General features: G+C 35.5%; 957 protein-coding genes, 1 other RNA gene, 42 pseudogenes, 7 riboswitches and 3 other annotated features (2 of these 1010 only partly in view). Of the genes and pseudogenes, 493 read left to right on the top strand and 507 right to left on the bottom strand.

Annotated features, from left to right (window positions below; translation table 11 throughout):
- On the top strand, positions 1 to 1,019 hold the 3' portion of the coding sequence (locus ACSVDH_RS16690; protein WP_439251394.1) for a phosphotransferase. 16 nt of this gene lie to the left of the window's left edge; the window shows 1,019 of its 1,035 coding nt (coding positions 17–1,035); its start codon lies beyond the left edge, outside the window; it ends in the stop codon at positions 1,017 to 1,019.
- A 52-nt stretch (positions 1,020 to 1,071) separates the two neighbouring features.
- Here ACSVDH_RS16690 and ACSVDH_RS16685 read toward each other — a convergent pair whose 3' ends face one another.
- Both ACSVDH_RS16685 and ACSVDH_RS16680 read right to left on the bottom strand, forming a co-directional pair.
- Positions 1,072 to 1,290 (bottom strand): hypothetical protein, encoded by a 219-nt coding sequence (locus tag ACSVDH_RS16685; protein ID WP_439251393.1) that lies wholly within the window; start codon positions 1,288 to 1,290, stop codon positions 1,072 to 1,074.
- A gap of 95 nt (positions 1,291 to 1,385) precedes the next feature.
- On the bottom strand, positions 1,386 to 1,571 hold the full coding sequence (locus ACSVDH_RS16680; protein ID WP_299089931.1) for a hypothetical protein: 186 nt from the start codon (positions 1,569 to 1,571) through the stop codon (positions 1,386 to 1,388).
- 453 nt (positions 1,572 to 2,024) lie between these two features.
- On the opposite strand from ACSVDH_RS16680, the gene ACSVDH_RS16675 reads away from it, so the two are divergent.
- The 4 genes from ACSVDH_RS16675 to ACSVDH_RS16660 all read left to right on the top strand — a co-directional run bounded on the left by ACSVDH_RS16675 (position 2,025) and on the right by ACSVDH_RS16660 (position 5,206).
- A complete protein-coding gene (locus ACSVDH_RS16675) occupies positions 2,025 to 3,239 on the top strand; it encodes an MFS transporter (protein WP_439251392.1) in 1,215 nt (404 codons plus the stop codon).
- A gap of 316 nt (positions 3,240 to 3,555) precedes the next feature.
- Positions 3,556 to 3,969 (top strand): VOC family protein, encoded by a 414-nt coding sequence (locus tag ACSVDH_RS16670; protein WP_439251391.1) that lies wholly within the window; start codon positions 3,556 to 3,558, stop codon positions 3,967 to 3,969.
- Positions 3,970 to 4,006: 37 nt separating this feature from the next.
- On the top strand, positions 4,007 to 4,552 hold the full coding sequence (locus tag ACSVDH_RS16665; protein WP_439251390.1) for a histidine phosphatase family protein: 546 nt from the start codon (positions 4,007 to 4,009) through the stop codon (positions 4,550 to 4,552).
- A gap of 198 nt (positions 4,553 to 4,750) precedes the next feature.
- On the top strand, positions 4,751 to 5,206 hold the full coding sequence (locus ACSVDH_RS16660) for a hypothetical protein (RefSeq protein ID WP_439251389.1): 456 nt from the start codon (positions 4,751 to 4,753) through the stop codon (positions 5,204 to 5,206).
- Positions 5,207 to 5,313: 107 nt separating this feature from the next.
- Here the strand turns inward: ACSVDH_RS16660 and ACSVDH_RS16655 are convergent, their stop codons facing one another.
- Positions 5,314 to 5,823 (bottom strand): CBO0543 family protein, encoded by a 510-nt coding sequence (locus ACSVDH_RS16655; RefSeq protein ID WP_439251388.1) that lies wholly within the window; start codon positions 5,821 to 5,823, stop codon positions 5,314 to 5,316.
- A gap of 549 nt (positions 5,824 to 6,372) precedes the next feature.
- Positions 6,373 to 6,543: a hypothetical protein gene (locus tag ACSVDH_RS16650; RefSeq protein ID WP_439251387.1), complete on the bottom strand. Its 171-nt coding sequence runs from the start codon at positions 6,541 to 6,543 to the stop codon at positions 6,373 to 6,375.
- Positions 6,544 to 6,959: 416 nt separating this feature from the next.
- Between ACSVDH_RS16650 and ACSVDH_RS16645 the strand changes: the two genes are divergently transcribed.
- From ACSVDH_RS16645 to ACSVDH_RS16625, 5 genes are all read left to right on the top strand, one after another.
- A complete protein-coding gene (locus ACSVDH_RS16645) occupies positions 6,960 to 7,277 on the top strand; it encodes a hypothetical protein (protein WP_439251386.1) in 318 nt (105 codons plus the stop codon).
- 137 nt (positions 7,278 to 7,414) lie between these two features.
- Entirely contained in the window at positions 7,415 to 7,612 is a 198-nt protein-coding gene (locus ACSVDH_RS16640; RefSeq protein ID WP_299089915.1) for a hypothetical protein, read from the top strand.
- A gap of 368 nt (positions 7,613 to 7,980) precedes the next feature.
- Positions 7,981 to 8,433, top strand: coding sequence for a GNAT family N-acetyltransferase (locus ACSVDH_RS16635; RefSeq protein WP_439251385.1), 453 nt, complete (start codon positions 7,981 to 7,983; stop codon positions 8,431 to 8,433).
- Between the two features lie 77 nt (positions 8,434 to 8,510).
- On the top strand, positions 8,511 to 9,152 hold the full coding sequence (locus tag ACSVDH_RS16630; RefSeq protein ID WP_439251384.1) for a DUF421 domain-containing protein: 642 nt from the start codon (positions 8,511 to 8,513) through the stop codon (positions 9,150 to 9,152).
- A 249-nt stretch (positions 9,153 to 9,401) separates the two neighbouring features.
- Positions 9,402 to 10,511: a DUF3626 domain-containing protein gene (locus ACSVDH_RS16625; RefSeq protein WP_439251554.1), complete on the top strand. Its 1,110-nt coding sequence runs from the start codon at positions 9,402 to 9,404 to the stop codon at positions 10,509 to 10,511.
- Between the two features lie 139 nt (positions 10,512 to 10,650).
- On the opposite strand, the gene ACSVDH_RS16620 is transcribed toward ACSVDH_RS16625, so the two are convergent.
- Positions 10,651 to 11,550, bottom strand: coding sequence for an iron-hydroxamate ABC transporter substrate-binding protein (locus tag ACSVDH_RS16620; RefSeq protein ID WP_439251383.1), 900 nt, complete (start codon positions 11,548 to 11,550; stop codon positions 10,651 to 10,653).
- Here ACSVDH_RS16620 and ACSVDH_RS16615 point away from each other — a divergent pair.
- From ACSVDH_RS16615 to ACSVDH_RS16600, 4 genes are all read left to right on the top strand, one after another.
- Complete coding sequence (locus tag ACSVDH_RS16615; RefSeq protein WP_439251553.1) at positions 11,522 to 11,602, top strand: hypothetical protein; 81 nt, start codon at positions 11,522 to 11,524, stop codon at positions 11,600 to 11,602. The two genes, ACSVDH_RS16620 and ACSVDH_RS16615, sit on opposite strands and share 29 nt — an antisense overlap.
- Positions 11,603 to 11,979: 377 nt before the next feature.
- Positions 11,980 to 12,513: a DUF4309 domain-containing protein gene (locus ACSVDH_RS16610; RefSeq protein WP_439251382.1), complete on the top strand. Its 534-nt coding sequence runs from the start codon at positions 11,980 to 11,982 to the stop codon at positions 12,511 to 12,513.
- A gap of 154 nt (positions 12,514 to 12,667) precedes the next feature.
- On the top strand, positions 12,668 to 13,348 hold the full coding sequence (locus ACSVDH_RS16605) for an HAD family hydrolase (RefSeq protein WP_439251381.1): 681 nt from the start codon (positions 12,668 to 12,670) through the stop codon (positions 13,346 to 13,348).
- 174 nt (positions 13,349 to 13,522) lie between these two features.
- Positions 13,523 to 15,052, top strand: a complete 1,530-nt coding sequence (locus ACSVDH_RS16600) for an alpha/beta hydrolase (RefSeq protein WP_439251552.1) — start codon at positions 13,523 to 13,525, stop codon at positions 15,050 to 15,052.
- An 80-nt stretch (positions 15,053 to 15,132) separates the two neighbouring features.
- On the opposite strand, the gene ant(6) is transcribed toward ACSVDH_RS16600, so the two are convergent.
- Positions 15,133 to 15,993: an aminoglycoside 6-adenylyltransferase gene (gene ant(6), locus ACSVDH_RS16595; RefSeq protein WP_439251380.1), complete on the bottom strand. Its 861-nt coding sequence runs from the start codon at positions 15,991 to 15,993 to the stop codon at positions 15,133 to 15,135.
- A gap of 359 nt (positions 15,994 to 16,352) precedes the next feature.
- Between ant(6) and ACSVDH_RS16590 the strand changes: the two genes are divergently transcribed.
- Complete coding sequence (locus ACSVDH_RS16590) at positions 16,353 to 17,102, top strand: MeeY/MeeF family manganese export membrane protein (RefSeq protein ID WP_439251379.1); 750 nt, start codon at positions 16,353 to 16,355, stop codon at positions 17,100 to 17,102.
- Between the two features lie 52 nt (positions 17,103 to 17,154).
- Here ACSVDH_RS16590 and ACSVDH_RS16585 read toward each other — a convergent pair whose 3' ends face one another.
- Complete coding sequence (locus ACSVDH_RS16585) at positions 17,155 to 17,583, bottom strand: DUF2383 domain-containing protein (RefSeq protein ID WP_439251378.1); 429 nt, start codon at positions 17,581 to 17,583, stop codon at positions 17,155 to 17,157.
- A 331-nt stretch (positions 17,584 to 17,914) separates the two neighbouring features.
- Here ACSVDH_RS16585 and ACSVDH_RS16580 point away from each other — a divergent pair, with 331 nt between their 5' ends.
- From ACSVDH_RS16580 to ACSVDH_RS16560, 5 genes are all read left to right on the top strand, one after another.
- A complete protein-coding gene (locus ACSVDH_RS16580; RefSeq protein WP_439251377.1) occupies positions 17,915 to 18,616 on the top strand; it encodes an SAM-dependent methyltransferase in 702 nt (233 codons plus the stop codon).
- 64 nt (positions 18,617 to 18,680) lie between these two features.
- On the top strand, positions 18,681 to 19,205 hold the full coding sequence (locus ACSVDH_RS16575) for a DinB family protein (RefSeq protein WP_439251376.1): 525 nt from the start codon (positions 18,681 to 18,683) through the stop codon (positions 19,203 to 19,205).
- 123 nt (positions 19,206 to 19,328) lie between these two features.
- Positions 19,329 to 20,057: a GDSL-type esterase/lipase family protein gene (locus ACSVDH_RS16570; protein ID WP_439251375.1), complete on the top strand. Its 729-nt coding sequence runs from the start codon at positions 19,329 to 19,331 to the stop codon at positions 20,055 to 20,057.
- Positions 20,058 to 20,347: 290 nt separating this feature from the next.
- Entirely contained in the window at positions 20,348 to 21,187 is an 840-nt protein-coding gene (gene pdxK, locus ACSVDH_RS16565; protein ID WP_439251374.1) for a pyridoxine/pyridoxal/pyridoxamine kinase, read from the top strand.
- Positions 21,188 to 21,405: 218 nt separating this feature from the next.
- Complete coding sequence (locus ACSVDH_RS16560) at positions 21,406 to 22,041, top strand: cell wall hydrolase (RefSeq protein ID WP_439251373.1); 636 nt, start codon at positions 21,406 to 21,408, stop codon at positions 22,039 to 22,041.
- A 278-nt stretch (positions 22,042 to 22,319) separates the two neighbouring features.
- Here ACSVDH_RS16560 and rnpB read toward each other — a convergent pair.
- Positions 22,320 to 22,713, bottom strand: an RNA gene (rnpB, locus tag ACSVDH_RS16555) — RNase P RNA component class B.
- Between the two features lie 180 nt (positions 22,714 to 22,893).
- Between rnpB and ACSVDH_RS16550 the strand changes: the two genes are divergently transcribed.
- The 6 genes from ACSVDH_RS16550 (at position 22,894) to ACSVDH_RS16525 (ending at position 28,772) form a co-directional block, all read left to right on the top strand.
- Positions 22,894 to 23,238: a DUF3870 domain-containing protein gene (locus tag ACSVDH_RS16550; RefSeq protein WP_439251372.1), complete on the top strand. Its 345-nt coding sequence runs from the start codon at positions 22,894 to 22,896 to the stop codon at positions 23,236 to 23,238.
- Between the two features lie 276 nt (positions 23,239 to 23,514).
- Positions 23,515 to 24,198 carry a CoA transferase subunit A gene (locus ACSVDH_RS16545; protein WP_439251371.1) on the top strand — a complete coding sequence of 228 codons (684 nt, stop codon included), beginning with the start codon at positions 23,515 to 23,517 and terminating at the stop codon, positions 24,196 to 24,198.
- Positions 24,195 to 24,845 (top strand): 3-oxoacid CoA-transferase subunit B, encoded by a 651-nt coding sequence (locus tag ACSVDH_RS16540; protein ID WP_439251370.1) that lies wholly within the window; start codon positions 24,195 to 24,197, stop codon positions 24,843 to 24,845. The genes ACSVDH_RS16545 and ACSVDH_RS16540 overlap by 4 nt, the downstream gene beginning before the upstream one ends.
- A 3-nt stretch (positions 24,846 to 24,848) precedes the next feature.
- Positions 24,849 to 26,045, top strand: coding sequence for a thiolase family protein (locus ACSVDH_RS16535; protein ID WP_439251369.1), 1,197 nt, complete (start codon positions 24,849 to 24,851; stop codon positions 26,043 to 26,045).
- A 51-nt stretch (positions 26,046 to 26,096) separates the two neighbouring features.
- The gene (locus tag ACSVDH_RS16530; RefSeq protein ID WP_439251368.1) at positions 26,097 to 27,389 is read left to right on the top strand and encodes an Nramp family divalent metal transporter; all 1,293 of its coding nucleotides are present in this window, start codon (positions 26,097 to 26,099) and stop codon (positions 27,387 to 27,389) included.
- A 141-nt stretch (positions 27,390 to 27,530) separates the two neighbouring features.
- Positions 27,531 to 28,772 carry a nucleoside permease gene (locus ACSVDH_RS16525; RefSeq protein ID WP_439251367.1) on the top strand — a complete coding sequence of 414 codons (1,242 nt, stop codon included), beginning with the start codon at positions 27,531 to 27,533 and terminating at the stop codon, positions 28,770 to 28,772.
- Positions 28,773 to 28,894: 122 nt separating this feature from the next.
- On the opposite strand, the gene ACSVDH_RS16520 is transcribed toward ACSVDH_RS16525, so the two are convergent.
- Both ACSVDH_RS16520 and ACSVDH_RS16515 read right to left on the bottom strand, forming a co-directional pair.
- Entirely contained in the window at positions 28,895 to 29,521 is a 627-nt protein-coding gene (locus ACSVDH_RS16520; protein WP_518616677.1) for a LysE family transporter, read from the bottom strand.
- Between the two features lie 554 nt (positions 29,522 to 30,075).
- Complete coding sequence (locus tag ACSVDH_RS16515) at positions 30,076 to 30,531, bottom strand: VOC family protein (protein ID WP_439251366.1); 456 nt, start codon at positions 30,529 to 30,531, stop codon at positions 30,076 to 30,078.
- Between the two features lie 204 nt (positions 30,532 to 30,735).
- On the opposite strand from ACSVDH_RS16515, the gene ACSVDH_RS16510 reads away from it, so the two are divergent.
- The 5 genes from ACSVDH_RS16510 to ACSVDH_RS16490 all read left to right on the top strand — a co-directional run bounded on the left by ACSVDH_RS16510 (position 30,736) and on the right by ACSVDH_RS16490 (position 35,740).
- Positions 30,736 to 31,062, top strand: coding sequence for a VOC family protein (locus ACSVDH_RS16510; protein ID WP_439251365.1), 327 nt, complete (start codon positions 30,736 to 30,738; stop codon positions 31,060 to 31,062).
- 382 nt (positions 31,063 to 31,444) lie between these two features.
- Positions 31,445 to 31,678, top strand: coding sequence for a Spo0E family sporulation regulatory protein-aspartic acid phosphatase (locus ACSVDH_RS16505; protein ID WP_439251364.1), 234 nt, complete (start codon positions 31,445 to 31,447; stop codon positions 31,676 to 31,678).
- Positions 31,679 to 31,784: 106 nt separating this feature from the next.
- Positions 31,785 to 31,863, top strand: a riboswitch (ZMP/ZTP riboswitch).
- 142 nt (positions 31,864 to 32,005) lie between these two features.
- A complete protein-coding gene (locus ACSVDH_RS16500) occupies positions 32,006 to 33,205 on the top strand; it encodes a phosphoglycerate dehydrogenase (protein ID WP_439251363.1) in 1,200 nt (399 codons plus the stop codon).
- A 199-nt stretch (positions 33,206 to 33,404) separates the two neighbouring features.
- On the top strand, positions 33,405 to 34,598 hold the full coding sequence (locus ACSVDH_RS16495; protein WP_439251362.1) for an alpha/beta hydrolase: 1,194 nt from the start codon (positions 33,405 to 33,407) through the stop codon (positions 34,596 to 34,598).
- Between the two features lie 140 nt (positions 34,599 to 34,738).
- The gene (locus ACSVDH_RS16490) at positions 34,739 to 35,740 is read left to right on the top strand and encodes an LLM class flavin-dependent oxidoreductase (RefSeq protein ID WP_439251361.1); all 1,002 of its coding nucleotides are present in this window, start codon (positions 34,739 to 34,741) and stop codon (positions 35,738 to 35,740) included.
- A gap of 192 nt (positions 35,741 to 35,932) precedes the next feature.
- Here the strand turns inward: ACSVDH_RS16490 and ACSVDH_RS16485 are convergent, their stop codons facing one another.
- Positions 35,933 to 36,418 (bottom strand): hypothetical protein, encoded by a 486-nt coding sequence (locus ACSVDH_RS16485; RefSeq protein WP_439251360.1) that lies wholly within the window; start codon positions 36,416 to 36,418, stop codon positions 35,933 to 35,935.
- Between the two features lie 289 nt (positions 36,419 to 36,707).
- Between ACSVDH_RS16485 and ACSVDH_RS16480 the strand changes: the two genes are divergently transcribed.
- The 3 genes from ACSVDH_RS16480 (at position 36,708) to ACSVDH_RS16470 (ending at position 39,436) form a co-directional block, all read left to right on the top strand.
- The gene (locus tag ACSVDH_RS16480) at positions 36,708 to 37,988 is read left to right on the top strand and encodes an MFS transporter (RefSeq protein WP_439251359.1); all 1,281 of its coding nucleotides are present in this window, start codon (positions 36,708 to 36,710) and stop codon (positions 37,986 to 37,988) included.
- Positions 37,989 to 38,280: 292 nt separating this feature from the next.
- Complete coding sequence (locus ACSVDH_RS16475; RefSeq protein WP_439251358.1) at positions 38,281 to 39,150, top strand: HAD family hydrolase; 870 nt, start codon at positions 38,281 to 38,283, stop codon at positions 39,148 to 39,150.
- 94 nt (positions 39,151 to 39,244) lie between these two features.
- Complete coding sequence (locus ACSVDH_RS16470) at positions 39,245 to 39,436, top strand: cysteine-rich CWC family protein (protein WP_439251550.1); 192 nt, start codon at positions 39,245 to 39,247, stop codon at positions 39,434 to 39,436.
- A gap of 86 nt (positions 39,437 to 39,522) precedes the next feature.
- Here the strand turns inward: ACSVDH_RS16470 and ACSVDH_RS16465 are convergent, their stop codons facing one another.
- Positions 39,523 to 39,705 carry a small acid-soluble spore protein H gene (locus ACSVDH_RS16465; protein WP_299089866.1) on the bottom strand — a complete coding sequence of 61 codons (183 nt, stop codon included), beginning with the start codon at positions 39,703 to 39,705 and terminating at the stop codon, positions 39,523 to 39,525.
- A gap of 110 nt (positions 39,706 to 39,815) precedes the next feature.
- A complete protein-coding gene (locus ACSVDH_RS16460; RefSeq protein ID WP_439251357.1) occupies positions 39,816 to 40,715 on the bottom strand; it encodes a TetR/AcrR family transcriptional regulator in 900 nt (299 codons plus the stop codon).
- A 211-nt stretch (positions 40,716 to 40,926) separates the two neighbouring features.
- Here ACSVDH_RS16460 and ACSVDH_RS16455 point away from each other — a divergent pair, with 211 nt between their 5' ends.
- Positions 40,927 to 42,456 carry a DHA2 family efflux MFS transporter permease subunit gene (locus ACSVDH_RS16455; protein ID WP_439251356.1) on the top strand — a complete coding sequence of 510 codons (1,530 nt, stop codon included), beginning with the start codon at positions 40,927 to 40,929 and terminating at the stop codon, positions 42,454 to 42,456.
- A gap of 370 nt (positions 42,457 to 42,826) precedes the next feature.
- Here the strand turns inward: ACSVDH_RS16455 and ACSVDH_RS16450 are convergent, their stop codons facing one another.
- Entirely contained in the window at positions 42,827 to 43,810 is a 984-nt protein-coding gene (locus ACSVDH_RS16450; RefSeq protein WP_439251355.1) for a glycoside hydrolase family 43 protein, read from the bottom strand.
- 158 nt (positions 43,811 to 43,968) lie between these two features.
- Here ACSVDH_RS16450 and ACSVDH_RS16445 point away from each other — a divergent pair, with 158 nt between their 5' ends.
- Positions 43,969 to 44,616 (top strand): ThuA domain-containing protein, encoded by a 648-nt coding sequence (locus ACSVDH_RS16445; RefSeq protein WP_439251354.1) that lies wholly within the window; start codon positions 43,969 to 43,971, stop codon positions 44,614 to 44,616.
- A gap of 113 nt (positions 44,617 to 44,729) precedes the next feature.
- Here ACSVDH_RS16445 and ACSVDH_RS16440 read toward each other — a convergent pair whose 3' ends face one another.
- The gene (locus tag ACSVDH_RS16440) at positions 44,730 to 45,635 is read right to left on the bottom strand and encodes a TIGR01777 family oxidoreductase (protein WP_439251353.1); all 906 of its coding nucleotides are present in this window, start codon (positions 45,633 to 45,635) and stop codon (positions 44,730 to 44,732) included.
- Positions 45,636 to 45,833: 198 nt separating this feature from the next.
- Between ACSVDH_RS16440 and ACSVDH_RS16435 the strand changes: the two genes are divergently transcribed.
- Positions 45,834 to 46,706, top strand: coding sequence for a sulfurtransferase (locus ACSVDH_RS16435; RefSeq protein WP_439251352.1), 873 nt, complete (start codon positions 45,834 to 45,836; stop codon positions 46,704 to 46,706).
- 62 nt (positions 46,707 to 46,768) lie between these two features.
- On the opposite strand, the gene ACSVDH_RS16430 is transcribed toward ACSVDH_RS16435, so the two are convergent.
- Entirely contained in the window at positions 46,769 to 46,936 is a 168-nt protein-coding gene (locus tag ACSVDH_RS16430) for a hypothetical protein (RefSeq protein WP_439251350.1), read from the bottom strand.
- 119 nt (positions 46,937 to 47,055) lie between these two features.
- Here ACSVDH_RS16430 and ACSVDH_RS16425 point away from each other — a divergent pair, with 119 nt between their 5' ends.
- From ACSVDH_RS16425 to ACSVDH_RS16410, 4 genes and pseudogenes are all read left to right on the top strand, one after another.
- Positions 47,056 to 47,730 carry a response regulator transcription factor gene (locus tag ACSVDH_RS16425; RefSeq protein WP_439251349.1) on the top strand — a complete coding sequence of 225 codons (675 nt, stop codon included), beginning with the start codon at positions 47,056 to 47,058 and terminating at the stop codon, positions 47,728 to 47,730.
- A 134-nt stretch (positions 47,731 to 47,864) separates the two neighbouring features.
- Entirely contained in the window at positions 47,865 to 49,061 is a 1,197-nt protein-coding gene (locus tag ACSVDH_RS16420) for a histidine kinase dimerization/phospho-acceptor domain-containing protein (protein WP_518616667.1), read from the top strand.
- An 87-nt stretch (positions 49,062 to 49,148) separates the two neighbouring features.
- Positions 49,149 to 50,201 (top strand): hypothetical protein, encoded by a 1,053-nt coding sequence (locus ACSVDH_RS16415; protein ID WP_439251345.1) that lies wholly within the window; start codon positions 49,149 to 49,151, stop codon positions 50,199 to 50,201.
- A 245-nt stretch (positions 50,202 to 50,446) separates the two neighbouring features.
- Positions 50,447 to 51,293, top strand: a pseudogene (locus ACSVDH_RS16410) (aldo/keto reductase).
- Between the two features lie 123 nt (positions 51,294 to 51,416).
- On the opposite strand, the gene ACSVDH_RS16405 reads toward ACSVDH_RS16410, so the two are convergent.
- The gene (locus tag ACSVDH_RS16405; protein ID WP_439251344.1) at positions 51,417 to 52,334 is read right to left on the bottom strand and encodes an AraC family transcriptional regulator; all 918 of its coding nucleotides are present in this window, start codon (positions 52,332 to 52,334) and stop codon (positions 51,417 to 51,419) included.
- Between the two features lie 201 nt (positions 52,335 to 52,535).
- Between ACSVDH_RS16405 and ACSVDH_RS16400 the strand changes: the two are divergent.
- Both ACSVDH_RS16400 and fbp read left to right on the top strand, forming a co-directional pair.
- Positions 52,536 to 53,515 (top strand): annotated as a pseudogene (locus ACSVDH_RS16400) (aldo/keto reductase).
- Between the two features lie 704 nt (positions 53,516 to 54,219).
- Entirely contained in the window at positions 54,220 to 56,154 is a 1,935-nt protein-coding gene (fbp, locus tag ACSVDH_RS16395; protein WP_439251343.1) for a fructose-1,6-bisphosphatase, read from the top strand.
- 127 nt (positions 56,155 to 56,281) lie between these two features.
- On the opposite strand, the gene ACSVDH_RS16390 is transcribed toward fbp, so the two are convergent.
- Entirely contained in the window at positions 56,282 to 56,428 is a 147-nt protein-coding gene (locus ACSVDH_RS16390) for a BH0509 family protein (RefSeq protein WP_299094281.1), read from the bottom strand.
- Positions 56,429 to 56,792: 364 nt separating this feature from the next.
- Between ACSVDH_RS16390 and ACSVDH_RS16385 the strand changes: the two genes are divergently transcribed.
- From ACSVDH_RS16385 to ACSVDH_RS16305, 17 genes are all read left to right on the top strand, one after another.
- Complete coding sequence (locus tag ACSVDH_RS16385; protein WP_439251342.1) at positions 56,793 to 57,083, top strand: phospholipase; 291 nt, start codon at positions 56,793 to 56,795, stop codon at positions 57,081 to 57,083.
- Positions 57,084 to 57,294: 211 nt separating this feature from the next.
- Positions 57,295 to 58,218 carry a cation diffusion facilitator family transporter gene (locus ACSVDH_RS16380; protein WP_439251341.1) on the top strand — a complete coding sequence of 308 codons (924 nt, stop codon included), beginning with the start codon at positions 57,295 to 57,297 and terminating at the stop codon, positions 58,216 to 58,218.
- A 279-nt stretch (positions 58,219 to 58,497) separates the two neighbouring features.
- Complete coding sequence (locus ACSVDH_RS16375; protein ID WP_439251339.1) at positions 58,498 to 58,929, top strand: hypothetical protein; 432 nt, start codon at positions 58,498 to 58,500, stop codon at positions 58,927 to 58,929.
- 721 nt (positions 58,930 to 59,650) lie between these two features.
- Entirely contained in the window at positions 59,651 to 60,544 is an 894-nt protein-coding gene (locus ACSVDH_RS16370; RefSeq protein WP_439251338.1) for a TauD/TfdA dioxygenase family protein, read from the top strand.
- A gap of 118 nt (positions 60,545 to 60,662) precedes the next feature.
- Positions 60,663 to 62,030: an LLM class flavin-dependent oxidoreductase gene (locus tag ACSVDH_RS16365; RefSeq protein ID WP_439251336.1), complete on the top strand. Its 1,368-nt coding sequence runs from the start codon at positions 60,663 to 60,665 to the stop codon at positions 62,028 to 62,030.
- Positions 62,031 to 62,108: 78 nt separating this feature from the next.
- The gene (locus ACSVDH_RS16360; protein WP_439251549.1) at positions 62,109 to 63,140 is read left to right on the top strand and encodes an ABC transporter substrate-binding protein; all 1,032 of its coding nucleotides are present in this window, start codon (positions 62,109 to 62,111) and stop codon (positions 63,138 to 63,140) included.
- A gap of 44 nt (positions 63,141 to 63,184) precedes the next feature.
- Entirely contained in the window at positions 63,185 to 64,000 is an 816-nt protein-coding gene (locus ACSVDH_RS16355; RefSeq protein WP_439251334.1) for an ABC transporter ATP-binding protein, read from the top strand.
- A gap of 20 nt (positions 64,001 to 64,020) precedes the next feature.
- Positions 64,021 to 64,851, top strand: coding sequence for an ABC transporter permease (locus ACSVDH_RS16350; RefSeq protein WP_439251333.1), 831 nt, complete (start codon positions 64,021 to 64,023; stop codon positions 64,849 to 64,851).
- A 288-nt stretch (positions 64,852 to 65,139) separates the two neighbouring features.
- A complete protein-coding gene (locus ACSVDH_RS16345) occupies positions 65,140 to 65,421 on the top strand; it encodes a UxaA family hydrolase (protein ID WP_439251331.1) in 282 nt (93 codons plus the stop codon).
- Between the two features lie 2 nt (positions 65,422 to 65,423).
- Positions 65,424 to 66,578 carry a UxaA family hydrolase gene (locus ACSVDH_RS16340; RefSeq protein WP_439251330.1) on the top strand — a complete coding sequence of 385 codons (1,155 nt, stop codon included), beginning with the start codon at positions 65,424 to 65,426 and terminating at the stop codon, positions 66,576 to 66,578.
- Positions 66,579 to 66,593: 15 nt separating this feature from the next.
- Positions 66,594 to 67,544: a hydroxyacid dehydrogenase gene (locus ACSVDH_RS16335; protein WP_439251329.1), complete on the top strand. Its 951-nt coding sequence runs from the start codon at positions 66,594 to 66,596 to the stop codon at positions 67,542 to 67,544.
- Between the two features lie 23 nt (positions 67,545 to 67,567).
- The gene (locus tag ACSVDH_RS16330) at positions 67,568 to 68,632 is read left to right on the top strand and encodes an Ldh family oxidoreductase (RefSeq protein ID WP_439251328.1); all 1,065 of its coding nucleotides are present in this window, start codon (positions 67,568 to 67,570) and stop codon (positions 68,630 to 68,632) included.
- Entirely contained in the window at positions 68,625 to 69,341 is a 717-nt protein-coding gene (locus ACSVDH_RS16325) for a FadR/GntR family transcriptional regulator (RefSeq protein ID WP_439251327.1), read from the top strand. Before ACSVDH_RS16330 ends, ACSVDH_RS16325 begins: the two co-directional genes overlap by 8 nt.
- Positions 69,338 to 69,799 (top strand): tripartite tricarboxylate transporter TctB family protein, encoded by a 462-nt coding sequence (locus tag ACSVDH_RS16320; protein ID WP_439251325.1) that lies wholly within the window; start codon positions 69,338 to 69,340, stop codon positions 69,797 to 69,799. The genes ACSVDH_RS16325 and ACSVDH_RS16320 overlap by 4 nt, the downstream gene beginning before the upstream one ends.
- 12 nt (positions 69,800 to 69,811) lie before the next feature.
- Positions 69,812 to 71,329 (top strand): tripartite tricarboxylate transporter permease, encoded by a 1,518-nt coding sequence (locus ACSVDH_RS16315; protein WP_439251324.1) that lies wholly within the window; start codon positions 69,812 to 69,814, stop codon positions 71,327 to 71,329.
- Positions 71,330 to 71,361: 32 nt separating this feature from the next.
- A complete protein-coding gene (locus ACSVDH_RS16310; RefSeq protein WP_439251323.1) occupies positions 71,362 to 72,375 on the top strand; it encodes a tripartite tricarboxylate transporter substrate binding protein in 1,014 nt (337 codons plus the stop codon).
- Positions 72,376 to 72,581: 206 nt separating this feature from the next.
- Positions 72,582 to 73,841, top strand: a complete 1,260-nt coding sequence (locus ACSVDH_RS16305; RefSeq protein WP_439251321.1) for a DUF445 domain-containing protein — start codon at positions 72,582 to 72,584, stop codon at positions 73,839 to 73,841.
- A gap of 173 nt (positions 73,842 to 74,014) precedes the next feature.
- Here the strand turns inward: ACSVDH_RS16305 and ACSVDH_RS16300 are convergent, their stop codons facing one another.
- Positions 74,015 to 74,350, bottom strand: coding sequence for a hypothetical protein (locus ACSVDH_RS16300; RefSeq protein ID WP_439251319.1), 336 nt, complete (start codon positions 74,348 to 74,350; stop codon positions 74,015 to 74,017).
- A gap of 12 nt (positions 74,351 to 74,362) precedes the next feature.
- A riboswitch (SAM riboswitch) is annotated at positions 74,363 to 74,454 on the bottom strand.
- Between the two features lie 348 nt (positions 74,455 to 74,802).
- Between ACSVDH_RS16300 and ACSVDH_RS16295 the strand changes: the two genes are divergently transcribed.
- The gene (locus ACSVDH_RS16295; protein WP_439251317.1) at positions 74,803 to 75,252 is read left to right on the top strand and encodes an RrF2 family transcriptional regulator; all 450 of its coding nucleotides are present in this window, start codon (positions 74,803 to 74,805) and stop codon (positions 75,250 to 75,252) included.
- Positions 75,236 to 75,424 carry a YezD family protein gene (locus tag ACSVDH_RS16290; RefSeq protein WP_439251316.1) on the top strand — a complete coding sequence of 63 codons (189 nt, stop codon included), beginning with the start codon at positions 75,236 to 75,238 and terminating at the stop codon, positions 75,422 to 75,424. Before ACSVDH_RS16295 ends, ACSVDH_RS16290 begins: the two co-directional genes overlap by 17 nt.
- Positions 75,425 to 75,535: 111 nt before the next feature.
- On the opposite strand, the gene ACSVDH_RS16285 is transcribed toward ACSVDH_RS16290, so the two are convergent.
- Positions 75,536 to 75,934, bottom strand: coding sequence for a nuclear transport factor 2 family protein (locus ACSVDH_RS16285; protein WP_439251314.1), 399 nt, complete (start codon positions 75,932 to 75,934; stop codon positions 75,536 to 75,538).
- 155 nt (positions 75,935 to 76,089) lie between these two features.
- Here ACSVDH_RS16285 and ACSVDH_RS16280 point away from each other — a divergent pair, with 155 nt between their 5' ends.
- Positions 76,090 to 76,542: an SRPBCC family protein gene (locus ACSVDH_RS16280; RefSeq protein WP_439251313.1), complete on the top strand. Its 453-nt coding sequence runs from the start codon at positions 76,090 to 76,092 to the stop codon at positions 76,540 to 76,542.
- 144 nt (positions 76,543 to 76,686) lie between these two features.
- Positions 76,687 to 77,082 (top strand): VOC family protein, encoded by a 396-nt coding sequence (locus ACSVDH_RS16275; protein ID WP_439251312.1) that lies wholly within the window; start codon positions 76,687 to 76,689, stop codon positions 77,080 to 77,082.
- 160 nt (positions 77,083 to 77,242) lie between these two features.
- Here the strand turns inward: ACSVDH_RS16275 and hxlR are convergent, their stop codons facing one another.
- Positions 77,243 to 77,605, bottom strand: coding sequence for a transcriptional activator HxlR (hxlR, locus tag ACSVDH_RS16270; protein WP_439251311.1), 363 nt, complete (start codon positions 77,603 to 77,605; stop codon positions 77,243 to 77,245).
- Positions 77,606 to 77,776: 171 nt separating this feature from the next.
- Here hxlR and ACSVDH_RS16265 point away from each other — a divergent pair, with 171 nt between their 5' ends.
- The 4 genes from ACSVDH_RS16265 to ACSVDH_RS16250 all read left to right on the top strand — a co-directional run bounded on the left by ACSVDH_RS16265 (position 77,777) and on the right by ACSVDH_RS16250 (position 80,484).
- Entirely contained in the window at positions 77,777 to 78,040 is a 264-nt protein-coding gene (locus ACSVDH_RS16265) for a hypothetical protein (RefSeq protein WP_439251310.1), read from the top strand.
- 194 nt (positions 78,041 to 78,234) lie between these two features.
- Entirely contained in the window at positions 78,235 to 79,116 is an 882-nt protein-coding gene (locus ACSVDH_RS16260) for a carbon-nitrogen hydrolase family protein (protein ID WP_439251309.1), read from the top strand.
- A gap of 10 nt (positions 79,117 to 79,126) precedes the next feature.
- On the top strand, positions 79,127 to 79,810 hold the full coding sequence (locus tag ACSVDH_RS16255) for a GNAT family N-acetyltransferase (protein WP_439251308.1): 684 nt from the start codon (positions 79,127 to 79,129) through the stop codon (positions 79,808 to 79,810).
- A gap of 2 nt (positions 79,811 to 79,812) precedes the next feature.
- On the top strand, positions 79,813 to 80,484 hold the full coding sequence (locus ACSVDH_RS16250; protein ID WP_439251307.1) for a GNAT family N-acetyltransferase: 672 nt from the start codon (positions 79,813 to 79,815) through the stop codon (positions 80,482 to 80,484).
- Positions 80,485 to 80,639: 155 nt separating this feature from the next.
- Here the strand turns inward: ACSVDH_RS16250 and ACSVDH_RS16245 are convergent, their stop codons facing one another.
- Positions 80,640 to 80,762, bottom strand: a complete 123-nt coding sequence (locus tag ACSVDH_RS16245; RefSeq protein ID WP_439251306.1) for a zinc-binding dehydrogenase — start codon at positions 80,760 to 80,762, stop codon at positions 80,640 to 80,642.
- Between the two features lie 74 nt (positions 80,763 to 80,836).
- On the opposite strand from ACSVDH_RS16245, the pseudogene ACSVDH_RS16240 reads away from it, so the two are divergent.
- Positions 80,837 to 80,923: pseudogene (locus tag ACSVDH_RS16240) on the top strand (aldo/keto reductase); the annotation flags it as partial.
- A 42-nt stretch (positions 80,924 to 80,965) separates the two neighbouring features.
- On the opposite strand, the gene ACSVDH_RS16235 reads toward ACSVDH_RS16240, so the two are convergent.
- Positions 80,966 to 82,186, bottom strand: coding sequence for a sugar efflux transporter (locus tag ACSVDH_RS16235; protein ID WP_439251305.1), 1,221 nt, complete (start codon positions 82,184 to 82,186; stop codon positions 80,966 to 80,968).
- A gap of 808 nt (positions 82,187 to 82,994) precedes the next feature.
- Here ACSVDH_RS16235 and ACSVDH_RS16230 point away from each other — a divergent pair.
- Positions 82,995 to 83,389 (top strand): annotated as a pseudogene (locus ACSVDH_RS16230) (cupin domain-containing protein).
- Between the two features lie 282 nt (positions 83,390 to 83,671).
- Here the strand turns inward: ACSVDH_RS16230 and ACSVDH_RS16225 are convergent.
- Positions 83,672 to 84,145, bottom strand: coding sequence for a hypothetical protein (locus ACSVDH_RS16225; protein ID WP_439251304.1), 474 nt, complete (start codon positions 84,143 to 84,145; stop codon positions 83,672 to 83,674).
- 118 nt (positions 84,146 to 84,263) lie between these two features.
- Between ACSVDH_RS16225 and ACSVDH_RS16220 the strand changes: the two genes are divergently transcribed.
- From ACSVDH_RS16220 to ACSVDH_RS16190, 7 genes are all read left to right on the top strand, one after another.
- Complete coding sequence (locus tag ACSVDH_RS16220; RefSeq protein ID WP_439251302.1) at positions 84,264 to 84,875, top strand: CGNR zinc finger domain-containing protein; 612 nt, start codon at positions 84,264 to 84,266, stop codon at positions 84,873 to 84,875.
- Positions 84,876 to 85,390: 515 nt separating this feature from the next.
- Positions 85,391 to 85,528: a hypothetical protein gene (locus ACSVDH_RS16215; protein ID WP_439251301.1), complete on the top strand. Its 138-nt coding sequence runs from the start codon at positions 85,391 to 85,393 to the stop codon at positions 85,526 to 85,528.
- 387 nt (positions 85,529 to 85,915) lie between these two features.
- Positions 85,916 to 86,311 (top strand): transcriptional regulator SpxA, encoded by a 396-nt coding sequence (spxA, locus tag ACSVDH_RS16210; protein ID WP_299095269.1) that lies wholly within the window; start codon positions 85,916 to 85,918, stop codon positions 86,309 to 86,311.
- Between the two features lie 59 nt (positions 86,312 to 86,370).
- Complete coding sequence (locus ACSVDH_RS16205; RefSeq protein ID WP_299095267.1) at positions 86,371 to 86,505, top strand: BA3454 family stress response protein; 135 nt, start codon at positions 86,371 to 86,373, stop codon at positions 86,503 to 86,505.
- Positions 86,506 to 86,715: 210 nt separating this feature from the next.
- A complete protein-coding gene (locus ACSVDH_RS16200; protein ID WP_299095265.1) occupies positions 86,716 to 87,126 on the top strand; it encodes an RrF2 family transcriptional regulator in 411 nt (136 codons plus the stop codon).
- Positions 87,127 to 87,291: 165 nt separating this feature from the next.
- Positions 87,292 to 87,630 (top strand): IDEAL domain-containing protein, encoded by a 339-nt coding sequence (locus ACSVDH_RS16195; protein WP_518616645.1) that lies wholly within the window; start codon positions 87,292 to 87,294, stop codon positions 87,628 to 87,630.
- A gap of 465 nt (positions 87,631 to 88,095) precedes the next feature.
- Entirely contained in the window at positions 88,096 to 88,803 is a 708-nt protein-coding gene (locus tag ACSVDH_RS16190; protein ID WP_439251299.1) for a DNA alkylation repair protein, read from the top strand.
- A gap of 384 nt (positions 88,804 to 89,187) precedes the next feature.
- Here ACSVDH_RS16190 and ppsA read toward each other — a convergent pair whose 3' ends face one another.
- The 4 genes from ppsA to ACSVDH_RS16170 all read right to left on the bottom strand — a co-directional run bounded on the left by ppsA (position 89,188) and on the right by ACSVDH_RS16170 (position 95,420).
- Positions 89,188 to 91,788 (bottom strand): phosphoenolpyruvate synthase, encoded by a 2,601-nt coding sequence (ppsA, locus tag ACSVDH_RS16185; protein WP_439251298.1) that lies wholly within the window; start codon positions 91,786 to 91,788, stop codon positions 89,188 to 89,190.
- Between the two features lie 1,326 nt (positions 91,789 to 93,114).
- On the bottom strand, positions 93,115 to 94,626 hold the full coding sequence (locus ACSVDH_RS16180; RefSeq protein WP_439251297.1) for a DHA2 family efflux MFS transporter permease subunit: 1,512 nt from the start codon (positions 94,624 to 94,626) through the stop codon (positions 93,115 to 93,117).
- A gap of 30 nt (positions 94,627 to 94,656) precedes the next feature.
- A complete protein-coding gene (locus tag ACSVDH_RS16175) occupies positions 94,657 to 94,800 on the bottom strand; it encodes a hypothetical protein (RefSeq protein ID WP_439251296.1) in 144 nt (47 codons plus the stop codon).
- Positions 94,800 to 95,420 carry a TetR/AcrR family transcriptional regulator gene (locus ACSVDH_RS16170; protein ID WP_439251295.1) on the bottom strand — a complete coding sequence of 207 codons (621 nt, stop codon included), beginning with the start codon at positions 95,418 to 95,420 and terminating at the stop codon, positions 94,800 to 94,802. Before ACSVDH_RS16170 ends, ACSVDH_RS16175 begins: the two co-directional genes overlap by 1 nt.
- A gap of 245 nt (positions 95,421 to 95,665) precedes the next feature.
- Here ACSVDH_RS16170 and ACSVDH_RS16165 point away from each other — a divergent pair, with 245 nt between their 5' ends.
- Positions 95,666 to 96,226, top strand: a complete 561-nt coding sequence (locus ACSVDH_RS16165) for an HD domain-containing protein (protein ID WP_439251293.1) — start codon at positions 95,666 to 95,668, stop codon at positions 96,224 to 96,226.
- 319 nt (positions 96,227 to 96,545) lie between these two features.
- A complete protein-coding gene (solA, locus tag ACSVDH_RS16160; RefSeq protein WP_439251292.1) occupies positions 96,546 to 97,679 on the top strand; it encodes an N-methyl-L-tryptophan oxidase in 1,134 nt (377 codons plus the stop codon).
- A 553-nt stretch (positions 97,680 to 98,232) separates the two neighbouring features.
- On the opposite strand, the gene ACSVDH_RS16155 is transcribed toward solA, so the two are convergent.
- Positions 98,233 to 99,255: a DUF3231 family protein gene (locus tag ACSVDH_RS16155; RefSeq protein ID WP_439251291.1), complete on the bottom strand. Its 1,023-nt coding sequence runs from the start codon at positions 99,253 to 99,255 to the stop codon at positions 98,233 to 98,235.
- A 259-nt stretch (positions 99,256 to 99,514) separates the two neighbouring features.
- On the opposite strand from ACSVDH_RS16155, the gene ACSVDH_RS16150 reads away from it, so the two are divergent.
- Together ACSVDH_RS16150 and ACSVDH_RS16145 are read left to right on the top strand one after the other, a co-directional pair.
- Positions 99,515 to 99,955 carry a cell wall hydrolase gene (locus tag ACSVDH_RS16150; protein ID WP_299094570.1) on the top strand — a complete coding sequence of 147 codons (441 nt, stop codon included), beginning with the start codon at positions 99,515 to 99,517 and terminating at the stop codon, positions 99,953 to 99,955.
- 301 nt (positions 99,956 to 100,256) lie between these two features.
- Positions 100,257 to 101,363 (top strand): GerAB/ArcD/ProY family transporter, encoded by a 1,107-nt coding sequence (locus tag ACSVDH_RS16145; RefSeq protein WP_439251290.1) that lies wholly within the window; start codon positions 100,257 to 100,259, stop codon positions 101,361 to 101,363.
- Between the two features lie 467 nt (positions 101,364 to 101,830).
- Here ACSVDH_RS16145 and ACSVDH_RS16140 read toward each other — a convergent pair whose 3' ends face one another.
- Positions 101,831 to 102,685 carry a sugar phosphate isomerase/epimerase family protein gene (locus tag ACSVDH_RS16140; protein WP_439251288.1) on the bottom strand — a complete coding sequence of 285 codons (855 nt, stop codon included), beginning with the start codon at positions 102,683 to 102,685 and terminating at the stop codon, positions 101,831 to 101,833.
- A gap of 154 nt (positions 102,686 to 102,839) precedes the next feature.
- Between ACSVDH_RS16140 and ACSVDH_RS16135 the strand changes: the two genes are divergently transcribed.
- The 7 genes from ACSVDH_RS16135 (at position 102,840) to ACSVDH_RS16105 (ending at position 112,704) form a co-directional block, all read left to right on the top strand.
- Positions 102,840 to 104,384 carry a response regulator transcription factor gene (locus ACSVDH_RS16135; RefSeq protein ID WP_439251287.1) on the top strand — a complete coding sequence of 515 codons (1,545 nt, stop codon included), beginning with the start codon at positions 102,840 to 102,842 and terminating at the stop codon, positions 104,382 to 104,384.
- Positions 104,384 to 106,180, top strand: coding sequence for a cache domain-containing sensor histidine kinase (locus ACSVDH_RS16130; RefSeq protein ID WP_439251286.1), 1,797 nt, complete (start codon positions 104,384 to 104,386; stop codon positions 106,178 to 106,180). Before ACSVDH_RS16135 ends, ACSVDH_RS16130 begins: the two co-directional genes overlap by 1 nt.
- A 310-nt stretch (positions 106,181 to 106,490) precedes the next feature.
- Positions 106,491 to 107,351 carry an ABC transporter permease gene (locus ACSVDH_RS16125; RefSeq protein ID WP_439251548.1) on the top strand — a complete coding sequence of 287 codons (861 nt, stop codon included), beginning with the start codon at positions 106,491 to 106,493 and terminating at the stop codon, positions 107,349 to 107,351.
- Positions 107,345 to 108,205, top strand: coding sequence for a carbohydrate ABC transporter permease (locus ACSVDH_RS16120; protein WP_439251285.1), 861 nt, complete (start codon positions 107,345 to 107,347; stop codon positions 108,203 to 108,205). The genes ACSVDH_RS16125 and ACSVDH_RS16120 overlap by 7 nt, the downstream gene beginning before the upstream one ends.
- A gap of 35 nt (positions 108,206 to 108,240) precedes the next feature.
- Positions 108,241 to 109,734 carry an extracellular solute-binding protein gene (locus ACSVDH_RS16115; protein WP_439251283.1) on the top strand — a complete coding sequence of 498 codons (1,494 nt, stop codon included), beginning with the start codon at positions 108,241 to 108,243 and terminating at the stop codon, positions 109,732 to 109,734.
- Between the two features lie 81 nt (positions 109,735 to 109,815).
- Entirely contained in the window at positions 109,816 to 111,390 is a 1,575-nt protein-coding gene (locus ACSVDH_RS16110; RefSeq protein WP_439251282.1) for an FAD-dependent oxidoreductase, read from the top strand.
- A 33-nt stretch (positions 111,391 to 111,423) separates the two neighbouring features.
- On the top strand, positions 111,424 to 112,704 hold the full coding sequence (locus ACSVDH_RS16105) for an FAD-dependent oxidoreductase (protein WP_439251281.1): 1,281 nt from the start codon (positions 111,424 to 111,426) through the stop codon (positions 112,702 to 112,704).
- A 353-nt stretch (positions 112,705 to 113,057) separates the two neighbouring features.
- On the opposite strand, the gene ACSVDH_RS16100 is transcribed toward ACSVDH_RS16105, so the two are convergent.
- Positions 113,058 to 113,411: a glyoxalase superfamily protein gene (locus ACSVDH_RS16100; RefSeq protein ID WP_439251280.1), complete on the bottom strand. Its 354-nt coding sequence runs from the start codon at positions 113,409 to 113,411 to the stop codon at positions 113,058 to 113,060.
- 500 nt (positions 113,412 to 113,911) lie between these two features.
- Between ACSVDH_RS16100 and ACSVDH_RS16095 the strand changes: the two genes are divergently transcribed.
- The 3 genes from ACSVDH_RS16095 (at position 113,912) to ACSVDH_RS16085 (ending at position 118,743) form a co-directional block, all read left to right on the top strand.
- A complete protein-coding gene (locus tag ACSVDH_RS16095; RefSeq protein WP_439251279.1) occupies positions 113,912 to 115,162 on the top strand; it encodes an MFS transporter in 1,251 nt (416 codons plus the stop codon).
- A gap of 522 nt (positions 115,163 to 115,684) precedes the next feature.
- Entirely contained in the window at positions 115,685 to 116,647 is a 963-nt protein-coding gene (locus ACSVDH_RS16090) for a proline dehydrogenase family protein (RefSeq protein WP_439251277.1), read from the top strand.
- Positions 116,648 to 117,645: 998 nt separating this feature from the next.
- Positions 117,646 to 118,743: a GerAB/ArcD/ProY family transporter gene (locus ACSVDH_RS16085; protein ID WP_439251276.1), complete on the top strand. Its 1,098-nt coding sequence runs from the start codon at positions 117,646 to 117,648 to the stop codon at positions 118,741 to 118,743.
- A 109-nt stretch (positions 118,744 to 118,852) separates the two neighbouring features.
- Here the strand turns inward: ACSVDH_RS16085 and ACSVDH_RS16080 are convergent, their stop codons facing one another.
- From ACSVDH_RS16080 to ACSVDH_RS16065, 4 genes are all read right to left on the bottom strand, one after another.
- Entirely contained in the window at positions 118,853 to 119,035 is a 183-nt protein-coding gene (locus ACSVDH_RS16080; protein ID WP_439251275.1) for a hypothetical protein, read from the bottom strand.
- 148 nt (positions 119,036 to 119,183) lie between these two features.
- The gene (locus tag ACSVDH_RS16075) at positions 119,184 to 119,429 is read right to left on the bottom strand and encodes a recombinase family protein (protein WP_439251274.1); all 246 of its coding nucleotides are present in this window, start codon (positions 119,427 to 119,429) and stop codon (positions 119,184 to 119,186) included.
- A gap of 771 nt (positions 119,430 to 120,200) precedes the next feature.
- Complete coding sequence (locus tag ACSVDH_RS16070; protein ID WP_439251273.1) at positions 120,201 to 120,437, bottom strand: WGxxGxxG family protein; 237 nt, start codon at positions 120,435 to 120,437, stop codon at positions 120,201 to 120,203.
- 790 nt (positions 120,438 to 121,227) lie between these two features.
- Positions 121,228 to 121,668: a YndM family protein gene (locus tag ACSVDH_RS16065; RefSeq protein ID WP_439251272.1), complete on the bottom strand. Its 441-nt coding sequence runs from the start codon at positions 121,666 to 121,668 to the stop codon at positions 121,228 to 121,230.
- 90 nt (positions 121,669 to 121,758) lie between these two features.
- Here ACSVDH_RS16065 and ACSVDH_RS16060 point away from each other — a divergent pair.
- The 4 genes and pseudogenes from ACSVDH_RS16060 to ACSVDH_RS16045 form a co-directional block, all read left to right on the top strand.
- Positions 121,759 to 121,890, top strand: a pseudogene (locus ACSVDH_RS16060) (GNAT family N-acetyltransferase); the annotation flags it as partial.
- A gap of 298 nt (positions 121,891 to 122,188) precedes the next feature.
- On the top strand, positions 122,189 to 123,592 hold the full coding sequence (locus tag ACSVDH_RS16055) for a M48 family metallopeptidase (RefSeq protein ID WP_439251271.1): 1,404 nt from the start codon (positions 122,189 to 122,191) through the stop codon (positions 123,590 to 123,592).
- Positions 123,593 to 124,125: 533 nt separating this feature from the next.
- Positions 124,126 to 124,347 (top strand): hypothetical protein, encoded by a 222-nt coding sequence (locus tag ACSVDH_RS16050; RefSeq protein WP_439251270.1) that lies wholly within the window; start codon positions 124,126 to 124,128, stop codon positions 124,345 to 124,347.
- A 92-nt stretch (positions 124,348 to 124,439) separates the two neighbouring features.
- Positions 124,440 to 124,895 (top strand): DNA methyltransferase, encoded by a 456-nt coding sequence (locus ACSVDH_RS16045; protein ID WP_439251269.1) that lies wholly within the window; start codon positions 124,440 to 124,442, stop codon positions 124,893 to 124,895.
- A gap of 121 nt (positions 124,896 to 125,016) precedes the next feature.
- Here ACSVDH_RS16045 and ACSVDH_RS16040 read toward each other — a convergent pair whose 3' ends face one another.
- A complete protein-coding gene (locus ACSVDH_RS16040; RefSeq protein ID WP_439251268.1) occupies positions 125,017 to 125,418 on the bottom strand; it encodes a YkvA family protein in 402 nt (133 codons plus the stop codon).
- Between the two features lie 66 nt (positions 125,419 to 125,484).
- On the opposite strand from ACSVDH_RS16040, the gene ACSVDH_RS16035 reads away from it, so the two are divergent.
- Complete coding sequence (locus ACSVDH_RS16035; RefSeq protein ID WP_439251267.1) at positions 125,485 to 125,652, top strand: hypothetical protein; 168 nt, start codon at positions 125,485 to 125,487, stop codon at positions 125,650 to 125,652.
- A 145-nt stretch (positions 125,653 to 125,797) separates the two neighbouring features.
- Here the strand turns inward: ACSVDH_RS16035 and ACSVDH_RS16030 are convergent, their stop codons facing one another.
- The 3 genes from ACSVDH_RS16030 to ACSVDH_RS16020 all read right to left on the bottom strand — a co-directional run bounded on the left by ACSVDH_RS16030 (position 125,798) and on the right by ACSVDH_RS16020 (position 126,856).
- Positions 125,798 to 126,085, bottom strand: coding sequence for a DUF2238 domain-containing protein (locus ACSVDH_RS16030; RefSeq protein ID WP_439251266.1), 288 nt, complete (start codon positions 126,083 to 126,085; stop codon positions 125,798 to 125,800).
- A 31-nt stretch (positions 126,086 to 126,116) separates the two neighbouring features.
- Entirely contained in the window at positions 126,117 to 126,386 is a 270-nt protein-coding gene (locus ACSVDH_RS16025; RefSeq protein WP_439251265.1) for a hypothetical protein, read from the bottom strand.
- Between the two features lie 197 nt (positions 126,387 to 126,583).
- A complete protein-coding gene (locus ACSVDH_RS16020; RefSeq protein WP_439251264.1) occupies positions 126,584 to 126,856 on the bottom strand; it encodes a hypothetical protein in 273 nt (90 codons plus the stop codon).
- A 401-nt stretch (positions 126,857 to 127,257) separates the two neighbouring features.
- Between ACSVDH_RS16020 and ACSVDH_RS16015 the strand changes: the two are divergent.
- From ACSVDH_RS16015 to ACSVDH_RS15995, 5 genes and pseudogenes are all read left to right on the top strand, one after another.
- Positions 127,258 to 127,423 (top strand): annotated as a pseudogene (locus ACSVDH_RS16015) (XtrA/YqaO family protein).
- A complete protein-coding gene (locus tag ACSVDH_RS16010; RefSeq protein ID WP_439251262.1) occupies positions 127,420 to 127,878 on the top strand; it encodes a hypothetical protein in 459 nt (152 codons plus the stop codon). Before ACSVDH_RS16015 ends, ACSVDH_RS16010 begins: the two are co-directional and overlap by 4 nt.
- A gap of 166 nt (positions 127,879 to 128,044) precedes the next feature.
- Positions 128,045 to 128,299 (top strand): hypothetical protein, encoded by a 255-nt coding sequence (locus ACSVDH_RS16005; protein WP_439251261.1) that lies wholly within the window; start codon positions 128,045 to 128,047, stop codon positions 128,297 to 128,299.
- 356 nt (positions 128,300 to 128,655) lie between these two features.
- On the top strand, positions 128,656 to 129,027 hold the full coding sequence (locus ACSVDH_RS16000) for a spore coat protein (RefSeq protein WP_439251260.1): 372 nt from the start codon (positions 128,656 to 128,658) through the stop codon (positions 129,025 to 129,027).
- Between the two features lie 97 nt (positions 129,028 to 129,124).
- Positions 129,125 to 129,220, top strand: a pseudogene (locus ACSVDH_RS15995) (phage terminase small subunit); the annotation flags it as partial.
- A 328-nt stretch (positions 129,221 to 129,548) separates the two neighbouring features.
- Here ACSVDH_RS15995 and ACSVDH_RS15990 read toward each other — a convergent pair.
- The 5 genes from ACSVDH_RS15990 to ACSVDH_RS15970 form a co-directional block, all read right to left on the bottom strand.
- Complete coding sequence (locus ACSVDH_RS15990) at positions 129,549 to 129,893, bottom strand: cupin domain-containing protein (protein WP_439251258.1); 345 nt, start codon at positions 129,891 to 129,893, stop codon at positions 129,549 to 129,551.
- 151 nt (positions 129,894 to 130,044) lie between these two features.
- Complete coding sequence (locus tag ACSVDH_RS15985; RefSeq protein WP_439251257.1) at positions 130,045 to 130,599, bottom strand: cysteine hydrolase family protein; 555 nt, start codon at positions 130,597 to 130,599, stop codon at positions 130,045 to 130,047.
- Between the two features lie 186 nt (positions 130,600 to 130,785).
- Positions 130,786 to 130,935, bottom strand: a complete 150-nt coding sequence (locus ACSVDH_RS15980) for a hypothetical protein (protein ID WP_439251256.1) — start codon at positions 130,933 to 130,935, stop codon at positions 130,786 to 130,788.
- A 364-nt stretch (positions 130,936 to 131,299) separates the two neighbouring features.
- Positions 131,300 to 131,401, bottom strand: a complete 102-nt coding sequence (locus ACSVDH_RS15975) for a helix-turn-helix domain-containing protein (RefSeq protein WP_439251254.1) — start codon at positions 131,399 to 131,401, stop codon at positions 131,300 to 131,302.
- 412 nt (positions 131,402 to 131,813) lie between these two features.
- Positions 131,814 to 132,653 carry an STAS domain-containing protein gene (locus ACSVDH_RS15970; RefSeq protein ID WP_439251252.1) on the bottom strand — a complete coding sequence of 280 codons (840 nt, stop codon included), beginning with the start codon at positions 132,651 to 132,653 and terminating at the stop codon, positions 131,814 to 131,816.
- Between the two features lie 1,195 nt (positions 132,654 to 133,848).
- Between ACSVDH_RS15970 and ACSVDH_RS15965 the strand changes: the two genes are divergently transcribed.
- Entirely contained in the window at positions 133,849 to 134,961 is a 1,113-nt protein-coding gene (locus ACSVDH_RS15965; RefSeq protein ID WP_439251251.1) for a GerAB/ArcD/ProY family transporter, read from the top strand.
- A gap of 223 nt (positions 134,962 to 135,184) precedes the next feature.
- Here the strand turns inward: ACSVDH_RS15965 and ACSVDH_RS15960 are convergent, their stop codons facing one another.
- From ACSVDH_RS15960 to ACSVDH_RS15950, 3 genes are all read right to left on the bottom strand, one after another.
- Positions 135,185 to 135,994 carry a methyltransferase domain-containing protein gene (locus tag ACSVDH_RS15960; protein ID WP_439251249.1) on the bottom strand — a complete coding sequence of 270 codons (810 nt, stop codon included), beginning with the start codon at positions 135,992 to 135,994 and terminating at the stop codon, positions 135,185 to 135,187.
- 230 nt (positions 135,995 to 136,224) lie between these two features.
- Positions 136,225 to 137,496 carry a recombinase family protein gene (locus ACSVDH_RS15955; protein WP_518616625.1) on the bottom strand — a complete coding sequence of 424 codons (1,272 nt, stop codon included), beginning with the start codon at positions 137,494 to 137,496 and terminating at the stop codon, positions 136,225 to 136,227.
- On the bottom strand, positions 137,480 to 137,680 hold the full coding sequence (locus tag ACSVDH_RS15950; RefSeq protein ID WP_439251246.1) for a recombinase family protein: 201 nt from the start codon (positions 137,678 to 137,680) through the stop codon (positions 137,480 to 137,482). The genes ACSVDH_RS15955 and ACSVDH_RS15950 overlap by 17 nt, the downstream gene beginning before the upstream one ends.
- A 263-nt stretch (positions 137,681 to 137,943) precedes the next feature.
- Between ACSVDH_RS15950 and ACSVDH_RS15945 the strand changes: the two are divergent.
- A pseudogene (locus ACSVDH_RS15945) lies at positions 137,944 to 138,105 on the top strand (GNAT family N-acetyltransferase); the annotation flags it as partial.
- Positions 138,106 to 138,222: 117 nt separating this feature from the next.
- Here ACSVDH_RS15945 and ACSVDH_RS15940 read toward each other — a convergent pair.
- From ACSVDH_RS15940 to ACSVDH_RS15930, 3 genes are all read right to left on the bottom strand, one after another.
- Complete coding sequence (locus tag ACSVDH_RS15940; protein ID WP_439251245.1) at positions 138,223 to 138,771, bottom strand: recombinase family protein; 549 nt, start codon at positions 138,769 to 138,771, stop codon at positions 138,223 to 138,225.
- Positions 138,772 to 139,145: 374 nt separating this feature from the next.
- On the bottom strand, positions 139,146 to 139,973 hold the full coding sequence (locus ACSVDH_RS15935) for a carbonic anhydrase (protein WP_439251244.1): 828 nt from the start codon (positions 139,971 to 139,973) through the stop codon (positions 139,146 to 139,148).
- Between the two features lie 38 nt (positions 139,974 to 140,011).
- Entirely contained in the window at positions 140,012 to 140,317 is a 306-nt protein-coding gene (locus ACSVDH_RS15930) for a hypothetical protein (RefSeq protein ID WP_439251243.1), read from the bottom strand.
- A gap of 435 nt (positions 140,318 to 140,752) precedes the next feature.
- On the opposite strand from ACSVDH_RS15930, the pseudogene ACSVDH_RS15925 reads away from it, so the two are divergent.
- The 9 genes and pseudogenes from ACSVDH_RS15925 to ACSVDH_RS15885 all read left to right on the top strand — a co-directional run.
- A pseudogene (locus ACSVDH_RS15925) lies at positions 140,753 to 141,091 on the top strand (GNAT family N-acetyltransferase); the annotation flags it as partial.
- A gap of 97 nt (positions 141,092 to 141,188) precedes the next feature.
- Positions 141,189 to 141,641: a hypothetical protein gene (locus ACSVDH_RS15920; RefSeq protein ID WP_439251547.1), complete on the top strand. Its 453-nt coding sequence runs from the start codon at positions 141,189 to 141,191 to the stop codon at positions 141,639 to 141,641.
- A gap of 28 nt (positions 141,642 to 141,669) precedes the next feature.
- Complete coding sequence (locus ACSVDH_RS15915) at positions 141,670 to 142,359, top strand: hypothetical protein (protein ID WP_439251242.1); 690 nt, start codon at positions 141,670 to 141,672, stop codon at positions 142,357 to 142,359.
- Between the two features lie 480 nt (positions 142,360 to 142,839).
- Complete coding sequence (locus ACSVDH_RS15910; RefSeq protein ID WP_439251241.1) at positions 142,840 to 143,283, top strand: DUF5063 domain-containing protein; 444 nt, start codon at positions 142,840 to 142,842, stop codon at positions 143,281 to 143,283.
- Positions 143,284 to 143,439: 156 nt separating this feature from the next.
- On the top strand, positions 143,440 to 143,952 hold the full coding sequence (locus ACSVDH_RS15905; RefSeq protein ID WP_439251239.1) for an AAA family ATPase: 513 nt from the start codon (positions 143,440 to 143,442) through the stop codon (positions 143,950 to 143,952).
- 216 nt (positions 143,953 to 144,168) lie between these two features.
- The gene (locus ACSVDH_RS15900) at positions 144,169 to 144,657 is read left to right on the top strand and encodes a DUF6584 family protein (protein ID WP_439251238.1); all 489 of its coding nucleotides are present in this window, start codon (positions 144,169 to 144,171) and stop codon (positions 144,655 to 144,657) included.
- Between the two features lie 165 nt (positions 144,658 to 144,822).
- Entirely contained in the window at positions 144,823 to 145,176 is a 354-nt protein-coding gene (locus tag ACSVDH_RS15895; RefSeq protein WP_439251237.1) for a DUF4181 domain-containing protein, read from the top strand.
- A gap of 210 nt (positions 145,177 to 145,386) precedes the next feature.
- Positions 145,387 to 145,833, top strand: coding sequence for a GNAT family N-acetyltransferase (locus tag ACSVDH_RS15890; RefSeq protein WP_046517094.1), 447 nt, complete (start codon positions 145,387 to 145,389; stop codon positions 145,831 to 145,833).
- A 185-nt stretch (positions 145,834 to 146,018) separates the two neighbouring features.
- A pseudogene (locus tag ACSVDH_RS15885) lies at positions 146,019 to 146,549 on the top strand (N-acetylmuramoyl-L-alanine amidase); the annotation flags it as partial.
- 28 nt (positions 146,550 to 146,577) lie between these two features.
- Here the strand turns inward: ACSVDH_RS15885 and ACSVDH_RS15880 are convergent.
- Positions 146,578 to 146,727 (bottom strand): hypothetical protein, encoded by a 150-nt coding sequence (locus ACSVDH_RS15880; protein WP_439251236.1) that lies wholly within the window; start codon positions 146,725 to 146,727, stop codon positions 146,578 to 146,580.
- 526 nt (positions 146,728 to 147,253) lie between these two features.
- Between ACSVDH_RS15880 and ACSVDH_RS15875 the strand changes: the two genes are divergently transcribed.
- Positions 147,254 to 149,014 carry a patatin-like phospholipase family protein gene (locus ACSVDH_RS15875; RefSeq protein WP_439251234.1) on the top strand — a complete coding sequence of 587 codons (1,761 nt, stop codon included), beginning with the start codon at positions 147,254 to 147,256 and terminating at the stop codon, positions 149,012 to 149,014.
- Between the two features lie 305 nt (positions 149,015 to 149,319).
- Here ACSVDH_RS15875 and ACSVDH_RS15870 read toward each other — a convergent pair whose 3' ends face one another.
- The 4 genes from ACSVDH_RS15870 to ACSVDH_RS15855 form a co-directional block, all read right to left on the bottom strand.
- Entirely contained in the window at positions 149,320 to 149,829 is a 510-nt protein-coding gene (locus ACSVDH_RS15870) for a peptidoglycan recognition protein family protein (RefSeq protein ID WP_439251233.1), read from the bottom strand.
- A 584-nt stretch (positions 149,830 to 150,413) separates the two neighbouring features.
- A complete protein-coding gene (locus tag ACSVDH_RS15865) occupies positions 150,414 to 150,845 on the bottom strand; it encodes a hypothetical protein (RefSeq protein WP_439251232.1) in 432 nt (143 codons plus the stop codon).
- 81 nt (positions 150,846 to 150,926) lie between these two features.
- Positions 150,927 to 151,283, bottom strand: a complete 357-nt coding sequence (locus ACSVDH_RS15860) for a hypothetical protein (RefSeq protein WP_439251231.1) — start codon at positions 151,281 to 151,283, stop codon at positions 150,927 to 150,929.
- Between the two features lie 145 nt (positions 151,284 to 151,428).
- The gene (locus tag ACSVDH_RS15855; RefSeq protein WP_439251229.1) at positions 151,429 to 151,833 is read right to left on the bottom strand and encodes a cell wall hydrolase; all 405 of its coding nucleotides are present in this window, start codon (positions 151,831 to 151,833) and stop codon (positions 151,429 to 151,431) included.
- A 1,497-nt stretch (positions 151,834 to 153,330) separates the two neighbouring features.
- On the opposite strand from ACSVDH_RS15855, the gene ACSVDH_RS15850 reads away from it, so the two are divergent.
- Entirely contained in the window at positions 153,331 to 154,845 is a 1,515-nt protein-coding gene (locus ACSVDH_RS15850; RefSeq protein ID WP_439251228.1) for a peptidase G2 autoproteolytic cleavage domain-containing protein, read from the top strand.
- 377 nt (positions 154,846 to 155,222) lie between these two features.
- On the opposite strand, the gene ACSVDH_RS15845 is transcribed toward ACSVDH_RS15850, so the two are convergent.
- From ACSVDH_RS15845 to ACSVDH_RS15835, 3 genes are all read right to left on the bottom strand, one after another.
- Positions 155,223 to 155,597: a hypothetical protein gene (locus ACSVDH_RS15845; protein WP_439251227.1), complete on the bottom strand. Its 375-nt coding sequence runs from the start codon at positions 155,595 to 155,597 to the stop codon at positions 155,223 to 155,225.
- Positions 155,598 to 155,852: 255 nt separating this feature from the next.
- Entirely contained in the window at positions 155,853 to 156,227 is a 375-nt protein-coding gene (locus ACSVDH_RS15840) for a recombinase family protein (protein WP_439251226.1), read from the bottom strand.
- 144 nt (positions 156,228 to 156,371) lie between these two features.
- Positions 156,372 to 156,518: a recombinase family protein gene (locus ACSVDH_RS15835; protein ID WP_518618315.1), complete on the bottom strand. Its 147-nt coding sequence runs from the start codon at positions 156,516 to 156,518 to the stop codon at positions 156,372 to 156,374.
- A gap of 423 nt (positions 156,519 to 156,941) precedes the next feature.
- On the opposite strand from ACSVDH_RS15835, the gene ACSVDH_RS15830 reads away from it, so the two are divergent.
- Positions 156,942 to 157,394 carry a VOC family protein gene (locus tag ACSVDH_RS15830; RefSeq protein WP_439251225.1) on the top strand — a complete coding sequence of 151 codons (453 nt, stop codon included), beginning with the start codon at positions 156,942 to 156,944 and terminating at the stop codon, positions 157,392 to 157,394.
- 286 nt (positions 157,395 to 157,680) lie between these two features.
- The gene (locus ACSVDH_RS15825) at positions 157,681 to 157,896 is read left to right on the top strand and encodes a hypothetical protein (protein WP_439251224.1); all 216 of its coding nucleotides are present in this window, start codon (positions 157,681 to 157,683) and stop codon (positions 157,894 to 157,896) included.
- A gap of 193 nt (positions 157,897 to 158,089) precedes the next feature.
- On the opposite strand, the pseudogene ACSVDH_RS15820 reads toward ACSVDH_RS15825, so the two are convergent.
- The 4 genes and pseudogenes from ACSVDH_RS15820 to ACSVDH_RS15805 form a co-directional block, all read right to left on the bottom strand.
- Positions 158,090 to 159,273: pseudogene (locus ACSVDH_RS15820) on the bottom strand (IS110 family RNA-guided transposase).
- Positions 159,274 to 159,391: 118 nt separating this feature from the next.
- Complete coding sequence (locus ACSVDH_RS15815; RefSeq protein WP_439251546.1) at positions 159,392 to 159,712, bottom strand: cupin domain-containing protein; 321 nt, start codon at positions 159,710 to 159,712, stop codon at positions 159,392 to 159,394.
- 580 nt (positions 159,713 to 160,292) lie between these two features.
- The gene (locus ACSVDH_RS15810; protein ID WP_439251223.1) at positions 160,293 to 160,472 is read right to left on the bottom strand and encodes a hypothetical protein; all 180 of its coding nucleotides are present in this window, start codon (positions 160,470 to 160,472) and stop codon (positions 160,293 to 160,295) included.
- 608 nt (positions 160,473 to 161,080) lie between these two features.
- Positions 161,081 to 161,170: a YjcZ family sporulation protein gene (locus tag ACSVDH_RS15805; RefSeq protein ID WP_439251545.1), complete on the bottom strand. Its 90-nt coding sequence runs from the start codon at positions 161,168 to 161,170 to the stop codon at positions 161,081 to 161,083.
- A gap of 541 nt (positions 161,171 to 161,711) precedes the next feature.
- Here ACSVDH_RS15805 and ACSVDH_RS15800 point away from each other — a divergent pair.
- Positions 161,712 to 162,497 (top strand): annotated as a pseudogene (locus ACSVDH_RS15800) (DNA-methyltransferase).
- A gap of 329 nt (positions 162,498 to 162,826) precedes the next feature.
- Here ACSVDH_RS15800 and ACSVDH_RS15795 read toward each other — a convergent pair.
- The 3 genes from ACSVDH_RS15795 to ACSVDH_RS15785 all read right to left on the bottom strand — a co-directional run bounded on the left by ACSVDH_RS15795 (position 162,827) and on the right by ACSVDH_RS15785 (position 164,283).
- Entirely contained in the window at positions 162,827 to 163,138 is a 312-nt protein-coding gene (locus ACSVDH_RS15795) for a hypothetical protein (protein WP_439251222.1), read from the bottom strand.
- A gap of 186 nt (positions 163,139 to 163,324) precedes the next feature.
- The gene (sinI, locus tag ACSVDH_RS15790) at positions 163,325 to 163,456 is read right to left on the bottom strand and encodes a DNA-binding anti-repressor SinI (protein WP_439251221.1); all 132 of its coding nucleotides are present in this window, start codon (positions 163,454 to 163,456) and stop codon (positions 163,325 to 163,327) included.
- Between the two features lie 28 nt (positions 163,457 to 163,484).
- A riboswitch (cyclic di-GMP riboswitch) is annotated at positions 163,485 to 163,568 on the bottom strand.
- Between the two features lie 163 nt (positions 163,569 to 163,731).
- On the bottom strand, positions 163,732 to 164,283 hold the full coding sequence (locus ACSVDH_RS15785) for an ATP-dependent DNA ligase (protein ID WP_439251220.1): 552 nt from the start codon (positions 164,281 to 164,283) through the stop codon (positions 163,732 to 163,734).
- A gap of 261 nt (positions 164,284 to 164,544) precedes the next feature.
- On the opposite strand from ACSVDH_RS15785, the gene ACSVDH_RS15780 reads away from it, so the two are divergent.
- From ACSVDH_RS15780 to ACSVDH_RS15730, 11 genes and pseudogenes are all read left to right on the top strand, one after another.
- Positions 164,545 to 165,060 (top strand): hypothetical protein, encoded by a 516-nt coding sequence (locus ACSVDH_RS15780; protein ID WP_439251219.1) that lies wholly within the window; start codon positions 164,545 to 164,547, stop codon positions 165,058 to 165,060.
- A gap of 235 nt (positions 165,061 to 165,295) precedes the next feature.
- The gene (locus tag ACSVDH_RS15775) at positions 165,296 to 165,511 is read left to right on the top strand and encodes a hypothetical protein (protein WP_439251218.1); all 216 of its coding nucleotides are present in this window, start codon (positions 165,296 to 165,298) and stop codon (positions 165,509 to 165,511) included.
- 96 nt (positions 165,512 to 165,607) lie between these two features.
- Positions 165,608 to 166,327: pseudogene (terS, locus tag ACSVDH_RS15770) on the top strand (phage terminase small subunit); the annotation flags it as partial.
- A gap of 3 nt (positions 166,328 to 166,330) precedes the next feature.
- Positions 166,331 to 167,592: pseudogene (locus ACSVDH_RS15765) on the top strand (PBSX family phage terminase large subunit).
- A gap of 8 nt (positions 167,593 to 167,600) precedes the next feature.
- A pseudogene (locus ACSVDH_RS15760) lies at positions 167,601 to 168,509 on the top strand (phage portal protein).
- 20 nt (positions 168,510 to 168,529) lie between these two features.
- Positions 168,530 to 168,646: a phage portal protein gene (locus ACSVDH_RS15755; protein WP_439251217.1), complete on the top strand. Its 117-nt coding sequence runs from the start codon at positions 168,530 to 168,532 to the stop codon at positions 168,644 to 168,646.
- A gap of 136 nt (positions 168,647 to 168,782) precedes the next feature.
- Positions 168,783 to 169,112 (top strand): hypothetical protein, encoded by a 330-nt coding sequence (locus tag ACSVDH_RS15750; protein ID WP_439251216.1) that lies wholly within the window; start codon positions 168,783 to 168,785, stop codon positions 169,110 to 169,112.
- Between the two features lie 232 nt (positions 169,113 to 169,344).
- A complete protein-coding gene (locus ACSVDH_RS15745) occupies positions 169,345 to 170,454 on the top strand; it encodes a GerAB/ArcD/ProY family transporter (RefSeq protein ID WP_439251215.1) in 1,110 nt (369 codons plus the stop codon).
- Positions 170,455 to 170,551: 97 nt separating this feature from the next.
- On the top strand, positions 170,552 to 170,836 hold the full coding sequence (locus ACSVDH_RS15740) for a hypothetical protein (RefSeq protein ID WP_439251213.1): 285 nt from the start codon (positions 170,552 to 170,554) through the stop codon (positions 170,834 to 170,836).
- Positions 170,837 to 170,870: 34 nt separating this feature from the next.
- Positions 170,871 to 171,108, top strand: a pseudogene (locus ACSVDH_RS15735) (phage holin).
- A 108-nt stretch (positions 171,109 to 171,216) separates the two neighbouring features.
- On the top strand, positions 171,217 to 171,915 hold the full coding sequence (locus tag ACSVDH_RS15730; protein WP_439251212.1) for an N-acetylmuramoyl-L-alanine amidase: 699 nt from the start codon (positions 171,217 to 171,219) through the stop codon (positions 171,913 to 171,915).
- A gap of 202 nt (positions 171,916 to 172,117) precedes the next feature.
- On the opposite strand, the gene ACSVDH_RS15725 is transcribed toward ACSVDH_RS15730, so the two are convergent.
- From ACSVDH_RS15725 to ACSVDH_RS15695, 7 genes and pseudogenes are all read right to left on the bottom strand, one after another.
- A complete protein-coding gene (locus ACSVDH_RS15725) occupies positions 172,118 to 172,756 on the bottom strand; it encodes a hypothetical protein (RefSeq protein ID WP_439251211.1) in 639 nt (212 codons plus the stop codon).
- Between the two features lie 706 nt (positions 172,757 to 173,462).
- Positions 173,463 to 173,609, bottom strand: coding sequence for a hypothetical protein (locus ACSVDH_RS15720; RefSeq protein WP_439251210.1), 147 nt, complete (start codon positions 173,607 to 173,609; stop codon positions 173,463 to 173,465).
- Positions 173,610 to 173,756: 147 nt separating this feature from the next.
- A complete protein-coding gene (locus ACSVDH_RS15715) occupies positions 173,757 to 174,083 on the bottom strand; it encodes a helix-turn-helix domain-containing protein (protein WP_439251209.1) in 327 nt (108 codons plus the stop codon).
- A gap of 89 nt (positions 174,084 to 174,172) precedes the next feature.
- The gene (locus ACSVDH_RS15710) at positions 174,173 to 174,382 is read right to left on the bottom strand and encodes a hypothetical protein (RefSeq protein ID WP_439251208.1); all 210 of its coding nucleotides are present in this window, start codon (positions 174,380 to 174,382) and stop codon (positions 174,173 to 174,175) included.
- Positions 174,383 to 174,941: 559 nt separating this feature from the next.
- Positions 174,942 to 175,142 (bottom strand): cold-shock protein, encoded by a 201-nt coding sequence (locus tag ACSVDH_RS15705; protein ID WP_439251207.1) that lies wholly within the window; start codon positions 175,140 to 175,142, stop codon positions 174,942 to 174,944.
- A gap of 324 nt (positions 175,143 to 175,466) precedes the next feature.
- The gene (locus ACSVDH_RS15700; RefSeq protein WP_439251206.1) at positions 175,467 to 175,640 is read right to left on the bottom strand and encodes a hypothetical protein; all 174 of its coding nucleotides are present in this window, start codon (positions 175,638 to 175,640) and stop codon (positions 175,467 to 175,469) included.
- A 1,032-nt stretch (positions 175,641 to 176,672) separates the two neighbouring features.
- Positions 176,673 to 177,946: pseudogene (locus ACSVDH_RS15695) on the bottom strand (IS110 family RNA-guided transposase).
- Between the two features lie 153 nt (positions 177,947 to 178,099).
- On the opposite strand from ACSVDH_RS15695, the gene ACSVDH_RS15690 reads away from it, so the two are divergent.
- From ACSVDH_RS15690 to ACSVDH_RS15675, 4 genes are all read left to right on the top strand, one after another.
- Positions 178,100 to 178,522, top strand: a complete 423-nt coding sequence (locus tag ACSVDH_RS15690; RefSeq protein ID WP_439251205.1) for a hypothetical protein — start codon at positions 178,100 to 178,102, stop codon at positions 178,520 to 178,522.
- Between the two features lie 720 nt (positions 178,523 to 179,242).
- Entirely contained in the window at positions 179,243 to 179,533 is a 291-nt protein-coding gene (locus ACSVDH_RS15685; protein WP_439251204.1) for a GNAT family N-acetyltransferase, read from the top strand.
- Positions 179,534 to 180,104: 571 nt separating this feature from the next.
- The gene (locus tag ACSVDH_RS15680) at positions 180,105 to 180,464 is read left to right on the top strand and encodes a hypothetical protein (RefSeq protein WP_439251203.1); all 360 of its coding nucleotides are present in this window, start codon (positions 180,105 to 180,107) and stop codon (positions 180,462 to 180,464) included.
- 63 nt (positions 180,465 to 180,527) lie between these two features.
- Positions 180,528 to 180,896 (top strand): YhcN/YlaJ family sporulation lipoprotein, encoded by a 369-nt coding sequence (locus tag ACSVDH_RS15675; protein WP_439251201.1) that lies wholly within the window; start codon positions 180,528 to 180,530, stop codon positions 180,894 to 180,896.
- 207 nt (positions 180,897 to 181,103) lie between these two features.
- Here the strand turns inward: ACSVDH_RS15675 and ACSVDH_RS15670 are convergent, their stop codons facing one another.
- Positions 181,104 to 181,343 (bottom strand): hypothetical protein, encoded by a 240-nt coding sequence (locus ACSVDH_RS15670; RefSeq protein WP_439251200.1) that lies wholly within the window; start codon positions 181,341 to 181,343, stop codon positions 181,104 to 181,106.
- A gap of 564 nt (positions 181,344 to 181,907) precedes the next feature.
- On the opposite strand from ACSVDH_RS15670, the gene ACSVDH_RS15665 reads away from it, so the two are divergent.
- Positions 181,908 to 182,087 (top strand): hypothetical protein, encoded by a 180-nt coding sequence (locus tag ACSVDH_RS15665; protein WP_439251199.1) that lies wholly within the window; start codon positions 181,908 to 181,910, stop codon positions 182,085 to 182,087.
- A gap of 610 nt (positions 182,088 to 182,697) precedes the next feature.
- On the opposite strand, the pseudogene ACSVDH_RS15660 reads toward ACSVDH_RS15665, so the two are convergent.
- Positions 182,698 to 182,834: pseudogene (locus ACSVDH_RS15660) on the bottom strand (helix-turn-helix domain-containing protein); the annotation flags it as partial.
- Between the two features lie 577 nt (positions 182,835 to 183,411).
- On the opposite strand from ACSVDH_RS15660, the gene ACSVDH_RS15655 reads away from it, so the two are divergent.
- A complete protein-coding gene (locus tag ACSVDH_RS15655) occupies positions 183,412 to 183,582 on the top strand; it encodes a hypothetical protein (RefSeq protein WP_439251198.1) in 171 nt (56 codons plus the stop codon).
- 120 nt (positions 183,583 to 183,702) lie between these two features.
- On the opposite strand, the gene ACSVDH_RS15650 is transcribed toward ACSVDH_RS15655, so the two are convergent.
- Both ACSVDH_RS15650 and ACSVDH_RS15645 read right to left on the bottom strand, forming a co-directional pair.
- Positions 183,703 to 183,996, bottom strand: coding sequence for a hypothetical protein (locus tag ACSVDH_RS15650; RefSeq protein ID WP_439251197.1), 294 nt, complete (start codon positions 183,994 to 183,996; stop codon positions 183,703 to 183,705).
- 223 nt (positions 183,997 to 184,219) lie between these two features.
- Positions 184,220 to 184,363 carry a DegQ family regulator gene (locus ACSVDH_RS15645; RefSeq protein WP_439251195.1) on the bottom strand — a complete coding sequence of 48 codons (144 nt, stop codon included), beginning with the start codon at positions 184,361 to 184,363 and terminating at the stop codon, positions 184,220 to 184,222.
- A gap of 374 nt (positions 184,364 to 184,737) precedes the next feature.
- Between ACSVDH_RS15645 and ACSVDH_RS15640 the strand changes: the two genes are divergently transcribed.
- Positions 184,738 to 185,751 carry a DUF3231 family protein gene (locus tag ACSVDH_RS15640; protein ID WP_439251194.1) on the top strand — a complete coding sequence of 338 codons (1,014 nt, stop codon included), beginning with the start codon at positions 184,738 to 184,740 and terminating at the stop codon, positions 185,749 to 185,751.
- Positions 185,752 to 186,065: 314 nt separating this feature from the next.
- Here ACSVDH_RS15640 and ACSVDH_RS15635 read toward each other — a convergent pair whose 3' ends face one another.
- Positions 186,066 to 186,659 carry a TetR/AcrR family transcriptional regulator gene (locus ACSVDH_RS15635; protein WP_439251193.1) on the bottom strand — a complete coding sequence of 198 codons (594 nt, stop codon included), beginning with the start codon at positions 186,657 to 186,659 and terminating at the stop codon, positions 186,066 to 186,068.
- Positions 186,660 to 186,870: 211 nt separating this feature from the next.
- Here ACSVDH_RS15635 and ACSVDH_RS15630 point away from each other — a divergent pair, with 211 nt between their 5' ends.
- Positions 186,871 to 187,281: a hypothetical protein gene (locus ACSVDH_RS15630; RefSeq protein WP_439251192.1), complete on the top strand. Its 411-nt coding sequence runs from the start codon at positions 186,871 to 186,873 to the stop codon at positions 187,279 to 187,281.
- 315 nt (positions 187,282 to 187,596) lie between these two features.
- Here ACSVDH_RS15630 and ACSVDH_RS15625 read toward each other — a convergent pair whose 3' ends face one another.
- Positions 187,597 to 188,712 (bottom strand): glycoside hydrolase family 88/105 protein, encoded by a 1,116-nt coding sequence (locus ACSVDH_RS15625; RefSeq protein ID WP_439251191.1) that lies wholly within the window; start codon positions 188,710 to 188,712, stop codon positions 187,597 to 187,599.
- Between the two features lie 151 nt (positions 188,713 to 188,863).
- On the opposite strand from ACSVDH_RS15625, the gene ACSVDH_RS15620 reads away from it, so the two are divergent.
- Positions 188,864 to 189,718: a helix-turn-helix domain-containing protein gene (locus ACSVDH_RS15620; protein WP_439251544.1), complete on the top strand. Its 855-nt coding sequence runs from the start codon at positions 188,864 to 188,866 to the stop codon at positions 189,716 to 189,718.
- Between the two features lie 148 nt (positions 189,719 to 189,866).
- Here the strand turns inward: ACSVDH_RS15620 and ACSVDH_RS15615 are convergent, their stop codons facing one another.
- The gene (locus ACSVDH_RS15615) at positions 189,867 to 190,292 is read right to left on the bottom strand and encodes a hypothetical protein (RefSeq protein WP_439251189.1); all 426 of its coding nucleotides are present in this window, start codon (positions 190,290 to 190,292) and stop codon (positions 189,867 to 189,869) included.
- Positions 190,293 to 190,471: 179 nt separating this feature from the next.
- Between ACSVDH_RS15615 and ACSVDH_RS15610 the strand changes: the two genes are divergently transcribed.
- From ACSVDH_RS15610 to ACSVDH_RS15590, 5 genes and pseudogenes are all read left to right on the top strand, one after another.
- The gene (locus tag ACSVDH_RS15610; protein WP_439251187.1) at positions 190,472 to 191,092 is read left to right on the top strand and encodes a PdaC/RsiV family protein; all 621 of its coding nucleotides are present in this window, start codon (positions 190,472 to 190,474) and stop codon (positions 191,090 to 191,092) included.
- A gap of 292 nt (positions 191,093 to 191,384) precedes the next feature.
- A pseudogene (gene fdhF / locus ACSVDH_RS15605) lies at positions 191,385 to 194,481 on the top strand (formate dehydrogenase subunit alpha).
- Positions 194,466 to 194,966 (top strand): helical membrane plugin domain-containing protein, encoded by a 501-nt coding sequence (locus ACSVDH_RS15600; protein ID WP_439251185.1) that lies wholly within the window; start codon positions 194,466 to 194,468, stop codon positions 194,964 to 194,966. Before fdhF ends, ACSVDH_RS15600 begins: the two are co-directional and overlap by 16 nt.
- A 35-nt stretch (positions 194,967 to 195,001) precedes the next feature.
- On the top strand, positions 195,002 to 195,607 hold the full coding sequence (locus tag ACSVDH_RS15595) for a trimeric intracellular cation channel family protein (protein ID WP_439251183.1): 606 nt from the start codon (positions 195,002 to 195,004) through the stop codon (positions 195,605 to 195,607).
- Positions 195,608 to 195,689: 82 nt separating this feature from the next.
- Complete coding sequence (locus ACSVDH_RS15590) at positions 195,690 to 196,061, top strand: Na-translocating system protein MpsC family protein (protein ID WP_439251181.1); 372 nt, start codon at positions 195,690 to 195,692, stop codon at positions 196,059 to 196,061.
- A 446-nt stretch (positions 196,062 to 196,507) separates the two neighbouring features.
- Here the strand turns inward: ACSVDH_RS15590 and ACSVDH_RS15585 are convergent, their stop codons facing one another.
- The 4 genes from ACSVDH_RS15585 to ACSVDH_RS15570 form a co-directional block, all read right to left on the bottom strand.
- Positions 196,508 to 197,191, bottom strand: a complete 684-nt coding sequence (locus ACSVDH_RS15585) for a DUF421 domain-containing protein (protein WP_097159208.1) — start codon at positions 197,189 to 197,191, stop codon at positions 196,508 to 196,510.
- Positions 197,192 to 197,214: 23 nt separating this feature from the next.
- Positions 197,215 to 197,793, bottom strand: a complete 579-nt coding sequence (locus ACSVDH_RS15580) for a CBO0543 family protein (RefSeq protein ID WP_009336498.1) — start codon at positions 197,791 to 197,793, stop codon at positions 197,215 to 197,217.
- 239 nt (positions 197,794 to 198,032) lie between these two features.
- On the bottom strand, positions 198,033 to 199,550 hold the full coding sequence (locus ACSVDH_RS15575) for a phospholipase D-like domain-containing protein (protein WP_439251178.1): 1,518 nt from the start codon (positions 199,548 to 199,550) through the stop codon (positions 198,033 to 198,035).
- Positions 199,551 to 199,761: 211 nt separating this feature from the next.
- Positions 199,762 to 200,226 carry a hypothetical protein gene (locus ACSVDH_RS15570; RefSeq protein ID WP_439251176.1) on the bottom strand — a complete coding sequence of 155 codons (465 nt, stop codon included), beginning with the start codon at positions 200,224 to 200,226 and terminating at the stop codon, positions 199,762 to 199,764.
- A 341-nt stretch (positions 200,227 to 200,567) separates the two neighbouring features.
- On the opposite strand from ACSVDH_RS15570, the gene ACSVDH_RS15565 reads away from it, so the two are divergent.
- The 3 genes and pseudogenes from ACSVDH_RS15565 to ACSVDH_RS15555 all read left to right on the top strand — a co-directional run bounded on the left by ACSVDH_RS15565 (position 200,568) and on the right by ACSVDH_RS15555 (position 202,953).
- Positions 200,568 to 201,134, top strand: a complete 567-nt coding sequence (locus tag ACSVDH_RS15565) for a CBO0543 family protein (protein WP_439251175.1) — start codon at positions 200,568 to 200,570, stop codon at positions 201,132 to 201,134.
- A 408-nt stretch (positions 201,135 to 201,542) separates the two neighbouring features.
- Positions 201,543 to 202,109, top strand: a pseudogene (locus ACSVDH_RS15560) (recombinase family protein).
- Between the two features lie 328 nt (positions 202,110 to 202,437).
- Positions 202,438 to 202,953: a hypothetical protein gene (locus ACSVDH_RS15555; protein ID WP_439251173.1), complete on the top strand. Its 516-nt coding sequence runs from the start codon at positions 202,438 to 202,440 to the stop codon at positions 202,951 to 202,953.
- On the opposite strand, the pseudogene ACSVDH_RS15550 reads toward ACSVDH_RS15555, so the two are convergent.
- Positions 202,912 to 203,766, bottom strand: a pseudogene (locus tag ACSVDH_RS15550) (DUF2935 domain-containing protein). The gene ACSVDH_RS15555 and the pseudogene ACSVDH_RS15550 overlap by 42 nt on opposite strands.
- A gap of 420 nt (positions 203,767 to 204,186) precedes the next feature.
- Between ACSVDH_RS15550 and ACSVDH_RS15545 the strand changes: the two are divergent.
- The 9 genes from ACSVDH_RS15545 (at position 204,187) to ACSVDH_RS15505 (ending at position 208,959) form a co-directional block, all read left to right on the top strand.
- Positions 204,187 to 204,390 (top strand): DUF1657 domain-containing protein, encoded by a 204-nt coding sequence (locus ACSVDH_RS15545; protein WP_026562851.1) that lies wholly within the window; start codon positions 204,187 to 204,189, stop codon positions 204,388 to 204,390.
- A gap of 75 nt (positions 204,391 to 204,465) precedes the next feature.
- Entirely contained in the window at positions 204,466 to 204,939 is a 474-nt protein-coding gene (locus ACSVDH_RS15540; protein WP_439251171.1) for a YhcN/YlaJ family sporulation lipoprotein, read from the top strand.
- A gap of 16 nt (positions 204,940 to 204,955) precedes the next feature.
- Positions 204,956 to 205,435: a stage V sporulation protein AC gene (spoVAC, locus tag ACSVDH_RS15535; RefSeq protein WP_439251169.1), complete on the top strand. Its 480-nt coding sequence runs from the start codon at positions 204,956 to 204,958 to the stop codon at positions 205,433 to 205,435.
- Entirely contained in the window at positions 205,436 to 206,455 is a 1,020-nt protein-coding gene (spoVAD, locus tag ACSVDH_RS15530; protein ID WP_145584931.1) for a stage V sporulation protein AD, read from the top strand. It abuts the gene before it with no gap.
- The gene (gene spoVAE / locus ACSVDH_RS15525; protein WP_145584932.1) at positions 206,452 to 206,802 is read left to right on the top strand and encodes a stage V sporulation protein AE; all 351 of its coding nucleotides are present in this window, start codon (positions 206,452 to 206,454) and stop codon (positions 206,800 to 206,802) included. Before spoVAD ends, spoVAE begins: the two co-directional genes overlap by 4 nt.
- An 11-nt stretch (positions 206,803 to 206,813) precedes the next feature.
- On the top strand, positions 206,814 to 207,020 hold the full coding sequence (locus ACSVDH_RS15520) for a DUF1657 domain-containing protein (RefSeq protein ID WP_368659664.1): 207 nt from the start codon (positions 206,814 to 206,816) through the stop codon (positions 207,018 to 207,020).
- Positions 207,021 to 207,052: 32 nt separating this feature from the next.
- Positions 207,053 to 207,913, top strand: coding sequence for a DUF421 domain-containing protein (locus ACSVDH_RS15515; RefSeq protein WP_439251165.1), 861 nt, complete (start codon positions 207,053 to 207,055; stop codon positions 207,911 to 207,913).
- Between the two features lie 393 nt (positions 207,914 to 208,306).
- Complete coding sequence (locus ACSVDH_RS15510; RefSeq protein ID WP_026562901.1) at positions 208,307 to 208,516, top strand: hypothetical protein; 210 nt, start codon at positions 208,307 to 208,309, stop codon at positions 208,514 to 208,516.
- A gap of 263 nt (positions 208,517 to 208,779) precedes the next feature.
- Positions 208,780 to 208,959, top strand: a complete 180-nt coding sequence (locus tag ACSVDH_RS15505; protein ID WP_034333610.1) for a hypothetical protein — start codon at positions 208,780 to 208,782, stop codon at positions 208,957 to 208,959.
- A gap of 441 nt (positions 208,960 to 209,400) precedes the next feature.
- Here ACSVDH_RS15505 and ACSVDH_RS15500 read toward each other — a convergent pair whose 3' ends face one another.
- The 3 genes from ACSVDH_RS15500 to ACSVDH_RS15490 all read right to left on the bottom strand — a co-directional run bounded on the left by ACSVDH_RS15500 (position 209,401) and on the right by ACSVDH_RS15490 (position 211,877).
- Positions 209,401 to 209,871, bottom strand: a complete 471-nt coding sequence (locus ACSVDH_RS15500) for a hypothetical protein (RefSeq protein ID WP_439251162.1) — start codon at positions 209,869 to 209,871, stop codon at positions 209,401 to 209,403.
- 190 nt (positions 209,872 to 210,061) lie between these two features.
- Entirely contained in the window at positions 210,062 to 211,072 is a 1,011-nt protein-coding gene (locus ACSVDH_RS15495; RefSeq protein ID WP_439251160.1) for a DUF3231 family protein, read from the bottom strand.
- A 229-nt stretch (positions 211,073 to 211,301) separates the two neighbouring features.
- Positions 211,302 to 211,877, bottom strand: coding sequence for a recombinase family protein (locus tag ACSVDH_RS15490; RefSeq protein WP_439251158.1), 576 nt, complete (start codon positions 211,875 to 211,877; stop codon positions 211,302 to 211,304).
- A gap of 147 nt (positions 211,878 to 212,024) precedes the next feature.
- Here ACSVDH_RS15490 and ACSVDH_RS15485 point away from each other — a divergent pair, with 147 nt between their 5' ends.
- The 5 genes and pseudogenes from ACSVDH_RS15485 to ACSVDH_RS15465 form a co-directional block, all read left to right on the top strand.
- The gene (locus ACSVDH_RS15485; protein WP_439251156.1) at positions 212,025 to 214,991 is read left to right on the top strand and encodes a Tn3 family transposase; all 2,967 of its coding nucleotides are present in this window, start codon (positions 212,025 to 212,027) and stop codon (positions 214,989 to 214,991) included.
- A gap of 147 nt (positions 214,992 to 215,138) precedes the next feature.
- Positions 215,139 to 215,222, top strand: a pseudogene (locus ACSVDH_RS15480) (DUF1048 domain-containing protein); the annotation flags it as partial.
- Between the two features lie 631 nt (positions 215,223 to 215,853).
- Positions 215,854 to 216,660, top strand: coding sequence for a CdaR family protein (locus ACSVDH_RS15475; RefSeq protein ID WP_439251154.1), 807 nt, complete (start codon positions 215,854 to 215,856; stop codon positions 216,658 to 216,660).
- Positions 216,594 to 216,956 (top strand): helix-turn-helix transcriptional regulator, encoded by a 363-nt coding sequence (locus ACSVDH_RS15470; protein WP_439251152.1) that lies wholly within the window; start codon positions 216,594 to 216,596, stop codon positions 216,954 to 216,956. Before ACSVDH_RS15475 ends, ACSVDH_RS15470 begins: the two co-directional genes overlap by 67 nt.
- A pseudogene (locus ACSVDH_RS15465) lies at positions 216,957 to 217,037 on the top strand (AraC family transcriptional regulator); the annotation flags it as partial.
- Positions 217,038 to 217,160: 123 nt separating this feature from the next.
- Here the strand turns inward: ACSVDH_RS15465 and ACSVDH_RS15460 are convergent.
- Positions 217,161 to 218,081 (bottom strand): RraA family protein, encoded by a 921-nt coding sequence (locus tag ACSVDH_RS15460; protein ID WP_439251150.1) that lies wholly within the window; start codon positions 218,079 to 218,081, stop codon positions 217,161 to 217,163.
- A 576-nt stretch (positions 218,082 to 218,657) separates the two neighbouring features.
- Between ACSVDH_RS15460 and ACSVDH_RS15455 the strand changes: the two genes are divergently transcribed.
- The 4 genes and pseudogenes from ACSVDH_RS15455 to ACSVDH_RS15440 form a co-directional block, all read left to right on the top strand.
- Entirely contained in the window at positions 218,658 to 219,305 is a 648-nt protein-coding gene (locus ACSVDH_RS15455; RefSeq protein WP_439251148.1) for a GntR family transcriptional regulator, read from the top strand.
- 621 nt (positions 219,306 to 219,926) lie between these two features.
- On the top strand, positions 219,927 to 220,910 hold the full coding sequence (locus ACSVDH_RS15450) for a carbohydrate ABC transporter permease (RefSeq protein ID WP_439251543.1): 984 nt from the start codon (positions 219,927 to 219,929) through the stop codon (positions 220,908 to 220,910).
- Positions 220,906 to 221,514 (top strand): annotated as a pseudogene (locus tag ACSVDH_RS15445) (IS256 family transposase); the annotation flags it as partial. The gene ACSVDH_RS15450 and the pseudogene ACSVDH_RS15445, both read left to right, overlap by 5 nt.
- 23 nt (positions 221,515 to 221,537) lie before the next feature.
- Positions 221,538 to 221,717: pseudogene (locus tag ACSVDH_RS15440) on the top strand (conjugal transfer protein); the annotation flags it as partial.
- A 76-nt stretch (positions 221,718 to 221,793) separates the two neighbouring features.
- Here ACSVDH_RS15440 and ACSVDH_RS15435 read toward each other — a convergent pair.
- The 3 genes from ACSVDH_RS15435 to ACSVDH_RS15425 are packed head-to-tail and all read right to left on the bottom strand — an operon-like array spanning position 221,794 to position 225,515.
- Positions 221,794 to 222,930 carry a Ger(x)C family spore germination protein gene (locus ACSVDH_RS15435; protein WP_439251146.1) on the bottom strand — a complete coding sequence of 379 codons (1,137 nt, stop codon included), beginning with the start codon at positions 222,928 to 222,930 and terminating at the stop codon, positions 221,794 to 221,796.
- A 15-nt stretch (positions 222,931 to 222,945) separates the two neighbouring features.
- Positions 222,946 to 224,019: a GerAB/ArcD/ProY family transporter gene (locus ACSVDH_RS15430; RefSeq protein ID WP_439251144.1), complete on the bottom strand. Its 1,074-nt coding sequence runs from the start codon at positions 224,017 to 224,019 to the stop codon at positions 222,946 to 222,948.
- Positions 224,020 to 224,030: 11 nt separating this feature from the next.
- Positions 224,031 to 225,515 carry a spore germination protein gene (locus ACSVDH_RS15425; protein WP_439251143.1) on the bottom strand — a complete coding sequence of 495 codons (1,485 nt, stop codon included), beginning with the start codon at positions 225,513 to 225,515 and terminating at the stop codon, positions 224,031 to 224,033.
- A 648-nt stretch (positions 225,516 to 226,163) separates the two neighbouring features.
- On the opposite strand from ACSVDH_RS15425, the gene ACSVDH_RS15420 reads away from it, so the two are divergent.
- The 6 genes from ACSVDH_RS15420 to ACSVDH_RS15395 all read left to right on the top strand — a co-directional run bounded on the left by ACSVDH_RS15420 (position 226,164) and on the right by ACSVDH_RS15395 (position 230,731).
- Positions 226,164 to 227,651, top strand: coding sequence for a phospholipase D-like domain-containing protein (locus tag ACSVDH_RS15420; protein ID WP_439251142.1), 1,488 nt, complete (start codon positions 226,164 to 226,166; stop codon positions 227,649 to 227,651).
- A 338-nt stretch (positions 227,652 to 227,989) separates the two neighbouring features.
- Entirely contained in the window at positions 227,990 to 228,166 is a 177-nt protein-coding gene (locus ACSVDH_RS15415; RefSeq protein ID WP_439251542.1) for a CBO0543 family protein, read from the top strand.
- A 236-nt stretch (positions 228,167 to 228,402) separates the two neighbouring features.
- Positions 228,403 to 229,086: a DUF421 domain-containing protein gene (locus ACSVDH_RS15410; protein ID WP_439251141.1), complete on the top strand. Its 684-nt coding sequence runs from the start codon at positions 228,403 to 228,405 to the stop codon at positions 229,084 to 229,086.
- 195 nt (positions 229,087 to 229,281) lie between these two features.
- Positions 229,282 to 230,040 carry a formate dehydrogenase accessory sulfurtransferase FdhD gene (fdhD, locus tag ACSVDH_RS15405; protein WP_439251541.1) on the top strand — a complete coding sequence of 253 codons (759 nt, stop codon included), beginning with the start codon at positions 229,282 to 229,284 and terminating at the stop codon, positions 230,038 to 230,040.
- Positions 230,041 to 230,269: 229 nt separating this feature from the next.
- Positions 230,270 to 230,494: a hypothetical protein gene (locus ACSVDH_RS15400; protein ID WP_439251140.1), complete on the top strand. Its 225-nt coding sequence runs from the start codon at positions 230,270 to 230,272 to the stop codon at positions 230,492 to 230,494.
- 120 nt (positions 230,495 to 230,614) lie between these two features.
- A complete protein-coding gene (locus ACSVDH_RS15395) occupies positions 230,615 to 230,731 on the top strand; it encodes a Na-translocating system protein MpsC family protein (RefSeq protein ID WP_439251540.1) in 117 nt (38 codons plus the stop codon).
- 158 nt (positions 230,732 to 230,889) lie between these two features.
- Here ACSVDH_RS15395 and ACSVDH_RS15390 read toward each other — a convergent pair whose 3' ends face one another.
- Positions 230,890 to 231,303 (bottom strand): SRPBCC family protein, encoded by a 414-nt coding sequence (locus ACSVDH_RS15390; protein ID WP_439251139.1) that lies wholly within the window; start codon positions 231,301 to 231,303, stop codon positions 230,890 to 230,892.
- A 243-nt stretch (positions 231,304 to 231,546) separates the two neighbouring features.
- A complete protein-coding gene (locus ACSVDH_RS15385; RefSeq protein WP_299095206.1) occupies positions 231,547 to 231,693 on the bottom strand; it encodes a BH0509 family protein in 147 nt (48 codons plus the stop codon).
- 416 nt (positions 231,694 to 232,109) lie between these two features.
- On the opposite strand from ACSVDH_RS15385, the gene ACSVDH_RS15380 reads away from it, so the two are divergent.
- The gene (locus tag ACSVDH_RS15380) at positions 232,110 to 234,392 is read left to right on the top strand and encodes an ATP-dependent DNA helicase (protein WP_439251138.1); all 2,283 of its coding nucleotides are present in this window, start codon (positions 232,110 to 232,112) and stop codon (positions 234,390 to 234,392) included.
- A gap of 212 nt (positions 234,393 to 234,604) precedes the next feature.
- On the opposite strand, the pseudogene ACSVDH_RS15375 reads toward ACSVDH_RS15380, so the two are convergent.
- A pseudogene (locus tag ACSVDH_RS15375) lies at positions 234,605 to 235,909 on the bottom strand (IS3 family transposase).
- A 1,250-nt stretch (positions 235,910 to 237,159) separates the two neighbouring features.
- On the opposite strand from ACSVDH_RS15375, the gene ACSVDH_RS15370 reads away from it, so the two are divergent.
- On the top strand, positions 237,160 to 237,351 hold the full coding sequence (locus tag ACSVDH_RS15370) for a hypothetical protein (RefSeq protein WP_439253651.1): 192 nt from the start codon (positions 237,160 to 237,162) through the stop codon (positions 237,349 to 237,351).
- A gap of 430 nt (positions 237,352 to 237,781) precedes the next feature.
- On the opposite strand, the gene ACSVDH_RS15365 is transcribed toward ACSVDH_RS15370, so the two are convergent.
- On the bottom strand, positions 237,782 to 239,347 hold the full coding sequence (locus ACSVDH_RS15365; protein ID WP_439253652.1) for an MIR domain-containing protein: 1,566 nt from the start codon (positions 239,345 to 239,347) through the stop codon (positions 237,782 to 237,784).
- A 649-nt stretch (positions 239,348 to 239,996) separates the two neighbouring features.
- On the opposite strand from ACSVDH_RS15365, the gene ACSVDH_RS15360 reads away from it, so the two are divergent.
- From ACSVDH_RS15360 to ACSVDH_RS15330, 7 genes are all read left to right on the top strand, one after another.
- Positions 239,997 to 240,476 carry a type II toxin-antitoxin system SpoIISA family toxin gene (locus ACSVDH_RS15360; protein WP_439253685.1) on the top strand — a complete coding sequence of 160 codons (480 nt, stop codon included), beginning with the start codon at positions 239,997 to 239,999 and terminating at the stop codon, positions 240,474 to 240,476.
- A gap of 156 nt (positions 240,477 to 240,632) precedes the next feature.
- Positions 240,633 to 241,217 carry a nucleotidyltransferase family protein gene (locus ACSVDH_RS15355; RefSeq protein WP_439253653.1) on the top strand — a complete coding sequence of 195 codons (585 nt, stop codon included), beginning with the start codon at positions 240,633 to 240,635 and terminating at the stop codon, positions 241,215 to 241,217.
- A gap of 330 nt (positions 241,218 to 241,547) precedes the next feature.
- Entirely contained in the window at positions 241,548 to 243,713 is a 2,166-nt protein-coding gene (locus ACSVDH_RS15350; protein WP_439253654.1) for a xanthine dehydrogenase family protein molybdopterin-binding subunit, read from the top strand.
- A complete protein-coding gene (locus ACSVDH_RS15345; RefSeq protein ID WP_439253655.1) occupies positions 243,706 to 244,182 on the top strand; it encodes a (2Fe-2S)-binding protein in 477 nt (158 codons plus the stop codon). Before ACSVDH_RS15350 ends, ACSVDH_RS15345 begins: the two co-directional genes overlap by 8 nt.
- Positions 244,167 to 245,045, top strand: coding sequence for an FAD binding domain-containing protein (locus tag ACSVDH_RS15340; protein ID WP_439253657.1), 879 nt, complete (start codon positions 244,167 to 244,169; stop codon positions 245,043 to 245,045). Before ACSVDH_RS15345 ends, ACSVDH_RS15340 begins: the two co-directional genes overlap by 16 nt.
- Before the next feature lie 18 nt (positions 245,046 to 245,063).
- Complete coding sequence (locus ACSVDH_RS15335) at positions 245,064 to 245,855, top strand: XdhC family protein (RefSeq protein WP_299094096.1); 792 nt, start codon at positions 245,064 to 245,066, stop codon at positions 245,853 to 245,855.
- A 301-nt stretch (positions 245,856 to 246,156) separates the two neighbouring features.
- Positions 246,157 to 247,464, top strand: coding sequence for a cell wall-binding repeat-containing protein (locus tag ACSVDH_RS15330; RefSeq protein ID WP_439253658.1), 1,308 nt, complete (start codon positions 246,157 to 246,159; stop codon positions 247,462 to 247,464).
- A 408-nt stretch (positions 247,465 to 247,872) separates the two neighbouring features.
- Here the strand turns inward: ACSVDH_RS15330 and ACSVDH_RS15325 are convergent, their stop codons facing one another.
- Entirely contained in the window at positions 247,873 to 248,019 is a 147-nt protein-coding gene (locus ACSVDH_RS15325) for a BH0509 family protein (RefSeq protein ID WP_299094098.1), read from the bottom strand.
- 910 nt (positions 248,020 to 248,929) lie between these two features.
- On the opposite strand from ACSVDH_RS15325, the gene ACSVDH_RS15320 reads away from it, so the two are divergent.
- Both ACSVDH_RS15320 and ACSVDH_RS15315 read left to right on the top strand, forming a co-directional pair.
- Positions 248,930 to 249,121: a hypothetical protein gene (locus ACSVDH_RS15320; RefSeq protein WP_299094100.1), complete on the top strand. Its 192-nt coding sequence runs from the start codon at positions 248,930 to 248,932 to the stop codon at positions 249,119 to 249,121.
- A 307-nt stretch (positions 249,122 to 249,428) separates the two neighbouring features.
- The gene (locus tag ACSVDH_RS15315) at positions 249,429 to 249,578 is read left to right on the top strand and encodes a hypothetical protein (RefSeq protein ID WP_439253659.1); all 150 of its coding nucleotides are present in this window, start codon (positions 249,429 to 249,431) and stop codon (positions 249,576 to 249,578) included.
- A 513-nt stretch (positions 249,579 to 250,091) separates the two neighbouring features.
- On the opposite strand, the gene ACSVDH_RS15310 is transcribed toward ACSVDH_RS15315, so the two are convergent.
- Entirely contained in the window at positions 250,092 to 251,714 is a 1,623-nt protein-coding gene (locus tag ACSVDH_RS15310) for a PucR family transcriptional regulator (RefSeq protein WP_439253660.1), read from the bottom strand.
- 214 nt (positions 251,715 to 251,928) lie between these two features.
- On the opposite strand from ACSVDH_RS15310, the gene allC reads away from it, so the two are divergent.
- The 6 genes from allC to ACSVDH_RS15280 all read left to right on the top strand — a co-directional run bounded on the left by allC (position 251,929) and on the right by ACSVDH_RS15280 (position 259,707).
- Complete coding sequence (allC, locus tag ACSVDH_RS15305) at positions 251,929 to 253,176, top strand: allantoate deiminase (RefSeq protein WP_439253661.1); 1,248 nt, start codon at positions 251,929 to 251,931, stop codon at positions 253,174 to 253,176.
- A 31-nt stretch (positions 253,177 to 253,207) separates the two neighbouring features.
- Positions 253,208 to 254,431, top strand: coding sequence for a (S)-ureidoglycine--glyoxylate transaminase (gene pucG, locus ACSVDH_RS15300; RefSeq protein WP_439253686.1), 1,224 nt, complete (start codon positions 253,208 to 253,210; stop codon positions 254,429 to 254,431).
- Between the two features lie 137 nt (positions 254,432 to 254,568).
- Positions 254,569 to 255,921 carry a uracil/xanthine transporter gene (locus tag ACSVDH_RS15295; RefSeq protein WP_439253662.1) on the top strand — a complete coding sequence of 451 codons (1,353 nt, stop codon included), beginning with the start codon at positions 254,569 to 254,571 and terminating at the stop codon, positions 255,919 to 255,921.
- Positions 255,922 to 255,977: 56 nt separating this feature from the next.
- Positions 255,978 to 257,153 carry an amidase gene (locus tag ACSVDH_RS15290; protein ID WP_439253663.1) on the top strand — a complete coding sequence of 392 codons (1,176 nt, stop codon included), beginning with the start codon at positions 255,978 to 255,980 and terminating at the stop codon, positions 257,151 to 257,153.
- A gap of 24 nt (positions 257,154 to 257,177) precedes the next feature.
- Positions 257,178 to 258,047: a fumarylacetoacetate hydrolase family protein gene (locus ACSVDH_RS15285; RefSeq protein ID WP_439253664.1), complete on the top strand. Its 870-nt coding sequence runs from the start codon at positions 257,178 to 257,180 to the stop codon at positions 258,045 to 258,047.
- A gap of 283 nt (positions 258,048 to 258,330) precedes the next feature.
- On the top strand, positions 258,331 to 259,707 hold the full coding sequence (locus ACSVDH_RS15280) for an allantoinase (protein WP_439253665.1): 1,377 nt from the start codon (positions 258,331 to 258,333) through the stop codon (positions 259,705 to 259,707).
- 141 nt (positions 259,708 to 259,848) lie between these two features.
- On the opposite strand, the gene uraH is transcribed toward ACSVDH_RS15280, so the two are convergent.
- The 4 genes from uraH to ACSVDH_RS15260 form a co-directional block, all read right to left on the bottom strand.
- On the bottom strand, positions 259,849 to 260,202 hold the full coding sequence (uraH, locus tag ACSVDH_RS15275; protein ID WP_439253666.1) for a hydroxyisourate hydrolase: 354 nt from the start codon (positions 260,200 to 260,202) through the stop codon (positions 259,849 to 259,851).
- Between the two features lie 61 nt (positions 260,203 to 260,263).
- Entirely contained in the window at positions 260,264 to 261,691 is a 1,428-nt protein-coding gene (locus ACSVDH_RS15270; RefSeq protein WP_439253667.1) for an NAD(P)-binding domain-containing protein, read from the bottom strand.
- A gap of 51 nt (positions 261,692 to 261,742) precedes the next feature.
- Positions 261,743 to 262,240, bottom strand: coding sequence for a 2-oxo-4-hydroxy-4-carboxy-5-ureidoimidazoline decarboxylase (gene uraD / locus ACSVDH_RS15265; protein ID WP_439253668.1), 498 nt, complete (start codon positions 262,238 to 262,240; stop codon positions 261,743 to 261,745).
- Between the two features lie 19 nt (positions 262,241 to 262,259).
- A complete protein-coding gene (locus ACSVDH_RS15260) occupies positions 262,260 to 263,585 on the bottom strand; it encodes a nucleobase:cation symporter-2 family protein (protein ID WP_439253670.1) in 1,326 nt (441 codons plus the stop codon).
- A 424-nt stretch (positions 263,586 to 264,009) separates the two neighbouring features.
- Here ACSVDH_RS15260 and ACSVDH_RS15255 point away from each other — a divergent pair, with 424 nt between their 5' ends.
- The 3 genes from ACSVDH_RS15255 (at position 264,010) to ACSVDH_RS15245 (ending at position 267,130) form a co-directional block, all read left to right on the top strand.
- Positions 264,010 to 265,443 carry an NCS1 family transporter gene (locus tag ACSVDH_RS15255; RefSeq protein WP_439253671.1) on the top strand — a complete coding sequence of 478 codons (1,434 nt, stop codon included), beginning with the start codon at positions 264,010 to 264,012 and terminating at the stop codon, positions 265,441 to 265,443.
- Positions 265,444 to 265,833: 390 nt separating this feature from the next.
- Positions 265,834 to 266,337, top strand: a complete 504-nt coding sequence (locus ACSVDH_RS15250) for a DUF2243 domain-containing protein (protein WP_439253673.1) — start codon at positions 265,834 to 265,836, stop codon at positions 266,335 to 266,337.
- Positions 266,327 to 267,130: a cytochrome c oxidase assembly protein gene (locus ACSVDH_RS15245; protein ID WP_439253674.1), complete on the top strand. Its 804-nt coding sequence runs from the start codon at positions 266,327 to 266,329 to the stop codon at positions 267,128 to 267,130. Before ACSVDH_RS15250 ends, ACSVDH_RS15245 begins: the two co-directional genes overlap by 11 nt.
- Before the next feature lie 562 nt (positions 267,131 to 267,692).
- Here ACSVDH_RS15245 and ACSVDH_RS15240 read toward each other — a convergent pair.
- Both ACSVDH_RS15240 and ACSVDH_RS15235 read right to left on the bottom strand, forming a co-directional pair.
- Positions 267,693 to 268,145 carry a VOC family protein gene (locus ACSVDH_RS15240; protein ID WP_439253676.1) on the bottom strand — a complete coding sequence of 151 codons (453 nt, stop codon included), beginning with the start codon at positions 268,143 to 268,145 and terminating at the stop codon, positions 267,693 to 267,695.
- 393 nt (positions 268,146 to 268,538) lie between these two features.
- Positions 268,539 to 268,796, bottom strand: a pseudogene (locus tag ACSVDH_RS15235) (helix-turn-helix domain-containing protein); the annotation flags it as partial.
- Here ACSVDH_RS15235 and ACSVDH_RS15230 point away from each other — a divergent pair.
- Positions 268,792 to 269,205: pseudogene (locus ACSVDH_RS15230) on the top strand (recombinase family protein); the annotation flags it as partial. The pseudogenes ACSVDH_RS15235 and ACSVDH_RS15230 overlap by 5 nt on opposite strands.
- A 159-nt stretch (positions 269,206 to 269,364) precedes the next feature.
- Here ACSVDH_RS15230 and ACSVDH_RS15225 read toward each other — a convergent pair.
- Positions 269,365 to 269,511, bottom strand: coding sequence for a BH0509 family protein (locus tag ACSVDH_RS15225; RefSeq protein WP_439253677.1), 147 nt, complete (start codon positions 269,509 to 269,511; stop codon positions 269,365 to 269,367).
- 850 nt (positions 269,512 to 270,361) lie between these two features.
- On the opposite strand from ACSVDH_RS15225, the gene ACSVDH_RS15220 reads away from it, so the two are divergent.
- The 15 genes and pseudogenes from ACSVDH_RS15220 to ACSVDH_RS15150 all read left to right on the top strand — a co-directional run bounded on the left by ACSVDH_RS15220 (position 270,362) and on the right by ACSVDH_RS15150 (position 284,827).
- Positions 270,362 to 271,138, top strand: coding sequence for an SDR family oxidoreductase (locus ACSVDH_RS15220; RefSeq protein ID WP_439253679.1), 777 nt, complete (start codon positions 270,362 to 270,364; stop codon positions 271,136 to 271,138).
- A gap of 273 nt (positions 271,139 to 271,411) precedes the next feature.
- Positions 271,412 to 272,203, top strand: coding sequence for a phosphotransferase (locus ACSVDH_RS15215; RefSeq protein ID WP_439253680.1), 792 nt, complete (start codon positions 271,412 to 271,414; stop codon positions 272,201 to 272,203).
- Positions 272,204 to 272,532: 329 nt separating this feature from the next.
- Positions 272,533 to 272,889, top strand: a complete 357-nt coding sequence (locus ACSVDH_RS15210) for a hypothetical protein (RefSeq protein WP_439253681.1) — start codon at positions 272,533 to 272,535, stop codon at positions 272,887 to 272,889.
- Between the two features lie 208 nt (positions 272,890 to 273,097).
- A complete protein-coding gene (locus ACSVDH_RS15205) occupies positions 273,098 to 273,736 on the top strand; it encodes a hypothetical protein (RefSeq protein ID WP_439253682.1) in 639 nt (212 codons plus the stop codon).
- Between the two features lie 305 nt (positions 273,737 to 274,041).
- A complete protein-coding gene (locus ACSVDH_RS15200; protein WP_439253683.1) occupies positions 274,042 to 274,659 on the top strand; it encodes an NUDIX hydrolase in 618 nt (205 codons plus the stop codon).
- A 201-nt stretch (positions 274,660 to 274,860) separates the two neighbouring features.
- A complete protein-coding gene (locus tag ACSVDH_RS15195; RefSeq protein WP_439253684.1) occupies positions 274,861 to 275,280 on the top strand; it encodes a hypothetical protein in 420 nt (139 codons plus the stop codon).
- A 301-nt stretch (positions 275,281 to 275,581) separates the two neighbouring features.
- Positions 275,582 to 276,777, top strand: a pseudogene (locus tag ACSVDH_RS15190) (IS110 family RNA-guided transposase).
- Between the two features lie 602 nt (positions 276,778 to 277,379).
- Positions 277,380 to 278,087, top strand: coding sequence for a M48 family metallopeptidase (locus tag ACSVDH_RS15185; RefSeq protein WP_439251884.1), 708 nt, complete (start codon positions 277,380 to 277,382; stop codon positions 278,085 to 278,087).
- A gap of 468 nt (positions 278,088 to 278,555) precedes the next feature.
- Positions 278,556 to 279,533, top strand: coding sequence for an NAD(P)H-dependent flavin oxidoreductase (locus tag ACSVDH_RS15180; RefSeq protein ID WP_439251885.1), 978 nt, complete (start codon positions 278,556 to 278,558; stop codon positions 279,531 to 279,533).
- A 434-nt stretch (positions 279,534 to 279,967) separates the two neighbouring features.
- A complete protein-coding gene (locus tag ACSVDH_RS15175) occupies positions 279,968 to 280,444 on the top strand; it encodes a cell wall hydrolase (protein WP_439251886.1) in 477 nt (158 codons plus the stop codon).
- A gap of 23 nt (positions 280,445 to 280,467) precedes the next feature.
- Complete coding sequence (gene gerQ, locus ACSVDH_RS15170) at positions 280,468 to 280,938, top strand: spore coat protein GerQ (RefSeq protein WP_439251887.1); 471 nt, start codon at positions 280,468 to 280,470, stop codon at positions 280,936 to 280,938.
- 452 nt (positions 280,939 to 281,390) lie between these two features.
- A complete protein-coding gene (locus ACSVDH_RS15165; RefSeq protein ID WP_439251888.1) occupies positions 281,391 to 283,391 on the top strand; it encodes a ribonuclease YeeF family protein in 2,001 nt (666 codons plus the stop codon).
- Positions 283,392 to 283,403: 12 nt separating this feature from the next.
- On the top strand, positions 283,404 to 283,919 hold the full coding sequence (locus ACSVDH_RS15160) for an Imm6 family immunity protein (RefSeq protein ID WP_439251889.1): 516 nt from the start codon (positions 283,404 to 283,406) through the stop codon (positions 283,917 to 283,919).
- A gap of 374 nt (positions 283,920 to 284,293) precedes the next feature.
- Complete coding sequence (locus tag ACSVDH_RS15155) at positions 284,294 to 284,464, top strand: hypothetical protein (protein WP_439251890.1); 171 nt, start codon at positions 284,294 to 284,296, stop codon at positions 284,462 to 284,464.
- Positions 284,465 to 284,629: 165 nt separating this feature from the next.
- The gene (locus ACSVDH_RS15150) at positions 284,630 to 284,827 is read left to right on the top strand and encodes a SecY-interacting protein Syd (RefSeq protein WP_518616549.1); all 198 of its coding nucleotides are present in this window, start codon (positions 284,630 to 284,632) and stop codon (positions 284,825 to 284,827) included.
- Between the two features lie 378 nt (positions 284,828 to 285,205).
- Here ACSVDH_RS15150 and ACSVDH_RS15145 read toward each other — a convergent pair whose 3' ends face one another.
- Positions 285,206 to 286,765, bottom strand: a complete 1,560-nt coding sequence (locus tag ACSVDH_RS15145) for a DUF4158 domain-containing protein (RefSeq protein WP_439251891.1) — start codon at positions 286,763 to 286,765, stop codon at positions 285,206 to 285,208.
- Between the two features lie 266 nt (positions 286,766 to 287,031).
- On the opposite strand from ACSVDH_RS15145, the gene ACSVDH_RS15140 reads away from it, so the two are divergent.
- The 5 genes from ACSVDH_RS15140 to ACSVDH_RS15120 all read left to right on the top strand — a co-directional run bounded on the left by ACSVDH_RS15140 (position 287,032) and on the right by ACSVDH_RS15120 (position 291,499).
- Positions 287,032 to 287,889 carry an aldo/keto reductase gene (locus ACSVDH_RS15140; RefSeq protein WP_439251892.1) on the top strand — a complete coding sequence of 286 codons (858 nt, stop codon included), beginning with the start codon at positions 287,032 to 287,034 and terminating at the stop codon, positions 287,887 to 287,889.
- 194 nt (positions 287,890 to 288,083) lie between these two features.
- Positions 288,084 to 288,362 (top strand): dihydrofolate reductase family protein, encoded by a 279-nt coding sequence (locus ACSVDH_RS15135; RefSeq protein WP_439251893.1) that lies wholly within the window; start codon positions 288,084 to 288,086, stop codon positions 288,360 to 288,362.
- A gap of 60 nt (positions 288,363 to 288,422) precedes the next feature.
- The gene (locus tag ACSVDH_RS15130) at positions 288,423 to 288,809 is read left to right on the top strand and encodes a DUF2255 family protein (RefSeq protein WP_439251894.1); all 387 of its coding nucleotides are present in this window, start codon (positions 288,423 to 288,425) and stop codon (positions 288,807 to 288,809) included.
- Positions 288,810 to 289,057: 248 nt separating this feature from the next.
- Positions 289,058 to 290,110 carry a zinc-dependent alcohol dehydrogenase gene (locus ACSVDH_RS15125; RefSeq protein ID WP_439251895.1) on the top strand — a complete coding sequence of 351 codons (1,053 nt, stop codon included), beginning with the start codon at positions 289,058 to 289,060 and terminating at the stop codon, positions 290,108 to 290,110.
- A gap of 318 nt (positions 290,111 to 290,428) precedes the next feature.
- Complete coding sequence (locus ACSVDH_RS15120) at positions 290,429 to 291,499, top strand: PQQ-dependent sugar dehydrogenase (protein ID WP_439251896.1); 1,071 nt, start codon at positions 290,429 to 290,431, stop codon at positions 291,497 to 291,499.
- 483 nt (positions 291,500 to 291,982) lie between these two features.
- On the opposite strand, the pseudogene ACSVDH_RS15115 reads toward ACSVDH_RS15120, so the two are convergent.
- A pseudogene (locus ACSVDH_RS15115) lies at positions 291,983 to 292,536 on the bottom strand (TetR/AcrR family transcriptional regulator).
- Between the two features lie 200 nt (positions 292,537 to 292,736).
- Here ACSVDH_RS15115 and ACSVDH_RS15110 point away from each other — a divergent pair.
- Positions 292,737 to 292,949, top strand: coding sequence for a hypothetical protein (locus tag ACSVDH_RS15110; protein WP_439251897.1), 213 nt, complete (start codon positions 292,737 to 292,739; stop codon positions 292,947 to 292,949).
- A gap of 257 nt (positions 292,950 to 293,206) precedes the next feature.
- Positions 293,207 to 294,112 (top strand): alpha/beta hydrolase, encoded by a 906-nt coding sequence (locus tag ACSVDH_RS15105; RefSeq protein WP_439251898.1) that lies wholly within the window; start codon positions 293,207 to 293,209, stop codon positions 294,110 to 294,112.
- 323 nt (positions 294,113 to 294,435) lie between these two features.
- On the opposite strand, the gene ACSVDH_RS15100 is transcribed toward ACSVDH_RS15105, so the two are convergent.
- Positions 294,436 to 294,987 (bottom strand): TetR/AcrR family transcriptional regulator, encoded by a 552-nt coding sequence (locus ACSVDH_RS15100; protein ID WP_439251899.1) that lies wholly within the window; start codon positions 294,985 to 294,987, stop codon positions 294,436 to 294,438.
- Positions 294,988 to 295,174: 187 nt separating this feature from the next.
- On the opposite strand from ACSVDH_RS15100, the gene ACSVDH_RS15095 reads away from it, so the two are divergent.
- Together ACSVDH_RS15095 and ACSVDH_RS15090 are read left to right on the top strand one after the other, a co-directional pair.
- Entirely contained in the window at positions 295,175 to 296,314 is a 1,140-nt protein-coding gene (locus ACSVDH_RS15095; protein ID WP_439251900.1) for an MFS transporter, read from the top strand.
- Between the two features lie 11 nt (positions 296,315 to 296,325).
- Positions 296,326 to 296,439, top strand: a complete 114-nt coding sequence (locus tag ACSVDH_RS15090; protein WP_439251901.1) for a carboxymuconolactone decarboxylase family protein — start codon at positions 296,326 to 296,328, stop codon at positions 296,437 to 296,439.
- 328 nt (positions 296,440 to 296,767) lie between these two features.
- Here ACSVDH_RS15090 and ACSVDH_RS15085 read toward each other — a convergent pair whose 3' ends face one another.
- Positions 296,768 to 297,616, bottom strand: a complete 849-nt coding sequence (locus tag ACSVDH_RS15085; RefSeq protein WP_439251902.1) for a helix-turn-helix domain-containing protein — start codon at positions 297,614 to 297,616, stop codon at positions 296,768 to 296,770.
- Between the two features lie 216 nt (positions 297,617 to 297,832).
- On the opposite strand from ACSVDH_RS15085, the gene ACSVDH_RS15080 reads away from it, so the two are divergent.
- The 4 genes from ACSVDH_RS15080 (at position 297,833) to ACSVDH_RS15065 (ending at position 301,551) form a co-directional block, all read left to right on the top strand.
- Positions 297,833 to 298,195: an HIT family protein gene (locus ACSVDH_RS15080; RefSeq protein WP_439251903.1), complete on the top strand. Its 363-nt coding sequence runs from the start codon at positions 297,833 to 297,835 to the stop codon at positions 298,193 to 298,195.
- Between the two features lie 13 nt (positions 298,196 to 298,208).
- Entirely contained in the window at positions 298,209 to 298,535 is a 327-nt protein-coding gene (locus ACSVDH_RS15075) for a nucleoside triphosphate pyrophosphohydrolase (RefSeq protein ID WP_439251904.1), read from the top strand.
- A gap of 44 nt (positions 298,536 to 298,579) precedes the next feature.
- Positions 298,580 to 299,578 (top strand): HNH endonuclease, encoded by a 999-nt coding sequence (locus ACSVDH_RS15070; RefSeq protein ID WP_439251905.1) that lies wholly within the window; start codon positions 298,580 to 298,582, stop codon positions 299,576 to 299,578.
- A 485-nt stretch (positions 299,579 to 300,063) separates the two neighbouring features.
- Positions 300,064 to 301,551, top strand: a complete 1,488-nt coding sequence (locus ACSVDH_RS15065) for a DHA2 family efflux MFS transporter permease subunit (RefSeq protein WP_439251906.1) — start codon at positions 300,064 to 300,066, stop codon at positions 301,549 to 301,551.
- Positions 301,552 to 302,039: 488 nt separating this feature from the next.
- Here the strand turns inward: ACSVDH_RS15065 and ACSVDH_RS15060 are convergent, their stop codons facing one another.
- On the bottom strand, positions 302,040 to 303,233 hold the full coding sequence (locus ACSVDH_RS15060; RefSeq protein WP_439251907.1) for an IS110 family RNA-guided transposase: 1,194 nt from the start codon (positions 303,231 to 303,233) through the stop codon (positions 302,040 to 302,042).
- Positions 303,234 to 304,095: 862 nt separating this feature from the next.
- On the opposite strand from ACSVDH_RS15060, the gene ACSVDH_RS15055 reads away from it, so the two are divergent.
- From ACSVDH_RS15055 to ACSVDH_RS15020, 8 genes are all read left to right on the top strand, one after another.
- Positions 304,096 to 305,430 (top strand): sensor histidine kinase, encoded by a 1,335-nt coding sequence (locus ACSVDH_RS15055; RefSeq protein WP_439251908.1) that lies wholly within the window; start codon positions 304,096 to 304,098, stop codon positions 305,428 to 305,430.
- Positions 305,411 to 306,019: a response regulator gene (locus tag ACSVDH_RS15050; RefSeq protein WP_439251909.1), complete on the top strand. Its 609-nt coding sequence runs from the start codon at positions 305,411 to 305,413 to the stop codon at positions 306,017 to 306,019. The genes ACSVDH_RS15055 and ACSVDH_RS15050 overlap by 20 nt, the downstream gene beginning before the upstream one ends.
- Positions 306,020 to 306,551: 532 nt before the next feature.
- Positions 306,552 to 307,820, top strand: a complete 1,269-nt coding sequence (locus tag ACSVDH_RS15045; protein ID WP_439251910.1) for a cation:dicarboxylate symporter family transporter — start codon at positions 306,552 to 306,554, stop codon at positions 307,818 to 307,820.
- A gap of 193 nt (positions 307,821 to 308,013) precedes the next feature.
- On the top strand, positions 308,014 to 310,095 hold the full coding sequence (gene ggt, locus ACSVDH_RS15040; RefSeq protein ID WP_439251911.1) for a gamma-glutamyltransferase: 2,082 nt from the start codon (positions 308,014 to 308,016) through the stop codon (positions 310,093 to 310,095).
- 43 nt (positions 310,096 to 310,138) lie between these two features.
- On the top strand, positions 310,139 to 311,437 hold the full coding sequence (locus ACSVDH_RS15035) for a Glu/Leu/Phe/Val family dehydrogenase (RefSeq protein WP_439251912.1): 1,299 nt from the start codon (positions 310,139 to 310,141) through the stop codon (positions 311,435 to 311,437).
- 773 nt (positions 311,438 to 312,210) lie between these two features.
- Entirely contained in the window at positions 312,211 to 313,938 is a 1,728-nt protein-coding gene (locus ACSVDH_RS15030) for an ABC transporter ATP-binding protein (protein WP_439251913.1), read from the top strand.
- Between the two features lies 1 nt (position 313,939).
- Positions 313,940 to 315,802 (top strand): ABC transporter ATP-binding protein, encoded by a 1,863-nt coding sequence (locus ACSVDH_RS15025; RefSeq protein ID WP_439251914.1) that lies wholly within the window; start codon positions 313,940 to 313,942, stop codon positions 315,800 to 315,802.
- A gap of 276 nt (positions 315,803 to 316,078) precedes the next feature.
- Positions 316,079 to 316,468 (top strand): cupredoxin domain-containing protein, encoded by a 390-nt coding sequence (locus ACSVDH_RS15020; protein WP_439252151.1) that lies wholly within the window; start codon positions 316,079 to 316,081, stop codon positions 316,466 to 316,468.
- 306 nt (positions 316,469 to 316,774) lie between these two features.
- Here ACSVDH_RS15020 and ACSVDH_RS15015 read toward each other — a convergent pair whose 3' ends face one another.
- Positions 316,775 to 316,933 (bottom strand): hypothetical protein, encoded by a 159-nt coding sequence (locus ACSVDH_RS15015; RefSeq protein WP_439251915.1) that lies wholly within the window; start codon positions 316,931 to 316,933, stop codon positions 316,775 to 316,777.
- Between the two features lie 270 nt (positions 316,934 to 317,203).
- A complete protein-coding gene (locus tag ACSVDH_RS15010) occupies positions 317,204 to 317,827 on the bottom strand; it encodes a LysE family translocator (protein WP_299091501.1) in 624 nt (207 codons plus the stop codon).
- 248 nt (positions 317,828 to 318,075) lie between these two features.
- On the opposite strand from ACSVDH_RS15010, the gene ACSVDH_RS15005 reads away from it, so the two are divergent.
- The 5 genes from ACSVDH_RS15005 to ACSVDH_RS14985 all read left to right on the top strand — a co-directional run bounded on the left by ACSVDH_RS15005 (position 318,076) and on the right by ACSVDH_RS14985 (position 323,093).
- The gene (locus ACSVDH_RS15005; protein WP_439251916.1) at positions 318,076 to 318,765 is read left to right on the top strand and encodes a response regulator transcription factor; all 690 of its coding nucleotides are present in this window, start codon (positions 318,076 to 318,078) and stop codon (positions 318,763 to 318,765) included.
- Positions 318,766 to 318,779: 14 nt separating this feature from the next.
- Entirely contained in the window at positions 318,780 to 319,781 is a 1,002-nt protein-coding gene (locus tag ACSVDH_RS15000; protein ID WP_439251917.1) for a sensor histidine kinase, read from the top strand.
- An 86-nt stretch (positions 319,782 to 319,867) separates the two neighbouring features.
- A complete protein-coding gene (locus tag ACSVDH_RS14995; protein ID WP_439251918.1) occupies positions 319,868 to 320,632 on the top strand; it encodes an ABC transporter ATP-binding protein in 765 nt (254 codons plus the stop codon).
- Positions 320,607 to 322,469 carry an ABC transporter permease gene (locus ACSVDH_RS14990; protein ID WP_299091523.1) on the top strand — a complete coding sequence of 621 codons (1,863 nt, stop codon included), beginning with the start codon at positions 320,607 to 320,609 and terminating at the stop codon, positions 322,467 to 322,469. Before ACSVDH_RS14995 ends, ACSVDH_RS14990 begins: the two co-directional genes overlap by 26 nt.
- A 405-nt stretch (positions 322,470 to 322,874) precedes the next feature.
- Positions 322,875 to 323,093 (top strand): YjcZ family sporulation protein, encoded by a 219-nt coding sequence (locus tag ACSVDH_RS14985; protein WP_439251919.1) that lies wholly within the window; start codon positions 322,875 to 322,877, stop codon positions 323,091 to 323,093.
- A gap of 207 nt (positions 323,094 to 323,300) precedes the next feature.
- Here ACSVDH_RS14985 and ACSVDH_RS14980 read toward each other — a convergent pair whose 3' ends face one another.
- Positions 323,301 to 323,918, bottom strand: a complete 618-nt coding sequence (locus ACSVDH_RS14980) for a cell wall hydrolase (RefSeq protein ID WP_299091524.1) — start codon at positions 323,916 to 323,918, stop codon at positions 323,301 to 323,303.
- A gap of 280 nt (positions 323,919 to 324,198) precedes the next feature.
- Here ACSVDH_RS14980 and ACSVDH_RS14975 point away from each other — a divergent pair, with 280 nt between their 5' ends.
- The 3 genes from ACSVDH_RS14975 (at position 324,199) to argH (ending at position 326,795) form a co-directional block, all read left to right on the top strand.
- A complete protein-coding gene (locus ACSVDH_RS14975) occupies positions 324,199 to 324,339 on the top strand; it encodes a hypothetical protein (protein WP_439251920.1) in 141 nt (46 codons plus the stop codon).
- Positions 324,340 to 324,507: 168 nt separating this feature from the next.
- Positions 324,508 to 325,011: a DinB family protein gene (locus ACSVDH_RS14970; protein ID WP_439251921.1), complete on the top strand. Its 504-nt coding sequence runs from the start codon at positions 324,508 to 324,510 to the stop codon at positions 325,009 to 325,011.
- A 323-nt stretch (positions 325,012 to 325,334) separates the two neighbouring features.
- Positions 325,335 to 326,795 (top strand): argininosuccinate lyase, encoded by a 1,461-nt coding sequence (gene argH, locus ACSVDH_RS14965; protein ID WP_439251922.1) that lies wholly within the window; start codon positions 325,335 to 325,337, stop codon positions 326,793 to 326,795.
- Between the two features lie 95 nt (positions 326,796 to 326,890).
- Here argH and ACSVDH_RS14960 read toward each other — a convergent pair whose 3' ends face one another.
- Entirely contained in the window at positions 326,891 to 327,394 is a 504-nt protein-coding gene (locus tag ACSVDH_RS14960) for a DinB family protein (protein ID WP_299091528.1), read from the bottom strand.
- 223 nt (positions 327,395 to 327,617) lie between these two features.
- Between ACSVDH_RS14960 and ACSVDH_RS14955 the strand changes: the two genes are divergently transcribed.
- From ACSVDH_RS14955 to ACSVDH_RS14900, 12 genes are all read left to right on the top strand, one after another.
- A complete protein-coding gene (locus ACSVDH_RS14955; RefSeq protein WP_518616520.1) occupies positions 327,618 to 328,163 on the top strand; it encodes a GNAT family N-acetyltransferase in 546 nt (181 codons plus the stop codon).
- A gap of 24 nt (positions 328,164 to 328,187) precedes the next feature.
- Complete coding sequence (locus tag ACSVDH_RS14950) at positions 328,188 to 328,652, top strand: DinB family protein (RefSeq protein ID WP_439251924.1); 465 nt, start codon at positions 328,188 to 328,190, stop codon at positions 328,650 to 328,652.
- Positions 328,653 to 329,196: 544 nt separating this feature from the next.
- Positions 329,197 to 329,949: an AAA family ATPase gene (locus ACSVDH_RS14945; protein WP_439252152.1), complete on the top strand. Its 753-nt coding sequence runs from the start codon at positions 329,197 to 329,199 to the stop codon at positions 329,947 to 329,949.
- 169 nt (positions 329,950 to 330,118) lie between these two features.
- On the top strand, positions 330,119 to 330,397 hold the full coding sequence (locus ACSVDH_RS14940) for an ArsR/SmtB family transcription factor (protein WP_299091649.1): 279 nt from the start codon (positions 330,119 to 330,121) through the stop codon (positions 330,395 to 330,397).
- A 98-nt stretch (positions 330,398 to 330,495) separates the two neighbouring features.
- Positions 330,496 to 330,879 carry a methylglyoxalase gene (gene glxB / locus ACSVDH_RS14935; protein ID WP_299091533.1) on the top strand — a complete coding sequence of 128 codons (384 nt, stop codon included), beginning with the start codon at positions 330,496 to 330,498 and terminating at the stop codon, positions 330,877 to 330,879.
- 342 nt (positions 330,880 to 331,221) lie between these two features.
- Positions 331,222 to 331,596: a fluoride efflux transporter CrcB gene (gene crcB / locus ACSVDH_RS14930; protein WP_439251925.1), complete on the top strand. Its 375-nt coding sequence runs from the start codon at positions 331,222 to 331,224 to the stop codon at positions 331,594 to 331,596.
- Positions 331,596 to 331,961: a fluoride efflux transporter CrcB gene (gene crcB, locus ACSVDH_RS14925; protein ID WP_439252153.1), complete on the top strand. Its 366-nt coding sequence runs from the start codon at positions 331,596 to 331,598 to the stop codon at positions 331,959 to 331,961. Before crcB (ACSVDH_RS14930) ends, crcB (ACSVDH_RS14925) begins: the two co-directional genes overlap by 1 nt.
- Before the next feature lie 101 nt (positions 331,962 to 332,062).
- A complete protein-coding gene (locus ACSVDH_RS14920; RefSeq protein WP_439251926.1) occupies positions 332,063 to 332,341 on the top strand; it encodes a hypothetical protein in 279 nt (92 codons plus the stop codon).
- Positions 332,331 to 332,831: a phosphotransferase gene (locus ACSVDH_RS14915; protein WP_439251927.1), complete on the top strand. Its 501-nt coding sequence runs from the start codon at positions 332,331 to 332,333 to the stop codon at positions 332,829 to 332,831. Before ACSVDH_RS14920 ends, ACSVDH_RS14915 begins: the two co-directional genes overlap by 11 nt.
- A 502-nt stretch (positions 332,832 to 333,333) precedes the next feature.
- The gene (locus tag ACSVDH_RS14910) at positions 333,334 to 333,468 is read left to right on the top strand and encodes a hypothetical protein (RefSeq protein WP_439251928.1); all 135 of its coding nucleotides are present in this window, start codon (positions 333,334 to 333,336) and stop codon (positions 333,466 to 333,468) included.
- The gene (locus tag ACSVDH_RS14905; protein WP_439251929.1) at positions 333,447 to 333,788 is read left to right on the top strand and encodes an NUDIX domain-containing protein; all 342 of its coding nucleotides are present in this window, start codon (positions 333,447 to 333,449) and stop codon (positions 333,786 to 333,788) included. The genes ACSVDH_RS14910 and ACSVDH_RS14905 overlap by 22 nt, the downstream gene beginning before the upstream one ends.
- 604 nt (positions 333,789 to 334,392) lie before the next feature.
- Positions 334,393 to 334,584 carry a hypothetical protein gene (locus ACSVDH_RS14900; RefSeq protein WP_299091538.1) on the top strand — a complete coding sequence of 64 codons (192 nt, stop codon included), beginning with the start codon at positions 334,393 to 334,395 and terminating at the stop codon, positions 334,582 to 334,584.
- Between the two features lie 456 nt (positions 334,585 to 335,040).
- On the opposite strand, the gene ACSVDH_RS14895 is transcribed toward ACSVDH_RS14900, so the two are convergent.
- On the bottom strand, positions 335,041 to 335,844 hold the full coding sequence (locus tag ACSVDH_RS14895) for a putative protein N(5)-glutamine methyltransferase (protein WP_439252154.1): 804 nt from the start codon (positions 335,842 to 335,844) through the stop codon (positions 335,041 to 335,043).
- A gap of 352 nt (positions 335,845 to 336,196) precedes the next feature.
- Positions 336,197 to 337,072, bottom strand: a complete 876-nt coding sequence (locus tag ACSVDH_RS14890; protein WP_439251930.1) for a DMT family transporter — start codon at positions 337,070 to 337,072, stop codon at positions 336,197 to 336,199.
- Positions 337,073 to 337,592: 520 nt separating this feature from the next.
- Between ACSVDH_RS14890 and ACSVDH_RS14885 the strand changes: the two genes are divergently transcribed.
- From ACSVDH_RS14885 to ACSVDH_RS14870, 4 genes are all read left to right on the top strand, one after another.
- Positions 337,593 to 338,069, top strand: a complete 477-nt coding sequence (locus ACSVDH_RS14885) for a MarR family winged helix-turn-helix transcriptional regulator (RefSeq protein ID WP_299091544.1) — start codon at positions 337,593 to 337,595, stop codon at positions 338,067 to 338,069.
- A gap of 91 nt (positions 338,070 to 338,160) precedes the next feature.
- Positions 338,161 to 339,363: an ArsA family ATPase gene (locus ACSVDH_RS14880; protein WP_439251931.1), complete on the top strand. Its 1,203-nt coding sequence runs from the start codon at positions 338,161 to 338,163 to the stop codon at positions 339,361 to 339,363.
- Positions 339,360 to 339,593, top strand: a complete 234-nt coding sequence (locus ACSVDH_RS14875; RefSeq protein ID WP_439251932.1) for a hypothetical protein — start codon at positions 339,360 to 339,362, stop codon at positions 339,591 to 339,593. Before ACSVDH_RS14880 ends, ACSVDH_RS14875 begins: the two co-directional genes overlap by 4 nt.
- 94 nt (positions 339,594 to 339,687) lie before the next feature.
- Positions 339,688 to 340,167: a pyridoxamine 5'-phosphate oxidase family protein gene (locus ACSVDH_RS14870; protein WP_439251933.1), complete on the top strand. Its 480-nt coding sequence runs from the start codon at positions 339,688 to 339,690 to the stop codon at positions 340,165 to 340,167.
- Between the two features lie 278 nt (positions 340,168 to 340,445).
- On the opposite strand, the gene ACSVDH_RS14865 is transcribed toward ACSVDH_RS14870, so the two are convergent.
- Entirely contained in the window at positions 340,446 to 340,931 is a 486-nt protein-coding gene (locus tag ACSVDH_RS14865; protein WP_439251934.1) for a hypothetical protein, read from the bottom strand.
- Positions 340,932 to 341,526: 595 nt separating this feature from the next.
- Between ACSVDH_RS14865 and ACSVDH_RS14860 the strand changes: the two genes are divergently transcribed.
- The 3 genes from ACSVDH_RS14860 to ACSVDH_RS14850 all read left to right on the top strand — a co-directional run bounded on the left by ACSVDH_RS14860 (position 341,527) and on the right by ACSVDH_RS14850 (position 344,049).
- Complete coding sequence (locus ACSVDH_RS14860) at positions 341,527 to 342,549, top strand: DUF3231 family protein (protein ID WP_439251935.1); 1,023 nt, start codon at positions 341,527 to 341,529, stop codon at positions 342,547 to 342,549.
- 163 nt (positions 342,550 to 342,712) lie between these two features.
- Positions 342,713 to 343,321, top strand: a complete 609-nt coding sequence (locus ACSVDH_RS14855; protein ID WP_439251936.1) for a transglutaminase-like domain-containing protein — start codon at positions 342,713 to 342,715, stop codon at positions 343,319 to 343,321.
- A 197-nt stretch (positions 343,322 to 343,518) separates the two neighbouring features.
- Positions 343,519 to 344,049 (top strand): DinB family protein, encoded by a 531-nt coding sequence (locus tag ACSVDH_RS14850; RefSeq protein WP_439251937.1) that lies wholly within the window; start codon positions 343,519 to 343,521, stop codon positions 344,047 to 344,049.
- 149 nt (positions 344,050 to 344,198) lie between these two features.
- Here ACSVDH_RS14850 and ACSVDH_RS14845 read toward each other — a convergent pair whose 3' ends face one another.
- Both ACSVDH_RS14845 and ACSVDH_RS14840 read right to left on the bottom strand, forming a co-directional pair.
- Positions 344,199 to 344,843 (bottom strand): YczE/YyaS/YitT family protein, encoded by a 645-nt coding sequence (locus tag ACSVDH_RS14845; RefSeq protein ID WP_439251938.1) that lies wholly within the window; start codon positions 344,841 to 344,843, stop codon positions 344,199 to 344,201.
- A 20-nt stretch (positions 344,844 to 344,863) separates the two neighbouring features.
- On the bottom strand, positions 344,864 to 345,304 hold the full coding sequence (locus ACSVDH_RS14840; protein ID WP_439251939.1) for a GNAT family N-acetyltransferase: 441 nt from the start codon (positions 345,302 to 345,304) through the stop codon (positions 344,864 to 344,866).
- A 125-nt stretch (positions 345,305 to 345,429) separates the two neighbouring features.
- On the opposite strand from ACSVDH_RS14840, the gene ACSVDH_RS14835 reads away from it, so the two are divergent.
- The 8 genes and pseudogenes from ACSVDH_RS14835 to ACSVDH_RS14800 all read left to right on the top strand — a co-directional run bounded on the left by ACSVDH_RS14835 (position 345,430) and on the right by ACSVDH_RS14800 (position 350,262).
- A complete protein-coding gene (locus ACSVDH_RS14835) occupies positions 345,430 to 345,882 on the top strand; it encodes a MarR family winged helix-turn-helix transcriptional regulator (protein ID WP_439251940.1) in 453 nt (150 codons plus the stop codon).
- Positions 345,883 to 345,901: 19 nt separating this feature from the next.
- Entirely contained in the window at positions 345,902 to 346,420 is a 519-nt protein-coding gene (paiA, locus tag ACSVDH_RS14830) for a spermidine/spermine N(1)-acetyltransferase (RefSeq protein WP_439251941.1), read from the top strand.
- Between the two features lie 139 nt (positions 346,421 to 346,559).
- A complete protein-coding gene (locus ACSVDH_RS14825) occupies positions 346,560 to 347,111 on the top strand; it encodes a GNAT family N-acetyltransferase (RefSeq protein ID WP_439251942.1) in 552 nt (183 codons plus the stop codon).
- Between the two features lie 257 nt (positions 347,112 to 347,368).
- Positions 347,369 to 348,180 (top strand): annotated as a pseudogene (locus ACSVDH_RS14820) (RCC1 domain-containing protein).
- Positions 348,181 to 348,696: 516 nt separating this feature from the next.
- Positions 348,697 to 348,972: a hypothetical protein gene (locus tag ACSVDH_RS14815; RefSeq protein WP_439251943.1), complete on the top strand. Its 276-nt coding sequence runs from the start codon at positions 348,697 to 348,699 to the stop codon at positions 348,970 to 348,972.
- A gap of 10 nt (positions 348,973 to 348,982) precedes the next feature.
- A complete protein-coding gene (locus tag ACSVDH_RS14810; RefSeq protein WP_439252155.1) occupies positions 348,983 to 349,195 on the top strand; it encodes a GNAT family N-acetyltransferase in 213 nt (70 codons plus the stop codon).
- A gap of 47 nt (positions 349,196 to 349,242) precedes the next feature.
- Positions 349,243 to 349,752, top strand: a complete 510-nt coding sequence (locus ACSVDH_RS14805) for a tetratricopeptide repeat protein (protein ID WP_439251944.1) — start codon at positions 349,243 to 349,245, stop codon at positions 349,750 to 349,752.
- Between the two features lie 237 nt (positions 349,753 to 349,989).
- Positions 349,990 to 350,262, top strand: coding sequence for a hypothetical protein (locus ACSVDH_RS14800; protein ID WP_439251945.1), 273 nt, complete (start codon positions 349,990 to 349,992; stop codon positions 350,260 to 350,262).
- A 343-nt stretch (positions 350,263 to 350,605) separates the two neighbouring features.
- Here the strand turns inward: ACSVDH_RS14800 and ACSVDH_RS14795 are convergent, their stop codons facing one another.
- Entirely contained in the window at positions 350,606 to 351,040 is a 435-nt protein-coding gene (locus ACSVDH_RS14795; protein ID WP_439251946.1) for a MarR family winged helix-turn-helix transcriptional regulator, read from the bottom strand.
- Between the two features lie 373 nt (positions 351,041 to 351,413).
- On the opposite strand from ACSVDH_RS14795, the gene ACSVDH_RS14790 reads away from it, so the two are divergent.
- From ACSVDH_RS14790 to ACSVDH_RS14670, 25 genes are all read left to right on the top strand, one after another.
- A complete protein-coding gene (locus ACSVDH_RS14790) occupies positions 351,414 to 352,658 on the top strand; it encodes an MFS transporter (RefSeq protein WP_439251947.1) in 1,245 nt (414 codons plus the stop codon).
- Positions 352,659 to 353,013: 355 nt separating this feature from the next.
- Positions 353,014 to 353,451 (top strand): MarR family winged helix-turn-helix transcriptional regulator, encoded by a 438-nt coding sequence (locus ACSVDH_RS14785; protein WP_299091573.1) that lies wholly within the window; start codon positions 353,014 to 353,016, stop codon positions 353,449 to 353,451.
- Between the two features lie 189 nt (positions 353,452 to 353,640).
- A complete protein-coding gene (locus ACSVDH_RS14780) occupies positions 353,641 to 354,672 on the top strand; it encodes an NADH:flavin oxidoreductase/NADH oxidase (protein ID WP_439251948.1) in 1,032 nt (343 codons plus the stop codon).
- Positions 354,673 to 354,842: 170 nt separating this feature from the next.
- Positions 354,843 to 356,054 (top strand): multidrug effflux MFS transporter, encoded by a 1,212-nt coding sequence (locus tag ACSVDH_RS14775; protein ID WP_439251949.1) that lies wholly within the window; start codon positions 354,843 to 354,845, stop codon positions 356,052 to 356,054.
- 120 nt (positions 356,055 to 356,174) lie between these two features.
- Entirely contained in the window at positions 356,175 to 356,999 is an 825-nt protein-coding gene (locus ACSVDH_RS14770; protein WP_439251950.1) for an aldo/keto reductase, read from the top strand.
- A 281-nt stretch (positions 357,000 to 357,280) separates the two neighbouring features.
- Positions 357,281 to 358,315, top strand: a complete 1,035-nt coding sequence (locus ACSVDH_RS14765; RefSeq protein ID WP_439251951.1) for an ROK family transcriptional regulator — start codon at positions 357,281 to 357,283, stop codon at positions 358,313 to 358,315.
- A gap of 181 nt (positions 358,316 to 358,496) precedes the next feature.
- Entirely contained in the window at positions 358,497 to 359,720 is a 1,224-nt protein-coding gene (locus ACSVDH_RS14760) for an MFS transporter (RefSeq protein WP_439251952.1), read from the top strand.
- A gap of 209 nt (positions 359,721 to 359,929) precedes the next feature.
- Positions 359,930 to 360,125: riboswitch (cobalamin riboswitch) on the top strand.
- Between the two features lie 165 nt (positions 360,126 to 360,290).
- Positions 360,291 to 360,479: riboswitch (cobalamin riboswitch) on the top strand.
- A gap of 271 nt (positions 360,480 to 360,750) precedes the next feature.
- Entirely contained in the window at positions 360,751 to 361,134 is a 384-nt protein-coding gene (locus tag ACSVDH_RS14755) for a (2Fe-2S) ferredoxin domain-containing protein (protein ID WP_439251953.1), read from the top strand.
- 12 nt (positions 361,135 to 361,146) lie between these two features.
- Positions 361,147 to 362,793, top strand: a complete 1,647-nt coding sequence (gene cobJ, locus ACSVDH_RS14750; protein ID WP_439251954.1) for a precorrin-3B C(17)-methyltransferase — start codon at positions 361,147 to 361,149, stop codon at positions 362,791 to 362,793.
- 19 nt (positions 362,794 to 362,812) lie between these two features.
- The gene (locus tag ACSVDH_RS14745) at positions 362,813 to 363,709 is read left to right on the top strand and encodes a sirohydrochlorin chelatase (protein ID WP_439251955.1); all 897 of its coding nucleotides are present in this window, start codon (positions 362,813 to 362,815) and stop codon (positions 363,707 to 363,709) included.
- A complete protein-coding gene (gene cobK / locus ACSVDH_RS14740; RefSeq protein ID WP_299091597.1) occupies positions 363,706 to 364,488 on the top strand; it encodes a precorrin-6A reductase in 783 nt (260 codons plus the stop codon). The genes ACSVDH_RS14745 and cobK overlap by 4 nt, the downstream gene beginning before the upstream one ends.
- Before the next feature lie 183 nt (positions 364,489 to 364,671).
- Complete coding sequence (locus ACSVDH_RS14735) at positions 364,672 to 365,319, top strand: precorrin-8X methylmutase (protein WP_439251956.1); 648 nt, start codon at positions 364,672 to 364,674, stop codon at positions 365,317 to 365,319.
- A gap of 3 nt (positions 365,320 to 365,322) precedes the next feature.
- Entirely contained in the window at positions 365,323 to 366,441 is a 1,119-nt protein-coding gene (locus ACSVDH_RS14730; protein WP_439251957.1) for a cobalt-precorrin-5B (C(1))-methyltransferase, read from the top strand.
- Entirely contained in the window at positions 366,425 to 367,636 is a 1,212-nt protein-coding gene (gene cbiE / locus ACSVDH_RS14725; RefSeq protein ID WP_439251958.1) for a precorrin-6y C5,15-methyltransferase (decarboxylating) subunit CbiE, read from the top strand. Before ACSVDH_RS14730 ends, cbiE begins: the two co-directional genes overlap by 17 nt.
- A gap of 4 nt (positions 367,637 to 367,640) precedes the next feature.
- Positions 367,641 to 368,342, top strand: coding sequence for a precorrin-2 C(20)-methyltransferase (gene cobI / locus ACSVDH_RS14720; protein WP_439251959.1), 702 nt, complete (start codon positions 367,641 to 367,643; stop codon positions 368,340 to 368,342).
- The gene (gene cobM / locus ACSVDH_RS14715; protein WP_439251960.1) at positions 368,342 to 369,115 is read left to right on the top strand and encodes a precorrin-4 C(11)-methyltransferase; all 774 of its coding nucleotides are present in this window, start codon (positions 368,342 to 368,344) and stop codon (positions 369,113 to 369,115) included. The genes cobI and cobM overlap by 1 nt, the downstream gene beginning before the upstream one ends.
- Positions 369,112 to 370,236, top strand: coding sequence for a cobalt-precorrin 5A hydrolase (locus tag ACSVDH_RS14710; protein ID WP_439251961.1), 1,125 nt, complete (start codon positions 369,112 to 369,114; stop codon positions 370,234 to 370,236). The genes cobM and ACSVDH_RS14710 overlap by 4 nt, the downstream gene beginning before the upstream one ends.
- Positions 370,237 to 370,251: 15 nt before the next feature.
- Positions 370,252 to 371,625, top strand: coding sequence for a cobyrinic acid a,c-diamide synthase CobB (locus ACSVDH_RS14705; RefSeq protein ID WP_439251962.1), 1,374 nt, complete (start codon positions 370,252 to 370,254; stop codon positions 371,623 to 371,625).
- Positions 371,626 to 371,697: 72 nt separating this feature from the next.
- Positions 371,698 to 372,492: a uroporphyrinogen-III C-methyltransferase gene (cobA, locus tag ACSVDH_RS14700; RefSeq protein ID WP_439251963.1), complete on the top strand. Its 795-nt coding sequence runs from the start codon at positions 371,698 to 371,700 to the stop codon at positions 372,490 to 372,492.
- On the top strand, positions 372,476 to 373,045 hold the full coding sequence (locus tag ACSVDH_RS14695) for a nitroreductase family protein (protein WP_439251964.1): 570 nt from the start codon (positions 372,476 to 372,478) through the stop codon (positions 373,043 to 373,045). Before cobA ends, ACSVDH_RS14695 begins: the two co-directional genes overlap by 17 nt.
- Before the next feature lie 262 nt (positions 373,046 to 373,307).
- A complete protein-coding gene (gene bluB, locus ACSVDH_RS14690) occupies positions 373,308 to 373,952 on the top strand; it encodes a 5,6-dimethylbenzimidazole synthase (RefSeq protein WP_299091625.1) in 645 nt (214 codons plus the stop codon).
- A 151-nt stretch (positions 373,953 to 374,103) separates the two neighbouring features.
- Complete coding sequence (locus ACSVDH_RS14685; protein WP_439251965.1) at positions 374,104 to 374,862, top strand: energy-coupling factor ABC transporter permease; 759 nt, start codon at positions 374,104 to 374,106, stop codon at positions 374,860 to 374,862.
- A gap of 2 nt (positions 374,863 to 374,864) precedes the next feature.
- A complete protein-coding gene (locus tag ACSVDH_RS14680) occupies positions 374,865 to 375,143 on the top strand; it encodes an energy-coupling factor ABC transporter substrate-binding protein (RefSeq protein ID WP_299091627.1) in 279 nt (92 codons plus the stop codon).
- Positions 375,144 to 375,152: 9 nt separating this feature from the next.
- Positions 375,153 to 375,929: a cobalt ECF transporter T component CbiQ gene (cbiQ, locus tag ACSVDH_RS14675; RefSeq protein WP_439251966.1), complete on the top strand. Its 777-nt coding sequence runs from the start codon at positions 375,153 to 375,155 to the stop codon at positions 375,927 to 375,929.
- 26 nt (positions 375,930 to 375,955) lie between these two features.
- Positions 375,956 to 376,801, top strand: coding sequence for an energy-coupling factor ABC transporter ATP-binding protein (locus tag ACSVDH_RS14670; RefSeq protein WP_439251967.1), 846 nt, complete (start codon positions 375,956 to 375,958; stop codon positions 376,799 to 376,801).
- A 65-nt stretch (positions 376,802 to 376,866) separates the two neighbouring features.
- Here ACSVDH_RS14670 and ACSVDH_RS14665 read toward each other — a convergent pair whose 3' ends face one another.
- Positions 376,867 to 377,490 carry a LysE family translocator gene (locus ACSVDH_RS14665; protein ID WP_439251968.1) on the bottom strand — a complete coding sequence of 208 codons (624 nt, stop codon included), beginning with the start codon at positions 377,488 to 377,490 and terminating at the stop codon, positions 376,867 to 376,869.
- Between the two features lie 152 nt (positions 377,491 to 377,642).
- On the opposite strand from ACSVDH_RS14665, the gene ACSVDH_RS14660 reads away from it, so the two are divergent.
- On the top strand, positions 377,643 to 378,188 hold the full coding sequence (locus ACSVDH_RS14660) for a helix-turn-helix domain-containing protein (protein WP_439251969.1): 546 nt from the start codon (positions 377,643 to 377,645) through the stop codon (positions 378,186 to 378,188).
- 232 nt (positions 378,189 to 378,420) lie between these two features.
- Positions 378,421 to 379,389, top strand: a complete 969-nt coding sequence (locus ACSVDH_RS14655; RefSeq protein WP_439251970.1) for a P1 family peptidase — start codon at positions 378,421 to 378,423, stop codon at positions 379,387 to 379,389.
- A gap of 147 nt (positions 379,390 to 379,536) precedes the next feature.
- Here the strand turns inward: ACSVDH_RS14655 and ACSVDH_RS14650 are convergent, their stop codons facing one another.
- Positions 379,537 to 380,223 (bottom strand): MerR family DNA-binding transcriptional regulator, encoded by a 687-nt coding sequence (locus tag ACSVDH_RS14650; protein ID WP_439251971.1) that lies wholly within the window; start codon positions 380,221 to 380,223, stop codon positions 379,537 to 379,539.
- A gap of 150 nt (positions 380,224 to 380,373) precedes the next feature.
- On the opposite strand from ACSVDH_RS14650, the gene ACSVDH_RS14645 reads away from it, so the two are divergent.
- The gene (locus ACSVDH_RS14645) at positions 380,374 to 380,871 is read left to right on the top strand and encodes a DUF6022 family protein (RefSeq protein WP_439251972.1); all 498 of its coding nucleotides are present in this window, start codon (positions 380,374 to 380,376) and stop codon (positions 380,869 to 380,871) included.
- A 211-nt stretch (positions 380,872 to 381,082) separates the two neighbouring features.
- On the top strand, positions 381,083 to 381,523 hold the full coding sequence (locus tag ACSVDH_RS14640; RefSeq protein WP_439251973.1) for a DoxX family protein: 441 nt from the start codon (positions 381,083 to 381,085) through the stop codon (positions 381,521 to 381,523).
- A 220-nt stretch (positions 381,524 to 381,743) separates the two neighbouring features.
- Here ACSVDH_RS14640 and ACSVDH_RS14635 read toward each other — a convergent pair whose 3' ends face one another.
- Entirely contained in the window at positions 381,744 to 382,598 is an 855-nt protein-coding gene (locus ACSVDH_RS14635; protein ID WP_439251974.1) for a helix-turn-helix domain-containing protein, read from the bottom strand.
- Between the two features lie 799 nt (positions 382,599 to 383,397).
- Between ACSVDH_RS14635 and ACSVDH_RS14630 the strand changes: the two genes are divergently transcribed.
- The 7 genes from ACSVDH_RS14630 (at position 383,398) to ACSVDH_RS14600 (ending at position 388,151) form a co-directional block, all read left to right on the top strand.
- Positions 383,398 to 383,892, top strand: coding sequence for a CBO0543 family protein (locus ACSVDH_RS14630; protein WP_439251975.1), 495 nt, complete (start codon positions 383,398 to 383,400; stop codon positions 383,890 to 383,892).
- 219 nt (positions 383,893 to 384,111) lie between these two features.
- Positions 384,112 to 385,032, top strand: a complete 921-nt coding sequence (locus ACSVDH_RS14625; protein ID WP_439251976.1) for a prenyltransferase/squalene oxidase repeat-containing protein — start codon at positions 384,112 to 384,114, stop codon at positions 385,030 to 385,032.
- Positions 385,033 to 385,396: 364 nt separating this feature from the next.
- On the top strand, positions 385,397 to 385,717 hold the full coding sequence (locus ACSVDH_RS14620) for a PadR family transcriptional regulator (protein WP_299095519.1): 321 nt from the start codon (positions 385,397 to 385,399) through the stop codon (positions 385,715 to 385,717).
- Between the two features lie 71 nt (positions 385,718 to 385,788).
- Entirely contained in the window at positions 385,789 to 386,130 is a 342-nt protein-coding gene (locus ACSVDH_RS14615; RefSeq protein ID WP_439251977.1) for a DUF1048 domain-containing protein, read from the top strand.
- A gap of 271 nt (positions 386,131 to 386,401) precedes the next feature.
- A complete protein-coding gene (locus ACSVDH_RS14610; protein WP_439251978.1) occupies positions 386,402 to 387,163 on the top strand; it encodes an ABC transporter ATP-binding protein in 762 nt (253 codons plus the stop codon).
- Entirely contained in the window at positions 387,164 to 387,913 is a 750-nt protein-coding gene (locus ACSVDH_RS14605) for an ABC transporter permease (RefSeq protein WP_439251979.1), read from the top strand.
- A gap of 106 nt (positions 387,914 to 388,019) precedes the next feature.
- On the top strand, positions 388,020 to 388,151 hold the full coding sequence (locus ACSVDH_RS14600) for a hypothetical protein (protein ID WP_439251980.1): 132 nt from the start codon (positions 388,020 to 388,022) through the stop codon (positions 388,149 to 388,151).
- Between the two features lie 829 nt (positions 388,152 to 388,980).
- Here ACSVDH_RS14600 and ACSVDH_RS14595 read toward each other — a convergent pair.
- On the bottom strand, positions 388,981 to 390,354 hold the full coding sequence (locus ACSVDH_RS14595; protein ID WP_439251981.1) for an aminotransferase-like domain-containing protein: 1,374 nt from the start codon (positions 390,352 to 390,354) through the stop codon (positions 388,981 to 388,983).
- Between the two features lie 160 nt (positions 390,355 to 390,514).
- Here ACSVDH_RS14595 and ACSVDH_RS14590 point away from each other — a divergent pair, with 160 nt between their 5' ends.
- The 6 genes from ACSVDH_RS14590 to ACSVDH_RS14565 all read left to right on the top strand — a co-directional run bounded on the left by ACSVDH_RS14590 (position 390,515) and on the right by ACSVDH_RS14565 (position 396,225).
- Positions 390,515 to 391,417 (top strand): DMT family transporter, encoded by a 903-nt coding sequence (locus tag ACSVDH_RS14590; RefSeq protein ID WP_439251982.1) that lies wholly within the window; start codon positions 390,515 to 390,517, stop codon positions 391,415 to 391,417.
- Between the two features lie 124 nt (positions 391,418 to 391,541).
- Positions 391,542 to 392,159, top strand: coding sequence for an FMN-binding negative transcriptional regulator (locus ACSVDH_RS14585; RefSeq protein WP_439251983.1), 618 nt, complete (start codon positions 391,542 to 391,544; stop codon positions 392,157 to 392,159).
- Between the two features lie 236 nt (positions 392,160 to 392,395).
- Positions 392,396 to 393,847 (top strand): processed acidic surface protein, encoded by a 1,452-nt coding sequence (locus ACSVDH_RS14580; protein WP_439251984.1) that lies wholly within the window; start codon positions 392,396 to 392,398, stop codon positions 393,845 to 393,847.
- 1 nt (position 393,848) lies between these two features.
- Positions 393,849 to 394,481: a class D sortase, LPxTATN-specific gene (srtD, locus tag ACSVDH_RS14575; protein ID WP_439251985.1), complete on the top strand. Its 633-nt coding sequence runs from the start codon at positions 393,849 to 393,851 to the stop codon at positions 394,479 to 394,481.
- Between the two features lie 365 nt (positions 394,482 to 394,846).
- Complete coding sequence (locus tag ACSVDH_RS14570) at positions 394,847 to 395,416, top strand: DUF4256 domain-containing protein (RefSeq protein ID WP_439251986.1); 570 nt, start codon at positions 394,847 to 394,849, stop codon at positions 395,414 to 395,416.
- A 338-nt stretch (positions 395,417 to 395,754) separates the two neighbouring features.
- Positions 395,755 to 396,225, top strand: coding sequence for a hypothetical protein (locus ACSVDH_RS14565; RefSeq protein ID WP_439251987.1), 471 nt, complete (start codon positions 395,755 to 395,757; stop codon positions 396,223 to 396,225).
- A gap of 27 nt (positions 396,226 to 396,252) precedes the next feature.
- Here ACSVDH_RS14565 and ACSVDH_RS14560 read toward each other — a convergent pair whose 3' ends face one another.
- Positions 396,253 to 397,005 carry a YqcI/YcgG family protein gene (locus ACSVDH_RS14560; RefSeq protein WP_439251988.1) on the bottom strand — a complete coding sequence of 251 codons (753 nt, stop codon included), beginning with the start codon at positions 397,003 to 397,005 and terminating at the stop codon, positions 396,253 to 396,255.
- Positions 397,006 to 397,375: 370 nt separating this feature from the next.
- Positions 397,376 to 397,621, top strand: a binding site (T-box leader).
- Positions 397,622 to 397,673: 52 nt separating this feature from the next.
- Between ACSVDH_RS14560 and ACSVDH_RS14555 the strand changes: the two genes are divergently transcribed.
- The 6 genes from ACSVDH_RS14555 to ACSVDH_RS14530 all read left to right on the top strand — a co-directional run bounded on the left by ACSVDH_RS14555 (position 397,674) and on the right by ACSVDH_RS14530 (position 405,056).
- Complete coding sequence (locus ACSVDH_RS14555) at positions 397,674 to 399,032, top strand: amino acid permease (RefSeq protein WP_439251989.1); 1,359 nt, start codon at positions 397,674 to 397,676, stop codon at positions 399,030 to 399,032.
- Positions 399,033 to 399,322: 290 nt separating this feature from the next.
- The gene (locus ACSVDH_RS14550; RefSeq protein ID WP_439251990.1) at positions 399,323 to 399,613 is read left to right on the top strand and encodes an RNA polymerase alpha subunit C-terminal domain-containing protein; all 291 of its coding nucleotides are present in this window, start codon (positions 399,323 to 399,325) and stop codon (positions 399,611 to 399,613) included.
- A 201-nt stretch (positions 399,614 to 399,814) separates the two neighbouring features.
- Positions 399,815 to 400,165: a VOC family protein gene (locus ACSVDH_RS14545; RefSeq protein ID WP_439251991.1), complete on the top strand. Its 351-nt coding sequence runs from the start codon at positions 399,815 to 399,817 to the stop codon at positions 400,163 to 400,165.
- Positions 400,166 to 400,325: 160 nt separating this feature from the next.
- Positions 400,326 to 400,549, top strand: a binding site (T-box leader).
- A 41-nt stretch (positions 400,550 to 400,590) separates the two neighbouring features.
- Positions 400,591 to 400,815, top strand: a binding site (T-box leader).
- Positions 400,816 to 400,867: 52 nt separating this feature from the next.
- Positions 400,868 to 402,784: a threonine--tRNA ligase gene (gene thrS / locus ACSVDH_RS14540; RefSeq protein ID WP_439251992.1), complete on the top strand. Its 1,917-nt coding sequence runs from the start codon at positions 400,868 to 400,870 to the stop codon at positions 402,782 to 402,784.
- Between the two features lie 321 nt (positions 402,785 to 403,105).
- Complete coding sequence (locus tag ACSVDH_RS14535; protein ID WP_439251993.1) at positions 403,106 to 403,870, top strand: carbon-nitrogen hydrolase family protein; 765 nt, start codon at positions 403,106 to 403,108, stop codon at positions 403,868 to 403,870.
- Between the two features lie 205 nt (positions 403,871 to 404,075).
- Positions 404,076 to 405,056, top strand: coding sequence for a UCP032817 domain-containing protein (locus ACSVDH_RS14530; RefSeq protein ID WP_439251994.1), 981 nt, complete (start codon positions 404,076 to 404,078; stop codon positions 405,054 to 405,056).
- Positions 405,057 to 405,145: 89 nt separating this feature from the next.
- Here the strand turns inward: ACSVDH_RS14530 and ACSVDH_RS14525 are convergent, their stop codons facing one another.
- The 3 genes from ACSVDH_RS14525 to ACSVDH_RS14515 are packed head-to-tail and all read right to left on the bottom strand — an operon-like array spanning position 405,146 to position 407,599.
- Complete coding sequence (locus tag ACSVDH_RS14525; protein WP_518618258.1) at positions 405,146 to 405,616, bottom strand: FixH family protein; 471 nt, start codon at positions 405,614 to 405,616, stop codon at positions 405,146 to 405,148.
- A 13-nt stretch (positions 405,617 to 405,629) separates the two neighbouring features.
- Positions 405,630 to 407,009: a PepSY-associated TM helix domain-containing protein gene (locus ACSVDH_RS14520; protein ID WP_439251995.1), complete on the bottom strand. Its 1,380-nt coding sequence runs from the start codon at positions 407,007 to 407,009 to the stop codon at positions 405,630 to 405,632.
- A 23-nt stretch (positions 407,010 to 407,032) separates the two neighbouring features.
- Positions 407,033 to 407,599 carry a DeoR family transcriptional regulator gene (locus tag ACSVDH_RS14515; protein WP_439251996.1) on the bottom strand — a complete coding sequence of 189 codons (567 nt, stop codon included), beginning with the start codon at positions 407,597 to 407,599 and terminating at the stop codon, positions 407,033 to 407,035.
- Positions 407,600 to 407,929: 330 nt separating this feature from the next.
- On the opposite strand from ACSVDH_RS14515, the gene ACSVDH_RS14510 reads away from it, so the two are divergent.
- From ACSVDH_RS14510 to ACSVDH_RS14495, 4 genes are all read left to right on the top strand, one after another.
- Positions 407,930 to 408,268 (top strand): NIPSNAP family protein, encoded by a 339-nt coding sequence (locus tag ACSVDH_RS14510; RefSeq protein WP_439251997.1) that lies wholly within the window; start codon positions 407,930 to 407,932, stop codon positions 408,266 to 408,268.
- Between the two features lie 229 nt (positions 408,269 to 408,497).
- On the top strand, positions 408,498 to 409,460 hold the full coding sequence (locus ACSVDH_RS14505) for an aldolase catalytic domain-containing protein (protein ID WP_299088801.1): 963 nt from the start codon (positions 408,498 to 408,500) through the stop codon (positions 409,458 to 409,460).
- A gap of 318 nt (positions 409,461 to 409,778) precedes the next feature.
- The gene (locus tag ACSVDH_RS14500) at positions 409,779 to 411,170 is read left to right on the top strand and encodes an MHYT domain-containing protein (protein ID WP_439251998.1); all 1,392 of its coding nucleotides are present in this window, start codon (positions 409,779 to 409,781) and stop codon (positions 411,168 to 411,170) included.
- Between the two features lie 204 nt (positions 411,171 to 411,374).
- Positions 411,375 to 411,767: a hypothetical protein gene (locus ACSVDH_RS14495; RefSeq protein WP_439251999.1), complete on the top strand. Its 393-nt coding sequence runs from the start codon at positions 411,375 to 411,377 to the stop codon at positions 411,765 to 411,767.
- Positions 411,768 to 411,780: 13 nt separating this feature from the next.
- Here ACSVDH_RS14495 and ACSVDH_RS14490 read toward each other — a convergent pair whose 3' ends face one another.
- Positions 411,781 to 412,314: an undecaprenyl-diphosphatase gene (locus ACSVDH_RS14490; protein WP_439252000.1), complete on the bottom strand. Its 534-nt coding sequence runs from the start codon at positions 412,312 to 412,314 to the stop codon at positions 411,781 to 411,783.
- A 237-nt stretch (positions 412,315 to 412,551) separates the two neighbouring features.
- Entirely contained in the window at positions 412,552 to 413,100 is a 549-nt protein-coding gene (locus ACSVDH_RS14485) for a DUF3231 family protein (protein WP_439252001.1), read from the bottom strand.
- 342 nt (positions 413,101 to 413,442) lie between these two features.
- Here ACSVDH_RS14485 and ACSVDH_RS14480 point away from each other — a divergent pair, with 342 nt between their 5' ends.
- From ACSVDH_RS14480 to ACSVDH_RS14465, 4 genes are all read left to right on the top strand, one after another.
- Positions 413,443 to 414,090: a 2OG-Fe(II) oxygenase gene (locus ACSVDH_RS14480; protein WP_439252157.1), complete on the top strand. Its 648-nt coding sequence runs from the start codon at positions 413,443 to 413,445 to the stop codon at positions 414,088 to 414,090.
- 529 nt (positions 414,091 to 414,619) lie between these two features.
- Positions 414,620 to 416,350, top strand: a complete 1,731-nt coding sequence (abc-f, locus tag ACSVDH_RS14475; protein ID WP_439252002.1) for a ribosomal protection-like ABC-F family protein — start codon at positions 414,620 to 414,622, stop codon at positions 416,348 to 416,350.
- 128 nt (positions 416,351 to 416,478) lie between these two features.
- Positions 416,479 to 416,610 carry a hypothetical protein gene (locus ACSVDH_RS14470; protein ID WP_439252003.1) on the top strand — a complete coding sequence of 44 codons (132 nt, stop codon included), beginning with the start codon at positions 416,479 to 416,481 and terminating at the stop codon, positions 416,608 to 416,610.
- Between the two features lie 280 nt (positions 416,611 to 416,890).
- Positions 416,891 to 418,660, top strand: a complete 1,770-nt coding sequence (locus tag ACSVDH_RS14465) for a bifunctional metallophosphatase/5'-nucleotidase (protein WP_439252004.1) — start codon at positions 416,891 to 416,893, stop codon at positions 418,658 to 418,660.
- A 30-nt stretch (positions 418,661 to 418,690) separates the two neighbouring features.
- Here ACSVDH_RS14465 and dapA (ACSVDH_RS14460) read toward each other — a convergent pair whose 3' ends face one another.
- The gene (dapA, locus tag ACSVDH_RS14460) at positions 418,691 to 419,581 is read right to left on the bottom strand and encodes a 4-hydroxy-tetrahydrodipicolinate synthase (RefSeq protein WP_439252005.1); all 891 of its coding nucleotides are present in this window, start codon (positions 419,579 to 419,581) and stop codon (positions 418,691 to 418,693) included.
- Positions 419,582 to 419,710: 129 nt separating this feature from the next.
- A riboswitch (Lysine riboswitch) is annotated at positions 419,711 to 419,889 on the bottom strand.
- Positions 419,890 to 420,175: 286 nt separating this feature from the next.
- Between dapA (ACSVDH_RS14460) and ACSVDH_RS14455 the strand changes: the two are divergent.
- Positions 420,176 to 420,829, top strand: a pseudogene (locus tag ACSVDH_RS14455) (LLM class flavin-dependent oxidoreductase); the annotation flags it as partial.
- Between the two features lie 92 nt (positions 420,830 to 420,921).
- Entirely contained in the window at positions 420,922 to 421,356 is a 435-nt protein-coding gene (locus tag ACSVDH_RS14450; RefSeq protein ID WP_439252006.1) for an SRPBCC family protein, read from the top strand.
- 41 nt (positions 421,357 to 421,397) lie between these two features.
- Here the strand turns inward: ACSVDH_RS14450 and ACSVDH_RS14445 are convergent, their stop codons facing one another.
- A complete protein-coding gene (locus ACSVDH_RS14445) occupies positions 421,398 to 421,517 on the bottom strand; it encodes an anti-repressor SinI family protein (protein WP_439252007.1) in 120 nt (39 codons plus the stop codon).
- A gap of 640 nt (positions 421,518 to 422,157) precedes the next feature.
- On the opposite strand from ACSVDH_RS14445, the gene ACSVDH_RS14440 reads away from it, so the two are divergent.
- The 16 genes from ACSVDH_RS14440 to ACSVDH_RS14365 all read left to right on the top strand — a co-directional run bounded on the left by ACSVDH_RS14440 (position 422,158) and on the right by ACSVDH_RS14365 (position 446,337).
- Positions 422,158 to 424,464: a chitobiase/beta-hexosaminidase C-terminal domain-containing protein gene (locus ACSVDH_RS14440; protein WP_439252008.1), complete on the top strand. Its 2,307-nt coding sequence runs from the start codon at positions 422,158 to 422,160 to the stop codon at positions 424,462 to 424,464.
- A gap of 293 nt (positions 424,465 to 424,757) precedes the next feature.
- Positions 424,758 to 425,630 (top strand): AraC family transcriptional regulator, encoded by an 873-nt coding sequence (locus ACSVDH_RS14435; protein WP_439252009.1) that lies wholly within the window; start codon positions 424,758 to 424,760, stop codon positions 425,628 to 425,630.
- 281 nt (positions 425,631 to 425,911) lie between these two features.
- On the top strand, positions 425,912 to 427,024 hold the full coding sequence (locus ACSVDH_RS14430; RefSeq protein WP_439252010.1) for a GntR family transcriptional regulator: 1,113 nt from the start codon (positions 425,912 to 425,914) through the stop codon (positions 427,022 to 427,024).
- A 130-nt stretch (positions 427,025 to 427,154) separates the two neighbouring features.
- Complete coding sequence (locus ACSVDH_RS14425; RefSeq protein ID WP_439252011.1) at positions 427,155 to 428,456, top strand: glycoside hydrolase family 125 protein; 1,302 nt, start codon at positions 427,155 to 427,157, stop codon at positions 428,454 to 428,456.
- 286 nt (positions 428,457 to 428,742) lie between these two features.
- Positions 428,743 to 429,795, top strand: coding sequence for a glycoside hydrolase family 76 protein (locus ACSVDH_RS14420; RefSeq protein WP_439252012.1), 1,053 nt, complete (start codon positions 428,743 to 428,745; stop codon positions 429,793 to 429,795).
- Between the two features lie 396 nt (positions 429,796 to 430,191).
- On the top strand, positions 430,192 to 431,181 hold the full coding sequence (locus tag ACSVDH_RS14415; protein WP_439252013.1) for an ABC transporter permease: 990 nt from the start codon (positions 430,192 to 430,194) through the stop codon (positions 431,179 to 431,181).
- Between the two features lie 18 nt (positions 431,182 to 431,199).
- A complete protein-coding gene (locus tag ACSVDH_RS14410) occupies positions 431,200 to 432,108 on the top strand; it encodes a carbohydrate ABC transporter permease (protein ID WP_439252014.1) in 909 nt (302 codons plus the stop codon).
- Between the two features lie 128 nt (positions 432,109 to 432,236).
- Positions 432,237 to 433,838 carry an extracellular solute-binding protein gene (locus tag ACSVDH_RS14405; protein ID WP_439252015.1) on the top strand — a complete coding sequence of 534 codons (1,602 nt, stop codon included), beginning with the start codon at positions 432,237 to 432,239 and terminating at the stop codon, positions 433,836 to 433,838.
- A 39-nt stretch (positions 433,839 to 433,877) separates the two neighbouring features.
- Complete coding sequence (locus ACSVDH_RS14400) at positions 433,878 to 434,867, top strand: Gfo/Idh/MocA family protein (RefSeq protein WP_439252016.1); 990 nt, start codon at positions 433,878 to 433,880, stop codon at positions 434,865 to 434,867.
- A gap of 16 nt (positions 434,868 to 434,883) precedes the next feature.
- Positions 434,884 to 435,753 (top strand): sugar phosphate isomerase/epimerase family protein, encoded by an 870-nt coding sequence (locus ACSVDH_RS14395; protein WP_439252017.1) that lies wholly within the window; start codon positions 434,884 to 434,886, stop codon positions 435,751 to 435,753.
- Positions 435,754 to 435,856: 103 nt separating this feature from the next.
- Entirely contained in the window at positions 435,857 to 436,906 is a 1,050-nt protein-coding gene (locus tag ACSVDH_RS14390; RefSeq protein WP_439252018.1) for an oxidoreductase, read from the top strand.
- Positions 436,907 to 436,950: 44 nt separating this feature from the next.
- Complete coding sequence (locus ACSVDH_RS14385) at positions 436,951 to 437,781, top strand: sugar phosphate isomerase/epimerase family protein (RefSeq protein WP_439252019.1); 831 nt, start codon at positions 436,951 to 436,953, stop codon at positions 437,779 to 437,781.
- 25 nt (positions 437,782 to 437,806) lie between these two features.
- Complete coding sequence (locus ACSVDH_RS14380; RefSeq protein ID WP_439252020.1) at positions 437,807 to 439,675, top strand: beta-L-arabinofuranosidase domain-containing protein; 1,869 nt, start codon at positions 437,807 to 437,809, stop codon at positions 439,673 to 439,675.
- 565 nt (positions 439,676 to 440,240) lie between these two features.
- Positions 440,241 to 442,736, top strand: coding sequence for a DEAD/DEAH box helicase (locus ACSVDH_RS14375; protein ID WP_439252021.1), 2,496 nt, complete (start codon positions 440,241 to 440,243; stop codon positions 442,734 to 442,736).
- A gap of 178 nt (positions 442,737 to 442,914) precedes the next feature.
- Positions 442,915 to 444,531 (top strand): FMN-binding glutamate synthase family protein, encoded by a 1,617-nt coding sequence (locus tag ACSVDH_RS14370; RefSeq protein ID WP_439252022.1) that lies wholly within the window; start codon positions 442,915 to 442,917, stop codon positions 444,529 to 444,531.
- Positions 444,532 to 444,645: 114 nt separating this feature from the next.
- Positions 444,646 to 446,337 (top strand): methyl-accepting chemotaxis protein, encoded by a 1,692-nt coding sequence (locus ACSVDH_RS14365; RefSeq protein ID WP_439252023.1) that lies wholly within the window; start codon positions 444,646 to 444,648, stop codon positions 446,335 to 446,337.
- Between the two features lie 71 nt (positions 446,338 to 446,408).
- Here ACSVDH_RS14365 and ACSVDH_RS14360 read toward each other — a convergent pair whose 3' ends face one another.
- A complete protein-coding gene (locus tag ACSVDH_RS14360) occupies positions 446,409 to 446,531 on the bottom strand; it encodes a biofilm-forming protein (RefSeq protein WP_299088764.1) in 123 nt (40 codons plus the stop codon).
- Between the two features lie 170 nt (positions 446,532 to 446,701).
- Here ACSVDH_RS14360 and ACSVDH_RS14355 point away from each other — a divergent pair, with 170 nt between their 5' ends.
- The 4 genes from ACSVDH_RS14355 (at position 446,702) to ACSVDH_RS14340 (ending at position 448,727) form a co-directional block, all read left to right on the top strand.
- Positions 446,702 to 446,905: a hypothetical protein gene (locus tag ACSVDH_RS14355; RefSeq protein ID WP_299088763.1), complete on the top strand. Its 204-nt coding sequence runs from the start codon at positions 446,702 to 446,704 to the stop codon at positions 446,903 to 446,905.
- Positions 446,906 to 446,917: 12 nt separating this feature from the next.
- Positions 446,918 to 447,211, top strand: a complete 294-nt coding sequence (locus ACSVDH_RS14350) for a spore coat protein (protein ID WP_299088761.1) — start codon at positions 446,918 to 446,920, stop codon at positions 447,209 to 447,211.
- Between the two features lie 162 nt (positions 447,212 to 447,373).
- Positions 447,374 to 448,075 (top strand): 2-phosphosulfolactate phosphatase, encoded by a 702-nt coding sequence (locus ACSVDH_RS14345; RefSeq protein ID WP_439252024.1) that lies wholly within the window; start codon positions 447,374 to 447,376, stop codon positions 448,073 to 448,075.
- Positions 448,076 to 448,589: 514 nt separating this feature from the next.
- Positions 448,590 to 448,727, top strand: a complete 138-nt coding sequence (locus tag ACSVDH_RS14340) for a hypothetical protein (RefSeq protein ID WP_299088758.1) — start codon at positions 448,590 to 448,592, stop codon at positions 448,725 to 448,727.
- 360 nt (positions 448,728 to 449,087) lie between these two features.
- Here the strand turns inward: ACSVDH_RS14340 and ACSVDH_RS14335 are convergent, their stop codons facing one another.
- Positions 449,088 to 449,180: a putative holin-like toxin gene (locus ACSVDH_RS14335; protein WP_439252025.1), complete on the bottom strand. Its 93-nt coding sequence runs from the start codon at positions 449,178 to 449,180 to the stop codon at positions 449,088 to 449,090.
- Between the two features lie 351 nt (positions 449,181 to 449,531).
- Here ACSVDH_RS14335 and ACSVDH_RS14330 point away from each other — a divergent pair, with 351 nt between their 5' ends.
- The 16 genes from ACSVDH_RS14330 (at position 449,532) to ACSVDH_RS14255 (ending at position 469,481) form a co-directional block, all read left to right on the top strand.
- A complete protein-coding gene (locus ACSVDH_RS14330) occupies positions 449,532 to 450,521 on the top strand; it encodes a LacI family DNA-binding transcriptional regulator (protein ID WP_439252026.1) in 990 nt (329 codons plus the stop codon).
- 22 nt (positions 450,522 to 450,543) lie between these two features.
- The gene (locus tag ACSVDH_RS14325) at positions 450,544 to 452,676 is read left to right on the top strand and encodes a Sip1-related alpha-galactosidase (protein ID WP_439252027.1); all 2,133 of its coding nucleotides are present in this window, start codon (positions 450,544 to 450,546) and stop codon (positions 452,674 to 452,676) included.
- A gap of 401 nt (positions 452,677 to 453,077) precedes the next feature.
- Positions 453,078 to 454,418 carry an ABC transporter substrate-binding protein gene (locus ACSVDH_RS14320; protein ID WP_439252028.1) on the top strand — a complete coding sequence of 447 codons (1,341 nt, stop codon included), beginning with the start codon at positions 453,078 to 453,080 and terminating at the stop codon, positions 454,416 to 454,418.
- Between the two features lie 68 nt (positions 454,419 to 454,486).
- Positions 454,487 to 455,440: a carbohydrate ABC transporter permease gene (locus tag ACSVDH_RS14315; RefSeq protein WP_439252029.1), complete on the top strand. Its 954-nt coding sequence runs from the start codon at positions 454,487 to 454,489 to the stop codon at positions 455,438 to 455,440.
- A complete protein-coding gene (locus ACSVDH_RS14310) occupies positions 455,437 to 456,309 on the top strand; it encodes a carbohydrate ABC transporter permease (protein ID WP_439252030.1) in 873 nt (290 codons plus the stop codon). Before ACSVDH_RS14315 ends, ACSVDH_RS14310 begins: the two co-directional genes overlap by 4 nt.
- A gap of 41 nt (positions 456,310 to 456,350) precedes the next feature.
- Positions 456,351 to 457,016, top strand: a complete 666-nt coding sequence (locus tag ACSVDH_RS14305; RefSeq protein WP_439252031.1) for an aspartate/glutamate racemase family protein — start codon at positions 456,351 to 456,353, stop codon at positions 457,014 to 457,016.
- The gene (locus ACSVDH_RS14300) at positions 456,973 to 458,529 is read left to right on the top strand and encodes an FGGY-family carbohydrate kinase (protein ID WP_439252032.1); all 1,557 of its coding nucleotides are present in this window, start codon (positions 456,973 to 456,975) and stop codon (positions 458,527 to 458,529) included. Before ACSVDH_RS14305 ends, ACSVDH_RS14300 begins: the two co-directional genes overlap by 44 nt.
- 22 nt (positions 458,530 to 458,551) lie before the next feature.
- Positions 458,552 to 459,475, top strand: coding sequence for a class II fructose-bisphosphate aldolase (locus ACSVDH_RS14295; RefSeq protein WP_439252033.1), 924 nt, complete (start codon positions 458,552 to 458,554; stop codon positions 459,473 to 459,475).
- 41 nt (positions 459,476 to 459,516) lie between these two features.
- Positions 459,517 to 461,382 carry an MBL fold metallo-hydrolase gene (locus ACSVDH_RS14290; protein ID WP_439252034.1) on the top strand — a complete coding sequence of 622 codons (1,866 nt, stop codon included), beginning with the start codon at positions 459,517 to 459,519 and terminating at the stop codon, positions 461,380 to 461,382.
- Entirely contained in the window at positions 461,375 to 463,843 is a 2,469-nt protein-coding gene (locus ACSVDH_RS14285; protein WP_439252035.1) for an alpha-mannosidase, read from the top strand. Before ACSVDH_RS14290 ends, ACSVDH_RS14285 begins: the two co-directional genes overlap by 8 nt.
- A 117-nt stretch (positions 463,844 to 463,960) precedes the next feature.
- Positions 463,961 to 464,614, top strand: a complete 654-nt coding sequence (locus tag ACSVDH_RS14280; protein ID WP_439252036.1) for a class II aldolase/adducin family protein — start codon at positions 463,961 to 463,963, stop codon at positions 464,612 to 464,614.
- Positions 464,611 to 465,918 (top strand): four-carbon acid sugar kinase family protein, encoded by a 1,308-nt coding sequence (locus ACSVDH_RS14275; RefSeq protein ID WP_439252038.1) that lies wholly within the window; start codon positions 464,611 to 464,613, stop codon positions 465,916 to 465,918. Before ACSVDH_RS14280 ends, ACSVDH_RS14275 begins: the two co-directional genes overlap by 4 nt.
- A complete protein-coding gene (locus ACSVDH_RS14270) occupies positions 465,915 to 466,694 on the top strand; it encodes a DeoR/GlpR family DNA-binding transcription regulator (protein ID WP_439252039.1) in 780 nt (259 codons plus the stop codon). Before ACSVDH_RS14275 ends, ACSVDH_RS14270 begins: the two co-directional genes overlap by 4 nt.
- Positions 466,695 to 466,705: 11 nt before the next feature.
- The gene (locus tag ACSVDH_RS14265; protein ID WP_439252040.1) at positions 466,706 to 467,365 is read left to right on the top strand and encodes a D-sedoheptulose-7-phosphate isomerase; all 660 of its coding nucleotides are present in this window, start codon (positions 466,706 to 466,708) and stop codon (positions 467,363 to 467,365) included.
- Entirely contained in the window at positions 467,337 to 468,311 is a 975-nt protein-coding gene (locus tag ACSVDH_RS14260) for an ROK family protein (RefSeq protein ID WP_439252158.1), read from the top strand. Before ACSVDH_RS14265 ends, ACSVDH_RS14260 begins: the two co-directional genes overlap by 29 nt.
- 150 nt (positions 468,312 to 468,461) lie before the next feature.
- The gene (locus tag ACSVDH_RS14255; protein ID WP_439252042.1) at positions 468,462 to 469,481 is read left to right on the top strand and encodes a Gfo/Idh/MocA family protein; all 1,020 of its coding nucleotides are present in this window, start codon (positions 468,462 to 468,464) and stop codon (positions 469,479 to 469,481) included.
- A 278-nt stretch (positions 469,482 to 469,759) separates the two neighbouring features.
- On the opposite strand, the gene purF is transcribed toward ACSVDH_RS14255, so the two are convergent.
- Positions 469,760 to 471,139, bottom strand: a complete 1,380-nt coding sequence (gene purF, locus ACSVDH_RS14250; RefSeq protein ID WP_439252043.1) for an amidophosphoribosyltransferase — start codon at positions 471,137 to 471,139, stop codon at positions 469,760 to 469,762.
- A 166-nt stretch (positions 471,140 to 471,305) separates the two neighbouring features.
- On the opposite strand from purF, the gene ACSVDH_RS14245 reads away from it, so the two are divergent.
- The 15 genes from ACSVDH_RS14245 (at position 471,306) to ACSVDH_RS14175 (ending at position 486,985) form a co-directional block, all read left to right on the top strand.
- The gene (locus ACSVDH_RS14245) at positions 471,306 to 472,307 is read left to right on the top strand and encodes a DUF3231 family protein (protein WP_439252045.1); all 1,002 of its coding nucleotides are present in this window, start codon (positions 471,306 to 471,308) and stop codon (positions 472,305 to 472,307) included.
- Positions 472,308 to 472,478: 171 nt separating this feature from the next.
- Positions 472,479 to 472,991, top strand: a complete 513-nt coding sequence (locus ACSVDH_RS14240) for a DinB family protein (RefSeq protein WP_439252046.1) — start codon at positions 472,479 to 472,481, stop codon at positions 472,989 to 472,991.
- Between the two features lie 164 nt (positions 472,992 to 473,155).
- Positions 473,156 to 474,265: a GerAB/ArcD/ProY family transporter gene (locus ACSVDH_RS14235; RefSeq protein WP_439252048.1), complete on the top strand. Its 1,110-nt coding sequence runs from the start codon at positions 473,156 to 473,158 to the stop codon at positions 474,263 to 474,265.
- A gap of 214 nt (positions 474,266 to 474,479) precedes the next feature.
- Positions 474,480 to 476,219 carry an ABC transporter ATP-binding protein gene (locus ACSVDH_RS14230; protein ID WP_439252049.1) on the top strand — a complete coding sequence of 580 codons (1,740 nt, stop codon included), beginning with the start codon at positions 474,480 to 474,482 and terminating at the stop codon, positions 476,217 to 476,219.
- Between the two features lie 154 nt (positions 476,220 to 476,373).
- A complete protein-coding gene (locus ACSVDH_RS14225) occupies positions 476,374 to 476,871 on the top strand; it encodes an ATP-binding protein (protein ID WP_439252050.1) in 498 nt (165 codons plus the stop codon).
- Between the two features lie 78 nt (positions 476,872 to 476,949).
- On the top strand, positions 476,950 to 477,345 hold the full coding sequence (locus ACSVDH_RS14220) for a GNAT family N-acetyltransferase (RefSeq protein ID WP_439252051.1): 396 nt from the start codon (positions 476,950 to 476,952) through the stop codon (positions 477,343 to 477,345).
- A gap of 157 nt (positions 477,346 to 477,502) precedes the next feature.
- Positions 477,503 to 478,096 (top strand): TetR/AcrR family transcriptional regulator, encoded by a 594-nt coding sequence (locus ACSVDH_RS14215; protein WP_439252052.1) that lies wholly within the window; start codon positions 477,503 to 477,505, stop codon positions 478,094 to 478,096.
- 59 nt (positions 478,097 to 478,155) lie between these two features.
- Entirely contained in the window at positions 478,156 to 479,544 is a 1,389-nt protein-coding gene (locus ACSVDH_RS14210; protein ID WP_439252053.1) for an MFS transporter, read from the top strand.
- A gap of 120 nt (positions 479,545 to 479,664) precedes the next feature.
- Positions 479,665 to 480,213 carry an NADPH-dependent FMN reductase gene (locus ACSVDH_RS14205; protein ID WP_439252054.1) on the top strand — a complete coding sequence of 183 codons (549 nt, stop codon included), beginning with the start codon at positions 479,665 to 479,667 and terminating at the stop codon, positions 480,211 to 480,213.
- Between the two features lie 397 nt (positions 480,214 to 480,610).
- Entirely contained in the window at positions 480,611 to 481,372 is a 762-nt protein-coding gene (locus ACSVDH_RS14200; RefSeq protein WP_439252055.1) for a sugar phosphate isomerase/epimerase family protein, read from the top strand.
- Between the two features lie 85 nt (positions 481,373 to 481,457).
- Positions 481,458 to 482,357, top strand: coding sequence for an AraC family transcriptional regulator (locus ACSVDH_RS14195; protein ID WP_439252056.1), 900 nt, complete (start codon positions 481,458 to 481,460; stop codon positions 482,355 to 482,357).
- A 151-nt stretch (positions 482,358 to 482,508) separates the two neighbouring features.
- On the top strand, positions 482,509 to 483,429 hold the full coding sequence (locus ACSVDH_RS14190) for a carbohydrate ABC transporter permease (RefSeq protein WP_439252057.1): 921 nt from the start codon (positions 482,509 to 482,511) through the stop codon (positions 483,427 to 483,429).
- 22 nt (positions 483,430 to 483,451) lie between these two features.
- Positions 483,452 to 484,306, top strand: a complete 855-nt coding sequence (locus tag ACSVDH_RS14185; RefSeq protein WP_439252058.1) for a carbohydrate ABC transporter permease — start codon at positions 483,452 to 483,454, stop codon at positions 484,304 to 484,306.
- 50 nt (positions 484,307 to 484,356) lie between these two features.
- Entirely contained in the window at positions 484,357 to 485,724 is a 1,368-nt protein-coding gene (locus tag ACSVDH_RS14180; protein WP_439252059.1) for an ABC transporter substrate-binding protein, read from the top strand.
- Between the two features lie 109 nt (positions 485,725 to 485,833).
- Complete coding sequence (locus tag ACSVDH_RS14175; protein WP_439252060.1) at positions 485,834 to 486,985, top strand: DUF2264 domain-containing protein; 1,152 nt, start codon at positions 485,834 to 485,836, stop codon at positions 486,983 to 486,985.
- A 181-nt stretch (positions 486,986 to 487,166) separates the two neighbouring features.
- On the opposite strand, the gene ACSVDH_RS14170 is transcribed toward ACSVDH_RS14175, so the two are convergent.
- Entirely contained in the window at positions 487,167 to 488,036 is an 870-nt protein-coding gene (locus tag ACSVDH_RS14170; RefSeq protein WP_439252061.1) for a helix-turn-helix domain-containing protein, read from the bottom strand.
- A 263-nt stretch (positions 488,037 to 488,299) separates the two neighbouring features.
- Here ACSVDH_RS14170 and ACSVDH_RS14165 point away from each other — a divergent pair, with 263 nt between their 5' ends.
- Entirely contained in the window at positions 488,300 to 489,379 is a 1,080-nt protein-coding gene (locus ACSVDH_RS14165; protein WP_439252062.1) for a glycoside hydrolase family 172 protein, read from the top strand.
- 99 nt (positions 489,380 to 489,478) lie between these two features.
- On the opposite strand, the gene ACSVDH_RS14160 is transcribed toward ACSVDH_RS14165, so the two are convergent.
- Entirely contained in the window at positions 489,479 to 489,622 is a 144-nt protein-coding gene (locus tag ACSVDH_RS14160) for a hypothetical protein (protein ID WP_299088706.1), read from the bottom strand.
- Between the two features lie 182 nt (positions 489,623 to 489,804).
- Here ACSVDH_RS14160 and ACSVDH_RS14155 point away from each other — a divergent pair, with 182 nt between their 5' ends.
- The 12 genes from ACSVDH_RS14155 (at position 489,805) to cntE (ending at position 502,957) form a co-directional block, all read left to right on the top strand.
- The gene (locus ACSVDH_RS14155; RefSeq protein WP_439252063.1) at positions 489,805 to 490,779 is read left to right on the top strand and encodes an AAA family ATPase; all 975 of its coding nucleotides are present in this window, start codon (positions 489,805 to 489,807) and stop codon (positions 490,777 to 490,779) included.
- Positions 490,776 to 491,924, top strand: a complete 1,149-nt coding sequence (locus tag ACSVDH_RS14150) for a DUF58 domain-containing protein (protein ID WP_439252064.1) — start codon at positions 490,776 to 490,778, stop codon at positions 491,922 to 491,924. The genes ACSVDH_RS14155 and ACSVDH_RS14150 overlap by 4 nt, the downstream gene beginning before the upstream one ends.
- Complete coding sequence (locus ACSVDH_RS14145; RefSeq protein ID WP_439252065.1) at positions 491,908 to 493,215, top strand: DUF4129 domain-containing protein; 1,308 nt, start codon at positions 491,908 to 491,910, stop codon at positions 493,213 to 493,215. Before ACSVDH_RS14150 ends, ACSVDH_RS14145 begins: the two co-directional genes overlap by 17 nt.
- 278 nt (positions 493,216 to 493,493) lie before the next feature.
- Positions 493,494 to 494,348, top strand: coding sequence for a histidine racemase CntK family protein (locus tag ACSVDH_RS14140; protein WP_439252066.1), 855 nt, complete (start codon positions 493,494 to 493,496; stop codon positions 494,346 to 494,348).
- A 5-nt stretch (positions 494,349 to 494,353) separates the two neighbouring features.
- A complete protein-coding gene (locus tag ACSVDH_RS14135) occupies positions 494,354 to 495,163 on the top strand; it encodes a class I SAM-dependent methyltransferase (RefSeq protein WP_439252067.1) in 810 nt (269 codons plus the stop codon).
- A gap of 19 nt (positions 495,164 to 495,182) precedes the next feature.
- Complete coding sequence (locus ACSVDH_RS14130; protein WP_439252068.1) at positions 495,183 to 496,499, top strand: opine metallophore biosynthesis dehydrogenase; 1,317 nt, start codon at positions 495,183 to 495,185, stop codon at positions 496,497 to 496,499.
- Positions 496,500 to 496,653: 154 nt separating this feature from the next.
- Positions 496,654 to 498,255, top strand: a complete 1,602-nt coding sequence (gene cntA, locus ACSVDH_RS14125) for a staphylopine-dependent metal ABC transporter substrate-binding lipoprotein (protein ID WP_439252069.1) — start codon at positions 496,654 to 496,656, stop codon at positions 498,253 to 498,255.
- A 76-nt stretch (positions 498,256 to 498,331) separates the two neighbouring features.
- Positions 498,332 to 499,264: a nickel/cobalt ABC transporter permease gene (gene opp1B / locus ACSVDH_RS14120; protein WP_439252070.1), complete on the top strand. Its 933-nt coding sequence runs from the start codon at positions 498,332 to 498,334 to the stop codon at positions 499,262 to 499,264.
- Positions 499,265 to 500,164: a staphylopine uptake ABC transporter permease subunit CntC gene (gene cntC / locus ACSVDH_RS14115; protein ID WP_439252071.1), complete on the top strand. Its 900-nt coding sequence runs from the start codon at positions 499,265 to 499,267 to the stop codon at positions 500,162 to 500,164. It begins immediately after the preceding gene.
- Positions 500,161 to 500,979, top strand: coding sequence for a staphylopine uptake ABC transporter ATP-binding protein CntD (cntD, locus tag ACSVDH_RS14110; RefSeq protein ID WP_439252072.1), 819 nt, complete (start codon positions 500,161 to 500,163; stop codon positions 500,977 to 500,979). The genes cntC and cntD overlap by 4 nt, the downstream gene beginning before the upstream one ends.
- Positions 500,973 to 501,719 (top strand): ABC transporter ATP-binding protein, encoded by a 747-nt coding sequence (locus ACSVDH_RS14105; protein WP_439252073.1) that lies wholly within the window; start codon positions 500,973 to 500,975, stop codon positions 501,717 to 501,719. Before cntD ends, ACSVDH_RS14105 begins: the two co-directional genes overlap by 7 nt.
- Before the next feature lie 50 nt (positions 501,720 to 501,769).
- Positions 501,770 to 502,957: a staphylopine family metallophore export MFS transporter CntE gene (gene cntE, locus ACSVDH_RS14100; protein ID WP_439252074.1), complete on the top strand. Its 1,188-nt coding sequence runs from the start codon at positions 501,770 to 501,772 to the stop codon at positions 502,955 to 502,957.
- Positions 502,958 to 503,086: 129 nt separating this feature from the next.
- On the opposite strand, the gene ACSVDH_RS14095 is transcribed toward cntE, so the two are convergent.
- A complete protein-coding gene (locus ACSVDH_RS14095; RefSeq protein ID WP_439252075.1) occupies positions 503,087 to 503,632 on the bottom strand; it encodes a DUF420 domain-containing protein in 546 nt (181 codons plus the stop codon).
- Positions 503,633 to 503,946: 314 nt separating this feature from the next.
- On the opposite strand from ACSVDH_RS14095, the gene ACSVDH_RS14090 reads away from it, so the two are divergent.
- From ACSVDH_RS14090 to ACSVDH_RS14075, 4 genes are all read left to right on the top strand, one after another.
- Positions 503,947 to 504,438, top strand: coding sequence for a hypothetical protein (locus ACSVDH_RS14090; RefSeq protein ID WP_439252076.1), 492 nt, complete (start codon positions 503,947 to 503,949; stop codon positions 504,436 to 504,438).
- 300 nt (positions 504,439 to 504,738) lie between these two features.
- Complete coding sequence (locus ACSVDH_RS14085; RefSeq protein ID WP_439252077.1) at positions 504,739 to 505,467, top strand: 5-formyltetrahydrofolate cyclo-ligase; 729 nt, start codon at positions 504,739 to 504,741, stop codon at positions 505,465 to 505,467.
- A 557-nt stretch (positions 505,468 to 506,024) separates the two neighbouring features.
- Positions 506,025 to 507,104 carry a tyrosine recombinase XerS gene (gene xerS / locus ACSVDH_RS14080; RefSeq protein ID WP_439252159.1) on the top strand — a complete coding sequence of 360 codons (1,080 nt, stop codon included), beginning with the start codon at positions 506,025 to 506,027 and terminating at the stop codon, positions 507,102 to 507,104.
- 112 nt (positions 507,105 to 507,216) lie between these two features.
- Positions 507,217 to 508,323 (top strand): LAGLIDADG family homing endonuclease, encoded by a 1,107-nt coding sequence (locus ACSVDH_RS14075; RefSeq protein ID WP_439252078.1) that lies wholly within the window; start codon positions 507,217 to 507,219, stop codon positions 508,321 to 508,323.
- Between the two features lie 384 nt (positions 508,324 to 508,707).
- Here ACSVDH_RS14075 and ACSVDH_RS14070 read toward each other — a convergent pair whose 3' ends face one another.
- Positions 508,708 to 509,616 (bottom strand): helix-turn-helix domain-containing protein, encoded by a 909-nt coding sequence (locus ACSVDH_RS14070; protein WP_439252079.1) that lies wholly within the window; start codon positions 509,614 to 509,616, stop codon positions 508,708 to 508,710.
- A 120-nt stretch (positions 509,617 to 509,736) separates the two neighbouring features.
- Here ACSVDH_RS14070 and ACSVDH_RS14065 point away from each other — a divergent pair, with 120 nt between their 5' ends.
- The gene (locus ACSVDH_RS14065; RefSeq protein ID WP_439252080.1) at positions 509,737 to 510,513 is read left to right on the top strand and encodes a phytanoyl-CoA dioxygenase family protein; all 777 of its coding nucleotides are present in this window, start codon (positions 509,737 to 509,739) and stop codon (positions 510,511 to 510,513) included.
- Positions 510,514 to 510,672: 159 nt separating this feature from the next.
- Here the strand turns inward: ACSVDH_RS14065 and ACSVDH_RS14060 are convergent, their stop codons facing one another.
- The 10 genes from ACSVDH_RS14060 to ACSVDH_RS14015 form a co-directional block, all read right to left on the bottom strand.
- The gene (locus tag ACSVDH_RS14060; protein WP_439252081.1) at positions 510,673 to 512,214 is read right to left on the bottom strand and encodes a solute symporter family protein; all 1,542 of its coding nucleotides are present in this window, start codon (positions 512,212 to 512,214) and stop codon (positions 510,673 to 510,675) included.
- 79 nt (positions 512,215 to 512,293) lie between these two features.
- Entirely contained in the window at positions 512,294 to 512,635 is a 342-nt protein-coding gene (locus ACSVDH_RS14055) for a DUF485 domain-containing protein (protein ID WP_299088682.1), read from the bottom strand.
- A 196-nt stretch (positions 512,636 to 512,831) separates the two neighbouring features.
- Positions 512,832 to 513,560, bottom strand: coding sequence for a LytR/AlgR family response regulator transcription factor (locus tag ACSVDH_RS14050; RefSeq protein ID WP_299088680.1), 729 nt, complete (start codon positions 513,558 to 513,560; stop codon positions 512,832 to 512,834).
- Positions 513,557 to 515,314, bottom strand: coding sequence for a LytS/YhcK type 5TM receptor domain-containing protein (locus ACSVDH_RS14045; protein WP_439252082.1), 1,758 nt, complete (start codon positions 515,312 to 515,314; stop codon positions 513,557 to 513,559). The genes ACSVDH_RS14050 and ACSVDH_RS14045 overlap by 4 nt, the downstream gene beginning before the upstream one ends.
- Before the next feature lie 38 nt (positions 515,315 to 515,352).
- Entirely contained in the window at positions 515,353 to 516,864 is a 1,512-nt protein-coding gene (locus ACSVDH_RS14040; protein ID WP_439252083.1) for a solute symporter family protein, read from the bottom strand.
- 108 nt (positions 516,865 to 516,972) lie between these two features.
- Complete coding sequence (locus ACSVDH_RS14035) at positions 516,973 to 517,755, bottom strand: ABC transporter permease (protein WP_439252084.1); 783 nt, start codon at positions 517,753 to 517,755, stop codon at positions 516,973 to 516,975.
- The gene (locus ACSVDH_RS14030; protein ID WP_439252085.1) at positions 517,748 to 518,380 is read right to left on the bottom strand and encodes an ABC transporter ATP-binding protein; all 633 of its coding nucleotides are present in this window, start codon (positions 518,378 to 518,380) and stop codon (positions 517,748 to 517,750) included. The genes ACSVDH_RS14035 and ACSVDH_RS14030 overlap by 8 nt, the downstream gene beginning before the upstream one ends.
- Positions 518,381 to 518,507: 127 nt before the next feature.
- Entirely contained in the window at positions 518,508 to 519,401 is an 894-nt protein-coding gene (locus tag ACSVDH_RS14025) for a glycine betaine ABC transporter substrate-binding protein (protein WP_439252086.1), read from the bottom strand.
- Positions 519,401 to 520,249, bottom strand: coding sequence for an ABC transporter permease (locus tag ACSVDH_RS14020; RefSeq protein ID WP_299088669.1), 849 nt, complete (start codon positions 520,247 to 520,249; stop codon positions 519,401 to 519,403). Before ACSVDH_RS14020 ends, ACSVDH_RS14025 begins: the two co-directional genes overlap by 1 nt.
- 1 nt (position 520,250) lies before the next feature.
- The gene (locus ACSVDH_RS14015) at positions 520,251 to 521,504 is read right to left on the bottom strand and encodes a quaternary amine ABC transporter ATP-binding protein (protein ID WP_439252087.1); all 1,254 of its coding nucleotides are present in this window, start codon (positions 521,502 to 521,504) and stop codon (positions 520,251 to 520,253) included.
- Positions 521,505 to 521,803: 299 nt separating this feature from the next.
- Between ACSVDH_RS14015 and ACSVDH_RS14010 the strand changes: the two genes are divergently transcribed.
- Positions 521,804 to 522,352, top strand: a complete 549-nt coding sequence (locus tag ACSVDH_RS14010) for a GbsR/MarR family transcriptional regulator (protein ID WP_439252088.1) — start codon at positions 521,804 to 521,806, stop codon at positions 522,350 to 522,352.
- A gap of 214 nt (positions 522,353 to 522,566) precedes the next feature.
- Here the strand turns inward: ACSVDH_RS14010 and ACSVDH_RS14005 are convergent, their stop codons facing one another.
- Together ACSVDH_RS14005 and pdxR are read right to left on the bottom strand one after the other, a co-directional pair.
- Positions 522,567 to 523,085 (bottom strand): hypothetical protein, encoded by a 519-nt coding sequence (locus ACSVDH_RS14005; RefSeq protein ID WP_439252089.1) that lies wholly within the window; start codon positions 523,083 to 523,085, stop codon positions 522,567 to 522,569.
- Between the two features lie 427 nt (positions 523,086 to 523,512).
- Positions 523,513 to 524,907: a MocR-like pyridoxine biosynthesis transcription factor PdxR gene (pdxR, locus tag ACSVDH_RS14000; protein ID WP_439252090.1), complete on the bottom strand. Its 1,395-nt coding sequence runs from the start codon at positions 524,905 to 524,907 to the stop codon at positions 523,513 to 523,515.
- A gap of 109 nt (positions 524,908 to 525,016) precedes the next feature.
- Between pdxR and ACSVDH_RS13995 the strand changes: the two genes are divergently transcribed.
- Both ACSVDH_RS13995 and ACSVDH_RS13990 read left to right on the top strand, forming a co-directional pair.
- Entirely contained in the window at positions 525,017 to 525,562 is a 546-nt protein-coding gene (locus tag ACSVDH_RS13995; protein WP_439252091.1) for a pyridoxamine 5'-phosphate oxidase family protein, read from the top strand.
- Between the two features lie 226 nt (positions 525,563 to 525,788).
- Positions 525,789 to 526,439 carry a GNAT family N-acetyltransferase gene (locus ACSVDH_RS13990; RefSeq protein ID WP_439252092.1) on the top strand — a complete coding sequence of 217 codons (651 nt, stop codon included), beginning with the start codon at positions 525,789 to 525,791 and terminating at the stop codon, positions 526,437 to 526,439.
- A 325-nt stretch (positions 526,440 to 526,764) separates the two neighbouring features.
- On the opposite strand, the gene ACSVDH_RS13985 is transcribed toward ACSVDH_RS13990, so the two are convergent.
- The 5 genes from ACSVDH_RS13985 to ACSVDH_RS13965 all read right to left on the bottom strand — a co-directional run bounded on the left by ACSVDH_RS13985 (position 526,765) and on the right by ACSVDH_RS13965 (position 531,302).
- Positions 526,765 to 527,934, bottom strand: coding sequence for an MFS transporter (locus ACSVDH_RS13985; protein ID WP_439252093.1), 1,170 nt, complete (start codon positions 527,932 to 527,934; stop codon positions 526,765 to 526,767).
- A 347-nt stretch (positions 527,935 to 528,281) separates the two neighbouring features.
- A complete protein-coding gene (locus ACSVDH_RS13980) occupies positions 528,282 to 529,367 on the bottom strand; it encodes a PQQ-dependent sugar dehydrogenase (protein WP_439252094.1) in 1,086 nt (361 codons plus the stop codon).
- Positions 529,368 to 529,985: 618 nt separating this feature from the next.
- Positions 529,986 to 530,582: a M15 family metallopeptidase gene (locus ACSVDH_RS13975; RefSeq protein WP_439252095.1), complete on the bottom strand. Its 597-nt coding sequence runs from the start codon at positions 530,580 to 530,582 to the stop codon at positions 529,986 to 529,988.
- A 277-nt stretch (positions 530,583 to 530,859) separates the two neighbouring features.
- Entirely contained in the window at positions 530,860 to 531,042 is a 183-nt protein-coding gene (locus ACSVDH_RS13970) for an aspartyl-phosphate phosphatase Spo0E family protein (protein ID WP_439252096.1), read from the bottom strand.
- A gap of 62 nt (positions 531,043 to 531,104) precedes the next feature.
- Entirely contained in the window at positions 531,105 to 531,302 is a 198-nt protein-coding gene (locus ACSVDH_RS13965) for a DUF2187 family protein (RefSeq protein WP_439252097.1), read from the bottom strand.
- 727 nt (positions 531,303 to 532,029) lie between these two features.
- On the opposite strand from ACSVDH_RS13965, the pseudogene ACSVDH_RS13960 reads away from it, so the two are divergent.
- The 3 genes and pseudogenes from ACSVDH_RS13960 to ACSVDH_RS13950 all read left to right on the top strand — a co-directional run bounded on the left by ACSVDH_RS13960 (position 532,030) and on the right by ACSVDH_RS13950 (position 534,740).
- A pseudogene (locus tag ACSVDH_RS13960) lies at positions 532,030 to 532,779 on the top strand (SDR family oxidoreductase).
- Positions 532,780 to 532,915: 136 nt separating this feature from the next.
- Positions 532,916 to 533,485 carry a cyclophilin-like fold protein gene (locus tag ACSVDH_RS13955; RefSeq protein WP_439252098.1) on the top strand — a complete coding sequence of 190 codons (570 nt, stop codon included), beginning with the start codon at positions 532,916 to 532,918 and terminating at the stop codon, positions 533,483 to 533,485.
- Between the two features lie 85 nt (positions 533,486 to 533,570).
- Positions 533,571 to 534,740 carry an MFS transporter gene (locus ACSVDH_RS13950; RefSeq protein ID WP_439252099.1) on the top strand — a complete coding sequence of 390 codons (1,170 nt, stop codon included), beginning with the start codon at positions 533,571 to 533,573 and terminating at the stop codon, positions 534,738 to 534,740.
- Between the two features lie 213 nt (positions 534,741 to 534,953).
- On the opposite strand, the gene ACSVDH_RS13945 is transcribed toward ACSVDH_RS13950, so the two are convergent.
- From ACSVDH_RS13945 to ACSVDH_RS13900, 10 genes are all read right to left on the bottom strand, one after another.
- A complete protein-coding gene (locus tag ACSVDH_RS13945; protein WP_439252100.1) occupies positions 534,954 to 535,640 on the bottom strand; it encodes a DUF4405 domain-containing protein in 687 nt (228 codons plus the stop codon).
- A 53-nt stretch (positions 535,641 to 535,693) separates the two neighbouring features.
- On the bottom strand, positions 535,694 to 536,419 hold the full coding sequence (locus ACSVDH_RS13940) for a cytochrome P460 family protein (protein WP_439252101.1): 726 nt from the start codon (positions 536,417 to 536,419) through the stop codon (positions 535,694 to 535,696).
- Between the two features lie 417 nt (positions 536,420 to 536,836).
- Positions 536,837 to 537,970 carry a CAP domain-containing protein gene (locus ACSVDH_RS13935; protein WP_439252102.1) on the bottom strand — a complete coding sequence of 378 codons (1,134 nt, stop codon included), beginning with the start codon at positions 537,968 to 537,970 and terminating at the stop codon, positions 536,837 to 536,839.
- Between the two features lie 541 nt (positions 537,971 to 538,511).
- Positions 538,512 to 538,940, bottom strand: a complete 429-nt coding sequence (locus ACSVDH_RS13930) for a PepSY domain-containing protein (protein ID WP_439252103.1) — start codon at positions 538,938 to 538,940, stop codon at positions 538,512 to 538,514.
- 85 nt (positions 538,941 to 539,025) lie between these two features.
- Positions 539,026 to 540,369, bottom strand: coding sequence for a HAMP domain-containing sensor histidine kinase (locus ACSVDH_RS13925; RefSeq protein ID WP_439252104.1), 1,344 nt, complete (start codon positions 540,367 to 540,369; stop codon positions 539,026 to 539,028).
- 6 nt (positions 540,370 to 540,375) lie between these two features.
- The gene (locus ACSVDH_RS13920) at positions 540,376 to 541,119 is read right to left on the bottom strand and encodes a response regulator transcription factor (protein ID WP_439252105.1); all 744 of its coding nucleotides are present in this window, start codon (positions 541,117 to 541,119) and stop codon (positions 540,376 to 540,378) included.
- A gap of 1,276 nt (positions 541,120 to 542,395) precedes the next feature.
- Positions 542,396 to 543,244 carry an aldo/keto reductase gene (locus ACSVDH_RS13915; protein ID WP_439252106.1) on the bottom strand — a complete coding sequence of 283 codons (849 nt, stop codon included), beginning with the start codon at positions 543,242 to 543,244 and terminating at the stop codon, positions 542,396 to 542,398.
- Positions 543,245 to 543,376: 132 nt separating this feature from the next.
- A complete protein-coding gene (locus ACSVDH_RS13910) occupies positions 543,377 to 543,523 on the bottom strand; it encodes an aldo/keto reductase (protein WP_439252107.1) in 147 nt (48 codons plus the stop codon).
- 472 nt (positions 543,524 to 543,995) lie between these two features.
- Positions 543,996 to 545,195: an MFS transporter gene (locus tag ACSVDH_RS13905; RefSeq protein WP_439252108.1), complete on the bottom strand. Its 1,200-nt coding sequence runs from the start codon at positions 545,193 to 545,195 to the stop codon at positions 543,996 to 543,998.
- 590 nt (positions 545,196 to 545,785) lie between these two features.
- Positions 545,786 to 546,319 (bottom strand): dihydrofolate reductase family protein, encoded by a 534-nt coding sequence (locus ACSVDH_RS13900; RefSeq protein ID WP_439252109.1) that lies wholly within the window; start codon positions 546,317 to 546,319, stop codon positions 545,786 to 545,788.
- Between the two features lie 82 nt (positions 546,320 to 546,401).
- On the opposite strand from ACSVDH_RS13900, the gene ACSVDH_RS13895 reads away from it, so the two are divergent.
- Complete coding sequence (locus ACSVDH_RS13895) at positions 546,402 to 547,310, top strand: LysR family transcriptional regulator (protein WP_439252110.1); 909 nt, start codon at positions 546,402 to 546,404, stop codon at positions 547,308 to 547,310.
- Positions 547,311 to 547,739: 429 nt separating this feature from the next.
- Here the strand turns inward: ACSVDH_RS13895 and ACSVDH_RS13890 are convergent, their stop codons facing one another.
- From ACSVDH_RS13890 to ACSVDH_RS13870, 5 genes and pseudogenes are all read right to left on the bottom strand, one after another.
- On the bottom strand, positions 547,740 to 548,447 hold the full coding sequence (locus tag ACSVDH_RS13890) for an SDR family oxidoreductase (protein ID WP_439252111.1): 708 nt from the start codon (positions 548,445 to 548,447) through the stop codon (positions 547,740 to 547,742).
- Positions 548,448 to 548,511: 64 nt separating this feature from the next.
- A pseudogene (locus tag ACSVDH_RS13885) lies at positions 548,512 to 548,649 on the bottom strand (MFS transporter); the annotation flags it as partial.
- A gap of 151 nt (positions 548,650 to 548,800) precedes the next feature.
- Positions 548,801 to 549,646, bottom strand: coding sequence for an SDR family NAD(P)-dependent oxidoreductase (locus ACSVDH_RS13880; protein WP_439252112.1), 846 nt, complete (start codon positions 549,644 to 549,646; stop codon positions 548,801 to 548,803).
- Between the two features lie 548 nt (positions 549,647 to 550,194).
- Complete coding sequence (locus ACSVDH_RS13875; protein WP_439252113.1) at positions 550,195 to 551,295, bottom strand: alpha/beta hydrolase; 1,101 nt, start codon at positions 551,293 to 551,295, stop codon at positions 550,195 to 550,197.
- 302 nt (positions 551,296 to 551,597) lie between these two features.
- A pseudogene (locus ACSVDH_RS13870) lies at positions 551,598 to 552,129 on the bottom strand (TetR/AcrR family transcriptional regulator).
- A gap of 507 nt (positions 552,130 to 552,636) precedes the next feature.
- On the opposite strand from ACSVDH_RS13870, the gene ACSVDH_RS13865 reads away from it, so the two are divergent.
- Positions 552,637 to 552,981, top strand: a complete 345-nt coding sequence (locus ACSVDH_RS13865; protein ID WP_439252114.1) for a hypothetical protein — start codon at positions 552,637 to 552,639, stop codon at positions 552,979 to 552,981.
- 184 nt (positions 552,982 to 553,165) lie between these two features.
- On the opposite strand, the gene parC is transcribed toward ACSVDH_RS13865, so the two are convergent.
- From parC to ACSVDH_RS13850, 3 genes are all read right to left on the bottom strand, one after another.
- The gene (parC, locus tag ACSVDH_RS13860; protein WP_439252115.1) at positions 553,166 to 555,619 is read right to left on the bottom strand and encodes a DNA topoisomerase IV subunit A; all 2,454 of its coding nucleotides are present in this window, start codon (positions 555,617 to 555,619) and stop codon (positions 553,166 to 553,168) included.
- 3 nt (positions 555,620 to 555,622) lie between these two features.
- Positions 555,623 to 557,590: a DNA topoisomerase IV subunit B gene (gene parE / locus ACSVDH_RS13855; protein ID WP_439252116.1), complete on the bottom strand. Its 1,968-nt coding sequence runs from the start codon at positions 557,588 to 557,590 to the stop codon at positions 555,623 to 555,625.
- 279 nt (positions 557,591 to 557,869) lie between these two features.
- On the bottom strand, positions 557,870 to 558,283 hold the full coding sequence (locus ACSVDH_RS13850) for a CoA-binding protein (protein ID WP_299090700.1): 414 nt from the start codon (positions 558,281 to 558,283) through the stop codon (positions 557,870 to 557,872).
- Between the two features lie 236 nt (positions 558,284 to 558,519).
- Here ACSVDH_RS13850 and plsY point away from each other — a divergent pair, with 236 nt between their 5' ends.
- Positions 558,520 to 559,101, top strand: a complete 582-nt coding sequence (gene plsY, locus ACSVDH_RS13845; RefSeq protein ID WP_299090703.1) for a glycerol-3-phosphate 1-O-acyltransferase PlsY — start codon at positions 558,520 to 558,522, stop codon at positions 559,099 to 559,101.
- 205 nt (positions 559,102 to 559,306) lie between these two features.
- Positions 559,307 to 559,600 (top strand): HesB/YadR/YfhF family protein, encoded by a 294-nt coding sequence (locus tag ACSVDH_RS13840; RefSeq protein WP_439252117.1) that lies wholly within the window; start codon positions 559,307 to 559,309, stop codon positions 559,598 to 559,600.
- Between the two features lie 58 nt (positions 559,601 to 559,658).
- Here the strand turns inward: ACSVDH_RS13840 and ACSVDH_RS13835 are convergent, their stop codons facing one another.
- The 8 genes from ACSVDH_RS13835 to acnA form a co-directional block, all read right to left on the bottom strand.
- A complete protein-coding gene (locus tag ACSVDH_RS13835; RefSeq protein ID WP_299090708.1) occupies positions 559,659 to 559,970 on the bottom strand; it encodes a hypothetical protein in 312 nt (103 codons plus the stop codon).
- Positions 559,970 to 560,386, bottom strand: a complete 417-nt coding sequence (locus ACSVDH_RS13830; protein WP_299090711.1) for an acyl-CoA thioesterase — start codon at positions 560,384 to 560,386, stop codon at positions 559,970 to 559,972. Before ACSVDH_RS13830 ends, ACSVDH_RS13835 begins: the two co-directional genes overlap by 1 nt.
- Before the next feature lie 174 nt (positions 560,387 to 560,560).
- Positions 560,561 to 560,809 (bottom strand): small acid-soluble spore protein Tlp, encoded by a 249-nt coding sequence (tlp, locus tag ACSVDH_RS13825; protein ID WP_299090712.1) that lies wholly within the window; start codon positions 560,807 to 560,809, stop codon positions 560,561 to 560,563.
- 96 nt (positions 560,810 to 560,905) lie between these two features.
- Entirely contained in the window at positions 560,906 to 561,049 is a 144-nt protein-coding gene (locus tag ACSVDH_RS13820) for an acid-soluble spore protein N (RefSeq protein WP_299090714.1), read from the bottom strand.
- Positions 561,050 to 561,113: 64 nt separating this feature from the next.
- Positions 561,114 to 561,245: an FbpB family small basic protein gene (locus ACSVDH_RS13815; protein ID WP_439252118.1), complete on the bottom strand. Its 132-nt coding sequence runs from the start codon at positions 561,243 to 561,245 to the stop codon at positions 561,114 to 561,116.
- Positions 561,246 to 561,350: 105 nt separating this feature from the next.
- Positions 561,351 to 561,860, bottom strand: a complete 510-nt coding sequence (locus tag ACSVDH_RS13810) for a TlpA family protein disulfide reductase (protein ID WP_439252119.1) — start codon at positions 561,858 to 561,860, stop codon at positions 561,351 to 561,353.
- Positions 561,861 to 561,877: 17 nt separating this feature from the next.
- A complete protein-coding gene (locus ACSVDH_RS13805) occupies positions 561,878 to 562,288 on the bottom strand; it encodes a hypothetical protein (RefSeq protein ID WP_439252120.1) in 411 nt (136 codons plus the stop codon).
- Positions 562,289 to 562,432: 144 nt separating this feature from the next.
- On the bottom strand, positions 562,433 to 565,159 hold the full coding sequence (acnA, locus tag ACSVDH_RS13800) for an aconitate hydratase AcnA (RefSeq protein WP_439252121.1): 2,727 nt from the start codon (positions 565,157 to 565,159) through the stop codon (positions 562,433 to 562,435).
- 316 nt (positions 565,160 to 565,475) lie between these two features.
- Between acnA and sspO the strand changes: the two genes are divergently transcribed.
- Positions 565,476 to 565,625, top strand: a complete 150-nt coding sequence (gene sspO, locus ACSVDH_RS13795; RefSeq protein ID WP_299090722.1) for a small acid-soluble spore protein SspO — start codon at positions 565,476 to 565,478, stop codon at positions 565,623 to 565,625.
- 55 nt (positions 565,626 to 565,680) lie between these two features.
- Here sspO and ACSVDH_RS13790 read toward each other — a convergent pair whose 3' ends face one another.
- The 3 genes from ACSVDH_RS13790 to ACSVDH_RS13780 form a co-directional block, all read right to left on the bottom strand.
- Positions 565,681 to 565,944 (bottom strand): hypothetical protein, encoded by a 264-nt coding sequence (locus tag ACSVDH_RS13790; RefSeq protein WP_299090724.1) that lies wholly within the window; start codon positions 565,942 to 565,944, stop codon positions 565,681 to 565,683.
- A gap of 389 nt (positions 565,945 to 566,333) precedes the next feature.
- Positions 566,334 to 567,215, bottom strand: a complete 882-nt coding sequence (locus ACSVDH_RS13785) for a Vgb family protein (protein WP_439252122.1) — start codon at positions 567,213 to 567,215, stop codon at positions 566,334 to 566,336.
- Positions 567,216 to 567,568: 353 nt separating this feature from the next.
- Positions 567,569 to 568,213 (bottom strand): MBL fold metallo-hydrolase, encoded by a 645-nt coding sequence (locus ACSVDH_RS13780; protein WP_439252123.1) that lies wholly within the window; start codon positions 568,211 to 568,213, stop codon positions 567,569 to 567,571.
- Between the two features lie 414 nt (positions 568,214 to 568,627).
- Between ACSVDH_RS13780 and ACSVDH_RS13775 the strand changes: the two genes are divergently transcribed.
- Both ACSVDH_RS13775 and ACSVDH_RS13770 read left to right on the top strand, forming a co-directional pair.
- Complete coding sequence (locus ACSVDH_RS13775; protein ID WP_299090730.1) at positions 568,628 to 568,774, top strand: small acid-soluble spore protein P; 147 nt, start codon at positions 568,628 to 568,630, stop codon at positions 568,772 to 568,774.
- A 150-nt stretch (positions 568,775 to 568,924) separates the two neighbouring features.
- Complete coding sequence (locus ACSVDH_RS13770; protein WP_439252124.1) at positions 568,925 to 569,332, top strand: Hsp20/alpha crystallin family protein; 408 nt, start codon at positions 568,925 to 568,927, stop codon at positions 569,330 to 569,332.
- Positions 569,333 to 569,611: 279 nt separating this feature from the next.
- Here ACSVDH_RS13770 and ACSVDH_RS13765 read toward each other — a convergent pair whose 3' ends face one another.
- The 5 genes from ACSVDH_RS13765 to ACSVDH_RS13745 all read right to left on the bottom strand — a co-directional run bounded on the left by ACSVDH_RS13765 (position 569,612) and on the right by ACSVDH_RS13745 (position 573,703).
- The gene (locus tag ACSVDH_RS13765; protein WP_299090734.1) at positions 569,612 to 569,827 is read right to left on the bottom strand and encodes a hypothetical protein; all 216 of its coding nucleotides are present in this window, start codon (positions 569,825 to 569,827) and stop codon (positions 569,612 to 569,614) included.
- A 281-nt stretch (positions 569,828 to 570,108) separates the two neighbouring features.
- Positions 570,109 to 570,786: a GntR family transcriptional regulator gene (locus ACSVDH_RS13760; RefSeq protein WP_439252125.1), complete on the bottom strand. Its 678-nt coding sequence runs from the start codon at positions 570,784 to 570,786 to the stop codon at positions 570,109 to 570,111.
- Positions 570,787 to 571,139: 353 nt separating this feature from the next.
- The gene (gene xylA / locus ACSVDH_RS13755) at positions 571,140 to 572,471 is read right to left on the bottom strand and encodes a xylose isomerase (protein WP_439252126.1); all 1,332 of its coding nucleotides are present in this window, start codon (positions 572,469 to 572,471) and stop codon (positions 571,140 to 571,142) included.
- Positions 572,472 to 572,661: 190 nt separating this feature from the next.
- Positions 572,662 to 573,240, bottom strand: coding sequence for a DedA family protein (locus tag ACSVDH_RS13750; protein WP_439252127.1), 579 nt, complete (start codon positions 573,238 to 573,240; stop codon positions 572,662 to 572,664).
- Positions 573,241 to 573,430: 190 nt separating this feature from the next.
- The gene (locus ACSVDH_RS13745) at positions 573,431 to 573,703 is read right to left on the bottom strand and encodes a spore morphogenesis/germination protein YwcE (RefSeq protein WP_439252128.1); all 273 of its coding nucleotides are present in this window, start codon (positions 573,701 to 573,703) and stop codon (positions 573,431 to 573,433) included.
- A 172-nt stretch (positions 573,704 to 573,875) separates the two neighbouring features.
- Between ACSVDH_RS13745 and ACSVDH_RS13740 the strand changes: the two genes are divergently transcribed.
- Positions 573,876 to 574,745 carry a formate/nitrite transporter family protein gene (locus tag ACSVDH_RS13740; protein WP_439252129.1) on the top strand — a complete coding sequence of 290 codons (870 nt, stop codon included), beginning with the start codon at positions 573,876 to 573,878 and terminating at the stop codon, positions 574,743 to 574,745.
- Between the two features lie 116 nt (positions 574,746 to 574,861).
- Here the strand turns inward: ACSVDH_RS13740 and ACSVDH_RS13735 are convergent, their stop codons facing one another.
- On the bottom strand, positions 574,862 to 575,704 hold the full coding sequence (locus tag ACSVDH_RS13735) for a tyrosine-type recombinase/integrase (RefSeq protein ID WP_439252130.1): 843 nt from the start codon (positions 575,702 to 575,704) through the stop codon (positions 574,862 to 574,864).
- 175 nt (positions 575,705 to 575,879) lie between these two features.
- Between ACSVDH_RS13735 and ACSVDH_RS13730 the strand changes: the two genes are divergently transcribed.
- On the top strand, positions 575,880 to 577,553 hold the full coding sequence (locus ACSVDH_RS13730; protein WP_439252131.1) for a ribonuclease J: 1,674 nt from the start codon (positions 575,880 to 575,882) through the stop codon (positions 577,551 to 577,553).
- A 117-nt stretch (positions 577,554 to 577,670) separates the two neighbouring features.
- On the opposite strand, the gene glnA (ACSVDH_RS13725) is transcribed toward ACSVDH_RS13730, so the two are convergent.
- Entirely contained in the window at positions 577,671 to 579,035 is a 1,365-nt protein-coding gene (gene glnA, locus ACSVDH_RS13725) for a type I glutamate--ammonia ligase (RefSeq protein ID WP_439252132.1), read from the bottom strand.
- Between the two features lie 422 nt (positions 579,036 to 579,457).
- Between glnA (ACSVDH_RS13725) and ACSVDH_RS13720 the strand changes: the two genes are divergently transcribed.
- The 7 genes from ACSVDH_RS13720 to ACSVDH_RS13690 all read left to right on the top strand — a co-directional run bounded on the left by ACSVDH_RS13720 (position 579,458) and on the right by ACSVDH_RS13690 (position 586,323).
- Positions 579,458 to 580,306, top strand: coding sequence for a VOC family protein (locus ACSVDH_RS13720; RefSeq protein WP_439252133.1), 849 nt, complete (start codon positions 579,458 to 579,460; stop codon positions 580,304 to 580,306).
- A 262-nt stretch (positions 580,307 to 580,568) separates the two neighbouring features.
- Positions 580,569 to 581,348 carry an NUDIX hydrolase gene (locus ACSVDH_RS13715; RefSeq protein WP_439252134.1) on the top strand — a complete coding sequence of 260 codons (780 nt, stop codon included), beginning with the start codon at positions 580,569 to 580,571 and terminating at the stop codon, positions 581,346 to 581,348.
- A 32-nt stretch (positions 581,349 to 581,380) separates the two neighbouring features.
- Positions 581,381 to 581,929 carry a cysteine hydrolase family protein gene (locus ACSVDH_RS13710; protein ID WP_439252135.1) on the top strand — a complete coding sequence of 183 codons (549 nt, stop codon included), beginning with the start codon at positions 581,381 to 581,383 and terminating at the stop codon, positions 581,927 to 581,929.
- A gap of 53 nt (positions 581,930 to 581,982) precedes the next feature.
- Positions 581,983 to 583,461 (top strand): nicotinate phosphoribosyltransferase, encoded by a 1,479-nt coding sequence (locus tag ACSVDH_RS13705; RefSeq protein ID WP_299090756.1) that lies wholly within the window; start codon positions 581,983 to 581,985, stop codon positions 583,459 to 583,461.
- A gap of 49 nt (positions 583,462 to 583,510) precedes the next feature.
- Positions 583,511 to 584,125 (top strand): nicotinate (nicotinamide) nucleotide adenylyltransferase, encoded by a 615-nt coding sequence (gene nadD / locus ACSVDH_RS13700; protein ID WP_439252136.1) that lies wholly within the window; start codon positions 583,511 to 583,513, stop codon positions 584,123 to 584,125.
- Positions 584,126 to 584,136: 11 nt separating this feature from the next.
- Positions 584,137 to 584,955, top strand: coding sequence for an NAD(+) synthase (gene nadE / locus ACSVDH_RS13695; RefSeq protein ID WP_439252137.1), 819 nt, complete (start codon positions 584,137 to 584,139; stop codon positions 584,953 to 584,955).
- Between the two features lie 573 nt (positions 584,956 to 585,528).
- Positions 585,529 to 586,323, top strand: a complete 795-nt coding sequence (locus ACSVDH_RS13690; protein ID WP_439252138.1) for a phosphotransferase — start codon at positions 585,529 to 585,531, stop codon at positions 586,321 to 586,323.
- A gap of 212 nt (positions 586,324 to 586,535) precedes the next feature.
- Here ACSVDH_RS13690 and ACSVDH_RS13685 read toward each other — a convergent pair whose 3' ends face one another.
- From ACSVDH_RS13685 to uxaC, 4 genes are all read right to left on the bottom strand, one after another.
- Positions 586,536 to 588,026 carry a UxaA family hydrolase gene (locus ACSVDH_RS13685; RefSeq protein ID WP_439252139.1) on the bottom strand — a complete coding sequence of 497 codons (1,491 nt, stop codon included), beginning with the start codon at positions 588,024 to 588,026 and terminating at the stop codon, positions 586,536 to 586,538.
- Positions 588,010 to 589,494 (bottom strand): tagaturonate reductase, encoded by a 1,485-nt coding sequence (locus tag ACSVDH_RS13680; protein ID WP_439252140.1) that lies wholly within the window; start codon positions 589,492 to 589,494, stop codon positions 588,010 to 588,012. The genes ACSVDH_RS13685 and ACSVDH_RS13680 overlap by 17 nt, the downstream gene beginning before the upstream one ends.
- Positions 589,495 to 589,645: 151 nt before the next feature.
- Positions 589,646 to 590,647 (bottom strand): LacI family DNA-binding transcriptional regulator, encoded by a 1,002-nt coding sequence (locus tag ACSVDH_RS13675; RefSeq protein WP_439252141.1) that lies wholly within the window; start codon positions 590,645 to 590,647, stop codon positions 589,646 to 589,648.
- 38 nt (positions 590,648 to 590,685) lie between these two features.
- Complete coding sequence (uxaC, locus tag ACSVDH_RS13670) at positions 590,686 to 592,116, bottom strand: glucuronate isomerase (RefSeq protein ID WP_439252142.1); 1,431 nt, start codon at positions 592,114 to 592,116, stop codon at positions 590,686 to 590,688.
- A 303-nt stretch (positions 592,117 to 592,419) separates the two neighbouring features.
- Between uxaC and ACSVDH_RS13665 the strand changes: the two genes are divergently transcribed.
- Positions 592,420 to 593,304, top strand: a complete 885-nt coding sequence (locus ACSVDH_RS13665) for a hypothetical protein (RefSeq protein WP_299090773.1) — start codon at positions 592,420 to 592,422, stop codon at positions 593,302 to 593,304.
- Between the two features lie 129 nt (positions 593,305 to 593,433).
- Here ACSVDH_RS13665 and yesZ read toward each other — a convergent pair whose 3' ends face one another.
- From yesZ to ACSVDH_RS13610, 11 genes are all read right to left on the bottom strand, one after another.
- Positions 593,434 to 595,416, bottom strand: coding sequence for a beta-galactosidase YesZ (gene yesZ / locus ACSVDH_RS13660; RefSeq protein WP_439252143.1), 1,983 nt, complete (start codon positions 595,414 to 595,416; stop codon positions 593,434 to 593,436).
- A gap of 64 nt (positions 595,417 to 595,480) precedes the next feature.
- Positions 595,481 to 596,158: a rhamnogalacturonan acetylesterase gene (locus ACSVDH_RS13655; protein WP_439252144.1), complete on the bottom strand. Its 678-nt coding sequence runs from the start codon at positions 596,156 to 596,158 to the stop codon at positions 595,481 to 595,483.
- Between the two features lie 44 nt (positions 596,159 to 596,202).
- The gene (locus tag ACSVDH_RS13650) at positions 596,203 to 597,237 is read right to left on the bottom strand and encodes a glycoside hydrolase family 88/105 protein (protein WP_439252145.1); all 1,035 of its coding nucleotides are present in this window, start codon (positions 597,235 to 597,237) and stop codon (positions 596,203 to 596,205) included.
- Positions 597,238 to 597,251: 14 nt separating this feature from the next.
- Positions 597,252 to 598,544, bottom strand: coding sequence for an ABC transporter substrate-binding protein (locus tag ACSVDH_RS13645; protein WP_439252146.1), 1,293 nt, complete (start codon positions 598,542 to 598,544; stop codon positions 597,252 to 597,254).
- A 352-nt stretch (positions 598,545 to 598,896) separates the two neighbouring features.
- A complete protein-coding gene (locus tag ACSVDH_RS13640; protein ID WP_439252147.1) occupies positions 598,897 to 599,535 on the bottom strand; it encodes a YesL family protein in 639 nt (212 codons plus the stop codon).
- Between the two features lie 104 nt (positions 599,536 to 599,639).
- Positions 599,640 to 600,533, bottom strand: coding sequence for a carbohydrate ABC transporter permease (locus ACSVDH_RS13635; RefSeq protein WP_439252148.1), 894 nt, complete (start codon positions 600,531 to 600,533; stop codon positions 599,640 to 599,642).
- Positions 600,534 to 600,536: 3 nt separating this feature from the next.
- Positions 600,537 to 601,436 carry a carbohydrate ABC transporter permease gene (locus tag ACSVDH_RS13630; protein ID WP_299090788.1) on the bottom strand — a complete coding sequence of 300 codons (900 nt, stop codon included), beginning with the start codon at positions 601,434 to 601,436 and terminating at the stop codon, positions 600,537 to 600,539.
- Between the two features lie 86 nt (positions 601,437 to 601,522).
- Positions 601,523 to 602,824, bottom strand: coding sequence for an ABC transporter substrate-binding protein (locus ACSVDH_RS13625; protein WP_439253201.1), 1,302 nt, complete (start codon positions 602,822 to 602,824; stop codon positions 601,523 to 601,525).
- 305 nt (positions 602,825 to 603,129) lie between these two features.
- Positions 603,130 to 604,668 carry a response regulator transcription factor gene (locus tag ACSVDH_RS13620; RefSeq protein WP_439253202.1) on the bottom strand — a complete coding sequence of 513 codons (1,539 nt, stop codon included), beginning with the start codon at positions 604,666 to 604,668 and terminating at the stop codon, positions 603,130 to 603,132.
- Positions 604,661 to 606,427 carry a cache domain-containing sensor histidine kinase gene (locus tag ACSVDH_RS13615; protein WP_439253203.1) on the bottom strand — a complete coding sequence of 589 codons (1,767 nt, stop codon included), beginning with the start codon at positions 606,425 to 606,427 and terminating at the stop codon, positions 604,661 to 604,663. Before ACSVDH_RS13615 ends, ACSVDH_RS13620 begins: the two co-directional genes overlap by 8 nt.
- Positions 606,428 to 606,610: 183 nt before the next feature.
- Positions 606,611 to 606,982 (bottom strand): sensory rhodopsin transducer, encoded by a 372-nt coding sequence (locus ACSVDH_RS13610; RefSeq protein WP_299090799.1) that lies wholly within the window; start codon positions 606,980 to 606,982, stop codon positions 606,611 to 606,613.
- A 361-nt stretch (positions 606,983 to 607,343) separates the two neighbouring features.
- Between ACSVDH_RS13610 and ACSVDH_RS13605 the strand changes: the two genes are divergently transcribed.
- Positions 607,344 to 607,850 carry an acyl-CoA thioesterase gene (locus ACSVDH_RS13605; RefSeq protein WP_299090800.1) on the top strand — a complete coding sequence of 169 codons (507 nt, stop codon included), beginning with the start codon at positions 607,344 to 607,346 and terminating at the stop codon, positions 607,848 to 607,850.
- 127 nt (positions 607,851 to 607,977) lie between these two features.
- Here ACSVDH_RS13605 and katA read toward each other — a convergent pair whose 3' ends face one another.
- The 3 genes from katA to metE form a co-directional block, all read right to left on the bottom strand.
- Positions 607,978 to 609,432, bottom strand: coding sequence for a catalase KatA (katA, locus tag ACSVDH_RS13600; protein WP_439253205.1), 1,455 nt, complete (start codon positions 609,430 to 609,432; stop codon positions 607,978 to 607,980).
- Between the two features lie 263 nt (positions 609,433 to 609,695).
- Positions 609,696 to 611,114, bottom strand: coding sequence for an NAD-dependent succinate-semialdehyde dehydrogenase (locus tag ACSVDH_RS13595; protein ID WP_439253206.1), 1,419 nt, complete (start codon positions 611,112 to 611,114; stop codon positions 609,696 to 609,698).
- 199 nt (positions 611,115 to 611,313) lie between these two features.
- A complete protein-coding gene (gene metE / locus ACSVDH_RS13590) occupies positions 611,314 to 613,602 on the bottom strand; it encodes a 5-methyltetrahydropteroyltriglutamate--homocysteine S-methyltransferase (protein ID WP_439253207.1) in 2,289 nt (762 codons plus the stop codon).
- 158 nt (positions 613,603 to 613,760) lie between these two features.
- Positions 613,761 to 613,948, bottom strand: a riboswitch (cobalamin riboswitch).
- A 297-nt stretch (positions 613,949 to 614,245) separates the two neighbouring features.
- Here metE and ACSVDH_RS13585 point away from each other — a divergent pair.
- Positions 614,246 to 614,632 carry a hypothetical protein gene (locus tag ACSVDH_RS13585; protein WP_439253208.1) on the top strand — a complete coding sequence of 129 codons (387 nt, stop codon included), beginning with the start codon at positions 614,246 to 614,248 and terminating at the stop codon, positions 614,630 to 614,632.
- Between the two features lie 176 nt (positions 614,633 to 614,808).
- Entirely contained in the window at positions 614,809 to 614,934 is a 126-nt protein-coding gene (locus ACSVDH_RS13580) for a hypothetical protein (protein WP_439253210.1), read from the top strand.
- Positions 614,935 to 614,973: 39 nt separating this feature from the next.
- Here the strand turns inward: ACSVDH_RS13580 and ACSVDH_RS13575 are convergent, their stop codons facing one another.
- From ACSVDH_RS13575 to ACSVDH_RS13545, 7 genes are all read right to left on the bottom strand, one after another.
- Positions 614,974 to 616,272: a DEAD/DEAH box helicase gene (locus tag ACSVDH_RS13575; RefSeq protein ID WP_439253279.1), complete on the bottom strand. Its 1,299-nt coding sequence runs from the start codon at positions 616,270 to 616,272 to the stop codon at positions 614,974 to 614,976.
- 362 nt (positions 616,273 to 616,634) lie between these two features.
- Positions 616,635 to 617,417 carry an ABC transporter permease gene (locus ACSVDH_RS13570; RefSeq protein ID WP_439253211.1) on the bottom strand — a complete coding sequence of 261 codons (783 nt, stop codon included), beginning with the start codon at positions 617,415 to 617,417 and terminating at the stop codon, positions 616,635 to 616,637.
- Positions 617,418 to 617,423: 6 nt separating this feature from the next.
- Positions 617,424 to 618,227 carry an ABC transporter permease gene (locus ACSVDH_RS13565; protein ID WP_439253212.1) on the bottom strand — a complete coding sequence of 268 codons (804 nt, stop codon included), beginning with the start codon at positions 618,225 to 618,227 and terminating at the stop codon, positions 617,424 to 617,426.
- A complete protein-coding gene (locus ACSVDH_RS13560) occupies positions 618,224 to 619,201 on the bottom strand; it encodes an ABC transporter ATP-binding protein (RefSeq protein ID WP_439253213.1) in 978 nt (325 codons plus the stop codon). Before ACSVDH_RS13560 ends, ACSVDH_RS13565 begins: the two co-directional genes overlap by 4 nt.
- A 305-nt stretch (positions 619,202 to 619,506) precedes the next feature.
- Positions 619,507 to 619,938: a VOC family protein gene (locus ACSVDH_RS13555; protein WP_299090823.1), complete on the bottom strand. Its 432-nt coding sequence runs from the start codon at positions 619,936 to 619,938 to the stop codon at positions 619,507 to 619,509.
- 256 nt (positions 619,939 to 620,194) lie between these two features.
- Positions 620,195 to 620,881, bottom strand: coding sequence for a hypothetical protein (locus ACSVDH_RS13550; RefSeq protein WP_439253214.1), 687 nt, complete (start codon positions 620,879 to 620,881; stop codon positions 620,195 to 620,197).
- A 445-nt stretch (positions 620,882 to 621,326) separates the two neighbouring features.
- Positions 621,327 to 622,856 (bottom strand): alpha/beta hydrolase, encoded by a 1,530-nt coding sequence (locus ACSVDH_RS13545; RefSeq protein ID WP_439253280.1) that lies wholly within the window; start codon positions 622,854 to 622,856, stop codon positions 621,327 to 621,329.
- 519 nt (positions 622,857 to 623,375) lie between these two features.
- Between ACSVDH_RS13545 and ACSVDH_RS13540 the strand changes: the two genes are divergently transcribed.
- Positions 623,376 to 623,855 (top strand): DUF3920 family protein, encoded by a 480-nt coding sequence (locus ACSVDH_RS13540; protein ID WP_299090827.1) that lies wholly within the window; start codon positions 623,376 to 623,378, stop codon positions 623,853 to 623,855.
- Between the two features lie 902 nt (positions 623,856 to 624,757).
- On the opposite strand, the gene mmgA is transcribed toward ACSVDH_RS13540, so the two are convergent.
- From mmgA to phaR, 6 genes are all read right to left on the bottom strand, one after another.
- On the bottom strand, positions 624,758 to 625,945 hold the full coding sequence (gene mmgA, locus ACSVDH_RS13535; RefSeq protein WP_439253215.1) for an acetyl-CoA C-acetyltransferase: 1,188 nt from the start codon (positions 625,943 to 625,945) through the stop codon (positions 624,758 to 624,760).
- Between the two features lie 47 nt (positions 625,946 to 625,992).
- Positions 625,993 to 626,277 carry a hypothetical protein gene (locus ACSVDH_RS13530; protein WP_439253216.1) on the bottom strand — a complete coding sequence of 95 codons (285 nt, stop codon included), beginning with the start codon at positions 626,275 to 626,277 and terminating at the stop codon, positions 625,993 to 625,995.
- A 311-nt stretch (positions 626,278 to 626,588) separates the two neighbouring features.
- Positions 626,589 to 626,843, bottom strand: a complete 255-nt coding sequence (locus ACSVDH_RS13525; RefSeq protein ID WP_439253217.1) for a biotin/lipoyl attachment domain-containing protein — start codon at positions 626,841 to 626,843, stop codon at positions 626,589 to 626,591.
- 57 nt (positions 626,844 to 626,900) lie between these two features.
- On the bottom strand, positions 626,901 to 627,953 hold the full coding sequence (gene phaC / locus ACSVDH_RS13520) for a class III poly(R)-hydroxyalkanoic acid synthase subunit PhaC (protein WP_518618309.1): 1,053 nt from the start codon (positions 627,951 to 627,953) through the stop codon (positions 626,901 to 626,903).
- 76 nt (positions 627,954 to 628,029) lie between these two features.
- Complete coding sequence (gene phbB / locus ACSVDH_RS13515) at positions 628,030 to 628,773, bottom strand: acetoacetyl-CoA reductase (protein WP_439253219.1); 744 nt, start codon at positions 628,771 to 628,773, stop codon at positions 628,030 to 628,032.
- Positions 628,774 to 628,842: 69 nt separating this feature from the next.
- Positions 628,843 to 629,328 (bottom strand): polyhydroxyalkanoic acid synthase subunit PhaR, encoded by a 486-nt coding sequence (phaR, locus tag ACSVDH_RS13510; RefSeq protein WP_439253220.1) that lies wholly within the window; start codon positions 629,326 to 629,328, stop codon positions 628,843 to 628,845.
- 333 nt (positions 629,329 to 629,661) lie between these two features.
- Here phaR and phaQ point away from each other — a divergent pair, with 333 nt between their 5' ends.
- From phaQ to fabG, 3 genes are all read left to right on the top strand, one after another.
- The gene (gene phaQ, locus ACSVDH_RS13505; RefSeq protein ID WP_439253221.1) at positions 629,662 to 630,087 is read left to right on the top strand and encodes a poly-beta-hydroxybutyrate-responsive repressor; all 426 of its coding nucleotides are present in this window, start codon (positions 629,662 to 629,664) and stop codon (positions 630,085 to 630,087) included.
- A gap of 65 nt (positions 630,088 to 630,152) precedes the next feature.
- A complete protein-coding gene (gene phaP, locus ACSVDH_RS13500) occupies positions 630,153 to 630,704 on the top strand; it encodes a polyhydroxyalkanoic acid inclusion protein PhaP (RefSeq protein WP_439253222.1) in 552 nt (183 codons plus the stop codon).
- A 151-nt stretch (positions 630,705 to 630,855) separates the two neighbouring features.
- Complete coding sequence (gene fabG / locus ACSVDH_RS13495) at positions 630,856 to 631,593, top strand: 3-oxoacyl-[acyl-carrier-protein] reductase (RefSeq protein ID WP_439253223.1); 738 nt, start codon at positions 630,856 to 630,858, stop codon at positions 631,591 to 631,593.
- Positions 631,594 to 631,739: 146 nt separating this feature from the next.
- On the opposite strand, the gene ACSVDH_RS13490 is transcribed toward fabG, so the two are convergent.
- Both ACSVDH_RS13490 and ACSVDH_RS13485 read right to left on the bottom strand, forming a co-directional pair.
- Positions 631,740 to 632,690 (bottom strand): extracellular catalytic domain type 1 short-chain-length polyhydroxyalkanoate depolymerase, encoded by a 951-nt coding sequence (locus ACSVDH_RS13490; protein WP_439253224.1) that lies wholly within the window; start codon positions 632,688 to 632,690, stop codon positions 631,740 to 631,742.
- Positions 632,691 to 632,805: 115 nt separating this feature from the next.
- Positions 632,806 to 633,531, bottom strand: a complete 726-nt coding sequence (locus ACSVDH_RS13485) for a YwaF family protein (RefSeq protein ID WP_439253225.1) — start codon at positions 633,529 to 633,531, stop codon at positions 632,806 to 632,808.
- A gap of 437 nt (positions 633,532 to 633,968) precedes the next feature.
- Here ACSVDH_RS13485 and ACSVDH_RS13480 point away from each other — a divergent pair, with 437 nt between their 5' ends.
- Positions 633,969 to 634,547 carry a DUF502 domain-containing protein gene (locus tag ACSVDH_RS13480; protein WP_439253226.1) on the top strand — a complete coding sequence of 193 codons (579 nt, stop codon included), beginning with the start codon at positions 633,969 to 633,971 and terminating at the stop codon, positions 634,545 to 634,547.
- Between the two features lie 150 nt (positions 634,548 to 634,697).
- On the opposite strand, the pseudogene ACSVDH_RS13475 reads toward ACSVDH_RS13480, so the two are convergent.
- A pseudogene (locus ACSVDH_RS13475) lies at positions 634,698 to 635,442 on the bottom strand (SDR family NAD(P)-dependent oxidoreductase).
- Positions 635,443 to 635,752: 310 nt separating this feature from the next.
- On the opposite strand from ACSVDH_RS13475, the gene ACSVDH_RS13470 reads away from it, so the two are divergent.
- Positions 635,753 to 636,679, top strand: a complete 927-nt coding sequence (locus ACSVDH_RS13470; RefSeq protein ID WP_439253227.1) for an aldo/keto reductase — start codon at positions 635,753 to 635,755, stop codon at positions 636,677 to 636,679.
- A 336-nt stretch (positions 636,680 to 637,015) separates the two neighbouring features.
- On the opposite strand, the pseudogene ACSVDH_RS13465 reads toward ACSVDH_RS13470, so the two are convergent.
- The 4 genes and pseudogenes from ACSVDH_RS13465 to ACSVDH_RS13450 all read right to left on the bottom strand — a co-directional run.
- A pseudogene (locus ACSVDH_RS13465) lies at positions 637,016 to 637,378 on the bottom strand (GerAB/ArcD/ProY family transporter); the annotation flags it as partial.
- A 49-nt stretch (positions 637,379 to 637,427) separates the two neighbouring features.
- Positions 637,428 to 637,889, bottom strand: coding sequence for a GerAB/ArcD/ProY family transporter (locus ACSVDH_RS13460; RefSeq protein WP_439253229.1), 462 nt, complete (start codon positions 637,887 to 637,889; stop codon positions 637,428 to 637,430).
- Positions 637,890 to 638,167: 278 nt separating this feature from the next.
- On the bottom strand, positions 638,168 to 638,698 hold the full coding sequence (locus ACSVDH_RS13455; protein ID WP_439253230.1) for a nitroreductase family protein: 531 nt from the start codon (positions 638,696 to 638,698) through the stop codon (positions 638,168 to 638,170).
- Positions 638,699 to 638,780: 82 nt separating this feature from the next.
- Positions 638,781 to 638,915, bottom strand: coding sequence for a hypothetical protein (locus ACSVDH_RS13450; protein WP_299095803.1), 135 nt, complete (start codon positions 638,913 to 638,915; stop codon positions 638,781 to 638,783).
- Between the two features lie 271 nt (positions 638,916 to 639,186).
- On the opposite strand from ACSVDH_RS13450, the gene ACSVDH_RS13445 reads away from it, so the two are divergent.
- Positions 639,187 to 639,594: a (deoxy)nucleoside triphosphate pyrophosphohydrolase gene (locus ACSVDH_RS13445; protein WP_439253232.1), complete on the top strand. Its 408-nt coding sequence runs from the start codon at positions 639,187 to 639,189 to the stop codon at positions 639,592 to 639,594.
- Positions 639,595 to 639,647: 53 nt separating this feature from the next.
- Here ACSVDH_RS13445 and ACSVDH_RS13440 read toward each other — a convergent pair whose 3' ends face one another.
- Positions 639,648 to 639,818 carry a hypothetical protein gene (locus ACSVDH_RS13440; RefSeq protein ID WP_299093115.1) on the bottom strand — a complete coding sequence of 57 codons (171 nt, stop codon included), beginning with the start codon at positions 639,816 to 639,818 and terminating at the stop codon, positions 639,648 to 639,650.
- A 242-nt stretch (positions 639,819 to 640,060) separates the two neighbouring features.
- Between ACSVDH_RS13440 and ilvD the strand changes: the two genes are divergently transcribed.
- Positions 640,061 to 641,740, top strand: a complete 1,680-nt coding sequence (ilvD, locus tag ACSVDH_RS13435; RefSeq protein WP_299093114.1) for a dihydroxy-acid dehydratase — start codon at positions 640,061 to 640,063, stop codon at positions 641,738 to 641,740.
- 134 nt (positions 641,741 to 641,874) lie between these two features.
- Here ilvD and ACSVDH_RS13430 read toward each other — a convergent pair whose 3' ends face one another.
- Positions 641,875 to 644,163, bottom strand: coding sequence for a beta-L-arabinofuranosidase domain-containing protein (locus ACSVDH_RS13430; protein ID WP_439253233.1), 2,289 nt, complete (start codon positions 644,161 to 644,163; stop codon positions 641,875 to 641,877).
- 156 nt (positions 644,164 to 644,319) lie between these two features.
- Here ACSVDH_RS13430 and ACSVDH_RS13425 point away from each other — a divergent pair, with 156 nt between their 5' ends.
- Positions 644,320 to 645,192 carry an AraC family transcriptional regulator gene (locus tag ACSVDH_RS13425; RefSeq protein ID WP_439253235.1) on the top strand — a complete coding sequence of 291 codons (873 nt, stop codon included), beginning with the start codon at positions 644,320 to 644,322 and terminating at the stop codon, positions 645,190 to 645,192.
- A 17-nt stretch (positions 645,193 to 645,209) separates the two neighbouring features.
- Here ACSVDH_RS13425 and ACSVDH_RS13420 read toward each other — a convergent pair whose 3' ends face one another.
- Positions 645,210 to 645,581 (bottom strand): DUF454 family protein, encoded by a 372-nt coding sequence (locus ACSVDH_RS13420; protein WP_439253236.1) that lies wholly within the window; start codon positions 645,579 to 645,581, stop codon positions 645,210 to 645,212.
- Positions 645,582 to 645,747: 166 nt separating this feature from the next.
- Between ACSVDH_RS13420 and ACSVDH_RS13415 the strand changes: the two genes are divergently transcribed.
- Both ACSVDH_RS13415 and ACSVDH_RS13410 read left to right on the top strand, forming a co-directional pair.
- On the top strand, positions 645,748 to 646,098 hold the full coding sequence (locus tag ACSVDH_RS13415; RefSeq protein ID WP_299093109.1) for an ASCH domain-containing protein: 351 nt from the start codon (positions 645,748 to 645,750) through the stop codon (positions 646,096 to 646,098).
- A gap of 12 nt (positions 646,099 to 646,110) precedes the next feature.
- Positions 646,111 to 646,554 carry a hypothetical protein gene (locus tag ACSVDH_RS13410; protein WP_439253237.1) on the top strand — a complete coding sequence of 148 codons (444 nt, stop codon included), beginning with the start codon at positions 646,111 to 646,113 and terminating at the stop codon, positions 646,552 to 646,554.
- A 234-nt stretch (positions 646,555 to 646,788) separates the two neighbouring features.
- Here ACSVDH_RS13410 and ACSVDH_RS13405 read toward each other — a convergent pair whose 3' ends face one another.
- The 10 genes from ACSVDH_RS13405 to ACSVDH_RS13360 all read right to left on the bottom strand — a co-directional run bounded on the left by ACSVDH_RS13405 (position 646,789) and on the right by ACSVDH_RS13360 (position 659,535).
- The gene (locus ACSVDH_RS13405; protein ID WP_439253238.1) at positions 646,789 to 647,586 is read right to left on the bottom strand and encodes an endonuclease/exonuclease/phosphatase family protein; all 798 of its coding nucleotides are present in this window, start codon (positions 647,584 to 647,586) and stop codon (positions 646,789 to 646,791) included.
- A 3-nt stretch (positions 647,587 to 647,589) separates the two neighbouring features.
- Complete coding sequence (locus ACSVDH_RS13400; protein WP_439253239.1) at positions 647,590 to 649,242, bottom strand: PTS transporter subunit IIBC; 1,653 nt, start codon at positions 649,240 to 649,242, stop codon at positions 647,590 to 647,592.
- Between the two features lie 185 nt (positions 649,243 to 649,427).
- A complete protein-coding gene (locus ACSVDH_RS13395; protein WP_299093103.1) occupies positions 649,428 to 649,574 on the bottom strand; it encodes a hypothetical protein in 147 nt (48 codons plus the stop codon).
- A gap of 215 nt (positions 649,575 to 649,789) precedes the next feature.
- Positions 649,790 to 650,893, bottom strand: coding sequence for a beta-galactosidase BglB (gene bglB, locus ACSVDH_RS13390; protein ID WP_439253240.1), 1,104 nt, complete (start codon positions 650,891 to 650,893; stop codon positions 649,790 to 649,792).
- Between the two features lie 289 nt (positions 650,894 to 651,182).
- On the bottom strand, positions 651,183 to 653,075 hold the full coding sequence (locus tag ACSVDH_RS13385) for a sigma-54-dependent Fis family transcriptional regulator (protein ID WP_439253241.1): 1,893 nt from the start codon (positions 653,073 to 653,075) through the stop codon (positions 651,183 to 651,185).
- 315 nt (positions 653,076 to 653,390) lie between these two features.
- A complete protein-coding gene (locus tag ACSVDH_RS13380) occupies positions 653,391 to 654,440 on the bottom strand; it encodes a 2,3-butanediol dehydrogenase (RefSeq protein ID WP_439253242.1) in 1,050 nt (349 codons plus the stop codon).
- A 196-nt stretch (positions 654,441 to 654,636) separates the two neighbouring features.
- On the bottom strand, positions 654,637 to 656,016 hold the full coding sequence (gene lpdA, locus ACSVDH_RS13375) for a dihydrolipoyl dehydrogenase (protein WP_439253243.1): 1,380 nt from the start codon (positions 656,014 to 656,016) through the stop codon (positions 654,637 to 654,639).
- A gap of 212 nt (positions 656,017 to 656,228) precedes the next feature.
- Complete coding sequence (locus ACSVDH_RS13370) at positions 656,229 to 657,449, bottom strand: dihydrolipoamide acetyltransferase family protein (protein ID WP_439253244.1); 1,221 nt, start codon at positions 657,447 to 657,449, stop codon at positions 656,229 to 656,231.
- 21 nt (positions 657,450 to 657,470) lie between these two features.
- Positions 657,471 to 658,505 (bottom strand): alpha-ketoacid dehydrogenase subunit beta, encoded by a 1,035-nt coding sequence (locus ACSVDH_RS13365; protein WP_439253245.1) that lies wholly within the window; start codon positions 658,503 to 658,505, stop codon positions 657,471 to 657,473.
- Positions 658,506 to 658,539: 34 nt separating this feature from the next.
- Entirely contained in the window at positions 658,540 to 659,535 is a 996-nt protein-coding gene (locus tag ACSVDH_RS13360) for a thiamine pyrophosphate-dependent dehydrogenase E1 component subunit alpha (protein ID WP_439253246.1), read from the bottom strand.
- 341 nt (positions 659,536 to 659,876) lie between these two features.
- Between ACSVDH_RS13360 and ACSVDH_RS13355 the strand changes: the two genes are divergently transcribed.
- Positions 659,877 to 660,038 carry a Spo0E family sporulation regulatory protein-aspartic acid phosphatase gene (locus ACSVDH_RS13355; RefSeq protein WP_439253247.1) on the top strand — a complete coding sequence of 54 codons (162 nt, stop codon included), beginning with the start codon at positions 659,877 to 659,879 and terminating at the stop codon, positions 660,036 to 660,038.
- Between the two features lie 71 nt (positions 660,039 to 660,109).
- On the opposite strand, the gene ACSVDH_RS13350 is transcribed toward ACSVDH_RS13355, so the two are convergent.
- Positions 660,110 to 660,982, bottom strand: a complete 873-nt coding sequence (locus ACSVDH_RS13350) for a LysR family transcriptional regulator (RefSeq protein ID WP_439253248.1) — start codon at positions 660,980 to 660,982, stop codon at positions 660,110 to 660,112.
- Positions 660,983 to 661,124: 142 nt separating this feature from the next.
- Between ACSVDH_RS13350 and ACSVDH_RS13345 the strand changes: the two genes are divergently transcribed.
- A complete protein-coding gene (locus ACSVDH_RS13345; RefSeq protein ID WP_439253250.1) occupies positions 661,125 to 661,901 on the top strand; it encodes a class I SAM-dependent methyltransferase in 777 nt (258 codons plus the stop codon).
- Positions 661,902 to 661,980: 79 nt separating this feature from the next.
- On the opposite strand, the gene ACSVDH_RS13340 is transcribed toward ACSVDH_RS13345, so the two are convergent.
- From ACSVDH_RS13340 to ACSVDH_RS13330, 3 genes are all read right to left on the bottom strand, one after another.
- Positions 661,981 to 663,153 carry a serine hydrolase domain-containing protein gene (locus ACSVDH_RS13340; RefSeq protein ID WP_439253251.1) on the bottom strand — a complete coding sequence of 391 codons (1,173 nt, stop codon included), beginning with the start codon at positions 663,151 to 663,153 and terminating at the stop codon, positions 661,981 to 661,983.
- 145 nt (positions 663,154 to 663,298) lie between these two features.
- Positions 663,299 to 664,576 (bottom strand): glycoside hydrolase family 27 protein, encoded by a 1,278-nt coding sequence (locus ACSVDH_RS13335; protein ID WP_439253253.1) that lies wholly within the window; start codon positions 664,574 to 664,576, stop codon positions 663,299 to 663,301.
- 146 nt (positions 664,577 to 664,722) lie between these two features.
- Entirely contained in the window at positions 664,723 to 665,601 is an 879-nt protein-coding gene (locus ACSVDH_RS13330) for an AraC family transcriptional regulator (RefSeq protein ID WP_439253255.1), read from the bottom strand.
- A gap of 142 nt (positions 665,602 to 665,743) precedes the next feature.
- Between ACSVDH_RS13330 and ACSVDH_RS13325 the strand changes: the two genes are divergently transcribed.
- Complete coding sequence (locus tag ACSVDH_RS13325) at positions 665,744 to 665,917, top strand: hypothetical protein (protein ID WP_299093088.1); 174 nt, start codon at positions 665,744 to 665,746, stop codon at positions 665,915 to 665,917.
- Positions 665,918 to 666,096: 179 nt separating this feature from the next.
- The gene (locus tag ACSVDH_RS13320) at positions 666,097 to 666,225 is read left to right on the top strand and encodes a hypothetical protein (protein ID WP_299093087.1); all 129 of its coding nucleotides are present in this window, start codon (positions 666,097 to 666,099) and stop codon (positions 666,223 to 666,225) included.
- Positions 666,226 to 666,258: 33 nt separating this feature from the next.
- Here ACSVDH_RS13320 and ACSVDH_RS13315 read toward each other — a convergent pair whose 3' ends face one another.
- From ACSVDH_RS13315 to ACSVDH_RS13305, 3 genes are all read right to left on the bottom strand, one after another.
- Positions 666,259 to 666,819, bottom strand: a complete 561-nt coding sequence (locus ACSVDH_RS13315) for a phosphotransferase (protein WP_518618308.1) — start codon at positions 666,817 to 666,819, stop codon at positions 666,259 to 666,261.
- Between the two features lie 134 nt (positions 666,820 to 666,953).
- On the bottom strand, positions 666,954 to 667,301 hold the full coding sequence (locus ACSVDH_RS13310; protein ID WP_439253258.1) for a phosphotransferase: 348 nt from the start codon (positions 667,299 to 667,301) through the stop codon (positions 666,954 to 666,956).
- 129 nt (positions 667,302 to 667,430) lie between these two features.
- Entirely contained in the window at positions 667,431 to 668,579 is a 1,149-nt protein-coding gene (locus ACSVDH_RS13305; protein WP_439253260.1) for a glycoside hydrolase family 18 protein, read from the bottom strand.
- Positions 668,580 to 668,771: 192 nt separating this feature from the next.
- On the opposite strand from ACSVDH_RS13305, the gene ACSVDH_RS13300 reads away from it, so the two are divergent.
- Complete coding sequence (locus tag ACSVDH_RS13300; protein ID WP_439253262.1) at positions 668,772 to 668,912, top strand: hypothetical protein; 141 nt, start codon at positions 668,772 to 668,774, stop codon at positions 668,910 to 668,912.
- A gap of 288 nt (positions 668,913 to 669,200) precedes the next feature.
- Here the strand turns inward: ACSVDH_RS13300 and gutB are convergent, their stop codons facing one another.
- Positions 669,201 to 670,298 (bottom strand): sorbitol/xylitol/iditol dehydrogenase GutB, encoded by a 1,098-nt coding sequence (gene gutB, locus ACSVDH_RS13295; protein ID WP_518618186.1) that lies wholly within the window; start codon positions 670,296 to 670,298, stop codon positions 669,201 to 669,203.
- A gap of 300 nt (positions 670,299 to 670,598) precedes the next feature.
- Between gutB and ACSVDH_RS13290 the strand changes: the two genes are divergently transcribed.
- Complete coding sequence (locus ACSVDH_RS13290) at positions 670,599 to 671,213, top strand: PdaC/RsiV family protein (RefSeq protein ID WP_439253263.1); 615 nt, start codon at positions 670,599 to 670,601, stop codon at positions 671,211 to 671,213.
- A 63-nt stretch (positions 671,214 to 671,276) separates the two neighbouring features.
- Here the strand turns inward: ACSVDH_RS13290 and ACSVDH_RS13285 are convergent, their stop codons facing one another.
- Entirely contained in the window at positions 671,277 to 672,107 is an 831-nt protein-coding gene (locus tag ACSVDH_RS13285) for a sugar phosphate isomerase/epimerase family protein (RefSeq protein ID WP_439253264.1), read from the bottom strand.
- A 195-nt stretch (positions 672,108 to 672,302) separates the two neighbouring features.
- Positions 672,303 to 673,373: a Gfo/Idh/MocA family protein gene (locus ACSVDH_RS13280; RefSeq protein ID WP_439253265.1), complete on the bottom strand. Its 1,071-nt coding sequence runs from the start codon at positions 673,371 to 673,373 to the stop codon at positions 672,303 to 672,305.
- Between the two features lie 168 nt (positions 673,374 to 673,541).
- On the opposite strand from ACSVDH_RS13280, the gene ACSVDH_RS13275 reads away from it, so the two are divergent.
- Entirely contained in the window at positions 673,542 to 674,411 is an 870-nt protein-coding gene (locus ACSVDH_RS13275; protein ID WP_439253266.1) for an AraC family transcriptional regulator, read from the top strand.
- Positions 674,412 to 674,470: 59 nt separating this feature from the next.
- On the opposite strand, the gene ACSVDH_RS13270 is transcribed toward ACSVDH_RS13275, so the two are convergent.
- Complete coding sequence (locus ACSVDH_RS13270; RefSeq protein ID WP_439253267.1) at positions 674,471 to 675,223, bottom strand: sugar phosphate isomerase/epimerase family protein; 753 nt, start codon at positions 675,221 to 675,223, stop codon at positions 674,471 to 674,473.
- 100 nt (positions 675,224 to 675,323) lie between these two features.
- Entirely contained in the window at positions 675,324 to 676,091 is a 768-nt protein-coding gene (locus ACSVDH_RS13265) for a DUF3891 family protein (protein WP_439253269.1), read from the bottom strand.
- 193 nt (positions 676,092 to 676,284) lie between these two features.
- On the opposite strand from ACSVDH_RS13265, the gene ACSVDH_RS13260 reads away from it, so the two are divergent.
- The 4 genes from ACSVDH_RS13260 to ACSVDH_RS13245 all read left to right on the top strand — a co-directional run bounded on the left by ACSVDH_RS13260 (position 676,285) and on the right by ACSVDH_RS13245 (position 680,398).
- Positions 676,285 to 678,138 carry an electron transport protein gene (locus ACSVDH_RS13260; RefSeq protein WP_439253271.1) on the top strand — a complete coding sequence of 618 codons (1,854 nt, stop codon included), beginning with the start codon at positions 676,285 to 676,287 and terminating at the stop codon, positions 678,136 to 678,138.
- 20 nt (positions 678,139 to 678,158) lie between these two features.
- Entirely contained in the window at positions 678,159 to 679,295 is a 1,137-nt protein-coding gene (locus tag ACSVDH_RS13255) for an alcohol dehydrogenase catalytic domain-containing protein (RefSeq protein WP_439253272.1), read from the top strand.
- Between the two features lie 319 nt (positions 679,296 to 679,614).
- Positions 679,615 to 679,821 (top strand): hypothetical protein, encoded by a 207-nt coding sequence (locus tag ACSVDH_RS13250; protein ID WP_439253274.1) that lies wholly within the window; start codon positions 679,615 to 679,617, stop codon positions 679,819 to 679,821.
- Positions 679,822 to 679,972: 151 nt separating this feature from the next.
- Positions 679,973 to 680,398 carry a DUF2621 domain-containing protein gene (locus ACSVDH_RS13245; protein ID WP_299093069.1) on the top strand — a complete coding sequence of 142 codons (426 nt, stop codon included), beginning with the start codon at positions 679,973 to 679,975 and terminating at the stop codon, positions 680,396 to 680,398.
- A gap of 170 nt (positions 680,399 to 680,568) precedes the next feature.
- Here ACSVDH_RS13245 and ACSVDH_RS13240 read toward each other — a convergent pair whose 3' ends face one another.
- From ACSVDH_RS13240 to ACSVDH_RS13230, 3 genes are all read right to left on the bottom strand, one after another.
- On the bottom strand, positions 680,569 to 681,054 hold the full coding sequence (locus tag ACSVDH_RS13240) for a CcdC family protein (RefSeq protein ID WP_439253275.1): 486 nt from the start codon (positions 681,052 to 681,054) through the stop codon (positions 680,569 to 680,571).
- A gap of 219 nt (positions 681,055 to 681,273) precedes the next feature.
- Positions 681,274 to 681,633, bottom strand: a complete 360-nt coding sequence (locus ACSVDH_RS13235) for a response regulator (protein ID WP_299093067.1) — start codon at positions 681,631 to 681,633, stop codon at positions 681,274 to 681,276.
- Between the two features lie 206 nt (positions 681,634 to 681,839).
- Positions 681,840 to 682,547, bottom strand: a complete 708-nt coding sequence (locus ACSVDH_RS13230) for a cytochrome c biogenesis CcdA family protein (RefSeq protein ID WP_439253277.1) — start codon at positions 682,545 to 682,547, stop codon at positions 681,840 to 681,842.
- Positions 682,548 to 682,799: 252 nt separating this feature from the next.
- Between ACSVDH_RS13230 and ACSVDH_RS13225 the strand changes: the two genes are divergently transcribed.
- Positions 682,800 to 682,964: an aspartyl-phosphate phosphatase Spo0E family protein gene (locus tag ACSVDH_RS13225; RefSeq protein WP_439253284.1), complete on the top strand. Its 165-nt coding sequence runs from the start codon at positions 682,800 to 682,802 to the stop codon at positions 682,962 to 682,964.
- Positions 682,965 to 683,384: 420 nt separating this feature from the next.
- On the opposite strand, the gene ACSVDH_RS13220 is transcribed toward ACSVDH_RS13225, so the two are convergent.
- The 5 genes from ACSVDH_RS13220 to yneA all read right to left on the bottom strand — a co-directional run bounded on the left by ACSVDH_RS13220 (position 683,385) and on the right by yneA (position 685,838).
- Entirely contained in the window at positions 683,385 to 683,603 is a 219-nt protein-coding gene (locus ACSVDH_RS13220) for a YneF family protein (protein ID WP_046516671.1), read from the bottom strand.
- Between the two features lie 85 nt (positions 683,604 to 683,688).
- On the bottom strand, positions 683,689 to 684,135 hold the full coding sequence (sirA, locus tag ACSVDH_RS13215; protein WP_299092229.1) for a sporulation inhibitor of replication protein SirA: 447 nt from the start codon (positions 684,133 to 684,135) through the stop codon (positions 683,689 to 683,691).
- Between the two features lie 243 nt (positions 684,136 to 684,378).
- Complete coding sequence (locus tag ACSVDH_RS13210; RefSeq protein WP_439253278.1) at positions 684,379 to 684,612, bottom strand: DUF896 domain-containing protein; 234 nt, start codon at positions 684,610 to 684,612, stop codon at positions 684,379 to 684,381.
- Positions 684,613 to 684,811: 199 nt separating this feature from the next.
- Positions 684,812 to 685,468: a YneB family resolvase-like protein gene (locus ACSVDH_RS13205; RefSeq protein WP_299092226.1), complete on the bottom strand. Its 657-nt coding sequence runs from the start codon at positions 685,466 to 685,468 to the stop codon at positions 684,812 to 684,814.
- Between the two features lie 58 nt (positions 685,469 to 685,526).
- Complete coding sequence (gene yneA / locus ACSVDH_RS13200) at positions 685,527 to 685,838, bottom strand: cell division suppressor protein YneA (RefSeq protein WP_299092225.1); 312 nt, start codon at positions 685,836 to 685,838, stop codon at positions 685,527 to 685,529.
- 157 nt (positions 685,839 to 685,995) lie between these two features.
- Between yneA and lexA the strand changes: the two genes are divergently transcribed.
- Together lexA and ACSVDH_RS13190 are read left to right on the top strand one after the other, a co-directional pair.
- Positions 685,996 to 686,619 carry a transcriptional repressor LexA gene (gene lexA, locus ACSVDH_RS13195; RefSeq protein WP_299092224.1) on the top strand — a complete coding sequence of 208 codons (624 nt, stop codon included), beginning with the start codon at positions 685,996 to 685,998 and terminating at the stop codon, positions 686,617 to 686,619.
- Between the two features lie 477 nt (positions 686,620 to 687,096).
- Positions 687,097 to 688,451 (top strand): IS3 family transposase gene (locus tag ACSVDH_RS13190; RefSeq protein ID WP_518618176.1). Its coding sequence is split into 2 segments (ribosomal slippage): positions 687,097 to 687,550 and positions 687,550 to 688,451, totalling 1,356 coding nucleotides; the frame shifts between segments, so codons are not numbered across the junction.
- Positions 688,452 to 688,510: 59 nt separating this feature from the next.
- Here ACSVDH_RS13190 and glnA (ACSVDH_RS13185) read toward each other — a convergent pair.
- The 4 genes from glnA (ACSVDH_RS13185) to hflX form a co-directional block, all read right to left on the bottom strand.
- Complete coding sequence (glnA, locus tag ACSVDH_RS13185) at positions 688,511 to 689,845, bottom strand: type I glutamate--ammonia ligase (protein ID WP_299092223.1); 1,335 nt, start codon at positions 689,843 to 689,845, stop codon at positions 688,511 to 688,513.
- Between the two features lie 54 nt (positions 689,846 to 689,899).
- On the bottom strand, positions 689,900 to 690,304 hold the full coding sequence (locus ACSVDH_RS13180) for a MerR family transcriptional regulator (RefSeq protein ID WP_299092222.1): 405 nt from the start codon (positions 690,302 to 690,304) through the stop codon (positions 689,900 to 689,902).
- Between the two features lie 102 nt (positions 690,305 to 690,406).
- Positions 690,407 to 691,681 (bottom strand): methionine gamma-lyase family protein, encoded by a 1,275-nt coding sequence (locus tag ACSVDH_RS13175; RefSeq protein WP_439249778.1) that lies wholly within the window; start codon positions 691,679 to 691,681, stop codon positions 690,407 to 690,409.
- Positions 691,674 to 692,894 carry a GTPase HflX gene (hflX, locus tag ACSVDH_RS13170; RefSeq protein ID WP_439249802.1) on the bottom strand — a complete coding sequence of 407 codons (1,221 nt, stop codon included), beginning with the start codon at positions 692,892 to 692,894 and terminating at the stop codon, positions 691,674 to 691,676. Before hflX ends, ACSVDH_RS13175 begins: the two co-directional genes overlap by 8 nt.
- Positions 692,895 to 693,169: 275 nt before the next feature.
- On the opposite strand from hflX, the gene ACSVDH_RS13165 reads away from it, so the two are divergent.
- On the top strand, positions 693,170 to 693,799 hold the full coding sequence (locus tag ACSVDH_RS13165; protein ID WP_439249777.1) for a trimeric intracellular cation channel family protein: 630 nt from the start codon (positions 693,170 to 693,172) through the stop codon (positions 693,797 to 693,799).
- 42 nt (positions 693,800 to 693,841) lie between these two features.
- Here the strand turns inward: ACSVDH_RS13165 and ACSVDH_RS13160 are convergent, their stop codons facing one another.
- Complete coding sequence (locus tag ACSVDH_RS13160; protein ID WP_439249776.1) at positions 693,842 to 694,180, bottom strand: hypothetical protein; 339 nt, start codon at positions 694,178 to 694,180, stop codon at positions 693,842 to 693,844.
- Positions 694,181 to 694,541: 361 nt separating this feature from the next.
- Here ACSVDH_RS13160 and ACSVDH_RS13155 point away from each other — a divergent pair, with 361 nt between their 5' ends.
- Positions 694,542 to 694,880 (top strand): hypothetical protein, encoded by a 339-nt coding sequence (locus tag ACSVDH_RS13155; protein WP_439249775.1) that lies wholly within the window; start codon positions 694,542 to 694,544, stop codon positions 694,878 to 694,880.
- 111 nt (positions 694,881 to 694,991) lie between these two features.
- Here the strand turns inward: ACSVDH_RS13155 and ACSVDH_RS13150 are convergent.
- The 137 genes and pseudogenes from ACSVDH_RS13150 to ACSVDH_RS12470 form a co-directional block, all read right to left on the bottom strand.
- Positions 694,992 to 695,423, bottom strand: a pseudogene (locus ACSVDH_RS13150) (stage V sporulation protein K); the annotation flags it as partial.
- On the bottom strand, positions 695,392 to 697,038 hold the full coding sequence (locus ACSVDH_RS13145) for a recombinase family protein (RefSeq protein WP_439249774.1): 1,647 nt from the start codon (positions 697,036 to 697,038) through the stop codon (positions 695,392 to 695,394). The pseudogene ACSVDH_RS13150 and the gene ACSVDH_RS13145, both read right to left, overlap by 32 nt.
- A 347-nt stretch (positions 697,039 to 697,385) precedes the next feature.
- Positions 697,386 to 698,024, bottom strand: coding sequence for a hypothetical protein (locus ACSVDH_RS13140; protein WP_439249773.1), 639 nt, complete (start codon positions 698,022 to 698,024; stop codon positions 697,386 to 697,388).
- Complete coding sequence (locus ACSVDH_RS13135; RefSeq protein ID WP_439249772.1) at positions 698,017 to 698,571, bottom strand: Holliday junction resolvase RecU; 555 nt, start codon at positions 698,569 to 698,571, stop codon at positions 698,017 to 698,019. The genes ACSVDH_RS13140 and ACSVDH_RS13135 overlap by 8 nt, the downstream gene beginning before the upstream one ends.
- A gap of 117 nt (positions 698,572 to 698,688) precedes the next feature.
- Positions 698,689 to 699,087 (bottom strand): lytic transglycosylase domain-containing protein, encoded by a 399-nt coding sequence (locus ACSVDH_RS13130; protein ID WP_439249801.1) that lies wholly within the window; start codon positions 699,085 to 699,087, stop codon positions 698,689 to 698,691.
- A 26-nt stretch (positions 699,088 to 699,113) separates the two neighbouring features.
- Positions 699,114 to 699,563, bottom strand: coding sequence for a helix-turn-helix domain-containing protein (locus tag ACSVDH_RS13125; protein WP_439249771.1), 450 nt, complete (start codon positions 699,561 to 699,563; stop codon positions 699,114 to 699,116).
- 156 nt (positions 699,564 to 699,719) lie between these two features.
- Positions 699,720 to 701,270 (bottom strand): zinc-ribbon domain-containing protein, encoded by a 1,551-nt coding sequence (locus tag ACSVDH_RS13120; RefSeq protein WP_439249770.1) that lies wholly within the window; start codon positions 701,268 to 701,270, stop codon positions 699,720 to 699,722.
- A 77-nt stretch (positions 701,271 to 701,347) separates the two neighbouring features.
- Positions 701,348 to 701,785, bottom strand: coding sequence for a hypothetical protein (locus ACSVDH_RS13115; protein WP_439249769.1), 438 nt, complete (start codon positions 701,783 to 701,785; stop codon positions 701,348 to 701,350).
- 69 nt (positions 701,786 to 701,854) lie between these two features.
- On the bottom strand, positions 701,855 to 702,751 hold the full coding sequence (locus ACSVDH_RS13110) for a phage lytic cycle repressor MrpR family protein (protein WP_439249768.1): 897 nt from the start codon (positions 702,749 to 702,751) through the stop codon (positions 701,855 to 701,857).
- A gap of 94 nt (positions 702,752 to 702,845) precedes the next feature.
- Complete coding sequence (locus tag ACSVDH_RS13105; protein WP_439249767.1) at positions 702,846 to 703,016, bottom strand: hypothetical protein; 171 nt, start codon at positions 703,014 to 703,016, stop codon at positions 702,846 to 702,848.
- A 289-nt stretch (positions 703,017 to 703,305) separates the two neighbouring features.
- Entirely contained in the window at positions 703,306 to 703,719 is a 414-nt protein-coding gene (locus ACSVDH_RS13100) for a hypothetical protein (RefSeq protein ID WP_439249766.1), read from the bottom strand.
- Positions 703,720 to 703,725: 6 nt separating this feature from the next.
- Positions 703,726 to 703,905, bottom strand: coding sequence for a hypothetical protein (locus ACSVDH_RS13095; protein ID WP_439249765.1), 180 nt, complete (start codon positions 703,903 to 703,905; stop codon positions 703,726 to 703,728).
- A 34-nt stretch (positions 703,906 to 703,939) separates the two neighbouring features.
- Complete coding sequence (locus tag ACSVDH_RS13090; RefSeq protein WP_439249764.1) at positions 703,940 to 704,608, bottom strand: hypothetical protein; 669 nt, start codon at positions 704,606 to 704,608, stop codon at positions 703,940 to 703,942.
- Positions 704,609 to 704,722: 114 nt separating this feature from the next.
- Positions 704,723 to 705,235 (bottom strand): dihydrofolate reductase, encoded by a 513-nt coding sequence (locus tag ACSVDH_RS13085; protein ID WP_439249763.1) that lies wholly within the window; start codon positions 705,233 to 705,235, stop codon positions 704,723 to 704,725.
- A 2-nt stretch (positions 705,236 to 705,237) separates the two neighbouring features.
- Complete coding sequence (locus ACSVDH_RS13080; protein ID WP_439249762.1) at positions 705,238 to 706,089, bottom strand: thymidylate synthase; 852 nt, start codon at positions 706,087 to 706,089, stop codon at positions 705,238 to 705,240.
- Positions 706,090 to 706,155: 66 nt separating this feature from the next.
- Positions 706,156 to 706,455 (bottom strand): hypothetical protein, encoded by a 300-nt coding sequence (locus tag ACSVDH_RS13075; protein ID WP_439249761.1) that lies wholly within the window; start codon positions 706,453 to 706,455, stop codon positions 706,156 to 706,158.
- A 1-nt stretch (position 706,456) separates the two neighbouring features.
- The gene (locus ACSVDH_RS13070) at positions 706,457 to 707,143 is read right to left on the bottom strand and encodes a hypothetical protein (RefSeq protein ID WP_439249760.1); all 687 of its coding nucleotides are present in this window, start codon (positions 707,141 to 707,143) and stop codon (positions 706,457 to 706,459) included.
- Positions 707,144 to 707,193: 50 nt separating this feature from the next.
- Positions 707,194 to 707,370: a hypothetical protein gene (locus ACSVDH_RS13065; protein ID WP_439249759.1), complete on the bottom strand. Its 177-nt coding sequence runs from the start codon at positions 707,368 to 707,370 to the stop codon at positions 707,194 to 707,196.
- A 99-nt stretch (positions 707,371 to 707,469) separates the two neighbouring features.
- A complete protein-coding gene (locus tag ACSVDH_RS13060) occupies positions 707,470 to 708,312 on the bottom strand; it encodes a prohibitin family protein (protein ID WP_439249758.1) in 843 nt (280 codons plus the stop codon).
- Entirely contained in the window at positions 708,312 to 708,464 is a 153-nt protein-coding gene (locus ACSVDH_RS13055; protein ID WP_439249757.1) for a DUF8570 family protein, read from the bottom strand. Before ACSVDH_RS13055 ends, ACSVDH_RS13060 begins: the two co-directional genes overlap by 1 nt.
- Complete coding sequence (locus ACSVDH_RS13050) at positions 708,465 to 709,001, bottom strand: pyrophosphohydrolase domain-containing protein (protein WP_439249756.1); 537 nt, start codon at positions 708,999 to 709,001, stop codon at positions 708,465 to 708,467.
- Between the two features lie 59 nt (positions 709,002 to 709,060).
- The gene (locus tag ACSVDH_RS13045; RefSeq protein WP_439249755.1) at positions 709,061 to 709,819 is read right to left on the bottom strand and encodes a GIY-YIG nuclease family protein; all 759 of its coding nucleotides are present in this window, start codon (positions 709,817 to 709,819) and stop codon (positions 709,061 to 709,063) included.
- 15 nt (positions 709,820 to 709,834) lie between these two features.
- Entirely contained in the window at positions 709,835 to 710,080 is a 246-nt protein-coding gene (locus ACSVDH_RS13040; RefSeq protein ID WP_439249754.1) for a thioredoxin family protein, read from the bottom strand.
- Complete coding sequence (locus ACSVDH_RS13035; protein WP_439249753.1) at positions 710,073 to 710,507, bottom strand: flavodoxin family protein; 435 nt, start codon at positions 710,505 to 710,507, stop codon at positions 710,073 to 710,075. The genes ACSVDH_RS13040 and ACSVDH_RS13035 overlap by 8 nt, the downstream gene beginning before the upstream one ends.
- Entirely contained in the window at positions 710,488 to 711,600 is a 1,113-nt protein-coding gene (locus ACSVDH_RS13030) for a ribonucleotide-diphosphate reductase subunit beta (protein ID WP_439249752.1), read from the bottom strand. Before ACSVDH_RS13030 ends, ACSVDH_RS13035 begins: the two co-directional genes overlap by 20 nt.
- 14 nt (positions 711,601 to 711,614) lie before the next feature.
- Positions 711,615 to 713,933 (bottom strand): ribonucleoside-diphosphate reductase subunit alpha, encoded by a 2,319-nt coding sequence (locus ACSVDH_RS13025; protein ID WP_439249751.1) that lies wholly within the window; start codon positions 713,931 to 713,933, stop codon positions 711,615 to 711,617.
- Positions 713,934 to 713,988: 55 nt separating this feature from the next.
- Complete coding sequence (locus tag ACSVDH_RS13020; protein ID WP_439249750.1) at positions 713,989 to 714,291, bottom strand: hypothetical protein; 303 nt, start codon at positions 714,289 to 714,291, stop codon at positions 713,989 to 713,991.
- 136 nt (positions 714,292 to 714,427) lie between these two features.
- Positions 714,428 to 714,694, bottom strand: a complete 267-nt coding sequence (locus ACSVDH_RS13015; protein ID WP_439249749.1) for a hypothetical protein — start codon at positions 714,692 to 714,694, stop codon at positions 714,428 to 714,430.
- A gap of 31 nt (positions 714,695 to 714,725) precedes the next feature.
- Positions 714,726 to 714,932 (bottom strand): hypothetical protein, encoded by a 207-nt coding sequence (locus tag ACSVDH_RS13010; protein WP_439249748.1) that lies wholly within the window; start codon positions 714,930 to 714,932, stop codon positions 714,726 to 714,728.
- Positions 714,925 to 715,128 (bottom strand): hypothetical protein, encoded by a 204-nt coding sequence (locus tag ACSVDH_RS13005; protein ID WP_439249747.1) that lies wholly within the window; start codon positions 715,126 to 715,128, stop codon positions 714,925 to 714,927. The genes ACSVDH_RS13010 and ACSVDH_RS13005 overlap by 8 nt, the downstream gene beginning before the upstream one ends.
- A gap of 24 nt (positions 715,129 to 715,152) precedes the next feature.
- Positions 715,153 to 715,398, bottom strand: a complete 246-nt coding sequence (locus ACSVDH_RS13000; protein ID WP_518618160.1) for a hypothetical protein — start codon at positions 715,396 to 715,398, stop codon at positions 715,153 to 715,155.
- Positions 715,361 to 715,507 carry a hypothetical protein gene (locus ACSVDH_RS12995; RefSeq protein ID WP_439249745.1) on the bottom strand — a complete coding sequence of 49 codons (147 nt, stop codon included), beginning with the start codon at positions 715,505 to 715,507 and terminating at the stop codon, positions 715,361 to 715,363. The genes ACSVDH_RS13000 and ACSVDH_RS12995 overlap by 38 nt, the downstream gene beginning before the upstream one ends.
- A 49-nt stretch (positions 715,508 to 715,556) precedes the next feature.
- Positions 715,557 to 715,700 carry a hypothetical protein gene (locus ACSVDH_RS12990; RefSeq protein ID WP_439249744.1) on the bottom strand — a complete coding sequence of 48 codons (144 nt, stop codon included), beginning with the start codon at positions 715,698 to 715,700 and terminating at the stop codon, positions 715,557 to 715,559.
- A gap of 30 nt (positions 715,701 to 715,730) precedes the next feature.
- Positions 715,731 to 715,970: a FliH/SctL family protein gene (locus tag ACSVDH_RS12985; RefSeq protein WP_439249743.1), complete on the bottom strand. Its 240-nt coding sequence runs from the start codon at positions 715,968 to 715,970 to the stop codon at positions 715,731 to 715,733.
- Complete coding sequence (locus ACSVDH_RS12980) at positions 715,967 to 716,275, bottom strand: hypothetical protein (protein WP_439249742.1); 309 nt, start codon at positions 716,273 to 716,275, stop codon at positions 715,967 to 715,969. Before ACSVDH_RS12980 ends, ACSVDH_RS12985 begins: the two co-directional genes overlap by 4 nt.
- 191 nt (positions 716,276 to 716,466) lie before the next feature.
- Complete coding sequence (locus ACSVDH_RS12975; RefSeq protein WP_439249741.1) at positions 716,467 to 716,649, bottom strand: hypothetical protein; 183 nt, start codon at positions 716,647 to 716,649, stop codon at positions 716,467 to 716,469.
- Between the two features lie 9 nt (positions 716,650 to 716,658).
- Complete coding sequence (locus ACSVDH_RS12970; RefSeq protein WP_439249740.1) at positions 716,659 to 717,018, bottom strand: YhjD family protein; 360 nt, start codon at positions 717,016 to 717,018, stop codon at positions 716,659 to 716,661.
- Positions 717,019 to 717,044: 26 nt separating this feature from the next.
- Positions 717,045 to 717,209, bottom strand: coding sequence for a hypothetical protein (locus tag ACSVDH_RS12965; protein WP_439249739.1), 165 nt, complete (start codon positions 717,207 to 717,209; stop codon positions 717,045 to 717,047).
- Positions 717,196 to 717,342 (bottom strand): hypothetical protein, encoded by a 147-nt coding sequence (locus ACSVDH_RS12960; RefSeq protein ID WP_439249738.1) that lies wholly within the window; start codon positions 717,340 to 717,342, stop codon positions 717,196 to 717,198. The genes ACSVDH_RS12965 and ACSVDH_RS12960 overlap by 14 nt, the downstream gene beginning before the upstream one ends.
- A 143-nt stretch (positions 717,343 to 717,485) precedes the next feature.
- Entirely contained in the window at positions 717,486 to 717,686 is a 201-nt protein-coding gene (locus tag ACSVDH_RS12955; RefSeq protein ID WP_439249737.1) for a hypothetical protein, read from the bottom strand.
- 266 nt (positions 717,687 to 717,952) lie between these two features.
- A complete protein-coding gene (locus tag ACSVDH_RS12950) occupies positions 717,953 to 718,180 on the bottom strand; it encodes a hypothetical protein (RefSeq protein ID WP_439249736.1) in 228 nt (75 codons plus the stop codon).
- Positions 718,167 to 718,481, bottom strand: a complete 315-nt coding sequence (locus ACSVDH_RS12945) for a hypothetical protein (protein WP_439249735.1) — start codon at positions 718,479 to 718,481, stop codon at positions 718,167 to 718,169. The genes ACSVDH_RS12950 and ACSVDH_RS12945 overlap by 14 nt, the downstream gene beginning before the upstream one ends.
- A 298-nt stretch (positions 718,482 to 718,779) precedes the next feature.
- Positions 718,780 to 719,631 carry a Dam family site-specific DNA-(adenine-N6)-methyltransferase gene (locus ACSVDH_RS12940; RefSeq protein WP_439249734.1) on the bottom strand — a complete coding sequence of 284 codons (852 nt, stop codon included), beginning with the start codon at positions 719,629 to 719,631 and terminating at the stop codon, positions 718,780 to 718,782.
- A gap of 98 nt (positions 719,632 to 719,729) precedes the next feature.
- Positions 719,730 to 720,413 carry a DNA-methyltransferase gene (locus tag ACSVDH_RS12935; RefSeq protein WP_439249733.1) on the bottom strand — a complete coding sequence of 228 codons (684 nt, stop codon included), beginning with the start codon at positions 720,411 to 720,413 and terminating at the stop codon, positions 719,730 to 719,732.
- A gap of 265 nt (positions 720,414 to 720,678) precedes the next feature.
- Positions 720,679 to 720,837: a hypothetical protein gene (locus tag ACSVDH_RS12930; protein ID WP_439249732.1), complete on the bottom strand. Its 159-nt coding sequence runs from the start codon at positions 720,835 to 720,837 to the stop codon at positions 720,679 to 720,681.
- Positions 720,838 to 720,888: 51 nt separating this feature from the next.
- Positions 720,889 to 721,299 carry a hypothetical protein gene (locus tag ACSVDH_RS12925; protein WP_299831715.1) on the bottom strand — a complete coding sequence of 137 codons (411 nt, stop codon included), beginning with the start codon at positions 721,297 to 721,299 and terminating at the stop codon, positions 720,889 to 720,891.
- 48 nt (positions 721,300 to 721,347) lie between these two features.
- The gene (locus ACSVDH_RS12920) at positions 721,348 to 721,554 is read right to left on the bottom strand and encodes a hypothetical protein (protein ID WP_439249731.1); all 207 of its coding nucleotides are present in this window, start codon (positions 721,552 to 721,554) and stop codon (positions 721,348 to 721,350) included.
- 5 nt (positions 721,555 to 721,559) lie between these two features.
- Positions 721,560 to 721,778, bottom strand: coding sequence for a hypothetical protein (locus ACSVDH_RS12915; RefSeq protein WP_439249730.1), 219 nt, complete (start codon positions 721,776 to 721,778; stop codon positions 721,560 to 721,562).
- A 37-nt stretch (positions 721,779 to 721,815) separates the two neighbouring features.
- Positions 721,816 to 722,031, bottom strand: coding sequence for a hypothetical protein (locus tag ACSVDH_RS12910; protein WP_439249729.1), 216 nt, complete (start codon positions 722,029 to 722,031; stop codon positions 721,816 to 721,818).
- Positions 722,028 to 722,597 (bottom strand): guanylate kinase, encoded by a 570-nt coding sequence (locus ACSVDH_RS12905; RefSeq protein ID WP_439249728.1) that lies wholly within the window; start codon positions 722,595 to 722,597, stop codon positions 722,028 to 722,030. The genes ACSVDH_RS12910 and ACSVDH_RS12905 overlap by 4 nt, the downstream gene beginning before the upstream one ends.
- Positions 722,585 to 722,749 carry a hypothetical protein gene (locus tag ACSVDH_RS12900; RefSeq protein ID WP_439249726.1) on the bottom strand — a complete coding sequence of 55 codons (165 nt, stop codon included), beginning with the start codon at positions 722,747 to 722,749 and terminating at the stop codon, positions 722,585 to 722,587. Before ACSVDH_RS12900 ends, ACSVDH_RS12905 begins: the two co-directional genes overlap by 13 nt.
- Positions 722,750 to 722,773: 24 nt before the next feature.
- The gene (locus tag ACSVDH_RS12895) at positions 722,774 to 722,974 is read right to left on the bottom strand and encodes a YorP family protein (protein ID WP_439249725.1); all 201 of its coding nucleotides are present in this window, start codon (positions 722,972 to 722,974) and stop codon (positions 722,774 to 722,776) included.
- Between the two features lies 1 nt (position 722,975).
- Positions 722,976 to 723,284: a 3D domain-containing protein gene (locus ACSVDH_RS12890; protein ID WP_439249724.1), complete on the bottom strand. Its 309-nt coding sequence runs from the start codon at positions 723,282 to 723,284 to the stop codon at positions 722,976 to 722,978.
- Between the two features lie 31 nt (positions 723,285 to 723,315).
- The gene (locus ACSVDH_RS12885) at positions 723,316 to 723,651 is read right to left on the bottom strand and encodes a hypothetical protein (protein WP_439249723.1); all 336 of its coding nucleotides are present in this window, start codon (positions 723,649 to 723,651) and stop codon (positions 723,316 to 723,318) included.
- A 332-nt stretch (positions 723,652 to 723,983) separates the two neighbouring features.
- A complete protein-coding gene (locus ACSVDH_RS12880; protein ID WP_439249722.1) occupies positions 723,984 to 727,922 on the bottom strand; it encodes a PHP domain-containing protein in 3,939 nt (1,312 codons plus the stop codon).
- 67 nt (positions 727,923 to 727,989) lie between these two features.
- Positions 727,990 to 729,693 (bottom strand): DHH family phosphoesterase, encoded by a 1,704-nt coding sequence (locus ACSVDH_RS12875; RefSeq protein WP_439249721.1) that lies wholly within the window; start codon positions 729,691 to 729,693, stop codon positions 727,990 to 727,992.
- Positions 729,690 to 730,799: a hypothetical protein gene (locus ACSVDH_RS12870; protein WP_439249720.1), complete on the bottom strand. Its 1,110-nt coding sequence runs from the start codon at positions 730,797 to 730,799 to the stop codon at positions 729,690 to 729,692. The genes ACSVDH_RS12875 and ACSVDH_RS12870 overlap by 4 nt, the downstream gene beginning before the upstream one ends.
- 13 nt (positions 730,800 to 730,812) lie before the next feature.
- The gene (locus ACSVDH_RS12865) at positions 730,813 to 732,354 is read right to left on the bottom strand and encodes a DnaB-like helicase C-terminal domain-containing protein (RefSeq protein ID WP_439249719.1); all 1,542 of its coding nucleotides are present in this window, start codon (positions 732,352 to 732,354) and stop codon (positions 730,813 to 730,815) included.
- A 17-nt stretch (positions 732,355 to 732,371) separates the two neighbouring features.
- On the bottom strand, positions 732,372 to 732,845 hold the full coding sequence (locus tag ACSVDH_RS12860; RefSeq protein ID WP_299831632.1) for a YorH family phage-derived protein: 474 nt from the start codon (positions 732,843 to 732,845) through the stop codon (positions 732,372 to 732,374).
- 53 nt (positions 732,846 to 732,898) lie between these two features.
- Entirely contained in the window at positions 732,899 to 733,882 is a 984-nt protein-coding gene (locus ACSVDH_RS12855) for an ATP-binding protein (RefSeq protein WP_439249718.1), read from the bottom strand.
- Positions 733,883 to 733,971: 89 nt separating this feature from the next.
- Entirely contained in the window at positions 733,972 to 734,907 is a 936-nt protein-coding gene (locus ACSVDH_RS12850; protein ID WP_439249716.1) for a YorF family protein, read from the bottom strand.
- A 125-nt stretch (positions 734,908 to 735,032) separates the two neighbouring features.
- The gene (locus ACSVDH_RS12845; RefSeq protein ID WP_299831625.1) at positions 735,033 to 735,410 is read right to left on the bottom strand and encodes a YorE family phage-derived protein; all 378 of its coding nucleotides are present in this window, start codon (positions 735,408 to 735,410) and stop codon (positions 735,033 to 735,035) included.
- A gap of 108 nt (positions 735,411 to 735,518) precedes the next feature.
- Positions 735,519 to 735,908, bottom strand: coding sequence for a hypothetical protein (locus tag ACSVDH_RS12840; protein ID WP_439249715.1), 390 nt, complete (start codon positions 735,906 to 735,908; stop codon positions 735,519 to 735,521).
- Between the two features lie 29 nt (positions 735,909 to 735,937).
- Entirely contained in the window at positions 735,938 to 736,678 is a 741-nt protein-coding gene (locus tag ACSVDH_RS12835) for an MBL fold metallo-hydrolase (RefSeq protein ID WP_439249714.1), read from the bottom strand.
- 36 nt (positions 736,679 to 736,714) lie between these two features.
- Complete coding sequence (locus ACSVDH_RS12830) at positions 736,715 to 736,906, bottom strand: hypothetical protein (RefSeq protein WP_439249713.1); 192 nt, start codon at positions 736,904 to 736,906, stop codon at positions 736,715 to 736,717.
- A gap of 12 nt (positions 736,907 to 736,918) precedes the next feature.
- Positions 736,919 to 737,695, bottom strand: a complete 777-nt coding sequence (locus ACSVDH_RS12825) for a hypothetical protein (protein ID WP_439249712.1) — start codon at positions 737,693 to 737,695, stop codon at positions 736,919 to 736,921.
- Positions 737,696 to 737,714: 19 nt separating this feature from the next.
- A complete protein-coding gene (locus tag ACSVDH_RS12820; RefSeq protein WP_439249711.1) occupies positions 737,715 to 738,344 on the bottom strand; it encodes a DUF4230 domain-containing protein in 630 nt (209 codons plus the stop codon).
- Between the two features lie 20 nt (positions 738,345 to 738,364).
- Positions 738,365 to 738,559 carry a hypothetical protein gene (locus ACSVDH_RS12815; protein ID WP_439249710.1) on the bottom strand — a complete coding sequence of 65 codons (195 nt, stop codon included), beginning with the start codon at positions 738,557 to 738,559 and terminating at the stop codon, positions 738,365 to 738,367.
- Positions 738,560 to 738,606: 47 nt separating this feature from the next.
- A complete protein-coding gene (locus tag ACSVDH_RS12810; RefSeq protein WP_439249709.1) occupies positions 738,607 to 738,903 on the bottom strand; it encodes a hypothetical protein in 297 nt (98 codons plus the stop codon).
- Positions 738,900 to 739,052, bottom strand: coding sequence for a hypothetical protein (locus tag ACSVDH_RS12805; protein WP_439249708.1), 153 nt, complete (start codon positions 739,050 to 739,052; stop codon positions 738,900 to 738,902). The genes ACSVDH_RS12810 and ACSVDH_RS12805 overlap by 4 nt, the downstream gene beginning before the upstream one ends.
- A 36-nt stretch (positions 739,053 to 739,088) precedes the next feature.
- Positions 739,089 to 739,346, bottom strand: coding sequence for a hypothetical protein (locus ACSVDH_RS12800; RefSeq protein ID WP_439249707.1), 258 nt, complete (start codon positions 739,344 to 739,346; stop codon positions 739,089 to 739,091).
- 28 nt (positions 739,347 to 739,374) lie between these two features.
- The gene (locus ACSVDH_RS12795; protein ID WP_439249706.1) at positions 739,375 to 739,701 is read right to left on the bottom strand and encodes a spore protein H; all 327 of its coding nucleotides are present in this window, start codon (positions 739,699 to 739,701) and stop codon (positions 739,375 to 739,377) included.
- A 52-nt stretch (positions 739,702 to 739,753) separates the two neighbouring features.
- Positions 739,754 to 740,500, bottom strand: a complete 747-nt coding sequence (locus ACSVDH_RS12790) for a DNA-methyltransferase (protein WP_439249705.1) — start codon at positions 740,498 to 740,500, stop codon at positions 739,754 to 739,756.
- Between the two features lie 78 nt (positions 740,501 to 740,578).
- A complete protein-coding gene (locus tag ACSVDH_RS12785) occupies positions 740,579 to 740,794 on the bottom strand; it encodes a hypothetical protein (RefSeq protein WP_439249704.1) in 216 nt (71 codons plus the stop codon).
- Between the two features lie 33 nt (positions 740,795 to 740,827).
- Complete coding sequence (locus tag ACSVDH_RS12780; protein WP_439249703.1) at positions 740,828 to 741,049, bottom strand: hypothetical protein; 222 nt, start codon at positions 741,047 to 741,049, stop codon at positions 740,828 to 740,830.
- A 39-nt stretch (positions 741,050 to 741,088) separates the two neighbouring features.
- Positions 741,089 to 741,325: a hypothetical protein gene (locus ACSVDH_RS12775; RefSeq protein ID WP_439249702.1), complete on the bottom strand. Its 237-nt coding sequence runs from the start codon at positions 741,323 to 741,325 to the stop codon at positions 741,089 to 741,091.
- Positions 741,326 to 741,359: 34 nt separating this feature from the next.
- Positions 741,360 to 741,692, bottom strand: coding sequence for a hypothetical protein (locus ACSVDH_RS12770; protein WP_439249701.1), 333 nt, complete (start codon positions 741,690 to 741,692; stop codon positions 741,360 to 741,362).
- A 40-nt stretch (positions 741,693 to 741,732) separates the two neighbouring features.
- Complete coding sequence (locus tag ACSVDH_RS12765; protein WP_439249700.1) at positions 741,733 to 742,548, bottom strand: hypothetical protein; 816 nt, start codon at positions 742,546 to 742,548, stop codon at positions 741,733 to 741,735.
- Between the two features lie 27 nt (positions 742,549 to 742,575).
- Entirely contained in the window at positions 742,576 to 742,818 is a 243-nt protein-coding gene (locus ACSVDH_RS12760) for a helix-turn-helix domain-containing protein (protein ID WP_439249699.1), read from the bottom strand.
- A 356-nt stretch (positions 742,819 to 743,174) separates the two neighbouring features.
- A complete protein-coding gene (locus tag ACSVDH_RS12755) occupies positions 743,175 to 743,645 on the bottom strand; it encodes a hypothetical protein (protein WP_439249698.1) in 471 nt (156 codons plus the stop codon).
- A 104-nt stretch (positions 743,646 to 743,749) separates the two neighbouring features.
- Positions 743,750 to 744,826: a hypothetical protein gene (locus ACSVDH_RS12750; protein ID WP_439249697.1), complete on the bottom strand. Its 1,077-nt coding sequence runs from the start codon at positions 744,824 to 744,826 to the stop codon at positions 743,750 to 743,752.
- 54 nt (positions 744,827 to 744,880) lie between these two features.
- Positions 744,881 to 745,687 (bottom strand): hypothetical protein, encoded by an 807-nt coding sequence (locus ACSVDH_RS12745; protein WP_439249696.1) that lies wholly within the window; start codon positions 745,685 to 745,687, stop codon positions 744,881 to 744,883.
- Between the two features lie 230 nt (positions 745,688 to 745,917).
- Positions 745,918 to 746,136, bottom strand: a complete 219-nt coding sequence (locus tag ACSVDH_RS12740; RefSeq protein ID WP_439249695.1) for a hypothetical protein — start codon at positions 746,134 to 746,136, stop codon at positions 745,918 to 745,920.
- Positions 746,137 to 746,164: 28 nt separating this feature from the next.
- The gene (locus tag ACSVDH_RS12735) at positions 746,165 to 746,377 is read right to left on the bottom strand and encodes a hypothetical protein (protein ID WP_299831580.1); all 213 of its coding nucleotides are present in this window, start codon (positions 746,375 to 746,377) and stop codon (positions 746,165 to 746,167) included.
- A complete protein-coding gene (locus ACSVDH_RS12730; protein WP_439249694.1) occupies positions 746,378 to 746,527 on the bottom strand; it encodes a hypothetical protein in 150 nt (49 codons plus the stop codon).
- Between the two features lie 25 nt (positions 746,528 to 746,552).
- Positions 746,553 to 747,125 (bottom strand): metallophosphoesterase, encoded by a 573-nt coding sequence (locus tag ACSVDH_RS12725; protein ID WP_439249693.1) that lies wholly within the window; start codon positions 747,123 to 747,125, stop codon positions 746,553 to 746,555.
- Positions 747,126 to 747,147: 22 nt separating this feature from the next.
- On the bottom strand, positions 747,148 to 747,462 hold the full coding sequence (locus ACSVDH_RS12720; protein WP_439249692.1) for a hypothetical protein: 315 nt from the start codon (positions 747,460 to 747,462) through the stop codon (positions 747,148 to 747,150).
- Positions 747,463 to 747,485: 23 nt separating this feature from the next.
- Positions 747,486 to 747,884 carry a beta-sandwich lipoprotein gene (locus ACSVDH_RS12715; protein ID WP_439249691.1) on the bottom strand — a complete coding sequence of 133 codons (399 nt, stop codon included), beginning with the start codon at positions 747,882 to 747,884 and terminating at the stop codon, positions 747,486 to 747,488.
- A 410-nt stretch (positions 747,885 to 748,294) separates the two neighbouring features.
- Positions 748,295 to 748,666 carry a hypothetical protein gene (locus ACSVDH_RS12710; RefSeq protein ID WP_439249690.1) on the bottom strand — a complete coding sequence of 124 codons (372 nt, stop codon included), beginning with the start codon at positions 748,664 to 748,666 and terminating at the stop codon, positions 748,295 to 748,297.
- A gap of 95 nt (positions 748,667 to 748,761) precedes the next feature.
- Entirely contained in the window at positions 748,762 to 749,052 is a 291-nt protein-coding gene (locus tag ACSVDH_RS12705) for a hypothetical protein (RefSeq protein WP_439249689.1), read from the bottom strand.
- Positions 749,053 to 749,094: 42 nt separating this feature from the next.
- A complete protein-coding gene (locus tag ACSVDH_RS12700) occupies positions 749,095 to 749,259 on the bottom strand; it encodes a hypothetical protein (RefSeq protein ID WP_299831559.1) in 165 nt (54 codons plus the stop codon).
- 64 nt (positions 749,260 to 749,323) lie between these two features.
- Positions 749,324 to 749,503, bottom strand: coding sequence for a hypothetical protein (locus ACSVDH_RS12695; RefSeq protein WP_439249688.1), 180 nt, complete (start codon positions 749,501 to 749,503; stop codon positions 749,324 to 749,326).
- A gap of 1 nt (position 749,504) precedes the next feature.
- Positions 749,505 to 749,675 (bottom strand): hypothetical protein, encoded by a 171-nt coding sequence (locus tag ACSVDH_RS12690; protein WP_299831553.1) that lies wholly within the window; start codon positions 749,673 to 749,675, stop codon positions 749,505 to 749,507.
- A gap of 61 nt (positions 749,676 to 749,736) precedes the next feature.
- Positions 749,737 to 750,822, bottom strand: a complete 1,086-nt coding sequence (locus ACSVDH_RS12685; protein WP_299831550.1) for a glycoside hydrolase family 15 protein — start codon at positions 750,820 to 750,822, stop codon at positions 749,737 to 749,739.
- Between the two features lie 62 nt (positions 750,823 to 750,884).
- Entirely contained in the window at positions 750,885 to 751,214 is a 330-nt protein-coding gene (locus tag ACSVDH_RS12680; RefSeq protein WP_439249687.1) for a YolD-like family protein, read from the bottom strand.
- An 80-nt stretch (positions 751,215 to 751,294) separates the two neighbouring features.
- Positions 751,295 to 751,864 (bottom strand): spore protease YyaC, encoded by a 570-nt coding sequence (yyaC, locus tag ACSVDH_RS12675; RefSeq protein ID WP_299831544.1) that lies wholly within the window; start codon positions 751,862 to 751,864, stop codon positions 751,295 to 751,297.
- 52 nt (positions 751,865 to 751,916) lie between these two features.
- Positions 751,917 to 752,099, bottom strand: coding sequence for a hypothetical protein (locus tag ACSVDH_RS12670; RefSeq protein WP_439249686.1), 183 nt, complete (start codon positions 752,097 to 752,099; stop codon positions 751,917 to 751,919).
- Positions 752,100 to 752,122: 23 nt separating this feature from the next.
- Positions 752,123 to 752,368, bottom strand: coding sequence for a hypothetical protein (locus ACSVDH_RS12665; RefSeq protein ID WP_439249685.1), 246 nt, complete (start codon positions 752,366 to 752,368; stop codon positions 752,123 to 752,125).
- Between the two features lie 55 nt (positions 752,369 to 752,423).
- A complete protein-coding gene (locus ACSVDH_RS12660; RefSeq protein WP_439249684.1) occupies positions 752,424 to 752,684 on the bottom strand; it encodes a hypothetical protein in 261 nt (86 codons plus the stop codon).
- A 131-nt stretch (positions 752,685 to 752,815) separates the two neighbouring features.
- Positions 752,816 to 755,098, bottom strand: a complete 2,283-nt coding sequence (locus ACSVDH_RS12655) for a sensor histidine kinase (RefSeq protein WP_439249683.1) — start codon at positions 755,096 to 755,098, stop codon at positions 752,816 to 752,818.
- A 7-nt stretch (positions 755,099 to 755,105) separates the two neighbouring features.
- Complete coding sequence (locus ACSVDH_RS12650; protein WP_439249682.1) at positions 755,106 to 755,270, bottom strand: hypothetical protein; 165 nt, start codon at positions 755,268 to 755,270, stop codon at positions 755,106 to 755,108.
- Positions 755,254 to 755,436, bottom strand: a complete 183-nt coding sequence (locus ACSVDH_RS12645; RefSeq protein WP_439249681.1) for a hypothetical protein — start codon at positions 755,434 to 755,436, stop codon at positions 755,254 to 755,256. The genes ACSVDH_RS12650 and ACSVDH_RS12645 overlap by 17 nt, the downstream gene beginning before the upstream one ends.
- A 259-nt stretch (positions 755,437 to 755,695) precedes the next feature.
- A complete protein-coding gene (locus tag ACSVDH_RS12640) occupies positions 755,696 to 755,980 on the bottom strand; it encodes a hypothetical protein (protein WP_439249680.1) in 285 nt (94 codons plus the stop codon).
- Positions 755,981 to 756,476: 496 nt separating this feature from the next.
- A complete protein-coding gene (locus ACSVDH_RS12635; protein WP_439249679.1) occupies positions 756,477 to 756,866 on the bottom strand; it encodes a helix-turn-helix domain-containing protein in 390 nt (129 codons plus the stop codon).
- Between the two features lie 364 nt (positions 756,867 to 757,230).
- Positions 757,231 to 758,202 carry a phage lytic cycle repressor MrpR family protein gene (locus ACSVDH_RS12630; RefSeq protein WP_439249678.1) on the bottom strand — a complete coding sequence of 324 codons (972 nt, stop codon included), beginning with the start codon at positions 758,200 to 758,202 and terminating at the stop codon, positions 757,231 to 757,233.
- 11 nt (positions 758,203 to 758,213) lie between these two features.
- Entirely contained in the window at positions 758,214 to 759,563 is a 1,350-nt protein-coding gene (locus ACSVDH_RS12625; protein WP_439249677.1) for a DNA sulfur modification protein DndB, read from the bottom strand.
- A 106-nt stretch (positions 759,564 to 759,669) separates the two neighbouring features.
- Positions 759,670 to 760,731, bottom strand: coding sequence for a tyrosine-type recombinase/integrase (locus ACSVDH_RS12620; RefSeq protein ID WP_439249676.1), 1,062 nt, complete (start codon positions 760,729 to 760,731; stop codon positions 759,670 to 759,672).
- A gap of 57 nt (positions 760,732 to 760,788) precedes the next feature.
- Positions 760,789 to 760,932 (bottom strand): hypothetical protein, encoded by a 144-nt coding sequence (locus ACSVDH_RS12615; protein WP_439249675.1) that lies wholly within the window; start codon positions 760,930 to 760,932, stop codon positions 760,789 to 760,791.
- Positions 760,933 to 761,178: 246 nt separating this feature from the next.
- Complete coding sequence (locus ACSVDH_RS12610) at positions 761,179 to 761,478, bottom strand: hypothetical protein (RefSeq protein ID WP_439249673.1); 300 nt, start codon at positions 761,476 to 761,478, stop codon at positions 761,179 to 761,181.
- Positions 761,479 to 761,522: 44 nt separating this feature from the next.
- Positions 761,523 to 761,723 carry a hypothetical protein gene (locus tag ACSVDH_RS12605; RefSeq protein ID WP_439249672.1) on the bottom strand — a complete coding sequence of 67 codons (201 nt, stop codon included), beginning with the start codon at positions 761,721 to 761,723 and terminating at the stop codon, positions 761,523 to 761,525.
- 30 nt (positions 761,724 to 761,753) lie between these two features.
- Positions 761,754 to 761,927, bottom strand: a complete 174-nt coding sequence (locus ACSVDH_RS12600) for a hypothetical protein (RefSeq protein WP_439249671.1) — start codon at positions 761,925 to 761,927, stop codon at positions 761,754 to 761,756.
- A gap of 17 nt (positions 761,928 to 761,944) precedes the next feature.
- Positions 761,945 to 762,166, bottom strand: coding sequence for a hypothetical protein (locus ACSVDH_RS12595; protein WP_439249670.1), 222 nt, complete (start codon positions 762,164 to 762,166; stop codon positions 761,945 to 761,947).
- Between the two features lie 240 nt (positions 762,167 to 762,406).
- Positions 762,407 to 762,598, bottom strand: coding sequence for an SGNH/GDSL hydrolase family protein (locus ACSVDH_RS12590; RefSeq protein ID WP_439249669.1), 192 nt, complete (start codon positions 762,596 to 762,598; stop codon positions 762,407 to 762,409).
- Between the two features lie 28 nt (positions 762,599 to 762,626).
- Positions 762,627 to 762,779 (bottom strand): hypothetical protein, encoded by a 153-nt coding sequence (locus ACSVDH_RS12585; RefSeq protein ID WP_439249668.1) that lies wholly within the window; start codon positions 762,777 to 762,779, stop codon positions 762,627 to 762,629.
- The gene (locus ACSVDH_RS12580; RefSeq protein ID WP_439249667.1) at positions 762,779 to 762,979 is read right to left on the bottom strand and encodes a hypothetical protein; all 201 of its coding nucleotides are present in this window, start codon (positions 762,977 to 762,979) and stop codon (positions 762,779 to 762,781) included. Before ACSVDH_RS12580 ends, ACSVDH_RS12585 begins: the two co-directional genes overlap by 1 nt.
- 11 nt (positions 762,980 to 762,990) lie before the next feature.
- A complete protein-coding gene (locus ACSVDH_RS12575; protein ID WP_439249666.1) occupies positions 762,991 to 763,491 on the bottom strand; it encodes an SLOG family protein in 501 nt (166 codons plus the stop codon).
- Positions 763,492 to 763,801: 310 nt separating this feature from the next.
- A complete protein-coding gene (locus ACSVDH_RS12570; RefSeq protein ID WP_299831491.1) occupies positions 763,802 to 763,945 on the bottom strand; it encodes a hypothetical protein in 144 nt (47 codons plus the stop codon).
- Positions 763,942 to 764,340 carry a hypothetical protein gene (locus tag ACSVDH_RS12565; protein WP_299831488.1) on the bottom strand — a complete coding sequence of 133 codons (399 nt, stop codon included), beginning with the start codon at positions 764,338 to 764,340 and terminating at the stop codon, positions 763,942 to 763,944. Before ACSVDH_RS12565 ends, ACSVDH_RS12570 begins: the two co-directional genes overlap by 4 nt.
- A 45-nt stretch (positions 764,341 to 764,385) precedes the next feature.
- The gene (locus tag ACSVDH_RS12560) at positions 764,386 to 764,598 is read right to left on the bottom strand and encodes a hypothetical protein (RefSeq protein WP_299831485.1); all 213 of its coding nucleotides are present in this window, start codon (positions 764,596 to 764,598) and stop codon (positions 764,386 to 764,388) included.
- Between the two features lie 140 nt (positions 764,599 to 764,738).
- Positions 764,739 to 764,918 (bottom strand): hypothetical protein, encoded by a 180-nt coding sequence (locus ACSVDH_RS12555; RefSeq protein WP_299831482.1) that lies wholly within the window; start codon positions 764,916 to 764,918, stop codon positions 764,739 to 764,741.
- A gap of 45 nt (positions 764,919 to 764,963) precedes the next feature.
- Positions 764,964 to 765,122, bottom strand: coding sequence for a hypothetical protein (locus ACSVDH_RS12550; RefSeq protein ID WP_299831479.1), 159 nt, complete (start codon positions 765,120 to 765,122; stop codon positions 764,964 to 764,966).
- Positions 765,123 to 765,140: 18 nt separating this feature from the next.
- Positions 765,141 to 765,536: a hypothetical protein gene (locus ACSVDH_RS12545; RefSeq protein ID WP_299848053.1), complete on the bottom strand. Its 396-nt coding sequence runs from the start codon at positions 765,534 to 765,536 to the stop codon at positions 765,141 to 765,143.
- A 26-nt stretch (positions 765,537 to 765,562) separates the two neighbouring features.
- A complete protein-coding gene (locus ACSVDH_RS12540) occupies positions 765,563 to 766,027 on the bottom strand; it encodes a hypothetical protein (RefSeq protein WP_439249665.1) in 465 nt (154 codons plus the stop codon).
- Positions 766,028 to 766,065: 38 nt separating this feature from the next.
- Complete coding sequence (locus ACSVDH_RS12535; protein ID WP_439249664.1) at positions 766,066 to 766,248, bottom strand: hypothetical protein; 183 nt, start codon at positions 766,246 to 766,248, stop codon at positions 766,066 to 766,068.
- Complete coding sequence (locus tag ACSVDH_RS12530; protein ID WP_439249663.1) at positions 766,249 to 766,569, bottom strand: hypothetical protein; 321 nt, start codon at positions 766,567 to 766,569, stop codon at positions 766,249 to 766,251. It lies immediately after the preceding gene.
- A gap of 34 nt (positions 766,570 to 766,603) precedes the next feature.
- Complete coding sequence (locus ACSVDH_RS12525; protein WP_439249662.1) at positions 766,604 to 766,783, bottom strand: hypothetical protein; 180 nt, start codon at positions 766,781 to 766,783, stop codon at positions 766,604 to 766,606.
- A 148-nt stretch (positions 766,784 to 766,931) separates the two neighbouring features.
- Entirely contained in the window at positions 766,932 to 767,135 is a 204-nt protein-coding gene (locus ACSVDH_RS12520; protein ID WP_439249661.1) for a hypothetical protein, read from the bottom strand.
- A 147-nt stretch (positions 767,136 to 767,282) separates the two neighbouring features.
- Complete coding sequence (locus ACSVDH_RS12515) at positions 767,283 to 767,417, bottom strand: hypothetical protein (protein WP_439249660.1); 135 nt, start codon at positions 767,415 to 767,417, stop codon at positions 767,283 to 767,285.
- 34 nt (positions 767,418 to 767,451) lie between these two features.
- A complete protein-coding gene (locus tag ACSVDH_RS12510) occupies positions 767,452 to 768,621 on the bottom strand; it encodes an AimR family lysis-lysogeny pheromone receptor (RefSeq protein WP_439249659.1) in 1,170 nt (389 codons plus the stop codon).
- Positions 768,622 to 768,725: 104 nt separating this feature from the next.
- A complete protein-coding gene (locus ACSVDH_RS12505) occupies positions 768,726 to 768,902 on the bottom strand; it encodes a hypothetical protein (RefSeq protein ID WP_439249658.1) in 177 nt (58 codons plus the stop codon).
- A gap of 294 nt (positions 768,903 to 769,196) precedes the next feature.
- Positions 769,197 to 769,472, bottom strand: a complete 276-nt coding sequence (locus tag ACSVDH_RS12500) for a hypothetical protein (protein ID WP_439249657.1) — start codon at positions 769,470 to 769,472, stop codon at positions 769,197 to 769,199.
- Positions 769,473 to 769,509: 37 nt separating this feature from the next.
- Positions 769,510 to 769,749 (bottom strand): hypothetical protein, encoded by a 240-nt coding sequence (locus ACSVDH_RS12495; protein ID WP_439249656.1) that lies wholly within the window; start codon positions 769,747 to 769,749, stop codon positions 769,510 to 769,512.
- A gap of 33 nt (positions 769,750 to 769,782) precedes the next feature.
- A complete protein-coding gene (locus ACSVDH_RS12490) occupies positions 769,783 to 769,986 on the bottom strand; it encodes a hypothetical protein (protein WP_439249655.1) in 204 nt (67 codons plus the stop codon).
- 29 nt (positions 769,987 to 770,015) lie between these two features.
- Positions 770,016 to 770,522 (bottom strand): helix-turn-helix domain-containing protein, encoded by a 507-nt coding sequence (locus tag ACSVDH_RS12485; RefSeq protein ID WP_439249654.1) that lies wholly within the window; start codon positions 770,520 to 770,522, stop codon positions 770,016 to 770,018.
- A 24-nt stretch (positions 770,523 to 770,546) separates the two neighbouring features.
- On the bottom strand, positions 770,547 to 770,888 hold the full coding sequence (locus tag ACSVDH_RS12480; protein ID WP_439249653.1) for a helix-turn-helix domain-containing protein: 342 nt from the start codon (positions 770,886 to 770,888) through the stop codon (positions 770,547 to 770,549).
- 34 nt (positions 770,889 to 770,922) lie between these two features.
- Positions 770,923 to 771,198 carry a hypothetical protein gene (locus tag ACSVDH_RS12475; protein WP_439249652.1) on the bottom strand — a complete coding sequence of 92 codons (276 nt, stop codon included), beginning with the start codon at positions 771,196 to 771,198 and terminating at the stop codon, positions 770,923 to 770,925.
- Positions 771,199 to 771,227: 29 nt separating this feature from the next.
- A complete protein-coding gene (locus tag ACSVDH_RS12470; protein WP_439249651.1) occupies positions 771,228 to 771,920 on the bottom strand; it encodes a helix-turn-helix domain-containing protein in 693 nt (230 codons plus the stop codon).
- A gap of 152 nt (positions 771,921 to 772,072) precedes the next feature.
- Here ACSVDH_RS12470 and ACSVDH_RS12465 point away from each other — a divergent pair, with 152 nt between their 5' ends.
- Positions 772,073 to 772,285, top strand: coding sequence for a hypothetical protein (locus tag ACSVDH_RS12465; protein WP_439249650.1), 213 nt, complete (start codon positions 772,073 to 772,075; stop codon positions 772,283 to 772,285).
- A 63-nt stretch (positions 772,286 to 772,348) separates the two neighbouring features.
- Here the strand turns inward: ACSVDH_RS12465 and ACSVDH_RS12460 are convergent, their stop codons facing one another.
- The 20 genes from ACSVDH_RS12460 to ACSVDH_RS12365 form a co-directional block, all read right to left on the bottom strand.
- Positions 772,349 to 772,690 (bottom strand): DUF4064 domain-containing protein, encoded by a 342-nt coding sequence (locus ACSVDH_RS12460; RefSeq protein WP_439249649.1) that lies wholly within the window; start codon positions 772,688 to 772,690, stop codon positions 772,349 to 772,351.
- A 56-nt stretch (positions 772,691 to 772,746) separates the two neighbouring features.
- Positions 772,747 to 773,994, bottom strand: coding sequence for a zinc-ribbon domain-containing protein (locus ACSVDH_RS12455; protein ID WP_439249648.1), 1,248 nt, complete (start codon positions 773,992 to 773,994; stop codon positions 772,747 to 772,749).
- Between the two features lie 70 nt (positions 773,995 to 774,064).
- Positions 774,065 to 774,601, bottom strand: a complete 537-nt coding sequence (locus ACSVDH_RS12450; protein ID WP_439249647.1) for a hypothetical protein — start codon at positions 774,599 to 774,601, stop codon at positions 774,065 to 774,067.
- Between the two features lie 233 nt (positions 774,602 to 774,834).
- Complete coding sequence (locus tag ACSVDH_RS12445; RefSeq protein ID WP_299831427.1) at positions 774,835 to 775,014, bottom strand: hypothetical protein; 180 nt, start codon at positions 775,012 to 775,014, stop codon at positions 774,835 to 774,837.
- Between the two features lie 109 nt (positions 775,015 to 775,123).
- A complete protein-coding gene (locus tag ACSVDH_RS12440; RefSeq protein WP_299831425.1) occupies positions 775,124 to 775,327 on the bottom strand; it encodes a hypothetical protein in 204 nt (67 codons plus the stop codon).
- Positions 775,328 to 775,555: 228 nt separating this feature from the next.
- Entirely contained in the window at positions 775,556 to 775,771 is a 216-nt protein-coding gene (locus ACSVDH_RS12435; RefSeq protein WP_439249646.1) for a hypothetical protein, read from the bottom strand.
- A gap of 38 nt (positions 775,772 to 775,809) precedes the next feature.
- Positions 775,810 to 776,169 (bottom strand): hypothetical protein, encoded by a 360-nt coding sequence (locus ACSVDH_RS12430; protein ID WP_439249645.1) that lies wholly within the window; start codon positions 776,167 to 776,169, stop codon positions 775,810 to 775,812.
- A 35-nt stretch (positions 776,170 to 776,204) separates the two neighbouring features.
- Positions 776,205 to 776,555, bottom strand: coding sequence for a hypothetical protein (locus ACSVDH_RS12425; RefSeq protein WP_439249644.1), 351 nt, complete (start codon positions 776,553 to 776,555; stop codon positions 776,205 to 776,207).
- Positions 776,556 to 776,590: 35 nt separating this feature from the next.
- Positions 776,591 to 776,725: a hypothetical protein gene (locus ACSVDH_RS12420; protein ID WP_439249643.1), complete on the bottom strand. Its 135-nt coding sequence runs from the start codon at positions 776,723 to 776,725 to the stop codon at positions 776,591 to 776,593.
- 95 nt (positions 776,726 to 776,820) lie between these two features.
- Complete coding sequence (locus ACSVDH_RS12415; protein WP_439249642.1) at positions 776,821 to 776,958, bottom strand: hypothetical protein; 138 nt, start codon at positions 776,956 to 776,958, stop codon at positions 776,821 to 776,823.
- A 65-nt stretch (positions 776,959 to 777,023) separates the two neighbouring features.
- Complete coding sequence (locus tag ACSVDH_RS12410) at positions 777,024 to 777,716, bottom strand: hypothetical protein (RefSeq protein WP_439249641.1); 693 nt, start codon at positions 777,714 to 777,716, stop codon at positions 777,024 to 777,026.
- Positions 777,717 to 777,838: 122 nt separating this feature from the next.
- A complete protein-coding gene (locus tag ACSVDH_RS12405; RefSeq protein WP_439249640.1) occupies positions 777,839 to 779,092 on the bottom strand; it encodes a glycosyltransferase family 2 protein in 1,254 nt (417 codons plus the stop codon).
- 277 nt (positions 779,093 to 779,369) lie between these two features.
- A complete protein-coding gene (locus tag ACSVDH_RS12400) occupies positions 779,370 to 779,558 on the bottom strand; it encodes a hypothetical protein (protein WP_439249639.1) in 189 nt (62 codons plus the stop codon).
- 46 nt (positions 779,559 to 779,604) lie between these two features.
- A complete protein-coding gene (locus ACSVDH_RS12395) occupies positions 779,605 to 779,736 on the bottom strand; it encodes a hypothetical protein (RefSeq protein WP_439249638.1) in 132 nt (43 codons plus the stop codon).
- A 16-nt stretch (positions 779,737 to 779,752) separates the two neighbouring features.
- On the bottom strand, positions 779,753 to 779,926 hold the full coding sequence (locus ACSVDH_RS12390) for a hypothetical protein (RefSeq protein ID WP_439249637.1): 174 nt from the start codon (positions 779,924 to 779,926) through the stop codon (positions 779,753 to 779,755).
- Positions 779,927 to 779,947: 21 nt separating this feature from the next.
- Entirely contained in the window at positions 779,948 to 780,592 is a 645-nt protein-coding gene (locus tag ACSVDH_RS12385; RefSeq protein WP_439249635.1) for an HNH endonuclease, read from the bottom strand.
- Positions 780,593 to 780,624: 32 nt separating this feature from the next.
- Positions 780,625 to 780,783, bottom strand: coding sequence for a hypothetical protein (locus tag ACSVDH_RS12380; protein WP_439249634.1), 159 nt, complete (start codon positions 780,781 to 780,783; stop codon positions 780,625 to 780,627).
- A gap of 1 nt (position 780,784) precedes the next feature.
- The gene (locus ACSVDH_RS12375; protein ID WP_439249633.1) at positions 780,785 to 781,018 is read right to left on the bottom strand and encodes a hypothetical protein; all 234 of its coding nucleotides are present in this window, start codon (positions 781,016 to 781,018) and stop codon (positions 780,785 to 780,787) included.
- A 44-nt stretch (positions 781,019 to 781,062) separates the two neighbouring features.
- Positions 781,063 to 781,440: a hypothetical protein gene (locus ACSVDH_RS12370; RefSeq protein WP_439249632.1), complete on the bottom strand. Its 378-nt coding sequence runs from the start codon at positions 781,438 to 781,440 to the stop codon at positions 781,063 to 781,065.
- Positions 781,441 to 781,954: 514 nt separating this feature from the next.
- Positions 781,955 to 782,143: a hypothetical protein gene (locus ACSVDH_RS12365; protein ID WP_439249631.1), complete on the bottom strand. Its 189-nt coding sequence runs from the start codon at positions 782,141 to 782,143 to the stop codon at positions 781,955 to 781,957.
- Between the two features lie 196 nt (positions 782,144 to 782,339).
- Between ACSVDH_RS12365 and ACSVDH_RS12360 the strand changes: the two genes are divergently transcribed.
- On the top strand, positions 782,340 to 782,582 hold the full coding sequence (locus ACSVDH_RS12360) for an alpha/beta-type small acid-soluble spore protein (RefSeq protein ID WP_439249630.1): 243 nt from the start codon (positions 782,340 to 782,342) through the stop codon (positions 782,580 to 782,582).
- Between the two features lie 410 nt (positions 782,583 to 782,992).
- On the opposite strand, the gene ACSVDH_RS12355 is transcribed toward ACSVDH_RS12360, so the two are convergent.
- From ACSVDH_RS12355 to ACSVDH_RS12185, 35 genes are all read right to left on the bottom strand, one after another.
- Positions 782,993 to 783,229 carry a hypothetical protein gene (locus ACSVDH_RS12355; protein ID WP_439249629.1) on the bottom strand — a complete coding sequence of 79 codons (237 nt, stop codon included), beginning with the start codon at positions 783,227 to 783,229 and terminating at the stop codon, positions 782,993 to 782,995.
- Between the two features lie 60 nt (positions 783,230 to 783,289).
- Complete coding sequence (locus ACSVDH_RS12350; RefSeq protein ID WP_439249628.1) at positions 783,290 to 783,661, bottom strand: hypothetical protein; 372 nt, start codon at positions 783,659 to 783,661, stop codon at positions 783,290 to 783,292.
- The gene (locus ACSVDH_RS12345; protein ID WP_439249627.1) at positions 783,662 to 783,814 is read right to left on the bottom strand and encodes a hypothetical protein; all 153 of its coding nucleotides are present in this window, start codon (positions 783,812 to 783,814) and stop codon (positions 783,662 to 783,664) included.
- Positions 783,815 to 784,014: 200 nt separating this feature from the next.
- A complete protein-coding gene (locus tag ACSVDH_RS12340; RefSeq protein WP_439249626.1) occupies positions 784,015 to 784,152 on the bottom strand; it encodes a hypothetical protein in 138 nt (45 codons plus the stop codon).
- A 173-nt stretch (positions 784,153 to 784,325) separates the two neighbouring features.
- On the bottom strand, positions 784,326 to 784,652 hold the full coding sequence (locus tag ACSVDH_RS12335; protein WP_439249625.1) for a BC1872 family protein: 327 nt from the start codon (positions 784,650 to 784,652) through the stop codon (positions 784,326 to 784,328).
- Positions 784,642 to 784,974, bottom strand: a complete 333-nt coding sequence (locus ACSVDH_RS12330; protein ID WP_439249624.1) for a hypothetical protein — start codon at positions 784,972 to 784,974, stop codon at positions 784,642 to 784,644. The genes ACSVDH_RS12335 and ACSVDH_RS12330 overlap by 11 nt, the downstream gene beginning before the upstream one ends.
- A 28-nt stretch (positions 784,975 to 785,002) precedes the next feature.
- Positions 785,003 to 785,146, bottom strand: coding sequence for a hypothetical protein (locus tag ACSVDH_RS12325; RefSeq protein ID WP_439249623.1), 144 nt, complete (start codon positions 785,144 to 785,146; stop codon positions 785,003 to 785,005).
- Complete coding sequence (locus ACSVDH_RS12320) at positions 785,143 to 786,072, bottom strand: HNH endonuclease (RefSeq protein ID WP_439249622.1); 930 nt, start codon at positions 786,070 to 786,072, stop codon at positions 785,143 to 785,145. The genes ACSVDH_RS12325 and ACSVDH_RS12320 overlap by 4 nt, the downstream gene beginning before the upstream one ends.
- Positions 786,073 to 786,286: 214 nt before the next feature.
- On the bottom strand, positions 786,287 to 786,436 hold the full coding sequence (locus ACSVDH_RS12315) for a hypothetical protein (RefSeq protein WP_439249621.1): 150 nt from the start codon (positions 786,434 to 786,436) through the stop codon (positions 786,287 to 786,289).
- 155 nt (positions 786,437 to 786,591) lie between these two features.
- Entirely contained in the window at positions 786,592 to 789,159 is a 2,568-nt protein-coding gene (locus ACSVDH_RS12310) for a hypothetical protein (protein ID WP_439249620.1), read from the bottom strand.
- Positions 789,160 to 789,392: 233 nt separating this feature from the next.
- Positions 789,393 to 789,611, bottom strand: coding sequence for a hypothetical protein (locus ACSVDH_RS12305; RefSeq protein WP_439249619.1), 219 nt, complete (start codon positions 789,609 to 789,611; stop codon positions 789,393 to 789,395).
- 171 nt (positions 789,612 to 789,782) lie between these two features.
- A complete protein-coding gene (locus ACSVDH_RS12300; RefSeq protein WP_439249618.1) occupies positions 789,783 to 790,151 on the bottom strand; it encodes a hypothetical protein in 369 nt (122 codons plus the stop codon).
- A 169-nt stretch (positions 790,152 to 790,320) separates the two neighbouring features.
- Complete coding sequence (locus ACSVDH_RS12295) at positions 790,321 to 790,494, bottom strand: hypothetical protein (protein ID WP_439249617.1); 174 nt, start codon at positions 790,492 to 790,494, stop codon at positions 790,321 to 790,323.
- A gap of 277 nt (positions 790,495 to 790,771) precedes the next feature.
- Complete coding sequence (locus tag ACSVDH_RS12290; RefSeq protein WP_439249616.1) at positions 790,772 to 790,963, bottom strand: hypothetical protein; 192 nt, start codon at positions 790,961 to 790,963, stop codon at positions 790,772 to 790,774.
- A gap of 176 nt (positions 790,964 to 791,139) precedes the next feature.
- Complete coding sequence (locus ACSVDH_RS12285) at positions 791,140 to 791,355, bottom strand: helix-turn-helix domain-containing protein (protein WP_439249615.1); 216 nt, start codon at positions 791,353 to 791,355, stop codon at positions 791,140 to 791,142.
- Between the two features lie 6 nt (positions 791,356 to 791,361).
- A complete protein-coding gene (locus ACSVDH_RS12280) occupies positions 791,362 to 791,850 on the bottom strand; it encodes a hypothetical protein (RefSeq protein ID WP_439249614.1) in 489 nt (162 codons plus the stop codon).
- A gap of 343 nt (positions 791,851 to 792,193) precedes the next feature.
- Positions 792,194 to 792,562, bottom strand: coding sequence for a hypothetical protein (locus ACSVDH_RS12275; RefSeq protein ID WP_439249613.1), 369 nt, complete (start codon positions 792,560 to 792,562; stop codon positions 792,194 to 792,196).
- Between the two features lie 14 nt (positions 792,563 to 792,576).
- Positions 792,577 to 792,795: a hypothetical protein gene (locus ACSVDH_RS12270; RefSeq protein WP_439249612.1), complete on the bottom strand. Its 219-nt coding sequence runs from the start codon at positions 792,793 to 792,795 to the stop codon at positions 792,577 to 792,579.
- Between the two features lie 136 nt (positions 792,796 to 792,931).
- The gene (locus tag ACSVDH_RS12265; protein ID WP_439249611.1) at positions 792,932 to 793,090 is read right to left on the bottom strand and encodes a hypothetical protein; all 159 of its coding nucleotides are present in this window, start codon (positions 793,088 to 793,090) and stop codon (positions 792,932 to 792,934) included.
- Positions 793,091 to 793,375: 285 nt separating this feature from the next.
- Positions 793,376 to 795,259, bottom strand: coding sequence for a hypothetical protein (locus tag ACSVDH_RS12260; protein ID WP_439249610.1), 1,884 nt, complete (start codon positions 795,257 to 795,259; stop codon positions 793,376 to 793,378).
- 1,033 nt (positions 795,260 to 796,292) lie between these two features.
- Complete coding sequence (locus ACSVDH_RS12255) at positions 796,293 to 797,987, bottom strand: hypothetical protein (RefSeq protein ID WP_439249609.1); 1,695 nt, start codon at positions 797,985 to 797,987, stop codon at positions 796,293 to 796,295.
- 360 nt (positions 797,988 to 798,347) lie between these two features.
- Positions 798,348 to 800,123 carry an ATP-dependent helicase gene (locus ACSVDH_RS12250; protein WP_439249608.1) on the bottom strand — a complete coding sequence of 592 codons (1,776 nt, stop codon included), beginning with the start codon at positions 800,121 to 800,123 and terminating at the stop codon, positions 798,348 to 798,350.
- Between the two features lie 252 nt (positions 800,124 to 800,375).
- Complete coding sequence (locus tag ACSVDH_RS12245) at positions 800,376 to 801,014, bottom strand: hypothetical protein (protein ID WP_439249607.1); 639 nt, start codon at positions 801,012 to 801,014, stop codon at positions 800,376 to 800,378.
- Positions 801,015 to 801,018: 4 nt separating this feature from the next.
- Positions 801,019 to 803,220 (bottom strand): AAA family ATPase, encoded by a 2,202-nt coding sequence (locus ACSVDH_RS12240; RefSeq protein WP_439249606.1) that lies wholly within the window; start codon positions 803,218 to 803,220, stop codon positions 801,019 to 801,021.
- A gap of 26 nt (positions 803,221 to 803,246) precedes the next feature.
- Positions 803,247 to 803,417 (bottom strand): helix-turn-helix domain-containing protein, encoded by a 171-nt coding sequence (locus ACSVDH_RS12235; RefSeq protein WP_439249605.1) that lies wholly within the window; start codon positions 803,415 to 803,417, stop codon positions 803,247 to 803,249.
- Positions 803,418 to 803,651: 234 nt separating this feature from the next.
- On the bottom strand, positions 803,652 to 805,919 hold the full coding sequence (locus tag ACSVDH_RS12230) for an FtsK/SpoIIIE domain-containing protein (RefSeq protein ID WP_439249604.1): 2,268 nt from the start codon (positions 805,917 to 805,919) through the stop codon (positions 803,652 to 803,654).
- A 116-nt stretch (positions 805,920 to 806,035) separates the two neighbouring features.
- Positions 806,036 to 806,221 carry a hypothetical protein gene (locus tag ACSVDH_RS12225; protein WP_299831313.1) on the bottom strand — a complete coding sequence of 62 codons (186 nt, stop codon included), beginning with the start codon at positions 806,219 to 806,221 and terminating at the stop codon, positions 806,036 to 806,038.
- Positions 806,222 to 807,346 carry a hypothetical protein gene (locus ACSVDH_RS12220; RefSeq protein WP_439249603.1) on the bottom strand — a complete coding sequence of 375 codons (1,125 nt, stop codon included), beginning with the start codon at positions 807,344 to 807,346 and terminating at the stop codon, positions 806,222 to 806,224. It abuts the gene before it with no gap.
- Positions 807,325 to 807,852 (bottom strand): hypothetical protein, encoded by a 528-nt coding sequence (locus tag ACSVDH_RS12215; protein WP_439249602.1) that lies wholly within the window; start codon positions 807,850 to 807,852, stop codon positions 807,325 to 807,327. The genes ACSVDH_RS12220 and ACSVDH_RS12215 overlap by 22 nt, the downstream gene beginning before the upstream one ends.
- Positions 807,800 to 807,991 (bottom strand): hypothetical protein, encoded by a 192-nt coding sequence (locus ACSVDH_RS12210; protein ID WP_439249601.1) that lies wholly within the window; start codon positions 807,989 to 807,991, stop codon positions 807,800 to 807,802. Before ACSVDH_RS12210 ends, ACSVDH_RS12215 begins: the two co-directional genes overlap by 53 nt.
- Before the next feature lies 1 nt (position 807,992).
- Entirely contained in the window at positions 807,993 to 808,136 is a 144-nt protein-coding gene (locus ACSVDH_RS12205) for a hypothetical protein (protein ID WP_439249600.1), read from the bottom strand.
- Between the two features lie 132 nt (positions 808,137 to 808,268).
- Complete coding sequence (locus ACSVDH_RS12200) at positions 808,269 to 808,697, bottom strand: helix-turn-helix transcriptional regulator (protein ID WP_439249599.1); 429 nt, start codon at positions 808,695 to 808,697, stop codon at positions 808,269 to 808,271.
- 267 nt (positions 808,698 to 808,964) lie between these two features.
- The gene (locus ACSVDH_RS12195; protein ID WP_439249598.1) at positions 808,965 to 809,549 is read right to left on the bottom strand and encodes a M23 family metallopeptidase; all 585 of its coding nucleotides are present in this window, start codon (positions 809,547 to 809,549) and stop codon (positions 808,965 to 808,967) included.
- Between the two features lie 207 nt (positions 809,550 to 809,756).
- Positions 809,757 to 809,993 (bottom strand): hypothetical protein, encoded by a 237-nt coding sequence (locus ACSVDH_RS12190; protein ID WP_439249596.1) that lies wholly within the window; start codon positions 809,991 to 809,993, stop codon positions 809,757 to 809,759.
- Complete coding sequence (locus tag ACSVDH_RS12185) at positions 809,986 to 810,816, bottom strand: ParM/StbA family protein (RefSeq protein WP_439249595.1); 831 nt, start codon at positions 810,814 to 810,816, stop codon at positions 809,986 to 809,988. The genes ACSVDH_RS12190 and ACSVDH_RS12185 overlap by 8 nt, the downstream gene beginning before the upstream one ends.
- Before the next feature lie 360 nt (positions 810,817 to 811,176).
- On the opposite strand from ACSVDH_RS12185, the gene ACSVDH_RS12180 reads away from it, so the two are divergent.
- The 48 genes from ACSVDH_RS12180 to ACSVDH_RS11945 all read left to right on the top strand — a co-directional run bounded on the left by ACSVDH_RS12180 (position 811,177) and on the right by ACSVDH_RS11945 (position 866,665).
- Complete coding sequence (locus ACSVDH_RS12180) at positions 811,177 to 811,362, top strand: hypothetical protein (RefSeq protein WP_439249594.1); 186 nt, start codon at positions 811,177 to 811,179, stop codon at positions 811,360 to 811,362.
- 34 nt (positions 811,363 to 811,396) lie between these two features.
- Positions 811,397 to 812,293 carry a GIY-YIG nuclease family protein gene (locus tag ACSVDH_RS12175; protein ID WP_439249593.1) on the top strand — a complete coding sequence of 299 codons (897 nt, stop codon included), beginning with the start codon at positions 811,397 to 811,399 and terminating at the stop codon, positions 812,291 to 812,293.
- Positions 812,294 to 812,320: 27 nt separating this feature from the next.
- Positions 812,321 to 814,840 carry an RNA dependent RNA polymerase gene (locus tag ACSVDH_RS12170; protein ID WP_439249592.1) on the top strand — a complete coding sequence of 840 codons (2,520 nt, stop codon included), beginning with the start codon at positions 812,321 to 812,323 and terminating at the stop codon, positions 814,838 to 814,840.
- 204 nt (positions 814,841 to 815,044) lie between these two features.
- Positions 815,045 to 815,317, top strand: coding sequence for an HU family DNA-binding protein (locus tag ACSVDH_RS12165; protein WP_439249590.1), 273 nt, complete (start codon positions 815,045 to 815,047; stop codon positions 815,315 to 815,317).
- A 148-nt stretch (positions 815,318 to 815,465) separates the two neighbouring features.
- Positions 815,466 to 816,704, top strand: a complete 1,239-nt coding sequence (locus ACSVDH_RS12160; protein ID WP_439249587.1) for a PhoH family protein — start codon at positions 815,466 to 815,468, stop codon at positions 816,702 to 816,704.
- Between the two features lie 155 nt (positions 816,705 to 816,859).
- Positions 816,860 to 817,045, top strand: a complete 186-nt coding sequence (locus ACSVDH_RS12155; protein WP_439249586.1) for a YonK family protein — start codon at positions 816,860 to 816,862, stop codon at positions 817,043 to 817,045.
- Between the two features lie 8 nt (positions 817,046 to 817,053).
- Complete coding sequence (locus tag ACSVDH_RS12150; RefSeq protein ID WP_439249585.1) at positions 817,054 to 818,235, top strand: hypothetical protein; 1,182 nt, start codon at positions 817,054 to 817,056, stop codon at positions 818,233 to 818,235.
- 69 nt (positions 818,236 to 818,304) lie between these two features.
- The gene (locus ACSVDH_RS12145; protein WP_439249584.1) at positions 818,305 to 818,889 is read left to right on the top strand and encodes an ATP-dependent Clp protease proteolytic subunit; all 585 of its coding nucleotides are present in this window, start codon (positions 818,305 to 818,307) and stop codon (positions 818,887 to 818,889) included.
- A gap of 12 nt (positions 818,890 to 818,901) precedes the next feature.
- Entirely contained in the window at positions 818,902 to 819,234 is a 333-nt protein-coding gene (locus ACSVDH_RS12140; RefSeq protein ID WP_439249583.1) for a hypothetical protein, read from the top strand.
- A gap of 171 nt (positions 819,235 to 819,405) precedes the next feature.
- Positions 819,406 to 820,293, top strand: a complete 888-nt coding sequence (locus ACSVDH_RS12135) for a YonG family phage-derived protein (RefSeq protein ID WP_439249582.1) — start codon at positions 819,406 to 819,408, stop codon at positions 820,291 to 820,293.
- The gene (locus tag ACSVDH_RS12130; RefSeq protein ID WP_439249581.1) at positions 820,280 to 822,064 is read left to right on the top strand and encodes a terminase large subunit domain-containing protein; all 1,785 of its coding nucleotides are present in this window, start codon (positions 820,280 to 820,282) and stop codon (positions 822,062 to 822,064) included. The genes ACSVDH_RS12135 and ACSVDH_RS12130 overlap by 14 nt, the downstream gene beginning before the upstream one ends.
- A 48-nt stretch (positions 822,065 to 822,112) precedes the next feature.
- Positions 822,113 to 823,642 (top strand): hypothetical protein, encoded by a 1,530-nt coding sequence (locus ACSVDH_RS12125; protein ID WP_439249580.1) that lies wholly within the window; start codon positions 822,113 to 822,115, stop codon positions 823,640 to 823,642.
- Between the two features lie 195 nt (positions 823,643 to 823,837).
- The gene (locus ACSVDH_RS12120; protein ID WP_439249579.1) at positions 823,838 to 825,292 is read left to right on the top strand and encodes a DUF8531 domain-containing protein; all 1,455 of its coding nucleotides are present in this window, start codon (positions 823,838 to 823,840) and stop codon (positions 825,290 to 825,292) included.
- A gap of 50 nt (positions 825,293 to 825,342) precedes the next feature.
- Positions 825,343 to 825,813 carry a hypothetical protein gene (locus ACSVDH_RS12115; RefSeq protein ID WP_439249578.1) on the top strand — a complete coding sequence of 157 codons (471 nt, stop codon included), beginning with the start codon at positions 825,343 to 825,345 and terminating at the stop codon, positions 825,811 to 825,813.
- 38 nt (positions 825,814 to 825,851) lie between these two features.
- Positions 825,852 to 826,817, top strand: coding sequence for a YonB family capsid-like protein (locus tag ACSVDH_RS12110; protein ID WP_439249577.1), 966 nt, complete (start codon positions 825,852 to 825,854; stop codon positions 826,815 to 826,817).
- Positions 826,818 to 826,889: 72 nt separating this feature from the next.
- On the top strand, positions 826,890 to 827,333 hold the full coding sequence (locus ACSVDH_RS12105; protein WP_439249576.1) for a hypothetical protein: 444 nt from the start codon (positions 826,890 to 826,892) through the stop codon (positions 827,331 to 827,333).
- 13 nt (positions 827,334 to 827,346) lie between these two features.
- Complete coding sequence (locus ACSVDH_RS12100; protein WP_439249575.1) at positions 827,347 to 827,766, top strand: hypothetical protein; 420 nt, start codon at positions 827,347 to 827,349, stop codon at positions 827,764 to 827,766.
- Between the two features lie 2 nt (positions 827,767 to 827,768).
- Entirely contained in the window at positions 827,769 to 828,065 is a 297-nt protein-coding gene (locus tag ACSVDH_RS12095) for a hypothetical protein (RefSeq protein ID WP_439249574.1), read from the top strand.
- A gap of 1 nt (position 828,066) precedes the next feature.
- Positions 828,067 to 828,708: a hypothetical protein gene (locus ACSVDH_RS12090; protein WP_439249573.1), complete on the top strand. Its 642-nt coding sequence runs from the start codon at positions 828,067 to 828,069 to the stop codon at positions 828,706 to 828,708.
- 3 nt (positions 828,709 to 828,711) lie between these two features.
- Positions 828,712 to 829,188, top strand: a complete 477-nt coding sequence (locus tag ACSVDH_RS12085) for a YomW family phage-derived protein (RefSeq protein ID WP_439249572.1) — start codon at positions 828,712 to 828,714, stop codon at positions 829,186 to 829,188.
- Positions 829,188 to 829,913 (top strand): YomV family phage-derived protein, encoded by a 726-nt coding sequence (locus ACSVDH_RS12080; protein ID WP_439249571.1) that lies wholly within the window; start codon positions 829,188 to 829,190, stop codon positions 829,911 to 829,913. Before ACSVDH_RS12085 ends, ACSVDH_RS12080 begins: the two co-directional genes overlap by 1 nt.
- Positions 829,914 to 829,957: 44 nt before the next feature.
- Positions 829,958 to 830,689, top strand: a complete 732-nt coding sequence (locus tag ACSVDH_RS12075; protein WP_439249570.1) for a YomU family phage tail tube protein — start codon at positions 829,958 to 829,960, stop codon at positions 830,687 to 830,689.
- A 170-nt stretch (positions 830,690 to 830,859) separates the two neighbouring features.
- The gene (locus ACSVDH_RS12070) at positions 830,860 to 831,969 is read left to right on the top strand and encodes a DUF7487 domain-containing protein (protein ID WP_439249569.1); all 1,110 of its coding nucleotides are present in this window, start codon (positions 830,860 to 830,862) and stop codon (positions 831,967 to 831,969) included.
- Between the two features lie 187 nt (positions 831,970 to 832,156).
- Positions 832,157 to 832,672 carry a YomO family phage-derived protein gene (locus ACSVDH_RS12065; RefSeq protein ID WP_439249568.1) on the top strand — a complete coding sequence of 172 codons (516 nt, stop codon included), beginning with the start codon at positions 832,157 to 832,159 and terminating at the stop codon, positions 832,670 to 832,672.
- Between the two features lie 16 nt (positions 832,673 to 832,688).
- Positions 832,689 to 833,108: a YomN family phage-derived protein gene (locus ACSVDH_RS12060; protein WP_439249567.1), complete on the top strand. Its 420-nt coding sequence runs from the start codon at positions 832,689 to 832,691 to the stop codon at positions 833,106 to 833,108.
- Between the two features lie 33 nt (positions 833,109 to 833,141).
- Positions 833,142 to 834,173 (top strand): tyrosine-type recombinase/integrase, encoded by a 1,032-nt coding sequence (locus tag ACSVDH_RS12055; RefSeq protein ID WP_439249566.1) that lies wholly within the window; start codon positions 833,142 to 833,144, stop codon positions 834,171 to 834,173.
- Between the two features lie 238 nt (positions 834,174 to 834,411).
- Positions 834,412 to 835,107, top strand: coding sequence for a hypothetical protein (locus ACSVDH_RS12050; protein ID WP_439249565.1), 696 nt, complete (start codon positions 834,412 to 834,414; stop codon positions 835,105 to 835,107).
- Between the two features lie 24 nt (positions 835,108 to 835,131).
- Positions 835,132 to 841,965, top strand: a complete 6,834-nt coding sequence (locus tag ACSVDH_RS12045) for a phage tail tape measure protein (protein WP_439249564.1) — start codon at positions 835,132 to 835,134, stop codon at positions 841,963 to 841,965.
- Entirely contained in the window at positions 841,962 to 842,726 is a 765-nt protein-coding gene (locus ACSVDH_RS12040) for a distal tail protein Dit (RefSeq protein WP_439249563.1), read from the top strand. The genes ACSVDH_RS12045 and ACSVDH_RS12040 overlap by 4 nt, the downstream gene beginning before the upstream one ends.
- 17 nt (positions 842,727 to 842,743) lie before the next feature.
- Entirely contained in the window at positions 842,744 to 843,595 is an 852-nt protein-coding gene (locus ACSVDH_RS12035; RefSeq protein WP_439249562.1) for a phage tail spike protein, read from the top strand.
- A gap of 2 nt (positions 843,596 to 843,597) precedes the next feature.
- Positions 843,598 to 845,085, top strand: a complete 1,488-nt coding sequence (locus ACSVDH_RS12030; RefSeq protein WP_439249561.1) for a right-handed parallel beta-helix repeat-containing protein — start codon at positions 843,598 to 843,600, stop codon at positions 845,083 to 845,085.
- A gap of 36 nt (positions 845,086 to 845,121) precedes the next feature.
- Positions 845,122 to 846,924: a phage tail family protein gene (locus ACSVDH_RS12025; RefSeq protein ID WP_439249560.1), complete on the top strand. Its 1,803-nt coding sequence runs from the start codon at positions 845,122 to 845,124 to the stop codon at positions 846,922 to 846,924.
- Between the two features lie 2 nt (positions 846,925 to 846,926).
- A complete protein-coding gene (locus ACSVDH_RS12020) occupies positions 846,927 to 847,166 on the top strand; it encodes a hypothetical protein (RefSeq protein ID WP_439249559.1) in 240 nt (79 codons plus the stop codon).
- Between the two features lie 110 nt (positions 847,167 to 847,276).
- Positions 847,277 to 850,237 (top strand): hypothetical protein, encoded by a 2,961-nt coding sequence (locus ACSVDH_RS12015; protein ID WP_439249558.1) that lies wholly within the window; start codon positions 847,277 to 847,279, stop codon positions 850,235 to 850,237.
- Between the two features lie 141 nt (positions 850,238 to 850,378).
- Positions 850,379 to 852,283, top strand: coding sequence for a hypothetical protein (locus ACSVDH_RS12010; protein ID WP_439249557.1), 1,905 nt, complete (start codon positions 850,379 to 850,381; stop codon positions 852,281 to 852,283).
- 191 nt (positions 852,284 to 852,474) lie between these two features.
- A complete protein-coding gene (locus tag ACSVDH_RS12005) occupies positions 852,475 to 853,485 on the top strand; it encodes a peptidoglycan recognition protein family protein (RefSeq protein ID WP_439249556.1) in 1,011 nt (336 codons plus the stop codon).
- Positions 853,486 to 853,577: 92 nt separating this feature from the next.
- Positions 853,578 to 853,973, top strand: coding sequence for a hypothetical protein (locus ACSVDH_RS12000; RefSeq protein WP_439249555.1), 396 nt, complete (start codon positions 853,578 to 853,580; stop codon positions 853,971 to 853,973).
- Between the two features lie 33 nt (positions 853,974 to 854,006).
- On the top strand, positions 854,007 to 855,221 hold the full coding sequence (locus tag ACSVDH_RS11995; RefSeq protein WP_439249554.1) for a hypothetical protein: 1,215 nt from the start codon (positions 854,007 to 854,009) through the stop codon (positions 855,219 to 855,221).
- 11 nt (positions 855,222 to 855,232) lie between these two features.
- Positions 855,233 to 855,532, top strand: a complete 300-nt coding sequence (locus ACSVDH_RS11990; protein ID WP_439249553.1) for a hypothetical protein — start codon at positions 855,233 to 855,235, stop codon at positions 855,530 to 855,532.
- A gap of 107 nt (positions 855,533 to 855,639) precedes the next feature.
- Positions 855,640 to 858,399 (top strand): right-handed parallel beta-helix repeat-containing protein, encoded by a 2,760-nt coding sequence (locus ACSVDH_RS11985; protein ID WP_439249552.1) that lies wholly within the window; start codon positions 855,640 to 855,642, stop codon positions 858,397 to 858,399.
- Positions 858,400 to 858,520: 121 nt separating this feature from the next.
- Entirely contained in the window at positions 858,521 to 859,594 is a 1,074-nt protein-coding gene (locus ACSVDH_RS11980) for an acyltransferase family protein (RefSeq protein ID WP_439249551.1), read from the top strand.
- Positions 859,595 to 859,751: 157 nt separating this feature from the next.
- Positions 859,752 to 860,168, top strand: coding sequence for a hypothetical protein (locus ACSVDH_RS11975; protein ID WP_439249550.1), 417 nt, complete (start codon positions 859,752 to 859,754; stop codon positions 860,166 to 860,168).
- Positions 860,169 to 860,193: 25 nt separating this feature from the next.
- The gene (locus tag ACSVDH_RS11970; protein WP_439249549.1) at positions 860,194 to 860,520 is read left to right on the top strand and encodes a phage holin, LLH family; all 327 of its coding nucleotides are present in this window, start codon (positions 860,194 to 860,196) and stop codon (positions 860,518 to 860,520) included.
- A 295-nt stretch (positions 860,521 to 860,815) separates the two neighbouring features.
- A complete protein-coding gene (locus ACSVDH_RS11965) occupies positions 860,816 to 861,829 on the top strand; it encodes a glycoside hydrolase family 113 protein (RefSeq protein WP_439249548.1) in 1,014 nt (337 codons plus the stop codon).
- 236 nt (positions 861,830 to 862,065) lie between these two features.
- Positions 862,066 to 863,913, top strand: coding sequence for a heparin lyase I family protein (locus ACSVDH_RS11960; RefSeq protein WP_439249547.1), 1,848 nt, complete (start codon positions 862,066 to 862,068; stop codon positions 863,911 to 863,913).
- A gap of 211 nt (positions 863,914 to 864,124) precedes the next feature.
- The gene (locus ACSVDH_RS11955; protein WP_439249546.1) at positions 864,125 to 864,307 is read left to right on the top strand and encodes a hypothetical protein; all 183 of its coding nucleotides are present in this window, start codon (positions 864,125 to 864,127) and stop codon (positions 864,305 to 864,307) included.
- A 114-nt stretch (positions 864,308 to 864,421) separates the two neighbouring features.
- Positions 864,422 to 865,432 carry a DUF5659 domain-containing protein gene (locus tag ACSVDH_RS11950; protein WP_439249545.1) on the top strand — a complete coding sequence of 337 codons (1,011 nt, stop codon included), beginning with the start codon at positions 864,422 to 864,424 and terminating at the stop codon, positions 865,430 to 865,432.
- Positions 865,433 to 865,528: 96 nt separating this feature from the next.
- Positions 865,529 to 866,665 (top strand): hypothetical protein, encoded by a 1,137-nt coding sequence (locus ACSVDH_RS11945; protein WP_439249544.1) that lies wholly within the window; start codon positions 865,529 to 865,531, stop codon positions 866,663 to 866,665.
- Between the two features lie 311 nt (positions 866,666 to 866,976).
- Here the strand turns inward: ACSVDH_RS11945 and ACSVDH_RS11940 are convergent, their stop codons facing one another.
- The 11 genes and pseudogenes from ACSVDH_RS11940 to ACSVDH_RS11890 form a co-directional block, all read right to left on the bottom strand.
- Positions 866,977 to 867,330, bottom strand: coding sequence for an AraC family transcriptional regulator (locus tag ACSVDH_RS11940; protein ID WP_439249543.1), 354 nt, complete (start codon positions 867,328 to 867,330; stop codon positions 866,977 to 866,979).
- A gap of 56 nt (positions 867,331 to 867,386) precedes the next feature.
- Positions 867,387 to 867,947 (bottom strand): annotated as a pseudogene (locus ACSVDH_RS11935) (AAA family ATPase); the annotation flags it as partial.
- Positions 867,948 to 868,160: 213 nt separating this feature from the next.
- Positions 868,161 to 868,385: an RNA chaperone Hfq gene (gene hfq, locus ACSVDH_RS11930; protein WP_299092216.1), complete on the bottom strand. Its 225-nt coding sequence runs from the start codon at positions 868,383 to 868,385 to the stop codon at positions 868,161 to 868,163.
- 40 nt (positions 868,386 to 868,425) lie between these two features.
- A complete protein-coding gene (gene miaA / locus ACSVDH_RS11925; protein ID WP_439249542.1) occupies positions 868,426 to 869,364 on the bottom strand; it encodes a tRNA (adenosine(37)-N6)-dimethylallyltransferase MiaA in 939 nt (312 codons plus the stop codon).
- Between the two features lie 561 nt (positions 869,365 to 869,925).
- Entirely contained in the window at positions 869,926 to 871,827 is a 1,902-nt protein-coding gene (mutL, locus tag ACSVDH_RS11920; RefSeq protein WP_439249541.1) for a DNA mismatch repair endonuclease MutL, read from the bottom strand.
- Positions 871,828 to 871,882: 55 nt separating this feature from the next.
- Positions 871,883 to 874,465, bottom strand: a complete 2,583-nt coding sequence (gene mutS / locus ACSVDH_RS11915; protein ID WP_439249540.1) for a DNA mismatch repair protein MutS — start codon at positions 874,463 to 874,465, stop codon at positions 871,883 to 871,885.
- 151 nt (positions 874,466 to 874,616) lie between these two features.
- Entirely contained in the window at positions 874,617 to 875,159 is a 543-nt protein-coding gene (gene cotE, locus ACSVDH_RS11910; protein WP_299092212.1) for an outer spore coat protein CotE, read from the bottom strand.
- 253 nt (positions 875,160 to 875,412) lie between these two features.
- A complete protein-coding gene (gene ricA / locus ACSVDH_RS11905; RefSeq protein ID WP_299092211.1) occupies positions 875,413 to 875,844 on the bottom strand; it encodes a regulatory iron-sulfur-containing complex subunit RicA in 432 nt (143 codons plus the stop codon).
- 1 nt (position 875,845) lies between these two features.
- Positions 875,846 to 877,372, bottom strand: a complete 1,527-nt coding sequence (gene miaB / locus ACSVDH_RS11900; RefSeq protein ID WP_299092210.1) for a tRNA (N6-isopentenyl adenosine(37)-C2)-methylthiotransferase MiaB — start codon at positions 877,370 to 877,372, stop codon at positions 875,846 to 875,848.
- Between the two features lie 357 nt (positions 877,373 to 877,729).
- Positions 877,730 to 879,076: a YheC/YheD family endospore coat-associated protein gene (locus ACSVDH_RS11895; RefSeq protein ID WP_439249539.1), complete on the bottom strand. Its 1,347-nt coding sequence runs from the start codon at positions 879,074 to 879,076 to the stop codon at positions 877,730 to 877,732.
- A 226-nt stretch (positions 879,077 to 879,302) separates the two neighbouring features.
- The gene (locus tag ACSVDH_RS11890) at positions 879,303 to 881,447 is read right to left on the bottom strand and encodes a DNA topoisomerase III (RefSeq protein WP_439249538.1); all 2,145 of its coding nucleotides are present in this window, start codon (positions 881,445 to 881,447) and stop codon (positions 879,303 to 879,305) included.
- Positions 881,448 to 881,691: 244 nt separating this feature from the next.
- Between ACSVDH_RS11890 and ACSVDH_RS11885 the strand changes: the two genes are divergently transcribed.
- Entirely contained in the window at positions 881,692 to 882,162 is a 471-nt protein-coding gene (locus ACSVDH_RS11885) for a DUF441 domain-containing protein (RefSeq protein WP_439249537.1), read from the top strand.
- Between the two features lie 2 nt (positions 882,163 to 882,164).
- Here ACSVDH_RS11885 and ACSVDH_RS11880 read toward each other — a convergent pair whose 3' ends face one another.
- The 4 genes and pseudogenes from ACSVDH_RS11880 to ACSVDH_RS11865 all read right to left on the bottom strand — a co-directional run.
- Entirely contained in the window at positions 882,165 to 883,427 is a 1,263-nt protein-coding gene (locus ACSVDH_RS11880) for an MFS transporter (protein ID WP_439249535.1), read from the bottom strand.
- Positions 883,428 to 883,640: 213 nt separating this feature from the next.
- Positions 883,641 to 884,465 carry a phosphosulfolactate synthase gene (gene comA, locus ACSVDH_RS11875; protein WP_439249534.1) on the bottom strand — a complete coding sequence of 275 codons (825 nt, stop codon included), beginning with the start codon at positions 884,463 to 884,465 and terminating at the stop codon, positions 883,641 to 883,643.
- Positions 884,466 to 884,543: 78 nt separating this feature from the next.
- Complete coding sequence (locus ACSVDH_RS11870) at positions 884,544 to 884,843, bottom strand: hypothetical protein (RefSeq protein ID WP_439249533.1); 300 nt, start codon at positions 884,841 to 884,843, stop codon at positions 884,544 to 884,546.
- Between the two features lie 264 nt (positions 884,844 to 885,107).
- Positions 885,108 to 885,218 (bottom strand): annotated as a pseudogene (locus tag ACSVDH_RS11865) (cell wall hydrolase); the annotation flags it as partial.
- Here ACSVDH_RS11865 and ACSVDH_RS11860 point away from each other — a divergent pair.
- Positions 885,219 to 885,413: pseudogene (locus tag ACSVDH_RS11860) on the top strand (cell wall hydrolase); the annotation flags it as partial.
- On the opposite strand, the pseudogene ACSVDH_RS11855 reads toward ACSVDH_RS11860, so the two are convergent.
- The 33 genes and pseudogenes from ACSVDH_RS11855 to dpaA all read right to left on the bottom strand — a co-directional run.
- Positions 885,414 to 885,539: pseudogene (locus ACSVDH_RS11855) on the bottom strand (cell wall hydrolase); the annotation flags it as partial.
- Between the two features lie 93 nt (positions 885,540 to 885,632).
- Positions 885,633 to 886,808 carry a glycine C-acetyltransferase gene (locus ACSVDH_RS11850; protein ID WP_439249532.1) on the bottom strand — a complete coding sequence of 392 codons (1,176 nt, stop codon included), beginning with the start codon at positions 886,806 to 886,808 and terminating at the stop codon, positions 885,633 to 885,635.
- Between the two features lie 46 nt (positions 886,809 to 886,854).
- Positions 886,855 to 887,895 (bottom strand): L-threonine 3-dehydrogenase, encoded by a 1,041-nt coding sequence (gene tdh / locus ACSVDH_RS11845; RefSeq protein WP_439249531.1) that lies wholly within the window; start codon positions 887,893 to 887,895, stop codon positions 886,855 to 886,857.
- Positions 887,896 to 888,121: 226 nt separating this feature from the next.
- Positions 888,122 to 888,991: a 2-oxoacid:ferredoxin oxidoreductase subunit beta gene (locus ACSVDH_RS11840; RefSeq protein WP_299092193.1), complete on the bottom strand. Its 870-nt coding sequence runs from the start codon at positions 888,989 to 888,991 to the stop codon at positions 888,122 to 888,124.
- A 1-nt stretch (position 888,992) separates the two neighbouring features.
- The gene (locus ACSVDH_RS11835) at positions 888,993 to 890,729 is read right to left on the bottom strand and encodes a 2-oxoacid:acceptor oxidoreductase subunit alpha (protein WP_439249530.1); all 1,737 of its coding nucleotides are present in this window, start codon (positions 890,727 to 890,729) and stop codon (positions 888,993 to 888,995) included.
- A gap of 332 nt (positions 890,730 to 891,061) precedes the next feature.
- The gene (locus ACSVDH_RS11830; protein WP_299092191.1) at positions 891,062 to 891,985 is read right to left on the bottom strand and encodes a dipeptidase; all 924 of its coding nucleotides are present in this window, start codon (positions 891,983 to 891,985) and stop codon (positions 891,062 to 891,064) included.
- A gap of 108 nt (positions 891,986 to 892,093) precedes the next feature.
- Positions 892,094 to 892,354 (bottom strand): stage V sporulation protein SpoVS, encoded by a 261-nt coding sequence (gene spoVS, locus ACSVDH_RS11825; RefSeq protein WP_003181955.1) that lies wholly within the window; start codon positions 892,352 to 892,354, stop codon positions 892,094 to 892,096.
- A 213-nt stretch (positions 892,355 to 892,567) separates the two neighbouring features.
- Positions 892,568 to 893,362: a 2',3'-cyclic-nucleotide 2'-phosphodiesterase gene (ymdB, locus tag ACSVDH_RS11820; protein ID WP_439249529.1), complete on the bottom strand. Its 795-nt coding sequence runs from the start codon at positions 893,360 to 893,362 to the stop codon at positions 892,568 to 892,570.
- A 118-nt stretch (positions 893,363 to 893,480) separates the two neighbouring features.
- Entirely contained in the window at positions 893,481 to 895,043 is a 1,563-nt protein-coding gene (gene rny / locus ACSVDH_RS11815; RefSeq protein ID WP_439249528.1) for a ribonuclease Y, read from the bottom strand.
- Between the two features lie 532 nt (positions 895,044 to 895,575).
- Complete coding sequence (gene recA, locus ACSVDH_RS11810; protein ID WP_439249527.1) at positions 895,576 to 896,616, bottom strand: recombinase RecA; 1,041 nt, start codon at positions 896,614 to 896,616, stop codon at positions 895,576 to 895,578.
- 235 nt (positions 896,617 to 896,851) lie between these two features.
- Complete coding sequence (locus ACSVDH_RS11805) at positions 896,852 to 898,102, bottom strand: competence/damage-inducible protein A (RefSeq protein ID WP_439249526.1); 1,251 nt, start codon at positions 898,100 to 898,102, stop codon at positions 896,852 to 896,854.
- Positions 898,103 to 898,126: 24 nt separating this feature from the next.
- Positions 898,127 to 898,708 carry a CDP-diacylglycerol--glycerol-3-phosphate 3-phosphatidyltransferase gene (pgsA, locus tag ACSVDH_RS11800; protein WP_299090211.1) on the bottom strand — a complete coding sequence of 194 codons (582 nt, stop codon included), beginning with the start codon at positions 898,706 to 898,708 and terminating at the stop codon, positions 898,127 to 898,129.
- Between the two features lie 181 nt (positions 898,709 to 898,889).
- Positions 898,890 to 899,768, bottom strand: a complete 879-nt coding sequence (locus ACSVDH_RS11795; RefSeq protein WP_439249525.1) for a helix-turn-helix domain-containing protein — start codon at positions 899,766 to 899,768, stop codon at positions 898,890 to 898,892.
- A 16-nt stretch (positions 899,769 to 899,784) separates the two neighbouring features.
- Positions 899,785 to 900,579: a DUF3388 domain-containing protein gene (locus ACSVDH_RS11790; protein ID WP_299090216.1), complete on the bottom strand. Its 795-nt coding sequence runs from the start codon at positions 900,577 to 900,579 to the stop codon at positions 899,785 to 899,787.
- Positions 900,580 to 900,738: 159 nt separating this feature from the next.
- Positions 900,739 to 900,996, bottom strand: a complete 258-nt coding sequence (locus tag ACSVDH_RS11785; protein WP_299090210.1) for a DUF3243 domain-containing protein — start codon at positions 900,994 to 900,996, stop codon at positions 900,739 to 900,741.
- A 96-nt stretch (positions 900,997 to 901,092) separates the two neighbouring features.
- On the bottom strand, positions 901,093 to 901,809 hold the full coding sequence (ymfI, locus tag ACSVDH_RS11780; RefSeq protein ID WP_439249524.1) for an elongation factor P 5-aminopentanone reductase: 717 nt from the start codon (positions 901,807 to 901,809) through the stop codon (positions 901,093 to 901,095).
- 152 nt (positions 901,810 to 901,961) lie between these two features.
- Positions 901,962 to 903,248, bottom strand: a complete 1,287-nt coding sequence (gene yfmH / locus ACSVDH_RS11775; RefSeq protein ID WP_439249523.1) for an EF-P 5-aminopentanol modification-associated protein YfmH — start codon at positions 903,246 to 903,248, stop codon at positions 901,962 to 901,964.
- On the bottom strand, positions 903,245 to 904,522 hold the full coding sequence (yfmF, locus tag ACSVDH_RS11770) for an EF-P 5-aminopentanol modification-associated protein YfmF (protein ID WP_439249522.1): 1,278 nt from the start codon (positions 904,520 to 904,522) through the stop codon (positions 903,245 to 903,247). Before yfmF ends, yfmH begins: the two co-directional genes overlap by 4 nt.
- A 179-nt stretch (positions 904,523 to 904,701) precedes the next feature.
- On the bottom strand, positions 904,702 to 905,940 hold the full coding sequence (bcbE, locus tag ACSVDH_RS11765; protein WP_439249521.1) for a bacillibactin exporter BcbE: 1,239 nt from the start codon (positions 905,938 to 905,940) through the stop codon (positions 904,702 to 904,704).
- 180 nt (positions 905,941 to 906,120) lie between these two features.
- Positions 906,121 to 907,074: an ABC transporter permease gene (locus tag ACSVDH_RS11760; RefSeq protein ID WP_439249799.1), complete on the bottom strand. Its 954-nt coding sequence runs from the start codon at positions 907,072 to 907,074 to the stop codon at positions 906,121 to 906,123.
- A 6-nt stretch (positions 907,075 to 907,080) separates the two neighbouring features.
- Entirely contained in the window at positions 907,081 to 908,127 is a 1,047-nt protein-coding gene (locus ACSVDH_RS11755) for an ABC transporter permease (protein WP_439249520.1), read from the bottom strand.
- Complete coding sequence (nupO, locus tag ACSVDH_RS11750; RefSeq protein ID WP_439249519.1) at positions 908,124 to 909,653, bottom strand: guanosine ABC transporter ATP-binding protein NupO; 1,530 nt, start codon at positions 909,651 to 909,653, stop codon at positions 908,124 to 908,126. Before nupO ends, ACSVDH_RS11755 begins: the two co-directional genes overlap by 4 nt.
- 254 nt (positions 909,654 to 909,907) lie before the next feature.
- On the bottom strand, positions 909,908 to 910,981 hold the full coding sequence (locus ACSVDH_RS11745; RefSeq protein WP_439249518.1) for a BMP family lipoprotein: 1,074 nt from the start codon (positions 910,979 to 910,981) through the stop codon (positions 909,908 to 909,910).
- Positions 910,982 to 911,185: 204 nt separating this feature from the next.
- A complete protein-coding gene (locus ACSVDH_RS11740; RefSeq protein ID WP_439249517.1) occupies positions 911,186 to 911,911 on the bottom strand; it encodes a GntR family transcriptional regulator in 726 nt (241 codons plus the stop codon).
- A 419-nt stretch (positions 911,912 to 912,330) separates the two neighbouring features.
- Positions 912,331 to 914,700, bottom strand: coding sequence for a DNA translocase SpoIIIE (gene spoIIIE / locus ACSVDH_RS11735; protein ID WP_439249516.1), 2,370 nt, complete (start codon positions 914,698 to 914,700; stop codon positions 912,331 to 912,333).
- A 65-nt stretch (positions 914,701 to 914,765) separates the two neighbouring features.
- Positions 914,766 to 915,023, bottom strand: a complete 258-nt coding sequence (locus tag ACSVDH_RS11730; protein WP_439249515.1) for a YlzJ-like family protein — start codon at positions 915,021 to 915,023, stop codon at positions 914,766 to 914,768.
- Positions 915,020 to 915,766: a ClpP family protease gene (locus tag ACSVDH_RS11725; RefSeq protein ID WP_299090187.1), complete on the bottom strand. Its 747-nt coding sequence runs from the start codon at positions 915,764 to 915,766 to the stop codon at positions 915,020 to 915,022. The genes ACSVDH_RS11730 and ACSVDH_RS11725 overlap by 4 nt, the downstream gene beginning before the upstream one ends.
- A gap of 317 nt (positions 915,767 to 916,083) precedes the next feature.
- The gene (locus tag ACSVDH_RS11720) at positions 916,084 to 917,745 is read right to left on the bottom strand and encodes a ribonuclease J (protein WP_439249514.1); all 1,662 of its coding nucleotides are present in this window, start codon (positions 917,743 to 917,745) and stop codon (positions 916,084 to 916,086) included.
- Between the two features lie 192 nt (positions 917,746 to 917,937).
- Positions 917,938 to 918,816 carry a 4-hydroxy-tetrahydrodipicolinate synthase gene (dapA, locus tag ACSVDH_RS11715; RefSeq protein WP_299090181.1) on the bottom strand — a complete coding sequence of 293 codons (879 nt, stop codon included), beginning with the start codon at positions 918,814 to 918,816 and terminating at the stop codon, positions 917,938 to 917,940.
- Positions 918,817 to 918,847: 31 nt separating this feature from the next.
- Positions 918,848 to 920,065 (bottom strand): aspartate kinase, encoded by a 1,218-nt coding sequence (dapG, locus tag ACSVDH_RS11710; protein WP_299090178.1) that lies wholly within the window; start codon positions 920,063 to 920,065, stop codon positions 918,848 to 918,850.
- 66 nt (positions 920,066 to 920,131) lie between these two features.
- Positions 920,132 to 921,175 (bottom strand): aspartate-semialdehyde dehydrogenase, encoded by a 1,044-nt coding sequence (asd, locus tag ACSVDH_RS11705; RefSeq protein ID WP_439249513.1) that lies wholly within the window; start codon positions 921,173 to 921,175, stop codon positions 920,132 to 920,134.
- 130 nt (positions 921,176 to 921,305) lie between these two features.
- Positions 921,306 to 921,908: a dipicolinate synthase subunit B gene (locus ACSVDH_RS11700; RefSeq protein ID WP_299090171.1), complete on the bottom strand. Its 603-nt coding sequence runs from the start codon at positions 921,906 to 921,908 to the stop codon at positions 921,306 to 921,308.
- Positions 921,908 to 922,746 carry the 3' portion of a dipicolinic acid synthetase subunit A gene (dpaA, locus tag ACSVDH_RS11695; RefSeq protein WP_439249512.1) on the bottom strand. The gene runs 58 nt beyond the window's last position, so 839 of the gene's 897 nt are visible here — the last part of the coding sequence; the start codon falls outside the window, past its right edge; its stop codon occupies positions 921,908 to 921,910. Before dpaA ends, ACSVDH_RS11700 begins: the two co-directional genes overlap by 1 nt.

Here is a 922,746-nt window from a genome sequence, read left to right as displayed (position 1 = left end):
CCGGGATTAATACTGAAACCCTTATACAAATAATAGAAGAAGCTTACCCAATTGGGAAAATAAATGGGTTTCATTTCATTCCAAAAGGAGAGGGAGGGTATGGTTACCATATTAAAGCTAAGAGCGGGAAAAGCTTTTTTGCAAAAGTTGAAAAAATGGATGATAGTAATTATCTTTCATTTGCATTATCAGTTGTTTCTACTCTTTGCCATCAATATGGTAAGAAGTATGTAGTAGCGCCAATCCGCACATGCAGCGGGAAAGAGTTGTTAAAAATAAACGATAATGCCATTTCGCTCTTCCCATACATTAACGGTAGCTCCATTTATGATCAAAAAAATTTTAACTTTTATTTAGAACCGATTTCTAGGCTGATGGCAGATTTACATTCAATAAACTGTAGAGTATTTGAACAACTCCCAATAGAACAATTTGAAAATCCTTTTGAGGGAACAATTCGCAAGCTTTTACAAATATCAGCACATCATGATCTTAGGAAAAATGATTATAAGGAAAAAACAGCTTTATTATTTATGAACGAAAGAGATGATTTACTAAAAGTCCTACAGAAAATGAAAACAATGCAAATGAAATTTTCTGCATTACCAGGAGAGCTTGTGATGACGCATGGTGATGCTAATTTTGCAAATATATTACGTGATTACGATGAGAAATTATTTATCATTGATTGGGGAGAAATCAAAATAGCGCCTGTAGAACGAGACCTTATGAACTTTATTGAAGTTGATGGGGAACCAGTTGATTTTAAACGCTTTTTAACAAGTTATCTTATGCAACGTCCTCATACAATCATAGATGAGGGAATATTCGAATTTTATTTTTATCGCTGGTGTCTGCAGGAGATTGCAGATTATGGAAGTCGTATATTGCTTTTGAACAATTCAGAGGAAGATATGAAGGAGAGTTGGAAAGAGCTCCAACCATATTTGCCAATTTCACATCAATTGATTCAGAGTCGGGTGGCAGAAATAAAAAGAATCATTAGGATGTATTTTTAATTATTTAAATAGAAAAACGCACATAGAAAGCTCATGTGCGTTTTTCAATGCATTATCGTTTTTTCTTTTTTACCTGTTCTAAACTAAGTTTATTTTTATTTACAATTTCTAATTGAAGCTGTACAAAAAATTTGTTTTCATCTACCTGTGTAACATTTACAACTTTACCTTTTCGGCCTTTAATTTTTAATTCCTCACCATCAGTTGGAACACGTCTAAGAAGCTGACTTAATAAAAGATTTTTGTTCTCAAAAAAATAAACAGCAAACATGTTTTCCTCACCTATTTCTTTTGATATATGATTAATTAAAACTTATGTTTTTAAAAAAGAAGAGCACCCATATAGAGTGCCTTCCTAATACGTATTTACTTACTAAATAAACCTTTTACGCCATGATAAAGTAAGACGAGTGAGAAGACTAAAACAGTTAATATGCCGAGAATATTAGTAAATGGTGAAACGCTTTCGAGAAATGAGCCAGCTAAAGGAACTTTAATAAGTGCAAAACCTGATAAAATCGTAGCAAGGAATAAGAAAATCCGATTATCCATTGGTTTCTCCTCCTTCCTATGAGATTGATACATTATATGTCACGAGTATGACAAATATGTCGTTAAAGTAAATATAGGAAAAATATTAAATTGAAGGATAGTCCAGAAAATACCATCTTTAAAAATCACAATTTTCTTCAAAGACGTGGGAAGATCATTTTTTTATTGAATCAGCTTGTTAAACCTGTTAGTATAATATCAAAATAATATTTTTACCTTTAATACGGTCCAGAGAGGCCGAAAAGGGTGGCAAATGAAAACTAATTTATGGATTCATGTATGTCTTATTATGCCCTTTTGTCCTCTGTGACCAAAGGGATTTTTAAGTTTATTAATAAGTACCTCTTTTAATCAGAGTCCCGTGAGGCTTGAAAAGAGAATGGATGAATTCAAACTCCATTCCTTCAAAGTAAAAAGAGATATGACAAGATTACAACGGAGGGTGGAACTACAATGAATTATCGTAAAAAAACAGTCGTTGCATCTGTAGCAGGTTTAACATTGGAAGGCATGGACATCATGTTTATCTCATTTGCGATGTCAATGATTATATCCGAATTTAACATTGATTTAGCTACTGGCGGTTTTATTTCTTCCATTACGAATATTGGAATGCTAATTGGTGGTGTATTATTCGGAATTTTAGCTGATAAATTTGGGAGAGTACGAATTTTCACCTATACTATTATTTTGTTTGCAATTGGAACAGCCTTAACTGGATTAGCTACAAATATTGAACAGGTTTACTTATATCGATTCATTGCCGGCTTAGGTGCTGGTGGAGAATATGGCATCGGGATGGCGCTTGTTGCAGAGGCGTGGCCAAAGAATAAACAAGGAAGAGTTTCTTCATATGTAAGTGTCGGTGCACAATATGGCGTTATTCTTGCAGCCTTGCTTAGTGCGATGATCCTTCCTTTATTCGGTTGGCGAGCATTATTCTTTGTTGGTGTCCTACCCGTCATTTTTGCTTATCTTGTACGCAAAAACTTAGATGAATCACCGGAATGGGTAGCTGCTCAAAAAGAAAAGAAAGTTGAAAGCAAAAAAGAGAAAGGTAAACTGCTGCAGTTATTTGAAACACCAAGAATTGCTTTTACAACATTATCTTTAGCGATTATGGCAACTGTGCAGATCGCAGGTTACAATGGATTGATGATCTGGCTGCCATCCATGCTGCAACAATCACAAGGATTGTCGGTTTCCGGTTCAGCGCTTTGGACAATCAGTACAGCTGTTGGAATGATTATCGGAATGCTGACCTTTGGACAATTTATGGATCGATTTGGTGCAAAACGGTCATACGGAATATTTCTTCTTGCTTCAGCATCAGCAGTATTTTTATATTCGTTTGCTGAAGGAAGTGCAGGTGTCTTAATCGGCGGTGCGATCGTTGGCTTCTTCTCTAACGGAATGTTTGCTGGATATGGTGCATTAATCAGCAGTTTTTATCCTGTTAAAATTCGCAGCACCGCAACGAATACAATTTTTAATTTTGGTAGAGCCGTTGGCGGCCTTTCGCCAATTCTTGTCGGATATATTCTGCAAAGCTATGATATGACAATCGCCATGACTTATTTAGCAGCATTATACTGCGTATCCTTTATTGCAATGCTAAGTCTTAAAGAAAAGAACAAGCATGCTTCTTTAGAAAAACGTTCAGCTTAATATATTTAGTAAAAAGTGTTACCGTAAAAATGGTAACACTTTTTTTCTGACGAACAAAGAATAGCTGTAGAATGTACTAATTAGCTATGTTTCTAGTAAATAAGTTAGAGAATTTTGACCCAACAATTGTTCATATGGTAATATATAGAAAAATAGTAAAGGATTTATATGGGGACCATTGTTTCTATCATTACATACCTCAATGGTTGAGACAAAGAATCGAATTTTGCTTAAATGATGATTTACAGCCATAATTTAAGAAATTCAACTGAATCAGTAAAAAATATAAATACATAGCTTTTATATGGAGGTAAAAATGGAACCGAGAATTACAGTGATTACGTTAGGTGTAGATGATTTGAAAAGGTCTTTAACATTTTATCGTGACGGACTAGGTTTGCCGACAAAAGGAATCGAAGGCGAAGAATTTGAGCACGGTGCTGTTGCCTTTTTCGATCTGCAGTCGGGTTTAAAGCTTGCAATATGGAATCGAAAGGATATTTCTCATGAAGCAAAAATACCTTTGACAGCTCCAAGCGCGACCGAATTTACAATTGGTCACAATGTAGACAGTAAAGAAGAAGTCGATTTGGTCATGGAGAAAGCTAAACAAGCTGGTGCTGTCATCACAGATCCTGCACATGAAACCTTTTGGGGAGGCTATTCCGGACATTTTCAAGATCCTGATGGTCATTTATGGGAAGTAGTTTGGAACCCGCATTGGACATAAAGGTTCGTGTTTACGATTTAATAATGGAGTGGTTTAGGTGAAAATCATTTATCTTGTAAGACATTGTGAAGCTAATGGACAGGAAGCCGATGCAGACCTTACAGTCCGCGGTTTTAATCAAGCAATTGAACTATCTAACTTTTTCTCTGATTTCACGGTTGAGCGGATTATATCGAGTCCATATAAGCGTGCGATGAAAACTGTTCAGCCGCTTGCTGAGCGATTAAAGATAGAAATTGAGAGTAATAGTAATTTGTCAGAACGTATTTTAAGCACGAGTAATCTTCCAGATTGGTATGATAAACTGAGAATAACTTTTGAAGATCTCGAGGTGAAGTATGATGGCGGTGAGTCAAGTCAAGAAGCTATGCAGCGAATCTTAGAGGTCATCGAAGAAGTTTTTCAAAGTGATTTTGAACATACAGTGATAGTGACTCATGGCAATCTTTTATCATTGCTGTTACATCATTATAATAAAGAGTTCGGATTTGACGGATGGAAAAATCTTAGTAATCCTGATGTCTTTCTGTTAAAAAAAGAGAATAACCAGGTAATATACGACCGAATATGGAATCAAAAGTGAAAAAGAAAGACCATGAAAAACAATAAATCAATGAGTAAAGGAAGGCAAAAAGCCTTCCTTTTACATTTTTTGGTACTTGTTGTTTGAAGATAATTTCTTTTCTTTTTGGGAAAGTTAACCTCAGATGGTTTTTAACTAGGACTAGGAGGATCGTTGGATGGAGATAAATAATGAAACTTGGCAAAGGACTAATGGAAAGTGGCGAACCCATTAGAAGCGTTATTATGGAGCATTGCATTTCCTGGATTTGGTCAATTTCTCAACGGAAAAATGATAAAGGGAATTATTTTATTGATCCTGGAATTATTTATTAATGCCCAGGCGAATTTTAACAGTGTTATTATTTACAGTTTTCAAGGGGAAATTGAGGAATCAATTCTACAAGCTGATTATCAATGGTTAATGTTTTATCCTTGTTTATATTTCTATTCGCTGTGGGATGCATGGAAGGATGCAGGCGGAGGAAAACAAGCGTATTCTTTTTTACCTTTTGTATTTGCAGCTTACTTTGTAACCGTTGGATGTATTTATTCATCGAAGCTGCACTTTTTCGGAATCCTGTTTGGCCCAGTCTGGCTTCCGATGTTGAGTTTGATACCAGGCTTAGTGATCGGATTTATTTTAATGAAATATTTAGTGAAAAAGAAAACTTAATTGAATTTTAAACATTTGTCTGTCACACCCTGATCACTTTAAGGATTAGAAGATTGGCAGTTTGTTTTATAAACACACAAAAAGGTGGGAATGTTGTTTCTCACCTATTATTTTTGATCTTTTAGTTCAGCAAATCTGTTTCTTGTACCAAGGTAATGAGCAATAAGATACATGATATATTGAATAATAAATGAATAAAAGTAGTTCCATTTTACAGGGTCATATATTCCAATTCCCTTTACAATTGGTAAAGCAATCAAAGAAAATACAGCAAAAGCAAAGGCCTTAAGGAATGGATTAATCTTTGGCTTAATTTGCAAAATAAACATCACCGTGATAGGCAAAATAGCAAAACTAAAGGGGGTGTAGGTTGGCACAATCGGAATAACTTCATAATCATACTTCCATAATCCAAAAAACGTCCCTACATAGTCCAAAGTTGAAGAGGCTAATGCAACAAAGAGTCCAGCATAATGAAGTCTATCAGCACTTTTTCGTTTTCTAAATTTAAACCAAAGGATATAAGGCACAATGATCAGTATAACACCTAACCACCAATGGTAGGTAAATAATGTTTTATCAACCCAAGCCTGGATGGTTTCTTCATTTAAATTCATATTTTTTTATAAAACTCAGAAAATGTATCAAATATCATATGAGTACCTCGTACCTGTTTTACCATTAAAATGAACTTTAAATAGCAATAATATTCATTTATTGAAAAAAAAAGGTTTAATTAAAAGAAAAAAGTTATTATACAGATCTTTAAGAAAACGAATGATGATACTGTTTTAAACAAAAATGATAAAACAAGTTTTTTTAAAGGGGGACGCATAGATTTTTTCCAGAATAATACAAGGTATACCCTACATAAAGTTTGATAAAGGCAAAACATATGGGTAAGGTGAATGATATTAAATAAGATCTAAAAACTAGCTTCCAAAAAGGGGCTGATAGTTTGTATAGAAATAAACATAAACACGTAATCATGTTATTGAGTTTTTTGTTACTTATCATTTTTATCGTTAATATAGTTCTTTACGTTAAAATTCACATCGTATATACATCAGGAATCGGACCATTTTTTCTAATTGGATTTATCATTTTGGCTATTGTGATTCTATATTTAAAAGGGTAGATCGCTTCAAAAAATGAAAACTACGGTGTCATCTAAAATAATAAACATGGTGTATCCCATGTTGACCAGGTACTGTAAAAGATGGCTGCCACCAAATATATGGAACAAGATGAGGATGATAACTAGAAGGGTAAAGATAATGGGCCATCTCATATCCAGGAAGACTCGGGATTTGTCCTGTAATGATTGTGTAACGCAAGTGTAACAGCTCCTTTTGTTAATGTTCTAGTTGATTTATAATGTATGTTATTTAGAGTTCTGACGATACTATGTATTTTTATACATTAATTGTTCCACCATCTGATGTCAGAATTTGAGTGGGTGAAAACAGGTTTGGCCAGTTTTAATTGGGATTAGTGATGAATGACGAGCCTGTTTCAAATTAATTATGAACTACATTTCCTTTTATATTTGTTGAAATTTTGGGAAGGATATGCTTAAAGAGCACAATGGAGGAAATTTCATGAAAATAAAAGTTATCTTATATGGTGTACTTTTCATATCTTGGGCTTCGCTACTTAAATTAGATAAATTTTCACTCAAACGATACTTGCCTGTCGGAACCTTAACGGCATTCATGTATACGATCTTGAGTGCAGTTAACGAGAAAGCAAAATGGTGGGTAGAAAAAACAGTATCTTACCTAAATTGCCTTCAAATTTTCCTTTTGCATTTGGACCATTTATTTTTTTACCCATTTGGCTTTTTAAATTTACATTAGGACGCTTTTGGCTCTATTTAGCCGCTAACATTGGTTTAGGTATCATATTTGCATATCCGCTTACAACTTTATTTGAAAAGCTAAATATTTATAAAATGAAAAATATGACTAGGATACAACTCTTTCTATTAAGTGTTTCATCATCAGTTATTCTTTATTTATACCAGCTATTCTTAGAAGATGCCCTGAAACCAGTAACAAATAAACAATAAAATGGAAAAATGACAACTAACTAAAAAAAACGTTCGACAACGACACCAATTTACAAATTTTTCACCTTTTTCACGGTATAGTAAATCTTGTCATAATTATGTTTGTTTTCTAGTATGGTAGGGGGAAAGAAATTGAAATGACTAGATTGTTAATGGAAAAAGAGATTGATGAAACAGTGGCTTATGTTGTAGATCGATTTTTAACAGCAGGAATAAAAGAGGATCAATTACTAGCAATAACACGTACAATGACATCTGATTTTGGCGTGAATTCCGAAGAAAAAGCTGAAAAATTAGTTAAGAATTACCTAACATCACTGGGATTGAATGAATAGTAGTATGAATTTCATCTTTTTATTTGGACAGGTCAGCTTGCCTGTTCTTTTTTATAGAAGAATTTATATATTTTCTTAACATAGCTTGCGTTTCTGAATCTAGCTCCAGGCGCCATCGGCGAAGCACAGGACTTGCAAGTGCAGTTAAGAGATAAGGCCGCCCTAGTTTTTAACCGCCTCTAGGGGCTAGTCAAACAGGAATTGAAGGTAAAGAACACCTTCTATTCTTGTTCGCCTTATGCTTGTCGCCGAATGCTTAGCGCCTTGCGCTTTTTTTTATATCTAAGCTTTGTTAGGGAGTACAAGAGTAAAAGATTCATGAAAAAGGTAAATCAATTGAAAGTAAAACTTCGATAGAGGAGATCCATATGAAAATCAGAAAACTAAATAGAGATGATAAAGCACCAATGAATTTGCTTTTAATGGCTGACCCTTCTCAAAACTTTGTTAACGAGTATGTGAATAGAGGAGAATGCTATATATCTGAAAAGGAAAATCATTTGATTGGGGTTTATGTGCTTCTTCCGACAAGACCAGAAACCGTCGAATTGGTAAACATCGCGGTTTTAGAAGAAGAGCAGGGAAAAGGGATTGGGAAACGATTAGTACTCCATGCAATACAAACATCCAAACAGAAAGGGTTCAAAACAATTGAAGTTGGTACTGGAAATTCAAGCATTGATCAACTGGCTCTTTATCAAAAGTGTGGGTTTAGAATAATTGGTATTGATAGAGATTTTTTCGTTAGACATTATCAAGAAGAAATATTCGAGAACGGTATCCAATGCAGGGATATGATCAGGCTTTCTCAAGATTTATGAACCAATCAAATGGATAAAAAAGGATAAGTTAGGAAAGATATCACCAAACTTCTTAAATGAAATGGTGGTATAAATTTATGGTATGGGATCTTATTTGGAAACCGATATTAATTGTTTTTGCAGGAACAGTCCTTTTAAGAATTGCAGGCAGGAAAACCATTTCACAAATGACATTGGCTGAAACTGTCATCATGATTGCGATTGGAACTTTACTTATTCAACCAGTAGCGGGGAAAAATATTTGGACAACTTTTTTAATTGGTGCTGTTCTTGTCGTTACATTATTAATTATGGAGTTTATTCAAATAAAATCTGACAAGTTCGAAAAAATGATTACAGGTAAAGCAAAGGTCGTCATTGAAAACGGAAATTTTGATGAAAAAAATTTGAGAAAACTTAGATTATCCGTTGACCAGCTTGAAATGAAGCTAAGACAAAATAGTGTTTCTAAAATAAGTGACGTAAAATGGGCAACACTAGAACCAAATGGTCAATTGGGTTTCGAATTAAAAGATGAAGCTAAGCCTGTAACAAAAAAAGACTTTGAAGATTTTAAACAAACAATCGTTAACTTGATACCCAGTAATGCACAACTTACACATATAAATGAAATTTTAAACCTGTTAAATAAACAGCATAAGCAAGAAAGTGAAGAGGATATTTTTGCAGAAGTTCAGTATAATGCACATAAAAAAGCTCCACCTAAGCATTTACAATAACTCAGCATATTTTAAACTGGATGGTGTCAAACCCGAATATCATATCTTTTTTAGACAACCTCCTTTTTTTGACTAACCAATACATAGAAAAAGGAGGTTGAGATTAGAAATATATATTTTTTATTATTGTAATTAGCGGCATGATAGTGAGATAGAAACAGTGAGGATTAAATATACTTATCTAGAATTCTCGTTTGATAAAACAGTATCTATTAAAAAATGCGTCATTCGATTTAAATTATAATGAAAATGAAAGGAGAGACTTTTCTGTTCAAGGAATTATCAAAGTCCCAACTTTTAGCAATCGAGCATATTACAAACTATGCAAGAAATAATAAGCAAGAAGCAAAATCAACCATTAACCACATACTTAAAATGTCTAATATCCCGCGAGAATTATTTGAAAATGCGGTGGTCAAATTAAAAAAACACGCAAGGATTGCTTTGCACTTTCATCCAGATCGACCTGATTCGACTATGAAAAGTGTTGCTGAGGCTCTACTCGAACAGGGAATATATAAGAGTCAATTTGAAACACTGTTATCAAATGGCAGTGTATCCGCTTACCCTGGAGGTGAACGAGACATTTGGGAGGAGGAAATTTTTGGCGGAGCCTATCAATTAGCGGGAACAACCAATAATCAAAGACCAAAATATGGAGCATTAAATGTCATGTTACATCCGGACGGACCTGCTCCTCGTTTTGGATCCTGCTATTTTCTCCTATCTCCTGAAACGTCATATCGTTCTACATTTACTTATTTGGATTCACACCAAAATCCAAAAGAAAAGGGAACTTTTGAAGAGTTTGACATCATTTTGGCTGCCTTATTTGAAGAGACGTTTTTAAGAGATTTTGCAATCGGTGAAATCAATTTAACACCAACTAGACTTATCAATCATATGCTTGTAAATCTTGAAAAACCATTTCCAGACCCAGCGAACAGAGATCCTAGCAGAAATCTTAATCATTACATCGAAGCCCAGGTTCATGGCGATATCTCCTTAAAAGAAGATGTGGAAATCTTAGTTGCAGATCCTTCATTCAAGGAAAATCAAATAGGGAAAATTTTAGAACAGTTATGCTTAAAGTATTCCATTGATCTTTATTGGCATAAGGGATTTGTTCTTAGCGTTGATGAGGTGCCGCTAGATTTTAGAGGTCCATCCATGCCATCTTTAGCAAGAAGAATTACAAGTAATAATTTTATCGATGCCAGCAAAATTGGAGCTGCAGTAATTGATTTAGCACGCAATCCAAAAAAATGGCGCGATCGTGGATCATATAAGGTAGTCATTCAGGAATTAAAGCTTTTGTGGCATGTGTTAGTGAAATATGGAAAACCGCTGCTTCCTTGAATGGGTAAAATCAGCTTTTGCAAAAACTATTTATAAAAGCAGAAATAAACAAATGAAAATAATTTGCTCCTCTTGAAATATAGGTACAGCACAAAATTTAAAGAAGGAATTCATATTCTACGAATTCCTTCTTTGGTGACTAATTGTCAAGTAATGATTTTTCAAAGATTTTCAAAAGGTACTCAAGAGTGATTGGATCACTGTAGGTCGATGCTTTAGTATTGATTTCAATTACACGACCGTTCTTTACTGCAGGTATGTTTTTCCATGTAGCGGTCTCCAAAAATGAATTATCACCATCTGGGTTTTTACTAAAGATGATATAATCTCCGGCAAACTCAGGAAGAACTTCTGAAGAGAATGTATAGACACCTGATTCAAGTGCAAGTTCTTTTACTTTTTCAGGCATTTTCAGTTTCATTGCTTGATACAATATTTCTGTTCCGCGTGCATAGTTATTTCCAAATACATAAAACTCCTTATCACCACTTTCAATCACAGAAACAGTTGCATCATTACCAATTTTTGCGCGAATCGCTTCTCCTGCGGTTTCTGCACGCGCTTTAAAATCAGTAACCCATTCTATTGCTTTCTTTTCTTTGTTTAAGAGTTTTCCGATTTCTATTTGCTGTGTTAAATAATCTAATTTTCCCCAAGTGTATACAACAGTAGGTGCGATTTCATTTAGTTTATCTAAGTTTTTCATGTGGGATCCTGCTATGATTAGGTCTGGTTCCAGTTCAATGATTTTTTCCAAGTCTTCCTCTGATACGACTTCGTCTCCCTTAAGTTTTTCTTGAAAAAGAGGATTCATATTAGTCCATTGATCAATGCCGACGATATTACCGCCTAAAGCTAATACATTAGGTCCATTGGTGAGCGCAACTATTCTTTGAGGGGCTGCAGGAACCTCAATAGGTCCGGTTTCAGATTGATATGTAACTGTTTCTGCTTCGCTCTTTGATGTATTATTTGCGTTCGTTGTCTCTTTGTTCCCGCAAGCACTTACAATAAGTACAACCAAAAGTAGAAAGGGCATGAATATTTTTTTCATTTTAATCTTCTCCTTTAATAATAGTGTTGTAGGTTAGAAAATAAAACAAGAATGATAACGCATATAACCAGTAATGATAATCATTTTCAATTATCCACATAAAACATATTAATAGTAATGATTATCATTGTCAATACGCATGTTTTAGCTTGTAAAAGCATGATTCTCCTTTTTAAATATCAGGAAAATCAATATTGGACATTTCCCATAAATAGGACATTTGGTTTTTTATTTAGTAAAAGAGACCTAACTTTTATTTTTTTTGCGACTTTTTCCGAAAAGAGATCGTTTTATATATGATTTGAAACAAACGAAAGGAGTGGTGATTCAAGTTTAAGTGATTTTGTTATCATCAGAGATAACTGTCTTCTAGGGAATTACATGAATAATTAATTGTAGAAAGGATGGATAATCTTGAAAAAAAGTAATCTTTTAATTCGAGGCTTTTCAATTTTAACATTGGTTTTCCTTTTATTTAGTGGGGCTGCTTTTGCTTCTGCTGCTTCAGAACCCTCTGAGACTTCCCCAGATCTGTTGATTCGGAAAATCATGGGGTTAGCCTATGAATCCCAGCAAACGATCAGCAGCGGCTCATTTTCTGTTGGGGATTCATTGAAAAAGGTTGAAAAAGAATGGGGTCCAGCAGAGGATTTAAGTACTGTTGCAGCCAATTATTGGAGCAAGAATATTCGGTTCCTTTATGACGGTTCAACAGGCAGAAAAACAATTACAGCCATCGATGATTTCGATCCACAGCTGACAACCATTCATTTAGCTGATGTTAAGGAATTGCTTGGGGAGCCTGTCAGCGAAAAAGAGCAAGAAGGAATGTATTATGTCACATACAGTGATAACGAAAATTATAAATTGACCTTTGTATTTGAAAGTGCTTGGGTTAACCCTAATCCAAACCTTTCATTATATACGCTCGAATCTGTAGAGAAATAATAATATCCAATGAGGAATCGTCTTAATCTTTGCTTGGGTTATGGCGGTTCTTTATTTTAATAAAAGCTAATTTAAGCTTTTATGATTCAGCGTGAAAAAAAGGATTTTGCTTAATAATCAAGAAAGAATCTTTAAAAAGGAGAGTGATTTTTAGATGATCAAAGCAGCACTATTTGATTTAGACGGAACGTTATTAAATAGAGATGAATCGGTAAATCTATTCATTAATCGGCAATATGAAAGATTACATAAACAGGTTGGCCACATACCTAAAGAGAAGTATGTTTCACGATTTATCGAAATCGAGGAACGCGGTTATGTCTGGAAGGATGAGGTATATAAACAATTAGTAAATGAATTTAAGATTGAAAAAATCACTTGGAAAGAATTACTTCAAGATTACATAGTTGAATTCAAGAATAACTGTGTACCCTTCCCGCATCTGAATGACATGCTGGAAAACTTGAAAAATAGTAATCTGCAATTAGGAATGATTACAAATGGCTTTGGACAATTTCAAATGGATAATATCTTGGCATTAGGTATTGAAAAATATTTTGATGTTATGTTAATTTCCGAGTGGGAGGGAAGGAAAAAGCCAGATCCACTTCTATTTAAAAAGGCATTAAATCAACTTTCTGTTCCACCACACGAAGCCATTTTTGTTGGTGATCATCCTGAAAACGATGTAAGGGGTGCTCAAAATGTTGGAATCAAAGGAATTTGGAAAAAAGATGTGCAATGGAATCATGTCGATACAGATTTAATTGTAGATGATTTAAATGAATTGCCAGCAATTATTAAACAGTTAAATTTCTCTCCTACTAAAATCTAACAAGATCTCAAAGGACTTTTATGCCACTTTTTGTTACTTTGTCTCCATTTTGTAACAAGATCATCATGTTTCTTTTTACCTATTTTTTGAAAAAAAGGGAAATTATGAAACCTCCTCCTATCAGAAACGTAATAAAAAGAGTGATAGAAAAGAAGCAAAGATTTTAGGGGAGGTATTCTTTTGAAAAAATCATTTCGAAAAAAATGTCTGATCCTGGGGCTGACGATTTCTTTAAGCATCCCCACTATGGCAATGGGAAAGGAATCAGTTTCTGGATTGAGCTCAACCAACCAATCAATGGATTTGATTGAACAAACAGAAGCTTTTGCGGTATCGAAATCTATTAATCTACTAGACATACCAAGGTTTGTTACTAAAGAGCAAAGTAAGGCCGTTAATAAAGGGCTTAATATTGCCAAAGATAAACAAAACGATCGTTTTGTACATAATGCCGTTCAATTTGTGACGGCTATGGAAGCAGGTAAGTATGGACAAGCCTTAAAATTCTCTTCACATGCCTTAAAGAAATCAATTTCTGAACAATGGTTGGAGATCTACTGGAACACAGTTTTACAACAGCTGCACCCGCAATTAGGAGCATTCACTGGTATCAGTGGAGCTGAGGTGATAGAGTCAAATAAAGTCCACACAAATGTAGAGGTTGTGCTTCAATTTGAAAGAGGGGCGTATCCGTTTACAATTAGAGTGGACAAAACCGGAAAGATCAATGATTTCTTATTAAACAGTTTTTTCGGACCGTCAGCAGCAGAGCCTGCTTACAGCAATCCCGATTTGTTTACTGAAAAGGAGGTTGTGATCGGAAAAGGGGAATTTGCACTGCCTGGCATACTGTCCATCCCTAAAGGAAAGGGAACATTTCCAGTAGTCGTTCTTGTTCAAGGATCTGGGGCAAGTGACAAGGATGAAACAGCCTATGCCTTAAAACCATTCCGTGATTTGGCTCATGGGCTAGCTTCAAACGGTATTGCGGTTTTGCGTTATAATAAACGAACATTCGAGCATTCAGTAAAAACAACGGCGGATCAATATCACACGGTTGATAAAGAGACTACAAATGATGCTCTTCTAGCAACACGTTTGCTTGAAAAAGAGAAGAAGATCGATGATGATCAAATCTATATTCTTGGTCATAGTCAAGGCGGTATGATGGTGCCGCAAATGATCAACCAAGACAAAAGGGATAATATTGCTGGTGCAATCGTCATGGGCGGACCAGCAAGAACCATTCAGGATGTCATCCTTGATCAATTTGATTATCTTCTTTCAATTGGCCAATTGACACCACAGGATTCTGCGTTTTTTAAGGAACAATTTGCGATGCTAAATGATCCAAACTTTTCAGGCGAAAATCCGCCAGCGGAATTCCATCTTGGACAGTCAGTGTTTTGGGATTCGATTAATGATATTAAAGCTGCAGAGATGGCAAAACGGCAAAATAATCCATTGTTAATTATTCAAGGTGAGCGCGATTACCAGGTTGTTTCAGATGTTGAAATACCAATTTGGAAAAAAGAACTTTCAGATCGAACCAATGTTGAATACAGGTTATATCCAAAGCTTAATCACTTCTTTACAGAAGGAGAAGGGGAAATGAGCACACCGATGGAATACTTTACACCAGCTAACATACCAGAATATGTTGTAAATGACATTGCAGCCTGGGTAAAGTCTAAACCTGATTAAAGAAACGTTAATGGGACAAATCCTCCAAATAACACAAAGATATGGAGCTTACTATTGTGTTTGGGGGACTGTCCCTTTAATTATTCTTGTATGGATTTCTGACGAATCCCTTCTATATAAGCGCTTACTTTTTCATCGAAGTCCGGATAGCGGAACCCAAGAGTTTGGGCGACAAAGTGAGAAGTTTCTCTAAATAGATTAAAACTCGTATAAAGGGCATGCCACATTTTTTGATATGAACCCATTTCATATGTCGCTATTAAAGTATTCCATATGTCTTCAGAGACGTATTTATGTAAGAACTTATCTGATTTGCCAATACTAAGTGAAAATTTAGTTTCAATTCCAATCTTCCATCGTAACATCGTGAGTAAATTCGGGCGAAATGGCCCGTTCATCATATCGGCAGCAAAGAGGAATTCTTTTCTGGCAAGACCCTTTGCAATATAGGTAGAAGTCATCCAAAATTCATTACAGCAGTCAATGAACGATTGTTCGCTGGGCTTTTGAATATGATACATTCTGTCCGTTGGAATTACGGTTTCTTTTATTAACCTATCTTTGTCTAAAAGCACTTCAACAAGTCCATCACTGTTTTTAAAATAATCTTTATACTCGTTTAGTGGAATAAGCGTGAGATCGATTTTTGTGCCATCTTTAAAAATCATGATATACGAGAACCAATTTCCTAATTCAGGCGGGAATAATTCCATTGCTTCTGGTTTTTGCATCAAAATCCTTTCACCAAAATAGTTTAACCAATCATCATTTTTTTTAAAAAAGTTTATATCTGTAACAAAATAACTAAAATCATAATCCTGAAATTCGTCGCTCGGAATATTTGCATTTGTTCGTGATCCTTCTAGAGTAAAGATTCTAATTTTTTCACATTGAAGGGCAAAATTCATTCCCAGGTTCATCATTTCTTCCTTACTTCTCATATGTTTCACCTCACAAGCTTATTAGAACCATTATAAAAGATTGTTAGTTCGAATTGGTCTTATTTTAGCATGAGAAAATTAACAAAACTCATGAAAAAAATCGTTTAATCTAAAAAAATATGAAACTATTTAACTTGTCATGCGTATGAAGTAGATGAAATGAAGCTAAAGATTGATTAGGATGAAAAATGGGTAATAAAGATCATAGAATACTTCACGTATTTACCTGTCAGATCTTTGCATAAGCAATGAAAGAAATCGGGACAATATTGTAAAAAGAAAAGACAACTGTTTTCACTAAAAAATCGTTTGTTTTTATCTTTAACATAAAAGTAATTACTATTTTTTAGGAGGATAAGATGGAACTCACTTTATTATTGGAGTATGGCTGGGTTTTACTGATTTTGATTCTTTTAGAAGGCTTATTATCTGCTGATAATGCATTGGTTTTAGCTGTTATGGCAAAGCATTTACCTGCAGAACAGCAAAAAAGAGCGATTAATATTGGGTTGTTATTAGCCTTCATTTTTAGAATTGGTGCCATTTTTATTATTTCGTTTCTTTACAATGTTTGGCAAGTTCAAGCAATCGGTGCAGCTTATTTAATATTCATTGCGCTAAAGCATTTATTAAAAAAGCATGATGACGGAAAAGAGAAAAAAGTGAGAAGCTATCGTATGACTGTTGCACAAATTGCTTTAGCTGATATCGCATTTGCCGTAGATTCAATTTTAGCTGCAGTTGCTCTTGTTATTGCCTTGCCAGATACAGCAATGGGGAATATCGGCGGTATGGATGCTGCTAAATTTATTGTTATATTATTAGGTGCTATAGCAGGTCTGATTGTCATCCGATTTGCAGCAGGATTTTTCGTTAAGCTACTAACAAAACGACCTAGCCTTGAAACAGCTGCTATGCTTTTGGTTGGATGGGTTGGGGTTAAGCTGTTAATGCATACATTAGCTCATCCAGCTCTTCATATTATTTCACATGATTTTGTTGAAGGACCAATATGGAATACCATCTTCTGGGCTGTGATGCTTCTGATCGCATTAGGCGGTTGGTTTTTATCTAAAGAAAAAACAGAAGTACAGAGTAAGGAACATTAATTTCATTCATTTTAAAAAGAAGACCAAAATGGAATGGTCTTCTTTTTCAATATTAATGTAATAATTGTTTCAATTGCTGTACATGTCTCCGACTCGTATCAATCACTTCTTCAGCAATTTGCCGACTTTGTGGATCTAAATCACCTTTTACAAGTTCTTCAGAATAATGAACACCATAGTTATCCATTCCCTTTAAAGAATCCTCAATGATCCCTTCTGTATCATCAGGCAGCATGACTTTATGCATAAAGCTATGCATCGAGCCGGATACACCCTCATCGTCAGCAGGAACACCGCCAAGGTTCTGGATCCGTTCAGCTAACTTCTGGGCATTTTGCTTCACTTCCTGTTGCATCGACTGAAAGCTTCTCTTTAAATCATTGTCATTTAGCTTTTGGATATAATGTTCAAGTGAGCGAATCCCCATAAAAGTCCCTCTTAATAATGTATTTAATTCTTCAATAACTGTTTCATTTGTCATAAAATCACACTCCTTTGACCTATTATGATGCTGGTCGATGGAATTATTCCTTGACAGTTTCATAAATAACAAATGATAACTTGAACAAAAGGATTATCCGCTAAGGCATAGGGTAAAAAAAGAGATTAAAATAAAAGAGTGTATGGCAATTTTTATTTTAATTGGAAGTATAATTAGCTGTATGACTTTTGATTATCGGCTAATGATTTGGGATAACAAGCTATATATGGAATTTTTCCAAAAAAGAAAGCCACTATAAGAATGTATAGGTTAACATTTCCAATTAGCTGTGATAATATGTAGTTAATTCTTTATGAAGAGGTGAGATGAGTTGAGCAGAGTTGAGCAGAGTGAAAAATTAGCTTTAGAACGAATTATTTTTATCGGAAGAACCTTTGAAGAATACATGAGGATGTTCTCGCTTTCAAAGGAAGAGCTAAAAGGAAAGAAAATACTTGATTGTCCGGCAGGGGCTTGTTCGTTTACGGCTGTCGGTAATCATTTAGGCTTTAATGTTACAGCCTGTGACATTGCCTATTATCATTCAAGAGAGGATCTGAAAAAGAAAGGTCTTCAAGATATCGAACACGCGATGGAGCACATGGAACAAGTAAAAAGCCATTATGTTTGGGATTGCTTTCAAAATATTGATACCCTTAGAAAACACCGTTTACGAGCCTTAAACGAATGTACCGATGATATGAAAGAGGCAAATGAAAGATATGTTCCTGTGACATTGCCCTTTTTGCCATTTAAAGATGCGGAATTTGATATTCTACTGTCTGCCCATTTTTTGTTTACCTATGCAGACAGATTAAATTTCGATTTTCATAAAAATACGGTTACTGAATTATTAAGGGTGACAAAAGAGGAAGTTCGTATTTTCCCATTGGTTGATTTAGAAGGGAATCGATATGAACATCTTGATAAATTAATAACCGATCTTACTCAAATGGGATTTGTTGTGGAAGAACGAAAAGTTCCTTATGAGTTTCAGGTAAATGCGAACTCGATGTTAATGATTAAAAAATAGTTACAAGGGGCAACGATTTTGCGTTGTCCTTTTCTTTGATGCGCTGTTAGAAGGGAGCCATGATATGAATTTTACAATGGAAGAAGCGATTGAGTTACTTGAGCGGACACCGAAAACATTGGAGTCTTTTTTAGTAGGTTTATCTGATAACTGGTTGCAATGTAATGAAGGGGAAGGTTCCTGGAATGTCTTCGAAGTAATTGATCATCTGATTGAAGGCGAAAAACATAACTGGATACCAAGATTAGCAATGATTCTTCAGGAAGGAGAAAGCAAACCATTTCCTGTTTTTGATCGTTTTTCTCACTTGAATCAATATTCTGAAAGTTCGATCGAAGAAAAGTTGCATGAATTTAAAACACGAAGAACGCAAAACATATCAAAACTAAAGAAGCTTATCGCTTCTGATACCCAACTTGAAATAACGGGATTTCACCCGTCATTTGGTGTAGTGAAGATAAGAGAATTGCTTTCAACCTGGGTTGTTCATGATTTAACACATATTGCTCAAATTGTCCGGGTAATGGCTAAAAGATACAAGGAAGATGTTGGTCCTTGGACTGAATATTTAGGAATATTAAAAAATTAATTCAATTAAATATGGAAAAAGTGATTAAAATTTGAAAAGCATTACATATTACATAAAAAACAGAAGGAATTATGTTTTTAATTTGAAATCTTCTGCAAAGATCATATTGTAAGGGTGAATAGGATGAACGGAAGAAAAAAGATTATAAGCTTCTTAATTATGGGAGCAATTTTTGCGGCATTACCAGTTAGTTCATTCGCGAAGGAACTAAATAAAGAACAAGTGGATTATGTTTCATTAGGTGATTCTCTTGCAGCAGGACAAACACCATATAGACAGCTTGGTGATGGATATGCTGATTATTTAGTGGATCGTTTTGAACAATCCAATTATCATGTTGATTTAACAAAATTTGGGGTATCTGGATTTAAAACAGCTAATGTCATAAATCAATTAATGACAAATGAAAATGGAATTCAAGAAGCTATCAAACAAGCAGAGGTTGTTACACTTGATATTGGTGCTAATGATTTACTCACTTCATTAACTCAGATCCAACAGGACCCAGCTCAGGCAAAAGTTACGTTAGAAAGCATAAAAAAGAATCTATATGTTATTTTAGATAAAATCGGTAAACTAAATCCAAATGCAAACGTGTATGTCATGGGCTACTATCATCCATTCCCACACTTGCCTGAAGACCAGCAAGAAGCGTTATCGCCATTATTGGATGCATTAAATCAAACTATCCAAGCTGTCTCACAAGCGTCCAATGCTACCTTCGTACCGACAGAAAAAGTGATCGAAAAACAAGAAAAAGACTATATTCCCAATCCACATGATATCCATTTAAGCTCAGATGGGTATCAAGCTGTAGCAAAAGAATTTTGGAAAGCAATAATGAACTATTAATTATTAGTAGAATAATCCTTCCACTATTGGAGGGATATTTTCATTCAATTTGTTGTAAAAACAAAGGAAATAGCCCATTCCAATCATTTGCAAGGGAATTTCTCTGTGACGCAAAAATTTTTTTGAACTTTATTATAAAAAATGGAAAATTCAAAGGGATTTCAAACGAAGCTATCGGTATGCTAATTGATGCGTGACTTTTTGGAATGCCAGGAGTATCATATTAAAATAATCAGTATGATCACAATCATAACTAATAAATCGATTTAATCAACTTGGAGGTACATAAAATGACAATGAAAAAAGTATTAACAATCGCTGGATCTGATACAAGCGGTGGTGCAGGAATACAAGCAGATTTAAAAACGTTCCAAGAGCTAGGCGTATATGGAATGACATCCTTAACCGTTATCGCAACAATGGACCCAAATAATCACTGGCATCATCGTGTTTTTCCGATTTCAAATGATGCCTTGGAAGCGCAGCTGGATACAGCTTTGTCTGTCGGAATTGATGCTGTAAAAACAGGGATGCTAGGTACAGTTGAAACGATAGAAACAGCTGCAAGTAGAATAAAAGAGGCTGGATTGGAAAAGGTTGTCATCGATCCTGTCATGGTATGTAAAGGAGAGGATGAGGTTCTTAACCCTGAAACAGCTGATGCATTGCGAGAGGTGATCGTACCGATTGCAACAGTTGTGACTCCTAACCTATTTGAAGCAAGTCAATTAGCGCAAATTGGACCAATCAAAACCATTGATGAAATGAAAGCAGCGGCAGTAAAAATTAATCAGCTTGGTGCCAAATATGTTGTGATCAAAGGCGGCAGCAAATTACAACATGACAAAGCTGTTGATTTATTATTTGATGGCAATGAATTCAAGCTTTATGAAAATGAAAAAATCGATACGACCTATATTCATGGTGCAGGCTGTACATTTTCTGCTGCGATTACAGCGGAACTGGCAAAAGGGAAATCAGTTTTAGAAGCGATTGACGTTGCAAAAGCTTTTATTACAGAAGCGATCCGCCATGGCTGGAAGCTAAATGAATATGTTGGACCGACCATGCATGGTGCATACCGTTTGTACGGTGCCGGACGCTTGGAAACAGAACAGTTAAATAAATAATGTAGCACAAAGATAAGGGCAACTCGAATCAAATAGAGCTACCCTTTTTTATTTTTATATAAAAGAAACGAGACAGTGAATCGAAATCTTTTTTCATCTCCATTAAACAACATTGGTAAAAATGCCAATCATTCACTAATGTTTTGTACTTGTAAACCTGTTAGCCTTGTACTTGGGCCTGTTTCAATTTTAAAAAAGAAAAACAGGAGGTTTACAATATGAAAAAATCATTTATTTTAACTTTTTCCGTTGCATTTGTACTTTCATATACCGTTATTCCAACAAATTCATCACATGCTAAAGAAGTAGATGTGATTGAGACTGGTGACACGCTGCAATTAATTTTGGAAAAACATGATATTGAAATGAAGGATCCAGAAGTGATAGAAGATATTGCAATGAAGGAATCAGAAGTGATTGACGTACGTTTTTTAGAAAATGAACAATCAGATATAGAACCAATGGCGCTTGTTGAAAAGAAAGAGGAAACTCTAACACTTACGAAAAAAGAAGAAAATTTGCTTGCACGACTTGTTCATGCAGAAGCAAAGGGTGAACCATTTGCTGGAAAGGTTGCCGTTGCAACTGTTGTATTGAATCGCGTTGAAGACGAACAATTCCCGGATACAGTGAAAGACGTTATTTATGAAGAAAATGCATTTGAGCCTGTTCAAAACGGCTCCATTAATGAACCTGCTAATAAAGAAGCGCACAAAGCTGTACAAGAAGCGTTGAAGAATGAAGATAAAAATGATGAGTTGTTATATTTTTATAACCCGGAAACAGCAACGAGCGATTGGATTTTAACTCGAGAAGTAGTGGAAACGATTGGAAATCATGCATTTGCTATTTAATAGGTGCGTACAGCATAATTGCTGACGCGCTTTTTTATTGTTTACCAGGAAATTATAAAATGCTTGAACTGTGGATAAGCGCTTTGACATCCAGCTCCAGCGCCTAGCCCCTCGAGGTCATAAGCCAAATTGGAATTGAAGGCAAAAAACGCCTTCTATTCCAATTCGTCTTATGCTTGTTGGGGCTGAGCAAGGCGCTTGCGCTTTTGTTCGTATTTTAAGCAAAAAAAATAACCTTCCAATGAAGGTTTTGCGTGTACGTTCCTGTTCGATTAATGTTCGATAAGCCATGTTTTGTTCCTTTGTACTGAAGCGGTTTTACCCTCGTACTCAGGTGGTAATCATCTATCTACAGAGCACAGACTCTGTCCTTCCATCCGTTTGGATTCCTTCAGGAAGGTTCCCCTACCAAAATTTGGGTTTCTCGCTCGTGGGGTTTACCGCGTTCCATCTTATTGGTTTCCCAATAAGCTTCGTCACTGTGGCACTTTCAGGGATACTCGGCCATATCTTAGAAGACTTAGGCGTTTTTCCCGCCGTCAATTCAGCTATAAAGCCAAATTGCCCTAACTTATTAATTCGTTAGGCACGATCACTACAGGCATCTCAGCACTGTGCGAGCATGGACTTTCCTCTGCAGCAATCTCAATACTGCAGCGATTACCTGAACATTAAATCAGTTATCGTACAACTATTAGTATAGTAAGAAATGTAGTGTTTATCAAACGTAATTATTGGAAAAGAGTTATCATTATATTTTAGATAATATTATGATTAATAAATATCAATTCCTCTGCTTTTCCTTTAAAATAAAACAGAAGAATGTTAAAGATAAAGGGGATGCTAACGATCATGACTAAACAATTTAAAATGAAAACAGTATTAGTAACTGGATATGCAAAAGCCCCGCAAGGCAGTGCAATGTTTGAAATTTATAAAACGTCTGGAATTGTGTTGGAAATTGATTTTGGAACGAATGTCATTGTAAATGCAGAGTTTACCTTTATAACAGATTTAGCACGTGATTTTTTGAACAGATTAATTGTTGGGTATGATTTGTCAAACGGATTAGATTCACTCATCCAAAGAATAGAAGCTCATTACTATACACAATCAACAAATTCAGTGATTGTCGCATTAAAAGCTGCATATAAACGGTATATGGAAAAAAAGAAAAAAATTGAAGAGATGTCTTGAACCTGCTCGATTCATTTGTTACTATAATATTAGACGTAACTGAAAACGTTAACAAACTTACGGACGGATAGTGTCTTCTTAATGATGAAATATACCCATTTCATACGATTTAAGAAAGCCCAGCTTATCCATTGGAAGTAAGGAAATGTTTTGTATTTCCTTTTTCTTATGGCCAAGACTGGGCTTTTTGTATTCTCCGAAAAGTCCAGCGCTAAGTAAAATGAGCTGTTGAAAAAGGAATCACAGTCATTTACAAAATATAAAGGAGGAAAAAGAGTGGGAAAAAAGAGAGCGATTGAAGACGCGATCCGCCCAATTACAACAGGATCAACAATTATGGTAGGCGGATTTGGGCTTGTTGGAGCACCTCTAACCTTAATTGATGCACTTACAAAGCATGACGCCAATGAGCTAACCATTATTAGTAATAATTTAGGGGAGGCAGGTAAGGGACTTGGGGAGCTGCTGAGACAAGGAAAGGTCAAAAAAGCAATCGGCTCCTATTTCACAAGTAATCGGGAGGTGGCTGAAATGTATCATGCTGGTAAGATCGATGTTCAGCTTTTGCCTCAAGGAACGTTTTCCGAGTCAATAAGAGCAGGAGGTGCTGGCATAGGTGGATATTATACACCAACCTCTGTCTCAACCGAGCTTGCCAAGGGCAAAGAGATAAGAGACATTGATGGCCGATTATACTGTTTTGAGCCTGCTCTTAAAGCTGATATTGCTCTCATCAGAGCACATAAAGCAGATGAATTAGGAAACCTGACCTACTATAAAACAGCAAGAAATTTCAACCCGATAATGGCAACAGCTGCCGATTATGTGATTGTTGAAGTAGATGAAATTGTTAAGACAGGAATGCTGAATCCCGAGGAAATTGTGACACCTCATCTCTATGTTGATGCGCTAATCTATAGTGAAAAAATCTTAACGAAAGAAGGGGTGATCATAAGATGAACACGCTTTTAAAACCGAAAGAAAGCATTGCCATGCGAGCAGCTAAAGAATTACAGGATGGACATATCGTGAACCTTGGGATTGGGATTCCGACACTTGTCAGCAAGTATATTGATTCACCTTCGATTTTTTTACACACAGAAAACGGTTTATTAGGGGTTGATGACCTAAAGCAAGAGATTGATCCATTGCTGGTTAATGCCGGCAAGCTGCCAGTAGGTGAAGCGAACGGAGCCGCTTATTTTGACAGTGCGGATTCATTTGCGATGATCCGCGGCGGACATATTGATGTTGCCATTTTAGGTGCGCTTCAGGTAGATGAATCGGGATTGATTGCCAATTGGGCAATACCTGGTGAAACGATAATGGGTGTTGGTGGGGCAATGGATTTAATGAGCGGAGCGAAAAGAATTATTGTGACAACCAACCATACAAATAAAAAGGGGGAGCCTAAGCTCGTTAAAACATGCACATACCCAATCACCTCCAATCGGAAGGTGGATATGATCATCACGGAATTAGCTGTATTTGAAAGGCAAGATAACATACTGACACTTATTGAATTGATGCCAGGGGCAACTCTTGATGAAGTAAAAAGAAAAACAGAAAGTGATTTTGCTATCGCTGATGCAATTAAGGAGGGATGAAACATGGAAAATGAGGTTTATATAGTAAGTGCCCAAAGAACCCCGATTGGGAAACTAGGAGGAGCTTTGGTTAATATTCAGCCAGATGAGCTATTGCTACCATTGTATGAAGATCTTCGCTCAAAACAGCTGATTCCAATAGAGTCAATCAATGAGGTGATTATCGGTCAGGCAAAGCAGACACAAGACCAATCAAATATTGCACGTTATTCTCTCCTTTCAGCAAGGTTTCCCGAATCAATACCTGGATATACTGTCAATCGCCAATGCGGCTCAGGAATGCAAGCGATCCAAAATGCATACATGAGCATAAAAGCAGGAATGGCTGATGCGGTGATAGCCGGCGGGGTTGAAAGTATGAGTACCGCCCCTTATTATTTGAGAAATGCACGCTTTGGATATCGCTCAGGGAATGCTGAATTGTTAGATCCTAACAAAGAAAGTCAGCCGGGTTCACAGCCGCAAGACATATACGGTAGACTGACAATGGGACTAACTGCTGAGAATCTTGCCCAGGATTATGACATAAGTCGGAAGGAACAGGATGAATTCGCATTGAATAGTCAACAAAAGGCAGCAATTGCTATTCAGAACGGTCTTTTTAAAGATGAAATTATCCCTGTCTATGTGCCACAAAGAAAAGAAGCAGCAAAGCCATTTACACAGGATGAACATCCAAGAGAAACAAATCTTGACATGCTTTCTGCACTTAAACCTGTCTTTTTGAAAGGAGGAACCGTAACGGCAGGTAATTCATCGGGTTTAAATGATGGCGCTTCCATGCTTTTGCTTGTGTCAAAGCGGGTACTCAATCAATACAATTTATCACCGCTAGCCAAAATCATCGGTATGGGAGTAAGCGGAGTAGCGCCTGATCGAATGGGCATCGGTCCAGTTCATGCCTCTAAACAAGCGTTGAAATCTGCTTCGTTATCGTTAGACGATATCGATCTGATCGAATTAAATGAAGCATTTGCTGCACAGTCACTTGCCGTCATAAAAGAACTTCAATGTCCTTTAGAAAAGGTGAATGTCAACGGTGGTGCCATCGCCTTAGGTCACCCGATCGGAAACAGCGGCTCGAGAATCAGTGTCACATTGATTCATGCACTGCGTAAACGAAAGAAAAAATATGGATTAGCAACACTTTGCACTGCTGGAGGACAGGGAATTGCCACTGTTTTTGAAAATTGTATTTAGGGGGAAAGAAGAGGGAATGGCAGACAACTTTTAACCTTAGGGGGTAAAACGATGAAAAACGAAATAGAGGTAAAAAATGGGGGACAACCAGGTCAGACATTTAAAGCGCCAAGCACGATAAAGGAGAAATTGTCCAATGTTGGCCCAGGACTTGCTGTCGCTGCTACTGGTGTGGGAACTGCCGATATGATTACCGCTATTGTCTTAGGGACATCCTTTGGAATGACCTTTGTATGGGCAATTATCGTTGGTTCTGTTCTAAAATACTTTTTAAATGAAGGGGTTGGCCGCTGGTATTTGGCAACTGGAAAAACGATTTTAGAAGGGTGGCGCTCCCTTGGGCGCTGGGCGACTGGATATTTTAGCACGTATTCGATCATATGGGGTTTTGTCTATGGAGCTGCTGCTGCCTCAACTTGCGGGATGGCGATGGAAGCCATGTTTCCGATTATGCCAATTTGGGGCTGGGCGATTGTCCATTCAGTTATAGGCTTCCTCCTCGTCTTTACTGGAAGATATCTTCTCTTCGAAAGGATAATGACAGCATTAATTGCGATTATGTTTATTACTATTATTGGTACGGCTCTTTTATTTTTACCTAGTCTTGGTGAATTTGCCGGGGGATTTGTTCCAAAGGTTCCAGAAGGTTCATTTATGATGGCGCTTGGATTAATTGGCGGTGTTGGCGGGACGATTACAATGGCTTCTTATGGATATTGGCTAAAAGAAAAGAATTGGCAAGGCAGCAGCTGGATTTCAACCATGAGAACGGACTCAAAAGTTGCATATACTGTGACAGCCATTTTTACAATGGCTTCCTTAATAATCGGTGCAAAGTTTTTATTTGGAACTGGGGTTACAATCAGCGGCGATCAAGGCTTAGTGACACTTGCTCAAATGCTTGGAGATGAATTCGGAGCACCGCTGCGCTGGCTATTTTTAATTGCATTTTGGTCTGCAGCATTTAGTTCGTTATTAGGTGTTTGGAATGGTGTTCCATATCTTTTTGCGGATTTTATAAGAATTTTAAAGGCTCGTAAAAATAAAGCTTATGAAGCAAAAGCTGTTGAGGAAACAGATCCAGCCTATCGCTTTTACTTAGCATGGCTTAGCTTTCCGCCATTACTGCTATTATTCTTTGGAAAGCCGGTACAGTTAATTATTATTTATGGGGCATTAGGTGCTTTATTCATGCCTTTTCTAGCCATTTCATTAGTTGTTTTACTTAATTCAAAAAAAGTAGCAGCCGAATACCGAAATAAATGGGTGGCAAACAGTGTGCTAATTGGCTGTGTCATTATGTTTGTTTTTCTAGCCATTACCCAGCTTATGGAGACATTTTAATCGGTGTGAAGAAAAGTCGCAGTGAATTGGCTGCGGCTTTTTGGCACTATTAAAAAAGGAAAAGAAATTTCAAAAATTGGTTTAATTTGGAGAGTTGTACATATCTTTTTTATAAGACAATTTTAAAGGAGTGGATGACAGATGAAAAGAAATGCTCTTATTGTCCCACGACTATCAGCTATGATGTTTTTGGAGTTTTTTGTTTGGAGTGCCTGGTATGCTACGGCAGGATTGGTACTCAGTAATTACGGATTGTCTTCGATTATCGGCATTTCCTATTCAGTAGCTGCAATTGCCTCAATCGTGGCACCTTTCTTTCTTGGAATGGTGGTTGACCGATTTTTTCCATCAGAAAAAGTTCTCGCAATTCTGCATCTGATTGGAGCCGTGCTCTTATGGATGTTACCTGGATTGATCGAATCAGGAAATGCAACCGCTTTATTATGGATTCTTTTTATTTATAATGTTTGTTATATGCCGACAATTGCTCTAACAAATAATGTTGCGTTTCAAAATCTAGAGTCAGGTTCTAAAAATTTCCCTTATATAAGGGTGTTTGGAACAATCGGATGGATTGTTGCCGGGATCATAATCGGTCAATTAGGTTATTCAGATAACATCATTATTTTCCAAATCGCTGCTGCTGTTTCATTGCTGCTCGGAGTGTACAGTTTTACATTACCGCACACACCTGCGCCGGCAAAGGGCAAACCGTTATCTGTTCGCGATTTGCTTTTCCTTGATGCATTAGCGATGTTAAAGGATAAAAATTATTTGATCTTTATTGTTTGCTCCATGTTAATATGCATACCGCTAGCTGTCTATTATTCATTCGCATCACCATTCCTTGGTACTGTTGGATTTGATAATGTTGGAAGTGTGATGACGATTGGGCAAATGTCCGAGACCTTATTTATGCTGTTAATTCCATTCTTCTTTAAACGGTTTGGTGTCAAATATATGCTACTCGTCGGAATGATTGCTTGGACATTGCGTTATGTCTTCTTCGGTTTTGGTGCACCAGAAGAAGCAGCCCTATTTATGTACATTGGTATTGCATTACATGGAATTTGCTATGACTTCTTTTTCGTAACGGGCTTTATGTACGCCGAAGAAAAGGCAGATGAAAAAGTTAAGGCACAAGCACAAAGCTTGATCGTATTAGTTACTTATGGGATCGGTATGTTCTTCGGTTCACTTATTGCTGGTGAACTTTTCAATTCGACGGTAACTGCCCAAGGAAGTGAAGCACTATTACAATGGAAAAACTTCTGGTTATACCCGGCAGGTTTTGCAGCGATCGTCGCCATTTTCTTCTTTATTTTATTTAAAGAAAAGTCTGAAAGCGATGACGCAATTGTAAGAGAAAAGAAGGAAGTTTAATTGTTCTTAGGAAAACGTTTAATTAGGAACAGCTTTATTGAAGTTATATAGTAAGGAAGGTAACAAATTGTTAATAAAAAAGCCTATATCTTAGGTTACCAAGTAATCATGATACAGGCTTTTTATTCTTGTGTTTGTAGAGCCAATTTTAAACCTAAACCTATATATACAATCCCTACTACTTTTCCAATCCAGTGAGAACATCGATTCGTTTTAGAAAAGAACCTATTACCTACAGTACTCGTTAGAAAAACTAAAAGTGTCGTATAAGATATACTCATAAACACAAAGGTTAATCCAAGGACTAATAGTTGTATGGTAACGGGAATTCCGTTTGTCTGCACAAATTGTGGCAAGAAGGCTAAGAAAAATAATGACGTCTTTGGGTTAAGTAATTCAATGAACAAAGCCTGTCGAAAGGACGCAGTCGTTTTACCTTCTTTTATAACAGGTTTCTTTGTTGTTTTCGATTTTTCAATCAAAGCACATATCCCTAAATAAACCAAGTATGCCGCACCTAAATATTTTATGATTTCAAAAGCAAGGGCAGAAGTCATTAAAATAGCGGATAGTCCAAGTACGGCTGCAAAAGTATGCCCTAAGTCACCTAGAGCAATTCCTAACCCTGTAACAATTCCATTTTTCGTTCCACCTTTAATTGTTTGAGATATGGTTAGAAAAACCGCAGGGCCAGGGATTAGGAATAACATGAGAACCACTAGAATAAACGTTAACATTTTTAGACTCATTCCTTTCTCTATATTACCTTTCTTTATATGGGTGCAAAAGATACTAATTTTAACTTAGCATAATATTACCCTAAATAAGAATAATTTTTTATGTGAGCTATTATTTAATCGAACAATTAAAGGAACTAATGGAGACTGGCGCAACGATTCAGGGTAATGATCATTTCAACAAGGATATTGGTGAATTGAAACCCACGAATACTATCCTTTATTGCTGGAAAAAGTCAATTATTGCGCTTGCCCAGGAAATTCTATAAAGTGTAGCAACCAATTGCAGAGTTAGAAAGATGTTTCTTTTGCAATGGAGGATGATTGAATTATGTTGTTTTGGCAATAAAATTTCAATTTCTGCTCAAAATAATCGCTAGATGAACAGTGTTTTAAACAAACGTTTAATTAAATTAACATTATGATAAAATAAATAGGTAAATATCCACCTGTAAAGCTTTCCCGAAATCAATGGGTAAGACCCTTTTGAGAAAGCTCAACAATTTTAAATAGTTAGAAGCTTTTCTATACAAGGTATAATCAGTATTGAGCAAATCCCTATTGTATCACTGAATCTCACGCATAGAACCCAATACAATGTTATACCCATCCGGGTCTTTTATATAAGAATTTTTAAACTCCCATTTGCCGTGTACATCAGTAAACGGCTCAACAGCTATATGACCTCCATTTCCACGGACTTCTTCAACTAAATCGTCCAATTCGTCCCAACTTGTATGAATAAATGTATCCCATCCGTATTCAGGTCCTTCCCATTCAGTTGGATAATCTGTCCGCTTTTTTGACAAGGCATTTGGTCTTACATCATCAGAGGAGTTCGCCTGCTGCAGCAAAACGATCATGCCATTCCGTTCTGCGTGACCCCAATCATCTACTTTACAACCGAGCACATCACGGTAGTATTCCTGTGATTTTTTTAAGTCAGATACTAAACGCACTTGAATAGCTTTTCCAAATTTCCCTTTATTTTTTGTGTTGATTTTCGCCTTGAATTCGCTCATTTTCTTATCTCCTTTTGATTTTATGCGATTCGAAAAATAAATTCTGCAACTTACTAACTTATTCCTACTATTGTCGAACGATTTTCCTACTCAACAAAGAGGGATTTGTAGAGATTATCAGAAATATGTATTTTATTTAAATTGATTTAAAAGAAATATTGGAGGTATTGAAATGACTGTAAACGATCTAGGAGCAGTGTAAGAGTGAGAGATTTAGAAACATCCATGTTATTTTATTCAGATGGTTTAGGGCTTGAACTGCGAGATGTAGAACAATGGGATAATGGCAGAGGGGTGAATTATATCATATGTGAAAATTCACCTTTACTTACTTTAATTGAAGCTGATGAGCATCTGCAGATTCTAGAATATCCGGCCTTTAATTTGAATTGTCAAAACATAGTAGAACTGTATGAGCAACTGAAGAATAAAGGGTTTAAAGTCGGTGAACTAAATAATTGGTCATCCAGCATGAATGTACATGTTGATTTTGATCTATATGATCCAGATGGGAATGTGCCATTAATTTAATAGAATGGCGTAAAGTATAAATGTGACATGATCACTTTTCCGTTCGGAATTTGCTAACTCCTTTGTATCACTGGATTCTGAAAATTTTTATTTTTTATGTTGATACTATTGGAATAAAATAATCCTTTCTTGCTATTTCTTATTTAAAACCGTTATCTATCAACATTTGATCTCTTGTATTAGCATATTAAGTAAAATTAAAGCTATATCACTACTTCGATAGATTTTTCTAAATTTTTTTACTTTACTTATACATATTTTCAGTAAAAAACGACTATGGTACGATCGTATAGGTTTTGGAATTTCTGATTCGTACAACTCTGTCGGGTTTAGTCATCACCTTCCAAAATCATAAAAAATTAATTAGTCTCTGAGGTGTATGATGAAAGGAAGTAAGCAAGTCAAAAGAGAAAATATGAATCTTTTATTGGAAATATATAATCTAAAAAACCACTTAAACGATTTATATACAAAAAAGGGTCCGGCAAATGGTGAATATATATCATTTTCAATAAAATTAGATTTACTCTTGAAGCAGTATATTGAAGAGAAAATGACAATTCTTGGCGATGAATTGAAAGAAATGACAAAAAATGATGGCTATTCGGCAACATAATTCTTTTAAGGACGACGATCTAAGCGCTTACTAGTTCAATCAGCATTTAAAATGTGCAAAATGTACTTGAAGTTAGAAAGAAATATGTTAAAATAAAAGAAATGAAAAGGCTATGTGTAACTGGCGAAACACGGATAACCGTGAGGGAGCACATAGTGTCGAAGCCGTTCGCCTGGGCAGAGGTAAGGGAATACTTCCCTTACCTCTTTCTGTTTATTAGGAAATGATATTTAAGGTTGAAACTCGCCTGAATTTGCATTATTCTAATAAAATATAAATATTCATAAAATTTAAAATCTAATATAAAGGAAAAGAGGAGAAATCAAAATGAGCACATCAACGTTAGAAAAAGTAAAAACAATTAAAACCCTAAACAATATTGCACAAGTCGGGCTTAATGTATTCAATCAAGGCAACTTTAAGATTGACAATGATAGTGAAAATCCTGATGCCATTGTTTTACGTAGCTTTAACTTGCATTCAATGGAGTTTGCCAGCAATTTAAAAGCCATTGCACGTGCAGGAGCTGGTGTTAATAATATTCCTGTCGACAAATGCACAGAACAAGGGATTGTTGTTTTTAATACACCTGGTGCGAATGCTAACGCTGTAAAAGAAATGGTCCTTACAACATTAATGGCTTCTTCTCGTAACCTTTTTGCAGGTGTGGCTTGGACTAAGACGTTAGAAGGGGAAGGCGATCAAATTCCAAAGCTTGTAGAAGCTGGGAAAAAACAATTCGTTGGGAAAGAAATTAAAGGAAAAACTTTAGGAGTAATCGGCTTAGGTGCAATCGGTGCGCTTGTTGCAAATGATGCTCTGGATTTAGATATGGATGTCATTGGATTTGATCCGTTTATCTCTGTAGATACAGCATGGAACTTATCAAGAAAAGTACAGCGCGCAATGACACTTGAGCAGCTTTTTGCGAACTCTGATTATATTACGGTTCACGTACCATTAACAAATGACACAAAAGGAATGTTCAACAAAGAAACATTCGGCATCATGAAAGATGACGTTCATATTTTGAACTTCTCACGCGGTGAACTTGTGAATGAAGCAGATATGAAAGAAGCGCTTGAAAATGGAAAAGTTGGTAAATATGTGACAGATTTCCCAAATGAAAATGTTCTTAAAATGAAAAATGTTGTGCCAATCCCGCATCTTGGTGCTTCTACTCAAGAATCTGAGGAAAATTGTGCGATTATGGCCGCTCGCCAAGTGAAGGACTTCTTAGAAACAGGAAATATCAAAAACTCAGTGAATTTCCCGAACGCTTCACTTCCTTATACAGGGAAGCGTCGTGTAGCCGCATTCCACAAAAACGTACCGAACATGGTTGGACAGATTACACAAGCGTTATCAAACTATAACTTAAACATTGCAGATATGGTAAACAGAAGCCGTGGTGAGTATGCATACACATTAATTGATATTGATAATAAAGTAAACGGGGAGATCATTCCTCAATTAGAAGAAAAAATTAAGCTTATTCAAGGCATTGTAACAACACGTATTATCTAATCATCCTTTAATAGTTTAGCCGATAAAAGGTTGCCGGTTTTCCGGCAGCCTTTTGCTGTCTTTTAAAGAGGTGTTCTTCCTGAAATTGCTTGATTTCTTCTATGATTCTATCATTTATACTTTAATAGACAATATTAAATCGATCAATTAGACTTCAGCAAATTTTAACAGGGAGGCAGAGCTAAACAGCTAATGATATATGTCAAAACGAATGAAACGCTTCTTCCTCTTGTTGGTTAGCATTCTATTATTTTTTAGTCTAGTTATTATTGCTTTTGTTGAGCAATGGAGGGAGACAGAAGCTGGCATAGTACCAGTAAAGACCACGGTATTATTACATGCCGTTAATCAAAACCTAGTTACAACAGATACGAAAGCCCCCAAGCTTTTTACAAGCTCAGGCACTCCGCCGTATAAACGAGAAACATTAAACATCCCGATGTCTGACGGAGAAGAAATACCAATCAGAATCTATGAACCAAAGGCAGAAGGACCACATCCCATCATTATGTATTATCACGGTGGTGCATTTATGGAGGGATATGGAAGTATTGATACCCATGATAATATAGTACGAGCTCTCGCATCAAGAACAGGCAGTGTCGTCATCTCTGTCGGCTATCGTGTGGCACCTGATTCTATTTTTCCAACCGCTGTTGAAGATAGTTTTGAGGCATTATGTTGGGCTGTCCAGAATGCCACTGCATTTCATGGTGATCCAACTAAGCTGGCAGTTGTTGGAGACAGTTCAGGCGGTAATATCGCAACTGCTGTTTCGATGATGGCTCGTGACAAAAACGGTCCTAAGATTACAGCTCAAGCCCTTTTTTATCCGTTAACTACCTTTAAGGATATCGCGTTTTCTTCGAGGGAAACATATGACAGCGGCTATTATCTTCTGTCACGAAATGTGATGGAAATGGCAAGGAAGTATTATACCCCGGATGAGGAAATGTGGAATCATCCTTTTGCATCTCCACTACATGCTGATTCTCTTGAAAATCTCCCGCCTGCACTCATTATTACAGCAGAGTTCGACCCATTACGTGATGAAGGTGAAGCATACGGTAAACGGCTGTCCGAGAGCGGCGTAGCTGTTAAAGCCATTCGTTACAATGGTGTTATGCATGGATTCGTTTCCTTCTATGAAGTGATGGATAGAGGCAATCATGCGTTAAACGAAGCTGTTACGTATTTGAACCAAGCTTTTTATGGTGAAACAGTATATCGTCCATATGACTTAACTATTTATGAAAATTCTCCAACTATAGAAGCACTTAAAGAACGTGGGGAAGCATATGCAATAGGAGGTTATTTATTAGGAAAGCAGGTCGTTTCAACGTTTTCCTCATGGTATAAACAAGGGATATTTACTACAGGAGTGAATGATTAATTAAGACCCTGCCTTTGTTGAAGGTAGGGTTATATTGTTATAAAAAGTATGTTCAATTGAGTCACGAGCATTTAAGTTTGTTTCCGTCCTTCTACCTGTTACTATAGTAATGTAACTTTATTACGAAAGGAATCATTTACATGTCAAATATAAAAATTCCCGTTTCCGTCTTAAATCTTGCTCCTATTCGTGAAGGACAGGGGACGAAGGATGCCATTGATGCAATGGTTGATTTGGCTCAAGCGACTGAGAAAATGGGTTATTCGAGATATTGGATTGCTGAGCATCACAACACACCTACACTTGTAAGTTCAGCTACTTCTATTTTGATTAAACATACATTGGAGCATACAGACCATATCCGAGTAGGATCTGGTGGTATTATGCTGCCAAATCACTCTCCGTTAGTCGTCGCTGAACAATTTGGAACACTGGCCGCACTTTACCCAAATCGTATAGACTTAGGTCTCGGCCGGGCACCTGGTACTGATATGATGACAGCAAGTGCATTAAGACGATCACAAAATGATTCTGTTTATACATTTCCTAATGATATCAATGATTTGCTTACCTATTTTGGTCCGGAAGAGGGTCAAGGTTATGTCAAAGCATATCCAGGTGTGGGGGCCAATATTCCGATTTATATTCTTGGTTCTTCCACAGATTCTGCTTATTTAGCGGCAAAATTGGGCTTGCCATATGTGTTTGCTTCCCATTTTGCGCCACGATATATGGAAGAAGCTATTTCGATTTACCGCCAGCGCTTCCAGCCATCCGAATACCTTGACAGCCCATATATGATGGTATGTCTGAATGTGATTGCTGCGGAAAGCGATGAAGAGGCTGAATTTGAATCCACAACGATGCATCAATTTTTCTTGAATGTTGTCAGAGGTTCTAGAATGCCAATGCGTCCTCCAGTTGAAAATATGGATCATATTTGGAGTCAGCCAGAAAAAGAGATGGTGACTTCCATGTCCAGTGTGACGCTTTTAGGGGGGAAAGATTCTATTCGAGAGCAATTGACAAGCTTTCAGGAAAAATATGCAGTAGATGAAATCATGGCTGTTTCCTATATTTTTGATCCAAGCAAGCAAAAACGTTCATATGAGATTTTAAAAGAAGTGGTGGATGGCAAATAAAGAATTTGTGTAAAAAGCAAGGATCCCTTTATTTAAATAAGGGAATCCTTGCTTTTTGAGTTGTTCCCAGGATAGGTATCAGCAAAGTTTAGTTTTCAAGAATATAATTATGTAAACAAGAGAAAAAATCTCCCTCATTCGTGAAATAAATATGTAAAAGCAAGAGGACTATGCCTAAATTGTCCCATCCTCTTACTCATCATTCTTATTTAAACTTTTGTTATTCATAAGCTTTTTTGCTTGAAAGAGATTTTTAGAGATAGAATTCAGTTTATTTAAAAACCGGTTAAATCCGAAACCTACTAGAAAGGAAAGGCTGATTTGTCCGTAAGGGGTGTCTTCAAAATCAGTGAATTCAATTAAGAAAATCCCGCTTTGTATTAAAGTGACTGCAACAACTGCCGTTCCTGTTGCAAAGATAGGGTAAAAAATATACATAACCCACACTCTATAGTCGTTTAGTTCACCTTTCATGTAATGAGAACAAAACATATAAAGATGTCGAAGTGATCCACCAATTGCACCGGCGAAGAAATAATACAAGAAAAATTCAATTTTGGAAAGGAAAGGCAGTGATTTCTCAAATGTTCCAAGCCATAGCCCGCATATCACCAAAAAACTGCCAAAAAACAAAATTGAGAGATAGATCAAAATGACAGCCTTCAACCATCTCGTCATCAAATCACCCCCAATTCATTCTATGAGAAATTTAGCGATGTTGTGACGCTCACCTTAATCGGGCAATGTAAAAATGCCGAAAAAAGGTAAAATCTTTTGCAGAAAATAGTCAGTTTATGCGCTTACCCAGGAAATTAAACCGTAACAACAACTAAAGGAGTTGTACAGAAATTTCCTTTATTTTTATAAAAAAGATCAAGAAAAGATGAAGTTTTAGTAAATTTAAACAAACGTTTAGTTAAATGGAGTATAATAGAAAAGGAATCTATGAAACGGGAGTTAAGGACAAATGAACAAACAAAATAGCAAATACAGATGGATCGTTTTTGCCAGCGTATTGTTTACTTACTTTATTATTGTGAGTCAAAGAACAGCACCTGGACTCATAACCGATCAATTAATGCATGATTTTAATGTGACAGCAGCCACCATCGGATTGCTTACAAGTATACAATTTTTTGCCTATGCTGGTTTGCAGGTTCCCATTGGAATTTTGTCCGATCGTTATGGGCCAAATTTCTTTCTTATCGTGGGAACACTGCTAACAGGTTTAGGAACGGTTATTTATAGTCTTGCCCCAAATGAAACAGTGCTGCTTCTTGCTAGATTAATAGTAGGAACAGGTGATGCAACAATTTGGGTGAATGTAGTGTTAATTTTAAGCCAATGGTTTAAAGGAAATGAATTTGTCAAATTGCTCGGTATGGCAGGAATGACAGGAAGTCTGGGCTTTTTGATGGCCACAGTGCCCTTTTCTGTCTTCATTGCCTTAACAGGGTGGAGAACTTCTTTCTTAACAATGGGTGTCCTATTATGCCTTTGTGGAATCCTTCTCTATATTGTGCTCATTAAACAGCCAAACCGTATGCACAAGAGCCATCCTGTAAGCACACCATTATCTGTTAAGACTGAGCAAAAACGTGAGAAAACGCTCGTCATTCTGAATCGGATTTTTTCCAATCGTCAAGCATGGGCAGCATTTTTCTGTCACTTTGGCGCTGTCGGGACCTATGTAGGTTTCATTGGTTCATGGGCTGTACCATATGGCATGCATATTTTTGATATGTCCCGATCTGGTGCGAGTCAATTTATTATGATTGGTCTGATTGGAGCACTTATAGGCGCTCCGTTAACAAGCTGGATATCAAGTCGTTATCATTCAATAAAAAAACCTTATATCCTTGTCCATCTTTTGATTCTTTTGAGCTGGTCCGCGTTTCTCTTATTTAGCGGAAAGCCTCCAATCATGATGCTTATGTTTCTTTTTTTACTGATCGGCTATGGAAATGGAGCTAGTGCCTTAACATTTGCCGTTGTACGTCAATCGTTTGATGTGAAAGAGGTAGGGGTTGCCTCTGGATTTGCAAATATGGGCGGCTTTTTAAGTGCCGTCCTGCTGCCGAGCCTTTTTGGAAAGGTACTTGACCATTTTCATGCTGCAGAAAGCAGTGTCGGATATTTTTACGGCTTCATGATTCCAGTTATCTTTTCATTGATTGGTTTAATTGGAGGATTTCTCATCAAGGAGCAGCCTCAGGAAGTCACGCAAACAAAGGAATTGACCGTATAGTCTTTTCTTGGTCTGATTAAGTAAGGGTCTGACTCCTCCAGTATATTGTGTTGGAGGGATCTGATCCTCTGTTTTTAAAAATAAAAAAGAAATTCTATCATAGTTTTTATGCCTGGCGCCTGCGCTTAGCACCTCTAGAGTTTTGTCACTTATGAGTGGAGGGTACAGTATACCTTCTATGTATGATCGCTTTATTAACTCTAGGCCGAGCAAGGCGCCCGCGCTTTTCATATGTTAAACGTACAAAAAGGTGTATAATTTCCTAATTAACTTTTTTGCAGGAGGAATGATCGTGGTGTTTACGCCTAAGGCTATCTTTTTAGACATGGATGGAACAATATTAAATCATTATAATCAGGTAAGCATACATACAAAAGAGATCATTGATACATTGCGAAACAAAGGAATCTATGTATTTATCGCAACTGGGAGATCATTTGATGAAATAGAAGGCGTAGTGCCAGAAGGCTTTCAAGTTGATGGGCTTGTTACCTCGAATGGTATGGCTGGATACGTCGGAAAGGATGTCGTTTATGAGCATTCTCTTTCTTTAGAGCTAGTTGAAATGGTTATCGACAAGGCAAGGAAAAACAAAGTATATTATGAGCTTTTCCCATACGGAAAAGCCCGAATTACCTTAAAGCAGGATCAACCGTATGTTGAACACGAAATTAGAGAGCCGAAGCCTGACAGCGTAGGTATTAATGAATGGCTTTCCCGGAAACAAGCGATTAAAGAAGAAATTAACTGGACAGAAAAAATAGAGGGAAATCGCTTTTCGAAGTTTTATTTCTTTTCTAGAACAAAAGAACATATCAATCAATGGAAAAATGAGCTTGATCTATTAAAAAACGAAATTAACTTTACTACTTCTGTATCTTCAGAACATAATGTTGAATTAATGGTTGCAAATGTGAATAAAGCAACAGGCATTCAACAAATGTTAAAGCGATTTGATTTGTCAGAACATGAAATCATGGCAATCGGTGATAGTGATAACGATATTCCTATGTTACGATTTGCGGGATATGCAGTAGCCATGAAAAATGCACCAGATAAAATAAAAGAAATAGCAGATGATGTAACAAATTTTACTTGTGACGAAGATGGCGTTTATCATTATTTAAAATCAAAATTTGGGGACATTGACGAACAGCACTAATGATTGCAACTTACCAATAAGATGTTAAAACGGCTAAAATCCTAATCGAAGCAGGAGCACAGTAATTTTTTAAAGGGGAAAGCGGGTGCTGCACATGTTTGAGGGAACCATCAAACCAATGGAATGTCCAATTTGCGGAAAATACAATAACTGTGGTTATGAATCATGCTGGTGCAGCAAAGAGTGTTTTCCACGTGAAATCTTTGACCTATTACCTGAGCATCAATTGAGAAAATCTTGTATTTGTAAAGAATGTCTTGATTATTTTAAGACAAAGCAAGAGTAAAATAGCCCATAACAATTTATAGGATGATTTATATTCTGCACAAAAAGGAAAACACCACTAAAAAGTGGTGTTTTATTGCTGAAGCACTATTCCATTTCAACAAGGCTTGATACAGGCACACTTTGTTTATTAGTTGGTTCATCGAGTGGGTGGATTGTACAAGTTCCGTTTTGTTGATCTACATGCTCAATATAGATTCCCGCCCCGTTATACGTGACATTCGCCATAGTTGAAGAATTTGCAATTTCTTGTGCGCGCTTTACATCCATTATATGACCTCCTTTTCATATGTAACAGTTAAAGTGTTTGCGATCAATGAAATAAATATGCATTTGTTGTTGTGTATTTGGTTGTAGAAAAATATATCACCCGTTATCCCTCATTCAATCCCATCTCGTACAGTAAAAAAACGAGAAACAAGCTGTTCAAGTTTCTCAAGTTGTTCTTTCTCAAACAATGCCTGACCCTTCTTCAAATATAAAAGTGTGCTTTCGATCAAAAATTGACGGGGATCCTTACCGTGTCTAAATTCATCCCAAATAAAATCTAAAAGTTCGACGTATTTTGCGTGATCTTTATGATCACTCACATTTTTCTTCATTATACCGATAACTTGCTTAAGCTCTTCTTGAAAGGCGGGCTCTGTTTTTCTTAATTCAGGTATAAGGCACTCTAAAAGCTCTGGCTTGTTTAATTGTTCACCTGTTTCAGCAAGCTCCTTAACAATCGTTTTAATTCGATTCACACTATAACGCACGACTTCGTGTACACCTGTATTCAAATCATGATCCATTTGATAATACTTTACGTTATGGTGTAAAATCCCCATGAACATAATAGCGCAATCTAACAAATAGGGCTTTTTGTCCTCTCCAAAAATTTCTAGAAAACGCTGGTAAACCCAGTGAAGCATTTTTAATTGGCCTTCTTTCATGAATTGCTTCAGCTCGGCATCATTTGAAACGAGAACTTCTTCAAAAAGAGTAAATAATTTATTTTTATTATTTGTATTTAATTGTAATTCAAGTTGCTTAATAAATAGATCAATATTCGAGCGATCTTGGCCAATTAATAATTCATTACGTTCTTTTTTAATTCTTTTAAAAATTTCCTTAAAAAGAGCAATTAATAACTCATTTTTAGATGAGAAATAATTATAAAAAGTGCCTTTTGAAATGCCGCTATACTCCAAAATATCTTGAATCGAGGTGTTTTGAAATCCTCGTTCAATAAATAATTGGTGGGCCATTTTGATCACATGCTGTTTTCGATCGTTCATTCTACATCACCTTTAGATAAATATGAAATGATTGCTGTTTTCCCTTTTGTACCGCAAGTATAAATTAATAGTACCTTTTTTTTTCGCAATCCACAAACCCTTATCGTAAAGGGAAATTTTTTTATTGCATTATTTGAACCGTTGGTATATTATATTCTATGCGTGAACTGAAGGTATAAAAATTGAACTCTATGTTTAGAGGGGGAATTATGTGGATCAAACGATCAAACAAGCGGAAGGACCAAACTATGGGATCTTAGCGATTCTTATGATTGGTGCTTTTATTGCATTTTTAAATAACACACTATTAAATATCGCTCTGCCTTCGATAATGAAGGATTTGGACATTAATGCTGCGACTGTACAATGGCTGACAACGGGGTATATGTTAGTAAATGGCGTGATGATTCCAACAACGGCCTTTTTAATTCAGAAATATTCTGTTCGCCGCCTATTCTTATCTGCGATGGGATTATTCGCGATCGGTACGATTGTGGCTGGCTTTACCGATATATTTGCAGTTTTATTGGCGGGACGCATGCTTCAGGCGTCTGGTTCGGCGATCATGATGCCGCTTTTAATGAACGTGATGCTTGTTAGCTTTCCAATTGAAAAAAGGGGAACGGCGATGGGGGTTTTTGGATTAATTTTAATGGCTGCCCCGGCAATTGGCCCGACTCTTTCAGGATGGGTCATTGAGCATTATGATTGGAGAATGCTTTTCCACTTCATCACACCTATTGCCATCGTGATTTTACTGATTGGTTTTTTCTTGCTTAAAGATAAGAAGGAAAAAATGGATATTCGTCTTGATTTAGTTTCACTTTTCCTTTCAAGCATCGGTTTTGGCGGTATCCTATACGGCTTTAGCTCTGCAGGTGACAAAGGCTGGGATAGTCCGTATGTCTATTTAACAATCATTATTGGCGTTTTGTCATTATTTGCATTTATCCTGCGTCAAACGAAACAGGAACGTCCAATGTTGAATTTTGGAATCTTTAAGTATCCGATGTTTGCCTTGTCATCATCGATTTCAATGGTTTTAAACATGGCCATGTTTTCAGGCATGCTTCTTTTACCAATCTACGTACAAACCATTCGCGGCATTTCACCATTTGATGCTGGGCTAATGATGCTTCCTGGTGCACTCGTTATGGCGCTAATGTCACCGGTCACTGGAAGATTATTCGATAAGTTCGGCGGAAAAATTCTAGCGATTACCGGCTTAACGATTACTACAATTACGACATATCTTTTTAGTACGTTAACATTAGAGACAACTTACACGCACTTAATGATCATACATGCGATTCGCATGTTCGGGATCTCAATGGTGATGATGCCGGTCTCAACAAACGGGTTAAATCAATTGCCGGCACGCTTTTACCCTCATGGTACCGCGATGAACAATACATTGAACCAGGTATCAGGAGCGATCGGAACAGCCTTATTGGTTACGATCATGTCAAACCGCACAGAATCAGCAGCTGCTGATTTAACTGCAGAGGCAACAAAACAATTTACCGGTCAGCCAACAGAAGCTGCCCTTGCTCAAATGCAGCAGCAAATTGCGATGGAAGCAATGCTTGACGGAATTAATTTTTCGTTCTACATTTCAGCATTTATCGCGGCTGTAGCCTTAATTCTCGCATTCTTCATTAAGCGTGTACGACAGGCTGAAGAGAAAATTGAACAAAAGCCTTCTAATAAAAAAGTTTCAGCAGGTTTAGTGGGAAATTAGAAAAATTGATGTGACGAAAGGCGCTTCCTTTTATTAGGATAGCGCCTCTTTTTTTATGTTTATTAAGTATACAAATAATGGAAAACAGGAAGCATGCAAATTCTCATTTTTAGAAAATTCTTTTTAGAAAAACCAAGGAAAAACCGATTTGCTATAGAATAAATATAGTGATGAAGATGCTTTCACAAAAAGCAGGGGGATTGGTACAATTGAAAAGAAAGATTTAGATTGCTGGCGCAAACAGGGGATTAAAACTTTCGATGGTAAAGGTTTTCCTTGAAGCGAATTTTAAAATCTTTGCAGGAGGTTATAATGAGGCAAGCACTTAGTTGAATTAATCAACCAACTAAGTGTGCCCATCTAAATTACACTATTCTTTATAAGGATCAATTGTTTGAATCGTGCCGTCCTCATTGTAGGTTAGTTCAGTGTATTTTACACTGCGCTTATGGTTAACCCCGCCTGATAAAGAGCTATCATGGTAAAACAAATACCATTTATCTTCAAATTGCACGATGGAGTGATGAGTCGTCCACCCGATAACAGGAGTGAGGATTTTTCCTTTATACACATAAGGTCCTAATGGATTTTTACTCATAGCATAGACAATGTAATGAGTAGTCCCTGTTGAATAGGAAAGGTAATAATATCCATTGTATTTGTGGACCCATGCACCTTCAAAAAATCTTCTTTCTTCATCACCTGCAAGAATAGGATTTCCAGCTTCATCAACAATCTTTATTTCCTGAGGGTCACCTTTAAAACGAAGCATGTCCTCGCTTAATTCAGCAACCATCGGCCCTAATGCAGGCTCTGTTGGAGCAGGTTCTTTTCCGTTTGGATCAAAGCTGCCAGTTTGCCATTTTTCTAATTGTCCGCCCCAGAGTCCGCCAAAATAAACATAGGCCTTATCATTATCGTCAACTAGCACAGCTGGGTCGATACTGAAGCTGCCCGGAATATAAGACTCTTGAGGGGTAAATGGCCCGGCAGGATTTTTACTTGTTGCAATACCAATTCGAAAGATTTCATCATGATCGCGTGCAGGGAAGAACAAATAATACGTATTGTTTTTATAAGCAGCATCTGGTGCCCATAACTGTTTTTTTGCCCATGGAATATCGCGCAAATGAAGGACTTCTCCATGGTCGACACATGGTGAAGCGAAGTTATCCATCGACAATACATGATAATCTTCCATAGCATACTGGTCACCATTATCATTTGTAGGTCCATCATGGTCAATATCATGTGAAGGATAAATATAAATTTTCCCCTCAAAAACATGTGCAGATGGGTCAGCAGTGTAAATATGCTCGACAATCGGTTTGTTAGGTTTTGTAGTCGTTTTCATTTTCTCTTCTCCTTTAGTAACATAGTAGTATGGTAGCGCTTTATTTCTATTATAACAATGTAACTATACCAAGCAAGATAAAGTTTTCAAGATTAATAAAAAAGGATAGATTAGTAGTAAAGAAACAAGAAAAAATGAAATGGCAGGTGTAAAAAAGAATGATAAAAATCGCAGCTTTATTAGGTGATTATTGGCATGACCCACAAGATGCGAAAGCTGGTTTAAAAGCAGCTCTATCAAGATTACCGTACAAAGCAGAGATTGATGTTCACTATATAACCCATCCAGAAGTTTCAGATGCGCTTGATGAGAAACCAACATTATTGATCAACGCAAAAATGAACCGGCTAAACCCAAAGGATGAGCATGTGATCACATGGTTAACTGATGAATTGGATGAGAAAATAGTAAACTATGTTGAATCAGGAGGAAATCTACTCACTTGGCATGCCGGTATGGCAAGCTACCCAAGTGAAAGCAAATACATTCAAATGCTGCGTGGTTATTTTGATTACCATCCGCCAGGACTTCAAGAGGTTACATATCGATATAAGGATAAAGAAAATACAAAAGAACAGACATTTTTACTCTCTGATGAACAATATTCTGTGATTTGTGATCAAGCAAAAACCGAAGTGGATCTTTGGAGTACGGGGGTCGCTGGAGATACCATTGCAGGCTGGAAGCATTTCTTTGGAAACGGGAAGGTGTGCTGCTTTACGCCAGCACATACGAAAGAAGGTATGTTGAACGAAAACGTTTCAACCTTGTTAGCCGAAAAAATAAATTGGCTAATTACTCGCTAAACAGGGTGGGAAAGATACTTTAAACACTATGAAAATGTAAGAAGTCCAAAAACGTTTGGCATTTGTTTTAGGACTTCTTAAAGGTGACTACTGTGATAAATAAATGAATTCAATTACCTCGTTTTCAGCAAATCTTCCAAAGCAGAATATAATGAAGGAAATGAAAATTCAAAACCAGTATCAAGTAATACTTTAGGGATCACATGCTGCCCTTTAAGAACAAGTGTGCTTTTCTGTCCGAGAATAAGTTTCATCACAAATGAAGGGACAGGAAGCCAATGGGGGCGACGTAAAACTGAACCAATTGTCTTTCCAAATTCCTTCATTTTTACTGGGGTTGGAGCTGTGACGTTGACAGGCCCATGTATCGCATCATGTTTCATCACAAAGGCAATAGCTCTGACAACATCTGTCACATGAACCCAAGACACACATTGTGCACCACTGCCAACTGTACCGCCTGTGAACAATCGGTATGGGAGCACCATAAGAGGAAGCGCACCTTCCTTTTTACCAAGCACAACACCGAATCTCATCAAAACAGTACGAATTCCAAGAGACTCTATTTGTTTTGCTTTTGTTTCCCAGTCATAGACTGTTTGACCAAGAAAATCAGTTGCTGGTTCTACTGAATCCTCTGTATATATAGTATCAAATGAAGGTGGATAAATACCGATCGCACTGGCATTGATAAAAACAGACGGCTTTTCGGCCAAAGCGGCAACAATTCGCACTAACTCATCTGTTGCTTTCATCCGGCTGTCATAAATCTGCTTTTTATGGGCAGTATTCCATCTGCCTGCGTTAATGGAAACACCAGCTAAATTTATGATGGCATCTGCATGATTAATCACTCTTTCAGGAGAAGTACCGTTTTCAAGCCATTGTACATATGTAACATTTTTTGAAGAAATTTGCCTTTTCCTTGTTAAGATCACTATTTCATGTCCTTCGTGAAGAAGGGTGTCAGTCAATATTCGTCCAATAAACCCAGACCCACCAGCAATGACGATTCTCATGTTCTCCCTCCGATTCAAAACAAAGCTTACTTTTATTATGGAGGATGGCAGCCTTATTGTAAAATATTACTGAATGCAAATGAGTGTAAAAGAATTCAATAATGGAAGATTTATTAGATAAAATGGTATGATTGGGAAAGTACTAGTCTCATAAACTTGGAATATGCATTGAAAATAATTTTGACAAGGAGAATGACTATGCAAAACATTGTCAGTACCGAATGGCTTGCTGCAGAAATCGAGAAAATGAATGAAAAACTTGTCATCGTTGATACACGATTTAATTTAATCAATCCCGAGGAAGGGTATAACCAGTATAGAGAAGGACATATACCCGGTGCAGTTTATGCTGATCTTGAAAAACATCTCTCAGCTCCTATTGATCAGCATGGCGGACGTCATCCTTTGCCTGATGTAGACTTATTAGCGAAATGCTTGGGTGAAATTGGAATAGACAATGATTCACAAGTCATTATTTATGATGATCAAGGCGGAATGATCGCATCACGTCTATGGTGGTTGCTTCATTACATTGGAGTATCGAATGTTGCTATATTAGATGGCGGTTGGAAAAAATGGACAAGTGAAAATAACTCAATTAGCACGGGCGTGCCTAATCCTTCAGTGAAAACATTACATCCGCGTGTAAATCCTGAGTGGAAATGGGTTGACCATGATGAGGTGAAAGAAAAGCTTCATCACTCAGATACCATTCTAATCGATTCCAGAGAAAATCCACGTTATCTTGGCGAATTCGAACCGATCGATCCAGTAGCTGGGCATATACCAGGGGCAAGAAATTATTTTTGGAAAGATGTTCTGAATGAAGAGGGAAGCTTTAAGAAAAGGGATGAGTTAATTGCTCATTTCTCTGACGTTCCTTTAAAAAAGGAAGTCATCGTTTATTGTGGATCTGGAGTATCAGCATGTCCGAATATTTTAGCTCTTAAAGAAGCAGGATATGCAAATGTTAAACTTTACGCTGGGAGCTGGAGCGATTGGATTACCTATATAGACAATCCAATTGCTGTAGGAGATGAAGGGGAACATGATAGAGATTCTAATAGGTAATTATTAATAATACATGATTGGGGGTGTCTCAAAAGCAAAGAGGCAGTCCCACACAAAAAAGCTTAATTAATCTCATCATCCATCTTAGCTGCTTCACCGAGCTTGTTCAAAGATTTCTTAAATGAATTTGCTCTATTTTTTACATTCTGCTCTAAATGAATCTCTTCCGCTTTTGTATTCCAAATGCTATATTTAATCTCATTTTTTTGAAATTCGTCTTTTTCTGACATGTTATATTCTCCTATTTATAAGATTATCCAACCTCTATTTATTACATAGTCTTTGACAAGTTTTTTGTTTTATACGTACTTTTTTAGAGGGTATTTTATTAAAAAAGGAGTGAAAGATATTGTGTTTTACAATTCTACATATAGAAGATGATGAAGAAATCGGTTCATGGGTTAGTGCGTTTTTTATAGAACGCGGATATAAAGTGATTTGGTTGAAGTCAGGGCATCGCGCCTTAGAACATATGGAACAATCGGATGTTGTGATTATCGACATCATGCTTCCAGGACTTGATGGATATACGGTCGGTCAGCGTATGAAGCAGAAGTTTCCTAATATACCTGTTATGATGCTCACAGCGAGAACGTCTATGGAAGATAAACTGCAAGGGCTTGCCTTTGCAGATGATTATATGACAAAACCGTATCATCCTGATGAACTTGAAGCTCGAATTCAAATTCTGCTCAGGCGCTCAGGTGCAATGTCGAGCGATCAGATTCAGCTTAAGCATTTGAGGATTGATCGGAAGGCAAACCGCATTTTGAATAAAGAAACTAACACGGAAATTCTTTTGACTGGTAAACAGTTTTATATTTTTATGTATCTTCTTGATCATCCGAATCAAATCTTGACTCAAAGACAAATATATGAATCTGTTTGGGATGATAGCTATATAAAAGGGGATAAAACTTTAATGGTGCACATCCGTCATTTACGTGAAAAAATAGAGCTTGACCCCAGTGTTCCTAAAATAATTGAAACAATTCGGGGTATCGGGTATCGGTTGAAGATATGAATCTTCGAAAATCACTTGTCACCAAATATTTGTTCCTGATTTTCACCTCTTTACTAATGTGGCCCATTTTACCAGCTATCTATTATCTACCTGACATCCTGCTTAAAAAAGGTGAGATACATGAGCCGCAGGAAATGGAAAATATGTGGGAACATGCAACTGAACAACTCAAAGAAGCTAATGGGGATACCATCAATAATACGCTAGGTAAGATACAAAATCGTTATCCTAAAGCAGAGCTGTTTTGGGTCGATAATACAGGAAAGACTCATAGGATCGGTAAGAAAATCAATGACATTCCAGAGCAATGGACACCTATTAACCTCATCAACTATCTTGAAAGGAACAAGCATCAAGAGATATTTACATTGACCGCTCCGATTGGCGAAAATGGTAGCCAAGGGTTTATGGTATTCCAAATTCCAAAATCTTTTACCACTCTGTCAATTTCACCTGTAACTAGAGATCTCTTTTTAATTCTCATTATTTTTGCCGCAGGTGTTTTAATTATTGCGGTCTCCTTGTTGTTCTTTTTGAATATTCGCAAAAGACTTATTCGACTTCAAATGGCTATGTCAGATCCGGTACATAACGGAATCCCAGATGAGGTCATTGTTAAAAACAGTGATGAAATAGGGCAGTTGGAAAAAGCTTTTAACAAGATGGTTACACAATTAAAAATCAGTCGTGCGCGGGAAAAGGAAGAAGAAAATATTCGTAAGCAATGGATCACCAACTTATCTCACGATCTCAGGACGCCATTGACAGTCATTCAGCAGCATGTCTATACCGTTCAGACTAATCCTTCATCACCAAAAGCAATAAAGTCAATAGATATCATTATTAAAAAACTCAAAGATGTTGGTCAATTATTAGAAAATCTACTCACCTATACTTTACTTTCAGCTGGAAAACATCCAATAAAACTGGAAAATATCGACGTTATTGAAGTATTACACCATTCCGTTGTGGAATGGTACCCTGTTTTAGAAAAAGAGGGATTTCAAGTTGAGATCGATTTGCCGGATTACGTGTTAATCTGGAAAGTTGATCCGTTATGGGTACGATGTATCGTGGATAACCTCTTACAAAACGTCATCAGATATGCCGGATCTGGTCAATACATCGGGATTGGTGTTATTGAACGGAAAGGAAAAATATGCCTGCTTATTGAGGATAAAGGAGAAGGAATTAAGAACACTACAGAGGCGAAAGGAGCCGGTATTGGTTTGTCGATCGTTTCCCTCATGACAAAAGAAATGGATATCGATTGGGAGGTATCAAGCTCTCAAAAAGGTACACTCCATTATTTAAGCCAGAACTTAAACTAAAATTAAACTTCCAGTCACCTTAATTTTCCATTTGCCAAGTAAAGTGGAATTTAAGGTGATTTTATTTTTAATGGAAGGGTGTTTGAATTGATTACTAACAAAACAAATGATCAATCTAGACTAAATCGAAGTGCTGCCTTTATCATTGCTTGGTCCCTGATCTACGGAGCGCTTCACCTATACTGGGCGCTTGGTGGAGGAGGGTATCCATTCTTAAATGAGGATCTTGAATTGTTCGCAGCCATGATAACCTATCTTCCCCCACTGGTTGGAAGCAGTCTTTTCGTTATACTATGTATCCTCGGTATATTGGTTGGTGTGGAGATAATAAGAACAAATAGATTCATTCCAAAATGGTTTATTCTTACCTTTTTGTGGGGATCAGTCGTTGCACTGCTTCTCTTCGTACCAGATTCAAGCATGATTGCTGCGATGGCTTATGCCATTTTGCTTAAATTTCAATTTAATTGGCTGATGCTGAATCAGATTATCAGTATTATCGGTGCACTTTTGTTTGGTTTTGCCGCCATCGCATTCCAAAGAAAAAGGCGAAATGCTTGTCAACATTGCGGCAGAACAGAAAATCAGAAACCGAACTTCCTCGTACGATGGGGCAAATGGATTACCTATTTAGCAGTGCTCGCACCTCTGCCATATGCGATAAGCCGTTATGCATGGGCGCTTGGTATCCCATTGGGAATAGACAAAAATATCTTGCAAAATTTATCAAGTATCAATCCAATGCATCAGATTATTGAATGGGTATTCGGCTCACTTTGTATTGTAGGAGGCCTTCTCACTCTTGGACTCATTCAAAAATGGGGCGAAAGATTCCCATTGTGGTTTCCCTTCATTGGCGGTAAAAGTGTCCCCGTTTTATTAGCCGTGATTCCAGCAACCTGTGTTGCCATTGCTGTAACAAGCGCCGGATTTGTTTTTACTTCATCTTTTATCGCAGTCAAATTTCAGCTTGTACCAGCAGTTGGGCTGTTAGCGAGCCAAATCTGGGGCACAGTTGGACCAATGCTTCTCTGGTTTCCTTGGGGAGTAGCGTTAGGTTTGGCGGCAATTGCTTATTATTATCGGAGAAGAGGTCAATGTAAGTATTGTGGGAGGGGTAGGAGTGAAACGATATTTTAATAAATCTAGTAGTGCAACGCTATACTGGTAAAAATAATTGTATTTCTATAAATTTACTATTAAATTTCAATAACGTTGTAAAGCTGCATTTAAAAAAGAAAATGCAGCTTTACACCATTAAACGACAAACTATAAATGATAATGAAGAAAACAGATTTACTTGCAACTTCGAAAAAGTTTTCAAAAAGGAAAAAGATTCATAACTATGGTACCCTTAAGATATTAAGAGTAAGGAGTGATAGATGATGAGTATGACAATTCCTGAAGTAACCCTCAATGATGGTATAACAATTCCGGTTATAGGCCTGGGTACATATACTCTTAAAGGTAGTCAGGGCGGCCAATGCGATTCAATATGCAATTGATGAGATAGGCTACCGGTTAATCGATTCGGCTTATAATTATGAAAACGAAGGAACGGTAGGGGAAGCTGTTAGACGCAGTTCTGTACCAAGAGAAGAGTTGCGAATTACATCCAAATTACCAGGCCGCTATCAGGCTTATGATCTTGCGGTAACGACGATTCAAGAATCCTTGTACCGTGCAAATCTAGATTATTATGATTTATACCTCATTCATTGGCCAAATCCTAAACAAGGTAAATATGTGGAAGCGTGGCAGGCATTAATTGACGCTAAAAAGCAGGGACTTATCCGTTCGATTGGTGTTTGCAATTTCCTACCTGAACATCTTGAACGTTTGGAAAAGGAAACAGGTGTTAAGCCAAGCATCAACCAAATTGAATTACATCCATTTTTTAATCAAGCCGAGCAAAGAAATTGGCATGAGGAGAATGAAATTACTACTCAATCCTGGAGTCCATTAGCACGTGCGACAGAAGTTTTACATTATGACACGCTTCAAACAATTGCACATCATCACAACAAGTCGGTTTCACAAGTGATCTTACGTTGGCATTATCAGCTCGGAGCTGTTTCAATTCCAAAATCTTCATCACCTGAACGACAACGAGAAAATATCTCAATTTTTGATTTTTCTCTTGATGAAACAGAAATGAACATGATTTCAAAGTTAACCAGACCTGATGGAAGACTGAAAAATCAGGATCCTGCTGTGTATGAAGAATTTTAATGATTAATATATAATGTTAAAGCAAATCGTCCTCCAAATTGGAGGGCGATTGTCTTATTTTTGTTGACATAATTCTGTATTGGCACACAATCACCATTACATTTGTTTGTTAGTGCAGTAGATTCATGCATTGATCTTTTGGTTGAATTTCTCCCTCATGCGCTTAATATCTTCTCTTGGCGGAAGACCAAACATACGGGAATATTCACGACTAAATTGCGATGGACTTTCGTACCCTACACGAAATGCGACATCAGCGGCATCTGTAGATTCCGTTAATAACAGACGTCTAGCTTCCTGCAGCCGCAATTGTTTTTGGAACTGAATCGGGCTCATCGCGGTGATTTCTTTAAAGTGTCTATGTAACGAAGCAGCACTCATATTTGCTAGTTCAGAAAGCTCCTCTATAAGAAAAGATCTTTCAAAGTTATTCATGATATAGTCGATTACGGCTCGGATTCGATTGGTGCGGCTACCTTCTATTACCATTTGTTTCAAAGTGCCCCCATAAGGACCTTGAAGAACCCGATAAAGAATTTCTTTCGTAAACAAAGGAGCAAGTACCGGGATATCTTTCGGATTATCTAGCAAACGAGCTAGTCTTACAACAGGTTCTAACAGAGATGGCTCTATTTTACAGACAAAAAGGCCACGTTTAGAAGCTTTTATCGGTTCTTCTCCAATTTCAGTATCACTTAAAACCTCTAAAATCTGATTCGGTGTGAATTCAAGTTTGAGAGCGAGATACGGAGCATCAGTAGAGGCTTTTATCGCTTGCCCAGTAACTGGCAAATTAACGGATGCAACAAGGTAATCGGCAGGACCGTATGTAATACGTTCTTTTGCAAGCATTACTTCTTTCTCACCTTGAATAACTATACAAAAGGATGGTTTGTATACTCCATAAAGTGGTTCGGTAACAAGCGATTCACGAATGAAAAATAATGATGGAATAGCTGTTGGGTGAACACCGTCCTGTCCTGAATAATGTTCAATAAGTTTTGCGAGTTCATGCTGCTGATTGTATATTCGCTCAGACATAAATGATTCTCCTTAATCCCTTCATTTTTGGTAGTTTTATTTTATCTTATATTTAACGCATATGTAAGTGGCTTTGATAGGATTAGGCAAACATTTGAGACGAATGTGATAACGGTTGATTCTTCCTTTGTTGCATAATTAGAGTACATAAGACAAAAAAACATTAGAAATGTAAATGCTAATAAAGGAAGGTGCATGAAAATGCAATATATGAAACTTGGAAATACAGGCTTGGATGTATCCCGGCTTTGTCTTGGTTGTATGAGCTTGGTGTAGCAAAGCGGTGGATTCATCCATGGGTGCTTGATGAGGAGAGCAGCCCCCTATTATTAAAAAAGCCCTTGAGTTAGGAATTAATTTTTTCGATACGGCGAATGTCTATTCAGACGGAACAAGTGAGGAAATCGTAGGAAGGGCTTTAAAGGATTATGCAAATCTTGGATGAAGTTGTTTTAGCTACAAAGGTTTATTTTCCCATGCATGAAGGTCCAAATGGTTCCGGGCTTTCCCGAAAGGCAATCATGAGTGAAATTGATAATAGTCTTAAAAGTCTGGGAACCGATTATGTCGATCTATATATTATCCACCGCTGAGATTACGATACACCTATTGAAGAAACGATGGAAGCACTCCATGATGTTGTGAAGTCTGGGAAGGCAAGATATATTGGTGCTTCTGCTATGCACGCATGGCAGTTCCAAAAGGCATTGCATGTAGCAGAGAAAAATGGCTTGACAAGGTTTGTCTCAATGCAGAATCATTTAAACCTCATATACCGTGAAGAGGAGAGGGAGATGCTGCCGCTTTGTAAGGAAGAAAAAATCGCGGTGACACCATATAGTCCGCTTGCATCAGGGAGATTGACACGTGATTGGTCGGAAACAACGAATCGTTCGAAAACCGATCAAATTCAAAGATCCTAATATGATGCGACTGCTGATGCTGATCGATTGGTCGTGGAGCGGGTTGAAGAAATTGCAGAAAAACACGGCGTTCCCCGTATTCATATTGCACTTGCTTGGTTGTTGCAGAAAGAAACAGTAACAGCTCCTATAATCGGTGCTACGAAAATCTCTCATCTTGAGGATGCAGTAGGTGCTCTATCCATTAAGTTAACATTTGAAGAAATTAACCTACTTGAAGAACCGTATGTACCGCACCAAATAGTTGGGTATAAATAAGGTTAATCCTTATTTATTCTCCAATTTGATTATTTTGTCATAATGGAATCGATATCAATACATAGTGATAGTGTTAGCCATTATTTAGAAAGTGAAAGCCCTGATTTCCATGCTCATTGAAGGAAATTAGGATTTATTTACATCTATCTAGAGTAATAAAACCAAAGGCAAAAAAGAATGCGTAGAAGGAATGAATCGTGGAGCTATTATAGACAAAGTCATTCATTTTTATGATATTAGGGATGATTTTCTATCCACTGCTTTTTATATGCTTTACCCAACGCTGCCACTTTTTTAATGAGATAGGCGCAAAGAATCACAGGGCGGGCTGGCAAGCTTGTAAAACTCTTGGTTGTAACCCATTATTTTGAAAGCGGTGTACATTATCATTTAGCACTCCGTTTTCCTCTTGACCATTATTCCAATGCCTATTAAAATAGCAATTATTCTAATATTTCAAACACCTTCAACCATACTTTAAATCAATGAAAATTGGTAAATGTAAATTTTCCCCTCTCAAAGTGTAGCCTATTATGCTTTTTACGTTTATTATAAAGAGGAATGAGTTTGTTTTGAACCGCAAACAAAGACAATAAAAAGATAAGGTTAGATATCATTTCGATTTATGTTTTCTATTATAATGAAACTATTTAATCGAAATCTTTTCATAATAAAATGATGAGCATTGAAAGGGGATACATGTTTTGGACAAAAAACACCTAGATTTACTGGCCAAAATCTATGATAGTGAAGAAAAAGTGGTAACTGAAATTATTAATCTTGAAGCCATTCTTAATCTACCAAAGGGAACAGAACATTTTGTCAGTGATTTACACGGGGAGTATCAAGCCTTTCAACATGTGTTAAGAAATGGGTCAGGGAAGGTTAAAGAGAAGATTGAAGACATTTATAAAAAGGTATTAACTGAAAAAGAAATTAAAGAATTTGCCACATTAGTGTATTATCCTGAAGAAAAAATTCAATTAATTAAAAATAATTTTGACAACGAGCAAGAATTACACCAATGGTACACAGTCATCATTGAGCGGATGATAAAGCTGATTTCCTATGCCTCATCCAAATATACACGTTCGAAATTACGAAAAGCATTGCCTGCTCAATTTGTTTATATTATTGAAGAACTGTTATACAAATCAGATGAATTCACGAATTTTAAGGAGCCTTATTATTCAAAAATTGTTCAGCAAATCATTTCCCTCGGACAAGCCGATAAGCTCATTATAGGTCTTGCCTATACGACGCAGAGATTGGTTGTTGATCATCTTCATGTCGTGGGGGATATTTATGATCGTGGTCCCGAGCCTGATAAAATTATGGAGGCTCTTATCAATTATCATTCTGTCGATATTCAATGGGGAAATCATGATGTTCTATGGATCGGTGCTTTTGCTGGTTCAAAGGTGTGTCTCGCGAATATTATTCGCATCTGTGCACGCTACAACAATTTGGATATTATTGAAGATGTGTATGGCATCAATCTTAGACCTCTCCTTAATTTAGCTGAGAAATACTATGGAGACAACCCGGCATTTAGACCGAAAATTCAAGCAGAGGATAAAGTTACTGAGGAAGAAAAGATACAAATTACAAAAATTCACCAAGCGATCGCAATGATTCAGTTCAAGCTTGAAAGTCCTATTATAAAAAGACGCCCGAACTTTAATATGTCAGAAAGGCTTTTACTAGAAAAAGTGGATTATGACAAAAATGAAATCACAATTCAGGGGAAAACATACCCTCTAGAAAATACTTGCTTTGCAACGGTTAATCCTGAGCAGCCTGATCAATTGCTGGAGGAAGAAGAGCAAGTGATGGACAAGCTGTTATTTTCCGTTCAGCATTCCGAAAAGCTTGCTAGACATATGAATTTCCTCATGAAAAAAGGCAGTCTTTATTTAAAATATAACGGAAACCTATTAATCCATGGCTGTATTCCTTTAGATGAAGAAGGAAATATGGAAAAAATGGTCATTGAAGGCAAAACCTATGCAGGTCGTGAATTACTTGATGTGTTTGAACATTATTTGCGTTACTCTTTTGCACATCCTGAAAAGACAGATGATCTTGCTACAGATATGGTCTGGTATTTATGGACAGGAGAATATTCATCACTCTTTGGGAAAAGAGCAATGACCACGTTTGAAAGGTATTTCATTAAGGATAAGACAACCCATAAAGAGAAAAAGAACCCATACTATTATTTACGAGAAAATGAAGAAACCTGCGGCAAAATCTTAGCTGAATTTGATCTTGACCCCGAACAGGGTCATATCATCAATGGGCATACTCCTGTTAAGGAAATTGAGGGAGAAAATCCAATCAAAGCAAATGGGAAAATGATTGTCATTGATGGCGGCTTCTCAAAAGCTTATCAAAAAACAACCGGGATTGCAGGATACACATTATTATATAATTCCTTTGGTATGCAGCTTGTTGCCCATCAACATTTTACGTCAAAGGAAGATGTTCTATTAAATGGAACAGATGTATTATCCGTGAAGAGAATCGTTGATAAAGAACTTGAAAGGAAAAAGGTTCTAGAAACAAATGTTGGAGAGGAATTATTACAGGAAGTATCGATTTTGAATAGTTTGATGGAATATCGCTATATGAACTAAAATGGCCTTCTTATCATATGGTAACAAGCAGGATTCATGAGGTCCTGCTTGTTTATTTTTGTCCTTAAAAATGTAGAAAGCTTTTGTACTTGGTACAAAAGCTTATGTTTATCATTAAATTTTCATATTACATATAGTCATAGCAAGAATCTACAAAATAGAGCCAATGGTAATATTCAATCTGTGAATCTGTCATTTTAGCAATTTCTTTTTCATTGAATTTTTGTTTTTCTAATAATTGCTTGACTTTGCTATCTCTTGCTAGTTGGCTCATCATAAATCCCCCTTATAGTATAAGAAGTAGTGAAGTAACTACATTCTGTAAACGCCTTCTTAATGATTTCTTATTAGTATTATATATCTCAAACTGAGATAAAACCAATATCACTTTGAGATATATTTGTTGGAACTAATATAGAAAAGTTATTTATTGCTTCTTTTGTCTAGATTCAGCTGTAAAAATAGGCAAACATGACAACTTTTTTGAAGGTTACCGTGTTTTTAGTTAAAAACTAATGGCGTTAAAAGTCGAGTAGTTAATGAAAGCAACCGACAAAATCTATGTAAAGTAGGTATCTAAACATCCTCCTTTCAAGAAATCTTCATATATATAAATGAAGGAAGGAGATGTGGGAAGAATGTCAGCGCGGAAACGAAAGCCGGGGTTTTGTATATTTCCAGGTTATAGATGGTGCGGTCCTGGCTGCAGCGGATCAGGTGCTCCGATTAATGATGTTGATGCTTGTTGTCTAATGCACGATAAATGTTTAAGCAGGGGGCGGTCCATATGTCAATGTGATCGCGAATTTATAAATTGTTTGCGCTCAAAAATTAACCATCGTACAGAAAAGGGAAGAAAAGCAGCGATCATGTATGAATACATGAAAATCCAAAGCCTATTTACTTGCGGCTTTGATAAACGAGGATAATATTTAGGATCGGAGTTGCTAAAGGCAGCTCTTTTCTAATTTAATCCATCTTTTTGTTTATGTACAGTCAAACCAGTTTTGTTAGTATTTAAGGTTTTCTTTTTACATAAAAGGAAATAATTTCAGAAAAAGCAAAAATAGTCTTGCGCATTTTAACGAGTTATTGGATAATTTATATATGAACATATACTCATATATGGAGGGAGTATTAATGGGACACTCACATAGTCATAATCATGGTCATCACGGACACCACCATCACTCAAGTAATAATAAAATTGCATTAAAATGGTCTTTTATCATAATTTCAACCTATATGATGATTGAAGTGATCGGTGGTATTCTCACTAATAGCCTAGCGCTTTTATCAGATGCTGGTCATATGTTAAGTGATGCTGCTGCATTAGGCTTAAGTTATTTAGCACTTACATTTGGTGAAAAAAGTGCTTCTCTTTCCAAAACATTTGGTTATAAACGCTTTGAAATACTCGCAGCATTCATCAATGGAATAACGCTTGTCTTGATATCACTTTATATTTTCTGGGAGGCATACCAAAGGATTCTTAATCCTCCAGATGTTGTTAGCGGCGGCATGTTAACGATCTCGATTATTGGCCTTGTTGTTAACATTCTGGCAGCATTTATCTTAATGAAAGGAGACAAGGACGAAAATCTCAATGTAAGAAGTGCTTTCTTGCATGTATTAGGTGATATGTTAGGGTCTATGGGAGCAATAGTTGCGGCATTACTCATCATGTTTTTTGGGTGGAATATAACTGATCCTATTGCAAGTATAATTGTTGCACTATTAATTATTGTAAGCGGCTGGAGAGTGACGAAAGACTCTTTCCATATATTGATGGAAGGTGTCCCATTAAATATTGACGTGGAAAAGATAAAAGAAGAGTTATTAACCATTAAAGAAGTGAAAGATGTTCATGATTTACACGTTTGGTCGATCACATCCGATTTTCCATCATTAAGTTGTCATCTTGTCGCAGAGCAGAATGTAGTTCATCAAGATTTACTTGCAAAGGCTAAGATGATATTACATGACAAGTTTCATCTTCATCATACAACGATTCAAATTGATGTTGAAGGTTATACATGTTCAACAGGAGATCATTGTAATTAATTATACAAACTTATTCAAGAGATCGTATAAGACTTTAGACAAACCCCATTTCAAAACAAAATTTTGGAATGGGGTTTATGTTTTACATAAAAATCTTGTATACTATAGTTGACAGGTAAGAATAATAGGATTTATAATGTGAAATAAGATAAATGCCGATCGCACAAACGAAGGCCTAACCTTTTTAAGGTTAGGCCTTTTTGTTCTTTAGATGGGCAACTCAACTAGATGAAAAAACGAGAGACAACTACTGATCAAATAATAATGGGGAGGTCAAAAATGACAAGTACATTGTTAATATCAGAGTATCCTATTCATACACAAGAAATTAAATTAATCATTCAAGATAGTAAGAGTCAGGGAATTGAAACGGAATTCATCTCACCAAAAAGCTTTCACTTAGATGTTCTGTTTGATCATCAATATGGGCATCCAAAAGTAAGACTATTTAAAAAACAAGTAGAAGCTTCGAATCAAATATATGTCGTCTTTCAAGCTTGGAATAAACCACTATTATGGTTGATAAGCGCTATGTTCAAATTTATATCGATAGAAGAATTGAAAAAGAAAAACATCGTGCCCGTCGTTATCACGGAAGCAAAGACATGTAAAAATGAGGTTTATAATAATTTCTCTGCTATTTTCAAAGATTATTTTAATACAACCTATTCAAAATGGATTTTTATCCAAAAAGAATTAATCAATTTATAAAGTGTATATAAGAGTTAATTTCCAAGAGAATCTGCACTGTAGTAAAAGTGACTATTTAGAATCAAAAATTATCGTGAAGAAAGGGGAGCTTAATATCTCTTCATTACAATTTTAAAAAAGTAAATTCCTACAAAATACACTTGAAAACTCGGGATTAATATGATACTATAAATCTAATAAATGAAATACATTGGTGACCGACTAGTTTACTAGAGGCTCTTGTTCTTTTTAGATCTTAAAAAGACAAGAGCCTTTTTGGTTAAAGTTTAAGAAAGTATAAAATTCTGTACTTAGTTTTAGTGTCTAGCTCCAGGCGCCATCGGCGAAGCACAGGATGTGCAAGGCAGTCAAGAGATGAGTCCGCCCTAGTTTTTGACTGCCTCTAGGGTCTAGTCAAATAGGAATTGAAGGTAAAGAACACCTTCTATTCCTATTCACCTTATGCTAGTCGCCGAATGCTAAGCACCTTGCGCTTTTCTTAAGAATTTGTGTCAGGTTCCCACCCTTTCGATAAGCAGGCAACTAAGCCAAAACTTATGTTGTGATCTTCTAACCATTTCTCTACTGATATATCCAGCTAATCAAGTAGGTATTTAAGTATATAATCGCTAATATGTTGACCAGTCTACTGGAAACACCTCATGTTCTATAAAGGAGGTGAATTTGCAGTACGGTTTTTATTTATATGTTGATAGCAGCTTATAAATGAGGAGGAAAAGAAATGAGTTTATTAAGAGAATCTTCTAAACATGTAAAAAACATTGAAATTCAACCGATTGCTGGTCGTATTGGTGCTGAAGTGAAAGGTATCCATTTATCGGGAAGTTTAGACACTGAATCGATCCATTTTATTAAAGAAGCTCTATTAAAATACAAGGTGATCTTTTTTAGAGGGCAAAATCATCTTACTGATCAAGAGCAAGAAGCCTTTGCAAAGCTTTTTGGCGAACCGATCTCACATCCTACCGTTCCAGTAAAAGAAAATACAAATTATTTATTAGAACTAGATTCTAATAAAGGGGGAAGAGCAGATTCCTGGCATACGGATGTTACGTTTACACAAGCCTATCCGAAAGCCTCCATTTTACGAGCTGTAAAGGTGCCTGCTGCTGGTGGAGATACAGTCTGGGCGAATACAACATCAGCTTATCATCGACTTCCAAAGGAATTAAAGGAATTAGCAAATTCACTTTGGGCATTACATACAAATGACTATGATTATGCCTCCAGACGCCCAAATGTTTCAGAAGAAGATCTTGATCGACATAAAAATGTTTTTGTTTCAACATTATATGAAACAGAACATCCAGTCGTACGAGTACACCCTGAGACAGGAGAAAAAACATTGGTCTTAGGCCATTTTGTTAAAAGAATTTTAGGTTTATCTTCATCCGCATCCCATCATATTTTTTCTTTATTACAGGATTATGTAACAGAGCTTGAAAACACTGTTCGCTGGCATTGGCAGGAAGGTGATGTGGCATTTTGGGATAATCGGGCAACACAGCATTATGCAATCAACGATTACGGCGATAGCCATCGAGTAATGAGACGGGTAACTTTAAAGGGAGAAATTCCAGTTAGTATTGATGGAAAGAAAAGTGTCCAAAAATAAGCGGGAGCATTTTGTTATTTATAATCTCAAAGTTAAATTTGCTGATCGGTCAACCGAAGGCTCTTCCATATTTGGAGGGGCCTTTATTTATATAAAAATGTAGAGGAGAGTGTCATAGATGAGTAAGTCAAAACGTCAAATGAAACTGGGAGCATTTTTCATGATTCCTGGTCATCATGTGGCAGCCTGGAGACATCCGGAAAGTGCTGCAGAAGATGTGCAACAATTTAAGCTGTATAAACGCCTTGCTGAAACAGCGGAAAAAGGAAAATTTGATATGATCTTTTTTGCCGATGGTTATGCCATTAATGATCAGTTAGAGTCAGCTATTGAACAGACGGTAACCGTTCGACCAGAGCCGCTTACACTTCTGTCAGCTATATCTGCGGTTACAACGAAAATCGGACTTACTGCCACTGTTTCTACAACTTACAATGAACCCTTTCACGTTGCCAGAAAATTTGCTTCACTTGATCATATAAGCGGAGGGCGTGCAGCATGGAATGTCGTGACCTCCTCACAAAATGCTGAAGCGTTAAATTTTAATAAGAATGAACACCTTAAACATGCTTCTCGTTATGAACGTGCAGAAGAATTTGTTGATGTAGTGAAAAAGCTATGGGACAGCTGGGAGGACGATGCCCTGCTCATCGATAGAGAATCGGGCAGATTTGCCGATCCTGTGAAAGTACATGAGATCAATCATCAAGGAAAGTGGTTTTCTGTAAAAGGACCATTAAATGTATCGAGACCTGTTCAAGGGCATCCGGTCATTATTCAGGCTGGATCATCTGAAGCGGGAAAAGAATTAGCAGCGAAAACCGCTGAAGTTATTTTCACTGCATGGCAAACGTTAGAGGAGGCTCAGGCATTTTACACAAGTGTGAAAGGAAGATTAGCGAAATATGGGAGATCCCACGATGAGTTGAAAATTATGCCTGGTGTGTTCCCGATTGTGGGACGCACAGAGAAAGAAGCAAATGAAAAACAGGCATTATTGAGAGATTTAATTCCTGAAAAGGCGGGAGTCGGATTATTATCAGCACTAATAAGCTATGATCTATCTTCCTATCCAGTCGATGGACCGCTTCCGGATTTGCCTAATATTTCAGAAATTAATGGCGGAAAAAGCCGGTTCCAGCTTCTAAAAGATATAGCTGACCGGGAACAGTTAACGATTCGGCAATTATATCAGCACATTGCAGGTGCAAGGGGACACAGAGAAATTAAAGGAACTCCTGTCCAAATCGCAGATCAATTGCAGGAATGGTTTGAAAATGAAGCAGCTGATGGTTTTAACATTATGCCGCCATATCTGCCTGGAGGTTTGGAGGATTTTGTTGAATTGGTGATTCCTGAATTACAAAAACGCGGGTTGTTCCGTACAGAATATACTGGAAATACGTTGAGAGAGCATCTCGGACTAAAGCGTCCGCATTCATCTTTTCATATCCATACTGTCTATGAAAAGAGTATTCATTCATAAGTTTAATCCGACTATTCACATAGGTTAAAAAAGTTGCGATTTTTGAAATTGAGAGGAGATAAGCTTGTGAATTTATTGATGAAAGTTACAAGGTTAAGTATATATACACTCTTATTAATACTTGTTTTATTCGGCTGCAGTGCTGAATCAAGCAGCACAGCAGCCGAAAATGATAAAGGTTCAGATGAAAATAAGCTTGAGGTCGATACATTACGTTATTCAGGTTCAGCTGGGCAAGTTACCTTTTGGGAATTAGCAGAGGATTTAGGCTATTTAGATCCCTTAAAACTTGAATGGACGGGCAACTCGACAAGCGGTCCGGAGAATATTCAAGCAACCGTTAGCAATAGCATTGATTTCGGAGGGGCATTTAATGGCGCGATTATCAAGTTAAAAGAAGCAGGCGCCCCCATTACTTCCGTCATTGGCTATTATGGGTCTGATGAACAAACCTTTAATGGATACTATGTATTAGAAGACAGTCCAATTAAGGAAGCAAAAGACCTAATTGGAAAAAAGATCGGTGTGAATACGCTAGGTGCACATCATGAGTTTGCCATTATTGAGTATTTACGCAGAGAAGGATTAACAGAAAAGGAGATTGATGAGGTATCCTTAGTTGTGATTCCCCCTGCCAGCGGTGAACAGGCATTACGTACAGGACAACTAGATGTGACAACTCTTGGAGGAGTGCTTCAAGATAAAGCCTTGGAGCGGGGAGGGATCCGTCCATTATTTAAGGATACTGATTTATTTGGATCCTTTACAGCCGGCAGTCTTGTTTTCAGAGATGACTTTATTAAGAAAAATCCAAATACTGTTGCTAAGTTTGTGGAAGGAACAGCAAAAGCGATTGAATGGGCTCGAAATACACCTGTTGAAGAAGTAAGAGAACGGATGAAAACAATCATTGAGAAACGTAATCGGAACGAAGATGCTGAATTAATTCCATATTGGAAAAGTGTTGGAATTGAATCAGAAGGCGGACAGATCCTGGAAAAAGAATTTCAAGTTTGGATTGATTGGTTAGAAAATGATGGATTCTTACAGAAAGGTACGCTTTCACCTAACGAAGTTTTTACTAATGAATTCAATCCTTACAGCAAATAATCGGAAAAATTCCATTAAAAGCATGAAAGGAGTATGATTTGGTGATGAGTGTAAAAATTGAAATAGAAAACGTCACAAAAACATTTTCTGTCAAAAGAGGAAAAAGCAAAGCATCTGAGAAATTTACAGCCGTTTCTAACGTAAATCTTGACATTAAAACTGGTGAATTTATGGTGCTTGTTGGTCCCAGCGGCTGCGGAAAGTCTACGTTGCTGGATTTACTAAGCGGATTAACAACTCCAACAACTGGTTTGATAAAACTTGATGGAAAGCCGATAACAGGCCCTGCTCTTGATAGGGGAATTGTTTTTCAGCAATATGCGCTTTTTCCTTGGTTATCGGCTTTAGGAAATGTGACATTTGGTTTAGAGGAAAAAGGATATACGAAAAAGGAACAGATTAGGATTGCAAAAGAATATATAGCATTAGTCGGTTTAGAAGGTTTTGAAGATCGGTATCCTCATGAGCTTTCAGGAGGAATGAAGCAGCGAATCGCCATTGCACGAAGTTTAGCCTATAATCCAGAAGTCCTTTTAATGGATGAACCATTTGCTGCATTAGACGCCCAAACTCGTGAAACATTACAAACAGAATTATTGCGTATTTGGAAAAAGACAGGAAAAACGATTTTGTTTATCACCCATGGAATCGACGAAGCTGTTTATTTGGGCCAACGTGTAGCAGTTATGACATCAAGACCGGGAAAGATTAAAGAAATCATTGATATTCCTTTGAATGCATTGGAATCAGAGCAAGACATTCGTTCCCTTCCAGAGTTTGGGACGTATCGCCAACGGATTTGGTCCTTATTGCATACAGAAGTTGATAAAGCGCAAAAGCTTGAAAAAAAAATCATTTAAGTAAAAGGAGGCCCCACCAAATGGCTCGTACAGGAGAAATGATCCATTTACCTAAAAGGGTACAAACACAATCAGATTTTCCTAAAACATTTCTGACAGGATTCAGTTTCTACTTCACAAAATCGTTTGCAATTTTGTTATTGTTTGCTTTGTGGGAGATTATCCCTAGACTTGGTCTTGTAGAAGTTGCTTTTTTCCCGCCATTATCAACTGTTTTAATCGGCTGGTGGGAATTGGCTGCAACAGGTCAATTGATCGAGCATATTACAGCTAGTTTCATCCGGTCTATCATCGGTTTTGGCATTGCGGTCATTGTTGCCATTCCTCTTGGGCTGACTATTGGTTGGTTTAAACGTTTTTCATATTTAGCGAATCCTTTACTTGAAGCGTTTAGGAATACAGCAGCTTTGGCTATCTTGCCAGTTTTTATTTTATTGCTGGGGATCGGCGAAGCATCGAAAATAGCCGTAGTCATTTATGCTTGTGCTTTTCCAATTCTTCTAAGCACGATAAGCGCAGTTCGTAATGTAGATCCTTTATTTATTAAGTCAGCGAAATCTATGGCCTTAAGTCCGGTTAAGCTCTTTCTTAAAGTGATCTTGCCAGCGGCTGTTCCAACGATCTTTGTTGGTATTCGGCTTGCGGCATCTTCCTCCATTTTAGTATTAGTGGCAGCTGAAATGATTGGTGCAAAAGCCGGATTAGGCTATTTAATTATTAGCTCACAGCAAAACTTTCAAATAGCTTATATGTATTCAGGAATCTTGACGATATCTGCTTTGGGGATGCTTGTGAATACGCTGCTCCTTCAACTTGAAGGAAGATTATCGAGGTGGAAGGTTCATCAGTGAGTCGACTTGAATAAATACTTGTTTTCACTGTAATAAAATGAATTTCAGCAAATAAGAAATTTTTTCTATTAAAACGGTTGACAAATTATAGGAAGTCACGTTACTATTTATTCATAGTTAACCAATCGGAATAATAAAGGTTCGATCAGACGACTGAAGGCCTTGCAACGTTCAATAAAGTGTTTGAATGTTGCAAGGCCTTTTTGTCTTAAATCTCTATTTTTCTTGATTGGTTGGACCATAGGATATGTGACCGATAGATTGAACATCAAAAAGGAGTGAAGGTTCTTGGCGCATAAATTTTTAGTGCATCATAATGGGGACTCAGTAGGTGTGGCTATTGAAGATATTCAAGCTGAGCAGGAAATACAGGGTGTTATTTTAGAGGATGATTCGATCATCACGATTGTTTCAAAAGATTTTATCCCATTAGGGCATAAAATTGCCCTGGTTGATATCTTGAAAGATGATTATGTGATTGAATACAGAGAAAAAATTGGCATCGCGACAAAACAAATTGATCAAGGAAATTATGTACATACTCATAATTTAAAAACGGCGAGGTGGTAAAGATGGAAAAGAAACTATGGGGTTATCGAAGAGAGAATGGAAAAGTAGGAATACGCAATCATGTTGTCATTATGCCAGTCGATGATATTTCAAATGCAGCGGCTGAAGCAGTAGGAAGAATTGTTCCTGGTACATTGCCGATTCCACATGCATATGGACGCCTTCAGTACGGACCAGATTTGGAGCTTTTCTTTAGAACAATCATCGGAAATTGCTCAAACCCAAATGTTGCAGCTGTTATTGTCATTGGAATTGAACCGAAGTGGACAGAAAGAATCGTCGAGGGAATTAAAAAGACTGGTAAACCTGTAGCTGGGTTTTCCATTGAACGACATGGAGATTTTGCCACAATCGAAAAAGCATCACGTTTAGCTCAAAAATATGTACAATATGCTTCAGAAATACAACGTGAAGAAGTAGAATTGTCTGAGATTTTAGTCAGTATTAAATGTGGTGAATCTGATACAACAACAGGGTTAGGCTCATGCCCAACCGTTGGAAATGTAGTAGATCGCATAGTTGATGCAAAGGGTACCGTCATTTTTGGAGAGACTTCTGAATTAACAGGCGGGGAGCATTTAATTGCGAATCGTTGTGAAACAGATGAAGTAAAAAATAAGTTTTATAGCATTTATAACGATTATGTTGAGGAAATTGCATCAAAAGGTGTAGATTTGCTTGGAAGTCAACCGACAGAAGGGAATATTAGAGGTGGGCTGACAACAATCGAAGAAAAAGCGTTAGGAAATATTGAAAAAACCGGTTCAAAGCAAGTAGTGGATGCTTTAGAGCCAGCAGTGGCACCTACTAAACAAGGCTTAAACTTCATGGATACATCATCTGCAGCAGCTGAATGCATTACCTTAATGGCAGCAGGGGGAGCAGTCGTTCACTTATTTCCTACTGGACAAGGAAATATTATCGGAAATCCAATCGTACCTGTTATAAAAATTTCAGCTAATCCGATTACAGTCGATACAATGAGTGAACATATCGATGTGGATGTAACAGGGCTGCTAAAACGCGAATATAACTTAAAAGAGTCGGGAGATTTATTGCTCGATATGTTAATGAGAACGATAAATGGAAGATTAACAGCTGCTGAAAGCCTTGGACATAGAGAATTTGTTCTTACGAAGCTGTATCGCAGCGCCTAAGCGAGGTGAACAGTAGTGAAAATAATTATTTCGGAAATGATGCATCCATCAGGTATTTCAAGATTACAGTCTATTGGGGAGGTTGAGCTGCTCCCTGATTTATGGAAAAGCAAGAAGGAATTATTGCAGAAAATGAGTGAAGCAAATGCACTTATTGTACGAAACCAAACAATAGTGGATGAGGAAGTCTTAAAAGCAGGAAAAAACTTAAGGGTGATCGGCAGATTAGGTGTAGGTTTAGATAATATTGATCTTCATGCAGCGAAAAAGTTTCAAGTAAAAGTCGTTTCAGCTAAACATGCTAACGCAGTTTCAGTAGCTGAATATGTGATGGCTGCAATTCTAACAGCTTCTCGTTCCATAACTCAAGCAGGTGAAGATGTTATCAAAGGAAATTGGAATCGGGCACTTTTTACAGGTCATGAAGTATATGGAAAAACATTAGGGTTGATTGGAACAGGTGAAATTGGGCATAGACTTGCCAAAAGAGCGATCGCTTTTGGAATGACGGTTATTGGCTATGATCCATATGTCAGGGAAGAGGATTTCCCCTTTGTAGAAACAGGAATTATGAAAGCTGATTTTCATGAGGTTCTAAAACAGGGAGATTTTATTAGCATTCACACTCCCTTAACAAAAGACACGAAATCATTAATCAGTTGGAATGAATTTCATTTAATGAAGAAAAACGCCGTTGTGATTAATACATCAAGAGGAGGAATAATAGACGAAGCAGCTTTGCTGAAATCTGTGGAAGCTGGCCATCTTTCAGGCGCGTTTTTGGATGTGCTTGAAGTAGAACCTATTAAACTAGACAATCCTTTATTAAACAATCATAAGATTACTATTACTCCTCATATAGCTGGATTAACGAAGGAATCACAAGAAAGAATTTCTGCGATTATTTCAGATGAGGTTGTAAATGTCCTTCAAGGCAAACATTCATTGTCACTCGTTCCATTATAGGTTTTGAAGGGGGAACTAATATTATGACGTTCTATCAAGCTGATACATTAAAAAACTATATAAAAAGCATATTAATAAGCCAAAGAGTCAAAGCGGAGGATGCTGAAATTGTTGCAGATTCTCTTGTAAGAGCAGATCTTGAAGGAATTAGCAGCCATGGAATCAGCCGATTACCTATTTATTCAAAACGATTGGAAGAGAGCAGAATAAATCCTGCTCCTTTTATTAAAATTGAAAAATCAGGATTATCGACATTACTAGTAGATGGAGATCATGGGGTGGGTCAGGTTGCTGCCTATAAAGGGATGAAAGAAGGAATAAAGACTGCAAAGGAAACAGGAATTGCAGCTGTCGCCATACGAAATAGCAATCATTTTGGGTGTGCATCCTATTATTGTCAAATAGCTTGTGAGGAAGGTCTTGTCTCCATCGTCATGACAAATTCTCCGCCAGGAATTCCGCCATGGGGAGGAAAAAAAGCTTTTTTCGGCACGAATCCAGTCGGGTTTGGGTTTCCTGTAAAAGACTTGCCAAATGTCATTATTGATATGTCCGCAAGCGTAGTAGCGAGAGGAAAAATCATTGAGGCTGCAAAGGAAGGGAAAAGCATACCAAAGGGATGGGCAATCGATCAAAACGGTTTAGATACAGAAGATCCAACTGCAGCAATCAATGGGGCGATTCTTCCTTCAGGTGGTGTTAAGGGATATGGCTGGGCATTAGCAATTGAAATCCTAACAGGTATTTTAACCGGAGCTGCATATGGTCCGCATGTCCAAAACATATATCATGATCATCACCAACAATCAAACGTCGGACATTTCTTTATTCTCATTGATGTTGAAAAATTCATACCATATGAATATTTTACAAGTCTTGTTAAAAATATGCTCATCGAATTAAAAGAAGTTCCTAAAAAAGACGGTACAGATACCATCTTCTATCCAGGTGAAAGAAGGGAAAAATCCTATCAAAAACATTTATCTTCGGGGATAAACTTATCTCCTGAAGTTGTAAAGGACCTAAGTCTTTTAGCGAGACGTTTCAATATCGAAAATCCCTTTGAAATAGGGAAATGCGATGTTTGAACATGTAAAGTTTGATCGATCAACCGTACCTAGTAGAATCGTAGAAGAAATAAAGGCACTTATTCAAGAACAAAAGCTTATGCCAGGGGAAAAGCTCCCGTCAGAGAGGGATCTCTCCCTTACATTTAATGTGAGTCGTAATACTGTTCGAGAATCCTATAAGATTCTTTCAACACTTGGTTTTATTGAGATAAAGCATGGACACGGAGCTTTTGTTGCAGATGGAGGTAAGAATTTAGCAAATTTAACTGATCAATATTTCATTAGAAGTGATCAATTATCTGATTTATTTGAAATAAGGAGATTAATTGAAACGAGTGCTGTCATCTGGTCTGTTGAGCGGGCTTCAGATAACCAGATTGATGAGCTTTATCAGTTTGTAAAAGAGACTGTCCTTTTATTAAACAAAAATAAGGTGAATGATCGTATATTGTCCGAAAGAGATCACACGTTTCATACAAAGATTGCAGAGCTATCACATAATGCCATTGCATTCCGAATTATGAACAGTCTAACAGGCTTTTTTAATAAAGTGAGACAGGAGACAACTAAAATTCCTGATCGAATATACGACTCTTGGCAGGAGCATATTCAGATTGTTGAAATGATGAAAAAACGTGATTCAGTTAAAGCAAAGGAATATATGGAGAAACATTTACAAAGTGTCGAGCAGACTTTAAAAAAGGAATTGGAAGGAGGTAAGCTATGACAAGCAAGATATTGAGCGAACAAACTATTGGCGGATTTCTTGCTATACTTTTCGGTTTATTATCGCTATATGAAGCTAGCAAATTGAATTCATATGGTCAGGGACTTTTAATTGGTGATCATGTTTTCCCAGGAATAATTGGTATTCTTCTAGTGGTGTTTGGCATAAGTTTAGTTTTTGAAAGAAAAACAGATCGTAAAAAGGCTGATTTAGTAAATCGAAAAACGCGGAAAGTCTTAATTGCCTCTATTTTCATCCTATTACTCTATAGCTTTCTGATTGCAGCAGCAGGTTATGTAATCAGCACTTTGCTAGTCTCTGTCAGCTTAATCAGACTAATTGGAAACTATCGTTGGCTGATTTCTATCCTGATTGGAGGAGTGATGACAGCTGTCTTTTATTTATTATTTATCATTTTGCTTAAAACTCCGTTTCCAATCGGTATGTTTACACTATAAGGAGGGAGTTATGTGGAATCAATTGTTTATCTATTAAATGGTCTTAGTGAAGTGATAACTCCGTCTAATTTGCTGATTGTCTTAATTGGTTCATTACTCGGGACACTAGTTGGCGTTCTTCCCGGATTAGGTCCAACTTCAGCCATTGCCGTCCTTTTGCCAGTAACAACGATGCTTGATCCTGCTCAAGGACTCATGATGATGGCCGGGATTTATTATGGCTCCATGTATGGCGGATCAACGACAGCAATCTTAATGAATATTCCTGGCGAGTCTTCATCCGTACCTGCAACGTTGGATGGTTATCCGCTTGCTATGGAAGGAAGAGCTGGAGCTGCACTTGGAATAGCTGCTATAGGGTCTTTTATGGCTGGAATTATTGGATTGATAGGACTTGTTCTATTCGCTCCGATTTTAGCAGATCAAGCTTTAAAGTTTGGTCCGCCGGAATATTTTACCCTAATGCTCATTGCATTGCTTGTCCTGTTTAATTTAACAGGCTTCTCATTTAAAAAATCGTTCATTATGGGGTTATTTGGATTTTTGTTTTCTTTAGTTGGAATTGGTGTTACCACTGGTATGCCCAGATTTGATTATGGATTCAGCTTTCTAACAGGCGGTTTTGAAATGATCAGCATAATTATTGGTCTCTTTGCCATCTCAGAAGTTTTAAAAGGACTAGAAGAAAAACGCAGTACAAAGAAACATGTAAAGATAAAAGGGGTCTTTCCGACGAAAAAAGACATTAGTGTGAGTAAATATCCGATTATAAGGGGGAGTTTACTTGGTTTTTTCCTTGGCGTTTTACCAGGAATTTCAGCCACGATTACATCGTTTTTATCCTATGATCTAGAAAAGAAAGTCTCAAAGCATCCTGAAAAATTCGGGAAAGGTGCAATAGAAGGGGTGGCAGGACCGGAATCAGCTAATAATGCAACAAGTTCAGGCGGGTTTATTCCCCTTTTATCATTAGGTATACCTGCATCGCCGCCTTTAGCGGTACTATTAGCAGCTCTAATGATTTATGGACTGACACCTGGACCCATTCTATTTGAACAGAATAGCGAAATGGTGTGGCTAGTTATTGCCAGTATGTTTATCGGGAATGTCATTTTATTAGTATTGAATCTGCCTTTGGTCGGGGTGTGGGCAAAGCTGACGGAGGTTCCTTTTGGAATATTAGCTCCCATTATTTTATTAATTAGCATCCTTGGTGCATATTCTGTGAGAAATAGTATGTTTGATGTAGTTGTTGCCATTATTTTTGGCGTTTTGGGTTATGTATTCAATAAATACCAATGGCCCATCATTCCATTTGTTTTATGCTCTGTCCTTGGACCGAAAATAGAGAGCTCTTTTTTACAATCAATGGAAATGTCATCGGGAAATCTACTTATCTTTATACAAAGACCAATCTCCTTAACGATTCTATTAGTTGCTGTGGTATTTTTAATTTTTTCAATCTTTTTAATGAAAAGAACGAAAAATAGAATTATGCAAGAAACAGGGGAACAAATGGAATTCTCTTAAAAATAAAGATCTTATCTGGGAGGTTATTTATCATGAAAAAATTACAATCGATCTTCGCTGGTTTTCTATTAACGACTGTATTTCTATCAGGATGCGGGGCAAATTCAACATCAACGGCCAATAAATCCAGTGATAGTATCGACTACCCTACTAGGCAAATCGAGCTCGTCGTTCCTTTTGCAGCTGGTGGCGGTGTTGATCTGGCAGCACGTGCTGTTGCTGATTATGTAAGCCAAGAATGGGATCAGCCGGTTGTTGTGACAAACAAACCTGGCGGAGGTGGAATCATCGGTGCACAATATGCGTTAAAAGAGGCAAAGGCAGATGGATATACAGTATTAGTTAACAACAATTCCTCGACAACTATGTATGAAGCAGGAAATTCCAATCCTACAATCACAAGCAAGGACAACAAATTTGCAGCCAGAATTGCTGAAGGTACACTTGCCTATGCTGTAAAGGCTGATGCAGAATGGGAAAATTTCAAGGAGTTTTCAGAATGGGTAAAGGCTAATCCCGCTGAGTTAACATGGGCCAGTGTTGGTCCAGCTGGTTTTTCCTCTTTTGGGGCAGCGGAGTGGCTTAATACATTAGGAGTCGATTTTAAGAAAACATCAATGGTTTCATCTGAGGGGGCATCAGACTCTGCGGCAAAGGTGGCAGGTGGACATGTCATTCTTGCGGTCCATACAGTTGGGGAATTTGCTCCGCTTGTAGAAGCAGGTAAAATTAAACTGCTTGCTGTTCAGTCGGATGAGAGAAGTCCTCTATTTCCAGAAGTGCCGACAGTGAAAGAAGAAGGCTTTGAAGGTTTAACAGTCAAATGGTGGACGGGTTTGTCGTTTCCAGCTAATACGCCAGATGAAATCGTAGAAAAGTGGGATCAAACCGTTCAAAAAATGGAAAATGACCAGCAGTTTATCAAGCAATTGGAAAAAATAAAGCTGTCACCTTCCTATTTAAATTCTGATGAGTTCACAAAAGATGTAAAAGAAGAAACAGATCGATATACAAAAATTGCGGAAGAAACAGGGATCAGGAAATAATATTTTCTAAATTGATGGCGTGTGAATTGACACACGCTATTTTTCTATTTAAAAGGAAAAATACCCATTTTTAATTGTTGGTTGTCATAAATGAAATATGTTGTCCATTTCCTTCACTTAAAAAGACATTTTAACGAACTATGATGAAATTTGTTAAGTAATTAGGTATAGTAAATGTGGAAATCATTTAAAAATGAGGGAATAGGATGTCACCAAAAACAAAAGAATCAAAAAAAATTGCTAGATATTCATTAATGATTATGGGAGTAGGTTATATAGCAACCATCCCATTTGATGGGTCACTTTGGATTGATTTATTACATGGAGGTTTTGAAGCGGGGCTTGTTGGCGGTTTAGCTGATTGGTTTGCTGTTACTGCTCTGTTTCGCCATCCGCTTGGATTACCAATCCCCCATACCGCTTTACTGCCAAAGAATCGTAAAAGAATGTCAAATGCACTTGTTTCAATATTGAAAAATGACTGGCTTTCTAAGGAAAGCATCCAGGAAAAAGTAAAAAACATTCCTTTTGCAGACAAACTAATGGCAATGATCGAAAAACAGCTGCAAAATGATACATTTAGAAAAGCTCTTATTAAGCTGCTCAAGAAAATGATTGGCTACATAGTAGTTGAAAAGCTAACACCATTCATTAAAAAACATATCATAGAGACACTTTCAAATATGGAAATGGGAAATGTCCTTCAAGTCATAAGCTCACAGCTACTTAAAGAAGAGATAGATAAGAAAGCTTTGGATCACATGTTAAAAAAAGCAGATCATTGGTTACGACAAGAACAAACCAGTCAGCGATTAGGTACCGTTTCCATGAATGTCATCAACAAAATTGAAGCAGATGGAATGCTTCAGTTTGCGCTAAAATCGATACAAAGTCTACTTAGTGAGGAAAAACTGGGTCAAATTGTGCAGAACCTATTACTAAGTGTCGTAAAGAGTTTGCAAAACGAGGGAGAGCCAAATCGAGAAGCTTTACTTTTATATTTTAGAAAAGAGATTCAAGGTTTGAATGATAATAGGGAGTTAGTGGAGGGAGCTGAGAAATGGAAAAATCAGCTTCTAGCGAAATGGCAGCCTGATCAAACGATAACGGAAAGTCTGCGGAAAATACAACAAAAAGTATTAGATTTCGTAGATGACGAAGATTTTATTGATACCTATCTTATTCCATTGAAGAATCGTTTACTATCCATTATTCAGGAGAATAACAAAGATATTGATCACTGGATCCAAAAACAAATAACTGTTTTCATTGAAAATAATCATTCACAAATCGGCAATCTGGTACAGGAGAATTTGGATAAATTAGACACTGAAACACTGATCGATATGATGGAAAATCATATAGGAAAAGATCTTCAATGGATTCGTGTTAATGGGGCAGTTTGTGGTTTTATCATAGGGATTCTCCTTACAGGAGTACAAGCTTTGTTTAGTTTAGTATCATAGGTTTACTCGTATTTAAGAGTATCGTTCCATACTGTGTCCTTTTGTTTTTAATGAAAATAAATTTAAGTTTAGTTTATAAAAGAAAAAATGGCATGTATAACTTTTACCGTTTACACGCCTTTTTCAATTTTACTAAAATGTATTCCACATAAAAAATCAAAATCATTATGAACCTAAGAATAATTCGACCATGATGAAGACTGAATCCACCGAATTTGGCGTTCTACTATCAGACGCTGTCGCTTGAGTTTTCGTAATTTGCCATCTAAGTAAAGATGGCAAGATGGATGTTTGTTTTGATGATAAATAAAAAGAATTTCTTCATTTAATTCCTTATATCTTTTTAAAAATTTGTTTAGCAATATTGATTGATTTAGTTTTTTTTTAGTTTGGATGGTTTTTAGCTTTTCAATTATTTCTTCCTGCCACAAAGGATCCCCTATCTGACCTGCAAAAAGATACAAATCTAAATAATCATTTACCTCTAGCTGCATTTCATGAATGCTCATAAACATTCTCCTTTCTTATCTGCTGGAATTAGCACCTTACAGAAAAAAACACTGTGGTTGCTGAGGTTTCGCAGGACCAGTTCCTCCACCTCTCTTGATAAGATGATTTTATTTCTCATTATAATAATCGGATTAATTGGAATTGTCAATTGATTTGTTTGAGGTTGCTTTCTTTATTAAAAGGCATACAACAGTTATTATAAAAACCCGTATTAGAACAAGATCATGTATGACTGATGTGAGATCAATGATATGAAAATTCAATAAAATGGTTGATTTTTCTAAACTTTCATCATATGATAAATAAAACAAATATAACCAATAGGTAATGTCGGAATTAACAGAGGCAGTATTACTATTCATTGAATCATAAATTAATGTCGACTATTTTGCTCAACAAATAATGAACGGATAAAAGTTGACTAAATCACTCAACTTTATAGGAGGAGAAAATGAAGGTTTCTAGTAAAGGAGAGTACGCATTAAGGGCTTTATTGGTTTTAGGTCAACAACAAGGGCAGGTCATGACCATTCAGGAAATCTCAGATAAGACCCTTGTTACGATCAACTATTTAGAGCAAATATTACTTCAATTAAAAAAATTGGATTTCGTAAAAAGCAAAAGGGGAGCGCGGGGAGGATATTTCCTTCATAAAGAGGCAGACCAAATTAACATTGGTGAAGTGATTCGAAGATTAGAAGGACCATTATCCCCAATGAGCTGTGCATCGATTACAAAATATGAGCCATGTCCATTGGAAGCAGGATGTCAATTAAAGCCGCTTTGGTCTTTAGTCAGGGATACGATAGCCTATGTTCTTGACCGTACGACTCTTGAAGATTTGCTTTTAAACAAATTGAATTTATTTAAAGGGGATGATTTAGTTGGCTTCAAAAACTAAAATAGATCAGGCTGTGATCGATAAAATCGTCAGTTTTCTTGAAAATATCGAATATGGGACCGTGCAAATTACCGTTCATGATTCTCAAGTCACACAAATTGAAAAAGGTGAGAAGTACCGTTTTGCTATGAAGAAAAGTAATGAGAGATTAAAAAATTTAAATACTAACTAGTCTATTAGATTATAAAAAATGAAGACACGCCTCTTTTTTGACTGCGATTTAACAAAAAAGAAGCGTGTTTTCATTTTTAGAATTGTATAGCAAAAAATTCACGCTAGTACCTTAAAACATACCGTTCTCATTGGGGGAATCCTTTGGAATAGGCTGACCGATATCCCACAATTCAACAATTTGGTTATCCAGAAAACGAAAGATATGGACAACAGCTCCTCCAAGATCATCTGGATTTTGCTTGACATGGGAGTGAACAGCAACGGTATCTTTTTCTTGAATAGCAAGTTTGACCTCAAGAATCTTGTGAGGATTTTTTGCTGCATTTTCTTCCATCGCAATCATAAGAGAGTCTGCATCACCACGGAAATAGGGATTGTGGTGACGAAAATCAGGGCTTATGTATCTCTCGTATGCTTCCGGAACGTTTCCTGATGCTACTAACTGCAGAAAAGATACTGCTTTTTCTTTGAGGGAATTTGTCGAAGTAGGCGACTGTTCTGTATTCATTTAAATCATCCTTTCTTTTCAAAAATTTACATATTAGAATGAATAGACGTTTATGATAAATAAAATTCTATGTCAATCGCTGGAACAATAATAGGATAAACTAGTATGGTTGTATGATATACTTTTTGAAAAAATGTAAGGAGGAGAAATATACCTTGAGTATTCAATTTGAAGTGAAAAGATCCTTCAAAGTTTCCAAACAAATGGCCTATAATGGTTTACTTGATCTTGATTCTGCGAAGCAGTGGATGCAAGGATTAGTGGGAATAGAGCGATTAGATGAAGGTCCTTTGCAAGTGGGAAGTCAGTGGCTGGAAACTAGAAGAATGTTTGGACAAGAAGCTACTGAACATTTTGAAGTTGTCGAGCTTAAAGAACCTGATAAAATTGTCCTTCGCTGTGATGGCACGAAAGGAACAACGGGGAAAGGAGAATTCGTATTTACATACATACTTGCTTCATCCGGTGATCATACTGAGATTACGTTGAATGGTGAGATAAATGGGCTTACTGGTTTCGCGAAATTTTTTGGGAAAATGATGGCTGGTACCTTTAAAAAAGCCTGTGCGAAAGATTTGGATGCATTGAAGAGATATCTGGAGAAATGAGTGTATAGGACAGTCTCTTACGATTCCTGAATAGATTTCCATATTATTTCAATTATAAAGAAGGATTAGCAAGACCAAAGGTAGAAATTACATACGAATGGTTTGAGAATCAAAAAATCTGGTTCGAAAAATAAGGAGGAAATCATGGGAAGATTAGTTCATTTTGAAATTCATGTAGATGACATGGAACGGGCTAAAACGTTTTATGGAGAAGTATTTGGCTGGTCATTTGAAGATTGGAGCGAATACGCTGGAATGCCTTATTTTGGAGCTGTAACGGGTGATGCAAATGAGCTTGGAATTAACGGAGCTTTAATGAAACGACAAGGTCCTCCTCCGGAAAAGAACCAGCCTTTAAATGGCTATACTTGTACAATCAGTGTGGAAGATTATGATTCGATTGAGGCGGAAATTCTAAAAAATGGAGGACAGGTTGCCTTGCCTAAATATGCACTGCCTGGAATGGCGTGGCAGGGTTACTATGCTGATACCGAGGGAAATGTATTTGGCATTCACCAACCAGATGAGAACGCAAAATAGAATCGGAAAGGCCTAGATTGCTGTTCACTTACATAACAAGAATGAATCCGCTACATTGCTAACTTAATTTTAGTGCCTGCACCTCATAGACCAACAGAGTTAACCGACAAAGGGGCAGGCACCTTTTATGAAATTTATTGCTTTATGAATAAAGAAATGATCAAACAGAATTCTCATCATCTGCTTCTGCTTTAACAACCGTTTCCATATAATCTTTTCCCCATTCATACATCGATTCCAAGATCGGCATAAGCGTTCGTCCATGCTCCTTTAATGAGTACTCTACTCTTGGCGGAACTACAGGGTAGACTTTTCGATGAATGATATGGTCTTCTTCCAGTTCTCTTAATTGGTTCGTAAACATTTTTTGCGTAATATTCGGCAAAAGAGCCTTCAATTCACTAAATCTTTTTGTCCCTTCTTTCCCTAGATGCCAGATGATTATCATCTTCCATTTACCGCCGATAATCGAAAGGGTTAATTCCTTTTCACAATTAAATGATTGATTTAAATATTTTTCCATTCAACTTCCCCCTTGCCATTTTCAAACCACGATCCATTAATATATGTACTTTATCATTATAATCGTTATTCTCTGTCTGTTTCTACTTTGAAAAAATCGATATCTTTTGCTCGATATGGGTAATATATTAATATAAAACCATAAGGGCGGTAAAAATGTGGGAGTGTTGAAATGAAAATATCAGGCGGCATTATTTCAGGTGAGTTTGATAAGGATAAAAACGAATTTGCTTTACAAGAAATAAAGTCCTTTTCTACAGAAACAACACTTAAGGAACAACAACTAAATGCTTTATATGAATACTTGAGTAAGCATCAGCAGGAAGAGGATGGACAAGTCCTTACACTTTATGATCAAATGCCTGTATTATTTACAAGGCAGGAAATCAAGCAATTATTAGAAGATCTAAATTCAATTAAAGCTTTATACCATTAACTCGCAAAATATTTGTAGCCGGTAAAATAGCCCGGCTATTTTCTTTGTTTTCCTTTAGTATCCTCCAAGTAACCAAGTAACAAAAAAGTAGGTACTTGTTAATTTTATTCATTTATTTCATAATGTCATTAGTTTGTATAAATTAATAATGTTTTATCTCCTTAGATATTTAGATATGAAAGTAGGTTGAATAAATGAAGTTAAGAGTATCTGCCGTACAATATCAACTTCGTACGATTACATCGTTTGATCAATTTGCAAAGCAGGTTGAGCACTATATTAAAACAGCTCAAGAATTTTCAGCTGATTTTATTTTGTTTCCTGAATTTTTCACCACACAGTTAATGTCGATCGAAAATGAGTTTCGCGAATCCTTAACGATCGACCAGCTGCCGAATTTTACCGAACAATATCGTTCTTTATTTATGACATTAGCGATTAAGACAAAAATGCACATTATTGCCGGTACACATGTGATAAACAAGGACGGAAAATTATATAATGTTGCCCATATGTTTTACCCGGATGGAAGAATTGCCGAACAAGCGAAACTTCATATTACGCCAACCGAAGTTGAGGAATGGAACATGAGCGCAGGGGAAGATCTGCAAGTGTTTGAGACTGAAAAAGGAACAGTTGCTATGTTAACTTGTTACGATATCGAGTTCCCGGAGATTGTCCGAATGGCAAAAGCAAAAGGAGCGGACGTGATTTTTTGCCCATCCTGCACAGATGATCGTCATGGTTTTCACCGTGTTCGTTATACATGCCATGCCAGAGCGATTGAAAACCAGGTGTATGTCGTAACGACAGGCACTGTTGGCTCGCTTGAAACAGTTGATTTTATGAGAGGGAACTTTGGGCAAGCAGCAGTCATTACACCAAATGATGTTCCATTTCCACCAAAAGGGATTTTAGCAGAAGGGGAAATTAACCAGGATATGATTGTGACTGCAGACCTCGATTTAGAGCTTCTCTATCAGGTTCGTAAACATGGTTCTGTGACAACATGGCGTGACAGACGAACGGACCTTTATCCAGATTGGGAAAATCAAGAAAGTAAAACGCTCGTCTAAGGAGGACCTTATGTATCGGAAGGAGCTTTTTGTTTTCAAAGATGAGCGGCCGGTTCCTGCCATCATTCGCAATTATAAAACTGATGATTTTCCAGGCTTAATTAAGATTCAGGAGGAAAGTTTTCCACCGCCATTTCCATCTGAATTATGGTGGAATACAGAGCAGCTTTCAAATCATGTAAAGCTGTTTCCAGAAGGTGCATTATGCATGGAAGTGAATGGAGAAATCGTGGCATCAATGACCGGCTTAATGGTCAATTTTGATCCAAGTCACCCTGAACATTCATGGGAAGAAATTACAGATAATGGTTATATCACAAATCATAACCCTAACGGAAATACCTTATACGTTGTCGATATCGGCGTACGTCCTGCTTATCGGAAATACGGATTGGGGAAATGGTTAATGCAGTCGATGTATGAAGTGGTCGTTCATTTAGGCTTGGAAAGATTGCTTGGCGGCGGAAGAATGCCTGGTTTTCATAAAGTAGCGCATGAGCTGACAGCACATGACTATATTGATGAAGTGATGAAAGGGAACCTAAAAGATCCCGTCATCACCTTCTTATTGCGTTGTGGACGGACACCTGTACAGCTTGTCGCTAACTACCTTGAAGATGAGGAATCTCACAATTACGGGGTACTGATGGAGTGGAAAAACCCTTACTTTACATCCTTTAAAGGAGATGAATAAGCATGGAATTTGTAAGAATAACAAATATAAAAGATCCATTATTTAAACAAATGCATCAATTAATGCAAGATGTTTTCCCGAAGGAAGAAGTTTTAGAGTTTGAACTTTGGAAAGAACCATTAGAGGACCCGGGTATTCGTGTCTTTGTTGCTGTACGTAACGGGAAGGTAGTAGGGGCAACGGAGTATCGTTATTATGAGGATTTTAATGTGGCGATGACAGACTTTACGATTATCGGAGAAGCTGGACTTGGGGTAGGACCATTTTTAGCAGAAAATAGATTAGCAGACTTACAGGAATTAGCTGCGGCTAATGGCAAAGACTTATTTGGGATGTTTGCTGAAATTTATAATCCATATCTAGTTGAGCATCATAATTTTGGCGGAATTAAACCGATGGACCCGTATGTGCGACGTGAAGTGTTATCACATCTTGGCTATAAGCGCATTGATTTTGATTATGTTCATCCTTCATGGGACAATGATGGCACAGCAGTAACCGGTCTGGATCTTTGCTTCCTGCCAATGGAAAAAGGAACAAAGGAACTGCCAACAAAACTAGTTGTTGAATTTTTAACAAGATACTACTCTGTACTTCCTAATAAACCAGATTCCTGGTATTCAATGGTTCGAGATCTAGAATCAAAGAGCAGGATTGCTTTATTGCCTTTGTAAATAGATCCCTAGTCACAATCTATATTTAGACAATATCTCAATTGTATAAGGCACATTTTTAGATAAGTAAAAAATTGTGCCTTTTTTATATTTTCTTATAAAAAGATATCCATAATGAGAAGGTCCATATATTCTATTTTTCTCCCTTAAAAATTTCACATCCTAATGACTTTCGTGTGTCCTTCCTCAAAATATCGGAGTGCATCTGAAACTTCTTCTAGTGTATAACATCGATCAATGACAGGTTTTACTTTATCCGCTTCAATAAGTTCTTTCATAAAGTACAGATGCTGACCGGGCTAAAACTGGTCTACCTCTCAAAAGAACGAGATTACCATAATTTAACGAAGCTGCTCTCGCGAGATCACTGGAAAGACTGTAATTGGATTATTTGGATTTATATTTAATTCATCAGTCATATGACGATGTCTATGGTTCGTGTTAATAGTCCTTAGCAGCCGTAAATTTATTTTATGATAATCTATACGGATCGAGATTGTTCTGTAGGTACTTTCATTTCCTTAGAGTGGCTTGTTCTCCATAAGATAAAGAATGAGAAACTCACAACTACTAGACACACCCAATAAACTTGACGAAACCCTACAAATTGAGCAATGCTCCCCCCGCCAAGAGTTCCCACTAACCTTCCAATAATGGTGGCATTATAATATATGGTTGTTGCAAGCCCTGGTGTATTAGGTAGAAGTTCATTAAAATAACTTAGACCATTGCCCATTACAATAGCCACAAACGATGCCTGCATAAGCTGTGCTACAATAATCTGCCAGGAATGGGTCGAGATACTTAAAATAGTGTAATAAATAACAGCGATAGAACAGCCATAAATGATCAGGGTATGGTTTGAGATTTTTTTACCAAGGGCACCTAGGACAAGCATAATCGGAATTTCCAAACCAGCACAAATACTAACCACCAAGCCGATATCCCTATACGAGCCCTGTAGCTCATTAACAATAAATAAAGGCGTGATTATCAAGTTAATGGCATTGACCATAAACAGAAAGATAAATGCGATGAACGGGTGTAGGATCTGCCTGCTTTTAAGTGAAAAGGCTTCTAATCTTTTGTTATTCTCGTTACTTTTTTTGAGCACTTTTCGTTGCTGTAGAAAAAAGAATATAAGTAATGCAACTGTAAGATAAATAAACACTGCCCCGAGAAAGAGTCCCTTGTATCCAGAAGCTTCCAAAATAAGTGTCCCTACTAATGGTCCTACTAGGAAACCGAGAGATATTAGTGAACGTAATGTAGACATAGCAAAAGTCTTGTCATCGGATTTGCTTTCATTTGCTGATTCCTGTGCGTAAGCGTAGATTTGCGGTATGGCTGGTGCAGCTAAACCATTAAAAAGGCTTACGACAATTAGCAGAATAAAGAAGTTATCAATCACTATATACGAAGCAAACCCTAAAGCAGCTGAAATAGTAGCAATAATAATAATCCATTTTCGATCAAAACCGTTATCTGAACGTTTAGCAATGAGTAAGTTCACCACAACACCGCTTATTGAACTTACCGCCATTAAAACACCAAAGGCTCCCACGCTCATTCCAAACTCTTCCGTTAAATAAAGAGGCAGATATGGTGATGTAATAGAAATACCGATCCCGACCAGAAGCAAACAAATAACCAATAGGATATATCCCTTGATTGAAAACAGATTTTTTAGCCGTGTATACAAGTTTTAAAACCCCCTTAGATCTAATTACATTATTAATCTTCTAAAAATATAGATTAATAATTGCATTGCAACTCTTCGTCAGTCCCAAATGTTAATAAACTTTGGTAGTGTCGAAGAAAGATGTGTCGTTTTAATTAAAAGTTTATTCATTGCACTCATTATGCTACAAGTGATAAAGCGACCGTTATCCCATTCATCTCAAATGATTGCCTAATCCTCTCACATCATTTATGTAAACGACGTTTATACTGTGCTACCCAAGTCTTTAAGCTTCAAAGTAACACCAAAGAGATTCGCTGTATCTTTAAAAGAACTAGTAATCTTCATTTAGTCCACTACTGATATATAATACGGAAGGAGCAATTTAATTGAATAAAAACGCAATATAATTTTCAATGAAGGCTAGACTATTTAGAGGATCATTTAAATGTGATTCTCTTTTTTTTGCTTGATAAGCTCATTTGATTAACTCATTTTTTCCTCTATTAAATTAATACAAATATGGATTTGACTTAGAGTTAACTCTAAGTATTATGATTGCCACATAAGTTGGACAAGCCTTTACATAGAATATGATTCAGAATAGATAAAGGGTGGCGAAAATGGATGAAGTATCGCATGTGAGCTAGCAAAGATTATCGGTGTGAGCGAGCATACTTTGAGATAAAAGAAGGATTAGTGGTACCAGAACGAGGGAGTAACAATATTCGGTATTATTTCAGAAGAAAATAAGTTATGGGCAGAGTTCATCTTGCACATGAAAGAAACCGGAATGATCTTAAAAAGTAAAAGAAAGCAGGAGATAAATATGGAAAATGAACAATTAAGCAATAGCACAATCTTTCCATTGGGAGAAAAAGTTAAAGCAAACTTTATCGGAGATGCATACTTACAAATGGTGTTTACCGATGAGACGCCACTCAATGCAACAATCGGGAATGTAACCTTTGCTCCAGGTGCTCGTAATAACTGGCACTCTCATAAAGTTGGACAAGTTTTATTGATTACCGACGGTGAAGGGTGGTATCAAGAAGAAGGAAACCAGCAAAGTTACTCAAAATGGGGGATGTGGTGAATATTCCGCCGAATGTAAAACATTGGCATGGTGCGACAAAAGACAGTTGGTTTGTGCATTTAGCAATGACACCGGGTGAAACGGTTTGGTTAGAACCTGTTGATGATGAATGGTATAAAAAAATATAAATGATAAAAATGACTAATGTTGAAAAAGTAAAACGATTCTCTATTATTTGGCTGGGGTTAAAACTATAAATAATAGGTCAACCAGTTTAAATTAATCAAGATCTAAATCATAAAAAGTCATAAAAAATAAGGAGTAAAACATATTAGTCATGTATAATATGTTTCACTTCATTTACTTTTTGTTCCACAATCACACCCTATTCTGGAAGATTGATATTAATTCAGGATAATAACTCGAATGAAGAAAATCTCCAAGGTATATTTTCCTTAGAGATTTTTTGCTTATGTTTGGTTTGGAACCTTGATGGCTTTGATCATTTGTCTTATGGAACCGAGATGGTAGGCAGAGTGAGCGATTGCTCCTAAAATTCCATTTGATGTCTGTTCATCTAAGGAGTCGAGTGAATCAATAGTTTTGAGAAGTGTTTGATACTCTTGTTGAAGTTTATCATTATATTGCGCCCAAGTGATTTTTTCAACTGATGTGATTTTCCAGGATGCTTCCCAATCCTTTTCAGGTACGTCACCTTGTAGATAGGAGTTTGCAACCCATAAATAATAACGGGTATGATCCGTCTGTGCAGCGATTGACGTCCCATGAACTGAAATCGAGGCTTCTTCTGACGATAATTGCTTGAGCGTCCCAAACAAACCACTACCAGGCTTTGCTTCTGTGTACCAGCTGGCATTTTCTACCGGTCCCTCAAATGTTTCCTTCAACAACGTCTTCACAGCTTTCAACATCGGATTGTTCATCACTTTCCCTCCCCAATCATAATTAACCATCAAAACAACTTTAGATGGTTATATTGTAATCGGGTTGTTTCTAACTGTCAATATGTATTATGATGGTTATAGAAAAGGAGTTTTTATAATGTCAGAATCCAACACATATATGATGGTCGGTGAGCGCTTATGCATGAATTTCATCAACACGGTCAGTTGGCGGGAAAGCACAGAGAAACGAAGTGATCGGTTTACGAGTTATGCCAAATTAGTGGACTGGAGCATTCATGCAGACGTTTTAACAGAGCGACAAGCACAAAAATTGATCATAATATCTGAGGAGAAACCCGCTGAATCAGCACACGTTCTCGATCGGGCGATCGAGTTGCGTGAAGTGATGTACCGGATCTTTCGTACCATTTCAATAAAGCAGAAGCCTCCGCAGGAAGAGATCGAGCTGTTCAATGTGTTCGTGCGTCAATATTATCAATTGCTACAGCTATCCCAAGAAAAAGATCATTTTTTATTGGAGTTCAAGTGCTCCAAAAACCCATTGGAGGGTATGTTGCCACCAATTCTGCAGTCAGCAGTCGACCTTCTCGTTTCTAAAAGTGATCTGAAACGGGTGAAACGATGCGAGGGGGATCTTTGTGGTTGGCTGTTCTACGATACGAGCCGGAACCGAAGCCGCCGCTGGTGTTCAATGGCGGATTGCGGCAACCGTGCCAAAGCACGACGCTTCTATCAAAAAGAAAAGTGACCGATATTGCTCACTTTCTCTGCTTATAGGTGTTGTTTAATTTTCAGAAAAACGATTTATGTGGTGTTTTAAAATACCTCTTTAGGAAATTCCTTGGGATAATGCTTTTCACAAAGTCGATATTCGGCTGGATCGGAATCAACGGACAATCGGTTCCGAACAGGAACTTTTTGTAGTTGTCATATTTAAAGAAGATCCTTTCATTTCTAAAGATTAATTGATTTAATTTTTTTTAAATGGCTAACAGGAATTAACTAGTTCAATCAGATTTCAAACCTTGCCCCAAAGTTTAGCAACTGTCCTGCGAATTATTTGAAACTGAAATATATGATAAATAAATAAAATATTAATAAAAACAGAAGAAAAATAGAAAAAAATAAAGAAAATTATATATTTATGCGTTTTCATTAATGTTGTTCCCGTTTTCAAGGAGAATGTTTTCGTTTTCAGTGACTTTGCCTGGACTATTTCAAACGTGTCATAATTAAGAAAATAAATGATAAGGGGATAAACAGATGGCAAAAATGATTACATTTATCGCTGGTGAAAACAAAATGGAAAAAATAGCTGCATACTTCGCTAACTTAAAGGAGAATTACGTGAAAGCGATGGATAGTTATGGAAATGCGATCATAAAAGTAAAAACAAAGTAAAAGGAAGGGTCTAATGAAAATCTATAATCAATATCAAACCGATCCACTAACCGGTTCTCAAAAATAAAAAGAGAATCGGTTTTTTGTTTTTGCACCAAATTGTTAAGACTTAGTTTCCTCCTCCTTATCTTGAAATGACTCTCTTATCTTGGAAAAGCTCCAAACTGCTAAAGGCTGGAAATCTATAGGCATCATTTATACCAAAGCATTACAGTTGACTTAATGAACTGTAAAAATTAAAATTACAGTATAGTTATGTAAATGAATGGGGTGGGATAGATCAGATAATATTTTTTGAAGCTAAACTGTAAGGTTTTTTTATTACACTTTATTACCCAATGTTGAAGCAGGAGGGTATATAAATATGATATAGGAGTGTGTAAACGTATGGTGACTCTATATACGACACCAAGCTGTACCTCATGCCGAAAAGCAAAAGCTTGGCTTGAGGAACATCAAATTGATTATATTGAAAGAAACATCTTGTCTAATCCCTTGACAATTGATGAGATTAAATCGATTCTTCGCCTGACAGAAGATGGGACGACCGAAATTATTTCAACTAATTCAAAATCGTTTCAGGAATTAAATGTAAATATTGAATCTCTTTCCCTTAATGAATTCTATAAATTAATAATGGAAGATCCCAAAATGCTGCGTCGGCCGATTATCCAGGACGAAAAAAGATTACAGGTTGGATATAACGAGGAAGAAATTCGCAGATTTCTGCCACGTAAACTTCGTACAATTTTAACCATTGAATTGGAAAAAGCGGCAAATTAATGTGTATATGTTCATACAATAGTTATCCTGATTATTAATTTGGAAGGAGGAAGATTGAGATGATCGAAGTATTCATTACAGTTAATTATAAAGATAGATCTTATCAAACAAATGTCATTGTAAATAAAAATATGACATTGGAAAATATTAACCGTTTGGCAGAAGAACAAGTCAAGAAACAATGGAATCTTTAATTGTCTAGCCAAATGATTTAACTTTAGATTTAATTGTTGCAATGATTGTTTATAATTCTGGTATTCATTCGTTTATTATATTTTAATGTTTGACAAGATAATCTGTAATAATTAAGATTACAGTGTATTAATAAATAGTAATAAAGACGCAGATATTTGTTTTCAAACCAGTAGGATAATTAGCAGTTTTTATTTCATAGGAGGCAGGACATGAATAGTGATTTTACACTTGCCATTCACAGTTTAACTTTTCTGGCACTGCAGCCAGACCGAATGTCAACAAGTGATGCCATTTCGGAGAGTGCTGGCGTCCACCCGGTACGCATTCGTAAAGTGTTGAGTTTGTTAAAAAAACATGGATTTATCCATTCAAAAGAAGGTACTGGCGGGGGATTTATTTTTGCTCTAGATCTTAGTGAAGTAAATCTCTGGGATATTTATAAGATAACCTCTGAAGGTGCTTTGCAACCTAGATGTCCTGAATCGAATGAACGATGCATTGTCGGCGCGAATATGCAAAATGTTCTATTTAACATATTCTTAGGTGCTGAAGAACATTTGGGTGAATATTTAAAGGACTATACAATGAAAGAAGTTGTCGATCTTATCAATCAAGGATAATGAATGGCCGGAATGATAAATGGCGACAGAATTCTTTTTCATTTAAATGTAATAAAAATAATTACAGTTAGGCTGATTTCTGTAACTTAAAAAGTGAAGAAGTTTGAAATTGTTCTATAATCAATAGACTTTCTTTAGAACAATAAATCATGTAAGAAGGTGAAAATGTTGAAGTCCAATAATAATCAAATTTTAAAAACAGGTGATTGGGTTAAGGGAAAATCACTGGATAGTGAATTAATAGTTGGTTATATTGAATCACTTGATATCCCAAAAGGAGTAGTTAAGGTAACTGTTGTTACAAGTGACAATAAGGAAACGATTGGAAAAACAATATCATTTTTAACTAAACAGGTTAAGAGACTGCCTGATTCTAAAGTGACTAACAAGGAACAACTTTTATTTCTAATAGACTTGGCACTATCAACAGGGGATGAAGAATGGTTTATTGAGCTTTCATCTAAGTTAAAGGCAATGAAACAGCTTGTTAATGGAAAATGTTAAACCTTATAGATTAAGTAGGCAGCAAAAATCATTTTGGCGAAAACCGATAAGAACTTAAATTATATGAAGATAAGGACTTCGTGAAATGTACAAAAACATTTTAACTATTAGGGAGTAAACTATAGATCATAAGTTAAGAGAAATGAGGAAGAATATATAGGTTAGAATGACCAATAGTCGAAATTTTTACGCCAATCTAAACCCTAAATGAAATGTCATACATTGATCTAATAAAAGGAATTGGTAGTAGCTTCATTCTACATTCTCTATTCTTATAAGTGTATATGTATATATTTTATCATTGCCGTTATTATAGGAAGGTTATACCGAAACAAAAAAGTGTGATGTATTTTCTATTACTCGTACAAAAAGAGGAACTGTCTTTTGTATGTGCAATGATTGATATAGAATATAAGATAGATTGCTACAATGAAATAGAGATGGTATAGGAAGGAAGTGCAAACAATGGAATTCGAAGTAGTTATGCGGGAACTGGCAGCGCTTGGTAAGGAACGTATGAAAAAGACATATTTAAGAAATGGTGCACATGAGCCGCTATTTGGGGTGGCTACAGGCGCAATGAAGCCACTCGCAAAGAAAATCAAGAAAAATCAACCTTTAGCCGAGCAGCTATACGCCACTGGGAACTACGATGCCATGTATTTTGCCGGCATCATTGCGGACCCGATGATCATGACCGAGGAGGATTTTGAGCGTTGGATGGATGCGGCGTATTTTTATATGTTGTCTGATTATGTGGTTGCAGTAACTTTAGCTGAAACCGATATTGCGCAAGCCGTAGCCGATAAATGGATCAAAAGCGGGGAAGAACTTAGAATGTCAGCAGGTTGGAGTTGTTATTGCTGGCTATTGGGTAATCGCCCGGACAGCGAATTTAGTGAAGTTAAGATTGCGAGTATGCTTGATTTGGTAGAAAATACGATTCACGATTCTCCTGATCGTACGAAATCCGCTATGAATAATTTTATTTACACAGTCGGGATTTCCTATTTACCTCTCCATGAAAAGGCGGTTGAAACCGCAAAGGCAGTAGGACCAGTCGAAATCAAGCGGGACAAGAAAAAAAGTAGTATTCTGCTTGCTTCCGAAAATATCCAAAAGGAAATAAATAGAGGGAAGCTTGGTTTCAAACGCAAATATGTCAGATGTTAGCATCGTTTGAGTCAGCTTTACGTACGTAAGACCTTTGTAAATATAAAGGGAAAAATGAGGGTCCTGATACGGAAGGTTATCTGTCCAATTGCTTCAAAAAGTTTCGTAGTTTCCTAAACGATTACAAAAAACCAGCTAGTATGATGAAAAAATATTAGCTGGTTTATGCAATGAATATCCAATTGCCAAAAGTACACATTTTTCACTCAAGAAAAGCGACCATTAACAGAAGACTCAATTTCAAGATATTCTTAATAGACATTAATATTGATCTTTCAGTTGCTGTCCCCTTATACAGGTTCTTATCATAGACCGCAAGGCACAATGAAGTCAATAATTCTCCTAATTCGAATGCTTATTCTTTTATGATTTAAATGTAATGAATTATAAAATTTCGATATATCCTTCTGTACCATGCACGCGAATACGTTGCCCATCTTTTATCAGTTTCGTAGCATTCTCCACTCCGACAACTGCTGGTAAGCCATATTCACGTGCGATAACTGCTCCATGGGTCATCAATCCACCAACTTCGGTGACCAGGCCTTTTATGGATACAAACAATGGTGTCCAGCTAGGATCGGTAAAGGAGGTGACCAATATATCTCCATCTTCTAGATCAGCATCTTCCATGTTTAAAATGACACGTGCGCGTCCCTCGATAACTCCAGAAGAAACAGACAGCCCAACAATCGCTTCGGCGGGGAGATCTTCTCGTTTGTACTCACCTGAGAGTGTTTCACCATCAGACGTGATAACACGTGGTGGAGTTAGTTTTTCATATAATTTATACTCGTCTTTTCGTTTGCTGATGATCTGGTAATCCAGTTTATTTGTGCGTATGACCTCGTGAAGTTCTTCAAAAGTGAGATAGAATATATCTTCTTTTTCTCGTATTACGTTGGCTTGTACAAGCTGTTCGGCTTCTTTCATCAAAGCCTGCTTATAAACGAAATAGCGATTAACCATGCCGTATTTTGGATATTCCCTAAACCCGATGAAATTCCGGATTAGGTCAATCATTCGTTTTGTTTCTTTTGCCTTTTGTTCACCATCCGGTAATCGTTTCAATCGGTCTAATAACTCTTGTTCTTTTTCCAAAGCTTCTTGTCGTCCTTGCTCAAATTTCCTATGGCTAGCATTAGGCTCAAAGTTTTTAATATTATTGAGAATCATAGGGACAAGAGTAATAGGCTTTTCACTCCAACGAGTTCTCGTGATATCGATTTCTCCGGCACATCGCATTCCGTATTTGTTGAGAAATGCATTGATAGCGTTTCTAGCTTCCTGTCCACCATCAAAATTAACTAATTCATCCAAAAAGTTATCATCTTTTATATGTTGTAAATAATCAATTACTTCTGGATAAGGACGAATCACATCTGCGACATCCAATAGTGCTAGACCCATTTCTGAAGTAATATTATTCGGTACAGATTGAGAAAGCGTGTCCGCCGCGTTTTTTTCACCTAACCACTCGTTCATTTTTTCATTGATCCATGATGAAGCATTTATAGCAGCCATAAATACAGCTGAACTTTGTGGGTCAAATAAAATCTTCTTTAATTCCTGTATATCTTCTAGAATAAAATCAAATAAATCCGAGCGTCTTTTCGTTTGAATGTTTTGTTTTAACTCTTTTATGGATGATCGGCTGCGATTAATCAAATCAGAAACGATTGATGGATTGTTTTCAATTTGTTCCAACATAACTGTATTGCCTTTGCTTGAACTCGGTGCTTTAACATCATTTGGTAACGATTTTATAAAATCTCCACGCTCAATAATGTTCATAAGTGCGTCTTTCATGAGCGGATCGTGTTGGCCCATAGCATTTAATAAAATGTTCCTACTGACAGGTGAAGCCAGTTGATGTGTAACATCAACAAACAACCTACCGCCAGCTTTGCGCATGGGGGCAGGAGTCGTTAACAGCCAAAAAGATAATCCCAATGGCTTCATGGCGTCAGTCATCATTTGTTGATGGCCGACAGATAAGTAAACGTGATTTTCTTCATCATTCGCTTTAGGGATGGGGTATAAAGTAGTGATTGGACGACTCTGAACAATATAAAATGTATCATCAACTAAACACCATTCGATGTCCTGCGGGAATCCAAAATGAGCTTCGATCTGTCTTCCTATACGTGCTAGTTGTAAAATCTGTTGATCAGTAAGTGTTTCTGTCTTTTGCTGATCCGGATCGATCTGTCGTGTCTCTGTTCCGCCTTCTTTTCGTCCATAGATAGCCAATTTTTTGATTGCTATCCTCTTATCGACGATTTCCCCATCCCTTACTTTATAACAATCTGCAGATACCAAGCCAGAGACTAGTGCCTCTCCAAGTCCAAAACTGGCATCAATTGATAGCACCTTTCGGTTAGAAGTAATTGGATCAGCGGTAAATAAAATTCCTGAAGCCTGTGGGAAAACCATCCTTTGAACGATAACGGATAAATAAATTTGTTTGTGGTCAAATCCATTTTGCATACGGTAAATCACGGCACGATCCGTAAATAGGGAAGCCCAACATTTGCTGATATGGTGCAAGATGGCTTCTTTTCCGATGATATTTAAATAGGTGTCTTGCTGACCAGCGAAAGAAGCATGTGGTAAGTCTTCAGCAGTTGCACTAGAACGCACTGCATAAGGATGTTCATCACCAAACTGGGAAAGATGGTGAGCAACTGCGTACGCAACATCGGAAGGAATCTCTGCTTCCATAATGATTTGTCGAATCTTCCTGCTGATTTCACCAATTTGATCTCGATCCTCTACTTTTAGCAGTATTAGTTGATCCAACAATGCGTGGAACACTTCGTTTTGTTCGAGGACTTTTTGATAGGCTTCTGTCGTAATACAAAATCCTTCGGGCACTTGTATTCCACGAATCTTCGATAGTTCCCCTAAATTCAACCCTTTTCCTCCGACAAGCAAAAGTTGCGCTTTTTCGATCTCCCGAATCTCCAGTACATATGGTTTCATTTCTTTCCCTCCATTTAGCCCTCAAATACTAAGACGAAACATATGACAAAAATTCTTTATCTGATCAACCAATTACACTGTTCACTCGTACCTGTTTCTGACGAAGTTCCATGTTCATATCAAATCCTCCTTATAAAAAATAAAAATAGGGGGTTGACTGAATAGGATTTTATGACGTATAATTAAAATAGGGATACTATATACAAAAACCCATATTCAGTTTGTATCTATATAAATTTACCACAGCTTCTCATTTTTATCAATGTATTTATCGCTATGATGGTTCATAATTATTGCAAATGAAAAGGAAGTAAACCTTATTTTATAAAATAAATGACTCACAAAAAATGATATTTAAAAATACGTTTATATAGTGGTAGTAAGGAAATTCCACTATTAAAAGCCCAATTTCTTAAATTGAGAAATTGGGCTTTTTCCGTTACTCTATTAAAACGTTCCTGAACAATTTAGCCTGATTGCTGAGAAAATAAAAGAAAACTCCTGATCAAAAACAAATATATTTGATAAACGTATAATTTTTGGTTATAAAACCCTTATTCACTCATAATCAAAAAAAGAGTGGTATCTTCTTTCAGGGAATACTGCTATCGCAATATATATTCTAGTAAAAAACGTTGATAAAAAAATGTTTTTTCATTTAGTTTAAGAAAGTAGATGTTGATTATACATGGGCGAAATCTTTCTTTTATTGGTGGATAAAGTCGGTTTATGCGCTTGCCCAGGAAATTGAGATGGAAATCGAAGGTTTTCTTCATTCATTTTAATGGGGGAGACATTACGATATTGCGAAGGGGAGTCATCGTATTGAATTTCTGATAAAGGGATACGCTGGAAAGTGTTTAAAAAACCGAAAATCACCTACTTTACAGTCCAATAAAATCAAAAAATTTGGCCTAGCAAAGAAAGAAGTGTAGGAGAAACAATGGTTCAAGTAATAAATTTAAACAAACGTTTAATTAAATACCTATGGAGGGGATCGTTCGAGCTTTTTGATTTCTTTATTTTATAGAAGGAAAAAGTCGATTCATTGCTGGAATCGACTTTTATAAAAAGGTAAGAAAGTATAAAATTTTGTACTTAGTTTTAGTGTCTAGCTCCAGCGCCTAGCCCCGAAGTACAGGACGTGCAAGTGCAGTCAATGCGACAGGACGTCGCGTTTTTGACTGCCTCTAGGGTCTAGCCACTCATGAATTGAAGGCAAAGAACGCCTTCTATTCATGAGCGTCTTATTTGCCCTAGGCTGATCAAGGCGCTTGCGCTTTTCTTAATGAGTATATAATATCATTCTAATTTAAGTTCGTTTGATTAAACCGTCTCAGCCTTCATCTGCTTATTCCCTTGCTGATTCAACTTCCTCACCGCTTCTTTACTTGTATCAACACGCTTCACAAAGAGAGCTAAAAGGAGAGCTAAAATATTAATCCCTAATGCAACATAGAAAGAATATTGGATACCAGCTAATAATGCTTTCTGTGTTAACAACGCTTGAGCAGCTGTTGTCATCGTTGTTGGATCAACACCGGTCATCAGGCTTTCAGCTTCTGTTTTTGTTACAGAGTTCATAATTGTCACAAGGACCGCTGTGCCGATTGAGCCAGAAACTTGCTGGGCAGTATTGTTAACCGCTGTACCATGTGGATTTAATCGTGTTGGTAATTGATTTAAACCGTTTGTCATAATCGGCATCATCACCATTGACATCCCGAACATGCGCAATGTGTAAACAAGTATTATATAGGTGTGACTAGAATCAATTTGTAGGTGTGCTAACATGTAAGTTGACACGGCGGTAATTGCAAGACCTATTACAGCAAGGATACGCGGACCAAATTTATCAAATAGTTTACCTGTAATTGGCGACATCAGTCCCATTATAATCGCACCAGGCAGCATCATTAGCCCTGAATCAAGCGGTGAAATGCCTCTGACATTTTGCACATACGCCGGTGTTAAGATCATCCCGGAGAACATCGCGACCGCATTGACAATGGCGATCACAGAACCAAGCGCAAACATCGGGTACTTATAAACACGTAAATCTAATAATGGTTCCTCCATTTTAAATTGACGATAGATGAAGGCGAATAAAGCAATCGCTCCTACAATAAGAGTCGTTAAGACGATGGCATCAGTCCAGCCATCTGAGCTTGCCGCACTGAATCCATATAGCAAACCGCCAAAACCGATTGAAGATAAGACAACTGATACGTAATCAAGCTTTGCATTTTTGTTTTGCTCCATGACGTTTTCAAGCTTCCAAATCGATAATAATAGGGTAATAACAGCTAATGGTAATATCATTTCGAACAGTAAACGCCAGTCATAATGCTCGACAATATAACCTGATAATGTCGGTCCAATGGCAGGGGCGGTAATCATGACTAGACCGAAAACCCCCATAGCTGCACCACGTTTTTCACGCGGGAAGCTGACAAGCATAATATTCATCAATAACGGTCCCATAACGGAAGAACCTGCTGCCTGGATCATACGCCCGGTAAGCAAGACACCAAAGTTTGGGGCAAATGCTGCTAACGCAGTACCTAATGTGAAAATGACCATCGATGTTATATATAAGCTGCGGTTCGAAAACCGTGTTAATAAAAAGGCAGATGCTGGAATTAACACACCGCTGACAAGCATATAACCAGTCGCAAGCCACTGGATTGTTGAATAATTTTTAATATCTAAATCGACCATCATCGAAGGCAGTGCCACATTTAAAAGCGAGTTATTTAAAAAAGAGACAAACGCTCCGACAAATAAAATCGCAATCATTAAATAGGGCGGTTTCTTTTGTTGTAAATCTGTTTCCATCTATCTATCCCCTTATTCTATAAGATTTCATCAAGGATTACTCATGCATTCTTTATTCGACTTGTTTGGGAAGTCAGGTCGTTTACATAATTGTGCATGGATTCCTTGTTTCCTAAGTCTTTCAACAAACTTTTTCAAATCAATCGATTTTTTTGTTCCACCAAGTGTTTTCATTAGTGCTCTTCCTTTTGAAGCCCTCTTTTTAGCAGTTCCATTTGATCCATATAATTTCGCAAAGCTTCTTCATTCGTTGAATCCTTTACGAACACCTGAATCAGATTTTGAAAGGTAACAGCACTGAGAATTTTTATAGCTTGATGAAGTTCTCGCTCATCTTTAATATTCAATTTTTCACGATTAATTAAGTTAATCATACTCAAATACTGATTTTTCTGATTCTCCTGGTAAATACTTTTTGCTAATGTTTTTTCCTGCTTATAGTTCATATTTAAATAGACATTTTTAAAAAAGTTTTTGTGTTCAGCTTCTCTGTGTCTCTGAACCATAAATTTGAAAATTCCAGTAAACGTCTCAAATAAATCACCTTCTTTCTCCTTCAAAGTGGATATAAACCGCTCATGATTTTTTTGGGCTAGTTGGTCTAATAGATAAAAGAACAAATCCTCTTTGTCCTCAAAATATTGATAAAAACTGCCTCTAGGAATTCCCGCATGTTTGATAATATTGGCAATCGATGCTTCATGTAATGGCACCCTAGAAAATTCTTCTTTTGCAGATTGGATTAAGAGGTCCTGTTTGTCTTTAGGTAAGTGAAAAAACGTTTGTTTAGGCATAATGACTCTCCTTCATATAAAAGTGACACCGTGTCATAATCAAGCACAAACAAATTATATATGACACAGTGTCATAAGTCAAGATGAAAAATGACAGTGTGTCATAACAATTCCTTATGAAGTAAAATGCATGAAAATATACAAAAATGGAAGTAGAAGAGGGTAAAATGAAAGATGAAACAGCATATTGGTTCATACAGGCAGTGAAAACAGCTAAGAATAGGCAATAAACGAGGAGGAAATTCATGAGGATAATCGAACAAGCGATAAACTACGCAGCAGCAGCACATGATGGGCAAAAGAGAAAAGCAACAAACATTCCATATATGACACATCCATTTGCTGTCGGCATGCTCCTGCAAAAAGAGCGGTGTTCAGATGATGTCATCGCAGCCGGCATTTTACATGATACAATTGAAGACACTTCTGTTACATACGAGGATTTAGAAAAGACATTTGGCATGAGAATTGCAAACCTTGTCCTTGCGGCAACTGAGCCTGACAAAAGCTTGCCTTGGGAGCAAAGAAAACAGCATACGATCGAAGCATTGAAACATGCTGATTTAGATGAAATCAAAATCATTACTGCAGATAAATTACATAATTTGCGAAGCATTCATGCAGATCTTACTGCACAGGGAGAGAAAATCTGGGAACGTTTCAGCCGCGGAAAACGTGAACAACATTGGTATTATGCAAGCATTGTTAAGGCAATATCAAAATATCGTAACGACTTCCCGCTAATTGGTGAGCTTGAAAAAGAAGTGGAGGCGGTATTTGAATTGGGGATGAAGGACAAAACATAGGTAAACTCTGATGAAAGTGTCCTTCATTCAAGGGATGAAAGACAAAGCACAAGTAAACTCCGACGAAAGTGTCCTTCATACAGCTGATAAAAGATAAAGTACAAGTTACAATAGGTCGAGAGGCTTTTTTTACATACGATCCATTATTGACTTAGTCCTTTATTCAACAATAATCCTAGTTTGTAGAAGCATTCTAAACAAGTGGTAGGGGTTTATACTTTTACTTAAATTTTTCAGAAAATGATTTATGTAAATTGAGGATCAATTATAATGTAATGAATAAATAAGTAACTGGGATTATTTTTGGAGGTTAACTGGTATGAACTATGATGTAATTATTATTGGTGCAGGTTCAATGGGAATGGCAGCAGGTTATTTTTTGTCCAAGAGCGGAAAGAAAACCTTATTAGTAGATTCCTGTAACCCGCCACATAACAAAGGAAGTCATCACGGAGAAACAAGAATCATTCGATATGCATATGCTGAAGGGGAGGAATATGTTCCATTCATTCTTAAAGCACAAGAATTATGGAATGACTTAGAACAGGCTACTGGAAAGCAATTATTTATTCAAACAGGAGTACTTAGTGTTGGGAAGGAAGAATCCAGCTTTATGCAAAATATTATCTCTAGTGCAAAAAAGTATTCGTTGCCACTAGAAGTTCATAATACAAACGAAATTCATCATCGATGGTCTGGAATGACGTTACCTATCGATTTTATGGGCTGCTTTGAACCAACGTCGGGAGTACTAAAATGTGAGGATAGTATTACAGCATACCAAGAACTTGCTGAATTGCACGGCGCTACGATCCTGTCAAATAGCAGGGTAAAGGAAATTTCCATTCTAAATGATCGAGTAACAATCAAGACAGACGAAAAGACCTTTTACTCGGATGCGTTGGTTGTTTCGGCAGGAGCATGGTCAGGAAACCTGCTTTCGATGTTGGATTTGGATCTACCTCTCACACCAGTGAGAAAGACTTTTGCTTGGTTTGATGCTAATGAGGCATTGTACCATCATACCCGTTTTCCTGCCTTTGCATTTGCGACACCTCAAGGACTTTATTATGGCTTTCCGAGTATTGATGGTGCAGGTTTGAAGGTTGGTCGTCATGATGGTGGAGATCGAATAAATCCAGACGAATCAATGATAGATTTTGATGAAAGAGCAGAGGATGAAGGTGATTTGGTGCAATTTTTGAATCAATATATCCCTAATGTCGGCCATTTAAAGTATGGTAAAACCTGTATGTATACCCTTACCCCTGATGAGAAATTCATCATTGATTTACATCCTAAGTATTCCAACGTTGCAATTGCAGGAGGATTCTCAGGACATGGATTCAAATTTAGCAGTGCAGTTGGACAAGCCTTAAGTAACCTAATTATTTCAGGTAAGAATGACATCGATCTTTCTCCGTTTTCCATCAATCGATTTAAAAGGGAGTAGCATGTTGGGATCATGAAGATTTATATGCTAAAGCATAATTTTAGAGGGATAAAAAAGGGAACTCAATTCTATTTGATTGCTGAATCTGAATTTATCGGTGTCAAAGATTTTGTTTTACGAACGAAAGACTTAGCTATCAGGATATCCATTAATGAAAGGGAATTACATCACCATTTTACTTTATTAAAATAAGGGTGTAAAAAGAATTTGGTGGTCTCCATAGAACACCCCACTCTTCGGCAATCATTTAATAGATATGAGGTTGCTTATAGTTGGTAAACTAAGGATTTTTAATAAGAAAATCATAAATGAAAAATGCATTTTACGGTATTCCACGTTTAAGCTGCCAAATGAGGCAGCTTTCTTTTTTGGAGGGTTTTGTTTAATTATATTCACCTATATCCTAAAACCTCATATACATAAAATGAACTTTGTTATTGACCGCCATATGAAAAAATCCCTTCATGATTAGCTGTTTGCCTTCCTATATAATACAATCGTTCAGCTTTATTCCAAATTAGCAGGGGAGGAAGATCAATCTGTAAAAAAGTAGTCATTTTTTTGTACTTTGTGCCAGGGCTATTCTGTTAATCGCTTCCGGTTGTTTTTCTAACCATTCATGTTTAACCATAATTTTGTAACAAAATGTACCTGCCTCCATTGCATGAGTAAAGACTTTATAGTAGTTTAAAATAATATCCGATCTTAAACTGGAGCCTAATGCAGCACCATAGTATGAAAGAGCCGCATTTACTAAAAACGCCGCGTGAAACATCATCAATTTATCTGAAAATGGACTTACAACAGAATCTGTAATTTCAGCATCCCACTTCTCAGGAATCGGTAAATGATCTTGTTGCAGGATAGCGTCGAAGCTTTCGGCATCTTTGCCTGCTAATTTAATGTTTTTCAACATAAAATCTCGAACATCTTCATGTTTTGTCACTTGACTAAAAGCCAAACTTAATGATTTAACAAACCCGGTTTTCTTTGAATTAAAGAACAGAGTGCTAATTTCAGAACTATTAAGCGGTCTTTTGTCTCCAATTAAGTTAGAGATGATTCCAGTAGAGTCGATATGCTCTACTTCACTAGGTGAAGGGATGTTAGGGACACTAGAAAACTTTGGTTGACTTTTAGCCAATTCCACGATTTTTTGGAATAATTCTTTAGTTGTTGCCGTACAGTCAAAAAAATAATCTTGAATGTCTTGTCGTTCAGAATTTGTTATCGCTAAGCTATAAGCAGTTAATCCATGTATTGTCATAATATAGGAGTAAAAAAGTAAAAATTCGTCAGAAAACAGACGAGGAGCAGCAAGGTTGACATCATTTTCTGTAAATCCGATTGGAACATGGAAATTTGCACTTTTTAAGAATTCTGTGATTCTCGAGATATGGCTTTCAGCTAACTGTAATGAAAATTCTACTATTTGTTTTATGTCTTTGTCTTCAACGATATTAAGGAAATACCTGTACATGCATAATGCCATACTATCACCCATATACTGAAGCCAAAGAGCGGAAACTTCCGCAGTTGTTAAGGTGTTTCCTTTTGTTTTCCCAAAAATCCCCAAACCAAATACCCTCCAATGTGTTCGTTCGTTATTTTAACAATATTTTGTGATATTTGTTATGAAGTATACAGATAAATTGAAGAAACATTCTGCTATGTAACCAATCTGCAATCGCTGCTGGTTTATATGTAATGGCTAAGGAAGAATATTGAATAGAGGTGTAAAACAGAAGTTTTTATCTTACTAAAAGGAATGCTTATTTAATAAACAATGACATCAATGTGGACTTTTGTTCATACTATATTTTTGGGGTGAAAAAATGGCGAGAGTAAATTACCGGGATTCGGACGTTGCCTTAATGGCAAGGATGATGAGAGCAGAAGCCGAAGGTGAAGGAAAACTGGGAATGTTATATGTTGGAAATGTTATTGTTAATCGTGCTGTAGCAAATTGTTTAGACTTTAAAGACTTAAGAACGATTCGACAAGTCATTTTTCAAGTACAAGGAGGAAATTTTTCGTTTGAAGCTGTTCAAAAAGGAAATGTATTTTATCAAAGAGCAAGAGAAGCTGAAAAAAGATTAGCAAGACAGAATTTGGAGTTTTGGAGACAACATCCAGGAAAATTTGCTCTTTGGTATTTTAATCCATATGCTCCATGCCCTCCAACATGGTACGATCAACCATTTGCCGGTCAATTTAAAAATCATTGTTATTATGAACCAAAAGCTGGAACTTGTGCTAGTGTTTATTCAGGATAAGCTTACTCTTAGAGTAAGCTTTTTGCGTATTTTCAGAATATTTAATCCACATACACTGCTATGAAAATAAATTTCTCAAGCCTTTTTTGAATGGAACAGGTCAGTAATGAAAAATAGTAAAAAAGAAGTGATCATCTTTAATTACCCCTTTCAATTTCAATACAAGACCAGACTGGAGTTAGTAGCATTAGTATATATACGCATAACGCGTTCTCCTCTGGAAAAAATAATATAAGTCATAGAATTCCAGTTCACTTCACGTTTTTAAAAAACAGAGGTTTTTTCCTTTAGGGAGACAGTTATGAAACAACAAAAAATAAGTGGTCTTCAGCTCTTTTATGTCATAGTGGGATTCGAACTTGGATCCGCGATTATTCTTGGAATAGGGTCAGGAGCAAAGCAGGATGCATGGTTAGCGATTTTGATTAGTATGGTTTTTGGTCTGATTCTAATGTGGGTTTTTACACAATTATCACTTTATTATCCCAATGATACATTCATATCAATGCTACCAAAAATTATTGGAAAATACCTTTCTTATCCAATTATTTTGATTTATATTTTTTACTTTATTTTTTTAGCAGCAACGGTTTGTCGTGATTTCGGAGATTTAATTTCTTCTACAATGTTAGTTGAAACTCCAACAGTAGTTGTAATCGTAAGCTTTATGTGGTTAATAATCTATTGTTTGCGTGGTGGTGTTGAGGCATTTGTAAGAATGGGAGAAATGGTATTCCCAATATACTTTATATCATTGATAGTTCTTTGGATGTTATTATTAAGTGTGGAGGATTTTAATCTAAATAACCTTACCCCTATAATGGGCAATGGTTTTAAGCCAATTTTGAAAGAGGTTTACCCTGGTATTATAAACTTTCCTTTTGGAGAAATGATTATCATTATGATGTTTACTCCATATGTAAATAACAAGCAAATAATTAGAAAGGCAGGCATGGCTGTCATTTTAGTTGGTGGATTAATCCTTACATTGAATTCAATTTTGATTTTGTCTGTATTAGGTCCGGAAATTTATGCTGATAATTTTTTTCCTTTTCTTACAGCTACTCAAATGGTTTCTATTGCCGACTTCCTTGAACGATTTGATGCATTGGTTATTTTAATGATGGTATCTGGGGTATTTTTTAAAGTTGGGGGTTGTACATTTGCTGCTGCTGTGGCAATCTCCCAATTAGGTAAGTTACATCATACTAAATCGGTACTACTAGGATTAGGGACCATTATTCCTCCATTATCATTAATATTTGCAACAAATTTTGTTGAATATTTGAATTTTGCATATGGTTATCTTATCCCTTATTTTTTTGTGCCGTTACAAATCATTGTGCCAATAATCCTGCTTTGTATTGCAATTATCCGTAAAAAATTAAACCTTGGTAATTCTGCCTGAAGTCATTTAGTATTAAATTCTTTAGTGGTATTAATTGGTAAAAAGTCTTAGTAAACATATGCAATTTTAATCTATTAGAAAAAAATAAAGGTATTGGCAGAGCTATTCTATTTATCGGAAAGAAAAAACGAGCACATTATTTTTAATAGAAAAGTGAAAGATTTATTGAGTAATCTTAAACAGAATGGTCTTTTTAAACTTATACGGTAACTGATCAAGCGGTAAAAGTTCAGCTAGAAAATGAACGGGAAGAAATTTTTAAGAGGGCACAATCCATGGATCAAAAGTTTGCTGAACTTCTTCTGCAACTTGTCAGTATTAAGGCATGGTTATTGGCTAGATAAGACAGCGGTCTAATTTTTATAAAACAGAAGTATACCCACTCGTTTTATCGGAGAATCCCGCAACAAGGACTCGTCAATGCGGACAAGTCTTTGTTAACTTCTTTATATGTCTAATTACGTTTTCTACCTTGAGCAAGCTCTAGATACAAGTTGGTGCACATAATCCATTGACAAAACAGAGCCTTCTGACGGTTCCTCAGCACCTTCAAATTCCACAACAAACCAGCCGGAATAATGGTTGCGAATTAATCCATCAATAATCGTTGCTAACTCTACTTCACCGTCTCCAGGAATTTTACCAAGGAATAATTTTCCGGATAACGCTTGATACGTATTGCTGTCTTGCCTAACTTCAGAATGCATAAAATCCTTAACATGTACATGTTGGATATATTCCTTTAACTCTAGTAAAGCCTCACTTGGATTCTGGTCAACAAGCAGGAAATTGCCTGTGTCAAACGTGCTTTTTAGCATTGGTGAACCTATTTTATTGATGATATCTATGACTTGATCACTTCTTCCAGCAAATAAACCATGGTTTTCAATGCATAGATAAACGCCTTTTTCCTCGGCGTATTTGCAGCATTCAGAAAGTCCTTTCAAAACAAATTTGATCCCTTTCTCATAGGTAATGGACCCATCAGAAGGGAGATCTCCAGCGAAAACCCTTACAATATTAGTTCCAAAATGAGTCGCCATATCAATGGCATCCGTAACCTCTTTGATTTGCTCCTTGAATGTCTTCGGATCTGCTGTCACAAAATTATTGCAAGCCGCATAACTGGATACAGTTAATTGATTTCGATTAAGAGCTTCTTCGACTAAAGGCAATTCCTTCTTTTGATCCTGCCAAAAAATACTTAATAGTTCAACACCTTCCGCTTTTGTCGTTCCGGCAAAATCAATAAAATCGGTGATCGTCCATTTTCCATCAAACCAATATAGGTGAACACTCCACATGCTTAGGGAAATTTTCATTTAAAACACTCCTTATATTTAATAGGGATGCTAATAACTAGATTACTATGATGAGAAGCTCATTTCTATACATATAGAAATAAATGTTAAAAAGGTAAAAAACGAAATAGCTAGAATAATCAATATAAATCAAATAGAAGGTGAGTGAAGGCTAGTGCAATCGCAAATGTTGAGTGTCCTTATTGTAGATGATGAAGTCCCGATTCGAGAAGAATTACGATTAGTTAATTGGGCGTCACATGGTGCTGTATTAGTAGGGGAGGCAGAAAATGGTGAGGAAGCACTAGATTTTTGTACAGAATTTGTTCCGGATGTTGTCATTACAGACATTACGATGCCAAAGATGGACGGCATTCAGCTCGCACATATGCTTAAAAGTCAATTTCCTGAGGTGCAAATCATTATGTTGACTGCTTATAGCGATTTTCGATATGCCAAAGAAGCGATAAAACTTGGTGCGCTCGATTATTTGGTGAAAGTGCTGTGGAGAGAGGAAGAATTAGCATCTGTTCTTAATAAAGCACGAGAGGTCATCATACGTGAACAATTACATAAGAAGAATTCAAGGGATCAGCTCCGCTTCCAGCAATCAGACATATTTAATCAATATCTGCATGCAGGATCTTTGACAACAAATCAATTTATCTCGGAGATGGAATCTGCAGGGATTCTTCTATCGTTTCCTTTTCGTATGGCGAAACTAGTTGTAAGAGTCGCATTAGAAGATGTCCTATTCTTAGATCGTGCTTTACAAAAATTGCTCAGCGAATTAGAGCAAATGCAAAAACAGCGATTTATTTGGCTCCTATCTAAACCAGGAGAGTATTATCTTTTCTTAAAAGATCCTTCCAACGACCTTTCCATACTGACGAAGCAATTGGAAGACATTCGCTTCTTTTTGCAAAACGAAATTCTTCAACAAGTATCATACATAAACTCTGAAGTTGATTTGTTTGTCCTTATAAGCCACTCTGTTTTGGAAGAAAAAGAACTTTTAAGTAGTTTAAAAGAAATGAATCATTGTTCTCATTACGGATTTTATGAGATCCAGCAGAAAGTAGCGCTTATTGATCAATTTGCTTTTCACTCACTGACCAACGAAAAGGCTAGAGAAATAGAAAAGGAATTGAAAGCGCTTTTATACAATCGTAAAAAGCTGACAGATTTCCTCCAGCGTGATTTTTATGATTGGTGCACGAAAAACCGATTTCGTCCAGATGAGATAAAAGGAATTGTAGCTAAGTGGAGAATGGACTGGATGAAAGAGGTAAAAGGGATAGCTGAGGTGGAGGTGAGTCAAGAATTGGCAGAAGCGACAAGCTTATCAAAAATGATTCACGTTTTAACGAGGGAACTAAATACAAACGATAACATTGAGTACAAGCATCGCTTTGAAATTAGAAAAGCGATTGACATCATCGAAAAGAATCTTGGAGACCAGCTGACGCTTTCCGCTGTTTCTGAAGAGGTGGGGCTTAGTCCGAATTATTTAAGCCGGCTTTTTCGGGAGGAAACAGGAAAATCATTTAATGAGTTTATGACGGATTTACGTATGGAGAAGGCCATTCATTTACTCAAACATTCAAATTTAAAGGTGTACGAAGTGGCGGAAGAAATAGGAATTCCGAGTTATCGCTATTTTTCCGTGTTATTTCGAAAATGGACCGGATTAACGCCTAAAGACTTTAGGAAACGGTGATGCAGATGAAATTCACGAATCGGCTGAGTATTGCGACAAAGCATTTTATCTTTTTGTTCATCTCAACATTAATGATATTTGTGACATTGATTTGGAATAACCAACAGGATTCTGTAAAACTATTTCGAAACCAAGTGATCTATGATTCTCAAAAATTGCTGGAAAACACAAACCTGTTTTTAAATTCGTACTTAGAAAACATCCAAAGCATTTTGTTGGATTTATCGATGAAGGATGCATTGCTGCTAACGAAAAATGAAGATGCAATCAATACCGAATTACGAACAACAGCGGATATTAATTCATCATTAGTCAATGCCATTTATATGATCAGCACAGATGGTAAGGTGTATTCCAGCCATAAGGTTTATTATGAAATTTTAGGAAATCCGCAAATTTCTTTTTTATATCAGCTTTCGCAAAAAAACTATGGAGGAATCAATTGGAGCGAGCCGTATCATTCGCCGCTTTCAGCAGGCAATACAGTCGCTTTTGTCAGCCCAATAAAGAACAAAAATACCTTTATCGGCACGGTTGTCATTGAAATTGACCTTGAACAATTGTCTCGCAAGCTTACTCCTATGCTTTTAAATAAAAATCAATCCTTTATTATTCTTACATCGTCTGGAAATATCGTTTCAACAGATATTAAAAAAGAATCAAACATCCCTCAGGATTTATCCGATTATCCAAGAAAGCCTAGTAAATCCTTTATCCAAAGCATAAAGAACCAAAAGAATGGCGTTCATGACTTAGCCGAAAAAAACCTTTCACTTGTTTCGGTTAAATCGGATGAAAACCGCTTAGGCTGGAGTCTTATTTCCCTCATCGACGAAAACGTATTTTATGAAAATGTTCATATCCTTAATGAAAATTTTAAAAAGGCTGGTGTTTTATTAGTTGTTATTCTTTTTATTAGTACATTTATGTTAAGCCGATACTTGACGAAACCAATTCGAAAATTAGCGAAAAAGATGGATACCGTCACAAGCTTGCAAAATATGTCCAGCATCGAAATGAACAGGTCTGATGAAATAGGGAGTTTGGCCAGAAGCTATAATGCGATGATTGATCGCATCCAGTTTCTTTTTAAAGAAAATGCAAGGATGGTGGAGCTGAAAAAAGAGTACGAATTTAAAATGCTTCAGTCCCAAATTAAACCGCATTTTCTGTACAATACATTAGCTTGTATTGGAAGTTTAGCCAGGCAGAATAAAATAGAGGAAGTGCGGGCGACCATCCGTTCTCTCGTCGGCCTTTTATCCTTTAGCTTTGATAAACGCTCAGAAATGGTTTCGTTAGCAGAGGAAATAGAAAGTGTTGAAATGTATTTTGACATTCAAAGAATGAGATATGGCAATAAATTCACCTTATGTGTTGCCGTAGATGAAGAAGCATTCGTTTGTATGATTCCTAAGTTAACGTTACAGCCATTTGTGGAAAATGCGATATTTCATGGAATTTCAACAAAGGAAGGGAATGGAGAAATATCGATTAAAGGAATGATCTCACAAGGAATGTTAAAGCTGTATATCCGCGATAATGGGGTTGGCATGGAACAAGAAAAAGTCAATCAGCTTCTTAATGAATCGGTTAAAAGAAAGGTGACAGGGGGCTTTAACAGTATTGGGATGGTGAATGTTCATGAGAGAATTCGCATTTCATATGGCAGCCGATATGGAATTCGGGTAAAAAGCTTGAAAAACGTAGGAACGATTGTCAAAATCTCCATCCCCAGCGGAAGTGATGGAACAGTAAAGGATCCAACTTTAGACTTAACGAAAATGATTCACTAAACCATTCATGATTGTAACATATCGTACATTTTTACCGATTTTGTGTATATAAAAAGAATTTTCTGACTTTTATACTACTAGTAAGACAACCGGAAGGGGATGATTCGTTCACCAAATAAATGTAAGGGTTTACATCAAAAAGGGGCAACAATGGCTAGAATTGCCTTAAATGGCGAATTAGGAAAAAGACTGAAAGGCGGGTGGTGACGTGGACCTAAATACTGTAACCGAAAAGACCGTTTATCCAAAAAAAGAAACAAAGCTGCGACTTATTTTTCAGCTCGTTTGGAGACATAAAGCCTTTTATCTTATGCTTCTGCCAGGTCTCATCTATTTCATCATCTACAAGTACATCCCTATGTACGGGGTCGTGATTGCGTTCAAGGATTTTAACATCATGGATGGGATCATGGGAAGCGCTTGGGCTGATCCTTGGTACAAGCATTTTAAAGAATTTTATGATTCGCCATATTTCTCACAGTTATTAACCAATACCTTTTTAATCAGCCTATATAAGCTCATTTTTGGAATGGTTCCGCCAATCCTTCTGGCCCTGTTATTACATGAGTGCCGCTTCCTTTGGTATAAGCGGATCATTCAAACCTTAAGCTATATGCCGCATTTTTTATCTTGGGTCATCATTTACGGGATTTTAATCGCCTTTTTGTCCGAGAGCTCCGGATTATTGAATCAATGGTTAAAGGGTTTGGGAATCGAACCCATCAACTTTTTAACATCACTAGACTGGTTCCGGACCATCCTGGTCGGCTCAGACATTTGGCAAAATCTTGGATGGGGGGCGATCATCTACTTGGCCGGGATGTCTGGCATCAATCCTGAGTATTATGAAGCGGCCAGAGTAGACGGAGCAAGCAGGCTTCGCATGATTTGGCATATTACCCTACCTGGGATCCGCAATTTAATTATTTTGCTGTTCATCCTGCATTTAGGAAAGTTTATGGAAGCGGGATTTGAACAAATCTATATTCTTTATAACATTCAGGTCTATCCTGTCGCTGATATTTTAGACACATGGGTTTTTCGTGTCGGTCTGCAGCAAATGAATTTCAGCTTAGGGGCAGCAGTCGGATTATTCAAATCAATCATCGGTCTCGTCCTGGTCCTTAGTGCGAACCGATTAGCGAAGAGATGGGGGGGAGGAATTTGGTAAGAGGGCTTGAGGATCGCATCTTTAATGCGGTAATTTATCTTATCTTAGGGATTGTCGGCATTGTCTGTGTGTTCCCTTTATTATACGTATTGGCTGTTTCAGTCACTCCGTATGGAGAAGTATTAAAAAACGGTGGTTATATCATTATCCCGAAAAGCTTCACTTTAGAGGCATACCATCAGCTCTTTTCAGGAAATGAGATTGTGAAAGCATTCGGCATCACTGTCTTTATCACAGTAGTTGGAACGCTCGTCAATATGTTTTTAACAACCTTAATGGCTTATCCTCTAAGTCGAAAAAACTTGCCAGGCCGAAACTTCTTCTTATTTTTGGTCGTATTTACCCTTCTATTTAGCGGTGGAATTATTCCGACCTACCTCGTTGTCCGTGATACAGGTCTGGTAGACACAGTGTGGGCGATGATCATCCCAAATGCTGTTGGTGCTTTCAATTTACTGATTATGAAAAGCTTCTTTGAAAATATTCCGAATGAACTCTTTGATTCTGCACGGATTGACGGGGCGAAGGAGTTCAGAATCCTCTTTCAAATTGTCATGCCCTTGTCATTGCCGGTCTTACTGACGGTTGGGTTATTTTATGCAGTTGGGCATTGGAATGAATTTTTCCAAGCAGTCATGTATATCACCGATACGGAATTATATCCGCTGCAGGTGGTTATCCGAAACATTTTAATGCAATCAACAAATCCTGAGCAAATGCTCGAGGAATATGTTCCAACAACAACGTTGCAAATGGCTGCCGTGATTGTAGCAAGTTTGCCAATTATTGTTGTGTATCCTTTTATCCAAAAACATTTTACAAAGGGGGTCATGATTGGCTCAATAAAAGGTTAGGTGTTTTTTATGAATATAAAAGGGGAGGAACAAATGTGAAAAAATCATTATTGGTTAGTTTGATCATGATGCTTTTCGTAAGTATGTTTGTCATGGGCTGCAGCTCAAATAAAACCTCAAGTGAGAAAGAACAGGATTCAGTCAATTCGAATAAACCGATGGAGATTGAAATTGCGATGTCCGGGACAGGATTTCCAGATCCGGACCCAATTGCCGAAGCGCTTAATAAAGCATTAGGAATTAAGATCAAAATAACGGCACTAGCAAGTGAGGAAGATTATTTTAATCAATTAAATGTCCGGTTAGCAGCTGGTAATTACCCTGATATCATCCTCACACAGGATCGTCAGCGCATGGCGGAATACGGGCGGAAAGGCATGCTTCTTGACTTAACACCTTATATGGAAAAACTTCAGCCTTCTGTTACCTTTGCAGGAGAGGATAATTTCAAAAAAGGAAATCTTGACGGCAAGCAATACGGTATTCCGAGGATACCAGATGTTCCATTTTCCACATGGTGGGTACGGAAGGATTGGCTTGATAACTTAGGATTAAAGGTTCCAACAACAATCGAAGAAATCACAGAAGTAGCCAAAGCCTTTACCTTTAATGATCCTGACCAAAACGGAAAAAATGATACGTACGGAATAACCGGCGGTGGACTTTCAGGCTTTACAGGTGTATTTAGTGCGTTCGGTGTGGGGACTCCTGGGAATTTCTACATCAAGGATGGTGAGGTTGTCAATTCTCTTTACGACCCGGCCATGAAGGATGCGCTTGCCTTTATTAAAGGGATGATTGATGAAGGTGTTGTCGATCCCGAATTAATCGCCAACACAGGCAGACAGCACTTAGATAAAATTTACAAAGGCCAATATGGTTTAATCTATCATTCTTGGACAGATATTGCGAAAAAGGAAAATCAAGAGGAAATAAAATTAGTAAACCCGAAGGCAGAATGGATTCAAATCAAAGCACCAACGGGTCCAGGCGGAAATTTGGATGGCGTTTATGATGTTGCCACGGTTTCAAGAATGTGGTCATTACCAAAATCCCTTGAAAAAGAACCAGAAAAGCTTGAAAAGATTTTAGAACTATTTAACTATGTATCGGAAAGAGAAGGGAATCTTCTTGTGATGTATGGTGAAGAAGGCAAAAACTATAAGATGAATGGCGATAAAGTGGAAATCACTGATCCTAAAGGGGTTGAGCATTCCCACTACTTCCAATTGACAGGACGCCCGAACGCTGAATATCTAGCATCGAAATTCGGCTATGCCCAGCAGCAGATTGATTTCGCGATCGAACAGCCGCGGATTGAAATCTATGATAGCTTGATAACATTGCCTGAAGGCTTTGTCGCTTCAGATGCGGAACGCTATATTAATGAAGAAATCGTGAAATTCATTTACGGAAACCGACCATTAGAGGAATACGATCAATTTATCAGCACGTTGGAAGGTACCTATAATTACAAGGCTTATTTAGATTCAGCTACCGAACAAATTTCAGAGTTTGTTGGTCAGTAACTCGTGATTAAAGGGATGAAAATAACATGAATTTGTTTGTTTTCCTTCCTTACTATATAAAGCAGAAGGTGATAGATTACCATGAATCAGGAAATGAAGGCCGACATCGTTATCATTGGCGGAAGTACTGGCGGCTGTGCAGCTGCATTAGCCGCCGCAAAAATGGGTAAATCTGTAATTTTAACAGAGGAAACCGATTGGATTGGCGGGCAATTGACAAGCCAGGGAGTTCCTCCTGATGAGCATCCATGGATTGAACAATTCGGATGTACACAGAGCTACAGCCAATTTCGAAACCTTGTCAGAGAGTACTATCGACGAAATTTTCCGCTGACAACGGAGGCCAGCTCTCGTCTCCTTCTCAATCCAGGCAACGGAAACGTAAGCAGGATTTGCCATGAGCCAAGTGCTGCACTTGCGGTGATTCATGAAATGTTAGCTCCCTATGTTCATAGCGGTCAGGTGAAAATTTTTACTAATTATCTTCCCGAAAAAGCAGAAGTAAACGGAGATACCGTGTTATCTGTGCAAGTAAAGAATTCAGTTACAGGAACAAGAATGACATTGACTGGCACCTATTTCCTTGATGGCACAGAATGCGGAGATCTCTTGCCGTTAGCAAATGTAGAATATGTGACAGGCTCCGAGTCTCAAAAAGAGACAGGTGAGCCCCATGCATTAGCAGGTGAGGCAGACCCACTGGATATGCAGGCGGTAACCCATTGCTTTGCGATGGACTATGTGGAAGGGGAAGATCATACGATTCCAAAACCTGAGAATTATGAGTTTTGGAGAAACTATCAAGCCAGCTTTTGGCCTGACAAGCATTTTAGCTGGACAGTTCCGCATCATATTACATTGGAACCAAGGCACTTTACCCTATTCCCAGAAACAGATCTACCATCATGGTGGTTATATCGAAGAATCATAGATAAGGAGAATTTTGCACCTGGAACCTTTGTCAGTGATACGACTCTTGTCAATTGGCCGCAAAATGATTATTGGCTTGGTCCGGTCTTTGAGGTAAGTGATGAAGAAAGACAGAAGCATTTGCAGGGAGCAAAGCAATTAAGTCTTTCCCTGCTTTATTGGATGCAAACCGAAGCTCCAAGACCGGATGGAAAACAAGGCTACCCGGGACTTCGCTTGCGCAAGGATCTTTTTGGAACAGAGGATGGCTTGGCAAAATACCCGTACATTCGAGAATCACGCAGGATCAAAGCAGAATTCACGGTGTTAGAGCAGCATGTATGTCCGGATTCAAGGGGAGAAGACAGTTCAGAAATCTTCTTCGACTCAGTTGGAGTTGGCAGCTATCGAATTGACCTGCATCCTAGTACCGGGAATCGAAATTATATTGATATATCAAGCTATCCGTTTCAAATTCCTTTAGGAAGTCTCATTCCAATCAGAGTGAAAAATCTGCTGCCTGCCTGTAAAAACCTTGGTGTCACCCATATCACCAATGGCTGTTATCGCTTGCATCCGGTTGAATTGAATATTGGAGAATCCGCAGGGTATTTAGCCGCTTATTGTATAGATGGAAACATGGAGCCGAGGGAAGTTCGAAATAACCGTGAAACCCTGGAAGATTTTCAAAAGCTGATTGCTCAACAAGGTATTGAAATCCAATGGCCGAAGCTTCGGTCACTGTAAGTAAAAATGAACATAGGAAAGGGGAAAATGATCTTGTCAAATCTTGAATACGATGTCATTGTTGCTGGTGGAGGACCAAGTGGAATTGCCGCAGCTGTTGCAGCTGCCAGAAATGGAGCAAAAACTCTGTTAATTGAACGGTATGGCTTCCTTGGGGGAGCTGGAACTGCGATGATGGTGAATCCATGGATGACCTATTCAGCTGGTCCAAAACAAATTATTTATGGCGTGCTGCAGGAATTAATTGACGGCATGTCAGAGCTTGGCATGTATGGACATCCGAAACAAAAAACAGCCTTTGATCCTGAGGCCTTAAAATACGTTGCAGAGCATCTTTGCCTCGATGCCGGGGTTGAACTGTTGTACCATACCTTCTTAGGCGATGCGCAAATGGATGACTCAAAGCGAAATATCCAATCGATCCGTGTTGCCAATAAAGCAGGTTTAATGGACTTAAAAGCAAAAATCTATGTGGACACAACAGGTGATGCCGATTTATCCGCATTAGCAGGTGCTACTGTCGAAAAGGGCCGTGAAGTGGACAGCTTAAGCCAGCCGATGACCTTGAATTTCCGCATGGCCAATGTCGATATTGATCGCATGCCAAGCCGCGAGGGAATGACCGAATTATATATTGAAGCCAAAAAGCGCGGGGAATTAAAATGCCCACGTGAAAATGTTTTATGGTTCTATGCCAATCAAGAAGGGGTTATTCACTTTAATCAAACCCGTGTTATTCTAAAGGACGCAACAAATCCATGGGAACTAACCGCGGCAGAAATTGAAGCACGGGAACAAGTGCAGGAATTTGTCTCCTTCCTGAAAAAGCATGTTGATGGATTTGAAAATGCATACCTGCAAACAACTGCTCCACAAATCGGAGTCAGAGAATCACGAAGAGTGATTGGCGATTACAAGTTAACCGCAGAGGAACTGCTAAACGCCTGCAAGTTTGATGATGTTGTGGCACTTGGTTCCTATCCGGTTGATATTCATAACCCTGCGGGGGAAGGAACTTTGCTGCAACACTTAAAACCAGGGGAATGGTACGATATCCCATATCGATCACTCATTCCAAAGAATATCGACAATCTCATCGTTGGAGGAAGACCTATCTCTGCCACACATGAAGCCCATTCTGCCCTTCGCGTTCAGCCAATTGCCATCGCAATCGGTCAAGCAGCAGGAACTGCAGCTGCTCTATGTGCAAAAGAAGGAAAGCTGCCGCGTAAGTCAGATGTGAAACAAATTCAAAATTCTTTGCTGGAACAAGGGGCTTATTTAGGGCCGCAGTTTGAGAAGAAGATGGTTTAGGTGCGAGATGATTCCTTGTTGATGCGGAATGAGAATGAGAGACCTTGATGTAATTTCGGGGGAAATCGGGTTTTATTGGCGGATATCAGATATATCAGCAAGTATTTTCGATTTTATCAGCGAAATTCAAAATATATCGGCGGTATCTTCGATTTTATCAGCGAATTTCAAAATATATCAGCGATTTTTCAATTTTATTGGCGCAAATCTGAATTTATCAGCGAATTTCTCATTAAATAGATCCACAAAGTAAAATGGAGGAATCATAAAGAGCCTTTCTGTGCTTTATATACAGAAAGGCTCTTTATCCCTAAGACCTAGAGTTTAAGTTATAAGAGCAAGCACTTCTATTACTACAGAATTTCCTCATAAAAAGTAATCCTGTTAAAGAAAGGATCGGTCACCGTTAGTTCGACTGTATTCCAAGGTGATTTTTCTAAACCAGGGTTTGCATAAGTATACTTTTTTTCTTTTAAGGCAGAATGATATTTTTTTAGATCTGTCATTTTTATTCGAATGGCACTGCCTGGAGAGCAGTCACCATGATGTTCGGAAAGATGTAAGATCAGTTCATGTAAAGATACTTGGCAATAGACCGGCATGTGTTCTTCGAAACGATGTGCCCAATCAAGCTGATAGCCTAAATAATCGATGTAAAATTCCTTTGCTTTTTCCAGGTCAAAAATACGAAAAATAGGTGTAATCATTATCATACACTCCTTGAAAAATATGTATTTGGTTCATTATCTACTATTTAACTAAAAACATAAAGAAAATTATGTATACCCGCTTAAATAGAATTGTTATTTATTGACTTTTTTAAACTTCTGCTCTAAAATAATGGTGAATGTTTACATAAAGGAGGATTATAAAATGCAATCTGTCAGACTTCGTTTCACAGCTTTGAACCAGTAACTGAATACGTTCAAAGGCTCTGTTTGTGCAGGGTAAACGGGATTAGTCTGTCCTTTTTTATAATCTTCATTATGCATAATCGACTATGTGAAGAAAGGCGGAACTGTCTGCCTTTCTTTATTTATGGGCAAAAATGTTTCATACTCATGAAATAAGGATCATTCTTAATCGTTTACTCAAAATCACAGGCAGGCGTCTGTGATTTTTTTATGAAAGATGAGCGTATTTTTTTTACTGGGGAATTCACACTGTTAGCCAAAATGAGAACGAAAAATAAGAAGGACGTGAAAAGATGAACTCAGTAAATGAACATGGATTTGAAAATTGGAAAAAGAACATTACACTGTTTTTAAGCAGCCAAACGATTTCGCTTTTTGGTTCAGCATTGGTTCAATATGCAATAATGTGGTATGTCACGCTTAATACACAGTCAGGAATGATGATGACACTCTTTATTATATGCGGCTTCATTCCTACCTTTATTTTATCGCCATTTGCAGGAGTGTGGGCAGATCGGTATAACCGAAAAAAACTGATTGCTTTATCAGATGCCTTAATTGCAACAGCAACACTTCTCCTCGCGATTGTGTTTTTAATGGGATATGATGCGGTGTGGCTGCTCTTCCTTATGGCCGCTCTTCGTGCTGTCGGTACCGGTATTCAAACACCCGCAGTAGGGGCGATTTTGCCGCAGATTGTACCAAAGGATAAGCTAACGAAAATAAACGGAATAAATGGAAGTCTGCAAGCAATCAATATGTTTGTTGCACCGATTGTGAGTGCAGCCTTATTATCAATGGCTTCACTTGAGATCATTTTCTTTATCGATGTGATAACAGCATTAATTGCCATCTTCACATTACTCGGTTTTCTAAAAATCGCGCAACACCAGAAATCAGCTGATGATCAACCAACAAGCTATCTCAATGATTTTAAGCTAGGGATAACGTACATTAAAAATAACCCTTTTTTAAGACAGTTATTTTTGTTCTTTGGGATCTTCTTTGTCTTAATGGCACCTGCCGCTTTTTTGACTCCACTTCAAGTAACGCGGAGTTTCGGTGACGATGTTTGGCGGCTAACGGCCATTGAAATTGCTTTTTCCGTAGGGATGATGGCTGGAGGAGGAATCATTGCCTCTTGGGGCGGCTTTAAAAATAAAATTCATACGATGACCTTGGCAAGCTTATTAATGGGGATCTGTACATTTGCCCTAGGGGTTGTTCCAGTTTTCTCGGTATATTTAATTTTCATGGCTGTCTTCGGGATTGCGATGCCGGTCTTTAATACACCTACAACTGTTTTACTGCAGGAAAAAGTAGATGAAAACTATTTAGGGAGAATTTTCGGTGTGTTTGGGATGATTTCCACATCCATGATGCCAATGGGCATGCTGATTTTCGGACCGATGGCAGACGTGATCAAAGTAGAATGGCTTTTGGTGGGAACGGGGGTATTGATCTTCATTCTTTCCATAATGTTAGGTGGAAACAGAGTTTTGATGGAGGCTGGTAAGCCAGTCGTAGAGGAACCAGCAAAATAGAAGAAAGTTAGAAATGATAAAAATGGCTCAGAGTATTAAATTCTGAGCCATTTTTATATTCATAATACTCTGACCAGCTTTAAAGTTCCTTTAAAAAATGCTGTTCAATGAAGCCCTCAGACATGTTTCTTTGGACACACAAACCCAATGTCATATTAGAGCAATAATAAATAAGACAATGATACCTATTTTTTAATACTACGCTTCTTTCCGCCATATTTACCGCACATATGGGCTCCATTATCTTACGTATTTCTCCATACGAGAGAAAATAAATTTACTTGTAGATAACCGAGGAGCACTACTCTTCTTCCGTTTTTAATTTTTTGTACCTAATTAAATATTTCTGGATTAATAATAGCAGGTACGGCATTTCCAATTTCGAAATATTGATTAGTGTTAACGTATTGTCCCTATATATACTGTTTTAATTGAATTGGCATTTTTAGTATAAAACCCCCCTGAATAACCATTTTTTGGAGTATAATTACTATGGTAATTCAAATGAAACGAGGGATATGATTGGAACTTCTATCAATTGAAAAACAATTTGCAGATGCTTTAAAATCCGTTGCTCGAAATTTAGAAATAAAGGAGTATATTCAGCAATCTTCTGAACTTTATCCGTTATTTCAAAGTGCTGCTAAAAGGTTTGTGACAGGTGAAGCAAGAGAAGATGGATTATCGATTGGTGAATTACTTATCAATAAGGGTTACCGCATTTCACTTGAATTTATTGGTGAAAATACTATCAATAAAGAGGGGTGCGCTCGAGCTAAAGATGAGTTTATAGCGTTGATAAGGGAATGTGGAAATCGTGGAATAATATCTCGTATTTCTTTTGATTTATCTCATATAGGTTTATCTGTTGATCCTGAACTTGCCTATGAAAACTTAATAGAGATGGCAAAAGAAGCACAATCTTATAATCTTTCTCTTATGATTAGTATGGAAGAATCGGCTAAAACGGATCAGATACTTAACTTATACAAAAGCGTTGTTGTCGAATATCCTAACATTGGGGTTACACTTCAAGCTTATCTACATCGAACAATGGATGACCTTAATGATTTACTTAATTATCCTGGGGCAATTCGTATTGTAAAAGGAGCATATCAAGAACCATCAGATATTTGTATCCCTCGTTCAGATGAGTTGGACCAACGTTTATTAGAATTAGTAGATTTATGTGTTAAAGCTGGCCATCAAATTTCAATTGCTTCTCACGATGAAGCTATATATAAACAGATTATGGAGCGAGGTTATTTACAAAACCCGCATGTTGAAGCAGAAATGTTATACGGAATTCGTCCTGAACTTTGTAAACAACTTAAAGACAGGGGGATACCTGTTCGTGTCTATTTACTCTATGGTGTAGAGTGGTATTTATACCTTACTCATAGAATAGCAGAATATCCACCAAACATTTATGTTGCAATTACGGATATAATTCGTGGGGGAGGAAACTCTTCTCAATATTACTAAATGGGAATGTAAAAAATCTAATTCTACAAAAATGCTTTACTTTAAAAAGGAGTAGAGCACTTGCTAGTTCTTACGGCAGTTTAATTCAAGAAGGTAATTTTCATAAATAGGACGAATTATATTGCCAATGCTTATTTAAGACAATGATTGGAATAATTTTCTTACTATAGTAAAAGGGTGCTTTGCTTCCATAAGGAGCAAGGCTTTTTTCTTAAAAGGTAAAAAAGTATAAAAATTTGAACTTAGTTTTAGTGTCTAGCTCCAGGCGCCATCGGCTCTAGTCAAATGTAAAGAACACCTTCTATTCCGATTCGCCTTATGCTTGTCGCCGAATGCTAAGCGCCTTGCGCTTATTCGATTAAGGACAGAATAGTTTAAGAATGATATATTCGATGAGTTTTAAGGAAGGTGTATTTATGCTGAGAATAAAATCACAATTTGCAAATTTCGTGTCTAGTTTTACAGGTCCATTATAAACTGTCTTTTTTTATGTTAAGGGCCAGAGCACTGAAATAAACAGAAAATGGAGAATTATTGTTAATTACACTAGTAATGCAGAAAATCTCCTCAAAGAATTGATTAAAATGCAAATGATGTAATTGAAGGATATCTTATCCAAAATAGTTAATAATAATTTTGAATTGAGATATGGTATTTGTTTTACAATACAAACTATTGGTGTTATTTGGTATATTCTATGCTTTTCGTTTTATATACACAAGTGAGTTATACATACAGGTATTTGGCGATTCAATAAATACAGTTGTTTTACTTATAGTAACAGTAATTTTAGCAGCAATAAATAGACCAAAGGTTAAGGAAACTGGCAAAAAATAAAGTTTCAAAGTCACTTGTCACAGAATTGATGGGAATTTTCTTAAATGATTTTGTTTCTACCTATGTAAAAAGAAAGTAAGGTGACAACTAATACAATCAAATATGATAATTTAATTCCTTGTTGTTTAAGAAGAAAAATGGCACAAATTTAGGGTGATTAAATGAATAAGGAAAAAATAGGTAATATACAACTATTTTATATAATGGTTGGATACGTATTAGGAACAGCCATAATTTTAGGATTAGGATTAGAAGTTAAGCAGGACGCATGGATATTTATTTTGATCGGTACGTTAGGCGGTATGCTCTTAATGACTATTTACACGCAATTATCGGCATTTTACCCTGATGATACATTGGTTCAGATGATTCCCAAAATAATAGGAAAGTATCTTTCATATCCAATAATTTTGCTTTATATTTTCCATTTTACATATTCTGCAGCAAGAGCATGCAGAGAATTAGGAGACCTTCTTGCATCAACAATATTAACAGAGACTCCTCTAATTGTTACAATCGTAAGTTTCATGGTCTTGGTGATTTACTGTCTAAGGGGTGGAATTGAGCCCTTTTTTCGAATGGGGGAAGTAGTATTTCCTGTTTATATTTTTGCTCTCATGCTTATTTGGACACTTTTACTTAGTGTTGAAGGGAATGATGTTAAAAATTTAACTCCAGTATTAGCAAATGGGATAAAGCCCGTTTTGAAAGAGGCATTTCCCACTGCTTTAAACTTTCCATTTGGAGAAACAATTGTTTTTATGATGTTCTTCCCATTTTTAAATAGTAAGAAAAACATTAAAAAAATCGGAATCGTTGCCGTTTTATTTGGGGGCATTCTATTAACAGTTAATTCCATCATGATCATGTCTGTGTTGGGTCCAGAAATTTATAGTCAAAATATTTTTTCACTTCTTACCGCTACCAGAATGGTTACGATTGCAGATTTTCTTGAACGTTTTGATGTGCTTGTTATTTTGATGATGGTTGCAGGCGTGTTTTTTAAAGCAGGAGGGTTTTTGTTCGGAGCTGCGCTTGGAATAGCTCATTTATTTAACTTAAAACAAACACGTTCCGTCACCCTTGGACTTGGGACCATTATCATTTCCTTATCACTCATAAGTGCTAATAGCTATGTAGAACATATAAATATTGGATTTTTGTTTTTTGTTCCATATGTCCATACTTTTTTACAAATTATTGTGCCAATTTTATTACTTTGTATCGCATTTATTCGCAAAAAATTTAGCCTTTTTTAGAGGTAGTTTAAAAAGCACTAATACTTTTTACAATCTTTAACATTGCTATGTAATTTAGTTTTAGGAGTAAAGCCTTTTTATCAAGTAACAGATTATTTACCTTGGATAATTAAAAATATCCTTCTTCAAGTAACGCTGCTTTAGTTGAAGAAGGAACGAGTAAAAAGAAGACTAATAAAACTCGGGTATTAGTTATTGTTAAACTATCAACAACCGGCCGATCACCGATCTTATCTAAATCAATCCTTTTTACGAGCATCTGAAGTAACATTTTCTTTTCAATTGAGTCCATGCGTTCCTAATTTTCACGAACATTGTTTAAAACTTCGATCATATCGTTAGGACTCATTTTTTCATTGATAGGTTGAAGGGAAGAAAGCAGCTTTTTAATTTCCTCTTCTTTTAATTTCAAAATACTGTTCAGTATTTACGCGGTAGTTTTAACGCATTGTTCCTATGTAAACAGGATTTTTTAAGGCATAACGAACTTTTTCTCTTGTCCAAACACGACCTGTCTTAGTTTTAACATTCATTAGGTTCAATCTATTAGCTATTTTAAGCATGCCTTTTCCAGACAAGTAGAGATCATAAATTTTACGGACGATTTCAGCTTTTTCTTTATTAATAAGAAGAGTATCGCTCTTTTTATCAATTTTATAACCGAAGTGGGGAGGTTGATAACCCATTTTCCTTCCTTAGCTTTAGAATACGCATGAATTCACCTCGAAATAATTATTAATTAATTATTGAAGGATTTATGGTATATTTTTTGGACACCATAATACGAGAGTAGGAACATTCGTTCTGTTTTATTGCAAAATAAAACCCCTTAATGAGAAAGGGGATGAAGAATATAATTTAAAATTTAATTTTTTTTGTTTAAGACATTTTTTTCTTGAAGTAACTTTTCTCTATTTACTTTTACATCACTCAAAAAAGTAAAGAAGAGAGCAAACTTTTAACAACAGTCTGCTCTCTTCTTTGGTTGTAAGTACTTAATATAAGGAATTAGGGGATCCTTTTCGTACACAATTATAATAACACCAGTAATTACCAAAAGCAAAAATCATCCCTAAAAACTTAGGGATGATTTTTACCCTTAACTGTGTATTCCGTCACAGTCATTTTATTATTTAAGTCCTTTATAATTTATTCTATAATTTTTAACATTTATTTAGCTCATTTAACTAACTAATGAAGGGTTCCTTAACCTTGATAAAAAATTTTGAAAAAAATAACTTCAAGCTAAGACCTCTTAAATGTGTTCAAATTTCGAAGGAACTGTCTACTGATGGAATATCCAACAATACAAGGACATTTGCTATCATTAAGCCAATGGCAGTACTCTCCTAAAAATCATCAGTAAACAAGGAGCAGCAATGTGATTACTGTTGAATTATTACACGACTTTACCAAGAATTTGCCCAGTTTATTAATAGAGCCTTTAATATTTGTTTTTAACGGACTTCTTTTTCTCTTCTTCTAAGACCAAACAGACCTACTAATCCTAATAAACCGAGCCATTCCCAATTAGTATCGTTATCAACAACGTCTGTTGTTGTAGTAACATTCCTTACTCCATTATTGTTATTTGCTCTATTCAAATTATTATTGTCTTCAGCATGTACAGTTATCCCAAGAGCCATAATAGTTAATGTTAAAGTACACAAAAGATAAGATAATTTTTTCTTCATTTCTTTTCCCTCCTTTTATAATTTGTAATCTCCCCAGCTTTATTAGCTAATATTCGTTAAGTTCACTTTAGGTTAAAATTGGAATTTGCACCTTTAATAATCATAATTATTTTGTACCCTTATTTAACCATCATTATAAATGACACTATTAAATATTAAAAAAACGTGACCAAACTCCAAGAAAAGAAGGTCGCTTTGAATGAATATTTTTCAACTAGGGGGGACAATTAAAGGAATTTTAAGTGATAATCCACAAATGAACCAACGCCTTGGTGAAGTATTTGGAGTTTGAAGTTATTTCTTTGTTACAAAAGGTTATGTCGTCCGAAAGCACTTTACATCTAAAATGCTCCAGATTTGTTTTAAACAAAAAAAGAAGCCAGCTCAGTGAGCCGGTTTCAAAGTTATTCTTCTTAAGTATAATCGAGATGATTAAACCCAGAAGCTTATCCATTAAGTAAAACTTCAAAACGTTTGAATATTGTTGATTGCTTATCGTGTAAAACACTAACTAAGACGTTTTCCATTCTTTCGTATTTTTAACAAAAGTGTCGATTGTCCAAGATTAGTAGCCTAGACCAAGTAACAATCGATCATAATCAGGCACATAGATATTTTAATTGTAGTCATTAAAAGGAGGATTACTATGTGCCGTTATAATTAGTATGTCCAAATGGGTTAAATATATTTTAAGTACCAACGAGTTGCCAAAAACAAGAAAGAAATTTGAATGAGGAATTATCTAAAAGATAAATAAATAATACCCAACCATTTGGTCGGGTATTAACAATTACTTTCTATTTCTTGGAATCCTAGGTGTTACTTCTTCTGAAGCTTCTGTTTGGTATTGCAGAGCATTATTTCTTCTGCTTTTATTTTCTTGCTTATTATCTACAGTTGATGCAACGTATTTATGGAAGAAATACTCGAATAATGCAACACCGATAGCTGAGAATAACGAAGCCCAAAAAATATCTGCACCATCATTTGAAATGTTATCAAGCATTAACCAAATAACGAGAAATGCCATTCCAAAATCAGCTAATGTTGCTACCCTGTTATTTGTTCTTGGTAAAATTACAAGATCTCCTACCATATAAGAAATAACGCCTAATACAAGAGATATTAATAAAACATTTTCAAATTGAACATCAAATACAATGCCTAAAATTACATACAACAATGCAAATGTAGCTATAAATTTAATAACAATTGCCTTTATGTGGCTCATTTAACTAACACCTCCTTATCTCGGTGATAGTATGCTTAATTATTAGATATTTATTCTTTTTATTGACCACATTCCAGTTTGTTTGGATGATTTTTATCAAATCATAGAGCAATAGCTTTATATAAGGCTATGGGATTTGTTGAAGAAGGACGTAAGATTAAAAAATTTAAATTAAATGACAGTGAGTATGTAGATGATATTCTTATGTACAAATTTGAATAACTTTTTGTTGTAACTGGTACTTTACTTCAATAAGGAGTAGAACATTTTTCTGACTAACGGGTGCCTTAATATAATAAGGAAGCGTTTAAATTTAAAAGTGAATAGCCATACAATGAATGAGTACCCGAGGGTACCCCTTAATGATTTTTTAATTTGCCTTCCTTGTTTTTTATCTATGATCTCCTGTATTAACATATTTTTATTATAACTCATTGGCGAAGGGAAAATGTGGATTAGTGACAGTCTCATACAAACCAAGTATAATTTTTCTAATTGAAATAAAGGAGACTTGAAACCATTGAACGAACATAAGCTGGCACCTACGGATTTGATTTATTACAAGGAGAAAGTTTATTTTTGGATCGTTTTGTTTTTTAGCATAATTTCATACGTGCTTTTTGCAGTATCCATTATAGGATTGATAATTATTATTTGCTTGTTTTTGCTTTCTTTTATACTTCATGGAATTATGATAGGGCAAATCCGGACCAATGCAGTAAAGCTTTCCCCAGCACAATTCCCTAATATTTATAAAAAAGTGGAAGATCTGTGCCATGAAATGGAGCTTAAAAAGGTGCCGGATGTGTATGTCATGCAGTCAGGCGGGGTTCTGAATGCTTTCGCGACCCGTTTTTTTGGAAAGAATATGGTTGTTGTTTACTCGGAAATCTTTGATTTGATAGAAGAAGGATTAGAAGAAGAACTTCATTTTATATTGGCCCATGAACTTGCCCATATAAAAAGGAACCATCTTGGTAAAATGGCATTTATGCTCCCGTCGATGTGGATACCTGGTGTGGCTGAAACGTACCTCCGCGCCTGTGAATACACATGTGACCGATACGCTGCTTACTACAGTGGTAACATGGGAGCTTCAAAAAACAGCCTGATGATGCTAGCCATAGGAAAAAAGATATTTTTCCGTGTTGATCAGGTGGAGTATATAAATCAAATCAACCAAGAAAAAGGATTCTTTGTCTGGCTGAGTGAATTTCTTTCAACGCACCCGCCCCTACCCAAGAGAATACATGCTATTCAAACTTACTTTAGTGAGATGGAACCTATCATTCTATCGAAAAAGTCAAAAATGTATTGGGCATTTGGCTCAGTTGCCTTGTTAATATTTGCAATTTTTGTATGGGGACTTAATTATGGACTGAATGCCATTGAATCCTTTGATCCTTTTGCTGATATTGAAGCAGAAGAAGCAATGGAAATAGTCGATACTCCTCCAATTATTGAAGCCGCTATTAATGGAGATATTGAAAAGGTGAAGAAGTTGGCGAAAGATGTTAAAGACATTGATGTAGAGGACTACACAGGGTTTACAGCTATGGATTGGTCAATAAAAGCAGGGAATGTAGAAATGGTTAAAACACTGCTTGAAAATGGTGCAGATCCAAATAATGAAACTAGTTACGGAATGACTCCACTTATGACAGCTGCTGAAAAAGGAAAACCTGACATAGTTAAACTTCTTCATTCTGCAGGAGCCGATCTGGATTACCAAGATATTGAGGGAGGTATGACACCATTAATTTATGCGGCACTTGGAGAAAATGAGGACACGGTAAAAGTTTTATTGGAACTCGGAGCAGACCAAGACCTGAAGGACTATTCAAATATGACTCCTTATATGCATGCGATTGATACAGGATATGAAAATATTGCGAAATTATTAGAACCTAAAAAAAGCAAATAGAAAAAACGCATGGGAATAGCGTTATCCCATGCGTTTTTCGTGTTATTTGTTTATTACTCCGTACCTTTCAACTTTTATCATTGGTGCACAACCGGGTAATAATGGATGGTCTTATTACCACGACTGAGCACCTCATAAACTGCCAAGTTTCTTCAGAAAAAAAGTTGATAAATCAACGATGTATAAAATCCTGCATATTCGATAAAAAATGCCAAAGAGCCAAACCCTTGATATGACTGGGTTTGGCTCTTTGGCTTACTTTCCATCATTTACTTTATGTAAACTAGATTTGTATTGAGTATTCATTCCTAGATGTTAAATGCAAATGTACAAGTCCTATTCCTAAGCGTATGATCCGATAATGGCTCTTAAACTAGTGTTAAGTGTTAACTGATAGCTACACCCGCACTTGCAAAACCTGTAATAGTGCTGGAACTCAGTAACATCATAAATGTTCCGCCAATGGCACATTTTAAAAAAACATGAGTAAATATAATTTATTAGTAAATCAATGTATGGTTAAGAGGGATATATTGGCTCCAAAAACTTATTATTACCATGAATATATCTTAGTACCATCAAGTGAGCCTTACCCGAAACAAACTTTTTACAAGGTATCTATAGGGCAACAAAAAGTCAATGATCATTTCCATGATGTTCTAAAAATTGAAATGGTCTATAATGACAAACTCGGTTCAGGTGGAAATATTAATCCTGCTTTTCTTGCTCTACTGAAGACTTCAAAAAAGTGTTAGAAGCATCATACAAACTTAATCGGTATGGACAATAGTGGAAATGGAAAAAAGGAAAACACACAACAGGGTTTCAAAATTCCAAAAGAATGCCTTTGAAAAACCATGAGAACATTTGTGTTTTTTATAAAAAGTTACCAACTTATCATCCGCAAGGATTACTTCCGTTATTAAAAGTTAGAAAGAATAAAAGGAAAAGTGTAGGTGGGATATTCAAACCTGGTGATGAAAGTTTGTTACAGGAAGACACAACTACACATACGAATTATCCAAGATCTATATTGGATTTTTCTCGTGACAGTAATACGTTTCATCCCACTCAAAAGCCTGTGGCGTTATTTGAGTACTTAATAAAAACCCATACAAACCAAGGTGATCTTGTCCTTGATAATTGTATGGGAGGATTTACGACCGCAATTGCTTGTGAAAATACTAAACGGAATTGGATAGGGTTTGAACTATTAGAGGAATATTGCGAAAAAGGTAAGCACCGAGTTAATGAAAATAGGGATAAATTAGGAATGTGGCATATGTCTATTATAAAGATTTAGAAGTTTAATTTATCTAAAGTTAAAAGAGATGGGAAAGGGAAGTACCTTTACCTTTTACGACGTTGACCTAAAATGCGAAGCAGTGAATCTATTAAATAAAAAAGACGAAGAAATCATCGTCCTAGTTTGAAAGGATACTAAATATCAATTTTCCAATCCAAATAGCAAATAGAATCCAAATAACAATAAAAAGAAAACCAACAAACCAATTCTTCGGCTTTCCATTTTTTCTTATTTCCTCTGCCTGAACTCGGTGCTCCTCAATTACAACTTGTGGGATTAACTTTAATGCCAAGGAAATACCAAGTGGAATGAGGATAAGGTCATCAAGATAACCTAGAACAGGTATGAAATCGGGTATCAAATCAATTGGACTGAAAGCATAGGCCACAACACAAATAGCGACTACTTTAGCATACCAAGGAACCCTATCATCTTTGTATGACAAATAAAGTACAAATAAATTTTGTTTTAATTTTCTTGCAAAGTTTTTAAATTTAGTCAATGTATTTGGTTCTTGCATATTGTTCATTACCTCCAATCTAAAATGATTATAAATCAAAAAGGAGAATAATGAGTGGTTTTTATTATGAACAATACGCACAAATTCATAAATAAAAAAACAATACTTTCTAATTTGTTAACAGTTAAATTTGCCAACTCGTTTGAAGTGCAGAGTGTCGTAGTTCGATTAGATTCGGCACAAGGTCATGATGTAACAAAACAAGCTGACATAGAAGCTGACCTTGTACCTTAAAGCGTCCTTTTTGTTGTTATTTATGCAAAAAGAAGACCGTTTTAAAATTATAACAGTCTAAAGAAGGCAAACGTTCTGCATCTTAGGTATTCAAAAATTAAGGAAGTGTTAAAGAAAATTTTAATCTTAAATATTATTCGTTTATTTAGTTTTGTTTCATAAAATTAAAGGCTTTTAATTTTTTTGATAAAAAATAATGACATAAAGCAATGATCCCTCCTGATAGGTCTGAAACTAAATCCAAATCAGTGTCTAATAAGTTTGGTTGATTCTTAATTTGAGGTTTAAATACTACATCTTGAAAAAATTCAAAAACTTCATAAAATGCACCTAAAGTTGTTGAAAGAAGGATAAAGAAAATTATTACTAGTTTTGTTTGAGAAATATTTATTTTTACAAACTGCTGAATAATAAAAAATGACCATAATGTCATTGAATACGTTCCAAATATGTGCTGTACTCGGTCAAATAAAGTTGAAGTGACATAAAAAAAATAATTCACCTAAATAAACATTACTAATTATCGACAGCATAACTACAATTCGAACATAAATAGGGATAATCCACTTTTGTTTATATTCGACAATCATATAAATTAACCAAAAAATAAGATCTGTAATAGCCATTCTCATGAAATCAATAGACCCAGTGAGCATAAGCCCTATGATACAAATAATTTGGATTATGATAAATATTAAATCAATTAATACCTTTTTGTGGGAGTTATTATTCATTTATATTACTCCTAAAAAGATTGATTGGATTAAATTAAATTCTGGTATAGTGTTTCCTATTAAAAAAATAAAAATACTTAATGTAACTTATGTACTACCACATATAGTGGTAGTTACTTACGATAGACGTTTTCTTGTTTTAATAAAGAATATGATTTTTTTGGGGTAAAGTGCAAATCCATCAATAAAAAAATATCCTATTTATTTCTAAATGATACCCACGTTGTTTTTAATGAAGCATAAGACCCGATTGCAGCATAACCATAAAACCAACCCATAAAAAGACCAGCTATAAAATCGTGGCGATGGCTTATAAAAATTGAAATGCCTAATCCCAGAATAAGAGCAATTGTCGGAACATATTTTTTGTTGACTTTGAAACATATTTTTATGAGTTGAGTAATCAACATTACAACTGGAACGGCAATTACAGCATCCCAAAAATTTGTATGTATTGTGGGGAAATCCATTTTGCTCACACCTTTCATATTTTATTATGAACATTAATGCATAAAAAAAGACTGTTAATGTTTTAACAGCCTTAGAATAAGAGTATAAATAATAGCGATGTTTGATTATATTCAGTTTTAACATGAATTGTTACTAATAGCATGTTTTACATAAAAAGCCAAGGAGCAACTTGATTTTTAAAGGATATCGATACCTATTATTGATAGTATTAATTTTACAGCTGCTAGAGTAAAAAGCATTCCTAGAAATACTTTATAAAAAAACCTCCAATACTATTGTTACAGAGTTTAATACGGAATAGGGGGTACAAATTTTATATAAGGAGATTTCCTCTATATAAATAATTCGACAGGGAGGGGTCTTTCTGAGGTTACATAAATTAAAAATAGACCCTAGTACAATGAGACTAGAGATTGATATAATGGAACTAAAAGGAAGTTTTGCCATTGTTTTGTGCGAAGGTAAGGCTAAAATAACCGAATTACCTTCTACATGGTGAAACCAAAATAATCACTCATCAAGGAAAGGTGAAACGCGTTAAGTTTGATGAGGGGGAAGAGTTTTGACTGAGTTTTGGAAGATATTTGCCACTGCGGTTTTAACTGCATTTGCATCTAATTTATTTGGGTATATTAAAGAAAAACGTACTGCTTCTTCAAAATATACTGAACAGGTTCTAACTGAGTTATATGTACCTATATACAAAATATTAGTTGAAAGAATTATTCCTGGTGATGGATACGAGGGTATTGATCAAGATCAATTAGATAGTATAAAGGATATTATCGATGATAATCCTGAGCTTACAGATCCTATTCTAGAGGGGCTTATATATGGTTACTTAGAAGATGCATATTGGAATGTAACAAGAATACACGCTGATCAACAAGATCCAAGGTTCGAAACCTATGATAGTGATAGAAGACTTTTGGATTATATATTAATTTCTTTTAATAAAACAAGAAGGCCCTTAGGACTCCCCCATCCTAAAGAGTATGCTTTTCAATCTTACTTAAAGTAAGGGGTTGGAAATACAATTATACGCATTAAAGAAAAATGCGAAAATTAGATAAAATGAGCAAAAGAAACAAATAGTTCTACCGGCCATCTGGAGGACACTGATCTTTTCACAGATTTACTGTGTTTTGATTAGTGTCCTTTTTATTTTGTTACAGAGGAGAATGTAAATGAATAGAAGAGAAATTGAAAACATTCTTAAAAGTTATCACTGGATGATTAATTCAATTAAGATTTTGCGTGAATCTCTGGAGGATGCAGGGGAAGGGTTAACAGCTCAATACGGGATAGAAGCAAGTCAACCAAAACCTTTAGGGCTGACAGGCGATCCTATTTACCGTGAAGCTCTTCGTAGAGACAAGAGAAGGATGGTTATATATAAATATGAAAATAAAATTTCTGTTATCCAGATCGTATTCATTTAATTAAAGATGCCCGTGAAATAGAGGTTCACCATTGGCTACTTGAAGGAAAAAGCTATAGAGGGATTGCAATGCATATGGGACTTTCCCACTCACATATTAGAAGAATAAGAGAAAGTATAGTTGATAAGTTCTGTGAATCAGATGTTCCAAACGTTCCGAAATTGCAAAGTCAAAAATCGGCTTGCTAAAATAAGAGGGAGGTCGGCACGGCTGAGTTATAATTTTTGAGTTTTCAAATATAGTATTTAATTGATTTAATAGCATATTTTAATAGATTTAGTTAATTTGGTAAGTCAAAATTTCCCTTTATTAATAATTTATATTGTAAGGTATTTATAAAGAAAGGGGAAATTTCTATGGGACGTAAAAGTTGTTATGGTTCTGGTAGAAATGGTTTTGGCGGTAGAAATGGTAATGTCGCAGGTGCATTCGACAATGGTAACAATGTTGCTGGAGCTTTTGACAATGGAAATGGAAATAATGTAGAAACAGTTTATTCACCTACAGAAAATATTGTAAATACTACAACAAATCAACGTACTATTAGAAGTGTTCATCCAACTCATATTACCAATGTGCAAAGAAATATTGTTAGAGTTGAAAATTACTATCCATTAACAGAATCTTTTGAGAATGAAACCTATGTTCAGGAATACGATTGTGGAAGTGATTTGAATAATCCACGTTGTACGCCTAGAAAAAAATGTAAAAAACACAAACAATACTAATAAATTTTAGAATTTACCTTACTTTTTAGTATCCTTCGGGGTGCTTTTTTTATTTTCCAAAACAACTTAAATAATCGGGGGTGGCAGGTGATGTAGCATGGCTGAAAAATATGTACTTGCTGAAAATGATTATGTTAAAGGTATGAAATACAAAGACATTGCTGAAAAGTATGGGGTATACATTGAGGGGATAACTTTGATTCTTTGCCTGAAGGTGATACAAACGGATGGAATGTAACTTTAGTATCTATTAGAGCAGCACAAGATGTATCTATTCACAATGTTAGATGTTTAAGAGGATATGCTTCGTTCTTAACATTAGTCGGTTTATATAGATGCACCCTATCAGATCTTAAAGTGAAGAATCTGAAAAACAATCCTTCTGGTGGTTGTTATGGATATGGAATTAATGATATATCTTGCGAATATGGAAATGTGTTTTCAAGCCTTTTTATAGATTGCAGACATGGTTATACAACAAATACGAATGATATACCTGCAGGATCAACAGACTACGAAAGCTATGGAAGGAGTGCAAATACAAATGTAAGTAGGTTTGCCCAAGGTTGCTCGAATACAGGTTTTGATACACATGAAGGAGCATTTAACATCAAGTTGATTAAAGGTGCTATTTCAACTCCCTCTTGAGAGTTCAAAATTATACGTTCACCATTGACTTCTAACGTGGCAGTGCCAGATAAAACATAGAAAAATTGACGTGCTTGTTTATGAAAATGCCTTACTTCTGAAGTGTTTACGGCCATCCGTTCGTGAATGATACTTAATTCTTTATTTTTTACTAGATGCCATCCATCACAAGCATCTCCCCATATGCAATGTTCTGCGTTTTGTTTACTTATCTTCATACCAAATATACCTCTTGTATTTTTTAATGAATTTTAAATCTCTAGGATAGTTAGTACAAATTAAAACCTTATGAAATTAAACTGTACCATTACTTGAATAATAAAAGAACGACATTACCCCATTATTGAAGTAATGCACCATTAAAGAAGTTTAGGTACTAAACTTTTTAATCAATTTCTCTGTTGTAAGTACAGTAGCAAATTCGTTATGTAATGTAGCTAAAGATACATTATGGATAGTTTCAGCATTATAATAAGTATTATTTTGGTCTTTCATACCAAAGGCTGCAGTTGCATCTGAAATAAGGTAAGTTTTGAAACCTAAATTTCCACTCATTCGAGTGGTTGTAGATACACAATGAGGTGTAGTTAAACCAGTTATAACTACTGTTGATATTTGATTTTCTCTTAAATACTTTTCAAAATTAGTACCTATAAAACTACTATTTACCTTCTTAGTTATAATTACTTCTCCATTAATAGGTTTAACGATTTCTTTAAATTCAAATCCCTCATTCTTAGGATAAAAAACCGAAGAAGGATTATCGGACATATGTTGTATGTAAATAACCCGCCAATTTTTTTCTCTCCAAAGCTTTAATATATTGCTTATATTTATTTCTGCGTTTAGATTATTACGCTCTCCCCATTTTTTATCATCAAATGCTTTTTGTACATCTATAATAATTAATGCAATCTCATCCATTTTTTCCCCTCCTAGTTTATTCATTACATTCTAAAATACAGATAACAGCTTTGTAAATTGAAATTTCTTATTGAACAAACCTTTCGTTAGTTGAATAAGGAATTTTAATTAACTTGGACAATTAAATTTAAAAAGCCCTTCCTAATGGAGGGGCTTAATTGTCCACTTAAAATATCTTTGTCCTCTTTATAAGTAATTACCTTTATCCATAATTGGAGAAAGTGTGGATTGTGAGCACTCTTCATGCATCAAAGTGTAATGCTCATTGATATAAACCACGTCTGTTCCTTCGAACCATACTCCACATTCAGGACAACGTATTTTCCGAACTTTCAAAACCAATCAACTCCTTGTATTATTTTCAATAAGGAGTTCTTCTTATAGTTCTAATTTTCTATTAAGGAACGGTTAAATAAAAGTAAATTTATTGTGAAGTTCTAAAATACTCATCTAACAATTTTGTGGAATGCATCTTCAGTTTGACTTTATTTCTTCATTTGTTCTAATGAAATTCTTTACAATAACAAATACATCATTATAAGATAAATTATTGCCCTCAGCTAAATTAATTAATCGAGTCCATTTTGTTTCCAAATCAAATTGATTGTCTTCTAATTCCAATGCATAAGAAGATGAAGCATTATAAACTATACAAAGTTTTCTCAATAATAAACTTCCAACATTTGAGCTTCTTTCAGCTCTAGAAATGAAGCCCTTTATCTACGTTAATCATTTCTGAAACATCTGCTTGAGTAAGTCCTTTTGCTAATCTAATTGCTTTAAGTCTTTCACCGATATGCATCTTGCACCTCATAGGTTTTTGTTATAAGAGTAAAATACTAGTTTTAAGAAATTGTTAATAAAAGGTTAATCTTTGTAAATTCTTTGTAATTATTTGACTATAATCCTATTTGCAATCAAGTTATTGTCTTTGTCCCTCACAATAAGACCCTTCTTAATTAGAGAAATAACCGTAGACTTATTAATTCTTTGAGTGTAGGGCTTTTACCATGGATTGAAGTATTAAAATAAATGCGAAAAATTTTCCTTTCAAGGTCACTATACATAGAGACCACGCTCCTTAAATAAATATTTCATGAACAAATGTTCGTATATTCGAGGATAATTATTTAATTAAAGCACAAAACCCCACCTGGAAAGGTGAGGGTTATTATTACTTATTTGCCGGCACAATTTATTAATGAATATATAGTTTAGTAAGCTTGATCCATAGATAAATACTCCCATAATGTTTGTTGTAATGTACCTTTTGTTTCTGCTTTCTCTTCAAAGGATATTCCTGAATGGACCATTTTCCTTACTAGTTCGGGACGTAGCCCTGTAAGGATTGGTTTACATCCCATCATCGAAATAGCATTTAATACCTTTATGAAGTGGTCTATGACATCTACTTCCATATCGGCTATTCCTGACATATCCATAATCAATCGTTGAATCCTTAAATTTGATATCTCTATTAATGCTTTTTCTTCAATAATCTTTATACGATATCCATCGATCATTCCAATTAATGGCAAAACAGCAACAGATTTGCTAACTGGAATGATTGGAACAGATAGATGCTCAACTAATTTCCTTTGCGATTTAATTAAATCATCCTTGTAATTTGAATAGCTAATGAAAAAATTGTTTATAAATTTGTCGAGTCTGTTATTAATCAGCTTCTCAAGTTCAAAAAACTCATCTCGGTTTCTTGAATTACCATTTAGCTCGTCAAAATGATATAGAAAATACCATATCGTTCGTCTTATTACCTGTACCCACTCCAGTTTAAGGGCGAGGGTTAAGGCATGTTTTGCCCAGATGATTCCTTCTTGTTGAGCAAACTTAATTAGTTGATCTTCTTTATTCTCTATGACATAGAGGGAAAGCTTTTCAGCATTTTCCAAAAGATTAATATTACCCTTTTGTAAAATTTCATTAATTTTGGGTGCTACAGTAACGGCCTCTGATAATAGTTTTTTTTGAAAAATATTTCTGTTTTCAATAATAAAATCATTGATATTCTCTTTTTTGCTAAAAGTCGTATCCATTGAAATCTCCTCGTTTATTTTATCTTGAATTGTATTCACGAGAGAAAAGCCTTTTTACTATAATTCTTTATTTGTTAAAGATATCCCCATCTGTTTTAACATATTTATTTAAGATTTTTCAAAGTAAAAGGCATTTTTGAATTCAATTCATCATAAAAAATAGCTTTTAACAAAAGAATGGAGCGTTCACTTTAATCATGCAAATGCGGTTCTCATCGTAATAATAAATGCCATAACCAATAAAAACAAAAATAATTTATCTTTGTTCTCCAAATAGTCCTACTAGAAAATATATATTAACAAAACCACTATTAAAACCTGCTCCATGTTGGCTTCCGGTTCACCCATTAGGCTCAAGAATATAGTCATAACAAGGACATACAGGTTATAGATCCTTAATACATTATCAATATATGGTAGTCACACATAGGGTTATTTTACCTAATATTTAACCAAGTGTATTTACCAGTTTGCGGGATGAAACTGAATCAACTCCCCGTTCAACCGGCGGCTCCAATTCTCAGAACTGATTAACCCGAATATATATAGGTCCATCTCTACCATACCCTATTTGTGATGATATGAAACACCCTATTATTACAGAAATTTCACATTTTTTTATAATTGGCCAAGGCTACATGTAGGCATGCGAGATTAAAGAAGTGAATTCCAAACTTCACTTTTTTCCGTACTATGCACGCTTTCTCCACGTCGCCCCTAGATACTATCCCTTCCATGCCGGGCCAATGCAATCTTATTTCATAGTCATGACTATCCAAGGGGTGAAGGGCCAGCTGCACAAAAAGAGATCTTCAACGAAGATCCTTTTTATAAACCTATATTTAAGTTAGAAACAGGGGGTTCCCACATTAATTTAAAGTATAAAAAGGAAACATTAAATAAAAACAACATTGAGAACACTTGAAACCAGAAGTAGTTGTAAATAGGATTATTAATAAACGTGTTTAGTTTTCAATAAGCAGTATAAAAGGATCTTAGATTTTAGAAAATCCCTTTTCATTGCCTATAAGCACGATTATGTTTTTGTATACAATATTCATTCGATACTGTGAGAACTTGTTCTACTATCTGGCATAATGTGTTCATACTTGGTAATAATAAACAAAAATGAAATTTCGTTTTGATTTGGGATAATTGAAAATCTTTTTTCTAGGGAAGTTTAGGGAGACGAATTATGAAGCAGGAAAAAATAAGTTCACTCCAACTTTTTTATATAATAATTGGATTTGAGTTAGGAACAACAATGCTTTTTGGATATGGTGCAGGAGCTAAGCAAGATGCATGGTTAGTTATGGTGATTGGAATGTTAAGTGGGCTAATTTTAATGGGTGTTTTTACGCAATTATCGGCCTATTATCCAGGTGATACAATTGTTTCAATGATACCTAAAATTATAGGAAAGTATCTTTCTTATCCTTTAATCATGGTATATATTTTTTATTTTATCTATGCTGCTTCTAGGGGTTCTCGAGATTTAGGAGAACTGATTACAACAACAATGTTGGTTGATACCCCAACCGTTATTGTTATTGGAAGTTTTATGGTGCTAATGATCTATTGTCTTCGGGGTGGAATTGAGACTTTTGGAAGAATGGGGGAAATAATCTTTCCAATTTACATGATGTCACTGATTGTGGTTTGGATTCTGTTATTTAGTATTGAATCATTCAATCTTAAAAATCTTACCCCTGTATTAGGAAACGGTGTTAAACCAATTTTAAAAGAGGTTTATCCTGGCGGAGTAAACTTCCCATTTGGAGAAACATTTATCATCATGATGTTTTTTCCTTTTTTAAACAATAAAAGGAATATAAGAAAAGTAGGTATGTTTATCATTTTAGTTGGGGGAGTATTGCTTACAATTAATTCTATTATTGTATTATCTGTTTTAGGACCCCAAATTTACGGTAGGGATTTTTTTCCTCTTCTAACAGCTACTCGCATGGTTTCAATTGCGGATTTTCTTGAACGTTTTGATGTATTGATTATATTAATGATGGTATCAGGAGTATTTTTTAAGGTTGGAAGTTGGATATTTGGTGCATCCATTGCAATCTATCAATTATTCAAGCTAAATCATTCTAAATCGGTACTACTTGCTCTGGGTTTTATTATTACCCCCTTATCACTATTAATTGCAACTGACTTTGTTGAACATTTAAAAATTGGATTGGGATATAATTATTTTCTTTATTTCCTTGTACCATTGCAAATAATAGTACCGATAATGCTACTTTTCATCGCTTTTATTCGGAAAAAGTTCAATCATAAAAACTCTTCTGTCTGAAGCTCAAGCTATCAGTAAAACATTAAGAAGACAACAATAACCTCTATATTAAATAAGTAAGAATTAGACTTAGTTTAATAAAAATGCCTAGTCCTATTGACCAGACTAGGCACCTAGTCAGGACAATAGGACCATGCATATTACTAACTTGTTTAACTAATGCACCAGTTAGTTGATTAACAACATAGTATAAGTATAAATAGTTGCTAATTTTAGTGGGGCTTTAATAGAGCCTTACTCCTTCAACTGCTAACATATACATAGTTAAAGATTCAGCATCACGCATCATCCATTCTCGATAATCGTTTTCAGCACTCACATAATCCTGTTCACAAATAAAACCGTCTCTCGCCATTTGAACTCCTCTGCTTGATGCAGCATCGGCCCATATCCCAATGCGAGTTTGAAAATCAGGGTCCCTTCTATTTGTGACCTCATGAATGGGGGTTATAGTAATATCTTCTATACCAACTTTTTGAAAAAGTCCAGGAAGGTTATCGGCAATTGTATTATCCATACCTGCTTCTGCACGCCATTTCAAATAGGCAGCGTAAAAGTTGAGCATACTTGAAGGTGGCAGGGGATTCCATGAAATCTTATCATGGTTATAATCCGCAATTAAAATGCGACCTCCAATTTTTGCAGCAGATGTCATCATTTTCAATCCTTTTAATGGTTCGGATAACCATATTAAAACCCGTGAACAGGTAACAATGTCAAATTGTTGTTCATAAGGAAGATTATAAATGTCACCTGTTTCAAATGATAATCCTGGTATTTCGCCATATGATTGACGTGCTTTTTGAATTAAGGTTGGATTACTGTCAATTCCTACTACACGTCCATTTGGACCCACAGCTTCTGCTATGCCTCTAGTAATTGCCCCTGTACCACATCCAACATCAAGAATTGCCATGCCTTCCGTAATAATTTCTGCAAGCCTTTTGTGTGAGTTTGTTAACGTTCTGGAATCTAATACATTTGTTAACTTTCCAGATAATTCAGCACGATTTCGAGCCATTTTTGTATCCAACCATGATTCCCCTCCCTTGCATTTATTACAATTTTCAATAAATTGATTTTACCATTTAAGATTTTATTGTTCTAATAAATAATAACCACCCTTTTAATTCCATAATGGAATTAATAAGGTTCATAATTAAAATTTAAGTTAATACGATAATAGTTCTCTTCAAGGGTTATTCCTGTTGTTATTAAACAAAACTGCTTCTTTAGTTGAAGAAGCAACTAGTAAAAAGAAGATTAATAAAACTCAATATCAGTGATAACTAAACTCTCAACAACCGGCCGATCACCGATCTTATCTAAATCAATCCTTTTCACGAGCATCTGAAGTAACATTTTCTTTTCAAGCGAGTCCATGTGTTCCCAATTTTCACGAACATTGTTTAAAACCTCGATCATTTCATTAGGACTCATTTTTTCATTGATAGGGTGAAGGGAAGAGAGCTGTTTTTTAATTTCCTCTTCTTTTAAGTTTTCTTCATTCATTCTCTTAGTGAAATCCTCATCAGTTAACATCTCATTTACCCAGGCATACTGCCACTTTTTACGTCTTTTTTCTAATAACTCCAATTCAGCACGCAAAGATGATATTTTATGGTTTGCTCGATCTGCATCTTTAGTAGATGAAACATCGGTCAAGATATCAGTTTCTATTTTTATTTTTTCAAGTTCCTTTAAAAAGTGTTGCTCAATGAACCGTTCAGACATATTTTTCTGGTCACATAAACCTAAAGCTTTGTTAGAACAAACATAAGACAACGATACATACTTTTTATTGCCACGAGTCATACCACCGTATTTACCACACATAGGAGCTCCACATCTTGAACACTTGGCAACACCAGAGAAAATAAACTTACTTGTTGCAGACCTTGGATGTACAACACTCCTGTCATTTATAATCTTTTGTACTTTATTAAAAATATCTTTATCTATGATTGCAGGGACAGCATTTTCAATTTCAAAATACTGTTCAGTATTAACGCGGTAGTTATAACGCATTGTTCCTTTGTAAACAGGATTTCTTAAGACATAACTAATTTTTTCTCTTGTCCAAACACGACCTGTTTTAGTTTTAATATTCATTACGTTCAATTCATTAGCTATTTTAAGCATGCCTTTTCCAGACAAGTAGAGATCATAAATTTTACGAACGATTTCTGCTTCATCTTTATTAATAAGAAGAGTATCGTTTTCTTTGTCGATTTCATAGCCGAAAGGAGGGATGTTGATTACCCATTTTCCTTCCTTAGCTTTTTGCTCCATCCCCATACGGACACGCTCTGAGAGGTTCTCGCGTTCCCATTGCGCAAGAGCAGCAACAATTGTGATAAACATTCGACCCATTGCAGATGTAGTATCATAAACCTCCGTAGCACTTTTAAATTTACAATTGTATTTATCAAATATTTCTAAAAGTTTATATAAATCAATTACAGAACGAGTTAGACGGTCAAGACGGTAGACTAAAACGCAATCGACTAGTCCTTGCTCAATATGCTTTAGCATTCGCTTTAATTCGGGCCTTTTCATATCCTTGGCACTTACTTATACCATCATCTATAAAGAAATCCACTACAGACCATCCCTGAGACACACAGTAGGCTTTTAGACGGTCAGTTTGTGCTCGAATGGAATAACCTTCCTTTGCTTGTTCATCAGTTGATACACGAATGTAGATAGCTGTACGCATGAAATCACCTCATATTAATTATTGCTTATATTTCTGATGATTTATGGTATATTTTTGTAGAATCCAAAACACACGAATAGAACACTTGTTCCTGCTTTATTGTAAAATAAAACCCCTAAAATAAAAAGGGGAAGAAGGATATAATATAAAATTTTATCGTATTAAATTATTAGTGCTAAAATACAGACATTTTCTTCTTCAAGTAACGGTGCAGGTTTGTTGAATAAGTTTGTTGAATATAGAAGATAAAACGAGGTGATTTAATGAATATAAGAAAAGCCGTTTTATCAGATGCGAATGGAATAGCTAAAGTACACGTTGATATTTGGAAGACCACCTATCAAAATATTGTTCCAGATGAATATTTAAATCAGTTGACTTATGAAAAGCGAGAAAAATTATGGGAAAACAACATTTCAAAAGAAAATATGTCACTTTGACCGATAATTTGCGCTTATTTTAAGTGTTATTTTGCACACCAAAATTTAAAACCCAGCTACCTTTACATTAGAAGATAAGCTGGGTTTCTTCATTATTTACTATCATTCTAAATATCGATAAATCGTCGTCCGAGACACGCCCCACTTTTCAGCAACATCTTTAATTGGTGTACCATTTTCAATTAAAGCCTTCATCATTTCAATATCTTTTGGTCCATACTTTTCTGGACGCCCACCTAAACGCCCACGTGCTTTTGCAGCTGCTCGTCCTGCAGCCGAGCGTTCTTCAATCAGATTACGTTCAAATTCCGCAAACGCTGCGAACAAGTGAAACATTAATTGGCCCGTTGCATTACTTTTATCCATTGTTAGGTTTTCTTGCAGACTATGAAAGCCAACACCCCGTTCATTTAAACTGTTCACAATTTGAATCAAATCTTGCATGTTGCGTCCTAGTCGGTCCAACCGCCAAACGACAATTGTATCGCCTTCACGTACATACTGAAGTGCTTCCTCTAAACCGGGACGTTGTTTTTTTGCTCCACTCATTTTATCGTGAAAAATTTTCGTACAACCATGTTGTGTTAACGCATCTGTTTGTAAATCTAAATTTTGTAATCCTGTTGACACACGTGCATATCCAATTAACACCAATTATCACTCTTTTTAATTTTTACTCTGCTTTCATTGTAACATAAGATAAAAATAAACAGGTTATTGAACATAGAATAATGAACAGGGTTTTATTACATTTAAGACGATAAAAAACGCCCCTATCTAATCAAAAATAAGCATGTTCAGAAAAGGACGAGTTTTGGAACAAATAATAACTTATTTATGAAATGTCCTGCTTTTTTAATTTTGTTCAGCAATCGGGCCAGATTGTTGAACAAAATGAAGAGACGTAATCTAAGGATTTTCAAAAAGGAAAAAAGGTGAGCCGAAAAATAATTTCTGGCTCACCTTTTTTCTATTGAAGTATAAATAAGAATAGATCTTATAGCTTAGGACGACAAAATCTAAGGTCAATCTTCATGAGTTAAAACCTCATATACATCGCGATCGTTCCAAGGTTGAACTGGTCGATGATTGTCTGGGAAGACGGATGCGAATAGGTCAATTTGTTCTTGAGATACTGAAATCGGTTCCGCAAAAACTGTCCACTTTACCCCTTCTGAACAAGGTGGGGTGGTTAGGGATCCGTTATAATGGTACGCCGTTTTGTCTTGAGGTAATAAAGAGGAAAGATTAATTTCCTCTTCCAATAGAATATTTTCTTCTGATTCTTCCTTCGGTAGCTTAGACCAGAGTTCTGCTAGAGTTTTATTCTCTTTTCCTACCTTCATCAATACACCAAGTACAGCTAATTGATCGTCTGCATTTTTATGTACTAAATGTATCTCCATATCCAAATTTTTTCCTTCCATTTGATGTTCAGATGGAACATGGAAATGGAATTGAACTAATTTATATTCCTTACCATCAATAACAATAGAGTTTCCGTCTGTGTTTGCATCTGCTTGCACAGTATGTCCATTATTTTTAATTGTAAAAGAGCTCGGCTGATAATTGATTTGGATATTTGCCTCTGAAGTTGCATTTGCTTTTGCATCTTCTAAGTTGATGGGAGATTGTTCCATTCCCCTTCCGCATGCTTTAAGAGACGAGTCTAAGGCAGCCCAATATTCTGGTCCAGTATCCCCAGAATAAGACCAATGTATATCATGTTCTTCTTTTTTCGTTTCATCCTGAGCCGCATTCTTATCATCTTGGTCTTTTGGGGAAGGTGATGAAGAACATGCAGTAATAGTCACCGTTAACATACCCATCATAATAAATCGAATCCACATCATTTTTTCATTTCTCCTTTGAAATTATGGTTATTAGATATTTATTCAAAGGAGTTGATCACGTAATTGGATTGATAAAAAATGGTGGTAATTAGCATAAGTCTTCTAGTAAATATAGAAATCAGATTAAAGGAACTAGTAATAATTAAGATAATCATGACTAAAACAGTTGCCATGATAACATTAATATCCTTTAGTTTTCCATTATCATCAATTAGGTATTCTGAATTTTGGTTTTCAACAAGATTGATTTCTTGAACATCAATAGCTTGTGGGTAATCGTAAATAAAATAACAGGAAAAGCTATATATTATAACCAAAATAGAGAGGGCAAAGTATCTATTCAAAACTTCACGCCCCTTAAAAGAAATTGTTATAAATATTTATAACATAATTAAGGAAATTAATATATTTAAATTTTAATAATTAGTTAAGGAAATAAAATGATAGATCAGTTGGTTAAAAGGTAATTCGGATGTTTGGGAAAAAGTGGTTATTTTTAGAAATATTAATGGAAATGCACATGAAGCGAAGTTCGTTAAACCTACCTGTCTAGTGAAACAGTTCGCAAACATTATGTAGAGCTTATTCGGGCGCGATTGCTGAACAATAAGTAGTCGCTTTTTTACTAGTCGGATCCTAATAGTTCTATAAATAATTGGATGTAAATAATTAAGAAACCCAGAAATCTTTTCATGTGAAGGTAGCTGGGTTTTAAAGTTCCATGTGCAAAATAGCACTTAAAAAAGGTGCAAAATAAATCCTAAAGTGACAAAAATGTCTTTGTTGCCGAAGACAAAGACGGTAAAATCATTGGTTTTGCAGATGGCGGAAGAGAAAGAACAGGAAAGTACGAGGATTATATCGAAGAAATATATTCAATTTATATTTTACAGAGTCATCAAGCTCAAGGGATAGGTAAGCAACTAACCAAAGCTGTAATAGATGAATTATTGAAACTAAATATAAATACAATACTTGTCTGGGTCTTAAAAGATAATAGTTCCCGTTATTTTTATGAGAAAATGGGTGGTAAAAATATAGATAGTAAAACGCTTGAAATCTCTGGAAAACAACTAATTGAGTTAGCATATGGATGGGACGATATTACCTCTTTTTAACAAAGATTATTTAACTAACGTAAGCAGTTTAGTTTAATAACTATATGAGTAACCTTTTGGTAATTTTATACGTCTTTAACCATAAAGGGGGTTGTTTATGAACAAATGTCTTTTTATTTTAGTAGTTCTTTTTGGTCTTACCATTATGGGTTGTTCAAAAGAGGGAATGTCAGGGGAAAAACCTCCAGAGGTATATATAAAAATTGGTAATGAAAAGTATGAAACAAAACTTGGCACTTATTGTTGGAAAGGTACATGTGCTGATACGGCTGGACCTGTTGAACTTTTAAAGGGAAAAGAACCTATTAAAGTAATTCTTGGTGAGAAAATATCTTTTATAATGGACTATAAACCAAAACCAAATGAATTCCATCTTATACAGATTAATGAAAGTAATGAAAATGAAATCTTGGTTAAAGAAAATGGTTTTTCCGCACCTACACAAAAAGGGGTTTATTATTATTCTTATGGTGTATGGTGGATGGATGAAAAGGAAGAGAACCTATCTCATGGAGATGCTTTTTATGCATTCGTTTTAGAAGTAAAGTAGTTCTTATTAAACTATAGGGTAGCAAGAGTTGAAGATCAGGGCTGTCTTTGCGGCAGCTTTTTCTTGTTGTGCTAACGGATGCAGTATAGTTGAAGAAGGAGTTTGGGAATTAAAAACGAAATATTATTGGTATCTAATACTGCAAGGACTGATCAGAATGATTCAAAATAATTCAGTTTTTAATATAAAATATGAGATATTTGATGAAGATATAGATTATTTAAAAACAACGGATAATTCTTTGGAATATGAAGAAATATACGGATTATTTACAATTAATATTAAAGAAAATGAGTATATATTATACCCTGATCAAGATGATTCGGAAGAAATTAAAAGAAGTTATTCTGAATCGTTAATAACACATTTTATAGTTTTAAATGAGGCTTTGAAACTTATGAATAATAATCAATATGTAGCAATTAAATACTTGGAGGACTCTACAATCTGGTTAGAGTTTAGGATTGAAAATGATATAGTTTTAATTAGTAAGGTTTATTGTGATATGTATAGAATGAAAGACATATGTGCTAATGAAAAATATTTAAGGGGAAAAAGATACTATTCATTTAAAAACGTAAGTGTACCAATAAAAATTGTTAGAGATGAAATAAGAGTAAAATCCCTTAGATTCATCGATGAAATAAGGGCTATAGATTCAAAGTTATTATCTCTTTTAAAAATCAAACATCTAATCAATTTAATAAATACATTTTAATTGGCATGTATACACACCTAATTTTGATAAAACAAGAAAAGTAGGTATGATATGAAATTCGAAAAGATTAAAGAGGGTATATTTGTAATTGGAACTTATACTTTTCTTCTTCTGTTCTTTTATAGTTTTATTGATACAAATTGGAGCAGTGAGAAATTAAATTATTTCAAGCCATATATAGGTGCTTTGGGTTTGCTTATTGTGGTTGGATATATCGAAAGGTCTCAGACAGTTTTATCAAAGAAAAATTACCTCTGGATTAAAATTTTCGCCATAATCTTTAGTATACTATTACAAGTGTTTTTGGTATCTCAATTGAAATTTTAACGTATGCTTATTGAACTAAAGGGTGCAAGAGTTGAAGATCAGGGCTGTCGTTACGGCAGCTTTTTCTTATTCAAGTAACGAAAGCAGGATAGTTCAATAAGAAAAGTGAATTTTACCATATAAAAAAATGTAATTATAAGATGAGGAGATAAAATGAAAAATAAAGAGGTTGAAGCTTTTTATTTGTCGACTTTGCAATATTGCAACTTAATAGAGCATTGGAATAAGGAAAACTTTAAATTAAATAATCTTCTTTCTTCCCTTTTGGATTTGTATTCAAAAGCGTTGTATCTTCCAGATGTTGAACCAAAAGATGATGAAATTTCCAATTTAGATATATCTGTTCCTCAGATTAATTTCGGCCAATATAACCATTATTGGGAAGTTTTTAACCCTTACCAATTAGAAGAACCAGTCGGTGCTAGCTTAACTGATGACATCTTGGATATTTACGAAGACGTGAAAAGAGGCATCCACTTATATGAAAAAGATGAGTACACAGGGGCTGTCTCAGAATGGAAAATAAATTTTGAAATACATTGGGGCAGTCACGCAGTTGATGCAATACGTGTTTTACATTCAGCTATTTTTAGATGATTCTTTTTCAGCTTACGGATGCAGTATAATTGAAGAAGAGGATTCTTTATTAGAGGGTGATGGTGTGAAGATTTGCACTTAAACTATAGAAGCATTTAGCGACAGAAAGACATATCTAATATAGTGTGCTTATCTAGTTGAATGGAGGATCTAATCATGGGCATTAGGAATTATCTGATTGGAGGCGTTTCCGGCTCCGGCAAAACTACGGTCTGCAACGAATTACAGCGGCGCGGCTACCATGCCATTCATGGTGACCGTGAATTGGTTTATCAAGGCGATCCGGAAACTGGTACCCCGACGGATGGCTTTAAACCCGAACACCATATTTGGCATGTAGATAAAGTAAAAGCTTTAGTCGCCAATCAGGATGAGGCGGTAACATTTTTCTGCGGTGGTTCGCGGAATTTTCACAAATACATCGATCTCTTCGACGGCGTGTTTGTCCTTGATGTCGACCTGGAAACCTCTCTCCGGCGGATTGATGAGAGAGTGGCACTGGACCCAACTGACTGGGGTGGCAGACCAGAGGAACGGGAAATCAGTAAGCGCATGTATCAAACGAAAGAAGGCGTTCCCAAAAACGGGATTATAATCGACGCCACGGCACCGATTGATCACGTCGTTGACGAGATCATCCGTCAAAGCGAAGAAAATAAACGCCAATGACAGTAACTTACGGTCGCTCACGGACAGCCATTACACCGGTGCACCTGGATACGAATAGTCCCATCAACTGCGCTAACAGGTGCTTTGCTTCAATAAGGAGCAAGGCATTTTTCTTATTCGACTAACTATGCAGTTTTGTTGGAGAAGGAATTAATATGAACAATCGAGAAATAAAGGTGAAGAAAAAAATAAAATGAGGTGTTTTTCATAGAAAAGATGCCTGTTAATACCCTAAAAAAAATAGAAGAAGATATTTTAAAAAATGATTTAGGGAAAGCAAGGGATAGACTACACGGGTTAATATCAACCTATCCTAATGAATTAGAACTCCGTAAAAAGTTAGGCGAGATATATTTTGAATTAAAACATCCTTCTATGGCAGGTCGATACTGGTATTTAGAAGAAAACAAAACACCAGAAATGATAAAAGCGTGTATTGTTTTTGAAAAATCAATGGGAAATGATCCTATTAGAATAGCAAGAGCTTTAAAATATAAAGGTAATACTGAAATCTTAAAACGACTAGAATTAGACCAGGCAATTACCTCTACACAAAATAAAGTGAAAGAAATATTGATGGAAGAACCCGAACCCGAAGATTCATTAGAAGATAAATTAGTTACATTTGGTTGTTTATCAATAATAATTTTAATAATTATCTTTACATTAATTGGAGTTTACACATTCTTTAACTGGATATTTTGATCAAAATCAGCTTTGTATGTATATAGGTTGGCTTTAAAACTAACGAGGTACGTAAATTAAAGATCCAGTTGCCATTTTTGGCGGCTTTTCTTATTGAGTGCAGTTTAATAGAAAGTAGGGTTTTAATATATAGTTCTATAATATTAGGAAAGAGAAGACTAAATTATGGCTTTGATATGGATTATATTGACTATGTTTATAGTTGATTTTTTACTAAGGAAACTTTTAAGAGTAAAACATAAAGGATTTTTTGGGAGATATGAACATTTTAATAAAAACTACGCACTTGCTGAAAAGTATACATTCATTATATTTCTTGTTTTGCTAATAAGTAATATTTTTATTCAATTTGTTAATGATCCTTTTATATTTACGTGGGCACTTCTAACTTTTATTTGGTTAATAAGGGGTATTCAAGAATGGAAGTATGATAAGGAAAATAAAGAATACATCTTTAGTTGGATTGGTTCAACTACCTTTTTGATAATAATTGCTTTGTCTTTAATAGGTTTAGTTTAATGTTGTTTCATTAACGGTAATTTATTTCAAAATGGAGTAGAGCATTAATGGGGCAGAATAGTTATGAAACATAATAAAGGAGAGCAGAAATGGAATCTAATGCAAGACAATGATGAATAATGCTTTGAAAAAAATTGTGATACCCATTATAAGAGAACAAGCATTTAAAGGCTCATTACCACACTTTAGACGTAAGAGGGGGAGAGTAATTTGATACGAACTGCAACAATATTAGATATTCCTGCAATAACACTGCTTAAACAGAAAATGTTTAAAGAAGTTGGAATGGAACACCTTCTTAGAGATGATTTTGTTCAGGTTGTTGAGGAGACCTACAAAGAATTGTATGAAATAGAAAAAGCTATTCACTTTGTCATTGAACACGAAAACAATATTGTTGCGTGTGCTGGGTCATTTATCAAAGAAGATATTCCTTACTGTTTTTATAAGGATGAAGAATATGGGTTTATTGGTGATGTTTATGTAGAGCCGATGTTTAGAAATCAAGGTTATGCAAAAATGTTAACAAACGAAGTGTTAGATTGGTTTACTAAAAAAGATATAAATACCATCCGTCTATTAGCCAGTGATAATGCAAAAAAGCTATACAAATCACTTGGATTTAAAGAAACAGACCAGATGATTTTACATAGATAAATTGAGCTTGTTGATCCACTAACGGGTTCAAGAGTTGAAGAGCTGTCGTAGTGGCAGCTTTTCTTATTCAAGTAACGGGGCAGTTTTGTGCAAAAGCAGGAAAATACAAAGTGCATCTTGAATATTTAACTGATGAAATATATAGGTGTAGGTGAATGTATTGAGGAAGCCGTGATCTAGATGTTTCAGTTCACCTTAACGCTGCTTCTAAAACGAATGATCCTCGTGGTGTAGAGGTTCTTTATATTTCAGAATCTGGAAGGCTTATTGCAGAAAAAGTAGCAGCTGCAATTGCAAAGGCAAGTGGGGTAAAAAATCGTGGGGCTAAGAAACGTACAAACTTGGGGTTCTTAAATGGCACAAAAAAAGCTGCAATCTTAATTGAGGTTTGTTTTGTTGATTCAAAGGCAGATGTGCTACTTTACAAGAGTAAGTTCAATGAAATTTGTAAAGCTATTGCTGAATCAATTTCAGGCAAAAAATTACCTGAGCCAAATCCTAAAGTAGAAAGCGTTCAAATTAGAACAGGTGGTTTATCACCCGAAATGGTTGCTGAAATCTGCAAGTATTTTGATAATAAAAAATGGTGGGCGCAAATTCAATATACAAGTGATGGGGCAAACCCTACAGCCTTAACGGGTGGATTATCTCCAAAAGTGAGACAAGAATTTGAAGTATGGCTTAAAGAACGTAATTGGTCGTATAAAGTAATCTAAAATAAAATGCCCTTCCTAATGGAGGGGCTTAATTAGTTGATTTGTCTTCTATTATCAAATTTAATGTGATGGAATCAAAAGGAGTAACGCGCTCTATTTCTTCTACAGTCATTTTTTCTTCAAAATATAGTTTTGAAATTAGTGTCATTTCAGCTAAAGTTAAGACTGTTTTTACCATAAAAAAACCTCCTATGATTATTTTGTCCTATGTAAATTAGATCATAAGAGGATAAAGTAATTATTGTTTAATTGTAAAAATTTTGTAATTATTTAACTTTAATCCTATTTGCAATCAAGTTATTGTCTTTGTCCCGAACTATGAGACCCTTCTTTATTAGAGAAATAACAGTTTCTCTCACATCAGCTTCTGATTTTCCTGTCCATCTCATCAGTTCTTTAAGTGTAGGGCTTTTACCATGTATCGAGGTATTAAAGTAAATGCGGAAAATTTTCCTTTCAAGATCACTATACATAAAGATCACGCTCCTTTAAGGAATATTATAGGAACAAATGTTCGTATAATCAAGTGTGATTTTTTACTAAGACAAAAACTCTCGACTGGAAAAGTGATCTGAAGGATGGATAAGGGTAAGGTCTGTTTTATTTATTTTTTCACAGCATAAAAACTAAAAAAAAAGAAAACATAAATTTTAGTTATATTATTAATAAAAAATATTAAAAGAAATAAAAAGGAGCCATTGGTTATGAAGGAGGAAAATTCAAAAAAATTAGGACTGGCCCTTTCTGGAGGGGGATTTCGAGCATCATTCTTTCATATCGGAGTACTAGCAAGGATGGCTGATTTGGGTTTGCTTCGTTCTGTTGAAGTAATTTCTACTGTTTCAGGTGGCTCTATTATTGGCTCACTCTATTATCTTCATGTAAAAAAACTACTGGAAGAAAAGAGAGATAATGATATTAGAGATGAAGACTATCAGAAAATAATTGCAAAAATTGAAGTTGATTTTCTAAAAGTAGTCCAAAAAAATTTGCGTTTAAGAACCTTTCTAAATCCATTAAAAAATCTAAAAATGATATTGCCTAATTACTCACGAAGTGATCATATTGGAGAACTTTATGATAAATTTTTATACAGAAAAGTTCTTGATACAAATAATACCGAGCCTATAAAAATGAAGGATTTAATAATCATACCATGTGGTGAAAGTAATTCTTTTCACCCACTTAAGGATAATGAAAATAGAAAAGCAAAAGTACCAATACTTCTTATAAATGCTACTATCTTGAATAATGGCCATAACTGGTGTTTTAGTGCTTCGGATATGGGGGAAACACAGTTAGACCAATTAAGAAAAAAATTTGATAAAAACTTTCAACTGAAAAGAGTGGAATCATATGAAGACATATATAAACACGATGATTTTGAACTTGGTATAGCCGTTGCCGCTTCAGCTTGTGTGCCTGGAATTTTTGCCCCTCTTGCTATTAGTGATCTTTATGATGAGAAGATACGAATACAATTAGTTGATGGCGGTGTCCATGATAATCAAGGGATAAGTGGATTATTAGATGAACGATTAAATTGCACACATTTTATAATAAGTGATGCATCAGGACAAATGAAAGATGAAAGGGAACCCAAGGTACAGATATCAAATGTAATCAAACGTTCAAATAGTATTTTAATGGACAACCTACGAGAGCAACAATTGTCCAATATACTTAAGGAACATTCAGATAATGTTGCTCTATTACATTTAAAAAAAGGGTTACCAGTAAAGAAAGTTTCTTACTTTGATAAAAGACATAATCTTAAGGGAGAAACTAAACTTTATAATATAGAACAATCTTCCGAGGCTTTTGGAGTAAATAAATATGTTCAAGATCTTCTTTCCCGAATAAGAACAGATTTAGACTCATTTTCTGACGTAGAAGCTTTTTCTTTAATGCTTGACGGCTATAAAATAAGTCAGTTTGAATTTGGAAAAAAGAACATAAAAAATTTAGTTACAAATCCTTCATTAAAAGCGGAAAGATATCAATTCTTTAAGATTGATTCATGGATTTCATCACCTGTAATTGATTCTTATTATAAAAATCTTCTTGAAATTGCAAGCAAACGATCTTTTAAGACTATACGAATTAATTTGTTATTAAAGCTTTTAACAATTTTATTGATTGTTCTTATATACGGATTACTAGTAGTCACATGCGGTTCAAGGTTTGTTAGTTGGGCAAATGAATCTATATCAAAAGGACAATTATTAGTAATGCTTCTTCTTTTAATCACCCTCTTAATTATAAACAAAGGAATTAACCTTTTTTTGCACCGAATTTTTTCTGTATGGTTCCTGATAAATCCAATACCATTTTTTTTAATATCTTTAACAGGGTTTACATTTATTGGATTTTACCTACTTACTTTTGATCGACTTTTTTTATACTTTGGGAGTCTTAAAGCTTTACAAAAATCACAAAAAAAATTTAAAAAAACCAGGGAATAAATTTTTATAAGAAATTACTCAATCAGATTATCTTAGTTTAGAAGGGTCTAAACAATTAACTTAGCGAAATCACACGTAAGGATTTCATCTTCAGAAAAAATACCAAGTTTATTCGCTTTTTGTCTGGAATAGTTCGATGAAGAATTCAATAAAATTTTATTCTTAAAACCCATCTTAGAGACACAGAAGAACCATTTCCTGCCAAGATTCTCTTATGATAGTGTCTGTTTCGATGGGTATATTTCTTTCAAATAAGATAGATAATTAGAAAATGAATTTTCTTTTTGTTACAAAACTGGTCATTATTAGATAGTTACAGGGTTATTTGCTAATTGTTTTATTTGAGAAACAAACTTAGGGAACCCACCCCATTCATGGAGAATTACATGAGGACAATCCTTACCGGTCCATTTTTTATGTGGCACAACGTTATCAGCAGGAATATTTAACTCAGACATGAGATGAACAATCAATTTCTGCGCGTTAATAACTGCTTTATCAAAGTGAATTCCTTCATGCTCACAAATTTCAATACCGATTGAAACTGAGTTACCGGATCCAGCATGCCAACCTTTTTCAGTAATTCCAACGCCAACAGGCAGGTGCTGAATTATGTGTTTATCATCAACTGTGTAATGCCAACTTACCTCTCGTTCCCTAGCATCGGATCCTTTTAAATAAGTAGCATGCATTAGTGCGTTAGCACCTGGTTTTTTATTTGCAGTATTGTGAATCGTAATATATTTTGGATTAATGATCGTACCAGGACGATTAGAGCTTCCAACTGGGATAAAGTCTTTATTAATGGTTATCACTTCAATATCTCCTTTTATTTTTAGTTAAATACAGCTATTAGTATTTTTCTTACTGCAATGTTTAACACTTGTATATTTTTTCTAATTATTATAGAGTCCGCTTTTGCATATTAGCTTTGAAAATTGTTTAATGAAATTTGACCTTTCTTCAGATGAGTGCTAAGGAAAAACTTGGGGGATAAATAATCAGGTGGATGACATAGCACCTGGTAGAAGTGACCTTGGAAGGATCCATTTTACAATTGTCTGAATAGAAGAACGTATTAATGTGTGTGGGTTAGCAACTTAATTCAGTTACAAAACTTACTAAATTATTTACTCACTCTATTGGAACATGCTCGCTCAGCATGCAAGCGCGGAGGGGATGTTCATTGGCGTATTTACTCTACAAATGAACAGCGAGCAATACAAGTAGAATTGAAGGTGAACTTAGGGATTTCAACGGTCTATTCAGCTCTGAAGCGAAAGCTTCGGACCAATGCTAGCAGTATGGTTTTGTCTTAGTGAAAGTAATTACAATGCCCGAGTGTAAGTCTCGGGCAGAGTCCAATTTCACCTCATTAAGGTACAGGGTACTTACATTGCTAAAAAGGAGAAGGATTATTGGCAACAGTTAAAGTTAAGTCTGCAAAGTCTTCAGGGTCACCCTCATCTGTATTCGACATATGAATGGTATGAGTGATCGTTGTATTTGGCTGTACAGTAAAAGTCTGGCTAGCGGATCCATCATGATCCGTTGTATCACAACTATCCCCCTCAAAAAGTTTCCCATCAACCGTGACGTTTACGTCTCCTGCTTGGCTGACGCGGGTTACTGTTAATTTGTATTCAGGCCAAATCTCACCGCCAGCACAAACCTTTGGTGACGGAATTTCTGTGAATCCTTGTGGTTGAGCATCGCCTATAAAGAGGGTTTTAGTAAAGTTACCGTGTGCGTGTTCATTATCAGCAAAAGGTTCAGGTTCATAATCTTGAACATGAATTGCGCCAGATATTGCTATTAATCTATTGCTCATGATAAGTCCTCCTTTATTTGTTAAACTTAAATTTTATTCGTATGATGGTAATCTAAGCAAGACATAGTGATAGAGTACTACCTAATCAGGTATAGCATCTGGAGGTATCTGTACGGGTTCTGCGCTTATAACCTTGAAAACACCTTGATTGGTATTAACAACATGGAAACTCCAGATCTTTTTCGGATCCCTTAAATCTGTGAACCAATCGGCAGAAGTGACGCCCGCCGCAACTTCCTGTTGAAGAATGTCCGGCTCATCATTGCTCAGAAAACGACCATCAGACCACTTAGCCTCACCAGGACGAAAAGGATTGGTTGTTGCTTTATCGAAAAAACATCCAAGTATGTTGTATGACCCTTGGTCATCTCCTGGATGAGAGCGAACACTCAATCTGCCACCACCACGGACCATTAACTGAGAAGTCTCTTGAGGCATAGGTTTCTCTCCTTTAAAAAGTTTTATTACGCATTCCACTACTTTGTTTGCGAGTCAATAAATACCACATCATAATCTCTACAACGGACTTCAACATTTTTTGTGGGCATTAATCTCCCCAATTTGTTGTATTTACAATACCAATTTATTTATGTCTTGCAAATTGATGGTTACCTATCTTTTTAGTTTTAGGTCTTGAGTTTAGCCAACTGTTTCCAGGTGCTTTGGTTGGATTCCAAAACACAGTTGCACCATTGGTAGGGTCGGCTCCATTTAATGCATCCCGGACAGCATTAATGGTTTCTTGGTTCGGATTGACATCATAAAGTCTTCGATCATCAACAGGAGAGTATTGTCCTCGATCAAATATTACATTGCGAACCGTATTTGGATAGTCTCCACTTTTAACACGATTCAATACTGATGCTGCAACAGCCACTTTTCCTGCATACCCTTCTCCACCAGCTTCAGCTTCCGTTAATTTTGCTAAGAGATTGAAGTCTCTTTCAGAAAGGTTTGTATTAGGACGATTGACTACAGTAGTTGGCATATTATCACTCCCTATAAGAAATAGATACCACATCAATTGTGCTTACCGCACATTAAATAACTTTTGAAAAAATGGTGAAAGTTATGTTCTCTAATTTTTTACATTTTGGTAAACAATAAGCCCAATTGTGTTGAATTGGCAAAGTTTCCTTTGTAACGGATTGTTTTTATCGAATATATTAGAAGTTACCCTGAAGGAGAACTCCACAATAGATGGAGAATAGGAATGTTTACAGTTACCTCCTTACTAAATTAAAAAGATAATCTCTATGCTTCTGCCTATCTATACCTTGTTAAAAGCAAATGGTAAAACACTAAAAAATACACGCACGAATAAGTTGGGCAAATACACTCTGACGGTAAAAATGTCCCATTTTCATTTTCGTTTTTTTAGCATGATTCATCTCATAATGATCATAATATTTAAAAAGAATAACCATAAAACGGATAGTTATTAAACTAACGGTGCTTTTTAGATAGAATGGTCGCATAAGACCCTTTTATGCAGTGTGTAGCTTCTTCAGAAGCCTACTTGCAAAAGTAAGCATTACATAAGCTTGCTTTAAGGTTACTTACATTAAGATAAAGTCCCGCAGGGTTTGTCCATTGGTCTCTCCTCGATAAGTATCAATTGAAAGTAATACCTCATTCCCATACGTTCAGTGACAATCCCGTCCCATCTTCCATTTTGTAGTATAGTAATAACCCGACGCACTTGCTTATTCACTATATCCAAACAATACCACCAATTGTTAACACCAATGATCCCATATTACTAACACAAAAAAAGCCGTCAAAAGAAATGGACGGCTTATTAAATGTTCTTTTTAATAATAATATAACGGAGGTAGAGGTTGTGGGTTGAGTGGGACATAAAAAACCGGAGGTAGAGGTTGCGGGTTGAGTGGCACATAAGAAACCCATGGACCATAAAGAAAAGGATTTGGTCTAAATGAAAAATATGCCTGTGGATCATAATAAGTGATTAGTGGAGTTGGATGCATTACATTTCATCTCCCAAAAAATATTAATTTGTTGATACTCTATATGCACTTAGGCTTAGATAAGTTATTTTAATTTTTTGTAACACAAGACGTTTCAGCTTTTATTGTCTTTTTATCACGATATATTATTTTTAAAGTAAAGATTTAATATGAGGAGACATCAATAAACTTTATATTAAATAAGTAAGAATTAGACTTAGTTTAATAATGCATGGTCCTATTGTCAGGACAAGACACCCAGTCAAGACAATAGGACCATGCAATTTCTTATCCTGTTGAACAAAGCACCCCGATATCCATCCTTGAAAATGGTCTTCTCCACAGAGGATGTAAGATAAAATATTTTCTTTAATAGTAGTATAAACCCAACCTTCTTGAAATTCCAAATTACAGTCTATGTCTCCCTTTCCACTAACTACCGAAATAAGTCAGTTCTAAAAGTGGCGAAGTGGGTGAACATAATGATTGGCAAGAATCAAGAGGAGGTTGATTTAATGTTTGACCAAAATGAGAAGAAGTCTTGTACAGATCAGAATCAAAAGTTAAATGAAAAGGTTGTTAGAAGTTGTGGTACAACTGAAGGAAATTGTGCTGAAGCGGAAGGATTTGCAACTAAAGCAACTGGATTTGCTTCCCACGCAGAAGGTCAATCTACCACCGCGAGTGAAGGCAATGCCCATGCGGAAGGAAGTTTTACCCTCGCTAACAAAAATGCTGCCCATGCAGAAGGAGATAGTACCGATGCCATTGGTATTGCAGCACATGCGGAAGGAAAAAATACTACTGCTAGTGATGTTGCTCATGCGGAAGGAAAGGAAACCAAAGCCATTAAAGAAGCAGCCCATGCAGAAGGAAATAATACTACCGCTAGTGGAGAGGCTTCCCATGCGGAAGGAGTCAGAACAACTGCTTTTGGATCCGCGGCCCATGCAGAAGGAGAAAATACTACTGCTGCTTTTAAGAATACCCATACAGAAGGAGAAGGAACAAGAGCTGATGCGATTCGAGCCCATGCAGAAGGGGGTTTTACTAAAGCCTTAAGAGAGGCAGCTCATGCAGAAGGAACTGGAACAACTGCCTTTGGAATCGCTGCCCATTCGGAGGGTAGCTCTACTACCGCCAAAGGAGATTATTCCCACGCGGAAGGTCTATATTCCTCTGCCACTGGAGGCGCTTCCCATGCAGAAGGTGATGGTAACAACGCTAGTGGATTTGCTTCCCACGCTGAAGGAGCTTATAACAAAGCCAGTGCGATATCTTCCCATGCGGAAGGGTTTGATACAAAAGCAGATGCTAACTACTCCCATGCAGAAGGAAGATTTACAAGTACAAATAATAAAGAAGGTGCCCATATAATGGGGCGTTTTGGAAATGCTACAGACACTCATTCCTGGCATCTCGCAAACGGAACGGATTCATCCAACTTATCCCTCGCAGCAAAAATATTAAGCGATGGAAGAGGCATTGCCGATAGGGGATGGTTCACGGGCAATGCCGATTATGCAGAAATGTTCGAGACGGTTGATGGGCAGCCGTTTAATGTTGGGTATTTTGTTACGTTAGAGGGCAAGAAAATACGAAAAGCCAAAACTACTGACGATTATATCTTAGGAATTGTAACTGCTGATCCGGCTGTCCTAGCCGACAGTGGGGAATTAAGATGGAAAGATAAATATGTAACGGATGAATGGGGGAGAATACAATACCATGATGTTGTAATTCCAGCGGAAAAAGATACGGGTGGGAATGTTAGCATTCCGAAACGAACAGAAAAGCAACCCATTTTAAATCCTGACTGGGACCATACGAAAGAGTATATCCCCCGTTCTCAAAGACCGGAATGGGTTGCAGTTGCTCTATTGGGAAAACTTCGTGTCAGAGATGATGGAACATGTCAAGTTAATGGGTACTGTAAACATAATGACGAAGGTATCGCAACTGCTTCTGAAAATGGGTATCGAGTAATGGAGCGTATAGGTCCTAACCAAATTATGGTTTTGTTTAGATAGGTATTATGAAATGGTCACAAGATAGGATGATTTAAAAGTAGGGGGGGATATTCCCCTACTTTTAAGGTACCCCTTGTACTATTTTTTATATCCCTCATATTTTGCTTTTATTGCATATAATTACACATTTACACGCGAAAAATGGTGACTGTTTAGCTCGCTTTTTGGTTTTGGATACATCATTAACGATCGAATAATATTACGTATTATTTATTTTACAGTATTTTTTGCACCTTAAAATCAGCAACTATCAATATCAATCTTTATACATACCCAGGAAATACAGTAGTACTGAATTTTCTTTTATTTAATATTCCTGTTCCGTTAAAGAAGGATCCGAGTATTAAAAAATTAATAAAACTCTATGTTGGTTATCTTTAAACTCTCAACAACCGGCCTATCTCGACTTTATCTAAATCAATTCTTTGTACAAGCATTTGAAGTAACATTTTCTTTTTAAGCGAGTCCATGTGTTCCCAATTTTCACGAACATTGTTTAAAACCTCGATCATTTCATTAGGACTCATTTTTTCATTGATAGGTTGAAGGGAAGAGAGCTGTTTTTTAATTTCCTCTTCTTTTAAGTTTTCTTCATTCATTCTCTTAGTGAAATCCTCATCAGTTAACATCTCATTTACCCAGGCATACTGCCACTTTTTACGTCTTTTTTCTAATAACTCCAATTCAGCACGCAAAGATGTAATTTTATGGTTTGCTCGATCTGCATCTTTAGTAGATGAAACATCGGTCAAGATATCAGTTTCTATTTTTACTTTTCAAGTTCCTTTAAAAAGTGTTGTTCAATGAATCGTTCAGACATATTTTTCTGGTCACATAAACCTAAAGCTTTGTTAGAGCAAACATACTAAGACAACGATACATACTTTTTATTGCCACGAGTCATACCACCGTATTTACCACACATAGGAGCTCCACATCTTGAACACTTGGCAACACCAGAGAAAATAAACTTACTTGTTGCAGATCTTGGATGTACAACACTTCTTTCATTTTTTAATCTTTTGTACTTTATTAAAAATATCTTTATCTATGATTGCAGGGACAGCATTTTCAATTTCAAAATACTGTTCAGTATTAACTCGGTAGTTATAACGCATTGTTCCTATGTAAACAGGATTTCCTAAGATATAACGAACTTTTTCTCTTGTCCAGACACTACCTCTTTTAGTTTTGACATTCAGTAAATTTAATTCATTTGCTATTTTAAGCATACCTTTTCCAGATAAATAGTGATTATAAATCTTACGGACGAATTCAGCTTCTTCTTCATTTATTAAAAGAGTATCGTTCTTTTTATCAATTTCATAACCGAAAGGGGGGAGGTTCATAACCCATTTACCTTCCTTAGCTTTTTGCTCCATCCCCATACTGACACGCTCTGAGAGGTTCTTGCGTTCCCATTGTGCAAGAGCTCAACAATTGTGATAAACATTCGACCCATTGAAGATGTAGTATCATAAACCTCAGTTGCACTTTTAAATTTAAATTGTATTTATCAAATATTTCTAAGAGTTTATATAAATCATTACAGAACGAGTTAGACGGTCAAGACGGTAGACTAAGGCGCAATCGACTAGTCCTTGCTCAATATGCTTTAGCATTCGCTTTAATTCAGGTCTTCTCATATCCTTGGCACTTATACCATCATCAATAAAAAAATCAACTACAGAACAACCCTGAGAGACACTGTAGGCTTTTAAACGGTCAGTTTATGCTCGAATGGAATAACCTTCCTTCGCTTGTACATCCGTTGATACACGAATGTAGATAGCTGTACGGATGAAATCACCTCATATTAATTATTGCTTATATTTCTGATGATTTATGGTATATTTTAGTAGAGTCCAAACACACAACTAGAACACTCGTTCCTACTATATTGTAAAATAAAACCCCTTAATTAAAAAGGGGGAAAAGAATATAATATAATATTCTAATAAGGAAGAAAACGATAATTCACCTTGAAATGTAAAAGTTATGTAATAAAAAGAGAAACTTTCTTGGTAAGAGGTAAATTATCCATTAAGATGATATGTTAAAGCGTGCTATTTTTTTAACAAAGGTAGGAGATTTTAGTGTCAATTAAATATGCTCACACAAACATTGTTGCAAAAGACTGGCGTAGATTGTCTGATTTTTATGTTAAGGTTTTTGATTGTAAGCCTGTATTTCCCGAAAGGGACCTTTCTGGTAAATGGATAGAAAAAGTAACTAATATAGATAATGTTAGTATTAAAGGCATCCACCTAACCTTACCTGGGTACGATGCAGGGCCAACTTTAGAGATTTTTCAATATTATCCAGAAAACCCTGAGAGGTATCCATCAAATATTAGCTATCAAGGATTTGGACATATTGCATTTGTAGTGGATAACGTTGAAGAAGTTTTGAATAAGTTAATCGAATGCGGTGGAAAGAAATATGGAGCTTTAGAAAAAAAAGAGTACGATTCCCTTGGTGTATTAACAGTTGTTTATGCAGAAGATCCCGAAGGGAATATTATAGAGATTCAGAATTGGAAAAAATGAATTTTGATACTTTCTATCATTTACGCTACAATAGGGCGCGTTTTTCGAGTAACGTGTCTTTCGAGTAACGCGTCTTTTTGTATAGGGCCAGATTGTTAAATAACACTTTAAATTGAATCGTGAAAGATTGAGAAGAAATGTAACTTAAGCTAACGACTCAGCTTTATTTAACAAGGGTTTTCCGTTTACTTTACGAATTTTAAAAATGGGGAAGAAGTAGATCAGTTTTGCCCCAGATGCCAATGAAGAAACTATCAAATCTAACTGGAAAGGAAGAGAATGCTTAATGAATTTTACACCACAAGAAGAATCCCTGATTAAGGCTTTTCGTGAGACTGACTTACCCCCTTTATTTGTGCTTATACGAGTCAGAAATGATATTGCAAATGATATTACAAATATCGAAGAGAGCCAAAGAGATGTTATTGTTAAAACATTAGAAAAATACATCGGTCCACTATGGGAGGACTATCATGATGGGAAATCACGAAAAAGTCTTTAAAGATTATAAAAAGTACAATCCGAAATTAATACTTGAATAGTCGTCGGCTTTGAACTAAACCAGCTAATAGTTTGTCAACATTTTTCACTTAAAAATCAGAAATTCCTCATGTTATACTAAAAATGCGCATGTCAAATAACCTTCCGTTAGACTATTTTTGGAAGGTTTTTCTGTATTTGGTTAGTTGTAGTTTCTAAGCAATATCTTGGAAAGTGGTTTTATTTTTTAATATCGCATAGATCCAATGTAAGAGCTTATTAACACCAGCAATAACGGCTACTTTATACAATTTACCTTCACTGCGTTTCTTATCGTAAAATTCTCTTAATCTCCTATTCCTAGGGATTATCTCATCACTTGTTTTCTTTTTACGAGCGTCACGTATTCCAGCACGAACAGCCATATACAAGGTATGCCGTAGTCTACTAGAACCACGTTTCGTAATTCGCACTAGTAATGCGACTAGCTTTTCAGGGTGATTAAATCGGTCTATCTCACCAATTTCGGAAATATTCGTTGCCGCGATTTTTTCACCAATACCAGGGATAGATTGGATAATCTTATATTCTTCAATTTCTTTAGCGAGAGTATCTATCTCTGCCTCTAACGTTGATAGATGCTCTTTGTATTGAAGAAGCATATTAATATACATTTTCATACTCAACAAATGACTTTGGTACATGTTCTTTTGAAATGGGTTACGAGCTGCCGCAATCTTAAGTTTTTGTGCCTTTTCTTTTATCCATTTTTTTGATCCATGCTTATATAAACCTTTTATCCCATTAGCCAAATCATCCTCACTAGCAGCTAAGATATCATTTGATGTAGGATATTTTTGCAGAGTAAGAAAGATTACAGAGTATAAGTCACCAAAAACCCCTTTATATTCAGGAAATACTTGATCTAATACTGCTTGAAATTGTAACTTGGTTTGTTCATATATCTCTGTTATACTCGCATGTTGCCTTGTGAGATTACGAAGGTTTAAAAGTTGTATTCCACGCTTTTTATAGGGTTCTAACTCCTCTTTATAGTAGAGATCACAGAGGCGATAAGCATCAACGGCATCAGTTTTCACTTTTCGTAAACTTGAACTTTTGGCCCTATGAGAAATCAATGGATTGACGATTATTAATAAATAATTCCGTTCCTCCAAATACTGAACAACTGGAGAATGATAATGCCCTGTAGATTCCAATACAACCGGTGGTTGCTGACCGGTCATATCCTTTATTTCCTTAAGAAACTCAAGTAATAAACCTAAACCTTCGAGATCATGTTGGATACTAAAGCTTTTACGATAAGGTTTTCCTTTGTCTAAAAATCCTTAAACTTCACTTTCCCTTTTGAAACATCCAGACCTACGACTGGATTCATTCTAAATCTCCTCCTCCAAAAATATATTGCCGGTAACCCCTAGGAGAAATCGGTTTAATAGGAGGTAATGTGGTCTTTACGTAAACTGCGCATTAAAAAAGCACCAAGATATTGGTACTTAATAAGATCCATTTATATCGGTATCTTTTTTCTCAAAACAGAGATTTACAGTTCTACCATTAGATCGTGTTCTATGTTGCGTATGTGCTGGTACATTAAAAATTTCACCAGGTAGTAATTTAAATGTTCTATCATTTTCTAAGTCAATTATGAGTTCTCCTTCGAGTACCATAAATAATTCGTCTGTGTCATGTTCATGCCAATGAAATTCTCCATCAATCACAGCAATTCTTAAAACATGATCATTGACTTCAGACACGACAAAATTCTTATATTCAGTTATATCAGTCACTAAATCTAATAAATTAATTTTTTGCAATAAACTTTCCAAGTATATTTTCTCCTTTCAAAAACAAGAAATATTGAGCTATGTAAATTGTATCATTTAAACAATAGAAAAAGACAAAAATTAACTTTTTAACAGGAGATAAAAAGCTTAGTGAACATATAGACAAAAAACGACCACATATAAGTGGCCGCACGATTTCATCACGTCGGTGCGATCGACAATATAAAATATGTGAATTTTTATAGAAAATGACTATTAACAAAAAAACTGCTATCGATAAGATAACAGTTAGATTAGTCCAAAGATTAGAATGCATGTTAATGCTTGCTGCACTAACAATATATGCTTAATATTCTCTGTTGAACCAAGATAAAAAACCAATTAGTAAAAAGAACTAATGTCGCATTTTGCATAAAATCTGAGATACAGGGTGGGGATTTCTTTTATGATTAAGAGTTTAATTATATACGCTATTCTTGTAGTCTTGGTTGTTGGGTTTATTCAAGTTGGTAGTAAAAATAATAAGTTTTAGATTTTCCTTAAAGAATAACTTAATGTTATGTAGGAAAATACATTAAATAGGTTAGGAGCCAATTGGCTCCTCTAACAATCAAACTGGATAGTCTTCTCTACTGTGTAATGCCCAATAAAGCTGAACCAATTGCATTTCATACTTTATATGTTTTTTGTAAAAATAAATGTGTTTTTCTGGGTCAATATGTTCGTAAAACTTTGCCAAAGTTCCGTACAAACTTGTTTTTTGAAGAAGTTGAGCTAATCGTGGATCCACAAAAATCTCTCCCTTGTTTAATCTGATCAAGACCAACATATGCAGAGTAGGTATTTGGTGTATAGACGGATGTCACGATTTTCCTAATAAAAGCCTAATTTATTTACTCAAAACATTAATAATTCAAAAGCATCGAGAGTTTTGATATTTAGAATATTAAAAAACGACCACTTAATAGTGGTCGAACGATTTCTTCACGTTGGTGCGATCAACAATATAAATATATGAGAAAACCTAATAAAAAATAACACCTAAATAATAAATAACTGCTATCCAAAGAGATAACAGTTAATTAGTCCATCGCTTGGAGTGCAATGTAATGTTTTGCTGCAGTAAAAGTTTATGTTTAATCTCGGCGTATGTGACAAGAAAAAAATCATTTTTAATGCTTAATGGTCAATTCGCACATGATATTACACATGTCGCAAATTAGATCAAATGTATTTTATTGAAATTGAAAAAGCCCCCTTTATTGGGAAGCTCCAAAGTGGATAGTAATACGGAGGAACTTTAAGTAACATTGGGATGAAAAAAGAAGCGTGATACATCACGCTTCAAAATAGAAGAGATGTTAGCATTACTTTTTAGCCTTCATTCTTTTTAATATATTAGTATCCTCTAAAGGATGTACCAACAATAATTAAAAGGATGAAAAGAACCACGACTAAAGCAAAATTAAAACGATAACCTTCTGACATCATGTATCACCTCCTTTTTAAGGAGTTAATACATACTATGTCTAGCTTGAAAACTTTGAAATGGCCAAACATGGAAAATAATAATTCAAAAGAATGCTTAATTATTAACAATAAATGAGAAATAAGACGTAAGAGGAGAGGTTAAAAGAAAAAAGAGCTACATTATGCAGCTCTATTCTTCTTCTTTCCACATCTAACACAGCTGTCAGAATAATAACTATATTTGTGGTTCCTGGTAAAAAAACAAATTAAGGCTTTAATTTTCAACCAGACCAACTCCTTAATATTAAAATTCCATATCTTGTAATCTTATGTTGATAGTACTATGAATAGTTCAAATTTTAAATAAAAATAGTTTGACATTTATCGGCAAGAATCAACAATAATCGGATGAATATAAAAAGGATTATACTTATAAAAATTGCTCTAGTCTTGCTACAAAAAACAGCTTGATAAAAAATGAGATATACTAAGCAGGACTCTCATAGTAGAACATACGTTCTTTTAAAACCTATTATATTGCTATGGGAGGAAAATGTAAATGAGTTTAGATTTAAACACAATTTATAACATGGATTGCATTGAGGGGATGAAGCAAATAGATAATAAGTCTATTGATATGATCCTATGTGATTTACCTTACGGTACCACCAACTGTATATGGGATGAAATAATTCCTTTCGATCAACTATGGGAGCAATATGAAAGAATAATTAAGGACAATGGAGCAATCGTATTGACGGCAAGTCAACCATTCACCACAAAACTTATAGCAAGTAACATGAAGTTGTTTCGCTATGAATGGATATGGAAAAAAGAAAAACACACAACAGGGTTTCAAAATTCCAAAAGAATGCCATTGAAAAACCATGAGAACATTTGTGTTTTTTATAAAAAGTTACCACCTATCATCCGCAAGGATTACTTCCGTTATTAAAAGTAGAAAGAATAAAAGGAAAAATGTAGGTGGGATTTTCAAACCTGAAGATGAAAGTTTGTTACAGGAATACACGACTACACATACGAATTATCCGAAATCTATATTGAATTTTCCACGTGATAGTAATACGTTTCATCCCACTCAAAAGCCTGTGGCGTTATTTGAGTACTTAATAAAAACTTTACAAACCAAGGTAATCTAGTCCTTGATAATTGTATGGGAGGATTTACGACCGCAATTGCTTGTGACAATACAAAACGGAATTGGATAGGGTTTGAACTATTAGAGGAATATTGCGAAAAAGGTAAGTTCCGAATTAATGAAAATAGAGATAAGTTAGGGATTCCACATGTGTCTATAAAAAAGTTAGATTTTAAATTTATCTAAATATTAATAGGGAAAGTGGAAGTTTCTTTCCCTTTTGGGAAATTGACGTAAAAAGCGAAATAAAGGCTTTATATAAATGAAGAGCCGAAATAAAGAAAGCTCATTATAAAGAAAGTAATAAGAAACGTGAATATAGGTTTGGGTAATCTATTAAATTTACTGATTAAGAACAATCCTAGAATTATATGTGCTATAAAGAAAATAATTAAAGACAATATTATCCATCCTTTTTTACTTAAAGTGTAAATAACGCATTAAAGAATTTCAAGGATAATTGTGTCGTAGTTCAAGGAAAATCCGAAATAATAGGCAAGGGTGTTACCCTGAATTTACAAAGGTGTGATTAAAATTTTTTTGAATGTGTCATCTTCTAATTTATGTTCAAATCTTATTTTTCCAGATGAAAAGGGTACAAGGCTATGATGTAATAGCAAAGGATAAATAGAGGCTTTACCTTTTACTTTGTTGGTTAATGTACCAATCATATTGGGATTATACAAAATATATGTCAATTCTTTGAGGTGTTTATTTTGGATAAGACTTCTTTGATTTCTGAGACAGGGATGCCTGATTCTAATGCGTGTGGAAATAAGATTAATCCATTCATTGTCTAAATTTTTTATATCTAAGTTTTTATTCAAATAAATTCCCTCCTAAAGTATATGATTATAATTATGGGTATTTTTGTAAGAAAAAGAAAGACAAATTGATGAAAATTATTGAAATTAACAATATCTTAAACGATGGATGTGTTCAATAGTATGTTTTCTTATAAGGCTGCAGATTTCTTTTAATGAAATAGATAAATGTTGGTAAGAAAAAAAGACCTATTTAGGTCTAGATTCTTGGTTGAAGAATTCTATTATTTCATCAACTGAAATACCTATTTCAAGGGCATGTAAAAAAAGTTCAGTCCAATCTTTGTCTAACCCTTTTTCTTTTATTAATTCTATTAACACTGTTGACCTCCTAAAATATAAAAATATTTTAGGCAGCTCAGCCATCTTAGTTTAAAACCTTAGACCTGGAGCTTTGCGTCCCTATTTTTCAAAAGGTTTGCCTTTATCTAATTAAACATGTATTTATTTTACTATTTTTATTTGATGAATTAAACCAATTAATTAGACAAGATATAAACATTATTTTTCCAAGGAAAATTATTAGATAAATACAGTTAAAGGAAAAAGCTAAATAAATAAGCCAGGTGGAAACCTGACTTTTTAAAAGAGTGGAGTTATAACCAATCCACAATTGAAGGTATACGTAATTTTCCTTGCTTAGTTAGATTTCGATATTTCACACGACATTTAATAGGATCAATGAATAGAAACTTGTCATTTTCAAAGTGAACTTTAGACAAGGAGTATAATTTCTTACGATCATTTGTTGGTATAAACTCAATTATTCCAGCTGGTTTACCGTCAAGGAATGATAATAATACACCAAATTCATCTTTACGAATGCCGGTAATGTAAACAACTTCATACTGATAATTGATTACTTTTAACCAATTGTATGAACGTTTACCAACATCATAAACAGAATCAGACTTTTTAAGCACAATACCTTCCAGATCTTGCTGCTTAATCAAATCAAAATAGGCATTAGCATTACCAGGAATCCATTGTACAACTGCAATATAAGAATGATTAGAGGGAATTATTTTATTTAAAAGTTCCTTACGAGAGAGCAACGGTAAGTTAGATACCTTAATACCATTAAGCTGAATGACATCAAATACACAATAATGGACAACATAAGGGCATTTAAAAGGAAGTTTTGCCATTGTTTTGAGCGAAGGTAAAGCTAAAATAACCGAATTACCAAAGAAGGCGGAGGATTTAGGGATAATCTTATTTGGAGTTCATATCTAACTTACTTACAAGATGAGCATGAAAAATACGACAAAATCATATTTGTTAATAGTGATAGTGATTTTGTTATAAGAAATAATAAAGAATTATTATTAGTTGATGATTTAATTTCTGACATTGAGGACTATGAGATTGACATTAAAAAAATACAAGTTGTTGCAAACTTTAGGGATTTGAATGAAAAACTTCTTCAGCCTTTACTTCCAAAAATAAAGGAATTCAATGAACAACTTAATACAAACATAAAGCAATTATTACGAGAGGTAATTGATAGTTATAAACAACAAATAGAATCATCTATTACTGAACTCATCAATAATAAAATAAATGGGGAATCGACGGAACCTAACATATTAAATATTGAAAGCTATGGGCCATTAATTTTCCCTAGAAAAGCAAATGTATTTGGCGATGGAAGTATCTATATATATTTTACTCAAACCTTTTCTGTTCCATTTGAATACTTTTTACCTAAAACAGAAGTGATTGAAATAAGTGAAGAGCGAAATTTATCAATTATAGATGCTGATTGGAATGATTGGGTAATGTTAGTTGAAGAACAATGGTTTGCAAATGTAGGATTTGAAGTTATTTTAAACATAGATGATACTTCAGACTTGAAAGTAGAGGAATCATATATATATGAGGAAATTAAAATTCATGATAAGAATATATGGGCCAAAAGCTAGTTGGATTTTGTTAGAAAAACGGCAGATTTTTGGCAGGAGAACGGCAGAGTATTAGGTTTTAACAGTGATATTAGGGTATTAACGAAATATATCAAAGAAAGCGTCTATTCGTCGAATAGGCGTTTTCTATTTGATTAATTATTTACATATTAGATATGGAAAATTAATTAGTTGAAGGATTTTATAGTCAAAAACACCCCTTTAGTGGCGTACTTTATGCTCGGGGGTTGATAAAATGAATAAATATAAAATTAATTATTACTTTGAACAGGGTTTTTTAGTATCACAAATAGTAGAATCGGACTCTAGAGAGAATGTGATAAAGGACTTAATCCAAGAAGGTATTGTAGAGTTCACAGACGAACAAAATATTTATCAGATATTTAATATGAAAGATATTAAGCTAATCAATGTAATTGTAATGGAACCTGATTATCAAGCTGCTAATTAGGTTATATTGGTTCTTTCTCTAAATTGTATGCATCCTTCGGGGTGCTTTTTTTATTTTCCTGAACAACTCAATTATCGGGGGTGGCGGTGATGTAGCATGGCTGAAAAATATGTACACGCTGAAAAAGATTATGTAAAAGGTTTGAAATACAAAGACATTGCTGAAAAGTATGGGGTTTCCATCAACACGGTTAAATCATGGAAAAAGCGTTATGGCTGGAATCGTGAAAGGGGTGCACCCAAAGAAAAAAGTGTGCACACAAAAAGGAGAGGCGCACCAAAAGGAAATATCAATGCAAAAGGCAATAATGGTGGTGCTCCTAAAGGAAATCAGAATGCTGTTACCCACGGTTTCTTTTCTAAGTTTATACCAGAAGAAACATTAGAGATAATGGAATCTATGCATGAACGTTCAGCAGCTGATTTAATATGGGATCAGATACAGATTCAATATGCTGCCAATATCCGAGCTCAACAAATTATGTTTGTTAAAGATCAAGCAGACGTAACAAAAGAGATTAAGAAGCAAAAGAGCATTATGTCTGAAGATCAAGAAATGATGGAAACAGAATGGGAAATCCAGTTTGCATGGGATAAACATGCTACTTTTCTTAATGCTCAGTCCAGGGCAATGTCTGAACTAAGGAGCCTTATAAAGCAGTTTAATAAACTACACAGCTATGATGAAAGACGACTTAAATTGGAGTATATGCGTTTAAATATTGAGAAGACAAAAGCAGAGGTCGATAAAATATCTAAAGGTTCTGATGATAAACCAATCGAAATTCTCATTAAACGTAAGAGTAAAGGAAATGGATTCATGATCGAAAAAGAGGTCAATCCATACTTTGAAGACTTTCTCTTTGATTGGTCTCAGAAGTTTTATTTCCTAGTTGGTGGTTATGGTTCCTCTAAAAGTTATCATGTAGCTCTTAAGCTCATTCTTAAGCTTCTTGAAGAGAAAAGAACAGCATTAGTTGTTCGAGAAGTTTATGATACTCATAGAGATTCTACTTTTTCCTTGCTTGAAGAAATAATAACCGATTTGGAGCTAGATGATAATATTCGATGTATAAGCTCCCCGATGCAGATACGTTTTCCTAATGGCTCAAAAATCATCTTTAAGGGAATGGACAAGCCAGCCAAGTTAAAATCAATCAACAATGTATCAATTATATGGGTAGAAGAATGTTCATAGGTCAAATACGATGACTTTAAGGAGTTATTAGGGCGTTTAAGGCATCCAACATTAAAGTTGCATATGATCCTTTCTACTAACCCCGTTAGTAAAGGAAATTGGTCCTATAAACACTTTTTCAAAGATGAAGCGAATAACTTTTTTGTCCTTAACGATGAAGAACTATATGAGAAAAAGACGATCATACTGTACAGCACATATTATCATCACTCAACAGCTGATGATAATTTATTTTTGCCTGAAAGTTATATTGAACAGTTAGAAGACTTAAAGATACATGACCCAGACCTTTACAGAGTTGCTCGTAAAGGTCGTTTTGGTGTGAACGGAAAGTTAGTGCTGCCACAGTTAGAAGTTTGGAAACACGAAGAGGTAGAAAAGGCAATTGAAGCGATAAGAAGACCTCTTTTCAAAACCGGTATGGATTTTGGATTCGTTAATTCATATAACGCCGTTGTAAGAATGGCAGAAGATTTGAAAGAACGTATTCTTTATATCTATTGGCAATATTACAAAAATGGAATGACTGACGATAAAACAGCCGAGGAATTAAAAGACTTAAAGAATGTCCTGATCAAAGCTGATAGTGCAGAGCCAAAAACATTCAGTTTTTCAGACAAAATGGCTTTAGGATGATGCCTACAAGAAAGTTTGCTGGTTCTCGGATCCAGTACACCAAAAAGGTAAAAAGATTTAAGAAAATGGTTTGCTCTGATCAATGTCCTGATGTAATTCGAGAATTGAAGGATTTAACCTTTGCAGTGGATAAAGACGGAGAAATCATTGAGGATGAATGTAACATAGATCCTCATACATTCTCGGCCATTTGGTATGGACTTGATGACGTAGAAATCAGGAACCTTAAAGACGAACATCGAAGGTAGGTGAGAACATGCAGAAGTACTTACAGAAAATTAAAGATCTAAACGGCAACATAACGCCTGAACTCCTTAAGGAAATTATCAACTCTCCTGTGCATAAGGAAGATCGAGAACGAATGATAAAGCTTTATGAGCGATATAAGGCAAGTGCAGAAGGTGTACCAATCTTGAATCGGACTATTATCGATTATGAAGATTTTAAATTGGACACAATGCGCCGATTAGATAATAAAGTAAACAACATGCTAAATAATGCTTTTGATGCCGATATAGTAGATACCAAGATTGGTTATTTTCTAGGTCATCCGATTACGTATGAATATGACGACGGAGGAGAGCAAGGAACAACCTCAAAAGTGAAAGAAGATATTGATACTTTTAATACGCGTAATTATGTTGAGGATGAAGATTCTGAGCTGGGAAAAATGGCTTCTATTTGCGGTAAGGCTGCTAGATTGGCTTACATCGAGAAGGATACAGGATATGAAAGGATAAAAAACATTGATCCTTGGCAGGTAATCTTTTTAGGTGACGAGATTCATTCACCAGAGTATTCGATTAGGTATTACAATGCTTTAGAGAATGAAATACATGCAGAGTTTTATAACGATACGTATATTTATTTTTTTTAGGCAACAGGTGATAAAGGTGATTTTAACCTGGTAGAGGTGAAAGAGCATTTATTTGATTTTAATCCTCTTTTCGGATTAGAAAACAATAAAGAGCAGCAAGGCGATGCAGAAAAAGTACTAGCATTGATTGATGCCTACGATCGAACATTGTCCGATGCATCAAACGAGATAGAGCAATATCGATTAGCTTATTTAGTCCTTAAAGGATTAACAGCTGATGATGGAACAGAAGAAACACTTAGACGAGGTAAGATCATTGAATTACTTGGCGAGCATGATGACTTTTAACCAAGGATATTAACGATGCCTTGATTGAACATCATCTGGACCGGTTAGAAAAGAATATTTTGCGTTTTGCTAAATCAGTAGATTTTACAGATGAAAATTTTAGTGGGGATTCTACAGGCGTAGCTTTAAAGCAGTAATTACGGGCTTTCGAAAATAAATGTATCACAATGGAACGTAAATTTACTGCTATGCTGCGATATCAGTTTAAAGTTATATTCTCAGCATGAGCAAAACGTTCATCAGTTAACAAAGAAGATTACGTGAAAGTATGGTTTGCTTTTAAGCGTAATAATCCAATTAACCTTCTGGAAGAAAACTGCAGATAATCAGATTCCTAACATAGCTAAAAATGCAAATGACGTTATTTATCTACGTTTAAGGTCGACAACAGGAAACTGGACTACGGGTGCATTACCTGATGGATATAAACGTGGTCAGTTACTCATTATTCGAAATAGTGGTTCTGGAGCGAATACTATTACAATCCGAACAGGATTTACGTATAATGCCATTTTATATGGTGCAGCAAATAAGTTATTGAGTAATGAACAGGCTATCACTTTAATTTGGGATGGATCAGATTGGATGGCAACAGTTCAGTAATGAATAATTAGAAATATAGCAATGGGTGAGTTTTTAGGATAATTAGAAACGCATTTTCCTTATTTAATGGTATAGGATTGTTATAAGAAAAAGTCTAAAAATAGGTAGAAATTTAGTATGTACCTATTCCTTTTAAGTATGCATAAGTTCTTTGCTGGAAATAATAAGAAAAAAGGGAAATTCCGTTCTGATATAGATAAATCAGGGCTTTTTTTATTCTAGAGGAGACGTTATGAAGGAGCAGAAAATAAGTGCACTTCAACTTTTTTACGTAATTGTTGGTTTTGAATTTGGAACTGCGATTATTTTAGGATTAGGTGCAGGGGCTAAACAGGATTCATGGATAGTAATAATATTCAGTATGCTCTCGAGTTTGATATTAATGGGTGTATTTACCAAATTATCACTATATTATCCAGATGATACATTGGTTACAATGCTACCTAAAATAATTGGAAAGTATCTATCTTTTCCTTTGATCATTCTCTATATTTTGCATTTTATATATTCTGCAGCAAGAGCATGTCGAGATCTTGGTGCCTTACTTAACACTACCATATTAGTAGAAACCCCGATGGTGGTTATAATCGGATTTTTTATTGTATTAGTGATTTATTGTCTGCGTGGGGGAGTTGAGACCCTTGGAAGAATGGGAGAAACAGTCTTTCCAATTTACATTATGTCCCTAGTTGTGGTTTGGGTTTTATTATTTAGTGTAGAGAACTTTACTATTAAAAACCTTACTCCTGTTTTAGGCAATGGTTTAAAACCAGTATTGAAAGAGGTTTACCCTAGTGTTGTAAACTTCCCATTTGGTGAAACGATTATTATCATGATGTTTTTTCCGTTTTTAAATAACAAAAGTAATATCAGAAAGGTAGGAAATTCAATAATTTTAGTTAGTGGATTAATACTAACACTAAATGCAATAATTATTTTGTGCGTTCTAGGTCCTGAAATATATGGAAGAGATTGGTTCCCTTTTCTTTCAGCTACACGGATGGTTACAATAGCAGATTTCCTTGAAAGATTTGACGCATTAATTATTTTAATGATGGTATCAGGTGTATTTTTTAAGGTTGGGGGTTGGACATTTGGTGCTGCTGTTGGGATTTCTCAGTTAATCAAATTAAAACAGTATAAATCGGTATTACTTGCTTTAGGCACTATTATTACCCCTTTATCTTTATTAATAGCAAATAATTTTCCCGAACACTTAGAAATTGGATTGGATTACTTTGTACCATATTTCCACGTTCCACTACAAATAATCGTACCAATAATATTGCTTTGTATTGCTTTTATTCGGAAAAAATTCAACCTTTATATTTCGTCTAAATAGTACCTTAAAGTTACCTTTCTCAAAATGGCTAATTAATAATTTATAAAAAGTCACCATAATGGTGGCTTTTTATTTTGCCAATAAGAAGGTGAGTTAGATGGCTGTTGAAATCACAGTATTAATCGCAATAGGGAGTTTCTTGATTGGCATTTTTACATTCAGCCGAAATCGAGATAAAGACGTTAAAAATGATGCAACTGTATCGGCTGTGATCCGAACAAAACTTGATAATATAAGTCAAGGTGTAGAATCGATACGGATTGATATTAGAGCGAATGAACAACGGGTAAGGGACTTATCAGACCGTGTTGTTCGAGTGGAAGAAAGCTCAAAACAAGCTCATAAACGACTCGATAAAATTGAAAATAAGGGAGAGGTTTAAATGAAAAATTTGATAAATAACTTAGACAAAGAGCATGTTTATTCGGACGATGCTTCTTTTTGTTGCCCTAATAAATCAGTCACTCATAATGTTTGGGAAATCACCAATTCCAATAGAAGAGGGTCGAATTTATAGATGGTATTTATTTAGTTGGAACTATGTTATTTACTATAGTGTTTTCAATAATTGCCTGGTTCAAAAACAACTATGTGACAGAGAAAGGTCAATTGCAAAAGAAAGCATTACAAGCTCAAGGTTTAATCAAAAAATAAGCTGCCATTCGGTGACTTTTTATTTTGAGAGGAGAAGGATATTAATGGTGAAGTTAGTTATTTCATCTGGTCACGGTAAATATGTAAGTGGAGCTAATTCATTTATTAATGAAGTTAAATGAGGCGAGAAGAATTGTTAGTAAGGTTGCTGACTTTTTAAAAGAAATGAATTGTACTGTATATGAATTTCATGATAATACATCTAAAAATCAAGACGACAATATCCATAACATTGTTAGATATCACAATAGTAAGAGCCGTGATTTAGATGTTTCAGTTCACCTTAACGCTGCTTCAGAAACGAATGATCCTCGTGGTGCGGAGGTTCTTTATGTTTCAGAATCTGGAAAGGTTATTGCAGAAAAAGTAGCTGCAGCAATTGCAAAAGCCAGTGGATTAAAAAACCGTGGGGCTAAAAAACGTACAAACCTAGGGTTCTTAAATGGTACAAAGAAAACTGCAATCTTAATTGAGGTTTGCTTTGTTGATTCAAAAGCAGATGTTGTACTTTACAAAAGTAAGTTCGATGAAATTTGTAAAGCTATTGCTGAAACAATTTTAGGCAAGAAATTACTTGAACCAAAATCTGATCCAGTAGAAAGCGTGCAAATTAGAACAGGCGGTTTATCACCCGAAATGGTTGCTGAAATCGGCAAGTATTTTGTTGATAAAAAATGGTGGGCGCAAATTCAATATACAAGTGATGGGTCAAACCCTACAGCATTAACGGGTGGATTATCGCCAAAGAATCGAAAAGAATTTGAAACATGGCTCAAAGAGCGTAAATGGTGGTATAAGGTTTTGTAAAATGGAAACTATTAAGAAAGTAGTGTAAGTAATTCTCCCCTAGAATACCCTTCCTTAGGAAGGGGTATTTTTTATTTCTCTGTAAATATTTTTACTGTTATAATTATAATATTTTCTAACATATAAAAAAATGCCTTATTATGCTATTGATAAGCATAAACATAGGCATTTTTTATTTTTTAAAATATAATGCAAACAGTTTTTATTGTGGAGTTAAATAGTGCGCACTGGTCAATTGACCATTTATATTTACAGTAACGCTTTGATCTGGTGTTTCAACTGTTTGTGATGGCACAACTTCTGTCACACCAGGAACTACAATTGTTTTTCCTTCGATACTGAATACTTGACCATTAACCACCCTTTTTTCGCCCAAAATGTTTAAAGTAACACTAGGAACATCAGCTATAATACCAGGGATCTGCAAAGTAGATTCAGGAATGTAAATCGGTATAGCAGGAGTGGTAACTCCAAAAGAGACACAAGTTTTATTTTCAATATTTAAATCCTCTAATGTAACAGAATAAGAAGGGATCTCCTTAGAATTACCAGGAACATAAATAGATTGAGGTTCAGTATTTTCATCTAATCCTGATGTCGATAAGGAATAGCCAAGAATTTTATGATTGGCAGGATCAACATGCACTTGTACCGGATTTACTGCAACGCCATTTTCCGGAACTGTAACTAGGACAGCAGGAGTTGTAACAGTTTTCCCTTCAACTGTTCCAAGGACATATAAACATGTGTTACCAGAAGCCCGTGCCGAATCGGGATTCGTTGTAAAAATAGAGAATACACAAATAAGTATAGCAATAACACTTATTAAAGAATTTCTCATTGATTATTTTCCTTTCTTATTTAATTTTGATTTATTTTCTTTGATAACATTAATTATGGATTTTTATACTCTTAAGAGTACTGATACTGGCAAAACTGGTTTTATAACTTTAATTAAACAAAAGTAGTAGGTATTTTGATATTAGTAATCTTTACTTTAATCAATTAGTATGTAATGGCCATTACTTTTAAATCATATCATAAGCAAATAAAACTTAGTGTAAATTTCTAATTCCTATTCTTAAAATAATACAGAGGATATGAATTATCGTTATTTTTTGTAAAAACATCCAACTATTGGCCTTGTTTTTACTAAGGATCAACTTTGTTTTTTGATTGATTAGCAATAATTAGATCTTTTTTACTAAAATAAATCTTTACAATTTCGTAATATAACATTTGAAAATTAGAAATCGATAATTCGAAACCAATAATTTTGTAGGTTTGCAATCAAAGTAAGAGTACCAGAATAAAAATTAAACACATCCTATTTGATACATGATGTTCTTTATTATATATATTTAACACAAAAAAGACCGTAATAAAACGGCCTTAATGATAGTTATATTGTGCAAGGGAACCTTGATTGGAGCAAATGTATTTAATACAAAATCTTCAAAATATAATTGTTTATAACTAATTTTACATTAAAATAGAGCTCTTTTAATGGAGGGGCTTAACTGACCAATTAAAATATCTTTGTCCTATTAATAAGTTCCTTTATTCATAATTGGGGAAAGTGTGGATTGCGAGCACTCTTCATGCATCAAAGTGTAATGCTCATTGATATAAATCATGTCTGTTTCTTCGAACCATACTCCACATTCAGGACATCTTATTTTGCGAACTTTCAAAACCAATCAACTCCTTGTATTATTTTCAATAAGGAGTTCTTCTTATAGTTCTAATTTTCTATTAAGGAACGGTTAAATAAAAGTAAATTTATTGTGAAGTTCTAAAATACTCATCTAACAATTTTGTGGAATGTATCTTCAGTTTTTTTATTTTGGCTTTATTTCTTCATTTGTTCTAATGAAATTCTTTACAATAACAAATACATCATTATAAGATAAATTATTGCCCTTAGCTAAATTAATTAATCGAGTCCATTTTGTTTCCAAATCAAATTGATTGTCTTCTAATTCCAATATATAAGAAGATGAAACATTATAAACTATACAAAGTTTTCTCAATAATAAACTTCCAACATTTGAGCTTCTTTCAGCTCTAGAAATGAGCCCTTTATCTACGTTAATCATTTCTGAAACATCTGCTTGAGTAAGTCCTTTTGCTAATCTAATTGCTTTAAGTCTTTCACCGATATGCATCTTGCACCTCATAGGTTTTTGTTATAAGAGTAAAATACTAGTTTTAAGAAATTGTTAATAAAAGGTTAATCTTTGTAAATTCTTTGTAATTATTTGACTTTAATCCTATTTGCAATCAAGTTATTGTCTTTGTCCCTCACAATAAGACCCTTCTTAATTAGCGTAATAACCGTAGACTTTACATCTGCTTCCGATTTTCCTGTCCATCTCATTAATTCTTTAAGTGTAGGGCTTTTACCATGAATTGCAGTATTGAAATAAATCCGAAAAATTTTTCTTTCAAGGTCACTATACATCAAAAAATCACGCTCCTTTAACAAATATTATAAGAACAAACGTTCGTGTTATCAAGTGTATTTCTAAGTTTTTAATAAAACATAAAGCCCTCACCTTGGAAAAGTGAGTGTTATTTGTTAGTCTCATCATTATGCTTATTTCGTTTATATCATGTAACGGTAAAAATGTGATCGAGCAGGGTACATTATTATCTGTTTACTAAAAAGGGTATAAAGAGGAGTGTTGGAAATGAATTACAAGATGATAAATGAATCAATTGTGGTTAATAATGGCTGATGTTGAGAAAGAAGGAAGATGAAGAGTTTATTTTAAACCAATTAAGTTTCGTTCAGTTGTTTGAAGATGAATAAGATTAGATTAAGAAGGTTAGTTTGTTTAAAAGTTATTTTTTACACTTTATTTTTAAATTAATTAGGTATTCTACAAATAGTGTGTTATGCTTTACCTAACCATTTTAATACCTTTTTACATGTTTACCTCCCCCCATTCTTTATTGAGTGGGGGATTTTTATTGTCTAAAATAAAAAAGAACTCTAAAATTAATTAGAGTCCCTTCCTTCATTATGCTTTGTTTACGTTAGTTGCTTGTGGTCCGCGTTGACCTTGCTCAACTTCAAAAGTCACTTTTTGACCTTCGTCTAAAGATTTAAACCCATCGCCTTGGATAGCTGAGAAATGAACGAATACATCGCTGCCGCCTTCAACTTCGATAAATCCGAAACCTTTTTCTGCGTTAAACCATTTTACTGTACCTTGTTGCATATTGTTGCCTCCTGTGTGGAATATATCCCACTGTTTAATACTATCCTTGCTCAATAGATATCAAAGGCGAAAAGTTTAAATACTTATCTTTCCTTACAGACCGAACAAAAATAATTCTTATTCAGAATAACAGATAATTTTTGGAAAAGCAAATGGATAATTAAAGAAGAGGATCACAAATAATATTTAAGTTTGCTTAAATATTGGGGGTAACTAAGATAATTTAAAATGAGTGATTTGTACAAAATAAAAAACCATCCTTATTGGATGGCCCTTTAGTTAAATATTTTCATGTTTTCTAATAATTAGATCTGGATTAGTAATCTAACCTACTTTACTTTCTTCTAGGGCATGTTGCCAACTTGGGTAGTAATACAAAGCACTCCGCATTAAATCGGGATAAAGTTGTTTTATCTCTTTTTTCCGTAGAGATTTACCTTCGTTCTGTAACTTTTGGATCTGAGCAATGACTTCCTCTGATGTTAATGAAACATCCATTCTACATTCCTCCCATTCCAAGTTATCGTGATTATCTTTCCCATTGGCTAACAAACTTAAACTATAAACATAAGTAGAGTATTCTTCACACCTATGTTTCAACAAATCTTAGCATATAGAAATTGTGTTGTAAAGAAATCTTCATATAAAGAACTCTCATTGTATAAGAGAATGATTCCTCAACGTTAATTAAAGATTTTTGAATACAGGTTGTTTTTGGTTTAACGAAAAGTTTTTCTCCCTAACAGCACATTTCCAGCAGCAGGAACTCCCATTACACCAGTGAATTCTATTTTGGTTCTGCAAATACAAGTGTTGTAAAGCTTATACGGTACGGTGCTTCTATTGAAGGATTGCTTTTTCCTTCTTAAGGAATGGAGCAGGTGAGAAGCTCGTTAATACAAATAAAAACTTAATTAGCTAAAAAAGTTATAAAAGATATTCTAGTCGAACGTCCTTTTTTCATTGCTCATAATTAGGATTATGTTAAATATATTATTCAAGAAAAGGGCTCAATTCTAAAGTGAGAATTGTGCCATTTCTTATTGTAAAACAATACATCCCCAACTTTTGCTTTATGGGTCTATTTTTCGTAGATTGACTACTTGATTGTTGAACTCCCTCAGTTAGATACATTTATCTCTCGAATGCTCACTTATTCGCAGGATTTCAAACCACTTGATCGAACAATAACGGATGAATGGAATGAATTTTGATACTTTTGGCTCATGAAGGCATGCGGAAATAGAGGAGGTAGAAATAACTCCAATTATTACCATATGATGCACGCATTCTCCACGCCGCCCCTGGAGGCTATCCCTCCCATGTCTCAACGGGTCTAAGCCCTCTCATTCCTTCGTCATGCCTATCCAAGGGGTGGAGGCCGGTTTTGCTAACGGAACGGGTCGGTGCCCTTTGGTTGAACACATCCAGTACTCCGTGCTTTCTTTGAGATCCTACGAATAAGGCAACATTCGATAATATACTAATCTAAATATTAATTTGATAGGTATTTAATTTATAAAGGTTCAGTTATGCTGCTAATGGTGTTAAAGATTGTACTTTTTGAGGACAATAAGATTCATTACGTCGGGCCATTCCTACTAATATTCTTGCAAACTTACCAATCAGTTTCATAATTGATTTCATTTTCTTCATTTTTTTCACTTTAACATTGTTGGAGTGAAGCTCCTTGAACTCGGGATTGTTCATGACAAGACTCATTGTCGCTAAATACAAGAAACGCCGCAGTCTGGATCTCCCACGTTTAGAGAGAACGATTTGTCCTTTCCATTTACCCGAGCTAGCCTCTGCTAGTGTAATCCTCCATGTCGTAATAGAGAGTTACCATGGGCGAAACCACTTAAATCTCCTGCTTCTCCTAAAATGCCTGCTAATGTAATTTCACTAATTCCTTTAATGGCAAGTAATTTCCTTGAGAAAGGAATTTGTTTAAGTACGTCAGTAACTTCTTTTTCGACTCTTTCGAGTTGGGCTGTAGCGAGATCAAATTCTTCAAGTAACTGTTCTAAGTGTAGTTTATAAGCATCATGTGCTTGGTGACTACCTACAGAATGTTTGGCTAATTCTATTAGTAACTGTGCTTTTTTAAAGCCAGCGTGTCGCTTCATCAGTGTTTTCCACCCTTTAACTATATCCTGTGCTTCCATGGAACGTAGTTCCCTAGGTGTAGGGAATAAGCGAAGAGTTGCGATTGCCCCTTTGCCTTTGACGTCTTTAAATACCTGTCGAAGTTCAGGGAAGACAACATCTACCCAACGATTTATTTGGTTGATGGAACTGACGAGCCGTTTAACAATCACGTCGCGGTTAGCCATTAATACTCAAAGTTTTTCGAAAGGCTCTGAAGTGGGACGAATGAAGGTGTAGTAGCCATTCTTCACCATATCAGCAATGACGAGAGCGTCTTTTTTATCACTTTTGGATTGAGTGTTATCTCGGTTTTCCTTATTCTTTTTTACAAGGTGAGGATTAACCGTTACGACATCAATGTTTTGTTCGTATAGCCATTTCGATAGGTTAATCCAGTAATGTCCGGTAGGCTCCATACCAACTATTGCTTTATCAAAATTTTTTACCGCTTTTAATCCATTGATCCATTCTAGTAACCTAGTAAAGCCCATTTCATTATTTTCGAAAGAGAGAGGATTACCAACCACAATACCACGATAATTTACAGCTCGAGCTACATGGACTTGTTGTGCAATATCAACTCCGACAACGAGATGACGGTCTGAGATTCTTTCAATTAGTTGATTTTGTTTGTCTTGCATTTTATACTTCATAGTAGAGCTTCCTCCTTAAGATTTGAGTTTAGAGTGGTGTCTATATTCAATCTTACTGAGGAGCTCTTTTTTTATCAAAGTCAATAATTAACTCTCTACAGGAATGCTAACGGAGTATAAAAATACCTACATAATAAAATCGGAAGTGTCGTTATGATTACGGTTAAAAATGCTGAAAGTTACCTTAAAGATAAAATTGGTGAAGATGCTGATGATATAAAAAAAGTTTGGGAAACATATAAGGATTTTTGTAAAGAACCAGTTGAGGGAGAAGAAGATAAAGAAATTCTATTTGAATGTGGTGTTTATGATTTTACTGGAGAGGAACTATTTCATTTTGATTTTGTACGTCAGTTTACTTTTTATAAAGAAGACGAGTATTCTCATATGGAACAACTTCACTGTGAATTTTTATTTAAACCAACAGATGAGTTAAGAAGATTAGAGGTATTAGAATGGTCAATGGATTATGAGGATATAGATGATTTTTTTAATCATATAGAAAACCTTCAGGAGTTTATAATACCTTTGAATTTAAAGCCAATAAAATCAGAAATATATAAGGAAGAAGTTTAAACCATATTTCACTAACTGGGCAATAGTAGAAGACCATTATTATTGTCTTTTAAGATTATCTTGAAATCGAGTCTTCGAAGTGCGCTTTAATTGAATAAGCAGTTAAAAGCCTACGGTGCAGGATAGTTTAATAAAGGGTATAGATAATGGGAAAGATATTCCGTAAGAAAACAGCAGATGGTGATATCCATGAGAAGACCTTTTATTTTATTAATAAGTATTACATTTACATTTTTGTTTTTAACAACAACTAAAGTCTTTTCACAAAATGAACTTACAAGAGAGAAACTATTGGAAGAAACTTTGATGGTTAGGTATCTACCATTCATTTTAGAAAAATACTGATAATAAATTATTTATGTGTGAAAGAATTACTGACATAAAAAGGCTTAGTGGAAATAATCGTCAACACAAATTAACAATAGAAGTAGTAACTTTTGAACAAGCACATTCGCCCCCTTTCAACTTAATTTGATTAACACTGACCGATACACCAGAAGCGATAGATGTTTTCAATGTAGAACGTGAAGAAAATTTATCAATTAAACAACTTAATAAACATTGCGGATTCAAATCGCACTAGAAGATCAAGGCTGTCATTGTGGCAGCTTTTTCTTATTTAAGTAACGGTGCAGGTTTGTTGAAGATTATTTAAAAACCTTGTATTGTATAAATATATAATTAAAAGTATTTTTATACATCGTTAAAGGGAGATAATCTATGATTTTTCGAGAATTTACTTTAAAAGATTTTGATTCGGTGATGGATTTATGGAAACGAGCAAAATTAATTCTATCCCGATCAGATACCTATGAAGGAATGAAGGAGAAATTAAAAAGAGATCCAGAGTTATTTTTTGTACTTGAAGAGGATACTCAAATTATCGGTGTAGTAATGGGGAGTTATGACGGAAGAAGAGGGTGGATAAACCATTTAGCAGTTGACTCTGAATATCAAGGAAGAATGATTGGTGATCAAATAATCAAGGAACTAGAATTTAGGTTTAAATAAAGTGGATGTGAAAAAATTAACCTTTTGATTGAGCCGAGTAATGAGAAGGTACAAGGATTTTATGAAAAACAAGGTTTTAAAAAAGATGAATTAATATTTATGGAAAAGTGGATTTGACTTTAAATCCTTCTTCAGCTAACAGGTGCTTAGTGAAAAAAGAAATTGCATAAAACCCCACTTTATTATGCAGATGCCAAAAACGTTGATAAATCAACGATATATAAAATCATGCATAAAACGAAGAAAGGCAAAACCCTTGATACATAAGGTTTTGCTCTTTGGCTTACTTCTTATCATTGCAATTATGTTAACTAGATTTGTATAGAGTATAAAAACTTTGTAGTCGTCAATTAATTATAAACAATCAGTATATTTTCTCTAGATAAGAACAAACTAATTAATGAGCATGAGAACCAAAAGTTCATGATTGTTTCCTTTTAGAGATACCTCCTGATATTAATTGAGAGGTATCTTTATTTTTCTTGGAAAAGTTACTCATAATTTCATCGATATGGGGGACGATAAGTAAAGATCTAAAAGGTCATACATAAATTAAGAAAGGGGAATGACCATGAATAAAAAATGGTTTCTCATGATTACAAGTATTTTATTAGCTGCAATGGTTTCAGTAGGATGTGATTTAAATCCAGATCCGGCACCGCCAGATGATAACAATGGTGCTGATGAAAATGGAGCAAACAATGGCAATGGAGCAAACAATGGTGCTGACGAAAATGGTGCAAATAATGGCAATGGAGCAAATAATAATGATAACAACGCCGATAATATAATCGAAGGTGAAGAAAACATTCCTGGCGTTGATGAAAATGATAACATGTTTAAAAATGATGAAGAAAATGGAGAGCCAGATCCAGAAGATCCAATAGAAGATCCAGGAGATATAGGTGATGAAGATAGAAAAGACGAGTAATGTACTTCTAAATATTGAATATAAAGTGCATTAATTAAATAAGCAGTATAAAGGGATCTACATTTGAAGATCCCTTTTTCAATAACGATAATAAGCAAGTCAATTGATCAATCTATTGCTAACCAAGCAAAAGAAAAAGTAATAAAAGAAGAAGAGATTTCAGATGTAAAGGCTGTGAATACAGATAAAGAACTTCTAATTGCAGTTGAAGTAAATCATATGGATCGGTTTCGTTTAAAAGAAATTGAAAAGAATTTAAATCAAAAGACAGAAAAACAATTTCCAAACCATGAAGTGACTATCTCAATAGATAGTAAAATATTTTTAGAGATCGAAAAATTAGAAAATAAAATGAAAAAGAATAATCTTGGCAAAAAGAAGCTTGAAAAAGTACTAAAAAGAATTAAAAGCCTTTCAGAGGAACTCACATAAAGAAGGTATATAAAAACCTTAGTCCGAAAATCGGGCTAAGGACCATTTTCTTTTTTGAATATTGTATTAATTATTACTTCAAAAATGGCCAATAGCTAGTACCGGTAAAAACCCCCTTTTAAAAAAGAGGATTTTTGTATTTTTAGTAATAGTAAGGGTAGTACGGATAATAAGGTGGATAATAGTAAGGAAACAGAGCTAGTGCAGTTAACGCTGCAAATGGAAGAAACCGGCGGATAAAACGTCGGAATCTTCTTCTCGTTGCATTCCATCCTCACCAACTAACACCGATACACCATCATTTGTTACATCTTCAATAATTCCATCAACGGTACTTCCATCTGATAATTTTAAAATGACGTGGAAGTGCATATATTTTTTGCACTTATCATGTAAAGGTTTTATGTGATCGTATTGGTTGTGATGCATATTTCTTTCTTCAGTCATATTTGCTTCATCTCCTTTCCACTACATGATATTCTCTCTTTGTTAAAGTTATAACCGTTGCAAATTGGGGTAAGGAAGACAAAGAGAAAAGGCGTATGTCGCTGGACCGGGGCTTCTTATGTACGTAGTATGTAAGGATTGTGGGAATAATTGCCTGCAACATCCTAGATGAATTATCACAGAGATGCGGTCTAATGTGTTTGCATTGTGCTCAAGAGTGTAGAGCTTATGCTGAAGTCAAATCTTAAACTTTCTGTCTCATAATAACCAAATGTAACGTTTTGCCAAATACTGTATAGGCATATGAAACACAAGAAATAAAAATTAATCAAAAAATCTCGTCTATCTACGACTCCCTTTTCCAAGGGGGTTTTTTATTTATCAAAATGTTAATTTATAGTACATCTAAGTACAGATAAAGTTTGTATAAAGATGTATATTTTGCTAATGCTTCGCATGTCAAATTCGTCTAATCATGTATTTAAAAGTTTACACTATAATAAAATTCATATTGGATATATTAAAAAATGTATTTTTTATTAAGAGATAAAGGAGAAAGGACTTATGAAAACTTCTAAAGAAAACTTTGAAAATTTGATAGGGAAAAATCGGAGAGCAAGGTTAAAAAAGGAAATGGAAAAATTGGATCAATACTTTGAAACCCCAATCATACATAGAGAAATACACGGGAATAAAATACATGTCCCCTTAAATCTAGATAGGATTTGGAATCAAATAAGTTAGTCTGTTGATATTGCCATATTTAAGTACTTTGCACCAGTACAAGCCTAACTGTACTTATAAAGTAAAAATGCAGAATCATGGAACTCTTACCTATTGATACATCTCTTTCCCAAAAGAGTGATTTTATAGCTTTAGGCATTCCTTATTTTTTAAAAAAAGGGCAGTCCAAACTAGTTGGCTGCCTTATTTTAATGCATAGGAACCTCTTACCTCCTAGTGGGAGTTTTAATCAAGAGACAGTAAATTTAGCTCACCAGCTCGAGATGAAAACAATTCTTTGGACAGTTGATACAATTGATTGGAAAAAGTCATCAACATCCGAAATGGTTAGTCGAGTCGTAACTCAAGTTAGGAGTGGTTCGATGATTTTAATGCATCACACAAAGCCCGTTGCAGAAGGTCTAGAAAACTGATCGTTGATATCGAGAAAAAAGGTTACCATTTAGGTACCGTATCTGAAATAATGAGTGAAGATCGAATAAGCAAACACCCGAAGTTATTTGTAAAAGGGAGAAAACATTTGAGGTGTCATTTTTGGAAATATTTTGCGCTTATTTTAAGTGTTATTTTGACATCCAACTTTAAAAACTAGCTACTTTTAATATAAAGATTAGCTGGGTTTCTTCATTTCTAAATAACGATAAATTGTAGTACGAGACACATCCCACTTTTCCGCAACATCTTTAAAGGTGTACCACTTTCAATTAAAGCTTTTATCATTTCAATATCTTTTGGTCCATACTTCTCTATTAAGGCAATAATGTAATATACGCAGCATCTACGACAGCATCTACACTTATATCACCGATTTATTGGGAGGAATCAATTAGAAATACCTTGACCTTAATTATTATAGAAGTTATAAGCGATTTCGAAATATAAAAAATGGAAAAAGAGAAAAGTAAGAATTGGTTCCAATATGAATAAACTTATGAATACAAGTTAATAGTTAAAATATCCATTCTGAGAAAACGCCATCCAAAACTAAGGCGGTTTTTCTCATATCTTTTAATTTCGACAATAACAATAATAAAGTTCCATTTTTCCCTAGTTATTTTTTATGTTCTCAATCTCAAAGTTGTAAAAGCTTCTTATATTATGGGGTTGAATAAAATCCCCTTGTAACTTCTATATTTTTGATTTGCAAAGTCCTAAAGTGTCAGAGTCAAATTAATGCTTTCAAGACCTTTTAAATAGTTCCTATAAGGTGGTATTGCTTAGCTAATTATTTAAAGTTTCCGAAAGAGCTTCACATAATTTAATGAGGTAGGTGAAAATAAAAATGTTTTTTTATTATTTATCATTCAACGAGGAGGAGTTTATATTGGACAAAAATACAAAAGAGAATGCTGAAAAATTGGCTAGAGTAGTAGCTGATGCAGAAGAAACAAGTGTATTTGGAGCTTTGAAAAGTCAAATCAATCAACTTCAATCTGAATTAAATCGAGTACAACAACCAAATCAGGAACAAGTGGAACCGCAAGCTTACAACTAAATGAGGAACAAGGACAACAACAAGCTCCACAACTAAATCAACTTTTACAACAAATTAACACAATTAGTTCTCAATCTTACCAACAACAACAACAACAAGCTGACCAACAATTACAACAAGCTATACATCAGGCTGTTCAAATTTTGAATCAGGCTTCTCAATATGTTCAAACGAATCGAGCATTGACTCAGATGAATCAAGCTGTAAACCAAGCACAACAGCATTTGCAACAAATGACTGGAGGGCAACAACAAGGTCAAGGTTCACAACAAAACCAAATGAATATGCAACAACAAGGTCAACAACAGTTTGGCCAACAACAAAACCAAATGAACATGCAACAACAAGGTCAACAAGACCAATTTGTTCAATAAAGGTGTACGACATTGGTGTGAGGATATAGAGAGACAACATTAAACATATCTTTTCACATAGGATAAAAATAGAGATTAAGATGTTTAGCTAAAAGTTAGTTCTTCCACAAATGAGCGCTTAATTGAATAAGAAGCAAAAAGGAATCTTCGTTTGAAGATTCTTTTTTGTGCCGTTAATCTCTTATTATGTTGTAAAGTATTCATGTGGTATTTTGTGATGGGGAATATAAGAGGAGATTTTTGTGGTTTTAGTTGTAGTCCATTTAGGATACATTTAAAAATGTATATTTGTCATATTTATCTATACTTTTATTTATTAAATGAAGTGATTCTATTGTTTCTTTTATTTGTTCTTCAACCTTAACTAAAATTTGGGCCATTTCTTCAATTTTATGAAGATCCATCATTCCTACACATCCTTACAATCTAGCACCGCTATGGCAAACGACTCATTTGCTCTTACTTAAAATATTAACTTAATTTAAATTTTTTTCACCGAAAATAATTCAAATTTCATATGCGTGATGACGCAATATACACGAAATAGTCCAATATATTTATTTTTCACAAGAATCAACAATCTAGGATAAAATGAGATATAGAGAGTTGTTAAATCTTAATGTGTTTACTGCCTCAAACATAACAACTTCTTATCGAATATGATTTTGTAAGTAAGTTGATGCAACCATTTCAGTTTGATTTTTTCAATAAATGGGCTCTTATATATTTTCCAATAATGGGCATATTATTTCTTGATGTATACGATATTGGAGGATGTGCAATGGAAAGTAATAACAGTCATATTAGATTAACTTCTGTTGAAATGGGAAAGCTTTGGGCAACTTATATGGGGAATGCTGCGTCAAAATGTGTTCTTAGTTATTATCTTCAACATATCGATGACCAAGATATCAAAAAGGTTGTAGAAAACGCCCTGAATTTAAGCGAGACGCTTTTGGAAAATATTAAAGAAATATTTATTAAAGACAACTTTCCAATACCGATTGGGTTTACAGATAAAGATGTGAACTTAGATGCCCCAAGGCTCTTTTTAGATGAATTTTATCTCCACTACTTGAAATATACGAGTAAAGCAGGGATGAGTATTTATTCAATTGCAATACCGATAATGACAAGAGAAGATATAAGAGAATTTTTTATCAATACCTTAAACTCTACAATAAAATTAATAACTGAAGTAGATGCTTTATTAAAGGGAAAAGGATTTTATATAAAACCACCTCAAATTCCAACACCAGAAAAAGTTGATTTTATTAGAAAACAAAATTATTTAAATGGGGTTTTTGGAGATATTAGATCTCTTCATGCATTAGAAATTGCACATTTTTATGATAATATTGAAAATAATGTGACAAGTAGGGGTTTATTAACTGGTTTTAGTCAGGTAGCTTCAACTGAGAAAATTCAAAAGTTTTTGTTAAGAGGAAAGGAAATTACTAATAAACATATAGAGGCTTTTGCACAACAATTACATAAAAATAACTTACCATCTTATCCATTATTTGACGACCTAGTAAGTACTTCAACTTCTTCTCCTTTTTCGGGAAAATTAATGTTATGGCATAAAATAGAAATGTTTTCCATGAGAATTAGATCTTATGCAAATGCAATATCACTTAATGGAAGGCGTGATATTGGTAAAATGTATATGCAGTTTCTAATGGATATTGAACTATATGTAGAGGACGCTGCTAACATTATGATTGACCATGGGTGGATGGAACAACCACCAAAAGCAACTGACCGAGATGAACTTGCGAATATGGATAGTTAGAAGTAGAAGTAGAATATTAAAATCCACTTTGGAGTATAAGAAAGTTTTATATGGCAAATTCGTAAATAGTGTTATACTCATTTTTAGGATTTGTGAATAAGTAATTTAACAATGTGACTTTACTTTCTTAGAAGTAAAGTCTTATTTTTTTACAATACAGGATAACTATATTAAATAGTAAGAATTAGACTTAGTTTATAAATGCATGGTACTTTTATCAAGATAGGATATCATTACAAATAAAATGCCGAGATATTAATCTCGGCTATTCATTATAGGATAAAGTATCCATCTTTCTGTAAAGATGATTTATTTTACTCTGAAAATAACCATTCATACATAAAGATCTGATCACATAAATTCACATTTTGGTTAACATATTTATGGATCTCAAATCCTTCATATAAAGCAACTAATGAAGTAGCCAGAATTTTTTCATTTAAATTGGGCTTAATTTGATTTAACTCTTTAGCTTTTTTAAATACCTTCTCAAATAAATTCGTCCAACTATCATATGAGTTATTAATACATTCCTGTATCTCCTTATATTGGCTGCTTTGTTTAATTAATTCTAAATATATGCCTGTCCAATATGGACGTGATGTTGTTGTCTTTATTAGGATTTCAAAAAACTGATGGATAAAGGACTTAATTTCAAATGTCCCCTGCTTGACTTGTTCATTAAACATATCTTCTAAATCGTCCATATGAATCTCCATTCGAATACGCATGACTTCCATTAACAGTGCTTCTTTACTTTTAAAATGAGTATAAAATGCTCCTCTTGTTCTTCCGACCTCATTTAATATGTCGTCTATACTTGTACTGCCGTATCCTTTTGTGCCAAATAATTTAAATGCTGATTCAATGATATTTGCTTTTGTTTCTTCTCCTGTATTGTACCTCATAAGTAAAAGACTCCCTTTTATAAAATTTTATTCTCTCATCCGCTGAAAAAATATGTATAAATTTTACATTTTTTATTCCATTATATGGGTGTTATTTGTTATAATTTAAATACAAACCGGTTTGTATTTATTATAGCTATATTGGTGTTAAATCTAAAGTCTTACTTTACAGGAGGAGAAAAATTGATATTCTCTCAAAAGGTTGTAAAAAATGTTACCGTTTATTTTATGTTTTTCAATGATTTTTGTATTTTTTCCACAATCTAAAGCTGCTGCTGCATGGTATTTTCAGACTGATAATGCTCGTTGGAGTGAAGGCGGTTCAGATGGCTATATCCAAGTTAAATCTGGTCAAACCGTTGATATTAAAATAAATTCTTGTAGTAGAGTGAATCGAAACAATAATGTCGCAACTCAAATGAGTGTTACTGATTGCGGTCCTGCATTAGCTGCTGAAATTTGCAATCCCACAACAGGTAATTGCACATCAAGATACACCATTGGTTCAGATGGATTTTTAAGGTTTACTAATATGAAAGGTGCTAGTTACGAAATTTATATCTATGACTCATGGTCCAGTTACTACTTTACAGGATGGGCTAATTATTCCCCACACTACTAATAAGTTGTAATGCCAAAACTTCAGTTAAAACATAAGTTTTTACCTTTTAAAACGGTGCCTAAAGTTGTAAAAAACTCAATTTAGGAGGAGTGTTATGAAAAATTTATCAAAGCTTCTGCTTGCAATGAATAGTCCTATTGTCTGGACAAGACATTTTGTGTTATCTACTTATGCTTCCGGAGTTTGATGCCAGTTTTTCAAAGATGAAACAAACCTTGTGATCGCAGTATTAGCTCAACGGCTTGATCAAATATAGACACCAAAGGAGAAAAAAGAAGCCTAAAAAAGGCTCCTGTTTTGTTCAAAAGATATATCTTATTTTGCCGCCTGACTCATTTCCGCACACATCAGAATAAACGCTCCAGCTCCGTGAAGATCATTCTCGCTGGTAGGGCGGGCAATATAGTGATCGTAGTCGCCGATCCCTGTACCGATACAAATATTGCCAATGAGTACGTTTCCATTTTCATCGAACGTCAATGTATCAATTACACCCTGATAGCCTTTCCAAGCATATTCCATATATTTGCCGTCCAAATAGCCTAAACGGACAGCTTTAGCAATTGCTTGAACAAACAGGGAGGAACAAGAGTTTTCCAGCCAATTATCGGATAGATGACCTTTGTCAACTACCTGATACCATAAGCCAGTTTCGGAATCTTGGTATTTTGTTAGGGCAATGAGCAGGTCCTGAAGGATAGTGACCAGCTTTTTCTTATTTTTATGGTCCTCTGGAAGGTGATCAAACATTTCCAGCAGAGCCACAGGGTACCAGCCGATTGCGCGTCCCCAGAACTCTGGAGCCAAGCCAGTAACAGGGTCAGCCCAATTGGCTGCTTTCGTTTCATCCCACCCATGATACAGCAAGCCGGTGTCCGGATCCTTTGTATGCTTCTCCATAAGGATGGCTTGATAGGTCATCATATCAAAATAGTCGCTTTCATCGAAAGTCTTTCCGAACTGGACTGCGATCGGCCCGGCCATATATAATCCGTCCAGCCACATTTGATTTGGGTAATGCTCCTTGTGCCAGAACCCTCCTGATGGATTGGTCTTCCATGATTTTAGGAGTGGAACAAGGTTGTACAACGCTTTCTTATACTTTTCATCACCTGTTTGCTCATAAAGGGTATAGAGAAGCACACCCGGCTGTATGTCATCAAGTTCATCTGTTTTGCATTTTGGGACGCTGCCATCTGCGAGAATATGGCTATCCACCCATCGTTTAATATAGTCGAAATATTGATCTTTTTGAGTCAGCCTCCAGACTTTCTCCATACCAGATAGAAAAACTCCCTGATGATAGTGGAATCGCTCAGGCGGAAGGAGCTCCGGTTCAAATTTTGCCATTAACGTTTCGCATGCTTTCTCAGCCCATTGAATAGGGTTTCGTGTTTCTGTTGATATCTTATTGGTTTCTGAAAGATTCATCTTAAAAATCCCTCCTATATATATTTAAGATTAGGTTAGCATAAAAATATGTACATTTTTTGCAGAATCAATCAAAAACCTCTTATATCTTGCAGAAAATGAACCAGAGGCATAAAATAAAAGAAAACTAAACTGAGAGGAGGCGAACAGGCTGAAAAGCATTCTATTCCAAAACGCAGAGGAGACATTTACGGTATCACTTCGGCAAGCGCTAAGCCACCATATGCCAGCTAATCATTTTCACAGTACGTTCGAAATTTTCTATTTAATCTCTGGGAAACGGGAATTTTTTATAAAGGATCGCACATTAGTGATTAACGAAGGGGATATCGTGATCATTTCGCCTAATATTCTGCATCGGACAACCAATACCGAAATGCCAAAGCATGAGCGGCTTATTGTAAATATTCATGAGAGCTGCATGGCTGCAGGGAATCCTTCCTATAGAAATATCCTTCAACCTTTGTTTGAACAAGAGTACATTATTGTCAGGTGTCCTCTGCAAGAGCAGATCTTAATCGAAACACTTTCCCAAACAATCATTCAGGAGATTAGGGAGAAAAGACCAGGCTTCGAGATGTATGCCCAAACGCTGGTGCTTCAGCTGCTCATTATTTGCTGCCGGCATGTGAAACAAACAAGTATCGAGCCATTAGAATCTCCAAGTCCGATGCATGAAAGAATATCAGAGGTTGTCCGCTATATAAACAATCATTATATGAATGATCTGTCGCTACAATCAGTAGCAGAGGAATTCTACGTAAGTCCCTACTATTTAAGCCGTTTTTTTAAGGAAGTAACAGGCTTTACATTCGTAGAGTACATGAACAACGTCAGGATCAAGGAAGCGAAGAAGCTTTTGGAGTCCTCTTCCATGAAGGTCAACTTGATTTACAAAAAGGTAGGCTTCGGCAGTGTGACCCATTTTGGCAGGGTGTTTAAAGCAGTTACTGGCTATGCTCCGTTGCATTATAGAAAAAAGGGTAATAAAAGGTCATGTTTTTAAAAAAACGCAAGGCGCTAAGCATTCGGCGACAAGCATAAGGCGAATGCTAAGTACCTTGCGCTTTTCTTAATTCACCATAAATTGATCGAATTGTCGTTACAGCTTAGCCACCGTGGGTAATGAATCTAGTGCGCCTAAATTGCATAGCTTATTTATAGGTTTTTAATAGCATCTTATCTAATTCACGTACTTTATCATAGGAATCTAATACATTTACAGGTACCAATGTTCGCCCATATTCCCAAGCATTCATTTCGATTTCAGCTTTAAGCATTTCTTTTTCTTCTTCGTCTCCATACATGAGAGTTCTTAAATCATGTTTGTTTTTCTTAAAATCCAAATAATAACCAATCACATGATAAAGAATAATTTTAACAAAGTTTTCCTCAGTCTCTTTGAATTTAAAATTACCTATGTAAGCGTTTACTTGAAGATAGTTAAATTTGATCGTATTTGTTGATACGTTAAAACTCATAGGTACAGGTAGATTATTGGTAAATTCATAATTAATAGTTAGATTCAGCTCATTTAGTGTTTCTTTAATGATCTTTTCGATATCCCATATATAAAGCATGTTTATGATCACTTTCCTTAAAAGTATTATTTAAAGTTATTCTTGCACAAATTAAGGAGGTGCGTCAATTACTCTCACACCCTTGAAATGAAAATTCTTTGGTTGCATATTTGAACTTTTACTCATTTTTCCTCCTATTAAGAATACAATGGGTAAAAAAATATGAGGATGGATATCAGATGCCCATTACTTTACCAGTTAGTATAAAAACGGTTCAAATCAGCAGTGGTCCGAAAAAAACAGTCGTATATCCAAAAGCTGTCCGAATGCCAAATCAACAGTTGCAAATGTTCATCAATCAAACGATTATTTATCACACCCAGCAGCTGATCAATCAGCAAGTTGGAGATATGCCGGCTACAGTTGAAGAAATGATTGGGGAATATGAAATCAAAAACAACCAACGTCAAGTCTTGAGCTTATCACTCTCAAATTATACTTACCATTACCATGCTGCCCATGGAATGACATTTATAAAATCATTAACTTTTGATTTACAAAAGGGGAAGCTATGTGAGCTTAAAGACTTGTTTAAGCCAGGAAGTGATTATGTCAAAAGACTCTCAGGAATCATCCAAACACAAATCAAGCAACGTGATATCCAAACTCTGAACGAATTTACAACGATAAAACCGAATCAGGATTTTTATATCGCTGATAAAGTCCTTGTCATTTATTTTCAGTTATATGAAATCACTCCATATGCTTTTGGTTTTCCAATGTTTCCAATCTCGGTATATGATATTCAAGATATTATTGACGAAACAGGACCACTGGGAAGGATGGCTGTTAATGATTAGCGCTAGTTTGAGGATAAATGGCATTTACGGGAATGACAACAATCATTGCAACGGCTACTAGCTGATTTTTCTTCAATGGAATATAAGCAAAAACTTCTTATGTTTCGCGTTGTGTAAATGAAGAAATAAATTCTGTACTCAATAAGCGTATAGTTGCCTTTTTTATGTAAATACCTCTAAAAGCAATTTATTATTGAAATTACATATTAAAAGGATTATAATTTACGTATAAAAGTTCATGGATGTTACGTAATTCTAAATTGCCTGCTTCTATGTCTTTTTTATATTGTTAATGGTGAGATGGATAACTAGTAGGATTAACTGCTTAGATATTAGCCCGCCATAAAATAGTTTGTGTAAAGTCATACACACACTATTTTATGGCGGGCTTTTTATTTTGGAAAAAGGGAGAGTTTATATTGTCTGAAATAGTGAGAGTGACGATTAATGGAGAGGTAAATGAGGTAGAAAAGGGAATTCGTATTCTCGATTATCTTTTGCAACAAGGGATAGAGCACCCGCATATTTGTTATTCAGAAGTATTAGGCCCAATACAAACATGTGATACGTGTATGTGTGAGATCGATGGGAAAATGATGAGGGCCTGTTCCACACAAATGGAGGAAGGAATGAATATTTTGACTTCCTCAGAACGGGCCAAAACTGCACAAACAGAAGCAATGGATCGTATTTTGGAGAATCACTTACTTTACTGTACGGTTTGCGATAATAATAACGGGAATTGCCGTGTTCATAACACAGCGGAATTTTTAGAAATTGAACATCAAACTCGTCCATTCCGAGAAAAAGGATATGAAGTAGATATGTCACATCCTTTTTACCGATACGATCCTAATCAATGTATACTTTGCGGGCGCTGTGTAGAAGTGTGCCAAGATCTGCAGGTTAATGAAACGCTAACGATTGATTGGGAACGAGAAATTCCGCGTGTCATATGGGATAATGGTAAATCCATTAATGAATCTTCATGTGTATCTTGCGGACAGTGTGCCACAGTTTGTCCATGTAACGCATTAATGGAAAAATCAATGTTGGGCGAAGCTGGACTTATGACAGCTATTCCAAAGGATTTATTAGATCCTATGGTTGATCTCATTAAAGAAGTCGAACCTGATTATAAAACAATTTTTGCCTTATCAGAAGTGGAAGCAGCGATGCGGGAGACTCGTACGAAGAAAACCAAAACCGTTTGTACGTTTTGTGGAGTAGGATGTTCATTTGAGGTATGGACAAAGGGACGTTAAATCTTAAAAATCGAACCAACTGAAAACGGACCTGTAAACAGCGTTTCTACCTGTGTTAAAGGAAAGTTTGGCTGGGATTTTGTTAATAGTGAGCAACGTCTCACTACCCCTTTAATACGAAAAGGGGATGAGTTTGTCCCTGCAACTTGGGATGAAGCCTTGACATTGATTGCAGAAAAAATGGGTACGATTAAACAAACCTATGGAGGACGTGCACTAGGATTTGTAAGTTCTTCCAAAACAACAAATGAAGACTCCTATCTTATGCAAAAATTAGCACGTCAAGTATTTGAATCAAACAACATTGACAACTGTTCGCGATACTGTCAGTCTCCTGCTACTGATGGCTTACTTGCGACGGTTGGGTATGGAGGAGATTCCGGGACCATTAAAGATATTGCAGCCGCAGGTCTTGTCATAATTGTTGGTGCCAACCCAACAGAAGGGCATCCCGTTTTGGCTACACGAGTAAAGCGCGCAAAGAAATTATACGGCCAAAAGTTGATTGTTTCCGACCTTCGAAAACATGAAATGGCTGAGCGTTCTGATCTGTTTTTACATCCAAAACAAGGAACGGATTATGTTTGGATAACGGCTATTGCTAAATATATCATCGATCAAGGCTGGCATGATGAAAAATTTATTGAAAAACGTGTAAATCAATATAGTGAGTATCTTAACCTCCTTGAAAAATACACACTTGATTATGCAGAAGAAGTAACTGGTCTTTCAAAAGACCATCTGATCGAAACGGCCAGAATGATTCACGAAGCAGATGGAACATGTATTTTATGGGGAATGGGTGTCACTCAACATGTTGCAGGATCCCATACATCAGCAGCTATCGCTAATCTTCTACTCGTCACAGGGAACTTTGGCCGTCCAGGTGCAGGGGTCTATCCTCTTCGCGGCCATAACAATGTTCAAGGCTCCTGTGACATGGGGACTCTGCCGCAATGGCTACCAGGGAATCAGCGTCTATCAGACAACAAGGCTCGAGCTAAGTTTGAACAGGCATATAACGTCAAAATTTCAGATAAGCCTGGGCTAACAAACATTGAAATGTTAGAAGCAGTGGAGAAAGGCGAATTAAAAGCCATGTACCTAATGGGAGAAGATATGGCATGGGTCGATTCAAATTCAAACCATGTCCATGATACACTAAGTAAGCTGGAATTTTTTGTTGTACAGGATGTGTTTTTAACGAAAACAGCACAATTTGCCGATGTTGTCTTACCGGCAGCTCCGTCTCTTGAGAAAGATGGAACATTCACCAATACAGAGCGACGCATTCAACGGCTGTATCGTGCACTTGAGCCATTAGGTGAATCGAAACCAGATTGGTGGATTATTCAACAAATTGCGAAATATATGGGTGTTAATTGGAACTATGAACATCCAAGCGAAATTATGGATGAGATTGCAAGTTTGTCTCCAATTTTTGAGGGTGTGTCCTATGAACGACTTGAGGGATGGAACAGTTTAATATGGCCAGTACAAAAAGATGGCACGGATGAACCGCTTCTTTATACGAAACGGTTTAACTTTCCAGATGGAAAAGCTCGTTTTTCTCTTGTCGAATATGTTCCGCCTATTGAGTTTTCACATGAATTCGACCTTACATTGAATAACGGACGACTTTTAGAACATTTCCATGAAGGAAATATGACGAATAAATCGAAAGGGATTCAGTATAAGTTACCGGAGGTATTCGTGGAAATTTCGCCGGAACTTTCCCGAGAACGCGGTGTAAAAGATGGCTCGCTAGTACGCCTCGTGTCACCCTATGGTGCGATTAAGCTTCGTACGATCGTAACAGATCGAGTCCATGGAAAAGAACTCTATGTCCCTATGCATTCTATCAGTCATGAAAATGCTATCAATCTATTAACTGGAAGTGTCGGTGATGTTCGGACACAAACACCAGCCTATAAACAGACAAAAGTAAAAATGGAATTAATAAAGGTAAAAGGCAGCACACCACTTCCGTTATACAATCCTCGTTATGCAAAACGAAATCCGCAAATGGGAGTTCAGGTTGAGCGAAAGTGGGCTAGAAAGGATTACGAACCGATTGCAGATGTGAATATAACAGGGGGAACGAAATCATGGCGAAACCAATAACCAAGATAAAAGAACCTGTTTTTTCGGAAGAGGAAACACAGGCTAATAGACTTGAAAGTGTTATACAAAATTTAGCAGAAAACGCGGATGGAATTCAAGAAACGATTAAGCTTCTCCAAGAACTTCACGAAAGCGGGGTTCTTGAAGCTGTTAATTGCTTGATTGAGGCGAAAGAAAAAGTGGCAAAAATTGCGGTCGGACAAATGTTGCGTCCACCTGTTACCAATGCAATTAACAATGGGATGGCAGCAGCTGGAGCACTGACAGAACTCGATCCGGAAATGACAAAGAAGATCCTGAACGGAATGACGAGAGGAATTCAAACAGCAGAAAAGGAACTCAGAGCAAATAAAAAAATGGGTGTTTTTGATCTAGTAAAACTGATGAGGGACACTGATGTGAACCGTGCTTTGACCTTTTCTTTCTATTTACTGCAAGGAATTGGGTCAGGATTAAAGGAGCATTCTCAAGGGAAAAGGACTTAGTTTTCATATTGATAAGGGGGATAGGATCAATTGACTTGGTCGGTTTTACACATAATCGGATTATTGCTTATGCTGCCAGTGGGGCATTTGTTGCTATGCAGGTCAAATATTCTTTTATTGGAATCTTTGTTCTTGGACTTACAACGTCTTATGGCGGAGCAGTGATTAGAAACGTCGTTCTCGATATCCCTATTTCTGACATATGGGATCGTCAATCCTTACTGATTGTATTTATAACGCTAACTATAATCGTATTCGTTGAGAGGAAATGGGTTCATCATTGGAAACGCTGGGGACATTTCTTTGACTCAATTGGTCTTGCTTCCTTTGCAATCCAAGGGGGACTGTTAGCAAAAAGTCTGCAGCATGATCTAGGCATTATTGTCATTGCTTCTATGTTTACTGGAGTTGGCGGAGGTATGGTTCGAGATTTGTTAGCAGGTCGATCCCCCCTTGCTTTAAAGGAAGAAATCCATGCAGTGCTTACATTTTTGTGTGCTATTTGCATTTGGTTTGGTTGGAGCAGTCCTATAGAATTGACGACCATAGTGGTGTTTGTTGTATTGATTCGTATGTTATCGGTTCATTATAAATGGAAAAAACTAAAACTTCCTTGCAATCGATCTGAAAAACAATCATAACCCTGTATGAATGACGTATTCGTAAATGTTAACGAATAAACCATAGTGAAAATGAAAACATGATGCTACGAGGAGAGATAGAATGACAAAGAATTTGGAACATAAATTTAGTATGTTGATTCGTGAAATACGAAAGGAATATATTGGCAATGGGCCGAGAGAAATTAATACTCGTATTGTAGGTCCTTGGGTCATTTGTGAAATGAAAGGGAATTTAACGAATGTTGAAAAGTTTATGATTAAGTCAAAAGAGGGGCAGTTGATGGTTCATGAAGCACGGACCGAATTAGTAAAGAATATCTATAAAGATCCTACCTTGAAGAATAAACTTGAGGAAATGATGAATGCAAAAATTGTGAGTATTTTTACAGATATCAATATTGAAATTGATACTGCGATGACAGTTTTTGTTTTTGACAAACCTATTATGGTTGAAAATGATAGTAAAAATTAACTACATGAAACCAATCTTTTGTGATCTTGTTGTGGAAAGAGCTGCCTAAGTTATCACTATATAAATTTATTAATGAAATAAAAGATTTACGCGACTTTTTAATAGATAAAAATAAATTGCAGGGTGACATAAAAGGACGAAAAGCCCTATGTGTCACCCTCTTATTGTCGTTAAATGATTATGATTGTAAACTACTTCCATATTTAATTAAGAAGGAAGGGTTCCTTTGATGAAACCAGTAGTAAAAAAACGAGAAATTCTTAGATGGGGTAGCGTCAGGAAAATGCGGATTTACAACGTTAAGGAAATCAAAAATATAAAAAGTCTAATTTCTCGGTGTTATAAGTGAAAAATTAGGCTTTAGTTACTTCATTAAAGCGCCTGATTGTTGAAGACTAAAGTTTATATTCACCAAGAAAATTGATGTGCTCTTATCCTAACAAATTTTATTTAGGACTTACATGTATGCCTTCACTCTCTCGCCAATCTGCGTAAAGTATACGCTTTACATTATCATATCCATTGGTAGTTAATTGGTTATCTAACCACTGTTGATCAAATCCGAGTTCATGTAAATTATCCCATAAAATTTCCCCATCTATAATTAACGATGTTGGGAGGTCTACTGGACTTTCTGGAAGATTGAGATCTTGCTTGTCTGGTTTTTGATACTTGGATTTTAATAATAAACTTATTTGCCCATTAGCTTCCAATATACCGTATTTGACTTCGCGAACTGAAAAGACATTATTTTGACGGAGTATACTCAATACTTGATTTACATCCAATTTGTTCTTTGTAAGTAACTTTCTGTCCATAACACCATCTCGAATGATGATGTTAGGATTGCCTAATAAGAGAGAACGTGTCGATTTATTTTTTAGAGTCATAAACTCTATTCCCAACATAAGAAACGTCCACAATCCGATGGCATATAAAAAATGAAAAATCCCTACCTTATCTTCATAAATGGTATTTCCTAAAAAATCTCCAAGTACTAACACAAAAACTAAGTGAAACGGGGTTAACTGATAGATGGATGTTCTGCCTGTTATGATAATGATAAAAAATAAAGTTGCAAAACCAACGATGACTTTGATCGTCAGTAAACCAATATTAACTTCTTCCAAAGTTTTTTCCTCCAATTTAAATTTTACTTAGTTGTAAGATCTTGAGGTTTAGATAAAGAGGCTAGTTTTAGTATTAAAGCTCGAGTTACAATTCCAACAATGATGTAATATATGAATGAATATCTGTATCTCCACTCTAAATAATTAACAAGTTTGACCCACTCGCAAAAGGGTTCACCTATATAGGCATATGTTAGTGCCATAATGATCTGGGCTAAAATAAAAGATTTCCATGTTCTAAAATATTGATATAACAACATGTAAGCTACAGGTACCATTGAAAAATCAAAAGGAAAGGCCCTAGGAATAAAAGGTAGGAATGCAATGGGGTAATCCCAAAAACTGTATTGTGCACCAACTACATCTAATAAGGTTGTTGTCAAGATAATTATGGTACCAAATAACAAAATTTCTAAAATAATGTCTCGTTTAACAAGTTTAGCCCATATAACCCAAGGCACAACTAAAAAAACGACTAGTATCCACCATTCCCAAGTTAAAAACTCATTTTTTAGCCAACCATTTAATTCTAAATGATAGAGCTTATCTTCTAATAAACGTATTTCCTTAAGATTTTCAAATATATTATCTATTGATATCACCTCTATATTTAAATGAAAAGGTAACAGATATTTTTGAATTCAAACTCTTTGAGCTGCCTTTTTAGTATTACCGTTTTTTAGTAATGAATTTCCATCGTAAATTAAGAAAAAAACCCATGTTGAAAGTTCTTCTAACACGGGTTTTCGACTTTTTTCAAATGAATCAGAAATATTTTAAAAACAATCAAATTTTTTAAATCTAGATTTAAGATAGAACAATAAAAACAGGATACATCAACTTATAATAATGGAGAAAGCAGGCGAGAACCCTGTTCAACAATGCGCTCGGTCAGGGATCGTTGCAACAAGTCTTCAATTCTTAATGGTACAGAATCAGTAAGATCCCTCTCGAACTGCTCTGTGAGTTCCCTTGCCACATCAGCACTGTACACGACTTGACACACTTCATAATTCAGGCGAAAACTTCTCATATCATAGTTTGCTGCGCCTACTTCTGCAATTTCCTCATCAATGATCATCAGTTTCGCATGTAACATTCCTTTATCGTACTGGTAGATTTCGACTCCAGCCTCTATAAGTTCTCCATAATAAGTGCGGCTTGCAATGTCAACGATTTTTTGATTATTGTGGAGAGGAACAAGCAATCTTATGCGCACACCACGTGCTACTGCTGTCTTTAATGCCATGATAATATCTGTTTCTGGTACAAAATAGGGTGTTGTTATATCAATAGTCTTAGTCGCCTGTGTTATACATATAAAGTAAGTTTGACGTATAACTGGGGTGGGAATTCCAGGGTTTCCTTCCAACGTATGGATGTATGCTTTTTGCAATTCTCCTGTCTTTGTTTGGGTATTGTCTGTTTTACCTTCTATAGGCCATAACTCAGATCCTAATTCGGCAGACCATCTTGAAAGATCTATGCTGCCGGTTGGATTGATTTCCTTTGATTTATATTTTGGGATTTTAGTGGCCTTTTTCGTTGCCTCAGATTTTGTTTTTGACTTTATCCGTTCTGGTACAGCGATATTCCAATGAACGTCGAAGATAGTCTGCAAGTCGCCTGTTGCTTCCCCTATAATTTGCAAATGAGTGTCCCTCCAAAATCCTACGTCTGGCTTTAATCCTGTATATTCATACCCAACGTTCATACCGCCAGTAAAGGATTCCTTTCTGTCAATCGTCACAATCTTACAATGATCCCGATAATTCCAATTGGACAAAATCCAGGGAAAACTTAAAGGAAATATTGTCCGACATTCTATCCCTGCTTCCACCATCTGAAGAATTTTTTGACGCGGAAATTTTTTACTCCCCCAACCATCTCTAATAAAACGAACCCGCACTCCATTTACTGCTTTTTCGATCAGCAGTTCTGTGATGCGATTACCAATTTGGTCGTTCCGATAGATGAAATATTCCAGATCAATGGTTTTTTGGGCTTTTTGTAGGGATTCGATAAGTTGTTCATATTTTGCTATTCCATTGTTTAGTACTTGGACTTTGCCGACTCGAAGCCCGCCTACAGTAAAATACCTTAAAGCATCGGCGATTATCGATGCTGAATCACTATATGTATCAGGTAACTTATCAGACTCATTATGAGAAGAGGTCAATCTTTTACGATGAATAAGCTTGGGATTTGATATGCTAAGATATAGTAAGAAACCAATGACAGGCAAAACAAGGACGATTACTATCCAATTCAAAGCTTTGGCTGGCCGACGAACTTCCCAAATTGCTATGAATAAGATAAAGAACGTATTTAACAGGTATAGAAAAAAAATCCACTCCAACTAAAATTCCTCCTTAGTTTTTCCCTTAACATGTACAAACTATGTAGCAAGTATACGTTTGGAATACGAGGAATTGTTTAGATTGACCTTTTCTCATGAGACACCTCAAATAATTTTTTGTAATTAGTTTGTTTTGTCACAGGAAATTTAATGTTGGAGATGTATCGAAAAACAAAAAAGGAGGTTCGTTTTACATTTCTTCTATTTAATCCTAATATCTTCCGTAATTCTGCTGCAGCTGACTAAGTATATTCGATGTTAAAAAGACTCCAACAGGGGGCAAGGTACTACTACTAACGGGATATCCGGTAAGAGTTCTATCGGTTGTAGCAACCCATGTTCCGTATTCGCCTGCTTGTAAAGAAGGAGGTTTCATAATAAGCCTCCCATTTAAAATAAAATGTCGAATTCTAATCTGTGGATCATCAAATATGGCTAAGTTGCCATAAAATGTGGCATAAGATGAATCAAATCTTATTTGTTTGGTGTTTTCATCCCAAGATCCATTAATTGGAATAGGTGTACCACGAAAATTAACCGTACCAATTACCCTGTTATCTGTAATAGAGTTAATGGTGAGTACGCCCCAAATGATTGGTCTACCAGCTATAGCAGCATGGATACCCCATACTGATGGGAATGGAATACTAACCATTGTTTGCTGTGCAGTTTGCAATACTAATCTCCCCCTAAATTTAAAGTTTATGTTCTGAAGAATAAAGGATTAGATATCTTATTTATTACCCTATATAAAGGACCAATCCAGTATATGCACCACAAGCTGAATATGTTTACTTTTAACGGTTAGAAGCTCATCCTTTCGTTGAAAAATGCAGACATTCAACAAATAGTTGTTTAGAACAAAATTCCTTTATTCAACTATATGGCCCTATTGTTTAGTAACTCACTTTCAAGATATGTGGATAATTATGTAAAATTATAGAGTGAATGTTTTAGGAGATGCTAAATATTGAAGGTTGAAATACCTGATTTAATATGAAGTGAGGGTGTTCAAACATGGACCAAAAAGAATACTTAAAAAAAGCAGAGAAAATATATGAATTAATTGAAGAAACACACAACAAAAAATTAGATTTCTGGATTGAAAATGTTGTTTTCACTTGGCAATGGTGGTTAGGAGTGTTTTTATCAGTGGTACCGTGGATCTTATGGTTTTATTTCAGAAAAAAAGAAAGCACTTACAGATTGCTTTGCGCTGGTTTTTTTATTATTTTTATTAGTTGCTGGTTTGATTTCATAGGTATTACATTAGGTTTATGGCATTATAATTATGACGTTCTCCCTTTCCTCCCTTCTTATTTGCCATGGGATTTTACTATTTTACCGGTAATTGTTATGTTTCTTATTCAGTATAAGCCTAACTTCAATCCGTATTTTAAGGCATTTATTTTCGCAGGTGGAAGTGCTCTTATTGGTGAACCAATCTTTGAATGGATTAAAATATATAATTCAGAGCAATGGGAATATATATATTCATTTCCAATATTCTTTGTCCTTTATTTAATTGCAAATTTTATTAGTACGAGGAAAGAATTCGATAGTTTAAACAAAATATTAGACTAATCTGGAATAGAATACCCTTTCCCTTTTGTTTCGCAAATAAATTGGTTGGTTATTGAACTAATGTGTGAATTGATTTTAGGACTAAGACCTATATTGTTATTCAAGAAAAGGGCACGATTGCTGAAGAAGCAGTTGCTTTTTTACTAGACGGATCCGAATAGTTCTCTAAATAATGGATGTAAATATTTAAGAAACCCAGATAATCTTCTCATGTGAAGGTTGCTGGGTTTTAAAGTTGGATATGCAAAATAACACTTAAAAAGGTGCAAAATAAATCCTAAAGTGACACCTTTGATTTTATTAGGATTATCGTTTACCAAAAATAATTGCCAAAAAGATTACCAAATACCTTTACAACAAAGTTACCTCTTGTAAAATGAAAATATACAAGTTTACTGGAGGTTACATATGATTATTGGTTATGCGCGTGATTCTACTATTGACCAAAACTTAGATCGTCAAATTAGTATTCTTACTGAATATGGTTGTGAAAAAATAGTAAAAGAGAAGTTTACTGGTACAATTAAAGATTGAAAAGGTCTTCATCAACTTTTTGATACGCTCAGGAATGGCGATACAGTTGTAGTAGAGAGTATCTCCCGTTTAGGACGTAAAACATTGGATATCCTCAACATTATTCAACAGTTGGAAGAGACCGGAGTGCAATTCATTTCTTTAAAGGAAAATATGGATACAAGAACCTCTACAGGCAAAGCGATGTTCCAAATGATGTGCGTAATTGCAGAATTAGAAAGAAATCTTATTGCTGAGAGAGTAAAGGAAGGACTCAAAGCAAGTAAAAAGCGTGGAAAAACATTAGGTAGACCCAAGCTAGATAAAGAAAAGCTCACTGTTGCACTTCGGATGTATGACAGTAAAGAATATTCTGTTAAAGAGATAGTCTCAGCAACCGGAATATCTCAAGGTTCTCTATATAGGGCAATAAATCGAAGAAAACTAGGAGAAATAAACTAATAAGGCGTATTTTATTATTTCTCCACATTTACTTTGCGGTCTAGAGCAAGAACCCTGTCATTAAGCCTTTTTAAGTATCATAGTTGTTAATGGATTGTTAGCTTTATTTATTCAGCTACAAATCTAATTAACATAATGAAGCATTATCGGCATTGAAAAAGGATCTCTCAATCGAAGTTCCTTTTTTCGTACCGATAAAACTCGATTATGTTAACTAAGAATGAATAGGGTATACAGGATAAATTATCTCTAAATGGTCTTGAGGTACATATAATCAATGATTCAGAACATAATGTAAGCATAATAAAAAAAGGGAAGGAATCAAATTATGATACTTCGTTGGATACATAAGTATGTAATCATCTTGGTATTGATCTGTTTTTCTGTTTCCGTCCAGCCCCTCATTTTATTAGCTGAAATAGGGAATGATTCAAAACAGCAAGCATTTTCGGAATTTGAAAAAAAGATCTTTGATTTAATCGAATCTGGTATAAAACCATTGGATAAACTGGACGAGGAACTAGACGAGGAAAGCTTATATAATATTGCCTTATCGGCAGAACAAAAGCTTGCTAAAAATTCCCTGACTTTATCCCAATTAAAGGTACCTACCACACTGTCAGATGATATAAAGACATCGTTAGAAAAGGTCAAAGTCGAATTGTCTATAGGTTTTAAGGCATTGGAGAAAAGCATGAACTATTTGGCACAATACATCGTGAAGCGTAACTCCTTATTGTACGATAAGTTCATCGAGAAACGTGACAAGGGTTTTCTCTATATTGACGGTGCACTAACTTCGTTAACTACAGTAAGATTGCGAGTTGCAAATTACGCAAATTAAGTATTTTAGTTTGAGATCATTTATTTTGTGATTTAAGATTAGCCTCAAAATATCAATGATAGATAAAAAACGTTCGGCTTCACGAAAGGTGTGATCAGCAAGCAGTGGATGAATGTTACTTTTTATCCTACATGCTTCGATTAACTCTCTTGCTGTCTTCTTAAAATCGCGTAAAGCAACTACTGATACACGGTTTTGATCAAGAAATTGATCTAAAATTGGTTCAGTTTCAGATTGAGGACGCATGGAATCTAAATCAATTGCTTGAAAAACAAGTTGATCAAAGTCATGACTAAATTCTCTTGCTTGTTCAACTAATTTCCTTTCGGAAGGATCAAGAAGATGACCAATAAATTTTGAATGGTCTGCCATAATTTTTAGAAAAAAGACATTTTCCTTTATAATTGCATCAGCTAAAGGTAGCATTCTACCTTCATTTAGTTCTTTTAAGCGATTAGCAAAGTAAGCAGCTTCTCTGCTTATATGGTCAACTAGCAATGCATAGTTATTTGATCGGATCTCACAACGCAAAACTAATCCCAGAACTTTTCGCTTATTAGCCCATATTTAAGCAGCAACCTGATAAACTTGATTGTTAAAATTTCTAATTTCCTGTGGATCAGAGTTGGGAGAATATCGACTAAGTTGTTCTTCAATTCATTCAAATAAAGTAATAAATTGTCGTGCTTCTTCGATAAGTTGTCTATCATCATTATAGTCAAATCCAAGGCTTAAAAATAAGGCATGCTCTTTCATAATCCTTGACCAGAAACGAATTTCATCTAAGGATCTACTTACAAATAGTTTTGTCATAATTACACCTCCTGAGTTATGAGTTCATCACTTTAATGTTATTCCATCGAATTATTAAACATGTGTAGGCTGACATAATAAGAATTCAGACCTACGTTTAATTTCAGGGCTGTTCTTCGTTTTTTGCTATTTTTATTATGTAAAAGCTTATTTTCCATAAACAATAGGGACTAAATCCATTCCCACCCTTTGAGCTGCAATACATCCAAAACAAATGATAGAGATCACTGATTAATTTGCTGGGGTAACTGCTGTTTTTACTATTGTTATTTTCTGTTATCTTATATTTTAATGTTCATATTGCATTGCCTTCGTTATGTTGTTTTTCCAATAAATTACTATATTCAAATTTACATAAACACCATCCAGAAAGAAACAATACATTTGTAAGCATTTAATAAAAGAAAGAAGGAACCTAAAATGACTGTAATAAATGATGTCAAGACAGCTCTAGCAGGATTGAAAAGTGCGCAGGCTAGTTTCGAAACATTTGCACTAGGTACTGATAATGAACAAGCGAAACAGCTTTACAAACAAGCTGCTCAACAAACCCAATCCGTTGTAGACAGCATTGAACCACGTGTTCAACAAATCGAACAAGAAGAACCTCAATACAAAGAATAGAACGATATAAAGAAGGTTGATTCAATCAACCTTTTTTTATACTCGATTTATAGATAGAAACGGGTGGGTGATTCCATGAAAAATAAGGTGAAGATAGTAAACATCGGTCTTTTTTTAATAGTGATTATTGGACTTGGCTCAGGATGTACCGGAAATCAGAATCAGTTTGCCAATAACAATGATGATGCAGAAATCGTAAAGGTACATACAAGCAAGCCCATCGATCAATCTGTTGCTAACGAAGCAAAGGAAAAGGTAATCAAAGAAAAAGAGGTTTCAGGTGTAAAGGCTGTGAATACCGATAAGGAGTTGTTATTGGCTGTAAAAGTTGATCAATTTGATCGGTTTCGATTAAAGAACATTGAAAAGAAAGTGAAATCAGACTTAGAAAAAGCATATCCCAATCATAAAATTATCGTCTCAACCGATTCAAAAATGTATTTGGAACTTGAACAATTGGAACAAAAATTACAAAAAGATAAGACAGAGAAGAAAACATTAAAAAAAGAATTCGACAAAATCAAAAGCTTAATGAAGGAAAAAGCATGATGAAAGAGGGGCAGATATGTCAAATAAGCAAAAGAAACAATTAACACCTGTACAACAGGAGTATCAAACCCTTGAAAATAAACTAGAAACAAAAAGACCCTTATTTAAGAATTGTATAAAAGCTTTTATTACAGGCGGAATCATTTGCCTTGTCGGACAGGCTATTCAAATGTTTTATATCTATTATTTTGATTTTACAGACCAAACAGCTGGGAATCCAACGGTTGGTACCTTAATTTTCATCTCTATGCTTCTTACCGGTTTCGGAGTCTATGACCGAATCGCACAATTTGGAGGGGCAGGTTCTGCTGTTCCAGTTACTGGATTTGGAAATGCTGTCATATCAGCTGCCATTGAACATCGAACAGAAGGATTTGTGTTAGGTGTAGGCGGTAATATGTTTAAATTAGCTGGTTCCGTGATTTTGTTTGGTGTTTTTTCCGCGTTTGTGATTGCAACAATTAAAACGATACTTATACAGTGGGGTGGTTTGTAAATGTTAACGGGTCATCGAACATGGGTCTTTGATCAAAAGCCCGTTATTATCTCCACCGGAACGGTTGGCGGACCATTTGAAGCAGACGGATTACTTGCTGAAGATTTTGATATTCTTCATTCGGACTTATGGCTTAAGCAAGATTCCTATGAGAAAGCCCATAAAGTTCTACTCGAAGAAGCTTGTCAAAGAGCCATCGAAAAAGCCAAGCTTCAAAAGGAGCAAATTCAGTTTTTCCTTGGAGGAGACCTTATTAATCAGATTACTCCAACAAGCTTTGCTTGCCGAACACTAGGGACACCTTATCTAGGATTGTTTGGTGCCTGTTCAACCTCAATGGAGGGACTGGCGCTTGGTGCCTACCTTATAAACACAAAAGGAGCCAATTATTTGTTAACGGGAGCTTCAAGTCATAACACTTCGGTTGAAAAACAGTTCCGTTATCCGACTGAGTATGGTGGTCAGAAACCTCCTACAGCACAATGGACGGTAACTGGTGCTGGAGTCGCATTGTTAAGTGATTCCGGAGATGGACCACGTGTTACGTCTGCAACGATTGGACGTGTCATTGACATGGGAATGACTGATCCCTTTAACATGGGAGGAGCGATGGCTCCAGCTGCCGTTGATACAATTGAGGCTCATTTTACCGAACGAAATATTGACCCTTCTTACTATGACTTAATTGTAACCGGGGACCTCGGTCAAATTGGACATGAAGTTTCACTTGAATTATTTAAAAAGCATGGAACCCCTATACGTGAAGAACAGTATCAGGATTGTGGATTAATGATTTACCGCGAAGGGCAACCAGTTCTAGCAGGAGCTAGTGGTCCAGGTTGTTCAGCAACGGTTGTTTATGGTCATTTGTTAAACCGCATGAAAAAGGGTGAATTTAAACGAATGTTAGTTGTAGCGACAGGGGCTTTATTGTCGCCGTTAAGTTTTCAGCAAAATGAAACGATTCCTTGTATCGCTCATGCAGTATCGATTGAATACGGAGGTGAACAACGATCATGATATTCTTTTGGGCTTTTGTCGTTGGTGGATTGATTTGCGTTGTAGGGCAAATTATGTTTGATGTGTTTAAACTCACACCAGCCCATACATTAAGTACATTCGTTGTCATTGGTGCCCTTCTTGATGGATTTGGTTTATATGAACCGTTTATCGATTTTGCAGGGGCAGGAGCTACGGTTCCAATCACAAGTTTCGGGAATTCTCTGGTTCATGGAGCGATGGAAGAAGCAGAAAAACATGGCTTAGTAGGTGTGATTTCGGGAATGTTTGAAGTGACAAGTGCCGGAATTTCAGCTGCCATTATTTTCGGAATGATTGGCGCCTTGCTATTTAAACCAAAAGGATAGGAGGATGTAGGATGACCATTGCATCGGAAGTGAAGCAATCTCTTGCAAGTCTGAAAGGTATAGAAGCTGATTTATCCAGTTTAGCCTTACGAACTCAGGACCATGAATCAAAGCGTACCTTGCATGAAACCATGATGGTCGTGCATGAAGTGGTAACAGATTTGAAAAAACGAGTTGGGGAATTGGAAAGAGAAGAGTTTCAATACAAAGGCTTTTAAGATAAAACATTCTATTGTAGGAGGTGTAAGTAGTGCCTGAATGGTTAGAGGTGGTAATACGGTCATTATTATTTGTCGTTGTCCTGTTTTTAATCACAAAATGGTTAGGGAAAAAGCAACTTTCTGAACTTTCTTTTTTTGAATATGTTGTAGGTATTACAATTGGAAGTATTGGCGCAGAAGTTATCACAGGACTTGAACGGAACATGTTTAACGGGATAATCGGAATCGTGGTCTTCGCGGCAATACCCTTTTTAGCAGGTTTGCTTTCCTTAAAAAGCAAAACCTTTCGAGATTTTATAGAAGGGAGAGCAACTGTTTTTATTAAAGATGGGAAAATCATGGAGGAAAATTTAAAAAAGGAAAAGTACACAACCGATGAGCTGCTGGAATTACTTCGAAAGAGGGATGTCTTTAAGGTAGCCGATGTGGAATTTGCGTTATTAGAGCCAACCGGAGATCTAAGCGTTATGCTGAAGAAAGAAAACCAACCTTTGACTCCAAAAGATGTAAACTTAACTGTTGCTTCCGTTAAGGAACCACAGACCGTCATTATGGATGGAGAAATCTTGGATGAGCCTCTGGCCACTATTGGTCGAAGCCGTAGTTGGTTAAAAACAGAAATTGAAAAACAAGGGGTTACCATTGAGAATGTTTTTCTTGGTCAGTTGGATTCTGACGGACAATTAACAATTGACCTTTTTGATGATAAACTTCAAGTCCCGTCCCCTCAAGAAAAGCCTTTAATCCTTTCGACTATGAAAAAGTGCCAGGCGGACCTAGAGTTGTTCGCTCTTGGAACAGAAGCAAAGGAAGCTAAGCAAATGTATAGCAAAAATAGTGAAAAATTACAAGAAGCCATTAATAAAGTGACCCCTATTTTAAGAGGGTAATGGTTGTTTATTTCATTGCGATGCACGATCAAAAAAATGGTATTACTTTTTTAGTAAGTCAAAATCTACAAAAAATAAACAATAGAAGAACATATTCTTTAAAATAAATACAAAGAGGTGCTCACAAAATGAACAACTTACGTTGGTTATCTTCTTTATTTAATGGTCGAAATAATAGATGGATGTTTGGAAATAGACGTAATAACAGAGGTATGATCATTTATTCGTCTTTATTATCAGTGTCTCCTATCGTAAGTGAATTTAGAAGTATTAATAGTATAAAACCCAAGTGGTGAATTGTAATTATTGGAAAATAATAATAATAATAAACAAAATGAATTAGGTCAATATATAGGGGTAACTAATTTCAAAGATTAAAAAGGAGAGATACTAATGACTCAACAAATTAATGTAGACCAATTAAATCAAGCAAAAGCAAATGTAACTCTTACGCAAAATTTATTAAATCAAGCGATTGAAAAGTCCTCGTCAGACCCAACTTTAGCCAAAGAAGCGATTAAACAAGCTGCTAATGAGATTGCACAAGCTCAAACTGCAGTTAGTCAAGCTCAAAGTCCTATTATGTTCCAAGAATCCGAGTAAAGATATTTAATTTCCCTGTGACTCATAATGTTGCAGGGAGATAATAATTTAGGGATAAAAGTAGATTTAACTTTTTGTTATTTTAAAATAAAGAACTATTTAGAAACAATTAGGGTTTAAATGATTTACAATAACGTTTGTACATCTGAGATCTGTCGTATCACATCTATTAAAGTTTATATTACACTACATAAAAACCAAAATGGTTAGTAGTTATATTATAAATGTTATTCTAAAATAAAAGATTAAAAAGGAGAAATATTATGAAATCTTATGGAGAAAACTTGGAAAATTTATTAGGAGGAAAACAGAGAGCAAGGTTAAAAAAAGAAATGAAAAATTTGGATCATTACTTTGAAACTCCTATCATACATAGGGAAATACATGGGGATAAAATACATGTCCCTTTAAATCTGGATAGGGTTTGGAATCAGATAAGTTAGTATGGTGATATTGGTCATATTCAAGTACTTTGCACGAACGCAAGACTACAGAGGTTTAGAGTTTGGAACAAAAGGAAAACAGGCACTGTTATCTGTATAGGAAGAAGCCTTTTTTATGGAGCTATTTGGGTAACGTTAATTCAATAAGATAATGAAAAAAGAGACTAATTTTAGTAGATGCCACTGAAAAAGTGGTCTTTTGCAAAAAAAAAAAATTTGCGTACTTAAATGTATCCTCAACAAGGGGTAGCGTCAGGAAAATGTGGATTTACAACGTTAAGGAAATTACCATATTAAAAAGTCCAATTTTTCAATTTTAATACTGAGAAATTGGACTTTTTTTCGTTATTCTGGAAAAGCGCCCTTTATTGAATAAACAATAAATAGCAGTTTTTTGTTGTTAGATAGTCTATAACGGTTTTCATCCTCATTTTATCCGGGTTAGTTATTATATTTTAATTTCAAATTCCCCAATACAAATATTATAAGTAAGCCAATAATTATGCCCGGAATCAAAAACAACATAGGTAAAAAAACAGGACCTAATAGCACCCCGAATACCTTTAGATTTGAGGAATAGATCAACCCTACCGTTACAAAATAAGCAGAAAAAACAAAAGGCAAAAAAGAAAAACTTTCTTTTCCACCTCCAGCATCTTTATACGCATCCCAAATCGCAAACATATATAAACAAGGATAGAACATAAGCCATTGATAGTTAGTTACTTCAATGGCATTCTGAATCTCTCCTAAGAAACTATACATGATTGCCAGATTAAAGTTGCTTTGAACATTGATTAAAAATTCTAATACAATAAATAAGGTTCCTTTTAATATTTGCTGATTTAGGATTTGCCCGAAACCAGGTAATGCGATACTCCATAGTATCACTTCAAGTTCTCTTTTTTTCATAAAATAAAACCTATATTGGGCTACGTAATGTTGTCAGAAATCTATAATAAGTATTTCTTAGCCAATATTGAATTTGTCTTTTCAATGAAAAACTTCTCAATAGAAATAATACACCAACAAATACTGCAAAAAATAAGCTTGAAAAGACTATAAATAATCGTTCCATTAAGGTTTTCTCCTTTTATTTGATTTATGATTTATAAAATTCATTTCTATCAATAGGTTGTGGAGGTTGCTCCATCCAGCCTCGTTCAATCAAAAGTTTAAGCCCTTCGTCACCGTACTTCATTACCTCTCCTATAATAAGGAAATAATGGGCTGCTACATCTTTTCTCATTGAGACAGACAATGCATCCGCAAGTGCAGAAACAGCAATTTGGTTTGAAGTACTTATAATAAACAGTATTAATCTTTCAGAGAATGGGGAAATAATTGAATTTGTTACCTCCATAGTTATTGGGAATCCGACAAAATGATCATTTTCTTTCAATAACTTATCGAATGTATCCACTTGCTTTTCAGCAAGTTTTTTTCCTTTTAATAAATATCCCTTTATTTCCTTATCTTTTGTTACCTGTATTAATCCCATCAAAAGGATTATACCAATGGCATTTCTTTCGATCTCGATAAAAAGCTCTGTTATTTCTAAGGTATTTAGAGGTCTTTTCTCGCCTAGCCAAGTATTTATTAATGATGGTTGATGTTGAATAAACTCTACATTTTTAGGATACTCCATATTTGGAGGTCGATCATTTAATCCTTTTGAAAGCAAAAGGTTTAATGCTTTCTTATGTAATTCCGTTTCACTGTATAGACATTCTGAAAATAAATTATATAAATCGATTCGAGTCACTCTTTGTAAAACATTTGCATAATGAGGAATAATTACTTGTCCTCCACGATAAACAAAACTTAATGCAAATAAGTCTGTATATAGGGCTGGAGCCGATAAATCAATATCTTTATCTGAAAACCCTTTTGGTATTGGGAAGTTTTCTTCTTCGAAAATCGTTACAATTTTCTTAATAACTGTTTCTACCAAAGCCATGACTTCTTCAACAATTGCTTTTATTTCCTTATCTTGAAGATGTTGAAGAAAATGCTTGTAAAAACATCTTACTGCTGTGTTTTGGATATAAGTTTTCCAAAGAGTTGAGATTTCAGCTGTGGTTAGTTTAATATGTTCATGATTATTTTCCATACAACAACCTCCAATTTAATACATCAAGGAATAATATCTCCAGAATAGGAGAAATTATTAACCAACAACCAGATACAATACATCGAATAAAAAAGGGGCTGTCCGAAAAGTAGTGGCTAACTGACTTTTCGGAGCCCTTTTTTATAATTTTATTGAATTCAGGTGCATGTAACTCAATAAGTCTTATTCCATATAATGGCTCTTTTCTGGAATATCGGGTAAGGAAGGGCTATTCGTTCCCTTCTGATAGCTTTCTATATAATGAAGCTCTAGACACATTTGTAATTTCACAAATTTGATTTACAGTCATATTTCCTTCTTTATATAGCTTAACTGCATAATTCATTCCTGCATGATTTTTATGATACTTCTTTAACCGGCCTTTAAACTTCCCCTCTTTCTTAGCCAGCTCAATCCCTTCACGTTGTCGCATTCGAATAAGGTCCCGTTCTAATTGGTTCACACCTGCCATAACCGTAATTAAGAATTGGCTGTATGGATTATCTTCTGATAAATCGAGCCATGTATCTTTTAGTGATTTTAAGCTTGCCTTTTTACTTCGTATGTTATCGATTAATTCAAATAGGTCTTGTGTACTGCGAGTGATTCGAGTTAAGTCTGTAACATAAATAGTGTCACCTTCCCATAAATCTCCTAGCATTTTTTGCAATTGATCTCGTTCCTTTGTTGCACCAGATATTTTTTCTTCATAAATAATATCCATTCCAATTTCTTTTAATTGCTGAATTTGTCTGGCGGGATTTTGACCTACAGAACTTACTCGAACATATCCAATTTTCCGCATTTTTTCACCTCATTTTTGAGACAAGTCTTGTGAGACTACCTAATCCCTTATATTATCAGTCTTTTAAACTTGTATCAATAGAGTACACTCTATTGATATATAATTGAACTAATTAACTGAATAATTATGGAAATGGGATGATACTGAATGAAAATTGCGAGAGGTAGAGAATTGCTTACACTGGAACAGAGGCAGGATTTTATGCAAATCCCTGAAGATGAATGGATATTGGGGACCTACTTCACTTTTTCCAAACGGGATTTAGAAATAGTTAATAAGCGAAGGAGAGAAGAAAACCGTTTAGGGTTTGCTGTTCAATTAGCTGTTCTTCGGTATCCCGGTTGGCCATACACTCATATCAAAAGCATCCCGGAATCAGTCATACATTATATATCGAAACAAATCGGTGCCACTCCATCTTCGATTAGTCTTTATCCTCAAAGAGAAAATACACTTTGGGATCATTTGAAAGAACTTCGAAGTGAATACGACTTTGTAACTTTTACTCTAAGAGAATATCGAATAGCATTTAAGCATCTTCATCAATTAGCTTTTGAAAATGGCGATGCCATACATCTACTACATGAATGTATAGATTTTCTAAGAAAAAACAAAATCATACTGCCTGCTATTACTACACTTGAAAGAATGGTGTGGGAGGCAAGGACAATGGCTGAAAAGAAACTGTTTAATACTGTTAGTCAATCTCTTACAAATGAACAAAAAGGAAAGCTTGAAGAGATCATTACTTCGCAGCATCCATCCGAATCCAATAAAACGATATTGGGTTGGTTAAAGGAACCACCGGGTCATCCTTCACCCGAAACATTTCTAAAAGTAATAGAACGACTCGAATACATACGAGGAATGGAATTAGAAACGGTACAAATTAGTCATTTGCATCGCAATCGCCTGTTACAACTATCTCGCTTAGGCTCAAGATATGAGCCATATGCATTCCGTGACTTTCAAGAAAATAAGCGATATTCGATATTAACTGTCTATTTATTACATCTTACTCAAGAGTTAACGGATAAAGCTTTTGAAATTCATGATAGACAAATACTTAGTCTGTTATCAAAAGGCCGTAAGGCTCAAGAGGAAATTCAGAAACAAAACGGTAAAAAGCTGAATGAGAAAGTTATACACTTTACGAACATCGGACAAGCTTTAATCAAAGCAAAAAAGGAAAAATTAGACGTTTTTGAGGTTTTAGAATCCGTTATCGAATGGAATTCTTTTGTCTCTTCGGTCGAAGAAGCTCAGGAGCTTGCACGCCCTGCCGACTTTGATTATATAGACTTACTGCAAAAACGATTTTATTCACTTAGAAAATATACGCCAACGCTATTAAGGGTATTGGAATTTCATTCTACAAAAGCAAATGAGCCACTTTTACAAGCTGTTGAGATTATCCGTGGAATAAACGAATCCGGAAAGCGAAAAGTGCCTGATGACTCACCTGTGGATTTTATTTCAAAACGTTGGAAAAAGCATTTATACGAGGATGATGGTACAACAATCAATCGTCATTACTATGAAATGGCTGTTTTAACAGAACTTCGGGAGCATGTTAGGGCAGGAGATGTTTCCATTGTTGGCAGCAGACAATATAGAGACTTTGAAGAATATTTGTTTTCAGAAGATACATGGAATCAAACGAAGGAGAATACAAGATTATCAGTTAGTTTATCATTCGAGGATTATATGACGGAGAGAACCAGCAGCCTTAACAAAAGGTTAAAGTGGTTAGCTACCAATTCCAACAAGTTAGACGGGGTTTCTCTTGAAAAAGGAAAGCTGTCAATTGCACGATTAGAAAAAGATGTTCCAGAAGAAGCAAAAAAATTTAGTGCAAGCCTGTATCAGATGCTACCAAGAATAAAATTAACCGATTTACTGATGGATATTGCTTATATAACAGGATTTCATGAGCAATTTATTCATGCTTCCAATAATCGAAAACCGGATAAAGAAGAAACAATTATTATTATGGCTGCTCTTTTAGGAATGGGAATGAATATTGGTTTAAGCAAAATGGCTGAAGCAACACCCGGACTTACATATAAGCAATTGGCCAATGTATCACAATGGCGCATGTATGAAGATGCAATGAATAAAGCCCAAGCCGTATTAGTAAATTTTCATCACAAATTGCAATTGTCCTCCTATTGGGGAGACGGTACAACATCCTCGTCCGATGGTATGAGAATGCAGATAGGCGTTTCATCGCTACATGCAGATGCAAACCCACATTATGGAACTGGAAAAGGAGCCACCATCTATCGTTTTACAAGTGATCAATTTTCTTCTTATTACACAAAGATTATTCATACTAATTCAAGGGATGCGATTCATGTTTTGGATGGTTTGTTACACCATGAGACGGATCTAAATATAGTAGAGCATTATACAGACACAGCTGGTTACACAGACCAAATATTCGGACTGACCCATTTATTAGGATTTAAATTTGCTCCAAGAATACGAGATTTATCAGACTCGAAATTATTTACAATAGATAAGGCAAGTGAGTATCCAAAATTAGAAGTCATTTTACGTGGACAAATAAATACAAAGGTCATTAAAGAGAATTATGAGGATGTTTTGCGATTAGCTCATTCTATAAGGGAAGGAACAGTTTCAGCATCCCTTATTATGGGGAAATTAGGTTCTTATTCAAGACAAAACAGCTTGGCTACAGCCTTACGTGAGATAGGCCGAATAGAAAAAACGATCTTTATTTTGAATTATATTTCGGATGAATCATTAAGAAGAAAAATACAAAAAGGATTGAATAAAGGAGAAGCCATGAATGGACTGGCAAGAGCTATTTTCTTCGGAAAACAAGGCGAGCTTAGGGAACGAACCATACAGCATCAATTGCAAAGGGCCAGTGCCTTAAACATAATTATCAATGCCATCAGTATCTGGAATACTTTACATCTAACAAAGGCAGTTGAATATCAAAAACGGTCAGGTAGTTTTAATGAAGAATTATTGCACCATATGTCACCTCTAGGTTGGGAACATATTAATTTACTTGGAGAATACCATTTTAATTCGGAGAAAATGGTCTCGTTAGATTCTTTAAGACCATTGAAACTTTCTTAACGTTGTTAAAACTGGGGGAATCGTCTTGAAAATGGGCTTAGCGTTGTAAATCCGCATTTTCCTGACGCTACCCCTAAATGAACTTACAGTTAAGGATTTTATCAGAGAAAGTGTAAAGGCAAAGTCAGTTTATAATCATCGAAGGCAAAAGAATGGAGAGCCCATGTTTCGCGTGTCAATGCTCTTCCACAAGATTACCAAATTTTCTATAAAGAGATCCAAAAATATCTCTTAACCACTTTGGCGAACAGATGCTCATTGAGAGGAAAGTGCTCGTAACTCCAGAAAGATATAATTGTAAAATAAAAGAAACGGGTCTTACTTTGAATTAGAAACTCCATACTTCTGAAACGCTTAGTAATTTGGTATTGTGTATCAGGCAACTCTAATCAAAATAAAAATATGCACATCTTTTAACAATGGCCATCCAATATGGATGGTTTCTTTATTTTTTTATAAAAATCTCACTTTATTAAATCAACTTAACCGGGATTCTTTAAGATACCATTAACCAAAAGGAGAAGGAAGTTTAATATCACTTTGGGAGGTAAATTGCACTACTTAATGTGTTATTTTGTTGCATATACAACTTTAAATCCCAGCGATATTCATATGAGAAATTAGGATGTTTGTTCATTATTTTTTTCAAATTGGAAGATATTTAAAAAAATATAGTAAATGGAGATTTTTATATGTTATAATTTTCTTATCGATTATCGATTATCGATAATTAAAACGGAGGTACTTTCTCCTTTTATTTCGTTCTTGCATAAAGATACATATTTTCGTTAGGAAGCAGCACTTAGATTGTTGCATTTGAAATAATTTTCTATGTCTAATTTTTATTAAAGGGGAAATGGACATGGACATGCAAATTCATAATCAAGGGATTTTTGGGAAGGATAACGTCATTTTAAAGTTGATGAGGAATTATTATCTAATGGACCTAGTATCAAATGATGGTGAGAGACAACATAATTTAAAACAAGAATTATCCTATTTGAAATTAAATCCTTCTTTTACATTTCCGGTTTTAGCAGTAGTAGATTCTACAAGTACATTTTTGAATGAGCGTGAGAAAAGAAAGTATATGGAGGGAATCATAGATTTCTTGCAGCATCAAGCAGGTGACAACATAATCGTATTTATGGATGTGGAAAGTCATATTGGATTATTGTTCTCATGGGTATCAAAGGATTTTATAGAATTTATTCATGACAAGTTAAACGAACATTTCAAATATCCGGTTAGTATTGGTGTAGGTAAACCATGCAACAGATTAGAGAATGTGCACCAATCTTATCATCAGGCCCTGTTAGCTTTACAAGATAAGTTTTATAAAGGACTTGGCCAAATTGTTTATTATAGTGAATTGAGTAATTATCAAGAATTAAGCAACTATCCGCTTACTAAGGAAAAAGAGTTATATGAATTCATTAGATCTGCGGAAGATTGCATTGAAATTGAATTTGCTGTAGAGGATTTTTATCAATATTTTTTGCAAAATGGTTTGATTGATAAAACATATATTTACGAATTGACGATAAGGCTTCTGGTTGGAATTGAAAAAAGAGTCCAAGCTGAACTCGGGGAGGTAAGCGCTTGCAAGAATGTAGAAATTATGTCAATTGTAAGGATGGAAACCTTTCAGGAATTAAGGATTATGTAAGTGAACATTTAACTGCATTGCATGAGGTCATTACTAAAAACGGAAATCATAGCAGCATTATCAAAAAGACCATTCAATACATGGAACAAGATTGCGAGAATGTTTCATTAGATAGTGTAGCCCAAAAGGTGTATGTTACACCGACGTATTTGAGTTCGTTATTTAAACTAAATACGGGAAGAACGTTTATTGAACATTTGACTGATATTCGCATTCAAAAAGCGAAGGAATTATTGAAAAATACACATTTAAAAAACTATGAGGTGGCCGAAAGAGTTGGATATAAGGACTCCTGATATTTTAGCCAGATCTTTAGAAAGAAAGTCGGAGTTACACCAAGTGAGTATAGAGATAAAGTAGAAGAGATAGCAGGATAAGACTTATATCCTTTTCAGTTATATAGACTGAAAAGGATTTTTTTAAAAAAAGGGTCAAGTCCCCTAATAAACACCAATTGGTTTGGGGGACTTGACCCTTTAGCTTTCTAAGATAGGTATATTTTATAAACGAACGTCGTTAGCGGGACCTTCTTCTTCTAATTTATGTGCTACTTCAATCTCTTTATCCCATGTTAGATGATGGTATTCAGCTGCTTCTTCAGCTTGATTAAACCAGTTTGTAAAGTCTTGCCATAGCGAAACTGTCCAAGAAGCATCAATTTGTGCAGTACTATAAACACCTTCTTTTAAACGTATAAATCCAAAAATATCACGCACTTGGGATTTTTCCGCTTGCACAACTGTCTCCTCTGCTAAGTGTGCTGGAATAAAAATAACTCCGCTTGGTGTTCCAAGTACAACGTCACCTGGAAGACAAATTGCCTTGCCTATACGAGTGGGAACATTCATACCAACCATAGTGACATCATTAATTGCTGTAGGGTCACTACCACGATAGTAAACATTGATGTTATCAATCTCTTCAATTTGCTGAATGTCGCGAATACCTCCCCAAATAACTGCTCCGCCTCTTTTCGTTCGTGTTGAGATAGCGGTTGAAAGGTTTCCTCCAACATATGTTCCTTGGAAAATTTTATCGAACATATCAACAACCACAACATCATCTTCAACAAGTGAATCGATCACCCATTGATTAAAAAAGCCTTTTCTTCCTTCATGCTCATGTCCATAGTTAAGCAGCGCCTCGTGTAAGTCAGGACGTTTTGGTACCATCACAGCAGTAACTGCACGACCTACTATAGTTTTTTCAGGATGGATGATTTTAAAATCCCCTTCAAATTGGTACGTATACCCCCTGTGCCAAAGCGGACCCCATGCTTCCTCTAAATTTATTTTGCGAATCCTGCGAAGAATATCGTCTGAAACCTTAGGACGACCGTTTTCAAAACGTTCGCCTTTCCATAGTGGTGTTAATTGAATAATGTCTTCGCGACTGTCAAACTTATTTTTTACTAAATCCATGCAAAAGCACCTCTTCCTCTTGTTTTATCTTTTTTCGCACCCAATTGCTTATAGCATGATGCGGTGACATTTTTGCTACTGCCATGTCTTATGTCTAATTTTTAAGGAGATTCACCTTTTTGTCGATGCGAGTATTTTAAGAAGTTGTTTTAAAATTCATAATTTTTTCACACTAGGTTTTTCCAAACAACAATAATATTCAAAAAACAAACAATTCAATAATAAATTCATCTATCAATTCGGCAGTGTTTTTTGTATGATTTGGAGAAAATAAGCTGGAGAAGTAGTGAGTATGAATAACTAGTGATCCCAAGCATAGTAAAACACTTGTAAACTCTAGGGAAATAAGTAGAGATGTCCGTTCTGCTATACCACTCGAACTAGAAATCTAATAAATATTATTGAGATTATTCTATGATCTACTATTTTTTATTTTGAAGAGGAAAAGAATCAACATAATTGCATTTCTTTAATTAAGATAGACCAGGTAAATTGTATACAAATAAAAAAAAGATAACTACAATAGATATATGTGCTTATTAACGATAATCGATAATAAATGGAGATGTGAGAATAATGTCTAACAACCAACAACCGATTCATTACAATTCGATAAGTGAACTAGTTTATATGACAATAAAAAAGGAGATTCTTGAAATTCAGCTTCCTCCAGGAACCCGGCTTCCTGTTTTAGAAATTGCAAAAAGGTTTCAAGTCAGTCAAGCTCCTGTAAGAGAGGCGTTAGAACGTCTAAAACAGGAAGGACTAATTATCGGAAAACAAAACAAAGGCTCTGTTGTCTCAAATATTACCTCCAAGGAAGTAAAAGATATTTTTGTTTTACGCGAAATGATCGAGGGGTTTGCCGTCAGAGAATCAATGCCACATCTGAAAGAGAGCGATTTTGACCATTTAAAGGACATTATTCAACTCATGGACCAGGCTATTCAACGAAATGATGTGTTTAAAATGGTAGAGCACGATATGGAATTTCACGGTTTTTTTTATGAACGGTGCAATAACCATGCAGTATTAGAATTATGGGATAATATGAAAACTAAAGTAATGAGGTTTATGGCCATATCCAATAAGCACCGCTCTACTGATAAACTGGTGGAGGGGCATCTTGCTTTAATAGACGTATTAAAAACAGGGGATACGGAAAAAGCCGAAAAAACATTCATTGATCATATGAAGTCATACAAGTTGATTCATTTAGAATAGATTTTTCATGCAAAAAAAGACCAATCTGGCGAGTAAAGGCTATCGACTGGGAGAGTTCCTGGAGAATTTCAGGCTTTGGGCAGTATTAAAGGAGTGAAACATATGGCGGGCATCATCGTCTCATCAGTGGTGCCAATTCAATCTGTTGGCCATATGACTAATTCAGCAGCTACGTTAGGATGCATAATGTATTCCTATTAACTTGGGCACTTGGAAACTGCTAGTTTTTTTCCTTCTAAGCGAAAGCTTTTTAGTAAATATTGAATAAAAGATTAATTCTTGTTTAGAAAAGCAAATACTTAAACAAGTCATTTACTAGTTTAATCTACTTTTAGTAGAGCCAAAAATTTTTTAAGAATCTTTGGCTCTTTTTTTATTGAATTCTAAAAGTTTAAACATTCTAAAAAAACAAACAATTTCTTAATATTTTCACATGTGCTATTGTAAGCGCTTTTATTATGATTTTCTATAAGGAGAAATTAAAATCTGAAAGGAGATGGAGCAAGCTGGATGAAGAAACTTAATACAAAAGCCTCGGTGCAAATGTCAAACGTCTCTTTACAAAATGGAGAGGCTAACTTAGAGATAAACACAAGCAAGCCGACACTGTGGTCAAGGGTAATGCAAAGGACAAAAAGAAGAACGAATGAAACAAATTTAGCAGGCTATATTTTTATATCACCATGGTTGATTGGTTTTTTGCTCCTTACGTTATGGCCGATGGCACAATCAATTTATTTATCCTTTACGGAGTACTCATTGCTCGATGATCCAGTTTGGGTAGGGGGACAAAACTACTCAAATATTTTCTTTAACGATGATTTGTTTTATAAATCTCTTACAGTTACTTTTGCCTTCGTTATCATTTCAGTACCTTTGAAACTGTTTTTCTCCTTAATGGTAGCGATGCTGCTTAATAAGAATTTGAAAGGGATGAGCTTGTACCGAACAGCCATCTATTTTCCATCTTTGATTGGTACAAGTGTTGCCGTTGCCGTCTTATGGAGAAATATGTTTGGCTCCGATGGGTATGTGAATCATGTTTTAAGTTGGTTCGGTATCGAAGGAGTAGGTTGGATTGCAAACCCTGAAACATCATTAGGGACTCTGATTCTTTTGACCACATGGCAATTCGGATCCACGATGGTCATTTTCTTGGCTGGTTTGAAACAGATCCCTCAGGATTTGTACGAATCAGCATCTGTTGACGGCGCAGGGAACATTAAGAAATTTTTTCATATTACGCTGCCAATGCTATCTCCTGTTATGTTTTTCAACCTTGTGCTAGGTGTGATCGGTTCATTTCAAATGTTCACACAGGCGTATAGTGAATTGAGTAATTATCAAGAATTAAGCAACTATCCACTTACTAAGGAAAAAGAGTTATATGAATTCATTCGATCTGCAGAAGATTGCATTGAAATTGAATTTGCTGTAGAGGATTTTTATCAATATTTTTTGCAAAATGGTTTGATTGATAAAACATATATTTACGAATTAACGATAAGGCTTCTGGTTGGAATTGAAAAAAGAGACCAAGCTGAACTCGAAGAAGTAAGCGCTTGCAAGAATGTAGAAATTATGTCAATTGTAAGGATGGAATGAAACAGAAAGTAAGCATAAATGGATGCAAATCTTTGATGAGATCAAATCCCGAGGTGTAGAGGATGTATTTTTCTTATCTATGGATGGAATCAGTGGCCTAGAAGAAGGTGCTCGTGCGATTTTTCCTGATATTATTGTACAGCGATGTGTGGTTCATTTGATTCGCAACTCTATAAAATATGTTTCCAAGCAAAGAATATAAGCCATTTACAGCTGCTCTCAAGAAAAGTATATGGTGCCCCAAGCCTTAAGGCTTGCCATAGTGCCTTTGAGGCATTTCAAACGCAGTGGTCTACTTATCCAGGAGCTGTAGATGTTGGGTCCGAAACTTCAACCATGTGGAACAACTTTTTGACTATGGAAGTACCATACGCAAAGTCATGTATACCACAAATGCCGTAGAGAGTATCCACTCCAGCTTTCGTAAGGTGACGAAAAAAGGAGCATTTCCAAATGAAAATGCCCTGTTTAAACTCCTTTATTTACACATCCAAAAATTGGAAAATAAATGAGAGGGCGGGTTTGTTAAAAACTGGTCAATGGTTATGAACCGCTTTTAGTCCACGAAGACCTCAAAGATCGAGTCCTAAAATACCTGGAGTAAATTAGGACTTACACACTTTATTTGACAATCCCTCTTTGCCTTTTGCAATTGAGTTGATACCGGCGATCAACTATTTTATTTTTGTTAGGCTTTGTTTTGGTTTTTGGTATGGCGTGAGGATGGTATTTCCTCACGCTTTTGATAAAACGTTCATTAATGTGATATTTGGAACTCCATTGCTTTTGACAATCCTGGTTACAAGAAATATGAGTTCAAGTCCCAACCACCCTCAAACATACAGTTATAATATTTGAATCGTATTTTGTTTCAGAAACATGATTATTTATCATTTGTTCCAGTTCTTTTTATTTGAAAAGATACTTTTGTATTAATATTTATTTGAGGATATTTGTCATACCACTCTTCATCTGTAAGTTCGGAGTACATTCTTTTACTTTTCAAAACTCTCCCAAAACCTACAGGGTCTGCTTGCATTGTTTTTAATTTTTTCATTAAATTATCTAGTTCATTTTCCATGTAATTTGATATTTCTTTTTCTAAGAATTTTACATTTTTATTGTTTAAAGAAAGGTCTTCAGACATTTCATATATGATCATAGATCCTGAAAGATTTACGTTAAATTCATTTTTTTCTATCGAAGAGAATGTAACTTTACCATTTGCACCTATAGGTTGAACCATTATTTTTAAATAATCATCCTTCATTTCTTCAGTTGAAATATAATTTTTCTCTAAATGACTCTTAGGGATATTAATTTGTTGCAATCCGATTATGCGCTTAGGGTTATGGATCATTTTAAGATATATACTTTCGTCATTAGAAATTGACCCTACCATTTTATCCTTTTTGAACACTGCGACCTCTTTAATATAAGGGGAGGTTTTTGATCTAGCAGTCACTACAGGTAAAGTTGGATCAATTCCAACTTCATAATACAGGGACAAAAAATCATGTAAAGTACATTGTGTAAGTTTTTCTCGTTTTAAATGTTTTTCAATGAGGCGATACAAGTAAGTACCTATATCTGTAAGATCTTCTTGATTTTTGCTAGTAATTATAGACTCAGATGACGGTTTACTAATTATTAAATATAAAAGAGAACCGATATTGCTATCTCTTTGAAACGTATCTAGAAGAGACATAATCCCTTTTTCTCTTGCTAACTCTTCATTAAAAATGATAGAACGAAGTTGCCCAGAACTAATATCATGACTGGTCTTATTCTCGAGTGATTGGCGTATATTTTTACTAGAACCGTTTACAGTTGAAATAATTTGGCTAGAACTTTCCATATTCGGATCAAATTGTAGTAACGATATTGTTCCTTTAATTTGATTATTTTCAATTAAGTCAAAACCTATCGCTGTTGAAACTCCTTGCTTTTCTAATATTCTTTCAGGTAATACACAACTCGTAAGGATAAAGCAACTTAATATCAAGATAAGTAAACGCATGACATCATCCTTTTTCTAACCGTTCTTTTTTTTGAAAAAAGTTACAATATATAAAAATAATGGATAACAGAACCACAAGTAAAATCCTGTTAATGCGACTACATCAATAAAAGTATTATTTTCAACTCTTTCGGTAACAACAAAACTTAAAATCCATAGAATCACACTAATGATCCAGACAGCATATTTCTGTTTAATGCGAAAAACATCTTTTAGTCCTCTAGTAGCAATCCATAAGAAGAGAGAAAGATTTGGCAGAATAACTAATATCCAAAAGGATATAGCAATATATTCAAATCTTTCGACGAAAGGAAATTTAACAATGCTAAGCATTGTTAGAGAGGGCCAAATTGTTTTCTCAAGTTGAGCGGGACTAAAATAAATAACTGAAAGTAATGTTACCATACATACCAAACAAGTAGTGAATACGACTGCTAGTTGAGCAAAAAAATGGACTTTATTTTTCTCTTTTATAAAGGGGTAGATGAAAAAAAGCGTTTCGAACCCCAACATCGTATAGGTTGATCTAAAAACCCCTCTACTTAATTCTGTTAGATTAGAGTTAAAAACTGGGGAAATTCGAATCCATTGAACATGATCTAATGGTTGATATATTACAAACACAAGCCAAATAGTTAATAAAAATGTTAAAAAACATATACCTACAATAACTCTAAATCCTCCCATTACTGCATATACTGAAATAAAAATCAATATAAAAGAGCCTACCCATTCATATATACCTTCATATCCCCAGCTAAGAGCCATTTCGATATAGCTGTTCATAATAGAATAATAAGCAATAATGAAGTATATTGTTAGAACAAAGTTAAAGAGTTTCCCTATTTTTTCACCAAATACAGTACAATGAATTTGATATAAGTCTTTATTTTCAAAACGGGATAAAATTTGAAACATTACCCAAATCAATAAATTGATTATAATACCTGCGAATAAAACAACAATCCAAGCATCTTGTTTTGATTCTAAAAAGATAATTCTTGGTACACCTATAATACCAACACCAATTTGGGCGGTATGAATAATAAAAAAAACCATGTAAGCATTGATCAATGAAACCTTTTTCATCTGAACACTTCCTAAATGTCATCTAAATCTTCTTTATTACTTGTCTTCCAAGATAGCCGCTGCTTATCAATTGGTCTATTTGAAGTTGCTCTGTTTCTATAAAAGTGCTGTGGCAAACGAAAAAATGCATATTTTAAGTCTTCAATCCGAAGAGGATAGAGAGGGGAGAGAAACGGTCTCCCTAACGAAGTTAGTTTAAGTAAATGAATGAGTAATATACATACTCCAATCATTATTCCATTGAACCCCCATGCCCCTGCTAACAAAATCATTGGAAATCTAAGAATTCGTAAAGCTGTTCCCATTTCATAACTAGGGGATGCAAAAGAACCTAATGCACTTAAAGAGACGATAATAATTAAAATATTGCTAGTTAATCCTGCCTGTACGACAGCTTGGCCTAGTACTATTCCTCCCACAATCCCCATCGTTTGTCCAACTTTGGAAGGTAATCTAGCCCCTGCTTCTCGTAGTAGTTCAATCATAATTTCTAATATTAAAGTTTCAAGTAAAGGGGGAAAAGGAACTTTAGCTCGAGATTGACCTATATTGATGAGTAAAGAAGAAGGAATAAGTTCATAATGATATGTTACAGCAGCTACATAAAACGCTGAAAAAAAGATGGAAGAAATCATTGCAAATATACGTAATAGTCTTAAAGCTGAACTTAAGAACCAACGTAAATATATATCTTCTGTCGATTCAAAAAAACTAAAAAATGTTGATGGACAAATAATAGAAATTGGGCTTCTATCTACCAAAATCCCAATCCTACCTTTTGTTATGGAATACACAAATCGATCTGGAAGTTCGGTCATTACATATTGTGGAAAAAAAGAATAAGAATTATCATCCATAATTTGAGCTAATACAGAACTATCCATGATATCATCTATTTCTATTTCATTTAGACGTTGTCTAATGGTTTCGACATCTTCCGAATTAGCAATATCTCTAATATAGACGATTCTCACTTTCTGTTTCACGCGATTCCCCACAACAACCTCTTCTGTACATAAGTTATGATCGTTAATATTGCGTCTAACAATTTTGATATTGGTGGACAGTGATTCAGTAAAGGATAATTTTGGACCATATACTAACGATTCTGTTTCAGCTTTTTCTAATGCCCGTTCTGTTGTCTCTGCAATATTAACAAGAATTCCCTTTTGCTCAGAAGAAAAAAAGAGATATGCATATCCTTTGATTAATAAAGAAGTAACTTCATTTATCTCTTTTGCTACCTTTACTTCCCCAATCGGTATATTCTCTCTAATATATTGAAAATGAATTTGTTGACTAGGCAATTGAGTTAAATACTCAATTATATGAGTATTTAAATATTCTGTTTCAACTAAATTATTTAGAAAAATAATTTGAAGTATATTATCTTTCGAATTCAACTCTCTCAATTTTAAGTCCGGAGAATTGTTTAGTTTTTTAACAATTTCTTCATAATTGAAAATAGTATGATCACTACTATCAAATTTTTTCACTAATAACACTCCATGTTAGTAATTATTATTTTCTTATAATATTATGCCCTAATTTTACAAAAAGATTGATTTGTTCTTTAATTTTGTAAATAATTTTACCAAAAATGACATCATCCCTCCTAAAAATTGTGCAAGAAGAAATTATTTACTATCTAGGATATTTATGAGAATAATTGCATGTTAATTTCTTAGAGGTAATAATAGTAAATCTCGCAATTGCTTTTTTTTGATTAGCGTTACATTCCTTTGAGAGAATATTTTAATTTTTGTCATACTTGGATTGATTAAACATATTTTTGTTTGGACGGAAAGGGAATTGCAGGTTTTACAAACTTAGATTTCATTATATACAGTATCTTACTAGTAGTTGCGGTGTTTCTTTAAGTTCAAATTTTGATGAATAGGTTTATTGGATGGCACGCCTAATTGCTTCCTGCATACTGAAAGTTTCTGCTTACTCCTCCTCTTCATGAGGAACAAGCCAGTCACGTGCATAAATTTGAAAGTCCATTAAAATTTTCCCAACTTATAATCGTTCACCCCAAAGGTTAGCCTGTAATGTATATCTAAACATTTCCTTCGTATTCCAAACGTATACTCCCTACACAGTTTGTACATGTTAAGAGAAAAATAAGGGAGGGATTTCAGTTGGAGTGGATTTTTGGTCTATATCTATTTAATGCACTATTTATGTTATTCATAGCAATTTGGGAAGTACGTAGGCCTGCCAAGGCATTGAATTGGATAATAATCGTCTTTCTATTGCCAGTCATTGGTTTATTGCTTTATCTTAGCATATCAAACCCTAAGTTTATTCATCGAAAAAGATTGACCTCTTCTAAAAATGCATCTAACAAATTACCTAAGACATTCGGTGATTCAGCATCGGTAATTGCCGATGCTTTACGGAATTTAACTGTGAATGGGCTTCGAATGGGCCAAGTCCAAGTGTTTAACAATGGAATAGCAAAATATGAACAACTCCTTGAATCCCTGAAAAAAGCCCAAAAAACCATTGATCTGGAATATTACATCTATCGGAATGACCAAATAGGTAATCGTATCACAGAACTGCTAATCAAAAAAGCATTAAATGGAGTGCAGGTTCGTTTTATGAGAGATGGCTTGGGGAGTTATAAATTCCCACGTAAAAAAATCCGACAGATGGTTGAAGCAGGGATAGAATGCAGGACAATATTTCCTTTACGGTTTCCCTGGATCTTGTCGTATTGGAATTATCGAGATCATTGTAGAATTGTCACAATCGACGGAAAAATAGCTTTTACTGGATGCATGAACGTAGGATATGAATATACAGGATTGAAGCCTGACGTTGGCTTCTGGCGGGATACCCATTTGCAAATCATAGGAGATGCATTGGTCGATTTGCAGACTGTTTTTGAGGTTCATTGGAATATGGCTGTGCCGGAAAGGATAAAATCAAAAACAAATCGGAAAACAAAGTCTGATGTAATCAATCCAATCGGCAGAGAAGATCATGTCAGGTGGTCAGCCGAATTGGGATCAGAGTTGAGCACCCTAGATTATAATGAGATAAACATATCGCCAAAAACAAGGACATTTCAAAAAGCGTATATCCATACGTTGGAAGGAAACCCTGGAATTCCCACCCCAGTTATACGTCAAACTTACTTTATATGTATAACACAGGCGACTAAGACTATTGATATAACAACACCCTATTTTGTACCAGAAACAGATATTATCATGGCATTAAAGACAGCAGTAGCACGTGGTGTGCGCATAAGATTGCTTGTTCCTCTCCACAATAATCAAAAAATCGTTGACATTGCAAGCCGCACTTATTATGGAGAACTTATAGAGGCTGGAGTCGAAATCTACCAGTACGACAAAGGAATGATACATGCGAAGGTGTTGATCATCGATGAGGAAATTGCAGAAGTAGGCTCAGCAAACTATGATATGAGAAGTTTTCGCCTGAATTATGAGGTGTGTCAAGTCTTGTACAGTGCTGATGTGGCGAGGGAACTCACAGAGCAGTTCGAACGGGATCTTACTGATTCTGTACAATTAAGAATTGAAGACTTGCTGCAACGATCCCTGACCGATCGCATTGTTGAACAGGGTGCTCGCCTGCTTTCTCCATTATTATAAGTTGAATTTTTATTGTTCTATCTTAAATCTAGATTTTAAAAATTTTGTTGCTTTAAAATGTTTTTGATTTATTGAAAAAATCGAAAACCCGTGCTAGAAGTACTTCTAACACGGGTTTTTTCTTATTTACAATAGAAATTCATTACTAAAAAAGGTAATACTAAAAAGGTAGCTTAAAAAGTATGAATTCAAAAATATCTGTTACCTTTTAATTTAAATATAGGGGTGATATCAATAGATAATATATTTGGAAATTTTAATGAAATACGTTTTTTAGAAGATAAACTGTACCTTTTAGAATTAAATAGTTGGCTAAAGAATGAGTTTTTAATTTGGGAATGGTGGATATTAGTCGTTTTGGAACCATAATTATGATAACAACAACCTTATTAGATGTAGTTGGCTTACAATATAGGTTTTGGGATTATCCCATTGCATTCCTTCCTATTATTCCTAGGGCCTTTCCTTTTGATTTTTCAATGGTACCTGTAGCTTACATGTTGTTATATCAATAGAACATGGAAATTTTTTATAATCGCCCAAATCATTATGGCACTAACATACGCCTTTATTGGTGAACCTTTTTGCGAGTGGATCAAACTTGTTTATTATTTTGAGTGGGATACAGTTATTCATTCATATACTACATCATCGTTGGAATTGTAACTCGAGGTTTAATACTAAAACTACTTTCTTTATCTAAACTTAAAGATCTTACAACTAATTAAAATTTTATTTGGAGGAAAAAACTTTGGAAGAAGTTAATATTGGTTTACTGACGATCAAAGTTATCGTAGGTTTTGTTACCTTATTTTTTATCATTATCATAACAGGCAGAACATCCATCTATCAGTTAACTCCGTTTCACTTAGTTTTTGTTTTAGTACTTGGTGATTTTTTAGGAAATACCATTTATGAAGATAGGGTAAGGATTTTTCATTTTTTATATGCTATCGGATTGTGGACGGTTCTTATGTTGGGAATAGAGTTTATAACTCTAAAAAATAAATCAACACGTTCTCTCTTATTAGGCGATCCTAACATCATCATTCGGGATGGTGTCATGGATCGAAAGTTACTTAAAAAGAACAAATTGGATGTAAATCAAGTTTTGAGTATACTTCGACAAAATAATGTTTTTTCAGTTCGTGAAGTCAAATACGGTATATTGGAAGCTAATGGGCAAATAAGTATATTATTAAAATCCAAGTATCAAAAACCAGAAAAGCAAGATCTTAATCTTCCAGAAAGTCCAGTAGACCTCCCAACATCGTTAATTATAGATGGGGAAATTTTATCGGATAATTTACAAGAACTCGGATTTGATCAACAGTGGTTAGATAACAAATTAACTATCAATGGATATAATAATGTAAAGAGTATACTCTACGCAGATTGGCGAGAGAGTGAAGGCATACATATAAGTCCTAAATAAAATTTGTTAGGATAAGAGCACATCAATTTTCTTGGTGAATATAAACTTTAGTCTTCAACAATCAGGCGCTTTAATGAAGTAACTAAAGCCTAATTTTTCACTTATAACACCGAGAAATTAGACTTTTTATATTTTGATTTCCTTAACGTTGTAAATCCGCATTTTCCTGACGCTACCCCTAGATGTACAAATGGGATTATTGAAATAACAGAAGATAATATTGTGACAGAGTTTCCCGTTACAGTAAAAATAAATGGACAAGAATTTGTGACAATGGTCTGTACACCGAAGCATATTAAAGATATGGTTATAGGTTATTTAGCATCTGAAGGGATAATAAGGTGTTATGAAGATGTAAAAGAGATATGGGTTCGAGAAAAAGAAGGTTATGCATATGTAGAAACAGATAAACTAAACCCCTATTTTCTAAATTTCCAAAACAAACGCTATATCACGTCATGTTGTGGAATGAGCAGACAAGGCTTTGTCTTTGTTAACGATGCATTTACCGCAAAAAAAATGAGTGAAATTCGAGTGACTCTTTCTCTAGATCAGTGCTTTCGTCTAATGAAAGATCTGCAAAATTTCGCCACAACTTTTCAGGAAACAGGAGGAGTTCATAACGCAGCACTTTGTGATAGCAATGGATTAATTTTAAGTCGGATGGATATAGGGCGGCATAATGCCTTGGATAAAATATACGGATATTGCTTAAGAAATAACATTACGATAGGAGATAAAATAATTGTTTTTAGCGGCCGCATCTCTTCAGAAATTTTATTAAAAGTAGCAAAAATCGGATGTGAGGTCATTCTTTCAAAATCAGCTCCAACGGAATTGGCGCTACAGCTGGCAGAAGAACTCAGGATCACAACAGTAGGTTTTCTCCGTAATCAATCTTTAAATATTTATACTATTCCAGAAAGAATTAAAATAAGTAATCTGGAAAAATAGTTCCTCCTTTGAGTTAAACTCTCATTGTGAACTGCTCAAGTGACATTAAATTTTGAGGCTTGGTATAATAAAAGGGGAAAAACCATAAAGATACCTGACAAACTTTCCTTGTGTTTTAGTGTGCCATTGATTTTATTGCTTCTTAAGCTCCTCTATAATTTTAAAATTGAGACTAAACAAACACTATAAATCAAAATAGGCATAAAATGGATCGCAAGGAGTGATAAATATGCCGTGGCAGCAAAAAATTATGTATTTAATTGGTCAACCAACAGGCATCTCATTAATTAATGGTCAAGGGACTTCTGGAGTTTTATGTGGTACATCTGCTGGAAAACTTCTTGTCATTGAGTATTTATATCAGACGCAATTTGCTTTAAAGCAATACGATTTTAATATGATTCAGGATGTAAATGGATTTCCACCTTGTCGGAGCCAACAACCACTCTATTAATTCAAGCGGTTTTGATAAACCTAGCCCTGAATTAAATGTTTAGGTGATGGTTCATAAAGCACGGACCGAATTAGTGAAAATATCTATAAAGATCCTTCCTTGAAGAATAAACTTAAGGAAATGATGGATGCAAAAATTGTGAGTATCTTTACAGATATCAATATTGAAATTGATACTGCGATGACAGTTTTTGTTTTTGACAAACCTATTATGGTAGTTAGTGATAGTAAAAATTAAATACATGAAGCCAATCTTTTATGATCTTGTAAGTCTAGTTAGATAAAATAAAAATAAAAAATGGCGGTATCTGAGGTGATTAAATATTCATACCCACAGATACGCCACTCATTTATTTGATTTTGGAGACTTCTAAAAATGATAAGTCGAGCAGTTTTTTATTTGTTTGTTTGCTCTGCGTATTTTTTGAAATTATTTAAAATCGCCTGCCATCCTTGTTGTTGAAACTCAATCGGGTGTTCAGTTTCAGCATCAAACGTTTCAATGACTTCGGTTTTGTTTTCTTGACCTTTAAAACTGATTTTAACTTTTCTTCCATCATCCATGGTATAAGCAATAACCTCATGTAATTTTACTTCATCATAAATTCCGCCAAAATCGAAACCAACACTGCCATCTTTGGCTTCCATTCTTGAAACGAATTTCCCGCCTTCTCTTAGATCATTCTCAGCAAATGGTGTATGCCAATCATCTGATGCATTGTTCCATTTTGTAATATGATCTGGATCTGTCCAATACCTCCACACCTTTTCTACTGGTGCTTGAACTGTTGTTCCTACTGTTACTTGCATTTCATTTACCTCCTTAATTAATACCAATATTTTTTAGCGATTTTCCATTCTAGATGTCTGATTTTATTATAAATGGTATTGGAAATTTATACTATTCCAAAATAAATGAGATTTTGATTCCAGGAGGGGATTTATGTTCAATACGATCATTTTTATCTGCTAGCATTGTGAAGAAATGTACTAAAAAAGCCTTTGTACTAGGTACAAAAGCTTTGCATTATATATTATATTATTTTTTTAGTTTTACATATAATCGTAAACAGAATCTACAAAATAGAGCCAGTGATAATATTCAATTTGGGAATCTGACATTTCTGCGATTTCTTTTTCATTGAATTTTTGTTTGGCTAATAAAGCCTTCATTTTGGATTCTCTCACTAATTGGCTCATGTTATTTCCTCCTTCATATTCAGAAGCAACTTATATTGTCATGTTGTAAGCGTTTTATGTAACTTCTTGAAATGATTATATATCTCAAATTGATATTAAACAAATATCAATTTGAGATGATTTTTCAAGAAATAATATAGGATTGTTATTTAAGGCTAGATGCAGGAAAATTGTTTAGAAAAACGTTAAATAATATTGACCTTTTTGTAAAACTATTACTAAATTGTGCTAACAAGAAAATCCAGAGCTTAAGAAAAGTTTTTCTATTTTTTTGTCTGAGGATGCTTTTAAAGAGCAATCGTCAGACCCCAATTTTTAATAATCTATCATTTTGCTAATAAGTCAACTTTATCTTTGTCAATTTCTGTATTACCATGTACGATAGAACTAATCGATTTTAACTATTAGGTGATGACATGCTGCCCGAAATAAAGCTCTCTGTACGTACATTAGTTGAATATGTGTTTCGAAGTGGAAGTATTGATAATCGTTTTCGAACTTCTACCACCCTTACCGAGGGGACAAAAGCCCATAAGGCCATACAAAGTACCTATCAAGAAACAGATCAAAAAGAAGTTTTTTTAAAAACGGAAATTGAATATGAAAAGATGAAGTTCTTGATTGAAGGTCGATGTGATGGGCTGCTTTTTCGAGATGATGAAATCCTAATTGATGAAATTAAGTCAACCTCAAAAGACTTGAGCGGAATCGAGGAGGAGACATACCCTGTACACTGGGCGCAGGCGAAAGTGTATGCCTATATGTATGCAAAAGATCATGAACAGAAAGAAATGAGTGTTCAATTAACATACATACATGCTGTGACAGAAGAACAAAAGACTTTTCAAAAACATTTTACGTTTCAAAAGCTCGAACAGTTTGTCAACGAGCTAGTGAAGCAATATGTTCCTTATGCCTCTCTTATGCAAACCCATCGAATAAGAAGAGATGATAGCATTAAAAACCTACCATTTCCTTTTGATACATATCGGGAGGGGCAACGTAAGCTCGCAGGTGCCATTTATAAAACGATCTCAGAGGAAAAAAATATTTTTGCAAATGCACCTACCGGGATTGGAAAAACTATTTCTACAATCTTCCCAACCGTGAAGGCGATTGGAGAAGGGAAGCTCGAACGAATGTTTTATTTAACGGCAAAAACTATCACAAGACAAACCGCCGAAGAAGCTTTTTCACAACTGAAAAATAAAGGGTTGTGTATGAGCGCAGTTACCATTACAGCAAAGGATAAAGTATGTTTTAAAGAAGAAACTCTTTGTCAGAAGGAGTATTGCGAGTTTGCGAATGGCTATTACGATCGAATCAATGAAGCTGTTTTAGATATTTTCTCTCATGAAACCTTTATTAATCGGCAGACCATTGAGGAATATGCGAGAAAGAATACGTTTTGTCCATTTGAATTTTCCTTAGACTTAGCCTTTGTGGCAGATGCGATTATTTGTGATTACAACTATATTTTTGACCCAAAAGTGTCATTAAAGCGTTTTTTTGATGAACATAAAAGACAGTCTGCCTTATTAATCGATGAAGCTCATAATCTCGTTGACCGAGCTCGAGAGATGTTTTCAGCTGATCTACAAAAGTCAAATTTTCTTACTTTAAAACGTGAATATAATGGGACCGAATTGTATGATTCTGTTCATAAACTAAATAAATATTTCATTGATATAAAGAAAAAGTGCTCCGAAAAAGGGTATCTTGTGTGGAAGGAAATAGATACCGATCTCATCAACATGCTTGAAGAATTTGTAAGTAACGCTGAGGTCGAATTATTGCAGCCAACAAAATCAGTCGACCAAACCCTGTTATTAGATGCCTATTTTGCCGCTACAGGATTTGTTCGAATCTCAAAGCTTTATGATGAACGGTATGTGACCTATGTGGAAATGGAGAAAAATGAGGTTCATCTCAAAATGTTTTGTTTGGATCCTTCTCATCTTTTGCAGCAAATCCAGAAAAAGTTTCGAACAACTGTCTATTTTTCTGCTACACTATTACCGCTTCCATATTTTTTGGATATGCTGGGAGGTACGTCAGAGGATTATACCATTGCGATTCCTTCACCTTTTGCAAAAGAACAAACAGAGGTCTTCCTTAAACCCTTATCGACCAGGTACCATGACAGAGAACATACGAAAAAGCAGATTATTGAGATGCTCTCAAAGCTTTTGCGAGAACGAAGCGGAAACTATCTGATTTTCCTTCCTTCCTATCACTATATGAAACGTGTATATGAAAACTTTACCGAAAGCAATCCTGAAATCTGCACCATTATTCAAACGAACAGGTTAGACGAGAAGGAACGGGAGCAATTTTTACATGAGTTTAAAGAAGATAGTACGGAAACATTGATTGGCTTCGCGGTATTAGGCGGTATTTTCTCTGAAGGGGTTGACTTAAAAGGGAATAGGCTGAATGGTGTCATTGTTGTCGGAGTTGGTTTACCGAAACTTTGTCTAGAACGAAATATTATCAAAGATTATTTTCAATCAACAGGAAAAAACGGCTATGATTACGCCTATACCTTCCCTGGTATGAACAAGGTGCTGCAGGCAGGAGGGCGTTTAATCAGGTCTGAGACAGATACAGGAGTGATTGTATTAGTTGATGATCGTTATCTTACTAAGAAGTATCAAGGACTTTTACCAGGGGAATGGCGTGAATTTACCACGATCTAAAGAGCCTAAATTTAAAAATTATCGTTTCGACCCCAAGCACCAGTATCATTATAACTAATATGAGCAAGATCTCAACAAGCATATTGATATCTTGTTCATTTTTCAAGATCAAAACAATTAAAGATCGATATAGAATGTTGATTCATCATATCAAGCAAAAAAGCTCCTGTACTATAAAGTGTACCCTTTGTAAAGGACATTTTTAAAAAAGCCTAGGCAGTTTTAAGAAGATGATCTCTGTATTGAACAGGGGTCATCTTATTTAAATTCCATTGTTATCTATAGTATTTCGAGTTTTAATTCATCCAAGGTTGTACAAGGTTTTATGTATGCCTCATCCTTAAAATGACCAAAAAATGATTCTTGAGGGGCATTATCCCAACAGTTTCCTCTTCTTGACATGGATTGGCGTAATCCTAATTTTTCAACTAACCTTTGGAAGTCAGGGTGAGCATAGTGAACCCCTTGATCCGAGTGTATTAAGGCATCTTTAGCTTTCTTAAAGTTTCTATTTTTCATTAACTTTAAAAGGGTGTCTGTAGCCAAGGCAATCGTCAATCGATCTGAAACATTATAAGCTATGATTTCATTGGTAGAAGCATCCTTAATCGTTGATAAATAAGCCTTTTGACCTTTTCCATAAAATAAATAAGTAATATCTGTAAGAAGGACTTTTCCAGGTACATTCTGCTTAAATTGTCGATTTAATAAGTTAGGAAAAACACGGTGTTCGTGTGTTGCTTTCATCATTCGTCTATAAGGGTTTGCCTTTCTAATAGGGCAAATAATACCGTACTTCTTCATGATTCGTCGGATACGCTTTAAATTGTGGACAACATTAAATTGACCCGCCAAGGTCATTTTAATTTGGCGTGCCCCTTTCTTACGATTCTTATATTTGAATGCTTTTAAGATTATCTCCTTCACTTCTTCTTCCTTTTTATCTCTTTGCCTTCTTTGTTCTTGAGACTTCTCTGAGAAGTAATTATAATAACCACTTCGTGAAATACCAGCCAGTTCACACAGGTAGCTAACCATATTTTTTAGTTGATATTTTTTAATCACTGAACGAATAAGAATGTACTTTTGGCAAGGGGGAAGTACTACTTCTTCATCCCCCTTTCTGCAAAACGAATCTTTTTTAATAGTTCATTTTCAGCCTTTAGTAAATTGATTTGTGCTTCTAATCGAGCATTCTTCTCTTCTAATGTAAGTTCTTTTTCTCTAGGTCTACCTAAGTTTTCACTTCTAGTATCACGTAACACGGAAACTCCACTTTCTCGATAGGCAGCCCTCCACCTTTTGCCCGATGATTGAACACGTTTCATCCCAATAATATCTATGTCAAATCCACATTCCTCAAATATATCCCTAGGTAACTTTCCCTTTTCATTTTCATCAATGAAAATACGTTTAAATTCATCAGTATAAGTAATTCCTTTAGAACTAACAGATTTAACGTATTTATTAGCTGACAATTGTATGATCTCTTTATCTGTAAAAGTCTTTTTACTCATTATTTTCTCCAGTCCCCTATTGCTTCTCTTTAGTTGTATTTTAATTATACAAAAAAGTACCCTATAGGTAGACTTTTTCTACGTGTCTACTCTATAGGGTACATTTTAAAAATGAGGTAGACTTTTATTTTTTAGCATTATATTTCTATACATTTCCTGTTAAGATAATGTCGATTAACCTCATGTAGAGGGGAATATTATATATAAAATAAGTTAACAAAAACTTCTTAGTCGCAATCAAAAAAGCTTTGGATTCTATTAAATCCAAAGCTTTTTTATTCACCATAATATATGTTGTATTCGGATAAATATAGATACCCTTTAAGGAAATAAATAGGAAGACTAATCATCTTTTACGATACGATTTGTCCAAACCATACTCCTACACTATATGAAAAATGTATATGAAGACTTTACCGCAAGCGATTCAGAAATTCGCACCATCATTCAAATCAAACAAGGGTTGTTGATGGCAATTAACATGTACCATACATTCTGATGAAACAAAATTAGTAAATAAATATCTTTTGTACAATTTTTAATTTTTATATGAAAAGGTGTTTTGCTAATTCTTTAGTTAATATAGGACAGCAGGATTCCATCTATAAGACAAATATTAGTTTTTTATAGCGGTTTATTAACGGAAGATAACAGTCTATTTACAAATAAGTGAATGTCCGAAGGTTCGACATATTTTTAAGAATCACTTGTTATAATGACATTGATTTAGAAGGAAAGGAGCTGACAACCGCTAAACACAAGGAATTGAAAACGCTTTAATTACTGCAGGGTTCACTTATTGCCCAGTGTTTTATGGATCAGCATTTAGAAACAAGCATTCTAGCCGCTTTATGAACAGGTATTTTGGATTCATTTAAAATCCAAATTTAAAGATACGAGGAGGAATCATGATGGAGATTTTCCTTTCTATTGGTACATATTTATCGGGTACTCATGCTGTAGGCTGGCTGATCACAATCGTTTTTAATCTGTTTATTGAATAGTTTCAATAGTCGCCAATAAGGTTAGGATGAAAGATGATAACGCAATGGAAAAGGAATTTCATTGGAGGAAGTTTTTCGTGATCCCAGAGAGTTAACAAACAGAGAATCTAGAAAGAGAGGAAAGTTAGAATCTGTTTTTAAACTTGATACATACAGCAAGATTATACATGAAACAGCTAATATATTTTGAGATGGGTTCGTTTTTAAAGATTCTTTCATAATCTTACTATCCTGGGAGGAATTGATGTGTGGATTTTAACCCTTATTTTACAAGACAGCATAAAAATGTTTGAGTATGATAATAAGGATGAAGCAAGAGTAGAGTTTGAAAAAGCAGATGAATGTAAGATTCTCTCTGAGATCGTCCATTATAAGGATTTTGAAAAAAGAGGAAAGTTAAAAACAGCCGAAGTCGGAAATCCTCCTTGGAAATGGTAAGCAGAAACGGTATATGAGTCATACGTTGCTGAGTAAAGAAAACGATTTAACCACTAAAAAAGAGATAAAACAAGTGGACGAAAGCATCTAGGTTTGAATACGATCATGAAATCAATAAAATGAAACGGTATATTCCCAAATCTCGCTTGAATTTATGAAAATGTTCCGATATTAGATCAGTAAGGGAAAAAGAGTTACCGTTATATTTTCTACTAAAGCAAAATGAAAAGGTATGAGTCTACTACAAGATCGGACTCATACCCAACTAATCTTCCTGATAAAATAACCATGTCTACCTATTGGGAGTCACTTCACATTAGGAAGAGAATTTGCTTAATTTCCACTCTGATAGCTACTTAACCAATAGATATAGATGTAAATATCGTTGCAGCTTGTGCTCAATGTACAAAGACTTGAAACCAGTTCCTACTCAGCGAATTTCTAAGAGCCACCACCAGTCATTATCGTCACGGCCACCGAATCCGGTTACCTCCTGTTGGCCTGCAGTCCATTGGGCATGGCTGTGCTCGAGGTGGGAGTGGAGCGTATGGTTCGTGTTCTGGTGGACAAGTCTCACTCGTCGCTGAGCTGTCCACAGACCGCCGCCTTCGAACTCAACCCGCCAGTTATCATTGTTATCTCCCTGGCCTCCAGAACCAAAGCAGGTCACCTCCTGCTGACCAGTGACAGGGGAAGGGTGTCCTGAGTGGCTGTGCAGGTTACGTTTTGTGAGCACGTGCTCGAGCCGGATCACATCACCATGCTTGACTATTTCATTGATCTTAAAGTTTGCATCCGTACCATGCGGCCCCTTGATTCTCCAAAGGTCATTGTCATCGGCTCCCCTGAAGCAGGTGACCTGTTGTTGACCTGAGCTGCCTGCATGGCCATAGTTAAGTGCATGTGAATGAAGAGTCAGCCCTGTCATGAGATGACTGACCTTAATGGTCTGACCGTATCGGACCGCAGCATTGGCCGCCGGTGGCTTGGTCGTGAACACAGGCGGATTCTTCTGCGTGTAGTCGACAACGAAAAAGCCTCTCCATGGGTCGGTATTCGTAGCGTCAAAGTGCGGGTTGCCTGGTTCAGAAGATAAGACGACTTCTCTTCCAACTGTGTTGTTATCGTACACGAATACTTTCATAATATTAGCCTTCGAATGCCACTCATACCCATAGGCTAGAACCTGGTGATTCTCTGATCCGACTTGCGTAAGATTGGTGGCATCGACCATCCCGAGGACAACAGGCTTACCAGCGTCTATGCGCGACCTAAGCTTTGGAAACTCCTCCTCCTTCGTCCAGCGGCTGACTCCCTTTCCTCCAAAAACAGTAGAATGATCGGATGCCGTCGTCCAATGAATATACTTGATGGAGGAAGGAACAAGGAAGCTGTCCATCAGTCGATTGTATAGGTAATCCGCAAGCCAGTGTCCATCAGGGGGTACCTCCGTGTTGAACAGGTTCCCGGTGTATTTTGGAACTGGAATGCCCTTGAGGAAGTAATCGAGAGCAGCAAAAGCCATTCCTCCGCATCTTCCCTCTGTTTCCACTTCTCCATATCCCGGGATATTAGCTATACTGTTGACAAATTTGTTTTGAAACAAAAATCCGTGAACCGCCGGGTTGAAACCAAGCTTTCGATTATGGCGCCATGTTCCCGAATCCCAGAGGGCGTTTCCTTGGCTGGTGTAGATCACCAAGTTCCCATCGTCCTGAAGGGTGAGGTATGCTCCGCCGTTCCCATCGGTGCCAGATGCCCAGACCGCTTGGCCATTAGCCTTGTAGACGACAAGGTTGCCATCACCCTGCATGACTGCTTTCACGGCACCGCTGCCGTTAGTGTTAGACGCCCAAACAGGGATGTTTTTGCCCTTATGTACTTCATAAAGCACGAAATTTCCATCTTCCTGCATGATGAGAAAGGTTCGCCCATTGTTTGCGGTAATTTGTTGGTTTGCCAGAAGTTCATGTCCCGGCTGAAGCTGATTCGCCATCTTTCATCTCTCCATTCTTAATAAAGAACAATAAAATAAATTTGTTACTCAAAATGGATATGTGCTTATTAGTTGTTTTATGCATAGAATCGAAATTTTTAAAGGAAGGCTAGAGAAACCTTTTTTACATTTAGCAATTTTTTTGTTGGATGTTTTTTATATTAAGCTCTACTTTGTCACTCTGAAAAAAGTGAGGACCATTTGAAGGAAGATGGCGAGAGCTAATTCCTGCTTTATTAATGTAAATAAGAGTAAATTCTTAATCGGAAAACAAGCAATTCCCTCCTTATTAATACATTAGACGGAAAATTTTGTATAATTGGAAGGGTATTGCAAAAATAAAATTTAAAAAAACTTTTTTTAAAACTAATAAACTATTGAAAGGAGGGACCAGTGTGAAGACGGAAGAACAGGAGAGAAAGGATATGCGAGCAAAACTATTAAGCATTTGATCTTTATTATCATAGTATGTATTGTATTAAGTGCTATTTGGAACCTATTTGGTATACATTTACATAGTTTTATTGAATTGAATAAATGGTTTCTTTTGCTATTTGTTACTGGAATTGTTCTTTATGTGAGTTGGGCAGAACCAGTTCTTTTTAGAGATTATAAACAAAACTTAAGACGAACTTGATATTTTTTTCTTATTATTGGGATTGTCGTTTTATTTAGTGAGAGCGGATTTCAAACAACGAATTGGCAAAGGTATTTGTATTTGGCTGGTATTTTTATTTTTGTTGATTTGGCACTTTTCTTAACACCAACTATTAAAAAATTTGGCGGAGCTGAAATGGAAACGGTGCAAGAAATTGAAAGCATAAATAAACAAATGCAGAAAGAAATAAAGAAAATACAATCCAAGAGTGCTGTTTACACCAATATTTTGTCAAGACTACAATCGGATCAACTATTGAAAAAGGAATGGACTGATATTGAAGAATATCGGACTGACTTAGAAATTTTCTTGAACTATTATGGAGAAGCATGTATGCAGGAAATTATTGTATTTTACGATTCTGTAGAGGAAACGTTGCCTGTTCAACTCCGAACTGTTTTAGGAATAGAATTAAACAAAGAACAGGAAAATATGTTAGAAAACGAACAGATTGTAGAAGTTCAACAATAATGAAGTTATCTCAAAAACAGGAAATGAGTTATGTGTAACAAGAATTAATTGAGTTAAAGAACTGTCAATGAATACTTTTTATATAATAGTTATAATTACAAATAAATTGTTAGTATAGATAAATAAGATGAAACGATAGATAGAGGGGGATAAAAAATGGAAGCCATCGTCTTAGCTGCTGGATATTCAAGCCGAGCGAATGCATTTAAAATGACTTTGCCGCTGGGGCAAATGAGCGTGTTGGAGCAAACGATTTCTAAATTTGAAGAATTATGCAGCAGGGTCATTGTCGTAGCTGGGTTTAAAATAGAGCTCATTCAAGAGGAAATGGCAAAAATCTGCCAAAAAAATGCCTTTTCATTTCAGATAAAGGTTGTTTATAATGAGAACTTTAACAAGGGAATGTTTACTTCCATTCAAAGGGGCAGCAAAGAAATAATGGCTCCAGCCTTTTTTATAACACCTGGAGATTGTCCGCTTGTAAAAAAAGAAACCGTTCAGCTAATTTCAAAACACAAAGGGAATGTAGTTATTCCAAGCTTTCATTATAAAGGTGGTCACCCTATCAAATTATCAAGCGAAGTGAAACAAAAAATTATCGAAACCAATTCAGAAAGTAATTTACGTGTTGTTCTAGAAGGTTTCGAAAAGGAATACCTTAATGTAGATGACCCGGGAGTAATTATGGATGTCGATACGCCAGAGGATTACCAAAAAGCCATTGATTATCATAAAGGTTAAATTTCTCCATATTTTTTCGTTATTTCAACGCAGCTTCATTCGATCAGCTTTCCGGGTCGAATCAAGCTGCATTTTTATTGTTGTTTTTTTGGAGACCGCACAAGCACTTCCAAGTGAGTACATGAAGCAGAAATTAACTAGCAAGTTAAATTAAAATACTTAGTCAAAAAATCTTACATAAATAGGTAAAGTTTTCCGGAATAAGAATATAATTAAATACAATAAATTCTTGAATAGTCATAAACTAACATTCTCATTTATAGAATCATAGGAAAAGGTTTTTATTCATCATTTGTCGTTTATATAAATGAGTCGAAAGGTGTTGTTGCAATGAATCTAAAGGACATAAGCACTTCAGTACCCAAAAAAGACCATAAAGGGAAAGTATCTGGCCAGTTGGCCTATATTAGTGACGTGAAAGTAGAAAATATGGTTTATGGCGTTTTGTATCGCTCGCCAATTGCTTATGGAAAAATCATATCTATTCAATTACCAAACCTTCCGGACGGATATGAAGCTGTAGGTGCAGAGCATATCCCCGGACCGAATTATGTCAAAATTATTAAAGAAGATCAACCCATTTTTGCTAATGAGTGGGTCAATTATATTGGTGAGCCGATTCTCATGCTCACTGGAAAAGACCTGAATATCCTGTACCGTTTGTTAAATGAAGTGAAGATTGAATTAGAAGAACATCACGCTATCTATACATTGGACGAAGCGATCAAACAAAAATCAGCATCCGGGGTTACTATGGCAAGCTATGAATTCGGGGAAAGCTTAGCGAATATTTTAGCGATTGAGCAGGGAGCACATCAAATCATCGAAGAAGAATATGATACGGGTTATCAGGAGCATGTCTATCTTGAGCCGCAAGGTATGCTCGCCATTTATAAAGATGATGAAATTGTCGTCCAGGGATCGATGCAATGTCTTTATTATATAAAAAATGCATTGCTAAGCGCACTAGCCTGTGGTGACGATGAAGTTAGAGTTGTTCAAAGTCCTACCGGCGGAGGTTTTGGCGGCAAAGAAGATTATCCTTCGATGATGGCTTGTCACGCAGCCGTTGCTGCAAAAGCAGTCAAAAAATCCGTGATGCTCGTGTTCGATCGTTCTGAGGATATGGAGGTTACGACGAAAAGGCATCCTGCCAAACTCAACTATCGGACAGCCCTTGATAAGGAAGGAAATATTTTGAGTATGTGTGTTGACATTTTTCTTGATGGCGGTGCGAATGCGGGATTGAGTTCTGTCGTGCTGCAGCGCGCATTAATAAACAGTGCAGGTGTTTATAACATTCCGCATTTTCATGCAAAAGGCTATGTTTTAAAAACCAATACAGTTCCAAACGGTGCTTTCAGAGGTTTTGGTGCTCCACAAAGCTTTGCCGGAATTGAAAGTCATATTGGACATCTGAGTAAATTGGCAAACATCGAACCACTTGAATATAAACGAAAATACCTTGTCAAACAAGGAGACCCCACCATCACTAAAGGAAAATTTCGAGATCCAATATTAATGGAAGAAATGATTGAGGACTTACTCAACGTGTCAGATTATAAAAAGAAAAAAGCGGCGTTTCAGCGTTTCAATCAGCAAAATCAGCGCTTTAAAAAAGGCATAGGAACTTCGCTGTTCCTCCACGGATGTGGATTTACGGGCAGCGGCGAAAGAGATCATATTAAGGCAACGGTGAAGCTGGTTAAATCAAAGGACGACAAAGTATCGCTAAAAATCTCAAACTCTGATATGGGACAAGGCATTTTGACGACGCTGTGCAAAATTGTCGCTAAAGAACTAGACCTCCCGTACGAAGAAATATTGTACCCTTATCCAGATACAAAAGAGGTTCCCGACTCTGGTCCTACAGTAGCCTCCAGGACGACAATGATCGTGGGAAAATTGCTTGAACGTGCGGCAAAAAAACTTAAATCTCAGTGGCAAATAGGTGTCGAACAGGAAGTAGTTGAGAACTATGTTCACCGTGAAATGATTCCATGGGACGAGAAAACCTTCACAGGAGATGCCTACCCGGCTTATTCATGGGGCGTTAATATCGTTGAAGTAGAAGTTGATCGGTTAACAGGAATTGTAAAGTTGGAAAACGTATACGGCAATTATGAAGTTGGGAAGGTCATCGATGAACGGATTATGAAAGGCCAAATTGACGGTGGTTTAGCTCAAGGATTAGCGTACGGTTATCTAGAAAAGATGACGTCAAAGCAAGGCAGAATCCAGCAAAAAAGTATATCAGATTATGGGCCCCCGACTTCATTGGACGTTGTTTCAATCGAAAGCAAGGTCTTTGATAATCCCTATGCTGATGGTCCATACGGAGCGAAAGGGGCAGGTGAATTGACTTTAATCGGCGGCGCTCCGGCAGTTCAAGCAGCAATTGAGGATGCACTGCAAACTTCTTTTCAGCAAATACCAATTACACCAGAAGTCATTATTGAAAGTTTTTGTGTGAGAGAAGGTGAAGAGGTTGATTAAATTTACACTTAATGGTAGAACAGTAGAAACTGATGCCCCTGCTACAGCAAGATTACTAGATTTAATAAGAGATGAGTTTGAGTTAATCGGAACAAAGGAAGGCTGTGGGGAAGGGGAATGCGGAGCCTGCAGTGTTTTTGTGAATAACCTTCTGCAAAACAGCTGCCTTATTCCAATTGGCTCAATTGATGGAGCTAATATTCAAACGATTGAAGGGATCATGGAAACGGAACAGTTTAAGATTTTAGATGAGAGCTATTCCATTGCCGGAGCAGTACAATGTGGTTATTGCATTCCTGGAATGGTTATGGCAAGTGCAGCTTTATTATCCAAAAACCCTCATCCTTCAGAGACTGACATCCGTGAAGGTATTTCCGGAAATCTGTGCCGATGTACGGGCTACAATATGATTGTAGATGCTATAACTAAAGCAGCTAAAAAAGGGGACGGCTTATGGCAGAACAAATAACCGCGTATCGCTTCGATCGTTTAGACCAAACGCTGAGCCAATTGAATAAAGAAAACTGTATGATCATTGCTGGAGGCACCGATGTCATGGTCCTTCACAAAAGTCGAAGGGGAGTCCCCCCGAAAATCCCAAAACCGATTGTTTTTATTGATCACCTTTCTGAGCTAAAGCGAGTGTATCAAAATCATAAGGATCTCCACATCGGTGCCTGTTGTACCTACAGCGATTTACTTGAAGACCCGTTCATTCCAATCCCATTAAAGAATGCAATCAAAACAATTGCGGCACCGGCAATTAGAAACAGAGGGACATTGGGAGGAAATATTTGCAACGCTTCTCCAGCTGGAGACACACTGCCATTGTTATATGTATACAACGCAAAACTTTTGCTGCGCTCCGTTCATGGTGATCGTGTAGTAGCTATCAGCGATTTTATTCAAGGTCCACGAAGGGTTCAACGCCATCACAATGAAATATTGGTTGAAATTATCTTGCCATCCGTAGTAGAGGAAGGTTCTCGTGTCGTTTTTGAGAAAGTCGGCAACCGCAACGCAGATTCAATTGCCAAAGTATCGTTTGCAGGATTTATCCGGGTAAATGATGCTCAAATCGAGGATGTTCGCTTTTCATTTGGGGCGGTCGGACCTACTATTGTTCGTTCCATTGATATTGAGAAAAAGTTGCTTGGAAAAACCATACCATTAGCAGATGGAGACATCACTCAGATTGTGGCGGCCTTCGATAAAATCATTAAACCAATCGACGATCAACGCTCCACTGCTCTATACAGAAAAACCGTTGCCTTAAATCTTTTACGTTATTTTCTTAGCATGAAGCAATATCAATCGAATGAATGCTTTTAAATAAAGGGGGAGCTATTCATGCTGCTGATGGAAAAAGTGGCCAAGCTGACACGTCAAAACGAAACCTTTGCTTTAGCCATGATTATTGAATCAAAAGGCTCGACTCCCAGCCATGTTGGAAAAATGATTGTATACCGTGATGGTACGATTGAAGGAACTGTCGGAGGGGGCTTGGCTGAACACTATATTATCGAAGAGAGTATAAAGGCAATCCAAAAAGGTCAATCGAAAATTGTTGAATACAAATTGAATAAACATGCAAAAGACGGAATTCAAATGAATTGTGGCGGTACGTTGCGGGTGTTTATTGAAGTCTATACAAGCAGGCCAGAACTCGTTCTGGCTGGTGCCGGTCATTTAGGCTATGCGTTGGCAAAGCTTGCTGATTTTCTTGAATATCCTTATTGCGTTGTCGATGATCGGATTGGTTACTGCACAAAGGAACGCTTTCCTAATGCATCCGACCTTTTTGTAAATGAGGATATTGGAAAGGCAATGCTTGAAGCCAACCTCAATGAGAAGTCTTATGTAGTGATTGTAACAAAAGATCGTGATGATATTGTATTAAAAACGGCACTTCAATTTCCAATCGCATACGTTGGGATGGTCGCCAGCAAGCGCAAGGTCATAAACATATTTGAAAAATTAAAAAGTGAAGGAGTCACACAAGAACAGCTGGAGCAGGTTCACTCTCCAATCGGATTGGAAATTGGCTCGGAAACAACAGAAGAAATTGCAATCAGCATTATCGGGGAAATCATCAAACGAAGCAGGGAAAACAAGCCTATAAAAGTGAAACAATTGAACTGATATGTTATAAAAATAAAAAGGGAAAAAACACTTACAAAAAATGTTTATATATTAATGTTTGTGAGTGTTTTTTTGTTTGGAGAAATGAACATCTTAAAATCCTTTTTATAGCCTAACAAGGAAGCGACAGATACCATAGAATGATTTCATCATAAAATATTCACAATTTAAGCTAAAAAACAGATCAAGAAGAATGAAAAAATGATAAAAATACAGTTCATTATTACTATTAAATATTGTAACTATTCCACAATCTGGTATATAATCTACAAGGGTACAAATTTACTAGGGAGGGAATAAGTTGAAGAAATTGTTAAAGATTGGAACACTTGCTGTATTAACTGGATCACTTTTGTTTTCTTCGGTTCAAGAAACTGAAGCGACTGGTAGTTATATACGAATTTCTGGTTCTGACCGCTTATCAACTGCAATTGAAATTTCTAAAAAAGGTTGGCCAAGTGGTCTTGCAGGAGAAAGAGTTGTTATTTTAGCACGAGCTGATAATCCTGCTGATGCCTTAAGTGCTGCAAGTTTATCTGGTGCTAAAGATGCTCCTATACTATTAACCTATACAAATACGATTTCCACTAAAGTTCTAGATGAAATAAGAAGATTAAATACTTTAAAAGTATATGTTCTTGGTGGAGAAAAAGCGATAAGTAATACAGTTGTTAATACTCTTAAATCAAAAGGATTAGAAGTTGAAAGAATATATGGAAGTGAGAGATATCAAACTGCCTATTACATTAACAGGGAAGCGGGTACAGATACCAACACAAGAGCAATTGTTGCAAGTGGGACATCTGTAGCAGACGCATTATCTGCATCAACCGATTCTGCAATAAATGGGGTGCCAATTTACTTAGTAACAAAAGACACTATTCCTGTAAATATACCTTCCAACATTAAAAGTGTAAATATATATGGTGGAACAGGAGTAGTTAGTAAAAAGGTAGAGGATATTCTAAGATCAAAAGGTATATCAGTGAAAAGATATGCTGGAAAAGATCGATATGATACAAATCGTTTAGCATTAGCTAATTTCCAACCAAATAACGCTATATTAGTACGTGGAACTTCGGTTAGTACAGGAAAAGAAGATTATCCAGATTCTGTAGCAGCTTCAGGTTTGGCTCATCGTAAAAATGCAGCTATTGTTCTATCACATAACACTAACTACATACCAGGCGTTAAAAGTTTAGTTAATAAATTGGGAGTTTATAACATATTTGTTTTAGGTGGTAATATTGCAATTAGCAGTACATTAGTATCTGCTTATCAATCTAGTTATCCAGATCCGATTGGAAAATTACAGATTACAAGCTTAGATTTAGAGAAAGATAAAGTGGTAATAAAAAATGTCGATTCCAGGGATCTAAATTTAACTGGATGGAGATTGTATAGTGCTGATGGAGGACAAACTTTCTACTTTCCAAATAATTATGTTTTGAAGAAAGGTTCGTCAGTCACAGTAGTTTCGGGAAGAGGAGCAACTCATAATCCGCCTTCACAATTATTATGGACAAACTCATATATATGGGAAAATGATGGAGATATAGCAAGAGTTATTAATCCGTTAAATGGCTTAGTAAGTGAAGCAAGAAAGTAAAGGACACTTTATTAAGTGTCTCAGCTTGTTGAAAAACCCCTTTTTTAAATTGCAATTTCGAAAAAGGGGTTTTTTTGTTGTATTATTGTCTTTTAAGAACAACATCCGGATATTAACACATTATGGAAATGTTATATCGACAGCCTGGTACACTTTATTATTTGATTTTAAATGTAAATAACTTAGTTCAAGAGTTGAAAAAAGGTCTCATTAAATTCTATAATTTATTCTTTTTTTCTTATTTACTTTGTTAATAAGTTTTTCATCTACAGTTTCTGTCTCCGAAATAGCATAATTTTTTAAAGCACTCACTTTTTAGTGGGTGTTTTTTCTATTTTCACCAATATATAAATCTGAAAAGCTCCTGTACGGAGTACAAGAGCTTTATTATGATTATTTATTTTCAACTTACATATAATCGTAGACAGAATCTTCAAAATAGAGCCAGTGAAAGTATTCAATCTGCGGATCTGTCATTTCAGAAAGTTCTTTTTGATTGAACTTTTGTTTTTCTAATAAATCTTTTACTTTAGTTTCTCTTGCTAATTGGCTCATTGTTTTGTCCTCCTTATATATAAGAAGTAACGTTGTAGTTACAATCTTGTAAGCGTTTCCTTCATTTTCTTATTTTTATTATACATCTCAAAATGAGATGAAACAAATATCAATTTGAGATTATTTTTCAAAAACTAATATAGAAAAGTTATTTATTGTTATTTGCGTGTAGATGCAATTTTTCCTACCTCCTCAAATGATGTAAGGGGGTAGGACCATTGCTGAAAAATAGAGTTTTGCTGTGAGAATCAAACCTCTGTATGAGTCATACGATTTCATCTATTAGACAAATATTAGTTTTTATAACGGTTTGTTAACAGAAGTTAACAGTCTATTTACAAATAAGTGAATTTCTGATGGTTCGACATATTTCTTTAATTCACTTGTTATAATGGCATTGATTTAGAAGGAAAGGTGTTGACAACTGCTAAATTGAAATAAATGTAAACGCTTTAATTTTCACAAATTCCCCTGATTCCCTAGTGTTTTTGGATCAGCATTAAGCAGCAAGCATCCTTACTACTTTATAAAAAAGGACTTGGATTTATTTTAATAAAATCCTAGATAATACGATACCAGGAGGATTCATGATGGAGATTTTCCTTTATATTTGTACATATCTATTGGGTACGCTTGCTCTAGGCTGGCTGATTACAATCGCTTTTAATCTGTTTATTGAATAGGTACTCGCTAAAAAATAGGATGATGGCTGAAAAAATATGAGAGAAGAGATGAAATGTTTTAATAGCCACAGAAATAATAAACGGAGAATCTAGAAAGAGAGAAATGTGACGAATTTGTTAAAACATACTTGACAGCTACAGCCAGATGATCCATGAAACAGCTAATTCATTTTGAATGTGTTCGTTCTTAAAGATTCTTTAATCTTACTATCCAGGGAGGAATTGATGTGTGGATTTTAACCCTTTTTTTACAAGACAGCATCAAAATGTTTGAGTATGACAATAAGGATGAGGCTAGAGCCGAGTTTGAAAAAGCAGATGATTGTAAGATTCTCTCTGAGATCATCCATTTTAAGGACTTTGAAAAAAGAGGAAAGATAAAAACAAGCGAAGTCAGAAATCCTCCTTGGAAACGGTAAGAAGAAACAATATATGAGTCATACATTGCTGAAAGCTACAATGAGGCTTTAAAAGATGGGTTTATGGATTTTTTAAATTGTTGGGAATCGCATATTACCTATAGCCCGAAAAGAAATGTATGTTGACTTGGAGAAGATTTTTTTGATAAAAAAATATCTATTGTATGGCATTCACCATGGTTGTTGGAGTCATACTAACGCATGGACGAACAGTCAAATGAAATTTACCTTGGATATAATCCAATCAGAAACATACTTAATGTTAAAGTGGAAAATGATAATAGTAATTTTATAAGGAGGTTTAATGATGAAAGATAATGGTGATCAAATTAACGAGGGCTTAAATCAAATACTTGAAATCATCAATGCCAAAGGGGATACAGGTGAATTAAATAAAATAGTGGAAAGGTCCAGCAACGACCTCGATCAGGACAAGGATGATGTTATTACTAAATAAATCTCTTAGCAGGAAAGTTAAAATCGGAAGTAAATGAAGACAACATTAAAAAGATTATTGAGTTAGCATATTAAATACCCATTAAATAGGCATTTTTTTGATAGGCATGTTAATAGTGTAAAGTGAAATTTAGGACAAATAAGGCCGTTTTCAATAAATGATTACAAGAATAATTCTGCTCATAAGCACTAGCACTTTTTCTATTAAACCTGGAGGCTATAAATCAATTGATCATACGATTTCTAAAAATAAACGAAGCCAACCAAATTCGCTAAATCGAGGAGAATATTTCCTTCATCTAAATAAAATTGTTTAGACAAAATATGAATTGGAGGGTGTCCTGAAAGTATGGGGAATGGACGCCCTCGCTCATATTATTACAACAATCATCACTCTTATGATGTTGCTGTTAGGATTGAGTAATCTTCCAGCTTAATGGAAAGAGATAGTCTAGCTCCGAACAGTCTTTTTTCGTTTATAAATGTTCCGTTCGTGTAGTGCCAGACACTAAATTCAATGATTTCCTTGAAGTAAGGCTTTTATTCTAAATGCAAGGCGTAATCGAAGTGTTTCATCAGGTTCTTTTAGACTTCTTCCTATTATTTCTTCACATTTTTCTAAACGATAGATGATGGTATTGCGGTGTACATATAAACGTTTTGCTGCTTCGGAAATTTGGCAATGTGATTCTAAATAAACAGATAAAGTATGGAGCAGATCTTGATAATCTTTTTTCGATTCATTGGCAAATGCTTGAAACGTATCTGTATAAAATTTTTTTAATTGGTCGATAGGAACCATACGTAAGATTTCCGTGACTTCCTTTGGTTGATAAATTTCAATAAATTGTTTTTTACCCAACATATTTCCATAGTAAAGTGCGTCTCTTGCCTCTTTATAGGAGATCGGAACTTGCTTAAGTTGTTCGGCGTAGTTGCTAATCCCAAATGAAATGTTCGAGCGGAAGTGGGTATGAAGCTTTGATTGAATATTTGTTAACAAAGAAAGGAAAGATTGTTCAATGTTTTTCCAAGTGTCATTCAGCTCCAATAGAAATATATAGGAATGATCGATCGTAAATATATGCACGGTTTGATGAAAGGATTGGATTTCAAATTCAATTGCTTCGTAAATGAGCTCATTTTCAGACTGACTTCGCAAATAGGAGATGGTTTTCTCTTCATCCACAATATCACCAACTGCACATATATACCTTTGTTCGTTGTTTAAACCAAATTCTCTTCCACGGCTAATGACTTCTTCATATGTAGAAAATGTCCCATTAATAAAGTTCGTAAAAAACTCATTTTGAAGACGTCTTGAATGTTGTTTTAACGCATTTTCTTTCATTAGTTCAAATGCAATGACATTGGACGCTTGTTCAACAGTTAATATGGTTGAACGGTTGGATGGTGGAATAAACCCTAAGACAGCTAGATAGCTGGACTGTTCATTATGTGTGTAAACTGGGAAAAGTGTAACCGTCTCTCTCGTCTCATTTACCATGGAGAAGCTGGACATAGTTGCTTTTGGAAAATAAAAGGAATACCCATTTACAAGCATTTTTTCCAGGTTATCGATCGAGGTGTTCTTCACCTGATTTCGAACTGGACGTAAATGTGAATTTAACAAGACAACAGGAAATTTAATAAGAGAGGATAAGCGATCAAGAATCTTATCGATTCCTTGTCCACTTATCACGTATTTTGTGAAAAGCTGGTGAGTTTGCATAGCATGATGCAATTCATTTGTACGAACATCAAGAATATAACTCAAGGATTGATTGACAATATCTCCTAACGAAGTATGAACAGGCAGTTCAATTAGTGGAAAATCAAGTTCATTTGCAAGTGTAATAGCCGCTTCTGGTATCTCTTCTAAGAATCGCTTTGTTTTAATGCCTAATCCTGAACATCCTTGTTTCTCCATTTCTCTAATGAGGATTAATAAGGAATCAAGATCATCTTTGAAATGAAACGCAGTTGTAATAAGTAAATCATTTTTCTTTAAAAAATGAATAATATCTGGTGCATCCATCATATTAACTGTATGGACTTCACGTTCAATCCCCTGATTTCCTGCTGTTAAAGTTGCTCCTTCAAAAACCGGAAGACTTAGTAAATCATTTAATTTCATTCATTCTCTCTCCCTTTGTTAGGATAATTAACAGATTCCTTTTCATTTTAATCAAAATTTTAGTTAGTTTAAACAATAAAACAGGAAAATGTTCTACATTTATGTGAATGATTTTCATGGTAAAATTTTTTACAATTGTTTATATTACTTATCATGTTAAAAAATATACCATTATCAGGAGGAAATTCACAAGAAAAACTAAAGGGGGATTACGTTGATTATAAGTGAAAACAAATCACTTGCCTTATTTGATCAAATTGAAGAAATGGTGGAGTGGTTAGCTTCATATGGAAAAAGTAAAAGAAACGGTGTCACACGCACATTGTATTCTGCAAATTGGCAATCGGCTCAGCAAGCTCTAAAAAAACGCATGGAAAAGATCGGTCTCCAAGCCTATTATGATGATGTTGGAAATTTATTTGGAAGATTATCGGCTGCTAATGAAGATGCCTCTACTATTTTAACAGGCTCGCATATTGATACAGTGATAGATGGCGGTAAGTATGATGGAGCATATGGTGTGATAGCGGGGATCATTGCTTTACAATTTTTATATGAACATTATGGGCTACCAAAGAAAAATCTTGAAGTGGTCTCTTTATGTGAGGAAGAGGGAAGTCGTTTTCCTATGACATACTGGGGATCTGGCAGTATTACTGGCGTGAAATCCTTAAAAGATGTTCAAGGACTGACTGATTCACAAGGTATTCCTTTTATAGAGGCGATGCAAGAAGCAGGGTTTGGGAAAGGAAACTATCGAAATCCTATGCGGACCGACCTTGCTTCTTTTATTGAACTGCACATTGAACAAGGCGAAGTTTTAGAACGAGAAGAAAAATCAATCGGCATTGTGAGCCATATCGTAGGACAGAGAAGATACCACGTTACCGTGATCGGTGAAAGCAATCATGCAGGAACAACACCTATGGCTTGGCGGAAAGATGCGATGTACACGGCAGCTGAACTCATTCAATATCTTATCCAGAAAGCGAAAGAAACGTCTCCGGATTTAGTAGCGACGGTCGGACAAATATTCACGGAGCCAAATCTTTCAAATGTCATCCCGGGAAAGACAATGTTTAGTATTGATATTCGCCATTGTGAAGAACATGTTCTTGACGAGTTCTGCCGTGACGTATTCACTCAATTCGAATCGATTGCAAACAAACATCAAACAAAAGTAACGATTCATAATTGGATGAATGAAAAACCAGTAGAAATGTCTGAAAGCTTGATTGAAATCTCAGAAGCGATCTTAACGAGTGAACAAATGCCTTACAAAAAAATGACGAGTGGTGCAGGTCATGACTCACAAATTTTCGGGACATTTTGTCCGACATCGTTATTATTTGTACCTAGCCATAAAGGAATTAGCCATTCGCCAAATGAGTTTACGAGAACAGAAGATTTAGAAAATGGAATCCAACTATTAATCAAGATTTTGTATAAATTAGCGTATTAAGGAGGCTACCAGTTTGAATGTATTTCAAGAAATGAATTCACCTTTGCGTACAATTATGACTCCAGGTCCTGTTGAAGTCGATCCAAGAGTGTTGCGTGCGATGAGCACGCCGATACTAGGACAGTTTGATCCAGCATTTACAAACATGATGAATGAAACAATGGAGATGCTTCGTCAAGTATTTCAAACAAAAAATCAGTGGGCATTTCCGATTGATGGAACATCTAGAGCAGGGATTGAGGCGGTACTAAGTAGTGTCATTAAGCCCGGAGATAAAGTGTTGATACCTATTTTCGGAAGATTCGGTCATTTGTTAACAGAAATTGCCGAGCGAAATGGAGCGGAAATTCATATCATCGAATGTGAGTGGGGCAAAGTATTCGACCAAAGCGTGATCATCGCAGAAATGGAAAGAGTGAAACCGAAAGTACTTGCGATTGTTCATGGTGAAACATCAACAGGCTGTATGCAGCCTTTGGATCAGATTGGACCTGCATGCCGCAAACAGGACGTATTATGTATCGTGGATGCCGTTGCAACGATTGGCGGAACAGAAGTGAAAGTCGATGAATGGAAATTAGATGCCGTCATTGGCGGGACGCAAAAATGTTTATCAGTCCCTTCTGGCATGGCGCCGATTACGTATAATGACCGGATTGAAAAAGTTGTTGCTGGTAGAAAAAAAGTAGAAAGAGGGATTTCCACCGAAGCTGATCAGTCAGATGTTAGCGAACCGATCCGCAGCAATTATTTTGACTTAAGCCAGCTCCAGGATTATTGGGGACCGAGAAGATTAAATCACCATACTGAAGCAACATCCATGCTGTATGCTTTGCGAGAAGGCGTCCGCATTGTATTACAAGAAGGTCTGAAAGAAAGATTCGAAAGGCATCGTTTCCATGAAAAAGCACTAGTAGAAGGAATCAAGGCGATGGGATTAGAATTATTTAATGAAGTCCCATGGAAACTGCCGATGGTTACATGTGTAAAAATTCCTGAAGGTGTTGATGGGGAGTCGGTAAGATCGATGCTGCTACATCAATTTGGGATCGAGATTGCAAGCTCGTTCGGACCACTTCATGGGAAGATTTGGCGAATCGGGACGATGGGCTACAGCTGCCGAAAAGAAAATATCCTGTTTGTGTTAGCAGCTCTTGAAGCTGTATTGATTCGCCACCAAGCACAGGTAAAAACAGGGCAAGCGTTGCAAGCTGCGCTGAACGTATATGAAACAACAAATTTAGTGATGAAATAAATAGACCTTTTGTAATACAACGTTAGCAATGACTGTGGATAGAGTTTTTGACCCTTTCAAGATTGGGGAAATTCTCAATGAGGGTGGAAAACTGTCCGTAAAAATCTGATAAGTCTCGCTAGATAGAAGGTGAATGTATGACGAAACGAATTAAACTGCATCATTGGATTGCCGGGTTACAGTGGCTCTTTTTTCTGTTCACAAATACAGTAGTCATTCCGATTACAGTAGGGGCTGCTTTCCATCTTCCTCAGGAAAAAATGATCTCATTACTTCAATGTTCATTTTTCTTTACTGGGGCAGCGTGTATGTTACAAGCTATGGCAGGACATAAACGATCGGTGATGGAAGGGCAATCAGGTCTGTGGTGGGCAGTTATCTTAAGTTTGTGCTATGCAGCACCTTCTCAAGGGATGTCATTAACTGAATTAGGAGGGAATCTTGCGGTCGGAATCATCATTTCTGGTGTCATGACCATCATCATTGGATTAAGCGGGCTTTCAGCGTTTTTTTCAAAGCTGTTTACCAATGGTGTGATGGCTGTCTTTATGTTTTTATTAGGCTGTCGGTTAAATACGATTTTTCTCCAAGGGATGCTGGGAATCTCGTTTGGGGCACAAACAGGATCTTCACAAATCGATATTCCGATTTTTTTCTTATCAAGTTTTGTGGCTGTTTTCGTCATTTTGTTAAGCATAAAAGCTTCACCTGTAGTCAGTAAATATTCGTTATTAATTGGAATTATGGCAGGGTGGTTCCTATATGCGCTTTTGTTTGATACTGAAGGCATCGATGTATCAGGGAAAATAGACATTGGACTTTTCCCTTTAGGTACACCTCGTTTTGATTTAGGGCTTATTCTAACGGTGGTCATTGCTGGGCTTATTAACATATCCAATACATTTGGCGCTCTAAAAGGGACCGAGGAAATTTATAAAACAAAGACAACAAATAACCAATATCGTCATTCTTTTGCCATAAGCGGTCTATTTACCATCATCGCAGGATTAGCAGGGATGGTACCTTATGCTCCATATGTGTCATCAATCGGGTTTCTGAATCAAACGAAAATTTTGGAGAGGATTCCTTTTATCCTCGGTGGTGGAATGTTTATGTTAATGGGAATCATCCCAGCGGTTAGTCATCTTATGGTGAAACTGCCGTTAAGTGTAGGGAGTGCTGTTTTACTAGTTGCCTATTTACGGCTATTGCAATCCTCCCTGCAATATTTTGCCCGGATCGATTTAACAACAGCTAATAGTTATCGCTTAGCGGTTCCATTATTCGTTGGGATCATTGTTATGACGTTTCCTTCGTCATATTTCGAATCGATTCCAACAATCATACGACCATTACTTAGCAACGGACTGTTACTGGGGATTTTATTATCATTGCTTTTAGAAAATATTCATTTTAATCGATTTACACCGAAAAAACAGCGAAAAGTGTCAAAACATATGTACATGAAAGAAAGCAATGAAAGTGCTTGAAGTGGAAGAAGAAAACCCGCTGTAAGAAAGTTTCACTTAAATTGGAGGTCATTGCAATGATTGATAAATGGAATGCTTACGTAAATCAACATCTACTGCTTGAACCTACTGGCACAGGTCTTCTCAATGAATTGAGCTTTTCTGTAAAAGATGTTTTTGCCATTCAGGGATATACAAATACTGCGGGTAATCCAGATTGGTTACGGACACATGATCCTGCAGACCAACATGCACCGGTCATCGCTACTCTCCTTAAGCACGGAGCAAAACTACAGGGTACGGTCCATACAGATGAACTCATGTACAGCCTGAACGGAGAGAATTTTCATTATGGTACACCTTTGAATCCGAGGGACCCCAACCGGATTCCAGGAGGGTCTTCAAGTGGGTCGGCTGTTGCTGTTTCAGCTGGTTTAGTTGATTTTGCTTTAGGAACAGATACTGGCGGGTCGGTGCGTATTCCTTCATCTTATTGCGGGATTTACGGATTTCGGCCAACACATGGAGTGGTATCGATTGAAGGAGTAATTCCGTTAGCAAAAAGCTTTGATACAGTCGGATGGATGGCAAGAACTCCGAACCGATTAATGGATATAGGCGACCTCCTTATTAATGGACAAAGGACCGATGGAAGTTTCCGTCAGGTTTATTTTGGGGAAGATGCATGGGGCTTGTTGGATCAAGATTCCAAGGAAGTGTTGTCAACCTTTATTCCAAAGCTGGAGAGAAACGTGAATGGTTGTGAGTGGGTACAGATTGCTGAAGAAGGATTAGCAGAATGGGCCAATACATTCCGCATGATTCAAGGGCTGGAGATTTGGAATGAACATGGAGAGTGGATTCGAAATGAAAATCCGACATTTGGCCCGGGGATTGCAGAGAGGTTTCAATGGACGAGTACATTGAAACAGAGTGAAAGTGCACCTTATTTTCAATTAAGAGAAAAAATCTCTCAAGTTATGTCAAATCTTTTAGGGGAAGAAGGACTGTTAGTCATTCCAACAGCTCCAGGACCTGCACCGTTACGAAACCTACACGGAGAAAGAGCAGAGCTTTACCGTGCAAAGGTGATGCAATTAACTTGTATTGCTGGTTTAGCTGGTTTACCTCAAGTAACGATTCCAGTGGAAGTAAACGGACTACCTGTCGGCTTATCATTCATCGCGAATCGGGACAATGATCGCAAGCTATTACATTGGGTGAATGATTTTTTTGAACAAATTCATGACTAGTCGAGAAATGGGGGAGAGCCTGAGATGAAGCTAGCAACGGTAACAATAGAAGGAAAGGAAATGGCGGCAGTGGTCTCGGATGATCATGTCACTCTCATCCAAACGATAAACGAATATGAGGATAAAAATTGGTCTCCTGACCTTTTTGACCTTTTACAAAATGACCAACTGTCAGAGATGGTAAGCTGGTATCAAAATGAAGGTCAGAATAAATTACATCAATTCCCAAGCTTTCTTGCAGAAGAAGTACAATTCGCTCCACTCTATCGGCAGCCTCGTAAAATTTGGGGTGTAGGCATGAATTATATGGAAAAGGCACTTGAGTTGTCTGGACAGCCTCCTGAAGAGGAACCCGTCATTTTTATGAAGCCAGATACGAGTTTAATAGGACCTGAGGAATCGATTAAGCTGCCTGCTCAATCAAAAGAAGTGACAGCAGAGGCAGAGCTTGCTATGATCATAGGAAAAACGTGTAAAAATATAGAAGAAGGGGCGGCGCCATCATATGTTGCCGGCTTTACGACTTCATTAGATATGACGGCCAAGGATATTCATGCGAAGAATCCGCGTTTTATGCAGCGCTCAAAAAGTTTTGATACATTTTTCAGCTTTGGGCCATATCTCATCTCAGCGGATGAATACCAGGATATAAAAACGATAAACGTTGAAACCATTTTAAATGGAGAAGTGGCTCACCGTAATGTTGTCGCAAATATGATGTATCAACCGTGGTACATTATCTCCTTTTTTTCACAAATTATGACATTATCCCCTGGTGATGTCATTATGACCGGCACACCGGGATCTGTCGTCATTCGAAATGGTGATATAGTAGAATGTCGGATTAATGGTTTTAAAGCTTTGCGTAATCCAGTCTTAGGTACTCACTCTTAAGCGAAATGAGTATGCGGAAAAGTCAAGTAACTGCTATTAATGACTTGGGTTTTTTTGTTGATTAACCTTCCTATTTCATAAAAGGATTAATATTTTGTGTAAATTACCCAAACAAAAAACAGAAAATTCACAATTTTACTTAATGAAAAACGAATGAAACTATTTTAAACTAAAACACAAATAGGATACTTATTAACACAAAATGTAATGAAACATAACAATCGTGGGGCACTTCGTTATAGAACCTAAAAGGAAAGGATACTTAAATGAAAGGGGTTCACTCATGGAACATTTTGATTTTATCATAAAAAACGGAAATGCAGTATTGCCTAATGGAGTGAAAGAAACGGACATCGGTATTAAAGATGGGAAAATTGTTGCTATTCAAAAAGGCATTACAACAAAAGCCAAAAAGACCTGGGATGCTAAGAATCAATATATTTTTCCGGGGTTGATTGATGTACATGTTCATTTTAGTGAACCAGGGAGAGACGAATGGGAAGGATTTCATACAGGTTCGATGATGATGGCAGCAGGCGGTTGTACGACTTACTTTGATATGCCCTTAAATGGAATTCCTTCAACCGTTAATGTGGAGGCACTTGAACAAAAGGCGGAAATCGGGAATCGGAAGTCTTTTGTTGATTTCGGCTTATGGGGAGGGCTTGTACCAGGTAATGAAAAGGATCTTGAAGCGATGGCGGAATCTGGCGTTATAGGATTTAAAGCCTTTCTTTCCACAACAGGAAATAAAGAATTTGAGTCTGCTGATGATATCACATTGCTAAACGGAATGAAGATCATTGCGAAATTAGGGAAAGTGTTAGCTCTGCATTCAGAAAGTGCCCCGATTACAAATTGGTTGAAAGCAGAGAAAGAAAAAACAGGAGCATTTAGTGCGGATGATTATTTAGAAACACGTCCGATCATTGCTGAGGTTGAAGCGGTACAACGCGCCCTTTACTATGCGGAACTCACTGGATGTCCTCTGCATTTTGTCCATATAAGCTCTGCTTTAGCAATCGAAAAAATAGAACAGGCGAAGCAAAGAGGAATGGATGTTACGGTTGAAACATGTCCACATTATTTACTGTATAATCATGATCATTTAAAAGAATTGGGAAGTATCGCAAAATGTGCCCCGCCATTACGAGAAAAAGAGGAACAACAGAAATTAATTGAACTAGTCCTTGAGCAAAAATTTGATATGATTTCATCTGATCATTCCCCTTGTACCTATGATTTGAAAGACCCGGCTGTTAATAACTTATTTGAAGCATGGGGGGGAATTAGCGGCGGACAGTTCTCTCTGCTTTCAATGATTGAACTGGCCATACAATATAATATACCATTTGAAACCATTGCCCAATTGACTTCTGCTGCGCCAGCAGAGAGATTCGGTCTTTCAAATCGAAAAGGAAAAATTGTCGAAGGGGCAGACGCTGATTTTGCCATTATTACAACAGAAAAATCCTTTACCGTAACAGCGGAAAATTACCTTGCAAAACATAAAGAAAGCTTATACATCGGCCATACATTTCCATGTAAAGTTGTCGGAACGTTCAACAGAGGTAAAATCGTTTATCAAGATGGAAACATAATAGCAGAGCAACCACATGGAACTTGGGTAAAACCTGAGCATTACGCATTCCTTAAATAAGGAAACGTAAAAACATAATAAAACCATTCTTCCGATATCGAAGAATGGTTTTTCATGATTAAATATAAGATGTGGAATATGAAAATAGTAAGAAAAAACACGACATTCTATCATGTATGAAGGATAGAATGTCGTGTTCTTTTAGCTGCCTCGATAAACTTGATAACCCCATGGGGAAATCAATAACGGGACATGGTAGTGACTTTCTGGATTCGCAATCCCAAAGCGTACAGGTACTTTTTCTAAAAAGGCCGGATTCTGCAGGTCAATGTTTTTGCTGCGAAAGTATTCACCAACATGGAAAACAAGTTCATAGGTTCCGATTTTCACCTCATTATCAGGAATAAGGGGTTCATCTAGCCGTCCATCTGAATTTGTCCAAACCGTCTTTATGAATTTCCATTCATGAGCTTCTAAAAAAAATAAATCAATTTTCACATTGCTTGCCGGTTGACCATGAGATAAATCAAGTACATGAGTTGTTAAACCTGACATAATAAAAATCTCCTTTATTCATCATAAACATGTTAAGAAAAAGAAAGCAGCAGTGAGTAGCTTAGGATCTGCTCACCGCATTGTTCAAGTCACCAATAAATTCAGGCTCATTATAAGCGTAGTATTGAGCAAGAATTTTATTGCGATCATCGAGGAATAGCTGTTCAGCTACTGCTGAAACTAGTCTAGGAATCCCGAATCTCAATCCAGAAAGGGCAGCAGCTACAATTCCGCAGCTAATAAGGGCGGAATAGTTGTATGAAAATAGACCATACAGGAGCTTTTTCCCTTCGTCATTTCTACTAAGCAGCGCAAAGCCTGGGCTGAGATATGGATGTGCATCAAGTGTTGAATTCGCAATTTCCTCTGGAGCGCTATAACGATCGCCCCAACGAGCAATATGTTTCTCAACAAGTCGTAGCTCAGGGCGCAAGGCAGGATCAGTCATAAGGCCAGTACTGATAATCAGGAAGTCAAAAGTAAATGTCCCTTGAGGTGTCGTGACAACCGCACCTTCACTTGTTGCCTCGACATGAAGCCATGGTGAACCTAAGTGAAGCTGAAAACCAGGCCAAGAAGCTGTACGTTCAAAGGTGTCATTCGTAGGCGGCTGATTATGTTTAAAGAAATGGGCCATCACTGCATATTTATCATCGTCTGTTAATGAATAGAACCGTTCAATGAGACCTGATCCTTCCATCTGGCGGATTGGATTGATTCGCGGCAGCTCCTCGCGCCTTACAAAGACATGGGCTTCAGCGACCCCTTCACTCAGTGCGAAATTAGCATTATCAAAGGCTGAAGCTCCTCCTCCTAAAATAGCAACCTTCTTACCTTTTAAAGAATGAAAATCAATGGCTTTTGAAGTATGTGCATAAAGATGCGGCGGCAGGTTTTCGGAAATCATTTGCGGCACATGCCATTGGCCGCCGCCTTGAATTCCAGTAGCCAAAATCACTTTACGCGCTAATAATGGTTCGGCTGGAGCGCCATTTCCTTCAACATGAAGCCTGTGGATGCCATTTTCTAAAGGTTCGATCAAATTTAATTTCACCTCATTTTTAACAGGTAGATTGAGTACATTTCGGTACCATCGCAAATAGTCCATCCAATCTCCGCGAGGGATTTTATCAATCGCTTCCCAGCCTTTTTCCCCGAATTGTGCCTCCCAATAGGAACGGAAGGTAAGAGAGGGGATGCCAAGGTCAATGGAAGTTAAATGTTTAGGAGTTCGTAAGGTGACCATGCGAGCGTAGGTTTCCCACGGTCCTTCAAAACCTTCAACATTTTCATCGATCACGAGAATGTTTGATATCCGTTCCCGCAACAAACCAAAAGCTGTTCCTAATCCTCCTTGTCCACCGCCAATAATAATGACATCATATACATGTCCTTCAGGGTGGCTGACAGGCTGTACCCAATCCTTTCCACCAAATGCGAGATAGGAAAGATCTCTTTTGACTTGTTCGTTTAAAGCTTCCAAGCTCATAATGTTCCATCCCTTTCCTAAAAATCTTCAAATACAATATGAAAATAAGGGTTAGTCGATAATTTTTTCTTTTAATCGCAACCAAGCGATTTTATAAATTTCTTTTAAGGCTGTTTGAAACTCAGTGTCTTTTTCCTGATTAATACGAGATTCCAACGCTTCATAAATTTGCTGTTTATTTTTTCCGCGTACAGCAAGGATAAAGGGGAAACCGAATTTGTCCATATATCGTTTGTTGCTGTTGATAAATTTTTCGTATTCATCGGGAGTAAGATCTTGTAATCCGGCACCTTTTTGTTCGTTTATCGAATTTGTTGTCATGGAGACTCGTTCACCTAAATTAGGATGGGCTTTGATAAGGGTAAGCTTCTCGTTTGCTGAAGAATTTTCAACAATGTTAACCATTTCCTGGAATAAATGTTCTAATGAAGAAAATGGTTTTGCTTTTTCTGCTTTTTCCGCAATCCAAGGGGAATGTTCAAAAATTCCGCCGATAATCTCGATAAATTGTGCATATGAAGTATTATTCAATGTGTCAATCGTATACATGTCATCTTTGCTCCATTTCTTAATAATTCTTCACTTTCGGCTCTAAATTTGGTTCAGATATAATCTTTAATGAACGTTTAGGACGCATATTAAAGACGATATTTAACATAATCGCCGTAAGACTTCCGGTAATAATTCCATCGCTAACAATGATCCGAAGTGTTTCCGGTAAAGCGACGAAAAGATCGGGTACAACCGTTGCCCCAAGTCCTAAAGAGATCGAACAAGCAATAATTAATAGATTATTATTGTTAGAAAAGTCAACTCTAGTAAGCATTTTGATTCCAGAAGAGACAACCATGCCAAACATAATAACTGTCGCTCCACCTAAAACGGCAGTTGGAATAAGGGTTGCTAATGCAGCAATTTTGGGGATAAAGCCTAAGGCGATTAAGATAAATCCGGCCGCAATCGTCACATGCCTCGTTTTCACTCCGGATAATTCAACGAGTCCAATGTTTTGGGCAAATGTACTGTATGGGAAGGCGTTAAATATGCCTCCAAGGGTGAAGGCGATCCCTTCTGTTCGGTAACCACTAGCGATCTCTTTTTCAGTCAACTCTTTACCTGTCATTTTACTTAAAGCAAGAAAAGCGCCAGTTGATTCAACGAGGATGACGATTCCAACTAAGATCATCGTTAAAATTGGCATCATCTCAAAAGTGGGTACACCAAAATGGAATGGAGCTGGCAAATGGAACCAAGACGCATCCGCTACCACTTGTGTATCTAATTTCCCCATAAGAGCGGCTGCGATCGTACCGATCATAATCCCGATTAAAACAGAAATAGCGCGGAGGAATCCTTTAAAGAAGCGATTCATGATTAATATGATCGTTAGTACGCCAAAGGAGAGGATGATGTTTTCGGCAGAGCCAAAATCTTGACTTGATGCGCCGCCGCCCATATTTCTTATCCCGGTTGGAATAAGTGATAAACCGATAATGGTGACAACTGTTCCTGTTACTACTGGAGGAAAGAGTTTTATTAATTTACCGAAAAAATTTGCAAAAAGAATAATAAATAATCCTGCTGCAATTATGGATCCATAGATAGCTGAAGTTCCATAACTTGTACCAATCATAATCATAGGGGATACCGCTACAAATGAAGTGCCTAACACAACAGGAAGGCCGATCCCTACATACTTACTTTTCATCGATTGCAAGATCGTGGCGATCCCGCATGTGAGTAAATCAATGGAGACGAGAAAAGCGATTTGATTAGGCGTAAACCCCAGGGCACCGCCTACAATAAGAGGAACTAAAAGGGCGCCTGCATACATGGCAAGTACATGCTGTAAACCTAATGAGAAAATTTCTGGTTTACCTATTTTTTTCGACATTGTGAACCTCCTTATTTTACATGTTAGAAAAAGTGACACAATATGTTTCTAATATTTACATAATAATGAATATTCGGAAAACTGTCATTGTTCAATATAGCTAAAAATGTAAATTGTTTTTAGAGAAAATATATAAAATTTAGTGATTGCTGTATGTTGGCGATGGTACTAAACAGACATTTCAACTCCTCGTAATTTATTCGTACAAACAAAGTTTTGTATACTCCCCTCTTGTTCGAACAAAAATTTTAGTTAAATAGCACAAAGAAATATTTGAAAATTCACATTTTATACAGTGAAATTTCCAAAGTTATCATTTAGACTTTATTTTATGTGAGGATATATAACATTTTATGGGTAATTATGTTACATGATGATTAATAATCATATATGGCAATGATTGAAACAAGGAGTTGAGTTTACAATGTCAACAATTCTAGAAAATCACGTGATCGAAGAGTCTCAGAACCTTCAGGCTGCTGGTGTGGATGAATCACTACAGCCAAAAATCGAAGAGAGCAGAACGGTAAGTCCAATCTCCTATATGTTTATGTGGATTGGAGACGGCGTTAATTTAGGCAATATGACGCTTGGAGCTAGTTTGGTTGTAGCAGGAACCGCAACACTAAACATTTTTCAGACATTTGCCGCAGCTGTCATCGCAATTGGCATCATTTCCATTTTTTTCGCTTTAAATGATCGGCTTGGATATAGAACGGGAATTCCTTATGTTGTTCAGCTCAGAATGTCCTTCGGGATGAAAGGATCAATCATATCATCCCTATTACGCGGGATCCCGGCCATCATTTGGTACGGTTTTCAAAGCTGGATAGGAGGTACTGCCTTAAACGAAATTGTGAAAGTTCTTACCGGTGGAGCTTTTGACAATATTGCTATTTGCTTTGTAGCGATTCAGCTTGTACAAATTGTCCTTTCACTATTTGGCTTCCATGCGATTAAATGGGTGGAAATACTTGCTTCAATTGTTATTATGCTGGCACTTGTCTATGTATTTGGCATTCTATTAACATCCTATAGCGAGATAATAGTAGAAAAATGGGTACATACAGAAGGCACTTGGGGCCTGCCCTTCTTTGCATTCATTATGATGTTTTTAGGGAATTATGCGGCAATCTTTTTAAGTGCAGGGGATTATTCAAGAGAGCTTAAATCTGGCATCAGTGACGCAAAACGCGGGTTTTTGTATTTTTCGCCTATTTTCATCGCGTACGGCTTCGTCCTTACCATTGGAGTCATGCTTGCTGCCGCAACCGGCATCTCTAATCCAGTAAAGGCATTTGCGATTGTGGTGGATAATCCTTATATTACAGTAGGTGTATCCGCATTTATTGTGATCGGTGCGGTTGCCGTAAACATGGTTGCCAATATTATTCCGCCAACTTATGTTATTACGTTACTGACAAAAATGAAATATAAAGCGGCTGTTGCCATAACAGGGCTGTTAGCACTTTGCTCATTTCCCTGGGTACTTGTAAAGGATTCATCAGCAAATGGTCTTGGTCTGTTTATCCTTATCTACTCGGCATTTTTAGGACCGATCGTTTCTATTTTACTTGTTGATTATTATATTTTAAGAAAGCAAAAAGTAAATGTGGCAGATTTGTACAATGAAGAGGGGCCATTTGCCGGATCTAATCCATGTGCACTGCTTGCCATGCTGATTGGAGCTGGCGCTGCCTTTATAAAAGTGGAGTTGGCGTGGGTCATCGGCGTTGTTGTTGCAGGTATTGTCTATTTTCTTCTGACAAAGTATTCGTTTAAAAAATCACCATTTAAAAATGGAACGATATTTGAGAAGGATTGTAAGCCAGTCAAGGAAATTAAATCAATAGGTTAAGGGACAGCGGGACAGGTAAAAGCACTGAATTTTATCAATATAAAGAAAACAAAAGAAGCAAACAGCCTATAGGTAGTAGGTTGTTTGCTTCTTTTGCTCTTTAAACGGACTGTATGAGAGTAGACTGTTGCTTGTAGTTTACTCTCTTTTTTTACCTATTCATTTAATAAGTAGATAAGTAGCTTCAATTGGTATTACATTTGAATAAATTGAATTTTGGACCAGAAACTTTTTGTGATTTTGAGATCGTAAAGGGTTTAAATTATTAATTTTGCGAGGATATTCTTACGTGTTTTTTACCAAACAACGAAACCATACAAATGCAAGTCTATACCATATTTCTCTAGGGTAAACTGGGATATGTAATGACTTATAAGGAAAGGGTGCAATTTGATGAACAAATCTAAAACCAATAAATTAACTCACTCTGACTTTTTGACCCGTAACCTATGGTCGGGATTCCTGTTTGGACTTGGTCTTGTAGCCTTTATTGATGAAACGGTTTTTCATCAACTTTTGCACTGGCATCACTTCTATGACAAATCCACAACAGATATTGGGTTGATATCAGATGGCCTTTTTCATGCTTTTAGTTGGTTTGCAACCATCTTTTCTTTATTTATGGTGGCAGACCTGCGTCGCAGAAATACATTTTTAATGAAAAGGTGGTGGGGCGGCATTATGCTCGGGGGAGGTTTATTCCAATTATACGATGGGATCATCCAACACAAGATCATGAGGATCCACCAGATTCGCTATGTAGAGAATGTACTAATCTATGATTTGATTTGGAACATCATTGCCGCAGTCATGATTGTAATCGGAATGATCCTTATTTATACGTCACGAGAGAGGGTAAAATCGAATAGAGGGGAAGCCGCAAATGAACAATAACCATATGCATCATGGTAATGGAGATTCCTTCGAATTTATGTTAATGTTACCATTTTTCATGGCATTGATTGTATATATCCTTGCATCAGTTCTAACAAGCCATCGCCACAAACGATGGCCTCTATACCGTACTGTCTTCTGGTTTTTTGGCGTTCTCTTTCTAGCTTTGGCCGTTGTCGGACCTATACCAAACCTTGTTCATACTAATTTCGCAGCTCACATGCTTGGCCACTTACTTCTAGGAATGCTTGCTCCACTTCTTCTAGCGCTCGCTGCACCTATGACGCTTATCCTGCGTACACTCAATGTTCATGGAGCTCGTTGTCTGTCACGGATTCTAAAGAGTTGGCCAGTACTCATTTTTAGAGATCCAGCTGTGGCATCTTTCCTTAATGTCGGAGGGCTATGGGTTCTTTATACCACCGATTTATACGGGGCAATGCAACATAATAGTATGTTACATCTATTGGTACATATCCATGTGTTCATTGCCGGCTACCTTTTTACGATTTCCATGATTTATATTGACCCGACACCACATCGAACAAGCTTTAGCTACCGTGCAATCATGATGGTGCTTGCGTTAGCTGGCCATGGAATTTTATCAAAGTATCTTTATACTCATCCACCTAGTAATGTTTCTCTCGCACAAGCAGAATTAGGAGGCATCATGATGTATTATGGCGGGGATGCCATTGATCTCATCCTTATATTTATTTTTTGCTTGCAGTGGTACAGGGCAAACCGACCTCGTATAGTTGGACATGAATTGGCAAGATTGAATGCAAAATGAATGAATCAGGCTACAGCAAGTACAGGATGCCCAGGATTCAGCGGAAATCATATACCATAACTTAAAGATAAAGAACAAAATAATGTCAAAGCCTTGGATTAAATCGAAACATACTTATTAAAATAAGAAGCCAATTAAGGGGGAATACCTTACCGGCTTGTCTTTTTCACTCCTGAAAATTGACCTGCATTAGCAAGTTCACGGAAACCCCTGGCTGAAGCTGGTTCGCCAAATTTAATCAATCCATTCTTAATAATGACTTAATGGGGTTCCGCCGTCAAAACGCGGATTTTCGGACCGATGGAAAAAGCAAGGAAAGTAGTATTACTTTACTCGTGAAAGTTGATTTCAGGGGTAATTCTTAATTTATATATTAGGGGTAGCGTCAGGAAAATGCGGATTTACAACAACGTTAAGGAAATTACAAAATTAAAAAGTGCAATTTCTCAGCATTAAATTAAGAAATTGCACTTTTTCTGTTAATTAGAAAAACGCCCTTTGAATAAGAATTTTCTTCAAATATTTTTATTTCAGTAAAGGCTTTCTATAAAACGTCACTTACTTATTTGTTACCGAGTTGTTCCGCCAAACCGATTAGAAGTCCTTCGATTCCACGAATGTAGCAGAGCCGATACGAGTCCTCGTACTGAACCACTTCGCCAACGAGCTGAGCACCATACTTAGTGAGTCTGGATACCATTTCGTCAATGTCTTCAACGGTGAACATGACGCGTAAATAACCGAGGGCGTTTACAGGAGCAGTCCGGTGATCTGATATAGTAGGTGGGGTGAGAAATCGCGAAAGTTCAATTCGGCTGTGGCCATCTGGGGTAACCATCATAGCAATCTCTACGCACTGAGAACCCAGTCCGGTTACGCGACCAGCCCATTCACCTTCGACAGTGGCTCGCCCTTCGAGGTTCAAGCCAATCTCCTCGAAGAAAGAGATTGCGTCATCAAGGGATTCTACAACAATGCCGACATTGTCCATTCTTAGCAATTTGTTTTTTGCCATAGTTTTATCTCCTTATGGGTAAAAATTTATTATTTGATCATCTTCATAATAATTCTATTAAAAAGTTACAAATTCCTTCCAAACAAAAAACACCTTGTCACAGATCATGATAACAAAGAAAAGTTACAGTATAGGAAAATGTGAAATTGGGTTTTTGGGTATGTCATATAACATCTTGTTAACGAACAACACTTCGTAAACCCTCTACTATTGGAATATTCGCGAACCTTATTACGTGAATACCATCATGTTCAAATAGTTTCAAAAATTCGATACCGTAATTGCTATTCGATAAAACAACTTCGACTTCCCCACAAAATATTCCTACTCTGTACTCTATTAAATTGCCCTTTAGAGGAATAAAGATTCACTATTATTCACTTCGGATAATCTTTAATATAAAGCTGACCTTGAAACATTCGTAATTTCACAAATTTGCTTTACGGTCATTTTGCCTTCTCGATAAAGCTTTACTGCATAGTTAATCCCAGCATGCTTATCGTGATACTTCTTAACTCTTCCCAAGTATTTCCCTTCCTTTTTCGCTAAATCGATTCCTTCACGTTGACGCATTCGAATCAGATCGCGTTCCAATTGATTTACCCCACCCATGACGGTCATTAAGAATTGGCTAAAGGGAATATCTACTGATGATACCTTAGTTGTGACTTGAATGGACCGTCTTGGTCGAAACACTGTTCAGTTGTTGCAGCTGGTTGAACAGCTTCGTGAAAGAAACATACATTTTGTTGTCTTAAACTTAGGAATTGATACAAGAACACCTACTGGTAAGTTCTTCTTAACTGTTATGGCAGCATTTAGTGAACTAGATCGAGAAATGATCAAGGAGAAGCAGCGTTCAGGAATTAAATTGGCTAAACAAAAGGGAAAATATCGAGGAAGAGTAAAAAAATATACAGATAAGCATCCAGGAATGAACCATGCTATTGAATTACGAAAAACGACCGATAAGACTGTAAAGGAAATTTGTGCAATTACATGGGTTAGTCAGGCAGCATTTTATCGAAGGTTAAAGGAAATGAAAAATGATATGTTATAGAAATTTGAAATTTTTACACATGAGGCACCTCAATCCTCGAATCGTTTCCGTACCCTTTATATTATCATCCATAAAATTTTTATATATTCTGCTGCTAGTACAATAAAGCCTTTGTACTCGGTACAAAGGCTTTAGGCTTATTTTTAATTTATTTTCAAATTACATATAATCGTAAACAGAATCCTCAAAATAGAGCCAGTGATAATATTCAATCTGAGAATCCGTCATTTCAGAAATTTCTCTTTGATTGAATTTTTGTTTTTCTAATAAATCTTTTACTTTCAATTCTCTTGCTAATCGGCTCATTAGTAAGTCCTCCTTATGGATAAGAAGTAACGTTGAAGTTACAATCCTGTAAGCGGTTGCCTTTATTTCTTATTTTCATTATATATCTCAAATCGAGATGAAACAAATATCAATTTGAGATTATTTTTCAAAAACTAATATAGAAAAGTTATTTATTGCTGCTGGTGTTTAAATGTAGTTGAAAAAGTCAGAGTTTTGTTTCAAGTTATTTAAAAATTTGGCTCCATCTGCAAAAATGATCAAATCTTGTCTAAAAATAGATACATCAAAATGATAAAGCAATTGAGGTTTTTAATTTAATAGTATCAAAGAGAATAAGATTCCTTAATAAATTCTAAGCTCTGCCCATGTTCAGAGAAATGGGCTGAATGTTTTTATAAGGGGAATGCATCATGCTTCTTTTTTTAGAGTTAAAGACTGTTTAAAGGTATGGATTTAAAATTGAACCGAAAATTCCTTTTTGAAAATCCATATCCTCGATCTTCAATAATCGGGCCATTTAATGGAGGAAGTCTTATAGAGCAAACGGGAAGTAATGTGCAAGATAGTTCTTTTTGAATAATTTACTAGAATTGGTAATTATGATACCATATAAGAGTGGAGATGTACGGAAGGAGCATGGATCTTAATGGGAGATATCCTTTAATGGCTAAGTAATTGAATGGATTTGTTGATTCCCTTTTTATTGAAGGGTCAATTTTTCATTTTTATTTAAACCATTATAGGATCGCTGGGTTCATGTGCTATAAACACACCGAGCGAATACCTATTTTAGGTATTCGTTTTTTTGTTTGGTGAGCATACATCTCCAATAGCACTATGTTTAGCGTGTCCGTGAGGAGATGCTTTTATGAAACGATTAATGAATAAGATCGCGATTGTTACTGGTGCAAGTCGAGTAATGGGCATAGGTACTGCAATATGTCGAGAATTAGCCAGAGAAGGCGCAGACATTTTTTTCACCCATTGGTCAAAGTATGATCGTCAGATGAAATATTTTATTGATGCTGATTCCGATTGGTCGCAACATCTTATGGAGGAGATCCGCAGCTTTGGAGTACGATGCGAATCAATTGAATTGGATCTTTCGCAACCAGACGCACCGAGGAAACTGCTTGATGAAGTTAATGAGAGACTCGGCTCTCCATCAATTCTTGTAAATAATGCAACATATTCCGTTGACGTAGATTTTCGTTCTATAAATGCAGATATCCTCGATGCTCATTATGGCGTTAATATTAGAGGAACGTGTCTTTTGACTGTTGAGTTTGCTCGTCAAATTGAAGGAAAACATGGTGGTCGAATTATTAACATGGTGTCAGGTCAAGACAAATCACCTGAGCCTGGCAATTTAGCTTATGTTGCAACAAAAGGTGCTGTTTCTACTTTTACTAAATCAGTCGCTCTTGAATTAGCGCCACTTAAAATCACGGTTAATGCCGTAGATCCTGGACCAACAGACAGTGGATGGATGAACAGTGAGTTAAAGGAATACTTATTACCGAAATTCCCAATGGGTCGAATCGGTGAACCTAGAGATGCTGCAAAGTTAATCGTCTTTTTAGCAAGTGAAGAATCTGAATGGATTACGGGACAAATTATCCATTCAGATGGAGGCTTCTGGTGATATAACGTATTAGTGGTCGCCAACTTTTATTTGTTCTTCAATGGATGTCTAATGTTTAATAAATGTGAACTTTTTTCAACGGCCTGAATAATTCCAGAATAGGGCGCCTTTCATTAGTAATAAGGCGTCCTTTTGTATTGGGCCATATTCTGGAGTAAGAAAGAAAATTAGAAGGTATATCTTGAATTTAAAGTCATGTAATTAAAGGGGTTAGTTGAAAAACAGGATTTGTATAACGGTTTATCGAAAGTCATATTCGGGAGGAATATTTAGATGTCAAACCATGAAAACGAAGAAATGCTAACAGGAGGGAATGTCTCTAACGTTTATCGTTCGGGAGATACTGTACGACGAGAATTAAAGCCAGATAGTCCCAAAATTCATAAGCTATTAAAGCATTTGGAGAACAAAGGTTTCAGGTATGCACCAAAGTTTTTAGGTATTGATGAAAAAGGAAGAGAGATATTATCATTTATTGAAGGAGAAGCTGGTAATTATCCTTTAAAAGAATACATGTGGTCTGATGATGTTTTAATAGAAATAGGGAAAATGCTCCGTCATTATCATGATTCTGTGAGTGATTTTTCATTTGATGATAACTGGGAATCGATAGATAACACCCCAAAACAATTTGAGGTACTATGCCATAATGATTTTGCAATATACAACATTATTTTTAATTATCAAAGACCAATAGGCATTATTGATTTTGATGTTGCTGGACCTGGTCCAAGACTTTGGGATATAGCTTATACTCTTTATACTTGCGTCCCCTTAAGTAGATTTTATCTTTCTGAAACAGGTGAGAAAGTTTATTATAATTCATTACAGCATGCTAACCATATAAAACAAAGAGTTAGATTGTTTTTTGAATCTTACGGTGAGGGAATTGAAGACGATTATTTGGAAATGGTATTTCTACGATTAGAAGGGTTATGTAAAACAATTACAAGAAAAGCCAGTGAAGGTGACATTGCTTTTCAAAAGATGGTAGATGAAGGGCATCTTGAACATTATCAAAACGATATTAAATTCATTCGTGAACATGGAAAAGAGTGGATTTAAGGGTAAGTTTTTGTTAAACGGGGGCTTTTCAGGAATAAAAGTGTAGCCAAAATACAATAAAACGATATTCAGCAATCGGGCGCTTTACTTGAATAAGAAGTAACGTATTTAATACTTGTTTATAGGTGAAAGTTAGGAATAATTAGTCGCATTTCATAAAGTGAGATGCGACTTTTTCAACGTCTTATACAAATTTCTGTAAAGGTAAATGTTTGGAAGAAACCCCCTGTATTCAAAATTAATCAAAAGGATTTATAATTTTCGTAAATAACTAGGGGTTAACCTTGAAATAATGCTTCAAGGGAAACAGAGGAAAGAGGAAATGGATAATGTTTATTAATATGTTTTGGATAATTTATTTAGGAATTCTTGGTGCTGTTGCTATTGGATATCTTATTAAAAGAAAATATAAGACTTTTCCAGCAAAATTAGATTTTGTAATCTCGATTATTACCTGGATTGGACTTTTTGGTTACGTAACAAATAGCCAAATAATGAATACTTCTTTATGGCAAATCGTGTTTTTGGGGGCGTTATTTTGGGACATAATATATAGCTTCTTCCTAGCTGACTACGGGGAGGAGTTCGAGGATGTCTCACCTCCAGTCAAATACCTGATTATTGCTGTAGTATTTGTACTTTTACTCGGTCCATTGTACTTTGGTCTATATAAGTATGCATTCTAAAGAGCTACCACTAAATATATTTACAAACACAAAAAATTGGTCGCTGATTTATTATTAAAAAACAAATTTCGATTATTGGAAAATACATCTGTGTTATTCAAGTAATGGGTGCGAGAGTCGAAGAAACATTACGATCAGTTACGACTGTTCATTCTCAATATTAAAAGCTGTATAGTAAGAAAAGACATAATAATTAAAAGGAGAAAAAATGAATTGGTTATCATTTGTATATGCGATGATTTTTGGACTAGTAATTTCCTTTATAGGGGGTTTTTTAGACTTTCCTGAACCTCTTGTTTCCTTTTTCGTCATTATCATTATTGCGTACTTCCTTATATATCCGATATTCCGATTATATTGGGGAACAGGTGATGTAGAAAAAATAGAACAACTTCTTTTAAAAAATAAAAAGTATCCTTTTTATAGATTTTATTATGGAATTGCTAATGGAATTGAAAAAGATGTAGACGAGTCCATTAGAAAAATCAATCAAGGTTTTCACCTGCCTAGTGTAAAAAAACAGCACCAATTAATTCATGCATATTTTCACGAACAACCAGAAGAAATGGAAAAGATCTTAAACGGCATGAGAAAGTCAGCCTTTACTCTTTATTACCAAGCAGCCCGTTCGATTTTGATTAATGATTTTGAAGGTGCTCGGTCATATATTAAACAAAATCCGAAAATGTGGATGCAGGAAGCATTAACAACAGAACTTTTGGTTAAAGAGAATCGAAAAGAAGATGCATTTAATCATGCACGCAACGCTCTTTCGAAAACAAAGGGAATACAGCGATATGTTTTATTACGTAGTTGGGAAAGAGAATGGGGTATGACTTTAAATTAAGGGCAAATTTAAGAGATATAATGAAATAAATATGAATAGTTTTTTACTTAAGTGGTGATATATTCGATAATCATTTTAATTGATTATTAGAAATTCCTTATTGCATTAAATAGGGCTTTAGTAAAATTACTGAGACGTTATTTTTGCATCTCTTTTGCATTTTCAATATTCCTCAATCGGGCGCTTTACTCTAATAAGGAGTAGAGCTTTTTTCTTTAAGTAAAGTGGCAAGTTTAAAAACGAAATTATCAACATTGATTGCTGTGTGGTAATATTAGGTATTATAAAATTGGCGGTGATTGTAAATGGAACCTAAATGGCTTGATTGGGCGAAACAACTTCAATCCATTGCTCAGGCGGGATTAACTTATTCAAAAGATGTTTATGATTTAGAAAGATTTGAATTAATAAGAAATATAAGCGTTGAAATGTTGTCACATCAAACAGATATGGATATGACAGTAATAAAAGATTTATTTGCAAGTGAAACTGGTTATGCAACTCCTAAAGTAGATATTAGAGCTGTGGTCTTTAAGGACAATAAAATATTAATGGTCAGAGAAAACACTGATGGTGACTGGGCGTTACCTGGTGGTTGGGCTGACATCGGATTAACTCCAAGTGAAGTCGCAGTTAAAGAAGTAAAAGAAGAATCAGGGTTTGATGTAAAAGCAATCAAGTTATTGGGTGTACTTGATAAGAAGTGTCACCCACATCCTCCTTCCCCATATCACGTTTATAAAATATTTATTCAATGTGAAATAATTGGCGGACAACCAATGGAAGGCATAGAAACAAGTGCAGTTGAGTTTTTTGCTCAAAATGAACTACCAGCATTATCAATAGCTCGGAATACAAAAACACAAATTGAGATGGCTTTTAGGAATTTAAAAAATCCCCAAGAATCCGTCTATTTTGATTAACTTTTTTTAAGCAGAGATCTACCTAATTGTTCAATTATTATGGGTTTTAAAGAGTTCTCCACTACACTAAGATAGTGGTAAATATAAAGAACTATGTAGAGATTTAGGGGGCAACTTGGATATTTTAAGAACTGTTTTAGGAAAATGGAAAAATGTGATTGCCGGTATCATTGGTGGACTAGTTGGGGGATTAGTTGCTTAGTGATTTTAATGTTTCATATTGATACTTTTATATCTTTTTTAAAGGAGTGGCAAGATTTAACGGGGGGGATTGTTGGTGGTGTTGTTGGAGGATTATTTACATATCTAGCTGTATTTTTGACCTTGAAAAATCAAGCTAAACATGACTATAACCCTAAAAAGTTAGTTGCTTTATCTGAAATGACAGATGAGATTAATAAGTTATTGCTGAAAGCAGCAACTGTAGATAAAGAGACTTATAGAATGGTAATAGTTGAATTGGAAGAATTTAAGAAAAAAGGATACGATCAAATAGGAGTTCCTACTGATAAGTATAGTACAAAATTTTATTTGGATTTATGTCAGAATTTTATGGATGACTTGACTGCATTCAGAAAAAAGGTATCTGAAAGAAGTAAGTATTATGAGGATCAAATTTAGTTAGATCCCATCACAGCTAATATAAGCTGATTGCTTATTCCAGAAAAGGGCGCGATCGTATTATAAGGTCAACTAGTAGTGATACTGGTTGACCTATTTTATATGGGTTATGCTTTAGGTAGTCGGGGTAGGACGATAGGGCGCGTGGGACTTGATCCCGTCCAGAATAATGTCCACCTCCTACTTGTAGAAACATGTTTGAGGCTGGTTGGGGCTTTGATCCCGAATAACAAGCGAAGCTATGAAACTACAAGATAGTTAGGAGCTACCGGCAAATAAGTAAAAGGAGATGTGATAAAGTATGGATCCAGTTATTGGCCTGGATGTAGCAAAAGGAGAAAGCCAAGTCCAAGCCTTCTTGGCAAGAAAGCAACCTTTTGGAAAAACCTTTAAGTTTAAGCATGATACCAATGGTTTACATGATTTTTATGTATTTTACAAGGAAGTCAAAATGAACGCTGAAGCAGATCCTGTGATCATTTTTGAATCTACTGGACACTATCATGAACCTGTACTTCAATATCTTGAGGAGAGGAGGATAACCTACTATTTAATAAATCCAGTGGTTTCTTACGAAACTAAAAAGAGTAGCCTTCGAAAGGTTAAGTCAGACCCAGCTGATGCTCGACATTTATGCGAACTCTACTACAAGGAAGATCTAGAAACATTTCACCGAAAAAATGTTCAAACCATGAACTTACGTAATTTATCTAGACAACATGATTCATTAACTCGTAATTACGTACAGTTAAAGCTACAGTTTCAAACGATTCTAGATCAAGTTTTTCCTGAATATAAAGGCGTTTTTGGGAATTTGTATTCACAGGTATCTTTAAAGACCTTGCTTTTATATCCTACTTCAGACGTCGTTTTAAAGGTAACAACAGAAGAAATAGCGAGTATGATGCATAGTCTAGGAGGAAAACGTTCGTATGCATGGTTTTGGGATAAAGCGAATAAGCTTAAAGAAGCAGCAGAACGAAACCCATTTAAGAAAACCCTATATAAGAGCCATTTAGTGACCTTAAAGATGTACATCCAAATGCTTCTTCAACAAAAAGAGTTTCTATCCATCCTAGAACAAGAGATTAATGAATTAGCTATACAGTTTGAGGAGTATGAGATTCTCCGTTCCATACCGGGAGTAGGATGTAAGATTGCGGCTACACTCATTTCCGAAATCGGGGAAATCAGGCAGTTTAGTCACCCTAAAAAGCTAGTGGCCATGCAGGAATTGATCCCAGGATCTATCAATCAGGTAAGTTTACAGCTACTATAAACCGCATCACGAAAAGAGGCTCTTCCAAGCTAAGACAAGCTTTATATACAGCCGTTCAGTGTGGATTAACGAATAATCGAAACACCAAACTTAGAGAGTTTTACGACAAAAAAAGAAGTGAGGGAAAACCTCACAAAGTAGCGATAATAGCCTGCGCCAACAAGCTATTACATTGGATTTATGCCATTCTTAAGCATAAAGAGAGTTTCATAGCATAACCAACACCTAATAATTACATTATTTACAAAAACTTCAATTTAATATTTTGAAGTCTTTTTGTCATGCCTTCTTTTATTGTAACATTACTTATGAATTAATATTAAGCCAAAAATATTGACTTATATTAGCTGGTATTGTGAAACAACACAAGCAGAAAATGATCAATTTTTTTTGTATTTTCAATAAGTCAGTTTAAGGGGCTTTAAACCAACAAACGAATCTATAAACACATGTATTTATAGATTCGTTTATTATTTGATATAGGGTTTCATAAAAAAAGTCTTGATAAAATGCTGATGATAGCATTTGCAAGTTTGGTGTTGTCAATCATATCTTTCAGAGATAAAAAATAACCCACCCTTGAGCTTACCACGGCGATAGAGTGAGTTATTTTACCATAATCGCTGATCCCTTGAAGGGAACCTAGCTATTGTATGACTGTTTGGTGTACCAGCACTGAACAGTCTTTTTATTTTATGCCTTTTCTACTATTATTATAACCAAAGAATCAATGATTGAAAAGCATAAGAATCATATGGAGTGTAGCGGTAAATTCGCAAGAAACTCTTAAAAATACTAGTTATGAAATACAGGTGATGATATGATACATACTTACTTAGACACGACAATACAATTTGAGATAAAGTACAAGAACCGAACTTCAATAGGAATCTCGATCAATGGCTATGGGGAAATTGAAGTACAGGCTCCGAAAAAGACACCAGATGAGAGAGTTCTTCAGGCATTAGAGGATAAATGGGATTTCATTCAGCAAACGTTAAAAGAAATAAAGGATAGGATGAATGGGCCAAAGGAAAAGATCTATGAAAATGATGAGAGCTTTCTTTATTTAGGAAATACGTATCCGATCAAGATTATCCAGGATCTAACAATACCTCAAGACCATGTTATGTTTAAAGGAGAAGAGCTGCATATCTATGTAAAGCAGTTGGAAGAAGAAAAAATAAAACAAGCATTAAAACGATTTTATTACCAGCAGTGTAAGGCATTGGTGGAAAAGAGTATCACTACTTATCAAAGTCACTTCAAAACGAAACCACGTTTGATACGAATTACGGACAGTAAAACGACATGGGGAACCTGTGATTCAAAACAACAATTAACATTTAATTGGAGGCTGGCAATGGCACCACGTGAGGTCATTGACTATGTAGTCGTTCATGAAATGTGTCACATGGTCCATCTAAATCACGACCGTTCCTTCTGGCGCCTTGTTGGAAAAATAATGCCTGACTACAAGGAAAAAGAGAACTGGTTGGCTTTAACAAATTGGAAAATGAATGTTTAGAGAAAAGTTTTTTATGTGTTGAACCGAAGGAAAACATATTTTTTAGAAAGAGAATATTTTAAGCGGAAAAGCTAGAGTAGAGCTTTCAGTATTAACCTATTTCCTATATAAATAAAATTTAGTAGTAACTTCTAATTTCAAAGTAACAACTTCGATACGTTCATATGTTTTTTGAGCGTTTTTTATTTTGAAAATGAGTACATCAAACCAAATCTTTTATTAGCTTTACAGGAGATTAATAGATATACGAAATGATAAGAAAAAGTTATCATTCAACAAAAGCAAAAGAATAATGATACTTATCACATTTTCTATGCAAAGACGATAATATGAGTTTTGCAGTAGGATAGGATGAGGAAAAGGCAAATAAGAGCTTCCTTTTTTTAGGAACATTTGCAGGATTAATCATCTTTTTGTGGAATGTTTACCCTTATTGAATTCCAACATCTGAAATGGAGTGGGAGAAATATGGAAACACGAGTAACGGAGATTTTTGGAATTAAATATCCAATTGTACAAGGAGGTCTTGCTTATCTTGCTTATGCCGAACTGGCGGCTGCGGTCTCGAATGCAGGAGGACTCGGACAAATTACTGCGGCAACGTTACGTTCACCTGAAAAACTTCGGGAGGAAATTCGTAAAGTACGTACACTTACAAATAAACCATTCGCTGTAAACTTTGCTATTGCAAGGCACGATGGACAATATGAAGATTTGCTTGAAGTTGCCATTAAAGAAAAGGTACCTGCAATTTCTATTACAGGAGCTAATCCCCAACCTATTTTTGAACGTATAAAAGGCGAAAATATTCGAACGCTTGTCCTTGTAGCAGGCGTTAGACAGGCACAAAAAGCGGAAAAACTAGGTGCTGACGCTATAATGGCGGTTGGACAGGAAGGCGGAGGGCATTTAGGGCGAGACGATATTAGCACAATAGTTCTTACTCCACGTGTCGTTGATTCCGTATCAATCCCAGTATTAGCAAGTGGTGGTATTGGAGATGGACGAGGTTTATTGGCGGCATTAGCTCTCGGAGCGGAAGGAATTGAAATGGGAACTCGCTTTATTGCTACTCGGGAGTGTATTCACGCAAACGAGAAATATAAGCAGGCAATCGTTAGTGCAAAAGAGACGGATACAGTAGTTATTAAGAGAACATTAGGCGCTCCAGGGAGAGTCCTAAAAAATGACTTTGCATTAAATATTATCGAACGTGAACAGGAAGGAGCAACCTACGAAGACCTGAAAGATGTGATTAGTGGTAAAGCAAATCTGAAATATATCTATGATGGTAATGAAGTAGAAGGTTTTGGATGGGCTGGGCAAGTAATCGGTCTTATTAACAATATTCCTACGGTTCAGGAGTTATTTGATGAGATGATTCAAACGGCAGAAAAAGGGTTGAACCGAATAGGTAAGATTATTGGAGAACGGTCTTATAGATAATTTTTAATTTATATCCTGACCTAATGGGTTGCTATGGGAACCCTTTTTATTAGATTGTGAAATGATAAACGTAAACTATTGGGGGCGTTAGTAAAATAACTGAAGATTACTAATGCAAATCCTTCGCGTTCTTCACTCTTCCATTATCGGGCGGGATTGTAGAATAAATTTAAAATCAGCTGATTCCTAAAAAAATTGGGGGAATCGGCTTTTTTTGTTTGAAAACCTCCTTAGTATACAAAATTCTCGCAGAATGTTTTTTCTCCCCTTTATCGTTTTTCCGATGACAAAACAAATGAAAAGTAACACATTAAGTATTTAAATAAAACGTATTTTTTCGTAGCGGATGCATTTCCATAGTTTGGGCGGATAGGCAAGTTACCAAAAACAACTTTAGACAATAAGTTAACTGTATAGGCAAAAGGGGTGAGAAAATGAGTAGACGAATAAAACATACTTCACGTGATGTGGAGGAGTTAGCGAGGCTCATGCTTGCGGAAGCGACGGGTGAAGGAGCGCAAGGGATGAACATGGTAGGATCTGTCGTGGCCAATCGGGTCGAAGCTGACTGTGCTCCTGATTTCAAAGGGTTGCGCAATATCAGACATGCGATCTATCAAACCATTCCTGGAACTTCAATTCCTCACTTCGAGCCCGTCTTAAATGGAACATTATATACACAACGTCCCAATGAAGCTGACCTCCAGAGGGCTAGGAATTTGCTGCATGGTGATAGGGATCCTCGAGCGAGAATGAATTTGTGGTTTTTTAACCCTAGTCCAGGGAAAAAATACCGAGCTCCTTGTACCCCCACGATGCCAAGATCCCCGATGACGCAGTTCGATTTTTCGCACAAGAATCATTGTTTCTATGTCGCTGTACCGGGTTATTGCCCAGAGTTTTATCGATAAATTAAAAAGGAGCTGATCTTCTCATGACTTATGGATACTCTAGTTATTTTCCAATCCATTATTATCCTTGTTTTTACCCATCTTCCACGATGCGGGACAGTGCCGCACAACAACAACAGCAACAATGCGGTTTTATGCATTCTGGACCCACATTTGCCGCACCAGTGGTTCCGTTGGGGACTGGGCAGCAAATGCAACTCCCGGCAGGCACGATGGAAGAATCATTTATTGAAAATATCCTGCGTTTCAACAAAGGTAAGATCGGGACATTCTACTTTACTTACCAAGGTAACAACAAATGGAATGCGATGGTTTACCGCGGACGCGTAGAAACGGCTGGTCGTGATCACCTCATCATCAGCGACCCGTCCAGCGGCAAACGCTACCTGCTTATGATGGCAAATCTCGACTGGGTAGAATTCGGGGAACAAATTAACTATCCTCAAGCGCAAATCAGTCCGCAAGTCGAGGCGTCCTTGACGACATCGGATTGACCTCGCAGAACACTAAAAACCCGCTTACTTCCTTTTGGGAAAATGAGAGGGTTTTTATTCGTTCTGACTACAGGATACAGCACTGAGAAATAAGGCTTTATTTTATTTAGATTTGCCCTCATGCTGTCAAACGGTTTCATTAAACGATTTGATTGTTATAAAAAGCTCTTTTCGCAAGGAATATTGCTTTTGGCAAGTAACAAATTTGAACAAAAGTTGACTGTAGCGGATAGGTGAGAGGCTTGTAGTGAATATTTGGTTTCCTGAATAGAAATAGTTGATTTGCCCTATTTCATTTTGTTCACTTAAGTAAGTATTCCTGTTTTTGTCCGGAATTTCCTTTTTTTTATGTACGAAACTCACAATCTATGATATTGGTAAATAGTAGAAAAAAATCGTCTCCTTACATGCAAAAAAGGGACCTAAAAACCCATAAGGAGGTGCCAAAGACGATGGTGAAAGTATTAGATACAAAAACACTCTTACATACAATGGAAGCCAGGTCACAAGAGTATAAAAACCTTAGAGAGCAGCTGGAACAGGTAAAAAGGAAATGCAATGACATTGTTAATTTAGGTGATCAGTTCCAAGGAAAGGGAGCTGATGCGATCAAAGGGTTTTACCAGGCACAGATTGATGTGGCAGAAGCCTGGCTCCGGCTGATTGATCGGCACATCGCTTTTTTAAACGGAATTAATGGCAGTACGGAAGAAAAGGATCTTGCGAATTCAGTGGTACACCTTCCGTTTTTAGAGGATGAGCTGGTGCACCATATCAGGAATCAGAAAGAAATGGTCGCAAGCCAGCAGGAGGAGCTGCGAAAAATTTTCAATCGAATTGATGATCTCATCTCCCTCGACCCTTTCTCAACGAACCGCTTTGAGGAACAAATCGAACAGGCTGATAAAGATCGAAAAGCGACGGTTGATGCGGTGAATCAGCTAGATGAAGAGTTAAACTCAGAATATCGGTTATCAGAAGGTGACGAACAATTTGTCATCGCCTTATTTCAGCAATTAATGGAAGCATCACGCCAGGGAAATACGATCTCACCGATCCAATTTAACTTGGATGCCTATCAAGCAAGTGAGGTATATAAATTAAAAGGACAGGCTGAGCAGCAAACAAAGGATTACCTTTCATTCAAGAACGAACAGGAAGCATTTAGGGCACAACTCAAGCGTCAAGAGGAGCTCGAAAACCGGCCATGGTACGAAAAGGCATGGGATGGAATCAAGACCTTTACTGGCGAATTTACAGGATACTATGATTACATACGTGCTTCAGAAGGGGTTGACCCTGTCACCGGCGAAAAGCTGACAGCCGGACAGCGCGTTGCCGCAGGAGCAATGGCCGCAGCAGGCTTCATTCCAATCGTCGGTTGGGCAGGACGAATTGTCAAAGGCGGAGGAGCTATTTACAAAACGGCCAAAGGGATGCATGCCGCTGATCAGGCACTTGACGTGTATAAAACAACAAAAACCTTTTCAAATCTCGAGAAAGCAGAAATGGGCCTTTACGGACTCGTATCTGCCAATGGTTTTAGCGAGTATATCACCGGTAAAGATATGTTCGGAAATGAATTAACGGAAGAGCAAAGACAAGCAAGTCTCTTACAAAGTGTCGTTGGTTCATCCCTAATCGCGGCTCCGTTTGTGCCACAGCTTGTGAAGAATGGTAAAATGATTCGTGAGGAGACGATTAGCAAGGCGCATGAACTGGCTGCAAGGACAAAGGCTGATTTACGTTTTGTTATGGATGAGGTAAGAGGCGGATTTCATGTGTTGCGGAATGGGATGTATCCTAATAATTTAGCTTTTGCAGCGAATTCGAGTGTGCAGAAGGTTCCTCTGAATGTAATGAATAGTGGTTCTGTTAAGAGGGAATTGGATGGTGTTTTGTCGAAGTTTTCTTATAATGGTGTTAATAAAGGTACGGAAAAGATCCAACTTGGCAAAGAAGATTTGGATGCATTACGGAATAAGTGGAATGTTCCAGAGACTCATACAATTGCTGTAGGAAAAACAGATGTAAAAGGGCTAGAAGATTTAAATTTTGAAGGTGGATCTCCAAAGGTTAGAAAAGAAGCAGGTCTTCCTGACCTTGATGTTTCACATCCTGACAGACCAATTAAATCCTCTGGGAAAATACCATCTGCGACAAGGCATGCTGAAGAAGGCGTTGCAAATCAATTTGTTGAAGCAGTAGAAAAAGCCAGAATAAAACCGGAAGATGTAGTTGGGACTTTAAGGCTACACCAGTCTAATCCTTCTGGGGTATGTCCAACTTGTCTTAGTGGATTAGGAAATCCTAAAAAAAATCCAGGTATAATAAAACAATTAAGTTTGAAATATCCAAATTTAAGTATTGAAGTTACATCCGAGATAGTAGAAGGTGCCAAAGTAAACGGAAGATTAACATTCAAAGTTAAAAATGGTGTATATATAGATTAGGAGTTGTTCAAAATGAGACAATTTGATAATTTGAGTGCAGATGCCAAAGTAGTGTATTTATTGTCACTATCAGAATTAATTATAGACAACATTTCACAATCTGAGGGCTATGAAGTAGCTGTTGAATCATTAGAAAAAGCTTGGGAATGGGTAAAATTTAAAAATATTGAGGCATTCAGCCTTTATTTATATTTAGAAAACATGGATGAGACAGATATTATGACCTATATGCAATTCGAAGATGATAGTACACGGGAAAGAGTATGGATATGTATAGGAAATGCTTTGGCATATACAATTTTGGAGGCATATCAATATGAAAAAGAGAAGTATCTTCCACAGACTATTGAAAGTGTTGATTATGAGACTGTCGAAAGCTTTATAACAAATTTTAATGAGGTATATGAGAGTGATAGTCTGGCAGATAAGTTACTACGATACCTTGAAATAAATTATCCAAATGGTACTGGTAAAAAGGTGGATATAAACTTAATCAAAACTTTTATTAATGATTGTATCGAGAAATAAAACTATTGTTTACAAAATCTGTAATAAATTTACACTTCTCATAAGAAACCCTCACAAAACAACCAATAAAGAAAGTACTAAATTAACTTAACAATCACAATAAACATTCAAAAGCTTATTCCATTTAAAACGATGAGGAGGAATAAGCTTTTTTTGTATTCTTAAAATAAAATCAGTAACTGAATGCTTGATTTTAAGTCTCGAAGTCCAACAATTAAAAGTAGTAAAAAACTCTTCATTGTTTATAAGGAGTGAATGATTTTCAAGTAGAATGAGGATATAACTCTTTTTTAGAGGTGTGTGATGCATAAAAGTAGGAATATTGGGAATTGTTCATACGCTGGACGACTTCAAGTTTTTATTGACTAATATAAATGGAGGAGTTTAAGAAATCATTAGAACATATTTTAAATGATTTTTGGAAAAAGGAATATGGAACATATCCCAAAGTCCCTTGGGATGAAGACGTAGATCCAATTTTATATTTAAGTAGTTCTGATGAAGAAGAATATGTATATTGGAAGCCTATTGAAAAGGTAACTTAGAAGATTTTTCAGAAATTAAAAGAACTTGGGTTAAAAATTCATAAATCTATTAAAGAATACTTTAATTCGTATTGGTTTCTAAATCTACAAGGTTTTTATGATTCACGGTTAGTTAATCTTGAACCTGTTGAACCTGGTAAACGTGTATTAGAGTTCTTTCAATCAATGAAACAATACGAGGAAAACAACGGTAGAGAATTTAAATATATACAAATTGGCTTTATTTCACCAGAGGATTTGGCAATTAATGTCGATAATGATACATTGCAGATATTTATTGAAGATTATGAAACAGAAGAAAATGAATTATTGGCTGATTCACTAGTTGAATTAATAAGTAATTTAAAAGTTCAATTAAAATAAAAAAATTACAAATATATAAAACTTTTTGTCTTACTACTTAGATATCATTTGTTACTTTAATTTTATAATCTAATTAAAGTTGACTTAATTGGAATGGAACAATACAAAATATCACCCATCTCCCTAATCCCATATTGGTTCCTCAAGCGATTAGACAAGCTACAAGGATACGATTCTTCCCGGGTTTGTTTTGCATAACGACCTAAGATATGTTCAAACGCTCCAAGGAACTGACAACGTTGATTCACATAATGCAAAACATTTCTAATCTCAACGGGCTTTATCGTCTCAAAGAAGGGATGATTCATCGATTCACTGCCATGAACATATGGGAGTGTCCAGCGACTATTTGAGCCACGTCTTTTAATCTGAATATCTTTATTTTCCCCAGATGCAATATGCTGGTTCACCTTTGTGATAGATACGAGTTTCGAGTTCCTTCTCAAGCTCGGCTAAATGGTCTTGAATCGATTGATTGAAAACAGTTAGACCGACATCAGCGAGTAAATTCTTTTTCTGTTTCCACTCTAGATCGCTAATGAGATCATCCTCAAAACTGCGAAATCGGATACTATCCCGACAAAAAATATCCCCTGCTTCTAAACCATTTCGAAAAAGATGACAGACGAAAAATTCATAGCGATCAGCCTGAAGAACTTTTTGTCCTGAAGAATTTGGTTGATAGATGTATCGCTTCATCCCATCTGGAATGAAGTGTTGAGGGAATGCATCGGAAGGATACTTTCCTAATGGTTTATTCTTCATGAAAGCTTGTTTCATAAAATAGACTGCTTCAATCAGTGGATCATGAGTAGAGGAGGCTACGAAATCAACCATCAAAAATACGGAGCGCAGGTTTCGTTTAAATTGACGAGATAGCTGATCAATGTGTCCCCATCGGAAAGCAACTTCATCCAATTTGGTATTTGTAACGATTTGATCAGCGATGGCTGCCAATTTTGGACGTTCCAAAATGGCAAAGGCTCGATCCTGAATCTCCTGAAAAGTAGCATCTGCAGGAATTTGATCATCAGTGAATATGTAAAGCACTTCTCCTGCTTTCTTTATATTCTGACTGCTTTCTAGATGAGATTCGTATACTCGTTCCTTTCCTACTGATTTCGCTTCATCCATGTAGCGTCTTACTCGATATGTAAAAGTATGGATCAGATTGTCATGCATCCGTTGATAGCGATGGGGAACAAAACATAATAAATACAAGTAACCAATCCATTCATTTAATCGTTTAAGTTTATAAACAGAGTAATAATCTACCAAGGAAGCATAGTATTTAATACTCTCGTTAGAGATGCCTAACTCGGGTAGCAATTTCTGAGCAAGTTGATATAAGCCCTGTATTTGTTTTCCTCGCTCCATCTCATGCTTAATTTCAGTGGAACTAAAATCTTTCGGTTCGTGTTTCAGTCGGGTGATTTCATATAGCCCTGAAGAATCTTCTAATAATCGCTTCAATGCTTTGATAGTGGATGGACTCAGATGATTTTGCAACATTGTAACTAAACGGTTTTGTTCGTAGGTGATGATTTTTCCTACAGTTTCTTGCATAAAGCTATAACCAGGGACAATGATCCGTTGCTCGGACAAATAATTCAAAATTTCACGGAAGATATAAATGGGCTTACTACAAAATTTAGCCGCCTTACGAGCCTTCTTCTCTATCTGTCGCCGCTTTTCAGCATCACAACTTTGGTAGTTGAACAGTTCAAGAAGTAAGTGTTGTTGTTTGAGCTTAGTAACCTTACCAATGGAACTTAGATCAGTGATTTTGCTACCGTTGAAATGTTCCTTCAGAATATGTCGCAAATCCTCCTCTACTTCGTGGAGGTCAAAGGTGAAAAATAAGCGTTTGGCTTTAAAATAGCCGAGTTGTAGGATAAAGTAAGCCTTAGATTTTACAGTGCGTAATGTATCTAGCAACTCCTTCTCTAGCTACTTGGCTTTTGACTATTCTTCTATCTACTTTAGGCATTTATTTCCCCCCATTTTTTCTAAAAATAATCAACAATTTTTACTGATGTGTTGAGTAATCAACGAATTGCGTTAATTTAACCATTGAACGCAACTTTAATCCATTTATAATTATAAACAGATGTTGATTAATCAATCGATATTGATTTGTTAAGTGGATTTAGCCTAGCACCTTCGGAATAATAGAAATGAAATAATGCAAAGGAGGAAAAAGCATGTTTAACGAAACTTACAAATTATCAAATGGTATAGAAATTCCAAAATTAGGTCTTGGTACATGGCTGCTTGACGATGCACAGACAGCACAGGCAGTCCGTGATGCGGTTTCTATCGGATATCGTCATATTGATACTGCTCAGGCTTATATGAATGAAACTGGTGTAGGCGCAGGAATCCGTTCCTGCGGTGTCGCAAGAGAAGAACTTTTCATCACGACAAAGGTTGCTGCGGAAGCAAAGACCTACGATGCAGTTACTCAGTCCATTGATGAGTCTTTAGCAAAGATGGGATTGGATTACATTGACCTTCTGATTATCCACAGCCCACAGCCTTGGAAGGAGTTCCGTGAGGAGAACCGTTACTTCGAGGAAAACAAAGAAGTATGGACAGCAATGGAGGATGCTTATAAGACAGGCAAGGTAAAGGCAATCGGTCTTTCTAACTTCCTTCAGGATGATATAGAAAATATTCTTTCAAGTTGTGATATCAAGCCCATGGTAAATCAAATATTGGCACATGTGAGCAATACTCCTTTCGAGTTAATTGAATTCTGCCAGAAGAATGACATTCTGGTAGAGGCATATTCACCAATTGCTCACGGTGCAGTCCTTGATAATGCAGAGATTAAAGTAATAGCCGATAAGTATGGAGTATCTGTTGCTCAGCTTTGCCTACGTTATTGCTTACAGCTTGGTCTTGTAGTCATTCCTAAGACGGCAAATCCAGATCATATGAGAAACAATGCAGACCTTGACTTTACTATTATCGATGCAGATATGGAGACTTTGAAGAATGTAGAGCACATCCAGAATTATGGTGAGCATAGCTTCTTCCCGGTATTTGCGAAGTTTTAATTGGTCAAACTAAACAAGTTTTTTAATGATTCTTTAATACACAACCAGTCATCACAAAATGAATATACGATTCAATAATAAACTAGGCTGGCAAAAAACATTTGACGAATGGGTGCATAATAAAGTAGGAGGAATTAGATTGAAGAAACCATACGTTATTATTTATAGTCATACCTAAGGACTTTTTAAGACGAATGAATATTTCGTATATCATTGCAGGTGAAGATGAGTTAGATAAGGCGCTTGTCTTGCATAAATTAGCCACCCTTTTTCATATGGAGCAAATTATGATTGGCGGCGGTGGTCTCTTAAATTGGTCTTTTCTTCAAAATGGATTTGTAGATGAAGTAAGTATTGTGATGGCACCTATTGCTCTGATGGTAATTCTGAAGCACAAAGCCTGTTTACAGCTGCAGAGCCATTCTCAAAGATTCAGCCATTTTCGTTCACACTTATTGATGTGCAAAAATTAGAAGATAATGCAGTTTGGTTACGATATAAAGTAAATTATAACTAATTGGAGGTAAGAAGCTATGCAAACCAATTGGAGCCAAGAACAAATGGATGCTTTTCGGGAGGCTGATGATATGTATATATCACCGTTTTACAGTGACGGTAAAACTCCGGGAACACCAACTTGGATTTGGTCTGTTGTTGCAGATAATAATCTATATGTCAGAGCTTATAACGGTCAGAATTCAAGATGGTATAAATCCGCTGTCGGGCAAAAAGCTGGAAAGATAAAATTAAATGGTGAAGAGTACAATGTTATATTCCAGCCTTTGGATACGGATGCTGCATTAACAAAAAAAGTTGATGAGGCTTACAAAGCTAAATACGGTAACAGTATGTACCTTTCACCTATGTTAGGCGAAGGACCTGTAAGTGCAACGGTAAAAATCTTACCTCGTGAGGATTAAAATAGTTTATTCTGAATGATTCATAGTTCTAAACGACAAGCTCATTTAGTATCAAATTTTTGGTTTTTGGTTTTCTAAACAAGTAAACATTTCCCGGGCGTAGTTTCGCTTTAAGAAAATCACCGGTGATACCATCGAAAGCAACTAACGGATGATGAATTGAACAGCTGGATTGCAGAAATGCAGTAATCCGAACCGAATAAGTAATGATTCACCTAATCAGAAGTAAAACAAGGGAGGACATATTGATGACTGTAAAAATGATGAAGGCCGCCGTGCTGACAGGCCCGAAGAAAATTGAGATAAAGAGTATTCCTGCACCGGAGATGAAACCAGGTATGCTGGAAATTAATGTGAATGCATGCGGTGTCTGCGGAAGCGACATCCATATGTGGAAGGCCGGACAGGGCTGGGGAGAACAGGGAGACTCCGATTTTGTTATGGGGCATGAGTTCTGCGGTACAGTCACAAACCCAGGCGATAGCAAGCGATTTAAGACTGGTGACCGTGTGACTTTCTGGGCAAATCTGTATTGCGGTAAATGCGACATGTGCATGAGCGGTCAGGAACATCTGTGCAGAGAGGTAAACGGTACGAACTATATTGGATTTGTCTGTAATGGAGCCTATGCAGAGAAGTTTGTGGGCAGAGAGTCCAATGCTTATCTGCTTCCGGACAGTGTAACGAATGTGGCAGCAGGTCTCATTGATCCGCTGATGGTCGCTTACCATGCAGTAAAGAAGTCGGGCATCAAGCTTCATGATAAGGTGCTGGTCGTAGGAACCGGCATCATCGGACATTTTATCGGAGAACTTGCTAAGAAAGCCGGAGCCTCGTATGTAGCAGTGTCTAAGGTAAACGATATTAAAACAGAAAAAGCCAGGGAAATCGGTGTATTTGATGATTACTTTGATGGAAATAATCCGAATCGGGCTGAGATTCTTAAGCAGGCATCTGATGGTGGATTTGACATTGCCTTTGAGGCCGTTGGTCTGGGCGATACACTGGACACGTGCATCGACGCGGTGAAACCGGGCGGAAAAGTAGTGATGATCGGAAATTCTATCGATCCTAAAGTCTCATTTTCCATGAACCGAGCCGTCCTTCAGGAGATACAGCTGATTGGTAGTGTATCCTGTACAAGAGTGGAATTCGAAGAAACCATTGATTTGATTGCCAGCGGAGAGATCGATCCGGAGAAGTATGTAACTGATATCCTTCCTCTGGACGAGTTACAGAATGCAATGGAGCGGCAGATTAATCCGAATGATCCACTCCTGAAGACAGTTATTAAAATGTGAATCGTTAGGATGAATGTTGTTCCAAACTTGTCCTTTATGTTAAGGGAAGGTCCTGTAAGTGCAACCGTAAAAATCTTACCTCGTGAGGGTTAAAATCTTTTTATCCTGAATTATTCAACAGAAAGATCATGTTCATTCAAATGAAAACCTACTCTATCAAGAATCCTTTCTGCGGGTTATTTGGTCGTACTTTTAACTCTAGCAGAAATGGATTTCTTTTTTTAGTAGAAAAAAGAAACATTGGAGTGTTAAGACATAGTGAGATATATAATCATATTTTTTATTTCATTTCTTTTATTGACAGGATGCAAAAGCGGATTGGAGAATCCTGAGAGTAATAATACTTCTTCTGGAGAGGAGATTTCTGATGTTAATGAAACGGAAGATAGCAATACAGAATCTCGTTTCATAGGTATGTCTACGGAAGACTGGGAAGTAGAAGTGTTAGCTGATAATTTGCATTATCCATGGGATATAAACGTAATGGATAATTTCATTGTCATGCCGGAGGTTGTTGGAACAATTGCCATGATGAAGGATGGTAAACTTGAAAGGTACGATGTTCAAACATCAGATCCTATTGTACAGGAGGGGGGAAGTGGCTTACTTGGCATAGCTCTTGCCGATGATTTTTTAGAAAGTGGAATAGCTTATTTATATCATACTTACAGAACAGGTTCAGGCTTGGCAAATAAGGTTGTTCAAGTGTTATATGATGGTGATTCCTGGCAGGAAACAAGTGTACTACTTGATGGGATACCAGGTCACGAACTATACAACGGCGGTAGAATCGCAATTGGTCCTGACGGATATTTGTATGTTGCAACAGGGTGGGCTCATGAGGAGGAATTTGCACAAGATATTGATAATTTAGGTGGGAAAATTTTAAGAATGAATTTAGATGGATCCATTCCTGAGGATAATCCATTCCCTGACTCTTATGTGTATTCATATGGGCATCGCAATCCCCAGGGATTAGCTTGGAATGAAGACGGAACGATCATGTACAGCTCTGAGCATGGAGAATCTGCTCATGATGAGATTAATATCATTGAGCCTGGAAAAAATTATGGATGGCCTGTTATAACCGGGGATCAGGAACAAGAAGGGATGGAAAAGCCTCTCCTTCACTCTGGAACTGATACATGGGCTCCATCAGGAATTACATTTTTTGATGATCATTTATTTATAGCAGGACTAAGGGGTCAAAGTTTGTACGTTTATAATGAATCAGCAGGTTCTTTGGATGTTGTATTTACTTCGAATGAAAGACTAAGGAATGTGTACCCATTTGAAGGGGATTTGTATGTGATTACCACAAATACCTCCCCAATGGCAGATAACCCCGGAGAAGATGATCGTTTGTTGAGGCTGAGTCCCCGTCAATAAAATAAATCAAGTTCAATCTTATCGAAAATGTGACTGGGAGAAAAACAAGATGAAAAAAACGTTACTTGTGACTCTAGCTTTGGTAATATCGGGATGAAGTTGTCATTGCAACAAAGATACATGGACGTATGCATGAAGGTCCAAATGGTGCAGGAATATCCCGAAAAGCAATCATGAGATGACAGCTTATTGATTACAAATTATTATCAAAAGAAAAGCCGATTTTCCTAAATGGAAAGATTGGCTTTTTTTAACAAATTTATAAAGTGTTTATAATTAGTTGCGAATAATACCTAGCTTTATTACTAACTTTTACTTTAACCATCATCGAAACTATCCCTTTCTCACCTTTCAGACACTTCAGTTACAATCTTCTTCATCTCAGACCACTCGCCACCTGATAAGTTACAGACCACGTTATACGTTTTGTTATCACTAACTGTTTACGATTATGTTCACTATTGAAATAGCATTTGGGGAAACTTATAGATTCCTGTCTATCAAAATCCCTAGTTGTACTGCTATAACACGAGGCGGATAAGGCATCCCTTATGTGATCCACCATTCCGCAATTCCTACAAAAGATGTAACAATAAATTGAAGTAGAACCTCTTCATTCAATTCTCGATTTATCACTTTTGTTGCGTCAATATCATTATTCATTTCTTCGATGAGAAGCTCTTGGAACCGACTACAAAAAGAAGATGCTTTACTTACTTGCTAACAACGTTGAAAAGAATGAATAGTTGCTCTCAAAGTATTCGAACCAGCCTACATTCGATTCTACAAAATCTAAATCCATTTCAGCTGCTGATTCGCACATTACCCTTAGTTTATTAATATGTTCTTCAATGATTTTATCCAGTAAATCAAACTTATCCAAGTAATGAAGGATAAATGGTTCCTCGGTTAACATTTGCCCGGTCAGCAATATCCCGAATGGTAATATCATCAAAATTTTTATCAGACATCAGTTCGATAACAGCTTTTTTGATAGCTTCCTGGCTTTTGGTTATTCTTCTATCCACTATAGACATTGTTAGGTCACCAATCTTTCCTAAAGATAATCAGCAGTTTTGCTAGATTTGTTGAATAATCAACGAATTGCGTTAAATTAACCATTGGATTTATTCTATTTCTTTTTATAATTATAAACAGATGTTGATTAATCAAATTTGTTTTAAGTATTCAAAGAGGAAATCATTACTCATGACAAAAAAGAAGGGAGGAGTTTGAAATGTCACATGACAAACCAATGACTCTTGTGACCGGCGCGAAGGCTGCGTTCGACACGCTTGGAACTTTACTGCAGAAAGAAAATTTGTATCTGTTCGGGACAGCGGATTTTCGGAGCAAAGTGTCAGCGAAAGGTGCACATTTTGCTGACACTTTGCTCCAAAATTCATTGGACAGACATTCACAACGAGAAAATCAAAAGGAGGAAATTTAATGAAGAAAAGAAAGCTTGTATTCTTGGGGGGACTTGCAATGATTCTGACAATGACAGCATGCAGTCCACAGACCACACAGTCATCACAGTCATCACAGCCAGCACAGTCAACAGCCCAGGAGGCTACCCAGACGCAAACCGCTGCACCAGTCAATTACGGCGCGATGAGGGATGTTTCCATTCGCCCGGAAGCGATCGAACTCACACAAGAGTGGGATAAGGTATTCCCTCTCAGTGATGAGGTAAATCACAGAAAGGTGATTTTCGTCAACCATTTCGGAATAACGATTGCAGCTGATCTTTATGAGCCAAAGAATTATGAAGGTAAGCTTCCTGCGATTGCTGTAAGTGGTCCGTATAGTGCCGTTAAGGAGCAGGTCTCTGGCCTTTATGCCCAGGAGATGGCGAAAAAAGGTTTCCTAGCGATTGCATTTGATCCTTCCTATTATGGAGAGAGCGGCGGATATCCAAGATACTTCAACTCACCTGACGTTAATGTCGAAGATTTCCAGAGTGCCGTTGATTTCCTTTCCGTTCAGGAAAATGTTGATCCGGAGCAGATCGGTATCATCGGTATCTGCGGATGGGGCGGTTATGCGCTTCAGACAGCCGCACTTGATACAAGAATCAAGGCTACAGCCACAATGACAATGTATGATATGAGTCGCGTTATGGCATTTGGATATAACGACTCCCTTGATGAAGAGGCTAGATACCAGGCTCGTGTCAGTTATAATAATCAAAGAACAGAGGACTATAAGAATGGGGAATATACCCTGGGAGGCGGACATCCAGAGCAGGCAACGGATGATGCTCCACAGTTCCTGAAAGACTATATAGATTACTACAAGACTGAGCGCGGCTATCATCCACGTTCTTTAGGTTCAAATGAGGGATTTGCAGCGACAGGAATAGGTTCCTTAATGAATATGCGTTTATTTGATTATGTACCTGAGATCCGCAGCGATGTACTCATGGTTCACGGTGGGGACGCGCATTCTTTGTATTTTAGCCAAGATGCTTTCAAGCTTCTCAAAGGTGACAATAAGGAGCTAGAAATTATTCCTGGTGCAAACCATACAGATCTGTATGACCAGCTGGATGTGATTCCGTTCGACAAGCTAGAGACCTTCTTTACGGACGCATTTGCAGCAGAGTCATAAAAACAGGAAAATTACTTCCAAAGTGAAAACAGGTTGATTATTTAAGACAATCGAGTAGGAGGAAGTTATTTTGAACGAAATTATCCAGGCAAATAACATTAGATAATCAAAAAAACGGGAATCCGCATAAAATAGCGGGTTCCCAATTTTTATGTTTTAAAAGATTTCTACTGAGAACGAGCCTTAAGCTCATTCAGCACTATTTTCGCAATCGGCGTGAAGGTCTGATATTTTCCCCAGATAATGTACGTTTCCGATTTTGCATTTTGTTATCACTAACTGTTTACGATTATTTTCATTATTGAAATAGCATTTGGGGAAACTTATAGATTCCTGTCAATCAAAATCCCTAGTTGTACTGCTATAACACGAGGCGGATAAGGCATCCCTTTTGTGATCCACCATTCCGCAATTCCTACAAAAGATGTAACAATAAATTGAAGTAGAACCTCTTCATTCAATTCTCGATTTATCACTTTTGTTGTGTCAATATCATTTTTCATTTCTTCGATGAGAAGCTCTTTGAACCGACTACGAAAAGAAGATGCTTTACTACTTGCTAACAACGTTGAAAAGAATGAATAGTTGCTCTCAAAGTATTCAAACCAGCCTACATTCGATTCTACAAAATCTAAATCCATTTCAGCCGCTGATTCGCACATTATCCTTAGTTCATTAATATGTTCTTCAATGATTTTATCCAGTAAATCAAACTTATCCAAGTAATGAAGATAAATGGTTCCTCGGTTAACATTTGCTCGGTCAGCAATATCCTGAATGGTAATATCATCAAAGTTTTTTTCAGACATCAGTTCAATTACAGCGTTTTTTATAGCTACCTGGCTTTTGGCTACTCTTCTATCTACTTTAGGCATTTATTTTCCTCCATTTTATCTAAAGAAATTCAACAATTTTTATTAATGTGTTGAGTAATCAACGAATTGCGTTCATTTAAGCATTGAACGCAACTTTAATCTATTTATAATTATAAACAGATGTTGATTAATCAATCAATATTTATTTTTCAAGTTTTATCATTAATGAACGTAGGAGGAGAATTTTATGGCTAAACGAAATAATTTGCTTATCTTAATATTGACCATTGGTGTATTCGGCATCTTAAATACGGAAATGGGGATCGTTGGGATATTACCTTTAATTGCTGATCATTTCCATATCAGTATATCCAAAGCAGGGTTGCTAGTGAGTCTCTTTGCACTTGCAGTTGCAATATCTGGGCCCACTATGCCGTTATTGTTTTCGGGCATAAATCGCAAGAAGGTAATGTTACTTGTACTAGGTGTTTTTGTTCTGGGTAACATTGTATCCATATTTGCATCAAACTTTACCATTTTATTAATTGCTCGTGTGATTCCAGCCTTTTTACATCCTGTTTATGTCTCAATAGCTTTGACAGCAGCAGCAGCCTCAGTTAGCAAGGAAGAAGCTCCAAAAGCTACTTCTAAAGTATTTATGGGGGTAACGGGGGGGATGGTACTTGGTGCACCAGTCTCTAGTTTTATTGCTAATACAACTTCGCTTGAAATGGCTTTTGTTTTCTTTACTATTGTGAATGCTATAGCATTCATTGCTATATTACTATTTGTACCATCTATGCCTGTTAAGGAAAGACTCTCTTATGGATCTCAATTAAGTATATTAAAAAAGCCAATTATTTGGCTATCCATTGCAGCTGTCATTTTTATAAATGCAGCGATGTATGGAGTCAGTAGTTACCTTGCTGAGTATCTTGGAACCATTACGAATATACCTGGGAAAACGATTAGTTTAATGTTATTCATATTCGGTGGGGCAAGTATAATAGGAAACATCGTCGCCGGAAAGTTGCTTATTAAAAATGCCATAAAATCGGTAGCATCTTTTCCATTCGTATTAGGGGCCGTTTACATCTTATTGTTCCTAATGGGACAGTTCACTGTACCTATGGCATTAATTGTTTTGATTTTTGGAATAGCAGTGGCTATAGGAAATAATATTAGTCAATATTGGATTACGTCTGCAGCTCCAGAAGCCCCTGAATTCTCAAATGGATTGTTTCTAGCATCCGGTAACTTAGGGGTAACAACCGGTACATCGGTAGGCGGATTGCTATTCTTAATATTGAGTTTAGTATTTATTTTAATGAGAAACTACGAGTATAGTCCTTTAAATGTAAACAAAGCACAAAAGAAAACGGCCTAACTGAAAAAAGATTGGTTGAAATCATTACTCATCTAGCTTTTTATGGTGGTTGGCCAAAAGCGATGTCCAGCCATTATGTTTGCAAAAGAATCGTTTTCAAAAGAAAAAGAAAAAAAGAATTATAAAAATTGGAGGAGAAATGATGGAAGAATTATTATATGTCCCGTACACAAAAGAAGGATAAAACAGCGGCTGAGATAGGAGCAGGGAATTTCTTAACATCATAACCCCTAAACGCGATGTAAATCACATTCTAGACTTGCATACATTTATATTACCTGCATTTAAAAAGATAATGGGCACTGATTCAGATAAGATATTGAAGAAAATAGTGCCACAATTCTCTCTCTAGCTAAAGGTAACATTTACTAATATAATAAAATGGTTAGCACAGATTTACTATTATGGTTAGTAATTATGATAAATGACAATATTTATATAAGAAATCATGAGTTACTCCCCAATAAAATCATACAAATAACCCCTATTCTCTCTCCGTACCTCCACCAGCAACATAGCATACACAACTCGGTAAAAATACCCCTCAAATGTAGAGTGAATTCGATTCATTTTTTTCGCAAAAACAGTTTGTTTAAATGCATCAATAACAGTGTCAATGACATCATCCAAAAAACGCTGAAGGTTCAGTTTATGATAGGCAATTAACACTCGTTTCCAAAGCTTATAGATATCCATGGCACTGAAAAAAGGCTTAGCAGCTTGGACAAAATCCTTGTGAACAGATTCAGGTAGAAAGCTTGTATCTAAATGTTGGATGTCGATAGAATCAATCATATTTAACTCTGAATCATTAATGGGCTGATGATCCACGCCATTTTCCGTACTTACGTAAGAAGGTTTTGTTTTATTCTCACAGAGTGAACTTTGCTTATTCTCTGTTTTAATAGGTGTGACAGGTGGCGTGACATCGTGGGGTGACATATTATTTTTTAATTGATCAATCGATTGAAATGGCTGGATGATCAAGAGATTTACTCCCTGCTTGCCGTTCATTCTAGCAGTTGGAATTTTTTTGATGATACCAAGACTTTCAAGCTTTTTCATCGCGCGAATAACCGTTCTTCTGCTTATCTCGATTGCATCAGCAATTGTGTCGTATTTGGCAAAGGATACTCCAATAACCTTCACAGAATGTCTCCATATAAAGGTTAATACATTTAATGTACTATCTGATAGGGATGATTTGTGCAAATATAAAAAGCCGCGAACCGCTTGATCCATTTCTTCAATTGTAGAGAAAGATTGATAAGATTGAATGTTCTCATATGTAAACTTTTCCATTATGAACTCCCCTTAAAAAGTATTCTTTCACCTTCTATATACATTTTTAAGGGAGGCAGAGTAGCGTCCTTTTAATATTTTTTTATAAAATAATTCTTTTAATAGCTTATGAACGATATGAAAAATTTGATTGCTATAATCATATGTTCACAATACTAATTCACTAAAAGATTTGATAAAGTAAAAGAAACAATACTTATTAACGAGGTAGACAAAATGTCATGCATTTTTTGTACCATAAACGAAATTACATTAGAAAACAACTTAGCCATGGCCTTCTTTGATAAATTTCCTGTTACGAACGGTCATCTGCTTATTATTCCTAAACGTCATGTAGAACACTACTTTGATTTAACATCAGAAGAAAAGCAAGCAATGGATGATTTACTTCTTCAAGGAAAGGAGTTATTAGACCATCAATTTAATCCCGATGGTTATAATATAGGAATTAATAATGGCGAAGCAGCAGGACAAACGATCTTCCATGTTCATGTCCATTTAATCCCGCGTTATAAAGGGGATATGACGGAGCCTCGTGGTGGAGTTAGAGGAGTCATTCCAGAAAAAAGAATATATTAAGGGAGAAATTTAAATGCCAGTTTACAATAAGCTTGTGCGAGATAAAATACCAGAAATCATCGAGAAAACAGGAAAGAAATATACGACAAAGATTTTATCAAATGAAGAATACATAAAAGAACTGCAAGCAAAAGGCTTTGAAGAACTTAAGGAGTATGTTGAAGCCAAGGATAAAGAGAGTTCACTTGAAGAGTTAGCGGATGTTCTTGAAATAATCCATGCGTTGGCAGAGTTTCATGGCTCTTCGATCAATAAAATTGAAGAAATTAGAAGAAACAAAGCTGATGCACGCGGAGGATTTAAAGAAAAAATATATTTAATTGAAGTAGAAGAAAAATAATACTAAGTAATGATCCATTCAAAGAAAGATATTAGGTGGGGGCTATGAGTCACAAACTTCAAGTAGGTGAAATGAAAGCCACATATTTAACAGATAAAGAAATATGGGGCCATTTTAATTTCATTTTTTCCTCAAAGTCTAAAAATTCAACGACATATAAATTTGTTTTAATCAAGTCATTAATTGAAAATCTTTATAATGTTAACGATAAATTAGAATTGACTTACAACCAGTTATTTAGCAGCTTTGCAAAAATCTACTGGAATTTAATCATACATCATGATCTTAATCAGATTAATATGATCGGTAAAAAAGCAGAAGTTCAAACGATCTTATTAAAAGCTCAAGCTAAGCATCAAGTACCCAGAACACTGATCTTTGATAAACTGTCATATGAACTGCAATTATCGATTATTAAACAAGTTAAGAATAAGTGTAAATTAAATGTAATGGGTGCCCTCTATGGAGATAGTGGGCAAACTATTTATGACTTCGATAACAAAAAGGAATTCGTAAAAATAAATCCTTCCTTTTATTCATTTATGCAACGTTTCCAACGGGTATTAATCTATCTAACCAACTACCAATTAGCACTGTTTTTAGAAAAGTTTAATAACAAAGAAGACACGACAAATTTATTAATGAAAGTGGAAAACGTATCGAAACGTTCTTCGCTGGATCAATTTTATAAAGTGCTGTCCAGCTTTTATGGCCATAAATGTTTTTACTGCAATAAGACTTTAAAGAAAAAGGAACAAATACATGTAGATCATTTCATTCCATGGAGCTTTGTACAAGCAGATCAATTATGGAACTTAGTTATTGCGTGTAATACATGTAATGTATCTAAAAGTGATAAATTAGCAGAAACTGAATTTCTACATGCTCTTATTGATCGTAATGAACATTTTATTTTATCAATACCTGAAATAAAACAGATGCAAGACATGAAGGTTTATACGAATAAAAAACTTAAAGAGCTTTATGAGTATTCGATGGATAACGGATTTACTGATATTTGGATACCAAAAAAGGCAAATTGAGTTTTGTTGCTAGTTCTTAAAAGAATTCCATATACAATTTTAGCCTAGGGCAAGTTGAACTAGGCTATTTGTTGTTGATTATTAAATATCTCCTTATTCTATTACCACTCAATATTATCTCCAGATTGATCACATCGGAATTGTCAGAAAAACAGGAAAGGAAATGTTGTGTATTGAATCGGATTTATTTAGGAGCAATATATCCTTTAAGATCATAAATCACATCATATTTTAATTGGCAGATTCTTCTTAATGTGATAATATAAATACGAATATTTGTTCTGTGTAGTGGCAAGTATAAAAGAATATTGACGGAAAGTTTCCTTGAGCAGACAAGAAATTACTGTAATCATAAACAACTTTGCAGAAAATTTATATGAGAAATACAATCACACCAAATGTTCTGAACAGTCGGTAAGATTGTTTGACTTTCCAAAGAAATTACATTTAGAACAGCCATTTCGCAAATTGAAAGGAGAAAGAATTTGAAAAATCAAAATGAAGCGACTCTAAACGGAGGGACATTTGGAAGCAAAGCTAACTTTTTGTTGGTCATGATCATGATTCTAGGTGTGTTTGTAGCCATTTTGAATGAAACATTGCTTAACGTAGCATTGCCGAAAATTATGAATGACTTTGGAATCACGCCGAGTACCGCGCAATGGCTGTCGACTGGGTATCTGCTAGTTATTGGTGTGCTTATACCTGTCACCGCTTATTTAATTCAACGGTTCACGACAAGAAGCTTGTTCCTTGGAGCTATGGGCTTATTTACTATAGGGACATTTATCGCGGGTATCGCACCAGGGATCGAAGTACTCATATTCGGAAGACTGCTGCAAGCTGCGGGAACAGGGTTGCTTTTTCCTCTGCTAACGAATGTCGTATTCTCCATCGTTCCTCTTGAAAAGAGAGGTTCGGCAATGGGGACAATTGGAATTGTTATTACGTTTGCTCCTGCGATTGGACCCACTTTATCAGGGATCATTGTTGAGCATTACAGTTGGAGGATTCTCTTTTATGCTGTTCTGCCGATCGCACTGTTTGTAATGATCTTTGCATATGTGAGGCTCAAAAACGTGACGGAGACGACGAAACCGAAGATTGATCCGATATCGCTCCTGCTTTCAACCTTAGGTTTCGGGGGGATTGTATATGGATTCAGCAGTTCCGGTGAAGGACAAGGGGGTTGGTCGAGCAATGAAGTCTTGGTTTCAATTGCAATTGGCGTTGTTTCTTTAATTCTGTTTACTTGGAGACAATTGACGATTTCACAACCCTTGCTAGATTTAAGAACATTTAAATACAACATTTTTAGAATGTCAACGCTGATCATGATGATTGTCATGATGGCGATGTTTTCTGCCATGATGCTGCTGCCAATTTTCCTTCAGAATGCGCTAGGTTACAGTCCGTTGCAGGCAGGTTTGATCATGCTGCCAGGCGGTATTGTCATGGGGATCATGTCACCAATCACCGGCCGTTTATTTGATAAATTTGGGGCCAAGTGGCTGTCGCTTATCGGATTAGGGTTAATTGCGAATACGCTATGGCAATTTGCCTCTATTACATTGTCAACTCCATACAGCATGATTATGATTTTCAATACACTTCTCATGCTGGGGATTTCAATGGTCATGATGCCGATCATGACAAATGCTTTGAACGAATTGCCGCCTCCGTTATATCCGCATGGAACGGCTATTATCAGTACGCTTCAGCAGGTTGCTGGTGCTGTAGGGACAGCATTGCTTGTATCCATCATGACCAATGGTACTTCTCGATTTTTGGAAAATACGGTGATGAAGGAAGATGAGTCTACTTTACAAATCCTAGCGATGATCTCTGGAATGAAGAGTGCGTTCTTGCTTGCATTTGGACTAGTAGCTATCGCATGGATCGTTTCCATATTTATAAAGCGGGCCGTTCCTCAAGAAGATAAATCGAAAATAAAGCAGGGTGCTACGAGTTGACATAGAGTTAACTCAATGTCAGGGCAGGATGAAGACAGTTATTACCTTCATTGGAAAATTAGCTGCAAAGGATCATGATCCTTTGTGCAATCAAAAATTGTTTTAGCGGTCTTGATTATGCACATTGGGAGAACTCACAAATAGTTGGCTGCGTCGGATATTCCAGAAAAGGGCGCTTTAATGAAATGCTCCACAAAAATAATCAAATAATTCAACTTGATATATGCTCCAAAAGCTAAGTGTCAACCTAATAGAAGGTTGACACTTAGCTTTTATTTATCCTTCAAAACATTTGTGCAGACCTATGTGTAATCATATACGTTTTTTAAAACTCATGGGAACGTTATTCCATTATACCAGCTAATATAAGTCAACACTTTTGACTTAATATTGATTCATAAGTAATGTTACAATAAAAAAAGCATGACAAAGAGACTTCAAAACAATAATTTGAAGTTTTTGCAATTAATGTAATTATTTTGCATTCGTTATGCTATGAAACTCTCTTTATGCTTTAGAATGGCATAAATCCAATGTAATAGCTTGTTAGCGCTGGCTATTATCGCTACTTTGTGAGGTTTTCCCTCACTTCTTTTTTTGTCGTAAAACTCTCTAAGTTTAGTGTTTCGATTATTCGTTAATCCACACTGAACAGCTGTATATAAAGCTTGTCGTAGCTTGGAAGATCCCCTTTTCGTGATGCGGTTTATGGTAGCTGTAAACTTACCTGATTGATAGATCCTGGGATCAATTCCTGTATAGGCCACTAGCTTTTTAGGGTGACTAAACTGCTTGATTTCTCCTATTTCGGAGATGAATGTAGCCGCAATCTTACATCCTACCCCCGGTATGGAACGGAGAATCTCATACTCTTCAAACTGCATAGCTAATTGATCAATCTCTTGTTCTAGAATGGATAGAAACTCTTTTTGTTGAAGAAGCATTTGGATGTACATCTTTAACGTCACTAAATGGCTCTTATATAGGGTTTTCTTAAATGGGTTCCTTTCTGCTGCTTCTTTAATCTTATTCGCTTTATCCCAAAACCATGCATACGAACGTTTTCCTCCTAGACTATGCATCACACTCGCTATTTCATCTGTTTTTGCCTTTAAAACGACGTCGGAAGTAGGATATAAAAGCAAGGTCTTTAAAGATATCTGTGAATACAAATTCCCAAAAACGCCTTTATATTCAGGGAAAACTTGATCTAGAATCGTTTGAAACTGTAGCAACTGTACGTAATTACGAGTTAATGAATCATGTTGTCTAGATAAATTACGTAAGTTCATGGTTTGAACATTTTTTCGGTGAAATGTTTCTAGATCTTCTTTGTAGTAGAGTTCGCATAAATGCCGAGCATCAGCTGGGTCTGACTTAACCTTTCGAAGGCTACTCTTTTTAGTTTCGTAAGAAACCACTGGATTCACTAAATAGTAGGTTATCCTCCTTTCCTCAAGATACTGAAGTAGAGGTTCATGATAATGTCCAGTAGATTCAAAAATGACCACAGGGTCTGCTTCAGCGTTTAATTTGAGCTCCTTGTAAAATACATAAAAATCATGTAAACCATTGATATCATGCTTAAACTTAAAGGTTTTCCCAAAAGGTTGATTTCTTGCCAAGAAAGCTTGGACTTGGCTTTCTCCTTTTGAGACATCCAGACCAATGACTGGATCCATATTTTATCCATCTCCTTTTACTGTATTTGCCGGCAGCCCCTGACTATCTTGTAGTTTCATAGCTTCGCTTGTTATTCGGGGTCAAAGCCCCAACCAGCCTCAAACATGTTTCTACAAGTAGGGGGTGGACAGTATAACGGACGGGATCAAGTCCCAAGGGCCATAACGTCCTACCCCGGCTACCTAAAGAATAACCTATTAAAAATAGGCCAACCAGATATAATTCTGGATGACCTTATAATACGAAGGGCCATTTAATGGAATTAGATTTATTAAACTAATAGCAGGTTGTTTCTTTTCTATCATTTGAAAAGGATATCAACTAAATCATTTTGAATTCTCCTATTAGTGAAAAGGATAAGCAATATACAATTGAAAAACAATTCTTTAATAAAGGAGACAATTATGTTAACGACACAACAATTACAAGCTATTAAAAAACTATAAAAAGAGTGTGAAACTCAAGACGATCAGTCCATTTTTTATCAAAAGCGTACATCATATTTCGAGAGTTATAAACATTCACCTTAAATTGGTGGATTTTTTTCTTGTTAAAAACAATCTCATGTCAATTTTGTATAGTACCACCCATGTCAATAATTTGCACTTCCATACAAACTTCCAAAATATAATAATTCAGGTAATTTAAACGCTCTCAAAAAACTTATGTAGGTGGAAAATGGATGAAGTATAAAAAACGTTCAATCCAACCTATACGTTAAAATGTCCACTAATTCTAAAAATAATTTGTGGATATTTTAAGCAAAAAACAACGGAGATATTGTTTTATAATTAGCCCTTGACTATACTCAATTTAACGGTAAAGTTCTAACACTCATCACTCTGAAAGGGTAATTTATGAATGATTAAGGCACTTAATTCAAAATTAATATGGCTGGGACTAGCTTTAATATTTTTAGGGATTTCCATGCCGTACTGGTTGACTACAGGAAGTATAGGGATAGACACATTAATTAAACATATGGAGCACAAGCCAAGCGGGAACTCCCTGCTAGTTACCGCCTTTTTATTAGTTACGCTTAATACAATCCGTGCACTTCCCTATTATCTGGGGGCCGTTTTACTAGGGGATCAGCTAGGGAAGAGATATCAGCGGAGCTGGCTCAAAATTGCCATTCCTCTTTTCCTTATTCCACTTAGGTATATTATTATCAATTTATCTGTTATACCAAACTATCATTTTGGAACTCCGGCTATCTTGATCATCTTATCTATTATTTTACTGCAGAAGCTGGAAAAAGGGAGATTAAGCCTATTTATGAAATCGCTTGTTCTCGTTCAGATCCTCTTCGGGGTACAATGGTTGGATGAGGTACCTTTTCTTACAGCTTACGGCTTTGGTCACGGGGCTGTTTCAACTAAAGTTAAGCAATTGGCGGTTCAAATTGGATTTGTTGAATCTCTTTCGTTATATTCACTAGTTTTATGTGCCATATTCCTTATCAATGCCGTGATTCTAACTGGATATCTAATTAGATGGAGAATTATTCAAGACCTTCATTTAGTAAAATTAGAGGCGCTTGAAGCCCGCTCAGACAGAGAAATGTTGAACTTGGTTCACGATCTAAAAACTCCGCTAGCATCCATTGAAGGACTCATTTCTCTCATTGATCTACGTGTTCAAGATGAAAAAATAAAGGAATATTGTTCTAATGTTTCGATATCTATTCGTTCAATGAGTGAAATGATTTCTGAAATTTTGTGTGAATCCCGAAAAAACTGGTGTTCTCTAAAAGAGTTAATTGATTATGTTCATGCGAGTCGTTTGAGTGGTACTAACACTAAGGTAGATTTTCAATTGCCTGCTGAATCTGAAAAAATCCAACTTAGAATTAATAAAATCAGGATGACGCGTGCCATAGTTAATTTGATTAATAATGCTTTTGACGCTATTGAGGATCAAGCTGAAGGAAAAGTGACTATACTGGCCAAGGTCTATGACAAACAGGTTTGGCTGGGGGTATCAGATAATGGAATAGGGATGACGGAAGAGGAAAAAGAGAAGGCATGGAAAGCAGGGTACAGTACAAAACAGCATCCCGGTATTGGATTATCTTTTGTTCAACAAGTAGCAGAAGGACATGAGGGAACTGTTTTTATTGAGAGTAAAATTGGGAAAGGAACCACTGTTTGGATTTGTTTAGTAGGAGGTAATCATGAACGTTTTGATTATTGATGATGATGAATCAGTTCGTTATATGCTGAATGAAATTTGTGATTTTGCAGGATGGAAGGCAATCGTCTGCAGCAATGGAAAAGAAGGTGTAGCGCAATTTTTGGAAAAAGAAGTGGACGTCGTTCTTGTAGATTTTCATATGCCTGAAATGGATGGGTTGAAGACGGTGGATGAGATCCGAATGTTGAATGAAGAAGTTCCTATTCTGGTATTAACAGTGGATGAACGACAGGAGATTGCTGATTGTTTTTTGGATAAGGGAGCAACGGATTTTGCACTTAAACCGATAAAAGCGCCTGACCTCATTTCTCGGATTAAACTACATAAACGTCTTTTTGAGGCAACAATGAAGAAAAAAGATGAGGTTTTTGTAACGAAAGGAATGAGTCAAACGAGTTTATCTCATGTTTTAGAATTTTTACAATCTTGTAGTCAGCCCTGTGCGATTGATGAAATTATACAAGAAGTAGGTTTAGCTTATCCTACAGTTTATCGATGTTTAGTTCATTTAATCGAAAAAGAGAAAGTCCAAAAAATTGTTAGTTATCAAAAGATGGGGAGGCCTAAACATCTTTATCAATGGATATAAACGCTTTATTCTAAGCATAAATTTTGTCTGAAATCATAAAGACAAGATTTATGCTTTACTTTTTTTCTTTTTTTTCAGTTTTATATAAAAAGAACAATAGATATAATTTTCTTAATTTTAATAGATTGGAGATGATTAAGTATTTTTAGAACGAAAAAATGAAAAGGTTTTCACGGGAGGGCTATTTAGTTCTTGAGTAAAAAGATTTTTTGAAGTATTCGAACTAATAATGAAATTGATGCAGAGGAGGATTTGTCCAAATTTTGTTACGTCTTAACCACTTCTATTATTGTTACAATCTAATTTTTTAATCTATCTAGATTAAACGAAACGTTTATCAGCCATAGACTTTTTACAGCTAGGATCATATTTCTTTAAAATTCTTTATACAATACAGGTTTGGAAAAGGTGAATCTGATTTATAGGGCGACTTTTTTCTTTTTTTCTCTGATGTTTAGAAACTCATAAAAAAACTAGAGATTATGATAGAAAACAAGTTTTATAAAATTCTTAAAAAGGCAGGGATTATTGAGTGAAAAGAATAGGACTAGCATGGCAAATTTTAATAGGTTTAGTAGCAGGTATTATCGTAGGTGCTCTGTTTTATGGAGATCCAAAAGTAGCAGAGTTTTTACAGCCAATTGGCGATATCTTTATTCGTTTAATTAAGATGATCGTCATTCCCATTGTCATTTCAAGCTTAATCGTCGGTGTTGCCGGCGTTGGCGATATGAAAAAGCTTGGTAAACTCGGTGGTAAAACGATTTTATATTTTGAAATTATTACGACAATTGCCATTATCGTTGGATTGTTAGCGGCAAATATCTTTCAGCCCGGAAGCGGCGTTAATATGTCATCCTTGCAGAAAACAGATATCGGCAGCTATGTAGAGACGTCTGAGGAAACAAAGAGCCACGGTTTTGCTGAAACCTTTGTAAATATCGTTCCTCCAAACATTGTCGCAGCGATGACAGAAGGAAACATGTTAGCAATTATTTTCTTCTCTGTTTTCTTTGGGCTTGGCCTAGCAGCGATAGGTGAAAAAGGAAAACCGGTCCTAAGATTTTTCGAGGGTACGGCGGAAGCCATGTTCTATGTGACAAACCAAATTATGAAATTTGCTCCATTTGGTGTATTTGCATTGATTGGTGTTACAGTATCAAAATTTGGCGTACAATCACTTATTCCATTAAGTAAGCTGATGATTCTGGTTTATGCGACGATGGCTTTCTTTGTATTAGTTGTTTTAGGACTTGTCGCAAAATGGGCGGGTATTAACATTATTCATTTTATTAAATTATTGAAAGATGAACTGATTCTTGCTTATTCGACAGCGAGCTCTGAAACAGTATTGCCGAGAATTATGACCAAAATGGAGAAACTTGGTTGTCCAAAAGGGATTGCTTCGTTTGTTATCCCAACAGGTTACTCATTTAACCTGGATGGTTCTACGTTATATCAAGCGTTAGCGGCAATCTTTATTGCCCAAATGTATGGCATTGAATTATCTATAGTTGATCAAATCTCTTTAGTACTTGTATTGATGGTTACATCTAAAGGAATCGCAGGGGTTCCTGGAGTATCCTTCGTTGTACTATTAGCGACCCTTGGCACAGTCGGAATTCCTATAGAAGGACTGGCGTTTATTGCTGGTATTGACCGCCTTTTGGACATGGCAAGAACAGCAGTAAACGTTATAGGAAATTCATTAGCAGCAGTTGTAATCTCCAAATGGGAAGGTGAGTTTAATGTAAAAGGAAAAGTAGACTACATAAACCAAATAACTAATAAAATTTCTTGATATATTGATTTTTTCGTTGAAAACAAACCCTAGAGACGAAAAACGGAGGATCATTTCTTATTGTTGTAGCTTAAGAGGAAAAACAACAAATAGTTTATTATTTAAGGAATTCTTTATATTACACTTTCTTGAAGTTGCTTTGGGGTTTTTTATGAAGCTCTATCATTTTAAAAAACGGAAAGGAGAACGATCTATGAAATATCTAAAGAGTTTTATTTTAGTTATTTTTAGTTTTATATATATGATTACGCCAGCTTTCGCAAGTGTTCCTGGAGTGGATGATTCTATGAAAAAAGGGGCAACGAAAGGAATAGTAGCAGCTTCCCATCCATTAGCTGCTGAGGCCGGTAAAAAAATATTAGAACAAGGCGGAAATGCGGTCGATGCAGCAGCCGCTATTCAATTATCGTTAACTGTTGTTGAACCAATGATGTCGGGAATTGGCGGCGGCGGGTTTATGATGATTTATCGCAAAGATGAAAATAAAATAACGATGATCGATAGTCGTGAAGTAGCGCCAAAGAACGTAACACCGGAACTTTTTTTAGATGAAAAAGGAAACCCAACTCCTTTTAGTGAACGTCATACAACTGGAAAAGCAGTAGCTGTTCCAGGGACGGTAAAAGGGGTTGAAACGGCTCTAGAGAAATATGGGACGATGAACTTATCCGAAATTATCGAACCAGCTGTTGAGCAAGCTGAAAAAGGTATTAAAGTTAACTGGTCAATGGCTCAGTATATTGATGAAAATGTAGAAAAACTTCAAAAATATCAAACAGCAGCCGACGTATTTGTTCCAAACGGGAAACCGTTAAAAGAAGGTGATATCCTTATTCAACCAGATCTGGCAAAGACGCTTAAGTTAATTCAACAACAAGGTTCTCAAGCGTTTTATACAGGTGAAATTGGGAAAGCACTTGTAAAAGAAGTGCAAAAACGTGGAGGAACGATGACAACAGAAGATCTTGAAAACTATGCAGTGAAAGAACGAGAGCCTGTTAAATCAACTTATCGGGATTTTGAAGTTGTAAGTGCAGCTCCGCCAAGTTCAGGCGGTTTGACTGTTCAACAAATTTTGAAATTAATGGAAGGTTTCGATGTACAAAAGATGGGAGTGAACTCACCAAAATATCTTCATCATTTAATAGAAGCAATGCATTTGGCTTATGCTGATCGAGCAGCTTATATGGCAGATGAAGACTTTTATGATGTACCGACAAAGGGACTTTTGGATGAAGAATATATAAAAGAAAGAAGAAAGCTTATTAATCCATATAAGGCTACTCCTGATGTTAAAGAAGGTGACCCATGGAAGTATGAAGGCAAGGAATCTTCTTCTCAAGTCACAGTAAAAGAAGAAAATCCAATCGGACAAACCACTCACTTCTCTGTAATGGATAAATGGGGAAATATGGTTTCTTATACGACAACGATTGAACAAGTATTTGGATCCGGCATCATGGTACCGAATTATGGATTCATGCTAAACAATGAAATGACAGATTTTGATGCGACACCGGGTGGTGTTAACCAAGTAGAGCCAGGAAAACGACCAAGAAGCAGCATGTCACCCACCTTTGTTTTAAAAGACGGGCAGCCGTTTATGGCCATTGGTTCTCCAGGTGGACCGACGATTATCGCATCAGTCGTGGAAACAATTATGAACGTTATCGATCATCAAATGCCAATTCAAGAAGCGATTTTAACACCTCGTATTTATTCAGGTGGATACCCGACTGTTAGGTGGGAGCCAGGAATTGATCAGAATACAAGATTAGAATTGATGGCAAAAGGCCATGTGTTTGAAGAACAACCACAACATATTGGTAATGTGCAGGCGGTTATTTTTGATTATGAAAATGGCAAAATGTACGGAGGAGCCGATAATACAAGAGAGGGAACGGTTCTCGGTGTAGATGCCGTATCATATAAGTCCAAAGAGCCAAAAGAAATGAAAGAAGAGATACAGGGACCGTTTACCTTAAAAGTAAATGGTGCAGTATATCCATACACAGCTGACCAAATGAAGATAATAGACGGAAAACCTTATATTCAATCTGATAAATTGCTGCTTGGTTTAGGTGTTATTGAATCAACGGATTTAATGATATACCAATCGAATAAAAAATCTTATTTGCCTGTTATAAAAGTTGCAGAGTCATTAGGATATGAAGTGAACTGGAATGAAAGAGAGAAAGTTGTATTACTAGAAAAAGATGCATATAATTCTGATAACCCAAATGATGATGAAGATGATGATATTATCACAAACTAATAGATGAAAAGAGAAAACAACTTGTATTTAAGAGGTGTAGAGGATGAAAGTGATAGCCCCTGCTAAAAATGATCAAATTCAAAAGTCAGACAATAAGCAAAGTGATACGTTGGGTTTATTTAATTCAACTCAGCTCATTATAAAGGAAGCGGTTCAGAAGTTAGGCTATAACGATGATGTGTATGAGTTGCTGAAGGAACCACTTAGAACAATCACGGTACGTATCCCAGTACGAATGGATAATGGTTCTATTAAAATTTTTACCGGCTACCGATCGCAACATAATGATGCAGTAGGTCCGACAAAAGGTGGGGTACGTTTTCACCCTGAGGTCAATGAATCAGAGGTAAAAGCATTATCTATTTGGATGACCTTAAAGTGCGGGATCGCAAATCTCCCTTACGGCGGTGGAAAAGGTGGCATTAATTGTGACCCAAGAAATTTGTCGTTTAGGGAACTGGAGAGATTAAGTCGTGGATATGTTCGTGCAATAAGCCAAATTGTAGGACCAACAAAGGATATTCCGGCACCTGATGTGTATACAAACTCTCAAATTATGGCATGGATGATGGATGAGTACAGCCGTCTTCGAGAGTTCGATTCTCCAGGCTTTATTACGGGCAAGCCGCTTGTTTTAGGTGGGTCACACGGCCGTGAAGCGGCAACAGCTCGGGGTGTAACAATTTGTATTGAAGAAGCTGTAAAGAAAAAAGACATTGAATTACAAGGTGCAAGAATTATTATTCAAGGCTTTGGGAATGCAGGAAGTTTCCTGGCCAAATTCATGCATGATGCTGGAGCAAAGGTGATTGGTATTTCTGATGCACATGGTGCACTTTATGATTCAGAAGGGCTTGATATTGATTATTTGCTTGATCGACGTGATAGTTTTGGTACAGTAACAAATTTATTTACAGATGTGATCACGAATCAAGAATTGCTTGAAAAAGAATGTGACATTCTTGTACCAGCTGCTATCTCAAACCAGATTACAGCACAAAATGCCCATCATATTAAAGCTTCGATTTTAGTGGAGGCAGCAAATGGGCCAACCACCCTTGAAGCCACCAAAATTTTGCATGAAAGAGGAGTCCTCCTTGTGCCGGATGTATTGGCAAGTGCCGGTGGTGTCACCGTTTCTTATTTTGAATGGGTTCAAAATAATCAAGGATATTATTGGCCAGAGGAAGAGGTGGCTGAAAAACTGCGAAAAGTCATGGTCGATTCCTTTAAAGCTATTTATAAAACATCACAGGCCCATCAAGTGGATATGCGTTTAGCGGCCTATATGGTTGGAATTAGAAAAACAGCTGAAGCTTCACGTTTAAGGGGTTGGGTATAAGATGCAGATTTCTCATCATGCTGTCTGAAATAAAATGAAATCTTTTATTGGAGGGAAATCTTCGTATGGATCATTACTGTCCATTTAACGAACAATATAAAAATGTTTGAGTTTGACAATGTGAAAGAAGAAAAAAAGCTTACGAGAGAATTCAAGGTTATAAAATCCTTTCCGAAGTAATTTACTATAATAATTATAGTTTGGTTGAATCACAATCATTATAATCACCCTCAGTTAATACTTTGATGATTCTTTTAATATAAATCAAATGCAAAAACCACTTCCAATAAAAAATAAGGAAGTGGTTTTTAGTGGTCGCTTACAAGTTTTTTAGATGACAGATATTTCAAGAACAATACGAAAGGGGTAGCATTCACACTATTCCATTAAGCATCGAAACATTTTTAAATTAAATGGTAGAAAGTCAATCCTTATTTTCAAACAAGGAATTATATGTGGATCTTATCCTGAAAAGAGTGTCAAACTTTGGGTGGAATTTTAGAGGTGTACCTTGAAGGGTAAATATCTTTTGATTAAAAATTAAAGACTAACTACCCCTAAATCTGAATATCCTATTTAACAAAAAATTTATGAGAATGATAGATTCATCTATTCCCCTTCATTCAATTGTCCAACTATAAACGGTGTCTATTTCCTATAGATTCATATAAAAAGTCCTTTTTCGATACGAAAATAAGTCCGAAAAAAGGACTTTTCCCTATTTTCGGAGTATTCTTATAAGTATAGTTATCGTAAAGGATTGGGGAATGGATATGGGGAATTTTACGAAGTACATAAAAAAATACTGGAAGCCGTTTAGCGTTGCGGTATTCTTTCTTACGCTGGAGGCTGTTTGTGATTTACTCCAGCCTACGATTATGGCCAAAATCGTGGATATTGGAGTCGTGAATAGGGATTTAGATTATGTATTAAAAATGGGAGCTGTAATGCTTGGAGTTACTTTACTGGGTACAGGTGCCGCCTCAACAAGAAGCATCCTGGCAAGCATCACCTCTCAAAATTTTGGTACAGAGCTGCGTTTTGATCTTTTTCAAAAAATTCAACATCTCTCCTTTAAACATATCAACCGCTATGATCGAGCCTCATTGATTACGAGATTAACGAACGATGTGACACAGGTGCAAATGTTTGTCAATGGTCTTATGCGGTTATTTGCAAAAGCTCCTTTATTAGCAATCGGGGGTTTATTCATGGCGACCATGTTGGATATCCATTTATCTGTTGTGTTGGCTGTTGTTGTACCAATGGTTGCGCTGTTAATAATCGTCAATATGAGAATTAGCTTACCTCTCTTTACAAAAGTCCAAAATGCCCTGGATAAAGTAAATAGCGTGATGAGGGAGTATTTATCAGGTGTTCGGGTCGTAAAGGCATTCAATCGTTTTGATTATGAGATTGAAAAATTTGCTGGATTCAATGAAGACTTTCAAGATAAATCGATTGCAGCTACTCGAGTGATTGCTACCTTTTCTCCGATGATTATGCTTGTCATGAATTTGGGGATTGTTGTTGTTCTATGGTATGGAGGTTTTGGTGTTGAAGCGGGAACAGTCCAGGTTGGAAATGTTATCGCTTTTACCAACTACATGACACAAATTCTTTTTTCTTTAATGATCATTTCAATGGTTTTCAACATGTATGTACGAGCAAAAACGTCGGCCAACAGAATTGGTGAAGTCTTAGCTGAGGAAGATGATATGGCATGGAAGCATGAGTCGATTCCTTCCACTAAAAGGGGTGGACGAATCGATTTTAACAATGTGTCCTTTTCCTATGAAGGAGCATCTGGGGAACCTGTTCTTAAAAACATTACATTTAGCTGTATGCCAGGAGAAACGGTTGGCATTATCGGCTCGACAGGATCAGGAAAAAGCAGTCTTATTGGGCTCATTCCCCGCTTTTACGATATCACAACAGGTACCATTACGATAAATGGTGAAGATATCAGCAACATAAATCCGAAAGCTTTACGAGAGATGGTCGCGATTGTTCCGCAGAAAGCAACTTTATTTACTGGGACTATCATCGAAAATATGCGCTGGGGAAGAGAAGATGCTTCTTTGGATGAAATCGAATTAGCTGCGAAAATAGCGGATGCTCACGAGTTTATCACTGACTCTCCGGAAGGGTATGAATCACGAATCGGCCAAGGCGGGGTTAATTTCTCAGGCGGTCAGAAACAGAGACTATCGATTGCCAGAGCGCTGGTAAAGAAGCCTGAAATCTTAATCCTGGATGATAGTACAAGTGCAGTGGATGTTGCAACAGAAGCACGGATCAAGGAATCGTTGAAAAAGTATGCACAAGGACTAACCTGTCTTCTCATTGCCCAGCGGATTTCATCAGTCGTGGATGCTGACCGAATTATTGTCTTAGATGATGGAGAAATAGTCGGCAATGGGAAGCATACTGATTTACTAAATAGCTGCCCTACCTATCAAGAAATTTATCAGTCACAGTTCGGCAAGGTGGTGCTGTGAGATGGCAGAGAAAACGAATCAAGAGCAAAAGGTCACCAACGTCCCTCCGATACCAGGCCGCCCGGTTGGCGGAGGTGCTGCCCGTTTCGGGGGACAGGTTGTCAAACCAAAGGATTTTAAGAGGACGATTAAACGGCTTTGGTCTTATTTTGGAAAAGAAAGAAAACTCTTAGCCATTGTATTCATTTTTGTTTTATTCGATTCGGCTCTTATCCTGTCGGCACCCTACCTAATCGGAAAAGCAGTTGATGCCATGTCATTAGGTAAAACCGTTAACTTTGAATTACTCCATATTACGATTATGACACTCGCAATCGCTTATCTCTCAAATGCACTGCTGAATTTTTCACAAGGCTGGATGATGGCCGGTGTTGCCCAACGGATTGTAAAGAGATTAAGAAGTCATTTATTTAAGAAGCTGCAAAAACTTCCCGTGTCATTTTTTGATTCTCGTACACATGGAGAGATGATGAGCAGGCTGACGAATGATATTGATAACGTAAGTAATTCCATATCACAGTCAACAACGCAATTGATGTCCGGTTCCATTGTCATTACCGGGTCGCTGATTATGATGATTGCGTTAAGTCCAATCTTAACCTTAGCCAGCCTAGTGACTGTACCTTTGGTCTTTTTGCTTACAAGAACGATCGCAAGAAAAACCAGGGTGCTGTTTCGAAATCAGCAGAAGGAATTGGGAACGCTAAATGGGCAAATTGAAGAAACGATTTCTGGTTTAGAGGTCGTAAAAGCCTTTAATTATGAAGAAAAGGCGATTGCCGAATTTAAAGAAGTCAATACAAGACTATGTAAAGTGGGAACAAGGGCACAAATATGGGCAGGCTTTTTGATGCCAATTATGAATGTCATTAATAACCTTGGTTTTACGATCGTGGCGGTTGTAGGAGGCTATTTAGCTGTTGAAAACATGATTACGATTGGGGTTATTGCAAGCTTCATCACGTACTCACGTCAATTTGTAAGACCATTAAATGAACTAGCGAATATCTTTAATATCCTGCAGTCAGGGGTTGCCGGGGCAGAAAGAGTATTCGAAATCCTTGATGAAGAGGAGGAGCCTGTGGATCGGCCAGATGCGATTCCGCTCGTAAATCCTAAAGGAATCGTTGAATTTAAGAATGTTAGCTTTGGTTACCGCAATGATGTCCCTATCTTAAAAAATGTCAGCTTTACCTCAGCTGCTGGCAGCAGCACAGCTCTGATCGGACCAACTGGTGCAGGTAAAACAACGATTGTCAACCTGCTGACAAGATTTTATGATGTGACGGATGGACAAATCTTAATCGATGGAAGAGATATCCGGGAATATACAAGAGATAGTCTGAGAACATGCTTTGGGATCGTTCTTCAGGACACGTATTTGTTTTCTGGAACCATTATGGAAAATATTAAATATAGTAAACCTAATGCAACGGATGAAGAAGTAAAAGCAGCAGCACGTATGGCCAATGCCGATTTATTTATCAATCGTTTATCGAACGGGTATGAGACAAAGCTATCTGAAAATGGCGGGAATCTTAGTCACGGGCAAAAACAATTATTAGCAATCGCCAGGGTGATTCACAGCAAACCATCCTTGCTTATTCTTGATGAAGCAACGAGCAGTATCGACACCCGTACTGAGTTACAGATACAAGATGCACTGGCGAAGGTGATGGAAGATCGAACGAGTTTTATCATTGCTCACAGACTCAATACCATCCGTGATGTGGATACGATTATGGTCATACAGAACGGAGAAATTGCAGAAAAAGGGAACCATGATGAACTCATAGCTCAACATGGAATCTATTATCAGATGATTTCTAATCAATATAAATCACTACAGGAAGTTGAAAATTAGTAAAACCTAGCCCTAGGACATTGTTGTTATGAAGTCCTGGGGCTAAGCATTTTTCCAGCAACTATATTTTTTAGGATCGGATTTAAGATATGCAGGTAGGATTAAATTTGCCATCTCATAAGAATGAATTCCAAAAGATTGTCATTAACGGCGATCTTTTTCTTTGTCATTGTTTCAGCTAATCGAGTTAAAAGGTAAAGCACGTTAGAACCCAATTTATCGTGATAATTTTTTAAGAATAGGTAAAAATAGTCCTAAGAAAAGGAGGGATTGCGAATGTCAATGAAAAAGTGGTTATCATGCTTGTTCGTATTGCTTGGGATGATTTTGGTTGTGACAGCTCCGGGCTCACACGTCGTTTTTGCCGAATCCAGTGCTGTAACACAGCCTAGTGAGACGGTGAAAGCGATAGAGGTCGAGTTGAACGATGATTACTTTCAACCGAAAGTCATCACTATTCCGAATGGTAGAGAAACAACGTTGATATTAAAAAACAAAGGTAAGAAGGAGCACACCTTCACAGTGGAAAAGCTCAGAATTGACGCCGAAGTCCAGCCGGGGAAAGAAAAAACAATTACCGTGAAACCGCAAAATCCCGGTACATATGAACTAATATGTCGGTACCATGTCCAGGAAGGAATGGTTGGAAAAGTTATCGTCAAATAACAAGCAGGGCAATCATGCCTTGCTTTTTTATAATACCAGAATTTATATATTTTCTTAATATAGCTTGCGTTTTTGAATCTAGCTTCAGGCGCCATCGGCTCTAGGGTCTAGTCAAACAGGATTTGAAGGTAAAGAACACCTTCTATTCCTGTTCGCTTTATGCTTGTCGCCGATAGCCGATAGGCAGGCGCCTTGCGCTTTTTAATAGCAACGTTTAAACCAACGTACTTACTCAATAAATTTGCAGCATATTCACATATCGAAATGATAGATCTAAATAAGAAAAAAACCACTCAAAGTGGTTTTTTAATCGCGCATGGCTCCGGCCTCTCGGGAAGTCATTGCACCTTGTCCTGCGCTTACATCTTTCTGAATGTCTTGTTTTACTTTTTGTGGATCAGTTCCTGCAAATTCTGGTTTCAAATTAGAAGTCACATTCCCTTTTGCCTGTTGATTCTGTTTCATACAAGTCCTCCTTACTTTATTATTTAACAATCTTATTGTTTACAAAAGAACCTGTTATATCCCAAGGATTTGAGCGAATTTTATTTTGGAGCAACATAGTGAGATAAACACGTTGCTTCTATAAAGATATATCTCATTTTGATACAAAGATAGCTCCATCTTTCCACTCAGCATGGTATGTATCGTATAAGGCAAATCGCTGCTAAGATTAAATAGTCAGGAATGCCCGTAGTGTAAGGAATGAAATCAGCTACTTAATCTTAAAAATGCTCACTTTTGACTAAAGGCGATTTTTAATCCAATTATTGCGAACAGAGACCCTTGAATAATGTTAATCTTCCTGGATAATGATGGATTTTTACGTAGGAAGGAACCTACTTTTCCGGCAAAAATACTGATTAAAAGAAAAATAACTAACGCCTGAACTAGAAAGATCATTCCATAGACAAGCATTTGGATGGAAGCATGACCATTTTCATGATTGATAAACTGCGGAAAGAATGCCAGGAAAAACAAGGAAAGCTTTGGATTTAATAGATTCATGATGATTCCTTTTTTATATAATGATTTGTAGTCTAAAGAAGTCTCAGTGTTAAGGTTAAAACTTGAGCCTTTTTCTTTAAAAGACTTAAAGGCTAAAAATAACAAATATGCTGCTCCTGCATATTTTACGACTGTGAATGCTAAGGCTGATTGATAAATGATGGCTGTAACTCCAATTGTCGCAGCAGTAATATGAACGATTAATCCTGTGCAAAGTCCGAGTGACGTAAAAATCCCAGCATTTTTCCCTTTTGATATACTCTGTGCCAAGGTGAACAAGTTATCTGGCCCTGGCATAAGGGTAAGAACGATTGCTGCACCTAAAAAAGATATGACAGATAGAAAATCCACATTTATTCCTCCCACAATTACTTTTGTTCATTTTAACACAGCCCAAAGTAATTTATATATCATAAAACTATATAAATACTTTGTTTAAGAATAGAGCAGGAATCTCTTCATCTTTGTGACGTTTCATTTACTAATTAAATATTTAGATGATCTCTTACATTTACCTTACAGTCACGTAAGCTTAACTATCTCTTTTGAATTCACCTCCATACTATGGCATAATTTTCTAGAGACAAAGGAGTGAGAGGATGCAAACAGTGTTAATTATTGAGGATGATCCGAAAATTGCGGAGCATCTGCAATCCTTTATAGAAAAATACGGCTACAAAGCCACAATCGTAGAACATTTCGATCACATTATGGACGAGTTTCATCAACAAAAACCAGACCTGGTTCTATTAGATATCAATCTCCCTAGCTTTGATGGCTATTACTGGTGCAGGCAAATCCGGAAGGAATCGATTTGTCCGGTTATTTTTATTTCGGCACGGGTGGGGGAGATGGACCAGGTGATGGCGCTTGAGAATGGCGGTGATGATTTTATCACAAAGCCGTTTCATCCTGAAATTGTGATGGCGAAAATTCGCAGTCAGCTTCGTCGTGCTTACGGGGAATATGCAGCACAAGCCCAGGAACGAATTTTAGAAGTAGAGGGGTTAAAGCTATTTCCGGAAAGACTGGAATTGAGCTTTCGAGATCAAACCGTTCAGCTATCAAAAAAAGAAGCCGATATTATCGAGAGTTTACTAGAACGCTATCCTCGTGTGGCCGGTCGTGAAGATCTGCTGGAAAAGCTCTGGGATGAACAAGTCTATGTCGATGAAAATACGTTAAATGTGAATATTACGCGAGTTCGGAAAAAAATTGAAGCAGTTGGGATTACAGGTGCGGTCGAAACCGTGCGGGGTGTGGGCTATCGTTTGAATTTGACATGGTGAAGGGGAGAAGAGACATGAAGTTATATTTTAAAGAGCATGCATTGTTAATTGCCGTACAGGTGATTCAATTTTTTGTGATTCTTGGAATCTATTGGCTTGATGGCTATCGTCATCTCCTACCAGCCCTCTATGCGATCTTTCTCGGCCTTTTCTTCCTCACCGGTTACCTTGTTTACCACTATTTCAGTCGTCGTCAGTTTTATCAGAGGCTGACTAACTCACTTGATTCCCTTGACGACTCCTTCCAAACAACTGAACCAGCTCCGATATCGGAAGGGCTTGATCAGCTATTAAAGGATCAGTACAAGCTTTATCAAACAAAAATTAAAGCGTTGGAATCAAGGCAGGAGGAACATTTAAAGTTTATGGATCAATGGGTGCACCAGATGAAAACACCGCTTTCTGTCATTGAGCTGATTGCGCAAAACTTGGATGAACCCGATTCATCAAGTATTCGTGAAGAGACGGATCGGATAAAAACGAACTTAAATACCGTTCTCTATATGGCAAGGCTGCGGACCATCGAACAGGATTTTCATATTAAGCCTGTAAATTTGTCGAAAATGGTCAATGATGTCAATGGGGAAAACAAACGACTCTATATCCGCAACAAGGTGTACCCGCATCTCCTCCAGCAAAAACCGGATATTATCGTTGAGACGGATGAGAAATGGCTGTTTTTTATTCTTTCACAGCTGCTCAATAATGCAGTTAAGTATTCGATAGGCAGAAGTAATAAGATCGACATTTCCATTTGCGAAAAAGCGGGAGAGGCTGTTTTAGAGGTAAAGGACTATGGCGTTGGGATCCCGGAAGCGGACAAGCGCCGTGTCTTTGACCCGTTTTACACGGGGGAAAATGGACGGAAATTCAGAGAATCAACCGGTATGGGGCTCTATTTAACGAAGGAGGCATGCGATCACCTTGGTCATCGCATCGAGCTTGAATCAAAGGTAGGAGAAGGTTCAACCTTTCGCATCATTTTCGGAACAACACAAAACCTTACAACGATGTAAGGAAAGTGAAAGTTTAATCGATTTTTTGCAGATTACATAAAAGATATACTGATCACAAGTCAATGAAATGGAAAGGAGAACTTGTGATGCTAAACGTAAAACAAGTGAGCAAGATTTATGAAGGAAAAATCGCCTACCGGGCGTTAACAGATATCGATTTAACGATTGAAGCAGGGGAATTTGTCGGAATCATGGGTCCATCCGGAAGCGGGAAAACCACTCTGCTAAACATGATTGCCACAATTGATGAACCGACAACAGGCGAAATCCACATCAATGGCAGTAATCCTCACAGATTAAAAAAGGAGGAGTTAGCCAAATTTCGTCGCCGTGAATTAGGCTTTGTTTTTCAGGACTTTAATTTGCTTCATACCTTAACAGTAGAAGAAAATATTGTCCTTCCCTTAACATTGGACGGGAAAAAAGTGAAGGAAATGAAGGAAAAGGCCAATGAAATTGCCGAAAAATTAGGGATTACCGGGATTATGAAAAAACGGACCTTTGAAATATCCGGCGGACAAGCGCAAAGAGCAGCTGTTGCCAGGGCAATGATTCATTCCCCGAAGCTGTTACTAGCGGATGAACCAACGGGAAATCTTGACTCCAAGGCTTCAAAGGATGTCATGGAAATGCTTGAATCCATTAACAAACATGAGAAGACCACGATGATGCTCGTGACACATGACCCGCTGGCAGCAAGCTATTGTCATCGCGTCGTCTTTATTCGTGATGGAAAATTCTATTCCGAGATTCACCGCGGTGATCATCGCCAAGCCTTTTTCCAAAAGATCATTGATACACTTTCTTTATTGGGAGGGGATGCACATGACCTTTCGCCAATTCGCGTTTAATAACGTCATCCGTAATAAACGGTTATATGCCGCCTACTTTCTCAGCAGCCTATTTACCGTCATGGTCTTTTTTACCTTCTCGATTTTTGCCAATCATCCTGTCTTGAACGGGAAGGATATGAGCTCAAGCGTAACACTAGGAATGAATACAGCAGCAGGGATTATCTATGTGTTTTCCTTCTTTTTCGTCCTCTATTCGATGAGCTCTTTTTTACAGTCCCGGAAAAAAGAGTTTGGTTTGTTGATGATTCAAGGGATGTCGATGAAACAGATCAGGTTAATGGTGTTTTTAGAAAATATGCTCATTGGATTTTTCGCCACAATTGGCGGGATATTCCTTGGCGTTGTGTTTGCAAAGGCGATTTTGCTGTTAGCGGAAAATGTCCTAATTATTGAAAGTGCACTCCCTTTTTATTTTCCGACGCAAGCCATCATCATCACCTTTGTATCTTTTATCATTTTATTTTTCTTTATTTCCTTATTTGTTACGTATGTTTTGCGTAGTAAAAAGCTGATTGAATTAATTAAAGCAAACAAAATCTCAAAGGGTGAGCCTAAGGCGAATCTATTTTTAACGCTGGCAGCCGTTCTTTTATTAGGTGCAGGATATGTGGTTGCCTTACTTGTAGAAGGACTGATGGTTGTCGCAGCAATGGTGCCTGTGATTATCGTTGTTAGTATTGGTACCTATTTGCTGTTTACGCAATTAAGTGTGTTTATCATTAGACGGTTAAAGAAGAAGGAACAGGTTTTTTGGTTTAAAACGAATATGCTCTTGTTTTCCGATTTAGCGTTTCGGATGAAGGATAATGCGCGGACATTTTTCATGGTCGCGATGGTGTCAACGGTTGCGTTTTGTGCCATTGGTTCGTTATTTGGCTTTCAAACCGTCTTAACATCAAGCATCAAAAATGTGAATGCTACTACGTTTTCCTATGAAACATCTGAAGAAAACGAAGAACAAAATGTTGCGTTTATCAACCAAACATTAAAAGAAGAACAGATTGAAACAAAATCTGAGCATACGGACTTACGCTACTATAAAATTGGCAAGGATGCCATCCTGATTTCCAATCAATCCGATTTTAATCGCTTTGCCACACTCATTGGTGAGGATACGATTGATGTAAAAGTTGGAGAAGTATTGGTGGTGGAATTTGAAGGCACAAACTTTGGTCAAACAACGGAACTGCTCAATGAAACAATCAAACTGACTTCAGGTGTAACCTTGAAACCTGATGAAGTTATTTATTCAAAAGCATTACCAGCAACAGATTCATATTATATTGTGTCAGATGAAGATTTTTATAAGCTTCCTAAACCAGTGGATCAACTAAGCTATTATGCATGGCAGGCAACAGATGGCGAAGAGGGTGTCATGGCTGCCTCCGAAAAGCTATACGAGAAATTACCAAGATATGAAATCATGTCTGTAGAATATGAACTATACGAAATCATGAAAGGGTACGGACCGATTTTATTTGTCGGACTATTTATCGGGATTGTCTTTTTCGTATCAGCCGGCAGCTTCCTTTACTTCCGACTTTACATGGATTTGGATGAGGATAAACAAAAATTCAAGTCGATTTCAAAAATGGGGCTCACTGATAAAGAGCTGAAAAAAGTCATAAACAGACAGACGATGATTTTATTTTTCGCGCCAATAATCGTTGCTCTTATCCACGGAGCTGTAGCTCTTACTGCATTATCGAATCTGTTTTATTTTAACCTATTTAAGGAATCCGTTATTGTTCTAAGTGTTTTCTTAGCGATCCAGGTTGTTTACTTCTTCATCGTCCGCTTTTTCTATACGAAGCAGATTAAGGCATCAATTTAAAGGAATGACAGACTAAATGAGGGTCAGACAAACGTCTGACCTTTTCTTAATATCAGAATTTATATATTTTCTTAACATAGCTTGCGTTTCTGACTCTAGCTCCAGGCGCCGTCGGCTCTAGGGACTAGTCAAACAGGAATTGAATTGAAGGTAAAGAACACCTTCTATTCCTGTTCGCCTTATGCTTGTCGCCGATAGGCAGGCGCCTTGCGCATTTTTATTAAAAATCAGTTATATAAAGTGCTAGCACAAAAAAAGAATTCATTCTCTACCTAATCTGTTAAAAATGGGCTCGAATTTAGGCGTTTTAAACAAGCAGTATGCTTTTTAGACGGGCTCAAAATATTTCTAAACGTATATACTATATCGTCTAAGACTTTTACAAACGAAAGGAAGAGGTTTCGAATGTACGGTTTCGAAAATAACGCTCCGCATGTGGGCGGTGCTATGGCAAACGCACCACATGTTGGTGGTATGGCAAATGCTCCCCACCCTGTAATGCCTAGTTATGTAGCTCCGGCTTATGGATATTGTGCTCCTAGTTATGGTAATACGTTTGTGCTTGTTGTCGTGTTGTTTATCTTATTGATTATCATTGGCGCATCATTCTACGGAAAATGCTAACCAAATAATAAGAAAAGCGCAAGCGCCTTGATCAGCCTAGGGCAAATAAGCCGCTCATGAATAGAAGGTGTACTTTACCTTCAATTCATAAGTGGTTTATGACCTCGAGGGGCTAGGCGCTGGAGCTAGACACAAAAAACTATGTTAAAAGGCACTGTATAGGTGCCTTTTTTATATTGAAAGGATAAACACTTAGCTACATATGTATTAATTTTTAAATACATGCTGACCAATTTCAACTGTTGTCTCTCTTGAATCGAGCCAACGATTTTCTGCAATGTCAGGATTGTAAAAGAATAATGAATCTTGCGCGATATGTCTCATGTTTGAGAGCGCTGCTTTTACCGCTTGGATGGATTCGGTATCAGCCGGTTTATTGATTTCACCATTTGCCACAGGCTGAAATTGACCTGGCTGGTAAATCACTTCTTTTATCGTATCAGGAAATTTAGGGCTCTCGACTCTATTTAAAACGACATTCGCCACCGCCACCTTCCCTTTGAAAGGCTCTGATTGGGCCTCGGCTCTAACAATTCTCGCTAATAAATCAAGATCTGCATGGGAGAAATTTAGTTTGCTGGAGCGAATTTCCCCGCGGCTTGGTACTGCAGGGCGTTTGCCTTTATTTGTACGGATATCTTGTCCAACGTAAATTAAATCAAGATCCTTCACTTGCGGATTTGCCTTCGCTAATTCCTTTAATGAGAGACCATGTTCTCGAGCGATTTTTGACATCGTATCACCTTTTTCTACCGTATAAGCAAAAGTAGGTTCAGCGAAAAAAAGAGTTGCTAGTAATGTTAGGAAAAATACTAGTTTTTTCAAAATTTGTCCTCCTAGTGATTATCGTATTTTGAATCTCTATTTAATCCCTATGAACAAAAACGAGAGAATAGTGTTACAAGTTTTTTACATAGTCATTACATGAGATTTAATGGAGAAAATTGGTATTTTAAAGGAAGAAGAAAGGTTGAGAGTACGAAGATGCTTAAATATGAACCTATTACAAATCATTTATTAATTTTTTGTAAATGCGTACACATTTTTTCACCCCCATCATATAGTAACTCCTGTGTGAGAAATTAATTAGGAAGGAACATCAAACATGAATAACTCTCAAATAAAACCATCCATTAAAAACGAGTTCAAAGATGGAGGAAGCAGCTTTAAGGTAATTGAAATGAATGTATCTGATTCAACGGAAAACTTATATGCTGTGGTGACGCCAATAAAGAAAATGCAATAAGCTATCAGTTCTTAAAAAACCATCTTTTTTGTACGTATACATAGAAAAGATGGGTTTTTTTCGTTTATCGAACATCTCTATCCAAGCATTCTGAATGGGTAATTTTGTTATTTTGTGTTATACTATGCAGCGATGATAGAAAATTATTTTAAAAGTGGAGGAGATCAAATGTACAAATCAGTAGCTGAATTTATCGAGGAATGGAATTATGAAGCTGCTTTAACGCAAAAGGTATTGGATGCATTGACAGATGCTTCACTTGGACAAAAAGTTTCTTCAGATAATCGTACATTAGGCGCAATTGCCTGGCATATTGTCGCAAGTACACCTGGACTGCTGATGGAATTTGGTGTTACCGTTAAAGAGATGAAGGACCCTAACAGCGTTCCAGCCTCAGCTCGAGAGATTGCTGAAACCTTTCGCAGCGTAAGTGCCGATACTAGTGATGCTGTGAAGGCACAATGGACAGATCAATCCTTAAGTGAAATGAAAAATGTATTCGGCAGAGAAATGCCAAGAGCTGCCATGCTGTCATTGCTAATTAAGCACATCATCCACCACCGCGGACAAACGACCGTTCTCATGCGCCAAGCAGGGGTGCAGGTACCAGGTGTCTATGGCCCATCAAAAGAAGAATGGAGCCAAATCGGCATGGAAGCTCCTACCATTTAAGCTTTACATATGATGGGAGTACACTGAAATCAGTGTGCTCTTTTTTTATCAAAAAGAACGTAAGTGCCTCAGTTTTTCAGGTGAGTGGTTTGAAATATGAGGGTATGGTTTAATTCTTGGTAAGTGGTTCAAATAATTCGATACATGGTTCAATTCTCGAGAAGAGTGGTTCAATACCTGATTCAATTCTAGAAGAGTAGTTCACCCTGAGACTAATGAGGATAAAAAAACAGTTCCGTTTCCCTTGAACAACAATTTACAAGCTCAAGTGAAGATCCAGAAGAATATACATACATGAAACAATAGAACGGAGTGAACAAACGATGTCATCCAAGCGATCTCCTATCTACATTAAGCATATTCTTGAGCCTGGCTACAGGTTTACAAAAAAGCATTTTCTATCCTATATGATCGAAATCAATATAGCGCATGCTTTCATGCTGGCCCATACAAAGATATTACGGGAACAGGATGCAATGACAATCATTCAAGCGAACCAACAGCTATTAATAACCGGGTTTAATAAGGATTATGACCCGGCATATGAAGATTTGTTTTTTATGATCGAAGCTGAGCTGAAAAAGGAAATAGGTGAAGAGCTGGTTGGCAATATGCATATTGCCTTTAGCCGGAATGATATGGATGCAACCATGTACCGAATGGTATGGCGTGAAAGGCTTGTCGATTGGATGATTCTAGTTACCAACTTAAAAAAGCTCCTTCATAACCTTGCGAAGGAGCATGAACTGACGGTGATGCCGGCCTATACCCATAATCAGCAGGCCCAGCCAACGACATTTGCTCATTACATTTTGGCGATAGACAAACATTTAGAAAGAGACCTCGATCGAGGACTTGCTTTATTAACTCGAATCAATCAATCTCCTATGGGAGCTGCGGCTTTAGGAACGACTGGCTTTCCAATTGACCGTGATTTAATCGCAAAAACATTAGCATTTGCGAAGCCTCTTGATAATTCCTATGATTCTATCAGCGCTGCAGATTACATGCTTGAAATCGCCAGCACCTTATCCATCTTTTTAAGCACCTTATCTCGTTTTGTCTATGACCTTCTATTTCTTACAACAAATGAGGTGGACGCAATCATCATTGATGAAAGCCTGGTCCAAACCTCAAGCATCATGCCGCAAAAACGAAATCCTTCTTCATTAGAACATACCAGATCTCTGATCAGCAGGACCATTGGGGAGTTACAATCTACTTCTATGATGACCCATAGTGTGCCATTTGGTGATATCGTGGATATCGGTGACGATATTCAACCAATCATCGAAAAAGGCTATTCTCATTCAGTTCAAATTGTCGAATTACTAATTGAAATCCTCAGTAACATGACAATAAGAAAGGACAAATTATTTAAGCGATGCCAAGAAGGCTTTTCTACTGCCACCGAACTTGCAGATGTCTTAGTCAGAGACTGCAAGCTTTCGTTTCGACAAGCACACCAGCTTGTTCAAGTTTATGTAAAAAGCTTAGCCAATTCCGGAAAACACCTGCAGGATGGAAATGCAGAGCTGCTTAAGAAAATCGCGAAAAAAAGATTTTCGCTTGAACCACGGTTAACAGAAGAGCAGTATAAAAAGGCAATCGATCCTTATCAATTTATTCTTGTCCGTTCTGTTCTGGGAGGTCCTAATCCGAAAGAAACGGAGAGACAGCGGATCCAATCTGCCCAGCGAGTAGAAGCTTTCATACGTGAGTTAAATGAAGCGAAGAATACATTTAGAAGCTATAAAGATGAATTGAGAAATAGAATAATCTAATGCCTATCATTGATTGAAATCGGAAAAAATAAGGGAAATCCTATATCCAAGGGTTTCCCATTCCTTTTCCTCCCTAACTAAATAGCACTATTTTATTAAAATGGGGGATTTTCCACACCTAAATGAAGCCAATCTTCTTTTGGTGGTCCATAAACGCCAAAAGGTTTGAGTCCAGCTTGACGGATTAGAACGGTAGCCTGCCCGCGGTGATGAACAATATGCTTAATGAGTCCCATTAAAATTTGCGCATTCGTTTCTTCCCGGCCAAATGCCGTTTGCACTTTCTTCAAAGATTCGTCTGTCCATTGTTCTTCTATAACTTGGGCTGCATGAGAACTTACATTTTGAAAGGTTTCAGCTATTTCTTTTGCTGAAGCTGGAACATCTTCTGCATGTTCTACTTCATCTATTTTTAAACCGAAATGAGCTAAATATTCTGGAATACTTGTTGTTAAATGCCAGACAATTCTTCCTAAACTACGTCCTTCTGGATAAACACTTTGTTTTAATGAATAATCAGTCAAACCTTCCAAAACCTTTTGCGTTAACATTGCTTCTCGATTCCATTCTCTAATAAAGTCCGCAATTGTAATATACATAGCCAATACCTCCATACTCAATATTTTTATTGGTATTTTCTCTCAGAAACAAAATTATAAAACATTTGTTCGTATTTTTCAAATTTCTTTCGAACTAATTTTCGGTCTTCTAATCTTGCGTTTCTTTCATTTTTCTTAGTGGAAAATTGAAAAGACTGGTAACCGGTGCGAAATAACATGTTAAAATTCTATTAATGATTAAAGAATGAAAAGAGGAATAGGGTTGAGGGCAGATCCAAAAGAGATAATCATTCATAACTTAAGCTATATAATTAGATCTGCAGAAGAAAAGGACGCAAAAAACCTATCTGAGGTTAGATTACAGATCGATAGTGAAACAGAACATCTAGATAGGGAAAAGGGTGAGGCATACATCGATGAAGCAGGCTTTAAACAACTCATAAAAGAGGATTCAGAACAAATCCATAACCTGTTTCTAGTCGCTGAAATGAATGGAAATATTGCCGGTCTTTCTAGATGTGAAGGTAACTTATTAAAAAGAACCGCTCATAAAGTAGAATTTGGCGTGTGTGTTTTGAAAGATTTTTGGGGTTATGGAATCGGGAAACACTTATTAAAAAAATCGATTGAATGGGCAGATGCCAATCATATTAAGAAAATAACCTTAAATGTGATTGAAACCAACGTAAGAGCGATTGAACTTTATAAAAAATTTGGCTTTGAAGCAGAAGGAATTCTAAAAAAGGACAAAGTTTTATCAGGCGGAAATTACTATCATACGATTGTAATGGGTAGGTTTGCCGAATGATAATTGAAGGTAAAGGTGGTACTCATGAATTGTTTACCTGTATTCCATCAAATTGAAGTAGCTGTTAAAACAGTTTTGGAAATCATAGACACGTTAGAGGAAGACGATTTACAAAAAAGACCCACACCTAATAAGCATTCGATCGGGGAGCTTTTAGAACATATTGCCATAATTTGCGAAGCGGATTGGCATATATCAAACGAAGCAACCCAGGAAGAAATGGAGCATTTTTATTCAACCGTTTCCTATAAAACGATCGATTCGATAAAACATGGTTTACTTACAAACTTTGAATCACTAAAAAATCATTATCTGACCTTACCAGAGGAAGTGCTTCTTTCTAAAACGACTTCCTATTGGGGATTGACTTATACAAGATACGAATGGTTATTAGAGATAGTAGCTCATATGTATCATCATCGAGGACAATTACATGCTATGCTTGTTTACTGCTGCAATAAAGACCTTAAAATCCTCATGTTTGAATAAATTTTCTGCAGCTGCCGCGCACCTTTAAAAGCAAAGTGCGTTGATAATTCAAAAAAGCATAATAATCCTGCATAAACAAGCAAAAGCGACAAACGCTTGATACTTACTTCTTAAAATTGGCTCTATGTTAATTAGCTTTTTACTCTAAGGTCTATCTCACCTAAAAGTGTCTTATAGTCGAATAAAACTAAGATTTTATAGTAAAATATTGGTAACCTTATTTAGAGTAGGAGGATAGTTGATTTTTTTAATACTTTTTGGTTTCATTATACTTATTATTTCATTATTTTCTATTGAACGTAGTTTACGGAAAACAATTGAACGAAATGAAGAGATAATAGATTTATAGAAAAAAATTCATGATAAATAATACCTCAATAAGCAGCATAATAGAACTTCAATCGAATCAATACCCTGGACTTTCAAAAGGTTTTATTACTGTCGGAAAAGGGTTTCCAAAAAGATCCTTTTTCATTCTGATAAAATAGTTTTAACTAAGAGCTAAAAAGTATATTGTGAAAACGAGGTGTTTATATCATTGGTAATGTTAAATCATGATTCTCAATACATTAGGGCTGTCTATCTTAAAAAAGAGCAAATTTCATCTTATGATCATTTTCCGCTAAATCTCTCAGTCATTCGGAACTTTCAAGAATTAAAGCTTCATCCTAGTGTTACCTATATTATTGGTGAAAATGGAATGGGAAAGTCAACTTTACTTGAGGGTATTGCGATTGCTTTAGGATTTAATCCAGAAGGAGGCACGTTAAACTTTCATTTTTCTAGTTATGACTCTCACTCGAATTTAGACGAATACCTCGGTTTAGTAAAGGGAGTCAATAGAGCGAAGGATCATTTTTTCTTTCGAGCTGAAACTTTTTATAATGTAGCATCAAATATTGAGGATTTAGATAAAGAACCAATGTCTGCCCGTAGGATTATTGATTCCTTTGGAGGAAAATCACTACACGAACAATCTCATGGTGAATCTTTTTTTGCAGCATTTATCGAACGTTTTCAAGGTAATGGTTTATACATCTTAGATGAGCCAGAAGCAGCCTTGTCCCCATTAAGACAAATGTCGATGCTGGCTAGAATCAATGAGCTTGTTCAACAAGGGTCTCAGTTTATCATTTCTACTCATTCACCGATCATTATGGCTTACCCAAATGCTAAAATTATTCAACTCACAGAAGCTGGAATGCGTGAATCAACATTGGAAGACACGAATCATTATTCGATTATGAAACAGTTTTTTGAAGATAAAGATCGGTTACTGCACCATCTTTTCCGATAAAGTATGACTTATCTTTAACATTCTTCAAGCAGGAATATCCACCAAAATAGGATGGAACGCGTGTTTTTTATCATATTACCCTTCGGTTGCATGCTACGATTCCTTTTTCATGCAACCACACAGTTGCTTATACTTGACAAGCAACCGCAGAGTTGCTTATACTCGATATATGAATTGGGACAAAGACGCTATATTCAAAGCACTTGGCGACTCAACTCGACGGCTAATATTAGACGAACTTTCCGAACGCAACGAGCAGACGTTATATGAACTTACGGTACGTCTTATTACGAAGCACGACCTTTCCATTACCCGACAGGCGATAGCTAAACATCTTGCTGTTCTAGAAGATGCAGGGCTCGTAAAATCAAAAAGAAAGGGAAAATATCGAGTAGTTACATTTAACAACGAACCACTTAAAAATTTGCTAAAAGGATGGATAGAGTAATTCATTTAAAAACTTCTGACGAATGTATGGTTTTTTCTGCTTGGAGCCAGATGTTTGCAGAGCACCACTGTGGTAAATATTAAAGGAGGCAAAACATTATGAAAATCATTGTTACCAGTCTATTCGTACAAGACCAAGACAAGGCACTGGAATTTTATTCAGAAAAGCTGGGATTTGTAAAAAAGCATGACGTTCCCATGGGGAAATTTAGGTGGATTACGCTTGTTTCTCCCGATGATCATGACGGTACCGAGCTTTTACTCGAACCGAATGATCATCCTGCTGCAAAGGAGTATCAAAAGAAGATATTTGCCGACGGCATCCCTGCAACAATGTTTGGCGTTGCAGATGTTCGCGAAGAGTACAAGCGATTACTGGAAAAAGGCGTGAAGTTTACAATGGAACCGACAGAAATGGGCGAAATCACCTTGGCTGTTTTCGACGATACATGCGGCAACCTTATTCAGATCGTGCAGAAGTAACTTTATGTTGAAGTTATCTATTTCTTAACGACTTTATTGGTAAGTTTTAAATTTGGGAAGTGTTTTTATCAAAATTTAAACCACTTTATGTTAACCCTGTCCTAACTTTTAGGACGGGGTTATGCATTTTTAGTGCCCAAAAATAAATGAAATTGTATCCCATCAAATGTAACATTGTGAATAAGTTTACTTAAACATAGCGGGTGCAAGAGCAGTAGAATATAATAGGTTACTGCGGCAGCCTTATTTCTATATCGTTCTTTAACTAACGAATATTTTAATAAGAATACTAAAGATTTATAATAAAGGAAATTCTTTTATTGCAAGAAATGAGGATAAAAAATGATTTATTTTTTGGTTGGTATTGCAGGGGCACTTGGCGCAATTCTTAGATATTTAATTGGGTTAATGTTTTTTACAAATTCTTTATTTCCATTAGCTACTTTAAGCATTAATTTAATTGGGAGTTTTTTGTTAGCTTGGCTCACTACCAATTTATTTAGGAGGCTTTCCTTTTCTAGTGTAGTAAAAACTGCTATCGGAACAGGCTTTGTCGGTTCCTTTACAACGTTCTCAACAGTAAGTGTTGAAACAGTAGAGTTATTTAAAAATGAGAGTTTTCTAATAGGAATCCTTTACGTTCTTGTCAATATTATTGGAGGAATTTTGATGAGTCAATTAGGTTTCAAACTTAATGTGGGGGAACAACAGGTATGATGCTGCTGCATATATTGTTGGTTGCAATTGGAGGCTTTTTTGGTGCAATAGCACGTTTTTCTATTAGCGAAATATTAAATAATAAACCTGCATCCAGAATTCCCTTGGGTACTCTCACTGTGAATTTATCCGGTGCTTTTCTGCTGGGTATCATCACAGGCGTAAAAGCTGATGCAATGATTGGACTGTTATTTGGGACAGGTTTTATTGGAGCTTTTACCACTTTTTCTACGCTTAAATTTGAAATGATAAAGTTGTACTTAAATAAGTATAAAAAAGAATTTTTATTTTATACAGTGATCACTTATGGTGGTGGTCTTATCCTTGCTTATCTTGGATACACAATTGGTGTTGTTTTTGCTTAAAAATCTGAATTTTAAAACCTTTTTCCGTTAACAATGAAGGATAGTTGAATAAAAGAGGGAAATATAAAGTATTTTCTTAAGAAAAAATGTGGTGGTATAAAGTGAATCTAGAATTAATAGAGAAAGTTGAAAAAATAGTAGGTGAAACAAATAGATTTATCAAATTGGATGAACAGGGTTGTACTTCAGAAGTACATCAGATCATTACAGACAATGGTTCCTATTTACTTAAAAGTTCGTTCAAGGAAAAATATAAGGAATGGTTGAAGGCTGAGGCTCTAGTATTAGAAAAGTTAAATAACAAAAATCAGATTCCAGTTCCTAAATACTATGGTTTTTTTCGAAGAGAAAATTGGAAGTCATTTAATAATGTCATTTGAGGACGGAATAACATTAACTTCTGCTTTAAATCTAGCGAAAAGTACAACAGAAAAGAAATCATTAATTAGGAGTTTTGGACAATTTCTTCATCATTTACACGAAAAAAAAGATTTACAGAACTTTAAACAAGAGAATAATTGGCTTGAGGAGCGACTTGTCAAGGCACAAAGTTATGTGGAAAACGGACAAACGGATGGCAACTTAGAATTGTTAAATCAGTTGAACTCCAACAAACCTATACCAGTTCAACAGACTATGATACATGGTGATTATACAACAGATAATGTGCTTGTTGTCAATGGGAAGGTAGAACTTTTTATTGATGTATCTGGTATGACAGTTGGAGATCCTCGATATGATGAATCCTTAGCGATTGGAAAATTTATTCATAATCCAGAATATATACATGCCTTTTATGAAGGATACAAACGTTATAAAGTTACAAAGGAAGAACTTCGGTATTTTGAAGGTCTATATGAGTTTTTCTAATTTGATGTTCTACTAACGTGCAAAAGATTTTATATCAGAGCTGCCAAAGTGGCAGCTTTATTTATCGCACTATCTGTGCTGGATAGTGCAATAATGTGAAACTTCCATTTCATATAAACGTACTAAATTATAAACCCCTTTTTTTAATGAGGTGAAATATGGACATCGCAAATTATCTTGGACAAATTATTTATGTGAAAACAAAAAGTGATGACATTTTGATGATAAAGATGGAAAGTAAAAATGATAACCGACATAAAGGTTACAAGGTAAAAATTCTTAAAAAAAATGGACAGAATATGGATTTAGATATGGTTATCTATAACAGGAAATCAAAAGGATATGTATCCTACCCCCAGAGATACAACAGGGTATTGAGTTAACAATTAACTATATTCCAACTTTAAAATTTGAAGATACTAGGAGTTTCCCTTCCTATGTTGAATTTGGAAAAATACAAAAAAAGATTAAATGTGTTTAAAAATAATAGGGGGAATTTTTTGTGGCTAAAGTTACATTAACGAATATGTGTATGATTTATGATAAAGAATCTAATAAAGTTTTAGTTCAAGACCGAATTAAATCTTGGAAAGGAATATCATCCCAGGTGGACATGTGGAGGATGGGGAAAGTTTAATCGATTCCACTATCAGAGAAGTAAAAGAGGAAACAGGATTAACGATTTCTAATTTAGAATCATGTGGAGTAATTTATTGGTTTAATAATGAGAGTGGTGAAAAATTTATTGTATTTAATTATAGAACAGAAGTATTTAGCGGTGAGCTGCTAGATAAAACAGATGAAGGTAGTATATTTTGGGTAGATAAAGATGAGTTATCGACACTTAATCTTGCAAAAGGAATGAAAGAAAGATTACCAATGTTTTTAGATAAAAAGTATTCAGAAGGATTTGGGATATGGAATGTACATAAACCTGGTCAATTAAAACGGCAATAAAATCCAATAGGAATTGAAAACATTCATATTATGCTACGGGTGCTTGAATTCAAGAAGGTTTGCTGTGAGAATCCTTTTTTGCTTTCTTTATTGAGGTAGTTTAATTGAAGATCATTTCTGTTTTCTTTATAGAATTAGATTAAGAAGAATTAATTTTAGGCAGGAAAAATAATGACAAAACCAATAGTTAATCTTTATGATTATGACCCTCATTGAGAAAAACAATCAAAGGGCACATCTCGTTGTTCCTAATGAACACTTCGAGAACATATATGAGCTTCCAGCAGAAATGGATGCTGACATTCATCCTCTCCAGCCTTAGAACAAGTATGGACGGATTCAATACATTTTCATTCTTTGTGGTGAAGAGTGTTTTTTCGATTCATGGATAGCCCTTTGACCTAATACTCGATTAAACCTACGATAGATAATCTTGAAGAAAAATAAATGTGGATTTTCTGACATGAAAGATACAATGAAAAACAGAATAAAATTAGATATAAAGCACAATTATACTAAAAATAGGATGGTATACGTAGTGCTTATCAAGTCACAGCTGATATCATAAAGTTAGTGTTAATGATTATTTTAGAGGTGACTAATGATGGACTTCAGAGATGAAGCAAAAAGGTGCTATGAACAATCAATGAGAGATTACGGTCTTTCTGAACAGACAATTAAAGTTGCTTTGTGGGCCTTTGATACAGGTTTCTCGGTAGGTATGGTAAATGAAGCAAATCGAAAAGAACAGATTGAAATGCTAAAAAAGCTTCTTATTCAAAGTGTGATCCATTAAAGATTAACATTGGATTCAATTCAATCATACTCCGTTTTTTAATGTAAAAACAGCTTTCATTTAGAGTCATTTTAAACTAGATATGATCATTTATGATAAACGATCAATTTAGCAAATTAGTTTTATAAATTTATATTCCGGATTCATTTTAATAGGGTAAGGGAGAAACAGAATACATGTTATCACTTACCTCAACACGATACAGAAATGTTAACGAAAAAAGCACTTTAGTTGAATAGTGAAAAATTTATTTATACATGAAAAATCATGTTACAGAAGAAAAACCCCTTCAGATACGGTTAAATGGTTCCATTTTGAGGTGAATATTCAAAATAACGATTAAAAATGCACCCGAAATGGATGATGAAATGGCAAACAAATAACCATAAAAATAAGATTCGTCTTAATTCACAAGACTAACCTTTATTTAACTAAAGCAGTTTAGCTGTAGATTACTTAACCAGATTTTGTTCCAATAACAACTGTTGCATCCATTTCTTCATCTCTAACTATTTTGGCAATTAGTCCAGCTTTAACAAAGATTTCAAAGGTTTTTGCAACCTGCAGTTCGCTTGTCTCTATCAATAGATGCCCCCCAGAAACAAGCCATTGGAGAGCCTCTTCCGCTATCATACGATGAAGGTCTAGTCCATCCTTTCCTCCGTCAAGTGCCACTTTGGGTTCATATAAACGTGACTCTCGGGGAAGGAGTTTTACTGAGTCAGTAGGAACGTAAGGTGCGTTAGCCACTATGATGTTCACTTTACCTCTCAATGAATGGGGCAATGCATCATATACGTCACCTTGATGAACGTGACCACCAATCTTAATTATGTTATGGGAAGCACATCGTACAGCAACGGGGTCAATATCAACGGAGTGCAATGAAATCTTTTTAAGATCGGTTACTATTGCAGCACCAACAGCACCAGACCCGCAACATAAATCCAAAACAATATCATATGGGCGGGTTAAAACTTTTGCTTGCTGAACCAGAAACTCCGTACGTCGACGTGGTATAAAAACTCCCCGTTCGACTTCTATTCGTAGACCACAAAACTTTGTAAACCCAAGCACGTATTCAAGAGGTAAACCACTTATTCGTTTTTCTACCATATTCATTAGTTCCTCTATACTTCTAGCCTCAGAGGTAAGTAACTGTGTTTCTTCTTCAGCGAAGACACAACCCTCGCTCCGTAGTCTCTTAATTATGCTGTTTTCAGTTTTCTTATCTAAAAATAAATTATTTTTCTGTCCTATTTATCTCACCGCTTCTTTAATCACAAGTTATTTATCTTTTTTATTCTAGAAATAATATAAATGTCCTTCTTCTACTAAATAGTGATTAATTAGCTTTTCATAATTTTATGATTTTTTGAAGTTTTCGGGATTTCTTTTATCTAACTGACAATCCTTTTTGTTAGTACAATACCTATTGTTGTAGTGAAAAAGGGGTGTCATTTATTTGTCAATTCCGATCTAAGAAAAGGCATACCCCACTGATTACAAGAAAAAATGACGTGCCATTTCGCACGTCATTTTTTATGTCATTTAATCAATATGCACCCTTAAACGGAACCCTTTAAGATACGGTTGAAGGGGTTTTAAAATATTATTTTTTCTCGATGATAACGATTAAAACACCTATGAGAATGAGGGTAGAGCCAAGCCAAAACATGACACCTATGCTCTCTCCTAGAATAAGCCATCCAAGTACTGTTCCAACCACGGGTTGAAAGAAGAAAAATATCCCTCCACTTGAGGCGTTAAGCATTTGTAATCCGCGATTCCAAAGCAGGAATCCACCTGCTGTTGAGACAATTCCCAAATACAAGAGTCCTCCCCAAATGGTCGGGTGAGTCAGCTGGGAGATATCAATTGCGTGTAACCGCGGCAAAACAAAAGGGGTCAACACGATTAGGGCTACCAGAATGGAATAGGTCGTTACGACAATTTGAGAATAATGACTCGGCACACGCTTTACAAGGACAGACATGAGTGCCCATGTTAAAGCAGCAATAAACAGTGAAATACCACCAAGTTTACTGGACAAATCCAAATTCCCGACTCCAACAATAAGGAAAACCCCGAGTGTCGCTAAACAAACAGATAGTCCCTTTTTTAACGTCAACTGTTCTTTAAGGAGTAAGCGGGCAAAAATAACCATAAATGCTGGTGTTGAAGAAGTTATCATGGCTCCCATTTGTGCTGAGGATAGCATCGTGCCAGCTTCCTGAGCAACAATTGAAATGGCGTTACCAATAACTCCAATGGCTATGATTAGTAAGAAATAACGTTTCTCGATTCGCCATTTTTGTCGTGTTATAAAGCCAATAACGAGAAGAGCGACAATAGCCACTACATATCGAATCCACACAAGTTCCAGTGGAGGTATGACCGATACTACAATTTTAACAACAACGTACATGCCGCCCCAAATACTGGAAGCTAAAATTAAATATATTGAACCTAATAAGGTATTTTTCATTTCTTGTACCCTCCGTCTTTTATTTAGGTCGAAAATGCCCCTAACGGAGAGATGTAGACACCTTTACTCCATTAAGAGCAGAAGAGTGCTACTGGTACATCGTTTTCAAATAATGGAGTCCAATACATATTAATTCACCTCTAGTCTAATCTAACTAAAATTATTATAGTTTAAGAAATAATTATTTACCACATTAAATTTATATACAAACCCATATGGTTTATTAGCTTGGAGAAGCATTTCAAAACGGGCAAAGAAATTAAAATTTCCAGACTTTGAGTAAACTCTAAATAATATTCTTTCTTTAAGTCACAAAGGAAAAACAAAGATAATGGACGAGGTTATATTGACATATTTTATTGGATAAGATTTTATGAAAGAAAAGTCAATAAAAGTTAACAGAGACGATTACAATGTCCGAATTTACTCGGATGAAAATAAATTTACATAAACTTGACAAAAGTACGATATCGTATTAAATTAAAAGCAGGAAAATTATTCAAGTACATTGGAGACAAATATGAATCAATTATTATCTCTCTTTCTGCAAAATTGGATGAAACCATTGCTCATTGATCAAGAGATTAATGAAATTACGAAGAAAGTGACACGATCCGAATTGATTGCACTCATTATGTTAAAGCAAAGAGGAGAAGCAACAATGTCTCAGTTAGCGTCCGATATGGGACTTCAAAAAAGTACGCTCACAAATATCAGACAGCGCTTAACAAAGCGTGGACTGATTCACCACTATCGTGATGCAAATGATCAACGTATCATATGGATCAAGTTAACTACAGATGGTGAGGAGCTCGCGGACCGCGTCCTTGATACGATGAAACGTGTGCTTCAAAAAATAAAAGATGCTCTCACTTCGGAGGAACTGGAGCAACTAATTGTTTTGCTGCTTAAAGTAGCAAAGGTGGTTCAAACAACAGAGCAGCAACAGAAAGAAGAGCATACTACATTTAAGCGCATTAAAATCGAAGATGAGTAACTTGGGAAAACTCCAAGTTTCTCTTTTGCAGAAATAGTACGATATTGAACTAATTTTCCCTTCGATTTCCATTCTTGTAGGAGGTTATTTCATGAGAATTATCATTTATACAGGAAAAGGCGGGGTAGGAAAAACGAGTATTGCTGCGGCAACAGGGGCACGCTTGGCATCAGAAGGGCTACGAACATTAGTAATGAGTACAGATGCTGCGCATAATTTATCGGATGCATTTCAAGTTCCACTAGGACCAGATCCTACATCTATTTCCGATTGCCTTTGGGGACAAGAGGTAGATAATTTATTGGAAACGGAGCGAAACTGGGGCGTCGTTCAAGCGTGGTTTGGTCGAGTCATCGAATGGTCGGACCTCAAAGATATCAATAAAGAGGAAATGATCAATTTTCCTGGCATGGAAGAGTTATTCAGTCTTTTGAAAATCCTCGAACATACAGAAAGCGGTAAATATGATGTCTTGATTGTTGATTGTGCTCCTACTGGAGAAACCCTTCGGCTATTAAGCTATCCAAATGTTTTAACCTGGTGGTTGGAAAAAATATTCCCTCACCATCGCCGCTTAGTCAAGCTAGCTCGACCAGTAGCAAAAATTGTAACTGGCGGACTAGAACTTCCTGATAGCAAAGTGATGGACAATATCGAGAAATTATTCCGGAGAGTCATTGAGGTTCAGAGTTTGTTGTTAGATCACACGATCACCTCAGTCCGAATTGTTCTCAATCCCGAGAAAATGGTTATTTCAGAGGCAAGACGATCATTTACCTATTTAAATTTATATGGGTTTAATACAGATGCCATTATTGTGAACCGTGTCTTATCGGCAGATGCTGATGTTGGTTTTCTGGCAGAGTGGAAAAAGAGGCATATTCAATATGAAGAAGAGATTACCAATACCTTTCAGCCAATTCCGATTCTACGAGTACCTCTTATGAGTTCTGAAGTGTCAGGATTACAAGCATTAATGGATTTAGCAGACGCTGCATTTGGAGAAAGAAAATTAGAAGAAATATTCTATGTCGGAAAAGTAGAGGAAGTCAAGCAAGAACAAGATGGGTTTATCCTCTATCTTACTCTCCCCTTTGTCACTGGAAAAGATTTAGATGTAACACAACGTGGAGATGAACTAACAATTAAAGTTGGTGCCTATCGAAGAAAAGTGACGTTGCCACGTTCGCTGACAGGAAGACCGATTTTAAGTGCACGTTTTGTTGAGGAACGATTACGTATATGTTTTGGTGAGCGTGTATCTACTTCGAAAGATAAGGAGGGTATTTCATGATTCAAAAGGAGACAGTTCATCGCTTAATTGATCAATTGTTTGAGATTTGTGAAACATTACATGGAAAGATGATTCCCCAGGAAGCACAACAGCATTTTCAAAAGGCAAAGAAAGAAAAATTACTGGGCCTTCAAGCTTTAATCGCCCATTCGATTCAGGAAATAGAGAAAAATGAAAAGAAACAAGATCAACAAGCGCCCCAAGGGAAAAAAATCGATATTGAGTATTAATTCGAACATTGTCACATGTTGCTTTTACCACTAAAATGGATAAACATTTTGCTCTATATTCTATAAATTTTATATGAAGAAAAGAGGGAATACAATGCAGCCATTCGATCACTGGAATACTTGGAGAGATCTTGCTTCTCAGTCATTTGCATTCTCATTTGCCACTGTAAACCCAGATGGAACTCCACATGTTACTCCAATTGGGTCACTAATACTCAGCAAAAATGAGCCAACAGGCTTATATTTTCAAATTTTCACTTCCCAAATGACACAAAACCTTGAACATAATAATCGAGTCTGTATTCTAGCTGTTAACAATAGTAAATGGTTTTTGATACGATCATTTCTTTTTAGAAAATTCAATACACCTCCTGGCGTACGATTGTCAGGAGCTGTTGGCGAAAAACGGATCGCAACTGAGGATGAAATTCAATCTTTAAAAAGGAATTTAGGATTGTTAGGACGTTTTTTAAAAGCTGGACCCGGCGGGCTTAACATTAAGTATGTTCGGGATATTCATTTTGACTCCGTTAAACCGGTTTTAGTTGGAAAATTGACCAGTGGGCTCTTTTAAGCGTTTTGCTGGAGGTCTCCTTACAAAAAGTTTGTAAAATCTTCAGGCAGAAAAAGAAATCATATTTATCGCTAAATAACAACCTTTTATTGCATAAAACTCAACTTTTTTATGCAGATGCCAGGGTTCAAAAGCCAAAAAACATTGATAAATCAACGGTTTATAAAATCATGTTAAACGATAAAAAATGATGAACAGCCAAACTTTTGATACTGGGCTTGGCTGTTTGTCCTTTCTTAAAATTACTATAAAAATGATTGCTATTTAATTTGTAATCTTTATGCTTCTTTTCGTATTAACTTTAAATGCCAAGGTAACCAAAAACCAAAAACAATAATAAATACAGGGATAGACCACCAAGTTTGCCATCCTTTTAACTTCATATATCCAATTTGAACAAGCATCCATTCGGATAAGGATGATAAAAGGGTAAAGAGAATAACATATATCCATTTCTTTTCCTGATTTAAATGGTTAAGAAATATTACAGCATAGCAAGAAGGGATGACCCCATAACTTAGCAAATCCCCAATCCCTTCTTGCATTGGTTTACGACCTAGATCAAAGACATCAAAGTAATTTAACATAAAGAACATATCTATTATTAATGCTACATAACCAATCGTACCGAAAGTGAGATAAATTTCTCCCCAGGTTAATCGTTTCGGCATAAAGAATATGTAAATTAAAGAGATAATGCCTAAAGTAATTGGAAACCATATACCTTTTGCAGACAAATCTAAATTTTGTATGAAATTTCCCATGATGTGTCTCCTTTAAGAGTGTTTATCGAAATCTAATATATAATTACTATTATTTGTTAATTCATAAGTAGATATGCCTATAAGCCGTGAATAAAATAAGTGAAAAACAAAATGGAAAAAGAGTTTTTAGCTCTTTTCCCATTTTGAAGATCCTTTTTAATGCCAATAACCCTCGCATTAAGTTACCTAGATTTGAATTTGATATTCATTTTAGTGATGTTAAGTTAAGATCATCGAAATTCAAGGTCTTTGAAATGCAACTCCGGGGAAGTACTCATAACTTTCAAATAATACTAGAATCACGTACTCGAATAAATAGATAAGTCCCGATATGCACAAATAAAATGGAATCAGCTTTTCGCTTGCTGCTTTTCGCCACAAGAAAATGAAAATTACTATGCTAATAAGGATAAGGGTAAAGTATGGAATATAGTTCGGGATCATCTTACATCCTTTCTACCCATGCGGGCTGATTACTAATCAAAAAGGAATAATTAAGACAAGGAATATATTGTTTTCCTTGGCTTTTGTCATAAAAATACGATAATTACAAAGAATAATTTAGCATAGAATATATTCTTTGGAGGTATTAATAATGACCAAAAATCGTACAAAACTGACTTCAGCTGAAATAGGCTCATTATGGACTGCCTATTTGAATAATAGTATGGCCAAATGTATTTTAAGTTATCTTTTAAAAGATGTAGAGGATGAAGAAATCCGTTCAGTTGTACAATATGCTTATGACCTTTCAACAACTCGTATAGAGAAGCTTACTCATATTTTTCAAGAAGAACAGCTACCCTTACCAACAGGTTTTACAACCGAAGATGTGAATATGAACGCACCTCGGCTATATACTGATGTGTTTATGCTGGATTATATCAATCATATGGCAAAAGTAGGTTTGATTGCATACAGTGGTTTAATTTCCCTGAGTGCTAGAAAAGATATAAGAGCACATTTCATGGAAGGGTTTACGATGGTTTATAACTTATTTGACAAAAGTTCAGATGTTTCTCTTTCAAAAGGATTATTTGTTAAAGCTCCCACCATTCCCTATCCAACTAATACAGATTATATAGATAGCAAAAAATATTTAAGCGGTTTGTCTCTTTTCGGTAAAAAACGACCGTTAAATGCGGTTGAAATATCACAATTATATATGAATATCCAAACCAATCTTATTGGAGGTAAACTCGCCTTAAGCTTTGCTCAAGTATCACCAAGGGAAAACGTTCAAAAATGGATGTTAAGAGGAAAGGATATTACCCAAAAACATATTCATATATTTGCGGAAGCTCTTATCGATAATGATTTGCAGCCACCTCTTTCATCAGATGTTTATATAACTGATTCCACAACACCACCATTTTCAGACAAACTAGCAATGTTTCATATGGCATTATTAACTTCAGCAGGATTAGGGAACTACTCAACAGCCGCAGCATCAAGTCAAAGAAATGACCTCATGCTAAATTATGAACGTCTATCGCTTGAAATCGCTTTATATGCGAAAGATGGTGCTGATATTATGATTCAAAATGGATGGTTAGAGCAACCGCCTGGAACGTTAGATAAAGAGCAATTAACAAAAACTAAGAACCAAAATAGTTAAATTTTATTCGAAAGGAAGTGATGGGGAAGTTTAATAAATAAGGATTAAGCGACAATAAATTTTAGCATGTATTAAAGAAGGCGCGTTATATAGGAACGTGTCTTTTATTGAATAAACATCTATTTTAATGTATAATTATGCAAAAAAGAGGTGGGAAGTACATATGCAACTTATACCTGAATCTTCAGACTTGACCGATTATTTAAAGGAGTTGGATGTGGTTGACTATTCACATTCCATAATTCAAAAAAAGGTTGATGAAATCTTTGGCAACGAACTTTCAGAAATAGAAAAGGTTAAAGCAGCTTTTGAGTTTGTACGAGATAATGTATCGCACTCTTGGGATATTCAAAGCAAAAGAGTTACTTGTAAAGCATCAGAGGTCCTTAAATATCGAGAAGGTATTTGTTATGCAAAATCTAATTTGTTAGCAGCACTATTAAGATCGGTAGGAATCCCAACAGGTTTTTGTTATCAACGGCTAATGATTTTTGACACTCCAGATGAAGGTTATTCTCTACATTCATTAAACGGAGTCTTTCTAAAGTCATTAAATCGTTGGATTCGTTTAGATGCTCGTGGAAATAAACCGGGAGTACAAGCAGAATTTTCAATAAACGAAGAAATTCTTGCATTTCCAATTAGAGAAGAGGTAGATGAAAAAGATTATTCTATCATATATACAACCCCTAACCCAAAGACTATCACTGCTTTAGAAGCAAATACGGATGCAATCGAAATGTACATACACCATTTACCAGATGCTTTATAAATTATTAATTACCTATCTTAGGTCAAAGTAACTTTTCAGCAGCCCATATATCATGCTCTTTAATCAGTTATTATACAGGATAGTGTTAAATGACCTATTTAGAAATCACTAGATTGCAATTACGAGATTGGAAAGAAACAGACTGAGTGCTATTAAGTCAACTAAATGCAGATGAATAGCGAGGGAGGAAAAAATGGATGTTTTACGATTTACAAGGTGAAGCAAATATGTCACCAATTGTGGGAATATTATATTCCGCTGTGAAGGAAAATAGCCAACGACTACAATTAATCACTGATGGCATGTCTCAAGAAGAACTAGATTACAAGGGTCCAAATAACAAGTTTAATAGTACAGCTCAGTTAATACAACATATCATGTACGTAGACCTTAATTGGATTTATCGGATCAAAGGACAGCCACTTCCTGATTCTCTAAAAGAGCAATATGGCCCCATGATAGATGCAAACAATAGGCTTCCGATGGTCAAAGGGAAGTCTTTGCACACACTTATAATTGACTATGAAGGTGTAATAAAATTGTTGGAAGATACATGTACACAATTAACAGATGCTGATCTAGACAAAGTTGTCACTTTTGGACATGAAAACGAAAAGCAAGCAACCATTCGATGGGGCATATGGCATATGGCTGACCATAATCGCTATCATCAGGCTCATATCAATCAGCTTAGAAAGTGGTATAAGGAAAATTCTCTTTCAAATTAAATGTAGAAAATACGTAAATGAATGCTGACGATACCCCTAAACATAACTGGTGCTTACCTAACAGAGTTTGGTTGCTACAATGAAGCCCCTTGTACATCACAAAAGTAAATTTGGGGCTGGTTCGTTAAACAAGAAAAATAAAAAGCATTCTATATTGATTGCTTTTTATTTTTATCATAATTTACTAATGTACTAGAGTTTGTTAAAAAGCGGTCCAATACTTTTTCAGTAATTGGCATAAAGTAATTAAGGATTAGCCCACCTAAACAAACGGTTAATAACGTTCCAACGCCAATTGGTCCATTTAAAATCAAGGCCATGATCAGAAATATGAGGTAAATGAATGTTCTCGAAAAAAATATATTCGTTCTCGTTAATTCCTTTATGATTAATGTTAATCGGTCAACTGGAATCGGTGCAAAGTTTGTTTGTAAATATGTTGCAGTTCCTACTCCTATAAAAACTAAGCCGATTCCAAAACAAACAACTTTGCTGTACCATAGTTCAGGTGTTATAAAAAAGGGCAATAAAAAAAGCCACATATCAATACCAATACCCGTTATAAATGCTGTTAATAACCCCAAAACTTCTGGTTTTTGTCTTATTAATAACGAATTACAACAAATCAATAGTAAAGCTATTATGATTTCCCAGCTTCCTACAGTAAGCCCTACATTTAAGGACAGTCCTACCAAAAGTGCATCAAAAGGTGAAGTTCCAAGGTCAGATTGTATCGTAAAAGAAATACCAAGGGTTAAAATTAAAATTCCTAATACATAAAAAACATATTTCACTTCACTCGACCTCTTTATTATTATTTTCTAGACAATTCTTTGAGCATTAAAATGTGTGGGATACCATCCTCCATAAAGATATTAGATGCAATACGATAACCAAGTTTTTTATAAAAACCTTTTGCCTGTGTTTGTCCATGTAATTTAACCTGTGAGGCTCCCCGTTCTTCCGCAATTTCTTCCAAGGCTTTTATAATAATTTTTCCAAGACCAAATTTTCGGTAAGATTCGAGAATGCAGATTCTTTCCAATTTACCTACTCCATCAATAAACCTTATTCTTCCCGTTCCGACTGGTTGTTCATTGTAATGGACTAATATATGTTCGCAAAGTCCATTCAGTGTATCAAATTGATCAAATTCATCTTCTAGTGGTACACCTTGTTCTTTTACAAATACTTCTTTTCTTATAGCAAATGCTACCCTTAAATCTTCATCGATCGTTACTCTTTTTACTTTCATTTTTATCAGTCCTTTTAAATAAAATTGCTTATCATTTTTGTTGCAAATACAACAAAAATACAATATATTAAATTTAACCTAACTTTATTGCATTTACAACAAAAATATGTAAAAAGGAGTTAAATATGAAGGAAATTCTTCGTGAAATTGGAATGATCGCAAGGGCATTAGATTCTATAAGTAATATCGAATTTAAAGAATATGACCTTACAAAAGGGCAGTATTTGTACCTTGTGCGAGTATGTGAAAACCCGGGAATCATTCAAGAAAAGTTGGCTGAGATGATAAAAGTAGATCGGACAACAGCAGCTCGTGCTATAAAAAAACTTGAAATGAATGGCTTTATCGAAAAGAAAGAAGATCAACATAACAAAAAAATTAAAAAACTCTTTCCAACAGAGAAAGGGAAAAATGTTTATCCTTTTATAAAAAGAGAAAATGATTATTCCAATACCGTTGCATTAGAGGGATTTTCCGAAAGTGAAGTAGAAACCATTTTCCATCTTCTCCAAAGAGTAAGAAAAAATATAGAAAAAGACTGGGAATTTGTAAAAAAGGGAAATAAGAGAAATTATTGATTATATAAAGGAGCGACATATGAACATAAATATAAAAAAATGTACCCTTGAAGATTTACACAAACTTCAAGAAATTAGCTATGAAACATTTTATGAGACATTCAAGCATCAGAATTCACCCGAAAATATGAATGCTTATTTGGAAAGGGCATTTAACATAAAACAATTAGAAAAAGAATTATCCAATATTTCTTCGCAATTCTTTTTTGTTTATTTTAATAAAGAGGTCGCTGGGTATTTAAAGGTCAATACAAATGATGCTCAGTCTGAAGAAATGGGTGATGAATCACTTGAAATCGAGAGGATTTATATTAAGAACAAATTTCAAAAACATGGACTTGGTAAATATCTGCTAAATAAAGCAATGGAAATTGCGATGGAAAGAAATAAAAAGAAAATCTGGTTAGGCGTATGGGAGAAAAATGAAAATGCCCTTGCTTTTTATAAGAAAATGGGGTTTGTTCAATCTGGAGCCCACTCCTTTTATATGGGTGATGAAGAACAAATGGATTATATTATGACCAAAACACTTATATAACTTTTTTGAAAGCACAGCGGTAACATGTCAATCCCCTAAAATTAGAAATACTTTATTGCACCTGAAATTATAGCGTTTGTAACCATAACGTTTTAAATTGTCAAAATCCTGACACTATCAGTATTAGGAGATGATTTTAATGAAAAGAATTCCAGTTAAAATGGTGAGAAAAGATTTGTTGGATATTCCTGAATATTCGCTTCCAACTGGATTTCGAATAAGGTTATTTGAAAAAGGCGACGAACAAAATTGGGCTAAGGTTGAAGCTAGTGTAAATGAATTTAAAAACGAGAAAGATGCATTAGATCACTTCCTTAAAGAATTTGGACCATATATTAATGAGATGTCCATGCGGTGTGTTTTCATTGAGAATAAAAATGGCGAAGTGATTGGAACAACAACAGCATGGTATGGCGACTTAAATAACGATGGAGAAATATGGGGAAGAATCCACTGGGTAGGTGTTGCTCCAGCATATCAAGGGTCAAAACTTTCAAAACCTTTACTTAGTGCTGCTATGAATATTTTGACCAATTACCATTCAAAAGCCTATCTTACGTCTCAAACTACAAGCTATAAAGCGATCAATATGTACTTAAACTATGGATTTGAACCTTTAATTACAGGTCCTAGCTGTTATGAAGCTTGGACCTTATTAGAAAATAGTTTAAACCGAAAAATATTAAAGTAGCTTTAAATGAAAGTTTGTCCGATTAAACAAAGTTATCATTCGGCTAAAGGGTGGTCAGTTTTTAGGGAGACCTTTAAGGAAATAGATTCATATATTTAGCAATAAAAATAAAAACCCATCGTCTATTAAGTAAAAGGGAGAATGTGATGGATTACATTAAATAACACGCAGCGCCACCTGGTACGATACATGTATCAAATTTGGAAAGCAAAAGTGATACAATAATAAAATAGGTCTTGTTTTCAAGGAGGTAAAACATGGATTACATTTCACCGAAAGAAGTGATGTTAAAGGTGAAACGATGGCCTAAAGATACCATAGCAGCGGGTCGTCGTCATACCGTTGGGCTTAAATCGGACGGAACGGTGATGGCTGTGGGTGATAATAAATTTGGCCAATGTGATGTAAGCGGCTGGCGCGATATTGTGGCGGTAGCGGCTGGTAATGTTCATATGGCAACGAACACGGGTAATGCCCATACAATCGGGCTTAAATCGGACAGTACTGCCGCGGCTGTGGGTTGGAATAAGCATGACCAATGTGATGTAAACGACTGGCGCGATATTGTGGCGGTAGCGGCTGGCATGATATTGTGGCGGTAGCGGCTGGTGACTGGCATACCATCGGGCTTAAATTAGACGGAACGGTTACGGCTGTGGGGAATAATCGGTATCGCCAATGCAATGTAAGCGGCTGGTGCGATATTGTGGCGGTCGCGGCGGGTTATCTTCATACCATCGGGCTTAAATCGGACGGAACGGTGACGGCTGTGGGTTGGAATAAACATGACCAATGTGATGTAAGCGGCTGGCACGGCATTGTGGCGATAGCGGTGGGTAGTAATCATACCATCGGGCTTAAATCGGACGGTACTGTGGTTGCTGTGGGTTGGAATGAGTATGGCCAATGTAATGTAAGTGATTGGCGCGATATTGTGGCGATAGCGGCGGGTTGTGCCCATACCGTCGGGCTTAAATCGGACGGTACTGTGGTTGCTGTAGGTGATAATGAATATGGCCAATGCGATGTTAGCGGCTGGCGCGACATCCAACTGCCCACTAACAATTAGTTTTCGGGTAAATACAGTTCCTGCAACAAAAAGGAGCAAGGCATTTTTCTTTTTGAACTGATGGAACAGGTTAAAATAAAGCAGGCGGTGTTTAATGTGAAACGGAGCATAAGGGGAAAATAAATGTTATTTTTGTCTTTATCGGGTTATGCAACATTATATATATGCTATGTTTTAGTTGGACAGAAATACGTTTACTTAAAAACGTCTTGCCTAAGAGAAGTTTAATGAAAATATAAAGATCTATGGAACTAATTGAATACTAAAACGTAATGATAAACAGGATAAACAAAGTGATTAATTTGTCAATTTAAGGAGCGTTTATATTGGGTTTAGTGTTGACGATATTAGGCATTATATTTTCAGCTTTGTTTTTGTATTATTGGGGTAAATCTGGTTACGATTGGGGTACAACAGATAAAAAATCGTAATAAAGAGTAGTATATACGATTTAAATGTTAATACAGTATCAGAAATTCTTTTCTAAAGTTATTTATCTATTAAAGGGAGAGAACGATGGAGATAAGACTTTTAAATCCACTTGATGCGAAGAACTATCTTAATCTACGGTTAGAAGCTTTACAAAGCAGCCCTGAAGCATTTTCTTCTAGCTATGAAGAGGAGAAAGATCATCCTGTAGAAAAATACGAAATCAGGTTTCGAGCTCAAGACTCGTTTACCTTCGGTGCGTTTGAGAATGAAAAACTTTTTGGTGCAGTTACGTTGGTAAAAGAAAAGAAGCTTAAGCTGAAACATAGAGCGAATATCTTTGCTATGTACGTTTCTCCCTGATAAACGCGGCATGGGTGCTGGAAAGTGTTTAATGCAGGAGGCAATTAAAAAGGCAAAAGAAATGGTAGAAATTGAGCAAATTTATTTAACTGTGATGTCCACTAATCATTCAGCAAAAAGACTTTATTCTTCTTTAGGGTTTGAAATTTTTGGAACAGATAAAAGAGCAATAAAATTAAATGATACATATTTTAATGAAGATTTAATGGTTTTATTTCTTTAGAAGATGCCTAAAAAATTGTATAAACAACAACGTTAGGAGGAGAGCATATGAGTCAAAATGAAAAGGATTGTAGTTTTACAGAACAAAATACCCAAATAATCGATTTTAATGAAAAAAAATCAAAGATTAATGTTGATGAAGGAATTAAATGGTTACGCGCAGCCATTCAATCAGGGGACATAGGTGCTATGAATGAGATGGCATATCTGTTGTTAACAGGAAAAGTAGTCAAGCAAGATGTTGAAGAAGGAGAAAAATGGCTTAGAAGGTCTGCTGAAATGGGTGATCGATGGGCTATGATGGAATTAGGCTACCGGCTGCTTGTTGGAGAAGATCTCAAGAAAGATGCTGCAGAAGGAGAAAAATGGCTTAGAAAGTCAGCTGAATTAGAATATCCAACGGCAATGAGAATACTAGGTTATCGATTATTAGCAGGACGTGAATTAGGGCAAAATATAGAAGAAGGGGAAAAGTGGTTACGAAAAGCTGCTGAAGCAGGGGAAGCTATTGCGATGAGAGAATGGGGAAAATACTTAATAAATGGGTTTATTAAGTAACTTAATGAACAATCATTTAAAATAAAAAAGCCATTATAAACTATCTAATTGTTCCGAAAAGGCACTTTCCAGGATCAGGATAGACGCTCACTTTTCATTTCGAACTCAGCAGATTAATAGAAAAAGGGTGTATAAAATAGCAAGTACCTATTTAATTAATAAAAGGCATTTTACTCTTTCATATAAGTAATTTCTTACATATTTTATTGTATCTTTCATGAAAGGAGATTCAATACTATGTGTAAAAAACATGAAGTAGAGAAGAAACAAACAGAATGCCCCACTTGTCCAGAAGGCACTGTTTGTGAAAATAGTGACCTCCTATGCGTAAACATTCCTTGTACGACAACGGTAGTATTATTAGGTTTGATCCAGGTAAACCTTGGTCCTGTATGTCTTCGAGTTGGGTCCGTAGGTGATTCGGAGAATTTATCAAACGAAGAAAAATTAGCACAAGTGCAGCAAGTTGTAGGTGCATTACGTAATACTCTTCCAAAATTCACTTCATAAAGAAAAAGATTTAGCAGGTTCCCAATTGACTTCTGTTATAGAAACAACCTTAGTTTTAACTAAGGTTGTTCTGCGTATATTCTTTAGTTTCAAATGGAAAAATCTAGAAAATGATCACTTAATAGCATACCAAATGAAAGTGATCACAATTTACTAAGTTTACCATTATGACAGCTATCATATTTTCGTTAGTAATTCTGATGAATAATAACATGAAATAGAGGCTGCGCCAAAAAGATAAAATTTTCTAATGCTTGTCTCTATGATCTTATATTAACTACATATGAAACAATTTATGAAGAGAATACCAAAAACAAATTAATAACAGTGATAAAAGCTAATTTCATTTTTTTCTCATAGACGATTCGTTAAATTTTTTTAACAGCTCTCCGAAACTTTCACATTCCTCATCAGACCATTCGTTTAGAACTTCTGTTAATCGATCCAATCGAGCTTGCTTATTTTCCAATAATACCTTTGTTCCCGAATCTGTAATCTGGTAAAAATAAGCTCTTCCATCTGTTGGGTCTGGAACTTTGATCACATATCCTTTTTGCTCAAGGGCTGCAGCTTGTCTGCTTACAGTAGATATATCCAATTGAAATTCATCGGCCAAAACTTTAACTCCTGAAGAACCATCAATGTAAAGTTGATGTAATAAAAGATAGGCAGATCGGTCCAATGGCCAATTTTTTTTATCCGAGGTAATCGTTGTGAGACGGCGAACCAAGACAGCCATTTCCAGCTCTATTGTTTCCAGAGAATGTTGATTATTCATTTCTTTACCACCTTAAAATTGCTCTCTATATTCATGATAACCTACTATATGCGATTGTCAATTTAGTTACGTTTCACATTGAATTTTACAACCATATAGTTGTATGATACAATTAAATGGTTGTATCATACAATTACTTTTACTTTGTTTTTTACAGAAATAATCGTCATCTAACTAAAAAATAGTTTATACCGTAACCACTATTCTGAGTAGCCAAGGTTATAAAGAGGTCCTGTACACTCTGGCATTGAAAATTTTGGGCAACCATTTCATTGCGTAATGACAGAAATGGAATTATTTATGAATTAAGTGATTGTAATCATTGGAATCGAATCGATTCTCAGAAAAATAGATTTATAAAGGAGAGAAATAAATGTCATCAACTACTCAAAACGCTTCAACTTTTATAAGCAAGACAAAACCATCGATTCCTGAAGAAGGAGGTCTTCTTCAGCAGCCAAAGGCAGTATGGGCAGTCTTTTTCGCTTGCATTATTGCTTTTATGGGGCTAGGCCTCGTGGATCCGATTTTGCCTGCCATTGCTGAGCAATTAAATGCAACACATACACAAGTAACCCTGCTTTTTACCAGCTATAATGCTGTCATGGCGGTTGCGATGTTAATAACCGGCATGATTTCTTCCAGAATTGGAATTAAATGGACTTTGCTCGCTGGTATTGTCATTATTGCGATATTTTCAGCACTTGGGGGATTTTCAAGCGACATCTGGTCACTTGTTGGGCTTCGTGGTGGATGGGGTCTTGGAAACGCACTGTTCGTTGCTACGGCTTTGGCAGCTATCGTATCTCTTTCAACTAGTGGAACCGCTCAAGCGATTATTTTGTATGAGGCAGCAATAGGACTAGGAATTTCCGTTGGACCATTGCTTGGCGGCTGGTTGGGAGCCATGTCATGGAGAGGTCCGTTTCTAGGTGTTGCGACATTAATGGTTATTGCCTTTATTGGACTTTACATTCTTATGCCTAAATCTTCCGCTGGAAAATCGGTAAAATCGAAAACATCTCTAATGGATCCGTTCAGGGCATTAAAACACCGTTCTCTTTTGGTTTTTGGAATTGCAGCTGCTTTATATAACTTTGGATTTTTTACTTTATTGGCTTACGCACCCTTCGTGATGGGATTAGATGAGCATGGTTTAGGATTTGTGTTCCTTGGTTGGGGGATTTTACTAGCCGTGACCTCTGTTTTCATGGCACCAAAGATCGGGGAATGGTTTGGAACAATAAAATCGATGAGTCTTATGTTGATCTTATTTGCTGTACTCTTAGGCGCAATGGGGATTTGGACCTCGACACAATGGGTGGTTATTGATTCGGTCATTCTCGCTGGTGCATTATTGGGAAATAACAATACGTTAATTACGACTGCCGTTATGAAAGCTGCACCTGTCGAACGATCTACAGCATCTGCTGCTTACAGTTTCCTTCGTTTCATTGGTGGAGCAATTGCCCCATTTACGGCAGGTAAACTTGCTGAAATATACAACCCAAGTGTACCTTTCATTGTTGGTGCAGTGTTCGTACTTATTTCAGTAGTCTTTATTTGGGTCAATTATAAGCATGTTCAACATGTTGATCATATAGAATCCGCTCATTAATAGAAGGGGGGATCTGGCGAATGGCAGATCCTCTTGTATCATATATGAACCACTTAAGAGTTAAAACGTGACACCTTAGCTGATTGGTATTTAAGATTAGAATACCTGTTCCACCTCGTGCTAAATTGAGAGGAATACCTGCCTTAACTAAAACATGGAAGAACAGATAGGATGGTAACATCTAAGCACTTTTCAAAAATAGTAACGAATTGCTTAACACCGAAAATTGAATGATTTGACGATCCCTAAAACGACTTGATAATATAAAAGAACAACATCAGGTTTTAGTGACAGTTTAATTAGCAAATCGCTATGATTCATGAAAATTAGAAAGACCTAGAATAGGTGGCTATAAATGGAAGCAAATCAATCAAATCAACTGATCTCAAGCTGGTTATCATTTACACACATCCAAGCAAAAATTACGGATCAATTAGAAACGATCCTTCAAGAAAAGCATCAATTATCGGTAAAGGAATTTTATGTGCTGTTATTTTTATCAGAGGTTCCTGAGAAAAAATTAAAGCTGCAGCAGCTGCAAACAATGGTTGGCTTAAGTCAAAGTGCCATGTCGCGCCTTGTCAGCAGATTTGAAGCAAAGGGCTGTGGAGCCTTAAAACGCCATCATTGTGTAGACGACCGCAGAGCAATTTATACCTCCTTGACAAAAGAAGGGGAGGAAAAGCTAAAAAAAGCGCTCGTTACATTTCAAGAAACACTTGAACAGGCGTTTGCTGATGAAGACATTCAGGCAGAGCTAAAGGGCATTATTATGCGTCATATTCAACAATAAGGGATATCTTTATATCCCATTTTTGTTAAGTAATGCATTTCATTTGACGATGTGATTTGCCATATGCTAATTTGTATGCATGCACATACATTTACAACCTGAAGTTTCCTTTTCCCAGGCTGATAGAATTGTGAATGAAAACCCTCAAAATGTGCTCATTACAATGCAATGAAAAAAGGAGTCTTATTCATGGAACATTTATTTAGCCCTTATACGCTAAAAGGTTTAGAATTAAAAAATCGCGTCGTGATGCCGCCAATGTGTCAGTACTCTGTCACCAATAAAGATGGGATTGCCACAGATTGGCATTACGTCCATTATGTAAGTCGCGCTATTGGAGGTGCAGGTTTAATAATTATCGAAATGACGGATGTTGAGCCTGATGGCCGTATTTCCGATTATGATTTAGGCTTATGGTCAGATGAGCAAATCCCGGCTTTAAAACGAATTGTCGATGCTTGTCATGAGCATGGAGCGAAAGTGGGGATCCAAATTGCGCACGCCGGCCGCAAAGCAGAAGATGCTGAAGTCCCAGTGGCACCATCGGCAATTCCTTTTGATGAAAACTCAAAAACACCTAGAGAGCTTTCCACAGATGAAGTAAAAGAAATGGTCGAAAAATTCCGTTTATCTATCCGTCGCGCCGTAAAAGCAGGGGTGGATGTGATCGAGCTCCATGGTGCACATGGCTACTTGATTCACCAATTCCATTCAGCTTTTACAAATAAACGAACAGATGAGTACGGAAAAGAGCGAACAAAATTTGGCGTGGAAATCATCGAAGCAGCAAAAAGTGAAATGCCTGCTGACATGCCGTTAATTATGCGTATTTCTGCAAGAGAATATGTAGAAGGCGGATATGGCATTGAAGAAAGCATTGAGTTTTCTAAAGTGTATCAAAAAGCAGGCGTCGATATGTTTCATGTCAGTGCTGGCGGAGAAGGACAGATTGCGGCTGCCGGTAAACCAGGTACACATGTTGCCTACCAAGTGCCACTAGCAAGAGCCATCAAGCAAGAACTAAACATCCCAGTCATTGCTGTTGGACGACTTGATGAACCAGCGCTCGCGAACTCAGTCATTGGAAATGAAGAGGCTGATTTAGTTGCAGTCGGAAGAGGGATGTTACGAAATCCGTACTGGACATTGGAAGCTGCAACCGTCCTGCGTAAAGAAACAGAATTGCCAAAGCAATATCTTCCAGGATTCCCAAGAAGATAATTTCGACTAAACAATAAGAACGAGTGTCTTTTTTGACACTGGTTCTTGATCAAAAAGATAAACCATACATTAGTTATGGTTTATCTTTTAACCGGTTAAACTTATAATAGATGAAGAGTTATGTAGTTTACTAGAAAATGTCTGTATGGACAGAAAGGCGAGAAAAAACGGTGACAAATTTAACAGGAGCGAAACGAATACAACTTGCGTTACTTTTAGGATCACTTGGACTTTTAGGTCCATTTACGATCGACACGTATTTGCCATCATTTCCTACCATTGTAGAAGATTATCATACGAATGCTTCACTGGTTCAAATTAGTTTAACGTCATGTCTTTTAGGACTTGGGTTAGGACAATTATTTATTGGACCAATGAGTGATGTTCAAGGGCGGCGTAAGCCATTGCTCATTTTCCTTACCTTATATTTATTAGCATCATTAACATGTGCCATTGCACCTAATATTTATTTCTTTATCGCTTCTCGTTTTGTGCAAGGGTTTGCGGCAGCCGGAGGACTTGTCATTTCTCGAGCGATTGTTCGAGATGTTTATAGCGGCAGGGAGCTTACAAAGTTTTTTTCTTTATTAATGTTAGTCGGAAATCTAGGGCCGATTGTGGCACCAATCGCTGGAGCTGGAATCCTTGCTTTTGGAGATTGGACCTGGGTGTTTATCGTTTTAAGCTGCATTGGTCTTGTACTATTATTGACCGTTGTATGGAAGCTTGAAGAAACATTGCCACAGGAGAACCGGATACCAAGCAACCTTCCACAGGTTGTCAAGAATTTTGGAACCCTGTTAAAGGATCGTCAATTTGCAGGCTACACACTGACACAAGCGTTTATTGTAGCGGGTATTTTTGCTTACGTTTCAGGTATTTCGTTTGTGTATCAAAATATTTACGGTGTTTCGCCACAAGGATTTAGTTTATTATTTGGCGTAAATGGGATTGCGTTAATTATCGGCAGCCAAGCAGTTGGCCGTCTTGCTGATGTTATCTCCGAAAAAAACTTTTTAAAAATTGGTTTGATAATGGCTAATACATCTGCAGCCTTATTGCTTGTTGCCATTTTTCTAAAAGCACCACTGTTCTTGTTTGCGATTCCGGTCTTCTTTTTCGTAGGTTCGATTTCGATAATATCGACAACATCGTTTTCATTAGCAATGGAAACACAAGGGCATATTGCCGGAAGCGCCTCTGCACTTCTTGGGGTATTGCCATTTTTCTTTGGCTCCTTAACCGCTCCACTTGTCGGCTTAGCAGGAGAATATTCAGCAGTGCCAATGGGCATTATTATCTTTTTATCAAGCCTATTTGCTTTCTTATCTTATTACGGATTAGTCCGCAAACCTTCTATAAGAGTACATGCGACAAGATAATAAAAGTAATCTAGTAACCATATTAATAACAATTTAACCTTACTAGTATGAAACCAACTAATAAAATATATATTAGTATGGTTAGATTGTTTATCATATTAATAAAAGGAGACATGCAAAATGAATTATGTAACCTTGAACAATGGATTAAAAATGCCGCAGCTTGGATTTGGAGTATGGCAGGTTCCTGATGAAGGGGCTACCGCTGCAGTTAAAAAGGCAATTGAAGTTGGCTACACATCAATCGACACAGCGATGATTTATCAAAACGAAGTTGGTGTAGGAAAAGCAATTAAAGAATCCTCTGTTCCACGCGAGCAATTATTCATTACAACAAAGGTGTGGAATAGTGACCAAGGCTATGACAATACATTGCGTGCTTTCGATGAAAGCTTGGAGAGATTAGGTCTGGATTATGTGGATCTTTATTTAATTCACTGGCCAACACCACAATTTGATGAGTATGTTGATACATATAAAGCATTAGAAAAGCTTTACCATGATGGCCGTGTGAAAGCAATCGGCGTTTGCAACTTTGAAATTGAGCATTTAGAGCGTCTCTTAAAGGAATGTGACGTCGTTCCTGTCTTAAACCAAGTTGAGTGCCATCCATACCTTGCACAATCGGAATTAAAAGAATTCTGCGCAAAACATAATATCTTTGTTGAAGCGTGGAGTCCTCTTGATCAAGGCGGAGAAGTGCTGCAGGACGAAGTGATTAAAAAGATTGCTGCATCACACAGCAAAACACCGGCACAGGTTGTATTACGCTGGCATTTACAAAACAATACAATTGTTATTCCGAAATCTGTCACACCATCAAGAATTGAAGAAAACTTCAATGTTTTTGATTTCGAATTAACGGCAGATGAAATGGCGGAAATTAACCAAATCAACCGCGACCGCCGTAAAGGTCCGCATCCAAATGATATGAATGTTCGATAAAACCTCGCCCAGCCTCGCTGTCACAGCAGGCTGGTTTTTTTATACGTTAAGAAAAGAAATTTGCAGCGCAGGAGAAAATTCGACGTAGTGGCAAATTTTAAGAATTAAGTATAAGTGCAACTAGGCAGTCGCACTGCGCCTAAAGGCTTGGCGCCAGTCAAGTTTTCTTTAACGTATTAAGGACATTAAAAGGCAATTGTTTTCAAAAATTGGATATGGTATAGTAACACCATAACTTATTAAACTCCTTTAAAAAGTTTATTTTTTAGGTGGTGAAGCTAGTGAATAAGCTATTGGCTACTCCAAAATCCATGAAGAAGGTGATCCTTCGTGGTATTCGTACAACTCTTCTAAAAGTTGGGAGTGCAACAAAAGTTGAACTCAGCGATACATTAGGAATTAGTTTCCCGACGATAAGTAAGTTCCTGGCACAGATGGAGAAGGACGGGGAAATTATGTTAATCGGTTTAGATGATTCAAGTGGTGGAAGAAGAGCAAAAAGATATACATATAATCCTGAGCATATGTTAGGTCTGGCAATCTTTTTAGAAAGAACAGAGACGAATTATACCATTTTTAATTGTGCGGGAGAAGTAAAAGAACATGGAAAAGCGCCAAGTGTATTAATAGATGATGGTTTACATTTATTAACTGCGTGTATAGAAAACATAATATCCAGCAACCCAAAAATCAGTTCGATCGCAATTGGGGTCCCTGGTTCGGTTGAAAATGGCAGGATATTTTATATACCAGGATACGAGCAATTTCAAAATTTTGATGTAAAAGGATACTATGAGGACCATTTTTCTATACCTGTCGTTGTGGAAAATGATATGAATGCTGCTGTTCTCGGATATCACAATAATATAGGAATAAAAGACAAACAATCCCTTGTCTATTTGTATTCAGGTCAAAATGGTCCAGGTGCAGGAATCATGATAAATGGAGATGTTGTACGAGGAAGTACTTTTTTCTCAGGAGAGGTTTCATTCGTCCCGCAGTATAATGACCAAAATTTTCGGCAAGCTTTAGAAAACGGAAGTGGTTCAAGAAAAGGAACGCTCCGTGAGGATAATGAGATTGATGCAATTAGCAGGTTAGTTGCCGCGTTTACAGCTATCATTAACCCTCATACCATTATTTTTTGTCATGATGAAGTAGAAAAAGCAATATTAGACAAAATTAAGATATGCAGTTCAAAATATATTCCTTCAGAACATCTCCCATCGCTTGCAATGAGTGACTGGAAACAAGACTATTTAATTGGACTGCAAAGTCTGTGCCTTGACCTCATGCTCGATGGAATAAACAATTAATCTGTTTGAAATACTAGTAACTTATTAAATAAAAAATTTAATAAGTTTTTATTTCTATACTTTTTAAACAACTTTAATAAGTTCAATTACAAAGGAGGGATCTCAAGATGGAAGCAGCTTTATTAAAATGGATTTCAAAGTTTTGAACTAGACTACAAACGAATGAAAGGTGAGGTTTCATATGACAACATTTCTATTAATCATCATTTATTTGGCTTTTATCAGCTTAGGATTACCTGATTCATTGCTGGGGGCAGCGTGGCCGGTGATGCAATCGGACTATGGGGCTCCACTCAAGACTGCTGGATTCCTTTTTATGACAATTGCAGGTGGGACAATTATCTCCAGTTTAGCCAGCGGAAAGATTCTTAAACGGTTCGGCACTGGCAACGTCACATTTGTCAGCGTCCTAATGACTGCAGCTGCATTGCTGGGATTTCACTTTGCTCCTTCAATCATTTGGTTAATTATTTGTGCCATCCCACTCGGATTAGGGGCAGGAGCTGTTGATGCAGGATTAAACGATTATGTTGCTACACATTATAAGGCACATCATATGAGTTGGTTACATTGTTTTTGGGGAGTGGGAGCTACTTTAGGTCCTATCATAATGGCTCAGTTTATTTCAGAGGGAAATTCTTGGAGAAATGGGTATTTTGTTATTTCTGGCGTTCAGTTTGCGTTAGTTGTAATTCTTCTCTTCACTTTGCCTTTATGGAACAGAGTGACCAAAAACAGCAATCTTACTCTAACTGAAGAAACCGAAGATTCAAAAGATGTAATAAATGCTGAAGATGTAAAACCTTTACAAATTAAAGGAGTTAAACTTGCTCTTGCATCCTTCTTGTTTTATTGCGGGGTTGAAGCAACAATGGGCCTTTGGGGAAGCAGCTTCTTGGTAAATGTCAAAGGATTAAGTGCGGCAACTGCAGCCGGGTGGGTTTCCTTTTATTACGCAGGCATAACAATTGGTCGATTTATAACAGGCTTTATTACCTTTAAAATGACGAACCGTACTCTTATTCAGCTCGGACAAATAATAGCATTAATTGGTGCCGTTATTCTAATTTTACCATTGCCGTCCATTTTCTCACTTATAGGTTTTATTATTGTTGGACTAGGATTAGCGCCGATATTTCCGTGTATGTTGCATGAAACGCCAACACGTTTTGGGAAAAAACATTCTCAGACAATCATGGGCTATCAAATGGCAATTGCTTATACTGGCACTACATTCATGCCTCCTCTTCTAGGTTTCATAGCAACTCATTCAACAATAGGAATCTTCCCATTTTGTATTGTTGCTTTTGTAGCAGCAATGCTCCTTAGTTCTGAAAAATTAAATAGTTTACTGACAAAAAAGGCTGAATTCAAAAAGAAAGATGCAAGCTCAGCAGCACTTTAATCAAATACGGGGTTAAATTTATCAGGCTTCGTTTTTAGTTTTATCATAAAGGACAAAACTCTTTAAATTTACTAATCATCTATTGATATTATTTTAATTGCTTATGACGAAAAAGAAGCGGCCATGTAAATTTTGTCTTATTCACCAATAATATGTTGAAATATCTTAAATAACACTTTATTATATAAACTATCGAATTTAATAAATCTAACAAAGCAATAAATTAAGATGCCAAGTTGGCTTAATAGGGAATCTGGTGAAATTCCGGAACTGTCCCCGCAACTGTAAGTGTTGACGAAATAAGTTATACCACTGTATAACCATCTTAATTAGGTGGTTATATGGGAAGGGCTTAAAGTAGATTGAAACACAAGTCAGGAGACCTGTCTTAGTTTATAAATTTCAGTTTCTTCGGGAGGTGAGAAGGTGAAATGATTGCAACCAAATAGATTTTTTTGGTATGCCTTCATTTTACTTTTCTCCGCTCAGTTGAACCTGAGCGTTTTTTTTTTGAAAAATTAAAGTGGACATATTATTCATAGCAATCAAATACATTTAAGATGAACAATTAAATATTTTAAAAGATTAGGTGTACTTCAACCTTTTGTTGAACATAAGAGGGAAGTCGGTGAAATTCCGACACGGTACCCGCCACTGTAATGGTGAGCTTTATTACAAAATAGTCACTGATTTATATTGGGAAGACGTAATAAAGCAATGAACCTTAGTCAGGAGACCTGCCTTTTCTTTTTAACTGATACCTACGGGGATATAGGTGGATGTGTATTAGAAAATGCTATATTCATAGCATTATTTTTTAGTGCACCTCTATCTATATAGGGGTGCACTTTTATTTAGTTTTTAAGTTTTGGAAAGTTTTCTGTTCATTTTCTTTTGTAAGGTGTTCACTTATCTTGGTAAGTCTCTTTGGTGGATTTGAGGTCAAACTTTTTTTGAGCTGATTCAGAAACTTTTTACTTCTTTAAACAGTTAATAAAGTCTAAATATTTAATAGATTGGAAGTGTTCAGATGACGACTTGGAATTTAACCGAAACAATGCATCACGTTTTAATATGCAACGGAAGCAGCTGTATGAGAAAAGGTGGCGAGGAAGTTACACAGGCAATAAGAGAAGAGATTACAGCCTTAGATTTGGACAATAGAATTCATACAACTCGAACGAGATGTAACGGAAGATGTAAAGATGCTTGTGTAGTTGTAGTCTATCCAGAAGGAGTATGGTACAAAGCTGGTACTCCTGAATTAGCAAAAGAAATTGTCCAAGGGCATCTGATTGATGGAAAAGTCATAGAAGATAGTGTGATTTACACATATGAACATGAGCATTTTGTAGCACCTGAACATTCAAAGTCGATTGTCGGTATAGATAAACCACAAAAAAGCAAAGTGTAAGGAGGAAATGCATTGTTAGGAAAGTTACTTGTTATCGGTTTTGGCCCAGGAAGCTTTGAGCATATGACGAAAAGGGCTCAAGATGCCATACAAGAGAGCGATTGTATTATTGGTTACAAAACCTACGTAGAATTGATTAAAGATTTATTAATAGATCAAGAGATTATTAGTACAGGGATGTCTGAAGAAGTGAGCCGTGCCCAAGCAGCCGTTCATCTAGCAGAAGAAGGAAAAACGGTAGCAGTTATTTCGAGCGGAGATGCTGGGGTATATGGAATGGCTGGACTTGTATACGAGGTGCTGATTGAAAAAGGCTGGAAAGAAGCAACAGGTGTTAGTGTTGAAGTCATTCCAGGTGTTTCAGCTATTAACTCCTGCGCTTCCTTGTTAGGGGCACCGATTATGCATGATGCTTGTACGATAAGCTTAAGTGATCATTTAACCCCATGGGATTTAATCGAAAAAAGGATAGATGCAGCGGCACAAGCTGATTTTGTTATCACCCTTTACAATCCTAAGAGCGGAAGGCGTACAAGACAAATTCAAGAAGCACAACGAATTCTCTTAAACTACAGATCACCCGCGACTCCGGTTGGTCTTGTAAAAAGTGCATACCGTGATCGACAACATATTGTCATCACAGATCTTAAACATATGCTAGATCACGACATCGGCATGCTTACAACTGTTGTTATCGGTAATTCAACAACTTTTTTATATGACAATAAAATAATCACGCCTCGTGGTTATCAACGAAAATATACATTGAATTCAACTGAGCAACGATTAAAGCCTCATGAACGACTTAGACACGAAAACGAGCCTTGGGCGCTCCATAAAGGGAAAAATGATATGGTACAGCATCCCGAAAAATGTAAAGAAAAAAACCCTGAGAGAAGCTCATTACAAATCGCTCTAGAGGCACTTCAAAAAGTGGAGAAAAATTTCGACAAATCCACGAACAATAAGCAAATGCAACAAAAACAAGTGGTAGTTAATAACCCTATTACATCCATTTTTGAATTAGCTGTAAGCCCTGGAATTGCCAATAAAAAGTTTACTTCAAAGCAAATGATGATACTTGCAGAGGTTGTTGGAGACGAAGGCTCAATGGAGTATACACCACACCATCAAATCATACTTAGAATTCCAACAAGTAATCCTGACTTAATCACAAAGAAACTAGATGATGTTGGATTTCTATTAGAACCTATCGGTGATGTGTTTCAACTAAAAGCATGTGATTTTTGTGAGGGTGAAAAAAAGGATTCGATTCCATATGCTGAAGAGCTTCATGAAAAACTAAGCGGTCTTGATTTGCCAAAAGAATTAAAGGTAGGATTTAACGGCTGTGGTATGGCATGTTTTGGAGCTGTTAATGAAGACATTGGCATTATCTTTCGAAAAGGGAAATTTGATTTATTTTTAGGTGCGAAAACAGTTGGGAGAACCGCTCATCCAGGTCAGCCTGTTGCAGAAGGAATTGAACCAGAGAAAATTGTCGAAGTAATCGAAAAAATTGTCCATGAATACAAAGAAAAAGGCCATCCAAATGAGCGATTTTTTAAATACTTTAAGCGAGTAGGAAATGTACAAGGCTATACATATAAAGACATGGCACCAAAGATAGAAATAGAACCAGCTCCATGTGGAGATTAAAAGGATAGGGGAGAATCATATGAAAGCCATTTTACTAGTTGGTCATGGAAGTCGAGATCCAGAAGGAAACGAGCAGGTAAGACAAACAATTGAAGAACTAAAGCCACAGCTTGATTCAGAGCTTTTAGTGGAAACCTGTTTTCTAGAGTTTGAAAGACCAGCCATTGACCAAGGTATTCATACATGTGTAGAAAAAGGAGCAACAAGTGTTTATGTTATCCCTCTCATGCTTCTTGCAGCAGGTCATTCAAAAATTCATATTCCAGCAGCTATTGATGAGGCAAAGGAAAAATATCCTCATGTTTCATTTACCTATGGAAGACCGTTTGGCATTCATGAAGAAACAATAGAAATTTGCAAAAGCCGCTTAGAAGATGTTGGCGAACAAATAAATGAAGAGGATCCTAATACGGCTGTCATCTTATTAGGTCGAGGTGGAAGTGATCCTGATGCGAACAGTGATTTGTATAAAATCACTCGACTATTATGGGAAAAACTCAACTACAAATTCGTAGAACCTGCTTTTATGGGGGTAACAGATCCATTAGTTAAAGAAGGCGTTGAACGCTGTGTTAAATTAGGTGCAAAGAAAATTGTCATCTTACCTTATTTTCTTTTTACGGGAATCTTAATCAAACGTCTTGAAAACATGATTTTAGAGTTTGAGCAAGAGCACCGAGATGTTGAGTTTAAACTTGCAGGCTATTTTGGCTTTCATTCACGACTGAAGACCATCATAAAAGATCGTATAGAAGAGGCATTACAAGGTGAAGTAAAAATGAACTGTGACACATGTGTTTATCGAATTGGAGCAATGGAGCATATTGATCATCACCACCATCATCACGATCACGACCATGATCATGTACATCATCATCACCACCATCATCATGAACATGAGGTTCAAAAAGGATGATTCTCTTTTTAGCTGGTACAAGTGATGCTAGAGCTTTAGCGCTAACAATAAAAGATTCAGGTTATGAGGTCCTCACAACAGTTGTAACAGAAAATGCCGGAAAAGAAATGAAAAAGACAGGATTAAATGTTTTGGTCGGAAGACTAACGAATGAGGATTTTGTGAAAATCATCCAAGAACAAGGCTTTAAAGCAGTGGTTGATGCAAGTCACCCTTTCGCTGAAGAAGCAAGCAAAAATGCTCTTTTAAGTGCGAAAGAAGCAGGTGTTCCTTATATCCGATATGAACGTGAGTCAAAGTTATATGAACATAAGGGAATTACAACGGTTGACACTTATGAAGATGCGGCAGAAGCAGCTGCTGAAAGAAGAGGAGTTATTATGCTCACAACAGGCAGCAAGACATTAGAAATATTCACGAGTCGATTGTTAAACCAACCAGATACCAGAGTGATTGCTCGAATGCTTCCAAGAAAGGACAATATGGAAAAATGCGAAAAGCTCGGTTTTCCTCAAAAAAATATTGTCGCCATTCAGGGTCCCTTCTCTAAGGAATTTAACTCTGCCTTATACAAGCAGTACGGAGTGACAACGATGATCACAAAAGAAAGCGGGAAGGCAGGCTCTGTTGATGAGAAATTGGAAGCTGCGCTCGAGCTTGGCATTGAAACGATCATGATTAAAAGACCGAAGATTCAATACGGAAATGTATATTCAGATTTTCAAAGTGTACTTGCTCATATTAATGGGTTATTTAAAACAAAAACTGTTGAAGGATGATTGGAACTGATATGCGCCTCATGTGGATGAGGTGGGACAGGTGAGACCTCCTCTGGCATAGCGCCAAGGATGCTCACCGCCCGCTTACGGAAAGCGAGCTTCCTAGAGTGGATATCAATATTCCGCAATAATGCTTAAATAGAAACCAAAAAAGCTTATACAAATGAAATGGAGGAATAGAAAATGGACTTTAAAACAGAATTTAAACCACTAACTGTCCAACCTCAAGAAATTGAGGGTATCAGCTTTAACATGATTGATTCAGAGTTTGGTGAACATAGTTATACACCAGAACAGTATAAAGTTGTTCAACGTGTTGTTCACGCTTCTGCTGATTTTGAATTAGGTCATAGTATGCTGTTCCATGACAAAGCTGTTCAAGCGGGAATCGAAGCTATCCGTAAAGGCGAACAGGTATATGCTGATGTTCAAATGATTTTAGGCGGCGTAAGCAAAGGAAGAATTGAAAAGCATGGGGGAGGTGTCCATGTTTTTATTTCAGATCCCGACGTTATGGAAGAAGCAAAACGCTTAAATACGACACGAGCCATTATTTCTGTCAGAAAAGCAATTAAACAATTTGATGGTGGTATCTATGCCATTGGTAATGCACCAACGGCTCTACTTGAATTGATTCGGTTAATTAAGGAAGAGGAGGCAAAGCCAAGTTTAGTGATTGGTTTACCGGTCGGATTTGTATCAGCACCAGAATCAAAGGAAGAATTAGCAAAATTAGATGTCCCATTCATTACGAATGTAGGCAGAAAAGGCGGTAGTACGGTAACGGTTGCTGCATTAAATGCAATCTCTTTATTAGCTGATAAGGATTAACCAATGGACGGAAAAGAAAAAAAGAAGGACAAAAAGGAAATGCGTACCGGCTATACAACTGGTGCATGTGCTACAGCAACAACAAAGGCAGCTCTAATGGCACTTATTACGGGTGAACCCCAAACGGAAAGTACGATCTTTCTACCAGTTGGAAAATTTGCAACATTTGAAATGAAGAGCTGTGTGATTGACAGTGAATATGCTGAAGCGGAAACAATTAAGGATGCTGGTGATGATCCAGATGCTACCCATGGAGCTCTGATTAAATCAACTGTTTCATGGAGTGATAAGCCCGGTATAACACTTGATGGGGGAATTGGGGTAGGACGTGTAACAAAGGAAGGGCTTCCGGTTCCCGTTGGGGAAGCAGCGATTAATCCAGTGCCACGAAAAATGATTCTTGAAACGGCCGAAGAAGTTCTTACATCACACAATATATCCAGAGGTATTACCATCATCATTTCCGTCCCTGATGGGGAAAAATTGGCAGAAAAAACATTAAATAAACGTCTCGGGATTATTGGCGGTATTTCCATTTTAGGAACAAGAGGAACCGTCATTCCATTTTCAACCTCGGCTTACATGGCAAGTATTGTTCAAGCAATTAGTGTAGCAAGAGCAAGTCAATGTGAGCATGTCGTAATTACAACTGGTGGACGAAGTGAGAAATACGCTATCCAGCAATATCCGGAGCTTCCCGAAGAAGCTTTTATCGAAATGGGCGACTTTGTTGGTTTTACACTAAAACAATGCAAAAAGCAAGGGATTAAAAAAGTCTCTCTCGTTGGTATGATGGGGAAATTTTCAAAGGTCGCGCAAGGGGTCATGATGGTTCATTCCAAAAGTGCTCCTGTCGATTTCAATTTTCTTGCAAGAGTAGCAGTTGAAGCAGGGGTAACCGATGATGAACTTCTTGAAACGATTAAACAAGCTAATACCGCATCCCAAGTTGGCGATTTAATGGTAGAGAACGGGTTCAACAACTTTTTCACCCTTCTATGTACCTATTGTTGCTTATCAGGGTTAAAGGAAGTAAATGGTGGTATATCGATTGAAACAAGCTTGTACACAATGAAGGGTACATTGCTTGGAAAGGCAGGGAAGCATGAAGGAAACAATTAAGGTGATTGGAATAGGAGATGATGGTAAGAAGAGTCTTCTTCCAGTCTATGAAAAGTGGATTTATGAGAGTGAAATACTAGTAGGTGGAGAGAGACAACTATCTTTCTTTCAAGATTATTGTGGTGAGAAGGTAGTCATAAAAGGCGGACTTTCCTCACTCGTTACGTTTCTAGAAAAAGAGGAGGAACGAAACATTGTTGTCCTCGCATCAGGAGACCCATTATTTTATGGAATTGGCAGCTATCTTGCTAAAAGACTAAATGTAGAGATTTATCCTTACTTAAGTTCCTTGCAGCAAGCTTTTGCAAAAATGAATGAAAGCTGGCAAGACGCATACATCGTTAGTGTACACGGAAGAAACATGAAAGGACTTGCTCAACGTATTAATGGCAGAGAAAAAGTAGCTCTTCTTACGGATACTGAAAACAGTCCTTCGGTTATTGCCCGTTATTTACGGTCATTTTTCATGAATGAATATAAAGCATTTGTTGCTGAAAATCTAGGTGGTGACAATGAACGATATGCTTTCTACGAATTAGAGGAAATGGAACATTTAGAGTTTTCACCTTTAAACATTGTTATTTTAAAAAAGATAACAGATAGCAAAACATGGTCATTCGGAATCGATGATGAAGAATTTCATCAAAGAAAGCCTGAAAAAGGACTGCTAACGAAAAAAGAGATCCGAACTCTTAGTCTAAGTGAAATGAAGTTAAATCAAAAAAGTATTGTTTGGGATATAGGTACGTGTACCGGTTCAGTAGCTATTGAGGCTTGCTTAATCGCCAATGAGGGGCAAGTCTATGCAATTGAAAAAAATGATCATGATTTAGAAAATTGTCGTCTAAACATGCAGAAATTTAGAACAGATTTTACCGTCGTTCAAGGGAAAGCTCCTGATAAATTAGATGAATTTCCAGATCCCGATGCTATCTTTATCGGTGGAACAGCAGGAGGGGTGGAGGAAATTTTATCCGTTTGTTGCTCTCGTTTAAGAAAAAACGGAAGAATCGTTTTAAATGCCATCACGATCGAGAATTTATCACAAGCTGTTGAGGCCTTTAAACGAAACGGTTTTGAAGTAAGCATTACCCTCGCACAAGTGTCGAGAAGCAAGCCAATTTTAAACCTTACTCGATTTGATGCTTTGAATCCAATTTATATTATCGCTGCTTACCGTAAGGAGGGAGAATAAAAGAATGGTAGGAACATTATACGGATTAGGTGTAGGACCAGGAGATCCTGAGCTTTTAACAGTAAAAGCTTTTCGTAAATTAAAAGAAGCTCCTGTCATAGCCTATCCGAAAAAGAGAAAGGGCAGTAAAAGCTACGCCCAACGAATTATTGATGTTTACATAACACCAGGCGAAAAAGAAATGTTAGGGCTCGTCTTTCCAATGACAAAGGACCCCGTCATCCTTGAACGAGAGTGGTCCAACACGGTCGAGCTTGTTTGGGAGAAGCTGAAAACTGGAAAGGATGTAGCGTTTGTAACAGAAGGTGATCCACTTCTTTACAGTACCTTTATCCACATGATGAATCTTGTAAAAGAGCGCTACCCAGAAGTGAACATTCAAACAGTTCCTGGGATTTCATCTATAAATGGAGCAGCATCAAGACTTGGTATTGCTTTGGCTGAAGGTGATGATCACGTTGCCATCATTCCTGCACGAAATGATTATGAAACAATGAAAAAAGCAATTGTAGAAAATGACTGTGTCATCTTTATCAAAGTGGCTAAAGTCATGGATCTTATGCTACGTATTCTTCGTGAGTTAAATTTAGTCGAAAAAGCATCTGTTGTGACAAAAGTAACGTCTGATGAAGAAATCATCTGGGATATCAGTGAATTAGACCGGTCAGAACTCGAATATTTGACATTAATGGTGGTGAGAAAATAGTGAAGATTACAATCATAGGAGCTGGCCCTGGAGATCCCGATTTAATTACCGTAAAAGGCTTAAAGCTTCTTCGGGAGGCGGACGTCGTATTATATGCTGATTCATTAGTTAGCACGGAGCTTATTGAACGGGCAAAACCAGATGCAGAAGTCATAAAAACAGCTGGCATGCATTTAGAGGAAATGGTCGAAGTAATGGTTGATCGAGTACAAGCAGGTAAAAAGGTCGTTCGCGTTCATACTGGAGACCCGGCTGTATACGGGGCCATTATGGAACAGATCGCCATCTTAAATAAAAAAGACATTTCAGTTGAAATTATTCCTGGTGTTAGCTCTGTTTTTGCATCCGCAGCTGCCTTAGGGGCAGAACTAACAATTCCGGACCTGACGCAAACCGTTATTCTCACTCGTGCCGAGGGAAGAACACCTGTTCCGGAAGCAGAGAAATTAAAAGATCTTGCTAAACATAACTGTACGATCGCTTTATTTTTAAGTGCCACACTGACAAAAAAAATAGTAAAAGAGTTTCTGGATGCGGGCTGGAGTAAGGATACTCCTGTTGGTGTTGTGTACAAAGCATCATGGCCTGATCAAAAAATTGTAAGATCAACACTTGAACATCTTGATGAAGATATGCGCAAGAACGGTATTCGTAAACAAGCCATGATCTTAGCTGGGTGGGCACTTGACAAGGATATTCATCAAAAGGAGTTTAAATCAAAGCTTTACGATAAGACTTTCACTCATGGCTATCGAAAAGGAGTGAAAGAATGACACTTGTTTTAGAAGAAGGAAAAAACGTCGAACTAAAACAAACTGGTACATATGCCATTGTCGCGATCACAAAGCATGGTGTAGTGCTAGCTCGAAATCTTCATGCAAATTTCCATCAAACCGACTTGTTTTACATGAGCAAGTTTGAAAAGGGCGATGAGGTTGAACGAAACATTACCCTTTTTGAAGGAAATGTCCGTATGCTGCTTCCAACTCTTTTTAAAAAGTATAAAGGCATCATTATGATTATTTCGTTAGGTGCCGTCGTACGCATGATCGCACCAATTTTAAAAGATAAAAAAACAGATCCAGCTGTTGTTGTCATTGATGATAAAGGACAGCATGTGATAAGTGTTTTATCTGGCCACTTAGGTGGAGCGAATGAACTTACAAGGGAAGTAGCTGAATTACTTCACGCAACTCCGGTTATTACAACTGCATCAGATGTACAAAAAACAATCCCTGTTGATTTATTTGGCAGCCGATTTGGTTGGGTGTGGGAAAGTGCAGAAAAGTTAACACCAGTTAGTGCTTCTGTTGTAAATGAAGAGCACGTCGCCATTATCCAAGAGTCGGGTGAAAAGAACTGGTGGATGCATGATAAAGCATTACCTGAGAATCTAAAAATCTATCAAACAATTGAAGATGCAATTGATGCAAAGCCTAAGGCAGCACTAGTTGTCACACATCGACATTTAACAGATAAGGAGAAAGTGATCCTCCAAAACGGTGTGCTTTACCGACCAAAAGTCATTGTACTAGGGATCGGTTGTAATAGAGGAACATCTAGTGAAGAAATTGAGCAAGTCATTCATACCACATTAGAGGAATTACAATTTTCCGTTAAAAGTGTTAAAGCGATTTGTTCCATCGATTTAAAAAAAGACGAAGCAGGAATTATTGAGGTTGCTCAAAAACATCAATGGGAGTTCAGCTGCTACACTGCTGAAGAGTTGAATTCTATACAAATTGAGCTTCCATCTGAAACGGTCTATAAATTTACAGGTGCTTATGGAGTAAGTGAGCCTGCTGCCCGCTTATACAGTGGAGCGCATACTCTTGCCCTCACAAAGAAAAAGTCAGGAAATGTAACGATATCTGTTGCCGTTATTCCTTATTAAAGAGGTGAATGTTAGGTGACTAATCGAAGAATCGTCATTGCCGGCACCGGCAGTGGTGTTGGAAAAACAACCTTAACCATTGGATTAATGTCAGCATTAAGAAAAAAAGGGTTAACGGTTCAAGGTTTTAAATGTGGACCGGATTATATTGATCCTTCTTATCATACAGCTGTGACAAGCCGTGTATCTAGGAATCTTGATAGCTGGATGCTTACAAAAGAGAATGTTCTCGATATCTTTACACGCGGGAGCGAAGGAGCCGATATCTCCATTATTGAAGGTGTAATGGGGTTTTATGATGGAAAAGATCCAAGAACAAATACAGGGAGTACAGCTGAAATTAGCATGATGATCGAAAGCCCTGTTTTACTTGTCGTGAACTGTGTAAGTATGGCTCGAAGCGCAGCTGCGATTGTAAAGGGATTTCAGGTGCTTTCAAAAGGCCCCAACATCGTTGGGGTCATTGCTAATAAAGTAGGAAGCGAAGGTCACTTTAATCTTGTTAAAACAGCAATTGAGCAAGAATGTGATGTACCTGTTATTGGTTATTTAAAGCGGGAAATGGATATTGAAATACCTGAAAGACATTTAGGACTTATTCCTTCTATAGAAAGAGGAGAATTAGATCCATTTTTTGATCATTTAGGTGACCTAATTTTAGAAACAGTAGATATCGATCAACTACTGAAACTATCACAAGCTGATCCAATTGTTACAAAGGTAAGCACTTCTTTATTTCAAAGGAAAAAGGAATCATCCATCAAAATTGCTGTAGCAAAAGATGCCGCCTTTAACTTCTATTACCCTGAAAATCTAGAAATGTTAGAGGCTTACGGGGCGGAGATTGTATATTTTTCACCCCTCGAGAATGATCCATTACCAGATAACATCGATGGCCTTTATATCGGTGGAGGATTTCCAGAAGAATTTGCCAAAGAGCTCTCCGATAATAATGACGCAAAGCTATCAATTAAACAAGCCATTGAGAAGGGCTTACCGACCCTTGCTGAATGTGGCGGATTTATGTATTTAACAGACTCTATTGAAACAACAGACCACATCCGCCATGAGATGGTAGGAATCATTTCAGGCGAAGTAAAGATGCACACGAAGAGAGTCGCGTTGGGCTATCGAGAAATTAAGGGCCGGAAGGGTAATTTTCTCATAAATGAGCAGCAAAAAGCAAAAGGACATGAATTTCATTATTCTACCTTTTCACCAAAAGAAGAAGTTCATCATGCTTACGAAACAAAAGGAATGAGAGGAACAAAGCTTGAAGGCTGCTTAAAGCACAATGTTGTGGCAGGGTATACTCACATTCATTTCGCCTCATGTCCGGAATTAGTGGAAAAGTGGATCGCGTACTGTAAAAAAATCAAAGAACATTGATGCTGATTGAAATGCCGACATTTCAATCAGCAGGGGATTCGAATAAGGAATAACGAGAAGAGAGGGATGTTTTTGACTAAAGGCAACGTTTATTTGGTAGGTGCTGGACCAGGGGACCCTAAATTAATTACCGTCTATGGCTTAGAATGTATCCAAAAAGCGGACGTCATTTTATACGATCGATTGGTCAATAAAGAATTATTAAACCATGCAAAATCGGAGACAGAGCTTATTTTTTGTGGAAAGCTTCCCGGAAAACACGAATTAATTCAAGAGCAAATCAATGCCCTTATGGTCGAAAAGGCACTTGAAGGCAAAATCATTACTCGTTTAAAAGGTGGAGATCCTTGTGTATTCGGTCGAGTTGGGGAAGAAGCGGAAGTCCTAGCTGAGCATGAGATAACATTTGAAATTGTTCCTGGGATTACATCAGGTATTGCCGCACCTGCATATGCGGGTATCACCGTCACACACCGAGATTACGCTTCATCATTTGCCATTGTAACAGGACATGGTCGTGCTGATAAACAACAAGATCACATTAATTGGTCTGCTCTTGCCCAAGGAATAGATACGATTGCCTTTTATATGGGTGTAGGAAATTTAGATTACATATGTAAAAAACTCATTGAGAATGGCAAAAGAGCAGAAACCCCAGTTGCCGTTATCAATTGGGGAACAACTGAAAAGCAAAAAACACTAATTGGGACATTAACGACAATTGAACAGCTAGTGAAACAAACTGGCCTTAAACACCCATCCATGATTATCGTAGGTGAAGTGGTGAACCTGCGTCAAAAGATACAATGGTTTGAAGAGATAAAATTAGATCATAAAAAGGAGGAAAAGCATGTCAATCATCAGTGAACTAGAAAGCCGTCGAGCGATACGTGACTACCGCGATCAAGAAGTAGAAGATGAAAAAATTAAACGCCTACTTGAGGTCGCAACTTGGGCGCCAAATGATCGAATGAGAGAGCCTTGGAGCTTCTATATCATAAAGGGAGAAGCTAAAAAACGATATGAAGCTCTAGCAAAAGCCTATTTAGAAGAACGATTTCCAACAAAACCAGATTTAGTGAACAGTTCAATAAAAGTTTTAACAAGTACACCTGTTCATATTGTTGTGACCTCAGATATTGTCCCTGGAGATGAAGAGGCAACAAGGGATAATGATTATGCTGTTTGCTGTGCCATTCATTCTATGTGGCTAGCAGCAAAGGAGTTAGAGCTGGGGTTTGTTTGGCGAACTAGAGGTGTAGGGCTTGTTCATGATGAACGTTTACATCAATTTATTGGCTCCCCAGAAAACAAGAAAGTCATTGGAAATATTTTTATCGGTTATCCTGATAAAGAATCACTTCAAAACATGAAACCATCAAAGCGAACGTCCTTTGAAGAAAAAACAACGTGGCTATAAACCATTTTCTAAGACAATGGCAAAGCATTTGAATGAAATAGGAAAAGCGCAAGGCGCTTAGCATTCGGCGACAAGCATAAGGCTAATAGGAATAGAAGGTGTTCTTTACCTTCAATTCCTATTTGACTAGACCCTAGAGCAGATGGCGCCTGGAGCTAGACACTAAAACTAAGTACAAAATTTTATACTTAAACTTTCAAAAAAACTCAATCGAACTCCTTTTTATCTAAGGCAAACGCTTGATTTAGGGGTGTTAAATTTCATGTTTTCTAATAAAGAAAGAGAAGCCATTTATAAGGTTATCGAGACGAGAAGAGATATTCGTAGTTTTAAAACAGATCCTGTTCCTATGGAGGCTGTTGATCGAATCCTGGCAGCAGCGCACCATGCTCCTTCGGTTGGGTTTATGCAACCATGGAACTTTATTTTAATTGAAGCAAATGAAGTAAAAGAGAAATTAGCTTGGGCTGCTGATAAAGAAAGAAGAGCACTATCTATTCATTACGAAAATGATGAGCGTGCATCCAAGTTTTTATCCCTAAAGATAGAAGGATTAAAAGAAGCACCCATTACTATTTGTGTAACATGTGATCCTACTAGAGGTGGTTCACATGTATTAGGACGAAATTCCATTCCAGAAACCGACATAATGTCAACAGCCTGCGCCATTCAAAATATGTGGTTAGCTTCTTGTGTGGAAGGGTTAGCAATGGGATGGGTCAGCTTTTATAAAAAATCTGATGTACGTGATATTTTAAGTATTCCACCACATATTGATCCTGTTGCTTTGATTTCAATAGGATACACAGATGTATATCCTAAAGCACCTCTTTTGGAAACAGCAAACTGGGAAAAAAGAAGGTCTCTTCAAAATTTAATTTTTAAAGACATGTGGGAAAATAAATAGTCAAAAGAAGCATTTAAAGGGACAGTCCCCACTACAAATAATGTCCATATTTCTGAGTGGGGACAGGCATTTAGAAGACATCCTCTATAAAAACATAGCTAGATGATAGATTTGATCATGGACATCTTTTTTAACTTTTGGAGGAATGAAAATGAAAAGAAAAGGGAAATGGGCTTTACTCATTACCGTGTTAGGTTTAACAGGTTACTTTTGGACAAATTCTTATGAAAAGGCCTACGCGATGCATATAATGGAAGGGTTTTTACCCTTCGGCTGGGCTGTATTTTGGTGGGTGATCACTCTGCCTTTTATTATCTTTGGATTAAGAAGCATACAAAATAAACTGAAGGAATATCCTGAAATGAAAACAATGCTCGGCCTTTCTGGAGCGTTTGCGTTTGTTTTATCCGCGTTAAAAATTCCTTCTGTGACAGGCAGTTGTTCACATCCAACTGGTGTTGGGTTAGGAACGATTTTATTCGGACCAACAGCGATGAGTGTACTTGGTACAATCGTTTTACTATTTCAATCTTTGTTATTAGCACATGGCGGTTTAACGACATTAGGAGCAAATGCTTTTTCAATGGCCGTTGTAGGCCCGTTTATTGCTTATGCTATCTTTAAAGTAGGTCGTAAATTAAATATGTCGTTTGCTGTTTCTGTTTTTCTAGCAGCAATGTTAGGAGATCTCGGTACATATATCATGACATCTATTCAGTTATCTCTTGCTTTTCCAGCCGAAGTAGGTGGTTTCTTCGCTTCCTTTGCCAAATTTGTAAGTATTTTCGGACTGACACAAATACCTTTGGCCATTAGTGAAGGCTTATTGACCGTTATCGTAATGAATTTACTTTTAAAATACAATCAATCTGAACTACATCTTATAAATAATGTGAAGGAGGCTAGCTAATCATGAAAAATATCGTCTTGTTTTTAATTGTTATTTTATTGGCGATCATTCCTCTTTTCCTCCAAGGTGATGCAGAATTTGGTGGGGCAGATGGTAAAGCAGAAGAAATGATCGGCGAATTGGCCCCTTCATATGAACCTTGGTTCAAGTCTATTTGGGAACCGCCAAGCGGTGAAATAGAAAGTTTAATATTCTCTTTACAAGCCGCTATTGGTGCTGCTTTTATTGGTTATGTTATTGGATTTGGCCGAGCTAGAAAAAAATACTCATCTAAGGAATAAGCCTGAACCATGCTGAAAATCGATGATTACGCCTATTCTAATAGATTGAAACATGTTCACCCAGTTGAAAAGGTTGGATTCGTTATGACCTTCTTAATGTTTACCATCATTACCAAAAATGTAGTTATAGCGATGATTACATTTTCCGTGATGAGTTTAAGCATCGTTTTTGCAGCCAAAATTCCATTCTCACAATATTTGAAGCTGTTACTATTGCCATCTATTTTTCTCTTTACAAGCATTGCTGCCATTTTAGTTTCAATTGCACCAGTATATCAAGTGAACGTTGACACGATATGGTTTTTTACTATCAAGTCATGGCAAATTTATATAAGTGTAGCAAATATAAATCAAGCCTACCAACTTTTGGTTACGATTATAGGTAGTGTAAGCTGCTTGTACTTTCTTATCTTAACAACACCATTACATCAATTGATATGGGTATTACGTAGACTGAAACTTCCAGTACTTTTTATTGAATTAGTTGGTCTAACATACCGGTTTATCTTTGTGTTGCTAAATAAAATGCACGAAATTCATTTGGCACAATCTAGTAGACTAGGTTACCAAAATCACCGATTGTGGATCTCATCGATCGCGCACCTAATTGTAAGTCTTTTTCTCAAATCGATCCAATCTGCCAAAGAATTGCAGATTGCCATTGATAGTCGGGGTGGGGATATGAAATTGTATGAGGTTGAACTTAGCTTGTCTTACAATCGATTTCGCTGTGCTGGAATTCTAGTCTCAATCATAGGTCTCTTCATCCTTACCTTAAACACATAAATCTATAATGGAAAGGAGGCCGACGTGTGACGTCTACATTTTTCACTTTTAAAAATGTTTCATATCAATATCCAGATGGAACAATAGCATTAAACGATATTACTTTTTCAATTGAACGAGGAAAGAAAATTGCCTTAATTGGAAACAACGGTGCGGGAAAGTCCACTTTATTTTTACTGCTTAATGGGATTTTGAAACCTTCTAGTGGAAGCATTACATTTAAAGGAAAAAAATTGTCTTACACTCGTAAAGAAATAAAGATGCTTCGTCAACAAGTTGGCATTGTATTTCAAAACCCCGACTCACAGCTTTTCTCTACAAGTGTGTATGAAGATATTAAATTTGGTCCTAAAAATTTAGGATTGTCAACTGAACAAATAAGCCAAATCGTTCAAGAAGTAATGGAACTAACAGAGACAGAGTCCTTAAAAGACAAGCCACCACATTTTCTTAGTATTGGTCAAAAAAAGAGGGTATCCATTGCAGGAATTATGGCCATGAATCCTGATTTAATGGTATTAGATGAACCGACAGCTGGGCTAGATCCGTATTACTCGCATAAGATAATGGAATTACTAGCTACATACCATCATGAAAACCGGACCGTTATTCTCTCAACTCATAATGTTGATCTTGCCTATGAATGGGCTGACGAAGTGATCGTCTTACATAACGGGGAAATTATTTCAAGAGGAGCTCCGTTTGACGTTTTTCAAGAGAAAGCAGCTATTAAGAAATACCATTTAGAGCAACCATGGGTAATAGAAGTCTACAATAAATTAATGGGAGTTTCAGGTATTTTAGAGTCAAAGTTACCGACATCAAAAAGAGAATTGTTTGAATTAATGGATGATATATTTCTAAATAAGTAAAGTGATCAAAGGGTAGGATATTTGAACAAAGTAGAAAAAACATTGGGTTCCCATCCCAATGTTTTTTAATGTGGTTTATCTAATGCTAACTTTATTCCAAAGCCAATTAAGACGAGACCTGTTGCTTTTTCCATGATCCCTTGTACTTTTGGAGACATTAGCCATTTACGTAAATAGTTTATGAAAAAGACGTAAAGAAAAAACCAAGTAATCGATAGAATCGTATAAATAATCCCCATTAAAATAAGCTGTCCTGTTGCATTTTCTCCTGCTTTTACAAATTGGGGTAAAAAGGTTAAGAAGAACATAGCCACCTTAGGATTAAGTATATTTGAAAAGAGACCTTGTTTAAACGCTGACTTTTTCATTTCTGAATAATTTAGATGTTCAACAGCAGATGCTTTCTTTTTATTCCTAGAGATTAATGAAGACATGCCCAGGTAAATCAAGTAAATGGCTCCTGCATATTTCACGATTTCAAATGCAACTGCAGACTGCATCAATATAGCTGAAAGCCCAAAAGCAGCTGCAAAGGTATGCACTAGAGAGCCAGTTGTTATACCCAAACCCATTTTATATCCATCTTTTCTTCCGTCTGAAATGGTCCTCTTTGTAATCAGTGCTGTGTCGATACCTGGACTCATGACAACAAATAATGAAAGGATTAAAAATGTAAAGAAATCATTCATTTTCTCCACTCCCTTAATGACTTGCAAAATGTCATCTGATAAAATATGATTTAACAAATATTAAATACAGTTTAACATGTGTAACACCATTTGTGTTTATTTTAAATTAATAAAATTAAATTATATTTAATTTTATCTTTACGAGGAGTATGGTGATGGAAATCAATATTGGCAAAAAAGTTGAGAAATACAGGAAAGCAAAAGGGTTGAGCAGTAGAGAATTAGCGAAAATAGCTGAAATAACCCCTTCCATGCTAAGTCAAATTGAACGAGGGTTGGCAAATCCTTCAATTCAAACTCTAAAGGTTTTAGCTAATGCGCTTGATGTTCCAACCTTTAGTTTTTTACTCGAAGAAACGAATACAGAAGATTTAGTTGTTAGGTCAAATGAACGTAAAAAAATGGTTGTTGAAAACCTTTCGTATGAGTTATTGTCACCCGATTTTACCGGCACATTGGCAACAGCGATTATGAATGTTCCTCCTAATACGTCTTCGTCAGAGAAACTTTTGGAACACAAAGGAGAAGAAGTTGCTTTTGTATTAAAGGGAAAAATTAAAGTGTACTTAAATGATGAAGAATACATATTAGAGGCTGGTGATAGTGTTAAAATACCAGCTTATATGAAACATAAATGGGAAAATCTTTTTAAGGAAGAGGCTGTCATCCTTTTTTCGGTGACTCCACCTGCTTTTTAGTATCAGAATGGTACTTTTTTAACTTAAGTGTAACTGAGAAGCCTTTTTTGCAACACTTTTACATTTTTTTCTTAAGAACGATTAATTAGTAAGAAAACATCAAAATCATTAAGATCTGCGAAACTGATGAAAAAACTTAAATAGGTAAATGTTAAAGTTATTCATAAAACCGATTCTTTATATGTAAAATTAAGTAAATAGCTTTGCGTCATACATTGAGGGGGATTCTAAATTGGAAACCAGAACAATTGTAGATGTACCAGGAATCGAAGTGGGACATGCCCAGAACGAAGCTGCACTAACTGACTGTACGGTTGTACTTGCTAAAGATGGTGCTGTGGGTGGGGTTGATGTGCGTGGTTCAGCCCCGGGGACCCGTGAAACAGATCTTCTTCATCCTGTAAACTTAGTTGATCGTGTACATGCAATTTGCTTAACTGGAGGAAGTGCATTTGGTCTTGCAGCTGCTGATGGCGTGATGAATTATTTAGAAGAGAAGCGAATCGGGCTAAATACAGGATTCGGAATTGTTCCCATTGTACCGGCTGCTGCGCTGTATGATTTGTCGCTTGGAGATTCTTCCGTGCGCCCGGATGCAAAAATGGGATTCGATGCGGTAAGTAAAGCTAGCAAGCATAAAGCAGAGGAAGGAAATGTGGGTGCAGGCTGCGGAGCGTCTGTCGGTAAACTATGTGGGTTTGACTGTGCGATGAAAAGCGGACTTGGAACAGCTTCGCGGATACTACAGAATGGGTTGATCATTGGAGCGATTGTAGCTGTAAACGCGGTAGGCGAAGTACGCGATCCGCTTACGAATGAAGTGCTGGCAGGTGTACGAGATGAGAACGGTGCCATCCGGAAAATCGAGCATTTCCTAATAAAGCAAGTATTTTCTCCAATTCCTACTGGTACGAATACGACCATCGCAGTAGTTGCAAGCAACGCGATCTTGACGAAGTCCCAGGTGAATAAAGTCGCTCAAATGAGCCATAATGGGTTAGCACGCACGATTTATCCGGTTCACACTATGAACGACGGGGATACGATATTTTCCTTGGCTACGGGAGAAGTCAAAGTCCCAGTTGATGTGGTTGGTACACTCAGTGCCGATGTTTTGACTGAAGCAATCGTCCGTGCGATACGGGCTGCCAGAGGTGCGGGTGGATTGCCAGCCTATAGTGATATAAAACAACAGGGGTAACGCAAAGTTAACCGTAAGCTAAAAATTATATGTGATCAAGTAACTTATGACGCCAAACCCCTGATAAAAGGTTGGCGTTTTTACGTGTTTCATAGAGTTGACTGCGATGATAACAAGTTCATAGAAAAAACACTATAGACATCGATATCATTGCTGGTTTACTATTTTGAACAATTTATATAGATAGAAGACCCCTTTAAGTTGTTCTTGGTTGCGTTTATTTATATGTTTTTGAAGATCATGTATTACTTTTCTTACTTCTTCAAGATCATGTTGGTTTAATTCTTTAATCTCCTGTTTTAATTGAATAACCTCATTTGAATAAACTGCATTCTGAGTTATTTTCATTAATAAGACTTTTATAAGCTGGAATAAGTCGAATAATCGATAGTTATTCAGTTCTCCTCTTTTGGACGTAATATATCCTTCCTTCTCCCAATATCGAAGAGTTGATGCAGGGATATTTGTCTGGAGTGACAATTCACCAGTTGTCATAGAGGGTTCATCAGTCAAGTTTTCCAGGTATTTATTCACTCGTTCAATAATCATTTTGTCTTCATAATTAGCTACTTGCGCTTTATTTATGATCCAAAGAGCAGCGTCTAGTTCTTTTCGTTGCAACTTTTTGAGAACAGCTGAAGTTATGTCCATGCCAAACCCAGGAGACATAGACACAATACACTCAAAATAAGCTACATGTTCCTCTGTATATATTCTATAACCAGTAGATGACCGTTCAGGTTTCGGCACAATTCCTCTTTCTTCATAACTTCTTAAAGAGCTTGTACTAATCTTTAAATTTTCAGCAATATCTATAGGTCTTATTTTTTTCAATGAACACACTCCTATATTTGAAAACTGTCTTATTAAGTAAAGTTTATCAAATCAAACATTGTAAATTCAGCTCTTATTTTTTAAAACTTTAGAATTGGCTTTAATGTTGTAAGCTTGATTTGTAAGATAAAAAAATATGGAGGGATTCATATGACAACAGTAAAGGTTCAACCGCAGATGACCATCTATGAGTTAGGAGAAGTACTTTTCACTTATATAAAAGATCACTGGAATGACGTACTGAACAGGAATATCAAAGAGCTTGAACAGCTATTTCCGGAATATGAAGATGCAACATACGGCATGTATTTAGATAAACTTCTTCCGCCAATTTGGAAACTAATAAAAGAAAATGGATTTCGTTCTAAAGAAATAATGAAAGAGGATGACTTTGTTATTGCGGAGTGTCTACACTTTAGAAATTCAATGGAAAAGGCTAAATGGGGCACACCACATCATGAAAAACGCGTTTTTTGGATTGTGATTGAAAATCAACATAAAGAAAAGATCGGAACTCTGCTGTTTGAGCTATCTCATTCCCATATCGAGTTTAACTTGCCAGCGCCGCCAAGGTTTCTTCCTTTAGAAGAAATGAAACGAGAAGAAATCATTAAAAAAATTATTCAACTAGAAGAGAACTTGTCATGAACAAATAGACCAATTGGCTTTGCTAGAAATTAAATGCTGGGATTTAGATATTGATATTATTTCTGCTCAAATTGATGTGATAGTAAATGGAGAAATAGAGAATCCAAGAAATTAAATATGACAAAGTAACAACTTCCGAAAATACTTTTTTACCTATCGTTATATTGTATTTGATGATTACCAAAGGTTTTTGAAAAAGGGAGGAATACGAATGGCTCCATTTATCCTATTGATTGGATCATTCTTGATTTTTCGCTTGATCGGTTTTTTCGGACTATCTTATTTTGATGATTGGCAAACTTCTTTGCAAATTGCTGTTGCTTTAATGTTCTTATTTACAGCAACGGCTCATTGGGGAAAGAGACGTCCAGATCTTATCAAGATGGTACCTCCAGCTCTGCCAAACCCAGGTCTCATCGTAACGATTACTGGAATATTCGAAATCGCTGGTGCCATAGGCATGTTGATTCCAATCACTTCAACTATTGCTTCAATCGGTTTAGCATTCTTACTTATTATTATGTTCCCAGCGAACATTCGTGCTGCACGAAAAGGGATCACCATTGGTGGAAGACCAAGTACACCTCTTTTCACAAGAACGATATTACAAATCATATTTTTTACAGCTGTGATTTTTGCCGGATTGCAGTAATAGACTAGTGTGGACATAAGCCGAGATTGGTAAGAGAATGAATAAATTTTTAACCGCCAGGTTCCCGGCGGTCTTTTTTTCTTTAGAAGGTGTTTTTTTCAACATTGGTTTCATCATTCAGTTAACTGATGCAAGGCTCAAAGAGTATTTTCGAAAAGCAGTTTCTGCTAGTCCTATTTTCATTATTCAGTTTTATAGGAGAAGAAAACGGCCTTTAAACTTATACTAAAAATTTCCCTTTTTGTTCTTTTACCATTTCCATATAATTATCCCTATTAAGTAATTGAAAAATAAAGAAGGAGTTTTGATAAGATTGTTTTATTTCGGATGTATCTTTTATTAATCCCTCCAAGCTCATGCCTTTTTGAAAATAAAGTTGGCCTGCCATGGAAATATCTTCATTTAAGACAGACATTTTTATCCCTAAATTTGCGAATGTAAGGGACTTTTCATAATCATTAAGCAAGAAATACAATTTTGATAAGTTATAGTAAATTTTTATATGAAACCGAAAATGCTGGGATAAAAAGTCTTTATAAGAAAGGAGTATGTGATATTGTTCAAGGCTTTCCTGATATAATTGGTTTTCTGCAAAAATAATGGCAATGCTGTTTTGAATCTTAAAATCAAGGAAATCTTGACCATATAGAGGATGGCTGTGATCTAATAGTGCATTAAGTTTATTTATAGAAGAATGAAAATCCATTTTCTTCAAATAATAACTTGATACAATATAAACCCAGTTAATTATTTGGTCAAATTTATAGCCCATTTGTCTGTTTTTTTGTGATAATTCACTTGAACAAATTTGAAAAGCCTCTTCATAATTCTTTTTCTTCAATAATTCCTCTAAATATTTTTCCGTTTCTTGAATATATTCTTGGGCATCATTCAATAAAATTTTATAAAAATAGTCTAATGTCACCTTTAATCGGATAGATAATATATAAAGTATATCTACACTAGGGTAGCCTTTTCCAGCTTCAATTCCACTTATCGTCGCTTGTGTACAAATTCCTTCTGCTAATTGAGACTGAGATAGATTATTTACTTTTCTTAGTCTTTTAATTTCCATACCAAGTGCTTTCGTATTCAACTCAATCATAATCTCACCAAAATATAAAAAATTTTATAATTTTTTAGTATATCTAACAATGATTACGTTTTGAAGTAGTTTCTTAAAGGAAATTAGCTCTTATCAAAAATGCAGCAAAATCTTAAAAATTTTAGGATTAAGTAAATCATGCAGGTAAGGGTGGATACTAAATGAAAATTTTATTAAAAGGCATTCTAATCATAGGGTTCATACTAGCTCAATTTGGCTTTATCGCAAATGATACAGAGTCAAACACTGTTCATGCAGAGGGGTTGCCTTTTGAACATTAAACGATCTTCCAACATGTCGAAATATAGATAGAAAAGCAATTTTTTATAGATTACGTAAATATAAATCATATTATACAAAGCACTATACAAACTTTATGGTCAATCGACTAGGCGAATTCTAACATGGTGGACAACTTCTTTTATGGTAGAAACTGTCCTAGTCTTGAAAGGTTCTGATGAAAATTGTCTCCAGGGGATAGGGTCAAATACAACGGTAAAATTTATATAATCATACACATCTATCATTCAGGTTTTATCGAAATAAAAAATGAAACTTCAAGTTTTAATGTTGAATTAGTCAAAGCTTCAGATGTGGAGCTTTTGAATTCATAATTACTTCAGCTAATCAAAGGCTTCCTAACAAACTATAAGGAAATATGTTAAATATTATGGATGTTCGATCAAGGAAACATTTATAAAAAATTATCGCCATGATACATCTTATTTTCATAATTATTAAAATTCAATTATACCAAGGAGAAGATTAGATGCACTTAATTCTGGTCATCATGGTCATAATTTTTTCCTTATTAAAAGGTGATTGGAGAAAATGGGAGACATACTATCCTACAATGTTATACGTAGCTTTAGCTACTTTTTTATATGAGTTTATTTCACATAGCCATTTCCATTTGTGGGAACTTGAAGAAAATGATTATTTAAATGTAATGAATGTCCATTTTCTACATAATTTGATCATTAATCCATTGATATCCTTTGTTTATTTATCTAACTATCCAAATAAAATGGTGAATCAAATTACATACACACTTAAGTGGATTTTAACTTTTTTATTATTAGAGTGGTTAGGCGAATACTTTGGACTATTAACCTATCATAATGGCTGGCATTTTGGGTGGTCTTTTCTGTTTGTCATCATTATGTTTCCAATGATAAGACTTCATCATGTGCATAAGCTTTACGCATTATTACTCTCTGTATTTTTTGTTGTGTTTTTCCTTGTTTTGTTCGATTATGCATAGGATTAACAGTTGGGCGCGATTCGACAAAAAGAATTGTGCTCTTTTATTACAGCTATCAGGCGCATTTCTCGTAAGAATGCGTCTTATTAATGGTAGGATGTAATGTAAAAAGTTTTATTTATGCTGGCTCCTCCTAGAATTTTTAATAATCCTAAAAGGATCATGCTCCTTTTTAAAGAAAGAATGATAGAGTAAATTTTTCTAAAAGGTGTGATCGTGGTGAAGAGATTATCTAAACCTGCTTTCCAAGCAGCAATTGACTGGATTCAAGAAAATGGTCGTCCATTGGAACAAGCTTTGATACAGTATTATTTTTTTGAGGGAGCTGAAACAGCGGTATTAGAAGCATTAGCAGAGTATCAGAATGAAGATGGTGGTTTTGGCAATGGGCTGGAGGCTGACTTTCGTTTACCTGATTCATCGCCATTAGCTACTACTGTTGCGATGCAGCACTTGATTCATTTTGCCCAGTATGAGCCAGCCGATAAAATGATTTCAAAGGCAATAGACTATTTGGAACATACATTTGATGAAAAAAGAGGTGGCTGGTATGCTGTACCAGAAGCAGTAAATGATTATCCACATGCCTTTTGGTGGACCGTTCAAGAAGATGGCATGTCCTTGATCGACCATCATTGGGGAAATCCCAATGCCGAAATCATTGGTTACTTATCTTACTATAAGTCAAAAGCAAAAAAACTAAACGTGGATAAATTACTAGACCAAGCGATAAATCATTTACTTAACTTAGAAGGATTCCAGTCTGAGCATGAAATATACTGTTACCTTCGAATGTTTACATTAATATCTGAACATCGAACAAAAGAAGTGAAACAACAGCTTCAACGAGCTATTGAAAGCCTTGTCCAATTCGATCAAGCAAAATGGAAGGAATATGTACCGTTTCCTTTAAAATTTGTCCATGCTCCATCATCAGAAACCTTTGGAATCCCATCTGAAGACATTAATAAAAACCTGGATTACTTGATTGAGCAGTTTGAAAGAGAAGGAAAAATAAGCCCAAACTGGAAATGGAACGATTATTTGGATGTATGGGAACAAGCAAAAGTAGAATGGACAGGTGCACTAACTGTTGACACTTTACAAACTTTAAAACGGTTTGATCGACTGGAGAGTTAATGATTTCCGTTTTTGTAAATTAATTAGAATGAAGGTTCTTAATTTAAATGATTTATTACTTTTTTTACAGTTTATAGAAACGAGCTAGTGGCTTTTTTCGACATAATCAAATTTAGTTGACATCCACCTACTATGTGTTACGATATACCTATAGTAAGTCATACTAGATACCAACACCACTGAGTAGTGAGATGGCAAAACCATTTTTATGAAAGATAGTTGACACCCCTTCTACTCAGTGTTACAATGTACATGTAATAAGTAATACTGAATAGCGATATTCCCAAAAGCTATTCAGTATAAATTTTCCTCAGTACTAAGTTATACTGAATATAAGTCAGACAATATAGAGGAGGCACTGAATATGGAAAATTTAACTGAAATGCTGAAGGGTTCGCTGGAAGGCTGCGTGTTGGAAATCATCAGCCGCCATGAAACCTATGGCTATGAGATTACCCGCCGCCTGAACGAGCTTGGGTTTACCGAAGTCGTGGAAGGGACGGTCTACACCATCCTTGTGCGATTAGAAAAGAAAAAACTGGTGAACGTAGAAAAGAAACCGTCAGATATGGGGCCGCCCCGCAAGTTTTACTCACTTAATGAGGCTGGCCGCCAGGAACTTGAATTGTTTTGGAAAAAATGGGATTTTGTATCATCAAAAATCAATGTCTTAAAGTCAATCTAGCTTCATAAGATATTCCGTCCGATATTTTTTGAGTGTCTTGTTCAGCTTTATAAAAAAGGAGGAAAAATAACATGATGGAAATGTTCAAAAAAATGATTGGTGATAAAAAAGAATATAAGGTGATGATGGCACGGGTTGAAGCCCTTCCCGAGGACTACCAGTTTGTATTTAAGAAAATTCAAAACTACATGTGGAATTTCTCAGCGGGCAACGGGATGGATATGCTTCACATGCAGTATGAATTAATCGAGTTGTTCGAAGCCGGGGCGGCGGAAGGCAGACAAGTGCTGGAAATCACTGGAGATGATGTGGCGTCCTTTGCCGACGAACTAGTGGCAAACGCTAAAACCTATGTCGCCAAGTATCGTGAAGATTTGAATCAGAGTATCATGAAGCGATTGGGAAAAAAATAAATTCAATAGATCATACCGACTGAATAGCTGGTTACAAATGTGAATTGCATCCTTCGTTATTCAGTTATTTTTCAACCTGGTACTAAGTTATACAGGTTATCAGTCAGACTAAATAGAAGAGTATAGACACTCTAGCTCTGCAAGGCGCTCAACCGGATAATTATTCCGCTTTGTCTGAACGTGAGCAACCTGCTCGCTTATCAGATAAAGCTCCGTGATTTCCGGATCTAGCAAACGGCCTTGCTGCACTTTTTATAAGGAGGAAAAAAGTATGAGCAATTCAGCGATTTCTGTAAAAGGGTTAAAAAAATCCTTTAAAGACAAGGAAGTCTTAAAGGGGGTGGATTTTGAGGTGCGGCGTGGCGAAATTTTCGCACTGCTCGGCTCAAATGGAGCGGGTAAGACGACGACGGTTAACATCCTCTCGACGCTGATGAAGCCCGATGGCGGTGAAGCAGGTATTTGCGGCTTTGACGTCCAGCGTCAACCGGATCATGTTCGCCAGAGCATCAGCCTGACAGGGCAGTTCGCAGCTTTAGACGGCATGCTCACCGGGCGGGAAAACCTGATGATGATCGCCAAGTTGCGGGGAGTTTCCAATCCCGCTCAAGTCGCCGACAATCTGCTTGCAAGATTCAGCCTGACCGATGCGGCCAACCGCCGGGCGGACAAATATTCCGGCGGGATGAAGCGCCGGCTTGACATCGCCATGAGCCTGATTGGGGCACCAGCAGTCATTTTTCTCGACGAACCGACGACAGGGCTTGACCCCGAAGCGCGGATTGAAGTCTGGGATACTGTCAAGGAGCTTGCCGGCGGCGGCACGACCATCTTGCTGACGACCCAGTACTTGGAGGAAGCCGAACAACTGGCAGACCGTATTGCCATCCTGCATGGCGGAAAAATCATCACAACTGGTACTCTTACCGAACTCAAAGAGATGTTCCCGCCAGCGAAAGTGGAGTACATCGAAAAGAAGCCGACATTGGAGGAAATTTTCCTCGCGATCATCGGCAAAAAGGAGGAGATGTAAATGAAAAGCAAAACAGGAGTATTACTAGGGCGTTTAATGCACAACATCATGCGCAGCCCGGATACGATTATCACGGTGGCGATTACGCCAATTATGATGATGCTGCTGTTTGTCTACGTATTTGGCGGCGCCATAGAGACAGGCACGGACAACTACGTCAATTATTTATTGCCGGGAATCTTGCTGATGGCTATCGCATCCGGCGTCGCTTACACTTCACTTCGGCTGTTTACGGATATAAAGAGCGGGCTGATGGCACGTTTCATTACCATGCCTATCAAGCGCTCGTCAGTATTGTGGGCTCACGTGTTGACCTCGCTTGTTTCCAATGCGCTTACTGTCATGGTGGTTATCCTCGTCGCGCTTTTGATGGGCTTCCGTTCCAGCGCTGATATCCTTGATTGGCTCGCGGTAGCTGGGATACTCGGACTGTTTACGCTGGCGCTGACATGGCTGGCGGTCATTCCCGGATTGACAGCGAAGTCTATGGAAGGGGCGACAGCCTACTCGTACCCGCTGATTTTCCTGCCATTTATCAGTTCGGCCTTTGTTCCAACCGAAACCATGCCTAAAATGGTCCGTGCGTTCGCTGAGAACCAGCCCGTGACTTCAATCGTGAATACGATTCGTGCCCTCTTGTATGAAGGGGCTGTTGGCAACGGTATCTGGATCGCGCTTGCCTGGTGCGTCGGCATCATGGTCATCGCTTACTTCTTCGCCAATAAAGAATTTAAACGCCAGTTAGGATAAGTACACCATTATGGGATTAGCCATATCATTAGTCAGCCGCTGCGATGAATGCATTTGCTATTACAGGGAAGGCAGCTAAAATGCCGGGGCATCCATCGACGAAATCATGGAAACCCTCAAAATTGGTGTGATTGGTGGCGGCTCGATCACTTATCCCAATCCGGGGATTGCCATGCATGCTTTAGAAGAATTTACAGCGGGTAGTGCTCTTTCGCAGGAGGAAAAATTAAAAGAATAAAGCCCTAAATATAATTGACAATAAAAGAGTAGATTTCGAAGCAAAACCGCTTTGGTAATCAATGTCATTAACTTAAGGAACTATGGATGACATTTCAGTTGGAATGTGATTCATAGTTTTTTCGATTGCAGGAAAAATTTTAATGCAGCACGAAAAGAGAGAATTTTTACTCCCTTAAATCGGATTTAAAGTTGTTTTATTCTATTCTATCCATTAAAAGGCTTTCCTTTTGTTTCATTGTGAAGAAAATATAGATATGTATAGGTGAAGAAGGGTTTACATATTATTTACAGTAACGTGAATAAGAAGTTTTTGTTAGGGGATTGGTATTCTTGCTTTCATATTTATTATCATTCCATTGATTCGATCTATCACCAATAGGAATTGGAAACAAATTTACTCAAAATATGGTCATGAGGAATATTTTAAGATCATTGCAAAATTAAACGCAGAAGGGATTAAGTATAAAATTGAAACCCCCTTTAGAGTCTTTGATAGTCGTAATGAACGATTTAAAGACAATACCCAATATGATATATATGTAAAAAAAGAGGAGGAACATAAGGCAGTTAGAGCAATACATAAAAGCAGATAGCTGTTTTAAAATCAATTGGAATGATGAAAGTTTTCAAAACCAAAGAAGCATTTATTTGAAGAACCCTCTCAAAATCGTATTGAAAGGGTTTTATAATATTTAATAGTGGATTAAAGATGCCTCAACTGATTGATGATGTTCTAAGTCACATAACCAATCGTTTTGATCATATTTTCTAGAAGTTGGAAATCTGTATAACCTTGATGCTCACCGTTATATAAACTACCAATACTATTAGAGTAAAAACGTATTTGGCGTAATATGTTTTTTTCTACTATCAATTAAAGCAATACAGTGAGCCAATCGTTCTACCCCTGGTTTAATTTGACTCTCGTTCACTTGGGAAATGCTTAAACGAATGAGATTTTCCTTTTTATATTCTGGTAAAAACATTCTCGAGGCATCATCTACATATATTTGCTCCTCGTTTAGCATATGAACGACCTGTTTTGCTTTCACTTTCTCTGGCAAACTGATGGATAGATAAAATCCTGAAGTCGGTTTAGAAAAATAAGTATTAACCGGCAGCAATAAATCACATGCTTCTTGAAGGATTAGCATTTTCCTGCGGTAGACTTCTTTTATTTTTTTCAGATGGCTATTAAACATACCACTTTTTAAATAGATTTCCAGCGCACCTTGAGAAAGTGCTGAACTATTATAATCCGCACTAAATTTATATCGTAAAAAATTGCTGATCATTCTAGATGGAAGAACGACAGTAGCAATCCTTAACCCTGGGAGGATAACCTTCGAAAAACTTTTAATATAAATCACTCTCCCAGAAGGATCAAAAGAAAATAAAGGATCTGATTTTACATTTGGATCAAGCTCTCCTAAAAAATCATCTTCCACTATATAGACATCGTATTTTTCAGCTAACTCTACAATTTTTTTCTTTTCGCTATTCGTATAACAATGTCCAAGAGGATTGTGAAATCTCGGGATAATATAGAAAAATTTTATATCATTGTTTCGAAAAATGTATTCGAGACGATCAAGATCAATCCCATCCATCGATAACTCAATGCCAAAAGTTTTAACTTGTTGTAGATTGATGGATTCAATGAATCCGAAATAAGTAGGCTGCTCAATTAGTATATTGTTTTTTCCATTTGGAAACGGCATAGAAACTAATAAATTAAGGGCTTGCTGTGAGCCGGAAACAACGACTACTCTTTCAGGTTGAGTGAACACTTGTAAATTCTGTAAATATTTCACTAACTGTACTCGCAGTGAATAAAGACCTTGTAGATCAGAGTATGTAAAAAGCTCTTCTTTATATTGTTCAATGGCTTGATTCAGACAATGTTGAAATTCAACATAAGGCATAATATTTTTATCTGGTCCAGCAGACAAGAAATCAATCACGTCCTTTTCATTCGTCACATTCTGAAATTCATTTACAACGAAGTAGCCACTTTTAGGAACAGAATAAATTAAATGCTCTTTTTCAAGTTCTTCGTATGCTTTAATGACCGTATTTTTGCTGCAAGAAAAATACTCAGATAACTGTCGAACAGAAGGGAGCTTACTACCTGCATCAAGCGATCCATCTGCAAGCTGTAGCTTAATTTCTTCCATTACCTTGACATATTTTGAGCTCATCAATAATTCCCCCTTAACTGTACCCGTACAGATGGGTAAAAAAATGATTTATAATATTCCGTGTACCCTATATTGTTTTAATTATATATCAGAACTGTACTTTAGAAAGGCGAAAATGGTACAGATATGATACAAAATTAAACGACAGGGGTAGGATAAGATGCAAAAAGAAACCAGCGAGAAATTTGGATTATTATTGGGATTAGTAGGTGTCATTTGTTTTAGCTTAACGCTTCCTTCTACAAGTATTGCCGTCGAGTATTTTGGAACCACGGTCGTCGGTTTAGGAAGAACAGTTGTTGCCGCTATTTTAGTAGCTTTGGTATTGATTATTCGAAAAGAAAAACGTCCATCTCCCCAACAATTCAAAAGTCTCCTTATTGTTGCTGTTGGGGCAGTTTTAGGATTTCCGCTCCTTACTACTTGGGCAATGGAATCCTTGCCTGTTTCTCATGGTGCTGTGGAATTGGCCTTGTTACCATTAGCAACCGCCGGATTTGCTATGTTAAGAGCCAGTGAAATCCCTTCTCTCAAATTCTGGATTTCAAGTATCATCGGCTGTTTAGCTGTTATCATGTATGCACTTCACATTGGATTCGGTCAATTGCAATTTGCCGATTTAGCATTATTGGCAGCAATGTTTATCCTTGGACTTAGTTACGCTGAAGGTGGTAGGTTAACGAAAGAATTAGGCAGCTGGCAAGTGATTGCTTGGGCAATTATAATCGGTGCTCCATTTTTCATTATTCCAGTTGGGCTAAACCTTACAACAGAAATGCTCCATGCCCCATTACAAGCCTGGATTAGTTTTATTTATCTTGCAGTGGTTAGTCAATTTCTAGCATATGTTGCTTGGTATAGTGGAATGGCTATTGGCGGTATCGCAAGAGTTAGTCAGATTCAATACTTACAACCATTTTTAATGATTCTTTTTGCGACCATATTTCTAGATGAATCCATCACATTATTCACTCTTGTCACAGCAGTGATTGTTCTCTTTTCCGTTATAATAGGCAAAAATGCTCCGGTAACGAAAAAAAGATCTGTACCAGAGAAAAACTAACTGCATGTTCAATTGAGATTGCTATATCATTTTATATGAACAGGAAAGAAAAGAAAAAGAGGTTCGCAGCCTTATAAAAGCGATAAATTTACTAATAAGAAAAGATGCTGAGAGGAGAAAAAGTATGTATATTCCCGCACATTTTAACATGAAAGATGAAACATTTGCATTCGATATTATAAAGGAACATAGTTTTGCGACGCTTATTTCGCAACATAATGGAATGCCTTTTGCGACTCATTTACCGTTAATTTTGAACAAGGGTCATTCATCCTTATATGGACATTTTGCTCGCCCTAATCCACAGTGGAAAGAAATCAAAAATCAAACAGTCTTAGCTATTTTTCATGGACCACATTGTTATATCTCCCCATCTTGGTATGAGACAAAAAAGGCAGTTCCAACATGGAATTATGTGACCGTTCATGTTTACGGAGAAGTCGAACTAGTAGAGGACGAAGATGAGTTAATGAGCTCCTTACAAGATATGGTTTTGAAGTACGAAGCACCTGACAGTTCATACCGTTTGCAAGATATAGATGCTGAGTTTCTCGGAGGTATGAATAAAGGAATACAAGGATTCAAAATAAACATTAACAAAATAGAAGGGAAAGCAAAGTTAAGCCAAAACCATCCAATACAGAGACAAGAGTTAATTATTAATCAACTGGAACAATGCTCAAATACAGATGAGCAGCAGATTTCATTATTAATGAAAGCAAACCTAAAAAAAGATCGTTGACGTTTAACATTACTCTTCCACTATTAAGGTAGTTTAAAAAAGTCTCGAAGGAAAGAAAAATACTGAAACTAACGTTGCCATACATGAATAAGGATGTATGGCTTTTCCAATCGAAGCAAAGAGCACCATTCCTTTATTGAAGATATTATTTGGTAAAAATTCCATCATTGTTAAGTTATTGTTAATAAATTATAATTTTCTAGAATTATAGAAAATTGTAAATAAAGGAGAAAAAGATGAAAAAATTGGGGGCCATTTTACTTTCATTTTCATTGTTAATCAGCTTTTTTCCACAATTAACAATGGCCGCTTCAAACACTAAGTTTGAGCAAGAACTTACACAATATTTACAAGAAGTGAGTAACGAAAGAGGATTTGAAGTAACGAAAGAAGATTTAGAAGCATCTCTAGCTCTATATGAAGACAGTATAGAAAACTATGATTCTGTTGAAGAGATGGGTGATTTCTTAGGTGAAGTCATCAAAGAAGATTTAAGTAACGTAGAATATATTTATGAGCAATATGAATTGGATGAAGAAGGGCTCCATCAATTGTTAGCAGAAAATGGGGAAGAAATAAACGATTATATTTTCCTAGATGACTTAGATACAGCTGTCTTCTTCTATACAGAAGACGGAGTATTTGAACGTGATCCAAACTTTGAGCAAGACCTAGTGGATTATTTAAGTAAAGTTAGCGAAGAAAGAGGATTTGAGGTAACGAAGGAAGATCTGGAAGCTTCCCTTGCTATTTATGAAACGAATATCGAAGAATTTGAAACAGTCGAAGATCTTAGTAGTTTCTTAGGTGAAGTCATTAAAGCTGATCTAAGTAATTTAGATTACTTTTACGAAAATTATGAGTTGGATAGACAAGCCATCATTAAATTGTTAGAAGATAACGGTGAGGATCTCAACGATTATATTTATATTGATGACCTTGATAATGCTGTTTGGACCTATTATGAAGGCGAACTGCTTCCTGGAATGGAAGAAGAAATAGCTGAAGAGCTGCTTCCAATTTTCCAGGAAGAAATCGATCTTACCGATGAGGAGCTCCAACGAATCGAAGATCATTTAATGTCTTTAGAGGAACATCTCTCCAATCCTGAAACACTAGAACGACTTGATGCATTGGCTAACCGCATGATGGCTTTCGAAGACTTTAATGCAGCTGCCGAGCTTACAGCCGAACAAATTGCTGAGTTGGCTTCGATCTATGAAGAATTACTTTCGATCTTTAAGCTAAACGTAGCATATAGCCTCGTGAAAGATGGTTCAGAAACACCTTTATCACTTGTTGACTTAATGAACATAGACGAACTGAAAGGTGCTAAATTGAAGATAATATTATCTAACACTGCTGGACAATTCCTAGCGGACCTCATTGTAACAGGAGAAATGGTGGATTCCGAAACAGTCACTGAAACAGGCGAACAAATAGAGGAGTCTGCAGAGGCAGTGATCGAGACTACTGAACGTACACCTGCAGCAAAAACAGAAAAGCTTACATCACCAATTAAAGCAGAAAAACAAAAAGTCCTTGCTACTGAGAAGAATACGGAACATAGAACCGTAAAAGGTGCTAAACTTCCAAAAACTGCTTCTGATTATATTCCGAATACACTCTTTGGACTTGTCATTATATTTTTCGGAATATTGATGTATCGAAAGGTGAAAAATGCTTAAAATGGAGCCTAAAACAAATAAGACATTCAATCGCAAAAAACAGTTGTTTCTTCTTTTATTTACTATTGTGATCATCTTATTTGGTTTTTGGTTTTCTATAAACAATATATATAAATTTACAAAAGGTTATTTTGCTGATAAGACTTATACTCAGAGCAGCCAAGTAACAGAACCAACAAAGAAAACGGAAAAAGATACAGAAGAAGAACTCTATTCTGAACGTCCTAAAAAAGGGGAAGAAATAGGAGAACTGTATATACCAAAATTAAACGCAACACTTCCAATCTATCACGGAACTGACGAGGATGAGCTTGAAAGAGGAGTTGGACATTTTGCCGAAAGTGTGCTGCCAGGTGAAAATGATAATTCCGTTCTTTCCGGTCATCGTGATACAGTATTCCGAAAACTTGGGGAGGTCGGCGAAGGAGATTGGTTAATCGTTCGAACATCCGCAGGGGAGTTCAAATACAAAGTCAACAAAGTACGAATTGTTGATGATGATGATCGTACCGTTATCGTCCCCAAACCAAGAGCTACGCTAACCGTCAGTACCTGTTATCCCTTTGAATATATCGGCTCAGCTCCTGAACGTTATATACTTGTCGCTTATCTGGCTTCAAAAACGGTAAGTTAATAAAAAGGGGATTTTTTCAACAAGGAGACAATTCATCGTCTCTATAAAAAAACGAATTCATAAAACTTATGCGTAAAATTTGGGATTGCTGCGGCAATCCTTTTTCTTATTCCATTAAATAGCACGTATGATTGAACATGCTTTTTACATATTTATCCTCCATGGTAAAATAGTAAAGAAAATGGAAGATGCTTGGAGAAAGATATTTTTAGTAAAATAATGAGATTATTCCTTTACAAACGAAAATATATTTGATTTATTCTTTTAGAGGGGTTCTAATCGCCATTTTCTCCAGTTTCAAAAAACACTTTATTAGAAAGCAACTATTTATATAACTTAATCCAATATAACGAGGGGGAACTAATATGACAAAAAGCAATAAAAAGGAATTGTCACTAGAACAACGTGAAGAATTACTCAAAACATTGAAAGCCCGTTTTGAGAAACACATGAACCGCCATCAAGATCTTGAATGGGCTAAAATCCAAGCAAAGCTGGAAACTAATACTGAAAAACTGTGGTCACTCAATGAAATGGAAACAACTGGCGGTGAACCGGATGTTGTTGGTTATGATAAACAGAAGGACGAATACATTTTTTTTGATTGTTCAACGGAAAGTCCTAAAGGCCGCAGAAGTGTTTGTTACGACCGGGAAGCGCTGGAGTCAAGGAAAAAACATAAGCCAGAAAATAATGCGATTGATATGGCAGCTGCCATGGGCATTGAACTATTAACGGAAGAACAATATCGAGAATTGCAGGAACTTGGAAATTTCGATATGAAAACGTCGAGCTGGGTGCAAACTCCTTCTGATATTAGAGAACTCGGCGGTGCCCTTTTTTGCGATTTTCGCTTCGGACACGTCTTCGTGTATCACAACGGTGCCGACTCTTACTATGCTGCCAGAGGATTCCGCGGCTCGTTAAGGGTCTAATTTTGCATGAAAGAGTCTTACAGACAAGAGTCAAACCCTTGATAATAGGCTTGACTCTTTTGCTTGCTCATAAAAATTGCCATAACGTTAACTGAATTCTAAATACCATTACTTACATAAAAAGCATGGAAAATTAAAAGAAAAATTAATCGAAAAAATTCATGATTTAATGAAAGAGGCATATTAAAACAAATTTATACATAGATCATGCAATAAAAATGGAGATTCTCGATGCCAAAAACCAAATGGGCATTCATCCTTTGTCTTATCGATTATAACTAGATGACGATGGATGATAAAGGAGAAATAGGAAACAATATAAAGGGAGGTACATGAACATGTCATTGAAAAATCAGTGGATTATTAGTATTACTATGATTATCCTTTCTTGGTTATCCTTACCCTTTTATGGATGGCGTCAATTTAAAAGATTTCTTCCTGCATCAATGCTCATTGTAGTTTTTGAAGCAATAAATGTTAAACTTGTTAAGAATAAAAAGTGGTGGATTTTTTATAATAAACCAAACTCATATTTCAATAACGAATTTCCTTTTAATATTGGCCCTTTTATCGTAAGTTCCTTATGGGGATTAAAATGGTCATTCGGAAATCTTAGGAAATTTTTAGTAATAAATGCTGCAATAAATATTTTCTTCGCTTTTATTTATATAACAATATTAGAAAAAATAAAAATTGCTCGTTTAGTCAAAATAAATAAATTTCAATTTTTCTTATATTTCTATTACAAAGCGTTTTTGTTATATGGAATTCAATACTTTTTTGAAAATAAAACTAAATTACTAAAATAAACGCAGGTAGGCTGGATTTCCTGCGTTTTAAGTATCAAACTTTAAATTTTTAAGGATCCGATGATAGGGGCATTTGGACAAAGATGTATCATCATCCCGAAGAAAATATTGTCTCCACTCAAAATTATCCTCCAGCCCATAACTGTTTAAATCATGGTGGATAGGAGCTGAATCGTAAGTTATCAGCCTTTTCCTTATTTGTTTTCTAATCCCCTTTGCAAACTTAGAATGCTTGTTAAATTCCTCTAGTACCCATCGTGGTGTAATTGCGAGCATCATTCCATCAAAATGCCTGCTTTTTCGATGCTTATGGGCTGGGGTTGCACAGTACATGAAATATTTCTCCTTGCTATAACAAAACTCCCATAAAGGATCATGGGGATTCGAAGGTATATCCTCAGGCCATTCAAATCTGTCGTATGCATTTAATTCACTTAAATGCTTCCAAAATAATTTTTCATACTCTTCTGTACTAAACCTTTTCTTCATATCATCAGGAGTTTCATAAAAAACGATCAACGACGTGTAGTTACCAATATCCTTTGCAACCTTCATATAACCACTCAATGCTACGGCAAGATCAGCTACTGTAGAAGATTTTCGCGGATCACCAATAAAGCTGTATATCAACTGATTTTGTTTGAAGCCGATGACTGCAGGGATGCAGGGAAATGGATTTGCTTTATCACTCATTTTTGCTGAGAACTTCTCTAAATAACTTTTTTCCCAGTCTTTTAATTGATCCCGGCTTAAGGGATTATCCACATAAAGTCCACGCATGAAGACACCTCCATCATGCAGTATATTCATACAAACAAGAAGGTGAGAGATGTCCGGTTTTAGATGGGCATACACCTAGCATAAATCAGATTTTACTTGTACGATCTTGATACTCTTACAAGGGTAATTTTGGATTGTTTATTAAGCTCAGGAGTATTTCTAAATATTATGAAAATAAAAGTTTTTATTACAATGTTAAGAACAGAAGTAAAAGTTATATGTTAATCTTTTATGGGAAACGAAGCGTAAATGTTGAAAGGAGATTTGTGAAATATTATAAAAATTCGTTATCTTCATTGACAATGAGGTTGTCAGCTTGTATAGTATTTCAATATAGTAATTTTACACATCCCATTACTTGATAAAAATAACGAACACGATGAATAGAAGTAGTAGAAGAATGTTCATGATGGACAGAGAGCTGCGGGGTGGTGAAACGCAGTCACATGAAACTTTGAACTCGTCTAGGAGTGGTGAAGCCGAATAAATTAGGCTCTAACGACTAACCTCCGTTAAAAGGTTTAGCATATTAAAACTGTGCAGAAAGCTGGACTTTGTAAGAAGCGAAGTCAATAAGAGTGGTACCGCGGTTGGCCAAAAGCCCATCGTCTCTTTTTAAGAGATGATGGGTTTTTTTGTATACTATCTAAGATTAGGAGACTATAAGTATGAGTAACAAACAAGAAAGTTTAAAACGGACGATGACATCACGCCATATTATGATGATGGCGCTGGGAGGAGCTATAGGTGCTGGATTATTTAAAGGAAGCAGTACGGCCATCGATATGGCGGGCCCTGCTGTCATTCTTGCGTATATGATTGGAGGTATCATCTTGCTTTTTATTATGCAGGGCCTTGCTGAAATGGCAGTTAGAAACAAACAGGCAAGAACATTTCGTGATTTAATTGAGCCAGTTTTAGGTAATTATGCTGCACACTTTCTAGACTGGATTTATTGGAAAATGTGGGTATTAAATATCGCTGCGGAATCAGTGGTTGCTGCTATTTTTCTGCAATACTGGCTTCCAGATATTCCAGTTTGGGTACTGGCTTTAATGGTATCTGCCATTGTTACCCTTGTAAACTTATTTTCAGTTAAGCTATTTGCAGAAACAGAATATTGGCTCACATTGTTAAAAATCAGTGTCATTGTATTATTTATTATAACCGGTTTAATCATTTTATTAATACCGTTTCAAGACCATACCGCAACAGGATTTTCTCATCTTACACAGCATGGAGGATTTTTCCCTAATGGTATGCATGGATTGATCATGGCTATGCTGGTGGTCATTTATTCATACGGTGGTACTGAAATGATAGGTGTTACGTTGGCAGAGGTAAAAGATCCGGAAAAGATTATACCTAAAGCAGTGAGAGGTACATTGATACGGATTATTTCTTTTTATATTTTACCATTTTTCATTATTGTGAGCTTGATCCCATGGAATCAAGTGAATGGCGTACCAGAGAGCCCGTTTGTGACGGTGTTTAGCATGATAGGAATTCCATATGCAGATCACATAATGAATGCTATTATCTTGTTAGCTATAATTTCATCAATGAATTCTGGGCTATATGCATCGTCACGTGTTCTTTACACACAAGCGGCGGATGGTCGGATGCCAAAACTATTTGCAAAAGTGTCGAAAAAGCAGGTGCCTGTTTATGCGATATTAGCATGTACATCATCACTGTATGCAGGAGTGCTTATTTCTGTATTTGCCGGGAGTAATACGTTTAATTACTTAATGGGTTCTCTTGGATATACGGTTCTTTGTATATGGATTATTATTGCGATAGCACATTTGAAATCTCGCACAAATCAGACACAGCAAGGCAGCTATAAAGTCCGCTTTTATCCTTACACGACTTGGTTCGCATTATTGGCGCTGATTGCTATATTAATTGGTGTAATAGCTACTACATCTATCATGGTAACGACGATTACAATCGTCATTTACTTATTCATTACAGTATCTTACTTTAGAGTACGTTCACGTATTGAAAGAAGACAAGCAGCATAATTTACCTATTTATGAAAAGAGACCCCACCTGAAGTGGTGTCTTTTCTTTACTTTTTTTGCAAGTTTACCGTTTTTTAAACTAATTTAGACAACTTAATTATGAAATTGAGATTCGTACTGAAGCACTTTCCATTAAGTGTTATGGCGTTATGGTTGAATTCTTAATTCCGAATCCGGTATCCTTACTAGCAGGAAGCTTCGAAGAAGAAAAGTTACTTTGAAGAGAAAAGAATCGATGCATTTAAAGAATAAGAAGTAAATAACATACCAATTTTATGAGGTGTATTTAGATGACTAATCAAAAGAATTTAAGGATATGTAACAAAGGACACAAATATTATAAAAGTACTGACTGTCCAAGCTGCCCTACGTGTGAGCAAGAACGTAAGCCGGACAGTGGATTTCTTTCAAAACTTTCTTCACCTGCTAGAAACGCATTGATACATGAAGGAATTACTACATTGGAAAAACTGTCAGATTACAGCGAAAAAGAAATTTTAAAATTTCATGGGATAGGACCTGCTTCTCTACCTACACTTAAAGCTTCATTAGAAGAAAAGGAACTATCATTTAAATCATAACCAAAACTTTACAATCCTCAACAATAGAAAAAGCACAATTCTGCAGCAAGATTTGTGCTTTTTCTATTGTTGAGCACACTTTACTTCGATATGAAGCTGGGGATTTTTCTTAAAAAGTGCAGTGATGCTTGACAAGAAGGGAATATAAAAACTAAAAGCGAATTAATATATATACTTGAAATTTATTTATGGAGGTAGTTTATGAACCCTATATTAAATAAAATCGGAACAATTTTTATTCCTGTAAAGAATATTGAAGAGGCACGTGAATGGTATTGTGACATATTAGGGTTAATAGCAGATGGTGAGATACTATCTGGTCATTTATATATTGTACCAATGAATGGTACAGGAATTGTATTAGATAGCAAGATTTATTCAGAGGATACTATTTTCAACACTCCACTTTTTCATTTTAACACTAACAATATCGAACAAGCGTATGAGTATATGAAAAGTAAGAATGTTGAATTAACAACAGAAATTGAGCATAACCATTGGTTTAATTTCAAAGACCCTTATGGAAACCATTTAATGGTGTGCAAGTGTTAATCATTTTACAACATTTACTTAGGTTAAATTCCAAGGGTTGCAACAGCAACTATTTTCTTATAGAAAGTAAGAAGTTTTCCTAAAAATACAAAAAATAGGTATTGCTATTTATGGAAATTTATTGTAATATGTAAAATAATTTAAATGAATGCTTGAATTTATAAAAGCGCTGATAAGGACATGAGTTACTTTTACGGTTTCCAGAGAGGGAAGGATAGCTGAAATCTTCCTAACACAGGAAAGTATCTTACCACCTTTGAGCTGTATTGGGGAACATAAGTATCCAATACCGTCTATGCTGCGTTACAGCACCAGAGCCGTAAGTTTTCTTTTAACTTATGGGAAATTGGGTGGAACCACGAGTATTACGCACTCGTCCCTTCATTGGGATGAGTGCGTTTTTTATTTTTACAATCACATATAAAATGATTGCGATGAAAAGGACATGAATTATTTTTACGGTTTTCAGAGAGGGAAGGAGTTGCTGTGACCTTCCTAGCTTAGGGAAATAATTTACCGCCTTTGAGCTGTATTGGGGAATATAAGTATCCAATACCGTCTATGCTGCGTTATAGCACCAGAGCCGTAAGTTTTCTTTTTGCTTATGGGAAATTGGGTGGAACCACGGGTATGGCGCACTCGTCCCTTTCATAGGGATGAGTGCTTTTTTTATTTTTTACATAAAAAGGAGTGTTTATTATAATGAGTAAATTAATTGAAGTTACATTTCCAGACGGAAAAATAAAGGAATTTTCGAAAGGCATGACAGTGAAAAATATAGCAGACTCCATTAGCTCAAGTTTAAGCAAACATGCAGTTGCAGGGAAAGTAAATAAACAAGTGGTAGATTTAAGCTGCAAGATCGAACAGGATGCGGAAGTCTCGATATTATCTCTTGATTCAGAGGAAGGATTGCAAGTTTTAAGGCACTCATCCGCACATGTATTGGCACAAGCTGTTAAAAGGCTCTATGGCAATGTAAAACTTGGGATAGGTCCAGTCATTGAAGATGGATTTTACTATGATTTGAAACTGGAACACAGTTTGACTTCCAACGACTTACTTGCCATTGAGAAAGAGATGGAAAACATCATAAACGAGAATTTAGAAATCGAACGAATCGAAGTTTCTTATCAAGAGGCCGAAAAATTATTTGAAGAAAAAGGTGAACCATTTAAGTTAGAGATATTAAAGGATATTCCAAAAGATGAAAAAATTACTCTTTATCAACAGGGAGAATTTATTGATCTTTGTCGCGGCCCACATCTTCCATCCACTGGCTTCATAAAAGCAGTCAAATTAACTCGTGTATCAGGTGCTTATTGGCGAGGTGATAGTCAAAATGAAGTGCTGCAACGGGTGTATGGAGTGGCATTTAAAAAGAAAAAGGATGTAACTGAATATCTACATTTCTTAGAAAAAGCAGCAAATCGAGATCATCGGAAATTAGGAAAGCAATTGGAGTTATTTATGTTTTCTGAGGAAGCTCCAGGAATGCCGTTTTATTTACCAAAAGGACAAATTGTTCGAAATGAATTAGAACAATTCTCTCGTGAACTTCAAAACAAAGCTGGTTACGCTGAGGTTCGTACTCCATTTATGATGAATCAACAATTATGGGAGAATTCGGGCCATTGGGATCATTACCATGAAAATATGTACTTCACAAAAGTCGAACAGAAACATTTCGCTCTCAAACCAATGAACTGCCCAGGGCATATGCTAATTTTTAAAAATGACCTTTATTCTTATCGGGATTTACCAGTTCGAATAGCAGAATATGGTCAGGTTCACCGTCATGAATACAGTGGTGCGTTAAATGGAATGCTTCGGGTCCGTACATTTTGCCAGGATGATGCCCATATTTTTGTCCGAGAGGATCAAATTGAAAGTGAAATTAAACAGGTCTTTTCTTTAATTGACCAAGTATATCGTACATTTGGCTTTGACTATTCGGTGGAGCTTTCCACTCGTCCAGAGAATTCATTAGGTTATGACAAATTTTGGGGAATATCTGAAGAAGCATTAAAGAATGTACTTAAACATTTAGAAATTGATTACCATGTAAATGAAGGCGATGGGGCATTCTATGGTCCGAAAATAGATTTCCATATTAAAGATGCCTTAAAACGAAGCCATCAATGTGCAACAATCCAGCTTGATTTTCAAATGCCGGAAAAATTTGATTTAACTTATATTAATGAAAACAACGAAAAGGTTCGACCTGTGGTCATCCATCGTGCTATTTTTGGATCCATTGATCGTTTCTGTGGTATCTTAATCGAACATTTTGCAGGTGCTTTTCCTGTTTGGCTTGCACCTGTGCAAGTGCAAATTATCCCGATCTCACAGGTGCACTTGGACTATTGTTTACAGATTCAATCCGAACTGAAACAACTGGGAGTAAGGGTGATAATTGACAATAGCAACGAAAAGCTAGGGTATAAAATAAGAGAAGCACAGATGCAAAAAATCCCTTATATGCTGGTGCTGGGTGACAATGAAGTGAAAGAACATGAAGTAAATGTAAGAAAATACGGAGAACAACAATCGGAAAGTGTTCCCCTTGAACATTTTAAAAAGAAAATAGAACAGCAAATAAAAGAACGTAGTATTTAATTAGAAGATTCGTCTCTGTAACGGCAGCTTGAAGATAAGTAACATTTATTCCAGAAAGGGCGCTATCCCGGAACAAGGATAAGCGCTCTATTTTTATTTTGAAGAGGAGTATAACAAGAAGGATTCTTTTTTAGTTGCTTGGAAATAAGAGAAGTAAGCGAGGCAATTCGAAGATCAAAACCATAAGTTTAATGCTCGATTAGTTAATATAGGAATTTTGGTCTGTATTGTAAAAGTTTAGGTAAAATAATTCGTCTTAAAATGAATAGTGATATGATGATAATTATGGGTGACCATTTATAGCCAAAAGGGGGAGTTATGTTGAAGAGAATAAGAGTCGCTTTACTGCATTTATTACCTATTGCTGGGGATATTCAATATAATCAACATTTAATTGAAAAAGCTGTGAAACTCGCGGCAGCAAAAAATGTGGAGTGGATTATAACACCAGAATTAGCTGTTAGCGGGTTGCAATTTTCTCAAAAAATTGGTACTAGCTGGATTAAAAGGCAGCCCGATGAATGGATGAACCATTTTCGTGATTTGGTTAAGTCAATAAATACGAATGTATTTATTGGTTGTCCTGAAAAATCTGAAGATGGGGAGCTATATAATTCAGTATTTGTGATAAATAGAAAAGGAGAATTAATAGGGAGACAAAGGAAGAGCGCCACTATTTCAGATGGTTGGTGCCATACAGGCTCTATCATTGAAACGATAAAACTGGAAGGCATAAGACTTGGAATTATGATATGTGCAGATGCTTATACGGACAAGATTGCCAATACCTTATTAGTAAAAGGAGCACAAATAATTGTTGCTCCATCTTCTTGGGGACCAGGTTTACATGGACCAAATGGGGAGTGGGAACAGAGATCAATCGATACTGGATTACCTATATTTGTCTGTAATCGAACAGGAGAGGACGAAACAGTTACTTTTTGGGAAGCAGAAAGTCTAATCATTAAAAATGGGAAACGGCTTCTGTCGCATAAATCTGTAAAATCGGCCATTCTAACTTTTGATTGGGATGTAGAAAAAATGGATTTAATATCTTCTAAATTTCAAGTTGAATATCTATCATGATTTTTTTAGAAAGTGGCGTTTTATAGAAGTAGAGATATTAACAAACAGCCAATTCATAATAGCTACCCAATTAATATATCAAAAATCCAGTTTTAAAAAATTCCCAATCTAAAACTAGCCTAAAGCTCTAAAACTCTTAAAATAACACTGAAAGTGTAGTATAATTTTACCAAAACATATATATTTTTCAAAAAGGGGGAGTGAAATGATTATTGGTGTTATTTTTGGTGGCCTGCTGTTGGCCGGTATTACAGTTGGGATCATTGCTTCAATCAAAAAAGGTCAGCCAAAATTAATTAAGGAGAATATACCGGAAAATCTAGGTCTATTAAACCATGTCCCAATCCAGCCTTTACTTAATCAATTAAATATGGCTTTAGACGATGAGTATATTCAACAAGTTAAGCAGCGATTTCTTAAGGAGCATCCCCAACGGAGCGAGGATGAGTTTGAGTGGCTTTTGTTTGAATTAAAAAGGTATTTCCTAGTCGCTAACATTCTAAAGAAAGCCCCTATGTTTAGTGAAGATGTCGATGAAATCTGGCATGAAATGATCCTTTTTACGAAAGAGTATCAGTCATTTTCAGAGCAATTTTTAGGGGAAATGCTTCATCATATTCCAAACACAAATCCCGATCCAGCACCACAGGATCGCGCATTTTTCGACTGGGTTTTCTCACAGCTGTTTCAAATTACCGAATTTAGCTGGAAGACTTGGGGGAGTTTTTTCAATCACCCGTTATCTAATGAGATTTTAAAAGAATTTAAGGAAAATAGTAAGGAAGCTTTGTTGGAAAAGTATTTTCGTCAAAGCGAAGTTAATAAAGGACTGGCTGAATATTTAGTCGATCGCATGAAGAAGCAAATAAATGAAGCGGAAAAGATCTATCAGGTTGATAAAAAAGGCTCATTTACAAAGCAACAGACATATGGTGATATGACTTCCTTGTCACTTGTTATGGTATTCTTCTCGTTTTATTATTTTAATGACTATTGGGAATGCGCGAAAGTATATGCATTTACTCAAGTGGCAAAATATACCAGCGGTTGCTCCAACGCCGTTTTCTGCGGTACAGCTTCCTCTGATCGTTCCGGGGATAACCACGGCGATGGTTCAGGCGATGGCGGCGGAAATAGTGGATGCGGTTCCTCCTGCTCAAGCTGTGGCGGAGGTTGTTCGTCTTAGTTAAAGCATTGAGGTGCAAAAAAAGGGTAATAAAGCGTATCACTTATAGCAAACATCCGGTCTTCAAATGAAAACCGGATTTCTATCATTTAATGGTGATGTTCATGAGGGGCATTTTGTTTTTGTGCACCTTTTTGTAAGTATTCTAATTCACTTTTAGAAAGTTCACCTACGATAAACTGTTTTTGAGGCATAATCATTGAACCATTCTGACTAGCATGTACTTTTACAAAATAAAGACCTTCACTGTCGAAATCTTTGCTAATACTATACGTACCGTTTCCTAATTCCTTCGCTTCTTCCATAGAATAATGGACAGACCCGTCTTGTTTCCATATTTCAAAATGAACAAAGTCTGGGTCATTTACTCTTTTTCCTTCTTGGGTAAGAATGACCTTAATTATCTCCTTCTCGTTATCTGAAAAAGATGTAGGTATAATGATTTCGGATTCAAGAGGTGTTTCTTGCTTGTAAAGCAAAGCCACATCTTCTTTTAGTGAGCATGCACTTAGCATGAGACCAATCATAAAGAATAAGTACATACATATCATCTTTTTCACCGCAATATCCACCTTATGCATTCAATATTTTTTTCATGACCGCTATTCTTTGAATAAATAGCCAGTCGATTAACCAAACAACTATAAGTGATAAACCGACCAATGGGAACAAGATCCCTAAACTTATTAGAAGGATTAGAAAGTATTTCATTTTCAGCATACTTGGAGCTTTTGGAGCACCTAATCCTTTTTTTGGCTTTCGTTTCCACCATAAATAAAAGCCGCTAACTGCCACAAACATAATGCCAAAACAAATAAGGAGACTAATGAGTTGGTTAACAAAACCAAATTGCGTCCCTTTATGCAAGGTGATTCCCAAAGCAACTATTTTTCCAACCAAACCGTAGTGATCATACCGATAATCAGCTAGAATCGCACCTGTGTATTGATCAATATGTATGGTCGCTTCATCATGTGCTTTTGGAGGAAAAGCGGACAATGTATAAACACCTTCTTTTTCAGTCGGAAAAATAACCGTATAACTTGGATGAATCCCTTCACGATTGGCGATTGCAACCACATCATCAATGGAAAGTGGTATAAACCCTTGAATTTCTGACTTAGGTACATCTAAATTTTCTGCAGCCCAGGGAACATCAGCAATATCTTTTGTTTTAATCGTGGATGTTGGAGCACTGCCGATCCATATGGAAGGGGGATAACCTGCCCCAGAATTAGTAGCTAACGATTGAAAGTTACTGCCCCAAAAGCCTGACCAAGGTAATCCTGTCAGGATTAGAAACAACATTCCAGCTGTTATCCAAAAGGCTGGTACTGCGTGTAAGTCTCTTCGAAGAATCTTTTTTCCTTTTTTAAATCTGGGAAAAAGAACACCTGACAGACTTTGCTTCTTTCTTGGAAACCATAAGAAAAGACCTGTTACAATTAGTACGATTGCCCAACAGGCAGCTAATTCAACAGTTCTGTCTCCTAGAGTACCAGCCATTAGTTCACCATGAAATTCTTCGATTTTATCCATGATTCTGTCTTCATTATTTAATTCTCCAATTAATTTACCTGTATAGGGGTCTATAAAGATAGTAAGAGACTCATTATTAGATGTTATGCTTACTTCACTCGAACGAGTTGCATATTCTCCAGGACGATAAGCTGTGACAACTGCATCAGGATATCGATTTTTCACTACCTCAATTTGTTGGGAGGCAGGGATTTTTTCTCCTTGTTGATTCACTTCGTAGTAGTCTTGATACAGAATTTGTTCAATCTGCGGCTTAAATAAATAGATAGAACCAGTAACTGCAAGGATCATAAGAAACGGAGCGAAAATAAGGCCGGCATAAAAATGCCATCTCCATACAGTTTGATAAAGACCATTTCTATTTGCTAATTTTTTTGAGCTTTGTGTTGTATTTTCTATTTTTGCGGGTTCCATTTCTTTTCACCTCTTACAATTTCTTAGTCGCAGCAGTTTTTGCTATGCATTTCTAATGTGATAGCTTGAATAGCTTCCTTGAACCCATATATTTCCCCGCCAAAACCCAGCTGAAATTTCTTAGCATGTTTCATCGATTCAAAGGCAATGACTTGTGGCTGACAACAATTCAAATCAAGATCTGCATTTAGAATAAAGGTCGCAATTTTAGCACTTATCGTTGTATCTTTTAAAAAATCATGGCAAATAATTTGTGAAACCTCATTCTCTATATCCTGAAATCGCAGCAGGCCACAATGGGGACAACAAGCTTGCTCCACATGTTGATTCTTTTTTATCAATTGAACAGACAGCCTTGGATTTACATTCTTATAACAATACGTACAATGATTAGAAGAATTATAGCTTTGCGCGATAAGAGTAAATCCATTCGATGTTTTCAAAACTTTCTGCTGGTCAATTAAAGGTTTTAAATCTCGGTAAACCGTCATTTCGGACACTTGTAACCTCTTACTAATATCCGAAACACGCAATGTCTCTTCTTGTTCTAACCATGTTAAAATTTGTTGTTGTCTTTCAATTGGCAACATTTTTATCCCACCATTTATTAAAAGTTCGGGAAACCAACTTTCTCTTTAATCCCTTATCATTAAGACTATTTTACTTATGGAATACTTACAAGAAATTCAGTGATAAATTTTGTGAAAAAATGTTGAACCGTAACAATATGGACAATAATTATTCATCTCCATTTTATTTCATGTTTTATATCGTATGGAGATTTTAAGTTTCAAGACCCTTTAATGATTAGTAAAAAAAGGAAGCAATAGTGTTTTATAGAATTAATATAAGATCCTTACATATTTGAAAGGAAGAAAACAGTTGAAACTTTATTAATATAATAGGGGGGAGCGAGAAATTTGTTTTACAGGAGAAAGTTTTACATTGTAAAAAATGAATTTATTGAAATTTTTAATGCCCATTTTAATGAAACAAATTTACCTAATCAACTAAAATACGGTGCACGATTAATTGGTAGATGGATGATACCTAATGATGAAACAACCACTGAGATATTCGCCATTTGGGAGTACGATAGCTATGAGAAGTATCAAGAAATTGAAGCCAAAGTAAGAGGTGACAAAGAGCACATCGCTCGAATAATGAATTGGTATGAAAAAAATGGCGGTAGAGATTATGTGTATAATGAGTATTTTTTGGAGGTTAGAAATGAATTCTTAAAGTCAACTTTAAGATAGGTTTTTATTCACCATAATAATGGTACAGGACAAGCTTTTTACAATCTAAATAGGAATTCCGCAAAACCTTAACTAGAATAGAATATTAAACTTTAGGGATTATATATAATAGGTTTTTAAATCCTATTTTCGCACAATTCCTAATTATTTTGCAAAACTGTTGACACTTTCTTACCTTTATGTCAAATTTATAAGATATATGTACATACATCAGGAGGAAGTAATAAGTATGGAAAATCGCACGAATATTATTGACTGTACGATTCGCGATGGCGGATTGGTAAATAATTGGGATTTTAGTGTAAAATTTGTTCAAGATTTATATAATGGTTTAAGTGAAGCTGGTGTTGAATATATGGAAATTGGCTACAAAAATTCACCAAGGCTTCTTAATGCAAAAGAACCAAATCCGTGGAGATTTTTAGATGATCAGTTTTTGAAAGAAGAGGTCATCACGGAGAAAAAATTCACAAAGCTGTCCGCATTAGTAGACATTGGTCGTGTCGACCCTGATGATATTTTGCCGCGTGAGCAAAGTGTATTAGATATGATCCGTGTTGCCTGTTATATCCGTGAGGTGGACAAAGGCTTGGAGCTTGTTCAAATGTTCCATGATTTAGGCTATGAAACATCGCTTAATATTATGGCTTTATCAAGTGTACCTGAACATCAGCTTATCGAAGCCTTTGAAATGGTAAAGAAAAGTCCCGTTGATGTTGTTTATATCGTTGACTCGTTTGGAAGCCTAGCACCAACAGATATTGAGCATCAGGTGAAAAAGTTTAAAGAGATGCTGCCAAATAAGCAGTTAGGAATCCATACTCATAACAACATGCAGCTTGCTTTCGCAAATACATTAACAGCGATGCGAAATGGCGTGACATTCCTGGATTCATCTGTTTATGGCATGGGCCGTGCGGCTGGAAACTGCCACACAGAGCTTCTTGTTACGTATATCCAAAAACCAAGCTATGAAATGAAGCCTGTTCTAGGCGTTATTGAAAACCACATGCTTGAAATGCGTGAAAAATGGGAGTGGGGGTATATTATTCCTTACATGATCTCAGGTGCATTAAATGAGCATCCGCGTGTGGCGATGGCTTACCGTGACAGCGAGGACCGTGACAAATTTGTTGATTTCTACGACAAGGTTACATCACCAGAAGCTTCACTAGCGCCTGCTTCAAAATAAATTTAGTTTACATGAAACCCATAAATTGGTACATCACGAAGAGAATGTGATGTGCCATTTTTATTTTTCATGACTGCTAGAAATGGACATGAGCAGGATTTTAAGTCCTTTTATCGAAAATAATTGGAGAAAGGATAGTATGAAATGAATTTTGAAAGTACATATTTAATTAGATAGGGAATACGAGGTTGGACATTTTTGAGGTTTTGTTAACCTATATTTTTATATTTGTTCAATATTATCCTTTTCCCTTTTAAAAAAATGTTTGCTAGTTAATCATGATAATAGAACTTAAATAGACAATGGAAGTGGTGTCGTATGGATCATGTAAATGATACCTATAATTATTACTGGTTAGTTTTTTCAATTCTTCTAGGTATTCTTTTTTCATACATTGCTTTAGACCTTCGTTGGAAGATGATCGTATTTAAAGATTTCAAGTACAATGTATGGCTATTAAGTTGTGCGGTTGCAATGGGTATTGGCATTTGGACCATGCATTTTGTTGGCATGGTTGCTATGAAAATGTCAAGTCATGTCATTTATGATATTAGAATTGTTTTTCTTTCATTGATTATCTCTATTATAGGAACAGGTATTGCATTCTTACTTATGAAATTAAATCCCTTTAGACTCCTATTATCTAGTCTATTTATGGGAGGTGGAATTGTTTGTATGCACTACCTAGGTGTTTGGGCAATGTATCCAAATGTGCTGCTAACTTTTAACCATCTTATTGTCAGTCTGTCTTTTATATTTGCTGTTGTAGCGGCCTTTGCCTCGTTATGGCTACTTTTTTTCTTTAATCATCGCCGCTCTATGAATTTAAAATGGAGGATATTAAGTTGTATATTAATGGGTATAGGAATTTCAGGAATGCATTATATCGGCATGTGGGGAACAGATTTTACTATAATGACAAATCCTCCACCAATTAATACTTATTATACAGTCAGCTCTAACAGCTTGAGTTCTTTTATTAGTGTACCAGCTTTAATAGTAGTGTTAATCATGTTATTATCAAATGCCTTTCTTGATAAAAAACTTCTATCACAAATGGAAGAACTTAATGAAAGTGAAAGAAAGCTAAGAGAGTCCGAGAAACTATCTCTGGTAGGAGAATTGGCTGCTGGTGTTGCTCATGAAATTCGGAATCCACTAACATCATTAAAGGGATTTACTCAATTCATTTACGAAAAAACAAACGATCATTCAAATAAAAATTATTTAAAAATTATGATTGATGAAATAAACCGGATCAATTTTATCGTTAGTGAATTCATGGTGCTTTCTAAGCCGCATATTGTCAATATTTCTGTAACAGACCTATCACTTATTATTAAAAATGTCATTACCCTCCTAAATACTCAAGCGATAATGAAAAACATTGAGATTTTCCCAGAATTTGTTGGAGATTCTTTTTTAATAAAGTGTGAAGAAAATCAAATAAAGCAAGTATTAGCTAACATTATAAAGAATTCAATTGAAGCAATGTCGGAAGGAGGAAAGATTTATATTAAATTAGAACAAAAAGACTCCTATTTTGTCATCTCGGTAATAGATAATGGGGAAGGGATACCAGAAGAAAATATTCATTTATTAGGTAAGCCCTTTTATACCACCAAAACAGAAGGTACAGGATTGGGGTTAATGGTCAGCAAAAAAATTATTCAAAACCATAATGGGAAATTTGAAATTCATAGTATCTAAAAGAAAGGAACAACTGTAAAAATTTCATTACCTATAGATCAAAGTGATTTAGAACAAGTAAAAACAAATCATAAATTAGATAAAGATCCATCATTACAACAATCCTCTTAAATAACTTTTTCAGGAACATTCGTTCTGTTTGATGAATATCTTTCTTATGAAGACAATATGATGAACTATCAACTGTGAAATGAGGGGATAAGGTTGGCGAATGAACCGGTCATCACCAAAGAAATGCTTGCTCATTACCTTGAACTCAACCATAAGAAAAAAGAAGTGGAAACAGAACTTGAAGAACTGAAGAAAGTTTTTAATGACTATTTTGATGTATCCGTGGGCCAAAATGCCAAGGGGGAAATGGTTTTTAAAGATTACAAATTACAAAGACAAATTAGAAAAACCGTTAAATATAAACAGGAACCAACTGTTAAAAGACTTGAGGAACTAAATCTGCTTGATCTTATTCAAAAAAGGCCTGACGAAGGGAAAATAAAATCAGCCATCCAACTGGGATTGCTGCATGAAGAAGATTTAGAAGGCTGCAAGACAGAAACTTCTTCACAAGCAATTTATGTGAAATACTTATCATCCAAGTAAACAAAGTGTCTTTTCAATCAAGGGGATTTTCTTCCATTCCAGTATCAGATGAACATTCACCAGCTGTTTTATCTAATATAATGCTGGCCATCGTGCCAATACATGCACTTCCGATTATATCAGATGGATAATGATGTCCTACCCAAATACGGGAGAAGCCTGTTAATACCGATAATACCCACATGATGGAACCAAGGACACGGTCATAAAGAAAAATAGAAGTAGAAATTGCAAACGCAAGCAGAGTATGTTTACTCGGAAAGCTAGAATCCATTTTTGAAGGAATAAGAATGCCGACACGATGTTTCACAAAGGGACGTGGTTTAAAATAACACAATTTAATCAATGTGTGAATAACCATTGTAATACCAGTAGATTTAACAGCATTACAAGTCACTTTTTTATAAAAATCATTTCTAAACCACATAAAAATCAAGACAAAAATAAACACATAACGAATCTTATTTGAAATCAAGATCATTAGCAAATCAATTGGAGAACAACGTCCAGAATAATAATTGATTAAATTAAATACTTTATTGTTCATAAAGATTATCTCCTAAGATTATAGTTACAAATAAAATTCCCAACTTAGCAAGAAATATGTATAAACGATATATAAAGTTCTGAATAAATAATGAAAATAAACATGCGCCAATCCCTAGGTATGGGGGTTGGCGTATACTATTCAGTAATGTCTATGTAATCCTAAAATAGCTTCTTACTATTTTTGCTATACTTATTTTTACCTTTATTACATACATTCCTTTATAGATTTTTTAGCTTAAGGTTGTTTCGAACCAGGTTGAACGTAAAATGGCGGCACTTTTATCCATCCGCGTTTGCGCATTAAATGTTTTAATCTCGTCGCGAAAGCTAATTTTTCTGCTTGAAACTGAACAAACAATAAACCTACATCTGTACGAATCGATTCTGAAGAAGCACCAGCAGCACGCATAATTAAGCTAATAATTTTTAACGATAATTCATTTGCAATGACATCATCGGTTAATTTAACACCGAGAGGCACACTGTTAGGGTCTGATACCGGCATATCTTCAGGGGCAGGAGGTAATGGAATTCCTTCTTTAATCATAAAATCATGGAGCCTTTCCCTTTGACTCGCTCCAAGTTTCATATCTTCTTCAAGGATTGCTTTTAGTTCATTATCTGTCGTAGTATGAATACCTGCTTGAACAGAAACTTTTGATAATTCAAGGCCAGCTAAATAAATCCAGCATGACATCACTTCTCCGACATGAAGTGGTTGATCTTTATCTTGAACTGTCATGGACTTCATGGCATCCATCACTGTTTCCCATACATTTACCATGTGATCACTCCTCATTTTGCAGCTAAATTATTTATATTGTTTGTTTCATCAGAATTTTTTATTCAAGAGTTGTATTTTTAACTTCAGAGGGTAAAAAATTTTTATTAAAAATAGAATCATAAAGTAGTAGAAAAACAACGATGCAAGGTGTAAAATTTATTTACTGAAATCAGTAACATCCTATGAAAAGGCAGGAGGAATGAAAACTTAATAGAGAAACACAACTGTTACCGATTTCCTCTAGATGAATGCATTAATAAAACAGATGGAATGACCGCTTTCTAAAACAAACCCATTTAATTATTTAAGAAAAATAATTGTAAAGGTTGATGAAAGTTGACAATGGATGCGAAAGAATTAACGATGAAAGAACCAACGATTTTTAATCACATTGGAAATAAAATAGTAACAGAAGACAGAGTCATTAACATCATTGCTAAAGTTGAAGAACCACTAATCGTTATTTTAGGGAATGTATTAAGTGATGATGAATGTGATGAGCTAATAAAATTATCAAAGGATAACCTTCAGCGGTCAAAAATTGGGAGTTCGCGTAAAGTCAATGATCTTAGAACAAGCAGCAGTACATTTCTTCAAGAAGAAAATGACATTGTGTTGAGGGTTGAAAAAAGAATCTCAGCGATCATGAATATACCCGTTGAACATGGTGAAGGTCTTCAAGTTCTTCATTATCAAAAAGGACAAGAATATAAAGCTCATTTTGATTATTTTTCATCCGCAAATCATGTTGTTAACAATCCGAGAATAAGCACACTCGTCATGTACTTAAATGATGTAGAACACGGTGGAGAAACATTTTTTCCAAAGCTTAATTTTTCAATCTCTCCGCAAAAAGGAATGGCCGTGTACTTTGAATATTTTTACAACGATCCTGCTTTAAACGAGCTAACCTTACATGGCGGTGCCCCCGTTATCATCGGAGATAAATGGGCTGCTACCCAATGGATGAGAAGAAAAAAAGTAAACTAAAAATAAGCTGATATACATTAGTTGGTCATTTTGTTCAAAAAAATCATTCATCTTAGGAACCAGTTATCATTTCACTTTTACAGCAAATAGAAATCGCTTACAACGAAGATTGTGAAACATTCTAGAAATTTCTCATTTTTTGCTGCCATTGTAATAGAACCATGCCTATTTAGATGGATTCCTGTTGACAATACTTGCCTTGATAAATATACTGAATGTGTAAGTAAAAAAGTGGAAAGGAACGGTACTAAGCGGATGTGGATTTAATCTTATTTAAAAGGGATAACACTCATATGATTTTGAAAATGAGAACCTGGAGAAATAGGATTAGTCTGTCCATAGAAGCTATCATGACGTGCCGTTTAAAATACAAGTTAACACAAATTCTGTCTTTGTGTCTATAACTGTACTCTTTAAGCGTTTGCATATTATTTGATATGGGATTAGATATTAGCCTCTCCAGGATTCTTGGAGAGGCTTTTTTAATTTCTAAAAACCTCTCAATGAAAAACAAAAAGAGGTGATCTGCATGACTCCTGTTATACAAGGTAAAAGCCTGCAGAAAAGTTTTGGAGAACGAGAAATCCTAAAGGATGTTAGCTTTGACATACGAAAAGGTGAAAAAATTGGTCTCGTCGGCTGGAATGGTGCGGGGAAATCAACATTTGTAAAAATTCTTATGCACATGATTGAGCCTGACAAAGGTTCAGTCACAATGTGGCCAACCGATTTGAAAATTGGCTATTTGCCTCAATCAACAGATTATTCATTGTCGATTGATTCTGAACTATTCAATAATGGAGAGAAACTGATGGAAACAAGCAAGCAGCTTGGTTTGCCGAAAGATCGATGGGACAAAGAAGATCTGCACCACTTAAGCGGGGGAGAAAAGCTTAAATTGTCCTTAGCAAAAATTTGGGCAAATTCCCCAGAGTTTTTAATCTTAGATGAACCGACAAATCACTTGGATATGCAAGGGGTAAACTGGCTGATTGAAGAAGTAAGAGACTATTCAGGTGCTGCCATCATTATTTCACATGATCGTTACTTTTTAGACGAAACAGTATCAAAAATATATGAACTAGAAGCAGGTAAGTTAACGGTATATGACGGAAATTATACGTCCTATCGAAACGAAAAGCAAAGAAGGTATGAACAGGAAAAACGTGATTATGAAAAACAACAACGTAAAGTTGAGATGATTGAAAAGCAGATGACCACCTTAAAAGACTGGTCAGCAAAAGCCCATCGTCAAGCGGGAAAAGGGAGGTCAAATGCTGAAAATCGTCAGATGGGATTACGGGAATTCGAACGAGCGAAGGCAAAGAAAAAAGATAATCAAATAAAATCAAAGCTGAAGCGCTTAAATCTAGAGTTGTCAAAACATGAGGTGACAAAGCCAAAAGAAGAGAAATCCGTCTCTTTTCAATTTGAATCAGCTCCTAAACACGGAAAAAGGATTCTTGAAGCAAAAGGAATCAAAAAACAGTTTGGTGATCGAGTGCTGTTTGATAAAAGCCACTTTTATGTAAAGCATGGCGAAAGGATCGGCTTGCTAGGATCTAATGGAGCAGGGAAAACGACGTTTATCAAAATCCTGCTTGAGGAAGAAACCCTTACGAAAGGCACGCTTTGGATAAGCGAATCGACGAAAGTGGCTTATCTTTCGCAGGATGTAAGTGACCTACCTGGTGAAAAAACACCATTACAATATCTTGATCTTAAAGGTCGACAACAGGAAACGAAAGCCAGAACGCTTTTTGCCAATATGGGCATTCAGCAAGAAATCCTTGAAAAAACGATTTCTCAATTGAGTCTTGGTGAACGGACACGAATCAAGCTTATCTATATGATTCTGATGGAATATGACCTGCTAATTTTAGATGAACCCACAAACCATTTAGATTTGCCAAGCAGGGAAGAGCTGGAAAGAACCCTCAGTACGTATACTGGCACACTTTTGATCGTTTCACATGACAGGTACTTGATTGAAAAACTGTGTACGAAATTATTAATAATTGACAATTATAAAATTCAACAAATTGAAATGGGATTAAAGGAGTATAAAGAACGAAAAAAGAACAAGTATACACGAAAAGAACAAAATGTACACGAAGAATTGGCACTCATTGAAACAAAAATCACAGAGCTACTAGGAAAAATCGGTTATCTGTCGGCGGGTACTGAAGAATATGACCGAATAGATAAAGAACTAGTGACGTATATGGATAGAAAGCGAAATTTGCAGAGCATGTTATGACTTTCTAAAATGAAAGGGGAATCGATACATGATTCCCCATTTTAGCTCAATACTACTCTTAAAAAGTGCAATACATGTATCCTCACTAGCACGAGGATACTAATGGAAGGAAGGGAGGGATTATTCGAATGAAAAAACAAGGAATTCCAGAGCAGCAAATCAACTTTACAGGTAATGTGGATCAAGCTCTTGACGAAACGATGAATACGAAGCAACATGCTCAAAAGAAACAAACTGATCAGAAGCAGCAAAATCGATAAGCTGGTAACTTGTGATAAATATTACATGTGACCCATAATGGAAATCCATATCATAGCAATGGATTTCCTTTTTATTTTCCGTTCGGATAAAAATACTAATCATAAAACGTATGGTAAAAAAATGAATGGAAATAGGACACTGCTACTAAGTGTCTACTCGCTTATCACCTTGATAAGCTATTAACCGACCTGAAAATTCAAGTATGAAATCAACCAAAATTCAAAAAATAACAATAGAAATTAAATATTGTACGAGCTTCAATCATACACGGAGGACCCGATGAAAAAATATCTATACACTATATTACTAACCCTCTCATTTTTTACTTTATTTGGCTTCAATGCTTTTAACCGTACAATAGACAATCAACAAAAAAATAAAAACCTAGCAAATATTGATTTAAAAACTAGCCAATCCTCCCAACAAGTCAATCAACAATATCAAGCCTCAAAAACTTATAACGACAATGAACAGGGCCTTTCAAAAAATTATCATGGCCATATCGAACGACGTCCCGAGCTGCCACTCAATCGCAATAAAGAGAAAGAAAACCCGCAATACAAGCAAATCCAGCTACTTGGGATTAATGATTTGCACGGTCAATTAAATGTCACCAGACAAGTCAATGGCAAGCCTGCAGGACGTGCGGATTATCTTGCAGCCTATTTATTGCAGCGTGCTCACGAAAATAAAAACACATTATTCGTACATGTTGGTGATATGATTGGAGCCAGTCCGCCGATTTCCTTATTACTGCAGGATGAGCCAACAATTGAATTTTTAAATACAATAAACATTACAATTGGAACAGTTGGAAATCATGAATTTGATAAAGGAATAACAGAGCTGCTGCGGCTGATTAATGGAAGAAAACATGAAGCAACAGGGGATTTTGCTGGTTCTCAATTTCCGTGGGTAGCGGCAAATGTGATTGATAAAAAAACAGGTAAAACCATTCTCCCTCCATATAAAATTTTAAAAAACAATGGGATGAAGCTTGGATTTATCGGAGTTGTAACAACAGACACGCCAAGCTTAGTTGTACCAAGCGGTGTGGAAGGAATTACATTTCTTGATGAAGCAGAATCCATAAACAAGGCTGCTGCAGAGTTAAAAGAACAAGGTGTTAAAGCAATTATCGTCCTTGCACATAACCCTGGAACATCAAAGGATAATGGCGAGCAAGCAACAGGAGAAATCGTTAATATAGCAAAAACGGTTGATGATGAAGTCGATATTATTTTTGGCGGTCATAATCATGCCTATTTAAATGCTTTTGTTGATGGAAAACTATTGGTTCAATCTTATTCATATGGTACAGCTTTTTCTGATGTTGATATTGAAATAGATCCGCAAACAGGTGACATTGTTGGGAAGCGATCTGAAATTGTTACGGTTTACCAAGAAGGGATCTCGCCACACCCTGAGACAAAGCAGATGATTGAGAAATATGAAGAGAAAATAGAACCGATTGTAAGTCGTGTCATCGGGACAGCTGAAACTTCGATCACAGCTGCGCAAAATGAAAACGGCGAATCTGCATTGGGCAATTTCATTGCAGATGCCCAGCGCGAGGCAATGAAGGCGGATATTGCATTAATGAACCCAGGAGGAATCAGGGCAGACTTGGATGCTGGAGAAGTGACATGGGGGCAATTATATGTTGTCCAACCCTTTAAAAACAATTTAATTAAAATGAGTTTAACAGGGCAACAAATTCAAAAGATATTGAATCAACAATGGCAAGCAAGCAGGACGAAAATGCTCCAAATCTCTGGGTTCACGTATACTTGGGATGCGAACCAGCCTGCAGGAGCTAAAATCATTTCCATGCAGCTGCCTGATAGATCAGATATGGATCCCAACAAAAGCTACACAGTTGTTGCCAATGCTTTCTTAGCTGGAGGAGGGGACAACTTTACAGGCTTCCGTAAAGGGAAAAATCGAAAAACTGGAGCAGTTGATGTAGATGCACTTGTTGATTATATCAAATCAATGAAACATCCGTTTGTTGCACAAATCGAGGGGAGAATTCAACAAATTAACTAATAGAGGGTGAATTATTTCACCCTCTACATCCTACTTTACAATCGTCACCAATTTACTAGCTTCTAATGTCTCTATCAGCACTGCTTTTTCACCATTGTTCAAAGGAATCATGGGTAAGCGAACCCCGCCAACATTGACACCAATCATATTTAATGCCTCTTTGACCGGCGTTGGGTTTGGCGCTGCAAATAATGCGTTCATAACCGGGAGCAGCTTGCGATGCAAGGATGCCGCTTGCTGAACATCACCATTTTTAAAATGATTGATCATTTCCTGCATCTCATTGCCGATGATGTGGGAAGCAACCGAGACAATACCAGTTCCGCCGATGGATAAAACAGGAAGCGTTAAGCCGTCATCTCCACTATACAGCGTAAAATTTTCAGGAGTTTTGCTAATGATCTCTGCCATCGCATCTAAATCACCGCTCGCTTCCTTTATTGAGACAATATTATCAATGTTAGAAAGAAGAACAATGGTATCAACAGACAGATTCACTACACTTCGTCCAGGAATATTATAAAGCATGACCGGCAAGGATGTTGCTTCAGCAATTGCTTTGAAATGTTGGTACAATCCTTCCTGTGATGGCTTGTTATAATAAGGAGTCACAAGCATAATCCCATCGACTCCTGCTTCCTCCGCAAGTCTCGTTAAGCTGATCGATGCCTTCGTATTATTAGATCCAGTTCCTGCGATTACCGGCACTTTTTTATTTACGACCTTTACAACAAACTTGAAAAACTCGACTTTTTCCTCGGTTGTTAACGTAGGTGACTCACCAGTTGTACCTGTTATCACAAGTCCATCAGTTCCATTTTCAATTAAATAATTAACTAATTGTTCTGTTGCGTTAAAATCTACCTCGCCATTTTGATCAAACGGGGTAACCATTGCTGTTAGTACTTGCCCGAAATTCATAGCTTCACACCCTTTATCGTATTTTTATAAGGATAGGTGTTTAGAGCCATTCAAAAAGAAACGCAAAAAAGCAGCAACGAGGGGAATCGCTGCTGCAGTAGAGACAATATCAAGAAATATCGTTTCCGTGCGTAAGATAGCCCTCCATATAGTGACCTATATGACAGTTCTGTATTTATTCAATAACAGAACCAGCTTCAAGAACATGAGATTCTTTCTGCTTCGGCAAATTCCCCTTTCCACAATCATCACAGGATCTCATTCTCCTCAGAATGTGTACTCATGAACTTTGCACCTCTATCCTCACTTCAAAAAGTATTGAAATAAGAAAAATTTAATTATTGGTAATATATCATGAACTTCCTTCTCTTACAAGGATTTTCTGTTAAGAAGTCCATAATAATTGTAAAAGAATAGTAAAGAGTTAAACGAAAGGAAGAGATCATAAGGGCTCCGTAGTGTGCATATTTCCAAGGAGTTAAACCTTTGTTTTGTCAGGATGAATCAGGTAAGATGGTGATAAAGTCTATTAAGCAATGAATAAAACAAATACATATAAAGGGGGCTATTAGTGGAGATAGGAATAGGTACTTGCTCGAGTTATTATTAAAAATTCGTGAATCTGAAAAAGTGACCTGGAAAGGCGGGCATCGCCCGGCCATTTAAAATTTAGGCGTGTACCCGCGGCCTGTTCAACATCCTCTTCCCGTATGGATCGGCAGCGGCGGTAATACGGAATCAATTATCCGTACAGGTCTCTTAGGATTGCCGTTAGTTCTTGCCATTATCTGACCGGCACAGTTTGCGCCGCTCGTCCAGCTTTATAAAAAGGCCGCTAAACACGCTGGGCATGAGCCATCAAAGCTCCCAGTAGCATCTCATTCACATGGCTTCATGGCCGAGGACACTGAAACAGCTGCCGACAAGTTTTTCCCGTCGACCCAGCAGGTCATGAACATATTAGGAAAAGAGCGCGGGTGGGGGCAATATGACCGCTCAAGCTTTGAGGCCGCTCGTAGCTTTGATGGAGCGTTGTATGTAGGCGACCCAAAGACGGTTGCCGTTGCCGCTAAAATCATTCACCTTCGCAAAAACGTAGGGATCACACGCATTATGCTGCATGTACCCGTTGGCTCGATGCCGCATAATGAAGTGATGAGAGCAATCGAGCTATTAGGAAAAAAAGTTGCGCCAATCGTACGTAAAGAAATTTCCAAGCGGAAAGAAGAGAGCATCGAGAAATTTTAAGAGATTATATTTTTGACATAAAGGTATAAACCATTCAAATTAGGGTAACCACTTTGATGTTTTTATTACATAGAAAGAGAGCGGATGAACATATGAACAATATCACAACCTTTACTATTAACAAACCTGCTAATGAAGTATTTGAAGCCTTCGTCGACCCTTCAAAAATTGGTAACTTTTGGTTCTCAGCAAGCTCTGAAAGATGGGAGCCAGGTAAAACCATTACTTTGGTCTATGATATTTATCAAGCAGAAGCACAAATAGACATTGTTGCGGTTGAGGAAAATAAACAAATCGTGTTCAAGTGGGGACAGGCTGAGGAGGAACATGTTGTTACAATATTACTGAATGAGATCGATCATTCAAGAACCATAATTGAAATTACAGAAGAAGGGTTTAATGAAAATGACCCAGAGTTACTGCAAAAGATGCTAGATAATAAAGAAGGCTGGGTATTTATGCTGACTTGTTTAAAGGGGTATTTAGAATTTGGAGTGTCTGGATTAAGATCAGGATTAGCTAAATAATCACAAATATTGGACCTGTTTATTTGATGAGAAAAAAAGACTTATGTAAGTCTCTGAGGATTGTGAAAGAAATTTTGAATTTGATCAGCAGTTATGCCAATTTCTAATGCTTGTAAAATTAATTCTACCCATTCTTCATCAAGACTTTCATATGTACGCATAGATAGATTCTCCTAACCTTCTTTAAGGACTAAGTTCTTAATCATTATTATTAAGTACTAGCAAAAAAAGATCAATATTTTTTGTTCGACAAAAAATATTGATCTTTTTTAATAGGTCATTACATGATTCGGCAATCCCTAATCAGCTGGTTCTTCCAAACTTTCATTTCAATCGTTTTGAGTATGGATTCCTCCCTATGTTAAGTTTTTAAAACCCTTCACTCATTCCTTTTCCAAACAACCTCTTAAAAGAATATTTTCGTTATAACCTCTGACAACGGCAGGATGTTTTGCCTTGTATATCAGCGCTATTTCTTTTGCAAGAAGGATTGTTTCCTAAATAAAGAAAGAATCACTTCATACCATCTTTTGCTTTTTTTACAAAATATTAATAAAAAATGGATTTTCAATTAATATTTGATTCTTAAAATACAATTAAAAGCACACAAAAATAATTAAAACAATATTATTTCGTGTGCTTTTTTGTGACTTTTAGGAGGTGGGAGTAAATAGTAATGATCATTTTGTTATTATAGCTGGTATTCACAAGCTAAATTGGTAAGGAAAAAGGCGGTTGTGCATATAGAAATTTGCAAGTTGTAAGTTCTTATTGGAAAACTATTTTATAGGAGGAATCATTTTGATATTAACAAGGAACTTCTTACCCATACTTATTGCAATTGCTGTCGTCTTTTCAGCTTTACTAACCTCAAATATTACTTATGCTAACGAGAAGGTTGAGATTGTAGAAACACCTAAAGCTTCAGAGCCTAGTGGCCGCTATGATCATACAAAGGTCGTATCACTCAGTACGGAAACGAAAAATGCTGATATCTACTATACTCTTGACGGAACTTTACCAAATAAAAATAGCAAAAAATATAAAAAGAATAAGCCTATAATTATTAATGAAACAACAAATCTAAGTGTTATTGCTATAAAAAAAGGTGCATCTAGTAAACCTGCAACCTTTTCATACATCATAAAGACCAAAGAAAAACCATTGCTTCAATTTGTCGCCATGTCCGATGTGCATGTTGGTGCACATGAAACAGCTGATGCAAGATATGCAAGTTTTTTTGATACAATTGCGTCAATCTTCCCGCAACCGGATGCCATCTTGTCAGTCGGAGATATGATAAATGACAATGGTTTTGATAAACCGAATGATCATAAAATGGTAAAAGAAATATTTCTAGATAACCTAAAAAGAAAAAAGATGACGGATACAAAAGTACAATTGGCTATCGGAAACCATGATGCAAGTGTTGCGAAAATACAAGAGCACTACCCGGCTGAATGGTTTACAAGTCAAAAGAATGGATACTATGAAACTCAAATTGGCGGGTACCCTTTCTTCTTTTTAAATGGCAATAATTACAATTCAGATCTTGAACAAAGAAATTGGTTAAAAAACAGGTTAGCTGAAATTACATCTGATCCTAAAAACAGACATAAACCTATATTTGTAAACGTGCATCAACCGATATCTAATACAGTGATGGATGGACAACAGGCTTCAAATCCAAATCTTAACATTGACTTAAAGGATTATCCGCAAGTCATCACTCTTTCAGGTCATTCACATCTTAATCTTAACGATGACCGTTCGATCTATCAAAAAGACTTTACTTCTCTTAATCTTGGGTCTATGTCTTACATAGAGTCTGATCACGGATACCAATCTGTCACTGAAACAGGTTTAGCTGGCAGATTTGAATTCCCTGTATCACAAGCCCTGTTTATTGAGGTTTATAAGGATCGAGTAGAGGTAGATAGGGTCTCGTTGAATGCAGATTATGGTGATATTTATGCAGGCGGTAAATGGTCAGCTTCTCCTCAACCACCATTCAAAAGTGCTGGGGCAACTGCCGGGGAAAAATGGGTTATCGAGTTGAAGGGAAAAACGAATGAAGAAATAAAAAGAAATTTCAAGTATACACCTGAAAATCGAAATAAAGTCGCACCTCAATTCAATCGCGACAGTGAACTCAAAGTTGAAAATCTAGATGCTGTGCCTAATTTAATTTTTGTACAAGCTAAGGATGATCAAATGGTCCATCATTATGAAGTAAAAGTGACCAAAGAAAAAAACGGATTTGTTGTAAAAAACGTAAAGGTATTTTCTGATTACATGTTTTCACCAATTCCAGATAAAATGAACATCCCTTTAGAAGGTCTAGACGGCCAAACCAGCTATAAAGTTGAAGTGACTGCCGTTGATAGCTATGGCAATAAATCATCAACACTTCATAAGGTATTTCAAACAGGGGGAACTCCACCCGAATTAACACCAATTGACCATGAAACCATGTGGAAAGAATTAGTTGTCGACATGAAGTTTGATGGGAATTTAACCGATCATGCAATAGCAACAGATTTAGCAACATCAAATGGCAGCGTTAATTATGTAGATGGTATTTCAAATAAAGCTGTATTTATTCCTGCAGGTAATAGCAACTACATAGATTTAGGTGATAGAAGTGACCTTAAGTTCGGAAATGATAGTTTTACCGTTTCATTTTGGCATACAGGAAATCTGGCTGGTGATCAAACTGTCATATCAAATAAAAACTGGAGCAGCGGCGGGAATAAAGGCTGGTATATTGGACCGGCTGTGACAAATAGCATGGGACTAAATCTAAGTGATGGGATGAACAGATCGGATGCTCGGGCATTATCAGTGGGAAGCGAATGGCATTTGTTTACCGTTACTGTCGACAGAACCAATCAAGCTGGAAAAGTGTATGTGGACGGTGCAGAAAAAGCAACTGTAGATATTTCTAAACTTGGAGAAAATAGCTTAGATACCGCCTTGAATATTGTTATTGGTGCGGACGGCAATAAAGGATATGGTGGAGCAAACGTAACGATCGATGACCTTAAAATTTGGAAAAGATCACTTTCTAACGCTGAAGTTAAGGCACTATCCGATTCATATAAATAAGAGAAACCAAGACTCTTATAAAGGTTAATTGCTTTATGCTTATAGTGTTCTCGGCTACAAAAAACGTGATATCACAGGATAGATTTCTTTTTTTTAAGCCATTTGTTCAGCTTACAATATGAACAAATGGCTTATACTTTTAGTAAGGAAAACAACCGGCAAAACTTCATCTTTTTTCAAAAAATAATAAGGAAAAAAGTTTCAGATAAAGAAGTACCCTGCATAACCGTGCATGAAATGTCGGATGAACTTTTTTCACTCCTGCTATTCTATTGATAACGGAGGTCACATAAATGGATATGCTGAAACATTTTAATAACGCAATGTCGTATGTAGAAGAAAATCTGACAAATGCCATTGACTATAAAGAGGTTGCAAGGCTGGCTCTTTGTTCCGAATATCATTTTAAAAGAATGTTTTCCTTCCTTGCTGGAATAACATTATCAGAATACATCCGCCGCAGACGTCTTACTCTTGCAGCATTTGAGCTTAGAGATAGCAGCATAAAAGTGATTGATGTTGCGGTGAAATACGGATACAACTCACCAGATTCGTTTGCAAGAGCTTTTCAAAACCTTCATGGCTTAACCCCGTCAGAAGTCAGAAACAACAGCCACCCGCTTAAAGCGTATCCTAGGATGACCTTCCAATTATCCATTAAAGGAGGAAGTTCTATGAACTATCGTATTGAAGAAAAAGAAGGATTTAACATCGTTGGGCTAAAGAAACGTGTTCCGATTATTTTTAACGGAGTAAATCCTGAGATTGCAAAAATGTGGGAAAGTTTAGATGAGGAAAAGATTAGTCAACTTAAAAGCCTATCAAATGTCAAACCTGTGGGACTGCTTAGTGCATCCGCAAACTTTTCTGAAGGTCGCATGGAGGAAAAAGGGGAGCTAGATCATTATATTGGTGTTGCGACAACGAAGGAATGTCCAACAAACCTAGCGAAGCTTGAAGTCTCTGCCTCAACCTGGGCTGTATTTGAAGTGGTCGGGCCATTCCCAGATACCCTTCAAAATATTTGGGGACGGATTTATTCCGAATGGTTTCCATCATCAAACTTTGAACTTAATGAGGGTCCAGAAATCTTATGGAATGAAAATAAAGACGTTACTTCACCAACGTTTAAAAGTGAAATATGGATACCGGTTTTGAAAAAATAAAATAATTAACAAGGATATGATGAGCTGTTTTGGCAGCTCATTTTATTATTTTTTCAGAAATACGAGCAGTAGATAAAGAAAAATCTTGTTTACTGTTGTGAAAGTTTTAATTATATTAATAAAATATACATACTAATATGAATTTCATCACATAGAAGTTGATACTTGCTGCTAATTCAGTAAAATGTAGATTTTGCTTTAATTATATAATATTATATATTCTATCCGGTTACTGCTATTTATGCATTATACAAAGTATGTGACTATCGAAGTGGAAGAAGGTGTTTAAATTGGCTAAACCGATCTACGAACAAATATATGAAACCATTAAAACAGCGATTGTTGAAGGTAAATATAAGGAAGGTGAACGTATTCCTTCTGAAAAAGAACTGGCTGATACTTGGAATGTGAGTGTTATCACTCCTAGAAAATCATTAGAAATGTTAGCATCTGAGGGCTTAATCTTCCGACAGGTAGGTAGAGGTTCTTTCGTTAAGGAACTGGCCATTAATGAAACGAAAGTTGATTCCTCAGTCCGAGTTAAGCCGGTTATTGGTGTGATCATGACGGACTTTGACGAAAGTTATGGAATAGGATTGTTAAATGGAATCGAGCATGCTGCAGAAGAGAGAGCATTTATCGTTTTGCGCCGCACATTTGGAAGCGTTGATAAAGAACAAGCCGCTATTCGCGATTTGATGGAGCTGGGAATAGATGGATTAATTATTCTTCCATCACAGGCAACTTTTTTTAATTCCGAAATTTTAAAGCTTATCGTTGACCAGTTTCCTTTCGTCCTCCTCGATCGTTATTTAAAAGGAGTTGCAGCATCTGCGGTAAGTACAGATAATATTGGAGCAGCAAAGAAAGGAACAGACTATTTGTTTGGTCTTGGACATAAAACAATTACATTATTAAGTCCTCCCCCTGTAAGCGCTACTGCCATTGAAGATCGCATTGAAGGTTTTGTTCGAGCACACATAGAAAATGGAATGACAAAAAAACCTCTAATGCTGACTGAACTTATTTCAACCTTGCCTGATTCCTTCAAGGAGCCTAATATCTCTAATGATTTAAAAAAGATTAAGGATCACTTGCAAAAAAACAAGAATATTTCGGCTTTATTTGCGCTTGAGTATAATATTGCTCTTTTAGCTAAACAAGCCGTAGAAGAACTTGGATTATCAGTACCAAAGGATATTTCCATACTTTGTTTTGATAGTCCTCCATGTAAACCAGGCGCTTTTACATTTACCCATTTACTCCAAAATCAAGAGAAAATGGGACGGATAGCAGTAGAACAATTACTAGGAGTAATTAATAATGCCAAAAGTTTGCAAACGACGCTGCTTGACACCAAATTAATCGAAGGCCAATCTACTACAAAAAAATAAAAGAAGTATAAATGAAAGCATAGGTTTGAAAAAACCTATGCTTTTTCACATTAAAAAACATATAAAATATATTGACCTATATAAGTAATATGTATATTATTATAAGTAATTCTAATAATGGAGGAAAGTCATGATCAACCAACTATTTGATAAATCAGCAGTTGAGTCGTTTTCACGCAAAATTGAAGAGAAAATGAACGCACATCCTAAAGCGGTTCAGTTATTCAAAAATTGTTTTAAAGATACACTTGATCGAACTATGAAACGCTTGGATAATGGCACGGTCTTTATGGTAACCGGAGATATTCCTGCGATGTGGCTTCGGGATTCATCCGCTCAGTTAAGACCCTATTTAAGAATAGCCAAACGAGATTTGCAATTATCATCTTTAATTAAAGGGGTGATCAAGCAACAGATTACATATATTTTACATGATCCCTACGCTAATGCATTTAATGAGACAGAGAATGGCAATGGGCACCAAAATGATCTAACTGACATGTCGCCCATAGTATGGGAACGAAAATATGAAATTGACTCATTATGCTATCCGATCCAGCTTGCTTATCTCTATTGGAAGCAAACCGATAACAAAGAACCGTTCGATCAAGCATTTTTAAAAGCACTTTATATGATTATCGAAGTTTGGACAACGGAACAAGATCATGAAAAACGATCACTCTACCGTTTTGAAAGACGGAATTGTCCTGAGTCTGATACACTTCCCCGAGAAGGAAAAGGGGCGGAAGTGAAACCGACCGGGATGACATGGTCAGGTTTTCGGCCAAGTGATGATGCATGTAAATATGGATACTTAATTCCTTCTAATATGTTCGCAACCGTAGTACTTGGTTATATAGCAGAAATCGCGGACACCATTTACAATGATTCCCATTTAGCTGAAAAGGCTATTCTTCTAAAAAAGGAGATTGAACAGGGCATTCAAAACTACGGAATATACCAGCACCCGGTATATGGGAAAATTTACGCTTATGAAACTGATGGGATGGGTAACTACAACTTGATGGATGACGCAAATGTTCCAAGCCTTTTATCTATGCCATTTCTCGGTTACTGCAAGGCAGAGGATGAAATCTATCAAAACACTCGAGCTTTTCTCCTTAGTAAAGAAAACCCTTATTATTATGAGGGGGAAGCCGCTTCAGGCATCGGAAGTCCTCACACCCCCCATAGATATATTTGGCACATCGCATTGGCAATCCAAGGCTTGACTGCTACTACGCTTGATGAGAAGGAAAAAATATTACGCTTATTCGAACAGACTGATGGAGATACGGGACTCATGCATGAAGGGTTCCATGCTGATGATCCGACCCTATTCACACGCTCTTGGTTTTCATGGGCTAACGCTATGTATTGCGAATTTGTCATTGATTATTGTGAGAGCGCTTTTATGAGTGTAGAAAAATAAAAGAATAGTAGATTAAAAGACAAAGCAAAAGGTTAGCAACTTTCATGCAGATGATTATATAACGATATGTTTGTAGGAGAATAATAAATTGAGAGAATTCAATACCTTTAAACTTACATGATGCTATATATAACCATCTTTTGTCCAGAGAAGCAAGTTTATATTACTTTAAGGAGGAGATGAAATGCCTAAACCGTTATTTATATTGACCGTCTTATCACTCTTGTTAGTTTCCATTGCATTTCCTGGTCTAAACGCTGAAGCTGCACCACTCAAACAGAAAAATTTGGAGCGTGCCATCGATTCTTATCAGGCTCTGCAAAAATACTTCTATCTGCCGGACTCTAAGCTTTACCTTGAGGAATATCCGCATAACGGCGGTAATCCATATTCTTATGTATGGCCATTCTCGCGTGCCATGGCAGCGACAATTGATATGTCACAACTTGACAAGGTAGGAGATACTTACAAGGATGATGTACAGGATCGCCTGCAAGGGGTTGAATTGTACTGGAACAATGAAACAGACCCGCCAGGCTATGATTCCTACGTCCGTCCTCCTCTTGGCAACGGGGGAGATAAGTTTTATGATGACAATCATTGGCTTGCGCTCAACTTTATCAAAATATATGATACAACAGGTGATGAAGTTGCATTAAACCGAGCAAAACAACTTTTCGATCTGGCTGTATACGGATGGGATACCGATCCTTCTCACCCTTGTACAGGCGGTGTATTCTGGACTCAGGCACCATGGAGTAATGACCGAAATACTATTTCGAATGCCCCGGCAGCTGAAATAGGTCTGTTGTTATATGACATCACAGGAGAGCAGTATTATTTAGATTGGTCTAAGAAAATGTATGATTGGGTAAACAGCTGCATGCTTGCGCCGAATGGACTGTACTGGGATCATATTGATCTTGAAGGCAATATTAACAAAAGACAATGGACCTATAATCAAGGTGTTATGATAGGAGCCAGTGTTTTATTTTATAAGGCTACAGGCGACCTCACGTATTTGAAACGTGCCGAAGATATCGCGGATAAGGCGCTCGAATATTATGGCGGCTCCCGTCTATATTCAGATCCGCCATATTTTAATGCCATATTCTTTAAGAATCTGCAACTGTTAGAGTCTGTAAACAATAATCAGACCTATCGTAAATTTATGCAAGCATATGCTGATGAAATGTGGAAAACCGTTCGTGATCCAGAAACCGGTTTATTCAAGTTAGATCCGAACAGATCAGTCTCACTTTTAGAACAGTCAGCAATGGTGGAGATTTACGCTAATCTTGCTACTAAAGAATCAATCTTGAACATTGATAAGAAATGATTTGCGACAAACAAATTGATGATATAACTTTTATAAGCCAAATAATAGAGGGTATGCGAGATTCGTATACCCTTTTTAGTATGCCATGAGGTATTAAAAAATGATTTGTTAACTGAACAATAAAAATATCTCAGCAAATATTATAGTTCTAATATTTCCTCGAAACCATATCTTATATTAATTAAATAATTTTATATAAACTTATATTGACACGCATATTTATATTAGTTATTATATCAATTATAATGAAAACGCTATCAAATTTTTGGATGATAGATTAAGAGGAGGGGAAATGAAACCATTTTCTATGAGTTATCGACTTCAATGATTCTATTAATGAGAAAGTAATATTTGGTATGTAACGTTTTATTGAGATATTGGAGGGGAGGGGTTTTGATGGCTTCTGAATTGAATCAAGCCACATCTAATAAGATTCCACATTTATCAACGAAAAGGAAGAAAGAAATAAAAATAGAAAATCGAAAGAAAACATTAAAAGACATCGCTAGAAGTTGGGAATTATATGTATTTCTATTACCAGCATTTCTATATTTTTTAATCTTTCATTATGTTCCTTTATACGGTGTTCTTATTGCTTTTAAAGACTTTAATCCCGCTTTGGGAGTTTGGGACAGTCCTTGGGTTGGATTTATGTGGTTTGAAGATTTTTTTAGCTCTTACTATTTTTGGGATTTGATAAAGAATACGATTGGTATCAGTCTTTATTCGCTTGTTATAGGGTTTCCAATGCCGATCATTTTAGCATTGGCTTTTAACGAAGTAAAGGATGGGATGTATAAACGGGGATTACAAACGATTACATATGCCCCGCACTTTATTTCACTTGTTGTTATGGTCGGGATGATCATAGCATTTCTTTCACCTCAAACTGGCCTGATTAATCATATTCTAGGTTTATTTGGAGTTGAACCGATCGATTTTATGCAGGATCCAGGATGGTTTAAAACCGTTTTTGTATTATCTGGCGTATGGCAAGGAATGGGATGGGGAGCCATTATCTATATCGCTGCATTGTCTGGTGTTGATCCCCAGCTGCATGAATCAGCCAAAGTTGACGGTGCTTCAAGATTGCAACGGATTTGGCATATTAACATTCCTGCACTGCTTCCAACCATTATTATTTTGTTTATCTTAGATATGGGTGGTTTGTTGTCGGTTGGATTTCAAAAGATTTTACTCATGCAAAATGATTTAAATATGGAGTCTTCAGATGTTATTGCAACCTTTGTCTATCGAACAGGTATTTTAGATGCCCAATATAGCTATTCTACTGCAGTTGGTTTGTTTGATGCTGTCATAAATGCAACGATTCTCGTCATCGTTAATCAGATTGCTAGAAAACGGAGTGAGACAAGTCTTTGGTAGGCAGAAAGGAGAGGTAAAATGACCGCGATTAAAGAAAGTCGATCAGATCTAGTCTTTACGTTTTTTGTTCATTGCTTTCTATTAGTCATCTTGGTGATGATTTTATATCCGCTGATCTATATTGTAAGCGCTTCGATAAGTGATCCAACTTTGGTCAACCAAGGAAAAATGTGGCTATTGCCTAATGGCATCACCTTTGTAGGGTATGAATTGCTTTTTCAATATGATGAGATCTGGATCGGTTATCGAAATACAATTTTTTATACGTTATTAGGTGTATCAATAAACTTATTTGTCACTTTGCCGGCAGCTTATGCTTTATCTCGAAAAAAATTAGTCGGCCGGAATTTTTTTATGATGATGTTTGTGTTTACGATGTTTTTCAGCGGCGGCCTGATTCCATCTTATTTACTCGTTAAAAATTTAGGAATGATTAATACCGTTTGGGCACTCGTCATTCCTAATGCAGCCTCCATTTGGAATATCATTTTATGTCGAACATTTTTTCAAGTAACCATTCCGAAAGAATTAGAAGATGCAGCAAGTATCGATGGTTGCACAAATACAAAACTGTTTTTTAAAATCGTTCTCCCATTGTCAATGCCTATTGTCGCGGTAATGGCTCTGTTTTACGGTGTGGGGCATTGGAATGAATACTTTAGTGCTTTAATTTACCTGAATGATGAGGCGAAGTATCCATTGCAAATGGTATTAAGAAAAATTCTTGTCCTCCAAGAAATATCCACAGAGACAATGGACCCTGCTATGGCTATAGCTAATGCAGAGGTCATGAATCAGAAAGCAGACCTCTCAGCGGTCTTAAAATATGCAGTCATTATTGTTTCAACTTTGCCGATGCTTATCGCGTACCCGTTCCTGCAAAGATATTTTGTTAAAGGCGTCATGATCGGTTCGATCAAGGGGTAAGTTGGTACTCCATCTGAGGTCTGCTACCTACCTTGAAAGGAGGGGATTTCCATAAGGTTTGGCAATAAGCAAGTAGTACCCAGCAAGTTAGTAAAGTCTTTTTAAGACGTTAGAAGGGAGTTTTTTACATGAGAAAAAAGATACCTGTTTTCTTGATGACAACAGTGTTAATGTCAAGCGTGTTGTTTGGCTGCAAATCCAATGAGGCTAGCAATGAAACTTCAAAAAATGAACCTAAAGCAGCCATTAACGAGAGCGGTTTTCCAATCGTTGATGAAAAAATCACTTTATCAATGGTCGGTCCTCACGTTGGAAAAGGGGAATGGAAAGATAGAGAGTATTTTAAGGAAATGGAGAAACTTACAAATATTAACTTCAAGTTCGAAACACCTCCACGAGATGATTTCCCAACGAAGAAGCAATTATTATTAGCCAGCGGAGATCTGCCTGATATCTTCTACGCATCTGATATCAATCACCAGGAACAAATTAAATATGGCGGCAACGGAATTTTAATTCCTCTTGAAGATTTGATTGACAAGTACGCTCCAAATATTAAAAAGATGCTGGAAGAAAGGCCAGAAGTAAAAAAAGCGATTACAGCACCTGATGGTCATATATATGCTTTGCCTTCAGTTGATGATCAACCTTCCTATTGGCATATGTGGTACAACGGGGAATGGTTGAAAAATCTTGGTGTAACAGAATTACCAAAAACAACTGACGAATTTTACAATCTGCTTAAACGCTTTAAAACTGAAGATCCAAACAAAAATGGAAAAGCGGATGAACTTCCTTTAAGCAATCATAACGGTGTAGGTGAATTTGATTCCTATTTGCTTGCAGCCTTTGGTCTAACAGGCAGCGGGATATCACTAAAAGATGGTGAAGTTGTATATAGTCCTGTTCGGGAAGAGTATAAAGCTTATTTAGAATACATGAATAAACTTTGGGAAGAAGACTTATTTGATCATGAATCATTTTCTCAAACAAATCCACAAAAAAAGGCGAAAGGACACGAAAATTTAATCGGGGTCTTTGCTGATGCTCATCCGGCGTTTGTTTTAGGAGGATCCACCGATCGAACCGACAACCCGGTATTTCACCCATTGACTAGTGAATTCATCGATCAGCCAATTGTTCCGGAATCTACTGGAATTGGCCATGGTACATTCGCAATTACAAAGGAAAATGAACATCCAGAAGCTACGATCAGATGGGTGGATTACTCCTATTCAATAGAAGGGGCGGATCTTCTTCATAATGGGGTAGAAGGGACCTATTGGGAGTGGAAAGATGCAAATACGAAGCAGGAAAGGTTAATAAAAGATGCTCCTTCAGGCTTTGACAGCCCTGAGGATTTTCGATCATCCATTTCTCCAGACTGGGGAATTGGCGTACCGATTCGAAGATTTGCACAAGATCAGTTAGGCTGGAAATGGGGTAATGACAAATTTGGCGAATGGGTGCGTGAGGAAGATAAGAAAAAATTGATTCCTTATGAGACACCGGTTTACCCAAGCGTTTATTTTAAAGATGATGAATTAAAAACGATCACCCGTATTGAACGGGATTTAAATACGTACGTCACACAAATGAGAGCAAAATTCATTACTGGTGAATCCTCATTGTCTGAATGGGATAAATATGTCAAAACCATCGAAGACATGGATTTAGACAAACTAATTGATATTTACAAGCAGGCATATGAACGTCATCAGAAAAATTGATTAATAAACGACAAATTTTATAAAGGAGTGGAATCGGTTATGAGCAAAATTCGCGTAGGATTTATCGGTACTGGCGGGATTGCCCACCTTCATGCTGGGCAGTTATTAGAATTAGAAGAGGTTGAAATAAAGGCGATTACAGATGTAAATGTTCAAGCTAGGGAACGATTTGTTACGAAATTTGGGCTGCAAGATATCCAGCAATTTTCCGAATACCGCGACATGCTTGAACATGCTACTCTCGATGCTGTCGTCATCTGCTCTCCACATACTTTGCATTTTCAACAAGCAACAGATGTCTTGAACGAAGGACTTCATGTCTTAATTGAAAAGCCGATGACGTGTTCATCAACAGAGGCAAAGCAACTAATCGAAACTGCCGAACAATCGGGCAAAGTGATGCAAGTATCGTATCAGCGTCATTTCCAACCTGAATTCATTTATATTCGTGATGTGATCGCAAAAGGGGAAATCGGGAAGCTCACTTCGATTACTGCTTCATTATACCAACAATGGTGGAGAGGTCAGGGACAGAATATTTCATGGCGGCAAGTACCGAATTTATCAGGAGGCGGGTTTCTGATGGACTCAGGCAGTCATATCATTGATGTCCTGCTTTGGACAACAGGTTTAACACCGATAGAAGTTTATTCGCAGTTATCGAACCAAGGTGCACCGGTGGAAATCGATACGTTTACCTCTATTCGTTTCGAAGAAGGGGTTGTGGCAGGTCTAAACCTAATTGGACGCGCACCTACCTGGCATGAAACCTATGTATTTTGCGGTGAAAATGGCGGCATTTTTTATGATAATGGCAAGATCACACTGCATCGTTCAGGTCATGAGCCAATTGTTCCTGAATTACCAGAACCAACAACCAATCAAGACAAAAGCTTTATCGATGCCATTCTGGGACGGCACGAAGTAAAGGTTCCAGGCGAGTTCGCATTAAAAGTTGTCAAGTTTTCGGAAATGGTTTATGAAGCAGCAGGCTATAACCCGTACACAACAATGAAAGCGAATCATTAGAGGAGGAACTAAAGCCATGAAATGTCAAATTGGGATGCGCATTCCACCTAAGATTGGGGCAGAAGGAATCGAAAGTGCTGCTGCATGGGCTGCACAGGTTGGATTGGATACCCTTGATGTCCCGCGTTTAACACCAGAAACAAAAGAAGCATGTCAAAAAGCTGGTATAGGCATCGGTTCTGTCGATGCAAGGAATGGGGCCAGTCTATTAAGTCAGGATGAAAACAGACGTATAAATGCGGTAGAAGATCTGAAAAAGCAGATGACAGACATTGCACAATTGGGAGGGCGCGTGCTATTCATGTGTCTGGTTCCTGAGGATCATACAATGCCACGCAAGGAAGGATTTGCGATCTGGAAAGAAACGTTTCCGGAAATTATCAGGCATGCAGAACAGATGGGGATCTACATCGCTATTGAAGGCTGGCCGGGACCAGCGCCCCATTATCCAACACTAGGTTGTACTCCTGAAATGTTGAGAGCCATGTTTGAAGCGGTACCATCAAAACATTTCGGGATGACCTATGACCCCTCTCATCTTGTCCGTTTAGGAATTGATTACGTAAGAGTATTAACTGAATTCGGTGAAAGAATTAATCACTGTCACGGAAAGGACACCGAAATTTTGCAAGATGAGCTTTATGAATGTGGTGTGATTCAGGCTACGTTTGGTGAAAAGTATGGTTTTTCAGAAGGCTCATGGCGCTATACCATTCCTGGACGCGGCGAGGTAGACTGGGGGAAAGTGGCTGTTCGATTAGATCTTCTCAGTTATCAGGGTGCAATTAGTATCGAATTAGAAGATCATAGTTATTGGGGCTCGATCGAAGGGGAACGAAAAGGGATTGAAAAAGCGTTTCACCATTTAAGACAGTACTTTAAATAATAAAAACCTATTTTTATAGAATCCATGATGCCGATCCATCGATTTTCTGCCTTTGCTGGAAGATTGGAGGATCGGAAAAAAGTATAGGAGAAAGGAAAAGGATATGAACGAAACCGTCCGAGTAGGTATTATTGGCTTTGGTTTTGCAGCTCGCACCTTTCACGCTCCAGTTATATCATCGATCCCTCAATTGAACATACAGAAAATCGTTAGTCGGAGTGGAAAGAGTGATAAGGAACGCTATCCATCTGTGGAATACGTTCAGCATGTTGAAAACTTATATCAAGATGAAGAAATCGATCTTATTGTTGTTACAACTCCAAGCACTGACCATGTCACGTTTGTACGGGACGCATTGTTAGCAGGAAAGCACGTGGTCGTTGAAAAGCCTTTTACGACAACCACAGCTGAAGCGGATATGCTAATTTCTTTAGCGAAAAAAAGGAATAGGGTGCTTAGTGTATTTCATAACCGCAGATGGGATGGAGATTTTCTGACCATCCAAAACATCGTGAAGGAAAACTTGCTGGGAAGAATGACTGAAGTTGAATTTCGCTGGGATAGATTCAACCCAATAGCAGGTACAAATTGGAGGGACAGCACGTCCATCGGTGCTGGACAGCTTTATGATTTAGGTGTCCATTTTCTTGATCAAGCCTTATGTCTTTTTGGCAAGCCGAAATCGATTCAGGCAAATCTTCGTACGTTGCGGCCAAATACCCAAGCAGACGATTATTTCGATGTAACGTTAGGTTATCAAAATGGATTACATGTAAGATTGATTTCTTCATTGGTTGCACGAGAACAAGGTCCTCGCTACAAACTTCATGGAACAAGTGGATCTTTTGTTAAATACGGAATCGATCCGCAGGAGGAAGCATTAAAACAAGGATTAACTCCTCATTCACCGGCTTGGGGAAGAGAATCAAAGGAGTGGTGGGGAACATTGAACACAGACATTAACAATCTACATGTTATTGGGCGTGTTGAAACCATTCCAGGTTCTTACCAATCATACTACCAAAATATTTACGAACATATTATGGGACGTGAGGAACTTGTCGTTAAGCCGGAACAAGCTCGATTAGCGATCTTGTTGATTGAGATGGCGAAACAGAGTCACTTAGAAAAAAGAACCTTGGAAGTGAACTAACCGGAAAAGAAAATATTTCATTTCTTAATAAGGAGGGAAAATTTTTGTTCCATTTTAAGCTGGCCTTGAACACATCTACGTTGATTCCTTTTAAATTAGATGTAAAAGAACAAGTAAATATTGCTGCTGAAGCAGGTTATGATGGGATTGAACTTTGGGTCAAAGATATTGAAGAATATCTCGATAATGGCGGATCCATTAAAGAACTCAGAGGCTTGATAGAAGATCGCGGTATTTCAGTTGTTAACGCCATTACTTTTTTTAAGTGGACAGATGTTAATGAAGAAATTCGTAAAAAAGGTCTGGACCAAGCAGAACGAGAAATCACGTTGTTAAAGGAATTAGGCTGCAAGGCAGTTGCCGCTCCCCCCAGCGGTCACGTTGAAGGGGTTTCATTAGAGACTATCGCACTTCATTTTGGTCAATTAGCGAATCTTGCACGCAGAATAGGTGTTGAGCCATATCTAGAATTCTGGGGAAAATCAAAAAGGCTCTCCAAATTGAGTGAAGCACTCTTCATAGCTATGGAAAGCGGAGTACCAGACGTTAAAGTTTTACTAGACCCTTTTCATATGTATACGGGTGGAAGCAAGATAGAGAATTTGGATTATTTACGTGCAAATAATATCGGGATCGTCCATGTCAACGATTATCCCTCTACTCCAACGAGAGAACATATCAGTGACAGTGATCGCGTATTTCCAGGAGATGGCATCGCACCAAACAAAAAACTGGCATCACTTTTAAATCAAATAGGCTACAATGGCTTTTTATCCTTGGAATTATTTTGTGAAAACTTCGATCATCAATCTCCATTAGAGGTTGCATCCAAAGGTATAGAAAAGATTAAACAAGCTTACATTTTAGAAGATTGATTGAAATGTAATGGAGGTATGACGAATGGTTGTAGATACTATATCTGAATTAATATTAAAACCATTAACGACAAATGAAATTAAACCAAAAGGATGGCTTTTGCGTCAATTACAAATACAAGCAGAAGGTCTAAGCGGGAACCTTGATAAATTTTGGCCGGATATTAAAGAAAGTAAGTGGATTGGCGGTGATAAAGAAGGATGGGAACGTGTACCTTACTGGTTAGATGGTTTTATCCCATTAGCGTATCTATTAAATGATGACGATATGAAAAAACGAGCTAAAAAGTATATAGATGCGATCATTCATGGGCAAGAGGATGATGGCTGGATATGCCCATGCTCTAAAGTAGAGAGAGAACGATATGACATGTGGGCATTATTTCTCCTATTAAAAGTGTTAGTCGTCTATTATGAGTGCAGTAAGGATGAAAGGATAGAAGAGGTTATCTATAAGGCTACGAAAAATTTGGATCGGCATATTGATAGGTTCACAATCTTCAATTGGGCGTCCACAAGATGGTTTGAAATGCTCATCCCAATCTATTGGTTATACGAAAGAAGAAACGAAGGCTGGCTACTAAACCTGGCCATAAAGATGAAAGCTCAAGGTTTTGATTATCAAGCACTATATGAAAATTGGCCTTATGAAAAACCACAAGCATTTGGCCACTGGAGTCAAATGAATCATGTCGTAAACCAAGCGATGGCAATTAAATCTTTAGCTCTTTTTAGCAGAATCAGCAAGAAAGAGGAAGATATGACATTTGCAGAATTGATGATAGAAAAATTATCCGAATATCACGGCACAGCAACAGGCATTTTTACTGGAGATGAGTGTCTTTCAGGCAACAGTCCAATCCAAGGAACTGAATTATGCTCTGTAGCTGAGTTTATGTATTCATTAGAGCATCTTATTCAAATAACAGGTGAAACAAAATGGGCAGACAAGCTGGAATATATCGCTTATAACGCTCTGCCTGCAACGATCAGTCCTGATATGTGGACACATCAATATGATCAACTCGTCAATCAGGTTGAATGCAGTAGAATCGAAGAAGGCTCCCAACCGTTCAACACAAATAATGGTGAAGCTCATTTATATGGGCTCGAGCCCCATTACGGATGTTGCACCTCAAATTTTAATCAAGCATGGCCAAAATTTGCGTTATCTGCATTTATGACGACAGACAAAAGGATTGCCTGTGTTACACTAGCACCTTCAACAGTGGAAACGGCTATTAACGATGTAGATGTAAAAATAAGCTTATCTACTGACTATCCATTTCATAATAAAATGATTTTCTGTGTGAATGTAAGTGAGCCAGTTGAGTTTGCATTTGATATAAGGATTCCAGGCTTTAGTTCAAGTGCAACAGTAAATGGTGCAGATACGAAAAGTGGAGAATTTTATACGATTTCAAAGACTTGGTATAATGAAGAAACCATTGAAGTCGTCCTGCAGTTTGAAACAGAATTTATCGAAAGACCGGAAAATATGGTTGCAGTTAGAAGAGGTCCGCTTTTATATAGCATTGCTATTGAGGAAGAATGGGAGATGGTTAATTATGGAAATGAAGAAAAGTTGCGGATATTCCCTCACTGTGATTATGAACTCTTCCCTAAATCACAGTGGAATTATGGGTATGCTGACAAAAAGATAGAATACACATTTAATGGTGTAGGCGATATTCCATTTAGTACAAAAGAAGCCCCAATAGAGGCGAAAGCAAAAGTAGTTGAAATAGATTGGCCTAAAACAAATGGCGTTGTGACAAAAGTGCCAGTAGATAGAAAACCCCTTAGCCAATTAATAAAAGAGGTAACACTGTTGCCATATGGTTGTACAAACTTAAGAATGACAGAAGTTCCTTATATTGATTTAGAAAAATAGGAAGATCGGGAACTCAGCTATGGATCCATACTTTCAAAAAATGGCAAAAGCTTCCCGCTAACAAGATTAAATAAAATTACGCTTAAAGTGAAAAATGATCAACAAAAGTCTCAGATACCTTTTATGGCATTGAGGCTTTTCTTTTATTTTTAAGTTATTACCTGTTTTTTGCTTCCTTTTTATAATATCCACAGTCGTTTTGTCTCCCCATCGATACGATTAAAATGTTTAATGAGAAAAAGTAAATCCAATTATACAGTGTATAAAGATCAGAAAATATAAAGAGTTGTTGAACGATATAAGGAAGAATACCAGCCGAAAAATAAATTTGGAATGTTTGGAAAACTACAGGAACATCTAATCGTTAATTCCTATTTTTGGACATGAAATGGTTATTTCTTGATTGATATTCTGTATAAAAATACTTCTAACTATAATTTTTGAAAGAATCTCCTTGCAAATAACGATATAATATATAAATAAAATAAAGATTTCGATAATGTATGCTGTATGACATTCCATATATCGTAAAAAATAAGATATAAAGCCTAATAAGGAGTTTTTTATGGACGATTTTCTATCAAAACACTACCAAAAAGCTGTCGAGCGTACACAGGAAATGGCATTTAACGATCTATATAAATATCTTGAAACAAAAGAAAGCCTGCCCACCTATGAACAATACGTAAGAGAAAGAGGCCAATATCTTGATCAAATCTGGTTAAATGCCTGGCTTAATTCTGCGACCAGCCATGCCTCTTATTCTGAAAAGAAAGCATATCTTGCTGAAAATGGCTATGACCTTGAGGGGTTAAGCAAAAAACAAATCAATCAAATGTTTCGTAATGAAATAAGAGAGATCAAACCATTTGATCTATTTGGCTGGCTAGACGACACCTTTTTAAATCAAGTGGACAAGTGGGAGCAACAATATATTCAGGCTAGGGAAGCCTTCCAAAGTCGAATGAAGCTTCAGCTGCAACGGGAGGAAAGGAGAAAATATCTTCATAAGCTTGAATATTATATTGATAAACTGCTTAATGAGCATTATGAAGATCTCTATCTCTATGTTCGTTATTTACTTGGCTCTCATCTGGCCATCGAAATTGAACAAAGAGGGAGTATACTTTCCTCTGAGGACATCCTTTTTTCTAATTATATAGAGCATGAACATGAGCAAGCCTCTAATAGAAATCGATACTCAAATGATCTAACGGAAAAATATGAACGTCTAATTTCAAGCTATTTGTTTGACTTTGGAACCAATTGGCTAAAAGACCATCTTCCCGTCCACCTTTTTGAGGAATATAGGAACATCTACCATGAAGCTTTTCCTGATTCCCTTATAAAAGAATCAGCCTTTCAACCATTTGTAGAGCTCGGGCAAGAATTTTTTGAAGATTTGTTAGAGGAGTACATATCAAATCTGACAAGATTACTTGACATTCCCTTTGACCTTGTCACACATCAAAAGCAATATGAGAAAGATCTTTCTGAAAGAGAACGAAAAGCTGTTCAGGAGCTAGAGGCAATCAGACGGCGGAAAGAAGAAGAGGCAAGGATGATTGAGGATATTTTCGGAAGAGAATACAATCCTCCTGCTGGCCGTAATATTCAATATGTTCTACATGTTGGAGAAACTAACACCGGGAAAACCTTTCAGGCGATTAAACGAATGAAGGAAGCGAGCAGCGGAATTTATTTAGCACCGCTTCGCCTTTTAGCACTCGAGATTTATGATACATTAAATGAAGAAGGGGTTCCTTGCTCTTTGAAAACGGGTGAGGAGGAGAAGCTGGTGATGGATGCCAATCATCTTGCATGTACGGTTGAAATCTTTCATGAAAAAGATTTTTATGAAGTGGTTGTCATCGATGAAGCGCAAATGATTGCGGATAAAGATCGCGGCTTTTCTTGGTATAAAGCCATCACAAAAGCAAATGCAAAAGAGATCCATATAATTTGCAGCTTTAACGCTAAACCAATGATCCTGCAGCTTCTCGGTGAATCCGATGTTGAGGTTTATGAATATGTTCGCGATATTCCCCTTGAAGTGGAATCACAGGTTTTCAAGATTGGCCAAGCCCGTAAAGGAGATGCACTTGTTTGCTTTTCCAGAAAACGTGTACTTGAAACAGCTTCCGAGTTGCAAAGAAAAGGGCACAAGGTGAGTATGATCTACGGCAGCATGCCCCCGGAAACGAGAAAAAAGCAGATGCAGCGGTTCATCAAAGGGGAAACTAACATCATCGTCGCGACTGATGCAATTGGAATGGGATTAAACTTACCGATTAGACGGATTGTTTTTCTAGAAAATGATAAATTCGACGGTACACGAAGAAGATGGCTTACTTCTCAGGAAATTAAGCAAATCGCCGGCCGGGCAGGGCGCAGAGGTATTTACGATATCGGAAAAGTGGCTTTTACAAGCAATGTAAAAACAATGGTCCGTCTTCTTGAAGAAGAGGATGAGCCGCTTCAAGGCTTTGCCATTGCCCCAACTTCAGCTGTACTTGAGAGATTCCAAAAATACTCACGTAAGCTTGGCCTGTTCTTTTCCTTATGGGATCAATTTTATAGTCCAAAAGGGACAAAAAAAGCATCATTATACGATGAAAAGCTTTTATACGAGATGATTGAGGATTCAATGATTGAGGCCAAGCTCTCTGTACCTGATTTATATAGCTTTTTGCATTTACCTTTTTCGGCAAATGAGCCATCCTTGAGAGTTCAGTGGAAGCAAAAGCTGCAATCGATTGTAGATGGGGAAGAATTACCAGAGCTGGTGGTGAAGGAATCTGGACTTGAAGAGCTTGAATTATCCTATAAATCAGTTGGTCTCCATCTCTTATTTTTATATAAGCTCGGGAAAAATACAGAAGCTCACTATTGGGAAAGAATTCGAATCGACATCAGTGATAAGATCAATGACCAACTAAAAAAGGGTGTACAACTAAAAAAAATATGTAAGCATTGCGGGAAAAATCTTTCTCAGCATTTTAAATTCCAGGTATGTGATGAGTGTCATTACATACGAAGGGAAAGAAAAAATCTCTTCTAAACAATGATACATAAAAAATGCAGGACCGATGATGATTCGGACCTGCATTTTTTTATGGATTTAATAAACATCATCTCTATTATGAATGGATATTTATTCCCTAGTTGCGAATCCTAACTACTAGCCTGCTAAAAATGCAAGAGGGCATTAAATACATTGCTGAAAGGGAGGAAGTATATTGAATATAGCGAACGTCTTAACAATTATTGGTTTTATTTTTTGTACGGTGATCCTGCTTGTCCTCATAATCATTTCCATTTATTTGTATATCATAGACAGAACGCAGAAGCAGCATCCGATTCTTCGTAATTATCCTGTGATAGGACGTGTAAGATATTTCTTAGAAACGATTGGCCCTGAGCTGCGTCAATATTTATTCAACAATGATCTAGAGGGCAAGCCTTTTTCTAGAAATGAATACCAGCATATTGTAAGAAAAGCTAAATATAAACGTGATGTGTTAGGGTTTGGTTCACAAAGAGATTTTGAAGAGGCAGGATTTTATATTCGAAACTCGATGTTCCCAAAGCTCACGGAAGAAATCAAAATGGATCGAAAAACAAAACAAACAACAGAACGCTATTTACTAGTAAAAGAACCTTTATTTACACAGAAAAAGGAGTACCTAGAGAAAGAAGAATCACTTGTATATTTGCTCGATGATGAGGACGCCATTGTGATTGGGCAAAATTGCAAAAGCCCGTTTATCGTTAAAGGCCAGATTGGCATGTCGGCCATGAGTTACGGTTCGTTAGGTGATCGCGCCATTACAGCACTTTCTGAAGGGCTGGCCATCGCAAAAGGCACCTGGATGAATACAGGGGAAGGCGGCATTTCTGATTACCATTTAAAGGGCGGCGTTGACCTGATCATGCAAATAGGTCCGGGGCTATTTGGTGTTAGGGATAAAGAAGGGAATTTTAGCTGGGAGGCTTTAACGGAAAAAAGTCAAATTCCTCAAGTGAAGGCATTTGAAATCAAGTTAGCTCAAGGCGCAAAAACACGAGGAGGGCATATTGATGCGGAAAAGGTAACCGAGGAAATTGCCAGAATACGAATGGTCGAACCATTTAAATCAATTGATAGTCCAAATCGTTTCCGGGAATTTAGCGACTTTCCATCACTCTTTCATTTTATCGAGCGGATCCGTGAGCATACTGGCAAACCTGTCGGAATGAAGGTAGTTATCGGAAGCAAGGAAGAAGCAGATAAATTAGCGAGAAGTATAAAAGAAACAGGAAAAGGTCCGGATTTTATTACAGTAGACGGCGGAGAAGGTGGAACGGGTGCTTCCTACCAAGAACTGGCTGATAGTGTCGGCTTGCCGATCAAATCTGCCTTACCATTAATGGATCATGCCCTAAAAAAATATGGAGTACGTGATAAAGTAAAAATTATTGCATCGGGTAAGCTGTTTTCCCCAGATCGAGTTGCCATTGCACTTGCGATGGGGGCAGACCTAGTTAATATAGCGCGAGGCTTTATGATAACGGTCGGCTGCATTCAGGCACAAAAATGTGAATCCAATGCATGTCCCGTCGGAGTGGCAACAACAGACCCTGAATTACAAAAAGCACTTGTCATTGACGAAAAAAAATATCGGACAGCAAATTATTTAATCTCTATGCGCAAAGGTCTCTTTCGTGTTGCAGCAGCAGCAGGGTTAGACTCCCCAGTACATTTTAAACCAGAACATGTTGTCTATAAAGATGAAAAAGGCAGGGTTTATTCATTGGAGGAGATTTATGAATCGATCGTTGAAACAGAAAAACGATTACAGCTTACAAAAAGTTAATTTTATAACCACCTTTTTGGTGGTTTTTTCATTTATAAGCTGTTATGACCTTAAAACGAAATCTCTTTCTGCCGATAATAATTACAGCAAGTAAAACATAGGGAGGCAATTGTTTTGAAAATAAAAGGAAAGCTTATTCTTTTGGTTTCGCTCTTAATAGCCGGATTGCTTATTACGGGTGTTCTCGCATCCTTTGAACTTAAAAAAACCGAAGAAGCAAATCACGAGATTCAAGAAAAGCAAGAAATTCAGTTGATATTAAAGTCATTGCAATATCGATTCACAGGGATTTCTAATGATGAAAGAGCATTTCTCCTTACCGGGGATATGGAGCTAGTTGCAGGGATTGAGGAAAAAACAAAGGAAATAAAAACCTATTTTGATGAACTTGAGGGAAATCCAAATCTTAATGGTTCAGAAATAAAAGCAATCAATCAGATGAAAGAAAACCTTTCAGTCTATAGTGAAGCGAATAAAGAAATGGTTGAAACATATTTAAACGGAGATCACGAAAAAGCCAAAACCATTCATATGGAGGAACAAAGAGGGATCCGCAAAGAACTTGTAGATCCTAGCATTAACAAATTTATTGATAATCTGACAAACAAAATCGAGAGCGAAAAAACGCTTTTAAATGAAAAACAACAAATGGCAATAATCATTTTATATTCCGTTATCATCCTATCTATCATGAGTGGCATTATTTTTTCTTTAGTTATCGTAAGATCGATTATTAAACCTTTAAAAATCGTACATATTCGCCTAAGAGAAATTGCCGAAGGAGAAGGAGACCTTACGCAAAACATCAAATTAACATCCAGTGATGAATTAGGGGATATTGCCCGTTCATATAACCAAATGATTGGCAAGCTTAGAGAGTTAATTAAACAAGTAGGGGAACATGCTGGACAAGTAGCTGCCGCCTCAGTGCAATTAACTGCCAGTGTACAAGAATCCACTGGTGCCAGTGAGCAAATTTCAGCAACCGTTCAACAGGTTGCAGTAGGAATAGACAAGCAAAACCAAAGTGTAAAAGAAACAGCTATGACAATAAACGATTTATCAACTTCTGTAGGGATTATTGCAGCTAATTCACAAGTTGTTAATACTACAGCTTTACAGGCATCTGAAAAGGCACTTGAAGGCAACAAAGCGGTTGAAACAGTTGTGAGACAAATGAATGAGATCAATGATTCTGTTACGTCTCTTTCACATGAGGTAAAACTACTTGGAGAACGCTCAACCCAAATAAACAAAATTGTTGAAGTCATAACTGGCATCGCCGAACAAACAAACCTATTAGCATTAAATGCAGCAATTGAAGCGGCAAGAGCAGGAGAACACGGCCGCGGATTTGCGGTAGTAGCAGATGAAGTACGCAAACTCGCTGAGCAATCCGCCTCATCTGCTGAACAAATCTCAACAGTAATATCATCCATTTTGAAGGATACAAATCAGGCCGTTCAATCAATGGATGATACGACAAATAAAGTAGCTGCAGGTATTAGCCTTGTTCATTATGCAGGAAGCTCCTTTGATCAAATCCAACAAGGAGTTGTTGAAGTCTCTTCACAAATTCAAGAGGTAACCTCTGCCGTTCAGGAAATGTATACAGGCACAGAACAAATTGTTCAAGCAATAAAGGTGATTGACGAGACGTCAAATTTGACAGCCACAAGCACAGATAGTATGTCAGGAGCAGTCGAAGAGCAGCTTGCATCGATGGAAGAAATCACCGCATCTTCTGCTGCCTTATCAAAAATGGCGGAAGAACTTCAGGAGTTAATTGGAAAATTTAAAGTGTAAACTTTTTTCTTAGAGACCCACTCAGGTAATTGGTGGGTCTTTTCCTATCTACTAAACCGATTGGCACCAGCTTATTTGTTTCTTTTTGTACCCGTATTGTGTTTTTTAGGATCATCTGCCTTAAAAGCCGACTCTGTTTCATGATCATTTTTTAATTGTTCAAGACTTGAATTTTGAATTCCTTTTTTCGCCATCATTTCACCACTTTCTAAAGAGAATATAGGATAGAATAGATTCTTCCTTTTTTATTCTGACTCTCGAACCGAGGATTCATTCAAGAAGGATGAATTTTAAACCGGATAAAAAAATAAGGAGCGATTCATACTATCATTGTACTAATAGAAATTTTTTGGCGGTGATGAAAATGACAAGACTTACAACGAAAGAGCTTGCATTTATTGAGGATGAAATTAGAGCTGAGGAAATTGCTGCAAAAACAATCAATTGGTGTGCTTCATTATGTAAAGATGAAGAGCTTCGAAACACGCTAGAACAAATCGCAGAAAATCACCAATTAAAAATAGCAGAGCTTGCGCAATATTTTAACAAGTCAGGAATGATCCAATAAGGAGGTCGGAACATGCCTAACAATATGGCAGGACGAGGATTAACGGAACGTGAAATGCTTCAGTTATGTCTCGAAATAGAAAAAGGAAGATGCCGAAGCATAGCAGGGACGATGTTGGAAACAACTCATAACGAATTACGCGATGTTTATCAGCATTGTTTTGAAAATGCAACCCAAAGCCAATATAAGCTTTTTGAGATCATGAATCAAAAAGGCTGGTACAAAACAGAGCTTGCATCGATTGAACAGATTGGTAAAGTTCAAGAATTAATGCAAAATAACTTACACCCTGATGATCAATTTTAATCATACTTAAGATCTAGCCCTTTCTTCAATTACTGATAAAAGGGCTATTTTTTTGATGAGGAAAACTCCTTAACACGTAAAAACAACAATCCTAGTAAAAATCATGTTAAAGCTGAATAAAGCTGAATATACTTTATTATCATGTAAAAACGGGGGAATTAAATGCAAATTACCATTTATCAAGGAAACGATCACCATTTGAGACCATCTGATGTCAACATTGTGATTGATGTGATCCGGGCATTCACAGTTGCCCACTACGCATTTCTTCAAGGTGTAAAAGAAATTTGGCTTGTTGGATCCGTGCAATCTGCTTTAAAAATAAAGGAACACTTTCCAGAAGTCCTTTTAGCAGGTGAGGTGAAAGGCTTACCAATTGCCGGTTTTGATCTAGATAATTCTCCATTTACTATTGCTCATCATCATGGTTTAAAGGGGAAAGTACTTGTACAGAAAACAACAAATGGTGTGAAGGCTGCTCTCAACGCCTTAAACGGAAAAGAAATTTATGTTACCGGGTTTTCCAATGCAAAAACGACGGCGCACTATATAAAAAAGAAATGGAAAAATGCCGAGAAACAAACCGAAATTAATATTGTTGCTTCACATCCGCTCGGTGATGATGATTTGGCCTGTGCTGAATATATAAAAAACATAATGGAGGAAAGGAATGCTTGTCTCACAAAGGAAGAAGTCATAAACAGGATTCAAAACTCATGTGTGACAGATAAATTTTATGATCCCAAGCAAAAGGAGTTTAATCCAGTAGATATTGAGTACTGCACAAAGGAACTGGATAGTCCGTTTATTATGAGGATTAATAAATCGCGGGAAATACCGACGATCGAAAGGGTGGATATTTAAGATTCGACCCTTTTTTTAATACCAGAATTTATATATTTTCTTAACATAGCTTGCGTTTCTGAATCTAGCTTCAGGCGCCATCGGCGAAGCACAGGACGTGCAAGTGCAGTCAAGAGATAAGGACGTCGCGTTTTTGACTGCCTCTAGGGTCTAGTCAAACAGGAATTGAAGGTAAAGAACACCTTCAATTCCTGTTCGCCTTATGCTTGTCGCCGAATGCTTAGCGCCTTGCGCTTTTTCAACAAAATTCTAAGCTCCTATAATGTTGCCTGTTAAGATGGAGATAAAATACTGTCGAAACTTGTTTTCAATTAATCTTTGAAAATGTAAGCGTTTTCTATTATAATAAAAGTGGGTTGGATGGCATGTGTGGCCGTCAAAGTATTTGGCGTAGGTGGGGCCGATACAATCGTTAGCTGAACAGGAACTGGACTTTAAGGTTTATTAAAACATAACTTTACGATGATATAAGAAGGTCGCCTGAGAATGGAAATATAGTGAAGGAGGTATGATCATGGCGAAAGAATGTAAATTAACATTATCTGATTTTGTAAATAAGGATCGATTTGAACTAAACTCTTACCTTACGTATTTGTTCAATGAATATTATGATAATCAGCTGCAAGCGAAAGAAAAATATGTGAAGCAATAAAGCGCAACTCTGGAAAGTTCGTAAGACGAGAATATATGAATGCATAAATTTATTGAAGAGATAACCATTAATAAGTAAGGAAAGGTCAGTCCCACTAACACCAATATGTAGGATTACTAAATGTCCCTATATATTGTGTGTTCTAAGCGGTTCTGACCTTTGGTTTTGTTTAATAAGAAAAGCGCAAGCGCCTTGATCAGCCTAAGGTAAATAAGACGATCATGAATAGAAGGCGTTCTTTGCCTTCAATTCATGAGTGGCTAGACCCTAGAGGGGCTAGGCGCTGGAGCTAGACACAAAAACTAGGTTAAAATTTTATACTTTCTTACCTTTCAAAAAAATAACACGCAGGTCGCGTGTTCAAGAATCCTTATCATTATCTTTCGTTCCCAGAATGGCGACTACAAACATCCCAAAGCTAATCATGATAGACAAAACTTCAAATGTACTCATTTATCCATCGCCTCCTTATACTCAGCCTTCCCCGATCTATGCTTGTCCTATACAAACTTTTTGCAAAGGATTTAGGCGAAATGGAGGGCAAATAAACCGAAGCTGACAGAAAAAAGTAGTTATTACTAAGGTCATAATGTCTAAATGAAAACTTATTAAAATAGAACAAAAATTCTAATTTTCCCATCAATCAATTTCCATAACCATCTTGACAGCTTTTCGTAAGTAGACTAAGCTAAAATCATAACGTGATAGGAACGTTCCCACTTATTCGATCAAAGGGAAGAATGACTGTTTTTATAAAAACTAAAAATGGGAGCGTTCCCAAATTCAGTTTAGGAGGGAGCTGGATTGAACCCAACAATCCACGACGTGGCTAGGCTTGCCAACACATCAAAAAGCACAGTTTCCAGATTTTTAAATGGTCAACCAGTCAAAAAAGAAACAGAACAGGCACTTAAGAAAGCCATAAAAGAATTAAATTATCATCGCAATGTCAATGCAAGGCGTTTAGTTATGAACAAAACGCAAACGATTGGAATTGTTGTTGATGACATTTCAAATTATTTCTATACCCCTGTTTTTAAAGGGATTGAGCGAATCGCAAAAGAAAAAGGATTTCATTGTGTCTTTTATAGTTTAACCTCTAATATTTCCCAAGAGATCTCCTCATTAGAATTTTTATACGAGGGACAAGTTGACGGTCTTATTTTTGTCAGCTTCCTAAAAAGAAAAGAGGAAGACCTGCAAAAGATGGCAGAATCAGGCTATCCAATTGTGTTAGTTGGTCATGCCGGATCACTGGAAGTAATAGATTCAGTCGATGTAGATAATGTATATGGCATTTCTGAAATGGTCAAATACCTTCACCGTTTAGGGCATCGGCAAATTGCTTACATTTCAGGTCCTGATCATCTATCAGCAACGAAAGACCGGCTCGATGGTTATGAACAAACGATGGCAGAGTTTAAACTCGATGTCATGGTTACCCATTCGGATTGGTCCAATCAAGGCGGCTATTTAGCGATGAATCAATTGTTTGAAATGGGAGACTTTACAGCCATTATCTCATCAAATGATGAGACAGCAATTGGTGCGCTCAAAGCAATTCAAGAACGCGGCTATCAAGTGTCAATTGATTTTTCGTTAACAGGCTTCGATGATATCGCTATTTCAAGTTGGACATACCCTTCTCTTACAACACTAAGGCAGCCTTTTGAGGCCATGGGAATAAAAGCGGCAGAGATTTTATTTAACAAAATCGAAAAGAAACAACTTTCAAGCAAACGCCATTTATTAAAGCCAAAGTTAATCTTACGAGATTCATGTAGAAAAATATGATTAATGAAAAGGAGGGCCATTAATGAAACTAGCAAACAATACAAATATCATAAACTTGCAAATAAAAGACAAAAAAGTCTTACAGGATATTCAGCTATCCGTTACGCTTGATAACCTTACAAACATTGAATTAAGGCTCATCAATACGATGACAAGGCCAACATCAAAAGGAGGGGAGGAATACACGGAAACGATCCATACCTTTACTGACAATAAACAGCTTGTTTCAGTAGAATTACGCCTTCATCTCTATCAAAACCTGTTATTAGCATTCATTGATGCTGAGATTAAAAACGAACGGATGCAAAGCAGGCACACTTGTTTTGCCCCTGAAGCTGCCATTACACTTCATGTGGGAAGTATAGGTCAAGCCTCAGGGCTATTGGCTAACTACCAGCACAAAGATTGGTGGACACGCCCGCATTTTTCGCATGATCTAAAGTCCTTGCCTGAACGAACGCAGTCATTATTATGGAAGAATGAAAAGAGCTATATTTATCTTTTACCTGTCGTCGAAAAGATTTTTCGCACAGACCTGTCAGGCAGTAAACAAGGAATGGATATAAAGCTTTCTTCCTATACAGGAGGATTTGACCATTGTCAAACATTAGCCTTTGCAATTGGAATTGGAGAACAGCCGTTTAAACTATCCACTAAAACAATCGGAAGTACATTAGAAGTACTAGAATACCCTACCTTACCGCGCCAGAAAAAGCGTTATCCGCACGTATTGGACTATTTAGGCTGGTGCAGCTGGGATGCCTTTTATCATGAAGTAAGCGAAGACGGAATCCTAGCAAAAATGGATGAACTAAAGGAAAAGCAGCTGCCCGTAAAATGGGTGATGATCGATGATGGCTGGCTGGATGTTGAAGATCATCGTCTGCAATCATTTGAAGCAAATCGCCAGAAATTCCCTAACGGACTTCCCTCCATTTCAAAAAAATTAAAGCAGCAATACGGGGTATCATGGGTTGGAGTATGGCATACGATTGCCGGCTATTGGGGAGGAATCCACAAAAAGTTAGCCAGAAGTCTAAATGACTGTGTCTATCCAACAAACAGCCAAAAATATATCCCTCATCCAGAGCTCGATAAAGGATTAAAGTTTTGGAATCAATTCCATTCAAGCTTAAAAAAACAAGGAATTGATTTTGTGAAAGTTGATAGTCAGAGTGCTGTTAAGAACTTTATGATGCACCAAAAATCAGTTGGTGAAGCAGCACATGGCATCCATGCAGGCTTAGAAGCATCTGTAGGGCTTCATTTCGATCATTGTATGATTAACTGCATGGGGATGGCTTCAGAAAATATCTTTCATCGGCCAATATCAGCGATTTCCCGCAATAGTGATGACTTTGTTCCAGGTGAAGAAATTAGCTTTAAAGAGCACGCTCTGCAAAATGCTTATAACTCCTATTACCATGGCGAGTTTTATTGGGGCGATTGGGACATGTTTTGGACAATTCATGAAGAAGGTGTGCAAAATGCGATTTTAAGGGCGGTAAGCGGAGGTCCCGTTTATTTTAGTGATCAAGTAGGGCTAACTGATCCAGAAAAAATTTGGCCGCTTATTCTTAATGACGGGAAAATTTTGCGCGCAGATCAGCCAGGACTGCCAACAGAAGACTGCTTATTTCTAAACCCGAATGAAGAACAAGTACCGTTAAAAGTATGGAATACTGTTCAGAACACTGGTGTTATCGGTGTGTTTAACATTCACTTAAATGGAGAGCAGGTACATGGTGCTTTAAGTCCAGCTGACATTCCGCATTTAACAGGAGATCACTTTGCTGTATTTGATTTTCTAAAGCAAACAGCCACGATTTTAACAAAGGATGAAGCCATGCCATTAACGTTAGAAAAGGACACAGCAGAATTATACCTTATTATGCCGTTTGATGGATTTACTCCAGTCGGGCTTATAAACAAATATTTATCACCAGCGGCTATATTAAAATCCTACAAAGGAGAAAAGTCGGTCATAATCGATTTGGCAGAAGGCGGTATTTTTGGATTCGTATCTGACAAAAAGCCGATTGCTGCATTTGTGAACAAAAAGGAAGCACGAATTCATGCAGTTGATGAACGATTTTATAAGATTGATTGCAGTGAAGAAGATACAGATGTGCAAATTGAGATTTTTATTGACTAGCATATGTACGAGAACCAGGATAAGGGACATAGTCATCGTTATGAAAATAAGGATTTTTGTTGATTTTAGAGTATATTTAATAGGTTCATATTTATCTTGATCAAATCATCAACCTAACTAGCAGTAGAAAACAACATAGAAATTTATCGTATTTTATCAGATAAAAAGATTCAAAATATTATTGACATTGTAAGCGTATACAACGATAATAAAGACAAGTCAACAAAACCTCACATAATCAGTAAACAAATAACACAAAACATACTGCTGTTAGGTGAAATCAAATTCTGCAACACCGCAAAAATCCAATTAATTACCGATCCCGATACTTAATTAGACCTTTACCGATATTGTGGGTTTTTGAATGATGTAAATTCTTACTTTAACAAGGGGGAAAATGTATGATTAGTTACAGAAAATCTTTAACCTTGCTCATGATTTTTATAATGAGTTTGGGAACGTTCCTATCAGGATGTTCAGGAAACAAAGAGACCTCAAAAGAAGAAACGAACGAAACTAGCAGCAAAGGGAAGATTGAACTTGATTTTTGGACCTTCTGGGGCTCTGAAACACGCAGACCAATTATTGAAAAAATCATTGAAGATTTTAATAACTCACAGGATAAAATCCACGTTAAACATACATATCTGCCTTGGGGAGATATCTGGACAAAAGAATTGGCAGCGGTTGCAGCGGGGAATCCTCCAGATGTCATCATCAATGATATTAACACGGTAAGACAACGTGCAAAAAAAAAGCAAAATGAAAGCTTAGGTACATTCTTTGAACAAGATCCAAGCATAAAAGATCAATTCTATCCGGAGCTTTGGAATGCTGTTACACATGATGGCGTACCATATGCCTTGCCTTTCAATACAGATACCAGATTACTATTTTGGAACAAAGACCTGTTTAAAGAAGCGGGATTAGATCCTGAACAACCTCCTAAAACGTGGGAAGAAGTAAAAGAGTTTGCGAAAAAAATTGATCAAAAAACCGGAAAACGTTATACGCGAATCGGGTTTTTACCAAGACATAAAATCGGGCCGGATATTTGGATGCTTAATGCAACAGGTCACGGCTACTGGGACTATGAAGCTGGAAAACCGGTCGTGAATGATGAAAAAGCGGTTGATGCTTTGCAGTGGGTGTATGATTTCGAACAAATATATGGAGAGGACGTCATTAACGGATTTAAAGCTGAATTTGGTGAAAACCAAGCAGATCCATTTATTTCAGGAAAAATCGGCATGGTCGTAACAACGCCAACAGATGCCTATACTAAAATTCGCGACTTTGGCAATGGGATGAATTTCGGTGTTGCACCAATGCCAGAAATGGAACCTGGAAATGGCCACACAGTATGGGGCGGAGGCTTTGTTGCCGAAGTACCATATGGAGCCAAAAATCCTGAAGCTTCTTGGGAATTTATTAAATACTTGACAGGACCTGAAGCACAGGAATATTGGGCTGTTAAAAACTTTGATAATGTTGCAAACATTCAAGCATCCGAAAATGCCGCAAAAAGCTCTGAGCTTAAAGAAGACGGTAAGAGAGTTTACCAGGCTGCCATTGACAATATGGAACATACGATTTTAACCCCAACACCGCTCGAGGCTCCAGATTATCTTAATCTAATTAATCCTGAGCTGGATAAAGCATTATTAGGTGAAAAAACACCAAAAGAAGCTTTAGAGGATGCCCAGAAAGCAGTGGAGCAGTTAGTTGGAAGCACAAAATAATCGAAGTTCATGGGAGTGAATGTTTCGCTCCCTGATTACTTCATCTTAGGAAAAGGGGGACTCTAAACATGCAAACCCAGGCTTCGACTGAAAAAAGAGTAAAAATCAAAAATAGAAAAATCATGACACTGGAAAAAAAGGAAAGCTTACAAGGATATATCTTTGTTGCCCCTTGGTTAATAGGCTTTTTAATCCTGACAGCTGGTCCAATGCTGTTTTCCTTATATGCAAGTTTTACAAACTATGATGTTACCTCCAGAATGGATTTCATCGGTATAAGTAACTATATCAGAATGTTCACCAATGACGATCTGTTTTGGATTTCATTAGGAAATACCCTCTACTATGTCTTGATATCCGTTCCAATTACCACAGCAGGTGCCGTTCTTTTAGCTGTCTTGCTAAATCAAGGAGTGCCTGGCATGAGATTTTATCGAACGATTTTCTATTTACCTGCTGTCCTATCAGGTGTCGGTGTGTATTTGCTTTGGATGCAATTATTAAGCCCGAACACCGGTCTTATTAATACGGTACTGTCTTGGGTTGGCATTACCGGTCCTGCATGGTTATTTGACCCTAATTGGACAAAACCATCCTTGATCTTTATGAAGCTATGGAGTCTTGGCGGAGGAATGCTCTTATATCTTGCCAGCTTGCAAGGTGTTTCAAAATCGCTTTATGAGGCTGCAGAAATAGATGGTGCTTCTGCATTTAAACGCTTCAGACATATCACCTTACCAATGATTACCCCGGTCATTTTCTTTGATGTTGTCACAAGTTTAATCGGCGGGTTTCAAGTTTTCCAAGAAGCCTATGTCATGAGTGAAAGCGGTAATGGCGGACCCGCAAACTCTTTAGTTTTCTTTAATTTACATATGTGGAATAAAGCCTTTGAAGTGTTTGATATGGGATATGCAATGGCGATGTCATGGATTTTATTTATCATCATTTTGATTTTAACAGTGATAAATTTAAAACTTGCTCCAAGATGGGTGCACTATGAAGGAGATGATCATAAATGAGTGTATCTGTACAAAAGGAAGCCTATTTCCAAAGTGTTAAGGTAAAAAAACGAATATCCCAGACCATTGTCACCATGATTCTCCTAGGAGGAAGCTTGCTAATTTTGTTGCCTGTTTGGTGGATGTTTGCCACATCAATTAAACATATGGGAGAAATCATGCAATATCCTCCTACCTTTATTCCAAAAGAATGGCATTGGGAAAATTATCTTGAAACGTGGAAAGCTGCGCCATTTACCCGCTTTTTATTTAACACATTACTAATTACTGTCTTTGTCGTATTAGGCAATGTATTAGCAAATTCGTTTATTGCTTACGGCTTTTCGAAAATCCGCTTTAAAGGGCGCAATTTCTTGTTTGCCGTCGTTTTAGCGACCATGATGATTCCAGGATTCGTCACCATGATTCCGCATTATGTTTTATTTTCGAAATTAGGTTGGTTAAATACGTATTTACCATTGATCATCCCGGCATTCTTCGGAAGCGCCTTCAATATCTTCCTGATCCGGCAATTTTTTTTAACAATTCCGAACGAGTTAGTTGAAGCAGCAAAAATTGATGGGGCCAATCATTTCTATATATGGGCAAAAATTATGATTCCCCTCGCAAAGCCTGCGATTGCCACTGTTGCCATTTTCTCGTTTAACGGTGCATGGAATGATTTTTTAGGACCCTTACTTTATGTGAACGACGAATCACTTTACACGTTGCAAATAGGGCTACAAGTATTTAAAGGACAGCTGGCAACACAATGGAACTATTTAATGGCTGGATCACTATTGGTTTTACTTCCAGTTATCATCTTGTTTTTTATCTTCCAACGATACTTTATTGAAGGTATGAACTTAACTGCAGGTTCTAAAGGCTAATAATACAGACTACCTAGAAATAGGAAAGGGAGGGAACTCAGGTGGGCGAAACATTAGCGATCATTCATACCACACATGTTACAGTCGAGCCACTAAAAGATTTAGCTGCTAAATCCTTACCAAATCTTCATGTCATTAATTTTGTTGATGATTCGATTTTGCCACAGCTAGGTCAAAATGGCGGAAAACTTGAAGAAGTGCAAGGAAGACTGATTCAATACGTAAAAAATGCTGAAGCACTTGGAGCTGATATCATTTTAAACGCATGCTCATCAGTTGGAGAAATTGTTCCTTTCGCAAGGGAGGAAGTATTGATCCCGATTATCCGAATCGATGAAGCAATGGCAGAAGCAGCGATTATCCGCGCGAAACGAATCGGAGTGGCTGCAACACTTGCTACAACTTTAAATCCAACTATTAGACTTCTTAAAGCAAAAGCGAAGCAGTTCTCAACAAATGCTATCTTTGAACCTGTTCTTATAGAGGAAGCATATAAGCGCTTAATCAATGGGGACAAAACGGGTCATGATGAACTACTTGCCAATGTGCTGACAAATCTTGCTGACCGATCGGAACTTGTTGTTTTAGCACAAGCATCGATGGCAAGAGTGCTTGAAAAGCTTCCAAAACCAATGCAATCGAAATTTTTAACGAGCCCTGAGCTTGGAATGGCGCGAGTTAAACAAGCACTCGAAGAAAGTAAGTGACACAATGGCGATGATAGGGATTGATCTCGGCACAACACATTGCAAAGCAGGACTTTTTCATGAAAACGGTGATGTTATTCAGATCGCAATACGGCAAATGATTATCCGTCACGATTGCGAAGGGAACCCATTTTATCAACCGGAGGAAATATGGAACAAGATATACGAATGTCTGTCTGAAATCATGTCAAACCGAAATGTAATGGTTTCCGTTATCGGAATATCAAGCATGGCTGAAACAGGCTTGTTGCTTGATAGGGAGACAGGGAGAGCAAAAACAGCTTTTATACCATGGTTCAGCAGGTGTGCATTAAATGAAGCGAATCAAATTGGAAAGGAAGATGATCCTTTTCGCCGCTTTCAAAAAACTGGTTTGCATACTAGCTATAAATATGGTCTAGCCAAAATTCTTTCCTTAAAAGGGAAAGATAAGGGGATATTAAAACATGCTGTTTGGTTATCTGCTTCAGACTTTATTGCCTATAAACTGACAGGTAAGCTGGCAACCGATTATACCTTGGCTGCAAGAACGTATGCCTTTCAAATTGATCAAAAAGACTGGGATTTAGAGTGGATAAACCATTTTGACCTGCCAGAGCAGTTGTTTCCTCAAGCTTTTCCAAGCGGAACGATCATGGGGGAAACCACCCTGTCAGATCTTCAAAGGATCGGGATTGCAAAAGGAACTCCTGTTGCCATCGCCGGCCATGATCACGTATGTGCTGCCCTCGCTGTTGGAGCAGTTAAACCTGGTATTGTATTCGATTCAATAGGCACAGCTGAAACGTTAGTAGGAACACTGAAAAAAAGAGATTTATCCAAAATTGATTATGAATCAGGGCTGTCATTTGGATGCCATATGGTAGCCAACCGTTTTTTTTGGATGGGGGGAATCTCCTCCTCTGGTGGTTCAATTGAATGGTTCAGAGATCAATTATCAGACCAAACATTGTCCTATGAAGAAATCATCCGCTTATCGTTACTTGCTAAAGAAGGGCCGACAGGGATTCTCTACTATCCATATTTATCTGGCAGTGGTGCACCAAACCCTGATCCCGATACAAAAGCTGCTTTTATCGGTGTTGCTGCCTCACATGAGCGTCAGGATTTGTTAAAGGCAATAATGGAAGGGACTTGTTATGAAATGGAAGCGATTCGAAGATCAGCAGAAAGGATCACAGAACATCCAATCAACCACGTAATTGTCGTTGGCGGAGGAGCCAAAAACAAAGCTTGGCTGAAAATAAAAGCGGATATTACCAACTGCCAATTAACCATTCCAAATCTTTCAGAAGCAACTTTACTCGGAGCTGCAATGACGGCGGGAATTGGCAGCAAGGTCTATCAAAACGTAGAAGAAGCCATTTCAAACTTACGTAACCGAAAAAAACGCATTACCCCAAACGAAAAAGCGCATCGTGACTATCGCAAAATCTATGAAAAAGGATATACGAAGCTGCAGCATCCATTAAGAGATTACTATCACAGCATGACAGAGTTCGTTACCAAATAAATCATTAAAGGAGTTTACTATAATGGCAAAAAAGACGAAGCCGAAAAATGTCCTTACATTAAAAGAAGCATTAATAATTGCCGAAAAAAACAGATATGCCATCGGCTCCTTCTCCCCAAGGTATACACCGATGGTTCGTCCAATTTTGCACGCGGGCCAAAAAACGCAATCACCTGTCATCGTTCAAATTTCAGAAAAAGAGCTCATACGCTATGGGATTACCCCATGCGAAATTGCGGAAGAATTTTATCAGACGGTAGAAGAAGAGAACATCACCGTTCCGGTCGTCCTTCATCTTGATCATACAAAGCAGCTTTCCATTATTGAAGCTGCCATTGAAGCTGGTTTCACGTCGATCATGATTGACGCTTCAGAAAAAGAGCTGGATGAAAATATCAAAATAAGTAAAGAAGTCGTTGATTTTGCTCATGCAAGAGGAGTTTCTGTTGAAGCAGAGCTTGGGAAGATCGGGACAACGGACTTTGTCGAGACAGACACAGATGAAGAGCTTTACACAGATCCTCAGGAGGCATGGCAATTTGTCAACGAAACCCGATGTGATGCTTTAGCCGTATCGGTTGGAACCGCACACGGTGTTTATCATGTTCGAAAACCAAAAATAGACCTGAACCGATTAAAAGCTATACGTAATTTAACACCCGTACATTTAGTTCTTCATGGCGGTTCTGGGGTACCTGCGGTAATGATGAGAGAGGCCATCATGATTCGCAATGGAGGAATCAGTAAAGTAAATATCGCTACTGATTTAGAGCTTTCTTTGCTAGAGGCTATAGGGCGGAAGAATAGGATGACAAATCAGGAATGTAAAGCCCTTCATCAGGAGCAGTTAGTAATAGGAAGAAATGCAGTAGAAAATACAGTTATTGAAAAAATTGAACATTTCTTAGGCAGTTCAAACAAAGCGAAATCATTTCAACTTACATAAACGAAGTTTTAAATCAACAGAAATAAAGGTCGTGAATACACATGATGAGGCAAATCTCTACTAATCTTTATATCTATAAAGATACTTGTAACGTTTACGTCATAAAATCAGGGAGAAAAGCAATACTTATCGATTTTGGCAGCGGTGATGTCCTCGTACAACTGCCATCAATCGGGATCGCAGAAGTAACAGACATTTTCATGACCCATCACCATCGTGATCAAGCTCAAGGACTTGAACTTGCAGCTAGGAAAGGAATCCGAATCCGGGTCCCTCATACAGAACAGGATTTATTTGAACAAGTTGATGAGCATTGGAAGGCAAGAGTAATCGACAATAACTATAACATGAGGCAGGATCGCTTTTCCCTCCTCCGATCAGTGCCTGTTTATTCGACGTTAAAAGACTACGAAACACTCATGCTGAATGGAAGATTTTTTACGATTGTACCAACACCAGGCCACACCATTGGCTCCATTGCGATCATTGGAGAAATTGATGGCAAACAAACAGCCTTTACAGGTGATTTGATTTATGCACCGGGTAAGGTGTGGTCCTTATCTGCAACACAATGGTCCTATAATGGAGGCGAAGGGATTGCTTTAAGTATCCTTTCGCTCTTGGATCTAAAAGGCAGAAATCCTGATGTTCTCCTGCCTTCACATGGGGAAGTGATGAATCACCCAAAAGAGGCGATCAATCTTTTAATAGACCGCTTTACAAAGCTTATGGAACAGCGCAAGCAGAATCCAAGACTGTTCCAACTAAGAGAGAATCCGTATGAACGGATCACTGAGAACCTATTAATGAATCGAACGAGTATGGCAAACTCTTATGTGCTTATCTCGAAAAGCGGTAAAGCGTTATTCCTTGATTTTGGCTATGATTTTATTGGCGGAATCGCTGCAGGTTCTGATAGAGCTTCACGTCGTCCATGGTTATATACCATTTCAACACTTAAGAAACAATTTGGAATCGATAAGATAGATGTTGTCATTCCTACACATTACCATGATGACCATGTTGCCGGCATGAATCTACTAAGGGATGTGGAAGGCGCAGAAATATGGTGCCCTGAAAACTTTGCTGATATTTTGGAACATCCTAAAACGTATGATCTGCCATGTTTATGGTATGACCCAATAAACGTTGACCGCATTTTACCGCTAAAACAAAAAGTGAGATGGGAAGAGTATGAGTTCACCTTGTATCCACAAGCAGGACATACACTTTTTGCGGCGGCAATCGAGTTTGAAATAGATGGAAAACGTGTGATCGCCATTGGTGACCAATATCAAGGAAATGAAGATGCTAACTACGTTTACCATAACAAATTTCGTATTTGGGATTATGTTGATAGCGCCTTACTCTACAAAACTCTTAAACCAGATCTCCTTCTTTCAGGACATTGGGATCCGATTTTCGTAACGGACGATTACCTTGAACAAATTGAAAAAAATGGAAGATTACTAGAAAAAATTCATCATGAGCTATTGCCTTTAGAGGAAATCGACTTTGGCGCAGAGGGATTTGGGGCAGTTATTCAACCATACCAGCAGACGGTCAATCAAGGTGAAACATTTACGATGACGATTGAAATAAAAAATCCATTTAACGTGGAAAAAGAAATTACAGCGAAAATACAAGCACCTCATGGCTGGGTAATAGAGATGAGTGAATTTAATGCAATTGTACCTAGTAAAGAAACAAGCCAATTTTCAACAACGATATCTGTACCAAAAGAAGCCGTTGGCTATCGAGAACGAATCGCTGTTGATATAACCGTTGGGGAGCAGCGCTTTGGTCAGCAGGCCGAAGCATTAATTTCGATTCAACAATCATTAATTTGTTCAACAGCGATGGAACCAAGCTTTAACATGACATTAGGAGGGAAAAAAGATGACTGAAAAAACAACCGTTGTACAGGAAAAACAACGATCCAAAACGAAGGAGCAAACATTGCATATGATAGGAAATGCCCACCTAGACCCTGTTTGGTTATGGCAGTGGCAAGAAGGCTTTCAGGAAACAAAAGCTACGTTTCGTTCAGCACTTGACCGGATGAAGGAATACCCTGATTTTGTGTTTACAAATAGCTCTGCTGCAAATTATGAGTGGATCGAAAATAATGAACCTGAAATGTTTGAAGAAATCAAACAACGAATTAAAGAGGGTCGTTGGGAAATCGTCGGCGGCTGGTGGGTGCAGCCCGACTGCAATTTACCTGGCGGAGAATCCTTTGTTCGTCAAGGGCTCTATGGACAACGCTATTTTCAAGAAAAATTCGGGGTGACGGCGAAGGTCGGCTACAATGTTGACAGCTTTGGGCATCATGGCATGCTGCCGCAGATCTTAAAAAAAAGCGGCATGGATTATTACATCTTCATGCGTCCAAGTCCACAAGAAAAAGGGCTCCCAAGCAGGCTGTTCTGGTGGGAATCAGATGACGGCTCCCGGGTATTAGCATTTAGAATCCCTTTTGAATATTGTACCTGGGGCAAAGATTTAGATAAGCATATCCGCCGTAATGCCGGAGAATTAAAAGCACCATTTGATGATTTAATGTGCTTTTACGGTGTCGGTAACCATGGCGGCGGTCCAACGAAGGAAAATATTGAAAGTATCAAACGTTTAAACGAAGATCCAACATTCCCTTCATTAGTCTTTAGCACACCGAATAAGTTCTTTGAGGAATTAATAAAAAAGAATCTTCCATTTCCATCTGTACACGATGACTTACAGCATCATGCCAGCGGTTGTTATGCTGTTCATTCAGGCATTAAAAAATGGAATCGGGAAGCAGAAAACATGTTAATTAAAGCAGAAAAATTCTCTGCTATCGCTAATTGGGTAACGGGCCAAAGCTATCCAATCCATGAGTATGACCGAGCTTGGAAAAATGTTTTATTCAATCAATTCCATGATATTTTAGCAGGAACGAGCTTAGAGGAAGCGTACGAGGATGCAAGGAATATGCATGGTGAAGCAATGTCAATCGGCAGCAGAGGATTAAATTATGCGGTTCAATCCTTGTCATGGAGAATTGATATTGAGGAAGTAGAGGGAATGAAGCCAATTGTTGTCTTTAATCCGCACTCATGGAATAGCAGGGTGAACGTCGAACTTGAAGTCGGCGGCTTAAAAGAAGGCGATATTTTAGTAGATGAAGAAGGTAAGCAAATTCCAATGCAAACTGTTCAATCACATGCAACATCAGGCGGACGCTATCGAGTGAGCTTTATCGCAGAGCTTCCATCTATGGGATACCGCGTCTATAAATTGCTGCGGGCTGAAGCTTCAAATGAGTTTCCTTGCTTACCTTCAATTGATACCATTCTTGAAAACGATACATTCCGGGTTGAAATTGATGCAGAGACTGGTTTTATAACAAGCTTGTTTGATAAAACAAAGGAACTCGAATTACTGGATGGCCCAGCAGCAAGTCCAATTGTCATCCATGACACGAGTGATACTTGGTCACATAATGTTCTCCAGTTTAAAGAAGAAGCAGGTTCATTTAAGGCGAAAAGCGTAAAACGCGTTGAGCATGGACCAGTTAAGTCGGTAATTCGCGTTATTAGTGAATACGGCAAATCCACTCTCGTACAAGACTTTACGATCTATAAAGAATTAGATCAAATTGATGTTCATTGCACGTTAAACTGGCAGGAGCAATTCAAGCTTCTAAAGCTAAAATTCCCAGTAGACCTCGTATTTAGAAAAGCGACCTATGAGATCCCTTATGGAACGATTGTAAGGGAGTGCAATGGAGAAGAAGAGCCTGGCCAGAATTGGATTGATGTATCAGGCACACATCAAAAGACAGGAGAAATGTATGGATTAAGCATTCTGAATGATGGAAAGTATAGCTTTGATATTCATAACAAGGAAATGAGCTTGACGGTTCTGCGCAGCCCGATTTACGCTCATCATGATCCATTAGTTCCTGAGGAAGATGGCCATTATTCCTTTATTGATCAAGGAATCCAAACTTTCACCTATTCCATCCTTCCACATAAAGGGAACTGGGAAACAGCCGGAACTGTCAAACGAGCAGCGGAATTAAATCAGAAGCCGGTCACGATCATTGAAACCTATCATAAAGGTGCTTTGCCGCAGAAAGATTCCTTTTTATCTGTTGATGTCGACAATGTGATTGTAAGTGTTGTAAAGAAAGCGGAAGACAATGATGATCTCATCGTTCGTGCCTATGAAACAGCAAATGATGCTACAACAGCGATTATCACGCTGCCTAAATGGAACAGACAAATTAAAGCACAGTTTCATCCATCTGAAATTAAGACATTCCGTATTCCTGCAAATGAATCAAAACCAGTAACAGAAACGAATCTACTTGAATGGGAATAATAGCGGACTGTCGCTAAATTTAAAATATTCAGACCTATAGTAAATTCAAGCCAATTTACTTGTGTTTGTTCTTCGGAGGGGGATCTCCCCTCTATAATAGGAAGTGAGGTGCTTCTTTTGATTCCACTTGTTCAAGAATTAAAACAATTAGGACGTTATATGATCAATAAACAGCTTGCATGGGGGAATGCCGGCAATATCAGTGCACGACACGGAGAAGAAAGCTGCTTTATTACCGCTAGCGGTACATATCTTGGAGAATTAGCAGATAATGATCTCATTGAGTGCCAATTTAATGCCTGCCTCTCCAATTATAAGAGAAAGCCATCTAAGGAAATGCCGATGCATCGTGCTGTTTATCAAGAAAGACCTGAAATCCAAGCTGTTCTCCATGCTTCACCATTTTATAGCACGATGGCGGCTTGCACCGGGATCGAACTGCCATCAAATCTCTTTGTTGAATCCATGTATTATCTCGAACGAGTTGAACGAATTCCCTATTATCACCCTGGTTCTAACGATCTCGGAAAAGCCGTCAGAAAGAAAGCGACTAAAGCTAACATCCTCTTGCTGGAAAATCATGGTGTACTCGTATATGATACGAGCATCAAAGAAGCACGAATGGCGCTTGAAACGTTGGAAATGGTGTCCCGAATGATAATCACCGCAAAGGCGTGTGGGACAGAATTCAAACCTTTATCTTTTGACACAGCAGAGGATTTTCTTCACTACTCTGGCTATAAACCTAAAAGGAAGTGGCAAATGCAATGATCGGTGTTGTAGCAGATGATATAACAGGTGCAAATGATATAGGAATTATGTTTGCAAAATCAAATTATACCGTTGACGTCTATTCGTCCATCCAGTCCGAAGACAAACAACTAAACGGCACAGATGTCCTTATACTTGATACAAATTCCAGATTTGATGAGGCAAAAACCGCCTATCAGAAGGTTTTTCAAGCAACGAAGGAATTACACAAACGAGGAGTCACACAGTTTTTCAATAAAACCTGCTCTGTGTTTAGGGGGAATATCGGGGCTGAATTTGATGCTATGCTCGATGCACTTGATGAAGATTTTGCGATTGTTGTGCTTGGATTCCCTAAGAACGGGAGAAAAACCATACAGGGCATCCATTATGTACACGGTCAGCCTTTAGAAGATTCAGAGTTCCGCCATGATCCTGTTCACCCTATGACATGCTCTATCTTAGTCGATATACTAAAATCACAGACTAATAGAAAAGTAACAAACATAAAAGAAGGAATTATTAAACAAGGTTCAGAAATACTTAGAGAAACCATTTATGCTCTAAAAAAAGACTATCAATATGTCATTATGGATGTGACAGACCAAGCGGATTTGCAAACAATCGCAAATACCGTATATGACTTCAAGATATTAGCTGGCAGCTCAGCATTAGCGGAGGAACTTCCAGCTGTAATTGGAAAAAAGCCCGAACAAACGCTTCCAAAAAACGTCCCTGAATACCATCAAGGAAAAGGAATATTTTGTGCTGCAGGAAGCTTGATGCCGCAAACATTTGAACAAATCGAGTATATGAGGGCACGCGGTGCAAGCGTTTTTGAGCTAGACAGCCTTTGCTTACTAGATAAGGAACGATTCACAAGCAGCAAAACACAGCTATTAAATGTGATGGTAACCGAGATCAATCAAGGGAAAAATGTCATACTTCATTCAACAAATGATCCTTTAAAAGTGAAAGAAACAAAGCAAAAAGCCTTCCAGCAAGGAATAAGTAATCGAGAAATCTCACAGTTGGTATCAAGCACCCTTGCAGAAATGACAAAAGCTGTTCTTCAACAAACAGGGCAAAAACGATTTGTTATTGCTGGCGGTGATACATCAGCAGCAGTCTGTCACAGACTAAATATAAGCGGGATGAGAGTGTGGAAAGAAATACAGCCTGGTTTGCCATCATGCATATCTTTAAAAAATGATCCTATGTTATTTGTCTTAAAATCTGGAAGCTTTGGACATCGAGACTTTATTAAACAAGCGTTTCTTCACTTAAAAGAGCAATTACTAGAGCCAGGAGGAGTCGTCAGATGATTGTGGCGGAACGACGTAAGATGATTAGAGAGAAATTAATCAAAAACAAAAGTGTCAAAGTTTCAGAACTCGTAGAATTGCTGCATGTTTCTGAGGAAACGATTCGACGAGATTTAGCACAGCTGGAAAAAGAGGGAATTGCTGAAAAAAATTATGGCGGGGCAATCTTAATCGAAGAGCCGCTAAGCCAATCAATTATTCTTCCGGTAGACGAACGTACGCAACAATTCTCCAAGGAAAAAGAAGCAATTGGAAAAGCGGCTGCCCAATTAGTAAAAGAGGGACAAATTATTATATTGGATGCAGGCTCTACTACTTGGTATGTGGCAAAAAACTTGCCGGAAAGCGGGGATCTGACCGTTATCACAAATGCCATGAATGTAGCGGAAGAATGCAGCAAAGATGATTCAGCTTCTATTTATTTATTAGGGGGAAAATTAAGGAAAAACTCGATGAGCCTTGTCGGACCGCAAGCTGAAATTGAATTGCAAAATTATAATGCCGATTATGTGTTTCTAGGAACATCTGGAATTTCATTAAGACAAGGCTTTACAAGCTCAGACTTATATGAAGCAAATATGAAAAAAGCAATGGTTCGCGCAGGACAAAAAATCGTTGTTGTTGCAGACCATAGCAAACTCCAAAAAGCCGGTCTGACCACATTTTGTCAATTTGAAGAAACAAATATCTTCATTACGAGCGAACTGGCTGATAAAGAAATGATTAAGGAATTTAAGAATCGGGGCATAGAGGTCATTATTGCTCCTGTAGAATAGGCGGTGAAAAGATGAATCAGGAAATGACTCGATTAGTAAAAAAATATCCCGAGCTAACCGCCTGTATGGCTGATATTGAAGAAGCTTTTCTTATTCTGAAAAATTGTTATAACAAAGGCGGAAAGCTTTTGCTCTGCGGGAATGGCGGGAGCGCTTCTGATTGTGAGCATATTGTTGGAGAATTAATGAAAGGGTTCCTTTTAAAAAGACCTGTTGACCAAAATTTACAAAAAAGACTTTTAGAGGTTGCTCCGGCTGATGCAGAAAACTTGATCAACCATCTGCAGGGAGCCCTTCCAGCTATATCATTGAGTAATCATTCGGCACTTATGACAGCCTTTGCAAATGATGTTGACCCATCTCTAGTTTTCGCACAGCAGGTTGTGGGCTATGGGATAAACGGGGATGTGTTATTAGGCATCAGTACTTCAGGCAATTCAAAAAATGTGCTTCAAGCCTTAAAAGTAGCAAAAGCAAAGAGTATGTTCACAATTGGTTTAACCGGGAGAAACGGCGGGGAAATGAACGAAATTTGCGATGTGACGATAAATGTTCCATGGGATGATACACCTTCGATTCAGGAAAGACATCTGCCCATTTATCACTCATTATGTATCATGCTGGAGGAGGAGTTTTTTGGGAATGCAAAGAAATCTATTAGCAGGACTTGATATTGGCGGGACAAAATGTGCTGTAACAATTGGCAGCGTAATTGATTCTCGGATTGAGATTCTTGAAAAGAAACAATTCCCAACACCGCCATCACCTGAACAAGCAATAAAACAACTGGAAGATATGTTAGATCATATCCTCCAAGCCTTGAATTTAAGCTCGATTAATGCCATTGGGATCAGCTGTGGAGGCCCTCTTGATAGTAAAAGAGGTTTGATCCTTTCACCCCCTAATCTTCCTAATTGGGATAAGGTAGATGTCATAACCCCTTTTCATGAAAAATACGGTGTTCCCGTAGGATTGCAGAATGATGCAAATGCTTGTGCTTTAGCAGAGTGGAAATGGGGAGCAGGTCAAGGTGCATCAAATATGATTTTTTTAACCTTTGGCACAGGGATGGGAGCAGGGCTTATTTTAAATGGGAATTTATATACTGGAACAAATGATATGGCAGGAGAAGTCGGTCATATCCGACTTGCAGAAGAGGGTCCGCTCGGGTATGGAAAATTCGGTTCCTTTGAGGGCTTTTGCAGCGGCGGGGGAATTGCCAATTTAGCAAAAAAGATGACCGAAGCTGCTATTCATAAAGGAAAGACACCATCATTCTGCCCTTCATTGGAGGATAAAGAAAAAATAACAGCAAAAAGCGTTGGAATAGCTGCACAGAACGGCGATCCGCTTGCAATAGAAGTTTATCATGAAGTAGGCCGCAAATTAGGCAGGGGATTAGCCATCTTAGTCGATCTCCTTAATCCGGAAAGAATTATTATCGGCAGTATTTATGGACGTCAACAGGACATATTAGAGCTAATTGTCAAAGAAGAACTCCAAAAAGAATCCTTAAGTATATCACATTCCGTTTGCAAGGTTATGCCTTCAGGTTTAGGAGAACATGTTGGAGATTTTGCCAGTTTGTCAGTTGCTTTACATACGATTGAGAAATAAAAAAAGGGTCAAGTTTTTATTTAGGTTTCACACCTATCTATGACGTGAGGGGAGTAAATAACAAATCGCTTCTGTTGTTTATTCCTCTGACATCAATAGATTTCACAACATTTGAAACGATTTCTTTTACTAATTTAAGGAGGTTCTTCCATGTTAAATGTTGCTATGCTAAGCAAATGGCATGTCCATGCTGATGATTATGCACGTCAGGCGTCCGAAAATGAAAACGTATCCATTAAAATTGTCTGGGATGAAAACGGAGAACGGGGGAAAAAATGGGCTGAAAAGCTTGATGTGCCCTTTGAAGCTGATTTACTAAAAGTCTTACAAAACCCTGAGATTGATGCCGTCATTGTTGATACACCAACAAATCTACACAAGGAAGTCATTATTCTTGCAGCAAAACATAAAAAACATATTTTCACCGAAAAAGTGTTAGCATTTACAGTTCAAGATTGTGATGAGATCTTCTCTGCCATTAAGGAAAATAATGTAAAGTTAATGGTGTCATTACCAAGGCTAACAGAAGACTATTACATATTTGCTCAAGAAACCATTGATAAGGGGCTTTTAGGACGTTTAACATCCATCCGGTGCCGTTTAGCACATAATGGCGCAGTTCCTTTCGAAGGAAACCCAACTGGCTGGCTTCCTGGGCATTTCTTCCACAAAGAAGAGTGTGGCGGTGGTTCGTTTATTGACCTCGGCGCCCATCCAATCTACTTAACGAACCGACTTGCTGGTCCTGCAAAAGCTGTAACTGCACGCTTGCAAAACACTTTAGGCTATGAGGTGGATGATAATGCAGTCGCAGTCATTGAATATGAATCAGGAGCACTTGGAACTCTAGAAACCGGATTTTTATCAAACGGAAGTCCATTTCAGCTTGAATTGTATGGAACAGAAGGGACATTATTAATTGAAGACCATTCAGTTCGTGTGAAAAGCAAGCAGTTAGGTGATGGATGGATTATTCCTGAGCAACTGCCTGAATCGCTTCAAAGTCCGATGGTTCAATGGGTAAATAACATCGTAGGGAATATCGAGCCTTCCATTACTGATGAAGATATTCGAAACTTAACTTTAATAAATCAAGCAGCAAGCCTTTCTAATGAGCAGAAAAGACGAGTAGAAGCCACTGAATTAACAAATATAAGGCAACAGGCATAATCAACTAAGAAATATGAAAAGTAGAGAGCGGCTATTTAAATGGCCGCTCTCTACTACAAACGGAAATTGTCAGTTTTTGCGCTTCCCCAGGAAATGAATCATTTTATTTGGACTGTTTAATAAGTGCTTCACGGTCATCTGCTTGTGGCGGTTCCTTAGCCAGCCATGATTGATCAACATTTGTATGACTACTCACAATGTATCCTCTTTTAAAGCTCACCTATCAAAATCTTTTCGTGTTATCATTCTTCATCCAGTCAAGATTATCCATGATAAATTTACTCAAGGTAAAGTTTAGTTGGATAAGCTCCGCTAAAGCATGCTATACAACGGCTGCTTGTTTCAGCCATATCAACTTTTACTGCCTCTAATAGCCCTTCCGTACTTAAAAAAGCCAATGAATCTGCGCCGATCGCTTTTCCCATTGCTTGCTCATGCTCATGCACATTAGCAAATAATTCTTCCTTCGTCGGCATATCAATCCCATAAAAACATGGATTCCGAACCATGGGCGAGCTAATTCTGACATGAACCTCTTTAGCGCCGGCCTGCCGAATTAATTGAACAATTCGCTTGCTTGTTGTTCCTCTTACGATGGAATCATCAACAAGCACTACTTTTTTTCCTTCGAGAATTTCTTGTACCGCACTTAATTTAAGACGAACCGCTAATTCGCGTAATTCTTGAGTTGGTTCAATAAAGGACCTGCCGGCATATGGATTTTTGATTAATCCCATTTCATATGGAATACCTGATTGTTGAGCAAAGCCAATAGCAGCGGGAACGCTTGAGTCAGGAACAGCGACTACCACATCCGCTTCTGTTGGATGTTCTTTTGCCAATATTTGCCCCAGCTCCTTGCGAATCGATAAAACACTTCTCCCTTGGATCACACTGTCAGGACGGGCAAAATAGACGAATTCAAAAGAACAAAGAGAAAGGTTTTCTTTTGCGGCAAATCGTCCTGTCTTCACTCCTTGTTCATCAACAAGAAGCCATTCACCAGGCTCTACGTCGCGCCAAAACTTAGCATCAACAGCCTTCAACGCACATGTCTCTGACGCAGCAACAATAGCATCCCCAATTTTCCCAAGTGAGAGAGGACGCAAACCATTACGATCAAGAGCGATCAGCATTTGTTTTTCTGTCATGATAAGCAGGGCAAAAGACCCGTCAATCTTTTTTAACACATCGGGGGCTGCTTCTCCAAACAATTTTTTCTTAGAGCGGGCGATAAGATGGGCAATAATCTCTGTATCAGTCGTCGTTTGAAAAATGCTCCCTTGCTGTTGTAAAATATTTCGTTCAAATCCTGCATTTACTAAATTTCCGTTATGGGCTACAGCTAAATCACCTTCACTATATTTAAAAACAAGCGGCTGTGCATTTTGCAACAAACTCATTCCTGTAGTTGAATAACGAACATGACCGATTGCCATATTGCCGCTTAAGCCATTTAGAATGTCTCGTGTAAACACCTGAGCTACTAATCCCATTCCATGATGGTGTTTAAATGATTTGCCATCACTTACCACAATTCCCGCACTCTCCTGGCCGCGATGCTGCAGAGCGTGAAGCCCATAATACGTTAAATCAGCGGCTTTAGGATGATTAAAAATCCCAAACACACCGCATTTCTCTGTCATTTCCGATGACATTCCTATCCCTCCGAATCACATCATTTTTCCTATTTTTTACTTAAGAATAAATTCTATCCTCAATTATTTACGAGATATTGGAGATGGACTTGGAGGAAGATATTTTTCAATTTATAAAGTAAAGAAAATTGGAGATATTAAGGAAAAAAGTAGGAGGGTTGATTGTATGCCTTCAAGTCAAGCACCTATCTCATCCTCAGAATTAGCTAATTTGTGGATGACTTATCAAGAAAAAACAATGATTCTTAGGATTTTAGAGCATTTTATTGAACACGCTGGAGTTGAAGAAAAAAAGCTGTTGCAAATGCATTATTCAGGTACACTCGAAAATATAGACAGATTGAAAAGTATTTTTCAGCAGGAAGGTGCAGTTTTACCGATTGGTTTTACAGAAGGCGATATCCATAAAGGGGTTCCAAAACTTTTTGATCATATATTTGATATTGTGTATTTACATATGATGACTAAAGTTGAGATGAGCCTTTTTGCCCTTTATACAGGTATGTCTTATCGAAAAGATATTGAGGATTTTTTTATCCATATGACTGCAGAATCGGAAATAATGAACAGCCAAACAACCCAATTTCTTTTAGAAAAAGGGGTACTAGTAAGACCACCGGTTGTAACTATGCCAAAAGAAGTAACATTTGTAAAAGATAAACATTATTTAGGCGGATTAAATCCATTAGGTGAAACGAGATCCCTTAATACAGTTGAAGTTTCTCTTATCCATCATGCGATTGAGACAAACCTTGTTGGTATGCAATTAATGATTGGATTTGCTCAAGTGGCTTCAAATGAAGAAGTAAAACAATATCTTGTTAAAGGGATGAAATTATCAAAAAAAATTGAGATCGAACTTGGTGAATATTTAAGGCAAAGCTATATTGAACCTCCAGCCAGTCATGCCGGAAAAGCCACAACTTCTAAAGCAGCTCCATTTTCTGATAAAATAATGCTGTACAATACTAGTTTGCTGTCTTCATTTGGGCTCGGAAGCAATGCAATAGGAAGTGCTTTTAGCTTACGTAGCGACTTGCCATTTAAAATGGCTATTTTGGCAAAGAATATATACTCCTTCGCTAGGGAAGGTGCAAAAATCATGTTAGAAAATGGTTGGCTGGAAGAACCTCCACAAATTGAGGACAGGAATCAGCTAACGAAATAAACGAATTAACAGGAGCCTATAGAAAATGGCTCTTTTTTTTTTGCTTCTCACATTAAATATATTACATCTAAAATGTTTTTTACAAAAATCCCCAAAAAAAAAGGGATTTAGCAATCTGTATAGAACCTTAAAAAGGAAAGTTGATCCCTATTGAAGCAAGGAGGATTCCAAATGAAACAGCAAACAATCGAGCTGTATGATTATCATGATTGGGCAAACCAAAAAGTTTTTGAGCACTTGAAGGAACTGCCGAGAAGCATTTACCAGAAGAAGATTCAAAGCGTTTTTTCGTCGATCTCTGAAGTGTTGGTGCATATATATTTAACCGATATAACCTGGTTGGGAGTCATGTCCAACAAAAGTTATCACGAAATAGCAGAAAATAAAAATCAAGTACTCAAGAAAGTTAACGGAAAAAGTTTAGAAGAAATGGAGATCGTGTATGGAGAATTATCCTTAGAAATGAAAGAATTTTTTAAACACTATGACTACGATCAAAGAATATACCCTGAACATCCAACCTATGGCCGACTGGAAACAAATATATTTGAATTAGTCCAGCATGTTGTCAATCACGGAACCTATCATCGAGGGAATATAACAGCAATGCTGCGGCAATTAGGTTTTCAAGGTATTGGCACTGATTATGTTTTTTATTTGTATGTTAAGAAAACTGGCAAGTAGTTCTAAGGACACCCTTTTCCTTCAAGGCAGTTTCAAAAAGTTCAGCTTTTTGAAACTGCCTTTATACATACCCTCCAGCAAATCCTGCTTTTGGATAGGATACCAATCTTTTGTAAATACTATCAACAATTTAATGGAAGCATTTCAATCCTCAAGGTGATAGAATGAAGCAGGAAAAAATTAGTGCACTGCAATTACTATATATAATCGTTGGATTTCAAATTGGCAATACGTTTGTTTTTGGATTAGGCGGTGGAGCCAAACAAGATGCTTGGATCGTTATTCTGGTCGCAATGACTGGTGGTTTTATTTTAATGTTTGTCTATACGAAATTATCGAATTATTATCCAAATGATACGTTAATTGAAATGATCCCTAAAATTATCGGGAAGTTTTTGGCATTCCCGTTTATTTTGATTTATATTGGCTATTTTACCTATTTAGCTGCCCGTGCTTGTCGGGATTTCGCAGAGATCTTAGCTGCATCCATGTTGGTTAAGACTCCAATGGTAATCGTTATAGGAAGTTTTATGATCTTAATCGTGTATTGTTTTCGCGGGGGAGTTGAGTCCTTCGGCAGAATGGGAGAAGCCGTTATACCATTTTATATTATGTCTTTAAGTATCATCTGGGTGCTTTTGTTAACTGTAAGAGAATTCAATATTCAGCAGCTTACCCCAATTCTAGGAAATGGTCCGAAACCGATTATTAAAGAAGTTTTTCCTATGGTATTAACATTCCCATTTGGAGAAGCGATCATCATCACGATGTTTTTCCCTTATTTAAACAAAATGAATAAAAAAAGAATAGCAGGAATGACTGCCATCTTCCTCACCGGTATGATCATGACCGTTAATTTGATTATGGTATTATCTGTATTAGGCCCTGAAATATACAGTAAAGATTTCTTCCCGCTGCTTACTGCAGCTCGAATGGTTTCCATTGCAGATTTCCTGGAACGATTTGATGCCTTGGTTATTTTAACGATGTTAGCCGGCGTGTTTTTTAAAATTGGCGGCTGGACATTCGGTTCAGCAGTTGGAATTGCCCAACTATTTAAATTAAAACAAAATCGCTCTGTATACATTGGAATGGGAATGATCATCACTCCCTTATCCCTTTTAATCGCATCAAACCAAATACGTCATAATGAAATTGGTTTGGATTATTTCACATTATACTTTCATGTCCCGTTACAAATTCTCTTTCCATTATTATTGCTTTGTATTGCATTTTTGCGAAACAAGTTCCAATCTAAAAATAATCCAAAATAGCTATAAGTCACCATTAAAAAATAAAAGGAATTTCAAAAAAAATACGGAATATTATTATTTATCTAGAAAAAAGGAGGCTATTATAATGAAAAACTTTGTGACGAAATTAGAACCAACATATAAGGGTGCAACATTTAGTTAACTGACAAAACGTGTTTGCCCTTATATGTGAGACAGATGCATAATGAAACTCGAACATACAAGGAGCAAATGGATGAATACGAAATTCAAAAAATTTCTTTCTTATTACAAACCGTATTTAAGATTGTTTTCGGCTGTTTTAACCTGTACTTTTATCGTGTCTGCGATTTCGTTAAGCTATCCATTATTGACGCGATATATAACGAAAGATGTGCTTGAAGGAAATATAGCAAACGCACTTACAGAAATTTATTTGATTGGCGCTTTGATGATTTTATTAGTTATGATTCAAAATCTATGTAACTTTTTTTCAGATTATCAAGGACATAAGCTTGGTGCCATGATGGAAAGTGATATGCGTAATGAATTATTTGATCACTTTCAAAAATTATCATTTCGTTTTTATGATAAGCAAAAAACAGGGCAATTAATGTCGAGAATTACAAATGATTTACTTTTGTTATCTGAATTGTATCATCATGGTCCTGAGGATTACCTTAGATATCTTGTAAAGTTTGTAGGTGCCTTTGTGATCTTAATAATGATCAATGTCAAATTAACGTTGGCTGTCTTTATGTTTTTACCGCCTATGGCGTTTTTTGCCTTGTTTTTAAATAAACGAATAAATGCAGCTATTAAAAGAAATAAAGCGAGAATTGCTGATATTAATTCACAGGTGGAGGACAGCCTTTCAGGGATTCGAGTTGTAAAATCATTTGCGAATGAAGAAATCGAAAAGGATAAATTCGCATTTGAAAATAATCGCTTTCTTGAAAGCAGAAAAAGCACCTATCGAAATGAGGCCTATTTATACAATGGAATGGAAACGTTTATCCAGCTCATTACCGTTACCGTTATTGTGTTTGGCGGTGTGAACATTGTAAATGCTTCGTTAGATCTGGCTGATTTAATCACATTTTTATTATATATAGGGCATCTAATAGAGCCTTTACAAAAGTTAACCCATATGACGATGCAGTACCAGGAAGGCATTACCGGCTTTGAACGATTTATGGAAATACTAGAGATTGAACCGGAAATTCAAGACTCAAAAGATGCAATTGAATTAAATGATGTAAATGGAGACATAGAGTTTAAACATGTTAGCTTCAAATATCTTGATACCCATGACTATGTTTTGGAAAATATATCTCTAGACGTTAAAGCAGGGGACTATATTGCATTAGTTGGTCCATCCGGAGCCGGAAAAACAACATTGTGTTCGCTCATCCCCCGCTTTTATGAAGTAAGAGAGGGAGAAATATTATTAGATGGGATCAATATCAAGGATATTAGCCTGAATTCTTTAAGAAGGAACATAGGAGTAGTCCAGCAGGATGTCTATTTATTTGCCGGAACCGTCCTGGATAATATCCGCTATGGAAAACCAAATGCAACGAAGGAGGAAATTATTGAAGCAGCAAAAAAGGCCAATGCCCACGAATTTATAATGGGATTACCCCATGGGTATGAAACTGATATCGGTCAACGAGGAGTGACCTTATCCGGCGGCCAAAAACAACGATTGAGCATTGCACGCGTCTTTTTAAAAAACCCGCCTGTTCTTATTTTTGATGAAGCAACAAGCGCTTTGGATAATAAGAGTGAACGAGTCGTACAGGAGGCATTAGAAGAACTAGCAAAAAATCGAACTACATTTGTTATTGCTCACCGACTATCAACCATTAGAAATGCCAAAAGGGTTGTTGTTCTAACAGATCAAGGAATTGATGAAGAAGGAACACATGAAGAATTATTGGCATATGAAGGGACCTATGCCCATTTATATCAAATGCAATTTAAGATAAGTTGAATGATGATTGGGATTGCTGCGGCAATCCTTTTCTTTTATAAGAAAAGGAAAATTCTTTCAGAGATTACAGGACAATATCCATGGTAACAAAAGGAATAAGATATAAAGACATAGCATGAAAAAGATGATTCTACTATCTTATGGAGTGATCATTATGGATAAAAAATTACCACTATTTATTGTTACTGGAGCAAGCGGTACTGGGAAAAGCACAGTCGTACCCTATATTCGTGAGTTATTAGCGGATTTAGATGTGTTTGATATTGATGTAATACAACATGATGTCGAAGACTGGCAAAAGCTTAAAAATATCTGGGTAAAGGTTGCAAGTCACATCGCTAAAAGTCAACGAATGACAGTATTATGCGGAACCATGCTGCCTTGGGAGGTAGAAAAATGCGATGATTTTCAAGAATTTAGTAAGGTTTATTATGTAAACCTTCATTGTGATGATCAGACCCGTGAAAAACGTTTGCGTGACAGAGGCTGGTCAACGGAACTTATACAGGAGCACAAAGACTTTGCAAAATGGCTAATCGAAAATGCAGATGAGGCTTTTGACCCCATAATGCCGACAATCGAAACAACATATACTCCTATAAATGAAGTTGCTCTTAAAATAAAAGAATGGGTTACAAAATATGCTGAATAAATGATTTTCCTCCGAATGTATAATCCAAGCTCTAAAATATTTGCAGTTTCATAAATTTTGATTTTGGGAGAGAGAAGAGTGAAGTATTTGATAAAAATAAATCCTTTCATTGCTAATCATGAAGTCCCAGATTTAAGGGAAGTGATTGGCTGGGAAAGACGTGATGAAGACTATCCTATATTATTTAAACACTGCAATTTCTGGGCAGGAGTACGAAATGAAGAAGAAAGACTGATTGGATTTGGATATATTTCAGGGATGGGCTTACAGCATGGCTATATGGAGGACATTCTCGTACATCCTGATTATCAAAAGCAAGGAATTGGTGTTGAGTTAGTAAAACAGCTATTGAACGAAGCTGAACGATTTGGAATAGAAATTGTTACCTTGACTTTTAACTCGAAACACTTAAAATTTTACGAATCATGCGGCTTCACTGCTTGTCATGGCGGAGTGTGGAGGAAACATAATTAACATGTCCTGTTAAAAAAATTCCAAAAAAGATTGACAATAATTAACATCCATCATATGATAAAAATGACAGTGATCACTGTCATAAAGCAAGCCCCCTATTAGTAGGGTTATTCTGCTAATTAAATAGAGATAAAGTTTAAACATTTAGGGTGAGAATATGGAAAGCCAGCAAAAGCTAAGCAATTCAGACAAAATGATGATTACAGCAATCAATTTAATTTCAGAAAAAGGCTACAATAGTGTAACAACAAAGGAGATTGCGGAAGAAGCTGGTTTTAGTGAAAAAACATTATTCCGTCATTTTGGAAGTAAACAAAATCTGCTTGAAACTGCCTTTAATCGATTTCATTATTCAGAAGAGATGAAGACACTTTATAACGAAAAGTTGGTCTGGGATCTCCAAACTGATTTGCTTTTGATCAGTCGCAAATACCATGAACTGATGAATCGCAACCGAAAAATGATCCAAATCAGCATTAAAGAAGCTGGAAATTTACCACCTGGGTTCTTGGAAAAAACCCAAGAACATCCGAAACAATTTCTGGACATTCTGACGGAATATTTTTCCCAAATGCAGGAAAAAAGAAAGATGATTCAAACAAAGGCAGATGTGCAGGCCCTTTCATTCATGTTTATGAACTTTGGTGCTTTTATGAATAAATTAGATGACTCATCAAGCTTTACTACGGTATCACTTGATGAGTTTATCAAAGAGAGTGTTCAACTCTTTGCTAGGGCTTTAACTCCCTAGTTTTTATTTGCACAGAATGTCAGTCAGTACTGACATACCTATTTTAAATATGGAGGTTTATGATGGAAACGAAAATAACGGCTAATAACCAGAAACTAATCATTTTACTAATGGTTACTCTTATTTTTTCAGCAATGAGTGGTACCATTTTCAACATTGTCCTTCCTCAAATAAGTGAGGAATTTGAGTTAAGTATCTCAGAAGTAAGTTGGATCTCTTCTGCTTATGGTCTGATTTATGCGATAGGAGCAGTGACTTACGGGAAGCTCGCTGACCTGTACAAATTAAAAAATTTATTGACCGTTGGACTGTTGTTGTTTGCAGGAGGATCACTGCTTGGTCTTGTCTCGCAAACTTTCTGGCTCATCCTTGTTGCAAGATGTCTGCAGGCAATGGGAGCTGCTGCTATCCCCGCTACAGCCATGATTATACCCATTCGATATTTTCCTCCAAAAAATAGGGGATATGCTTCTGGAATGGCCGCATCAGGTTTGGCAATTGGAACAGCGATCGGTCCCATTATTTCAGCTCTCATTATTAGCATAGCACATTGGCGTTGGTTATTCAGTATCACGCTCCTTATCTTGCTTGTCCTTCCTTTTTATCGAAAATACCTCGGAGATGAGGTAGGTGAAGGTGGAGGCTTCGATTGGATTGGATGTGCAAGTCTTGGTGGAACCGTTGTTATGCTACTATTGGGTGTTTCAAATGGTTCTTGGTTCTTACTAGTCGGAAGCTTACCTCTCCTGATACTCTTCATTGCGCGGATTCATAAAGCATCTGATCCATTCGTACAGCCTAAGCTCTTTAAAAACAAACAATATACATTTAGTTTAGTTCTATTCTTTCTGATCAATTCGATTGGTTATTCATTATATTTTCTTAGCCCGTTACTTCTTTCTAATGTGCAGAACTTGTCTTCAAACTGGATTGGCTTTGTGCTCGTTCCTGCAGCTGTTGCTTCAGCAGTATTTGGACGAAAGGGTGGAAAGCTCGCAGATAAAAAAGGGGCTTCCTTTTTGTTTTTTATTGCTTCAGGGTTGTTAATCATTTGTTTTATGTTACTTTTTACTTTCACCGAAAGTTCTCCGATATGGATCGCTGGCTTTCTGATTTCAGGAAATGTCGGGCAAACTTTTATGATGATCGCGATGACACTTTTCGTTTCATTTATCTTGCCGAAGGAGCAAACAGGAGTAGGAATGGGGCTTTTATCGATGTCAAATTTCATTTCCGCCAGTATAGCAACAGGAATTTATGCAAAGATCGTTGATATCGGAGCAAATAACCATATCAATCCTCTTGTATCTAACTCGTCTAGTTTTATATACAGCAACATATATTTTGTATTGTTTATCTTGCATGCAGGAATTCTCTTGATCTATTATTTTCTGCTTGTCAAGGGATATAGAAACAAAGTTCAATTAAATACTAGGTTAAAAGCATAGTGCAATTTTTCACTATAAAAAATGAAAGGATGTGATGCAGCCTATTCATGTAAATAAAAATCGTGCAGATGGTTACTTATAGCCTTTAAAAAAACTTTTATGAATAGCGAGGGAAGTATGATGAAAAATGAAGCATTGAGAATTGGGATTATTTTAGGAAGTACACGCCCAGGGCGGGTAAGTCCTCAAGTAGGAAAATGGGTAAAAGAGATTGCTGACAAACGCGGGGATGCATATTATGAAATCGTTGATTTAGCAGATTTCAAGTTACCTTTTTTAGGAGAATCAGGAGGGGAAAAACAAGTGAGAGCCTGGTCAGAGAAAATTAATAGCCTAGATGGATTTGTGTTTGTCACAGCTGAATATAATCACAGCATCTCAGGTGTATTAAAAAATGCACTTGATCTAATTCGAACAGAATGGAATGATAAAGCAGCAGGCATCGTAAGCTACGGTTCAACGGGAGGAGCACGGGCTGCAGAACATTTACGTGGAATATTAGGAGAACTGCATGTTGCGGACGTTCGAATCCACCCAACGTTATCTATCTTTACCGACTTTCAAAACTTTAACCAATTTAAGCCTGCTGAGCTCCACCTTAATAATATAAACGGAATGCTGGACCAAGTGATTAAATGGTCTGCTGCCTTAAAAACAATTCGTGTATAGTTTTTAGTAAAAATTAAATGAAAAACTAGAAGGAAGTAGCCTCGGTACAGCTATCAGTTTTTGAACTGTTGCCGCGGCTACATCTTTTTTTGTTTAAAATTTAACCTAAATTAAACTTACTCTTTATTTGCTACTATGATACGAGGAAAGATTCCCCTATATATTTATAGTAAAATAAATTAGATTTTCAACCTGCCCTTGATGACTATAGCAATTTAAGTAAAACTTTCCTTCTATCAGAGCAACATGGATAAAGAAATGTAGCGGAATTTTCTCTATGATTAGGGTAAGAGTTTTCATGCTCAAAATAAATCCTTTTGAAAAATGTAACTTAACCCTTTTAGGACTTAGAAAATAAGTGTTCAAAAAGCCGTTATTTATTTAAGGAAGTGAAAAAATGAGATTTGGGTGTTGTACAGATATTAACCATTCTGCCATTGTGAAAGAAGCCGGTTTTGACTTTTTAGAATGTACAGTTGTCTCTTTAGTACCTGACAATGATGGTGATTATGAAAAGATTTTAAACAGATATGAACAAAGTTCATTACCTGTTGATGCCTGTAATATTTTTTTACCAGGAAACCTAAAAATTGTCGGAAATGAAATCAATCATGGAGCTGTTGAAAGTTATGTTGAGAAAGCACTATCAAGAGTAAAACAAATCGGTGCTAGAACAGTTGTATTCGGAAGCGGCAGATCCCGGTCTATGCCAGAGTCCTTTTCCCGTGAGAAAGGTGAAGAACAAATCTTAATGTTTCTAGATATGGTAGCCGATTACGCGGACCCTTTAGGGATTACGATTGTGATTGAACCATTGAATCGAAAGGAAAGCAACATGATTAATAGTGTTCCAGAAGCTGTGGAATTCGCTAAAAAAGTGAACCGAGACTCTATACAGGTGCTGGCTGATTTCTATCATATGGATGAAGAAAAAGAACCAATTGAACATCTTGTTACAGCTAAGGATCATCTCAAACATATTCATGTTGCCGATACAAACAGATTTGCTCCAGGAACAGGTAAGTATCCTTATGAAACGTTTGTTCATTGTTTAAAGCAAGCCAATTATGACGGCTTGGTCTCTATTGAATGCAATTGGAAAGACTTTGAAACAGAAATCATTCAAACCAGACATTTTTTACAAAAACTGTTTGAATAAAATCATGTGAAATTTCAGTATAATCAGTTATTCCTTTTTTGGTTTTCCTAATCGTTTCAAAGATAAGTTTCGAGGAGGGTGAGTTATGAATGACGGGAATATACGTGCTAGTTACCGAATTAAAAACGAAGTTTCCTCAAAAGACGAATTTACCTACCATTCACATGAACGCTATGAAATCTACTATTTCCATAGCGGAAACTGCAAGTATCTAATCGGTGATCACATTCATTATTTGCAAGAAGACGACATTATCATCATGAATGGGTTAACCTTACATCGTGCAAACCCTGAGCTTGGAAAGCTTTATGAACGAAGTGTGATTGAATTTTCAGCAGAATGGGTTCGACCGATTTTATGCAGCCTAAAAGTTCCAGAGTTATTAAATCCTTTTCAAATGCTAAGCAACAGTTTGTTTAGAGGGGGTGAGAAAGCAAGGCTTGTTGAAATAGAAGATTTAATGAAAAGGATTGCCGCATTAAATGCATCCTATAAACATACCAATTCTTCCAATTTTGAGAATCGCCTCTTAGAGGGAGAGGTTTCAGCACTGCTCGTTCAGCTTTTATTTAAAATCTATGAACTAAGTAAACTGAGACTAGTAAAAATACCCACTGTAAAATCGGAGAAAGCAAGTCATGCTAACCGGATTGCAAAATGGATTGAACAACATCTTGAAAGCAATATTACGTTAGATCACATTGCTGATAATTTGAATATTAGCAAATATTATATGTCAAGGATTTTTAAGGATGTAACAGGATATACGATTATGCAATATCTCATGTGCTGCAGAATCAATCGGGCAAAATATTTATTAGAAATGCATCCTGAGAAATCCATTTTAGAGGTTGCGTTAGAATCAGGCTTTGAAAATTTATCCCATTTTAGTCGATTCTTTCGAAAACAAGTCAAAATTACACCAAGTGAGTATCGAAATTTGAAAGCAATTGATTTCCAATCACGCCAAATTGAATCTCGCTAATTTGCGATTTAACATGAGGGAAAAGAGAGTAGTATATAAACGTATCATTACATATTTACAGGCACTTACAACTGTAAGCGTTATCATTGAATGTAAGTAGGAGGAAGATGACAGCAATACAAATTTTGCTTTTAATGGAAAGGAGAATAAGATGGCCAAAAGCAATCCTGAATTAACGACAGAGATCGAGATAAACTTAGTAAAACAAAAAAGCTTGAATAATAGTTTAAAGTGGTATCTCTTTTTGCTTCCTAGCTTCTTAGGCATTTTATTATTTATGGTGTATCCGGTATTTGAATCGCTCCGACTAAGTTTTTATCAATCAAATGGTACAATTGAAAACTTTATTGGACTGGCAAACTTTCAATCTGTCTTAACGTCAGGTCCTTTTTGGAATTCTGTTTGGAATACTTTCTATATCGGTATCTTTCAAATCATTATTACAATCCCTTTAGGTTTTATCTTTGCCACACTTATTAATTCAACATCAAAAGGACAGAAATTCTTCAAGGTTATCTACTTCTTGCCAAATATCACATCCATTGTTGCAGCAGCCATGATCTTTGCATTTGTTCTTCACCCTGAAATGGGGATTGTCAACTATGTACTTGGATCGATTGGTTTACCTACTCCAGGCTGGCTATCTGACCCATCCACTTCGAAATGGGGTGTCATTTTACTCGCTGTTTGGCATTGGATCGGGTTTGTCATCATTATTTGTATCGCAAACCTGCAAGCCATATCTCCTGAAATGTACGAAGCAGCTAGAATTGATGGAGCCTCCAATTTTCAACAATGGTTATTTATCACGATTCCAAATATGACAGGCACTTTTGCCTTTCTTCTTATAACCGGCTGGATTGGTGCTCTTCAGCGTTTTAATGAAGTATATGTTTTAGGCGGACCAAATGGCAGTCCAGCAAGATCGATTCAAACAATGGGGGCTTTTATTTACGAACGAGGCTTCACAGGATTTGAATTCGGGATTGCATCAGCCGCCACCTATATCATGTTCATTATCATCCTAATCTTCACGTTTATTAATTTGAAAATCTCAAATATGAAACTATAAAGCAAGAGAGGAGGAGGTTATTGTGAACGATAAGATTTCTTATCAGAAAATGGAACAAATAACGACGGCGGTAAAATTTATTTTCCTGCTATTTTGCGGCTGTTTGCTTATGGCCCCATTTATTTGGATGGTAAGTGTCGGCTTCGATCGAACAGCAAATGTGACGATGCCGTTTCCGCCAAAGCTAATACCTGAAAATCCATCCCCGTTTAACTACGGAATTGTTTTTGAAAATGGACGGTTAATCCAGTCCTATATCAACTCTGGATTTATCACGGTTATCTCCGTCTTCCTTTCCGTTTCATCTGCACTGTTAGCGGGGTACGCGTTTTCGAAAGGGAAATTTAAAGGGAAAAGGATTTTGTTTCTGATCGTGCTTTGCACACTTATGATCCCTATGGAACCTCGTCTGATTCCGTTATATAAGTTATTTAATTCTGTCAATCTATTGAATACGTATTGGCCGCTGATTTTACCGTCTATCATTAGCGGAATGTTAATTTTTCTCTGCAAGCAGTTTTTCGATCAACTCCCAGACACATTGCGAGAAGCTGCACAAATTGATGGAGCAGGAGAATTTAAAACGTTTTTCCAAATCTACCTTCCGCTTGCCGGGCCTATTGCCGCAACGATGGTTATTTTATCCTTCATATGGAGCTGGAATGATTTTATGTGGCCGCTTGTTGTGTTGAGTGACCAGGATCTTCATACCGTTCCACTTTATCTTGCTAGCTTCTCTTTAGAGAATGGAACAAGCCTGGGGGGATTAACAATGGCTTTGGCAACCGTCAGCATTTTGCCAATCATCATCGTGTATCTCTTCTTACAACGATACATTATTCAAAGTATTGCGTTAAGCGGGGTAAAGGGGGAATAAATGAGCAGTTGGCTTTTTGCTAGGTGAATGATAAACAAGGAGGAATAAGGATGAAAAGCTTGTTACAAAAAGGAACTTTATTACTCGTAATAACATTGCTGGCGATTGTAGCTGCGCTTATTGGTTGCAGTCCTAAGGCAGGAACGACAGAAAATGCTGGTGGCGGTGATGGGGAATGGGCCGGCCAAAAGATAAAGGTCCAGTTAATTGGAGATTTTACACTGGAAACATCGACAGACCCGATCACAGGTGATTCGGTCAAAGGGGTAGAGGTTTTAAAAGAAGAGTTTGAGAAGCAGCACCCAGGAGCAACGGTTGAATTTATCATTATGCCGTGGGAAGGTTACACGGAAAAAACGCAAGCAATGATCACTTCTAATGAAGCCGATGTTTATCAAATGCCTGGTGTCGCTGACTTTGCACCACAAGGCGTCTTAGAACCGTTACAACCGTTTATCGATAATGATAGCGAATTTAGTTTGGACATTTTCATTGATAATCAAGTTGAAGGATGGAAGGTTTTAGGTCCGGATGATGATGAATTACAAATTTATGGCTTGCCGTTTTTAGGAGATGCCAGATTTATTTCATATGATAAGAAATTATTTGATGACTGGGGTGTAGAGTATTTATCAGATCATCCAACGATGCAAGAAATTGCTGAAAAGGCAAAGAAAATGACGGGCAAAAATCCGGTAACAGGTGAACAAAACTACGGGATTTGGTTCCGTGGAGACTGGTCTTCAGCCTTTACCCTTGTTAATCTTGCAGAGGGGCAAAACGGTTCCTGGGGAGAAGGGTTTGCCTGGGATGAAGTGAAGTTTAACTTCAATTCTCCCGAAATGCTGAATGGATTAAACTGGTTAGCTGACATGCAACAATATGCACCAAAGGGTTTAGTTAGTAACCAGGGACAGGAAAAGTGGCTGACAAAAGATAATAATATCGCCATTATGTTAAACCAAGGACCAGGAGATATAGTTAAGCAAACATATGCCCAAGGCTTGGAAGATCGGATTGCCATTGCTCAAGAGTTTAAAAATGAACAGGGACAGGGTGGTTTATTTGCAGGAAGCCCGCTGGCCATTGCGAAAAGCAGCAAAAACAAAGAATTAGCATGGGAATGGATTAAATTTGCCACGAGCGAATTCACACAAAAATATCTTTTTGAAGAAGTGGGTGCTATTCCGGCCATTAAAGCGGCAACCGAGTGGGATAGTGTTAAGGAAAAACCTTTGATGCTGCAGGTATTTGAGGCAATGAGCACACCGATGACTCCAAGATATCCTTGGGCATCCTCACAACCGCGCTTTATCTTAACATCTGAAATAGAAGCAACTTTAACTGGTAAAAGAACACCTGAAGAAGCTTTGGAGAAGGCACAGAAAGAAAGCACTGATTGGGTGAAGAATAGGTAATCGCTTTTAAGAAGGGGGAGCATTTTCCTTCTTCTTATTTTTTATCTATCTTTTAGTATATAAAGCTATATAATGTTCTATAAGTAAACGATGAAAGCAGGTGGGTTTTATGAGAGAAGAGATCGCAAACGGCAGATCGTATTGGATCAACATGATGCTTCAGTTGGCAACACCTGTTCTTGAAGCATTAGAAAAAAGACAGTTAAAGGACTCCATGCCTCTAGAAATGAAAAAGGGAACAAATCGAGAAAAATTCACTCACTTAGAGGCATTAGCAAGATTGTTAGCTGGGATGGCACCATGGTTAGAAAATGATGCAGAAGGAGAAGAAGCAACGCTTTCCTCTTATCGAAGTTTAGCGAGAAAGGCAATCGATGCGGGGACTGACCCTCAGTCGCCAGACTACATGAATTTTAGCGATGATTTTCAGCCAATCGTGGATACTGCCTTTTTAGCTCAAGCAATACTCAGGGCGCCAAACCAGCTTTGGGAGAAATTAGACATGAGGATGCAGCAAAATGTCATTGCTGCTTTGAAGGCCACGCGAACAAGGAAACCATTTTTCTCAAATTGGCTTTTATTTTCGGCAATGATTGAAGCAGCTTTATTCAAACTAGGGGAAAAGGATTGGGATCCGGTACGAATCGATTTTGCCATTAAACAATTAGACCAATGGTATTTAGGCGATGGCGTTTATAGTGATGGTCCTGATTTTCATTATGATTCCTACAATAGCTTCGTCATCCATCCGATGCTGGTGGATTTAATCGAAGCTGTCGGGAGTGAATATCCAGATTGGCAAAAGAGAAGGAGCACCATCATCAAACGGTCTCAACGATATGCTGTGATTCAGGAACGCCTTATTTCTCCAGAAGGGACATTTCCTCCAGTTGGACGTTCGCTCGCTTATCGATGTGGTGCTTTTCAATGTCTTGCTCACCATGCGCTGAGAAATGATCTGCCGGAAGAACTCACTTCAGCACAGGTACGATCATGCCTTACTGCTGTAATGAGAAGAACATTAAACGCACCAAATACCTTTACGAAAGATGGCTGGCTTACTGTCGGCTTTGCCGGACATCAACCAGGGGTAGGCGAACCATACATATCTACGGGAAGCACCTATCTCTGTTCTGTCATTTTTCTTCCCTTAGGACTTTCACCCTCACATCAATTTTGGAGTGATCCAGAAACGGAATGGACTCAGAAGAAAGCTTGGTCTGGAAAGGATTTTCCTATCGATCATGCTCTTCATGATTAAATTAGTCCACTTTAAAGGGAGTAATAGCATGGTAAAAGGACTTTTCATTTATTCATATTAGCTCAATTGCCCAGAGAGATACTTTTATTAGATTTTAAGTAATTTGTTTGCCAATGCTTATTATAAAGATATAGCATGATGAACATAAGGAGGATTGGACAACTCTTATTAATCGAAGAATTTAAAAGCATTTATTTCGATAAAATGTTGGCGGCACACCTTCTATGTTTTTAAATGAGCGACTAAATGAGTGGACAGAATGAAAACCAAATCTTGCAGCAATTTCTGTTATTGATAGATTAGAATACTGAATTAATTCCTTAGCTTTTTCAATTCTTATCTCCAAATGATACTTAATTGGGGTTACTTTGTAAGCTTGTTTAAATAATCTCAGTAAGTGATACTTACTTAAATTTGACATTTCACCAAGTTCCTGTAATGAAACCTCTCGATTAACGTGATGGGATAAATAAGCTTTAACGTTTTGTAAGTGATCCCAATATTTTTGGAGCTGTTCGTTTTTTTGCCAATGAGATTCTCGGGATAAATGACTCCATAATTGCGAAAAAAGCCCTTGAATGTTTAATTCATAAAAAGGTAATTTTTGAGTGAATTCATTTATTATTTCATACAATATATTTTCGATGATGATTGGATTCCTTAATCTTATCACGGATGGGATTTGTACTGGCCATTGACGAGTGATGTCTTCGCGAAACCACTTCATTTCTTCAGTAGGCATATCATTTAATTTTTTGAATGAAACCTTTACATCTTTGCTATCTTCTTGATAATAAAAGTCAAAATGAAAATGAGGTTGATGAATAGGACTATTTTTAATCGTTTTCAACATATGATTTTGTTTTGGTCTTAAAAAAATGATATCCCCTGGTATACAATGGTATGTTTCTTCACCAATCTTCGCTAGTAATTCCCCTTCTTTTAAATATATAATTTCGTGATCAAAAATGGATCGATTAAAATAAAAATTCGATTCAATTTTACTATCCATAGCAACGCGAATAAACGGAGTGAAATTTTTTAAATCCATTTCGTTATAATCCTCTCCTGCAAACTCAATAAATGTTAAACAATAGAAATAATGATTGCTTTTATACTTTCCATCTTAGCGAAAAAACAATAATTGATAAAGCAAGAATTTAATCATTTACGTCAAGCTTTTTTCTATCCTTCAGAACCACGTATAAAAGCAATTATTGTTAAAAGATTGCAAATGCAGGCTAAAGACGACAAGATGAAAGCACTTTTATAATAATAAAGTACAAGTAACGGTTTTATTAGGGAGGGAATAGGATGGAAACATTTAATGGTTTAGGTATGGGGTTACATAACATCTCTTTACTATCATCAGCAAAAAGTCGTTCAATAAGTGCTGAAAATTTCACAGGGGAGAAAGGCAAGGGCGGATTAGCCACAAAAGGTACTGGCAAAGAGTGTGCAAGAGATTTGGGGGTCGGTTGGAAAGTCTCACCGTCTATTGCCATTAAAGCACAAAGTCAATTTACAATAGCAGATATTCAGGATTCTGGCGCCATTCAACATATGTGGATGACTTGCCCAAAAGAACATTTTCGGTCATTAATCCTAAAAATCTATTGGGATGGGGAGAAAAACCCATCTGTTAATGTTCCAATTGGGGATTTTTTCTGTAATGGATGGGGAGAAAGAGTTAATGTAAATTCATTACCAATTGTTGTGAACCCTGCTGGTGGATATAACAGCTATTGGGAAATGCCATTTAGAAAATCGGCAAAAATCATCATTGAAAATATTGGGGATGATGATGCGATTTTGTATTATCAAATTAATTTTACACTAACCGAAGTTCCAGATCATGCAGCATACTTCCATGCGCAATGGCGAAGAGCCAATCCATTAAAATATAAAGAAGTGTATACAATCCTTGATGGTGTTAAAGGCCAAGGTCACTATGTGGGCACCTATTTAGCGTGGCAAGTAAACAGCAATGGATGGTGGGGCGAAGGGGAAATAAAGTTTTATCTTGATGGAGATGAACATCCTTCCATTATCGGTACCGGGACAGAAGATTATTTTGGAGGAGCCTGGAATTTTGAACATCCAAAAGGACAGTACGGCGTTTATTCTACTCCTTTTTTAGGCTTGCCTCAGGTATCTAAACCGGATGGATTATACCAATCACAGCAGAGGTTTGGCATGTATAGATGGCATATCATGGATCCCATCCGCTTTGAAGAAGATTTAAAAGTGACCATTCAGGCACTGGGTTGGAGGTCTAAGGGCAGATATTTGCCGCTCCAAGATGATATTGCATCCGTTAGTTATTGGTACCAAGCTGAACCTCATGCCAAAATGCCAGAATTACCTGGGAAGGACGAGCTGGAAGTGATATAAAAGGCAAGTGACATATTTCTTTTTAAGTAAATACAGATAAAAAGACTGAACGCAAATGATCTAATAGGGTTCAGTCTTTTTTTAATGAAATACGATAACTTAAGTGTTTTTTCGATTCGGAATTCTGTTGTTTTGACTGCCATTACCTCGAGTAAATTCCTTTGTTTCCACTTCTTGTCCTTTTTCAATTGCTCTTTTTTCAGCTTTAGAGCGAATTTGACGGCCATCACTTTGGTTGCCCATTTTCATCATTCTCCTTTTTTCATGATCATAAATAGCTTTGGTTATTTTTAAAAAAATATGAAAAGAATATTTCCATTTACCGTATGAATTATAAAAAGGAAAAAAGCAGATGATGTCTAAATCATAATGTAACCGTTTTATTTTAACTCGTAATAGAAAATGCAAATAAAGGAGCAAACGTCATGAATTTAAGCACTATACAAGAAGTAGCTGCAAAGGTAAAGAAAAATATTCAAAAAGTTGTTATCGGAAAAGAGGAGCAAATCGATCAGCTTCTCGTAGCATTTATCTCATCTGGACATGTCCTTTTAGAGGATGTTCCTGGAACAGGAAAAACCCTCTTAGCAAAAGCAATGGCTAAATCTCTGGCATGCTCATTTAAACGAATTCAATTCACCCCGGATTTATTACCTTCCGATGTAACTGGTATCCATTTTTACAATCAGAAGCAGGGAGAATTTGAATTTCGGCCAGGACCTATTTTTTCGAATATTGTTCTAGCAGATGAAATTAATCGGGCAACTCCTAGAACGCAATCAAGTTTACTTGAGTGTATGGAGGAAAGGCAAACGACTATTGACGGTGAGACACACCTACTAGATCGCCCATTTATGGTCATTGCGACCCAAAACCCCGTGGAAAACCAAGGAACCTTCCCGTTACCCGAGGCTCAGCTCGACCGTTTTTTACTAAAAATAAATGTAGGTTATCCGTCAAAAGAAGAAGGCATCGATATTTTAATGCGGTTTAAGGATCATAGTCCGCTGGAGGAAATTACTGCTGTTGTAAGCAGGGAGGAGATAATTGCTGCTCAAAATCTTTATTCCAGCATTTTTGTAAGCGGTGACATACTTGATTACATTATGACGATTGTAGAAAAAACAAGAACACATCCTTCCATTGCATTAGGGATTAGTCCTCGCGGGAGTCAAGCGTTGTTAAAAGCGGTTCAAGTATACGCTATTCTGAAAGGAAGAGATTATGTAAGTCCTGATGATGTCAAGGCAATGGTTAAGCCTGTTTTAGGACACCGTCTTATTATTCATTCAATGATGAAAGCAAAAAATGAACGGGTTGATACGATAATAGATGAACTATTGAATGCAATTCCAGTTCCTACAGAGAAAGAGCTGATGAAGGGGCTTCATCAGAGATGAATATTGCTTGGTTTCTTATTATCACTCTTCTTATTAGCGGCTTCCAAAGCTATATTTTCACCAAATTTGGGCTATTACGATTAAAGTATTCACGTGTTTTTAGTAAAGAGGCAGTGTTTGCAGGCGAAGAAATTGAAATGGTTGATGAGCTGGTAAATAATAAACTGCTTCCAATTCCTTGGTTACGATTAGAATCAAACATTGATCGACATTTACGGTTTGCAGGCAAACATAATCAAATGACCGATTTTCAATGGGAAGAACTGCATCGGACGTTATTCAGCCTATTGCCCTATCAAAAAATAACGAGAAGGCATAAGGTTTGCTGTACGAAACGTGGTTATTACGAGCTTAAAACAGTTTCTTTGACACTTGGAGATGTACTTGGTATTACGGAAAGCTTTAAGCAATTTGATGCTAAAGCCGTTGTTACAGTATATCCTGAACTTACAGCAATGGAGGATATTCCTTTGCCATCCCATAGCTGGCTCGGCAATATAATGGTACGAAGATGGATCATTGATGACCCCTTTGTCATCGCTGGGGCACGAGAGTATTCCTATGGGGACCCGCTAAATTCTGTCAATTGGAAAGCAACAGCCCGGACAGACAAATTACAGGTTAGCAAGAGAGATTATACAGCAGATCATCATCTGATGATTTATATAAATTTTGATGAGACAGAGGATATTTGGATGCCGATACAAAACAAAGCTCTATTTGAAAAAGGAATATCTTATGCTGCTTCCATTGCTCAATATTCAATTTCAAAAGGAATAAGCACAGGATTTGGCTGTAACGCCTATCTAATTGAGCCTTTCGGACAATCAACTGATCCTAATGTGAAATTACCAGTTCGAATTGAACCAGCAAGTGGGAAGCAGCAGCTGACCTACCTTTTTGATACAATGGCCAAGTTAAGCATGGACAGGAGCATGAGCTTTAATCGATTTCTAATGGAAGACATTGAACAGCGAAACAATACAGATATCCTTATCATCACGTCAACCCTAACAGAAAATGTCACTGAAAAAATCCGGCTTTTAGAAACACAGGGGAATAAAATTGAATTTCTAATGCTAATAGATGATTCGATCAATATCGATGACAGAGAAGGGGAAGTAAAAAATGAACAGATTTCTTGAAAGATTTGGATACAGCATGATCGAACTGACCCTCATCTTTCCGATTGTTTTTTTCATTGCCATATCCTTTGCTCCTAACCCTTATCTTTGGATCGCTAGTCTGCCCTTTCTCTTTATTTTAGGGTATTTTATTCGGATGATTGCTGGTACTCAAAAGAGAATGGTTTATCTGACAGCTGCAATCATCATAAATGCAGGAGTGACGATGTTTTTTCATGATTCTCTATTAACATACTTGCTCATTTTTGCTGCGAACAGTGTGATGTTTTACCGAAGCATTCTTTATGCAGAGCGGGATATCGAGGATTTAACCAGGTTTTCATCATTATGGATATTTGGGTTTCCGATTTACTTTATTGCTTTTTTCGTCTTTCGATTCGTTGATTGGCTAAATCCTTATCTTGAAATTATCACCTGGAGCTGCATCCTTTTAGTCACCATCACTTTATTCCTTTCTAATCATCATATGTTAAAAACATCAACCCTATCAAAACAAAAAAAGCCGTTTGTAACTGGTTCCATTAAAGGCAAAAATCGTGTCTATATTTTGGTTATTTTATGTATTATTGCAGTCATAACCAATTTGGAAACGATAAAACATTTCCTTAAAAAGCTTGCTTCAACCGTCATTTCTATGATTATATCTGTCTTATCTCTGTTTGAAAATGAAGAGCCTGTTGAAAGTACACCGCCACCCAATGAAGCTGCTTTTCCGGTCATAGAGGAAGGCGAGCCTTCTGCATTTGCTGTCATTATGGAAAGGCTGATGTACGTTGTCTTTTATGGGATTGCGCTAGTTATCATTGCTTTTTTTATCATTTATGCCGGAAAGAAGTTTGGTCGCCTGTTTAATCTTCTTCTCAAATGGCTAATTGAACGCTTGAATCAGATTTTCAAGATACGAGATCGTGAACAGGATGAAGAAATCCAGTATATTGATGAGAAGGAAAGTTTAATCGATTTTAAAAAATGGCGAAAAGGAAAAGAAAATCAGACAAGAGAATTTTTTTCCCAGTTGTTTAGCCGAAAACCGAAATGGGATGAATTATCTGACAAAGAAAAGGTGCGTTTTGCATATCGTCATGTCGTATTAGACGAGGTTAAGCAAGGATTAAACTTTAAAGTTTCGCAAACCCCGTCTGAAACAATCAATGAAATTAACAAAGGCGCCAAACAGCAAAAGGATTTGCACATGTTATCAGAAGCGTATGATAAAGCTAGATACGGAAATACGGATATAAGTTTGCCGGAATTAGAGCAGGTAAAACAGCTTGTTGATCGTTACGAGTAATCCAATTCGTTATAGAAAGTGGACAAGGAGTTTTAATATTGTACATCGGACCAGAAAGACAGTGTTTTCCTTACTGTTAATCTGGTCTTTTTGTGTAAGTATTTTTTTTTGAGAAAATAAATTATTGTTACTGACCCACACCATTTGTGTACCACACACGTTCCCATAATAAAAAAATCCATTATTGACATTATCTAACAACATGCTATAATTCATTTGAAAGTTAACAAATAGTAATCATTACGATTTATCTAATGATAAGAATAGAGGTAGTTGTGATGAAACAGGAAATTGACTTTATAAAAGTAAATCCAACACAGAATATGACCATTCTTGTTAAAAGTAATTATCCAGTTGAGAAGTATAGGGACATCGCATCAAAAATGATGGCATATGACAGTGTATACGCTGAACAAGTTGGTTTTATAGCAAAACCGGCAAACAAACAAGCTGCTGCCCGCCTGCAAATGGCAGGAGGTGAGTTTTGCGGTAATGCTTGTATGGCATTGGCAGCCTTGATTGCAGCTGAAAAAGGAATAAAGCAAAATGATTTGACGGAAATAGTATTAGAGGTTTCAGGAACAGATTCGTTAATTATGTGTCAAGTGAATAGAACTTCAGATGAATATTATTGTCAGGTTACAATGCCCATTCCAAAAAAAATCGAACAGAAAACAATAAAGTATGATGGCAATGATTTGAACATCATTATCGTGAGATATCAAGAGTTTATACATATTGTGATAGAAGTAGATGAATTTAGTAAGACAGTAAGGGAAAAAGCGCAATCATTGGCAAAGTTACTCGGAGTCACTTTAGGTGCTGGCTTGATCGGCATATTATTGTATAATCCGGATTCTTATGAATTGGCTCCCCTAATTTATGTCCCATATTTAGACAGTATGATCTGGGAAAGGGGGTGTGGTTCTGGTACTGCCTCTATTGGAGCCTATCTTGCTTGGAAGAAAAAAGGGGAAATTGTTGCAAAGATTAAGCAGCCCGGAGGTACGATTAATGTTTTTGCTACTTATGATATAGAGGAAATAACAAGTCTTAGTATTGAAGGAGCTGTTGGAATTGTAGCACAAGGCAAAGCTTTTATTGATGTAAATCAAAACAATATAGTGAGGTGAAATGATTGAATGCATTAAAAACGTTTCAGGAATGTTTAAGCGAGTTTTCAGAAAAATTTGATGTATTAGCAGGACGATACGATCATACAATCAATCATTGTTCAGAGTTAGAGATTTTAATAGATGACTATTCAAAATTTATTACAAACGAGAATAATAGAGAAGCGTGGGAACAACTTGAACAGCAAGAATCCAGTGGATTCATTCAGCTTGTAGCGGATTTAAGAAAAAAATCTTCACTTTGTGTGGCTATTATGGAGAAATATCGTGCTTTAAAGCTGCTGAATGGATATGCAGACATGACTGATTACTTCAAAAATATCGAATCATGTATTGAAAAAGAATTCGGCAGTTTTCAAATTACTTCTGAATCAAAAGTATTATTAGTAGGCTCAGGTTCATTCCCGATGACATTATTGTTAATTGCTAAGCGAACAGGAGCAGAGGTTGTCGGGATTGATATTGATGATGAGGCCATTCAACTTGGATTAAACGTAGTAGAGAAATTAGGAAAGGGATTAAATATAAGATTAGCAAAAGAATTAGTGGAAAATCTGGATTTTACAAAAGATGTGACACATATCATTTTTAGTTCTACTGTTGAACATAAATATGACATATTGGATCAATTACATACAATGACGAATGAACATGTCGTTGCTGCGATGAGATATGGGAATCAGCTGAAGTCCTTATTTAATTATCCGATGAGAGAAGTAGATAAGAGAAAATGGAAACTGGTTGAAAACATACTACGTCCTGACCATGTGTTTGATATTGCCTTGTATAAAAAATCATCGCTTACTTGTAAGTAAGAAAGGAAGGAAGGATTAAATGAGCGGTTTTAAAAGAGTCTTAATTTTAGGTACCGGGCCGACATCAATCCAGCTTGCTGTAAATTTTAAAAAGCTTTTGCATAGCTACGTCGGGATTGCGGGAAGAGAATCTGTACGTTCGGAAATGTTTTTTGATGCACTGCAGCAAAGTAATCATCTAATACGTGTGAGCATTCAAAATGATCAGCATCAAAAGATGAAAGGTGAATGCTTCATTGATCAAGTTTTTAATGGGTATGAGACGATTAAGGGTGAATGGGATACCATCATTTTTTCCGTCACAACGGATGCCTATATGGATGTAATAAAACAGATCCATGATAAGGTTTTAAAACAAGTAAAATGTATTGTATTAATTTCTCCAACTTTCGGTTCTAACAGCTTAATAAGTCATTATATAAAAAAACTTCAAATTAATTCGGAAATCATTAGTTTTTCTACCTATTTTGGCGATACACGATGGATGCACGATCGGCCGTCTAATCATGTGTTAACTACCGCAGTCAAGAAAAAGATTTATATAGGATCGACACACATTCCATCTGAAAATGTTGACAACCTAGTGAAGGGTTATGCAAAACTAGGAGTTGCTATTGAAATAATGGAGACACCAATTGAGGCAGAGACGAGGAATATTTCTTTATATGTTCACCCACCGTTATTTATGAATGATTTTTCATTAAATGCCATATTCGGAGATTTAGAGACCAATAAATATGTTTATAAAATTTTTCCTGAGGGACCCATTACGCAATATCTGATTCGAGATATGTTATCCCAGTGGAAAGAAATTATGAATATTTTAGAAAAAATAAAGATAAACAGGTTAAACTTACTTCAATTTATGACAGATGATAATTATCCGGTGAGATTAGAAAGTTTATCACGTCATGATATAGAAAATTTCACTCATTTAGAGACGATTCATCAAGAATATTTACTGTATATACGCTATACCTCTTTGTTGATCGACCCTTTTTCAGAACCTGATGAGAATGGAAGATATTTTGATTTTTCCGCAGTTCCAATTAGAAAAATATTTGTCAACAGAGAAGGGTGCTTGGATATCCCGAGGATGCCTAAGGAAGATTATTATCGTATCAAAATCATCCAGGGAATTGCAAACTATTTAGAGTTGAATTGTCCGACAATAGATAAATTTATTAAAACATATGAGCGTAAAATAGAAGAAGTTGCACAATCTCGCAGGGGAGAATTGCTGTCAGATGCATTTGTCGTTCAACATTTTGATGAAGATTTGCATATGATCTGCGGTGAAATAGGTAATTTAATGGAAGCAAAAACGTTAAAGTAAAACTTTTAATGAAACAATAGAGTCATATATTTTATAAATAGTAATGATTTCGATTTATAGAAGGGCAGTCAATTATTTCGTTTGCGTGTAGACATGATCCAACAAAAAAATAAAATTGTATTGATATTAAAGGACTTTTAGGGAGAGGACGACCATGTTAAGTAGAAGATTTCATTTAATGGCGCTAGTTTTTTTAGTTTTATCTATTCTAGTTGCTTGCTCTGCAAATTCGGCAAACTCTGATATTAAACAGAAAGCAGAAATAGTCTATGCATCAGCCAAAGACATTAATGATATGAATCCCCACCTTTATACAGGTTCTATGCCGGCTCAGGGGATGGTATATGAATCATTAGTTGAGAATACAAAAGATGGAATCAGGCCATTGCTTGCTGAATCATGGGAAATTTCCGAGGATGGAAAAGTATACACGTTTCATTTAAGGAAAGACGTAAAATTCCATGATGGTGAACCATTTAATGCAGAAGCAGTTAAGAAGAATATTGATGCTGTACAAAAAAATGCAGAAAAGCATTCCTGGATTAAGCTATCAACAAAAATCGTAAGCTGTGATGTAGTAGATGAATATACCGTTAAATTAGTATTGTCAGAGGCCTATTATCCAACTTTGGTTGAATTATCGATGACAAGACCTTATGTATTCCTATCACCAAAAGATTTTATTAATAATGAAACACAAGATGGAGTCAATGGTTATCACGGTACAGGACCATATATTCTGACTGAGCATAAAACCGACGAGTACGCTACATTTGAAGCTAATAAAGACTATTGGGGCGGCGCACCTAAGATTAAGAAAATTACGTCTAAAGTTCTTCCAGCAGGGGAAACGACCTTTTTAGCCTTACAAAAAGGAGAAGTAAACTTTGCTTTCACAGATGATCGAGGAGCAGACAATCTTGATGTCGAAGCAATGAACCAATTAGTTGATTCAGGCAATTACCAGCTTATTAGAAGTGAACCAATGAATACGAAAATGATTGTGGCGAATAGTAGCAAATCCGAAAATCCTGTTAGTGAAACATCTGTTCGCGAAGCGATTTGGTACTCGATTGATAGGGAAACCATTATCGAGGACCTATTAAATGGCACTGAAACTCCAGCGAATACATTATTTTCATCTAACGTCAATTATGCCGATGTCGATTTAAAGAAACGAGGATACGATCTAGAAAAAGCAACAGAGATTTTAGAAGAAGCTGGCTGGACATTAAAGGATGGTGCCGAGGTTAGAACGAAGGACGGCAAGCAATTAACCATGAAACTTTATTATGATAGCAATTCTTCTTCCCAAAAAACACAAGCTGAATTTATCCAGGCATCATTAAAAGAAATAGGAATTCAGCTAGAGCTTATTGGTGAGGAGTCAACTTCGATCGCGAATAGAAGATCAACAGGTGACTATGATTTATTATTCAATCAAACATGGGGATTGGCTTATGATCCACAAAGCACAATTGCTGCCTTTACTTCTGAAGCTTCGTATCTACATACTACAAGCGGGATCGCTAAAGCGAAGGAACTTTACAAGAAAATTGAAGAGGTTATGGTGTCTAAGAATGAAGAAACCAGAAAGGCGCTGTATGCCGATATTTTGACGATTGTTCATGATGAAGCAGTCTTTATTCCTATTTCCAATGGAAGCGTTACGGTAATAGCTCCAAAAAATGTAAAGGGCATCTCTTTTAAACAAACACAATTTGAGTTGCCATTTGAGCACATGCATTTTGAATAGATCTATACGCTGTCTCAAGAAGATCAAATCCTTTTGAGGCAGCCTCATTGATCGTTCAATCGAAAGGAGAATTCACATGGGAGGTTACATCATTAAAAGTATAATCATATCCATCCCTTTACTTTTGATCATTTCGTTTTTAACGTTTGTCTTATTTCATCTTTCTCCCTTAGATCCGGCAGAAGTGGTATTACAAGCACAGGGTGTTCCAACTATAACAGATGAATTAATCGCTCAAACGAGAGAAGAGCTGGGGATGGATCAACCATTTTTTATCCAATATTTTGATTGGCTTGTTGCCTCTTCACAATTGGACTTTGGGGTTTCATATGTGACAGGAAAACCAGTTTGGTCATTAATAGGTCCCGCTTTTCTAAATACGTTAAAGCTGACATTCATATCATCCGTTGCCATGATTATATTGTCCATATTATTAGGAGTGATTTGTGCGTTGAAGGAAGGAAAAATGATCGATAAATCGATAAGAGGGATTTCTTTTTTCTTAACAGCAATGCCATCCTACTTGCTTGCGTCACTTATGATTTGGTATTTCTCTGTCAAATTTGATTTATTACCTACAAGCGGGATGGGTTCATATAAAAGTTATATTCTTCCTGTTAGTGTGATCACGATCAGTTATGCAGGCATTTATTTTCGAAACGTTAGAAATTCAATGCTAAGCAACTTAAATGAGGACTATATCCTGTATGCAAGAGCATGTGGTTTATCAGAAAAGAAGGTCACCATACATATCTTACGAAATTCATTGCAAGTAACCATCTCAATATTTGGTATGGCTATTCCCATCATATTAGGAAGTACCGTTGTGATCGAAAACGTTTTTGCATGGCCGGGTTTAGGAAGTTTGAGTGTTAAAGCCATTCTAAGCAGAGATTTTCCAATTATCCAAGCATACGTTCTTCTATTAGCAGCAGCCTTTGTATTGTTTAATACGGTTTCCGACATTCTAAATGCTGTGCTGAATCCTAAGATAAGGAACGGTCTTTAAATGAAAATAGTGAAAAATTTAAGCAAAGATAAGTTAGCTGTTATTTCTTTCATAATCATTGTTATAACCATTATTGTTGGACTATTTGCTCCATTTTTTGCGCCATATGATCCTAATGAAGTAAATATGGGCCTTCGATATGCATCGCCATCTTGGGAATACCCATTAGGAAATGATCACCTTGGGAGATGTATTTTGTCCAGAATCGTATATGGAATTCGGCCCAGCGTGTTATGGGTTTTAGTCGCTTTGTTCATATCTGTTTTGATTGGGGCTGTTTTAGGGTTTCTCGCAGGATATTTTAAAGGAAAAGTAGATGCCTTTCTAATGAGGATTTGTGACATCATGCTTTCGTTTCCGGGATACGTTATGACATTGGCGATTATTGGAATATTAGGCGTGGGTCTTGAGAATATTTTGATTGGGTTTATTTTAGTGAAATGGGCATGGTTTACCCGCGTAATCAGAACCTCTGTTATGCAGTATTCTGAATTAGACTATGTAAAGTTTTCCAAGTTAACTGGTATGAGTGATCTAAACATAATCTATAAGCATCTTATTCCTGTTACATTTTCGGATATCGCCGTTATTTCAAGCAGCTCTATCGGATCAATGATCCTGCAAATTTCAGGGTTTTCCTTTTTGGGTTTAGGAATCCAAGCCCCAAATGCTGAATGGGGCATGATGTTAAATGAAGCAAGAGAAGTTATGTTTACGAGACCAGAGCTAATGGCAGCACCTGGTTTAGCCATTGTTTTGATCGTATCTGCTTTTCATTTTTTATCGGATGCACTTCAAGTTGCTTTAGATCCTAAACTTGTAACCTCAAAATCGAAACTCGAGGAAAAACTGGAAACCTCTAAGATTAAGTTTCAAGAAAAAGAGGCGGCAAATAGATGATGAATATATTAGAAGTTAAAAATTTGAACATACGGGATGTTAAATCCGGTAATGAGATTATCTATAAAAGTTCATTCAAACTAAAGCAAGGAAGCTGTCTGGCCATGGTAGGTGAAAGCGGAAGCGGGAAGTCTGTGACTTGCAAGTCTATTATGAGATTGAATACATCCTCGATTCGCCAATCAGGAGACATTCTATTTAATGGAGAAAATTTAAACCATCTTTCCGAAAAAGAGATGAGAAGGAAAAGGGGAAGAAACCTTTATATGATTATGCAAAATGGGATGAGTGCTTTTGATCCTTCTTGTGTAATTGGTATTCATGTAAAGGAAACACTTTCTCAACATTTCGGCTGGAACCATAACGTAATCGATGGAAAAATAAAAAATGCCATGGAAAGCGTCATGCTGAAAAATCCATCAGAAATTTTGAATAAGTATCCATACCAGCTATCGGGTGGGATGCTCCAGCGAATGATGATTGCATTGGGATTCGTATTAGAGCCCGATATAATCATCGCCGATGAACCGACAACATCGTTAGATACAATCTCACAATTTGAGGTTGTTGAACAATTTATTAAAGTAAGAGAAAGAATGGACTGCTCGATGATCTTTGTTTCTCACGATTTAGGTGTCGTAAAAAAGATCGCTGATTATGTTTTGGTCATGAAGGATGGAAAGATTATTGAAAGAGGAAATACCCAATCTATTTTTTCAGACGCACAACATGAATATACAAAATACTTAATATCCACTAAAGAAGAGCTGAGTAATCATTTTAAAAAAATGATGGGGAGGAGTTATTCTTGCTGAAAATTGATTCAGTAGAGAAATGCTATAAAAAAGGTGGTTTGTTTTCTAAAGAACGACAGCAGGTTTTGAAGAATGTTAGTTTTGAATGCAAGAACGGTGAATGCCTTGGTATTATCGGAGAAAGTGGAAGTGGAAAATCCACATTAGGACGTTTGATAGCAGGAATTGAAAAGCCGGATCATGGCACGGTTTTATTCGAGGGAGAGAATGTACGGGATAAAAGAGTAAGATTAGGTGCCATTAGTGCTGTTTTCCAGGACTATAAATCGTCCATAAATCCTTTTTTTACTGTTGAAGAAGCTATTATGGAGCCATTAATCGTTCAAAAAAAGACGCAAAAAGAAAAGCAAAACAAGATTGAACTTCTATTAAATCAAGTTGGTTTAGATCCTTCCTATAAAAAAAAGTATCCCCATGAGTTATCAGGAGGAGAGGTTCAGAGGGTGTGTATTGCAAGGGCCATATCCACAGTACCTAAATGTATTTTATTAGATGAAGCAATCAGTTCTCTAGATGTATCTGTTCAAGTACAAGTACTTAATTTATTAAAAGAATTAAAAAAAGTCTACAATATCAGTTACATTTTTATTACTCATGATATTCAAGCTGCGGCTTATATTTGCGACAGAGTCATTATCTTTAGAAATGGTCAAATTGAAGAGAACGTCAACATTGAACAATTAAAGGACGTTCAGTCAGAATATGCAAGAAAACTATTAAAGATGATAATTAACATTTGAATTAAATACATAAACTCGCAGAAAGTGTTATAGATTAGGAGGGAAAAAGATTGAGTGGAGCGATGTCTTGGCCGTTTTTACGTTTGTATCTGTTGGTTCTCCTTTATTTTAGTGCCAATGCTATATTAAACGTTATTATTCCTTTACAAGGGGAAATATTAGGAGCCAGCAATACAACAATTGGCTTGATTATGGGGGCCTATTTGTTTACAACAATGTTCTATCGGCCATGGGCGGGTCATATCATTCAGAAGCATGGACCGATAAAAGTGTTACGCGTTATTCTTATTATCAATGGCTTTGCTTTAATCCTTTATACGATTACCGGTTTAGGAGGCTATCTCGTTGCCCGTATGCTGCAGGGGGTGTCGACAGCCTTTTTTTCAATGGCATTACAAATTGGCATTATTGACGCATTGCCGGAGAAGGATCGTTCGCAAGGAATTTCCCTTTATTCTTTATTCTCTTATGTTCCTGGTATCATTGGCCCTATATTGGCATTAGGCATTTGGCAAGCAGGGGATATGAATACATTTACAGTGGTGATGATTGCTATTGCCGCCTTTACAGGGGTAATTGGCTATAGTGCCAAAATAAATAAAGGGAAAATTCAGCCTGCTTTAAATCAAACTGAACAGGAAGTAAATATGTTTCAATCGTTTGGTCAGCTAGTCAAAAATCCGTTTTTGTTTAAATGTAGTGTATTAATGTTAGTGGCATCCCTTGTATTTGGAGCAATTACAACCTTTATACCACTGTACGCAATGCAAATAAAAAATGGTAATGCCGCTATTTATCTCATGCTCCAGGCCGGTACCGTTGTTTTTGCTCGTTTTGCTTTAAGAAAAAAAATCCCTTCAGACGGTATATGGCATTCATCATTTATGATGGGAACGATGCTTCTTTTAGCCGTATCTGCACAATGTGTAAGCTTTTCTATAAATGGTGGAGCTATCTTTTTCTATATCGGTGCCATTCTAATGGGACTGGCCCAGGCACTCCTCTATCCAACATTAACAACCTATTTAAGCTTTGTCCTGCCTCAGATGAATCGCAATGTATTACTTGGTTTATTTATTGCAATGGCAGATTTAGGTGTTTCATTAGGTGGTGTCATCATGGGGCCGATAGCTGATCTTTACTCATACTCAATAATGTATATGATTTGTGCAATTCTAGGAGTAACGATGTTCTTTTTTGCTTATGATCGCAGAAAGATATTTGTCGGAGTAAAATGAAAAGAAGATTAGTTCTGAATTAAATCAAAAAGTATTTTGATAATGCAATTTTGTAAAATGAAGAAAGACCAGAGAGTGAGCTTATTCCATAAGCACTGACTTTCTGGTCTTTTCTCTGTAGATAGCCTATTAATAATACGGCGAAATCATAAAATAGACCAAAACACCGGTGAAGCTAACATAAAGCCAAATCGGCATTGTCCAGCGAGCAATTTTCCGATGCTTTTCTACTTGCATATTCAAACCTCTGCCTAGCGTAATAAGAGCTAAAGGCACTATTGCTGCTGCAAGGAAAATGTGAGTGATTAACACAAAATAGTAGATATTCTTTAATAATCCCTCGCCACCGTAGCTTGTAGATTCAGCCATTGAATGGTAGGTCAGATAACTGATACAGAACAGGAATGTTGTCGTAAATGCTGCAATAATAAAACGACGGTGCAATTTAATGTTTTTTTGCTTGATTGTAAATAAAGCGAGAACGAGAAAAACGAAGGTAAAGGTGTTAAAAATCGCATTCATCAACGGCAGTACAGTTAAATCAATTCCAAATATTTTTCCGGTACTGCTTTTAGGCAGGAAATAAGTCCCGACGATCACACCTACAATGACAATTGACAGAATCCAAATTAAAGAATTGTAATTTCGCTGGTTTACTGAATGATTATTGCTCATATTTTTTCTCCTAGATGTTAGTGGTTTCCTTAAGAATAAAAAAAGAATCAGCAAAGAGCAATATATTTATACCTGTGGAACGTATTTGTCATCATTTCGACATAAACATTTAAAAAATTGTTTAAAAAAGTATAGGTAAAACAGAGATAATGATGGCTATTTCTCTTTTTGAAAAAGATAAAAAGTAGATTTAACATCTCTATATTCTCTTTTATGTTAAAATAAGGGCAAAAATTATTGAAAAGAATATTTTCAATTTAAATGCTGATCAAAAAAATACATATTGAATTAAACTGCTTACGGGGGAACGATTGATGGTAGTTGTAAAGTCAGTCCATATTGATGGGGAAAGGATTCATGTATTTAATAGTGCCATTTATATCTTAAAATCGAGTTTGGGATTCACGTTAGAATTGGATCTTATCGTTAGTGAGGTTGTTGTAAAAAAATACAAAAAGGAAGATAACCTCATTATTGAAATAGAGCTCGAAGACGGCAGGATCATCCATTCCATAATGCATGTAAAAAGTCTGCCAGGCGGTTTGCCACAGCTTAATTTATTCTGTGAACTGGATGACCTTAAAGAGTATGCAGATTTTAAAATCGTTAACGAAAACGATGCATGGTTTCCAAATATAGAAGAAGGAATCACCTTAGACGAAATAAGAAAAGTGGAAATGCCCATAGAACCAGTAAATTTAAAATTAAACTTGCCAATCGACCAGGTGGAATGGTTAAAAAAGCAAAAGAAGAAAGATTTGAATGAAATCTTCAAGGACCTAATCTATGAATATAGGAATAAATAGGATAAATCATAGAAATAAGTTTGAGGCAGAATGAAATCCTGTCTCTTCCTCCAAGACATAAATCCAAACATGAAAACGCTTATATATATTAAACGTTATAACGGGCGACATATATGCTGAATTAACATACAATTACGAAAAAGGACTTTTTAAAAAATTATTTCTAACAAAATACATTATTTCAATTAAGCCCAATTCTCGAATTTAACAGTCCTTTCTTTACATACTATACATGTAACGAAAAAAGGCATATTAAATAAAATTAAAATAAATGTAATTAAATAAAAGAGAAGGATAGTGGTGAGTAAATTGACAAAACAAACGATACGCGAAAGGACTTGGAGATTTTTGGAGGAAAATAAACTCGGTCGTTTCCCATTTCCTTTGAAAAATCGTATTCCAAATTTTAAGGGGGCAGAAAAGGCTAGTCAATTTGTCACTTCAATGCCAGAGTATAAAAGAGCCAAGGTTATTAAGGTTAATCCTGATGCTCCCCAGCTGCCGATAAGAGCGCAAATCCTAAGAGATGGAAAAATATTGTTAGTTCCAACTCCTAGGCTAAAAGCCGGATTTATCTTAGTTGAACCCGACTGGGTGCCATCAGGGGAAGAACGGAGGGCAGCTAGCCTATCACATATTAAATCCTATGGAAAGGGGATTCCTCTTTCAGAAATGCCGCAAATTGATTTATTTGTAGTTGGTTCGGTTGCCCTTAACCGGGATGGGAGACGAGTTGGCAAAGGGGAAGGGTTTGCAGATAGGGAATATGCAATTATAAGAGAACTCGGGAATCCTGATGTACCAGTTATTGGAACTATACATAGTACCCAACTGACTAATGAAGATATTCCAAAGGATCCATATGACCTTACATTAGACTGGATAGCAACGGAAACAGAACTAATCCAGACAAACACTCCTTATAAAAAACCGGAGGGAATTCAATGGGAACTAGTGACTGAAAAAGAGAAGGAAGAAATGCCCGTTTTGAAGGACATTTGGGAACTGACAAAAGGAAAAGGCAGCTAACTTAGTTAAATAGAAAATAGTTAATCTTAACAAGAGTTTGCTTCTGATGCTGGAATTGTTGATGTCATAAACCGTATATATCTATACTTATTGATTTGACTATAAAGTGGATAACAGAAAACATTATTGATTGGCTGATCTCTTTTACTTGTCATCTAAGTATAGAATAAAGAAGAGTTAATCAACTGTCTGATGTAGAGTTTTATTTATGACTTTAATTTTTTAATATTTGACAACCAGTATTTGGTAAAAGACTTATAAAGTTTAATAAGAAAATTAAACGATTCTAATCGGTTCAATGTGCTTTTTTTATATATGGAATGTGGTTATGTGAGTTAACAAATTAGAATATACATGTAACTTGTAGGACAGCAATCTTTAATTGAAGATTTGAATAATAAAAATGACAGGAGAGAGTAGATATACTAATGTTTCTAAAAAATAGAATTAATGATGAATGGTAGTGTACATTACATTATTACGTAAAATATAAATTTGACGTAATAATAATTAGAAAATAAAATATAAATTAGAAATATTGAAGTGAGGTGGTTATTATAGCAAGTGAATCTCAGCAACAACATTACAAAAAACTAAAATTATTACTTAAAGAATTGCCATGGTATGTTGAAGAATATATCGACCATAAACGCAGAAAGCTTTCTGCAGCATCGCTACTTAATTATTGTCACGACTATAAAATTTTCTTTAATTGGATCGTTTCAGAGCAGCTCTTTACTGATGAACCTAAGAATATTCCTTTAGATCTTCTAGAGAAACTGACAGTTCAGCAAGTTGAAGGCTTTTTGTATGCTCTTGAATATGAGTTAAATAATAAAGAAATCACCGTTAACCGTAAGTTATCAGCGTTAAAATCTCTTTTTAATTACTTACAAAACATTGCCGAAACAAAAGATTTAAAGCCCTATATTCAGCGAAATGTGATGGCGAAAATTGAATTCAATGAAATTAAGGAAAGCATGGAAACGATCGCTAATAAAATGGAGGGAAAAATTTTACTTGGAGATGAATACGAAAGATTTCGCCGGTTTGTTGCACATGATTACGGTGAAACCATCCAGGATAATAAGAAACGGCAAAACTTTTATAAACTCAATCAGGAACGGGATATTGCGATTATTTCATTAATTTTAGGCTCAGGACTAAGGCTATCAGAGCTTGTAAACCTGGATTTAGATGATATTGATTTTAGCAAATATTCTGCACGAGTGATTCGAAAAGGAAATAAAGAACAATACGTATTCTTTAGCAAAATTGCTATGGATGATCTCCAAGAATACTTAAAAATCAGAGAAAAACGCTATCATGTAGATAAGAATAACAAAGCATTGTTTGTGGCAGCTCCAATGGGGCCAAAAGGAAAATCAAGACGCTTAACAGCACGCTCTATTGAGAAAATGATTGAAAAATACGCCAAAGCATTTGGAAAACCCGCATTATCTGTACATAAATTAAGACATTCGTTTGCTACAAGATATCATTCGGAAATTAATGATGTACCTAAATTAAGAAGGCAATTAGGACATTCGTCGATACAGACAACGATGATATATACGCATATTAGGAATGATGATTTAAGAAGTGCCGTTGATAAGATGGATATACCGAAAGAGTGACAGAATTCTCCATTTCTAATTTTACTCTATTTTTAAAGCTTAATATCGCATTCAAGAACACTAGTTCGTATAATGGTATAGAGAGTAAATTATATTGAATTGGGGTGTTTGGATGCCTAGAAATCCAGGAATTACTGATGAATTAATCATTGAGATGTATAAAAACGGGTTGTCCTTTAAAGAGATGACCCCCATTATAGGTCTTACAGATCGTGCAATTCGGAATGTGTTATATAAGTATGGGGTTAGAATGAATAGAGAACAATCCTCGGGACAACCACGAAAGTACAAAGTTAATGAAAATTTCTTTAAGGTATGGTCACATGAAATGGCATGGGTTTTAGGGTTATTTATTACAGACGGCTGTGTTCACAATAAACAGGATAGCATATCATTTGCACAAAAAGATGAAAGGATCCTTCGGTTGATTGCAAATTATATGGAAGCAGATTACATATTGGCTCCATTAGGTCCAACGAAAACAACTCCAACTTTAATTATTAATTCAAAACAGATTAAAAATGACTTAAAAACATTAGGTATAAATGCTAGTAAATCTTTAAATGTCCCATTTCCAAATGTTCCGCAAGAATTTCTACCTTCCTTTGTAAGAGGGGTAATTGATGGAGATGGCTGGGTGGATAAAGAAGGATATGTTGTTAAAGTTACAACAGGTAGTTTACTATTTGCTGAAGGACTTTTATCTGTTTTCCAAACATGGAGGCTACAATCTCTAATCACAACTGAATTAAGTAAAACAGGTAATCCTATATATCGAATCAGTGTTAAGAGGAAAAACAACCTAAAAAAGCTTGCTGAAATCATTTATCAACATGCTACTGATAATTTTGTATATTACAAAAAAGTATATATGAACCAATCTAAAAACGAAATTGTATTAGAAACTTCTGATCCTACAAAAATTAAGTTTAGAACTAGTATTAGTAAATCCATCTTAGATAAATTAAGTATTCTTGCTAAAGAAAACAATACCCACGTAAATATTCTTTTAGAAAGCGGACTTCAAACTGTTTTATCCCAAGGAAATATTTCATTTAATAAGAAAGATAGACCCAAAGATAGAATTCAATATAAGTCAACCTATGACAAAGAATTATTGGATTCTTTAAGGGAATTCGCTAATAAAAATAATTTATTTATGAATGACGTCATAGAGTACAGTTCCAATTTTATAAAATTTAACAATATTAAAAAGTAAATAAAATAAATTTCTAAAACAGGCGGTACTTTCACTTTTTCATTTTACTAGTTTACATAATATATATTATCGGAAGTTAAATATTATTTATAAATTTCGTCTCAAAATAAAAGTTTACTTGAGTAATTGAGACGAAATTTATTTTTATTTAATAATCCATTTTAAAATCATATTATTAATGCCTATATCAGATTGTTTCCTCACACGCTAAGTTTTGCTGTTTGTTTAACATCAATTTCAAATTCATTTCAAGTTAATTATTGGCCATCCTAAATTATTTATATTTTTCCTTAAGGAATTAATATCATTACATTATACCTCTGATTCTTACTCCCTCAAACAAACCGGGAAATAATTTCCCATCACTTAAATTTATTTGCTATTCTATTCATTAAAATTTCTTTTTTCATGATTTACTTCGTATTTTTTGCGATATTTAGCCGGTGAAACATTCATCATCGAAGTAAATACACGTGTAAAGGAATGTACGGATCCGAAACCAGTCATGTCAGTTATTTCTTTAATTGGAATACTTGTCGTTTCAAGCAGCCTTGCAGCTTCCTCTACCCTTTTCCTGCGAATATAATTAGAATAGCTTTCACCAAGTTCTTCAGAAAAAAGTCTTGATAAATGTCGTGTAGATATGTGCAAATTGTTAGCAACATGTTCCAGCCTCAATGGATCTGATAAATTATCACGGATGAACAGCTTCGCTTGATATAAATGGCTTGAGCGGTTTGAGAACAATCGTTCCTGATTTTCCATTCTTTGTTTTTCATCAGAAAACATCGAGCGAAAAGACAAGATAAGTGTGACTGCCATATTTGAAATAAAGCTGTATTCGTTGGCACCGCCCTTTGATGTATAATCGACCAAAGCCCTCCAAATTAAAGCAGTCGGAGAATCATCAGCAGCATTTATAAACATTTTATTTGTTATTGCAAGTTTATTAAACGTTCTAATCGCATCATCCTTTGATTCTTCATCAATGATTTCAAAGGCCACGAACAATAAAAAAAGACCTGTTTCACTTAAAATTTGATGTTGTTTGTTAGGTCGGGATAAAAATACAGAACCCTTTTTTAACTGATATTGTCCATCCAGTTCATGATAAACCCCTTCCCCGCTCAGTACATAACAAACCTCAAAAAATGAATGCTTATGTAATAGGTTATTAAAATGCCTTGGGTTAACACCCCAATAATGCACCTTAAAGGAAATTTCTTCTCCAGACAGCTTTGTTGCATATTGATTAAGTATTCCTTCACTCAATCTACAAGAATGGTTGACCACACATTTCCCCCCGATGTCCTCATTAGACAAAATCATAGCCTCTCCAGATAAAGACTTGAAACTTTTAATTTTCTAAAATTATAGCAAGGTTACAGTCAATCTAAAAGGAGGAATTTTAGGATGATTACATTAAAAGATGCTGAATTTTACAAAGAGAATGGTTATTTGCTTGTTAAAGGAGTGTTTTCTAAGGATGAAGTAGAACAAATGAAAAATGCGGTTGAACAAATCATTCAACGCGCAGCAAATGCAAAGCTTGATCGAAATCACGCATGGCAAGGAGATTATATCCCGCCAAACGAGTTAAAAAGACTTGTTTTAAAAGGTTTTCATGATGTTCATTATCATGATGCCTCGTTTACTAAAGCGATTTCTCATCCTAACATGGTGGCTATTTTACAAAAGCTTATCGGCCCAAATGTTCAATTACATCACTCAAAAATGTTGGTCAAGCCACCTGAAAAGGGAGCAGCTTTTCCTATGCATCAGGATCATCCTTATTTTCCACATGACAACCATACCATGCTCGCAGCAAGTGTCCATTTGGATGATGCCGACTTGGAAAATGGCTGCCTAAGAGTGATACCAAAATCTCATAAGCAAGGTCCCATTTCCCACATTGGGCGTCACTACTTAGACCAAAAGGAATATCCGATCTCGAGCGGTACCCCATGCCCTGCTGAAGCTGGGGACGTCTTGTTTTTTAATTATTTAACCATCCATGGCTCTGACATTAACCGCAGTGACAGGCCGCGCAGAAATGTATTATTCCAATACCGTGACCCAGCGGATCAACCGTCTGCCGATACTCACGTAAACTGGGGCCAAGGCTTAATGGTGTGCGGAGAAAACCCAACGTTCCGTGAATATCAACCAGACTTTGCCTTAAAAGTTTAACAACAAGAAAAGCGCAAGCGCCTTGATCAGCTTATGACCTCGATCGAGGGGCTAGGCGCTGAAGCTAGACACTAAAACTAAGTACAAAATTTTATACTTTCTTACCTTTCAAGATAGGGTCAGTCCCCCAACAAAGGACTGACCCTTAAACTGCTTTTTCTACTTCATAGTGGTTGACACTCCTGTATTAGCTTTAACAAGAATTTCATCAAACTTCTTTTCATCCTCTTTTTTACTGGATAGAAGAGTTCCTAAAATTGCTCCAATAAAACCTAAAGGAATCGAAATAATCCCAGGATTTGCTAATTTGAAAAGCGGTTCTCCAATAAGAATCGCTGCTCCTGCTTCTGGTGACAAAACACTTGGACTAACAGCAACCAGCGCAAGTGAACTAATTAATCCAACAAGCATACCTACTACAGCACCTGTTGTATTAAATCGTTTCCAAAAAATCGTTAACAAAATAATTGGCAGGTTAGCGCTCGCAGCTACCGCGAAGGCTAATGAAACAAGGAAAGCAACATTCATCTTTTGGGCAAATAAAGCAAGAATAACCGATAATACTGACACACCAACAGACGCCCATCTTGCCGCAACCACTTGTTCCTTTTCAGTAGCATTCCCCCGGCGTACAATGTGGCTATAAAAATCATGAGCAAACGCTGATGCTGCTGAAAGCACAAGACCGGCAACTACGGCCAAAATCGTCGCAAAGGCAACGGCTGAAACAAAAGCAAATAAGAAATCTCCGCCTATTGCTTCAGCAAGTAATGGGGCTGCCATATTCCCTGCAGCATTCGCTTCAATGATTTTGTCATATCCTACAAACGCTGCTGCTCCAAAGCCAAGGAAAATGGTCATCACATAAAATAAACCAATAATCCATGTTGCATACACAACAGATTTGCGAGCTGTAATCGCGTCCTTTACGGTAAAAAAGCGAATTAAAATATGCGGTAACCCAGCAGTACCTAATACAAGCGCTAAATTAAGTGAAATCGTATCTAAAGGGTCTTTAAATTTATTTCCCGGATTCAAGAAACCGTCTCCTAATGGAGTTGCAGCTTTCATTTCCGTAAACATTTTGAAAATACTAAAATCAAACTTTGCAAAAACAATGATTGAAATAATGAATGTTCCAATCATCAATAGTGCTGCCTTAACGATTTGCACCCAGCTTGTTGCAGTCATACCGCCAAATACAACATATACTGTCATCAATGTACCAACGATTAATACAGAATAAACATAATCAAGTCCAAGTAATAAATGAATGAGTCCCCCTGCACCAACCAGCTGGGCAATCATATAGAAAATCGAGATCGCGATCGTGTTTAACGCAGCTACTCCCCTCACCTGTTTCGCATTAAATCGTGCTGCAATCATATCGGCCATTGTATATTTCCCTAAATTACGAAGAGGTTCAGCAACAATATATAAAACAACGAGATAGGCAACAAGAAAACCAATGCTGTAGAAAAAGCCGTCAAAACCGGAAAGGGCAATCATCCCGGCAATTCCAAGAAATGATGCGGCTGACATATAGTCTCCTGCAATCGCCATCCCGTTTTGCCAGCCAGTCAAACTTCCATCAGCTGTATAGAAATCGCTCGTCGTTTTTGTTTTTTTGGAGGCATAATACGTTATGACAAGTGTTAAAGCCACAATAGCTAAAAACAGCGAAAATGCTAGTGTATTCATGAACCTTTTCCTCCCTTGTTCTCTTCTCCCACCACACGAAAATAGTACTTAACTTTATTTCTAATTGAACTTAAAGCTTTTATTTTGCTTCTTCAATTATTTCATTAACCATTTCATCAAATTTTGCCGCTCGCTTTGAATAAAGAATACATAATGCCCACGTCATAATAAATTGAGCAAACGCAAATACCCACGCCCAGCTAACCGAACCAAATGCAGGTTGATTTAGTACGGTAGAATAAGCTGTCATTATAGGCAATGTAAAATAAAAGGCTAAATAGAATAAGGACATTGGCAGAATAAAATTGCGTTTTTTCCGAAGCAGTTCCTTGAATTTTGCAGATTGGGCGATTTTTGAATAATCAATAGAGGTTTGTGATCGTTCCATTTGTTGTTTTAATGAATTTTCATTCATGCTCATAAAAAACTCCCCCTTAAATGGTGAAATAGATAAAATTAACCTCCTTTCATAACTATATCCTGTAAGCGGTTACAAACAGTATAAGATCAAATTGTAATCAATTGTTAAAATATTCGTAAAATGTTCACAATGATGTCTCAATTGCAGAAAACTGTGTTCGAAATGCCTATTCCCCTATTCAACATGCACCAGCTTTTCAATCCTGTAACAGATCAAAAAGCTGCTTCGCTGCTGAACGACTTACCGGAATTTTTGTTTGGTCAATATTTTTTAGAATGATATTATATGCCCCGTTAAACCAAGGGACGATTTCATCGATATAATCAAGGTTTACTAAATAACTGCGATGTGAACGGAAAAAAGCGGGCGGCAGCTTTTCTTCCAGTTCCTGAAGTGTCATTTTCGTTTGAATGAGCCCTTTATCTGTATGTATGTCAACGAGCCGTTCTGAGCGGACAGCATAATATATGGACTGTGGTGTTAAGACAACAACCTTTTCCCCATTATCAATTAACAGCTTTGAAGAGTTACTGTTCTTTCGTTCAGGCTGCACCATTTGCTTTTGAACACGTGATAATGCTTCCCTAAACCTTTCAACATCATAGGGTTTTAGAAGGTAATCCACCGCTTCTAGATTAAATGCTTCAACAGCATATTCATCATATGCAGTTGTAAAGATTAAATATGGCTTACTCTTTCCATTTGAGAGCTTCCTAAGCTGTTTTGCCGCTTCAATTCCAGATAAAGATGGCATGTTGATATCAAGAATGACAAGATCTGGTTTATATTGTTCGTATAACTCAATAAGCTGTTGCCCATTTTCCGCACTAGGGCATAGAATAAACTCTTCTTCCTGTTGAATTAAAAAAGCTAAGTCTTCTCTTGTCAGTCTTTCATCCTCTGCAATCATAACTTTTATTTTCATTTTTTGTCCCTTCCCTTCACGGATATTGATAGAGTAAACGTGATTAGACTACCTCCAGAAGAACGATTTCGAAATTGCAATCGGGCTGTTTCACCAATTATCGTCGTTAGCCGTTGATTAACATTATAAATGGCAATGCCATTTCCTTTTTCACTTTGTACCGGTTTACTACCTAGACAGCTTATCAATGTAGGGGGAAAACCGCTTCCATTGTCTTTTATCTCAATCACCACGGAATTACCCTTTTTCTTCGCTTTTATCCAGATCATTCCGCCTGATGAAACATTTTTTAATCCATGATTAATACAGTTTTCGACTAACGGTTGTAAGGTAAAAGGAGGAATCATTGCCGCTCCTACCCCATTTTCCATATCCACCTCAATGGCTAATTGGTCTGAAAACCTCGCCTTCATAATCTCAATATAGGAATGCAAATAGGTACTTTCTTGATTCAAAGTAATTAATGAAGCTGACGATAATTTCAAACTGCTTCGCAAAATTTGCCCTAATTGTACAATTAACCCTCGTGCTTGCCCTGGATTTTTCTGTATTAATGCCGAAATGACATGGAGTGTATTAAACAAGAAATGGGGATTAACTTGTGCCTGTAAATGTCGTAATTCCGCTTCTTGAACCATTGTTTTCATTTTCTCTGCAGCAACTGCATCCAACTGGTTAGAAATTAATTTTCCTAATCCATGCGCAAAAGCAATCTCAACCGCTCGAATTTGCTGCGATCTTCTAAAAAACAATTGAATCAATCCGGTTACTTCACCTGATTCCCGGATAGGGACGATAATGGCTGCCTGTAAGGGACAATCGGGGTTATTGCATTGTATCTGTTCAGTCCCATAAGCTGCTTGGATTTCACCGGTTTCGATAGCCAATCTAGTGAGTTGAGATCGAATAGGTTGGTTATGATGGTGGTGATCAAAACCTAGTCCTGTATGGGCAAGGACCTTTTCCGTGTCAGTTAGGGCAACAGCAGGAATTTTTAATTCTTCACGCAACAGATCAGCAATCTTCGCTGCCGTTTGAAAATTCAACCCACGCTTTAAAAAAGGTAAAGTTTCCTCCGCAATTTTTAAGGCGCGTTTTGTTTCTAACGCTGCCTCTTGTTCTTTTTCATTTAATGCAATCCGAATCATGGCTGTAAAGATCGCGATGGCTACACTATTTGTGACAACAAGCGGAATTCCAATTGTATTGACCAGCTCAATTGTTTCCTCAGGTGTTGATGTAAATATCAATAAAAAAGCCATATGCAAAATCGGAGCAAACATTCCAATAAATAATGCTTTTTCCGAGGCGATGACCCGTTCATGTGAAAAAAAGCGTGCGGTATAACCAGCGATCAGCCCTGAAAGCATATTTGCCAGACAAACAGCAAGTACATGCTCTCCCCCTAACAAATAACAATAAACGGCAACAATAGATCCTGCACCAAGCCCTACATATGGACCTCCAAACAAACCGGAAATGACAATCGCTACCAAGGATGACCCGACAAGCATTTCGCCCTCAGCAAGCTGTAACACCCATATATGTGAAGTAATCTGTCCATCCGCTATCTTTACACCCGCTTGAGCCCCTGCAATCGCTAAAATACCAAAAATAATAGAATGATAGATGGTTGTTTTAACAGAAAGCTCACGATCCAATAGATAGCGGAAAGAAGGAATCCGCGTCAGCATAAAAGCAAAAATCAACAACATGCCAATTCGTTCAAATAATATAATCGTTAAATCCCCCAAGTTGTCACCTGCTCTCATTTCCTAATTCCCGTTTTCCCCTATCGTTTCACCCCAGTTTGTGCTTGTACAACAAGTTTAGTAAACATCTCTTCATCTACCCCCTTTTTAGAAAAAAGGGTTCCTAAAATTGCTCCCAAAAAGCCGCAAGGAATAGCGATGATACCAGGATTTTCTAGAGGGATAAGCATTTTATTTCCTAAAAGTTCCATTTGCGGACCAAGTAAAACAACTAGCAATGAACCTGATAAACCGGAAAGAACGCCTACAATTGCTCCAGTCGAATTAAAACGCTTCCAATATAATGTGAATAGTAATAGTGGAAGATTTGTAGCCGCTGCTATGGCAAATGTGAAGGATACAAGATAGGTAACATTACTTTCTTTTAGACTAAGAGAAAGAATGATAGACAATAACCCAACACATACAGCAGCAAGCTTAGCAACCTGCATTTGCTGCCTTTCTGTTGCCTTCCCCTTTCGCAGCACATGATGATAAATATCATGGGTAAAGGATGAAGTTGCAGCGGTGACAAGTCCTGTTACGACAGCTAAGATGGTGGCAAATGCGATTGCTGATATAAACGCAACGAGGAAATCACCTCCAAGTACGGACGATAATAACAATGCAGAAAGATTTCCTGTAGCATCGACTTCAATCAATCTTTCCCAGCCGACAAGAGCGACCGCTCCAATGCCTAAAACTAGCATGATACAATAGAACAGGCCGATAATCCATGTCGATGTAATAATCGATTTCCGAACAGCTCTTGCATCCTTGACAGTAAAAACACGGACTAAAATATGCGGCAACCCAGCCGTTCCAAGAATTAATGTGAGATTGAGAGACAGCATTTCTGAAGCATCCTTAAATAGGTTGCCAGGAGAAAAAAACTGCTCCCCATACGGTGTATTTTCCTTTACAAGGTGGAATAATTGGAGAATATTCCAGTCAAAACGAGCCATTATCATTAATGTCATCAAAAAAGTCCCTGACAATAAGAGAACCGTTTTAATAATTTGAACCCATGAAGCAGAAACCATACCGCCAAAAATGACATACAATGTCATCAAGCTGCCGATCACCCATACGGAAGAGCTATAATTCATTCCCAGCATTAAATGAACGAGAAGCCCAGCTGCAACAATCTGTGGAATAATATATAAAACGGAAATCATAATGGTACTAAAACCTAATAGCAAACGAATTCGTTGTTCCGGGAATCTCGAAAAAATGACATCCCCAAGTGTAAAGGTACCGAGATTGCGAATCGGCTCGGCAATAACAAATAAAAGCAGGAAAAAGGAGGCAAGAAAGCCAATCGAGTAAAAAAATCCGTCGAAACCATACAAGGCAACAGCTCCTGTAATCCCAAGAAATGAGGCCGCACTCATAAAGTCTCCCGCAATTGCCAGCCCATTTTGAAAACCGGTTAAACTGTGTGATACAGAATAAAATTGCTGTGTTGTTGTGACTCTTTTTGCAGCCCAATATGTAATAATTAACGTTCCTGAAAGTATGAACAGAAAAAAGATAAAATTAGAAAGATTCATACTCTGCTCCTTAAATTTCGGCTTCTAAGCATGATGCTTAGTTTAGTTATATCAAGACTGTCTACCCTAGGCAATTATTTTTTATGTTCCGATGATAAGAGACAAACATCAAGCATCAAACTGGTCCCGTTCATTAAAAAACGTTCGATACCCAAAATGGGTAAAGATCATAACCGTTAACGCCACACTGCCGGTAATCCCTAATAAAACGGCGATCTGATACTCAATGGCGATTAGCGGACTAATACCCGCTAAGATTTGCCCTGTCATCATCCCTGGTAAAAACACAATTCCCATTCCTACTAAACTATTAATGGACGGCAAGATCGCTGAATCAAATGCTGAGTTGACAACTGATTTCGTTGCTGCTTCCGGTGTTGCCCCAAGCATAAGCGCTCCTTCAATAAGATGTTTTTCCCTTTGGATCCCTTCAATTAAATTCTTTACCCCCAATGTAATGCCTGTCATCGAGTTTCCGATAATCATCCCTGCAATTGGAATAAGATATTGTGGTTCATACCATGGCTGAAAATGGATCACAACAAAATTAAAATAAAGCAAGGTTACGATTGAACCTGCTGCCATCGAAATGGCGATGATCTGCTTTAGGTTCCTGCTTATTGGAATTGCTACTTGTTTATATGTATTGTAAACAGCAAACCATAGCATCAAGAAAATGATAAGCGTAATAAGAAATGGATTTGGTTGTTCAATTATGTAAGTTAAAATATAGCCTACTAAAATTAATTGAATCGTCATTCTTGCTGTTGAGACGATAATTTGTTTTTCTCGTTTTAAGCCGCGCCATTTTACAAAAACAATTAATAACAATATAAATAGATAACCGGCAACTAACCGCCAAAATTCTATATCTTTTATGACATTACTCATCTTGTTCCCCTGCTCTTTTCTCTAGTTTAATGATATTCTCACCATATTTTGCTGCAAGCTTTTGGGAATGTGTAATCATGACGACTGTTTTCCCTTTTTCTTTGAGCGTACTGATAAAACGATTCATCACAAGCTCCTCTGTTTCCGCATCAAGCGCTGAGGTTGGTTCATCAAGCAAATATACTTCAGGGTCCATAAGCAATACTCTCGCTAAAGCAAGCCGCTGTTTTTCCCCTCCAGAGAGCCTTTCAGCATCCTCATCCAATTTTTTATGTAAATGCACAAGCTCTAACGCGCGGCTCAGCTCATCATCTTCTTTAAGCCTTTTTTCAGCAAAAGCCAGTCCCTTGTTTAGATTATCACGAATCGCCCCTGGAAAAATCGTCGGCTGCTGCGCGAGCATCACCACTTTCCTCCGGTGTTGAACCGGGTCGATGTCTTTTACATGTTGATCTTGAAAAAAGATATCACCTCGGTCAGGTGATAACATGAGATTTAGCATTTTTAAGAAGGTAGATTTCCCTGCCCCGCTTTCTCCAACAAGACAAGTGATTGTCTTTGCCGGGATTTCCATTTTGCTTATCTGTAATATATTTTTATAGATTAGGCCTTCGATGACAAACATAAGTTCCTCTCCTTAATTTAGTCTATATTTATATTGCTTTATCTCTCTTTTTTTGTAAATGGAAAACACTTTTAAATACAAAAATACCCACGCTTTTACTCATTGCGTGGGTATTTTCGTATTTACCTTATTCTTTTAAATCCTCAATAGAATCAATGTCCATGTATTTGGGAACAACCAATCCGGTTTTCGCACCTTCAAGATTGGCACCTAAATCCTCAAATTTGCCTTCATATTTTTCATATTGGTCAGCATGTGTTAATGGCAGCCAGCCAGCTACATGTGCATCAATACTGCCATCAGCAACACCTGCCCACATTGGACCAGCTTCCACCTGACTGATTGTTACATTATAGCCTAAATCTTTAAGGACCTTTGAAATGACATTTGTACTTGCAATTTCACTATCCCAAGAAACATATCCTAATTTTACTTCTTCGCCATTACCAGGCTGCGCATCTTTCGTCCATTCCGCTACTTTATCAGCATTATCTTCCACCCATGCTGCAGCAGCTTCTTCTGGTGATGTGCCGTCCTGGATCGCACTCATTACAACACCCATATCATCTGGCGTCCAATGGAATTGATCCAACACTTTATGAACACCTGGCAGATCTTCAGCTAATCCGTTACGTGCGATTGAGTGAATATCTTCAGCTTCACCATATGCACCTTTCGGATCTTCCAAATATTTTAAATCAAATTTTGAAAACATCCAATGTGGTGTCCAGCCGGTGATGATAATCGGCTCTTCATCATCATAAGCTTTTTTTAGCGCTGCTGTCATCGCTGCACCTGAGCCCTCAACAAGCTCCCATTCTGATAGCCCATACTCCTCAATTGCAGCTGAGGTAGCTTTCATGATACCTGCACCTGGGTCAATACCTGTGATTTTGTAATCGACCGTATCTCCAACAGACGCAGAATCTGCCTGACCACTGCTTTCCTCTCCGCTGCTGCATGCTGCTAATCCGAACGTTAATCCTAATGCTATTGTAAGTTTTGATATTTTTGTAAACATTAAGCTGTTCCCCCTTTTTTCGATTTTCCTATATTTTGAGTTAACCGATCTAAGATAATCGCAATGATTACGATTGCTAAACCAGCCTCAAACCCTGTTCCTGTTTGCAGCTGTGTAACTGCGCGGTAAACATCCGCTCCCAAACCAGGTGCACCGACCATTGATGCGATGACAACCATAGATAAGGCAAGCATGATGCTTTGGTTAATCCCGGCCATGATTGTCGGCAGGGCCAATGGTAATTGAACCTTCAGTAATTTTTGTCCTGTTGTTGAACCGAATGCTTGTGTTGCCTCGATTAAATCCTCCGGTACTTGTTTAATCCCTAAAATCGTTAAACGAATTGTTGGCGGCATCGCAAAAATAACTGAAGCCACAACCCCTGGGACGACACCAATATTGAAGAAAAAGATGGCAGGTAATAAATAAACAAAGGCAGGCATCGTTTGCATAAAGTCAAGAATTGGCGTAACAATTTTGCCAACTGTTTCACTTTGCGATGCCCAAATTCCAATCGGAATACCCAGAATAATAGAAATAGCAACAGACGTAATGACAAGAGCAATTGTGTCAATCATGTTTTCCCAGTATCCTAAATTATTGATGAGAAATAACCCGATAAGTGTAAATAAGGCAATCTTCCAATTACAAACCTTCCAGGCTAGTAAACTAACCAAAATAATGATAATAATTGCAGGAATAAAGCCTAAACCTACTACAATTCCTTCTACAAAGCCTTCCAATCCAGTTGCAATTCCTTCAAAGAATGGTTCGAAATGATCAACAAGCCATTCAATCAATAAATCAATCCAACTGGCTAACGGTAATTTCGGGAATAATTCTTCCATATTAACGTACCTCCCTTTCTTTATTTACAGGGAGCTCTTGATGTGATGTTCCATTTATATAGGCATCATTACCAGCCAATGCTCCAATAACAGCACCTCTAATTACGATTCCCTTCAGTCGATTTTCTTGATCGACAACGGCCACAGGGATTTCTGCTGTTGAAACATCATCAAATAGATCTGTTAACAATGTATCTGGGTGGACAGTTGTTACATCTTTAATCAATACATCAGCTAATGAAAGGTTCATTTCAATCGCCCTTTTCGCTTCAGCTGCTGTTATGGCTCCTAGCAGCTTCTTTTGCTTATCAACAAGATAAACAGTCGATATTCCGTTATCCTTCATCACTTTGAGTGCTACCCTTGCCCCTCTTTCAAGCTGAACGGTTTCTGCTCGCTTCATGACATGACCTGCTGTTAACACTTTTGATAAATCCACATCTTCTACAAATCGTTCAACATAATCATTTGATGGATTCATCAATATTTCCTCTGGTGTACCGATTTGAACAATATTTCCATCCTTCATTAAGGCAATTCGGTCACCAATGCGCAATGCCTCATCTAGATCATGCGTGATGAATATAATCGTTTTTTCCATAGTCGACTGAAGGTCTAATAATTCATCCTGCATATCTTTTCTTATTAGCGGATCGAGTGCACTAAAAGCTTCATCCATTAACAAAATATCAGGATCATTTGCTAACGCTCGTGCCAGACCAACCCTTTGCTGCATGCCGCCGCTAAGCTGACTCGGCAATTGATGCTCATACCCTTCAAGCCCAACAAGCTTAAGGGCTTCTAAAGCTTTTTGCTTACGACTTTCTTTATCTACGCCTTGAATTTCCAATCCGTATTCCGTATTAGCGAGAACGGTGCGATGAGGAAAAAGAGCAAAACGCTGGAAAACCATGCTTAGTTTTTTTCTCCGCACATTTCTTAGCTCTTCCTTGTTCATTGCGACGATATCCTCACCGTCAATGAATACTTGACCGCTCGTTGGTTCAATCAATCGATTAAACATCCGAACAAGCGTAGATTTACCGCTCCCGGATAGTCCCATAATCACGAAGATCTCTCCGGGATAAACTTCAAAATTAGCTCGATTTACACCGACTGTTGAGCCTGTTTCTTTCAAAATTTCTTGCTTTGTTTTGCCTTGTTTGAGGAGCTGTGCCGCTTTTTTGGTGTTTTTGCCAAAAATTTTCGACACGTCTCGTATGGCGATTTTAGCCGTTTCATCTTTCTTATTCATTTTTTCACCTCTAGTTAACTCTTTAAATACGCGACTTTCAATCTATATAATTTTATCCTTCCCTTCTATGAATTAGTCGTCACGAACACTCTGCCTTATTAATTATAGAAATAGTACAATTTGATTACAAAGCGCAAATAGCCGCATATACCTCCGTAAACTTTGTACAGAAAAAACTGTACGTACTTTATATACTGTATTCTTACAATTCCTCCATATTCCTTTTACTTCATCTCCTTTACTTTCAAATTGGAAATAGGTACTCTGTATATATAACTGCTTATAGGATGTGAAAGGCTTTGCAAGGTAAAGACGAACTTGAGAAAGCTCGTGAACGTGTGATAGAAGCAATTTCTCAAAATATGAATTTATATGGTGTGACACCATCTGTAGGCCGATTATGGGGCCTGCTATATTTTCAAAATCAACCGATGACCTTAGATGAGATGAAAATTGAATTAGGTATGAGTAAAACAAGCATGAGTACATCCGTCAGGTCTCTAATGGATTTGCATATGGTCGACAAGGTTTGGAAAAAGGGAAACCGAAAGGATCTGTATGTGGCTGAAGAGGATTGGTATCAGACCTTTATCGATTTTTTTACGATCAAATGGCGTAATGGTGTAACAATAAATGTTTCTGCTATTGAGAAATCGTTGCGTGATCTGCATCTCCTCCTTGAAAAACCTGATCTCTCAGAAGAAATCGTTCATGAAATAAACAGTGATATAAAAAAGCTTCATCAAGCATTGGAATATTACGATTGGTTAAATCGCTTAGTCGATAGCTTTGAAACACATGAAATTTTTAACTTCATCCCAAAAAAACCGCTGGATCACAAAAAATAGCTGCTGTGTGATCCAGCGGTTTTTCTAATTGGGTCTGTTTTATACTTGCCTGTTGCTTTCCGTTTCAGGCACTCTATTTTTAGCAGGTGGTACGAGAGGCCTCATCAAAGATGTTTGATGGATCCACTATGTCTGGATTATTCTCTATATAAGGGCTAAAATCTTTTTGTTTTCTTTTTTTTTGTTGTTGTTTTTCTTTTCGTGCCCTATCGTATTACGAGACAAAGGACGTATCGTCAAATTTTTTATCCGTATCTAGAGATGTAACATATTCATTTCGGTCTTTCATTTCCTTGTCAGACATTCTTACAGGCTCATAAAAGGATTCATATATGCTTCGAATTTCCTGTTTATAAATAGATTCCAACACAAATGGAATAAGCGAGGTATCGTTAATTTCTTTTAATTCCGAAAAAATACGATCCATGACTGGTTTCCCACCTTTACGCAAGTTATATTTACCCCAGTCTTTAATGGCTAATTCTCTTGTTTCGAGATTGTAACGAATCAAATTGTGGTGCTCGATGAACCGTTCCACTAACGAATGAACTCTCTCAATCGAATAACCCAAATCAAAAGCCATTTGCTTTTTCGTAATTCGATAGATTCCAATTTGAGTCGTATGTGGATTCGTAAGAAGATAGAGGTAAAAATACTTATCCTCCGGGGTCATCATTTCTGAAACAATCGGATTCTTCCAAAAATCAGTACGCACCATTCGATATTTTGCCATCTTTATCACTGCCCTTTCTTCTAATAAAATTCTATTCATAGACTATATATAGATAAATGAGGTTAAGAGTAGCGTAGGTTTCATATAAAAATGGAAAATATGAATATTTTGCGAATGAACTACTCTGTGGCCCCATTCAATCCCCATTATAATTTTTCATTGATTAATTACATGTAAGTAAGGAATTTCGTACACGGTATTTTTGCATGAATTATATTGTTAAAAAATAAAAAACGTTCCTTACGAAGTGTAAGAAACGTGATAAAGTACTTTTTTAAATCTTATTCAGAGTGGTGGATCTGGGTCGTCGCGGCGAAATCGATTTAATGTACGTAAGCAGAGGGAAGTTCATAAATGACATACTGCTTGTAACGGTTATTTGGATTTATTGACAAGCAATATGTTTATTACTTACTGTTCTCCCTCTTCATGGGAGGCAGCTAGCGAGTAATCTGACTCCTTTTTCAATTTCTTCAATTGATAATCCACCAAATCCTAACATGATATAGGAATTACCTTCAGTGTTTGGATTATGCCAAAACCTTGACGGGGAATAAACTTTGACACCCTTCTGTAGACCATTTTCGATCAGCTCGGAGGCTGTTACGCCTTTTAGTTTCAATAAGATATGTAAGCCTGACTTTTCTCCAACAATTTTTACTTGAGTGCCCATATATTGTTCAATACTCCTTAGCAAAGCTTGATGTTTTCTTTGATACATCTTGCGCATTCTTCGAATATGTCTTTCGAATTCCCCTTTTTGCATGAACAGGGCCATAGCCCTCTGAATAATAGGAGAGACAGATTGGTTATAAGCCGCGAACTTTTGTGAATATTGATCCATTAGAGAAGGTGGTAATACAATAAAACTTAACCGGGCTGAAGGTAGAAATGATTTAGAAAATGTACCTAAATAAATAACCCTTTCCTGTTCATCCAGGGATTTTAGCGAAGGAATCGGATGTCCCCGGTATCGAAACTCGCCGTCATAATCATCCTCAATAATGTATCCTCCAGTTTGATAAGCCCATTTTAGTAATCGCATTCTTTTCGAAATGGACAAAACCATACCAAATGGAAATTGGTGAGAAGGCGTTACGTATACGGCTTTTGCCCTGCTTGTTTGAATATGCTCTACTGACAATCCATCCTTCTCAAGAGGCACGGGATCAATATAGCATCCCTGGTCTTCTAAAACCGATCGAACTCCACTGTAACCCGGTTCTTCCATAGCCACGGTTTTTTCCCGGAGTGCTAAAAGATGGCAGATCAACGCCATGGAGGCTTGAGTTCCGGCCGTTATAAGAATCTGTTCTGGTGCAGAGCGTACACCTCTGGATTGCAGTAAATAGTTTGATATCTCCCGCCTCAATTCAAATTCACCCTGATTCTCACTATACTGAAATAACCAGTTGTTCTCTTGATCAACTGCATCTGACAGACATTTCTTCCACTGCTTCAAGGGAAATTTGTCAAGATCGACATTTCCATATTCAAAATCCACAAGGACTTTGCTTGAAGGTTTACATTCCAACATAATAGGATGTTCCACCTCAAGTGGATGTAGTAAAGGTTTCTCAATCTCAGCTACCCATATTCCACTTTTAGGGACACTTTCGAGGTATCCCTCTGATTGTAGCTGCTGATATGCTGCCTCAACCGTATTCCGGCTGACCTTTAAATGAGTCGTAAGCTGGCGAATTGATGGCATCTTCATTCCTGGCAAGAGCCTGCCTTCTTCAATTTCCTTCTTAATCCAATGATACAACTGGCTGTATAAAGATTCTGGCAATTCCTTGTTTAAAAATGGGGTAAGTTCCACTGTCAATCCTCCATCTGTCCCTATCAAACTTTTTAATTCTGTCACTTTTATCATGTACAGAAATTTTCTAAAATGATTTTATCATTTATAAAGAAAGATGGGATGAAAAATGCATAAGATCCGCCAAGAAAAAAGGATATGTACAGATGATAAGCGTATTGATCAGTTTTTAAGCCACGCACGGACAGGTTACCTTGGATTAACAGATGAGGAGATTCCTTATGTTGTTCCTTTAAATTTTATCTGGATGAATGAAGCTTTGTATTTTCATGGAGCTGCGCAAGGGAGAAAAATAAATTTGATTCATGCCAATCCTAACTGTTGTTTCACCGTATCTGAAGAATATGGAACCATGGTAAGTCCTATACCCGCCAAGACAGATACTGCTTACATGAGTGTGATGATGTTTGGAGTACTAGAAACGGTAACTGATTTAAAAGAAGCTACCACGGCAATGCAAGCCATGCTAGATAAGTACGTGCCCGGCTATTACGATAAAAGCCTTTCACAATCCCATGTTGAGAAATATCGCTCCTCTCTAGGGAGTCATACAGTTGTTTTTAGACTTACTCCCAGTGTACGAACTGCAAAAGAAAATCAATTGGATCCGCAATTGGCTTTCTACCCAGGCAGGAACGTTAAGATGGATATCTAAAATTTTTTAAAATTTAGTCGTGATTTTTCAAAAAGAAAACGCCTTAAAAATGGTTGTGGACGTGAAGCTTACTGACATTTACTTGTATTGTCACTGGCGATTCATCGGGACAAATACAACTCATAATGTTTATAATAACAACTAAATATATTCAACTCTCTGGAAGAAATGTTAAAAGATGCATTGTAAAACAAACTAAATTATGTAATTTGAAGGGTGTGATACCATGCTAATACCCGTTACGCTTCGTGGTCACTTAGTCTGCTTAGAACCCTTGACGATTGACCACGTTAATGATCTCTGTGCTGCTGCCTCAGAAGATAGGTCAACTTACACCTATACTTATGTTCCAAATGGACAAGAAGATACTAAACGTTACATTGAAATTGCTCTAGCCGACTTTTCGAAAGGTCGTGCGTTGCCATTTGTTGTTCGTCACCTCGACACGGGCCGTATTGTCGGAACAACACGATTTCTTGATTTGGAAGTTTTTTCATGGCCTCCGGGCGTTGCAAGTGGGCTTTCACCCACAGATTTGGCTCCACCAACCGTGGCAGAAATCGGTAGCACTTGGTATGCAGCTTCGTTCTTACGTACTGGTGTTAATACAGAGTGCAAGCTTCTGATGCTTTCCCATGCATTTGATTCGTGGAATACGATCAGAGTCACACTGAAAACTGACGCTCGTAACATACGTTCACGTTCTGCTATACAAAGGCTTGGTGCTACTTTTGAAGGCATTCGCAGGGCGCACCTCCCTGAAAGTGATGGCAGCATTAGGGATACAGCTTATTTTTCAATCATTGCCGAAGAATGGCCTTCGGTGCGTACAAATCTCCAAGATCGGCTTCAAAAAAGGCTTGAAAAATATCACTGAGTAAAGCTAACGAGAATCAGAGTGTAATAAACATAAGCCGGAGCCTCATGGCGAGTAGGTATCCGGCTTTTTTATGTAAAAAAGTGGCTTAACGTGCGAAATCCGCATTTTGTTGGCGGTCCCCCTTGAAGAAGTCAAATAAAAAAAGTCAGTTCCCTTTAAAACGTAGGGAATTTGACTTTTATAGTTTGAAGTTGCGCTTTGTGCATAAAATCCACGTTTCTTAATCCATTTTTTGATATCGTGAAATTTGGAAATGAAAGTAAGTTAATGACCCATTTTTACATGTATCTCGGCTGAACCCCAAATAGACCTCGTTCCGTGATTATATATCTATTGAAAAAGCTGATTCTTTTTTGGCTTCATGTACCTTTTGGGTACTAAGCACAAAACTTACGATTGCTGCAACGCTACAAACATATGGAAGTAAAGAATATCCCCAATTAGATATGACAAAACCTCCAATCATTGAACCAATAGTAATACCAATATACAGAGCCGTATTATTCCATGCCATAACAATTCCTCGTTCTTTTGGATATTCCACAGCTAATCGTGCTTGGTATGATGTAAATCCTGCATACCCAACTAAAGCCCAAATAAAAAGAAAGAAATAAACCCAATCACCAGATGAGAAGAATATCCCTAAACAAATGAGTATTAGAATTAAGAAAATTAGCGTAGCCTTCGAAATTTTCATTTCTCCGAATTTATCTGTTAATTGCCCACTTGTAAGGCTCCCTAAAACAGCACCGACACCATAAAAAGTAACAGCTAATGCGATTTCTGATGATGAGAATTTATTTTTGGAGTAAAGAGCTGCACCTAAATAAACATAAAGGGTATACATTGAAATTGCCCATATGGTAGTAACACTTACAGAACCAAGCATTCTTAGCAGATTTCCTTCTAATAGGTTTCTTGTTGCATCATTTTTAGGAATAGATTCCCATGTGTTAAAATTCACTACCGCCAATATGGCTCCTATGATTGCCATTACAACAAATACTGAGCGCCATCCAAGAAAATGCTCTAATAACGTACCGAATGGCGCTCCTGCCCAAAGTGCCGTTAAGTGTCCTGAGACAACAATCGAAAGCCATGTTCCTCTTCGATTGGGTGGGGCAATATCTCCAATGATTGCGTATATCAAAGGAGTGATTGAAGCAACGGATAAACCAGCTAAAATACGGCTAACAATCATCCATAAAAATGAAGGAGAAAATGCAGTTAGCGTATTAGAAATAGCGAACAGTAATAAGCCAAATGTAATCAATGTTCTCCGTCCTTTTTTATCTGAAAGCCAGCCGAAGAAAGGGGCCGAAAAAGCATATGTAAATGCAAAAACAGTTACCATCCATCCAGTGGTTGATGCACTAACTTTATATGCTTCCGAAATAAACGGTAATAATGGGGATACCACAAATAAATCAGTACCCATTAGAAACAATGTTATCCAACCAACGCTTAAACTTATCCTCCCTTGCAACTTCATATAATCCCCCATATAAAAAATATTTTTACATGTATATTCTATAGGGGGCATTAAAAAGACTTTATGTAAGTTTTAAAGTTTTTTTATTATTTTGTTATACTGCCGTTAATTGAATAACTGAGAGCTTCGATTTACTTTCAAATAATTCCTTCCCTTATTCAAGAATCTGGCCTGTTTGTTGAGCGATATTGCCCCCACTAAGCAGCTTGCCTATATTTCACCGTTTTTTCATGCAAACCCCAGAATAGAAAGACTGTCATCTTCTTATACCGATGACATTTATAACCTTTCTTTTTGAGTAGCTGATTAATGTTTCATTTATGGTAAAGACAGTTCACTCTCTGTAGTTAATCTAATTCTGAAAGTGAAATTCTGTATAGCCTGTCATCATTCTCCTGTGGAGCACCGCGCCCGTCTCTATTATTACTAATGAAATAAAGATCGTTATCCTCAATCCGTACATCTCGAATTCTTCCAAGGCCGTTTATCACTTCACGGTATTCACCTGTTTCAAGGTCAAACTCTAAAACGGCAGATCCTCTTAATGCTGCAACGTATAATTTTCCATTATTATTGTCCATTCCAGATGGTGCCCAAGTTGATTCATCTCCAGATGTGAATAGCGGCGGAACCATCCCATCTTGTTCCTCATGGCCTTCGATAATTGGCCAGCCGTAATTTTGACCGGCTTCTATTCTATTTATTTCATCATTTGCATCGTTTCCGTGCTCACTAGCATATAGCGTTCCGTCAGGCAGCCAGGTTATCCCTTGAGGATTTCGATGGCCATAACTATAGACGTATGAATTCGGAAACGGATTATCGCTTGGAATCGATCCATCCAGATTCATTCTTAGTATTTTTCCAGCTAATGTAGCAGGTTCTTGAGATATACTCCTTTCATATGCATCACCGACTGTTACATAAAGTTTTTCGTCAGGTCCAATTTTAAGTCTTCCTCCATCATGCCAGGAATTACCCGGAATTTTATCGAGAAGCAAGCTCTCTTCCCGCCAAACGTTATCCTCCAAACGAAGTGTGGCAACGCGGTTAAACTGTCCCGAGCTGTCTTCGTAAGTATAATACGCATATGCAAGGTTCGATTCCTGGAAGTCGGGAGCGAGCACAAACCCCATTAACCCATCCTCTGAACCTGTAGAAAGTTCTTTCTCTAGTTCTACGTTTTGCCTTTCTACCTCTCCATTTTCTATTTTCACGATTGTTCCGGGTCTTTCTGTCAGGTAGAATGTATTATCATGTTTTTCTATCGACCAAGGTACGTTAAGATCTCCTGCAATTACTTCTAACTCTTCATTCCCTTGCTTATCAGGAGTATTTTGCTCGTTGTCTATTGAATTTTGTTGTTCATTTGATGAACACCCAACGAGTAAAAGAATGAGCATCATATATATGCCTAAGATTTTTTTTATCATTAGATACATCTCCTATTTGATTTTCTATTCTATTAATCTCATTTCAACCACAGTTTTTCATTTTTTCTTAAGTTTCCAATTCCTTTTATACAGCTAATTAATTGTCATTTTTAGCATATTTTCCCATAATTGATGGACATCCTCCCACGCAACCTCCGTTTGATTTGGATGATACAAATATTGCTCATATATTTCGGTTAGATGGGACATTTCCCCTGTGGAATAAAAAGAATCAATGGGAACAGTGATGTATTCATCTAATATACAACACTATCTAATCCACCTTTTTCAAGGTGGATGTCCAAACCATGAACAATAATCTGCTTTGGCATTAGAGGATGATTTTTGATCAAATAAAAACTATATGCAACTCTTTGTTCTATGGATTGAAACCCTGTAAGCCTATGTAGATAAAACAATTCTGGTATTTTATATTAACTATTCTAAATTAGAAGGAAGTTATAGAAAGATTAGAAAATGATTAGAGTTTTTTCAGAAATCAAAAAAAGGAAGAGCCCTATGTTTTTTGGGTTCTTCCTCCACTGTTTAGATTCTAATCGAATACTAAACTCTTTTTTATTATAATTTCTTCAACTGAACTATTTAAACTAATTGTCTCTAGGGAAGTTTTACAATACTCTCTGTTTTTACTTGGGATATTTTTGGACGTTTTCCTTCTTGCAAATCGTTAATGGTTAAGCCAAAATCCATCTGAAGATGAGGATAATCTTTAAAGCCGTTCCAGTCTCCTCCCCAATGAAAGCCCAGCTCCTTTGCAAATTCTGCAACCTCAAACCAGTCTGATTGACCATTTCCGTTTCCATCATATTCAGTATCCCAAATCACATTACCATTCTCAAGCTGAAGAGCAAAATCGACTGCAAGGCCATAGTTGTGATAGGATTCGCCTCCCTCCAAATGAGTAACTACTTTTCCGGGAGTCCTTCTGCCCTTATCATAAAGCTTGTCTTGCTCCTCAAACGAGCGGTAATCATCTGTGATCAGGATTGTAATCTCTTTTTCTGCTGTTTTTTCTTTTAAAACCTCCACTTTCTTAGCTACAATTGGGTGCAGTGCATTTGGCAAAGTCTCTGCATTTACTTCGTATTCAACCTGATGATCTGATGGGCCAGGATATCCCTTAATGAATAAGAAAGATTGATAGGCGACAAATGCAAAGAGGAATAACAGCAATAATTTTAGTAGTTTCTTCACAAGTTGTTGTCCCACTCCTTCTTAATGCTTTTCGACAAAATCTATTATTATTTTAACGTGAAAAGGACAAGAATTGCACAAATTTTGTCTTCAAAAAGGCAAACTGCCATAAATAAAATGGGTATAGTTAATTCCTTCATATTTAATGGTTTGCACAGTTATCATGAAAGAAATCGAAAAGGTGCAAAGATTTCACTAGTTTTAAAATGTTTATAGTTTCTCGTTTAGATTCAGCTTGGACACATTTTAGCCGATTTCCTGTACGTTTGGAAACCGGCTAGTCATGTCGTTTTTTCATTAATGACAAAATGGCAGCATCTAATTCCTCTGATATTCTCAGAGTTTGAGAGTTGGTTAATCCCTTAGTCATTGCCGAGTGTATCAGTTGTTTACGTTTTTGTTCAATTACTATGTTATCTTCATTTTGAGGAATTATAATGTAGGATTCTGCTTTTTTCACAATTTCTCATCCTTCTGAAGTTAGGCAATAAAAAGTTCTATCCTTCTAATTTATGTCACCTTTTAATGCACCTGATTCGTGATTATTTCATAATTACTATGGTGGACAACCGTTAAAGTACTAGGTGATTCGATTTTATCAGCATCTTCCTCGCTTATTTCTATAATGGCAGAGCGGTCTAATACTTTAATGATTATTCCCTTGACTTTAGTATTATTTCTTACAAATGAAACTTCTAATCCCACAAGAAATTTACCCATTTTCTTCATCTTCTTTCTATTCATTTATTTTATTAGTTTTAAATCGCTCCAGATATAAGGAGTTCTGTTTTTTGTTTTATTCTATTTATTCTTACAAAGATGGCTCATTCTTCTGACTTATTGGTATTAGAAATGCTCCACCATTTGTTTTCGCATGCTTTTAGACAAACCCCCTTTTCTTTAATCTGATTCCATCTTAACGATGCCAAATTAGAGCAAAATAACAGAAAGATTAGAAATTAATTAGAATTCTTTTCGAGGTGATGAAAGAAATTATAGTTAAAATGGAAATCATCATAAGTAAGTTAATATTAGGAGAAACTCGTAAAGAAAACTCGCAGACTGGCGAGCCTAAAAAGGCGAAGACAGAGGTGCAGTTGCGCTGATACTTTATACTTAAAATTGTCCACTACGTCGAATTCCCTTCTTTTCTGCCACTTTATGCTTTCTTAATGTGAAAAAAAGCCTTTGCTTCGTTGAGAAAAGACTTTTAAAGATCATTTACCAGTTTTATTTCCTTAAGATAATCAACAATTTTAATTGATATGTTTAATAATCAACGAATTGCATTAAGTTAACCATTGTATGCAACCTGTTTCTATTTATAATTATAAACAGTTGTTGGTTAATCAATTAACGATGATTATCTTTGTTGTGCGATGTCAATGACATTAATATAGTGACAAAATATTGTTTTTATAAAAAAAGAGAAAGGATGTTATTTGATATGTCTAATATTCAAGGTAAAGTTGTCATTATTATGGGTGCATCAAGTGGGATTGGTGAAGCTACTACTAAGAAACTTGCACAAGAAGGAGCAAAATTAGTGATCGCTGCTCGTCGAGAGGATCGCTTGAAAGCTCTTGTTGAATCATTGCCAAATGCTGAAATATCATATGCAGTTGCCGACGTATCGAATAAAGAAGAAGTACAAGCGGTTGTAGATTTGGCAATCGAAAAATATGGTCGGGTAGATGTGCTCTACAACAATGCTGGAGTCATGCCGACTGCTCCACTTTCAGAAAAACGATTTGATGAATAGCGTCAAATGTTAGATATTAACATTATGGGTGTTTTGAATGGAATTGCGGCGGTATTACCTATTATGAAGCAACAACAGTCCGGTGGTCACATTATTTCAACAGATTCTGTAGCTGGACATGTTGTTTATCCAGGGTCAGCTGTATACTGTGGGACTAAGTTTGCAGTTAGAGCGATTATGGAGGGATTGCGCCAGGAAGAACGTGAAAATAATATTCGTTCAACTATTGTTTCACCAGGTGCGGTAACAACTGAACTTTATACAACAATTAATACTCCTGAAGATCGAGAATGGGTAAAGAATCTAATGGACTCAGGAGAAGGTTTTTCTTTGAAACCAAGCGATATCGCAGATGCAGTAGCTTATGCGATTAGCACACCTGACACTGTTGCGGTAAGTGAAATCTTGATTCGTCCAACGAAACAAGTTATCTAATAAATGTAACACAGACAATGATCGTAAAAGCTTTCATTTTAAAATGCCTCATCGTTTTGAGGCGTTTTTTACCAATAGTAAGTTCATAGTAATCTTTGTATATGTAACTTATATGCAAATACACTAGGAGGATTTTATGAAGAAGACCGTTCAATGGATATTATTATCACTCATAGTATCTTCAATATTTTTAACAGCTTGCAATAGTATGACCAATGAAGAAAACACAACCAGCAAAGAAGATATGACTAACCATCAAAATAGCAAACAAGGAGTAACAGCTGATGAATCAAACAACGGGGATAGCCAAGATTCTACACTTGATCAAGATGGGCCAGATGCTATGGAAGATATAAGAATAAAATTAACATTTAACAACGAAGAAGTCATTGTCAACATGGATGATAATCCAACAAGTAAGGATTTTTTATCATTACTTCCACTTACATTAACATTTGAAGATTATGCAGGAACGGAAAAAATTAGTTATCCATCAAATAAATTATCTACTGAAGAGGCACCATCAGGAATTGACCCTGCAGTTGGAGACTTCACTTATTATGCTCCATGGGGGAATTTAGCTATATACTATAAGGATTTTGGATATTCAAATGGACTTATTAAACTAGGGGAAATTGAATCTGGCATAGAAAAGCTTGAAAATCTTAACGGTAATTTTACAGTTACAATTGAAAAAGTTGACTAATTGATAAAGGTAAGATAGCTCCTTATAACTCAACTTTACCCAACTAGAAAATGACACTTTCCAGAAAGAAGGAAAAATCTATTTTATGTCTAAACGAAATAATTTACTTATATTTATATTGACCGTAGGGGCTTTCGGCATCATAAATACTGAAATGGGTGTTATAGGGATATTACCCTACATTGCTGATCACTTTCATGTCAGTGTATCAAAAGCAGGGTTGCTGGTGAGTCTTTTTGCCCTTGCTGTTGCTGTATCTGGTCCAACTATGCCGTTATTATTTTCGGGAATAAATCGCAAGAAGGCAATGTTACTTGTACTTGGTATTTTCGTTCTAAGTAACATTGTCTCTATATTTACATCTAACTTTGCCATTGCAATAATTGCGCGTGTGATTCCAGCCATATTTCATCCAATCTATTTTTCAGCAGCCTTTACAATGGCTGCTGACTCAGTTAGCAAGGAAGAAGCTCCTAAAGCTGTTTCAAAAATTTTTATTGGGGTATCTGCGGGTATGGTACTTGGTGTACCAATCGCAAGTTTTCTTGCTAGTGCAGTTTCGTTTGAAATATCAATGGCATTTTTCGCCATCGTGAACGCTATAGTATTTATTGCTACATTAGTATTTTTCCCTTCTATGCCTGTTCAAGAAAGACTTTCTTACGGAGCTCAATTATCGGTATTAAAAAAACCAATTACTTGGCTTTCCATTGTTGCTGTCATTTTACTAAATTCAGCAGTATTTGGAGTGTATAGTTACCTTGCTGAGTATCTTAAAACCGTTACGAATATCTCTGGGAAATCAATTAGTTTAATGTTAGTCATATTCGGAGGGGCAAATATTATTGGAAACATTGTGGCAGGGAAGTTACTTACAAAAGATGCCATCAAATCTGTAGTATCTTTTCCTTTTGCATTGGGAGCCGTTTACATCATATTATTCTTATTAGGACAATTTACATTACCTATGGCGATCATTACTTTAGTTTGGGGAATATTGGCTGGTATAGGAGGTAATATTAATCAATATTGGATTACGTCTGCGGCTCCAGAAGCTCCTGATTTCGCTAATGGATTATTTTTATCATCCGTTAACTTAGGAACAACAATTGGTACAGCTGCAGGAGGATTATTTATTTCAGAATTAGGTACACAATACGTCGTATTAGTGGGATTATTATCACTGGTATTAAGTTTGGCATTTATTATGTTAAGAAACTCCAAGTATACTCCTGCAAAACAACTTTCTAGATAAGGTATTCATTCAACAATCTATAACGCAATAGCAAGAACAAAAATATTTGTTTAAAGCAATTACAGAAAAGCAGCGTTCCGTGTTTTATTACAGGATGCTGCTTTCATTATTAACGCTATGAATACCATATGACCGCCTCATTAATACCATTTAAGCTGACTGGCGCCATGATTAATACATTAATTTAAAATATGCTTCACTATTAAATCTATATCAGTTTTTTTGAACTGCTCTTTTTTCCTGCTTCTGAATAAATTTCAAAGCATAATGTGTTCCTGCAATATAGATTCCCATGATCGATAGGTGGTCAATTAAAAATCTTATAGCGGAATCATCATTGAACCATCCAAATGGATTGTAAATGAATAGCTTAGAACCCATTTCTCCCTCGAAGGAAGAATGCACTCCGTAGGCAACAATTAATACCGCCAAAAGACGTAACGCAATGGTGCGAATACGGCTAGTACCGGTGATTCCCGTCATCCTCCGTACTGAATTGATCATCATTCCCCATGATAATCCTATGTGTATAGCCATGATGATAAATCCCCAATAGGCTGTCTGAACATGTATTTGCCGGAAGATCATGTCATTATTTACCGGTATAAAGGGAAATAGATCACTAGATATTAATATTCCACATATCATCATCATAACCATTGCTACTAGAAAGAGTAGATTAAGTCCGATTTGCAGAATACGCCGGAAATTATGCTTTCCTTTTAAAATCGCTTTATACCAACGTCGATTTAAAAAATTATGGACGATGAATAATACAAGCACCACAACTCCAACGACTTCATGGATCATAGTTCCGGTAATATAGTAAGCCATTGCTATTAACATAAGAACTGTCATAATAAGGTCATTTACCAGCTTGAATAACATCTTTCGATTCAATGCAATCAACTCTTTCTCTTTTATTTAACGATCCTTTAAAGGCAGTACGTTCATTAGCCTTTATATTGCTGTAAATACATCGTCAAAAGAACGTCCTGAACCTTTTTCGCTTTTTCCTCATCATCTATTAAACTACTTTCTTCTTTATTTGCATCCTTAGAGCCATTCATATGTGCAGATATCTCACTAACCTTCCAGTCTCCTGTATGGATAGCAGCAACTGTGGTTTCTGTACTGCTGTTGTTTGATTGTGAAATCTCTCCCAAATCAAACTCTTTCATCTGATCCATCGAATTCATATAGTCATCTCTTTCCTGATTTGCGTGGCAAGAAAAGCAACGACCAATATTATCTGGCCTCACTTCTTTGTCAGGAGTAAATGCTTGGTACTCCCATTCCCCGTTACGTTCTTCCGGCGAATATTGTGAACCCCATCCTGTACGCTTTTCCATCACTAAATATTGATCAAGCTCTCCATTCCTATAACCTACGAGAGTTATAACGGTGCCGCTCGGAAGCTCTTCCCCATTCTGCGCTGCTTCAATCGCTTCCTTATTATTTACATAAATGTCTTCATGAATATCTCCTCGATCATAAGTGGCAAATATAATTCCCTCTTCAAGGTTTTCAGGAAATTTAACAAGATGAGCCCCTGAACCAATCTCAGCGTATTCTTGATTCTGCTCCGAAGTTTCCATCGTTGTATTATCATTGTTGCTGCATGCAGTAAGGGTAAGGGACATCAGCAATGCAAGCATCTGAATTAATCGTGTTTTCATATTATTTCTACCTCCAAGGCGATATATTTTTCCTTTAGATAACTTTATTACAGATTAAGTATTTCAAATTAGAAGGATATTATAGAAAGATTAGAAAATGATTAGAATTTTTGTACATAATCTTAGAAAAACGCAAGGCGCTAATCATTCGGAGACAAGCATAAGGCAAATCGGAATAGAAGGTGTTCTTTACCTTCAATTCCGATTTGCCTAGACCCTAGAGCCGATGGCGCGGAGCTAGACACAAAAAATAAGTTCAAATTTTATCCTTTCTGGTCTTTTAAAAAAGGAAGAGCCCTGTTCTGGACTCTTCCTTTCACTATTTAAATCAAGACCGTATACTCCCTTTACCGTTCCTATTTGACTATATTCCGTTTAATTATAGAGATCTATAATGATTCATCATTTTTTTACATTCTATAGAGGGAAAGCATCACTATAAAAATTTTGCGTATAATAAGGCTGTGATTCGTTATTAAATGCCACTCCTACCCCTAAATATTCATAACTTTCTTCGAGGATGTTTTTTCTGTGTCCTAAGGAATTCATCAGCCCTTCGTGAGCAAAGATGCTGCTGAACTGACCATATGCCAGGTTTTCACCAGCCGTAATAAATCGAACATTGTCTTCCTTCATACGATCAAATGGAGATTGGCCTTGTAAATTGGTATGGTCGAAATATTGATTTTCCGCCATGTCCATACTATGCTCCCGAGCCGTTTCTCTTACATGATCATCCCATGTTAAAATCGGCAAATCGTGATTTACTCTTGAAGCATTTGTTAAATCAAACAATTGATATTCAAAGCCTTCTTTTAATTCCTCGCTTGATTTTGTGTATAGAACATTTTTATTTTTTTCAAGTTCTTCATCGATAAGTTGAATAGCTGTAACCGTATTGTTTTCGTGCTTATCATAAAAAATCGTAACATAGCTGTTATCGAGCTGGAATACATCATATTCTCCATCATTTCTAATCTCATAGTTGATCATACCTTTTCTTATGATTGATTCAGGTGTACCGAGGTGCTCCTGAACCAACTGCTTAGGGCTTTCCAATTTTATGCCTGTTGACGAGGCAATTAAATCTTGATTGGTATAGAGGCCGCGAACGATATTATTTTCATCATAAGCAATCATGATAAAATTTTGGTAGTTTTCATGATAGGCTTCCCAGCTGACTCCATATTCATTTATTGAAATCCGCTTCGGCTTCCCAATTTCCTGCTCAACATCAGCTCTTGCTTGACCTAATTCAATATTATGAATCGAAAACAGTCCATCTTTAGGAACTGTTAATTTTGGTGTTTCAACGTTCGAATCGTTTGATTCTGAAAGAGGATTATTTAACGTCGTAAATAGAGAATTCAATTGCTGATTTAGACTATCAATCACAAAATTGATATCTGGATTTTCTGTTACTGAATCAACGGTAGCAAGGATGGATTCTCTTACAGATGAAGGAACAAATTGTTGAACTGACTCTTCCCATAACGATTTTGACCCATAACCGATTAACACAATGATTACTACTAGAATAAACCGTTTCAAAGCTACACTCTCCAATTCTGAAATTTTTTGAACGAGAATATGGGTTAAGGTGGAAACGTGGTTCTATTAAACCACAGGGTTCTTACTATAAACCGCCAAAAAATGTATATAGATAATTTATATGAAGGAATACTGCTACTTTAATTCTTTTTATTTTAGCGATTGACTGGTCACAAAACAAAGGAAAAGAAATTTGTAAGTTTATACACATTTTATCCGATTTCCCTGTATCCTAAAAACCAATTCTACTTCAATTTGATCTAGTGATTCCTTTTTATATCAATTTAAGCTTTTTAAATTAAAAAGAAATTATAGAAAGATTAGAAATGGATTAAAGTTTGAATAAAATAAAGAAAACTTGTCGACTGGCGAGCCTGAAAGGCGAAGCGTGATGCGTAGTTGCGTTTATACTTTATACTTAAAATTGGCCACTACGTCGAATACCCATCTTCGCTGTCAATTTATACTAAAAGTGTAAAAAAAGGAAGAGCCCTTTAATTACGGAAGCTCTTCCTTCACTTATTAGATCCTAATCGTATATTCAAGTCTTCTTTACTTTCATTCCTTTTCCTGTACACTCTGAACTAACGCCAGCCACGTAAGTGTTTTTCTTGACTATTTTTCCATCTTCTTTTTCTACAGAAGAAAAAGAGCCTATCTCTTTGTTTGAATTTTCAGAAGCTACCTGTTCCATTTGGTTTAAATACAAGATCTCTCCCGAATAAGCATCTACTTTTAGTGAATATACTCTATTCTGACCATGCAAATCTATAACGTACATTTTATTTTCTGCTATTTTATTTAACTTTATATCTTTGATATCTCCTAGGTATTTTGTTTGAATGCTTTTTTTTATTTCTGCAGATGTCAACATCTTTTTGTCTCTATCGACAACTATTTGCTGGACTTCAACAATAATGGACAAGACGATTAGAAATATGAAAAGAAAAATAAATTTTTTTGGATTCATAAAGTTTTCACCTATCAAGAGATTTTATTTTAATAAAAATGAGATTTTCCCTTAAAAACATTAAAATGAATGAAAAACGATTTGGTTATATCGGTAACATGACCGTAAACTCTGTGCCCTCTCCCTCTTTGGAAACAACATTTATGCTTCCTCCATGAGAATCCACAATTTGTTTTGCGATTGATAAACCTAATCCAGTCCCCCCAGTTTCACGATTTCTTGCTTTATCCACTCTATAGAAGCGATCAAATATATGTGCGATATCTTCTTTCGGTATGCCGATGCCATAATCTTTTACAGTGAAAAAAACATCATCCTTCTCATATCCAACATTTAGCTCAATAGGTGATGTGCTATATTTTAACGCATTATCAAGCAAAATAAATAATAGTTGCTTCATTTTTTGCCTATCTGCATTTCCTATAACACGATCGAATGGAGAATAAACAGAAATATGTTGACCATAAGCATTTTTCATCAGTTTGCTTGTCTCTTTACTAAGTGAAACAAAGTCCACCTTTTGTATATCTAAGTTCCATTCTGCATCATGATTTGCAAGCATGAGCATTTGCTTTGTCATTTCTTGCATTCTGACGGCTTCTGAATAGATTGCATCTACAGATTCTTCTAATAGAGCCGGATCTTTCATCCCCCATCGTTTCAGCATGCTTGCGTTGCTTTCAATAACAGTTAGCGGTGTTTTTAATTCATGGGAAGCATCAGAAACGAATTGCTGCTGTTTTTCAAAGTTTTTCGCTAAAATATCCATCATCTTATTAAACGTACTACCTAATTTGTATAATTCATCTTTTGATTGTGATTTTAACTCAAGCTTTTTAAATATGCTCTTTCGTTGAATTTCCTCCATTGTTTCAATCATAGAATTGATTGGTTTTAACATAATGTTACTTAGCATTCGGCCTGCTAAATATGAAGGGATCAAAACAATAAGTAAAGCGACAGTTAACACAAGCTTCAAAATTTTTAAACTTTCATATGAGGATGCCAAACTTGCTGTAACTTCTATCATCATAATATTTCCGTTATGCCATATGATTGGCAAATTCGAAACAGCATATTGAATTCCATTCATTGATTTTAACTCAACTTTTTGTGAGTTAGTAAATGCTGGTTTAAAATTAGTTAATTGTTCATCCTCTGTAACAGTAATAATGGCATGTGAATTTTCATTCACAACACGAATCATTCCATTTAATGGTAACCTGGAATTTAAAATATCATGTATATATCTTTCGTTAGAAACAGGCTTTAATACTGCAGCAATATTTTCAGCCTGTAAACGAACATGATTTAATTTATCGTTCGTAGTTATTGAGTAAAATAAAAAATAAATAGACGTATTAATGACAATGCTGATCAATAGAAACGAAACAGTTAAATACAAGTGGATCTTACTTCGGATATTCATAAAATATTACTCCTTTATGACATAACCAACTCCACGCACTGTATGAATAAGCGGAGATTGAAAGCAATCATCAATTTTCTTGCGCAAGTAACTTATATATACATCTACGACGTTAGTCTCCCCGTAGTAATCAAAACCCCAAACTCGCGTTAAAATCTGCTCTCGTTCCAGTACTTGGTTTTGATGCTGTATCAAATAAACCAATAAATCGAATTCTCGAGGGGTTAATTCAATATTTTTATTTTCACGAGTTACAATACGTGTTTTTTTATCTACTTTTAAATCTCCAATCGTTAATAGTTGTTCGTCTAATTTTATCTCCATCATTTGGTTTATTCGTAAACAAGCACGAATTCTGGCCAACAACTCTTCAATCTGAAACGGCTTCGTTATATAATCATTCGCACCATGATCAAGCCCGCTCACTTTTTCAGGAATAGAATCCCTTGCTGTCAATAATATAATAGGTGTCATGTCTCCTGATGCCCTAATTCTTCGAAGGACTTCCATCCCGTTTAACTTTGGTATCATAATATCCAGCAAAACAAGATTCCAATAGCCGTTGCTAAATTTTTCAAGACCTGTTATACCGTTTTCGGCTATTTCAACCTTGTATCCTTCATGTTCAAGCTCTAATTTAATGATTCTTGCAATATTTGCTTCATCTTCAATAATTAATACTTTTTTAGGTTCGGGATCAATATCTACTATCCTTTTCTTTGAAATAGTAAGATCTTTTGAATTTGACATGTCTATTCCTCCTTTCTATTTTAATTCCTTAGATTTAGCTATATTTTCTAACTTTAATAGATTAATATTTTGAAAATTCTTCTTAATAGGAACAAAATGCTGCTTAAATTCTTTTGGCAAAAGGAGAATCGTACTACAAGTAAATGGCAAGAAAAAATGGTGTCTTAGTTGGTAAACTGGATACTCTTTTTCCTTGCTAGATTGTGGTTTCATTTTTTAGTGGAGAGTAAAACTTATTTATTGAATAATCAACATCTGTCTATAATTATAAAAAGATCCAATATACTTGCAATCAGTAAATATAGAAAATATGTTGATTAGTGAACAAATTAATCACTTTTGTTAATTAACTTTAAGAAAATTGGCTAAAGTAGATAGAGAATGACTAATAACCAAAAACAATAAAGTGAGACTTCCATCAGTGGGGGTTATCTTCATCCCCCACTGGTGGTTAGCGAAACTTTTCACGCACAATTCGCCACATCGTGTGGCTTAGCCTGACTCGGACGTCAATCGCTTGTCGGATCTTTACGGGCAGTTATCTCCCACTTATCTTCTTTGTTTTTTTCGAATCTTGAAGTGGAGGTCTACTACTCGTTAAAAATGGGATAAAAAAACTATTATCATACTAAAGTCCGAAAAATGGTGATATTATGATGAAGGTATTTCCAACTGTATGTTAACTAAAGATCTATCTACCTTCATTACATGAATAAATATGATCTAATTTTTCATAATAAATGATCCAGAAAATCTTCTTTCAAGTATGCGTTTATTGCTAACATTTCTATCCTAAATAGTGTATGGAAATCTATTCAGACAAAAAAGAGTGCATCCTGAAAAAATATGCGGGATTCACACAGCCGTTTCACTCAAAGTTACCATTGACCCCTACTGACTGTCGCGATGGCCTTTAGCCGAGGGTCAATCTGCGCAGCGCTGATCGCAAACCCGCGAAAGGTGAGGATAGCAGACTCATTCACACGAAAATTCGGATAATCAGAACATCTTCTTCTGTGTTATAAGCCTCCATATTGCCACCTCTGTTATTTATTCTAGCGTGCTTTTCGAGTATAGCAAATGCTTATATCTTATATCAAGATATGCTTGATGAGCATTTCTAAAACATTTATAAACTGGCATAATGGTTTGGAAACAATGCAAACTGTTAGGATCATGAATTTTCATCTCAAATACAATTTCATTACAAAGAGGGCATAATTTTTTAAATACGGACCAACTATTTTATAGCTTTAGTAATTTCTGCATTCTCTTCTTACCATAATGCAAGTGGCTGTTTCATGCTAGGTTTTGGATAGATTGAGTCTAATTGCTCCAAATCTTGCTGTGTTAATTGATTCTCAGCTGCTTTCACATTTTCTATCACATGAGCGGTATTACTAGATTGTGGTATAGCAATTGTTTGTCCATTTCGAATACACCATGCTAATAAAATTTGAAAACTATCTGAATGATGTTTTTTAGCAATTTCCTTTAAAACTTTTTGTTTAGTTAGATTAGTACCAAAGCTATCACCTCTAGCAACTGGGGCATAGGCGATTAATGGCATTTCAAGTTTGTTCATCATAGGTACTAAATCGAATTCAATCCCTCGATCTCCCAAATTATAACGTACTTGATTTGTTGCACATTTTATTCCATCAGGTAATATCATTATTTTTTCTAAGTCATCAACATCTAAATTAGAAACACCCCATGACTTAATTTTCCCCTGACGTTTTACTTTTTCCAAGGCTTCAATAGTCTCTTCAATAGGAATATTCCCTTTCCAATGGAGTAAGTATAAATCTAAATAATCTGTATTCAATCTTTTTAAGCTATTTTCTAAACTAATCGGTAATTGCTTTTTTGATGCATTTGAAGGGAGAACTTTTGAAATGAGAAATAATTCTTCACGGTTATAAGACTTAATAGCATGTGCAACTAATCTCTCTGCATTTCCCTCACCATACATTTCAGCAGTATCAATAACTTGAATGCCATTATCAAGACCAACTCTTATCGCTTCTACTTCTTGTTCAAATTTATCTGCTTTGTCTCCCATATTCCAAGTGCCTAAGCCTATGGGAAAAACTTTCCTTCCTGCAATTTTTACTTTATTCATTTTTTCACTCCTCACCTATAAAAATGTATAAGAGCCCAGAAATAACTTTTACTGACCGCTGTATGCTTCCTCAAGAGCTCTCCATGCTTCACGGTTTCCTTCGAAGTAACGATCCTCGTCACCGAAATTCTTCTATGGTTGTGGACTGTAAATAATCATCATATCAATATAATCAAGTCCCATCGCCTTCAGTGATTGATCGATCGATGAAACGGATTCTTCATATGACTTTATTTCTGCGGCAAGTTTTGTAGTTATAAACAATTCCTCGCTGTTCACGCCACAAGCTCTAATCCCATCTCCAACACCACTTTCATTACCCTATGCCTGTGCTGTATCAATATGACGATATCCGATTTTTACAGCTTCTACCACTGCCTGTACGACATCCAATTATTTATCATCCATGTTCCAAGACCTAATTTAGGAATCTCAATTCCATTAGATAGATAATAATTTTCTTTTAAAATCATCTATAGCATCACCTTTTTTATTGGTTGATTGTACATACATCTTTTTTAAAAAATTCAATTAAGTACATATTCATGAATATGTACTTAATTAAAATTACTTACTATGAGTATATCCTAGTACCTAGAGTTAACTTTAAGTCAAGACCTCTTTTCTAAAATAATTACAAAATAAATTCGTATTTAATTTATGACAACTGGCAGGCTGTCCATTGGGAGGGTATGACCCCCTATAGTTTAATTCATAATTGGAAGCAATAAAACCGTCCCTATGCTTCTGCTTAATTAGAAGCAAAAGATCCTTCTCTATGCTTTTCTGCTTGTCTTGAAGCGTTAAACATATTGTTTCTTAGCAGGATAAAAGCAAGGCTTAGGATTAAGGATAGGATTCCTACTAATACGACGTATGGTGTGCCCATTTGTGATATCAATAACCCGCCTGCAGCCGAGCCAACTGTTGTTCCTACGTTACATGCTGATATAAATAAACCATTGGCAAAATCAGGAGCTTCAGGAGCTGAAGATGAAATCAAATATTGATTAATATTAGCCATGATTCCTCCAGCCAATATTCCCCAAAGGAAAGTGATTATTACCACAGGTACGGCAATCTCTCCAGTAAAGAATAAAAGAATGTAAACGACACTCAATAACAAAGGAAAAGTTAATATGGACTTAATAGGACTATTAGTGAGTACCCTCCCTGCAACGATGTTTCCAATAATATTAGCTCCACCGAAAACGAATAACGTTAAACTGATGGTATTCGGAGACATTTGGGTAACAGTTTCCAGGTACTCAGCAATATAACTATATACCCCGAATACAGAGGCATTTAATAAAATGACAGCTACGATAGAAACCCATATAATGGATTTTTTTAATACAGCAAGTTGTTCACCGTAAGATTGTCTTTCTTCAACAGGCATAGATGGTACAAAAATCAATGTTGCGACCAATACAAATGCATTTACTATAGCAAAGAATGCCATCGCCATTTCATACGAAAGGGCACTATCAATAAAACTTGCGATCGGTACTCCGGCTACCATACCGGCAGATACTCCTATAAATACTTTAGAAACAGCTTTTGGAGCTTCTTCAGGTTTTACTGAGGAAGCGGCTACGGTAAATGCCATGGAACAATAAATCGGATGGAAAAGAGCTAGAGCGATACGAATGATTAATAGAAGGGTAAAGTTAGTTACAAATACGGATGCGATGTTTCCAACAACGAATACACTTAATACAAGTAACATGACCTTCTTACGATTGATCCCGGAAAACAATAACGGCATCGTTGGTCCGGATACAGCAATAGCAAGAGCAAAAAGGCTCACCGTCAATCCTGCTTGAGATATGCTGACATTAAAGTGATCAGCAATGGAAGGCAATAACCCAATAACCCCCATCTCCGTATTTAAGATGCCGAAAACACCCACTGCTAATATAAAAATCAACAACTTATTTTGTTTAGCCAAAATAAAAACAACTCCTATCTCCAAAAAATGTGTCCCTAAAACTTTGGGAACTGTTTACTTGCTCGTTATTTATTTTAACTACGTTCCCCTCTTATAACAAATACTTATTTCTCATAACAAGATATGCTTATTTAGTATTTCTAGGAGAGGATGAGGTACGCTTCTCTGCTTCCCCATGCATTCGTTTATAGTTTTAAACCTATCAGGCATATAATGAGGTTTGATGTGAGTATTTGTCATAATAGAGAGGCTAGTTGGAATAACTATAGGGTGAAAAGTCGATTTGTCAGCAATTGTTTGCGAAGCAATTTTTCAGAATCAAAAGGAAAAAAATATGGAACAGCAAAAATGAATTATTCTATTTTCCGATCCAATGAAGTTAGCATGTGGCAAATAATAGATGGCCTTACCAATGTTATCATCCCTATGGCAATAAAATACTTCCCCAAAGTTAAAAAATGGACAGTAAAACAAATAATATCTTACTAATGACATCTTACCAACCATATATTTGAAACTTGGATTCCTCTTTTTTCTACTGTAGATAATCCAAAATGAAACCCTATTTTGTGTTGTTACATCTTGATTAATCATGTTTGTTTTGTTACGTACTTCAGCCATAACCCACTGTCATCCAGTTTTTCGACTTCTTTCAAGAAGAAATTTACTGGCTGCTGTTTTGTTAGAAAGGAGCTCGTCTCAAATAGTGTCACAGAGTTAGATGCACCATCTGCAATTGGAACTAAAATCAGACTCAATTCATCAATTAATCCCTCATTCAAAAAGGAGCCATTTAAATAGCCTCCGCCTTCTAGCATTAATTTATCGATAGCAAAAAGATTTTTTAGCTTTTCCACTACTAGACTAAAGCTTAATCGTTCTTTTCCGCCGAAAATATAAGATATACCTATTTCCCTCATATGAGCCAGGTATGCATCTGGCACTTGCTCTGTAAGAACCTCTACTATGTGATCCTCCGACCTATTCTCATTCCATGGTTCAATTGAATTTTTTGTCCATCCCAATTTCCCGGAGGGATCTACTGCTACAGCATAACTCTTAGCATCCTTATTTGCGACGTAATCGGTTCTAGGGGTCGGCTCAATGTTGTCATGTTTTAACAAATATTTATATCTTATATCAAGATATGCTTGATAAGCATTTCTGAAACATTTATACTAAAACATGATAAAGGAGGAGTATTAGATGGAATTTAGAGTTTTGCGCTATTTTCTTACAGTTGCAAGAGAAGGAAGCATGACGCGTGCTGCTGATTTTTTGCATATTACACAGCCAACTTTGTCAAGACAATTAAAAGATCTTGAAGAAGAATTAGGGAAAAAACTATTTACTCGAAGTAGTCACAGTATCATTCTCACAGATGAAGGAATGCTCCTGCGGAAGAGAGCAGAAGAAATCGTTGATATGGTCAATAAATTAGAGGCAGAATTTCATTCCATGGAAGAAACCATTAGTGGGGATGTTTACATAGGTAGTGGGGAAACAGAAGCCATGAAACAGATTGCACGGGTAGCAAAAGAGTTACAATTACGTTATCCAAATATACGGTATCACCTCTACAGTGGAAACGAAGATGATGTGACAGAACGGCTTGACAAGGGGTTGCTTGACTTTTGTATTTTAATTGAACCAGCTGATTTATCAAAATACAATTATATCCAAATTCCAGCCAAAGACGTTTGGGGAGTTGTGATGAGAAAAGACAGTCCTCTTGCTTTTAAAGATACCATTCAAGCGGTTGATTTATTAAATGTTCCGCTAATCTTTTCACGACAAGCTATGAAACAGACATTGTCTAAAAATGAATTTGTGGATTGGTTTGGTGAAGATTTTGATAAATTAAACGTCGTGACTACATACAATCTTCTATATAATGCTGCTATTATGGTTGAAGAGGGCATCGGCTATGCCGTAACCATAGATAAACTAGTGAATACGTCTAGCGATAGTAACCTTTGTTTTAGACCGCTAGAGCCAAGACTTGAAGCTGGGCTAAATATTGTTTGGAAGAAGCATCAGGTTTTTTCCGCTGCTGCTGATTTGTTTTTAAAAGAAATTCAGGCGAAATTTTCAAATTCTTCATCAGATATTTAGGAAAATCTCGTAAACATATTATGAATAATGTATTCCTCGAAGAAGCCGTCATAGGTTACTTGGATTGTTGACCAGCACATTATTGAGTCCAAATTGGGGTACTGCCAGCTTGACGACAGCCTCTGCTTCTGACGTAGTAAGATTAATCCACATCTGTTGAAAATTAAGAATAGAACCAAGATGCGTTCAATAGTTAAATTAGCGTAATTTGTTGTTCTTCAACAAAATAATCGAAATTTTTAAAAAAGGAAAATATACCTAGTTTGAACACTAGGTGCATTCTCCTTTTTCTATTTAATATAGAATTAACTTGTGAGTCATCATTTTACAAGAACTAACCTGCTAGTTACTTTAAATACAAGAGTCAAGGTGTCATCTATGGAGCTGTACCTACCTCATACTGATGCACCTGAACAACTACTAATGTTTTTACCAAGGGATTTGTTTTCCATCTCTAAAGAACCCTCCGGAAGGTCCTTCAGGTCCAATCGTGGCTAACCACAGAATAGACTCAGCTGCTTGCTTAGGAGTTCTTGGTGCCGATGGTCCACCCATATCTGAGCTTACCCATCCCGGATCGACGGCGTTTATTTTAATATCACCCTTGATTTCTGCTGCTACTAATCGCGTCAATCCATTTAGGGCAAATTTAGACAACTTATAAGCTCCTACGCCTGGATATGACATTTGGCTCATCTCCCCATATTCTGAGGAAACATTAATAATCCTCCCAAAGCCTTGTTTTTCCATGAGGGGAATAAAGGAACGGATCACATGGTAAACGCCAAAGAAATTAGTTGCCATTGTTTTCTCCAGAATGAAAGGGTCCATTGCCAATAACTTTTTATTCTCATCTAAATACACGCCTGCATTATTAATCAATACGTCTAATCTTCCATACTTTTCATTTATTGCAACCGCAGCTTGATGGATGCTTTCTTGATTGGCGACATCCATCTCAACACACGAAACATCCAAATTTAACTCCTTAAGTTTTTGCACAACTTCATTACCCATTTCTGGATCCCGACTTGCCAAAATCACCTTAAAACCATTCAAAGCCAATTGTTTGACCAGTTCATATCCAATTCCTCGATTCCCGCCAGTTACAAGCGCAACTTGTTTATCGTGTGACATTTTATTCCCCCATTTCTCGTTCTTTGATTAAGTGGCATCTAAAAAATCCTAAAAGGGATACTCCTTATGCGGAGAGTTCTTTTGTAGGACTATACATATAATTTCTTAGTAAAATAGTTACCAAACTTAATATTAATGATAGGATTCCAACTAATACTACGTATTGTGTACCCATTTCTGATATAAATAACCCGCCTACAGCTGCATTAAATAGTTAATATGAAAATCAACAAATTATTTCGTTTAGCCAAAAAAACAGCTCCTGTCTTCAATAAGTTTCTCCCAAAAAGTTATGGGGGAAATTTATTTTAAAGTTTCTTCCCAAAGAATTCAGTTAACTTCCGTCTGAGAGTTTACGCATCCTCGCAAGCGAGGGAGGTCGAAAGGTTTCGATAAGCATTAATCTGCGCTTGGAGGTCGGCAATCTTTTGCTCTGCGATGCCAACGGCGTCAGCCCCGGCGATGAAGCGACGTGGAGGCTGCTCTTCATTTGAGATCTTGATCAGGGCCTTAGCGAGCTTGGCCGGGTCGCCAGACTGCTTGCCATTCTGAACATTATACGCATCTTGATTTCTTTCTCTGCAGCCGGAGTAGTCCTCAATCGAAGGATCCGCGTAGGTCGCCGATTCATTCGTGAGAAGCTCGGTGCGGAACATCCCTGGGTTGACAATGGTGGTATGGATACCGAACGGCGAGACTTCGGGCTGCAACGACTCCATCCATCCCTCGAGTCCGAACTTAGACGCGGCATAAGCTGTATTAAACTCGAATCCAGAAATGCCGGCGCCTGAAGAGATCGAGATGATGTGACCGGAACGTTGCTTGCGCATCACAGGCAACACTGCTCGGGTAACGTTCATTGGGCCGAAGAGGTTAGTGGCAAGTTGATTTTCGATTTGCATCGGGGTCAGCTCCTCGAAGTAGCCCGCATAGAAATTGGCTGCGTTATTAACGAGTACATCGATCTTTCCAAACTTGTCAACCGCAGCTTTGACGGCAGCCTCGGCATCAACCAGGCTGGTGACGTCCAGTTTTACGACCAGCAGGTTTTCGCCATCGCCAAGGGCTTTTGCGACTCTATCCATATTTCGGCCTGTCGCAACAACTTGATTTCCATCAGCCAGGGCCGCCTTCGTGATATCAACACCCATGCCGCGCCCGGCACCCGTAATAAACCAAACTTTCTTATTTTCAGTCATATTTATTTCCTCCTAGTTTCTTTTTTCATATTATTTTTCTTTAGAAAAGATTCCTTTGATTACACCATTCATTAGCCAACTTGTTTTAAAAAACCCGAAACTGTTTCCATGAAGTTATCATGAATAGTAGACATATTGGATAAAATCCTTCTTTCTGTTGTTTTCATCCTTTGTTTTTATTCTAAATATCTCTTTTGTATATAACAAATACTTATATCTTATATCAAGATATGCTTTGTGGGTATTTCTAATAACGTATTGACTGAATCATTATGAACGAGAAAGTGATTATATGAATTTAGAGTTTTACGATATTTTCTTACTGTTGCAAGAGAAGGAAGTATGTCGGGTGCCGATCAAGTTGCTAGTCAAATGAAGGGGGCGTAGCAGCTCCGGAACGGCCTTTTTTCTATTCGTTTCTACATAGCGTATGGAATTCTATTCAGACAAAAAAAGAGTGAATCCCGAAAAAGTATGCGGGATTCACTCAGCGGATTTCCTCAATTACTATTGGCACGAAAATCTCTTTATAATCTTCAACACAAGCCTTATTTTTTCTTCAGATTTTCTTTGAAGAATGACTCAAGCTTGTCAAAAGGGATTAAATTCACCCGGTCATACAGATCCACATGACCTGCGCCTGGAACAATGTAAAGTTCCTTCTGTTCGCCTGCTAGCTTGTAGGCTTCTTCGCTGAACTCTCTGGAATGAGCGTTTTCACCTGTAATGAAAAGCATCGGACGAGGAGAAATCGTCTCTATGTCTTCGAACGGGTAGAAATTCATGAACTTGACGTTACTGGTCAGCGTCGGGTGTGTCGTGAGTTCAGGTGACGATCCCTTTGGTGTGAATTCACCTCTTGGAGTGCGGTAGAAGTCATAAAACTCACGCTCAATAGCTGTAGAGTTTTCATTTAGCTCATGTACTGTCCCACTGGTGTATTTGGTTTCACCGCCCGTGAACTCCACATAACGTTGCTCGGCTGCCTCTGCAATGATCTGCTTTCTTTGCTCAAGTGTCAGGGAATGGTTAAGCCCATTACGATTGGCAGCACCCATGTCGTACATACTGACTGTCGCAACGGCTTTCATACGTGGGTCGATCTTGGCTGCGCTGATGGCAAAGCTCCCGCTTCCACAAATCCCAAGTACACCAATCTGATCCCTGTCAACAAACGACCAGGTGCCTAGGAAATCCACCGCAGCACTGAAATCCTCGGCATAGATATCCGGCGAAACAGCATTGCGAGGCTGACCCTCACTCTCTCCCCAGAACGACAAATCCAAGGACAAAGTAACGAATCCCCGTTCAGCCATTTTCTGGGCATACAAATTCGAACTTTGTTCTTTTACTGCGCCCATAGGATGCCCAACAATGATTGCGGGATTTTTGGTGTTCTTCTTCAAATCTTTGGGAATAAAAAGATTCCCTACAACATTCATGTTGTATTGATTTTTAAACTCAACCTTCTTCATGGTTACCTTATTGCTCTTGTAAAAATTGTCTGCTCCATTTGACATATCCGGCGTGTATGTATCGCTTACGCCTGTCGTGGATGCAGCACCAACGCCTGTCGTGGATAAAACTAAGCCCAGTCCCAACACTGTGAGAATCTGAAGGCCACGCTTCATAATAGATTTTTTTTTCACGTTAAATTCCTCCAATGTTTTTGCTGATGTGATTTCTATTCTGTTCTGTTCACGTTTGAAATTTGCCCAAAATATATTTTGTTGGCATGCCTTATCCCCCTTTCTTTGTGAACATCACCTTTTATTTAGGCTTAGTTTTCACCTTAATCTAACTAAATTAAGGAAAAATTATAAAACGATTAGAAATTAATGAGAATTCTGTCATAGAAATAACGACCACCCGTGATAATAACGGGTGGTCGTTATTCCTTGATTGTATTAGTTTATCAACTGACCATTCAGAAATAATTATACAAGCCTGTCTACAAATCCCCTACTTTTTCTGCCATGACACGAGGCGGATAAGGCATTCCATTCTTTAACCACCATTCCACGACCCCTACGTAAGCATTTGCAACAAATTGAACAATTACTTCTTCACTTTGACCGACATTTTTTCCTTTTGTTATGTCCACATCTTTCTTGAACTCTTCGATATTAAACTGAAGGAACCGGCTGCGAAAATATGTGGCTCCTTCACTCGCTAACATCGTCGAAAAGAATAAATAATTGCTTTTAAAATATTCCATACAGTGTACAGTCGATTCTAGCCAATCCATTTCAGATGCCGACTCGCAAAAAATACTCATGTTGTTTATATGTTCTTCCATGATCTTATCTAAAAGATCATAATTTATCTAAGTAATGAAGATAGATGGTTCCTCGGTTCACATTTGCCTTGTCGGCAATATCCTGAATGGTAATGTTATCAAAACTTTTTTCAGACATTAGTTCGATAAGAGCCTTTTTAATTGCTTCTTGGCTTTTGATTATTCTTCTATCTATTTTCGGCATTGTTTGCTCACCTAACTTTCCTAAAGTTAATCAACAATTATTATTAATTTATTGAGTAATAAACGAATCTCGCTCAATTAACCATTGAAGGTATCATGTTTCTATTTATAATTATAAACAAATGTTGATTAATCAATCAATGATGATTTTCTTTGATATATGAAATCAGCGCCTACCATTTTAGTTGCAAATGTATTGTTTTATTAAACAATTTAAAAGAAAGTATGTTACTTAGTATGTTAAATATCCAAGATAAAATTGTTGTTATTATGGATGAATAAGTGGGATTGGCGAAGCACCAACCAAGAAATTTACACATGAAGAGTTTTACCAATCATGAAAAAAATCAATCTAGGAGGAAATTAATATGACTAACAATAAGAAAGTTTAGTTAACTCTTACATTGCCAATCTGACAAAAATTGACCATTACAGACAAATAAAACTCTTTTCAAATCAGCTAAAAAGGTATATGATGAGACTATTACTCGGCAAAGGGGTGACAACATTGAAACTTCGCTTGCTGATTAAATCAACGATGATGCTTTTGATCGTTTTTGCAGGGTTTCATTTTGTTTCAATGTCTCACTTACATCAGCCAGTCCATCATGGTAAAGTACTAGGCGTTGAATCTGAAGCATCAGTCGCAACTATCAATCTACAAGAAGATGATCAAAAGCACGGTTTATTTGTTAGCAACAATCAGTTAAAGGATCCGTTGATCTTAGTCGTTGCAATGGTATCACTTATATTTACAGCTTCAACTAAGACGCGACGAAAGTTAAAGCAGTTCCTTTACTCCGTTTATTACCAATCATCATACTTTTCTAAAAATCATTTATTTACAGCCTAAATTTTCAAAATAGGAGGTTATAAATGATGTTTTGGTTAAGAATGATTCCAGTTGTCTTTTTTTCAATAACTGCACTTAGTCTATTCACATACCAAGGAATAGAGTTCTTACATGCATTTTCAGATTATTTTCAAAAGAAATAATCAAAGAATAGAGGCTGTCTCTACCTGAGACAGCCTCATTTTTATTCATCATTTATTTTTTGTTCTTCAGTATCAGTATTTTCAATCCATACATGTATGACTGCTCCAGCATCCTGCTCATCAATCACGAAGGACCCGTTGCTATAGCGATCATTAGGTCTTAATGAACGAACATCAACACTTTCGATGATTCCTTTTTCTGTTTCAAGATAAAAGTCACCATGATCTTGGACAATTTCTGCTCCGGCAATACGATGCGGATTATTCTTTAATTCTCGAAGCATCACCAAACCGCGTTTTGCACGTGATGATTTTTCAAAATCAGATAGTGACATTTTCTTTACAGCACCTCTATGGGTTGCGATGACAAGAAAGGCTTTTTGATTGCGCTCGATTATTTTCCCGCTTACAACATAATCATCCGGCTTTAAGTTGATTCCTTTCACACCGGCAGCTCTTGGGCCGACAATACTTACTTCCTCTTCCTCAATCCATAATCCATATCCTAAATGGGTAACGATAAATAAATCATGTTGGCCACTTGTTAAATGAACATCAACAAGGGTATCATCACCTTTTAAATTTAAAGCAACAAGCGGTTTAGAATACCTTTGTGCCTTGTATTGACTTAATTCTGTCTTTTTCACCATGCCCGTCTTCGTAATAAAGGTTAAATAAAGTTTTTCTTCAAAATTCTTTACAGGAATTGCCTTAAGAATGATTTCATCTCGGTCAACTGGAATAATGTTGCCAATATGTTGGCCAAGATCCTTCCAGCGTATATCAGGCAATTCATGAACAGGACAATACAAATAATTCCCTTTATTTGTGAAGAGAAGGACGACATCTGTCGTATTAATCTCAATTTGTGATAGCAGCCTGTCACTATCCTTCATCCCGAAGTCTTGGCCATTTGATGCAGCATAAGATCTTAAACTTGTTCGTTTTACATATCCATCTTTGGTCACCGTTACAATCACATCCTCAGAGGCAACCATGACTTCAAGATTGATCTTAATTTCTTCAATTTCAGCTTCGATGACTGAGCGGCGCTCATCTGCATACGCCTTTTTCACCTTTTTTAAGTCCGTTTTAATGACTTTCTGCAACACACCTTCGTCATTCAAAATGCTTGTTAGCTCATTGATTTTCTTATCAAGCTCTTCCGCTTCATTTCTGAGTGCTGTAATATCCGTATTTGTTAAGCGATAAAGCTGTAAGGAGACAATCGCTTCGGACTGTGGCTCGGTAAATTCATATTTTTGAATTAAGTTATCCTTTGCATCTCGCTTATCTTTAGAAGCACGGATCGTAGCGATCACTTCATCTAAAATGGATAATGCTTTCATTAAGCCTTCTACGATATGTTGGCGCTCACGTGCTTTTCGAAGTTCATATTTAGAGCGGTTTGTGACAACTTCTTTTTGATGGCCAATATAGGCATCAAGAATAGCTGGTAAGCTCATTTGCATTGGTCTGCGATTATGGATTGCCACCATATTAAAGTTATACGTAATTTGCAGATCACTATTTTTGTATAAATAATTTAATACACCTTCTGCATTTGCATCCTTTTTAAGCTCTATGACGATTCTGAGTCCTGTTCTGTCCGTTTCGTCCCGTATTTCAGAAATTCCTTCAACCTTTCGTTCGATCCGGAATTCATCCATACGCTTTACTAAGTTCGCTTTATTTACTTCATATGGTATTTCCGTAATGACAATTTGCTGTTTTCCGCCGCGAATTTCTTCAATGCTCGCTTTACCGCGAACAATAATTTTGCCTTTTCCGGTTTCATATGCCTTTTTTATGCCTTCGATTCCTTGAATAATCCCGCCTGTTGGAAAATCTGGACCTTTGATCACCTTCATTAAGTCATCGACAGTACAGTCCGGTTTATCCATCCGTTTTATGACCGCATCAATAACCTCACCTAAGTGATGAGGCGGGATATCTGTTGCATAACCTGCCGATATTCCTGTCGAACCATTTACTAATAAATTTGGGAACATGGCAGGGAGCACAAGAGGCTCCTTACTCGTGTCATCAAAGTTTGGAACAAATTCGACTGTTTCTTTTTCAATGTCACGCAGCAACTCAGCAGCGATCGCAGAAAGCCTCGCTTCCGTATAACGCATCGCTGCAGGCGGGTCACCGTCAATACTTCCGTTATTTCCATGCATTTGAATTAGAAGGTTTCTCACCTTCCAATCCTGGCTCATACGCACCATTGCGTCATAAACGGATGAGTCTCCGTGGGGATGATAGTTACCAATAACATTCCCTACTGTTTTAGCGGATTTACGAAAGTTTTTATCAAACGTATTTCCGTCAACATGCATGGCATATAAAATTCTTCGTTGTACAGGCTTTAAGCCGTCACGCGCATCTGGAAGCGCACGATCTTGAATAATGTACTTACTATAACGTCCAAAACGGTCACCTAGTACATCTTCAAGAGGCAAGTCACGAAATAGTTCGACTGATTCTGCCATGTCCTATACCTCCTCTGCAACCGATAAATGTTCGTTTTCTAATATATTTGTCTCTTCATCAAGACCAAATGCGACATTGCTTTCAATCCATTTACGGCGTGGTTCAACCTTGTCGCCCATCAATGTTGTCACACGGCGCTCAGCACGCGCAGCATCATCAATTTTCACGCGGATGAGCGTCCTTGTTTCCGGGTTCATCGTTGTTTCCCATAACTGATCCGCATTCATCTCGCCTAAACCTTTATAACGCTGGATCATATATCCTTTACCGACCTTTGAAATAGCACCTTTTAATTCATCATCAGACCATGCATATTCAATGACCTCTTTTTTTCCTGTTCCCTTGCTTACTTTGTATAATGGAGGTAAGGCAATAAATACTTTGCCATTCTCGATAAGCGGCTTCATATAGCGATAAAAGAAGGTTAAGAGCAAGACTTGAATATGGGCGCCATCTGTATCGGCATCGGTCATGATAATAACCTTATCATAGTTAATATCTTCAATGGCAAATTCAGCACCAACACCTGCACCGATAGCATGAATGATTGTATTGATCTCTTCATTTTTAAAAATGTCAGCAAGCTTCGCCTTTTCTGTGTTTATCACTTTACCCCTTAAAGGCAATACCGCCTGAAAACGCCGGTCTCTTCCTTGCTTGGCTGAGCCGCCGGCAGAGTCACCCTCCACGAGATACAATTCATTTTTTAACGGGTTGCGCGATTGTGCTGGAGTAAGTTTACCGCTTAACGTCGTTTCTGAACGTTTTCGTTTCTTTCCACTCCTTGCTTCTTCCCTTGCTTTCCGTGCTGCTTCCCTCGCTTGAAATGCTTTTATTGCCTTTTTAACAAGCAAAGTCCCTGCATCTGGATTTTCCTCCAGGAAATAAGCGAGGTTTTCAGAAACGATCGCATCAACAGCAGACCTAGCCTCACTTGTCCCGAGTTTTCCCTTCGTTTGACCTTCAAATTGCAGCAGCTCCTCAGGTATCCGGACAGACACAATTGCAGCAAGCCCCTCACGAATATCGGAACCCTCAAGGTTTTTATCCTTTTCCTTCAGCAACCCAGTTTTTCTCGCATATTCATTAAACGCCCTTGTCATGGCGGTTTTTGAGCCAGCCTCATGTGTTCCGCCATCCTTTGTACGAACGTTATTTACAAAAGATAAGATGTTTTCTGAGTAACCATCATTAAATTGAAAAGCAAATTCAACTTCAATGCCATTTTGCTCGCCTTCAAACGAAACGACAGGATGAAGTGCATCTTTTTCTTCGTTTAAATAAGAGACAAACGCTTCAATACCATTTTCATAATGATATACTTCACGTTGGTCATGACGTTCATCAATTAGTTCAATTTTTAAACCCTTTAACAGGAATGCTGATTCCCGTAAGCGTTCGCTTAATGTTTCGAAATTATAGGTCGTTGTACTAAACATGGTTGGATCTGGCTTAAAGTGAGTGTTTGTACCTGTTTTTTTCGTTTTCCCTTTTTTCTCAAGGGTGGTTACAGGTTTCCCGCCATTTTCAAAACGTTGTTCGTATATAAAGCCATCACGATGAATGGTTACGACCAGCCATTCAGAAAGTGCATTTACAACAGATGCACCAACACCGTGCAGACCGCCGCTCGTTTTATAACCGCCCTGGCCAAATTTCCCTCCTGCATGTAGGACAGTGAAAATGACCTCAGGTGTCGGCTTTCCAAGCTTATGCATTCCAGTTGGCATACCGCGGCCTTTATCTTGAACTGATATACTGTTGTCTTTATGTATCGTAACAATGATATGGTCTCCATGACCAGCTAAGGCCTCGTCCACTGAGTTATCGACGATCTCGTAAACAAGATGATGCAAGCCTCTGCTATCTGTGCTTCCTATATACATTCCAGGCCGTTTCCTAACGGCTTCCAGACCTTCAAGCACCTGGATGGCATCATCATTATACTCAAATTGTTGCTTATTACTCAAACGACTAAACCCCTTTCAGTTGACACAAATCAAATCATCTCTCTAAATTTAAGAACGCATGTTTTAGTATTTTATACAATAATTTGCGTATCGACAACCCACAGTTTTTAAGAAATGTTTATTTTTCCATTAATAATTTGTTTATTATGATCGGGCAAATTACGTAATATCCATGTTTATTGTATCTGTTCATTTGCTCTTTTAGCAAACCATATTCGTGTAAGAAACGAAAAAATCCTTGTTTTTTACAAGGATTTTTCTAAAAATGATCACATTCTTTTATTTCGTCATTGCGTGCTCAACCTTAATACAACGATTCATAATAACGGTTTTTTGATTCTTTTTTAACAAATCATATGCTTCTTCGTTCTCTAGACCTAATTGTGCCCAATAAACATCGGCATCAATTTCTAAAAATTCTTTTGCCACATCCAGTAAATACTCAGAACGGCGGAACACATTGACAATATCCACATGTCCACCAATTTCTTTTAAAGAAGCGACCGCTTTCTTTCCCAGCACTTCGTCTACGGTAGGATTTACTGGAATAATATCATACCCGGCATCCATCATCGCCTTACTGACCATATAAGATGTGCGTTCTGGATTATCTGATAAGCCGACAACGGCAATGGTTTTACTGTTTTTTAAGATCTCTCCAATTTCCTGCCTTGATGGATTTTCAATCGCCATTTTCATCCAACTCCTTTACCTTCATAATAGCAAGTGCTTCCTTGACATACAAATAAAATGGCTGTTTTTCTTTATAAAGTGTATACAAAGCTTCTTTGTTTTATCCTGTATTGAAAGTGCAAATCCCTCCAATACTATTTAAAGCCAAAGATGTTTTTTAAATTTTTTATTCTCTCATAGAGTTTTTCTCTTCCTCCATGATAGAATAAAAGAAGATTATACAAAGGAGCACTTATATGATTGAAGCGATTATTTTTATTTTAGCGTATCTACTAGGATCGATTCCTTCTGGACTCATTGTGGGCAAGCTTGGATATGGAGTCGATATTCGTGAGCATGGAAGCGGAAATTTAGGGGGAACCAATACTTTCCGTACACTTGGAGTTAAAGCCGGGTTGATTGTTACCAGTGCAGACATCCTAAAAGGTACACTAGCAGCAGCTTTGCCTGGTTTACTTAATAGTGAATTAAGCCCGCTGTTAGTCGGTATTTTTGCCGTAATCGGACATACATATCCTATTTTCGCAAAATTTAAAGGCGGAAAAGCGGTAGCTACTTCAGGCGGTGTACTCCTGCTATATGTACCGCTCTTGTTTATAACCATGCTAGCATTCTTTTTCCTTGTTCTCTACATTACAAAATATGTGTCATTATCATCAATGCTTGCAGGTGTCTATGGCATCATTTACAGCCTATTTACAAGGGATATTCCTTTAATTATTGTGATTACGCTCTTAACCCTATTTGTTATATATCGACATCGAGCAAATATAAAACGAATTATCGATAAAACTGAACCGAAAGTTAAATGGTTATAAATTGAGTCCTCAAAATGGGTTTAACTTTTCGTAATAAAAGACCACTTATAGTGGTTTTTTATATTTCACAAAAACTTTACATATCAAACCAAGTACAATCATGGTCCTATTCTTCGTTCTATATTATAATTAGAAAAGCAGCTTTTATTTTCAGCTGTTTTTAAAGCATAAAAATCTTCGCAGGTTAACAAGAGGAGTGTTGAAAATGGAAATGATCATTGATGATAAAGCTGCAAACTGGTATATAGAGGAATTACAGCTGCAAAAAGGTGATATGGTTCAATTTTTTGTTCGGTATGGCGGATGCAGCAATGTTCAAAAAGGCTTTTCCCTTGGTGTAGCAAAACAGCAGCCTGAAGAAATCGGAGCAAGTGTAGAGTTAAATGGGATTACTTTTTTCGTGGAAAATCGCGATCTTTGGTACTTTGACAACCATAGTCTCCGTGTGGAATTAGATGAGGAAGTAAACGAGCCGTCCTTTACTTATATCGAACAATAATGTTATTGGATAAAAATAAGGTCAAAAGCCGCTAATCGTGTAAGCTTTTGACCTTTCGCTAATTTTTATTTTGTAATTTAAAACGTTGAATATGATCTTCCAGCCCATAGTGTTTTAAAATATGCAGCTGGGTTTCACCTAGCAAATCAAAATGCGGGTAGTGATCATTGTAGTGAATCCATTCCTTTTTTAGCCCGAATTGTGCACCCCAGGTTGCTAATTTTTCAATATCACTGCAACCAGCCTTTGTGACACAATGTAAATTCGGAAACCGGTCATCCAGCCAAAAATGAGTTAAAAAAGAAATTTCACCACGTGAAACTTCATCCTTCCATTTGACTAATTCTTTTCGTGAGATTCCAAAAGCCATTATTTCTTCGCCTTTTCATATGCTTCATGCCATTCAGGATAGAGCTTACGAAACTTCACTGGTCGAAACGTATCTTTATGAACACATACATGGCTTGATTTAGCTTGTACAGCCAATTCTCCTGATGGTGTATAAATTTCATAGCCATAGACACTCTTCATCCCGTTGTATTCTTCTATCCATGTATGAATCATCGCTGTTTCTCCATAACGCATTGGTTTTTTATAAGAAATTTCGATATCGATGACGGGAGAAATAATTCCATCCTTCTCCATCTCAGCATAAGAAAACCCAAGGTCTTGAATTAATTTTGTCCTGCCTACTTCCATCCAAATTAAATAATTGGCATGATAAACCACACCCATTTGATCTGTTTCAGCATACCTAATTTCGATTTCTTTTTTTGATACAAGCATGTCATTCTCTCCTTGCTGCCCTTAATAGCTATGTAAAGCAATTTTCATCTATCTAACAATCATATCATAGAAAGCGAAATGCCTGAATGAAAAAGACTTATGGCACAAATTGATGTAATATTAGCAATTCTTACTTTCCATTTTAGAAAAAAATAAACCAGGCAAAAGCCTGATTTATTGTTGATCATTGCGATATCCTTTTTCACGCGCTTGTGCTTCATCCTTAATTTCTTCACGCAATGCATGAATGCTTTCTTCACGACGAGCGTTTTTCGCTTCAATTCTTTCCCGTTCTTCAGGTGAAGCAAATTGCAGAGTATCTTGTGCTTCTTCAATGTTTTCAATTGTGTTTTGAACCATGCTTTGTAATTTTTCTACGTTGTCTGAGCGATCGTCTGGATTTGGACGGTTTTGGTTTGCCATTTTAAAATCCTTCCTTTCGTGTTAGCTTATGAAATAACAATTTTAGTCTGCTATATTGAAGGGATTTTTAAACACATTTTTTGCGTAAGATAAGAGTTACTCACCTTTAGTTTGGATAACTTGTGCATGTTTTCCAGAAGTATCTTGCATTTTTTTGCCTTTATTACCACCAAATCCACGCGGTTTTGTTCCAATATGGTTAGGATTAAAATGACTTTGTGTATCATTTTGGTTTGTCATCACTATCGCCTCCTCAACGGATAGAATGCCCATAAAAAAGGCGATAAATGACTAGTAAAGCTTGTTAATCTAATTTCCTAAGCATCTTTTGCTCCCACCGTTCCTCGATTCTATCGAGAGCCTCCTGATCTTTTAAAAGCTGTTGCTTATTTTCTAAAACTAACTCCTCAAATGTTCTTTTTTTATTTTTTCTCATTAATCTCACCTCCGCTTATGTTAATAAAAGGATGCCCAATTTTCAAAAAATTTAGTACATTATTTAAAAAAATAAAAAAGACTTAAGACATTTGGCCTTAAGTCTTCACTCTAGATCAAGCAGGTCTTTCATTTGATCATAGGTCATAGCACCTACAAATTTTGATGTAATGACTCCCTTTTCATCTATTATATAAGAAGTAGGGTATGATAACACTTCAAATTGCTTATTAATTTCCCCGTTTTTATCCAATAATACAGGGAATGATAAATTCAATTCTTTTACAAAACTTTCAACCGTTTCGATGTTTTTTTCGGAACTTGTCAGATTGACTGCTGCAATAACAACATCTTCATTAAATTCATTGTGAATCTTCTCCATATCGGGCATTTCAGAGCGGCATGGTGGACACCATGTTGCCCAAAAATTAAGGATGACCTTTTTCCCCTGCAGACTGGACAAACTCACTTTTTCTCCATCCAGTGTTGTTAATTCAAAATCTGGTGCAGCATTGCCTTCTGTCACACCGACCTTCACATTGCTTGGATTTATAGCATAATAAATCGCATATCCAACAAGAAATACTAAGATCGAAATAGCTAATATTTTCTTCATATGTAAGACAAGACCTCCTAAACAAAAGACAATACTACAATTTTTATTAGATGATATAGTAAAATATAGCTAATTATTACAATGAGAATCGAGATACTAAACTTTTTTATCGAAAGATGTTCCTTTTTTACTGCCACTGCTAAATATACGATACTAATGACAACCCCTAAATAAATCCCTTTTTGACCACCAGTAAAGTATATCCATTGATTTGTCAACAGGAGCTCAGGCCGAAACAAAACAATGCTAAATTTATATGAAAAAAATAAGATCAAAACAACCGTCCAATAATGCTTTATAATAAACTGTTTTGTCGTGGATTCCTTCAATAACACGTCTATCAGATAATATGTAATTAAAAATGTGAATAGGACAATGGTATAAAAATACTGAACCGTAAACGGTCCTATTTGAAAAGCGTCAAACATGTTGCTTAATCTCCTTAAAATCATCCCTTTCTCTATTAAAGCATGGAACTTTAGAAAGAACAATGCATGATGCTTTTTGTTTGCGGATTAGACACAAAAGTTTTCAATACAAAAAGGAACGGGATCCCGTTCCTTTTTACAATGTTACGCTTGTAATTTATCACGTAATACCATTTGAAGAATTCCGCCATGACGGTAGTAATCAATTTCAACTTCACTGTCGAAACGAACTAATACTTCAAATTCTTTTTTGTTTCCAGCTTCATCTGTAGCAGTCACTTTCACGAAGTCACGTGGTTTAACTGTTTCGTCAATAGCAACTTCAATGGTTTCTTTTCCAGTTAATCCTAGCACTTCTGCGTTTTCTCCATCTTTAAATTGAAGTGGAAGAACACCCATTAGTACTAAGTTACTGCGGTGAATACGCTCGAAGCTTTCCGCGATAACTGTTTTGATGCCAAGAAGGTTTGTTCCTTTAGCTGCCCAGTCACGAGAGCTTCCCATACCGTAATCTTTACCAGCTAATACAACCAATCCTGTACCATCTTGTTTATAATCCATGCATGCATCATAGATTGATTTTACTTCACCAGTTGGCCAGTAAGTTGTGTAGCCGCCTTCTGTACCAGGCGCAATTTGGTTTTTGATTCGGATATTGGCAAATGTACCTCTCATCATTACTTCGTGATTACCGCGACGAGAACCATAAGAGTTAAACTCTCTTGGTGTTACACCATTTTCTTGCAGGTAACGGCCCGCAGGTGTATCTTTACCAATTGATCCAGCAGGTGAAATATGGTCAGTTGTTACGGAATCACCGAATTTTGCAACAACACGAAGGTCTTTTAACGCTTCAACTTTACCAGGTTCTGCAGTTAAACCTTCGAAGAATGGAGGGTTTTGAATGTAAGTTGATTTTTCATCCCAAACATATAACGCCTCATCTGTTGTTTCAATTTCATTCCAACGAGCATTATCATCAAATACTTGCTCATATTCTTTTCTAAATAGCTCAGGTGTAACAGTTTGATTAACAACTTCGTTAATTTCGTCTGTTCCTGGCCAGATGTCTTTAAAGAATACATCATTTCCGTTTTTATCTTTACCTAATGAATCATTTTGAAGATCGATATCTACTGTTCCAGCTAATGCGTAAGCCACAACTAATGGTGGTGATGCAAGGTAGTTACCTTTAACTAGCGGGTGAATACGTCCTTCAAAGTTACGGTTACCAGATAAAACGGATGTTACTAATAAATCGTTCGCAGCAACAGCTTCTTCGATTTCTTCAGCAAGCGGACCAGAGTTACCGATACATGTTGTACAACCATATCCGACAAGGTTAAAGCCTAGCTTTTCTAAATGTGGAAGAAGACCAGAGTTTTCTAGGTATCCTGTTACAACTTTTGAACCAGGTGCTAATGATGTTTTTACATATTTAGGGACTTCAAGTCCTAATTCAACAGCTTTTTTCGCAACAAGACCTGCAGCTACTAATACGTAAGGATTAGATGTATTTGTACAGCTTGTAATCGCAGCGATTGCAATTGCACCTGTTTTCATTTTTGTTTCTTCACCGTTTTTAAATTTCACAGTGATTTCTTTATTGATTTCAGTAGGTTCTAAACCAAAGCCTTGGTTACCAGCTGGTGCTGCTAAATGCTCATGGAATTTATCCTTCATCATTGAAAGAGGAATTAAATCCTGTGGACGTTTAGGACCAGAAAGGTTTGCTTCGATTTCAGAAAGGTCAATTTCTACAACCTTTGTGAATGTCGGATCTTCGTTTTCAGGCGTAAAGAATAAACCGTTCGCTTTGCAATACTCTCCAACTACTTGGATATGCTCTTCATCGCGGCCAGTTAAACGCATATAATTAAGTGCTTCTTCATCAACCGGGAAGAAACCGCAAGTTGCACCATATTCAGGTGCCATGTTTGCAATTGTTGCACGGTCGGCAAGTGGCAGCTGTGCTACACCAGGACCAAAAAACTCTACAAATTTGCCAACAACACCTTGCTGACGTAATACTTGTGTTACTTTTAACGCTAAGTCTGTAGCCGTTGTACCATTTGGCAGCTCACCAGTTAATTTAACACCAATTACTTCCGGCACTGGGAAGTATGAAGGCTGTCCTAGCATACCTGCTTCTGCCTCGATACCGCCGACACCCCAACCAAGAACACCGATACCGTTGATCATGGTTGTATGTGAGTCAGTACCTACTAATGAATCTGGGAATGTTTCAAATTCACCGTTTTCATTTTCTACAGCATGAACAACACTTGCTAAATACTCTAAGTTTACTTGGTGAACAATTCCTGTTGCTGGTGGAACAGCACGATAGTTATCAAATGATTTTTGTGCCCAGCTTAGGAATTTATAACGCTCGCTATTACGTTCAAATTCAAGATCCATGTTAAACTGTAACGCATCAGGAGTTCCTGCTTTGTCAACCTGTACAGAGTGGTCAACTACAAGGTCAACTGGAATCTCAGGATTGATTTTATCAGGATCTCCACCCATGTCAGCCATTGCCTTACGAAGTGATGCTAAGTCAACGACAGCAGGTACACCTGTGAAGTCTTGCAGAATAACGCGAGATGGTTTAAATGGAACATCGATATCCTTTTGCTCAGCAGTTCCCCACTTCGCTAAATTTTCAACATGTTCTTTTGTAATAACTCTGCCGTCTACTTGACGTAACACAGATTCCAAAAGAACCTTTACTGAATATGGTAAGCGCGAAACATTACCAATTCCTGCATCTTCTAATGCTTGTAAGGAATAGTAGTTGTACGTCTTTCCATTAACCGTAAAGCTTTTACGTGCTTGGAAAGCATCTTGTTTAGTAGTAACTTGATTAGTCATTTTGCTTTCTCCCCCTTAGTAAGATCAAGATCGACTCTTGTCGAAGGATGGTACTCCATTTTTTAAATTTCACACAATTCAATCTTAATACAACTAGTAACATAAGTAAATAACAATGATGTTATTGATATGTATAAGTTTCTCTTATGAAAGCGTACTAGTTTTACTTTTTTACTATATCAAATTTTTAACTAAATAGCATCGAAATCTTTTAAATTTTTTCTAAATTTTTTGGCCCCTTTTCTTTTTATGCCAAGCATCTGAATGGATCTCAACTTCTTGAGACATGATAGTTCTTGTAGGGGGTGAAGAACTTATGGCAAAACGCAAAGCGAATCACATTCGGGTCGGAATGAATGATGCGAGTGCACAAGGAATAGGTGCAGGATATAATGAAGAACTCCAAAATGAACCACTGACAGCTGCACAAAGACAAAATAATAAAAAGCGTAAAAAAAATCAATAGAATATAATGTTATTAATTTACTGACAAAAAACGACGGTCCCCCCGTCGTTTTTGCTTATATATTGTCTAGATTTAATTCATTAACAATTTTTTCAAGATCGTTTTGGTATTGTTCCAGACGCTTTCTTTGTGTTTCTGATGCATTTTCAAGCGCATTATTAATTTGTTGATAGGCTTCATTTACTTCTTCTGTTAAATGCTTAAGCTGTCTCCCGTAATCTGGACTTTCTTTGACAATATTTTGATACGCATCAATTGCTTCAGTTGCCCCTTGCTGCGCAGCTTGAAAAGCTTGTTGCTTGTCCTTATTATATGGCATAAACTTCACACATTCCTTTCATCGCAAGTATAAAGTGAGACTTCCATCAATGGTGGTTTTCTCATCCCTCCTGATGGTTAGAAAAACTTATCAAGCTCAAAGCCCCAACATCATGTGGCTTTGCCTTCCTTGGACATCCTGTCCTTCGTCGGATCCTTACGGACATTTATCTCCCTCTTATCTTCTTATTCTTAGCTTCACTTGAACCTTAAAGGGGGATTACTGCCCGTTAAGATGGATAAAACCATCTGTTAGTATGTCTTAATTGGAAATTAATATTCACCGATGAATAAGAATGATACTAAAAATTTACAGAAAAGAAACCATTAGTTAACATAATTAAACTCCAGTAAACTAATGATTTTATTTCTTGGACACTAAAAATATTTTTATATATGACCTAATTTATTACACTCTAAAGCAAACCAAACTTTCCCATTTTTATCACAAGTAATACCATGTGGCTCAGCTTGTGGGGTAGGGATTTTATATTCGGTTATTTGCCTATCAACAAGGGAGAAACGTCCTATTTGATTTGCTCCCCACTCAGTAAACCATAATGAACCATCTAAGCCAGTTGTTATGGCATGAGGGCGGGCATTTACTGTTGGAATTTCATATTCAGTTATTTCACCTGATAACGTAATACGACCTACCTTATTATTTAAAATCTCTACAAACCAAAGGGCTTGATCAGGACCATTCGTTATTCCCACTGGTCCTGAATTTAAAGTTGGTAAAGCAAATTCAATTACTTCTCCTGATGAGGAAATTCGTCCAATGGCATTGTTTTGATTTTCAGTGAACCACATCGCTCCATCATTTCCTAAAACAATAAAAGATGGAAAAGCACCTTCTGTCGGTAATTCATATTCGTAGATCGATCCGCTCAAAGTTATTTTACCTATTCGATTCCCGTTCATTTCTGTAAACCAAATATCTCCGTTTAATCCTTTTGCAATACCATATGGAGCTGAATTTGGTTGGGGCAGCGGAAATTCTTCTATGTTGCCTTGCTTTGAAATTCTCCCCAATTTATTGCCTTTATGTTCTGTAAACCATATCTCATCATTAGAACCTACAGTTAAACTTAATACTTGGGCGTCTGGTGTAGGTATGCTAAATTCCCTTATAAGACCAGATTTATCTAAACAACTTATTTTATTGGCTTTATGTTGAGTAATCCACACATTTCCCTTATCATCTGTTGCAATGCCATAGGGAGCTGAATTAGAACGTTCTAATGCAATTTCTTTTATTTCTATATTCATGCCTAACTCCTCCTAAAATCTCTTTGCAAACAAAAAACTCCTGGACTCATTTCTGAGGCAGGAGTCAATGTAAAATACCTGGTATCGAAAAAGTACTCCATTAAACAGACTTCTTCTTACACAAGCTAAAGGACATGATCGTAATCCTACCTCAGAAATAATAATCGATATATCACAGGAACCATAAATCCACTGGACATAGAAAGTATTTGATATCGACTATTCTAAGTTCGGATTATTGAATCATGTACGCTTTCACCCTTCCATATATTGTTAACTTCATTAAAACATTTAAAAATCGTTAATGTCAATGAAAAATTCAGTAACCACATACTAAAAGGCTTATCCTTACTTCATTCATACAGCATAGTTACAACACCGGCATATTCAGAAAGATTTTCTTTGGAAATTTCCAATGTCTTCACTTCGATTATTCGCTGTCCAGATATCTGAAGAAACTTATCTACCTTTGAAAACATCAAGCCAACAACCGACAATGCCTTTGTTCTATAGTGCATAGGAATAGTTAAAGTAGGATTTAATTGGCGCATTACTTGAGTAGCTTCTCGTGCATTAATCGTAAATGTACCTCCTACAGGGATGATAAGAATGTCTACTTTTCCAATTTCATTCACTAGTTCTTCAGTTAATAGATGGCCTAAATCCCCACAATGGCAGATGGTTAGACCGTTCATTTGCAAACGATATAAAATATTGGGACCTCTCTTCTTACCATTTATCTTGTCGTGAAATGTCCTAAATCCACTAATTTTTACATCATCGCGAATGTATTCCTTTGGCTCGTTTACAAGCAAGTAATCACCTGTTGCAGCTTGAATTTTATTATGATCAAAATGTTGATGGGTAATGGCAACTATATCTGATTCAACTATCGGCATTCGGTAGCGAATGAAGCGATAATATGGATCAATGAGAACCCTAATCCCCCCTTCAGAAGTTAGCAAAAAAGTAGAATGTCCAAACCATTTAATTTTCATACTAAAATTCTCCTTACTATGCAATGAATTTATTACCGTTTAAAGACGAACATCTGAAGCGAAAATACGTAAGATTCTTAATTACAGGAAATTTCACTCATAAAATCGAGAAATGTGAAGCATATTATTAACAGTTCAGTAAAAACCCACTGATACCTAAAATAGGTTTTATGCACAAAACTATTTTAGGTTGATTGGAGCGGGACTGGTGAGACCCCACAGGTTGTAAGACGAGGTGGCTCAGCACCCGCCCCGCAGAAAGCGAGCAACCTGGAGCGAAAATCAACCTGTCCTAAACCTTGTTCAATAGCAACAAAGTTTACGAAAATAGCCATGATTTTAATTAAAGTATATGGCGGCCAGTAATTATTTAGTAAAAGCAAAATAATGTTTTAAGTTATATGGAGGGGTAATATGACAAACAAAAACACTAGCAAGGATATGCGTAAAAATGCACCAAAAGGAGATAATCCAGGACAACCGGAACCGCTAGATGGATCAAAAAAGGTTAAAAATGCGAATCATACGCGCCAAAAGCATAATCAAGGACATGACATGTAGAGGCTTAGAGAGCCTCTTTTTTGTTCATTTATATCAAATTGATTTTTAATAGGACGAATTGCTTTCACCAAAAAATCAATCTTGAATACCTTATAGTTTAAAGGGGTTCATTACATTCTAGAAGTTTCCGTTCTATGGAGGTCAATTTAAATGAATATTAGAAAGTGTTCAAATCCAATGAATATTAATGGGATTGAAGAATGGATGACACAATTTTTTATTGATCCATTCACAAGCTTACTGGATGAGCACACATTTCGCGTCGATCTTTTTGAAACTAGTGAGGAGTTTATCATTGAAGCAGAGCTTAGAGAAAAGAAAAAAGAAGATATTCACATCACTGCTGTAAAAGAAAAAATTATGATAACCGTTCGTTCTGAAAAAGACCCGAATCATAACGAACAAGCTTCAGAAGACATAATAAGGAAAATCACGCTCCCCATTGTGATTGAAGATAAAGACATCCATGCCATCTTCAATAATGGCATTTTAGAAATAAAAATTGCTAAAAATGCTGACCGTATTAATAAGCGAACAAGCATTGCAATAGATGATTGATGATAAAAATGGCTTATCGCCTTTTCAAATAGCGAAAGCCTGAATTCTTTTCTTATTTAAGCAAAAATGACAGCGAAAGGTCACTGTCAATTACTCTTCTACGATATATTTTGAGTTCTGATTATGGACACTTATCGAAATCTGTTTTAATTCTTTACTCCCGCAATGTAAACAAGCCTCATTCTCATCATTGAGCAACATACAGTTTGAGCAATAGTATTTTTCCATAAAAATACCCCTTTTTATACACTATATGATCAAAGGGGATATTTGTTTCATTTATTCAGCAAGATGTTCAAAACTATTATGATAAATTTTATTAAGTTGATCGATTTTATAGATAAAAAATTCATGATCTGAATATTCATCTAAGCGGTTCTTTTCCTTATATTCTTCTTGAGCTTTTTTAGCTGCTTCTAGTGTTGTAAAAATACCAAGTATATTAGAGCTTTCTCCACATTCTGCACAGCCAAGATCTAAAACAACATAATACATGTTAACACCCTCTAAGATTTTAATATCAAAACTATAACATGATTCTAATAATTATTTCTACTAAAGAACTATAACTGCTCCTTTTGCAGAATGTCCATCATGGTTAATATTATTCATAAACAGTCGATGAAATCATGATAAGTCTGAGCTTCCAGCCTCCTAAATCTAAAGCAATCATGATGCAAATTAACAAGTGTAAAAAGGTTTTGCCAAGACAAATAGAGGCTTCTAATATGTTGAAGCCTCTATTATAAGCTGATCTGATTAACCATAGAATTTCCCTATTTAAAATAAGAAGGGTAACGTTGTTTCAAAAGCTCTTTTTCAATCACAACTAACCGCAGATGCTCTGACATGGTTTTTTCGACTTGATCTTGTTCATTATTTTTAACCAGTTCAAAAATTTGTTTATGCTGTGAAATAATGATATTCCAATCTGGATTTGAGGAAAGACGCAATAATCGAAGTCGTTTAAAATGACTGCTCATTTGCTGAAGCATGTTCCATGTCCTCTGTTTATCACATGCATAATATAAGATTTTATGAAATTCATCATCTAATTCAAACAATTTCATATAATTAGCCTTTTTTTCACAGGCTTCTTGCATCGTAAGATTAACTTCCAATTGAAATAATTCATCTTCAGATAATTTTTCACAAGCTAATCGGACGATTGCTTTCTCAATATTTTCTCTAACAAATCGAGATTCCTCAACATGGGCAAGATCAATACGTGAAACAAATGTTCCTCGCTGCGGATAAATCTCCAGAAGTTCCTCTTGCGATAATTTCAAAAAGGATTCCCTAACCGGAGTTCTGCTTACCTTAAGTTGATCTGCAATTTCTTTCTCGGACATTTTCGTTCCGGGTTCTAATGTTAAATTGATAATTTGCTCTTTTAATGTTTGATATATATAATTGCTTGTTGAACCACCGCTTCTACCATCATTGAATACCAATGCCTCACCTCATTCACACAGCTATCTAATTATGTATTTATGCTAGTATGGTAATTTACCATTTATTATAGTGGATAGGCTATCGTGATTCAATTTATATTTTCTGCTCATCATTCATAAGAAAAGCGCAAGCGCCTTGATCAGCCTAGGGCAAATAAGACGCTCATGAATAGAAGGCGTTCTTTGCCTTCAATTCATGAGGGGCTAAACCCTAGAGGGGCAAGGCGCTGGAGCTGGATGTCGTGCGCTTATTCACAGTTTAAGAATTTTATAATTTCCTGGAAAAACGATAAAAAAAGAGGATAACTATAAGAAGGTCTTCCCTTCCTTAAGTCATCCTCAATGGATTTTATTTAAACAGTAACATTTGATAATGTTTCTAATAAATATTGATTTACTAATGCCTTTAATCGTTCTTGACGGCCCGATTCGTTTTTAATTTCACCTAATTGTAATGCATACTCCTCTAATTTACGGAAGTCAGCTCTGCCTTCAACGATCTCAAGACCAATGCCTTCTGAATAGCTGCTATAACGTTGCTCAACGAATTCATCTAAAACTTTGTCTTCAATCAGCTTATTCGCTACTTTTAATCCAATGGCAAAGCTGTCCATACCTGCTATATGTGCGTGGAAAAGATCTTCAGCTTCAAATGATCCCCTTCTTACCTTTGCATCAAAGTTTAGTCCGCCTTTGCCTAAGCCGCCATTTTTCAAGATTTCATACATTGCAAGCGTTGTTGTATATAAATCTGTTGGGAATTCATCTGTATCCCAGCCTAACAAGGTATCACCTTGGTTTGCATCAACAGAACCTAACATATTGTTTATGCGGGCAACACGTAATTCGTGTTCGAATGTATGTCCTGCAAGCGTAGCATGATTCGCCTCAATATTAAATTTAAAGTAGTCTGTTAAATCATATTTTTGCAAGAAGGCAAGACCAGTCGCTACATCAAAATCATATTGATGCTTTGTAGGCTCCTTCGGTTTTGGTTCAATTAAGAATGGTGCATCAAAACCAATTTCTTTAGCATAATCAACCGCCATATGGAAGAAGCGGGCAAGATTATCCTGTTCCAACTGCATATTTGTATTTAACAGAGTTTCATAGCCCTCACGGCCGCCCCAGAATACATAATTCTCTGCACCAAGCTCTTTACCAATCTCCAAGCCTTTTTTAACCTTTGCAGCTGAATAAGCAAATACATCAGCATTGTTTGAAGTTGCTGCTCCGTGTACATATCTTGGATGTGTGAACATATTTGCTGTGTTCCATAAAAGCTTTGTTTTGCTTGTGCACATATATTCCTTAATCATTGCTACGATTGTATCTAAGTTTTGATACGTTTCTTTTAATGTTGCTCCTTCAGGTGCGATATCTACATCATGGAAGCAGAAGAAAGGAACATTTAGCTTTTCAAATAATTCAAATGCTGCTTCGACACGAGCTTTTGCTAAGTCCATTCCTTGAAGATGATTCCATGGGCGGATTGCTGTTCCAACACCAAATGGATCTGTTCCATCTGCTGTAAAAGTATGCCAATAGGCAACAGAAAAGCGAAGAATCTCTTCCATTGTTTTTCCGTTAATCACTTCTTCCGGATTGTAATACTTAAATGATAATGGATTTTTTGAACTAGCACCTTCATATTGGATTTTATTAATCGATTCGAAATAGGCCATGTTTATTCCTCCTGGACAAATGTAAAATGAATGGAAATTAACAACCTACTTGTTATCGCTTACATCAGGTAGATTGTTAATATTTAATTCTTATAAATATAGTACCATCATTTACTTAGTTTGTCTATCGAATAAACAAAGTTTTTTTCCTATTTTATAAATATTTTTATGTCCAAATAAAAACAATGTCTTAATTTGTGCTTTTTTCAGGATTTTTCTTAATTCGGTAAACTAGATATAAGATCAATCCTAAAAACAGTCCGATTACCAGGTATTTTTGTATACTAGTAAACAATTCCATAACCGTTTTAATAATCCCGGCTCTTCCAAGAATAAGCATGAATAAGACCCAAGGCAGAATTCCGATATAAGTAAGCACCCCATACTTCCAAGGATGAACTTTTATCATTCCTGAAAAATAAGAAATATAATTACCTACTCCTATCATTCGTGAAAATGAAATGGTCCATTCCCCATATTTATCAAACCAACCCTTCGCTCTTTTTATTTTTTTCTCATATTTTTCTTTTTTAAGAGTATCTTGCAATTTTAATCCTATGAAATATGGAATATAGCTAAAAATGGTATATACTAAGCTACCTGCTATAGTTAATAGGACCAAAATCCCCCATGAAGGTTTTAATAGATATCCGTAAGTCAATACAAAAAGCATTCCTGGAAAAGGAAGTGATGCTGCCTCAAGAGCAACTCCTATAAACAACCCCCAAACGCCAAGAGTATTCAATGTATTAAGTATAAATTCAATCATAAGTTTCGTCCTTCCATCATCATGATTAGATTAGATATCAAACTTGTTCATTCCAATTAATAGGCTATTCCCTTATTTAGCAAATTCTAACCCTTCTCTAATTTGTTTTAGACAGAAGAAAAGCGAGGCAGGAGGTGAACCTGCTTCGCTTACTAATGAAATGAAACAAATGAAAAGATCTTAATCTTCCTTAATAATTTCTAATATCTCTCATTTTTTTAGTAAAGAATGGTTTTGCAAAGACATGGTAAATTGTTAAGTGGGCGATGACGACATTCACTACAAAGCTTACACCAAATAGGAAATGTCCTATAAGCCCTAAATCAAAGTTGATATATGTGAGAAAGATCCCCCACATTGCAGCGATAACCGGTATATGGAGGATGGCTAATGTTCTCCTTTCTTTCCAAAGAAAGAGCGGAGTCGTACTCGAAACCAGTAAATAGGTGAAAAATACATCCATTTCCTTCAACCCCTTTTTATCTGCACCTTCTACTATTGTTTTCAATTAAGAATTTTGAATGTACCAATTGTTTACCCTCTTCAATTTCTTGTAAACTTTATCACTTTTAAATTGCTAGGTTTAAGGCATGTTTTCAAGGGGAACTGTTTTTTAAAAAGTGATGGTGGCTATTATGAAAAATAAAAATGAAAAATTTGAGCAAGATCATCAATATCCTAATCGGCAATATTACTTCCCAGAACAAATTATTGAATCCTTTATATTAAAAGGAAAAGAAACACAGCAAATGACGAAACGTGCCCAATTCATCCTTTCAATCATGGCAGGAGCGTTTATATCGTTTGGTGCCCTCGCTTCTGTTTTATTATCTGCAAACATTAAAGTAGATGGGTACTTTCACCTTTTTTCTGGAATAGGTTTTGCGATGGGATATGCAATGATCTTTTTATCAGGCTCAATCTTATTTACGGAAATTAATGTTCTACTGCCAAGCTATATTCTATATAGCAAATACTGGATCAGTAAAAAGGTGTTGCAATTTTGGCTTGTTTGTTATCTCGGTAATTTTCTAGGGGCTCTTTTTGTGGGGTTTTTACTTAATCTATCAGGTTCTTTGGATAAAGATTTTTACGAAGGTCTTCTCGGCTTTATGGAGAAAAAAATGCAGTTTACTGAGCGAGGAACATGGGGATGGTTTCAAGTTCTCTTTTCAGGAATTTTAGCGAATTGGTTAATTGGCATGGCCGCCGTTCTAGCTACAGCGGCAAGAGATGTCGCAGGAAAGATTTTAGGAATTTTTCTGCCTGTTATTATTTTTGAATCAGGGAATTTCCAACATGCAGTAGCAAATATGGGGTATTTTAGCATTACCGTACTGGAAGGATTTACATACAATTGGTCAGAATTAATTTTCTTTAATATTATTCCCGCTTCGATTGGTAACTTAATCGGCGGCGGCATTTTGGTATCGCTGCTTCTATCATTTGCTTTTAAAGAAAATATAGATACTCATGTGCTTGATGAGGAATTAGATGATCATTAACTTTTCTATGAACAATTACAGGGTGTCTCAAAAGATCATTTTTTTGAGACACCCTATTATTTTTCTTCCAATTAAATTTTTGTCGCACACTATGACAAAGCACCCGTGTGTATCTTTTATGAAAAAGCTCGATCTATGGCATTCTTTAAATTAGGCTCTATAGCACTGGCATATCGTTTTGTTACATTAATATCTTTATGTCCTGCCAATTTTGCCACGGTTTGAATATCAATACCTTTATTGATTAGTTTCTGGCAAAATGTATGACGTAATTTATGAGGATTTACATTGTACTTTTGTAACATATACTGCACGGCTCTGGTTGAAATCCGATTATAAGAATTAGAAGCAAATAATGCTTCTTGTTTGGTATTAAGTGTATCAATATATCTTTTCAAGTGATTTGTTACTTCTTTAGATAATGGAATGATCCTTTCAAGTTCCCCATTATGATTTTTCACAAAAAGGGTTCCTTTTTTATTGTTTATTTCAATATCCGCTACATTTAGCGCACAGAGCTCTGAAATTCGAATCCCTGTGTATAAAAGCGTATAGACGATTGCTATGTTTCGAAGATTTCCTTCTAGTTCAACCTCTAATAATAAGCGCTTTTCTTCCATTTCTTCTAGAGACTCTGGGATATCCGTATCTTTTATTTTTTCCTTTTTGTGAACACCGGAAATAATCTCAGATCTCCCTAAATAGCGAGAAAAAACACTAATTGCTGCAAGATATTTTTCAATTGTTCCTGCACTCTTTTCCTGTTCTTCTAAATAATCCATATACAATTGAACATCATTTGTAGAGATCTGTTCAAGACTACTGTCTTTTTCATGTAACCATGCTTGAAACTTTTCTAAAATCCCTACATAGGTTTTTACCGTACCTTCAGCTTTTCCTTGTTCCTTTTGCCACTCTGAAAATTTTTCTATTGAGTTTGTTGCGCTAGTGTTGTTCATTTAACCACCGCCTTATCTTTAGAAAAGTACGATTCTACTACCTATTATATATGATGAATTCATCTAACTCAACTTCTGTGAAATTCAAAGCATATTTACTTTAAAGATACTAGTGATAATGATCAATAAAAAGGGAATACTAATCCTATTTCATTACATATGGGAGGATTTCATATTGAGTACAAAAAAGGAGATATTATCCATTTTTGCTTTGGGCGGGGTAAATGAAATTGGAAAAAACATGTATGCTATCGAGTATTTAAACGATATCATCATCATTGATTGCGGTTCTAAATTTCCGGATGAAAGTCTATTAGGGATTGACTTAATTATCCCTGACATTACCTACTTACTCGATAACAAAGAAAAAATCAAAGCATTAATTGTTACCCATGGACATGAAGATCATATTGGCGGAATACCTTACTTCTTAAAAAAATTAAATGTACCTGTTTATGCCACTCGTTTCACACTAGGCTTAATTGAATTAAAATTAAAAGAACATAAACTGCTAAGAGAAACTAAGCTGATTCAAATTGATTCAGATTCAACTCTTGAGTTTGAAAAGGTCCGCGTTAGCTTTTTCAAAACAAATCATAGTATTCCTGACTGTTTAGGGATTGTTTTTCATACACCAGAAGGAAATGTTGTCCATACCGGAGACTTCAAATTTGATTTAACACCTGTTAACAATCAATATTCAGATATTCATAAAATGGCTGAAATCGGTATGCAAGGTGTCTTGGTTCTATTATCTGAGAGTACGAATGCAGAACGGTCGGGCCTAACACCATCGGAGCGAATTGTCGGAGATCATATAGAAGAAGCCTTTATGAAGGCTAAACGAAAAGTTATTATCTCTACCTTCGCATCAAATATCAACCGTGTCCAACAGGTAGTCGAGGCTTGCATAAAAACAAATCGAAAACTGGCATTACTTGGACGGAGTATGGTCAATGTCGTGGAAGTTGCCATCGAACGAGGGTATTTAACGGTTCCAGATGATATGTTGATCCAGCCCCATGAGATTAATAAATTGGAACCGGAAAAAGTGGTGATTCTATGCACTGGAAGTCAGGGCGAACCACTGGCAGCTCTTTCACGTTTATCTAGTTCAAGTTATCGCGATGCCGAGATTCTACCTGAAGATACCGTCATCTTAGCAGCTTCACCTATACCGGGAAATGAACGGAATGTCTCAAAAATCATCGATAATCTCTTTTCACTTGGGGCGAAGGTTATCTATGGATCTGGAAGCTCAACAAAAATGCATGTTTCTGGACATGGTTATCAAGAGGATTTAAAGCTTATGCTCACCTTAATGAAACCGAAATATTTCATTCCGATACATGGCGAATTTAGAATGCTGCACCAGCATCGTCTGTTAGCTGAGTCTGTTGGTGTCGAAAAAGAAAATACGTTTATCATTAACAATGGTGATGTAGTTGATATCGAAAATATGGAAGCACGTCAAACTCGAAAAATACCTGCAGGAAATACTTATGTAGATGGAGTTGGTGTTGGCGATGTTGGCGATATCATTTTACGGGACCGCAAACAATTGTCTGAAGATGGCATGCTTGTCATTGTAATCACAATTAGTAAACATGAGCGAAAAATTATTACCGGTCCTGATACAATTTCTCGAGGCTTTGTCTATACCCGGGAATCAGAGGATCTTTTAAAGGAAATAAATCGACTTGTAAAAACAACGATAAACGAGTTACAAGATGATCGTATACACCAATGGAATGTTATGAAGCAAAAAATCAAAAAAACAGTTGGACAGTATTTATTTGAACAAACGAAAAGAAAACCAATGATTCTGCCAATTTTCATTGAAATTTAAAAAACAAAGGGTCGGACCCTCTAACACAATATACAGGAACATAAGTTCGAGATCCTATATATAGATGTTTGTTAGAGGTGTCAGACCCTATTTAAAATATTATTACCTTTTCATCTATTAGAATTTTGATTGATAGTTTGTTAATTCCCAAGTGTGTACAGCAGTACGATAGCTGTCCCACTCAGCTTTTTTGGCTGCAACATATTCACCAAATACGTGATCGCCTAATGTTTTGCGGCCGATTTCTCCATTTTCTAACTCAGCAATCGCTGCTTCAAGGCTTCCTGGAAGGTTTTCAATACCTAATTCAGCACGACGCTCTTCTGTCATATGGAAAATATCATCGTTAATAGAAGCTGGTGCTTCTAATCCTTTTTCAATCCCTTCTAAACCTGCTGACGCAATAACAGCAAATGTTAAGTATGGATTTGAAGATGGATCTGGACAACGAAGCTCAACACGAGTTGCCATGCCTTTTTTCGCTGGAATACGAATTAATGCAGAACGGTTTGATGCTGACCAAGCGATATAGCATGGTGCCTCATATCCAGGTACTAAACGTTTATAAGAGTTTACTAGTGGATTTGTTACCGCTGCAAAGCTTTTTACATTTTCTACTAAACCTGCAATAAATTGATAAGCTTCTTTAGATAATTGCAGCTCATCTGCTGGATCAAAGAATGCATTTTCACCGTCTTTAAAGAATGACATATTTACGTGCATTCCCGAACCGTTAATACCAAAAACTGGTTTTGGCATAAATGTAGCATGTAGGCCAAATTTTTGTGCGATTGTTTTAACAACCCATTTGTAAGTAGTTGCTAAATCTGCAGCACCTAGAGCATCAGCATATTTAAAATTAATTTCATGCTGGCCTTCTGCAACCTCATGGTGAGATGCTTCAATCGTGAAGCCCATTGCTTTTAATGCACGGTAGATTTCTAAACGGACTCTTTCACCTAAATCCTTTGGTGATGGTTCGAAGTAACCGCCATTATCATCAAGTTCCATTGTTGGATTACCATTTTCATCAGTCTTAAATAGGAAGAATTCTAATTCTGGCCCTACTGAAATAGAATATCCTTTCTCTGCAGCACGTTCAACCGTCTTTTTTAACACGTTTCGAGTATCACCTTCAAATAGAGTTCCGTCCGGATTCGTTACTGAGCAAAGGAAACGTGCTTCTGAATAGCCTTCTTCAACTGACCAAGGTAATACAGCGAATGTTGAATAATCAGGCTGTAAATATAAATCTGATTTATTGATTGGAGAAAAACCTTTAACAGAAGATCCGTCAAACATTATTTTTCCTTGTAGCACATCATCTATTTGCTCTGCAGTAACAGTCACATTTTTTAAGATTCCTTCGATATCAACAAATTGTAAATGAATTAGTTCTACACTTTTTGAATTAATAACTTCTTTAATTTGTGCAATAATTTCTGCTTCATTTTTTCCTTTTGAAATAACCGCTTCAGCCATGTTAGATAACCTCTCATTCAATGTCGATTTTTATAACATGGATTCATTATATTTAAAGATTGTAAATTTGACAAGTGTTTTCTAGTAAATTTTCTGTATTTTTATAATATTTTATTGTGAAGCGTTTACAAAATAGCAATCTAGTTTCTCCTGCTTTTTTAAAAATATTTTCTTAATTTTTTGCTTTATTAAACATGCCTGTGGTCTCCCCTCTCATACAATCACTGTATGAACTCGCTGGTCCCTGTTCTTCAATCAACATTAGTATAAGCTAGAAAATAATGGTTATATATAAAAAGTATTGTATTTTTATTCAAATCACCCTGTTATTAGCTTATGATAAATTCCTTGACGCAAATAATTTACTATTATATACTAACTATCAAAAAGTAAGTTTATTATTTTTAGGGAGGCATCCAAACATGAACTTTCATCGTCATCCGAACACTTATGTAAGTGAGGTTCATTTGAAAATTAGCAATTTAGAGAATTCGATTCAATTTTATAAAGAAATAATTGGTTTAAAGGTTCTTAATAAATCAGATAAAGTGGCACAGCTTACTGCTGACGGAAAAACAACATTAATCGTTCTTGAGGAAATAAATCATCCTGTTCGTAATACGGGCAGAAAGACTGGATTATATCACCTTGCTCTCCTGTTACCTAATCGATCGGAATTGGCAAATGTCCTTTATCATCTGCTAAAGACAGGATATCCTCTTCAAGGAGCATCTGATCATCTAGTAAGTGAAGCCATTTATTTAGGTGACCCTGACGGAAATGGAATAGAAATTTATGCTGATCGTCCAGAAGATAGTTGGAAGAAAACCGACGGTACCATTGAAATGGCTACCCATCCACTTGATGCCGAGAATTTATTATCCAAAAGAAGTAATGAACCATTTTCAGGCTTACCAGTTAAAACGATTATGGGGCATATCCATCTTCAGGTCTCTTCAATTAAAGAATCAGAAGAATTCTATCAAGCCCTGGGTTTTCGTGCTGTAAATCGTTACGGCCTTCAAGCATTATTTATTTCAACCGGGGGCTATCATCACCATATTGGTCTCAACACATGGCAAAGTGCAGGAGCATCAGCACCAGCTGAGAACGAAGTTGGCTTAAAAACTTTTACGGTAACATTTCCTAGTGAGGATGAACGAAAAGCTTCTATTGAAAATCTAGTAAAATTAGGTGCAGAAATCACTCATAATGATAACCACCAAATAACATATGATCCATCTAATAATAAAATCATTTTAGCAATTTAAATCCTTAGGGCTGTCTTAAGTAGGATCTCATCCTTCTAGACGCCCTTTTTTATTACTAATACTTTCTTCCATTTAACGAAAAATAAAGTGAACCTCCTCCCTTTTATCCCCGGAATTCCCTTTAATAACAGCATTAAGAAGAACCTCATTGTAACTTTCTGCCTATTTTTTATAAAACCTGTAGACTTTGTGCAAAATTTAACATATAATACAATTAACAATTAACACTTTGTTAATTAAAAGAAAATAATAGGAGCGTACCATGTCTAATAAAGAAGCATTAGAACAATATGATCATAAACAATTTCGAACACCTGATGGGTACACCTCTGACATTGCTGTTTTCACGATTCTTTCTTCTAGAGTGAAAGAATTTAAACCACCGCTAATGACGTTAATGTTGATGCTAATTAAAAGAGCCAAATTAAATGCTGAGGGACACCCAAATATCGAAGCTGGAAAATGGGCATTACCTGGCGGATTTGTGCAACCAAACGAATCGGCATTAGAAGCAGCAAAACGAGAACTTGAAGAAGAAACGAATGTAAATAGCATTCATATTAAACATTATGGCGTCTATGATCAACCAGGCAGAGATCCGCGCGGCTGGATTATCTCCAATGCACATTATGCTATTGTACCTGAGCATGAACTTGCTAAACGCAAAGCAAATGATGATGCTGAAGATGTAAAACTATTTTCTGTTGATGAAGTGCTGTCGCTTGACTTAGCCTTTGATCATCGCAAAATCATTGAAGATGCAATATCAGTGATCAAACATGACTTATTGCAAACAACAGTAGCAAGGAATTTTTTACAGGAACATTTCACGTATTCAGAATTACAGGCTGTATTAAAAACAGTGACAAATGATCCTGCTATTACAAGTGATCAAGCTTTTTCAAGGAAAATCAAAACACTTCCATTTATCGAAGAAATTCCCGGGCAAAAAACACAACGAACATCAAAGACTCCTACACAACTCTATCGTTTTACAAATGAAATAAATATCGTAAAACCGATTTACACCGCCAGATATTAACCAATCTGTCGGATACAAGGAGGAATTAGACGATGAAAAAAGCATTGATAAATATTGATTACACAGTTGATTTTGTCGCTTACCATGGCGCCTTAACATGTGGAAAGCCTGGTCAGGAAATTGAAGAACACATCGTAAAGATAACGAATGAATTTGTGGATCAACAGGAATTTGTTGTTTTTGCGATTGATGTCCATACGCAAGAAGATATTTTTCATCCAGAAACATCTTTATTCCCACCTCACAATATCAAGGATTCAGAAGGTCGCAAGCTTTTTGGCAAATTAGAACAGGTTTTTAGGGAAAACATCCAGAAAAACCATGTATATTGGATGGATAAAACTCGATACAGTGCTTTTGCCGGAACAGATCTTGAGATAAAACTTCGTGAACGAGGAATTACAGAGCTTCATCTTGTCGGTGTATGTACGGATATATGTGTTTTGCATACAGCGGTTGACGCTTATAATAAAGGATTTAAAATCGTTGTTCATGAAAAAGCAGTAGCAAGCTTTAATGAACAAGGACATCATTGGGCGTTAAATCACTTTAAAACATGTTTAAATGCTACAATCATTTAATAAAAGAAGATCGTTTAAGAAATTTGATTTTTATGCAGGAGGATTTAACGATAATGAATACCTATAATGATGATAGCTTGGCACTTCATACAGATCTTTATCAAATTAATATGACAGAATCTTATTGGGAAGATAATTTCCATGACAGAAAAGCGGTATTTGAGGTTTATTTCCGTAAACTCCCATTTGGAAATGGCTTCGCTGTTTTTGCCGGACTTGAAAGGATTATTCAATACCTTAAAGATTTTCATTTTAGTGAATCGGATATTGACTATTTACGTCATGAATTAGGCTACAAGGAAGACTTTCTATCCTATTTAAAAAATCTTCGCTTTACAGGAAATGTCTATTCGGTGATTGAAGGTGAAATGGTCTTTGGCAATGAGCCAATAATTAGAATCGAAGCTCCGTTAGCCGAGGCACAGCTAATTGAAACAGCGATTTTAAATATTGTGAACTACCAAACGTTAATCGCTACAAAAGCAGCGAGAATAAAACTTGTAGCTGGTGATGATACCGTTATGGAATTTGGCACAAGACGGGCACATGAATTAGATGCGGCAATATGGGGTACGAGAGCAGCATATATAGGTGGATTTGATGCAACCTCAAATGTTAGAGCAGGTAAATTATTCGGTATCCCTGTTTCTGGAACCCATGCACATGCATTTATTCAAGCTTATAAGGATGAATATGTTGCCTTCCATAAGTATGCCCGACGTCATAAAAGCTGTGTGTTCCTTGTTGATACGTACGATACATTAAAGTCAGGTGTCCCTAACGCCATCAAGGTTGCAAAGGAATTGGGCGATCAAATCGAATTTAAAGGAATTCGTCTTGATAGCGGTGACCTAGCATACCTCTCTAAGGAAGCAAGAAAAATGCTGGATCAGGCAGGTTTTCATGATACAAAGATTATCGCTTCAAATGATTTGGATGAAGAAACGATCATAAACCTTAAGTCACAAGGAGCAAAAATTGATATTTGGGGAATTGGCACAAAATTAATCACAGCCTTTGATCAGCCTGCTTTAGGTGCGGTTTATAAGCTTGTTTCAATTGAAGATGAAAACGGAAAGATGCTTGATACGATTAAAATTAGCGGAAATCCTGAAAAAGTGTCCACACCAGGGTTAAAAAAGGTTTATCGGATCATTAATCGGTTAAACAATAAATCAGAAGGAGATTATATTACTCTCTTCCATGAAGATCCGGAAAAAGAAGAAAAAATAAAAATGTTCCACCCTGTTCATACATTTATTAGTAAATTTGTCACGAATTTTGATGCAAAAGAACTTCATTCTCCAATTTTCCAAGAAGGCAGACTTGTATATGAGACTCCAACGATCATGCAAATGCAAGCCTACACGAAGGAAAATTTGCAATTGCTGTGGGATGAATATAAACGCGCCCTTCACCCAGAAGAATATCCTGTCGACTTAAGCCAAGCGTGCTGGGATAACAAAATGAAAAATATTGAGGAGGTTAGACAAAAAGTTAAAAAGATGATTTCTAACCGTACAAATGAATGATCTGCAGATTAAACGAATGCTTTTTTAGCAAATTTATGGAGGTTTTACTATGGGGAAAATCGGAATTTATGGCTCTTCGTTTGATCCTATTACAAATGTACATCTCTGGACAGCAAGCACAATCCGACATCGCTGCAAGCTTGATAAGGTAATTTTCTTACCATGTTCAAGCAAACGAAAAGACAAACAAATGCAAACAGAGGATTTTCACCGGTGGAACATGCTAAAAATGGCGATAGAAAATAACGATACATTCCTTGCTGATGATTATGAAATGAAGTTACAAGCGTGGAATATATCGACTTATGAAACATTGAACTATTTTAAAAACAAATACAAACATGATACGATTTATTTTATTATGGGTGCAGATCTTTTAATAGATATCGGGAAAGAAAAATGGGGAAACTCAGACCTCCTTGTGAAGGAAAATAAATTTATTGTTATGGCTCGAGATGGTATCAACATGCTTAAAGCAATTAGCGAGTCCCCTATTTTACGAAATCATGATGATGGAGAAACCTTTCATTTAATTGATAAAGGGCTTGCCATGGAAATTAGCTCAAGTTATATACGAGAAGAGTTTTCTCTTGGAGGCGAACCGCGTTATCTATTACCTGAATCATGCTATAACTATATTAGAGAGCATTCATTATACCAATAGGGGGAATTCGTATGAATCTACAAAAACAAATTATGAACGATTTACATGTAAAAGCAACGATCAATCCTAAGGAAGAAATAGAAGCAAGAATTCACTTTTTAAAAGAATACTTAAAGAAAACGGGTGCAAAGGGCTTTGTATTGGGAATTAGCGGCGGGCAAGACTCTTCCCTATCAGGCCGTCTCGCACAGTTGGCTGTTGAGGAGCTCCGAAATGAAGGCTATGATGCAAAATTTATTGCTGTAAGACTTCCATATGGAATCCAAAAAGATGAAGATGACGCCCAGCTTGCCCTTTCATTTATCAAGCCTGATGAAAGCATTGCCTTTGATATTTCCAGTACTGTCGATACATTTGCAGCGGAATTTAACACAACAGCTGGTGAGCAACTTACTGACTTTAACAAAGGGAATGTAAAAGCAAGGGTTCGCATGATTACACAATATGCCATTGGCGGGCAAAACGGTTTATTAGTGATTGGAACAGACCATGCTGCTGAAGCAGTGACTGGATTCTTTACAAAATATGGCGATGGCGGTGCAGACCTATTACCGCTTACAGGACTGACGAAACGACAAGGTAAAAGCCTTTTGAAGGAACTGGATGCACCAGAGCGCTTATATTTAAAAACACCAACAGCTGACCTGCTCGATCACAAACCACAGCAGGCTGATGAAACAGAGCTAGGTATTTCTTATGATCAAATAGATGATTATTTAGAAGGTAAACAGGTGAATCAAGAAGTGTCTGAAAAAATTGAGAAACGATATTTAGCCTCTCAACATAAACGTGAACTACCTTCCACTATGTTTGATACATGGTGGAAATAAGAAATGCTTAGGGCCCGTTACTCATCCTATGGTGCTTATGAATAAAAAAGTGTACTTGCCCTTCAAATTCATGAAGGGCAAGACTCTATAGGAGCTAGAAGCTGGACACAGAAACTAAGCACAAGTTTTATACTTAACTTTTAAAGAATGACTAAAACATTATCTCAAAATGGCTGACTTTCCAACGATACCAATATATAGAGTTTCTACTATTCTAGATCCTATATATTTTGTTCAAGGGCAGTCTTTTTTTTGCTTAATCATCCTTTTGCCTCTCTTAAATTACCATATTTATGGTATTCTTAATTTAATCGGGCAATATTAATGCTCAGTGTTGATTTTTGCACGATGTTAATAGGAACGGATATGTAAGATCTCGGACCTCCAGCGAAATCGAACTCCTATCGCTGCAATCAACAGGCAAGTTTACAGAACCTTTAACTAAGAATACAGGGGGCGATTAGATGAATTCATCTTTTAAAAAAACAACTCGGGTAAATATGGTGAGCGGGGACAACTTGTCATCTCCCTATTAACAGATGTTTCCCCGATCTTTAAAAAGGTGGGAAATCAGTGAAATCTACTAACCAATGTAATGAATCAATTGAAAAAATTCTTTCTGAAAACAAGACAGTCAGTAAAAAGGCAGACGTTGTGCTAAGACCAGCGGGCAAGTGGACGAAAAATGTTCATCATGTGTTAAATCATTTACATCTTCATGGCTTCACTCAAGCACCACAACTTGTTGGTTCAGGTTTTTCCTCTGACGGACGAGAATCCTTAACGTATATGAGCGGTGATATGATCCACCCCTCCCCATGGAGTGATGAGGGATTATTTGAGTTAGGGGAAATGATACGCTCATTACACGACATAATGAAAACGTTTCCCTTATTAGAAAACACATGCTGGCAGGACTGGTTTATCCATGATATTGGAAAACCGGTTATCATAAGCCATTGTGATATTTCACCTTGGAATGTTTTAACGAAAAATGGGAAGCCATGTGCTTTAATTGACTGGGAATATACTGGTCCAGTAGATCCATTAATTGAACTAGCAAGGTCATGCTGGCTATTTCCTTATTTAGTTGATGATGATATTGCCATTTCTCAAGACCTGCCCTCTCCGCAAAAAAGAGCCAAACAAGTAAGGGTGATAGTGGACGGATATGGTCTTGCTAAAAAAGAACGCAGCCGCCTTTTCGAAAAAATAATTGAGGTAGTCGTTCACGAAACAGCTAACGAGGCGATTGAAGGTAACGTTACAGAGGAAAGCGTCGGTCCCCTTTGGGGGTTTGCATGGCGTACAAGATCTGCTTCATGGATCATAAAAAACCGGGCGCTATTGGAAAACGCGATAACATAAAGCACAAAAAAACGATAAACATCAAAAAATGGATGTGTGAATTTTATTTCTAGAAAATGATTATAGTTATTTACAATAACTTTATTATGTAAACTATTAACGCAAAAAATGAATGTCTGAATTATTTCTCTAGAAAATGATTAGATTAATTCACAATAACATTGTTATGTAAACTATAACCAAAAAGGACAGAAGCAATCTGTCCTTTTTGGTTATAAAGTGACACCTGTTTTAAAAATAGCAATTTCTCTGAAATTATTTTTTTCATGGTTTACAAGCTCACCGCTTGCAACCTTAATAATATAAGCGATAAAATCTTTTAACAAGTCTTCAGGTGATTGTCCTTCCAAAAGTGTTCCTGCATTAAAATCAATCCAATGTCTCTTTGTCTCAAATATTTGCGAATTTGTTGAGATTTTCATTGTTGGGACAAATGTACCAAACGGTGTTCCCCTCCCTGTTGTAAACAACACTAGCTGGCAACCTGCTGCTGCCAATGCCGAAGAGGCAACTAAATCATTTCCAGGTGCACTTAATAGGTTCAAGCCTCTTTCTTTTAATCTTTCACCATATTTTAAAACATCTACTACTGGAGCGGTCCCCGCTTTTTGTGTACAGCCAAGAGATTTATCTTCAAGAGTTGTAATGCCGCCCGCTTTATTGCCTGGTGAAGGATTTTCGTAAACAGGCTGGTCATGCTTTTGGAAATAAGATTTAAAGTCGTTAATTAACTCAACAATTTCATGAAAAACTTTTTCATTCTCCGCTCGTTCCATCAAAATCTTTTCGGCGCCAAACATTTCCGGCACTTCGGTTAAGACCGTGGTTGCACCTTGGGCAACGAGATAATCGGAAAGTTTTCCAAGCAATGGATTTGCTGTTATTCCTGAAAAACCGTCAGACCCGCCGCATTTTAAACCGATTTTCAATTCTGAAATCGAAATATCTTCTCGTTTATCCTCTTTGGCATTCTCATAGATTTCCATTAACAGCTTTACACCCTCTTCAATTTCATTTGAAACCTCTTGAGAGAGTAAAAATTTCACACGGTCTTGATTGTATCCACCCAAAGAATCTCTAAATTCATGGATCTCATTGTTTTCACAACCCAAGCCTAAGACTAAGACACCCCCAGCATTCGGATGCTTCACTGCATTCCCCAAAATTGTACGGGTATTAACATGATCATCACCTAGCTGTGAACAGCCGTAATTATGCTTAAGAACCTGGATATGTTCAAATGGCGAGATATCGCCAACCGTTTCTTTGAATTCACGAATAATTTGATCGGCAATCCCATTCACACAGCCAACTGTTGGAACAATCCACAATTCATTCCTGATTCCAACCTGACCATCATCTCTCCTGTATCCTTTAAAGGTCAAACCCTCTTTCTGTTCTTTTAGTGCCTTTTTCTTTGGATGATATTCATATTCTTCTACACCGGATAAGTTTGTTTTTGTATTTTGCGTATGCACCCATTGACCAGAGTCAATATCTTCTATTGCGTGGCCAATTGGAAAACCGTATTTTATAACATTTTCTCCGGTTCTTATCGGTTTCAGAGCGAATTTATGACCTTTTGGTATTGATTCCTTTAATTGAATGACCGTACCATTAATGTCGATCTTTTCATTTTCATTAAGCTGTTGAATTGCAACCGCAACATTATCCTGCTCATTTATTTTAATGAACGCTTTCATTATATTCACCCTTTAAATGTTGGAGTTTTTGAAGTGCTTCTGCCATCCCGAATTTATCGATTGTTAGAACATATTGTGTCACTGCTTCCGTAAGCTTTGGCAAATCGTTTAGATTTTCACCCCAAAGCTCTTCTGCTGCAAGAATGGTTTTCACAATCGTTTCAATCTCGTTTTCATCTCCATGATAATTGTTCCATAATCGCTGAAATAAAGCTAATGCCTCTGGATCATCAACAAGCTTAATGTCTTCCTCCCCGCGTTTTCCTCTATAGAAATAAATCATCGCACTTAGTGAAAATACAATTCCATTTGGAAACGTACCAAACTCCTGAATATATTCCTGCAATGTCGGAAGCAGTCTTGCTTTAAATTTTGATATGGAATTTAACGAGATACTTATTAAATAATGATGAATAAATGGATTTTTAAAGCGATTTAACACATCTTCAGCAAATTGGTTTAGCTCCTCTTTTGGAAAAGGCAAAGTCGGTAAAATTTCGTCATAAATGACGGATTCAACAAACTCCTTTGTTACATCGTTTGTTACCGCTTCACTCACTGTTTGTAATCCAGCTAGCAAAGCGACAGGTGTCATCGCAGTATGCGCTCCATTTAAGATTTTCACCTTTTTCAATCTGTATGAGCTTAAATCCTCCACAACATGGACATTGAGCCCTGCTTTTGCGGCTGGAAACTCATCTTTTACGAACTCAGGTCCTTCTATGACAAACAAATGAAACTGCTCGCCAACAACGACAAGTTGATCGATATAACCTAACTCCATTGTTTTCTCCTGTATCGTATCCTTAGGAAAACCGGGTACAATTCGATCAACCAATGTATTGCAAAACGTATTTGCTTCTTCAATCCATTTGCAAAATGCAGTTTCTAGGTTCCATGCATTGGCATATTGCAAAATAATTCGCTTTAATTCCTTTCCATTTTCCTCAATTAATTCGCATGGTAATATGATAAATCCCTTTGAAAGATCACCATCAAAAGCTTGAAACCGTTCAAATAAAAAGGCTGTTAATTTACCAGGGAAGCTTTTTTGCGGGCGATCATGGAGAAGATCCTCGTCGTTAAAAGTAATTCCAGCTTCAGTCGTATTTGAAATAATAAACCGCAGCTCGGGATTTTGGGCCATCGCTAAATAGTCATCATACTCGGTAACAATATTAATTCCTCTGCTTATGCTGCTAATTACTTCATGTTCACTAACCGGCTGATGATCCTTAATCCCTTGTAAATACAAGGTATAGAGACCATCCTGCTCATTAATCGTATTAACAGCTCCATTTGCAGTCGATTGAACAACAACCACACGGCCATTGAATAAATTTTTCTTATTCATTTCATGGATTTGCCAGTCAGTAAACGCTCTCAGAAAATTACCGGTGCCAAATTGCAGCACTTTTTCAGGATATTCAGGAATATGACTCAACATCGCTTTTGTTAAATGCTTCAACCGAAAAACCCCCTCATAAAATATGCACACGTTAACATCTTTAGTGATCGAAAATAAACATCTACCAGATGGATATTCCACTGGTTAAGGATTGGGATAGATAACTTGGCCCCTCTTCTTGAGGAGCCAAACCATTCAAAAGGACATACCCTTACTTACGTTCTGCAACTGATTGCCGATTGACCAGCTGGGTCGTTAAGAATATTGGTTCAATAGTTTCTTCTGTTCCGTCCATTAAATGTAAAAGCTTTTTGGCACCAACCATACTAATCTTTTCAATTGGTCTTTTTACTGTAGTGAGTGCAGGTGTTGTATATTCTGAAAAACCAATATCATCGAATCCGATGATGGAAATGTCTGTTGGGACTGTGAGACCTGCCTCATTGATCGCCTTCATTGCCCCGATTGCCATATCATCATTTGAACAGAAAACTGCAGTTGGCGGTTTTTCCAAATATAACAGCTTTTTCATAGATTCATAACCACTTACCATATCATAATTACCTTTTACCATATACTCCTGAAAAATCGGGAGCTGATGATCTATTAAAGCATTTAAATAACCTTCTTTTCTTTCAAGTGAGGAGCGGAATTTTGGCGTACCTTCAATTATCGCTATTTTCCGATGCCCTTTCATGATCAAAAAGTATACCGCCTCATAAGCACCTTCTCTGTCGTTTGATAAGATATTGACAATCGACCGGTCATCAACTGGTCGATTTAAAACAACAAGAGGAATTTTTTGTTCTAAAACGTGATAAATAAATGAATTATCAACGTCACTTTGACTCATTAAAATAATTCCATCAAATCGTTTTCGGGTGATCGCAGAAAAACGCTCAAAATCCTGGATGCCTCTTATAAACAAATTATAATTTTCATCAATCACCGTATGAACACCTCTGATTGTTTCTGCGAGGAAGCTTGAAGAGGTTCCTTCTGTTAAGCTTGTTAAAAACAACCCGATCGTATATGACCTCTGCATAACAAGGCTTCTTGCATGCACATCCGGAGAATAATTAAGCTGGTTGGCTATTTCGATAATTCTTCTCTTTGTTTTTTCTTTTATTAATGGACTATTATTTAGTGCTCTGGACACTGTTGTATGTGAAACATTTGCAAGTTTTGCAATATCCTTAATTGTAACTCCCACCAGGAAAACCTACTTTCCATTGCTTTTACGTTAGAATATCATAGCTCTTTTTCTAATTCCAATACACTTGTAAACTGGAAGTATTCCTTAGCATTGTTATAAGAAATACCTTGAATGATTTCACCTAGCATGTCGAGATCATAAGGAACTTCACCATTTTCAACCCATTCTCCGACTAAATTACAAACAAGTCTTCTAAAATATTCATGTCTTGTATAAGATAGGAAGCTCCTTGAGTCAGTTAACATTCCAATGAACTGGCTGAACAAACCAATATTTGCCAGTGTTTTCATTTGGTCCAACATGCCATCCTTTTGATCATTAAACCACCATGCTGTTCCAAACTGCATTTTTCCTCTTACACCGCCGCCCTGGAAGCTGCCAATTAAACTTGCTAATACAGGATTGTCTTTCGGATTTAATGAATAAAGAATTGTTTTTGGCAGCGCCTTTTCACTCTCCAGCGCATCAAGAAAACGGCATAAAGGCTTAGCAATGAGATCATCATTCATGCTGTCATAACCTGTATCAGGACCCAGCTCAGCAAGCATTCTCGTATTATTATTTCTAAGGGCATTTATATGCAGCTGCATAGCCCAGCCTAAACTAGCATATTTTTTCCCTAAGAATACTAATGTATATGATTTATATTTCATTTCCTCTTCAATGCTTACCTTTTCACCAGCTAAAGCCTTTCTAAAGATGGAATCAACTTCTTCCTTCTTTGCCTTAGTGAACATCATCGTATCAATCGCATGATCAGAAACTCTTCCTCCAAGCTCATGGAAAAAGTCAATTCTAGATTCAAGGGCCGTTAAAAATTGATCGTAATTTTCAATTGATTGGTTCGAAACCTGTGCTAATTTTTCAACCCATGAAACAAATTGGTCGCGGTTAATTTCCAACCCTTTATCAGGTCTAAAGGAAGGTAAAACCTTTACTTGAAAATCATCAGAATCCTTTAGTTTTTGATGATATTCCAATGTATCAATAGGATCATCTGTCGTACAAATAACTTCAACATTCGATTTTTTAATCAATTCTCTTACAGTAAAATCTTCACTTTTTAGTTGTTCATTTACTTTTTCCCAAATCATTGGTGCATTTTTTTCATTTAAAAGGTCATAAACGCCGAAGTAACGCTGAAGCTCAAGATGTGTCCAATTATAAAGAGGATTTCCAATTGCCATTGGAATGGTTTTTGCCCAAGCTAAAAACTTATCGTAATCGCTTGCATTTCCTGTAATATATTCCTCTTCAATTCCATTCGCTCTCATCGCTCTCCATTTATAATGATCGCCATATAACCAAGCTTCCGTAATATTTTTGAATTTTTTATTTTCATAGATCTCTTGCGGGCTAAGGTGACAATGATAATCGATAATAGGCATGTCTTTCGCGTATTGGTGAAATAAAGTTGAAGCAGCTTCGTTTGTTAACAAAAAATTTTCTCCCATAAATGTTTTCAATTCATTCAACCCCTTTTCAATTTTTGCACACGTGAACATTTTAAAAGGCACCATTTGAGCAAATAAAATATAAACTAGGGTGTATGTATTGCACACGTGAACATCTATCTTCATTATATGGCTAGTGATAAACAAATTCAAGAATAACTAGTAAATTTTTATAATCAATTTCAATTGGTTTTGTCGAAATTTAGCTGTAAAATCTTTTACCATCTTTTTATGGTAAAATTATCATTAATTTATTAAACTATTAATGACTAACTAATGACTTTTGATCTAATAATTAGTAAAGGTGGGAAACAAATGAAAAACAGCAAACACTTCCTATTTAACATGACTTTTTTGGCTTCTATCACATTTGTTCTACTATCGTTTGCAGCAATTGTTGTTAAGTGCAAGAAAAATGTCCCTCCTACTTTAGGAACTCCTAAATACCCACCGGTAATTATGAATGTATTGAGAAAAGGGATAGGCAGCTCTTCTATTTCTACAAAATACGATCATATTATTGAAAGCATGTCAAAAATTGATGTTTTAAGACATTACTTAAAACATGGTAGGATAACCATTACCGGACCAGTATGTAGAGAAGCTGTTTTCCACGTTTTCGGGATAAATTTAAATAAAATCTCTGACGAAGATGAAGGTGCTAAACGTTCAAGCTATCCAGAGGAAATAATGGATGGAATGAGAACAGCATTAAAAAACAAATTCAGCAATCCTGATGATTTGAAACAAACCATCATGTCATTAAAAAAAGCAGAAGTAATGGATCTTTTTCTTCAAACATTTCATAATTATACATACGACGATATCATTCGAATTATTAATCTAATCTATGGAATTAATCTGCCAGGTATATCTTCATTAGAGAATTCAAGAATTTCCCTTTTTTCAAAAAATCAATGGCTTGTAAAAACCTCATCAGATTTATTTGTCGTATACACAGGTAAAGGTGATATTGATGTAAAGGTATATGCTACCGACTATTTCTTAAAACAAACCGGTTCAACAGAGTTACCGCAAGAATTACAAACCGCCTTACAAAATCTTGGATTTGGACTTAATCCAGAAAAAGATGTTCTTTACTATGAAAATCCGATAGGTGAGTCGGTGTCTGACTCATTTAAAGGACAAACCTTACAAGCAATTCGCTCCGTTATCAATACACTGAAAGCAAATAATTAAAAAGACAAAACTCATATGAAGAGTTATCTTCAGCGTGTTGAAAAACCCCCTATTTTCAAAATGTGTTTTGGAAATAGAGGGTTTTTCATGAGTTTTTTGCCTTTTTTCTTTCCTAAACGATACTAAAAGTTAGAATTGGATCACTTTATACTCATATGGGGCAATCTCACATTTTCCTTTTTCTATAGAATCACCTGTTAAAACATTTATACCTGAAGATGGGAGAGTAACCAATCCTCCATTACCATCCATATTTACAATGATCCAAACGAGGGAATCGTTCCCTTGTCTTGGAGCAACTATGGTTCCTTTCGATACATCCGTTTTCAAGGAAACATTCGCTTCTTTTGCATAATGGTTGAAACATGTTTTAAGTAATTCATCTCCTGAATCTCCGACTGGTAATGAGCCTAACATAACGATTTTTCCTTTTCCATATTCATGCTCCGTAATAAAAGCTTTACCTGCAGAAATTCCTTCTGTAATAAAGCCCACTGCTTTTCCGGATTTCGGATGAAACACAGTACTCCATAAACCTAATGGTGCACTTACCTCCATAAACTCACCAACAGATTCCGTTCCATCCATTGGATACGTAAATAGAGTCTCCACTCCTGCCAGCTGATCCAGCTCCCCTAGTCCGGCATTTGTATGGATTGTATGATTCTCTGTTCTTCCTCCTGTCAGCGGGCCAACAATCCAGATTCCGCCAGCTTCAACAAACTCTTTTGCCTGAGTAATATAATCTTTTGAAAGATAGTGAACAAACGGAGTAAACAATAATCTATAACCATCTAGCTTTGCTTGTTCTGGAATGAGATCACGATGAATGCCGCTTGACAAAATTTTCTCATAAAAATCAATGACAAGTGATCGATAATCTAACCCTTTATGAGGCTCTGTTTTAATATAAGCCTTGGCTATATCAGAATAGGTTACAGCCACCTCAGCTTGAACAGGAGCAGTGGACAGAATGATAGTCTCCAGCTCTTTTCTCGCTTTTTCTACTTCCTTTACATTTTCAAAGCCAACGGTTGGTTTTCCCCAAGCACTGATCACAGACCCATGGGGCTGCTCACAACCTGTTCGCTGCTGTCTCCAAAGCCAATAACAAAATGCTTCCGCACCTAATGCATAAGCAGCAACAGCCTCAGCTTTTAAATAACCATTTGGATGTGGTGCCGCAAAGCTTTCGAGTGAGGCGCTATAAGATGTACTCGTCTCCATAATCCAAAAATCTCTGCCTGGCTTAAAATTTCTCCATAAATCACAGTTAAATAAATAAGCGTGTGCATTCTTTTGTTCCGCGTACGTATCAAAAGAAGCAAAATCCAAGTTCTTAAATAGCCGTTCATTATCAACATGGAAAAAGGTATTGCTATTATGAGTAATCGGTGCCTTAGAATACTTTCGGATAATTGCAGCTTGTTCATCAGAAAACTCCGCGATTTTTTCAAAAGAAAATAGTTGATACATCGTTTTTAATGATGAATTATGAAGAAATGGTGCCGGACCAGGCTGTGGCACTTGATCAAATCGATGATAGTATTGACTCCAAATATGTGTACCCCAGGCTTCATTTAAGTGATCAATTGTTCCGTACCTCTCCTCTAGCCATTGATGCCATTGTAACTTACATGTTTGACACATACATTCACTTACATGGCATTTAAACTCATTATCGATTTGCCAGCCAATCACACTTGGAAGATTCCCGACTGCCTTTGCGATCTCCTCAGTAATGATAGCTGCCCTCTCACGAAAATATGGATTATTTGTACAAACATGCTGTCGCGAACCATGTCCCATCACCTGGCCTTGATCATCAACATGCATTCGTTCCGGATGATTGTGGGTTAACCAAATTGGCGGAGTTGGAGTTGGTGTACACATAACCGTCTCAATTCCGTTGTTACTTAATTGATGAATGATCTCAACAAAAAAGCTAATATCAATTTGACCTTCTTCTTTTTCTAATGTTGACCAAGCGAATTCTCCCATTCTAACAACATTGATTCCAGCTTCTTTCATTAGCCTGATATCTTCTGCAATTGTTTCTTTATCCCATAATTCCGGATAATATGCCGCACCATGATATAATTTTTTATGCATATTGTGTCTCCCACCTGTTAATTTAAAATAGATTTATAGATAAAGAGAAAAATCAAGACTCTGGCTACCTTTTGATATAAGCGGCAATCGGCAGCTGCAGCTCCTTTATCCCCTCAATGACGAGTTTTGCTATCTCATATGCTCCATTTTCGCAAAAATGGGTATTGTCCTCGATTCCATCTGGGTAATTTGGATGGACATTTGGAGGAAACATCGTAAATAGACTCCTTGACCCTTCTTTCCCTAAAGCCTCGTATAGCCGCTTTGTCTTTGACCACAAATCAATATAAGGTACATCGAGTCTTTCAGCTAATTGCATCATTGCCCGCGGGTAATCACCTAATGTATTTTCAATCTGTCCATTTTGATCAAATTTTCTCCGATGTACAGAAGTTAACAGGATAGGATGGGCATCCTTTTTACGTGCCCCAGTTATATATTGAGACAAAAATGTTTGATATGTCGTATATGGCTCTGTACCAAACGATTTTTGATCATTGTGTCCAAATTGAATAAATAGATAATCGTTTGGCTGAATACGATCTAAAATTGATTTCAGCCTTCCTTCTTCAATAAAACTATTTGAACTTCTTCCGCCCTTTGCTTCATTATAAACAACCACATTTTCGGTAAAGAAAGATTGAAAGACTTGTCCCCAGCCAGCCATAGGCGCTTCATGTTCTGGACAATTGGCAACTGTTGAATCACCAGCTAGATAGATAGAATGCTTTATATCAACCATTTTATGTTCACTCCTGATTTATCTTTTTTTATAACTATAGTCTATTAGTTATAGATGTGTTTACTCGCTTTTAAAAGCCCTGATAAGAAAACGAGTGCCAACCCTTGTCCCCACACTTGAATTCGCTTGTAAGGAACATTTTTATAACCATCTGCATCTCTCATCACAGCGGTACCAGCCGATACCATTGATACTTTTCCATCCTCTTCAATTACTTGCTGAATCCCATGAATTGACTTTTGAATATATTTATTATAAAGGTTTCCTCTCGTTAATAGAGCGGCTGCAATCGCTGCTGATCCAGAGCTTTCTAGGTACGATGATGGATCATTCACAATGGTATGCCACAGGCCTGACTCGTCCTGCAGGCGAACAAGCGCACTTAATTGATCCCTTAAGGAGCAATCGATGATCATATAGGAAGGGTGCTGAACCTCTACTAACTCTAACGCCTTTGCCATGGTTAAAGCTGCCCATCCATTACCACGGGTCCAATAAATTGAGGACATGTGGTTTTTCGCGAGATGATCCCACCCATGATAATATAGATTTGTCACAGGATCTTGAAGAAAGTCCTCATGACCATGGTACTGTTTGAGACCATCCTCAAAATAATCCTCGCGATTTAGCAGCTTGCCAACTCGAACCAAAAATAAGCCGGCCATCATCATGGTGTCTACCCATGCTTGTTCTGGAAAAACATCCTTTGCAGAGTTAACGGTATGTTGAAAAATACCATCAGCGAATCTTGGTGCATCATTCTGTAAGTAATCTGCCATGTCTTTAATAACATCTAAATATTTCTCATCCTCAGTTACTTTGTAAAGAGTAATCAAAGCATGTCCAATCGAAACTCCATTGATCGATAGCTTTGGCAGTCCATCTTCCAGCCATTCATCAACCCAAGATTTTAATAGATCTATATACTCTTGTTGTTCTGTCGCCTCATATGCTTCCGCAACGCCATAAAAGGCAACTCCGCCTGGCCAATCCCAGTTAAAATCCATCTCAAACGTTCTCTTTACTACTTTATCAATTAACTGACGAATTTCTGCTTCATCATATTGAAGTTTTGGCATGTCTTTTCCTCCAACTAATTATTTTTTAGTATCGCTTCAGCCTCTCTTCTAAATTTTTTCGCACCCTCTTCAGGAGTCATTTTCTTAAAGAGGATTTGATCAGATATATTTTTTAATAAATCCATTACTTGCGAGCTCCCTATAGGATCTGGCGGATAAAATTCATTTGTTAGACGTGAAGCTTCTTCAACATACTCTATTATTTTTTTTTCTCCATCGGAGAGTTCTGGTTTGATTGCTTCAGATACTTTCGTTGAAACAGGTACTCCTCGTTCCCCTTTAATCAACTTATTTACCTCAATATTATTCACGAAAAAATTAATAAATTTTGCTGCTTCCTCTTTCTGCTTTGAGCTTTTTGGAATCGAAAAAAGCATGCTTGGTTTCAGAAATAATGCTTGATTTTCCTGATGTTCAGGCGGTAAATGGAGTGTCAAAGGTGCATCAGTAAATTGATCAAATCCGGCATATTGATTTGAATAGTTCCAGGTAATAGCAGATGTTCCTCTTACAATAAAATCTTCTTCCACACCTCTTGCTGCTGCTCCCTCATCAGGAGTAGGAAATGCCTGTTTTTCAACAAGTCTGACTTGCTGTTCAAAATAATCAATAAATAATTGATCATCTGTATAAGCAAGACCTGAACCATCTTCCTTATAAAATTCTTCACCTTTAGTCCTTAAATAATAGGGGAAAAAGACATCAGGAGGATCCATCCCATTTGACCCATAAACATTGGCATTTTGTTTAATCTTTATAGCAATTTCCTCCATCTCATCCCATGTCCAATTTTCCCCATCAATTGTTACGCCGGCTTTTTCTAAAAGTTCATCATTTGAAATAACCGACAGGACATTAACACCAAGGATGAATCCATATAACTTATCATCAACCATTCCACTTTGATAAACATATTCGGGAATTGATGACACATCAATCGTTTTGTTTTCAATATAGGGCGATAAATCTTCTAGCAAGCCTTTTTCACCATATTCTCTCAAAAACGCCATATCCATTTGGATCACATCGGGAAGTTCGTTCGCAGCAGCCATCGGTGCCAGCCTTTTCCAATAATCATCCCAGTTACCAAACTCTGGTTCAATATTCACACTCGGATTTTGCTTTTCATACATTTCTATTACCTTTGTTGTATATTCATGTCGCGCTTGAGAAGCACCCCACCATGCTACTCTGATTGTAATGATATCTTTTCCGCCTTCACTTATTTCACCTGTATCATTGCTAGTTTGATTACAAGCTGAGAGTGTAAGCATGAACATTAAAATGAGGGTAAAACGCACTTTCATTTCTATCACATCCCCTTATTTTACATGTAAGTGCTTACATGTATAGTTTAATTGTTCATAAAATAATAATTAATTGAAAAAGCAGAGATCATTGTTAAAAAATCAGAGCATTTTATCAATGATTTGCTTAGTAACATTGTAATCGTTAACAATTACCGGGTCTACTTCTTTCATCGATAATTTAATAAGCGAAGAACAAAAGCACTGGAGCTAGATGCCGATGCACTTATCCATAGTCAAAACATTTTATAATTTCCTGCTAAGCAACAAAAAGAAGCGAAAGATAATGATCTCTTTCGCCATTAAAAATTCTATCGATGATCAAGTACTAAAAAGAATGCAATGCCATTTGTTACTGTTTTTGCATAATCTTTTGATGCTTCCGATTTACTTTACTAAAGGCATTGAATGCAGGTTTCGTAATGGCCAATGCCAAAATATTGCCGCTGCAGATGATAAGCAAAGGGGGAGCATAGGACAATAAAAACAGTAATCCACTAGTACCAACGAGCATGAGCAAAGTTTGGAGAGGATTCATAATCATGACAAAAAATGAATTTTTAATAACTTGCAATACCTCCATATCAAAATGAACATACATCGGAAAAATATAAAATAACATACAAACAAAGATGAGAGATACGACCATAAATGGTACGAATAACACATTCTGGATATCCGATGATGTTTGATATAGGTAAACAAAATCGATCACCAAAATAGCAGTAATGATCATAAGAACCAAACCAAGAAGATTACTCTTAACAAATTCCTGTTTATAGGAGTTCAAGAATGTTTTAAAGATCGAAATCTCCATCTCACCCACGGCCCATTTTCTGACTACGGCAAACATGGCTATTGTTGCAGGGAAAAAACCAAAAACAATGATTCCAAGCAATGAAAAGGAAATCCACAATAGATTCAGCCAAGCTAATCTTGAAATCCATTCCAGAATGCTGTTAACTCCTCCCATAAATCCTGTTGTTTCCATCCATACTCCCTCCTCATTCTTTTTAATCTTGATAGACCGTGCTAATTAGAATTCTAGGGTGTTAAATAGAAGAAACTACCTTATTTACACCCTTTCTTTCAATATTAACCTTTTAAACCACTTGTACTTATTCCTTCCACGACATGACGTTGGAATAAGAAGAAGACAACAAATACAGGAATTAAGGTAACAATGGACATCGCAAACATCGCTCCCCAGTTCGAAACAGTTTCATTGCTTAAGAACATGTTAAGGGCCATTGATACGGTATACTTATCCGGGCTGTTCAAGTAAAGTACAGGTCCAAGTAAATTGTCCCATGTCCAATAGAAAGAAAAGATAGATGCTGTTGCTAAAGCTGGTCTGATTAATGGCAAGATAATTTTGTAAAAGATTTTAAACGTATTACATCCATCAATTGTCGCTGCTTCATCCAATTCTCTAGGAATGGTGCGAATAAATTGGACCAATAAGAAAATAAAGAACGGATGTCCAAAGTATGCTGGAATTACGATCGGTTTAATGGAATCAAGCCAACCTAGCTTTGAAAAAATAATATATTGAGGAATCATAACAACCTCATACGGCAGCATTAATGTTACCATCATGATGGCAAACCAAAAGCCTTTTCCAAAGAAATTCAATCGTGCAAAGCCGAAAGCGATAAATGCAGAAGAAATAACTTGTCCGATCATGGTAAAGATAACTAAAACCACTGTATTTTTTATAAAAACACCGAACGAATTTCCGCCAATACCTTCCCAGCCTTGTGCAAAGTTATCTAAAATAAATGGATCAGGTATTAGCGACTGTGCGGTTACAAAGATGGTTTCACTTGGTTTAAAAGAACTCATTAAGAGCCAAATAACCGGATAAAGCATTAATATCGCAAAGCCGCCAACCAGTAAATGATAAATCCACCACCTAACAGGTTTGATCTTTGGTGCAGTTATTCTTTCAGTTTTAGTCACACTTTTAGGACTCGCATTTATGTTCATCTGTTATTTCCCCCCTTCAGATTCGTAATGAACCCAGAACTTCGATGTGAAGAAGATAATCGCAGTTAAAATACCTACAATGATTAACATGATCCATGCCATAGCTGAGGCATAACCCATATTGAAGAACTCAAAGCCTTGAATGAATAAATAAAGTGAATAAAGAAGTGTTCCATCTAATGGTCCGCCAGTACCTTTTGAAATGATAAATGCCGGGACAAATGTCATAAAGGCAGCGATTGTTTGCATAATCGTATTAAAGAGGATTACTGGACTTAACATCGGCAACGTAATTTTTGCAAACTTTTGAAAGAAGTTCGCTCCGTCAACACTGGCAGCCTCATAATATGTTGCTGGAATGCTTTTTAATCCTGCGAGAAAAATCAACATTGATGAACCAAATTGCCAAACTGATAAAAAGATGAGCATCCATAAAGCTGCTGTTGGATCTCCAAACCAACGAACACTTGGAACTCCTAAAAAGGCGAGCAAAAGATTAACGATTCCTTCATCACCGAAAATGTTTCGCCACATAATCGCAACAGCTACACTACCACCAATTAAAGAAGGTAAATAGAACAAAGATCTGTACAATCCTACGGCTCTTGAAGCCGTGTTTAATATCAGCGCAACCAATAGAGCAAAACCGAGCCTTAACGGGACACCAGCAAATACATAGATCAGGGTAACTTTAAGTGATTGCCAATATCTTGGATCATCTGTGAACATCTTTTTATAATTTTCTAATCCGACCCATTGTGGAGTAGCAAATAAATTGTATTGCGTAAATGATAAATAGAGTGAAGTAACAATAGGGATAAAAGTAAACGCCAAAAATCCAATAATGAAGGGACTTATAAACATATATCCTTTCAAATTATGCCTTATAGCGCGTGAACTCATATGCTTCATTCCTTTCTTTAGGAACCTTTACTTTATTTTAAACTTCGATAGCTGATCGAAGGGTGATCAGCTATCGAATGATCTCGTTATTTATTTTGAGACAGGATGCTTTCTGCTTGTTGTCTAAACTGCTTAGCAGCATCTTCTACTTTTAGCTGGCCATAATTCATCTGTTCAGATAGGCTGTCAAGAAGTTCAATTACTTCACCTGCTCCAATCGGATCTGGACCATCAAAAGGAGAGCTATTTTGTTCAGCCCATGCAACACTATCAAATACTTGAACTTGTTCTGGAGAAAGGAAAGGTTTAAGCTCTTCTTTAATAACAGAGGAACCTGGTACACCACGATCACCTAACGCCAGTTTATTCGCTTCAATGTCATTTACTAAGAAATTGATAAACTTAGCAGCTTCTTCCTGATGCTTTGAATTTTTTGAAACTGACCAGAACATACTAGGTTTTAAATATAGTCCTTCTTTCATGCCAGGTCCCGGCATATTATGAATTTGCAACGGTCTGTTTGCGACTTGCTGTAAACCCACAAATTGGTTGGACCATTGCCAAATTCCAATCGCTTCTTGTTTAACAACAGGATCATCTTCAATTCCTTTTAACTGTGCTAAATAGTCTGGAGTCGGTACTGCTCCATCTTTCACTAAGCTGGAAGTCATTTCAAAGAAATCAATAAATAATTGGTCATCTTCATAGCCTAGTTTTGTACCATCTTCGCTGTAAAGTGATTTTCCTTGTGTTCGTAAGTAATAGTTAAAGAAAACATCTGCTTTCATACCAGTATCCATAAAGATCCCAGCAGCTTTTGCCTTTTTAGCTATTTCTTTATAATCATCCCAAGTCCAGTTTTCATCAAGGGATTCTACCCCGGCTTTTTTCAATACCTCTGGATCATAATGGAATCCGACAACGTTTACCCCTGCATTAAATCCATATAATTTATCCCCGATTTTTCCACCATTGATATAATTTTCAGTATAATTCGTTGTATCAATTTCCTTGCCAACAAACGGTGTTAAATCAGCTAATTGACCATTACCTGCATACTGTGAGAAATAAGAAAGGTCCATTTGAATAATGTCTGGAAGCTGCCCGGCTGACGCTTGGGGTGCTAGTTTTTTCCAATAATCATCCCAACTTGCATATTCAGCCTGAATATCAACATTCGGATTTTGCTCTTCATACTTTTTAATGATTTCAAGTGTGTAGTCGTGTCTTGGCTGGTCACCCCACCAAGCAATTCTTAATTTGATTTTGCCATCTTCACCGCCGCTCTCTGAACCAGAACCTGATCCACCAGAGGAGCTGCTTCCACTACATGCCGCTAATGAAAAAACCATTACAATAGATAATAGTAAAAACAGAAACTTCTTCATTTTATATCCCCCTTATTTTCAATTTCCTGTTACCGCTTACAAGTCCCATTTTATAGAGTTTTCCAAACTATTTGAATTTAAAAAACAGATATCTATGTTTAAAAAACAGTGTAAATGGAATATGTCTTAAGCACTATCGGCTGCCAAAATGATAACGCTTTACCCTTAGTCTTATGTCATATTAAAATTTATCCAATATAAAAAGCTCTGTTAAATGCTAATTATTTTCTACTAAAATATCGATTGGAGTGGAATCAAAGAGCCAAAAAAACTCATCATCTTTATAAAAGACAATGAGTTTTAACTTAAAACACCTTCTTATATTCAGAAGGTGAATACCCTGTATACTTTTTAAACACTTGACTGAAATATTGCGGATTATCGCCATACCCGATCATGTCTGCTATAGTAGATACTTTCACATCATCCATTTGCTCGATTTGCTCAATTGCTTTATTTATTCGCATCTGGGTAACATAGCTGGAGAACTTCTCACCTGTTTCCTGCTTAAATAGTTTTCCTAAATAGTCGGCATTCATATAAACTTTATTAGCCACCCATTTTAATGATAGCTCTGTATTTCCTAAATGCTCTTGAACAAGTTCAATCATTTTATTAATAACAGAAGAATGATTTGATTTATGTCGTTCATAATGACCCTGAGTAATCTCTTGCGCAATTTCCTCAAAAAATTCTTTCATTTGCTGGATGGTGTCCATGTCCATAAGCGAGGACATTTTTTCCATATATTCCTCAATATCTTTTGAATCGGTATTTTGGATCATAATTAAAAAAAGCTTCATGACATATGATCTGGTTAAACTAGTTGAGGACATTCGTTCCATTAATACAATAAAAAAACGAGAAATTTCTTCTTGAACTTTTTCCCAATTACCAGATTTAATTAGTAGACAAAGATTTTGCCCATCATAGTCAAAATGGTAAGGTTGTTTTTCCTGGCGAATATCATTTTTCGTAATTATACTTCCTTCACCTAAATAAAAACGATGGTTTAAGCATTCAAGTGCATCTAAATACAATCTCCTCGCTTGAGTAATGGAATCCATTTCACTTACTGCAACGGTCATATCCATTTGATAGATTTCATAAAAATGATCTCTTAACTGTTCAATTTTTGTTTGCAAGCTTGCAAAGTTTTCCTCATGTACTAAGAATAAAACATGTTCTCCAATATTTGTTGATAAGATGGAAGGAGCAAAAAGGTCTTCCCCAAGATTTTCGATGACAAACATATGTTCATAATGAAAGTCACCTTCAAGACGAAATAAGATTAATCTAATTTTTTCTTCATCAAAATTGATTTGAAATAGATTTTCATAAAATTTGATGCCCCTATTCCCATCTATTTTACTTGTAATAAATTCTTTTAATAATTGCTTTTTTACATACGGCTGTATTTGTTCAAATCGAGTTTTAATATCAATTAAAAAACGTTCCCTTTTTTCTTCTGTCTTTAACTCTTCTAGCAAATTATTTAGAGCCTCAACAATACTATTTTCATTACAGGGCTTTAAAAGATAATGCTTAACACCGTACTCCATTGCTTGTTTTGCATAATCAAATTCACTAAAACCAGAAAGAATGATAAATTTTGTTTCAGGCTTCTCTTTCGAAATTCTTTTGACAAGTTCCAAACCATTTAATCCTGGCATCTTAATATCGCAAATGACAATATCAGGGTGGTGACTCATAATTTTGTCATATGCTTCAAGTCCATTTTTTGCTGTACCAATCAATTCAGTTCCAATGCTTTCCCAGTCGATAATATTGGAAATTCCTTCTAAAATAATCCTCTCATCATCCACTAGCAACACTTTATACATAGTCCCACCTCTTTTTACATGGAATGACAATGAGAACCTTTGTCCCTTCATTCACTCTACTTTCAATCTGTAATCCATAGCTCGAACCAAAGACGAATTTGATTCGTGAATCGATATTCTGGAGTCCAATTCCATTCCCTTTTGTGGTAATCTCGCCTTTTTGAACGTTTTCGAGCTGCTGTTCATCCATTCCAGGACCATTATCTTCAACAACAACAAACAGTAAATCTCCCTCTTGATACGCAGAAACATGAATCTTGCAGGGTTCAATCATCATTTCCAATCCATATTGAATGGCGTTTTCAACCAAGGGCTGTACAATTAACTTCGGTATCGCGCATTCCTTTACATCCTCTTGAATGGATAAATGAAAATCCAAACGTTCCTCAAATCGGAACTTTTGAATAGTTACATAATGCTTGACCATTTCAATCTCTTCATTTACTGAGATGATATTTTCTTTTAAACTAATCGCATTCCGTAATAAATAACCGAGTGATTCAACCATTTTGGAAATCTGCTGCTGCTTATTAATCTTAGCCAACCAATTAATGGATTCTAGCGTATTATAAAGAAAATGAGGATTAATTTGGGATTGCAATGCCTTAAATTCAGTATCTTTGATTAAGAGCTGTTTTTCATAGTTTTCATTTATTAGTTCATTAATTCGTTCAATCATATGAAAAAAATTCCGATGAAGGATTCCAACCTCATCCTGATCTTGTGAGGGTTTAAAAGAATCCGCTACCTTAAAGTCCCCTTCCTGAACATGATTCATTGCAGACACTAAGTTTTCAATCGGATTTGTAATTCGTTTTGAAAATTTACTAACGAGGTATACCGCAACCATGAAAAGAAAAAGGAAAAAGAAGAGTACAAAAAACTTGATTGCTGTAACCTGTGCAAACATGGCGCCAAAAGGAATCACATTCCAATACGTCCAATTTGCATATGGAGATTTTGAATAAGTAACAAAATAGTTTTTCCCATCTATTTCTTGTATGTTATATCCTTGCTTGCTACTCTCAGTAAAATTAAGCTGTTCTAACTGAGCAAAAGGTTTTTCTGAAAAAAATATATTATCCCCTCGTGAAATCATAATATAGCCTTCCTGGCCATCCCATTCTTTAGGAAGCTCGCTCACAATTTCATCTAATTTCACTTCAATGATTAACGTTCCTAATCTCTCTAAGCTTAAGTTCCGATATGATTTTAATAATCTTGTTGAAAAGATCGATTCTTTTGAATCATTTAATGTAACCCAAATATTACTGCCATTCCCTCCTCTAGCCTTCGTAATGATTTCAACCTTATGTTCATATAAAATCGATGAAGGTGCCCTTCCTGCCCGATATTCCGTTCCATTTAAGTCAAAGAGATGAATAGACTGGATATATTTCTCAGAACCTATATAATTCGTGAGCTTCTCCCATATTTCTCTTTCAATTTGGTACTGTTCGTACTTAGTCACCTCACCCTTCGCGCGAAGCAGGGCATTTTGAATAACACTGTCATTCATAATCTCAAATGTCACATCTTCAATATTTTTCAATTCATCTTCAATGCGACTAGATGACATAATGAGGACTTGCGAGGATTTTCGATAAATTTGTTCATCATAGCTATTAAATGCATACTGAAATCCAACTACGATAAATAATAAACAAACAGCCATGATAATCGATATAAAAACCATCAGCTTATCCTTAATTTTCAAGTTTCTATAACGATTTGAAATAAACAATATTAACTTCTTCATAGCATGTTGAACTCCTTACTATGCATCGACATTTTAAACAAATCGCTACAGAAAATTTTAATTAGGAAGTGGAAAGTTGATTATCCCAAACCTCCACTTCCTATTAACCACTCTTCCTTATAACAAAGATAGCAAAGGCAAGCGCTTTCAATTAAAAGTGTAAAATAAAGCCGCCATCCTTGCTTATTTTATAGGATACCCCATTGTCGACATAAGCGCCAAGCCTGGTTGTGTAGAATCTAATCGACTATATTGAACAAAAATTGGCAAGTCACTCTCAACTTCAATGGAATATGGAACACCTGGAGGGATCGACTCTCCATTTCGTTCTATCGTGGAAGTTCGTAAATGATTGCTTCGCTTTCCTTCTACCATAACAGGAATTTTTTCAATCGGATCACGGTCTTCAAAATAGATAGTAATAAGTATGTTCGCAGCTTCTTCATTGCAATTTAAAATACAGATTGATTCATGGCTTGTTAGTTCCCCTGAACTTAGTGGCGGAATATATCCATCAGGAATAATCCAATGTGTTTCACCTTTTTTTATGTTCAAAATAATCCCCTCCTAAATTGATTGCACATTGTGTTAAATCAAAACAAAAAGTATAAAATGGTTTACATTTGTTCGATTATGTTCATTATAATACGATTTCCTGTCTTTTTACATCATTTTTTGTCAAACGAATGATTTCTTTTCGAAAGATACTGTTAACAAGCCGATTAATTTGCAATACAGGATCACTGTTCGAAAAATAATAGTCGTGACCGATTATATAGTCTTTATTTCGTACAAAATAGAAAAAAGGTTATTTTTGCATAAATCGACTGTCATAGAATGATACAGATGAATTGACGATCCCATCAAAAATCAGAATAATGAAATAAAAGGCAAAAAAGATTGGAGAGAATCACTAATGACAGAAAGAGCAGAAAAAAAATGCAAAGATTCGCTTGTTATTAAAACAAGCAGAGTATTTCCATTGGATACAAATAATCACAATACATTATTTGGGGGCAAATTAATGAGTTATATTGACGATGTTGCCTCTATTTCTGCAGCAATGCATTCACGCTGTGATGTTGTTACAGCTTCAACCGATTCTGTGGACTTTTTAGTCCCTATCCGGCAAAGTGATTCTGTCAGCTTAAAATCATTTGTATCATATGTTGGTCGTTCCTCTATGGAGGTTTTTGTAAAAGTCATCGCTGAAGATTTAAGAACGGGTGAACGGAAACTTGCTGCGACTTCCTTTTTAACATTTGTTGCATTGGATCATCAAGGGAAACCTGTTGAAGTACCAAAGGTCATTCCAGAGTCTGATGAAGAAGTGATGCTGTTCAATACTGCAGGACAGCGTATAAAAGTTCGTAAAGAACGACGCGAACATAGTGAAGCATTTGCAAATGTTGTGACATTGTAACTTTCTTTAAGACATAGAGAAAAACACCCGATGCGGGTGTTTTTCATTGAGAATATTTGAGAATATTTGAGAATCAAATAAAAATCGTATTTGTCAAATTAACTCAGAATGGTTTAATAGCTTCTTATTATTTTACTGCTTCTGGAACAGACAAGCCTAAGCCTTCAGCAATACGTGTGCCATATTCCGGATCAGCTTTATAGAAGTGACCAATTTGTCGAAGTTTAATGTCATCTCTTTCAACAGGCTTCATCGCATTTACGATGTTTGATACAAGATGTGCACGCTGCTCTTCAGTCATTAAGCGGTACAGGTCTCCCGCTTGTGTGTAATGATCGTTATGATCATAAGCAGCACTATCTGCTACACCTGATACAGGATATGCAGCCTGTTTATGTTCAGGTGTTTCTGTTGGACCGCCGAAACTATTTGGCTCGTAATAAACAGACTTACCGCCATTGTCATCAAATCTCATTTGGCCGTCACGCTGATAATTTTTCACTTCATTTTTTGGACGATTAATCGGTAATGCTTGATGGTTCGCTCCTACGCGATAACGATGGGCATCATGGTACGCGAATAAACGGCCTTGAAGCATTTTGTCTGGTGAAAAATCTATGCCAGGTACAATTGTTCCAGGTGAGAAAGTCGCTTGTTCTACTTCAGCAAAGTAGTTTTCCGGATTTTTATTTAGCACCATACGACCTACTTCAATTAATGGATAATCTTTTTGAGACCAAACCTTAGTCACATCAAATGGATCGAAACGATACGTGTTAGCATCTTCTAAAGGCATAATTTGAACATATAATCTCCATGCCGGAAAATCGCCTTTTTCAATCGCATTGAATAAATCTTCTGTATGATAATCAGGATTTTCTCCTGCTATTTTCGCTGCAACTTCAGGGGTAATGTTTTTAATCCCTTGTTCTGTTTTAAAGTGATACTTGATCCATACTCCTTCACCATCTGCATTTGTCCATTTGAACGTATGACTGCCAAATCCATGCATGTGGCGATAAGTGGCCGGTATTCCGCGATCAGACATTAGGATTGTTACTTGATGTAATGATTCAGGTGATAATGACCAGAAATCCCACACCGCATTAGGGTTTTTCAAATGGGTTTGCGGGTCTCTCTTTTGTGTATGAATAAAATCAGGGAATTTGATCGCATCGCGGATAAAGAATACCGGTGTGTTGTTCCCAACAATATCGTAATTGCCTTCTTCCGTATAAAATTTCACCGCAAAACCGCGCGGATCACGAACAGTATCCGCTGAACCTAATTCACCAGCCACTGTTGAAAAACGAATAAATAATGGTGTGCGTTTTCCTACTTCAGATAGGAAATTTGCTTTCGTATATTTCGTCACATCATTTGTTACTTCAAAGTAACCATGAGCACCTGCACCTTTTGCATGTACAACACGCTCAGGAACACGTTCTCTATTAAAATGTGCTAGTTTTTCTAAAAGGTGTACATCTTGTAGTAATGTCGGGCCGCGCCCTCCTGCTGTGATTGAATTCTGGTTGTCCCCGACTGGAGCACCCCAGCTTGTAGTAAGTCTGTTATTCGTCATGTAAGAATCACCTCTAATATTTTTTAAGTATGATATTATAATAACATCTCTCAATTAAAAATCAATACTTTTTTATAATTATTATAATTTAATATTAAAAATTATCTTTAATTGACTTTAAATAATAGCTCGTAAAACAATCCTTTATATCCTATGATCGTGGTAGACAATCTATTACTCTAAAAATATGAGACTGTACAGCAAAGGATCACCAAATTGTGTTTGTTGGAGGGGTCAGTCCCTTTGAGACAGTCTCATACCCGTTATAATCCAAGTGAAATATATTTCACCTCTAAATATTCTTCGATTCCATGATGACCACCCTCGCGGCCGAGTCCGCTTTGCTTAAAGCCTCCGAATGGCGCTTGCGGTGTGGATGGCAGACCATCGTTTAAACCAATAATTCCGTATTCAAGCGCTTCTGTTACTTGAATACCTTTCGCTAGATTTTCAGTAAATACATAGGCTGCCAATCCGTAAATGGAGTTGTTTGCTCGTTTAATCACTTCTTCCTCCGTTTTAAAGGTTGTCACTGGAGCAATCGGCCCAAATGTTTCTTCAGTCATACAGAACATGTTATCATTGATGTTAGAAAGGATCGTAGGTTCAATAAAAAGTCCTTCTCTTCTTTTACCGCCTAATTCAACTTTAGCCCCTTTTTCAACTGCATCCCCTATATGCTGCAGCACTTTTTCCACCGCCTTCTGATCAATTAACGGACCAATATCCACCCCTTCATCCAGGCCGTTTCCAATCACCAACTCTTTTACTTTTGGAATTAGCTTCTCAATGAACGTTTGATAGATTGATTCGTGAACATAAATTCGATTGGCACAAATACATGTTTGACCAGCATTTCTGAATTTTGCTGCAACAACCCCATCAACTGCTTTATCCAGATCAGCATCAGCTAAAACAATCACTGGAGCGTGTCCGCCCAACTCTAAGGAAACCTTTTTTACTGTCTGTGCTGATTGCTGCATTAAAAACTTACCAACCTCTGTTGAACCTGTAAATGTGAGCTTACGGACTCTTGGATCTTGAAGCAGCACTTTTCCAATTTCCTTTGCATGCCCACAAACTACATTGATAACACCTTTTGGAATCCCCGCTTCATCAGCAAGCATGGCTAATTTTAAAGCTGTAAGCGGTGTTTGTTCAGCAGGCTTAATCACAACAGTGCAACCAGCTGCTAATGCAGGAGCTACCTTTCTTGTAATCATTGCTGCTGGAAAATTCCAAGGAGTGATAACCGCTACTACGCCAACTGGCTGTTTTTGGACAAATAAGCGTTTATTTCGTTGGGTAGCAGGAATCGTTTCGCCATAGATGCGTTTTGCTTCTTCTGCATACCAAGAAAAAAATCCATTTGCATAATTTATTTCACCGCTAGCTTCTTTTAAGGGCTTCCCTTGCTCCATTGTCATTAACTTAGCTAATTCCTCTCGATGCTGATGAATCAAGTCATGCCAACTTCTAATTAACTCAGCCCGTTCATATGCTGAATATGTAGACCATAACTGAAAGGCATCTGTTGCTGCTTCGATCGCTTTTAATGATTCCTTTGCTCCTCCATTTGGGACCTTTGCAATTATTTCATTCGTAGCTGGATTAGTTACCTTAAATGATGGCAAATGATCCCCTGTCCATTCCCCATTAATATACAATTGATATTGTTCCATACTGGCTCCCTCCTAAATTTTGCTTTCACTAGCCAATAAAGTTGGTTATGTTAAGCTTAAGTGATTTTCCTTAAAGGACTCAAGTTAAAAGCCTGCCTAATAATGGTATAGTATATTAAAAGTTTGGAAGTTAAATAGCTAAAAAAAGCACTACAACCTTAAAAAGGCTGTAATGCATAAATAATTCTCTTTAAAAGGATTAGACGGTTTCGATCGTCGATAATCTTTCTCGATATTGATGAGCTGCTTCCACCATTATTTTTAATGCAGCGATGGTCTCTGTTTCCCCTCTTGTTTTCAATCCGCAATCAGGATTTACCCAAAATGCGCGGTAGTCCAGAACCTCAAGTGCACGTTTTATATTTTGTGAGATTTCTTCTAAACTAGGGACACGAGGGCTATGAATATCATAAACACCAAGTCCAATCCCTTTGTTGTAATGATGCTGTTCAAAGGAAGCAATCAATTCACCATGGCTTCTTGATGTCTCAATTGAAATCACATCTGCATCAAGCGCATCAATCGCATGAATGATATCATCAAAATTTGAATAACACATATGGGTATGAATTTGCGTGTCCGCTTCCACTGAAGATGTAGCTAATTTAAAGGCATAGACTGCAGCATTTAAATAAGCTTCTGTTTTTTCCTCTTTTAAAGGCAATCCTTCCCGCAATGCCGCTTCATCTACTTGAATCATCTTAATTCCACTAGCTTCAAGTGCTTCAACCTCTGAACGGATCGCTAATGCGATTTGATTTAAGACATCAGTACGATCAATATCATCACGGACAAATGACCAATTGATAATTGTTACAGGTCCTGTCAGCATGCCTTTTACTGGTTTAGCTGTGAGAGATTGTGCATACACCGTTTCCTTTACAGTCATAGTTTCTTTGCAATACACATCCCCAAATATAACTGGAGGCTTTACACAGCGTGAGCCATATGACTGGACCCAACCAAACTTTGTAATGGCGATTCCTTCCATCTTTTCACCGAAAAACTCAACCATATCTGTTCTTTCAAACTCCCCATGTACAAGGACATCTAGTCCAATCTCTTCTTGAATATCGATCCACTTCTTGATTTCAGCTTTGATGTATTCCTCATATTGATGAGCTGTTAGCTCACCTTTTCTCCATTTCAATCGCTCTTTACGTACTTCCTTCGTTTGAGGAAAGCTGCCAATTGTAGTCGTAGGTAATATTGGTAAATCAAAGCGTTCAGCTTGTACTTCTTTCCGTTTTATCACATCAATTCGTTCCGAAGAATAATTGCCTATATTGTTAATTGCTTCTTGGACAGTTTTTACATTTCGATGTGAGGAATTTGTTAATTCAACAATTGCTTGATCATGTACTTCTAGTTCTTGAACACTGCCATCATGATTTGCAACTTTTGTTAACAGCACAACTTCTTCTAGCTTTTCATCTGCAAAAGATAAGGCTTTTTTTATTTGTGTATCCAATTGCTGCTCGCTTTTTACAGTAACTGGAACATGAAGCAAACTGCAGGATGGCTGGATAATCAGGCGATCTTTATCAATAAACCTCGTTAATTCATAGACTGCCGTTAATTTTTTTGTCAAATGAGATTTCCAAATATTACGTCCATCAATGACACCTGCGAAAAGAACCTTATCGCTCGGAAAACCGTGTTCTTTTAGATTTTCAAGATTTCTCCCTGCATCATGTACAAAATCAAGTCCTATCCCTTGAACTGGCAACTCAATGATTTCTTGATAAAATTCGAGACTTTCAAAATACGTTTGAAGGATAACGTTAACTTCAGGAACCCCTTCATTAAACGCAGCATAAACTTTTTTAAACTCATCAATGATTTCTTTATCAACATTTTTTACTAAAATGGGTTCATCTACCTGAATCCATTCTGCACCAGCTTCTTTTAATTGCTTAAACACATCTATATAGAGAGGAATAAGTGAGTTTAATAGTTCTGCTCTTCTTTGCTTATCATACCCTTTAGATAAAGACAATAATGAAATTGGGCCAAGAATAACCGGCTTTCCCTCTATGCCGAGCTTTTGTTTTGCTTCAAGGTACAATTCAAGCAATCGATTTTTGCCTAAATTAGGTTGTGCATTCTTTAATTCCGGAACAATATAGTGATAGTTTGTATTAAACCATTTTGTCATCTCAGAGGCGATTTTCCCTTTGCTTCCCCTGGCAATCTCGAAATAGGTTTGAAGAGTCAGCCCTTTCTCTTCCGTTTTAAAACGCTCAGGAATTAACCCAAACATAGCTGCTGTATCGAGCACATGATCATAGTAACTAAAATCACCTATCGGGATAAGATCAATGCCTTTCTCTTTCTGTTTTTTCAAATGGGATAAGCGAATATGTTCCATTTCTTTCTCAAACTGTCCTTCGCTTACTTGTTCTGTCCAAAATAATTCTAAAAGCTTTTTCCATTCACGATTTTCACCAATTCTTGGATAACCAATATTTGAACTTTTTATCTTCATTTTCTTTTCTCCTCGTTCCCAATTTTTCTGATGTTTGTCCAATAAAAAAGCCTCTCTATGAATAGATAGAGAGACTTTGGATAGGCATAGTTAACTAGAGTTGAAATGAATGAATCGTTTCAACATATGACCACCACTCCTCCCTATTTCGCGTAGGTAATAAGTGCATACAATAGGCAGGTCTCCTGACTCAGGTTCTACACTTCAAATCCCTTCCCATTTCAAATTGAAACAGTGGATGCGATTGAAGCTCCCCATTACAGTGGCGCGACCGTGCCGGATTTTCACCGATCTTCCCTTTTAAGTTAAAAGCAAAGCTTTTAACACCTATTGCCTGAACATTATTAAATTTTAAAATAATTGAAACATGTGATTTAGATTAAACCATTTTTTCTCTTTTAGCAAGTATTTTTCTAATGGGCTGTATTTGTCCACTGTGAGTGGAACCGCTTTATGCATCGATAGCTAGTCAATATAACGTTTTTAACAAATAAAGCGAGACTCCTATCAGCGGGGTTTTACTGCCCGTTAAAATGGGATAAAAAAATTCGCATAAAAACTGATTCAAACTGTAACACTCCGCCATAACCTACATACACTTATATGGATTTTATACAATAAAAAATAAAGGAGAGTTGCCTTCATGAATCCTTATGGATACAATTATTACCAAGAATTCATCCCTAATCATTATAATTATTATGCCCCATATGATTATGATGCTTTTACACAGCAAACAGAACAATACGAGGGAAATAGACAACCAACACTTGAAAGAAGAGTTTCTCAACTCGAACGACAAAATGAACGCCAAGGACGAGAAATTACAAGACTTAATGATGAAATAAGACGATTAAACCGGGAGATCAATAGAATCAATCGTGAATTTAACCGTATAAACCAGCTGGTAACACAGCTCAATGAAAGAGTTGAGCAACATACTCGAAGATTAAATCGACTTAACCAACGGCTTCGTGCAGTTGAAAATAGATTAGATCTGCCATTCACTCCAGGTGAAGGCGGTTTTTAATCATGTCATTATTCAAGGATGATCATTAGTAATTATCTAAGGTCATCCTTGTTTTCAATTCATTTTTTGAACTTGTTATATCCATCAGTGGGGGGGTTACTGCCCGTAAAGATTGGGATAAAAAACTATAGTTTGTACATAATAAAGTTGATTATGTTGAGAGGAGGTACATATGTATGACAAATCGTAATGATAATCGTGAACGACAAAACAAATATCCGAATAACAATCAACAGGATACAGAGTTTTCAAAGGATATTAATATTAGAAGTGAGAAAACGAAAAAGGATTTACAGAAATAATAAAGAGAGGCTGCCAGCCTCTCTTTATTATCTTAAAATTTATCTCGTCCTTTTAACCTTTGATGAAAAACGAGTCCTGCTCTTCCTTTTCAAATCATTTGCACTTTTTCTGGATGAGGATTTTGAATCATTTCGTGGTTTTTGTCCTTTTCTCACTGAGCGAATTGAATCTTTTGTTAGTGGGCTTCTTTTCACTTCATAACCATCTCGATCAGGAAGACTTACTCCTTCAATTACTCGCTTTTCCAGCGATTGGTTAATCCCTTTTTCAATCATACGAAGAAAGTCGCGATCCTTTGGAGCTACTAAAGTATAGGCCACTCCAACACCACCGGCACGACCTGTTCGGCCAATTCGATGAATATAGCTCTCTACATCATGCGGAATATCGTAATTGTAGACATGTGTCACACCTTCTACATCAAGGCCTCTTGCTGCAACATCAGTTGCAACCAACAGTTGAATTTTCGCTTCCCTAAACTGCTTCATCGCTTTTTCTCGTTTGGCTTGTGTTAAATCACCGTGAAGTTCTTCAACCAAATAACCATTTGTGAGAAGGGCTTGGTGGAGTTTTTTGGCACGGATCTTTGTTCTGCAAAAAATAATTCCTAAAAAAGGACGATCTTCTTGTAATAAATGCAGTAATGTCTCCTGTTTGCGACGATCAGTGGTTTCTATAATAATTTGTTTAATCTCCTCCACAGTAACCTGTTTCGCTTTAATTTGAATGTTCTCTGGCTCAACCATATATTTTTTTGCCAAACTACGAATTTCACTTGGGATGGTTGCAGAAAAAAGCAAGGTTTGACGAGTTGAAAGCGTTTCATAAAAAATTTCGTCTACCTCAGGAAGAAACCCCATATGCAGCATTTGATCAGCCTCATCCAATACAAATACTTCTACTGTTGAAAGATCAATGGTTTGCCTGCGAATATGATCCAACAACCGACCAGGAGTAGCTACAACAATATGCTGTGCTCCTTTTAGTTTTTTCAACTGATGCGCGACATCCTGTCCGCCATAAACGGCAAGCACATTAACTCCTTCCAGATTTTCTTTCATTTTCTTTATTTCTTTCGTTATTTGTTGTGCTAATTCACGTGTTGGCGTCAAAATAAGTGCCTGAATTTCAGATTTATCAACATCAATTTTTTCTAATATCGGCAGAACAAAAGCCAATGTTTTACCAGTTCCTGTTTGTGCTTGGGCAATAAGATCTTTTCCCTCTAACACAGAAGGAATGGCTTTTTCCTGTATTGGGGTAGGCTTTACAAATCCTAATGACTTTAATGTATCATTTAATTCTTTTCGAATTCCTAGTTGTAAAAAATCATGCAATATAATCACATCTCTTTTCCTTAAATAAGTGCCATTTGTTTATTAGAAGGCTTATTTACTATAGCACAAAATAATGGTTAAGCTAGGGAAAATCATTTTTTTTAATCTATTATGCACATTTCCTGTTTCATACATATTATGATCTTTTTTGCTGACACTATCCTAATTGTCAAATCGTACACATCCTATTCTAAAGGTAATAATTATGCAAAACGCTGTACTGATTAGTAAAAACAGGTAAGAGTTTTGGCAATATGATGAAATAAAATGAGTCCTCGTTAAGATAGGGTAGAAATGATAAGCCCCTTATCTAATTTACATAAGGGGCGAATTTCTTTTCATATGTTTTAAGTTGAAGAAGTTTAAGAACCCGTAGAACGATAATGCCTGACACCTATCTGCCACACAAACAAACAAGGCAAAATAAATAAGATCCCTGCTAATGGTGACATCATGTATAAATAACCATTTCCTTCGTGTTTATCAAGAAGATACAATAATGGCAAGTAATTGACACATCCGAAAGGGATGATAAAAGTAAAAAATTTCGTCACCCAATTTTGATAAATATTTAAGGGATACTGAGCCATTTCTCTCCCACCGTCTGTAAATATGTTCGCCACTTCGAGACCTTGAATTGTCCAAAAGCACATAGTAGCAGCAAGCATAAAGATACCTGTAAAGATAAACACCCCACTTATTATCATGAGGAACAATGTCATTCCTTTTATCACATCCCATTCAATAGAAAGATTGCTTAACGCGATCGATAAAACGATTAAACCTTGCATCAATCTGCCGAATCTCGTAAACTCAAACTGCGAACCAAGCACTTGAACAAATGTACTTCTCGGTCTAACCAAGAGTCGATCAAAGTCACCAGCTCTTACCAAACTTGAAAATGAATCAAATCCTCGAGCAAAACACTCACTGATGGAAAATGCCAAATGGATGACAGCAAAACAGAGTGCTACTTCATAAAAACTCCAGCCTTTAATTTGCCCAAAACGTTCAAATAGAAAATATAAACCAGCAAAGACAGAAAACGGAATAAAGAACTGACCTATTGTTAATAGCCAAAAAGATGTCCGATACTCCATTTGTGATTTAAACAAAATGAGAAGATATTTAAAATAAATCTTCAAGATCGATCACCCTCCTTGTACAACCACTTTTTGCAGTGCCTTATGAAACGCAATTTTGCCAAGTAATACTAATATGGCCAGCCATCCAAGCTGAGATAGAATCCCTGCTATTGCTTCATGATGATGAATATGTCCTGAATAAACCCTAAAAGGAAAATCAGCTGTTAGACGAAATGGCAGCATGTAAGCTATGTTTTGCAGCCATGATGGCATCAGTGGGATAGGAATAATTAAACCGGCAAAAAATTCCCCAATCACTCCAAACATTAACAGTGACCCAACTGGAGACATTGTTACAAAGACAGAAATATAAATAAACATAGAGATTGAAACGAGAAGAAATAAACCAAGAATCAAAGATGTAAGAAATAAGACAAAGGATAGGACATTAGGCGGAGGCGTCATGTTGTACGGCTCCGGTAAAAAGAAAGCGACGAGTAAGATTGGAAAACTTCTAAGGCAAGCACTCGACAACCGTTGCGCCAAAAGCTTAGCATACCAAAATCCGTAGATTCCGCATGGTCTACAGAGTTCATAAGCAATATTTCCAGTTGTTATTAAGTCGAATAATTCATTATCCCGAAACCACAACGCGATGAAGGCAAGAAAGGCCTGCTGCAGCCAAATGTAGATAATTAGTTCCTTTAAAGCGATTGGTGGTGATTCAATGGTATTCAAGTAAAATGCTTCAAAAATCATGATATACATAAATCCCCAAAAAAATTGGGTTGCCACCCCTGCCAAAGCAGCTGCCCGATACTGCATTCCATTAAGCAATCGCAGCTTTAATACAGATACATAAGCTTTCATATTTGGTACTCCTTATAAAGCTTAACAATAATTTCTTCGATTGGCTGTGCTTCAATCGAAACATCAAGTAATTCTACCTCTGCTGATAACTGTGAGATTGTTTCAGAAATCAGGATCTTATCGGTATCTACACTAAGGACTGACCGTTCAGGAGTCCATGAAAGGATGGAAATACCAGGAATATCAAATACGTGTTCCGTTTCACGATAATCTGCGGTAATGGTTTTATGTGATCCAAATCGACTTCTTAGGTCATTCAATTTGCCATCAAATAATAAGCTTCCCTTTCCGATTAAAATCACCCGCTCAGCAAGTGCCTCGATATCATTCATGTCATGAGTGGTGAGGATGATGGTAACGCCTTTCTCTTTATTTATTGTTTTAATAAACTGGCGGACTGCTATTTTAGAAACAGCATCAAGACCTATCGTCGGTTCATCTAAAAATAGTATTTTCGGGCTGTGGAGTAATGAAGCAGCGATTTCACATCGCATTCTTTGCCCTAAGCTTAGTTGTCGGACTGGTAAATGAAGAAGAGTATGTAAATCAAGTGTTTCGGTGAGAAGCTTGAGTGTTTTTTGATACTCTTGCTCTGGGGTGTTGTAAATATCTCGTAGAAGTTCGAATGAATCGATCACTGGAACATCCCACCAGAGCTGTGATCGTTGTCCAAAAACAACTCCAATATTCTTTACATAAGAAACCCGTTCCTTCCATGGAGTATAACCCATGATCGAACATGTTCCCTCATCTGGAACCAATATACCGCTCATAATCTTTATCGTTGTCGATTTTCCTGCACCATTCGGACCAATGTACCCGACTATTTCTCCTGGACTTATTGAAAAAGAGATATCTTTTAGCGCTTGAACAACAGTATGCTCCCGATAAAAGAGCGCTTTCATCGCCTCCCCCAATCCTGAAGAACGTTTAGCAATTTTAAAGGATTTGCTTAAGCCTTCAATCGTAATCATGCACCTTTCTCCTCCTAACTTTTTTGAGTCGAAGGAAAAATATAGCATCATATATAAAGAATGTCAATATCATTTTTTCACTTTTCAGTAAATAAAATCTATAAGGAACCTGATAGCCATATTTTAAGGAAGGGGGATAATTCATAGAGGAGATGTTTTAAGTGATTACGGTTTTAGGAGTAAATAAAATATCTTTTAAACTTTATGAATTATTAAAAACAATGGTACTGCCCCTATAGAGACAGCACCATTAAAACGATTGACCATAACTTATTTACGTGGACGGTTAAGTTTAATAATAGAGGTTATTCACATTCAGAAACTTGTGTTGAAACTTGCCAAGTGACACCATATTTATCTGTAACAGATCCATAAGACGGGCTCCAGAATGTTTCTTGAAGGGGCATAACGACTGTACCGCCGTCTTGTAATTTTTGAAAAACCTCTTTTGATTCTTCAATATCATTGATAATTACCGCAACGTTTAGTTGTGATCCAATTTGATAAGGTTGGCCGGGAAATGTATCGGAAAGCATTAAATCGGTATTACCAACTTTTAAATACGCATGTAAAACTCGATCTTTTGCTTCATCTGGAATTGGGAATTCTGGATTTTCAGGCATCTCCCCAAATGTTTGCATACTAATAAGTTCTGCACCCAATGCTTTTTGATAAAAAGCAACTGCCTCTTGTCCATCACCATTTGTTACTAAATAAGGGTTAACTCCTAAAATCATTATAAACACCTCTTTTTTTGAAATTTGTTTTTACGTTTTAACGTCAATGCAAATAAACAGAACATATGTTCTCTTTAATATTACCACATCCTAAAATGCGTTGCAACAGATCTTTCATTTTAAAACAGAAAATTAAGTATGCACTGGATTATTGTTACATTGACAATTATGTATTCTCTAATAATTTCCATATTCCTGTAAAAATAACTATGATCCCCGTTTTTTCTCATCTTTTATTCAAACAAACATTATCTACCTACTTCAGTGTAACTTTTGGCTTTTTCTCCAATTTTAATGTAGTCACAACATAAGATACCAATGTGTCCAATGGATTTATTATGACTTTATTTGTCTTTTTTTCAACCTGTATAGATGCTTCTACCATTGATAATTGGGCAACGGCAATCACCCTGTTCTGCTCCTGTAAGAGATGAGCTATAAAAATTTCAATTTCCTGGTTATACTTTTCGTTTAATCCTTGCATGAGAAGGTCAAATGAATGGTTAAGCACTTTCACCTCTATATTAAGATCTGTTTGGCTGGTTTTGGTGACATTTTCAAGTCGCTCCATAGTTCCGTTAACTGTCGCAGGATTGGTAAATAGAATTGTTAAGGGTTCCTGAATATTGATAATCGCTTCAAAGAAGGGCTCGTCAATTTTAATAATTGGAATTGACGAAGAAAGCTGGTTTTCGTTTAAAAGAGCAATATAGTTTGTACATGTAATGAGAATCGCATCTACCTTACATTCAGCAATCCATTCAAGCTGCTCCTTTACCTTTTTTTGCGCATCAATTTCTTTAAACCCTGTATCTGATGAAACTCGATGCATCAATCCAGGTTCAACAAAATGGATTAGGTCAATATCGTATGATGAAAGTGCGGTTTCAATATATTCTACATTCGAATAATGGGCGTGAAGACATCCTAATTTTTTACTCATTTTCGTTTCTCCTCGTGATACATATATTTTTCTACCTATTCTTGCATTTCCATTTCTCTGACAATAATCCTTTATCAAAACTTGTCCAGTTACTTATCATGTATTGCCATATTTAATTGAGAACATAATAAACTCGTATAAGCGAAAGAACAAAATATTAATAGCAAAAAAAATTATAAGCGCAGGTGCATGCAACTAACTCCCAGAATATATCACTCATTTATAAGGCCTAAATGGATAACAAAAAGATACATCCAAAATCATATACAGATTTTAAATGAAAATGTTGACAGACTATTAGCTGTTTTTGTTAAATGCCGACAATAAAATGTTTGCTTTTATAAAAACTGATGAATTAGTAATAGCAAACCCCCCGCTTTCCCCGCAGGAGGCTTGCTTTGTCTAATTACAGGTTGTTCCCCACGTTCTTTTTAAAATTATTTTTCTAATAGGGATCCATTTCCTTCCCAGAGTTAATGTCAATAACTTTAACCGGATTTTGCGGTGTGACTATAGTCTTACTGTTTGGAGCTTCTTCTTTGTTCTCCACCCAATTGACAAGCAGATCAAAAGCTTGATGGGCATAAGGCAATAAGGGTTGAAGCTCTCTGTCCGGATCTGTTGCTTGATTCCAGACCAGGCTGTCCACATGATTGCCTTTATCGATCATGTATAGACGGTGCAAATGATCTTTTCCTGCTTTTCTCACAAGTTTTCTGTATCCTTCTGCATGAATCGCAGGAAAAATGAGAGAATCCAATGAACCGGTTATGCTGATTAATGGCACGTCAATATCACCAGTATTCGCTATCACTTTAATATTTTCTTTTATACTTTTCGGACGTGATACGTATTTATAATCTTCAAAGATATGGTCATAGCTGCGATCTCTTACCCCATTCACAAAATTTAAATAGTTTTTCCAGTCAATTCTTCCAGGCGCGTCAGGATCAAAGTGATCACGGTATATATTTAAGGTTACAAACCAATATATTTGGTCGTGATAGGCCCATAGTTTTTCGGATCCGTGTGGAAGACCTGCTTTGTACATTTCCTTTACTGCTTTGTCCTGTTCTTTCCCGCTGCCGAAAATGGCTTCTTCGGCATTATTGACTACAGTTGCCAAAGAGCTAATTAAGTTCGGAGCCTTGTCTGTCCATAACACCCCTTCCCAATCAACTCCTCCGTCAAAAAGACGCGGCTCTCCTGTTTTTTCCGGTCCATCATTTTCAAGCGCATAACGGACAACATAGCCTCCGTTTGAAATTCCCAGAGCGTATGTAGGCACCTTATGGTCTTCATTTATTAAACGGCTTGCAGGGTTTGCAGCATCATTCGGTTGAATCAGCTTATCAGGATAATGCTTGCTTAAATAGTTTTGAGCCGATTTTGTCACCTGGCGGAAGCGCAGATGCCATTCTGCTACACTGTCATCCGCGCTGATCAGTGCATTCTTTACCTTTGCAAGCGGATCAATCGGATCGCTTTCCCCCTGCGTCCCTTTATCAATCGCTGCAAATGCATACCCTTTTTCTAACACAAAATCACTAAAGATGAGGTCTGTCGAAGTTTCATTCCGGGTGGCAGGTATACCGGAAACGACCAGTTTTCCATTCCAATTCTCTGGTACGCGAATAACGAAATGAGCATCGTCAAAAACTCCAGTTACCTGTGTCCCCTTAATATCTGCAGGCTTATACATCCGATACCAACCGGTACCTTCGCTCAAATTCCCCCAATTATAAGGAGCCAATCCAAGGTTTCCATAAACAACTGCTTTTTGATATTGCTGCGGATTTTTCGTAGTAAGCCAGTTTTCATTTTCCCCATCAAAATAAATTTCAGATACATTATGCGCCCCTGGTATTAGCTCATCCATTTCCGAAGCATATGTTTGGTCCATCATTTTCCCTCCAGGATAAAATGTAAATAGTAAAGACGAAGATAATGCAAGCAATAACAATTTTCCTTTCAGACAATTCATCCCCTTTATAGAAAATTCACACAATTCCAACAATACTATTTTACTGTTTCTTTCTTCTAATAATCACGGGACTATTGTAACGATTTTCCAGTTAATTTCCTTATCTTTTATTTTTGAGTTGATTTTCTATTTAATCCAGTGAATTTGAGGTATAAACGAATCACTTGAAGTGTTCTTTTAAGGTCTTCTTGCTTTTATCCTTTGTGGACATTCCCCATCTTCAACCATATTTAATACAGTAGAAAATCATACTGTATGTAAAGGTTAGAAAGTGTTAATTTAACCAATATAAAAAACAAATTTGCTAAACATGGAAAAGAATTTTAGATGTGATTTTATTATATAAGCATTGGGTTTTGACTTTATAAATTTTGGGAATAATTAGGATGAAGTTTACAATAAAATCTTAAAAACCACAATAGATTACTAACCCTATTGTGGTTTTTAATCTACTCTCAGAAAAAAGTTATTTATATATGATTGACAAAAATGTATAGGAGGTTTTTATACATGTCTTTAAGCCAAGTTCTACAAAAACACATTATTTATCATCAATATAAAAATTGGTATGTTTTGGATGATGAATTTTATTGGGACATTAAAGAATTATCCAATACTATTTTTAAATACTTAGACTCAAATTTTAATATCCCTGTTATTTTTTGTTCTATTTGTGAAGCGAATAATATCATAAGTGACTTAGGAGATGAAGAAGATGAATATTTACGATTCGCATCAGGGATTTACTGGAGAGAATTAGGGATTATCTTTATTTTTCGCTTCAGTGAATATATCCCATTAATTGAAACTCTTTTTCATGAATTTCGTCATGTTATGCAAGATTTAAATCCTGATTTTAGACACCATTTCGAATGTGATAAAAAATTACCTTATCAAGAACGAATTACTGAAATTGATGCCTTTCAATTTGCAAAAGAAAAAACAAATGAATATCTAACATCTGAATCATTTAAAAAAGTTGTCTTATGATAAGCTCAAAAAAGGAACCATTCCACTCAAGGGAGAATAATCCTTTTCTGGTCGTTCCAATTAGCCAATTTTATAGGGGTCCGACGTCAAGCACGCATTGTATATGGTGAATATTGTAAAATATGTATTTTGGTCTATGAATCTATATCAAAAAATGCACTTTATCATATGTGATGCGTTGATATAGTCGGCTTATTAATCGGTTCGATGCCCCCTAACAAGCCGACATTTTAATAAATTAGGAGTAATGTTTTAATCATATATAAATAATTATTTACTATATTATATTGCAACCTTATTTTTAGTAATATTTTTACATCATTATAGAAAGGGTTTTCAATTTACCCTATACTACTGGCGCTATTTCGTTATAATAATTTAACGGAATGGCGCTTTTTTCTTAGAACCATTTACAAGTTTTATAACGTCAGTTTTTCAGTGCCCTCCATACAAGTGGGGTTATCTTCATCTTAAAACTTATGAGAATTTTTCTATTTATTGATAACGATATAATCAATTAACACATCTATATTTTGCGACTCAAACTGTCCTCAATCACGTTTAGAGTGTCCCCTCTATCTCGTCAAATGGTAAAATATATCCTTTGTGTTTAAGACTTCTTGCGCCACATTCTGAATCCTGACAAACATCATTATCCTCAGTACATTTACTACAGTACATCTTTCTACAACTTTGACAACGATAAATTTCTATTGATGATTCATTACACCCACAATTTGTGCAAATAGCATAGTGTATCATTACCAATGTTTCTACCACCTTAATTCGTTGTAATTGAACTATATATCCATCAAGTAGATACTTTGTAGAAAAACTCAACTAAACGTTTTACATAAGATAAACGTCCAGTTGAGTATATTCATTTCCCTATGAAACTTTGCTTACGAGCGCTCAATCACTGTTGCTACACCTTGACCGCCGCCTATGCATAATGTCGCTAATCCGTAACGGCCATCTCTTCGCTTTAATTCATGCAGCAATGAAACTAAAATACGTGTTCCACTTGCGCCAATAGGGTGTCCTAATGCAATTGCTCCACCATTCACATTTAAAATCTCTTCATCAAAATTCAACTCTTTTCCAACTGCTATCGACTGTGCAGCAAAAGCTTCGTTTGCTTCAATAAGATCTATGTCTGCAATGGACAAACCTGCTTTTTCCAATGCTTTTTTCGTAGCTGGAACCGGACCAATTCCCATAATGCTTGGATCAACACCTGCACTTGCATTGGCACGAATTGTTGCAAGTGGCTCAAGTCCCAATTCTTCCGCTTTTTGCTTACTCATGACAACGACTGCTGCAGCTCCATCATTTATGCCTGATGCGTTTCCTGCGGTTACAATACCGTCTTTTTTGAAGGCCGGGCGCAATCCCGCCAATTTTTCAGCTGTTGTTCCTGCTCTTGGAAACTCATCCTTCGCAAAAACAATTGGATCTCCTTTTCTCTGTGGAATGACAACAGGAACAATTTCCTCTTCAAAACGGCCAGCCTCAATTGCTGAAACCGCTTTTTGTTGACTGTTGGCAGCAAATTGATCAAGTTCTTCCCTTGTCAACTCATATTTTTCACAAAGGTTCTCTGCAGTAACACCCATATGATAATCGTTAAACGCACACCATAAGCCATCTTTAATCATGCTGTCCAATACTTTTTGATCCCCCATACGGAATCCTGAACGAGCACCATCTAATAGGTAAGGAGCTTGGCTCATATTCTCCATTCCACCTGCAACAACGATCTCTGCATCACCGGCTAAAATTGATTGCATCGCCAAATGAACTGCTTTCAATCCGGATCCGCAGACTTTATTAATGGTTAATGCGGGTACCTCCTGAGGTATTTCAGCTAGAATCGAAGCTTGTCGAGCAGGGTTTTGACCTAAACCGGCTTGTAGGACGTTCCCCATAATAACCTCATTTACTTGATCCGAATTTATTCCTGCTTTTTCTAATGCCGATTTAATAACAAGAGCTCCCAGTTTTGTCGCTGAAACATCTTTTAAACTTCCATTAAAATTTCCAATTGGCGTTCGAACCGCACTTACAATAACTACTTCTTGTTGCACCATTTTCTTTCTCTCCTTTTAGAAAAAATTCATTTATGACTTAGAATCTACTATACTATAAGCTTTTTTCTGATTGCCCCGCTTTTAATAGCAGTCTTTGCGACTGCTATGGAAACAGACTCTACAACCCGTTTATCGAAAAAGGTTCGGAATGACATAATCTTCTGTAAGCTCATAAGGTTGAATAAGCTGCCTACAAGATTCCCTTTGATCGTATAATCATTAATCTGATCAGCATTTTCTGAAATCGCTTTACAAGGCTCGGCAACCCCTGGAGAATAAACCAAACTTAAATCTCTTTCATCAAAAACAGGAACCTTAACCTCTACGCTCAATTTACCTCTGTAATTTAAATGAAGTTTCAGCGCCTCTTCTTTTATACTTACATTATAAGTTCCCTTACCATTTTTTGATATTAGAGGAAAGAAGTTGTTCTGCTAAAGTAATACTATTTGAGAAAATATATATACAATTTATGCTTAATGTAGTATAATATCTCAATATAATTCTATTAATGATTTTTTCTCAAAATTGAATCATAGATATAAACCTTTTTAAAAGATGATTTTATTTCTGCTTAAATTTTACTTATTGATTTCTGCCAGTAAATTCGTTGTTTCTCATACAGGTTTATGAATTGATATCATTAATCAGATCCGGTAATAAATAAATCTTCCTTTATTTTCGCTAAAACAGTGTTTGGGGTTACATTTTGGTTCTCTTTTACCTCAAGAGACGAAATTAAACCACTCATCCCTACCCTAATTTCTTTTAGAGAACCGTTCTTTTCTCTTATTAAAAATAGCTTTTCCCATTCATATATATAGGATGATTCTTTTACCAAAATGTTTTCAACTCTGCCATAGCAAGGGCTATAAATTTCCTGCATTAACTCTAGCATTTTATCCTCCCGGGAAATTAACGGATTTTCAGACATTAAATTTATTATTTCATTCTACTATTTTGATCGTTTTTCCAACCAGTCGCCGACAGTTGGATAGGTTATCTTTACAGCTTTAGGTCCAAATGTTACAGACACATGGCCGGTAGGCAATGAAACGTACTCTTTATCTTTACTTGAAATAACGTCCATAAGTGCTTTCACTTGATGAGGTTGGGCAATATGGTCTTTTTCAGCTGACATGTTGAGTACATTTGCCGTAATGTTTTTTAAATTAACCTTGCGACCGCGAATGACGAGCTCTCCTTTAATCAACTTATTTTGCTGGTAAAAATCCCTAATCCACTGACGATACGCTTCACCTGGGAATGGAATGCCATCGGATACCCACTTTTGTAGCAGCTTCCAATTTTTAACAAACTGTTCATTGTTTGCCCGATCAACTAGACTAACGTATGGCCCGAAAAAATTTGTCGCTGGTTTCAACATCTTGTTCCCAAAATCAATCATTTCAGGTGGAATTAAACCTAGGGTATCAACGACATTGTCGATGTCAAAGTACCGCTCATCAAGGAAACAACCATATAAGCCTGTTTCTTCGAAATCAAATGGACTTGTCATAAATACTAAGTTACGTATCGGCAGTTCAGGATGAAGAGCAGCAAAAATAGATGTCATAGTACCGCCCATACAATAGCCAAGGATTGAAACTTCGTCTGCCTGTGATGTCCGAAGCACTTTGCGAACAGCACGCGGGATGTAGTCTAAAATGTAATCATCTAGTTTCATCGTTTTATCTTCATAACCTGGAGTACCCCAATCAAGGAGATATACATCATAACCTCGGTTAACCAAATATTCTACTAAACTGTTTCCTGGGGTTAAATCTAAGATATAAGGTTTATTAATAAGTGCATACACCAATAAGAGAGGCACTTTGAACTTCTTCGGTTGGTCGGATACATACCTGAATAATTTCGCTTTGTTTTTTGTCCAAATGACTTCTTTTGGTGTTAAACCAACTTCCGGTTCGGGATCACTTGTTAACACTTCCGTTGCTCTAGTTAAACGGGTATACGGTTCTTGGAATTCGTTTGGGATCGTTTCCATAAGTTGCTGCCATTCTTTTGAGGCAATTATGCTCATTAAATCTCACACCTTTCTTATTCGTTTAAAAATATGTGTATTACATATATAGTCCACCGTTAATATTTAACTGCTGACCTGTGATATATTCTCCATCTTTACATAGAAATACGACGCCACGTGCAATTTCTTCAGGTTGGCCAAAACGACGTGATGGAATTTTCGCTACGATACTTTCGCGAATATTTTCCGGAATTTCTTGAACCATTTCCGTGTCAATAAATCCTGGGCAGATCGCGTTAACAGTTACTCCGCTTTTTGCAAGCTCAAGCGCAAGCGATTTTGTGTAACCAATCATTCCTGCTTTTGCTGCTGAATAGTTTGTTTGCCCAAAGCCTCCTGCTTGTCCAATAATAGATGAAATATTAATGATTCGCCCTGCATCTGATTCAAGAAGGTGAGGCAAAGCAGCAGAGGTTGTATTGTAAACACTGTTTAAATTAACATCAATTACTTTTTTCCAGTTTTCTTCACTAAGTTTTTTGAAAGTAGAGTCCCGTGTAATTCCCGCATTATTAACAAGGATATCAACTCTTCCGAAATGGTTAACAGCTTCTTCTACTAGTTTTCTAGATTGCTCAATATCTGAAACATCTGCCTGTACTGCATAAACTTCTCTGCCTTCCGCCTTAAGATCTGTGATAAGCTTTTCTGCTGATCCTTTGCTGCTGTTATAGTTTATTACGACTTTCACTCCATTATTAGCTAATTCCTTAGTAATTGCTTGTCCAATTCCTTTTGCGCCGCCTGTTACAATTGCCACTTTGTTATTTAAATCTGCCATCTGGATGCACTCCTTATGTATTTATTATTATTAGATTTTTTAAAAGCATTACCGATTAATTATCCGAATTTATTGATTCTCATTTCTCTCAGTTGTCTCAGTTGTTCCAACTGTCTCCGCTGTTTCGTTTACGTTTCCAACACTGCTTTTTTCATTTAGCAAGGCAAGGATTTCATCAAGTTTATTGTTTAGACCCTTTATTTCATTTTTCATACGTGTCATTTCACGTTTAAGTTCTGCTTGGTTTACTTGATTTGAACTGTTTTCTTCAACCAACTCTTCTAAATTATCAACTTTAGATTCAACATTCACAACAAGGGATGCGATGTTGGCAAGATCATTTTGTGTAGGTAGATTTACTTGCCTCAAATAACCTTCTGTTGTTTCATTCAATATTTTCTTAAACTGAAGATTCATCTCTAGGACTTTCCCCATCCACTCGGAAAAATATTCTTCCTTCATTTTTTCATCCAATACGCTGCTCCAATAGGATTCTGACTGGTTATAAATATCCTTCCACAAATCCATCGGATTAAAGCTTTTTTGCTGAGTCATTTGTTCTCTCCTTCCAGTTGATTGATTAGTACGAATTTTATATTAAATGATAATTAAAATGCTTACAAGGCAAGTTTTTTAAATATTTTGTCAAATTATCGTAAATTTTCGAGGTCTTTGGTGTAAAGATCATTTACTAGTTTGATAAAAATACTAAGCCAAAATCCCTTACAATAGTAGCATTTGCAAGGAAATATAGTGGATTACCACAATGAGAAAGATCAATGAGGGATTTGTCGTAATTTGACTAATTATTTTAGATGATTTGATTTGACAAATACATCACATAGGTGTAAATTACACATATAGATATTCAATTTGTAGGTGGTACATATGTCAATAAAAAAGGATTCTAATGATTCAAAATCAAAAGAAGAGAAAGTAATGGCCAGTATTCCAAAAAACATTATGATACCTGTGCTATTGTTAAGTCTCCGCGGATTGAATTTGCATGGTTATAAATTGATTCAACAGTTGACTCAATTTGGTTTCTCATCGATTGATCAAGGAAATGTTTATCGAACACTTAGACAACTAGAAAAAGATAACATGGTAAAGTCTGAATGGGATACCTCAACAGGAGGACCGGCAAAACGGATCTACTCTTTAACCGATGCCGGCGAAGCTTATCTAAACACGTGGGCTGCTTCGCTTGAGCAATATCAATCGATTCTTAACCGTTTTTTTACAATGTATACTGATATGTTCCTTCCAAAATCTTCAACCAATTGTGACAAAAACGAGGAAGATGATGAATAGTGGCACTGCAGCATCATTGCTGCAATCACAATAAATTTTTTAATTTTATTAAGGAGGTTTTTTAAATGGCTGCAAACAAAAAAATCCAAAGCAACGATCAGAATGATTTTAATTTTATTGACTCTTATTGGGAAAGTTGGAAAAGCGGATTGAACTTTGTCTACGACTCTCAAAAGAAAGTGGAAAATCTTGCGCTTCAAGCATTTGAACACCAAAATGAAGCATGGGAAAAAATAACCGGAAATATAGACAGAATGGAAGAAGAACAAAAAAGATTAATACAAGAACTGCGTCAATTCGTTATGCAGAATATTCAAAATGTTAATGGTGAAGAGTTAAGTAAGTCCTTCGAACAGTCGAATGAACGACTTGATGAAGTATTCAGCCGTATTCAACAATTAACCTCAACACCACTTAAAGCGAATTTAAATTTACTAAGTCAGTCGCAACAGCACTTCCAAGAAGCGATTAAAACAGCTATCGGGCATCAACAAAAAAATCGCGAAGAATTAAAACCGATAATGGAAGATTTTTTAAACCAAGTGAATACAACACAAAAAGGATTTCTCAATGCATTAGAAAACAACACAAAATCTGCATTGAGTATGTTTAACTAGAACAGCGGAGATTCGCTGTTCTTTTTTTGAAAATATTGAAATATTAAATAGTACAAGAGGGATAAAACAGTTTTAAAGATAATCTTTACATAGTTTCTGATTAGCTGCTTTTCTGTTTTATCCTTTAATCGATAAAAAAGAGGTGAGATTTTTGAAATTAGCCGAAAAAGTAGCTTTAATTACCGGTGGAGCAAGAGGAATTGGTAAAGAAACTGCTCGAAAATTCTTGCAAGAAGGTGCAAAGGTCGTCATTTGTGATCGTGATCGATCCGCTGGCATGGCTGCCTTAGAAGAGCTTGGTGAGAAAAACCAGGTTAAATTTTTTGAGGTCGATGTTACTAATACTCCTCAGATTGAAGAAATGGTTCAATCAACGATTGATTCTTGCGGAAGAATAGATATATTAATAAACAATGCAGGAATAACGATTGATGGGTTCCTTACAAAAATGAATGAAGGTGATTGGGAAAAAGTAATTGCTGTAAATTTATCAGGGGTCTTTAAATTCACAAAGGCTGTTATTCCAGTCATGATGGAACAGGGATCAGGAGTAATTATCAATGCATCATCTGTAGTAGGTTTATATGGGAATATCGGTCAAACCAATTATGCTGCTACGAAAGCAGGCGTAATTGGTCTTACTAAAAGTTGGGCCAAAGAATTTGGGCCGAAAGGTATACGGGTCAATGCAATAGCTCCCGGTTTCATTGAAACAGACATGACATCATCAGTGCCTAAAAAGGTTTTAGATTTCATGAAAGAAAAAACACCTTTGAAAAAACTTGGTAAACCTGAAGATATTGCTTCTGCCTATTTATTTTTAGCTTCAGAAGATGCAAATTATATAAATGGTGCGGTATTAAGTGTCGATGGCGGCTTAGTTATTTGATATAACAGGATTATGAATTAATACTGAAATCGTACCAAGGTAAAGTAAGAGCAACTGATAAATAACTTTAAGGTTTTTAACTTTTTTTAGTGATTTTTCAGTTTCTTAATAAACATTACCATTTCTAGCCCTCTTCGTATTTTCAATCAAACTGTAAATTGACCTAAATTCTGAGTTGAAAAGAATCTCCATAATATGGATGATGCAACTGGGCCCATTGGATCCGTATAGGAACCATTTGGGCTTCCACCAGACCATTTATGTCCCATTCTATCTATCATCCATAGTTCCATTATTGATATTCCATTCTTATCGTTGTATACATGTTGGGTATAGCTTCTTCCATTTGCAATCCCTGCATTTAGAAAAGCAGGTGCCACATCTGCCTTTCCTTTACCGCCTTCTACAAGAAAATTGGTTTGACCCCATTGGATAATAACCTGCTGCCCATTGATCGGATGTACAGTGGTGTCACAAATGCCATGAAAAACAATGACAGGCATTTTTCTTTTATAATTTCCCATTTCTTCATAGGCCTTCTCCCCACACTTATATGGATCGGATGTACCTTGAATCATGACATCTTTTGCAGTTTGTGCCGTTGGATCAGCTGAGATAAATACATCAACCGCATCGTACGGTAAACCGGAACATATCCCAATTCCACTAAATACATCTGGGTAGGTTACTCCTAGAATAGAAGCCATGGCTGCCCCTGCAGATAAACCAGTTACATACACCTTATTCGAATCAATACTATATTTTTTTTTGATATCATCGATTATTCCTTTAATGACTTTAGGCTGACCTCCTTTTCGATGCTGATTATAATCTAAAAACCAATTCCAGCATCCATCAAGATTAAATTGAGCAAGATTAAAAGGATTAAACAATCGATTCATCTCTGGGTAAAGTACAATAAAGTTTTCTCGTTCAGCAAGATGATTCATTTTTGTTCCTGCAGCAAAGTCATCAGGATCTTGTTTACAGCCATGAAGCATCACCATCAAAGCTACATCGTTTCCCACTTTGTACCGGCTCGGTACATAAAGTTTATACTTATAGCCTAGGTGCGTATATTCCGAGAAGCTACTCATACCATTTCATCCCCCCCTTGTAAAAGTTTCCAATATTCAGGTTATAATTCAGGATAATGCCTAAGCCTCTTTATAATGTATCAAATAAAAAGCAAATGTAAGAATTCTTAAGCTTTTACGAGCCTTCCAATTTCTTTTTTAGCCAAAACGGGCTGTATAAAAGAAAAAAGCTTATAATCATGATCACCTCTACCGAAAGCAGATACCATGGCCATGGTCCGAGAAAATCTAAGAGAGAAGCATTTTTTGGTTTGTTCATGATGTACAAATAATTAGCCCCTAACCACTTATTAAGGAAGAATACACAAACTCCATAAATATTAACAATAAGGACAGTCATCCACAAGGAACGCAGCGTCGGCCGATATTGATAGGCTAACACCATAAATAAACAAGTAAGCACAACTCCTCCATGTGAGATAAAAAACTCAACATATTGAAAATGAGGAAATGAAAAACGGCCTAAATCAGGAGTTAAGATTGCTTGAATGGAGCTGCCTAAACCTGCAAAAAATAAAAATTGAAAAAGTCCCAAGCTTTTCGTTAGCAGCATTACAATAGCAAGAAGAACAGCCAAATCACTAAGATGAAGCGGTAAATCGTCTTTAAGGGTCCATGCATTCTCACTTGCAAGCCATATATGATGGCTTACATCAAATACTAAAAGTAAAAATAGTAGAAAAAAACGAAGGACCCTTCTTATCCCCTGCTTTTCAAGCTTTCTTCTTAAGAAAAATAAAAAAAGACAAAAAACAAAAATAATAGCGATGGTTATAATATGCTCTATTGAAAAAAGACGAAACGGATCTTGTTCTGAGTGATATTGAAAAAAAGTTTGCATGTTTTAATCTCCATTTTTTAAGAGTTGAAATATGTTCATTATTAGCTTAAACCTAAGATTTTACGTACCTAAAAATACTTCCATCTGTGCTTATTATTTTCACCCCGAGTTTAAAATATTCGAATTGCTCTTAAGAGTACATGAAGTCCCCCTTGAACCTTCGTTTTTTTAGATAAAATTGGATCTTTCCTTAAAATTATCTCTCCTCAAACAATCACTAATAAATAGAACCACTGTTTTATCTTCCTGTATATGGTATTAGAGTAGTCACTGACATCTTAAGACAGCCACATTCTTCTGCTAATTTATACTTTTATCCTTGAGGGTTTATTCTGCTCGTTAAGATGGGATCAATTTTGTAACAAAATCTTTATTGTCATTATGCCATCTATCGTCTTAAAATAAGATGATAGTAGATTGAAAAAAAGGAGATAAACATGAGAAGTATAGTACGGAGCTTTATAAATGGAATTTTAACAATCGTCCCGATTATTCTTGTTATATATGTTGTTTATAAAACGTTTATGTTTTTAGACGGGATTCTGGGGAGTGTACTGAAGCCTTATTTAAAGGATGATTATATTCCTGGAATTGGTATACTATGTACCTTTATTTTGATCACCATTTTAGGCTGGCTTTCTACAAAGGTTTTCACCGGTGCCCTTTTCCGATTAGTCGATAGATTGCTTGAAAAGATACCCGTTATCAAAACCATCTACTCCGTTATTAAGGATACGATTAATTCCTTTCTTGGCGAGAAAAAATCATTTTCAAAGGTTGCAATCATTACGATCCCGGGAACAAAAATGAAAAGTATCGGTTTTATCACAACAGAGGATCTAGAAAGCTTTTATGATCCATTGAAGGATCATGTTGCTGTCTATATCCAACAAACGTTTCAAATTGCAGGCTTCACTTTTTTAATTCCTAAAGATGAGGTAGAAATTATTGATGTAAAGCCTGAGGATGCGATGAAATTTATCCTCTCAGGCGGGATGACTTCAACAGATAAGTAATCTAACTTACTTTAAGCTCGAGCACCCACTTTTTATTTGTGGCCTCGAGCTTGACAATAGTAGTTGGCATTTGCTAACACATGAATGAAATATCGAAAGGATAAAACAATTAGCATTTCCTCGTCAAACATACACATGCTTTTTATTTACTTATACAGCCGTATAACCTCCATCGATCATTAAGGAAGTACCAGTGACAAAATCATTTTCTACTAAAAAGACAATTCCGTGTGCAATTTCAGATGCTTTACCAAGTCTGCCGATCGGATGTCTTGCCACCAATCCATCATAAAATTCTCAAAGAGCTTCCTTGTTCACCATTCCAGATTCAACATAACCAGGACATACTGCATTAACTCTAATATTTTTATCAGCGTATTCAACAGCTAAGGACTTTGTTAAAATATTTACTGCACCCTTACTAGCATTGTAAGCAAAAGCACCAGCTTCACCTACATGCCCTAAAATTGAAGCTGTATTTATAATTGAACCTCCAGCGGTTTTAAGCATTTCTCGAATTGCGTATTTTGCACCGAAGAAAACCCCCATCTTGGTTGATTGAAATGACTCGATGATAATCTTCATAAGTAAGCTCGTGAGTAGTAGAAAGAATACCTACTCCTGCGTTATTTACCATGACATCCAGCTTCCCGTAGGTCTTTACCGTTTCAGCTACTAGGTTTTCAACAGATTTTTCATCTGCGACATCTACTTTTATAAATAAGATGTTCGCTCCTTTTTCTTTTAGTTCTTTTTCAACAGCTTTTCCTCCCTCTTCATTGAAGTCGGATATAACAACCTTTGCACCTTTATCAACGAAAGCCTCTGCTGTTGCTAAACCAATTCCCGACGCTCCACCTGTAACTATTGCAACTTTACCATTTAAATTTGTCATTCACTTTACCTCCTATGTAAGTCTTGTTCTCTTTACATTTAAACATTCCATTATTTTACAATGTTTCCATTTCACTGAAATTATAATATTAAACCTCTCCTTAATAACTTTAATCTTCTCGGACTATGATACCGCTATTGTTAGGAAGTGTATTCTAATAAAAGACGATATAATGTAAACGGAATCATTTTAGATGACGAATATTAAAGAATAAGATATGATATATTCTGAGATAGATAGAACGTATCATAATACTGCTGTACAACTTTTGTTAGAAAGATAAATTAATTTCATAGAGGAGGCTATTCACTTGAAATACATATCTATCGGTAATACTGATTTAAAAGCATCAAATATTATTATGGGTAATATGCGTATCACCCAGCTTTCGCTGCCTGAGGTTGAACGATTAATCCGCACTGCAATGGATGAAGGAATCAATTTCTTTGATCACGCTGATATTTATGGTGCAGGAGAATGCGAAACAATTTTCGCCAACGCCATTAACATGGATGATGATATTCGTGAGAAGATGATTATTCAAAGCAAATGCGGCATCCGTGCAAAAGAAAATTATTTTGACTTTTCGAAACAACATATCATCCACTCTGTAGATGGTATTTTAAAGCGCTTAAAAACAGATTATTTGGACATCCTTCTTCTCCATCGTCCTGATACATTAATGGAGCCAGAAGAAGTTGCTGAGGCTTTTGGAGAACTTTATGAGTCTGGTAAGGTAAAATATTTCGGTGTCTCAAATCATAATCCTATGCAAATGCAGCTGTTGCAAAAGTATATTCCTTACAAATTAATGGTCAATCAATTACAGTTAAGTGTTGTACATACCCCACTTATTGATTCGGGCATTGCATTAAATATGAATATTGATCAAGCAATTAATCGTGATGCGAGCATATTAGATTACTGTCGCTTGAATGATATTACTGTACAAGCTTGGTCGCCTTTCCAAAAAGGCTTTTTTGAAGGTGTTTTTCTCGGAGATACTGAGAACTATGCGGAATTGAATGTATTAATTAATGATCTAGCAAACAAATATGATGTTACGGCTACCGCAATCGCAACCGCTTGGATCACAAGACATCCAGCGAATATCCAGGTTGTTTTAGGGACAACTAATGCACAGCGATTGAAAGATGCTTGTAAAGGTTCTGATATCCCATTAACAAGAGAAGAATGGTATCAGCTTTATAAAGCCGGAGGAAAAATCGTACCATAATCTCTGTTAAGGTGTTTATACGTATTATAATTACCATGTAGCATATGAAATGCTCAAAGCTTTTTGCTTTGAGCATTTTTTATATTTAACCTATTTTATTGGGCCTTAAGTTAATGCTTTAGAATGAAATTTTTGGCGAATAAAAGCAATGCAAAGCAATAATATGGGGATTATGATTTGTAATACGGTATGAATATATGGGACGTAAATTTTAAATCCAATTTCTAAATGCTCGATATAGCTAGTTGTTCTAATCAGTGATAAAGATGTAATGATTGTACTTAGTGCCAGTACGACAGATCGAATTTGGTTTAGCTTAAATAATTGAGAAATTCCTTATGCCGCTCCAATTGTAAAACCTCCACCCTTAAAAAACACTCCGGTTACCATCATTAATATAACGAGTGCATCAAAACGTTCTAGAAAATCTGCAATCGAAACCATTTGAGTTGCTGATATATAGAGAAAAACTTTTTTTAGAATAATATTCCGGACTAAAATAGAAATCATCATAATGGAATTAATCGTTAATAATAATCCCCCAATGAGAATAAAAGACATACCTATCTTTCTTATATTCTGTTTATTATTTATATACGGAAAAATCATTAAAACAATAACGGTTTCACCAAAGGGAAAGTTTATCGCTCTAGGAAATATCTCTTTCATTAATGGTTTTACACCATTTCCCAACACCGGAGTAAGATTTTTACATCAAACTGTTGAACACTAAATAACAGAATCCATATTAATATGAGAGCAAAGATGTAGATAGGAAATAAAACCTCTCCCATCCGAAAAAAATTTCAATTCCACTTCTAATACAATAGACAATAAGTACCATGAAACTTCCAATGACGAGAACGATTGGTGTTTTATCTAAAATAGCAGTAACGATCAGATCTCCCAATTCTCTGCATCCCCTTGCTGCAGAATATGTAAAATGCACAATATAAAGGAGGATAATTGGATAAGAAAGAAATCTGCCTATAATTCTTGGAAGCATTTGTACCAATGTTTCATTTGGGTAATAAGCAAATAATTGCGTATAGACAAACATTAATATTAGACTAAATAGCATCCCGAACAAAATAAATATCCACGCATCCTGTTTTACATTTAACCCCAATCCCAAAATTAACGCTGTACCTAAAACATACCCATTCATAATATAGATAAATTGGAGTGCGCTAATCTTCTCAACCCTCATTGGAAATCTCCCTTAAATATAAAATAAGTGAAAATTGATTTTGTTATTATTTCCAAGTGAAAAGCCGTTATGCATTTTCCTATTTTACTTAGAAAGACTCGGCCACTTATTCGCAGTATAGAGACTTTGTTTTTTTATATAAAAAAGGCAACTACTTTAAAATCCAGCAGTTACCTTTATTATCCTATTTCATATCAGAAACTATATATCTCTTACTAAATAACGATTAATAATATTCAATTACAATATAAGCTTCTTTACCATCTACCTCCTTACTTTTACTGCTGTCTAAAGGTATGATAATAAATAATTTCGTTTTTCTTTACAAGCTCCTTCTTATTCGGTTTTTCTTTCCCATACCCTAGTCCCAATATCGCTAATACTCTTCGGTCATTCGGTATGTTTAAAGCATTTCTTACATATGTTTCTCTTTGTTCGGATTCAACCTCATCCTCTGCGTTAAATACAGCACCAAATGCACAGCCTAACCCTGCGTTTACTGCCGCTAACCAAATATAACCGCTTGCAATAGAGGAATCCTGTATCCAATACTTACTAACCGTTGGCCGACCTGTTATTACGATGGCATAGGTTGCTTCTTTTAACCATGGCATATATGGGGTTGTATTAGCAAGATGATCAAGCATCCCTCTATCATTCACAACAATGAACTCACGGGATGGTAAATTATTCCCGGTTGGCGATAGCCATGCAACTTCCAAAATTTCTTCAATTGTTTCTTTCGGAATCGATTGGTTTGAAAAACTGGTAATCTCACGTCTATTGCTTACAACTTGGTTAAAATCCACCTTTTTCTCCTCCATTCTTGCATCTAAGAAATAATTATTATACGTTTATCGTATCAAACATTCAGCTTATAACCAATTTTAATTACTTGTCTTCTTCCTTTGTACTACATGAAAAACAATAAAGGATTTTTTCTTTCGTAATAATTCCATCTAAAAAACCGTCCAAACAATAGATTGTTTTCTCACAAACAGAACACTTTCCAACTTCCTCTCGCATAAGTTTCCTCCTTAAATATTGTTGAACTCTTACCAAAAGTATACATGAGATTGACTAATTTATTGAAAAAATAAAGCAAAATCTATAACTATACAGAACTATGTTTTTAGTCAGAAAGTTTTCTTTAATAAGGAAGTATGTACAATGGACTTAAGTAATATTCTTATTACAATAGTATAGTTAATTTTCTTTAAAATACTTTACTACATTTGCTTTTTGTAAAGTAAAGATAATAGAATAAAACTAAGTCATTTAAGTGGAGAAGATAGCAATGAAAAAAACGATAAAGGTAGTAGCAGCAATCATTGAGAATGATGAAAATGAAATACTTTGTGCTCTTAGATCCTCTCAAATGTCTTTACCAAATATGTGGGAATTCCCTGGTGGAAAGGTTGAGAAAGATGAAGATATCTTTCAGGCGATTAAAAGAGAAATAAATGAAGAATTAGGTTGCCAAGTGACTGGAGAGACTCTTTTTCATGAGAATATATACGAGTACGATACATTCAAGGTTCATTTATTGTGCATTACATGTAAGATCACAGAGGGAATTCCGCTTCAAACTGAACACGCTAAGCTAATATGGCTAAAAAGAGAAAATTTAGATTCATTAAGATGGGCGCCTGCAGATCTTCCAGCTGTGGAAAAATTAATTAATGAAAGTAGCCTTTTTCTTTAATAATGAAAGACTACTTTCATATCAGGAACAAATTTTTTAGAATGTCATCCTACTTAAAGCCCGCCGCATTCAGAAGAGTTTCCTTTGTTCTCTTGATTTTGTTTCTGTTTTTCTGCATTTTCTTCCGAAACAGACTCCAATCCATATCCAGTTGAGCTAATTTCTAAAACTTCTTCCTTCCTTTTTAAAGGTTTAAAAGTATCTTCGAATGGACCGTTTGCCATAAACTAGTCCCCCCTTCCTGTTTTTTCTATTGTTCTCTATAATATTTTGTTTTATTTATGACCAAATTAAAAATATTATGTTTTCCAATTCAAAAATTCACTTTCAAAAAGTATTCCTATTATTTTTACAGAAAAGAATTGTGATTTAAAACTATGATAATAATAAAAATAATGTTACAATATGAAATATTAAAATTTTCAGAAGAATTTTTTAATGGACTGTTTATTTGGAGGGATTAAACTTGGCTGAACAACGTAGTAATATGATTAAACAAGGAATTGACCGTGCCCCACACAGAAGCTTGCTTCGTGCAGCCGGTGTAAAAGATGAAGATTTCGGCAAACCGTTTATTGCGGTCGTCAATTCATATATTGATATAGTTCCAGGGCATGTACATTTACAAGAATTCGGTAAAATCGTAAAAGACGCAATCCGTGAAGCTGGCGGTGTTCCATTTGAAATGAATACAATCGGTGTTGATGACGGGATTGCGATGGGCCATATTGGAATGCGCTATTCATTACCAAGTCGTGAAATCATCGCTGACTCAGTTGAAACAGTTGTTTCTGCCCATTGGTTTGATGGCATGGTTTGTATTCCAAACTGTGACAAAATTACACCAGGTATGTTAATGGCGGCTCTTCGTGTAAATATTCCAACGATTTTCGTTAGTGGTGGACCAATGAAAGCTGGTACAGATAAAGATGGTAATCCGCTTAACTTAAATTCAGTATTTGAAGGTGTTGGAGCCTACCAATCAGGTAAAATAACAGAAGAAAAACTTCAAGAAATTGAGCAATTTGCATGTCCAACATGTGGTTCGTGTTCAGGTATGTTTACAGCAAACTCAATGAACTGTCTAGCTGAAGGTCTTGGCCTTGCACTTCCGGGAAATGGAACCATTTTAGCTGTTTCTCCTGAACGTAGAGAATTTGTTAAACGCTCTGCTACACAGTTAATGGAACTTATTAAAAAAGATATTAAACCACGTGATATCGTTACGATTGATGCGATTGATAATGCTTTTGCATTAGATATGGCTATGGGTGGTTCGACCAATACTGTATTGCACACACTTGCATTAGCACATGAAGCAGAAATTGATTATTCATTAGAACGTATCAATGATATTGCAAGCCGAGTACCACATCTGGCAAAAATTGCTCCTGCATCAGATTACCATATTGAGGATGTTCATAACGCAGGTGGAGTAAGTGCAATCATTAATGAGGTCCTTAAAAAGCCTGGTGCTATTAATGGCGATTGCTTAACTGTTTCAGGCAAAACATTACGTGAAAATGTTGCAGGAGCAGATATTTTGGACAAGAATGTCATCCGTCCATTAGACAATCCACATTCTGAGCAAGGCGGTCTTGCTGTTTTATTTGGAAACTTAGCTCCAGATGGTGCGGTGATAAAAGTTGGTGCGGTTGACCCTGCTGTTGGCGGCTACCATAGAGGTCCTGCAATTTGCTTTGATTCGCAAGAAGAGGCACTTTCAGGAATTATTACTGGTAAAGTAAAAGAAGGCGATGTTGTTGTGATCCGTTATGAAGGTCCTAAAGGCGGACCAGGAATGCCAGAAATGCTTGCCCCTACATCACAAATCGTTGGTAGAGGTCTTGGAGCAAAAGTAGGTTTAATTACTGACGGACGTTTCTCAGGTGCATCAAGAGGCATTTCAATCGGCCATATTTCACCAGAAGCTGCAGAAGGCGGTCCGATTGCATTTGTAGAAAATGGTGATATCATCGAACTTGATTTAAATAATCGTACGATCACACTTGAAATTTCTGATGAAGAATTTGCAAAACGTAAAGCGAACTGGAAAGGCTTTGAACCTAAAGTAAAAAAAGGTTACTTAGCACGTTACTCTAAGCTCGTTACTTCTGCAAACACTGGTGGAGTAATGAAAATTTAATTAGAATGGGCTTGAACCTGTCAGTTACCCGAAAATTGGGATCTGACAGGTTTTTTATTATAACCTCTAGTTAAACTCATTCGTGTAAAAAAAGCCTAACAATATTTTTGCTAGGCCCTAACTAGAGGTTTATATTATTTTGAAATAACACTTTTGTCTTTTAAGATTCTAACTCGATAAACCCCTCCTGCAATTTTTCCATCTTCCGAAGCAAATTTCACTTCTACCTTTTCTTTTCCTTTTGTTAATGAAAGAGGGATATCGTAGCAAACATCAAAAAGCTTACCTGGATCGTTTCTTTTCAGAGTTTGATGAGCAATTTGTGACCCATCTATTAAAATATCAAATTCACGCTGATACGCTTTGCCGTCTTCATGCAAAATAGTATCATTCCCGCAGTAACTAACAAGCAGGTACATCTGATTATCTGGATGTACAGCCATTTCATAACTGAAATAACCATCATTTTTACAATCTCTCCAGCCAGAATTGAAGAGGTTTAAAAAACCAGTCCTAGAGTTTTTCGACTTAATTTCATGATCGACCTCTGGTTGCTGTTCATTTGGGTGAACAACATCAACCGTTATTTCTCTTAGTTTTTTCGCTTCCTCTTGTTCTTTGTCAACGAAAGACTGATAATCTGTTTCATCCATGATATTCCAATAGATCGTATAGCGCTGATGATGCAGGTCATAAAAAGGAATGAGAGTGACGCTTACATTTCCAGGCTGTCCGATTTCAGCTGTTCGAAAGGCTAGCTTTTCTCCTGCAATTGGTGTAATCCACTTTGAAACTTCCTTTTCATTAGTAATAAGGTCTGGAACGGTTATTAAGGGATGGTTATTCAGCTTAACATGATCAGCAATGATATCTGTTTCAGGGAATTTTTCTCTGCCTAAAGCCCCTGCCAACACAATCGGTCCATAAAGAATAGCAGCCTTTCTAGGATCATTTTTATTTCTTGAAAGGTGCAAACTCATCGGTATCTCGATATCAATGATATCACCTTCGCTCCATTGACCTTCAATGGTTATATAACCACGTTTTTGGGACTGGTATTGCTTTTGATCATTTACAAGGACAGTCATTGGTCCTGACGCCCAACCTGGTACCCTTATATGGAGCTTTACGTTTCCTTTTGTACCACTATTAAATAATAGTTTTGTTTTATTAGATTCTGGAAAGTTTGTTACCTGCGTTAGCTTCAAATTTTTATTTTTCACATGAATTTCTGATGAGATAAAGAGATTTACATATAAATCATCTTGATTTACATAATAAATATGCCGATTATATCTTGCCGGATTTTCCATTCCTGTCCCAGTACAACACCAGAAAGACTCATCTGGCGTACAATATACTTTGAAATGCCCAGGTTGTGTTGAGACAAAATATGTTTTCATTCCCGAATCAGGATCTTGTGAAGCTAGAATATGATTATAAAGCGCTTTTTCATAGTAATCAGTATATTCTGCTTTTTGTGACCATTGGAATAGTAATTCCGTTAACTTCAGCATATTATAGGTATTACACGTTTCGGTTGTTTGAATGCCAAGCTCTTCCGTATTTTCCGGGCCGAAATGCTCGTTTATACTATTACCGCCGATTACATACGATCGATGCTTTGTGACCTGTGTCCAAAAATACTCTGACATTTGCTTATATGTTTCGTCACCGGTGATCATATAAAGCTTTGCAGCACCGATTACTTTCGGGATTTGTGTATTTGCATGCTTTCCTTGCAGATCATCTATTCCTTCTGCAAGAGGATCTAACACAGCCTTATGACAGAAACGAATGGCAAGATCCAAGTAGTTGCGATTGTTAGTAATAAGATAGAGATCTGCCATCGCCTCATTCATACCGCCGTGTTCACAGATAAGCATCCTTTGAAACTGCTCATCTGTTAATTGGTCTGTACCTTTTTTCGCCCAGTTGGCTAGCTTCATTACAACGTCTAGTGCTTGTTCATTTCCTGTCAGCTGATACGTATCAATAAGACCCGCATAAATTTTATGAATGCTGTACCATGGGACCCATCCTCCGCCAAGGCTAAAATTTTCTACCTCAAAATCCCCGGTGAAAACCTTATCGAAACAGACTCTTGAAAACCCGCTTACATACCCTTCACCATCAAAGGCCTGGATAAGTGATAGCTCTTTTACTGCATAATCAAGTTTCTCCTTCAGTTTCTGCTCATTTGTTATTGAATACATCGTTGCTGCTGCAGAAAGCCAATGACCAATTGAATGACCGCTAATACCTGTTTTTTCCCAACCGCCATAACGGGGTTTTTTTGGTGTTTTCCCAGAAGCCTCATAGCAAGGTGCCAATAATCGATCAACATCAAGATAAAGAAGATATTCCTTTCCTTTTTCTTGTGATTGTTTAAACATGCCATCTAGTAATCGAACATTTTCCATATTCATTTCCTCCTTGAATCCAACACATGTTGTCATATCCTTATTATTACAAGGCAATGGAGAAAACGGAATTCACAATACAACTAATTCCATATCTTTTTTTTGGTTTTTCTGTGATAAAATATAGAAAACTTGAGTAGAGGGTGTGTTGGATAAATGAATGAGGTCAATTTATTGTCATACAGTCTTCCTCTTATAAGAGAAATCGGCCATATGTGGGATGACAATGGAACAAGCGGTCATCCAGATCGTCATATGGAAACGATAAATGTGTTTGTTTATGTAAAAAAAGGCAATATACAAGTGATAGAGGCCGGAACGGAATATACATTAACCGGCGGAGAATATCTTTTTCTTAGGAAAAATGTACCGCATTGGGGTACCTCCTTATATTCACCAGGCACAGAATGGTACTTTATTCATTTTCACGACACATTAGATGAGATGGGCTTGGAGGATTCGCCGGAATTCTCTCATTACCAGCAATCATCTTTGATCTTAGAAGAAACCTATCATTCACATCTAAAATTACCTAAGCAAGGGTCTGTAATAAACCCAGAGTATACCGAACTGCAGCTTAAGAAGCTTAATGAGGATTTTATTTCCCCGCACCCGCTTCGCCCACTCTATTTAAGTCTCATGACCTATCATTTTTTTATTGATTTATATATGAATCGATTAAAAGAGATGAAACAGACAAAACAAAGCAGGATTGTCGGCAAAATGATTGAACTTTTTAGCCGCTCAGCTGCTACAAAATTAACAAGTAAGGAAATCGCAGATGAGCTCGGAATGAATTATGCCTATTTATCAACCTTATTTCGAAAAGAGACAGGGAAAAGTATTACACAATTCCAGGATGAGCTATTAATTGAAAAAGCGATAAAGATGTTAAAAAAGGAATCTGTCAATATATCAGAGGTTAGTCATGCATTAGGGTTCTCAAACCCCTTTTATTTTAGCAGAGTATTCAAGAAAGTAACCGGGGTATCTCCAACTACCTATTTGAGTCAAACATATCGAAGCTAGCGTAATAATGGAATTACTTACGTTACCGTTTTTATTTTCCAGATAAAATAATAGTATTTATATCCTACTATTATAAGTAAGATTACTCTGATCAGTATGCTATCTACCAAAATAAATGGGATGGCGATCATACAATCAGCAAAGATAAGTATGGTTAGTTTCTGTTTTAGCGTCATTGCTTTGTTTTTGACAAAACCCTCTAGATGGTTTTTATAGACATCGGTACCTTTAAACCAGATCTCAAATTTTTCCGAGCCTTTGACAAAGAAAAATGAGGCTAATAATAAAAATGGAGTTGTAGGCAATAGCGGAAGAATAATTCCTAATAGACCAAGTCCAAAAAAGAAAAAGCCAAGGAAAATATAAAGAGATTTTACTATTTTGATCATCATTTTTCATTCCTTTTTATTTTTAGCTTACTATCACTACTATAATCTTAACGATCTTAGTCAATTTCGCAAGTATCATTCAGCTTTATTTTTCTACCAGGGATACTAAGCGAAGGGAAAGTTATGATATAGTTAGATAGAAATAATAAACGAAGGAGTATATTATATGACGAAACAAGAAGAACAACATACATTGCCGCCAAAAACATGCTCAGTTGACCGCCTAGTAACATTGAAGGAAGATGTAAAAAAAGTCCTCAAAGGAGAGAAAACGGCAACGCGACGAAATGGAAGATATGCTGATGTCGGCGAGATCATGGTATTAGAGGGCAAAAAATTCAAAGTAGATCGCGTATATTCACAGAGCTTAGGTGAATTAACCGATGACCATGCAAAACAGGAAGGATATGAAACAGTAGAAGAATATAAGCAAGCGATCTTATCCTATCATCCAGGAATGCCTTGGCTTCCCCATATGAAAGTTTGGGTCCATGAGTTCAGTCCTATTCAAGAATAACTAGCAACAGAAATGGACTATTTTTTCTACCGAATACTCATCTTTATTCATGTAGTAAGTGTCATCGTATCAATCGGTCCTTTTTTTATCCTTTTGCCTTTAGTAAAAAAACTTAATGAAGCACGAGAAGCTGAGTTAGATACATACTTAAATACATTTCGATATGCTGTCAGTCTATCAAAGCATTCAGGACATGTATTGGTTGGATCAGGAATATTACTTGTTATTTTTGGCCCCTGGACTTGGGGTACTCCCTGGATTATCATGACACTTATAATTTTGTTTTGTTCCTTGTTCTTTTTGGCCCGTGCCTTTTCACCGACACTTAGAAAGTTTCAAGAAAAGGACCAAATAAGAGAAAAATTAACAGCAAAACTCAACCGAACGATTTGGATCTATATCTTATTATTAATGGCCATGCTATGGTTTATGGTTGTTAAGCCGGATGTATGGTAAGAAAAGCGCAAGACGCTTAGCATTCGCCGACAAGCATAAGGCGAAAAGGAATAGAAGGTGTTCTTTACCTTCTATTCCTATTTGACTAGACCCTAGAGGCAGTTAAAAACTAGGACGGCCTTATCTCTTAACTGCACTGGCACGTCCTGTGCTTCGCCGATGGCGCCTGGAGCTAGACACTAAAACTAAGTAAAAATTTATACTTTATCTTTTAAAAAAAGGGTGACAAAATCGTCACCCTTCTTCGTTAATCACAACCTCCACTCCAAAATGATCAGAAATGACAGGCTTATTTTCCCCATTAAAAATAACAGTAGATTTGTTCACAGCAATAGGCATATTCGTAAAAATATAATCAATGCGCAAATCTTGTTTATTTACATCCCATCCCGCAATTTTTCCTTTGACAGTTATCCCGTTATCCTTTATATTCGCTAATTGATAAGTATCATATAATCCTTTATTTAGTAAATAATCATACCCCTCATTTTTTACATTGGCTGGATTATTAAAGTCACCCATTAAATAAAACTTGCGATCCTTTTGAACTTGGGAAAGCAATGAATCTACTTGGCTTTGAAATGGTTCTTCTTCATCCTGCCACCACCCTAGATGGCAGGAATAAAAGGAGATCAGCTCATTGTGATAGCGAATTTTTGCCCCAACAATTTTCCTCGTTTTCCAGTAATTCGTGTCTTCTGATTGACTGATAAAAAACGAAACCTCTTCTTCAATTTGATGCTTTGTTAATAATGCCAAGCCTTCTTCATATTTTTCATAACCGATGTGAGAAAAATCCCAGACATACTCATAATTTGTTACGCCAATTTCCTTAAGATGATGTAAAAGAACCGCAATAAAGTTATCTTTTTTAACCTTTCCTTCACATTTTTCTTCACCAATTAACTGACTTACTTCCTGAAGAGCAATGACATCATAAGATATTTCCTTAATTGTTTTAGCTAAATATTTTATTTTGTCCAGCTGATTTTCCTCTTGCCATGAATGACAATTTAATGTTAAAAGTTTCATTGGTTACGCTCCTAAACGATCTTGAATATCTGATTTGAGGACATCAGCCTTTGGCCCGTAAATGGCTTGTACACCTTTATCTTTAATAATTAATCCTAATGCACCGTTTTTCTTCCATTCTTGTTCAGAAGCAACCGCTTCTACATCTTTAATTGTGACACGAAGTCTAGTCATACATGCATCAACATCTTCAATATTATCTTTTCCGCCTAATAAGCCGATGATCGCTGTTGCAAGAGAATCATCTGTTTTGTTTTTATCGTTGTTTTCGTTTACATGAGCTAGGTCACTATTTTCTTCTTCAATATAATTTCCCAAACGGCCTGGTGTCGGCATTTTGAATTTTTTAATCATAAAGTTGGCAACAGTAAAGTTTAAACCGAAAAATACAAGACATGCGATAATAAAATTAACCAGATCCAGCCACAAACCAGCTTTGATAATCATAGGTGTTCTTGTCAATAATTCAATGATACCAAAGGAATGAACTCGTATATCAATTATATCTACTATGGCAAAGGCTAATCCTGTCATGACCGCATAAGCAACATAAAGAACTGGTGCTGCAAACATAAACATAAACTCAATTGGTTCCGTTACCCCTGTTAAAAATACAGCTAATCCTGCAGATAGAAACATCGATTTGTATTTTGTTCGCTTTTCTTTATCAACATTCCGATACATCGCTAATGCGATCCCGATTAATGCGGCACAAGATAAGATCATCTGTCCTACTTTAAAGCGGGCAGGTGTTACATCATTTAATAAAGCTTTATAACCTTCGATATCACCAGCGGCAAGGAAATTATTTAAATCCGCAATCCATGCAAGCCATAAGGGATCTTGACCTGCAACCGTCTGACCGGCACTTGGACCTGTTAAGATCGTGTAGGTTCCTCCAAGCTCCGTATAATTCATTGGAACCGTCAACATATGATGTAAACCAAATGGAAGCAATAACCGCTCTAACGCACCAAATATAAATGGGGCGATAACAGGAGCAGTATCTCGAGACGATGCAATCCATTTTCCAAAATCATTTAATAAACCTTGAACAAATGGCCAGATGATCGCCAAAATGATCGCTGTAATAACAGATCCAACAATCACAACAAATGGAACAAAGCGTTTTCCGTTAAAAAAAGCAAGTGATTGTGGCAGTTTACTGTAGTTATAGTATTTATTAAAGATATTAGCACCTAAAAAACCGGAAATAATGCCCACAAATACGCCCATATTTAATGCTGGAGCACCTAGTATCGATGTAAAATAATCCTTAACAACTAATTCGCTGCCGAATAAAGAAGTTACTGTTGCTGATTGATCACTCAACATGTCACTATTCACACCAAAAATAGCCCCAGTAATCCGATTAATTAACACAAAGGCAATTAATGCGGCAAAAGCTCCTCCAGCACGTTCCTTCGCCCATGATCCACCTATAGCTACTGCGAATAAAACATGTAAGTTACCAATAATCGCCCAACCGATTTCTTCCATCACAAGTGCAATCGTTTGCACGAAAGACAAATCAACATCGACCATTCCTACTAACTTTCCAAGAGAAATCATAATTCCAGCTGCAGGCATAACTGCAACAACTACTAATAAAGCTTTTCCAAACTTTTGCCAAAAATCAAATGATGTGATTTTCATAGAACTGAGCCTCCTAAAATAAATACTATTAAAGATGAGCAACCGTTTGCACTTATGGTTAAATGAAGTGTGCTCTTTACTTTTAAAGGGTTTTCTTTTCCTGTAAATAAAGTATCATAATTACTGATTAAGCGCAATCGTTTGCATGAAATTTTTTATATTATTTTTTTGCAAAAATGAACTCTTCAAGAAATAATATCAATTAATGGAGATAATATTCCTCCAGGTACATCATATCCATAAACAATCGAACAAATGAGATAAACGATCACGATGGCAATTATTGCTGCTACAATATGATTTTCAATCCTACGAATCGATTCTTTCTTCAAAACAAATCAGCCTCCTCTACTCTTCTTTCATTATTTTGTTTCATTTTTTATAATTTAAACTATATTATTACTTATTGTTTTACATTAACTTTTTAAAATAATTAACCCCTCGTGAAATACACGAGGGGTTAATTATTTTAATGTCAAATGGTTTTAGTAAATAAATTTACTAAGTAACGGACCTGCAAATCAAAAAAATCAACTTAATAATGAAATTAAATATAATAATGTAAAAATTCAGACAAACAAAGCACAGCTAGCGATTGTCCGTACGGCATAGTGGTAATTTTAATTTCTTTATAGAAATCTAAACTGTCGCCCATACCTGTACCTACAGACACCTTTTGCAGGGCACCCTCATCATTAATTTCTTTTAAAATTCCTTGAATGGCTTTGTATGCTACTTCCTTGTATTCTTGACTAACATATCGTTTATGGACAGATTTTAAGATTCCATAGGCAAAACCTGCTGTTGCTGATGCTTCCAAATAAGATGATTTATCGTTGATTAAGGTATGCCATAATCCGCTCTCATCTTGATAAGCTGCTAACGCTTCAATCTGTCTATTTAATGTATCAATTAGAAACTCTCTAAAGAAATCCCCTTCTTTTAAATCCAAAATTTCAATAATTTCTGGTATGGCAATGGTTATCCAGCAGTTTCCTCTTCCCCATAATGCTTTAGCATAATTGTGATTTTCTTCAAAGGTCCATCCATGGAACCATAATCCTGTTTTACGATCACTTAAATATTTAATATGAATTAAAAATTGTTTCTTAGCTTCTTCAATATATTCCGGTTTGTTGAAAAGCCTTCCAATTTTCGCTAGGGGAAGCACAGTCATCATCAATGTATCATCCCAAAGCTGGTTTTTATTTTCAGGACCATATGTCATATGCTGAAGACCATCTTCCTTCGTACGCGGCATATCATACATAACCCACTCTGCCCAATCTTCTAAATAAGGCACAAATGTCTGATCCTTCGTTTCTTCATATAAAAAAGCTAAAGTTAATAGCGGAGCCATTGTATTTACATTTTTAGGTGGGACTCCTTCTTCAAATCTATCTTTAAACCAATCTGTAATAATCTTAATAGCCTTTTGGTTATTTGTTAGCTTCCAATATTTAAAAATTCCGTATAACCCAACACCTTGTGGCCAGTTCCAAACGTTCCAGCTCTTATCATCAACAACCAAACCATCGAAGTTTAATAGAAATTCACCTGTATTATCTTTTATTTGAGAAAGATTATCCATCAGCTTATCAATATGATCGATGACTTCTGTTCTTTGAATAAAAACTTCTTTTTGAATCATGTATATTCCCTCCAACTGAATAATAAATTGAGTGCTTACTTAAAACATGCCCAATTAAACGTTTTCAAATTACATATAACATAGCTTTTCTTTTCTCTTTTCCCTGAAAGTAATTCCGTTTTAGTTCAAAAATTTCTTTTCTTTTGTTCTTTTACTACCCTTTTTGTTTATTTATTTCCTTTTGTTTTTGATTATAGTGAACTTATTGGAATTGGTCAATGAAAATTAATAAAAAATTTGAGAAAAAATTCGCAAAAAAAGTAGAAGAAACTTTCCTCTACTTATATTATCAAAGATTAAATTTTCGTACCCGCTTATAAAATGTACTTCTTGGAATGTTTAAGTATTCAGCTGCTAATGTTACATTTCCATTTGTTTTCTGCAATGCCTGAATCATCTGTTCTTTTTGGATTTTTTCACGTAGGGTTAATTTTTCTGAATTCGAATTTATTAGACTTGAACTTGGAGAGTTACGATCAAAAATAAGATTTTTTTGCTTACTTTCAAATAAAGAAGGTAAAAAATGCTGTAATTGTTCGGTTTGCTTTACTCCTCCTTTAACTAAAATATTTATTCTCTCAATGACATTTAATAGCTCTCGTATATTCCCTGGCCAATCGTGTTTCATCATTGCAAGGTGAATTTCCTCTGGAATCTCGAAATCCCAAGCATGTTTTTGACAAAAATATCGAATTAGGTATGGAATATCTTCTTTTCTATCTCGTAACGCTGGTACAGTAATTGGATAGACATGAAGTCTGTAATACAAGTCCTCCCGGAAGGTTCCTTCACAAACCATTTGGTAAAGATCTCGATTAGTAGCTGCAATTACCCTAATATTTAGAGGAATTTCCTTTGTACCGCCAATAGGTGTTATTGTCCGCTCTTGAAGGACTCTTAATAAAGACACTTGCATGGATTCTGAAATTTCACCAATTTCATCTAAAAAAATCGTTCCATTGTTCGCTTGTTCAAATTTACCTTTATACCCTTGCCGACGCGCACCTGTAAAAGCTCCTTCTACATAACCAAATAGCTCACTTGCCATTAATTCTTTATGGATGGCTCCACAATTCACCGCAACAAAAGGTCCATTTTTTCTTGAACTATTTTCATGAATTGATCGTGCACAAAGTTCCTTGCCTGTTCCCGTTTCCCCATAAATACAAACACTCGCATCTGTTTTGGCTACAAGCTTCATTTCAACAAGTGCTTTTTGAAAAGCATTGCTTGTTCCTGTTTCACCTTTAAAATGAAACTTTTCTATTTCAACACTAGGAATGAAAAAAGAGTTGGCCCTCGTTGTTAACTGATCTTTTAAATAAATGGCCCGGCCGATCAAATGAGCATGTCTATAATCAGAATAAATCGGTATGTCTAATTGAATGGTCAGGCCGAATTCCTGTAAATCCTCAAGATTAGTACCTATGAAAGTCATAAATCTTTCCCGCAATGAATTACTTGCAAACACTATTTCATGTTGATTATTACAAATAATAACTAGTTCGTTGGTTTCCGTATATTTAATTGATTTTTGCATTAATTCATATTCATCTTTATGTACATTGAAACTTAATTCACGTTCAATCGCATATGCAACAGAAGTTACCATTCCAAGCATAAACGGATGGGAGCGCTCAACTGGACAAGAAACATCAATAACTCCCAGCAATTTCCCACCAGCATCCCGGATGGGCGCAGCAGCACAGCTCCAATAATGCGAAGCGATTGTGTAATGCTCTGAACCAGTTATCATGATTGGTTCTCCAATTTGCAGAACAGTTCCAATCGCATTCGTCCCAACTTCATTCTCCGTCCAGCGGATCCCTTCGACAAAATTAATGGCACTCGCCCTATGGAGTATCTCTTTATTACCGGAAACCGATAATACATAACCATCCGGGTCTATAATAAGAGCCATCATTCCTAAGGATGTAATAGAATCATATAAACGATGAATGTGAGGCTGTGCGACATTCAAAAGAGATTTATTTTTTTCCTTTTGTGTTTCAAACTCTTCCTTCGAAAGAATAGTTGTCCCTTCATGTTGATATGGATTGACATCAGCTTTCTTACAACGGTACCAGGATTCGCTAATTTGCTTAGAAATACGTGATGAATCAAGTGTACCTTCATTAACAAACCGTTTCCACGTGTTTAATGGGAGTACAGTGTCCATCATTTAAAATCTCTCCTCTATTATTTTCTTCATAATGAGAATCCTAAAAATAGATTTGTTTCAAAAGTATATGTTACAAGGATGTATATTATAGGAGTTAAGTTAAGTGGATGTTCATTTAAAGTATTAAAACAATGAGGGTTTATATTTTAACAATTGTTGTCATTAATTACCTGTACAATTTGATTCAGCTATCGGTATTCGTTAATAAGTTTATTATAACGATATATGTAAGCACTTACAACTGATTTTTCATTATTATCAATCTTCAAGATTGTACAGGTAATTCTATTACGTAATGCTATAATAGCTCCAAAATCATGTTGGGGAAACAAGAATTTTAATATGGTTTTTGTTTTTGATTAATTCTTCAAACCCGCCTTCTATTATATTCTGTAAAACTATTTTTTCGGTTATAACCTCTTCAACAGGTAATCTTCCTTCAGCTATTAATCGAATCGTCATTGGGAATACATTTCGATAACCCAAGATCCCTTTCAATTGCCGTTCTTTTAAGACAAGACTATTTGGTGAAATACTTGACTCTTTTTCCCATATACTTACAATAAGCACCTGTCCCCTCGTTTTTGCACATTCAATCGCATCGTTTAAACAAACATCCACACCCGTTACCTCAAAGCAAACATCTGCCCCGCCATTGGTTAACTCATTAACAGCTTCTATTACGTTTTCCTTAATAGGGTTAATAACAAAATGTGCTCCAATATTTATTGCAAGTTTTTGTCTTTCTTCAGAAATTTCAACAGCAATTATTTTACTAGCACCTGCTGAAACTGCTGCCTGAATAATCAGTAATCCTATCGGTCCTGCACCAAAAACAACGCAAGAATCACCTGCTTTTAAGGCACTTTCCCTAACTGCATGAACAGCAACAGCTGTAGGCTCAACCAATGCACCTTGTTCATATGTCATATGATCTGGCAAAATATGAACCATTTCTTCGTTTACTGTGACAAATTCTGAAAAGCCGCCTCCACCGCCAGCTAATCCTAAAAACCCCAATTGTTCACAGACATTATATGTTCCCGCTTTACAAGCCTTACACATACCACAGGCGAAAATGGGCTCTACTGTTACCTTATCGCCAACCTTAACTCTTGTTACACCATCGCCTATTTCAGTCACTATACCAGAGAATTCATGACCTAATATAACCGGGACTTCCTCTCCTGTTAAAGGATGAGGCTGGGTGGGTAGAAAGATGGGACCTGCAAGATATTCATGTAAATCTGTACCGCAAATACCGCACCATTTCACACGAATTTTTACCATACCAGACTGAATCATTGGTTCTTCTACTTCTTTAATCCGAATATCTCGAACTCCATACCATTTTGCAGCTTTCATGAACATCAACTCCGTATCATCTTATTATTTTAAATAATAGGACTTCAGTAAATTTATCTAACTGAATATAGTTAGTGATCATTCTTTCTTCTATAAACTTTTCGAACAAATAAAGCATGGTAAAATGCCCTGATAATACTTGCATGCTTGGGCATATTCCTGCTCTCATGTTACATATTAAAAGTATGGGAGTTTCCTAGAAATGAACGGTATGGCCAACCGAACCAAGAATCGCTTCATGAACAGCTTCACCCAAAGATGGATGTGCAGCTACAAAGTTTTCTAGAACATCAACTGTTAACTCGGTATGTAACATTAATGTCGCTTGTCCAATTAACTCTGTAGCACGAGGACCAATAATAGATACCCCAATAATCGATTGATATTCTGGTTCAATGATGATCTTGACTTTTCCGTTCTGCTCATTAAGTATAAGTGCTTTACCGTTTGCTGCAAAAGGAAATTCTCCGATTTTCAAGTCATGAAATTGATTTCTCGCTTCCTTTTCTGTTAAACCAACACTCGCTATTTCAGGTGCTGTATAAATACAGCGCGGCACTGCTTGATAATTTACACTAGTCTCGTGACCACAAGCATGATTAGCAGCAACTGTTCCTTCATGAAAAGCAACATGTGCAAGCTGTATTCCTCCTATAACATCACCACACGCATAGATATGAGAATAAGAGGTTTGCATATATTCATTTACATGAATTCCTTTTTCACTAAAAGAAACGCCGATCTTTTCGAGTCCAAGCTCGTTCACACGCGGTTTTCTTCCTACGGATACAAGCACATAATCCCCACGAAAAGTCTTATTTTCTTCTCCTTGGCGAATTGTCACTTCTTTTAAATTTCTATTAACATGCTTTAATGCTGCATCTGTATATATTGTGACACCTTCTTTTTCAAGCTCCTGTGTTAAAAATGAAACAATATCCGGATCCTCTGCAGGCAGGAGCTGGTTTGCCATCTCAATGATCGTAACTTTTGTTCCCATCCGGCTAAAAATGCTTGCAAATTCGCAGCCAATTACCCCGCCGCCAATAATAATGATTGATTCTGGGACTGAAGGCAAATCAAGTGCTTGACGACTATCTATGATCCATTCTCCATCAAAAGGAGCAAAAGGAAGCTGGATCGGTTCTGAGCCAGTGGCAATAATAATATTATCTGCATCGATTTCTTCCTGTGAAACACCTTTATCGATTAAAAGTCGATGGCTTGTAAGAAATGAAGCTGAACCATTTATCACATTTATTTTATTTTTTTTCATTAAGTAGCCAATTCCATTTACGAGATTATTTACAATGTTATTTTTATATGATAATACTTGTGTCCAATTAATTGAGACACTCCTGTTATCAAGCTGCACCCCAAATTTATTGGCTTTTTTTACCTTTCCATAAATATCCGCACTTTCTAAAAGAGATTTGGTAGGCATACACCCCTCATTTAAACAAGTTCCACCTAAACTTTTTTGTTCTACTAAGATTACCTGTTTACCCTGCTGGGCAGCGACAATTGCCGCTACATACCCAGCAGGACCTCCTCCAATAATGACAAGCTTTGACAAGCGATTTCACCACCCTTATAAAATGAGAATGCTATCAGTGGGGATTTTCCTTGAGTACAAAATATATAAGTGCCGACATTACCAAAGGACATGGCGAAGGTTAGTCGGCGTCCCCCCTGAAGGCTTGCGAACTTATCTGATCTTTACTGGCAGTTATCCTCCACTTTTCTTATTAGCTACCTTGAATCTTGAAGAGTGGTTTTTACAGCCCGCTAAGATTGAGATAAAAGAATTTGATAAGGTTTTTCAAGCAGTTGTTTGATTGATTTTAAAAACTCTGCAGCAGGTGCACCATCAAGTACCCGATGGTCAAATGTTAGACTAAGAGGCAATATACTTCTTCTTTGTAGTTCCTCTCCAACAAATACTGGTGTTTCTGTTACAGCTCCAACCCCTAAAATTCCTGTCTCTGGTGTATTTAAGATTGGTGTAAAATGTTCTACCCCATAAGAACCTAAGTTCGTAATCGTAAAGGTAGAACCTGAAATTTGTTCTGTAGTCAACTGACCTGCTCTTGCCTGTTTTGCAAGGGTTTTAATTGTCTTTGAAAGCTCAAGTAAAGAACATGTTTCAGCATGACGAACAACTGGTACTACTAAGCCGTTTTCCAGCGCCACTGCGATACCAAGATGAACATGCTCAAAGCTTTCAATGGCATCATTAATAAGCGCACTGTTCATGTTTTTATGCTTCATCAAGGTTAGAACCACAGCACGTGAAATAAAATCATTTAATGATAGTTTACTTTCGTCTTGAAGTTCCTCGCGAAGTGACTTTTGTAAATGGATAAGATCCGTTACATCTGCCTTCATATTGATTGTTAGTTGTGCTGAATGTAAAAGGCTTTCCTGCATTCGTGTCGCAATCACCTTCCGCATTCCTGAAATCGTTGTTTTATTTACACTCCTTGGGTCATGAGTGTTGACGGGTTGTTCCTGTTCAAGCTTTTGTTTTTTTCTTTTCTCTATAGCATGGAGAACATCTTCTTTTGTGATTCTTCCATTTGGTCCTGAACCTTTTATTTGTTCAAGATTCAATCCCGCTTTTTCAGCCATTTTTTTCGCAATAGGTGAAGCTTTTATTGACTGCTTTTCATTGCTTGTATCCTGTATAGAAGTAGTTTCCTCCTCAACGTTTGTTCCCATATTTTCAGCTGCTTCTGTTTGCGGGGTTACAAGTGTAGCAAGCTTTTCATCCGGGTTACCAATGAAGCAGATCGGAGTCCCGGGAGGAACGCCATTTCCCTCTTGAACTGCTATTTCTAAAAGAGTTCCATCGACTGGTGCCTCAAGGTCTGTTTCAATTTTTTCAGAGCTAATTCCTGCAAGTAACTCCCCTTTGTTAACAACATCCCCAACATGTTTATTCCAATAGCTAACAGTTCCCTCTTTCATAGACATCCCGAGCTTAGGCATCACAACTTCTACTGCCATATGAGCATTCCTCCTTCTTCTTTAAACGATTTGCAGCGATTTATCTCCGAGCATTTCTGAGACTACAGCAATGACTTTTTCCGGTGTTGGCAGGTAAAGATCTTCTAATGGAGGTGAAAAGGGAACCGGCGTATGCGGAGCAGTAATTCGCTTTATTGGTGCATCTAGCAAATCAAAACCCTCATCAGCCACCATTGCTGCGATATCTGTTGCTATACTGCATCGAGGATTTGCCTCATCAATGACAATAAGTCGGTTTGTTTTCTCGACAGAATTTAAAATTGTCTCTGAATCTAGCGGTGACAAGCTTCTAGGGTCAACTACCTCCAACTCAATTCCTTTTTTCGCCAGTTGCTCTGCAGCAGTAAGAGCGGTATGAACTTGTTTGCCTATAGCAACGATTGTTACATCTGAACCTTCTCTTTTCACATCTGCTTTTCCTAATGGTATTGTGTAATAGCCTTCAGGTACTTCACCTGTCGTATTGTATAATGTTTTGTCCTCAAAATAGATAACTGGATCATTATCTTCAATAGCAGCAAGCAATAAGCCTTTTGCATCATAGGCCGTAGAAGGAACAACCACTTTAATCCCTGGCATGCTTGTGAATAATGCATACAAGCTTTGCGAATGCTGGGCAGCGGCACGGAATCCTGCACCATGGGTAGTACGGATGGTCACTGGAACTTGAGCTTTTCCGCCAAACATATAACGAAACTTGGCACCTTGATTAAGCACTTGGTCCAAGCAACTTCCAATAAAGTCATTAAACATTAATTCTGCAATTGGACGTAAACCAGTTGCCGCTGCAGCCATAGCAGCCCCCATATATCCCGCTTCGGCAATTGGTGTATCAAGAATACGGTCCCTTCCAAATTCTTGAACTAATCCCTTCGTCACGCCTAGTACACCCCCCCATGCTTCATCATCTTGTAGATGATCCACTGCAGCTCCTCCTGCAACATCTTCACCTAATAATATGACATTCTCATCCTTACGCATTGCTAGCTTTATCGCTTCATTAATTGCATTTGATACACTGATTATTCTTCCCATACGAATTCCTCCTGTTTATTTAGTAGATTTATCATTAATAAGATACATAAACATCTGTTAACAATTCAGATGGGTCAGGGTAATCACTTTCTTCAGCAAATGTAACCGCATTTTGCACAGCTTCTTTTACCTTATTCTCATAGTTTTCAATCTCATTAATAGTAAGAAGCTGATTTTCAATAGCAAACTCCTTAAAAAGCTTTATCGCATCTCGTTCATCACGATGCTGCGCTTTATCCTCATCGGTCTTATATTTTTGAGCATCTCCCTCAAAATGTCCGTAATTTCTATATGTCATACACTCAATTAATGTTGGACCTTCTCCACGTCTGGCCCGATCGATCGCTTCTCCTGCCGCTTTATAAACAGCCATTACATCTTTTCCATCTATCCGAACACCAGGAATATTATAAGCGCTTGCACGGTCTGAAATTTGTTTACATGCTGAAGCATATTCAAATGGCGTTGCTTCACCATAGCCGTTATTCTCGGCAACGAAAACAACTGGGAGCTTCCAAATCGCTGCTAAATTTATTCCTTCGTGGAAGGTCCCTTCGTTATTTGCACCATCGCCAAAGAAGCATACAGCTACAGCATTTGTTTTCTTATATTTCGCAGTTAAGGCTGCCCCTGCTGCGAGCGGAAAGCCTCCGCCAACAATTCCATTTGCCCCAAGCATCCCTTTATCTAAATCAGCAATATGCATGGATCCCCCCTTTCCTTTACAAAGTCCTGTTGCCTTACCAAACAACTCAGCCATCATGCCATTTAAGTCACAACCCTTTGCTATACAATGTCCATGACCGCGATGTGTACTAGTAATATAATCCCTTTCATTTAAATGTGCACAACAACCAACTGCTATCGCTTCCTCACCTGCATAAAGGTGGACAAATCCAGGCAAAACTCCTTTTGCAAATATATTGTGGACCTCATCCTCAAAATAGCGAATCTCCAGCATTTTTTGATAGATCCACTCTGCTTTTTCTTTTGTGATCATACTGCTTACTTTTTCCCTTGTTTTTTCCATGATTTTTCCCCTCCTGTTTTTAGTAAATCGTTTACATTTTTGCTGTGAGGCATTTAACATAGAATGCTCTACACATTTATCAATGCAAAAACCGTGCCAAAGTTGTGTACCACAAGCAAAAGTGAATTTTATAGAATTTACTTTTTATCTTTTAGACAAAATGAGATAGATGTCTCGTTTTGTCTACTTTTTTATCCAGAAAATAGAGAAGGAACGAAAGCATTACACTATATTTGAAGTTCAGATAAGTCATTTTTCCTTCAAGTCAATTTGGCATACTATTTGCAAGCATCTATTTAAAAAAAAATAGAAAGTGATTATCTTTGGAGGAGGGTGGTCAAGTGGAGATTAACGACCTTTTACTTATTGAAATTGAAGAGATGTCTACTCAATTAATTAATCTTTACCGGGAATGCAATGAAAATCTTTTGCATCCTCAACTTATACATGCAAGTCAAAGATTAGATCAATTAATGAATACGTACAGATCTATTACAAAATGAAGGAATGGATTGTTAATGAGGAAAGGGTACACATTATTGTGCACCCTTGTTTTCTGAAAAGGAGGTTCGCGTTATAAAGCTGCCATCTCTTCTTCTAAAAATTCGCTAAAAGTAAGAACTTCATTGGTTTGAAGTTTCGTGATCAAATAAGTTGAAGAAGTAGGAAGATTAATTTTATCTGCTTTAATTTCCACTAATTTTTTTAACATTAGTTCTTCCTTGATCATTGTAGTCGGTAAATACGAAATGCCCAGCCTTTGTTCAATAAATCGTTTCGTAATTTCAATTTGATTAACTTTCATTGTTCGAACGAACGGATAGCTATTTTTAATTGTCTTTAAAAGACCGTCCCAATATTCAGGGTGATTATGGGTGATTAGCCTGTATTTTTGTAATACATTACTTTCGTTATTGTCCGTGATATTTTCGTTTGCAGGCCCAACTAAAATGACTGAATCTTCATGGATAGTTTTGCAATGTACATTTGGGTGGATCGGCCTTATTCTAGAAAGTCCTATATCAGCTCTCCCACTACTAATTTCTTCACCAATTTCAAAAGAAGGAATTATGTTTATTAACACTTCAATCCCAGGATATTTTTCCATAAATCTCCTCAATATTGCAGGCAGGATCGACGATGCAATTTGCGGGGCTGCTGCAATGATGACCTTTTGTTGATAGCCTTGTTTCCAAGATTCAAATGTTTCTAATCCCTCTTCATATTTCTTTACAATCTCCCTTGCTGTTGGTAAAAATCGATAACCGGCTGGCGTGAGAATAATTGATTTTCCATTTCTTTCAAACAACTTACTACTTATGCTTTCTTCAAGTCTTTGAATATGTTTTGTGATCGCAGGCTGTGTTAGAAAAAGTTCTTCTGCTGTTTTTCGAAAATTTTCATAGCTTGCTGCGACAATAAATGTTTTGAGCCATTTTATCTCCATTACGATCTCCTCTAATAACACTTCGTTATCAATCTTACTTAAATTCGTTATTTTTTATTATTTATCGTTTCAATTATAATCTAATTAACAGAAATATACAGATTTTTTCTTTTCAAACAAAATTAAGAGGGAGAGAGTAAACATGGAAAAAACCTATAGCAAAAAGGATCAGTGGAATGCGGATTTATATGATGGTAAACATTCCTTTGTCTCAAAATATGGTGAGGATCTTCTTGATTTATTAGCTCCAAAGCCAAAAGAAAAAATTCTTGACCTTGGATGTGGAACAGGAGATTTAGCCCAAAAAATCGTTGATTATGGTTCAGATGTTGTTGGGGTCGATAAATCTGAAAATATGATTGCACAAGCTAGAAGCAAATACCCAGATATTCATTTTGAAATAAGAGATGCAACAAATCTAGCTTTCAACCAGCAATTTGATGCAGTTTTTTCAAATGCAGCTCTTCATTGGATAAAGCCGCCTAAGGCTGCCGTCACAAGTATTTATAGCAGCTTAAAACAGAAAGGACGATTTGTTGCAGAATTTGGCGGAAAAGGGAATGTTAAAATGATTACTGATGAAATCATCAATCAATTAGAAAATGCAGGTTTTGATTATCAACAAGACAAATTCCCTTGGTATTTTCCAAGTATTAGCGAATATACAACGATAATGGAGGAAGCCGGATTTACCGTAGTATATGCTCAGCTTTATGATCGGCCTACTCCCTTAAATGATGGAGAGGGATTAAGAGGTTGGATCAACATGTTTTGCGATGCTTTTTTTGAGGAGATTGACCAAGATCAGATAGACATGATGATGAAAAAAATTGAGAAGCAATTAAAAAACCGTATGTATGTAAATGGTCATTGGCTTGCTGATTATAAAAGAATTCAAGTCATCGGAATAAAAGAGTAAAAAGAAACAGCCCAGCAAATGATAAATGTACACGAATACTATCAAATTATTCGTGTGCATTTATCGAATTGTTTCCTATTTATTCTAGGCCGCCATAAATGACTGATCGTAATCGCGGCTGATGATATGCCTCAAAGTTAGGCATCATTTGCTGCATATAGACTGCTGAAAGTTTTTCCTTCGGATCAATTAATACCCAAGTTCCAAGTAGTCCAGACCAGCCAAATTCCCCGATTGAGCTATTGGCTCCACCTAATGCCGGATTTACCATGACTCTTACACCTAATCCATAACCATATCCGCCGAGATAGTTCCAACTATAATTCTTCGCGTTTTCTTCAGTTAAATGATTCGAAGCCATAAGCTTAATTGTTCTACTTCCAATGATGCGCTCCCCATTTAACTCACCGCCGTTAGCAAGCATATGTGCGAAAGTACTATAATCACCTAATGTTGACAGTAATCCGCCACCACCGCTTTCAAATGCTGCATCTTGTTGAATATGTGCATCCATGGCAGTATTTTTTGTTAATAGTCCCTCTTCATTCCGGTTGTATACGCTGCAAAGACGATGTTTTTTATCGCTAGGAATTCTAAAGAACGTGTCCTTCATCGAAAGAGGTTCAAAAATTTCATCATGTAAAAATTGTCCGAACGATTTTCCTGAAAGTACTTCAATAAACGCCCCTAACACATCATGATTCAAACCGTAATGCCACCTTGTTCCAGGATCGAACGCTAAAGGAATGGATGCTAATGCTTTTGACATTCCGCGGGCCGTCATTTTCTTACCGTCATCCTCTTGCTGTTGCATAGCATGCATGGCTTTGGCAACTTGCCGTTCCGTTTCATTCGACTCTCCCGGATAGGTTATCCCAGATGTCATGGTAAAGAGATCTTTTACTGTTATTGATCTTGATGCAGGGACAGTAACAATATCTCCCTTTTCATTCTCCCGATATACGTGAGGGTTTTTAAACTCCGGTAAATATTCTTCTAGAGGATCATTCAGTAAAAAAAGTCCTTTTTCATAAAGCATAAGTGCTGCAGTACAAGTTACTACCTTTGTCATTGAATAGATGCGATAAATCGTATCCGGAGCGATCGATTTTTGCGTTTCAATATCTGCAAGACCAACGAAGTCTTCAACAATTGTTTTACCATGATGGGTAACTGACAATGCACATCCTGCCGGCCCCTTTTCAACGAAACTTTTTAGTAGCTGGTTTAGTTTATTTTGCAATGAATTCAATATTACAACCCCTTTGTTAACGTTTTCATTTTTATAAGATTCTTTCTTCGCTGAAAAACTCCTCTTTATAAAACGAAGATAACTAACAAATTTTTTATCCAGCTGCCAAAGAGCTCGTTCTTCTAATGAAAATAAAACTGCTTTATTAAGAAAGCTTTACCAGCTTCACACCATGTGCAGGAATAGCCGCTTCAAAAACTTGTTCAATTCTCCCTTCGTCTGTACGGTTCCATATATCAATTGCATTTTTAGAAGAGGATAATCCCAATTGCTCAAGTGTCACGCTGACAGTTCTCGTTTCATTTCCCGCATTAAACAGTGCAGCATACGTATAACGTTCATCCTTTGCTGCCCAAACGATTTTGTCATTTTCACGATAAACCAGCCTATTGCTATGACTGTTTCGATGCATAGCAAGCACGTCCTTGTTTGTTAATAATGACAATGTCCACTCATCATTATCACGAAGCTCTCCCCCAAACATTAACGGGGATTTAAATATACTCCACAGTGTCATCATTGTTAATTGCTCATCCTTCGTAAATCGGGTAAAGCGGTCACTTCCACCGCCATCTACTGAGCGGATGCCGATATGACCTAGCGGAAGCATGTCACAATCTGGCCAGGAACCAGCACTTACATGCTCACTCCACGTTTCACATCTTTCAAACATAGCATATAAAAGATCCCAATGATCCCAAAAATCATCTGTCATTCTCCACATATTAGCATTTGCTTTAAGTTCTTCTGCATGCTCTACTGGCGCAGGTCCAGGTGATAGACTTAAGACAATCTCTCTGCCGCACTTATCGATTGCCTGCCGAATCAAGTTAATTTCCGGGAGGTGAATATCATATAGTCTTGATGCAGCAATGTCATCTACTTTAATAAAATCAACTCCCCATTCAGCATACAATTTAAAAAGTGAATCATAGTATTCCTGTGCTCCTGGCTTAGAAGCATCCACCCCATACATATCTGTATTCCACGGGCAGATTGAGTTTGGATGGGCAATATCCCTGGCCCTTACATCTGTACCAAGAATCTGAGTATTTGCATGAACCGCTTGTCGGGGAATTCCGCGCATAATATGGATGCCAAACTTTAATCCATGGCTATGGATATAATCGGCTATAGCCTTGAAACCTATACCATTTTTTGCGGACGGAAACCGGTTAGCAGCAGGTATTAGCCTGGAATATTCATCCATTTCTAGAGGGGCAAACGGTCGATAAACAGATGATACAGCTCCCGGCTCATACCATTGAATATCAACGACAACATATTCCCAGCCATATTGCTTTAAATATTTTGCGATATAATCTGCATTTCCCTTTACTTCATCTTCGGTGACAGTAGCACCATAACAATCCCAACTGTTCCAGCCTAATGGAGGTGTTTTTGCAAATTCTAAATGTTTCATCGCTTTCATTCCTTTTCTATAATTATATTGCTTCTTAATTACTATCATAAAAGGAATGAATTCTCTTAATCTATAATAAAGTTTTGCTTCATTATGTAAAATATTGCTGTTATTATTTAATAGTCTGTGAAATATCATTGAGTTTCCTAGTCAAATGTAAACTGATTAACATAGGCTAAATCCTTGCCTAACCTAAATTCCCCTGGCGGAAATCCGACCCGCTGGCGGAATACTTTAATAAAATAACTGCCTGTTGAATATCCTATTTCACGAGCAATCTCATCAATCGTTAATTCTGTTTGGCGAAGCAATTTTACCGCTTTTTCCATGCGGATTTTTGTTATATATTCAATTGGGGTGTAACCTGTCGTTTTTTTAAATGTCCTTGTAAAGTGATATTTGGACAAACCGGCTGCATCTGATATTTCTTCTAAGCTCTGTAAAGTCGCATAGTTTACTTCCATATAGCAGGCAGCAGTTTTAATCTTCTCTGGCCATGTATTTATTTTTCTCTTGTATGCATTGCTAAGTCGATAAAGCTCCATTATGAATTGATAGACAATAGTAGAAGCTCGAAATCCATCAGTGATATGATTTTTCCTCGCAGCAGAAAAGACATTCTTTAAAAATAGAATAACAGAGCTTTCCTCAGGGATTTTCGGAACTCGACCAAGCTGTTTTACTAACTCTTCCCACTGTTCCACGATCGAATTGGGCCTTATAAGAATATAATAAAATTCCCACCTATCACTATTTTTCGGGAGATAATAACGGTGGTTACTAGGGATGTCCACCATAAAGGCATAACCTGGACCAACTTGAAATGTTTCACCGTTCATTTCGACACACCCAAATCCCGAAATCGTATATTGAAACAAGAATAATGGTCCATCAATCCTTGTTAATCCATCCCAATAATACTTATGGTCATTCACATATTCATGTCCCACTGCAAATAACTGACAAAATGGACCGTTTACCGTGTCAAGAAAACGAAACCCGTATGTTTTATAATCTTCATTCATCCAGACATAACACCTCCATAGATTGCTTTCACTTTTAATCTTTCATGTTAAACATACAATAATGAGCGTTTAACTATTTGACAATTCTATTGAAATTGTTTAAAATATTATTTGTAAACGCTTACAGTAAGGAGTGATAATCATGTCAGAAATCACAAAACAAAAAAATAACACCAAAAGTGAAATCATCGATGCCCTCCTACATAAGAATTTATACAAAATGCCTGATGGCCGCCAATTTTATGAAGCTACTGAAAAAGAATTAAAACATATCCTTTGTTCTCAAGCAGGCTCTGAAAACCTATGTACATTATAAACATTATGATAAACTCATTTCTTTAATAAACCACTTTCATGAACACATCATGATGGTGGCTTATTTGCTTTACCCTTATTTTAACAAAATCGAGTACATACTAGGAGTCAATTCTTGATGTATATATGTAAGGTTTTTAAAGCAAAATAATTGTTAAAACAAGAGGAGATTTAATAACGATGAAAGACAAGGACGACATCATTTGTGAGGAAACAGATTATTTACATCATATGCTCAATGAGCAAATTACTCGTATTTGTGTGTTGGAGGAAGAAGAGCGAATAAGGGAAGAAATGAATAATAAGTAAACAAAGAGGAAACTAATAAAGAATTTGTCTTTTTTAGTTTCCTAAACCTTTGTCTATCCTTCTCCATAAACGAATTAGCTTTTCTCCGCCATCACGCATCCAATGAGGATTTGCGGCTGTTTTATCAATTTGCTCCTTAAGGATCTCTTCTTTATCAATTCCATCCATATATCTTCCTAAAAAATGAACAAGAACATCTAATCTTCTTAATTGAATTAATATAGGCAGTGCCTCTATTTCAAGCTTTGTTAACGTAATGACAGATGAAAATCCCGAAATAAATGAACGAATTTTCTCCCAAAGCTGTGATTCGTTTTGTTCTTTGAATATTATTTCTGACAAACAAACTGCTGCTTCCATTACACGTACATCGTTTGTTACAAATTCAAAATCTAAAATCGCATGGATGGTCCCGTTTATACATAATACATTAGATTCATTTAAATCTCCATGTATCAGTTGGTGTGGTAATGCTTTCAAATGTGGTACAAATTGTTCAAATGCTACCAATTGTTCTGCAATCCATGTTAATTTAGATCGATATTCTTCAAATACCTTTGGGGGATGTTTACACCAATCTACAACAACATCAATGCCACAATTAGGATGTGTATGTTCAATTTCATAATATGGCCGATAAACAAGAGACTGCTTTGCCGAAAGCTTACTTAATGCATCTAATAAAAACCCCGTTTTTTGTCCATAAGAATATAGCAGCTTGCCTTTTTTTAAAAATTAGGGTTTTCTCCGTCAATGTATGAATAAAGACATGCAATTTTATTTGATCCATCCTGTAATCGGAGAAATGTTTCCCCTTTTTCCGTAAAAATTGGTTGGGGGACCTTAAATGGTACATCCTGAATCTCGTTAAGCTTTATTAATACCTCATGCTCAAATTTTACTTTCTCTTCATCCTTATGGGTTTCATATATACGAAGAATGTATGTTTGATTATTGACTTTTATATATCGTGTCGTATTGTTATAACCGCTTTTCCCGCTTAAAACCATCCACTGATTTTCATATGGAAAAAATTGATTGAATATCTGCCCGATCGTCTCTGAAGTTACAAACATTCTCTCTCTCCCCTGTATCTCTAGCAATGTATAAAGTATACCATCCTTCAATGTTCATTTATATCCCATTTAATTGATTATCAAAAAAACTGTCGGGCGTTCCAACAGTTTTTTTGAATTTCATCAACTTTATTTAATAGAGTATAGATTTTTCTCAGATAGTTGCTCTTCAATCATTTGTGCCATCACACTAGTTAAACTATGCACACCGTGAGCATCTTGACCCAGCTCCCATATCATCATGCCGCCAAATCCATTATCAATTGCCAACTTTGTTTTCATCTGAATCGTTGCTACCCCATTATAATGATAAATCGTACCATTCATTTCAACACGGTCACGCATGGCATTTTTAGGATCATTGTTGATAATAGCCGCGTATGAAGCTTGATTAATGGACAAATTTTCTGGCTGAGCGTAAACAGGAACCCCTAACACTAGCTTTTCTTTTGGGATACCGTGTTTTTCAAAGAGCATTGTCCAATAATTTACGATATTTTCAGTGAACGGATATGGTGATAAATTTGCTGCGTTATATTCACCATCCCATTGACCGTCATATGCCATGATATTGACATGATCAACATGTTTAAACATCGTTGGTTCATAAATCACCGATGTCACAACTTCACCTGATACACTATGAATCTTTGAATACACCGCTATTGATAGTTCTTTGTTTTTTGAATGGAGAATATCACTAAGTGATTTTGTAAACACAGCTAGATTTTTGGCATCCTCATTAGTACGTGGATGTTCAAAATCAATGTCAATCCCATCTAGGTTTTCCCGCTCCACAAATGCCATTAAACCATTAATTAACTTTGTACGTGACGTTGAATTAGCAATCGCTGTTTTAAAATAGTCGTATGACTCTCCACCTTTTATATGATACCAACCGCCAACAGCAAGCATGACCTTCGTGTCTTGTTTATGGGCTTTCTGGACCATTGCTCTTAAGTTTGATAAAGCACTTTCACCGTTCATTAAAACACTGCCATCTTTTTCTGGATGAGCAAATGAAAAGATAATATGTGACAATTTTGAATAATCAATTGCGGAAGGATCGCGAAAATCTTGTACATAGCCAATCAATACGTTTGGTTGTGTCTGTTGAATTTTAGGTAATTGCTTTTGCTTTGGTTGTTTAGCTGATTTAGGAGCCTGTTCCATATTCAAATGCTCTATTTTGAAATTAGAATAGAATATTCCTGATAAAAATCCTCCAATAAAAATTATTATGAATGGAATTGTTAGGAGGAGAAAGCGGTTCTTCATCTTGTTCAATCCTTTCACTAACCTTTAGTCTATAAAATAGTAACAAAAAAGAGTCTGTGAAAGGGATGGTAATATACCCCTATTTGTAATTCAGCAATAATTGAATGAGAAAATTTTTAGTAAATATCATATTTTTATTGGATATAGGAAAACTAAGCAAGTTACTAATGTTGATTAAAGGAGGTTTTTAACATGCCGAAGGATAAACAAACACCGTCTCAAGAGGTTGATCAAAAACAAATAATCAATGACAAAGTTGAAAAATTACGTAAAAATAATTTTGAAGATGATCACGTCCGTAAAGTGACACAAAATGGTGCAGATGGTCAATAAGAAAAGCGCAAGGCGCTTAGCTTTCGGCGACAAGCATAAGGCGAACAGGAATAGAAGGTGTTCTTTCCTTCAATTCCTGTTTGACTAGACCCTAGAGCCGATGGCGCCTGGAGCTAGACACCAAAACTAAGTTGAAAATTCCTTTCTTAAACTTTAAAAAATCACAGGTTCTGGTTCTTGAAAATAAGCCATGCCGAGAATAAAAGGCATTCTATTTTCGGTATGGCTAGGATCACAGTGCAAAGCACGGATAGTCAAAATATAAACAATCGTTTGGAGAACTTTCTGTTAAAGTACTCCATTTGGATAAACCATCACCTTTAAACTTGCTTTTTTGTTTAGGCGAGCTCTTTCCATTGCTTCCTTCGTTTCTTCTAGCGAAAATTTATCTGTTATTAGACTCTTTACATCCACATTTTTTGATTGCAAAAATTCTATACCTTGAGGGTAAGTGTTAGAATATCTGAAGATTCCAAAAATATCCAATTCATTATCAGCGATAAGTGGGACATTTAAAGCAATCTCATCTTGCGGAGGAAGACCTACGATGGCCATTTTTCCTCCTCGTTTTACAGCTTTAAGTGCTGACTGCAATGCTTTAGGATTTCCAGCTGTCTCAAAAGCAACGTCTACCCCTTTGCCATCGGTAATATCCCTAATAACTTCATTAGGGTCCTGCTCCAACACATTGATCACATGTGTCGCACCAAGCTTTTTTGCCGCCTCTAAACGATTATCTTCAAGGTCTGTTACGATAATTTTTGTGGCACCAAACGCTTTTACCGCTGATATTGCGGTTAATCCAACAGGACCCATTCCCATAATTGCGACAGTTGATCCAGGTTTCAGATTTGCTCGATTTGCAGCATGGATACCAACAGAAAATGGTTCTACCAATGCAGCTTCTTCATATGAGAGGTCATCGGAAATTGAAAATAAAAAATCCTCACGATGTTTTATGTATTGTACAAACGCCCCATCAACAGGCGGTGTCGCTAAAAATTGAACATCTGGACAAAGATTATATCTGCCCTCTTTACAATAATCACAACGTCCGCAAGTAATGCCCGGCTCAATTGCTACACGATCTCCAACCTTTACTTTTGTTACATGTTCTCCAACTTCTACAACAATTCCGGCACATTCATGTCCCAAAATAATTGGTTTTTCCACGACATAACGTCCAATTTTACCGTGTTCATAATAATGGATATCTGAGCCGCAAACCCCCACAGCCATTACTTTTACTAACACTTCATTACCTTGAACCTCGGGTACGGGAACTTCCTGAATTTCAATGTCAAAAGGCTTGTTCATAACTGCTGCTTTCATAACTGTTGGAACTTCTAAACTTTCTACTAGACTTACATTTGATTTCGTTGTCACGATGATTTCCTCCCATGCCACTCGTTTTAAAAGATCATTGAGAACGTTTTCACACCAAAAAATGGTTCACCCCATTAATGACGATGTAACAGCATCCCTCACTTGCGTTCTTAAATAAAGAATACCATCATTCTATGAAAAGGAAAAGCTAGAGTCATAGATTAGATCGTAACAGCTTTTTTATGAGTTTTAAGATATTATGATTTAACTATTTTCAGGAATCCTCTACATTCAACCGAACACAAAATCCGATTATGAATATCTTATTACCAAATATATTCAGGTAAGGGTTGTGTTTTAATGGAAGAAGTACGCTTGCCAGTCCCAATCCAAACAATGATGATTTTAGCGCCGACAGGTATCATTTATTATCCCCAGGTGCAATGGCCAAAAAACCCTGTGATCCAAAACAAGTTGAATAAAGCGCTTCTTAGGAAGGTAAACCATTTATTTAATAAAAGCTATCAACAAACATACATTACAGAATTAGTCGGAGATTATGAAGTAAAAAATAATCAGCGCGGGATTATCAGTATTAGCTTAAATAATGTTGCTACAGGCCCTAAGCTGGCACATCCATTTGACAATCTTTCTTCTTTCACCGCCGATATTCGAACAGGTAAAATCTTCGTTTTATCCAACCTCTTTAAACCAAATAGTGATTATCTGCAACGTCTTTCATCTTTAGTAAAGGAACAGATATCCAACAGAAACATAAACACCTTTCATCCATTTGATACTATCCGTCCCAACCAAGACTTTTATCTTGCTGACAAAACGCTCGTCATTTATTTTCAACGTTTTAAAATTGCACCACGACCGACTGGCTATCCAATGTTTCCTATTTCGATATATGACATTCTTGATATCATTGATCAAAAAGGGCCACTCGCAAAAATGCTGGCTGATTTTTAATTTAAGAGCCAATTAACTATAAAAAAGCAGCGGAAATAGTATGCCACTGCTTTTTTGATATCCTTACAATTCCCCAAACACCTTATCAAAACCAATCTTTGACCTTCTCATAAGCTCTTCAGCTGATTGCATTGGTATATTTTGATTTAACACCTCTTGTGACACAGAACCTTTATATCCGGTTTGTTTTATACTTCGTAAAAACACTGGTAAGTCGATTACACCCTCACCTGTATATAAACGGTCATTATCCTTTAATTCTTCAATAGGTAGTTCGGTAGCATCATTAATATGGACATGAACGATTTGATTTTCGTTTAATTTTACTAAATCCTCACCTGATAAGCCTGTTGTATACCAATGATAGGAATCAAGCAACAAGCCAACATTAGGTAGACCAATGGCATCGATTAAATCCAATGTTTCTGCTTGTGTCCATATGAATGGATTTTGCCATGCAGTTCTTAAATGATGTGGACCAACATATTCTAAACCTAAGCGAATCCCGTATGTCCCTAAAATTTCCGAACAGATTCTTAACCGTTTTACTGCTAAACTCATCAGACTTGCGGCCTTAAGATCAGTTGACGGCAAAATATAGGTGCAGCAACGAGTACATCCTAGTTCATTTGCCGCTTTTGCTGCAGAAACTAACTTAGGCAGATCAGCATTAAATTGATCAGTTGATTGACGCCATTCAACAGGCAGTCCTATCGCCCCGATGACGATATTATTTTTGTGTAAAATTTCCTTTGCGTTTTCCAAGCCATATTTATCAATAAGGCTTTTTGCATCTAGATCAACGGATTGGAAACCGAATTCTGCCGCTAATTCAATGAACTTTTTATCATCCGTGATCTCCCCTAATCCCGCTTTAGTAATTCCTTTTAACATATCGTTCACACCTTTGTATTTTTATAATCGAGGCTTTATGAAACGGTTGATCTCAGTCCATAGATACTCACGTTTTTTGTGATTGAACTGGAGGCAATTAAGTAACGGTTGTAAATTAACATCTTGGCAAATTCAACAATGGAACTTGACCATAGCTGAACGGTACCCGAATTCAAGACCGCAACTTAATTTTAATTAAATATTCCAATCTAATATCACTTCACGACCAGTTTTTGAAGATTCATAGATTGCATCAAGTATTAGATTATTTGTTAACCCCGACATTGCTGAGGTTATTGGCTGCTTACCTTCATGAATACATTCAATAAAATGCTTGCTTAAACGGATGCGGTCATCTTCATAATTTTCAGTAGGAGATAGGTCTATATCAAGGGCACGATCGAATTGTTCAGTTAAAATTTTCGCACGGCTGCCGCTAAGTGATGCACCACCTTCTGAGCCCATTAAATGGATAAACGGTTCATTGCTCGTATCCATATGAACAGCCCAGCTAACCTCTAGAGACAGCGTCGAACCATCCTCCATTTTAATTAAAGCTGTCGCCAAATCCTCCACATCGTAGTGACCATTCCAGTTCGGTGTTCCCCATGTTCCAATTCCTTTTTTCTTCGGTCCAAATTCAGCATATGTTGAGCCGAATACAGATACCGGCTTTGGATTTCCCATTAAATAAAGAGCTAAATCCAGCATATGAACACCGATATCAATTAATGGCCCTCCGCCTGCTTCGGATTTTTGCGTAAACCAGCTCCCCCATCCTGGAATTCCTTTTCTGCGAAACCATCCAGTTTTTGCATTATAGATTTTTCCTAATGCACCTTTATCAACTTGTTCCTTCACTTGCTGAATTTGCCATTGCCATCTCATTTGATGTCCGACCATTACAACTTTGCCGGACTCACGTTGTACTCTCACAATTTCCTTAGCTGCTTCACTATCTATTCCCATTGGTTTTTCTACAAGAACGTGCTTTCCTGCTTTTAATGCTTGAATCGCAAGCGGGGCATGCCATTTATTCGGTACACCGATAATAACAGCATCGATTTGCGAGTCGTGAATCAATTCCTCGGCACTAGTAAAAACTTGTGAAATTCCAAATTCTTCTGCACGTTTTTCAGCTAAAGGCTGGTAAACATCTGTAATCCCTTGAAGTACAACATCTTCTGTTAACCGATTAAATGCCTCTAAGTGGACACTTCCAATTGCCCCTGCTCCAATCATTCCTAATCTAATTTTATTTTTCATATGTACCTCCATTTATTAATTGTTTTATTGGTATGAAGCCCTTTTTGGTTGCAACCTCCAAAGAAATGATAACAACGCTTACAAATATGATAAAATAAAAGCAGTAAAAAAACTGATCAATTTTTCATCTATTTATCTCATTTTTTCTGTAAAGGAGGAACGGCTTATATGACAATTTTTCCAATGTACTTATCTACTTATCCCAATATGGACACCACTTTTCCGTTTCACCTATCCATTAATGAGATAAAATCATCCTTCCCCTCCCACCGCCATGATTATCTTGAATTTTCGTTAGTGATTGAGGGGCAAGGCCATGAAGTGATAAATGGAAAGAAGCATGAAATGGAAGCTGGTACATTTACGTTTATACTGCCTTATCAAATTCATGAGATTGTAGCCGAAAAAGACAGACCTCTAATTTTATTTAATTGCATATTTGATTTAGGACTTATCCATGATATTGGTCTGCAAGGTTTATTATCTGAAACAGGAGAAAGTGAACTCAACCCTTACCTTAAGCTTAATGATGAGTATTTTTATAAAATAAAGCGTAATTTAGAAGAAATGTATGAAGAATATAACGGTAACAAACCATATAAAGAAATTGTAATTAAGGCAAAATTAACAGAAGTACTTATATTATTTGAACGGAACAGAAAAGGGAAGCAAATACATTCTATTTCGAATAATCACTCAGCAAAAAAGGGCATCATTTGGGACATTATTCAATATATCCATCTTCATTATCAAGAAGATATTACTCTATCAAAATTAGCAAAGCAATTTCATGTTAGCGTCCCTTACTTAAGTGAACTTTTTAAAGAACATGTTGGACTTAATTTCGTTCATTTTTTACATGAAATTCGGATTCGCCATGCATGCAGTTTATTAACATCAACGACGATTCCGGTTACAGAAATTGCTCTGGAGGTAGGTTATCAGTCTTTTCAAACGTTCTCACGTGTTTTTAAGGAACAAAAAAAGATCTCCCCTTCAGCATTTCGAAAAATTAATAACGGTCAGGGCAAGCAATAGATGCAACCTATGTAAAAGGGTCAGTCCCTGTTTTGGAACCCGACCCTTTGCATCATTGTTTATTCGATTTTAGGTAAAGTCTCTTTTAAATAATTCATACTTATTTCAATACTTTCAAAAGGAGAGCGTTTTGATCGATCTTGCTCAACAACAAACCATTGAATTTGCGTTTCCTTGCTCTTTCTTAAAACACCTTCAATATTAACTCCACCAGTCCCTAATTCGGCAAAGGTTCTTTCACTATCTGTCGTCATGTCCTTCAAGTGGATTAATGACATACGGTCTGAATACTTATCCATCCATTCAAGCGGATCTTCGCCTGCCAACGTTAACCAATAAACATCCAATTCTGCTTTCACAAACTTAGGGTTTGTTTCTTCAAAAAGGAACTCAAGATGTGATTTCCCATTATTTTTTTCAAGCTCAAAATCATGATTGTGATAACTTAACGAAATTCCATCCTTTTGGCTTTTTTCACCAATCTCATTTAACCGCTTAACTAACCCTGCATAATCGCTGCGTCTTTCTTCAACTAAGTAAGGGATTACAATATTTGCACAGTCAAGAACTTTTAAATACTCTAATTCACCTTCGAGATTTTCTTCCATTTTCTCCAAAGGTACATGGCTGCTAACAGCTTTAAGTCCAAGGCGATCAAGCGTAGCTTTTAAATCTTTTGCATCCTTTCCCCAATAACCCGCCAATTCTACTCCATTAAAGCCTAATTCAGCAACTTTTTCTAATGTACCGTAAAAATCTTTCTCACATTCTCCATGTAAAGTATACAATTGAACTGCAATTTTATTATTCATCTATGTACTTCCTTTCCCCAATTAGGATAGTATTCGTTATAATCATACCAAAAAAATTCCGATAATCAATTGAAAACGTTTTATTTTTTGAATTTTATTTCTACTTTGAAGTAATTGTTACCTTTCTTTCATGCGCAGGCGTTTGATGAAACGCTTCGAGTATCCCATTATGACTCAAAAGCTCTTTCGTAACCTTTCGCATTGGAATTGAAACCTCAAATTCGCCTCTAAAAGGAAATGGCTGAACACTGATTTCAACTTCGTTTTTCCATTTTACCATAAACATGTCTTCTTTAAAAAATGAAAATGGCTGTAAAATCCCTTTTTTAAACCAACTGTGAACCTTTTCCTCAACAGCTCCCGCCTCTTGCATACATACAAATAGCGATAGATGATCACAAAATTTAAGTAGTTGATAATGAAACATCATATTTTTATCGTTTTTTATAAGGTTTAAAGCAGAAAATATACGATGTTGTCTCTTATATTCTTTGTTAAGATAGGAGGTCATTCGTTTATCTAACTTCATTCCATCAAAAAATTGTGTATAGTGAATACTGCACATCAATGCCGCATAAGCATCCTTCTCTTCAATTTCATCAATTCCCTTCTCATAAAAATGCAATTTCATGGAATGTGGAAAATCAATAAAGGTATAAGGTTTATTGACTTTATCGTTCCATACAGGTGACACATCGACATCAATCCATGAACGATCATGCTGAGCTATTGCATATAAAACTGACTCTCTTTTTTCTTCGCCAAGAAAACATTCAGATTTCCAGTTTTGTGCAAAGCCTTCAGCTAATAATGCATGCTCATGTTGTTCAGTCATTATAAAGGAAGTCTTGTCTTCATATACAATCATAAGATCCCCTCACGATTTTTCTTTAGCTTTATTGCTTAACCTTATATAATTTATTCTCCCTGAATTCATAAAAGTCCTTTACAAAATCTAAGTAAGGATAGATTTAATTTAGAAACACATCTTAGTTAATGTGCATGATAGCTGCAAAGGAAAACATACTAATAACATCATCCTATAAGAAAGGTAAAGAATTATGAGACGCTTACTTACGATCTTGGCGATTATTTCAGTAGTACTTGTTAGTATTTATATCGGAATAAGTAAATTATCATTAGAATATACCTTACTGCCTTCCGATGAAATGCTTGTTCAAAAAAAGCATGACGGAACTCTCTTGCCCCTTTCCACAGCATCAACTAACAATAGCACATCTACACAAATTGATTTAGGAAAAGAAATGTTTTTCAAGGAGACGTTTGGAAATGAAGTTTTTTTCACAGATATTATGGGCATATTTGAAGGGCCAGTCACACTAAAGGGGATTACTCAGGCCATATTAGCTCTTAATGGTAAAGGTACTTCAAATCTGCAAGTAAAAGCGGAAGAGAATTTTCAAGCTGGTGAAACGAAAATAAACAAAGGTGATTTAATTAATACTGGTATAGATGTGGCTAAGGATACATATATCCCGATTGGTGTAAAGGTCGTGTTTGATGAAGGAAGATTAAAGGCCGGGATTAGCTGCGCCTTATGCCATGCTACAGTAAACCAATCTGGAAAGGTGATTGCAGGTGCACCAAATACTGATTTAAATATGGGACTGATACTTGCAATGGGCTCCAATACTGCCGCTTATTTTACCCACACAGAAATGGAATCGATTAAAGAGTTTATAAAAAAAGATGGAAAAGTCATTCCTGGTACTCAAAAAGAAAAACTTCCTGATCCAGATTTACTGGAGCAATTTGTTGATCAAGAAATAGTGAAATATCCAACAGGAAGTGTTGACACGACCATCGATTTTGCAAATAACCCGGTTCAAACTCCTGATTCCTATACATTTGGCGATCATCCATTTGGCTGGAGCGGCCAAGGACAAATCGGTCCTTTTAAAGGGTTAAGTGCGGCGATAAATAATGCTCATTCACAAAATATGGATGCACTTTCTCAATCAGAAATCAGTGAACCTGTCTTTCATATCAATAAAGAGGTTTATATGGGAACGTTATTACAACGGGCTGCATCTAGTAAATATCGTTATGATATAAATTCAGGCATTAAACCATCTGAGTTCTTTGCACAGGTCGACCCGACACCAAATGCTCCAGGTGTAAATCGATTAATTAAAGCTCCAACCTTTCCTAAAATATCTTATATGACAAGTATCGGCCTTTTCTCAAGCTCAGATAACTATAAGGCTTGGGAGCAGGTTAATGCAATGTCAGCATACATGAATACACTAGCACCGCCAGCCACAGAATTAAAAAAGGATAAGGCAACATTTGAAAAAGGAAGATCCGTTTTTGCAAAAGCTGGATGCATATCCTGTCATGGAGGAACCTATTTAACAAATAATCAACTTATTAGTACAGAAGAAATCAAAACAGACTCTTCCCGTGCTAAAGGTTTTCATGTAACTGAACATTATTTTACAAAGCCTGTAATTTTTGCACCAAATACACCTGTACCGCTACCTAAACACCCAGAAACAATAGCGGTAGAGATGAATGACAAAGAAAAACAGTCACTTAAAAAAGCTTGGGCGCATGGAAATTCTTCTGGAGTATATAAAACTCCAAGCTTATATGGCCTATACTGGAGTGCCCCTTATTTACATGATGGTGGTGTAGCTGTTGGGCCATCACTAGAATTGGGCATCCCTAATACCTTATTCAAAGGAATTCATCCTGACCCTGTTAACAGCTTAAAAGCATTGCTTGATTCCAAGCTGCGTCAAAAGGTGATCAAGGCTAATCTTGAAAATGATCAGCTTTCCTCGGCACATGTTTCCGGAAAGGGTCATGACTTTTACATCGATGTAACGACAGGTTTTACGAAGGAGGAACAGGCTGCGGTTATTCACTATTTGCTCCGAGTGACAGATTGATTTTCATGGAGGCTTATGTTATGAAAGCTGTTACGTATCAAGGATTTAAACATGTTAAGGTAAAAGAGGTTCAGAATCCTAAGCTAGAAAAAGATGATGATATTGTAATCAACGTTACATCTACATCGATTTGCGGTTCTGATCTTCATTTATATCATGGATTAATCCCAAGTCTTGAAAAAGATTATATTATTGGTCATGAAGCAATCGGTATTGTTTCAGAGGTCGGCAAAGCTATTGACCATGTAAAAAAGGGTGACAAAGTCATTATTCCTTACACCATAGGTTGTGGTGAATGTTTTTATTGTCATCATTCATTGGATAGCCAATGTGATAATGCCAATATAGAGGGTGAGATTGGAGCTTGCTATGGATATTCTCGGCTTTTAGGTGATTTTGACGGCTGTCTAGCAGAGCAGCTTCGAGTACCATTTGCTAATTTTAACCCAATCTTAGTCCCTAATAATTGTGAAATTGATGATGACTTGTTGTTGTTAATGACAGATGCGCTCCCCACTGCCTACTGGGCGATTGAAAATTCTGGCCTTAAGTCTGGGGACACTGTCATTATACTAGGGTCGGGACCGATCGGCCTTCTCACCCAAAAACTGGCATGGCTAAAAGGAGCCGAAAGAGTCATTGTCGTGGACCGTGTTGATTATCGTTTACAACATGCCCAAAATACCAATAAGGTCGAAACCTATCACTTCGATAAAACGAAGGAGCTACCATTCATTCTTAAAGAGATAACTAATGGTGGAGCAGACGTTGTAATTGATTGTGTTGGAATGAGCGGCAAGATGAAACCAGTAGAAATCGTAGAAACGGCTTTAAGATTACAAGGCGGCTCTCTACAAACCATCGAATTAGCCTCGCAAATAGTTCGTAAAGGTGGAACCGTTCAGCTTATCGGAATTTACGGGACAAGGTATAACACATTTCCATTAGGTGATTTCTACATCAGGAATATTACCTTAAAGATGGGGCTTGCACCTGTTAAGCCATATTTTCAACCTCTTTATGCAATGCTAAACAATGAAAAATTGGATCCACGTGATATCATTTCCCATCGAATATCACTTGAAGCAGCGGAAGAAGGTTTTCAGATGTTTAATAATAGGAGTAATAACTGTTTAAAAATTATTTTAAAACCTTAAAAAAGACTTCCTTGAGTCGGGATTATTACCCGTTAAGTTTGATATCTTACCTTTTTATAAATATTTGGGCTTTACCTGGCATAACCCTCCATGATAATGTATAAAGTATTAATGTTCCTTCCGAATCATTTGCTTGTTGCGGGACACTTAACCATGTACGGATCGGAAGGAACGGGTGCCTGATTTTAAATCAGGCATTTTTTTATTTATATAGAGTGAAAATCTTTGCGCTATCTGCTATTATTGAAGTAGATATCCTTTTTTTTCAAAAAATTTTATGCATTTGTACATAATAGTGGATTTCTAGGAGGAGCCGATGATGGTACGTACTTGTGAATTTGTTTATCTGCCCACAGATGCTGGGACAATACGACTTGATATTTACTATAAACATTCAATATTCCATGTTCAAGCTGAATTAAATGAATTAATGACTTCATCCTATGACCGTAAAAAGGTTGAAGCAGTCAAGAAAGCATTGCTCCTCTTAGCAAAAGAACATCATGCTTATGGTCATCAAGAATAGTTTTCACCTTTACTATCCATGTGTATAATAAGAATTAATCGAGAAAAACAAGGCAGTTTTGTCCCCCCCCCTTTTAGAACCATTTGTTCGAAAGACGGAGACAAGCTGCCTGTTAATATGGTACAAGTTTTTTTCATACGAGGTGATAAAATTGCTAGAAGGCTGGTTTCTATGGTTTATCCTGTTTTGGACCGTTTTTTTACTCTCGATGTTAGCAATCGGCGGATTTTTCATGTTCCGAAAGTTTCTTAAAAGACTGCCAAAAGAAGATGGCAAATCAGACTTAGATTGGCAGGATTATTATTTAGACAAAACAAGACATTTATGGAATCAGGATGAGAAAAAATTGCTGGAGGAACTAGTAGAACCTGTTCCTGAGCTTTTTCGGGATGTTGCCCGGCAAAAAATCGCCGGCAAAATTGGGGAGCTTGCGTTAAATGAAAATGCCTCAAAAATAACATTGGATTTAGTGATCAGAGGATATATTATGGCAACCCCAAAACGTGATCATAAATTTCTAATTAAGCGATTGAAAGAGAAGCAAATCGATTACACAGCATATAAAGCCCTCTTTTAGACTCGATATGTTTAGTCTATTAATAGCAAAAAGAGGCTGTCTCAAAGGGGTTCCTTTTTTAAAGGGTTTGAGACAGCCTCTTCTTCATTTGTAAGCAACTAAGATAATCGGAGCGAAAGACGCTAGATACTTCATCTCGAACACTTGGGCGTGTGAGAGCCTGCAAAAATTTATATCGTTGGTATATTTGTCGATGAATCAAGCTGTTCCTTAACTCGTTTATAAGAAATATACATCGCGATTCGCCATGGAACAATCATCCCAAATGCAAGAATCCAAAACATACCACTTAACTCTCCAAAATCTATCGTACTACTTAAATAAGATTTCATGATAATACGAATGAGTAACAATCCGATTAGTATAAATGCAAACGCTTTAGAGCGTTTCAGATAAATGTTATTCTCCCTGATTTCAAAATTCGAAGTTTTAATCAAAAAGATCGAAAAGAGCATTCCTACTATTAGAGCTTCAAAAAATTCAGCAACAGTTACTCGAAACATTGGATGGATAAACATAAGTGCACCAGTACTCATAAAAATTGGCGGCAAAATAATTTTCTTTGCGGTTGCAGGCTTTTTAGCTGATTTCATTCGAACGAATAAAACGAGCAAACCCATTCCTATGGCAACAAAGGAAGAAATAATTGTAAACAAACAAATCAATCCTTTACTCAACAACTAACTAGTCTTAGTATAAACGATATTTCCATAATTACCTACACATATTTCTATTTGATTTTTAGACAGTTAAAAAGACTGCCTCATACCAAAAGGTCAGATCCGTGAAACAACATAAATTGAACCGCGATGAGTCCATATATGATTGTTCATTAATAGGATTAGACCCCTGTTGAGACAGCCTCAAATGTCCTCTTAATTTAGCACACGTTTAACTGCTTCGATCACACGGCTTTCATCAAAGGGCTTTACAATGAAATCCTTAGCACCAGCCTCAATTGCATCGACAACCATTTTTTGCTGACCCATTGCCGAGCACATTATAATTTTTGCATCAGGATATTCTTGCTTAATCTCTTTAAGTGCTTCGAGTCCATTTTTTTCTGGCATTGTTATATCCATCGTTACTAAGTCTGGCTTTTCTTTAACAAAAAGATCAACCGCCTCTATTCCATTTTCTGCTTCTCCAACGATTGTATGGTTCGCCTTTATTAAGATATTTGATAACGTCATTCTCATAAACTTGGCATCATCAACAATTAAAATTCTAGCCATGCCTAGTTCCTCCTGAAAAAATGATAAGGAAGCCTGATAAAAGTCAAACTTCAAATGTGAAGGCGATTGCATATAAGAAGTATGAAAGTTCGAATCCTTCACAACAAAAGCAATCGTATACACTCTTAATATCATTATATCAAAAAGTTCCCTTAAGCATAGTAAAATCGACTCAAAAAGATTGTTCTTACAAAACTAAAAAAGATTTAAAATCCTGTAAAGCCACCAAATATCCCTGTTAAGAAAATAATAATAGATGTCATTAAATCAAAGAAAAGTAATATCCCCATTCCTATCATAAGAAAGCCGCCTATTTTCATAATTTTGATATTATGCTTCTTGATCCAGCCAAGTTTTCCTATAAAGAATGATAATACAATAAATGGAACAGCAAATCCCAAAATATAGGAAATCATATAGAGCATAGCTGAGCTAGGATTTGTAGCAGCCATCCAAATAACAGCTGACAGGATCGGTCCTGTACAAGGTGTCCACCCTGCTGCAAATGCTAACCCAATAAGTACAGATCCAAAATAACCAGCAGGACGATTCTTAAATTCAAATCGATGTTCTTTCATCAAAAACTCTGGTGTAAAAACCCCTACAATCATCAGTCCGAAGCACACTATTAGGATAGCTCCAATTTGCCGAATAAGATCCTGGTAATTTTGAAAAAACTCGCCGATAAAAGAAGTACCAAATCCTAAAGCAATAAAAATGGATGAAAATCCGATTAAAAAGCAAATCGTATGTAACAAACTTCGTTTTTGCAATAATGTATTTTCCGTTTTTAATTCACCAACAGAAACCCCTGTTATATAAGATAAAAAGGCTGGATAAAGTGGTAAACAGCATGGAGAGATAAACGATAAGAAACCAGCCCCAAATGCTAAAAAAATGTTTACATCCGTCATCTTACTCCTCCTAAAGAGAATGTCTTCTTTATTCTAGCAAAGATGCCCTTTCTTTATATCTATAATCATGTGACAGTTTTATGTCATTTCATTAACAAATTACATTTTCTTCTTTTCATTCTACACAGGATACCTTTATAATAGATTCAATGCTGTTTCTAGTATCTTCCTTTGAAGTTATTTCAAAAACAGGGTAAAATTTGCTAATAACAAACATGATTAGAAAGGACAGTTCTCGTGTCTAAACAAGAAATGCTTAAGTTAATTGAAAAGAAACGAGCCGAACTAATTGATATTGTCCTAAAAAACGGGATTAATTCAACGATTTCTATTCAATATAGTCAAGAGCTTGATATATTGTTGACTCAATATATAAAAGACGACCATGCACAAAAAAATAGAATTTATTATTCCTAAGCAGCAACTTCATTCAATTATTTCTATATACCTTTGAACTATGATAAAAAGCACGCTTTTGCCGCGTGCTATCGTTTATATTAAATTTGATATTATCTTCTATGTCATTTCCATTCTTACATTTTAGTTTTGATAGCCCACTTGTTGTAGCACTTTGGGATATTAAATAATGAATGAACTATTCCCATCTGTTATCCCCATTTTTCTTACCCGATTCGTAACAAATTCATTCGTCTGATTGATTTGAACAAAAAACCACTTTTGCTGCTGAGATTTTCGACAGAAAAAGTGGTTAAATAGTTGGTATATGAAGGTTTACGCAATTTGCATTTAAAAATACAATGAAAGAATCACCAACCTCATTATGAGAAGGAGTTTTCATTGTATAAACTGCCTAAAACTTATATATCAACATTTTTATTATTTCATTTGACCTTGCATGGCTTTCATCATTTGATTGATTTTCTTTTGAGATGGTTTCATACCCATTTGCATCATCATCATTTTTAACATTTGTTCATTAATTGGTGGATTTTTCTTTAGGTAAGTCATCATGTATTTACGCGCAATGAAAAATCCTAGTGCAACTCCAGCAAGTAGTGCTAGAATGCCTACTAGAATAACAACCCATAAGTCCATTATATTTCCTCCTTCATGTTGTCTATCTTACAGTGTACTAAACCCTACGATATTATACAACATTTGAAATATAATTTCTTCATTTTTAGCCAAAATTTCTTTCTTTTATCGGATTTAACCAGCCATATCGTTCACCTTGTAAATCCATCGCTAAAAAACACGGGTCAAATTTTCTTAACACCTCGAAAAAAATCGTTTCTGCCTCAAAACTTCCATCAGAAGAAAGCTCAAGGTAACGGTCTTTTACGATTAAAGTGGCGTTACCTAGATTAGTCTTAAGTTCAATCTTATGTATATGACGAACATTTTGATAATCCGTACGATTCCCCAGATGTGTACGAAGTAGCTGATGTATAAATAAGGTTGGTATAGGCTTTGTAATATAATTTATTTGTTTTTCCAGTGTTACTACATGATTTGAACGGACCGTTGTCCAGTGAAAGTCCTGAAACAGGTGATAAATTTTGGACTCGCGACCGAAGTAATGACTTGCAAATTCCTCTTCTATTAAATAAATATAATAGTGTCTCACCTATTCACTCCTCCTCTTGCATCCCCATTTCTCTTATTATAAAAGAACAAATAAGCAAGAATTGTCTTAAGACGGAGAAAGAAGGCACTATTTTTGTCGAAGAATCATAAAATCAAGGTAAGTTCTACCAAATTTTTAACATGTTGTGATATTATATAAATTCTTGCTAGACTCCTTAGTACATTTTTAAAAAAATACTCCTTTTTACATATAAAAAGGAATACATCATCAGATCTATTCCTTTTAATGAAGATTAAATTTCTTCTTTTCATCTTTTAATCTTTGCGGAGTTACATCATTCCCATTTGGATCCACTACTGTAACACCTTTTAACGTATTTTTCATTGAAGAACGAAAAGCTGATAAGTATTCTTGACGTAATGATTGTTGTTCCATTTTTTCTTTTTCCGTTAAACCCTCTACTTTAGACTTCTTAGATAATTCATTTATACGATCAATTTTTACTTTTGGTAGCATATCAATCTATTCTCCTTTAGTCTGTTAATCTTCAATAACCAACTTATAAAAATAATATAACTGGAAAAATGGCTCTTGCTTAGTTGGCTATTCCTTCATATAAAAAAGATCATTAGTTAATATACATGTCATCATACTAAAAGGAGACCAAAATGACAACCGTTTGACCTTTCAAATTGTTTAAAACATAACTGAATTATTATTCCTTGTTGCTGTTTACACCTTCGATATATTCTTTATACCTTCTATGAACCGTAGCTTTACTTACATGATACCCAACCCCTCTTAGAGTTGCTGCAATCTCATGAAAAGTAAGGTTTTTACTGCGCAGTTTTATGATTTCCTCAATGGGAACATCGATTTTTTCTCTTCCCCCGCCTTGATCTAAATTTGATAAGTTATCCTGAGGTCGATATCCGTTTTCAATTGCCCGATTCATTCCTCTTTTAATTTTATAGTTAACAAGCTTTCGTTGAAATTCTTCCACCGCTGAAAGGATATTTAAAACCATTAAATCGGTTTCAGATAATTCAGGTTCTCCTTGCTCATTTAGGGTAAATACCTTTGCCCCTAATTTTCTTATTTCATGTAAAAGAGCTATTTTAGCATGCCCTCGACCTAGACGGGTATCATCTTGAACCAGAAGAACACTAGCTTGTTTATCCTTTATTAATGCAAGTGCTTCAATGATTCCATCCCGGTCTATGTCATATCCGCTCTGCCGTTCTTCAATAATTTTTACAACTTCTATTTTATGTAATGCTGCCAGTTGTTCCAACTCTTCTCTTTGCCTTTCGATAGAAGTATCCTGAGTTTCTTTGTCTGTACTTACTCTGCAGTATATAATTGCTTTCAATCCCTATCACCCTACTGTTTCCAATCTTTTTCACTTTAACAAGTCATGTAATCAAATATTATTCGCTAGCAATCTGTTCAATTTGATAATATTCTTCTTTTTCTACTGGTACAACGACTAAATCCCCTGGCTTAATAGTGCTAGAATAAATATCATTTTTCTCCTGTACCCATTCAACAAATTCTTGTTTTGAAATATTAGCATTCTCATGGAATTGTTCAGCTAAACTCCACAAGCTATCTCCCTCTTCTATTTTAACTTGATGAAAGTTATCCAGTCGATTATTACTACCCGAAAATGATAGAGCTCCAGTAACAGCTATGAAAACAACGAAGAAAGCTAGAATATAAAAGATTGTTTCTTTTTTCATTTTTTCCACCTCATAAGAATATTTGTTCGTATTATTAACTTTAGTATAGTACGAACAATTGTTCCGGTCAACTATTTTTTTCGAACTTACGTTTGTATAAAAAGGTAAATGATGCTATAATAAACATATATTACAGGAATCCGAGGTGTAACAGAGGATGACGAAACTATCAAAAAGACAACAGGATATATTAAGCTTTATAAAAGATGAGGTTCAAAAGAAGGGCTATCCTCCTTCAGTTCGGGAAATAGGTGAAGCAGTCGGTCTTGCTTCAAGCTCAACTGTTCATGGTCACTTAGCTAGATTGGAATCAAAGGGCCTGATTCGCCGTGACCCGACAAAACCTAGGGCTATTGAAATATTGGAAGAAGAAGAAACAATTCATATTCCTAAAAGTAAGGTTGTAAATGTTCCGGTCATCGGTAAGGTAACAGCAGGTTTACCTATAACAGCTATTGAAAATGTTGAAGAATACTTTCCACTCCCTGACCGGTATATAAATGACGATGATTCTGTATTCATGCTTGAAATAATGGGAGAGAGTATGATAGAGGCCGGTATACTTGATGGGGATATGGTAATCGTTAGACAGCAGCAAACCGCTAACAATGGCGATATCGTTGTCGCCATGACCGAGGAAGATGAAGCAACCTGTAAACGATTCTTTAAAGAGAAAGATTACATCCGCTTACAACCCGAAAATTCCACTATGGAGCCTATTATATTACGAAATGTCAGCATATTAGGTAAGGTAATAGGTGTATACCGTACAATTCATTAATAAGCTTTCTGAAATGCTGAATAATGAAAAAAGCGCAAGGCGCCTGCCTATCGGCGACAAGCATAAGCGAACAGGAATAGTAGGTGTTCTTTACCTTCAATTCCTGTTTGACTAGACCCTAGAGCCGATGGCGCCTGGAGCTAGATTCAGAAACGCAAGCCATGTTAAGAAAATATATAAATTCTGATATAATTAAAAAGCGCAAGGCGCTAAGCATTCGGCTCGAGCTAGACACTAAAACTAAGTACAAAATTTTATTTCTTAAACATTAAAAAGATCCAAAAAATGACGTGTGAAAAATTCATACGTTATTTTTTGTCTTTTAAGGAGAACATCAAATCGATTGATCAAAAAATATCCTTGGGAACTTTACTAGATTTAAACTTCTGCTTCACCCCAGCAAAAAACCCTTGCCACAAAAAGTGAACTGCACCCCAATTGTTAGACACCATCTAACAGTTGGAGGTGCAGTTTTTTATGGCTAAATTTTCTGCAGAAGATAAATTACAAGCAGTTCAACGTTATTTAAATGGAAATGAGAGTTCATATGAATTAGCTAAATCTTTGGGAACTGATAATAAAGCACTTCTTAAATGGGTCAAACAATATGAATACAATGGTGTAGAAGCATTCGTAAAATTATATACAAATTACACCCAACAGTTTAAACTAGACGTACTAAATTATATGATTGAACACGGTACGTCCATAATGGAAACAGCGGCTATCTTTAATATAGCTGCTCCATCCACAATACTTGTTTGGAAAAAGCAATTTGAAACACAAGGATTAGATGCCCTTCAATCAAAGATAAAGGGGCGTCCATCCATGAAAAAAGATACGAAAAAACAAACTAAATCCACACCACTTGAAGGGTCTGTCGAGGCACTGGAATCACGTATTAAACAACTTGAAATGGAAAACGAGTATTTAAAAAAGTTGAATGCCTTAGTTCAAAACAAGAAAAAATCACCAAACAAGACAAAGCGCAAGTAGTCTATGAATTAAGGCATAAATATCCGGTGAAAGCACTCGTAAAACTCGCTGGCATTCCACGTAGCACTTACTATGATTTAGTGGAACGTATGAATCGTCTAGATCCAGATGCTGATCTAAAAGTGGAAATAAAGGCAATTTATGAAGAACATGAAGGGCGTTATGGCTATCGCCGTATTCGTGATGAACTTGCGAATCGTGGGCAAAAAGTGAATCACAAGAAGGTTCAACGGATTATGAAAGAACTAGGGTTAAAGTGTATCGTACGAATGAAAAAATACAAATCTTATAAAGGTTCGGTCGGTAAAATAGCGCCAAATATTTTAGACCGCCATTTTACGGCAAATACCCCAAATGAAAAGTGGGTAACAGACATTACAGAATTTAAGATATTCGGTGAGAAACTTTATTTTTCGCCTGTCTTAGATTTATTTAATGGGGAGATAATCACGTACACAATTGGTTCTAGACCAACCTATTCTCTTGTTTCAAATATGTTGGAGAAGGCTTTCGAACGTTTACCTGATATCCACCAGCTACTTCTGCATTCCGATCAAGGCTGGCATTATCAAATGAAGAAATATCGTCACGCACTTGAATCCAGAGGGATAGTCCAAAGTATGTCTCGTAAAGGAAACTGTTACGACAACTCTGTTATGGAGAACTTCTTTGGAATTATGAAATCTGAGTTCCTCTACATAAGAGAATTTGAGAGTGTAGAGCATTTTAAAATAGAATTAGAAAAATACATCGATTACTACAATACAAAGCGAATAAAGGCAAAATTAAAAATGAGTCCGGTGCAATACCGAACTCATTTTACCCAAGTTGCCTAATGAAATAACCGTGTCTAACTTTTAGGGGTCACTTCAAAGTGACAAGGGTTTTTATCATATTAATACATTGACATGTATTGTTCTCTTTCCCATGGGTGAACTTGTGTTCTGAACATATCCCACTCGATTTCTTTTGCTTCGATGAAATGCTCAAATAAGTGCTCACCTAAAGCATGCTTCATCGTGCTGTCTGCTTTTAATAAATCTAATGCTTGAGCAAGAGTTGCTGGTAAATCAACGATTCCATTTTCAATACGCTCTTCTTTAGACATCACATAAATGTTGCGATCGATTGGTTTTGGTGCTTCAAGTTTATTTTTAATACCGTCAAGACCAGCAGCTAAAAGGACGCTCATTGCTAAGTAAGGATTTGCTGCAGGGTCAACACTGCGTACTTCAACACGAGTGCTTAAGCCGCGAGATGCTGGAATACGAATTAATGGACTTCTGTTTTGGGCAGACCATGCTACATAACATGGTGCTTCATAGCCTGGTACTAGACGTTTGTATGAGTTTACAGTTGGATTTGTTACTGCAGTAAATGCTGGTGCATGTTTGATAATACCTGCAATAAACTGTTTAGCTGTTTCACTTAATTGAAGATCTGCACTAGTATCTAAAAACGCATTTTCACCATTACGGAATAATGACAAGTTACAGTGCATACCAGATCCGTTAACACCAAATAATGGTTTTGGCATGAATGTAGCATGTAAACCATGTTTGCGAGCAATCGTTTTAACAACAAGTTTAAATGTTTGAATATCATCACATGCTTTGATTGCGCCAGCATATTTAAAGTCAATTTCATGTTGTCCTGGTGCAACTTCATGGTGAGATGCTTCAATTTCAAAGCCCATTTCTTCAAGCTCGAGCACGATATCACGACGGCAGTTTTCACCTAGATCAGTTGGTGCTAAATCGAAGTAACCGCCATTATCGTTTAATTCTAAAGTTGGCTCGCCTTTTTCATCTAATTTAAATAAGAAGAATTCTGGTTCAGGCCCTAAGTTGAAATCAGTAAACCCAAGTTCTTCCATTTCAGAAAGAATGCGTCGTAAGTTATTACGCGGGTCACCAGCAAATGGAGTGCCATCAGGATTGTAAATATCACAAATAAAACGGGCAACCTTTCCTTTTTCCGCTGTCCAAGGAAAAATAACAAATGTATCTAGATCTGGATATAAATACATATCAGATTCTTCAATACGTACAAACCCTTCAATTGAAGAACCGTCAAACATCATTTTGTTGTCTAATGCTTTATCAAGCTGACTTACTGGGATTTCAACGTTTTTAATTGTTCCAAGAATATCAGTGAATTGTAAACGGATATACTTAACATTGTTTTCTTTAACTAAACTCAGAATATCTTCTCTTGAATATTTAGACATTGAAAATCTCCTCTCATACAGACAATATTTATTATAAATAAAAATTACTTATAATTAATGGAAAAATCTTGACATATCACCATGTCTTAACGTAGGTCGATTGAAGCGGCCTGCTTGCATTAGTTCTGACTTTAACAGTTTGCGCAATTCCGCGTCACTGAGGTCAGGCTTCTCAACCGTTTTAGGTTGCTCTTGCTGGACTTCATTATTCGTATTTTCTTTACGGGAAAATATTTGTTTGATACCAGCTAAATTTACACCTTGTTCAATTAAGTTACGAATCTCTAATAACTTATCTACATCATTAAACGAAAAGAGTCGTCGATTGCTTTCCGTTCTCGCCGGAAAAATCAATTCATTCTCTTCATAGTATCGGATTTGTCTTGCAGATAGGTCTGTCAGCTGCATAACAATTCCAATAGGAAATAGGGGCATTGAGCGTCGTATATTATCACTCATGTTATTCGCTCCTTTTGTTTACTAATCTAATTATAAACCATGTCATATTATATGTCAATATATTGTAAGAAATTCTAACATTAGATGCCATTTTGATCATTATTATTCATTTATCGTGATTAAGTCTTGTTCGATTAACGAATCAACGGCCGAGCAGATCGCTATTTTCACATGGGAATATGTAAGTCCGCCTTGAACATATGCAACATATGGTGCCCTTAGTGGTCCATCTGCTGACAATTCAATACTTGCACCTTGAATGAATGTCCCGGCAGCCATAATCACATCATCTTCATAACCAGGCATATAGCTTGGATATGGGGTAACATGCGAATTGATAGGTGATGCATATTGTATAGCTTGGCAGAAAGCAACCATCAGCTTTGGGTCACCGAATTGTACAGACTGAATTAAATCTGTTCGCGGAGTATTCCAGGATGGATTCGTCTTCATCCCAAGCTCTTCTAAAAAAGCAGCTGTGAAAATTGCCCCTTTTAAGGCTTGTCCCACTACATGAGGTGCTAAAAAGAAACCTTGGTACATTTCTTGTAAACTATATAGGGAAGCACCTGCTTCTGCTCCAATTCCCGGAGATGTCATCCTGTATGAGCATGCTTCAACTAATGCTTTTTTCCCGACAATATAACCACCTGTTTTTGCAATTCCTCCACCTGGATTTTTTATTAAGGATCCAGCTATTAAATCGGCACCAACATGACATGGCTCTAATTCTTCTACAAACTCACCATAGCAATTATCAACAAAAATGACAATATCTTCTTTTAAAGATTTAACAAAATCAATCATTTCTTTTATTTCAGAAACGGTAAAAGATGGACGAGTGGCATAACCTTTTGATCGCTGAATACCAATCATTTTCGTTTTATTTGTTATTGCATGTTTCACTGCCTCAAAATCGACAGTACCATCCTCGCACAAATCAACGGTTTGGTAACCAATTCCGAATTCTTTTAATGAACCGACTCCTTTTCCCCTTATCCCAACGATTTCCTCAAGGGTATCATAAGGCTTTCCAGTTATATAAATGAGTTCATCCCCTGGCCTTAGAACCCCAAATAAGGCTATTGATATCGCATGAGTACCGGAAATAATCTGTGGTCTAACAAGCGCTGCTTCCCCGCCAAAAACATCTGCATAAATTTCTTCTAAAGTATCCCTGCCGCTATCGTCATAGCCATAACCAGTAGTTGGATTAAAATGCGAATCACTTACACGGTACTTTTGAAAGCTTTGAAGGATTCTGAATTGATTTGCTTCACTCCTTCTTTCAATATCTTCATGCACGTGCTTGATCTTATTTTCTACAACTTCTACTAGCGGTGCAAGCACAGCTCCATGTTTTAAATAATTAAACATTATTCTTACCCTCTCCATTGTACTTCTCTAGCTGTCCATTAATGGAATGTGTTGGAAGAACATAACCTTCAATTTCGTATAATTCATCATGCTCATTAAAAATAAGCTTGTTAACTAATGACTCTGTTTTTAATTGTGAAATGAATCTGCCTTCACTCGCAGGAATTCTAACATTATAAAAATTCATTCCATCCTTAACAAATTTCTCAACATGTGTCATCAATTTATGTAAATCTTCCTTTGAAAATGCTGTAATTTGAATATAATCCTCTTTCGGTGATGGGACAAACGAATTCAATGAGATATCTTTCTTATTGTAAACCGTTAAAACAGGAATATCTGTTATATCTAACTGCTCAAGGAGCTTATAAACCGTTTGCTCGTGATTGGCATAATCTTCATTTGAACTATCAACTACATGCAGGATTAAATTTGCTTCTTTTACTTCTTCAAGCGTTGAACGAAAAGCAGCAACCAATGTTGTAGGAAGGTCCTGAATAAAACCAACCGTATCTGTTAGCAATGCTTGATAATGAGATGGTAATAATACTTTTCGTGTCATGGGATACAATGTTGCGAACAATAAATTTTCTTCAAAACTCTCAGCTGTTGTTAAGCGATTAAAAATTGTTGATTTCCCTGCATTCGTATAGCCTACAAGCGCAATTTGGAATGCTTGATTTTTTTTGCGGCGCTCACGATATCTGTTTCGATGCCGAACAACTGTAGCAAGCTGTTGTTTAATTTCATGAATCCGATTTCGAATATGCCGACGATCTGTTTCAAGCTGTGTTTCACCAGGTCCTCTTGTTCCGATCCCTCCGCCCTGGCGTGATAAGGCGATCCCTTGCCCCATAAGTCTAGGCAATAAATATTGAAGCTGCGCCAACTCAACTTGAAGCTTACCTTCTTTTGATTTTGCGCGTTGTGCAAATATATCTAAAATTAACTGTGTTCTATCAATGATTCTAACATCCAAAGTTGATGATAAATTTCTAAGTTGACTTGGAGAAAGCTCATCATTAAAAATAACAAGGTCTGGTTCAAGCTCCTTAACAAGATTTAAAAGCTCATCAACCTTTCCTTTTCCTATGTAAGTGGCCGGGTGTGGGCGTTCTCTTTTTTGTAGGATACTTGTAAGCACCTCACCGTTTGCAGTCTTCGTAAGTGAGGCAAGCTCTTCCATGGAATATTGAAAATGATCATCAAGCATTTCTTGAAGCTGACAACCAACTAAAATTACTTTTTCTTTTAAATGATCAACTGTACTATTCAATAATAAACCAGTCCTTTTTTTGCATTTTAGCAATCTAATCATATCAAACATTTGGATATTTCTCTAATCCTTTCTATATTATTATCATTTATCTTTAAGCCATTTCGTAAAACTTCAATAATTTAAAGAGAAAAACCATTGACCTTTCCAATTTTGAGCTTTAAAATCAAGTTCGACTATTAAGCTTGAACTAACTTGGGGGATATTAAGTAATGACTTGGGAAGTTTTAAGTATTATTGGAACAATTGCGTTTGCAATAAGTGGAGCCATTATTGCGATGGAAGAAGAATATGATATTTTAGGAGTTTATATATTAGGGATCGTTACAGCTTTTGGCGGCGGTGCCATTCGGAACTTATTAATAGGGGTTTCTGTAACAGAATTATGGGAACAAAGCACGCTTTTTCATATCGCACTTTTTGCGATGACGATCGTCTTTCTTTTTCCACAACGCTTATTAAAGCATTGGCATATATGGGGGAACCTAACGGATGCGATCGGGCTATCTGCATTTGCGATACAAGGTGCACTCTATGCAGATAACATGGGACATCCTACTAGTGCAGTCGTTGTGGCTGCTGTGTTAACGGGAAGTGGCGGCGGTATTGTCAGGGACTTGCTTGCTGGCAGAAAGCCGCTAGTGCTTCGCTCAGAAATTTATGCGTTTTGGGCAATCATTGCTGGCATTCTTATAGGCTTTGATGTTGTTGAACAACCTGCTGAATTATATGTTTTATTCATTGCTATTGTTATACTTAGAGTTTTATCCTATACGTTTAATTGGCATTTGCCTAATCGTAGCTTGAAGACTCCAGCAAAAGACAAAACATTTAAAGCTTAAAGAAAGAAACACGCATCCTCTATCGTGTTTCTTTCTTTAAGATTAACTAATTTTTTGCAATGAATATCGCGATTGATTTACTTTGCATTTAATATACGTTTGCGTTGTATCAAACAGTTCTGCGACGTACTTGGTAGCTCCATAGTACGTTTTTTCATTTGCCATTTCCTCACTGACAATATAATCATAAATTGTTGCTTCTATATCATTAAAAAATGGTAAGATTTTTTTGTTTTTTGCTAAAATTTGATAAAGCTGTGTGATTAAAAACGGATTTTTTTCAAATCTTTCTTCTAATTGATCAATTACATATTCATTAAGTGACAATTCATTTTCAACAAGATATTTAAGCTCTTCTAAAAATAATTTGTTATCACTCATCCTGATCACTCCTTCTTATACCTTGTATTTTAACATCGTTTCGGTTGTATTGAAAGCGTTTTCAGTTTGATTTTCTATAGCTTTTTTCGAATGAAGTTAACAGTTTTCATGCTATTTATATATAACTCTACATCTTTATGCAATTTGATCAATAATCGGTTCACTGTTTTTAGTTATACAGAATATGATAAAGAAAACTCGCCGACTCAGCGAGCATGAAAGGCGAAGCGTGATGCGTAGTTGCGCTTATACTTTATACTTAAAATTGGCCACTACGTCGAATTCCCTTCTTCGCTGGCAATTTATACTTTCTTAAAGTGTAAAAAAAGATTGATCCTTTTTGAAAGGTGTGAAAGAATCAATGAAATGGAAAAATTACGGATTATGGGTGTCTATTGCATCTGTTTTATATATGGTTTTAGAAGATCTTGGCTATCAAATTGATTTAACTCGCTGGGAAACATATGTTACCGGGATTTTAGGAATATTAGCAGCATTGGGGATTATTTCTAACCCAGAAAATGGAAAAGGTTTCTTTAATGCAAAAACCCCCCCTTCTTCAAAGCTTGAAGATCCTCCTGAAGAAAAAGAAAATGGCGGTCATATACAACAACAACCAGGTCAAATAACAGATCAACCTTCAGATCAATCATTTGTGGATACACAACCATATCGCAGATATCCACCAAATGAAAAATAGCTAAGACTCTAATTAGATTGTATCTTTTTTCACATACTTGATTCAATTAAATGAGGCTGTCTTTAAAATTTGGGCCCAATCCCAAATTATTAAGACAGCCTCAATTTTATATTATTGTGAATTTGCCTTTTCATCTGTTAAAACTAAATCTTGACCTTTGATTGTTAAGAGATCGTCACGTTTATATTTGTCTGTAAGTAATAATCGCATCGCTTGCGAACGGATAGATTTTTCTATAATATTTCGAACATACCGGCCATTACTAAATTTTGCTGGATGTGTGATTGCTTTCACACTCATGAGATGTTCTCTTAGTTTGACAGTTGCATCCTCATTAAATTGATATTCTCTCTCTGCTAGCATTCTTGAGGATATCTCCATTAAATCATCCACAGAATAATCCGGAAAATCAACTACAATTGGAAATCTTGACAGTAAGCCTGGGTTAAGAGATAAAAAGTTTTCCATTTCCCTAGGATATCCGGCAAGAATTAAGACAAAATCATGCTGTTTATCCTCCATATGTTTGAAGATGGTTTGTATTTTTATGTCTATCTTCTGACTCGTTCTCCCACTTCCATACAATTTCAATCTTGTCATCTTCGTGAAGCAAAACCTTTTCCACAAATAAATCCAAGATTGCACGTTTCTCATTCATTACTAATACATCATTTTGGATAGCATTTTGATATGTTGTTAAATACCCCTTCATAACTTCTATCTCGTCAATGCTATTCTCAACATTTGCAATTTGACCATTAATGATTTTAAATTCTTCATTAAGATATGAGATCTGTTCTTTTAGTGGATTAACTAGTGCATCAAATTGTGTTTCATTGATTTTGCCTTTACCAAACAACATGACATAATTTAATTCCTCTGCTTCTTTCTCTTTAATATCAGCTTCAATTTTTATTTGCTTTTCTTTAAGTTTGGATATCTTTTTCATATCGTTCATCTCAGCAAATATCTCTTTGAGTAAATGTTCAGGATTTTCTATCCTCTTCTTTAACCAATCCCATACAACTTCATCTACAAGATCAACTCTCCAATTCTTACCTTGGCAATTCACATATTTCTCTCCATCTGCAAATCCTCTTACATTTTTATTTCTACATGAGTAATATTTATAAATACCCGTTTTAGTTTTTGATGTGATACCAGAACCAGCAGCTCCTCCACATCTTCCACATCTAGCCTTCCCCTTGAGTAAATAGTCTCTTGACTTTCTTCCTTTTGATGTCCTACTTAGATTTTCAATTCTAAGTAATATTTTTTCGTGGGTTATCTCATCAATAATTTGAGGAATTTTAATTGGTATCCACTCTTCCCTGCTTCTAGGAACTTGCTTCTTTTTACCATTTAACTGTACGACTTGCGTACGACCAAAATAGAATGTTCCTAAGTAATCTTCATTTTTAAGTATTCTTGAAACTGTAGTCTGATACCATACGTTTCCATTTGGCGCATCCACACCACGTTTTGACAATTCCTTTGCTATTTGTGTACAACTCATATCTTGTTTAAGTAACATATCAACCATTTCTAAGATGACTTCTTTTTCTTCTTTATTAATTTCCAACTTATCCGTTTCTTTGTTGAAGTTATATCCATACAGTCTTTTAAAGCTTGAGATTTCACCCTTCTTGGCTTTTTGTATTCTGCCACGTTTAGAGTTTGCTAGTATCTTAGCTTTATTGTATTGCGCTATGGAGCCTTGGATATTGTACATGAGCATTGATTCAGGATTATTAGGGTCTACCTCAAATTCAATAAAGTCAATATCTACGCCAAGATTCCATATCTTCCTCGAAACGATACCCTGTAATGTATTGTCACGAGTCAATCTGTCTGGATGTAAAACAATCAACTTTTTACCTAATCCTTTTTCAAGTAAATAAAGAGCATAGTTTAATGCAGGTCTATTAGGATCGTCACCCATACCTCCTGCTTCCACTAATACGATTAACTCATCCTCTTTCATTCCGAACTTAGTTTTGGCTCGCTCTTTACATTTATCAATTTGAGATTCTAATGAGTAACCTTTCTTGGCCTGGTCAGTAGTTGATACACGAGCATATATTAATCCATTTATTTTACCAACTAAATTCATTACTTCTTCGGCATCTAATCTTTCTTCTCCCTTTAATACAATCAATTACTACACCTCAATTAGAATGTTTTGTTTTTTATGTCTATAAAAAAGTATACCACCATCAACTGTTTTCTATCAATTAATGGTGGTCAATATTCACGAATATTTAATTATTATCTGTTTAAAGATTTCCTTAAATCTTTCACTGTTCATTATTGTATTGAATTCTTCCTTATCTTCATTGCTATCTCTGATTACAACCCTAAAATCACTTTTGTGCTGTGTTTTCACCTTTCTTTTTTGTTCTATGTGTATCACCTCATTGTTGTTCCGTATGTTATATCTCTATGTGGGAACAAACTTGTCCTATTACTATATTCATATCCTCATTTTATTCATGTATATTTAATTTACCTTTTTTTATAAAACTTCATCATTTCTTCTTTAATAACGGATTTAAAAGCATCGTGAACTGTCTTGTCGCTATATCTTCCTAAATTGTATTCGTGAAACAAATCGTATGTCTTACCTACACTATACAGATATCCTAAATAGTCTAATGCACGGTAACAGTCTTCTTCATTCTTCTCAAATGGATTCTCATGAAGCAAGTCATGATTAAACTTAGAAAGATGTATTAAATTTTCCAAGTTGTTTTTTCCACCGTAAACTAATGGATAGATATGATGAATGTCTGTGTACATCTGATGATGAGTTAAGCAATCCTCTTCAAAGAAACATGATTGATTCATAAATTTCTCATAATATCTTCTTCCATGTGAATCAAAATACTTTCTTGTTCCATCATCTTCTTTATTATTTGAATTGTTGTTTCTGAAAGTTTCATAGATATTATCTTTAAAATCATAAAAGTACCCACCAATAATACCGGTTAGATCAATGTCATAATACTTTTTCGTGTGTTCAATAATTAATTCTTGGTTGAAATGTCTCTTATTGTTCAAATACCACAGGTATCCTTCTAAGCTCATTCCGTTTATGTATAATGAGTTGTTATTTTCGTAACCATATAAGTTGTATTTAGTCATGGTTGCCACCACTATATTTATCTATCAGACTACTAATTAATTTATTTATGTAATATCTGTATCGGATTTTCTTTTTTACATTATGTATAGGCTCACCAATTTGCTCACATACTTCTAATGGAATACTGCTTTTATTTACCTTCACATATTCCATTTCACAGATGCCTTCTTCAGCACACTTCTTATATTTTATAAAATCTTCAATGTGTACGAACAGAGTTTTATTATCATATTCTCTAAAGTTAAAAATAAATCCGGCAATTAATCCATCATATGTTGCTGCCTTCTCCAGTGCTTCAATTTGATGTTTCTTAATTATCTTCTCATCAAAGCTAAATGATTTATTCTGTGTTGATTTAAATTCAATTGGAAACAAGTTAGGATATTTATAAACGAATGAATCATAATCATTCTTAGTCACCTTTACTCTTTTTCTGAGTTCCATTGGAATAAATGTATCTTTAATTCTATAGTAAAATATATTTTGCTCAGAACAGCTCGTTTCAATATCTTGTTCAAAAATTTTACCTGGATTATTCTTAGCCAACCTATCACTCCCTTAATGCATAACAATAATTTCCTTTGCAAATACTTATAAAGAACTGCTAGGGAGACGGTTCGCAGCAAGCTTGCTCATCTCCCTAATTATAAATGTATGTATAATTTATCTATTAAATTTACGTTTAACTTGGTCAAAAAGTATTTCTGAAATGTCTAGTTCTAAAGCACTCGCTGCCTTATCTCCCATAAAAACTTTAACCCATACCTTTGTAGGCACTTCTTCTAAAGCTTTTGTGAAGTTTTCAATTTTCTTTTCATCTTCTTCATTGACATCTAACTCTGCTCTTAATTCCACTTTTATGTTTTTTTTATTATAATTTTCAACAATGTTGTCATAATCCTCTAAAACCTTTTCTACGTAACTTTGTGTCTCTTTGAATGGTGGAATACCATTATACTTATGTACATTGTTCGATCCACAATTATATGCAGCCAAGGCTTTCTCTACATTTCCTTCAAATTCTAATAATCTGTCGGCAAAATACTTAACTCCACCATTAATGTTTTCTTCTGGGTTAAACGGATCACTTATTCTGAGTCATCATCCATGATGTCGAGCATTTTGTTAGCGAATTTAAGAGAATTATCTTTGATTCTAGCTCTTTCTTGGACGAATTTTCCCCAATTTTTGTTATCGATGAATTGCTTGGTTTCTATAAGCCATTTACCACTTCCCTCAAGTCTTTGGAATGCATTAATCTTCCCTTCTGTACAATATCTACGGACCATTTGAACAGATACATCTAGAATTTTAGCTGCATCGCGCACTGTAATATAATCAGGGATATTGTGTTGCTTTTGAAGACTTTCGAAGGCTTCTTGTTTTTCTTCTTCACTGAGCTCGAGGTATGCGTTTTCTTTCTCTCTTTCCATTTGCTCAATTAGTTTAGAGAGCTTTACAAAACGTTTTGTTCTTTCACTTGTAATTGCTTGCTCTTCGATTGGGGTAAGTTTTACCTCTTCAAGAATTGCAGTCATGTTTTTCACCTCTTCCTACCTCCATTATAACATTTTTTAACAGAAACAAAAGTAAAAAAGGAAACAAAGGAAACTTTAAAATAGTATATACCCTAATTTAAAAAAAGATACAACATACCTTAAAATTTTTATTTTATATAAATATGTATAATTTGGTTATGTAAGAGTTAACTCTTTGTTTTGTTCTTTTATGTATTGATCGTAATCTTCTTTGTACATCCATCTGTAGCCACCTGCTGACTTACGTTTACCTTTACATGATTTGCTAATATTGGTTGTAGGTATTTTTAATTTTTGATTTACTTCTGCAATACTATCCCATTCTGAAATTAATTCATAATCAAAAGACAGTTGAACAACACTTTTCTTAAATGCTTCTCGGTTTTTATTCTTTTTCATCGCTTCTTTAGGGTCGTAATTACACCATCCGATAACTTCTCCTTTTTTTAAATATCTTGCAACCGTATTGTAACTTAAATTTAAAATTTCAGATATTTTAATTGTGCTTTGTATCCCATCTCTCCATAGTTCACAAGCAGTTTTCATTAATGTATTACTTGCAAATTCATGACATTTCAACCAATCTATATTTTTTAAATCTAGTAATTCTGATAATTTTGATTGAATAATTTTTGATTTGATATAATCTAACTCTGAGTTTCTACAGTCAATTACTATGTAGTGAGTGATGTTGTTTTCTTTAGCGATGCTTTCTTTTAATATATCATTTTTTACTTCTTCTTTAAATGAACGGCCACGACTTTTTTCCTTTTTCACATAATGTTGTTCGCCGTGAGTTTCAATAATGCAATTTAAAGATTCTATGTAGAAATCATATCTTTTATCTCCTAATAATTGTCCTTCTTTTATTATTTGTCTAGACCATTCAAAAAATTTCTCTTTCTCAAAGTCCAATTCCAATTGAGATAACAAACTCAACAAGAATTTTTCAGGATAGCTAATACCATCAGAACAATTTGAACAAGAAAGTCCTTGTCTAACAACACTATTCACACGCTTAGATTGTTCGTGACCACAGTTACCACAGATGAAATCTTCATATTTACCACTTCCGTAAGTGATTTTATAGCCCCTGTCCTTATTTTTTAACATTGTTGCTACTTCTGGGTGAGTAGTAATTAAACAGTTATATATGTCCACCCTCTTTTTCCCACAATAAGGGCAACCACATCTGTTCTGTGGAGAAGTTCTTAAACAAATCTTCATCGGATACTCTCTTTTGCAATCAAAACAATTCCAAAGATAAACATCATCAGTTCCATATGGAATTTCAGTTGTCCTTCTTTTATTATTTCTACTGAATTCATCCAATAAATACTCAATATTATTTTCTAACGCATAATACTCTAATGAGTTTTCATACTTAACATTATTTTTTAAAGTTTCAGACACCTTAATCCTTGAACATTTTAAACATCTATCTTTATCATCTGACTTTCGTTTGTCATAAATTGTACTCATTGATTGATTCGGAATATGTTTTCCGCAATCATCACATACTTTTGTAAATATTTTCATATTACTTCTTCTTGGAATGTCTTCGGTTTTTACTAATATCTTAGTCCCTTGTTTTATTCTTATTCTACCTTGATTATCAATAGATCTTGGAATTTCATATCCTAAAGATTCATAGTATTTTACATACCCTATAGCATCTACCCAAACTTCTTTCTCTAATATTGCCAATTTCTTCTCCTCCAGATCAACGGAGGCTGCGCAGCTCTTACTTACCGGTAATTCCTTTTACATTTAATTTGTTTTTACTATTTTGATATGTTAATTTCAATTAATCCATTCTCAACTTTTGTTTTAATTAATGTGTTTGTGTATTCATCCTCTATTTTCCAAGGTACATAAATTATCTTCATTCTTTCTTCTTTTTCATTCAATAAATCAATACAAACAATATCTTTATGTTGAATAAGCCTTCCTAGAATATCTGGTCTATCTTTAACTCTGTTACTTGTAGGATTATTTATAAACATTCCTAATGGTTCATCACCTTCAATATAATTAAGCTCTGATTCGTCTTCATATGTAATTTTCAAACTAATTGAATTGGATTCATATGAGTTATCTTCATAAATTTCATGAGTTAACTTAGTCAATCCTTCATATGTAAACTCTTTAACTTTTTCAATTGGAATGATAATTGATTCACAGTTTTCAAATACAACTTCTAATGCCTTAACATCTCCCATATTATTAATCTCCCTTTCTATACGAAATCAACATTTTATGTTAAATTTATCTGTTTAAACATCAAGACTTTAACCATATAAAGCCTTAACTAAATCTTTATCTAGAATTTCTCTTAGTTTGAATAATTCATTTATCGAAAACTGCTCACCGATGGAGATTAGATGAGTATTATTTAATTCACCGTCAACAGAGTAATATATGTTTGCCATATTCAACATGCCAGACTTCTCAATTTTCTCAGCCTTGAAATTTTTATTGTTAATAAGAGATGAGATAGAACTAAGTCTTCTATATATCTGGTGTTTATCAACCTTACCATCAAACGTTGTTTTTGATTTAGCTTTTCTAATTAAATAGTCGTTCATATATAATGTTGATTTATCTCTTTTCCCTACTGCATCACCGTTTTTATTAAAGTAAATTTCTTGATCAAATGCTTCCCTGATTAATGAAATACATCTTTCACTTACTTTAACGATTCTTTTTCCTCTTTTATCATCATAAACGGTTATATTCTTATTTTCAAAATTAACATCTTCACGCTTAATGTTTCTTATTTCAGAGTGTTCAAATCCGTTAATTCCTTCAAATATAAGCCTAATTATTACCGCATCTTGTGCATTGACTAACTTATTTTCAATTAACTCAATTTCTTTGTCTGTCCAGTATTTTTTAACTACATTATTAACAAATTGATAAAAGAATTCATTATTCAAATCTATCTTAAACCCTTTAATCCATTTGATATAGGATGTTATAATTCTTCCGTATGATTGTGCAGAAGTTTTAGTGATTGGATTTATCATTCTCATAAGGGTAGATATGTCATCTAATGAAAAAGAAGATAAGTCTTTATTCAACTTACATTCTAGTTCCGAACTTTTCTCAAAGAACCACTTATATGTAGTTTTTGTACTTCCTTCATAGTTTGATAAAAACCCATTCTTCTTTTCACTATTATACATAAACTCTACCACCCTACTATTTAATACTTTTATTTTACATTATTGAAAATATGATGTGTATAGCATTTATTTCTAACTGGAAAAAATACAGAATTTAATTAGTCTTTTTCAATTGATTGTAAACAGTATACAAATCATAAATATCCTTACAGCTAACCATTTGTATGTAATCCTCTCTATCTGCTTTTGCTCCACCGGTAAAATTCTTCTCTAAAAACGTCTTAATGGCATTTTCTAATAATTGTTCTTTAATTGTTTCTTGCATATAGATTCTCCTTTTCTCAATAAAATTTAGGATTTATGGTAATGTCTATAGTCACTCAATACCTATTTCATTAAATGTAATAACTGCTTTTATCAACTTTGCTCCAGATACTTGTTTCACCCATTCAGCCTCTTCTCTACTTAGATGCTTGGAGTGAAACTTGTTTGAAGTGAGAGTAAATTCTTCAGAAAACCTATAGACATCTTTAACCCACATAAACCTATTTTAGCTATGTAGCATATATTTTCACTCAGTTGAAATCACCCTTTCTAATAAAGTTAGGTTTCATTTACTCTTCAATTATAAATTTTCCACTACAGAATTCATCAATGCTTACATCGTTATCTATAAACATGTCAAAAAAGTTTTCTCTGCTAAATGAAAGCTCTTGATTTTCATCATTCCACTTCTGCCAAGTAATAACTTTTCCTTCTTTTAAAGCTTTCATTGCTTCTTCAAATGTTACATATTTAGGAAGGATACGCCACATTAGATTTCTGTGTTGCTCTGTAAGACTAAATAAACCGTATCCCATACAATTCCCGTCTTTACTGCAAAATGAAATAAGTCCATCGTCTCTTACAGTTGCATGATTAGTAAACTTACCACTTATAAAAGAATTTGACTTTTGCTCCTCTGTTTCAGCAATTACTCCCACTTTTAACCTGTCAATCATTTGCCCTGTCGTTAGCCATTTAGTCATTATGTATCACCAAACCTTTACATCATATTTTCCATCAATTATGTCATTTCTAATATTCGTAGCCTCATGTATTTGACCTTCCAATAGGCGATGCTGATGTATGTCATTACTTCCTAATTTAATCAAATGCTGCAAAGTTTCAATGCGTTTATCTATAAACTGAATCATCACTTTTTTATCTAACATTCTAACCATCTCCTAATGTGTATATTTAATTTGTTTATATTACTGACACCATAGATCTGCAAACTTGTCGCTTGTTTTCCTGTATGGTAATAATCTCATTTTTCAACTGTTCTATGTATTGCTCTAATCCTTTAATATAAGCTGAACAAGCACTTCTAACTGATTCACTTCTAGTTTTGTGCATTCGTAGTTTTGCTTTACTTATCTCATAAGCTACCTGCAATTCTTCAGTTTCAAGCTTTTTTAATTTAGCCTTTTCAGCTCTTTCCAATTTGCGAATTTCTTTAGCATGTAATTCAGCAACCTTAGACTTAATTGGTTCATATGTTACTGATTCTTGTTTTAATACAGTTTTTATTTCTGTTAAATCTGGAGATAAATAGATTGCTATTCTTCCATGTGCATATAAAACAGAGTTATTACCTTGCTCATCTTTCTGTATTCCAATTCGTGTTGCTTTATTCAAGATTGACTTGAAATATCCTTGAGCTGTACTGTCATTCATATTAAATCTTTCTTTAGCTCTTTTATAAGCATGGTCAGACAATATAATGTCATCAAATTTCCCCTTTTTCTTTTTTAGCAAGTATTGTTGGTTACTTTTTACTGTCTTAATTTCTTGATTATGATTATCTAACAGGTTTTCAATTTTATATAATTGATCAAGTTCTTGATTAGATAATCTACGTTTATTACGTGACATATTCTCCTCTCTCCTTGTTATAAAAATAGAGTAGTTAAGGTGCTACCCTTTAACTACTCTTAGTATACATGATTAATTTATTTGTGTAAATACCTTTTTATAATTAATTTATTTTTATTTTCTTTTTTCGTAAGTTAAGAAACTATAATTATATGGGTGATGTTCATCTTTTTTATGATCTTCTCTAGATGTCGCTTTCCACTCATCAGGTAACTTTGGAAACCAACTGTCGGCTTCAAACTTATTGTCTATTATGGTTAGATATATTTTGTCAGTGTGATCTAAAAACTGGTGATATACTTGGCCTCCACCTATTACCCATATGTCTATTGCTCCATCAGCATAGTTGTAATATTCATTTAAGATGTCTTTTACTGAGTGATATACATAAACTCCAGGATATTTAGGTTTATAATCTTTGTCATGAGTCAGCACAATGTTAACTCTGTCCGGTAGAGGCTTACCTAGAATACCAACTATAGATTCAAACGTGTTTTTCCCTTGTATACAAATGTGATTCTTGGTCAACTTCATGAAGTTAGATAAATCCTTGGGTAAATGGCAAAGTAACTTGTTTTTGTGACCTAATTCATTGTTAAGGCCTATTGCAGCGATCATATTAATCATTTCTACACTCCTAAATCAAAGTCTAATTGAGGATACTTACATTCAAAGTCAACTAATTCAAAATCAGACAATTCAACATCATAAAAATTAGTGCCTACAGGCACATTTAATTTTAAGTACGGTTGTTTATTAGAAGGTTTACGACTAAGTAACTCATCAACTTTCTCTTGGTGACGTAAGTAATAATGTAAATTAGATGTAAACACACTAAACTTACCTAGTTTAAAACCAAATTGATTAGCAATCATCATTTGTAAGGCTACATACTGCAATCGATTAATTGTACCAGCTACACTATAATCTGAACTCCTAGATGTTAAATGCAAGTCTAAATACACTTCGTCTTCAATAACCCTTACTTCCCAGTTTGTCATATAGAAACATGGTTTAAGTCCTTTAGGATCATCAATAAAGTCTTGTTCCTGCCATAATGAAATAAGTTTACGTCTGCTAAACATATCATTATTTAATGTGTCTAAAAGATTGTCAATTAAGTTATAACGCTTAACAGTAGCTCCGTATCTAAGTCCAATTGTATTAGTGTTATCCACTTCCCAATCTTTCCACCATTTGAGATTATATTTATCCTTCATGATATCAAGATTATTTGTTTGATCTTGATAGAAAGCCAACATTTCACCAATTGCCATTTTAACAGCTACTGGTCTAAGTGTCGGAATAGGAAACTCACCTTTTGACAAATCATATTCCTCATGTACAAATGTTATATATTTTGTATGAGCTGGAGCTCCATCGCTTTTGTATCTAGGTCTTACTTTGCCTGATAAGTCAGTGACACCTTCGTATTTTACTTTTCTTAAGTTATCTAAGAAGTATTTATCTGCTTTGTTCATTCATTATCCCCTCTCATTTGAAAAGAGAAGGAGTTGACCCCTTCTCGTATGTATAGTTTATTTGTATTAGAGTTTCACACTACCTACTTTACTCAAGTTCTCTACAAACAGTTTTACAAAATTATCTGCTGCTTCAGGATCAAAATTGTAAGAACTATTAATGTAGTTAATTACTTCTACTTTAAAGTTTAGATAGGATTCTAATTCATTTGTTAGTACTGTTGCAAAGTTAATTTCTTCTGGTGAAACAGTTTCATCCTTAAATTCATGTCTAGTGAAATATTCAGCTAAACTAAGCAAGATCTTTGACTCGTCTTTATGTAAAGTGATTGTGATTTCTTCATTAAGTTGTTGCTCTACTTTCATATTAATCTCTCCTTTTTAAATCAGATTCCTCAATTAATTCCACTCTGTTGAAATGCTCCATAGCCTTAATATTGTCAATATAGAACTTCAATCCAAGTACAGAGTCAATGAATAGTACATCTCCTCTTGTACCCCTAAATAGATTAGGACTGCATGCTCTGAATGATTTTCTAGGATGACTTATTCCCATATTACTTGTAATTTGAATCCCGTCTAAATCACCAAACATCTTAATTAACATAGAATGTGCAGTTGTTTTAGATGTTGAAACAACAACTATTCCTCTCTCTTGGTATGTTAAGTCAAATTTATTTTCAACGAGTGTATATTGGATTGAACCTGATGAAATTTTAATAACGTTATTTTTTAAATCATTTTCTATTTTGGCAATCATTCTTTGCAATTTTTCAAAAATTATAGTGTAATCATGATATTGTCTTACTTCTAATTTATCTAAAGATGCTCTCATTAACGGTTTGTAAATTTCATATTTTGATAATAGTAATTGTTTAATCAATTGGGCTCCAATTACTTCCGTTCTACCGTCAAAATAGATCATTCCTACGTTTCTCTCTAATGCGTCAATTAAAGACTTACCTGCTTTTACATCTCCATCTTTAATCAATCTGTTTAACTTCTCATCAATCTGGATAATATTTTGATATGTATCAAGTTTCATTGTATTCATTTAAGATTCTCCTTTAGCGATTGGTCGCTACCCTTTATAGTTTGTTAAATTTATTTTTCTTCTTTCTTCGCTAAATCAATTCCGATTACATAATTTGAAAGATCGATAGACTTAAGAAATTCTTTTGTTTCTTCACTATTCAATGGTAATATTCTTTCACTTTTATGCAATGTTTCTAAGCCTTCAGTATTAACAAAACCACCGTTCAATATTTTCTTATCTTCCACTCCCTCACCTCCTTTCAAATCCCCATAAAATACTTATTTCATGTAAATTATTGTCTTGAAAACACGAGCATTCGTGAGTAAATCGAAGCATGAGCGAGTTTATTTTCCACCAACAATTACATTGGCATCTGATCCAACAACTTTTGTTTGAACGTTCTTATCTCCATCCCATTTGTCAATGCGTTTTAACTCAATGATTTGAGCTGTTAAAGAAGCGTTAATTGTTTTATTTGCTTCTGCTTCAGCCTTAGCTTGAATTAATTGAGCATCTGCCTTACCTTGCGCTTCAATTTTAGATTTCTCTGCTGCTACTTTAGCTTGTTCTTTTTCAATTTCAAGTTGCTCTAATTTTTGTTGAGCATCTACTACTGCCTGGATTGCTTGAGCAGTTTTCTTATCTGGAGTTGGAGCTCCCAAAGTTACAGAATCAACAATGAACCCATGTTCCTCTACAATTTTACGGAACTCTTTTTCAATTTCTGCGTTAATTTGTCCTTGATGTTGAAATACTTCTAAAACAGAATACTTTGCAAATACGTTTAACGTAGCTTTCTTAATTCTTGTTTGTAACCATCCTTCTTGAATTGTTGCAGAATCTTGACCTTTAAACTTGTTATAAATACTTGGTAATTTCTCTAAAGCATTTGAATAGTCATAAGACAGTTCTACGGATAAAGGTTTACCGTCTTTAGTCTGTACATTAAATTTAGTTACTTTAACTGTTTCAGTTGAAACAGGATATTCAGTTACTCTTTCAAATGGACTTACAAAATGCCAACCTTGACCTAATGTTTCATCTTCAACTCCATGAGATCGGTTATAAACTACTCCAGCATGACCTTGACCGATAACTTCAATTGACATAACTCCTAATACTCCACCTACTAATAAACCTACTCCTACTACACCGGCACCTACGATTGATTTAGTTGTTTTAAACATTATTTATTTTCCTCCTCTTTATCCTCAAAAATATTTTTTAAATTAGTAGTTTGATTGCCGATTTTATTAAATAATCCTAGTTTTCCAAGTAACAACCAAATTCCACTTAATAATAAAACGAATAGAATCAGTAGCACAAAGGCAGAAAACATTTATTTCACCTCTTTATTTAGTTCCAATTGACGAATAATCTCAGCTTCAATTAATGGTTCTGGTGGCTGCCATCCTTCCGGTTTCATAATCTTTCTATCGCCTTCACGGAAAATTGGTTTACCATCCTCACCTAATTTGGCCATATTAGCATCCTGTACAATATCTAATAATGGTTGAGGATCAATACCCATTTCAACACATGTTCCTAATAAGAAATATAGTGCATCAGTGACAGCATCAGCCTGACCGATTAACTTTTCTAATTCATTCTTTGGATATTCCATGTCTAGTGATTTTAATTTAGCTTTTTCTAATCCGGCAATCATCTCACTATATTTAGCAAGGAATTGTTCTTCGTTATCTGAAGATTGATGAATAAACTCAACCAATGCTTCTTCTCCTGTCCAAACTGCACGAGAAGTTGCACGATCAATATGTAATGGCGCAGGTGTTTTAGATACAGGTAGTTCAAATGTAGATTGGAATAATTCAACTTGTGCTTTAGCGTAATCTAAACCTTTTAATTCTTTAGTCATTAATAATCTCCTTTTATGATAAATTTGTTTGTAAGGGAAGGATTAACCCTCCCTATTGTCTATGATATATGTTTCTTTTCAGCCTCATATCTTTTCCAGTAATCTATGTATAATTTTTTATGTCTTATTCTACTTCCTGTACCTGAACTAGCGCTAAACCTTTTTTCAATTTCTTTATTTGTAGATCCATTTTCAATCATCTTTATTACTTCAAGAAAATCTTCATAGCTGAATTTTCTTTTGTCTTTTAAGCTGTGTGATTGTATAGGTTCATAATCCACAACTTGATCCCAAAAGGAAGTAAATCTCTTCTTATGTCTAATTAAAGATACATATCTATCATGGAGACCAAATATTTCAGCAATTTCAGAGTTAGACTTTCCTTCTTTAAATAATTCAACCATTTCAAAAAATTGATTATTTGTTAATTTGGACTGTGGATTCTTTTCTCCTCTAAGTTGAATAGATTTCTTTTCCAATGTTTCTGGTGACATTTCAAATCCTGACATTCCGATTCCACCAATAGTTTGATTGTATCCTAATTCGTATGTATTAAATTTATTTATATATTCTTTTTCCAGTCTGTTTAAGTCTTCCTTTGTATAATCTAAACTTAAGGTCAAAATTGTATATGTTAGATTACCAAATCCATACTCATTGAAGTCATCTTGCATTTGTGTATTATTGTGATTATTATTTTTAAGAAATCCCATATGGTGTTTAAGTCTATTATTGCTAAGTATTGAAGAATCTTGACCTATGTACGACTTACCATTAATAGTAATAGCATAAATACCCTTGTAAGATGGTTTAGTCAAAGAAACCCTCCTTTCTTAAAGTTTGCTGATCAATTCTTCTAATTCTCCAGGATTAAAACTGATACTTTTATCAATCTCATTTCCGTCTTCATCAACTAAAACTGTCGTTGGGACAGATCCAATATCATATCTAGCAGCTAAAGTAGGATTTTCAAAAGGATTTACTTTTTGAACTTCAACTTCTTCATTATCTAAAAACATTTGTACTCTATCACAATTCGGGCAGTTTTCTTTTTCAAATTTGATTAATTTATTAGCCATTTATAATTTCCTCCAGTAATTGTTTAAATTCATCTTTTTGTCTATCTCTAGGATAGCCTTCAAATTTATAAACTAATTTAATGTTATTTTTATCTTTAAGAATAGAATGCAAGTAGTCTAAAACTCCACAAAACAAAGAATACTCACTTCTACCACTTCCAAATAGAATAATATCCTTATCTTCTAGTTGTAGTAAATCATCTTCATATTGCTTTAGGTATTCCGGTAAATGTGGTTTAGATTCATCACTTCGGTAATAGGTAGATGAACCAATCAATATTAATTTATTATTCTTCCAATGCTCTCTGGGGTCTTGTTTGGGTATTCGAAGGATATTGAATTTATCAATATCCAACTTTTCTAAAATACCTAATGTATTTCCTTTTAATGAGTAAACAGTGATGCAATTAGAGGTCAAAATTCCCACCGTCTTCATGCTTATAGTCAATTGCATTACCTTGTAAAAAGTCAGCTTTTGGAGATATCCCTCCGTTATTATTCTTTTTACTACCGTATGTAACAATCCATTTTGCTTTTAATTCATCATTCTCAGGGAATGGTTCAGTCATTCCTGCATTACGACAGATTAAATTAGCTAAATATTCTACATAATCATGATATTCAACAATTGACAGGGTATCAATGTCTTGATATAACCATGCAGTCCAGGCTTTCTCTAGTTTAACTGCTTCTCTAATAAAATCCATTGCGAATTCTAAGTTTTCACTTGTATTTAGCTGTGGAAACTCTGACATTAGTATCTGAATAACAGTTCCAAACACTTCTGAGTGCTGATTTTCGTCAGCCTTGATCATATTGATTATATTGTTAGTCTCTTGCATCTTGTTGTCTCTAGCAAGCGAATGATAATATACAAATGATCCACTGAAGAATAATCCTTCTAAAATTTGATAAGCTACTAATCCTTCAAAGACTGCCTGAAGAGTTTCATCATCCATTTCTTCTTTACCTGTTTTATATTTGGTAATTAGAAAATTAACTAAAGCATCTTTCATTTTTTCAAGTTTTTCAATAATAAACATATTACGTTTAACCAACAAAGGTAAATTTCTTACTTCATTAAAAGCTTTATCTTTCTCGTCTTTATTTAAAGTTGATGAAGTTATATGTTCATAAGATACATTGTGCATTGTTTCAAAACCTGCAACTAAAACCCATAATGTTCTTAAAGACGGATCTGATGTCGCAAGAAATAAAAGGCCAACAATATCTGTAGCAATTGAATCCAGCCAATCCAAAGCTCCTGAATTATAGGCATATACAATTTGCTCATTCTTATTTAATTTCTGTCTAAATTCTTCCATGTCTTTACCCATTTGAATTTCTTCTGGTATCCAGAATTCACCGAACAAATTCTTTTGGTATGTTAAAAATATCGGATACTTAATATCATCCCAACTTCTGATTCCACTCGCCTTCCCCCCAAAGATTCTTGAGGGATGGTTAGGTGAGTCTGCGTCATATATTCTAAATGCCTTGCCTTTGAATTCTTGTGTCAAAATACGTGTCCTCCTTATTGGCAGTAAATGCAATCTTCTGGTTTTTCTCTGTTTGCTGTATGAGTATAATAGATTGTTTTCAATCCTTTTTCCCATGCTCCCATATCTAATCGAAGCAATTCTGATCCTTTAGTATTTTGTGAGATGTGATAGTTATGACTAATTCCTTGGTCTACATATTTTTGAGCTGCTGCGACAACGTTGATAGCCCACATTTCATCCATTTCAAAACCAGATTTATAAAACCATTTAGTTTGGTTGTTATAATTCGGTGGAACAATTATAGTGCTGATACCTGATTTTTCTTCTTTATAAATTACATCATATAAAGGATCAATTGAAGGAGAGCCATTCATGATCGTACTGTTACTAGCTGTCGGTGCGATAGCTCCAAGATACGAGTTACGCATTCCCTTGTTAGCCATTTCACGATATTCTAACCATTCGTCACTTACCAGACCACGTTTGTCAAAGAATTCTCCAGTCTGCCAGTCAGATCCTTCGAATAATGGGTAACTACCTTTTTCCATTGCCAATTCATGCGATGCTTTAATTTGAGCTTTTAAGTATCGTTTAAATACTTCTTCAGCAAAATTTGCTGACTCATCAGATTCCCACATAACACCTTTATTAGTTAAAAGTGTTACAAAACCGAGTAATCCTGCACCAACAGCTCTGTATAGATTGTTAGTGTGAGTTGCTTGAGGAACTACTGTACGATTTAAAGAAATAACATTGTCTAACATTCTGAATTGAATATTTACAACTTCCTGGTATTCTTCTTCTGTAAGATCGTTCACGTTATGAGCAACAATTGAGCTAAGGTTACAACTTACTAATCCTTCTCCTTTAGTAACTGTTACCACTCTTCCTGTTTCTTCTAATACTTCAGATTCTTCGACATCATACTCCATGTTTTGCACTATTTCAGAACATAAGTTCGATCCGTAAGGCATTCCTGCGTGACCATTAGGATTTAATCTTGCTGCCGTATCAGACCAGTACATATATGGAGTTCCTGAAGTAATACGACTAACATATATTGATTTATAAATGTCAGTAGCTTTTACTGTTTTTCTTAATTCTAGTTCAGTTGATTGTTCAGCGATTCTATAAAAATATGTAAATGCATGATCAACTTCATTTGGCTCTTCATTTTCTTTAAGTTTCTTTTTATCGTATAATTTATTTAAATCAATATTTAATTTCTTTTTAAGTTCATATGGATCAAATAATGTCCATAATTCTTTATTTTTCAATCTTCTCATAAACTCATCCGGTACACATACTGCTGTTTTAATACTGTGAGCACGTTTTTCCTGTGATCCAGTTTTTAATCTTAATTCTAAGAAATCATAAATATCACCATGCCATAAAGGTAAGTATGCTGCAATACCACCCTTTCTTACTCCGCCTTGGTTAACATATTCAGCAATGATCGACTGTAAGCGAGAAGGATGTTTAATTCCTGTTGCATTGCCTTTCTTTCCTCTAATCCATGAACCATCTGCTCTGATAAATCCAAGAAAAGTTCCCAACCCTGCGCCATTTTGACTAAACCTAGCCATTTGTGTTCCTGCATTAAAGATACTTTTAAGATCATCGTCAATTGTTACGATATGACAAGATGATAAAGTACCATGTGGACTACCAGCATTTTTAAGTGTTGGAGTGGCCAATCCAATATAATGATTAGATAAGGCATGATATGCTTGTTTAATATATTCATAGCGTTTCGTCTTTGGCTCATTTTGCATCAAGTAAACTGATGCCGTTAAAAATCTTTCTTGCGGTAATTCTAAAACAGTTTTTCCATTTTTGACTAAATAAGTATTACTTAACATTAGTAATCCACTATAGTCGAACAGTTTATCTTTTGACATATCGATCAATTTGCCAAACTTTTCAAGTTCTTTTTGTGAGTATTTTTTAAGTAGAGAAGTATCATAGCGACCTTCTTCAGTCATTTTTTTAACAAGTGAATAATAATCACCATAACCTTTATGATAATCAAATCCACGTTTCTTACTTGCTTGTTTATACATTTTACGTCTTAACACTGCTGCTGAGAAATGTGTAAACTGTGGAGATCGTTCAGAAATCTTTCCATTTGATTCACGAATAATAAAGTCAAACAAGCGTTCAGCTTCAACTTCCTTCTTAGCTAATACAAATGATTTTACATTTTCATAAATCTCTTCAATTTGATCAACTGGGATTTTATCTTTGTCTTTTGTATCCTCATATAAATCTAATACAAACTTATGAAACCTTTCCTCATCAAATTCTTTTCGTTGAATGTAGGTTTCTCTGTCCTTTGTAATTATCGTCACTAATCAATCACTCTTTTCTGTATTTTTATATATTAAATTTATCTTTATTAGTTAATTATAAATCTTTTAATCCATCATTATATGTATGTACGCCAGCGTTGGCCTCTTCTAAATTAATATCTCCCATTTCCATATACCCTTTTGCCATATCAGCATATTTATCTTCGACTTCAACGGGAATGTAATTCTGTTCGAAGTGTCCTTTAGTGACTACAAATGGCTGACCATTTAGATCCTTCATTAATATTTCACCAGGTTCATAGTACACATCAGCAAATTGACCAACAGCTACGCCTTTTGTCTTAACTTCTACAGCTTCTACGACAAACTTCCTGTTTGCGTAAATTTTCTTTGCCACTTTTCTCACTCCTTCTTATTTAGTTTAGTCCGAAATCTACTAAACTCACCTCCTTTAAATGGTAATTTAATAGTAACACTTGTTCGTTACTTTGTAAATATGTATATTTAATTTATTTGTATAAACTAAAACTTTCTTACAGAATAACTCCATCCCATTCTTCAAATGACTTTAAAGCAGCATAATTATTGTACTTCTCATCAATTAATAATGCTAGATCCTGTACCGTTTTAATTAAATAATCTTCTTTATCGCCACTTCCTCTTAATCCACCTTGACCTACATATAACACATTACCATTTAAATCCGTTGCTTTGAAACTTTCAATATGACTTGTTCCTAATTCCAGTTCAACTATAAATTTATTTCCTTTTCTTGACGTAACAGTTTTAGTCAGTTTCACGATATCCCACCTTTTATATAATTATCGAAATTTATCTAGTTACTTCCATATTAATTTTATCAACAAATTTCCATTCTTGATTAAAGTCTTCAGCTAAGAAATCCTTCCTGCTGCTTTCATTCCTAAACACTTTAATTTCTAACTGGTTTAAATCTTTATCATGTGAATATGTAGGGTAAGTGTCTTTTTCCATGTACATATACATAGGTTTATTGAGTAATTCTATTTCATTAGCCATACTGGACAGCATAGCTTAGATGTAGTTCCTTTGTCTGCATACCTTCATTTGTTAATGTATAATATTCCAATACTTCTAAAGAACAAGACTTAATAATTCCATACTCTGGCGTATTAGACATTCCTCTTCTTGACACTTTAACAGGTAATCCATTCTTAAGTTGATCTCTATCATAAACTTTCAACTCTTTATACATATTTTCCACCTCCAGGAATCGATTTTATTTAGTATGATAATCAAAAAATTCTTGTCTTGATTCCCAGCCATTTTCTTTTAGAATACCATCAACAATCTTTGGATCTTTTTCACTAACATAAGTTACAAACAAACCTTTTAGTCTAACTTGATATCCGTCATCATAAGTAATCTTTTCAAAGGTATATCGTAATCCCAATTGCTTCACCTCCTGGATAAAAAGGATATTTGATTTAAATAACGTACCAGTCAACCATTTCTGCTTTACCATTTTTAATTTCTTCTTCAGCCATTTCAATACATTGTTCTACAGTCATAGCTTCGACAGTAAATGATCCAGTTTTATCATCTTTCTCCCAATGAAATTTCATTTTGTACATTATTTTCACCTCATTTAATTTATTCAAATAAAAGAAATAATTTATTGAATTAACCACTTACTGAAATTACGTTTTCTCCCTCAACAGATACGTCTAAATACACCCAGTCATTTCCTTCGCAACGCACCTTTATTTCAATAGTCCCATCTTTAAACATTTCTTTAATAACCTCTTTTACATCTTCTTTTGTCACAATTTCAACTCCTTTACATGGCTATTTATGTCAACTATTCACTACCTTAGTTGCTTCATTCTCAAACGCATATATACCAGAAGCGTTTAATATAACACCTTTCTTATCATGAGTTAGGCCTTCATGCAATCCTTTACTGTACCCATCCTTCTGACCTATTTCATAACCTTTGTCGTAACCAGTTTCAAACCCTTCTTTATTAGCTTCTTCAATACGTCTAGCACATTCTTCTAAAAACTTTTGAAATTGTTTTTCGGTGAAGAATTTCACTCTTTCTCCTCCTTCTTATGTACAAACGTTATGTTCTCTTTCTTAACAATTTTCTCAACATGCTGCTCTAACCCTTTTAACACTTTAACTAATTCTTCAATATTTAATTTATCTTCATCTCGGATTCTTTCTGTAGTATATCGTTTCAGCGCTAGAGCCAGGTTTAAACCATAATGACCTACAACCTCTTCTTTCTGTCCAGTGATCTCTTTTGTTTCTTTGTCTCTCACATCATCGATTCTGTATAAGGTATAGTTTAATTTATCTGATGCTATGAAATATTTATCATCAATCACTAACTTCATTATTATCATCCTCCAATCCTATTAATCTTTTAGTTTCTTCTAAGTTTAATAACTTACTCTTCCTGGCAATCTCAGCAATTTCCTTCATGCATTCTTCATGACCAGTTACTTCAAGTTTCTTATCACTCTTTAGTACCGGAATTAAACATCCCCAAACTATTTCTGAATGAAATCCACATTTCATACATATCTTATTGATTACTACCACAACCTTTGTATATATAATTTATGCGTTCAGTTACTTCCTCAAATGTATATTTGTATTTTAGAGGATGATTTAACCATTTTTCCCATGCTGTTTTATAAGAACAAGTAAAATTATACGCTCTAAACATTAAGAGTTTTGCTAATATGTCTATCTCTTTGACTGGCATTTGTTCATCTCACCTCAACAAATCATTCAATAAATTTCTTAGTCTCATTTTGAGCCATGCTTTCCAGATTAATTGATGGCCTTCTTTATATCCACCATTTTCACCTTTGACAAATATTTTGTACTGTACCATATGTTCATCTATCTCTTCCAGCTCAGTCACTTTAATTCCATGTTTTTTTAAATATCTTCTTAATTCCATTTGTTCATTTAACACAATTTTCAACTTACCTTCGAGATATTTCTTATAATCATTTTTACCTTCAGATTCAGCTCTGTTGATCTTCTTATTTAAAACATCAACCATTAATTTCGTATATGTAAATTCGTATGCTGCATCTTCATATGCACCTGGTACATTTGCTTTCATTATCATCACCCGAATGTTTGTTCTTATTATGTATTATATACGGATGATTGTTCCTTTGCAACTTGTTCGCTTACACTTAATTCATCAATTCTATGATAAGCTTCTTCGATCATGTCTTCCAAATTATCCATTTCTTTAGCCCATTGATTAATTTGTGCTCTTATCTCCAATACTTTCTCATGATTTGTCATATTGTTTTTCCCCCATTCGATCATCTGCTCTACTTGCTGCAATCATAATTGACATAACCATCGCTGCAAGTAAAATCCAAAGACTCACTACTCCTAATCCCATCCACACCCATGCCCATGTTTCATAGTACATTTTCCTATCCCCTTTGTTATTATTGAGAGTGAGCGTTGTTTCTCACTCCCGTTTAACTTGTGGTTGTGTTGTTGTCTGTACTATTAATATACACGATTAATTTGTTTATGTAAATAGGTTATGTTAAATTTATTTATAAAAATTTATACGTCTTCGAGCTCAGATTTTAATTGCTCAAGTCTAACCAGGATCTTCTCTAACAATTCATCGTATTCAGGCCATTTTTCATCCGAAATAGACTCTCTATCATCTTCAATTATACGCCTTATTTCATCAACAAGATCAATGGATGTGCTGGCTTGTTGTGTAAGTGAGTCTTTTGTATGGTCGGATATATGCTTCATTATTACCCCTCCTTAACAAAATACTGTAATACATTTCCCATCACGTTTAATTACATGTGGAGAAGAATGACCTCTCCTCCACTCAAATCCTTTACTCTTTACTTCTTCGCTAATATTAAATACCTGCTTAACTTTATGTATATTAAATGCTATCTCCTTTGCTGCGTTTTTGCTCTCGGCCTCGATTTTAAGCGTTGTGTTTTGACTATACTGAGAGCAACACCTTACAAAAAACTTTCTCACTGATTCACTCCTGTTCTAGTTGTTTAATTTACCTTTAAGATTTTTATTTTCACATTATCCGGCATACTGATTACATTCTTATCTTCACTTATTAAAGTGTTTTTAAAGGCTTTATGTAATCTACTCTGATATTCAAGTGTAGATCCTTCTGGTACCTGTAAAATAACTTTATCTCCTTCACCAACTGTTAAAATATCTTCTGATACAACTTCACCAATATGATTATGTATCTCTAATTTAATTTGCTTCACGTTTAGCTGCCTCCAGTTGATCATTCTCATATTTTAATTGTTTGGCAAACTCTAAGTTGTATAGTAAGTTAACATTAATCAATGCTTTATTTACAGCAATCTCATCATTTAAGTAGCTCTTTAGTTTAAACTCAATGAACCATTCTTTACACCAAGGCTCACCATATTGAACCAAATATTCGTATGCAGAACTCTTTCTTCCATCTTTAAAGTACATGTTCGTTTCCTTAATCTGTTCAACTGTGCCAATAATCCCTTTGCCAACCACAACCTTTTCATTCATTGAGAACTTGTTTTTCATTGTTATCCATCCCCTTTAGTTTAATTAATTTTTGTTTTTACACTAGCCCATCCTGCGAAAAAAGTAACAAACAATATTCCAATCCAAGTTATCCAGAAATTCCATGATGGAAATAAAATTGCGGATACTAAGTATGCTGTCATGGCATTTATACCTATGTTAAGTATTAGATATATGACTATTTTTGTGATGTCGTTCAATTTTATCTCTCCTTTGTTTATGTAAAATATAGCTTTTAAACAGTTTATTATCCAAACACACTACGTATTGATTCATCACTTATGTATATGTGTATAATTTATTTATAATTAGTGATTAAAACTTCTGTCGTATTAGCGTCACCTTTTCCATATGCATGATAACTGAATTTGTCGAATGTGTATACATTTAATCTATTTTTATTGCACCATTCAATCAACATTTCATTTCTGACATTCTTATTTTCGAATGCATTTGACATAGCGAATCGTATTCCTTTTTCACTCAATTCATCACAAAATTTAAGTAACTTTTCATCATTTTTGGTATCCCACTTACCATTTTCATTGTATGTTGCTGTTGTTCCTGTGTATGGTGGATCTAGGTATAAAAAATCTGATTCTTTAAAGCTATGTATACCGAAATCTTCAAATGATTTATTTGTAATTAAAAAATTATCGTTATTAATCATTCTATGGAAATCTATGTAATATTGACCATGTTTTTCTTCAATGAATCTATTATTTCCAAACGGCATATTGAAGTCGCCTTTTTGGTTAAATCTCATTGTTTGAGATAAACAATAGTTCATAAGAACAAATAGATCCAGAGGGTTTTTACTTTCGTTATACCTACTGCGGAATTTCGTATAATTTACTTTGTAATACTCTCTTTCTTCCTTATTTGTAGTTGCGCTATTTGTACTCTTTGTTGGTAAATCGAACTCTTTAATGCAATTTTTAATATGATCAATTATTACTTCTGGTTTGTTTTCTTTTAAGGTTATGTATAAGTTGTAAATATATGTATCTAACTCATTTAAAATGTAGTTATTTGCATTAACATTTAAAGATACAACTCCGCTTCCTCCAAATAGATCATAGAATGTATCTATATCTTTTGGAAATATGTCCGTCAATCCCTTTTGTATTAATCTCTTCTTATTGCCCATATAAAATATTGGTGAAATTTTAACTTCTATATTAAACCTCTCCTTTTGTTAAATTTAGTTATGTTAAGATAAAATGTAAATTTTATATTAATTTATTTTTAAATGATACTATGTATACGTTCATTTGCAATTTTATGATACTCTTCGTTTATTTCAATGCCGATAAATTTTCTATGTAAATTTATACATGCTTCAGCAGTAGTACCACTTCCAATGCACGGATCAAGGACAATATCTCCTTCGTTGGTCGAAGTTTCAATTAAATACTCAAATAACTTCAAAGGTTTCTCCGTTGGATGTCTTTTACTTCTTCCTACTGGAAAATTCCACACATTATGTTTGCAATGTTCATTAAAAGTCTGTTTTCTTTTCTTGAAGAATACACAATTTTCAATTGCATCCAACCACATATGTTGACCATTTGAAGGAGATGGATTAGTTTTATGCCAGATACATTGCCTAGTCATACCATCCTTTTTACTACTAAAATATGAAAATACTTCTGAGACTTGTTCTTTACCACAAAATATGTATATCGTACCTTTAGATAAACGGTAGCATTCTTCTAAAAACTCATGTAAATCAAATGTTAATACGTCTGCTGCACCTTTGTCTAATTTCCTTAATTGACCATCATACTTAGCTCGTTCTTCGCCATTCTTGGAAACATTGCCATAAGGTATATCAGTTAATATTAAATCTACACATTCATTAGGAAGTTTTGACATAGCATCAATACAATCATGTTTATATATCTTATTCAACCATTCATTTTTTAACATTAAATACCTCCTCAGTAATAAAACATTTTCTCATATTTGGTATACAATAAAGCTTTAATAATTTTGTAATTACCAATTAGAATTGGCTTGGTACTTTCAAGTGAATGAAGTTCAGTTTTTCCTGTTGTATTGTACTCATTCTTTTTATGTACAATAAAGTTATAATCTTCTTCTCCGACCAACTTGATTAACTTAGTTATAAATCTTTCAATCAGTATAATCACCTCATGATATTTATTAAATTTCTTTGTATAAAAGGATTCTTTTATTTAGAGTTATCAAACTCTTTTACTTCAACAATATGAAAAACACCTTTTTTATCATAATACCCCTTCGTAAACACTGATTTATCAACGTTTCCGAAGTCCCAACCATAAACCCAATCCTTTTCCTTTGAAAATAAGCGTTTTAGCCATTTTTTCATGATTTTCACCTACTTTCTATAAAATTCATGTTTTATTGAAACTTATATGTATTATTTATTTGAATTTCTTTGCTTTAAACACCAATAGTATGCAGGATATAGAAATTCTCCTTTATTATGAGTTTCATCACGATAATTTAAATATTTTATTCTTATAAGATCTCTCTCCTTTTCACTTAGACTCTTTTTGTATTCATGATATTGTTTAATTAACATATCCTCTTCTTCTTTAGATTTAACTAATCCAGGTTTCCATCTATACATATCAAAGTAGTCTAATATCCAAAAGTAAAACGGAAAATAGTCTTCATAATTTTTAATTTTGTTAGACTTGTATTTTCTATAGATGCCACCCAACTCTTGCATTGAATATTCATTTTCTAAGTTAATTCTTCCACTAGTTCTTTCTAGGATTATGTCTGCTTCATAATCTGTATAACCAACATCAATCATCTTACTCACACTCATTCCTCCCACTATTTTTAAATAAATCGATTATTTTAATTAGACTTAATTCCAACCAGTAGTCCATTCACAATTACATTTAATACATCTATAATTGTGCTTTCTTTCTGTCCTAACCTTAAAGAATCCAGTTGTTCTAGTTGAATAAATTCCCAAACAATGCCCTCCACACTCAGGACATGAAGTATTTCTTCTGTTCATATCCCTTTCAATTTTTACTTGTGCTGAAGTTTTTAAAATGATCTTTTCCATCAACTTTACACTCCTCTAGTCAATACTTCTGGAGCTAATTGTGACTTTTCTAACCTATGTTGAAGTTTTTCTTTTTCATCATGCAGTTCATTCTTGAATCCATTAAGTATTCTCAGTTCATGATTAAATTCTTTATCTGATTCAAGCTTCATAATTACTCTTGCTAAAGCTTCAATCTTAGCTTGAATTTCATTCATTTTCTCTATTGCTTCTAATACTGTCATTTAATTCACTCCTTTAAATTTAAATAAAGCAATCATTTTATTTAATTTTCAAATGATATGTGGGACTAACTCCTTCTAAGCTAATACTTGGATATTCATCAATTCTGTCTGTGTGATTATAAGCTGTTATTACGTAAATTCTCCCATCCAGCAGTATATGTGACTTAATTGTTAAATGATGGATATCATATTTATTAATTATTTTACTTGCAAACTTACACATCAATCTTTGATACCACTTAGTTCTATTCATAATTTTTCTCCTTTTGATAATGATTTTAATAATTCTTTAATAACAATTTTATGTGCTTCCAGTTGCGCTTCTTTTAAATCATCATTTATAATCACATAATCTGCAAATTTCTCATTTTCAATTTCATTAGTTTCTTCTAAATGCTTAATCCTTCTATTAATATCAATTTCCTTATCTCCACGCTCAACCATACGTCTTTTTAATTCATCAATTGACGGAGGTTTTATGTATATAGACACTGCTTTGTCGCCCAATTTATCCTTTAACGCTCTCATGCCATTTATATCTTTTGTACAGTGATATGGTTTTCCATTAATTAATTCATCAATTTTATGTTTTGGTGTTCCATAATAGTTCCCTGCATATGCATTTGTTTCAAAAAAGAAGCCTTCATTTTCTAGTTTTAAAAACTGTTCTTCACTTACCTGCTTAATGTGATAACCGTCAATTTCTCCATCTCTTAATGGTCTTGTTGTACAATTAGTCATAAAATCAATAGGTAAGGAATGTTGAATTTCAGATTTTCCTGAGCCACTAGCTCCCATGAAGATTATTAATTTTGACAATGTTTCACCTTCTCAATCATTTTAAAATTACGCACTTCACAACTGTTATCTTCATATAGAATTTCTACTTGTTCATGTTGATGATCAATCATTAATACTACTCCAGGTTCTTTGGTATGTACTAACTGAACTTGCTCACCCACCTTAAACAAACAATCACCCCTTTGTTGTTAAGTTTATTTATGTACCTTGTTTAATTCAATTTCTTTAAATCTTCCTAATGTTCCATCTTCAAGTAATAGTTCATAGTCATATTGAGAAACTTCTAATCTGTCAACAACCTCGCCCTTTTTACCTACATCATATGGAGCCCCTTTCTTTGCATGATCGTTAACAACTAGCTCATCTCCAATATTGTAAATGAAATATTTTGGCAATCTATCTCCCCTCCCTTATGACAACAACTTTAACATTTTGTCTCCCGAATCTAATGGCCTTACTGTGGCTAGATACCAGGACATCAATCTTTTTTCCATCAATTGCGCCTCCAGTATCGGCAGCTATTCCATGAATAACGTCACCACTTTGAGTTTCAATTTTTAGCAAAGAGTATAATGGAATTACATCTGGATCTACAGCAATTACAGTTCTTCCTTGATATGTAGTAGTATTAGATACATCAATTCCCAACCTTGTTTTCCCTGTACATCCTTCAGAACAGAATGCCGTATAAGCACTTGCATTCATAGTTAATACTCTGTAGCTACCTGTTCCACGACTAGGGTAATTCTCGGTTCCTTTGCTTAGTCTGCTCAAGCTGTTCTTTTAACTTAACAATGTCTTCTTTTTGCTTAGAAACAGTTTCATTTAAACTTTCATTCTTAGTTTTTAAACCATTGATTGTTTCTATGTTACTTTTAATCTCATCTTCTTTCTTATTTAATAATTCGATATTATTTGTATAATTTATCTTTAACTGATCAAACTGTTCAGTTTTAGTTTCTAATTTCTGATCGTATTCATTAATGTCTTTACTATATTGCCAAGCAACCACACCATTTGATAACAATAGTGCAGCAATAATTCCTGTTGATACTGGATGTTTTTTAATCATAGGATAAGCCTCTTTGCGAGTGAGGCTTCATCACCTACCTTTATGTATAGTTTAGTTATTTATAAATGCTTTTTCCACGGTTTACTCAATAACCAAAGGAAGAATAACAGTACTCCTACAATAACTAATCTGAATAAGTCGTATCCCCAACCTAATTCAGTCACCCTAATCACTCCTTCCCTATTTATTCAAACACAAACTCCTTCATGCTCTGTTTTTCTCACGAATACTCCATTTTTCAAGTAATAAAGTTTAAATAAAATTTCTCTTTTATTGAGATTTAAATCAATATATAGTATCCCTTATCTTTTATACACTACTATATATAGTACCTAAACCTGCACACGCTCAGTTGTTAGTGTGATATTGCCCTCACTATCCACTTCATTAATTAAAGCAACTGTGTGCTGGTATATTGAGTCCTTATATTTCTTAGGAATAAATTGATTTCCTCTTCTGTAACCTGAGACGAGCAGTTTATTACCTCTGGTGAACCAGGACTTTTCCAACACTTCCTTCTTTCCACCATTGCTTTGAGATATCTGCTTGTTATAATGGCCAAATGCTCCACCGTACATCTTAACTGTTACCACACCATCAGGAGTTAACAATGAAACTGTGTGTTTAGTTTTGTTCCTATCTAACACTGTTCCTGCTAATCTGGTAAGCTCATATTCAAACATTTGCCTACCTCTCCAGGTATACGGCTTACCTTTAATTGGTTCTTCAGGTAATTCGAAAAAGTTGGCTATACCATACTTTTCTTTATTTACATGTGCTAATTCATGCTCATTATAGTAATAACTTAAGGAATCCATTTCCCATTTACTAATTGATCCACTTGCGTATTTATCCCATTCATTTTCTAACAACTTTTGATTTAGGCTATTTAACGCTTCTTCTGATGAAATCCACTCTTTAATTTCTTCCATTTTTTTATCATACAGTTTTTTAAATTTATTCTCAGAAACAACAAGTTGACCTTCATGTGTATCAACAACTGCATCATCACTGAAATGCTCACTATAAAAATTTGATGCAATGTCATCAATAATAAGCAGTTTATCTTTTGGCTTAGAAATAGTCTTCAGAACATTTTTAGATATGTAGTTTTTATACTTGAAAAATCTTATTTCAAGATTAAATTTATCAGGTATCAAATCATTAACCATTAACATGTTAAAGTTTTGCATTGTAAGTTTTTCTTTAGGTTCACTTACAATTTTAATGAACTTCTTCATTATCTCAATTCTATCCTCGAATGAGTCAAAGCATCCGGCTTTAATTAACTGTATGATCTGTCCTTTTTTAACTAACCCAGTTTCAAACATTCTATCTAAAAAATCACCAAATGAATTATATGGTCTATGTTGCATGATTAAATGTACAACTTCATCCCCAATACCATTTAGGCCTTTTAAACCAAAGACAATTGAATCATTTTGAATATCAGGAGTGAATCCAAATTGTGCCTTATTGATGTCCGGTAAATTTACTTTAACTCCACGTTGACGAATAGTTCCTATTGCCGAAGCAACTTTACCATAGTTTGTTGCACGAGTTTTTTTCTTGTCATCTTCATCTTCATCCTCATTGTCTAGATCTTCTTCATCTTCGATTCCTCCACTGTTAACGGTTAAACAGGCAGTGTTCCAATATAGAGGATTGAAATGATAATTAAGATTTAATTCTTGGAGAGCTATAACTGAGTATGCTAAGGTATGTAGCAGTGAGAACGAATATCCGAATTGTCGTTTAAATTGTACATTCCATACGTAATTTAATAAATTGTCGGATGTCCCAATTTCTCGGCCTTTTGTAAAGAATAAATCCTGTGCTTCCTTTAACACTTTTTCCTTCTTTTTAGCGATGGCCTTACGTAATTTATTTGATTCTGCAATGCTAAAGTTAGCAATCTTCTCATCCATAACCATCATCATTACCACTTCTTGAGTATCAGCAACTCCATATATATCTTTAAGATAATTCTCCATTACCATTATTTCTTCATCAGTTAATCCATAGTCTTGCATTTCTTGATACCATAGGCCGATATCATTTTTAAACTTAATATATGTATCTACCGGCTGTTCTTCACCATCGGACATTAACCTCATTAAAGAGTTAGTAACTGCTGCCTCAAGTAGATTGTTAGGTTTAACCTTTAATGCAGACTGAAAACCTACTTCAGTTGAAAACTGGAATAGATCCATAATTTCACCTTTACCAACCATTCCCCATAATTTAGGATCATCATATTCAATTACGTCTGGATGAATGTATTTACTATATGTTTTCTTAAGATTCTCTTGCCACTGAATTTCATTATTTTCAATTAATTGATCAAGTGTTACCCTCATTTTATCAAGCGCTTCGATTGTAAGAAGGTCATATTTTACTGATCCCATAGCTTCTGTGTCGCCCATATTAAATTGGGTAATAGCAGCTCCCTTTGGAGTTTTCATCATTGCGTTTGACTTGGTATAGTGATCATTAAATATAATTATCCCTGCTGCATGACTCGAACGTTTATTTACCAATCCCTCAATCTTTAGGCAAGTTTCTTTTAGGTTTGGATATTGTTCAACTTCTCTAATAAATTCCTTAATTGGCTTTCTTTCCTTTTCTTCATTCCCAAAGAAACAATCTGATAATGACCAATTGGCACCACGTTCAAAAGGAATCATTCCACTTAGAAATTGTCCGATATCATTATCAATTCCCAACCCTCTACATGCTGTTTGTAAAGCTGATTTAGATCCTTCTGTACCAAAAGTTGCTATCTGTAATACCCTGTGATCACCGAATTTATTTTTAAGCGCTCTTAAGATTTGCTCCCGTTTACCCCCTTCTGTGTCAATGTCTATATCCGCTATATCTGGCCTGGATTTATGTAAATGTCTCCAGTGAGGTAAATTATATGTCATTGGGTTTATCTGAGTGATATCTAAGAGATAGTTTATTAAGAAACCTGCTGCACTCCCCCTTGCAACTCCTACTAAGGAATTACCTCCACATTCATCGTCCCAAATAAGATTGATAATTTCACGAACTGTAATATAGTATGAAGGCATTGATTGATTTAATGAAATACTAATTTCCCATAATTCACCTAACTCTTCATTAAGCCTAGTTAATATTTCGTGAAAACTTTCTTGTGTTAAATCACGCTTCAATAATTTTTCTTCAAACCCATCTTCAACTAACTTTAGCAAGTATCTATCTTGTTCATCTTCTGAATGAGCAATTTTGTTTATATATTCATACTTATCATATGCTGGTTTAAACAAGTGTCTCAGCTCAAACTCTGGTAAATCCATTTTAGGAATGATTGGTTCATGTTCAATTGTGTAATCTACAACCATTTCACCGATTAGCAAGGTGTTTTTAATTGCTTCATCAACTATTCCTTCATCTAAATAGTCCATTCTCCCTTTTATCTCATCAATATTTTGAACGAAACAAGCTTCATAGAAGAGGTCTACTTCCCTCTCTCCATCTTTGGCATTTAGGAACGCTTGATGAATAACTCTGTCTTCCGGTCTTAAAAAGTGTGCATCAGTTGATACTATTCTCTTTAAACCGTAAGCATCTGCAATATCAACTAGTTTTTTATTGCAGTAAATTTGTTCATCGCTTAAAGCAGGTTGTAGCTCGATAAAGAAGTTTTCTTGACCAAAAACATCAATGCACCACGCTATAAATTCATGTATAATTTGCTTGTGTTCAAGGATTTTATCTTCATCATTTGTTAATTCTGCTTCCTTAATTGCTAACAAGTTAATGTTTACTTCTGATCCTAAACAGGCAGTTGTTGCAATTAAATGACCTGGATTACTTTTTACAACTTCTTCAACATCTGATTTAATTGTTGGTACACGTTCCATTGTTCCAGTGTAGAATGAGTTTTCCCATGCTTTACTTGATAAGATTCTAAGTTGCTCATGTCCTTCTGCATCCTTCGCTAACATTAAGAAGTGAGGAAACTTTGTTACTCCTGATTTATAATTATCTTTAACCTCTTCAATGGAGTTTACTAAGTATGCCTCATTTCCAAGAATAAGCTTGAAGTCTTCAGGCATTTCACCTTCTTTTTTCATGCTTCTGACTGTTTGAATTGCTTCAACGTGAGCTGAAAGAACTTCGTGATCAGTTATTGCTAATCCTGTATAGTTCATTTCAACTGCTGTTTTTAGTAGGTCTGCTACTCGATTAGTTGAATCCAGTAGCCTTATGTTACTTTTATCTGTATGACAGTGACAACCTATCAATTTATCACCCCTCTGTTTATTTGTTATTATCATTATATATAATTAATTTACTTATGTAAATACATTTTTAGAAATTAAATTTCTTTTTCTTTGTTTTAGTTATTTCATAGTCATCAATTATAATTTGTGGCGTTTTCTTATCTTTATAGATATTAACTGAGCAGCGACCTACGACATCAATAACCAGTGTTTCACCTTGGCTAACTATGCTATCCCATTCGTCTTCACTGCTTGAAAACTTAATAAATTCAATTCCCTTATAAATAAACTTCAATGTGTTCTTTTTAGAGCCATTTATATATATTTCATCCTTGCTTATTTCAATGTCTTTTATGGCCAATAAAGGCTCTTCAACTTTTTGTCCCCATGTATCTCTTAAACTATGTAAATCTTCAATAATGCTGTTGGTTAATTGTTTTGCAGGAATGATAAAATCAACATCGTGAATATCAACATTAACATCTACATCTTTTAAGTGCTCATTAATTAGATCGTTAACCTCAATAATCTTTTCAGGTTCAATTTCCACTCCAAATGCATTTCCGTGACCTTCACAATATATAAATTTCCCCGTCTCCGTTAAAAACTGTTTAAAGTCTTTTATTACACCTTTATCATATCCTCTTGCTGATCCACCTAATACCTCATCACGCTGTCTTAAAAGTAAAGCAGGTCTTTTATATTGTTTAATTAATTCATTGGCAACTAACCCAGTTAAATTTTTATCAAGTATTTCTGTAACATTGACAATAAGTATCTTGTTATCTAATAAATTCTTTTCTTCAATCCTTTCTTTTATTAATGTTACTCCTTTATCTCTCAGTCTTCCTTGTCTTGCTTTAATATTGCCCAACAATCGTGCTGTTGATGTGTATATGTCTTCATAGATTTCCTTTTTCTTATAATAAATCTCTTCATCTGTTTCAAGGAAAGCTCTCATCATCTGCTCTTTTTCTTCTTGAGTTCCAGTTCTAATTGCAGCATTTATCAATGGAACAATATAAAACTGAGTGTTAATAATATTTACTACACCTTTAGTTGAGTATTCTTGCTTTAAAAACAAAGCATTTAACATCTTATTCTTAATTTTCTTTAGTCCATCAAGCATATAGTATCGTGTTTCTAATTCCCTAGAATCGGCCATATCCCCAATATTGCCAACTGAAACCAAGTCTAAATAATTATCGGCTAAATTGATGCCTAATTTATGATCTAATCCTTTGCAAAACTTATATACAATTCCAGCTCCAGTTAAATCCTTATTTGTATACTCTGGAGAAATCTGACTGTTAACTACAATGGCATCCTTAGATTCTTCATTGCATTCATGGTGATCCAATACAATGACATCAATACCCTTTTCTTTTAAGTTCTTATGTTCTTCAAATTGATTGCTTCCTGCATCCGGTATTATTACCAATTGAATATCTTCAGGAACTGTTTTTAATATAACGCCATGCTCCTTCCCATCTTGCATTCTCCAAGTGATATCAATATCTTTAAATACACTTTTCAAATAATTAATCAATATAGCTGTCGATGTAATTCCATCAGCATCAGAATCCACTTGAACAAATATCTTATTTCCTTTTTCAATATGTCCTAATAAACAATCTATGGCCTTTTCGATGTTATGTAATTTACTCCAGTGAATTATATTATTCTCACTAATATTTAAAAAGGATTGAATATCTTCAATCCCTCGATTTTTCAAAATTGTCTCAATTGGATTTAAGAAATAATCATTCTTTCCAATTAGCTCATACTTCATTCTTCCACCCCACTAGTATTAATCTCATACTTAGTTTTCATTAATTGCTCTAAAATATCTTTACCTTTATCAATAGGTGAATCTTTGGGTTCAAGTAAATCAAAGTCATCCCACAGTATATAAGTTCTTACATATGGAGTGAATTTCTTTGCAAACTTCAACAAGTTTTCCTGGTATTCTTTGATCATCTCTTCATATTTTTCTTCTGACTCATTTTCTTTTCTTGCTCTAAACTTATCAAATCCTATAAAAACTTCTTCAACTCCAAGCGATAGAATTATATCCCTATGGAAATTTGTAATCTGACTTGAACAAGCTGCACAAGTGAAATTATTTTCTCCATATATGTCTTCACTTTTAAGGATTGATTTTTCACCTTCAAGTATCATTATTTTTTTTAGTCTTTTTACTGCATGCTGAGTGTGATTAAGTCCAAATAGGTTAAACATTGTTTGGTGATTGTATAATTTATTTCCAATGGTTAATGGCATATACTTCTTACCAGCGTCAATATCCTCTTGTTTCATTGCTCTTCCACGTAAACCTATAAATCTATTGTTAATGTCTCGGTGAACTATTGATATTCTTTCGTCTCGAAAATAATACCCCACCTCATATTTTTCCTGAGTCTCATAAGATATTCCTTCTGATAGCCAATCTTCATGTGGAAGTTTTATTAATACATCTAAAACCTTTTCACTGTACTCTGGCAATTCAATTACTTTCTTTTCCTTTTTCTTCAGTCTAGAAATCCAATCCCAGTCAGTTATTATTTCCTCTTGATTATTCTTAACAACAGATCCAAAACCAAAGGTTTTATTGGTTGTTTCTGCAACATATCGTACTGCTTGAGGGAATGATACTTTCTTATTTCTCATTACTAAATCGAATATATTAAATGACTCTGAGCAATGTGTGTAGCAATGAAACAGCTTCGTATCATGATAATAGTAAAGTTTATGGCTATCTCCATGATGACAGACAGTTTGAAACATGGGATTTCCTTGATTGTCTTCTCTTGGTTCTTTGCTTCCTAGGTTATTTAAAATTAATTTTATTTCTTCTATTGTTAGCGATTCTTTAAGTTTATCCTTGTCGTATCTCACTAGGGTTCACTCCCTAGAAACTATATTTCGTTTGCTTTGGTTCGGTTTTAATTTCAGTTGGCTCAATATTAATTAACTCATAATTATTTTTTGTTAGGAATAACTCTTGTTGTCTCATAGTATCATAGTCAATATAAAGCCATAGTTTACAATCTTTATATTCTGTTTCACGATTTTTATAAATATGGTAAACAACGTTTGGCTCTGGATAAAAACCATTTCTTAAAATTGGCTCAATGGACTCTAAATCCTTTGTTGTAGGAGTTAAAGCAATAATCCCCTTTGTGGCTTTATCCGCAATGGCCTTTGATCCCCTCAACACTGTACTGTCTGCATTTTCTGTGTGTTTCCAGTCACCATTTACCTGTGTTGCTGTTTGTATGTATACATTGTAACGTTTTCTCATTTGATCTAATCTATTCATAAACATGAATAAGACCATATCTTCTCTGAGTTTCATGCCTTTTGATGAGTTAGCAATCTCCTCTAGAATACTCATGCTAATATGTAGATAGTCAAAATAAATGTACTGTGCTTGATTTTCAATAATGTGCTGCTTGATTTTATTTTCAATTAATTGTGTATCGAAATCAGGTATGTACTCTATCCAGTAATTACTTCTTTCCAGTATTTCGATAGCTTTGGCTAATCTCTCATCTTCATCCTCATTAGTAGCACCATCTTTAATTTTTTTCTCAGGTACACCAGATATGTAGGCCAATATAGTACTTTGGAGTGCATCTCCTTCAATCTCTGTACTAATAAACAAAACATTTTCACCATTATTATTTGAAACCCATTCTTCCTTTTTTAGATCGTAAATTTCATCAATCGCCATATCTGTGGCTTCGCCTAGTGCGATACGTGTTTTACCTAAGTTGGATGGAGCCGATCTTAAGCCTAACGACTTTAATTTAGCACCTCTGAAAATTGTATTCTGTATTTTTCCAATCATTGATATGCCGTAATCAGGCGCTTTTTTAAACTTTGCTAATAACTCTTTCGCTTTATCTGATGCATGTATAGTTTTAGTTTCCTGGTTACTTGAAAACTGATTAGCTATTTCAACAAGTTTCTTATCATAGTGTTCAATCATTTTATCAATCGTCAACTCATCAAATTCAGCCATCATCTTTTCCGATTCTCTTGGGACAATAATATTTTCATCGTACAACTCTGAAATGTCGAAGCCATTATTTTTATACATTCTAAGCAAACTAAATTTCTTTAAGCGATTATAACTATAGTCAAAATTTCTAAAGTGTGATTGATCTATTGCATTTTGTAAATACTCTAATCCATCGTTATCATTAAATATCCTATATTGTACATCATAACTACTTAAAAAAGAGTCAATCATCATTAGGTCTAATTCTTCAATACCTTGTTTATAAAGATTGTTAATTGCTGCATATATAATTGTGTAGAATGATGACTCACCATCTGAATGAAAATCCTCAGTAGTGAATTTATATTTCTCTTCATCTAGTAAAGATGGCTTTTTCATTAAGTTGCCTAGTATTTGGAATACGCTTCTTTTATCTATTAAACTCATAAGTTCACCTCACATGACTATAACGAACCAATATCAATTTGCTGTAACTTTCTTTCATAATTAAATTGAGGAGATTGCACAGTGACAGATTTACTTTCTACAGTTTTTAAATCCTCGACACTTTCTTCAACTTTTAATTTCATCATGAAGTGCTTCTTAGCATCCTCATATACAAATGGAACAATGCCTATACCAGTACCACTTTGAACAGGTTTTTCGAGTGTTTCATGGAAGTATCTCAATGCCAGTTCAATGCCTTTTAATTTGTATTTATAATCTTCTTGAAATTCTTTAATTTGTTTTAACATCATGCCAGTTGGAGCATCTAATTTATAAAGACTGCATATGTATTCAATTAATTCTTTTCTGTGTTCTGCTTCCATTCTCCATGTTTCAAAGCACTCTTCGTGATAATAGCGCTTTTTATATTCAACTGAATCATCTTTATCAAGTTTCAATTCACAATATGGACATTTTACTTGTCTCCCCATATCACACCTCTTTAAAATAAAAGGGATAGCAAGAATACTATCCCTATGCATTGTTATTCTAATTCTTCAAGGAAATCTTGAAGTTCATCAACAATTAAACTAATAATATCTGCTTGTTCTTCTTCAGCTTCACTTAACTTGCTGTTTTTACCAAGATTTTTCTCAATAATTTTTGTAATCTTCTTAGCATTATCCTCGTCTTTTTCCATGATTTCATTAATGATACTGGTTGCTTTTTCCATAACTTCATTGAAGTCGTATTCTTCACTTTCCTGAGTTGATTTTTGCTCTGTAAATGTAACTGCCTGAATGCCCTCTTCTTCTTCTTGGCGCTCAATTGCTTCAACAATTGCTGCTTCCAAACTCTCTGCTGTGTATTCTTCAATATAAGTATCAATGTAGTCAAATCTTGATCGTGCAAAAAACTCATCTGTTTCAGCTAGGTAAGCACTTGATTTAATTACGTTTCCGTCCTCGTCTACTCCATTCGGCTTTAAGAATGCAACAATATCACTATTGTTAATAACAGGAGCCAATGAGCGTTTGTCGCCTTTAGGGTAGAATTTACCGGTCTTATCGGCTTCAGCATGGGCAATGAATACTACTGTGAATCCAAGGCCTAACAATTTACTGATTTGCTCCCAGTATTCTGTTTCATACTCGTTCCAAAGACCGAAACCATCATTGCCATCTTTAATACGATCAACTCCGTAAACATTACAAATATGTCTTGAACAAAACTTTGCAGAGTCTCCTACTTGGTCAAAGATAATAGTTTGATACATTTCTTTTGCTTTTTCTGTGTTTTTTTCTAATTGTCTTACTACTTTTTTAAAGTCAGACCATTTATTAATGGCCATAAAAGGTACTCCAGCAATGGCATTTAGACCTTTTTCAAATGCAAGATAAAGTGGCTTTTTCATTCTAGTTGCCTGTTTTGTTTTACCTAAGTTGTTTCCACCTACGATTGTAATAACTTTACCTTCTAAGCCTTTTGCTACAACTGAAATCTGTGGGTTAAAAATATCTAATGACATATAATAATTTCCTCCATTGTTATGTATTGAGTGGGAGTTTCACCCACTCATTTTTTTATTTTGTATTGTAAATTTATTTTATTTATATATTAGAATGGTAAATCAATTTTCTTTTTCTCTTTTTTCTCAGTTGTTTTATTGGATTTGGTATTAAATCCACCTTTTTTCTCTTCTTGTTTTGGTTGATCTTTTTTAGCTTTTAATTCGGCTAAGTAAATTTCACGTTCAGTTAATGCTTTCTTAATTAGCTCAACATCGTATGCTTTGTTATTTTCTTCTTCATATGGCTCAGATCCACCCGTGATTAAGTATTCACGCACTGTATTGTATGTAACTTTCTCTTTTGGTTTACCGAATGCCACATCTTCAAGGACAATTTTCTTTTCTTTGAAGTTAATGATATCACCGTAAATTTTAGCTGTGCTACCTGGCTCGTAGTTATCTTCAATATATTCAGCAGCTTCAACAGGAGCCATTAAACTAAATGGTAAAACTTTACCGCCATACGCTGGAATGATAGCCTCAACTTTAACTCGACCAGTTTCTTCTTCGTTTTTAACTTCAGGGCTAACTGACTTAATAAATGCTTCAACTTCAAACTCTGCTTTTGGTTCGAACTCTTCTCCTGCTTGGACTCGATTAATAAAGTTAGCTGAAATCTGAGGGAATGAACGTAGCATTCCATCTTGACCATAGTATTCATTTAGTCCAATTTGACCTTGTGTAATTCGAACTTTGTCAGCTTCTTCTCGTCCATTGTCTGCGACTGATTTATACTCATTGTCTACTGTTTTTAATCCTTTGAAGATACCGTTATCTGAGCCATCTGCTTTCTTTTCGAATGAGAATACTCGTACTGTATGTACTTCATTTTCTGCTGTTTCAATGTCAAGTTCTCCAGTAATTGCATTTCGTTTTCCATTTTGGCCGTTAAACTCTTTTTCTTCTAATCTCTTTTCTAAAAGAGTTCCTTCGATAATAACCTTGTTTTCTGCTTCACGTAAAACTGTTTGATTTTCTGACATATGTATATTCCTCCAATATTGTTTTAATGTATGATTAATTTACTTGTAAATGATTTTCCGTAAAAGGTTTAATTTATTCTAACCTATGGTGAACCTCTGTTATATTCTATAACCCTCACCACCTTTTAAGCAAATTTTCTATTATTCTTTTTTCTACCAAACTTCTTCTCGTAACCTTCTATTCTAAGTTGCTTACTAAGCTGCTCATATCTTCTTCTTGGAACAAAGAATTCAAATTCTTGTTCACCTTGAAAGTTTTTCACTCCTATAACTTTTCCATTCCAGACTTTAATATGTAAGTTACCGTAAAAGTATGTAGTACCAAACATTGATTCATGAATCAGTTTTTCTTTCATCCATTTATGTCGCTCAACCTTCTCTTTGACAATCTGGATATTTCTTGTAAGCTTCCTTGATGCCTGATCCATATCTGTTGTTTCATTTCCCTTAACTGAAGTGGTATACTGTTTATAGGCCTTCTTACTGAGCTTTAGAATCTTCATTTTTTTCATCTCCTTTCCTTATGGGGTACTTTTAGTATATATGATTAATTTATCTTTGTAAATAGTTTTTTATAAATAAATTTAATTTATTTATATTTTCTTTTTTCGTTAAACTGCACTCTTACTTCTCTTATATGATCCGGATTTTCTACACACTCTTAACCCACTATCTACTAATAGTTCCTTTAATTGTCCTGGATCTAAACCAAGACTGTATTCATGATTTAATCTTTCGGCCAATATATCTACGGCAGCAGATACACTTGTTTCTCCCTCTGGCTCACCTTTAAGTATGTAATTATAAACTCCATCATTAATTGATACTGTTTCAATAATATACCCCTGTTGATATAACTCATGAAGACGAGCAGTATAACGAATAGCAATCTCCAATAATTCTGTGTTAGTTACTCCTTTATCTCCGGCATCCCTTAGTTTATTTAATATTTGTTCTCGTTGAGTAGGCATGCGCTTCTTTGCTTCTATGTAAGAATTCATTCTAAACTCCTTTCAATAAAAGTTTGTTTTTATCCTATTTCATATTCCTCTCTTGCTACCACAAAATTAATTCCGCATTCTTTTTCCAGTGTCTTAATATTAGTATCATCCTGGTAATGCATTGCGTAAATTCTATAAGTCTCTAAAACATCTTTATAATGATTAATTACATCTGTTAACTCTGAATGCACAGCATTCTTAACAATAGATACATCATGGAATAGTGCAGCAGTATTTTCATCGATCTTCTCTTTGAATTCTGCTTCCTCGTGTTTAGCAATATCACTTGTATAGATAATGTTCTGTCCAGAAGGGGCTGTAATTTTTAATCCCATTGATTTCATTCCTTGAGCATGTAGACCATCTGTTACAATAAGTTCAATACTGTGGTTCTCAATTTCAAAAGCATCCTCATGAACGAATTTAATATCAAAATAATCACCAATTTTCAACCCATCTGTACATAATCCATAACTAATTACATCTGCTAAGTCATCTGCCAATTCTGCTCTAATCCAAAGAGTGGGATTATGATTGTAAATCCACTTACAACGTTGAGCAAATTCTTCTAGGCCTCCTACATGATCACTATGTAAATGAGTAATAATCACATCTGTTATGTCCGTCTCTTTATATCCTGCTGCATGTAAACTATATCTAAGTGTTGTACCTGCATCTACAAGAAATTTTCTTGTGCCTAACTCAAAAACAAAATTATTATGATAATATTTAGTGAATGCTCCATTTACACCTAATGCTTTGATCTTCATTGAATCGACTCCTTCTTATGTATATTAAATTTATCTTTAATTAACAACCTCTTCATTTAACAACTTCTTAAGCATCTCAACCTGTTCATCCCTGTCAGATCCATTCAATAATCCTGTAGAATAACCGGTATCAAATCCAATTAATAAGAGATTAATTATTTTATCTGAGTAACCGTAAGCTCTTAACGACTGCTCATAAACCATTTTGGACTCGTCTCTGTAGTTCATTGTTGTTCCTCCTCAATCATCAATTTCAATTTTATGTGATATCATAGCTTCATAAAGTTTTTTAGGTATCTTCATCTCATACTCCTTGGCAACACTTTTAATTATTTCTTCCTTAATTTCCTTATACTTCATAAAAGCATCTAATGGTGTAGTGAAGCCTCCAAAAGACGTATTGAAATTTTTCCCATCCTTAACGCTTATTCGATATCTATTATCTACTCTTGGATCACGAGACACTCCTAACGGTAGCTCACCTCTTCTTTTATAGCCTTTTACAAATAATGCATTTATTCTATGAGGTACAAAAATACATTTTTCTGGGCTATATAACTTGTTACCTTTGACTAATATATCTTTATCAAGATGCATTTCCTCTTCGTTTATCTCGTAATAGTTTTCATCATGCCATTTTGCGAAATTTTGATAATTTAACCATTCTTCACAAACTTCACAATCTCTATATTTGGGTTGTCTTTTGTGAAAATTACCATCATAACATCGTGTTAACATTCTTACCCAAGATAAATATTGAGGAGTGTGCTTACCATTTATAGTAGATTTATATTTACCTTCTCCTAAATATCCAACTCCGAATACTGTTTTATCATATACATTCTTTACTCTCCCATTCTGAAAATCTATCCAAGTAGTATGTGCTAAATTTCCCGTATCTATAAATTTAACCCAGACATCCTTTGTGCGATTGTACTCAACCACTTCCATTAATGACCCTTGATTATTATTATTAATTTGACCAATTCTTTCTTTTGCTAGATTATCCTTTCTCAATTTAATACCTTTCACCCTTTCACTCGAACACTATGTAATTAACCCCTTGTATTTTCGTCAATATTTCTTTAACTACATCTCTATTATTCATTTCTGCTTGCTTTATGATTTCTTTATCGTTCATAATTTCGTTTATTATATTATTTTTAGTTGCTTTAAAGAAATTTTTCTTTTCTTCGTCTGACGCTGCCAGTCTAAAGAATCCCTGTGTTTTTTCGAAGTCAATTTCATCATAGGGGATATCTAAGGATACTAATATCGGTTTACCCAATGAGATATGTAAAGTTCCTGTTTCTTGGTCAATATGTTTAATTTCAATATCTTTTGTGTTCATGCCCATCTTGTATGTACCATGAATTGTTAATTCGGTTCTACGTTCGCCCAAAAATCCATCGTCAACTTTTGTATCTGTTTTATTAATTGACTGCTCAATAGACACAATTTGACTTTTACTTTGTAACTTACCTAAAATCATGTGCTCACTGATTATGTAATGACTATCCGCAATTTGCTCATGTTGCTTAATAATCTTACCTGGTTCAATCTCCCTGTAATCGTGTATGTATGCTTTATATGTAGTTGCTGCTATGTATAAGGCTAAAATTGTTACTGCGACTTTTAGTAGGAGTTGTTTAAACTTCCATTTCATAAAAGTCACCCTCTTTTAATTTATTTATATCTTTCCTTTTGAAGCTTCTCATACATTGATCGGATTGGTTTCGTAAACTCTTCAATCTCTAATACCCTTTTGATATTTTCTTTCTTGGCTTCCTCTTTTTGTATTTCTTTTAAAGCGTCTAATCTTGCACCAATTTGTATAAGTCCTGCATCCACTTCTTCTTTCGTTAACTCGATTACATACATTTCATCAATCCTCTCTATTATTCTATATAAAGTAAGTTTTAAAGTAATTAATTCTCTAACGCTTTGTCTGCGATGTCCATAGCTTCATGTAAGTAAAACCAGGGATCGTCTCCATTTTCAGCATGAATCATATCTTTTCTTATGAGAGAAATTCTTAATAAAGCCTGATAATACTTATCTGCCAATTCAGCTTTATTAATTGTCATACGAGTTTCTTTAATTAGCCCATCAATAGTATCTTCACTTATTTTAAGTTGTAAAGTATCTAATTCTTGCTTTCTTCTCATAGCAGATTCTTTACCTTTTTCTTTTATGTTTTTTCTGATCCTTTCATTCAAGTTCATTTATTTTTCTCCTTGCCTTTAGATTGAATAGATAAAACTTCGTAAACTGCTGTCAACATCATGTCGTACCTAATCCAATGGTAGTCTGTTCTGTGTTCTTCTTTTTTGCGTTTTAAATGCTCAATATATTCCTCAACTGAATTAAACATCTCTATGCCTCCTTCTTAAAATAAAAACTTGATTAGTTACAGATTTCTATCTACTTCAGTTATACACGCTGATTCTAATTCTTCAAATTCACCACAGTCATAATCTTTAACGTCAATGACAATGTAATGAGGAACAACATAATACTTCTTGCCACATTTATTGCAGCACGGATCATCGAACATATAAAATCCTTTGTCACTTGTATCAAAATTATTAAAATCAAAATCTGCATTATCAAAAACTACATGACCATTACAATCTTTAGCATTACATCTATGTGCTTCGACTGACAAGGTTATCTCATCCCCTTATGTATTTATTTTACTTTAAATAACCACTTAGTATCTCTAAAGCTTTAGCGTGTTTCTTAGGGTCATATTTAAAATTCATTTTGTGATATTGCCTTGGTTTTGGATTATCTGGGTCATTATCTTGACAGCCTTCTCTGTTCAACTGATGTTGAAATTTACTATCAGGACACCATTTTAAACCTCCCCAACCAACCCATTTGCTGTGAGATGACTCAACATTTAATACTTTTTCTGGCTTAAACGACCACATGTATTCATCTAGCTGTATACGCCAAGGTTTATACGAATCTCCAAATAACATAACATGATCTTCGGAAAAGGTTACTCTTACAATCATCTTCTCTCCCCTTTCAATGAAACTTGTCTTTTATCTTAATATTAATTTATTTTTATACGAGACTATGTATTCTTTCTATAGAACTATCAAATATTTCTTTGTCTTTTTCGAATCCAATATACATTCTATTTGTATTTATGCAAGCTAGTGCCGTAGTACCTGAACCCATACAGTTATCTAACACAATCTGTCCTTCATCTGTAAAAGATTTTATAAGCCATTCACATAATTCAACTGGTTTCTGCGTACTATGTATGGTTGTTGAAGGATGTGGCTTTTGAAACTTTAAAATCGATGTGGGAAATTTCATATCTCCTTCTGTTTCAACAGCAGTTAATTTACCATAATTAGTATTCCTAGAGAATTCTTCTTGTGATTTTCCAACAGCTTTACCTTTTGTATGATTAGGTTTTCCTTTAAATTTTTGAGGGTTATATTTTGGTAACTTCTTATAAAACACCATAATATCCTCGTGTCTTCTTAGTGGCATTCGATTAGCATTTAAAAACCCACTTGGTAATTCTTTATCCCATACTAAATTATATCTATGTAATTTAGGTTGCGACATCATCATTGTTGCAGTGAATTTATCTTGACCAAACAATACTATAGCGCCATTTTCTTTAATGATTCTAAGATATTGTTCCCAAAGTAAATCTGGATTTAACACTGAATCCCATTTATTACGAGCAGTTACTCCGTATGGTAAATCACATAAGATCATATCAATCGACTTATCATCAATCTTAGACATACCTTCCAAGCAATCCTCATTGTATATTTTATTTAACTCTAACAAAATATCATCCTCCTATTATATTTATTTGTATAATTTTTATTAAATTAATTCATGTTTAGAATCTGTTATATATGTGGATTACGCATAAATCATCTTTTCTTCAAATAACCCATCAACCACTTTTTTATGTTCGATTGGCAAATTATCAATAAGGTTTATTAATTCTTTATATCTCGATAATCTTTGTAGACGGTCAACACATTCTCCTTCTGTGTATGCATGTGGTTGAATCTTATACAGCCCGTAATAATAACCATATTTTCTATCAGCTAAATACTGCAAAAAATCATTCAATCCAATCTCCCCTTTCTCGATCAAATGTTCCTTTTATTTAGATTTATAGCTTAATGTTTCTTTCCATAATTTCTTCATTTCATCTTCAATAACATCATTGTGAATCCATATTTCTGTATCCTTTTTAACTAGACAATATGACAGTCTATCACAATCAACACAGTCATGCATTGATTGGGCAGTACCTTTTGGCTCATGTTCATTGTTTCCTTGGTTAATATGATAGTTACATCCAGACCAATATAATTTCTCCATTTCCTTCTCCTCCTTACGTTTATTTAAGTGAATTGTGACTTAATATTTTTTCAAATTAACCTTTATTAAGGCTTCATTTGCAATTCCACTTTCTTTTGACATAAACTCATTTGAACCGATTCTCATGAGTGCTTTTTCATATACTTCAGCTTGTTCTGCCCTTTCAATAAGCCAATCTATATGTGATTTAATATTATCCACATCGAAAATTGTTTTTCGTCTTAAAAACTCCAACCACCAGCCATTGTCATAACTTTTAATTGTTTCTAAGTCCATTTTCCTCACTCCCGTTCTAAATAAAAGATTGCTTTTATTTAATATTCGGTACTCTTATTTCTGTAGGTTCTAATGTAAATAAATTTGCTTTCTTATAATAAACCTCTTGACCTATTTCAGCTCGCTCAAATTCAGTTTTAGACACCTCTGCTTGAAGTGCACCTGAACCAGTATCAACTTCTAATACATATGGCACTCCCTCGTAATCTTCTAATTTATCCAATACTGTTCCTACTTCATAATATTTATAAGGATGCTTTTCATCTGTAATTCTTGTTCCACTGTCACCTTTTGGATTAAGATTTGAACCTGCTGAACATCCTCCTAATAATAACCCAATGCCAATGATTAATATTGATTTTCTCAAATTATTCACCTCTCAGTAAAAAATTACATTTAAACAGATTTTATATCTTTACTAAACTATCTTTCCATAAGTCCAATGAAGATTTTTCACCATCAGTTTTTACTTGTTTTGCAGTACGTTTATTTTCTTCACACCAATAAACGTACTGTTCAAATTCTTCTACTGTTAATCCGTTTAAATCAGCTAATTTATGTACTAATTCATTAAATTTATTTAGGATAATTTTATTTCTGTTAATATCTTTCTTAATCCATTCAAAAGGATTATGCTGTCCTTTTGACTTATTCACTTCCACATCTAGAACAATTAGATTACCTCTATACGTTCCTCCGTGTCCCCAAGCAATAGGGATAAAGTGGTCTACGGTAATGTCTTCAGTGTTACCAGTTAAAGAACACTTATTGCCAAACTCAGCAAACACTTCATTCAAGCTATTCCACCAAAAGTCGTTACGTAAAAGATTATACAATTCCGTTCTTTCTTTTTGTTTGGAATTAAAATACTCCTTATTTTGCTCACGATAATCTCTATTATCTTTGCGTCTCGTTTCAACTTGCTTCCAGTACATTGAAGTTTGATAATTTAAATATTCCAATCGATTTTCCTTGTGTCTTTTCTTTTGATACTCAATTCTTTCTTCCCTGTTATTTCTATAATTTTTCTTAGTTGCTTCAATTTGCTTTTGTGGATTTTTACGATATTTCTTTTTATTTCTTATACTTCTACATTCTTTACATCTCGGATCTGTATAAATGTATTTTTCACCTTTAGTATTTACCTTTTCCTTTGGATTAAATGACTCGATTGGCTTTTCTTCATTGCAATCCTTACATATTTTATTACCTATATTAATCATTTCCTTCCAAAGAGGAGCAACAGCCCCTCATAATGTCGGCCTATTATTCTTCCACTCTGTTAAACTTTCCTCAATTCCACTAATCAATTTACTCAACTTTTCCAGGTTCTCTCCTGAGGGACTTACTGATCCTTCTTCCCATCGTTGTACTGTATAAGTGCTTACTCCAATTAATCCTGCTACATCCGGTTGACTTAAATTCTCTTTCTTCCGGTAAACCCTAATCGGATTCTCATTTTTCCACTGCTGCATCTTTTCTTTTATGCTCACATTCACCACTCCTTTGACTCATTATATGTTGTGGTGTTTGTAATATTGCCTGTTCCAGTTGAATAATTTATATTTAATTTACTTATATTAGATCAACTCGCAGCTATCATCGACCTCTACGTTACAGTCTCTACAAATCTTTTTATCTTTATCTACTTCTATCTTACACCAACAATACGGACATTTCAAGTCATATTTTTCATTTATATATAATTTATTTATAATATTTTCAAAGTGTTTCATGCACTATCTCTCCCTGTCTTCTTTTGATAGTACATAGTATGTGATTGTGATGTATGTGGTGTTGGTGTTTACTTAAATTGATTAAAGCGCCTAGTCTGGATAAGTTATCGTTTTTATTCAATAATATCTTCCCAATTCCGACCATATTTTCTGAATAATTTATTCGTTAATTCATGATAATCTCGTCTATATCTTTTAGCTTCAGTTTCATGTCTGTTTGCTCGTCTAGTTAATATTTCTACAGCAGTTGGATCTCCACTTGCATATTGTTTCTGAAACTCCCTGGACAATGACCTAATCATAGAGTCCTTTAATACTTGCTCATCAACAGTTAACTCTTGCTTCTTGGCTCTCTTGGCACAGTAATTACCCAAATAAACTCCAATGTGATTTGGAATATCATCTTTTACTTCTTCGTACAGTTCCTTTGGTATTACAAAATAATTGTAGTGTCCAACAAATGTCTTTTTAGCTTTACTGTAGAAGTCGCTTTTAGATACTTTTATCTCATAGCAGCGCCAAATACCTTTTGTATCATAAGTTATGTAATCAACTCTTTCATAACCGAACCAGCCAATAGTCACTTCAAAGCAGCCAAATGTTCCTTGTTTACTTGTTGCACTAAAGATTTCTCTTTCTAACTGGACAGTAAGTTCTGTTTTAGCAATAATGATTCACCTCTTTAAAGTTAATATAAGTCAGGCAAGTTTTCATTTGTAGTTTCATAATCACTCATTAAATCTGAATCTTCAACCATTCCAAATAAAACATCATAATTGTACTCACAATCTCTAAATATACGACCATCCATATCCCAATTATCAATATGATACTGAATGTTGTCATAAATCTTCTGATCTAATTCATTCTCAACACTAAATCCACCTAAACCAGTTTCAGCATAACTGTATCCACTAGTCCAATCATTACGATTTTTATATAAGTAATGAGCTAGATATAAATATTTATTCTTGTTAATAATCTTGTCTAAAATATCTTCCCAATCATCGTCTAGAGATAAGTCGTATTTAGCAAGCAATAGAGCAAGTTTTCTATTTTGTTCTTTCTCTTTTTGTTCCTGCTCTTTCTTTCTACGTTCTTCAATGATTTTAGTGATTTCGTTATTCCAATACTTATCTATTTGCTGCAATAATGTTTTCTTACGTTCATCTAAACTATTTTTACTGTAAAAAGTAGGGATCTGACCTCTAATTTCTGATGAGAAATGATAATGTTGTTCTGTTTTCTTTGATGATCGATTTGTTTTATATCCATAATATGAACGTCTGATACCTGCTTGATCTAAAATACCAAAAATTGCTGCCTCTAATTGTTTATTTTCCTCTACGATTCTTAAGTTTTCATTGTGTATTACTTGATCAGCATCATAAATAACATCTAAAATTTTCTTAAATTCAACAAGTTTTTCCTTATTTTCTTCAGAAATTGTAACTTTAAAATCCACATCATTCCATCTATCATTGGTTTTAAATATTGAAATTGCCTCTTTATTATCCAACTTCTCGTAAAAGTCTTTTGGTACTGATAGCATTATGTATTTATTCTTAGAAAACCAAGATGAATCTTCCCTGGTTCTAACTTGAGTTTTATTTAACCATGTTGTTTTTAATTGCTGTACCTTCTTAATATTTGTACTATTTTCTAATTTCTCAATCTTCTTCATTGCGAAAGATTTAACCTTGTTTACTTCCTCGATTAACTCCTCAAAGTTCTTTTCTACTCCACTTGATTCCCAAACTCCCATATTACCTCTCCTTTGTTTATTAATTTTATTTATATTTACTTTGAAATCTTTGGTTTATACAGATTTACTTAATGTCTCTTTATATAATTCAGCAGATGATTTACCTTGACCAAGAAATTCATCAGCGCTTCTTTTATTATTTTCACACCAATATGTATAATTTTTAAAATCCTCAATTGACATATCGTTCTCTGTTGCTAGGTATTTTATAAGTTTATTCCAACTGTCAAAATCTATTTCATTATGTATCTTTTCTTTCTTAATCCATTCAAATGGATTTGCAGCCCCTTTAGACATGTTTAATGATTTAGTCAAAGGATAGACATTGCCTTTATATGTCCCCCCATGTCCCCAAATCACAGGTATGAAATGGTCGATTGTAACTTCTTCAATACTATTTGTTAATGCACATTTATTATTAAAAGTATCAAAGATTAATTTAGTTTCATCTTTAGTTAAAGTGTTTGGAAGGGAGTTAAATAACAACCTTCTATTTTTCTGAAACTCATTATAATACTCTTTGTTTTCCATTCTGTATTCATTTGCTAATTCTAATAAATGATTTCGATTATTCCAGTAGTATTCTGTATAATAATCTAACATCTTATCTCTGTTTTTCTTTTTATATTCGTTATTGTAGGCTTTTCTTTTTTCATGGTTTTTATAATAACACTTCATAGTCGAAGCTATTCTGGCTTCTTTATTTTCCTCATAGTCTTTCTTTCTCAATAATTTTTCACAATTTAAGCATCGTGGATTGTAGTAAATGTAACTTCCTTTTCTTTTACTATACATTTCCTTACTTTTAAAGTTGTTAAGAGGCTTTTCCTTATTACATTCTTTACATTTCTTTAAATCCATCAAAACACCTCACTTAATTAATTTATTTGTATCCCTCTTATAAGCTTCCCAACTACAATTATCCCAAATACTTATATCTGATCCTGGCCACTGCTTATAATATATGTTAAATCCAACAGTCTCGTATACGTACTTTATGTATTTAAGCATTTTAACCTCCGTTTTTCTTCCATTTCCTCACTCATCCTCTGTTTTTCCAGCTTATAGTTAAGATAAAATGGGAATTTTATTTAAATTAATTCTTCACCTTGAACATCTGATATTTGCTCTTCATGATGATTATCTTCGGTTAATCCATCGAGAAGTTCATCTAGACTCTTAGTGGTTGCCTTTTGCATTATTGTTTCTTTGGTTATTAGGTTAAGTGCCTTTTTAATATCCTCTGATTTAAAACCTTCTGATTTTAATTGTTCAATTGCAATTTCTAATTCACCCATTTTGCCACTCATGTTATCTCTCCCTTATAAAATAGAATCTTTATCCTTCAAAATATACATAATCGCCCTCATGCCCTAAAAAGATCAAAGAAGCAACTCCTTTATCATCTACAATGAAATATTCATCTTCAATTTGATCATATTCTAGAGGATAGAACACTCCTACTCTAACATCTGACAGATGATTATTTTCATCCACTTTTGCTAACCAGTGACTTGCTTTAGTGATGTCATCAGTTATTTTATAATCCATTTAATGTCTCTCCTCATAGATTAATTTCTTTATGTAATGCACGAGCTCTATCTCTATATTGGCAGCACGAACATTTTGTTCCTGGAGCTCTTCAATGTGATCCTTTAGTGATTGCTTGCATGATGTCATAATTTCTTCAACTGTTTTCATAATTATCAATCTCCTCTAATTCTTGTTATCTATTCATCTTCTGTTTAAGATATCTCTCTTCAATTCCAGGTAATCGTTTCATCATTTCCTCATATAATTCATCAATTGTAATTAATTCACCAAAAGGCTTATGTTTAAAATGAGGACTATCTACTCCAACGTTAATTTGATTATCATAAGATGATTCATTCCCGTGAATATGACCATGTATCGACCACTTTCTAGGCCTTAATCCAATTTCAAAAGGATAATGAGTTAGCCACATTTGCTGCTTTTGAAAATTAAGTGTAATTCCAATTTCATGATACCCATGCAACAATCCCATTTGATTAATTTTCTTATAATGTTTTGAGAAATCGTGATTTCCTTTAATTAAAATAATCTTACCTTTGAGTTGCTGTAAAACATTAACTGTTTGTTCTAGATTACCTAAACATAAGTCTCCTAGATGGTAAACAATATCGTCATTGTTGACTTGTTCATTCCATTTTTTAATCATTTTATTTGTCATTTCTTCTGTGGATTCATACGGCCTATTTTCAAAGTTTAGTATGTTTTTATGCCAGAAATGAGTATCGCTTGTAAAGTAGGTTTTCATATGTATTCCTCCATAAATTATTTTAATTAAAGTATAAACGTATAGCTTCTTCGCTCATGTCGTTTGGAAATTCAACAGTTTCTTTCCAATTCCCTGCAAAAAATTTACCATCAGCAGTTTTTAGAGTTTCGCATCTAACTAACACTTTATTCTTCTCACTGTGAAAATAAACTTCAAAAAGTCTAGATCCATCAAAGAAATCTTTATGATTAGTAACTTTTGAATCTAGTCTCATCTCAAAAAACGAACCTTTATCTTTTGATTTAATTTTTATTCTTCCATTAGATTTACATCCTAAATCTCCACCTACAACTTTAATTAATATATAACTATCCACTTTTATCACCTCTTAATAAATAATTATTTTAATTCGTTGCTTGTTTGTAAGTCTATGTCTGGAATGATTGCTTCTGGTCTAAACAATACTTTGTAATGAAATGCATCTTCATACTTCGCATCTGTTTGTTCCACAAAGTAACTTACGTTGTCACTTAATCCAAGGTAATGTTTCTTATATTGTCCTTCTCCAACCTTACAAGTTACTTCAAGTTGACCTCCTTCATCAGTAATGGAGCACAATCCCTCAATAGTTAGCAGGTATTTATCTGTTATACCATTAAAAAATACTACTCTTCTCTGTACTTCAAACGAATCTGCTGACTTAGATAAGTTTTGTGATACGGTATCTGCTTCTGTACATCCTACTAAACCTACTGCTGTCATAATAGCTATCAAACCTGTTAAAATTATCTTTTTCATAATTTCAAGCTCCTCCATAATGAATTATTTTATTTGCTTAAATATATCTATGTCTCTAAAATCCCAGGCAAGCATAATTGCAACAAATAATATCATACAAGCTGATATAATGGCCTCAGCAGGTGACACACTTACACTAAGAAAGACTGCCATTATATAGGTTAATGATAATATGTAAAACAAATAGCAGATAAAGGAAAGACATTTTTTTATTAAATTCATTTTCTCACCTCAAAAAACACTTTAATAGGAATTTTCTCTAGATTTTATAGTAATACTTATTTCTAGCCTTTCCATATCCCTGCTCATAACCCAAAGCATAGCCCATTGCAAGACCGCTTATTGCGACTAAAATAATGAATACTATAAGCATAATTCACCTCGTATTCTATTTGAAATATTCATTATATCTATTCTTTTTCGTCAATAGAGATTATGTGATTATGGTATCCATCAAATTTTTTAATTTTTCCCGAAATTTTATTCCCGCAAATAGGGCAAAAATTAAATTGTATAGATTCACTGAAAGGACTGACAATGATCTTCTCTCCGTATTTATTAACCATCTCTTGACGATAATCCAAACCGACATAAGTATTACCTTCATGTTTGTATCCAAAAATCCTAAATACTGAAAAATCTTCACTCCATTCTTTACTAGAATAATCTTCTTCATAATCTTCGTTAAGGTATTCACTAAGATTATCATCTGCGAAAGTGCTTCTAACAGACCAATTTACTTGTTTAGTATTATCTGTCAGCGCTTCACAAAAACTACACATATTCAACACTCTCCTACTTGATTAAATTATCCTTTTAATTGATTTTAGATAAAACATAACTTTTAAATAGTTGCACTATTTATGCGGATTGTGCATCAACCTTCTGCATTGTCATAATCTAAGGTTGATTTATAAACGGTAATTACTTCACCTTTAAATCCAGTTTTTTGAGCGTATGATTTACTTTGCCAACACTCATCGTATACATCACCGTTATATACAATTTCCATTAAAAGAGGTTTAAATAAAGGCACTTTGTAACCTCTTGTTTCTTTTACATATTTTTCTGCTTGTTCTAAGAAATCATTTTCATCCTTGAAATTACGAATATCACTAAGGACAATTTCTCCATCCCAATCTTCAAGAAACTTATTTAATTCTTCCATTTTCTACACTCCTTTTAATTCGCAATTTACGTCAATTCCTCATTACTTTTTTCTTTCCTTTTCATAAACAATCATAAATCCTACTACTGTAACCAACCAAATCAGCGTAAACATTGCAGACACTTCATAATCACCTTTGTTGAACAATACCCATACAAGTGCAGCAAAGAATCCGGTGTATAGCAAGATTGTAGTGTTGACTAACAACCAGCACCCTATAGTTTTAAATGTCTTCATTAATCAACACCCTTTTGCTTAATTTAGTGATTAATTAACTTGTATTATTTTCCTCTTCTTCAATTTCAGCCCACAGTAAACTTTCCGCAGCAGTTAATTTATGCATAGCATGGTGAAGATCTCCTATAGCCAGTCTTTTATTTCCTTGATTAATATTCTCTAAAGCTCTCAAACACGAGTCCATTATTTTAATAATTTTTTCTTCTGGTGACACGTTACTCTCCAACCTTTAAACCTTTTTCTATGTAATTCTCAACGTAATTCTGTTTTTCTTTTAAACTATCGATGTAAGTTGCAGCCTTTAGTAAATTCTCTTCGTTCAGTGATCCTAAGTCAAAGTAAGCTTTCTTTCTAATTGCGTATCTAACTACATCTTCCTCTTTCATTGTATCACCTCTTTTTACGTTTAATTTATTTATATAACTAAGTATAATATGTATAATTCACTTATGTCAATTGTTTTTTATTTAATTTCTCATACATTTCTACAGCTTGAATGTGCATCGAGACCGACCAGCAAAGTGGATTATTTTCATTGTAGTTATTACCATATTCATCTCTATAGTCGCCAGCAAAATATAACTCTGGAATATTACCATCATCTAAAATTAATTTCTCAGTTCGCTCTATGTAATATTTACCTTTTTCTAAATTTCCCATCGTCATATGCGAGAGTGCTAAAAAACTTAAGCCGAATACCCATTGAGCCTCGCTGCCATAGAAGAATTCTTTCGGATGATTCCTGCCGTGTTCTTTTTCCAATGTGCTAAAGTAACTGTCTCCACAATATCTAAGTACTGCTTTGTCCTTAAGTAGTTCCTTCTCTACATTATGTATAATAAGCTGCGCCATAGGCCGAGGAAGGATGTTATAAGGATATATAAGTGTCAATTGGAATAAATCCACTTTTCTAGTGGGTGTTTCATTCGGAAAAAGTGAATATAACGCTTCAAACCCTCTTGCTATTAATTCAGCAGGAACGAAAACTATATCAGATATAATTTCTAGTGCTGCTACGCAAGCTCCTAATGAACTTAGACGCAGTTCCCTTTGTTCTTCCCATGCTCCACTTTCCTCTAATCTCCAGTACTCTAATGTATTCAGATACCAAACTAACTTTTGGATAATTTCTTTATCCTTCTCATCTCGTAACATCTTCTTACCTTTTTTAACACCCATACCTATTGCCCATAGGAATGATGAATAAGCATCTAGCTGCACATGCGCCCACTCCTGATCTTCAATCTCTTTCATATCATGAGCAGAATATCTAATATGCATAAATTCGAACCATGCATGTGGCTTTTGTTTTAAATGTATATCTAGCTTCCATTCATACTGCCTAAAGTAATCTAGATGTGCCTGAATAGCTCTTTCAAAAGTGTTACATGTTTTATCTATGTAAGCTAAGGCAATATACATTGAGTCACGGAGCCACACCTTGCTGTAGTCAGAGGAAGCACTAGCATAGAAAGCTCCATTTTCAGTTTCTAAACTTTTTATAATTTCATATTGTCTATTTAGCTTATTCATTTCTCCCATCCCCTTCATTGTATAAGTTTAATTTATTTTTACCAACCTACTCTAATGTAGGTTTATTTATTCTTCACATCCACTAAATCATCAAACTTAATAATATTTACATATTGATGCTCATCCATAATTTTAAATTCTCTTTTCAACGTATCGACATGATGTACTCGACCAATGATAAATCTAATTTCACCGTATCTGTAGTAATAGAAAACTAACTCTTGATTGAATTCCATTGCGTCTGCAATCTTTAGATTTATTTCTTCAATCTGCTGCTCATCTAATTCAGGTTTTTCAATTTTTAAATCATCATTAAAATATTTCTTCACTGATTGCTTATGTTCAGGCATTATAAATGCTGTCCATTTCATTGTTCCTCGATCATTAATCATAAGAAATCACCGTCCTTATGATTATTATATAAGAAAATACGTTCGATTAATATTGTTATATAGGAATATTTGCTCTCATCTCATCTCATTGAATAAACTGGCTTATTGTTATCTTTGGAACTAACTAAAGGAAAAGCATTTTCTAATGCATATGTAATTTCTTTTGCCATTTTCATTACTAAACTTAACCTTGTGCATTGTAGTACTAAAAACTCCTTGTATCCACTTATATTAACTGTTCCTTGAATGTTGTAGTCTCCTACAGGTGTTAGTTCTTTTCCTACCCCTAATCCTGGAGAAAGGCTTCCTTTATTAAAACCTATATTCCCAACGTTTCGCAGTCTTCCTAAGGCAGCATCAATTGCCACAACTATTTTCCCTTCTGGAACTTCCTTTAGCCTTTCATCTAAATTTTGAGCATGAACCGGCTCATCGAGTGTTCCAATCACATTCTTATATCCTTTTTCAGTCAACATCGTACCAATTAAAGGAGCTAAACTATCTCCGGTTGATCTATCTGTGCCTATGCAGACAATGAAGATATCTTCTGTTTTTGCTTTAATGTATTTATTAATTGACTTATGTAAATCCTCTCCATTATCAAATTGACCAAACTGAACTCCACCTGTATTTTCATCAAGTGCTGCCATATATTTTCCCTCCATTTACATATAATTTATTTGAATAAATCTTAGATTTCATTTAAACTCCTCTGCTGCTAGATACTTCTAATTCACCTTCAGTCATTTCAATTTCATCGCATTCGTCATCATCTTTTGAGAATCCAAATCTAACTGTATATGGTCTTTCTGCCTTTTCATCATAGCTAATAACTTCATAAGTAAAGAATCCATGAACAAAACTAAAACCAATTGGAAATTTCATACTCTATCTCCTCTATTTAAAATTCAGTTTTCATTGTAATTTTTAAACTCTTTATCCCAGTATTCCTTTATCATGTTGTCAATTTTACCGACAACTTTATAATCTTCAGGATAGCATAGTGTATCCATGTTTCCCTGCATATCCATAATCAAAGCTGATTCGTCATCAAGTAAATCCAATACTACAAATCTTGTGCCAACAGGATAATTAACATGATATGGACTTTCTATAACTTCAATAACATCCCCTTTAAAGACTGGTTTCCACATCCCTATCACCTCTAATTTAATTTATTTAAATCAAACAATGGTTTTATGTAAACTTTTAATCAAGTATTTCCAGTATCAATTCTCCAATAATATCACTTGAAGCATCATTACTCCTCTGTTTATATGACAACTCCATTTCTTTATCAAACTTCCCTTGATCATAACCTTTTCCATACGACTTTCTACTAGTATACTCAATGTGTCTATACAATTCCCAAACTAACTTATCTTCAGTGTCATTTGTAAAATCTAAATTTAACTTCTTGATAATATCCCTTAGTTGATACATGTTATTTTTAAAATGAGTTTCCATCATCCCTACCCCCCCTCTCTTCGAATTCGACTCTCTTTTCTTGTTATTAATTATATATTACATGATTAATTTACTTATGTAAACACTTTTTTCTATAAATTTCTAAAAAAATAAGAGCTACATTTAGCAGCTCTCTAAACTTCAATCACAACCTTAAATCCTTGACCTGGTTCTGTTTGAATATCAATTGTACCATCAAGCACTCTAACACGTTCTCTTATACCGGATAGTCCCATACTACCCTCTTTGTTTAGAACAAAGTCTAAATCCTCACCAAGTCCATCATCTTCATAATGTAGTACAATTTTATCTTTAATCTTTACTACAATCAATCGGACATTTTGTGCTTCTGAATGTTTCTTTGCATTGTTTAATAGTTCTTGAGTCATACGATATAAGTTTAACTGAACCTCTTCTGAAATTGATTGATCTAAATTACTTGTTGTGATTGTTATTTTATATTTATCATTTTGATGTTGATTTACAAGTCTCTTCAAAGCCTTATCTAATCCCAAATCATATAAAAATTGTGGTCTTAATTCATGACATGTTCTTCTAGTGGTATCGATTGAACGAGACATGTCATCAAATAATTTATTGACTTCCTCATCTAAAATATCTTCATCCATCTCTTTATAAGAAGAATATAAAATTTCAATGTGTCTTTTAATGCCGATCAAATCCTGTAATACGGAGTCATGTAAATCCCTTGCTAATTCTGAACGTTGTTTCTCTTCTAAATTAAACACAATCTTATTTAACCAAGTCGGATTATTTTCCAACTCTTCAAGGTTATCCATTAAATGTTCAATTTTCACAAAGTTTTCTAGCGTTACATTTGTATAATAAGCGAGATTGTTTAACCATTTCCTCTCGTCTAAAGTCAATTTTGGTGTATTTATATCGGACAATGCCAATACAATAAATGTTTTTCCACCAGCTTCACCTATATTTAAAAGGAATCCTTTGTCTACTTCCTCTATTTCACCAGTACGATCTTTTATTAGAGTAATAATGTTTGAATATTGGTCAAATAACCATTTTTTATGCTGCGTAGATTCACTCAATTGACCATTCTTTTCAATCTCAAGCAAATAAACTTGATTAATCAATAAAGTATCAATTATTGTTTGTTTTAGAATATTCGATACTTCATATATATTTTTGGCAACCCTTATTTTTTGAGTATATACCGTCAGTTTATCTTGATAATTAGATTTTTCTGAAACCCTATTTAATTTAAATTTATAGTCAAGTATTTCTTTAAGATATAAAGTGGCAAACATTAATAAGAAGAATGTAATAAAAGTTCTAACTGAAAAGACAGTTGGATTTCCTGATTTTATATTTATTATCAATATAACTCCGACAACTGATGGTATTATTATTATTAAACTATAATACTTAATCCTACCAACTATAAACTCAATATCATAAATTTTTGTTACTAAGAACTGATAAACTAATGAGAAAGGTATAATCATTAGAAATCCTGTTAAAAAAACAGGAGAAATGATTACTGTTTTAAACAATACATAAGGTAATACATATAGCAATAAAAATGGCAAGAATGCAAATGCGTTAGAGATTATTAAAATTCTAATTAAATATTTCTGTGTCTTATAAGATATCTTTTTTAAACCTGTACCAATTAAAGTTGCAACCATTATAAAAACTAATAGAAAACTTCCTAAGTTCAGGGTTTTAGTTAATTCGCCATTAACAAAAACCATTTGATCAAATTGAACAAAAATACCGTTGATTAGAATTATTAAATAGGAAATCCATATCCATTTCTTACTAAACCAAACCAAATTCAACTCTTTGTAATAAGTATACATAAAATGAAGATAGGTCGTTGGTGTTGCAATCATCAGTAGTATTACAATAGTTCTTGAAAAATTATCTCCTCTAGAAGATGCTCCTCCACACATATAAGCAAGTGAAAAAGTGAAAAGGAATGTAATTAACAGTAAAGCTGACTCTTTTGTGTTTTCGGAACGCTTATAACTTTTATAAATTAAATAACTACAATAAATACTTATCACCATTATTATCAATGGCATGATCAACATAAATACAATTTGTGTGTCAAAATTTGTTTCTACCGAAAGTCTTTTTATTTCTCCATTACTTTTTTCAACGGTGATATATTTAACTTGTTCTAACATATTCCATTCTTTAATGGGCTTGAAGTTTATTGGGTCTTCCCCATTTACTAATAATATTCTGTCACCTATTTCAAGATTCCTATCTGCCCATGTCAAAGGCTCTATGTCAAGAACATAAACTTTATCTCCTTCTATATTAGTCAAAGCCCCAACATAATCATACTTTAATATAATATACGAAAAATACAGTGTTAGAGCGACACTAATCGCTATTAACACTGTAAAAAGATTGAACCATTTTTTCATTTTTATTTTAACCCCAGTACTTCATAAATGCTGAAGTTTTGTCAGTTGTGATTGTTTTAATTACTTCTAATAGTTCTTTTGGACTAAGACGTTCGACTGGAGATGCTTTTCCTTCAACTATAGCTAAGGCTTCTTGTGGATTGTTTTGTAAATGATTAATCAGTTTCTGCATCTTCTTCTATACCCTCCATAAATGATTTTGGATCAAATAATAACACTTGTTTTATCGTTTTTGATTCTATTTCATCAACGTTTAACAAACTAGCCTGACTTGTTAATACCGCAATCTTTTCATCTTCGTTATTTATTAAATGTGCAATGATACTGCCTATCCGCAAGCTTATCTCTCCCTTTCTTGTGTTAATAGGTCATTGTCCTTAGTTTACTACAGAAAGTCCAAATTGAAAATAAAAAATCTCAATTTTTACATTTATACATTGCGGTATATCGCATTTCGCTAATTGCATACTTTTTGCGATATACCGCAACTCACTTTCGTTGATATTTCGTCTCACGATATATTAAAATTAACTTATAAATGAGACGTACATAATAATTACGCTACCAACGTAATTATATAACAAGAACAACAAATAATTATATACCAGTACTTTCTGAGACTACTAAGCCGCCAACTTGGTAGTCTAAGTACTTTTTAGGTGTATCTTCGTCTACCTCTATAATTGAGTTAATTTCCATTTCAGACCCTTCGATTCCTAGTTTATGTAATCTACCGTCAGATCCTTCTACTGTAATTTCTCTAATTTTTAAATAATCCATATCCAATAATTTAATAAATTTAAGTACTGCGCTCTCTTCCGTTTCCTCCTTAGTCATACAAAAAAAGTCTAATCTTGCTTCTCCTTGAAGAATAAATTCCATATTCTTTCCCCCATATAATGTATTTATAACAGAACGTGTGTTCTAATTATACCTTTTTACCAAGCAAATTACTAGTCATTAAATACATAGTTAAAGATATTTAAGTCTGTTGTTGAAGCTGATAAAATCAGTAGGACACCGGATAAAATTGAAACGAATAATAATAATAAAATTACAAACTTAATCATCTTTATTCGCTTACGATCATGATTATCTATGCATCTACCCTGTCCAATCTTAAATATTGTAAGAATGATTATGTCCCATATTTCCATGCAGCTTCTTGGATTTGCTATTATCCAGTTCTTGTTATTTTGTTCAACCCTCATTATTTTTCCGTTTGTAATGGAATAGTCAACTCGTATGTTTTGGTAAACGTAAACGCAAAGGAAAATACCTAGTATTAACCCAATACAAACAAATGAAAATGCGATGATCATATGGTCAGTTATATGTTCCCAAAATAAGCTATTGTGCTGCTCAAATTCTCGTGAGGTCAAATAAACAACCTGCCTTTACTTAATTTTTCTTTAGCGAGCTCCCTATACCAATATACCATTCTATTGTAAAACTCCTCTTTCTCCTCTTTAGATAAAGTATCATCATCATTAATTTGCGATAATGCTTTAACTAGACTAGGATGCTGTTCTATTTCTCTTTGAATTGAAAGTGGAGTTTTATTAAAGGACAAGAAAAGCTCATCTTCATCCAAGTTTAATACCTCAGCTAACCTAACAATTATCTCATCTGAAGGATTTGACTTATTACCTTTTTCTAGATCTTTGATGTAATTAATTGATACGCCAACTAAGCTCGCAATCTGTTCTAACGTATGCTTCTTTTCTAGCCTTTTCAATCTTAATAAGTCTCCTACATTGGCTCCCATTTGTATGCAATTTCACCCACCCTTTCTTTCACAGAATCAATAGAATAAACTGTCAGATTAAAAAATAACCTGATAGATTAATCAGTAATAATAATTAAGCCTTTATAGGCATTATATCCTACACTTCAACAAAGTAGGTATTAGGCTATAATATGTATTAAGTTTACTACAATAATGTGACTTTGTCTTTATCTAATTTTGTCGAAAAGTGTTAATTGTCAAATTATGTGTTAAATACTAAGGACATTTTCACTATTTATACATACTTACCCCCAAAAAATCCCCACTATTAAACACACAATGTATATTAATTTTATTTATGTATAAGCTTTAATCCCTAACTTCAAGGGATTAAATGCTGTAATTATTCTTCATCATTTAAATATAGCTCTTTTATATTTTCCATGTTAATAAATTCTCTTAACGTTTGGTAATTATATTTATATACTCCAGCTATTTTAACTTTACGAACACTAAATCTATCTGCAATTTTTTCTAATTCTTCATTATCTAACTTTCCACTTTCTTTATATAAATCATAGGCCATTTTGATCATACCTGACTTCTCAACGTTCTTTGGAGTCAAATATGGCAAGTCAAATGATTCACTTAAAGTTGTTACTCTTCTGTATATAGTATGTCTATCTACTCCATTAACGTTTTTAGTTAGATTTGTTTGAATGTTTTGTAATATATAATCTGATTTTTGAAGTTCTGCTTCAGGATTTCTTGCTGTAGATTGACCATTATTTTTATAATAAGTCGATTGCAAATATGCACTTTTAATAATCTTGATGCATCTGTCACTTACTGTTATTTCTCTTTCACCATGTTTATCATCTTTAAGAGTTAATTTATTGTTATTCCAATCAATATCATTGTAATTTAGATTGCAAACTTCTGATAAGCTTGATCCTCCAACACCTTCAAATATTAATCGTAATGCAACTATATCTTGTGCATTGGCAGCTTTATCTTCAATCTCAATAAGTTCTTCTTCTGTCATATAAAGTTTCTTACTCTTATCTAAACAATTTCTAAGTTCATCCATTGTAATGTTTTTTGCCTGATTTATATTACTTCCACTATATCTCACAGCCCAATCAAGGTATAACTTAATAATATTCCAACTGTGTCTAATTGCGTTCAATGTAGTATGATTTGCATCTTTAAGTGTCGAGATTATTTCATCTGCTGAAAAAGTGTACAGATCTCTCCCTATAATATCCTCAGTTGCTTTACTTCTAATAAATACATATCTATAAGTTTCACGAGTATTTTCTGGATACTGACTTAAAAATTCCTCTTTTATCTCTGGATTATATAATTCAGCCATTGGTATTTACCTCACTTATTCAGTTTAAGTTCATTGAAAAATTTAATGATTTGTTTTTTAGATGAATTTTTAATTCTGTTTGATTGATCTAATACATCAAGGTCTACCCACATTTTATTATCTCTTGAAAAATCAATATCACTGAGAATTCTTGTTAATTTATTTACTTTAATACCTTCGTCATACATTCTTTTTGCTAATTGAACATATCCATTAAACATTACATTCGCATTTATTAGAGTAGTTTTTCTATGTTCTGCAATATCTCCTAGAAATTCATCTGGATAACTGAAGCATAATTCATTAAAGAAATCAGTTAAATATCTAGATACTTTAATTGCCGTTGGCTTATCTGTTATATTAAAAATTTCATCAATTGAATCAGACAATGTGTTAAATGTTAGCAATAAATCTGAATTAGGAGATATATGGTCTCCAGCTGCTACTTTTCCACTTAATTCACTATTAGCTTGAACTTGTTTAGCAATAAAATCTGCCTGTCTAACGTCTCCCATTTTCTTAAGGTGGCTACTACTAACTACTGTGAAAGTATTTTTCTGACGGAAAAATTCTTGAGCTCTCTTCTTGTCATAATTCAATACGAACAATAACATTTCTCTATCAATAGAAGGATCTTCTCTTAGAGCCTGAGCAATTCCGTTTGTTCTGTGATAGCCATCCAATACATCTAAAAGTGTACCTTTTGTTACTGTTAACGTTCTTTCTGATCCATCATAAATTAGCTCTTCGTCTTCATCTGAAGTTCCCAGTCGAGCATTTAGAGTAATCTCAGATATATTTAACTGACCTTTCTTTGTTAATTCTTTAATTTCATTTACATTTTTCGCAACAAGCTTAGGTGTTTCAATGATATTTCCTGTTCTTTTATCTTTGTGTTGTCTACTTTCCCTTTGCGTCTCAGCATTCCATTGTAAAAGAGAACTGTTAAATAAAAAACTAATTTCTTTCAGACTCGATTTAACAACATGGAAATCATCAGTTACACGAATAACTTCACCTTTAAATGTATAAGGAAAATCAGGTTTCTCGATATTATACCCTTCAAAATTAGATTTAATTTCTTTCATTTCTCTTTCGGTTAATGTGTTTAATGGATTCGCTAAACTCTTACCTGTAACAATATAAGTTTGTTCTGCCAATATAGAGATGAAAGAAATATCTTCTTCCCTCATCTCTACTTGACCATTAATATACTCTTGAACTTGACCAGGTAAAACTCTAAATTTTTTCATGTTGTTTTTAATCTTATCTGTAATTTTCTTATCATCTTTAATTTGCGTAAATACTTCTCTAAGATCATTAATAAATTCATTTTTATCTTTTTTAATTTGTGTACTCATAAAAATCACACCTTATCCAATTATAGTGTCTAATATTATAATAATATTTATCTTTACACCTGTAAACGTTTTTGGTTTATTTTCTAATTAATTTATTTGTTATGACTTATTTTGACACATTTTGATTTAATTCTTGTATCTTCATGTTAATGTAAAGTTTATAGTCTCCTGGCATTTCATCAATAATTTTTAATAGTTCTTCATGGTTAATTTTCTTATATGCATCTTTATCATAGTCTTTACCTAGCGAAACAGCTCCGCATGCTCCATGATCTCTGTCGCCAATATACCTCATTGTACTGTTAATGTTGCTATGGTTTAATGCTTTTTTAGCTGCCATGATATCATTTCCCTGCAATCTGTAGGTGAATGAAGCACCCGTCTTACGTAGGGAATGGAATACAATCTGCCGATCTTCACTAATATTCATTTTCTCTTTAAGCCTATTCATCATGCCTTGAATTCCTTTATTATTAATATTAAATACATATTCACTATTATCAGTCTTTAATACACTAACCATCTCATCATAGAACCATTTAGCTATAGTTTTTCTAAATTCCTTATTACCTTTATCCACACCTTCAATAATAACAACGCCATTCTCTTCTCTAAAATTACTCCATTTTAACTTTAATAAAGCACCTTTACGAATACAAGTGTCTATAGAGAATAGGATTAACATTCTTTTAATTTCACCTTTTTCCCTTTCCTCTAATGCTAATTCAGCCATTTTTAACGCTTCCTCAACAGATAAAACTCCATGACTTTTATTTGATTCAGGCAGACGTTCAATTTGACTAAAGTAACTTATATCCTTAACAATTTTCTTAGAATGTAAATAATCAAGTAGTCCTCTGGCAGCAGTTACATACAAATTAATTGTTTTATTTACGTATGTATCTGACTGTCTCATTTCTTCAATAAAGTCTTCGAAGTCTTCAAGTGTTATTTGTACATCTTTTCTTGTTAAGAATCTTAAATCTCCTTTACAATCTGGTCTCACAATAGAGAAAAACTTTTCAATCTTTGGCATGTATGATTTTTTAGTGTGATGTTCTTTTTCTTCTTCTGGCTTATCTGTTCTGTCTTCGATTTTCTTGAAGTAACGTAAAATTTGATCATAAACTTCTGTGTTGTTTAATTTCACAATATTATTAGCTAACATTATAATCATCCCCTCTTATTTTACATTTTATTCACGTTTATTTTATTTATGAATGGATTATGATGATTTATTTGCACGTTCAATTTCACGATTAATTACACTTACAATAGCGAGTAAATCCTTCTTAAGTTTCTTTAGCTCATATGTTTTCATTTTCTTTGTATTTCTAATTAGATAATCAAAAAGATCTACGAGTACCATTTTAAACTCCCCCTTCCCTTTATATTTCCGATTTCTAGTTATTCAAAGTATACCATATTATATTATGCATGTAAACACAATATGTTTAATTTATTTACAAAAAATAAAAGACCTTTTTGTCCAGGTCTTTTTAATGTATAAATCATATGATATTAGGAAAAATAAATCTAAGGTGACTGATTGAAGGATGGAACTCTCTTATTAGGTCTAGATTATTCTAGGCCTATTTTTAATAAAAGGCAAAATTTATTGAAAAAGTTCTAAAATTCTTTCTCTGTATGATAATACATATTCTTTAAAATCCTTCTCTGTTTGATCAGGAGGCATTAAATCATCCATAAATTCCATCTGTTTAATTTCATTATCAAATGCTGCCAATGTAATTTTCTTGACCAGTTCTTTTTCGCTATTAGAAATTTTGGTCTCACTAAGTTTCTTTCTTAAATTCCATAAATTCTGCTCCATTTGAAATTTGATTGCTTTAAAAAATTCAGGATCATCTATATCTTTATCCTTTAACATTTCTAATACTTCTTCATTAGTCATATGAATCCTCCTATGTATAATTTACTTTAAAAGTGTTATTATATTTAGTCTTCAATAATTTCAATTTCTTCTAAAATTACACCACCTACATAATGAATGCCGTGTTTTGCCTTTATTTTATTGTATTCTAACAGTAGTTCAAACTCGTAATTCAATGCAGATTCCTTATTAAGAAAATACTTTTTATCATCTTCCATGTATTGCTCATATTCACCTTCCCATGAATAAACATAGTATGCTTTCACACTTACCACTCCTTGAAATTGTTCTTATATTTAAATTTTTTTCTTATTACCAAATCCTCTTATTTCATTTAAAATCAATGATAAAAAACTATAGATACACATTGTACATGCAAAGACAATATGTTCAATAGAATTAAAATTAAACAAACAATAACAAGCAGCAAATATCCATAAAGTAGGTGCTAACTCTTTAACTATCTTCATTTTAATTCCTCCTGTAATTATTTCACCAGATATCTTTTAGTGGTTATTTTATTTGTTTCAATTTCAAAAGTATCGAACCCTTTTGCTTTCACAGCCTCATTAATCTTTTCTAATCTTGGCATATTCTCCTCACAAAATCTTCCTGCTTTAATCGGTTCTTGTGTTCCATCTGCAATTTTCTCAGCATTGTACACTAATAAATCATAGAAAACAGTTTCTTCAGTATCAAATGATTTCATATGTATTTCTCCTTTAATGAATATTTTTTAAAAATGCTACACATAATAAGAGTCTAGCATCTGTTCACAGGGGATCACCAGTTGGCGTGGAAAACCAACTGCCCCTAACTATTTAAATACTTTAGAAATTTATTTAACTCAATATGTCCTTTAAATGTTCTAAATTTAATGCCTTTATGATTAATTAATTCAATATGTTCATCTAACTCCCTAACAGACCAATTTCTTTCATGAGCCATCTTAAAATTCTCTTTTCGGATCATTATTCAACTCCTCCTTTAATTCTGGAAAAATATCTTCAAATTCTGCTTTCTTTGTATTTCCGTCTTTATCTGTTATAAATACCCCTGGATTATTTGAATTTAATTTAACCTCAACTCCCAACTCTTTTGCAGAATTAATAATTTTATCTAATTCAAATTTAAATTCCATTAGCTTCCTCATTTCCCAATATAATCTTCTATTTATGTAGATAGTACTTAATAAATTCTAAGACAGTCATTTCTTCATCAAGATTACATGAATGTAACAAACCATCTTCTAATTGTTGTGCTAATTGCAAAACCGTTGTATTTTCAAGATTCTCAATATCTTCTTTTGTTAGATTTTTCATCACACTTCCACCTCTTCTCCATGTTTTTCAGCCTCTACATCCTCGCATCCATAATGATCCTTTAAATCAGTAGAAATATGGTCATACTTACTTAACAACTCAATCCTATCAAAATGTCTTGCATGAGCTTTAGTTGTAAATGAAAATCCACTTCTGACTGTTCCTTTTATGTAACCTTTGTCGGTCTTTATAACGTACATTTATATCACTCCTATGGTTTAATTATTGTTATATGTTTATTTTGCTTATGTGCATGATTGACACAATTCGCTGTTCCACCTTTAGTTCCGTCCCAAACTGCTATTACATATTTTGAATTTTCAACCATCCATTCATTTCTAATTTGCATACACCAAGAAGTATAGGCTTCCTCAGATACATAATGAACTTTATCACATTTATCAATAATACTTTTCCATTCCTTTTGACTGTTTTCTGGCCATTTGTTAGTTTGATTTTTACATGGTACTGCTGCAATTAGTTTAATACCTGGATATGTTTCTTTGAGTTTTAATACTATTCTAGCCGCCCACATATCAATTCCTAATGCCATTCCTGTTATAAAAGTATCTGTGTTATGTATTTGAATGTGATTAATTATTTCATCTCTAAGTTTCCAAAGTAACTTTTGATTTCCTTCTGATTTTGGATCGTATCCATAGAGTTTATTTGGTCTATTTCCGGTAAAGCATAGTGAATTCTCTATATTCATCAAATTTCTCCTCTCGATAAAAATTCCATTTCATTAAAATAATCTAATGTTAAATATCCAGGATATCTTGTCATAAATATAGTATATGACATACGCTATTCCTATTAGAAGATACACTAATATTACAGCTGGAAGAAATAGCGTAAATACAAAAATGTGTTTAACTTGAAAACCATCTTCCATAAATTTCTCTTCACATACTCTCTGAAGTAATACTAAAGCAGCAATCATATTTGCAATCATAAAAACTACAAATGTTATTAACATTGTTTCCCCTACCTCCTAATTTTAGATACAAACTTCATTTTATTTATTCGCCATTTTCTGTTTTCCAATCCTTCACTAAACATCGTGCTACAATATGAGGTATGTTTAGTTTTTCTTTAACATAATTTACTGTCGCATCCTCTTCAATCACTGCTTTTTTAATTGCTAAATAATCAGCGTAAGTCATTTTTTCAACCTCTTCTTTTTATATTCTAAGTGTGATAACAAAGAGAAAAAGATGTTATGTATTGTTAGTTTTAAAGGTGTTTTAAATTTTATAAGAATTGGAATAGCATATAACCAAGCGATTATCTCCTCATACATTCTTATTAACTTATTACTTCTATCTCTTTTCTTACCTGTCTTTTGTCTATCAATGATATGTCCTATCTCGTGACAAACACCTATTATTTCTCTCTCAGTTATTCTAGGCATTGTAATAACTGTTTTCCTACCATGATCCACAGCACTTCCTGTTTGAATTTTCCTATTAAAGTAAGCTGTGGAAAATGTAATTGAGTACCCGTACTTTTGGATAATTTCTTTTAATTCTTGAAAAGAGCTATTTATTTTCTCGCTCATTTATAATAATCAACTCCTTATAAAATAGATGATTTATTTTAATTATTACTCCATCCAATCATCATAAATTGTAATTGAATTTTGCCCTAAAATTAAACTTTGCCCTATATTAGTTCTCAATTTAATTAAATCTTCTAAAGTATTAATAATTATATAGCCCTCATCTTCATACTCTTCACTTAATTCAAAATCAAATTCATTTAGAAACAATATATATTTACTGATATCTTCTGATGCCACACTTACTTTAAATTTCATTTAAATTTCCCCTTTCAATAAAGTATACGTATTAAAGGAATTCCTTGCCCTTGATTTTCCATCTTCTATAATAAACACATGATCTAAATATATAACCGATGATAAAACCGAAATATAAACCAGCGATCAAGCCCATTTAATCATCCTCCTATAATTGCATTAAGTGCTCTTAATAATTCAGAGCATTTTACTTCTACACTATCTTCTCCATCATTGACTCGCAATGTTATATACTTATCAGGATACAAATCTGTATCTTCACCAGTTACAGTAAGGCGATCTAAGCCTGATGGACTTTCTATTATAAATTTACTTTTCATTTTTATTCCTCCCTGTTATGTAAATATCTATATACGACTAAACTTTTATTGAATTTTACTTCTTTGTATTTCATAACTTGTGTAGTCTTTATTACTTTTAGTGGCTATAAAGTTTTCGGCTTCGGAGTATTCTTTAAAGACTATTTCTACTCCTTTACGCCCATCATATTTCCAAAGAACTACATAAACATAACTCTCAATCACATTAAAAACCTCCTTTTATTAGATTAATACTGTGTCAATATCCTCACATTCATTTAAATACTCCATTATCTGTTTACCATACGATGTTAACCAAGATCCTCCGATTGACCCACCATGTTCTAATACCTCGATTAAATCTAATTGATACATAACAAATTGAATAATTCCGTTTTGAATATCGGTAAACTTCAATTTCGGCTTAGATTTATCTTCAAATTCAAATAGTGAATGAATTCTATTTTGATGCACTTCATAAGGAACTTCATTGACGTATTTATCGTTAATTGCATTCAGTAATTCTTTGATTAGCTTCAAAGTGTCCCCTGGATTACCACATCCACAAAATTTTAGTTTTTCATAGTAAAAATCATTTAATCTTTCTTTTATAAGTTCTTGCTTTTCCCAGTTTTCCACTGTAATCACTCCTTAAAATTTCTGTTTTATTTTAATCCATTCGGAAAGTAATTTTTAAATTCCATCAATAAGTCTAATTCATTATCTTCTATAAACTTGCGAAGAAGTTTGTTTTCCTTCTCTAAAAGCATTTCTCTTTCTTCTGATTCCTTTCTCAATTCTTTTTGATAATTAGCTGATGCATAGGCAGCCTTTAAATTAGTTTCAGTTTCCTTATGTAATTGCTTTAACTCCATGACCATTTCATAAATACCTTCCGGTTTAGCAATAGCTAATTCAACAGTACCCAACAAATATTCGATGTCTGGCATATCTTCGCGTATTTTAACCAACCAGTCTTCACATTCTTTAAGGCCTTTATTCTCCTGGTTTAACTCCTCTACTTTAGTTATTAACCATTTGTAATCACTGTCTGAAATTTTTACATTTCCTGATCCCGTAATTATTGAATCTTTTTTAATTTCTTCCAATATAGAAATTACCTTATCCATTGCTTCATCTCCCCTGTTATATGAATTTGTTTAAAGTCCTAATTTTCTCTAGAATTTAATAACGCATATACAACATTTTCAATTTCCCTTATGTTGTTATAGTAACAACCTACCTTATAAGTTTGATTATTAACTCTAACTTTAATTTGTGGAATACCAAATGAATTAGTCTGTATTGTTACTCTACCTTTATCAGTTTTAATTATTTTATGCTTAATCATTTAATTCACCTCCACACAAAGAAACTCATCAAATAAACTAATTAATTTACCTTTATATTCTATTAAAAACTGTTTAAAATTCTGTTCTGCATATGTATTATTTATGTTGTTATAGAAATCTATTGCGTTTACCTCTTCATCTAATTGCTGCAATAAATAATCTTTATATTCTTCAATTGTAGCTAAATCAAACTTATGTAAGTTGTTATGTATGACAGTTCGTATGTTGTATAGTTCCCTAAGTTTATGTTCTTTCTGGCTGTTAAATAATTCTTCTTCACTCATTTGATCTAGTTCGAAGTAATCCACAGCATCTAACATAATATTACCCTCCGATTATTCAATTGTATATAATTTATTTACTTAACATTTTCATGTAACCTAACGTCATTTGTTTTCTGATTTCTTCTGGTGTTCTTTTCTTAACAGCTTTTACAGCTACGTTATCATTGTTTAAGTTTACCCCGTTAAAGTTTTTATATCTGGCCTCTGCAATGTGTGTTACACTCGCACCCACCACCTTTTTAAGTTCCATAATTCAATCCCTCCGTTAGTTTCATTTCTTAATTTCATTATATACGCTAACGGATGAGATTACAACTATTAAATTAAATTTATTTATAAAAACATGTTCAAATAAGACTAGAGTTTTCTAGCCTTAAAGAACTATGCATTTTTGTCGTTTAAACTGCCTTAAATTCTTCAGCAGTTAAATTTAAAAAACTGTCTTGTTGTGTATCTACTTGCTGATCACATTTATAACAATAACTATCAGGTAGTGGAGTCCAGCAAGTGTTGCACACAATTCCTTCATGATCCTTATGCAATCTTTCTTGCTGCGCTTTGAAATATTCTCTCTGTAATTTCTTCAACGTATATTTCTTCATCCCAATCTCCCCTTATCCTTCGTTTGATTCCAATTTTCCATTTTTGAAATTCTGGAATTTTCTCTTTAAATTACAAAATGGTGCTCAGTTCCGAAGAACCAAACACCATTTCATATGTACTACGAATATTTAATTTACTTTTAATGCTTATCCACCAAAACCTGGCTTATACGTGATTTTTACATCTTCTTTTGTTTCAGCTTTAGAACCAGTATATAAACCAACTCCAAATCCAACAACTAATGATACAGCTACTAATAATGCTACTATTTTCTTTGTCATGGTATTTCACCTCCTTTCATGAGGAGGTGCTTTATCACAAGGAATAAAGTCTCAATGATCTATCACTCTCTCCAAGTTTTTTTAATTCAATTAACGGTGCTTTTCTGAAAAACTTATCACCAGTTAATATGAAATACTCAATTGAATCATAGAAGTAATTTTTATCTTTGGTAATTAAACCTCTGTAAAAATTATCATAGGCCAAATCATATTCAGTTAAGTCATTGTTGTTTTTCATCGCATCTAGAATTTCTAGTGCTTTGTCATTTTCACCTTTTCTAATGTGCATAAATGCAACTTCTTGTAAGTCATCAATTTCATCAGAATATTTATCAATATAATTATTTTCTTTTCCCCAGTAATTTTCCAAGAAAGATAAACTTCTCAAAAGTTGTGTTCTGTAAATAGGATTGTCTCCTGCTGCCTCCAAACCTTTCAGAAAGTTTCTTTTAGCTTCATCATAATTTTCAAATATATAAGAGTTTCCAATGTTTAAATAGCCAAATGCGATAAATCTAAGGGTATTAGTGATTTCTAAGCATTCATTAACATTTTCTCTTACGTCCTCTACATTGGCTTCTACAACATTTGAATTTGCTCTAATCATTAAGATCCTACATTTGAATGACCCACTTAAATAAGTGCTTGAAAGTTCATTAATTTTATTTAAATCAATGTAGTCTAGCGTCTCTTTAAGGCTTTTGAAATCTCTTTTATTAAGATAAGGATATAAAAACATTATTTTGCTGAATAATTTCATTTCAACTGACTTTATTGTTATGTCACATAAAATGTCTCTAGCTTCAATTACAGAAATTTGACCTGTTGCTAATCTTCTATGTAACTCATATACCTCAGCCCACTCTTTACTAGTACTATTCTTAGATTCCTTTAAGCGAATGATTAATTTATCAGTCAATTCAGTAAGAAAATTCACATCTGCATACTCTAAGGCTTGCCTAGCAGCTTGATTCGTAGGGTTTATTGATAAACTATAACTGCTAATTAGCTCATACTCTCTGTCAGGATATAAAGATTTTACGATGTACACCAGCACATTAAAGTCTGACAATTCTTTTTTTGGATCATCTAGCCATTTAGATAGTGCTGTGGAATTACTTAATCCTGCTGCAATTGCAACTTCTTTAAGTAAGCCTCTATTCTCATCGAATTTATTCTTTAACATCTGTTTTAGATCTGACATGAGTTTCACCTGCCTTGTTTATTGGTAATTATTTGGTATGACTTTATTGTACTATATGTAGGACGACATTTCAATATGTATATTAAATTTATTTATAATATTTTTTAATTTTCTTTTTCGTAATACTGATAAATTATCATGTTGTCCAAGAAGGTCATTTTAACTTTATTATACTTCCTTTTTAGTTGATTTACAATATGTTCCTTCTCCTTAAATGATTTAAATATTACAGTTTCAACTCTCGCTAACTTTTCACTTTCCTCTAATAAAGATAATCTCATGTCCTTTTCTCCTCTCATTAAATTTATCTATATTATGTAGGAGTGCTGCTTACGCACCCTTTGACTCTATTAACTCAAATAATTTTTCATCCAAGTTCTGTATAGCTTCTAATACTTCTTTATAACTCTTGTTTTCTAAATCTAAGGAGTACTTATTTTCAAATTCTTTAAGCTGTGTATTAAACATGATTAAGTTGTTTGATAGGTTTACAGCATCCATAAGATCTTCTTGTTTCAAATCATAAAATAAAATGAACGGTATATTTGGATTAATGATAACCACTCCTTAAAATTTCAATTTTGTCTTACTTTCTCTAAATAATCATTAAGTCCATTTTTTTTGATAAATCTAATATCAGAATATATTTTTTCGTAATCCTTCATGTTTTCGTAAGTGTACGTTCCATATTCGTGAATTTCCTCTTCGTTCTTCCAAATCTGGATTGAGGCACCACCTCTTACATTTAGAAGTTTAATTATTGCCTTATCTAAACTATCTGTTAATAAAACATTGCAATTTTCCTCATAATAACCTGCCGTTACAACATAAATGATTTGATCTTCTCTCATGGTTTCTCCTCCTTAATTTTTATATAAAATTAGACTTTTATTTTAAAAGCTTTTCGTGCATGTCATTAACTATTCCTCTATAAATAGCTGCTTTTAAATCAGTTGTAAAAAATTCAGTTAGGTCAATGGCATAGTCCAAAGTTTCATTATTGTCTACATGATTCTGACCATTTACATTATCAATAATAATATTAGCAACCTTTGATACATTGTCTTTATATTCATCACTTTGAATTACTTTATAAAATTTTTTAAATGTATCTCCTTCTGAACGCATATTAACACCTCTCCTTAAAATCAGTCTTTTATTTTAATAAAACCATATCTTCTTACCACATTGTTTACACGTAATTCCTTGTTCATCTCCATGTCGTGACCAAATTCCAAATTTATCTTCGTCATATTTTGTATATTGGTATGAATTATCAACCATAGGTTCATCACCTTCAAAGCAAGGTTCGTATTTAGCTGGAATAAACTTTGTCTCATTACCACAATCACATGTTATTTTCATAAACAATCAACTCCCTTTAAAACTAAATTTTATTTGGATTTATTTTTCCTATGCTCTTCGATCATTCTTGGGATAGACTTATCCTTACAAAAATCAAAAATCTTTTTAGCTAAACGATCATTATATTCTTTTGAACTTATACTCATTTCTTCTACAACCTTTTCTTCCTTTTTAATTGAATTCTGTTCCTCTAGTCTTTCCATTTCTTGAAGTATCCAAGTTAAACCTCTTTCTATTTTAACTTCTCTATCATCAACTGCTTTGACAATCTCTTCAGTGAGAATATCTTTAAGTTTTGACCATTTTTCGTCATTAGCAATATATCCGGCTTTCTGCATCAATTCATAATAATCTATATCTAAGGGTTCATGAATCTTTTTTAAAATATCTGGAGATGGAATACCTCTCTTACCATTCTCTATTTGTGAAAGATATGCATTTGTTACACCGGATAAATTTTCAAGACCACGTAATGTTAATCCACTTTCTCTTCTTATTTGTCTTAGATATTTTCCGAATTCAATAGGATTGGTCATATACAACATCCTTAAATCAAAATTTTATTTTGTTTTCGAGCTTGCAACTAATTCGAGTACATCCTTAATGACTTTTATTGTATTCTCGTCAACTTCAATGCCATCATAATTTAGACCTTGCCTATTCAAAAACTCTTTAATATCTCTTCTATCATCTTTTGGATATGGATCATCTGTATTACCCAATATATAATCAATCGACACATCATACATACTTGCAAGTTTTAATAATTTTTCTACTGGTGGAGTTCTTATTTCACTTTCATATCCAGCATAACTTGATTTAGCAAGGTCTATTCTGAGTGCCACTTCTTCTATAGTTAATCTATTGGCTTTCCTCAATAATCTTAAGCGTTCTCCATACATTATAATTCCCTCATTTCTATATAAATCATTTCTTTTATTTCCAACCTCTATCTTTTAGATACTGGTCTACGTTAGTATGAAACTCCTTATCTTCTTTCTTTAAATATTCCTTAATATTATCTATATTTTCTTTTATCCAACCATATGTTTTTTCTCTAACTTCTGTATCATGCCACCCCCATTGTTCAGCAAGTAGTTTTACTTCTCTTGGCAATTGTTCATTAACAAAGTAAATATCTCTCATAGCTGGCTTTTCGCCTAATACATCAAATAACCTATCATGAATTTGATTAAATCTATCCTGTTCCATTATTCAAACCTCTTTTCTAATTAAAATGATTATTTCACATAAATCCTTTTTAATATTTCTATACGTTTGTTTTCGGCATCTTCATAAGAATAAAAAGTACCAAATGATCCTACAAAATCAAATTTAGCTACATAAAAGTCTAAATAATATATATCATAGAGAGTCTCTTTAATTTTAATTTCAATTGGTAAAAACTTTTTTATTGTAGAGTCTTTGCTTGGATCAGATCCAGGCAATTCGAGTAAAGCAACAATATAGGTAAATAACTGTGATCCAAATTCATTTCGTAATTTATACAACTCATTCTCTAATTTATTTCTCATATCTTCTATGATTTCTAACTCTTTAGACTTAAAATCGTATGTTAAATCATGTAATTTTCCTTTCTTTTTTTCATTTAAATCATTTTTCAAACTAATAGCTTTGTGAGAATGAAGAGTAAATTCACTTTCAATTACAGTAAGTCTAGTATTTAATTCAAATAACTCATTTTCAATTTCTTTAATCTCGGAATTTTTATCGCTCAATCCTAATAAAAAATCTGTACTAACTTCAAATAATTCAGCCAATCTTACTAATGTTTCTAATTTAGGGTTTCTTTCATCCATTTCAATCTTCTGATATCCATTAACTGTTTTCATTCCTATCTCTATTGCAACTTCTTTTTGTGCTAATCGTTTCTTTTCTCTAAGCCACTTCAACCTCTTTGCTAATACTTCCATCTTATTCACCTCAACCTTATTATATACTAAACGTATGTAAAATAACAGACATTTTAATATTTACTTACATACATTTTGGGTATATTATTATATTCAGATGGTACATGGTTTAGTATACAACCTAATTATAATATTCTAAGGAGATGGAAGCAATGGCTGTGTATGGTGAAATAAAATTTGATGTTAGTCTAGATGAAGAAACGATTCAAGATGCTCTGGTTGCTTTAAATGATTATAATGTGAGACATGCTTTTATTATCATTGAAACTACTAATGGTGGAATGCTAATTTTTGACACAAAAGAAAGAACTGTTAATAATTTTAATGTACAGTGGGAAACTGTATTATCTGACGAAGCTTGTTAAAACGTTAAGTTTATCTTTATTTTCATTAAGTGGAGAAATTAATCTCCACTTAATTTTACTATTCTACGCTTCAATGCTATTTATTTTATCTTTTCTAATTAATCCCATTAGACCACCAATAATTAGCAACACTCCAGGAATGATGTAGAACATTGATACACTGATAACACCGCCAATCGCTGCAATCGTCATAAATGTTCCACCTAGTTTAGGCTTACGTTTTACAACAATTGATCCAACAATACCTAAGATTGATAATAATACTGCTGACCAACCTAACCCACTAATCTCAGTACTTCCACTAAATGCTTCATCTACTACTCCAACAAAAAGTGCCATAACTGCACCAATTAAACCAAAAATGCCACCAATTAAACCTAATACAAATTCAGTTGTTCGTTTCATTTGTATCCTCCTTAAGACTATTATATAATAATTCCAATATTACGATTATTTATAATTTATTTATATTTGATCAATTCTTTTTCTAGAATCTTTTCAATGTTTTTCATTTCCCAATACGGTATTCTCAGTAAAGGAATATTATTCTTTAAGCAGTAATTATCTTTTCTCTTATCGTGTTCAACCGTCCTTTCATAATAATCATCAACATATATCTTGCCAAAATGAAATATGCCATCAAATTCAATTAAAAGTGAGATGTCTTTATTAGGATTAAATATGGCAAAATCAAACTTCAGGAGACCTCCATTAATACCGATTAAATCCTTAAATTTATACTGTGATTTAAACATAATATTGTTAGTTTCTAAAAACATCCTTACTCTTTTTTCACCTTTTGATTCACTGCATACTGAACATCCGTCACTTCTTACTCTATGATCAACGCCTATTTTTAATTCATGCCCTTCCTTACATAACCACCATACTTTTTTATTTGAACGAGGTCTTACATCATAGGGAGTTAGCCCTTCGTTGGCAGTTGGATGCCACTCTTTGGATATCTCTGGAAAATAAGTAGCTAAACAATTTTTTTCATGGGCTTTCTTCCCTGTACAATACGGACATCCTGAATTAAATGTAGTTCTACTATCAACTGATACTTCCCACTCATGACCTTCGTCACACATCCACCAAATGCTCTTACTTGAATGCTTAGTTACATCGTAAGGTGTTAGTGTTCCGTTCTTAGTGGGATGCCACCATTTAGCAATATCTGGATAGCTATTATATAAATTATTCTCTTCAGTAACTATTTGACCTGCACACTTTGGGCAAGATCTTCCTAATCTAGTCCTAGAAGAAATAATTGCAGGCCATCCATGATTACAATCTGCACACTTCCACCAAACTTTTTTATTAGATTGAGGCTTGAAATCCCTTAAAGTCTTACCATTATTATTATCGAAGTCCCAATCCTTTATTAAATGTGGATATTTATCTTCTACACTTTCTCCGGCTGGAACTGGCTTCGAACTCAGGTATTCAGACTTCTTTTTATTTTTACAAAATTTCATATTGCATGAGTCCTTTTGTAATTTCTTTCGACTCACGTTATAACTGTGAAATATTTTCTCTTTTATTTCACCACAGTAATCACATTTATATTTAATTATTTCGTTTGATCCAGAACTTAAATCACTGATGTCAACCTCAAATTCATCTCCCATCTTTGTATAGAGGTATCCTTTTTCTGTGTAAAGTTTTTTATTTGATGGAATCCATCTTATTTTTACTTTTTGCTCCAATAAAATTTTAGACACCTCCGGTTTTATTTTAGTAATGGAGATTTAAATCAAACCTCCATTACAATATTATTTATTTTACAGGGACAGTAATTTCAACTTTTTCAGATTGCATGTAGTCTTCTGTGGTAACATCGCCAAATATTAATTTTACTTCAGATATTGAATTAATATCTAATTTTTTACCTTCGTCAACAAGATATTCGATGACCCCGTTCTGTTTTACCTTGGACTGTACTTCCCCTCCCACAGTGCCACTCGTCATAAAAAGATTTGCTTGGATTTGCATATCTCCTACAACTAAACTTCCTTGGTCTGGATAGAAATTCAATACTTGATCAGTTGTATTTTCTAAGTTAATCCCTACAGAAATCTTATCTTCTTCAATTTTAATTTCACCTAATCCAACTTTCATACCTAATACATTGGCTGTTTGAGCAGATGCATCGATTGTTTTACCTGATTCTTCTTTCGGCGCTTCTTTTGTCTCGGTTCTTTCTTCCTTAACTTCAGTTGAATTTCCTTCTCCTCCGGTAGAAACGTCTGAATTTCCACAAGCTCCAAGTAAGAATAATGATAATGCAGATGATAATACTAATAGTTTTTTCATAAATTTTTCCTCCTCAAATTTTTACAAAAGTAATTTTTTCCATATTAGCCCATTTTTGTGTGTAAAAAGTTTGTAATAATTGTAGTTATTTTGTCATTCTATTTGGAAGTAATCACCTCCTTAAATTAGATTGACATTTTTATATAGAAATTTTATAATATCCCTACATAAATGTTGCTGTACGTTTATGTCCACCTAGACCACTCTGACCTCCAATCAGTGTGGTCTTTTATTTATGCCGGACATCTTACTTCTACAAAGTAATGATCTGATACATAATACTTCTCACCTTTATACTCAAAGGCCGTAAATCCCTCGTATTCGCTCCAGGATTCAAACTGTTTTACTTTTGTTCCTTCTGGAATCATCATGCAATTATTGATTTCACAATCGTATTTAAATGTTAAATTCATTTGTAAGCATCTCCCTTTGTTCTTGTTAATATATTCTATGCTGCTTTTATGCTGGAGTGCTTGGTTAAGTTGTATAATGACAATTTATTTTTGAAAAAGTTGTGAATTGTTAACCTTTATATTCTTTGTTAGATGTCTTTACTAATTCATACACACTTTGTAATTCTTTGATATATTTACCTAAACTTTCTTCATCAAATGTGAAAGGCTCCATACTGTCAACCTTGAATGCATATTGACTTTTCACTGACCAATTAGCAACAATTTGCCCTTTGACTAATTCACCTTTTACTCTATATTCTTTAGCAAACATTTAATTTACCTCCTTTAAGTAAAAGTTGGATTTTATTGTAAGGCTTCTACTAGTTACGAATTAAAATTTAAAAATAATCTTTAGTGTGCCAAGTATCACGATCCAAATTAAACAAGCGATAAAAAGGCAAGCACCATCACCCATATAATACTGTTTAACCACACCGTGTTTTCTTTTACTCATAATTCACCTTCTTATGTTTATTTTGATTTAGTTGAAACCTAGAATTCATTTTAAAATATTCCTAATCTCACTATTACACTTTTGACAGATTTTATTACTTTCAATTGCTTCTTCATATTTTTTCACTTTATCTTGCATAATTGCTATATAATTCATCACATCATACGTATCAAACGTTCTTTCGTTAGGATCAACTCCTAATACTTCATGTACATATAATCTAATGGCTTCATATTCTTTTTGAGTTGGAATCTTATTCACTTGTTTCCCCTCCTTTATTTCTCCGTAAAACGTGCATTTTAAATAAAATGATCATGATCTTTAATTTTCATTTTTCCTCCATTTTCACAAATAATCTCATTAAAGTCTTCATCTATTTTGAATTTATCTTTAAATAAATACCTTTCAACTGAAATAGGTTGTGTCTTTAACTGTTGATTGTTATAAAGTACATAGTGGATTTCATAAATAGCTATTCCTATCGCTTTCTCAGGTAATTCTACACTTTTTACATCAAAATTTTCATCTACTTCTCTAGGTATTTTTGTAATGTATGGACTTCTTTTATGTCCTAATATTTCATAGTTATTCTTCAATGGAGGATATATAATGTCTAAATGTTTTTTAACAACTATTTCTAATTCTTTTTTAAACTTCATAGCAATCACCTTTTTCAATGAAATATAATTTTTATCTAAATTTGCATATTAAACTTTTCTAACATATTTAATCTTATATCAATCCAATTGTGTAAGTCCTCTAAAGATTTACAGTATGATGGAGATTGCCACAATGAATAATTACCCTCTTTATGGTATATTTCTTGACCTTTATACCTTTCAACAAACCTACTATTTTTCAATTTTAATAGTGCTGGTTCATAACAATCATTGCAGTAATATCCTTTTATCTTTTCAAAATCTACATCTCTTAGTTTGTGAGTTGATTTTCCATAGTCTTTAAATTCAAGTGAAACAGGACAATTGCAACCATTACATTTCTGATTCTTTGACCATTCCTCAAAAGTTGGTTTTATCGCTTCCACGTTCTCAGCACCTCCTTTAAAGTAAAAGATATTTTTTATATAGTTTTAACCTTCATTATATCTAACACCTGGATATGATCTTTCTTTAAATACTCCAGCTCTGTTTTATTTAGTACATACTCATGAAACCTTCCACTTGTTAAATTAGCAAACCTTACTAAATAATTCATATGTAATTCCTCCTTTGTTTTCTTAACTATATTTTACCACCAATCGATCTATTTGTATATATTTATATTTAATTTACCTGTAAAATTTATTGTGCTTATAGTACCTCCACAGTATAATCAGTTATTCCTCTTTGTTCCAATAGATCTTCCCATGCTAAACGCTCAATATATCCTTCACACACTACACTTTTTTCTTCCATTTCTTCTTTGTCAAACCATTTAACTAAATACATTATACTTACCTCCATGTGATTGTAAAGGTGCAATAAGACTCCTCATTACACCTTATATCAAAATTTTACTCTACTGGTATCAACTTTACTTTTCCGTGGGTTTCAATAACCTGACCTTCCATGCCAAAGAACACGTAATCTCCACTTCCAATTTCACCATCACCTAAGATAGTATTTACAACAGCGTATCCACTATCATCATATACAAAGAAGTTTGTTCCTCTTCCTATATTAGTAACTTGATATCTACCTTCTGGGACATCTACTCCTATTAAGTACTGACCTGACATTAAAGTTTTTGGTTCACCTGCTGCTTTAATAATTTCAGTATCTAAAGCTGCTAATTCATTTTCCTTAGCTTTTACCTGAGAGTCTAATTCCTTTAACTCACTTTTTCTAGTGTTAAGTCGGCCATTTGTGTCGTCTAGATCCTTCTGCGCACTTGCCTTATTCTCGATAACCTTCAAGGCTTCATTGTATTCCGTTTCTTTTTCCTTAAGTTTACCTTCGACATCATTTAATTTACTTTCTGCTTCTGCAACATTATTCTCTAATTCTTCAAGTTCATCATGCTTGCTTGCAATAGCTGAAACTAACTCATCATGATTTACTTTAACTCCTTCTAGATCCACCCTAGCCGATGATTGACCTACAGCATAAAAGATACATATTAAAATTATTGCTGAGACTCCAACTATAATTCTTTCCTTAGTGAAAATCCCTTTTCCTTTTGATCTTTCAGTTTGCAATTCAGACATTTGATCTCCTCCTAAAGTATTAATAGCTTGGCATTTATACCAGAAATACGGTAATATGGTAATAATTTCTTTTGATTAAATTATACTACATATTTATTTAATTGTATATATTAAATTTATTTTTATGCGTTAATATTTTTTGCAACTGGAACATAAGTTTTATTTCTCTTCAGTTTACCCACAATTACAATACCTTGTATAACAGCTAATGCTCTAATCATTGCCAAGAATGGCTGGTATATCAAAGAATAAACCGGTAACAGATACCATTGTCCTAATCCCTGTTTATTATGAACAATCGGTGCAACCACTAGGAAAGCAAATAAATCTAATCCTACATGTAGTGCTGAGAACCATAAGAATCCATTTACAACTTCTAATATTGTATCTGTTTGTGGAACTATCATTGCTGCAATTAGTTTAATTATAATTCCTACAAATGCCTGGAAAGTAGTTATTACTTTAATAGGCAATGCTACTAGACCTAACATACCCTTCCTTCCATACTTCTTACCAATCATCTGTTTGTGAATCCAGGTTGTCACAATTCCAATTCTCATCCACCATAATCTTTGATGAACTAATGATTTAATTGTATTTGGTGCATCAGTATAAGAAACAGCTTCTGGAGTCATCTCAACTTTACCTTTATCATGCAGTCTAAAAGTGATTTCCATATCTTCTCCTATATCTTTTCGTGTATCATATCCTCCAATATCCCTTAGATCAGATAGTCTAAACACTTGCATAGCCCCACTGCAACATAAAACACCATTGTATAATCTTTGACTTCTTCTATCCATTTCCATTGAAAAATAGTAATCAATTCCTTGTAATCTAGTTAATAAATTATCCTTTAAATTGCTAACCCTAACATTTGTAGCTGTTGTTACTGCTTTGCCATTGATAACTGGTTCAATTGCTTTTCTAATTGAATCTGGTGCAAGCTCTGTATCGGCATCTATCCTAACCACAATATCATATTTACAATGATCAATTCCGTGATTGAGTGAGAAACTTATTGGATTTAAACCTCGTGGAGTAACCATTGAGAGTGCGATAACTTGAGGATATTTTTGTGAAAGTGATTTTATTACTTGAAAAGTATTGTCAGTGCTATTGTTCTCAATAAGTATGACTTCCATCGGATGATCAATGTCCTGATTCAAAAATGATGTTACTGCTTTTTCAATTGTTTCTGCTTCATTGTGACAAGGAACAATCACTGAAACCCCTTCACATTTTACATGATTAATTTGATTATGTTTTTTCTTACTTAGTAATCCTGAAATTAAGACTGCAACTGGCCTGATTACAAACCATAAGCATGAAAAGGATAAGATGCAGATAGTTAACAGTAATTCTAAAATATCCATTCATAACACTCCTTTTTATTTATTTGCTTATACGGACTAATTATTATTTTGATTCATATAAGCTATGTATATTAAGTTTATTTATAATCAGACCAGCTAATTTTATACCTTAGATTGATGAAACTTTGCTCTGTTAAAATATGATTCTCTTAATTTATTATCTAAGCAATCGTTGTGAAGAGTTAAATTATATGCAACCATTAGTTTGTGGTAATTCTTTCTAATATTTGTAAACATTTTGTACACATCTCCTTTGATTTAAATTGAAATCCCTATTTTATTCTGTTTCGTCTATAATTTCCCATGTCACTATTTCATCGTCCCATTCTGCAAATGTAGTCTCAAAACCTTCTGTATTTGCATCAATCTGTGCCATTTCTTCAATCGTTGAGCCTTCAGGATAATAATTTGGATCTGGTTCATATTCAATTACCATTGTTCTAGTTATTCTAATTTTCTTTGTCATTATTCTCTCTCCTTTTGGATATAATTATCTATTTATCTTAATATTTTTATTCTCCAGCTTTCGCTAATTCTTTTACCGTGTTTAAGATATTTAACGCTTCATCATCAGTTATAGGGTATAACTCCCTTTTGATTCCATAAAAAGCTTCTTTTTCTTCACTGCTTAATGAATCAATCATTGACTTTATCACCCTCTCATTTTGGTTTAGCTGCTACTCGATCAACATATTTCATTGCGTCTGTTAATTTATGGCCTTTACATAATTCCAGGTATTTAATGTATGCAGCTCGTTTTCCTTCACTGCGTAACACATCTTCAATTTGTTTCTTTTTAGTGTTGAATATGATTTCTTTGCCGAATATTTTCATTTTAAGATCTCCTTTGAAATTTTAATTCGCTTTTTCTTCTGAGAAACTCAACAACCACTTAATTATCTTATTATACCTTCTTTTACTGTAAATTGGGTTATTTTCGTTATACCATTCGTTTAAATCAAATTCCCACTTATTACTGTTGCAACTTTTACAAGCTGGTACACAATTTGTGACATCATTAACACCGTTATGAACCACGTGTTCTTTATGTAGTAGTTGATTGTAGAGTTCAAATGCTTCTCCTTCAGTGATTCCACAATAAGCGCAACTGATTTTAAAATAATCCAGACATTCAAACCATTCTTGATCTGAAATATCATGTTCTTTGTTCATTCGTCTATTCTTACCATAAGAGTTAAATTTATCTTTATTGTTTTGTTGATAATTTTTATAATAACCATTTTCTTTTTGTTTCTTACTGTAGTCACTTTTTATTTTCTTTCTATAATCTTGTGAATCGCATTTTTTATATGCTTCTCTCATTTTATCTCTATTGTTAGATTGCCATATCTTAGCTCTTCCCTTTAGACAATCTTTACATTCAGTACTAGGAGTATAGTAGACTCCTAGTTTTTTATTTTGTTTCTTTTGCTTATAAAACTCTGCTAATGGCTTAATTGCTTTGCATTTTGTACACTGCTTTAATTCTTCTTTTGTCACACGAACACTCCTTTTCATTTAAAATACTTCTTTTATAGACTTTCTAAATAGTATCTGCTAAACCCAATAATAACGTATGGGTACATTCTTACTCCATCAATAATTCTACTTGATTTAAACATTTCTTCTGTTAAGTCAACACCTAAATTGTCTTCATATTCCCATTTGACCACTGCTGTATCAAAGTGCATATCAACACTCCCTTTGTCGAATTAATCTACCAAGATTTTTACTTGTCACATCAAATCTTATTCCGGTTTCAAGGTCTCTTACTTTGATTAAGTTACACATGAAGTCATTTAATATCTCTACTTGTTCTCCTATTTCATAACCTAAATCATTTATTTCTTTGACCATTTTTCTGGTTGTTTTTCCTATGCTCCAAACTTGACCCTCAGTAACTATTATACCGTTCTTTTTAATCATCTTAATTCCTCCTTTTTAAATGAAAGAGTTGTTTTAAACAGATTTTAAACTTCATACATTTTCACATCTTCAAGTTCATCATTTTGAATTGTAAATATAAATTGTTGATCGTATAGTTCATCTAATTTTTTAAATTCCTGTATCATTTCGACTGGAGCATTTACGTAAAAAACTACAACCTTATAATTTTTAAACGATTTATCCCATTCAATATAATCCTTAACTAAATTTTCAATAGTCATATCTTCTAGGTTGTCATAAAATCCACTTTCACAATAATGGCTTGTTATCCCATGTAGCGATGGGACTTTCACATAGTCAATCATTACAGTTTGATTGTCCCAATCATATTTGTTAGTATTTTCTTTTAAATATTCAGTTAAAATCTTAGATTTGCCGTTTTTACCTTCAATAATGATCATTTTAATTCCCCCTAAAGTTTCTAATTTGATTTTACCATTTTACTTTTTGTTTGTGTTTATGTATCTCCTTACCTCTTAACTATATTATATACGATTAATTTATCTTTATCAACCCCTAAATGAAAAAATATCTAACTTATTTACAAATAAAAAGAAGGCCTATTCAGCCTCCTGGTTTAATTCCCTTATTCAATACCATTCCGATCACTCCCTTTTAATTCTGTTAACTTTAGTTTAGCATTTATTAGAACGAAAAACACTAATAAAATGGAGATTTCAAAGCAAATAAAAACAGTCAACCCTACTAGTTTTTGGCGACTAAGGGTTGACTGTTCCGTAGCTCACCCTGCTCTTTGGACGGAAACGGGTTGCTACTCTCTGTAATTGCCTGATAAAAGCCAATCGCTCATTTGCGATCTTGCAATTTAATTATAGCAAGTCTATGTGTGATATTCAATTTATAAGTGAATAAAAAAGAAAAGATATGCATTCACATATCTTAATTAATTTACCTTTATTGGAATTCTTTGAATGACTCTTGAGAAAGCCAGTTAACATCATTATCAACTAACACAGTTACAAATCCTTCGTGCTGCAAGTAATAATTAGCTTTTTCTACCCTTGTTCCTTCTTCAAGATATAAGTCTCCAAAATCTAAATCGTGATCTACCGTTAAGTATTCGCCAGTTTTTAATGAGTTCATTTTATCTTCCTCCTTTATAAGTATAGTTTAATTTATGCTTATGATATCATAAACTTGCCTGTCTAATATAAATAAATTTATCGTATTTACAAATATGGATAATATTCACCTTTGATTCTGAGATTCAATCCGTGGTAAGATGTAATCACAGAAGGACGAAACAACCTTCTGAATATAATCTAGGAGTTGATAGTGTATGTTAAACATTAACCAAACTATTCAAGGTGAAACTAACAATACAAATAAAATTTTAGTTCCTGGATCAGAACAAATATTAGAACAAATGAAAATGGAAATTGCTGAAGAGATGGGAATAGTGCTTGGAGCCAATACAACGGCACGAGATAACGGGAAAGTTGGAGGCGCTATTACAAAGAGACTGATTGAATTAGGAAAGCATCAACTTATGAATGAAAATAAAAATAACATGTTGCATTAATAAAAGGAAGGGTTAATTCCCTTCCTTTTTTACGTTTATATGATTTTTATATTATGTATTAACTGATTAGTATTTTTCTAATCTGCTCTAGGGCGAATTCCTTCCTACTTCCGCCTCTCAGAGCTATTTCACATTCTTTTTTAATTGCTTCAATCTTATCAATGTTTGAACTCATATTTTTCCTCCTCCTTGTATCGCTATTTATGTGAAAAGCGAATTAATATAATTTAATTTTCTTGTCACAAGTTGGACAGTGACCTTCGTTATGCTTAATGAATTTCATTGCTTTAAAATTAAATTTTTTCTTACAACTCCAACAAGTGTAAAACAAATCTCCTGTTGTATCTCTGTATTTAATTTTCATAATTTATCATCCTTTCGTTAATGTCGATATTTATGTCAAAAGCGCATTAACTTTTGTGTTTTTGTAGCACCTGTTTAGCGATAAATCTTTTTGTCGTTACCTCATCATAAACATCATCAAACGCAAATGAATCTGCAACTTCTGCTAATACTTTTTCATATCGCTCAACCTTTTCAGCCTGCTTTATAAGCCAATCCCAATGTTCTTCAACTTTCGTACCACCAATTAGATAATCTAAACCTGCTACTTTTTTTATTTCTTCTAATCGTTCCTTATCGGTCATTTTCTATTCCTCCCTACTGCGGAATTTACATCAATTTTCCATTAAAATAAAACCATAACTTTATCTTAAGTGTGAAAGCAAAGAAAAATATATGCTATGTATTGTCATTCTTGCAGGTGTCCTAAATCTTATTAACAATGGTATAGCATATATCCAAGCAATTATCTCTTCATACATTCTAATTAATTTATTCTTTCTATTCCTTTTCTTCCCTGTTTTAACTCTATCCTTGATATGTCCTATCTCATGACATATTCCTATTATTTCTCTCTCAGTAATTATTGGCATTGTAATAATTACTTTTCTACCGTGATCAACTGCACTTCCAGTTTGTATTTTTCGATTGTAATAAGCTGTACTAAAAGAGATTGAATATCCGTAATTGTTTGTAACTCTATTTAATTTTTCAAAGCAATCATAAACGTCTTTCATCTATTCGGTATCCTTTTCAACATTCTCTATAAACTTTTTGAAATAAAACTCACTATCTTCCAATTCCTTGATTTTTAATTTTAACTTTTCTATTTCATCTTCCTTTTTCTGTAGTCGTTTTAACCATATAGCATTCATTTCTAATTGATTCATTTAATTCACCTCTCAACTTTTCATAAATCCAAATGTTATAAAGAACAAATCGATACATGATTCACAATTACCTAGTGTTAAACCTATTCTAATATCACCTTTGCGGAACAATCCACAATATAAAGTATATTTACCTATGTAAATTTCTTTCCAGAAACGATTCATATTAATTACCTCCTTTATACGAATTGTTTAACAAATTAATCAATAAATTCTAGTGGTTCATCCAAGCCTTTGTAAAATTTCTTTTGACATTCCAGAGAGCAAAACACAGGTTTATTTAACGAATCAGATTCTTCAAGACTATAAACCGATTGACAGTATATGCATTGCTCCATTTAGTTCATCTCCTTCCAACAGCATAAGCAATACTTCAATTCTATATCTTTATTTTTGATTGTTACTGGCTTATGACCTTTGAATACACACATTAATTTACCTATGAAAGTTTGAAATTTAGTTTCATACAATACTCTGTGAGTGCCTACAGTTAATTTTCTGTTTTGAATACTCATTCAATATCAACTCCTTTTGTCTTTAAGGCTGCTTTACAGATAGCTAAAGTTGCCGTTTCTTCTTTTATTCTTCCTGCAATAAGTCCTTTACCTTGTTGTCTGATAGCAGAATAATAACAACTTTCCGAAGTCGTAATGTCTATCATAATTATTTGTTTTCTTAACTTCTCTACGACTTTCCAAGCGTCTTGTATATTATCACTGGGATTAAAAAACTCTTTGCTTGCTACTCTTTCGCCATTAACACCGTAAAAAGGCGTATCATTATCTTCCCAACCCATAACTTTTGTAGCTATCAAGTAATCTACTTCTCTATTTTTCATTTACCTTCTCCACCTTTACTAATTGTATTAAGTCTTCTGGTTCAAAATATGCTTTTACAATGTCATTAACCTTAATTCCTTCTAATTCATCATTAGTAAAATAAATCTTGCTGCTATCAGTCATAGACTCTCCATATACTTCATTTCCGTCAATTTCAACAATTTGATACTCATATACCCTATACTCTGAATCTGCTCTCAGTGGCCTTTCTGGTTGCTTATCAGGCTGCAAATTAACAGTTATAGTTAGAAATAAAGTGACAAGTAAAGTTAGGCATACAATAGCTAATTTATTTTTATATTTCTTTGGTTTATATCTCATTTATTCACACACCTTATGTATATTTAGTTTATGTATGTAGATAGCCAATTAATGTTCCTAAGTAAAGTAATGGTAATATGATAATTGCAACACCAACTAAGCCTTTTAAAATTATATGAGTTTCTTTCCTATATTCCTCGTCAGTTTTATAACGGTTAATTAATGCTATCATTGTTTGCTTACCTCCTTTTTAAGTTTCTTGATTATCTCATCACTTCTTTTGAAAAGATCCTGGAGTTTAGGTGATAATTCTCTTTTTGGTAAGGATGACTTATCCTTATCTTCTATGTATTGTTCATAATCTCCACTTAGCCAATTATAAATCTTATTTAGTCTATCTTCTGAAAAGAAGTTAACCCTTTCTGGACTATACCATTCTTCTAAACTATCTTGATGTTTTGAAGAATTACATGATCTACATGCCGGAATGTTATTGCTTAAATCGTTCGCTCCGTCACAATCAACATGATCCATATGCAGCCTTTGTTTATTTACTTTCTTTGATTTTTCTTCTGTCATTCCACAATAAGCACATTCATAATTAAAATATTGTTTGCAGTATTTACGTTCTCTCTCTGTTATTTCATGTTTATTGTTTGATTCCCAACGTTCCCTGTTGTTTTTAACTTTATCTTTATTATTGCGTAACCATTCCCTATATCTTCCACTATCTCTCACTTTTTTACCCCATTTGTTCGCTCTTTCTCTCCCTCTTTTTGATTTATTATATTTCTGATCAGATACTCTTACTTTGTCTCTATTGTTATTTTTCCATTTGGAACTTCTAAGTATACAACAACTCTTGCAATACGTATTATAGCCATCAGTATTACTTTTGTTAACGTAGAAATATTCTTTATTCATAGGATGCCACTCATTACATTCTCTGCATAATTTGTGTTCAACGTCATCTATAAATTTATGTGATCCTTCATAAGATAAAGGTTTGTTCTTTATTTCCTTTGAACCTCCATTCTTTTCAACATATAAAGGATCACCATATTTCCAAAGTGATTGATAATGTCTACCACAAAACCCTTTACTTTTTGCTTCTCTTTCACAATGTTCTATACTACAATTTTTAATTTCTTTTACCATTAAATCTCTCCCTTACAATTTATTTTGTTACTCGATTTAATAATAACATATTAAATTTACTTATGTAAATACTTTTCGTTAAATTTAACTTAATTTCTTACTTAGGTCTATTCAAGACCTGAGCTCCATAAATACCCACTTTATTTAGACCTTGCTGTTATATAAAGTTTTCTAATGTCCCACTTATCTACAAGTCCACTGTTATGTATAAATTTCAACTTATCTTTGAAAACTCCATTATAACTATAGTCTTATTCTTCACTTTAACAATGTATCTACATCTATCCGTATATTCCTCCCTGTAGGCCTCTGCCGGTTCCCCTAAGTGATTAACCTTACCAAAGTATACAATTTCCTCTAACATTGCTTAAAACCTCCCATTTTTGATTTTACTTGCTGTTATGCAAAAATCTCTAGATGGCCAGTTATACAATGTGAACTCTGTTATATAAAATATAGGATAGATGAATCCATTGTCAATCTACCCTATATTAAGTTAATTTTACTTTTAATGGTTAATCAACTTGCCTTTTGTTGATCTTGGTTGATTAAGTAGACAACATATTTTTTAGCATCGTTTAAAGTGCTAGTAGTCTTTAATGTTGTATCTATTTCTTTATTGCCCTTAAAAACTCTAAACATTCCCCAAAGTTTAGAAATCCAATATTCACCTGCAACGTAAACACGTTTCTTTTCCTTCATATTCATGTAAGTAAATTCTTTAGTTTCTGTGGCAAATGAGATTGTTATTTCTGTGTTTTCTGCTGCCTCTTTTATTAGGTTTGTTTTCTCTTTTCGGATCTTTGATTGATATTTGCTTAATACACTTTTAAATTCATCAGGAAGTCCAGCGAGTTCTAACATAGTTTTGTCAATTTGATTCATCTTTTTGTTATATCTAGATACATTTAGATTGCCTCGACCACTTACAGCCCATGATACTTGAGAGCCTTTTTGAGTCAAATATTTAAGATATAACGAATGGTATTTCTTTTTATATCGTTGTAAATAGTCTTTTAACTTATAAATATAGTATTGATTGTCAGTAGTTCCAATTGACTGTATTACCTTGTCATTGCATTCTTGGAAATACTCTTGTATCTCTTTGTTATAGTCCTTTTTCACTCTTCTGAAAATCCAATTTGCGTCATGTTCCCTATCAATAATCGACTGTGGTATTTTGTATTTTTCATCTGTGATATCATCTATATCAATTGTAGGATAAGAAAAGTCGCTTCTTTTTGGTGTCTCCTCTGTTATATGTTTATCTGGGGAAGACTCACTAAATGAGTGAATCTCCTCCCATTCGTTTAAATATTCCTTATAGTCGTATCCTTTTCCCTTTTCATTTCCCTTAGTATTGATTGAAAAATAGAAAGGTTGTTGTTTATCTTGATCATGATTCAAGTTAATACATTCAAGTAAGATAGTGTTATTTTTATCTTTAAGGAGTCTTAAAGGCTTAACATGATCTTTTTCTAAGCGTGTGGCAAGTATTTCTTGTTGCTCTGGTGTAAGTTGTTCTAAATAGTCTAAATCGTTCACATTGTCGCTGTTATGCGTTTCTTTGACAGTGTAAACTAATTCGATATTCCAATATTGTAGATCCTTTTCACTTGGAGAATAACCACTCTCACCGGTTTTAAAGATAGTGCTATAACGTGCTACACCTTCATAACCTTTCCTTTTGTCTATAGCTTTAAACAATACATTTCCGTTATCTTGGATATAAATTTCTTTTAATACTGCCATTTCTTTATGATTCCAATGTGAAAGGAGTTTTTCAATTCTTTCTAGTTGTGGCTCTGTTATATCCTCAATTTGCGCTAAATCTGACATAATGGTATTAATATCATTTAAAGGCTGTTTTTCTTCTTGACCTTCTTGGATTGTCTCACCTGCTAATTGTTTAGCAAGTGAGAGTTTTTCATCATCCATTACTGCCCACCATATAGAAGGACGTTTCTTTCCTCCCCATCTGAAGCCGATTGCCTTCATTTGATTTCTAACCTCTTCGCTAGGCTTATTTGTAAAATTTATCTCTATTCCGTTTCCTTTGCTTCCTGTGCCTGTTGTATATGTAATTTCATTGTTTGCTGAGTCTGTTTTAACTTCTGTTGTTTCTTCAATTGTTTCTTGGATTGTTGCAACTTCTTCCACTGTTTCACCTTGTAAAAGGTTTTCTTTTTGTGTGTTGTCTCTTTTTGCTTTTTTGTATACTACTTTTTCTGTCACTTCTTCGACTTCTTGTAATGTGTAAAGTTTAATTGAGCCGTTTACTAAGTTTTTATCAAAGTTTTTCATGTAATCATAATAACGTTTACCATTTTTAGTTTTTTGGTATCCTCTTTTTTCAGATCCTAATAATTCATAAGAAAAAGTATTTCTTTCCTCATTAATGCTGTATACTTCCCAATAATGACCATGATAAGAGAATGATAAAACATCTCCAATTTGTAAAGTTTTTCTGTCTGTTACTTCTACCGGTTTGATAACTTTTTTAACTGTCTTTTTAATAACTGGTACTAATTGTGTATTGTCTGCAATGTGTTTTTCAATTTTATCAATAAAAGCATTAACTTTTTTCATTGTTTCTGCTTCTTCTGATCCGTGTAAATAGCCGTCACATTGAAATGCTCCCTTACCCTTTGCAATGATATTACCGTCTTTTTCAATATGCCAGTTACAACCCTTTGGATTAGCATTTTTAAATGTTGGGTACTCTTCGATGATAATAGTTGATTCTTTTTGCTTTTTCATCATGTTATCAATAATTTTTTGTGAAGTTTCTTTTTCATTTTGAGATGCTGCGCTATCATTGATTGTAGCTTTTAACTTTTCAATTTTAGCATGATCTACTGTAAAACCTTGTTTAGTCACTTTGTAACCACTATAAGAAGTACTATAAGCATCAACAAGTAAAATATATCCGTCCTTTTCTGCGATGCCTTCCCATCTTGCTGGACTCCAATAATCTGTCATCATGTCGCTTTGATCTGCTTTGTATCCGTAACATTTCCAGCCTCTTTCAACTAATCCCACATAAATATTAGCAATGCTTTCTTGATTATTGTAGTAATTTGACATTTTAAATCCGCTCCCTTTAAGTTGTTTTATTAACTTATCTTATGTACTTATTATATAACACTCAAAAGGATTTTACAAGTAAATTAAATATATTTTAATAAATATTTTCAATTTATTTTTGGCCGGATCTATTCGCTTAAAACCCTGATTTTATCCGAAAATAAGAGTTTTAACTTGATTTATAAGGGTTTTAGAAGGCCACAAAAAAGAAAAACACCTCTATTTGAAGGTGTTTATTTATCATTTAATATTCTATAACAAGCTTCTGCATAACTCATATAGTATTGAGGCTTTCCATTAACTATTACTTCAATAGGTTTTATATTATTTCCTTGTCTTTTTGTTGCTCCTTCTGTATTTTCAAGTAGCCATTTTTTTGGATTCTTAATACCTTGAACAATAAGTGCGTTTTTATATGCGCTTGATTGGCTACTTCTTGCCCCATTTGCCATTTAAATTCCTCCTATTAGCTGACTATGTATTACTTTCTTATTAAATTTTAACACATTGAAATGTATATTACAACTAAAATAATTATAAATATACAAAATCTTATAATTTAATTCAGTGTAAAAAGTGAATTTTATTTAGTGAGGACAAAAGAAAAACCATTCTTTTTAATTTTAGAATGGTTTAGGTTCTGTATATTCAAATTTCCCTTGAGCTTCAAATACCTGCATTAAATTAAATGCTAGTTGATACCCATTCCCCTCTGGATTCATTCCTTTCATTTTATTTAAAAAATCTTGATCCTCTGCGAATTCATTCAAGAAAGTATTCATTTTCTTTTCGCTCCATTGTCTCATTAAGGCTGCTTTTTCTTCTTTTTGTTGTTTACGTTTTTCTTTTTGATTGATAGCTGATTGAGTTGTAAGAATGTACCCTTTGCCATTACAAGGAAAACATGTTCCTGCTGAAATTGCTCTGTAATGACTTAAAAATCCAGATCCTCCACATTTACCACATTCTTTTTTAATTTTAGTTTGTGCCATTTTTACCACTCCTATGTAAGATTAATTTAGTTTTATATTATTTCCTCATTTCTTAATTATATTATAGCAAATTAATTAAGCTTTTACAAGTAAAATAATCATAATTAAATATATTAAAGTGTGTTAATACAAAAGAAAAACAGCCTTTACAGACTGTTTAAAGATAAATCTATTTTTCAATTAACTTATATATGTTCTCTATGTTGTCAATCATGTCAGTAACTTCAAAAATTCCGTTCAAATCGTCCTCTAATTCGTAATACTTTTCATCTAGTTCTATACCTTCATTTCTTGCTACATACATCATAGCAAGGTAAGCCGTTTTTAATGTGAATTGATGCATAGTGGATCACTCCTAATAATTTGTATTTATGTCACTGAATTTTCACGAATCAATTAACCAACAATGTTTGTCATAAAGCAATTCACGATTAGTGAATTTATCTTTTTCGCCTTCTCTGATTGCTAGAAAGTAATTATCATATTTATAACCAATAACAATAAAATTACAAGTGTAGTGACCACTCTGTACTAATTGACCTTTTTTAAATTTCTCCACATTTTCACCTACTTCGCAATTTTTATAATATTTATAATTAAAAACAATATTTTATTTAAATTTATTGTAGATAGCATTTATAAACATTTTCTCCGTCATGGTCTTCACATGTGCAATTATTAAGGAAATATTCATTATCTAATGATGAAGCATAATCATTAACTTGATCAATTTCATTTGAGTTTAAATAAACAGTATCACCATTTAAAATTCTTTCATAAGCATATTTTACGTTTTCATTAAAGTTTGTCATTTTTACATTTCCCCTTTATGTATATTTATTTTTTATTAACCTTTTCTATATTTATTATTATACACGATTAATTTACTTTTATCAAGTATTATTTTGTATTTTAACCTAAAATTATTAAATTTATCTTCAAAAATTAAAATAAAACTCCTCATTCATGCAAAGATTATAAAGGCCTTTTATTCCTCCTCTATAATCTCCATATACTTTGATATGTCCTTTACTCTTAAGACGTTTATAATCGCTTCTAAATGGTTTATATTGATTGATTGACGTTTCATATTGATTAACTCACTTATAGCTGCCTGACGTATTCCAGTGAGCTCAGATAATTTTAATTGAGTAATATTCTTTTCTTTCATAAGTTGTTTTATGTTTACCTGGAGTTTTAGCAAAGTGAATCACCTTTTATTTCTAAAGTTTAAATCAATCATTCCCCAATGAACATTTATTCTTTGTTCTTTCGCTTGTTCAATTTGTTCCATTAGTTCACTTGTGAATAATACCTCTGTAATATCATGATCCATTTTTTTGAAAGTTTCAGAAGGATTATTCATGAAATTATTTAAAAATTCCTCATCGTCTAAATAAGCCATTGCTAAATCTTTTAAAGCTTCTTCATCTAAAATGATATTTCCAATCTGTTTGTCTTCTCCAGTTTCATATTGCCATTCTATATATGTTTGAAAATCAAAAATATTTTCATCTTCAATAACGTCTTTTAATTCTGGATATTTAACTAATAATTCATTTTCCTTATTCTCAAAGTAGAAAAATAATCTTTCATGGAAAAGTAAATCACTATCATTTTCTAACTTTTGACCTAAAACATTAACTTGATTATCTTCTAAATAATTGTATAAATCCTCTGCAATAAAAAATTTAATCATTTTTATTACCTCCGAAAAGTTTATTTGTTTTATAAGATACTTTTATTATATACGATTTTTCGTATAATATCAAGAAAAAAATAATATTTTATAAATTTATTTTACGTTTAAAACTTATTATTTTCCTTGCCAACATGGATAAAGCCAACAATTAAAGCGACTAGAATAATATATACAATTACACCAATTAGAATGATCATAATTTGAAACACTCCTTTATATTGAATAAGATTAATTTGTTTTAAAGATGCATTTCCAGCTAATGAAAGCAGATCCGAAAATAAATAGTAATATGTACGATAGTGAGAAAGTAAACATTTGTGAAGGCCTCCTTTTATTATAATTAGTTTACCTTTTCAATGCTTTTAAATTCATCCTCATACTGTCCCCAAACTACACTAATTTTATCACCAGTTTGAACATTGAAAGATAGTTCAGATTGATATAAGAAAATTCCTGCATTGTCAGATGATACTTTATTTAATGCTTTTCCGTGTATCTCTCCATTGTCAGTAATTGAAGTAATTTGATATAGATATTCTTGATTGTTTCCTACGTTGTTTATATAGTTTTCAATTAGTGGATTATATAATACTTTATATTGCTGAATAGGATTATCTTGTTTAGTTTGCTGGATTGCTTGAGCGTTTGAACATCCTGCAATTGTTAGGATTATAAGAGTTGATAAGATGATTAATTTTAATGTTTTCATTTTGGTTAGCTCCTTTATGCAATTTGTTTTCTTAAGTCTTCAATAAAAATATGATCCACTGGTGTATATCTACTAAACCATAAGTTTTTACTAGCTAACAATTTAAACCCTTGGCCTTCTAAATATGTAGCGACTTTTTGAGAAATTTCCTTTTTGAAATGTAATTCAATACTCTTTAAAGATTCGTTAATTACCACATTAAATTCTGGAAATACTTTAGTTTGAGTTTTCATCTTCTTTTATCCCCTTTGTGAATATGTATTTTTGATTACCTTCTATACTTAGTATTATACAGAATAATTTACTAATTGTCTATAGTTCAAATTAAAAAAGATTAATTTATTTATAAAGAAAGTATGATAACTTCCCTTACTTGTTTATTTCCTTTTCAATCTGAAATAGTTCATTCATAGTTTCATCAATGTAAATGGAATAGTATGGATCATTTTTATCTAAGTGTGAAGTATCTGAAAGGATGAATTCTAAGAGGTTGCGTTTAGAGGTTAGTTGTTCGTGATTGTTTGACATGTTGGAACACTCCTTTAGGTTGTTAGGTTGTTTGTATAGTATATGTGAGTATGATAAGTTTATGCGTGTACATGTGAGGAAAATAATATAATCCAAAGTGAAAAACGGTTTTCTTTTCACTTTGAGCACTTACAAGCGCTTTTCTTGTTAGTGCCTATGTTTGCACAATATAAAAGGCCTTCCACTGGTTAGGGTGAAAGGCTGCTAATTATGGATAGTATGTATGATTAATTTATTTTACTGGTTCCGATTCTCTCAAAGAATATATAAACCAGTACCAGTTAATTATAATTTATTTATATACTTAGAATTATCTGCATATCTATCTTTAACTAAAACAATTTTATAACCTGCTTCACTTAAACAATGATCTATTTCAGCTTGTTTATTATCATAGTGTTTCTTTAAATACTGTCTAAATGATTGACTAATTTTTCCTACAGATGTTAAACCGTTAATATTTTTATCTTTTATTATCTGAATAAATTTATCAAGTGTCTTATCCCTATTATACATAGTCATATCATACAATTGATTAGGATAAGATAAATTACATTCACTTTTTAAATGTATCCTTTTTATATTCTCTAAGATTGGCTCATGTTCAAAACTATTGTTTAAGTTTGTTGGCTCATCGTCAAATGCAATATAAATATCAATTGTATCTTTCTTATCAATGTTTCTTAATGCTGTTCGGTGTATTATCTGCAATAATTCTGCGTATAAATCACCTTTATAAACACTTTCTAATTTAGTATCTTGAAACCATTTTGAATTGTCTGTGTCTTCACTGGTCATTAATGAAACATTAACATCATATAAAGCAATAGCAATTTGTTTATAATAATCTGCATTTCTTTTTGGTAAACAAGTAAGATATAAAGAATTAACATCATTAAGCTGATTCTTTCCAATTGTATTTAATAAGTTAATACCTTTTGTTTGATCCTCTTCATTGTCAAAGTATAATTGTTTATCATTTTCTTTAATGGCCTTTTCATTTAAATATATCTTTATTTCTTCTTTCATCGGTAAGATAAATAAATCATTATGTATATTTTGTAATTCATTGATACGTTTTGATATTGCCTTTTGTGTTGGGTTTCCTGGTTTATTTCTACTGTATTTTGATGTATTTATTTTATCTGTATGTAAATTTAAACGTGTGTAATCATTTCTATTTATAACTGGAATACCTTTATAATTTCCTTTTACATATTGTGAAACATTTGCCGCTGCTGTACCATCAAATACTAGAATGTTCATTCCCAATGATGAATAATCTATATACTTTGATACAATTATTTTACGTCCTACACTATTAAATACATAATCGTCTATCCTTCCATACCCATCAACTTTTAACAGTTTCTTAAAGTGTTTTAATTTATTCAATGATTCGTATTTATTCTTATTATTTTCATGTTCCTTCATTTCATTTAATACAGATAGCAAACCTTTAGAACGTATATTATTACTTTCATTTCTAAATAAACTTTGTGTGATATCCTCATTATTATCTGCTAATTCTTCGGATAAAAGGAAAGTAATATATGATTTATGTTTTTGCAATGTTCTAGGTAGTATATTCAAAGGTTCTGCTAAATTATCAAACCATTCTAATACATTATTATCCTTAGTAATATCAAATATTGCAGAGTCGATAAAGTCTGGTTTCTCATCTATAATTAATAACCGCTTAATTCTTTCCTTTGATTTATTATTATAATACGAATAGTTGTAAGGATTACCAAAGCCTAAACCAAAGTTTTTTAAACGTTGATGCTGTATGATTACTATTTGATACTTATGTAAATCAGATTCATATAAGTTTTTATTGTCTGCATCTAGATTGATTATAGAAGAGTGTGAGACATTGGAAACCTTTTTATATATTCTATGTGCTAGTTGTTTCTCTCTTATTGCAATTAATACTGGTTGTTTATATCGTTGCTTAGTGATCCATATTAGATAAGATTCTAATACTGTTGATTTACCATGACCCATTGAAGCATTACATACTTGCTTAATACCTTCTATATTATGTGAATCATGAAAGGATAATAATACATTAGATATATCTTTGAAAGCATCTTTATTTATATTGGTAGCATGTGATAAGTCAGTGATAGTCGAATACAATTCATTAATACGTTTATCATTATTCAATATTAGCTTCCTCCTGTTTACGTTAATCGTTTATATAATTAGTTTATGTTTACAATGATTTATATTTGTTTATTGCTTCTGATAATTCCTTAGTCTGTATGTATAACGAAAATAATCTATTACTATTCGGTTCACGTGCTATAGTTACCTTTTTAATGTTTTGAGTTGTGAGATAGTCTGATAGCTGTTTAGAATAACAGTAAAAGAAATTTATTTGATCCGTTTTAATTTCCATGTGTTCACCTACTTTCTATGTGTGATTAACTCCAAGAATAGAGTTACTTCTAGTATAACATGATAAGGAATAATTGTATATAGTTTATTTGAAATAAGTTAAATTTATTTATGTTAATTCCAGGTGAACATGATCAAAGATTATAAATGTTAAAGATAAATTAAATACTTATTAACAGTATGTTAGTATCTTTGTGGATAACTTTATACTACTGTGGATTAAATGTGAATAACCTGTGGATAATAAGGGTGATTGATTAACAATTAACACTATGTAAATAGTAAAATGCGAAGAGATAATAATTAACAATAAACGAAATGTTAATAGTAAATCAGATAGAGTCAACGCTTCATGTTACCCCTCGATTTCAGTTTACTGACTTTTAATAAATAGGGTAAAATAGGAAAAATTTTAAATAAATTAGTGAATGAATTGGAAATGCTGCAATATTGGATAAGATTATGAATTAACCCTATAATGAATCTTCTATATCCAATTCAAAGGGTAGTCCGGGGGTATTTTACATATCTAATTGATAGCTATTCTCAGTTATAAGGTCGAGCACTTGTATTCACGTACCTATGCCACTCGACACTCGATAGGAATATGTATCGAAATTTCAATCGAATAACCCTTATAAATACTACATTTTAATCGTCTCAATTTCACCTATTTTTATAAATTCACCTCTAAAATAACTGTAAACCCTTATGATTATTGACTTTGATCGATACACCTCACCCTAAATACAAAAAGAGACGATATAAAACCGTCTCCAACCCTTGATGCATATACGTTTTATTCAATAACCTTTAACTTTTCACGACACCCTAAAAAGTCTTCTTCGATATCACTTGGATACAGATAAATAAATTTATATTCATCATGATTTTTATACTCATCAATTTTCTTCTTCGTTTTATTTATATATTTAATAACTCTGTCCGAATTAGTCCTTCTCTCATCATATAGTCCAAAATATTCAACTACCCAAGTGCCTTTATCAGTATACACGAACCAATCTGGAACATATCTTCCTATTTTTATAGTATCGTTTGCATTTCTTTCGTTATACTTAACATTGTCAAATTCCCCAATAAGAATATTGTGAATTACAGCTTCTTTCTCTGAATCAAACTCTATCTCATACCCTTCTTTAAAATCATTTATATTTAACATATTTGGGTATATTTTATTTATCCATCTATAAAATGATTTATAACCATGTACTGTAATAATATTGAACAGTCTGTTCGCTTTTTTCGCAATTTTGTTTTTAGTTGAACGCTCTGGAATTTTACTAATAGGTATCTTTAAGTCTACTTCTATTACATATTTAAGATCAAATAATATATTTTGTGAATATTTATAATAAGTTGATAAATCATAATCGAATAAGTATCCTGCATATTTTTTATTATTTATATTGACTATAATTTCTAATAACTTATACTTGACCTTACTTAATATTTTCATTTCCTTGAATAAAGAAGCATAGTCAAATTTAATCGGATCATCAATAACTACTTTATTCTCTTCAATATAATTTTTAAATATTATCACCGCATCTTCTACAGAATAATTAACCTCAGTATAAGGGAACAAAGGATAATTCCAAGGAAAAAAATGACAATCAGAAAATAAAAAAGAATATATATCTATCAATTTATAAAATCTATATAGGCCATATAGTTTGAATTCTTTAGTTAACAGGTCTCCAGTTAAATTATTCTTATTTACTTTTCCATTTTCATATAAGTAGCAAATAATTCTAAAATAATCAGACTTGTTCTGAAAACAACCTGGTAATTCTTCAATATGTCCTTTTAAGTAATGCTCATATACTTTAAATAAGTCTCTTTCATTAATTGCTTCATAATAATCTTTACTTTTCTGCATTGCATTGAATTTATCCTTATCAAAATGTCTAAAAATATTAGTTCTGCCAATACAAATATTACATGATTCATTATATCCGTTATTCTTTCTTGAATCAGGATTATAAAATGTATTTGTTAAAGGATGATACTTGTTACATTTGCTACACAATTGAAATTTCAAATCTTTACTTGTCTCAATTTCATGCTGTATTATTTCTTTTGTATATTCATCGTGTTCATTCAAAAAATGAGCAGTCATTTCATCAATAGTACTTTCTTTTAATTTCAATGACTCGATTCCTAGATGAATATGTAATTTATTTTGTTGAATTCTTTTTTCTAAGCTCAATCTTCTGGTCTGAGTCTTACTTAATAATTCTTTTAAAACCTCTTCCTCAATACAATTACATAGTTGTTTACTTCCTGATTTAAAATCCACCTCAAATTCTTTAATGCTATCTCTATATTTATCTTTTACACTTTTAGTAACTAATCCGCCCTTTTGCCTCAATAGCAATTTCTGCGTCACATAACTTATTGGATAATACTTATCACCTCCTTCTTCAATAATAGGAACAACTACATCACCAATTAATACTTCCTTCTGGATCACAAAACCACTCTCCTCTTTTTGTTTATTTATATATGATAAATTTACTTTTATATAATTCTTTGACGTAAAGCAGACCTAACTTAATCTTAACACATATCCAATATCGTGTAAATAGTTTATATTATATTTATTTATTATTTTTCATTCCCCTCTCATATCCCACTCAAACCCTTACCACATCTACATTATCCAGCTATCCATCCCTAATTTTACGATAATCAATTTTCACCCTTACGATTATCTGGTTATATCATCCACTCATCACCTATTCACCTATTCACCTGCCAGGGGGGATATATTTACACCAACTAAAAAAAGGCAGCCCTATACAGACCACCTCCAACAACATATATAATTTACTTATATACCACCAAAGTAATCATTTACAAATTTACTCTCATTACCTATCTGGCTCAAATATAAATTTTCCTTTGATCTAGTCACAGCTACATAAAATAATCTTGCTTCCTCAGCAATATCACTCTTATCATGAGGAAACTTTCCATCCTCAATACCAATAACAAACACATTGTTCCATTCTAATCCCTTACTGCTATGTACTGACATCAACTTTACACTATTCTTCTTAGATTTCTTTTTCGTATTATTACTGTATACATAATTTATAAACTGTTCTAAATCATTCCCTTTTACAAAAGTCTTTAGCACCTCAATACTATTTAACCTGTCATTAATCTCATCAATATTAGAATAATTCTGCTTAATGCCAGTATCCACATTAAAACTCTTCACTATATTGCCAATTAATGTTACAACACTAGCATTCTTATCAACTTGCAACCTCAGTTTATTTATATAACTCTCAAACTCTTTAATACTCTTACTCTGTTTAGCATCATACACATTCATACTAACAAACGCTTCATACATTGATACATCATGTAATCCAGAGTACTGTCTTGCTTTATCCATCACATCATTCTTCATAAACTTTAACGGATAATTTCTAGCTCTAAAAATTGTTTCAAACGCTTGATCGTCATGTGGATTTAGCAGCAATCTAAGGTAAGATAATATTGCTTCAACTTCCTTTAACTTAAAGAACCCACCATCATTTGTAATTTCATAATCAATATTTCTTCTCTTTAATTCATTCTCAACAAAACTGCTATGTAAATTCATACGGTATAATACAGCAATCTCACTTAATTTTTCACCATTGTTTATTAACTCTTGGATCTTATCTACTATCTCTACACCTTCAACTTCCCTATCTAAATATTTCTTTATCTCAATCTCACCATTGTTTTTATTATTTGCTTCAGAATCTACATAATGCTCATAATTAGAAAAATAAGGTTTGATAAATTTATTTGCATTATCAACAATATTGAATGTAGACCGGTAATTCTTATACAAGTTAATTATCGTTGGATTATCCCAATACTTATTAAAGTTAATACAATACTCTATATCCCCAGCTCTCCAAGAATAAATTGCCTGTCTCGGATCAAATAAACAAAAGATATTTCCACTTTGGCATAACTTCTGGAGAATCATATTCTGTACTTTATTACTATCTTGATGTTCATCAACCAATATAAACTCATATGTATATTTCCCTTTATTCTGCTCTAAAACCTCCAAACAAAGCGTTAAATAATCATCAAAGTCATATAGCTCTACTTTCTTCTTTCTCGTCTCATATTCCTTGTAAAACTGTCTAAGCGTATTTTCATCATACGTAGACTCTTTATACACAAAAGCATCGTCATATGATCGTTTGCAGTTCTTCTGATAACTTATATAACTTTTAACATCATCTACATTTACATTCTTATCAATTGCTTTTAGGTAATTATCTGCTTGCCAAGTTTGAATTAACTTTAAGTTATATCCTTCTTGAACAAGAATCCTCCCACAGACTGAATGAAATGTTCCTACATTTACATCACTAAGTCCCATCTTACTTAATTTCTTTTGTAACTCATCTGCTGTTTTACGTGTGAAACTAATGGCTAATATGGATTTCTGCGGTTCATTATGCGTCTCAACTAGACTTTTAATTCTGTTTATCAATACAGTGGATTTACCACTTCCTGCACCGGCTACAACACCACATGCTCCCCTATAAAATTTTATTGCTTCTAATTGCTGATCATTAAAATTTGTCATTAAATCCTCTCCTCTAATCCATATAATTTATTTTTAAAAATACCCTATTTTCCTCTAAGTTTCCTTTATGCAATTATCTCACCTAACCATGCAGGATACGAGTTTCCTTTATGCACTCTTTGAGTTTCCTTTATGCTGCATAAAGAGTACAGTATATAGTAATCTTCTAAGATATAATATATAAGATACATATAAAGATACAGTATCTACAAATCGCAAAAATAAATTTTGCAATTTGCCTCAGAAAATTTTCTAGAACATTTCATTGTTAATTTTATAATGGTTATTGTACCTGTCATAAACTAACTCATCATTTTCATCATATTGATAATCCGTACATAATTTATGCTTTTCAACTTTAATCAACTTTTCCTTTTTCAATAATTCATTTGCACTGGCTATAGTTTTCTTTGACATTTTTAAATTTTTAACTAGCGTATCATATCCTACATAGCAGAAACTCCTATCTTTGTCTTTATCATCTTTGTTAATATGACTCTTATAATAAAACAGCAACCTAAATGCATGTTCATCAATCTTATCTATGTAATCAAACACTTTAGCATTCATTAATGTAAAATGCTTAGAGTCCAACATTTTACTATTGAACTCTATATCTATACACCCACTTCTAGGTAATTTTACTATTTCATTATTGATTAATTTACTTGTATGTAAATTGCTCAGTCTCTTTTTGAATGTCCTGGAATCATTAATCCCTAAGTTGCACATTAACTTTTTATGATCCAATGTTATCTTATCATCTTCATAATTTCTAAAGCGTAAAAAGCACAACTTTACATATAACTGAAACTCACCATTTCCAATTTGTATATCAGAATTCCTCACTATATTTGTAGGAACTCTCACTCGAAGTCCCTTTTTACTCAACTATTCACCCTCCCATCAACATATCTTTTAAATAAGTATTCCTTTGTAGGTTAGCATTTTTCCTCATAGCAAAGTTTAATGTTTCACCCTGTGAGATTATTACCAATAAATCCTTACTTCGTGTACCACCGGTATAAATTAAATTTGCGTTTAACTGAAACTTATGTGCTTTATCTACTACCATAATAACTGCTTTACTTCCCGAACCTTGACTCTTATGTAATGTAATACACCAAGCATGAAGTAATTGTCTTAACTGTTTAAACTCCAATGGCACTTTATCATAATCTAAATCAAGTAACACTTCTTTATTTTCTTTATCAATCTTCTCAATGTATCCAGTTTCACCATTTACAATATCAATTCCTCTGTCTTGCTCATTGAGAATCCCATAAGTATTAACAGTATTCATCACATAATCATTTTCCCTATAAATAAACTCAGGATCTTTACCGTGTCTAATTTCCTCTTTACTATCACTTTCAGGATTAATTATTGCTTGTAAATTTTCATTAATTGCAACTGTACCAAGATTACCTTTCTTCTGTGGAGATAACACCATGATGTCTTCTGGTTTATATTTCTTCAATAACTCATTGTAATAATACTTATATCCACCTTCCATTCTATCTTGAGGTACTGATGCTATAATACAATTATCACCGTATTTTATAATGCCCCACTCATCATTTTTAATAAACTTTTCCTTAAGTCTAATCTTAGTCATGATATCAAGTATCCCACCCTCTTTTTGACGGAATACAATATCTAACATTGTGGTAGGAATAACTTTACTTTCAATACAATCATGTAAGAATAAGCCACAGTTTACACTTGGAATTTGGAACGAATCACCCACAAATAATATTCTAGTTTTCTCAGGATTGATTCTGTCTAATAATTGACTTGCCAACTTTACATCGACCATTGAAGCCTCATCCACAATGACATAATCTTCCTCGAAGTAATTGTTATCATCTTCATTTTCTTCGTTTTCTTCTTTATCTGATCCTTTAAGTATTGCTTTGTGTACAGTCATGGTTTTACGGTTAGTGTATTCGGCTAGTACACGACTCGCTTTTCCCGTTGGGGCAAGCAATAAATATTTCATTCCCAGTTCTTCCAATAAAGCAATAACTAACTTCTGTAATGCCGATTTTCCGCAGCCGGCAAAACCTACAAGTAAATTAACATTATACTTTTTAATGTTGTAAAAGAATTGTTTCTGTTGATCAGTAAGTTTCATATTGTTTTCTTTTTCTTGTCTAGCTATAAACTTCTCTACATCAAAATTCAACTCTGTAGAATCTTTAACCATTTGTTTTAAAATATTAGCCACATTCTTTTCAGCTAAGTAAGTTTTCTTAACTGCTACTGAATCACCATAGATTCCTATACTGTCAGTTTCGTATATTTGTTCAGTAATTAACGCATGAGATATACCTAATAATTGATATGCTTCCTCAATGAGTCTATCTTGTTTAATGTATGTATGACCTTCTTTTTCATTTTCTTCAACAAGGTGCTCAATTGCAGCAACAATTCTTTCCTTGCTATCCCTTGGATATTTCATTTTCATTGCCACATCATCGGCCTTCTTGAATCCAATTCCTCTTACAGCTAATAAATTATATGGACACTCTTTAACCTTTTGAACAACTAGTTTACTTGAATTATAATGTTTAACAAGTTTGATAATAAAGTTTGGATTGATATCATACTGACCTAAAAATTCCATTGCTTCCCTGTATTCAACATTTTCTTCAACCTTATTCTTTATTCGGTTAATTATCTTCTTACCAACGCCTTTAATCTTATCAACATCAATCTGATTGTTCACAATTAAACTGATAACATCTTGATTAGGATATACTTCATATATAGCATCTACATATCTAGGTGCAACAATTTGATTTAAATAGACCCTTTGTTTGTTTACATCTTTAGGTATATCTTCAAATATGCTTCGTACCTCATAATATTTTGAATTCCTCTTTTTATCAAAGCATTCAACAAGACTCGCATTATATTCCATTCTCAAAGTTAATCTTGGTAGCACTCCAACAATCAAAAAATTTCCATACACCTTATCTAACTCAACTTTGTCTGTATCATTAGTTACGCATGAATATCCTGCTTTACTAGTAATATCGTTATACCACAACTCTTTAATCGGTCTCAATTTAACCTGGATTTGCTCACTCAATAATTTCCACTCCTTTTATATTTAGTTTACTTTTGTTTACCAATATTCAATAATTTATGTAATTTCATTAATCTTTCTGGCGCTAAATTTCTTTCACCCTTAAGAAACAATGACAGCATTGATTTACTTACTCCTATGTAATCTGCAACAAACCTATGTTTTAATCCTCTTGAGTCTATGATATTTCTGTACTGCATATCTATCCTCCTTTCGTGTGTACTAACGTTTACAGCTTAACGTTAGTATCATTGTATATTAAATTCACTTGTGTGGCAATATATAAATAAATTAAATATGTAAAAATATTTTAAACCTCCCACAACCCTCATCTCGCTCTTTTAATCTCTCAGGCTATAAATACCTTCCCTCCCATTTAAAACGCTCAGATCAAACTCCTGCGTCCCCAAAACAACAAATAAGGCCATAACTAATTATGACCTCCACTTATCCAACTCTTCCTCCCCAGCAATCAATTGATAACCTTTATTTTTAGTTTCAGGTTTCTCTAGCCAACCTTCCAAAACTAATTGCTGCATCAAGTCAGATACAATGTTCATTTTTATCCCCATTTCCTTGCGCAACTCGCCAACCCTTGTTTCACCGGACTCGGCAATTATCCGTTTCAATCTATCTAGGTCGCTTTCTTTCTCTATCTCTGGCAGATCCAACTCTTCAATCTGTTCACCTTTGTATAATTTCTTAAGATTGTTAAATGTCTTCTCTTCCTCATTCTCATCCAATGTTATAACAGGTGCTTGGAATCTTATAAATTCTTCTGTCTGAGCTACATATTTTACTACTCCGTCCCCAAATCCCAATAAATTCCTATAAGGTATCCCCGTTCCAAATACAGTTTTGTATTCATTGCTATTGTCTAATTTAAATGAGATTCTAGAAGGTAAATTGGTTTTAAGCGTATTGCTCATGACATCTTTGTTTGGTGTCTGTGTTGCAATAATCAAATGAATACCTGAAGCTCTCGCTTTCTGTCCCAGCCGTTCAATTTTGCTTTCTACCTCTGCATACTGCATACGCAAGTCATTATATTCGTCTATCACACAGATAATATAAGGCATCTTGGATTTACTTTGCCTATTGTATGCAGCGATATTCTTAACGCCTTTCTTAGACATTTTATCGTATCTGTTTTCCATTTCATTTATTAGACCGTCTAGTTTTCCAATTGCTTCTTCCATATCTTTAATTACTTTTCCTTCTACATGGGGCAATCCTTCATATAGCGTCAATTCAACTTTCTTTGGATCAATTAAAACTAACCTTAGTTCATTTGGTGATTTAAGCAACATCAACGTCATTAAGACAGAGTTCATGAAAACCGATTTTCCACTGTTTGTTCCCCCAACAATTAATAAGTGGGGGGCTTTGGTTAAGCATTTAAATACCGGTTGATTATACATATCTAGACCACATACAAAAGGAAGTGGATTATCTTGTGCAAAATCTTGAAACTCTTTACTCTCCAATAATTCTTTAAGGTAAATAATATCACGTTGCTGACAAGGAATTAAAAATGTAACTGTATTAGCTTCTTTGCCTTGAATAATATTTATATCAGATCCTAATGCTGAATTAATATCATTGTGTCTATTCTTAATATCTGTGTAAACATGGTCTTTTGGTATCTTAAATGTTATCCTTTGTACTGTTGCCCCTAATTCTACATCTAATATTTCAATCTTATCCGTCTTAGTTGCTCTGGCTTTCTTTAATGCTCCAGGTAATTGTGCAATTATTTCATGATCAACTTCTCTGTCTTTTTTAACTCCAATAGGCAACAAGTCAAAATTATTGATTTTCGTTGCAGACTTCTTGACTCCATCCATCCTTTCTAGAATCGCTTCCTGTTTAGTTGCAATTTGCTCACTTGATAGGATGCTCAATAACTCAGTTTCACTGATTAACTGATCTTTTGAGATAGGAGAGAACCTTCTATTCAAAAAGTTATCAATAAACTGCTTCTTATTTCTATCCTTGAAGAATCGCAAACAATTAAAAAAGTCATATTCTTTTAGCAGATCGCTTAATTCATTTTCAAATGTGTCAAAGTCATCGCCAGTGTTAATTATTCTAAATTCAAATCGATATCCATTGTCAAGAATTTTATTGCTAATTTTCTTTACTTCTTTTCTATTAGTATTTGTACCACTAACTTTGTTTAACACATTGAGAATGGAACGCTGCATGCTTCTTTGTACACGTTTTGCACTTGGGAAGTCATTACCTCTAAGATATTCTTCATATTGGTCAATAAATATCTCTCTCCAATTGTCTTGACGTAATGTAATAAGGCATTGTATTAATAATTCACTGTTTTTCTGTTGTAAAAGTGATAAATCCTGTAATAACGATGCTTCATTTTCAGTAAAAATGGGTAAAAATGATGGATTTGTAAGCTCAATACTGTAGCAATGGAGGTGTTTTAGGCTATTTTTCAAGTAATTATAATCTCTATAGCACTCTTCTCCAAGAGTTTCACGGAAAAATGGAGGTGTAACAACGTAATTTTCAATAAATGTATCGTTGGCAACTACTTCAAAAGAGAAAATGCCCTCTCCTAACAAGTCAGATGTTAAGAGAGGAAGTGTTATTTCTTCGTTAAAAGAGTCAACTAGTCGGACTATATTTGATGAATTGGTGCGGTTAGTAGTATTTATTTTATTTTTGAATACCTTAAGCATGTTGATCAATGACTTTCCAAATTGTTTTTGAGTTAATATACATTACAATTGTATTTGCTACTACAACTGTAGTATTTAATAAGATTATAGTTTCTAAGACACCCATTCTTATCCTCCTATGCAGTTAGACTTAATATTTCGCAAGCTTCAGCGAATGAGATTCCATGGTTATATGTTCCAAAGTAGTATCTATCTTCAACTATATTGTAAATAACACAATCTCCTTCATGAGTAAATGTGAAATAAGTTACTTCATCGAAATCTTGTTCCCAAGTTAAAATAATCTTCTCTTTAGTTAGCATTTATTTTCTCTCCTTTAAAAACTTTAAAGTTTTCAATTTTTTCAAAGTAACAGTATCATAAACATCTTTAGCTGTTTTTACTGAGCCGAACAATGAATCTTCAATATCATTACCTGTGTCAACTCTTGATTTAACAAATGAAGGTACATTTGTCATTCTAGCAAGACCGCCAATAATAACTAGGAATTTAGCAATTAACCCTACACCAGTGACTATATTTGCTGTTCCAAATATGAATACTCCCATTAAACAGATGTAAATTGCATAGATTAGTTGAGTTTGTGCAAGCAATTTAACGTTTGACCACCATTTATTAAAGTAATGTTTGTAATCATCAAATATCCAGGCAGTAAGACTTAGAGGTGTTAAAGCTGATAAACACATTAGATCCCAATAACGTCTGCCAGTTTGTAGAATTATAGGAATTAGTAATGCTACAACAATTACATCAAATGCCAATAGTAATAATGTGTCTAGGAATCCGATATTCATAAGAGGTATTTGAATCTTACTGAACAAATTGAAACCGGATATTTCATTTGCTCCAATTTTTGATATTGCCTTTGTTAATTCATTAATTAGTTCAAATGATTTTTCAAATAGAAATGGTGCAAATCCAGCTCCAACTATTGACAAAGAATAACGCTTCAATATCTTTTTTACATCTGTATTTTTCTTCTTAAGCATCTTTTTAATTCCTTCAACCATTGTTAGGATTGTTACTATGAGAATTGAAATTCCTGCAAATACAAGTGAAGTGTCTTTGATAAATGAATTGTTAAATAGAAAAAGTGGAGTGTGTAGAACAGTTACAGTGAGTAATTCGTAGATTTTAGATAATAATTCAACAGAATAATGTGGTAAATTACTAGGTAAATTAATGAGCCAATCAGTAATGCTAACAAGCACATCGCCAATTTTACCCCAAACTTCAAAAAACTCTTTCGTTCCTTCCCATGAACCACCACCTTCAATGACTTTTTCGTTAATTAGAATTCCACGTTTTTGAGTAATGATTTCACTCAATGAGGCTGCTTTTGCCTTATTAATAGATGTAAATAAGAATGCAGTAGATGCTACTCCAAAAGGAATTGATATTCGTTTTAGAAAGGTTTTACGAACCATTGTGAGAATTCTGAAGTTCCGAACAGTAGATAGGCTAGAAATGCTATTGTAATTATCAGAACTGGTGCGAGAAGTGTTTGCACGTAACCTTTGAGTATATCTGTAGTCCATTCTGTTGCTTCTTTTGATTTCCTTAGCATTCTGTATGCTCCGGCCAACTGTGAAAGTATTATTGCGAGTATTGTTGATACTGCTGCACAAATTCCTATTAAGTACATTCCTATTTTCATTATGTCTGTTGTCATTATTGCTGTCGTTGGTGTTGCTGCAAATACAGGACTGACTAGCATTAAACTTGATATTGATGCTGTTAGGGTTGCTTTTGCAATTGTGTAAAGCACTTTTTTCTTCTTGCTGGGTAACTTTTTCACCTCCCTTTCGATACTTTCTATTAAAAAAGTCTGGTTTTCAAATGATTCATTAAGATTAATTTCTTTATAAGGATTAATATAATTAACTTCTTGATCCAATTCTTTCACGGAGAGATTTAATTTCATCTGACTCATGTGAGTTACTTCCTTTCTTTTTAGTCTTCAATTCAAATGTATTAAAATACTTAACTCCTGAAATAATTCCTGTTGAAATTCCTAGCATCGTGGCAATTTTTAAAATTGATAATGCAACAACTGTAGCACCCATATCCATGTTAAAACCCTCCTGCTTTGTAATATTTATATCCTTTTGTTTTTGATGAAAGTTTAATTTTTGTAGATTTTTTAGTTGTTTTATATGTTAAGTACGTTGAAACTCCTACACATGCTAATTGTAAACTAATTAAAGTCGTTATCATTTTAATTTCCTCCCGATCTGTTGTTATTTCTTAACTAATATATCTATACTCAATATTACTCAAATGGAAAATTGTCCTATGCGTTATTTCTGAAAAAATTCTAGAAAAGTTTGGAAAAGAAAAATGACACTTTCAATTAGTGTCACGGTAGAATAACTCTTCAATTGGAGGACATCCCAATGCTATCCATATACGTAAAAAATAGTCCATTGAAGGTTGATTTCTATTTGATAAGATATTACTAAGAGCCCCTGGTTCTATACCAGTTAGCGCAGCAATATCTTTTTGCTTCATTTGTTGTCCAATCATGTATTCCTTGATAGTGTTTTTTAACTTGCTATTGGAATTTAATTTGTATGTTTCTTCGCTAATAACAAATGAATGAATAGTCATTAACCTATTTATATAGTGATTAATTGCAGACTTAATAAAATCTTCATAGTTTGATGGTAAGTCAAATTCTTCATACTTCATTAGAGTTTTATAGTAGCCAAGCAGTTCATCAATCTCTTTGAGCGTTTCTTGCTTTAAAACAATGTTAATCCCAACTTTATTTTCCATGTATACAAACACCTCCTAATGTACAAACTAATTCTAAATCAAAGCCAAAGGACTGATAACATATGTCGCAACGTTCTCCTAAAGAAGATCAACTAATTAAAATTTCAGAGCAAAATAATAAAGGTGGAAAAAACCGTTAATAATATATCTTAAAAGAAACGAGGTAATAATATGCCAATGAACTTTGGATTTACTGCATATGAAAAACCACAATGGGAAATTAAACTAGAAGATCTTAGTCAACGGATAATTGATGAGACTGGTTTATCAAGAGAAAAATTGAAACAAGTTTTGCAAGTAATGTATGATGTTGACGTAATCAAATGACTTAAGTAAGTAAATTATATTTAACTTTAAACTTTGGAAAAGTTCGCCATACATGTTTGATGATTCTTTAAATAAATCAGAAAAAGAAAATGATGGTGTAGTAGTTAGTGTGATTGTCTTATTTTTAATGCTGGCTAAAAACTGTGGGTTGTTCATATTTTGGATGAATTCGATGTTCGAGGAAGGATCAACAAACCTTCCTCCTTCTTTTACTCCAAAATGTAGATGAGCTCCGGTTGAGTGGCCGGTATTTCCTGAATAACCAATTAACTGACCAGCATCCACATGTTGCCCTTCTTTAACTGAAAACTTTGATAAATGACCATAGATATAAGTACGCCCATCCTCAGCCTCAATTAAAACCGTCTTCCCTGCGTTGGTATCCCCAAAATTTTTTACATGAATTACACCTTCCTTAATTGCTCTCAATGGTTCACCCTCAGCCATCTTAAAATCCACCCCAGTATGAGGATGATTTCTGAATCCCTCTTGCTGTAAATATCGTGATGTTATTTTATAACTCATTACATAACTCTCCTTGATTATTATTTTTCTAGTAAATCAAATCTGTAGTCAAATTACCGAGATCGCTCTCGCACTGAAAATATACTTACCCAATCAAACCCTTCTTACCCGAAGGGGTAATTACATGGGTAATTAGGATTCGGTAATAAAAAACGACCTCTCGGTAATTTGATCGGTAAATAGAAAATGGTATATTAATAAATTAAATTACAAAAGATTCTTCATTAGATTAGTATCAAATATAGGGCTGTCTACAGTCTCATTTGAGTGATTAATATACTCGTCTTGCTGAACGGATTGGTTAGGATTTATTCCGTTAATATGATTCTGTATAAGCTTCTTAACAAACTTCGAAAAGTTAGGGTACTGCTGTGAATATGCATACATTTCGTATTCCCAAGGATCACTTGTGTTGAAATAAACGGATTTAACTTTTCTACTCATAAACATTCACTCCAATATTGTAAAAAGCAATTGCATTAGCATAGATAGGATCTTGAATTCTACGGTTAAAGATTGGATCTAATAACTGTACATTGGGATAGAATTGCTTCATTAAATGTTCAATTAGATTTGCAGCACCTCCAACTAAATAAACCTGATCTTCTTTTTTCCATTTCTTCAGTGTTTCAGTAGCAATACCTCTTGCTAATGCCTCAATATCATTAGACTTATTTGTGTTCATACCATAAGGCAACGTTCCTGAATCCTTATCAATAAACCTTCCATCTAAAACTGTTGCATAATTGGTTGTTCCAGAACCTAGATCAATTATTCTTGTAAGACCTTCCTTTGGGTTTGCCCAGAAACTGGACACTCCTTCAGCAGCTACATTTACTACATTTATATTAATTTTCTTTTTAATTCCATTTACAGTGATTATGTGTTTTCCCTGGAGTATTTTCTTCAATTTCTCCTTTTCTGATGGAGTGTGCTTGGAAATTGGTTGGCCGACAATGATTTGAAAGTTGTAATCTTCAACATTGTACAAGGTTAAATATCGGTGAATACCAAGAAGAACTCTCAATTTAGTGTCTTCATGAGCCTTAGAATCACCCATAATTGCACCGGAAAACTCTGATTCATATTTTGCTAAAGATCCAGCGAAACCATATCTCCCTTCATATTCAAATACCATGTCGTCTTCCCCATGCACTTGCTCCAGGTTAATACTTCTCCCCTCTCCAATGTCAGATAAGAATTTAATCAAACCATATTTACCTGCTATTTTGACTTCATTATTACCGGCATCAATTCCAAGTATCATAAAAAACTCCTCCCTTATTATAAAAAAGTCATACTTTTTTATGACTTTTGTAAGACAGACAAGTTAAAAAGTTGAAACATCATAGAAAAATCATAGAAAAGTCTTACTTTTGTCATACACAGTACATTCATATGTATTGGGACGCTAACGCTTGCAAGTCCCTTTTAAAAAATTACAACTTATTATATAGAAAGTTTTGAAATTAAATAATAAAGATAAATTAATCATGTTTTACCCTTGACATAAATAAATTAATCATGTATATTAAGAGTAAGCTACACGAACAAGTGGTGCATACATAATAAAATGTTCGTTTTACTTAAATAGATTTGTATCTTAATAGGATTGGAGGTGGACATTGTGACTAAACGGAGATGGACGAAAAGTGATCTTATCGCTTTCCTTGAAGATAAGATTCAGATGGAAACAGCAACACAAGATGAAATGGAGTACTATGAGAATTACATATGGAATAATGAATTAGAAGTAAATTATACATATAAAAAATTAATCAGAGAAATGAAAAAAGAATACATGGGGAACTAATACTTCCCCTCTAAATAAAAAGGGTGAGGAAAAAGTGGATGACTTACTAGTTAAAGATCCTTATGGTTTTATTTACATTACAACAAATATGAAAAATGGCAAGAAATACATTGGACAAAAGAAATTTGATAGTGGCTCAAGATGGAAATCTTATCTTGGTAGTGGTTTCCACTTAATGAGAGCAATTGAAAAATACGGAAAAGAGAATTTTTCCCGTGAAATCATAGACTACGCATATTCAGAAGAAGAATTAAATGCTATTGAAGAAGCATGGATTAAAAAATACAATGCGGTAGAAAATAATAATTTTTACAATATGGTTGAAGGTGGGAAAGTTCAAGAGTCTCTAAAAAAGAAAAATTCTATCCCTGTTATCTGTATTTATAATGGTTACATATTCCGATCAATAACAGATGCGTCTAAATGGTCTGGATACACCACTTTAACAATTAAAAAATCATATAAGAAAATGCACATTCTTAATAATAAAAACGAGAAGTTAATTTTCAGACCAATTACAGAGGTAATCGAAGGTTGTATTTTATGCTGCATCTGTGGAGAAAATTTTATTAAAAGAAGCAACTCAAATAAAAAATGTAACCACTGTTCGAAATTAAAAGGCAAATTAATAGTTGACCATGATTTTAACAAAAGTAATAAATCTAATGTTGAAATATATAAATTTACAGATAGTTGGGTAATAAACAAAATAAAATTGAATGACAAAAGACAGAGTAAAGTAGGTAATAAAAAAGTATTTGATAGACTAGAAGAATCAAAGGGTCAGATATTATACTTGTACATTCAAGAAAAACTCCCCATAACTAACATTGTTAAAGAAATTAAAATTCCTGGGTTGAATAATAAAACATTGGAATATGCACTATTAAATTGGGGAGAAAAGATTAGAAAAAGAAATAAGATTTATTAGTGTAAAATCCTAAAGGAGGATGAATGAATGGTAAAAGGACTAGATAGTCAGATTTACATTTATTCTGTAGATACTTCAGCATTCTATAATGAAACTGAGCAAAAAATTCATAAAAAATTACTGAGGTCGTATCGCTACAGAGACTACTTAAAGAATGATAAAGAAACTCACAATGAACGCAAGAAATATATCAGTGAGCGCATTGTAAAACTTAAGAATAAACTATACGAAGCATTTAGCAAAAACTCCGAAATACGAACATTAAGAGAAGATGCCCTAAGAGATAATAATGTGATTTCTTTATTTGATTCTGTATTAACTAGAACACTGAGTATAAAAGAAAGCTCATTATCTGACGACATCATTGTTGTCCAAACTTATTATTTTCAAATACTGGAAGATATTATAAAAAGTGGATTTGTCTATAAAAACGAAAAGTACAGTTATTTCACATCTTCTGCTGGACAAATAAGGACTAAAAAATCAGTCTTTATCCGAGATGCAACCTTCAATAAACACAAAGAGTCATTAACATGTGGTTTAAGCGTTGAAGATATTAATCGTCAAGGAGGAGTAAATGTAAACAAATATCAAGCGTATTTGGCATTATCGAATAGTGCAACCACTCACTGGAGAACATTTGATATCAATAAAGCCATAGTTGTTCCTGATTTAGAAACTAAGGTTTATAGTCTAGTTGATCATATAGATCACAATACATATGAGATTACTAGGAAGGAAATGAACATTCCAATTGAGCATACCGACGGGTGTGGCATTATGCTCCCTAAAGTTAGTGATAAGTCTTTTATGGTTAGATTACCTTGGATCAAAGGCTTATTAGTACCCTTCCCTTTTGATATGTTTGCAGAAGAGAATAATTCTCATATTATTAAAGATATTTACGGTAAGGAATGGGATATAAAAAAGGATAATATCGAGATTATTTTCACAAAGTCACAGTTTAAAATGTATAAATACTATTCTGACTGGCAAGATTATAAAGATAAATTTATCAAGTATAACTGTCAAGCCGCCACTCTTAATGAGGAGGACACTTCGGGAGATGCTAAATTAAATTACCAGATGTTGCAAACTCTTTCCAATATTTCAGATGAGGAACTTGATAAGTTATGTGAAGATACTTCAAAAGATATTATTAGCATTGGCACTGAAAAAGGCACAATGTTGAGGGTTCTTGGCGCAACTGAGACCAATTTAAATAAAAATAGTTTGCAAAAAGCTTTGCTAATGTATCCTCCTTTACTTCAGGATGCTCACTCAAAAGAAGTAATTAAAGATAAGAAAAAATCATTAGTTAAAGATGCTAGAAGTGGTAAATTAAACGTTAATGGTAAATACACATTTATCGTTCCTGATCTTTATGCTTTTTGCGAAAAACTCTTTCTTAATAGGGAACCACAAGGATTATTGTCTAATGGTGAGTGCTACTGTACCCTATATGATCCAGTAAAATTAGACATCCTAAGATCACCTCATCTATATCGAGAACATGCAATTAGAAAAAATGTAATAGATGAAGAAAAAAGAAAATGGTTTATTACCCAAGGTGTTTATACAAGTATTCATGATACTATTAGTAAGATGCTCCAATTCGACAATGACGGTGATAAAGCGTTAGTCGTTCAGGATGAAACTATTGTTGAAGTTGCAGAGCGTAATATGGAAGGTATTGTTCCTCTCTATTATGAAATGGCAAAAGCAGAAGCTCAAGAGATAAATCATGAGAATATTTATAATAGTTTAGTTTTGGCGTATAAGGCAAACATTGGAGAAGTATCAAATAACATCACTAAGATATGGAATAGCGACAATATTGATTTGGACGTTATCAAATGGTTGTGTATGGAGAATAATTTTGTAATTGATTTTGCTAAAACACTATATATGCCAACTAGACCTGAACATGTAGATAAGATTATCTCAAAATACATAAAATCAAAAGTTCCTCATTTCTTTATTAATGCTAAAGATAAAGATGAAGGAAGAGTTGAGCCGATTAATAACAGCACAGTGAATCGTCTAGAAAGTATTATCCCTAATAAGAGAATTAGCTTTAAAAAAATTGTAGAAAAGTTTGACTACAAGATGATAATGAGAAATAAACGTGTTAAACCTGATGATGATATCATTAAAGCTTACATTAGATTGGATAGAAGTAAGAGTTGGTTAATGAATCAAAATAAAGAAGACACTGGAAAGAATGATAAGTTATACATATACAGGTTGATCAGAGCTGAACTGCTTGCGATTAACAATAATGAAGAATATGTTACTGATGTATTAGTTAAGTATCTTTTTTTTCAAAAGAATAGTAAATACAAGACTACACTTTGGAATACTTTTGGAGATGTGATTGTTAATAATCTTAAATTGAATTTAGAAGGATATGTTGAATGTGAAGATTGCGGAGTTGAAATTGAACATCCAAAACAAAGACAGGTAAGATGCGATGTCTGTCAAAGTAAAAGAGATAAAGAGAATGCTAGACTCAGAAAACAAAAACAAAGAAGAATGTCACGGTGAGTTGCACAACTATTTTTCTTGCAATCTTTTGTAATCGTTGGTAGACAAGGGTTTGAGAGGTGTCTTACACCTTTATCGTTAATGGTCGTTAAAGGAAGAAAGCTAATGTACACGTTTAAGGGTGAGTATCCCCCTATCCCCTATTTATTTCAACGTAAAGTAAATTTAATATACACATAAGGATTCAAAAGGAGGAGTTTTATTATGAATAAAACAGAATTAGTAAGTGCAGTAGCTGGTAAATTAGAGGTCACTAAGAAAGAGGCTGCTGCAATTGTAGACAGTGTTTTTGAAGTTGTATTAGAAGGATTACTTGGAGAAGGTGAAGTAGTTCTTGGTGATTTAGGTAAATTGCAAATTGTGGAAAGAGCAGCCAGAACAGCCAGAAATCCACAAACTGGATCTCCTATTGAAGTACCTGCCAAGAGTGCGCCTAAATTTAAGCCATCTAAAAAACTTAAAGATGCAGTTAAATAAATTAATATAAGTAAATTATACATATTAAATAATAACTTCGAGGGTACCCATCCCCTCCTAATCATAATACAACGTAAGGCAGGTTATCTATACCCCTCGTTTCCTTCCCTGCCTTACCTAACCAATCTTAAAATAAGGGGATTAACTTATGACTAAACGATATGCTTTGGATACGAATCTATTTCTTCGACATGCGGATATTATAAATCATCTTGAAGATTACAATCTGTCAGTCCCCTCGATGATACTTCGTGAACTAGAAAAGTTTGAAAACCTTAAATATCGCTATGGTGAGGAACTAGCTTGGCAAGCAAGAGAAATTCGCAGAGGATTAAAAAGTTCCAAAGATAAAATTTATATTGATTTAAAAGATTATAAATGGGATTTAAATGATGACTATTCATCTGACTACATGGATAACTGTATTTTAAAATACTGCATTGTTACAGGTGACGGATTAATTACATATGATGGACTTTTGTACGAAAAGGCTCTTGAATTAGGAATTGAAGTTATTGATATTGAATCAAAAGTGGAAACTCCTATTGAAGACGATTACTTTGGTTACAAAGAAGTGTCTATGAGTAAGGAGCAATTGGACGATTTCTATAATGGCGTTGCTAAAAATACATTCGGATTAAAAGTTAACGAATACTTAATTGTAAAAGATTCATATTCAGAAGAACATCTAGATGCTTTCCGTTGGGATGGCAAATATTACATGTCCATTGTCAGTAAAAACTTTAAAACGGATATGTTTGGTCAGTTTAAACCAATGGATATTTATCAACGATGTGCTTTAGACAGTTTACATATTAATAAGATTTCAATGATAAAAGGTAAGCCAGGCACAGGAAAATCGGTAATTGGATTCAATTACGCAATGCATCAATTGGAAAAGAATAAGATTGATAAAATTATATTCTTTGTGAATCCAACATTGGCTAAGAATGCACAGGCGCTTGGTTTTTACACCGGTGATAAAGATCAGAAATTACTTCAAAGTTCCGTTGGTAACATGTTAACAAGTAAATTCGGAAACAAGAGTCATGTAGAAGCAATGATTCAAAGAGAGCAAATTGTTTTGCTTCCTTTTGGCGATATTCGAGGCTTCGATACTACTGGAATGAATGCAATTGTATATGTTATCGAAGCGCAAAACCTAGACAAAGAATTGCTTAAATTAGGCATTCAACGTCTTGGATTTGACAGCAAAATGATTATAGATGGAGATTTCACAGCACAGGTAGACAGTCGTGCTTATGAAGGTAAAAACAATGGTATGCGTAGAGCAAGTGAAGTTTTCCGCGGTGAATCATATTATGGAGAAGTTGAATTACCGATTATTTATCGTTCGGAAATGGCTGCAAAAGCTGAAGAAATGTAAGTATGGCAAAAAACTATACTTACCCAAGCAACGTTCTACTCTCACAAATGAATTTAATATAACGAGTTAACGGTTACGTTGCTCAGAAACACTCTTCTAATTATTTAGAAGAGTGCATTTTTGTTTTTTAGGAGATTAAAAGGAGGAGATTTAAAATGGCAAGCAAAAAGGTGAATCAAGTAAACTTAAAGGGTATCTTTGATATGGACGTTATGGAAGTAACTGAACAAACTAAAGAAACAGAGCTTGTTTATGATTTCAAGGAAATTTTGTCAGACTTTAATGGTAAAACTGTTTCAATTACTATTAAAGAAGAAAATGAACTTCCTATCAAAGAGTAGGTGATTGAATGACAACTTCAATTATCCATCGTCAGGAAAATGAGTCATTCATGGAGTACCATATTCGATTGTTTGATCGAAAAGATGAATATGGCATTGATAAATTCGAGATTGCTGCTTTACTAAATAAAGAGTTTGGTAGTTCATATGATGAATCTAAGTGGCGTAAAGATTATGCTCAGTATCTCAAGTGGAAAGATTTCATTATCTCTAATAATTTAGATGATGAAATTGTACGTAAACATGAAGAGATAAAGATTGACGCTGAAAAGGAAAAGATTCGTAATCAAGATCAGAAACGTGAATATAAGAAAATGATTCGTAACCAAGCTCGATTTGAAAAACTACAGGATGATATTGTTATTGCTGTTAGCCAATTAGAAAAGAAAAAACCTCTTACCTTCTCCCCTTCTGCTGAAAAAGGGTTGAGTGAGAAACATGGATTGGCTTTATTTAGTGATTGGCACTATGGTATGGAAGTTAACAATACATTAAATAAATTTAATAAACAAGTGTTTAATGAACGTGTTGCAAAATTAGTTAACAAAATAATTGAGAATGGCAAACGAAATAAAATTTCTACATTACATGTTGCCAATCTTGGCGATATGGTTTCCGGTATCATTCACGTTTCAACAAGAGTCCAGTCCAATGAGGACATCATTGAACAAACTAAATATGTTTCTGAAACACTTGCTGAAGTATTGTCTAAATTGGCCAATGAGTTTGAAACAATTAAATATTACAATGTTATTGGTAATCATGGTCGAACAGGACATAAAAGTGATGTTGGTCTAAAGGAAAACTTTGAATATTTAATTCCTTGGTTCCTAGAGGCTAGACTTAAAGACTTCAATAATATTGACATTGTAACTGATCAAGATGGATATATTGCTGCAAAAATATTCGATGAAGATGTAATTTATGTTCACGGAAACTTTGATAGAGTTGATCAATGTGTAACTAAGTTACCTCAAATACTTGGATTTGTGCCAAGTTATATTATCGGTGGTCATATACATCATCACTATGAGAAAGAACATGGTAAGACTACCGTCATAGTCAATAATAGTTTAATTGGGGCTGACGATCATTCTACACAAGGTAGGTACGGTGGGAAACCAGGTCAGAAATTTATTGTATTTGACGAAAATGACGGTCTCGAATGTACATATAATATTAAATTATAAAAAAATTATACATAATTATAGGTATGATTACTTCGGTAATTCGATGCCTCCACAATAGGAGGTTTACATATGTCAGAAATGAGTTACGTATACCCTGATCGTTTCCTGGAGGAAATGAAAATTAATTCTGCAATGAGAGACAGACGAATTTTCATTAGCGAAGAAGTTGACAGGGAATCAATGTTTAAGGCTTGTTATTTATTAGATAGACTTGTTTATATTGATAAGCAAGAAGGAACAAAAAAAGACATTGAGATTGTTTTAGATTCATATGGTGGACATTGTTATCACGGCCTAGCGCTAATTTCTAAAATGATTTCTATGCGTGAGAACGGATATAGAATTATCACTACTGTTAACTCTGTAGCTATGTCAATGGGATTCATGATACTTTTGTGTGGCTCATTTAGACAAGGGCTAAGGCATTCTCGTATCATGTGTCATCAACCTTCTTCTGCTACTTGGGGTACATTGCAAGAACAAATTGAATCCGTTGAAGAAACAAATGCTATTTGGGACAGAATGAAAGAATTGATAACTAAATATACAAAGATTACTTATGAACAGTTAGAAGATATTACAAAGCGTAAATACGACTGGTTCATGTGGAGTGAAGAAGCACTTGAATTAGGCGTAATCGATAAGGTTATATAGGAGGTAATGAGCATGGAAGAACAAAACAAAGAAGAGATTTTAGAACTTGATCCTGAGCAATTGGAAGAATTATTGGGTGGTTCTGATGATAAACTACCTCCTATTGAGATCCCTATGGAATTTTATGATGCAGATGAGTTTCATCGAGGTATTGAAGATACTTCACATTTAGCAGGAGTGATTACTGCGCTACTTAATACAGGTGTTGATCAAGGTTTTGTACTTGATTATTTGTTGAATAAGCAAACAATTGAACACAATCTTGAGACTGCTCGAATTACCAAAGAGATGAATATTGAAATTGCAAAGCATCAGAAATTATCTGCTGAGAAACAAGAATTATAAAGATAAATTTAACTTGTTTATAGTGAATTGATTTAATCAATTTTATCTATATCCCCTATTCTTCCTCAAGAATCTTTTTATAAGAGTCAATAGCCGGTTCTCCCCTTCCCTACTATTGACTCTTAGATAAAGGATTTTTGGATAACTCATTTTATGAAAGGAGTGTGAGTTATGACTAATTCAAACAAAAAAGTTTGTCTTAAATGTACTAAAGAAAAAAGTAAAACTGAATTTTACCAATCATATAGTGAATGGCACGGTGACGGTAAAATTCCTTATTGTAAAACATGTTTAAAAGAAAAATTAAATGAAGAAAATGAAACAACAATAAAAGAAATATTGCGTGTCATAGATAGACCATATAAAAAAGATGCATGGCAAACAGCACTATCCAATGATAAGGAAACATTGGGCATTTACCTTAAAGATTTAGCTCTAAATTATAAGTATGAAAATTACGATAATAGCGATTTTCATAAAGATAATAATGTCGGTAGTACATTGAGTGAATTTAGCAATGAAGAGCAAAACATATCCCAAGAAGATATAGATTATATGATGAAATTTTGGGGCAGAGGATTTAATCTGAATGATTACATATGGCTACAAAATGAATTCGAAGATTTTATAAATAGATATGAATGTGATTCTAAGGGAATGGAACTCTTAATAAAACAAATCTGCTTGACTGAGTTAGACATAGAAAAACGCAGAGAAAATGGAGAAAAAGTTGATCAACAGTTAAAAACTCTACAAGACTTACTTGGCTCTAGTAATTTAAAACCCGTTCAAGAAACTGGAGCAAATGCCGTTGAACAAGAATCGTTCGGTACTTTAATTAAGAAGTTTGAGAATGAAAAACCTGTTCCTGAACCAGACGAAAAGTGGAAAGATGTTGACGGTATTGGAAAATACATAAAAGTATGGTTTCTTGGCCATTTAGCTAGAATGGTTGGGTTAGAGAATCCTTATCAAAAAGAATATGATGAGGAAGTTAAAAAATATAAAATTGAACTTGATGGTATTGACGAAGAGGATGATGAAAATGGCATCCTTTAACAATTTCCAAGTAGATAGAAATAAAGCAACTAAAGGAATTAATATATTTAATAAAGGTAAAAATCATCGAAAACCTCAATCTAAATCAGAAAGGCTCATGGATGGCATCGGAATATGGGCTTCATTCTATAGAGCAAACCCACATAGATTTGTTAGAGATTATCTAGGTATTAATTTGAAATTGTTCCAGCAAGTATTATTATTCGCAATGATGCATTTCAATTACTTTTTATATACGGCTGCCAGGGGACAAGGAAAAACTTTTCTCACAGCAATTTTTTGTGTTGTTAGATGCATTCTTTTTCCTCAAACAAAAATCATAGTGGCATCGGGTGTTAAATCACAAGCTAGAGAAGTAATTGAGAAGATAGATGATATGCGGAAAAGCAGTCCAAATTTAGCCAGAGAGATTAGTGAGTTAAAAACAGGGACTAATGATGCCAAAGTAGACTTTCATAACGGAAGTTGGATAAAGATCGTAGCTTCCAATGACAATGCAAGAAGTAAAAGATCAAATGTTCTTATCGTTGATGAATTTCGAATGGTTGACTTAAATGTAATTAATTCAGTTTTGCGTAAATTTCAAACTGCACCAAGACAACCTAAATACCTAGATAAACCCGAATATTCCCATTTGCAAGAACGTAACAAGGAGCTCTATCTATCCTCTGCATGGTATAAAAGTCATCACTCATGGGATAAGTTTAAAGCATTTTTTGATGCGATGGTTAAAGGAAAATCTTATTTCGTATGTGGAATCCCCTACTATATCTCCATTAAAGAAGGACTACTGATGGAAGATCAAGTTAAAGATGAAATGTCGGAATCGAATTTTGATCCTATAAGTTGGTCAATTGAGATGGAATGCTTATTTTTTGGTGAATCTGAAAAGGCATTTTTTAAATTTGAAGATTTACAGAAAAACAGAAAGTTAGGAAAAGCATACTACCCAAAAGAAATAACAGACCTAATAAATGATAAGAGCATACTCATTCCTAAAAAAGATAAAGATGAGATACGTCTAATATCTGCCGATATAGCTACAATGAGAGGAAATCAGAATGACGCTTCTGCTTTCTTTGTGGCCAGAATGATACCTACGAATAAAGGATACGAAAGACAAGTCATCTATTCTGAGTCTATAGAAGGCGGACATACTGGCGTTCAAGCGCTAAGAATTAGACAGTTATTTTACGACTTTGATTGCGACTATATTGTTCTTGACACTCAAAACGCAGGTATTGGCGTTTATGATCAATTAACAGAAACACAATATGATTCTGAACGTGGAACAGAATATGAGCCATTATCTTGTATAAATGACGAAAGACTTGCTGAAAGATGCGTTTATTCAAATGCACCTAAAGTTGTGTATAGTATTAGGGCAACACCTCAAATGAACAGTGAAATAGCTGTATCATTTAAGGACGCTCTTAGAAGAAATAAAATAAAACTTCTTATTCCAGAAAATGAATCCGAAGAGATACTAAAGAAAATTAAAGGATTCGATAAACTCCCAGAGGATGTAAAAGTAAACTTCAGATTGCCTTACATTCAAACAACTTTACTAATTAATGAGATGATGAATCTTGAAGGTGAAATTTCTGATACAGGTTTAGTAAAACTTAAGGAACAAGGATCAAGTAGAAAAGATAGATATTCTAGTTTAAGTTATCTAAATTATATTGCCAACGAAATTGAAAGAAAGTTAAAGAAAAATGATGATGGAGATATTTCTGACTACCTATTCTTCATGCAGTCAGGATTCTAACACAAGTAAATTTATTATTCATTATCATTATAAGAAAGGAGGAAGCTAATGTCAACTGATAATAAATCTACCTCCCCTACTCCATCTGATGATTTCTCACAATGGTTGGAAGTGGCAGGATTAACAGACTATATAACTCAGTACGGCTCTGGGAGTTCTGTTTCTGATATTAAGTTAACGGATCTCTATAGGTATTTACAAAACCCATATACAAATATTAAAGAAATACAGAAATCAAGTAAATATTTAACAAATAAAAATGGCTTGATCAAAGAACTTCTGAGAACGTTTAAGTCCCTCCCTACTCTTGATTATGTGCTATCTTGGTCTGAAGTTGATGATGAAAAGAAATTGAAAAAGTATGAGCGTAAAGTTCATGATTTCTTAAGGGAGATTGAATTAAAAAACTTCTTACGGGATGCCTATTATGAAATTGGCGAAATGGGTACTATTGTCACTTGTTTAAGAAATAAGAAGTATGTTCAATTTCTTGATTTAGATGATCTTCGTATAAACAAACAACGTAATGGGCGATGGGTTGTAGAATATGACCTCAAATCAATTGAAAGTTATAAAACAGTTAATGACAAGCTATCAATAATTGAGTCTTTACCTGATGAAGTAACTGTTGCAGCGTATAATCTCTATAAAAACAAAGGTGAAGATCATAGATATGTTGAGTTGAAAAATTGTGATGTAATTGCTGCCGACAGTCATAGAAATTTTCCATATGGTTTACCGATTAGCATTGGTGCATGGGGTTCAATTTTACAGAAAGAAATGATTAATCGTGTAGAAAGGTCTGTTGCAGATCGTATAATTAAACAAGTAATAATACTTTATGCATCTACCTTAGATCCAGAAGGAACTAAACCTGTACCAAAAGAAGTCATAACTGCTTATTTCAATGAAGTAAGCAAACTAATGCAAAAGAAAGACGGTATAAATCAACGTGGCAATGATACGAGTGGGACAGGGACTATTGCCCTTCCACATTTCTTTAAACTTGAAACATTAAAGGTTGATACCGAAATGTTTAAACAAGAACTATATGAAAAGATTGATAATGACATATTCATGAACTTGGGAGTCAGTCCAGCGCTAATATACGGTGGAGGTACTAGTGGAAACTTTAGTTCAGCCACTTTAAACAGTCAAAAATTCTTCAGATATGTATTTACACTTTTGGAGAAGTTCGAAGTGCTGATTAATAGGTACATAAAGCAAATTCTTCCAAACAGTGTTTCATGTGAATTAGTATTCTCTAAAACTACAATGTTAGACAGAGATAAGCATATTGATCAGCTAAAAGAATTGTACATGCAGACAGGAGCTTCTAAGTTCTGGTTGGAAGCAGTGACAGGTTTACCTTATGAAAATGTAATTAGCCAAGTTGAATATGAGCGCAAAATTCTTAAAACAGAATCAATTTTATACCCTGCTGCAAATGCGTTTACTCAATCAGGAAACGATGATAAAGGAACTGGAAGACCTGGCGTAGATAATCCAGAAAATCCGAATACACTAAAGTCAAAAAATTCAGGTGGTAACAACAACCCAAAACCATCTAATGCCTAAAAAGGAGTTGATACTAATGAAAGGATACTCTCCTGCTAAATTAGAGGCTTCATCAACCAAACCATCTATATCACTAGAATTAGGAATGATTGACAAGTGTTCTTGTGACGGTTGTAAAAATAAAAAATGTTCATGTGATTGTCATAAGTAAATTAAACACTGATGCTATCCTTCTCTTTTAAGGAGGTGAAATTATTGACAGAGAAATTATCCATTAAACCTAAAATAATGGAACTGAATAACAGTAATGATATTTACATGACGTTAAATATTTGCATCCTCTCTAATGATGTTAACTACAATAAAGCACAATTTTTAGATGATTTCATTGACGGTGTAATTGACAATAAAGAAACTTATATAGGCATTCCTTTTGTTGTAAATCGTGAGAAATTGGAAAGTGCTGATTATGAAAACTTAACACACGAACTAAAAGATGGTGAGTTATTAACTGATCAGATTGGTAGTTTCGTAGACTTCTGGAAAGAAGAAATAGATGATGCTAATTGTTTAATGGGTTCTATAAGAGTCATGAAGCGTTTTCCAAATACATGTAAAGCAATTGTCGAGCTATATGAGAATGAGGATTTGGAAACCAGTTGTGAGGTTCTTATAAATTCATATGAAGAAGTAACTGATGATGGAGTTAGAAAAATTGGATATTACGAAGGTAAAAATCAATTAATTGGCTCTGCTATAGTAACTAGCCCTGCTGAGTACAGAGCAAAAGCTACTTTACTAGTTGCTGAAGCATATAAGAAAGATACTGAACAAAAGGAGGTTGATACTGTGGATAATGCTGAAGTTTTCAACAAAGGTCATGAGATAAAGTATCATGGTCAATTTGAAACTGCTTCATTAAAATTTAGTGAAGTAAGTAATCAAATTTATAATAAACTCAATCCAATTAATGCTAAAACAAATGGTCGCCAATATAACTACTACATTCGTGATCTGTATACTGACTATGTTATTGCTGAAGATTGGGATGATTATGAGGTATTATACAAGATTCCATACACTATTGAAAATGACGAAGTTTTAATTTCATCTAAAGAACAATGGCAAAAAGGAACACTTGGATTTATACCTGATAATAATACTGAATTAGCTTCTCTTCTATCTGATAAAGAAAAAGAGTTAAGTGAAATTCAAGAACAACTTACTAAAGCAAAGGAGGAGCTTGAAACAATGGATCAAACAAAAACTAAAGAAGTGCAAGAATTAGAGGCTAAAATTGGAGAATTAGAAGGCAAGGTTAATGAATTAAGCGAACTATTAGTTTCTGAAAAAGAAGTTAAAACAGAATTAGAAGGTAAAGTTTCTGAACTTAGTGCTAAAGTTGAAGAATTAGAACCTTTCAAAGCACAGGTAGAAAAAGCTGAAAAAGATGCTAAAGTTGCTGAGTTAAGTTCTAAGTATTCTAAGTTATTGTCAGAAGACACTTTTAAATCTGAAGAAGTTCAAAATGCTATCCAAGAATTAAATGCTCAACATTTAAATGAGATTGTTGTTGCTGAAATCGCTAAAGAAAAAACAACAGTTGAAACTGCTTCTAAAAAAGAAGATGAAACAGTAACTATCGTTGCAAGCAAGCAAGAAGATTTAATCTCAAAAAACATTATGCAAAAATATGGTTTCGAAGCTTAATAACTTCACAAATAAATTAATTATACATAAAAACAGGAGGAATTATTAATATGGGACAATACGGTATTGCACGTTTAGACTTAATGAAAGGTCACGCTTACCACTATAATTTTGATGCAGCAATTGAGAATGGAGTATTAGCAGAAATTAATTTTGCAACTGGTAAAATTGCAGCTACAACTGACGCAACTAAAAAGCAAGTACTAGTAGCTTCTGTTGCTAATTTATATGATTCAGTAGATGAGTCTGATTTCCGTAATGAAGTTGGAGGTATGCAAGCACGTACATATGAGTTTGAAAGAGGAGATATCTTCACTACTACTCAAATTGATTTTACTGGAGATCGTGCTAACTTCGGTGCGGTTACTGTAGGTGACTTCGCTTACGCAAAAGTTGGAGGTAAATTCACTGTTGCTTCTACTTTCCCTGGAACTACTCCACCAGCACAAAAATTCCGAGTTATCGAGAAAACACAATTAAACGGAAAAGACGCTATCGTACTTCAAGTTGAAGTAGCGTAATTAACACAAATAAATTAAACTTACGGAGGAATAATTAAATGGATAAAAATAAAGTTTTAGAATTATGTATGGATGTTAGAAATAACACTTCTTCAGTTGAAGGTCAAACTCCTGAACAACGTAAAAAAGAAATGGTTGAGCTTTTCAGTGTTCTTTTGAAAGATTATGATCGTAACAAAGTTGAAATTAACGCTATCATCAAAGAAAACGTAAATGAAGCATTGAAAGTTAAAGTGGGTGACGCTCTTTCAGTTATCGCTGATGTTTCTTATGTTGGTCATGGAGAAAAGAAAGAATACAACGTTCGTAATGGTCGTTTAAAAGTTGAATATGTTGCTTTAGGTTCTGAAATTCGCAGACAAAAAATTTACAAACAAAAAATTACTGCTCAACCGAAAGCTCTAGGCGCTGCTGTTTACGCTGAGTGGGATGATGTTCTTGCTGGTCGTGCAGAATCTTTTACTGAAATGATTGATGAAATCGCAGAAGCAATCAATGCTGAAGTTATGAAAACTATCCAAACAACTTTTGTTGCTGGTATGGGTTCTGCTCCTGCTGCTAACAAATATTCTGGTGCTTTCTCTCTAGCTCAAGTACGCAACGTTGCAAATACTGTATCTGCTTATGGTCGTCCAGTAATTGTTGGTACTTCTGTTGCATTAGCTAACATTACTTCTGATTCTGGTTTCAAATCAGCTATGTCTGATGCAATGAAAGATGCATTTAACCGTGACGGTTTCATCGGTACATGGGAAGGTAAGGCACTTGTTCAATTGCCAAATACTTTCACTGATGAAAAGAATACTACTTGGGTATTAGATAACAACTTAATTTATGTATTACCTGTTAATGCAGATAAGCCAGTAAAAGTAACTTTCGAAGGTGGAGCAGAAATGCTTGAAAAACAAAGTTACGATGATGGTTCAATTGAGAAAAAGACTTTACAAAAAGTTGGCGTTAACGTACTTCAAGTACATAACCTTGGTTTAGTTACAATCGTTTAATAGATAAAATTATTATAATGAAGGAGTCTTTATAGACTCCTTATTTTTTATGAATACAAGGAGGATTTAACAATGGGAAAACAAGTTAAAGTCGTTAACAACATTCATAGTGGATTAGGGTTTTATCTAAATCCTACCCCTGAATCATTTAGATTGCTACCAAAACAGGGTTCGTTCCTTAAAATTGATGAAGAAGAAATTGATTATATTCATATTAATCAAGAGATTATTCAAAAGGGTATGCTTTGGATTGACGACAAAGATGTCCGTGTCAAACTTGGGCTAGAAACTGAGACTGGTGAAAAAACTAACTTAAATGTTGTTCGAAATGAAGAAATTGTTGAGTTGATTCAGGGCAATTATAAAAAACTTGAAAAAACACTTAATGAGATTACTGAAGACGCAATTGTTCAACAATTTGTAGAAGTGGCCAGAGAATTGCAAGTTGATAGTAAAGCTAAGATTGACATTATCGAGAAAAAGTCAAAAATGAAAATTTACGAAGATGAAGAATAAGTAGGTGGACGACATGACCACTTACGATGAAATTTATTCTCGCTTTTTAGGTAAAATTGAGGACTATGAAATTAAAGAAAAACTTCAATTAGAATATGAATTTGCTTTGGAATTATTATTGGATTTTTTGAAATCGGCAATACCTAAATTCACCTATTCAACCAAAAATCTGTCTGACAGAGATGATACGTTGTCACGGTTCAACTTTGAATTAAACGAAATGGAAAAAGAAATCTTATCTACATTTATGGTTGTTGAATACCTTTCCCCTAAAATATTGAGAGACGAATATCTAGAAGATAGATTGGGTTCAAAAGATTTTCGCTCCTTCTCACCTGCAAACCAATTAAAAGAATTAAGAGAATTGAGACAATCGTTTAAAAGTGAAGCCAACTCATTAATGATTGAGTATTACTATAGACAAGGTGTATAACTATGGAATTGACAAAAGAATACGTAAAATCATTAAAAGACAAATTCTATAAATTGCTATGCCTCTTTGAAGAAAGAAATACTGGCTTAACTCAATATATTGACTCATTAAACTATGAAATTTACGGTTTGCAATATTTAGTTGATAAGGATAAAACTCAGTCAGTCATAAGTTTAATTTGTATACTTGAACATTTTTACGATGATAGTTTGCATCCAGAAGTTGATTTGAAAGTAATTAGGCGTGAAATATTTCATTGTATGGATTTAATTGAAAAAACTTTTGGAGTAGGCGATTGATATGGATGCTATAGATAAATATATAAATCGTTTAGATGGTAAAGGAACTGATCCAACTGCTGCTTCAATTAATAAGTCTAAAAGAATACAAAATGATAAATTCACATCTTCCCCTTCTTTCACTATAGTTAAAGTCAATGGTGTCGATACTGATTCAATAATCAATAATGAAACTAAATATGATGAAAAACTCATTCACTTCAGACCAGACACAATTGTTAATATTGGTTCTGTAGTTGAATATAAAGCAGAAAAATATTTATTGCTAACTTTTTTCGATGATCCAATTTATCCAAAAGGTAAATTAAAGTTATGCAACTCAATCTACACTCTTCCTGGTACAGCATCTAGAACTCAAACAGGAGTCAATGATTTTGGTGAACCAATATACGAGCATTCTGAAGGCACTCCCACCCTTCTTCCTTGTATAGCAGAAACTTCTATTCTTTCAGACGACACTAATGAGGCCATTAACCTTCCAGAAGGAACTATGCAAATAACTATTCCTTTCACTGAACATGCAGACTTAGTTGAAGGTAAAGAATTCACTATGTACGGCACTCAGTATCAAATTATAGGGATTGATTATACAAAATCCTTTAATGGTGTTGGCTTGTTAGTTATTAAAGGAAAGAAGGTGTAGTGAATGAGTAGATTAGCAGAAAACTTGGTTGATATTTTTAAAGTTGTAGGCAACGATGAGGATTTATTGAGATTAACTTATTACAAAGATAATCCGTTAGATCCCAATAAGTCTAATGTGAAGGACTTACCTGATTTCTATGAGATTAGAAAAGAACGAATAATTAGAGCGCCTAAGACCGATGACATTTCGACTAAGGAATTATGTAGGATTTGTATGTATTTTGGGAATGGTTCAAACACTTCAAATGAACGTGTGGATGACCAAGATATAGTTATCGATGTCTATACTCATATTGATACATTTGAATTAAATGAAGCAAGGTCGCTTAAAATAATCGACAAATTAAATAAATTAATCACATTCCAGCACATTACTGGAGTAGGTAAGATAAGATCTTCTAGAAGGTATATAATCGGCAATCCTCCAAACGGATACATTGGTTACAAAGTTACCTATACTTTTGGAAGTGGTAAGTGATGAAAAATAATCCTGAGTTCTATATCTTAGGTGAACCGATTGAAACTGAAATAGGTAAATGTGAGTTTATTAAAGTTAAAGACTTCCCCGATTATTTTCAAGAACTGCAATTTATGTCTATGAGTAAAGAGGAAATCGCTTATCAATATTCCAAGTTAAATAAAAAAGGTGAAATAGATGAGCTTATTCAACGGATAAAAAGTTGTCCGTCTATTTACGAAGTAGTAACAAATATTGATGAGTTATTTGAGCTCTCACAGGCATATATGAAAGTGTTTTTAAGAGTATTTGAAGAGGAGTCAATTTCTAAAATTACAAAAGAAAACTTTGACGAACTTAGAAAACTTATCTTAACAATGAATTGTCAAAAAGAAGACAAAATAAATCCAAATCCTGAAATTCAACGTGCTCTAGAAAGAAGTCGTAGAGTTAAACAACAAGAATCAGAAAATCTTACATTCTCTGATATTGTGACAAGCATTGTCGGATTCAATGGGTTAACCTATGAAAACATTAAAGAAATGACAGTGTATCAACTCTATATGACTTTTTATCGGATAGCTCAAATTAAAGGATATGACACTTCTACCCTCTTTGCGACTGTTTCAACTGAAAAGATAAATATTGAAAGTTGGAGCAAACACATAGAGATGTTTGAAGAAGAAAAACATACCATTTCCCATGAAGCGTTTAAGAGAACTACAGGAAAAGTTGTAAGCGAATAGGTATTCTATTCTTTATTTTATAATTATATAGGAGGAATTTTTTAATGAAACTTTTAGTTATTGATACTGCTGACGTAGTAATGAAAAGAAAAAGAGATGGCCATATTTTCATTACAGCAGAAGCACAATTAAGCTCCATCTCAGGTACACTCGGAATAAATGAAAAGATATACGGAGGAATCGGGAATAAAGCCCTAGCCGTAATGAAAGGACAAAAAGAGGTAACTTCTACTCTTCGTAACGCTTTCTACGACACAGAATTCCTTGCTTTAACTCAAGGTGTTGCAGTTGAAGAAGATGGTTCTGCTACTGTTTACAAAACTGAAAAAGGTTTAACTGTTGCTGACAATGCTGGTGCATTAGAAATTACAATTAGCGATACTTCTGTAACGACTGTTCATGTTCGTAATGCTAAAGGCGCAGTAGAATCTGCTACTGCTGCTTCAGGTAAAGTTACTGTTCCAACTGGTCATGCTGTTGCTGGAGAACTTGTTTCTGCAACTTACCAAAAGTCTGTAACTGGTGATATCGTTGAGTTGGATTCAGAGAAATTCGCTGAAGCATACACTTTAGAATTTCACACACTCGCCTACGACCCGGATACTAATGCGGTTATTAAAGACATTTACATTCAATTAGACCACGTTGTTCCAATGGATGAGTTTGAATTATCATTAGAAAACGGTACAGCAGTAGCTCCAGAAGTAAACTTTGAGTGTCTTGCTGCACCGAACTCTACTCAAATTGGCCGTATTATTGAAGTAGACAGAGTATAATAAAAGTAAATTTATTATAATTTCATCTTTACACAAATAAATTAATCATGTATAATCAAATTATGGATAGGTTAAAGGTCGCTCCTTTAACTGAAAAGGAGGTCTATCCCACTTCCCTTCCATATTTTTTTTAATAAGGGGTAAATAAAACATTAGGGATGATGTTGTAAATGTTAATTAATGAAACTATTGAAATAGAACTTAATGGTAAAAAAGTAAAGCACTATGAATCTTTAGGGTATGATATTCCAAAAAAGAAAGATAAGAATTATAGGATGACAGTTCCAAAGGGAACTAAACTTTTGGTTAAAATTGATGATCTTCCTAGCAAATCTCATGAATTAGTTCCCTATCAATGTGATTATTGTCTAGAAAAAGGTCTAAAACCATATAAAGACATAGCAAGAGGAAGAAAAATTGTTAATAAGGACTGTTGTGAAAATTGCATACCTTTGAAGAAAAGAGATATTAGTTTAATAAAACACGGTGTAGAACACACGACTCAATTAGAATCAACCAAAATAAAAATGAGAGAAACAAATTTAAAAGTTCGAGGCTTCGAATACCCTAGTCAAAGTCCAGAAGTTAGAGAAAAAGTAGTAAGTACTTTCCTCGATAAATATGGAGAAACCAATCCTATGAAAAATGAAGTAGTCAAGGATAAAATTAGACTGACAAATATTAAACGGTACGGGACTCCAAGCCCATTGCAAAATGAGGATATTAAAAATAAAGCAATGCAGACGTATTTAATTAGATACGGTGTTGATAATCCTCAAAAGAATAAAGAAATTAGAGAGAAAACCATGAAAACAATGAATGAACGAGGTAGAATAGCTACTAGTTTACAACAAAGATACATTCATAGTTTAATAGGCGGAGAAATTAACTATTTATTTAACACTTCTATATTAGATATTGCATTACTTGAAGAAAAAATATACGTTGAATATGATGGAAGTGGTCATTGGCTATCAATTGTGCATGGTGAACTTACAGAAAAAGAATTTGAACTCAAGGAAATTAAAAGATCATACGCTATGCAAAGTAAAGGTTGGAAAGAAATAAGAATAATATCAAAAAAAGATAAAATTCCTTCCGATGAAAAAATATTTGAAATGATTGAATTTGCAAAAGAGTATTTGAACAAAGGTAGACACTATATAAAATTTGATATTGATGAAGAAATGGTAAGAACAAGTCAGTTCGAAAAACCTTATGATTTTGGCAAACTAAGAAAAGTTAAAAAGCAAGATGATCTAATGACAAAAATAAATTAAATTTATTTTACATATTATTTAGAATGCGCAACTAAATAATATATCACCAGAGTAGGGTTTATTCCCTGCTCTATTTTTTTAACTTAATAAAATTCTGATTTTAATCAAATATTTAATCAAGATATAGGTATATAAATAAATTATACATCTATATGTTGTGTTAAAAGGATACAAAAGGAGGATTACTATGAACAAGAAATTAACAATGGGAATTATTAAGGAAGACAATAAACGTTATAAAGAATACTTAACCATAGATGTAGACGTAAACGGTGAAAATCATGAAGTTAAAATTTATCCCTACTTTGCTCCTGAGAAAGTGGCAAAGTTACGTGATGACTTTATTGAATTTATTAGAAATACCAAAAAAGAAAAAGTTGAAGTTGATGACAACGAATGGTCAGATATAATCGGTTATTTTATAATTAAGCATTTCACTGATATTGCAATGACAACAAGTAAAAAAGCGAAGACAATTTATGCCGAATATAAGCAAGTAATCAATAGTACAGTCACAGAATTTATTCTAAAGCAATTTCCAGTGGAATCAATCTTATATGTACATGACAAAATTAATGAGATTTCTGAGATGGAAGAAAAATTAATTGGTCGAATTAAAAATGTTCAAAAGGAAATTAAAGATTTGGATTTAGAGAATAAAGATATTTTACTAGGTAAGAAGAAACAAATTCCAGAAGTGTAAATGGAGTTGAAATTAGATGGCATTTAAAAGTATTTCAGATTTAGCCAAACATTTTAACAAGAATCAATTGAAAAAAGCACTACAAGAAGATGTTGCTAAAGTTGCTCGAAACACATTGAAAGAACATGTTATTGAAGATGTATATGATGCTTATGATTCCAATTATCAGAGAACTGGTGGATTACTACAAGATGAAAACATCGAAACTAAAATGGAAGATGACGCCACTTTAAGCATTAGATCGACAAGACATGAAGGTAACCGAGATATAGCAGCAGTAATTGAATATGGTGAAAATTATAGTTATCCAGGATTAGATGAAATCATTGGAGAACGTCCCTTCCATGCTGAAACTGCTAAAGAGTTAGATGAAAAAGGATTAGCAAAGAAAGCACTTGCTGATGGATTGAAGAAGCAAGGAATAAAAGTTGAATAAAAACAAAATAAATATAAGGTGGTGAATGTTTTTTTGGGTAAGATTATAAAAGTTAAATACTTTACTGCTGAAAAGAAAGCACTTATCTCGAATGAAAATAAAAAGTTATATGATAAATATCTTAAGAGTTCTATCATCAAGAATAAGGATGTAAAAGAAACTACATATAAAGTTTATCAGAATTATATGGATCACTTTTTAGTCTATTTAGCTGAAGAGTGGGAAAATATATCCCTCTATAGTGAAGAGTTTATGGAGAATGCCGTAGACATTATGGAAGGTTATATTGGATTTTGCCAAGAAGTACTCTTCAATAATAAAAAAGTAATTAATACAAAAATCAGTACAGTTAGTTCCTTTTTCTTGTGGAGTTTAAAACGTGGGTTAATTGATCGTCATCCTTTTGATAAGAAACTTGAACGTATGAAAGGTGCAATGGATGAGAAAATTAAAGATTCTTATTTCTTGACTGAGGAACAAGTTGAACAAATTCAAGAAGGTTTACTTGATGAGAAGAAATTTGATTTTCAAGACCGATTAATTTGGAACATTGCATTAGACTCTGCAAATAGAATAGGAGCTATTTCTAAACTTACGCTATCTTCTCTTGACTTAGATAATATGGTATTTGAAAACATAAGAGAAAAACGTGGAAAATTAGTTGAAGTGGCCTTTGAAGAAGAAACAAAAGAGTTAATTGAACAATGGTTAGAAATGAGAAAAGAAATGGATAACTTGGAAATCGATTCTTTCTTTATCACAAGGTACGCAGGACAATGGAAACCTATGAGTTATAGTTCTCTTCAGGAACGTGTTAGAAAGATTGGTAAAATTGTAGGAATTGATGATTTTTATTTCCATACAATCCGTAAAACTAAATTAAATTTACTTTATGAACAAACCGGTAACATTGATATGGTAGCTGAATGGGCGAACCACAACAGTATAGAAACTTCAAAAAAGCATTATATAAAGCCAAAATCAAAAGCTCAATTAAGAAGAGAAATGCGTGAATTAATTAAAAAGAATAAAGATGACAAGAAAAACAAGAAGGACGAAGAATAAAATATCCGTAAATTATAGGGAGATATCCCCTTATCTCCCCTGTCTCCTTTCATAATTAGAAAAAGCCATTCGAACAATTGAATGTCTCTTTGTATTTATGAAATTTTTATAAATAAATTTATCATTTTTAATTGACTTTTAACATAAATTATATTATAATTAAGAAAACAAATTATAAATATCTCCACACTTGGTAAATATGATACAATATACATAAATTTACCAAGGAGTGATTGTAATGAAAGTTCCTCGAAAATTATTTTTCATTTCAATGTCGATCTCATTTTTAATGAGTATTGTTTTTATAATATTTGATATTCAAGCAATCGGTTGGTTTCTAATGTTACTGTCCGTTGCATTCTTTATATTGGGAACTCGAAAAGAAATAGCAAGTCCTAAAGAAATTAAAAAATCTTTTATAGATGAAATATTAAAATATCAAGATAAACATGAAATTAAGTTTGATAAAACATACTTTTCTGAATCTAATAAAATGAACATTTCATTTTCGCATGATGAAGAATTAATTTATATTTTTAATAACTCCCCTTCCCTATCTGTTAAAGTGATTGATTATAAAGATATTGCTGAGAGCCACTTGGTCGAAAACGGGGATACAATCACCAAAACCTCTAGAACTAGTCAAATTAGTGGGGTATTAGTTGGAGGAATGTTAGCAGGAACTGGCGGTGCTATTGTAGGTGCTCTAAGTGGGAAGAAAAAGTCATCTTCTGCTATTAGAGACTTAGAATTAAAAATTGTCGTTAATGATCTAAATAATCCGGTAATCACCTACCCTATTAAAGATACAGAATTACCATTGGTTAAAAACTCCCCTACTTATAAACAACTATATGATCGTGGATACGAAATTCACAAAATAATATCTTTGATAATTAAGCAGCAAGAAGAAAAACAAAACTCAATAAATTAATACTAATACTCAAGGAGTGTCTATGTGGACGCTCCTTTTTATTATGAAAATTTTAGAAAGGAGCGTTTTAATTTGGCAGACTTGAGGATACTGATAAACGGTTCCCTTAATGAACAAGAAACCGAAAAAATAATAAGCAAACAGTTAGAAGCAATTGGCAAGAAATTAAATGTTTCAATTGGTGTTAATAATAATGAATTGAACTCATTAGCTAAAAAGGTCGGAGAATTACAAAAACAAATTAATAAAACAAATGTTAGTATACTAGGTGATAAAGACACAAAGAAAATTAACCAATTGGAAAAAGACTTCAATAAGGTATTGAACGACTCAAGAAAATTAGGAGAAGTGTCTTTCACTAAAACATTTGACCCTCTTACCGAACAGCTCACGAAATTTAATTTAACTATCAAGAAGACAGATGGAACTGTAGAAAAATTAAAATATGAGTTGGCTGAACTAGCTGGTATTAAAGGATTAGACAATTTATTCTATATGAAGGATAAAAGTTTAGTTGACAATACTTCAACAGTAAATTCTTTAAGAGAAAAACAACTTCAAAATGAACAAAAAATAAATCAACAACTTGATGAACGTAGAAAGAAACAGGAAAAAGAATTAGCAGATTTAGAACATACCATTAAGTTATTTCAAGAAAGATCGAGAATTCAAGCAACTGGATTGGCGAGTCGTTATGGTAAAAATATCGACAATCCCTCTTTAGAGTCTTATTTAAAAAGTGTGGATGAGATATCTTCCTCCACTCCTAACGCTAGAAAAAGAATGGAAGAGTTATCCTTAGAGTATAAAAACATTGCTACTAATGCTCGTATTGCCTCTAAGGATTCAATTGATTTTGGAGATGCTTTAAATCAGGCCTTCACTAAGTTTCCTATCTGGATGTTAGTCTCCACTGCCTTCTTTGCTCCTTTACAAGCATTAAATCAATTTGTAGACACTCTCTACCTACTTGATGACAGACTTGTTTCGATCAACAAAGTAATGGAGAATGCAAACTTAGAACAAGTTTTCCAAGATGCAACTGATGCAGCTTATACATATGGTCAGACAATTGATGCTACATTAGAATCTATGGGGGAAATTGCGAAACTTGGTTTCGGCCAAGAAGAAGCAACTCAATTAAGCAATAATGCTATGCTCCTTTCTACTGTTGGTGAATTTAAAAATTCCGCAGACGCAGCCAATTATCTCGTTGCTATTATGAGACAATATCAAATGGAAGTATCTGAAACTGCTAAAGTTGTTGACTCTCTCAACGAAGTTTCTAACAAGACGGGTGCAGACACTGTTGATTTAGCACAAGGTTTATCTAAAGCATCATCAAGTGCCGATGTTGCAGGTGTAACATTTGACGAACTCAACGGTATGCTTTCAAGTACTGTCGAAACCTTAAAAATATCCGGGAATGAAGCAGGGACATTCTATAAAACTTTATTCACAAGAATGCAAAGATCCGATACCCAAAAAGCAATTGAAGAAATTGGTGTCGCCACGAAAACTGCAACCGGAGAAATGAGACCTGCCAGTGAGATTTTAAATGAATTAGGTACTGCTTTTGACGGTTTAACTTCTGCTCAACAATCTGCTCTTGCGGAAGATTTAGGTGGAGTTTGGCATGCAAATAAAGTAATCAGTTTACTACAACAACAAGATCAAGTTGTTAAGAATACAACATTCTCTATGGAATCTTACGGTTCAGCAACTCGTGAATTACAAGGTTTTAGTGAAGGCTTAACATTTAAGACGAATGTTATGAAAGCAAGCTTCCAAGAATTAACGCAAATTCTAGGTGAATCTGGAGCTCGTGATATACTAGTTTCCTTAATTGAGTTAGTTACAAATATGACTCAAGGATTCACTGAAGTAACTAGAGCAACTGATGGTTGGAATCTAAAATTACCTATCTTAATTGGATTGATATACGGTGGAGTTAAGGCACTAGGAGCATTAAGATTAGCTTTGACAGGTGTTAAATCTTCATTTGGAATATTTAGTTTAGGTATCATTGCTATTGAAGCATTATCTGCTGCTATTGCAGGTACAGCTAAATCTACAGAGACTTTCACTGATTCTCAACAGAAAAGCATGGAAGCTCTAACTACCAACAAAGATCAAGCAGATGAATTAATCACTTCATACAAAGCAATGTCTGAGGCACGAGAAAAAGCTGGTGATAGTTGGAGCTTAGAAAACGAACAGGAATATTTAAAAATTCAGCAAGAATTAGGATCTGTATTCCCTGGATTAATTGAATCTATAGACTCACAAGGTAGATACCATCTTGTTAATAAAGATAGCATCGAAGAAGAAATTAAGGCTACTGAAGAATTAATTAAGTCAAAGAAAGATTTGACAATATTAGAAGCAGAAGATACGGTCAATGATTCACAAAGCGAAATTAAACGTATAGAAGATGAAATTAAAGCATTAGAGGATAAAAGAAAGACTTATGAAGGAATAGCAGAAACTTCCCCTTTTAAATTCCAACGTGAAGATGCTGCAATACAAGCAGAAAAAACTACTCAAAAAATTTTATCTTTAGAAAGCGACCTGGCTATTTCTTCGCAGAAGATTAACGATGATATCAAATCTATTGCAGATGCTTTCAATGAAGTTGATATTGATCCTAATGTAGAAAGACAAATTTCTGATATTATCGAATCAATTGACTTCTCTAAATTTGATGGTGCTAAAGCGAAGAATGTTGCTGAAAAAATTGCATCTTACATGCAAAATATTCAAGATGCAATAGCAAGTGGAAGCCAAAAGTCCATTAATGAACAGGTAGTTTCCTTCAATGAATATATTGATGAAATTAGTAAAGGTGATAAATCTGTTGCCAATTTAAAGATCAATATGGATGATCTGAAGGATTCTCAAGAATCTAACACTAGTACAACTCTTGAACATGCAGATGCAAATGATGTTCTTACAGATTCCATTGAAGGTGTAAATTCTGCACAAGAAGAAAAACTTTCCCTGTCTCAACAACTAATCGGTACATCTGAAGAAGAATTAACTTCTACTCGTGAATTAATTGCACTCTACTCTGCCCTATCTGCTCAAGAAAATTTATCTGCTGAACAGAAGGAAACGTTAAAATCTACATATGAGCAATTAGCGAAAATTTTTCCGCATTTAGCAAGTGGAGGTAGACTTCACGTTGAATCTATGGAGAAAGAAGCAGAACAAACTGACATCCTTCTTCAAAGTATTGACCTTTTAGCCAAGGGACAACTAGATGCCGAAGAACAAATGACTTTAAATGCTGCTATTGGTGTTAAGAATCGTATTACTTTAATCAAGAATATGATTAACGCTTATAAAGATGCATCAGAAGCATTGTACTCTATGGCTAAACAACGTGTAGATGATCCGTTCTTAGAATCACAAGACGGTATGACTGCTTACAAATTTGGTATGGAAGCACGTAATATGGAGTCAGATGTATTATCAGATATCACTAATCAACTTGATCAATACATGTCCTCCCTTTCTGATGCAACTAATTATAGTGGTCAATACTATAAAGCAACAGACAAAAACGCATATGTTTCTGATAAATATAAACTTAGACTTGAGCAAATCAATGTTCAAATTGCTCAACTTAACTCAACTAAATCTAGATATGCTCAACACTCTCGTCAATATCGTAATGCATTGGAAAGAGAAATTAAACTTCTCAAAGAGCAATCTAGTATCTATCAACAACAGCAAAAAGACTTAAAGAGTCAGATTTCTTCAGGTAACTATACAACGTCCGGTAGCAATGCCTCTACTACTTCTACATATAAGTCTTCAAGTGGAAGTTACGGTGGAAAATATGCTGCTCAAATCAACCAAGCTGCTCAAAAATATGGAGTTAACCCTTTATTAATTGCTGCGATTATCCAACAAGAATCAGGCTTTAATGCAAGTGCTGTATCTTCTGCTGGAGCCCGTGGATTAATGCAATTAATGCCCGGTACTGCAAGAGAATTAGGTGTAACTAACTCATTCGATCCTTATCAAAATATCATGGGCGGAACAAAGTATATTGCTCAACAGTTAAAAACTTTCGGAAATGATATTCAGAAGGCTTTAGCTGCCTATAATGCCGGTGCCGGAAACGTTAGAAAATATGGTGGAATTCCTCCATTTAAAGAAACGCAAAACTATGTAAATAAAGTATTAGCGAACTTTAACAAATTATCTGGTTCAGCTAGTACTATGGTTTCCTCATTTACTTCTGCATCTAACTCTGTTGCCGATTATTACAAAAGTAATTTCCGTGTAACTGGTACATTCGGTGAAAAGGATAGTCTTCATCCTAATGGCCATAAAGGTTTAGATTTAGCAAACGGTAAACAAGGAGATCCAGTTAAGTCTTTACGTAGTGGAAAGGTTATCACTGCTGCATACAGTAAATCTGCCGGATATTGGGTAGTTGTTCAACAAGACGATGGTACTGTTGCTAAATATATGCATTTGCAAAAAGGCTTGGATGTTAAAGCAGGTCAAACTGTTTCTGCCGGTCAAAAATTAGGAGAAGTTGGGAATACAGGTCGTTCAACAGGCGCTCACCTTCATCTTCAAATTGAGCAAAATGGTAAAGCAATCGATCCACAGAAATATATGAATGGATTAAGTTCAACAACTTCTGGACTAGTTTCCAACTTAGAAGCTGCTGATAATGCTCAAATGGAGTTAATGCAAGGTCAACAAGCAATTGCACAAATTAACGATCAAATCCAACAATTGTACGGTGAAATTGTCAACTCTAGAATTGCAGAGTATCAACGTGAACGAGACCTTTTAAATGATAATATAGCAATCTACGAACGTGGTATGTCTATATACATTCAAGGCTCAAAAGACTGGGCTACTATGCAAGAACAAAGAGAAAAAATGATGGGCAAACAAATGGTGCTTTATACTGAAGAAATTGGATATATCAAGCAACAAATGAAGTATAATAGCAACCTGTCTGCTGAACAAAAGGCAAACTTAGTTGACCAATTAACTGCTGCAAATGAAGCATATTACAGAATGCGTATTGAGTTCCAAGAGTTACAAATGGAAATAATAAATGGAACGGTAGCATTATATCAGCGTGAAAGATCTTTACTCGAAGATAATATTTCCGCATATGAGCGTGGATTGTCTATCTATGCAGAAGGCTCCGCACAATGGCTAAAAATGAATGATGACCGACAAAAAGCAATGGGTAAACAGATGGTCTTCTATACAAAAGAAATTGCGTATATGAAGCAACAACTATCAATGAATAAAAGTTTATCCAAGCAACAACGTGCAGATTTAACCGATATGATAACTGAAGCTAATGAGGCCTACTACCAACTAAGAATGACATTCCAAAGTCAGCAAATGGATCATATTGATGCTGTAATTAATAGATATCAACGTGAACAAGATATGCTCAATGACAATCTTGCAATCTTAGAACATACTGCTTCTAGAGAAGAAGAGTTGTCTAAAGAGTGGATTGAAGACATGGATCAACGTCAAAAATTGTTGGAGCAACAAAAGAATTCTCAATGGATTCTTCTTCAATATTTAGAAAATCAACTGAAAACCAACAAGTCATTGACTGCTGAACAGCGTGAACAACTTCAACAAAAGATTACCGAAGCAGCAATACAATATAATTCACTGCGTTCACAGTATGATAGTCTAAGTGATGAGTTCTTATCTGCTCAAGAATCATTAGCCGACCAAGTTGTAGAACTTTATAAAGAAGCATACGAACAACAACGTGATGCAGCATTAAAGGCTATAGATGATGAGCAAGAAGCATTTGAAAAAGCGCATAATGAAAAATTAAAAATGCTCAGAGAAGAACGTGAAGAGGATAACTATGAGAAAGATTTAGCAGATAGACAAGAAGAAATTGCTAAATTACAAGAACAGTTAAATGCTTACTCAATGGATGATTCTATTTCAGGTCAAGCGAGAGCAGATGAAATCAGGAAAGAGTTAGAACAAGCACAAGAAGAACTTCAAGAATTCCTAACTGACCGTGAATATTCTGAACGTGAAAAAGCCTTAGAGGAACAAGCACAACAAAAACAAGAAGCATTTGATGACGAACGTGAACGTTTAAATAAACACTATGATAACTTACTGAATGATGAAGCAAGATTCCAAGAAATTAGACAACAAGTAATTATCGGTAACATTCAAGGTTTATCAAATGAATTAATGAATTTTGCTCACTTGGCTAGACAAAACATGGAACATATCGGTGAGTCAATTACTAATACATTCATTGATAGTATTTCAGAAGTAAGAAATAAACTCAAAGAATTCTCAGGTGAGTTTCAGCAAAGAGCAATTATTAGAAATTCCACTTCCCTATTCAAAGGTACTAATGAAGGTAATCTTAAGTACGTTAGAAACATGAAAGAAGGAGAAGACTTTGAGATTACCGGCTATTCAGAAATGAATGGTGGTATGTATCGCCTTGGTCATGCTGAGTCTAACCTATGGGTAAGTGCCAGTGATGTTGATTTAAGGTTTTTAAAACGCTTCAATACTGGAGGTTTTACAGCCGATAGTGAGGGTCTAGCTTATCTAGATAAGAAAGAGATTGTACTTAACAAAGACGATACTAAGAATTTCTTATCTGCTATTAAATTGCTTAAACCTATGGTTAATTTCCTTAAAAATCCTGTTTTACCGAAATTTAATCCATCTACCCCATCAACAGGGACTGGTAATAATATTACATTTAGTATTGAAAACTTACATGTTGCAGGTGGAAAGCAAGGATTTAATGATCTAATGAAGGAATTCAATAATCGATTTTCTAAAAGTGGGGTGAATATCAGATTATGATAGAGTCATTGCATTTTACTTACGATGGCATCAAAAGTACAGATATGGGAGTAATTCAAATATCAGTTGACTCTGGATTATTTGATGAACATTACCTCCCGGAGACTTCAATTGTAGAAGAAAAAGTTCCAGGTAGAGATAATCCATACTTTGTACGTCTAGAGAGGGAGCCAATAACGCTTCCTCTCTCTATTTATTTTCAAAATCAATTAACTGATGAAGAAGCAAGAAAAATTGGAAGGTGGTTAAATCAAGATTATTATAAACCCCTTATCTTCAGTGAATATCCTCACAAAATATTCTACTGTAGATATGTTGGAAATCCAAGACTATTACATAACGGTTGTAAACAAGGCTATGCAAAATTAGAAATGCGTTGTAACTCCCCTTTTGCTTACTCCCCTGTTTATACTGACACATTTGATTTATCTGCAAATCCGACAACTGGTACAATGATCAAATTAACTAATAATGGAGACTATGACATCTCCCCTATTATTGAAATTGAAAAAATTGAAGATGGAGATATTTCAATTGTGAATACAAGTGACGGTGGAGAGGAATTAAAATTAACTGGATTAACTAATGGAGAATTAATCACAGTTGACTGTGAAGTTGAAGAAATTGAAACTAATATTCCCGGAATTTTACGCTATGAAAATCACAACGATGTATTCCTCACTATGCCCAGAGGAGTAAGCCATTTAAAAATTTTTGGCAAATGTAAATTAACATTCAAATATGAATTTAAACTTATTTAAGATGGGAGGCGCTTTAATTGTCAGGACTTAGAAAAGCTGAATTAAGCATTAAGCCCTCTGAAATGAAAATCCAATTGGCAAAACCGAGTGGTACTCAGATAGGTATCAAGATTAAAAACATAGTAGACTTTAGCAACCCTTCTTTAAAATTATCATTAGGTACATTAAATGAAATTTCCTTTACGATTCCCTACAAAGTTGAAAGAAATCATATTTTAGTCGACAATGAGATTGTCAATATTATAAGAAACAGATACTTATTAAAAGTTAAATGGAGCAATGTAACTGAATGGTTCATTATAAATGAATTAAGCGATAGCGTGGATGGAAGTTCTGAGGGACTTACTGTTCACGCTTTTTCTTTGGGTCATGAGCTGGCTGACAAACTAATAAGTCAATTAAGCAATGATACACCTGTAACACCTCAAACTATTTTAACTGATGCCCTCTCTTCTACCAACTGGAGCATCGGTACAATTGATGAACGTATTGTTAATAAACATCGTTCGTTTGACGTTTCAGAAACTACAGTTTTAGACTTCCTTTCTACTATTGCTGATACATATGGAGTGATTCTTGTATTTGATAGTGAAAACAGAAAAATTAGCCTGGTTCACCCTGATAACTACAAAATCAATCGTGGTATTAGAATTTCTGACGGTCAATATCTACAGTCACTAACTAGGACATCGAACTCAGATGATATGACTACTCGATTGACTGTAAGTGGTGAGGATGGATTAGGGATTAACTCTGTAAATCCAACTGGAGCAGGTTATATTGAATCATTCGCTTATTTTATGTATCCATTTAAAGCAAAAGTAGGTACGTGGAGAGATATAGAAAATAAGAAATGGAGTGAATTATAAAAATGGCAACTAATACGACTTACGCAAACCTAAGTAAGCCAAGTATAGATGATAAGCCACAACTTACCATTCCATCATTAGCAAGCACTATGGATATTATAGATACTCATTTAAAAACACACGCAGATGATATTAGTGAATTAAACACTAAGGTTGACAGTATATCAGATTCGAAAGTATCAGGGGCTAAAGGCGATGGTGTAACGGATGATACAACTGCACTTCAAACTTGGCTAGATTCTCCTGGTAAGAACAAGATATTGAAAAATGGTGTATATAGAATCACTTCTGGTCTTCTCTCATCTGAAGAAGGTCGAACAATTAGAACAGAGGGCGCAACTATTCTAGCCGATGGAAATGAAATCATTGCTTTAACTGTTACAGGAGACAATAGTCGTGTCTCAGTTGAAGTTGACGGTAACAATAAGGCTGCTGTAGGTGTTTTGGTTTTAGATGCTTCCCTTTGTGAAGTTGTTAACTGTCGTATTGAGAATCTATATCCTAAATTGCGTAGCGCTAGAGCAATTGATGCCTATACATCAGGCGGTATATTTATAGCTAATAATTTTATTAGAAATGTTAACTCAGTAACAAACACTACAATTGGTGATGATAAAGGTTCATCTAAAGGGATCGTTGTTCATGCTGAGACAAAAGCAACCCAACCTAATACTGTAATAGATAACTATATTGATACTATTATAGGTGAAGAAGGTGACGGAATACACTTCCTTTTTTATGATAATGTGAGTTACCCATTCCTTGATTCTATGGGAACAATCAGAGGAAATACAATCAAGAATTGTAATAGAAGAGCTATTAAAGTTCAAGCAAACGATTGTGAAGTTTCAGAGAACAAACATATTAATACTCTACCACTTAATGAATTACCTAATGCTACTGCATCAATTGGAGTTATTAATTCCAGTGATGTTGTTGTAAAAGATAATACTTTAGATGCTGAGTATTTCACAGGTATTAAAGTAGACGGTTATGATGTTGTAAGGTCTTCTGGTATACGTATTATAGGAAATACAATAAAAGGAGGACTTACTCCAGGAAGTGAAACTAGAAATGAAACAGTAGGAATTTACTATAACTACATTGTTGATAGTGTTATATGTAACAATACTATTACAGATGGAATTAAAGCTATTTCAGGTGGACGTGGGCAAAACAATGTTATCCAAGGTAATGCAATTTATGGTGGAACAAGTAATTCAGCGCATATTGGTATCAATATTACAAGTACTAATACTGATACTGTTATCAAAGACAACGTTTCATTAAATGGTACACGACAGTATTTTATATCAAATTTAGCACCTAACTGTATTGTTGAAAGTAATCATTCTCGAACAGGTACATGTATCCTAACCTCCTCAACCTCTACAGGAAGTTATTATAAAAACAACACAACTAAAACAGGTTCGACTGTTATTACAGGAACTACGACAGGTCAATATTTAGACGGAAATATGGCCATATAAATAAATTAATCTAATCTCCCGAAAGGAGGTAAATTAATGACAACTTGGAGAGAATTAACTTCAGAAACAATTGAATCAAGTGACTACATGACTGATGGTCTTTGTCATGCGATTGTAAATTATGAAGCATTAGTTGAATTAAACGCTGGAAGGTTCTCTTCCCTTCTCTCTAAACTTAAAAATGAATTAGCTACACTTACAACTAAAACAAATGAGTTATTTAATTTAAATACACAATTAAAGGCAACACAAGATCAGATTGATGTATTAAAAGCTGCTGAAATAGATTATTCGGATTTGTCTGTTAAATTTAACATTAAACAAATCGAAGTAAACAAAAAGCAATCGGAAGTTGATAAAGTACAATCTGCAATTGATTTAATTAATGCGGAAATAGAGATTTTAAAAAACACTTTAGCAATTGAAAATAACTTTACTCCTGAGCAAATCCAAGAAAGAAATAATTATATCATTATGAAAACTTGGTCGGATGATAACTATACAGAAGTACAAGAACTATATGATGATGCTAAGGTAAAGTTTGATGAAATTCGTAAACCTAAAATAAATATAGATGTCAGTGCGGTAAACTTCTTTAAAATGATTGAAGAACAAAGAAATTGGAACAGGTTATATCTTGGCGATGTTGTAACAGTTAGACATCCGATGATTAATGTCGACTATGAAGTCTTTGTAACGGAAATGGAAATAACAGATGATAGTCTAAATTTAACCATCACCGATTTTAAAGATGTTGGAAAAGATGAAAATCCCATGGAAATGATAAAAAAATCATACTCCTCTTCTACTACAGTTGACATGAATAAATATAAGTGGAAACAAAATGTAACTGATATGGGGAAAGTCAATGATCTTTTGAATAACACATGGGATGCAACTGCAAGACGAATTGTGGCTGGAGTTAATGAATGCGTAGAAATTTCTGAGCGAGGAATAATTATCAGGAACCCCAACTTTCCTTCAGAAATAATTGTGATCCAAAGTGGAGTAATTGCTCTATCTGAAGATAACGGAACTACATGGAAAACGGCCATTACGCCAAAGGGTGTTTTTGCACAAAGATTAGTAGGTCAAATTATCGCAGGGGTAAATTTATCAATTATTAATGAATCTGGTAAATTTACATTCGACAAAGATGGAGCAGTTATAGAGGGGGCAAGTTTCTCAATAGTCGGTGGTCAAAATGGAATTGAGTTAGATCCTGAAACTGGACTAACAATCAATCGTTCGGATAATAAAACTAAAATTATCTTAAATGCAACGGATGGATTTAAGATTCAAAAGTATGATACTTCTACATCAACTTGGAAAGATACAGTATCTATTGATACAGACGGAAATCCATATTTTGCAGGCAAACTTAAATCCACAAATTCAGATTCATCAATTGTAATCGAAGACGATTCTTTGGTTGCTTATTATGGTGTTTATCAAACGAGTGGAAGACAGTTGTTATCGATAAACGATACAGTTCCAACAATGTTTGATGGAAATCAAACTTCGCCCAGAGTTGAGGGGTATGGAAAAATATATTCTCAAAGAATACAAGTTTATATTCCTGCTGCAACATACAGTACCGGAGATTATATTGAATCAACCGTCAATCTTAAAAATTTTGCAGATGTTGCTATCCAACAAGTATCAATTATCCAGTGTCAATCCATTGTAAAAGAATTTTATGCCTATGAACGAAAAGACAGTAGAGTTTTCACTGGTGGAGATTTAAAAAGTTTTGTATTACGTCTAAGTCCATATTATGGATATACCTCTCCTGGCTTTTATGCAGATGTAGATATTTTGATTGTTGGGTGGAGATAAAAATGAATTATAAAGTAGTAGAATCGCAAACTATAACCATTGGAAATTCTGGCGGTGAAAGAACAGTAATTGTAATTAGAGTTAGATATTACACTGAAACTTTTGAACATATTAAGGTGTTTGAAGTTGATGTTAATTTAACCACTACGGAGATTCAAACTTTGATTGAGAATTACGGAAGAGAATTAGCAAACGATGAAGCAAAGACAAGAGTGGTAGATTTAGAAGGAACGATTATTTAAGAGTAGTGGTATATCCCCTATTCTTTAAGATTACTGGAATGATAATGATGCGGAAGAATGTAAAGTTTAATTATAAATAAATTAAATGAAATACTCAAGGAGGTCATTTAGTGTTTGATTATAATGATCCAATAATTACATCAAGGAGGAAAGGAACGAGCGATTCCCCTTATACTGAACAAAATGATGTTCTAACAATAGACAATAACGGTAAAGTTATTTTGACAGAAATACCAGATGAATTTAATGGGGTGCAAGTATCTGGTGGTAATAAAACTTGGTATGAAATCTCAGACGGCATTCCAAATGCAACACAATACGTAGTTGATTATCGAAATAAAATTGTAACTTTTAATATCATTAATAAAGGATTACAATTGCAATTTAATTACAAAGGAACAGGCTTAACATATGTACCGACAAGTATGATTTATACTGAAAGTGATAATGGAGTAGTAACCGAAACATTAAAACAATTAACAGATACTACTTCACAAGCAAGAGATGAGGCAGATTCTGCTGCAAATAATGCCAATACTCAAGCAGAATACGCTCAAGAACAAGGTGATAATGCAAAATTAATTGCTGATAATACTAAATTCATCTCAGAATATGATCCTTTAGTTACTTATAAAAAGAATAACGTTGTTAACTATAATGGTAATTCGTTCATGTGTAAACAGACGAGTACAAATAATCCCCCACCCGATATTTCTGTATCATATGATAACAATTATTGGGGACTTGTTGCTAAACGTGGTAGCGATGGAACAGGTACGGTTCATGTACACAAGGACACTTTCATAGCAACAGAAAATCAAAAAACTTTCACCCTCTCTCACACTTATGACCAATTTCAAAACAGAACAGAAGTATATATTGGAGGAGTTAAGCAAAAAACTCCTGAAAATTATGATGAAACCAATTCAAATACAATCACATTATCAGTTGGTGTACCGTCAGGTACTGTTGTTGAAGTAAAGTATTTCAGTACATCCGTTCCCCTTCAATCTGATATTCAAACTGCTGTTGATAATCACACGGTTGAAATTTCTAGATTAATGGAACAAACTATCTTCACAGAAGAATTCACCGCAACTACAAATCAGACTGTTTTCACATTGCAAAATACATATGACCAATATCAAGGTAGATTAGATGTGTCCGTAGACGGTATAATGCAAGATTCAGGAACGAATTATACTGAAACCTCAAATAACTCGTTTACTTTGTCTGAGGGCGTACCGGCTGGTACTAAAGTAAAAGTTAGATATTTCAGTGTTAAGAATCCCGTTGCAACAGACGTAGAAACTACATTGAGTACTCATACAACTATGTTGAGCGATCATGATTCGAATTTAACAAGAAACACGAACAATGTTAACAGCCGTGAAATAAATGTAAAATACCCCCCTTCCCCACTTTTAGGACTAATTGGAAATTATGATTCGGGAGATACTGCAAAACTTCAAGCGATTGTAAATTACGCTAACAGTGGTGATACTCTACTATTTCCAAGGGATAACTACCTGCTATCCAAAGTGTCATGGACTGATAAGACATTGTATATAAAAGGTGACGGAGTAAAGTTTAAACAAAACGCTAACGATTACATCTTTGTTGCAAAAGGTGGATGGGAATTCATTCAAGCAGTTACATCCGTTTCTGGAAGCACTATTACACTATCAGCTACACAAACATTAAAAGCTGGGGACATTGTTAAACTTGTATCAGATGACCAATTATACGGTTGTGATGTAGGTGAAAAACAAGGTGAGTTTCTAACTGTAAAATCACAATCAGGAACAACTGTTGAAGTTACTGGAACTATTAGAAATACCTATGCCACCAATGTAAGACTTGCTAAGTTAAAAAATGTATCATTCGGTATTATGGGCGATATGGTCTTTACCTCTGATACAATTAGAGCCGAAGCAGAAACTTGGAATGGAAGTTACTTAAATGTAAATTCATGTAGAGATGTAAAGATAAAAGGTATTTCGTGTGAACTTGGATACAGTTCATTTATTACTATAGAATCTTGTTTTAACTATGATATATCCGGTATTAAAGCACAAAATCTTGTGAACGATCCTACAAAACTTAGATGGGGTTACGGTATAAATGACAAAGCCTCTGATGGCGGTAAGGTACGTAATAGTACATTCATTAACTGTCGTCACGGATATACTACTAACGGGGATACTGTAGCAGCGAATAGTTCTTCGATTGAAAAGTATGGAGAACCTTCCAACATTGTAATTGACAATTGTAGATCATACGGAAGTAGCAACGCAGGATTTGACACTCATCCAGAAGGTTACAACATTATATTTAGTAACTGTGTAGGTGTCGGTGATTATCAAGGAGCTGACGCAGTAGGCGCTGGATTCCAGACACGTTGTAAGAAAGTAACCTATATTAATTGCACAGCAATACAAACTAAAGTGGGATTTAAAACAGGAGGCAACGTAACTTACGGCACAGATAATACACAAATAATAAACTGTAATGTAATTGATCCAGGAGCAGTAGCACTAGACATCTATAGAGGTACAACTGTAGAGGGTGGAATATTCGAATGTCTTGCCGGAAACTTAACCAATCTTCAAGCCAACACTAGAATAAAAGGTGCTAAGTTCAATTTTTCGACTTCTGGAAGTTATAGATATTTATTTGATGTGGCTAATAACGCTGAGTTGAATCTAAAAGATATAGAAGCAGACTTCACTGGTTCAACGGGTACACAAATTAGGCTTCTTAGAGTAGGTTCGGCATCAACTGGAAGTGTGGTAAGAATGTCAGATTTGGATATAAAAGGTCTAACGTCAGGTGTTACGGATAGGTTAACCGCAAATGATGCGAATATCACAGAGTATTATGTGGATAAAGTTAAAGTGAATCTTGATTCAGTTACCAATGGCGCTACAGCAAAATATTCAGGCAGAACAAGTTCAGGAGCTCCTACCCTACTCCCTCGATTTATTGGCGAAGAAGTATTAGATACTACTAATAATAATTTCTATAAAGCTTATGGTACGACTACAACATCTTGGAAATTAATTTCGTAATTTAACAACACAAATAAATTATTCATTAAAATAATGGTTTTATTTAAAAATATGACGTTAGAAACTCAGTAATATCAAGGGTTTTCGAACGTCATATTTTTATGTTTTTCTATTTTTCCACGTAAAGGAGGAAAAAACTAAGTGAGTTTAAAGAGAATTTCTGAGCATATGATTGATCAAGCATTTGTTCAGAAAGTAAATGATCATACTACTCAGTTGGCTGAAAAGGCGACAAAAAATACAGTAAATGATATAGCAATAGACATTAAATCGCTTGGCGTTGTTGGTAATGGAGTAACAAGCGATGCTCAAAACTTCTTAAACGCTCTTTCTGGCTTGCCAACCGGAACGCATATTTTAATCCCTAGAGGAGTGACGGTATTAATAGATCAAGATATTACAATTACCGGTATCTCCAATTTAAAAGTAACATGCATTGGTAAAATTAAAGTATCTCCTTACAAAAAACTAACTTTCAATTGTCCAAATATAAAAGTTGAAGGCAACTTCTTTGGTAACTATATCCCCTCAACAACGATTACGGCATTAGACAGTGCTACCAAATCTATCACACTAACAAATGCAACGGAATTTACTGTCGGTGATAATGTCACCAGTTTTAAAAATAACTATTACAAAAACATTGCACACGTTGGGAAAATTCTAACTAAATCAGGTAATACAATTACAGTTGATGTTAATGGCATCATCTCAAGTACATCTTTTGATAACCTTTATGTCGGTCAAACGATTTATGAAACGGGAAAAATTGGAGTGGTTTGTTTTGACCAATGTCATAATGCAGAGGTAAACGGTTATTTTGAAACAGGTATTCAGTTTCTAAACTGTAATTATCCAAAGGTAGGCAATGTAACTGCAAAATATGCTCAAGTTGTATTTGACTTCTGCTACAAGCCAAGTGTAGAGGTTTTAAATAGTAGTGATTCAAACTTTTATGGTTTATTTTTCAAAGGTTGTAGAGGGCAAAAAACAGGTAAAGTTAATATTAACAGACCTTACTTTTCTGGACTTGTAATGAAATCCGCATGGGAAAGTGATTTAGGCGTTACACATATTGTGAATGCCCCTATTCAAAGTTTGCAGATTGTTCCTAATACAATCTCAGAAGCAGCATCCCCTTACTCAGTTAACCCCTTATTACAAGATGAATTATATAACAGAAGAAACAGTTTAGGTCGTGTCTATGTTGAGAAAAGTAATTTAGGAGTAGTTCTTACACAGGAAACGTTCAATACAACTATTGATGTCATTGAAGGGTACGATAATTATGGGAATGTACTAGTGACAACTAATACGTCTGGCGATGGTTTAAAATTGGGATCTCTAATAATCGATAAACATAATGTTGAAGTTCCTACTACATTTACTACCGAGTACCCTTTCTTAATTGAACATATAAAAGATGTTGCAATTGATTTCATCAAAATTAAAAATTCAAGAAGTGGTGCTTTCGGTAGAATACTGGGTGAAAACTTTAAAATCGGTAGAATTGTGTCTGATGACTGTATAGGACACTTTGAAATTTCTACAAGTAGCAATTATGAGATAGGCGCATTGATTTCTAGAAATCAAGTTTCAGCGATTGATATTTTGCAATTATCAGGAACGCAAAAAGCAGGTAGAATTAAAAAAGTTAGTATTGATATTATTTCTACAAATACAACAGCTAACCGATATATCTATACATTAGGAACTCTTGATGACATTATTATTGAGGAAGTAAACTTATCAAGTGGGCTAACTTTGCAAAGAGGAATATATGCAACACATTCAGGAAATGGATTTAAAATATTAAAATCCACGATTAAAAACGCATCGAATGGAGTTGTAACAGCAGGAGCATTCACGGGACTTACAATTAGAGATTGTGAATTTACGGCTTGCGGAAATCCTGCTAATCTGGGTTCTACATTAGGTGAACGTGTAAGGATAGAAGGAAACAGCTTCTATGCTAATACTTCAAATACGGTTACAGATAACACTACTCTTACAAACAAGGTTATTAGCAATAACTTTGTTTCTTAATCAATTTAGGAATCTAGTTAAAATTCAAATTTTATTGGGAAATTTATGCATATTTATACGAGTATCATGTATATTTAATGCATAAACGTATCAAAACTGTATATTTATAACATGGTATTTTAGGAGACTGATAAATTTCGGTCTCTATTTTTTTATTTACAAAATTTCACAAATAATAGGAGGAATTTAGAATGACTATTGAAGTTAAACAAAACCTTGTCTCTTCAAGTAAGTATAGTATCAAGTGCCCCTATTCTATGGATGCAGAGTATATAACTTATCATAACACAGCGAATGATGCCTCTGCTGAGAACGAAGTTAAATATATGAATAGTAATAACAATTCAGTATCCTATCACTTTGCAGTTGATGACAAAGAGGTTATCCAAGCCGTTCCAACTAACCGTATTGCTTGGCATTGTGGAGACGGTGGAAAAGGAAAAGGAAATCGTAAGTCGATTGGCGTTGAAGTTTGCTACTCTAGATCAGGTGGAGAAAGATTTAAGAAAGCTGAAGCATTAGCACATAAATTTATAGCACAATTATTACATGAACGTGGTTGGGGTACTGATAGAGTTAAGCAGCACAATTTTTGGAGCGGGAAAAATTGTCCTCATCGTGTACGTGCAGAAGGTCGTTGGAATGAGGTTATTGCTGAAATCCAAGCAGAGCTAAATAAACTTAAAGGAACTAATACACCTGTTAAACCTACCCCTTCCGTTACAAAAGGTTATCTTGAAAAAGGTGACAAGGGTGCTGCGGTTAAAGAACTTCAAACATTGCTTGAAAAAGCAGGATTCGAAGTTGGCGCTATTGATGGTATCTTTGGTAATGCAACAGATAAAGCAGTTCGTGCTTTCCAGGCTAAATATAAACTTTCTGTTGATGGATTAGCAGGAAATGCTACAATGCAAGTTCTTGAAACGGTTACAGCACCTAAGCCAGTTGTGAAACCTGTCTCCCCTACCCCATCTCCTAAGAAAGAAGAATCAGTTCAAATTTTAACAGGTGGTCTAATTCCAGCAAATGTTGAAATCATTTCTAAGTATTTCAAAGATAAAGGTTGGTGGGCTGAGATTCAATTTAGAACTGACGGTGAAAACCCTCGTGCCTTAAGTGGTGGACTGAAAGGAAAGGCATTGGAGGAATATAAGGCTTGGTTAGATGAGCGTGGATGGTATTACGAAATCGTTAAGAAGTAAATTTAATATAAAACTAACGTTTCATTTAGAGTGGAGATTAGATTCTCTACTCTTTAATTTTTAAAAAAATAATCAAATTGGAGGAAATTATAATGGCATTAAAATTATCTAAAAACTCAGGACTTACAGATATTATTTCCACTGATGGAACAAATCCACTAACAACTCAACATCCCATTGGAGGCTCTACTGTTGAAGCTCGTGTTTGGTTATTTAACGATAATTCTGCTAAGCGTTATGAGTCTATTACCATCGATCCAACAGATTCAGTTTCTACAGATGAATCTACATGGGTTGCATTAGCTCCTGACAATGCAGGTGTAGCTGGTACCTACTTAGCAGCAGGAGCAGCACTTTCAATGGCTAATATATCAGATTCAAATGTAGGAAAACCATTTTGGGTTAAAATTACTACTCCTTCTGTTGGTTCAACTCAAAATAAAACTGACATTAAGTTAACAGTTAATTATACAGAATATGCGGTGTGATGATTATGAAGAAAATTGATGGGAGGTAATTAAATGGCTTATTACCTTCAGATGGACGGTATAGACGATAGATTGCAACTGCCTTCCATGACTTTTACAGAAATTGTTTTGGATATGTCTGTAATCAGGTCAACTAGTTCAACGAAACTATACGTAGATGCTAGAACAGGCATCGGGTTTACTTATCTGCAAAGTAATACAAATGGAACAGATAGTTTCAGTGGTTTTAATTCAGTATATGTAGATACTGTTTCAAAATCGAATAATACAGTAATGATACCGAATGATCAGCGTTGCACAGTACGTATCGTTAAGAACACTGCCGGAACTGACGACTTAACTATATTTTCACAAAACTCTGGTAGTGCTGGTACTTTTGTACAAGGGAAATTATACAATGTCAAAGTATATAATGGCACTACACTTCTTGCCCATTACGATATGGCCACCCAAACTGTACAAGATCAATCTGGGAACGGAAGGCATGGAACTTTGTACGGTGGAACGTGGTTAGACGATGGTACTGGTGGAGATACTGGTACAACTGGTTCTTCTTTATTCGATATTCGCAACGTAATATATTCAACTAGTCTATTTAATTATGATTCTAAACAAAATATACATCAAACATCGTCTCAAATTTTTGACACTAAAAATGAAATATATAATTCGTCCTCTACTACATACGCCACAAAACAAATTATCTTTGAAACTATCAGTTTAATGTATGATACACTCCAACAAATACTTGACGGTGGATTAATTGGTTCCATTAATTTTGATTTAAAGTTTACTCTATATTCAAATAATACATCTCAATATGACATGAAGCAAAGTTTATTTCAATCTAGTAATAATGAATTTAGTCTGAAGCAATTAGTCTACGAAGTGAGTCAATTACACAGTAACTTAAAGCAAAATATTTACTTAAATAGCACAAATGGGTTTAATACAAAACAGTCGATATATCAAACTGGATTAGACAACTACAACGTTCGCAATGAAATATTCAATAATAGTTCAACCAAATATGATGTTAAACAAATAATAAATAAATTAAATTCAGTTGAACATGATTTAAAACAAACAATCTACAAATCTAGCGAAGTAGATTATAATACAATGCAACAATTGCTTGCTGATTTTCAAATTTACCGTCAATTAATTGAATATGTATTGCAAATAAACACTGGGAATTCATACAATCTAGAAATTAACACTGAAAATAAATACGACCTAAAAATATAGGCGGTGAGATTATGTCATATGTAATTTATCAAGGAGATAGTGGTATAACATTCAGTTTTACAGTAATGGAAGATGATGAAGTTGTAGATATACGTGGTGCAACTGTAGATGTCATAATTAGATATAAGGCAAAACGTACGGTGAAAACTGCGACTATTACAGATGGATTGAATGGAAAATGTGAAATTACACTCATTAAATCAGACACTGAAGATGTTGGAGTTCACCCTTTTCAAGTCACTGTGAAATTCCCAGATGGGAAAGAGTTTTCATCAGATAAGCATCAATATTTTGTTGAAAAAAAGTATTAGTAAGATTTTTAGGAGATGTCTCCTAGCTTCTATGTCAGTCTTAGTTAGTAGATAATTTGTCCCCTCTGTCATTGGAAAATTATTAAATTATTATGGAGGCTGTAAAAATGATAAATTACTTAAAAATGAATGGATTGGATAGTTCTTTGAAAACCCCTTCTATCACTGCTAATGAGTACATCTTTGACATTGAGTTAGAAGACAGAAAAACTAATGCGGTAGAAAGTTTGTTCGATCATAATTACCAATGGTTAAGAAGATCCTCAACAGAGGATTACTGGAGTCCTGGAATCGTTTCTGTGTATGTTAATGGAGAAGAAGTATTAAGCAAGTCACAGTTTCTAAACCCAAATAAAAGATTAACAGTTAGAATTTTTTCAACTTCGTTGACAGGAATTATACATATCTTCAGAAATTGGAATAACTCTTATTTCACTGAAGGAAAAATATACGATATTAAAATTTTAAATAATGGTGAAGTAATTGCTCATTATGATATGTCTACACAAACAGTAGAGGATCAAAGTGGAAATGGTAATCATGCGACACTCATAGGTGGTGAATGGTTGCAAGAAGAGCAAGGTGTTCCTGAAGATAATACTGGTGGCGAAACTGAAACTTATAATAACTCTATAGCCTATGTTGTAGAATTGGAAAAATGGGGAATAGCCAAAGGGATACCACCAAAGCCATACAAGGATACAGACTACATCAAAGCAGACAACAATATTCAAGGAATAAACAATGCAATTCAATATGCTTATGAGAATGGATACACTGAAGTAGTTTTGCCTAGAGGTAAATATTCTTTATGTTATCCAAGAGAAATACTTATTAATCAAGATAACATGACTCTAAATTTAAATGGTTCTACATTGAAGGTAATTTATGATTCTGATAGAAAGTCCCCTTTTGACACACGTACAACAACTGATTATTACAATTTCATTGGTAATAGTATTGTATTGAGTGGAGTTCGTGGTTCACATGTTATCAATGGAACCTTAATTGGTTGTAGGGATGACAGAAGTTTTATAAATGTATCAGAAGAAAGAAAACAAGAACATACATATGGGATTGTTTTTACAAAGGGAACAAATCATAGTTCAGTTAAAAATTGTACTGTTAGAGACTACATGGGCGATAACATTTCCTTTTCAAGCACTTCATTCCAAGACTATGCTGAATTTGCATTAGGATTAACTGCTGAGTCTCTTGATGTATCAACAGGACAGCCAACTCTTTCTACAAATTCCGTTACATCTCAAATGATACCAATACAACCAAATTATACATCATTCCTTATTGCAGGTGCTGGATACGGCAGACAAACTGCTATTAATAGTAGAGAAGTTGGTATATTCTATTATGATAAAAATAATGTATTTATAAGAGCACTTCCTAACAGAAAAATATATACTCCATTAACGATTCCTGTGGGAGCTACTGGGTTTAGAATAGTGTTCTACGGAGAAACAAACACTAACAAGAACATGTCAATCGTATTGAAATGGGGATTAAGTCCTCATCATAATATAGTTGAGCATAACGAAGTATTTAATGGTCATCGGGGTGGAATTACATTAGGTGGAAGTTACAACATAATCCAAAACAATTCTATACACGATAATGGTTGGAATTTTATTGATGGCAAACCTGTTTTTAATGATCCTACTCGATATGGAATTAATCAGGAAGATTCTTATGGAGATAATTGTATAATTAGAAATAACACAATTTACAATACAAATCATGGAGTTCTCTTAGGTTGCTATTCCGTAGAAGTTTACGATAACTATTTCTATAATAACTTAGGAATAGCAATTAATCTCTATTCCCTTTTAGCAGCAAAAGTGAGAGGTAATTTTATCTACAATTGCACAAATTCATTTGGTCTAATGACAGCTCACCTTCAAAATGCAAATGTTATTTTCTCAGAAAACACCGTTGTAAATTCTCCTGTAAATACTGTCCACACCGGCATCGGATATGATTTAAAAATGATAAATAATACATTCATTGATACTACTATAACTATGCCTACTGAAGAATGGTATGTATTTAAAGATAATACAATCAAACTATCTAACTATAAAACAGATTCAATAAATCTCACTATTGGAAGAATAGAAAATTGCATATTTGAAGCTAAAGGAAATAGAAGAAAAATTGGAATTAAAGGATATGAGGCAAAAGATTGTAAGTTTACTAATGTAACGTTGAGTGTCTCGACTCCTAAAGGTTCGATTGAAAATGAAAAATATGAATTTAAGGATTGTAAATTTATTAATTCAGAAATAGAAAGTTATATTTTCAATCCCAAATCAAGAAATGTTGCTATTTACAATAGTGAACTGGTTGACACTAGATTAAAAGTCGGCAATATCAACGTTGATAATGAAGTACAGTCTTTATCAGTTCACAACTCCAAATTGACGGTAAAATCCATAGATCATCTTGTATTTGAGGAAGTTAACAAAGGTCACGGAACTGGAGATTTTATTAATTGTAATATCGAAATATCGAATCCCTCTTTTTCAAAGTTAATTAACGGTGTCTACGGTACATTAATCGCTACATTTAAAGAATGTGAGTTTAAGTATACAGGAAGTGGAACTTTGAACTTACAGTATCATGGAGGTATAAATAAAATCAACAAGTTTATTTCAGCTAACAATGTATTTACGAATATTAACCTACCTGCTCCTGACAGTAAGTTTATTGGTTATGATCCAGAAATGAGTAGCTATGGCTCTCCTACTTCCATTCCAAGAAAAGTTGGTCAAGAATACTTTGACTTAACCAATAAGAAGTTATATAAAGCGTTCGGCAATACTTCTGTAACAGATTGGGTAGCAATGAATTAACAAATAAATTAATTAACAATAATACTCTATTCTTTAATAAATTTCTTGAATCAACATGGTCGTTAGTTATAAAATAACAGTATGTTCTTAATAAAGAATATTTATTTGAGGGGGAGTATTATTGTTAAATTCATTGACTTCATTTAGGTTTATTGCTGCATTATCTGTTTTTATATTTCATGTTGGTTATTTAGAAAATTTACAACTTGGTGCAGCAGGAGTCTCATTCTTTTTCGTTTTATCTGGCTTCATAATGGCCTACACTTATCATTCAAAATTTATAAACTTAGAAAAGGATATAATAAAGAAATACTATTGGGCTAGATTTGCAAAGATTTATCCAGTTCATGTATTAACCTTTCTAATTTCCGCACCATTGACATTAATGTGGTTTCACCCTGAAAGTTTGTACTGGCTGAAACTTGCCATAATGTCAGGAATTAATCTACTTCTTGTGCAAAGTTACGTTCCAAATCAAGGAACATATTTTAATTTTAATGGTGTTTCATGGACGTTATCGGTTGAAGTATTATTCTATTTAACCTGTCCCTTCCTAATTTGGACATTTACAAAACTTAATGTAAAAAAGCATATTATAAGTTCATTGGTTATTGGACTATTGATTTGGACAGTGTTTTTTAATTTCAACTTAAAATTAGATGAAAGTGATACTTTTTTAATTTGGATGCTGCATATCTTCCCAGTGGCAAGGTTATTTGAATTTGCAATGGGAGTTATTCTAGGCTTAATTTTCGTTTCTAAATACGAAGAAAAAAGAAAAAACAAAGCACTTTATAACACCTTAGAAACAATATCTATTCTTACACTTGTTGGTGTAATGCTTTATTCAACAAATTTAGATGTTGGAGCAGTGCGTGGAGGGTTGTTTATACCTGTTTGGTGTCTTGTTATCTATATATTTGCATTTCAAGCTGGAGTTATTTCAAGAATTTTATCAAATAAAGCACTTGTCTATTTAGGTGAAATTAGTTTCTCTTTTTATATGATTCATCAACTTGTGATTCGCTATTACGAATTTTTCAATATGAGCGAAAGCCTAAAAGGATTAATTTGCTTCATTGTTTCACTTGTTCTGAGTTCAATAATGTATAGGTATTATGAAGAACCACTAAGAAAGAAAATTAGATACGGCTTAAAAAAGAAGAAAGAAATAAATTACGAGGCTTCTGCTTAATTGCAGAGGCTTTTTTAATTTTTAAAAAATAAAAGACATCTTCAGGGTTCGAGTCCAAAGGAGATGTCTTTTTATGTATCAATGGTAGATACAAATTAATTCTACCATAGTTTGATAGTGTTTACAACTAAATTATACAAGGTAGGGTTGAGTAAATATGGATAATTCAGAAATTGTGCAGCGTATCTCAAGATTAGAGGAGCAAAATATTGCACAAGAAAAACAAATAGACAGTCTTCTAGTTAAGACTAAAGATGTCCCTAAGCTTGAAGTATTGATGGAAGTATTAACTAATAGTATCAAAGAACAAACGGAAACAAACAAAGAGCAAACTAAAGCGAATAAAGAGTTATCTCAAACACTAATAGAAGTTAAAGATAATATTCAAGGCCTCAATGGAGAAATGAAGAATCTTGGATCTGAAGTTTCTAAACTTGGCGGAAGAGTTGAAAAGCTAGAGAGTAATGAAGAAGAAAAGAAAATCGATTTGGGGAAATTATTTAAGCATGTCTTATGGGTTGCTATCCCTGCAATTGTTGTTGCAGCAGTAACTGCTTATTTTAATTTAAAATAAATTATACATATTGGAGGAATACAAAATGAGCGTAATCTTTAATTCTGTAACTGAAGCATTGGTACAAATTTTAGTTGTTATTATTGGAGCACTAGCTTCACTTGCTTTAAACAAAGTAAAAAATTACTTTGAAACATTGAAGAAGAAAGATGAAATGGGAATGATCAATCTCATTACTGACATTGCTGTTGAATATGCAGAAAAAGAATTGTCTGGTGCAGCAGGAAAAGAAAAGCGTGACTTTGCTGTAGATAAGGCTATTTCTATTTTAGCTGACAAAGGAATTAAAGTTTCTAGGGATGAAGTTATCGCTGGAATTGAAAATGGAGTTAACAAATTAAAGAATAAATAATTATCCAGGGAGAGAACTACCCCTCTCCCCTCCTCTACATGATGCAAAATCAATGGTGTGATGGAGGAATTTCGCATTAAGGTTAGTATGAATAAAGAAAAGACATTTTATACACTTTAGTTAAAATGCAAGTTTTATTGAGATTTTTATGTATATTTATTCATAATTAATGTATATTCAGTGCATAAAAGTTTAGATCCTGTATATTAATACAGATGAATTTTATATTTTTCCTTGAGACTCCTCTCCACAGTGGAGTTTCTTTTTTTTATTCCTAAATTAAGGAGTTGATTCAATGTTAAATAAAATAGATAGTCAATTTGTTGAAAATAAATCAAATGGTAAATCAGTATTTGATGAATTGGCGGAAATAAACAGTATGTCTAAAGTAAGTAATTTCGGAAGTAAATACAACATTGGAAATGAATCTTGGTGTCCAGATAATGCAACGATTGATAACGAAATAAACCAGTTAGCTCTCGTGAAACCAAGACCTATTCTACTAGTTTTCCATATAAGAAAAGATTCCAATGGTGTTTTAAGAATTGTCCAACATGGATTTAATACTCTAACTCATTCAGAAACAAAGGTGGATTATGCGGTAAATAAATTAATTGGAAAAGGCTTTACTATTTATGGAATTAAAGTTCATGGAACAGGGAGTAATACATCAGGATACACGTTTGACTCACAATATATGACAAATTATTCTACTCTGGTTAATCAATTAGCAACCAAATACCAAGGAAAGGCACCTTATTTTTTCGTTACAAATGAGTTTCCAGAAGTAACTGGAAGTGATTCACATAAGGCTGCTTTACAAAGTATTATTTCAGATGTTAAATCTAAAGGATTTAAAGCTTCCATGTCTTTCCTTGATATCAATGAATCCATCAAATGTAAAGTCTTGGATGACTTAGACGCTTACGGCATCAATTGTTATCCTCGTATAGGAACTAAAGGATTAACTACTACAGATGATGAAGTAATATCAGCTTGGAAAAGAAGTAGATTATTAACTACTTTTGCAGACTTAAAAAAGAAATACCCAAATAAATTAACATTTATTACTGAAACAGGTATACCAGATAAAATAGCTTCATTTGAGAATCCTGCAAAATGGGATATGCCAGGTTCAACTAATGAAGGAAAAATTATGGCTCGTTATTGGAATGGAACCTTTAAAGCATTAAAAGATTTTCCTCATGTGGATATGATATTTGGTTGGGATGCTGAGACACTCTACTCCCCTTACCAGTTTACAATCTCGTTGGATACTATGAAAAAATGGATAGGTGATAACGTATGATAACTAGTACAGATCGATTCTCATCAGGAGATAATGGATTCGCACGACTATTTAAATTAAACAAATATGGAAGCAACAACACTATCGGTGAGAATCTAGGTGCAACAATCAGTCACCTATTCCGAGTAAGACTAATGTCGGCTGAAAATAACGCTGCCGGAAGTTGCCTACTACACGTTAAAAACTATACAGTATCAGGAGTTCCTTATGTAATATTCACTACTGATACCCCACTTATGAAATACTTGGAAGTGTATATTGAAGAAACAACTGAGCACTACATTCTCGTAGTAAAGCATAAATTAGGTGGAAGTTTTGTAGAGTTGGATTTACTTTCAGATGAATCAAGTGGATATTTGGATTTGTATACCAATGACACATTTACTTATACACCAACAGGAAAGTTAATCAAACCACAAAATTATAATGTAAGATCAACGAACATTACGGGTTCGGGTACAAATCAATGGGCTAAAATAGCTACTGTCAAAATTAACACTGCTGCCACAAACTATTCTGCTATGTTGGCGATGTTTGAAACGGAAGCAATTCAAGCTACTTCATCTATTCGAACATTTAGTATTCAAATAAGACAATTAAACTTGAATGAAGCACCAAGGATAAATGTTGTAGAATTATCTTCCCCTACAGAAAATCGCTTTGAGGTCTATACTGTGTATTCATATACGACATCTGAGACAACAATCGATATTTGGGTGAAATTACTTCCTCAGTATTGTGCTATTGGGTATCAAGTACTGACTGAAATGTTTAATGATGGTACGAAAGCTGTCTCAGCTCAATACTACACCACTCCTTCTTTAACTAGCGTTCAACCTACAGGAACACTAAAGAAAGCGATAGTCGGAGTCGATCAAAGAATTGTTGACTCAAGAGAGGATGCACGTGGATTTGCGGTTACGGCTGCATCTAATGAAGCTCCAATTATCTGTATTGCTAAACGTACTTCAGTTCAAACGATTCCAGATCAAACTGCCGGAGGAAACACAGAAGTATTATGGAATACTGAGGATATAGATAGTGATGGAATGCATGTGAATACAGGAACAGATTCAGCAAAAATGACTATTAAAAAAGAAGGAATTTACAGATTAGAAACATCAATAAATTGGGCAGGAGTAAATGCAGGTATTAGGGAAGTTTTGATATATAAAAACGGAGCTGCTCTAGATCGAACAACCACAGCAGTTGCTCAATCTTCCAATGTAACATCTCAGGTTGTAGTTACAGATATAGCAAATGTGGGCGATTATTACACTGTGAGAGTTCGTCAAACGAGTGGTGCGAATTTAGATATACAAACATCCATCTCTAAATTCACTGCATTACGAATTGGTACTGCAATCGGGCCTCGTGGAGGAATAAAATTCGAATCATCTTTTGCATACAGAGGAACAAGTATGTACCCTAATACAATTCTTCCTGAAAGAGTATTTATTCAATCAGATCCGGTACGTGGAACTAGTAGACAAGTAGCAAAATTTCATACAAGAAGTATAGACAACGAGGTTTTATATCCAAGGGTACAACTTGCTACAAATTCAATTCTTGCGTCTGGGGATGAATTTTATGTAGGATTTGGAGTTTATGTTCCAGAAGATTTTGTAGTAGTTAATGGATCAGACAACGATGTGATGCTACATGAAATATACGGGCCTCCTTTCAATGGCGGTGCACCTAATTCACTTCGCATTTTTGATAATAACTTTGCTATTTTCCCTGATGTTGATAATTACCCTACCCCACAATGGACTATGCCTCTTGTAAAAGGGAAATGGGTTGATTTTGTTTTCAGATATAAATTATCAACAGATCCAACTATCGGATATGTTGAAATGTCAGTAAACACAGGCAATGGATTTGAAAGTCAACTCATCAATGGATTACAACGATATTATCACGCAACACTTAAAGCAGGAGTAAATGATGGAGGTAACAACTATTCAACAATAAAAGTTGCATACGATGCACAATCCATTCGTGATGAAGTGATTGTATTATTTGCAAACCACAGAATCGGATATGATACTTTTAACTCGGTTGATCCTGGTTCGTACGCTTAATATGTTGTTGGATAAAAAAAGTAATACAAACAAATTAAATAAAACATGGTTTTTATTGAGATTTGAGAAGTCATTTATTGGCTTCTCTTTTTTATTTTAAAGATAAATTAATTATATTTATGTATTTACAAAAGTAAATTAATCACATATAATGAAAATAAGGCTATTTATGCCTACTTCTCTTTACAAAATAAATTTGGGGTGATTATTAATGAGTAACAAAGACGTAATATACATATACAACATTTTTCAATCAAATTTTTTAATCCAAAATGGATGTCAAGTGATTGAAACTGGATATGGCAAAAAGAAAGATGTATATTGGAAATTTGTAAGAGATGAAAGAACTGTTGATGCTTTAAACAGATGGAGAGAAAGAAAACTACAAAAATAAATTATACATACAAACTAACAAGATTTGATAATACGATTTGAGGAGATTGGATTAAATGAAATTAGAAATATTAGTGAAGGTCAAGTATTTAAAAATTATAAGCATTTATGTGAAGTGTTAGAAATCGAAATTAAAAATGGTCAAAGTAGTAAAAACGCTCAATTCAAAGAGCTTGCACGTTATTGTAACTTTGAGAAAATAGGCCATAAATTTAATATAAATGAAATCTATAATACTCCACTACCTAAGATTGAGAATAGAGGTAAAAGTCCAGGAAGTAGGAATAATCATTCTGTAAAGCCTTTGTATATAACCAATCCTTTATTAGCTTCTCAATGGCTTATAGATGAGAATGGAATGAAGATTCTGGATTCAGTAACTAGAAGATCTTCAGAAAAATATTGGTGGAAATGCCCCGATTGTAATCTCAAAGTTAATTCTTCACCAATGAAGCGATTAAGATTGAGTCATGGATATACTGATGAGTTTATCACCTGTCCCTACTGCTCACTTTCGAATGAAGCAAAACCTATATACAAATTTTTATATGATATTGGTATTAATTTTGAAACAGAGTACACATTTGACGATTTAAGAGGATTAGGTAATGGCAAGTTGCGTTTCGATTTTGCAATATTTAATAATCAAAACAATTTGAGTTTATTAATTGAATATGATGGAAAGCAACATCATGAGCAGATTGATTTCTTCTGTGATAATGAAGAGTTTAAAAACAGGAAAATTCATGATGAAAAGAAAGATTCTTATTGTGTAGAAAACGATATTCCTTTATTAAGAGTTTCATATTTAGATTCTATAAGCAAAATTAAAGATATCATAACAAATAAATTAATCACACTTAATACTATATCTCTTTCACAATTGGAGGAAATAAAAATGAAAAATGAATTCAGATTAATGTCAGTTAATGTGATTGCCTATCTGAAAATGAAGGGAATTAAACCCATTAGAATTGAGAAAAATGATCAGAATAGTGTAAGTCATTATTTTGAAAATACAGATGAATTACACTTCTATCTTAAAGAATATAAGAAAGATAAGAATTTACAAAGCTTTATAAAAAATCTAACAGAAACAAGACAGGCGATTAAAAGAATAGTTTAACATTCGACAACAAAATGAAAACAAAATAAACAATCGAAACGGAGAGTCCCTAGTGGCTCTCTTTTTTTATTTACATCGACAATCGGAGGAATTAAAATGAACATTGAAAATATACAAGAAGGCCAAATATTTAAAAATTATAAGGCAATTTGTGAATCTCTTGGAGTGAATACAAAAACAGGTAAATCAAAGCAGCTTCAATTAAAAGACTGGGAAAGATACTTTAAATATAGCAAAGACGGATACAATTTTATTATCAATGAGATATATGATGCTCCGTCCGAAAAAGAAGATTTAAGAAGTCGTGGTAATAATTCACTTGAGCATGCTGATAAAATGGATGACACCCTCTTATACATACTTAGCAAGCAAGATGATGGTGAATTATTTTTAACCATTAACCGATTACTTTTAGAAATGAAAATGATTAATTCTAACTTTTCTTTTGGTAACAGACACAAGAAAAAAGTTAGTAATTATTTAAATATAGAAGAATCCATAATTGAAGAATTTTTTAATACATCCAAACGAACACTAAAAAGTAATATAGAATCCATGTTAGATAGGCTAGAAAGTAAGTCATTAATCTATTGGCAAAAGGTTAAAACTGTATGTATTGCAAAATCAATCGTTAGTGAAAACGAATTAGGAAATATTACAGTTGATACTGATATTACATATGATGAATTTGATAATGAACATATAAAACTATCAACTACAACCAGAGAAATTTTAAAATATAGAATGGCGACTGATAGAGAAATTGAATTAATACTTGAAGTTGAAGATGAGGTAATGCAACAACTCAACTGTAAAAACAAACAAGAATTAGTGGTTAAGAATAAATGGGATCTCTTTATGAAGGAAACTAATCAAATATTGCGAAAAAAAGCTAATATACTTTTTCGTTATGACTCATATAAAATAATAAGAAACAAGAATAAGATTTCCAAAGAAGTTGAAAAAGTTGATAATATTACTTCAGAAGATATTATAAAAAGCCTGAGCATGTTAAATTTGAATAACGATGTTCAGAATCAATTATTAGCTAATTGGAAGAGAAGAAATGAAAAAGCAAATTTAGAAATATCATTAGGGTTGAATACTAAAAATAATGTACTAAGAAGTGATGAAAGTTTTGTAGATAAAGGCAGTATACTTATTAACAATTTTATCAATATAAAACAACCTAACTTCATAGATGAATTGAAGTATGTAAAAGCAAACGCATAAAAGTTTGTCACTTTAAAAACTAAATTATTATAGATAAATATAATATATTAACATTATAAAGTGACAAACTTAAAATTTAAACAAGTCTATGTGCAATGGGGTTTGGGGAAATGCAAGGTGAAGTTTACGTTCTTTGTAAACTGAGCTTTCCCCAAGGTTTTACAATATCAAGAGCCTACCGCACATATAAGACAAAGTACAAGAGCATCTTATATGCTTGGTCAAGCGTCTAAACTACGTTTATCCACTTGGAATATAATTTAAGTCCCCCATCACCCTACCCTTTACTTTGCTAAAGTAGAAGGGAGGTATTATTTAAGTTGATTAACAAATCCTAGATGTTTCAATCCCTCATCCTCAAATACCCTCTTTATATATAAAGGTGAATATCCATGTAATCGATAAATATCATTTAAACTCATCTTTTGATTGAAATGTAAATCATATAAAAATTTAAAATCTTTACTCCTTCTCAATTTACATAATTCTCTAAAGGATAACTTATCCACTTTTTTAAATTCAAAAATTTCACCAATACACCATTCAGGAATACCTAGCTCCTTTGAAATGACCCCAATAGTTTTTAACTCACTGAAATGTAGATGCTTAATTTTATCCCAACTTTCTAGATATTTCTCAAAAGCGTATTGATGCTCTCCATTCATATACTCTGGTTGGGGTAAATCAATATTGAAATTGACATAAAAAACAATACCTTGGTCTTAACAAGTGTATCAATGGCTTCTTTTCCAAAATCCTTCTCACCGCCTCTGGCGAGTGAGTATGCTTCATCGATAAACAAAATTCCGCCAAGCGATTTTTTAATGAGATCACGCGTCTTTTGAGCAGTATGACCAATGTATTCCCCTACTAAATCTGCTCTTTCAGCCTCGATCAGGTGCCCCTTTGACAAAACGTTCATTTGAAAAAATAATTTTCCAATTAAACGAGCTACTGTTGTTTTTCCTGTGCCTGGATTACCTTTAAACATCATGTGGAGAGCTTGTTTTCCTGCTTTTAATCCCTGTTCTTCGCGCTTTTTATTGATAAAAATCCACGCATATATTTCCTTTATCATTCGTTTCATTTCATTCATACCAACAAGAGAACCCATTTCGTCCTCGATTTCTTTAAGAATCGTATGTTTGCTTTCAACTTTTGGAATTTTCAAATCATAGGAAGATGAGCTGGCTTTGTCAATCGCTTTTTCTTTTGTTTGATTATTTAGGATGATATTAATCTGTCCATTCGTTTTATAAGTGACTGCTCTATCTTGTTCCAAAGATGTTCACCTCACAATCGATAACATTTGACGAAAAACAAAAGAAAATGTTGATTCCTGCGCTTTCCCAAGAAATATTCATTCCTTTATTTATATTTCAATTATTTGTGATTTACCACAATTGAAAAAAGTTTTTTGAGAACATATTTTATATTGGAGATATTTTCAAACCAAAAACAGAGCTGATCTTTATTGATCAGCTCTGTTTTTGGTTTATTCAAGTTCTAATTGGATATTTTTTTGCGGCGAAAAAGTTGAAATAGCATGCTTATAAATAAGCTGTTGTTTCCCCTCTGTTTCTAAAAGAACTGTAAAATTGTCAAAGCCTTTGACAAGACCTCTTAATTGAAATCCATTAAGCAAAAATACAGTTACAAATACACCGTCCTTGCGTAATTGGTTTAGACATTGATCTTGAATGTTTATTGTTTGTTTCATGTTTCGTCCTCCTCTTTTCTCTATACCTTAATTAATTCGATTAAAATTGAAGCTTTCCTGCTATATATGTAAAAATTTCATTTTCCATTTCATCATACTTAATTGGCGGAGTCATATCAAACCACTCGACATCCATCTTGTTTCGAAACCATGTCAACTGACGTTTCGCATATCGTCTTGAGTTTTGCTTTAAGGAATCAATTGCTTGATCAAATGATATTTTACCATCAAAGTAGTCATAAAGCTCTTTATAACCAATTGCTTGAATCGCTTGGGTATCACGGATTCCTTTATCATAAAGACCCTTAACCTCTTCTACTAGCCCCTGTTTAACCATAAGATCAACTCTTTTATTGATACGGTTATACAATACTTCTCGATCCATTGTCAACCCAATTAATGCTGTATGATAGAGAAGCTCCTGTTTTTGGTTCCCGATATAGTCAGACATTTTTTTATTTGTACAGTGGTAAATTTCAAGAGCCCGAATCACTCTTCTGCTATTGTTTGGATGAATTTTACGAGCTGCTTCAGGATCAACCCTTTCAAGCATCTGATGAATAGCAAGTTCTCCCTTTTCTTGGAGCTCTGATTCAAGTTTCATCCTAAAAGCTGGATCTGATGGTGTTTCTGTAAACTGATAATCATATAAAACAGATTGTATGTATAAGCCTGTTCCACCAACAATCATTGGTGTTTTACCCTGATTTGCTATTTCATCAATTAAAGGTCGAACAGTTGCCTGAAATTCTGCTGCTGAATAATCTTCATCAGGATATTTAATATCAAGTAAATGGTGACGTATGCCATTCATTTCCTCTTCCTTTATTTTTGCTGTACCGATATCCATCCCCTTGTAGATTTGCATTGAATCTCCACTGATAATTTCCGCATTTAGCCGATGAGCTAAATCAATGCTTAATTTTGTTTTACCAACTGCTGTTGGACCAATGATGACGACGAGCTTCCTTTTTTCCAATAATAATCACTCTTTCACACCTGACTACATTCTACGTTCATCATCTTATCATGCGAACATCACGAACACCAGAATATTGTTCCCTTTTTAATCTAAATGTAAACATTTAGCATGTATGTATCTGTAAGGAGACTTTCTCTATCTTGAAAAAAACGAAGTTCTCCTTAAGTTTACATAACATATTTATTGTTAATTTTATGTATTGCATATTAACATTAATAAGCCCTCTCCTTGAGGGCTTATATTCTGGTATTATTTCTTTTTACCTTATCAACAAGCCTAATATAATTTAATAGTACATCCAGTGGCCAGAACAAACTTGTCAGGACGATCTCATAACGCTTTAACTCATTGATTTTATAAACAGAATAAAAAACACCAATGATCATATAAATCAGAAGTATAAGCATATTGATCTCCCTTTCGTTTTTTTCCATTGTATTCAATATTTCAAAATTGGTTCAAATGAATGATTTTAGTCAGCAATCATAAGAAAGAGACTGTTTAATCAATAGGAATAAGCCTTTTGATAAAACAGTCTCTTATCATTAATTGAATAGTTTACATAACCCGTTTAAACATTTTTTCCATTTCATATGTTGAATAATGAACGATGATCGGCCGACCGTGCGGACAGGTAAAAGGATCTGTTGTCTTCCTTAAGCTTTCAAGAAGGGCAAAGATTTCATCGTTACGCAAATGATGGTTTGCCTTGATCGATGCTTTACAACTCATCATAATCGCAGCTTCTTCACGTAGCTTTTTTATATCGACTTTTTTCTCATCGAGGACTTGTTGAATCATTTCTTCTATCGTTGATGATTCTTCTCCCCTGGGAAACCATTGTGGATGCGATCTGACGATATAGCTGTTACGGCCAAAAGGCTCAAGAAAAATACCAACTTTAGCAAGAATATCAAGGTGTTCCTCAATAATCATCGCCTCATCATTTGAATACTCAAATGTCAAAGGTACTAACAGCTCTTGAACCTCTGATTGAATCTCCCCTACTTTTTCACGGTAAAATTCATATTTAATACGTTCTTGAGCCGCATGCTGATCAATAATATAAAGCCCACGATCGTTTTGCGCTAAAATATACGTTCCGTGCATTTGTCCTATAGGATATAACGGTGGTACACGTTCAGTAACAGAAACCGGCTCTTCCTGTAGACCATCATCCTCTACCTCGTTATTAACCTGTTCCTCTGAATCAATTGGTACTCCACATGTTTCTACTTGGTCAACCTCTTCAAATGGATTCATCGCTTCAGCTACTTTCCATTCCATTGTTGAAGGCTCCGGTATGGAAGGTGATTTTATAGGTTCTTCCGTTTTAATAGCCGGTTGGTAATTAGCATTTTCAACTGGTTGTACGTTTGGCTTTGAATCAAAAGAATGATCAAAAGCAAATTGCTGCTGTTCATCGATTGATTTCACTCTTTGTGTTTTAGGAATTTCTACTGATGGAATGAGCTGCTGTTGTCTAAAAACATCCCGAATCCCATTTGTTATAAGCTCATTTAATTCTGTTTCCTTACTAATTCTAACCTCGAGCTTTGATGGATGAACATTGACATCAACTAAAATGGGATCCATTTTTATTTCCAAAAACACGATCGGGAAGCGGCCGATCGGCAGCAAGGTATGATAACCATGTTGAATTGCTTTTACTAATGGGTAATTTTTAATAAAACGTCCATTGATAATAGTTGAGATATAATTTCGCGATGCCCTCGTAATTTCTGGAAGTGCGACATACCCGCCTACTTCAAAGTCTAACGATTCCAGCGAGAGTTTCTTCATTTTTTTAGCAATCCCTATCCCATAGATTGATGCAAGCACTTGGCGAACATCCCCATTCCCATTTGTATGTAATAGCTTTTTGCCATTATGAACGAGTCTGATCGACACATTTGGGTGTGCAAGGGCTATGCGATTGACAATATCAGTAATATTCCCTAGCTCAGTATGAACGCTTTTCATATATTTCAAGCGGGCAGGAGTATTAAAAAAGAGATTCGTTACAGTAATATCTGTGCCTTTTCGACTTGATGTTGATTCGTGCTTTTCTATTTTCCCACCGGTTAAAACAAGGTTTGTCCCTGCGCCTTTTCCTGTGCTGGTTTTCATATCAAGCATTGAAACAGAGGCGATACTAGGCAGTGCCTCACCTCTAAATCCTAATGTTCTGATGCGGAACAGATCATTTTCATCCTTGATTTTACTTGTTGCATGACGATGAAACGCATTTAAGCAGTCATCTTGCTCTATTCCGTCACCATTATCAAGTACACGTATTTTGCCTAAGCCGGCCTCCTCTATGTCAATTTCAACGACCGTGCTATTTGCATCAATCGCATTTTCTAGAAGCTCTTTTACAACAGATGCAGGGCGTTCCACAACCTCACCTGCAGCAATTTTATTTGATAGCTGATCATCTAGGCGAATTATCTTTCCCAAGTCTCTCACCGCCTTTTACAAGATAATAAAGGATAGTAAACACATTTGAATAAAGTTATTTTAATTTCTTCTGAAGTTTGTATAGTTCGTTCATTGCATCAAGCGGTGTCATTTCTAGTAGATTCATAGATTTTAAACCATCAATTACAGCTTGTTCCTTTTTAGGTACCGCTTGTCCTTTTTTAGGAGCAGGTTGTTCATCAGCAAATAAAGATAGCTGTGAATCAATAAAGACTTCTTCCTTGACGACTGAATTTGTTTCCTTATTGGCTTTTCCTGATTCCAGTTCAGAAAGGATTTCTTTTGCCCGCATTATTAATGACTTTGGAAGATCTGCTAACTCAGCAACGTGAATACCGTAACTTTTATCTGCTGCACCTTCTTCTATTTTGTGTAAAAATACCACTTTTCCTTTTTCTTCAATAGCCTTTACATGGATATTTTTTAATGAGTTTAATTGCTCCTCTAGTACGGTTAACTCATGATAATGTGTTGAAAATAATGTTTTTGCGCCAATTTGCTCATGGATATGCTCGATGATTGCTTGTGCTAAAGCCATACCATCATAGGTTGAAGTTCCTCTTCCTATTTCATCAAACAGGATTAAGCTTTGTGATGTTGCATGAGCAATTGCGTTTTTTGCCTCAAGCATCTCCACCATAAAGGTACTTTGACCGGAAATCAAATCATCTGCTGCACCAATTCTTGTGAAAATTTGATCAAAAATTGGCAACACCGCTTCTGTTGCAGGGACATAGCAGCCAATTTGCGCTAATATCGCTGTTAAGGCAACCTGGCGCATATAGGTGCTCTTACCAGACATATTTGGCCCTGTAATTAGAAGCATTTTGCGTTCATCACTAAAATAACAATCATTTGGTACATATTCTTGTGAGTCCATAACTTTTTCAACGACAGGATGACGTCCATCTTTAATAAAAAGCTCACCAGTTAAAGAAAACTGCGGTTTACAATAATGACGGTGTTCGCTAACTGTTGCAAAGCATTGCAGGACATCCAGCTCGCTAAGTCGCTTCGCCAACTTCTGTAATCTAGGAATATATTGTTTGACTTGTTCTCTTATATCGACAAACAGCTGATATTCAAGCTCAACACTCTTTTCTTCTGCTTCTAGGATGAGCGTTTCTTTTTCCTTTAATTCAGGCGTAATAAATCTTTCCGCATTTGTTAATGTTTGCTTCCGCTCATACATCCCTTCCTGTAATAAATGAAGGTTCGCTCTTGTCACTTCAATATAATAGCCGAACACACGATTGTAGCCAATTTTTAACGACTTTATCCCCGTTCTTTGACGTTCCTGCTGCTCAAGTTGCGCAATCCAAGTTTTCCCGTTACGACTTGCATCACGATATTGATCAAGAACATCATGATATCCATTGTTGATAATATTTCCTTCCTTTACAGAGAGCGGCGGATTTTCAACAATTGCTCTCTCTAAAAGCTTCGTTAAATCTTCACATGGATCAAGACGCTCAGATAAGTAATTCTCATTATTTAACGATTGACATAGCTCATCGATAGCCGGGACTTGCTGCAGTGATTTTTTTAATTGAATTAAATCCCTCGCATTTACATTTCCGAATGCCACTCTGCCCGCGAGTCTTTCTAAGTCGTAAACTTCTTTTAAAAGATTGCGTAAATCCTCTCGTTCAAAGTAATTGACGATAAATGTCTCAACCATAGCCAGACGAGCTTCGATTTTTTGGCGATCAACGAGCGGTTTATCTACCCACTGCTTTAACAACCTTCCTCCCATTGCCGTCTTCGTTTCATCTAATAACCATAGCAGAGAGCCTTTTCTGCCTTTCGAACGAATTGTTTCTGTTAGCTCCAAATTCCGCTTTGAATAAAGATCAATTTTCATCGCGTCTTGCAAGTAATACACTTTTACTGGTTGCAGATGATCAAGACTGCGTTTTTGCGTCCGTTGGAGATAGTTTACTAATCTTCCAAAGGCTTTTGTAAGACGTTCGTCATGTAATTGTTCAATAATAACTTGCAACTCATCAGAAATTGAGTGTTCTTCTTCATATGACAATGTAGCCTGACAACGGTCAATAAGTTGTTTTTTCCATTCATTTGGAAAATCATTTGCGATGACCGCTTCTTTTGCCCCAACTGAATAAAGTTCATTTACTACCTCATCAAAGCTTGAACAGATTGCTACGAGGTTTTCTCCTGTCGTTAAATCACTTAATGCAAGTCCGATTTGTGAATCAAAAACGGTCATTGAAGCGATATAATTATTTTCTTTATCGTGAATGCCTTTCCCATCCATAACTGTTCCTGGTGTAATAAGTTGAACAACCTCACGCCTTACAACACCCTTTGCTTGCTTCGGATCCTCAGTTTGCTCGCAAATTGCCACCTTATACCCTTTTGAGATAAGTTGTTCGATATAGGTTGGAGCAGAATGATAAGGAACCCCGCACATTGGGATTCGTTCCTCACTGCCGCCATCACGACTGGTTAAAGTGATTTCAAGCTCTTGTGACGCTTGTATTGCATCTTGAAAAAACATTTCATAAAAATCACCTAATCGAAAAAATAAAAAGGCATCTTGATAATCTGCCTTAATTTTTAAATATTGCTGTATCATCGGCGTGTATGTAGCCATATTTTTCCTCCAATACCACCTTAACGTTCTTAAAAATCACATTTCATTATATCATAATTCGACAAAATCATGTGATAATTGGGTTAGGTAAAGAAAGGAATCTAATAATATAATTTTTAAAAAAGAAAACTAGGAAGACACGTCCTCCTAGTTACTCTTCTACATCTCCAATTAAAAATTCTGGATTTAAATCCTCAAATTCCTCGTCTAATTCATCTTCCCACTCATCGTCATTTTCACAGCCTTGCGGATTAACTTTTACACATACTTTTGTTTCACCAATAACCTCTGCTAAAAGCTCGCGTTCTGCTTGAACAATTATTTTATTTCCGTTTGGTGAGATTGTCACTTCTAAACAATTAGGTTGTTGTAATACTTTACAGATAACCTCATGCTCATCATCAATGATATTGTCGTCTTTATATCTTAATTTGATAATATCACAATATTCTATTCTCTCTGTTACAACCTCTGTTTTTGTGTTTTCATTATAAGAATACCAAACGTTGATATCATAAGTACCTTCGACCTCAACTGTTTTCCCTTTCTTTTGAGCATCATAATTATGGTTAATGATCCATCCACCTAAAATGCTCGCAGGTTTTTGCGATGGTGATATCGTATGTGTGCATTGGGAAAACTTACGTCCTTTCGCAACAACTGCTTTAGTAATTATTTCTCTGTATTCAGACATTCGAGCATACCCTCCTCAATGAATCTTCTTTTAATCCTATGCTAGGCTAGTAACGATTGTGCCTAAATAATTTACTGAAATGATGACATGTTACCCCAATTCATGAAACCTATAGTTCATTCTATGCTAATGGTTATAAATATGTGCCTAAAAAAGAAAAAAGGTGCCTGGTTCTCTAAAATTATTTGATAATTTTTTTATTCACAAAATAAAAAGAGGTCTGCCTTTTACAGCAAACCTCTGTTTCGAATCATTATGAACAGCTTCCGCCAGTTGAATGTCGAACCTTTGAACCTGTCTCCCCTGCTAAGAGATCTCCTCCTGTTGAGGTAATAATTTCATTTGTAACCTTGTTAGAAATTGTGTGTGACACGAGTTGCAGCAAATCATTGACTTCAACTTGGGACTCTTGAAATTCTTGAATAATTGGAATTTCATCCAATTCATTTTGAATTTTTTCAATTTTAGCCTCAACCTGTTTTAACGCTTCATGCTTTCCATAATGTTGAAAGTTGACGGCTTGCTTTTGAAGACTTTTAATACTAGCAATCTTTTCACGCACTTTTTGATTTTCATTTAGTTGAGCTTCTGCCCGCTTAAAGAAATCAACTTCCTTAGATTCGGCAATCATTTGAGCAAGTTCACGCGCTTTTGCTACAATTTCGTCTTTCGTATAAATCGTCATCTTATTTCACCTCAATCGCTTCTTCAACCATTTCTCCATCTAGCGTCCATGTTTTTGCTTTTGTAATTTTCACCTTCACGATTTTTCCAATCGCTGTTTTTGGTGCTTTAAAGTTTACAAGTTTGCTTTTCTCTGTATATCCTGCAAGAACTTCTGGATTGTTTTTGCTTTCCCCTTCAACAAGAACATTTACAACCTTGCCTTCGTATTCTTTTAATTTCTTTGCAGAAATTTCATTTACGACAGCGTTTAATCGTTGGAGACGTTCTTTTTTCACTTCCATTGGGACATTGTCTTTCATTTTCGCTGCAGGTGTACCTTCACGAGGTGAATAAATAAACGTATATGCGCTATCAAACTCTACTTCACGATACAGTGAAAGAGTTTCTTCGAATTGTTCTTCTGTTTCATTTGGAAAACCAACGATGATATCTGTTGTTAATGAAACATTCGGCATTGCTTCCTTAATTTTGCGGACCAAATCTAAATATTGTTCGCGAGTATATTTACGTGCCATAATTTTTAGAATTTCCGTACTTCCTGATTGAACAGGTAGATGGATATGATCTAAAAGGTTGCCGCCTTTTGCTAACACTTCAATTAAATGATCGTCGAAATCACGAGGATGGCTTGTTGTAAAGCGGATTCTTGGGATATCAATTTTGTGAATCTCATCCATTAAATCACCTAAGCCATAGTCTATGTCTTCAAAATCCTTCCCATAGGCATTTACGTTTTGCCCTAGGAGAGTAATCTCTTTATAGCCTTGAGCTGCTAAGTGACGAACCTCTTGGATAATTTCCTCTGGACGACGGCTGCGTTCTTTACCGCGAGTATAAGGAACAATACAATACGTACAAAATTTATCACAGCCATACATAATATTAACCCAAGCCTTAATATTTCCTTTACGAACCTTAGGAAGATTTTCGATGACATCGCCTTCTTTAGACCATACTTCGATCACCATTTCCTTAGAAAGATAAGCTTCATTTAAAATATAAGGCAGGCGGTGTATATTATGGGTACCAAAGATCATATCAACAAAAGGATGAACCTTTAAAATCCTGTTTACAACTGATTCTTCCTGTGACATACAACCACAGACACCTAATAATAAGTCCGGTCTTTCTTTCTTTAATGCCTTTAGGTGACCAAGCTCACCAAATACCTTGTTTTCTGCATTTTCCCGAATCGCACATGTATTTAGCAAAATGACATTGGCATCTTCAACACCATCAGTCGGCTCATAGCCTAACGCCATAAAAATACCTGCCATAACTTCTGTGTCATGCTCATTCATTTGGCAGCCATACGTGCGAATGTAAAACTTCCGGCCTTGTCCCATGCCTTTAAATTCTTCAGGAATGGCAAAGCCTTCATATTTTACTTCTTCTTTTCCTCGCTTTTTAGCATCCTTTAGTGAAGGAGGCATATACACTGCTTGGAAATACTTACTGTAATCCTTATCGGATTTTTTGTCCGAAGGATTTACTTGAGTACTTTCCTTACGTTGCTGTTCATTCATTATGTGATTCTCCTTTCAACCTACCCTTTTAATAGTTGCACGTTATTACTTATACGATAAAGCGGTCATTGTTATAAAGAAAACTTGGCTGGCGCCAAGCCTTTAGGCGCAGTGCGACTGCCTAGTTGCACTTAAACTTCATTCTTAAAATTTGCCACTACGTCGAATTCTCTCCTGCGCTGCAAATTTATACTTTCTTAACGTGCAAGAAAAAATGTTGTATGAACTTCCATTTTATAATAAAAACATACAACTTAATAGTATATCGATATTTTTGATAGAAAACAATCCTAAAACGTATTTATATGTTGTAAGATAAAGTGAAAGGTGTATACCCGTAATCTCTACACAACAAAATTAAAAGCCTGCAAGTGATATTGCATACTCAAGTGGTGTTGCATCTAATTTATTAATCACTTCATTATCTTCCAGAATCTTCAGGCTCTTTTTCCCATAAAGATGATTCACTTCAAGAATCCACGGCTTGAAATTATGATCGATAATAACGTCTAATGCAACATCCCCAAAATGCCCCAATTTTTGATCTATATGCTCACAAAGCTCCCTGCTTACCTCAATTGTCCGCTTCAAGATCTCACTTGCCTCTTCTTCTCCAATTTTAAAAATAATTTTTAACATCTTTCCACCTTCCGTCAGGTGGACAACATGTTTCAAATTTGTAATTATGCTATTCTCTTGTGCAACCCTTCCGATGACTCCCTGACATACCCATTTCTTCTCTCTATTTTTCTGAAAGTATAAGCGAAAATCAAATTTTTTATTGTTATAGATCGTTGAGACACCTTGTTGAATGATATAATTCATTTTCAATTTTTTTTGCATGTATCTATTTACTTCATATATAGTTTGATACACCATTTTTTCTTTTTCAATATTAATGATATGAAACTCGTTGTTTTCTTTTTTTACGACAATTATACCCTTTCCTTGGCGTCCCTTAATAGGCTTCATATACACTGTTTCAAATTTTTCTAGCATTTCTTCCAAATCATGAAATGTTTTGTAAAGTCTTGTTTCTGGAAGAAACAATTTAACCTTTTCATTTGTTGAGCAAGCTTCCCATAACTGAAATTTATTAAAAGGGTTTGTATTGAAAAGTTTGCCGCCAATCACATTTTCCAAAGAAGTTTCAATTTCATCAGGTATTTGTATTTTTTTAAAAATTGAGTCTGGAAATGGAAATACTTCTTTCGCCCATTTTCCCTTTGTTGGCTGATAATAATAACCAGTTATTGTTTTATTTACGGGATCAATGCTGTCACTTGCGCAAATCATTATTAATCGACCTTGTGCTTCCTCCAATTTAAAACGATTTTTATTTTTTTCCAGCAAATTCGGTGATAATTGTTTGAATTTATTTTTGGCTATATAGGCAATAAAGGGACCAATATGAATAATATTTCCATCAACTTTAAAATCATAAACAAGCTCGTCAGGTATCGAAAACGGTAAAATATTACTTGGAATTCCGATTTCATTGTCCGATAAATCATTTGATTTATTTACATAAAATGCTTGTGACCAATGACCAAATTTAATAATGACTTCTCTTGAGTTTATAAGATAATACTTAAGAAATGACCTTGATAATTCTATTTTTGGCAGCTGGTTGTTATATTCATTTGTATTTGACCCTATATGATTATTTTTTTGCTTATCAGATAGATAAATGATCTTTATCATTCAGTTGCACTCCAATATTTAGAATAGATGCTCATTTATTCTATGAAGAGGAGAATGGTTATGATATTTATCCATTTAGAATTGGGTGTTTGGAGTATATAAAAAACATTACCGTCAATTGACAGTAATGTTCCTAAAGAAACAAGTGGATATTTTTTATAAATCGATTACCTTTTTTATCCTTTTCAACTCGCATTAGTTTTAGTATATAAAGTTCTTATTGTTACTATTTCTCAATCAAAAATCCAATCTTCCCGTCCTTCCATTCCAATTTAGCATCAAACGAATTATCACCTTTTTTAAAACCTTTAATTTTATTTGTACTACCTTCTTTAAGCAGCTTTTGAATATTTGTCTTTGTTATCTTCTTTCCAAGGATCTGTTTTGAAATACTAAATTGACAATTGGCTGTCTTATAATTTGAACATCCATAAAATTGTCCTTTGTCAACTATATCACCATCACACAATTTGCATTTGCCGACCTTCTTGCCCAATGTATAACGTGACGATAAACGCTGAATCGTATCAATTTGTAATCCTTCAAACTTCCAGTTTGGGGCAATGGCTATTGCATCATTTACAATTTTTGTTGACAGCTTTTTCGTTTGTTCCATGAAAACAGATGGTGATGCTTGTCCCTCACCAATTTCTGAGAGCCGCTGTTCCCATTTAGCCGTCATTTCTGGAGAAGCCAATATTTGATCTCCAATGGCTTCAATAAGAACCTTCCCTTTATCAGTTGCGAACACGTGATTCTTTTTTATTTCGATGTATTTTCGTTCCTTTAACATCGTGATAATTCCGGCTCTTGTCGCTTCTGTTCCTAATCCTTCGACCTTACTTAATACCTTTTCTAATTCATCATTGTCTAAATATTTTCCTGCTGTTTTCATTAATGTGATTAATTGACCTTCTGTAAAGCGTTTTGGTGGCTGTGTTTGACTTTCCTTTGTTTCAACTTTTTCAACATGTCCTGAATCTCCCTGCTTAACATTTGGGAGGATTTGATCCTTTTCTTTTTTATCCTGGTAGATAACCTTTCGCCAGCCTTCTTGAATTTGCTGTTTGCCCTTTGTGATAAATTCAGCGCGACCGTCTACTACTGTGGTTAATGTAGAGTAATCAAATATCGCTTTATCATAGTGGGCGGCTATAAGTCTTTTAATAATCATGTCATACATTTTCTGTTCATCTGTTGACAATTTTTTTGGATCTTTTACTTGCTCTGTTGGAATAATGGCATAATGATCGGTTACCTTTTTTTCATTAACATAACGAGGATTGTTTACAATTGATGACATTGGTAATGGAAAAAACTCTTTATAATCATCAAAGGCACTTAATTTAGCTAGAATTTCCGGAAAAAGCTCTGCCTCCCCTTTTGTTACAAAGGTAGAGTCACTGCGGGGATAAGATACAATCCCTTTTTGATACAATGTCTGTACAATATCCAGCGTTTTTTTCGGAGAAAATTTATAGATTTTATTAGCCTCTGCTTGCAATGATGATAAATTGAAAAGAAAAGGTGGTTGGTATTCCTTACGCTCGGTTTTCAGTTCTTTGATTTCAGCAGGTTTTCCCTTGCAAAATGCAGCAATCTTCTCCGCCAAATCTTTATTCATTACTCTGCTTTGTTGGTCTTTTTGCCATTTCCCTTTATATTTTTTACCACCAATTGCAAATGTCGCGACAACTTCCCAAAATGGCTCAGGCTCAAATTTCTCAATCTCCTTTTCCCTTTTCACGATTAATGCAAGTGTTGGCGTCTGAACTCTGCCTGCGGAAAAAACATCGTTCATTCCCTTTTCTTTTAGTAAAAGTGAATATACCCTTGATGCATTCATTCCGACAAGCCAATCTGCACATGCACGAGAATATGCTTCATAATAAAGGTTCCTCGTATTTTCCTCATCGAGTAATTGGCGAAATCCCTGAAGTATCGATGCCGGAGTAAGTGATGAAATCCATAATCTTTTGAGCGGTTTTTTAACTCCGGAAAGCTGAATGATATTTCTTATGATCAGTTCTCCTTCACGCCCAGCATCACCTGCGTGAATAATTTCCTTTACCACAGGATTTTTTAACAGCTGACTAACAATATAATATTGTTTTGCTTTAGACTTCATTACTTCATATTTAAATTTTTCAGGAATAATCGGTAACGTTGATAATGTCCATTTTTTCCATTCTGGATGGTAATCTTCAGGAGCCACAAGCTGCGTTAAGTGGCCTATTGCCCATGTACAATAAGCACCATTTGGAAAAAATTCATTTGGTTTTATTTCATAATATCCATCTTTTTTAACTCTCTCAAATTGTGAACATAGAGTTGAAGCCTGATCCGGCTTTTCTGCAATTATAACCTTCATTTATTTATCACCTTACATTTTGTTAGGAAACTACCATTTTTTAAAACTCTTTTTTATATGTAGTAAAACCTCTCCACTGTTGGAAGTTACACTTTATTTTACTTTATTTTCATTCGTTAGGAAAATGAGAGAAATGAAATTATTTTGTAGATGTTTTGTGCAATTCAGTAAGGAAAGAGCATACTTTCTTCATCCTATACATACAAATATGTCAGGAAAGCAAATGGGACAGGGGTTGGTTACAATGAATATATCAGCAGGGGAATTATCACTAGTCATTCTTATTATAGTAGGATTAATTGGCCGCTCTCCGATTATTGCAACAGCTGCAAGCATCTTGTTGGTTTTAAAATTATCATCCCTTGAGCGGTTTTTTCCAATGCTAGAACGGCGCGGTTTGGAATTAGGACTTATGTTTTTAACGATCTCGGTTTTGGTTCCTTTTGCTAGCGGAAAAATAACAGGAAAGGATATTTTACTCCTCCTAACAACACTTTCTGGGGCTGTGGCCCTTGCAGGAGGAGCACTTGCTACATATATGAATGGAAAAGGCTTGGAAATGCTTCGTGTTGAACCCCACATGATTGTCGGTCTTGTAGTGGGTTCGATTGTCGGAATCGTTTTTTTGCGTGGGATTCCAGTTGGTCCCCTTATGGCTGCCGCGATCACTGCGTTATTAATGAAAATTATCTACTTACTGGCTAAAATTTTCTAAGTTTATGAAGTAGGTATCTTCTCCCGTTGTTTAAACAGGGTAGCCAATTGCTTTGTCTTGTCTTGTTCACCTTCATTACTATTACTTGGCTTTATTAAGAAAAAGGCTAATATCAAGGTCAACAAACTTAAACCAGCCATACTGAAAAAAACCGTTTGATGTGAAATTTTCATTAACCAGCTAAATAATGGCGGACCGAACGCTACTCCGAGGAAACGTACACTGCCATATAATGAGGTAATCATACCTCGTTCAGCTTTATTAACAGCCCCAGTAATTAAGGTATTCAAACAAGGCAGCAGAAGACCTGTTCCGATACTGCCTAATGTTAATAGACCTACCATAGGTACAATCTGTTCAAGAAAAGATACAGCGACCATTGAGCTAGTTAACAAAATCAATCCTATAACCATAACTCTTCGTATGAGAGGTTTATTTTGCTTTATTTTTGCCCCTGTTATATAGGCTGTGAGCACCATTCCAAATAGGGGAATTGCCAAAATACATCCTTTTATGATTCCATCAACTTTAAATGTTTCTTCAAGAATATCTGATAAATAAAATAAAACACCAAAAAGGATGAACAAACCGACTGAACCGACAAAAAATGAAGGAATCAGCCATTTCCCCTTTTGTTTAAAAATTTGTTTTAAATCACCAAGATACTTTGGCAGCGGTTTGCCCTCCATTTTTTTCTTTTCCTTTACACCAATCCAAACAAAGAGTGCAGTTGCAAAGCATAAAAGTGGGAATGTAAAAAACACTGCAAACCAAACAATCAATGCAATCAAAGATCCGATAATGGGAGATAATATCTTCCCTAACCCGTTTGTTGATTCAATAATGCCAAGTGCTTTACTTTCTTGTGCACCTGAATAAACATCTCCGATTAAGGCCATCGCAATCGGTGAAGTACCAGCAGCACCAATTCCTTGAATAATTCTTCCTACTAATATCCATGTATAGGAATTATCGAGTAACCATGCGGCAAGACCTGAAACAATTCCTCCGATACCATAGATCACTAAAGATGAAACAATAATCCACTTTCGTCCGAATCGATCTGATAAATAACCGACAAACGGAATGATTAATCCCGCAGCAAGAGAAAACACTGTGATAGTTAGACTAACTTGAAATTCTGATAAACCCAATTTTGATTTCATTGTCGGTAGTACAGGGACTAACATAGAATTTCCCAAAACCATGACTAATGGAATGAGAGCGATCGCAACTATGTTTGCTTTTCCTTGTTTTGCTTCCATTTCCCTTTCCTCCAAATAAAATATCTCTTCTTTGTTTACATTTCCCTTAACTATATTTTTGATACAATCCAATGCATGGATGCACCTCATTTTCACTTTTTTCAAATGCTACATTTTATATTAAACAATATTTGTATTTAAGTAAGAGGTAAAACAAAAGGGACAGTCACTCTCTAAACAAATGTTAGAAAGAACAGTCCCTTTCACTTTACGTTATTCAATCTGTAAAATCGTATGAGAGCGATTCAGCGGAAAAGTATCAAATCTTAAACCCCTTCTTAAGCATTCAAGATTAAAAGCATCCTCGCATTGGATATTTCCTAAATTAACATTTCTTCCCCAAAATTGTATTAATTCAATCTGCTGTTTTTTTTGCGGAGCTTCCCAGATAAGGTATTTTCTTACATCGTTCGTAATCGTTTTTTCGATATCAATAAGAAATTCCTTATCAATCAGACCTTGCTCATTATAAATGCCTACGTTTTTCCCCGACTCCCGTCCTTCAACAATCACATAAGAAGCACCGCATTCCAGATCAGAATAAAGGGTTCGTTCCAATTCTTTTACTTCCAAATAGCTGCCCTCAGCTTTTTTTCCACATTCTGTGATGACTGTGAATCCTTTTCCTACGGCTTCCTGAATAACTTTTCTCCGCTTTCGATAAGGTAATTCGATTGTTCCATCTGAAATTTCTAGATGATCAAATCCTATTCTCTCTATATACTCAAAATACTCCCCTAAAACACCTTTATGGGCTGCTATTTCAAACAATGTTCCACCTGGATAGACTGCAATATTTTCTTTCTTAGCTAAAAGCAATTTTTTTTTCAAAAGCTCTGGAGGATACAACATTGTTGTTCCAAAACCGAGTTTTATATAATCAACATATTGACCTGCAAGTTGTAACATTTCTTCAAATAAAGCTAATCCTATTCCTTTATCAATTAGCATTGTTAAACCAAGTTCTTCTGACTCACTTACCCTTTCTCCTGACGGATCAATAAGTTTCGGGTGACAGAAATTTTGCGGATATTTCACAGAACGGTCCCTCCTAGTGGGTAAAATGTCTATGAAGCATCCTATGCATGACACTTTAAAGAAGTTCTTCCTGACATCTTATTCACTCTGTTCTTGTGTATCTTTATCGATATCAATCAATTCTCCACCAAGATGAATAAACATATTTGGTTCCTTTTCTCCTTCTCCAAGAATCGATTTTTTTAGGCCATCGATGTACTTAGCAGTAATATCGATAAAGTTTTGCTTTTCACCAGGGTTATCCAATTGCCCCATTATATAAAGGTCTTTGTCATCTTTATACAAATAGGCTATGTATCCAATCGCTTTGCCTTTTGCATCTACTACATTTATGATTTCACCTTGTTCATTGCGAAACTCTGGCTGAAAAAATATCATCGTCCATGCTCCTTTCCGTGATTTCAACTTTATTTGCCTTATTAAAAGAGTATGACCCATATTTTAGAGTGGCTAATAAGGTTATAAAAAATACGTATCGGAAATAGGTAAAGGCTGTCTATCTAGTCATAATTATGACTATTAGACAGCCTTATCTTAGCTTTTTTCCACATTGTTAATTAGAAAGATCGATAAGATTCCTTGACAGAAAAGAAACCTTTAGCTTATAAACGAGCACTAAAAAGTTATAATTAAGCACTCTCTTTAAAATGTACTATAAACATCCGGACAAGCTGTGTTCGTTGGCTTGTAAAAGCAATGCGATTTAAATCTTTCTGCATTCCATTGATTGTACCATTGTGCTGGACAAGTTCCCGATCTGGTTGCCTGGATTTTAAGGATATATCGACCATTAGAGAAATGGTTTTCCAACGTCCAGGCGGGTTTGAGGCTACGATAAAGGGATATTTTTACCAAGCTGCAAGAGATATGAATATTCCACTTGCCCGTAGAGTCATTAATGGAGAACGCTTCCATCCTGCAAGTTTTTTATTATGGTTTTTTAGACCACCGTGTTCTGTTCACTCCAACATTTCCGACAATTAACATACCCAGCTTCCCATCACCTTCTGCCTCTGCCCTCATTAAACGAGCTAACAATTTCACATCAGCTTCAGTTGCTTTTACTACTGCCAACGGAATCACTCCATAAATGTATTATTGCCATGTATATGAAGAGAGAGGTGTTGTAATTGTATAAACTTATATAATTTGATAACGAATGAAAGCTTAAATAATCTGGAGTTCTCTGCCAGCCTTCTCAAAAATATCCAGTGCTTCCTGAAGCTGATCCTCCGTATGTTCTGCTGTAACAATTGTCCTCACCCGTGCAAGCCCTTTTGCTACTGTTGGGAATGCGATACCTTGGGCAAAAACTCCATATTCTAATAGCTTATCGGAAAATTGATGTGAAAGTGCTTCATCACCAACAATCACTGGTGTAATCGGTGTATTGCTTTTCCCGATATTAAAACCTAAATGGTTAAGGCCATCCTTAAAGAATGTTGTATTTTCCCATAAACGCTCAATTAGATGAGGCTCTTCTAAAAGTACACGGATTGCTTCGCTGCATGCAGCTGTAACAGCAGGGGGATGAGATGTGCTGAACAAAAACGGGCGCCCACGATGTATTAAATAGTCTATTAGCGTTCTTGAGCTTGCTACATATCCTCCTAATACACCTATGGCCTTGCTTAGTGTTCCCACTTGAATGTGCACTTTGCCATCTAAACCAAAATGATTCACGGTTCCGCGGCCATTTTCACCTAAAACACCTGAAGCGTGTGCATCATCGACCATCACTAATGCATCATACTTCTCCGCTAGATCAACAATTTCAGGAAGTGGTGCAATGTTTCCATCCATTGAAAACACACCATCTGTTACAATGATTCGAACTCTAAAATCCTTTGATTCTTGCAATGCTCTTTCAAGATCTGCCATATCAACATGGTTATATACTTTTCTTGCTGCTTTTGTTAAGCGAATTCCATCAATAATTGATGCATGGTTGAGTGCATCAGAAATAACAACGTCTTCTTTTGTTAAGATCGAAGAAAGAACCCCTTGGTTTGTTGTAAAACCCGACTGGAATACTAATGCCGCTTCGGTATGTTTAAATTCCGCAAGCTTTTCTTCAAGCTCTTTATGCATGGTGAACGTACCTGCAATGGTTCGAACTGACCCAGTACCTGCACCAAAATTCTCAACAGCTTCCAGGGCTGCCTTTCGCAGTCTTGGATGTGAGGTTAAGCCTAAATAATTATTGGAAGAAAGCTGGATCACCTCTTTTCCATTAATAATTACCTTTGCACCTTGATCACTTTCCAACGGAATTAATGTCCGAAAAGTACCTTGTTTTTTCATTTCATCTAGCTCAGATTGTAAATATTCAAAGCCTTTCACTTTCCATTCCTCCTCTTCATTTATTTAGCAAAAACTAAAATTGCCGTTACGGTTGTAAGACAACCTTGCCACAGTTCCCCTCTATCATTAAATCAAAGCCCTTTTCAAATTCTTCAAGTGAAAAGTGGTGGGTTATGATCGGGCGTGTATTAATCTGCCCTGAATGTATAAGAGCGGAAACCTGCTGCCAGCTCTCAAACATTTTTCTGCCGGTTATACCTTGCACGGTTATCCCCTTGAATACAATATTATTGGTCACATCAACTTCAACCGGACGTAACGGTAAACTTAAAATGGATACCCTACCGCCGTTTGTTACCATTTTAAACCCATGATTCATCGCAACCGGATGTCCTGACATTTCACATACAACATCAACTCCATTTCCCCCTGTTAAAAATTCGACAACCTCAAGAGGATTTTCCTTGTTTGAGTTAATAATTCTAGTTGCCCCCATCTCTTTTGCTAAATTTAAACGGTAATCGTTTAAATCAATAGCGATCACTTGTGCAGCACCAGCAGCTTTAGCAACACCAACTGCCATCATGCCAATTGGACCGCAGCCGATAATGGCTACTGTTTTTCCGATGACTTCTCCTGATAAAACAGTATGGACAGCATTTCCCATCGGTTCTTGAATGGAGGCAATATCAAATGGCATTTCCTTTGGATTTTTCCAAAGATTAGCTGAAGGTAGCGCAACATATTCAGCAAAACAGCCCTGCGTATCGACGCCAATTATTTTTGTATGTTTACAAATATGCGCTCTGCCTGTTAAACATTGCTGACATTTTCCACAAACAATATGAGTTTCTGCTGATACAGAATCTCCTATTTCAACATTTGTAACCTTATTCCCTTTTTGAACAACTTCTCCAGAAAATTCATGTCCGAAAATATAAGGTGGTTTTACGCGACTCTGTGACCACTCATCCCATTTATAAATATGAACATCTGTACCGCAAATTGATGTCGCTTTTACTTTGATAAGGACTTCATCCTCGTTTATTTGTGGTATCTCCACCATTTGAAGCTGAGCTCCATACCCCTGGTGATGCTTAACAACCGCTTTCATTTTTCCGCCCATGATGCACACCCCTCTTATTGTAAACCCTTACATATTAATATTTTATCACCTCGCACAAAAATGTAAATAAGAGTGTCCATCTCACATAAACACATGATTGCTGTCAAAATAAATTTTTTTATTTTAGATAGAAACATGCAAAAAAAGCTGTCTAAAAGCAAAAGGGTCAGTCCCACAAACACATTTCTTTGATGTTTGTTTGGGGACAAACCCTTTTAAGACAGTCTTACATAAATTCTGCAACTAATTTATTAAATTCCTCTTCATCAATCGCTAATTCAGCTTTTGATAATGGTGTTTCACTATATCCATTCAGGAGTTCTTGATATGATTTTTGTTCCGTATTTTGATAAATCAAACCTGTAACTAATCCATTATGTCTCATTAGTGTTTGCATGGCCATTTCTTTATTGTGAGGATCATAGCCTTCAACATTCGCAAGCTTAGTTAAGTTTTCTTTAAACCAATCATATGTGTTCACCTTATTGTAAGTAACACAAGGACTAAACACGTTAATAAGCGAGAAGCCTTTATGATTAATACCAGCTTCAATAAGGGCTGTTAAATCCTTTAGATCAGTTGAAAAGCTTTGTGCAACAAATGTAGCCCCTGCTGTTAACGCCATTTCCATTACCGATAGGGATGACTCAATTGAGCCTTGAGGTGTACTCTTTGTCACAAAACCTGCATCACTTCGAGGTGATGTTTGACCTTTTGTTAAACCGTAAATTTGGTTATCCATGACAATATACGTCATGTCAATGTTTCGTCGAATCGCATGAATAGTATGACCCATCCCGATTGCAAATCCGTCACCATCTCCACCTGAAGCAATAACTGTTAAATCTTTATTCGCCATTTTAACACCTTGTGCAATCGGTAAAGAACGTCCATGTATGCCATGAAAACCATACGAATTAATGTATCCGGAAATCCTCCCTGAACACCCGATACCAGAAACAACAGCAAGCTGATCTGGTGTTAATCCTACATTCGCTGCAGCACGTTGAATAGCAGCCTGTACAGAGAAATCGCCACACCCAGGGCACCAGTTCGGTTTTACGTTATTACGGAAATCTTTAAACGTTGTTGCCATGTTAGATCAGCTCCTTGCTTCTCGTATGAATTTCATGAGGTAAGAATGGGTTGCCATCATATTTTAATAATGAAGAAATCTTATTCGCATACCCTACATTCATTTTTAACAGGCTTGCCAGCTGGCCTGTTGCATTGTTTTCAACAACAATAACCTTTTTAGCAGCTTCAATTAATGGAAGCATTTCTTCAGTTGGGAACGGATGAATAAGGCGAATTTGTGCATGGTTTACTTTAATACCATCAGCTTCTAGACGTGTCATCGCTTCTTCAATTGTTCCTCTCGTCGAAATATACCCTACAAGTAAAATATCTGGGTTTTCGTGTTGAATATGTTTATGAACAGGGTTTTTAAATTGAATGTTGGCAAGTTTTCTTAATCGCTTGTCCATCTGTTCCTTACGATTACCCGCAGACTCTGACGGCTTGCCTGTTTCATCATGCTCTACACCTGTGACATGGTGAATACCATTTTTCATACCTGGAATTACCCGAGGTGAAATTCCGTCTTCTGTTACCTCATAGCGTTTGAAATAACCTTTATTTTCAATTTCAGGTAGCTCTTCCGTTTGAAGCTTGCCACGACGAATTTCAATTTGGCTATAATCTAGCGGTTCAACTGTTTGTTTACCTAATGAAAGCTGTAAATCTGTTAACAAAATGACAGGAACCTGGTATTCTTCAGCAATATTAAATGCCTCAATTGTATCATAGAAAGCTTCTTGTACAGTACTTGGTGCCATAACCACTTTAGGAATTTCACCATGAGTACCGTAAATCATCGCCATTAAGTCTGATTGCTCTTGTTTTGTCGGTAATCCAGTACTTGGACCGCCACGTTGCGTGTCAACGATCACTAATGGCTGTTCTGTCATACCTGATAAACCGATTGCTTCCATCATTAATGATAAGCCTGGCCCAGCTGAAGCAGTAAACGTACGGGCACCTGCATAGTTAGCCCCAATTGCCATCGTACAAGCAGCAATTTCATCCTCTGTTTGGATAACTGCTCCGCCAAATTTAGGAAGCTTTTTAATTAAGTACTCCATTATTTCTGATGCTGGAGTAATTGGATATGCAGCCATAAAACGTGAGCCGCCTGCAATCGCACCTAAAGCAATGGCGTCATTTCCGATCATGAACATCCGTTTTTTTCCATCAGCTTTTTCAAGAAACATGTCCTGTCGGTTATATCCAAGCTCATTTTTTAAATAATCGGCACCTTTTTCAATAGCCTGCATATTTTTCTCAACGATCTTTTCACCTTTACGGCCATATGTGTCATGAACAACTTCATGGTATCCGCGCGGATCTAAATTAAGAATCGCACTTGTTGCTCCGATTGCAACCATGTTTTTCATAAGGGAAGTACCTAATTCCGTTGCGATTTCTGTAAACGGCACTGAATAGAGTGTAACATCCGCTCCTTCAGGTATCGTTGGATTAAATTTTGCATCAGCAAGTACAATTCCTCCAGTACGCAGCTCATGGAAGTTGACATCAATTGTTTCTTGATCAAAAGCTACCAATATATCAAGATCGTCTGAGATTGAACGAACTTGTGTCGTGCTAACACGAATTTTATTGTTTGTATGGCCGCCTTTAATTCGTGATGAAAAGTGGCGGTATCCGTATAAATAATAGCCTAGTCGGTTTAATGCAATTGAGAAGACTTCACCAGTACTTTCAATACCTTCTCCTTGCTGTCCTCCAACTTTCCAGGAAAGTTGACTAATCATGTGTATTTACACCCCTCTAAAAAATGCAAAATAAAGTTATACATATAAATTATAGTTTATCATAATTCCGTCCAATTTTTTTATAATTCTTAATCCATTGAGAAAACTGAGTTTTTTAATTGGAATTTACTAAACGTTAACAATTTTAGACCCTTAACTTAAAAAATACAAGAGTTTAGCTTAAAATAATCTGTTAAACTTGCCAGTTAATGTATTCTTTATGTACTAGCTATTTAGCGGGATGTGCAGGAGCCCTTATAGAGTTTATGTATACTTTGAAGTCCACCCTAGTTTATTGCTTCCTCTGAGATTTTCGCTCAAACATATTTATTTTAATAAGAAATGTGATCGATAAAGTTATGATAAACAAGTTTATTGACCAATCTTTGCGGATAATAGTTCAACAAATGATTGATGAAACCGTAGTAACATGCATAATTTTCCAGTCCCTTTATCATAACTTCGATTCCATCGAAGTCTGAGCCAAATCCTATATTGTTCTCTCCACCTAGGGAACAAAGATAATCGATATGATGAAGAACATCTGACATGATGGGCTGTGGAGTATTCGCTATAAAGTACGGGACAAAAGTCACACCAATCATGCCGTTCTTTTTAAACAATGCGATGATTTGTTCGTTCTTTAAATTACGAACATGCGGGCAAAGCTTATATACATTAGAATGTGAAGCAATTGGGTACTTCGCTAATTCAAGAGCCTCCCAAAAGCTTCGTTCACAAGTATGGGATAAATCCGTCCAAAGGTTCTGACTATTCAAATAGGAAATGACCCTTCTTCCGAAGTTTGTCAGGCCGCCATTCCGTTTTTCAAGGGCACCGTCTGCAACTAGATTGGCATAATTCCAGGTTAAACCAACAGAGCGAACCCCTAATTGATATAGAATTTCCAACTGATCAAGCTGATCCCCGATGGCATCACAGCCTTCTAATGTTAAAATGGCGCCAATTTCATTTTCAGTAAGGTGGTCGATATCTGATTTTGTTTTAATTAATTTTATTTCCGGATATTTTTTTAACACTTTTTGATAAAAGATGTTAATTTGTGAATGGGCAACTGCTAGACGGTTTACAAATGGCACATCCTCTGGAACATAGATGGCAAAGCATTGAATGGGCTTATCCATTATTTTTAATTTTGAAATCGAGACGTGCAAGCTTTCATCATCATAAACATTAATGTTTTTGTCTCGCCATAGCTTAAATAGCATATCACAATGGGCATCAAAGACTCTCATTCGCCAATTTCCCCCTTCAACCTTTGTTCCGTATACAAAGCAAGGGTTTGACTCTATATCAAGAGTCAAACCCTTTAAATGACATATGTCTTTGTTCTCTTACGCTTCTTATCTCGGCTCGACAATTAGTTTAATTGCCGTCCGCTCTTCGCCATCTATTTGAATATCGGTGAATGCTGGAATACAAATTAAATCAACACCGCTTGGAGCTACAAAACCCCTTGCGATGGCTACTGCTTTAACTGCCTGATTAAGTGCACCGGCACCAATTGCTTGAATTTCAGCGGCTCCCCGCTCTCTCAAAACGCCGGCTAATGCACCAGCGACAGAATTAGGATTAGATTTTGCTGATACCTTTAATATTTCCATTTCTAGCTCCCCCTTATTTTCAATGAATCCTTGAGTGTTCATTAGAACATCATTGGTATAATTTGTTTAAAAAGGGCTCCCCTCATTTACCCTTTTAAACAGTGTTAGTTCATCATCCATTGATACTATATTCACTAGAAAAGGAAAGTATTCCTGCTTGTTCGCACATAATTTCGAAAATTAATTGTAGAATTTAAAAGCGACAAACATTTATTACTCAAAAAATAGATGATCGTCATTTATTAAAATACGATCTATTTTTTTGGCTTGACCTGTATTTTTGTCTATATCAATTACCACAGCGCTTAATTGCGTACGCCCTTTTGCTACATCATGGCGTACAGGTAAATTCGTAAGGAATCTTTTTAAAATCATATGCCGATCTACTCCAAGTATCCCATCATAAGGTCCTGTCATACCAACATCCGAGATATAAGCTGTGCCTTTATCCAAAATACGATTATCTGCTGTTTGTACATGTGTATGGGTACCGACAACTGCTGAAACTCTTCCGTCTAAATACCATCCTATCGCCTGTTTTTCACTTGTTGCTTCGCCATGAAAATCAACAAAAATAATTGGAGTACGCTTTCTCGCTTCTGCAACAAGCTCGTCAGCCTTTTTAAAAGGACAATCAGATGGAGGCAAAAATGCACGGCCCTGCAGATTAATCACAGCAACCTCTTTTCCAGCAACAGTAACAAAAACCATCCCTTTGCCAGGATTTTCTTCGGAAAAATTAGCAGGGCGGATCATCTTCTGTGCACGATCAATAAATTCAAAAATTTCCCGATTATCCCACGTGTGATTTCCCATTGTTATAACATGTGCACCTAATTCGAGAAATTGCTGATAAATCTTTTCGGTTATTCCTTTCCCATGGGCGGCATTTTCGCCGTTAATAATGACAACATGGGGATTGTATTTCGTTTTTAACTTTGGTAAATACTCCTTCACCATGTCGCGTCCTGGAGAACCAAATACATCTCCTACAAACAAAATTCTCATCTTCAAAGCCCTCTCTAGTTATCATTGAATTTCTTTTATTAAAAAATACTCTCTATGTATTTAAACTTATTTTTGCATAAACAATATAAAAAATAAAGTGGTGCATTTCTGCACCACTCTATTTTGCATATTCAACTGCTCTTGTTTCACGAATAACAGTTACTTTAATATGTCCTGGATAGTCGAGTTCATCTTCTATTCGCTTTCGAATATCTCTTGCTAAACGATGTGCTTGAAGATCGTCAATACTATCAGGCTTAACCATAATACGAACTTCTCTACCAGCCTGGATAGCAAATGACTTTTCAACACCCTCATACGATTCAGAGATTTCCTCAAGCTTCTCTAGGCGACGAATGTAATTTTCCAGCGTTTCACTACGTGCACCCGGCCTTGCAGCTGATAACGCATCTGCTGCTGCAACAAGCACCGCAATGATTGATGTCGGTTCCTTATCACCATGATGGGAAGCAATACTGTTGATAACGACAGGATGTTCTTTATACTTCGTAGCGAGCTCAACACCGATCTCAACATGGCTTCCTTCTACTTCATGGTCAATCGCCTTACCGATATCATGCAGGAGACCTGCTCGTTTCGCTAATAACACATCTTCTCCAAGTTCGGCAGCCATCAATCCTGCTAAGAATGAAACCTCCATCGAGTGTTTCAATACGTTTTGACCATAGCTTGTTCTAAATTTCAAACGACCTAAGATTTTAATCAAATCAGGATGCAGGCCATGTACACCTACCTCAAATGTTGTTTGTTCTCCAATTTCCCGGATGTATTCATCAACTTCACGACGAGACTTCTCAACCATCTCTTCAATACGCGCAGGGTGAATACGTCCATCCTGAACCAGCTTGTCTAGCGCAATTCTTGCAGTTTCCCGGCGAATTGGATCAAACCCTGATAAAATAACGGCTTCAGGTGTATCATCAATGATCAGATCTATACCCGTTAATGTTTCTAATGTACGAATATTTCGTCCTTCACGTCCAATAATACGGCCCTTCATTTCATCATTTGGAAGATTGACAACAGATACAGTAGTTTCTGCTACATGATCTGCTGCACATCGTTGAATAGCAAGCGACAGGATTTCTTTAGCCTTCTTGTCAGCCTCTTCCTTCGCACGATTTTCGCTATCTTTAATCATCATAGCGATATCATGAGTAAGTTCATTTTCAACCTTTTCAAGAATGATCGACTTTGCTTCATCTCGTGTAAGGCTAGATATGCGCTCAAGCTCCGATTGCTGCTTACGCACCATCTCCTCCACTTTGCTTTCCATCTCTTCAATATGCTGTTGTCTTTCATTCAGAGAATCTTCTTTCTTCTCTAGCATAACTTCTCGTTTATCTAAAGACTCATCCTTACGGTCAAGATTCTCTTCCTTTTGTAATAAGCGATTTTCTTGTTTCTGAAGCTCATTTCGTCTCTCACGAACTTCCTGCTCTGCTTCTGTTCGCAACTTGTGGATTTCATCCTTTGCTTCTAGAAGTGCTTCCTTTTTCGTTGCTTCTGCATCACGCTTTGCGTCCTCAAGAATCTGCTCTGCTGCATGATTAGCACCAGCAATTTTCGCTTCGGCAATGGATTTACGAACAAAATAGCCAACAACTGCACCGACGATTAGGCCAAGCAAAATGGAGATGATTATTGAAACGATGTCCATCATTACACCTCCTCTTGCTATGAACTTGTTTTTCTAGATTAAAGTGTCGGCATGTACATTGTTCAATTTTAAGTTGTCAACATACAGCACAAAGCTTAATTATCATGTTGAACTTTGCGTCTTAATCATTTTTAGGAAGACTAATTCAAGTACCAACATTTTTGCTTTCAAAATGCTTCAATCATCATTCTACAAAATTGTAAAATATACATACTAATTGTAAATGTGTGAAATTTTCTTGTCAAGCCTGTCATTATAACGATTGCAGCCTCTCTTGTGTATAGTTCGAGTGAAAACCCTATTAAAAATCGCGAAGACAAGAGTGAATTTTGTAGAATTGTGTCATATTATTTTAGTGCGGTTAAATAATAATTATCATGATTATATCCAAATATGAACCTTTTCTATACTCATTCTCTACATTTAATTATAAATTCTGCTATAACAATGATAAAAACTGGTGTAAATATTATTTTCATATAAGGATATTCTTTTAAAAATGATATTAAAAAAAGGGCAATTATGCCCTTTTTTAATCATCAAGTAAATCCAATTCTTCTTGGCTTTCTTCTGGCGCAAGAACTTCTTCATCTAACCCGTATTCCTTGCGGATTTTGTCTTGTATCTCTAAACGAAGAGATGGATTTTCTTTAAGGAATTGCTTCGCATTTTCACGCCCTTGACCTAAGCGCTCTTCGTTGTAAGAATACCAAGAGCCGCTTTTTTGAACAATGTCAAGCTCTGTTCCTAAATCGATAATCTCTCCTTCTTTAGAGATCCCTTCACCGTACATGATATCTACTTCTGCAACCTTGAAAGGAGGTGCAACTTTGTTTTTGACAACTTTAATTTTTGTCTTGTTACCAACCATGTCATTTCCTTGTTTAAGTGTTTCAGCACGACGCACTTCTAAACGAACGGATGAATAGAATTTCAAAGCGCGACCACCTGGAGTTGTTTCTGGATTTCCAAACATAACTCCAACTTTTTCACGAATTTGGTTGATGAAGATGGCGATTGTTTTCGATTTGTTGATTGCGCCAGATAGTTTACGTAATGCTTGTGACATTAAACGAGCTTGAAGACCAACATGTGAGTCACCCATCTCGCCCTCAATTTCCGCTTTTGGCACTAACGCCGCAACAGAGTCTATAACAAGAATGTCTACAGCCCCGCTGCGGACAAGCGCCTCTGCGATTTCAAGTGCTTGCTCACCAGTATCAGGTTGGGATAGCAGGAGCTCATCAATATTTACTCCAAGCTTTTGTGCATATACAGGATCAAGTGCGTGTTCCGCATCAATAAATGCAGCTTGTCCGCCCTGCTGTTGAACCTCTGCAATCGCATGTAGAGCAACAGTTGTTTTACCTGAACTTTCTGGTCCGTATATTTCTATAATTCTACCGCGAGGGTAACCTCCTACTCCTAAGGCAGCATCTAGAGCAAGGGAACCGCTTGGTGTAGTTGAAACTTTTCGATCTGTCTGTTCCCCGAGTTTCATAATGGAACCTTTACCGAATTGCTTTTCTATTTGTTTTAACGCCATATCTAATGCAGCTTGACGATCGCTCACAAATTTTCCTCCTTTAAATGAATCTATATTAAATATACCGCTTTTTCAACAGTTTGCCAAGCAATAATCGAACATTTATTCGATTATTTTTCATCGTAAATTATTCTTATATTTTCACTTTTCTTTTTAGAAAAACTCCTATTTTAGCTATATGAACTGTTGTAAAAATGAATTTTATATATTTATAGAAAAAAAATAGGATCTGCTTAAATCAGATCCTATAAAACGTATTATATCATTCTATTTCCGATAATAGTTTGACTAAATAATGACATCCATACTTTACCGTTCTTACACGAATGCCATTTCTAGATCCGGCAAAATGAAATCTATAGACCTGTGTTTCTTTTCCACTAAACGAAATACCCATAAAGACAGTACCGACAGGCTTATCTTCCAGCGGCTGTGGTCCGGCAACACCGGTAAAGCTTATGCCGATGTCGCTGTTTGATAATTTCCGAATTTGGTCAGCCATTTCCTTCGCACATTCCTCACTGACGGCTCCATTTTTATCAAGTGTTTGTTTTGAAACATTTAGCAGCTGTTCCTTCATCTCATTTGTATAGCATACAAGACTGCCTTTAAATAACTGTGAGGCACCATCCAATGCTGTTATTTGTTCAGAAAACATACCGCCAGTCAGGCTTTCAGCTGCTGATACCGTCTTTTGCTTTGCAAGTAACAGTTTTTTTAGTTCTTGAGGTAAAGTTGTTTGTTCATAACCATAAAAAAACTCGCCAACACGAGATTGGATTTTTTGCTCAAGTTCATCAAGCAGCTGATTTGCAACATGTTCGTCTTGATGCTTAGCAGTTAAGCGCAACGTTACTTCACCATCAGCAGCTAATGGTGCAACAGTAGGATTTAGCTGCTCATCAATGATATCCTGTATGTCGGTTTCAAGCTGTGATTCGCCGATTCCGAAGTATCTAAGCACACGAGAAATAATCTTTTCTTGAAATCCAAATTGTTTTTCAAAATATTCCCGTCCATAGTTTTGAAACATTGGTTTCATTTCACTAGGAGGCCCTGGCAGCAGCATATAAATCGTTTGATCCACATTTAAAGCCATTCCAGGAGCCATACCATAATCGTTTTTTAATATGAATGAATCCTCTAAAACAAGTGCTTGCTTTTTATTGTTTTCAGACATGATCCGTTTCGTTTGAACAAAGTATTGTTCGATGCTATCAAGGGCTTCCTGGTCAAAGACAAGCTTTTTACCGAGTGTCTTTGCAATGGTTTCTTTCGTTAAATCGTCTTTTGTAGGTCCTAAACCACCTGTAAAAATAATAACATTTGAGCGTTCCTTGGCGATCTTAACCGCTTGCTCAAGCCGTGTTGGGTTGTCACCAACAACGGTGTGATAATAAACATTCATGCCAAGCTCGGCAAGCTCAAGTGATAAAAATTGCGCATTGCTATTCACAATTTGCCCTAACAATAATTCAGAGCCGACCGCAATGATTTCAGTGCGAATACTCATCAATATCCTCCTATGGTTTCAAGATTACTTGGAATTAACAAACACATGTTTATTTTTATTTAAATAATCCCAGCCAGATATGACAGTGAAAAAGGTAGCAACCCATAATGCGATCATGCCAAAGGGCAAATTTATGAACTCAAATGGAAGGTTATGAAGCAATAGCGCTGAAATGGCAACAATTTGTGTCCACGTTTTGATCTTACCTAGCATATTAGCTGCAACAACTTCACCTTCACCTGCTAAAATAGCTCTTAATCCTGTCACAACAAATTCACGGCTGATAATAAGAATGACCATCCAGGAAGGCGCCAGCTCCAGCTGGACTAAAATAATTAAAGCAGCTGAAACAAGAAGTTTGTCTGCTAACGGATCTAAAAACTTCCCAAGATTTGTCACCAAATTAAGTTTACGGGCATAGTAACCATCAATCCAATCTGTTGTTGAAGCAATAATAAAGATTAGTGCACCAACAAAATGGGTGACTAAAATTGATTCAGTGCCGAATGTTAATTCGCCCCAGTCCAATGGCGCAAGCATGATCACCATAAAAACAGGTATTAAGAATATTCTCGAAATCGTTATTTTATTAGGTAAATTCATCAATTTTCCCTCCAAGTAACTGTATTATGTACTAAAAAGTGAGCGTGATTAGGTCATCGTTTGCGAGGAGAATTTCTTACTTTTAACATGTAAACAGAAAATGGGACGACCCAAAATAATGCCTAGAACCTCCTCCAACATAATAGAAGGAAGAGGTGCTTGACACGTAAACATGAATCAATCCCTATTCTTTGCTATAAATAATCGTAATGTTTTGAGGTGTTGTCTTAGCATCTTCATATTGTAAAAGCTGGCCATTGATTTTTAGCTCCGTACCCGGAACATTTCCAACCCTTACTGTTATTTCTGATTCAGCTGTAAAATCAAAGGTTTGTGACTCTCCTTCAGCAATTTCTGCACCAAAGAAGCTTTTACCTTTTCCATTTTTTATACTCACCCATGTTCTGCCTTTAGCAATCACTTCTAATTGAAACTTTGCAGCACCGGAGAGGTCATATGTTGTTGTCGTACCCTCTTTCCCTTTTACTGTTAAAGTTTGTGCAGGAGTTTCCGGTTCCTGTTTAACTTCTTCCTCAACAGGTGGTGTTTCTTCCTGAACCTCTTCTTCTGGGTCCTCATCTTCATTGCCTGCTGCCGTATTTTCTACATTGTTTGTATATTCATTTCCATTTTCGACTTTCGTTGCCTCTTCACCTGGATTACTATCTGCAGCGTTTTGTCTCCATACCCAAAAAACAATGGCAATAAGAATAACAGCTGCCACAATTAATAATCTTGGAAGCAGATCAAGAAACTTGGATGCAGATTTTGGTAGTTGTTTATGTGTTTTTACTCTTGAAAGCTGTTCTGGTAAATCATCATTATATGTACTCGGGATTTCATTTTTATATTCTTCAAAGATCATCTCTGGATCTAAGTTCACCGCTTCAGCATATTGCTTAATAAATGCGCGAACATAAAATTTACCAGGGATCATTGAATAATTCCCTTCTTCGATACCAAGCAAATACCGTTTTTGTATTTTGGTCATTGCTTGAAGGTCATCCAAGCTAATGTTTTTTTCTTCTCTTGCTTGTTTCAGTCGATTTCCTAATTCACTCAACCGTAACACCCCATATTTAAAAGTCAAAGCCTGAAAGACTTGAGGAATCAAACATCATATGTGGTTCTTCAGCATCTTTATATGTAATTTCCTCATCAGGCTCATTACGAATTTCTATTATATAATCAAAATCATCAATTGTATATTCTGTATTTTGTACAAAAATATCAGGATGCTCTACAACTTTCGTTGCAGACAGCCTCATAATTTCCCTTACTAGCTGAAGATGCTGCTCAGAACCTCTTCGTGTAGAAACAATTCCATCGATAATGAACACATTATCCTCACTGTATTCATCTGCAATCAACTGGCTGCGAATCGTTTGCTTTAACAAAGTGGATGAAACAAAAAGCCATTTTTTATTCGCACAAACGCTTGCTGCCACAATTGATTCTGTTTTACCAACTCTCGGCATCCCGCGAATTCCGATCAATTTATGACCGTCCTGCTTATATAATTCTGCCATAAAATCGACTAATAGTCCAAGCTCATCCCTGACAAATCGAAAAGTTTTTTTATCATCAGCATCACGTTGAATATAACGTCCATGTCGTACGGCTAATCTGTCCCTAAGCTTTGGAACTCGAAGTTTTGTCACAGTTATATGATCCATGGTGGCTAGAATCGATTCAAGCCTGCGAACTTGATCATTGCTTTCACATTTTAATAAAAGGCCGCGACGTGAATCATCTACTCCATTTATGGTGATGATATTAATAGAAAGCATCCCTAATAAAGAAGAAACATCCCCGAGAAGCCCTGGACGATTTTTTTGAATTTCATATTCTAAATACCACTCATATGGCATAATTAAGCCCCCTTTAACCAACCACTATAACCTATAATATATGATTTTCCCGAAAGAAGAAAGAACAAAAAGAAAAGAGAAGTCGTCTTGCTCAGCGACGGAAAAAAATAATAAATTCAAGAAAAAGAATAGTGAAAAAGAGAGGATTAGCTCCTCTCTTTTTTAATGTGAACCGTTATTTTGAACAAGTTTTACCATCATACTTGCAATTGCATGTTTTTCTTGCTCTGAAGCAACACTCCAAAGATCTGCTAATACTCTTTCTTGAACGTTTTTAGGGTCAACTTGCTTAGCTAAGTAGTCACCAACTTCGAATGCTAAGTTATTAATAACCTGTTCGTTCATTCCTTCGTTCTGAGCATGATGTAAACGGTCACCAAGGAAATTTTTCCACTCATCCCAATTTTCTAAAACAGACATAGGAGTACCTCCTTTATAATTGTTACAGGCTTATTGTTCCTTATGGAGGTTTATTTTATTCCGGGATTCCTCGGAAAAACAAAAATATTGTTATCATTAATACCATCCTCCATCAACCGACAATACCTGTCCTGTAATATAAGAGGCTTTTGGTGAAGCTAAAAAAGAAACCGTTTGGGCAATTTCATGAGGAAGACCTAATCTTCCAAGGGGAATTTCATCCTTTAGCTGTTTTAATTCCTCTTCAGTAAAAGTTGAAAGCATTCGGGTATCAATCGCCCCAGGTGCAATTGCATTTACACGAATTTGACTAGGAGCAAGCTCTTTTGCCAGTGCTTTTACGAACGAATTTTGTCCACCCTTCACCATAGAGTACAACACTTCACACGATGCCCCAACAATCCCCCAAATAGATGAAATCACAATAATGTTGCCTTTTCTGCTCTTCAAGATCGGAATCAGTCTTTGAGTTAACCGAAATGGAGTTGAGATGTGCAGGTTAATCATTTTGTCGATCTCATCATCATTCATATCAGTCACTAAACCGTAATAGCTCATACCGCTTGTTAATACAAGCAAATCAATTGGCATTTGAATTTTATTTACTATATGATCACAACCATTTGGTTGAGCTAAATCTGCATGGATCGGAATAATCATTTTATGATTCCCGGATGTTTCAATCAATTGTTTAATTGCTAGTTCATTTTGATAATAGTGGACGTATACATGATAGCCATCTTCCATTAGCTGATTCGCAATGGCTGTTCCGATTCCCCCGCTTGCACCAGTAATTAAAGCATATTTTTCCATTTTTTCCCCTCTCAAAAAAGAGGCGGTCTCAATAGGCTCTAACCTCTCCAAAAAACATGAATATATAGGAATGATAGACAATTTTAGATCCTATATATTGTATTGTTGGAGGCTAACCAATTATTTTAAGACTGCCTCTTTTACTATCTTCCTTACTTAGGAATAACCTGACAAACTGTAAATAACTCCTTATCAACAGCATCCTGAAGAATCGTAGTTATTTCTTCTTTTGTTAATGATTCAAGTGTTGGTACAACGTCAAAAAGCTTCATCTCATTAAAGGCATACCTTGTAAATTGATTGGCAATATATTCAGGTGAGTTAATGGCTCTCAAAAATGCACCGATCTTTTTATTTTTTGCTGCATCAAATGTAGTGAAGTCAACACCTTCAGCTTTTGCCTTTAATAGGATGTCTTGAATACGCTCTGCAAGTTTATCTGGATCCTCGGTATCTCCGCCAATCATAGCAAAACCAAATCCTTTTTCTTCTGTATAATCATAGCTGAAGGTATCATCAATAAGTCCTTCACTGTATAGATTTTCATAATTCTTTGAGCTCTTACTAAACAGCATATCAAGAATAATATTCATGGACAGCTCATATTTTAACAATTCCTGACCAGATCGATTTGGATTTTTTGCTTTTAAACCAACTAAGCATTTTGATCCTTGAACATTCATCTTTAATTTATCTATTTTTTTATAAACTTCAACAGGTTCAGACGGGAATTCTCGCTTAATCTCCGATTGAGCAGTAAAATCCTTTCTCTGCTGATTTTCCCTAACTTGCTTTAAAATGGCTTCAGGTTCAACAGCTCCAACAATAAATAACAGCATATTGCTTGGATGGTAAAACGTATTATAGCATTCATATAATGAATCTTTTGTAATTTTAGCAATCGAATCAATTGTACCAGCAATGTCAATTCTCACAGGATGATGCTGGTAAAGATTTTGAATTAAACCAAAGTATAATCTCCAGTCAGGATTATCATCATACATATTAATCTCTTGTCCGATGATGCCCTTTTCTTTTTCAACCGTTTGCTCAGAGAAATAAGGTGTTTGTACGAAATCAATTAATGTTTCCAGATTCTGTTCTACATTGCTTGTACTCGAGAATAAATAGGCCGTTCTAGTAAATGAGGTAAATGCATTAGCAGATGCACCTTGTTTACTAAATTGCTGAAACACATCACCATCTTCTTTTTCAAAGAGCTTATGCTCAAGAAAATGCGCGATTCCATCCGGAACTGTGATCATTTCATTTTGATCTAACGGTATAAAGCGATTATCAATTGACCCATATTTCGTTGTGAAGGTTGCATATGTTTTGTTAAAGCCTTTTTTAGGTAATACATAAACATCAAGTCCATTTTCCATTTTTTCATAATATAGCTCCTCTTGAAGCTGCTCAAAACGAATAGGATTTGTCATTGAGTCCCCCCCATTCCCTTTAAGAAATAAATTGTATCAAGCTCTACCTTTTCTGCAAGTTTTACAACATCCTCTTTTGTTACCTCTTCAATTCCTTGTAAATAGTCATCAAAAGGCCGATTTATTTGAGCAATAACATTATGGTAGACAATCTCAACTAATCCATACGGCGTATCAATTGTTTCTAATAATTGATTGCGGATAACGGCCTTAGTTTGTTCCAATTCTTGCTCTGAAAAACCCCCTTTTTTCATAGCCGCCATTTGTTCACGAATGATGGTGACCGCTTTTTGGTAATTTTCAACCTCAATACCTGACATAACCATGAGCAGACCTTTATGGCTCTCTACCCTTGATGCTGCATAATACGCTAAACTAGCCTTTTCACGGACATTAATAAAAAGCTTTGAATGGGAAAAGCCTCCGAAAATACCATTAAAGATTTGTAAAGCATAATAGTCATCATCACGGTACGTACTATTTGTACGATAACCAATATTTAATTTTCCTTGCTTTACATCCTGTTCTTCAATGACTTCATTTTCTTCAATCGCTTTTTTTGCAATAGCTTCACTAACGGTTTTTTCATTATTTTCAAAAGAAAAATATTTTTTTACATACCCTTCTACCTCTTGTTGATCAATATCGCCAACAACATACAAATCAATTTTATCGGAACTTATTGCTTTTTGATAATAATCGTATAAAGATGTTGCTGATATCCCTTCAACATCATCAATTTCACCATTGACGTGTAATGCATATGGTTCATCTTTACACATTTCCTGGACAAGACGTAAATTTGAATACCTCATCTTATCATCATAAACAGACTGGATCCGTTGTTTTAATGTTCGTTTTTCCTGAGCAACGATTTCTTCTTTAAATGCGTTACCGTCAAGCACGGGTTCTAACAAAATTTCTGCTAACAGCTTCATTCCTTTTTCTAATAAAGGAGTTGAATCAGTAAGAAATTTTTCATTCGCTATTTCCATCCGGAAAGAAATAATATGGTTTTCTCCTTTTTTTGCAAGGTCTACATAAAGTGTTGCACCGTATAATGTATCTAAATGCTGACGTAAGTTTATGCTTGTAGGAAAACTTTTTGTCCCTCGTTGGAGTACATAGGGAAGTAAGGCTCTATATGTAACATCTTGTTTATTTAAAGGTGCAAGCATTTTTAATACAATTGTATTCGTTTTAAATTTCTTTGTTGGTACAGTATGCAGAGAAAGCCCATTTACTTTACTGAGCTGTTCATCAATAAATGCCATTTTGACCCTCCTTTTATGGTAGCTAAATTCCTTTTCATATGCTTGTAATTATATCAATACGAGGATAATAAAGGAAATAATACACATTTTTCTACTATTTATTCTTTCACTAATCGAACGACTATATACAATGAAAGGAAAACATGCTGATATAGGGAATAATCCGTATAATCAGCATGTTATGCTAGTTTAGGCATTTGCTTCGAATCAGAATCCTTTTGCGGATCATTTTTCGGTTTTATAAATAGCATGACGATCATAACAGCTAAAAAACTAACCCCTCCTGAGATATAATAGATGAGATGTTCAGAAACCGTCATGAAATAAGCATAAGCCGGGGGACCTGCAGCTACCCCAATAAATCTCATTGAACTATAAATTGAGGTAATTGTCCCTCTATGCTCTTTTTCAATTCCTTCTGTAATGATGGCGTCAAGGCTTGGTAATGTGATCCCAATGCCGATCCCTGTGATGACTAAAAACGCAAATAAAAAAAGAAAAGAGTGTTGGACCCTTATTGCAACAAATGAAAACGTAACAAGACCCATACCGATAAGAATCACTGTTTTCATTAACTGTTTACTTTCTCCAATTTTTTTCCCCGCTACATATGAGCTGACAGAAAGAGCTAATAACGGAATGGCTAAAACCAGCCCTTTTCTAACACCATCAATTTGATAAATCTCTTCAAGCATATCAGATAAATAAAAAAGAACTCCAAATAGCACAAACATGATAATACACCCTACAATAAAAATGGCAAACAGCCACCTGCCATTTTCTTTAAATATATCTTTTATACAATGAGCAAATTTTTTAAATGATTGTTTTTCGTTCTTCTTGTTCTTTGGTACCTTTATAAGAAAAACAACTAATAACACGCTAATGAAACAAAAAAAAGGAATAAACCAAAAAGGCATAAACCATATAAAAGCAGCTAAAACAGCCCCAATTATCGGACTTAATACTTTCCCCGCTGTATTAGCTGTTTCCGTTAAACCTAATCCTGCACTAACCTCTTCATCGTCTTTGAACATATCGCCAACTAACGGTATGACAACCGGTGCGGCACCAGCAGAGCCAATCCCCTGTAAAACCCGTCCTAATAGAATAATCATAAACGGATGATCCATTTGCCAAGAAGCCCATCCAGATACTGCTCCTCCAATACCCGCTATTATTAGACATGGGACCATAACCATCTTTCTACCGAATCGATCTGATAAATAGCCTGCTATTGGAATTAATATAATCGCAACAATTGAATACACTGTTATGATTAACGAAACTTGAAATGAACTTATATATAACTTTTTTGAGATTAAAGGTAGAACTGGTATTAACATTGAATTACCTAATGTCATAACAAGTGGAACAGATGATAATGCTAATAAATCGAGCTTCTTTCCTGCTTCCATCTATGCTTCACCTTATCTGCTTTAATTTTTATTCTTTTACATTTTGTGTAGTTACGATTTAACCTATACTGGGATAAAGTAGCAACTAAAAAAGGAATAATTGGCGTTCAGATAACAACAGAAAAAGCTGTCTCAAATAAGGTCAAACTACCTTTTTGAAACAGCCTTTCAAAAGTATATTTAACGTTTTCCTTTTTCATAAGGAGACCCTAATGCTTTAGGAGAATCCGCACGACCGATAAATCCTGTTAACGCCAATATAGTCAATACATACGGGAGGATAAGTAGGTAAACAGATGGAATATCAGCCAAGAACGGAATTGTTCCTCCAATGATACTTAATCCTTGTGCGAGTCCAAAGAACAAAGCTGCACCCATGGCTCCGAGCGGATGCCATTTACCAAATATGACAGCAGCAAGCGCCATAAATCCTTGGCCGCTTATCGTTGCATGGCTGAAATCCCGAGAAATAATCGTTGCATAAACAGCACCGCCAATCCCAGCCAAAGCACCGCTAAGCATAACTCCAATATATCTCATTTTTGTAACATTAATCCCCATTGTGTCTGCAGCCATCGGATGTTCTCCAACTGAGCGAAGTCGCAGGCCAAATGGTGTTTTGTAAATGACATACCAAACAATAACCGCTAAAAGAATGGCAATGTAAGAAGTAATATATCCACCAGAGAAAAAGATTTTCCCTATTACAGGAATATCACTTAATAATGGTACATCAAATTTATTAAAGCTTATGCTGATCCGATCTGTTTGTCCTTTTTGGTAAATGTTTTTAACCAAAAACAACGTTAGTCCTAAAGCCAAAAAGTTAATGGCTACACCGCTAACTACCTGATCAGCTTTAAAGGTAATAGAAGCAACCGCATGAAGCAAAGAGAAAACAGATGCAGCAATCATTGCAGCTAAAATGGCGAACCAAGGTGTCGCGCTGCCAAAAATTTCAGCGAAATGTAAATTAAACACAATACCGACAAATGCACCAATGATCATTAAGCCCTCGAGACCAATATTTACTACACCTGAGCGCTCACTAAATACACCACCGAGAGCAGTGAAAATAAGTGGAGCTGCCACAAACAACGCGGTTGGAATGATGATTTCTAAAGCTTGTAAAATGCTCACTTATTTCCCCTCCTTTTTAAAACGAGATAAAATCCATCTAATGAAATAGCTTGAAGCTACGAAGAAGATAATAAGCGCAATGACGATTTCAACAAGCTCATTGGGAACACCTGCTTCTGAAGGCATGTTTAAGGCTCCGACTTTTAATCCGCCAAATAAGGCGGCAGCAAAAATTATACCTAGCGCTGAGTTTCCTCCGATCAGAGCAACTGCGATTCCGTCAAAACCAATCCCTGTAAAACCGCTTTTTACAGAAACATATTCAAATGTTCCTAAACCTTCCATTGCTCCGGCCACACCAGCAAATGCTCCTGATATAACCATGGAAAGAATAATATTACGATTTACATTCATCCCAGAATAATGTGCAGCATGATGATTAAAACCAACTGCACGCAGCTCATAACCCTTTGTTGTTTTTTCTAAAAGAAACCACATAATAAAAGCAGCTATTAGTGCAATGAAAATTCCATAGTGCATCCGTGAATAATCCGTTAATAACTCAAAAGATTCAGATCGCAAGGATGCAGTCGGAAATATGTTTTCGGTTTTATCGTCATTATCTGTAATCACATCTCGAATAAGCGCATTTGTTACATGAAGTGCAATGTAGTTCATCATAATCGTGACAATAACCTCATGTACTTTAAATCTCGCTTTTAACAACCCAGGGACAAACCCCCACAAGGCGCCAGCTAATCCAGCAGCAAGAATCGCAAGTGGAAGATGGATAATGGCAGGTAATTCAAATGCTACTCCAACCCAGACTGCTGCAAGCCAGCCAACGATTACTTGCCCTTCAACACCGATATTAAAAAGCCCAGTACGAAAAGCAAACGCCACGGCTAAACCTGTTAAGATATATGGGGTTAATTGTCTAATCGTTTCCCCAATATAATAAGATTCACCAAATATTCCATACCATAATGCACTATACCCTGCAATTGGATTGTACCCGCTAACTAACATGATGATCGCTCCGCAGATCAACCCTAATAAAACGGCGATTACTGGAATTAAGATGTTCATATACCGAGTTAGCTTCATGACCTCTCACCTGCTTTCTGACGCTTACTACCAGCCATAAGTAATCCCAACTCTTGTTCAGTTGTTTCTTTTGGATCAACAATATCGACAATTTCGCCTTCATATATTACAGCAATGCGGTCACTTACATTCATGATCTCATCTAATTCGAAAGAAATGAGAAGTACTGCTTTTCCATTATCTCTCTGCTCAATAAGACGACTATGAATAAATTCAATTGCCCCAACATCAAGACCCCGCGTAGGCTGTGCCGCAATTAATAAATCAGGATTTCGATCCACTTCTCGCCCAATAATAGCCTTTTGTTGGTTTCCACCTGACAACGCTCTTGCTAAAGTAGTTGAACTAGGTGTCCTGACATCAAATTCCTCAATTAATTTTTTGGCTTTATCATAAATCGTTTTAAAATTTAAGACACCGTTTTTAGAAAATGGGGACTTGTAATAGGTTTGCAACACCATATTTTCACCGATCGGAAAATCAAGCACTAACCCGTGTTTGTGACGATCCTGCGGAATATGGCCAATACCTGATTCGGTTATTTTCCTTGGATGTGTATTTGTAATATCTTTATTATTTATTTTTATACTTCCAGACTCGACTTTTCTTAAGCCTGTAATCGCTTCAATTAGTTCTGTTTGTCCGTTTCCATCTACTCCGGCAATACCGACTATTTCACCTGCACGAACTGATAAATTTAATGAATTGACCATCTGCACCTGGCGATTATCTTTTACAACTAAATTCTCAATTGTTAAAACATCTTCCTTTGGTGTTGCAGGAACCTTTTCAGTTGTAAATGAAACCTCCCGGCCAACCATAAGAGATGCAAGCTCATTTGGATTTGTCTCAGCAACATTTACTGTACCGATCCCCTCACCCTTGCGAATAACTGTTACTCTGTCACAAACCTCCATAATTTCCTTGAGTTTATGTGTGATCAAAATAATCGATTTTCCTTCATTAATTAATGTTTTTAGAATTTGAATCAATTCTTTTATTTCCTGTGGTGTCAAAACAGCGGTCGGTTCATCAAAAATCAATATTTCTGCACCACGGTACAATGTTTTTAAAATTTCAACTCTTTGTTGTGCACCCACAGAAATATCAGATATTTTTGCTGTCGGATCAACAGCAAGTCCATATTTCTCGGAAATTTCTTTTACTTGTTTTTCAGCTTCTTTAATATTAATTGAAGGGCCATTTTTCGGTTCATTTCCTAATATAATATTTTCCGTGACTGTAAATGTATCGACAAGCATAAAATGCTGGTGAACCATCCCAATCCCAAGATCATTTGCTATATTTGGATTTGTAATCGCGACTTTTTTCCCTTTTACTCTAATTTCCCCTTTTTCAGGTTGATAAAGACCAAACAAAACATTCATTAAGGTTGACTTACCTGCACCATTTTCTCCGAGTAAAGCATGAATTTCTCCTTTTTTTACTTGAAGGGTAATGTTATCATTTGCGATAATGCCAGGAAATTCCTTACGAATATTCAGCATTTCAATTACATATTCCAAACTTGCTCACACTCCTTTTCCAGAACAAACTGTAATTAAAAACCATTCATTTTTAAGATAGCTGGTATGAAAATCACCAAATGCAAATTATCTAATTAGTTAGAAAATTTGCATTTATTGATTTCAGGAAGAAAGGGGTGACTCTTCAGGTGAAAACCTACTCTAACAAAATTAAATATAGGACTTTTACACTATGTCCACTTAAGTTAGAGAGGTTGCACCTTTTTTAAGCCATCCCCTTAGTCTGTTGATCTTTATTTTGTTGGTACTTCGATCTCACCATTAAGTATTTTTTCTTGGTATTCTTTTACTTTTGCTTTTACTTCATCTGATAAATGTTCATCATGTGGAGCAGGAGCAATACCGATTGCTTCTTCCTCAATACCGTATTCGATCACTTCCCCACCTGGGAAATCACCTGCTGCAGCCTTTTCAGCAAGGTCTTTAACCGCAACGTCAACACGTTTTACCATTGATGTTAAAGTTATGTTAAATTCTTTCCCGTCTTTTGTTTTACCGTTCCCTTCTTCATATTGGTCTTTATCAACACCAATTACCCAAATTTCACGATCCGGATTTTCTACTTTTAAATCAATTGCTTCAGAGAAAACTCCATTTCCAGTTCCACCTGCAGCATGATAAATAATGTCTGCTCCGGCACCATACATGCTAGATGCAATTGCTTTTCCTTTATCAGCCGCATCGAATGCGCCAGCATATTGAATATCTACTTTTGCTTCTGGATTTACAGCCTTAACACCTTCTACAAATCCTACTTCAAACTTTTTAATTAAGTCTGATTCTATACCGCCTACAAAGCCAACTTTATTTGTTTTTGTGGTTAAACCCGCAACGACACCAACAAGGAATGAACCTTGATGCTCTTTAAATGTGATGCTGGCTACATTTGGCTGATCTACAACACTATCAACAATAGCAAAATGTACATCCTTTTGTTGCTGAGCTATCTCTTCAATTGCCCCCTGCAATTTGTAGCCAATTCCATAGATTAGGTCATAGTCCTTACGAGCAAGTGTATTTAAGTTTGTCGCATAGTCTGCGTCACTTTGAGACTGCAGATAGTCAAAACCTTTGCCTTTTTCAAGATTATTTTCTTCACCATATGCTTTAAGCCCTTCCCAAGCTGATTGGTTGAAGGATTTATCATCTACACCGCCAACGTCCGTTACCATTGCGACAGAAAAGTTATCATCTGCAGCTTCTCCGCCGCCTTCTCCAGCTCCCTCATTTTGGCCGCCACCACAGCCTGCTAATAATGTACCTGCAGCCAATATTAAGGATAATGCAAGTCCAAATTTTTTCTTCATGTTAAAAACCCCCTAAGATTTAATGATGTTTAGTTGTTAACTAAACTTTCCTACCAGTGTGCAAATCACCTCCTCACAGGTTAAAATACCCACCATCGTCAGAAATCAACATCTAGGAGATAAGCACTAAACTATATAGATTTTGTATCAAACATTATGTACGAATTATAGGCATTTATGTATTGTTTTGTTTCGATCGATAGCCTATATCCGCTTTCTTACTACATGGAAACTAAAATGATCTGCTCTAAAATAATTTAATGAGTATAAAACTGGACGGTCTTGATTATCAAAATGCATTTGCTTTAATAAAAGCAGTGACGTTTCCGGATCACATTCTAAAATAGGTGAAATTTTTTCATGATATCCAATCGGGTCAATATGTGTGACAGCATAACTAATATATATATTAGCTTTTTCTTCCAATAATTGAAATAAGGATTCTTGCTCATGATCAAAGGTATCCGGTAAAATTTTTGTCGGAATTTTGTCAATACAATACACAACTGGCTCAACATTTGCTGTTCTTACTCTTTCCAGTAGGAATATTTCCTCTTCCTTACCACATTTAAACCTTTTTACATCATCGTCTGTTGCTCCTGTAATAGAGGAAGAAAGAAAAATTGTACCAGGTTTATGGTTTCCTTTTTCTATCATTCCAGTTACACTGTTCAATTGTTCAATACCTGAAGTAAACCTTGGCTTTGAATTAACGAAGGTCCCTACCCCATGCCTTCTTATGATAACGTTTTCTTCCTCAAGGATGCGGAGTGCTTCCCTTAATGTTGCTCTACTTACCCCTAATCCTTTAGAAAGTTCAAATTCAGAAGGCAATTTTTCTTTTTCTCGATATATCCCTTTTTCGATATCTTCTTTAATTTTATCTATAACTTGTAAATACAAGTGACGATTGTCAGATTTAATACTCATTGGCCCGCCCCCTCCTCATTGTATAAGAGATCAGACATCTGATGTTATACACCTATCTCTAATCGAAAATACTATATCATGTTTTAATAAAGAAATAAATAAAAACTATTTAATTTTGTCGAAATTAGTAGAAAACTAAAATAAGTTATCTAAATTTAGTCTTGCACTTCAAGTTTAACGGTATTTGAAATTATTATGATCTCTTTTTATGACATTATTCTTTGTACAAAAATCATTTTACTCGATGCATGCCTTTTCTCTTTTTAAAAATTTAAGTTATTCTTAATGCATTAAGTTCATTTTTCAGGGAAAGTATAGTTTACATAATATTTTTATTGTAAAATTGGACAAGACAAACTTAAAAAAAAGACTAAACAGGATTTTAATTTTCAAAACCTGTTTAGTCTTTAACTTAACGATCAAGATGTTAGTTCTTCATGTTTTTCTTTTGATAGAAGAACATCACGAGGTTTACTTCCCTCATATGGGCCAACTACTCCCCGATCTTCCATTGCATCAATCAATCTTGCCGCACGTGTATAACCAATCCTAAATCTGCGCTGCAGCATCGAGACAGAGGCTGTTTGCATATCAACAACTAGCTGTACAGCCTCATCATATAAATCATCCTGTACTTCACTGGTTGTTTCAACTATTTCAGATGGAATCATCTCTTCTTGATATTGCGCCTTCTGTTGTCCAATAACAAAGTTAACAGTTTGTTCCACCTCTTCGTCAGATAAAAAGGCTCCTTGCACACGGACTGGTTTTGATGCACCTACAGGTAAGAAGAGCATGTCACCTCTGCCTAAAAGTTTTTCAGCGCCTCCCATATCAAGAATTGTTCTTGAATCTGTTTGTGATGATACACTGAATGCGATTCTTGAAGGGATGTTGGCTTTAATCACTCCTGTGATAACATCAACTGACGGCCGCTGAGTCGCGATGATTAAATGAATTCCTGCGGCACGAGCCATTTGTGAGAGCCTTGTAATGGAATCTTCGACATCTGAAGAAGCAACCATCATTAAATCTGCAAGCTCATCAACGATTACGACAATATACGGTAGCTCAGGCTGTAAGGCTGCTTCCTCGTGATTATTCCGTCTGATAATTTCATTGTAGCCTTCGATATTTCGTGTACCGGTATGTGAAAATAGCTCATACCGGCGTTCCATTTCATTTACGACTTTTTTAAGTGCTTGTGAAGCCTTTTTTGGATCAGTTACGACAGGAGCAAGCAAATGTGGCACACCATTGTACACATTTAATTCAACCATTTTCGGATCTATCATCATCAATTTCACTTCATGCGGCTTCGCACGCATCAGAATACTGGTAATAATCCCATTTATACACACACTTTTCCCGCTTCCGGTTGCACCTGCAACGAGTAAGTGAGGCATTTTATTTAATTCAGCTAAAACCGCATCCCCGGAAATATCTCTTCCTAAACCAATTAACAGCTTTGCATCAGGGCGATCATTTGCTTTAGACTCCAATACTTCCCGTAGAGATACCATGGCTATTTCTGAATTTGGCACTTCAATGCCGATTGCCGATTTACCTGGGATAGGCGCTTCAATTCTAATATCCTTTGCTGCTAGAGCTAAGGCTAAATCATCACTTAAATTAACAATTTTACTTACTTTTACCCCAACATCAGGATAAACTTCATATTTTGTCACTGCTGGTCCAAGATGAACTTGGGTAACCTTTGCTTTTACCCCAAAGCTTTGAAAGGTTTTTTCAAGCTTTCTGGCATTTTCATAAATATTTTTCTTATCAGCTTGTTGCGAGTTATGTTTTGGTGCTTTTAATAAATCTAGCGGCGGCAATTCATAATCTTTGTTTTCTACCTCAACAAATGTCATCGGCTGAAGCATTACTTCTTCTTGTGAAGATGGTTCTCCAGCTGATTTCTTTGCTCTTTGTTTCCGCTCTTGTTCCTCAGCAACATCTACTTGTAGTGAAGGATTGTCCATTGTATGTATAACCATTTCCTGTAGTTCTCCACTTTCAGAGAAGCTAGAGATGATTGGCTGCAGCTCTTCTTCCTCTTCAATAATATCTGGATTAAGTTCACTTGTTTCTTCCCTTTTTCTCTCTTTACGTTTTTGTTTTTTCTTCTCATGTCTTTTTTTCATCGCAGAAGGGATGCTTTTCATATCATTTTTAAACCCAATTGCCTGAGACTTAATAAACCTTCCAATTGGCACTAATATCTTGGCTAAGGTTGCTTGCAGAGAACGACCTGTAATTAAAATAATTCCGATTACGATTAAAACGATCGCGATTATTTTAGAGCCAGCTTCCGCAAAGAGGTAGTAGGATGCAGCAAATAGCAGAGCCCCTAACATACCTCCACCTAAATCAACGGTACTTGCTTCACCTCTTACATCCATCCAAAATAATTGAAGTGTATTAGAGAGTACACTCGGGGAAGCAAATGTCCCGTTATGTGAAAGCATTTTGAAAAGCGTGACATGACTTAATAATAATAAAGAAGCCGTCACACAATAAACCCCAACCATTTGTCTGTTAAATAATGAGGGAATTTGCCTTTTCCATATTAAATAAAATGAAAAAAGAACAACGCCAATGAGAAAGAGCATGTACCATTCTCCACTAAAAAAACGAAATAAATGGACGAATGTTACACCAACAAAGCCCAGCTTTGAAATGGCGATGAGAGCAATCGCCAAAATAATTAAACCTGCTAACTCATATTTTAAGATTTTTTTCCAATCATCCTTTGACTTCCTTTGTTTTCTTTTTCGCTTCGCCATAACTAATCACCTATGTATCATAAATTTCTTTAGAAATGAAGAAAGCAGCCGAAAAACTGGCTGCCTCATCGTTGTCTTCCTATTATACCATAATTCCCCTCTTTGGTAGAAACAGACATGGTAATTTTTTGTCCAGGACAATATTGACTATCAAGGAAATGGCGGGGATCACTGCTTAAAACTCGTACAATTTCATATTGTGCGTTTGAACCTTCTTGAACAAGAAGCTGAACACCATTCATTTCAATGACAGTCTGTTTTTTATATTCGTCCTCTTGTGTTGGAAACATTAACTGCTCCGGCATCATTGTATAAAAGATCATTGAAGCACCTGCTTTTCACTCGTTTTTTCAAGCATGCTATTCAGCTTTTGCATCGCTTGACCAACGCCGCCGACCTCATCAATTAATCCGTATTGTACGGCATCCTTCCCAACGACATTTGTTCCAATATCACGCGTTAAATTGCCTTTTGAAAACATTAGTTCTTTAAATTTCTCTTCACTAATATTTGAGTGCTTTGTGACAAAATTAATGACTCGATCCTGCATTTTATCTAAGTATTCAAAGGTTTGCGGCACACCAATGACTAAACCTGTTAACCGGACCGGGTGAATAGTCATTGTTGCGGTTTCAACGATAAAGGAATGATCACACGAGACAGCAATTGGAACACCAATCGAATGCCCGCCTCCCAAAACAATAGAAACTGTTGGTTTAGATATCGTGGCCAGCATTTCTGCAATCGCCAAACCTGCTTCAACATCACCGCCAACCGTATTCAAAATGACCAATAACCCTTCAATGTTTGGATTTTGTTCAATTGCAACGATTTGCGGGATCACATGCTCATATTTCGTTGTTTTGTTTTGCGGTGGAAGCTGAATATGTCCTTCAATTTGTCCTACAATTGTTAAGCAATGAATTTTTGACTCTTGTCCCATTTGCGGGACATTCGTTTGCCCTAATTGCTGAATTTTATCGACAATTGTGCTTTCTTTTCCTTCTTGCTTTTCACTGCCTTCATTTTGATCGTTGCCTTGTATGTAATGATCATGAGTTGCCATGTTTCATCACCCTTTCTTTTCATTCTTATTGTAGTATTTACAACCATTTGCATTTCATGCGAATGAAAGAAAATCCTACAAGGTTTCTTTTATAAAAGATGTTGTTTTTGAATAGGACTATTAAAATTGGCTGTTGCTTTCTTCTGCAGGCGCTCATCTTAGCTGAAGAGCCTTCTTACTGCTTCCACATTTGCGGGATCTCCCCTATTCTTTTTCTACTTAAAAAGAAGCTGACACCTTTTGTCAGCTTCTTTTATTTATTCATCATTCTTTTATAAGCGTTTTCACCCGTATAGAATGGAATTTTGCTGAAAAAATTAAATTTCCATAATAATTGGTAAAATCATTGGTCTTCTTTTCGTTTTTTCATATAGGAATTGATTGAGTGCTTCTCTTATACTAAGCTTTAATGCTGACCATTCAATGGTATACTCTTGCATGCTTTTTTCCACGATAGAAGTAACAATTTCATTGGCATGGCCGATCAGCTCTTCTGATTCTCTTACATACACAAACCCTCTTGTGATAATCTCCGGACCAGAAATAATTTTCTTTTTCTGTTTATCCAACGTGACGACAACAATTAATATTCCATCCTGGGATAATAAACGACGATCACGAAGGACGATGTTTCCAACGTCACCGATGCCCAGTCCGTCGATTAAAATATTGCCCGAAGGAACCTTAGCACCAGTATTTACATTATTTCCTTTAAACTCAATGACGTCGCCTTTTTCGACTAAAAAGATGTTTTCCTCATTCACCCCTACTTGCTTTGCTAGTTTAGCATGAGCCTTTTGCATTTTATATTCTCCATGAATCGGAATAAAGAATGTTGGCTTAGTAAGGTTGAGCATCATTTTTAATTCTTCTTGGTGACCATGGCCTGAAACGTGAATTTGCTTTTGCCCAAATACGACATTGGCACCTGCTCTAAATAATAAATCAATTGTTTTTGAGAAAACCAGTTCATGTCCAGGTATCGGTGTTGCCGCTACCAGAACAGTGTCCCCATGTTTTACATTTACTTGTTTATGAGACTGCTTCGCCATTCTTGATAATACAGCTAACGGTTCTCCCTGATTGCTAGTTGTAAGGATGGCAATTTCATTTTTAGGGTACTTGTCTATATCATTAACAGAAATGATTATGTCTTCTTCAACCTCAATATATCCTAGATTAATAGCTAAATTAAGGATATTTTTCATGTTTTTCCCAACTATTGCCAGTTTGCGATTATTTTTCAATGCAGCGTTTATGACTTGCTGAATTCGATAAAGGTTGGAAGCAAATACTGCAACAATGACTCTGCCTTCTGCATCATACATTACATCAGAAATTTCACTGCCGACAATCGCCTCTGATCCTGAATAGCCAGGTTTTTCAGCGTTGATACTGTCAGATAATAAACATAATACGCCCGCTTCACCAATTTTAGCAATTGTTGCAATATCCATTAAATTTTCACCAATAGGTGTTTGATCAAATTTAAAATCTCCTGTATGAACAATCGATCCCATCGTCGTTAAAAAACTTATTCCTACTGAATCAGGGATGCTGTGATTAGTTTTAAAAAAAGAAATCTCTGTACTTGAAAAACGCAATAATGTTTCACTATCAATTTCTTTCACTAAAACATTTTGTTTTATACGGTTTTCTTTTAATTTTTCACTCAATAAAGCCAATGTTAGTTTAGTCCCGTAAATAGGAACACTTAAATTATTTAATAGATAGAAAATTCCTCCGATATTCTCATCATGACCATGTGTTAAAAAAATACCTCTTACACGTTCTTTATTTTCTTTTAAATATGTAATGTCAGGTATAACCATATCAATTCCTAACATTTCACCCTCAGGATACATCAATCCTGCATCTACGACAAAAATATCCGTGTTAATTTCCACTACAAACATATTTTTACCGACTTCACCTACGCCCCCCAAGGCAATTAATTTAATCGTTTCTGTCTTTTCCATGATTTAATAAATCCTCCCCACTGAAGTACCCGTTCAACGTCACTTAGAAACATTATAACTGATGAAAGAAATGGAATACAAGGAAATTTTGGTCGTATAGTTTTTATGTAAGTTCATTGTCAAAAAATTTCCAATAATTAATTCAGGGTCTGATCCAAGAGGATCAGACCCTGAGAAAAAGACAAACATTAATTATTTTAGATAGGTATTCATTACCTCAATTAACTCATTGCGTTCGCTGCTTGTCAATGGCACCAATGGCAAGCGCACAGATCCAACATCAATCCCTTTAACCTGCAGAGCTGTTTTTACTGGTGTTGGATTTGGAGAAGCAAATAACTGCTTTACAACCGGCAACAATGTGCGATGTTGTTTTGCTGCTGCAGCATAGTCTCCATTAATAAATGAAGAAATCATTGATTGCATTTCTGTTCCAGCAATATGGGAAGCAACAGAGACAACTCCGACTCCGCCAATTGATAATACTGGTATTGTTAATGCATCATCACCAGTATAAAGGGCAAAATCATCTTTCGTTCTTGAAATAATTTCTGACATTGCATCTAAATCACCGCTTGCTTCTTTTATTGCCACAATATTAGGAAGCTCTGATAATCTTACAATTGTATCAACGGACAAATTAATTACACTTCTGCCAGGAATATTATAAAGCATAACCGGGAGTTTAGTTGATTCAGCAATTGCTTTAAAATGTTGATAAAGCCCTTCCTGACTAGGCTTATTATAATAAGGGACAACAAGCATAATCGCATCAACGCCAGCTTCCTCAGCTTTTTTCGTTAAATGAATGGACGCTGCCGTATTATTGCTGCCCGTTCCTGCAATGACAGGAACTCTCCCATTTACTTCTTTAACTGTATGTTTAAAAAGAGCAATTTTCTCTTCTGTACTTAGTGTAGGCGATTCACCAGTTGTACCGGCAATAACCAATGAATCAGATCCATGATTGATCAAATAGTCAATTAATATTGAAGTTTTTTGAAAGTCGATATTTCCATTTTTATCAAACGGCGTGATCATCGCTGTAGAAAGCCTTCCAAAATGAATCATTCTAAACTCTCACTCCTCTTTTTGCCAACTCTTAATTTGAAAGATCGAACGCTTCGTGTAAAGCATTTACTGCTTTTATCATATCCTCTTCTTTTACCAATACCCAAATTGTCGTATGACTATCTGCGGATTGCAGAATTTGGATGCCTTTTTCGGATAATGCTGTTACAATTTTAGCTGTTACACCAGGAACCCCCATGATTCCTGCTCCAACTGTTGACACCTTTGCACAATGTCTATTTATAATTGGCTCATAACCGAGAGATCTTAATATATCAACTGCTCGATCTGTTACCTTATCTGGCACTGTATAAATGACACCCTTTGGAGTTATATTGAAAAAGTCAACACTTATACCATCCTTGGCCATCGCTTTAAATACTTCCGTCTGGACATCATATTGCCCTTCCTTTGCGTTCACTTTTATTTGAGTCACATCGGAAACATGTGCAATTCCGGTTATAAGACGCTCATAAACATCGCTTCCTCGTTTTTTCGAATGATTTGATGTTACAAGAGTTCCAGATGACTGTGAATAAGTAGAACGGACTCTAATCGGTACTTCTGATTGCATCGCAATTTCAACAGCACGAGGATGGATGACCTTGGCCCCTTGATAGGCAAGGTTAACAATTTCTGTATAAGTTACTGTTGAAAGTGGTTTTGCATTTTCAACAATTCTAGGGTCAGCGGTCATTACTCCTTCAACATCTGTGAAGATATCGACAAATTCAGCATCCAATGCCGCTCCCAATGCTGCAGCTGAAGTATCACTTCCACCTCGTCCAATTGTTGTTATATCACCTGTTTTTATAGACGCTCCTTGAAATCCGGCGACAACGACAACATCATGGTCACCGAGTGTTTCAAGAAGGCGGTCACACTTCATTTCAAGGATCTTTGCATTCGTATGCTCATTACTGGTTACAAAACCTGCCTGAGCCCCATTTAAAGCTGTAGCTTTTATTCCATTTTGATTCAACATGCTTGAAAAAACGATGGATGAAATTATTTCTCCACAGGAAAGAAGCATATCCTGCTCTCTGTTAGAAATCATCTCGACATCTCCATATAGTAATCCCAGCAATGTATCGGTTGCATATGGATCACCTTTTCTGCCCATGGCAGAAACAACGACTACTACCTTATATCCTATTTCAATCGCTTCCTGTATATGGGCTAATGCCATTTTTCGCCCGTGGTCATCCTTTACGGACGTTCCTCCGAATTTTTGCACGATAATTTTCATTGTAACACCTCTACTATAGACGTGAGAGAAGAGAGCTGGTTATCCATGCTCTCTTCCTGATAAAGATTAAACTAATTGTAATTTAACTAGACTTTCTGCAATTTGTACTGAATTCCATGCTGCACCTTTTAAGAGATTATCGGAAACAATCCACATATGAAAACCGTTTTCGCGGTCTAAATCTTTACGAATTCTGCCCACAAAAACATCGTTTTTACCTACGCAATGAGCCGGCATTGGATAAATCTGCTGTGATGGATCGTCTTGCAGTGTTACGCCGTCTGAATCTCTTAATAATTCTTTTACCTGATCTACAGAAACATCGTTTTGATCAAGTTCTACATATACAGACTCTGAATGTCCCGTTTCAACTGGTAAACGAACACAAGTTGCCGCTACTTGCAGCTTTGGCATACTCATAATTTTTTTCGTTTCATTTATCATTTTCATTTCCTCAAATGTAAATCCATTGTCTTGGAATTTATCAATTTGCGGAATCGCATTAAAGGCAATTTGATAGTGTTTTTCATCACCTTTTACTGGAAGAATTTCCGGAGTATATTCTTCGCCATTAAGGATCGCTTGTGCTTGCTGTTTTAGTTCATTAATTGCTGCAGCACCTGCACCTGATACAGCTTGATAGGTTGAAACAATCACTTTATTTAAGCCATATTGCTTACGAAGCGGTTCAAGTGCAACAACCATTTGGATTGTAGAACAGTTTGGATTTGCAATGATTCCATTGTGATTTCTTAATTCTTCTTCGTTTACTTCTGGTACTACGAGAGGAACATTTTCGTCCATGCGGTATGCACTTGTGTTATCAACAACAATTGCACCGCGTTTTACCGCTTCAGGTGCAAGTTGTTTTGATACACTGCCTCCCGCACTAAATAAGGCAATTTGCACTCCTTCAAAGCTGTTCGGTGTTGCCGCTTGCACAATATATTCTTCGTTTCTGAACGTAATTTTTGTCCCTGCAGAACGTTCAGACGAAAGCAAAGTTAGTTTTGAAATTGGAAAATTACGTTTTTCCAGAGTTTGAAGCATTTGCTGCCCTACTGCTCCAGTTGCTCCGACTACTGCTACATGATAACCTTTTGCTTCCATTAACCACTAGCTCCTTCCAGCTACCTTAATCAGTCATATTAAAATAGCTTCAAATCATTTACGTACTATTCTATCACATTAATTGTCGAATGGACTCATAAATTTATCATTGTTTTATTGAATTTTTAAATTATTTTTCTAAATCGCGATATTTTTCTACGACAACAGGCTGTAATTGCTTCCCCTCTAATGCTGCCAGTACAGTATCAAGCAATGAGTCCATTCTTGCAACCATTGAATTAGGTTTTTGAAGCGGAGCATCCTGACCAAAAGGAACAAAATAGATATCTTTTGTTGCCATTAACCTCATAAGATTAACACCATTTAATCCAAGAGCATCATTTGTTGAAATCCCGACTACGACCGGGCGATGAGTTCTTAATGTTGCTTTAGCAGCCATTAATACCGGTGAGTCTGTCATCGCATTTGCAAACTTACTCATAGAGTTCCCTGTTAATGGTGCAATGACCATGCAATCAAGCGGAAGTTTTGGACCTAATGGTTCCGCCTTTACGATTGAATCGATTACTTCATTCCCTGTAAGTTGCTCAATTTTTTCAACCCATTCACCGGCAGCTCCGAAACGAGTAGTTGTATTTTTAACAGTGAATGATACAACAGGGATCACATCTGCACCTTCATCTAAAATTGATTTAATTTGCGGATATACTTCTTCATATGTGCAATGAGAACCCGTAATGCCAAATCCTATACGTTTTCCTTTTAACTTCATTAAGAAGACCCCTTTCCTTCTAATAAATCATTCAAAAGCTGTGTGAGAACATTCGCAACGATTTGGCCTGCTGTTTTAGGGGCAACAATTCCAGGTAAACCTGGTGCCAAAAGTGCTTTGATTCCCCGTTTTTCTGCATAACGAAAATCAGTACCTCCTGGCTTTGATGCCAAATCAACGATTAACGTGTGTGCCGGCATACTGGAAATCACCTGCGCCGTAATGATCAAGTGTGGGATCGTATTAATACATACATCAATGTCTTTTACTTCATTTTTTAAATGTTCTAAGGAAAATGGAGTTAGCCCCATTTCCGTAATTCTTGCTAAGTGGGCAGTATCTCTTGCACCAACCTTTACCTTAGCTCCTAGTGCTGAAAACGTTCTAGCTACACTCATCCCTACTCTGCCAAGACCTAAAACTGCAATTTTTGAGCCATGGATCGTGATATCAGTGTGTTGGATGACCATCATGATCGTTCCTTCAACGGTTGGAATTGAATTGTATATAGCAACATCATCTCGTTCAAAAAGCTGGATTAACTTGCGATTTGTTGTTTGAACAAGCTTATCTAAGTAAGAATTTGTTATACCGGAATAAATTACACAATGTGGCGGAGTTTGTAAAACTAAATCCTCCGTTAGCTTAACCTCTTCATTTGAAAACACTGTTTCAATAATCCCCTCTTGATTTGTTCCAGGGATAGGCAGAATAATTGCATCTATTTCTTTAAATATAACCTCATCTATCTTTGCTTTCGTAGCACCAGTAAATCCGTGGTCTAATTGGTCAAAACCGATGAGAAATAGCTTTGCGTCTAGTTCAGTTAATTTTCGGA

This window comes from Metabacillus sp. Hm71 (assembly GCF_051842955.2).
Lineage (GTDB): Bacteria > Bacillota > Bacilli > Bacillales > Bacillaceae > Metabacillus.
Note: the sequence above shows the minus strand (reverse complement) of the source record. Positions and strands in the feature narration are given on the sequence as shown.

Coding starts and splice junctions, on each gene's coding strand:
- ACSVDH_RS13990 (WP_439252092.1), top strand. CDS start 525,789: ATGCTAATACCCGTTACGCTTCGTGGTCACTTAGTCTGCTTAGAACCC.
- ACSVDH_RS16175 (WP_439251296.1), bottom strand. CDS start 94,800: ATGAAAACACTTGGTGGAACAAAAAAATCGATTGATTTGAAAAAGTTT.
- ACSVDH_RS15080 (WP_439251903.1), top strand. CDS start 297,833: ATGTCATGCATTTTTTGTACCATAAACGAAATTACATTAGAAAACAAC.
- ACSVDH_RS12220 (WP_439249603.1), bottom strand. CDS start 807,346: ATGGTTCGTAAAACCTTTCTAAAACGAATATCAATTCCTTTTGGAGTA.
- ACSVDH_RS14465 (WP_439252004.1), top strand. CDS start 416,891: ATGAAAAAATATCTATACACTATATTACTAACCCTCTCATTTTTTACT.
- glxB (WP_299091533.1), top strand. CDS start 330,496: ATGAAAATCATTGTTACCAGTCTATTCGTACAAGACCAAGACAAGGCA.
- ACSVDH_RS16245 (WP_439251306.1), bottom strand. CDS start 80,762: ATGAAAGAACTTATTGAAGCGGATAAAGTAAAACCTGTCATTGATCGA.
- ACSVDH_RS13105 (WP_439249767.1), bottom strand. CDS start 703,016: ATGCAAGAAACAATTAAAGAACAATTATTAGAAAATGCCATTAAGACG.
- ACSVDH_RS16655 (WP_439251388.1), bottom strand. CDS start 5,823: ATGAATTTAAATGAAGAAACCATCCAGGCTTGGGTTGATAAAACATTA.
- ACSVDH_RS12570 (WP_299831491.1), bottom strand. CDS start 763,945: ATGACTTACGCTGATTATTTAGCAATTAAAAAAGCAGTGATTGAAGAG.
- ACSVDH_RS14310 (WP_439252030.1), top strand. CDS start 455,437: ATGAGTGTATCTGTACAAAAGGAAGCCTATTTCCAAAGTGTTAAGGTA.
- gerQ (WP_439251887.1), top strand. CDS start 280,468: ATGACTTATGGATACTCTAGTTATTTTCCAATCCATTATTATCCTTGT.
- ACSVDH_RS16320 (WP_439251325.1), top strand. CDS start 69,338: ATGACAAGCAAGATATTGAGCGAACAAACTATTGGCGGATTTCTTGCT.
- spxA (WP_299095269.1), top strand. CDS start 85,916: ATGGTGACTCTATATACGACACCAAGCTGTACCTCATGCCGAAAAGCA.
- ACSVDH_RS16200 (WP_299095265.1), top strand. CDS start 86,716: ATGAATAGTGATTTTACACTTGCCATTCACAGTTTAACTTTTCTGGCA.
- ACSVDH_RS13790 (WP_299090724.1), bottom strand. CDS start 565,944: ATGCCATATAATAAGGACAAGCAACAAGCTTTTCAAGCTGCGCAGCAA.
- ACSVDH_RS15165 (WP_439251888.1), top strand. CDS start 281,391: ATGGTGAAAGTATTAGATACAAAAACACTCTTACATACAATGGAAGCC.
- tlp (WP_299090712.1), bottom strand. CDS start 560,809: ATGGCAAACCAAAACCGTCCAAATCCAGACGATCGCTCAGACAACGTA.
- ACSVDH_RS13085 (WP_439249763.1), bottom strand. CDS start 705,235: ATGATTAATATGATCGCTGCAATAGGCCTTAACAATGAATTAGGTCAC.
- ACSVDH_RS11990 (WP_439249553.1), top strand. CDS start 855,233: ATGTCATATGTAATTTATCAAGGAGATAGTGGTATAACATTCAGTTTT.
- ACSVDH_RS14360 (WP_299088764.1), bottom strand. CDS start 446,531: ATGGCGAAAAAAGGAATTCAAAATTCAAGTCTTGAACAATTAAAAAAT.
- ACSVDH_RS15050 (WP_439251909.1), top strand. CDS start 305,411: ATGAACGTTTTGATTATTGATGATGATGAATCAGTTCGTTATATGCTG.
- ACSVDH_RS16495 (WP_439251362.1), top strand. CDS start 33,405: ATGTCAAAACGAATGAAACGCTTCTTCCTCTTGTTGGTTAGCATTCTA.
- ACSVDH_RS16520 (WP_518616677.1), bottom strand. CDS start 29,521: ATGAGTCTAAAAATGTTAACGTTTATTCTAGTGGTTCTCATGTTATTC.
- ACSVDH_RS12735 (WP_299831580.1), bottom strand. CDS start 746,377: ATGGATTATAAAATAACTGATGACATCACTAAAGCAAGTCACTGGTTA.
- ACSVDH_RS14730 (WP_439251957.1), top strand. CDS start 365,323: ATGGACGGAAAAGAAAAAAAGAAGGACAAAAAGGAAATGCGTACCGGC.
- ACSVDH_RS13260 (WP_439253271.1), top strand. CDS start 676,285: ATGAGACGCTTACTTACGATCTTGGCGATTATTTCAGTAGTACTTGTT.
- cobK (WP_299091597.1), top strand. CDS start 363,706: ATGATTCTCTTTTTAGCTGGTACAAGTGATGCTAGAGCTTTAGCGCTA.
- ricA (WP_299092211.1), bottom strand. CDS start 875,844: ATGACGATTTATACGAAAGACGAAATTGTAGCAAAAGCGCGTGAACTT.
- ACSVDH_RS12780 (WP_439249703.1), bottom strand. CDS start 741,049: ATGGAGAAATTATATTGGTCTGGATGTAACTATCATATTAACCAAGGA.
- ACSVDH_RS13640 (WP_439252147.1), bottom strand. CDS start 599,535: ATGGAAACAACAGGATTTATGGGAGGAGTTAACAGCATTCTGGAATGG.
- ACSVDH_RS12485 (WP_439249654.1), bottom strand. CDS start 770,522: ATGACCAATCCTATTGAATTCGGAAAATATCTAAGACAAATAAGAAGA.
- yyaC (WP_299831544.1), bottom strand. CDS start 751,864: ATGGCAGCACTTGATGAAAATACAGGTGGAGTTCAGTTTGGTCAATTT.
- ACSVDH_RS14270 (WP_439252039.1), top strand. CDS start 465,915: ATGATTGTGGCGGAACGACGTAAGATGATTAGAGAGAAATTAATCAAA.
- ACSVDH_RS16540 (WP_439251370.1), top strand. CDS start 24,195: ATGAACACGCTTTTAAAACCGAAAGAAAGCATTGCCATGCGAGCAGCT.
- ACSVDH_RS11745 (WP_439249518.1), bottom strand. CDS start 910,981: ATGAAGAAAAAATTTGGACTTGCATTATCCTTAATATTGGCTGCAGGT.
- ACSVDH_RS12650 (WP_439249682.1), bottom strand. CDS start 755,270: ATGCAGAAACTGATTAATCATTTACAAAACAATCCACAAGAAGCCTTA.
- ACSVDH_RS12560 (WP_299831485.1), bottom strand. CDS start 764,598: ATGAAATTTAAAGTAAGTGTGGCATCAGAAGATATCAGTAAATATATA.
- ACSVDH_RS12465 (WP_439249650.1), top strand. CDS start 772,073: ATGGCTGTGTATGGTGAAATAAAATTTGATGTTAGTCTAGATGAAGAA.
- ACSVDH_RS14685 (WP_439251965.1), top strand. CDS start 374,104: ATGAAAAGAAAAGGGAAATGGGCTTTACTCATTACCGTGTTAGGTTTA.
- acnA (WP_439252121.1), bottom strand. CDS start 565,159: ATGACTAATCAAGTTACTACTAAACAAGATGCTTTCCAAGCACGTAAA.
- ACSVDH_RS13585 (WP_439253208.1), top strand. CDS start 614,246: ATGAATCCTTATGGATACAATTATTACCAAGAATTCATCCCTAATCAT.
- ACSVDH_RS12685 (WP_299831550.1), bottom strand. CDS start 750,822: ATGAATAAGCTAAATAGACAATATGAAATTATAAAAAGTTTAGAAACT.
- ACSVDH_RS13235 (WP_299093067.1), bottom strand. CDS start 681,633: ATGGCTAGAATTTTAATTGTTGATGATGCCAAGTTTATGAGAATGACG.
- ACSVDH_RS15340 (WP_439253657.1), top strand. CDS start 244,167: ATGGCAGAACAAATAACCGCGTATCGCTTCGATCGTTTAGACCAAACG.
- ACSVDH_RS14975 (WP_439251920.1), top strand. CDS start 324,199: ATGAATAACTCTCAAATAAAACCATCCATTAAAAACGAGTTCAAAGAT.
- ACSVDH_RS12845 (WP_299831625.1), bottom strand. CDS start 735,410: ATGAAGATTCTAAAGCTCAGTAAGAAGGCCTATAAACAGTATACCACT.
- ACSVDH_RS16005 (WP_439251261.1), top strand. CDS start 128,045: ATGAATAGAAGAGAAATTGAAAACATTCTTAAAAGTTATCACTGGATG.
- ACSVDH_RS15325 (WP_299094098.1), bottom strand. CDS start 248,019: ATGAGCCAATTAGCAAGAGAAACTAAAGTAAAAGATTTATTAGAAAAA.
- ACSVDH_RS16590 (WP_439251379.1), top strand. CDS start 16,353: ATGGAACTCACTTTATTATTGGAGTATGGCTGGGTTTTACTGATTTTG.
- ACSVDH_RS12295 (WP_439249617.1), bottom strand. CDS start 790,494: ATGCATCAATTCACATTAAAAACGGCTTACCTTGCTATGATGTATGTA.
- ACSVDH_RS14490 (WP_439252000.1), bottom strand. CDS start 412,314: ATGAACAATAAAGTATTTAATTTAATCAATTATTATTCTGGACGTTGT.
- uraD (WP_439253668.1), bottom strand. CDS start 262,240: ATGTATACGATTGACACATTGAATAATACTTCATATGCACAATTTATC.
- ACSVDH_RS15185 (WP_439251884.1), top strand. CDS start 277,380: ATGATACATACTTACTTAGACACGACAATACAATTTGAGATAAAGTAC.
- ACSVDH_RS11880 (WP_439249535.1), bottom strand. CDS start 883,427: ATGGAAGCAAAACAAGGAAAAGCAAACATAGTTGCGATCGCTCTCATT.
- argH (WP_439251922.1), top strand. CDS start 325,335: ATGTCATCCAAGCGATCTCCTATCTACATTAAGCATATTCTTGAGCCT.
- ACSVDH_RS15540 (WP_439251171.1), top strand. CDS start 204,466: ATGAAAAATAAGGTGAAGATAGTAAACATCGGTCTTTTTTTAATAGTG.
- ACSVDH_RS13630 (WP_299090788.1), bottom strand. CDS start 601,436: ATGAGTTCACGCGCTATAAGGCATAATTTGAAAGGATATATGTTTATA.
- ACSVDH_RS14295 (WP_439252033.1), top strand. CDS start 458,552: ATGGCAAAAAAGACGAAGCCGAAAAATGTCCTTACATTAAAAGAAGCA.
- ACSVDH_RS12040 (WP_439249563.1), top strand. CDS start 841,962: ATGATAGAGTCATTGCATTTTACTTACGATGGCATCAAAAGTACAGAT.
- ACSVDH_RS12890 (WP_439249724.1), bottom strand. CDS start 723,284: ATGAATGCAAGTGCTTATACGGCATTCTGTTCTGAAGGATGTACAGGG.
- srtD (WP_439251985.1), top strand. CDS start 393,849: ATGGAGCCTAAAACAAATAAGACATTCAATCGCAAAAAACAGTTGTTT.
- ACSVDH_RS15025 (WP_439251914.1), top strand. CDS start 313,940: ATGGCAGAGAAAACGAATCAAGAGCAAAAGGTCACCAACGTCCCTCCG.
- ACSVDH_RS12290 (WP_439249616.1), bottom strand. CDS start 790,963: ATGACAAACTTTAATGAAAACGTAAAATATGCTTATGAAAGAATTTTA.
- ACSVDH_RS16635 (WP_439251385.1), top strand. CDS start 7,981: ATGAAAATCAGAAAACTAAATAGAGATGATAAAGCACCAATGAATTTG.
- ACSVDH_RS12000 (WP_439249555.1), top strand. CDS start 853,578: ATGGCATTAAAATTATCTAAAAACTCAGGACTTACAGATATTATTTCC.
- bglB (WP_439253240.1), bottom strand. CDS start 650,893: ATGATTCAAAAAGAAGTTTTTATTCAAAGAACAGAAGTCATCGATCAT.
- ACSVDH_RS14230 (WP_439252049.1), top strand. CDS start 474,480: ATGAATACGAAATTCAAAAAATTTCTTTCTTATTACAAACCGTATTTA.
- ACSVDH_RS13210 (WP_439253278.1), bottom strand. CDS start 684,612: ATGCTACCAAAAGTAAAAATTGATCGTATAAATGAATTATCTAAGAAG.
- bcbE (WP_439249521.1), bottom strand. CDS start 905,940: ATGGAAGCAGGAAAGAAGCTCGATTTATTAGCATTATCATCTGTTCCA.
- ACSVDH_RS15775 (WP_439251218.1), top strand. CDS start 165,296: ATGAATAAATATAAAATTAATTATTACTTTGAACAGGGTTTTTTAGTA.
- ACSVDH_RS13815 (WP_439252118.1), bottom strand. CDS start 561,245: ATGAGAAAAAATAAAAAAAGAACATTTGAGGAGTTAGTTTTAGAAAAT.
- ACSVDH_RS15460 (WP_439251150.1), bottom strand. CDS start 218,081: ATGGATTTAGTAAAAAATAAGTTTGACAGTCGCGAAGACATTATTCAA.
- ACSVDH_RS13175 (WP_439249778.1), bottom strand. CDS start 691,681: ATGTTTAATTATTTAAAACATGGAGCTGTGCTTGCACCGCTAGTAGAA.
- ACSVDH_RS12810 (WP_439249709.1), bottom strand. CDS start 738,903: ATGAACTTGAATGAAAGGATCAGAAAAAACATAAAAGAAAAAGGTAAA.
- ACSVDH_RS14375 (WP_439252021.1), top strand. CDS start 440,241: ATGGACGATTTTCTATCAAAACACTACCAAAAAGCTGTCGAGCGTACA.
- ACSVDH_RS12375 (WP_439249633.1), bottom strand. CDS start 781,018: ATGATTAAAAAGAACGGTATAATAGTTACTGAGGGTCAAGTTTGGAGC.
- ACSVDH_RS12300 (WP_439249618.1), bottom strand. CDS start 790,151: ATGGCACAAACTAAAATTAAAAAAGAATGTGGTAAATGTGGAGGATCT.
- ACSVDH_RS16450 (WP_439251355.1), bottom strand. CDS start 43,810: ATGAAAACGACTACAAAACCTAACAAACCGATTGTCGAGCATATTTAC.
- ACSVDH_RS14005 (WP_439252089.1), bottom strand. CDS start 523,085: ATGGCAAAATATCGAATGGTGCGTACTGATTTTTGGAAGAATCCGATT.
- cbiQ (WP_439251966.1), top strand. CDS start 375,153: ATGCTGAAAATCGATGATTACGCCTATTCTAATAGATTGAAACATGTT.
- ACSVDH_RS12350 (WP_439249628.1), bottom strand. CDS start 783,661: ATGAAAGACGTTTATGATTGCTTTGAAAAATTAAATAGAGTTACAAAC.
- ACSVDH_RS14620 (WP_299095519.1), top strand. CDS start 385,397: ATGGAAAATTTAACTGAAATGCTGAAGGGTTCGCTGGAAGGCTGCGTG.
- ACSVDH_RS12205 (WP_439249600.1), bottom strand. CDS start 808,136: ATGATAACGACTTTAATTAGTTTACAATTAGCATGTGTAGGAGTTTCA.
- ACSVDH_RS12090 (WP_439249573.1), top strand. CDS start 828,067: ATGGATGCTATAGATAAATATATAAATCGTTTAGATGGTAAAGGAACT.
- ACSVDH_RS15955 (WP_518616625.1), bottom strand. CDS start 137,496: ATGCTAAAGCATATTGAGCAAGGACTAGTCGATTGCGTTTTAGTCTAC.
- ACSVDH_RS14640 (WP_439251973.1), top strand. CDS start 381,083: ATGGCTCCATTTATCCTATTGATTGGATCATTCTTGATTTTTCGCTTG.
- ACSVDH_RS14900 (WP_299091538.1), top strand. CDS start 334,393: ATGGACTTCAGAGATGAAGCAAAAAGGTGCTATGAACAATCAATGAGA.
- ACSVDH_RS15385 (WP_299095206.1), bottom strand. CDS start 231,693: ATGAGCCAATTAGTGAGAGAATCCAAAATGAAGGCTTTATTAGCCAAA.
- ACSVDH_RS12370 (WP_439249632.1), bottom strand. CDS start 781,440: ATGATCATTATTGAAGGTAAAAACGGCAAATCTAAGATTTTAACTGAA.
- ACSVDH_RS12960 (WP_439249738.1), bottom strand. CDS start 717,342: ATGTACTATGAAACATGGGCATGGGTGTGGATGGGATTAGGAGTAGTG.
- ACSVDH_RS13655 (WP_439252144.1), bottom strand. CDS start 596,158: ATGGTTGATATAAAGCATTCTATCTATCTAGCTGGTGATTCAACAGTT.
- ACSVDH_RS12030 (WP_439249561.1), top strand. CDS start 843,598: ATGGCAACTAATACGACTTACGCAAACCTAAGTAAGCCAAGTATAGAT.
- ACSVDH_RS15625 (WP_439251191.1), bottom strand. CDS start 188,712: ATGAATCTTTCAGAAACCAATAAGATATCAACAGAAACACGAAACCCT.
- yfmH (WP_439249523.1), bottom strand. CDS start 903,248: ATGACAAATCCTATTCGTTTTGAGCAGCTTCAAGAGGAGCTATATTAT.
- ACSVDH_RS13595 (WP_439253206.1), bottom strand. CDS start 611,114: ATGGAACAATATCAATTGTATATTAATGGGGAATGGACAGGGGATCAT.
- ACSVDH_RS16535 (WP_439251369.1), top strand. CDS start 24,849: ATGGAAAATGAGGTTTATATAGTAAGTGCCCAAAGAACCCCGATTGGG.
- ACSVDH_RS15935 (WP_439251244.1), bottom strand. CDS start 139,973: ATGATGTGGATTCGATTTATTATGATGGGTATGTTAACGGTGACTATT.
- ACSVDH_RS12595 (WP_439249670.1), bottom strand. CDS start 762,166: ATGAAATCATTTGATACTGAAGAAACTGTTTTCTATGATTTATTAGTG.
- ACSVDH_RS13350 (WP_439253248.1), bottom strand. CDS start 660,982: ATGGAGATAAAATGGCTCAAAACATTTATTGTCGCAGCAAGCTATGAA.
- ACSVDH_RS12065 (WP_439249568.1), top strand. CDS start 832,157: ATGAACAAGAAATTAACAATGGGAATTATTAAGGAAGACAATAAACGT.
- ACSVDH_RS12395 (WP_439249638.1), bottom strand. CDS start 779,736: ATGATTGATTCATTAAGCAGTGAAGAAAAAGAAGCTTTTTATGGAATC.
- solA (WP_439251292.1), top strand. CDS start 96,546: ATGAACTATGATGTAATTATTATTGGTGCAGGTTCAATGGGAATGGCA.
- mutS (WP_439249540.1), bottom strand. CDS start 874,465: ATGGCTACATACACGCCGATGATACAGCAATATTTAAAAATTAAGGCA.
- ACSVDH_RS14605 (WP_439251979.1), top strand. CDS start 387,164: ATGAAAAGCAAAACAGGAGTATTACTAGGGCGTTTAATGCACAACATC.
- ACSVDH_RS14165 (WP_439252062.1), top strand. CDS start 488,300: ATGGAAACATTTAATGGTTTAGGTATGGGGTTACATAACATCTCTTTA.
- ACSVDH_RS15400 (WP_439251140.1), top strand. CDS start 230,270: ATGCCGTGGCAGCAAAAAATTATGTATTTAATTGGTCAACCAACAGGC.
- ACSVDH_RS13285 (WP_439253264.1), bottom strand. CDS start 672,107: ATGTTAAAAGGAATTACTAAAGCGGGATTAGGGGAGATCACGGATGAT.
- parC (WP_439252115.1), bottom strand. CDS start 555,619: ATGGCAGAATCAGTCGAACTATTTCGTGACTTGCCTCTTGAAGATGTA.
- ACSVDH_RS16370 (WP_439251338.1), top strand. CDS start 59,651: ATGAGTTTATTAAGAGAATCTTCTAAACATGTAAAAAACATTGAAATT.
- ACSVDH_RS15220 (WP_439253679.1), top strand. CDS start 270,362: ATGAAACGATTAATGAATAAGATCGCGATTGTTACTGGTGCAAGTCGA.
- ACSVDH_RS12190 (WP_439249596.1), bottom strand. CDS start 809,993: ATGAGTAGAAAAGTTAAATCCGTTTATTTCAACACAAGTGATCCTTGG.
- ACSVDH_RS14990 (WP_299091523.1), top strand. CDS start 320,607: ATGACCTTTCGCCAATTCGCGTTTAATAACGTCATCCGTAATAAACGG.
- ACSVDH_RS11740 (WP_439249517.1), bottom strand. CDS start 911,911: ATGAGTATTAAATCTGACAATCGTCACTTGTATTTACAAGTTATAGAT.
- ACSVDH_RS14865 (WP_439251934.1), bottom strand. CDS start 340,931: ATGGGAAATTTCATACAAAATTTAGATTTGTCTGCAAAAGGTATATGG.
- ACSVDH_RS14485 (WP_439252001.1), bottom strand. CDS start 413,100: ATGGTAAATGTATGGGAAACAGTGATGGATGCCATGAAGTCCATGACA.
- ACSVDH_RS12660 (WP_439249684.1), bottom strand. CDS start 752,684: ATGATGGAAACTCATTTTAAAAATAACATGTATCAACTAAGGGATATT.
- ACSVDH_RS14995 (WP_439251918.1), top strand. CDS start 319,868: ATGCTAAACGTAAAACAAGTGAGCAAGATTTATGAAGGAAAAATCGCC.
- ACSVDH_RS16675 (WP_439251392.1), top strand. CDS start 2,025: ATGAATTATCGTAAAAAAACAGTCGTTGCATCTGTAGCAGGTTTAACA.
- ACSVDH_RS13445 (WP_439253232.1), top strand. CDS start 639,187: ATGAAAAAAACGATAAAGGTAGTAGCAGCAATCATTGAGAATGATGAA.
- ACSVDH_RS12200 (WP_439249599.1), bottom strand. CDS start 808,697: ATGGAAAATAAAGTTGGGATTAACATTGTTTTAAAGCAAGAAACGCTC.
- ACSVDH_RS16295 (WP_439251317.1), top strand. CDS start 74,803: ATGAAGGTTTCTAGTAAAGGAGAGTACGCATTAAGGGCTTTATTGGTT.
- ACSVDH_RS14240 (WP_439252046.1), top strand. CDS start 472,479: ATGAAACAGCAAACAATCGAGCTGTATGATTATCATGATTGGGCAAAC.
- ACSVDH_RS13580 (WP_439253210.1), top strand. CDS start 614,809: ATGACAAATCGTAATGATAATCGTGAACGACAAAACAAATATCCGAAT.
- ACSVDH_RS15030 (WP_439251913.1), top strand. CDS start 312,211: ATGGGGAATTTTACGAAGTACATAAAAAAATACTGGAAGCCGTTTAGC.
- ACSVDH_RS14860 (WP_439251935.1), top strand. CDS start 341,527: ATGACCAAAAATCGTACAAAACTGACTTCAGCTGAAATAGGCTCATTA.
- ACSVDH_RS13225 (WP_439253284.1), top strand. CDS start 682,800: ATGCTTAAGTTAATTGAAAAGAAACGAGCCGAACTAATTGATATTGTC.
- ACSVDH_RS12025 (WP_439249560.1), top strand. CDS start 845,122: ATGACAACTTGGAGAGAATTAACTTCAGAAACAATTGAATCAAGTGAC.
- ACSVDH_RS12855 (WP_439249718.1), bottom strand. CDS start 733,882: ATGTCATTAGATATTTTTAACCCACAGATTTCAGTTGTAGCAAAAGGC.
- cntA (WP_439252069.1), top strand. CDS start 496,654: ATGTTAAGTAGAAGATTTCATTTAATGGCGCTAGTTTTTTTAGTTTTA.
- ACSVDH_RS16385 (WP_439251342.1), top strand. CDS start 56,793: ATGTCAGCGCGGAAACGAAAGCCGGGGTTTTGTATATTTCCAGGTTAT.
- ACSVDH_RS13115 (WP_439249769.1), bottom strand. CDS start 701,785: ATGGGAGATGTTAAGGCATTAGAAGTTGTATTTGAAAACTGTGAATCA.
- ACSVDH_RS16250 (WP_439251307.1), top strand. CDS start 79,813: ATGGAATTTGTAAGAATAACAAATATAAAAGATCCATTATTTAAACAA.
- ACSVDH_RS13750 (WP_439252127.1), bottom strand. CDS start 573,240: ATGATTGAATTTATACTTAATACATTGAATACTCTTGGCGTTTGGGGG.
- ACSVDH_RS14350 (WP_299088761.1), top strand. CDS start 446,918: ATGCCTAACAATATGGCAGGACGAGGATTAACGGAACGTGAAATGCTT.
- ACSVDH_RS14405 (WP_439252015.1), top strand. CDS start 432,237: ATGAGAAAAAAGATACCTGTTTTCTTGATGACAACAGTGTTAATGTCA.
- ACSVDH_RS15270 (WP_439253667.1), bottom strand. CDS start 261,691: ATGAGCTTGGAAGCTTTAAACGAACAAGTCAAAAGAGATCTTTCCTAT.
- ACSVDH_RS12500 (WP_439249657.1), bottom strand. CDS start 769,472: ATGAGAGAAGATCAAATCATTTATGTTGTAACGGCAGGTTATTATGAG.
- ACSVDH_RS12415 (WP_439249642.1), bottom strand. CDS start 776,958: ATGTATTTAGTTAAATGGTTTGACAAAGAAGAAATGGAAGAAAAAAGT.
- ACSVDH_RS15740 (WP_439251213.1), top strand. CDS start 170,552: ATGGCTGTTGAAATCACAGTATTAATCGCAATAGGGAGTTTCTTGATT.
- ACSVDH_RS12460 (WP_439249649.1), bottom strand. CDS start 772,690: ATGAAACGAACAACTGAATTTGTATTAGGTTTAATTGGTGGCATTTTT.
- ACSVDH_RS14885 (WP_299091544.1), top strand. CDS start 337,593: ATGAATCAATTATTATCTCTCTTTCTGCAAAATTGGATGAAACCATTG.
- ACSVDH_RS13930 (WP_439252103.1), bottom strand. CDS start 538,940: ATGAATCCAAAAAAATTTATTTTTCTTTTCATATTTCTAATCGTCTTG.
- ACSVDH_RS11945 (WP_439249544.1), top strand. CDS start 865,529: ATGAACATTGAAAATATACAAGAAGGCCAAATATTTAAAAATTATAAG.
- ACSVDH_RS12840 (WP_439249715.1), bottom strand. CDS start 735,908: ATGAATTCTTACATAGAAGCAAAGAAGCGCATGCCTACTCAACGAGAA.
- ACSVDH_RS15350 (WP_439253654.1), top strand. CDS start 241,548: ATGAATCTAAAGGACATAAGCACTTCAGTACCCAAAAAAGACCATAAA.
- ymdB (WP_439249529.1), bottom strand. CDS start 893,362: ATGAGAATTTTGTTTGTAGGAGATGTATTTGGTTCTCCAGGACGCGAC.
- yesZ (WP_439252143.1), bottom strand. CDS start 595,416: ATGCATAAAAAATTATATCATGGTGCGGCATATTATCCGGAATTATGG.
- phaP (WP_439253222.1), top strand. CDS start 630,153: ATGGCTGCAAACAAAAAAATCCAAAGCAACGATCAGAATGATTTTAAT.
- ACSVDH_RS14040 (WP_439252083.1), bottom strand. CDS start 516,864: ATGAATCTTTCTAATTTTATCTTTTTTCTGTTCATACTTTCAGGAACG.
- ACSVDH_RS12915 (WP_439249730.1), bottom strand. CDS start 721,778: ATGACAGTATTAGAAGCAATAGAGAAAATGAATGAAATTCAAGCTAAG.
- ACSVDH_RS12005 (WP_439249556.1), top strand. CDS start 852,475: ATGACTATTGAAGTTAAACAAAACCTTGTCTCTTCAAGTAAGTATAGT.
- ACSVDH_RS12580 (WP_439249667.1), bottom strand. CDS start 762,979: ATGTACGTTATAAAGACCGACAAAGGTTACATAAAAGGAACAGTCAGA.
- ACSVDH_RS12740 (WP_439249695.1), bottom strand. CDS start 746,136: ATGAGTGGCAAAATGGGTGAATTAGAAATTGCAATTGAACAATTAAAA.
- ACSVDH_RS12075 (WP_439249570.1), top strand. CDS start 829,958: ATGAAACTTTTAGTTATTGATACTGCTGACGTAGTAATGAAAAGAAAA.
- ACSVDH_RS14645 (WP_439251972.1), top strand. CDS start 380,374: ATGACAACAGTAAAGGTTCAACCGCAGATGACCATCTATGAGTTAGGA.
- ACSVDH_RS16465 (WP_299089866.1), bottom strand. CDS start 39,705: ATGGATGTAAAGCGCGCACAAGAAATTGCAAATTCTTCAACTATGGCG.
- ACSVDH_RS14035 (WP_439252084.1), bottom strand. CDS start 517,755: ATGAGTAATGTCATAAAAGATATAGAATTTTGGCGGTTAGTTGCCGGT.
- ACSVDH_RS13275 (WP_439253266.1), top strand. CDS start 673,542: ATGACAATTTTTCCAATGTACTTATCTACTTATCCCAATATGGACACC.
- ACSVDH_RS16285 (WP_439251314.1), bottom strand. CDS start 75,934: ATGAATACAGAACAGTCGCCTACTTCGACAAATTCCCTCAAAGAAAAA.
- ACSVDH_RS15280 (WP_439253665.1), top strand. CDS start 258,331: ATGGAACATTTTGATTTTATCATAAAAAACGGAAATGCAGTATTGCCT.
- ACSVDH_RS13785 (WP_439252122.1), bottom strand. CDS start 567,215: ATGAATATAGAAATAAAAGAAATTGCATTAGAACGTTCTAATTCAGCT.
- ACSVDH_RS13380 (WP_439253242.1), bottom strand. CDS start 654,440: ATGAAAGCTGCAAAATGGTATGGAGTTCGAGATATTCGGATTAAAGAA.
- ACSVDH_RS15365 (WP_439253652.1), bottom strand. CDS start 239,347: ATGGCGAATCAGCTTCAGCCGGGACATGAACTTCTGGCAAACCAACAA.
- ACSVDH_RS12160 (WP_439249587.1), top strand. CDS start 815,466: ATGACTAAACGATATGCTTTGGATACGAATCTATTTCTTCGACATGCG.
- ACSVDH_RS13560 (WP_439253213.1), bottom strand. CDS start 619,201: ATGATTACGATTGAAGGCTTAAGCAAATCCTTTAAAATTGCTAAACGT.
- ACSVDH_RS14075 (WP_439252078.1), top strand. CDS start 507,217: ATGCCTAGAAATCCAGGAATTACTGATGAATTAATCATTGAGATGTAT.
- ACSVDH_RS13060 (WP_439249758.1), bottom strand. CDS start 708,312: ATGTTTAAAACAACTAAATCAATCGTAGGTGCCGGTGTAGTAGGAGTA.
- hfq (WP_299092216.1), bottom strand. CDS start 868,385: ATGAAACAAACAATAAACATTCAAGATCAATGTCTAAACCAATTACGC.
- ACSVDH_RS12430 (WP_439249645.1), bottom strand. CDS start 776,169: ATGAAGTTTAAAAAAGAATTAGAAATAGTTGTTAAAAAACATTTAGAC.
- ACSVDH_RS13485 (WP_439253225.1), bottom strand. CDS start 633,531: ATGCAAACTTTTTTTCAATATCACTCAGAACAAGATCCGTTTCGTCTT.
- ACSVDH_RS12585 (WP_439249668.1), bottom strand. CDS start 762,779: ATGAAAAATCTAACAAAAGAAGATATTGAGAATCTTGAAAATACAACG.
- ACSVDH_RS12265 (WP_439249611.1), bottom strand. CDS start 793,090: ATGTCAAACAATCACGAACAACTAACCTCTAAACGCAACCTCTTAGAA.
- ACSVDH_RS14595 (WP_439251981.1), bottom strand. CDS start 390,354: ATGAGCTCAAAATATGTCAAGGTAATGGAAGAAATTAAGCTACAGCTT.
- ACSVDH_RS12325 (WP_439249623.1), bottom strand. CDS start 785,146: ATGATAGCATTAATTAACCGTTATAAAACTGACGAGGAATATAGGAAA.
- ACSVDH_RS12330 (WP_439249624.1), bottom strand. CDS start 784,974: ATGAGATATAAACCAAAGAAATATAAAAATAAATTAGCTATTGTATGC.
- ACSVDH_RS14445 (WP_439252007.1), bottom strand. CDS start 421,517: ATGCGTACATATGAAAGTCTTGATGAAGAATGGGTAGAATTAATTTTA.
- ACSVDH_RS13090 (WP_439249764.1), bottom strand. CDS start 704,608: ATGTCACGTAATAAACGTAGATTATCTAATCAAGAACTTGATCAATTA.
- ACSVDH_RS15630 (WP_439251192.1), top strand. CDS start 186,871: ATGTTACCGTTTATTTTATGTTTTTCAATGATTTTTGTATTTTTTCCA.
- ACSVDH_RS12710 (WP_439249690.1), bottom strand. CDS start 748,666: ATGTGTAGTTTTTGTGAAGCGCTGACAGATAATACTAAACAAGTAAAT.
- ACSVDH_RS11960 (WP_439249547.1), top strand. CDS start 862,066: ATGAAATACTTGGAAGTGTATATTGAAGAAACAACTGAGCACTACATT.
- ACSVDH_RS12380 (WP_439249634.1), bottom strand. CDS start 780,783: ATGCACTTTGATACAGCAGTGGTCAAATGGGAATATGAAGACAATTTA.
- ACSVDH_RS14875 (WP_439251932.1), top strand. CDS start 339,360: ATGATTCAAAAGGAGACAGTTCATCGCTTAATTGATCAATTGTTTGAG.
- ACSVDH_RS16195 (WP_518616645.1), top strand. CDS start 87,292: ATGTTGAAGTCCAATAATAATCAAATTTTAAAAACAGGTGATTGGGTT.
- tdh (WP_439249531.1), bottom strand. CDS start 887,895: ATGGGCGGAAAAATGAAAGCGGTTGTTAAGCATCACCAGGGGTATGGA.
- ACSVDH_RS14840 (WP_439251939.1), bottom strand. CDS start 345,304: ATGAAAGTAAAAAGAGTAACGATCGATGAAGATTTAAGGGTAGCATTT.
- ACSVDH_RS16030 (WP_439251266.1), bottom strand. CDS start 126,085: ATGACATTATGGTCATTTTTTATTATTCAGCAGTTTGTAAAAATAAAT.
- ACSVDH_RS13430 (WP_439253233.1), bottom strand. CDS start 644,163: ATGGAAAATGTTCGATTACTAGATGGCATGTTTAAACAATCACAAGAA.
- ACSVDH_RS12210 (WP_439249601.1), bottom strand. CDS start 807,991: ATGGATATGGGTGCTACAGTTGTTGCATTATCAATTTTAAAAATTGCC.
- ACSVDH_RS14275 (WP_439252038.1), top strand. CDS start 464,611: ATGATCGGTGTTGTAGCAGATGATATAACAGGTGCAAATGATATAGGA.
- ACSVDH_RS15970 (WP_439251252.1), bottom strand. CDS start 132,653: ATGGATACGACTTTTAGCAAAAAAGAGAATATCAATGATTTTATTATT.
- ACSVDH_RS16500 (WP_439251363.1), top strand. CDS start 32,006: ATGAGCACATCAACGTTAGAAAAAGTAAAAACAATTAAAACCCTAAAC.
- ACSVDH_RS12470 (WP_439249651.1), bottom strand. CDS start 771,920: ATGGAAGTATTAGCAAAGAGGTTGAAGTGGCTTAGAGAAAAGAAACGA.
- ACSVDH_RS12805 (WP_439249708.1), bottom strand. CDS start 739,052: ATGTTTAATTCAGTTGAGGAATATATTGAGCATTTAAAACGCAAAAAA.
- ACSVDH_RS16190 (WP_439251299.1), top strand. CDS start 88,096: ATGGAATTCGAAGTAGTTATGCGGGAACTGGCAGCGCTTGGTAAGGAA.
- pucG (WP_439253686.1), top strand. CDS start 253,208: ATGAATTCACCTTTGCGTACAATTATGACTCCAGGTCCTGTTGAAGTC.
- ACSVDH_RS12815 (WP_439249710.1), bottom strand. CDS start 738,559: ATGTATGTAATCGAGTTAACGAAAGAAGAAGTGGATGCAGGACTTATA.
- ACSVDH_RS12600 (WP_439249671.1), bottom strand. CDS start 761,927: ATGAAGATAGTTAAAGAGTTAGCACCTACTTTATGGATATTTGCTGCT.
- ACSVDH_RS15785 (WP_439251220.1), bottom strand. CDS start 164,283: ATGGCAAAACTTCCTTTTAAATGCCCTTATGTTGTCCATTATTGTGTA.
- ACSVDH_RS12410 (WP_439249641.1), bottom strand. CDS start 777,716: ATGTCTGAATTGCAAACTGAAAGATCAAAAGGAAAAGGGATTTTCACT.
- ACSVDH_RS14335 (WP_439252025.1), bottom strand. CDS start 449,180: ATGAGTACATTTGAAGTTTTGTCTATCATGATTAGCTTTGGGATGTTT.
- ACSVDH_RS13320 (WP_299093087.1), top strand. CDS start 666,097: ATGAAAGACAAGGACGACATCATTTGTGAGGAAACAGATTATTTACAT.
- ACSVDH_RS16380 (WP_439251341.1), top strand. CDS start 57,295: ATGGGACACTCACATAGTCATAATCATGGTCATCACGGACACCACCAT.
- ACSVDH_RS11885 (WP_439249537.1), top strand. CDS start 881,692: ATGAATATATCAGCAGGGGAATTATCACTAGTCATTCTTATTATAGTA.
- ACSVDH_RS11940 (WP_439249543.1), bottom strand. CDS start 867,330: ATGAATGGAGAGCATCAATACGCTTTTGAGAAATATCTAGAAAGTTGG.
- ACSVDH_RS14325 (WP_439252027.1), top strand. CDS start 450,544: ATGAAACTAGCAAACAATACAAATATCATAAACTTGCAAATAAAAGAC.
- ACSVDH_RS11970 (WP_439249549.1), top strand. CDS start 860,194: ATGAGCGTAATCTTTAATTCTGTAACTGAAGCATTGGTACAAATTTTA.
- ACSVDH_RS11870 (WP_439249533.1), bottom strand. CDS start 884,843: ATGATATTTTTTCAGCCAGAGTTTCGCAATGAACAAGGTGAAATCATA.
- ACSVDH_RS12940 (WP_439249734.1), bottom strand. CDS start 719,631: ATGGGCAATAAGAAGAGATTAATACAAAAGGGATTGACGGACATATTT.
- ACSVDH_RS12910 (WP_439249729.1), bottom strand. CDS start 722,031: ATGAATAGAACTAAGTGGTATCAAAGATTGATGTGTAAGTTTGCAAGT.
- nadD (WP_439252136.1), top strand. CDS start 583,511: ATGGGGAAAATCGGAATTTATGGCTCTTCGTTTGATCCTATTACAAAT.
- ACSVDH_RS15520 (WP_368659664.1), top strand. CDS start 206,814: ATGACCATTGCATCGGAAGTGAAGCAATCTCTTGCAAGTCTGAAAGGT.
- ACSVDH_RS15035 (WP_439251912.1), top strand. CDS start 310,139: ATGAAAGTGATAGCCCCTGCTAAAAATGATCAAATTCAAAAGTCAGAC.
- ACSVDH_RS13255 (WP_439253272.1), top strand. CDS start 678,159: ATGAAAGCTGTTACGTATCAAGGATTTAAACATGTTAAGGTAAAAGAG.
- ACSVDH_RS13460 (WP_439253229.1), bottom strand. CDS start 637,889: ATGAGGGTTGAGAAGATTAGCGCACTCCAATTTATCTATATTATGAAT.
- ACSVDH_RS16360 (WP_439251549.1), top strand. CDS start 62,109: ATGAAAGTTACAAGGTTAAGTATATATACACTCTTATTAATACTTGTT.
- ACSVDH_RS14175 (WP_439252060.1), top strand. CDS start 485,834: ATGAGAGAAGAGATCGCAAACGGCAGATCGTATTGGATCAACATGATG.
- phbB (WP_439253219.1), bottom strand. CDS start 628,773: ATGGCAGATTTAAATAACAAAGTGGCAATTGTAACAGGCGGCGCAAAA.
- ggt (WP_439251911.1), top strand. CDS start 308,014: ATGAAATATCTAAAGAGTTTTATTTTAGTTATTTTTAGTTTTATATAT.
- crcB (WP_439251925.1), top strand. CDS start 331,222: ATGATTTATTTTTTGGTTGGTATTGCAGGGGCACTTGGCGCAATTCTT.
- ACSVDH_RS15205 (WP_439253682.1), top strand. CDS start 273,098: ATGAATTGGTTATCATTTGTATATGCGATGATTTTTGGACTAGTAATT.
- ACSVDH_RS12640 (WP_439249680.1), bottom strand. CDS start 755,980: ATGGAATTTATTCTTCAAGGAGAAGCAAGATTAGACTTTTTTTGTATG.
- ACSVDH_RS14205 (WP_439252054.1), top strand. CDS start 479,665: ATGAAAAATGAAGCATTGAGAATTGGGATTATTTTAGGAAGTACACGC.
- ACSVDH_RS16560 (WP_439251373.1), top strand. CDS start 21,406: ATGAAAAAATCATTTATTTTAACTTTTTCCGTTGCATTTGTACTTTCA.
- ACSVDH_RS12775 (WP_439249702.1), bottom strand. CDS start 741,325: ATGGACTTAGAAACAATTAAAAGTTATGACAATGGCTGGTGGTTGGAG.
- ACSVDH_RS14785 (WP_299091573.1), top strand. CDS start 353,014: ATGGAAGCAAATCAATCAAATCAACTGATCTCAAGCTGGTTATCATTT.
- ACSVDH_RS16255 (WP_439251308.1), top strand. CDS start 79,127: ATGTATCGGAAGGAGCTTTTTGTTTTCAAAGATGAGCGGCCGGTTCCT.
- ACSVDH_RS14805 (WP_439251944.1), top strand. CDS start 349,243: ATGAGTCAAAATGAAAAGGATTGTAGTTTTACAGAACAAAATACCCAA.
- ACSVDH_RS13055 (WP_439249757.1), bottom strand. CDS start 708,464: ATGTTTTCTGCCTTTGTGCTACTGATTCTATTCGTTTTATTATTAAGT.
- ACSVDH_RS14795 (WP_439251946.1), bottom strand. CDS start 351,040: ATGAATAATCAACATTCTCTGGAAACAATAGAGCTGGAAATGGCTGTC.
- ACSVDH_RS13555 (WP_299090823.1), bottom strand. CDS start 619,938: ATGATTTTAGGAGTTAACCCTTATTTAGTAACAAATGGTGATGGACAA.
- ACSVDH_RS13740 (WP_439252129.1), top strand. CDS start 573,876: ATGAAAAATAAAAATGAAAAATTTGAGCAAGATCATCAATATCCTAAT.
- ACSVDH_RS15295 (WP_439253662.1), top strand. CDS start 254,569: ATGACGAAACGAATTAAACTGCATCATTGGATTGCCGGGTTACAGTGG.
- ACSVDH_RS13385 (WP_439253241.1), bottom strand. CDS start 653,075: ATGATGGACACTGTACTCCCATTAAACACGTGGAAACGGTTTGTTAAT.
- ACSVDH_RS13850 (WP_299090700.1), bottom strand. CDS start 558,283: ATGGCGATTGAAAATCCATCAAGGCAGGAAATTGGAGAGATCTTAAAA.
- ACSVDH_RS14745 (WP_439251955.1), top strand. CDS start 362,813: ATGAAAGCCATTTTACTAGTTGGTCATGGAAGTCGAGATCCAGAAGGA.
- ACSVDH_RS16680 (WP_299089931.1), bottom strand. CDS start 1,571: ATGGATAATCGGATTTTCTTATTCCTTGCTACGATTTTATCAGGTTTT.
- ACSVDH_RS13540 (WP_299090827.1), top strand. CDS start 623,376: ATGTCTTTAAGCCAAGTTCTACAAAAACACATTATTTATCATCAATAT.
- ACSVDH_RS15020 (WP_439252151.1), top strand. CDS start 316,079: ATGTCAATGAAAAAGTGGTTATCATGCTTGTTCGTATTGCTTGGGATG.
- sspO (WP_299090722.1), top strand. CDS start 565,476: ATGGCAAAACGCAAAGCGAATCACATTCGGGTCGGAATGAATGATGCG.
- ACSVDH_RS15650 (WP_439251197.1), bottom strand. CDS start 183,996: ATGTTGTCTCTCTATATCCTCACACCAATGTCGTACACCTTTATTGAA.
- ACSVDH_RS16460 (WP_439251357.1), bottom strand. CDS start 40,715: ATGAACGATCGAAAACAGCATGTGATCAAAATGGCCCACCAATTATTT.
- ACSVDH_RS14255 (WP_439252042.1), top strand. CDS start 468,462: ATGTTAAATGTTGCTATGCTAAGCAAATGGCATGTCCATGCTGATGAT.
- ACSVDH_RS12565 (WP_299831488.1), bottom strand. CDS start 764,340: ATGAGCGAGAAAATAAATAGCTCTTTTCAAGAATTAAAAGAAATTATC.
- ACSVDH_RS12235 (WP_439249605.1), bottom strand. CDS start 803,417: ATGCAGTACAGAAATATCATAGACTCAAGAGGATTAAAACATAGGTTT.
- ACSVDH_RS16265 (WP_439251310.1), top strand. CDS start 77,777: ATGAAAATATCAGGCGGCATTATTTCAGGTGAGTTTGATAAGGATAAA.
- ACSVDH_RS14340 (WP_299088758.1), top strand. CDS start 448,590: ATGGCGAAAGAATGTAAATTAACATTATCTGATTTTGTAAATAAGGAT.
- ACSVDH_RS13450 (WP_299095803.1), bottom strand. CDS start 638,915: ATGCGAGAGGAAGTTGGAAAGTGTTCTGTTTGTGAGAAAACAATCTAT.
- pdxK (WP_439251374.1), top strand. CDS start 20,348: ATGACAATGAAAAAAGTATTAACAATCGCTGGATCTGATACAAGCGGT.
- ACSVDH_RS14345 (WP_439252024.1), top strand. CDS start 447,374: ATGCAAATTACCATTTATCAAGGAAACGATCACCATTTGAGACCATCT.
- ACSVDH_RS15840 (WP_439251226.1), bottom strand. CDS start 156,227: ATGGAGCAAAAAGCTAAGGAAGGTAAATGGGTTATGAACCTCCCCCCT.
- ACSVDH_RS14380 (WP_439252020.1), top strand. CDS start 437,807: ATGGTTGTAGATACTATATCTGAATTAATATTAAAACCATTAACGACA.
- ACSVDH_RS12340 (WP_439249626.1), bottom strand. CDS start 784,152: ATGGAGCAATGCATATACTGTCAATCGGTTTATAGTCTTGAAGAATCT.
- ACSVDH_RS16220 (WP_439251302.1), top strand. CDS start 84,264: ATGTCAGAATCCAACACATATATGATGGTCGGTGAGCGCTTATGCATG.
- ACSVDH_RS14610 (WP_439251978.1), top strand. CDS start 386,402: ATGAGCAATTCAGCGATTTCTGTAAAAGGGTTAAAAAAATCCTTTAAA.
- ACSVDH_RS12250 (WP_439249608.1), bottom strand. CDS start 800,123: ATGACAAATTTTAATGATCAGCAATTAGAAGCAATAAAATTTTATAGG.
- ACSVDH_RS14225 (WP_439252050.1), top strand. CDS start 476,374: ATGGATAAAAAATTACCACTATTTATTGTTACTGGAGCAAGCGGTACT.
- ACSVDH_RS14770 (WP_439251950.1), top strand. CDS start 356,175: ATGAATTATGTAACCTTGAACAATGGATTAAAAATGCCGCAGCTTGGA.
- ACSVDH_RS15175 (WP_439251886.1), top strand. CDS start 279,968: ATGAGTAGACGAATAAAACATACTTCACGTGATGTGGAGGAGTTAGCG.
- ACSVDH_RS15240 (WP_439253676.1), bottom strand. CDS start 268,145: ATGGCAAAAAACAAATTGCTAAGAATGGACAATGTCGGCATTGTTGTA.
- ACSVDH_RS14970 (WP_439251921.1), top strand. CDS start 324,508: ATGTACAAATCAGTAGCTGAATTTATCGAGGAATGGAATTATGAAGCT.
- ppsA (WP_439251298.1), bottom strand. CDS start 91,788: ATGAAACCATATGTACTGGAGATTCGGGAGATCGAAAAAGCGCAACTT.
- ACSVDH_RS12865 (WP_439249719.1), bottom strand. CDS start 732,354: ATGAGTTTAATAGATAAAAGAAGCGTATTCCAAATACTAGGCAACTTA.
- ACSVDH_RS15140 (WP_439251892.1), top strand. CDS start 287,032: ATGTTTAACGAAACTTACAAATTATCAAATGGTATAGAAATTCCAAAA.
- ACSVDH_RS15110 (WP_439251897.1), top strand. CDS start 292,737: ATGTCACATGACAAACCAATGACTCTTGTGACCGGCGCGAAGGCTGCG.
- ACSVDH_RS14410 (WP_439252014.1), top strand. CDS start 431,200: ATGACCGCGATTAAAGAAAGTCGATCAGATCTAGTCTTTACGTTTTTT.
- ACSVDH_RS13705 (WP_299090756.1), top strand. CDS start 581,983: ATGAATACCTATAATGATGATAGCTTGGCACTTCATACAGATCTTTAT.
- ACSVDH_RS14665 (WP_439251968.1), bottom strand. CDS start 377,490: ATGAATGATTTCTTTACATTTTTAATCCTTTCATTATTTGTTGTCATG.
- ACSVDH_RS15975 (WP_439251254.1), bottom strand. CDS start 131,401: ATGCATATCGGTGAAAGACTTAAAGCAATTAGATTAGCAAAAGGACTT.
- ACSVDH_RS12635 (WP_439249679.1), bottom strand. CDS start 756,866: ATGGGAGCCAATGTAGGAGACTTATTAAGATTGAAAAGGCTAGAAAAG.
- ACSVDH_RS14195 (WP_439252056.1), top strand. CDS start 481,458: ATGAATGACGGGAATATACGTGCTAGTTACCGAATTAAAAACGAAGTT.
- ACSVDH_RS12230 (WP_439249604.1), bottom strand. CDS start 805,919: ATGCTTAAGGTATTCAAAAATAAAATAAATACTACTAACCGCACCAAT.
- ACSVDH_RS13330 (WP_439253255.1), bottom strand. CDS start 665,601: ATGAATGAAGATTATAAAACATACGGGTTTCGTTTTCTTGACACGGTA.
- ACSVDH_RS13920 (WP_439252105.1), bottom strand. CDS start 541,119: ATGTCAAATTCAAAAGATCTTACTATTTCAAAGAAAAGGATAGTAGAT.
- ACSVDH_RS14580 (WP_439251984.1), top strand. CDS start 392,396: ATGAAAAAATTGGGGGCCATTTTACTTTCATTTTCATTGTTAATCAGC.
- ACSVDH_RS12530 (WP_439249663.1), bottom strand. CDS start 766,569: ATGTTAGATGCTGTGGATTACTTCGAACTAGATCAAATGAGTGAAGAA.
- glnA (WP_299092223.1), bottom strand. CDS start 689,845: ATGTCTAAATATTCAAGAGAAGATATTCTGAGTTTAGTTAAAGAAAAC.
- hxlR (WP_439251311.1), bottom strand. CDS start 77,605: ATGGAAAAATATTTAAATCAATCATTTAATTGTGAAAAGGAATTAACC.
- ACSVDH_RS15685 (WP_439251204.1), top strand. CDS start 179,243: ATGATTTTTCGAGAATTTACTTTAAAAGATTTTGATTCGGTGATGGAT.
- ACSVDH_RS15985 (WP_439251257.1), bottom strand. CDS start 130,599: ATGGATGAGATTGCATTAATTATTATAGATGTACAAAAAGCATTTGAT.
- ACSVDH_RS15670 (WP_439251200.1), bottom strand. CDS start 181,343: ATGACTGAAGAAAGAAATATGCATCACAACCAATACGATCACATAAAA.
- ACSVDH_RS13360 (WP_439253246.1), bottom strand. CDS start 659,535: ATGGAAAAAACAAGGGAAAAAGTAAGCAGTATGATCACAAAAGAAAAA.
- ACSVDH_RS14215 (WP_439252052.1), top strand. CDS start 477,503: ATGGAAAGCCAGCAAAAGCTAAGCAATTCAGACAAAATGATGATTACA.
- ACSVDH_RS13010 (WP_439249748.1), bottom strand. CDS start 714,932: ATGGCTAATGAAATAGAATTACTCAATAAACCTATGTATATGTACATG.
- ACSVDH_RS16375 (WP_439251339.1), top strand. CDS start 58,498: ATGACAAGTACATTGTTAATATCAGAGTATCCTATTCATACACAAGAA.
- ACSVDH_RS15640 (WP_439251194.1), top strand. CDS start 184,738: ATGGAAAGTAATAACAGTCATATTAGATTAACTTCTGTTGAAATGGGA.
- ACSVDH_RS16125 (WP_439251548.1), top strand. CDS start 106,491: ATGCTTCTGCCAGGTCTCATCTATTTCATCATCTACAAGTACATCCCT.
- ACSVDH_RS15000 (WP_439251917.1), top strand. CDS start 318,780: ATGAAGTTATATTTTAAAGAGCATGCATTGTTAATTGCCGTACAGGTG.
- ACSVDH_RS11840 (WP_299092193.1), bottom strand. CDS start 888,991: ATGGCAACAACGTTTAAAGATTTCCGTAATAACGTAAAACCGAACTGG.
- ACSVDH_RS15130 (WP_439251894.1), top strand. CDS start 288,423: ATGCAAACCAATTGGAGCCAAGAACAAATGGATGCTTTTCGGGAGGCT.
- ACSVDH_RS13100 (WP_439249766.1), bottom strand. CDS start 703,719: ATGACTAAATGGCTAACGACAGGGCAAATGATTGACAGGTTAAAAGTG.
- ACSVDH_RS15860 (WP_439251231.1), bottom strand. CDS start 151,283: ATGCCTCAAGAGACTTCTCAGTTAATGGTCCGTGGTGGTGGCAGATTG.
- ACSVDH_RS16330 (WP_439251328.1), top strand. CDS start 67,568: ATGACGTTCTATCAAGCTGATACATTAAAAAACTATATAAAAAGCATA.
- ACSVDH_RS16165 (WP_439251293.1), top strand. CDS start 95,666: ATGAGGATAATCGAACAAGCGATAAACTACGCAGCAGCAGCACATGAT.
- ACSVDH_RS15100 (WP_439251899.1), bottom strand. CDS start 294,987: ATGCCTAAAGTAGATAGAAGAGTAGCCAAAAGCCAGGTAGCTATAAAA.
- ACSVDH_RS16205 (WP_299095267.1), top strand. CDS start 86,371: ATGATCGAAGTATTCATTACAGTTAATTATAAAGATAGATCTTATCAA.
- ACSVDH_RS16365 (WP_439251336.1), top strand. CDS start 60,663: ATGAGTAAGTCAAAACGTCAAATGAAACTGGGAGCATTTTTCATGATT.
- opp1B (WP_439252070.1), top strand. CDS start 498,332: ATGGGAGGTTACATCATTAAAAGTATAATCATATCCATCCCTTTACTT.
- ACSVDH_RS13820 (WP_299090714.1), bottom strand. CDS start 561,049: ATGACAAACCAAAATGATACACAAAGTCATTTTAATCCTAACCATATT.
- ACSVDH_RS14760 (WP_439251952.1), top strand. CDS start 358,497: ATGACAACATTTCTATTAATCATCATTTATTTGGCTTTTATCAGCTTA.
- ACSVDH_RS16100 (WP_439251280.1), bottom strand. CDS start 113,411: ATGATTACACCTATTTTTCGTATTTTTGACCTGGAAAAAGCAAAGGAA.
- ACSVDH_RS12575 (WP_439249666.1), bottom strand. CDS start 763,491: ATGAATATAGAGAATTCACTATGCTTTACCGGAAATAGACCAAATAAA.
- ACSVDH_RS15355 (WP_439253653.1), top strand. CDS start 240,633: ATGGAAGCCATCGTCTTAGCTGCTGGATATTCAAGCCGAGCGAATGCA.
- ACSVDH_RS13710 (WP_439252135.1), top strand. CDS start 581,381: ATGAAAAAAGCATTGATAAATATTGATTACACAGTTGATTTTGTCGCT.
- ACSVDH_RS14890 (WP_439251930.1), bottom strand. CDS start 337,072: ATGAAAAATACCTTATTAGGTTCAATATATTTAATTTTAGCTTCCAGT.
- crcB (WP_439252153.1), top strand. CDS start 331,596: ATGCTGCTGCATATATTGTTGGTTGCAATTGGAGGCTTTTTTGGTGCA.
- ACSVDH_RS14555 (WP_439251989.1), top strand. CDS start 397,674: ATGAGTAACAAACAAGAAAGTTTAAAACGGACGATGACATCACGCCAT.
- spoVAE (WP_145584932.1), top strand. CDS start 206,452: ATGATATTCTTTTGGGCTTTTGTCGTTGGTGGATTGATTTGCGTTGTA.
- ACSVDH_RS11985 (WP_439249552.1), top strand. CDS start 855,640: ATGATAAATTACTTAAAAATGAATGGATTGGATAGTTCTTTGAAAACC.
- ACSVDH_RS13050 (WP_439249756.1), bottom strand. CDS start 709,001: ATGACTAAAGAATTAAAAGGTTTAGATTACGCTAAAGCACAAGTTGAA.
- ACSVDH_RS16390 (WP_299094281.1), bottom strand. CDS start 56,428: ATGAGCCAACTAGCAAGAGATAGCAAAGTCAAGCAATTATTAGAAAAA.
- ACSVDH_RS12615 (WP_439249675.1), bottom strand. CDS start 760,932: ATGGTACTCGTAGATCTTTTTGATTATCTAATTAGAAATACAAAGAAA.
- ACSVDH_RS14180 (WP_439252059.1), top strand. CDS start 484,357: ATGAAAAGCTTGTTACAAAAAGGAACTTTATTACTCGTAATAACATTG.
- ACSVDH_RS14790 (WP_439251947.1), top strand. CDS start 351,414: ATGTCATCAACTACTCAAAACGCTTCAACTTTTATAAGCAAGACAAAA.
- ACSVDH_RS15015 (WP_439251915.1), bottom strand. CDS start 316,933: ATGAAACAGAATCAACAGGCAAAAGGGAATGTGACTTCTAATTTGAAA.
- ACSVDH_RS13410 (WP_439253237.1), top strand. CDS start 646,111: ATGGACTATTTTTTCTACCGAATACTCATCTTTATTCATGTAGTAAGT.
- ACSVDH_RS14290 (WP_439252034.1), top strand. CDS start 459,517: ATGATGAGGCAAATCTCTACTAATCTTTATATCTATAAAGATACTTGT.
- ACSVDH_RS13075 (WP_439249761.1), bottom strand. CDS start 706,455: ATGAAAGTAGAGCAACAACTTAATGAAGAAATCACAATCACTTTACAT.
- ACSVDH_RS13715 (WP_439252134.1), top strand. CDS start 580,569: ATGTCTAATAAAGAAGCATTAGAACAATATGATCATAAACAATTTCGA.
- ACSVDH_RS14095 (WP_439252075.1), bottom strand. CDS start 503,632: ATGAGCAATAATCATTCAGTAAACCAGCGAAATTACAATTCTTTAATT.
- ACSVDH_RS12125 (WP_439249580.1), top strand. CDS start 822,113: ATGTCAACTGATAATAAATCTACCTCCCCTACTCCATCTGATGATTTC.
- ACSVDH_RS14145 (WP_439252065.1), top strand. CDS start 491,908: ATGAACAGATTTCTTGAAAGATTTGGATACAGCATGATCGAACTGACC.
- ACSVDH_RS14735 (WP_439251956.1), top strand. CDS start 364,672: ATGGACTTTAAAACAGAATTTAAACCACTAACTGTCCAACCTCAAGAA.
- ACSVDH_RS14090 (WP_439252076.1), top strand. CDS start 503,947: ATGGTAGTTGTAAAGTCAGTCCATATTGATGGGGAAAGGATTCATGTA.
- ACSVDH_RS14210 (WP_439252053.1), top strand. CDS start 478,156: ATGATGGAAACGAAAATAACGGCTAATAACCAGAAACTAATCATTTTA.
- ACSVDH_RS14870 (WP_439251933.1), top strand. CDS start 339,688: ATGCAGCCATTCGATCACTGGAATACTTGGAGAGATCTTGCTTCTCAG.
- ACSVDH_RS16350 (WP_439251333.1), top strand. CDS start 64,021: ATGGCTCGTACAGGAGAAATGATCCATTTACCTAAAAGGGTACAAACA.
- ACSVDH_RS13335 (WP_439253253.1), bottom strand. CDS start 664,576: ATGAAACATTTAGAATTTGCAAAAACACCTCCATTAGGCTGGAACAGT.
- ACSVDH_RS14800 (WP_439251945.1), top strand. CDS start 349,990: ATGTGTAAAAAACATGAAGTAGAGAAGAAACAAACAGAATGCCCCACT.
- ACSVDH_RS13735 (WP_439252130.1), bottom strand. CDS start 575,704: ATGAACAACACTAGCGCAACAAACTCAATAGAAAAATTTTCAGAGTGG.
- ACSVDH_RS15865 (WP_439251232.1), bottom strand. CDS start 150,845: ATGAGCAATAGATTAATAGCAATATCTGGCGCAATTCATGTTCAAGAT.
- ACSVDH_RS12705 (WP_439249689.1), bottom strand. CDS start 749,052: ATGGAAGAATTAAATAAGTTTCTTGAAGATTGGGATGGAGAAATTGTC.
- ACSVDH_RS16435 (WP_439251352.1), top strand. CDS start 45,834: ATGCAAAACATTGTCAGTACCGAATGGCTTGCTGCAGAAATCGAGAAA.
- ACSVDH_RS13810 (WP_439252119.1), bottom strand. CDS start 561,860: ATGAAGAAAATATTAGCTATTTCGATCTTAGTATTTCTTGTTGGATAT.
- phaC (WP_518618309.1), bottom strand. CDS start 627,953: ATGGAAACGATCCCAAACGAATTCCAAGAACCGTATACCCGTTTAACT.
- ACSVDH_RS12475 (WP_439249652.1), bottom strand. CDS start 771,198: ATGGAACAGGATAGATTTAATCAAATTCATGATAGGTTATTTGATGTA.
- ACSVDH_RS15875 (WP_439251234.1), top strand. CDS start 147,254: ATGAAGGAGGAAAATTCAAAAAAATTAGGACTGGCCCTTTCTGGAGGG.
- ACSVDH_RS12080 (WP_439249571.1), top strand. CDS start 829,188: ATGAAAAATAATCCTGAGTTCTATATCTTAGGTGAACCGATTGAAACT.
- ACSVDH_RS12480 (WP_439249653.1), bottom strand. CDS start 770,888: ATGTATGGAGAACGCTTAAGATTATTGAGGAAAGCCAATAGATTAACT.
- ACSVDH_RS15825 (WP_439251224.1), top strand. CDS start 157,681: ATGAATTTTACACCACAAGAAGAATCCCTGATTAAGGCTTTTCGTGAG.
- ACSVDH_RS16620 (WP_439251383.1), bottom strand. CDS start 11,550: ATGCCCTTTCTACTTTTGGTTGTACTTATTGTAAGTGCTTGCGGGAAC.
- ACSVDH_RS12145 (WP_439249584.1), top strand. CDS start 818,305: ATGTCAGAAATGAGTTACGTATACCCTGATCGTTTCCTGGAGGAAATG.
- ACSVDH_RS14635 (WP_439251974.1), bottom strand. CDS start 382,598: ATGGAAATTAAAAGACTAAGAAAAGTAAATAATCTATCTCAGTCTCAA.
- yfmF (WP_439249522.1), bottom strand. CDS start 904,522: ATGGCATTTATTGATGAACAGCTCAGTAAAGTAAATGGGCTTTCTCTG.
- ACSVDH_RS12955 (WP_439249737.1), bottom strand. CDS start 717,686: ATGAAGCATATATCCGACCATACAAAAGACTCACTTACACAACAAGCC.
- ACSVDH_RS16355 (WP_439251334.1), top strand. CDS start 63,185: ATGAGTGTAAAAATTGAAATAGAAAACGTCACAAAAACATTTTCTGTC.
- ACSVDH_RS11720 (WP_439249514.1), bottom strand. CDS start 917,745: ATGGAAAAGACAGAAACGATTAAATTAATTGCCTTGGGGGGCGTAGGT.
- ACSVDH_RS12445 (WP_299831427.1), bottom strand. CDS start 775,014: ATGAATTTAACATTTAAATACGATTGTGAAATCAATAATTGCATGATG.
- ACSVDH_RS15435 (WP_439251146.1), bottom strand. CDS start 222,930: ATGCGTTTACTTATCTTGATATTAAGTTGCTTTATCCTTACGAGTTGT.
- ACSVDH_RS15285 (WP_439253664.1), top strand. CDS start 257,178: ATGAAGCTAGCAACGGTAACAATAGAAGGAAAGGAAATGGCGGCAGTG.
- ACSVDH_RS15475 (WP_439251154.1), top strand. CDS start 215,854: ATGGACATGCAAATTCATAATCAAGGGATTTTTGGGAAGGATAACGTC.
- ACSVDH_RS14530 (WP_439251994.1), top strand. CDS start 404,076: ATGATTATTGGTGTTATTTTTGGTGGCCTGCTGTTGGCCGGTATTACA.
- ACSVDH_RS13325 (WP_299093088.1), top strand. CDS start 665,744: ATGTCAGAAATCACAAAACAAAAAAATAACACCAAAAGTGAAATCATC.
- purF (WP_439252043.1), bottom strand. CDS start 471,139: ATGTCATCGGAAATGACAGAGAAATGCGGTGTGTTTGGGATTTTTAAT.
- ACSVDH_RS12335 (WP_439249625.1), bottom strand. CDS start 784,652: ATGAAAAATAGAGAAGTAGATTACTTGATAGCTACAAAAGTTATGGGT.
- ACSVDH_RS13160 (WP_439249776.1), bottom strand. CDS start 694,180: ATGAGTGATAACAAATTATTTTTAGAAGAGCTTAAATATCTTGTTGAA.
- ACSVDH_RS16685 (WP_439251393.1), bottom strand. CDS start 1,290: ATGTTTGCTGTTTATTTTTTTGAGAACAAAAATCTTTTATTAAGTCAG.
- ACSVDH_RS14835 (WP_439251940.1), top strand. CDS start 345,430: ATGAAGGAAATTCTTCGTGAAATTGGAATGATCGCAAGGGCATTAGAT.
- ACSVDH_RS13305 (WP_439253260.1), bottom strand. CDS start 668,579: ATGAAGAACCGCTTTCTCCTCCTAACAATTCCATTCATAATAATTTTT.
- ACSVDH_RS12920 (WP_439249731.1), bottom strand. CDS start 721,554: ATGGAAAAGATCATTTTAAAAACTTCAGCACAAGTAAAAATTGAAAGG.
- ACSVDH_RS14190 (WP_439252057.1), top strand. CDS start 482,509: ATGGCCAAAAGCAATCCTGAATTAACGACAGAGATCGAGATAAACTTA.
- ACSVDH_RS15215 (WP_439253680.1), top strand. CDS start 271,412: ATGTCAAACCATGAAAACGAAGAAATGCTAACAGGAGGGAATGTCTCT.
- ACSVDH_RS13940 (WP_439252101.1), bottom strand. CDS start 536,419: ATGAAAACACGATTAATTCAGATGCTTGCATTGCTGATGTCCCTTACC.
- thrS (WP_439251992.1), top strand. CDS start 400,868: ATGAGTAAATTAATTGAAGTTACATTTCCAGACGGAAAAATAAAGGAA.
- ACSVDH_RS13310 (WP_439253258.1), bottom strand. CDS start 667,301: ATGTTTGTAACTTCAGAGACGATCGGGCAGATATTCAATCAATTTTTT.
- ACSVDH_RS16095 (WP_439251279.1), top strand. CDS start 113,912: ATGAACTCAGTAAATGAACATGGATTTGAAAATTGGAAAAAGAACATT.
- ACSVDH_RS12830 (WP_439249713.1), bottom strand. CDS start 736,906: ATGAACTACAGAGACGAGTCCAAAATGGTTTATGAGCAGTCGTTAAGA.
- ACSVDH_RS12150 (WP_439249585.1), top strand. CDS start 817,054: ATGACAACTTCAATTATCCATCGTCAGGAAAATGAGTCATTCATGGAG.
- spoIIIE (WP_439249516.1), bottom strand. CDS start 914,700: ATGGCGAAGCGAAAAAGAAAACAAAGGAAGTCAAAGGATGATTGGAAA.
- ACSVDH_RS13605 (WP_299090800.1), top strand. CDS start 607,344: ATGACAGAAAGAGCAGAAAAAAAATGCAAAGATTCGCTTGTTATTAAA.
- ACSVDH_RS16640 (WP_299089915.1), top strand. CDS start 7,415: ATGACTAGATTGTTAATGGAAAAAGAGATTGATGAAACAGTGGCTTAT.
- ACSVDH_RS15500 (WP_439251162.1), bottom strand. CDS start 209,871: ATGAAAAAAAGAGAACTTGAAGTGATACTATGGAGTATCGCATTACCT.
- ACSVDH_RS16525 (WP_439251367.1), top strand. CDS start 27,531: ATGAAAAGAAATGCTCTTATTGTCCCACGACTATCAGCTATGATGTTT.
- ACSVDH_RS13080 (WP_439249762.1), bottom strand. CDS start 706,089: ATGAACAAAGCAGATAAATACTTCTTAGATAACTTAAGAAAAGTAAAA.
- ACSVDH_RS13220 (WP_046516671.1), bottom strand. CDS start 683,603: ATGGACTTATGGGTTGTTATTCTAGTAGGCATTCTAGCACTACTTGCT.
- ACSVDH_RS15455 (WP_439251148.1), top strand. CDS start 218,658: ATGTCTAACAACCAACAACCGATTCATTACAATTCGATAAGTGAACTA.
- phaR (WP_439253220.1), bottom strand. CDS start 629,328: ATGACTCAGCAAAAAAGCTTTAATCCGATGGATTTGTGGAAGGATATT.
- ACSVDH_RS15245 (WP_439253674.1), top strand. CDS start 266,327: ATGAACAATAACCATATGCATCATGGTAATGGAGATTCCTTCGAATTT.
- ACSVDH_RS12625 (WP_439249677.1), bottom strand. CDS start 759,563: ATGAGTACACAAATTAAAAAAGATAAAAATGAATTTATTAATGATCTT.
- ACSVDH_RS12105 (WP_439249576.1), top strand. CDS start 826,890: ATGGGAAAACAAGTTAAAGTCGTTAACAACATTCATAGTGGATTAGGG.
- ACSVDH_RS12535 (WP_439249664.1), bottom strand. CDS start 766,248: ATGATTAAGCATAAAATAATTAAAACTGATAAAGGTAGAGTAACAATA.
- ACSVDH_RS12750 (WP_439249697.1), bottom strand. CDS start 744,826: ATGGGAGTTTGGGAATCAAGTGGAGTAGAAAAGAACTTTGAGGAGTTA.
- ACSVDH_RS16405 (WP_439251344.1), bottom strand. CDS start 52,334: ATGTCTGAGCGAATATACAATCAGCAGCATGAACTCGCAAAACTTATT.
- ACSVDH_RS14065 (WP_439252080.1), top strand. CDS start 509,737: ATGATTACATTAAAAGATGCTGAATTTTACAAAGAGAATGGTTATTTG.
- ACSVDH_RS12020 (WP_439249559.1), top strand. CDS start 846,927: ATGAATTATAAAGTAGTAGAATCGCAAACTATAACCATTGGAAATTCT.
- ACSVDH_RS15700 (WP_439251206.1), bottom strand. CDS start 175,640: ATGGATGTTTCATTAACATCAGAGGAAGTCATTGCTCAGATCCAAAAG.
- ACSVDH_RS16300 (WP_439251319.1), bottom strand. CDS start 74,350: ATGAGCATTCATGAAATGCAGCTAGAGGTAAATGATTATTTAGATTTG.
- ACSVDH_RS12630 (WP_439249678.1), bottom strand. CDS start 758,202: ATGGCTGAATTATATAATCCAGAGATAAAAGAGGAATTTTTAAGTCAG.
- ACSVDH_RS15505 (WP_034333610.1), top strand. CDS start 208,780: ATGAAATCTTATGGAGAAAACTTGGAAAATTTATTAGGAGGAAAACAG.
- ACSVDH_RS13565 (WP_439253212.1), bottom strand. CDS start 618,227: ATGAAAGCTTATGTATCTGTATTAAAGCTGCGATTGCTTAATGGAATG.
- ACSVDH_RS15895 (WP_439251237.1), top strand. CDS start 144,823: ATGGCTTTGATATGGATTATATTGACTATGTTTATAGTTGATTTTTTA.
- ACSVDH_RS14355 (WP_299088763.1), top strand. CDS start 446,702: ATGACAAGACTTACAACGAAAGAGCTTGCATTTATTGAGGATGAAATT.
- ACSVDH_RS15180 (WP_439251885.1), top strand. CDS start 278,556: ATGGAAACACGAGTAACGGAGATTTTTGGAATTAAATATCCAATTGTA.
- ACSVDH_RS13745 (WP_439252128.1), bottom strand. CDS start 573,703: ATGGATGTATTTTTCACCTATTTACTGGTTTCGAGTACGACTCCGCTC.
- ACSVDH_RS15380 (WP_439251138.1), top strand. CDS start 232,110: ATGCTGCCCGAAATAAAGCTCTCTGTACGTACATTAGTTGAATATGTG.
- ACSVDH_RS12135 (WP_439249582.1), top strand. CDS start 819,406: ATGACTAATTCAAACAAAAAAGTTTGTCTTAAATGTACTAAAGAAAAA.
- ACSVDH_RS16585 (WP_439251378.1), bottom strand. CDS start 17,583: ATGACAAATGAAACAGTTATTGAAGAATTAAATACATTATTAAGAGGG.
- ACSVDH_RS13765 (WP_299090734.1), bottom strand. CDS start 569,827: ATGTATTATGTTGTTTTAGATCTTGGCTGTGCAGAATGTGGAGAAAGC.
- ACSVDH_RS14985 (WP_439251919.1), top strand. CDS start 322,875: ATGTACGGTTTCGAAAATAACGCTCCGCATGTGGGCGGTGCTATGGCA.
- ACSVDH_RS12070 (WP_439249569.1), top strand. CDS start 830,860: ATGTTAATTAATGAAACTATTGAAATAGAACTTAATGGTAAAAAAGTA.
- ACSVDH_RS14630 (WP_439251975.1), top strand. CDS start 383,398: ATGCACTTAATTCTGGTCATCATGGTCATAATTTTTTCCTTATTAAAA.
- ACSVDH_RS16340 (WP_439251330.1), top strand. CDS start 65,424: ATGGAAAAGAAACTATGGGGTTATCGAAGAGAGAATGGAAAAGTAGGA.
- ACSVDH_RS15075 (WP_439251904.1), top strand. CDS start 298,209: ATGCCAGTTTACAATAAGCTTGTGCGAGATAAAATACCAGAAATCATC.
- ACSVDH_RS15665 (WP_439251199.1), top strand. CDS start 181,908: ATGAAAACTTCTAAAGAAAACTTTGAAAATTTGATAGGGAAAAATCGG.
- asd (WP_439249513.1), bottom strand. CDS start 921,175: ATGGAAGCAAAAGGTTATCATGTAGCAGTAGTCGGAGCAACTGGAGCA.
- ACSVDH_RS13110 (WP_439249768.1), bottom strand. CDS start 702,751: ATGTATAATAGTGAAAAGAAGAATGGGTTTTTATCAAACTATGAAGGA.
- ACSVDH_RS13665 (WP_299090773.1), top strand. CDS start 592,420: ATGAAAAACAGCAAACACTTCCTATTTAACATGACTTTTTTGGCTTCT.
- phaQ (WP_439253221.1), top strand. CDS start 629,662: ATGTCAATAAAAAAGGATTCTAATGATTCAAAATCAAAAGAAGAGAAA.
- ACSVDH_RS15645 (WP_439251195.1), bottom strand. CDS start 184,363: ATGATGGATCTTCATAAAATTGAAGAAATGGCCCAAATTTTAGTTAAG.
- ACSVDH_RS12540 (WP_439249665.1), bottom strand. CDS start 766,027: ATGGATAAGGTAATTTCTATATTGGAAGAAATTAAAAAAGATTCAATA.
- ACSVDH_RS13780 (WP_439252123.1), bottom strand. CDS start 568,213: ATGAAAATTAAATGGTTTGGACATTCTACTTTTTTGCTAACTTCTGAA.
- ACSVDH_RS16480 (WP_439251359.1), top strand. CDS start 36,708: ATGAACAAACAAAATAGCAAATACAGATGGATCGTTTTTGCCAGCGTA.
- ACSVDH_RS15905 (WP_439251239.1), top strand. CDS start 143,440: ATGGGCATTAGGAATTATCTGATTGGAGGCGTTTCCGGCTCCGGCAAA.
- ACSVDH_RS15950 (WP_439251246.1), bottom strand. CDS start 137,680: ATGCGTACAGCTATCTACATTCGTGTATCAACTGATGAACAAGCAAAG.
- ACSVDH_RS14515 (WP_439251996.1), bottom strand. CDS start 407,599: ATGTTGCCAATTGAAAGACAACAACAAATTTTAACATGGTTAGAACAA.
- ACSVDH_RS12315 (WP_439249621.1), bottom strand. CDS start 786,436: ATGTTAGAGGAAATTGTATACTTTGGTAAGGTTAATCACTTAGGGGAA.
- ACSVDH_RS13915 (WP_439252106.1), bottom strand. CDS start 543,244: ATGAATAAAGTAAAAATTGCAGGAAGGAAAGTTTTTCCCATAGGCTTA.
- ACSVDH_RS12765 (WP_439249700.1), bottom strand. CDS start 742,548: ATGATTAATATAGGTAATAAAATATGTAAGGATTGCAATGAAGAAAAG.
- ACSVDH_RS13685 (WP_439252139.1), bottom strand. CDS start 588,026: ATGAAAGCGTTCATTAAAATAAATGAGCAGGATAATGTTGCGGTTGCA.
- ACSVDH_RS13230 (WP_439253277.1), bottom strand. CDS start 682,547: ATGACGGATGTAAACATTTTTTTAGCATTTGGGGCTGGTTTCTTATCG.
- ACSVDH_RS11895 (WP_439249539.1), bottom strand. CDS start 879,076: ATGATAAAGATCATTTATCTATCTGATAAGCAAAAAAATAATCATATA.
- ACSVDH_RS12510 (WP_439249659.1), bottom strand. CDS start 768,621: ATGTCAGATCTAAAACAGATGTTAAAGAATAAATTCGATGAGAATAGA.
- ACSVDH_RS12995 (WP_439249745.1), bottom strand. CDS start 715,507: ATGTACAAAATGAAATTTCATTGGGAGAAAGATGATAAAACTGGATCA.
- ACSVDH_RS13625 (WP_439253201.1), bottom strand. CDS start 602,824: ATGAAGAAGTTTCTGTTTTTACTATTATCTATTGTAATGGTTTTTTCA.
- ACSVDH_RS13880 (WP_439252112.1), bottom strand. CDS start 549,646: ATGACTGAAAATAAGAAAGTTTGGTTTATTACGGGTGCCGGGCGCGGC.
- ACSVDH_RS12980 (WP_439249742.1), bottom strand. CDS start 716,275: ATGAAGTTAGTGATTGATGATAAATATTTCATAGCATCAGATAAATTA.
- ACSVDH_RS15745 (WP_439251215.1), top strand. CDS start 169,345: ATGAAGGAGCAGAAAATAAGTGCACTTCAACTTTTTTACGTAATTGTT.
- ACSVDH_RS12060 (WP_439249567.1), top strand. CDS start 832,689: ATGGCATTTAAAAGTATTTCAGATTTAGCCAAACATTTTAACAAGAAT.
- ACSVDH_RS14415 (WP_439252013.1), top strand. CDS start 430,192: ATGGCTTCTGAATTGAATCAAGCCACATCTAATAAGATTCCACATTTA.
- ACSVDH_RS16020 (WP_439251264.1), bottom strand. CDS start 126,856: ATGGATTTCCCCACAATACATACAAATTTTTGGGATGCTGTAATTGCC.
- ACSVDH_RS12795 (WP_439249706.1), bottom strand. CDS start 739,701: ATGATTGTAAGAGTAACCTTTTCCGAAGATCATGTTATGTTATTTGGA.
- cobI (WP_439251959.1), top strand. CDS start 367,641: ATGGTAGGAACATTATACGGATTAGGTGTAGGACCAGGAGATCCTGAG.
- ACSVDH_RS16150 (WP_299094570.1), top strand. CDS start 99,515: ATGGCGAGAGTAAATTACCGGGATTCGGACGTTGCCTTAATGGCAAGG.
- ACSVDH_RS15095 (WP_439251900.1), top strand. CDS start 295,175: ATGGCTAAACGAAATAATTTGCTTATCTTAATATTGACCATTGGTGTA.
- paiA (WP_439251941.1), top strand. CDS start 345,902: ATGAACATAAATATAAAAAAATGTACCCTTGAAGATTTACACAAACTT.
- ACSVDH_RS15005 (WP_439251916.1), top strand. CDS start 318,076: ATGCAAACAGTGTTAATTATTGAGGATGATCCGAAAATTGCGGAGCAT.
- ACSVDH_RS14615 (WP_439251977.1), top strand. CDS start 385,789: ATGATGGAAATGTTCAAAAAAATGATTGGTGATAAAAAAGAATATAAG.
- ACSVDH_RS15150 (WP_518616549.1), top strand. CDS start 284,630: ATGAAACAATACGAGGAAAACAACGGTAGAGAATTTAAATATATACAA.
- ACSVDH_RS14565 (WP_439251987.1), top strand. CDS start 395,755: ATGTCATTGAAAAATCAGTGGATTATTAGTATTACTATGATTATCCTT.
- ACSVDH_RS16630 (WP_439251384.1), top strand. CDS start 8,511: ATGGTATGGGATCTTATTTGGAAACCGATATTAATTGTTTTTGCAGGA.
- ACSVDH_RS15590 (WP_439251181.1), top strand. CDS start 195,690: ATGACAAAGAATTTGGAACATAAATTTAGTATGTTGATTCGTGAAATA.
- ACSVDH_RS11755 (WP_439249520.1), bottom strand. CDS start 908,127: ATGAAGCTAACTCGGTATATGAACATCTTAATTCCAGTAATCGCCGTT.
- ACSVDH_RS13830 (WP_299090711.1), bottom strand. CDS start 560,386: ATGCTTGTATCAAAAAAAGAAATCGAAATTAGGTATGCTGAAACAGAT.
- ACSVDH_RS14560 (WP_439251988.1), bottom strand. CDS start 397,005: ATGCGTGGACTTTATGTGGATAATCCCTTAAGCCGGGATCAATTAAAA.
- ACSVDH_RS13180 (WP_299092222.1), bottom strand. CDS start 690,304: ATGAGTGATAATATACGACGCTCAATGCCCCTATTTCCTATTGGAATT.
- ACSVDH_RS12170 (WP_439249592.1), top strand. CDS start 812,321: ATGGTAAAAGGACTAGATAGTCAGATTTACATTTATTCTGTAGATACT.
- ACSVDH_RS15395 (WP_439251540.1), top strand. CDS start 230,615: ATGATGGATGCAAAAATTGTGAGTATCTTTACAGATATCAATATTGAA.
- yneA (WP_299092225.1), bottom strand. CDS start 685,838: ATGAAAAAAGAAACAATCTTTTATATTCTAGCTTTCTTCGTTGTTTTC.
- ACSVDH_RS12440 (WP_299831425.1), bottom strand. CDS start 775,327: ATGTTTGCTAAAGAATATAGAGTAAAAGGTGAATTAGTCAAAGGGCAA.
- ACSVDH_RS14055 (WP_299088682.1), bottom strand. CDS start 512,635: ATGAGCATGAATGAAAATTCATTAAAACAACAAATGGAACGATCACAA.
- ACSVDH_RS14200 (WP_439252055.1), top strand. CDS start 480,611: ATGAGATTTGGGTGTTGTACAGATATTAACCATTCTGCCATTGTGAAA.
- ACSVDH_RS13270 (WP_439253267.1), bottom strand. CDS start 675,223: ATGAATAATAAAATTGCAGTTCAATTGTATACTTTACATGGAGAATGT.
- ACSVDH_RS12450 (WP_439249647.1), bottom strand. CDS start 774,601: ATGAAAAAACTATTAGTATTATCATCTGCATTATCATTATTCTTACTT.
- ACSVDH_RS11890 (WP_439249538.1), bottom strand. CDS start 881,447: ATGAAGGTTATAATTGCAGAAAAGCCGGATCAGGCTTCAACTCTATGT.
- ACSVDH_RS13125 (WP_439249771.1), bottom strand. CDS start 699,563: ATGACTGCAATTCTTGAAGAGGTAAAACTTACCCCAATCGAAGAGCAA.
- ACSVDH_RS13040 (WP_439249754.1), bottom strand. CDS start 710,080: ATGGCTAATAAATTAATCAAATTTGAAAAAGAAAACTGCCCGAATTGT.
- ACSVDH_RS15060 (WP_439251907.1), bottom strand. CDS start 303,233: ATGGATCCAGTCATTGGTCTGGATGTCTCAAAAGGAGAAAGCCAAGTC.
- ACSVDH_RS13365 (WP_439253245.1), bottom strand. CDS start 658,505: ATGGGAAGAATAATCAGTGTATCAAATGCAATTAATGAAGCGATAAAG.
- ACSVDH_RS14155 (WP_439252063.1), top strand. CDS start 489,805: ATGAATTTAAGCACTATACAAGAAGTAGCTGCAAAGGTAAAGAAAAAT.
- ACSVDH_RS14915 (WP_439251927.1), top strand. CDS start 332,331: ATGTCATTTGAGGACGGAATAACATTAACTTCTGCTTTAAATCTAGCG.
- ACSVDH_RS12820 (WP_439249711.1), bottom strand. CDS start 738,344: ATGAAATGGAAGTTTAAACAACTCCTACTAAAAGTCGCAGTAACAATT.
- ACSVDH_RS13985 (WP_439252093.1), bottom strand. CDS start 527,934: ATGAAGTTGCAAGGGAGGATAAGTTTAAGCGTTGGTTGGATAACATTG.
- ACSVDH_RS14880 (WP_439251931.1), top strand. CDS start 338,161: ATGAGAATTATCATTTATACAGGAAAAGGCGGGGTAGGAAAAACGAGT.
- ACSVDH_RS16670 (WP_439251391.1), top strand. CDS start 3,556: ATGGAACCGAGAATTACAGTGATTACGTTAGGTGTAGATGATTTGAAA.
- ACSVDH_RS14050 (WP_299088680.1), bottom strand. CDS start 513,560: ATGAAAATAAAAGTTATGATTGCAGAGGATGAAAGACTGACAAGAGAA.
- ACSVDH_RS15260 (WP_439253670.1), bottom strand. CDS start 263,585: ATGTCGAAAAAAATAGGTAAACCAGAAATTTTCTCATTAGGTTTACAG.
- ACSVDH_RS15920 (WP_439251547.1), top strand. CDS start 141,189: ATGAACAAATGTCTTTTTATTTTAGTAGTTCTTTTTGGTCTTACCATT.
- ACSVDH_RS14470 (WP_439252003.1), top strand. CDS start 416,479: ATGAAAAAACAAGGAATTCCAGAGCAGCAAATCAACTTTACAGGTAAT.
- ACSVDH_RS12860 (WP_299831632.1), bottom strand. CDS start 732,845: ATGGGGAGACAAGTAAAATGTCCATATTGTGAATTGAAACTTGATAAA.
- ACSVDH_RS16325 (WP_439251327.1), top strand. CDS start 68,625: ATGTTTGAACATGTAAAGTTTGATCGATCAACCGTACCTAGTAGAATC.
- ACSVDH_RS15055 (WP_439251908.1), top strand. CDS start 304,096: ATGATTAAGGCACTTAATTCAAAATTAATATGGCTGGGACTAGCTTTA.
- ACSVDH_RS12690 (WP_299831553.1), bottom strand. CDS start 749,675: ATGAAAGAGGAAGATGTAGTTAGATACGCAATTAGAAAGAAAGCTTAC.
- ACSVDH_RS16550 (WP_439251372.1), top strand. CDS start 22,894: ATGACTAAACAATTTAAAATGAAAACAGTATTAGTAACTGGATATGCA.
- ACSVDH_RS15155 (WP_439251890.1), top strand. CDS start 284,294: ATGGAGGAGTTTAAGAAATCATTAGAACATATTTTAAATGATTTTTGG.
- ACSVDH_RS13400 (WP_439253239.1), bottom strand. CDS start 649,242: ATGAAAATCACATCATTTGATTTTTGGCAAAAGTTTGGAAAAGCTTTA.
- ACSVDH_RS11805 (WP_439249526.1), bottom strand. CDS start 898,102: ATGAGTATTCGCACTGAAATCATTGCGGTCGGCTCTGAATTATTGTTA.
- ACSVDH_RS14695 (WP_439251964.1), top strand. CDS start 372,476: ATGTCAATCATCAGTGAACTAGAAAGCCGTCGAGCGATACGTGACTAC.
- ACSVDH_RS12670 (WP_439249686.1), bottom strand. CDS start 752,099: ATGAAATTTCCAATTGGTTTTAGTTTTGTTCATGGATTCTTTACTTAT.
- ACSVDH_RS11975 (WP_439249550.1), top strand. CDS start 859,752: ATGGATAATTCAGAAATTGTGCAGCGTATCTCAAGATTAGAGGAGCAA.
- ACSVDH_RS12155 (WP_439249586.1), top strand. CDS start 816,860: ATGGCAAGCAAAAAGGTGAATCAAGTAAACTTAAAGGGTATCTTTGAT.
- ACSVDH_RS14480 (WP_439252157.1), top strand. CDS start 413,443: ATGGATGCGAAAGAATTAACGATGAAAGAACCAACGATTTTTAATCAC.
- ACSVDH_RS12975 (WP_439249741.1), bottom strand. CDS start 716,649: ATGCCAGTCAAAGAGATAGACATATTAGCAAAACTCTTAATGTTTAGA.
- ACSVDH_RS14265 (WP_439252040.1), top strand. CDS start 466,706: ATGAATCAGGAAATGACTCGATTAGTAAAAAAATATCCCGAGCTAACC.
- ACSVDH_RS12745 (WP_439249696.1), bottom strand. CDS start 745,687: ATGGATTTAAAGAAATGTAAAGAATGTAATAAGGAAAAGCCTCTTAAC.
- ACSVDH_RS16040 (WP_439251268.1), bottom strand. CDS start 125,418: ATGCAAGAACCAAATACATTGACTAAATTTAAAAACTTTGCAAGAAAA.
- ACSVDH_RS14285 (WP_439252035.1), top strand. CDS start 461,375: ATGACTGAAAAAACAACCGTTGTACAGGAAAAACAACGATCCAAAACG.
- ACSVDH_RS13840 (WP_439252117.1), top strand. CDS start 559,307: ATGGAAATGATCATTGATGATAAAGCTGCAAACTGGTATATAGAGGAA.
- ACSVDH_RS12725 (WP_439249693.1), bottom strand. CDS start 747,125: ATGAAAACCTACTTTACAAGCGATACTCATTTCTGGCATAAAAACATA.
- ACSVDH_RS15725 (WP_439251211.1), bottom strand. CDS start 172,756: ATGAGAAATTCTTTAATAAGTGTTATTGCTATACTTATTTGTGTATTC.
- ACSVDH_RS13635 (WP_439252148.1), bottom strand. CDS start 600,533: ATGAACATAAATGCGAGTCCTAAAAGTGTGACTAAAACTGAAAGAATA.
- ACSVDH_RS15680 (WP_439251203.1), top strand. CDS start 180,105: ATGAATAAAAAATGGTTTCTCATGATTACAAGTATTTTATTAGCTGCA.
- ACSVDH_RS14150 (WP_439252064.1), top strand. CDS start 490,776: ATGAATATTGCTTGGTTTCTTATTATCACTCTTCTTATTAGCGGCTTC.
- metE (WP_439253207.1), bottom strand. CDS start 613,602: ATGAAGATAAAAAGTTCAAATATTGGTTATCCAAGAATTGGTGAAAAT.
- ACSVDH_RS14395 (WP_439252017.1), top strand. CDS start 434,884: ATGAAATGTCAAATTGGGATGCGCATTCCACCTAAGATTGGGGCAGAA.
- ACSVDH_RS15600 (WP_439251185.1), top strand. CDS start 194,466: ATGGCGAAACCAATAACCAAGATAAAAGAACCTGTTTTTTCGGAAGAG.
- ACSVDH_RS14245 (WP_439252045.1), top strand. CDS start 471,306: ATGCCTTCAAGTCAAGCACCTATCTCATCCTCAGAATTAGCTAATTTG.
- ACSVDH_RS13440 (WP_299093115.1), bottom strand. CDS start 639,818: ATGGCAAACGGTCCATTCGAAGATACTTTTAAACCTTTAAAAAGGAAG.
- ACSVDH_RS12655 (WP_439249683.1), bottom strand. CDS start 755,098: ATGAAAAAATGGTTCAATCTTTTTACAGTGTTAATAGCGATTAGTGTC.
- ACSVDH_RS12590 (WP_439249669.1), bottom strand. CDS start 762,598: ATGGAATTTAAATTTGAATTAGATAAAATTATTAATTCTGCAAAAGAG.
- ACSVDH_RS14520 (WP_439251995.1), bottom strand. CDS start 407,009: ATGGAACCCGCAAAAATAGAAAATACAACACAAAGCTCAAAAAAATTA.
- ACSVDH_RS13345 (WP_439253250.1), top strand. CDS start 661,125: ATGGAAAAAACCTATAGCAAAAAGGATCAGTGGAATGCGGATTTATAT.
- ACSVDH_RS16130 (WP_439251286.1), top strand. CDS start 104,384: ATGCAGATGAAATTCACGAATCGGCTGAGTATTGCGACAAAGCATTTT.
- ACSVDH_RS16180 (WP_439251297.1), bottom strand. CDS start 94,626: ATGGAAACAGATTTACAACAAAAGAAACCGCCCTATTTAATGATTGCG.
- ACSVDH_RS12945 (WP_439249735.1), bottom strand. CDS start 718,481: ATGAAAAACAAGTTCTCAATGAATGAAAAGGTTGTGGTTGGCAAAGGG.
- ACSVDH_RS15495 (WP_439251160.1), bottom strand. CDS start 211,072: ATGGAAAATAATCATGAACATATTAAACTAACCACAGCTGAAATCTCA.
- ACSVDH_RS12520 (WP_439249661.1), bottom strand. CDS start 767,135: ATGAAGAAATATACGTTGAAGAAATTACAGAGAGAATATTTCAAAGCG.
- ACSVDH_RS11730 (WP_439249515.1), bottom strand. CDS start 915,023: ATGATCTTTTATACAATGATGCCGGAGCAGTTAATGTTTCCAACACAA.
- ACSVDH_RS14500 (WP_439251998.1), top strand. CDS start 409,779: ATGGATCATGTAAATGATACCTATAATTATTACTGGTTAGTTTTTTCA.
- ACSVDH_RS15545 (WP_026562851.1), top strand. CDS start 204,187: ATGACTGTAATAAATGATGTCAAGACAGCTCTAGCAGGATTGAAAAGT.
- ACSVDH_RS15210 (WP_439253681.1), top strand. CDS start 272,533: ATGTTTATTAATATGTTTTGGATAATTTATTTAGGAATTCTTGGTGCT.
- katA (WP_439253205.1), bottom strand. CDS start 609,432: ATGACGAATAACAGACTTACTACAAGCTGGGGTGCTCCAGTCGGGGAC.
- ACSVDH_RS15855 (WP_439251229.1), bottom strand. CDS start 151,833: ATGCCAACTACTGTAGTCAATCGTCCTAATACAAACCTTTCTGAAAGA.
- ACSVDH_RS14710 (WP_439251961.1), top strand. CDS start 369,112: ATGACACTTGTTTTAGAAGAAGGAAAAAACGTCGAACTAAAACAAACT.
- ymfI (WP_439249524.1), bottom strand. CDS start 901,809: ATGGAAAAATATGCTTTAATTACTGGTGCAAGCGGGGGAATCGGAACA.
- ACSVDH_RS13550 (WP_439253214.1), bottom strand. CDS start 620,881: ATGAGTAAAAAATTAGGATGTCTTCACGCCCATTATTCGAATGTAGAA.
- ACSVDH_RS14260 (WP_439252158.1), top strand. CDS start 467,337: ATGCAAAGAAATCTATTAGCAGGACTTGATATTGGCGGGACAAAATGT.
- mmgA (WP_439253215.1), bottom strand. CDS start 625,945: ATGGTGCAACAAGAAGTAGTTATTGTAAGTGCGGTTCGAACGCCAATT.
- ACSVDH_RS16080 (WP_439251275.1), bottom strand. CDS start 119,035: ATGGACTCAATTGAAAAGAAAATGTTACTTCAGATGCTCGTAAAAAGG.
- ACSVDH_RS12270 (WP_439249612.1), bottom strand. CDS start 792,795: ATGAAAACTCAAACTAAAGTATTTCCAGAATTTAATGTGGTAATTAAC.
- ACSVDH_RS12365 (WP_439249631.1), bottom strand. CDS start 782,143: ATGAACTCATTAAAAACTGGCGAATACTTAACGGTAGATCACGATTTA.
- ACSVDH_RS16310 (WP_439251323.1), top strand. CDS start 71,362: ATGAAAAAATTACAATCGATCTTCGCTGGTTTTCTATTAACGACTGTA.
- ACSVDH_RS16035 (WP_439251267.1), top strand. CDS start 125,485: ATGAACAATACGCACAAATTCATAAATAAAAAAACAATACTTTCTAAT.
- ACSVDH_RS15390 (WP_439251139.1), bottom strand. CDS start 231,303: ATGCAAGTAACAGTAGGAACAACAGTTCAAGCACCAGTAGAAAAGGTG.
- ACSVDH_RS12555 (WP_299831482.1), bottom strand. CDS start 764,918: ATGAAAAGTAAATTTATAATAGAAAGTCCATCAGGCTTAGATCGCCTT.
- ACSVDH_RS12085 (WP_439249572.1), top strand. CDS start 828,712: ATGAGTAGATTAGCAGAAAACTTGGTTGATATTTTTAAAGTTGTAGGC.
- ACSVDH_RS14030 (WP_439252085.1), bottom strand. CDS start 518,380: ATGTTTGTCATCGAAGGCCTAATCTATAAAAATATATTACAGATAAGC.
- ACSVDH_RS12320 (WP_439249622.1), bottom strand. CDS start 786,072: ATGGTAAAAGAAATTAAAAATTGTAGTATAGAACATTGTGAAAGAGAA.
- ACSVDH_RS13415 (WP_299093109.1), top strand. CDS start 645,748: ATGACGAAACAAGAAGAACAACATACATTGCCGCCAAAAACATGCTCA.
- cntD (WP_439252072.1), top strand. CDS start 500,161: ATGATGAATATATTAGAAGTTAAAAATTTGAACATACGGGATGTTAAA.
- ACSVDH_RS12835 (WP_439249714.1), bottom strand. CDS start 736,678: ATGAAGATCAAAGCATTAGGTGTAAATGGAGCATTCACTAAATATTAT.
- ACSVDH_RS12360 (WP_439249630.1), top strand. CDS start 782,340: ATGTTAAACATTAACCAAACTATTCAAGGTGAAACTAACAATACAAAT.
- ACSVDH_RS12515 (WP_439249660.1), bottom strand. CDS start 767,417: ATGACAAAGAAAATAGTAGCATTATTAGTAGCTGTATCATTAGTTGTT.
- ACSVDH_RS15490 (WP_439251158.1), bottom strand. CDS start 211,877: ATGCGGAAAATTGGATATGTTCGAGTAAGTTCTGTAGGTCAAAATCCC.
- ACSVDH_RS16625 (WP_439251554.1), top strand. CDS start 9,402: ATGAAAGGAGAGACTTTTCTGTTCAAGGAATTATCAAAGTCCCAACTT.
- ACSVDH_RS12390 (WP_439249637.1), bottom strand. CDS start 779,926: ATGAAAATATTCGGCAAAGAAATCATATTCAACACTAAAAAGAAACAA.
- ACSVDH_RS14545 (WP_439251991.1), top strand. CDS start 399,815: ATGAACCCTATATTAAATAAAATCGGAACAATTTTTATTCCTGTAAAG.
- ACSVDH_RS13070 (WP_439249760.1), bottom strand. CDS start 707,143: ATGAATACAATGAAACTTGATACATATCAAAATATTATCCAGATTGAT.
- ACSVDH_RS13775 (WP_299090730.1), top strand. CDS start 568,628: ATGACAAACAAAAACACTAGCAAGGATATGCGTAAAAATGCACCAAAA.
- ACSVDH_RS14825 (WP_439251942.1), top strand. CDS start 346,560: ATGAAAAGAATTCCAGTTAAAATGGTGAGAAAAGATTTGTTGGATATT.
- miaB (WP_299092210.1), bottom strand. CDS start 877,372: ATGAATGAACAGCAACGTAAGGAAAGTACTCAAGTAAATCCTTCGGAC.
- abc-f (WP_439252002.1), top strand. CDS start 414,620: ATGACTCCTGTTATACAAGGTAAAAGCCTGCAGAAAAGTTTTGGAGAA.
- ACSVDH_RS15910 (WP_439251241.1), top strand. CDS start 142,840: ATGAAAAATAAAGAGGTTGAAGCTTTTTATTTGTCGACTTTGCAATAT.
- dapA (WP_439252005.1), bottom strand. CDS start 419,581: ATGAATTTCGGGCAAGTACTAACAGCAATGGTTACCCCGTTTGATCAA.
- ACSVDH_RS16470 (WP_439251550.1), top strand. CDS start 39,245: ATGTTTGAGGGAACCATCAAACCAATGGAATGTCCAATTTGCGGAAAA.
- ACSVDH_RS16215 (WP_439251301.1), top strand. CDS start 85,391: ATGGCAAAAATGATTACATTTATCGCTGGTGAAAACAAAATGGAAAAA.
- ACSVDH_RS16025 (WP_439251265.1), bottom strand. CDS start 126,386: ATGAATAATAACTCCCACAAAAAGGTATTAATTGATTTAATATTTATC.
- ACSVDH_RS12610 (WP_439249673.1), bottom strand. CDS start 761,478: ATGACTAATGAAGAAGTATTAGAAATGTTAAAGGATAAAGATATAGAT.
- ACSVDH_RS14505 (WP_299088801.1), top strand. CDS start 408,498: ATGGAAAATCGCACGAATATTATTGACTGTACGATTCGCGATGGCGGA.
- ACSVDH_RS14850 (WP_439251937.1), top strand. CDS start 343,519: ATGTTTTACGATTTACAAGGTGAAGCAAATATGTCACCAATTGTGGGA.
- ACSVDH_RS12665 (WP_439249685.1), bottom strand. CDS start 752,368: ATGTGGAAACCAGTCTTTAAAGGGGATGTTATTGAAGTTATAGAAAGT.
- ACSVDH_RS13095 (WP_439249765.1), bottom strand. CDS start 703,905: ATGTTAGATAAAAAAGTGATGATTCAGTTTATAGATAAACGCATTGAA.
- ACSVDH_RS13290 (WP_439253263.1), top strand. CDS start 670,599: ATGGAAGAAGTACGCTTGCCAGTCCCAATCCAAACAATGATGATTTTA.
- xylA (WP_439252126.1), bottom strand. CDS start 572,471: ATGGCCTATTTCGAATCGATTAATAAAATCCAATATGAAGGTGCTAGT.
- ACSVDH_RS12165 (WP_439249590.1), top strand. CDS start 815,045: ATGAATAAAACAGAATTAGTAAGTGCAGTAGCTGGTAAATTAGAGGTC.
- ACSVDH_RS16645 (WP_439251386.1), top strand. CDS start 6,960: ATGGTGGGTAGAAAAAACAGTATCTTACCTAAATTGCCTTCAAATTTT.
- ACSVDH_RS12305 (WP_439249619.1), bottom strand. CDS start 789,611: ATGGCAAATGGGGCAAGAAGTAGCCAATCAAGCGCATATAAAAACGCA.
- ACSVDH_RS12140 (WP_439249583.1), top strand. CDS start 818,902: ATGGAAGAACAAAACAAAGAAGAGATTTTAGAACTTGATCCTGAGCAA.
- ACSVDH_RS16170 (WP_439251295.1), bottom strand. CDS start 95,420: ATGCCTAAACAAACGTTTTTTCACTTACCTAAAGACAAACAGGACCTC.
- ACSVDH_RS13405 (WP_439253238.1), bottom strand. CDS start 647,586: ATGAAACTTTTAACATTAAATTGTCATTCATGGCAAGAGGAAAATCAG.
- ACSVDH_RS15160 (WP_439251889.1), top strand. CDS start 283,404: ATGAGACAATTTGATAATTTGAGTGCAGATGCCAAAGTAGTGTATTTA.
- ACSVDH_RS16485 (WP_439251360.1), bottom strand. CDS start 36,418: ATGACGAGATGGTTGAAGGCTGTCATTTTGATCTATCTCTCAATTTTG.
- ACSVDH_RS12495 (WP_439249656.1), bottom strand. CDS start 769,749: ATGCGTTCAGAAGGAGATACATTTAAAAAATTTTATAAAGTAATTCAA.
- ACSVDH_RS14315 (WP_439252029.1), top strand. CDS start 454,487: ATGCAAACCCAGGCTTCGACTGAAAAAAGAGTAAAAATCAAAAATAGA.
- ACSVDH_RS12405 (WP_439249640.1), bottom strand. CDS start 779,092: ATGGATATTTTAGAATTACTGTTAACTATCTGCATCTTATCCTTTTCA.
- ACSVDH_RS14060 (WP_439252081.1), bottom strand. CDS start 512,214: ATGAATACACTAGCATTTTCGCTGTTTTTAGCTATTGTGGCTTTAACA.
- hflX (WP_439249802.1), bottom strand. CDS start 692,894: ATGCTTGATGATCATTTTCAATATTCCATGGAAGAGCTTGCCTCACTT.
- ACSVDH_RS13645 (WP_439252146.1), bottom strand. CDS start 598,544: ATGAAAGTGCGTTTTACCCTCATTTTAATGTTCATGCTTACACTCTCA.
- ACSVDH_RS14960 (WP_299091528.1), bottom strand. CDS start 327,394: ATGTATATTACAATTGCGGACTTTATTAGAGAATGGAATCGAGAAGCA.
- ACSVDH_RS12185 (WP_439249595.1), bottom strand. CDS start 810,816: ATGATACTTGGAATTGATGCCGGTAATAATGAAGTCAAAATAGCAGGT.
- ACSVDH_RS14400 (WP_439252016.1), top strand. CDS start 433,878: ATGAGCAAAATTCGCGTAGGATTTATCGGTACTGGCGGGATTGCCCAC.
- ACSVDH_RS12355 (WP_439249629.1), bottom strand. CDS start 783,229: ATGACCGATAAGGAACGATTAGAAGAAATAAAAAAAGTAGCAGGTTTA.
- nadE (WP_439252137.1), top strand. CDS start 584,137: ATGAATCTACAAAAACAAATTATGAACGATTTACATGTAAAAGCAACG.
- ACSVDH_RS14940 (WP_299091649.1), top strand. CDS start 330,119: ATGAATTGGGACAAAGACGCTATATTCAAAGCACTTGGCGACTCAACT.
- ACSVDH_RS14815 (WP_439251943.1), top strand. CDS start 348,697: ATGGAGATAAGACTTTTAAATCCACTTGATGCGAAGAACTATCTTAAT.
- ACSVDH_RS12095 (WP_439249574.1), top strand. CDS start 827,769: ATGGAATTGACAAAAGAATACGTAAAATCATTAAAAGACAAATTCTAT.
- ACSVDH_RS11835 (WP_439249530.1), bottom strand. CDS start 890,729: ATGATTAGTCAACTTTCCTGGAAAGTTGGAGGACAGCAAGGAGAAGGT.
- ACSVDH_RS15880 (WP_439251236.1), bottom strand. CDS start 146,727: ATGGTAAAAACAGTCTTAACTTTAGCTGAAATGACACTAATTTCAAAA.
- ACSVDH_RS12715 (WP_439249691.1), bottom strand. CDS start 747,884: ATGAAAAAGATAATTTTAACAGGTTTGATAGCTATTATGACAGCAGTA.
- ACSVDH_RS15610 (WP_439251187.1), top strand. CDS start 190,472: ATGCCCATTACTTTACCAGTTAGTATAAAAACGGTTCAAATCAGCAGT.
- ACSVDH_RS12050 (WP_439249565.1), top strand. CDS start 834,412: ATGAAAGTTCCTCGAAAATTATTTTTCATTTCAATGTCGATCTCATTT.
- glnA (WP_439252132.1), bottom strand. CDS start 579,035: ATGGCTGAAGCGGTTATTTCAAAAGGAAAAAATGAAGCAGAAATTATT.
- ACSVDH_RS15310 (WP_439253660.1), bottom strand. CDS start 251,714: ATGAAATTAAATGATTTACTAAGTCTTCCGGTTTTTGAAGGAGCAACT.
- ACSVDH_RS16140 (WP_439251288.1), bottom strand. CDS start 102,685: ATGAAAATTTCCCTAAGCATGTGGAGTGTTCACCTATATTGGTTTGAT.
- ACSVDH_RS14755 (WP_439251953.1), top strand. CDS start 360,751: ATGACGACTTGGAATTTAACCGAAACAATGCATCACGTTTTAATATGC.
- spoVAD (WP_145584931.1), top strand. CDS start 205,436: ATGTTAACGGGTCATCGAACATGGGTCTTTGATCAAAAGCCCGTTATT.
- ACSVDH_RS13140 (WP_439249773.1), bottom strand. CDS start 698,024: ATGACTAAATACAACTTATATGGTTACGAAAATAACAACTCATTATAC.
- ACSVDH_RS15200 (WP_439253683.1), top strand. CDS start 274,042: ATGGAACCTAAATGGCTTGATTGGGCGAAACAACTTCAATCCATTGCT.
- ACSVDH_RS16065 (WP_439251272.1), bottom strand. CDS start 121,668: ATGAGCCACATAAAGGCAATTGTTATTAAATTTATAGCTACATTTGCA.
- ACSVDH_RS15805 (WP_439251545.1), bottom strand. CDS start 161,170: ATGTCAGAAGGTTATCGTTTTAATTTTGCTTTAGTCGTGGTTCTTTTC.
- ACSVDH_RS15715 (WP_439251209.1), bottom strand. CDS start 174,083: ATGCATATCGGTGAAAGACTTAAAGCAATTAGATTAGCAAAAGGACTT.
- ACSVDH_RS15965 (WP_439251251.1), top strand. CDS start 133,849: ATGAAGCAGGAAAAAATAAGTTCACTCCAACTTTTTTATATAATAATT.
- ACSVDH_RS12970 (WP_439249740.1), bottom strand. CDS start 717,018: ATGAAAGCAAATGTACCAGGTGCATATGAAGATGCAGCATACGAATTT.
- cntC (WP_439252071.1), top strand. CDS start 499,265: ATGAAAATAGTGAAAAATTTAAGCAAAGATAAGTTAGCTGTTATTTCT.
- ACSVDH_RS13300 (WP_439253262.1), top strand. CDS start 668,772: ATGCCGAAGGATAAACAAACACCGTCTCAAGAGGTTGATCAAAAACAA.
- ACSVDH_RS14160 (WP_299088706.1), bottom strand. CDS start 489,622: ATGGGCAACCAAAGTGATGGCCGTCAAATTCGCTCTAAAGCTGAAAAA.
- ACSVDH_RS11700 (WP_299090171.1), bottom strand. CDS start 921,908: ATGAAGTTAAAAGGAAAACGTATAGGATTTGGCATTACGGGTTCTCAT.
- ACSVDH_RS15730 (WP_439251212.1), top strand. CDS start 171,217: ATGAAGTTAAATGAGGCGAGAAGAATTGTTAGTAAGGTTGCTGACTTT.
- uraH (WP_439253666.1), bottom strand. CDS start 260,202: ATGTCAGGTTTAACAACTCATGTACTTGATTTATCTCATGGTCAACCG.
- ACSVDH_RS13265 (WP_439253269.1), bottom strand. CDS start 676,091: ATGATTGTATATGAAGACAAGACTTCCTTTATAATGACTGAACAACAT.
- ACSVDH_RS15565 (WP_439251175.1), top strand. CDS start 200,568: ATGGACCAAAAAGAATACTTAAAAAAAGCAGAGAAAATATATGAATTA.
- dapG (WP_299090178.1), bottom strand. CDS start 920,065: ATGAAAATTATCGTGCAAAAATTCGGAGGAACGTCCGTAAAGGATGAC.
- ACSVDH_RS15125 (WP_439251895.1), top strand. CDS start 289,058: ATGACTGTAAAAATGATGAAGGCCGCCGTGCTGACAGGCCCGAAGAAA.
- ACSVDH_RS12680 (WP_439249687.1), bottom strand. CDS start 751,214: ATGATTAATGATCGAGGAACAATGAAATGGACAGCATTTATAATGCCT.
- ACSVDH_RS12195 (WP_439249598.1), bottom strand. CDS start 809,549: ATGAGTTATAAAATAACATCACGATATTTACAGCAAGAGGGATTCAGA.
- ACSVDH_RS12965 (WP_439249739.1), bottom strand. CDS start 717,209: ATGACAAATCATGAGAAAGTATTGGAGATAAGAGCACAAATTAATCAA.
- ACSVDH_RS16000 (WP_439251260.1), top strand. CDS start 128,656: ATGGGACGTAAAAGTTGTTATGGTTCTGGTAGAAATGGTTTTGGCGGT.
- ACSVDH_RS16225 (WP_439251304.1), bottom strand. CDS start 84,145: ATGAACAATCCGATGTTGAAAGCTGTGAAGACGTTGTTGAAGGAAACA.
- plsY (WP_299090703.1), top strand. CDS start 558,520: ATGATTGAAGCGATTATTTTTATTTTAGCGTATCTACTAGGATCGATT.
- ACSVDH_RS13425 (WP_439253235.1), top strand. CDS start 644,320: ATGAATGAGGTCAATTTATTGTCATACAGTCTTCCTCTTATAAGAGAA.
- ACSVDH_RS11955 (WP_439249546.1), top strand. CDS start 864,125: ATGAGTAACAAAGACGTAATATACATATACAACATTTTTCAATCAAAT.
- ACSVDH_RS13155 (WP_439249775.1), top strand. CDS start 694,542: ATGAAATGGAAAAATTACGGATTATGGGTGTCTATTGCATCTGTTTTA.
- ACSVDH_RS16420 (WP_518616667.1), top strand. CDS start 47,865: ATGGAAAATATGTGGGAACATGCAACTGAACAACTCAAAGAAGCTAAT.
- ACSVDH_RS16570 (WP_439251375.1), top strand. CDS start 19,329: ATGAACGGAAGAAAAAAGATTATAAGCTTCTTAATTATGGGAGCAATT.
- ACSVDH_RS14600 (WP_439251980.1), top strand. CDS start 388,020: ATGGAAACCCTCAAAATTGGTGTGATTGGTGGCGGCTCGATCACTTAT.
- ACSVDH_RS14320 (WP_439252028.1), top strand. CDS start 453,078: ATGATTAGTTACAGAAAATCTTTAACCTTGCTCATGATTTTTATAATG.
- ACSVDH_RS16530 (WP_439251368.1), top strand. CDS start 26,097: ATGAAAAACGAAATAGAGGTAAAAAATGGGGGACAACCAGGTCAGACA.
- ACSVDH_RS13525 (WP_439253217.1), bottom strand. CDS start 626,843: ATGCTAGAGTTAATGCAGGAAATTTATAGCCCTTGCTATGGCAGAGTT.
- ACSVDH_RS15990 (WP_439251258.1), bottom strand. CDS start 129,893: ATGAAGATAAGTAAACAAAACGCAGAACATTGCATATGGGGAGATGCT.
- ACSVDH_RS12505 (WP_439249658.1), bottom strand. CDS start 768,902: ATGAGATTATCTTTATTAGAGGAAAGTGAAAAGTTAGCGAGAGTTGAA.
- ACSVDH_RS14680 (WP_299091627.1), top strand. CDS start 374,865: ATGAAAAATATCGTCTTGTTTTTAATTGTTATTTTATTGGCGATCATT.
- ACSVDH_RS14425 (WP_439252011.1), top strand. CDS start 427,155: ATGATCAACCAACTATTTGATAAATCAGCAGTTGAGTCGTTTTCACGC.
- ACSVDH_RS13250 (WP_439253274.1), top strand. CDS start 679,615: ATGGTACGTACTTGTGAATTTGTTTATCTGCCCACAGATGCTGGGACA.
- ACSVDH_RS14950 (WP_439251924.1), top strand. CDS start 328,188: ATGAATTGTTTACCTGTATTCCATCAAATTGAAGTAGCTGTTAAAACA.
- ACSVDH_RS12850 (WP_439249716.1), bottom strand. CDS start 734,907: ATGTCAGAAAATCAAACAGTTTTACGTGAAGCAGAAAACAAGGTTATT.
- ACSVDH_RS15900 (WP_439251238.1), top strand. CDS start 144,169: ATGCCTGTTAATACCCTAAAAAAAATAGAAGAAGATATTTTAAAAAAT.
- ACSVDH_RS12885 (WP_439249723.1), bottom strand. CDS start 723,651: ATGATTAAAAAACATCCAGTATCAACAGGAATTATTGCTGCACTATTG.
- ACSVDH_RS14235 (WP_439252048.1), top strand. CDS start 473,156: ATGAAGCAGGAAAAAATTAGTGCACTGCAATTACTATATATAATCGTT.
- ACSVDH_RS13805 (WP_439252120.1), bottom strand. CDS start 562,288: ATGTTTGACGCTTTTCAAATAGGACCGTTTACGGTTCAGTATTTTTAT.
- ACSVDH_RS11965 (WP_439249548.1), top strand. CDS start 860,816: ATGTTAAATAAAATAGATAGTCAATTTGTTGAAAATAAATCAAATGGT.
- ACSVDH_RS12110 (WP_439249577.1), top strand. CDS start 825,852: ATGGATAAAAATAAAGTTTTAGAATTATGTATGGATGTTAGAAATAAC.
- ACSVDH_RS15415 (WP_439251542.1), top strand. CDS start 227,990: ATGGTGGATATTAGTCGTTTTGGAACCATAATTATGATAACAACAACC.
- ACSVDH_RS13370 (WP_439253244.1), bottom strand. CDS start 657,449: ATGGCAGTAGAAGTTGTGATGCCTAAGCTCGGGATGTCTATGAAAGAG.
- ACSVDH_RS12730 (WP_439249694.1), bottom strand. CDS start 746,527: ATGAAAACAGTTGAAGAAATTATGACATCATGCAAGCAATCACTAAAG.
- ACSVDH_RS14140 (WP_439252066.1), top strand. CDS start 493,494: ATGAAACAGGAAATTGACTTTATAAAAGTAAATCCAACACAGAATATG.
- ACSVDH_RS15450 (WP_439251543.1), top strand. CDS start 219,927: ATGCAAAGGACAAAAAGAAGAACGAATGAAACAAATTTAGCAGGCTAT.
- ACSVDH_RS16430 (WP_439251350.1), bottom strand. CDS start 46,936: ATGTCAGAAAAAGACGAATTTCAAAAAAATGAGATTAAATATAGCATT.
- ACSVDH_RS12490 (WP_439249655.1), bottom strand. CDS start 769,986: ATGAAAATAACATGTGATTGTGGTAATGAGACAAAGTTTATTCCAGCT.
- ACSVDH_RS13420 (WP_439253236.1), bottom strand. CDS start 645,581: ATGATCAAAATAGTAAAATCTCTTTATATTTTCCTTGGCTTTTTCTTT.
- ACSVDH_RS13955 (WP_439252098.1), top strand. CDS start 532,916: ATGAAGAAGACCGTTCAATGGATATTATTATCACTCATAGTATCTTCA.
- ACSVDH_RS15510 (WP_026562901.1), top strand. CDS start 208,307: ATGACTCAACAAATTAATGTAGACCAATTAAATCAAGCAAAAGCAAAT.
- ACSVDH_RS15485 (WP_439251156.1), top strand. CDS start 212,025: ATGAAAATTGCGAGAGGTAGAGAATTGCTTACACTGGAACAGAGGCAG.
- ACSVDH_RS15705 (WP_439251207.1), bottom strand. CDS start 175,142: ATGCAACAAGGTACAGTAAAATGGTTTAACGCAGAAAAAGGTTTCGGA.
- ACSVDH_RS12345 (WP_439249627.1), bottom strand. CDS start 783,814: ATGAATCAATTAGAAATGAATGCTATATGGTTAAAACGACTACAGAAA.
- ACSVDH_RS14020 (WP_299088669.1), bottom strand. CDS start 520,249: ATGGAAGAATTATTCCCGAAATTACCGTTAGCCAGTTGGATTGATTTA.
- ACSVDH_RS14945 (WP_439252152.1), top strand. CDS start 329,197: ATGTTAAATCATGATTCTCAATACATTAGGGCTGTCTATCTTAAAAAA.
- ACSVDH_RS15255 (WP_439253671.1), top strand. CDS start 264,010: ATGTCAACAATTCTAGAAAATCACGTGATCGAAGAGTCTCAGAACCTT.
- ACSVDH_RS16445 (WP_439251354.1), top strand. CDS start 43,969: ATGATAAAAATCGCAGCTTTATTAGGTGATTATTGGCATGACCCACAA.
- ACSVDH_RS11995 (WP_439249554.1), top strand. CDS start 854,007: ATGGCTTATTACCTTCAGATGGACGGTATAGACGATAGATTGCAACTG.
- ACSVDH_RS16305 (WP_439251321.1), top strand. CDS start 72,582: ATGTCACCAAAAACAAAAGAATCAAAAAAAATTGCTAGATATTCATTA.
- ACSVDH_RS13890 (WP_439252111.1), bottom strand. CDS start 548,447: ATGTCACACGATAAACAAGTTGCGCTTGTAACTGGCGGGAATCGAGGA.
- ACSVDH_RS15635 (WP_439251193.1), bottom strand. CDS start 186,659: ATGAGGTACAATACAGGAGAAGAAACAAAAGCAAATATCATTGAATCA.
- ACSVDH_RS15850 (WP_439251228.1), top strand. CDS start 153,331: ATGTTTGACCAAAATGAGAAGAAGTCTTGTACAGATCAGAATCAAAAG.
- bluB (WP_299091625.1), top strand. CDS start 373,308: ATGTTTTCTAATAAAGAAAGAGAAGCCATTTATAAGGTTATCGAGACG.
- ACSVDH_RS12935 (WP_439249733.1), bottom strand. CDS start 720,413: ATGTTAAAAAATGAATGGTTGAATAAGATATATAAACATGATTGTATT.
- ACSVDH_RS14550 (WP_439251990.1), top strand. CDS start 399,323: ATGACTAATCAAAAGAATTTAAGGATATGTAACAAAGGACACAAATAT.
- cbiE (WP_439251958.1), top strand. CDS start 366,425: ATGAAGGAAACAATTAAGGTGATTGGAATAGGAGATGATGGTAAGAAG.
- ACSVDH_RS11785 (WP_299090210.1), bottom strand. CDS start 900,996: ATGTCTGTTTTAGAAAATTGGGATGAGTGGAAAAATTTCCTTGGTGAC.
- ACSVDH_RS13950 (WP_439252099.1), top strand. CDS start 533,571: ATGTCTAAACGAAATAATTTACTTATATTTATATTGACCGTAGGGGCT.
- ACSVDH_RS16110 (WP_439251282.1), top strand. CDS start 109,816: ATGAATCAGGAAATGAAGGCCGACATCGTTATCATTGGCGGAAGTACT.
- dapA (WP_299090181.1), bottom strand. CDS start 918,816: ATGATTCATTTTGGAAGGCTTTCTACAGCGATGATCACGCCGTTTGAT.
- ACSVDH_RS13000 (WP_518618160.1), bottom strand. CDS start 715,398: ATGGTAAAGCAGAAATGGTTGACTGGTACGTTATTTAAATCAAATATC.
- ACSVDH_RS14170 (WP_439252061.1), bottom strand. CDS start 488,036: ATGGATTTAAAAAATTTCACTCCGTTTATTCGCGTTGCTATGGATAGT.
- ACSVDH_RS13895 (WP_439252110.1), top strand. CDS start 546,402: ATGGAATTTAGAGTTTTGCGCTATTTTCTTACAGTTGCAAGAGAAGGA.
- ACSVDH_RS15555 (WP_439251173.1), top strand. CDS start 202,438: ATGATACTTCGTTGGATACATAAGTATGTAATCATCTTGGTATTGATC.
- ACSVDH_RS12100 (WP_439249575.1), top strand. CDS start 827,347: ATGACCACTTACGATGAAATTTATTCTCGCTTTTTAGGTAAAATTGAG.
- ACSVDH_RS16260 (WP_439251309.1), top strand. CDS start 78,235: ATGAAGTTAAGAGTATCTGCCGTACAATATCAACTTCGTACGATTACA.
- ACSVDH_RS13995 (WP_439252091.1), top strand. CDS start 525,017: ATGCATAAGATCCGCCAAGAAAAAAGGATATGTACAGATGATAAGCGT.
- ACSVDH_RS12525 (WP_439249662.1), bottom strand. CDS start 766,783: ATGGAACTTAAAAAGGTGGTGGGTGCGAGTGTAACACACATTGCAGAG.
- ACSVDH_RS14435 (WP_439252009.1), top strand. CDS start 424,758: ATGGATATGCTGAAACATTTTAATAACGCAATGTCGTATGTAGAAGAA.
- ACSVDH_RS16085 (WP_439251276.1), top strand. CDS start 117,646: ATGAATAAGGAAAAAATAGGTAATATACAACTATTTTATATAATGGTT.
- ACSVDH_RS15335 (WP_299094096.1), top strand. CDS start 245,064: ATGCTGCTGATGGAAAAAGTGGCCAAGCTGACACGTCAAAACGAAACC.
- ACSVDH_RS13720 (WP_439252133.1), top strand. CDS start 579,458: ATGAACTTTCATCGTCATCCGAACACTTATGTAAGTGAGGTTCATTTG.
- ACSVDH_RS12310 (WP_439249620.1), bottom strand. CDS start 789,159: ATGTCAAATTACTACAATAATCAAGAAAGCATTGCTAATATTTATGTG.
- ACSVDH_RS14585 (WP_439251983.1), top strand. CDS start 391,542: ATGTATATTCCCGCACATTTTAACATGAAAGATGAAACATTTGCATTC.
- ACSVDH_RS16605 (WP_439251381.1), top strand. CDS start 12,668: ATGATCAAAGCAGCACTATTTGATTTAGACGGAACGTTATTAAATAGA.
- ACSVDH_RS15430 (WP_439251144.1), bottom strand. CDS start 224,019: ATGAAAAAGGTTTCATTGATCAATGCTTACATGGTTTTTTTTATTATT.
- ACSVDH_RS12280 (WP_439249614.1), bottom strand. CDS start 791,850: ATGATTAAATTTTTTATTGCAGAGGATTTATACAATTATTTAGAAGAT.
- ACSVDH_RS12930 (WP_439249732.1), bottom strand. CDS start 720,837: ATGAAAAAATGGCTAAAACGCTTATTTTCAAAGGAAAAGGATTGGGTT.
- spoVS (WP_003181955.1), bottom strand. CDS start 892,354: ATGGAAATATTAAAGGTATCAGCAAAATCTAATCCTAATTCTGTCGCT.
- ACSVDH_RS15315 (WP_439253659.1), top strand. CDS start 249,429: ATGAAAGATAATGGTGATCAAATTAACGAGGGCTTAAATCAAATACTT.
- ACSVDH_RS12225 (WP_299831313.1), bottom strand. CDS start 806,221: ATGCTAACTAAAGAGAAGATTATTTTAACTTGGGAACAAGATTTCGAT.
- cotE (WP_299092212.1), bottom strand. CDS start 875,159: ATGTCTGAATACAGAGAAATAATTACTAAAGCAGTTGTTGCGAAAGGA.
- ACSVDH_RS12875 (WP_439249721.1), bottom strand. CDS start 729,693: ATGAAGTATGAGCTAATTGGAAAGAATGATTATTTCTTAAATCCAATT.
- ACSVDH_RS16575 (WP_439251376.1), top strand. CDS start 18,681: ATGAATTTTACAATGGAAGAAGCGATTGAGTTACTTGAGCGGACACCG.
- ACSVDH_RS14810 (WP_439252155.1), top strand. CDS start 348,983: ATGGGTGCTGGAAAGTGTTTAATGCAGGAGGCAATTAAAAAGGCAAAA.
- ACSVDH_RS16515 (WP_439251366.1), bottom strand. CDS start 30,531: ATGAGCGAATTCAAGGCGAAAATCAACACAAAAAATAAAGGGAAATTT.
- ACSVDH_RS15225 (WP_439253677.1), bottom strand. CDS start 269,511: ATGAGCCGATTAGCAAGAGAATTGAAAGTAAAAGATTTATTAGAAAAA.
- ACSVDH_RS13925 (WP_439252104.1), bottom strand. CDS start 540,369: ATGAATATCCGAAGTAAGATCCACTTGTATTTAACTGTTTCGTTTCTA.
- ACSVDH_RS13980 (WP_439252094.1), bottom strand. CDS start 529,367: ATGATAAAAAAAATCTTAGGCATATATATGATGCTCATTCTTTTACTC.
- ACSVDH_RS12130 (WP_439249581.1), top strand. CDS start 820,280: ATGGCATCCTTTAACAATTTCCAAGTAGATAGAAATAAAGCAACTAAA.
- ACSVDH_RS13965 (WP_439252097.1), bottom strand. CDS start 531,302: ATGGGTAAATTTCTTGTGGGATTAGAAGTTTCATTTGTAAGAAATAAT.
- ACSVDH_RS14015 (WP_439252087.1), bottom strand. CDS start 521,504: ATGAATAAGAAAGATGAAACGGCTAAAATCGCCATACGAGACGTGTCG.
- ACSVDH_RS14855 (WP_439251936.1), top strand. CDS start 342,713: ATGCAACTTATACCTGAATCTTCAGACTTGACCGATTATTTAAAGGAG.
- ACSVDH_RS14390 (WP_439252018.1), top strand. CDS start 435,857: ATGAACGAAACCGTCCGAGTAGGTATTATTGGCTTTGGTTTTGCAGCT.
- ACSVDH_RS13490 (WP_439253224.1), bottom strand. CDS start 632,690: ATGAGTAGCTTCTCGGAATATACGCACCTAGGCTATAAGTATAAACTT.
- ACSVDH_RS12420 (WP_439249643.1), bottom strand. CDS start 776,725: ATGAATTATTTAGTAAGGTTTGCTAATTTAACAAGTGGAAGGTTTCAT.
- ACSVDH_RS14450 (WP_439252006.1), top strand. CDS start 420,922: ATGAACAATATCACAACCTTTACTATTAACAAACCTGCTAATGAAGTA.
- ACSVDH_RS16505 (WP_439251364.1), top strand. CDS start 31,445: ATGAAAGGAAGTAAGCAAGTCAAAAGAGAAAATATGAATCTTTTATTG.
- spoVAC (WP_439251169.1), top strand. CDS start 204,956: ATGTCAAATAAGCAAAAGAAACAATTAACACCTGTACAACAGGAGTAT.
- ACSVDH_RS14570 (WP_439251986.1), top strand. CDS start 394,847: ATGACAAAAAGCAATAAAAAGGAATTGTCACTAGAACAACGTGAAGAA.
- ACSVDH_RS11830 (WP_299092191.1), bottom strand. CDS start 891,985: ATGAGAGTCTTTGATGCCCATTGTGATATGCTATTTAAGCTATGGCGA.
- ACSVDH_RS15690 (WP_439251205.1), top strand. CDS start 178,100: ATGATTACGGTTAAAAATGCTGAAAGTTACCTTAAAGATAAAATTGGT.
- ACSVDH_RS11725 (WP_299090187.1), bottom strand. CDS start 915,766: ATGGCAACTCATGATCATTACATACAAGGCAACGATCAAAATGAAGGC.
- ACSVDH_RS12620 (WP_439249676.1), bottom strand. CDS start 760,731: ATGTTAGCTAATAATATTGTGAAATTAAACAACACAGAAGTTTATGAT.
- ACSVDH_RS14780 (WP_439251948.1), top strand. CDS start 353,641: ATGGAACATTTATTTAGCCCTTATACGCTAAAAGGTTTAGAATTAAAA.
- lexA (WP_299092224.1), top strand. CDS start 685,996: ATGACGAAACTATCAAAAAGACAACAGGATATATTAAGCTTTATAAAA.
- ACSVDH_RS12215 (WP_439249602.1), bottom strand. CDS start 807,852: ATGAGTCAGATGAAATTAAATCTCTCCGTGAAAGAATTGGATCAAGAA.
- ACSVDH_RS15135 (WP_439251893.1), top strand. CDS start 288,084: ATGAATATTTCGTATATCATTGCAGGTGAAGATGAGTTAGATAAGGCG.
- ACSVDH_RS13770 (WP_439252124.1), top strand. CDS start 568,925: ATGAATATTAGAAAGTGTTCAAATCCAATGAATATTAATGGGATTGAA.
- ACSVDH_RS16490 (WP_439251361.1), top strand. CDS start 34,739: ATGTCAAATATAAAAATTCCCGTTTCCGTCTTAAATCTTGCTCCTATT.
- ACSVDH_RS15290 (WP_439253663.1), top strand. CDS start 255,978: ATGATTGATAAATGGAATGCTTACGTAAATCAACATCTACTGCTTGAA.
- ACSVDH_RS13650 (WP_439252145.1), bottom strand. CDS start 597,237: ATGCCAAAACTTCAATATGATGAAGCAGAAATTCGTCAGTTAATTGAT.
- ACSVDH_RS13480 (WP_439253226.1), top strand. CDS start 633,969: ATGAGAAGTATAGTACGGAGCTTTATAAATGGAATTTTAACAATCGTC.
- ACSVDH_RS13615 (WP_439253203.1), bottom strand. CDS start 606,427: ATGAAGAAGTTAATATTGTTTATTTCAAATCGTTATAGAAACTTGAAA.
- ACSVDH_RS14025 (WP_439252086.1), bottom strand. CDS start 519,401: ATGTTTACAAAAATATCAAAACTTACAATAGCATTAGGATTAACGTTC.
- ACSVDH_RS15070 (WP_439251905.1), top strand. CDS start 298,580: ATGAGTCACAAACTTCAAGTAGGTGAAATGAAAGCCACATATTTAACA.
- ACSVDH_RS13835 (WP_299090708.1), bottom strand. CDS start 559,970: ATGGCTTTTGGAATCTCACGAAAAGAATTAGTCAAATGGAAGGATGAA.
- ACSVDH_RS16070 (WP_439251273.1), bottom strand. CDS start 120,437: ATGAAGAAAAAATTATCTTATCTTTTGTGTACTTTAACATTAACTATT.
- ACSVDH_RS14590 (WP_439251982.1), top strand. CDS start 390,515: ATGCAAAAAGAAACCAGCGAGAAATTTGGATTATTATTGGGATTAGTA.
- rny (WP_439249528.1), bottom strand. CDS start 895,043: ATGGACATCGTTTCAATAATCATCTCCATTTTGCTTGGCCTAATCGTC.
- ACSVDH_RS14130 (WP_439252068.1), top strand. CDS start 495,183: ATGAGCGGTTTTAAAAGAGTCTTAATTTTAGGTACCGGGCCGACATCA.
- ACSVDH_RS13280 (WP_439253265.1), bottom strand. CDS start 673,373: ATGAAAAATAAAATTAGATTAGGAATGATTGGAGCAGGGGCAATTGGA.
- ACSVDH_RS16275 (WP_439251312.1), top strand. CDS start 76,687: ATGGGAAGATTAGTTCATTTTGAAATTCATGTAGATGACATGGAACGG.
- ACSVDH_RS15085 (WP_439251902.1), bottom strand. CDS start 297,616: ATGGAAAAGTTTACATATGAGAACATTCAATCTTATCAATCTTTCTCT.
- ACSVDH_RS12400 (WP_439249639.1), bottom strand. CDS start 779,558: ATGACAAAGAAAATTAGAATAACTAGAACAATGGTAATTGAATATGAA.
- ACSVDH_RS15615 (WP_439251189.1), bottom strand. CDS start 190,292: ATGCTTTATATATGGGATATCGAAAAGATCATTAAAGAAACACTAAAT.
- ACSVDH_RS16075 (WP_439251274.1), bottom strand. CDS start 119,429: ATGGGTTATCAACCTCCCCACTTCGGTTATAAAATTGATAAAAAGAGC.
- ACSVDH_RS13620 (WP_439253202.1), bottom strand. CDS start 604,668: ATGTATAAAGTGTTGCTAGTGGATGATGAGAGGATTATTTTAGAAGGA.
- ACSVDH_RS16145 (WP_439251290.1), top strand. CDS start 100,257: ATGAAACAACAAAAAATAAGTGGTCTTCAGCTCTTTTATGTCATAGTG.
- ACSVDH_RS16440 (WP_439251353.1), bottom strand. CDS start 45,635: ATGAGAATCGTCATTGCTGGTGGGTCTGGGTTTATTGGACGAATATTG.
- ACSVDH_RS12275 (WP_439249613.1), bottom strand. CDS start 792,562: ATGAAAACATTAAAATTAATCATCTTATCAACTCTTATAATCCTAACA.
- ACSVDH_RS13005 (WP_439249747.1), bottom strand. CDS start 715,128: ATGTATAAAGAGTTGAAAGTTTATGATAGAGATCAACTTAAGAATGGA.
- ACSVDH_RS12115 (WP_439249578.1), top strand. CDS start 825,343: ATGGGACAATACGGTATTGCACGTTTAGACTTAATGAAAGGTCACGCT.
- ACSVDH_RS13165 (WP_439249777.1), top strand. CDS start 693,170: ATGACTTGGGAAGTTTTAAGTATTATTGGAACAATTGCGTTTGCAATA.